This window comes from Ferdinandcohnia sp. FSL W7-1320, assembly GCF_038050315.1.
Taxonomy (GTDB): domain Bacteria; phylum Bacillota; class Bacilli; order Bacillales; family Bacillaceae_L; genus Ferdinandcohnia; species Ferdinandcohnia aciditolerans.
Genome location: NZ_JBBPAM010000001.1, coordinates 1,235,242 through 2,157,987 on the forward strand (window position 1 = coordinate 1,235,242; position 922,746 = coordinate 2,157,987).

The following is a 922,746-nucleotide window of genomic DNA, read 5'->3' on the forward strand; positions in this document are numbered from 1 at the left end:
GGCGTTCACCAATAATGGCGAAGGCTTCTATGTGTATGCACCTAAACAGAGGGGAAAAATAAAAGAACAACTTCGTTATATTGGCCGTTATATTCGTCGACCAGCGATTGGAATCAATCGGATTGAGGCATATGATGGGCAATTCGTTACGTTCAAATATAAGGATAAAACTGACGGAAAAGACAAATCCGAAACCGTAAGTGTCGAAGAATTTATTTCACGTTTAATTCGCCATATCCCAGACGAGCAATTTAAAACTATTCGGCATTACGGTATGTATTCTAGAAGATCAAAAAACTTGTGTAAAAAAGTGTTGAGTACTTGGCAACAAAAAGCAAGACGTTGGGTTGTAAAAGTTAAGAAAACCTTACGTCGCCAGACGTGGCGTGAAAGAATAGTAGCCAGTGGCAAGAAAGACCCTCTCGTTTGTCAGAGGTGTGAATGTTACTATGAATACAAGGGAGAAGTCTGCCTTGAAAATGGTAAATTAGAAATAAAGGTAGCCTTATGCAAAACTACAAGAGCTTATTTAGAAAGGATGATTAACGATCTCACCGGTATCAAAAACCCGCAAAAAGGGAAAGAAAAAGAAGAAAAACATAAGCCTAAACCAGTCCAAGCAACAGAGCGTCAGCTATGTTTGTTTGGCGTGTCATGAGAAAGAAGAGATTCCTATTAACGTGGTAAGGGATTTCGATTTAATGGATGATGGAGATCCGACAACTCCTCCTATGTTTGCATGTGAAAAATGTGGGGGTGAAATGTATCCTGAGTATTATAAAGGGGTACATGGCATAGAGTACAAATTATCGGATATTCTCTAACCATGAAAAGGACCGGGCTATGCCCGGTTTTTCTTAGATGCCGCCAAAAAATCAATTTGACTTTCGAATACCTGTAAATGTAAAATCGTGGGACGAGGTGACTCACTTCTTGTCCTATTTAATAGATAATACAATATTGGGGCAACGAAATATGTCCATTAAGTCCAAAAGGGAGAAATGAAATGAAGCAGCTTTATATGATTTTGGTTCTAGTAGTTGTGATGGCTTTTGTTGCGCCTTTTCAAGCTTTTGCTCAAATGTCTCAACAAATTGATGCACCAACGATAAAGAGTGATTCAGTCATTTTACTAGATGCAAATACAGGTTCAATTCTATATCAGAAAAATAGTGATACGAAATTATATCCTGCAAGTTTAACGAAAATAGCAACTGCTGTTTATGCAATTGAAACAGGAAATTTAGACGATATTGTCACAGTTACTGAAAATGCCTATGAAACGGGTGGAACTCGCGTCTACCTGGAAGAAGGGGAAAAGGTTACCCTAAAACATCTTATCCAAGGGCTGCTGATTAATTCCGGCAACGATGCTGGTGTTGCAATTGCGGAGCATCTTGATGGAAGTGTGGAGAAATTTGCTAAATCCTTAAACTCATACCTGCAAACGAAAGTGGGTGTCAAACAGACCCATTTTACTAATCCACATGGTCTATTTGATGAAAATCACTATACAACTGCATATGACCTTGCTTTAATAACGAATTATGCTTTGGAAAATCCACTTTTCCGTGAGATTTTTGGAACGAAGGAATTAGCCTGGAATGGTGAAAGCTGGGATACAACTCTCTATAGCCACCATTTAATGCTTAGAGGTGAAATCCCATATGAAGGAATCACAGGTGGAAAAACAGGCTTTGTCCAGGAATCGCGATTCACTCTTTCAACTACTGCGGAAAAAGGTGAAATGTCTTTAATAGCGATTGTATTAAAAGCAGATCGAAATGAAATTGCTTATGAGGATACAATTGAGCTTTTAGATTACGGCTTTGAAAATTTTGAGATAAAAGAAGTAGCTGCAGATAAATCCTTTATCGGTGACAAAAAAGAAAGCTATCATTTGAACAAGCCACTGAAATTTACACAAATGAAAAATGAAAAAGTTCAACTTGCGATGAACGACCAAGGTGTATTACAGGTACTTGGGGATGATGGCCGACTTCTTGCAACAAAACAGATGAAAATGGATATCCCAAAGGAAGCGTTAAATACCCGCGCTGAAATCAATCCAGCAAATATCAATCCTAAGGTTCCAGTACCAGCCATCCTAATGGTCCTGTTTTTTGGCGTTAGCCTTGTCTATCTACGAAAAACAATAAAAAACATAAAAAAGAGCACTTAATCAAAAGTGCTTTTTTTTTGTGGGACGAGGGACTTGTCCCTCTGTCCCGCAAACACAATATGCTTTTGTCCGAAGTAGTTTAGCATTGTGTAAAGTCCTGTTCCAAGCAAGACAGCTATTTCGTTTGTGTAGGGTAGTAAAATGAAACCTACTATGAATTTACTTGCTGAATAGGAAAGAAAATAGCAGCTCAGAATGACTAAAATAAATAAAGGGATGCTTCTTCCAAATGTGGCATTGCTGTTAAATGTAAAGCGTCGGTTTAAGAGATAACTGACGATCGCACCAACTGAATTTCCTAGGAAAGTTGAAAGCCAGTAAGAGAGACCTACCGCATGCAAAAATAAAAAAATACTTGATAGTCCAACAATGGTATTCATAAGTCCAACTAGGAGAAAGCGGATGAATGTGTTAGTTGGTTTCAGATAATGGGCTGTAATCAATCAAGTGTCCACCCTCTTTCGGAGCTTCTGGTTCTTCCTCAGGTATTGCTAGATTGAACGTGTCGATATCGACAACGAACTTTGGACGACGCTTTGTTTCCTTATAGATTTTTCCGATATATTCTCCGATAAAGCCTAAAGCAATTAACTGCAATCCACCAATTAACCAAATCGAGGTAATAAGGGAAGTCCAGCCTGTCTGGGTTTGTCCACTAAATTTCAAGTAAAAAAAGTAACCCCCAAAAAATAAGCTAACAAAGAATGAAAGCAGCCCCATTAATGAAATTAAGCGAATCGGAGTTACACTAAACGATGTAATCCCATCAAGAGCAAAGGAGAGCATTTTTTGTAATGGATACTTTGTTTCCCCAGCCATTCGTTCTTTACGGTCATAGAAGACAGATGTAGATTGAAAGCCGATTAGAGGAACCACTCCTCGTAAAAATAGGTTACTTTCATCGAATTGTTCGAGCGCATCCACGGCCCGCCTGCTCAGTAAGCGGAAATCGGCATGATTATAGACAAGGTTAACACCCATGAATTTCATTAACTTGTAAAACCCTTGTGCAGAATGCTTCTTAAAGAAAGTATCAGTCTTTCGTTCTTTACGTACACCATAAACAACTTCATAACCTTCCGAGAAGCGATGTAGAAATTGACGTATGACCTCAATATCATCCTGTAAATCGGCATCTATGGAGACGAGACAATCTGACTGACGCTTTGCGGAAAACAATCCTGCTAGTAGGGCATTTTGGTGGCCAACATTTCTGGATAACTTTAACCCTTTTATTTTATTATCTACAAGGCCTTGTTTATAAATGATTGACCATGTTTGATCCTTGCTTCCGTCATCAACAAATAAGAGTCTACTTTTTTCGGAAATTAACTTGTCCTCGATAAGATCATCCAGAAGGGCTCTAAGTTGTTTCATTGATTCAGGAAGAACTTCCTCTTCGTTATAGCAAGGGACAACAATTGTAAGTAAAGGTATGTTCATGATGAATCCCCCTAAAGAAAAGTTTGGTTATAATGTTTATTGAAACCTTGTTACTGGCAAAAATCTAAATTGAGAGGTTAAACGGTAGTAATTGGTTGATATTCAAGAGTCCTGTCCAACCAGATCAATTGTGTTATTGAAATGATTGTAAGATTGCGACACAAAGCATGTTCCCCCGTTCGCTTTGTGTTAGAATAAGCCCTTGATTGCGACACAGAGCATGTCACTCCATTCGCTTGTGTCGGAAAGAGCCCCTAATTGCGACAGTGAGTATGTCCTTCCGTTCGCCTAGTGTCGGAAAGAGCCCTTGGTTGCGACACAGGGTACGTTACTCAGTTCCAAAGTGTCAGAAAAACCCTCTAATTGCGACACAGAGCACGTTACTGAGTTACAATGTGTCGGAAAAAGCCCTTGATTGAGACAGAAAGCATATTCCTCGTTCGCAGTGAGTCGGAAAGGGCCCCTGGTTGCGACTGAGAGCAAGTCCCTCCGTTCGCAGTGAGTCGGAAAAAGCCCCTGATTGAGACAGAAAGCATATTCCTCGTTCGCAGTGAGTCGGAAAGAGCCCCCTGATTGCGACAGAGAGTATGTCTCTTTGTTTGCATTGAGTCGGAATAAACCCCGAATTGCGACAGAGAGTATGTCACTCATTTGCATTGTGTCGGAAAGCCCCCTGATTGCGACAGAGAGCATGTTCCTCGTTTCGCAGTGAGTCAGAAAGAGCCCCTGATTGCGACAGAGAGCATGTTCCTCGTTTCGCAGTGAGTCAGAAAGAGCCCCAGATTGCGACAGAGAGTATGTCTCTTTGTTTGCATTGAGTCGGAATAAACCCCTGATTGCGACAGAGAGCATGTCACTTTGTTTGCTTTGAGTCGGAAAGAGCCCTGATTGCGACAGAGAGTATGTCTCTTTGTTTGCATTGAGTCGGAATAAACCCCTGATTACGACACAGAGCAAATTACTCGGCGCCCTTTGAGTCGGAAATCCCCCCTGATTGCGACAGAGAGCATGTCCCTTTGTTTGCATTGAGTCGGAAAGGGGCCCTGATTGCGACAGAGAGCAAGTCCCTCCGTTCGCATAGTGTCAGAATAAGCCCTTGATTGCGACACAGAGCATGTCACTCCATTCGCTTGTGTCGGAAAGAGCCCCTAATTGCGACAGTGAGTATGTCCTTCCGTTCGCCTAGTGTCGGAAAGAGCCCCTGGTTGCGACAGAGAGCAAGTCCCTCCGTTCGCAGTGAGTCGGAAAGAGCCCCTGATTGTGACAGAGAGCATATTCCTCGTTCGCAGTGAGTCGGAAAGGGCCCCTGATTGTGACAGAGAATATGTCCCTCAGTTCCTTGAAAATTCCCACAGCCTATTGGCCGAAAATAACCTTATTACTTAATCGATTGAAACTCGATATAAATAAACCCTCCATGCAGATTCTGGAGAATCGAAAGTCTCTTCAAGGACTAAATGATTTTCGTCTGCATTTTGAATAGGCAGAGATGAAATGATAAACCGCCCGCCCATCTCATAAAATGCTTGCATGTTCAGTTCCATTTTCTTAATCTCTTTTTTCGACGTTTTTTTAAACATATAGTGCTTGCCAAGTTCATCTAAAAAGATGTAGCACCGGCCACCCCATTCATCAAAATATTGGCGCAGTTTCTTGTCCTTTTTCAATTCCTTGGCGATAATTTTCCGAAACTGATGTTTATAAGAAAGGGGATAAAAATTATTGTATGTATCCAGTGTATAAAACCCGTTATACTGAGCGATAGCAGGGTGAAGACCGATGCTAGCTACACGATACTCCTCTTGCGGCAAACCTATATAGTCCTTGATATCCTCGAATTGTTTTTCAGCAAAAAATTGCAGAAAAGATGGCTTGTTTTTATAAACAATTTCTTCATTAAAAGACGCCACAATTACTAGCTGTGCTGCTAGGAATACCAAACTTGCACGCTTCCACCCAACCCGGTATTCCCATAAAATTTTTAACGAAATAGCAAACAAAACATAAATAACCATTGGCCTTAGAAAATGGTATCTTGCAAAATTAAAGGTGTCTAAAAAGTGAAATCGTTCCGTTAAAGGAACCCACCCCTTATAAAACCAAAAGGCATACCAAACGGACAATACAGCATTAAGAACATGTAAGAAAAGGAAAACTTTCTCTTGTTTCCATTTTTTCTTCATGATAACAACATTCAATGCAAGTATGGTAACTGGCAAAATAACCAAGCCATGAACACTCATTACATGGGTATGACCAAGTACATAATTTTTTAGAGATAGACGGAGAGCACGTAAAAATGATAATCGTGCATGAAAATATTCATCCCGACTATTTGGTTCATCCATAAATAAAAAGGAGTATACAAGACGATATTCAACTACCATAAAAATGAATGTGAAATAGATGAGTGCCCATAAAAAGCGAAGGTTCAAACCCTTGCCGCGGAAGCAATCGATCAGCCATAAAATCCCCATTGCGCTTATAAAAAAGAAAAATCCAAGAACAATGCTCGCATAAAAGGGAAGTAAGGTCAGTGTCAACCAGTTTACCCATGATTTCTCCCCAGCTCGGATATTTAGGAGTGCCCATAAGGCAAGTGGCATCCCGAGTGTACTCAGCATTCCAGACGGCCAAAAAGGTGTTAAGGCAAAGGCTAGTGAAACCCCAACACGAATCCAAGACCATTCATGACGAGTGAGAAAATGCTTTCTTAGTAATAAATACATGCCTAAAAACGCAAAGATTCTCGTGATAAACTGGCTCAGTCCATAGGCAATCATTGGTGGAAAAACGGCATGTAGCCATACAATTCCGCTAAATTCGGTTCCAAATGCACCTCGTTGAAGATTACCATTAATAATTTGAGGGATTGTGGCATCAACTGACCCGAGCATTTGATTGCTTTCTGAAAGAACCTTATACCATGCAAGATTCGAATCTAAGTTGTCGTGAACTCGTAGATGAGCATTCTCACCAAGGATAAAATAAGGAGATACAAAAATGACGATAAGTAGGAAGGCAGCTATGATGAGACGAAACTCACTTCGTTGTTGAGTTCTAGTTTGCGACAATGTCCTCCCTCCATTAACAAAATTTCCATTATTGGATTTCCATTTTTTATCGTATCCATAATCGGATGTAATATGAATGTGAAAAGAAAAAAGTGGGGAAGCCCCACTTTTTCACGGTTATTTACTACTGATCAACAATTAACTGGTTCCTACTTTTGCTTTTTCGAGAGCTTGAACAATATCGATTAATCCCTCGCCAAAATAAATATCTTTCCCCGCTTTACCAAGATCTAGGCTTGTTCCCTTGATCATCTCCATGATTTCTTTATTAGAAAGGTTTGGATTAATGGAGCGCATTAAGGCAGCCAGCGCAGCAACATGTGGTGCTGCCATTGAAGTTCCAGACAATGCAGCATATTGCTCATCAATATAAGTGCTCGGTATTGTCACTCCTGGTGCTGAGACATCGATATAATCTCCATAATTGGAGAATTCTGCTTTATCACCGTTTAAATCAACAGCTGCAACACTTAATACTTGTGGGTACGCAGATGGGTAGCTCGGTTGGCTTGAATTATCGTTGCCAGAAGCAGCCACCATCACAACGTCATGTCTATATGCATAATCAACTGCTTGTTTCAGCAATTTTGATCCTTGGTAATTACCAAGACTAAGATTAATTACATCAGCCCCATGATCAGTTGCCCAAATGATACCACGAGCAATGTCAAAGGTTGATCCATATCCATCTGAGCCCATTACTTTTATTGGCATAATAGGGTTAAACCACGTGACTCCTGCAGTTCCTTCGTGATTATTTGTTTGCGAAGCAATGATTCCGGCAACATGTGTACCATGCCCGTTGTCATCATCTGGGACATTATTGTCTTTTAGGATGTTGTAACCCTCCGTAATTCGGTTCACTAAGTCGGGATGATCCAAATCTACCCCTGTATCAATTATGGCTATTTTAACTTTATCTGATCCCTGTGTTATACCCCAGCCATTTTCGGAATCAATCATACGTAGATTCCATTGGAAATCGTTATAAAGGAGGTCATTTGGTGCTTGCTGATTTTGCATCATTATATAGTTAGGCTCGGCAAACTCAACGTCCTTCCTTCTATCGAAATAAGAAATCATCTCAGGTGTTTTCATGTTATTTGATTCAAAAATATAAGAAGAATCTAGTTTGCGAAGTAGCTTTCCTTCGATATCTTTTTCGATTTGATTAATTTCATCCTTCTTTAAAAGATGTTTAAAATCAACAATAACTTGGTGATGATGGTAATGGCTTTTCTCTTTGCCGTTATGGTCAATTACATCGATTTCTTCATGGTTATCTAATTGCTTTTGCACATTGTTGTACAGTTGAATGGAGTCTACATTCATCACCTGTGGGGACGTATCGATTGTTTCATTTTTTAATGGGTGGAGAGCGCTATGAGTTGAAGATGTTTTTGAATTAGCTTGATCCCCATTATTGTCAAATAATCTAAAAGAAACGAAAATCGATAACCCAACAGCAATTATTAATGCTACTATTGCAAGTCTCTTTTTATTCCACATTGATATATCACCTCAACCACACTTTTCTTGTCTAGTTCCTGGCCGCATTGGCTCTCAGGTTCATTCGAGTCTCTTCGGAAGGTAAAAGCACCTTCTGTCAGTGGCTTGTCTTATGCTTGTCGCCAATAAGCAGGCACTTGCACTTTCCTCTTAGTATCTTGCTTACAACATACTTTCATGCCTTACTTTCATTCCAATAAATTGAAAGTAAGAAGAAATAGTATGCATAATTTCCATACATTTCATGGAATAACTAACAGGAGGGAAAGAAGTAGAAATTCAAGAAACATGTTAAAAGCAAAAGGGTGATAGCAATGGCAAATTGGTTCAAAAAGGAAGATAAGAAACCAAGGTTAACGGAGGAAATATATCAAACCTTTCGAAAATCAGAAGATTTCATTTGCCAATTCAATAAACAAGCAATTCGCCCGTATTGGATTTGTTATCAACGAAATATTATTGATACAAAAACCATTAACGAACAAATACTACCTTATTTACTTTATGCGAAAGTCTATTCAATTCGAGACCTTAAAGCAATTATTCCAAATAAGGAAATTGTGATTTCAAAAAATCCTAGGGAAATTGAAGATAAGATTTTACAAGGTAGTATTATGATTCAATTTCACAAAAGTGACGGTTATTGTGCACTTGTAGATGCAGTGAAATTTGAAAAAAGATCAGTCAACTCCCCTGAAGTGGAATTTAGTGTTACTGGACCAAAAGAGGCATTTGTTGAATCACTTGATACCAATTTAAACCTAATCCGAAAGCGACTACCTGTGCCTGAATTACGGGTAAAGGAACTGACTGTTGGTAAATTATCAAAAACTAAGGTAGCAGTGGTTTATATTGAAGATATTGTTGAGAAGGAAAATGTACAAACTGTATTACAACGAATTAGCGATATTGACTTTGACCAAATAAGTGATAGCTCTTATATATCACAAATGATTGTTGATAATACGAATTCACCCTTCCCACAAATGCTTGAAACGGAACGGCCTGACAGGGTTGCGTCTGTATTAGTTGAGGGGAAGGTAGTGGTGCTTTCAGAAGGATCACCACAAGCCATCATTACTCCAACTACACTTGTTGAGTTTTTCTCATCATTTGAAGACTATTTCTTGAACTGGTACATCGCTTCCTTTGTTAGGTTACTTCGCCTTTTTTCGGTCATCTTTTCAATATTAATAACGCCGATTTATGTCGCTGTACTAACATATCATCATGAATTAATTCCTAGGGATCTACTGGCCACTTTAGTTATCTCAAGGCGTGAAGTTCCTTTGCCACCGATTCTAGAGGCATTGTTTTTAGAAATCGTCATAGAACTCCTTCGGGAAGCAGGAGCAAGGCTTCCTGCAAAAGTTGGTCAAACAATCGGTATCGTGGGCGGTATCGTTATAGGAACTGCTTCTGTTGAAGCAGGTCTTACGAGTAATGTATTGTTGATTATGGTTGCACTGGCTGCATTAGCATCTTTTACAACACCCGTTTATACGATGGGTAATACAATTCGTATCATTCGTTTTCCATTTCTTATCTTCTCTCAGTTATGGGGATTAATCGGAATTGTTCTATGTTTTTGTTTTCTATTAGCCCATTTAATACGATTAACATCTTTAGGTCGGCCATTCTTAGAACCAATTTACCCACTACGTGTTGGAGATTTAAAGGATGCATTTATTCGGCTACCATATTCTCAGCTTGCAAAACGTCCGGGTTATTTACGTCCGGAAGATAAAAAACGTTTTAATCAAAAGAAAGCAGAAACAAAAAAAGATATTGATGAATAGCTTCACCGTATTCATGCGTATTTGATTCCAAGGAGTTGCAACGATGGAAAGGATCAAAGAATCATTTTTAGTTTCTCCTATTTTTGTCTTTTTCTTAATTCATTCCATGCAAGTAGGGGTAGGAATGCTCGGTTTCCAACGGATCATAGCGAAATCAGCAGGGTATGACAGTTGGATCTCCGTCATACTAGCCGGGGTGGCTGTACACATCATTGTATGGATTATTTATAAAATCTTAGATTATTCAGGGGGAGACGTTGTTGATGTTCATAAAGAGATTTTTGGAAAGTGGATAGGGGGCCTTCTTAGCCTATTATTTATTCTCTACCTTATGGCATTAGCGGTAACCGTTTTACGAAGTTATATTGAGGTCATTCAGGTATGGATGTTCCCAGAATTCAATAGTTGGGTTTTTGGTTTTTTCACTATTGTGCTAGCGTACTATATTATCTTAGGTGGTTTTAGAACGGTAACGGGCATTAGTTTTTTTAGTATTGTCCTCCCATTATATATACTTCTTTTAGTTTTCTTTCCTTTGGATTATGGCCATGTGCGCAATTTGTTACCAATTATGAATCATTCGGTAACAGAAATTGCAAGAGGAACAAAGGATATGTCCCTAAGCATCATGGGTTTTGAAGCGCTTTTGCTATTTTATCCATTTATTAAAAATCCGCCAAAGTCCCAAAAATGGGCCCACCTAGGTGTCTTAGCAACAACGAGTTTATATCTAATTGCTAGCGTTACAGCAACCATGTATTTTAGCGCTGACCAAATAGATAAAATAATCTGGGCAACTCTAACCATGTTTAAAAGTATCAACATGCCGTTCGTAGAGCGATTTGAGTATGTTGGAATCGCATCATGGTTTCTTGTAATCCTACCCAATATTTGTATTGCATTGTGGGGAGCTGGCAGAGGAATCAAAAAAGTATTTTCGGTGCAACAACGAAAATCGTTACTTTGGATTTTACCAATCGTATTAGTTGCTAGCAGTCTTATTAAATCTCGTCAACAAATAGACATGCTCAGTGGATATATGGCAAATTTTGGACTTTATTATATTTTTGCTTATATTCCAATCCTCTTCATAATTACACTAGTTGTTCGTAAAATGAGGGAGAAAAAATGAAAAAAGTACTTACAGGAATTGCGCTCTGTACCATTACATTAATAACAATCTTATATGGAAGAATATCTGAAGAAATAATAGACGAAATTAATATGGTGGCAGCAGTTGGATTTGATAGAGCTGAGGGTCAAAAAATTAAAGGTACGGCTGTTATCCCTGTTTTTAAAGCAGACAAAAGCATCGACAATGCTAGCTTCACTGGGGAATCAGTGTTAGCCAAAGAAATTATTAATGTGCTACAAAAAAAGTCAGCGGATCCATTAGTGACAGGTGCTGTCCGCGTTGTTTTGTATGAAAATGAGCTTGCAAAAAACGGAATACTACGATATATTGACGCCCTTCAACGTGATGCAAGCATCGGATCGAAAATCAATCTAGCGATTGTTGAAGGAAAGACAAGTGACGTATTAGAAAAGAGTTTAGGAAACAGGGGAACTGGGGAATATTTATCAATCATGTTACAACATAATATCGAGAAACGAGATTTACCTAGGTCTGATCTTCATACTTTTATGTATAGACATTATATGGAGGGTATGGATCCCTATCTCCCAACTATGAAACTGCTTTCTAATAAGATGGAGATAACAGGGCTTGGACTGTTTCAGGATGGTAAAATGGTGGCTAAAATCGATGAGCCTGATTTGTTCTTTTTTAAGGCGCTGGTCGAAGATTATGGTGAAGGTGCATATACTATACGATTAAAAGGTACAGATGAGTATGCATCTATCAGGCGCATTAAATCAAAAAGAAAAATAAAGATCGAGGAAATAAATGGGGAGCCAAAGGTAAACATTACCATTAAATATCAAGGGATATTGAGTGAATTTTCTGGACAAACAACAAATCCCAAATTGATTCAAAAGATAGTAGAAGAACTCGAAGGCACAATAAAAGATAAATCCGAAGCAATGTTAAAAGATTTTCAAGAAAAAAATATTGACCCAGTTGGGATTGGATATATGGCTAGACACTCAACTCGTGGTTTAGACTTTGAAAAATGGGAACTAAATTACCCAAATATAAATATAGAGGTTCATTCAGAGGTAACGATTACTGAGACTGGTATTACGCAATAAATTTGTGACAAAGAGCTTCTTTTATAGCAACCAGTTTTCGGTAGTGTATGATATACTTACTAGTAAATAGTGGCAAAGATAAAGGTAATAGGAGTGTCTTATTTGAAATATTTTATTATAACTGGGACATCTAGGGGATTAGGAGAATCCATTGTTAAGCAGATCTTGGACAAGGATCATACTTTATTTTGTATCTCTAGAAAGCAAAATAATGAGTTAAAAGAATTAGCGTTTGAAAAGGGCATCAATCTTTATTATTTTTCTTGTGACCTCCAAAAGAGTGAAGAAATCGAAAAAGTGATGGAGCGAATTTTTTCATCTATTGACTTCTCAAATGCTGAAGGAATTTACTTAGTAAACAATGCTGGTATGATTGATCCAATTAAACCAATTGGAAAGGCAAGTCCAAAAGAACTAACCGCAAATATGCATGTGAATCTGTTGGCACCAATGTTGTTAAGTTCATACTTCATTCGCCATACGGCATCGTTTTCAACTAAAAAGGTAATTGTGAATATTTCTTCAGGTGCTGCAAACCGGGCTAGACATGGATGGACTGCATACTCTTCATCAAAAGCAGGAATCGATATGTTCACAAAATCAGTTGGCTTTGAGCAGGAAACCACTGAAAATCCAGTAACTATGATCTCATTCTCACCAGGCGTTATGGATACAGAGATGCAGGAGATAATCAGAAAGACAAACAAAGAGGACTTTATTGAGGTTGACCAATTCATCGAATATAATGAAAAAGGGATGCTACGATCACCAGACTTTATTGCAGGTGTTATCCTAGACCTCATTGTTAACCAAGAATTAATCAATGGTCATATCTATGATATAAAATCATTTTTATAAGAGGACTCCTACCTTCCTGAGTGAATTTCAGGGGGGATTTTTTTGTCGTGATAGACGATTTTACTGGCTAGAATTATAATGGGGAAAGGGGAGGAGAGATATGATGAAACATGTAAGAGTAGGAGTAGTTGGCCTTGGTGCAATTGGAGAAAGATTAATCCAGGGTTTTAATGCGAACAAACATACAACAGTAACAGCAGTCGTTGATAAGGAAAAAGAACGAGCTGTAGAAATGGCTGAAAAATCAGGTGATATCAATTGGTATGATAACCACAACGATATGCTAGTTAATGAGGATTTGGACCTTGTCTATGTAGCGGTCCCGCCTAAATATCACCATGCTGTTACAATGGATGTCATTGAAAAAGGAATACATATCTTATGTGAGAAGCCTCTAGCAAATTCAGTTGAAGAGGCGAGGGAAATGTTAGAAAAAGCAGAGCAAGAAGGAATCATTCATGCTATGAATTTCCCGCTAAATTATAGCAACCCTGCTAATAGCTTTGATCGGTTGATTAAGGAAGGGTACATAGGTAAATTAAGAAAGCTTGAACTTTCAATGAATTTTCCAAACTGGCCACGTTTATGGCAACAGAATGATTGGGTTGCAGGTCGAGAACAAGGTGGATTTGTACTGGAGGTAGGGGTTCATTTTATTCAATTAACCCAACGAATTTTTGGTTCAATTACTTATCAAAATAGTATATTGGAACTTCCTGAAGATAAGACAAAGTGTGAAACAGGGATCATTGCTTCATTAGAACTAGAGGGTGGTACCCCATTTTTAATAAATGGAATCAGCCAAATTGCTGGAGCTGAACGAATCTCTTATACTGCATATGGTACAGAAGGAACACTAAAACTAATAGATTGGGCAAAGCTTGAGGGCGGCAAGCTAGGAGAAGAAATTCAACAGATTGAGATTGAAACGACTGAAACAGCCACACTCATTGACAATCTCTTTTCCGCTATTGAAGGTAAAGAAAACCGACTCTATACCTTTAAGGATGGATATGAGGCGCAAGTTATTTTAGAAAAGCTAAGACATAACTAAAAGAAAAGCTCCCGCCAAAATAATCTGTACCCCTTGTAAAGGACATTTTAAAAAAAGCTAGGCTACTTTAAGAAGATGATCTCTGTATTGAACAGGGGTCATCTTTTTCATATTCCATTGATATCTGTAGTGATTGTAGTAGTGGATGGCAGCTTTCACTTCTTGCTTAAGTTCTTTTAAAGTTTCACATGATTTTATATCAGCCAGGTCCTTAAAATGACCAAAGAATGATTCCTGTGGGGCGTTGTCCCAACAGTTACCTCTCCTAGACATTGATTGTTCCAATTTGAATTTTTTCACCAGCTTTTGATAAACAGGGCTGGTATAGTGACCTCCCTGATCAGAATGTATATAAGCTCCTTTAGCCAGTTTGATTCTCCTGTTTTTCTTTAACTTCTTAAGTGTATCCGTAGCGATATCTAAAGTAATTCGATCAGAGACCTGATGAGCTAAGACTTCATTGGTGGAAGCGTCAATAATGGTTGATAAATAAGCTTTTTTACCTTTTCCGAAATATAGGTAGGTTATATCCGTAAGAAGGACCTTGTGTGGGATTCCTTGTTTGAATTCCCTGTTAAGTAAGTTCGGGACGACCTTGTGCTCCTGCGTAGCCTTAATGATGCGCTTGTAGGGGTTCGCTCTCCTAAAAGGGCTCTCAATCCCGTATTTCTTCATGATTCTTCTGATTCGCTTAAGATTGAAAACAACACTAAACTGACCTGCCAATACCATCTTAATTTGACGAGCCCCTTTCTTACGGTTCTTGAAATTGTATGCTTTTAAAACCAGGTCCCGAAGGGATTCATCCTTTTTCTCCCGATCCTTCCTTCTCTGAACTTGTTTAGCAGAAAAGTAGTTATAGTATCCCTGACGGGACACACCAGCTACTTTACAGAGGTGGGTTACCATCCTTGTTAGATTGTATTTCTCGATAACGGAATGAATAAGGTTAAATTTCTGGTCAGCTGACAATTTTATTTCTTCTTCATCCCCCTTTCTGCGAATCGTATCTTTTTTAATAGTTCATTCTCTGCTTTCAACAGGTTATTTTCGGCCTCTAACCTTGCATATTTTTCTTCAGTGGAAAGCTCTCTTTCCCTTGGTCTACCTGAGTTTCCTGATCTTGTATCACGAAGTCCTAGAATTCCGTGCTTACGATAAGCTTCTCGCCATCTTTTTCCAGAAGACTCAATCCGTTTCATACCTAATACCTCAGTATCGAACCCACAGTCCTCAAATATCTCTCTAGGAAACTTCCCCAGGTCATTTTGAGTTATAAAGTGCTCCTTAAACTCATCTGAATAGGTAATACCTTTGGGACTTACTGATTTTACATATGGATTTTTAGCTAGTAATTCGATCTCTTTTTCCGAGAATATTTTTTTACTCATACTATCTCTCCCGCACTATTTTTAATCTATTGTACATAAAAAGACCCTGTGCAGCAGACTTTTTTTAATGTGTCTACTACACAGGGTACAGTTTAAAAAGGTGGGAGCTTTTCTAATGTCCAGTTCCAGCGCCTAGCGCCTATCTGGTCTAGCCAATCCAAAAGAATGATAAAATGCATCCTTCTCGCTGTCTTTTGTTATGCTGGTCGGACTAACACAGGAAGTGCTGACATTGACGTTTGCCACAGGACGTGGCAGCAGTTAGTCAATGTTCCGCATTCAAGGCACTTACACTTTGTGTTTTTACTTTGCTAAGTATTTTTCAATGTCATCTAGCATGAGGTTTGCTGCTAGAACGCCACCTGCAGTATTCCAAATAGGGTCACTTACTTTGTGCACTTTGCCTTCCTTCACGGCATTTAAACCTTGCCATAACGGATTGTTAATCCAGTCTTCCTCGACCTTTGTAGCTTCCCCATTACCGGTTTCGTATGTGAAATAAAAGATTTCATCAGCATCCATTAATGGGATTTTTTCTTGGTCCACTTCTCTTGCAAACTGATCTTCAGGATTTTCAGCAAATATATCAACCTGATGCTGTGGACGTTTCAAGCCTAATTGTTCGAAAATCACACCTGAAAAGGAATCAGTATAATAAATCCGTGTTCTTCCTTCCATAAAGCGTACGACTGACACTTCAGCATCGGTATTGATATTTTCTTTAACCTGATTTAAATGGTCTTCAAATTCAGCAAGGACTTTTTTACCTTCTTCTTCTTTATTGATGGCTTTTGAGTAAAGGGTAAAGTTCTTTTGCCAATCTCCACGTAAATCCTCAGCAAAAACAGTTGGAGCAATCGCTTTTAGTTGCTCATAAATATTTTCCTGGCGCATTTTATTACCGATAATTAAATCTGGCTCTAGTGCAGCAATAGCTTCGATATTTACATTGCTTTCTTCACCGACAACCTCGACACCTTCCATTTGGTCCTCGATATGGTCGTACCATGGGTCGCCAATCCAAGAACGAACAGCGCCAACTGGTTTAACTCCCATTGCTAATAGGGCTTCTGTCCCTTCGTTTGTTAAAATGACAATTCTTTCAGGATTTTTGCTGATTGGAGTTGTACCCATGGCATGTTCAACCGTGTATGTATTAGCTCCCTCAGTTTCGTTATTGCCTTTGTCTGTATTATCTGCTTCACCACAAGCAGCTAAAAGAAGTGATAATACAGCCAATGTTAGGAATCCTAGATAAGCTTTCTTTCTAAAGTTCATTATGTACCCTCCTATTAATTGATAATGATTTTCAATTATTCACTTATGATGATAAAATGAATTAAATCTTTAGTCAATATAAAATTGAGAATGGTTTTCATCCCATTGACAATCATTCTCAATTCAAATAGACTAAAAGAGAACTAACTTACTAATTTCGCTTTCTTATTAAGATGAATAAGAAGACATATGAATAGTAAAGCCTAACAAAAAACGACCTAATATATAACATAAACATGTTTAACTAAAGTCATACATGACTTTTTCACAACGTCTAGCCCAAGAAGCCATCGGCTCGAGGCCATAAGTCAATCGCTTCATAAGGTTGGGGTCGTCTTATGCTTGTCGCCTAATACTGTGCACCTTGCGCTTTTCTAATCATTCAAGGAGTCTTACTATAATGGTTTTGAAATCAAATCAAGCTAAATCTGCAGGCCTTATAATCGGAATTTTACTATTACTTTTTTCAATGTGTGCAAGTATTGTGTATGGATATACCGATACATCTTGGAAAATGGCCTATCAAACATTCACGGCATTTGATGGTTCAAATGAACATATTATCATTGAAACAATTCGCTTACCTCGCGCACTTATTGCTACAGCTGTAGGAGCAAGTTTAGGAATAGCAGGGGCACTCATGCAAGCTTTAACGAAAAATCCATTGGCATCACCAGGTATCTTCGGCGTAAATGCAGGAGCGGGATTTTTTTTAGTAGCAGGTGTCTCAATATTCTCGATAAACTCCTTACAAGCATTTACTTGGGTTGCTTTTTTAGGAGCAGCGATTGCTGCGTTTATCGTTTATTTTATTGGTTCACTAGGTAGAGAAGGCCTTACTCCAATGAAGTTAACATTAGCAGGTGCTGCAATGGCTGCGATGTTCTCATCCTTTACACAAGGATTACTAGTTATTGATGAAATGGCATTAGATCAAGTATTATTTTGGCTTGCGGGCTCTATTCAAGGACGAAAGCTTGAAATGTTAACGAGTGTTCTTCCTTATTTAGCAGTGGCATGGGTAGCATCCCTTTTATTAGCCAATAAAATCAACGTTCTTACAATGGGAGAGGATGTTGCAAAAGGCTTAGGACAGCGAACTGGAACTGTCAAGCTATTAACAGCCTTTACGATTATTCTACTAGCTGGTGGTGCAGTGGCAGTTGCCGGACCAATTGGATTTATTGGGATAGTTATTCCACACCTTGCTAGGAGTTTAGTTGGAATTGATCATCGATGGATCCTGCCATACTGCGGAATCCTTGGTGGTGTTTTACTTCTACTGGCTGATATAGCTGCCAGATATATTGTCATGCCAGAAGAGGTGCCAGTCGGTGTTATGACAGCTTTAATTGGAACACCTTTCTTTATTTATGTGGCAAGAAAGGGGTTTCATAAAGCGTGAATAAATATCGATCCATTCGATTTGGAAAAAAGGGAAACATCTCTTATCTAATCGATCATAAATCACTAATAACGGTATTCGTTCTAATAGTAATAACAATTATTTTATTTTTAGTCAGTACAGGGTTAGGTGAAATGAAGATAGACCCCGTTACTGTTGTAAAAACATTGTTTGGATATGGCTCAAAAATGGAACAGTTGGTTGTCACATCCTTTCGTTTACCAAGGATTATCATTGCATTCTTAGTGGGAATGGCCCTTGCAGCTGCTGGGAGTATTCTACAAGGAATTATTCGAAACCCATTAGCCTCACCAGATATTTTAGGAATTACAGGTGGTGCGTCTGTTGCCGTCGTTGCCTTCTTAACCATTTTTTCTAATTCCAGTAATGCACTAACCGTCAGTATAAAATGGATGCCTGTGGCTGCATTTATTGGTGCAACTGTTGTCGCATTTTTGGTCTATGTGTTGGCTTGGAAGAATGGTGTTTCGCCCATACGCCTTGTGCTGATCGGAATTGGTGTTTCTGCACTCACACAAGCATTGACAACAACACTTATGGTAATGGGACCAATCTATCAAGCTAGCCAGGCGAATATTTGGATTACAGGTACTGTTAATGGGTCAACATGGGCAAATGTACAAATACTTAGTCCTGTTGTCATTATTTTATTGATTATCTGCTTCATGCTTGCACGACACCTAAACATTCAAGAACTAGGTGAAGAGTTAGCAACCGGAGTGGGAAGTGCGGTACAAAAACATAGATTTCTTTTATTGTTAGTAAGTACTGCATTAACAGGTAGTGCAGTTGCGTTTGCCGGAGGGATTGGTTTCGTTGGATTAATGGCACCACATATGGCACGGAGATTAGTCGGTTCAGCATTTGGAGCATTGCTCCCCACAGCTGCCCTTTTAGGGGGGATTCTTGTCATGCTAGCGGATTTAATTGGTAGAACTGCTTTCTCTCCAACCGAAGTACCAGCAGGCGTGTTTACCGCTGCCATCGGAGCACCTTATTTTATCTACTTGCTATACAAGACTCGGAACAGCTAGAAAAAGTAAAAGGGGGCGTTTGGGATGAATGCACTTGAAACGGAAAGCTTAACACTATCGTACGGAGATTCCATTATCATAGAAGACTTGCATCTTGAAATTCCAAAAGGGGAGATCACCGTTTTCATTGGTGGAAATGGATGTGGTAAATCAACCTTGTTACGTTCTTTAGCAAGATTACTAAAACCAAAACATGGGGCTGTTCTCCTTGAAGGGGAAAGAATCGCTAAGCTTCCGACAAAAGAAATAGCTAGAAAGCTTGCCATCCTTCCCCAAGGACCAACTGCACCAGAAGGATTAACCGTCCTCCAGTTAGTAAAACAAGGTCGTTATCCATACCAAAATTGGCTTAAGCAATGGACAGAAGAAGATGAAAGAATGGTTAATCACGCACTAGAAGCTACCAATATGCAGGATTTCGCAGAACGCACGGTCGACTCTCTCTCGGGTGGTCAACGTCAACGTGCTTGGATTGCAATGACACTTGCACAGGAAACCGATATTATCCTACTTGATGAACCAACAACATATCTCGATATGACACACCAAATCGAAATTTTAGACCTGTTATTTGAACTTAATGAAACAGAACAACGAACTATCATCATGGTATTGCATGATTTGAATTTAGCATGCCGCTATGCCCATCATATTGTCGCGATTAAAAACAAACAAATTTATGGACAGGGCAAGCCTGAATTTGTTGTCAATAAGAGTCTGGTCAAAGATGTGTTTGGCATGGATTGTGATGTTGCCACTGATCCATTGTTTGGAACGCCTCTATGCATTCCTCACGGCAAAGGAAGACGTATTAATCTTATTCAGCAGAAATGCTGAATAAAATTAAAGCCTACGGCGGATGCCACAGATTTTCAATGGAAGTTTTCGAGCAAGCTCGAAAAAATCTGGGCGCAAATACGCCAAGGCGCATTTGATTAGAGAAGGTAGGAGTTTAATATGTCAAACCTCCTTTTGGAAACAGAAATCGAACAATTAAAGGAATTTCGTTTTAGTAGTCAACAATTTCGATCAAACCTATCAAGTCCTGTGATAGAGCTTTTAAAGGAAGAGAAGATTAAACAATATTTGGAGAATGTCCAGCAGAAGATATCTGCGCCAGATAAGCGAGTAGCGGCATCCATGTTCATGAAACGTTATGGATTTTTTGCTGTCCTGAATTTGTATGCAATGACAGTTTTTAATAAGCGATTAGATGTTTCATTGACTAATATTTCATTAGAGACAAGTAATGAAGAGGAAATCTGGTATTGGAATCCGAAGTTCTACTTTTTTAACCTGCATACTGTATCTGGTCCTTCTGAATCTAGAGAGCAATGGCGTAACGAAACAATTCGGGCTATTTTTCATGAGAATATCCATAAAGTCTTAACTGCTCTTTCTGAGTATTCCGGCCTCTCGAAAAAAGTACTTTGGGAAAATATCGCGATTTATGTGTATTGGCTCTATGAATCTGTACTAGCAAAACCGAAGTTTGATGAAAAACGAGAGACAATTGAGGATGATTTTAAGTATCTTGTAAAATATGCGGAAGGGGAACTATTTGGTCCAGTAGATTTTAACCCATTGTCACGATACTACGGTATAAAGGTGTATCGTCCAGAATACGAACAGAACATTCGAACAAGAACAACATGTTGTCTTTACTATAAAACCAAAAGTACCGGAGACCGTTGCAAAACATGTCCCCTAAACTGCAAAATAGGAGTTAATAAAAATGGATCAAAAAATAGAAGAACAAGTTGATGGATTACTAGAAAAATACACAGAGCTTTTACTTGGAGAAAGTTCCCCAGAACTAAAGGAAAAAGTAAAGCTATGGTCCTTATACATGCATATTTCAAAGTCAATGCCGCCTCTTGCAAAGCACTGGAACGAAACCTACCCAGATGCAAAAGAAGGCATTAAGGAAATCATCGCTGAAATCAAAAAACTAAATGAAGAACACCGCTTAAAAAATAAATAAGAGATGAGGCACCAATAAGGGGCTTCATCTCTTTTTTCTTATTGAATAGTATTATGGTTTGGAAATTGCGTTGTTGTGTAATTATAAAATTGTTGAAGCTTTTGTTGCACCTTTTGAGTTTCTTCTTCTTCAAGCTTATACCAGCCATTCTTGAACATAAGATTGTATAGCTCTCTTTGGCAGTCCTGTGTTTCATTGAAGATCGAACGAATATCCTCATAAAGTCCATCATGACTCATCTCATTCAAAGCTGTGCTGTAGGCAGCAGTCATATATTTTTCCGTTGCTAGCATGTCATTTATAAAATCACGATCATTCATTGCTGGTGTTTTTGGAACTTTTGTTTTTGGATTACTTACCTGATTAGGATTTTGGTTCATTTGTTGATTCATTATGTAGCCCTCCTTTTATTGCATTTGCTGGCTTTGCTGATTTTGGCTCGGTTGCTGCGGTGCTTGACCTGTATGCTTTTGCATATGATCTAAAATTTGACGATAATGGCGCTCATGCATTTGGCACGCTTTTTCGAGCGCTTGAGAGATCTCCGGCATTTGACATTGGCCCGCAAAGAAATGCGCCTTTTTTAAGGCTAAAAGGTTCCAGGACATCATATCTGTTAAGTATAAGAGGTCCTTTGATGTAATAACTGCAGGAGTTTCTGACATTTGCCCTGTCTTTGGAGTATAAAAAGGTTGTTGTTGTTGTTGTGATTGCTGTTGTTGCATAATAAAACCCTCCTTATCCTATTTTTCATTATTAGGTTGCCAACAAAACGTTTATTGTATGCAATGCATATAATGAAATAGGGTACTGTTCAGGAAAATGTAAGCGTTCGACAAAATTTTTTCGAGCATATATTCAAAGCAATTTAAACGTGATAAAATAAATAAGGATTTAGGTAGATTGCTAGATTACAGCTAAGATTGCATTTCGAGGGGGAAATTGAAATGGAACAACTTTTACGTAATTTCTTTTTGTTTTTATCAAAAAATAAAGCGTTTACAAAATTAGCTAGGAAATATGGCTTGCGCTTTGGTGCAGCTAGATTTGTTGCCGGAGAAACAATAGATTTAGCTGTAAAAAAAATCAAAGAGTTAAATGCAAAGGGCCTCGCGGTCACCATCGATTATCTTGGTGAATTCGTTGACAGTATAGAAGAGGCGAATCTTATGGCTGACGGTTCAATTGAAGCAATCAAAGCAATTGGTAGAGAAAAGCTAAATGCACAATTATCCTTAAAAATGACCTCGATGGGATTGGATATTTCAGATGAGGTCGTTATGAATAATATGCGTCGAATCCTTGATGTCGCAAAAGAAAATGATGTCTTCGTAACGATTGACATGGAAGACTACTCACGATGCGCTAAGACAATTGAAATTTTTAAAGAACTACGAAAAGATTACGATAATGTTGGAACTGTAATCCAAGCTTATCTATATCGGACTGTCCAAGATATAGAAGACTTAAACGAATATCATCCAAATCTTCGTCTTGTAAAAGGTGCTTATAAAGAATCACCAGAAGTAGCATTTCCTGACAAGAAAGACGTCGATGAGAACTTTAAGAAAATCATTAAAATGCATTTGTTGAACGGAAACTATACAGCAGTTGCTTCACATGATGAGGCCATGATCCAATATACGAAGGAATTAGTAAAGGAACATAATATAAGTCATGACCAATTTGAGTTTCAAATGCTCTACGGGATTCGATCAGAACGCCATGAGGAACTTGTAAAAGAAGGATATACAATGCGCGTGTATGTACCGTATGGAACGGACTGGTATGGCTATTTCATGAGACGTCTAGCAGAACGGCCAGCAAATGTAGCGTTTGTAGTAAAAGGGGTTCTTGGGAAGTAGGTAAATCTGAAGCAGTGCGAGTGAAAACAAAGTGTGTTTTCTTGCGCTGCTTTTTTTGTTTGCTTCAAGATTATGAAAAGACTACAGGGTTTGAACGGATGAAGGGGATGTGGGTAGAATATTTGTTGCAAATTGCCTGTCATTGAAGTGACGAAGGGGAGTGAGTTGAAGTATTTATTGCGAATTCTCTTTCATTGAGGTGATGAAGAGGATTGGGGCGAAGTATATGCTGCGAATTGTCTTTCATTGAGGTGATGAAGGGGATTGGGGTTAAATATTTGTTACAAAAACCCTTTCATCGAGGTAATGAAGGGGATTGCGCTGAGGTAATTGTTGTTCAACCCTCTTCATCGAGGTAATGAAAGGGATTGGGGTTAAGTATTTGTTGCCCAACCCTCTTCATCCAGGTAATGAAGGGGATTGCGCTGAGGTAATTGTTGTTCAACCCTCTTCATCGAGGTAATGAAAGGGATTGGGGTTAAGTATTTGTTGCCCAACCCTCTTCATCGAGGTAATGAAGGGGATTGCGCTGAGGTAATTGTTGTTCAACCCTCTTCATCGAGGTAATGAAAGGGATTGGGGTTAAGTATTTGTTGCCCAACCCTCTTCATCCAGGTAATGAAGGGGATTGCGCTGAGGTAATTGTTGTTCAACCCTCTTCATCGAGGTAATGAAAGGGATTGGGGTTAAGTATTTGTTGCCCAACCCTCTTCATCGAGGTAATGAAGGGGATTGCGCTGAGGTAATTGTTGTTCAACCCTCTTCATCGAGGTAATGAAAGGGATTGGGGTTAAGTATTTGTTGCCCAACCCTCTTCATCCAGGTAATGAAGGGGATTGGAGTTAAGTATTTGTTGCCCAACCCTCTTCATCGAGGTGATGAAGAGGATTAGACTGAAGTATTTGTTGCCCAACCCTCTTCATCGAGGTAATGAAGGGGATTGGGGTTAAGTATTTGTTGCCCAACCCTCTTCATCGAGGTGATGAAGGGGATTGGGGTTAAGTATTTGTTGCGAATTCCTTTTCATCAAGACGATGAAGTCCCCACCGTCCAAGAGTTCACAACGTAAAGTCCTTCATCAAGTCGATAAAGTCCCCACCGTCCAAGAGCTCACAACGTAAAGTCCTTCATCAAGACGATGAGGTCCCCACCGTCCAAGAGCTCGCACCGTAAAGTCCTTCATCAAGACGATGAAGTCCCCACCGTTCAAGAGCTCGCACCATAAAGTCCTTCATCAAGTCGATGAAGTCCCCACCGTCCAAGAGCTCACAACGTAAAGTCCTTCATCAAGACGATGAAGTCCCCACCGTCCAAGAGCTCGCACCATAAAGTCCTTCATCAAGTCGATGAAGTCCCCACCGCCCAAGAATTCCCACCGTAAAATCCTTCATCAAGTCGATGAAGTCCCCACCGTCCAAGAGTTCGCACCGTAAAGTCCTTCATCAAGACGATGGAGTCCCCAACGCCCAAAAGATCACACGGAAAAGTCCTTCATCAAGACGATGAAGTCCCCACCGTCCAAGAGTTCACACCGTAAAGTCCTTCATCCGGTCTTATGAAGTCCAGAACGCAACGCAAGAGCCGCCAGTCCTTCATCACCATAGCCACCGTAAAAACCACTACCTATTATTCTTCCCCGCCCGTATTATGAGCCCCGTATTGTTGGTTTGTAGATTGTGTTTTTCCGCTTCGCGCTCTTGTATCAGGACCAGCATTTCCCTTTACACTTGCTGCACTAACCGCGCGTTTAGATGGATTTTTATCAACTTTAGCCATTTGATTCACCTCCAGTTATTAGAATCACCTGAATCTCAACTTTCAATGCGAAATCGAAAGAAAACCAAAAATTGTTTGTTGAATATATTGCGAAAATTAAAATATTGCTTTATATTTAGATATAAAGGAACTCATTCTTTTGGATGTTCAAAAATCCATCAGCTGAATTTGAATAGGGGATATTTTTTTTGAAGCGAAAATGAATGAGTGTTCATTCAAATGTTCAAAAAGCATAAAAGGAGGAAACTGTGAATGATCCAAAGCATTAAAAGAGCTGCAGTTCTTGGTTCGGGAGTTATGGGATCGGGTATTGCTGCTCACTTAGCTAATCTCGGAATACCTACATTACTATTAGATATTGTTCCTCGTGAACTTTTAGAAGTAGAAAAAAAGAAAGGGTTTACATTAGAGGATAAACAAGTTCGAAATCGTCTGAGTGATTCAGCAGTCCAAAAGTTGTTGAAACAAAAGCCAGCTCCGCTTACTTCTAAAGAAAATATCGCTCTAATCACAACTGGAAACTTTGAAGATGATATGGAAAAGCTTTCGGAAGTTGACTGGATAATTGAAGTGGTTGTTGAAAACCTTGAAATTAAGAAAAAGGTTTTTAGCCTAATCGATAATGTAAGAAAGCCAGGAAGCATTGTGAGTTCAAATACATCTGGTATTTCGGTTGAGGCTATGGCTGAAGGACGTTCAGAAGATTTTCAGAAACACTTTTTAGGAACACACTTCTTCAACCCACCTCGTTATTTAAAATTGCTTGAAGTGATTCCAACAAAAAACACAAGCCCAGAAGTACTTTCTTTTATGAAAACATTTGGAGAGGATGTACTTGGAAAAGGTGTCGTTGAAGCAAAGGATACACCAAACTTCATCGCAAACAGGATTGGAACATATGGGTTGCTTGTTACCGTTCGTGAAATGCTAAAAGGCGGATATAGCATAGGAGAAGTAGACTCAGTTACAGGTCCAATGATTGGACGTCCGAAGAGCGCAACATTCCGTACTCTCGATGTTGTTGGGCTAGATACATTTATACACGTAGCCAATAATGTTTATGAACAAGTTGAGGGAGCAGAAAAAGAAGTTTTCGATGTTCCTGACTTTATGAAAGTCATGTTGGAAAAAGGATGGTTGGGAAGTAAATCAGGGCAAGGTTTCTTCCTGAAAAAAGGTAAGGAGATTTTAGAATTAAACCCTGAAACTCTCCAATACCAAGAGAGAAAAAAGCTACAAACTCCAGTTACTGCTTCCATAAAGCAAGTGAAAGGAACAGCTAATAAGTTAAAGACACTATTATACGCAGAGGATCGTGCCGGAAAGCTTTTATGGAATATTACCAGCCCAGCACTTATCTATTCAGCCGCTCTTTTAGGTGAAATTGCAGATGATATCGTTGCTATTGATGAGGCAATGAAGTGGGGCTTCGGTTGGCAATTAGGTCCATTTGAAACGTGGGATGCAATCGGCCTTGAAAAATCTGTGAAGAAGATGGAAGCAGAAGGTGCCCAAGTGCCAGAGTGGATTAAAGAAATGATAGCAAACGGACATACTTCGTTCTATAAAAAAGAAAATAACTCTGTTTCTTATTTCCATAACGGAGAATACAAAGCAGTTAAGGTAAATCCAAAGAATATAAATATCAAGACATTTAAAGAAACAAATGGCGTCATTAAGAAAAATAGTGGTGCTAGTTTAATAGATTTAGGAGATGATGTAGCACTTCTGGAATTCACATCACCAAATAATGCAATTGGATTCGATATTATTCAGATGATCAATCACTCGATTGATGAAGTGGCAAAAAACTATAAAGGCTTAGTGATTGGTAACCAGGCGAAAAATTTCTGTGTCGGTGCTAACCTAGCGATGATCTTAATGGAAGCCCAGGATGACAATTTTTATGATATCGAACTTGTTGTTCGTCAGTTCCAACAAGCGATGATGAATATTAAATATAGTGAAAAACCAGTGGTCGTAGCACCATTTGGCATGACACTTGGTGGAGGAGCAGAAATCTGTTTACCTGCTGCCAAGGTTCAAGCATCAAGTGAAACCTATATGGGGCTAGTAGAGGTTGGTGTAGGTGTAATCCCTGGCGGTGGTGGAAATAAAGAACTTTACCTTAACCATCTTCAAGGAATGCCATCAGGAGTAGAGGTAAATCTCCAAAATGTCGCAAACAAAGTTTTCGAAACAATAGCAATGGCGAAGGTTTCAACATCAGCCGATGAAGCACGTGCAAATAACTTCTTAACAAAAGAAGACGGCATAAGCTTCAATGGAGATCATCTCATCCATGATGCGAAAAAATCAGTGTTAGCATTATCTGAACAAGGGTACAAAGCTCCAGTACGTAAGAAGGTACCGGTTGTTGGTGAGTCAGGATACGCAACCTTGTTATTAGGTGCACAAGCAATGAAATACTCTGGTTACATTTCAGACCATGACCTTAAGATCGCGAAAAAACTTGCTTGGGTACTTGCAGGTGGAAATGTTCCATATGGTACTAAGGTAGATGAACAATACTTATTAGACCTTGAACGTGAAGCATTCCTTAGCCTTGTCGGTGAGCCAAAGACGCAAGCTAGAATGCAACACATGCTTGTAAAAGGAAAACCATTACGTAACTAATAAGCATAGATAAAAGGTAAAAGGGAGGATGAAAAGATCCGAGAAGGTCGAGGAACGATAGCGGCGAGGACCGGAGCGTATGGATTAATACGTGAGGACCGTAGGGGCAGAGTGACGAAGAGATTCGACAGAGATTTTTATCCGTACTTTTACCTTCCTTAAAAAGTTAGGAGGGAATGTGTTGAGAGAAGCAGTCATCGTAGCGGGTGCGAGAACCCCTGTTGGAAAAGCGAAAAAAGGTACACTAGCAAATGTAAGACCAGATGATTTAGGAGCACTAGTAGTTAAAGAAACATTAAAACGAGCGGGTAATTATGAAGGGAATATTGATGATTTAATCATCGGATGTGCAATGCCTGAGGCAGAACAGGGCTTAAATATGGCAAGAAATATAGGGGCATTGGCAGGATTGTCACATACAATTCCGGCAATTACGATTAATCGTTATTGTTCATCTGGACTTCAATCTATTGCCTATGCAGCAGAAAAAATTATGATAGGACATTCTGATACCGCAATTGCTGGTGGAGCAGAATCTATGAGTCTAGTACCAATGATGGGCCATGTTGTCCGTCCAAATGCGAGGCTTGCAGAAACAGCACCTGAATACTATATGGGAATGGGCCATACAGCAGAGCAGGTCGCTGTAAAATACGGTGTAAGTCGTGAAGATCAAGATGCTTTTGCTGTAAGAAGTCATCAAAAGGCAGCTGCAGCTATTAAAGCTGGTAAGTTTGTGGATGAGATAGTTCCAGTAGACGTACCTTTTCGTCATGTGGATGTAAATAATAAATTAGTAGAAAAACATATCCTTTTTTCTCAAGATGAAGGTGTCCGAGAAGATACGAATCTTGAAGTGCTTGCAAAACTAAGACCAGCTTTCTCAGTGACAGGTTCAGTAACAGCAGGAAATGCTTCACAAACAAGCGATGGTGCAGCTGCTGTAATGGTAATGGACCGTGAAAAAGCAACGAGCCTTGGCCTGACTCCATTCGTGAAGTTTAGATCGTTTGCCGTTGCTGGAGTTCCACCAGAAGTTATGGGTATTGGTCCAGTTGCAGCGATTCCTAAAGCACTCAAAAATGCAGGTCTTGAGCTCTCAGATATAGGGTTATTTGAGTTAAACGAAGCATTCGCGTCTCAATCTCTTCAAGTTATTCGTGAATTAGGACTTGATGAAGATAAAGTAAACGTAAATGGTGGCGCAATTGCACTCGGACACCCACTTGGATGTACTGGAGCAAAATTAACTCTTACATTGATGCATGAAATGAAGCGACGTAATGTACAGTTTGGTGTTGTAACAATGTGTATCGGTGGCGGTATGGGAGCTGCCGGAGTGTTTGAATTATTAGCTTAAAAAGTAAGGCTAACAAAGAGTTAGCCTCTGAATAAAACTTTTAGGGGGAAACCAAATGTCAAATGCAACTGATAAAGTCGTTTTAGGTGGGGGCTTTTTGATCGAAGATTTAGAAGCGGACCGTGTCTTCACACCAGAAGATTATACAGATGAACATAAAATGATCGCAAAAACTACAGAAGACTATATTGCAAACGAAGTTTTGCCACAGGTTGAGTATCTTGAAAACCATGAATTTGATCGCTCAGTAAAATTATTGAAAAGCGCAGGGGACCTTGGTCTTTTAGGTGTAGACGTCCCAGAAGAGTATGGTGGATTAGGTCTAGACAAAGTAAGCTCTGCTTTAATTGCTGAAAAAATGGCAAGAGCAGGCGGATTTTCTATTTCACATGGAGCACATGTTGGAATTGGTTCACTTCCAATTGTTCTTTTTGGTAATGAAGAGCAAAAACAAAAATACCTTCCAAAATTAGCTACAGGTGAGCTACTAGCAGCGTATGCGTTAACAGAACCTGGTTCAGGTTCCGACGCTCTAGGTGCAAAGACGACTGCAAAATTAAATGCAGAAGGGACGCACTATGTATTAAATGGTGAAAAGCAATGGATTACAAATGCAGGCTTTGCGGATGTATTTGTTGTCTATGCCAAAATTGATGGCGATAAATTTTCGGCATTTATAGTTGAGCGTGAGTTTCCTGGTGTTTCAACAGGTGCTGAAGAAAAGAAAATGGGAATCAAAAGTTCCTCAACACGTACACTAATTCTCGAAGATGCACTGGTACCAGTCGAAAACCTTTTAGGTGAAGTCGGTCGTGGTCACGTAATTGCATTTAATATTTTAAATATCGGTCGTTATAAGCTAGGTGTAGGTGCGGTTGGCGGTGCTAAAAGTGCATTTGAACTAGCTGTAAAATATGCAAACCAACGTCAACAATTTAAAACGCCAATTTCAAAGTTTGGCCTTATCCAAGAAAAATTAGCGAATATGGCATCAAAGATATATGCGGCTGAATCTAGCGTGTATCGTACAGTTGGTTATTTTGAAGACCGTATGGGCCAATTATCCGAAGAAGAAGTAAAGAATGGTAAAGAAGTTGCAAAATCAATTGCTGAATATGCAATTGAGTGCTCAATTAATAAATTCTTCAACACTGAAGTGTTAGACTATGTCGTTGATGAAGGTGTTCAAATCCATGGTGGCTATGGATTTATGCAGGAGTACGAAATCGAAAGAGCATACCGAGATTCTCGAATTAACCGTATTTTTGAAGGAACAAATGAAATCAACCGTCTACTTGTTCCTGGAACATTCCTACGTAAGGCATTAAAAGGGGAATTGCCTTTACTTGAAAAAGCTACACAGCTACAAGAGGAGCTAATGATGCTGATGCCTGAAGAGGTGGGCGAGGGCGTTCTAGAACAAGAGAAATTTCTAGTTCGCAATGCGAAGAAGATTGGCCTTATGATAGCTGGGCTTGCAGCACAAAAATTTGGTCCTAAACTTGAGAAAGAACAAGAGATTCTTGCAAATATTGCCGACATTGCTGCAAATATTTATGCGATGGAATCTGTCGTTCTTCGTACAGAAAAAGCAATCAAAAAATCAGGTGAAGATAAAAATCAACAAAAGATCCTTTATACTCAAGTATTTGTTCAAGAAGCATTTAATGAAATTGAAGCTCATGCTAAAGAAACACTTGTTGCAACAGAAGAAGGTGATGTTTTACGGATGATGACATCTGCACTCCGTAAATTAACTCGTCATACCCCTGTAAATGTAATTGCGAAAAAACGCGAAATTGCGGCAACACTTATCGAGGCTGAAAAATACACTGTGTAATTCCCAACTTGAACGGCTAGAAAAAGCTCCTATAATAGGGGCTTTTTTTCTTGAAGTAAGAGGGTTTTTTCTTTTTTTAGCAGGATAAACGAGAAATGAGTCGAAATTATTCTTGGGAATCTAGAGAATCGTTGTTATTTCAAAATTTTATATGTTAAAATATTTGGGGAGTATGTTGTAGGGGTGGTGAGAATATGGCTTTAACATTTTACTGGTATCCAAAATGTGGAACCTGTCGAAAAGCGAAAAAATGGCTTGAAGAACATCAGGTTACCTTTGAGGACATACATATTGTGGAGAATCCCCCATCAAAAGAGCAATTAAAAGAAATGTACCAAAAAAGTGGATTGGAAATAAAGAAATTCTTCAATACAAGTGGTCAAAAATACCGTGAACTTGGATTGAAGGACAAAATTGGTACAGCCTCCGAGGATGAATTGTTAGAACTTTTAGCCTCTGATGGAATGCTAATTAAGCGCCCACTCACTAGCGATGGTAAGAAGGTAACTGTTGGTTTTAATGAGGCTCAGTTTGAAAGCACTTGGGCAAAATAAATCGGATGAAAGACCTTAATAAGGACTTTTACATAATCCATTTTATTGAGACTATTCATCAAAATGGACACTAATTATTTCATAATATCGAATTAATGGAGGGTACAAGATGAGCACGCCAAAAGAATTACGTTATTCTGAAGAACACGAATGGGTGAAAGTCGAAGGGGAAAAAGTACGCATTGGGATTACTGATTTTGCACAATCTGAGTTAGGTGATATCGTATTCGTTGAACTACCAGAGATAGGCGATGAAATACAAGCAGATGAGCCATTCGGTAGTGTTGAATCTGTTAAAACGGTTTCTGAACTTTATGCGCCTATCAGCGGTAAAGTTGTAGAAATAAATGAAGACCTTGACGACAGCCCAGAATTCGTAAACGAATCTCCATATGAAAAAGCTTGGATGATCGTAATTGAGCCTGCAAATGCTGGTGATATTGAAAATCTAATGACAGCTGAACAATATGAAGAAATGATAAAAGAAGACTAAGATTTCTATAAAAAGAGCCGAAAACAGGAAAAAGTTCCTATCGGCTCTTTTCTTTTTTTATCCCTACAAGGACAATGACAAACAGAATGAAGTTTCTCTTAATGGACACTCTAAAATTAAATACCGATGGAAGGGTGTTCGTAATGGTATTGAAACATACTCGAATTGAAGTGACTGACCGAGTGGTTGGAAAGCTTGGAGATAATGAAATGAAATTATATGTTGAAAAAGAACAAATCGGAAAGATCCGTTTTACAAATGAAGGGGCTCAATATGAATTAAAGCAGGGATATGAGCAAGAAGAGAGCAAAATTTTCACATATGCTGATATACCTTCTAACCCAGATATGAAATATGTCGATTGTGATGATGAAAATGGTTGGTGTTAAGACAGTGGTTACCCACTGTCTTTTTTTCCCTATTGTTTCCTTATGATTCACCAAATTATATTCTTCGCTATAAAATGAAGGAAAAGCAGTTGTATACATCGAAGAAGTATATATCAGATTAATGTACACTTGAAACAAGGTGATGAAATGGTGGCTTTTGACGATAATGAAAAAGTAATCATTGTTGAGGGGAGAACAGATAAAAAGAAAGTCGAAGCGGTTGTGAATGAACCAGTTGAGATTATTTGTACTAACGGAACGATTAGTATCTCCAAACTGGACGAATTAATTGAGCATTTGTTTAATAAAGATGTTTATATCTTAGTTGATGCCGACCGTGCAGGAGATAAGCTTAGAAAACAGTTTAAACGCGAGTTTCCAGAAGCACGGCATTTGTTTATCGATAAAATGTATCGGGAGGTTGCGACTGCCCCTGAACAACATATTGCTACGGTACTACTTTCAGCAAACATAGATGTGCACGCTGAATACTTACTTTAGGCCAAGCGTGTATCCTATACTTTTTCAATAATTATGGTAAAATAAACAACAATTAACAAGATAAAAGGTTGTTGTAAAGATGAAGGAATGGAATGAACACGAAATTGATACTCACCTCACGAACACGGGGGAGTTTTGGCTTTATTTATTCACTCCGATGTGCGGAACCTGTCAGGTAGCTTCGAAAATGATGACTGTCGTCGCTGAATTGTTACCAAACGTAATAATCGGTAAGAGCGATCTTAATTATTTACCAAAGAAAGCAATCAATTGGCAAATTGAAAGTGTTCCTTGTTTAATGCATGTAAAAGAAGGAAAAGTTGCGCAAAAGTATTATGCCTTTCACTCAGTTCCTTACTTGGTTGAAATCTTATCAAAAACATAAGCCCAGGAATGGATATCAGCATTCTTGGGTTTTTTTATTGAATGTGCTATGCCTTACAATTTTCTACCCAAGGAAAATTTTAAACATATTACCTAAAACAACTCCGTTTATCGTGCTTCTTTGTACTCATACTAAAAAGAGTACTATAAAAAAGGGAAACTCATGAATTGGAAATTTCCTAAAAGTTGGGGGAGACATTCATGGAGTCAATATGGCTTGAATATGCCTGGGCATTGTTAATCCTAATTGGTTTGGAAGGGTTATTATCAGCGGACAATGCTCTAGTTCTAGCAATCATAGCCAAGCATTTACCTGAAGAACAGAAAAAAAAGGCAATCAATTACGGAATACTCATGGCTTTTGTTTTCCGTTTTGGAGCACTTTTTGCTATTTCCTTTATAGCAAACGTTTGGCAAATACAAGCGATAGGGGCAGCTTATCTTCTTTATTTAGGATTAAAGCATATCATCCAAGCAAAGTTTGGTAAGGAAAATAAGGACATTCATAAGGATGATGAAAAAGAATCTGCTGGTAAAGGATTTTGGCCAACTGTAGGAAAAATTGCATTAGCGGATCTTGCTTTTGCTATTGATTCAATCTTAGCTGCGGTTGCTCTAGCCCTTGGTCTTCCAGAATCACCTCTTGGCAATTTCGGTGGTATGGATGGAGGGCAATTCATTGTTATTCTTCTTGGGGGTATTGCTGGCCTCGTATTGATTAAGTTTGCTGCAACTTGGTTTGTGCAACTTCTTGAGAAGCGACCTGCATTGGAAACAACCGCATATGCAATTGTCGCCTGGGTCGGTGTCAAACTTGCTGTAATTACCCTTGCTCATGAGGATATTGGTATTTTAGACCATGATTTCCCGCATAGTACTGTTTGGACAATTATCTTCTATGGAGTATTAGTTGGCATTGCACTACTCGGTTGGTTTGCACCAAGTAATAAGAAAACGCTTCAAGAAGGCAATGCATAAAAAAAGCGAAAGAATAATGTCTGTTTAACTGCGATAATCCAATTGGGTTATCGCTTTTATTTATTTTAAAAATATACATCATTTTTGTATTCGGTATATTGCAATTTGTCTAAAAAGTTGTATGATATTTAGGGAGTCGAAATATCATATTTATCACATAATTATAGGAGCACATATGAGCATTGTCACCGGATGGAAAACGCAATATAAAGCATACAATCAAAACATCAAACGATTTATCCTAGCAACTGTTTTTACACAATTAGGCATGGGTATGTACACAATCATGTATAACTTTTATGTAAGAGAGCTAGGTTACTCCGAGCAAACGAACGGAACAATTATTGCAATGACTGCTTTAGCATCTGCCTTAATTCTCGTACCCGCAGGGCTTATGAGTGATAAATTTGGCAGAAAGAAAGTGATGGTTCTTGGAGTTGCGATTTCTACATTCGCCTTTTTTGCTAGAAGTATACTAGAAATTGATCAGTTACTGATTGGAACTGCATTTATTACAGGGGTGTCGACTGCATTTATTCAAGTATCTGGAATCCCGTGGTTAGCGGAAAACTCCACATCTTCACAAAGGGTTCACCTTTTTAGTTTTCATTCAGCAATCATGATGGCCGCACAAGTAGTAGGAAATATTGCGGGAGGGGCATTTTCTGATGCCTTTCAATTTATCTTTCATTTGAGTGGACTTTGGAGTGTAAGAATCACATTATTAATTGCAACTATCATTTATATGGCTGGTATTTTACCGATACTTAAAATGAATGAACAGCCAAGGAAACAACCTGAGATTAAAACAGTGGCGTCATTTAGGCAGAAGCTGCGAACAAATAAATCACAAATAAAGTTAATTGCGATGTTTGCATTTGCTCAAATGATCATAGGGTTTGGATCAGGATTAGTTATTCCTTACCTAAATTTGTATTTTGCTGACCGGTTTTTAGCAAGTAATACAGTAATTGGTCTCATTTTATCATTGGGACAAGCAGCAACAGCGATCGCGATGATTATTGGACCAGCCATTGTTAGTAAGGTAGGAGAAGTTCGAGCAGTTGTTTATCTACAACTATCATCATTGCCTTTCCTCTTGCTGACAGGGTATACCGAAAATCTTTACATAGCGGCCATTGGCTTTTTATTTAGACAAGCCTTAATGAATGCAGGAAACCCGATCCAAGCATCTCTTGTTATGGGGCGGGTTGATGATTCTATGAAAGGACTGGCCAACTCTGTTAACCAAATGGTATTTTCATTAGGCTGGGCTTTAATGGGGCCAATATCAACCTCGATTGTGATGCTGTATGGTGCTTATTGGGGCTATGCTTATGTTTTTACAATTACATCTGTCTTATATTTAATAGGTTCTCTCTATTTCCTATTTGTTTTTACTGGGAAATCCTTTCAGAAAGAGGAAAAACAAATCGCGAAAATATCTTAATATGTCGTATTTCCCGGGAAAAATGGACGAATTTTGTAGCATTAACATGAATGTTTAATTAGTGTTGTCGATTTTCACAAAAAATACAAGTAATTTGGAATATCTTGTTTTTTCAAAATATTTTCATTGACTTGTGAATGAAAAAGGGTTAACATCAAATTAATCATAAAAGTAAAAACTTAATAGTTTATCTTATCAAGAGTGGTGGAGGGAATGGCCCTATGAAACCCGGCAACCGGTATTTACACGGTGCTAAATCCAGCAGGCTTTTTTTGCCTGAAAGATAAGAAGAGAGACCATACATACAACCTCTTCTTATCGAAGAGGTTTTTTTATTTAATCAAAGAGGGAGAGATTAATATGAGTGAAAAACAAAAAAATTTCAGACCAGAAACGATTGCAATACATGGGGGTCTTGAGGCAGATCCAGTAACCGGTGCTAGAGCAGTTCCTATCTACCAATCAAATGCGTTCAAATTTAATACTACTGAACATGCAGCAAATCTCTTTGGATTAAAGGAAAACGGTTATATTTATACTCGAATCCACAACCCAACTACTACTGTTTTTGAAGAAAGAGTAGCTCAATTAGAAGGTGGAGTAGGTGCATTAGCAGTTGCTAGCGGAATGGCAGCCATTACGACTTCAATCCTTAACATTGCGGGAGCAGGAGATGAGATTGTATCTGCTTCTACTTTATACGGTGGAACGTATAATCTATTTGCTAATACTCTACCTAAATATGGAATTAAAACGCATTTAGTAGATCCAAAAAATCCTGAAAATTTCCGTCAAGCAATAACACCAAATACAAAAGCAATCTTTGCTGAAACAATCGGAAACCCTAGCTTAGATATACTAGATATTGAGGCAGTTGCTAACATTGCTCATGAAGCAGGTATTCCACTAATTGTTGACAATACTTTTGCAACACCATATTTATGTAGACCAATTGAGCATGGAGCAGACATTGTTATCCATTCAGCTACAAAATGGTTACTAGGTAATGGAACAACCATGGGTGGAATTATAGTAGACGGAGGTAAATTCGATTGGAATTCACCAAAGTTCCCTGGATTTACAACTCCAGATCCTAGTTATCATGATTTAGTCTTTGCGGAAGCATTGGGACCAGTAGCCTTTATAATTAAAGCAAGAGTTCAACTACTACGTGATTTAGGTCCAGCTATTAGTCCATATAATTCATTCCAATTCAATTTAGGTTTAGAAACATTGCATGTTCGAATGAAGGAGCATATTGCGAATACGAAAAAAGTTGTTTCTTATCTTAAAAATCACCCTGGGGTTGAATGGGTGTTGTATCCAGGTGAAGAGGACCATCCAAATAAACAACTAGCTGATAAATATTTACCAAAAGGTGCAGGAGCGGTAATTGTATTCGGTATTAAAGGTGGAAGAGAAGCTGGCGAAAAGCTAATCAATAGTGTTGAGCTTTGGTCACATGTTGCAAATGTAGGAGATGCAAAAAGCTTAATTATTCACCCTGCTAGTACTACACACCAACAATTGAGCCCAGAAGACTTAAAGGCATCTGGTGTATCAGAGGACTTAGTCCGCTTATCTGTTGGTATTGAAAATGTGGAAGATATTTTAGAAGATTTAGAGCAAGCCATTAAAGCTGCAAATGGAACCAGTTCAGCCTTATCAGTGCCGACTGCATAACTGAAAAATTGTTCACAATATTTTCGTTGACACCCTTATATAGAGATGATAAGATTACTCTCGTGTTGTTTTAGTATGATAATAAAAATTAAATAAATCTGATAACTCTTATTTAGAGTGGTGGAGGGATGTGCCCGATGAAACCCAGCAACCGTCAACGTCTGTTGAAAAGGTGCCAATTCACACAAAGCTTTGGGCTTTGGAAGATGAGAGGAAGGAATCACAAAATTGTGCCTTTCTGCTCGTTTTTGCAGAAAGGCATTTATTTTTATATGCGTGGCATATTTGAATAATTATTATCTTTATTTATTTACATTATCGCATACACTAAACATAGTTTTCTCTGAATAGAAGGTGTGACAACGTGATAACACTAAAAAATGTTAAAAAGATTTATCAAACAAATACAAATTCTGTAACAGCAGTTAACAATATTGACCTTCAGATAAATGAAGGTGAAATTTTCGGAATCATTGGATACAGTGGCGCGGGTAAAAGTTCACTCATCCGTTTATTGAATGGGCTTGAAACTCCAACAGAAGGGAATATTTCTGTTGCTGGTCATAATATCACGTCCATTAAAGGAAAAGCATTACGTGATGCTCGTAAAGAAATAAGTATGATCTTTCAGCACTTTAACCTACTATGGTCGCGAACAGTTAGGGAAAATATCTCCTTTCCCCTGGAGATTGCAAAGGTGCCAAGAACTAAAAGAGAAGAACGGGTAAATGAGCTTATTAAGCTTGTAGGACTGGAAGGAAGAGAAGATGCTTACCCATCACAGCTAAGTGGTGGTCAAAAGCAAAGGGTTGGAATTGCAAGAGCACTTGCCAATAATCCGAAGGTTTTACTATGTGATGAAGCAACATCTGCATTAGACCCTCAAACAACTGACTCTATTTTGGACTTGCTAGTTGATATTAATGAGCGTTTAGGGTTAACAATCGTATTAATTACCCATGAAATGCATGTGATTCGTAAAATCTGTCATCGAGTTGCAGTAATGGAAAATGGGAAGTTTGTTGAACAGGGAAGAGTGCTTGATGTATTTAAAAAGCCTCAAGCCAACATTACAAAACGCTTCGTTCAGCAAGTGACAGAGCCTGAAGAAACAAAAGAAACGGTTGAGAATTTATTAGATCGTTATCCAAATGGAAAAATGGTTCAGCTTAGCTTTGTTGGTGAAGATGCTGAAATGCCATTAATTACAAGATTAATCCGAGATTTTAAGGTGGAAGTGAATATTTTACAAGGGAAAATTTCACAAACCCAAAATGGATCTTATGGAACATTATTTATACATCTTGATGGTGATGCTAATGAAGTCACTTCAGCCATCGAATTTATTCGACAACAACGAGTAGAAGCTGAGGTGATTGAAAATGCTTGAACAATTTCAAGAATTACTTAAATGGGAAAAACAAGTTAATGATTATCAAGCACTCAATTGGGGGAATCTTTGGGAAGCAACTTTAGAGACTTTATACATGACCTCAATCTCCGTGCTTGCTACTTTTATAATTGGTTTATTTTTAGGTTTAGTTCTCTTTTTAACAGATAAAGGAAATGCATGGGAAAATACAGTGGTGAATCGGATTGTATCTGCATTTGTTAATATTTTTCGTTCCATACCATTCATCATCCTGATTGTCCTATTGATACCTTTCACGAAAATTATGATGGGTTCCATGCTAGGACCAAATGCTGCGTTACCATCTTTGATTATAGGGTCAGCACCGTTTTATGCCAGAATGGTTGAAATTGCTTTGCGTGAAATCGATAAAGGAGTTATTGAGGCTTCTCATTCAATGGGAGCTACTAACTCGACAATCATTTTTAAAGTGTTAATTCCTGAATCTTTACCAGCCCTAATTTCTGGGATTACCGTTACTGCGATCTCATTAGTAAGCTTTACCGCAATGGCTGGAGTTATCGGTGCAGGTGGGTTAGGACATTTTGCATATTTATATGGTTTCCAGAGCAATAAACCGATCATTACATTTATTGCTACTGTTGCAATACTAATATTGGTATTTATCATTCAATTTGTGGGTGATTTCTTTACAAAACATACAGACAAGAGATAACAGGAGGAAAAACACAATGAAAAAATTACTTTATGTACTACTATTTGGACTACTTTCATTTGCCCTAGTTGCTTGTGGCGGAAATGACGATGCTGGTGATGGAGGAGACACTCAAGAAGCAGAAGGAAATAAAAAGCTTGTTGTAGGTGCGTCAGCTGTTCCACATGCAGAAGTCCTTGAACAAGCAAAACCTTTATTAAAAGATAAAGGAATTGACCTTGAAATAGAAGTTTTTACAGACTATATTTTACCGAACGTTGCATTGCATGAAAAAGAACTTGATGCAAACTACTTCCAAACACCAGGTTATTTAGACCTGCAACTAAAGGACAACCCTGACTTTGACTTTGTAAGTGTTGGAGAAATTCATAAAGAGCCTATTGGGATTTATTCTAAAGAATACAAAAGTTTAAAGGAGCTACCAGATGGTGCAAAAATTATTATGAGTAACTCTTTTAGTGACCATGGCCGTATTTTACCGATTTTTGAAAGAGAAGGTATTATCAAACTTAAAGAAGGGGTTGGCGATCAAGCAAGAGTTGAAGACATCGTCGAAAATCCAAAAAATCTAGATTTTTCTACATTAATTGAAGCAAAACTTCTTGCTACATCCTTTGAAAATGGTGAAGGAGATGCGGTTGTAATTAACACAAACTACGCTCTTGAAGGTGGAGTGAATATTGCAGAAGACGGTATTGCCTTTGAAGGTGATGATGTAGTACCTGCAAACCTCGTTGTTGTGAATAAGGGCGATGAAGATCGAGAAGAAATCAAAGCACTAGTAGAAGTGTTAAAATCTGAAGAAATTCAAAAGTTTATTGAAGAAAAATACGCTGGTGCTGTTACTGTAGTTGAATAATAACAAAAGAGGCTTGCCTATTGGTAAGCCTCTTTTCGATTTTTGAATATTCTCGAGGAAAACAAAGGAAATTGATTGAATTGTATCTCCTGTGTTCCTAGTGTTATCCATTTAGTCAAATAAGGATTGGGAGCTTTAAATACTCCGAAATCAAGCTGTTGAGGCAAAAGGATGATGGTGATAGCATTAAATATGTGCAAGTAAGCACGATAAAAAAGAAGGGATTGGTCCAATATCAATCAAATCCGTTTGAATTATACGGGCGAAATGGAAAAGGCAATGCATCAGGCACATGGGATTGGTTACAAAGATTACTGTCGAAAGTTCAAAGAGCGTATGCGGGTTGAGGTTAATCGAGAAAAGGACTATAAACAAGGTCTAATGATTATTGCTCAAATAGGCAAAGTGAACATCTAAATAGATATATTACGATTGCGAAACCCAGTGCCCACCACACTGGGTTTCTATATTATAGAATGAATTATCGGAATCTGTGAAAAATATACTGAGGATTTGAATACTTACCATTGGATAACATCTATTCTCCCTTACATATCCTTGTAATTTATGTTATCTTAATTGTTGGACAAGATTTAAATTTTTTCTTCTCATTTAATGCATAATACAACAAAACTTATATTAAAAAAATGTATCACGAGTGTGAATGTGTAAAGGTTGATATCACTTTGAATTTGATATAAGATTGTAATGAGAATAAAATGAGAATGAAGTTTTGACTTAATGTGTCAATACTATACAAAATATTTTCGTTTAATGGAGGTAGTAGTTATGGCAGGATCAACTTTAGTTATTAAGGATCTTCATGTCGAAATCGAAGGCAAGAAGATTTTAAAAGGGGTTAACCTTGAAATAAACGGTGGAGAAATTCACGCAATCATGGGACCAAATGGTACAGGTAAGTCAACTTTATCATCTGCAATCATGGGCCACCCTAAATATGAAGTAACAAGCGGAAGCATCACTCTTGATGGTGAAGATGTGTTAGAAATGGAAGTTGATGAGCGTGCACGCGCTGGACTTTTCTTAGCAATGCAATATCCAAGTGAAATCAATGGTGTAACAAACGCAGACTTCCTTCGTTCTGCAATTAATGCACGTCGTGAAGAAGGTGATGAAATTTCATTAATGAAATTCATCCGTACAATGGATAAAAACATGGAATATCTAGAAATGGATCCTGACATGGCTCAACGTTACCTTAACGAGGGCTTCTCAGGTGGGGAAAAGAAACGTAACGAAATCCTACAATTAATGATGTTAGAGCCTAAGATTGCAATCCTTGATGAGATTGACTCAGGACTTGATATCGATGCGTTGAAGGTTGTTTCTAAAGGAATTAATGAAATGCGCGGAGAAGAGTTTGGTTGCTTAATTATCACTCACTACCAACGCTTACTTAACTATATTACACCAGATAAAGTTCATGTAATGATGCAAGGACGTATTGTGAAATCAGGTGGACCAGAACTTGCACAACGACTAGAAGCTGAAGGATATGATTGGATTAAGAAAGAATTAGGAATCGAAGATGAAACTGTAGGTCAAGAAGCGTAAGCGTAAGGAGGATTATTATGACAATCGATACGAAATTACCATTTGATAAAGATTATGTCAGAGGTTTTTCGTCTACTCTTGGTGAACCAAGCTGGTTACAGGAACTTCGCTTACAAGCTCTTGAAAAAGCAGAAGACCTTCCAATGCCAAGACCGGATAAAACAAAAATTGATAAATGGAACTTTACACAATTTGCAAATCATGTTGTGGAAAGTGCACCTTATAACTCAATTGACGAACTACCTGAAGAAATTAAATCATTAATTCATGTTGAAGAAGATAAGAATATATATATTCAACGTGACAACACTCCAGCCTTTATCTCACTTTCAGATGATTTAAAAGCAAGTGGTGTTATTTTTACTGATATTCATACAGCTGCTCGTGAACATAGTGACCTTCTTCAAAAGTATTTTATGAAAGAAGCCGTCAAGGTTGATGAACACCGTCTAACTGCACTGCATGCTGCATTGGTTAATGGTGGTGCATTTGTTTATGTTCCTAAGAATGTTGAAGTGTCCGTTCCACTTCAAACTGTATTTATTCAAGAGAATGGTGCATCCGCACTATTTAACCATGTAATCGTAGTTGCTGAAGATAATAGTTCAGTTACTTATGTTGAAAACTATATTTCTACAACAGATTCTGCAAATACAGTTGTAAATATTGTTTCAGAAGTTATAGCAGGCAGCAATGCTAAAGTTACTTACGGAGCTGTTGATGCTTTAGCTACAGGAAACACAACTTACGTAACTCGTCGTGGAGTAATCGGTCGTGACAGTAAAGTTGAATGGGCTCTCGGACTTATGAATGATGGTGATACCATTTCCGAAAATATCACTAACTTAGTTGGAGACGGCTCATATGCTGATACAAAGACCGTTGTTGTAGGTCGTGGCGAGCAAAAGCAGAACTTTACGACAAGAATTACTCACCATGGTAAGAATTCTGAAGGATATATTCTTAAACATGGTGTTATGAAGGATAGCGCAAGCTCTATCTTTAATGGTATTGGGCATATCGAACATGGCGCTTCTAAATCGAATGCTGAACAAGAATCAAGAGTATTGATGCTTAGCGAAAAAGCACGTGGAGATGCAAATCCAATTTTACTTATTGATGAAGATGATGTAACAGCAGGTCACGCTGCATCTGTTGGTAGGGTTGACCCTGTTCAATTATATTACTTAATGAGCCGTGGTATTCCACAGATGGAAGCAGAGCGCCTAGTCATTCATGGTTTCCTTGCACCTGTTGTAAACCAACTTCCAATTGAAGGAGTTAAGAAACAACTTGTTGAGGTAATTGAAAGGAAAGTAAAATAATGAATATCCAAGATATTCGTTCCATGTTCCCAATCTTACATCAAGAGGTAAATGGAAAACCGCTTGTCTATTTAGACAGCGCTGCTACATCTCAAAAACCTGTTACTGTAATCGAAACGCTGGATCGCTATTATCGAGAATACAATTCAAATGTTCACCGTGGTGTTCACACCCTAGGTACAAAAGCAACTGATGCTTATGAGAATGCACGTGAAAAAGTTAGAAAATTTATCAATGCATCTTCTATTCAAGAGGTTATTTTTACCCGGGGAACAACATCTGCAATCAATACAATTGCAGCAAGTTATGGACGCGATAATCTCGGTGAGGGCGATGAGATTGTCATTACCTATATGGAGCACCATGCCAATATTATTCCTTGGCAACAAATTGCTAAACGAACAGGTGCGAAGTTAAAGTATATTCCTCTACAAGAGGATGGTTCGATTGATCTCAAGGATGTTGAAGATATTGTTACGAGTCAGACAAAAATTGTTGCTGTGATGATGGTCTCTAACGTTCTTGGTGCAATAAATCCAATTAAAGAAATTGCAGAAATTGCACACCGAAATGGTGCTGTCATGGTTGTTGATGGAGCACAAGCTGCGCCACATCTAAAAATCGATGTAAAAGACCTCGATTGTGACTTCCTAGCTTTTTCAGGCCATAAAATGTGCGGACCTACTGGTATCGGTGTATTATATGGCAAAAAAGCATTGCTTGAAAAAATGGAGCCAGTTGAAACAGGTGGGGAAATGATCGATTTCGTTGACCTATACGAATCAACATGGAAAGAGCTCCCATGGAAATTTGAAGCTGGAACTCCTATTATTGCAGGAGCAATTGGTTTAGGTGCTGCAATCGACTTTTTAGAAGATATTGGTTTAGACAATATTCTTGCGCATGAGCACAAGTTAGCATCACATGCTATCGAGCGATTGTCACAAGTAGAGGGTTTAACTATTTATGGCCCTAAGCATCGTGCGGGAGTAGTAACTTTCAATATTGAAGATGTCCACCCACACGATGTTGCAACTGTTCTAGATGCTGAAGGTATTGCTGTAAGAGCTGGACATCACTGTGCCCAACCACTTATGAAATGGTTAAAGGTATCAGCAACTGCCCGTGCAAGTTTTTACCTCTATAATACAGAAGAAGAAATTGATAAACTAGTTGAAGGACTCATAAAAACAAAGGAGTATTTCAGCAATGGATTCTAGAATAAACCTTGATACCTTGTACCGACAAGTAATAATGGATCATTATAAAAAGCCAAGAAATCGAGGAGTTATCCAAGATGGGGCATTAACAATTGATATGAATAACCCAACCTGTGGAGACCGAATTCATCTTACATTAAAAGTTGATGATGGAGTCGTTCAAGATGCTAAATTCGATGGAGAAGGTTGTTCCATTTCAATGTCATCCGCATCAATGATGACTCAAGCGATTAAAGGCAGAAAAATTGAAGATGCATTAAAAATGTCACAAATCTTCTCAGAAATGATGCTAGGAAAAGAATATGATGATAGCATTGATTTAGGAGACATTGAAGCACTTCAGGGCGTTTCAAAATTCCCAGCACGTATTAAATGTGCGACATTAGCTTGGAAGGCAATGGAAAAGGGATTTAAGAACGAACAAAATGAATCGTGATTGATTTCTCCTAACATTTTGTTATGAGGATTCCTCACATAGAATGGAGTGAAGTAGAATGGCAAAGAAAATGCCTGAAATTGGCGATTATAAATATGGCTTTGCAGATAAAGACGTTTCCATCTTCCGTTCAGAACGTGGTTTAACAAAGGAAATTGTTGAAGAAATCTCACGCATGAAAGAAGAGCCTCAGTGGATGTTAGACTTCCGTCTTAAATCCTTAGAGCATTTTTACAACATGCCTATGCCACAATGGGGTGGAGACCTTAATAGCTTAAACTTTGATGAGATTACGTATTACGTAAAACCATCTGAGAAATCCGAAAAGTCATGGGACGAAGTTCCTGAAGAAATTAAAGCAACTTTTGATAAGTTAGGTATTCCTGAAGCTGAACAAAAATATCTTGCTGGTGTTTCAGCCCAGTACGAATCAGAGGTTGTATACCATAATATGAAGGAAGACCTGGAAGAACTAGGAATTGTATTTAAGGATACAGATTCTGCTCTTAAAGAGAATGAAGATATTTTCCGTGAGCACTGGGCAAAGGTTATTCCTCCAACTGATAACAAGTTCGCGGCATTGAACTCAGCAGTTTGGTCTGGTGGATCATTTATCTACGTACCACCAGGTGTTAAGGTTGATACACCACTTCAAGCATATTTCCGTATCAACTCTGAAAACATGGGGCAATTCGAGCGTACATTAATTATTGTTGATGAGGGTGCAAGCGTACATTATGTTGAAGGATGTACTGCTCCTGTTTATACAACAAACTCACTACACAGTGCTGTTGTTGAAATCATCATTAAAAAAGATGCGTACTGCCGTTATACAACTATTCAAAACTGGGCTAACAACGTGTATAACCTAGTTACAAAACGTGCAGTTTGTGATGCGAATGCAACAATGGAATGGATCGATGGTAACATTGGTTCAAAATTAACAATGAAATATCCAGCTGTTATCCTTCGTGGTGAAGGAGCGCGTGGTATGACTCTTTCCATTGCAATTGCTGGTAAAGGTCAACACCAGGATGCGGGTGCGAAAATGACTCACCTTGCTCCAAATACGTCTTCTACTATCGTATCGAAGTCTATTGCTAAACACGGTGGTAAAGTAACATACCGTGGTATTGTACACTTCGGACGTAGAGCACATGGAGCACGTTCTAATATCGAATGTGATACGTTAATCATGGATAATCAGTCGACATCTGATACAATTCCATATAATGAAATTTTAAATGACAATATTTCATTAGAGCATGAAGCTAAGGTATCTAAAGTATCTGAAGAACAACTATTCTATCTAATGAGCCGTGGTATTTCTGAGCAAGAAGCTACTGAAATGATCGTAATGGGCTTTATCGAGCCATTTACTAAAGAGCTTCCAATGGAATATGCTGTTGAAATGAACCGCTTAATCAAATTCGAAATGGAAGGTTCTATCGGTTAATAAGAAAACTTGCAATAACTCGTTTGAGATACTCTCAAGCGAGTTATTTTTGTACATAATCGTAATAGGAGGTGACTCCATGATTTATATTGGTGTAACTGGCTGGGGTGACCACGATAGTCTATATACAGCAGGAACTACACCCAGTGATAAACTAAAAGAATATGCTGGTCACTTTCCAATTGTCGAGGTGGATGCGTCTTTCTATGCCATTCAGCCTAAACGTAATGTGGAAAAATGGCTGAGAGACACACCTGAATCTTTTCAATTCATTGTTAAAGCTTATCAGGGGATGACAGGTCATCAACGTGGAGAAATTCCATTTGAATCAAAGGAAGACATGTTTGATGCTTTTCGTTTGTCACTGGAACCTTATCAACAAGCAAATAAGCTTGCCATGGTTTTATTTCAATTTCCTCCATGGTATGATTGTAATCGAGAAAATGTAGACTACTTAAGGTGGTGCAAGCAACAGATGGGAGAAATTTCCTGTAGCGCTTGAATTCCGCCATCAATCATGGTTTTCACCACAACTAAAAAAACAAACATTACAATTTATGGAACAGGAAGGCTGGATTCATAGTATTTGCGATGAGCCACAGGCAGGCCAAGGGTCAATTCCGACAGTCCTCCATCCAACCGATAAACTAAAAACGCTCGTACGTTTCCATGGCAGAAATGTTCATGGCTGGACAAAGCCAAAACAAGGCAATTGGCGTGATGTGCGTTATTTATATAAGTATAATAAAGAAGAGCTAGAAGAATGGATCCACCATGTGCAGAAACTTAATCAATCAAGTGAGACCATCTACGTATTGTTTAATAACAATTCAGGTGGGGATGCGGCAGACAATGCTAAACAATTTATTGATATGCTCGGAATCGAATATAGAGGTTTAGCGCCGAGGCAATTAGACTTTTTTAGCTAGTAAAAACTATACTAAATTTAAATTGAAATACAAAAGTGAAGTACCTAAAGAAGAAGTCCATAGCATTTTAAACAGGCAAAAAGGAGGTGTAGGGATTGATTGAAACCGTACATATTTATCATACAAACGATCTCCATAGCCATTTTGACCGATGGCCTAAAATCACAAAATATATCACAGAAATGAGAAAACTTCATCAGGCTAACAATGAGGAAATGCTCTTAATTGATATTGGTGACCATATTGATCGCTTTCATCCAATTTCAGAAGCATCCCATGGCAAATTGAATGTGCAGCTCTTAAACCAACTTCAATACGATTATGCTACTATCGGTAACAACGAAGGAATTACGATGTCTTATGAACATCTGGATTCTTTATATGAAGAGGCAGAATTTAAGGTCTTGCTTGCAAATCTATTCGACCGAAATGGGAAGTTACCTAACTGGGCAGATCCTTACCATATTCATGTCTTGCCAAGTGGATTTAGGATAGGAATCATCGGTTTAACGGTTCATTATATGGGGCTATATAAGCTGCTCGGCTGGAACGTCAAAGATCCTTTTGTTATCCTACAAGAAACAATCAATGAATTAAAAGACAAAACAGATATGATGCTTCTGATGTCCCATTTAGGAATCAATGAGGATGAGCAAATTGCAAGAGATTTCCCAGATGTTGATGTGCTACTTGGTGGGCACACACATCATCTTTTAGAAAATGGAAAGAGAATCAATAACACACTTCTATGCTGTGCGCAAAAATACGGGAATTATATTGGACATGTTACTCTTAAAATTGATACTGAGCACAAAAAGCTCATTGAAAGTGCTGCAAGTGTAATCCCTACGAAATCACTGTCAGAAAGTAAGGAAACAACTGAAATCCTTTCAGAGTACATGGCAAAAAGTATACACACCTTACAAAATGATGTTATTGCAGAAATTGACCAACCACTTCTAAGTGATTGGTTTGCGGAAAACTCATTTTCCAAGCTTTTAGCTGAGGTCCTTCGCGAATGGTGTGCAGGAGACATATCGATGGTGAACTCAGGGCTATTGCTTGACTCGCTTCCACCAGGAAAGGTAACAAGAGAAGACTTGCATCGAATTTGCCCACATCCTATTAATCCATGTAAGGTCTGGGTTAAGGGCGATGAACTGAAGGAAATTATTTTACAAGCAAACACAAAGGAAATGGAAAACCTCCATATTAAGGGTCTAGGATTCCGTGGAAAGGTAATGGGCAAAATGGTATATGACGGCGTAGAGCTTTACACTACAAAGCTTTCGGATGGATTAGATCACATTACCGATATTAAAATCAATGGGGAGGACCTCGATCCTGACAAAACGTATTCAATTGCTACCATTGATATGTTCACATTCGGTTCACTCTTTCCTGTCATACGGGATGCAAAGGATAAAAAATACTATATGCCAGAATTCTTACGAGATCTTTTAGCTGAAAAATTAAAAAACAATTAGCAAAACGTACTAAAGATACTTAGTCAAAAGGATTAGAGAAAGATAGGTCTATGACTAGTACTATTTCAAACACAAATCACTTTCCCGTTACATAAATTAGTTAGGGAAAGGAGTGTGCTAGGAATGGTCTCAATGACACCAATCGTAATTGATAATCATCAATTTACAGCCATTACCGTTAACCTGCCTAAGACAAATTTTATGGCAGTCACGAATGAAAATGGCTATATTATGTGCGGAGCTCTCGATGTTGCATTATTAAACGAAAAACTTAAAGAACGAGGCATTATTGCTGGTAGGGCAGTTGGTGTTCGTACAATCGAGCAATTACTGGAAGCCCCTCTTGAATCAATTACAATTGAAGCCGAAAACCGAGGCATTACAGTAGGCATGAAAGGCAGAGACGCCCTACTAAAAATGATCTAAAATTAACCTGAGAAGGTATACCATATAAAAGAACGTGGCATCACTTGAACATTGTCGAACAAAATAGTTATCGTACATCCCTCCTTACTTGCATACACATAGCTTGTAAGGGGGGATTTTCGTTTGGGAAAGTATAGAGCTCGTCTACAACCAAGAAGGAAAGGGCCCTTGCCTTTCCGTTACGTCTTCTTATTAACATTCGTATTTTTTATTCTCTCAACTGTTATTGGTTTATTCATTATTAACAAAGCGATAGAGCCCGCACTCATGGCATATGCTGAAAATGAAACGAAGAAGGTTGCTGCCACAGTTATTAAAAACGCTATTAACCAACAATTAAACGAGGAAGAATTGGTCCAAGAGGATTTAAGTATTGTGCAAACAGATGAAAATGGGAAAGTGATTAGTTACAATACTCAGGTCGTCAATAAAATGGCGACAAAGACACTCGGAAATATTGAGCGGTACTTAAAGTATGTAAATGAAGGTGAAATTAATAAACTTGAATATCCTGATTTAGAAATTGAAACGGATGATGCCAGTGGACAAACGGGCTTTGTTTTTAAAGTACCCCTTGGGGAAGCAACCAATAATGCCCTCTTAGGAAACTTAGGTCCACAAATACCAATTCGTTTTCATATGATTGGATTTGGAGAAACTACGCCACAAGGAAGAATTGATGAGTGGGGGATTAATAATGGGTGGTTTCAATATAATGTTCTTGCGACAGTGACGATGCAGGTTATTTTACCTTTCTCAACAGGAGAGGTTGAAATTGAAACAATTATCCCTGTAATCAATCAAAACATTTTACATGATGTTCCAGACTTCTATAATAATGGTGGGGATTCATCTCCTTCGATAGAGATACCGACAAATTAGTAAAAAATACTATACTAGAATAGTTGAATCTAAGTGAAAAATCAGATATACTAGCGATGGAATTAATAAAAATGAATACACCACCTTATCTGATCGATGAGGTAGAGGTGCAGAAAATAAGAGTAAACTATGTGAGGATGACAACGTAGATCATAGTTGAAAGGATTTTTTGCCGAAGCAAAAATAAACACGTCAATGTTATTTTTGTTGGGGTTGCCTTGAAAAAGGGTAACACTGTCATTATAGAAATGATCTATAATGGAGGGCTACTGATCGTGATGGAGGATAACATAACATTACAGAGAGTAATGATAGTTATTTTCTATCATACTCTCTTTTTGTCTTCTAAAGAGTATCTTCTTTCACCACGCCCTCCAAAATAACACTTGGAGGAATCACATATCATGTCTGGAACAATATATTCAATTATCCCACCGATCATTGCGCTTCTCATGGTTGTTTTAACAAGAAGGGTTTTACTATCACTTGGAGTCGGCATTGTTTCGGCTGCATTCATATTACATGGAAATGTACTAACGAATGAAGGAGTCGGAGCTTGGCTACAAGACGTTTTACTCACTATCTGGAATAGCATTAAAGGAGTCTTCGTTTCAGAAGGCGAACTTAATACATGGAATGTATATATCATATTGTTTTTATTCTTATTAGGAGTTATTACTGCCTTTATCTCCATCTCTGGCGGTAGCCGTGCTTTTGGTGAATGGGCGCAAACAAAAGTAAGAACGAGAACGGGTGCACAGCTTTTAGCAGCTGTTTTAGGTGTTATTATTTTTATTGATGATTATTTTAATGCCTTGGCTGTTGGACAAGTAAGTAGACCAATTACAGACCGAAATAAAGTTTCACGTGCAAAGCTAGCCTATATTATTGATTCAACATCCGCACCAATTTGTGTTGTCTCACCAATTTCTAGCTGGGGTGCTTATATTATTGCAATCTTGGCACCTATCTTAGTAACACATGGTGTATCGGAGTTTTCTCCGTTATCTGCATTTATTCGAATGATTCCGTTAAACCTTTATGTACTCGTTTCGATTTTAATGGTAATAGCTGTAGCCATTTTTAATATTAATTTTGGTAGTATGAAAACCCATGAAAATCGTGCATTAACAACAGGGGAAGTAACAGACCCTGAAAAACCGGTATTAGGGGAATTAAAACAGGAATTACCTCAAAGTGAGAAAGGTACTGTTGGTGATTTGGTTTGGCCGATTATTGCATTAGTCGTCGGTACGGTTGGTTCCTTATTATGGACAGGCTATAGAGCTTCTGAAGGTAATATAACCATTTTTACAATTTTTGAAAATACGGATGTAACAGGATCTCTATTATCTGGTGGAATCCTAGGTATTCTTGTAACACTTATTTTATTCTTTGTTCAGGTTTATGCAAAAAAAGCTTTAAACATTGGACTTCTTCCTAAGGGAATTGTTGAAGGGATAAAATCAATGCTCCCAGCTGTATACATTTTACTATTTGCTTGGGTAATTGTTGACTTGATTGGACAAATTGAAACAGGTAAATATCTAGCGAGCCTCGTAGAAAGGTCTAATTTAAATATTGCATTTTTACCGGTCATATTATTTGTTGTAGCCGGCTTTATGGCATTTGCGACAGGGACGTCTTGGGGAACTTTTGGAATGATGCTTCCGATTGCAGGAGACATTGTAGCGGCATCAGATATTAATTTACTACTTCCTGCCTTAGCTGCTGTCCTAGCGGGTTCCGTGTTTGGTGATCATTGTTCACCAATATCAGATACAACTATTCTGTCCTCCACTGGAGCTGGAAGCCATCATATTGATCATGTAATGACACAGTTACCATATGCCATCACTTCCGCCGTTATCGCTATAATCGGATATATAGTACTAGGTCTTACAGGCAATACCTTATTAGGAGTGCTTACTACTTTACTGTTATTTGTTATTTTTGTTTTCACTATGAAAAACAGACAAAACGCATAGAATTACTATTCAAATGGTAACAATCAAACTTAACTAGTATATAAGAGACAAAGGGAATTAGAACCTTTGTCTCTTTTTTTTTTAAAAGTATATTTCATTTTAAAATAACTTTTGACATAGAGATAAAGACTGGCTATACTAATAAATAGATTATAGAAAATAATCTGAAAATAGAAAAATTTCCAACTTCAGTCTAGTGCTAAAGGGCTAATACGGTAACGGGCTAAAGTGGAAAAGGGGAGGTTTGTTTTATGGATAATCGTCCACAGTGGGGGACGCGGGCAGGCTTCGTAATGGCTGCAATCGGTTCTGCGGTTGGTTTAGGTAATATATGGAGATTTCCATATGTTGCTTACGAAAATGGAGGAGGCGCATTCTTTCTACCATACCTATTTGCGATTTTAACAGCTGGTATACCAATCCTAATTCTCGAATTTACAATCGGACAAAAGTTTAGAGGATCAGCACCTTTGTCATTTTTCCGTTTAAATAAAAAGTTAGAATGGCTTGGGTGGTGGCAGGTATTAATTTCTTTCGTTATCGCCACCTATTATGCAGTTATTATCGCATGGGCAATTTCGTATACATTCTTTTCATTTAATAAAGCGTGGGGAGAAGATACAGGAGGATTCTTATTCTCTAAGTACTTACATTTAGCTGAAACTCCAGGAGAAGTTGGAGCGCCAGTACTTGGGGTTTTTGGGCCTTTAGTCGTTGTTTGGGCTATTACACTATTTATCCTATTTAAAGGCGTGAAAAAGGGGATTGAAAAAGCGAATAAGATTTTCATTCCTACACTATTAGTTATTTTTACGATTATCGTTATTCGTGCAGTAACACTTGAAGGAGCAAGCACGGGTCTAAATTCATTCTTCCAACCTAACTGGGATAAAATTATGTCTGGAGAGGTTTGGGTAGCGGCATACGGGCACATTTTCTTTAGTTTATCAATTGGTTTTGCAATTATGATTACTTATGCAAGTTATTTACCTAAAAAGTCCGATGTAGTAAACAATGCATTTATTACCGGTTTTGCAAACTCAGGTTTTGAACTATTAGCAGGTATCGGGGTATTCGCGGCATTAGGCTTTATGGCAGCACAAGCGAATGTACCTGTAGAAGAAGTAGCTAGTGCAGGTGTTGGTCTAGCATTTGCGGTCTTCCCGCAAATTATTAACCAAATGCCATTTGGCGAATTTTTCGGAGCGCTTTTCTTCTTGTCATTAGTATTTGCCGGATTAACGTCATTAATTTCGATTTGTGAAGTGTTCATTGCTGCAGTTCAAGACAAATTTAATCTTACACGTAACAAGGCAGTCATATATGGTGCAGGGTTAGCATCACTTATTTCAATCCTATATTCTACAAATGGAGGCTTATACTTCCTAGATGTAGTTGACTACTTCATTAACCAATTTGGTATTGCTGTTGCCGGTTTAGTTGAAGTAATACTTATTGCTTGGGTATTCAAGCAAATGAATCCATTACAAGCACATGCAAATGCGATTTCCGATATTCGTGCAGGTGGTTGGTGGAAGATTTGTTTAGGCGTAATTACACCAGTCGTTTTAGGATATATGATGTTTGACTTATTCAAGCAAAATATCCTTCAACAATTTGACAATGCAACTGGAAACTATGAAGGGTATGCAACTTCATTTATACTCTTCCCAGGTGTTTTCATTGCAGCAGGAGTCATTATATTAGGGATTGTGTTTTCACTTAAAAAGTGGGGAAGTGCAGCTTTAAATGACAACTACTCTTCTGGTAGTGACAAGGAGGTAGGACTATGACCGGTGGAGCAATTGCGATGATGATCATTGGGATGGTTATCTTATGGGGAGGATTAGTAGCAAGTATTGCACATGCTGCTAAAAAGGCTAAACAAGCGAAACAAGGTTAAAGAAATAATTATAAAAAGAGGGTCAAAATAGAACGGAGAAAGGCTGTGGTGAAAAATTTCCACAGCCTTTAATCATTTACGTTTTCTGGCTTGTCTTTCTGATCTTTCCCAAGCCCTTAGATGCGGATATGGATCAAAGGACCATTCTGTATACCCGTTGTCTTTGTACATTCCGTAGTGAAGATGTGGAGGGAACTTTCCGGCAGTTCCTGGTGGTCCATAGCCAGAACTTCCAACAGAGCCAATCACTGTACCAGGTTCAACAACTTGCCCGATTGCTATATCCTTCGCAAATCCATTTAAGTGAGCAAAGTAATGGTACGTATTATTAACATCGCGGATACCGATACGCCATCCACCAAAACGGTTCCAACCTTTCATTTCGATGACCCCATATGAGGTTGCCCTTACCGGTGTTCCGTAGCTTGCAAAGATGTCAGTGCCTTCATGCATTCTACGACCTCCCCAGCCACGCGCATCTCCCCAAGTATTTTTATAGCTGTGATTATAGCCAAGAGGAACCGGAAAGGCGTGTTTATCTAAATCAAGTGTGCCATATGTTGAATAGATTTTAGCAATTCCCGTAATCAGTGAAACCGATTTGTCCCGTTTGTAATAATCCCATAAACCGATTCTGATATTATCAGGATCAGTCCCGTACGCTAAAATTTGCTCTGAAATCGTAAGTAGGATATCCTCATCATTCGTTTGATCTGCAACTCCATCCCCGTTACCATCAAGACCTATTCCTCCAAAAAGTTGAATACTATAAGGGTTCGAATCATTTGGATTTGGGTTTAAAGCCCCCGCCCAAGTCTCTGGTTTAATATAAATTCCAATTAACCCGGTTTCTTTCGGAATATCTTTTCGGGAACGACGGATGCTTCTTTCATACTGGTCAATAGCCGCATAATAGTACCAAGGAATCTGTGTTACTGTTTCCATCTTTGTATAGAGGTTCATTCGTTCCTGAAAAACTTTTTGTTGATCCTCATTTGCACTTGCATCCAAAGGCATACACATTAAAAGTAAGCAAATAACAACAACTATACCAAGTTTTCTGTTCACGCACGCAAATCTCCTTTCACTAAAATAACACAAGGAAGTATTGTTTTAAAAAGGCATCTATAGGCATTTAATAAGTCGAATTTGTCTAATTTGAATTAAATAAAAATGTCTCTTCCTTGTTAGTTTGTTAAATCATCTCATTTTCATAATCACTAATTGTTGGAAGCTAAAAAATACAAATAAATCGAATACTTGGATTCTTAAAGTAGTTAGGAGTATAATAGGGATAGCCTTTGCAATGGAGTGATGAAGTATGTCAAAAAAACAAGAATATCTTCGAAAGCCGGAATGGCTAAAAATAAAACTGAATACGAATGAAAGCTACACTGGCTTAAAGAAAATGATGAGAGAGAAGCAATTACATACCGTTTGTGAGGAAGCTAAATGTCCTAATATTCACGAATGTTGGGCTGTAAGAAAAACAGCTACTTTTATGATTCTTGGGGACACTTGTACTCGCGCTTGCCGCTTTTGCGCGGTTAAGACAGGCCTTCCAAATGAATTGGATTGGGCAGAACCAGAGCGGGTAGCTGATTCTGTCGCAATGATGGGATTAAAGCATGTTGTTATTACAACAGTTGCTCGTGACGATTTGAAGGACGGTGGAGCTGCGGTATTTGCAGAAACAGTACGTGCAATTCGTAGAAAGAATCCATTTACCTCAATTGAAGTGCTACCATCAGATATGGGTGGAGTGCACGAAAATCTAAAAATCCTAATGGATGCAAAGCCCGACATTATGAACCATAATATTGAAACGGTTCGCCGTTTATCTGACCGTGTTCGTGCACGTGCAAAATATGAACGTTCACTTGAATTTTTACGTCGTGCAAAAGAAATGAATGCAGAAATTCCAACAAAATCAAGTATCATGATCGGCCTTGGCGAAACGAAGGAAGAAATCATTGAAACAATGGACGACCTTCGAGCAAACAATGTAGATATCATTACAATTGGTCAATATTTACAACCAACGAAAAAGCATTTGAAAGTTGAAAAATACTATCATCCAGATGAATTTGCAGAATTAAAAGAGATTGCATTAAGTAAAGGTTTCAGTCATTGTGAAGCCGGTCCTCTTGTACGTTCTTCTTACCATGCGGATGAGCAAGTAAATGCAGCAAAATCAAATCAACAAGTTAAACAAGCATAAAAAAAGGGGGAAATCCCCTTTTTTTTAATGCGTTCCTTTTTGCAATAATTCTCTTCCATCATCTCTCTTTTGGTCCTCATTCCCTTTATTATCAGTTGTGCGATCTATTTCAGGATTGAATTCAATTCCACCTTTATTGTTGATACTAGGGTTACTAAGGAAGTCTTGGTTCTCTCTCGCCCTACGTTCATACTCAGGGTTGAGGCCACCTTCCATTTCCCCATTTTCATTTTCACCATCACTGACTTTATATCCTTGTGGCGATTTAATCATTTGTTGAATGGTAGATGTAATAATTTGATCGACATTTCGGCTGTCTGAATCAAGTCTTCCGAATCGCTCAATTTGATTCATCATGTCAGGGTTATCAGAAACGTATACATGGAAATACCTCGGAACAACTGACATTGCGGAACGTTTTACCTGGTCTGCTGTTAACATACGGTCTTTAGAATCCGTATCATATGCGACAAGGACCTCTTCATCAGTTACTAGCGTACCAACATCTTTGACGTTCGGAATAGTTGTACAGATTTTACTGATTAAATCTGCAACTTTTTCCCTGTTCATGGTTGGCAAATTACTGTATACATTTGCACCGCCAGGGACTGGATTTTTTTGGTGACGAACATAGCCAAAGTTCGTCATTTCTTTACCATTGTTTTTGACGCCATTCGCATTGTAAAGCTCATTTTGGTCAGTTCGATATATTGTATTTCCGCTTTCATGGTAGACTCCTGCATTATCGTCAGAAGTACCGCAACCTGTTAAAGCGGTTAAGGCAATTAAGCCTGAGATGATTGTGTATTTTTTCAATCTTGACACCCCCTCAGTTGTAGGGTGACCAATTCAACAAAAATTTCGCATAGTAATTGATGGATTGATTGGCTATAATGGATATATAGTGAACATCCTCTAGTATGGGGTACGAGGTGATTGAAGTGATTAGCATAGGTAATACTACATATGAGCTCATTGATGAGCTAAAAGATGGATTTAATGAAGAAGGTTTTCGTGCGAGATACAGCGATATCTTAGCGAAGTATGATTATATAGTTGGGGACTGGGGATATGAACAGCTTCGCTTAAAAGGTTTTTTTGATGATAAAAACCAAAAAGCGTCATTTGATACAAAAATAAGTACCCTTTCTGAGTATCTATACGAATATTGCAATTTCGGTTGTGCCTATTTTGTCTTAAAAAAGGTAAAAAAATAAAGTACAGGCTAATTTAGCTGCCTGTACTTTTATTATGGCTTGAACCTTCTTATTAGTCATAAGGCGGTTCGGCATTTTCATCCTTGTCATCATGTGTGGGATGAGCCCCAGGGAATTGTCTTGGAAGATCCTGGTGAAGTGATTTGAACTCATAGTTAAAGTTGCTATATGTTCGTTGTCCTTCTTTCCATGGTGTGCTTTTGTTCTCAACAGGCGTATCCTTACCACGCGGTGTGCCATATGGCCCTTCCGGATATTCCTCAAAGGTTAAGAAATTTCTCATCGTCTCCACATTTGAAAAGTCGGTATACTTTATTTCTTCTTTGTCTTTATCTTTTTCTGCCACCTGAAAAACACCTCACTTCTTACTTCTAGTGTTTTCGCAGCATTGCGTAATTATGTTAGACAATTTCATACAAAAAAGAACGCAATTCCTCTGCTTCCTCTTCAGATAGCTGATAAGCATGTTCAATATAGCCGGGCTCATCAAGGTCATCTCTACCGATAATAGCAAAACGATTGCTTAAAATATTTAAAACAATATGCTTGCCATAATAGCGGTCAGATTTGACAACAGCTAAGTCGTAGCGCTGGTGTTCCCCCATAAAACTTACAAATCGGGTTTGTGTGTCGATTGTATCATCATATAAGAAAAATCGTTCAGACATAATGGATTCTCTCCTTTTAAGAAACAGTCATTATCCTTATCATAACAAAGGTGTACGAATTAGAAAACGAATTTATAGATACGGTAGGTAAGAGGGAAACCATGAATCATTATTAACTTTATGGTAAGATAATGTGGTATATAAAAGATGGTGGGTAAAGATTATAAACTGAAGGTGATACTATGTATTTTGTTGACCGAGAAAAAATTGAAAAAACCCTTCTTTTTTACGAAGAAAATTTACAATTAATTGAAGCAAATTCAAATTGGACAAGCGTGGTTGAAAAGAAAGCGTTAGAGAGAATATCTCATCTTACAATTGAGGCAATTTTAGATGTCGGAAATTCGATGATTGATGGCTTTATTATGCGTGATCCAGGTAGCTATGAGGATATCATAGACATACTTGAAGATGAAAAAGTAGTGACAACTGAAGTAGCGAATGAACTTAAAGAAATTATCCGTTTTCGAAAAGTAATAGTTCAAGATTATCTTGAGATTAATCACGACGAATTAATTTCGAGCTTTCAAAAAAATAAAGAAAGTCTTGCTAGCTTTCCACAAGCGGTACGATCTTATCTTGAAAATGAATTAGGACCGGTTTCCGCATTTAAAAACTAAAAAAAGGTGATAGAAGTAGTGAAAACATACAAAGGATATTTATTTGACTTAGACGGTACCATGTATCGTGGAACAGAGCGTATTAATGAAGCGTGTGATTTTGTAAATAAACTAAATCAAAAGCAAATACCATATTTATTTGTTACGAATAATTCATCTAGAACACCTGAACAGGTGGCAGCCAAACTTCGTGACTTTGATATTGCGTGTTCAGAGGAGCAGGTTTTCACCACAAGTCAAGCTACGGCAAATTATATGTATGATATGAAACCGGGTGCAAGTGTATATGTAATTGGTGAAGATGGTATCTACCAAGCATTAGAGGAAAAAGGCTTTACATTTCAAGAGAAAAACCCTGATTTTGTGGTTTGTGGAATTGACCGTTCCCTTACATATGAAAAATTCGCCATTGCTTGTTTAGCCGTACGAAATGGTGCAACCTTTATTTCAACAAATGGTGATATTGCCATTCCAACTGAACGTGGGCTTCTTCCAGGGAATGGTTCATTAACTTCGGTAATCACTGTTTCAACAACAGTAAAACCCATTTTTATTGGGAAGCCTGAAAAAATCATCATGGAACAAGCGCAAAAGCAACTGGGGATTCCAAAAGAAGATACTATCATGATTGGTGATTACTATGATACCGATATTATGGCAGGTATGAATGCTGGTATCGATACATTGCTTGTCCACACCGGTGTTACTACCCCTGAACTATTAAAAGGATATGACCGACCTCCAACCTACGCAATCCATAGCTTAAAGGAATGGATGGATCAAATTTAAAAACGCTCAATTTGAGCGTTTTTTTACATGGCCAAAATTGTTTTCAAATTAAAAAGACCGAGGTAGTTGGAGTAACGTGTTCCGTTATTAGCTGCAAACTGTTCTACCTAATTAATGCTGAGGTTGAGGTATTTTCGGACATGAGATGGCGAATTCATGTGGACTGTGTCCGAAGTTTGAGTACCTTCGGACAAGGGAAGGCAAAATAATCGAAGTTGTGTCTGAAGTTCAGGCATCTTCAGACAAGGGAGTTCAGATCCTTCTAGTCTGTGTCTGAAGTTTATGTACCTTCGGACAAGGATAGGCAAAATTACTGCAGTGATGTCCGAAGTTCAGTCATCTTCAGACAAGGGAAACCAGATTCATCGAGTCTGTGTCCGAAGTTTGAGTACCTTCGGACAAGGATAGGCAAAATTACTGCAGTGATGTCCGAATTTCAGTCATCTTCAGACAAGGGAGTTCAGATCCTTCTAGTCTGTGTCCGAAGTTTGAGTACCTTCAGACAAGGATAGGCAAAATTACTGCAGTGATGTCCGAAGTTCAGGCATCTTCAGACAAGGGAAGTCAGTTTCATCAAGTCTGAGTCCGAAGTTTGAGTACCTTCGGACAAGGATAGGCAAAATTATCGCAATAGTGTCCGAAGTTCAGGCATCTTCAGACAAGGGAGGTCAGATCCTTCAAGTCTGTGTCCGAAGTTTGAGTACCTTCGGACAAGGATAGGCAAAATTACTGCAGTGATGTCCGAAATTCAGGCATCTTCAGACAAGGGAGTTCAGATCCTTCAAGTCTGTGTCCGAAGTTTATGTATCTTCGGACAAGGATAGGCAAAATTACTGCAGTGATGTCCGAAGTTCAGGCATCTTCAGACAAGGGAGTTCAGATCCTTCTAGTCGGTGTCCGAAGTTTGAGTACCTTCGGACAAGGATAGGCAAAATTACTGCAGTGATGTCCGAAGTTCAGGCATCTTCAGACAAGGGAGGTCAGATCCCTCTAGTCTGTGTCCGAAGTTTATGTATCTTCGGACAAGGATAGGCAAAATTACTGCAGTGATGTCCGAAGTTCAGGCATCTTCAGACAAGGGAGTTCAGATCCCTCTAGTCTGTGTCCGAAGTTTATGTATCTTCGGACAAGGATAGGCAAAATTACTGCAGTGATGTCCGAAGTTCAGGCATCTTCAGACAAGGGAGTTCAGATCCCTCGAGTCTGTGTCCGAAGTTCAGGGATCTTCAGACAATGGAAGTCAGTTTCATCGAGTCTGTGTCCAAAGTTTAGCCAACTTCAGACAAGCAAAGTCAATTTCCTCGCAATAGTGTCCGAAGTTACGTAATTCCTTTAATGTTAGGTTTTCCTACTACACTCAGAAATTAAAAAAAGCGTGAATTCGTTTGTGAATTCACGCTAAAAATGTATTATGATTTTACTGCTTTGCACTGGAACCCGTGACGCTTGGATTTGGTCTTTTACATCCTTATTCTACGTTAGCTGCTCTATGTGCTAAACGACTTGAAGCTGCGGCTGCAATCGCGCCCACAATATCATCTAAAAATGTATGACATTCCCCAGTTGATTTATCATTTAGGCGTTCTAATATACCAGGTTTTTTCTTATCAATATATCCGTAGTTTGTAAAACCGATCGAGCCGTAAACGTTCACAATTGAAAAGGCAAGGATTTCATCTACACCATAAAGTCCTTCGTCCACTTTGATTGTTGAGAGGAGTGGCTCCTCAAGTAAGCCTTTCTCTGCAAGTTTATCTAATTGGATCCCTGTTAACACTGCATTTTGGATTTCGCGCTTTGTTAACACGCGGTCAACATTATGAATACATTCTTCCATTTTTAAATCTGGGTGATATTTGCTTTGTAGATAATACACCAACTCCGCAATATCCTGAATGGTGACGCCCCTTTCCTCCAACCATTTTCTGGCTGTTTTTTCAATCGCGTTCATTTTATTTTCTTGACTCATCTTGTTCACCCAATTTCCTTTGATTTCAAAATAATTTTTTACTAATATTTCCTAGTTTACCACAAGTAATGATGTTTTGTTTCATATAGATGTTTTATACAAATCAATACGTTTCTTAATAGTATGAACGGGGAGTGATGTTTTATGAGAGAAACACTTTTGGAGCAATACAAATTAAAAGTGGATCGATTTGTAAAAGTTTTCGGATATGAAGGGATCATCTATCGAAATATAGTATATTGTATTGTGCCAATATCATATTTGGAACAAGAAGAACTGTTTGAAATTAAACATCTTAGTGAGTACATGATTCAAAAGGGAGATATACGTGTAGGCTCCATTTTACCTACGACAGATGGGAAATTAAGCACCATTATTAATGATGAAGAAGCAGTTATTATTAGATGTCCAGTATATAGCCATAGAGTTTCCAATTCATTAGGGTATGAGTTGGCTAGGTTTCATAAACGTGGTAGAAGCTTTCCTTACCAAGTAAAAAAGGTTAACCGAATCGGACAGTGGAAATTCTTATGGGAAAAAAGATTGGATCAAATGGAACTGTTCTGGAAGGAAAAGGTAAAGCAGCATCCTCAAAATGAGTTTGAAACCTTATTTGTCGAAGCTTTTCCATATTATATAGGATTAACAGAAAATGCAATCCAATATCTTGTTGATACAGAAATAGATGAAACACCAACTGCAATTGATTCAGCTACTGTATGTCACCATCGTTTTACGGAAAATTCTTGGGATCGGAATTCGTATACGAAGCTACCTACGGATTGGGTTTTTGATCATTATACAAGGGACCTTGCAGAATTCATTCGAGACCAATATGTTAATGGAGAAACTAAGCAAAACGGGCAAATCGTGCATTTTTTGAAGGAATATGAGCGAATCACCCCACTTTCTGCTTTCTCTTGGAGACTTCTATATGCACGCCTTTTATTTCCACTGCATTTTTTTGAGTGTATTGAGGAGTTTTATATGACAGGGTCAGAGATGCAAATGGAAAGGCATTGTAAAAGATTAGAATCCATTCTGAAGCATTCGAGTGAACATGAACGCTTTTTAGCAACTTTTTTATCAAGTGCAGGAGTAAAAGAAAAAAGACTAACAATTCCAACTATCAGCTGGCTTCAAAAATAAAAATGTATGGTACTATAGAGAAAGATAATTTTTTCTTAGAGGTGAAACATGACTAGGCCATATGTTTTTATTACTAGAAAACTTTCCGATAACGCAATTCAACCATTAATGGAAGTAGCAGATGTACATATTTGGAATGAAGAAGAAAAGGCTGTTCCAAGAGAAATCCTGCTTGAAGAGGTAAAAAAGGCAGATGCTCTTTTAACAATGCTTTCAGATAAAGTCGATAAAGAGCTTCTGGATGCAGCACCAAAATTAAAGGTAATCGCAAACCTTGCTGTGGGTTATGACAATATCGATGTAGAATATGCAAATCAAAAGGGAATTGCGATTTGCAATACACCTGATGTTTTAACGGATACTACAGCAGATTTAGCCTTTGCTTTATTACTTTCAACTGCAAGAAGAGTGGTGGAAGCAGCTGAATTTATAAAAAAAGGCGAATGGAAAAGTTGGAGCCCATTATTGCTAGCAGGAAGCGATGTCCACCATAAAACCATTGGAATCGTAGGGATGGGTAAAATCGGGGAAGCAGTTGCAAAACGCGCAACAGGGTTTGATATGAATATTTTGTACCATAACCGCTCCCGTAATGTAGTAGCAGAAGAGCGCATTGGCGCTTCTTATACTTCCTTTGATGAGCTAATTGAAACCTCTGATTTTATTGTTTGCCTAACTCCACTAACGGACGAAACAAGAGGTTTATTCAGTAAGGAAAGCTTTATGAAAATGAAAAATTCTGCAGTTTTTATTAATGTCTCTAGAGGGCCAGTTGTTGATGAAGATGCTTTATATCAAGCGTTAGTTACTGGTGAAATTGCAGCAGCTGGACTTGATGTTTTTGAAAAAGAGCCTGTAGATGCAGATCATCCATTATTAACACTTCCAAATGTCGTAGCATTGCCACACATCGGAAGCTCAAGTACTGAAACACGTGAAAAAATGATGAAACTGTGCTGTGAAAATATTGAATTAGTTCTAATCAATCAACAACCAAAAACACTTGTTAACAAGGAATGGGTCTTTCAGTAATCATATATTTGTCGGAGGCACCTTCGTAAAGAAGGTGTTCTTTTATAACTTGAATTTTTACAAAATAAAAACTTTTTTATAAAATATTTCCCTTTTATATCAGTGAGTTAAACGTTTTCAAGCAAAAAGTCTAAAAAAAAGCACTTGTAAAAGCATAGTATTACCACTATAATGTCTTTTATAGAAAGACAATTGTATTTCCTAGGAATACAAAGGAGGCGGAAGAATTATGAAAAAAATTTCAGTAGGATTATTAGGTTTAGGTACGGTTGGTAGTGGCGTTGTTACGATTTTAAAAAATCATCAAGATAAATTAATGCACCAGGTTGGTTGCCCAATTGAGGTTAAAAAAGTATTAGTGAAAGACATACATAAGCATAGATCGGTAGACATTGAACCTACCCTTTTGACAACAAATGCAAACGAGGTAATTGAAGACCCAGAAATCGATGTTGTCATTGAAGTTATGGGGGGAGTAGATGACACTAGGCAGCTTATACTTCAATCTTTACGTAATAAAAAACATGTTGTTACAGCCAATAAGGATTTAATGGCATTATACGGTTCAGAGCTATTAACTGTTGCTAGTGAAAATGGCTGTGACCTATTTTATGAAGCAAGTGTTGCCGGTGGGATTCCAATCCTTCGAGGGTTAGCAGATGGCTTTGCGTCAGATCGAATCATTAAAATGATGGGAATCGTGAACGGAACTACTAATTTCATTTTAACAAAAATGACAAAGTTTGGCAGTGCTTATGAAGAAGTATTAAAAGAAGCCCAGGATCTTGGCTATGCAGAAGCAGACCCTACAGCAGATGTTGAAGGTCTAGATGCAGCAAGAAAGATGGCAATCCTTGCAACATTAGGATACTCCATGAATATTGACCTTAAAGATGTTCGTGTTCAAGGAATTTCAACTGTAACAAGTGAGGATATCGCATACAGTAAACGATTAGGTTATGTTATTAAGTTGATTGGTACTGCCCATCGTAAGGGGGAAAAAGTTGAAGTAAGTGTTCAACCAACACTTCTTCCTGAAACACACCCACTTGCTGGAGTAAATGATGAATTTAATGCGGTATATGTGTATGGAGAAGCAGTTGGAGAAACGATGTTTTACGGACCTGGTGCAGGTAGCCTGCCAACTGCAACTTCAATTGTTTCCGATTTAGTCGGGGTCATGAAAAATATGAGACTTGGGGTAAATGGTAAAAGTAGCGTGTCCCCTCAATTTGAGAAAAAGTTAAAAGATGATTCTGAGATCTTCTCAAAATACTTCTTACGTATTCACGTAAAAGATCAAGTGGGAGCATTTGCAAAACTTACATCCCTATTCTCAGAACGCGGTGTAAGCTTTGAGAAAATTCTTCAATTACCGTTGAAAAATAAAGATTTAGCTGAAATTGTTCTTGTTACTCATCAAGCATCATTACGAGATTACGAGGAAATTTTAGTACAGCTTAGAGATTTACAGATTATACAAGAAGTTAAGAGCTCTTACCGAGTTGAAGGAGGAAATCCAGCATGAGATGGCAAGGACTACTACAGCAATTTCGTGAATATTTACCGGTGAATACAAATACTCCAATGCTTTCCTTAAACGAAGGGAATACACCATTAATACCGCTACATTCCATTTCAGAGGATCTTGGGGTTGAGCTATATGTAAAAGTAGAAGGTGCGAACCCAACTGGATCCTTCAAGGACCGTGGAATGGTAATGGCAGTTGCGAAAGCAGTTGAAGAAGGCAGCAATACGATTATCTGTGCATCAACAGGAAATACTTCAGCAGCTGCTTCAGCATATGCAGCACGTGCAGGACTCCGTTGTATTGTTGTCATTCCTGAAGGCAAGATTGCGATGGGTAAACTAGCTCAAGCTGTCATGTACGGAGCTGAAATTATTTCAATTGAAGGAAACTTTGACCATGCCCTACAGATGGTTCGTAATATTAGTGAAACAGCACCTATTACTCTCGTAAACTCTGTAAATCCATATCGAATTGAAGGACAAAAAACAGCAGCATTTGAAATATGTGTACAGTTAGACGGAGCTCCTGATGTATTAGCGATTCCGGTTGGAAATGCTGGAAACATTACGGCATACTGGAAAGGTTTTAAAGAATATAACGAGCGTCATAATACAGGTCTTCCTGAAATGCGTGGGTTTGAAGCAGAAGGTGCAGCGGCAATTGCAAAGAATAAAGTCATTGAAAATCCTGAAACAGTTGCAACTGCGATCAGAATCGGAAATCCAGCAAGCTGGGATAGTGCAGTTGTTGCTGCAAGTGAGTCAAAAGGTAAAATTGATGAGGTTTCAGATGATGAAATCCTTGAAGCATATCAATTATTAGCTAAAAAAGAAGGCGTGTTTGCTGAACCAGGATCTTGTGCCTCCATTGCTGGAGTAATCAAACAAGTACGCAGTGGTGAAATTAAAAAAGGTAGCCGAATTGTTGCTGTTCTAACGGGAAATGGATTAAAGGATCCTAATATTGCAATCGAAGCAACTACTATCAAGCCTGTGGTATTGCCGAACGATGAAAAGCTTGTCTATGAACATATCAGAGGAGCCGTACTTCATGAAGTTTGATCAAGCATTTCAAATTAAAGTACCAGCGAGTACGGCAAATCTTGGACCAGGATTTGATTCAGTTGGGTTAGCGGTTAATCGCTATTTAACTCTCCAAGTTGAACCAAGTCAAGAGTGGGAGTTCGTTCTACAGTCAAAAGAAATTGAGGATACTCCAACTGGTAAAGATAATTTTATCTATAAAATTGCAGAAAAGGTGGCTCGTGCTTTCTCCTACGAGCTGCCTCCCTGCAAGGTATATGTTCAAAGCAATATTCCACTAGCTAGAGGTCTGGGAAGTAGTGCAGCAGCCATAATCGCTGCAATCGAACTGGTTAATGAACTTTGTAATCTCCAATTAACACGCCAACAAAAACTTGATTTAGCCTGTGAGTTTGAGGGACATCCCGATAATGTAGGGGCTTCCTTATACGGCGGCTTAGTCATTGGCAGTCATCGTGGAAGCAAAGACACTGATCTCGTCCATGTGGACGATTTATCCTTTGATTTGGTGGTTGTCATTCCACCGTATGAACTAAAAACAAAGGATGCCCGAAGTGTGCTGCCGAAGGAATTATCCTATCCGGAGGCAGTGAAGGCAAGCTCAATAAGCAATGTAATGATCGCTGCTCTTTTAACTAAGGACCTTAAATTAATGGGGAAAATGATGGAACTCGATCTCTTCCATCAACAATATCGTGCAAAACTCATTCCTGAGTTCAATCAGATCCATCAAATTGCAAAAAACGGAGGAGCATTTGGTGTTGCCATAAGTGGAGCGGGACCAACAATCATTTGCTTCACTGAATGTGGACATGGAAAACAGCTAAGAGAAGAGTTATCATCTGCCTTTGAGGGGTATCAGGTTGAAGAAGTATCAATAGAGAAAAACGGAAGTGTGTTAACTTCACTTTCATTGCATGAATAAAGAAGCGAAACCGATAGGGGTTTCGCTTTTTTGAGTATATATTACATCAAGAATGACACTTTTTCGGATATACGGCCATTATTTCAGTATTACTGCACGAGCCTTTTTAAGCATAAAAAAATGCCTCAAAAACTTGAGGCATCACAGAATTATCTATTAGAAAACTTGTTCAACTTCAACTATACCTGGGACTTCTTCTAATAATGCACGTTCAATCCCAGCTTTTAAAGTAATTGTAGAGCTTGGGCAGCTTCCACAAGCACCTAAAAGACGAAGCTTTACAACACCATCTTCTACATCAACTAAATCACAGTCTCCACCATCACGAAGTAAAAATGGACGAAGTTTATCTAAGACTTCTTGTACTTGCTCTTTAATATCTAGTTCAGCCATTTCGATTGACTCCTTTCCTCATACCTTTATAATTATTATAATCTGTTTGCTGGAAAAAATCTATTAACTTTATTTAGTAGATGTTCCACTCCCAAACGTAAATAATTCTAATAAATGTATACAATTTTAGTTTGAGTTTCGACTAAATAAAATTAATGTCTCCGGCGGATGCCGCAGATTTTCAGAGGTGATTTTTCGAGCATGCTCGAAAAAAATCTGGGCGGGAATATGCCAAGGCATATTCAATTAATAAACCCTTATTGAGAATCCTAAGATGTGTTATTACTATCTTTTGGTGTCTATTCTAACAGATTTTTAGTACAATGGAAAAAGAAATGATTGTAGACGATTTAGTTGGGGAAAAGGAGAGCATGAAATGGAAAAGCAAAAGGTCGAGATCTGTGTGTACGGTGCAGAAATATTATGTCCGAGTTGTGTCAATCTTCCTTCATCAAAGGAGACTTATGAGTGGCTTGAAGCGGCATTAAGCAGAAAGTTCCCGAATCAACCATTCGACATTACTCATGTTGATATTTTTGATCCACCTGGGGACGAAGAGAAAAAAACATTTGCCACACGAGTAATCGAGGAAGATATGTTTTACCCAGTTGTTGTTCTAGAGGGAACCATTGTCGGAGAAGGAAGCCCGAAGCTAAAAACCATTTATGCAGAAATGGAGAAATACGGATACGTAGCAGCAGAATAATCAATAGTAAAAAAGCACGGAAAGTCATTGACTAACCGCGCTTTTTTTATCACCCATTATGATACTTATACATCCATAATACCCCTGATTTTAACATACGAGGTACGCGTCCTGTGAGAGCTCGTTCTGCAACTAATCCAAATCCTTCTTTTTTACCAAGAGAACCAAGAACACCTTTTAGTTTAATTTTAGGAAACTCAGCTGGAGGTCCTTCACCCTTCCAACGTTTTAAAAGGACCTGAACAATTTGTTCAGCCTGACCTTCGGCTAGTTGAGCACTTGGTGCATGTGGTAAGCTTGCACAGTCACCAACAACATATACATGTTCATCATTTGGAAGATTGTGTTGTTTTGTTAATACTACTCGGCCGCTTCCGTCTTTTTCAACATCTAAGTCACGAACAATTTTATTAGGCTGGATACCAGCTGTCCACACAACTACATCACTTTGAACAGGTTGGTCGTTATTAAAGAGTACATTCTCTTCCACTCTTGTAATATTTGAGTTATTGATAATCTCTACTTCGTTTTTATCAAACCAGTTTTCTACATACATACTCAATTTTTCAGGGAAAGCTGAAAGTATATGTTTCCCTCTATCGAATAGTTTGATTTTTAAGTCAGGTCTGCTTTCATACAGCTCACTCGCTAGTTCAACTCCACTTAGGCCTGCACCAACAATGGAAACAGTAGCACCAGCAGGAAGATTATTAAGCTTTTGATAGGTTTTTCTTGCTTTATCGATGGTTTGGATGCTATCTGTGTATTCTTTCGCACCTGGAACATTGTGATATTTGTCCTCGCATCCAAGTCCAATTATTAAATCATCATACTTAACTGGTTCTACATCATTAATGTGAACAAGTTTTTCATTTAAATCGATGCCTGTAATCTCCCCATACTTTACGTGCAAACGTGGATGTTCTGGAAAAGTTACACGTACATGTGAGTCTGAAATAGTCCCTGCTGCTAGCGCGTAAAATTCCGTTTTTAAACTATGATAAGGCGCACGGTCAATTAAGGTAATCTGTATATCCTCGGGTAATTGACTTGGCAAAAGGCGGTGTAAAACCCGCATTCCACCATAACCTCCACCTAAAATGACAAGATTTTTCATGATGATTATCCCCTTTGTTACTCTCTTTAGTTAAAGCGTATTCATCCATTGTTAGTACAAAGTTTATAGCTAATTCGTTATCCTTTTCAAACACTAAAAGTATAGCGAAATTATGACAAAATAACAACCGATATTCTAAAAATTGACGAATCGAAAAAAAGAGAGTACGATAAATAGTTGTAGTGAGGTGAATACCAGTGAATCCTATCATTGAGTTTTGTGTTAGTAATTTGGCAAGTGGCTCACAGAAAGCTAAGGAAATTCTTGAACAGGATCCAAATCTTGATGTGATTGAATACGGATGCCTTAGCTATTGTGGACAATGCTTTGAGTCGCTATATGCTCTTGTAAATGGGGATGTAGTTACTGGTGAAACAGCTGATGAGCTTGTTGAAAATATCTATACCTATTTAGAAGAAAACCCAATGTTCTAATACAAAATATTATATATACGAGAAAGCAGTCTATTTTGACTGCTTTTCTTACATTTTGGGCAAAAAAAGAAAACCCTTCATTAAATGAATGAAGAGTTTCTAAAAAAAACGGGGGATAATCTTATTGTGCTCCAAATAATACCATTTTATACTAGAAGTAATAAAAAAAGTTAGCATTAGACAGATTATTTGTAACAAAACCCGATTACCATTATACTAATAGTAATAACCTATTTTAGTAAGCTTGAAAAAGAAGGAGGTTACAAACATGACAGATCGTGTGGTTACCATTTCTGAAGCGGCTGCTTTTCAAATTAAAGATATGATGAAACAGAATGAAGAAGAAGGATCATTCTTACGTGTTGCTGTAAAGGGTGGCGGTTGTAGTGGGCTTTCTTACGGAATGGGCTTTGAACAAGAAGTAAATGAAGATGATCGCCAGGATGAACAGCATGGTATTAAGATTATCATTAATAAAGAAGATGCTCCAATACTATCTGGTGTGAAAATAGACTTTAAACAATCCCTTATGGGTGGCGGATTTACGATCGATAATCCAAATGCAATTGCATCATGTGGGTGTGGTTCTTCCTTCCGTACAGCAAAAGTTACGGGTACACCTGAAAACTGTTAATTGTAAGTTGGGCTTCTAGTGTGGGCCCGACTTTTTTATCCTAAATATGGCAAGTTTTAGTCTAAAAAAATAACAAATTTCCAACAACCTCCAAAAAGGGTTGTTTTTTTATTTTTTTAATATTTAAAAAGGTCCTCAAACACTTGAAAAATCAATATAAAAGGCATAATATAGGATGTGGGTAATAAATAGTACAACTTATCGACAAATATCGGAATCTTTTTTGTCCAATAATGGTATCTTACGTGAAAGATATCACAAACTATTTAATCAATAAAATTAGAGCATACAGTTGAAAATAGAAATAAGTATTTTTGACTGCAAAAAAGAAAAGGTGGGCGTGATTACAGTGAGAAAGCCAAAAATCGTAGTTTTAGGTGCAGGATATGGTGGATTAACCACTATTGTTAATTTACAAAAGACTTTGGGTGTAAATGAAGCTGATATTACACTAGTTAATAAAAATGATTACCACTATGAGACCACTTGGTTACATGAAGCTTCTGCTGGTACTTTAGAGGCAGATCGTGTACGTTACCAAATTGAAGACGTAATTAGCGGACATAAGGTTAAGTTTGTAAAAGGCTCTGTAGCAAAGATTGATCGTGAAGGCAAACGTGTAATTCTTGAGGACGATTCACAGGTTGAATATGACTATTTAGTTGTAGCACTTGGTGGAGAATCCGAAACTTTTGGAATTAAAGGCCTAAAAGAATACGCATTTTCAATTTCAAATGTAAATACAGCTCGTCAAATTAAAGAACATATCGAATATCAATTCGCAACATATAACACGGAAGAAGAAAAAGACGATACTCGTCTAACAATCGTTGTTGGTGGAGCAGGATTTACGGGTATTGAGTTCTTAGGAGAACTTGTTAATAGAGTTCCTGAACTTTGCCGTGAATTCGATATTGACCAAAATAAAGTAAAGATTATTTGTGTGGAGGCTGCACCAACCGCATTACCTGGATTTGATGCTGAATTAGTTGAATATGCAGTGAACCACTTGGAGAAAAAAGGTGTGGAATTCAAAATCGGAACTGCGATTAAAGAAGGTACACCTGAAGGAATCATCGTTGGAAAAGACGACGTAACAGAAGAAATTAAAGCGAAAACTGTTGTATGGGCAGCGGGTATTCGTGGAAACAGCGTAATAGAAGCTTCTGGTTTTGAAGCAATGCGTGGTCGTGTGAAAGTTGAAAAAGACCTTCGTGCACCGGGTCATGAAGATGTTTTCTTTGTTGGAGATAGCTCACTTGTTATTAATGAAGAAATCAATCGTCCATACCCTCCAACTGCACAAATCGCAATGCAACAAGGTGCATTAGTTGCGAAAAACATTGCGGTACTAGTTCGTGGACAAGGAGAACTTGGTGAATTTACCTTTGATAACAAAGGAACTGTATGTTCACTTGGTGAGCATGATGGAATCGGTGTAGTATTTGGCAGAAAAATTTGGGGCTCAAAAGCAGCATTCATGAAGAAAGTAATTGATAACCGTGCTCTATTAATCGTAGGCGGACCATCACTTGTTCTTAAAAAAGGTAAATTAAAATTCATTTAACATAATAAAAAAGGAATGCTTTTATAAACTGTACCCTGTGTAGTAGACACATTAAAAAAAGTCTGCTGCACAGGGTCTTTTTATGTACAATAGATTAAAAATAGTGCGGGAGAGATAGTATGAGTAAAAAAATATTCTCGGAAAAAGAGATCGAATTACTAGCTAAAAATCCATATGTAAAATCAGTAAGTCCCAAAGGTATTACCTATTCAGATGAGTTTAAGGAGCACTTTATAACTCAAAATGACCTGGGGAAGTTTCCTAGAGAGATATTTGAGGACTGTGGGTTCGATACTGAGGTATTAGGTATGAAACGGATTGAGTCTTCTGGAAAAAGATGGCGAGAAGCTTATCGTAAGCACGGAATTCTAGGACTTCGTGATACAAGATCAGGAAACTCAGGTAGACCAAGGGAAAGAGAGCTTTCCACTGAAGAAAAATATGCAAGGTTAGAGGCCGAAAATAACCTGTTGAAAGCAGAGAATGAACTATTAAAAAAGATACGATTCGCAGAAAGGGGGATGAAGAAGAAATAAAATTGTCAGCTGACCAGAAATTTAACCTTATTCATTCCGTTATCGAGAAATACAATCTAACAAGGATGGTAACCCACCTCTGTAAAGTAGCTGGTGTGTCCCGTCAGGGATACTATAACTACTTTTCTGCTAAACAAGTTCAGAGAAGGAAGGATCGGGAGAAAAAGGATGAATCCCTTCGGGACCTGGTTTTAAAAGCATACAATTTCAAGAACCGTAAGAAAGGGGCTCGTCAAATTAAGATGGTATTGGCAGGTCAGTTTAGTGTTGTTTTCAATCTTAAGCGAATCAGAAGAATCATGAAGAAATACGGGATTGAGAGCCCTTTTAGGAGAGCGAACCCCTACAAGCGCATCATTAAGGCTACGCAGGAGCACAAGGTCGTCCCGAACTTACTTAACAGGGAATTCAAACAAGGAATCCCACACAAGGTCCTTCTTACGGATATAACCTACCTATATTTCGGAAAAGGTAAAAAAGCTTATTTATCAACCATTATTGACGCTTCCACCAATGAAGTCTTAGCTCATCAGGTCTCTGATCGAATTACTTTAGATATCGCTACGGATACACTTAAGAAGTTAAAGAAAAACAGGAGAATCAAACTGGCTAAAGGAGCTTATATACATTCTGATCAGGGAGGTCACTATACCAGCCCTGTTTATCAAAAGCTGGTGAAAAAATTCAAATTGGAACAATCAATGTCTAGGAGAGGTAACTGTTGGGACAACGCCCCACAGGAATCATTCTTTGGTCATTTTAAGGACCTGGCTGATATAAAATCATGTGAAACTTTAAAAGAACTTAAGCAAGAAGTGAAAGCTGCCATCCACTACTACAATCACTACAGATATCAATGGAATATGAAAAAGATGACCCCTGTTCAATACAGAGATCATCTTCTTAAAGTAGCCTAGCTTTTTTTAAAATGTCCTTTACAAGGGGTACAGATTATTATCTTAGCATTCCTTTTTTACATAATTGTCCGTTTTGCTAAGTGAAATCAATTGACTCATTAATCATACCTTTAGTAAACTAGGAAGGGATTTGTCCTTATTCGTCCAGCACAAGTGCCTAGCCCTCTAGGTCACAAGCCAATCTGTCATTTAGGTCAAACAGTGCGCCTTTTGCCAGTTCGTCTTGTGCTGTCGCGGCTGATCAAGGAACTTGCGCATTTGTAATGGAGGTGAGTTGCCATGTCACTCAGTTTTTTACCGATATTTTTAATTTCGATGTTATTATTTTTCGTTTTATTTTTTGGAATAGGATTCATTCTTAACATGCTATTACGTATGTCGTGGATTATGGCCATTATTTATCCAATAATTGCCTTGGCAATCATTCAAGAGGTATCCTTTCTAGATTATTTTACATCACCGGCTAGTGCATTTAGCTCTTTAGGAGAGAGTATTACGACATTAGCTCCGCTAGATATTGCGATTTTACTTAGTGGTCTTGCTGGTGCAATTTTATCAGGAGTAATCATAAAACTCCTACGAAAAAAAGGATACAGAATGTTTTAGGTAGTCACTTCTATTGAGAATTTCCAAGAGGAAACGTAAGGATTTAGTTATAAAATCTTTACGTTTATTTTTTTCTACAATTATCTTCCACTCATAAACGAATATTTTTTTGCCAAATTGGAAAGAAATAGAGTCGTGAGAGGAGTGGAAAAATGTGTTTCGTTTAAACACAATGATAAGAAGAAGTGCAATGACATTCCTATTTGCATTAGCACTAATTACTACGTTCCAATCTTTTTCCGGAGTGCAGACGAAAGACCTTACAAACTGGATAGGCAACCAATTTCAAGAGAAATCGCAATCAGTAGGAATTAAAAGTGTAGAATGGGTATCACAATTATTATTTATAAATAATGGAAATAAGGCGGTCTCGGCCACTGGCTTAGAAACCACATTACCAATTGAAGAAGCGATTGATTTTTCAAAATACCCAACACAAACAGTTGTCGCGACTGGATATACGGCAGGTGTTGAATCAACAGGTAAGGATGCGAAACACCCTTCCTATGGGATTACCTATTCAGGTGTTAAGGTGAAACGTGATTTGTATTCAACCATTGCTGCGGACTTAGATGTGTTTCCAATAGGAACAATTCTATTTATACCCGACTACGGGTATGGAGTAGTCGCTGACAAAGGCGGAGCTATCAAAGGAAATAAAATAGATTTGTACTATGATACAGTTGATGATGTCTATAAAAAATGGGGGAAGAAAACCCTTGATGTTTATATCATCAAGATGGGTGACGGAAGAATATCTGAAGAAGAAATTGCTGCAATGAATGAGGATAAGTCAATGCAAGTATTTCGACAACAAATTTTAGGTGAAAAAAGTTAAAGGCTAATCATAAAGATTAGCCCATTTTGTATTTTAAAGGATATGAAGTAATAAAGTTAACAAGACCCCAGTTAATCCACCAAAAAATACCTCAATCGGTTTGTGACCTAATAACTCCTTTAATTCTTTTCTTTTACTATCCTCATCAAGCTTAGGCCATAGTTTTGCATCATCTGCAAATTTCTGGAAATCCGCAACAAGCTGATTGAGAACGGTCGCCTGTTCACCAGCATGTCTACGAACGCCAGAAGCATCAAACATGACAATGACAGCAAATACTGTTGATATCGCGAAGAAAGGGGAATCTACGCCTTGTTCGAGGGCGATACCGGTTGTTAACGCAGTAACTGCTGCTGAATGGGAGCTGGGCATCCCACCAGTACTTGTAACTAACGACCAATCAACTTTTTTTGTTACAAAAAAATGTAGTGGGACTTTAACAAATTGTGCAAATCCTATTGCAGCAAGTGCAGCCCAAAGTGGAAAATTTGTAAAAAGCTCCATGTAAACTTCTTCCTCTCGTTAACATCCATTTTCTAACTTTGTTTTTGTTTAAAAAAATTTTGACATTTCATCTAATATAAAGTTACTTTTTATCATTATAAAAGAATTTGGTTGAGCCTGCAAAATGAATTTTAAACTGGTGGATTGATGATGAAATTTAGTGCCTCGAAGTTTATAATAAAAAGGTAAAATATAATGGAGGTGTAACAGTGTTTAACGTTAAAAATGAAGCAAAAGCAATAGAAGCAAATGAAGCATTACTAATCGGTATTTTCGCGAAAAACCAAAAGACAACAGGTCTTACAAAAGAATTAGATTTATTATTAGATGGACAGATTACAGAACTGTTAAAAGAAGGCGACATTCGTGTAGAACAAAATAAGGTTTCAAAGGTACATACTTTAGGGAAGACACCGATAAAAAGAGTTTATTTTTTAGGTCTAGGAAAAGAAGAAAAGCAAACCCTTGAATCTCTCAGAGAGGCGTTTGGAAAAGCTGTTAAAATAATCTCAGAAACAAAGGTTGAAAGCTTTGCCGTTAGCTTAGATTCCTTTGTATCTGAGGAATTAGATGCACTTGATGTTGCCCATGCGTTCGGAGAAGCCCTTGCATTGTCTACATATAAATTTGCAGATTACAAGCAAAAGTCAAATGAACCAGAAAAGAAAATTGAAGAAGTCGTTGTTTATTCTAGCAGCGATTCAGAAGAAATCAAGGCAAGTATAACTGTCGGATATGCGTATGGACAGGGAACAAACTCTGCCAGAACCCTAGTAAATCTTCCAGGTAATATGTTAACAGCTACAGATTTAGCAAATTATGCAGCAGAGCTCGGAAAGAAATATGGATTTGAAGTGGAAATACTAGAAAAAGAGGATATGGAAAGGCTCGGGATGGGCGCACTCTTAGCGGTTAATAAAGGTTCTGCAGAGCCTCCTAAAATGATCGTCCTTAAATATCAAGGAAAAGAGAACTGGGAAGATGTCATTGCACTAGTTGGAAAAGGAATTACCTTTGATACAGGTGGATACTCCATCAAGCCAAAGGACGGCATTGTTGGCATGAAATCAGATATGGGTGGAGCAGCAGCTGTTTTAGGAGCTATGGAGGTCATTGGGGAATTAAGACCTGAAAAAAATGTTGTTGCTGTCATCCCATCAACCGATAATATGATTAGCGGTGATGCATTCAAGCCAGATGATGTAGTAACCTCTATGAATGGTAAAACAATTGAAATCTTAAATACAGATGCAGAAGGTCGACTTGCATTAGCAGATGGCATCACCTATGCGAAATTTCATGGTGCCTCTTATTTAGTAGATGTTGCGACATTAACTGGAGGAGTGATTGTCGCTTTAGGTAATGATATTACGGGTGCAATGACAAACAACGAAGCCTTTTTTGAGGAGGTTTTAGAAGCATCCATTGAAGCTGGTGAACCTATTTGGCGTTTACCGATCACTGAAAATCATAAGAAGCGTGTTCGAAAAAGCCTGGTTGCCGATTTAAATAATTCACCTGGTCGCGATGGTCATGCAATTTTCGCTGGTACATTCATAGGTGAATTCGCAGAAGATACACCATGGGTACATCTAGATATCGCAGGAACAGCAACGACGACTTCAGCTCACAATCTTGGCCCAGCCGGTGCAACTGGGGTTATGGTCCGTACACTCGCAACCCTAGTTGAGCGTTTTGGAGAAACAGAAGAATAAATGACAGAGAAGTCTACCTAACGGGTAGGCTTCTTTTTAATAGGAATGCGTATCATCATATCGCTATATGATAACTGAAATGGCGTATTGCCCGATTTATGATATATCTCTATATCGCAGCCCGATATGTGGTGTATAGAAACCGTTTAATCGGTCTATCAGCATACCGCAATACGCTTGCTTACTTAATAGTGTATTGGTACCCGATATGTGGTATATCGCAATATATGAAACGATATATCGGCAAAATACTTAAATGTTAATGCTATAATCACAACCTGATTTATCGAAATATATCCCTATATCGCAACCCGATATATCGGAACATCCTTATATCACAAGCCGCTTTTATAAGTTTCGTCCTATGAAATCCCAATCAACAAAAAAGTGTTCCACCAGGATCATAACCAACTTCTCCTATAAAAAACCATTGACGATTTCTAATATCATATGGTATTTTAGTTTAGTATTTTAATTCTCTACCAATTTAGCAAACTAAAGTATTTGAAGAATAATAACCATACTAAAAGGAGTTTTCACCATGAATGCAGTTGTTATAGCAGTTCTTGTCATGCTAATTCTAAGCTTATTCCGTATAAATGTGGTTGTAGCTCTTGCTATAGGGGCAATTGTTGGGGGACTAACAGGTGGTCTCGATATTGCAACAACAGTATCTACATTCACAGAAGGCTTAGGTGGAAATGCTACAGTCGCATTAAGTTATGCACTACTTGGAAGTTTTGCAGTAGCTATTTCAAAAACAGGATTACCAGATGCGATGGTAGACCTTGCCATCAAACTTGTTGGGAAGCAAGGAGATAGCAAACGGAAAACCTATTCAAAGGTACTAATCATCTTAATTATTCTAGCAATTTCTATTTCATCACAAAACATAGTACCGGTTCATATTGCTTTTATTCCTATTTTAATACCACCTTTATTAAAGGTATTTAATGAACTCGAAATTGATCGTCGACTTATCGCTACCGTTATTACTTTTGGTTTAACAGCTCCATACATTGCGCTACCAGTTGGATTTGGAGAGATTTTCCACGGACTTCTGCAGCAATATATGCAAGAAAGTGGATTAGAAGTAGTAAAACGAGATATCCCAATTGCCATGTTGATTCCATCTGCAGGGATGGTAGTTGGTTTACTTATCGCAGTTCTATTTTCCTATCGTAAGCCAAAACAATATAAAACGATCGAAATTGCAAATGAGTCAGGTTCAGGAGTAAACACAACTTATACTAAAAAGAGCCTTAGCTTTGCTACACTTGCCGTGATTGTTACATTAGGTATACAGTTAACACTTTCGCAAGTATTTGATGTGGATGGCATGATTTTTGGAGCATTAGCCGGAATAGCTGTTCTTTATTTCAGTGGCTCGATGAAAGTAAGTCAAGCTGACGAAGTCATAACTAGTGGTATGAAAATGATGGCATTCATTGGATTTGTTATGATCACAGCTTCAGGGTTTGCATCTGTTATTAAAGAAACAGGGCATGTTGAGGCACTGGTTTCACAATCTGCGGATCTTATCGGTGGAAATTTATCACTTGCTGCTTTAATGATGTTAATTGTAGGTCTTTTGATTACCTTAGGAATTGGTTCATCATTTTCAACGATACCAATCATCGCAACGATTTTTGTTCCATTATGTATTGAAGTTGGATTTAGTCCAATGGCGACAATTGCTCTTGTAGGAACTGCGGCAGCTCTAGGAGACGCTGGATCACCCGCATCAGATAGTACGCTAGGTCCAACGGCTGGATTAAATGTCGATGGTCAGCATAATCATATTTGGGATACTTGTGTTCCAACATTTTTACACTATAATATTCCACTCATTATTTTCGGCTGGATTGCTGCAATTGTCTTATAAAAACTTACCCCCACGAATTTTCGTGGGGGTATTTCACTTAATTTCATAGATTTGTTGAAGACGGATTTACAGAGTTCCTAGAAACTGCTCGATAAATTCTTGGTGAAATAAGTGCGGCGAAAATGGTAAAAGCAAGGTCCTTTACAATAAACCAAGCCATAACAGCCCAAGCTGCTCCATAGCTCATTTTAACCTCTAACCAAAAATTGAAAGCAAAGTACATATAGTTCGTGCCAATGAAATAGTTCATAAACAAACCAACAAATGCAGCAATCACGAACGTTTTTAAGGTTGGATATCCCTTAGCATGCTCAACGATCTTTCCTGAGAAATAAGCTGTTGCAATGAACGAAAATATAAACCCACCCGTACCGCCAATGATTGGAGCAAGCCCTGCTTCGAACCCTGAAAAAACAGGTGCTCCAGCAATTCCAATTAACATATACACAGTCATAGAAATCGCGCCTAATCGACTTCCGAGAAGAAGCCCAGCCAATACGGCAAAAAAGGTTTGCATTGTTAAAGGTACACCCGCAACCTGTAAAAAAGGTACCATTGAGGTAATGTTTGCACCAATCGCCATAAGTGCTGCAAACATCCCAACATATGTAATTTCGATTGCTCGAATGCGTGGTTTTGATAGTGTTGTCATTATGTGTTAACCTCCGTGTATTTTAGTTAACAAAATCGTAAAACAAGATTCATTATATGTCAACAAAAAAAAAAACAGAAGTTAACAAATGAAAGTGAAGTCATATGATTAAGATGACGTTGATAAAATAGATGTAGATAATCTTAAAGAATGACAAGTAATCATCTCTAATTGTTATATTTAAAAAATTTTTTTGCCGTTCAAAGTAATAAAAAAGTGTCAAAAGGGATGTCTTTTAAATATAATGCCCATATCCGAAAATGTTGGGAGCGGTCGGAAATGAGTATTGGAATTGTATTAATGGGCCTTTTTGTCGGTTTTTTGGTCGGACTAACAGGTGTTGGTGGAGCGGCATTATTAACCCCATTCTTGATCTTAATTGGTATTAATCCACTAATTGCAGTTGGAACAGACTTTGTTTATAACTCAATTACGAAATTTTTTGGATCTGTACAGCATTTTCGGCAGAAAACAATTAATTTTAAGCTTGTAAAATATTTGGCTATAGGAAGTGTTCCTAGTGCAATTCTAGCGGTGACTACTTTACATTTTGTTGGAGGAGATAAACTCCTGCAAGGGGAAATCGTAAAGCATGCACTTGGATATGTTCTTATGATGGTTGCCGTTGCGACCGTAATAAAAACCTTGTTCAGTTCTCGTTTTAAAAGCAGGTCCTATAGTATAAAACCTATTGAGGATAAAGCAAAAGCAACCATTCTTTTAGGTGCCATCCTTGGTTTTATAGTAGGGTTAACCTCAGTTGGTTCCGGGTCGTTATTTGCCCTGGCCATGTTGTTATTTTATCAGTTGCGTGCTTCGGAGTTAGTTGGAACGGATATCGCACATGCGTTTATATTAGTCACGGTAAGTGGTTTTTTTCACTTAGGTTTTGGAAATGTTGACCTGCTATTAGTTGCAAATTTACTTTGCGGTTCGATTCCAGGTGTAATCATTGGGAGTACCCTGTCTGCAAAGGTTCCTATGAAACCATTGCAAACGGTAATAGGAGTCATCATTTTTATAAGTGGTTTGAAGTTAATTTATTAGTCCAAAAAAGGTGAAAATATTGCTTACTATACTGCCTTAGTGTAAAATTACACTAAGGCTTTTGTGTTTGTTATAATAAGTAGCAGTACTTTTGAAATAGGTGATTAACATGGATAAAGAACAATTAACGAAATTGCTTTCTGAAAAAATGAAGCTTATAAGGATTGAAAAAGGATATACACAAGATAAAATGGCAGAAATCTTGGGGATCTCAAAAAAGACGTTGGTGCAAATTGAAAAAGGAAGAATTCAAGCAGGTTGGACTTGTGTTGTCGCTGTTTGCGCATTATTTCGGGATAGTGAAATTATTCAAACGACGTTAGGAGGAGATCCAGTTGATGTCATTGAAATCGTTGGTCGCAACGGGATTGACCGGGCTAAGGAACGTACCCTAGGCGGAAAGCTTTGGTGGAAAGATCTTCAGAGGGAGGGGAAGTTTCGTCTCCAACAAAATGTAATTAGCCAGCATTATCGTATTTTGGATGAAGCTAATTTTCGATGGTATTCTTCGTTTGACAAAGAGGAAGCTTACATTAGACTAACAGAATTTTCAATTGAATCCAATTAAAACGGGGCAAATTACTTAGCCCCATTTTTCTTTTTCTTTGCGGATTTACTCTTTGAATACGTAGATGAAGTTAAGTTGTTGTTTACCGCTGCTTCTTCGTTAAGACGTTCTTTATTAGCCATTTAACTTCCTCCATGTCATTCATTAGTGGTCGATGGAAAAATCGTCGAAGCGTTCATTTAAGTATTCATTTTCGCCTGTTGCGAAATTTATATTTCGAAGATCAAGCTCTGGATCAAGCTGATTAACAAGCTGTTCTTCCTTGCTTCGTTTTAGTCTAAACATGTCTCTATCTCTATCATTCATTGTTTTTTTACCTCCTCGTATTTTATCATGTCCTAAACCGAATAACTTTCATTCTTTAAATAAAAAAGAACGATAGGCAATTTTTTACCATCGTTCCACAGCAGGGTATTCATACTAACGCCATCTTAATGCAATTGTTAACTCACTGGCTTTAGTGCCGCCTACACTAGCTTCTAATTTAAGATTTAAACTATCTGGATTATAGGTCGCCTTAACATCTGACTTAATTCCTGTCGATTTTAACAGGCGAACTACTTCCTTACTATTTGATGCCTGTGCAGCAGCCATTACTTGTTTCGCAAACTCCTTTGAGCCAGCTAATTTAGCCAGCATTTTGCTTGCATCCAACATTAGAATTCTCATTTCTTGTGCGGATTCCTTAAATAAACTCGGGTCTACCTCGGGTAATTTTCGATAATATGGGGATGGATAATTCGTCTTTGGGTCAGGAAACACGGAATGGTGTGTGATGTTTGAATTATAACCTGGATATAAAACCGTCCTTGGTGGCCCTTGATGCCCATAGTTAAACGGATAATAGTACAATTCTAGACCTCCCTTATCAAAATTCCCTTACAATATATGTTAATTTTTTGATAAGGTGCTTTTTACCTATGTTCTTCTGTTACTTCCGTTCAATGCCCAACATCTTTAACACCAGCCTTTCCCACATGGTCCAAGGAAGAACATTCTTAAGAAATATAGAGGTTCTTACTCCTTTTCCTACAGGGTAGCGAAGTTTGGACAAAGATTCCTTTTGGGCTAGCTTTACAATGAATTGCGCAACCACATGCGGGTCTCCGTATGATGCTTGGCCTTTTTCAAGTCTTGCTTCGATTTTTTTCATCATATATTGATATGGAGACGTGAGTTGCATTGATTGTTCCGCAATCTTTGTTCCACTGCTCCAAATATTGGTTTCGAATGAACCAGGTTCAATTAGGGCAACGTCTATACCAAAGGGTCTTACTTCTAGTTGTAATGACTCACACCAGCCTTCTAAGGCGAATTTAGAGGCAACATAAGGAGATAGACCTGGAAATCCGATTTGTCCACTGATACTACTAAGATTGATGATTTTTCCCGATCCTTGATTTCTCATAAATGGAAGAATAAGTTTTGTAACCTCGATTAGACCAAAAAAGTTTGTTTCAAATTGAGCTTTGTATTCATTCAGTGAAATTTCCTCGACAAACCCACCTGTTGCAAATCCCGCATTGTTCAAGAGGATATCAATTCCCTTTAGCTTATTTAAAGTTCGCTTAAAATTATGTAAGGACGTAGCATCCGTCACATCTAACTGACAAAAAAGAAGATTTTCTTCTAGAGTAGAATCATTTAATTTATGTAGTACGTTTTTTTTCTTTTCTAAATCTCTCATTGTTGCTACAACAAAGTATCCTTTTTTTAGAAATTCGATTGAAGTTAAGAGTCCGAATCCACCTGAAGCACCGGTTATGATCACAATGGGTTTTTTCACATTTTTCTCTCCTTAAACCATTTAAAAAGGTTTCTAATATTATCCATTTAATCTTATAATAGAAAGAAGTAAGTATCTACAATTTAGTAACTTCAACCTGATAAGGCAGGGATAAGATGGATATAAATGAAATCGTGTCAATTATTCAGGAACACGGATATATAGGACTTTATTTATGGTTGTGGGTGGGGGCCTTTATCATTCCAATCCCTAATGAGGTCATTGTTTCAACAATTGGATTTTTTGCTTCAGAGGATGTTTTTGTACCTTGGAGGATCTTTTTAGTTACATATGCTGGCATTCTCACAGCTGTCACTACCAGTTATATCTTTGGTCGCTTTGCAGGACATGCGATGGTTGTCCTCTTAAATAAACAAAACAAAATGAGAAAAAAAATTGCACGTGGATTATCTCTTATTGAAAAATACAATACGTTTGCGTTGGCTTTTTGTTACTTCGTACCAGGCTTTCGTATTCTATTTCCGTTCTTATTCGGTTTTAGTAAATTATCCTTTTTAAAATTTGCAACTACGCTTTACACAGCTATATTTTTATGGGTGTCCATCATTTTTTCAGTAGGGTATTTTGCAGGTGAAGAGTTCATAGAGGGTTTTATTAAATATTATGATATTGTTATTGGAATAGGTGTTGCAGCATTTGCAATAATTGTGTTGGTTAAGTTAAATAAGACGAGAAAACAACGTAAGCTTTCACATTGAGAGGATGTCCTAAAAAATGAAAAAGCTGTCTTTATTACTAGTATTTTTAATAATAGCAGGTTGTTCACAGAAACAACCCCTTGATGAACCTATAAAGGAAACTGTTTCAAACCCGACTATTATTGCGACAAACCTTACCATTCCATGGATGATAACCATAACAGACGGTACCTTCCTCATACCTGAACGTGTAGGGAGGTTGTCGGAAATTGAAGAAGATACAGGTAAAATAACTTCACAACGGCTAAACCTTCTTAAAGAAATTGTACACCAAGGGGAAGGAGGTTTTCTTGGGTTTACGCTTGCACCTGATTATGAGAATTCTAAACAGGCATATTTGTATCATACATATATGGAGGACGGGGAAATATTAAATCGCGTAATCCTTGTCGAAAGAAGCGATACAACCTGGGAAGAGAAAAGCATTTTACTTGAAGGAATTCCCGGAGGAAGAATCCATAATGGGGGACGAATTAAAATTGGCCCAGATCAAAAATTGTATGTTACTGCAGGTGATGCAGGAGTTCCGGAAAACTCCCAAGACATAACAAGTCTTGCAGGCAAAATCCTCCGAATAAACCTTGATGGTTCTATCCCGACAGACAACCCTATTCCTAACTCTTATGTCTATTCGTATGGTCACCGGAACCCACAAGGGCTTGCATGGGATGAAGAAGGAACATTATACAGTACAGAACATGGACAAAGTGCACATGATGAGATTAATCTGATTGAACCGGGGAAGAACTACGGATGGCCTGTTATTGAAGGGGATGAGACAGAGGTTGGTATGATTTCACCAATTTATCATACGGGCGAGGAAACATGGGCACCTTCTGGAATTGATTATGCAAATGGCAAGCTGTATATTGCCACGTTACGCGGATTAAAAGTGAGAAGCTACGATGTTGCATCCGGTAAAATTGAAACGTTCCTTGATATCAATAGCAGAATGAGGGATGTATACATAGTAGATAATATCCTTTATACCATTACAAATAACACGGACGGACGTGGGAATCCAAAAGAAGATGATGACAAACTTCTTTCGATCCCATTATCAGGAATTCGTAAATAAACAGAAATGAGGAGAAGAAGAGTGACAGAAAATTCGTTAATTGAAGCTTTGGGGATTACACTTGAAGAGGTGACACCTGACCGAGTGACGGCGACTATGCCTGTTGATGAACGGACGCGTCAGCCTTTTGGTGTTTTACATGGTGGGGCATCTGTGGCGTTAGCGGAAACGGTTGCAAGTGTAGGCACATACAATTTAGTAGATAAAGAAACACAAGGTTGTGCAGGTTTAGAAATTAATGCGAACCATATTCGTGCAAAAAGGGATGGTATCGTAAGAGCAATCGGTACATCCCTCCATAAAGGAAAAACAACAATGGTTTGGGATGTGAAAATAGTGGACGAAGAAGATAACCTAATCTGTGTATCACGCTGCACCACAGCGATTATCAATTTGAAAAAATGAACTTTTTAGGTTAGGGACATTTCGGTGATAAAGCGGGAATCTGAAGATAACGCGATTCCCAGTTGAAATAACGCAATTACGAAGGAATAGAGGGCAAAAAAAATAGCATGCATTTACCGAAAACAGCACATAATCTCAAACCTAGCAGTCAGAAAAAGCGAGGACTTTACAAGTCCTCGCTTTCCTTTATGGACTAATTCTTTCTTTTGAATGATGTACCTTGTCTTTTAAATCATCCTGAGAGCTTTTTTCCCAAAGTGGAACCTTTGTATTATAGGCAGCACGGCTAATTAAATGTCCGGCAACTGGTGATGTCAGAAAGAGAAAGACGAATCCCAGAATCAACCTCGCATTCATATAGCCTTCGATGAGCGAGAAGTATAGAAACGTTCCAAGTAATATTGAAAGAACCCCTAATGTCCCACTTTTAGATACTGCATGGTTTCTTGTGTACACATCTGGTAAACGAAGTATTCCTATCGCACTTAACACGCTTAAAAGCGCTCCGAACAAAATAATGACTGCAAATAATATCTTAAGCGTCTCGGTCATGTTCAATTACGACTCCTTTCTCAAGGAACTTCGAAAAGGCTACCGTGCCAACAAAGGCTACAATCGCAATCAGTAAGATGACCTCAAGGAATGAATTTGAGCGTAGAATGACGGATATAATCGCCGTAATTCCCACTAAATTGACTCCAATTGCATCGAGTGCAATGACCTTGTCAGAAATCGAAGGTCCCTTAATGACACGGTATAAATAAGCAATCGTTGAAACCGATAAGCAGACAAGTGCAATATTAAGTATAATCTCAAACATTATCGGCTCACCTCCATAATTGCTTTTTCAAATGTGCTTTTAATTGAATCTATTGCCTCATCCACATCTTGTAAATCCATGGCGTGAACATAGATTAATTTTTTATCATCTGAAATATCCATTACCAAAGTACCGGGAGTAAGTGTAATTAAATTTGAGAGTACCATGATTTCCCAGTCTTTTTCGACTTCGATAGGTAATGCAAAAATCCCAGGTTTGATATCAAGCTTTGGCTTTACAACTACCTTCATAATGGCATAATTTGATAGAATTAATTCTCTAAAGAAAATTAAGATTAGTTTAATCACTGCCCACACATTATTGAGATAAAATCGGTGTGCGAAGGACCGACGTAAGACAAAAATTAGAAAAAGACCAATCAAATATCCGCCAAAAAAGGCCCCAAAGTCATATGAATTCGAGATAAACATCCACGACACGGCAATAAATATATTTAAAACTAATTGCAACAACATAATATCTACTCCTTTAAGACAGCTTGGACATAGATGGATGGGTCCGTTAAATCTTGAGCTGCTTGCGAGATATACGGATAGAACCATTCAGCACCAAATCCAAGTGCAATTGAGAGTGAAAGTAGAAGAGTGATCGGAAATAGCAGTCCTTTTGTTGTTCCTTTTTCTTCTTCTTTCCTAAGCTTTGCTTCGCCCCAGAAACCGTTAATAAAGATTTTCATTACCGAATAGAGGACTAGAAGACTTGAAATTAAAATTGCCGCAACCAGTGCATAATGCTCAGCAGCAAGGCTACCTTTAACAATTAGAAGTTTGCCGATAAAACCACTAAATGGAGGAATACCTGCAAGTGAAATGGTTGCAATGAAGAACATCCAGCCTAAATATGGATGATGGTTAATTAAACCGCCCATTTTCTTCAAATTGCTTGTTCCAGTAATGACAATCATCGCCCCAACTAATAGGAAGAGGGCCGCTTTGATAATCATGTCATGAATTAAATAATAAATCGAGCCAGTAAGTGATGTCGGTGTTAAGGTTGCAACACCTACTAAAATCACACCTACTGCGGTTAAAATATTGTAAATAATAATTTGTTTAACATCCCAGTATGCAACAGCTCCAATTACTCCTACTAGAATTGTAAAACCTGCAAGGATGCCGATTAAGGTATGAGTAAAACCCGTATCGTGATAAAAAATAATTGTAAACGTACGAATGATTGAATATACCCCAACCTTTGTTAATAAGGCTCCAAATAGAGCGGTAATCGGTGTTGGTGGAGCATTATAAGATCCAGGCAACCAGAAAAATAGCGGGAAGATTGCACCTTTTAATCCGAACACGACTAAAAATAGGATTGAGATAACAGTCACAATACCTGGCTGTCCAAGTTGACTAATTTTTGTTGATAAATCTGCCATATTAACTGTTCCAGTTACTGCGTATAAATAGGCAACTGCAATAACAAAAAGGGCAGATGAAATCACGTTTACCAAGATGTATTTAATGGATTCTCGTAATTGTGGCTTTGTCCCACCATGAACAATTAGGACATAAGAAGCCATTAGCATGACCTCGAAAAAGACGAAGAGGTTGAAAAGATCTCCTGTTAAGAATGCACCTAGTACCCCAACCATTAGGAATTGTACTGCCGCATAGTAGAAGAACGCTTCTCTTTCTTTCCCGATATTCTTGAATGAATAAATTGTACATGCTAAGACTACAATACTGCCTGTTGTAACTAGTAATGAAGCAAGCATATCGGCTACTAGTACAATTCCAAAAGGAGCGTCCCAGTCACCGAGGTTAAGAGTTTGAATCCCATTATGATAGACCTGATTAACAAGGCTTAGTGACACAATAACAGTTAGTACAGTTGAGATTAAGCTGATAACTCTTGATGTTTTTGTATATTTATTTACAAAGATAAGTATGATTCCCGTCATGAGAGGAATCAATATTGGAAGGATTACAAAATTATTCATCGCTATCATTTCCCCTTAATTTATCCATGTTATCCGTTCCAAGCTCTTGATAGGAGCGATACGCGAGTACTAGAATAAACGATGTTACTCCAAAGCTAATTACGATCGCTGTTAAGATAAGGGCTTGTGGAAGTGGATCAACATATGCCTTCGTACCTTCTACTAAAATAGGAGCAGCTCCATGCTTTAACCCACCCATTGTTAAAATCAATAAATGGGCTCCATGACTTAGCAAACCTGTCCCAATAATGACACGAATAAGACTTTTTGAAAGCATCAAATATGTCGCTGCCGTAAATAAAATACCGATAACAATAGCCATTAAAATCTCCATTAATCATTCATCCTCCCCGATTGTTTGGATAATGGTCATGGTTACTCCTACAACAACTAAATAAACACCGGTATCGAATAATACAGCAGTGGCAAGTTCTGTTTTCCCGAAAATTGGTAAATTAAAGTAACCAAATGTATGGGATAAGAAGGGAACATCGAAAAAGAATGAACCCATTGCAGTTAAAGTTGCAATTAATAACCCAAGAGCCGCAACCTTTTTAAAGTCAAAAGGCAAGGCTTTTTTTACTGTTTTCATATCGAATGCTAATAGGAGAAGGACGATTGCTGCAGCAGAAATCAGTCCACCGATAAATCCTCCTCCTGGAGTATTATGACCTGCAAAAAAGAGATTCAAGGAATAGGCAAGAATAATGAAAACAGTTATTTTTGTAGCTGTTTGTAGGATTAAATCATTTGTTTTCATCCTTCTTTCCTCCTTGTTAAACGTAATTTGATCATTGTAAATATACCTAGTGCAGCAATACCAAGCACGGTAATTTCAAACAATGTATCAAAGCCACGGAAGTCTACTAATATGACGTTAACTATATTTGTACCTCCGCCTTTTTTATAACTATTTTCTACAAAATAACTTGAGATGGAATCAATCAATCTTGTGCTATTTGCGGAAATTGCAAGCAAAGTGACAATGGTTCCAACCCCTAATGAAATAATTAGGTTTGTAAGACGAAAACGCATTGGTTTTTCTTTTTTGTGTAGCTTTGGTAAGTGATAGAAACACAAAAGGAATAATGAGACTGACACTGTTTCAATTACGAGTTGAGTCAATGCTAAATCAGGTGCTCGGAATAGCACAAAGAATAACGAAACTGAATACCCCACTGCACCAAGTGCGATAATTGCCGTAAGCCTTGATTTTGCGAAAACAGTTGTCGCAACGCCACCTACCAGAACAAATGCTAGCACAGCTTCAAAAAGTCGAACTGGCGCAACATGTGTTAAATCAAAAGCAAATGCATTTTTAATAATAAGCGCACTTCCAATTGCTAAGATAAAGAACGCAAACATAATCACTAAATAGTCACGAATAACTCCAGTCATATAGAAGCGATTTATCTTTGATGCAGACCTCTCCATTCCAATAATCCCATTGTCATAAAGATTGTTTAAAGTTAAACGCTTGGAAAAGACATTATAAATGCCTGTCCATTTTGCAAGCGAGAGAAACATAAGAGTTCCTAATACAACAACTCCAATTGACATAAAGAGCGGTGCATTCCATCCGTGGAAATATTCAAAATGAACATGATAGGTTGAATCGCCAACAAGTAAGCTTGGAACGATGGATGTCACAGCTGGTTCAATTAAACTTGGAGCCAGAATGTTTGAAAATAAACCGAAAATGATAACAAGTGAAGCTAGGATAATTGGTGAAATTAACATCCCAATTGGTGCTTCATGTGGTTTTTTATCTAGCTTTTCAAACTGAGCCTTTCCAGTAAAGGTTTTAAAGACAAGGATCATACTGTAAATGAACGTGAAAACACTGGCAACCCAACCAATGATAGGGAAAAGAATACCTAATGTTTCCATATTGAAACTATCAAGTGTTGTTGCATTTACAATTGCTGTAAAGAATGCTTCTTTACTTAAGAAACCATTAAATGGTGGTAGACCTGCCATTGAAAATGCACCAATTACAGCCAATGTGAATGTAATTGGCATTACGGTCATTAATCCACCAAGTTTGCGAATATCACGAGTACCGGTTTCATGGTCGACAATACCTACAACCATGAACAAACTTCCTTTGAATGTCGCGTGGTTTATTAAGTGGAAAATAGCGGCTACTATTGCAGCCAAATAAATATTGGTATCAAGATGATCATAATGAAGAGCAGCTGAACCAATTCCTAGTAGGGACATAATCATCCCCAGTTGACTTACTGTTGAAAATGCAAGAATACCTTTTAAATCTGTTTGTTTAACCGCACTAAAGGAGCCCCAGAACAAGGTAATGATTCCGAAGGTTGATATAATCCAAAACCATTCACTTGATCCAGCAAAAATAGGACTTAAGCGCGCAACTAAATATATACCTGCTTTTACCATTGTCGCTGAGTGTAGATACGCACTAACAGGAGTTGGTGCTTCCATTGCATCCGGTAACCAAATATGGAATGGAAATTGAGCTGATTTTGTAAAAGCACCTAGTAATATTAATAGCATCGCCGGAATGAATAGTGGATTTGATGGTAATGTGTCCACTTGAGCAATCATTTCACGAATACTGAATGTATTCGTCATGAGTGATAGTAAAACAAATCCAGCTAGCATGGATAAACCACCGAACACGGTGATTAACATCGATTTTTGTGCACCATACCTAGACTTTTCCCGATTATGCCAGTATCCAATTAGTAAAAAAGAAGATAGGCTTGTTAACTCCCAAAACGTATAAAGCATAATCACATTATCTGAGAGGACAACCCCAAGCATAGCTCCCATAAAACAGAGCAGGTACACATAAAAGTTATGTAGGGATTCTTTTTCCTTTGATAAGTAGTAGATAGAGTAGAGGACAACTAATGCACCAATACCTGTAATCAGTAAGGCAAACAAGAGTCCTAAACCATCAATGTACGCAGTGAAATTTACACCAATGGAAGGTATCCACTCCGCAGTACGAATGATCGGATTTCCATTCATCGTATCCTTCATAAATGGAAAGAAATAAGAAAATAGTAGTACAGGTAGAATTAGTACAAACCAACCTGTATGAATCCCTCGCAAATATTTGCGTAAAAAAGGAATAAAGATAGCCAATATAAATGGAGATAATATGGCCAAATGTAAAAGTGACAAAACAGTACCCCCTTAACCTATTCTTTTTTAGAGTATATAACAATTAGTGAGAACTTGCATGCCTTGCAATTCCTAGTGTTACCAAGAATTTCAGTTGTTATTAAATATGTAGGAACACGTATTTTTTGACTGAAAAAAGTTTTTAAAATGATAGTAAAAATAGTGCTTATAGTTCTTTTTTAGAAAATATTATTGTTTCAAGTTAACTTGAGAAAGCTTGTATGCTATCAAACTTATGTCCTATATTTAGATTCTAGCATTTAGATAGAATTTTGTGATATGTTAGTAGTGTAATAAAGTACAGTGTGAAAGGAGGAGGTTAAGGTTTTGCCTTAACTATATAATTTTATGAATATCTGGGATTCTATTGTTACTTCCGTTCAGGAAGCTAGTGGTTTTTATTTTTTATTTGAATTGGCAATCATCGTTTTTGCAGTAAAATTGGTAGGGCATCTCAGTACCAAAATCGGACAACCTTCTGTTTTTGGAAAACTATTAGTCGGAATTATACTAGGTCCTTCCTTATTAGGAATCATCCACCCGAATGAATTAATTAGTGAATTGGCTGAGGTTGGGGTAATTCTATTAATGTTTTTAGCGGGGCTTGAGACAGACCTGAAAGAATTTAAGAAAAATGCATTTGCATCTACATCCGTAGCTATCGGAGGGGTCATTTTACCATTCTTAGGTGGAATGGGATTATCGATTGCTTTTGGATTTGATACAACCGTAGCTATCTATATGGGTGTCTTATTGGTTGCGACGAGTGTAAGTATTTCTGTTCAGACATTACGGGAATTAGGTAAGTTAAAATCAAGAGAAGGGGTTACCATCTTAGGTGCAGCTGTCCTTGATGATGTTTTAGGTATTATTATCTTATCAGCCGTTTTAGGATTAATGGCCGGTGGTGCAGCAGGTGCAGGCGGAATCAGTTCTATTTTAATATTACTTGTTAAAATCGCCCTCTTCTTTGTCCTAGCAATTGCAATCGGTTATTTTGTATTACCAAAATTATTAAAAGTTTTCCAACGCTTTAACGTTTCACAAACTGTGCTATCATTTGCTGTAATTGTTGCGTTGTTATTCGCATATATGGGAGAGGTCTTTGGAGTTGCAGGAATCGTTGGTTCCTATGTTTGTGGTCTAATGCTTAGCTTAACACCGCAAAGTGAGGAAATGACACATAAAGTGGAAACCTTCAGTTATCCATTTTTTGTACCACTTTTCTTTGTGAACATTGGACTGGTTGCAAACTTTAGAGAAGTTAACCCAGAAATCCTCTGGTTTAGCATTCTATTAGCTCTTGTTGCAATCGTAGGTAAAGTTCTAGGTGGTGCATTAGGGGCTAAAGTCGCTAAGTTTAGTACATCAAGCTCATTCGGTATTGGGGCAGGAATGGTTGCCCGTGGTGAAGTGGGATTAATCATTGCGATGATTGGTATTGAAAGAGGCATCATTTCAAATGATCTCTTCAGTTCAGCGATTATTGTCGTAATCGCGACAACACTGGTAACGCCTCCACTTATCAAGCTCTTGATGAAAACAGAAACGGATGGAAACCAAATTGAAACCAAAAAAAGTGTAGGCTTCTAACAATTAAATGTTAATGAAAGAGGGACATGGGTTTAACCCATGTCTCATTTTTTTTAAAAAGTTTGTATAAAACCTCTTTTTATAATAAATGCTAGTAGCAAGAGGTGAGTTTTGTGAATGTAAAAAAAGGAATTGTGGCAATTGCGATTTTTGCCTTCTTGTTTACTATAGCGTGGGTGATTCACGACCAAACGAAGAGAGAATATATCGTAGAAGAACAAATCGATAGCCAGCAGCAATTTCAAATACAAACAGTTGATTCTACACAAACTGAGGAAACCACGGTCTATCCAAAGTTCAAACCCCGTGAATACATTCGGATTGAACATCGAAAATAAAAAAAGGATGGGACAAAAAGCATCTCATCCTAAAACGTACTGTTATTTCTTACCATTGGAACCGGAATAGCCTTATTATGGAACATCATAATTAAGATAGGACATCCAAGAAGAGCCAAGAGAATAAATAAACTAAATAATAATTTCGAGGTTAATGAAATACCAGCTTCATAACCAGCATTCATATAATCATCGTATAGTGCAGCGATTTCTTGATCATCAGGGAAATTTGAAAGCATTAGGAATTCTTGGTTTTCTGTATCATAATAAAAGAATTCATGTTTTTGAATATAAAAAATGCTATCGCGTTTTAATTTATATGCTACGTGCCCTACGACAACATTTGCTTTATACGTATCAATTTCTTCTTCATTTTTCTCTGTGCTTGGATCATCCGCGGTGATGACTTTTGTAATTTCTGCTTCCTTTGTAATGGTATTAATCACATCAGCAGAACCTTCCGCATAATAATTTATTTCCTTCAATTTCTCATTAACCGCTTTTGTGAAATCTGATTCACCAGAAGCACCTGCCGTACTTAAGAAGGTGAAAAAAGCAAAACAACAGATAAGTATTAAAAATAATAACCCTTTTTTCATCTAACCCCTCTTTTCTCAGAATAGTAGTCCTTACTCTATATGTATTTACAAAAAAGAGATTTACCACTAAAATCGAAAAGAACAACACAGTGAAGTATTGATATGAGGAATTGAAAATGAAGAATACATATTTTACGAGTTACTTTCCGCTTATTTCTATTATCCTTTTTAGTGTCTCTTTTGCGATTTTGACGGAATTGAATACATTAGAGCTACTTAAGCAAATTGGTATTTACCGTGGCATGCAGGACTTTTTCTCCCCAACCTGGATTAATTTTGCGATTTTTTTTGTGTTTTTCCTGATTTATTTCATGATATTTGCCGCTTTAAAATTAATCTCGAATACATTGCTTGAACTTTCTCTTTTGTTTTTCACGAGGGACAGTAATGGAGAGAGTTTACCAAAAATCCGAGTAGGTTCCTTCTTCTATCTTTTTGGAGGTACGGTTTCACTTGCTTTTGTCCAGTCCTTTTATGGCATCGTCATTGTCCTGTTACTTGCAACTCTTGGATATTTTATTTTTTTCGTCTATAAAATTCAGGACACCTTAACTTTCGGTGGATTAATTGGATTAGTCTTTTTTCATACACTAAGCTGGTTCACGTTTTTTATGACGGTAACCTATGTATGTATACGGTTATACAACAGTATTATCGCTAGCTTACCAATCTAAAAAAGCGAGCCAATTATTGGCTCGCCTTCATAATATCCTTCCATATATAAATTTGCGGTTTGCTTGATTCCATATAGTAAATGCTTTTGTTTTGATCATGCCCAACCCATACACCAGCTGTGTATTTTTCGGTTAATCCGACAAACCATAGATCTTTTACATCATTTGTGGTTCCTGTTTTCCCACCAATATAATCACTTGAAAAATTCGCTTCTTTAGCTGTTCCAGATTTTACTACGTCCGCAAGTAATGACTTTACCTTTTGATTAGCTGAAGGACTCCAAACCGGTGAAGGTTGTTCCTTCCATTCATATAGGATCTTTCCTTGTAAATCAGTTACCCTCGTAATTCCACGAGCTTGAATAAATTCACCATTATTTGCAAATGTTGCAAATGCATTTGTCATTTCTAAAGGGGACATTCCGTATGTAAAACCGCCAATGGCCGCGGGTAAATGGTGGTCTTCTTTTACCACCTTTGAAAAGTTAAGTTTATCTAAATACTTGAAACCATTCTCAACCCCAACCTTTTCAAACAGTCGAACGGCAGGGGTATTATAGGAATACTTGAAAGCCGTTTGTAAACTAACATTTCCATACTGGCCACCGCCATAATTTCGCGGGCAATATCCGTTCTTGCAATAATTGTTTGCATTAATAGTCTGTGAGATAGAGGAACCGGTTTGATCAAGATAAGGTGCATAAACAAGCAATGGTTTAATCGCTGAGCCAGGTTGACGGAATGCTTGGTATGCACGGTGAAAGGAAAACTTTTCGTAATTTTTCCCCCCAACAATCGCGACAAGTTGATTCCTGCTATGTTCGATAACTGCAGCAGCACCTTGAACGTTTGCGTTTGGTAAATATCGTTTTACGGAATGGATAGCGGCTTCCTGTATTGTAGGATTCAATGCTGTTTCGATGATGATCCCAGATTTAAGAATTTCTGCTACCTTAGTATCTAATTCTTTCTGCAGTTTTTCTTTTTCAGTAATTGAAGATATTGAATTTATTTTTTGATTAAATCCTTCTTTTTCAGCAATTAATTCCTCAAATTCTTGATAAATATAGGTTGTATAATCAGGATACCGGTCGATCATGTTCTCCTTTTTTGTAAGTTCGATTGGTTCATGTATGGCTTTTTCATATTCCTCTTTTGTGATTTTGCCTGCATCGACTAAGTTAAGTAAAATTCGCTCTTGTCTTTCTTTTGTATTTGAAAAATGCGTAACTGGATTATAAAGTGAGGGATTATTTGGTATGGCACATAAAAAGGCAATTTTCGCAAGTGAAACATCTTTGATGGATTGATTAAAATAAAGCTGAGAAGCAGTTTCAATCCCATATGCCCCATTTTGAAAATATATTGCATTTATGTACAATGTTATTATTTCTTCTTTAGAAAGGTTCCGCTCAAGTTGGTACGAATACAAAAGCTCACTTAACTTTCGGTTATAGGTTTTTTCGTTGGTTAAATAGAGATTTCTTGCTAGCTGCTGCGTAAGTGTACTTCCACCTTGGTCAATAGAATCATTTTGTAAGTTAACAAGAGCAGCCCTGCTTATTCCGGATATATCAAAGCCTAAATGCTCATAAAAATGCTGATCTTCAATAGTAATAAACAATTCCTTCACAATTTGCGGAATCTCGTCCTTAGTGAGAGTGAGCCGATTCTCACTATGGTGAATCTCTGAAATAACATTTCCTGTTCGATCAGTTATGTAACTTGTTTGCGGTAATACTACTTCATTAATTGGGATTTTTTCATCCAGCACAGCTGGAAAACTTTTTGCAACTTTTAATTCTCCAGTCAATTGAAATAGCACAAACAAAAACAATAGAAAAAGAAAAAAAGTGATAATGTATCCTGTTTGTCTTCTCATAAACTAACACTCTCTCAAAAAGTTATACTTTTATTATATATAATCAAATGCGCCTTGGCGTATTTGCGCCCGATTTTTTTCGAGCCGCTAGAAAAATTCCCTTAGAAAAATTGTTGCATCCACCGAAGGCTTACACCCACGGATAAAATTAAAACAGATGGCAATCGCCATCTGTTTAAGCAGCTTGTTGAGTTGATTTTTGAGAATGCCGAACAACACTTAGCCATAAGATTATAGCACCGGTTAAAAAAAGGCCACTTGTTACGAAAAAGACAGTAGAAATTCCGAAAAATCCACTAAGAATTCCACCAGAGATCGGACCGATAACATTACCTAAAAACCGAAAACTTACATTATAGCCCTGAACTTCGCCTTGCATAGAAAGTGGTGCAACCTGACGGATATACGCAGTCATGCAAGGAATGAGCCCTCCAACCGCCATACCAAATAAAAATCGGCAAACCACAAGCTGCCATAATTCGGTTACGAGTCCTTGCGGAATAAACATTATCGAGGACGCAAGCAAGAGGAATGTTAAGATTTTTTCATGGCCAATGCGGTCACCGACTTTACCCCATTGTCTCGTGAATAATAAATTTCCAAAACCGGTCGCGGAAAATGCCATTCCAGCTAAAAACACAATATTACTACTGTCTGTTAAATGCGTGACATATAATGCAAGTAAGGGCTGAATACTAAAATTAGCGACCTGGATGAGTGTTGAGATAAGCATAATGGTTAGTAAAACAGGATGTCTGAGAATATGGATTAAAACCTCTTTGCGTGTATACTTTTTTGCAGTAGTACTTGTTTCATTGGTCCGTACCTCTTTAATACCAATAGCAACGAGTCCGACTGCCCCTAAAATGACGATTGCAGTAAGGACAAAGGTATATTGGAAACCGACTGCATCTGCAAGCAATCCACCTAATAAAGGGCCGAATAATGCGCCTGACACATTTCCCATTTGAAGTGTTCCTAACGTTTTTCCGGCAATTTCTTTAGGAGTTTGTGCAGAAATGAGGGCAAGGGAGGTTGGAATAAAACCTGTCACAGCACCCATGAAGAGTCTTAAGAAAAATAATTGCTTTACAGAGTGCACATAGCCCATTAAAAAAATACTAATGGCAATACCAATGCCTGTAATGATAAGAATTTTTTTATAGCCATTTCGATCACCAAAACGTCCCCATATCGGTGAAATAAAAAAAGCCGTAACAAAGGTTGCTGCAAAAACTAATCCAGCCCACCGTTGTACAAAGCTATCTGAATAATCACCAAATGTTTCGATGTATAAAGAGAGAAATGGCATTATCATTGTAGCACTTGCAGCAACAAAGAAATTTGCAAACCACATGATCAAAAGATTTCGCTTTGCTGTTTGAATCGGAAACACCTTCTTAACTCGAATATTTCGACTTACTAAATATTATAGAATATTATTGTTACTTAATCAAATACGCCTTGCCGTATTTGCGCCTGATTTTTTAGGCCCACAGGATGTGGGTCACAAAGACGTTCCCACAGGAAGTGGCGTTCTTAGTCTTTGATCTTAAGTTCGAAAATTTCCTCTGAAAAATCATGGCATCCGCCGGAGGCTATAATTATATTCAAACGGGCCCAAAGCCCGTTTGAATATAGTTAAGGAGAAATAGCATATATATTATAAATATATTCTGAAAAATGCAGTAAACCGTGCTATAATATTTAAAAGATGTTCGTCGGTTTTGTATTGTAAAGGTAGTATTTCATATTAATAGACTGATATGACAAAGGAGGTTAAGGAGTGGATAATCAGCATCAATACTTGTTTATTGATTTTGAATTTACTATGCCAGAGAAAAAAAACAACCCACAAGGATTTTATCCCGAGATTATTGAAGTTGGCCTTGTTTGCGTGAGAAACCAAAAAATAATCGAACAATACTCATCATATGTGAAACCAATAAAATTTCCTACATTAACAGAACGATGTAAATCCTTTTTAAACATTTCTCAAGAGCAAGTCGATCATGGTATCACGTTTCAGGAGTTGGTTAATAAGCTCGCAGGGTATGAAAATCATTCATCTAGCACCATCATCACATGGGGAAATATGGATATGAAGGTATTGCGCCATAATTCTCAACGGGCTGGAATTCCTTTTCCTTTTAAAGGAAAACAAAGGGACTTGTCCATGGAATATAAACGCTTTTTTGGGGACCAAAATCAGACAGGTCTTTGGAAGGCGGTTCAAGAGTACGGCAAAGAAGGGACAGGCAAACATCATTGTGCCCTCGATGACGCACTTACAACCTTTAATATATTCAAATTAGTCGAAAATGATAAACGCTATTTAGCCAGACCCGAGCCAACAACTATCGGCGATCGAGTGGATTTCTCGAAAGTATTGAATAAGTTTGCATTATAAAAAACCAATTCGCTAATCAAGTGAATTGGTTTTTATTTTTATCATTTGAAAGCACTGTCGAATTTTTACAATTGATTTGAAAAATAATCGCATCCCGTTAGGATATCCTAATTTCAAAAGGAGGGATGCGTTATGTTTATTGGCCATAAAATAGAAAATCCACAAACTGTATGTTTATATATAGATCCCCAGTTGGAGGAATTTTCAAGTGAAATTGGTATACCGGAACATGGAAAAAAGCTTCATCTAAACGAAAGCATTCGAATGTACCTCAAAGAAAAAGTCCCTACCCTAAATCCGAATATCGTAAAAGTCATGATGGGGACAATGGTAATCGCTACAATTACTTTAGTGGGAGGACACCATTCCTCTAAAGTAGAAGCAGCGAGCAATAACCAAGCAAGTACCCAAACAACACACACGGTTGCAAACGGTGAAACACTATATGGAATTGCAAAACAATACAATTTAACCGTGTCCCAGGTAAAACATTTGAACCATTTAACTGGTGATATGATCTACCCAGGACAAACACTTGTAATTAGTGAGGCCAAACCTCCACAAAAGACAGCAACGTATACGGTAACCCGTGGAGACACACTTTACTCCATTGCTAATTCTTATAACATGAGTGTTGATCAAATAAAGCAATTAAATAATCTAACTTCAAACACCATCCATGTGGGACAAACCCTACAAGTAATCGGTACTGCACCTCAGACTACTCAAATACAAGGCAACACTTATACTGTGCAACCAGGGGATTCTTTGTATTCGATAGCCCAGCGAGCTAACACAACGGTTGACCAAATCATGAAAAATAATAACTTAACATCATCGATGCTATATGTGGGACAAAAATTACAACTAGGAACTACAGCGAAAGCCCCACAGCAAAATGTAGCAAGTGCTACATATACTGTAAAAGCAGGAGATACTTTGTATGGAATTTCTCGAACTTATAATATTAGTGTGACAGAGCTTAAAAGCATCAATAATCTGGCAACAGATACACTTTCAATTGGACAAGTTTTAAATGTGAGTGGGACTGCTCAAGCTGAACAAGGAACACAAAATCGTGAGCAGGTGCTTCAAGATTTAGTGAATGACTCTTATAACTTTGTAGGAATTCCGTACCTGTGGGGAGGAACGACAACAGCAGGATTTGATTGTTCTGGTTTCGTTTCTTTTATGCATGCACGGCATGGAATTGACATCCCAAGAACCACCTCAGCAGGCTATTATACGATGGGTTCGCCTGTCTCTAAATCAAATTTACAACAGGGAGACCTCGTGTTTTTTGCGGTCAATGATACAGGCCGAATCTCCCATGTTGGCTTTTATGTAGGGAATAACAAATTTATTTCCGCCACATCCTCAAAGGGAATAGACGTTGTATCGATGGATAATACGTATTGGTCCAAATACTATGTAGGAGCCAAGCGGGTTTACTAAAAAAGAAAAACCTACGGAACAACTTAATCCGTAGGTTTTCTATGTTTGCGGTCAATAATTGTGATTTATGGCCGATAAGCTAAAAATATGGCCGATAAGCTAAAAATATGGCCGATAAAATAAATTTACGGCCAATAAATAAATTTGATGGTCATTAGCCCAAAATTCAACTGGAATGACTTATTTAAAATAATCTTTCTCCAACACGTTCATGTTTTCAAGACTGCGCAGTGCCCATTCTGTTCCTTCAGCTTCTAAATCATTTTTTGCTTTTTCCACTGCTTCTCTTAATGAGGATTTATATTCTGGAACGTCCTCTGTGTAATGACGTACCATCTTTTTCGGAACATTTGTCTGCTCGTTAAATGCAAGTGCTCTCCGTTCTTGAAAAAGTGGAACATGAACATCCTTCGGTGAATGAATGTCCCCTTGCATTGGATGCTTTAAGACAGCCTTTACCTTTACAAGATAATGCTCAGGCTTAATTGCTGTAATTTCTCCAATATATTTTCCAGTCTTATAAATTCCAGTTACAATGTCACCAACTTTAAATTCATCAGACATTTCAAATCACTCCTTCTGCATATTTATAACTCTATCCATTATAACCGACGTCATTCGAACAAGCATCTTATAACACGTCTTAGGTTTGTGTTATAATGTAAAAAGCTATCATTCTAGGTTGAAAGGTGTGTAGGAATGCTGCTTTTACCAGTATTAAACCTGTTTCTATATTTCCCTGAGGATAAAACAGAATATATTCCAGCTGCAATAACCACTGTTATTTGCTTAATTGTTGCGTTTATTGTGTTCCGTTTATTTATCAAGCATTCGAAAAAAGAACAAGCGAAAGCTGAGGAACTAGAGAAGCAATTAATAAAACATGACAAAAACAATCTCACGAAGTAATTTTAGGTGATTCTATGGAAAATCAACAGGCCAATTTACAAATTATGATTGTGCTGCAAGAATGGGATCCACTAGGTTATGGAGTCGGTTCCTATGAAACAGAAGCGGTGGATGTTATACAGGCAGCCCATCAATTTGATAATCCAAGTAAATTAGCAAGAAAAATACAGTCTATTTTTGAATTCTCTTTTGAGGAAGTCATCCCGCTAAAAGAGTGTGAGAAAATGGCTGTGAAACTCTTAGCCATTTTAAATAATGCAACGTGCGAACTGTAAAAAAGTTGGGGCAACCCATCTTTTTTGTTTATTAAATTCGTTTTGTACGGGTCATTGCTGATTTGGACGAGGAGGAATATTGGCTCTCTCGGTTTACCCTTCATAGACGTGATGAAGAGGACTGGAGCGGAAACTTTTGTTACAAATCCCCTTCATGGACTTGATGAAGAGGACTGGAGCGGGAATTTTTGTTACAAATCCCCTTCATAGACGTGATGAAGAGGAAATAATCTAATATTGACGCACCCAACCCTCTTCATAGATGTGATGAAGAGGAAATGAGTGGGGATTGCCGCACCCAATCCCCTTCATAGACGTGATGAAGAGGAAATGAGTGGGAAAAGCCGCACCAAACCCCCTTCATAGACGCGATGAAGAGGAAACGAGTGGGGATTGCCGCGCTCAATCCCCTTCATAGACCTAATGAAGAGGAAATGAGTGGAAATAGCCGCACCCAATCCCCTTCATAGACGTGATGAAGAGGAAATGAGTGGGAATAGAGGTACCCAATCCCCTTCATAGATGTGATGAAGAGGAAATGAGTGGGAATAGAGGTACCCAATCCCCTTCATAGATGTGATGAAGAGGACTCGGGTGCGAATAGCCGCACCCAATCCCCTTCATAGACGCGATGAAGAGGAAATGAGTGGGAAAAGCCGCACCCAATCCCCTTCATAGACGTGATGAGGAGGAAATGAGTGGGAATAGAGGTACCCAATCCCCTTCATAGAGTGATGAAGAGGACTCGGGTGCGAATAGCCGCACCCAATCCCCTTCATAGACGCGATGAAGAGGAAATGAGTGGGAAAAGCCGCACCAACCCCCCTTCATAGACGTGATGAAAGGGGATTGGACCTAGAACAGCTAGATAAACTGTGAAATATATTCGGATACCTTCTCAGGACATTCTTCCGGAACCAAATGTCCTGTATTCTTAATGGCAACAAAACTAGAATTAGGCAGGTCCTGATGAAGCCTTTTTCCTACAGAAATTGGAACGACTCGATCTTTTTCTCCCCAAATTAATAAGACAGGATGCTTGATCTTTTTTAATTCCTCAGACGGTAAATCTCCCTCACGATGGCGAATCATTCGTGTTAATCCCATAAAAATTCGGTTATCCATAAAGGGCTCTGTATATCCATCAATCATTTCTTGGTCAATGAGCTCATGGTTATGCACGACATTACGTAAATTATGTAATACCCCTTGCTTAGCTAGCTTCCTTTTTACAATAAAATGAAAATAGGGAAGATAGGAAGAATAGATTAAAGACTTTGGCATTCGTTTCATATAGCCTGAACTGCACAACAGTATTAATTTATCTACTAAATCAGGTGCTTGCTTTGCAATGTATAGACATATTTGTCCACCCATCGAATGGCCAACTAAATTCACTTTTGAAAAATGAAAAGACCGAATCAAGTCACATACCACATACGCGATATTTGAATAGGAATATGTAAAGCTAGTCGATTTTTCACTTTTCCCAAAAGGGGGAAGGTCAATTGATAAGATGGTATACTCTTCCTCTAAAAAGGGAATCAGTCTTCGAAAGCTAAATGAGGATGATAAAAAACCGTGCAACATGACAAGAACGGGCTTCTTTTTATTATGTTGGTATAACTCATAATGAAGATTTACTCCTTTAATTTGTATCGTATCCATTGATAAACGTCCACATCCTACACTATTGATTTATCCCTATTTTTACCTAAGGGGATAGAAAAACTCATAAAATTTCGAATGAATATAAAATAATTCAATATACTATTCATTTATCTGATATAATAAATGACAAAAATTCATTTCAAATTACTAGGAGTGACCATTATGCAGTTACAGGAAAATGAAATTGAAATACTTGAGATAATTGAAAACAACGGACGACTTCCTGTGGAAACAATTGCAAAATTAGTTGGCAAAAGTGTTGATGAAGTCGATGGCATTATTCAAAAACTTGAAGATCAAAAGATTATTGTGGAGTATAACACAATCGTTGACTGGAAGAAAGTTGAAGGTCATGAAGGTGTAACAGCTATGATTGATGTCAAGGTAACCCCGAAAAAGGGTGTAGGCTTTGATGAAATTGCTAAACGCATCTATCATTTTAAAGAAGTAAAATCGGTTTATTTAATGTCTGGTGCATATGATTTATCTGTGGTAATTGAAGGTAAAACGATGTCGGAAGTTGGTTCTTTCGTATCTGAAAAGCTTTCAACACTTGATTCTGTTCTTTCGACTACAACACATTTTATTTTGAAAAAATACAAACATGATGGAACTATTTTTGATCAAGGTGAAGATGACAAACGGATTGTGGTGACACCATGACTTCTCAGTACCTTTCTAAAAAAGTTCAAGAATTACAACCTTCCGGAATCCGTCGATTCTTTGATTTAGCGGTAACGATGGAAGGTGTCATCTCGTTGGGTGTGGGTGAACCTGATTTTGTAACACCTTGGTCAATTCGGGAAGCAAGCATCCAATCTATCGAGTCAGGAATTACATCTTACACTGGAAATGCAGGACTTCTTGAACTACGACAGGAAATTTCAGCTTATTTACATAGGTCATTTGGGGTGAAATATACTCCTGAAAATGAGGTTATTGTGACGGTTGGCGGAAGCCAAGCAATTGATTTGGCATTGCGTGCAATTGTCGACCCAGGTGATGAAGTTATCATTGTAGAACCAACCTTTGTTGCGTACAGCCCAATCGTTTCGCTTGCAGGTGGAGTTCCAATCCCTGTACACACTAGACCTGAAAATGAATTTAAGCTACAGCCAGAAGAAATAGAAAAAGTAGTAACAGAACGTACAAAGGCCATTATTATTTGTTCTCCAAATAATCCAACAGGAACTATGTTGAAGAAGGAAGAACTTGAAGCAATTGCTAAAATTGTGGAAAAGCACGATCTACTTGTGATTTCAGATGAGATTTATGCTGAGCTTTCCTACGAAGGCAAATATACAAGTTTTTCAAGTATCCCTGGGATGTTTGAGCGCACAATCCTGGTATCTGGATTTTCAAAGGGTTTTGCTATGACTGGATGGCGCTTAGGTTATTCTGCTGCTCCAAGGGAAATTTCGGAAGCAATGTTGAAAATTCATCAATATACAATGATGTGTGCTTCGACTATGGCTCAGTACGGAGCAATCGAAGCACTTCGAAATGGACATTCAGATGTAGAATATATGAGAAAAAGCTATCGTCAGCGTAGAAACTTTTTTGTATCTTCGTTACAGGAAATTGGACTAACTTGTCATATGCCAGGCGGTGCTTTCTATGCATTTCCGTCTATAAAAGCAACAAGATTATCATCTGAGGAATTTGCGCATCGTTTACTAATGGAGGAAAGGGTAGCAGTTGTCCCTGGTAATGTATTCGGTGAAAGTGGTGAAGGGTTTATTCGCTGCTCATATGCATCCTCACTAGAGCAACTCCAAGAAGCAGTCAAACGAATGGGCCGATTCTTGAAAAACAACAATCTTTTATAAAAAACTGTATAAAAAAATGGGGCTGGGACAAAACCCTCCTCTGAACTGAAAAAGCCTGTGAATTTTTACTATGAGTAAAATTTCACAGGCTTTGATTATTTTTAAATAAAAAATAAGGACATTCTTTGTTAAAATTAAGTTACCACACAAAATCCAAACAGAAAGAAGTGTCCTTATGTTTAAAGATTATAACATGAATCAATTAATTTTGCCTTTAGATTTAGAAGTAAAATTACAAAATAATGATATTGCCTTCCATGTCCATCATTTAGTTGAAAGTATCCCGCAAGAAGCATTCGAACCATTTCTTCGAAATGAGGGTTGTCCTGCTTATCATCCACGCATGATGCTTAAAATTATCTTGTGTGCCTACTCGCAATCTGTCTTCTCTGGACGCAAAATCGAAGCCCTATTAAAAGATAGTATCCGTATGATGTGGTTAGCTCAAGGGTATGAACCAAGCTACCGCACAATCAACCGATTCCGTGTTCAATCAGAAGTGAAAGATTTAATTCGCAAATGTTTCGTCCAATTCCGTTGCCAATTAGTTGAAGAAAAACTTATTGATCAAGAAGCTATTTTTATTGATGGTACAAAGATTGAAGCGAATGCGAATAAATTTACGTTCGTTTGGAAGAAATCCATTGAGAAATATAGTGAAAGCTTAATTGAAAAGTCAAACCAGCTATACAACGAGCTACTTAAGAACGAAATCATACCTGAAATTGAACGCGAAAACACCGAACAGTTATCGTTGGAAGAGCTCACTCAATTGGTTCAAAAAGTAGACGAAGTCGTAACCGAGTATGATAAACAAATTGAAGTTACATCAGATGTTTCAGAACGAAAAGCTTTAAGAAGCGAACGCAAATATCCGAAACAAGTACGTAAGCAATTGATTGATTTTGTCTTACGTAAACAGAAATACCAAGAAGACTTAGAAATCTTTGGCACACGTAATAGCTATTCTAAAACGGATCCTGATGCGACATTTATGCGAATGAAAGAAGATTATATGAGAAATGGACAGTTGAAAGCTGGTTACAATGTACAAATCGCAACGGAAGGTCAATACACTCTTGCTTATAGTTTGTTTTCTAATCCAACAGATACACGTACGTTAATTCCATTTCTAGATGAAATCGAGCAGCATTATTTCGAGTTACCGAAACACATTGTCGCAGATGCAGGTTATGGTAGTGAACAAAACTATAATGATATCCTTTCCAATAGAAAACGAGAAGCGCTTATCACTTATAACCTGTATTTGAAGGAACAAAACAAAAAGTTTAAACAAAACATATTTAACCCTGACAATTGGCAGTATGATGAAGAAACAGATACATATACATGCCCTAATCATAAACGTCTTGAGTTTCAATATCATTCTATTCGCACTGACCGTACAGGCTTTGAACGGAAGTTCAAAATCTATGAGTGCGAAGACTGTTCGGGATGCCCATTCCGCTTATCATGTACAAAAGCCAAAGAAGGTAACAATCGAAAACTAATGGTGAATGAAAAGTGGGAACAGCAAAAAGAATACGTAAGAGCGAAGCTTTCAGAAGAGAAAACGAGTGCCCTCTATCGAAAACGCAAAATCGATGTGGAACCAGTTTTTGGATTCTTGAAAGCTAATTTGCGTTTCTCCCGATTTTCTGTTCGAGGAAAATCGAAGGTGGAGAACGAAATGGGTCTAGCTTTAATGGCAGTGAATTTAAGAAAATTCACTGCCAACAACTAAGGTAATAGGAGAATTTACACGAAAAATAGAAAAAGGTGAGTTTGAGCGTGCTCAAACTCACCTTTTTCATTATTCGAAGCTAGTTAATGTCCCAGCCTCTACATACAAAAGGGGAATACTAGAAAGCCTTTGAAAGTAGTATCTCCAATAATCACCTATTTTAAACACCGCACAGATCCCGCTATTATCGAAATGATAAATATTACCTCTTTCATAATTTCATCTCGAAATGGTAACTCTAAAAGCGAAAAGGTTCTTTTTTTGAATAAATGGCCATTCTGTGTTATAATTATTTATTGCGTATATAAAAGGTATGTAAACTAAAGTTTTAGGAGTTGGGTAGCATGACAGAAAAATTCGAAGTAGGAAGTGTTGTTAAGGGTAAGATTACAGGAATTCAACCTTATGGAGCATTTGTTGCTTTAGACGAAAATACACAAGGTTTAGTTCATATTTCAGAAGTAACTCATGGTTTTGTTAAAGATATTAACGAACATGTTAAAGTTGGCGATGAAGTAAATGTAAAGATTTTATCTATTGATGAAGGAGCAGGAAAAATCGGTCTATCAATTCGTGCAACTGAGGAAGCACCAGAAAAGCCGGCACAAAGAACTGCTAAGCCAAAAAAACGTCCAGCACAAGCACAACCAGCAAATGCTGAAAGCCCTCAAGGTTTCAACACTTTAAAGGATAAGCTTGAAGAGTGGATTGAACAATCGAATTTTAACTAAGAACCAGAAAAAGAGGCATTCACTGAATAGCCTCTTTTTTTACATATATAAAGAAAAATAGAAGATAATGTTAAGAGCAAACTGCTTTACAACATGTTGTAACATTGCCATAATTTTTTACAGGAGGCGATAATTTTGGAAAACTTTACATATTACAACCCAACTAAGCTTATCTTTGGTAAAGGTCAGGTACAAGAACTTAAAACTGAAATACCCCAGTACGGAAAAAAAGTATTGCTTATATATGGTGGCGGTAGTATCAAGAGAAATGGTTTGTACGACCAAGTCATTGACCAATTAAATGAAATAGGGGCAGAGGTACACGAGTTTTCTGGAGTAGAACCCAATCCTCGTTTGTCTACAGTCAGAAAAGGAATCGAAATTTGCCGTAAGGAAGGCATTGAGTTTTTGCTCGCTGTGGGCGGTGGAAGTGTTATTGACTGTACAAAAGCAATTGCAGTGGGCGTAAAATATGATGGTGATGTATGGGATTTTATGTCTCGAAAAGCAGTGGCTACTGACGCTCTACCTTTAGGAACAGTTTTAACAATAGCTGCGACAGGTTCAGAAATGAATTCAGGATCTGTCATTACAAATTGGGAAACGAATGAAAAATATGGATGGGGAAGCGCTGCGGTGTTTCCAAAGTTTTCAATATTAGATCCAGTTTATACATATTCACTGCCAAAGGATCAAACGGTGTATGGAATGGTGGATATGATGTCACATGTGTTGGAACATTATTTCCATCATGAACCTAACACATTAACCCAAGATAGATGGTGTGAGTCTATACTAAAGACGGTCATTGAAACGGCGCCAAAACTAATTAATGACTTAGAAAATTATGATTACAGAGCAACCATTATGCTTAATGGAACGCTTGCACTAAATAAAATGTTAAACATGGGATATAGTGGGGATTGGGCTACACATAATATTGAACATGCCGTATCCGCTGTTTATGATATTCCTCATGGTGGTGGACTTGCGATCCTATTCCCGAATTGGATGAAGCATGTTCTGGATGAAAATGTAGACCGTTTCAAGCAATTGGCGGTTCGTGTCTTTGAAGTCGATACTGAAGGAAAAACGGAACGTGAAGTAGCACTTGAAGGGATCGAAAAGCTAAGAGAATTTTGGAGCAGCATCGGTGCACCATCAAGATTGGCAGATTACGACATTGGTGAAGAAAACCTTGAACTAATGGCTGACAAAACAGTTGTATTCGGTGAATTTGGTCGCTTTAAACTATTAGGCAAACAAGATTCGCTTGAAATACTAAAAGCATCTCTATAATTGATCGTTATAAACTGTGAAAAAGGCTCATACTACATGTGTGAGCCTTTTAACTTTATTCACCCCCATGGCTATATAAAGTTAAAGCTATCGGCGGAAGCCACTATTTTTCGATGGGAGTTTTTTCTGTAATTAACTGGTGCTAAGCCCCCATGAAGGGCAACTACCAGTAAATGCCCGATTGGTTCAACTAACAAACGGCAGAATAATTTCTACTGATTGAAGCTTCACTGTATCTCGCAGTAAGTTCAAAGACTAAGAACACCACTGCTTGTGGCAACTTCTTTATGACCCACGTGGGCCTAAAAATCGGGCGCAAATATGCCAAGGAAGATTTGCTTTAATTATTTTTTCAATGGTTACGCTTACAGTAAGCCGGCGGTCTTGATTTAACAGAAAAGTTTGGTTACAGTGAAAAGAGGCATTGAAAATTAAAGGGTGGAGGTATTAATAATGACACATGTTCGTTTCGATTATTCAAAAGCATTAACTTTTTTTGGAGAACATGAAATTACATATCTACGTGATGCGGTTAAGGTCGCACACCATTCTATACATGAAAAAACAGGCGCAGGTAGTGATTTCTTAGGATGGGTAGACCTTCCTTCCGAATATGACAAAGAAGAATTTTCACGCATTCAAAAAAGTGCTGAAAAAATCAAATCAGATTCTGACATTTTACTAGTAATTGGTATCGGTGGTTCTTATCTTGGTGCTAAAGCAGCTATTGATTGGTTAAACCACTCCTTCTATAATTCCCTAACAAAGGAACAGCGTAAAACCCCACAAATCGTATTTGTAGGGAACAATATCAGTTCTACATATATGAAAGACCTTATGGACTTACTTGAAGGTAAGGATTATTCAATTAACGTCATTTCTAAATCTGGAACAACAACTGAACCAGCACTAGCCTTCCGTATCTTCCGTAAAATGTTAATTGAAAAATACGGAAAAGAAGAAGCACGTGGCCGTATCTTTGCAACAACTGACAAAGCACGTGGCGCATTAAAAACTTTAGCAACTGAAGAAGGCTATGAATCCTTCGTTATTCCTGATGATGTTGGTGGCCGTTACTCTGTTTTAACAGCTGTTGGACTACTTCCGATTGCCGTAAGTGGTGCAAATATTGAAGAAATGATGAAGGGTGCACAAGCAGCAAGTGTTGATTTCTCTAAATCAGAGCTTGAAGAAAACGCTGCTTACCAATATGCTGCGGTTCGTAATGCACTATACAACAAAGGCAAAACAATTGAAATGCTAATCAACTATGAACCAGGTCTTCAATATTTCTCTGAATGGTGGAAGCAATTGTTTGGCGAAAGTGAAGGGAAAGACCAAAAAGGAATTTACCCATCATCAGCAAACTTCTCAACAGACCTCCATTCACTTGGACAATATGTTCAAGAAGGACGACGTGATTTATTTGAAACAGTCATTAATATCGAGAAATCCCGTCATGAATTAATTGTTGAAGCTGAAGACAATGATTTAGATGGATTAAATTATTTAGCTGGAAAATCAGTGGATTTTGTTAATAAAAAAGCATTCGAAGGTACAATGCTTGCTCATACAGACGGAGGCGTACCAAATCTAATTGTCCATGTACCAGAAATGGACGAGTATTCATTTGGATACCTTGTGTACTTCTTTGAAAAAGCATGCGCGATGAGTGGATACCTCTTAGGTGTAAATCCATTCGACCAACCTGGTGTAGAAGCATATAAAGTAAATATGTTTGCACTATTAGGTAAGCCTGGCTATGAAGAGAAGAAGGCTGAACTAGAAAAACGCTTATAAGCTGAATCATTGTAAAAGGGATTCCCGAATGGAGAATCCCTTTTAACTTTTTATAATTAGAATGTGATCATTTTTTCGTATTTCAAGTGAAAGAGGAGGATTAATTGTTATTTCTTCGCCTCGCTTAATTCCGATTAATATTTTTCCTTCCTTTAATAAAGTTTCACTCGCTTTTTGAAAAGTCAGTCCCACTAAATCAAAAGTAGTTTCCAAAAACTGAAGTTTAACACCTTTTAAATCAACCAACATGGACAGTAATGCATCAGACACTCCATGTGAAAAAATACTATTGACCATCACCAAACTTGAAAGCCGGTTTGTTTGGATAATTTCATCAGCACCACCACGCTTTGCATTTTGAATCTGATGAGTGGTTAATATTTCTACAATTGTATAAACCGTTGGATTCAACCCTTTTATCGCGAGTAGTGTCAGGATGGTTAGCATATCAGCATGTACTTCATCCTTGCCTTGGTCGGCAGTAACTAAGACCATATCTGCATTCTGAACATTTGCTTGTTTTAATGTTTCATCACGAGTCGGATCCCCTTTAATAAAATGAAAATGATTGCCAGGCATCGGGTTCTTTTCTAAGGAATCATCAATTAACAAAATTTCAGTTGCTGAACCTGGAGCTTTAAGAAACGAAATGGTTTCCCTTACACGTTCATTCCATCCAATGATAATTATGTGTTTTTTTCCGTGGAATCCTGACGTGCCTTCAAGGTATGCATTTTGGGTAACGAAGGTTGCAGTTGAAATTGCAGCGAAATACCGGGTTACAATGCCAGCACCGATAAAGATAAGAAACATCCCCACAATTCTTCCTATTAATGAAGTTGGAGTATAGTCACCGTACCCTACTGTTGCAGCGGTGACAATCGACCACCAAACCCCATCGAAAACGGTTGGAAAGTTTTCGGGCTCAATTAAGTGAATAATGGAGCCAAAGATGATGATGACTAATAAAACAATCCCAACGAGCTTGGCTATCAAAAAGCGCTTAAAAAAGGAAGCTAAGATACTTGTTAACAAACACTCCACTCCTTTTTACATCTATTTTTTTTCCTCTTTTGGTAGAAAGGCAAAGATCTCTTTTATAATTGTATTAATCCTACGAGTAATCTCCTCTTCTCCAAAGGTTTCCTTCGCTTTTTCAATGGCTTCAATAACTTCTTGATCAAATTCAATCAGGGGCTTGTCTTCTTCTGCCTCATTGTATAACTGAATGACAACATCTATGCCTTCATTTAACCGATCAATCGAATCACTAAGTGTCTTCTTCTCATTTTCATTAAGCTTCATACGTTTACTCCTATCCTTGGTCCTTTCCTATATAGTGTGTTCAAAAACTTGCTATCTTTGCATAAATTTCCTAGAAATTCGGAAACTATTGGAGGGAAGAAAATATTAATTTGGAGTGAGTAGAATGGATATTCGTAGAGCAAAGCAAATCTTATCTTCATCAAATGAAGTAACCGTTCATTATCAAGGTACTTCAGTATGGATTGATAGCTGTGATGAGCAGGGGAATATGTGCACAGTACACCTAAGAGGTAGGGAGCATGAAAAAAATATTGTCCCAGTAGCTGAATTAGAGGAAATGTAAGTACATAAGTCTTTTGAGCCGGTTGAGTTTAGTTGGTGTAACCTGGTGTTACTCTGTCTGAATCATCCGGGCATAGTGTCTTGATTTAGAGGTAACTGGTGCTCAGAGTAAATGAGCCTAGAATTCTTACATAGAGTACAAATTACATGTTAAGGCTGTCAGAAAACCCTTGTATTCGGACTCACCGTAGGGTTTTCAGGTTCACAGAGTCCGAATGAGGCTAACATACAGACACAGGGGATAAGTTTCTGGTTGAGTCTGTCAGAAAACCCCTTGTATTCGGACTCACCGTAGAGTTTTCAGGTTACTGAGTCCGAATTCTCCTGTCATTCCGACACAAGGAAGTATTTTATAGTTCACAGAGTCCGAATCACCAGGGCCTTCAGACACCAAGTAGAAATTCTAGGTTCACAGAGTCAGAATCAACACAAAGCTCCAGTTTTCGCCGGGGAACTTCCAGGTTCCCTACATAAAAAATTAAAGAACAAAACAAAAGCTCCCATTTTACTCAAAGGGGAGCTTTTTTTAATCCCAAAATCCACTAATGAATTTTGCGAAAATATCCGAACTAAAATAAAAGAATGAGCAAAGAAAAAAAGCAATCACTAGACCAGTTAATATCCAACTAAGGGTCTCCTTCTTCACACAATCACCTCTTTTATATACTATTTGCATAATGGAATCTTTCATACAACCCAAAAAACCTCTAGGACACCCTAGAGGTTCTTTGTATATATAAATGATAGGGGAAATGAAGTAAAAAATGCCTCTAATTATGAGAGAGTAATTAGAGGCAAGAGAGAAATGAAAACTTCATTGAATTAGACGAACTGTTTTGTAAAAGGTTACAAACCCTATAAAAATTTTTTTTGATACTCATTCTTTTTCTTTTCCATGCATACATATAGGACAAGCGTAAAAAAAGAGGGGGATTTGATATGGCTTATCCAGGATCAAAAGGTTGGTACGTGAAACAATTAAAAGAAAAAGGGATTTACCAGCATCCAGTTGAGCGAAAAAAACTAGAAACGTATAAAACATATATCTTACGAAAATTATATTTCGAATTAGTAGTTGATAAAGACAAATAAATAAATTTCTGTCTCAGAGAAAGTCCTAAAGGGGTGTTTTGAGATGCATTTCTTGAGATATAAAGAACGGCACTCAATGAAATAACAAGTAATAATATAATATGAACGTTTGTTAACATATTAGGACGTTCTCTTTTGAAAAAGGAATTGATAAAAACAGGTATAGAAGCAGTGTATTTCACTTCAGAAATAACACTGCTTTTTTGTGTTTATATAGAACTTTTATAATCAAATTAATTGAAGACTTATTGCACTAGCGAAATTGGATTTTTACCAGCAGCCTAGATTTAATGGTAAAGTGACGGAGTAGAACCGAATGATGAGGATATAAGAAATTTATATAAAATACGGTTCTGGTGAATTAACTTCTTTATTTTTACTGTAGAAATAAATGGCTTCGATTAAAAAAGCGTACAATGTTATTTACTTTTGGGTTATTGTTCGATAATTAATGTATGAAATATGAAATTTAGTAATAAAGAAGAATAAAAAAATAAGGAATCGTTAACATTAAGGTTAGGATTCAGGCAATAGCATAAGGCTACATCAGATTAATTAAAGTTTTGGCATAGATAGCTGAGACAAAATTAGTTCTACTTTTCATTGTTTGAAAGCGGTTTACTTCCTAAGATTAATATATAGGTATTATGATTTTGAAAGGAAGTGGGTCAAATGACTCAACAAGATAGAGGGATTAAAGTTGGCGTGCAGAAATTCGGTAACTTTTTAAGCTCCATGGTTATGCCGAATATTGGAGCATTTATAGCATGGGGGTTAATTACAGCTCTTTTTATTGAAGCAGGATGGTTTCCAAATGAGGAATTGGCTTCATTAGTGGACCCAATGGTAAAATATTTGTTACCATTATTAATCGGTTACACTGGCGGTAAACTTATTTATGACGCTCGCGGTGGTGTCGTTGGTGCGATTGCAACAATGGGTGTCATTGTTGGAGCAGAAATACCAATGTTCCTTGGAGCCATGATCATGGGTCCGATTGGTGGATGGGTCATCAAAAAGTTTGACTCGTTAATAGAAGGAAAAGTAAAAACTGGTTTTGAAATGTTAGTAAATAACTTTTCTTCCGGGATATTAGGTGGCATACTTGCTATTCTTTCATACTTGTTAGTAGGACCTGGAGTAAGTGTCCTTACGGGCTGGTTAGTGACTGGCGTAGAATGGATGTTAGGAGTAGGCGTTCTGCCATTAACAAGCATTTTAATTGAACCAGCAAAAATATTGTTCTTAAATAATGCAATAAATCATGGTGTTTTATCACCAATTGGGATAGAGCAGGTTAAACAAACTGGAGCATCGATCTTATTCCTGCTAGAAGCAAACCCTGGACCAGGTATCGGAGTTCTTTTAGCATATTGCTTCTTTGGAAGAGGAACAGCTAAGCAAACAGCGCCTGGTGCAAGTATCATCCATTTCTTTGGTGGGATTCATGAAATTTATTTCCCATATGTATTAATGAATCCTCTATTGTTTATTGCTGTTATACTAGGTGGAATAAGCGGAGTATTCACCTTATCTGTTCTTGGTGGTGGTTTAGTAGCTCCATCTTCACCTGGAAGTTTTCTAGCTATTCTTGCTGTAACGCCTGCTGGTAACTATTTTGCTAATATTGCGGGTGTAGTAGTAGCAGCACTAGTTTCACTTCTCATTTCTTCAATCATATTAAAAACAAGTAAAACAAAAGAAGGAAGCATTGAAGATGCATCGCAAAAAATGCAAGAGATGAAAGGGAAGAAAAGTAGTGTAGCAAGTGCATTAAGTGCAGAAGACGTGAACGGAGATTTCACATCTAAAGATATTGACCATATCATTTTTGCATGTGATGCGGGTATGGGTTCAAGTGCTATGGGAGCTTCTCTTCTAAGGAAAAAAGTAAAAGAAGCTGGATTAAATATGAAGGTTACGAACACAGCTATAAGCAACCTTCCAAGTGATGCAAAACTTGTTATTACACAAGAGGAACTAACTCCACGTGCAAAACAAAAAGTACCAAATGCATATCATATTTCAGTTGATAACTTTTTATCGAGTCCCAAATATGATGAATTGATCCAACGTCTAAAAACAGAGGATGTTGTTGTTGAGGCCCCTAGTGATGAGAAGGTAGAAGATCAGTCACCATCAGGCAATCAAGATGTTTTAAGGAAAGAAAATATTTTCGTAAATCAACAATTTTCTTCTAAAGAAGAAGCCATTCGATTTGCAGGAAGGGTTTTAGCAGATGGTGGTTATGTAGATGAATCCTATATTGAAGCGATGATTGAAAGAGATAAAATAACAACTACCTATATGGGGAACGATGTAGCGATACCTCATGGTACAGATGAAGCAAAGAAGAGTGTTCGAAAATCAGGTGTTACCATCATTCAAGTTCCAGAGGGAATTGATTATGATGGACAAAAAGTTCGTTTAATCTTTGGAATTGCTGGAAAGGATGGCGGACACTTAGAAATACTGTCTGCAATTGCTATTACCTGTTCTGAGATGGAAAACGTTGAAAAAATGGCAACTGCAAAAACAGCGGATGAAATTCTAGATATTATAGGAGCTTCATTTGAAAATTAAGTTAAGCAAGAAAGATGCAACATGCATCTTTCTTCTTCCATTTTATGAAGAATCTCAATCATTTATCGAATAATTTTGATTGAAAAGAGTTGATGGACATGATGATGACAGCAAGAGAGAAGGCAATAGTTGACCTAATGGTAAAAAAAAGTGGAAATCATACGATCTCTTCCATTGCTGATTTTTTGCATGTCAGCACCAGAACCATTCAAAGAGATATTAAAAGCATAGAAAAGATTCTAAAGAAATTTGATTTATCGGTAGAAAATGATAACGGGTTATCGATAGTTGGAACCAATGAAAACTTTTATCGACTGATTCAAGAATTGAATAAGATTAAACCAATCGATTTTACAATAGAAGAAAGAAGATTACTTGCTTATATTAAACTATTAGATGCAGATGGCCCCATAAAACTAGCTCCATTAGCAAATGAGCTAGGCATTTCAATAACAACCTTGGGCACAGATATCGATGATTTGATGGAGTGGTTGAAAAACTACGATATTATCCTTAATCGTAAAAAAGGCGTAGGAATTGAAATCGACGGATTAGAAGAAGACAAAAGAAATGCCTTGGTTAGTTATTTACTCATTCATTTTAATAAAGAACTGATTGAAAGCATATTTTTACTTTCCAATGATAGGCTACAAAATGACAAAATCTTATTTTTTCTTAAAAAGGATTACTTAAAGACAACAGATAAAATTGTATATTCATACATAAATCAATCAGAAATAAAATTAGCGGATAGTGATTATATTGCGTTCATCATCTATATCTGTATTTCCTTGCAAAGAATTGAAAAGGGACATACTCTTTCTGAACGAAAACAAGATGTTGATCGAATAAAGAATTCTGAAGAATATTCACTTCTGATTAAGATATGTGGTGAATTATCAAATTTATTATCTATCGAGTTAAACGATCATGAAATTTCTAATTTTGTAACTGTTTTTAGAGGTTCAAAAATAGTAACAACTGAGAATACATACTATGATCAAATCCTCATTAGTCGCTCAGTTAAGAAATTGATTTATGATGTTTCTGAGCAATTGAATGTTGACTTATCTGCAGACTTTTCTTTGTTTCAAGGGCTTATGGCTCATATGGAACCAACAATTTATCGAATGACTAAAGGGTTAACTCATTTTAATCCTTTAACAGAAGAAATTAAGCAAAAGTATCCTCTTTTGTTTATGGCTGTACACACAAGTGTTAATAAGATTTTCACCCAGATTCCATTTTATGATGATGAAATTGCTTATATTGTCTTGCATTTCGGATCAGCTTTGGAATTAAAAAAAGAGGAAGTTCAGATCCATGCTTTAATCATATGTCCTACGGGAATTGGTACTTCAAAGATGCTGGCTAGTCGTATTAAAAAAGAGGTACCAGAGATTACTTCAACCGATATTATTTCATTAAAAGAAATGCATACTATGGATTGGAGTCAATATCAAATCATTGTCTCGACTGTCTTACTACCGCTACAAGAAAAATTTGACTATGTTTATGTAAATCCACTACTTTATGAAAAAGACATTGAGTCAATTCAAGCATATTTACGCACTCATGTTCAAAACATTACTAAACATTCTAGTTATCCAACGAAACAAAATGAGCAACAGAAGATAATTAAAAGTCCGACATCTCTTACTGCTTTAATGGATGAAGTAGATATTTGTCAAGATAGTATTCGTGCTATCTTTCGCAATTTTTCCATAAACAAGATGAAAAATGAGTCCTCCTATGATCTTCTTATCCAGAAGATGCTAGGATACGAAAAGCAAAGAGGAAGAATAACGAATAGTAAGGATGTCTTTCGTCAGCTTAAGCTACGTGAAGCAAAAGGAGGATTGGGGATTCCTCAAACAAGTATGGCTCTTTTTCACTGCCGACATGACAGTGTAAAAGAACTCATTTTTCAAATCGCACATTTGGATTCCCCATACAAGTTAGTAGGCATGGATGGTAAGGAAATGGAAGTATATACTATTCTTTTGCTTCTTGCTCCACAAACATTAAATGATGGTGAATTAGAAATTATAAGCATGGTAAGTACGACTATAGTTGAAAATAAAGAAAATATAATGATCTTTTCTTCTGCAAATGAAAAGATGATACGTATAAAGTTAGAAGAAACATTTTTAAACTTCTTACAGCTTAAATTTGGAAGGGAATGAATTTTTGTGAAAAAAGTAGTACATTTTGGCGCTGGAAATATCGGTAGAGGTTTTATTGGGGCATTGTTTTCACAAGCAGGTTATCACGTAACGTTTGTTGACATAGCAGATGTGATTATCAACCAATTAAATAAAGATGGAAAATACAAAGTCATAACAGCAGAAGATGTTCCTCAAGTGACAGAAATTAACCATGTTTCGGGATTAAACAATATGAAACAAGAAGAAGAGGTAATCAAGGCAATAGGAGAAGCAACCTATATCACAACTGCAATTGGTCCAAATATTTTACCTCATATTGCTCCCTTAATTGCAAAGGGCTTGAAAACTCGGATTGAAAATACAGACGAAAAAGTCTATGTAATTGCTTGCGAAAATCAAATCTCAGCAACAGAGCTATTAAAAGGTTATATCCAAAAAGGATTTAGCCAGGATGAAATCGCAAAAATGACAGATAAAGTATATTATTTTAATTCAGCAGTAGATCGGATTGTACCAATACAAGATAATAAGAATTCTCTAGATGTTTTAGTAGAGCCCTATTTTGAATGGATTGTTGAAACAACCTTGGATATTCCAAAGGTTGAAGGAATGACCAAAGTTACAGATCTAGCACCTTTTATTGAAAGAAAATTATTTACTGTAAATACTGGACATGCCGTAACTGCTTATTTTGGTTACTTGGCAGATAAAGAAACCATTGATCAAACACTGAATGACCCAACTATCTATGAGAAAGTTAAATCAACCATTGAAGAAACAGGATCATACTTAATAGAACGTTATCAATTACATGAAGCAGAGCATCAAAAGTATATTGAGAAAATATTAGGACGTTTCCAGAATAAACATTTACATGATGATGTGACGCGCGTTGGTCGCTCTCCTCTCCGTAAGCTAGGACCAAATGACAGGTTAATAAAACCGATGGTAGAAGCCCAAAAGCTTGGATTGTCTTACCGAAACCTTGCTAGTGCAGCGGCAGCCTGTCTGTTATTTGACGTTAAGGATGATCCTGAGTCAGTTGAATTACAAAAAATGATTCAAGACCAAGGTGTCACATTTGTATTAAAAGACATATGCAAGTTAGACGAGACAAATGAGATCGCACAAGTAATCATTGAGAAATACGAAGAATTTAAAGTACAATATAGTAAATAATAAGATAAGACTCATCCGATAGGATTGAGTCTTTTTTTAAAAGCAATAAGAGAATCCAAAAAATATACCACTTATCTATTTAAACACTCAAAACTACATAACATTGAAATGGTGCTGATTAGTTATTAATAATTAAACCTGCATGCCATTACTTCCGGGACTTAATAGAAACTGATTAAAACAAGAACGAAAAAGGCACCGAATTCAGTGCCTTTTATTTCTAAACTGTATATAAGAAGGTCGCTTCCACCCTAGCAGTAATTGTCAATTCCCCAGCCTGTATCGGTGTAGCAGCCTCACTTTTGGCAAACATTGCAGTTTGATACGGAATAGGTGGGCTTTGCTGTGAAAGTTCCTTAATTTGAAGGGGAACCTCTTGAAGTGCAACTCCTAGTTTTTTGGCGATTGTCCTTGCCGTATCTTGTGCATCTTGAACGGCATTCTGAAGTGCCCGTTCATAATAAATGCGTGGATTGCGTACTGTGAAATTAATATTCGTCACCGTATTGGCTCCGTTCTGAACGGCTGTATCCACAACGGTACCCACAGTTTGGATGTCCACATCGGATATTTGTAACATATGAGTGACTCGGTAGCCCCTTAAGGTCTGTTTAGAGTTTTCATAGTCATATATGATGTCGATTCGAAAATCTACTGTTTTAATATGTTCATTTGGTATCCCTAGTGCTAATATAGAATCTATGATCTTTTTTGTTAGTTGGTTATTTTCATTTTGTGCTTCAGTAACTGTGTTACTTTCTGTGATGACACCCAATGTGATGGTGGCGATATTCGGCGCAGTTGTAACAATTCCCTCACCATTCACTTTCATTCTATGTGTATTCGTACTATTGTTCCTTTTAGGTTGTGAACGCATCATCCACGGTTCATAATAATACATAGAAGAGCTCCTTCCCAAAATGATCTTTTTGGTATTGTATTACTTCGAGAACCTTTCTGTGTGCATTCAAAAAAATAAAGCCCACGAATTCGTGATTAGCCTGCCATTCTTTTTCTATACAATGGTCCAAAAATGACATGTAAACAAATATCCCCTGTAAAGTGAGCAATCATCGCGATTTCAATTCCAAACTTCCAATATAAATACCCAAACAAAATTCCAGGTATGGCATTAAGTAAAACTGTACGGATGATCACGATTTTTGATTTGCCGAAAACTCCAAAAGCAGCTGGTAAATGTCCTACGCCAAATAAAACGGCAGCAAAGATGATTCCAATCCAATATGAAAGATCTCCAAGCCCTAAGAAGCTTGATGCATAAACCGCTGCGGTCATCAAGAATAAGCGGGTTAAAACCTCCTCTGAGATTCCACCATAGAAAGAAGCCAAAAACGATTGAAATCTTGAAGGTTCATCCATTTGAACATTAGGTATCTTTTTCATGAAAAGAATATCCAAACCGATGATAATAATGGATGCAACAAATCCAATCACAATACTCAGTAGAATGGCCCCTGAAATGGAGTATGGAATAGCGCTCCCAACTAACCAGGAATCAATTAGCCACCAATGTAAGTCAACTTTCGGAGCGAGCCATGTTCCAATAAATGCGGATACTCCTAATAATACAACGCTTTGAATGATACTCATAAAAACAAGTACGGGAGTAGGAGGAATTTTTTTAGTGGGATTCTTTTTTGCATCCTCCTCAATTTTTCCTTTTAACATATTAAACTGATAGGGCATAACCACGATTGCCCCAATTGATGCAGCTATCCAAAATATAAAAAACTCTGTCATAATGAGCCCCCTCATTCGTTATCGTTATCATTTATTTTCCGTAGATAATACGAATGAAGTGATGAGAAAGTTCATTATTATTTTTTTAACTCAACAAAAAAAGGTACCCTTTCAGGCACCTTAATCATACTTGATCTTCTTTAACATTATTCATAATGGATACAATATTCTTTACCCAATGATTATTTAGGCCAGTGGCGTCATTCGCTGCTTGATTTGGAGCATAGATTGTTTGGATTTCACCAATTGTTTCATTTCCATTCTCTACATAGTATTTCTTTAAATAGATTGCTTTAAAATGGATACTATCTTCAATAGAAAGAAACTTTTGCCATTCTGTTCCACCTTCGACTAGTTCCTGGCAACCAGGGTTTGGATAATCTTCACCAAAAACATCAGCGTAAATATCGGGCATACATGTTATGCCTCCAATATTATTCCAAGGTGAGGTTGAAATATCAGAATTGCCCCAACCGGTTTCCTGAGCAGCTAATGCTGCTAAAAATACAGGATCAATTTCGTGCTCTTCACCGGACTTTACAAAGTTTGGTCCTAAACCCTTTAAATTTCCCTTTAAATGCTTGTCCAATTCTAAACCAGTAATGGTATTTTCCTGTTCTATATTATAATTTTTTGAAGCCATTTGCACAGGCTTGCTTTCGCCTTGCGGTTTTTGATTATTTATTTTTTCTTTCTTTAATTCTTGTACTGGATTGATTGCTGGTGTGTCTTTCTTTTCAAGTGTTTCAGCATTTGAATGCTGCATGGTAGCGAAAATACTTGTACCTATAATGATTACAACACCAATTATATAAATAAGAGCTGGTTTTTTGAGTATAAGGTTTGAAATTTTCAAAGTATCCTACCTCCTTCATAAGACCTTTTTCCCACTTATGGAACTATCCTAACATAGTAAAATGACAGTTATGTTACAAAGAGGTTATAACAATCTTATAAAAAGATGACAGATGGTATAGGTTGTTTGCAAATATAGTACTAGTCTAGTATAATCAGAAATTGTATGTTCGTTGTCAAAAACGTAAACATTTCCCATTTTTATCAATAAAATGGAAGTAAATTGCTTTTAAGGCAAAAAATATACAATGAAAGGTGTTAGTCATGTATTTTCAAAGTTTGCTAATGAAAGAGGATCTGAACAAGAGCCCGTCAGAGGTCAAACAGGATTTAGAGGATTTACAGTTTCAGCTTTTTCGTATGCAAGATAACATTAAAGAAATCTCCAAAAAGCATCAAATCATCGGTATTGACCAAACAAAGGATGAGAAATGGGTAATTGTATCTGCCTTTGATGATGGAAATCGTTGCCAAATCATGGTGAATGATTGTGACACAGCCTATAGAGGTAACTGGGATTTCTCACTTCAGGCACAATACAAAGATGAAGATCATGCAATTCATATCGGTGATATCAAAGGACCTGCGAACCAGGGCTATGGTTCAATTTGCATGAATCATTTAAAGGAGATTGCGCGAGAACAAAACATCCCTGTTATTACAGGTGATATCGCAAAAAGAGACTGGGACCATGTTGATCGTCTGATCTATTTTTATGAAAAACACGATTTCGAAGTTGAAATCGATCCTACAACAAAATCGGGTGAAATTATTTGGAAAGATTAATTAAAAAGAAAGAGGCCTGCTTACCAGCTATCTTACGGTAAAGCAGGTCTTTTTATTATGGAATTATTAAATGTCCCAAACGATTGATGACTTTGATGCGATAAAAGGGTGATTATGTGCCATATGAAGCATATAGAGTGAGACCATATGAACTATTAGCAAGATTTGAAGGTGGTTAGTTACTTTTTAACTTTCATAAAAGATGGTACCATAATAATAAAATCTGGTTTAGTCATAGGAGCTCACGTCATGAAAATAATAAACAAAGGTCTAATACTTGGAATTGCAGCAATCATTCAGGGCTTTGCAATGGCAACCTTTTTATTCCCGCATTATATTCCAACTGGAGGAGCTGCGAGTGTCTCAGTACTGGTCAATTTTTTAGCGGGTACTCCTTTTGATATTACGCTTTGGGTACTAAATGCGGGTCTCTTATTTGCAGCGATTAAATGGCTTGGTAAAGATGCTGCGCTTTGGACGCTGTACTGTGTCACAGTTACAGCATTCACCATCCGTCTGATCACTCCATTGATAACAAATCCAATATCAAATGTAATCGTAGATTTAATTGTAGGTTCTATCATCTTTGGTGTTGGAATTGGGATATTATTTCGAATGGGTGCATCATCAGGTGGAATGGATATTTTGGCTTTAATCATTTCAAAACTTAAAGGGTTTTCACCAGGAAAAACACTGTTTGCCATTAATGGTACAATTTTGCTTACCACAGGAATCATCGTCGATTGGAAAATCATTATTTTTGCGCTCGTTAGTCAATTTATAAGCACACGGATTATCGATCTTTTATATAAGGTCCAATTACCAAAAACGCAAATTCAAAAACATGATACAAGTACGTTTTAACTAAAAAAAGGCGGGAACCCTCAATGTGGTTCTCGCCTTCTGTGGATTGCACTATTCTTTTTAATTCATAGCAACCCAGACACTCTTAACTTCTGTGTAGTTATTTAGGGCATAGGATCCCATTTCACGGCCGATACCAGATTGCTTGTAGCCACCAAATGGAGAAGCTGCATCGAATGCATTGTAGCAGTTCACCCATACTGTACCAGCTCGTAGGTTGTTTGCGATATAATGTGCTTTTCCAACATCTCGTGTCCATACACCTGCCGCAAGACCATACTCAGAATTATTTGCACGTGCAATTAATTCATCAAGGTCTTCATATGGCATTGCCGAAATAACAGGACCAAAGATTTCTTCTTTCGCAATTGTCATTTCATCTTTTACATTCGCAAAAATAGTTGGCGATACGAAATAGCCTTCTTCAAATGGTTTTTGACCACCTACTACTAGTTCTGCACCTTCGTTAATTCCTTTTTCAATATATCCTAAAACACGATTTTGTTGTTCAATTGAAACAAGCGGTCCAATTTCTGTATCAGAATGTAAACCTGCCCCTTGTTTAATCTTTTCAGCATGGCTTGCCATGTCTGCCACAACATTATCAAATTGTTTCTTTTGAATGAAAACACGTGACCCGGCACAACATACCTGACCTTGGTTAAACATAACCCCATTTAATGCACCAGGGATTGCCTTTGAAAGATCAGCATCAGGTAAAATAATATTTGGAGATTTTCCTCCTAATTCTAATGTTACACGTTTTAATGTTTTGGAGGCTCTTTCCATAATGCTTTTTCCTACTTCTGTTGAACCAGTAAATGCAATCTTATCAACCAATGGATGATCAACTAGAGGTTGACCAGCTGTTTCACCAAAGCCAGGAACGATATTTACTACCCCAGCTGGGAATCCTGCTTCTTCCATTAGCTCTGCTAAATAAAGAGCAGAAAGAGGAGTTTGTTCAGCTGGCTTTAATACAATCGTACAACCAGTTGCAAGGGCTGCACCAAGCTTCCACATTGCCATTAATAGAGGGAAGTTCCATGGAATGATTTGTCCCACAACACCAACTGCCTCATGACGAGTATAGTTTAAGAATGGTCCATTTACAGGAATAGTTTGCCCTACAATTTTCGTAGACCATCCAGCATAATAACGCATATGTTCGATTGCTAGAGGAATATCTGCATTTGATGTTTCACGAATCGGTTTTCCATTATCCAATGTCTCCAACTGTGCTAGCTCATCTTTATGTAGCTCCATCAAATCTGCCAGTTTATACATGATACGGCTTCTTTCGGCTGCGGACATTTTTTGCCAAGGGCCTTCATCAAAAGCTTTTCGGGCAGCTTTTACCGCACGGTCAATATCTTCTGGTCCAGCTTCACTGACAGTTGCTAAAACTTCCCCGGTAGCTGGATTATAGGATTCGAACGTTTTACCAGAAGCACTATCAACAAATTCTCCATTGATGTAAAGCTTCTTAGTCCCTCTTAAAAATGACTCAACCTTTTCTCGTAATGCAAAAATTAATTGGCTCATTCTCTTCCTCCTTTTTAATATGAAACTAGCAATACAGGTGCTAAAAACACCTTCAATACTAATGTTAACATTTTAAAACTAGTAATCAACCAACTTTTGGTAAAAAATTCCGACAATTCATGACGGGTTTTTTCGACACAAGGGATGATTGATTAATCAATTATTCTACTATTAAATGTATAAATGAAGAATTGTTACTGTGCATGGAGCATCATGAAATACGATGGAAGTTTTAATGTAGAAGCAAATGCGGTTAACAAAATTGTTGAAATAATTTCGAATTTGCAAAAGTTATTCCATATGTTATTTGAATTCTTTATTTAAATCATATACTATAAAATTTAAAAAATGGTAGTACAAAAGTAGGGATTGAACATGAATGAACGAAAACAATATGTCTTAGAAAAGGCTCATCAACTCTTTATGGAAAAAGGTTTCCAAGCCACATCAATCCAAGATATTCTAGATTCTAGCGGGATTTCAAAGGGGACCTTTTATAACTATTTTTCTTCAAAAAGCGAACTGTTCATGGCCGTTTTTAACTCAATACAAATCAAAAACGAAGAAGAACGGAATAAATTATTAATAGGCGAAAACCTTGCGAATATTGATATCTTTAGTAAACAACTAGGTCTCTTTTTCCGTCTAAATAAGCAAAACAAACTTTATGCACTAATTGAAGAGGCGCTCGTATCGAATGATCCAGACCTAAAGCAGTTTGTAAAACAATTTCAATTATTGCAACTAAGATGGCTTTATTTTCGTTTTATTGACTTATTTGGTGAAGAGAAACGTGAGTATTTATTGGATTGTGCCATTCTTTTTTCCGGAATGCTACAACAATCATTTCAGTATCACTTTTTTACATACGGTCCGAAAGTTGATCATGAAGCCATCATTCAATATTGTGTTGATCGCTTAATAACTTTAGTCGATGATGTCGATAAGACAAATAGTAAGCTATTGAATCCTGAGTTACTAGAAACATGGTTGCCTCAAAAGAATGCAGGGGGAAAGAATGTTCAAAATCAATTTTTCGAAGTATCAAATGATTTGAAAAAGGCAATTATGAAGATTCATCAAAATGAACCTGAAAAGGAAAAATTTCATCAATTAGTGGACTTCATTCAAGAAGAAGCTATGAATAACAAACTTCCACGTCTTTTTCTCATCGAGAGCTCACTACTATCACTAGTGATGAGCAAGGAGCTTCAACGAACCGAGGAGCTTGCTCAGTTTGCTCACTTTGTGAGAGAGCATATCTTAAACCAAGAACAGACCCAATCCTAACTGAACGGGTCTGTTCTGCTTTTATCGAAAAAGAAAAGTCACTCAATGTGGAATAAAAGAGTGACTTTAATGATGGAGTTGATGGGAATCGAACCCACGACCCTTTGCCTGCCAGGCAAATGCTCTCCCCCTGAGCTACAACCCCGTATGAATTTAGCAAAATTATATCATGTGGCTTTTTAATAGACAATATTTTATTCGTTTTTTTTGCATGAGGTTGTCCAAAATTTCATATAATCTATTAAAAAAGCTGTAAACGAATCATATTATTTTGATATAAATAACCAGAAATAAATGGTAAAATTGATTAAACCTAAAATGGTGGTGGACTTGTGAGTTATTTATATGTATTAGCTTCTTATTTTATAGGAACGATTATGACCGGATATGTCGTCATGAAGATTATGAAGGGCGAGGATATTCGCAAGCTCGGAAGTGGGAACGTAGGGGCTCGGAATGCTGGTAGATTGCTAGGAAAGAAGGGATTTTTGCTAACAGCCATTGGTGACGTTTTAAAAGGGATGGCTGTAGTTTTAGGTGCAAAATACTTGAATTTTTCATTTGAAATTCAAATTCTCGCTTTAATCGCAGTCGTTATCGGACATATTTGGCCAATTACCCTCAAATTTAAAGGCGGAAAAGGAATAGCAACCGCGGCAGGTGGATTAGTTGTATTGGCTTATCAACCATTTTTAGTATTTGGTGGGATCTTCCTTCTTTTATTATTGATAGTAAGAAGCTTTACAATTGCTGGAATGTCTGCCTTTCTAACTGTACCAGTCATCTATTGGTTCATGGATTATTCCATCCGTGAATGTATCCTTATTTTTATTGTAATCGCCCTATTATTAGTGGCACATCGTGACAACCTAAAGGAAAAATTATTGAATAAAAACAAATAAGCGGAGTGATTCCAACGTGACATTTGTATATAAAATAGCACGGACAAAACAAGAATTTAATCAAATCCATCGTTTAAACTACAAAACATTTGTTGAAGAAATTCCACAGCATGAAAAAAATGAAGAAAAAATGCTAATTGATAAATTCCATGATGAAAATACGTATTTAATTTGCGTAAAGGATTCTAAATTAGTGGGTATGATTGCTGTAAGGGCAAACAGACCGTTTTCACTTGATCATAAGCTCTCAAATCTTGATGAACAACTGCCAGTTAAACCAAATAGTCCTTGTGAAATTCGTTTGCTAGCTGTTGAGGAAGAATATCGTAATAATGGGAGGATTTTCTTCGGTCTTGCCCAGCTTATGTCTAATTATTGCTTGAAAGAAGGCTATGATGTCGCCTTAATCTCTGGAACAACAAGACAAGAAAAATTATATCGTCAATTGGGATTCAAACCATTCGCATCTCTAACTGGGACGTCAACTGCATCGTTTTGGCCAATGTATTTAACAAAACAAACCTTCGATGAATCTTTGGCTGGGAGAATATTAAAAGAACCTGTTAGCTTTTTGCCTGGCCCAACTAAAATAAGCGGGAATGTAAAAGTGGCTTTTGCAGAGGAGCCAATTTCCCACCGTTCGAACGAATTTTTGTTTCAAATGAAGTCTGTAAGAGAGAAATTATGTAAAATGACAAACTCAAAGCATGCCGAAATTTTAGTTGGATCTGGTACTTTAGCAAATGATGTTATTGCTGCTCAGCTATCTGTATTAGGGGGTAAAGGCCTAATAATTAGCAATGGAGAGTTTGGTTCAAGATTAATTGATCATGCAAATCGAGCTGGTTTAACTTTTACAAGATTAGAAAAAACATGGGGAACCCCTCTTACAGAGGCTGATATTCAGAGTGAACTTGAAAAAGGTGAGTATACATGGCTTTGGAGTGTCCATAGCGAAACCTCTACAGGTATGCTTATAAACTATGAAAATTTAAAAGAAATCTGCATGATGAACAATATCAAGCTATGTTTGGATTGTATTAGTACAATTGGAGCAGTTAAACTTGATTTCAAGGATATATATTTAGCATCAGGTGTGAGCGGGAAAGCAATTGGTGGCTACACTGGACTCTCATTTGTCTTCCATAATCATGAAATCGAGCCAAATCAGACAATTCCAAGATATTTAGATCTCGGAATGTATGCCATTAATCAAAGTATTCCATATTCCCATTCCTCGAACTTGCTAGAGGCATTAAATCAAGCTCTTAATAAATATGAAAAAGATGAATTTTATTCTGAAATAAAAACAAGATACAAGTTGATTCGTGAATATCTTGAAGGTCTTGGTTTACAAATTTTAACACCACAAGAATCTTCGTCACCTGCAATCATGACGGTATTACTACCAAAGCATATTTCTTCAAAGGACTTTGGAGATGATATGGCACTTCAGGGGTATTACCTTCACTATGAAAGCAGCTATTTACAAGAAAAGAGATGGATTCAAATCTCCTGCATAAGCAGTCACGATGAAAAGAAAATAGTAAGAATGCTACGCGTGTTTGAGTTATTATTAAATCAATATACAAAATTAGGAGAACCTTCGGTATAGAGGGTTTTCTTTTTTTCTAGATTTAGGCGCTATTGGCTCTCTGGTATAAGCCAATTACTTCGAAAGGCAGAAGGGTGCCTTCAGCATTTCTTTTATGTAACATTTCTTTCCAAGTTTCGTCTAAGTGGAAAAGGGGTGAAATGGATGAAGAAAAGATGGTTCATTTATCTTGCTTCAGTTATTATAATCACGGCCATGACTTTATTTTTTAAGGCTTCAAAACCAGCCATCGTCAGCCAAGTGGATACTGAAATCCAACCCGTTACAAAAGAAAAACTCCAAGAGATATTTCGGGAAGCACTAAAGGAAGAAAAACGGAATAGAAGGTTTAGTATTTTCGGAAGGGACACCGCTAGGGAAGATATGTCTGTAACGAATGAATCTTCTGCAGTTGATCAAGCCACTGAAGGGGGAAATGATCATTCAGAAACGAATACACAGGTTCAGGGTGTTGATGAAGCAGACATTGTAAAAACAGATGGAAAACATATATTTCAAATCATTGATGGAAAGCTCAATATCATTAAAGCAGCACCTGCAAAGGAAATGTCTTTAATAAAATCCATACCATTCACACACTCATTTTCACCAAGCCAATTATTTTTGTATGAAGACCAGCTCGTGGTAATTGGGTATACATTCCGTGATAGTACACCTAAAGTAAATCCAAATCAGCGAAAGATGATATACCCTCCTAGACATTTTGAAGCTACAACAGCCATTATTTATGACATAAATGATCCAAGTAATCCCGAGGAAATACGTAGGGTAGAAGTGGAAGGCAATCATGTAACGTCACGGAGAGTAGACAGCTACGTATATTTAGTATCTAATCATTATCCAAATTATTGGATAATGGAAGACATGAGGGCCGATGAGGTTGAATTAAGGCCACGTTTTTCTGATACTGCACTAAAAGATGAAAGCACGCTGATCCCATATGAAAGCATTAAATATATACCAGGGTCAAAAGAAACTAATTTCACTTTAATTGCGGCATTCGATTTGAATGAGCCTAAAAAAGAAGCCACGATTACTTCATATATAGGTAGTGGAAATCAAATGTACATGTCAAAGGAGAACATTTATATTGCGGTTTCAAACTACTATGCCGTACCTTTTATGGAGGGTGGGGCTGATAACTCTCCTAATACGAGCTTGTATAAATTCTCAGTGGAAAAGGACAAAGTCGAATTCCATAGTTCGACTGAAGTACCAGGAACGATTTTAAATCAATTTTCAATGGATGAGTTCAAAGGTACTTTCCGGGTAGCTACAACGAAAGGAGATACTTGGAATGCCAACAAACCTTCAGCGAATAATTTGTATATTTATGATGAGAATTTAAAGCAAATTGGTTCCTTAAGTGATTTAGCTCGAGGAGAACGAATTTATTCTGCAAGATTTATGGGGGAACGGATCTATATTGTCACCTTTAAACAAGTCGATCCATTGTTTGTGATTGATGCTAGCAATCCCAAAAAACCAAAGGTACTAGGTGAGTTGAAAATACCAGGGTTTAGTAATTATCTTCATCCGTATGATGAAAACCATATAATAGGCTTTGGTCATGACACAAAGGTTGTCGCTGATAAAACAAGTACAGGTGAACCAAGGGTGTATACCGATGGGATCAAGATTTCTTTATTTGATATTCGAGATGTGAATGCTCCAAAGGAGAAATTTACCGAAATCATTGGTGGTAGAGGAACATACTCGCCTTTAAATTATGATCATAAAGCTCTTTTATTTAATAAGGAAAAAGGAATTTTTGCATTCCCTATTACTGTTTTTCAAAATATAGAAGGAAAACAGTACGAGCAAAGCTTCGAATTTCAGGGAGCTTATGTGTACGATATCAATTTAGAAGGAATTGAATTAAGAGCAAAGCTCTCACATGACGTTCCTGGCCCATATGAAACATGGGAAGGTGAGATTCAACGAGTCCTTACCATCGAAGATACTTTATATGCCATTTCGCCGACAAAAATTTCTGCATATAACTTAAAAAACTATGAGCAAATTACTGAATCTTCATTGCGTTAAAAAAGGGTAGAATTTCTTCTATCCTTTTTTGGTATTTATCTTATATACTGAATAAGATTATAAGATTATATAAGGAATGAAGGGACAAACATGAATCAACCGAAAATAAATCCATACTTAGTATTGGCCATTGGTGCTGTTGCGGTTTCCACCTCGGCTATTTTTGTTAAATTAGCAAATGCTCCTGCACCCGTTATCGCGTTTTACCGGCTATTTTTTACAGTTCTGCTGATGCTTCCTGTTTTTTTATGGAAATATAGAAATGAACTGAAGGTGATAAAGAAAAGAGATTGGCTCTTTTCTAGTATCTCAGGGGTATTTTTAGCTCTACATTTCATACTATGGTTTGAATCACTTAACTACACATCAGTAACTAGCTCGACTGTTCTTGTGACAATGCAGCCTGTCTTTGCTTTTATCGGAACTTATTTCTTGTTTAAAGAAAAAATAGGCTTAGGTGCTATTTTAAGTACTTGTTTAGCTTTATGTGGTAGCATCATTATTAGTTGGGGTGATTTCCAAATAAGTGGGAGTGCGTTATATGGAGACTTTTTAGCGATTGTTTCCTGCATAATGGTTACAGCCTATCTATTATTTGGGCAAACTGTACGAAAACGCCTAACGCTTGTCACCTATACATTCGTTGTCTACAGTATAAGTACAATTACCTTATTCTTATATGTAGTAATCCTCAAATATCCATTAGGTGGATATGCAGGCCAAGATTGGATGTACTTTTTACTACTAGCAATTGTACCAACTTTACTCGGTCATAATCTTTTCAATTGGTCATTAAAATGGGTAAGTACCTCAACCATTTCGGTAAGTATCCTATTTGAACCAGTTGGTGCTGCGATACTAGCATATTTTATCCTTTCAGAAAAAATCATCCATACACAGATATTCGGAGGAGTCATTATAATACTGGGTATTTGGCTATACTCCATAGGTGAAAGGAAGAAAAAACAGCGGGTTCAACTATCGGAGCAAAGTGTTGGGTAAAGAAAAGCCATGTCTATAGGCGTAGACATGGCTTCATTTTTAAGTGAATTTTCGAGTCATTAAAACGGAGCCGATTCCCATCACTATTAATAAAGCCCCAATTAATAGTAGATTGGAATAAGGACTAGCCGTTGTAGGAAGCTTATTCCCCTGAACTTTTACACTCATCTCTGTAGCCAGAGTTGCTACCGTAAGTAACTTTTCTCCACGTACAAGGATAAAGTCAGAAGCTAGCATATCCTCGGAAACCTTAAGATCCAGCAAATACTCATCATTTGTCCGATAAAGTTCAACTAAAAGCTCTGCCCCATCAAGTGAACTTTTCTCGAGAAGCTTATTATATGCTACAGCTTCCTTAACACCATCTTTTAATAGATAGTACCGGGGCTGTAATTCAAAGATTTCAATCATTTTATCATACATCACGAGAAGTTCTTTTTGCTGCTCTGCCGATAATCCCTCTGAGCTATTATAGGAGAAATATTGCTCTAAATTAGAACTAAGAGACTTCATATTTTCCTCAAGATTTATATCATTTAGACTTAAAAAATGAAGAAATAAACCATCAATTTCATCTTCCGTTAATCCAATTTCTGAGAGCATCCGCTCTGCCTCTACTATTACCTCAGCATGATTTAAATAGAAGTTAACCGTAGTTTCGAGGTCCTTAATAAATAAATAATCATGGATTGACTCCCCAAAACCACCGAGGATATGCTGTAACTCATCCTCATTTAAATTATGTTTTGATAATAGAGTCTGGATGGTCTCTTTGTTAACAGGTTCGCCTAAATAGGAAACCAATTCATCAACAGTCTCAAAATCCTTTACGGACAAATCATAAATTGCTAAATAATCCTCAAGGTCACTCTCAGTAAAACCTGTTTTTGAAGTATAATCTTTTAATTCCTCAGGGGTTACCGCAGCAAACACAACATTAGATAAAAACGAAAACTGGAATAAAAAAATAACCCCAATTAGCAATAACTTCTTCATTCCTCTTCCTCCAAGCCATTATATTCATAGGTCTAGTATTTTCAACTTTTACCAAATAATGCATATGAGAGAAGAATAGACATAAAAAACTGACATCCAAAAGAATGGAATGCCAGATTAAAAACTGAAATTAATAAAATGAACTAGCAAAAAAGCTAAAAACGAAGGCCATAATGATAGACGAAACAAAAGTGATAAAAGTGCTGGCCTCGATTCTTCCTTCATTATTACTTATTCTCAAGCCTTCAATATATACGAATGAAAACAAAAATAAGCACATAGCCAATGATAAAAACATTCCTACTGCTTGCAAAAAGTCAAAAATCAAAACCTTTCCTCCTTCCAATTCCATTACTATTAATAAAATATATGAGTCATTCTAGTAAATATGAATAAAATAATAGAGGACATAGATGGTTTGAAAAATTTAATAGAACCAGCTTTACTAATACTTATAAAAAGTATTTCATCCTAAAACTATTTCTTGTATAATAATTATGGCTTTATCACATGATGAATTAATAGAGAAAAGAGAAGATAGTTCATTTTAAAAAATCCTTAAAACTTTTTAAAAAAAGGTATTGAAAAAGGTTAAAAGAGATGGTATATTAATTCTTGTCGCTAAAACAAGCGACATAGAAATTGAATGAGTGATATAAAACTTTTTAAAAAAAAGAATTGACACTCAAAATTAAAAATGTTATATTAGAAAAGTCGCTTCTGGGCGACAGAAAAAGTTCTTTGAAAACTGAACACAATACAAGCGTCAACGTTTAATTCTAAAGTAACAAACTATTGAGCAATCAATACTCTTATTGGAGAGTTTGATCCTGGCTCAGGATGAACGCTGGCGGCGTGCCTAATACATGCAAGTCGAGCGAACCTGAGGGAGCTTGCTCCCAAAAGTTAGCGGCGGACGGGTGAGTAACACGTGGGCAACCTGCCTATAAGACTGGGATAACTTCGGGAAACCGGAGCTAATACCGGATAACATATGAGACCACATGGTCTCATATTGAAAGATGGCTTTTAGCTATCACTTATAGATGGGCCCGCGGCGCATTAGCTAGTTGGTGAGGTAATGGCTCACCAAGGCAACGATGCGTAGCCGACCTGAGAGGGTGATCGGCCACACTGGGACTGAGACACGGCCCAGACTCCTACGGGAGGCAGCAGTAGGGAATCTTCCGCAATGGACGAAAGTCTGACGGAGCAACGCCGCGTGAGCGAAGAAGGTCTTCGGATCGTAAAGCTCTGTTGTTAGGGAAGAACAAGTACCGTTCGAATAGGGCGGTACCTTGACGGTACCTAACCAGAAAGCCACGGCTAACTACGTGCCAGCAGCCGCGGTAATACGTAGGTGGCAAGCGTTATCCGGAATTATTGGGCGTAAAGCGCGCGCAGGCGGTCCTTTAAGTCTGATGTGAAAGCCCACGGCTCAACCGTGGAGGGTCATTGGAAACTGGGGGACTTGAGTGCAGAAGAGGAGAGCGGAATTCCACGTGTAGCGGTGAAATGCGTAGAGATGTGGAGGAACACCAGTGGCGAAGGCGGCTCTCTGGTCTGTAACTGACGCTGAGGCGCGAAAGCGTGGGGAGCGAACAGGATTAGATACCCTGGTAGTCCACGCCGTAAACGATGAGTGCTAAGTGTTAGAGGGTTTCCGCCCTTTAGTGCTGCAGCAAACGCATTAAGCACTCCGCCTGGGGAGTACGGTCGCAAGACTGAAACTCAAAGGAATTGACGGGGGCCCGCACAAGCGGTGGAGCATGTGGTTTAATTCGAAGCAACGCGAAGAACCTTACCAGGTCTTGACATCCTTATGCCATCTCTAGAGATAGAGCTTTCCCTTCGGGGACATAAGTGACAGGTGGTGCATGGTTGTCGTCAGCTCGTGTCGTGAGATGTTGGGTTAAGTCCCGCAACGAGCGCAACCCTTGATCTTAGTTGCCAGCATTCAGTTGGGCACTCTAAGGTGACTGCCGGTGACAAACCGGAGGAAGGTGGGGATGACGTCAAATCATCATGCCCCTTATGACCTGGGCTACACACGTGCTACAATGGATGGTACAAAGGGCAGCGAAACCGCGAGGTTAAGCCAATCCCATAAAACCATTCTCAGTTCGGATTGCAGGCTGCAACTCGCCTGCATGAAGCCGGAATCGCTAGTAATCGCGGATCAGCATGCCGCGGTGAATACGTTCCCGGGCCTTGTACACACCGCCCGTCACACCACGAGAGTTTGTAACACCCGAAGTCGGTGGGGTAACCGCAAGGAGCCAGCCGCCTAAGGTGGGACAGATGATTGGGGTGAAGTCGTAACAAGGTAGCCGTATCGGAAGGTGCGGCTGGATCACCTCCTTTCTAAGGAAACTGAAGTTCTACGAACTTCATAAAAAGACGTTTTGTATTGTGGTCAGTTTTGAGAGTGCTTTTTTGTGCTTTCAATATTGCACTTGCGTCTGCTAGATTAATCGAAGATGATTGATTCCTCAGCGCAAAGCTGCATGAAGATTACTCACTGATGTTTAATCACGATGTGATTGATGTCAGTAGCTTCGTTCCTTGAAAACTAGATAACGTAACAAAACATTCATTGAAGTAGTAAAAGTTCTTTAAAACTTGAAGGCGCACGAGAAGCAAGAAGTTCGAGGCGACGAGTTTTCGAGCAGCGGAGTGCACTTTAGGGTGCATGAGCAGCGGAGAAAGCGAGTCAACGAAGAAATTCGCAGCTTATCGAAGCCGAAATAGGTTAAGTTATGAAGGGCGCACGGTGGATGCCTTGGCACTAGGAGCCGATGAAGGACGGTACTAACACCGATATGCTTCGGGGAGCTGTAAGTAAGCATTGATCCGAAGATTTCCGAATGGGGAAACCCACTGCTCGTAATGGGGCAGTATCCTTACCTGAATACATAGGGTAAGAGAAGGTAGACCCGGGGAACTGAAACATCTTAGTACCCGGAGGAAGAGAAAGCAAACGCGATTTCCTGAGTAGCGGCGAGCGAAACGGAAGATAGCCCAAACCAAGAGGCTTGCCTCTTGGGGTTGTAGGACACTCTATACGGAGTTACAAAAGAGCGAAGTAGACGAAGCGACCTGGAAAGGTCCGTCAGAGAAGGTAACAACCCTGTAGTCGAAACTTCGTTCTCTCTTGAGTGGATCCTGAGTACGGCGGGACACGAGAAATCCCGTCGGAAGCTGGGAGGACCATCTCCCAAGGCTAAATACTCCCTAGTGACCGATAGTGAACCAGTACCGTGAGGGAAAGGTGAAAAGCACCCCGGGAGGGGAGTGAAATAGAACCTGAAACCGTGTGCCTACAAGTAGTCAAAGCACATTTATGTGTGATGGCGTGCCTTTTGTAGAATGAACCGGCGAGTTACGATCCCGTGCAAGGTTAAGTTGAAGAGACGGAGCCGCAGCGAAAGCGAGTCTGAATAGGGCGAAATAGTACGTGGTCGTAGACCCGAAACCAGGTGATCTACCCATGTCCAGGGTGAAGTTCAGGTAACACTGAATGGAGGCCCGAACCCACGCACGTTGAAAAGTGCGGGGATGAGGTGTGGGTAGCGGAGAAATTCCAATCGAACTTGGAGATAGCTGGTTCTCTCCGAAATAGCTTTAGGGCTAGCCTCGAGTATAGAGTCTTGGAGGTAGAGCACTGATTGGACTAGGGGCCCTCATCGGGTTACCGAATTCAGTCAAACTCCGAATGCCAAAGACTTGATTCTCGGGAGTCAGACTGCGAGTGATAAGATCCGTAGTCAAGAGGGAAACAGCCCAGACCACCAGCTAAGGTCCCAAAGTATACGTTAAGTGGAAAAGGATGTGGAGTTGCTTAGACAACCAGGATGTTGGCTTAGAAGCAGCCACCATTTAAAGAGTGCGTAATAGCTCACTGGTCGAGTGACTCTGCGCCGAAAATGTACCGGGGCTAAACGTATCACCGAAGCTGTGGATTGTTCTTACGAACAATGGTAGGAGAGCGTTCTAAGTGCCGTGAAGTCAGACCGTGAGGACTGGTGGAGCGCTTAGAAGTGAGAATGCCGGTATGAGTAGCGAAAGATGGGTGAGAATCCCATCCACCGAATGCCTAAGGTTTCCTGAGGAAGGCTCGTCCGCTCAGGGTTAGTCGGGACCTAAGCCGAGGCTGAAAAGCGTAGGCGATGGACAACAGGTTGATATTCCTGTACCACCTCTTTACCGTTTGAGCGATGGAGGGACGCAGGAGGATAGGGTAAGCGCACTGTTGGATATGTGCGTCCAAGCAGTTAGACTGGTAAGTAGGCAAATCCGCTTACCGTAAGGTTGAGCTGTGATGGCGAGGGAAATATAGTACCGAAGTTCCTGATTCCACACTGCCAAGAAAAGCTTCTAGCGAGGTAAATGGTGCCCGTACCGCAAACCGACACAGGTAGGCGAGGAGAGAATCCTAAGGTGATCGAGAGAACTCTCGTTAAGGAACTCGGCAAAATGACCCCGTAACTTCGGGAGAAGGGGTGCTTTTTAGGGTGCATAGCCCTGAAGAGCCGCAGTGAATAGGCCCAGGCGACTGTTTAGCAAAAACACAGGTCTCTGCGAAGCCGCAAGGCGAAGTATAGGGGCTGACACCTGCCCGGTGCTGGAAGGTTAAGAGGAGGGGTTAGCGCAAGCGAAGCTCTGAATCGAAGCCCCAGTAAACGGCGGCCGTAACTATAACGGTCCTAAGGTAGCGAAATTCCTTGTCAGGTAAGTTCTGACCCGCACGAAAGGTGTAACGATCTGGGCACTGTCTCAACGAGAGACTCGGTGAAATTATAGTACCTGTGAAGATGCAGGTTACCCGCGACAGGACGGAAAGACCCCGTGGAGCTTTACTGCAGCCTGATATTGAATTTTGGTACAGCTTGTACAGGATAGGTAGGAGCCTTGGAAGCCGGAGCGCCAGCTTCGGTGGAGGCATCGGTGGGATACTACCCTGGCTGTATTGAAATTCTAACCCGAAGGCCTTATCGGCCTTGGAGACAGTGTCAGGTGGGCAGTTTGACTGGGGCGGTCGCCTCCTAAAAAGTAACGGAGGCGCCCAAAGGTTCCCTCAGAATGGTTGGAAATCATTCGTAGAGTGTAAAGGCACAAGGGAGCTTGACTGCGAGACCTACAAGTCGAGCAGGGACGAAAGTCGGGCTTAGTGATCCGGTGGTTCCGCATGGAAGGGCCATCGCTCAACGGATAAAAGCTACCCCGGGGATAACAGGCTTATCTCCCCCAAGAGTCCACATCGACGGGGAGGTTTGGCACCTCGATGTCGGCTCATCGCATCCTGGGGCTGTAGTCGGTCCCAAGGGTTGGGCTGTTCGCCCATTAAAGCGGTACGCGAGCTGGGTTCAGAACGTCGTGAGACAGTTCGGTCCCTATCCGTCGTGGGCGTAGGAAATTTGAGAGGAGCTGTCCTTAGTACGAGAGGACCGGGATGGACACACCGCTGGTGTACCAGTTGTTCTGCCAAGGGCATAGCTGGGTAGCTATGTGTGGAAGGGATAAGTGCTGAAAGCATCTAAGCATGAAGCCCCCCTCAAGATGAGATTTCCCATAGTGTTAAACTAGTAAGATCCCTCGAAGATGACGAGGTTGATAGGTCAGAGGTGGAAGCATGGTGACATGTGCAGCTGACTGATACTAATCGATCGAGGACTTAACCAAAATACTTCGAAGATGAATGTAAGTACGTTATTTAGTTTTGAAGGAATGAAAATTTCTTCTTGAAATTTTTTTTGAAGATAGTATAATATATCTTGTCTTTAACTTATCTAGTGACGATAGCGAGAAGGTCACACCCGTTCCCATACCGAACACGGAAGTTAAGCTTCTCAGCGCCGATGGTAGTTGGGGCTTTGCCCCTGTGAGAGTAGGACGTCGCTAGGTTGGATGAGACGGAGGATTAGCTCAGCTGGGAGAGCACCTGCCTTACAAGCAGGGGGTCGGCGGTTCGATCCCGTCATCCTCCACCATATATTTTAAGTTTAATTTGCCGGTTTAGCTCAATTGGTAGAGCAACTGACTTGTAATCAGTAGGTTGGGGGTTCAAGTCCTCTAGCCGGCACCACTTGCGAGCCATTAGCTCAGTTGGTAGAGCATCTGACTTTTAATCAGAGGGTCGAAGGTTCGAGTCCTTCATGGCTCACCATTTAAATTAAATATGCGGGTGTGGCGGAATTGGCAGACGCGCTAGACTTAGGATCTAGTGTCTTTGACGTGGGGGTTCGAGTCCCTTCACCCGCATTATGCGGAAGTAGTTCAGTGGTAGAACACCACCTTGCCAAGGTGGGGGTCGCGGGTTCGAATCCCGTCTTCCGCTCCATGGCATTACTTGCCGGGGTGGCGGAACTGGCAGACGCACAGGACTTAAAATCCTGCGGTAGGTGACTACCGTACCGGTTCGATTCCGGTCCTCGGCACCATCTAATAAAATAAAAAAAGTGCGCCCGTAGCTCAATTGGATAGAGCGTCTGACTACGGATCAGAAGGTTATGGGTTCGACTCCTATCGGGCGCGCCATTTTACGGGAAGTAGCTCAGCTTGGTAGAGCACTTGGTTTGGGACCAAGGGGTCGCAGGTTCGAATCCTGTCTTCCCGACCATTAACAAAATTGGGGCCTTAGCTCAGCTGGGAGAGCGCCTGCTTTGCACGCAGGAGGTCAGCGGTTCGATCCCGCTAGGCTCCACCATTAGAATTTTAAATAATTACTTTAATTATGGCGGTGTAGCTCAGCTGGCTAGAGCGTACGGTTCATACCCGTGAGGTCGGGGGTTCGATCCCCTCCGCCGCTACCATTTAAAATTAAAAATTCTAGGACCTTTAGCTCAGCTGGTTAGAGCAGACGGCTCATAACCGTCCGGTCGTAGGTTCGAGTCCTACAAGGTCCACCATTTACAACCTTATATATGTGGAGGAATACCCAAGTCCGGCTGAAGGGATCGGTCTTGAAAACCGACAGGGGTGTTAAAGCCCGCGGGGGTTCGAATCCCTCTTCCTCCGCCATATTTTTTAACAAATATATGGTGTAAGAAAGTCATATTTTATAAACCTTCTATATATCGCTGGGTGGAGCAACGAGCGTTGCATCATCGATATACTGCGAGTTGTCCCGACGGACATGCTTCAAGAATAAGCTTGAAGAGGAAGGGGACAGTTATTTACTTGCATAGCGCATAACATAAACTTTATAAATTCTATTATCGCGGGGTGGAGCAGTCTGGTAGCTCGTCGGGCTCATAACCCGAAGGTCGTAGGTTCAAATCCTGCCCCCGCAACCAAAAAAAAGTGTTGACAAGCACAAGAAGTTATAGTAAAATAATTTTTGTTGTTAAAAATGGTCCCGTGGTGTAGCGGTTAACATGCCTGCCTGTCACGCAGGAGATCGCCGGTTCGATCCCGGTCGGGACCGCCATATTTTGTGGCTCAGTAGCTCAGTCGGTAGAGCAAAGGACTGAAAATCCTTGTGTCGGCGGTTCGATTCCGTCCTGAGCCACCTTTCTAATTTTATAAACTTTAATGGCGGCTGTGGCGAAGTGGTTAACGCATCGGATTGTGGTTCCGACATTCGTGGGTTCGATTCCCATCAGCCGCCCCATATAAAAAATGCGGGTGTAGTTTAATGGTAAAACCTCAGCCTTCCAAGCTGATGTCGTGAGTTCGATTCTCATCACCCGCTCCAATTTATACAATGGGCCTATAGCTCAGCTGGTTAGAGCGCACGCCTGATAAGCGTGAGGTCGATGGTTCGAGTCCATTTAGGCCCACCATATATAATTATTCCGCAGTAGCTCAGTGGTAGAGCTATCGGCTGTTAACCGATCGGTCGTAGGTTCGAATCCTACCTGCGGAGCCATTTTTGGGGAAGTACTCAAGTGGCTGAAGAGGCGCCCCTGCTAAGGGTGTAGGTCGCGTAAGCGGCGCGAGGGTTCAAATCCCTCCTTCTCCGCCATGTCGAATCATATAAATACTTTTTTCTGGCCCGTTGGTCAAGCGGTTAAGACACCGCCCTTTCACGGCGGTAACACGGGTTCGAATCCCGTACGGGTCATCAAACGTTATGAGAATTTCTCATGGCGTTTTTTTATTTTACTAGATTTCTAGTTTCTTATTTTTTTACGGTTACAAAAAGAAAAACACCTGTTGCCAGGTGCTTAATCTTGAGAAATGATATCATCTTCTATTTTCTTTGCGGGGTTGTCTAAATCTACATCTGAGAAGATTCCGGGTGATATTCCACGGAACATGTCAAATGCTAGAATTTTATCATCTGGGGCATCAAATAGTGGAGCATCGGGTTTTTTATTAACGTCTTCTTTACGTTTCATCTTCCACACCTCCATTTATTATCTTCCCAGTTATACTTATATTTATTCTATCTGTTATCACCGTTTAATAAATTTCCGATTCCTCCTAGAATACTTCCTTCACCTGTGCTTCCCCCATTTCTAGGTGCACTTGCGAAGATACGGTCTGCCATACGGCTAAATGGCAATGATTGTACCCAAACTGTTCCAGGGCCACGTACAGTTGCGTAGAATAAACCTTCACCACCAAAGAAAGCTGTTTTTATTTTCCCTACATATTCGATATTGTAATCTACTTCCTTCGTCATCCCAACTAAGCAGCCTGTGTCTATTCGAAGGATTTCACCAGGTTGGAGTTCTTTTTTATGTATGGTTCCACCTGCGTGTAAAAAGGCTAATCCATCTCCTTCTAATTTTTGCATGATGAAGCCCTCTCCACCGAAGAAACCAGTACCTAATTTGCGTTGAAAGTCTATTCCGACTGATACTCCTTTTGCTGCACATAAAAAAGAATCTTTTTGACAAATCACTTTTCCACCTAGCATGCTTAAATCAACCGGGATGATTTTTCCAGGATATGGGGCAGCAAACGAAACATGTTTTTTGCCCATATGGCTATTGGTAAAAACTGTCATAAAAAGACTCTCACCAGTAAGGACTCTTTTACCTGCACCAAACAGTTTACCTAATAAACCTCCACCTCCAGATTCTGAACCATCACCGAATATGGTTTCCATCGAGATTCCATCTTCCATCATCATCATGGCTCCTGCTTCCGCAATAACACTTTCACTCGGATCTAGCTCGATTTCAACAAATTGCATGTCATCTCCATATAGTTTGTATTCAATCTCATGAGCGTTCATTATACTCTTCCTTTCATTAAAAATGATATATAGAAATAATTCGTCATTTGCTTAGTATCTTCCTTTAAGCTTTTCACTAAGTATGAAAATAATGTCAGTCTATTGGAGATTTCAATGACAAAATGAAAATGAGATATTATAATATATTTAGAATTTTCTTGAAATAGTTAGTCTAAGGAGGAGTTTATGAGTTCAGAAGTCGCAGTAAAAAGACGTATTTGGCCCAGAAAGAAAAGATGGAGGGTTATTTTAGTATCAGGAATTATAATCATCCTCCTGCTTGTCGCAAGTATTTTGGCAGGCTATTTATTTTTGAGAAAGAGTTTACCAGAAATTGAAGGTACAATTAATGTTGCTGGTATTACTGATGAGGTTGAAGTGATTCGTGATCAAAATGGGGTTCCCCATATAAGTGCTAAAAACACTCACGATCTGTATTTTGCACAAGGATATGTAACGGCTCAGGACAGGTTATTTCAAATGGATCTAAGCCGTAGACAGGCATCAGGAGAGCTCAGTGAGGTAATTGGTAGCTCCCTAATTGAACAGGATAAATATTATAGAACTCTTGGCTTACGAAGAGCAGCTAAAATCTCGTACGATGGATACTCGACAGAAGCGAAAGGTGTCTTACAATCTTATGCAGATGGCGTAAATGCTTTTATTAAGGAAGCAAAGGAGAAGAATACATTACCCGTCGAATTTACTCTTGCCGGATATGAACCAACGGAGTGGAGTCCTATAGACTCACTCACGATAGGTAAGTATATGGCTTATGATTTAGGAGGTCATTATAAAGGTCAAGCCTTTCGTTATTACATGGCACAGCATGTGTCAGAAGAAAAACTACTTGAATTATTTCCTACATATCCTGAAGATGGGGCAACAGTTCTTCAAGTAATGAAAGAAAATCCTATTGATATTTCCAAAAGTATTGCACAAGCTCCTTTCCCAAATGAATTTAATGGGAGTAATAACTGGGTGGTTAGTGGAGAAAAATCTGAGTCAGGTATGCCGATTCTAGCGGATGATCCTCATTTAGCTTTGGCTACTCCGTCGATTTGGTATGAAACGCATTTACAAAATAATGAGGTAAACGTAAGTGGTGTCATTTTTGCAGGTGTTCCAGGAATTATATTAGGACGTAATGAACATATCGTCTGGGGAGTTACCAATGTAGGTCCTGATGTCCAGGATTTATATATTGAAAAAAGAAATCCAGAAAATCCAAATCAGTTTGAGTATATGGGGAAGTGGGAGGATGCAAGAATTATTGATGAACCAATAAAAGTGAAGGATGGAGAAACAATTCCTTATCAAGTTCAGGTAACAAGGCATGGTCCCATTATTTCAGAATTCACTCATGACCACAAGGAAGAAACTGCTTTAGCTTTAAGATGGACAGCTCTCGATCCTTCGACTGAACTTGAAGCGGTGTTGATGTTTAACAAGGCGAAGAGTTGGGATGAATTTAAAGAAGCTCTTACATATTTTCATACCCCTGCTCAAAATTTTGTTTTTGCAGCTACGGATGGAACCATTGCTTATCGAGCGAATGGGTTAATTCCTATTCGAAAAAAGGGAGATAGTTCGATACCTGTACCAGGTTGGACGGATGAATATGAGTGGGAGGGTTTTATTCCATGGGATGAACTTCCAACAATTGTGAACCCAGAGGAGGGGTTTATTTCTACGGCAAATAATAGAATTGTAACAGATGATTATCCATACCATATTACGAATACTTGGGCACAGCCATATCGTCAACAACGTATACGGGATGTTTTAACGAGTAAGAAGAAACTTTCGGTTGATGATATGCTTCAACTACAGTTTGACCAACATAATTTGCAGGCGGAGGAATTTGTACCGATTTTTCTTGATGTATTAACAAGCAATAAAGAAAAGCTAAGAGATATTGATAAAGAAGTCTTAAAGCGGTTTGAAGGATGGGACTCTGTAGATCGAAGAGAAGATGGAGAGCCTTTAGTCTTTCATAAATGGATGGAGGAATTCGCGAATGTTTTGTTTGAAGAATCCATTCCAATTGAAATTGATAACTTGTTTGAAGGTAAATCCCAAATTGTTGACCAAATGATTAGAAATGCTGCCAAAGGGGATGAAGGTGTATGGTTGAGTGAAGCTGGTGGTTTAGAGCAGGTAACTCTAGAGTCATTCAAGCGAGCTGTTGATTTTGCTGTCAAACAACAAGGGAAGCATCCGGGTAAATGGAAATGGGGTGAATTTCATAGGGTTCCTTTTAATCATCCGTTGTCGGCAATTTCTCCGTTAAACTATCTTTTTAATCATAATGAATTTGTTCCAATGGGTGGTAGTGGAGTATCGGTAGCTGCTGCAAGTTTCAATAGAAAATCAGGAGCTATAACACATGGAGCTGCATGGCGTTCCGTAATTGACCTATCAAACATGAAACAAAGCTATAATGTGGTAGGTCCAGGGCAATCTGGTCATGTTTTGAGCAAATTCTATCATGATCAAATTTCAGATTGGACAACAGGAAAATATCATATCACTCATACTTACAAAGAGAACTATATAATAAATAGTTATAGATTACTTTTACAACCAATAAAGTAAAAAAGTAAAGCAGTGGGGAATTTTCCACTGCTTTTAACCTTAATCCTGAGCTTCATCCTCTGTATAAGGTTCTTTTTCATAGGGAGGAAGGTCACCGAACATGGTCATGATTCCTTCTTCATCTAATACTTCCTCATATCGTTCATGCTGGTTGTTTGGATAGATGATTATTTCTTTCCCTTCAATATCTGTTGCAACAAAGTTTTCGTAGTCCTCTACATAACCTACATTTTCATCTGATTCAAGGAATACTTCATTATAACTATCAACTGGATCTGCAAGATCAGAAGGTGATTCAGATGTTCCATACTTAGCAACATCTTGCCATGAATCTTCAGCATCAAAGGATACATTATCTTCCTCATCAACAAACTTTCCAAACGGTGGCATTAGTACCCCTTCCTCAATCGGCCGATTATGAGAAACGACTTGGGTCGGGCTGTGCTCAACACAATAGGTTGTGGTAGGCATTGCTTCTAATCGATCAACAGGTATTTCCTTACCGCATTTTTCACATTTCCCGTATCTTCCTTCAGCAATTGCCTGTAAGGCGTAGTCAATGTCCTTTAGTTCTTTTTCAATATGCTCATTAAGTGCAATATCTTTTTCACGTTCATATAGCTCAGTTCCTTCATCCCCTGGATGGTTATCGTAAGAAGAGAGTTCCCCTACCGACCCATGGAAATGACCACGTTCTAAATCAAAATGATCGCTATCCGTTAATTGTTCTTCAACCTCTTTTTTTGCGTTTATCAACTGTGAACGGAAGGTTGATAATTGCTCATTTGATAACATGAAAAGCACTCCTTCCATAATGATTTCGTAACGAATCTTGTTATGTATTATTTACATAAACACGAAAATCATAAATGTAAAAAAGTGCTTGTATGAAAGAAGGCAAAAGAAAAAACACGATCGTAAAAATCGTGTTTTTAAAAGAAGTAACCAATAAAGATTCCAATTGATAATAAGAAACCAAAAAATGTATTTGTTTGGGCGGTTGCTTTCATTGCTGGCATCATTTGGATTGGCTCTGATTTTCCAATAAATCCAATTATCGCTTGAATAGCTTTTGGAACACTCACCAATACAAGTAGGCTCCACCAAGATGCTATTCCCATAAATGACAAAGCAATAATCCAAACATATGAAATAACAAACAATACCGCTAAGAACTTAATCGCATTTTCTCTTCCTAATAAAATCGGTAAGGTGCGACGTCCGTTCTGTTTGTCACCATCCAAATCACGAATATTGTTTGACATATTAATGGCACCAACAAGAATCATAATTGGAATTGAAATTAAAATACTTGTTGAAGTAACCGTACCCGTTTGGATGAAAAACGATATTAAAATAATGATCATACCCATAAAGAAACCAGCTGCAAGCTCTCCAAAAGGTGTCGATGAAATTGGGAATGGGCCACCAGTATAAAGATAACCAACAGACATACAAATAGTCCCTACTAACGCTAGCCACCAGCTACTATTCATACAAATATAAACACCTAAAAGTGTAGCAATCCCCATAAAGGAAAAAGCCAAGTTTAAGATCACTTTTGGCTTGACTCCATCTCTAACAATTGTCCCACCAATACCGACTGATTCAGCGGTATCTAGACCGCGTTTATAATCAAAATACTCATTAATCATATTAGTAGCTGCTTGAATGAGAAGACAAGCAAGTAACATTATTAAGAATAGTGCCATGTTTATAGAAGTATCTGAAAGTGCAAGAACTGTACCTAGGATAACTGGAACAAAGGATGCTGTTAGTGTATGTGGACGCATAAGTCTCCACCATACTTGAAACCCATTTGAAGGCTTTTTAGATAGCTTCTGATTTGACTGAAGTCCTGTATGCATTAAACTTCTCCTCTCCGTCATATCATGTATATCCAAAGTTCAGTTTAGTGAATTGGGCAAGTACTGTCAATGGTTTAATGTAACAAAAAAGTCATAATCATTCTTACCATGATTTAATCCCCAGACTAACATATCGTACAAAACGTAATAATAAGGAAGTAAGTGGTCATTGTACGGTTACATATGGTAGAATCAAGTTTGTTGACAACTATTCATAAAGAGGTATATTGTAGCACTTGATTCATTAACCCAAAAGTATCGGGATTATAATACTAAGGGTACATACGTGTTAATGATATACTATAATCAAATACTATTTCTAAAGTAAAATTTATTACAGGAAACACTTCGGGGGGATATAAGTTGGTCATGATACAACAAAAAGGATTGAAAGATTACATAGAGAAAGGAATGTTTCGTTCAAAGGAGCTTTCAAAGCCGATACTTGTAAGTCAGGTTAGAGAGATTGAGAACATAGACCCCCTATTGTTCTTTTCTACTGGGAAAAAAGAAACTTATAAAACGCGATGTTTCTGGTCCAATCCAACAAATGATACGGTAATAGTTGGACTTGGAGAAGCTTATACCATTAGCGATAATGAGTCTACAGAACGTTTTGTTACAATAGAAGAGGAGTGGAAAAAACTCGTTCACAACGCAATTATAGTGGATGACTTTGCACCATATTCTACAGGTCCAATAATAATGGGAGGTTTTTCATTCGATCCATTAAAAAAGAGAACAGATCTGTGGGATCATTTTGATGATGCAAAATTTGTTTTGCCTGCGTTTATGCTTTCAATATATAAAGGAAGTACTTACTTAACTACAAATATAATTTGTGAACCTACAGGTACAACATTTGTTGAATCTGATTTAGAACAATTAGAAGAACAGCTTGAGGGAAATCACAAAGAGCTCATAAACACTTCTTTTACAAAAGAAGAAGTCCAACCAAAGGAATGGATGGAATCTGTTCGAAATGCAACTAAAAAGGTACAATCCGGCGAGGTTGAAAAGGTTGTACTAGCAAGAGAAATTAAACTACATTTTGATAAGCCAATTGAAACGGATGCCATTTTAGAACGTTTAAAAGAAGAACAACCAATGAGTTATTTATTTGCAATCGAGTATGGCGATTCATGTTTTATTGGAGCTTCACCAGAGCGTCTTATAAAGAAAAAAGGTGGAGAATTTTTAACAACTTGCTTAGCAGGTTCGATACGACGTGGTAAAACTCCTTCTGAAGACGAACAATTGGCAAATGAATTACTTAGTGACCGGAAAAATCTATACGAACATGATGTGGTTGTACAAATGATTAAAAATGCGATGAAAGAATCTTGTATACGCATTTCTTCACCAACACAACCTGATATCTTAAAAATGCGAGATATTCAACATTTATACACACCTGTAAGAGGGGTAGCAAAAGAAAATGTGTCATTACTTACTGTTGTAGATCGACTACATCCAACTCCAGCGCTTGGAGGACAACCTAAACAAAAAGCATATGAAATAATTCGTGAGCTTGAGATTCTTGACCGTGGTTGGTATGGAAGCCCAGTTGGTTGGTTAGATACAAAAGATAATGGAGAATTTGCCGTTGCCATTCGTTCTGGATTAATAAATAGCAACAATGTATCCTTATTTGCTGGATGTGGAATTGTAGGCGATTCAGAACCAGAAAGTGAATATACAGAAACAATGATTAAGTTTAGACCGATGCTATCCGCACTAGGAGGCTTAGACAATGAATAATGAAGCATTAACTCGGTATGTAGCATCATTTGTTGATGAATTAGTCCAAGTGGGTGTCACAGAGGCCATTGTGAGCCCCGGCTCCCGCTCTACCCCGATGGCAATATTAATGGCTGAACATCCTGATATGAATGTTACAATCAATATTGATGAACGATCATCCGCTTTTTATGCGCTTGGTGTAGCTAAAGCAACTAAAAAGCCTGTAGCGATACTTTGTACTTCTGGGACTGCAGCAGCCAATTATTTTCCGGCTATTGTGGAGGCCTATTATTCAAGAGTACCGCTTATTGTCCTGACAGCGGACCGACCACATGAATTGCGCGATATTGGTGCACCGCAAGCTATAGATCAGAACCAGTTATATGGGAACCATGCGAAATGGTTTGTAGAAATGGCTCTACCTGAAGATTCCGCTCAAATGTTGGCTTATGTCAGAACTATGGCAGGAAGAGCAGCGGGTACAGCACAATCAGCTCCCGCAGGACCTGTCCATCTAAACTTCCCTTTTCGTGAGCCGCTGGTTCCAAACCTCGATCTTGATTATTTATGGGGTTCAAGGAACATTGCTAAAAAAAATGTAAACGTCGTTGTTGGTAAACCGACAATGGACGAGGAACAAGCTCAGTTGATAAGTGATGTAGTCAATGAAAAACTGAGAGGGATTATTGTTTGTGGTTCACATGATAATTCTGAGTTTGGACATGCTGTAGCTAATCTAGCAGAAACTCTTCAATTTCCAATACTTGCTGACCCACTATCCCAACTGAGAAGTGGAACACACTCTAAATCATACATAATTGATGGGTATGATGCTTTTTTACGAAACGAAGAGTTCGGAGAAGCTTTCTCACCAGACATCATTATTCGTTTTGGAGCAATGCCCGTTTCTAAGTCACTTCTGCAGTATATTCAAAAACAAAAAAGCACGCCACAAATCATTGTGGATGGGGACGGTGGATGGAGAGATCCTACTTTATCAGCAACCGATATGGTTTACTGTGATGAAATAGAGTTCTGTCATTCGATTACGAAACGAATTCAGAAACGTAGTAATAATGGTTGGATAAGCTCTTGGATTAAAATAAATGATATAGTGAAAGAGAATATCAACGCAGTATACCAGGAAGAAACCTTATTTGAAGGGAAGGTATTTACTGAACTTCAAGAAATCCTGCCGAATGGTTCTACTTTATTTGTTGGAAACAGTATGCCAATCAGAGACCTTGACACTTTCTTTACGAATAATGAAAAGTCAATTCATGTACTAGGAAATCGAGGAGCCAATGGAATTGATGGACTTGTTTCTACGGCGATGGGCATTAGTTCGCAAAATGAGCATACTGTTTTAGTGATTGGGGATCTTTCTTTCTATCATGATTTAAATGGATTATTAGCAGCAAAACATCATCATTTAAATAATACGATTGTGTTAATTAACAATGACGGTGGCGGAATATTTTCTTTCTTGCCACAATCACAGGAAGAAAAGCACTTTGAAACACTGTTTGGTACGCCAATCGGGCTTAATTATGAACATGCCGTAAAAATGTATGGCGGGAAATTTACTAGTGTTGAGAATTGGGCGGAATTCCGAAAAGCCATATCTGCTTCATTAAATGGGAATGGTCTTCATGTTGTAGAAGTAAAAACGGACCGCCAAGAAAATGTCATGATTCATCGAAAAATGTGGAATAATGTTTCCCAGGAAATAAAAGACGTTCTCAAAAAGGAACAATAACTATGTTTATTTCATCAAACGGGGTTACTTATCATGTGCAGGTGATGGGAGAAGGGGAACCGATAGTTTTCCTTCATGGTTTTACAGGTAATATAGCAACCTGGAGTAATGCCACCGAGACACTTCGTTACAGTTATAAATGTATTTTTATTGATATAATCGGACATGGAGAGACAGATAGTCCTGATGACTCATCAAGATATCATATAGAAACTGTTGCAAAAGATATCATTCATATTCTTGATGTCTTAGCTATCCCCAGAACTAATATAGTTGGCTACTCCATGGGAGGAAGGCTAGCATTGGCTATCTCTATTCTTTTTTCAACTAGAATAATTAGACTTGTTCTAGAGAGCAGTTCTCCAGGGTTAAGAACAGTGGAAGAAAGAGTTGCCCGCAGAAAATCAGATGAGAAACTGGCTAATCGGATTAACCAAGAGGGAGTCCAAGGTTTTGTTGATTATTGGGAGAAGATCCCTTTGTTCTCTTCGCAACAGGCCCTAACGAAAGATATTCAACAAGAAATACGCCAACAACGTCTTAACAATAATCCAGTCGGTTTAGTTAATAGTCTTAAAGGAATGGGGACTGGTTCACAACCCTCATACTGGGATAGACTAAATGAGCTAAACCTACCCACTTTATTACTTTGTGGAGTGCTTGACCAAAAATTTTGCAGGATAGCAGAAGAGATGAGCTTAAGCATTCAAAATGCAAAAGTGGAGAAAATAGTAGATACTGGACATGCAATTCATGTGGAACAACCATATTTTTTTGGTAAAATAATAAATGAGTTTGTTTCTGATCATTTTTCTCAATGATCAAAATTATATACAAACCTATACATAAAAGTGCGTGTTCAAAAAGGTGATAAAAAGGACCACGTCGACGAAGGCGCCATGTCCTGTGGCAACGCCGACGCTAGCACATCCTGTGCGTCGAAAGTTCGAGGCAGTGCAGCTTTAAGTAGCAGAGCGTATGCTGTTAATACGTGAGCAGATGATTTTGCACGCCGGAAAAGTAGTTTTCTTTTTACAAGGAACTGAAAAGAAAGCCAACGAAGAAATTCGATGTGTCATTTTTACCGGACATTTTTGAACATCCTTAAAAGGAGGACAAGCTAATGGCTGCAGTTGAATGGGTTGCAGAACGTAAGTATGATGAAATTTTATATGAAACATATAATGGTATTGCAAAGATCACCATTAACAGACCACATGTTAGAAATGCATTTACGCCGAAAACAGTGGCAGAAATGATTGATGCTTTTGCTTATGCCAGAGATGATTCAAACATTGGTGTTATTGTTCTAGCTGGTGCGGGAGATGAAGCATTCTGTTCTGGTGGAGATCAGAAGGTTCGAGGGCATGGTGGATATGTTGGAGACGACCAAATACCACGATTAAATGTTCTTGATTTACAACGTTTAATCCGTGTAATTCCAAAGCCAGTTATCGCTATGGTATCTGGTTATGCAATCGGTGGAGGACATGTACTGCATGTTGTATGTGACTTGACTATTGCAGCGGATAACGCTATTTTTGGACAAACTGGTCCGAAGGTTGGAAGCTTTGATGCAGGTTATGGTTCTGGATATCTTGCACGCATCATTGGTCATAAAAAGGCACGTGAAATTTGGTTCCTTTGCCGTCAATATAATGCTCAAGAGGCATTAGACATGGGTCTTGTGAACACAGTTGTTCCATTAGAGCAACTTGAAGAAGAAACAATTAAGTGGTGTGAAGAAATTCTTGAAAAGAGTCCAACAGCTCTTCGTTTCTTAAAAGCAGCAATGAATGCTGATACAGATGGCTTAGCAGGTCTACAACAAATGGCTGGCGATGCTACTCTTCTATACTACACAACAGATGAAGCGAAGGAAGGCCGTGACGCATTTAAAGAAAAGCGCATGCCAGACTTTAAGCAATTCCCTCGTTTCCCTTAATGTTCAGTTCTCAGCTTGATGAAGACCTCATCAAGCTGTTTTTGCATTTTTATTACAAACATAAGAGGATTTGAAAAAAATGAATTCAACAGAAATACTAAATTGGCTGAAACAGCGAGCGTTTTTAACGCCAAATCGAATTGCTATAAAAACTGAAAATAAAGAGATATCATTTTTGACTTTACATAAAAATGTGCTGAAAAGGGCTAACCAACTCACATATGCAGGAGTACAAAAGGAAGACGTTGTGGCTGTTCTTCTTGGAAACAATGTTGAAATGGTTGAAGTGATTCATGCACTGAAATATATTGGTGCAGTTACAGTCCTATTGAATATAAAATTAACAAGTAGTGAGCTAGAATTTCAATTGAGTGATGCTGGAACAAAAATGCTGCTAACGCAAGAGCCTTATCTTGAGAAAGTAGCTCATCTAAATATTAAAAACATATCATTAAATGAACTTCATGAGCTTCCTGAGAAAGACTGTAAGATTCAAGAGTATTTCTCTTTAGAACAGGCTGATACAATTATGTACACATCGGGAACGACTGGAAAACCAAAGGGCGTTATTCATACATATGGAAACCATTGGTGGAGTGCGATTGGCTCCAGTTTAAATTTAGGACTGCACCAGGATGATTGCTGGTTACTTACTGTTCCGATGTTTCATATTAGTGGGTTATCAATTTTGTATCGAAGTGTCATTTACGGAATACCAGCTGTGATTCACGAAAAATTCGATCCGAAAAAAGCAAATGATGCTATTAAGTATCAAGGTGTTACCATCATGTCGGCAGTGAGTGTCATGCTAACAAGGATGATTAAAGAATTAGGGGATGAGCGCTACCCTGATCAGTTTAGATGTATGCTTCTTGGAGGTGGACCTGCACCAAAACCTTTATTAGAGGATTGTATTGCACATAATATTCCTGTTTTCCAGACTTATGGTCTGACTGAAACAGCATCACAGGTTGTTACGCTAGCACCTGAGTATAGTATTTCTAAGTTAGGTTCAGCAGGTAAACCACTTTTTCCAGTGCAAATCAAAATTGATAATAATGGTACACCTACACGTCCAAATGAAGTAGGAGAGATCGTTGTAAAAGCACCCAACGTGACAAAAGGCTATTTAAATCGAATTGATGCTACGATGACTTCAATAGTCGATGGCTGGCTATATACCGGTGACATTGGATACTTAGATGAGGAAGGGTTCTTATTTGTGTTAGATCGCCGGTCTGATTTAATTATTTCAGGCGGAGAAAATATTTATCCTGCTGAACTTGAGGCGGTTCTGTTGTCACACCCTAACATTTTAGAAGCGGGTGTTACAGGAGTGGATGATGAAAAGTGGGGACAGGCGCCTGCTGCTTTCGTCATAAAAGAAGAAGGAAGTAACCTACATGAAAATGAAATCATTGCTTTTTGCCATGAACAACTTGCTCGTTATAAAGTTCCAAAATCAATCTATTTTGTTGATGCCCTACCAAGAAATGCATCCAATAAACTTATGAGAAGAAAATTAATTGATTTAATAAAGGATGAGAAAAATGATTAAGGTGAAAAAGGTAACCCTCCATCTCATAGAACAAAGTTTGCTCTCACCGTTTGTAACAAGTATGGGAAAGGTTGATACAAGAGAGAGTATTCTTGTTGAAATGGAGGATGTAGAAGGTGTCGTTGGTTGGGGAGAAGTCGTTGCCTTTTCATCACCTTGGTATACAGAAGAGACGATTAAAACTAGTTGGCATATACTTGTCGATTATCTAGTCCCGCAAATTTTAAAAGAAGAGGTTGAGCATCCTCAGCAACTGCAGGAATGTTTTAAATTTGTAAAAAGAAATAATATGGCGAAAGCTAGCATCGACATGGCTATGTGGGACTTATATTCAAAAAAACAAGGAATTTCTCTTTCTAAAGCGATCGGCGGAACAAGGGATTCTATAGATTCGGGAGTAGTTGTAAGTATTAATTCAATTGAGGATGTATTACATAAAATTCAGGAGCATGTGAATACAGGCTATAAACGGGTAAAAATAAAAATTAAGCCTGGACAAGACTATGAGCTTCTAAAAGAAATTAGACGGGAATTTCCTAACCTCCCTCTAATGGTGGATGCGAATTCGGCATATTGTTTAGCGGATACTGACAAACTTAAAGCATTAGATGAGTTTAAGTTGTTGATGGTTGAACAGCCATTAGCGGAGGATGATATTTTTGATCACGCAAAGCTACAAGAAATACTTTCAACACCTATATGTTTGGATGAAAGCATTACATCAGCAGAGGATGCCCGTAAGGCAATTGAAATGGGGAGCTGCCGAGTGATGAATATCAAAATTGGGAGAGTGGGTGGAATCACTGAGTCAATTAAAATCCATGATATTTGTGAGTCCCATCAAATCCCCGTCTGGTGTGGAGGGATGCTTGAAACCGGAATTTCAAGAGCACATAATATTGCTTTAGCTAGCCTACCAAACTTCACAATTCCTGGTGATATTTCTGCGTCCTCAAGATATTGGTCAAGAGATGTCATTATTCCGGAAGTTACTGTAGAAAACGGCCGAATTGCCGTTCCAGATGAACCAGGAATTGGATATAAGGTAGATTACGAATGGATTCAGCATATCACGAAAGAGAAAAAGGTAATGCAATGTTAACTTTATTCAGCTCGGGTTGGACCCAGCTGAATAAGTTAGATAAATAGCAGTAAACTTAACGCCATAACAGCCATACCTGCAATTAATCCATAAATGGATAAATGTCCACTATCATAACGTTTAGAAGCAGGAAGTAATTCATCAAGAGAAATAAACACCATAATTCCTGCTACCGCAGCGAAGATTATCCCAAACATGATATCATTTAAAAATGGCATCAGAATTAAGAAAGCAACAACGGCCCCAACAGGTTCAGCCAAACCGGAAAGAAACGAGAGCTTAAAGGCTCTTTTTTTATCTCCTGTTGCAAAATAGACCGGAACAGCAACAGCGATTCCTTCAGGTATATTGTGAATTGCTACTGCTACTGCGATTGCGATACCTAGGCCCGGATCTTGAAGAGCTGAAGTAAAGGTGGCAATACCTTCAGGGAAATTGTGAATGCCAATAGCGAGAGCTGTAAATGTTCCCATTTTTAATAATTTATCTTCTTCTAATTTGGAAGAAGATAAATTCATGTCCTCCACCTTTTTTACCTCATGAGGGTTACTACTCTCAGGGACAAATTTATCAATTAAAGCAATTAAAAACATTCCCCCAAAAAATCCTGCAACTGTCATCCAGTTCCCAAGTTCATTTCCAAGTGCAGACGTTAGTGCAACTTTTGCTTTAACAAAGATCTCAATCATGGACACATAGATCATGACACCTGCTGAGAAACCGAGTGTCCAAGATAGAAATTTGGTATTCGTTCTGGACGTAAAGAGAGCTATTAAGCTTCCTATACCGGTTGCGAGGCCAGCAAATAAAGTTAAACCAAAAGCGAGTAAAAGATTTTCATACATCGCTTATTCTCCTCTCAAGCTTCTAATTTATTTCTGTGTATTTTGTCTTAATGAATAAATGTTTCCTTAGTGCAACTTTTAAAAGTATCATATGTTTATTTTTAAATTTTGTCAATTATTTTATTTTAAAAAATTCGACATGTTATAAGGATTATGCAAATTTGGGAGGATTTGTTTCAGCTATTTAAAAATATAAAAAAGACAGCTGAGTTAATCAGCTGTCATGTTCATATTTCTATAAATCACTTGGTATGAAAGTTTTACAATCTGTTTCGGTTTGTTCTGATGCAGTTTTCCCTGAGTGACTCACAACATAAATCGCATCAGCACTACATTTATTGCCGTTTGCCCAATAATGACAGTTTTTAACTTCACATAATACATCTTGTGCCATTTTACTACACCTCTTTCTTAGGAATGTGGCCTAGCATCCTTTATGTTCTCCAAGTGAAGAAATACAGATAACAAGCAACATATCCCAAGGGTGGTAATTAAATTAGCGCCTTCCGTTTTAAATTGAAAAAGGACTAAATATCAATAACAAATTTAATTACTATGTAAAAATTAAGGAAGTCTTCGAAGTCTTCGGCCAAGGAATGCAAAATCAGTGTAGTTCCTGAAGTCGGAGTATCTTTGGACAAGGAGATGGTAAATCAGTGAAATTGTGTCTGAAGTTGGAGTATTTTCGGACAAGGGGATGGAAAATCAGTACGGTTGTGTCTGAAGTCGGAGTATCTTCGGACAAGGGAATACAAAATCAGTGCAGTTGTGTCTGAAGTGGAAGTATCTTCGGACAAGGGTATGGAAAATAGGTACGGTTGTGTCTGAAGTAGGAGTACCTTCGGACAAGGGGATGGAAAATCAGCGCGATTGTGTCTAAAGTGGAAGTATCTTCGGACAAGGGAATACAAAATCAACGCGATTGTGTCTGAAGTCGGAGTATCTTCGGACAAGGGAATGCAAAATTAATACGGTTGTGTCTGAAGTTGGAGTATCTTCGGACAAAGGAATACAAAATCAGTGCAGTTGTGTCTGAAGTGGAAGTATCTTCGGACAAGAGAATGCAAAATTAGTACGGTTGTGTCTGAAGTTGGAGCATGTTCGGACAAGAGAATGCAAAATTAGTATGGTTGTGTCTGAAGTCGGAGTATCTTCGGACAAGGAAACGCAAAATCATCGAGGTTGTGTCTGAAGTTGGAGCATGTTCGGACAAGGGAACACAAAATCAGTGAAGTTATGTCTGAAGTGGAAGTATCTTCGGACAAGGGAATACAAAATCAGTGAAGTTGTGTCCGAAGTAGAAGTATCTTCGGACAAGGGAAAGCAAAATCAACACGGTTGTGTCTGAAGTAGGAGTATCTTCGGACAAGGGAACGCAAAATCAACACGGTTGTTTCTGAAGTTGGAGTATCTTCGGACAGGAGAATGCAAAATCAACACGATTGTGTCTGAAGTAGGAGTATCTTCGGACAAGGGAATGCAAAATCAGTGGAGTTGTGACTGAAGTAGAAGAATCTTCGGACAAGGAAACGCAAACTCATCGCGAATGTGTCTGAAGTTGAATTATCTTCAGACAAATAAAAGTAAAATCATATCGGTTATGTATAAAAAAGCGTGAATTCATATGTGAATTCACGCTAAAAATGTCTTGTGATTTACTATTTTGCAGTACACTGAATTGGTAACTATTAAGTTAATTTAAAGCCTTTTTTAATGTAGCTAGATTTTGTTTCATTAAGCTAAAATAATCTTTGTTGTCTTCGATTTCTTTTTCAGTTAATGCCTCCAAATTATGAAGGGTTAAGCTTTTTGTACCTGTTTCTTTTTGAACGGTTTCTGCGATCTTTGACGATATATTCTGCTCAAATAAAATATATTCAAGATTTTGTTTCTTCACAGATTCAATAATATTTTTCAATTCTTTTTGAGATGGTTCATTGGAAGGGGAAAAGCCAGTAATACTTATTTGCTTTATTCCATAACGAGCTTCCCAGTATCCGTAAGCCGAATGGGCAACTAGAATTTCTTTACGTTTTGCAGAATTGGCCACTTCCATAAATTCTGTGTTTAATTCTTCCAATTGAGCTTTTAATATGTTGAAATTTTCTTCATATACATCTTTATTAGAAGGATTTAACTCAGTTAGAGCATTTTTAATATTTTCAGCAATCTGTATGGAGTAGACTGGATCTAACCATATATGGGGATCAATATCTCCGTGTTGATGATCTTCTTCATCGTGATGGTGAGAATCATCTTCCAAACTCATGAATTCTATTCCAGATCCTGCTTCAATTAATGCGACATCTTCCTTTTTGAGTGTTTTTTTTGCTGAAGCTACAAAAGCCTCAACACCAATCCCAGTGTAAATAAATGCATCAGCACTTGCGATGCTTGTCATGTCCCTAGGAGTGGGTTCAAATGTGTGGGCATCAGCACCCGGCGGATAAACACTATTAACAATGACATCTTCGCCACCTATTTTTTTTGTAAAGTCTGTTAAAGGAAATACGGTTGTATATATCGTAAGCTTCCCTTCTTCATCTGATGATTTATTTTGATCTGCTCCACAAGCTGCTAGTATGCCGATTGCGAGTAAGAGCATGATATATCCTTTGATTTTTTTCATAAACTTTCTCCTCTCAAGTACCCAAAATGGTGCCTGTTTGAAATCCTTTCATATTATATCGTAATTATTCCGATTTGAGAACAAAAAACTTTTTTAAGGGGAACGATGTTCTATTAGTATCTCTGGTAGACACAAGAACTTGTGAGTAATAATAAAAATATTATCTAAAAGGACAAGTTTTTGATAAAATATAATGAAATAAAGAGTGAAGGGTGAAAAGTATGTCACTACTGGATAATATCCTAGAATATAACAAAGAGTTTGTTGAAACCAAAGAATACGAAAAATACCAAACGACAAAGCTTCCAGATAAAAGAATGGTTATTGTAACCTGTATGGATACACGACTCATTGAGCTGCTTCCAAAAGCAATGAACATGAAAAATGGAGATGTGAAAATTTTAAAGGTAGCTGGTGCGGTTGTTTCACATCCTTTTGGTAGTGTAATGAGAAGTATTTTAGTTGCCGTGTATGATTTAAATGCGGACGAGGTTTGTATTGTCGGTCATCATGATTGTGGTATGAGTGCACTAAACTCAGATGCGATTTTACAAAAAATAAAAAACAGAGGGGTTACTCAAGCGAGAATTGATACATTAAAGTACTCTGGAATTGATCTTGATAAATGGTTTAAAGGTTTTAGCAGTGTAGAAGATAGTGTTCGACACAGTGTTGAAATGGTCGAAAACCATCCACTTCTTCCAGTGGAAGTTCCTGTTCATGGTCTTGTTATTAATCCTGAAACAGGTAAACTGGATGTTGTAGTTAACGGGTATAAATAAGATGAAAAGAGGTCATATGGCCTCTTTTTTCATGGTTAGAGGTTAAAGTTACGTTAATATTGGTTATTATGGGTAATGAATGTCATAAAAAAGACACAGGAATAAATGGTCGTTTGTTGTACCATGTAGTTGAGGTGAAAGAAATGAAAAAAATAGGTCTTTTTCTCTTTTTGGCTGCAATCATCATGCTTGCAGCATGTAATAATGAGACAGAAAAGAAAAATACGAATACGACAGAATTAGTCCCAATTGCAGTTGATTTAAAGCTCGATCCTGAAAAAATAAATCCAGGTGAAGAAGTAACCTTGCATGCAACTGTAACTCAAGGGGAAGAAACAGTTGAAGATGCAGATGAAGTTCAATTTGAAATTGCGCAAAAAGGCAGTGAAGAAAGCGAATTTCTAGATGGGGAGCATACTTCTGATGGTGAATATACGGCTGTTAAAACGTTTGAACAGGACGGGATTTATTTTGTGACAGCACATGTAACGGCGAGAAGCATGCATACCATGCCAAAGGTTGAAGTGGTAATTGGAAACCCTAGTGTAACAGAAGAGTCAGCAGATGAACCTGCGGAACATGGAGATCACCATGGAAATGAACATCATCATGGAAGTGGAGATGTTTCAATCGACTTCCCACTAGAGACTGAATATCCTGTAGGAAAATCATCTACATTACATGTCTCTTTTGAAGAGTCAGGAGCACCGTTGACAGATGCAAAAGTTCGGTTTGAGGTTTGGAAAGATGGCGCTGAGAAACATGAGTTTATAGATGCAAATGAAACCGAAAATGGTGTCTATCAATCAGATTTTACATTCACTGAATCCGGGAATTATAATATTCAAGTTCACATCGAAAAAGGAGAAATCCACGAGCATCTTGAAAAGACAACAAACGTAAAATAAAAAAAGGAAGGTAGCATTAATGTTTATGCTTACCTTCCTTTTTTTCGGGTACAAAGTCAATCCCGCCTGGGTGGAGTGGATGACATTTTAATATACGTTTTATGGTCAGCCAGCCACCTTTAAATGCACCAAAGCGTTTAATGGCTTCAAGTCCATATTGAGAACAAGTCGGATAAAAGCGACAAGTTGGTGGTTTTAATGGGGATATAAATTTTTGATAGAAACGAATTACACCTATAAATATCGCTTGAAGCAATTTTTTCTACTTCCCTTACTTGGTTTAAGTAACTTATACTATACTATAGGTAGTGGATAAAAGCATCTTTAAAGGTTGTCCAAAAAAGTTACGTGAATATGACACATCGAATTTTTTCCAATTCAAATTAAATAGATGAAAAAAATCGGAATTAGCGTTATGATAGATATAAATGCAGGTACAAAAAGAAGAGTAAAGGACTGAGATGTTCAAGGCGGCGAAGTTTTGAGTACCGCAGCGTATGAAGTTGATACGTGAGGAACAGATAAACATGCCTTAGAAGTGTCATTTTCGGTCGACTTTTTGTAATCCTCTAAAAGATATTTAGGGAGTGAAGAGAATGCCATCAGTAGAAAGCTTTGAACTAGATCATTGTGCAGTTAAAGCTCCGTATGTAAGACATTGTGGTGTACACAAGGTAGGTACAGATGGAGTTGTAAATAAGTTTGATATTCGTTTTTGTCAGCCAAATAAACAGGCTATGAAGCCAGACGTTATTCATACACTTGAACATCTATTAGCATTTAACCTTCGTGAGCATTGTGAGAAATATGATCACTTTGATATTATTGATATCTCTCCTATGGGGTGTCAAACAGGTTATTATTTAGTTGTGAGTGGGGAACCAACAGTTTCTGAGATTATTGACCTGTTAGAAGCAACAATGCAAAGTGCTATAGAAATTACAGAAATCCCTGCAGCAAATGAAACTCAATGTGGTCAAGCGAAGCTTCATGACTTAGAAGGGGCAAAGCGCCTCATGCGTTTTTGGTTAACACAATCAAAAGAAGACCTTCAAAAGGTATTCGGATAATAAAAAGACCTCAGCCACTATGGCTGAGGTTTTATAGTTTTGGTGGAATCCGATGTTTGGTTTCTTGTTCGTATGCATATGCCAATTTTATCAGTGTTGCTTCCGAAAAGGCAGTTCCTGTGAAGGTGATTCCAACTGGTTCTCCTTCGGGTGTATATCCCGCAGGTACTGTTATTGATGGATAACCAGCTTTAGCAGGTATACTTGCTCCAATATTATTAGGGAATACAATTGCATCTAATTGATGCTCATTTAAAACAAAATCAATTCCATTTTCCGTTGAATGATAATGATCATTTTCAAGTGCATCAAGGTATTCTTTTTCTGTTAACGTGCCACTCGTTTTTTCTGCCTCTTCCAAAATAATCTGACCGTACTTTAACATTTTATCTTCATTATCCTTGTTGAATGCAATCAAGTCAGATAAATTTCGAACTTTTACGGAAGGCTCTAAGTTTCGTAAATAAGCATTTAGGTCAACCTTAAATTCATAGGTTAATACATCATAGCTCCACTTGTTTTTGGAAGAAGGAATTTTTACATCCTCAATAACAGTTGCCCCAAGTTCCTCGAGTACCTTTACGGCATTATCCAATATTGCTCGTTTTTCCACGCTAAGGTAGTCAAAATAAACCTCCCTAGCAATTCCAATTCGTGCACCTTTTAGCCCATCCACATCTAAAAATTGGGTAAAATCGGTAGAGGTTAATGTTTTGCCTGTGTAAGTGATTGGGTCACGCTCATCTACTCCTACCATTGCGGTTAATAGGTAAGCAGCATCCTTTACTGTACGTGCCATTGGTCCTGCAGTATCTTGTGTATGAGCAATTGGAATAATTCCTGCGCGGCTTATTAATCCTAAGGTTGGCTTTATGCCGACAAGTGAGTTTTGACTTGAAGGACTTAAAATGGAGCCTGATGTTTCAGTACCAACTGCAACAACTGCAAAATTTGCGGCAATGGCTGAGCCAGAACCAGCGCTTGAGCCCCCAACATCAAATTTACCAGGTCCATATGGATTTAATGTTTGCCCACCTCGGGAGCTATATCCACTAGGCATCCCTTCTGTCATGAAATTCGCCCATTCAGTCATATTAGTTTTGCCTAAAATAATGGCGCCGGCTTCTCTTAAGAGATACGCAACATATGAATCTTCTGAGGCACATGAATCAGCTAAAGCGAGTGAGCCAGCAGATGTGTGCATCTTATCGTTCGTATCTAGATTATCTTTTAGTAATACTGGTATTCCGTGAAGCGATCCGCGTGGTCCAATTTCTTTACGCTCCGTATCCAGAGCCATTGCGATTTGCATAGCATCTGGATTTAATTCTATGATGGAACGCAGTGATGAGTCATAGTTTGCAATTCTATGTAAATACATAAGTACCAATTGTTTGGCCGTTAATTCTTCTTTTTCAAACTTTTCTTGGATGGAATCAATTGTTGCCTCAATTAACCAATTATTTGAAAGTTCTTGAAGAAGCTTATTTTCCATCAGAATTCTCCTTATTTTCAGGTTGGTTTAAATATGGATTATCCTCTAAATCATCTACTGTATGTTTGTACTTATATGCTTTGGATGTCGTACTAACTGCTAAAAACAAGACAACAAAAACAATAATGATTGAAATAATTAATACTGTAAACATAGCAACCTCCTCTTATTCTCCTTTATTTTAACATGAAAAATGATAGAAGATATTGATATTCCAATTAAATTGAAAAAGTATGAAATTTGTCAAGAAACAAAACCAAAATTTATGTTTCACAGTGTTATAAAGGGGGTATGTTAACAATAAGGAGGAGATATAAATGTCAACACAATTAGTGGAAATGGTAAATAAGCAAGTTGCAAACTGGAGTGTGCTTTACATTAAGCTACATAATTATCATTGGTATGTGAAAGGTTCTAATTTCTTCACCCTTCATGAAAAATTTGAGGAATTGTACAATGAGTCCGCAGTTCATATTGATGAGTTAGCTGAGAGATTATTGGCAATTGGTGGACAACCTGTTGCTACAATGAAAGAGATTCTAGAATTGTCTTCCATTCAGGAAGCAAATGGTAATGAAAATGCCGATGAAATGGTTTCTACTATCTCAAATGATTTTTCTATATTAACGGGAGAATTAAAGGAAGGTATGAAAGTAGCTGGTGATGTGGATGATGAAACTACAGGGGATATGCTCCTTGCAATTCACCAATCACTTGAAAAGCATATTTGGATGCTACAATCCTTTTTAGGAAAATAAAAAATAGTTTGCCCTTCTTTCTTGTAGAAAGAAGGGTTTTGTTATACTTTTTTAGTAGGGGAGGAGAGAAATATGATCGATTTACGAAGTGATACAGTCACAAAGCCAACAGCCGAAATGAGAAAAGCAGCTTATGAAGCTGAGGTTGGAGATGATGTCTATCAAGAAGATCCAACAGTAAGAGAGTTAGAACAAACAGCAGCTGATATGCTTGGGAAGGAAGCGGCATTATTTGTGACGAGTGGAACTCAAGGCAATCAAATTGCTGTGCTAACTCATACACGAAAAGGGGATGAAATCATCGTTGAACAAGATTCTCATATTTTTAATTACGAAGGTGCTGCGATATCTGCGTTTGCTGGAGTACAGCCCCGCACAATTAAAGGGGATAGAGGCGCAATGGACCCTAGAGAAGTAGAGTCTGCTATTCAAGAGGATGATGTCCATAACCCTGAAACCGGCTTGATTTGTATTGAAAATACACATAATCGAGCGGGTGGTGCAGTCATCCCACTTGATAATATGGCAGCGATTCATCATGTTGCATCTGCAAATCATATACCTGTTCATTTGGATGGTGCCCGTCTATTCAATGCAGCGGTAGCATTGGGACAACCTGTAAAGGACATTGCGCAATATACGGATACTGTTCAATTTTGTTTATCAAAAGGATTAGGTGCTCCGGTAGGTTCTATCATCGCTGGAAGCGAGGAGTTTATTAAGCAAGCAAGGAAGTGGAGAAAGCGTCTTGGTGGAGGTTTAAGACAGGTTGGGATTATTGCGGCCCCAGGACTTGTTGCACTACGTACGATGGTTGACCGTCTTGCAATCGATCATGAACATGCAAAATTTCTTGCAGAAGGACTAGGGAATACAAAGGGGATCGAAGTCGTAAATCAGATTGACACCAATATCATTTTAGTGGATGTGAGTGAAAGAGGCTTAACCTCTAGTCAATTTGTCGCTTTATTAAAAGAACATGGTGTATTGGTTTCAACATTTGGACCTAAACTTGTCCGATTCGTCACTCATTATGATGTTAATAAAGAGTCTATTGGGGACGCATTAAGGATCGTAAGTAAATTATAATACTGATTTAGGAAGGATTGTCAGAGCGACAATCCTTTTAATGTATATCTCTCAACTCATTAATCGTCATCATTTTTGATTGACCAATTCCATCACGTGCCATTTTTGCTTTAAGGTTTTCTATCATGTAGAAACCAACTAAGTTTCGCAATTCTTGATCAGTTAAATCTCTTAAAAGATCTATCAGATCTTCACGTTCAAATTGTTCAAGCACGGAAAAAGCAATGATGTCCGCATCTTCTTCATCACCTGTTAATTTATCTCTATATAGTTCATAAATTTCGTCAATTATTTTCATAAGTGTTTTCCCCTTTGCATGCTTATTTCACATGTTTTCTTGGAAATTAGTATATGGGGGAATGTCTTAAAAGATACTAATTTTAATGAAATTTAGGCAAAGGCCATAATGAATGTTGAATATTTTTTACACGAGAGGAAAAAGCTAAAATAACGTAAATCACTGTTAGGAGTGACCATAGTGGAACAACAGTCAAAGAAAACCTATTATATTGCTGTAGGGAGTGGGGAAATATCTCAAGTAAAGTCTGGGTCTTCTTGGGAGTATAAAATTGAAGCAACGGACGAGGAAATTCATCAACTGCGAAAGCTTTTTGATTCGAATTATGCAAACGAAGTAGAAGGATTTTTACGTGCACATGTTCCTTTTGTGGAATATCATAATGATTCATCGAATGATAAGTACGACTCAAATATGCTTCAGGTTTTTCAGATGATTTATCGACTTGGAGACCAGGAAGCAAAAGATTTCATACAATCACAAGGCATACTTGATGTTTTAGGTAATATTGATTAAGCCACTTCTACATGAAGCGGCTTGTTTTTATGTTATCATAATAATAAAAACAACGATATTGGAGAATAAAAAAATGATTGTTTTTCAAGACATGTATCATAATGAAGTGAATTTATCGTTTACACCGGATCCTTTTTCAGACCAACCGAAGCATGTGTGGGTTATCTGTCGATATCAGAATCAATGGCTTTTAACAAACCATTCTGAGCGAGGACTCGAATTTCCAGGGGGAAAGGTTGAGGAGGGAGAGAATCCTGAAGCTGCAGCGATTCGTGAGGTAATGGAAGAAACGGGTGCTGAGGTTAAGGAAATCGAATATATTGGTCAATATAAGGTCATAGGAAAAGGGAAAACGATTATTAAAAATATATATTTTGCTGAGATAGATCGCCTTCTTGAGAAAAAGACTTATTTTGAAACAAAAGGGCCTGTCTTGCTGAAAGAAATTCCACTAGGAAATGTAAAAACAGACCGAAGATTTAGCTTCATCATGAAGGATGATGTCTTAACCCATAGCCTTGACTATGTAGAAAAATACTTAAAAATGAAGAAAGCTCACTAGTTGATACTAGATGAGCATTTTATTTAGAATCCTTTATTAGTTTTCTCTCTAGGAGTTCAACTCCTTGGTACATGAGTGTTGCACAAATGGCAATCAATAATAAACTTAGGAAAATGAGTGTGAAATTAAATACCTGGAATCCATAAATGATAAGGTAGCCTAAGCCTTGCTTTGAAACCAGGAATTCTCCGACAATGACTCCGACCCAAGACAATCCAACGTTAACCTTTAATGTGGAGATAATAGCTGGAAAAGATGAGGGGAGAATGACATCGCGGAAGATTTGTTTCCGATTTGCTCCAAAAGTCTGAAGTACTTTGATGTAGTTATAATCGACTTCCTTAAACGAAGTGTAGATGACAATGGTCGTGATAATAACTGAAATTATTGCGCCCATTGCAATAATTGACACATAACCGGTACCTAAGGCAACGATTAAGATTGGTCCTAATGCTACTTTTGGCATCGCATTTAAAATGACTAAATACGGATCAAGAATGTTTGAAAGACGTTCTGACCACCACAATAGCGCGGCAATTATAACCCCTAAGGCCGTTCCAATAATAAATCCTAACACTGTTTCAAACAATGTTACAGCGAGATTGTTAAACAAACTTCCATCATTTATTTTATCTAAGAATAGATTCCAAACTTTTGAAGGAGCGCTGAAGATTAAAGGATCTATCCAATGGCTTCGACTCGCAATTTCCCAGAACCCGAAAAAGACAATAAAAATTAGGATTTGATAAAATCGGACTAGTCTTTTCTCTTTTTTTATTGATTGGAGATAAAGATGGTGTAGGTTATTAATGTTCAGGTTTTGTTTCAAGTTTATCTAACTCCTCCCATATTTGCTGAAAAATATTCGAATACTCTGGGTGTTGTCTTGCATCAAATGGAGTCTCATTGCGTAAGTTCTCTGGGATATCAAAGACTTTTGCAATTTTACCCGGTCTTTTTGAAAGCAGGAAAATCCGGTCGCTCATGGCAATGGCTTCACCAATATCATGTGTCACAAGAATGGCTGTTTTTTGGTATTCCTTTAAGGTCTCCGATACAAGGTCCTCCAATTTCAGCTTCGTTTGAAAGTCTAGTGCAGAGAATGGTTCGTCAAGTAGAAGAATTTTTGGGTTTGTTGCGAGCGTGCGAACCAATGCGGCTCTTTGTCTCATCCCTCCTGAGAGCTGTTTCGGATAAGCTTTTTCGACCCCTTTCAAGCCAATTTCTTCAAGTAGATCTAAGGTTTTTTTTCTTGTTTGCTCTGTTTCTTGGTTCATGATTTGCAAGCCAACAAGGATATTCTCTTCAATTGTCTTCCATGGAAATAAGTAGTCCTGCTGCAGCATATAGCCGATATCTGATTTCGCTTTTTCAATCTTTTTACCTTCGATCAAAACCTCTCCGTATGTCGGTTTTAATAATCCAGCAATAATAGAGAGTAATGTGGTCTTACCACACCCACTAGGGCCGAGAAGAGAGATAAATTCTCCCTCCTCGATTGTGAGTGAAATATCCTCGAGTGCGGTCGTTGTAGAATCCTTTGTAAAATAAACATGGTATATATCTTTTATTGACAAAAAACTCATAGTAACACTCCTATTAACATGTGTTCAAAAAGGAGGATGAAAAGGACCGCGCCGGTCTCATATCCTATCCTGCTGGCACTTGCACATCCTGTGCGTCGAAAGTTCAAGGCAGCGCGAGCTCCCGAGTACCGGAGCGACGCAACTGTTTGAGTTAATTCCACAGCAGCCTTTCGCTGAGGAATTGACCTCGTGGAACGAGTGGACGCAAGCAGCGCATTACCTAGTTATTCATCGTGTTCTCTGAGCAATGTACGAAGAAATTCGATGTGTCATTTTCACCGGACTTTTTGAACATCTTTATTTAGAAATTACTTTTTCAGCAATACTTGTATTCACAAGTGTGTTGTAATCAATTCTCTTTGGTAATTCTCCTGCTTCATCCATAATGTCTTGAAGGTTATTCCAAGCTTCCTCTGATAAAACAGGATTAGTTGCGTAAGAGCCTTGATTCTTGTAACGTTCAATAGAAGAAGTGATTAGATCAAGCGGTGTATCTGGGAAGAACTCTTGAACGGATTCTGCGATTTCATCTGGGCTATGGGAATCCACCCATTGCTGTGCTTTATAGATCGCTCTTGTGAATTTTTCAACAGCTTCTTCATTTTCATCAATAAAGCTTTGCTTTGTCATAAAGGATGTATATGGGACCTTCCCAGATTCTTCACCGAATGATGCTACAATATAGCCACGGCCTTCTTTTTCAAAAAGGCTTGCAGTTGGCTCAAATAACTGGACGAACTCTCCTGTGCCAGAGGCATAAGCACTAGAAATATTCGCAAAGTCGATATTCTGTATAAGATTCAAATCACCATGTGGGTCAATTCCATGCTTTTTTAATACAAACTCCCCAACCATTTGTGGCATACCGCCTTTACGTTGGCCAAGGAATGTACTATCTTTGAGTTGCTCCCAGCTAAAGTTTTCGATGTTTTCTCTTGCGACTAAGAATGTACCATCGGTTTGTGTAAGAGCTGCAAAATTAATAACAGGGTCGGTTGAGCCTTGTGCCTCAACATATATGGATGTTTCAGAACCTACTAAGGCTACCTCAGCACCACCAGAAATTAACGCAGTCATGGTCTTATCTCCACCTGGTACTGTTGTTAATTCAATTTCTAAGCCTTCTTCTTCAAAAAATCCTTCGGTAATCGCTACATACTGCGGTGCATAAAACACTGAACGAGTAACCTCTGCTATACGGATTTTTTGAACCTGGTCATTATTACAAGCGGCTAACGGAATAATAAGCAGTAAAGCAAAAAGGCTTGCAAGAATACGACGCATGTATTCATTCCTCCTTGACAGTTCATCTGTCGACTATAGTAATTTCTTAAGATAGAATATGAAACGTGACAAAAATGTGTGAATGCCTATTTTTGCGTTTTTTTAGAACATTTAAAGTAAAGGTTGTACAATCATGTTGTAGAGAGGATGGATAATATGGTGGAAGGCACTATTATTGAAAAACAGAGATACCCGTCTCCCAATCCGGCAATCAATCTTTATTTAATTACATATTGGAGTAAAGGACTAAAAGTGAAAGGTTATCTGGCTGAACCAAAGGAAGAAGGTGTATATGACGGTTTTTTATATCTACGTGGTGGAATAAAAAATGTAGGGATGGTCAGAATCGGTCGCATCATCCAATTTGCTTCAGAAGGTTTTGTAGTGATGGCACCTTTTTATCGTGGAAATCAGGGTGGTGATGGTAATGAAGATTTCGCCGGTCATGATAGATATGATGCATTTTCTGCTTTTAAAGTGCTTGAGGAACATGAAAAAGTGAACCCGACCCGGATTCATGTCTTTGGATTTTCACGCGGAGGAGTAATGGCCCTTCTTACGGCCATTCAGCATCCCGGGATCTGTTCACTCGTTACATGGGGTGGTGTGAGTGATTTAAGTCTAACGTATGTGGAACGAAACGATTTACGGCGAATGCTAAAGCGGGTAATTGGAGGAACACCTACAAAATATCCAGAGCGTTATAAATGGAGAACACCATTATACGAACTTGAAATGCTGGAGGCTCCAGTTCTTATTATTCATGGTGAAAAAGATAAAAATGTTTCTATTAACCATGCATATCGACTAGAAAAAAGAATAAAGGAACTCGGAAAAGAGGTAGAAAGTTGGTATTTTCCACTATACACTCATTATTTTCCGCCACATGTAAATCGAGAAACAGTAAGACGATTGACGGAGTGGATGAAAACGAGGGAGCCCCATACAAAAAAGCTCGAGGACTAATTTCCTCGAGCTTCCTTTATTTCCAGCTCCAACGCTATTACGTTCGAGGTCACAAGCCAATCCGTCAAAAGGGTAAGGAAGCACCTTCTAGCAAGATCGTCTTTTACTTGAAAGGGCTGATCAAGACGATAACGTATTTGATATTAAATGCGTGGTCCGCCCAATAATTCGATTTCTTTAGCAACATTAGAGAACTTCTTGAAGTTTTCTTTGAATTTCACAGCTAATTCTTTTGCTTTTACATAGTATTGACTTTGGTCCGCCCATGTTTTTGATGGTTGAAGTACATCATCAGGAACCCCAGGAATATGAATTGGAATTTCCAGACCAAAAATATCATTCTTCACAGTTTCAGCATTATTTAATTCGCCTTCTAAAGCAGCTTGAACCATTGCGCGAGTATATGATAGTTTCATTCTGCTTCCAACGCCATATTCTCCTCCAGTCCAACCTGTATTCACTAGGAATACTTGAACATTGTGTTCATCGATCTTTCTACCTAACATTTCTGCATATTCTGTTGCAGGAAGTGGTAGGAATGGTGATCCAAAGCAAGTTGAGAATGTTGCTTGTGGAGCAGTAACACCACGTTCTGTTCCTGCTAGTTTACTTGTATATCCACTTAAGAAATGGTACATGGCTTGTTCCTTAGTTAGTTTACTGATAGGAGGTAAAACACCAAAAGCATCCGCAGTTAAAAATACGATTGTATTCGGATGACCTGCAATACTAGGAACAATAATATTATCTATATTATCGATTTGGTATGCAGCTCTTGTATTTTCAGTTAATGAATTATCATCATAATCAGCTATTCTGGATTCTTCATTTACAACCACATTTTCTAACACAGAGCCAAAGCGAATCGCATCGAAAATTTGTGGTTCCTTCTCGCGAGAAAGGTTGATGCATTTAGCATAGCAACCGCCTTCAATATTAAACACGCCAGAGCTAGACCAACCGTGTTCATCATCGCCAATAAGACGACGTTTTGGATCTGCTGAAAGAGTAGTTTTTCCTGTTCCAGATAGACCAAAGAATAGTGCAACGTCACCTTCAGGGCCTACGTTTGAAGAACAATGCATGGAAAGAATATTTTTTTCAGGCAATACATAGTTCATCACAGAGAAGATTGATTTTTTAATTTCTCCAGCATATTCAGTTCCTCCGATTAACACTGTTCGTTTTTCAAAGGAAATAATAATGAATGTTTCAGAGCGAGTACCATCTACCTCAGGATCAGCTTTAAAATTTGGTGCACAAATAACTGTGAATTCAGGTTGATGTGTATTTAGATCCTCTTCTGTTGGTCGAACAAACATTTGTTGAGAGAAAAGGTTATGCCAAGCATATTCATTGATTACTTGGATTGGCATGCGTACTTTTTTGTCTGCACCTGCATATCCATTGAATACGAAAATCTCATCTTTTTCTGTTAAGTATGAAAGTACTTTTGTATAAAGTTTTTCATATACTTCTTCAGAAATTGGTTTGTTTACCTTACCCCAATCAATTCTATCTTTAGTAGATGCTTCTTCTACGATGTATTTGTCTTCAGGTGATCTTCCGGTGTACTTCCCAGTTGTCGCACGTATAGCCCCAGTCGAAGTAAGGATTCCCTCTTGTCTAGATAGTACTTTTTCAACTAAAATAGGAACAGATAGGTTATGAAGTGCGTTTTTTCCATTCACTAATTCTAATAGCTGCTCATTTGTAACTTCAACTGAATTCATGTTAAACCATCCTTTATTAATTTTTAAATTTCCATAAATTATCTCAAATTTACAATTAGTATAACACATTAATAAAAATAGTCTATACTATTTAACGTATTTTACGTAACATATCATTAAAAAGTGCGCGCAGATTCTAAAATAGTCCTTTATAATCGATAATTCTTTTATAGTTTGTCAATATTGAGGAAATAGTGTGACACACTTCGACTTTGTTTTTTTTCGGAATTCTGTTGACACCTTAAGGACTACTGCGATATCATATGTCATTGAACGGATACTCTCTTATCCCGAGCTGGCGGAGGGACAGGCCCAATGAAACCCGGCAACCATCACTTTTCTTACATATCAAATGGTTTTTAGTGAAACCTATTAGTAGGTCTCCACATTCGAAAAAGTGATAAGGTGCTAACCTGAGCAAGGTATGTCCTTGATCGATAAGAGTGAAAGGCTGGATAAACGATAAACCTTTCCTCGAAATAGTAGGAAAGGTTTTTTATTCTTTATTGGTTTTATTGATGTTACTTAACGCGTGATATGTGTTTAAATTATTCTCGGAGTTCGATTCCAACAGAATAATGTTAAAGCCTCCGGCGGATGCCTCGATTTTTTAGCGGAAATTTTTCGCTTCCTGTGGCAACCGTCTGTATGACCCACATCGTGTCGGCCTAAAGATCGGGCGCAAAAACGCCAAGGCACATTTGATCGTAGATAACTGTTCATTTAATATAGGATAGAAAATCGTGAAGGTAACAATACTAAGGGAATGAGTACCGTATCAATGAATGTCAGAACTCGAACTATTCGATTCTGAATCCGAAAAGGAGGAAGCGTTTGTGACAAATAGACGCCGTTTATTTACTTCAGAATCTGTTACAGAAGGACATCCAGATAAAATCTGTGACCAGATTTCAGATTCTATTTTAGATGCGATTTTAGCAAGTGATGCAAATGCACGCGTAGCGTGTGAAACTTCTGTCACAACAGGTCTTGTACTTGTTGCGGGAGAAATTACAACTTCTACATATGTAGATATCCCAAAGATTGTCCGTGAAACGATTAAAGAGATTGGCTATACACGAGCAAAATACGGATTTGACTATGAAACTTGTGCAGTTTTAACATCCATTGATGAGCAATCTCCAGATATTGCAATGGGGGTTGACCAAGCGTTAGAAGCACGTGAAGGTCAAATGACTGATGAGCAAATTGAAGCAATTGGTGCTGGAGACCAAGGATTAATGTTTGGTTATGCTTGTAACGAAACAAAAGAATTAATGCCTCTACCAATTTCATTAGCTCACAAGTTATCACGCAGACTAACAAAGGTACGTAAAGATGAGATTCTTCCATATTTACGTCCAGATGGAAAAACTCAAGTTACTGTTGAATACGATGAGAACAACAATCCAGTTCGTATCGATACGATTGTTATTTCAACCCAGCACCATCCTGAAATTTCATTAGAGCAAATTCAACGTAATTTAAAAGAACATGTAATTAACCCTGTCGTTCCTAGTGAACTAATTGATGAGAATACTAAATATTTCATTAATCCTACTGGCCGTTTTGTAATTGGTGGTCCTCAAGGGGATGCTGGCTTAACTGGCCGTAAAATTATTGTTGATACGTACGGTGGTTATGCACGCCATGGCGGTGGCGCTTTCTCGGGTAAGGATCCAACTAAGGTTGACCGTTCAGCTGCATATGCTGCTCGTTATGTTGCGAAAAACATCGTAGCAGCTGGTTTAGCGGATAAATGTGAAGTTCAGCTTGCGTATGCAATCGGTGTTGCACAACCAGTTTCTATCTCTGTAGACACATTTGGAACCGGAACTGTGTCAGAGGATGTACTTGTAGAATTGGTTCGTGATAATTTTGATTTACGTCCTGCTGGAATTATCAAGATGCTTGATCTACGTCGTCCAATTTATAAGCAAACCGCTGCATATGGTCACTTTGGTAGAAATGATCTTGATTTACCATGGGAGCGTACTGACAAAGCAGAAGCGCTTAAAACACAAGCTGCAAAATAAGAAAGAAAAAAGCTCGCCTTAATGGTGAGCTTTTAACTTTATTCAGCTGAAATGCTATGAGTGGTTGGATGAAAGCAAATAGATTATCCAATTTAGTATCAAACTTGACTGAATAAAGTTAAAGCCTCCGGCGGATGCCATAGATTTTCAAGGGCAATTTTTTGAGCAAGCTCAAAAAAATCTGGGCGTAAATACGCCAAGGCGTATTTGATTAACCGCGTTTTTCTTTTTGTAATTCCTTATAATGCTGCCCTTTTTCCACATATTCACGGCGAATTCTGGCCATATCTTTTTTATCTTCATCATTTAATTCACGAATAACTTTAGCTGGTCTTCCGAATGCAAGAGTGTTTGGTGGAATCTTTTTGCCTTGTGGAACTAGGCTTCCGGCACCTATAAAAGCCCCTTCACCAACCTCTGCCCCATCAAGAATAATGGACCCCATTCCGATTAGCGCATTTTTACGGATAATAGAGCTATGTAGGATCACCTGATGACCAATTGTGACATCATCTTCAATAACTAAAGGATTATTTGGGCTTTGATGCAAGGTTGAGTTATCCTGAATGCTCACTCTTTTTCCGATAATGGTCGGTGCCACATCCCCCCGTATGACAGTATTAAACCAAATGTTTGTTTCCTCACCAATTTTTACGTCACCAGTAACTGTCGCATATTCCGCAATATATACAGAGTCGGCAATTTCAGGATATTTCCCTTTGTATGGATAAATCATAATAGTTACATCCTTTCGTTTGATATTCGATAAATAATCATTTATGGTAAGTGTATCAACTTTTACAATTATCGTAAATCGTACATATATTCAATGTTCCTAAATATTGAGGTGATATCGATGGTACCAACAAAACCGATTAGTTTAATGAAGAAAGTGTATCGTGAGGTATTTCCGATTGTACATCGTGAATTATCAATTTGGAAAAAGAAAGCGGAGGCTATTCCAAATGAGGAACTTCGGAGACAGGCATTAGCGAGTATTCAAACTAAAACGTTTCACTGTGAAGGTGGAGCAATTCTCGCCTTATTATCAGAAGGACAAATGGAGGAATGCATTCGATTTATCGTTGCGTATCAAACGATTAGTGACTATCTAGATAATCTTTGTGATCGAAGCACCTCGCTTGATCCGTTAGATTTTAGCTCGTTACATGATTCTATGCCAGATGCCTTACGACCAGGATGTCCAACAAAAAACTATTATCAATTTCGAGAAGAACAGGATGATGGGGGTTACTTGGAGAGCCTAGTAACAACCTGTCAGGATGTTCTTCACAACCTTCATCATTATGATAAGATTGCTGATTATTTACAGGAGTTGGCAAGTTATTATTGTGCTTTACAAGTTCATAAACATGTAAAGGTAGAAGAGCGAGTTCCAAGACTTGAGAATTGGTTTAAAGATCACCAAAAGGATTTGCCAAACATGGAATGGTATGAATTCTCAGCCTGTTCAGGGTCTACACTAGGGATTTTTTGTTTAGTTGCTTACGCTTTTCATGAAGAATTCAACGAGGAGATGGCCAACAAAGTTCGGAATGGGTATTTTCCATATATCCAAGGCTTGCACATCCTTCTTGATTATTTCATTGATCAAGAAGAGGACCGTAAAGGTGGAGACTTAAATTTCTGTTTTTATTATCCACATGAAAATGAATTGGTAGATCGCCTTAAGCACTTTATCACCGAAGCAGATAAACATACAGCCGGGTTACCAAATGAAAAATTTCACCGAATGATTAATAGGGGTTTATTAGGTCTATATCTATCAGATGAAAAGGTAAGGTCACAACGAAGTGTATTAAAAATTGCGAAGAAAATTATTAGACTCGGTGGGAAGACTTCTTTTTTCTTTTATGTAAATGGACGAGCCTACCGTAGATTTCAACATGTGTTTGAATAAGAAAAAGATAGAGCGACGGGGCTCTATCTTTTTTCATAAGTGAAGTTATGGATGAATTCTTCCAAGACTGTTATGAAAACGCTTGTCAGACAAGGCGCTCCGCTGAGCGAAGACGCGAATAGAAGTAGCCCTCATGAGCGGACGAGGGAGGCAAGCAACGAAGTATGCGAGCGTTTTTCAACAGTCTGGGCTCTATCTTTTTTCAATTGCGATAATAAAAGGTGGATTGTTCATTTGATTCATAAATCGGTACATTAATACATGAGCGCTGGTTTGGTCCAGCGTTGAACAATATTCTAACAGCTGATCTCGTTCGACTGCACCCTCTTCATGACCATGGTACACAACAAGTACTATAATACCTTCAGGCTTCATGACAGTAAGTAATTGCTCAATTGCCTCAATTGTAGAATCAGCCTTTGTAACAATTTCCTTATTTCCTCCAGGCAAATATCCCAAATTAAAGACTGCCCCTGCGATTTTGCTGCGGGCATCAGTGGGAATCATCGCTAAAAGTTGACTATGGCTCTCGTGAAACAAACGAACGCGATCAAACAGGTCTTGCTCTTTTAAACGAGTGGTTGTGTTTTCAATAGCTTCTTTTTGAATATCAAAGCCAAAAACTTGTCCATTTTCACCAACCAAAGAAGCAAGCATTGCTGTGTCGTGACCATTTCCGATTGTAGCGTCAACTGCATAATCTCCTTCTCTAACTGCAAGTTTAAGTAATTTACGGGCAAATGGAAGTATACGATCTAATTTCATACGTTTTCTGCTACCTTCTTATATAATTTTCCTTGATAGCTGTCACGACGTTTCAATTCGGCATCTATTGTATTTAATACCTCCCATTTATTCACACTCCACATTGGCCCAACCATTAAATCAATGGGACCATCCCCGGTAATACGATGAACAATCATTTCTGGTGGTAAAACTTCGAGTTGGTCACAAACTAATTGTACATAATCATCAAAAGAGAGAAATTCCAATAGTCCTTTTTCATATTGCTTCACCATAGGTGTTCCTTTTAACAAATGTAGCAAATGAATTTTGATACCTTGTACATCAAGTTTCGCTACTTCTTGAGCTGTATCCATCATCATTTCTGTTGTTTCCTGTGGGAGGCCATTTATAATATGGGAGCAAATCCGAATATTATGTTTACGAAGCTTATTTACTCCTTCAACATAACACTTAAAATCATGTGCTCGGTTAATAAGGTGCGCTGTTTTTTCATGTACAGTTTGTAAACCAAGCTCAACCCAGAGGTAGGTTCTTTCATTTAGTTCTGCTAAATATTCGACAACATCATCGGGAAGACAATCAGGCCTTGTAGCAATAGAGATTCCGACTACTCCTTCTTGACTTAAAACGGGTTCAAACCTTTCACGCAATACTTCAACAGGTGCGTGGGTGTTTGTGAACGCTTGGAAGTATGCCATGTACTTACCATCTTTCCATTTTTCGTGCATTTTATCTTTAATTGTATGGAATTGTGTAAGTATATCGTCTGCACGGTTTCCAGCAAAGTCACCTGACCCTGAGACACTACAAAAAGTACATCCACCATGTGCGACTGTTCCGTCACGGTTTGGGCAGTCAAACCCTCCATCAAGGGCTACTTTAAATACTTTATGTCCAAATGTATGACGGAGGTGGTAATTCCATGTATGGTAACGTTTATTATCTGTTGAATATGAAAATGGATTTCCTTGAGGCATAAAATCGCCCCTCCTAACTAAGATAAGAATCTGCTATGTAAATTTTAGCACGGGGGCTTTTAAGAACTCAAATGGAAATTCGAAGATCAAAAACTAAGAACACACTTTATGTGGCAAGCATCTTTTTTGACCCATCTCGTGTGCGTGGGGGCTTTATAAATTGGAAATAACTTTATGAGAGAAGAAATGAAGGATGAACAAACTATAGGAGAGAAGGCTTTTGCTTCTCATTTCGAATGTAGGAGGGGGAAGAATGGCTACTCGACAATCAGTAGATGCCTTTTTACAGCGCTGTGAGGATTCAATCCGAAATGCTCAGGAACAAATTACGACTGCTAGAAGACAGGAGCATTATAATACAACGGAATATACAGATGCTCAAATGCAATTGGAAGAAGCCACTAATGAATTAGCAAAGTTAGCACAAAGTTGTAATGATCAGCAACGAGAGCAATTGCACCGAATGAGGTTGCAATTACAGCAACTTCAAAATGATATGACCTTGGATGTAAACGTGATTCAACAGTATAAGATGTAGGGGATGAATTCATGAAAAAGCGTTCGAAACAAAATAATCCAGAGCAAAAAACAAAAAACGGTGTAAACAGCAATGATTTGGAGTTCGGGCAGGACTTTGATCCTGTGAAAAAATCAAAGCAAAATTATCTAAAAAAGGGACAACCAATCAAATCAAAACAACGTCCCGAATAAAAAACAAACCGACAAGCGAAATTCGCTTGTCGATTTGTTTTTTGTGTCCATTTATAGTAGCGCGCATTTAAAATGTTTTTGAAGTTTAGGCTTATGGCGAAATTGCCGGAGCATGTACTGTGACACCGCCCTTGCGGTACAGGCTCACGCCGAAATTGCTCGAGCATGTACTGTGACACCGCCCTTGAGGTACAGGCACGCGTTAAATTTGCCTAAGCATGTACCGTGACACCGCTCTTGCGGTACATGCTCGCGCGCGAAATTGCCCGAGCATGTGACGTGACACCGCCCTTTCGGTACAGGCAAGCGCTGAATTTTCCTAAACATGTACCGTTACTAGTTCTTGTGCTACACGTTCTCCCGAGGTATCCCGTTTTTGTGTCCATTTATCCGAATACTTTTTTAAATTGAATTAACAAGAGGAAAGGAATAAAATATTTTTTGGTATGGATAAATACGTGAATTTAAAGGAGGTGCCCGTATGCCGAGAGCGCTATGGATGATTATTATTGGAATGATCATTAATGTCACAGGTTCATCTTTTTTATGGCCGTTAAACGCGATTTACATTCATGGTCATCTTGGTAAATCTTTATCTGTTGCAGGTCTTGTATTAATGATTAATGCGGGTGCAACCGTTATTGGAAATTTAGTAGGTGGCATGTTATTTGATAAAATTGGTGGCTATAAATCAATCCTGACAGGAATCTTGATTTCATTAGTGGCTCTAATTGGACTGACCTTTTATCATGGATGGCCACATTATGTAATTTTCCTAACAATCATTGGACTTGGTACAGGTATGGTATTCCCAGCCATGTTTGCCATGGCAGGAGCTGTTTGGCCAGAAGGTGGGAGAAAGTCATTTAATGCCGTTTATATCGCGCAAAACCTAGGAGTTGCGATTGGATCAGGGCTTTGTGGCTTTGTGGCATCTTATTCATTTGATTATATTTTTATGGCAAATACATTTATGTATATTCTATTTTTCTTAGTGGCTTTGTTTGGTTACCGTGGAATTCATGCGGAAAAGGCTACTCAATCAAACCTACTAGAACAATCAAAAATGGTTAAAAATCGCTCAAAATTAACAGCGTTATTAGTTCTTTGTATTGGTTATGTCTTATGTTGGGTGGCCTATGTGCAATGGCAAGCCACTATTTCAAGCTATACACAGGACATCGGGATTACATTAAAGCAATATAGCTTATTATGGACAGTAAATGGAGGCTTAATTGTTCTCGGGCAGCCATTACTGAATGTGGCGATAAAATCATTTGCAAAATCCTTGAAAAAACAAATTATTATCGGAATTCTTATTTTTATTTGTTCTTTTCTTATTGTTTCAACGGTAAGCTCATTTAGTGGATTTCTAGTTGCGATGATTATATTAACAGTTGGGGAAATGTTTGTATGGCCAGCTGTACCGACCATTGCAAACGATCTTGCACCAAAGGGGCGCGAAGGATTTTACCAAGGGATTGTAAATAGTATGGCCACTGGCGGGCGTATGATTGGACCAGTACTCGGTGGAATGCTTGTTGACTTATGGGGGATGAGCATGTTATTTACGGTATTAGCGGTATTATTGTTCGTATCCATCTTCACCACCATGATTTATGATAAAAAATTAAAAGAAAAAACAAGTGTTGTAATTAGTGCATAATGAAAAAGGCTTGATACAAAAAATTGTATCAGGTCTTTTTTATCCTCTTTAATGAATACCTATTCAGATGATATGATGAACATATAAAGGGTGAATAAAGAGGGTGTTGGGAATATATGTTTAATCACAATGATTTTGAGTTCAAAAACAAAATTCTTGAAACGATTATTGACACTGCTTATGAATGGATTGTTGTAGTAGATCATCAAGGGAAAATTATGTACATGAATAAAAATTATTGTGATTTCCTTGAAGTAAACCGGGAAGAGGTAATTGGTACACATGTAACAAAGGTAATCGAAAACACAAGAATGCATATTGTTGTTCAAACCGGAGAAGAGGAAATTGGCAGTCCGCATTATATAAAAGGGAATTATATGATTGCAAATCGGATTCCGATATACTCTGATCAGACAATAGTTGGGGCAGTAGGAGCAGTTATTTTTAAAGATACTAAGGCATTAAATAAGATGAATAGTCATATTAAAAGCTTAATGTCACAGCTTCAAACCTATATTGAAGATTGGCAGGAAAACAATGGGGCTAAATATACGTTAACTGATATTAAATCGGTTTCAAAGCAAGTGATTGAATTGAAGGAAAAGGTTAAAAATATCGCATCAGGTGATATTTCTGTTTTAATTCGAGGTGAAAGTGGAACTGGAAAAGAATTGTTCGCACACAGTATTCATCAACTGAGTGAAAGAAGTCAAAATCCTTTTATTAAAATTAATTGTGGAGCAATCCCTGAGCATTTATTAGAATCAGAGTTATTTGGTTATGAAGAAGGAGCATTCACTGGAGCAAAAAAGGGTGGGAAAAAAGGCAAGTTTGTTCTTGCACATGGTGGAACCATTTTTTTAGATGAGGTGGGTGACATGCCACTAAATATGCAGATAAAGCTATTACGCGTTCTCCAGGAAAAAGAAGTCGAACCAGTGGGAGCAGTAAAGCCTATCCCAGTTGACGTTCGTGTGATTGCAGCGACGAATCGACCTTTGGAGCAGATGATTGAAGAAAATCGATTTCGTGAGGATTTATTTTACCGAATCAATGTAATCCCGTTCAGAATTCCGCCCCTACGTGAAAGGCCAGAAGATATTGGTCCATTAACCCAATTTTTTATTGAAAAAGTTTCAAAGCGTTCGGGAAAAAGAATTACTGCAATTGACGATGAGGTAATGAATATTTTTAACCAACATCAGTGGCCGGGAAATCTTCGTGAGCTTGAAAATGTAGTAGAAGCAGCTATCCATTTAACAAGTGGGGAAAAAATAGAGATCAGTTCGTTACCGGAATATTTAGTTGACGATCCCAAATTATTAATCGGCCAAAAAACTTTAAAGGAAATTCTTGAGGATACTGAAAAAAGGGTGCTCGAGAAAACATTACAAAAGTATAGTGACGATAAACAATTGGCCGCCAAAGCACTTGGGATAAGTAAATCTAGTATGTATGAAAAACTTAAAAAGCTAAAGATAGAATTGTGAATTCCAGAAATCCGGAACGTTATTCCAGATTTCTGGAATTCTTTTTTGCCCATGTAAACTCAATTTCTAAAAAACTAGGAAACTACCATTCCAGAATTCTGGAATGATAGGATGCACAATAAATTAAAATATGGCGATTTAGTGACCTTTTTGATGTTGGCATGCTACTTGCAACTTTAAAAACTGAAATGATCAAAAGGAGGTCAAATATAGCGAATCAAAAAAGAGGTCAAAAGGAAAATGAAAACGGTTACTGAATTAAATAGGATTGGAGACAGAATTGTTGTATTTAATTGACATTGTTTCAAAAAAAATTTGAGTAAGGGGGATATAAAATGCTCAGTATGATTGGTTTAGTTGGCGGTTTGGCGCTTCTCATTTATTTAACAATGAGAGGCATGAACTTACTACTTGCAGGGCCATTATGTGCTCTAGTTGTAGCAGTTTTAAGTGGCCTACCACTGTTTCCGCAGTTAGCCGGTGAGGGAGAAGCAAACTTTGTTGGCAATTATATGAGTGGTTTTTCAAGTTTCGTTACGTCTTGGTATCTGATGTTCCTATTAGGAGCCATCTTTGGAAAAGTGATGGAGGATAGTGGTGCGGCTGATAGTGTGTCAAAATGGATTGTTGATAAATTAGGAATGAAATTTGCCATTTTTGCAATCGTCTTAGCATGTGCAGTTCTCACCTATGGCGGTGTAAGCTTATTTGTTGTTGCTTTCTCTGTTTATCCAATGGCCATCAGTCTATTTAAAGAAGCCAATTTACCGAGAAGATTTATCCCTGCAACATTAGCTTTCGGTTCTGTTACATTTACAATGACATCCGCAGGTTCTCCTGAAATTCAAAACTGGATCCCAATTGAATATTTAGGTACATCTCCACTAGCGGGCTGGGAAGTAAGTGTTATTGTCGCCATATTTATGATGATTTTTGGCGGTTGGTGGTTAAAACGTATGATTAATAAGGCAGTTGCAAATGGAGAAACCTTCGTTTCAAGAGAAAATGACCCAATTGTTGAAAATAAAGAACTGCCACACCCGATTACAGGACTTATTCCGTTAGCTGTGGTTCTTCTTATTTCGTTTTTCTTTCATGACAAACTTGCTCAATCCGCACTTATTATTGCGTTATTAGGTGGCGTTATTTCAACGTATTTATTGAATCGAAAGTATTTCACATCGGTTAATAAAGCACTTTCAGAGGGGACAATGGGTGCATTAATTGCGATTGGCAACACTGCCGCTGTTGTTGGATTTGGAGGAGTTGCAAAAGCGGTCCCTGCTTTTGAGGTTGCTGTTGATGCGATGACTAGTATCCCAGGTAGTCCCTTAATTGGAGGAGCAATTGCAGTTAGTGTCATTGCCGGAATGACTGGTTCAGCTTCTGGAGGTCAGGCGATCGCACTTCCATTACTAGCACCACATTATGTTGATGCAGGAGTTAATACAGAGGCACTTCATAGGGTAGTGGCTATTTCATCAGGTGCATTGGATTCACTCCCACATAATGGCTATGTTGTAACAACGGTTCGTTCGATATGTGGAGAATCACATAAGGATGCATATGGGGCGGTTGGTGCATTAACAGTAATTGTTCCATTAATTGGGCTAGCCATTGCCATTATTTTATTTTCTTTAGGTTTAGGGATTTAGGAGGACGGACGTCATGTTTACAAATCAGGTTATCTTAATTACCGGTGCAGCACGAGGGATTGGATTTGAAATGGGGAAAACCTTTGCTATGAATGGCGCACGTGTTGTGTTAACGGATGTAGATGAGTCGGCAGTAAAAAAATCCGCATCAGTGCTTCAGGAGGCAGGATATGAAGCGATTGGTTTAAAATGTAACGTCACAAATGAACTAGAAATTATTGAGATGATTAATAATACTGTTGCGGAATACGGAAGAATTGATTGTCTAATCAACAATGCAGGGTTGCAGCATGTGTCTCCAATTGAAGAATTTCCAAAAGAAAAATTTGAACTATTATTATCCGTTATGCTTACTGCCCCATTTGTGGCAATGAAGCATGTTTTTCCAATTATGAAACAACAGAAATTTGGGCGGATTATTAATATGGCTTCCATAAATGGTTTAATCGGTTTTGCTGGTAAAGCTGCCTACAATAGTGCAAAGCATGGGGTAATAGGATTAACAAAGGTTGCTGCATTAGAAGGCGCTGAGCATGGAATTACAGTAAATGCAGTATGTCCTGGGTATGTCGATACACCACTTGTAAGGAATCAACTTGCAGATTTAGCCAAGACGCGAAAAGTGGATTTGGAAAAGGTTTTGGAGGAGGTTATTTATCCCCTTGTCCCACAGAAGCGCCTTTTAGAGGTTGAGGAAATTGCAAATTACGCTATGTTTTTAGCAAGTGAACATGGAAGAGGAATAACTGGTCAGGCATGTGTAATTGATGGGGGCTATACAGCACAATAAAAGTGAAAAAGAATCTCATATTCTGAGATTCTTTTTCTGCTATTTTTCTATTTTTATGGTAAACTTTATTTAGCGAATTTTTGTTGACCTTATAAAAGGGTGCCATTAGTGTACTTTTTTATAGGGTCTTTTTTTAATGTCCAACAGTTTCACTACCATCATCTGTACCATCTGCTGTAACTTTTAATAATGCAACTGCCCCTTTTTGTGCATGGTTAAATTGGTGAGTTACGATTGAGTAAGTTCCTTCTTTAGTAACCGTAAATTCAACAACTGCTCCACCACTGGCTGGAAGCATAACAGTTTGAAGGCCTTGCATATGGTTGTATGGGTTACCATCGATATATACATCATCAAATATTGTACCAACTACGTGGAAGGAGCTCACTTCATTTGGACCAACATTATTAACATAAAGTCTTACACGGTCACCTACTTTAGCAAGGAGTGGTGTTTCTTTTAATGAAAATGTATCGCCGTTAGTGTTTAAATCTCCTTCTTTAAGGGCTTTAGTAGAAAATACGACTTGGCTTGGTACACCATTAGTAAAGTCATTTAAATCGTTGTATTTGTACCATTCATTTTGAATGATAAGGTATTCTCTATCAATCTCTTTATCTGTTGGATAACCATCTTTAGGCTTTACAATGATTGTTCCGTGCATACCGTTTGCGATGTGTGACAGAACTGGTTTTGTACCGCAATGGTACATAAATACTCCAGGCTTATTTGCTGGGTAAGAGAATGTTCCAGATTCATCAGGCATTACATCAATGAAATCTTTTGAAGGTGATGCATGTACTGCGTGGAAGTCCATGCTGTGTGGAATAGCCGGATCCATATTTTTTAGTGTAAAGTTAATTGTATCACCTTCGTTTACAACTACAACAGGTCCCGGTGCTTCACCGTTAAAGGTCCACGCTTTGTAGAGATACCCTTTGTCAATTTCAATGTCTGTTATTTGAGCAGTCATTTCAACATTCACTTCATTGTCTGATACCCTTTCTACTTTTAAAGGTACGGGTCCTTGGTTAAGATCATTGTGAGGAGCAATTACTTCTCCTTGGCCCGACTCAGAACCAGCTGTTTGTGCTTCTACTTTCTCCTCCTTCATCGCCTCCTGATTACTACCACATCCAGATAAAATGATTGAAGTTCCAACTATCGATGCAACCAACAATTTAATTTTGTTGCTCATGAATAATACCCCCTTGGATATTTGGTATTTGCTTCTACACCTTTATCATATTCGGAGAGCATTCCTAAAAACGTGATTTTAATCACGCATTTTGACCTAATCTGTGGACAGTTTGTGAAAAGGTGAGCATATAAACATTGTTCCAATAGTGATAAGGGTTTAAACGCTTTCAAAATGGCGTTTTTCGTCACATATTTGTCTTTTTTTCTCATGTAGTAATTGTCCCAATGACATGTTTTTTTGTTAAAAGGAGCTATGATTCATAAACCAAATTTGGAACTTCATACGTTTAAGGAAAAGTATATGTGGGTAAAATGGTGGAGGAAAAGCCCAATTTTACCTATTTCACTTGCAGTTCTTATATAAATTCTATACAATACTGAATATAATCAAAAATTAATGAAGCGTTGAAAAGGAGTAGTAATGTTCTACACACGTGTTAGAGAGTTGACGGGTGGTGCAAGTCAATCGTTGATGAACATGAACTCGCCTTTGAGCAATAAGCATGAACTGCAAATGTGCAAATTAGTGCTTGTCGTATGATCCGCGTTAAGGATGAATGAAGTGAGTGCACAATTTGTCACTAATGTGGGTGGTACCGCGGGAAGAATACATATCCTCTCGTCCCTTTTGGGATTAGGGGTTTTTTGTTTTTTTATAAGTCTTTTTAGCATTTGTAACTGATTAAGGAGGAAGTCTTATGAGTTTTAATCACCAAAAGATCGAGAAAAAATGGCAGCAGTACTGGGAACAGAACAAAACATTTAAGACAACTGAAGAACAAGGAAAACGTAAATTCTATGCGTTAGACATGTTCCCATATCCTTCAGGAGCGGGACTTCACGTTGGTCACCCTGAAGGATATACGGCTACTGATATTTTAGCAAGAATGAAGCGTATGCAAGGATACAATGTTCTTCATCCAATGGGGTGGGATGCATTCGGTTTGCCGGCTGAGCAATATGCTTTAGATACTGGAAACGATCCTGCTGAGTTCACGGAAAAAAATATCAATACCTTCCGCCGTCAAATTAAAGAACTTGGATTTTCATATGATTGGGATCGTGAAATTAACACAACAGATCCTAATTACTATAAATGGACACAATGGATTTTCACAAAGTTGTTTGAAAAAGGTTTAGCATATGTAGATGAAATTCCTGTAAACTGGTGCCCTGCGTTAGGAACTGTACTTGCAAACGAAGAAGTAATCGATGGGAAAAGTGAACGTGGTGGCCATCCTGTTGAAAGACGCCCAATGAGACAATGGGTATTAAAAATTACTGCATATGCAGAACGTTTATTACAGGATTTGGATGAGCTTGATTGGCCAGAAAGTTTAAAAGAAATGCAGCGTAACTGGATTGGACGTTCAGAGGGAGCGCATGTAACCTTTAAAATTGATGGACATGAAGAAATATTTACCGTGTTCACAACACGTCCAGACACTTTATTTGGTGCTACTTATGCAGTACTTGCTCCAGAGCATCCATTTGTTGATAAAATCACGACTCCTGAACAAAAAGGAGCAGTCAGTGATTACCTAGATAAAATCAAAAGTAAGAGTGATTTAGAGCGTACAGATCTAGCAAAAGATAAAACAGGTGTATTCACTGGTGCATATGCCGTTAACCCTGTTAACCAAGAAAAAATACCAATCTGGATTGCCGATTATGTCCTAATGAGTTATGGAACAGGAGCTATAATGGCAGTTCCAGCTCATGATGAGCGTGACTATGAATTTGCACAAAAATTTGAATTGCCGATTAAGGAAGTCGTAGCTGGCGGTGATGTTTCCAAAGAAGCATATACTGGTGACGGTGAGCATGTTAATTCAGATTTCCTAAATGGATTAAATAAAGAAGAGGCCATTTCAAAAATGATTGCATGGCTAGAAGAAAATAAGTTAGGTAAAAAAGAAATTACCTACAAATTACGTGATTGGTTATTTAGCCGCCAGCGCTATTGGGGTGAACCAATTCCAGTGATTCAATGGGAAGATGGAACAATGACTACTGTTCCTGAGGAAGAACTTCCACTTGTGCTTCCAAAAACGAAAGAAATCAAACCTTCCGGAACTGGTGAATCACCGCTTGCAAATATCTCAGAATGGGTAAATGTAGTTGATAAAAAGACTGGCAAAAAAGGCCGTCGTGAAACTAACACAATGCCACAATGGGCAGGCAGCTGTTGGTATTATTTACGCTACATTGATCCACATAATGATCAAGCCATCGCAGATCCGGAAAAATTAAAAGAATGGTTGCCAGTTGATATTTATATTGGTGGAGCAGAGCATGCAGTACTTCACTTACTTTATGCTAGATTCTGGCATAAAGTTTTATATGATATCGGTGTCGTTACAACGAAAGAACCATTCCAAAAGTTGTTCAACCAAGGTATGATTCTTGGAGAAGGTAACGAAAAAATGAGTAAGTCAAAAGGAAATGTAGTAAACCCTGATGACATCATTGAATCTCATGGCGCAGACACTCTTCGTTTATACGAAATGTTCATGGGACCATTAGATGCTTCCATTGCTTGGTCAACAAACGGCCTAGATGGTTCTCGTCGTTTCTTAGATCGAATCTGGCGCTTACTTGTCGATGACAATGGTAGCTTAACATCCAAAGTTAAAGCTGATTCAAACGATACTACACTTGAACGTGTGTATCACCAAACAGTGAAAAAGGTAACAGAAGACTATGAAGCATTACATTTTAATACGGCAATTTCACAATTGATGGTATTCATCAATGATGCATACAAAGCAATTGAATTGCCTAAGTCGTTTATTGAAGGCTTTGTAAAACTTCTTTCTCCAGTTGCTCCTCACTTGGCTGAAGAACTTTGGGAGAAGCTTGGCAATACAGGATCTATTGCATATGAGTCATGGCCAGCATTTGATGAAGCAAAATTAGTTGAAGCTGAGATCGAGATTGTTATCCAAGTGAATGGAAAAGTAAAAGCAAAGCTTCATGTTCCTGCAGATGCTTCAAAAGAAGTACTTGAGCAAATCGCGATGGGTGCTGATCCTGTAAAAGAACAAATCGAAGGAAAAACAGTCCGCAAAGTTATAGCAGTACCAGGTAAGCTTGTAAATATTGTAGCCAATTAATAGTAAAAAGCCCTCCGTTTTGGAGGGCTTTTAACATTCTAAAGGAGCCACAATGGCATCCGTACCATTTACTCCACCATTCCAGATTGTAGATAATGATAGAGTAGCTTTGTAGTGTTTTCAATTGAATCTTTATGTGTTCGCTCAAATGCGTGGGAAGAGTCGATTCCAGGTCCGATTAATCCATGGATAATATCATGCCCAGAACGAATAGCTGCAGATGCGTCAGATCCATAATATGGATAAATATCTAACTTATACCCGATTTCATGTTTTTCCGCAAGTTGGACAAGTTTTTTGCGGAACGCATAATGATAAGGTCCACTAGCATCCTTCACACAAATGGAAACTGTATATTCATCGGTTGATTGACCGTCCCCCATTGCCCCCATATCTACTGCTAAATACTCTACTGTTTCGGGTGTGATATTGGAGTTACCGCCATAGCCAATTTCTTCATTATTAGAAATAAGAAAATGAGTTGTATATGGAAGCTCAATATTCTCTGCCTTGATTTGCTTAATCAATTGAAGCAGAATACCAACGCTTGCTTTGTCATCCAGATGACGAGATTTGATAAAGCCATTAGCTGTTACTTCTACACGTGGGTCAAATGAAACAAAGTCACCAACTTCTATACCAAGAGCTCTAACTTCATCCGCGTTTTTTACTTTTTCGTCAATCCGGACTTCCATATTATCTTGGTTGCGTTCAGCTTTACCTGCATCCTTGTATACGTGAACAGATTGCTGATGCATTAAAATTGTCCCAGTAAAAAATTTGCCAGTTGAAGTTTCAATTCGGCAGTATTCTCCTTCAATGGAGTTGTATTTAAATCCACCAATTAGATCAAGTTTTAATCGACCACTTGGTTTAATTTCTTTTACAATAGCACCTAATGTGTCCACATGGGCTGTGAGCATCCGGTGTTTTTGTGTGTCTTTACCAGGAATAGTAGCAATTAGTCCGCCTTTTCGGTTTCGGTATGTATCTACATTTGCCTCTTTTAAAAGATTTTCAACGAAACTAATCACTTCGTTAGTGTTTCCAGATGGACTTGGAATTGAAACTAGTTCTTTGATAAGTTGAATGGTTTCGTCTGTATTTGGATAAGTCAACTTCTTTTCCCCCTTGTTTTCAGCTAGTTATAGCATACTCTTTTTTAAAAAGAAATTCTAGCTTTCAAGAATATGGAAAACTTGAGTTTTGAAAAATTGTAATCCACAATTTCGGTTTGCTATAATGGTCGAGATAGAAAGTGAAAGGATGGGACCTAATGATTGAAGAAATAACAACTGAAGAACTGAAACAAAAGCTCGAGGCAGGCGATAAGTTAGAGCTTGTTGATGTTCGTGAAGATGAAGAAGTAGCAGAGGGAATGATCCCTGGAGCAAAGCATATTAAAATGGGAGAAATTCCAGCAAATCTCGATTATTTTGATAAAGACAAGGAATACATCATAATTTGCCGCTCTGGTGGTAGAAGCTTCAATGTCTGTGCATATCTAGATGACCAAGGCTATAAAGTCCGAAACATGGTTGGTGGAATGATGAATTGGACAGGAGAAACGAAGTAATATTTGGCAAGGCTTCCTCCAATAATTCCTGATAAGAGATATAAAAATTAAATATTAATAAGTAATTAAACGTGAATTTATAAAGGATTCACGTTTTTTTTTTTTTTTTTTTAAAAAAACAATAATAAAGTAGTAAATAACGGTAATATTTTATTGAAAAACAATAAAATATTGGTTAGGATGATAATATATAACATTTGGAGGGAAAGAAATGACACTTACTTTATTGCTCGGTATTTTATTAGTGATTATTTTAGGAATTTATAAAAACAAACTTGTGAATTACATAGGTACCAATAATCGCACGGTAAATAAACTATCAAGCTATAATTGGTTCCAAAATCCATGGCTCAGTGGTTTATTTCTTTTTGTTTTGAATGCCATTTTATTTGGCTCTACTTTATTAATACTCTATGGACTTAGTTTCTTAATGATCCCTTACATCCATTTATTCATTATGGTGGGAGCTGTTCTAGTAAGTCTGATTGCATGGATTATCCTTTTGAATGCCTGGAAAGGTGATAAAAAGGGGCGTTTACTAAGAGGGTTTCTAGGCAGTAGCTTTTATTTAATCCTTACACTTGTTTTCGCTTATATGATTGTCACTCTTGAACCACAATTTCCAGGGGACGATACCTTTATGGCATTCATCGGACTCGTCATGGCCATCACCGTAACCCTAGTCGCTTTCATCACCTGCTTTTTATTTACAGGTCTTTTTGCAAGAAAGGAAATGAACTAATTCTTTCATATGGGGAAGTATAAGGGCGCACTATTGAAAAACATATGATGCGGATAAGAAGTGACCTCTGGGAAAAAAGAGGAAAAAGTCATGGCATAAGTATCGGATAAGGAGTGACTTCTGGATAAAAGAGAAAAAAGTCATGGCATAAGTATCGGATAAGGAGTGACTTCTGGATAAAAGAGGAAAAAGTCATGGTATAAGTATCGGATAAGAAGCGGCTTTTGGATAAAAGAAGAAAAAGTCATGGCATAAATATCGGATAAGGAGTGGGTTCTGGATAAAAAAGGAAAAAGTCATGGTATAAGTATCGGGTAAGAAGTGACTTTCGGATAATAGTGGAAAAAGGTATTACATATGGATAAAGCAGAAAAAAACATAGAAAAACCCAGATCCATTCCGGTTTATTAGTCATTTATATTTAAAAATAAATCTAGAAGCTTTTTTTGCAACCCTTACGTTCCTATTTTCGACTATACCTTAAAGGGGGTATACGAAATGAAATATATAAAAGGGATACTTGTTTTAGTGTTACTTTTCTTGATTTTTATTGGTTTGTTCCCACGTCAGGCAACTGCATGTTCATGTGCCTATCCTGAATCTGTAAAGGATGAGTTAAATAGAAAAACGGCCGTATTTTCTGGTAGAGTCATTAAAATGGAAGAGGAAAATAAAATTTCCTACATTAAATCAAGTGCCGATCCGATTAAAGTGTTATTTGAAGTCACTGATAGTTGGAAAGGTGTTGATAGTTCTCAAGTTATTGTAAGCGCTGCAAGATCTAGTGCAAGCTGCGGGTATGAATTTGAATTAGATAAGGAATATATTGTCTATGCCTATGGGGAAATTAATAATTTAGAAACAGGGTTGTGCGAGAGGACGGCATTATTATCTGCAGCAGGGGACGATTTAGCGATGCTTGGCCAGGGGAAATCCCCCACCAAACAAGTAGATTTGCAAAATGAATTAGGAGACTCAAATGTGTTTTTGTATCTTGCCATCAGTGTCATTATCCTAGTTATAGGACTGTTATTCCGTAAAAAAATGAAAAAATCTTAATTTGTAAGCTTATAAGTCTAAAACTCTGTCAATACTAGTATTGGAGGTGGAGTTTGTGGCTTTGAAGGTAAGGATTTTTGATGAAGAACATGAAGAGGACCTCGAACATAAGATGAACCGCTTTTTAGAACAGATTGGAGAAGGAGATATTATTGATATCAAATTCCAGGTCGGCGTATCTTGCGATCAAGAGGATGACCAAATTTTTTGTTTTTCTGCAATGGTTATCTATAGAGCCTAACCCACAATAAATACAGTGTGTTAGGCTCTACTTTATTTTCGTATGGCTGATGCTTGTTTCCCTGCGTTTTCGCCTGCTAATCTCCCCGTCACAAGGGCGGATGTTATATTGTAGCCCCCCGTATATCCGTGTATATCAAGAATTTCTCCGCAGAAAAAGAGTCCCTTCATGAGTTTTGATTCCATTTCCTTTGGATGAATTTCTTTGATTGAAACACCACCACCAGTTACAAATGCTTTCTCAATTGGCAAAGTGCCATTTACTGTGAATTGGAATTGTTTACAATCCTTAGCAAATGCACGAATGCGATCATGAGACAAGTTTGCAAATGTAACCTGTGGGTCAATCTCATTTCTTTCTAATAAAAATAGTAAATATCTTTCTGGTAAAAATCCTTTTAAGATATTTTTTAAAGCCTTTTTAGGCTCTTCTTTCACTAATTTCAATATCTGTTGAAAAATTTGCTCTTCGTTCATCGCAGGAAGCGCATCAATACTAATGACTACATGATCTACTTTAAACTTTTTCATCGTCTTTACAACAAACTGGCTGCAACGTAAAATGGCAGGTCCCGAAATTCCGAAATGAGTAAACAACATGTCCATTTGATGGGTAATTACCGTCTTACCTTTAGGATTCAGAACACTAACAGCAACATCTCGTAATGCCAGTCCTTGTAAGGCTTTATTTTTAATAAAATCTTCGTTTGATGTTACCGGAACCTCCGTAGGGAAGAGGTCTGTGATTGTATGACCGGCAGCCTTTGCCCATGCATATCCGTCACCAGTTGAACCTGTTTGTGGTACAGATTTACCGCCGACAGCGACAACGATACAGTTTGCTTCTAGGTATTCACCGTTTTTTAAGTGCACAGCTGCGACCCTGCCATCTTTATAGTCGATCTTTGAAACTGGTGTATCCGTTTTGATATGAACTTGTAAAGACTCAAGTTTATTTAATAGGGCATCCACAACAGACTGGGCTTTATTTGTCGTTGGAAACATCCTGCCATGGTCTTCTTCTTTAAGTTGAATCCCTAATTTTTCAAAGAATGCGATAATATCTTCGTTATTAAAAACAGAGAATGCACTATACAAAAATCTGCCGTTACCTGGGATATGCTTGATGATTTCTTCTATTGGGAGTCGGTTTGTGACATTACAACGCCCTCCACCTGAAATTGCAAGCTTTCTCCCAAGCTTGTTCCCTTTATCTAAAAGAAGAACTTTCGCTCCTTGCTCTCCAGCTGCAATCGCAGCCATTAAGCCAGAAGGTCCCCCTCCAATTACAATTACATCATACTGCAAATAGAACACTCCTTATAATCAAATTCAGCTTGGAGTCTGCCAAGTTGAATAAAGTTAATCTAAAAATCGTTGGCGGTCCTTAGGAGAAGGAATTGTGCAGCTTTCCTGTTTTCCAAACCATTTATAACGATTATTGGCAATTACATGATAAAATATATCCCTGATAGGTGCTGGCACAATCCTAAAAATCGAAAGGAAACGATATGGTCCTTTGAGATTTCGACAGACCCTAAGTGCAGCATTTGATTTTGTATAAAAATAGTCCCCTTCAATTAATACGAAACTATTTATGTTTTCGGAAATACCATGTTTTCTCAACAGGTCTTTTCCCACTTCACTTTGAAGGGATGCAAAAAGATAACGTTGTTTCCAATCTCTTTTAAGGATAAATTGGACACTGCTGTTGCAAAACGTACAAACGCCATCAAACAAAATAATATCTTTCATGGCTTTTCACACTCCCATGTTTTCCTTATTACATCATATCATGGGATTGATTAATAGTTGAAACATAGAATACGTTGAAATTAAAAACTAACAAGTCTAAACTATACATTACAATGCTAAAGAAGCCAAATAGTCAAGAAACCGACAAATAATTATAGGTTAATAATTTTTATAAGTATGATAAAATTGATAAGTTAGTCTAACTATATTCAGATGTAGCATATATTTTTATACTGTTTTAAAATGGCTTAATGTTATAAAAGAACCGTGGTTCCCCTTGGCTGAATAAAGTTAAGCCTCCTGCGGATGTCACAGTTTCTTAGCAAAACTTTTCGACCGTGCTCGAAAAAAATCTAAATGCAATACGCCAAGGCGTAGTTGATTAGAAGTAAAGATTGGGGATTTTATATGTCAGATTCGAAACTATTGCGTGGGACGTTTGTTTTAACCCTTGCTACATATATTTCTCGAGTACTTGGAATGATCTATGTGTTTCCCTTCGTGTATTTAGTCGGAAGCCTTGGATCTGCCCTTTATTCTTATGGATATGCACAATATACAATTTTTTTATTTATATCAACAGCGGGAATTCCAGCTGCTGTTTCTAAATTTGTTTCAAAATATAATTCTTTAGGTGATTATCATACCGGAATGAGGATGTATAAATCTGGGCTAGTCGTAATGGGGATTACAGGTTTAGTCGGTTTTACAATCCTTAACTTAATTGCACCGCTTCTTGCGCCAATTGTTCTTGGAGGGGGAGATGCAGGAAATACGGTTGAAGATGTTACGTTCGTGATCCGAATGGTAAGTTTTGCACTACTGGTTGTTCCGATTATGAGTATTCAACGAGGCTTCTTCCAAGGTCACCAATCAATGGGACCAACTGCTGTTTCTCAGGTTGTGGAACAGATTGTACGTATTTCCTTTGTTCTGGCAGCAACCTTTATTGTGATGAAGATACTCGATGGAGAGAGAGTATTTGCTGTTGGATTGGCTACATTTGGTGCCTTTATTGGGGCGCTTGGTGGTTTGGCAGTCCTCCTATGGTATTGGTTCAAGCGAAAACCATACTTAGATGAAATGCTCGCGAAAAGTAAACCTCAAACAGATATGACAACAAAAGAGATGTTTAGGGAGCTGTTTTCTTATGCAGGACCTTTTGTCATTGTCGGACTTGCGATTCCGCTTTATCAATATGTTGACCAACTTACATTTAACAAAACAATGATGGGCAACGGCGTTGATAAAGATATATCTGAAGGATTATTTTCATATGTCACCTTCATGGTTCCTAAATTGGTTATGATTCCTGTTTCTTTAGCTACGGCATTTAGTCTAACGCTTGTACCAACGATTACAAAGTCGTTTACATCTGGGGACTTTAGTTTACTTAGAAGTCAAATTGATAAAACCTTTCAAATTTGTGTGCTGTTAGTATTACCAGCCGTGGTTGGTTTATCAGTATTAGCTTATCCAGCCTTTAATGCATTTTTTGAAATGAGTGAAGCTGGTGGTCGGATTTTAAGATGGTATGCACCTGTCGCGATACTATTTTCTTTCTATTCGATTTCAGCTGCTATTCTTCAAGGAATTAACAAGCAAAAGTTTGCAGTGGTAAGTTTGTTTATGGGGCTAATTCTCAAAATTAGTTTTAATAGTCCGTTTATCTCCTGGTTTGGTGAAATTGGTTCAATACTAGCTACAGCCTTAGGATACACAGTGGCCATTTTATATTGTTTCTGGATGATTGCAAGACATACAGGATATAAATACTCAATGTTTGCAAGAAGGTCGTTATTAATGGCTATTTTCGCAACCGCTATGGCATCGGCTATAATTTTAATCGGATGGCTTTTATCTTTTGTTGTTGGATTTGAAAATGGTAGGGTGCAGTCAGTTTTCGTGCTCTTAGTTGGGGTAGTAATTGGGGCTGCTGTTTACTTGCTTTTAGCCTATCGTTCGCGATTATTGGAGGTACTCCTCGGCAATCGATTTAGATTTTTATCAAGAGATAGAAAAAAGGCTGTACAGTAAGTGACAGCCTTTTTTTCGAATATATTTATTCATTTGTGTGAGAGGAACAATCTTTTTTCCGGGTTAGAAGGTCATACAAGTAAGTTAGCCTTGGAAGGTTCCAATGCCAAGACGACGCTCAATGCGGTCTACGCGGCGGTCTAAACGATCAATCTGGTTTTCTAGTCTTTGGATTTGGCGCTCAAGACGTTCGAGACGACGGTCTACGTTTCCGCCTCCACCTGGAAATCCAGGAAAGAAGCCCTGAGGTTGTTGACGATAATCATAATAATACATATTGGTATCGCTCCTTTTTCTTTATAAAAATACAATAACAGTGTATGTATGAAGGGCGTTTGTGCAATGAATAAAACGCCTATTCTAATTAAGAATGGGTATTCGCGGAGTAAAAAAGGAGGTATATGCATTGCGAATTGATAAATTACTTGCCAATCGAGGATTTGGAAGTAGGAAAGAAGTTAAAAGCCTATTAAAATCGGGAGCTGTTCAAATAAATGGAGTAGCTACCAAAGATTCTAGTAAGCATGTAAATGTAGAATTAGATTCAGTCACCGTTCATGGTGAAATAATCGAATACAAGGAATTCATTTATCTAATGTTAAATAAACCTCAGGGTTTCATATCTGCAACTGAGGATCATCTTCATGACACTGTTATTGATTTATTGGAGATGGAAGATACGATTTACAAACCTTTTCCAGTCGGACGTTTGGATAAGGATACAGAAGGTTTATTGTTGTTAACAAATGACGGTCAGCTTGCACATCAATTGCTTTCCCCAAAAAAACATGTGCCCAAAACCTATGTAGCTATTATTGAAGGTGAAGTAACTCAAGAGGATGTAGAGGCATTTCGAAACGGGGTTACTCTTGATGATGGATATGAAACTATGCCAGCGGAACTAAGAATCATTAGCAGTGGTTTACGTTCTGAAATCGAAGTAATCATTGAAGAAGGAAAGTTCCATCAAGTAAAACGAATGTTTGAATCGGTAGGGAAGCGAGTCATTTATTTGAAAAGGATTAAAATGGGGCCGTTACCACTAGATGAATCTCTAGAGTTAGGGGAATATCGTGAGTTAACGGATAATGAGGTCTTGCAATTAAAGAACTATACGAAAAATTAACTAGGGCTGTCATTAAGACAGCCCTTTATTTCTTGCAAATATAGTTTCTATATATGTATCTGTATGAATAGGCTTTCTATTGTGAAGTTATTTGCTACCTTCTTCTTGCGCCCCTTACAATTGGTTGCTAAGATATTTTGACTTTCTTTTTTGTGATTGTCCATTTTCCTCGGCTAGGGCTGCGAACCAAATCATTATATGCTAACACATTCAAATCGCGCTGAATGGTTCTTGATGTTATACCAAATTCATCAACAAGCTCCTGTGTAGTTACAGTCCCTTTTTCGTTAATAAACATGTAGACTGATTTGATACGAGTTAACATACGGTTTGTTGAAGGCTTCAAAAAACCACTCCTTATCATTTTTGTACATGCTGACATGCCTCAGTCTTCCTATTAATCAAATCGCTTTTTAAAAATATCAATTGGTATGACGTATTCTTATTTTAAACAAACAATCTTATATATATGACCTTTTATCACCTCTTCTCTTTACAGGTGCGTTTGCTATATATATATAGTTGTAACTGAATAGTATGACTATTTCCACAATTTTTTTCAAGAATTTACAATTTACCTCTATTATTATCATAAATTATTTCTACTATTCTGTTTTTTACATTTTAATTACAGTTTGGTAAAGGTCGTCCAAAATAAGGAAACCTTTTTTCATGATTTTCGTATGTAATGGTGGAGGGGTTGTGAATGGAACAGACATTATTGGAAGTCTCAATACAGGATTCAGGCTATGAGCAAAATAATAAGATTATAGAAGATCTTTCTTTTTCAATTAGCCGAGGTGAAATCGTTGGGCTTATAGGACCGAATGGTGCAGGTAAAAGTACAACGATAAAAACAATTCTTGGATTATTGGAAAGCACAAATAGCAAGATTGATTTTATCAATAACCATACATATGCTTATATTCCGGAACGCCCGGTTTTTTATGATGAATTGACATTATGGGAACATCTAGACCTTGCGGCGGGTGTAATGGGGATTGAAGATTCGCAGTTTAATGAAAGGGCAATGAAACTAGTTAACCTTTTCCATATGGAAAAGGCGATACATAAGCTTCCAAGTACTTTCTCAAAAGGGATGCAGCAAAAGGTTATGCTCATAACTGCCTTTCTAATAAAACCGGATATTTATATAATCGATGAACCATTTGTCGGTTTAGATCCAATGGCGATGCAGGACTTTTTAACACTAATCGATAATGAGAAAGAACGAGGGGCAGGAATTCTGATGTGTACACATGTATTAGATACTGCGGAAAAGGTATGTGATCGTTTCCTATTGGTTGCGAGTGGAAGGCTCAAGGCTGAGGGTAACCTTGATTATATTCGAGCAGAAGCAAAACTTCCTGAGGCTGCACTTTTACAGTGTTTCAACCAAATCGTACAAGGTGAATCGTCGAATGAATAACAGTCTTTTTAAAACTCGATTTCGTAAGGAGATTGGGTATCAATGGGGTGTATTTAAGAGTGTAGTAGATTGGACCATATTCCTCTATTTATTTATTCCTGCCCTTGCGATAGGAGGCTACCATTATTATATATGGTGGTCTGAAATTCCAAGCTGGGTTAATGGTTTCCCACTTACCTTTCTATTTATTTTGCTCTATTTTTTTTGCTGGGAAGGACGGATTCGGACATTTTTGGAGGAAGCAGACCAATTATTTTTACTTCAAAAACGCTACCTTGTTGTGGCTTTGAAAAAATCGACTCGTAATCTATATGTTCTTGGCTATAGTGTGGGAGTACTTATTCTTGTCGGGATATTAGCGCCATTCTTATTCAATTATTACAACTTATCTTGGTTAGAAATTCTTATGGTTACCTTTTATTTTATCAGTCTAAAAGCACTTATTCTCGGATGGAAGCAATACCTGGATGATATCGTTTCGGCATGGAAAAAAGGTTTTTTTACAGTTTTATTATTCGTTGCATTAGGTGCTTTCACATTTTCATTTGTAACTTGGGCACTTGAACAGTTTACCTTTCTATTACTAATGATTGGCCTTATTCAATGGTACTTATTCTGGGTGAAATCTTCTCAAAGGATATATAAGTTAACAACCTTTTCTAAGGATGTTGAGGTAGAGAACATGCTGAAGCTGAAGTATGTTAGGAATATCTTTGTTTTTTCCGAATATGTTGAAAAAACACCAAATCAAAAGAAGCGAAGCTCATTATTTTATCGGAACTCAAAACGAATTTATAATAAACGTAATCGCCAGAAAAGTTTACAGGAATTATTTATTAAAGTCCTTTTCAGGAACAAAATGTATTTGTTTCAATGTTTACAAATCTCAAGCATCACGACGGCAGCCTTGATTGTCATCCCCCCAATTTGGATTAAATGTATGATCTTTTTTGGCTATATTATCATACTAAGAATGTGGATAAAGATTGTATATAAGCGGACCATGTCCAATCACTTTATCGTTAATGTTAGAAAAGATGATATTATTCGTATACAGGCGGAACACTATATTGTGAATTTAATATCGCTTCCTGTAATATCTATCGTAGGATTAATACTAATTTTAATCATAGTGTAAGGAGAATTAAAATGGAGCAGATTAACTGGCTTGAAGAAGTAACAAAACGTAAAGATCAAATGATTAAAGATACACAAGATTTTTTGAGAATAAAAAGTGTCCTTGATGAAGAACATGGAACTCCAAATGCACCGTTTGGGGAGGGAATTGATGAGGCATTACACTATCTATTAGACAAAGGCAGTGCAGAAGGCTTTAGCGCTAAAAACCTTGATGGATATGCAGGCCATCTTGAAATGGGTTCTGGAAATGATTTGATTGGAATTTTATGCCATATTGATGTTGTACCAGAAGGGGATGGCTGGTCTAGTGATCCATTTGGGGCAGAAATTCATGACGGAAAAATAATTGCAAGAGGCTCACTCGATGATAAAGGTCCAACGATGGCTGCATATTACGCAATGAAAATAGTGAAAGAACTAAATTTGCCACTTTCTAAGCGTGTTAGAATGATCATTGGAACGGATGAAGAAAGTGATTGGCGCTGTGTAGACCATTATTTTAAGCACGAAGAAATGCCGACAATGGGCTTCGCACCAGATGCGGATTTCCCAATTATTTATGCTGAAAAAGGAATCGCTGATTTTGATATGGTTCAAAAATCGGATCAAGTTTCTGATGGTGATCTTCTGTTAGAATCGTTCAGTTCTGGGAGACGCTACAACATGGTTCCTGATTTTGCAGAAGCCAAGCTTGAAGGGAAAGCAAATCTTCAAGAAATGGTGAATGATTTCCAAGAATTTTTACATAAAAATACATTAGAAGGTCGTGGCATATGTGATGAAGATACCGTCATTTTTCAGCTTGAAGGTGTGTCTGCTCATGGGATGGAGCCAGACCATGGAAAAAATGCGGGCTTATATTTGGCAACCTTTTTACAAGGATATTCATTAGATGAACAAGCAAGGCAATATATAAACTTCATTCATGAATATTTCGTTGGTGATTCAAGAGGAAGAAGTCTTGGTGTCGCTTATCGTGATGACATTACGGGTGATCTAACCATAAATGTTGGAAAGCTTTCCTATTCATCAATGAATGGTGGAAGATTAGGATTAAATTTACGTTATCCAGTAACAAATGATATGGAAGGAACGAAGAAGAAACTTGAGGAAATATGTGAGAAGTTCGGATTCGAGCTTACGAATTACAGTAATTCTTCACCACACCATGTTGACAAGAATCATCCACTAATTCAAACACTTCAAAAAGTCTATGAACAGCAAACTGGTGAAGAGGCTACTTTGGTTTCAATTGGTGGAGGAACATATGCAAGGTCATTAAAAGCAGGTGTGGCATTTGGACCATTGTTTCCAGGTCGTCCGGATGTTGCCCACCAAAAAGATGAATTTATTTTAGTAGATGATTTAGTTGCGGCAACCGCAATCTATGCTCAAGCAATTTATGAATTAGCGAAATAAGATGCTGGAGCCCGCCCTGATGGCGGGCTTTTAAATTAGGATATAGAAGTAAGTGCTAACTCCGAGAGAATCCCCCTAGTTTCCCTTTATCCGTAAGTTTGCTAAAATGGGTAAATAAATTATGTCAAAAAAGGAGCTTAAAAAATGGAGCATCAAACTCACTACTTTCTTGCACTTGCACTTCCTCCAGAGACAAAAGAGCTCTTGTTTAAATGGCGGAAAATGCTGGACCCACGCCTACCGTTTAAGTCATGGGTTCATCCTGAGGATTTACACATTACGCTTGCTTTTTTAGGGGGGCAGGCATCGTTTAAACAGTTGACTTCCATCAAAAAAGAAATGCCGGAAATCGCTAAGGAGCATCAACACTTTACTCTTCAACTCAATGGGCTAGGAACGTTTGGTAAATCAGATTCTCCTCGTATCTTATGGGCTGGAGTAGAAGAAAGCGAACCATTAATAGCTCTTCAAAAAGATATTTATCAAGCGTGCACGGACTTGGGTTTTTCACTTGATAAACGAAAGTTTACTCCACATATAACTTTGGCAAGAAAATGGAAATCTGAAACCCCTTTTTCTACAAATGATTTAAATGAAATCGTACAACCTAAGGAAGATCAGTCACTATTTAAAGCAGAACATTTTGTGTTATATCAAACTCACTTGAATCGAACGCCAAAGTATCAGCCGTTATCGATTTTTTCATTGAGCTAAAAAGGCGATGTTCAAAAAAATTCCAAATGATAAACTTCAGATATCTGCTTCACTCGGCCTCTCTGGTCCTCGAGACTGCCGTTTCTTTATCTACTGGCTACTGATTTGTCTAATTTTTGAACACGTATTAAAAGGGGAAGTTTTACGATGAGATTTGTTAAGATTTGTTTTCAAATTGCCATTTTATATATGATTTATTGGGTCGGAACGTTGATACAAGGGCTTTTACACACATCTATTCCAGGTAGTATTATTGGGATGATTTTGTTATTTATCTTGTTACAAACCAACATCATTAAAGAAAAGTGGCTTGGAGAAGGGGCTCATTTTTTACTTGCGTATTTGGCACTGCTCTTTGTGCCAGCAACTGTCGGGATCATGGATTATCTCCCCTTTTTCAAAGGGAAGGGTTTTATTACGGTTGCCATTGTGTTGTTAAGTACAATTCTAGTTATGCTTACATCAGGTATAGTTGGTGATAAATTAGCAGCTAGAAAGCAACAAAAACAAAGCACGAATATTGGGGAGGGCTTTGGAGCATGAATACTCTATATGCGATCAGCTCAATCGTTTGTACAATCACTATTTTTCTGTTGATGACGCGTCTGTATAAACGATATTCTCACCCGTTACTAGTACCAATTGCAACAACTACCCTTGTGGTTCTTATTATTTTGTTATTTTTCTCAATCCCTTATAAAACTTATATGTTGGGTGGAAAATGGATAGATGAGCTACTCGGACCTGCAGTTGTGGCATTGGCCTATCCTTTGTATCAAAATCGCAAGTCGTTAAAGGAATTTTTCATTCCGATTATCATTGGCGTCTTTGTAGGTTCTACAACAGGAATTATTACAGGAATATATTTTTCAAAAGTTTTAGGCATCGATTCAGATATCATCCTTTCTATTGCTCCAAAATCAGTTACATCTCCGGTTGCTATGGATATTGCAAGCATGACGGGTGGAATTCCTGCATTGGCTGCCGTATATGTAATGTTTGCGGGAATTTCGGGTGCGATGTTTGGTCCACTTCTTTTAAAAATGGTAAAGGTCAATCACTTTGTCGGTGTTGGTTTAGGATTTGGGACCGCATCACATGGTATTGGCACAGCTAGGGCATTGGAAATAGGAACAAATCAAGGGGCAATAAGCTCGATTGCGATGATTTTAAGTGCGGTCTACACATCAATCATATTGCCAGTTTTGTTTTCTTTTTTTCTATAATGAGGTGAAAAGAAGTTGGGACAACTAATAAAATTGCAGGATTATATATCTAGGTATGAAATTGATATGTTTCGGTATCCAGGCCAGTTTATCCGTCAAAAAAGAAAGCAATGGGAACAGACAACGATAGAGAAACAACAATTTCTTGATCATATCTTTGATTTTCAAATGAAATGGGCAAGCTCTACGATTCGGGAAAAATCATATATAGATAAGGAATTTTACAAGGATCATAATTTAAAATACTTTCTTCAGCGATTTCCAGATACGTATCTTGTGTTATATAGACCCATATTCAAGTTGAAAAATGCGCCGGTTGAAGTGGAAATTATCATGATTAGTCCGACGACAACTTGGTTAATTACCATTCTTGAAGGGATAGAAAATAGTGTATTTATCGGTTCAAATGATAGGTTTTGGATTGAACGAAAAGGAAAGCATGATAAAAAAGTGTTATCACCGATGATTGAGCTTGATCGAATGGATGGTATCGTTCGTACGATTTATTCTTTATATGATATCGTGCTACCAATTCGGAAAGTGATATTGAATCGTACAGGCTATATTGATTTTCCGCTTGCACCATTTGATGTGGATTTAGTGGAAAAAAGAAAATATGAAGAGTGGTTTACTGGTTTGCGAAATACAAGTTCTCCATTAAAACATATGCAATTAAAAGCATGCAATGCGCTACTACAATACTGTCATACAGTTTGTGTGCGTAGGATGGAATAGGGGTGTAAATGAATGCACCCTTTTTCTATTGTCATCTCTATGAATATAAAATACTATTAAGTCATGAATGTCATATTCTTTTGAGGATAAACTATGAAACTATTGATTTTTATTGTAAATAAACAGGCTGGTAATGGAAAGGGACTAAAAGTCTGGAACCAGCTTAAACATGAATTAGAACAGAAAAAGATCCACTATCGTTCTTTCTTCACAAAATACCCAAATCATGCAGGTGAATTGGCGCGACAAATCGGTTCAATGTTCGATGTTAAGGTGGAGGCTGTCGTCGCTGTTGGGGGTGATGGAACCATTAATGAAGTCGTGAATGGAATGGTGTATTATCCTGAGATTAAGGTGGGATACATCCCAGCTGGCTCTGGTAATGATTTTTCAAGAGGTTTTAATGTGCCAAGTTCTCCATTAGATGCACTCTCCTTTATTATTCGCAATAAATCAGGTAAGGGAAAATTGTTTGATATCGGAAAATGCAAGATTCAAGGGAAAACAAAGAGCTCCTATTTTGTGAGTAGCTTAGGAACAGGTTTTGACGCTGCAGTTGCGAAGCAAACAAATGAATCGCAAATAAAAAAATACTTAAATAAGGTACATCTCGGCTCATTAGCATATGTCTTTGCACTGATTCGCCTCCTTTTTACTTATCGCCTTACGAACGTTACAGTAAGCATTGACGGAAAAGAATTCCATTATGAAGATGTTTGGTTTGTGACCGTTTCAAATCAACCTTTTTATGGCGGAGGTATGAAAATAGCGCCACAGGCAAAGACAACAGATGGTTTATTTGATGTTACAATCGTTCATCATCTTTCAAGAATCAAACTTTTATTTGTATTTGTGACCGTTTTCTTCGGAACTCATACTAAGTTTAAGGAAATTGCGCAGCATAAAGGTGTAACTATCCGTATTGAATCAGATGAGAATATGTTCGTTCATACGGATGGCGAATTCATTGGCCAAACTCCAGTTAAGGTTGATGTTCAGCATCGACAAATACCTTTTTTGGTCGAATAATCCTATTTGGTACTATTTGCCTGTGTTATTTTTGCTATTTTTTATAGCGAAAAAGTTTCTTTATCTTGACTTTAATTGTAAATGAACGCTAAAATTTAGTAAGATAGCTATTGTAATATGGTATGTTCAATAGCTGTCTTTTTTATTTTATATTTATTAGGAAATGTTGTGTTGAAATTGGAGATAAACTGGCTTACATACGTATTAGGCAACGAGTGGGAATACTCCCCAGCGGGTGGTGCAACGGGAGACGCGTATTTTGCCCAATTAAATGATAAAAAAATATTTCTTAAACGAAATTCATCCCCGTTTCTTGCGGTTCTTTCTGCAGAAGGGATTGTTCCAAAGTTAATTTGGACTAAGCGTCTCGAAAATGGCGATGTTGTCACAGCACAGCAATGGCTCAGTGGCAGAGAATTAAAACCTGCTGAGATGAACGGTGAAAATGTGGCTGGATTACTTAAAAAGATTCATCAGTCCAATGAGCTATTAGAAATGCTTAGACGTATAGGTAAAAAGCCTATAGAAGCCAAAGATGTTTTGGACGATGTATTACGAAAATTGCATCCAGATTTATTAAGGTTTGAAATTGTGAACAAGGCCATTACTTTTTTAGAGCAAGAACTTGAAAATATGAAACATGACCATAGTGTCGTATGTCATTCAGATGTTAATCATAACAATTGGTTATTATCAGATAGCAATGAGCTCTACTTAATTGACTGGGATGGGGCAATGATTGCAGATCCTGCAGTTGATATTGGAATGCTTTTACATTGGTATATAAAAAAAGAAGACTGGCCAAAATGGATCAGTCTCTACGGAATGGAATTGACAGATAATTTGCTTCTGCGTATGAAATGGTATGTGGTTGCACAATCTTTGCATCTTCTGGGTTGGTATCAAGTAAAAAAGAAGGAGAAGGAAATCCTTCATTGGCTTCAATATTTGGAGCACCTTTTATGAGTATTGGTCAATATCTGAAATCCACTGATTAATTTGATTTTGATGAGATTCAATATGGTTATCCAGATGCTGGGTATATTGACCTTGTTGACTATAGGAATAGACGTCAGTTAGAACCTGTTTCACACTCTGGTCAATATTTGGGTTTGCCAGAAGGGATTGAATCAGTCTACCTAATTGTTCACATTCAGATACTGTACCACAGCAATCCATCTGATGATTTGATAATATATCCTTTAAAATATCCATTTGATGTGTATAATCTAGAGGCATTTTAAGAACACTTCCTTTTTGATGTTGTCTCTATACTACATTTCCATGAAATGACCATTTTTATACGATATAAACACGAAACTCACCAATCGGTGGGTTTACGTTTTTTATTGGCATTAACACATCCAACAGAGCCTTGCACGAAATTGTTGGACATGTTATTCTTTTGTGCGATACAACTTTAATAGGATGGTCAAAAAGTCTGGTGAAAATGACAATTTAATCTGAACACGTATTTAAATGAGGTGGCAATCATGCGTTTGCGCAATAAACCGTGGGCAAAGGAAAAATTAGCGTCATACCCACAGTATGTAATTGAGAATCCAGTTGAACATAAAGGGAATTGGAATCAAGTATTTGGAAATGATAATCCAATTCATATAGAAGTAGGTACAGGTAAAGGTAGATTCGTAACAGAGATGGCAAAAGCTCATCCTCATAACAACTATATTGGGATTGAATTATATGAAAGTGTAATAGTCTCAGCACTAGATCGTGTTATTGAGGCAGAGATTCCAAATCTTAAATTATTAAATCAAAATGCTGTTAAGCTTAGGGACTTTTTTGAAAAAGGAGAAATTGACCGCGTTTATCTCAATTTTAGTGATCCCTGGCCAAAGACACGTCATGAAAAACGTCGTTTAACCTACAAAACGTTTTTACAAATGTATGAGGATATCCTTGGTGACGAAGGTGAAATTCATTTTAAAACGGATAATCGTGGATTATTCGAATATTCGTTAAGAAGTTTTTCTGAATACGGTCTTCTTTTAACATTTGTTAGTCTTGACCTGCATAAATCAGATTTTGAAGGTAATATCATGACTGAATATGAAGAAAAATTTTCAGAAATGGGACATCCGATTTATCGATCAGAGGTCCGCTACCAACATAAATAATCCTAACATCCCCCATAAACTGTGGTTTATGGGTTTTTTTTGTTGGTGGGTTAACTCTACGGAAAGATGATTTATAAATTTTCATAATAATGGTAAAATGGGTATAACCGTTTGTGAAGGGTGGGGAAAGAATGGAACAGCTTGTAATTGGTGATATTACACTTACATGGTTAAATGGCGGTGTTACACATTTAGATGGTGGTGCAATGTTTGGTGTTGTACCTAAACCGTTATGGTCAAAAAGATATCCACATAATGAAAAAAATCAAATTGAACTGCGAACAGATCCAATCCTTGTTAAGGCAGGTTCAAAAAATATTTTAATTGAATCAGGAATTGGTAATGGGAAACTGACTGATAAGCTCAAACGAAATTTTGGGGTCCTGGAGGAATCTTCTATTGATAAGTCTTTAGCAGAGCTTGGACTTACTACGAGCGATATTGATATCATCCTTATGACTCACCTTCATTTTGACCATGCATGTGGGCTTACGAAGTGGGAAAATGATAAATTGGTTCCTACCTTTGAGAACGCTGTCATTTATGCAACAGATGTGGAATGGCAAGAAATGAGAAATCCGAATATCCGCTCAAAAGCAACATACTGGAAAGATAATTGGGAAGCAATCGAACATCAAGTAAATACGTTTACTGACAAGCTTGAGATAGTCCCTGGAATTACCATGATACATACAGGTGGACATAGTGATGGACATTCTATTATTTTAATAGAAAGCCAGGATGAACAGGCAATACATATGGCGGATATCATGCCGACACATGCCCATCAAAATGTTTTGTGGGTATTGGCCTATGATGATTACCCAATGAAATCGATTGAGCAAAAACAAAAATGGATGGGTGAAGGACTTGCAAACGAAGCATGGTATATTTTTTATCATGATGCTTTATATCGAGCAATTAAATGGAATCAAAGTGGAGAAATAATTGATTCATTGAAAAAGAATTCGTGAATAAAAAATTAGCTTATAAGTAGTAAAATCTTATAAGCTAATATGCCTTACAATGGGTTAACTTCTAATATGGAACCTGTTTTTGCATCCATTACGAATTCGTATTGGTGGCTTCCTTGATTTAATTTGCGAGAAATGCCACCTTTGTATACTTGATAGTGTATGCCTGATTTTGTGTAGTCTTCTGGATTCATTTGAATCCAAGAACCATCAATTGGTCCATTCTTTTTGAAAGCTTCTTTGGCTAGTTTTAATGCTTTGTCACCGGGAATCGTTGAATCACTTAATGCTTCTTTAATAAGAAGTGCACTTGCAAATCCAACACCAAAACCAAGAAAAAACTTATTCCAGCTCATTAAATCCCTCCTAAACGAACTTAATCCTTGTGATAAGTATAACTTCTTTTTATGAAAATCTCCATGTTCGCTATGGTAACGAAAAAACAATTTCGATATACTAAATAATGTACATAATAGAATCAAATTTTTGCAAATTGTTACAACTCTTATATACCGAAAGGAGAATGACATTGAAACAGGATACACTTGAGCTTTTTAAAACGTTAACAGAGCTCCCTGGGGCTTCAGGGAATGAACACCAGGTAAGAAAGTTTATGCGTTCACAGCTTGAAAAATACTCAGATGAGGTTGTACAAGATGGATTAGGTAGTATTTTTGGAGTACGCCGTGGTGATGCTAATGGGCCAACTGTCATGGTTGCAGGCCATATGGACGAAGTTGGATTTATGATTACATCAATCACTGATAATGGGATGCTACGTTTCCAGACTTTAGGTGGCTGGTGGAGCCAAGTTCTTCTAGCGCAACGTGTGCAAGTAATTACTGACAATGGTCCTGTAATCGGGGTTATTGGTTCAATCCCTCCACATTTACTGGAAGAGAGCCAACGAAAAAAACCAATGGATATTAAAAATATGTTAATCGATATTGGTGCTGATGATCGTGAAGATGCAATCCGCTTGGGAATAAAGCCTGGTCAGCAGGTAGTTCCAATTTGTCCATTTACACCAATGGCTAACGAAAAGAAAATTTTAGCCAAAGCATGGGATAATCGCTATGGCTGTGGGCTTTCTATTGAGCTATTAAAAGAATTGCAGGGAATTGACTTACCGAATACACTTTATTCTGGAGCAACTGTACAAGAAGAAGTAGGTTTAAGAGGAGCAAGAACCTCGGCAACAATGATTAAACCTGATATTTTCTATGCCCTAGATGCAAGTCCAGCAAATGATATGTCTGGAGATAAGAGTGCATTTGGTAAACTTGGACATGGAGCTTTACTTCGAATATTTGACCGTACGATGATTACACATCGTGGTATGCGTGAGTTTATTTTAGACACTGCAGAATCAAATAATATTAAATACCAATATTTTGTTTCTCAAGGTGGAACAGATGCTGGTCAAGTTCATCTTTCAAATGAAGGTGTGCCATCAGCTGTAATCGGGATTTGCTCTCGTTATATACATACACATGCATCAATTATTCATGTGGATGACTATGCTGCTGCAAAAGAATTACTTGTTACCCTTGTAAAGAATTCTGATCGCACAACAGTGGATACTATTCGTCAAAATGGGTAAACAATAAGTTTAAAATTAATGTGCTCGGCTCTTGCCGAGCATTCGTTTTGGTAAAAAGGTGGGAATGAAATGATACGAATTGCAATTGGTACGGAAAATCCTGCAAAAGTAGATGCAATTATAAAAGGATTTCAGGGCATTGAGGCAAATTTTCATCCAACATCTGTTTCTTCGGATGTGTCAGCCCAACCATTTTCAGATAAGGAGACCATTCAAGGTGCAATTAATCGCGCAAAGTCTTCTCTTGAAAAGGAAGGCGCAGACCTAGGAATTGGCTTAGAGGGTGGGGTCGTTGAAACCGAGTTCGGGATGTTTTTATGTAATTGGGGCGCAATTGTTGATAAAGACAATGACCCGATAATTGCAGGTGGAGCAAGAATTCTCCTACCGTATGAAATAGCTAGAGAATTAAAAAAGGGAATCGAACTTGGTGATGTGATGGAGGATTTCACAAAACAAAAGGATATTCGCAAGGCTGAGGGGGCAATCGGTATTTTCACGGACCAGTATGTGAATCGAAAAGATATGTTCACGCATGTCGTTAGGCTTCTAGTTGGCCAGTTTTCATATAGAAAAAAATTCAAGTCATAATTGTTACAATAAAATGGTACTTATTTCTTATTGATTAAAATATCTAGATTACCCTTGCAACTAATAAATTAATAGGTTTATTATAGAAAAAGAGAATAGCTACCTTTTTAAGGGGTGAGAGAATATGAAACTAGGAAAAGTCTTTGTTTTCATTTTTCTATTGTTTGTAGGACTTTTGGCAGGTTGTGCATCGATTGAAGATGAATCTAAGGAAACGGTTGCAGCGGTCGAAGATATATTTAAAGCTCAACCCGAAAAGACAAATAGCGAAAACGGCGATGTATCCTTTTATCTGCCATCTACTATGGAGATAGAAGAGAAGGATGAAAATAACATAATCCTTCAAAACGGAAACCAAACATTTATTTTATTTGTTAATCCAAATGAAGAACGTACAAGTGATGTATTATATAATTCAGTCGATGCGAAGGAATTTGCAATTGACAAAACCTATACAGATAAAGAGCGATTTGGCTATGTAAAAGCTTTTGAGATTGAGGACAAGCTTTACCTTGTGACTGTGGGAATTGGCGGAATAAAAATGACGACTGAAACGAAGGTAAGCGACATTTCTGAAAGTGCAACTGAGATGATGCAAATCGTATCTTCCGTGAAATATTGATATTAAGCCCCTACACTGTTAGGGGCTTTTATTTGTTTTTAGATAAAGAATATATGATAATTAGTTCATACGGAAATTGGAGGTAAAGCCCATGAAAAAACTTGAAACGATAGACCAATATCAAGAATTAATCAAAAACGGAAAGAACATTTTTATGTTTTCAGCAGATTGGTGTCCAGACTGCCGTTTTATCGATCCATTTTTGCCTGAAATAGAGAGTTCTTATCCTGACTATACATTTTACTATGTAGACCGTGACGAATTTATTGATTTATGTGTAACTCTGAACGTTTTTGGTATACCAAGCTTTGTAGCTTACGAAGACGGAAAGGAAACAGGCCGTTTTGTAAGTAAGGACCGTAAAACAAAAGAAGAAATTCAACAATTCATTAATGGTCTCTCTTAAGATCACGCAGAGAGAGGAGATTGATTTTTATGGACTCAAAAAATAATAGAAAAATGGATTCAAAAAAAGTAAAGAATTTAATCCAAGAAAAGCTATCCCATCATAATTGGCAATTTTCTTTTGACCGTGAGAAAGATACTTTACGTATTGAGGATAAGGAAACGAAGAAAGGAACGACTGTCACACTTCCGGGAATAGTCGCCAAATACCAAGAAGAAGGTCCTGGAAGTCTTGATGAAGTCATTTATTATATTGAAGAATCTTTGACTTTTATGAATAGTGAATTGGAACTTGAGGGTAAAGAAAAAAACATTTTTCCTGTTATTCGTTCAACCTCCTTCCCGACAGAATCGAATGAGGGAGAAGAACTTATTTACGATGACCATACTGCAGAAACAAGAATCTATTATGCTCTAGATTTAGGAACAACGTACCGCTTGGTCGATAAAAAACTTTTACAAAAAGAAAATTGGAAGTTTGAACGGATCCGTGAAATAGCGAGATTTAATTTACGTTCCCTAGATGTTTCATACAAAACTGACGAAGTTGCAGGCAATACCTTCTATTTTATTAATAAAAACGATGGGTATGATGCAAGTCGTATCCTGAATGATGCTTTTTTACAAAAAATGAGCCAACAAATTAGAGGAACAATGGCTATCGCTGTCCCACATCAGGATGTACTGATTATAGTTGATGTTCAAAATGATACGGGATATGATATCCTGGCTCAAATGACTATGAGCTTTTTTGCAAGTGGACGTGTTCCCATTACGGCACTCTCATTTCTTTATGAAGATGGTAAACTTGAGCCCATCTTTATCCTTGGGAAAAATCGCCCAAGGAAATAAACAATACTCTACCAAAAGTCGCTAGGAAAACTAGCGGCTTTTTTGTTACAATAAGGAATAGAATTGAAATGGAAGAGTGATAGTTGTGAATTGGATAAAAAGATTACTACATTTTTTACAGACGGACGATGATGATCCAATTGAAATAAAAACGACTCAAATCAGACAAAACAAACCTGTTGAGGCAAGAGTGACATATGAATACCCAAAGGGGAAATTTCGATTTCCAGTCATACCAGATCTTGAAAAAACAAGAATAAAAAAGGAAAAGGTACAAACAAGACAAAGTCAGCGAACACAGCAAAGTCAGCGAACAAAGCAAGTACAAAAAACAAAGCAAACAGAAAAAGCTCAGCAAACTCAACAAACAAGAACTTCACAACCAAATAGGAATTCAACACCTAAAACCGTTGTAAATTTACAGGAGAAACAACCCTTTCAACCATCCGAGACACCATCCCCGGTATTCGGTCTAGGTAAACCAAAGCCTCAGGAAATAGCTCAGGAAACAGCTCAAGAAATAGTTGAGTATGAACTTCCTTCAAACCCTATCGCAGATACAGAATCGATTGCTAGGGCCTGGAAAGAAGCACAAGAAGAGGTTGCTTCAACAATCATACTAACGGAGCAAGTTGAACCAAAACAGTATACAAGTTCAACTACATTAGAAGATACCGAGCAAAAGGTGGCAAGCTTTGCGGATCAATTAATAAGAGAAGAAGAGGTAACTGAGGGAGTACCGGCTGCTATTGAGCCTCAAAGTGAAAAGTCTATTAATGAGGAAACTCCAATACAAGTAGCTGTGGAGGAGGAGTTGAATGCATCTGAGGAAACAAATCTAGTTGAACAAGAAATGATACATCCTGAAGAAATTGTGACTGAAGAACTAGTTGATCAGATTGAAAATATAGAAATGCAAGAAGATCTTAAAGTGGAGGAAACTGAAACTTCTACAGAGAATACTGAAACACAGGTTGAACAGATAAAGAAAAGTGAACAGACCAGAACAGAGCCGAGACGATCCAATATACCGTTTAATGTATTAATGTTTAAAAAGGACAAACAGAAATTGTCACAGCGGCAACCAGAAAAAGCAACACAAGTAACTTCTGTCGAAACAAGGCAAAATGAACAACTGGTTGAGCAAGAAACACCAAGGCAAAATGAACATCCGGTTGAGCAAGAAACACCAAGGCAAAATGAACATCCGGTTGAGCAAGAAGCACCAATGCAAAATGAACAACTGGTTGAGCAAGAAGCACCAAGACAAAATCAACAATTAGTTGAGCAGGAACAACCAATGAATCAAGAATTACAAACACATCGGGAAGACGAAATTCAACAACCTGGCTATACTTTCCCAGGTCTATCTTTCTTAAATGCGCCTCCTGCCGAACAAGCTGATGACAGTCAATGGTTACTTGACCAGCAAAATATTTTAGACCAGACTCTAAGAAACTTTAAAGTGCGTGCAAAAGTGGTGAATGTAACACAGGGACCTGCTGTTACTAGATTTGAGGTACACCCAGAGCCTGGAGTGAAGGTAAATAAAATTACAAATCTATCAGATGATATTAAATTAAGTTTGGCTGCCAAGGATATTCGGATTGAAGCACCGATTCCTGGGAAAAATACAATTGGTATTGAAGTACCAAATAGAAAAAGCAAGCCAGTACTATTAAAGGAAATAATAGAAAGCCCTGAATTCAAAACAAATCAATCACCATTAGCAGTCGCAATGGGTCTTGATATCTCTGGAAAGCCAATTGTAACGGATTTACAAAAGATGCCGCATGGACTTATCGCGGGTGCGACTGGTTCGGGTAAAAGTGTATGTATTAACGCAATGCTTGTCAGTTTGCTTTATAAGGCATCACCGGATGAAGTGAAGCTACTACTTATCGATCCCAAAATGGTAGAATTGGCACCTTATAACCATATTCCACATCTTGTAAGCCCGGTTATTACGGATGTAAAGGCCGCAACAGCTGCTCTAAAGTGGGCAGTTGAAGAAATGGAAAGAAGATATGAACTATTTGCCCATACCGGTGTTCGTGATATTGGTAGATATAATGAAATGGTGAAAAAACATGATGAGAAAAGTGGAAAATTACCTTATCTCGTGATTATCATTGATGAGCTTGCTGATTTAATGATGGTGGCGCCAGGGGATGTAGAGGATTCAATCTGCCGAATTGCCCAAAAAGCAAGGGCCTGTGGAATCCATTTAATTCTTGCAACACAACGCCCATCGGTTGATGTTATCACAGGACTTATCAAAGCAAATATTCCGACTCGTATCGCGTTTTCTGTCTCCTCACAAGTTGACTCAAGAACGATTATTGACTCAAGTGGGGCAGAGAAACTGCTTGGAAGAGGAGATATGCTTTTCCTAGAGAATGGTTCTTCAAAACCATTTCGTGTTCAAGGCAATTTTGTTACAGACGATGAAATCGAGGAAGTTGTTAACTTTGTAAAATCAGAGATGAAGCCAAGCTATATGTTTGAACAGGACGAGCTCCTAAAGAAAGCTTCAATTACAAATGAAGAGGATGAGCTCTTCTTTGAGGCATGTGAGTTCGTTCTTGAACATGGGGGTGCATCTACCTCTAGTGTCCAAAGACGTTTTAGAATCGGGTATAATCGTGCAGCGCGTCTAATAGATATGATGGAAGAACAAGGAATTATCTCTGAATCACGTGGTAGTAAGCCACGTGAAGTTTTGATAACCGAAGAGGATTTAGCTGATATTTATGAGGGCTGATAACAAATGTTATCGCCCTTTTTTCTTTATAGGTATAAAGAATGAAATGAATTATTCAATATCGGAGAAAAATCAGTGCTACATCAGGTTAATTCTAATGTCCTACGTTCATAATAAAGATAACTCATCCCAATTTTGTTGTGGTTTCGTAGGACATAACTCATACTTCTTGTATACTTCTAGTAATTTTTTCGTAATGGTCTTCACCAATGATTAGTGCTATAATGAAAAAATGTGAGATGATTGTATATACATAAAATTCGATTTTACTTAATAGCACCTATCTCAAAATCATGGGTACAATTATCAAAATTAGATGAATTTCATATACTGTCTTACAGATAGACATTGTTGGAGGTTCTTTATATGACAGTTTACCACTTCGTTGGAATCAAAGGTACTGGCATGAGTTCATTGGCACAGATACTTCATGACATGAATTATGAAGTTCAAGGGTCTGACCATGAAAAATTTTATTTCACACAAAAGCCTTTAGAGCAAAGAGGAATAAAGATTTTACCTTTTGACAAGGAAAATATTCATGAAGGTCTGACGGTTATTGCCGGGAATGCCTTCCCTGATACTCATGAAGAAATAGTAAAAGCGGTCGAAATGGGGTTACCTGTTATTCGCTATCACCGTTTCTTAGGTGAATTTATGAAAAAATATACGAGCGTTGCCGTAACAGGCTCCCATGGAAAAACATCTACAACAGGCTTACTTGCACATGTTATGCAAGGAGCAGAGCCTACTTCCTATCTGATTGGAGATGGAAGTGGCAAGGGATCTGAGAATAATAAGTATTTTGTTTTTGAAGCATGTGAATACAGACGTCATTTCTTAAGCTATCACCCTGATTATGCGATAATGACGAACATTGATTTTGACCATCCTGATTATTTTGCAAATATTGAAGATGTATTCAATGCCTTCCAAGAAATGGCCTTGCAAGTTAAGAAGGGAATTATTGCTTGTGGAGATGATGAATACCTCCAAAGCATCCATGCGAAGGTACCTGTTGTGTTTTATGGAATTGGGGAAGAAAATGATTTTCAAGCTCGAAATATCAAGAAAACCACAGAAGGTTCTACCTTTGATGTTTTCGTAAGAAATACTTTTTTTGCAAGCTTTTCCATCAACGGGTACGGAAATCATAATGTGTTAAATGCTTTAGGAGTAATTGCATTATGTCATTATGAAAATATTGATGTGTCCATTATTCAAGAGCGTTTGTTGAGCTTCGGTGGTGTGAAGCGTAGATTCTCTGAGAAACGAGTCGGAACTCAAATATTAATTGATGATTATGCACATCATCCAACAGAGATCAATGCAACAATTGAAGCTGCAAGACAAAAATATCCTGATCGTGAAATTGTAGCGATTTTCCAACCACATACATTTACAAGAACACAGACATTTTTGGATGACTTTGCTGCAAGCTTAGTAAAAGCCGATCAAGTTTATCTATGTGATATTTTTGGTTCAGCCCGTGAAAATAAAGGTGAGCTTTCTATTGGGGATTTACAAGGGAAAATCCCAGGTTCTGAGTTAATTCAAGAAGAAAATACTTCTATCCTTAAAAAACATGAGAATAGTGTATTAATTTTTATGGGAGCCGGCGACATTCAAAAGTTTCAGGATGCCTACGAAAAGGCAGTCGTATAAAGAAAGACCTTTGCGAAACATATCGCAAAGGTCTTTTTTTTCTATGTCCAGCTCGGGCGCTTAGCCCCTATCTGGTCTAGCCAATCATTCAAGAAGGATACAAGATATCCTTCATGACGGCTTTTCTTATGCTTGTTGGAATTTACTTTAGATTTTCTGGGTTTAATGGTTCAAGCTCAGGGATAACGAAGCGGCCGTCTTTACGAATAAGTACATCATCAAAATAGATCTCTCCACCGCCATATTCAGGACGTTGAATATTTACCATATCCCAATGGATATTTGAGTTGTTTCCGTTGTATGCATCATCATATGCTTGTCCAGGTGTGAAATGGAAGCTGCCATCAATTTTTTCATCAAATAGAATGTCTTGCATTGGATGTTGGATGTATGGATTTACTCCAATTGCAAATTCACCGATAAAACGTGCACCTTCATCTGTATCAAGAATTTTATTAATACGCTCAGTATCGTTCGATGTAGCTTCTACAATTTTTCCATCTTTAAAAGTTAGTGAAACATTTTCAAATGTGAAGCCTTGATATGGAGATGGCGTATTATATGTTAAAGTACCGTTTACAGAATCACGAACAGGTGCTGTATATACCTCACCATCTGGGATATTCATTTCACCTGCACATTTAATTGCTTTAATGCCCTTGATGGAGAATGTTAGGTCGGTGCCAGGCCCCGTAATGCGTATCTTGTCGGTATTATCCATTAGTTCAACAAGAGCATCCATCGCATTGCTCATTTTACCGTAATCAAGATTACATACATTAAAATAAAAATCTTCAAAAGCTTCTGTACTCATCTTCGCTAGTTGGGCCATCGAAGAATTTGGATAACGCAGAACTACCCATTTTGTCTTTGGTACACGTATTTCACGATGTACTTTTTTACCGACTGTATTTCCTTCAATTTTCATTTTGTCATCCGGTACATCTGCAAACTCATTAATATTATCACCAGAACGTAAGCCTATATAGGCATCCATTTTGCTCATAACGTTAGCCTCAAAGTCCGCTTTCATCTCAAACTGCTTTTCCTGAGCACCTAGTAAAAGAGCACGATCTACTTGGTGATCTTTTAATGATACAAATGGATATCCACCAGCTTTATAAGCTTCATTAATAAGCGCAACCACGAGCTCACGCTGCAAGCCGAAGTTCTCAATGAGTACTTTTTCACCTTCTCCGAGGCGTACAGAATAATTAATTAAATTTCGAGCGAGTGTTTCAATACGAGGATCTTTCATATTAATTGCCTCCAAATTCAAATTTGCTTATGTACATTCCTATTGTAACCGAAAAAAAGGAAATTGTTTATTAAAATAAAATGCTTAGAAATTCCTTGGAGGACTTCAATGATTTTTGTCGAAAGTTTAACAATGGGGATAGTATGTTTGATATAGGTAAAATCGGGTAACAAAGATAGAAGGAGGTGCATCACGAATGATTCTTATCGTATACATAAGTGTTGCAGTAATTGCTGTAGCTTTTTTAATTTTGGTTTTTTATCTCTCAAGGACTCTACGTTCCCTTCAAGTAACATTGGATAATGTAGCAAGTACTTTATCTGGATTAGAGAAACAAATGGAGGGTGTAACAAGTGAAACAACAGAACTCTTGCATAAAACAAATAAGCTTGCAGAAGATATTCAGCAGAAGTCTGAGAGTTTGAATACAGTTGTTGATGCTGTTAAAGACGTTGGAACTTCTTTACAACGCTTCAATAAATCAGTTGGAAATGTGACAGAAGAAGTGGCAGTACAGCTAGAGAAAAATAAAACCAAAATCTCACAGGTTGTTCAAGTGGGGAATGCTGTAATAGAGATTTGGGATAAATGGAAAGATAAGAAACAAAAGCATGACAAACCAATTCCGAATGAAGAAAGGGGATTATAATGGGAAAAAATAGTGGTTCAAATTTTATCTTAGGTACAATTGTAGGTGCAGCGGTGGGCGCTGCAACAGCATTATTTCTAGCGCCAAAAACAGGACAAGAATTCCGTAGGCAGATAAACGATCAAGCTTCTGTTGTAAAAGAAAAAACAAATTCACTTTCTAAAACAATTTCTGAGCAGTCCAATCAAATTTTAACAAAAGTAAAAGATATTAAATCTCCTGCTGGGCATAGTGAGCCTGAAGTTGGGCTTGAGAATAATGAATCAAAACCAGATGCTGCGACAGAAGAAACAAATCAGGATTCAGCTGGAAGTGAACAGATATTCCAGGAAAAACTTGCTGAAGCGAGGCAAGCCTTAGAAGACGCAGAAAATAATACACAAACTACTAACAACTAATATATAGGGAGATGTAAAAATGGGGAAGGAAAAAATTGAAACAATTGAAGAATTTAACCAAGTCTTAGCAAAAGAAAATAAATTTATTTTTATCAAGCACAGTCTTACTTGTCCAATTAGTAAAGCAGCTTTTGATGAGTACGAACAATTTGTGTCAGACCATGAAAATGTACCAAGCTACTATCTATATGTTCAAGAAGCAAAAGAACTCTCAAACTATATTGCAGAGACCTTTGAAATTAAACATGAATCACCACAGGCTCTTCTTTTTGAAGATGGCAAGGTAAAATGGAATGCCTCTCATAGAAGCATAACGAAAGAAGCATTAGTGACTGCTGGTAAATAAAGAAAAGTCCATGGCTCAATAAACTGTACCCTGTGTAGTAGACACATTAAAAAAAGTCTGCTGCACAGGGTCTTTTTATGTACAATAGATTAAAAATAGTGCGGGAGAGATAGTATGAGTAAAAAAATATTCTCGGAAAAAGAGATCGAATTACTAGCTAAAAATCCATATGTAAAATCAGTAAGTCCCAAAGGTATTACCTATTCAGATGAGTTTAAGGAGCACTTTATAACTCAAAATGACCTGGGGAAGTTTCCTAGAGAGATATTTGAGGACTGTGGGTTCGATACTGAGGTATTAGGTATGAAACGGATTGAGTCTTCTGGAAAAAGATGGCGAGAAGCTTATCGTAAGCACGGAATTCTAGGACTTCGTGATACAAGATCAGGAAACTCAGGTAGACCAAGGGAAAGAGAGCTTTCCACTGAAGAAAAATATGCAAGGTTAGAGGCCGAAAATAACCTGTTGAAAGCAGAGAATGAACTATTAAAAAAGATACGATTCGCAGAAAGGGGGATGAAGAAGAAATAAAATTGTCAGCTGACCAGAAATTTAACCTTATTCATTCCGTTATCGAGAAATACAATCTAACAAGGATGGTAACCCACCTCTGTAAAGTAGCTGGTGTGTCCCGTCAGGGATACTATAACTACTTTTCTGCTAAACAAGTTCAGAGAAGGAAGGATCGGGAGAAAAAGGATGAATCCCTTCGGGACCTGGTTTTAAAAGCATACAATTTCAAGAACCGTAAGAAAGGGGCTCGTCAAATTAAGATGGTATTGGCAGGTCAGTTTAGTGTTGTTTTCAATCTTAAGCGAATCAGAAGAATCATGAAGAAATACGGGATTGAGAGCCCTTTTAGGAGAGCGAACCCCTACAAGCGCATCATTAAGGCTACGCAGGAGCACAAGGTCGTCCCGAACTTACTTAACAGGGAATTCAAACAAGGAATCCCACACAAGGTCCTTCTTACGGATATAACCTACCTATATTTCGGAAAAGGTAAAAAAGCTTATTTATCAACCATTATTGACGCTTCCACCAATGAAGTCTTAGCTCATCAGGTCTCTGATCGAATTACTTTAGATATCGCTACGGATACACTTAAGAAGTTAAAGAAAAACAGGAGAATCAAACTGGCTAAAGGAGCTTATATACATTCTGATCAGGGAGGTCACTATACCAGCCCTGTTTATCAAAAGCTGGTGAAAAAATTCAAATTGGAACAATCAATGTCTAGGAGAGGTAACTGTTGGGACAACGCCCCACAGGAATCATTCTTTGGTCATTTTAAGGACCTGGCTGATATAAAATCATGTGAAACTTTAAAAGAACTTAAGCAAGAAGTGAAAGCTGCCATCCACTACTACAATCACTACAGATATCAATGGAATATGAAAAAGATGACCCCTGTTCAATACAGAGATCATCTTCTTAAAGTAGCCTAGCTTTTTTTAAAATGTCCTTTACAAGGGGTACAGATTACAAAACCGTGGACTTTTTTTACTAATACGATACAATAATATAAATAATTATTTGATTTGTATGTATTCACCCATCAATGGATTGTATCATAATATACTTTATTGCTTAAAAGCGTTTAGGTAATAAAGTTTTTAGTGACATATTGAATTTTATCGTTTATAATGAATTCTAATTACTAGAAATATATCATATTTTCGATTAAATTACGATAATAACTTGGGTGGAGAAAGGAAGAGTGAGATGAGTAAAGTAGAACTAGATAACCTACGCGACAGAGTAGAAGAAATTAATCTTGAAATTCTTAAACTTATTAGTGAACGCGGGAAATTAGTACAAGAAATTGGAAAAGTAAAAGAAACACAAGGTGTTAACCGATACGATCCTGTACGCGAAAGAAAAATGTTAAATAACATTTTAGAGCATAATGAAGGACCTTTCGAAACATCAACTGTACAACATATCTTCAAAGAAATTTTCAAGGCAGGTCTTGAGATTCAAGAAGACGATCATCGCAAAGCTCTCCTTGTTTCACGTAAGAAAAAACCTGAAGATACAATTGTTGATGTAAAAGGTGTAAAAATTGGTGATGGCTCACAGCAATTCATCGTTGGACCATGTGCGGTTGAAAGTTATGAACAAACAGCTGCAGTAGCTGCAGAAGCAAAGAAATATGGTTTACGCCTACTTCGTGGCGGTGCATTCAAGCCAAGAACTTCTCCTTATGATTTCCAAGGGCTAGGACTTGAAGGATTAAAAATCTTAAAACGCGTTGCAGATGAGACAAACATGGCTGTTATCAGTGAAATTGTAAACCCTGCAGATATTGAGGTTGCTTGTGATTACATTGATGTTATCCAAATCGGTGCTCGTAACATGCAGAACTTTGAATTACTGAAAGCAGCAGGCTCAGTTAAAAAGCCAGTATTATTGAAACGCGGATTGGCTGCTACACTTGATGAATTCGTGAATGCAGCAGAATATATCATATCTCAGGGAAATGATCAAATCATTCTTTGTGAAAGAGGTATCCGTACTTACGAAAAAGCTACTCGTAATACATTAGATATTTCTGCAGTTCCTATCCTAAAACAAGAAACACACTTACCAGTATTTGTTGACGTAACACATTCAACTGGACGTCGTGATTTATTATTGCCATGTGCAAAAGCAGCTCTTGCAATTGGAGCAGATGGTGTCATGGCGGAGGTACATCCAGATCCAGCGGTTGCTCTATCAGACTCAGCACAGCAAATGGATTTTGATCAATTTGAAAAATGGATTACAGAACTTAAGGCAACTCAAGCCGTTCGTGTTTAACTTTATCCAGCCTTGAGGCGGATGCACAGATTTTTCAAGCTTGCTTGAATAAAATCTGGGAGCAAATACGCCAAGGCGATTTGATTTTTCAAGAAGACCTCCTACTGTCAAAGTAGGAGGTTTTTTCGAGCTTTTTTAACGAATTTGTTAAGAATTGCACAAAGTAATTGCCCTAGAGGAGTAAGTATCGTATGATTATTAGATAAAATAAGCAAACATGACATTTGTTTGAATAAAAAAGTTAATACTAACATATAAGTGGTAACTTGAAATAAGGAGTGCTGTCAATGAATGTGACAATCTATGATGTTGCGAGGGAAGCCAATGTTTCCATGGCAACCGTATCGCGTGTTGTAAATGGTAACCCAAATGTAAAACCAACAACTCGAAAGAAAGTACAAGAAGCAATTGATCGATTAGGCTATCGCCCGAATGCTGTTGCTCGTGGACTAGCTAGTAAAAAAACGACAACAGTTGGAGTAATCATTCCAGATATCTCAAATATTTTTTACTCAGAGCTTGCACGTGGAATTGAAGATATTGCGACAATGTATAAGTACAATATTATCCTCAGTAACTCTGACCAAAATAAGGACAAAGAACTACACTTATTAAATACAATGCTTGGAAAGCAAGTGGATGGTATTGTATTTATGAGTGGAAATATTACAGGAGAACATGTCGAGGAATTTGAAAAGTCTCCTGTTCCGATTGTCTTAGCTGCCTCAGTGGAGAGTACAAATACGGTCCCAGCTGTAACAATCGATGTCGAACAGGCTGCATACGATGCAGTAACAGAATTGGCTAATAAAGGCCATAAGAAAATTGCGTTTGTTACCGGTCCATTAAATGAACCAATTAATGGTGAAAAGAAATTAAATGGTTATAAACGGGCTATCGAGGATGCAGGACTTTCATATAAGGAAGACTTTGTAATCGAAGGAGATTACACATATGATTCTGGTATTGAAGGTTTTGAGAGAATCCATGAATTAGAAGATAAACCTACTGCTGTATTTGTAGGTACGGATGAAATGGCATTAGGTGTCATCCATAGTGCACAAGATTTAGGTTATTCAATTCCAAATGATTTCGAAATTATTAGCTTTGATAATACACGATTAGCACTCATGGTGCGTCCGCAGCTTACATCAGTTGTTCAACCGATGTATGATATTGGAGCAGTAGCGATGAGACTTTTAACTAAGTTCATGAACAAGGAAAATGTTGAAGAGCAAATCGTGACATTGCCACACCGTATTGAATTTAGAAACTCAACAAAGGAATAGTTAAAAACACGGCCCGAGGCCGTGTTTTTTATTTATTATTTCGTATTGGGTAAAGCGTTTTTGTAACGGTAAGTGCATTTTTTTCCTCAATTTCTGCTCTTCTAGGTATAGGTGGATAAATAGTGGGCTCATCATCCCAATATGCTGGAAGAGTGAGTTTGGCTATTGGTTGCCACTGATTGATCCATTCGGTTGGAAGTGCGCCACTTATATTTGATTTTTCAATCATTTCGAGCCAAATCAAAGACCATGCTCTAGGTACGACTCTCCAAATGTCATATCCGCCGCCACCGACTGCAATCCAGCGACCATCACAATATTGATGTGCAAGCTGATGAGCAAGCTTAGGGATTTCACGATAGATTTTCATTGTTGCAGACAAATGGGTTAACGGATCATAGTAGTGCGAGTCGACACCGTTTTGCGTAAAAATAACATCTGGTTTAAAAAACTCAGTTACTTCTGTAAAAGCGGTTGTGTATGCATGTAACCATGAATCGTCCTCAGTAAATGCATCAAGCGGAATATTAAAGGTATAGCCGTAGCCCTTGCCAGAGCCACGCTCAGTTACATTTCCTGTCCCAGGAAATAGATATCGTCCTGTTTCATGAATTGAAAGTGTACAAACAGTTGGGTCATCATAAAATGTCCACTGCACACCATCTCCATGATGTGCATCAGTATCCACATATAGAACCTTTACATTATATTTTTTTTGCAAATAACGAATCGCTACTGAACTATCATTGTAGACACAAAATCCAGAGGCCTTCCCGCGGAATCCATGATGGAGTCCGCCTCCTAAATTAAGGGCATGCTTCGATTTTCCCGACATTACATGGTCAACTGCGGAAAGGGTAGCGCCTACTAGTAATGCACTAGCCTCATGCATTCCGGGAAAAATAGGAGTATCCTCCGTGCCGATTCCATAGCTATATCCAGTTTCTTTAGGGAGTTTACCTTCCCCTGCTAACTTAACAGCCTCAATAAATTTGGGGTCATGGACGAGTTCTAATTCTTCATCTGTGGCTACTCTAGGTGGAATAATATCCGATTCATCTAACAAGTTCAGACTTTTGAGTAGATCATATGTAAGTTTTACCCTCGTTTGATTAAAGGGATGATCATTACTAAATCGATATTTTAATAATTCGTCCGAATAGACAAAGACAGATTCTTTCGTCATAATCGTGGCCCTGGTATGGTTGGCCATAGTACAGTGTAGCCATTATCAATTAGATTAGTAATGATCTTAGTTGGATTCATTGTTTGAACTCGTAACACAATTATTTTATATTGCGTGTCCTCTTTGTCAGGATAAACAAGGACACTGTGAATATTTACATTATGATTTTTTATGACATTGACAACGTCTGCGAGTGTTCCTGCACGATTATGTACCTTAATTTCGAGTTGTGAACCTGGTTGGTTTGCACCTGTTAGTTGTGCAAAGGTATGAAGTAAATCAGTCTCAGTGATGATTCCAACTAATTTTCCATTGGATTCAATTGGGAGACAGCCAATCCGATGCTGGAAAAAAACAGCAGAAATCTCTTCAACAAAGTCAAGCGGATGTCCGGTTATTACTTCTTTTACCATAATGTCTTTAAGTGGTGAATCTAGTGTTTTTTCATTGTTCGTATAGTCTAGGATTGAAGGCTTTGCATCACGAATATCACGGTCACTAATTAACCCAATCACGTGTTGATTTTTATCTACCACAGGTATATGACGAATTTTTTTCTCATCCATTATTTTAATCGCTGTTGAGATGGAGTCATCAGCTGATAAAGTAATGACATTTTTCTTCATAATTTCTTCAACAATCATGTGAATCCCCCTTACTCCCTTAATACATGAATCGATTCATAAAGCGTAGCCGGTCAAATCTTTCAATCGTATCCTGATTTACTCGTTTGCCAATTCGAGCCATTAAACAGTTGGCAGGGTGTGAACTAATTTCAGGATCATCTGTTGCAAACCATTCAAGCCCACCTGCACTCATCATTTTTTCCATTACTTTACGATACTCCCAAACATTCAGGCCAGTTCCTTTTAAATCCCAATGCCAATAATATTCGGTAGTAATGATGAGATAGTCTTCCATAGCGTCATCCATCATAGAAACAATTAATAGATTCTTTCCAACTCTGCTGCCTCGAAATTTTGGAATAACTTCAATTGCTCCTAATTCTATCAAATTTTCTATTTTCCCCTCAGACCAGCGCTCTAGCGGGTCTGGGTAAAGGTATGTAACATACCCTACAATTGTATGATGCTCTCTTGCGATAATAATTCTTCCTTCAGGGAGGTCAGCAATTTCAATCAATGCTTTATGCTGTTGATTTGGAGGACGAAATGCTACCAAGTCCTCGTGAAATTCATAGCTTGCAAGGGCTTCTCCGGTTATGGGACCTTCAATAATGAGCGTGCCATGAGGGGTTTTAAGTTCCTTTGCGTTATAAGTTTTCTTATGCTCCACATTGTCACCACCATTCATAACGTCAATTTCATTATACATGAACCTAGTAAAAATAAAGCGTTTTCAGAATTTTGTCAAATGCGCCTTGGGGTTTTGGTGCCCAAATTTTTCGCGCGTGCATGAAAAACTATCGCTGAAAAGTCGTCGCATCTGCGGGTGCTGTACCTATATTTAGCAGGGTATTGGGCCCATACTATTACACTAATTATACAATTTTACAGAAAAATAATATATAAACAAAATTTTAAAAATTGAGAAAAGACGAGTTTTATTTTATAATAGAATAGTAAATAACTTACATAAAGGGGAAATGTATAGTGAAAGTGGAAGCGTTACCAGCAACCAAAGGCAATTATAATCTAAAAGATTATGATGAAGCATATGAGAATTTTGATTGGACGGAAGTAGAAAAAAGTTTTTCTTGGTCAGAAACAGGTAGGGTTAATATTGCTTATGAAGCAATCGACCGCCATGCAGAGGGTGTAAGGAAAAATAAAATCGCTCTATATTATCGTGATCCATCACGTGATGAGAAATATACATTTAAAGAAATGAAAGAATATACGAACCGTGCGGCTAACGTATTAAAGCAAGCGGCAGATGTGGAAAAAGGTGACCGAGTATTTGTATTTATGCCACGTTCTCCCGAATTATATTTTACAGTATTAGGGGCTATTAAATTAGGGGCAATCGTGGGACCACTATTTGAAGCATTTATGGAAGGAGCAGTTCGCGATCGCTTGGAAGATAGTGAAGCAAAGGTAATTGTCACAACTCCAGAATTAGTGGATCGTATTCCGTTTAATGAACTTCCTGCATTAAAGCATATTGTCCTCGTTGGTGAAAATGTTACGGAGGATGGCCCATTTATCGATTTTCTTGGTCGGCTAAAAACAGCAAGTAAAGAGCTGCAAATTGAATGGGTAGAACGAACGGACGGTATGCTATTACACTATACTTCTGGTTCAACAGGTAAACCAAAGGGAGTATTGCATGTTCATAACGCCATGATTCAACAATACCAGACTGCAAAATGGATTCTCGATTTACAAGAAGATGACATCTATTGGTGTACAGCTGACCCAGGTTGGGTAACAGGAACTTCTTACGGCATTTTTGGTCCTTGGCTTAACGGAGCTTCAAATGTAATAGTAGGAGGCCGTTTTAGACCGGAAAACTGGTACCAAACCATTGAAGATTTTGGAGTTACAGTCTGGTATAGTGCACCAACAGCATTTAGAATGCTGATGGGCGCTGGTGATGAACTTGTAAAACAATTTGATTTAAGTACATTGCGTCATGTATTAAGTGTAGGGGAGCCACTTAACCCCGAAGTTGTTCGTTGGGGAGTAAAGGTCTTTAACTTACGAATTCATGATAATTGGTGGATGACAGAAACGGGTGCACAGCTTATTAGTAATTACCCTTGCATGGAGATCAAACCAGGTTCTATGGGTAAACCATTCCCTGGAATTAAGGCTGCTATTGTTGACGACCAAGGTAATGAATTACCACCAAATCGTATGGGCAACCTCGCTGTTAAAAAGGGCTGGCCATCAATGATGTATCAAATTTGGAATAATCCCGCAAAATATGAGTCCTATTTTATGCCCGGTGATTGGTATGTATCAGGGGATTCAGCATATATGGATGAAGATGGTTATTTCTGGTTCCAAGGTCGTGTTGATGACGTAATCATGACCTCCGGTGAGCGGGTAGGACCATTTGAAGTTGAAAGTAAGCTTGTTGAACATCCCGCAATTGCAGAAGCCGGTGTTATCGGAAAGCCTGACCCTGTAAGAGGGGAAATCATTAAAGCGTTCGTAGCACTCGTTGATGGCTATAAAGCGACAGATGAGTTAAAAGAAGAAATAAGAGATTTTGTAAAAAAAGGATTAGCTGCACATGCTGCTCCTCGTGAAATTGAGTTTAAGGAAAAACTTCCAAAAACACGTAGTGGAAAAATCATGAGACGTGTTCTTAAGGCATGGGAGCTTGATTTACCGACAGGCGACCTTTCTACAATGGAAGATTAAAATGTTAACAGAAAAAGAGGTGATCCACTGGATCACCTCTTTATTATTGATTAATTTCCACCGTTTTCTTTATCTTTTTCTTTACCCTTAGCGTTACCTTTGCCATTCTTTTCATTCTCATTATTGGTACCGTTATCCCCATCAGCAGGAGGGTCTGACGGAGGTGGGGTAACCACTTCCGGCTCTGGTTTGTAGTCGCCATTTTTGATTAAGACTGAATTTGCGAGTGGCGTTTCTTTACCAGTGACATCAACAGCAGTAACATAATAGGCAGCAACGGCGTTTCCAACTTTAAATTGTAAATTCTTTGTAGCAGGAACACTTCCGATTTTCTTGAAGTCTGCTGTGAAATTTCCTGCAGAATAGATTCGATATCCTATGACATCATTGTGATCATGCTTTGCCCATTTCAATGTACCTGAAGAAATCGAGGCACCTTTTACTTGGGACGGAACTGAACCATTATCTTTAAGTTCAGTAGATTCTGTAACAACAAGGTTCTTCCAACGATCGTTCTTAGGAAGCAGTTGTGAAATGGCCGCAGAATCTTTTAAACCATGCTCCGATAAAAACTCTTTCTTGATCATGATTCCTTCTTGTACAAATTCCTTTGGTGCACTTGATGGTACACGATAAGCTTTGCCATCTACTTCAATATACTTACCTTTTACAAGGTTATCATCGACCTTTGTCGGAACAAATTTTGCATTATATATGTCAGATTGTACTAGACCAGCTTCACGACATAAATCTGAAGGAAGTAATCCAGAAAGTCCACAATAAGAGCGACTTACAATTCCTCCAGGCATTTTAAAGTTCTCTTTTGGTTTAACAAGCTCTGGTTTTACATCATATACTGCATTCATTTGTTGTGCCCACAGAAGAATATTTCTTCTTGAATTATAAAGTCCCTTATAGTTCAGTGCCACTGGTTTTGGTGTATCATAGCCAATCCACGTACCAAAGGTTACATTCGGGTTGGTTGCTACAAACCAAATATCCCACCAGTCGTTGGTTGTACCCGTTTTACCAGCCCAATCCGCATTAAACTTAAGGTAGCCATTCATAGATGCAGCTGTACCACCGCTAATAACATCACGCATCATATCGATTGTTAGATAAGCAGTTTGTGGAGAGAAAACCTCAACAGGTTTCACTTCATGTTCGTATACAACTTCTCCGTCGTTCGTCTCAATTTTTTCAATCATATAGGCATCAATAAACTTACCTTCGTTAGCAAATGTTGCGAACGCATTTACATTCTCTTCAACTGAAACTCCATCCGTCATACCGCCAATTGCTAAAGATGGGGCGTGATAGTCTTTCTCATTTAAAGAAGTGAACCCCATTTTCTCTAGGAAAGTTATTGGGCGGTGATCAAATGCCTTTAAGTATGTCTTGATCGCCGGGATATTCTTAGAGACTTGTAAAGCTCGTCTAGCAGACATTAGACCATCAAAGTCATTTGTCCCACCCACGTTATATGGAGTATATTTTCCATACGAGAACTTTACATCGGCAATCACGCTACCAGGTTGTACGAGTCCAAGTTCCATTGCTGGTGCATAGTCCAAGAGAGGCTTCATAGTTGAACCATTTGAACGCTTCGCACCTAATGCGTGGTTGGTTTGTTCACGCTCGAAGTCACGGCCTCCCACAAAACTAATTATTTTTCCTGTTCTATTTTCAATTAATACAGAACCGAGCTCTTCTGGTTCTATTACTTGTACATCTTCATTCGTTTCTAAGTTTTTCTTTGTTTCTTTTCGATCTGGACCAAAATATTGAAATTTCTTTACTGCCTCTTGCATTGCATCATATACTTCTTTGTCAATAGTTGTATGGATTTTATATCCATTTTGACGAAGGTTTCTGTCTGCGATAACTTGGTAGTGTGATCGAAGTTCCTTATTTTCTTCAAGATCCTTTTCCTCGTATCCGTCATCCTTAGCCAATTTTTTCATCAAAATATCAGTGGCACGTTTTTCTACTTCAACTGTTAACCAAGGATATTTTTCAGTAGGCTCTGACTTAGGTGGGGCAAGGTTTGCACGAATATCATAGGTAAGTGCTTCGTCATATTGCTTCTGTGTAATAAAACCACCTGTAAGCATACGCTCTAAAACTGTTTTCATCCGGTTGATACCGGGCTCCAAGTTCTCTTTCACCTTTCCACCCTGGTTCAAAAACGGAGTATATACATATGGGTTTTGTGGTATACCAGCGATAAATGCTGCTTGTGGAAGGTTTAAATCTTTTGCATCTACTCCAAAAATTCCTTTGGCTGCTGTTTGAACTCCAGCAATATTTCGACCTGAAGAATTACGGCCATAAGGAATAATATTTAGATATGCTTCTAGAATTTCATCTTTATCAAAAAACTTTTCAAGTCGCAGTGCAATGAGAATTTCCTTAGCCTTCCGATCAAAGGAAACTTCATTTGATAAAATTTGATTCTTAATCAATTGCTGGGTCAGCGTACTTCCTCCAGTTTGGATAGGTGAATTAGTTACATCCTGTACGATTGCCCGGAGTATTGATTTTGGAACAACTCCATCGTGCTTATAGAAATATTGGTCTTCAGTAGCAATAACAGCATCTAAGACAAATGGTGAAATATCTTCGAGTGCTACTTCTTCACGTTGCAGGTCTGCCCTTAATTGACCAAGGTAGACCTCATTTGCAAAGTAGACCTCCGTGTTTTCTTCATAGTTATAAATATCTTTTTGCAGACTTTCATAGCTTCGGACAGGTTCGTCCTTAACCAGAGATGCAAAATATCCTGCACCAGCTCCACCGGCAAAGCCAAGTCCAAGCAGACCAATAATAAAGAAAATTAAAAATAAGTTCCATATAACCCCGTAAGTAACTCTTGCGCCTTTTCGGGCTTTGTTTCCGGTAACTGCTTGAATGACTTTATTTGATAGGACTCTTCGCCAAAAAGAGCTAATTTTTTCAAATATCTGTGATTTATTTAGATTCATAATCATCCCCCTAAAAATCCAAGTTTATTATAGCATATAGCGTAGGGTCATTAATATTATTTTATGAATTTCCATTATTTAATTTGACAATAATAGACAGAATGTGATAGAAAAACCTTATTATAAGGTTAAAAGGAGAATCGAAATTTAATGGATGTTATACAGGATTTGACTTATAGGGGATTGATAAATCAAGTAACAGATCAGGAAGGTCTACAGAATACATTAAAGAATGAAAAGATCAAATTGTATTGTGGATTCGATCCAACAGCTGATAGTTTACATATTGGCCACTTAGTAGGGGTTTTAACTTTGAGAAGATTCCAATTAGCTGGGCATCAACCCATTGCATTAGTTGGTGGAGCAACAGGCTTAATTGGTGACCCAAGTGGTAAAAAGGCTGAAAGAACATTAAATCCGAAAGAGGTCGTCGTGGAGTTTAGTAATAGTATTAGAAATCAACTTTCACGCTTTTTGGATTTTGAAGCAAAAGAAAACCCAGCTCAAATTGCAAATAATTATGATTGGATTGGAAGTTTAGACTTAATTACTTTCTTGCGTGACATAGGAAAAAGCTTTGGTCTTAATTACATGCTTGCTAAGGACTCTGTGCAATCTCGTCTCGATGCTGGTATTTCATTTACTGAGTTTAGTTATATGATTTTACAATCCTATGACTTCTTAAAACTTTATGAAGATGTAGGCTGCCGACTTCAAATTGGTGGAAGTGACCAATGGGGAAATATCACAGCAGGACTTGAATTAATTCGAAAAACAGTAGAGGATGCAAAAGCATTTGGTCTAACTATACCTCTCGTGACAAAAGCCGATGGAACTAAGTTTGGAAAAACAGAAGGTGGTACAATCTGGTTAGATAAAGATAAAACGTCACCATACGAGTTTTATCAATTTTGGATCAATACAGATGACCGTGATGTTGTCCGCTATTTAAAATATTTTACGTTCCTATCAAAAGCAGAAATTGAGAGTCTTGAAGCAGAAATTCAAAATGCACCTGAAAAGCGATTGGCACAAAAGACATTGGCTGAAGAAGTAACGAAATTGGTTCATGGTGAAGCTGCTCTAGAGCAAGCTGTGAAAATTTCAACAGCATTATTTAGCGGTTCTATCAGTGAATTAAGTGCAGAGGAAATTAAGCAAGGCTTTAAGGATGTTCCTTCATATGAGTACAATGGGGATCCAGTGGTCGGGTTAGTTGATTTATTAGTAATGAGCAAAATTTCCCCATCTAAGCGTCGGGCGCGTGAGGATATTGGAAATGGGGCTATTTATGTCAATGGTGAGAGAATCCAAGAAGTAGATGCGGTCTTGACTTCACAAAATCGAATTGAAAGTCAATTCACCGTCATCCGTCGTGGCAAGAAAAAATATTTCTTAATTAAATACTAAAATGATAAGGTGCTCCCAAGGAGCACCTTATTGATTTTATCTATGCAAAAAAAAGAGGAAAGGGATAACCCTTTCCTCTTTAGGAAGATTAACGTGAGTAGAACTCAACGATGAATGCTTCGTTAATTTCTGCTGGTAATTCAGAACGCTCTGGTAAACGAGTATATGTTCCTTCTAGCTTATCAGCATCAAAAGTTAAATATTCTGGTACGAAAGTAGTAGCTTCGATAGCTTCTTTAATTGCAACAAGGTTACGTGATTTTTCACGAACTGCAATTGTTTGACCAGGTTTTACACGGTAAGATGGAATATCAACGCGGCCACCATCTACAAGAATATGACCATGGTTAACTAATTGGCGAGCTGCACGACGAGTACGAGCAAGACCAAGACGGTAAACTAGGTTATCTAAACGTGATTCAAGAAGAATCATGAAGTTTTCACCAAGGATCCCTTGCATTTTGCTTGCATTGTTGAATGTGTTACGGAATTGACGTTCGTTCACACCATACATATGACGAAGCTTTTGCTTTTCTTGTAATTGTAAACCATATTCAGAAAGCTTCTTGCGTTGGTTAGGACCATGTTGTCCAGGAGCGTAAGGACGCTTTTCTAATTCTTTACCAGTACCACTTAATGAGATGCCAAGACGACGGGATAATTTCCAGCTTGGACCAGTATAACGAGCCATGAATGACTCCTCCTTCAATGTTTTTATTTTGTTGTAAAATAAAAACAGATGTGCTAGATGCTTTTGACTATTTTGTTTTCATGTATCTTCGCTCTAGCAGCCAAGAGTTACGTGATACACCATCTATGAGCTAATAGCCCACGCAGAGGAACAAAATAGAACAAAAACCTAATCACATACGCTGCAATATTTTACACAACGATCATTATATGATTTTTAGTAAAGGAAGTCAAGTTATCATGAAAATATACATAAAACGGCAAGATCTTTGTCTTTTTATGAAGTAAATTAGATTATTAATATGAAGATGTAATAAATTTGGTTTTTTTACGATATAATAAAACATTTTTCGTGCATTTTCTATTATAATGAAAATAGTAAGTACTTATGTTAGATGGGTGATTAATCATGAAGTTTCCAAATGAAGAATTGAGATATGAGCAACTTTTTAGAGTAACCTCTAAGTTTCACTCAACCATGGATATAGATGCTGTGCTCGAAGAGGTTATGAATACATTACAAGATGTATACCCATCGTTTGCATTTACCCTATTTCTTGCACATGATAATAAACGACATAATGTTATTCCTATTAAAGATATACAAGAATATGAAAATGGTGAACATTCGCTTGTTATGCAAGCGTTTGTAAACGGTACCTTGCAACATGAAAATTCAATTACTGATAAAAAATCGGTCATTTATGCCCCTTTAAAAGGAAGACAGGGTGTTTATGGAGTCTTGCAAATCAATGCCCATTACGGATTGGTATTTCCTAAATCAGAAATCCAGTTTATTGAACTGTTAGCAAATACAGCTGGACATGCATTCGAAAATGCACAACTCTACCAACAGTCGAAACAATTAATTGCTGATCTACAATTAATTAATGAAACTTCACATAAGCTAAATTCTAATTTGAGATTAACAGATACAATGACATTCATGACATCTCAAATCAAAGCTTCCTTCGGCGCAAATGAAGTAGGCTTCTTATTACAATCAAATGGACAAATAGAGGTACTTCCAGGAAGTACTACTTTTTTTGAAGAAGGACATGGCGAGCAATATATTTTATGCTGCCTTGATCGAATATTAACAGAAAAAGAAACTCTATTCATAGGAGATTTACAGGTGGATCCGGCATTTGGCAATTCCGTCTATCGTTCTATGATGTCAGTTCCAATTGTACAACGCAGTGAAATTTTAGGTGTTGCCATTGTTTTACATGAACTACCTTATTTCTTTTCTTTTGATAAGTTTAAACTCCTGCAATCCTTGATTTATCATTCATCATTGGCTTTTACAAATTCAATCCTTAGGGAAGAACTCGAAAAATTGGTTATCACCGATTATTTAACCAAACTTTATTCCCGTAATTACTTAGAGGATTGTGTACACAAATCATTGGAAACAGATGCTTTTGGAACATTTATACTAATTGACATTGATGATTTCAAAGGTATTAATGATACTTATGGTCATCAGGTTGGGGACGAAGCAATTATACAAATAGCTAATCTTATTAAAGAAAATATCCGTGACAATGATATTGGAGCAAGATGGGGTGGAGAAGAACTCGCAATTTACCTGCCTAGAGTGGATTTAGCTTCAGGGATTGCTGTAGCAGAAAGGCTCGGAAAAAGAGTGGAACAAAATTCAAATCCCAAAATCACAATTTCATGTGGGGTGGCTACCTGGCATAAAGAATTCAGAGAAACATTCCAAAGTTTATTCCATCGTGCAGACAATGCACTGTATGCAGCTAAACAATCAGGGAAAAATCAAGTTATTGCTAGTGAAAATAAAGTCATTGAAGGGCATCTATGAAGGTATCGGGTTCGAATTCAGGGTATGAAATAGTAAATCCCTATACATTTTTAGCGTGAATTCATATACGAATTCACGCTTTATTTTTATTGATAAACCGTGTCCCAAGATACTTAAACTTCAGACATACCTTGTCTGAATTTGTCCTTCCGAGTCCGAAGTTACCTAGACTTCGGACACCCCTGGTCTGAACCTGGCATGTCGAGTCCGAAGATCTCTAAACTTCGGACACACTGGGCATGAATCTGGCATGGCGTGTCCGAAGATCTCTAAACTTCGGACACACTCGCGCTGAATCTGCCTTCTCGAGTCCGAAGTTGTGCTATCTTCAGACAATGATTAGCTAAATCTGCTTAGTCGAGTCCAAAGATCTCTAGACTTCAGACATACCTGGTCTGAATTTGCCCTCCCGAGTCCGAAGATACTTAAACTTCGGCCACACCGTGCATGAATCTGGCATGCCGAGTCCGAAGATCTCTAAACTTCGGCCACACTGGGCATGAATCTGCCTTCCCGAGTCCGAAGATCTCTAGACTTCAGACATACCTGGTCTGAATTTGCCCTCCCGAGTCCGAAGATACTTAAACTTCGGCCACACCGTGCATGAATCTGGCATGTCGAGTCCGAAGATCTCTAGACTTCGGACACACCGTGCATGAACCTGGCATGTCGAGTCCGAAGATCTCTAAACTTCAGACATACCTGGTCTGAATTTGCCTTCCCGAGTCCGAAGATACCTAGACTTCGGACACCCCTGGTCTGAACCTGGCATGTCGAGTCCGAAGATCTCTAAACTTCAGACATACCTGGTCTGAATTTGCCCTCCCGAGTCCGAAGATCCCTAAACTTCGGCCACACTGGGCATGAATCTGGCATGCCGAGTCCGAAGATCTCTAGACTTCAGACACCCCTGGTCTGAATTTGCCCTCCCGAGTCCGAAGATACTTAAACTTCGGCCACACCGTGCATGAATCTGGCATGCCGAGTCCGAAGATCTCTAGACTTCAGACACCCCTGGTCTGAACCTGGCATGGCGTGTCCGAAGATCTCTAAACTTCGGACACACTCGCGCTGAATCTGCCTTCCCGAGTCCGAAGATCTCTAAACTTCGGACACACTGGGCATGAATCTGGCATGTCGAGTCCGAAGATCTCTAAACTTCGGCCACACCGGGCATGAATCTGGCATGCCGTGTCCGAAGATCTTTAGACTTCGGACATGTCTGTGCTGAATCTGCGTCCCCGAGTCCGAAAATCTCTAGACTTCGGACATGTCTGTGCTGAATCTGCGTCCCCGAGTCCGAAGATCTCCAAACTTCAGACACACCGTGCATGAATCTGGCATGTCGAGTCCGAAGATCTCTAAACTTCGGACACCCCCGGGCTGAATCAGCACTCCCGTGTCCATAATGATTTTAATTGTTATTCGACACTAGAAATCATACGCGTTTTGCTATGGTAATTGTTCTATTTACAGCTCAAAATAGCCCCCATCTATAAATGGATGTCCTTTTTGGTAGGAACAGCGCTTTAATTCGCTATATTATAAAACCTAGTAAACCTCTATGAAAATAGAAAACGCTTTCAATACAACCCTTCTTGTCATATGCTAATGGTATAATCAAAAGTTTTAAGGGGGATAAGGGGAGCATGAGCAAGGAAAGTAAATACTTTGACACTTTAGCGATACATGGTGGCGGACCAACTTCTCCAAATGGGAGTTTAACACCACCACTTTACCAAACATCAACTTTTACATTTGAAACAGCTGAACAAGGAGAAGCTCGTTTTGCTGGTGCGGATGAAGGATATATATATTCAAGATTAGGGAACCCAACAGTTAAAATTTTAGAAGAAAGAATCGCTCTCTTAGAGGGAGGGGAAGCAGGGCTTTCATTTGGATCGGGGATGGCGGCTGTTTCGGCTGTGTTATTTGCATTAACAAAGTCTGGTGATCATATCCTCTGTTCACAGGGACTGTATGGGTGTACCTTTGGTCTCCTAAAGATGATGAACGAGAAGTACAATATTGAACATGATTACAGTGATATGGATGATGAAGAGGAAATTCTATCAAAAATTACTCCACAAACGAAACTAATCTACATTGAGACACCAATTAATCCAACTATGAAACTCATTGATTTACAAAAGGTTGTTAAGATTGCGAAACAGCTTAATATCCCAGTTGTCGTGGACAATACTTTTAGTTCACCTTATTTGCAGCAACCCATTAAATTGGGCTGTGATATTGTGGTACACAGTGCTACAAAGTATATTGGAGGACATGGAGATGTTATCGCAGGACTTGTCGTTGGCAAAAAAGAATTTATTCAACAGGTGGCAATGACAACGAAAAAGGATATTGGTGGTATTATGTCACCATTTGATGCATGGCTTTTACTTCGTGGGCTAAAAACACTGCCGGTAAGGATGGACCGCCACTGTGATAATACAGAAAAAATCGCATTCTTACTCAAAGAACATAAAAATGTGGAGCAAATTTTTTATCCTGGTGATATAGAAAGTCCAGCTTACGAGATTATGAAAAAACAAATGAGTAAGCCAGGTGGACTTATATCTTTTACAATTAAAGGCACAAAGAAAGATGCACAAAACGTTCTAAATCGACTGAAGTTAATCAAAATTGCTGTGAGTCTAGGTGATACAGAGACTCTCATACAGCATCCAGCAACAATGACACATTCAGTTGTGCCAGAGGAATCCCGATTGAACATGGGCATTACGGATAATTTGATTCGACTTTCGGTAGGATTAGAAGCATGGGAAGATATTTGGGATGATTTAAATCAAGCGTTAAATGGATAAAGGAGAACCTAGTCGGGAGGTCAAGCGACTCATAAATACGGGCAAATCAAAAAGCCAGCGAGGACAAAAATCCTCACTGGCTAGTTTTATTTGTCTAGGTCCAGTTGCCATCGTCTCTCTAGTCTGTTCCGATCGTCTCGGAAGGTAAAAGGCACCTTCTGTCAGCGCTCATCTTATGCTTGTCGCCTAAAGCTTAGCACCTTGCACTTTTCTACAGATGTTCTTCTAAAACCTTCACAAATTCTTCAAGGCATTGTTGGTCTACTTCATCAAAACGCTCTTTGATTGGACTGTCGATATCTAACACACCAAATACTTCACCATTTTTCATAATTGGAACAACAATTTCTGATTGGGAAGCACTATCACATGCAATATGACCAGGGAATAGATGAACATCTGCCACTCTTTCAGTCTTTCGATTTTGGGCTGCAGTGCCACAAACCCCACGTCCCATCTTAATTCTCACACATGCAGGTAGGCCTTGGAATGGTCCGAGAATAAGCTCATCTTCTTTCTTTACATAAAAGCCAACCCAATTGACATTATCTAAAAATTGGTTAAGTAATGCTGATGCATTTGCTAAATTTGCTATTTGGTCATGTTCGCCTTCAAGCAAAGCTTGCAACTGTTTTGTTACCAGTTTATAGTCTTCTGCTTTATTACCTTTGTATTGTTCGACATGAAACATTATGATTCCCCTCCATTTGAGTAATACCTACATAAATTATATTAAATGATAGCTTAAAGCGCGTGACTTGTCGATAAATTCTTAAAGGAATCCACCTTAGCATATCGAAATCTATACTATATTAAGGGTAAGGTGGGTTGGTTATGAAAAGTAAAACAATGAAACAAAAAGTTATTGAGTCGTCCGTATTCTTATTTAATACAAAAGGCTTTGATGGAACAACAGTACGTGAAATTGCGAAAAGAGCAAATTGTAATGTCGCCAATATCTCCTACTATTTTGGAAATAAGGAAGGTTTACTAGAACATTTAGTTTCTACTTACCTAGAGGGATATTTAACGATTGTCGAGCATGCCTATATTGAATTGGATAACAGAACGGCAAGAGAATGTTTATTGCTTGCGGTCAGAGGGATTATGGAATACCAAAAGGATAATCGTCACTTATCACGTTTTGTCCAAAGGGAAATTACATTTGATACCACTTTGATTCGTGAAATCATGACCACCTATATGGCAAAAGAAAAATATTATTTCCAAGCCATTTTTGAAACAGGTATTAAACAACAGGAATTTGCCCTAGTTCCAATCCCTTATGCCATCATGCAATTAAAGGGGATGTTATCTATGCCTTATCTACACCCTCAATATATGTCAGAAGTTTTACATTTAATGCCTTATGAGTTGTATGTTAGTGAACAATATTGTCATGAAATAGAGAAATGGGTAAACACGACTATTTGTAAACAACCTCAAACAGTAAAAAGCAAAATAACTCAGATTCCCGTTAATATCTAGTTGGTGACACTAACAAAGCATCTTTAATTAGATGTTCAAATCCTTGATTTAAATCCTTCCTGCTATGGGCATCGGAACCATAGACGAGAGGGATTTTTCGTTTTATTGCCTCTCTAATGATTTTTTCTGGTGGATAAACCTCTCGACAAAGTGGTTTATTAATACCAGCACCATTATAATCCAAGGCTAATCCAAGATCCGCAATTTGGTCGAGTATCGAGTGAATTTTGTCATCGAATTGCTTGGATACCGGGAATTTTTTTTGAAACTTATGAACAAGTGTAATATGGCCAATCCTTTTTGGCTTAAATTGACCTAGGTCTGCCGTTATAGAACGCGCCAATGTATTATAATAAGCTTCATAGACCGCCTCAACTGAGGAAAAGTCACTGATCATAGTCGCAAACATGTCAGGACTATAATCGAGGCAATAATACTGATCTTGTTTTTTTAAAAAATGAACAGAGAGAATGCTATCATTCAAATATCGACCATACTCGTTCAAAAAAGTCCTTGTGTCCTCTTCATATCCCTCAATATAGTCGACCTCTAATCCAATATTGATTTTAATATCTGATGCAAACTTTTTTTGAAGCTCGGTTAATACAGAAAAATAGATTTCTAGCTGATTTTCGTCCATTCCACTGTCCTGTTGAGGTGTGGGATCGTTAAATCGTGACGGAAGTGGTGCATGTTCTGTGAACGAAATTTCATCAAACCCTAACTGTAGAGCACGGGCAATGTAATCCTCAAACGCGTCCTTTGTACCATGCGGGCAAAAGGGTGTATGGATATGACCATCTGCTTTCATCGACAAATCCCTCATTTTTATATAAATTTTGTAAAAAATTTTAAAAGTTTTAGTCAAAAATTGTCGTTTACATGGTATCATAAATACAATAAAAAAACATTTGATTTGATATTACATATAAAAGTTAAAAACTAATATACATAAATGTCTAGAACGAGATTGATTGTGGGAGCAAGGAGGCCAAATTATGGAAATCATAATCGGCATAATCGTAGTAGCAAGTGCAGTAACTATTTTTGGGTTTTATTCGAGAAAAAAGATATATAAAGATGTTGATAGGCTTGAAGCCTGGAAGATAGATATGATGAATCGGCCAGTCACCGATGAAATAGCTAAAGTAAAAGAGCTTAATATGACAGGTCAAACTGAAGAACTATTTGAACGTTGGAGAAAGCAATGGGATGAAATTGTCACTGTTGCTCTTCCAGATGTTGAGGAATTATTATTTGATGCTGAAGACTTAGCTGATAAATATCGTTTTGGGAAAGCAAAACGGGTACTTGCCCAAATTGAGGCAATCTTAAAAGATGCTGAAAGCAATATCGCCATTATTTTAGACGAGCTTAAGGATTTAGTTGGCAGTGAGGAAAAAAATCGTGTTGAGGTTGATGAATTAAACCAACAGTATCGGGAACTTAAAAAGAATTTACTTGCGCATAGACATACTTTTGGACATGCTGAAAAACAGCTTGAAATGAATCTAGAAGATGTTTATGGGAAATTTAAAGAATTTGAAGAAGCAACGACGAATGGAAATTACTTTGAGGCAAGAGAAATTGTTCTCCTGATTAAGGATGCGCTATCCGTAACGAAGCAACAAATGGATGATATCCCTCACTTATTACATGAATGCCAAAGTACAATTCCAAATCAGTTAAATGAACTTTCTGAAGGTTATAGCCAAATGGAACAGGAGGGCTATTCTCTAAAGCACCACCAAATTGAGAAAGAAATTGAAAGAATGCGAGAGCAATTATCCCAACATATTTCTCTTATCGAAGAGCTAAAGCTTGAAGATGTGAAGAAGGGAATTGAAGAAGCAAGAGAGTCGCTCGATACAATCTATGATTTACTGGAAGCTGAAGTAAAAGCAAATCAGTTTGTGAAAAAAGAAGTTGAGAAAATCGAACAAGATTTAGAGGACTTAATTGAAGGCAGTAAAAGCACAGAAGAAGAAACTACCTTTGTTCAACAAAGCTATCATTTATATGAAAAAGATATAGAACAACACCGGAATATCGTAAAACAAATTAAACAACTGGTGAAGCAATATGTATCTGTTCAATCAAAGCTTGAAGCGGAGCAAATTGCCTATTCTCTAATCAAGACGGAGTTAGAAGAGGTGTACGGTAGGATACAGGATGTAAAGGAAGAGCACTTACAATTTTCAGAAATGCTGAAAACACTTCGTAAGGATGAACTTCATGCAAGAGAACAAATTTCGGAAATGAAGAAGCAACTTACAGATGCGAAACGACTTATCTCAAAAAGTAATATCCCTGGTCTTCCAGTAAAATATGCTGAACTCGTTTCGGAAGCAAGATTGTCTCTTACACAAGTAATGAATAGTCTCGAAGAAAAACCACTTAATATGAATACGGTCAATCAAACATTACAAAATGCGTCTGATTTAGTTTCACAGACATATAAGCAAGCAGAAGAAATGATTGAGCAAGTATATCTTGCAGAAAAGGTCATCCAATATGGAAACCGATATCGAAGCAGGGATCAAAAAGTTGCAGTTAGTTTACTTGAAGCTGAGAAATCTTTTAGAAATTATGAATATGCACTTGCATTAGAACAAGCTGCAACAGCAATTGAAGATGTAGATCCTGGAGCGTTGAAAAAAATTGAAGTTTTACTTGAAGATGATTCTAAGTAAAGGGCCTCAAATTGGGGTCCTTTTCCTTTTTTTATTTTATAAATGTATGTTATCATTTTGTTTGCAAAATATCGCATAGTAGGGGTAATAAGATGATTTATTTAGATAATAGTGCAACAACAAAACCTTTTGATGATGTAATTGATTCCTATATAAAAGTTGCAAAAAATTATTTTGGCAATCCCTCTTCCTTACATGGAATAGGTGGACAAGCTGAAAAGCTATTAAGTCAATCCCGGAACCAGATTGCTTCCCTTTTACAGGTAAAGCCGCAGGAAATTATTTTTACATCTGGAGGGTCTGAAGGGAATAATTTTGCGATTAAAGGAATTGCATTACAATACAGTAATCGAGGCAAACATATTATTACAACATCAATAGAGCATCCTTCGATAACTGAGGCATGTAAGCAATTACTAGAACTTGGGTTTGAAATCACCTATCTTCCAGTAGACGAAAAGGGTGTTGTTTCGATTGAAGATTTAAGAAATTCAATTCGTGAAGATACGATCTTAGTTTCTATCATTCATGTAAATAATGAAGTAGGGACCATTCAACCAATAGAAGAAATTGGAAAACTTCTAGAAAATTACCCGAAGATTATTTATCACGTTGATCATGTACAAGGAGTAGGTAAAACCCATCTAGATTTTAATAAGGCAAAACTTGATTTATGTACGATTTCGGGACATAAGTTTAATGGGCTTAAAGGAACAGGGGTTTTATTCGTCCGTCAAGGTGTTAGAATTAAGGCTCTAATCGGTGGCGGTGACCAAGAAATGCAAAAAAGGGCGGGAACTGAAAATGTTGCAGGTTTTGTAGCCCTTGCTAAAGCATTAAGGTTGACCATAGAGAATAGAGATGGAAATATTAAACATCTAACTCGACTAAAAGAAACTATTATAGATCAATTATCAAGGTTGAATGGTATTACAATACACACACCTGAGGCTAGCAGTGCCCCACATATCATCAATTTCTCGGTTAACGGTTTAAAGCCTGAAGTATTTGTTCATTTATTAGAAGAGAAGGAGATTTACGTTTCAACAACCTCCGCATGCTCATCCAAAAATAATGAACCCAGTAAAACATTGCTTGCGATGGGAGTACATGAAGCCCTTGCTAATAGTTCAATACGAATCAGCCTGTCGCATCAAAACAAACTGGATGAGATTCCGATTTTAATAAATGCTATTGAAAATGCAATAAAGAAATTACAACATGTAATGGGGGAACAAAATGGAATATGATCACATTTTAATACGATTTGGCGAAATTACTACAAAAGGTCGAAATCGTAATCATTTCATTAATAAACTTTTAAATAATATAAAAAGGAAGCTTACTGATTACAAAGGTATCACATTTGAAAAAACAAGAGATCGAATTTATATAAAGTTAAATGGAGAACCCCATGAAGGAATTGTGGAAGTTCTCAAAAATATTATTGGAATTCAATCCTTTAGTCTTGCTTTAAAGGTTGAAAGTGAAATCGAAAAAATAAAAGATGGTGTCTTAGCTGCCATTAAACAACTAGATCATCAAGGAAAGACCTTTAAAATATCTGCACGACGATCAGATAAAAGCTTTGAACTTGATTCCAATCAATTAAATTATGAATTAGGAAGTCATATTTTAAAGAATACCGAGGAAATCTACGTAAATGTGCACACTCCTGATATCAATATCCGTGTTGAAGTACGAAAGGAAGCCACTTATATTACCTTTAAAGATGAAAAAGGTGTAGGAGGACTTCCAGTTGGTTCAAGCGGGAAAGCGATGCTTATGCTGTCGGGTGGTCTTGATAGCCCTGTTGCCGGTTATTTATCCATGAAGAGGGGATTAACAATTGAGGCTGTACATTTTCACAGTCCCCCATATACAAGCGACCGTGCACGCCAAAAGGTGATTGACCTTGCACAGCAGCTTACAGAATTTTCGGGAACGGTTAAATTGCACATCGTCCCTTTCACTGACATTCAGATAACGATACAAAGACAAATTCCTGAAAACTATACGCTAATTTCAACTAGACGTATGATGCTACGAATCACAGATGAAATAAGAAGAAGACGTAATGCACTTGCGATTGTAACTGGTGAAAGCCTTGGTCAGGTGGCAAGTCAGACATTAGAGAGTATGCATGTCATCAACAACGTAACCAGTACACCAATTATTCGTCCACTTGTTACTGTAGATAAATTTGATATTATTGATATGGCTAAGAAAATCAATACACATGATATCTCAATTCGTCCATTTGAAGATTGTTGTACTATTTTTACACCTTCAGCTCCCAAAACAAGACCAAAGCTGGAAAATGTAACTCATTATGAAAGCTACACTGATTTTGAGAGCTTGATTGAAAAAGCCGTTAATGAAACGGAAATCATTACTTTAGATGGATCTAAGAAAGAAGAGATAGAAGACTTATTCTAATAGAAAATCATTCTATTGTTGTGAACATTTACCAGTAGTTTACATGTATTGTGCCATGTGATTTTACACATTATATACTCACAAGGAGGTGAAGTCACATGGCAAACAACAACAACAGCAACCAACTATTAGTAGCTGGTGCACAACAAGCAATTGACCAAATGAAATATGAAATCGCTTCTGAATTTGGTGTAAACCTTGGTGCTGATACAACTTCTCGTGCTAACGGGTCTGTTGGTGGAGAAATCACTAAGCGTTTAGTATCTTTCGCTCAACAACAAATGGGCGGAGGTAATTTCTAAAAACAAAAAAATAGATGGCTACAAGGACGGGTTCATTCCCGTCCTTTTTTGTATTTTGAAAAAATTGAAATCAGATATTATAACCAGGTCACAATTTTTTCACAAAACCCCTCCAAATTGTTTGGAATTTTTTATATAATTAGAAGATAAAGATTGAGGAGGAATGATTGTGAAAAGAGAAGATTTACTTGCACCCTTACGGTATAACCTTGTTCAGGAAATTGAAAAATATGCAAAAGATCCTAAAAAAATTGCGTTGAAATGGGAAGATGAGCAGGGAAGCAAAAAGGAAATTACATACGTTGACCTCTTCAAGAATGTAAATAAAATTGGGAATACATTTATCAACAATGGTCTAAACAAAGGGGATAAGGTATTAGTTATTATTCCGAGATTAGTGGAAGCATATATGGTTTATTTAGGGGCGTTAAAAGCTGGACTAGTTGTCATTCCTAGCTCAGAAATGCTTCGTACAAAAGATCTTCAATACCGAATCACTCATGGCGATGTAAAAGCCATTATTAGCTATCACCCTTATTGTGATCAATTTTCATCTATCGAAAGTATTGAGCAAATCCAGAAGTTTGCAGTTGGCGAAAAGGTGGCAGAGTGGGTTTCATTAGAAGAGGAAATGCAAAGTCAATCTGAAGAACTTGCAGCAGCAGAAACAAGCAAGGACGATATGGCGTTCCTTTCCTATACTTCCGGAACAACTGGTAATCCGAAAGGCGTTGTTCACACACATGGCTGGGCATATGCACATTTAAAAACAGCAGCTCCATACTGGTTAAGCATCAGTGAATCGGATACGGTATGGGCAACAGCGGGACCTGGCTGGCAAAAATGGATTTGGAGTCCATTTCTTTCAACTTTAGGTAGTGGCGCTACTGGATTCGTGTATAACGGGAAATTTGATCCAAATAAATATTTGCAATTGTTGGGTTCGTATAAGATTAATGTGTTATGTTGTACACCAACCGAATATCGACTTATGGCAAAGGTTGAGAATTTGTCTGATTACTCACTTCCAAATTTGCATAGTGCTGTATCAGCAGGAGAGCCGTTAAATCGTGAAGTAATTGACACATTTAGAAGAGAGTTTAATATCGAGGTACGCGATGGCTACGGACAAACCGAAAATACTCTTTTAGTAGGAGTACTAAAAGGAATGACAATAAAACCTGGATCGATGGGCAAGCCTACACCTGGTAATAATGTTGAAATTGTCGATGAGTTTGGTAAGCCTTGTGGTGTTGGTGAAGTTGGGGATATTGGCGTTCATGTGAACACACCTGCGCTTTTTAAAGAATATTACAAGGATCCTGAAAGAACATCATTGCAATTTAGAGGCGATTACTATATTACAGGTGACAAAGCGAAAAAAGATGAAGATGGCTATTTCTGGTTTGAGGGACGTGCCGATGATATTATTATTAGTTCAGGATACACAATTGGGCCATTTGAGGTAGAAGATGCACTCGTAAAACATCCTTCTGTAAAAGAGTGTGCGGTTGTAGCAAGTCCAGATGAAATTCGAGGTAATATTGTAAAAGCATTTGTTGTATTACGTGAAGGTATTACTTCTAATGAGGAACTCATCAAAAACCTACAAGAACATGTAAAGCAATTGACAGCACCATATAAATATCCTAGAAAAATTGAATTTGTTAGTGACTTACCAAAAACAACTTCAGGAAAAATCAGAAGAATTGAGCTTAGACAGGCTGAATCTGAAAAAGCAAAAGCTTAATCCTAAAATACAAAAAAGCAGCTAGTATTTTTACTATCTGCTTTTTGCATGTTAAAGTAAGCTTAAATTAGTAGGGATAGTAGGTGTGAAAATGGGAACTCTTTGGACAGGCGGAAGAATATACACAATGGAAGGTAAACACGCCGCGGTAGAAGCTGTCTTTGTGGAAGACGGCATCATTGTTGATACAGGATTATTATGTGATTTAGAAAAACGATATAAAAATAGAATTTCAAGAGTAACCGATTTAAAAGGGAACACGATGTTTCCAGGTTTTGTTGATAGCCACATGCATCTTATTGGCCACGGGGAAAAGTTAATGAAACTGGATTTTTCGGAGATGACATCTTCCCAGGAAATTGCGACTTCCATACAAACTTTTGTAAAAGATAGGCCTGAAGGTGAATGGATTATTGGAGAAGGATGGAACGAAAATCAGCTTCCTGACAGAAAGATATTTCATCGCAAGGAGTTAGATGAACTCTCCCCCCATAATCCACTCATGTTAAAAAGAATTTGCCGGCATGCAATTGTCGTGAATACAAAGGCACTAGAATTAGCTGGCATCACGGAACATACCCCGAACCCTGAGGGTGGCATTATTGTACGAGATACAGATGGACATGCTACAGGTTATTTATTGGATCAGGCTCAGGAACTCGTAAAAAATGTAATTCCGCAGGTAACGGAAGACTACATTCAAAGTGCACTTCGTTTATCCATTAAGGATTGTCTAAGCAAAGGTCTAATTGGAGGACATACAGAGGATTTAAATTACTACGGGGGATTTGAGCGAACATATAGAGGATTTCTAAAAGTAATCAAAGATGAAGGAATCAAATTTAGAACAAATCTTTTAGTGCATCATGAAGCTGTTAATGACATGCATGGTTTAGGATATTCATATGGAGATGGGGATAATCTTGTAGAGCTTGGTGCAATGAAAATTTTTGCAGATGGTTCACTTGGTGGTAGAACGGCCTTATTAAGTCATCCTTATAATGATTCACCAGAGACGTCTGGTGTAGCAATCCACTCATTAGATAACCTCAAAAAACTTGTTCAAAAAGCAAGGAGTTTTAAGATGCCTGTTGCTATCCATGCGATTGGTGACCTCGCTTTTGAATATGTCTTGGATGCAATAGAAGAATTACCGCCATTACCAAATCATCGTGATCGTTTGATTCACGCGCAAATATTACGTAAAGAACTAATCGACCGTGCGAAACAACTACCACTTATTCTTGATATACAGCCAAGGTTTGTTGTCTCAGATTTTCCATGGGTAATTGAAAGAATTGGCGAAATGAATATGGAATATTGCTATGCATGGAAGACATTGATACAGGAAGGCTTACATTGTGCAGGTGGATCAGATGCTCCAATTGAACCGATTGACCCCATTCTCGGTATTCATGCTGCTGTTACTAGAAAGAAGCCGGGTGAAGAAGATGTATATATGCCTGAGCAAAAACTCTCCGTTTATGATGCTGTACAGTTATTTACTACAGGAAGTGCATATGCAGTTGGAAAAGAAGAGTGTATGGGTAAGATTGCACCCGGATTTAAGGCTGACTTTACAATACTCGATCAAGATATCTTACATATAAATGAAGATGATATTTTGGATACAAATGTGAAGATGACGGTTGTAGATGATACAATCATGTTTGAAAAATAATGAAAAGACCAAGCATTGACTTGGTCTTAAAACTTTGATTCCTTTTTTATAAAAAGGTGCGCTTTACCTTTTCCCAGAATGAATTATCCTTTAATTTTACTGTTTTAATTCTTTTTTCACTCAACTTAATGTCGATTTGCTTTACATTCCGGATGCTGAGTGCTTCATTATCCATACCGATTGAAGGAAAGTCATTTCCATCCTGGACATCACGTAAAGTTAATTTTCTCGCGCCATTTAAAATAAACGGAGAACCTAATGTTCGATACTGGTTATTATTTAAGGATGCCAGTTCAGTGACCTGCATACAAGGAAGAAGTGGGTCGACAACTGCACCTCTAACTGATTTATTATACGCGGTGCTGCCGGTTGGAGTAGAGATAATCATTCCATCGCCACGGAATGTCTCAAAATGCAAATCATCAATATACACATCCAACACAAAGGTTTTAATGATTCCGGAACGAATGGAGCATTCATTTAAACAATAAAAAGATGGATTATCATCAACTTTCACTTCAAGAATTGGATAACGGCGAACTTCAATTTTTTCATTTAACATCGCTTCAACCATTTTATCTGTTTCGTCTGCATGGAAATCACAATAGAGGTTTAAAGCTCCAGTTGTTGAAACTCCAACATATAGACAGTCTTGACGGAAATTAGTCTTGCGAACTGCCTGAAGGAAAGTTCCATCTCCTCCAATACTAACAATGACATTTGCTTTTTTAGCATCATCTACAATTGTAAATTGATGCTCCTTTGCAATCTGATTCAATTTCTCTACATATTCAATAATTTTATCTTCTTTCCGATAAAAGAAGTAGACGTTACGACGATCCATGTAATTACCTCCCAGTGTTTTTCAAATGATGGCAATAAAAGTACATATGTATCTATTTTAGTTTAACAATAAAATGAAACCATTTTGGATTTGATTCGTATTTATTTTTGAACAATTCGTGAATAGTATCCATAAATCTAGGAGGAAAAGAAATGAATGGGAAACGATGGGCAGCTTTAGGGATTGCTGCAGTCATATTTGTATTTTCGATCTTTTTTAATTTTGCAACTAACTTAGCCTCGAAAAATTTTAGTAATTTTTCAGATGAGATTTTGGGGGCATCCAATGAAGAATTTCTCGAAAATGTTGTAATCGAAGGAAAGGGAATGAATAAGATTCTCGTTCTATCTGTTAATGGAGTGATTCAAGACACAGGTGATGTCACTTCTTTTTTCCAATCAGCTGGTTACCAGCATCAATCATTTCTAAAAATGATTGAAAAAGCTGAAGAGGATAAAACTGTAAAGGGTATTATTCTAAAGGTTAATTCACCAGGTGGTGGTGTTGTTGAAAGTGCGGAAATACATAAAAAGTTAACGGATCTAAAAGAAGCTACAGATAAACCAATTTATGTATCGATGGGCGCTATGGCTGCTTCTGGCGGTTATTACATCTCTGCTCCAGCTGATAAAATATTTGCTACACCTGATACAATGACCGGCTCTTTAGGAGTTATAATGCAAGGCGTTAATTTTAGTGAACTTGCTGAAAAATATGGTGTAAAATTTGAAACAATCAAAAGTGGTCCATACAAGGATATCATGTCTTCATACCGTGACATGACGGACGAAGAGAGACAAATCATGCAAACGATGGTCGATAATGCGTATCAAGGGTTTGTAGATGTAATTGCAGATGGACGTAATATGTCGGAGTCGGAAGTTCGTAAAATTGCAGACGGACGCATTTATGATGGCAGACAAGCAAAGGAAAATCATTTAATCGATGAATTAGGATACTTTGAGGATACGGTTGAAGCAATGAAGAAGGACTATGATCTTGGGGACATTAATGTTGTTGAGTACACAGCTAATTTTGGCTTTGGATCTCTATTCTCTATGAGTGCAAAAAAAATCTTTAGTGATGACATCGAAATGGCAACCATGGTTCATTTACTATCACAGCCAAATTCACCTAGAATGATGTATTTGTATGCGGAATAGGGGGGAACCAAATTGAATATGGATCTTACACACGAAGGCGTACAGGGAGATAATTATCTTCGCGATCATACATCCCGTCCAATTACCAATGCCACAACTCGCTATGCGGGCTATTGGATGCGTTTTTGGGCATACTTATTAGATCTTGTTGTAATTGGAAGTATAAACCGTATCCTTATATATCCAATATTTAGAGCTTTAGACATTCCATTATCTGATAGTGATATGTTTAGTGCTGCAGCAATTGCAACGGCAGTTGTTTTTTATCTGTATTTTGTGCTGATGACAAAGTTTTTTAGTCAAACACTTGGAAAAATGGTGTTTGGTATAAAGGTTGTAACCCTCGAGGAACAACCGCTTACTTGGATGACAGTAATTTTTAGGGAGTTCATAGGTCGATATATCTCAAAGCTTTTCTTTATAGGCTATTTAATTGTTGCTTTTCTTCCTAAAAAGCAAGGAATTCATGATTTACTTTCAGAGACAACTGTTATACATGCATCAAAGTAAGGGTAGGGTGTCCAACATGGACACTCTTATTTTTTTATAAACACATTACCATAGACCCCCTTTTTATGTATTTTTCACCATCTAGTAGGTGATAACTATACATTGAAAGGGAGTGCGTGTCATGAAGTGGCTCTTATTCGTTGTATTATTTCTAGTCCTACTACTACTGCTAATAATGATTTCGAGGCTAAAAATCTATATAGAAGCAAATCACTTAAGGGACGATGACCATATTAAAATAAGATTCAGCATTTGGTTTGGGCTGATTAGATATACGATTAATGTTCCTATGGTTGCTGTCGATAAGGAATCCCCGAGCATTGTTTTTAAAAAGGAACAGAAAGCAAGCGTATCGACTGGTGCTAATAAGAAAAAAGAAAAATTTTCGGTTAAAAATTTGTTAGCAGACTATCATGACTCTAAATTAATTTTAAGTAGGGTTGTTGATATGATTCCAATTGTTAGAAGCTTTTTAAAGAAAATATCGGTGACAAAATTTGAATGGCATTCCCATATAGGTGTTGGTGATGCTGCTCATACAGGGGTACTTACTGGGCTTGGTTGGTCTATTAAAGGAACGATTGTGGGTTTGATTAGTCACCATCTCAATCTCAAAACTCATCCTGATTATTCGATTACACCTTCATTCCAGTTTGTTGTTTCTGAAACAAGTCTAAGATGCATGTTTCATTTCCGTATCGGGCATGCTATGGTGGCAGGAATCAGAGTGATTAAAAGGTGGCGAGGAGGAATACCTAAATTTCATTCCTCAACCCTCTCAAAGCTCAGCGAAACCGATTCGGATAAAAAATCAGTTTAGAATGTCAGGAGGAATTTAATATGTCTGATCATCCAATACAGGGTTTAATGAAAACCGCAATGGAAAACTTAAAGCAGATGATTGATGTAAATACAATTATTGGTGACCCTGTTGAAACACCTGATGGGAGCGTGATTTTAACGGTCTCAAAGGTTGGCTTTGGATTTGCTGCAGGAGGTAGTGAGTTCAAAGGACAAGGTGAGGGTGGAAAAGATAGCGGTGGTGGAGGTGGAGGTGGAGACCAACAGCAACAACAACAACAGGGATCCAAACTCCCATTCGGTGGAGGAAGTGGTGGTGGAGTTTCAATTACACCAATCGCTTTTTTAATTGTTAGTGCAAACGGTGTGAAAATGCTTCATCTTGATGAAAGCACTCATTTATATGAAAAACTTCTTGAACTAGCACCACAGGCAGTTGATAAAATCCAACAAATGTTAAAAAAGAATAACCAAGACCAACAAAATCAAGACAAAAAATCTGATTTTGACATATAAGAACTTTGCGAGTTAACTGGACACACAGTTAACTCCTTTTTTGTGGTGATTTAACAAGAGTATGGCTGCGATGAAGGACTTTACATTGGGTTCGTCGATACGAGTGGTCCTTCATCCTACATATGAAGAGGATTCCGTTCAAGAATCATCCGGCATATCCCCTTCATTCAGCTTATGAAGAGGATTCAGCCCAAGAATCATCCTAAATTTCCTCTTCATTTAGTTTATGAAGAGGATTCAGCCTAAGAATCAGTCAGCATATCCTCGTCATTCAGTTTATGAAGAGGATTCAACTCAAGAATCATCCGGCATCCCCCCTTCATCGTGCTCATGAAGAGGATTCCGTCCAAAAGTCATCCTGCATATCCCCTTCATTCAGCTTATGAAGAGGATTCAATTCAATAATCATCCTACATATCCTCTTCATCCGCCTTATGAAGAGGATTCAACTCAAGAATCATCCGGCATATCCCCTTCATTCAGCTAATGAAGAGGATTCAACTCAAGAATCATCCGGCATATCCCCTTCATTCAGCTTATGAAGAGGATTCCGTCCAAAAATCATCCTGCATATCCCCTTCATCGTGCTCATGAAGAGGATTCCGTCCAAAAGTCATCCTGCATATCCCCTTCATTCAGCTTATGAAGAGGATTCAACTCAATAATCATCCTACATATCCTCTTCATCCGCCTTATGAAGAGGATTCCGTGCAAGAAACTGAATGCATTTCCTCTTCATTCAGCCTATGAAGAGGATTCTGCCCAAGATTCTGAACGCCTTTCCCTTCTCAGCCAAACTAATTAAGTGCGTATCAAACTTTTTCGCCTATCCTCAAATTCAGTCCCCAAAACTCTACTCTACTGAGCCCACCTACACTAAGAAAAAGGAACCTAATACCTCAAAACCTCTATACTCACTTCCTGCTAGAACCGATATAAAAAACTGACTAAACACAAGGATTTACTTAACAAATATAAAACCAAATAATTGCAATTGTGGGAGATAAAAGATATGATTTACACTGTACATAAAAATTTAAGGAGGATTTTGGTAAAATGGCAAATATCACATTTAAAAACAATCCAGTCACTTTATTGGGGAATGAAGTAAAAGTTGGGGACAAGGCTCCTGATTTTACTGTATTAGCAAACGATTTATCACCAGTATCACTTGCAGACTCAAAAGGATCTGTTCGTTTAATTAGCGTTGTACCATCACTTGATACAGGTGTATGTGATGCACAAACTCGTCGTTTTAACGAAGAAGCAGCCGGTCTAAATAATGTTAAAATCTTAACAGTCAGTGTTGATTTGCCATTTGCACAAAAACGTTGGTGTGGTGCAAACGGTATTGAAAATGTTCAAACTCTTTCCGACCACCGTGATCTTTCTTTCGGAGAAGCTTATGGTGTAGCAATTCAAGAACTACGCTTATTGGCTCGCGCAGTATTTGTTGTTGATAGCAACGATACTGTAACATATGTGGAGTACGTTAGTGAAGCAACAAACCATCCAAACTACGAAGCAGCCCTAGAAGCAGCAAAAGCAGCTAACTAATAGATTAAAACGAAGAGGATCCCAATCATGTTTGGGGTTCTTTTTTTAACTTTGTTGAACTACACCACGATTTCTTTTAAAATAGAGTGATATGTCGAGAGTTCGAAAAAAGGAGTAAAACAATGGCACAATTATCCGCAGTTGAAAAACTATTTACCGTTATCGATAACACATCAATGATCTTGGTCGAAGAATTATCATGTACTTATCTTGAGGCAGTTGCAGAAACAGGCGAAAACCTCTTCCAAAACACGATTCTTCAGGAGGAGGTAAGTGAAATATCAAAAAAGCGTATTGAGAAAGAATACAGCCAGGTAAACCTAAAACAATATTCTGCTGAAGAAATTCGCAAAGCCTATCAGCTTGCTGCTTTAAAAGGGATGAAAGAGGCGACCCAACCAAACCATGAAATGACTCCAGATGCTGTTTCTATTTTTGTTGGATACCTTGTTTCAAAATTTACAGAAGGCTGGAAGGGATTTAGTATCTTTGATCCGGCAGTAGGTACAGGAAACTTACTCACAACCGTACTTAATCAAAATCAATCAAAAGAAATTGAAGCCTCAGCTATCGATGTTGATGATCTCTTGGTTAAAGTGGCATATGTAAGTGCAAACCTGCAACAGCACTCCATTCAGTTTTATAATCAAGATAGTCTACAGCCATTATACATAGACCCAGTTGATGTGATTGTTTGTGATTTACCTGTCGGTTATTATCCGAATGATATTGGAGCGGCTAACTTTGAGCTGCATGCTAAAGAAGGTCATTCGTATGCCCATCATCTGTTCATCGAGCAAAGTCTTAAATATACGAAAGAGGGTGGCTATTTATTTTTCTTAGTTCCTAATCATTTATTTACAAGCGAATATGCTAAGGAATTAAATGCATTCCTCAAAGAGAAATCCGTTATACAAGGGATGATTCAGTTACCTTTATCCTTATTTAAAAATGAAAATGCTGCTAAAAGCATCTTTGTCATTCAGAAAAAGGGGCCAGAAGTAAAGGCACCAAAGCAAGCGTTACTTGTCAATTTACCGAAGTTTTCAAATCAAACGGCAATGGCAGGTATCATTAAACAAATTGATGATTGGTTTAAACAAGAGAAACACGAAATTAAACTATAAATGTTTGAGCACGGAGACCCCACTAATGGGGTCTTTTTTTGAATTGTAGCGTTTTCTATTATCTGAATTAAAGAACTTTATGGCGAAAACGGTACCAATTAAGAACTCTCCTTGAAATGTTTTGGTACCGATGTTTAAATGAAAATGGTATCTATGAAACAATGTCGTTTTGCATAGAATAATGTAGAGTAAAAATTTACATACATGTATAGATTTAAACAAAGGAGCGGACATAATGTCGAAAATCATTGCCATAAATGCAGGAAGCTCGTCACTTAAATTTCAACTATTTGAAATGCCGAGTGAAGAGGTTATTACAAAGGGGATCTTCGAACGGATTGGACTTGAGAAGGGAATTTTCACAATCTCAGTTAATGATGAAAAACAAACAACTGAAACAGAAATTCCTGACCATGCTGTTGCTGTAAAAATACTCCTTGATAAATTGACAGAATTAGGGATTATTCAATCGTTGGATGAAATCGACGGGATCGGTCACCGGGTTGTTCATGGAGGAGAAACTTTTGCAGATTCAGCCGTGATTACGAATGAGGTTATTGATGAAATAGACAAGCTATCAGAATTAGCTCCATTGCATAACCCAGCTAATTTAACAGGAATTAAGGCATTTAAAGAAGTATTACCAAATGTTCCAGCGGTAGCCGTATTTGATACAGCATTTCATCAAACAATGCCTGAGAAATCATTTTTATACAGCCTTCCTTATGATTACTATAAAGACTATGGAATTCGAAAATATGGTTTCCACGGAACATCTCATAAATACGTTTCACAACGTGCAGCTGAAATTTTAGAAAGACCTGTAGAACAGCTTCGTATATTGTCTTGCCATCTTGGTAATGGTGCAAGTATTGCTGCAATTGAAGGTGGAAAATCAATTGATACATCTATGGGCTTTACACCGCTTGCTGGTGTAACAATGGGGACACGTTCCGGAAATATTGACCCGGCATTAATTCCATTTATCATGGAGAAAACAGGTAAAACTGCAGATGAGGTTTTAGATGTTTTAAATAAAGAAAGTGGAATGCTTGGCGTTTCTGGATTTTCAAGTGACTTACGTGATATTGAGTTAGAAGCAACTGAAGGAAATAACCGTGCTGAATTAGCTCTTGAAGTATTTGCAAGCAGAATTCATAAATACATTGGATCATATGCAGCACGTATGCATGGTGTTGATGCAATTATCTTTACAGCGGGTATTGGTGAAAACAGTGATACCATCCGTGCAAGGGTATTAACAGGACTTGAATTCATGGGTGTATATTGGGATCCAGTTTTAAATAAAGTAAGAGGTAAGGAGACTTTCATTAGCTATCCACATTCACCTGTGAAGGTTATCGTTATTCCTACGAATGAAGAAGTCATGATTGCTCGTGATGTTATGCGTTTAACAAAATAAAGGATTTGAAGGACAAACTCTTAGTGGGTTTGTCTTTTTCCTTTTTCTAACGGTTGATTCTCCTCCTAATGGTTTTCGGTTTTTTCTTTGTGGTGGTATAATACACATAGTGAATGCTGGAAACGGAGGATGATTATGGGTCTTACCGAACGAGAAATACAAATTTTAACCGAGATTGAAAAATGGTCGGATCAAATGCAACATGAGCAAACCGATTTTGAAATGACGTATGACAAATGGCTGGAAAACTCGTTAAGCCTTATCCCTGAGAATGTACGAACGGAGTTCTTTTCAAAATTAGATAATTGGCTATTCCATTTACATGCCATACTTCAAGGAACACAAATTCAAGTGGATGCAAGGGAGCGTCTTATTCGTTCGGCACGTGTTTTTAATCAGGATATTGAAGAAATATCTGATTTAAAAGAATTAACTATAGATCAGCTTATATATTTAACCGAAAACCAGATTGCGAAGCATCGCCTTTATTCTTTTGCACAAGGGGGCCTATCTGGTACAGGGGGACTTCTCCTACTTGGAACGGATATACCTGGGATAACGGTCCTTAATCTTCGTATTGTTCAACTCATTGCGATGACATATGGTTATGAAGTAAATACACCATATGAAATGATGACATCTTTAAAAGTGTTTCATGCTGCTACGCTGCCAAAGCGCATGCGCTTCCAGGGCTGGGAGGAACTCACCCAGGGAACTGATGGGTCTAACCAGAACCAATACTTTTATAATGGATCAGAGGACTTAACCGACGAAACTTGGCTTGAACTCCCATTAAAACATATTGTAAAAGCGGTGGCCATTTCAATTCTACGAAAGCGGATGATACAAGGAATTCCTCTTGTTAGCATGGCGATTGGGGCAGGAATGAATTATCAACTAACAAGACAGGTTAGCGATTATGCCCATAATTATTACCGTTTACGTTTTTTGAAGGAAAAGGAGTATTAAGAAATGAGCGTTCAAGAGCATAAAAAAGCTACACCCTCCTCAGTCAGATGCAAAGTGGTTACAATAAGTGATACAAGAACGAAAGAAACAGACAAAAGTGGTAAGCTTATGATTTCGCTACTAGAGGAAAATAATTTCAAAGTCTTACAATATGAGGTTGTAAAGGATGAGGAATCTTTTATCGAAAAAGTGATACGTGAAGGCTGTGAACATGAAGAGATTGATGTAATTTTAACAAATGGGGGCACTGGAATCGCTAAACGTGATGTCACAATTGAAACGGTCACAAAATTATTAGATAAAGAAATTGTCGGGTTTGGTGAACTGTTTCGAATGTTAAGTTATACAGAGGACATAGGCTCAGCGGCTATTCTTTCAAGAGCAATTGCCGGTGTTAGCAATGATACAGCGATCTTTTCAACACCAGGTTCTTCCGGTGCTGTAAAGCTTGCAATGAATAAATTAATCCTACCGGAACTTGGCCATGTTGTCAGTGAAATAAAAAAGGATATCAAAAAGGTCTAATCATATTGGATTAGACCTTTTATATTGTCTAACTCGAGGAGCCGTCTGCTCGAGGTCATAAGCCAGTCGCTTCTGAAGGTTAGGCTCGTCTTATGGTTGTCACCGGTAAACAGGATCCTTTCGCATTTATTTATTGGTGAATTTTTTTAGATATTCCTTGATTCATTCTATACCATATCCATAAATCATTAATGATGGACGCACAATCGGAGATTTCGTTGTTTAGTTCACATGAACGGACAAAATCAAGTTCATTGCCGAGTTGTTCTTGTTTTTCGTTAATAATGGTTTCAATTTCTGCAATTCGATCAGGAATATGTCCTCTGATTTTTTCCCAATGGAACAAGATAAGCTGCTGTGTTTCCACTGTATATTCTTCCCACTCTTTTTCTAAATACGGTAGAAGAATCCCAAGTCGGTCATTAAAATGAAAAAAATCCATTATTACCACCCCTCGTAGGTCTTGCTATCATTTTACAATACTACTAATTTATATTCTATCTTAAAAGAATTTTTTTATTTTTCTCAGTTTACTATTGAAAAAAGTAGAAAGAGTTGCTAAAGTAATACATTATAAATGTATAAATATAAAATCAGATGAATTAATATTCGAGAGGGAGATACAACATGAGCAAAAAGAAAGTTGTTTTAGCATATTCAGGTGGTCTAGATACAAGCGTTGCAGTTAAATGGTTACAGGAGCAAGGATATGAAGTCGTTGCTTGCTGTTTAGATGTAGGTGAAGGAAAAGACCTTGCCTTTATTAAAGAGAAAGCTATTACAGTTGGAGCCGTATCTTCATACGTAATTGATGCGAAGGAAGAATTTGCAAATGAGTTTGCGCTTGCTGCATTACAAGCACATACCCTTTACGAAGGAAAATATCCGTTAGTTTCTGCTTTATCTCGTCCGCTAATCGCGAAAAAACTCGTTGAAGTAGCTGAACAAGAAAATGCTGTAGCCGTTGCACACGGTTGTACTGGGAAAGGTAATGATCAAGTTCGATTTGAAGTCTCAATTAAGGCATTAAATCCTGACCTTGAAGTATTGGCACCTGTTCGTGAGTGGAGCTGGTCTCGTGAAGAAGAAATTGAGTATGCGAAGAAGCATAATATTCCGATTCCAATCAATCTAGATAGCCCATTTTCTATTGACCAAAACCTTTGGGGACGTAGTAATGAATGTGGTATTTTAGAAGATCCATGGGCTGCTCCTCCAGCGGATGCATATGAATTAACAGCAGCTCTTGAAGAAACACCAAATACACCTGACATCATCGAAATCGATTTTGAACAAGGTGTTCCAAAGTCGATTAATGGTCAACAGTACCCATTATCTGAATTAATTCTTGAATTAAACCAAATCGCTGGAAAACATGGTGTAGGCCGCATCGATCATGTAGAAAACCGTCTTGTAGGTATTAAATCTCGTGAAGTTTACGAATGTCCTGGTGCGATGACTTTAATTACAGCACATAAAGAACTTGAAGACCTTACACTTGTAAAAGAAGTCGCTCATTTCAAACCAGTCATCGAACAAAAGCTTACTGAATTAATTTACAATGGGCTTTGGTTCTCACCACTTAAGGATGCATTACTTGGTTTCTTAAAGGAAACACAAAAAAATGTAAATGGAACTGTTCGTGTAAAACTATTTAAAGGTCATGCAATTGTAGAAGGACGTAAATCTGAAAATTCATTGTACGATGAGAAACTTGCAACTTATACTTCTGATGATGAGTTCGATCATAATGCAGCAGTTGGATTCATTTCATTATGGGGCTTACCAACAAAGGTTAACAGCATTGTAAATAACAGTAAGAAGGTTGAAGTATGAAAAAGCTTTGGGGAGGAAGATTCACAAAAAGTGCGGAAAGCTGGGTAGATGAATTCGGTGCATCGATCTCCTTTGATCAGGAACTGGTGAAGGAAGACATCGAAGGAAGTATTGCACATGTGACAATGCTGGGGAAATGCGGCATTGTTTCTATGGAAGAAGCAACTACTATTAAGTCGGGGCTACTTACCTTATTAGAAAAAGCCAAAAGTGATGAATTAGAATTCTCTGTTGCAAATGAAGATATTCATTTAAATATCGAGAAGATGCTAATTGATGAAATTGGACAGGTTGGTGGAAAGCTTCATACGGGAAGAAGCAGAAATGACCAAGTTGCAACAGATATGCATTTATATTTGCGACAACAGGTAGACGAAATCATTCATCTTGTCGAGGAGCTTCAAGATGCAATCGTGGAACAAGCGGAGCAACATGTAGAAACAATTGCTCCTGGTTATACCCATCTACAAAGAGCACAGCCTATTTCATTTGCCCATCATCTATTAGCCTATTATTGGATGCTTGAGCGTGATAAGGAACGCTTAACAGACTCGTTAAAGCGAATCAATATATCCCCATTAGGGGCAGGTGCTCTAGCGGGTACCACGTTTCCGATTGACCGATACTACAGTGCTGAGCTTTTAGGATTTGAAAAAATCTATGAGAATAGTATTGATGCTGTTAGTGACCGTGATTTTATCATTGAATTTTTAAGCAATAGTTCAATGGTTATGATGCATCTATCACGTTTTTGTGAAGAATTGATTTTATGGTCCTCACAGGAGTTTAACTTTATTGAGATGGATGATGCTTTTGCAACGGGAAGTAGTATTATGCCACAGAAGAAGAATCCGGACATGGCTGAACTTATTCGTGGTAAAACAGGAAGAGTTTATGGAAATCTGTTTGGCTTATTAACGGTTCTCAAAGGAACACCACTTGCTTATAACAAAGATATGCAAGAGGACAAAGAGGGCATGTTTGATACTGTGAAGACGGTAAAAGGATCTTTGAAGATCTTTGCAGGAATGGTTTCAACAATGAAGGTGAAAAAGGAAGTAATGGCAACAGCTGTTAAAAAGGATTTCTCCAATGCGACAGAACTAGCTGATTATTTAGCCTCAAAGGGACTACCATTTAGGGAAGCACACGAAGTGGTAGGAAAGCTTGTGTTAACTTGTATTAAACGTGGTGTCTTTTTAAGCGATTTACCACTTGATGTGTTGAAAGAAGCTTCTTCATTATTTGAAGATGATATTTATGAAGTATTGCTGCCTGAAACGGCTGTTGCTCGCCGTAAGAGTGCAGGCGGTACTGGCTTTGAAGAAGTACGTAAGGTTTTAGAGAAAATAAAACAAACAAAAAAATCGTGATTGATTCACGATTTTTTTGTTTGTTTAATGATCAAATGCGCCTTGGCGTATTTGCGCCAGATTTTTTTCGAGCTTGCTCGAAAAATTTCCTTCGAAAAATCGTGGCATCCGCCGGAGGCATTAACTTAATCAGTTGGGTTACAAACCCAACTGATTAAGTTAAAGGTCTTTCTCTGTTCGTACAACCATAACATCACATTTTGCATATCGTGTAATATTTTCAGATACACTGCCTAATAGGAAGCGCTCGACAGCATTTAACCCAGTTGCACCACATATGATTAAATCGATATCATGTTTTGGTGCAATTTCTTTAGCGATTTTTATTTTAGGTGAACCGAATTCTAGTATTGTTTCGATGTCATCAATACCAGCTTCACTTGCAATATCCTTATATTGATTAAGTAATTCTTTTCCATATTGCTCTGATTGTTCTGTTAAATTGTATTGATAAGCTCCTATCGTCGCAAACTGTTTTAAATCAATTATATGAGTAATACTAAGTGTGGCATGATACCGCTTGCAAACATCGATTGCTTTCTTAAAAGCCCATTCCGCTTCCTTTGAACCATCAACAGCTACAAGAACTTTTTTATAGGTAACTAGCATTTTTTAGCCCCCTAAAATATAAAATTATCTTTCTACATTTATTATAGTCCTGGCAAGAACATTGAATATCATACATAATTGTATAATATTTGAACTTTTCCTTGATTATTAGGAAGAAAAATACTATTATGTAAGTGTTTTCATCATTGTTGTAATCGTATTTTTAGTTCAAGTAATTAATCTATTGAAAATGAGATGAGGAGTGTTTTTCATGCGAATTGGTGTACCTCGGGAGATAAAAAATAACGAAAACCGTGTTGCAATGACTCCGGCAGGTGTTGTGAATCTTGTAGGCTTCGGTCATGAAGTGTATATTGAGACAAATGCGGGGCTTGGATCTGGTTTTACGGATGAACAATATGTTAATGCAGGGGCTACCATTGTTAGTACTGCAAGTGAGGCATGGCAAGTGGACATGGTTATGAAGGTAAAAGAGCCACTTCCAGAGGAATATCAATATTTCCGTGAAGGCTTACTCTTATTTACATATTTACATTTAGCTGCAGAGCCTGAATTAACGAAAGCTCTAGTCGAGAAAAAAGTAATTGGGATAGCATATGAAACAGTGCAGCTCCAAAACCGTTCACTTCCATTACTAACCCCAATGAGTGAAGTTGCAGGAAGAATGGCAACTCAGATAGGCGCGCAATTTTTAGAAAAGCCACATGGCGGAAAAGGGATTTTACTTGCTGGTGTTCCAGGCGTTCATCGTGGTAAAGTAACGGTTATTGGTGGAGGAGTTGCAGGTACGAATGCAGCTAAAATGGCAATTGGTCTTGGTGCCCAAGTGACAATTATTGATTTAAATCCTGAGCGACTTCGCCAGCTTGATGACATTTTCGGTGCGGATGTAACTACACTAATGTCAAACCCACTTAACATAGCGGAAGCGGTTGAGGAATCAGATCTTGTAATCGGTGCAGTCCTCATTCCTGGGGCAAAGGCGCCAAAACTAGTAACGGAAGAAATGATTAGAACAATGACACCAGGTTCTGTGGTCGTAGATATCGCGATTGACCAAGGCGGAATTTTTGAAACGACAGATCGAATAACAACCCATGATAATCCAACATATGTCAAACATGACGTGGTTCACTATGCAGTTGCGAACATGCCTGGAGCTGTACCACGTACATCAACGTTTGCACTGACAAATGTAACCGTTCCATATGCATTGTCAATTGCTAATAAAGGATTTAAACAAGCTTGTATAGAAAATGATGCGTTGTTTAAAGGGATTAATACATTAGATGGATATGTTACCTACAAGGCAGTTGCAGAAGCACATGGAACTTCTTACTCAGATGCAAAAACACTCTTAGAAAACAGATAAATTTTTTTGGGATACCTTTCCTTAGGTATCCCTTTTATGTTCTTAATCATTGTCACCATTTTTTATGCATAAAAATAAGATAAAGAAAGTCTGAATGAAGACAAACGTCTAACTAACTAGTAAGGGAGTGCTGAAAAATGGGTTCATCTGTTTATTATAATGAATCGTTAGCCCGATTTGTTCATCGACCAGCTAGTTCCTCACCAGATAATCCAAATCAACAAACTTATTATTCTAATTTTGTTTCTGAACATATTAAACAGCAGGAAAAATATAATGAGCTCGTCAAAGAGTACATTAAAAGTAATGAAGGGCTAATCAAGCATTTAGCAGAAGAACAAAAAGGACTACAACGCCAGTTTTTTAAATCTGAACAAAATCAAATGGAGAAGGATGAAAAGTTCTCTAAAAAAATAACGGAACAGAAAAACTTATTGGAGGTATTTATTGGCTTTATGAAGAAACAAGAAAAATATAATGAGACAACTGCGAAGCAACAAGTGGATCATAAAGAACAGCTTGAAATTCTCCAAAAAATTGTACAAAATCAAGAACTATTTAACAATAAAGTCTCTGAAAATATTAACCTAGTGAAAAAGCAATTTGACCAAATTATTGATTCTCTAAAAAATCATGAAATAATAAATGAAACCATTGCTAATTACTTTGAGAAAAATGACGAAAAAGACCAAGAAATTGCATCAACCATGATAGAGCAAAAGGAACTATTTTTCAAGGTACTAAATGGTTTACAGGATAATAAAGAGCAATACGATATTTTATTTGATTATTTACGTAATCAGGATAATTTTAACCATAAACTGTTTGAATACCTCTGCTCACAATTTGAGGAGGAAAAAAATGCAGTGAATTAGGAAATCTCACGACTAATAAAGTACAAAAAGGACCGCTCAGGGTCCTTTTTTCATTTATTTTATGAGTAGTTCCTTAGGGAATTTTGTAAGTGTTTGGGCTCCATCAGCGGTGATAATCATATCATCTTCAATTCGAACTCCGCCAATTTCTGGAGCATAGATTCCTGGTTCAATTGTAAATACCATACCCTTTTGTAAGAGCATATCATTTGTTTCATTCATAGAAGGAAATTCATGAACATCAATTCCAAGTCCGTGTCCAATTCGGTGGGTAAAATATTCACCAAATCCAGCATTGGATATAATGGTACGAGCTGCACGATCGATATCGCCAATTCTGGTTCCTGGCTTACAAATATCCACCGCTGCTAATTGAGCTTTTAACACAGTGTCATAAACCTCACGTTGTTGGTCAGAGACCTCTCCAAATGCAACTGTTCTAGTTATATCAGAGCAATAACCATCAAGAACAACACCTAAATCGAAAAGAACAAAATCTCCTTTTTGAATGGTTTCAAGTCCAGGTTCTCCATGTGGAGCTGCAGTTTTTAAACCTGTTAGTACCATTGTATCAAAGGACATTTGACGGATTCCTTTTTTCTTCAATTCAAATTCAATTGTGGCAAGAACATCTAATTCTGATTTACCTTGGGCAATTGCATGTACACCCACTTCTACTCCATAATCCGCAAGCTTTGCTGCATCTTCTAGAATAGAAATCTCTTTCTCTTCTTTAATCATCCGTAAAGTATGTAATTTTTCCTCAGCAGAAACGAAAGATGTGGATGGGAATAATTTTTGAATTTGTTCAAAACGATCAACGGTTAAATGTTCTTTTTCAAGAGCTAATGTAGAGACAGTAATGTTTCGTTTAGATAGTGAATTTTGGATGAGTTCCCATGGATTATCTGTATCACTATATCCAATGATTTCATATTCCCAGCCAGCATTACGTGCTTGGGCAAGTTCCATATTTGGACAAATTAAAATGGGCTCTTCCTGTTGAAAAACGAATAAACCAAGGAGTCTTTCGTGTGGTTCGGTATAAAAGTTTGTTAAATAAAATACGTTTGGAGTAGACGTAATAAAACTACATGTAATGTCCTTTTCTGTTAACCAACTAGAAAGTTGTTGTAATCGTTGATTCATTCATAACACTTCCTTTTTAATAATAAGGGACATTTTTTATTTTAGCACTTTGTGGAATGAAGCGGAAGGTGTGAACCTTTTCCTATTATCATATTCGTTTTTGGAGCAGGGTTTGTTTTACGAAGGAAAAGGGTATAAAAAAGAAGGAAAGTAAGCTTTTAAAAAGAAGTACTATATAGTAAGGTTCCGATATAGAATTATGGAAGGGGAGATACATATGAAAGTATCCTATCATGGTCATTCTGTTGTAAAAATTGAAACAGGTGGAAAAACGATCATCATTGACCCATTTATCACAGGAAATCCTAATACAGATTTAAAAGCATCTGAGGAAAAGGTGGATGTCATTTTACTTACACATGGTCATGGAGATCATGTCGGAGACACTGTAGACCTTGCTAAACGCAACTCGAGTCTTGTGGTAGCGCCAAATGAACTTGCAGTCTATTTAGGCTGGCAAGGCTTGAATGTACATCCAATGCATATTGGTGGTGCCCATCAGTTTGATTTTGGGAAGGTAAAGTTTACCCTAGCCTTTCATGGTTCAAGCGTCGAAATTCCTGAAAAACAGGAATTTGTATACACAGGAATGCCAGGTGGTATCTTGTTTAGTGCTGAAGGAAAAACAATCTACCATGCAGGAGATACCGCACTATTCTATGATATGAAATTGATTGGTGAGCTTAATGAGATTGACGTTGCCTTTCTACCAATTGGAGATAATTTCACGATGGGACCAGACGATGCGCTAATTGCAGCAGAGTGGTTAAAAGCAAAAACTGTCGTGCCAATTCACTATAATACTTTCCCTGTTATTAAGCAGGATGCGGACGATTTTGTCTCAAGACTTACATCTGCTGATGGCAAGGTTTTAACAGCAGGTGGCACAATTGAATTGTAAATCGAACAAAGGCGTGAGGAATCACGTCTTTTTTTTATGCATGCTTCATAGAATGATACAAGCATAGGCTAGAGGAGGTAAAAGGATGCATAATAGATTGTTACTATGTTTATTGCTCTGTGGTGTCTTACTTTACTACGGGGTTCCTAGACTATCAATCGGGGCGGAAGGATTAGAAGGAGTATTCGCTCTTTCATGGTTAGTTTTTGCCTTGATTGTAGTTAGTGGAAATTTAATTGGGTTATTATATAATCCGAAGTCTGCTCAGAAAACGACAAGACCACAAGCTGTCACTGCAAAACGTCGACAAAGAATGCGGAATTACTAATATCGCCATAACTATTAAAATTGAATAAACCTTGCTTCACCCGTATAATAAGAGATAACTTTATTCATCAGAAATTCTCTACTTCTATTAGTGAGAATGAATGCCGTAAAAGTAACTAAATTCAGTATGGGAACAAACTTTGGCTGAATAAAATTACTGCCTCCGGCGGATGCCACAGATTTTCAAAGGAAACTTTTCGAGCATAGGATCAAAGACTAAGAACGCCACGTCCTGTGGCAACGTCTTTGTGACCCACCTCGTGTGGGCCTAAAAAATCTGGGCGCAAATACGCCAAGGCGCATTTGATAGAATTTAACGGACTAGACAAAGAATGATTATTAGAGGGTGAAGAGCTTGGCGACAAAGCATGAGCAGATTTTACAGTATATTGACACACTTCCGATTGGTGAGAAAATTTCAGTTCGACAAATTGCAAAGGATATGAAAGTGAGCGAAGGAACGGCTTATCGAGCTATAAAAGATGCGGAAAATAAGGGATACGTGAGTACTATTGAACGTGTCGGAACCATTCGTATTGAACGAAAAAAGAAAGAAAACTTCGAAAAGCTAACTTTTGCTGAGGTTGTCAATATTGTTGATGGACAAGTGCTTGGGGGAAAAGCAGGGCTGCATAAAACACTCAATAAATTTGTTATCGGTGCTATGAAACTAGAAGCAATGATGCGTTATACAGGTGCAGGAAACCTTTTAATAGTTGGTAACCGGACAAAGGCACATGAGTATGCTTTAAATGCAGGAGCTGCTGTTTTAATAACAGGTGGTTTTGACACAGAAGATGAAGTGAAAAAGCTTGCAGACGAGCTCCAACTTCCAATTATTTCGAGTAGTTATGATACGTTTACGGTTGCGACTATGATCAACCGTGCTATCTATGACCAACTTATAAAAAAAGAAATTGTCTTAGTTGAGGATATCTTAACGCCAAAAACTGAGACGGTAAGCCTCCATACCTCGGATAAGGTAGAGAAATGGTATGAACATAATATCGAAACTGGTCATGGTCGCTATCCTGTTGTTGATAATCAATCAAAGGTTGTTGGAATGGTAACAGCAAAGGATATTATGGGACAGGACCTGAATACGCTCATTGAAAAGGTGATGACCAAACAACCAATGACTGTTAATGGAAAAACATCGGTTGCATCTGTATCACATATGATGGTGTGGGAAGGTATTGAAATGCTGCCAGTCGTGGACCAATCGAATCGTTTGCAAGGGATTATTAGTCGTCAGGACGTACTAAAGGCTATGCAAATGATTGGTCGCCAACCTCAAGTAGGAGAAACGATTGATGATATCGTGACAAATCAATTCGTGGATATTTCTGCTGATGGTGAAGCCATATATCAATGTGAAGTAACTCCACAAATGACAAACCACTTGGGCACTATTTCCTATGGGGTATTTACAACGATTGTCACTGAGGCAGCAAGTAGGGTATTAAAATCCTTTAAAAAGGGAGATTTGGTTATCGAGAATATGACGGTTTATTTTATGAGACCCGTTCAAATTGATAGTCTAATGGAAATTCATCCAAGAGTTCTAGAGGTTGGAAGAAGATTTGGTAAGGTTGATGTTGAAGTTTTCCATGGCGGAGTCGTTGTAGGAAAAGCTATGATGATGGCACAGCTAATTGAACGATAAGGATAAGCAGGAACAATAAAAGACGCTGTTACGCGTCTTTTTCTCGGTCTAATTAACTTTGTTGTTCAGCTTCTTTAAGTACGTATGGAAGATAATGCTTATAAGCACGAATGCCTGCCCAAATGCTTCCACCACCAACTAATAGTAGGACTGTCCCAATTACATATGAGATTGTAGATGGATGAACGAAATACGTATTTAAACCAAATAGCGCAACAAAAAGTCCTAAGGCAATACTAGATTTCGCTGAGAGCCATTGTTTTTCAATTGGACGTCTTGTGCGGAAGTATTTTGTTTTATAATAAAAATAAAATACAAGTGCAAATATGATTAGAAAAACGAGAATTTGCATGAGAAGTTTCCTCCAATTCTAGATTACTATACCTATTGTAACCAGAACCAATTCAAATTGCTAGTGAATAGAATGTGGAAACTTGGTGACGAAAAGAAGCGAAAAAGGAGAACTCTAATGATTCAATCTATTCTTAAAACAATTAGTGATTTTGAGACGATCATCATTCATCGCCACGTACGACCAGACCCTGATGCCTATGGCTCACAGTGTGGTCTAGCAGAAATTCTAAAAGCATCCTACCCTTCTAAAAAAGTTTTTGTTGTTGGAGAGGATGAACCCTCCTTACTTTTTCTAAAGGAAATGGACCAAGTTTCAGATGAGATGTATGAAGGAGCATTAGTGATTGTCTGTGATACAGCTAACCAAGGCAGAATTTCAGACGAGCGGTATAATCGCGGGAAAAAATTAATTAAAATCGACCATCATCCCAATGAAGATCCATATGGAGACCTTTTATGGGTGGATACAAGTGCCAGCTCTTGCAGTGAGATGATCTATGAGTTTTACCTCCAAGGGAAGAATCACGGATTAACTCTTTCAACGGATGCAGCGAGACTTCTTTTTGCTGGAATTGTAGGAGACACAGGTAGATTCTTATTTCCTAGTACAAATCCAAAGACATTTACATACGTTGGAGAATTAATTGAATTTGGTTTTCATTTTCCAGATGTTTACGAAAATTTATATAAAACAAAGGAAAATGTAGCACGCCTAAGTGGCTATGTCCTTCAAAATTACAAAGTAACCGAAGATGGTGTAGGGTCTATGGTAATTTCAAATGAGATCCTGAAAGAATACAATGTAACGCCTACAGAAGCATCTCAATTGGTTAGTAACTTAGGAAATATTGAAAATATTAAGGCATGGGTGTTTTTCGTGGAGGAAAAAGAACAAATCCGTGTTCGCCTGCGTTCTAAGGGACCTGTGATAAACGGGGTAGCAAAAAAATACAATGGTGGTGGGCACCCACTTGCATCAGGAGCCACCATTTACTCGTGGCAAGAGGTAGAAAACGTCATTTCTGACCTACGGAAGGTATGCAATCAGGTAAACTAAAAAAATAAAGTCGCTCCATTTGCGTGCGACTTTATCAGCTATCTACTTTTACGGGAATGAACCATGAACCTAGATCTGTTACTTCTTCAAGGACATTGAGGTCTAATGCTTGAATTTCTTTTTTTAACGCATTTACAACTTCTGGGGATTCTGCATAAGCTGAGTACCCTTTTTTGATTCTAGCCATTTTTTCATTTAATAATTTTCTCCGGTTAATATACATAAATTCCCTCCTTAAGTGTTTTCTTTTATTTTATTGCATTTTTGCCTAAAAATGCTACATTATTTTTAAATTTTCTAAAAATTAATACATATTTGTAACAAAATAGTCACTTTTTCCTAAATCAAAAAAAAGCCTCCGGAAGGAAGCTTTGTCATTTAACAAGTTCGATATTTAATGAAATTTCAAGTGTTGTATCGACAAAAACCGTGTGGATTTTGAGTTTGTAAGTTTTATCATCCATTTCGTAAAGTCTATTTTCAATTGTTCTAAAAAGAAGTTCTTTGTTTTTCGATAATGATTGAATATCCTGTCCGATTAATGAGTTAAGGTCCTCCAACACAGCGGTTTTCATATGGTGGAGATCCAGTGAACTGAGTTCTACTTTTTTTCTGTTCGCAAACACGATTTCAAAATCTTGGATTTTTAACTTGCTTTTATTTTCTTCATTTAGCTTTTTTGCATCTTCAATTAAAATTTCTTTGCTTTTTTTTAAATCGGCAATTTCAAGCTCTTGTTCTGATATTTTTTGTATTTGTTTATCTTGCAGTATCCCAAATTGAAATAAAAAGACAAACCAGCTAATCAAGGCACCGATTACGACACCTGCGAAAAATCGTTGCCAGCCTGGTTTTTGATGATAAGGGGGGACTCTCATTATGATATATGCTCCTGGGTGAACCATTCAATTATTCTCCATCCGAATTGTGCTCCACCCATAGCAGAAACAATTAGCAGAAATTGTTTAAAAACATCTTTCGTTTGACCTAAAAATATTCCTCTTTCAAAACTATAAAAAGCATCAAATGTTCCACCAATTGCAGCAACAAGTGCCCAAATCTTTAACTTGCTGGCAACCGAATAGATTTCAGATAAAGGCGCTTGACCCGAAATGAAGGCTCCAAGACCTCCAATAAGGGAACCACCTAAAAGTACCCCAAGTGCAATAAAAAAACTATGAATAAATGCAGGCATAAACGCCTCTTTTACTTCCATATGGACACCTTCTTTTAAATAATTGTAGTTGCGGAAGCTTTTAATACATGTATATGGACAAACAATCCATTCTATGAGTTTTGTTTTGCTTGTTTCATAAATAGGTCTATAATTGAAATATCAAATAGGTGGGACGAAGAAATTAATTATATGAAAAAGGTGTGATTTGATTGCCTTTTGTTCATCTTCAGGTTCAAAGTGCGTATAGCCTGTTATCAAGTGCTGCAAAAGTTGAAGCCTTGGTTGAAAAAGCGAGCAGCTTAGGGTTTAAAGCATTGGCATTAACCGATGAAAACATAATGTATGGGGCGATAGCCTTTTATAAGCATTGCAGGAAACATGGTATTAAGCCGATTATTGGCATGACGGCTTCGGTGTTATCAGAAGAGGAACAAGGTCATGAAATGGCTTATCCGGTTGTATTACTTGCAAAGAATAATAAAGGTTATCAAAATCTATTAAAAATTAGCAGTGCTATTCAGACAAGGTCAAAGGTTGGAATCCCAAGAAGGTGGCTTTCGCAATATCGAGAAGGAATCATTGGGATTTCTCCTGGTCGTGAAGGAGACATTGAACGAAGTATTAAGGATGGAAATTATGAAGAAGCCATTCGACGAGCAAATTCTTATAAACAAATTTTTGAACCGGATAGTTTTTACTTAGCCGTTCAAAATCATAACTTGCGAGAGAATGTACAGGTCAATAATAAACTATTCCAAATTGGAACAGAACTAAAAGTCCCATTAGTTGCTACAAACCAGGTTCAATACATAGATCAAGAAGATTCATTTGCTCATGAATGCTTATTGTCGATTAAAAACAATACAAAACTATCAGATGAAAATCGAGTTGTTTTTCCAAGCAACGAATATTATTTAAAGAGTCCGTCACAGATGAGTGAGCTTTTTTCTGATACTCCAGAGGTTCTTGAAAATACATTGCGGATTGCTGAGCGATGTAATGTGGATATAGAATTAGGGAAATTTGCATTACCCAAATATCCAGTACCAAATCAAGAATCTGCAGAGGATTATTTATCACGAATATGTTTAAAAGGATTGCATGAAAGATATCACGATCCTACGGATGAACAGTTTGAAAGACTTCAATATGAACTTCAAGTAATCCGAAAAATGAATTTTAGTGATTATTTCTTAATTGTTTGGGATTTTATGAAGTATGCTCATGAGAAAGGAATAGTGACGGGTCCAGGAAGGGGTTCTGCTGCAGGTTCTTTGGTGGCATATGTTTTGCATATCACTGACGTTGATCCACTCGAACATCAATTATTATTTGAACGATTTTTAAACCCAGAACGAATCTCTATGCCTGATATTGATATAGACTTTCCTGATAATCGACGAGATGAAATGATTGAGTATGTTTCAAAAAAATACGGCAGACTTCATGTTGCCCAAATTATCACGTTTGGAACTTTAGCTGCAAGAGCTGCATTACGTGATGTTGGAAGAGTAATGGGTATCTCTCCTAAGGAGGCAGATTTTCTTGCCAAACAAGTTCCCAGTAAGCTCGGAATTACCCTACAGCAAGCATACGAGGAATCACAGGGATTACGGGACTATATTCAAAATATCGAAATTGGACGGAAAATCTTTGAAACAGCAAAAAAAATTGAAGGTCTTCCTAGACATACTTCTACACATGCGGCTGGTGTTGTGATTAGTGAACAGCCATTAACTGAATTAATTGCCATTCAAGATGGACATAACGAAATCTATTTAACGCAATTTCCGATGGAAGTGCTTGAAGAAATTGGCCTCTTAAAAATGGACTTCCTAGGACTACGAAATTTAACGTTGATTGATAATATTCATTCCTTGATTCAACGGGGAACTGGAAAGAAATTGGATCTTTCTAAGATAGCAATGGATGATCAAAAAACATTTGCATTGTTAGGTAAAGGAGATACAACGGGGGTATTCCAACTCGAGTCAAGTGGAATGCGCAGTGTTCTCGTAAGGCTTAAGCCAAGCGAATTAGAGGATATTGTTGCTGTAAACGCACTATATCGGCCGGGCCCAATGGAAAATATTCCGCTCTATATTGCTAGGAAACATAAAAAGGAACCGGTTCAATATCCGCACCCAGACCTTGAACCCATACTTGAGAAGACATATGGCGTGATTGTGTATCAAGAGCAAATTATGCAGATTGCTTCTACAATGGCTGGTTTTAGTCTTGGAGAGGCTGATTTATTGAGAAGGGCCGTAAGTAAAAAGAAAAAAGAAGTACTAGATAAAGAAAGACAACATTTTGTGCAAGGTAGTTTAAAAAAAGGATACACCGAACAAACAGCAAACGAAATTTATGACTTAATCGTTCGGTTTGCTAATTATGGGTTTAACCGAAGCCATGCTGTTGCTTACAGTATGATTGCTTATCAGCTTGCCTATTTAAAAGCAAACTATCCGCTCTATTTTATGGCTTCATTACTTACAAGTGTAGTAGGTAATGATGACAAGCTTGGGCAATATATACGAGAATCCAAACAAATGGGGATTTCCATTTTGCCCCCATCTATTAATAAAAGCTATTATCCTTTTAATGTAGAGAAAAAAGCAATCCGTTTTAGTTTGGCGGGAATTAAGAGTGTAGGGGTTGCAGCCTTAAAGGAAATTATTGAGACGAGAAAAGTTAAGCCTTATTCAGACCTCTTTGATTTCTGTGTCAGAACATCGATGAGGAGTATTAATCGTCGTACAATAGAAGCGCTAATTTCTTCAGGAGCCTTTGATGAATTCGGGGAACACCGAGCGACTCTATTAGCAACTTTGGATGTTGCGATAGAACATGCTGAACTCGTACGACCAAAAAATGATGAGAATCAAGTCGAAATGTTTTTTGAAGATGATTTTGGACTTAAACCTAAATATGTAGAGGTTGAACCTTTTAAGGAAATGGAAAAACTGCGCTTTGAAAAGGATGCACTAGGTTTCTACTTATCAAGTCATCCAATCAGTAGTTATTCGGCTTATCTAAAGAAGCACGGAGCAATCTCGATTTCGGAAGCTTCACATTATCTACATCAAAATGTTGTGATAGGTGGATTCATTACAAAAGAAAGAACGATTCGTACAAAAAAAGGCGAGGTAATGGCCTTTTTGACGGTTAGTGATGAAAGCGGTGAATTAGAAGGAGTTGCATTTCCAAGAACCTACACACAGTCGGCAAAGCTTTTAAAAAATGATGCGTTAGTTTTACTAAAGGGTAAGCTTGATAGTCGAAATAATCAACCACAACTGATTATTAATCAAGTTGGGGCCTTACCCGATAAAATCGAGATGCCGGAAGATGAAAAGAAACTTTTTGTCAGAATGGAAAAAAAGGTTCAAGCAGCTCAAGTACTAGTACACTTAAAAAAATTATTAAAGCAATTTCCTGGGGATACCCCAGTGGTCTTGTATTATGAAGAAACGCAAAAAACAATGCAGCTTCAACAAGAACTATGGGTTACTCCTAATCAAGAATTTTTATCCGAATTAAGAGAATTGATGGGACCTCAAAATGTGGTGATTCACTAATAAACCACTTTACATGACCAGCAATTATGTTATATTGTAATAGAAAAGCGAAGTGGCCATACCACTTATTTTTGATTAATTAGAAAATTCTATTTTACCAGCTTTATTCATAATATGTTGGACAAGATTTAACTACCTAATTAATATGACAAACAACTGGTGGGAAAATTGCTACTACCAAGTTGTCTTTATAACAAGGAGTGAAATATGGAAATGACTCTAAGAGAAGAAGCTCTACATATTCATCAAATTCATAAGGGTAAGCTTGAATCAAAGTCAAAAATACCAGTAAGAAATGCGAAGGATTTAAGTTTAGCTTATTCACCGGGAGTAGCTGAACCATGTAAAGCTATTTATGACGATAAGTCTAAAGTGTATGAATACACGATGAAGGGGAATATGGTAGCGGTAGTATCTGATGGGACTGCCGTACTTGGATTAGGTAACATAGGTCCAGAAGCTTCTCTTCCTGTAATGGAAGGAAAGGCTGTGCTATTTAAGAGCTTTGCAGGAGTAGATGCATTTCCAATTTGCTTAAACACAACAGATGTTGACAAGATTGTGGAAACAGTCAAACTATTAGAGCCTACTTTTGGTGGAGTCAACCTAGAGGATATTGCAGCTCCGAATTGCTTTGTGATAGAAGAGCGTCTTAAGAAAGAAGCGAATATACCAGTTTTTCATGATGATCAACACGGAACCGCAATTGTTACAGTAGCGGGATTAGTGAATGCATTAAAGCTGGTGGGCAAGAAAATGTCAGAAATAAAAGTTGTTGCAAATGGAGCAGGTGCTGCAGGCATTGCAATTATTAAGCTTTTATATCGCTATGGAGTCCGCGATATCATCATGTGTGACTCTAGGGGTGCTATTTATGAAGGGCGTACCTATGGAATGAATAACGTAAAAGCAGAAGTAGCGAAATATACAAATCGTAACCGTCTAGAAGGCACTCTTGCAGATGTCCTTGCGGATGCTGATGTCTTTATTGGAGTGTCTGTTGCAGGAGCACTAACAACTGATATGGTAAAAACGATGAATCAGGACCCAATTATATTTGCTATGGCGAATCCTAATCCTGAAATTATGCCGGATCAAGCATTAGAAGCGGGTGCTAAAGTTGTTGGTACAGGAAGATCAGATTTTCCAAACCAAGTAAACAATGTTCTCGCATTTCCAGGAATTTTTAGAGGAGCTTTAGATGCTAGAGCAACTCATATAAATGAACAAATGAAGATTGCGGCTGTAGAAGCAATTGCAGCATTGGTAAGCTCTGAAGAACTACGTTCAGATTATGTAATCCCTGCACCTTTTGACCCACGTGTGGCACCTGCTGTTGCAGCAAGTGTGGCTAAGGCGGCAATGGAGACAGGTGTAGCTAGAATTACTGTAAATCCAGAGGAAGTTGCAGAGAAGACACGTCGTTTAGCAATCATTGAATAATGGATTGGAAGAGGTTAATGTGACATCTCCTAACTCTAAGGTTTACATTGAAATTGTTAAGGAAATTAGGTCCATCATTCAAGATGATGGACTTTCCGCTGGTGATAAAATTCCGTCTGAGCGGGAACTTTCCGAGCGTCTAAATGTAGGTCGTTCCTCTGTTCGGGAAGCACTAAGGTCATTAGAATTATTAGGCCTCATAGAGACAAGAAGAGGTGAAGGTACTTTTTTAAAAGATTTCGGTGATCATCAACTGATTCATTTATTAGGTACCTTCATAATTCAAGGAGATAAAACAAAGGGTGATCTCCTTGAAACAAAACAAACTCTTGAAAAATCTTGTATCGAAATAGCATGTCCTAAGATGAACGAAGAGATGCTTACAGAGTTGGAAGAAAAGCTTTGGGATACTGAGGACCCAGAGGAATTCCTTTTTAAATCTATTGTAGAAGCGACGAATAATCGATTATTACTACGAATATGGGTCGTCATATATGAATATGTTAAGTTTATTTATGAGGAACAGACTCATGTAATAAACAAAGAAGGCTTTGAAGAGTTAGTAACTGGACTACGTGAAAAAGATGTGGCAAGAGCTCTATCTGCCTATGAAAAAATAAAATTGTAGAGGATGTTCAAAAAGTCCGGTGAAAATGATACGTCGAATTTCTGCGTAAACTGCTCCAAGTACATTGTGAATAACCTGGTTATACACTTGCGTCTATTAGATTATTCAAGATGTCAATGCCTCAGCGCAAGGCTGCAAAGGAGTTAACTCAAGCAGTTGCCTCGCTCCGGTACTCAAAGTTGCGCCGCCTTGAAATTTCGACGCACAGGCTGTGCTAGTGTCGACAAGACATGAGGCTGTGGCGTTCTTGTCGACGTGGTCCTTTTCATCCTTCTTTTTGAACACTCTCATTTGTAGGAATTTGTCGTGTTTTTGTTGACATATTCCTACAAAAAATAAAGAAGACATTCAGTAAAGTATAAGTACATGCTTTTTTGGCAACGAAGGAAGATATAAGATTTTCCTTTTTTTCGTTACACAACTTTTTGTCTTAATATAAGCAGATAAACTAAGTCGAAAAAGCTATTCCATTGAAAGTGTGAGGAGGTTCCTTTTTGCTAAAAGACTTTTTTGTAAAAAAGAAAAAATATGCTTCAATTCCTTCGGAACAAGCTAGACAAGATGTTCCAGAGGGTATTATGAGCAAATGTCCAAATTGTAAAAAAATAATGTACACGAAAGAATTAATGAAAAACGATAAAATTTGTATGAACTGTGACTATCACTATCAAATGACTGCTTATGAAAGAATCGATAGCTTACTTGATGAAGGATCTTTTATCGAACTTGATAAAGAAATGGTTTCTGAAAATCCGCTAGACTTTCCTGATTATCTTGGAAAACTGAAAAAGGACCAAGATAAGACAGGTATTAATGAAGCCGTGGTAACCGGTGAAGGTACTATTGAAGGAAATCGTATCGTTTTGGCAATCATGGATTCAAGCTTCCGTATGGGAAGTATGGGTTCTGTTGTTGGTGAGAAGATTACTAGGGCAGTTGAAAAGGCGATGGAATTGAAGGTTCCATTTCTTATTTTCACAGCTTCTGGCGGTGCAAGAATGCAAGAAGGTGTTCTAAGCCTAATGCAAATGGCTAAAACAAGTTCCGCATTAAAACTATTTAGTGATCAAGGTGGCCTCATTGTTTCAGTCATGACACACCCAACAACGGGTGGTGTATCTGCAAGCTTTGCATCATTAGGTGATTTTAATTTCGCAGAACCTGGTGCCTTAATTGGATTTGCAGGTAGAAGAATCATTGAACAAACAATTCGCGAAGAACTCCCAGAAGACTTCCAAACAGCTGAGTTCTTATTAAAACATGGTCAACTGGATGCTGTTATTCATCGTCAGGATTTAAAAGATACATTAGCAAATATTGTTGATATTCATATGAACGGGGGTGCGGTTAATTGGTAGGTGAACTAGAGTTTGAGAAACCAGTTGTAGAATTAAAGAAAAAGATTACTGAGTTAAAAGAATTTACAAGCGATTCGAATATGGATCTAACAGATGAAATCTCAAAACTAGAAACAAGACTTCAAAAACTGGAGAATGAAATTTATAGTCATTTAAAACCATGGGACCGCGTTCAAATTGCCCGTCATCCAGAAAGACCGACTACCCTTGATTATATTGAACGCATTTTTACAAATTTTTTCGAGTGTCATGGTGACCGTTACTATGGAGATGATGCTGCTATAGTAGGTGGTATTGCCAAGTACCACGGTTTACCTGTAACTGTAATTGGACACCAGCGAGGTAAAGATACAAAGGAAAATATTAGAAGAAATTTTGGAATGCCACACCCAGAAGGATATCGTAAAGCACTACGTTTAATGAAGCAGGCTGAAAAATTTGGTCGTCCAATCATATGTTTCATTGATACGAAGGGCGCATATCCAGGCAAAGCAGCCGAAGAACGTGGTCAAAGTGAAGCTATTGCAAAAAATATTTTTGAAATGGCAGGCTTAACGGTTCCTGTTATATGTATTGTAATTGGTGAAGGTGGAAGTGGTGGAGCACTAGCATTAGGTGTAGGAAATCAAATTCATATGCTCGAAAACTCAACCTATTCGGTTATTTCTCCTGAGGGTGCTGCTGCACTACTTTGGAAAGATGCAGGACTTGCTAAAAAAGCTGCAGAGTCTATGAAAATAACAGCGCCAGACTTAAAAGAACTAGGGGTTGTAGATGAAATCATCCCGGAAGTAAGAGGTGGAGCTCATAAGGATGTTGCAGAACAAGCAGCTTCCATCGATACCGTTCTCTTACAATCATTAAAAGAATTACGCAAATTAAACAAAGATGAGTTAGTTCAGCAACGCTATCAAAAATATAAAAAGATAGGCCAATTTACAATAGCTGAAGAAGAGTTTATCGGAGTTCAGTAATAAAGTGGACGTGCATCTAACGAAATGTTTAGGGCACGTTTTACTTTGTTTCCGCATAATTAGAAAACGATTGAATAAATCGAAATTCTTCGAAATCGGAAAGTGATATTCAACTGATTTTAAAATATACACAGTATTCAAAATTCCCCCTACATAGTATTCTATTTAATTCTCGATTTTTCTACACAATTTCACAATTTTTTCTGTATTTATTACATTATCTTAGTTGTTTTACTTATATATTAGTGTTATTTTATACATATTGCACAAAATAGTAAAAGCGAATAATCACAATTCGTGATTTATGATTATTTTTAGATTATTTTTTACATAGAGGTGGAAAAATGAAGAGAATAGGTGTTTTAACTAGTGGTGGGGATTCACCAGGAATGAATGCTGCGATTCGTGCTGTTGTACGTAAAGCAATCTATCACGATGTTGAAGTATATGGAGTTTATCAAGGATATTCTGGACTAATAAGTGGACAGATAAAACAATTAGAGATTGGATCTGTTGGAGATATCATTCATCGCGGTGGTACAATGCTTTATACTGCTCGATGTGAGGAATTCAAAACAGAAGAAGGTCGTAAAAAAGGTATTGAGCAATTAAAAAAGTTAGGAATAGAAGGCTTAGTTGTTATCGGTGGTGACGGCTCTTACCGTGGTGCCCAAAAACTAACTGAACTTGGTTTCCCTTGCGTTGGTGTTCCAGGTACAATTGACAATGATATCCCAGGTACTGATTTTACGATTGGTTTTGATACAGCGCTAAATACAGTAATTGATGCTATAGATAAAATAAGAGATACAGCAACTTCACATGAGCGTACATATGTAATTGAAGTTATGGGTAGACATGCTGGTGACCTTGCATTATGGGCGGGATTAGCTGGTGGTGCTGAAACAATCATTATTCCAGAAGCAGATCACGACATGGATGAAGTTATCGCTAAGCTTAACCGTGGCCATGAACGTGGGAAGAAGCATAGTATTATTGTCGTAGCCGAGGGTGTAGGTAGTGGTGTTGAAATTGGTAATAAGATTCAAGAAGCTACAAACTTTGAAACTAGAGTGAGTGTCCTTGGACATATTCAACGTGGTGGTTCTCCAACTGCATCAGACAGAGTATTGGCAAGTCGTCTAGGTGCAAAGGCTGTTGAATTGTTGCTTGAAGGAAAAGGTGGACGAGCTGTGGGGATTCAACAAAACAATTTAGTTGACCATGATATTATGGAAATTTTAGACCGTAAACATACAGTTGATAAGAAGATGTATGACCTATCCCAAGAGCTATCCATTTAAAATACATTTGAGTAAAATTCTTATAGAAGTGTTGCTAATCGCTGATATAAAGCGATTATAGAGGAGGAAAATGTAATGAGAAAAACAAAAATAGTTTGTACAATAGGACCTGCCAGTGAAAGTATTGAAAAACTTGTTGCTTTAGCGAATGCAGGAATGAATGTAGCTAGACTTAATTTTTCGCATGGTGACTTTGAAGAGCATGGCGCACGTATTAAAAACATTCGTGAAGCTGCCAAAATCACTGGCAAAAACATTGCGATCCTACTAGATACTAAAGGACCAGAAATTCGCACTAATACAATGGAAAATGGTGCGATTGAATTAGTTGAAGGTTCAACTATTACTCTTTCAATGGAAGAAGTTGTCGGTACACCGGAAAAATTCTCAATTACATATCCGGGCTTAATTGAAGACGTTCATCCTGGCTCCAGAATTCTATTAGATGATGGATTAATCGGATTAGAAGTATTAGAAATTAATCAACAAAAGCGTGAGATTCTAACAAAAGTATTAAATAGTGGAACATTAAAAAATAAAAAAGGTGTTAACGTACCTGGGGTTCGTGTAAATTTACCTGGTATCACTGAAAAAGACGCAAAAGATATCATATTCGGTATCCAACAAGATGTCGATTATATTGCTGCTTCTTTCGTTCGTCGTGCTTCTGACGTATTAGAAATCAGAGAATTGCTTGAAGAAAATAATGGGGAAGCTATACAAATTATTCCTAAAATTGAAAACCAAGAGGGTGTAGATAACATCGATGAGATACTTGAAGTATCTGATGGATTAATGGTTGCTCGTGGTGACTTAGGTGTTGAAATTCCTGCTGAAGAAGTACCACTAGTGCAAAAGACATTAATTAAGAAATGTAATGCCCTTGGAAAACCAGTTATTACAGCGACACAAATGTTAGACTCTATGCAACGAAATCCTAGACCGACTCGTGCAGAAGCAAGTGACGTTGCGAACGCTATTTTTGATGGTACAGATGCGATTATGCTTTCAGGTGAAACTGCTGCAGGTTCATACCCAGTTGAGGCAGTACAAACGATGCATAATATTGCGTCTCGTGCAGAAAGTGCTTTAGTACATCGTGAAATTTTATCACAACGAAGTAAAATCTCAGGAATCACAATTACAGATGCAATTGGACAATCAGTTGCCCATACAGCGCTTAATTTGGACGTATCTGCAATCGTGACGCCTACAGAAAGTGGTCATACTGCAAGAATGATTTCAAAATATCGTCCGAAGGCTCCGATCATTGCCGTTACTTCCAACGAATCAACAACTAGAAAGCTTTCTCTTGTTTGGGGTGTGTACCCGCAAACAGGTAATGTAGCTAAATCAACAGATGAAATGCTTGACAACTCAGTTGAAAGTGCATTAAATACTGGAATTATTAAACCTGGGGATTTGGTAGTGATAACTGCAGGTGTACCAGTTGGTGAGTGCGGAACTACAAACATTATGAAGATTCATGTTGTTGGTAATACCCTTGCAAATGGACAAGGTATTGGAAGAAAATCTGCTTTTGGTAAAGTAGTTGTAGCAAACTCTCCTGAGGAAGCAGAAGCAAAAATGTATGACGGTGCAGTTCTAGTCACAACTGCAACAGATCGTGATTTGGTAAAATACGTGGAACAGGCATCTGCTTTGATTACGGAAGAAGGCGGTCTTACTAGCCATGCAGCTGTAGTAGGATTAAGTATCGGAATTCCTGTGATTGTTGGTGTAGAAAATGCAACAACACTTTTAAAAGATGGACAAGATATTACTGTTGATTCATCTCGTGGAGTGATTTACGAAGGACATGCAAATGTTTTATAAAAAGGAGAAGGGAAACCTTCTCTTTTTTTGATGTCTAGTTCCTGCGCTTAGCCCCTCGATGTCACAAGTCAATCCAAAAGGTCAAAGAGCAACCATACAGTTGGATTGAATTGTACTTGTCGTACATGCATAGGACTTGGTAATAGTTAGTCGATGTTCCTCTTCAAATCCGCATGCAGTTTTCTTTAGGTTTTACTACTCATATTTGTAAAGGAAACGTATAATATAAGAAAAGCCTTCATCTAAGGAGGACAATATGAGAATTTTACTAGCATTGATTATTATCGTACCGGCATTAGAAATAAGTGTCCTTATATTCTCAGGTAAAACACTTGGAATTCCAATTACTCTGTTGTTGATTGTTCTTACGGGTGTAATGGGGGCGTGGTTAGCGAAAAAACAAGGAATTGATACACTTCACCGCGCTCAACAGCAAATGAATTATGGACAGGTCCCTGGTGAAGCCATTATGGATGGAATTTGCATCTTGATCGGGGCAGTATTGCTTTTAAGTCCTGGTTATATTTCTGATCTTACTGGTTTTTTCTTACTTATTCCTGCAACTAGAAATCTGATAAAACCGATTATTGCTAACTGGATAAGACGAAGAATGGAGAGAGGTAATTTCACAGTTATTCGTCGTTGGTAAAAAAATAAAGCCATTGCGAAGCAATGGCTTTATTTATGTTTCTTTTCCAATAATAAATCCCCATACATCTCGAAATACACCTGTAGTATATAAAGTTCTAATGATTACTAACGTGACGGGTCCAATAATTAACCCAACGAATCCAAATAATTGAAATCCAACGAACAGTGATATTAATGTTGCCAATGGATCTAATCCAATACTAGAAGAGATAATCTTAGGCTCCATTACCTGGCGTTGTACAATTACAACAAGGTATAATATACCAAGCCCTATTGCAAATGCTAGATTCCCACTGAAAGCCGAATAAATTATCCATGGTACGAACACAAGTCCAGTTCCCAAATACGGAAGTAGATCAACGATTCCAATTAATAACGCAATTGTGATTGCATAGTCAACTCGTAATATTAACAGGCCAACTAATACGATCCCTGCTGTGATGGAAATCAATGTTGCTTGTGCTTTGATAAAACCAAATAATGCTTTTTTCAATTCAATAAATACGGACTTACCACTTGTGCGAGCTTTTGTTGGAATAAATCTTCGGCCCATAATCACAAACTTATTCCAGTCTTTACTAATAAAAAATGTGGCTAATAGAGAGAAAACAATCACTGTTGCTGCATTTGGTAGCCATCCGAGGAACTTTGGAATATTTTCTAAAAACGCTTTAACAAATTCTCCAACATTTGTCGCAATAGTTGTACCAACATTTGTGACATTATCCATAATCGTTTGTTGTTGGCCTTGGTCCAAATTATCAAACATACTCGTTATTCTTTCATAGAAAGGAATAATCTGACCAACTATTAAATTTTCGAAATAAACAACTAGGTTTTCAAAATGCTGTGGTACTTCTTTTGCTAAATAGTTTGCACCTGAGATAATCTCTGCTATTAATAATGTAAGTAAACCTGTTACAATGCCAAATACAAGCAAAATCCCTATAAATACCGATAACCCACGTGGTATCCTGGCTTTACGCTCCAAAAAATTGACAAGTGGATTAATAAGGAATGCAATGATTAAGGCAAAAATAAACGGATATGTAAGTCTAAATAGAAAATAGAACAAGATGAAACCTATCACAATTAATGCAACAACCAATAAAAATCGAAGAAAACCATACACATAATTAATGTTCAAACTTTTTCCTCCCTAGGAATTTCTTGCATATTTTTATTTTACAATCTCTTTGATTACTTTAAAAGTATTACGAAGAAATGAAATATAAAGTTTCCAATTATGGAGAAAAAATTTTATTTATGATATCATACGTTATGAGCAAGTGAAAAATTTAAAGTGCAAAATACAAAATAAGCCATATTAAATGATTTTAAATCTAGTAAACGGCTCTGTTAACTGGAAAAATCAAAACTATTCGTAAAAATGTTTTTGTGTAATAATAATTTATTAGGGGAAATTTGTCGCTTTTGATTCACAAAAGTCTGATTATTTATTATAATAGAGTCAAGGTTATTTATTTCCTACATATTTATTGATTCGCTTTCACTTGCATAAACAACTTTTATTGTCACGATCAATATTATATTGATATTTGTGACGATGAGCGTTTTTTCAAAAATGAAAGCATTTACTTCACTAGATTACAATGTTGAAAGCATAAATAACGATGTGATAATGTGTTTTGTTTTTGAGCGTGCGCTCAATTTACCTTATAAAATGATTAGGGGAATAAAAAAAAGGAGAGGGTCATATGACAGCAACAAAGGGGCTTGAAGGAATTGTAGCTACAACATCTTCTGTCAGTTCAATTATTGATGACACTTTAACGTATGCAGGATTCAATATTGATGATTTAGCTGAAAATGCTAGTTTTGAAGAAGTTATCTACCTATTATGGCATCGCAAACTTCCAAATAAAGAGGAGTTAGCTGAATTAAAACAGCAACTTGCTGAAAATGCGAGTTTACCTCAAGAATTAATCAATCATTTCAAAACTTACCCAATTGATAAGGTTCATCCAATGGGGGCACTTCGCTCAGCTGTTTCACTATTAGGACTATATGATGAAGAAGCAGATGTAATGGAACCAGAAGCTAATTATCAAAAGGCAATCCGCCTACAAGCAAAATTACCTACAATTGTTACCGCTTTTTCTCGTGTTCGTAAAGGATTAGAGCCAGTTGCTCCACGCACAGATCTAAGCTTCGCAGCAAACTTCTTATATATGCTTAGCGGGCAAGAACCAAGCGAAATTGCAGTAGAGGCATTCAATAAAGCATTAGTACTTCATGCTGACCATGAACTCAATGCATCTACATTTACAGCACGTGTTTGTGTTGCAACTCTATCTGATGTTTATTCAGGTATTACTGCTGCAATTGGAGCTTTAAAGGGTCCGCTTCACGGTGGAGCTAATGAAGCTGTAATGAAGATGCTTACTGAAATTGGTGAAGTTGAAAATGTAGAGAATTATATTAATACAAAATTAGCTAACAAAGAAAAAATCATGGGGTTTGGTCATAGAGTGTACCGTAAAGGCGACCCACGTGCAAAGCACTTAAAGGCAATGTCTCAAAAGTTAACAGGGATTACTGGCGAACCAAAATGGTATGAGATGTCAACAAAGATTGAAGAAATTGTTACAAGTGCAAAACCTTTACCACCAAATGTTGACTTCTATTCAGCATCTGTATACCATAGCTTAGGTATTGATCATGATTTATTTACTCCAATCTTTGCAGTAAGTCGTGTTTCTGGATGGTTAGCTCATATTCTAGAGCAATATGATAACAACCGTTTAATCCGTCCACGTGCTGAATATACTGGTCCAGGAATGCAGACATACGTTCCGATGGAACAAAGAGGTTAATAAATCTAACAATATATATATTAATAGGTTGAAGTATTTCAGGGGAATTTTTTCCCCGAAATACTTCTTAAGAACTTTAGGAGGTAATACTAGTGGCAGGAGAAAAAATTACAGTATCAAATGGTGTACTTAACGTACCAAACAATCCAATTATTCCTTTTATTGAAGGTGATGGAACTGGTCCAGATATTTGGGCAGCAGCGTCACGTGTATTAGAAGCAGCTGTTGAAAAAGCATACAACGGCGAAAAATCAATTGTTTGGAAAGAAGTATTAGCAGGGGAAAAAGCTTTTAACCAAACTGGTGAATGGTTACCAGAAGAAACATTAGATCTTATTCGTGAGTACATAATTGCGATTAAAGGACCTCTTACTACACCAGTTGGTGGCGGTATTCGTTCATTAAACGTTGCATTACGTCAAGAATTAGATCTATTTACTTGTCTTCGCCCAGTACGTTATTTTACAGGTGTACCTTCACCAGTTAAGCGTCCAGAAGACACAGATATGGTTATCTTCCGTGAAAATACAGAAGATATTTACGCTGGAATCGAATATGCACAAGGTTCTGAAGGAGTTCAAAAGCTTATCAACTTCCTACAAAATGAACTAGGTGTAAATAAAATCCGTTTCCCAGAAACTTCTGGTATCGGTATCAAGCCAGTTTCTGAAGAAGGAACAAAGCGTCTAGTTCGTGCTGCTATCAACTACGCTATTGAACAAGGCCGTAAATCTGTAACACTTGTTCATAAAGGTAATATCATGAAGTTTACAGAAGGAGCTTTCAAAAATTGGGGCTATGAACTAGCTGAACAAGAGTTTGGCGATAAAGTATTCACTTGGGCTCAATATGACCGCATCGTTGAAGAGGAAGGTAAAGATGCTGCAAATAAAGCACAAGCTGATGCTGAGGCTGCAGGTAAGATCATTGTAAAAGATTCAATCGCTGATATCTTCTTACAACAAATCCTAACTCGTCCGCGTGAGTTCGATGTTGTTGCTACAATGAACTTAAATGGTGACTACATTTCTGATGCTCTAGCTGCACAAGTTGGTGGTATCGGAATCGCACCAGGAGCAAATATTAACTATGAAACTGGCCATGCAATTTTCGAAGCAACACACGGAACTGCACCAAAATATGCTGGTTTAGATAAAGTTAACCCTTCTTCTGTACTATTATCAGGTGTATTAATGCTTGAACACCTTGGTTGGAATGAAGCAGCAACTCTAATTATGAATTCAATGGAAAAAACAATTGAATCTAAGGTTGTAACATATGACTTCGCTCGTCTAATGGAAGGCGCTACAGAAGTAAAATGTTCAGAGTTCGCTAATGAACTAATCAAAAACTTAGGCTAATCATAGAACAAGTAACTACCCTAATAGTGTGGAGTTCAAAAAGGAGGATGAAGAGGCGGAGAATTTCAAGGCGACGCAAGCTCCCGAGCAGTTAATACGTGAGGAACGCCAAACAAGCCAACAGAGAAATTCGATGCATCATATTCACTGCACTTTTTGAACATCCTCTTAGGGTAGTTATTTGTATATGTGAATAGGGAGGATTTAAAATGAGTCAATTTAAACGAAAAAAAGTCTCTGTAATTGGTAGTGGTTTTACTGGTGCAACAACCGCTTTCTTACTTGCGCAAAAGGAATTAGGAGATGTCGTTTTAGTTGATATCCCACAAATGGAAAATCCAACAAAAGGGAAAGCTCTCGATATGTTGGAAGCTAGTCCTGTCCAAGGGTTTGATGCAAATATTACTGGCACTGCAAATTACGAGGATACAGCAGATTCAGATATCGTTGTGATTACAGCGGGAATTGCTCGGAAACCTGGTATGAGCCGTGATGACCTAGTTCAAACAAATCAAAAAATCATGAAAAGTGTCGCTCAGGAAATTGCAAAACATTCTCCAAATAGCTATATCATTGTCTTAACAAACCCAGTTGACGCTATGACTTATACTGTGTTTAAGGAATCAGGATTTCCAAAAAATCGTGTCATAGGGCAATCAGGCGTACTTGACACTGCAAGATTCCGTACATTCATTGCCCAAGAACTAAATTTATCTGTAAAAGATATCACTGGTTTTGTCCTTGGTGGTCATGGTGACGACATGGTTCCACTTGTTCGTTACTCCTATGCTGGAGGAATCCCACTAGAAACTTTAATTTCAAAAGATCGTTTAGATGCTATCGTTGAACGTACACGTAAAGGTGGCGGTGAAATTGTCAACCTCCTCGGCAACGGAAGTGCTTATTATGCACCGGCGGCTTCCTTGGTGGAAATGGTTGAAGCCATCTTAAAAGACCAACGACGTGTCCTTCCAGCCATTGCATATCTTGAAGGTGAATATGGATTCAGCGGAATTTACCTTGGGGTCCCTACTATTTTAGGTGCAAATGGTATTGAGAAAATCATTGAGCTAGACCTTACAGAACAAGAAAAAGCTGAACTTGCCAAATCCGCTGATTCTGTTAAAAATGTAATGAATATCCTAGTCTAATAATTAGTTAACGAAAAAAATTCGGGGTTAACCCCCGAATTTTTTGTACATATTCTATTTAATTTCTATGGAGGTGTAACCTTTTTCATGCTATTAGGGAAAAAGCGAAAACTAGGTAGAAAGATTGAGGAAATGTCAGTTGGTGAAAAGCTATCACTAACTGAAAAAATTGAAGATAAAGATCTGCTTTTATACTTAGGTTTGACGAATGATGCGAATCCGCTTTATATTCAACATGATTATGCATCCCAAACTCCATTTAAGAAACCGATTGTTCCAACTGTCATGCTGACTGGAATTATCACAGCTGCGATTTCGAAGTATTTACCAGGGCCAGGAAGTCATATTCTCAAACAGGAAATTGAATTTTTGCAGCCACTTTATCACTATGCAACTATTCAATTTTTATTTGAAGTATCCAAAATTAATATTCACGACCATACTGTCGAAATAGCAGTAACGGCATTTGACGAAGATGAATCATTGGCAATTGAAGGAAGACTTTTAGTCTGTCCTCCACACCGAATAACGCCAATGGACGGAAAAATATTAGAGAACTTTTAGAGAGCTTAGCCTCTCTTTTTTTTGTTTTCGTGGTAAGTATCGAAATGTTAATCTATAATAATCTTATATAGAGATAGAAAAATGATGGGGTTTATCTTTTTTTATGGAGGAAAACAATGAAGAATAAAGTATTGGTTGTGGAAGATGAACAGTCAATCATAACATTACTTCAGTATAACCTACAACAGGCGGGATACGAGGTTATTACTGCAATGGACGGAGAAGAAGGATTAAAAAAAGCCTTAGCGGAAAAACCGCAAATTATTGTCCTTGACTTAATGCTGCCTAAGATAGATGGGATCGAAGTATGTAAGCAGCTTCGTTTAAATAAAGTAGATATCCCAATCTTAATGCTGACCGCGAAGGATGACGAATTTGATAAGGTATTAGGTTTAGAGCTTGGAGCAGATGACTATATGACTAAACCATTTAGCCCAAGAGAAGTTGTGGCACGTGTTAAAGCAATACTAAGGAGAACAAGTAAAAACATTGTCAAAGGCCAAGATGATACTTCAGCTCCGCAAATCACAATAGGACCACTACGTATTTTACCAGAAAATTTTGAGGCTTATTTTAACGAAGAAGCGCTTGATTTAACACCTAAGGAATTTGAACTTCTTGCCTATTTGGCAAAGAATAAGGGGCGAGTACTAACACGAGACCAACTCCTGAGTGCGGTTTGGAATTATGATTTTGCGGGTGACACAAGAATTGTAGATGTTCATATAAGTCATTTGCGTGAGAAAATTGAAAAAGAATCTAAAAAGCCAAATATTATTAAAACAGTTAGGGGATTAGGCTATAAGCTCGAGGAGCCTAAAATTTATGAATAAGTTTCACTCGAGGCTTCTAACTGCGATTATCTTTTTAATCATTATTGTTTTTCTTTGTATGGGTTTTATGCTGGGGCAATTTATTAGTAGTCTTATCACGAATAATGCAATGCATGGAACCTCAATCGAAGAAACAGTTAAGCAGGTCTGGATTGCTCTGGCAATTTGCCTAGGTATCGCATTAATTATTATTCTTTCACTTATTGTAAGAATCACGACTACCTATACAAAACCGATTGATTCAGCAACAGAAGCGGTCAAAGAATTGGCCAAAGGAGATTATCGTGCTAGAACATATGAAGACGAGGTAAGTACAGCTGGATTACTAGGCAAGTCCATCAATATCGTTGCTAGAAATATTGAAGAAATGACAAAATCCTATGAAATGCAGCATGACCGATTACATACCCTGATTGAAAATATGGGGAGCGGCTTATTATTTATCGATAGTAAAGGATATATAAGCATTGTTAATCGCTCAACAAATGAGATCTTCAAGGTTGATCAAGATGATTTATTGGGTCAACTTTATTATGAAGCTCTTACCCACAAAGAAATTGTAAAGCTAGTCGAAGAGATTTTTATGACCGAACAAAAATTACGAAGACAAGTCCACCTCTTAATTGGAAATGAACAAAAGGACTTTGAAGTATACGCTGCACCCGTTTTAGGAGCGAAGGTAGAATGGAAGGGAATTGTTCTTGTATTTCACGATATTTCAAACCTGAAAAGGCTTGAACAGATGCGGAAGGATTTTGTTGCAAATGTATCCCATGAGCTTCGTACACCTATTACATCTATAAAAGGATTTTCGGAAACTTTATTAGACGGTGCTATGAATGACAGGAATGTCTTAAAACAATTTTTAACCATTATCCTTGAAGAAAGTCATCGTCTCCAATTACTCATTCAAGATTTATTAGATTTATCGAAAATAGAGAACAAAGGTTTTTCACTTAATCTTTCACAGGTTAATGTGAAAGAGCTCTTAGAAAATAGTATACAGATGCTTAAATCCAAAGCAGTAGAAAGAGAGATCCAATTAGAGCTTACACTAGATGATGAATCAACAGTGATCGATGGAGATATGGATCGGTTGAAGCAGGTCTTCATCAATGTGATTAATAATGGTTTGTCCTACTCTCCGGATGGAGCTAAGGTTGAGGTAAAAGCAACAAACCTTAGTGATTATGTTCAAATTCAAATTATTGATACGGGGATTGGAATAGAAGAAAAAGAACTTCCGCGTATTTTTGAGAGATTTTATCGCGTCGATAAAGCAAGGAGCCGAAATTCTGGAGGAACAGGTTTAGGTCTTGCAATTGTTAAGCATATTATTGAGGCACATGAAGGGGCTGTACAAGTAAGCAGTAAAGTAGGGGAAGGAACGACTTTTACATTTCGCTTAAAGAAGAAAATATAATGTATAGGAAGTCCTAATTTACAAAATGTTTACACTGGAAAAACATTCTCTTAATATACAAACCGTATGATGTATATGAGAACCCCTTCATTCAGAAGGCCAAACTTTTTTGACAAGGACGTAATATCCTTGTCATTTTTTTTACTTTATTCAGTAAATGACTGAATAAAGTAAAAAAGCCTCCGGCGGATGCCACAGATCTTCAAAGGTAACTTTTCGAGCAGTAGGATCAAAGACTAAAAACGCAACCTCCTGTGGCAACTTCTTTATGACCCACTTCCTGTGTGCCTAAAATCTGGGCGCAATACGCCAAGGCGTATTTTGATAAATTTTGAAACCTTTTTACATGATATTCGTATAAAACAATGTAGCAATAAATTGAGGGGGGAAAGCATGGTTAGTTTAAAACGAATATATACGATTGTTGGACTAAGTGTGCTCGTTTTGATTTTAGGTGTCGTTGGTTTTACATCATGGTACACTGTTGATGAGTCAGAGCAAGCAATTATATTAACCTTTGGGAAAGCAGATGAAGGAATTACAGAACCAGGACTTCATTTTAAAATGCCATGGCCAATTCAAGATGTAGAGAAACTGCCTAAAACAACTTTTAGTTTACAATTTGGCTATGATCAGAAGAATGGCGAAATCACTGACGTGCCAAAGGATACAAAAATGATCACCGGTGACGAAAATATTGTTTTAGCAGATATGGTTGTTCAATGGCAAATTACAGATCCATCAAAATTCCTATTTAATTCTGAGGATCCTGAGCAAATCCTATATAATTCTACTTCTGCTTCTTTAAGAAGTATTATCGGAAGTTCAAAAATTGATGATGCATTAACTTCTGGTAAGGCGGAAATTGAAGCTGAAGTAAGAGATTTATTAGCAGATCTTTTAGTGAAATATGATATTGGAATTTCAGTAACAGCTGTTAAATTACAGGATGTTGAATTACCAAACGATGAAGTTCGTAAGGCATTTACGAATGTAACAGATGCTCGTGAAACAAGAAATACAAAAGTAAACGAAGCAAATAAATACCGTAACCAAAAAATGAATGAAGCAAAAGGTGAGGAAAAAGCTCTTATTTCTAGAGCTAATGGGGATAAAGCAGCACGTATCGAAATTGCTCGAGGGGATGTTGCCACATTTAATGCTTTATATAACGAATATGTGAAAAATCCAGAGATTACTAGAAAACGTCTAGTTCTTGAAACATTAGATGAAGTATTACCACATACAGAGATTTACATTATGAAGGATGATGGCAATACAATGAAGTACTTGCCAATTCGACAAGCTGGAAGCCAAACGCAGGTTCCTCCTGTAGAAACAGAAGGGAGTGGTAACCAATGAGTGAAAACGTTGTGGATTTAAACGAAAAAAAGGGTTCCAATAATTTTAGCAAATATACAAAGGGTGGAATTGGCATCCTAATAGCTATCATCTTACTTGGAATCGTAATAATAAATATTTTCATTGTAAGAGAAGGAGAATACAAAGTTGTTCGCCAATTTGGTGAAGTTGTCCGAATTATAGAAACACCTGGACTTTCCTATAAAATTCCATTTATCCAGTCTGTTGAGACATTACCAAAATATCAAATGATTTATGATGTTGAAGAGGCTGAAATCAATACGAAAGATAAAAAGCGAATGATGATTGATAATTACGCTATTTGGCGTATTGAAGATCCAAAACAAATGATTTCTACAACAAGAACGGTTGTGAATGCCGAAGCAAAACTCGATGAATTCGTTTATTCTGCCATTCGAACAGAGCTAGGTCAATTGAATTATGATGAAATCATTAATGATGAGAAATCAGAACGTGGTAGCCTTAATGACCGGATTACGGAAATTGTAAATAAAAACCTTGAGGAAGATAAATATGGAATTGTTGTAACAGATATTCGGATGAAGCGTACAGATCTTCCAGCCGAAAACGAACAATCCGTATATACTAGAATGATTTCTGAGCGTCAATCAACAGCACAAAATTATCTCTCTGAAGGAGATGCTGAGAAAAACAAAATCGAAGCTGAAACTGACAGGGAAGTAAAAGAAATTATTGCAAAAGCGCAGGCAGAAGCAGAAATTATTCGAAGCCAAGGGGAAGGAGAAGCGGCTCGTATATACAATGAGGCTTTCTCAAAGGACCCGGAATTCTATAACCTATTCCGTACATTAGAATCTTATAAGACTACAATTGATGGAGAAACAGTGATCATTTTACCAGCGGACTCTCCATATGCGAGATTGTTAATGGGATATACTGAATAACAATTAATTAGGTAGCCGTTATTTTTCATTCTGTTCATGACATGATAAAATGAACAGTAGGAAATAACGGCTATTTTTAATGATTTAAGGGATGTGTGCATGGAAGGTCCGAATGCCGTAATAGAAGGGAAGGATTTTTCTTGGATAAAAAGATTGTCTTAGTGGATGGAAATAGTATCGCATATCGTGCATTTTTTGCTCTACCACTTCTTAATAATGATAAAGGTGTACATACCAATGCCATTTATGGCTTTACTATGATTTTAAATCGAATTTTAGAACAGGAGAAACCGACACATATATTAGTAGCCTTTGATGCAGGAAAAACAACTTTTAGACATAGTACTTTTAGCGAATATAAAGGTGGCAGACAAAAAACTCCTCCTGAGCTTTCGGAACAGTTTCCATTTTTACGCGAATTGCTAGATGCATACAAGATTGCCAGATATGAGTTAGAAAACTATGAAGCCGATGATATAATCGGAACTTTATCTCTTCAAGCTGAAAAAGAAGGCTTTGAGGTTAAAGTTATCACAGGTGATAAAGACTTAACACAGTTAGCCTCAGAGCATATTACAGTAGATATAACGAAAAAAGGGATCACAGATGTAGATTCTTACACTCCTGAGTTTATTAAAGAGAAGTATGGGATTACACCTGAACGAATAATTGACATGAAAGGGCTAATGGGAGATAACTCTGATAACATTCCAGGTGTTCCTGGTGTCGGTGAAAAAACAGCCCTAAAATTATTGCAGGAGTTCAAAACATTAGAAGAACTATTAGACTCAATCGATAAGGTGAGCGGGAAGAAGCTAAAAGAAAAACTTGAGGAAAATAAAGACCAAGCGATCATGAGTAAGCAGCTTGCGACTATCTATCGTGAAGCCCCAATTGAAATTGGAATTCCTGAGCTGGAATACAACGGCTATGATGCAGAAAAAGTCACAAAACTATTCAAAGAGCTTGGATTTAATTCCTTACTTGATAAAGTAGAGGGTAGCGAGCCAGATGAGGACAAGCCTTTAGAAAAGATTTCCTATACAATCGTCGATGAAATTACAGAAGATGTGCTAACAGCTGAATCTTCATTAATCGTGGAGGTGCTTGATGAAAGTTATCATAAGGCAGACGTCCAAGGATTTTCAATTTCAAACGAGAATGGAAATTATTATATTCCAACAATGCTAGCTCTCGAGTCAGAGGCTTTTCAACAGTGGGCAAACGATAAAGAGAAAAAGAAAATCGTTTTTGATGCAAAAAAATCAATTGTGGCTTTGAGATGGAAGGGTATTAATCTACAAGGAATTGACTTTGATTGTTTAATTGCATCTTATATTTTAAATCCGTCTGAATCAACTGAAGATGTTGCGGCTGTGGCAAAATTAAAGGGAATAACAGATGTAAAATCCGATGAAGCAGTGTACGGAAAAGGAGCCAAACAAAGCATTCCTAACGAAGAAATTCTTTCTGAACACTTAGTGAGAAAAGCAGTTAGCCTTAAAAAATTAAAAGATTTATTCTTGCACGAACTTCAAGAAAATGAACAGTATGAGCTTTTTACTGATTTGGAAATGCCATTATCCCTAATCCTTGCAGACATGGAATCGATAGGGATAAAGGTCGATGTAGAACGTCTAAAAGGAATGGGAGAAGAGTTAAAGGAACACCTTCAGGATCTAGAACAAAAAATTTATGAACTCGCTGGTGAGGAGTTTAATATTAATTCCCCTAAGCAGCTAGGTGTCATTCTCTTTGAAAAGCTTCAACTAACTGTGTACAAGAAAACAAAAACGGGGTATTCCACTTCTGCTGATATCCTTGAGAAACTGTCTAAAGAACATGAAATTATTGAATATATCTTGCATTATCGTCAAATAGGTAAGCTTCAATCAACTTATATTGAAGGCTTATTAAAAGTTGTGCATGAAGATACTTGTAAGGTTCATACTCGTTTCCAGCAAGCTTTAACGCAAACAGGAAGACTAAGTTCAACAGACCCGAACCTACAGAACATTCCAATTCGCTTGGAAGAAGGAAGAAAGATCAGACAAGCTTTCGTCCCTTCAAAAAAGGATTGGTTTATATTTGCCGCTGACTATTCCCAAATTGAATTAAGGGTATTAGCGCATATAGCTAATGATGAAAATCTGATTAGTGCCTTTACGAATGATCTTGACGTTCATACAAAGACCGCCATGGATGTGTTCCATGTAACAGAAGATGAAGTAACCTCCAATATGCGTCGTCAGGCAAAGGCTGTAAACTTCGGGATTGTGTACGGTATTAGTGATTTCGGATTGTCTCAGAATCTTGGAATCACTCGGAAGGAAGCAGGCCACTTTATTGAACGGTATTTTGCAAGCTTTCCAGGTGTTAAAGAATATATGGAAGAAATTGTTGAAGACGTAAGACAGAAAGGATACGTATCTACACTTCTACATAGAAGAAGATACATTCCTGAAATTACTGCTCGTAACTTTAATGTCCGTAGCTTTGCTGAAAGAACAGCAATGAATACTCCAATTCAAGGAAGTGCAGCTGATATCATCAAGAAAGCAATGATTGATATGGCGGACAGATTAGAAGCAGAAAAGCTTCAAACGAAGTTGCTATTACAAGTTCATGACGAATTGATCTTCGAAGCACCAGAAGAAGAAATTGAGATTTTAAAGAAGATCGTGCCTGAAGTTATGGAAAATGCCATTTCCTTGAAAGTACCTTTAAAGGTTGATTATGAATACGGTAAGACTTGGTATGATGCCAAGTAAGACGAAAAAGGACGTGATCATATGCCAGAGTTACCCGAGGTCGAAACTGTTCGTCGCACGTTAATCCAGCTTGTAAATGGCAAAACAATTGAAAAGGTAACGGTTTTATGGTCAAAAATCATCAAAAAACCGGAAGAACCAGAGCAGTTCTGTGATGCACTACGTGGACAGACAATTCATGATGTGGACAGAAGAGGTAAATTTTTAAAGTTTATTTTAGATGATTATGTTATGGTTTCTCATTTGCGTATGGAAGGCAGGTACGGCCTCTACGATAAAGATGAAACCTACGACAAACACACACATGTATTGTTCACTTTTACTGATGGAACCGAACTACGCTATCGAGATGTTCGGAAATTTGGAACGATGCATTTATTTAAAAAAGGTGAAGAAGAAAATAGCCTGCCCCTATCTCAATTAGGACCAGAACCATTTTCAAAAGAATTTTCATTAAAATATATGGAAGAAAAGCTATCTAAGACCAACCGTAAAATTAAGGTGGCGCTGCTTGATCAAACAAAGTTCGTAGGGCTTGGGAATATATATGTTGATGAGGCTTTGTTTAGAGCGGGCATTTATCCGGAACGTGCAGCCAATTCCCTTTCCAAAAAGGAAATGAAAATACTCCACCAAGAGATTATTCAAACCCTGAAGGAAGCTGTTGAGAAAGGTGGTAGTACAATACGTTCTTACGTTAATACGCAAGGTGAAATTGGCATGTTCCAATTGCAACTCTTTGTATATGGTCAAAACGGGAAAGCATGTCAAACATGTGGAACAGAGATTGAAAAAACAGTTGTTGGTGGCAGGGGCACCCATTTCTGTCCAAAATGCCAAAGAAATAAAACGAAAACCAAATAATGTATAGTAAGCATGCAGTGAAATTCGATCCATCATTTTCTTTCGACTTTTGACTGCCAAAGGACATTTCACATGGAATGGGCTCTCTCCATATACTATCTTAGCAATCGATAGGAAGGAGACTTTGTGAGATGTCCCAATTGGCATCACTTGTTTTATTAGCATTTGCAGTAAGCTTAGATAGTTTTAGTGTTGGGTTCACATATGGTATGAGGAAGATGAAAATACCTTTTAAATCAATCATTACAATCGCATTTTGTTCAGCAGTAACGATGGCAGCCGCCATGGGATTAGGAAAGTCTATTGAGTTATTGCTATCACCTGCAATCGCTGATCGACTAGGTGGTATTGTACTCATGTTAATTGGTGTCTGGGTATTGGTTCAGTTTTTTCGACCAACTTCCCAAGCATCTGAACAAAATGAAGAAAAACTATTAGTGAAAGTTGAAATAAAATCACTTGGACTTGTTATCAATATTTTGAAAAAGCCAATGGTAGCTGACCTTGATAAGTCAGGAACGATTACCGGTTTTGAAGCATTTTTACTAGGGTTTGCCCTTTCTCTAGATGCTTTTGGTGCAGGAATTGGTGCTGCTTTATTAGGATTTTCTCCGTTGGTAATGGCTTTACTGGTTGCCGTAATGAGCTCGCTTTTTGTTTATACAGGTATAAAAAGCGGTGCTGTTTTTTCAAAGAAAAGATGGGTACAAAAATTTTCATTTTTACCGGGAATCTTACTGATTTTAATTGGTATATGGAAATTCTAAAAAAATTGCAATAGGGAGAATAGAAACGTGGCATTAACAATCGGATTAACAGGTGGAATTGCAAGTGGAAAAAGTACAGTATCCCAGTTGTTCAAAGAAGCTGGAATTGTAGTTATAGATGCAGACGTTATTGCACGTAAAGTAGTTGAGGTTGGAGAAGAAGCATATGAACAAATTGTTCAATCATTTGGCAAGGACATTCTATTACCTGATGAGACGATTGACAGGCAAAAATTAGGATCGATCGTCTTTTTCAATGAAGACAAACGATTGTTATTAAACTCAATTGTTCATCCCGCTGTTCGAAAACAAATGCTGAAAGAAAAAGAAGAACACCTTAGCAATGGAGAAGAAACGGTTATATTGGATATTCCATTGTTATTTGAAAGTAAGTTAACTGCATTAGTTGATCGAACCCTATTAGTTTATGTTGATTATGAGACACAATTAGCACGCCTAATGAATCGAAATAATCTCAGCATGGGGGAAGCAGAAGCTAGGATCCAATCACAAATGCCGCTTAAAGATAAAATTCAACTTGCAGATGCTGTAATTGATAACAACGGTACAATTGAGTCCACAAAGGATCAATTACACAAAATTTGCAAGCAATGGGGAGTTAAAATATAGCGAAGACACAGGTGTATGTCTAATCTAACGGGTTCTCAATTAGGGTACAAACATAACATTTTTATTTAGCGTGAATTCATAAACGAATTCACGCTTTCATTTTTTGTTAGTAAATTATCGTTTAGAGCGTGGTTTTATAGCATATATCTTAACTTCGGCTACAGCTGTGGTGACTTAGCCACCCCTTTTCTGAAGATAGTACAACTTCGGACACAACTAAGCAGACTTAGCTAATAATTGTCTGAAGATAGCTGAACTTCGGACACGTCCGCGCAGATTTAGCTATTATTTGTCTGAAGCTAGCACAACTTCGGACACGACTAAGCAGATTTAAGTCAAGTCCATAATTTTGTGTAAAATTAATTCTATGGCTAACAATAATTATCAGGTTATTAGATTTACTTGTGTTAAGAAATTAATTTGTATGGGTAGGAAGGGGGTACCCCCTTCCTACCCATACAAATTTCGCTCGCTTCGCGTACTATCTTTTTTTGATTGGCAGCTTTTTCATAACTTGCTTTTCTTGATAATCCATTAATATGGCTCCAATTAAGCGAAAGGCAGATTGAGTGTGAGGGAAAATTCTTATTACTCTTTCTCTTCGCCGGACTTCCTGGTTCAACCGCTCCAATGAATTTGTACTGTGTATATAAGTGTGGTATGAACATGGTTCATTTAGGTATTGGATGGCATCTTCGAAGCCTTCTTCTAAGATTTGTATTGCTTTTTTTAGTTTAGAATTATCTCGATAGTTCTTAATAAAATCTTCTTTAAACGCGCAAGCATCTTCTCTAGTCATAGCACTGAATATTCTTTTTAAATCAAAGATTACCTGTGCCATATCTTTTTTTGGAAGATCACCTATTATATTACGCTTGAAATGTACAGTACATCTTTGCCATGAGGTTCCAATAAATTCACGTTGTATAGCCTTTTTTAACCCTTCATGAGCATCTGATATAACTAGCTTAGGTGATTGTAACCCGCGTGACTTTAAATCCTTGAAAAAGCTTTGCCAAGCATCAAAACTTTCTACATGATCTACTTTTAGACCAATAACTTCTCTTTGATCTTTTTCATTAATAGCAGTAGCAATATAAACTGCTTTTGAAACAACACGGTGATGTTCACGAACCTTTATGTACATGGCATCTGCAAAAATATACGGATAGTACATGACGTTTAATGGTCGATTTGCCCATTGATTAACGATTGGTTCAAGTTTCTTTGTAAGTGATGACACAAAGGATTTCGATACATTTTCTCCACAGAGTTGCTTTACAACCTTCGTAACATTTCCAGTAGATACCCCATTAATAACCATCTCTAACATAGAAAGAACAAAAGCTTGGTCGCTTCGTTCATACTTTTCAAATATAGATGGAGAAAAGTCACCTTCACGTGTACGAGGAACACGCAAAGTAATTCGTCCGTTAGATAATAGTAAATCACGTTCATAATAACCATTTCGGTAATCTCGACGAGTAACTGTTCGTTCATAAGCTTTTGCTTGTAAGTGTTCATCACGTTCTTTTTCCATTATTTCATTCAGTACTAAGACTATGGAAGCTTTAGTAACCGCTTCGATATTAGAGTTCATAACAGCATCTTTTAAATTGTCCAAATTTAGGGTAAACTGAAGTTGAGTCAAAATTAATTCCTCCTAATGTTTTCGTCGCTGATAACATTGTGGCCAAATGGAATTGATTTGACTCTTTTTCTTTTTACACAATTATATGGACTTAATCCAGATTTAGCTAATCTTTGTCCGAAGCTAGCTGAACTTCGGACACGTCTGCGCATATTTAGTTAATCTTTGTCTGAAGCTAGTTGAACTTCGGACACTTCTGCGCATATTTAGTTGATCTTTGTCTGAAGCTAGCTGAACTTCGGACACGTCTGTGCAGATTTAGTTAATCTTTGTCCGAAGCTAGCACAACTTCGGACACGACTAAGCAGATTTAGCTAATCTTTGTCCGAAGCTAGCTGAACTTCGGACACGTCCGAGCAGAATTAGCAATTCATTGTCTGAAGCTAGCACAACTTCGGACAAAGTCGCTTAATTTAGCCATTTTTTGTCTGAAGTTACCTCAACTTCGGACACGACTAAGGAGATTTAGCTAATCATTGTCCGAAGCTAGCTGAACTTCGGACACGTCTGCGCATATTTAGTTAATCTTTGTCTGAAGCTAGTTGAACTTCGGACACGTCTGCGCATATTTAGTTAATCTTTGTCTGAAGCTAGCTGAACTTCGGACACGTCCGAGCAGAATTAGCAATTCATTGTCTGAAGCTAGCACAACTTTAGACACGACTAAGGAGATTTAGCTAATCATTGTCCGAAGATAGCATAACTTCGGCCACAGCCGCGCATATTTGGATACTATTTGTCTGAAGCTAGCACAACTTTAGACACGACTAAGGAGATTTAGCTAATCATTGTCCGAAGATAGCGCAACTTCGGACAAAGCAACGCAAAAATAGCAACCAATTGTCTGAAGCAGCCTCAAGTTCCGACACCAGTGCGCAAATTTATCCATCCATTGTCCGAAGATCTCTCAACTTTTGACCCATTCTCGCATATATTGCACTCCTGTGTCCGGAGATACCTCCACTTCGAACAAAGCCCCACTGACTTAGCACCTCCCCTGTGCATCTATCCGCCCCCGATGCACCCATGCTGTTTTGACCTTCTCTTGTCCGAAGACTATCCAGACTAATATTTTAAGATGAGTTTTATTATTATTATTCTGTTTACAGAATGAGTTTGTTTGTACTCAATTTGGAGTCTATATCTTTATACAAGATACCTTATTTACCTAGGTCAAATAACCATATGAAATAGCCTAAAGGACGTATAAATGACCAATTTTATAAAAAAATGAATTAAAGTGTTACATATCTATTTTAATGTGTTATACTAATCGTAGAAAATAACAACAAAAAGTATAACATATATCGTGGAGGGGTTTTGATGAAGCCAAGAATCGCAATCAATGGATTTGGCCGTATTGGAAGAATGGTATTTAGAAAAGCAATTATGGATGATACTTTAGAAATAATCGCTATCAATGCAAGCTACCCTGCGGACACACTAGCACATCTAATAAAATATGATACAAACCATGGTAAGTTCGATGCGGAAATCATTCCACAGGACGACTCATTATTGGTGAATGGTAAGCGTATTCAGCTTCTTAGCTCCCGTGATCCTTTAGAGCTTCCTTGGAAAAGATTAAATATAGATATTGTGATTGAGGCAACAGGAAAATTTAATTCAAAGGAAAAAGCGAGCCTTCATTTACAGGCTGGTGCCAGAAAAGTCATCTTAACTGCACCTGGTAAGGATGAGGATGTTACAATTGTAATGGGTGTAAATGAAGACAAATATGATCATGAAAATCATGCAATCATTTCAAACGCTTCTTGTACAACAAATTGCTTAGCACCAGTTGCAAAAGTTTTAAACGAGCAGTTTGGAATTGTGAACGGTTTAATGACAACAGTTCATGCTTATACAAATGACCAAAAAAATATCGATAATCCACATAAAGATTTAAGAAGAGCAAGAGCTTGTGCACAATCTATTATTCCGACATCGACTGGAGCGGCAAAAGCATTATCACTTGTATTGCCAGAACTAAAAGGAAAATTACATGGAATGGCATTACGTGTACCAACTCCTAATGTTTCTTTAGTTGATTTAGTTGTAGATGTTGAACGAGATGTAACGATTGAAGAAATTAATGAGGCTTTTATAACTGCATCCGTTGGGGCATTAAAAGGGATCTTGGATTTTACGACTGAACCATTAGTTTCCATTGACTTTAATACAAATCCACATTCGTCTATTGTCGATGGGTTATCTACAATGGTCATAGGTGAGCGTAAGGTAAAGGTATTAGCTTGGTACGATAATGAATGGGGATATTCTTGTAGAGTCGTAGATTTAGTCAAATTTGTTGGCGAAAAAATTATCCAAAAAACTGAAGCAAAAGTCGGTTAAATCAAAAACCTTCCCAATTGTGGGAAGGTTTTATTATTTAGTTTAATAAAACGTATTGCTAAATGTATATAAACTTAGTATACTAGTTTTCGTGAACTTCTTAAAAGCTTATGCTTTTGTAGCTACTTAAAGGGTTAGGACCTCTCTGGACTAACTTTCCCCCGTGGTAGTTATGCTCATGCTTTACGCGAAGAACTCATCGAAATTATGGTAAGAGGGGGAACAATTAAATTATGGAAACTATGGGACGTCATGTAATCTCTGAATTATGGGGTTGCGATTTTGAAAAATTAAACGACATGCAAGGTATTGAAGAAACTTTTGTTCAAGCGGCACTAAAGTCAGGTGCAGAAATTCGTGAAGTAGCTTTTCACAAATTTGCTCCACAGGGAGTTAGTGGTGTTGTTATCATCTCTGAATCACATCTAACGATTCACAGTTTTCCTGAACATGGATACGCAAGTATAGATGTGTACACATGTGGAGATTTAGATCCGAATATTGCTGCAGACTATATTGCTGAGGCACTTGGTGCACAAACACGCGAGAATATTGAACTTCCACGTGGTATGGGACCAGTACAAGTAAAGCCAGCACAAGTAAAAGTACTTTAAAAATAAATAAGAATCAACTAAAATAGAAAGAGGTGTATAAATTACACCTCTTTTTTACATTTAGAACAGTAATTTTCATTTATATAGATAAAAATAGGGAGTGGAACTAATGGGATTGCAAACGTTTTTTTCTAATCACAGCGAGACGAGAGACAAACATTCGGACGAGCAGTTAAGAAGTCATTATTATAAAACAACAAATAAAAAGGCGATTGATGCTGTAAAAAAGGTTATTAATCATTTAGATGGTTACCATATTAACTCTGTATCAGAAGAACGAGGGGAAATAAGCATTTCAATAAAAAAAGGAAGAAAAGCCTTTGTGGTTGCAACTGTTGTCTCTGTAAGACCGTTTGAAACAGCGATTGACTTCGCGGTTACAACCGAAACACTTTTATTACCTATAGACTTTGGCTACAGTAAAAAAGTCATTATGAATTTATATCAACGCTTAGATAAAGAACTTCCTCTTATAGGTAAAAAAGATTCATAAGTCGGATTTATGATGAGAACCCCTTGTCCAATGAAAATCTTTCTTATAATATGAATACATAGAGATCTCCTAAGAAGGGAGTTGTTACGAATGAGATGCCCTACTTGTCAACATAATGGAACGAGAGTCTTGGATTCACGCCCAGTTGATGATAGTCGTTCAATCCGTAGAAGACGAGAATGTGAAAAATGCCAGTATCGGTTTACGACATTTGAAAAAGTGGAAGAAATTCCTTTGATTGTGGTTAAAAAAGAAGGTACCCGCGAGGAGTTCAGCAGGGAAAAGATGCTGCGGGGGCTAATTAAAGCGTGTGAAAAACGTCCAGTTTCCTTGAAACAATTAGAGGATATCACTCATGACGTTGAAAAGGAACTACGTAGTCAAGGGATTGCAGAGGTCAATAGCGATATTATTGGTGAATATGTAATGAACCATTTGGCAAAGGTAGATGAAGTTGCGTATGTTCGTTTTGCATCAGTTTACCGCCAATTTAAAGATATAAATGTTTTTATCGATGAATTAAAGGAATTAATAAAAAGAGAACGCTAAAGGGCTTAAGATACGTGTTAAGCTCTTTTTTGAACTATAAATGCGTGTTCAAAAATGAGGTTAAAAAGGACCACGTCGACAAAAACGCTACGGCCTCATGTTTTGTCGACACTAGCACGTCCTGTGCGTCGTAATTTCAAGGCGTCGCGAGCTCCCGAGTACCGGCGCGAGTAACTGCTTGAGTTAACTCCCTTGCAGCCTTGCGCTGAGGAATTGTCATCGTGAATAATCTAGTAGACGCAAGCACATAACCAGGTTATTCACAATGTACTTGGAGCAGTTTACGCAGAAATTCGATGTGTCCTTTTCGGCCGACTTTTTTGACATCCTATAAAAATGGAAGGCTTTGATGAAATGGAGCATTGGAAGGAATTAGTACCAGTTGATCGTTATATTGTGCATTCTGCTGACCTTTTGCATGATTATGACCGGAAAATTGTATCTTTGCTTTACCAACCTCTTATTGGAATGAAAGCCTTCAGTCTATATATGACTTTGTGGAGTGAGTTGGAGCAAAACCGACTATGGGGAGAGGAAAGTACCCATTATACGTTAATGGCACTGTTACAAACGAATCTACAGGATATTTATCAAGAACGATTAAAGCTTGAAGGTATCGGCTTATTAAAAACATTTGTAAAATCCGATGAGCATTCTAGGAGTTTTATCTATGAGTTGCAGGCACCACTCTCACCTAGAGCTTTTTTTACAGATGGTGTTCTTAATGTTTATTTGTATAACAGATTAGGAAAAGGTAAATTTTTTAAACTCAAGCAGTTCTTTTCAGATCATGAACCTGATTTAGATTCATATAAACCGATTACGAAAGCATTTAATGAGGTATTTGCCTCTGCTCAAGTCTCGAAAATGATTTCATCGATTAGTGATGAAATGAAAAGCAATCTTGAACGTGATGACAATACAGAATACATGGATCGTAGTCATGAGAAAAAGCTTGTAATCGAAAACGAAATCTTTAATTTCGATTTGTTTTTTGCAGGTCTTTCAGATGTAATGATTCCGAGAAATGCCATTACACCTAGAGTAAGAGAAGCAATCACTAAGCTTTCTTTTCTTTATGGAATCGATCCGGTTGAGATGCAGGGGATTGTTATGAGTGCTTTTGATCCAAACGAAAAAATTGATATCGAAAAATTAAGAAAGGCTTCAAGAGACTGGTATCAATTTGAAACTGGTAATGAATTACCTAATTTAACAGAAAGGGTTCAACCATTACCAAATCAAACAATGGTAAACAAAGTTCCTCAAACAAAGGAAGAAGAATTAATTCAGAAACTGGAAAGAATCTCACCAAAAGAGTTTTTAATCGATGTATCTGGAGGGTCACAGCCTTCTGTTTCTGAATTGAAAATTATAGAAGATGTGATGTTCCGTCAAAACTTACTTCCAGGTGTTGTGAATGTACTGTTATATTATGTCATGTTAAAATCGGATATGAGATTAACAAAGTCTTATATCGAAACCATTGCAAGTAACTGGGCAAGATTAAATATAAAGACAGTTAAGGATGCAATGGAGACGGCCAAAAAGCATAATTGGACTGCAGATAAAAAGACAAATAAATATAAAAGACAACCGATTCGCAAAGAGTTATTACCTGACTGGTTAAAACAAGAGGATGAAGGTACAAAAGAAGAAACTCCAAAAAAGGAAAAAGCAAAGGAAAATGCATCAAGTCCTTCCTTTGAAGAGAAGAAACGTCTGTTTGAAGAAAGATTAAAAAAGAATAACCAATAAGATGGGGGTGAGGATATGAAACCGATTCAGGATTCTTTGAAAAAACTTTCAAATCATGCTGGCTTTCAGCAGCGATATGAACAAATTAAACATGAGGTATTAAACCATTCTGAGGTAAGAGACTTTATAAACGCACATCAGGATCAAATTACTAATGATACGATTAATAGAAGTCTTGTTAAGCTTTACGAATATATCAATCAAAGCAAGGAATGTAATAAATGTGAAAGCCTTCATTCGTGTAAAAATATGCTACAGGGCTTTCATCCTCATCTTGAACTTAAAGGTAACTCAATTGAATTAAGCTATGAAAGATGTCCGAAAAAGGTAATGCACGATGAACAGATTAAATATAAATCTTTAATTAAGAGTATGTATGTTCCAAAAGATATCCTTGATGCATCCCTCGAATCTCTAGAATTTGATGAAGGACGGTCAGATGCAATTCTTTTAATTCAGGAATTTCTCGACCACTATGAACCTGGCAAACGGATGCAGGGATTATATTTACACGGTTCGTTTGGAATTGGGAAAACTTACTTCTTAGGAGCCCTTGCAAATGGACTAGCTCAGAAAAAGGTCTCTTCGATGCTTGTGTATGTACCAGAATTTATGAGGGAGTTAAAAGGTTCCTTACAGGACCAATCAATCAATTCAAAAATTGATGCAGTTAAAAAAGTACCAGTTTTAATGCTAGATGATATTGGTGCAGAATCGATGTCTAGTTGGATGCGTGACGATATTCTTGGTAGTATCCTGCAATACCGTATGCTTGAAAACTTACCGACCTTCTTTACATCAAATTTCGATTTTAAAGGTCTTGAACACCATTTATCATATACGCAACGTGGTGAAGAGGAAAAGGTCAAAGCTGCTCGAATCATGGAACGAATCAAATATTTAGCAAAACCAGTTGAACTTAAAGGAAAAAACAGACGATACTAATCGAATTGGCTTTCTCGAAAAAGAGAAAGCCAATTTTTTTATTCTAAAGTTGTCCGATTCACCATATACATGTAACAGGGTAATGGTATTGGTGAAATGGGGGGACTAGCTTGATTGAAATGCATTTCCAAGAAATAACAGATGCACAAAAAATGTATAAGGGCTTAGTTGCAAAGGCAAAAGCTCTTTCTATAGATTACATAGAAGTTGTCAATGATGAGGAGAATGTCGTGTCTGTTTTCATTTCAGAGAAAATACAATATGCAGTTCAGGTTGTGGTCATTCCGGTAATGGCCGAGTTTATCATTCATAACAAAGAGGACAATTGGATTCTTGATTACATTGAAAATTTATTTTACTTTACCGATTATGAAGAGAAGAAGCAAATATTAGAAATTGCCAAAGGATTGATGGATGGGAATAACCCTGATATCCCAGGGGTTCAAGATGTCGTGCCGCGGGAACAACTGATAGAGGAAGCGCTTCACGATTTTATGGAAATTCCTATTTCTTTCTCGTTTGAATCATTTTTAAAGTTTCGCATGCGGTCGTATAATGAGGCATTATTGCAAATAATCGAATCTGCTATTGATGAATACAAGCTTGAGCAGGAGTATCAAACATTTATTCAAGGACTGAGGGAATTTAGAGAGAAGCGAGAACCAAAGCTTGAACAATTACATATTTTACATGATGAGCAATTTTATTTTTATAATCATGAGTTTACTGAAATTAAGCGAGATGAATTGTTTAAATATATTGATCGAAAACTAATCCTACACCAGCCCTTGTACATTGATTCTGCAGTATTGGCACCATTAGTATCAATTGCTCCGAAGTCAATTTCAATTTATACGGACCAGATTGATAATGGAATGGTACAGACCATCCACAATATTTTTTTAGAGAATGTCACAATTTACACGAAGAAGTCCTTTGAAAACACACGGCAGAAAGCAAAAAAAATATGAAATATACGAACTGCCCTTGATTTAACTTTTAAATAAGACTATAATACCTACATATTACAAATACTCATGAATGAGTAGTCTATAATTTAAAAGTTATGATGAGGACACGATTGTATAATTACGGTTTTCAGAGAGGGAGGCCAAGGCTGGAAGCTTCCTAACACGAATGATACTTTTACCACCTCTAAACTTCAGTAGTGAACCTTTGTTTATCAAAGTTGTAATTACTGACGGGATAACCGTTATTTGTTTCTTGAGCCATTCGATTTTTCTCGAGTGGAAACAAGGGTGGAACCACGATACATATACTCGTCCCTTTTTTTGGGGACGGGTATTTTTTATTTTCACATTTTTATATCTAGCCCAAGGCGCCATCGGCTCTCGGGTCTAAGCAAATCGCTTCAGAAGGAAAAAGGCACCTTCTGTCGGCGCTAATCTTATACTTGTAGCCTAAGGATGCGCGCCTTGTGCTTTTAATTTAAAAGGAGTTGAAAACTGATGTCAGATGTAGTAAAAATTACATTCCCAGACGGAGCAGTGAAGGAGTTTCCTAAAGGAACAACAACAGAAGATATTGCAGGATCAATCAGCCCAGGCCTAAAGAAAAAGTCAATCGCTGGTAAGTTTAATGGAAAAGAGATTGATTTACGAACTGAAATTCATGAAGATGGTGAAATAGCAATCATTACCCAAGATACTGATGCAGCATTAGAAATCATGCGACACAGTACAGCTCACCTTATGGCTCAAGCAATTAAACGCCTATACAAGGATGTTAAGCTTGGTGTAGGGCCAGTTATTGAAAATGGTTTTTACTATGACATTGATATGGAAAAATCATTAACACCTGAAGATCTGCCTGAAATCGAAAAAGAAATGAAAAAGATCATAAATGAAAATCTTGAAATCCATCGTGTCGAGGTTTCGCGTGATGAGGCATTAAGAAGATACGAGGAAATCGGCGATGAGCTTAAAATTGAATTAATTCAAGATATTCCGGAGGGAGAACCTTTATCAATTTACGAACAAGGTGAATTTTTTGACCTTTGCCGTGGTGTCCATGTTCCTTCAACAGGAAAAATTAAAGAATTTAAGCTATTAAGCATTGCTGGTGCGTACTGGCGTGGAGATAGTGACAATAAAATGCTACAACGTATTTACGGAACTGCATTCTTTAAAAAAGCTGAACTTGACGAATACCTTCGTTTACTAGAAGAGGCTAAAGAACGTGACCATCGTAAATTAGGTAAGGAACTAAGCCTGTTTACAAATTCACAAAAAGTAGGTCAAGGATTGCCATTATGGCTTCCAAAAGGCGCGACGATACGCCGCGTTATCGAACGCTATATTGTAGATAAAGAAGTAAGACTAGGCTATGACCATGTGTATACACCAGTACTTGCAAACGTTGATTTATATAAAACTTCTGGTCACTGGGATCATTATCAAGAAGACATGTTCCCAATAATGGAAATGGATAATGAAGAGCTTGTGTTACGTCCAATGAACTGTCCACATCACATGATGATATATAAGAATGGTATTCATAGCTATCGCAAGCTTCCAATTCGAATTGCAGAATTAGGAACAATGCACCGCTACGAAATGAGTGGCGCATTATCGGGTCTTCAACGTGTTAGAGGAATGACTCTTAATGATGCACATATCTTCGTTCGACCTGACCAAATTCAGGAAGAATTCAAACGCGTTGTAAATCTTATTTTAGAGGTTTATAAAGACTTTGATATTCAAGACTTTAGCTTCCGACTTTCTTACCGCGATCCTGCTGACACTGAAAAATATTTCGATGATGACGCAATGTGGGAGAAAGCTCAATCTATGTTAAAGGCAGCGATGGATGACCTTGGTCTGGATTACTTCGAGGCAGAAGGTGAAGCAGCATTCTATGGTCCTAAACTTGATGTTCAGGTTCGTACAGCACTTGGAAAAGATGAAACACTTTCAACTGTTCAACTTGACTTCTTATTACCAGAACGTTTTGATTTAACTTATATTGGTGAAGATGGAAAACAACATCGTCCAGTTGTTATTCACCGTGGTGTTGTATCAACAATGGAACGCTTTGTTGCTTACTTGATTGAAGAGTATAAAGGGGCATTTCCAACTTGGTTAGCCCCTGTTCAAGTTCAAGTCATTCCAGTTTCTCCTGATGTACATCTTGACTATGCGAAGAGTGTTCAAGAGAAACTTCAGGCAGAAGGATTACGTGTCGAAATTGACGACCGTGATGAAAAGATAGGCTATAAAATCCGTGAAGCACAAATGCAAAAAATTCCATTTATGCTTGTTGTAGGTGACAATGAAATGGGAGAAAAAGCGGTAAATGTCCGTAAATACGGTGAGCAGAAATCTGAGACTATGTCCTTTGATGCTTTCCTTTCAGCGATCCTACAGGAAGTAAAAAAATAAAAAAAGCTTGTCAAACATAAAGGTGCATGCTAGAATGAATTTCGTTGCACTATTCTAGTTGCACCGTTTGACAGTTATCATCATAGATGTTATACTTTTGTAGGTAATTGAATACTTGTTTGAGAAAGTAGAGGCACCCGCTTCTCACCTGATTGACGCAAATTGCAGTTGGTAGGTCTTACGTTCATTAATCATTAATGTGTAAATGAATTGTAATAGTGTGGGTGTGTATACATTCACACTTTTTTGTTTGTCTCAAATCTGTAAAATGCGCAAGATTTCAAACGAGGCATTCTTTAAAAAACCTTGGAGGTGGCTAATTATTAGCAAAGACATGATGGTAAACGAAGGCATTCGTGCCCGCGAAGTTCGTTTGATTGGTCAAAACGGTGATCAGCTTGGAATTAAATCCAAAAATGAAGCATTAGAAATTGCTGCAAGAGCAAATCTTGATCTTGTATTGGTTGCACCTAACGCGAAACCACCTGTATGTCGTATAATGGACTACGGTAAATTCCGTTTTGAGCAACAGAAGAAAGAAAAAGAAGCTCGTAAAAACCAAAAGGTTATCAATATTAAGGAAGTTAGACTTAGTCCGACAATTGATGAGCATGATTTTAATACAAAGCTTCGTAACGCAATTAAATTCCTTGAAAAGGGCGACAAAGTTAAAGCGTCTATTCGCTTTAAAGGTCGTGCGATTACACATAAAGAAATCGGTCAACGTGTTTTAGATCGTTTTTCTAAAGCTTGTGCTGAAGTAGCTACGATTGAATCCCACCCAAAAATGGATGGAAGAAGCATGTTTTTAGTACTAGCACCTAAAATCGAAAAGTAATGAATTGAGGAGGAACTCCCTATGCCAAAAATGAAAACACACCGTGGTACTGCAAAGCGTTTTAAGAAAACAGGATCTGGTAAACTTAAACGTTCACATGCATACACAAGCCACTTATTCGGAAATAAATCTCAAAAGCAAAAGCGTAAGCTTCGTAAAGCTACATTAGTTAGCAAAGGCGATTTCAAACGTATTCGCCACATGTTAGACAACATTAAATAATCGGTTATTGATCTTAGGAGGGAAACAAAATGCCAAGAGTAAAAGGCGGAACAGTTACACGCAAACGTCGTAAAAAGGTATTAAAATTAGCTAAAGGTTATTTCGGTTCAAAACACACTTTATATAAAGTTGCAAACCAACAAGTAATGAAATCATTAATGTATGCTTACCGTGACCGTCGTCAAAAGAAACGCGACTTCCGTAAGCTATGGATTACTCGTATCAACGCAGCTGCTCGTATGAACGGACTTTCTTACAGCCGTTTAATGCACGGGTTAAAAGTAGCTGGTATCGAAGTAAACCGCAAAATGCTTGCTGACCTAGCTGTTAGCGATGAAAAAGCATTTGCAGAATTAGCAACTGTAGCTAAAAACAACTTAAAATAAAAAAGCGGAAGCGACTTGACCAGAAATGAGGAAACTGGATACTGCGACTACGAGGCGTAATTTGCCTTTGCCGGAGGAGTTGAAGTTTCCTGAATTTCTAGTTGCTGAAGCTAGACTACAAATAAGTCTAGGTAAAAAGGTTACTCCCATTGTAAAATGAGAGTAACCTTTTTTGTTTTAGTCAATAACGGAGGAATAATAATGAGCTATCTCTTTTTCATCTATGTAATTCTAAATATATATGGATTCTTACTTATGTATATTGATAAAAATAGAGCTAGAAATAACAAATGGCGCATTTCTGAAAAGCATATTTGGGTTGTCGCCATTGTAGGTGGTGCACTAGGGGCAACCTTTGGGATGAGACAATTTCGCCATAAAACAAAGCATAAGCAATTTGTCATCATGCTTCCCATTCTTTCAATTGTTACGATAGCCCTTTATACATATATTTTAGTTAACCTGTCATAACAACTTGTACGTTTGTATATGCTTAAATAGCACCGAAGTAACCTAACGAAAGAGAGGTGAGTTGTGTATTTGGATGAAACAATGACACTTCTGTTTGTTTTTATTGAATCCACTGGACTGCTTGCCCCCATTATATTTATTGGGATACATCTTATTCGTCCCTTCTTTTTCATTCCAGTACCTGTAATATGTATTGTCGGGGGAATATTATTTGGATCCGTATTTGGAACGATCTATTCCATCCTAGGTTTAACCATGCTTAGCATTCTTTTCTATTTTTTATATAGTCAAGTTCCTAGATTGTCGCAAAAAATTACTAATCTTAAGCAAAAATGGTTGGGTGAACGAGTGAAATTTACGATTGGGCAAATTGCAATCTTACGTCTTATTCCTTTTATTAATTTTCATCTTTTATCATTGTGCATCAAAGATGTGACTCGAAATTTCCGAGAATATGCCAAAGGCTCCTTCTATACAAATATCCCAGTAGCTCTTCTTTACACCGTTTTCGGACAATTTATCCGTGAATTCTCCACGACAGTTATTCTTGCTATTCTCCTTGCACTAACTCTATTGTTCTATTTACTTAGAGAAAAACAAGTCATTATCAAATGGCATGAATTTTTCAAACCTAAAACAGGTAGATCTTATCAATGAAAAACAGTCGTGAGTTAACGCTCACGACTGTTTTCTTTAATAAGTTCTTTAATCGGACTTTTCCAATCAATTTTAGCATGCGGGTATACTTCACTAATCCTACGTTCAATGTATTGAAAATCTGTATAATTTAATCCCTTTAGATTGTCGTCTTTGGCCCAGACAAAAATCGAGACAACTTCAAACGATTTCTTCGTTGTTCCTAAATATTTTTCTCCCTCAAATAAAACTCCCTTATATGTTAATAAAAAGTTTTTATGAACATTTGCAAGATCGTCAAGCCAGTAGAATTCTCGTTTTTCTTGAGCAAGTTCAAGTTTCCTCTTTGGGTTAAGGACATACTTAAAAATCCGATATAATAAGAAAATAATAAGAAGTAATAGTACAAAACGTATAAGTAGGACAAACATAAGAGGACTCCCTCCATTCTCAATCTGCCAACATATACGATTGAAACAGTTAAAAGGTTTCAAGTTTTGATTAATTTGCTATAATTTTTTTAGTTTGTTTTTTATTGAGGAGGACTACTTATGACATATAACTTAAAAGTAATGCTGTTAAACGAGGATGCAAGGCTCCCGTTACAAGCAAACCCAGGTGATGCAGGATTGGATTTATTTTCTGCTGAAGAAAAAGTAATTAAACCTGGAGAGGCTGAATTAATTAAAACGGGAATCAAAATTGAGCTTCCTCCAGGAACCGAAGCCCAAGTAAGACCAAGAAGCGGACTAGCACTCAAACATTCGGTTACTGTTTTAAATAGCCCTGGAACAATTGATGAAGGGTACCGTGGGGAAGTCGCTGTTATATTAATTAATCATGGCAAAAAGGACTTTGTGGTAGAAAAACAAATGCGTATTGCGCAGATGGTCATTGCCCAGGTCGCTCAGGTTAATTTACAACAAGTGGAGGAAGTAACAACTTCTGAAAGAGGTGAAGGTGGTTTTGGGTCTAGTGGGACGAAATAAAAAGTCCCTGATTGCTCAATTGCCACCATTTTCTGTATAATGAAATGGTGATCAAACTTAGGAAAGTTAGGTGATTTATTAATGACAAAGCTTGATGAAACATTAACGATGCTTAAAGATCTTACCGATGCAAAAGGAATTCCTGGTAATGAACGAGAGCCGCGTGAAATCATGAAAAAATACATAACACCATATTCTGATGAAATTTCGTACGATGGGATTGGAAGCATTATTGCAAAAAAGGCGGGTAATGCAGAGGGTCCAAAAGTAATGATTGCAGGACATTTAGATGAAGTAGGTTTCATGGTAACACAAATAGATGATAAAGGATTTTTGCGTTTCCAAACCGTTGGAGGCTGGTGGTCACAGGTTATGCTTGCACAACGTGTAACCGTTGTCACGAGTAAAGGTGATATTACGGGCGTTATTGGCTCAAAACCACCACATATATTATCTGCTGAAGCACGTAAAAAGCCTGTAGAAATTAAAGATATGTTTATTGATATTGGTGCATCAAGTCGTGAACAAGCTCTTGAATTTGGTGTGAAACCTGGTGATCAGGTGGTGCCATATTTTGAATTCACAGTTATGAATAATGAAAAAATGCTACTAGCAAAAGCTTGGGATAACCGAATCGGCTGTGCAATTGCAATTGACGTTCTAAAATATCTGAAGAATGAAGAACATCCTAACGTTGTTTATGGTGTTGGTTGTGTACAAGAAGAAGTCGGTCTTCGTGGTGCAAAAACAGCTGCAACGATGATTAAACCTGATATTGCGATTGCAGTTGATGTAGGTATTGCAGGCGATACTCCTGGGATTTCTGAAAAAGAAGCAATGAGTAAAATGGGAGAAGGTCCACAAATCATTTTATACGATGCTTCTATGGTTTCTCACAAGGGATTGCGTGATTTTGTTGTTGGAGTGGCTGATGAGCTAAGTATTCCATACCAATTTGATGCGATTGCAGGTGGTGGAACAGATGCTGGAGCAATCCACATTACATTAGAAGGCGTTCCATCATTAGCGATTACAATCGCAACCCGTTACATTCATTCACACGCAGGAATTCTTCACCGTGATGATTATGAAAATGCTGTTAAGTTAATTGCAGAAGTAATCAAACGTCTTGATCAAGAGACTGTCAACAAAATTAAATTTGAATAAGAACAAGTAAAGCCGATGAGTTTATCATCGGCTTTTTCTAACTACTGCTTTAATCCTTGCTCTAATGTTGCAAGCATTTCTTGCTTATCCTCTTGGCTTGCATTTTGCCAAATGACTTCAAACAAAACACCTAAACCAGGAAGCATTTTTTCTTCGCCACTTTGGATAGCATCTACTATTGTATCTTCTAATTCAGCCTGAGAATTTCCTGTGACATTGTGCTTTACAGCATGTCTTAAGTTTAAGTTCATTCACATGCACACCTTTCATATGTAACTTTTTCTTTACTATGATTTACGTTATACCGTTTTATTATGTATCTTTGTTAGGATATAATGGAAAAAGAATTAGCAAAAAGGAGCAATTGACAAATTGAAACGAATCGAATCAAATAAAAATCCTCAAATAAAACAATGGAAAAAACTACATACAAAAAAGGAACGTGACAAATCAAGAACTTTTATGATAGAAGGATTTCATTTAATAGAAGAGGCATTAAAAAGTGATGTAGTCATCCAAGAATTGATTATAAGTGAAACAACAGACATCCCATCAGAGTGGATTGTAGATGATTTGTCAATCACGATTGTGACGGAAAAAATCATGCAGGAAATAAGTGATACTGATACTTCTCAAGGAGTTGCTGCAGTTTGTGAGCAATACTCGGTAAAAGAAGGTGGAAAGATCTCTAGGCTCTTATTAATAGATGCTGTACAAGATCCCGGTAATCTAGGGACGATGATTCGAACGGCAGATGCAGCAGGAATTGATGCAGTCATTATTGGTGAAGGAAGCGTTGATGTCTATAACTCAAAGGTCATTCGTTCTACACAAGGCTCCATATTTCATATACCTATTATTAAAGAAAATCTTCACGACACTATCTTAAAACTTAAACAAAATGGGATTAAAGTATATGGAACATCTTTAAAAGATGCAGTTGATTATAAACAAGCGTCTGTTGGAGAGTCATTTGCATTGATTGTTGGAAATGAAGGAAATGGAGTCGAGCCAGAATTACTAGATAAAACAGATCAAAACCTTTATATCCCAATCTTCGGTAGAAGTGAATCATTAAACGTTGCAGTAGCAGCAGGGATTTTACTGTATCATTTACGATAAAGAGGGGGGAGTATAATAAACGACTTTTTCGGAAGTTCCGTTATCGGAGACCCGTTTCGGTGGTTAGCTCTTTCACATGTTGTGATGTTAGGCTTATTGTTTGCTTCAGGGATAGTTTTATTTATTTTTCGAGCAACACTCACAAAGAGAAAATCAGCAATCCGTTATTCCTTAGCTTTCTTTTTATTAGCAAGTGAACTATCGCTTTACATATGGTATTTGAAAACGGGAGTATGGGATCCAGTAGATTCATTGCCATTTCAGCTATGCTCAATCTCATTGTTTTTAAGTATCATCATGTTGTTAACACGAAAGTTTTTTTTATTTGAAATTACGTATTTCCTAGGCATTGGTGGTGCTCTACAAGCAATGCTTACACCAGAGCTTGCTTATGATTTTCCACATTATCGCTATTTTCATTTTTTTCTAGCACATATCGCCATCATACTAGCGAGCTTGTACATGATTTGGTATGAGAATTGTAGGCCGGCTTTCACATCTATTTGGAAGGCATTTGCTGCTTTAAATGTTATTGCAATAGTTGTCTTTTTTATTAACAAAGCAACAGGTGGAAATTATATGTTTCTCGCACGAAAGCCAATAAATCCAAGCCTAATCGATTTTTTGGGTCCGTACCCTTGGTATATTTTATCCTTGGAAATAGTCGCATTGTTTATGTTTTTTATTCTCTATCTCCCATTTATACGAAAAAAGAATTAAAATGGGTTTGATTTGTACAACAAAGATACGTATAATATAATTTATATGCTTACATAAAATCTGTGTTTTAAAAAGTCGATGCTTATCATTTGGTGACTTTTTAAACATCCTTATATCGTAAAAACAGTGATAGAGACCAGTAACTTTCCACTCACTATCTAGGGAGAAAATGCCGAGACTGCAAGCATTTTTATAGAAGAAGAAAGTGAATTCACCTCTTGAGTTGGCACTGGGACCGTTTTGTCATTCAAAACGTAAAGGTGTACCGGCATTTGCCGTTATCGAAACGAAGTGAACAATTAGTATTTGATAATTGTTAACAAGGGTGGTACCACGAATCTAAACCTCGTCCCTTTTTTGGGATTGAGGTTTTTTATTTTGTCTTGATGTCTAGCTCCAGGCGCCATCGGCTCGAGGTCACAAGCCCATGCCAGGATGGCTAGGATTCCAGTGCTATGCACAGGACGTGTATACTTTTAGCTGGAATTGGGGCGCCTTGTGCTTTTCTAAGAAAAAAGGAGGAATTATGAATGCAAGAAAGATTACTTGAGCTGAAAGAAGAAGCTCTGGCAAAAGTCGAAGCTTCAACGAATCTTAAAGAATTAAACGATATTCGTGTTGCGTATTTAGGAAAAAAAGGACCTATCACTGAAGTACTAAGAGGGATGGGCAAGCTTTCTGCCGAAGAGCGTCCTAAAATGGGTGCGCTTGTAAATGAAGTAAGAGAGCAAATTACTGAAAAATTAACTGCAAAACAGGAATTACTTGAAAAAGAAGAAGTTGAAAAAAGACTTGCTTCTGAAACAATCGATGTGACCTTACCTGGAAGACCGATTAAGGTAGGTGGACCTCATCCACTTACTAAGGTAATTGAAGAAATTGAAGATCTTTTCCTTGGTATGGGTTATTCAATCGCTGAGGGGCCAGAAGTCGAGAAAGATTATTACAATTTTGAGGCCTTAAATTTACCGAAGGACCACCCAGCAAGGGACATGCAGGATTCATTTTACATCACTGAGGATATTTTACTTCGTACCCAAACGTCTCCTGTTCAAGCAAGAACAATGGAAAAGCATAAAGGAAAAGGACCTGTAAAAATTATCTGTCCTGGTAAAGTATACCGCCGAGACAACGATGATGCGACACATTCCCATCAATTCACTCAAATTGAAGGATTGGTTGTGGATGAAAACATTCGTATGAGTGACCTTAAAGGTACTTTAAATACGTTTGCAAAGAAAATGTTTGGTGAAGATCGTGAAATCCGTCTACGTCCAAGCTTCTTCCCATTCACTGAGCCTTCAGTAGAGATGGACATCTCATGCTTTAAATGTGGTGGAGATGGCTGTAATGTTTGTAAGAAAACAGGCTGGATTGAAATTTTAGGTGCTGGTATGGTTCATCCAAATGTACTTGAAATGTCTGGATTTGATTCAAAGAAATATACAGGCTTCGCGTTCGGAATGGGCCCAGAGCGTATTGCAATGTTAAAATACGGAATTGATGATATTCGTCATTTATACACAAATGATAATCGTTTCATCAAACAATTTAATCGGGCTTAAGGAGGGAAAAAACATGTTTGTTTCATATAAATGGTTACAAGAATACGTTGATTTATCAGGTGTAACTGCTGAAGAATTAGCAGAGAAAATCACTAGAAGTGGAATTGAAGTTGAAGGTGTCGATCATTTAGGGGAAGGCATTAGCGGAATTGTTGTCGGTCATGTATTAGAATGTGAGCAACATCCCAATGCTGATAAATTAAATAAATGTCAAGTCGATTTAGGTGAAGGTGAACCTGTTCAAATTATTTGTGGTGCACCAAATGTTGCAAAAGGCCAAAAGGTGGTCGTGGCAAAGGTAGGAGCTGTACTTCCAGGTAACTTCAAAATCAAAAAGGCGAAGCTTCGAGGTGAAGAATCAAATGGTATGATTTGTTCCCTACAAGAGCTTGGCATTGAATCAAAACTTGTTTCAAAAGAATATTCAGAAGGTATCTTTGTATTTCCACATGATGTTGTGCCAGGAGCGGACGCGATTGCCCAACTAAATCTTGATGACAAAGTTCTTGAGTTAGGACTAACACCTAATCGTTCTGATGCTATGAGCATGTTGGGGGTTGCTTATGAAGTTGCAGCTATTCTAGGCAGAGAAGTTAAACTTCCACAACCAAAAGTAATAACCTCAGAGGAAAAAGCGGAGGATTATATTTCAATTGCTGTTGATGCAAACGAAGATAATCCATTATATGTGGCGCGAGTTGTAAAGAACGTTAAAATCGGTCCATCACCATTGTGGCTTCAAGCACGCCTGATGGCAGAAGGAATTCGACCACACAATAATGTAGTTGATATTACAAATTATATTTTATTAGAATATGGCCAACCTTTACATGCCTTTGATTATGATCGACTAGGCTCTAATGAAATTCTTGTAAGACGTGCAAATAACGGAGAAAAGATTACAACATTAGACGATGTAGAGCGTACATTAACGAACGAACACCTTGTTATTACAAATGGAACGGTGCCAGTTGCCCTTGCAGGTGTAATGGGTGGAGCAAATTCTGAAGTTAAAAATGACACAACAACAGTATTAATAGAGTCTGCTTATTTTACAGGAAGTACAATCCGTAAGTCTTCTAAGGATCACGGATTACGCAGTGAGGCAAGTGCTCGCTTTGAAAAAGGAATTGATCCTAATCGTACTCGTGAAGCAGCTGACCGTGCTGCTGAGCTAATGGCAGAGCTTGCTGGCGGTGTGGTTCTTGATGGTGTTGTAGCAGTTGATACTCTTGATATTCAACCTGTAGAAGTATCGGTTTCACTAGAGAGAATTAATAAAGTGTTAGGAACTGAGATAACAAAAGAAAAAGTAGAAGAGATTTTTACAAACCTACAATTCCCATATACTGTGGATAACAATACGTTCCATGTTACTGCACCAACTCGCAGACCTGACATTACGATTGAAGAGGATTTAATCGAAGAAGTTGCGCGGTTATTCGGTTATGATGAGCTACCAACAACACTTCCAGTTGGCGAATCAAATCCTGGCAGATTAACGGATTACCAAGCTAAGCGTCGTTTAGTTAGAAGATATCTAGAAGGTGTAGGCTTATATCAAAGCACCACATATTCACTTACTAGTGCTGAAAAAGTTACTAAATACGCACTTGAAAAAAGCGAACCTATACGTTTGGCAATGCCAATGAGCGAGGAACGTAGTCTTTTAAGACTTAGTCTTCTTCCTCATTTATTAGAAGTTGTTTCACATAACCTCGCTCGCCAGATTGACAGTGTAGCTACTTATGAAACGGGTGCGGTATTTATTACTAGACCTGGCCAGGAACTACCTGAAGAGAAAGAACATCTTGCGATAGCTCTTACAGGTTCGTGGTTATCACCAACATGGCAGGGTGAGAAAAAAGCAGTGGACTTCTATGTGGTTAAAGGTATTGTAGAAGGTCTATTTGAAAAGTTAGGTCTTGGAAATAGAACATCATTCCTTCAAGCAAGAGTGGAAGATATGCATCCTGGTCGTACAGCTACTGTATTATTAGACAATAAGGAAATCGGATTTATTGGTCAAATTCATCCAAATGTCCAAAAAGACTTAGATTTAACACCGACTTATGTGGTTGAATTATCATTAAAGGATGTCTTGGAAGCAGATGTAGAAGAAATACTCTACCAGCCAATTCCAAGATACCCATCAATGACTCGTGACATCGCACTTGTCGTGGACAATTCAGTTGCTGCAGGTGATATGAAGCAGGTCATTATTGAAGCGGGTGGAAAGTTACTCCGCGATGTTACGATCTTTGACCTATATGAAGGAGAGCGTATGGAGCCTGGGAAAAAATCAGTTGCATACTCGATCAAATACTTTGATCCAGAACGTACTCTAACAGAGGAAGAAGTAACAAAAGCACATGAAAAAGTACTAAAGGCAGTTGCAGAGAAATTTGATGCAACATTGCGTTCATAATAAGAATGGAGTGGGAATTGTAGCCCACTCCATTTTTAATTTGTCTAGCTTCAGACGTCGTCGGTTCTCTGATCTAAGCCTAATATTTCGGAAGGTTGGGGGCATCTTATGCTTGTCGACCAAAGTTGCCCTCCTTTCTTATCTTATATCCCAGCTATTTTCTTCGCTTTTCCTGTGTTTGCAAAATGTAGTTTGGTATACGTGCGCAGTGCACCAACACCATGCTTTTTTATTAGCTTAGCTGCAACAACATCAACCTGAGCACCGGCCCCTTTTTTTAACTCCAAACCGCACTTCTCACTTAATTTATCAAATTCTTTTATGAATGCATAACGAGCGATAATTGAAGCAGCAGCGACTGATAGGTGTACGCCCTCAGCCTTTGTGCTGAAATAAACCTTATCCTTAATTATTTCCTTTTGACCAGAAAGATGTCTAAAATACACGTCTGGAACAGCGAACTGATCGATTAGAATACCATCGGGTGTGGAGGGTGCAATTTTTTTCAAGACATGTGCGATTGCTTGGTTATGTAATAAGGCCTTCATCTTTCCTTGAGTCATCCCTTTAGCTTGAAGTTCATTGTATTTTTCATTATGTAAAATTAACAGACTATAAGGGATGACATGAATAATCGATTCGGCAATCTCACAAATTTGTTTGTCGTTTAAATCCTTTGAATCTTTAACCCCAAGTTCCTTCAATAGCTCGAACTTATCATTGGAAACAAATGCAGCAACGACTGTCATCGGTCCAAAGTAGTCACCTGTCCCAACTTCATCCGAACCAACCATTGATAATGTTCCGATATTTGCTGGCAAGCCACTATTCTTTGGAACTGGTTTGTTAGTTGTGGTCGTTTTACTGGACGTAACAGAGCTGTCCCATTTTGCAGCTTCACTTAAAGCACTATTTCCTTGAAACAATACTTTCCCAGATTTATAAGCTGTAATTGTACAGCTAGGGAGTTTGGCGACAAATAATCCTCCCTGTGGGACCTTATCTTGCAATTGACTTTTATAATCCGTCTTCATTTTTTCTATCGTTTCGAGGGTACATTTTAATACAGTATTAGACAAAAATAACATCTCCTACTATTTTTGGATAAAATTCTACATGTTCTATCATAACGTTTGTTGAGATTTCTTTCCATAAATATCACGTTCATGGTATTATTATCTGTAGGATTGACTAGAATGGAGGCCAAATACTTGTCACAGCCACAAAAAACAAGAACCACTGTAGATATATATGGACAGCAATACTCAATTATCGGGTCTGAGAGCACAAGTCATATTCGCCTTGTGGCCTCAATTGTCGATGATAAAATGAGAGAAATTAGCGGAAAAAACCCGACACTTGATATTAATAAACTAGCAGTATTAACAGCAGTTAATATTGTTCATGAACATCTAAAGTTAAAAGAAGACTATGAAAACCTTGAAAAACTCTTAGAACAAGCAAAAAATGAAAAGGATTGAAGTGATATGTTCGATTTAGTTTTGATTATTATCCTCTTAATGGGATTCTTAGTTGGTTTAAGAAGAGGGTTTATCCTTCAAATCGTTCATCTTACTGGCTTTATTGTTGCATTTATCGTCGCATATCTCTATTATGATGAACTTATGCCAAAATTAGTATTATGGATTCCATATCCATCATTCGGCGACGCCGAGACAATGAAATTTTTATTTGAAAGTACAAATTTAGAAACGTCTTATTATCGTGCTATTGCTTTTGCAATTATTTTCTTTGTTACAAAGTTCCTATGGCAGATTATAGGATCGATGTTAGATTTCCTTGCAAATCTACCAATTTTAAAACAAATTAACGGGTGGGCTGGCGGCCTACTAGGATTTGTTGAGGTATACCTCATTGTTTTTATTGTGCTTTATATCGGAGCTTTACTACCAGTTGAAATGGTTCAGTCTAATCTCAATGATTCATTTATGGCGAAAATGATCGTACAACACACACCATTCTTCACTGGAAAAATTAAGGACATGTGGATTTGACAAGTAATTAGTAACTGACTCCTCTATTTAGTTAGAGGAGTTTTTTTTGTCAAAAATGAAAAAGCTGATACATTAAGTGACTTTTTCGCAAAAAATCTGTATCATTTTGGATAGTTAATCGTATGGAATGATAGGTAGGTGCTAACAGTGACTATTAATAAAAAAGATGTAATCCGTCTATTAGAGACAATTGCAATATATATGGAGCTAAAAGGGGACAACCCATTTAAAATTTCAGCTTTTCGTAAAGCAGCAGCTGCATTGGAAAATGATGATCGAAGTTTATCTACCATTGAAGACTTCACAACACTCCCTGGTATAGGAAAAGGAACCGCAGCTGTGATTACAGAGTACATAGAAACTGGCAGCTCAAACGTACTAACTGAATTAAAAGAAAAAGTGCCAGAAGGACTCATCCCTTTGTTAGACCTGCCAGGTCTTGGCGGCAAAAAAATAGCTAAGCTTTATCAAGAACTGGCTATTGAAGATATGGAAATGTTAAAACAAGCATGCTTAAACGAAAAAATTCAAAATCTTGCAGGTTTTGGTAAGAAAACAGAAGAAAAAATACTCGCTTCCATCGAGGAATATGGCAAACGACCAGAGCGCTTGCCAATTGCTCTCATGCTAGCGCTCGCTGAAGAAATCGAGGAACAATTAAGTAAGATGGATGGAATCTCAACTTTCTCTCGAGCAGGTAGTCTGCGCAGAATGAGAGAAACGATAAAGGACCTTGATTTCATTATTGCAACAAATGAACCTGAAAAAGTACGGGAACAACTATTAAGTCTTAATGGCATAAGTGGTGTCATTGCAAGCGGAGATACAAAGGTTTCCGTTCAAATTTCGTATAGTTATGATATTTCGGTTGATTTTCGTCTTGTGAAACCACATGAATTTGCAACTACCCTTCATCATTTTACAGGCAGTAAAGATCATAATGTGAGGATGCGGCAATTGGCAAAAGACCGTGGTGAAAAAATAAGTGAATATGGCGTTGAAAATAGTGAAACAGGTGAAATGAAAACTTTTGATACGGAAGAAGAGTTTTATCAATATTTCGGACTCACCTTTATCCCGCCAGAGCTAAGAGAAGATGGCTCAGAGGTAGAAGCCTTTCAACAGAAAGTTGAACACATACGACTTGAAGATATAAAAGGCGACCTCCATATGCACACATCATGGAGTGACGGGGCTTTCACGATTGAAGAAATGGTCGAAGCATGCAGGAAAAAAGGCTACCGCTATATGGCTATAACAGACCATTCACAATATCTTCGTGTTGCAAACGGGCTTACCCCCGAGCGATTAATAGAACAACACAAAGAAATAAAACGATTAAATGAAAAATATGATGATTTTATGATTTTTACAGGTGTTGAAATGGACATCCTTCCTGATGGTAGACTAGATTATGATGATGAACTTATTCGAGAAGTAGATGTTGTAATTGCATCCATTCATTCAAGCTTTTCACAACCAAGGGAGAAAATCATGCAACGCTTAAAAACAGCATTAGAAAACCTTCATGTTGATATCATCGCACACCCTACTGGAAGAATACTTGGGCGCAGAAAAGGATATGACGTAGACGTTGATATGCTAATTGAGCTAGCCAAAGAAACGAATACAGCCTTGGAATTAAATGCGAACTTGAATAGATTGGACCTTTCTTCAGATTATATTAGAAAGGCACAAGATGCAGGTGTCAAACTAGTGATTAACACAGATGCACATAATATAGACATGTTAGAAGATATGGGTTATGGCATTTCTGCTGCAACAAAAGGTTGGATCAAAAAAGAAAGTGTTATTAACACCTGGGAAAAGGATGAACTATTGGCTTATTTAAAAAGAAATTTATAATTCTATTTATTCTCCTCCTGTAGGGAGATACATCCATATTAAAGTAGTGGGTAGCAAGAAGGGAGTAACAGCATGCAGCCACGAGTTTTAAAGGTTTTAGAATTTGGTAAAGTGAAAGAACTGCTAAAACAGCACGTCTCATCCTCATTAGGAAGAGAAAAAGTTGATCAAATGATTCCTTCTACGAATGTAGAGGAGGTTGTTTTTCTACAAGAGCAAACCGATGAAGCATCTAAGGTATTACGGTTAAAAGGAAATGTTCCTCTTGGGGGATTAACGGATATCCGAGCTGCGGTTAAGCGCGCAAGCATTGGCGGTGGCTTAAATACAATGGAGCTCTTAGACATTGCAGGCACTATCTATGCTGGTAGACAAATGAAGAAGTTTGTTGAAGGTATGATTGAGGACGCGATCGAAGTTGCAATCCTCGGTGAATTAGTTGAACGTATTACCCCCTTATTTGAACTAGAACAAAAAATAAAAAACTGTATTGATGATAATGGAGTTGTCATGGATGGAGCGAGTGACAAATTGCGTGGAATTCGCACCCAACTTCGTAGCAGTGAAGCGAGAATTAGGGAGAAGCTAGAACATATTATTCGTTCTTCTTCCGCTCAAAAAACACTTTCAGATGCAATCATTACAATTCGTAATGATCGTTACGTAATTCCCGTTAAACAGGAATACCGTGGGACTTACGGTGGAATCGTTCATGACCAATCCTCTTCAGGGGCTACATTGTTTATTGAACCACAATCAGTAGTTGACCTTAACAATGTATTACAGGAAGCTAGGGTTAGAGAAAAACAAGAAATTGACCGTATTTTACTAGAACTTTCAAATGCAGTAGCAGAAGAATATGAGCCACTCTATCAAAATGTAGACACGCTTGGGGAACTTGATTTTATGTTCACAAAAGCGAGCTACAGTAAAAAGGTAAAGGGGACAAAGCCGAAAATCAACGGGAATGGCTATGTGTTTATTAAAAAAGGTCGTCATCCTCTAATTGACCCACAAGAAGTAGTGCCAAATGATATTGAGCTTGGCAAAGACTACACTTCTATTGTGATCACTGGTCCAAATACAGGGGGAAAAACAGTCACATTAAAAACAATCGGGTTATTAACGATTATGGCTCAAGCGGGCCTACAAATACCGGCACAAGAAGAGTCAGAGATTGCTGTATTTGAATCGGTATACGCTGATATAGGTGATGAGCAATCTATTGAACAAAGCTTAAGTACGTTTTCTTCCCACATGGTTAACATTGTAGATATTTTAAAACAAGTTGACGAAAACAGTTTAGTTCTTTTCGATGAACTAGGAGCAGGAACTGACCCTCAAGAAGGGGCTGCCCTTGCTATTTCAATTCTTGATGAAGTGTATAGTAGAGGTGCAAGAGTTATTGCTACAACCCATTACCCAGAGTTAAAAGCGTATGGATACAACAGAGAAGGAGTAATCAATGCAAGTGTCGAATTTGATATCGAAACCTTAAGTCCAACATATAAGCTTTTAATCGGAGTTCCTGGACGAAGTAATGCATTTGAAATTTCAAAACGATTGGGGTTATCTGATAGCATTATTCACACTGCCAAAAATCATATTAGTTCTGAAACGAATACGGTCGAAAATATGATCGCCTCCTTGGAGAAAAGTAAAAAGGATGCTGAACAGGAGCTTGAGGAAGCTGAAGATATCCGAAGACAGGCAGAGAAACTTCATAAACAACTTCAAGAGCAAATCATTGAATTTAATGAACAACGTAACAAACTATATGAAAAAGCGGAACAAAAAGCAGCTGAAACAATCAAAAGTGCAACGAGCGAAGCAGAAGAAGTCATTCGAGATTTACGTAAAATGAAGCTTGAACAACAAACCCTTGTTAAGGAACATCAATTGATAGATGCGAAAAAGCGTTTGGAAAATGCAGTACCTCAACTTTCGAACAAGACGAATAAACAATCTGTTTCAACCAAAGCAAAAAGAAATTTCGTACCTGGTGATGAAGTAAAGGTAATTAGCTTAAACCAAAAGGGCCATTTAATCGATAAGGCAGGTAATAACGAATGGCAGGTTCAAATTGGGATCTTAAAAATGAAGGTTAAAGAAAAAGACCTCGAGTTTGTTAGCAGTCCGAAACCAGTAGAAACTAAGCCACTAGCGACAGTAAGGGGTAGAGATTATCACGTAAGTCTAGAATTAGACTTACGAGGTGAACGATACGAAAACGCTTTGGTTCGAGTGGAAAAATACATCGATGATGCTTTACTTGCAGGTTATCCACGTGTATCTATTATCCATGGAAAAGGAACAGGTGCTTTGCGTCAAGGAGTTCAAGAATACTTGAAAAATCACCGCTCCGTAAAATCTACAAGATTTGGGGAAGCCGGAGAAGGTGGAACAGGCGTTACAGTAGTAGAATTAAAATAAATTTGCAAAGAAATGTAATCTCTAACAGGGAGAGAAGATAATGGATCAATTTTGGGATAATGAATTTGTGTTAACGGCTGCTAATTACAGTGTTGTTATTCTGTGTTTAGTTCTGTTTATGGCCATATTTGAATTGGTCACCAAATACAAAAATTGGGAAGAAATCCAAAAAGGAAATCTCTCAGTCGCAATGGCAACCGGAGGGAAAATTTTCGGGATTGCAAATATATTCCGCTATTCCATCCAAAACCACGATACATTATTTGTCATGATTGGCTGGGGAGTATTTGGATTCTTCCTTCTTCTAATTGGCTATTTTATTTTTGAATTCTTAACCCCGAAATTCGACATAGATGTTGAAATACAACAAGATAATCGCGCAGTAGGATTTATATCCATGATTATATCGGTGGGACTCTCTTATGTAATCGGCGCAGGGATTGGAAATGGTGGTTTTTAATATGGAAAAGCTAGCTAAAATACTGTTAGTTGTAAGTGGAGTATTTGTTATTGTTGGGATCCTTTATTTAGTGTTATAAGATAATGAGCTGTTGGGAATTAACCAACAGCCTTTTTTATTTGTCATTTGGTAATTTGTCGTAAAACGACATAAACTTCCGCAACAATTCATGAATCTAATTGTCACCGAATATTCTATATAATATAATGAATATAAATGGTTTGAAAATTCAAACTGGTCTTTGGATACGTCTTCGTATTCTTTAGAATGATTTAAAGGGAGGTTATTAGATGGAGTTAGAAAGGCCGTGGTTAGCAAATTATCCTGAGGAAATTCCGCATCAGCTCGAGTATGAAAACATCCCGATTCAAGCATATTTGAAAAGAACTGCTAGTGAATTTCCTCAAAAAATCGCTGTTCATTTTCAAGGAAAAGAATTAACTTTTTCACAAGTGTATGAAGAATCTTTAAAACTTGCAAACTATTTAGTGTCTCAAGGCATCAAAAAAGGTGACCGAGTTGCCATTATGTTGCCAAACTGCCCACAAGGTGTAATTGCTTATTATGGTGTCCTGTTTTCAGGTGCAATCGTGGTACAAACAAATCCATTGTATACAGAAAGAGAACTAGAATATCATTTAAAGGATTCAGGTTCAAAAGCGATTATTACATTAGATATTCTTTTTCCACGTGTCTCAAAAGTGAAAGCGCTAACAGAACTTGAACATGTTATTGTAACCGAAATTAAAGACTATCTCCCATTCCCAAAAAATTTGATTTATCCTTTTATCCAAAAGAAACAATATGGTATTGTAGTCAAAGTGGAACATGAAGGAACAAATCATTTACTAAGGGAAATCATAAACACATCTGAAGCTAAAGAAATCGATATTGACATTGACCCAGTAGAAGACCTTGCCTTGTTACAATATACAGGTGGAACAACAGGATTTCCAAAAGGAGTAATGCTAACACATCGAAATTTAGTTGCTAATACGATAATGTGTTCAAAATGGATGTATAAATGTAATAAAGGAGAAGAATCCATTTTAGCCATTCTGCCATTTTTCCATGTGTACGGAATGACAACCGTATTAAACTTATCCATTATGATGGCTGCAAAAATGATCCTTATGCCGAAATTCAACGCAGGAGATACACTAAAAACGATTCATAAACAGAAGCCAACCCTGTTTCCAGGTGCACCAACTATGTACATTGGTCTGTTGAATCATCCTGACCTAATGAAATATGATTTATCTTCGATTGAGTCTTGTATAAGTGGTTCGGCGGCTTTGCCACTTGAAGTACAAGAACAATTTGAAAAAGTGACTGGTGGAAAGCTTGTAGAAGGATATGGTTTATCGGAAGCTTCCCCTGTAACACATGCTAATTTAATTTGGGGACATCGCGTGAATGGAAGTATTGGATTACCATGGCCGGATACAGATGCTACGGTGCTTTCAATGGAAACAGGTGAACCTGCAGATATAGGGGAAATTGGAGAAATCGTCGTAAAAGGTCCTCAAGTTATGAAAGGATATTGGAATAAGCCTGAAGAAACTGAAAATACATTACGTGATGGTTGGTTACTAACAGGAGACTTAGGCTACATGGATGAAGATGGATATTTCTATGTGGTGGACCGCAAAAAAGATATGATAATTGCTGGCGGATTTAATGTTTATCCCAGAGAAATTGAGGAAGTATTGTTTGAACATGAAAAAGTACAAGAGGCTGTCGTCGCAGGGATTCCAGACCCGTATCGTGGGGAAACAGTTAAGGCTTATGTCGTCTTAAAAGATGGCCAACAACTCACAGAGGAAGAGCTTGATAAACATTGTCGAAAACATTTAGCAGCATATAAAGTTCCAAGAGTATATGAATTTAGAAAAGAATTACCGAAGACCATTGTAGGCAAAGTTTTGCGCAGGGTATTAGTTGAAGAGGAAAAGGAAAAACTAACAAAAATTAATTAAGCAAAGTAGGATCGATCAGCTCTAAATACATCATTAGCGTTAACATCAGTGAGGAGCCATGATATGAGCCTGTGGCTCTTTTTCTTTACCTTAATAGAGCAAATGAGAAATTAAGAAGATAATCTTGACAGTATATTGATTAGGTTTTATTATAGAAATATGAATGACTATTCATTCATTTTTCTGAAAGGACGTAAGAACTTGAAAAATACAAAACCAAAATATAAGCAAATCATAGACGCAGCGGTAGTTGTTATCGCGGAGAATGGGTATCATCAATCTCAAGTCTCAAGAATTGCTAAGCAAGCAGGCGTGGCAGACGGAACAATATATCTATATTTTAAAAACAAAGAAGATATTCTTGTATCTTTATTCCACGAAAAAATGGGCGAATTTATTGAAAAAATTGAAGCTGAAATAGCAGGAAAATCGAGTGCGGCAGAGAAGTTATTAACATTGGTAGAAAAACATTTCGAACTTTTAGCAGCTGATCATCATCTTGCAACCGTAACTCAGCTTGAATTAAGACAATCAAATAAAGAATTACGTCATCGGATTAATGAAGTACTTAAAGGGTATTTAGGAACCATCGATTCCATCATTCAATTTGGGAAAGAAAATGGTGAGTTTAATCCAGCCCTGGATGTCCGTTTAGCAAGACAGATGATATTCGGCTCAATCGATGAAACTGCAACCACTTGGGTCATGAACGAACAAAAATATGACTTGCCATCCTTGGCAAAAGAAGTCCATGCTCTATTAGTAAATGGTTGTGGATTGACACACATCTAGTAATTCTTAACTTTATTCAGCGGGTTTCTCATAACATTTTAAGTGGTAGCATAGTGTAAAAGGGTAAACAATCTAATTGAGGAGTCAAACCTTGGCTGAATAAAGTTAAAAGCCTCCGGCGGATGCCACGATTTTTCAAACGAAACTTTTCGAGCAATAAAATAAGTTTAAAGACTAAGAACAACGCCACATCCTGTGGCAACGTCTTAATGACCCACTTCCTGTGGACCTAAAAATCGGGCTCAAATACGCCGAGGCGCATTTGATTGAGGTGTGTTACATACATATTCTTAATTAGGAGGGATGCAGATGGAGTTTTTTAAAGTAAAGATTGCTGAGTACATTGCTACTATTAGCATTAATCGACCTCCAGCGAACGCATTATCAACTGCTGTTTTGAAAGAGCTTACAAGTTTACTAGATGACATTGAGAAGGATGATAATGTAAGAGTTCTAGTAATCCATGGGGAAGGTCGCTTTTTCTCTGCAGGGGCTGATATAAAAGAGTTTACAACCATAAACTCTGGTGAAGAATTTTCAAATCTTGCAAGACAAGGGCAATCTCTATTCGAAAGAATGGAACGATTCCCAAAACCTATTATAGCTAGTATTCACGGTGCTGCCTTAGGTGGCGGTCTTGAACTGGCAATGGCTTGCCATTTCCGCCTCGTTAGCAATAAGGCAAAACTCGGGTTACCTGAGCTACAGCTTGGACTAATCCCTGGATTTGCTGGGACAGCACGCTTGCCTCGATATGTTGGTGTTGCTAAAGCTGCTCAAATGCTTTGGACAAGTGACCCAATTAGCGGTGATGAGGCTGTACAGTGCGGATTAGCAAATCAAGCTTTCCCGGAAGAAAATCTTCACGAAGAAACAATGACAATTGCTAGGAAGATCGCTCAAAAAAGCCCTTTATCTATACAAGCGACCATTGAATTATTAAATTCAATGAAAAATGAACAATATATAGAAACTGTCAAAAGAGAAGCGGTTTTATTTGGAGAAATGTTCATTTCAGAGGATGGACAAGAAGGAATATCAGCCTTCATAGAAAAACGTTCGCCGACATTTAAAGGGAAATAATACTAGATTTGAAGAAAATTAATAGTTTACAAGAAATTGCACAATACCTTTAGGAGGGAAACTCATGAACATCTTTGTTATTTTGAAAAGGACATTTGATACTGAAGAAAAAATTGTAGTAAGCAATGGACAAATCAGTGAAGATGGGGCTGAATTTATTATTAACCCTTATGATGAATATGCGGTTGAAGAAGCAATCCAACTCCGTGATGCGCATGGTGGCGAAGTAACTGTTGTCACAGTTGCCACAACTGATGAAGCTGATAAAGAGTTACGCACCGCTTTAGCAATGGGTGCTGATAAAGCAGTTTTGATTAATACAGAAGATGACCTAGAAGAAGGAGACCAGTTCACAACTGCAAAAATTTTGGCTGAATACCTAAAAGATAAAGAAGCCGATATTATTTTAGGCGGAAATGTTGCAATTGATGGTGGTTCAGGTCAAGTTGGCCCGCGTGTAGCAGAAATTCTAGATATTCCTTATGTAACGACAATTACAAAACTTGATATCGATGGTTCTACAGTAACAGTAGTAAGAGACGTTGAGGGTGACTCTGAAGTTATTGAAACGACTTTACCATTACTTGTTACATGTCAACAAGGGTTGAATGAACCACGCTATCCATCTTTACCTGGAATTATGAAAGCGAAGAAAAAGCCGCTTGATGAGCTTGAGTTAGATGATCTAGATTTGGAAGAAGATGATGTACAAGCAAAAACAAAAACAATTGAAATCTATCTTCCACCAAAAAAAGAGGCTGGACGTGTACTTGAAGGCGATTTAGAAGATCAGGTAAAAGAGTTAGTTTCACTCCTTCATAACGAAGCTAAGGTGGTATAAGTTTTCGGGTAATCTTGTATGCGATTTCAAAATTTTACTAAGGCGAATCTAGGGGGTTACGCATAATGTCAAGAAAAGTAGTAGTTCTAGGAGAAACACGTGATGGTGCTTTACGAAACGTATCTTTTGAAGCAATTGCAGCGGGTAAAATTGTAGCAGAAGGCGGCGAGGTTGTAGCCGTGTTAGTTGGTGAATCTGTAGGTGCGCTAACAAATGATTTAATTCATTACGGAGCAGACCGAGTTGTAACGGTTGAAGATGCAAAATTAGCATCATATACACCAGACGGCTTCTCGCAAGCCATTCTTGCAGCAATTGATGCTGAGTCACCAGAAGCTTTAGTTTTTGGTCACACATCATTAGGTAAAGACCTTTCACCTAAAATTGCGAGTAAATTGAATTCTGGTCTAATCTCAGACGTAACAGCAATTGAGGCTGCAGGTGGAAATATTGTCTTTACTCGTCCAATCTATTCAGGAAAAGCATTTGAAAAGAAAATTGTGACAGATGGTTTAATCTTTGCAACCGTACGTCCTAACAATATTACACCACTTGAAAAAGACGAATCACGAACTGGTGAAGTTTCATCACTATCTGTTGAAATTAAAGATTTACGAACAATTGTAAAAGAAGTTGTGCGTAAGGCAACTGAAGGTGTAGATTTATCCGAAGCGAAAGTTGTAATTGCAGGTGGCCGTGGGGTAAAGAGTGCAGATGGTTTTGAACCATTAAAAGAATTAGCGAATGTTCTTGGTGGTGCTGTAGGTGCATCGCGTGGAGCATGTGATGCTGATTATTGTGACTACTCTCTACAAATTGGTCAAACAGGTAAGGTTGTTACGCCAGACCTATATATTGCTTGTGGGATCTCAGGAGCAATCCAGCACTTAGCAGGAATGTCTAACTCGAAAGTAATCGTAGCCATCAACAAAGACCCTGAAGCAAACATCTTCAAGGTTGCAGACTATGGAATCGTTGGTGACTTATTTGATGTAGTTCCAATGCTTACTGAAGAGTTCAAAAAACTAAAAGTAAATGCATAATAGGTTGTCAAATTAATTTATAGAGATTTTTCCATTTTACCTTTGAAAAATTTATGGTATACTAATCAAGCGATGAGCTGAATTGCATAAGTCGAGTTGACACGCCTTTTGGCAAGGCACTATGTGGAGTGCTGTCCTCGCCGCAATACGCAAAAAGACGTCCTTCTGGACGTCTTTTTTTATATGCTACATTTAAAATAATGTCTATAACCTCTATTAATTTACATACATAACAGCTTAAAAAGTTGGGGAAGATGACTATGTATGAAGTACAGTGTTTAATCTTATCATTTCTAAATTAGTTAACTGTTTTTTTTGAAGCAAAACATTCGTAAAATGACATCTCAGATGGTATACTCTTGGTAGAATTTCAATGTTGTTACTTATTAGGAGGGGTTAAAATGGCTATTACAAATGTAACAGACCAAAATTTCGATTCAGAAACAAAAGATGGATTAGTACTTGCAGACTTCTGGGCACCTTGGTGCGGACCATGTAAAATGATTGCTCCAGTACTAGAAGAATTAGACACTGAGATTGGTGACAAAGTGAAAATCGTGAAACTCGATGTAGATGAAAACCAAGAAACTGCAGCGAAGTTTGGCGTAATGAGCATCCCAACTTTACTTGTAATTAAAAACGGTGAAGTTGTAGATAAAGTAGTCGGTTACCAACCAAAAGAAGCTCTTGCTGACAGACTTGCAAACCACTATTAATCCAAATTTTAAACAGCCTTAATAGGCTGTTTTTTTTGTTTGAACTCATTTCTAAGTGACTTCCTATTTTTACTCGTACAACTTCTTCGTAAAAATGTTACAATATAAGATACGTCAAAATAAAAGAAAAGATTACTTAGACGAATTGATTTTATAGTAGATGGAGTGATTACTATGCACGATCATCTTAAGGAAAAATTATCGATTTTACCAGACCAGCCTGGTTGTTACTTAATGAAAGACAGGCAAGGTACTGTAATATATGTGGGTAAAGCGAAAGTGTTGAAAAACCGTGTTCGATCTTATTTTACAGGGTCACACGATGGTAAAACCTTAAGGCTTGTCAATGAGATTGAGGACTTTGAATATATTGTAACTTCTTCAAATATTGAAGCACTTCTTCTTGAGATCAATCTTATTAAAAAATATGATCCAAAATACAATATCATGTTAAAGGATGACAAGACGTATCCTTTTATCAAAATTACTGCTGAAAAACATCCACGCTTATTGATTACTCGAAAAGTAAAAAAGGATAAGGGAAAATATTTTGGACCATATCCTAATGTACAAGCAGCAACTGAAACAAAAAAACTATTAGACCGGATATATCCTTTAAGAAAATGTTCAACATTACCAGATAAGGTTTGTTTATATTATCATATCGGTCAATGTCTAGCCCCTTGTGTCAATGATGTTACCGATGAAACCAATAAAAAAATGGTAGACGATATTATCCGCTTTTTAAATGGTGGATATAAAGAAATCAAAGGCGAGTTGACTGAAAAAATGTTAAAGGCCTCTGAAGAACTCGATTTTGAGAGAGCAAAAGAATACCGTGACCAAATCTCAAATATTGAAACGACAATGGAAAAGCAAAAGATGACAATGACAGACTTTATTGATCGTGATGTATTTGGTTATTCCTATGATAAGGGGTGGATGTGTGTTCAAGTCTTTTTTATCCGTCAAGGAAAATTAATAGAGCGGGATGTTTCTTTATTTCCTTTTTATAACGAGCCTGAACAAGACTTCTTAACCTACCTTGGTCAATTTTATTTAAAAGATAATCATTTTAAACCAAAGGAAGTGTTGCTTCCTAGTTCGATAGACCGTCACATTGTTGAGCAATTATTAGAAGTAGCTGTTCAACAGCCTAGTAGAGGGAAGAAAAAACAATTAATTGACCTAGCTACTAAAAATGCAAAAATTGCGCTAAAGGAAAAATTCGCTTTAATTGAACGAGATGAAGAACGTACAATTAAGGCTGTTGAAAATTTAGGACAGAAGTTAGGGATTTATACACCTCATCGAATCGAAGCATTTGATAATTCAAATATTCAAGGAACAGATCCTGTTTCTGCCATGATTGTGTTTACTGATGGAAAACCTGACAAAAAAGAATATCGAAAGTACAAAATTAAGTCAGTTCAAGGTCCGGATGATTATGAATCGATGAGGGAGGTTGTTCGGAGGAGATATAGCCGTGCATTAAAAGAGAACCTTCCATTGCCAGATTTAATCATTATTGACGGAGGTAAAGGTCATCTTGCTGCAGTAAGGGATATTCTTGAAAATGAATTAGGTTTAGAAATTCCACTAGCAGGACTTGCAAAGGATGATAAACACAGAACGTCCGAGCTCTTAATTGGAGACCCACCTGAGATTGTAGAACTACCTAGAAATAGTCAGGAATTTTATCTTCTACAACGAATTCAAGATGAGGTTCACCGTTTTGCGATTACCTTCCATCGTCAAATCCGTGGAAAAAACGCATTTCAATCTGTGCTCGACGATATTCCTGGAGTTGGGGAAAAACGTAAAAAAGCACTATTAAAGCACTTTGGTTCTATCAAGAAGTTGAGAGAAGCAAGTGTTGAGGATATCCTAAAAGCTAATATTCCTAGACCAACAGCTGAAGCAATTTACGAAAAATTAAAAGAATAGTCGTTGCTATTATAAAAATAGTCTGATATAATGCTTAATAATATAATATTACACTTCAATACGTTGAAGTGAAGATAGAGGTGCGATCTTTATCAGTATGCAATTGGAGGGGTATGAGCCCTAATGATCATTGCAAAAAGGAAAGTTCGCCGAAGTGTAAAAAGGCTCATACTTTTTTATGCTGGTCTTATGTTTAAGAGACATAGGATTGTCAAGATGGATGAATCTTGGAGGGCTATCTCACGAAGTGACACGTAGTACGTTTACGTATATCACAGCAATGAGAATCTCTCATTGCTGTTTTTTATTATTCTAAGAGAGGGTTGAGGGCATGGGGATCATCGTTCAAAAGTTTGGAGGCACCTCTGTTGGGTCACCAGATAGAATTAAAAATGTTGCAAGTCGAGTTATTCAAGAGGTGCAAGCGGGAAATCAAGTTGTCGTTGTTGTTTCGGCAATGGGGAAGACAACCGATCAGCTAGTAAGCTTAGCTAATGAAATTACAAGCGCGCCAAGTAAGCGCGAGATGGATATGTTGTTAAGTACAGGTGAACAAGTAACAATTGCATTATTATCTATGGCTTTACAAGAAAAAGGGTATGAATCCGTTTCGTATACAGGCTGGCAGGCTGGTATTGAAACAGAGGCAATACATAGCAATGCCCGAATTGAAAACATTGAGGTATCAAGAGTATATAAAAGCTTAAAAGAAGGAAAAATCGTTGTCGTTGCTGGATTCCAAGGAGTCAGCAGTTCAGGCGACATTACTACTCTTGGTCGTGGAGGTTCCGATACAACTGCTGTCGCACTTGCAGCGGCGTTAAAGGCGGATAAATGTGACATCTACACAGATGTAACAGGTGTATACACAACTGATCCTCGCGTAGTTCCAACTGCACGAAAACTTCATTCCATTTCTTATGATGAAATGCTGGAGCTTGCAAATCTTGGTGCTGGAGTACTTCACCCACGTGCAGTGGAATTTGCGAAAAACTTCGAATTGCCGCTTGAAGTTCGTTCAAGCTTAGAGCTAGAAAATGGAACCATTATTGAGGAGGAAGTTTCAATGGAAAAGAATCTTGTTGTTAGGGGAATTGCTTTTGAAGACCAAATTACAAGGGTAACAGTATCAGGTTTACCAAATGAATTGCATACACTATCAACTATATTTGGCACACTAGCAAAAAATGGTTTAAATGTAGATATCATTATTCAAAATATGACAGATCATAATCATACAAATATTTCATTCTCTGTAAAAACACCTGATTTACGTGACACACTTGCTGTTTTAGAAAATAACAAGGATTTATTGAAATATGAAAGTATCGAACATGAGGATGGATTAGCAAAGGTTTCAATTGTAGGTTCTGGAATGGTTTCAAACCCAGGTGTAGCCGCTGATATGTTCCAAGTGCTTGCAAATGAAAATATTGAAGTGAAAATGGTAAGTACATCTGAAATTAAAGTATCTACAGTTCTTGAACAAGGCAATATGGTTCGAGCAGTTGAATCTTTGCATGACTCATTTAATTTAGCTGCTGTTGAAGAAGAAAGAGCGAAAGTAAAACTATAATTTTAGTTAAATGGGTGGTTCAAAGGAATTTGGACACCCTTTTTTTTAAATAGAAGGCTCTTTTCTAAAAAAGATTATTGCTTTCTGATAATAAAGGCAAAACTAGTTGATTAGAGCGTAAGGTGGGGACTCCTTGAAAATGTATTCACAATTTCTTCGTGCGTGGGTTATTTCAAAGAAGCAAATTCAATGTCCAGCGGGAAAAGCGTGAGACTTGAGACCCCGCAGGAGCGGTAGCGACGTGTCCAGTTTCAGCGGCTAGAAACTGAGAAATTTCAACTCCTCCCTCAGAGGCAAAATACGCCTCTTTGTCGGAGTCTCCGACGCACAGGACGTGGCGCTTTAGTCGGCCAATTTTCTCGTTTCTGTGCAAGCCGCCTCCACATTTCGTTGAGGAGGCTCAAGCCACGCCCGCGAAAAGCGTCCACCTGAAGCGGAAGTCAACGATATAAAAACAACAAAGTTTGCGAAAACAGCCTAATAAAAAATCTGCACGAAATGTGCAGGCTTTTATTCTTCGGTGATGTCTTTTGGGTCCCATTTTACCGTGAATATTATTTTTTGTGCTCTTCTTTTTTGTTGTTCAAAGCTTTCGGTGATTCGATTTTTCTGTTGTTGAATTTGTTGGGCAAGAAAGCCAGATTCAAGCTGGAATGTACAAATATCTTTCCGTTTAAAGCGAGTAGTTACGATCGAACCCTCCAAATGAAATTCAATGGAGTTTTTATCCAAACGTTCTACCTTAAGGTCTCCCCATCCAGCATCGTGAAAGAATGAAATGATTTCTTCCGTCGTAGGTAAGGGGAATTTTCGGGCAAGATTTTTTCCAGCCCAATATAATATCTGTGGCGTTTCTTTCCCGAGAATATCAGGAATTAAAATTTCTCGTAATAGTTCGTACCCAAATACGGGAACAGACTGTTCACTTGTATTTACATTTTGTTCATTGATGTTAACGTTCTTCACTGCATTCCCCTCTTTCTCCATTCTTTATTATATAACATGAGGGTATAAGAAAAACATGAATTTTTTTGTTTCTTTTTGTCAGGGAGAATTGATTTTTATTTCGTATGACTACAATCATATGTGTACAATTATTATTATTTTTATGAATAAATTGTGGACTTGTTTCCTTGACGCTCTTGCTTTATGGGAGTAAAATGAATTTGTTACATTATACTGATAAAAGAAAATCAGTTGCAGTATTTGTCTATTTATCTACAATAAATAAATTTGTAGATTCCTGCAAAGGTTTTCAGTTGTCAGTTTTTATATCGTCCTTTTACATAATTATACAGGATGAAACATTATAACGGAGTGCCATGTGGGCACGTTTAATTACTAAGGGGGGTTAAAGTATGGCTGGTAATCGTGAATTTTTAAATCGCAGACTTCATTCATTATTAGGTGTAATTCCTGTAGGTTTATTTTTAGTGATGCATTTAGTTGTGAATAATTTTGCGACAAGAGGAGAAGAGGTTTATAACGGTGCTACTCACTTTATGGAAAGTCTTCCGTTTAAACTTTTCTTAGAAATTTTTGTTATTTATTTACCATTATTATTTCATGCAATTTACGGTCTCTATATTGCCTTTACAGCAAAAAACAATGTGAGCAATTATAGCTTTTTCCGTAACTGGATGTTCGCACTACAACGTGTGTCCGGTATAATTACTCTAATTTTTGTTGCATGGCATGTATGGGAAACAAGAATTGCCGCAGCTCTTGGTGCGGAAGTTAATTTTAATATGATGGAGAATATCTTGAGTTCACCTTGGATGATTACATTCTACCTAGTTGGGATAATCTCTACCATCTTCCACTTTGCTAATGGTCTTTGGTCATTTGCAGTAAGTTGGGGATTAACGGTAACTCCTCGTTCTCAAAAAATTGCAACATATGTAACAATGATTATTTTTATAGCGTTAACATACGTAGGTGTGTCTACAATCCTTGCATTCGTTTAATTTTTCAAAGAAAATTTTCAAGTAAGCTCGATAAAATCGGGCGCAAATATGTCAATGCGTAATTGATCTTTTAAAATTTGACCGTTCACTAGTATGACATTTGAACGATCTCTTTATTGGGGAGTGAGTAACTTTGAGTAAAGGAAAAGTTATCGTAGTTGGTGGTGGACTAGCTGGGTTAATGGCTACCATCAAGGCTGCTGAAGAAGGAACACAAGTTGATTTATTTTCACTCGTACCTGTAAAACGATCTCACTCTGTTTGTGCACAAGGTGGGATAAACGGTGCAGTTAATACAAAAGGTGAAGGGGATTCTCCGTGGATCCACTTTGATGATACAGTATATGGTGGAGACTTCTTAGCTAACCAAAAGCCAGTTAAGGCGATGTGTGAAGCAGCACCTGGAATTATTCACTTAATGGACCGTATGGGTGTTATGTTTAACCGTACACCAGAAGGTTTACTTGATTTCCGTCGTTTCGGGGGAACTCAACACCATCGTACTGCATTCGCTGGTGCAACAACTGGTCAACAATTGCTTTATGCATTAGATGAGCAAGTTCGACGTCACGAAGTAGCAGGATTAGTTACAAAATACGAAGGTTGGGAATTCTTAGGAATTATCCAAGATGACGAAGGAATTTGTCGTGGTGTCGTAGCGCAAAATCTTCAATCAATGGAAATTAAATCATTCCCTGCTGATGCTGTTATTATGGCATCTGGAGGCCCTGGAATTATTTTTGGTAAAACTACAAACTCAGTTATCAACACTGGATCTGCTGCATCAATCGTGTACCAACAAGGTGCATATTATGCGAACGGTGAATTTATCCAAATCCACCCAACAGCAATTCCTGGAGACGACAAACTTCGTCTAATGAGTGAATCCGCTCGTGGTGAAGGTGGACGAGTATGGACATATAAAGATGGAAAGCCTTGGTACTTCTTAGAAGAGAAATATCCTGCATACGGAAACTTAGTTCCTCGTGATATTGCAACACGTGAAATTTTCCATGTATGTGTAGATATGAAACTAGGTATCAATGGTGAAAACATGGTTTATCTAGATCTTTCTCATAAAGATCCAAAAGAACTTGATATTAAATTAGGTGGAATTATTGAGATCTATGAAAAATTCATGGGTGATGATCCACGTAAAGTTCCAATGAAAATCTTCCCTGCAGTTCACTACTCAATGGGTGGATTATGGGTTGATGATCATCAACAAACGAATATCCCTGGATTATTTGCTGCAGGAGAGTGTGATTTTTCACAGCACGGAGCAAACCGCTTAGGTGCTAACTCCCTATTATCAGCTATTTACGGTGGTATGGTTGCTGGTCCAAACGCAGTTAATTACATCAAGGGACTTAAAAAAGGTACAGATTCCATTTCTTCAACTGTTTTCGATAACCATGTAAAACAAGAGCAAGAAAAATGGGATAACATCATGTCAATGGATGGTACTGAAAATGCATACATCCTTCACAAAGAACTTGGTGAGTGGATGACAGATAACGTAACAGTTGTTCGTTACAATGACAAGCTATTAAAGACTGATGAAAAGATTCAAGAGCTTATGGAACGTTACAAAAACATCAACATCAATGACACATCTAAATGGAGCAACCAAGGTGCTACATTTACTCGTCAATTACAAAATATGCTACAACTAGCACGTGTAATTACAATTGGTGCATATAACCGTAACGAGAGCCGTGGAGCACACTATAAACCTGATTTCCCTGATCGTAATGATGAGGACTTCTTAAAAACTACGATGGCTAAATTTACTGGGAAGGATACTGCGCCTGCATTCCATTATGAAGACGTAGATACTTCATTAATCGCACCTCGTAAACGTGACTATACTAAGAATAAGGAGGCAAAGTAAGATGAGTGAAAAAACAGTTGAATTTCATGTAACTCGTCAGGATACTCCAGATTCTGAACCATATGTAATTAAATTCAAGGTTCCTTACCGTAAAAATATGAACGTAATTTCTGCATTAATGGAATTCCGTCGTAATCCGGTAGATATAAATGGAAATCAAGTTGCTCCAATTACTTGGGATATGAACTGTTTGGAAGAGGTTTGTGGTGCATGTTCAATGGTTATCAACGGTAAACCTCGCCAATCATGTTCAGCACTTATTGACCAGCTTGAACAACCAATTAAACTTGAACCAATGAAGACATTCCCTATCGTTCGTGACCTACAAATTGACCGTAGTAGAATGTTTGATTCATTGAAAAAAGTAAAAGCTTGGATTCCAATCGATGGAACATACGACTTGGGCCCTGGACCTCGTATGCCAGAGAAAAAGCGTCAATGGGCATATGAATTATCAAAATGCATGACATGTGGTGTTTGTCTTGAAGCATGTCCAAATGTTAACAGCAAATCTGATTTCATTGGTCCAGCACCATTATCACAAGTACGTTTATTCAACGCACATCCAACTGGTGAAATGAATAAAGCTGAACGTTTAGAAACAATTATGGGAGATGGAGGCCTTGCAAACTGCGGTAACTCACAAAACTGTGTACAGTCTTGTCCAAAAGGTATTCCACTCACTACTTCAATTGCAGCACTAAACAGAGATACATCTATCCAAGCATTCAGAAATATGTTTGGTAGTGACCAAGTCTAATAGAAATATTGAAAGCACTCCCTCATGTCATATGGAGGGGTGCTTTTTTTACGAAGAGTTTTTAGAAGTATACCTCTTAATCAGGCATAAAATTTCCCCATTAGAATAACGCACCACTTAACTGCAATTTGAATAATCTTTTGTAAGGGAGCTATTGGAATGAAGCATATTACGTATATCGATGAATTTGAGTCTTGGGAGAATACATTTGAATTTTTTCAACCAATTCAGGTACGCTTTTCCGAAACAGATATGTTTGGACATTTAAACAACACAGTCCCCTTTGCTTACTTTGAGGAAGCAAGAATTCAATATTTTAACCATGTAGGGTTTATGCAAAGGTGGACTGACAAATCCAGCGACACAATCCCGGTAGTTGCAAACCAACAATGTGATTATTTGAAACAAGTCTATTTCGGAGAACAGCTTAAACTTTATGTAAAAATAAATCAATTAGGCAATTCCTCAATGGATATCCATTATATGGCTAAAGATAAGGAAGGAGCCGTTTGTTTTGTCGGCAGAAGTACGCTTGTTCAAATGTCAAAGCAAACGGGAAAAGGAGAGCCTTGGTCTGAAGAGATGAAACAAATGTTAAATCCAATTAACCTATAATATATGAGTCAAATTAATCAAAAATACCAATACATCTAAAAATAGACGCAAAAAAGTCTACATATCGGCCTTTTAACAGTCACAGCAACACTCTCCTTCTCATATTATATGGTGACTAAATATATACCCATCCAGTAGTTCAGCTCGAACCTTAGCAAGGAGGGTTACAATACTTGAAGGAGAAAGAGTTTCAACCAAAACCGCTACTAACAAAAAGAGAGAGAGAAGTTTTTGAATTACTAGTTCAAGACAAAACAACGAAAGATATCGCAAGTGAACTATTCATAAGCGAAAAAACAGTTCGTAACCACATATCGAATGCGATGCAGAAGCTGGGAGTAAAGGGGCGTTCTCAAGCAGTTGTAGAGCTCCTTCGTATGGGAGAACTTGAACTTTAAGTATGACCGGCTACCCTTTACTCTTGTAAGGTAGCCGGTTACTTATTTAGTGCATTTTACATATTTCCTAAATAACTTCAACTTGCTTTTTACGCGAAAAAAGTAGAAAATAAGAATAATATAGATTTTTTTCTTAAGCGATACGTCTTTACATTTTGCATACAATGAAGCAACTGTAATAGAAGAAAAATCGGTTGGATTTTACCACTAACATTTTACTAGGAGAGGATGTAATGACTGTTAAGGAGAGCAATGAAACAAAAGACTACCAAGTAATCGCAGATATCGAAAAATCACTTCGTTTTATCTCGGGCTTACTTAAACAAAAGGGCCGAGAAATCCTAAGTAACTTTACAATTACAACACCCCAATTTATAGCTCTTCAATGGTTACTTGAACTTGGAGACATGACAATTGGTGAATTATCAAATAAAATGTACTTAGCATGCAGCACGACGACAGATCTTGTAGATCGCATGGAAAAAAATTCGCTAGTAATGCGCGTAAAAGATCCAAAAGATCGTCGTGTCGTTCGAATTCATTTACTTGAAGAAGGTGAACGTATTATCGAAGAGGTAATCAAGAAAAGACAAGATTACCTACATGAAATCATGGAAAACTTCTCTGCTGAAGAAGTTACCCAACTCGAAAAGAGTCTTAGAAAATTACATCAAGAAATGCGAGTAGAATGAGGCGAATCTTTTGAACAGACCAATCGGAGTTATCGATTCAGGGGTTGGCGGTTTAACCGTTGCTCGGGAAATAATTAGACAATTACCAAATGAAGAAATTATATATTTAGGTGATAATGCCAGGTGTCCATATGGACCAAGACCTATAGACGAAGTTCGTCAGTTTACATGGGAGCTGACGAACTATTTATTGTCACATAAAATTAAAATGCTTGTCATAGCATGCAATACGGCGACTGCGCTCGTGTTGGATGAAATTCAAGCTGAACTTTCAATTCCAGTAATCGGTGTCGTTTACCCAGGAGCAAGAACCGCCCTAAAGGTTACAAAAAATAATTATGTAGGAGTTATCGGCACTGTCAACACGATCGAAAGTGGTGCCTATGTTGACGCTCTAAAATCAATCAACAATCAAATCAATGTCGAAAGTCTCGCGTGCCCACGATTTGTTCCAATCGTCGAAGCAGGAGAATTCGCTGGTCCCCATGCCGAACAAATTGTGGCCGAATCCCTAGAGGTCTTAAGGGGGAAAGAAATCGACACCTTGATTCTTGGTTGTACCCATTATCCATTACTTCATAAAACCATTCAGAACTATTTGGGAAATGGAATCAAACTAATTGATTCAGGCGCAGAGACAGCCCGTGAAGTGAGTACCGTGCTATTCTATAGTGGACTACTGAACAAAAAAACGTCAAAAAATGGCCACCTGTTCCTCACAACAGGGGAAAAAGAAATCTTCCAACAAATCGCCAGCAACTGGTTTGAAGAACCAGTGTATAATGTGAAATCGGTGAAATTGTAGGAGTAGAGAAAAAAGTCCCGGATGGGGCTTTTTTTGTTTCATAAAAATAAGGAGATGTACTGGATTTTATTTTAATGTGAAGATATTGAAGGTAGTTTCGGGAACAAAAAATATTAGAGGTTAATCATACCCTCTGGCAGAGGTCATCGTCCAAGTGAGGGTACGCAAAGAGGATAATCGTACCCTCAGGCAAAGGTTCGCGACCGAGTGAGGGTACGCAAAGAGGATAATCGTACCCTCACGCAAAGATCATCGTCCAAGTGAGGGTAAGCAAAGAGGATAATCGTACCCTCAGACAAAGGTCATCGTCCAAGTGGGGGGAAGCAAAGAGGTTAATCATACCCTCACGCAAAGGTCATCGGATTAAGTCCATATAATTGTGTAAAAAGAAAAAGAGTCAAATCAATTCCATTTGGCCACAATGTTATCAGCGACGAAAACATTAGGAGGAATTAATTTTGACTCAACTTCAGTTTACCCTAAATTTGGACAATTTAAAAGATGCTGTTATGAACTCTAATATCGAAGCGGTTACTAAAGCTTCCATAGTCTTAGTACTGAATGAAATAATGGAAAAAGAACGTGATGAACACTTACAAGCAAAAGCTTATGAACGAACAGTTACTCGTCGAGATTACCGAAATGGTTATTATGAACGTGATTTACTATTATCTAACGGACGAATTACTTTGCGTGTTCCTCGTACACGTGAAGGTGACTTTTCTCCATCTATATTTGAAAAGTATGAACGAAGCGACCAAGCTTTTGTTCTTTCTATGTTAGAGATGGTTATTAATGGGGTATCTACTGGAAATGTTACGAAGGTTGTAAAGCAACTCTGTGGAGAAAATGTATCGAAATCCTTTGTGTCATCACTTACAAAGAAACTTGAACCAATCGTTAATCAATGGGCAAATCGACCATTAAACGTCATGTACTATCCGTATATTTTTGCAGATGCCATGTACATAAAGGTTCGTGAACATCACCGTGTTGTTTCAAAAGCAGTTTATATTGCTACTGCTATTAATGAAAAAGATCAAAGAGAAGTTATTGGTCTAAAAGTAGATCATGTAGAAAGTTTTGATGCTTGGCAAAGCTTTTTCAAGGATTTAAAGTCACGCGGGTTACAATCACCTAAGCTAGTTATATCAGATGCTCATGAAGGGTTAAAAAAGGCTATACAACGTGAATTTATTGGAACCTCATGGCAAAGATGTACTGTACATTTCAAGCGTAATATAATAGGTGATCTTCCAAAAAAAGATATGGCACAGGTAATCTTTGATTTAAAAAGAATATTCAGTGCTATGACTAGAGAAGATGCTTGCGCGTTTAAAGAAGATTTTATTAAGAACTATCGAGATAATTCTAAACTAAAAAAAGCAATACAAATCTTAGAAGAAGGCTTCGAAGATGCCATCCAATACCTAAATGAACCATGTTCATACCACACTTATATACACAGTACAAATTCATTGGAGCGGTTGAACCAGGAAGTCCGGCGAAGAGAAAGAGTAATAAGAATTTTCCCTCACACTCAATCTGCCTTTCGCTTAATTGGAGCCATATTAATGGATTATCAAGAAAAGCAAGTTATGAAAAAGCTGCCAATCAAAAAAAGATAGTACGCGAAGCGAGCGAAATTTGTATGGGTAGGAAGGGGGTACCCCCTTCCTACCCATACAAATTAATTTCTTAACACAAGTAAATCTAATAACCTGATAATTATTGTTAGCCATAGAATTAATTTTACACAAAATTATGGACTTGACTGGTCATCGTCTAAGTGAGGGTAAGCAAAGAGGATAATCGTACCCTCACACAAAGTCCATCGTCCAAGTGGGGGTAAGCAAAGAGGATAATCGTACCCTCACGCAAAGGTCATCGTCCAAGTGAGGGTAAGCAAAGGGGATAATCGTACCCTCACGCAAAGGTCATCGTCTAAGTGAGGGTAAGCAAAGAGGTTAATCGTATCATCACACAAAGGTCCGCTACTAAGTGTGGTAAGTAAAATCTTAAATACCTTTAAGCATAATCAAAAAACGAATAAGTGTAAGAAAAGAAAATTTAATAATGAAAGTCAATCCCATCCAACAAAATTATTATTAATAATAGAAACTAAAGCTTCACATAAAAAGACGATCTTCCAAACTGGATTAGTTTGTACCTTTTTGAAAGTATTTTTCTTATTGTCTTTTTGCTTTTAATTACCTGACACCAATCAAATATTGTACTAACCGTAATCTTCATATGAGGAAAAAGATGCTCGAATTCTTCAATACATCTAATAATAGCAGTTTCCTTATCTTCCCATTTGTTGCATTTAGGACATTTTAATTTATGTTGATTCCCAATCTCCATAAACCCATTCCAACACTCTCCACACAAAATCCCTTTTTCTAACTCATCAAAATCATACGCTGGTAGCAATGAGAAAGGGGACTTTTTTATATGTATCGAAAGCAACTTTTTTGCTAACGTATGATGTGTATCATAGATTTTGGACGATTGTGCATTTAAAGAGCGTACAAAACGATTAAGTTGAGGCTGAAATACAATCGGTAGATTTGGTGGAGCTTCGTACAGATAAAATTCTGGATTTATAAAAATGAGGTGGCCTTCGACGGTGAGGTTGGAACCGAGTTGTTGGAGCAATTGTCTAAGTAGAGAGGTACTTCGGGATAGCTGTAGAAGGGGATTTTTGATCTCTTTTCCAGTTGATAAGCTTTTCCATTGGTCTCCTTTTACTATGAAATCGCCTTCAAAGTTCTTTACTTCGAATATGTGAATCTTGGGTGGGGAAATAAGTAGTGAATCAATTTGATAATGAGCTCTGTTTGTTTCTAGAAGCAAGTCATTGATGGTGAGGGAGTCAAGTGAAAGACTTTCCATACGCTGGTCAAATATAGTTTCCCCAATGAAGCCTTTTTCGAGCGTAATGATTTGATGCTCGATTTTTTCAGGGACTTTCTTTCTTGCTCGATTAGACTTTAGGAGCTGTAATTCAAGAGGTACGGTACGTTTTTTAATAATCAAACACAACACTTCCTTTCGATAAATCTAAATCTTACCCCTTTATTTTACATTTTGTTTCCTTCTAAAATCAAAACATTTTGTCCATATTTTTCAACAAAAAGCGGTCTAATTTGTATAGAGGGCTCGTATACATAGTAGTACAAACTGCCTTAGGAGGGAAAAGAATGCGTAAAATAACTAAATCTGCAATAGCTGCAACAGTTGTTACTTCTACAGTTCTACTTTCAGGATGCGGCTTATTTGGTGGAGAGGAAGAAGTTAAACAAATGGATCCACCTAAAAACGAAGCGGTGGATGAGACAGTAGCAAAAGGGGATAACTCAGAAACTGATGCTACTGAGGCTACTGACCAAGAGGAAGCTACAACTGAAACAGTAAAACGAGACCTGTATCTGATTGATAATAGTGGTCTTGTAGTACCATATACTGTAGATCTTCCGAAGACAGATGCTGCGGCAAGACAAGTGCTTGAATACCTGGTAGCGGGTGGACCTTTAAATGAAATTCTTCCAGATGGATTTAGAGCGGTTATTCCACAAGATACGGTTGTGGATGTGAAATTGGAGGATGGCACAATTACAGCTGACTTCTCGAAGGAATTTGGCACATATAATCCTGAGGATGAAGCAAAAATCTTACAAGCCATTACTTGGACATTAACCCAATTTGATAATGTCAATAACGTTGTAATTAGCGTAAATGGATATAAATTAGATGAAATGCCTGTTAATAGTACACCAATTCCAACGGATTTAAGTAGAGCGGATGGAATTAACATTGATAACAGCGGTGTAGTAGATATTACAAATAGCCGCCCTGTGACACTCTATTTCTATGTGCAAAATGAAGACGCGGAATATTATGTGCCTGTAACGAAGCGAATTGAAAATACAGGGGATGACAAAGTTTCAGCAGTGGTTAATGCACTAATTGACGGACCAAATTTGTCATCGAATTTAATAAGCGAAATTCATCAAGATGTAAAACTACTAGGTGCGAGATTGGAAGATGGCAAAGTTACTTTAGATTTTAATGAAGCTATCTTTGGTAGCTTTAACGAGAAGATGATCTCTAAGCATGTTATTAACTCTTTAGTATTATCTTTAACGGAGCAGCCTGATGTAAAGAGTGTTGCTATCACGGTAAATGGAAATGAAGATGTTGTTACGGAAGATGGGAAATCCCTAACTAAACCAGTAACACGTCCAGCAAATGTGAATACAGGTAGTTTCTAAAAAGAGTAGGGGTGTGGACTATGTTCACACCTTTTTCCTATGGAAGACGATAGAAAAACAAAATTTTGCTATACTATATAAAGGATAGTAGGTAGGCAGTGTTTAGCCTACTTTTAAGGATGGACAGGGGGTTTTTAGTTTTTGAGAGTTGATGGACGAGTACATAATCAGATAAGGCCGATTCAGTTTGAAGTGAATTATATCAAGCACCCCGAGGGGTCGGTATTAATTACGATTGGGGATACAAAGGTTATTTGTAATGCGAGTATTGATGATAGGGTGCCTCCTTTTATAAGGGGGTCTGGTAAGGGGTGGATTACAGCGGAATATTCTATGCTTCCAAGAGCAACTGAGCAGCGGAATATGAGAGAGTCCACTAAAGGAAAAATCTCTGGACGAACGATGGAAATTCAGCGTTTAATTGGGCGTGCATTAAGATCAGTGGTTAATCTTGAACAGCTCGGTGAAAAAACAATATGGATTGATTGTGACGTTATTCAAGCGGATGGTGGTACAAGGACTGCTTCGATAACGGGTGCTTTTGTAGCGATGGTCCTTGCTGTACATAAAATCTATAAAGATAAAAAAATGGGTGTATTTCCAATCACAGACTATTTAGCAGCTATTTCAGTGGGAATTGATCCTGAAAAAGGGGCAATCCTTGATTTAAATTACATAGAAGACTCGGCTGCAAATGTTGATATGAATGTTGTGATGACAGGAGCGGGGGAGTATGTTGAGCTTCAAGGAACGGGAGAAGAATCCACCTTTTCAAGACAGCAGTTACAAACATTATTAGAATTAGCCGAAATAGGGATTACTGAGTTGATTCAGGCCCAGAGAGCTGCATTAGGAGATTTAGTAGACTTAATTGGAAAGAAGGAGTCTTAACGTGAAGGAAATAATGATTGCTACTAAAAATAAAGGAAAAGTAAAGGAATTTAGGGATTTATTTGCAAGCAAAGGAATAGACGTAAAATCACTGGTCGACTATCCTAATATAGAGGATATAGAAGAAACGGGCACTACATTTGCAGAAAATGCTCAAATAAAAGCAGAAGCTATTACTAAAAAGCTCCACATACCTGTTATAGCAGATGATTCTGGACTTGCTATTGACTATCTTGATGGCAGACCGGGCGTCTATTCAGCAAGATATGCTGGTGAGCATAAAAATGATGTGGATAATCTTAATAAAGTATTAGAAGAATTAAAAGGAGTTCCCGATGAAAAAAGATCGGCTAGATTCCATTGTGCACTAGCTTTGGCAATTCCTGGAGAAAAAACGGAAATTGTAGAGGGGACCTGTGAGGGTGTTATTACAGATAAGCCTGTTGGGGAAAATGGATTCGGCTATGACCCAATCTTTTTTGTGCCTGTTAAGGGCAAAACAATGGCTGAATTATCAAAAGATGAGAAAAACCTTATCAGCCATCGTGGGAATGCACTTAGAAAGCTAGACGAGCTTTTAAAAGATCGTGAGGAGTTTCAAAGATGAAGGTATTAATTTTGAGTGACAGCCATGGATTAACAAAGGAATTACTCGACATTAAGGAGAGGCATAAGAATGATGTTGAGTTTATGTTCCATCTCGGGGATTCTGAGTTGTCATCTCAATCAGAAGAAATGAGTGGATTTTCAGTAGTCAGAGGAAATTGTGATTTTGACTCTAACTATCCGAACGATATGATTGTTCTTTTAAATGGGCTAAAGGTATACTTGACACATGGTCATTTGTATAATGTAAAGATGTCATTAATGAATTTATCCTATCGTGCTAGAGAAGTCGGCGCATCTATTGTTTGCTTCGGACATTCACATATTGCAGGAACTGAATTAATTGATGGTGTTTTATTTATTAATCCAGGTAGTTTCCGATTGCCAAGAATGCGCAAAGAAAGAACATATGTAATAGTAGAGGTTGATAATAATCAAGCTGATGTTGTCTTTTATGATAGTGAAGGAAATATTGTTGAGGAGTTATCAACCAAGGTAAACTTATGATACAATAGCGTAGGGAGTAAAAAAATACTCCCTTTTAAAACTTTTTCTTCAAAATGTGTTGACATCTGATTCCTATCTGACTATAATAAAAAATGTCGCTAATAACTTAGCGGAAAAATTTAAAATGTCCCAGTAGCTCAGCAGGATAGAGCAACGGCCTTCAAGAAAATAGGAGCCTCTATAAGGAAAGAAGAACTTATAGAGTGGACGACACTATATCGGTGAAGCCTTAACAGTTTTTAGCTGATGGTAATACCGAGGAAACTTATGTCTTGCATTAGACTGAGGAGATTCGAATGATCATGTAAATTGATGGTAGAAACTCCAAAGAATAATCTTCAAGTGATTATCATGAGGTTCCGTAGAGACTACACGTGTCGCACCTGAAATGGTGAAGATATAGTCCAGACTACAAACAACTATTGTTGGTGGCGAAAGTCATAGTGGTAAGCTAAGCCGTCGGTCGGGAGTTCGAATCTCTCCTGGGACGCTAATAGGTAAAATTGGATACGATAAGATATCCGGAAAACACGTTAAATCGTTGATATTTCAAGCGATTAGCGTGTTTTTTATTTTTCTAGAAATACGATAGAAAAAGGTGAGTTATCAAACCGTTTAACACATTTTTTACGCAAGAATAAACCCAAAATTACATGAAAGTATATATTAAGGTTTAATTAGGTGGCATAACCATTCAGATTTTAAACCTCCTCCGTTTTTTTAAGTGATATCCCCAGGACCTATTGATGTACGGTTCAATAAGAAAGTTAACAAAAAAGTGGTTAATCCTTCTTAGAACAACGCACCTTTTCGTATGCACAAATATGCTTAGTTCCGCCTACAAATACAACAAACACATTAAGTAGACCAAAGCTTGTAAACACTTTAGGAAACTTTTACCGAAAAATCTTTTAATCTTTCAGATCATTATTCAACTTTTTCTAGTTTAAGATAACATTTTTTACGAATTGTTACACCTACACTGATTTTTTGTAAAAAATTGGCTTTTATAAAATATACCTATTTAACTGAACCTATAGGTGTTAAGGGAAATCAGAATATGTGGAGGTAAAGTAATGACAGTTAAGAGTCAGGTTAAACAAACGTTAGCAGGTCTGAAAAGTGCACAAGCAAGCCTTGAACAATTTTCACTTCAAACCCAAAATCAACAAGCAAAACAACTATATCAAAATGCTGCCCAACAAACCCAAATGATAGTGGATAGTCTAAACCCGCGTTTGCAGGAATTGGACGCGGAAGAACCACAATATCAACAAGAATAAATAAGCTCAAAAAATCGGGCTTGAATTTTAAAACCATATTTCTTTCAAGGTTGGTTAAACATACCAACCTTTCTCCAGTTATTACGCTCTATGGATGGGGTTGATAGATATGAAAATGAAAAAGTCTTTCTTTCAATATAGTGTTTTATTATTTCTAACTATAGGATTATTAGCTGGATGTAAGGAGGATATGGATTCTATCAAAAGCCAAGGCACGTCTATAACCAAAATCAGTGCGAAAACGGCGACGAATCAATCCGTGGCTAACCAAGCAGAGGAGCTATTGATCAAAAGGGATGATATTACCGGGGTTAGAGGAGTTAACAAGGATAAAGAACTTCTAATTGCTATAAAGGTACCACAAAAGGACAGGTTTCAACTATCTACAATCGAAAAGGAAGTTAAAAAAGAGTTAAAAAAGCAATATCCAGAACACAATATCCAAGTATCAACTGATCAAAAAATATTTCTGGAATTGGATAAATTGGAGAAAAAGCTTGAGAAAAGCAAAGTTGGGGAAAAAGAACTAAAAAAAGAATTAGATAATATTAAAAGTCTTATGAAAGAAGAAGCATGAGCTGTAAAGTGAGGAATAGCATATGTCGAAAAGTAAGAAGAAAAAATTAACCCCAGTTCAACAAGAATATAAAGCTCTTCAACAACAGAGGGAGACAAAACGACCCTTGTTTAAAAATTGTATTAAAGCATTTCTAACAGGTGGCATCATATGTTTGATTGGACAGGCGATTCAGACCTTTTACATATACTTTTTCGATTTTACAGAACAAACAGCTGGAAATCCAACAGTTGCTACCTTAATTTTTATTTCTATGTTATTTACAGGATTTGGGGTTTATGATCGAATTGCCCAATTTGGAGGTGCCGGTTCCGCCGTTCCAGTGACAGGGTTTGGAAATGCTGTTATCTCTGCAGCGATTGAACATCGTACAGAGGGATTTGTTTTAGGGGTTGGTGGCAATATGTTTAAGTTGGCAGGTTCAGTTATTCTTTTTGGTGTTTTTTCTGCCTTTATTATTGCCACCATTAAGACCATTCTGATCACGTGGGGGGGATTGTAATGCTGATTGGTCATCGGACATGGATATTCAATAAAAAGCCAGTGATTATTTCAACCGGTACAGTAGTTGGACCATTTGAAGCAAAAGGCAAAATTCCACAAGATTTTGACTTAATTCATGGTGAAATTTGGCTAAATCAAGATTCGTTTGAGAAGGCACATCAAGTCATGTTAGAGGAAGCTTGTCAAAAGGCAATCGAAAAAGCCAATCTGCAAAAGGAACAGATACAGTTTTTCCTTGGCGGAGATCTTATCAATCAAATCACTCCTACAAGCTTTGCAACTAGAACACTAGGTAGTCCATATCTAGGATTGTTTGGAGCTTGTTCAACCTCAATGGAAGGATTGGCCCTATCGGCATTTCTTGTTAATTATAACGGAGCAAAATATATTTTAACCGGTGCGTCTAGCCATAATGCAGCTGTTGAAAAGCAATTTCGCTATCCAACAGAGTATGGTGGCCAAAAACCACCAACTGCACAATGGACGGTTACAGGTGCTGGTGTGGCCATACTAAGTTCTACAGGCAAAGGCCCACGAGTAACATCAGCCACCATTGGTAGAATTGTTGATATGGGGTTGACTGACCCATTTAATATGGGCGGTGCAATGGCACCTGCTGCTGTCGATACAATTGAGGCTCATTTAAAGGAACGAAACATCGATCCATCATATTATGATTTAATCGTGACGGGGGATCTTGGTCATATAGGTCGAGAGGTATCTCTTGATTTGTTTAAAAAACATGGTACCCCAATTAAGGAAGAAAACTATCATGATTGTGGACTAATCATCTATCGAGAAGGGCAACCCGTCCTTGCGGGTGCCAGTGGCGCAGGGTGTTCCGCTACAGTCGTTTACGGCCATATTTTAAATCGGATGAAAAAAGGGGAATTGAATCGGGTCCTTGTTGTTGCAACAGGTGCCTTACTTTCTCCGCTTACCTTTCAGCAAAATGAATCGATTCCTTGTATTGCACATGCAGTATCAATTGAAAATGGAAGTGAAGAGAAGTCATGATATTCTTTTGGGCGTTTGTCATAGGTGGATTCATTTGTGTGATTGGTCAAATTATGTTTGATGTTTTTAAACTAACCCCTGCACATACATTATGTACATTTGTAGTACTTGGTGCACTATTAGATGCGTTTGGTTTATACGAACCATTTATCGACTTTGCAGGTGCTGGAGCAACTGTTCCGATTACCAGTTTTGGAAATTCCCTTGTACATGGAGCGATGGCAGAGGCGGAAAAGCATGGACTGGTTGGCGTGGTAACTGGGATGTTTGAAGTGACAAGTGCAGGCATATCGGCTGCCATCATTTTCGGGATGATTGGAGCATTATTTTTTAAACCTAAAGGATAAGGAGGATGTAGGGTGACAGTAGGCTCTCAGGTGAAACAGTGTCTTTCTAGTATAAAAAGTATTGAAGCTTTGTTTTCAAGCTTGGCATTGCGTACACAAGACACAGAAGCGAAACGAACTTTTCATGAAACCATGTTGATCATGGATGAAATAAAGAATGATCTAAAAAAACGTGTTGGCGAAATTGAGCGGGAGGAATATCAATATAAAGGTTTTTAAATTTTTTTCAAGGAGTTATTAACATGCCAGATTGGTTAAGTATTGCAGTACGTTCACTAGTCCTACTTATTGTATTGTTTTTATTAACGAAATGGTTAGGGAAAAAGCAAATTTCTCAGTTATCCTTTTTTGAATATATTAATGGAATAACAATAGGCAGTATTGCTGCGGAGGTTGCCACAGGTCTGGATAAACAAATTAGTCACGGCTTAATAGGTATGGGTGTCTGGTTTGCTGTTCCATTTGTTATGGGTTTCATTTCATTAAAAAGCAAAACCGTACGAGACTTTGCTGAAGGAAAAGGAACCATTTTTATTCAGGATGGAAAGGTAATGGAGGATAATTTAAAAAAAGAAAAATTTACGATTGATGAATTATTAGCAAAACTACGAAATAAGGATGTATTTCAGGTAGCGGATGTTGAGTTTGCAGTATTGGAGACAGATGGAAGCTTAAGCGTATTATTAAAAAAGGAAAATCAACCAATAACTGCGAAAGTTCTAAATCTCGCAGTAGCTCCGATAAAAGAATCGCAAACAGTTATAATGGATGGAGAAATTATGCATGAACCATTGTCCTCATCAGGACATAGTCAGAATTGGCTTGAAACGGAGCTAGATAAAATAGGTGTCAGCATTGAAAATGTATTCATCGGGCAAGTCGATACACATGGACAACTGACAGTCGATCTATATGATGATAAAATCAAGGTCCCATCCCCACAAGAAAAACCATTACTTCTTGCATCGATAAAGAAATGTCAGGCGGATTTGGAATTATTTTCTTTACAAACAAATAACCAATCGGCAAAAGAAATGTATCAAAAAAATAGTGAGAAACTCCAGGAGGCACTTGAAAAAGTGACACCGTTTTTAAGCAATTAAAAGGGACACGGGGATAGGTTTCGCATTCTACCATTTTATGCAGAAAGGACTTTGAAAATAATAAATTTGACTTACATCAATTCTATGCCTTCTCTTTGGTCCAAAAAATGAAGCCTCCATGCCAAATGTACGAAAATATTAATGGAAATAGCTTATTTCTATCTAAAAAGTGACTAAAAATTGCAAAGTCCTTCATATGTATATAACTGATTATTAACAAAGTTATGTATCGCATGTACAGCAGCAGGTTAGGAGACCTCTCTAAATTCCGATATACTGTTGACCTTGATAAACAAATAAACAAGAAATTGATATTTATTGTGTATATTTTCCCGACACCGATGAATGTTACTACTTGGACCCAAAGTTCTGCAATAAATCGTTAACTATAAGAGTAAAACATCCTAAGAATAATCAGGAAAAGAATGTTCACTTTGTTAAGGATTTTCGTAACCTCCCTTAGGCTAATTACCTAGCATAGCCATTTTACATACTTAATCACAAACACTTCTTTTCATGTAAATGAATTGAAGTGTTTTTTTATTTGTCCAATGGACTCATCTACAAACAAAAATTTTAGTATTACGTGCGATCAGATATTAAAGATTGACCTTGAAAGATTCCTACCTATATCGCATCCGAATCAATCATTTTCAGTCACGAAAATTTCAACAAAATCTTTCAATTCTAAAAACCGCGTCACTTCTGAGTTGTAAGCGGATTCAGATAGTTTATCAAATCAAAATAATCTAACAATTCTTTAAAATGGTGTTGACTCCGATAAAAAATGGGCGTAATATAGGCTCTAATATCAAATATTTTCTAGCAAAAAGAAAATGAATAAGCAAATTATCAACTTAGAAAAGTCCTATCATAACTAACCCATCCTTTTACTAAAAAGGTGGAAGGTCATGGATTTGGATTATTTTTTGAACCTAAGTTTTCAATCATGTAAAGCGTTTATGTTTTTAGGTATTAAAGAAATACCTGTGGCATAAAGCTAATAAAAATGTAATTTAAAAATATTGAATATTCATAAACGTTGAAGAGGATAAGTAGTCTAACGTAAAGATATCAACAGAGAGCCGGTAATGCTGGAAGCCGGTGTTATCCCGTTGGATGAACTCACCTCAGAGTGTTAGCTTGAAACATTTGTAGTAGAGTTAACCGGGTGTTTGGTAACAGCTCACCCGTTATCAAAATGAACAACAAAAGTTGTTCCTGAGGTGGTCTTTTTTTGATCGCGAACAAGGGTGGTACCGTGAAAAGTGATAAATGCCTTTTCACCCCTTCGACCAAGAAATTGGTCTAGTGGGTGGATTGGCATTTTATTTTTTTAACATAATTAAGACCCGGTCTTAATTATGTTAAAAGCCTCTGGGAGGATGTCACGATTTTTCAAAGGGAATTTTTAGAGCAGTAAGATTCAAAGACAAAGTGCGCCACATCATGTGGCAACGTCTTTATGACCCACTTCCTGTGGGCCTAAAATCTGGCGATAATATGCCAAGGCATATTTGATTAAGAAAATTTAATTACTATAAGGAAGGGATGTAAGAAAAAATGGGCGTAAATGCAAAAGTGGAAGAAAAAACTAAAGCTTCTACAAAAATGAATGGTTCCCAAATGCTAATCGAAGCATTGAAACGGGAAAACGTAGAAGTCATTTTTGGATATCCTGGCGGTGCTGTACTAAACATTTATGATAGTTTATATGATTCAGGAATTTTTCATGTATTAACCAGACATGAACAAGGTGGTATACATGCAGCTGAAGGGTATGCGAGAATTTCAGGAAAACCAGGTGTCGTCATTGCAACTTCTGGACCGGGTGCAACAAATATTGTGACGGGATTAGCAGACGCGATGATTGATTCAATTCCACTTGTTGTATTTACAGGTCAGGTTGCTTCATCAGTCATTGGTTCAGATGCATTCCAGGAAGCAGATGTTCTTGGAATCACGATGCCAATTACAAAACATAGCTACCAGGTAAGGGAAGTAAAGGACTTACCAAAAATAATTAAAGAAGCATTTTATATTGCTACTTCTGGAAGACCAGGTCCTGTATTAATTGATATTCCAAAAGACATGACAGCAAATGAAGCGGTATTTGATTATGATCAAGAAATTCAGTTGCCAGGTTATCAGCCGACAATTCACCCAAATCATCTGCAAATTCGTAAGCTAGTTGAAGCAGTTAGTCAAGCGAAAAAACCGGTCATTCTTGCTGGTGCTGGGGTTATACATGCAAAAGCTGCAAACGAATTAAGAGAATATGTTGAACAACAAAATATTCCTTTAGCACATACACTTTTAGGTTTAGGTGGATTCCCAGCTGATCATCCATTATATCTAGGCATGGCAGGAATGCATGGAACATACTCAGCGAATATGGCTTTACATGAATGTGATCTATTAATCAGTATTGGAGCAAGATTCGATGACCGGGTAACTGGAAACCTGGAACACTTTGCTCCAAATGCAATAGTAGCACATATTGATATTGATCCTGCTGAGATTGGGAAAAACGTACCTACTAAGATTCCAGTGGTAGGGGATGCAAAAGAGGTTCTTAAAGCTCTAGTTCACCAAGATGGTAAACCTGGAGATTCCCGAGAATGGAGAGAAAAACTAGCTGGATGGAAAGAAGAATATCCACTTGTTTATAAACCATCAGAAGATGAATTAAAACCACAAAAATTAATAGAACTTATCTATAAATATACAGATGGGGAAGCAATTGTTACAACTGACGTTGGCCAGCATCAAATGTGGGCTGCCCAATACTATCAGTTTACAAAACCAAATCGTTGGGTAACATCAGGCGGACTTGGAACAATGGGCTTTGGCTTACCATCTAGTATCGGAGCACAGTTAGCTGAAAGGTCATCAACTGTGGTTGCCATCCTAGGAGACGGTGGATTCCAAATGACTTCCCAAGAACTTTCAGTCATTCATGAATTAAACCTACCAATCAAAATCATCATTCTTAACAACAAAGCTTTGGGAATGGTTAGACAATGGCAACAACTTTTCTATAAAGAGAGATACTCACATTCTCTGATTCCTAATCAGCCAGATTTTATGAAACTAGCTGATGCATATGGAATTAAAGGTTTGAGAGCTACAAATGAACAAGAAGCAGAGCAAGTGTTAAAAGAAGCTATCGAATACGCTGGACCGGTCCTTATGGACTTTAATGTGACGCCTTTCGAAAATGTATACCCAATGGTAGCCACAGGAAAGGGTCATCATGAAATGGTAGGTGTTAAACTGTGAAAAGAATCATCACATTACTAGTAAATAACCGCGCTGGTGTACTTAACCGAATCACTGGCCTGTTAACTAAACGTCATTACAATATTGAGAGTATTACAGTGGGACATTCCGAAACAGAGGGACTCTCACGAATGACATTTGTAATACATCTCGATGAAGAAACCGTTGTTGAACAAATCACAAAACAGCTAAATAAACAAATTGATGTTATAAAGGTCGTGGATATTACGAATCAAGCCATTGTGGCTAGGGAGCTTGCTCTCATTAAAGTAGCATCCAGTCCATCAAATAGAAATGAGATTTATAGCTTAATAGATCCTTTCCGGGCATCGATTATTGATGTAAGTAAGGAAAGCCTGGTTATCCAAGTTACAGGTGAATCAGAAAAAGTCGAAGCTTTAATTAACCTCTTAAAGCCATACGGAATTAAAGAAGTAGCCCGTACAGGCACAACTGCTTTCACAAGGGGTAACCAAAAGACAGCTTCAAATCCAAAGAATATTTCTATTGTTTAAATACGTTTCATCAACTAAAGGGTTTAATCACATTAACATACAAAACTTAATTCTAATAAGGGAGAGATTTTAAAATGACAAAGGTATATTATAACGGAGATGTAAATGATTCAGTTTTACAAAATAAGAAGGTTGCTATCATTGGTTACGGTTCACAAGGACACGCACATGCACTGAACTTACGTGAAAGTGGCGTGGATGTAATTATTGGTCTACGTCAAGGAAAATCTTTTGAACAAGCAAAAAATGATGGACTACAAGTTTATTCAGTTCGAGAAGCTGCTGAGCAAGCGGATGTAATTATGGTATTACTACCAGATGAAAATCAACCAAAGGTATATAAAGAAGAAATCGAACCAGGATTAGAGCCAGGAAATGCATTAGTATTTGCTCATGGTTTTAACATTCACTTTAGCCAAATCGTACCACCAAACTTCGTAGATGTTTTCCTAGTAGCTCCAAAAGGCCCGGGACATTTAGTACGTCGTACATTCACTGAAGGTGCAGGGGTTCCAGCATTAATTGCGGTTGAACAAGACGTAACTGGAAATGCAAAAGAGGTTGCACTAGCATATGCGAAAGGAATTGGAGCGGCTAGAGCGGGTGTTCTTGAAACGACATTTAAAGAAGAAACTGAAACAGATCTATTTGGTGAACAGGCGGTATTATGTGGTGGTACCACTGCATTAGTTAAAGCAGGATTCGAAACATTAGTAGAAGCTGGATACCAACCAGAAGTTGCTTACTTTGAGTGTCTACATGAATTAAAACTAATCGTTGATTTAATGTACGAAGAAGGTTTAGCTGGAATGAGATATTCAATCTCTGACACAGCTCAGTGGGGCGATTTCGTAACTGGACCACGTATTGTAAATGACAGTGTGAAAGCTGAAATGAAGGAAGTATTAAAGGATATTCAAACAGGTAAGTTTGCAAAAGGTTGGATTCTTGAAAATCAGGCGAATCGTCCAGAATTTAACGCAATTAACAAAATTGAAGCTGAACATCAAATTGAAGTAGTTGGTAAGAAGCTTCGTGCAATGATGCCATTCGTCAAACAAAGACAAGTGAAAGAAGTGGTGGGTGCCCGTGCGGAAAATTAATATTTTTGACACTACATTAAGAGATGGAGAACAGTCTGCTGGAGTAAACTTAAACCTACATGAAAAACTTGAAATTGCTAAGCAACTGGAACGACTCAATGTGGATGTTATGGAGGCCGGATTTCCAGCTGCCTCTGAAGGTGATTTCCAGTCAGTTAAACAAATTGCTGATATCATCAAAAATGTTTCCGTAACAGGACTTGCACGTGCTGTACAAAGTGATATTGATGCAGCATGGGGAGCATTGAAGGGAGGAGCGGAGCCTCGTCTCCACACCTTCCTTGCAACTTCCCCAATTCATAGAAAATATAAGCTTAAGCAGACAAAAGAACAAGTAATTCAAACAGCTGTGGATAGTGTTAAATATGCTTCTCAATTCTTCCCAATTATCCAATGGTCTGCGGAAGATGCGAGCAGAACAGAATTAGACTTCTTAGCAAAAATCATCAAAGAAGTAATAGATGCTGGAGCAAATGTGATTAATCTACCGGATACAGTTGGGTATGGTACTCCAGAAGAATACGGCAAAATGTTTACCTATGTACTAGAAAACGTACCGAATATAGATAAAGTTATTTTATCAACTCACTGTCATGATGATCTTGGAATGGCAGTTTCCAATTCATTATCAGCTATTGAACATGGTGTGTTACAAGTAGAAGGAACCATAAATGGAATTGGGGAAAGGGCAGGTAATGCCTCATTAGAAGAGGTTGCAGTTGCACTCCATATTCGTCAGGACTTCTACCAAGCACATACTCGATTAAAGTTGGATGAAATCAAGCGTACAAGTGATTTAGTTAGTAAATTAACAGGTATGATTGTTCCTCCAAACAAAGCTGTTATTGGTAGAAATGCTTATGCACACGAATCAGGTATTCACCAAGATGGTGTGTTAAAGGAAAAAACGACCTATGAAATTATCACTCCAGAGTTAGTAGGGGTGAAATCAAATTCAATGGTGCTAGGAAAGCATTCAGGTAGACACGCATTTCGTAATCGTATTTTAGAATTAGGCTACACATTAGATGACCAAGAAATTAATCGCGTATTTAAGCTATTTAAAGATTTAGCAGATAAAAAGAAAGAAATTACTGATGATGATTTAGTTACATTATTAGTAAATGAAAAGGTAGCAAACGTGGAGGATACGTATCAATTAACCTCTATGCAGGTTCAATACGGTACAAACCAAATCCCTACTGCAACCATCACCTTAACAGATCGTGAAGGTAACCAAATCCAAGAGGCTGCTACAGGATCAGGAAGTGTTGAAGCACTTTACAATACACTCGAACGCTGCTTCGGTATTTCAATAACATTAGATGATTACCGAATCCAATCTGTTGGCGCAGGGCGTGACGCACTTGCAGAGGTATTTGTAAAAGTAAAACATGAGAATGTTGAAAGCAGTGGAAGAGGCTCTGCACAAGACGTGTTAGAAGCTTCTGCAAGAGCATATGTTAATGCAGTAAATAGACTTATAACAGTTGAAAAGAATAAGAAGCTACTTGAAAAAGTTGGAGTTTAAACTTTTAAATTTACTATTTTCAGTGTAGATAAGATAAAAGAGGAGGAGTCAATATGAAGAAGAGTATTGCCGTACTTCGTGGAGATGGCGTTGGCAAAGAAGTGACTAAAGGGGCAATCGAAGTGTTGAAGGCTGTCGCCGGACAATACAATCATGAGTTTACATTTCAACACGCTTTAATAGGTGGTTCAGCAATAGACGCTGAAGGCACTCCTCTTCCGGCGGAAACACTGGAAGTATGTAAACAAAGTGATGCAGTAATGCTAGGGGCTGTAGGGGGTCCGAAGTGGGATTCTAACCCTCCACACTTACGTCCTGAAAAAGGATTATTACAAATTCGAAAAGCCTTAAACTTGTATGCGAATGTAAGACCGGTAACTTGTTTTAATAGCTTACTAGACGCTTCTCCACTTAAACAAGAAGTGATTGAAAATGCGGATTTCGTAATTGTCAGAGAGCTTACTGGTGGTCTTTACTTTGGAAAGCCAAGTGGTAGAAAGATTGAAGATGGCGAAGAAGCAGCTGTTGATACTCTTTCCTACAAACGCTCTGAAATGAAAAGAATCATTGAAAAAGCATTTGAAATGGCTATGACAAGAAGGAAGAAAGTGACATCTGTAGACAAAGCTAATGTCTTGGAATCTAGCAGAATGTGGCGCGAGGTTGCTGAAGAAGTAGCTACTTCTTATCCAGAGGTTACATTAGAGCATATGCTAGTGGATAACGCGGCAATGCAACTAATCCGAAACCCTAGGCAATTTGATGTAGTCGTTACTGAGAATATGTTTGGAGATATTTTAAGTGATGAAGCATCCATGTTAACAGGATCACTTGGCATGCTTCCTTCAGCAAGTTTATCGACGGATGGACCGAGTCTATTTGAACCAATCCATGGTTCTGCACCAGATATCGCTGGAAAGGATATTGCAAATCCAATTGCAACCATATTATCTGCAGCTATGCTTTTACGCTTATCTTTTGGATTAGAAGAAGAGGCAAAAGCTATTGAAAAAGCCGTGGATGATGTATTAGCTGCTGGTTATCGTACTGCAGATGTTGTTCAACCACAAGGAAATGCAATTTCAACAACAGAAATGGTAGAAAAAATTAAAGAGGCCTTAGTTGAGGACGGGGCGATTTCAAATATTATGTCTTGCTATGCATAGATTTATAAATTGCAAAGCTAGACCTGCTGATAGCTCGGTATATACCGAGCTTATCTTTTCAAAAAAAGTGAAAAAGGAGGATGAAGATACTAATGGCACCGAAAACGATTATAGAAAAAATATGGGATCAGCACGTTATCAATCATGAAGAGGGGAAACCAAACCTATTATACATTGACCTACATCTTGTCCATGAAGTAACTTCTCCGCAAGCTTTTGAAGGTTTACGTATAAAAAATAGAAAAGTCAGAAGACCTGATTTAACATTTGCGACAATGGACCACAACGTACCTACTACAAGTGATCGCTTCCAAACAAAGGATGAGATAGCTGCTAAACAAATGAGTGCATTGGAGAAAAACTGTAAGGAATTTAACGTACCATTAGCAGATCTACACAGCCCAGAACAGGGAATTGTTCACGTTATTGGACCTGAGCTTGGATTAACACAACCAGGAAAAACAATTGTATGTGGGGATAGCCATACATCTACACATGGAGCATTTGGAGCATTAGCGTTTGGAATTGGGACAAGTGAAGTCGAACATGTTCTTGCAACCCAGACATTATGGCAACAAAAACCTAAAACCATGCAGGTAAATGTAGTTGGAACATTATCACCTGGCGTCTATGCGAAGGACGTTATTTTATCGATTATCCGTAAGTTTGGGATTGATTTCGGAACAGGACATGTAATCGAATATACAGGAGAAGCAATTCGAAACATGTCAATGGAAGAAAGAATGACCATTTGTAATATGTCAATTGAAGGTGGAGCGAAAGCTGGCTTAATAAGCCCAGATGAAACAACATTCTCCTATTTAAAGGGAAGAAAGCATAGCCCTTCAGGTGCAGATTTTGATGCAGCTGTTGAAAGATGGAGAGCTCTTGCAACTGATGAGGGTGCTACTTTCGATGAAATTCTAGAAATTCATGCAGATGAAATCTTACCTACTGTTACATGGGGTACTAACCCATCTATGAGTATAACTATTGAGGATACAGTTCCATATCCAGAGGATTTTGATAAAGAAGTTGACAAGAAGTCTGCTCAGCGTGCTTATGAATATATGGAGCTTGCTCCTGGAACGCCGATTAATGAAGTAGAAATTCAACATGTATTTATTGGATCATGTACAAATTCACGAATTGGTGACTTACGCGAAGCGGCTGAAATTATCCGTGGTCAAAAGATATCTCCTAATGTACGGGCTTTAGTCGTTCCAGGATCTCAACAAGTGAAACAACAAGCGGAAAAAGAAGGTCTTGCTGATGTATTCCGTGACGCTGGCTTTGAATGGCGTGATGCTGGATGCAGCATGTGCTTAAGTATGAACCCAGACGTAGTTCCTGCTGGTGAAAGATGTGCTTCAACTTCAAACCGTAACTTCGAGGGACGACAAGGTAAGGGTGCACGTACACACTTAGTAAGTCCAGCAATGGCAGCTGCTGCAGCTATTTATGGGAAATTCGTAGATGTTCGTAAAATTCAAAAGGTAACAGCTTGGGAGGAGGCATAATTATGGAACCATTTATCACACATCAAGGTAAAGTTGCAGGAATGGATCGAAACAATGTGGATACCGACCAAATCATTCCGAAGCAATTTTTGAAAAGTATCGAAAGAACTGGGTTTGGAAAATATGCCTTTTTTGATTGGCGCTTCGAAGCTGACGGAAGCCCGAATCCAGATTTTGAATTAAATCGAAAAGAAAATGAGGGTGCGACGATTCTTGTTGTAAATGAAAACTTTGGTTGTGGTTCTTCTCGTGAGCATGCTCCATGGGCATTACAAGACTATGGATTTAAGGCAATCCTAGCTCCATCATTTGCAGATATTTTCTATAATAACTGCTTGAAGAATGGTATTTTGCCTATTGTATTAGAAAAAAGCGTGATCGAGTATCTTCTAAAAGAAGCGAATGCTGCTGACTATCAATGCACTATCTCATTAGAGGAACAAACAATAGTTGATTCAAAAGGCTTCAAAACAGAATTTTCAATTGATGCATACTGGAAGGAAATGTTGATCAATGGTTGGGATGAGATTGACAAGACTCTTTCCTATGAACAACAAATTAAAGAGTACGAAGTTAAAACTGCGAACTAATAATTCTAGACAAAGTCCATCAGACTTTGTCTTTTTTTGTATCCTATCATGGTATCACTATTGTTTTCTCTTTTTTTCATTGGTACACTAATAACTCAAGTAGAAAACGAGTTTGGGGTTGGAAAAACTCTATGGAAAAAAAGTTTAATGGTAAGAAGCAGGATAAAGTTGTTCCCTTTCCTCATCTAAAGGAAAGATTAATGGAAAAAGGTCTTGATGCATTAACCAATAAGCAATTTAAAGAAGCTTTAACTTTATTAATACAAGCTCAGGAACTTGAAGAGGGCAATCATGAAATAGAGCTTGGAATTGTCATCTGTCTTTTTGAACTAGGAGAATTAGAGCAAGCAAAAGAAAATTGTTTAGTTATGATGAAAGAAGATGTTGGGGACTATTTTCATGTCCTTCAAATCTACTTAACCATTCTCATTCAACTCGGACAATATAATGAAGTAAAAACAACAATTGAGGCTGTGCTTGATGAAGATTCAGTTCCTCCCGAGTATTTAGACAATCTGTCCCAGCTCTTAGAACTGAGTAAAAGAATGCTTTATTCTGATGAGGTGGAAAGAGAAGCTGAGAACACGAATCAGGATGTTATGGAACATCTACAACATGTTTTATATAATGAAGAATTTATCGGGAATCAAATAGCTGCCATACAATCCATGAAGGAACTCAATGTACGGAAATACTTAGATATGCTGGTTCCATTTTTAGCTAATCCTAAAAAACATCCTGTTGTAAAAACGATGATATTGCAGTTGCTTGCAATGAATCAGGTGGATCGTGAGACAGAGGTTGAGAAGCTTGGGGAGACCCTTAAAGTTATCCCTTCAAAGTTAATTGATCCATCCATGTCACCTTTTGCAATTCAGGTTTTATCGATCTTGGAGGAACAATTGCAAAATGAGAATCCGACTCTATATGAAACAGCAAAAGAGATTTGGCTTCAGCATCTTTTTGTGATTTTTCCTTTTACATTAGATGATGAGAATCCAGCAACGTATGCTGCTGCTCTTCATTTATATAGTGCTGAACTTCACGGAATGGAGATTGAGAATCGAACACTTGAGCAAATCTATGGGATAAGTTTGTTTGAACTAAAACATGCTCTAGATATGCTAGAAAAGGTAGAGCGTTTTTCGTATATCGAATAAAAAATGGTAATCGAAGATATTATAATTTTGATTAGTTGGTTAAACTTTCTAACAATATAAAAATATTCTATATGTTGAAAGGTGACTATTCTATGTTATAATGTAATGGTTGTAAAATGCTAGTTTACCGACATATGGTAATAGTTATGAAATTTACATATCGGAAAAAATAGTTAGTAAATAGATAGTTGGAGGGAAAGAATTATGTCCGCAAAGTTTGAAAAATTAGAAGGAAACCAAGGTGTCTTAACAGTAGAGGTTGACGCAGAAACATTTAACCAAGGACTTGACGAAGCTTTCAAAAAGGTAGTAAAGCAAGTTAACGTACCTGGGTTCCGTAAAGGTAAAATGCCTCGTGGAATGTTCGAAAAGCGTTTTGGTGTTGAATCACTTTACCAAGATGCATTAGATATTATTCTTCCAGATGCATATGAAAATGCAATCAAAGAAACTGGTATTGAGCCAGTTGATCGTCCAGAAGTTGATGTTGAACAAATCGAAAAAGGTAAAAACCTTATTTTCACTGCTAAAGTAACTGTTAAGCCAGAAGTTAAACTTGGTGACTACAAAGGTCTAGAAGTTGAAAAGCTTGAAGAAACTGTTACAGATGAAGAAGTTGATGCAGAAATCAAACAATTACAAGAGCGCAATGCAGAACTTGTTGTTAAAGAAGAAGGTACTGTAGAAAATGGCGACACTGTTGTAATTGATTTCGAAGGTTTCGTTGATGGAGAAGCATTCGAAGGTGGAAAAGCTGAGAACTATTCATTAGAAATTGGTTCTGGTTCATTCATTCCTGGATTCGAAGAACAATTAGTTGGTATTGCTACAGGTGAAGAAAAAGACGTTGAAGTTAGTTTCCCTGAAGAATACCATGCTGAAAACCTAGCAGGTAAGCCAGCAACTTTTAAAGTGAAAGTTCACGAAATCAAAGCAAAAGAACTTCCAGAGCTTGATGATGAGTTTGCAAAAGATGTAGACGATGAAGTTGAAACATTAGATGAATTAAAAGCTAAAACTAGAACTCGTTTAGAAGAGACTAAGAAGCGTGACGCTGAAAATAGCCTTAAAGATACATTAATCGAAAAAGCATCAGAAAATGCTGAAATCGATATTCCAGAGGCAATGGTTAATACTGAATTAGACCGCATGCTACGTGAATTTGAACAACGTTTACAAATGCAAGGCATGAACCTTGACCTATACTTCCAATTCTCTGGTCAAGACGAAAATGCTTTACGTGAACAAATGAAAGAAGATGCTGGCAAGCGCGTTCGTGTTAACTTAACTTTAGAAGCGATCGCAAAAGCTGAAAACATTGAAGTGACTGAAGAGGAAATCAATGCAGAGTTAGAAAATATGGCAACAATGTATGGCGTTTCTGCTGATGAGATTAAGTCAATGCTTGGTGGCTTAGATGGAATTACAGAAGATTTAAAAATTAGAAAAGCAATCGATTTTCTTGTAGAAAATAGCAAAAGTGTTGCATAATAATAAATAAGGGAATATCAAGGCGCGATATGATCGTGCCTTGTTTTATACCCAAAACTAAAAAGTTGTACATATAATAAGCATTTTGTAGTAGTTTTAATCTAAAGAAAAAGGGAACACTGAAAAAGGAGGGGCGAAGTCAGCACATATTTCACTAGTTGTTTTTTAAGACCACACATAACTTACATAATGAGCGCGAGAGTTATTATTACCATTCTGAAGAAGAAATATGGTACAATGTGCATTACATAATTAGATAATGGAACTGACGGTAATGGCCAAAGTTCAAACAAGATTGCCTATGTAATAGGTGTACGAGAAGCGAGAAGATCGAGGAAACAATTGAGGAAGCACCGGTGCGTATTTAAATGTACGTGAGGATGCTGACGACTAGAGGTGACGATGAGATTCGACGCTTATCGAAGCCGTAGGGGCTTAGTGTAGAGAGAAAGAAACAAATAAGGGGTGACATGATGTTTAAATTTAATGATGAAAAAGGGCAACTTAAGTGTTCTTTTTGCGGGAAAACCCAAGATCAAGTTCGAAAGTTAGTTGCAGGTCCTGGCGTTTATATATGCGATGAATGTATTGAATTATGTACTGAAATCGTTGAAGAGGAACTAGGTACAGAGGAAGAAGTTGAATTTAAAGATGTACCTAAACCAAAAGAAATAAGAGAAATCCTAGATGAATATGTGATAGGTCAAGATGCAGCGAAAAAGTCATTAGCTGTCGCTGTATATAACCACTATAAGCGTATTAATTCAAACAGTAAAATTGATGATGTTGAATTATCAAAAAGTAATATCTGTATGATTGGGCCAACTGGTAGTGGTAAAACATTATTAGCGCAAACTTTGGCTCGTATTTTAAATGTACCATTTGCGATTGCGGATGCTACTTCATTGACAGAAGCTGGATATGTTGGAGAAGACGTAGAGAATATTCTATTAAAACTTATTCAAGCAGCTGATTATGATGTGGAGAAAGCTGAAAAGGGAATCATTTATATCGATGAAATTGATAAGGTTGCACGTAAATCCGAAAATCCATCAATTACTCGTGACGTTTCGGGTGAAGGTGTACAGCAAGCATTATTGAAAATTCTTGAAGGCACAGTGGCAAGTGTACCTCCACAAGGTGGAAGGAAGCACCCTCATCAAGAATTTATTCAAATTGACACTTCAAATATCCTATTTATTTGTGGTGGAGCTTTTGATGGAATTGAACAAATCATCAAGCGCCGTCTTGGTAAAAAAGTAATTGGATTTGGTTCTAACGTTGTGGAAGAAGAATTAGACCAAAAATCACTACTTTCTAGATCATTACCAGAAGACTTATTAAAGTTTGGTTTAATTCCTGAATTTATTGGCCGTCTTCCGGTTATTGCGAGCCTTGAACCTTTAGATGAGGACGCGTTGGTAGAGATTCTAACGAAACCAAAAAATGCTTTAGTTAAGCAATATCAAAAAATGCTTGAGCTAGATGAAGTCGAATTGGATTTCGAAGAGGATGCTCTCAAGGAAATTGCAAAAAAGGCAATTGAACGTAAAACAGGAGCCCGTGGTTTGCGTTCCATTATCGAAGGAATTATGCTCGATGTGATGTTTGATCTTCCTTCAAGAGACGATATTAAGAAATGCATCATTACTGCGGAAACTGTATCAAAAAATACCTCTCCAAAGCTTTTATTGGATGATGGAACGGTTGTTGAAAACACAGAAATCTCCGCATAAGAAAAAATCCCGAGGCAACTCGGGATTTTTTTATTGAGTAATTTCCATTTTAATATTTAGATTTTTAGCATCCCTTTCATCAACCTGAGTGATTGTTTAAGTGCTTTTGTTTGGATCTGTTTCGTTTTCCGTTTTATTTACTTTCTCTTCTTGTGATTTTTTTGCTGACTGCTTCTCTTTTTCTGCTGAGCATCCTCCGAAAATAAGAATAGATGCTGAAAGAAAGGCTAGTAACTACCTTTTCTTCATATTTTCACTCCTTCCATACTTCCATATCTTACAGATAGTCAGCTTTTATAAAATAGTCCTAAATAACCGGACAAATTTGTATAATATGTATTAATTTGATTTTATTCAGTACGTTATTTTAAGAGTTACGTAATAAATATAACGAAATGACTAGCCAAAAATCCGTCAAATTTGGTTTATTCCACCTATACTCAGGAGATAATAGCAGATAGTAGTCTATCTTTGCGAGCAGGAGGAATAATATGAGTTGGACAGGTATTGTTTTATTCGTACAGCTATTTTTTGGAGTGATCATCGGACTTTACTTTTGGAATCTCCTTAAAAACCAGCGAACTCAAAAGGTATCTATAGATAAAGAGTCTAGAAAAGAAATGGAACAACTCCGTAAAATGAGGTCCATTTCCTTAACAGAACCTCTAGCTGAGCGAGTAAGACCAACTAGTTTTTCAGATATTGTTGGACAAGAGGATGGAATAAAATCATTAAAAGCAGCGCTTTGTGGACCAAATCCTCAGCACGTCATTATTTATGGACCACCCGGAGTAGGTAAAACAGCGGCAGCACGTCTTGTAATGGAGGAAGCAAAACGCAATGCAAAGTCTCCTTTTAAGCAATCAGCTGTTTTTGTAGAATTAGACGCGACAACCGCACGATTTGATGAACGTGGAATAGCGGACCCCTTAATAGGTTCTGTTCATGATCCGATTTATCAAGGAGCAGGTGCGATGGGGCAAGCAGGTATTCCTCAACCAAAACCAGGGGCTGTAACACATGCACATGGAGGCGTTTTATTCATCGATGAAATTGGAGAGCTGCATCCCATTCAAATGAATAAAATGTTAAAGGTATTAGAGGATCGCAAAGTATTTCTTGAAAGTGCTTATTATAGCGAGGAAAACACACAAATTCCTACACATATTCATGATATTTTTAAGAATGGATTGCCAGCTGATTTTCGAATGATTGGCGCGACAACACGCACACCTAATGAAATACCACCAGCGATTCGTTCCCGTTGCTTAGAGGTATTTTTCCGTGATTTAGATCAGGATGAATTAGCAATTGTAACAAGAAAAGCACTTGAGAAAGTCAAAATGCAGGCGACTGAAAAAGGGATTGCTACACTTGCCTCATATGCAAGGAATGGACGTGAAGTGGTGAATATGGTTCAAATCGCCGCTGGAATTGCAATTTCCGAGGATCGCGATTTTATTAAGGATGAAGATATAGAGTGGGTACTTCATTCAAGTCAGTTAACACCTCGTTATGATAAGAAGATATATCCAAGTGCAAGGGTGGGACTTGTTAACGGCTTAGCTGTATATGGACCTAACACTGGAGCATTGTTAGAAATCGAGGTCACCGTTATCCCTGCTAAAGATAAAGGAACGATCAATATAACTGGTATCGTTGAAGAAGAAAGTATTGGGGACCGTGGAAAGTCTGTTCGAAGAAAAAGTATGGCGAAGGGCTCCATTGAAAATGTCATTACTGTACTTCGTTCAATGGGCGTTCCTGCACATGATTATGACATCCATGTTAATTTCCCTGGGGGGATTCCAATTGATGGACCTTCTGCAGGGATTGCAATGGCTACCGGTATCTATTCTGCCATTCATAAATTCCCAGTCGATCATAAAGTTGCCATGACAGGCGAAATTAGTATTCATGGGAATGTAAAGCCAATTGGTGGAGTTGTGCCGAAAATTAAAGCAGCAAAACAAGCAGGAGCAAAAAAGGTCATCATCCCTCAAGAAAATATGCAATCAATCTTAAAGGAAATTGAGGGAATTGAAATTATTCCAGTTACCAATTTGGAAGAAGTCTTTGAGATTGCAATTGAAACACCTGAACGGCAAAAGCAATCCAAGCAATCAATCATTCCGGCTTCAACTAACTTTTCAAAAACAGAATCTGTCTAAATGTAAAACAGTTTAAAATAGAAAGACTTCGACATACTATAAAAAGAACGTCGAAGTCTTTTTATGTTTTTCATCTTTAATATAAAAATGAAAAATCCTCCAAAATAGACACTAGCTATCAAATAAGATAAAATTTACATTTAAGAACATGTTCAAAAAGGAGGATGAAAAGGACCGAGAATTTCAAGGCGGCGCAGCTTTGAGTACCGGAGCGTATGCAGTTAATACGTGATTAACGGAGAAGCAAGCCAACGCAGAAATTCGATGTGTCATTTTCACCGGACTTTTTGAACATCAACTTTAAGAACTATATTCAATTTTGAGGTGTATGCAATGACAAGAAAAAAAGAAATCATTGTTCCTCTTTTACCACTTCGCGGATTGCTTGTCTATCCAACTATGGTTTTGCATTTAGATGTTGGCCGTGAAAAATCAGTGCAAGCATTGGAAAAAGCAATGGTAGAAGACCATATCATTTTTTTAACAACCCAAAAAGATGTGGCTATTGACGATCCTACAGAGGATGATATCTATAATATAGGAACATTAACGCAAGTAAAACAAATGCTTAAATTACCAAATGGAACAATACGTGTATTGGTTGAAGGACTTTATCGCGCGGAAATTAAAGAAATATTTGACAAAGATACGTATTATTCGGTTAAAGTAAGAACATTTGAGGAAGACGAAACAAAGGATGTAGAATCTGAAGCACTCATGCGGATGATGCTTGAGTATTTCGAACAGTACATAAAGCTTTCTAAAAAGATATCGACTGAAACATATACGTCTGTTACTGATATTGAGGAACCAGGTCGAATGGCAGATATCATTGCCTCCCATATCCCTCTCAAACTGAAAGAAAAACAAGAAATTCTTGAAACGATTGATGTTCGAGCCAGAATGAATAAGGTCATTACTATCATCAATAATGAAAAAGAAGTCTTAAGTCTTGAAAAGAAAATTGGCCAACGTGTAAAGCGTTCCATGGAAAGAACTCAGAAGGAATACTATCTGCGTGAACAAATGAAAGCTATTCAAAAAGAATTAGGAGATAAAGAGGGAAAAACAGGTGAGGTAACTACACTAAAGGATAAAATTGAAGCAGCAGGAATGCCTGACCATATCGAGCAAGTCGCTTTGAAAGAACTTGACCGCTACGAAAAAATCCCACAAACTTCGGCAGAGAGCGCTGTAATACGGAATTATATAGAATGGCTTTTGTCATTGCCATGGACAAATGCAACGGAAGATCGACTAGATATTCACCATGCAGAGGAAATCCTTGAAAAAGACCATTTTGGGCTTGATAAGGTAAAGGAAAGAGTACTTGAATATTTAGCTGTTCAACAATTAACAAACTCTTTAAAAGGGCCAATTCTATGTTTAGCTGGACCTCCAGGAGTTGGTAAAACATCGTTAGCAAAATCAGTGGCAAAATCACTTGGTAGAAATTTTGTGCGGATTTCTCTAGGTGGTGTTCGTGATGAATCTGAAATCAGGGGGCACCGTAGAACATATGTAGGAGCAATGCCAGGGCGTATTATCCAAGGAATGAAAAAGGCCGGTACAATTAATCCAGTCTTTTTATTAGATGAAATAGATAAAATGTCCAACGATTTTAGAGGCGACCCATCAGCAGCCTTGCTTGAAGTATTGGATCCTGAACAGAACTTCAACTTTAGTGATCATTTTATTGAAGAGCCTTATGATTTATCGAAGGTTATGTTCATTGCTACTGCTAATAACTTGGCAACCATTCCAGGACCACTACGTGACCGAATGGAAATTATCACAATCGCTGGGTATACTGAGCTTGAAAAAGTCCATATCGCCAAAGATCATTTATTACCAAAACAACTTGAAGAGCATGGTTTGACAAAAGGTAAATTACAAATAAGAGAAGATGCTCTATTGAATATTATTCGTCATTACACAAGAGAAGCGGGAGTCCGTAGTCTAGAGCGTCAAATCGCGAAAATTTGTCGTAAGGTGGCTAAGATAATCGTTTCTGGTGAAAAGAAACGAGTTGTCATTACCGAAAAAAATGTAGTTGAATTTTTAGGGAAACCGATATTCCGTTATGGCCAAGCAGAAATCGAAGACCAGGTTGGAGTTGCTACTGGACTTGCGTATACTGCTTTTGGCGGAGACACTCTTTCAATCGAAGTATCGCTAGCACCTGGTAAAGGAAAGCTTGTCCTCACTGGGAAGCTAGGGGATGTCATGAAGGAGTCTGCTCAAGCAGCTTTTAGTTATATTCGATCTAAAGCACAAGAATTAAAGATTGATCCTGACTTTAATGAAAAAAATGATATCCATATTCATGTTCCAGAAGGTGCTGTTCCAAAGGACGGACCTTCAGCTGGGATTACAATCGCGACCGCACTAATTTCTGCTTTAACTGGTAAAGCTGTCAGCAAGGAAGTTGGGATGACTGGTGAAATTACCTTAAGAGGCCGTGTTCTCCCGATAGGTGGTTTAAAAGAAAAATCATTAAGTGCCCATCGTGCCGGTTTAACGAAGATTTTATTTCCAAAGGAAAACGAAAAGGATTTAGAGGACATCCCTGATAGTGTAAGAAATGATGTCGAATTTATTCCGGTTTCACATTTAGATGAAGTATTAAAACATGCGTTAATAGAGGAGAAAAAATGAAAGTTACAAGTGCAGAAATCGTTATAAGTGCTGTAAAGCCAGAGCAATATCCAGAAGGAGATCTTCCTGAATTTGCGCTGGCCGGACGCTCGAATGTTGGAAAATCTTCGTTTATTAATAAAATGATTAATCGTAAAGCGTTGGCACGTACATCATCAAAGCCTGGAAAGACGCAAACTTTAAACTTTTACCTGATTAATGAATTATTGCATTTTGTGGATGTTCCAGGGTATGGGTATGCAAAGGTTTCAAAAACAGAAAGAGCGGCATGGGGTAAAATGATTGAGAAGTATTTAACAACACGTGAACAGCTAAAAGCGGTTGTTTTGATTGTTGATTTACGTCACCCTCCATCCAATGATGATGTGTTAATGTATGATTTTGCGAAACATTACGAAATCCCTGTTGTTGTTATTGCAACAAAGGCAGATAAAATTCCAAAAGGAAAATGGGATAAACACTTGAAGGTCGTTCGTGAAACATTAGAACTTGAGCCTGATGACCATATCATCAAGTTCTCATCAGAAACGGGATTAGGAAAAGAGCAGGCATGGACCGTCCTACAATCATATATGAACAATGAAAACAGTTAAAGCATATGCTTTAGCTGTTTTTTATTGATTAACCAAGCTTGGCGAAACAAAGGACATTATGGAGAATTGGGGAGATATTAAGGCGATTTTACCGATTCGGTTATAAGCAAGGGATTGGCCTAATAAGATAGAAGAAATGTTAGGTACACTTTACTAGCCGGATTTTGGTAGCCGTTTTTAGTAGAAGTAGAAAAAGGGGGAAACAAAAATTGAAAACGAAACTCATTTCTTTTTTAGTTCTGATGTTGACGGTTGGTGTTGTGAGTGCTTGTGGAAGTGAAAAGTCATCTCAAACAGGGATGAAATTAGTTGAAGACGGAAAATTTACGTTTGCATCATCTGGAGAATACAATCCTTTTAGTGTTACAGATGGAGACGGTGTTATGACTGGGTTTGATATTGAAGTAGCAGAAGCAATTGCAAAAGAGCTAGGTTTAGAACCAGATCAAAAAAGATTTAAATTTAACAGTATTGTAGAGGGTGTGAAAACAGGACGTTTTGATGCTGCAGTTGCAAGTCATACGATTACAGATGAACGTGCAGAGCATGTTAATTTTTCAACACCATATTACTATTCAGGACCTCAGATATTCGTAAGACCTGACAGTGAAGTAGCAAGCCTAGATGATCTGAAAGGGTTGGAAATTGCTGTTTCAAAAGGTTCTACTTATGCAAAAACAGCTCAAGAAGTAACTGACAATGTCGTTCAATACGACAGTGATGTTACGGCATTGGAAGCTTTAGCAATCGGCAAGCATGATGCTGTTATTACTGACTTCTTAACGGGAAAAGAAGCTATCGGGAACGGTATAGAAATTGAGGGGAAAGATATTCTTGGTTTAAGCGAGCAGGCCGTAGCAGTGGCGAAGGACAATGAAGAACTATTGAAGAAAATAAATGAAGCACTAGATACATTAAGGGAAGACGGGACCCTAAAGAAAATTAGTGAAAAATACTTTAAAGAAGATATCACAACGAATCCAGAAGAATAGGTATCATCATAGAAACGAATGTGATTTTTTCGCATTCGTTTCTTTTTCTAATAAGTACTTTGGAAAAAGGAGTTGAAGGTAATTGCCTGAATTTAGTCATATCATAGAACAGTTGATTGATTCGTATCCAGTATTTTTAAAAGGGATGCTACTTACATTACAAGTAACAATTGTTGCTATTTTCATCGCGGTTTTTATTGGTTTGTTTTTTGCATTCTTAAAAATCTCCGGGAAAACCATCCTCGTCAAGATTGCTGATTTGTATATTTATTTGGTAAGAGGAACCCCGTTGATCGTTCAAATCTTTGTCTTTTATTTTGGCTTATCAGCTTTAGATATATCAATGTTTTGGTCCGTAACACTAGGATTGGCATTCCATAATGGTGCATATATTGCTGAAATTTTTAGGGGTGCCATTCAATCCATTGATAATGGCCAAATGGAAGCGGGACAATCATTAGGAATGAGCAGGATTTTAACGATGCGAAGAATTATCCTACCTCAAGCGTTTCGTAGAGCAATACCACCCCTAGGAAATCAATTTATTATTGGATTAAAGGACTCATCACTAGCCGCATTTATTGGTTTAAACGAGCTCTTTAATGTATCAACAACATTGGGCTCAAACAATTTTGATTATATGACATATTTACTTATCGTTGCGATTTATTATTTAATTCTTGTCTTGATTTTTACTATTTTAGTTGGAATGCTCGAGAAAAAATTGGCGGCAAGCGATAAATAGGGGAAGGTGAAGTGAGTTGCAAAAGAAGGATATGATAAAAGTTGTCGATTTAAATAAATCATTCGGGGATTTACACGTGTTAAAAGATATTAACATGATTGTGAAAGAAAGTGAGGTTGTTTGTTTAATTGGAGCAAGTGGGTCTGGCAAAAGCACCTTGTTACGTTGTTTGAATTTCTTAGAATTAAAAGAAAGTGGAGAAATCATAATTAATGATGAAAATATCGAGTCTAATAGCCATAACCTAAATGAAATACGGCAACGAGTTGGTATGGTGTTTCAACATTTTAATCTATTTCCCCATATGACGGTTCTTCAGAATGTGATTGAAGCGCCCACTCAGGTTAAAAGATTTCCGAAACAAGAGGCCATTGAGCAGGCAAAGGAGCTTCTTGCAAAAGTGGGATTGGCAGATAAAATGAATGTGTATCCGTCAAAATTGTCAGGTGGACAAAAGCAACGTGTTGCCATTGCTCGGGCATTAGCAATGAAACCCGAAATTATGTTATTCGATGAACCAACATCAGCCCTTGACCCAGAATTAGTCGGTGAGGTTCTAAATACAATGAAACAATTAGCAAATGAAGGAATGACCATGATTGTAGTTACGCATGAAATGGGATTTGCTAGAGAGGTTGCAGATCGAGTTATCTATATGCATGATGGGAAAATTGTGGAGGTCGGAAAGCCTAGGGACATATTTGAAAATCCGAAAGAACAGCGAACGAAGGACTTTTTGAACTCTATTCTTTAACAGAAAGATACGTATCTCAAAGACAAACTTTGAGATGCTATTTTTTTTATAAAAATAACCCACGGGACAAGTTCTTCGTGGGCAAATTGCATTTTGGTATAATTTACTTTTTCTTAATGAATAATAAATAAAAGCCGATTCCAATCACAAGGACGGGCCAATAGTTCAAAATAAATGAAAACCCACCTTCAAAAAAGCTTAACCATCCCATAAATCGGCTGTAGTTGAGAAACAATAATGAAATAAATAATAGAACAATACTAGGGAATAGCCCATTTTTTGTTTTAAAATATGTAAATAGCATTCCAAGACCAACAATAAGAAGCAAGGTACCCGGCTGTTTTGGCCAAAAGCTGAGTTGGTTGAGACTGTGAAAATGAAATCCAAATCCAACCAGAATTACTCCAGGTAAAACACTGCCTGGATTGTTTTCAAGATAAGCTTGAACGAGAAAGGCAATCCCGACAATGATGATGAGTGTTTGCCAAGAATAGAAGTTAGTAAATACTGGTATACCCAGTTGTTGTAGTAAGAGATAGCAACCAATCCCTAAAAGGATGATGCCAGAAAAGATATTATTTTTTTTCATATGATCCCCCGTGCTATTAACTTGATTTGACCCTATTTTTTTGTTAATGTAACGATTGAAGTCAAGATGATTAAATCATTTATATAACTGCCTTTATCATTATTATCTATTATAAATTTATCTTAGCATAGGTTGTCAAAAACTGTTCACACATTTTTCGACAATCCGCAACGTATTACATGGTATAATAGTAGTAGTTTTTTGGACGAATGATCCATTATGATTATTTAAAAGGTTGGGGTGAGAGATATTATGCATACACTAATGGTCGGACTTAATTATAGAACAGCCCCTGTTGAAATACGTGAAAAATTAACTTTTGATCCGGATAGCATTGCACAAGCTATGAAGGAATTGAAAGGGAAAAAAAGTATTCTTGAAAATATTATCGTTTCAACTTGTAATCGGACAGAAATATATGCTGTAGTCGACCAATTGCATACAGGACGCTACTATATTAAAGATTTTCTTTCACAATGGTTTGGTATTGAGAAAGAGGAATTTACTCCATATTTAAGTATCTTTGAAGATGAGGGAGCAGTTGAACACTTATTTCATGTTACTTGTGGATTAAATTCTATGGTTGTTGGTGAAACACAAATTCTTGGACAAGTACGTTCAAGCTTTTTATCAGCACAGGAAAAAGGAACATCAGGAACTGTTTTCAATCATTTATTTAAACAGTCTATTACATTAGCTAAACGCGCACATTCAGAAACTGAAATCGGCTCAAACGCTGTTTCAGTAAGTTATGCTGCTGTTGAGCTTGCTAAAAAAATCTTTGGGGACCTTACAAATAAAAATGTTCTCATCTTAGGTGCCGGAAAAATGGGTGAGTTAGCTGTTCAAAACCTACACGGTTCAGGCGTAGGTAAAGTAACGGTAATGAATCGAACTTTTGAAAAAGCACAAAACCTAGCTGAGAAATTCCAGGGTGAAGCCAAGACTATAGAGGAACTTCAATGTGCCCTAGTTGAAGCTGATATCATGATTAGTTCAACTGGAGCTAAGGGATATGTGGTTACAAAAGAGATTATGCAGGATGTCGAACGCATGAGAAAGGGTCGTCCTTTATTTATGGTCGATATTGCTGTACCGAGGGACTTAGATCCAGGACTTGCAGATTTAGAAAGTGTCTTTTTATATGATATTGACGATTTAGAAGGAATCGTGGAAGCCAATCTTCAGGAACGTAAGGTAGCGGCTGAAGAAATAGAGCTTATGATTGAATCAGAGATCGTTGAATTTAAGAACTGGTTGAATACCTTAGGCGTAGTTCCAGTGATATCAGCTCTTCGCAAAAAGGCATTAACCATTCAAGCTGAAACAATGGAAAGTATTGAACGAAAGATGCCTAATCTTTCCGAACGTGAGAGAAAAGTATTAAATAAGCACACGAAAAGTATCATAAATCAGCTATTAAAAGACCCTATTTTACAAGCAAAGGAACTTGCTGCACAACCAAATGCAGAGGAATCACTTTCATTATTTATGAAAATCTTCGATATTGAGGAAGCAGTTGTTTCTGAGCAGGGGATGCAAACGGCTAAGAGTAATTTGAACAAGGTAGCAAATAGACAGCAGCCTTCTCTACAGTCATAATGAGGAGAAAATCGATATGGTAGAGATGAATGTAATGAGATTACATGAGTTCACAGTAATTCTCTATGCCTTAAGTGTCCTACTTTATTTTATAGACTTTCTTCATAATAACCGGAGGGTGAATAAGTTTGCCTTCTGGTTACTTGCATTTGTATGGGTAATTCAATCGATTTTTCTATTAACGAGACTGCTAAGTACAGGTAGATTACCGATTTTATCTATGGTGGAGGGGCTTTATTTTTATGCATGGGTGCTGATAACCCTCTCTTTAATTTTAAACAAATATTTGAGAGTAGATTTCATTGTATTTTTTACAAATTTATTAGGTTTTTTCATAATGGCATTGCACACATTTGCTCCAGGTCAGCACGGTTCAAGTGCAGTGGAAAGTCAGTTAATCTCAGAATTACTTATGATTCATATCTCGATGGCGATTCTTTCATATGGCGCATTTTCGTTATCTTTTGTTTTTTCGATTCTGTATTTGATTCAATATAACTTATTGAAACAGAAAAAATGGGGAAAACGACTCCTTCGTTTAGATGATTTATCAAAACTAGACCATATGTCATATGTATTGAATCTCATTGGAGTGCCCATGCTTTTACTATCACTTATTTTAGGTTTGTTATGGGCCTTTATTAAGGTTGATAATTTTAATTTTTACGATGCAAAGGTGGTAGGATCGTTTTTTGTTCTAGTTATCTATGCATGGTATTTATATAAAAGGGTGGTCCAAAAGCTTCAAGGAAAGGCCATCGCTAATTGGAATATTGGAGCATTTTTACTTTTGCTTGTTAATTTCTTTTTATTTGGAAGCTTATCAAGTTTTCATTTTTGGTATACATAGACAGGAGGTACATTCATGAGAAAAATAATTGTTGGGTCTAGAAGAAGTAAATTAGCTATTACACAAACAAACTGGGTTATTCAACAGCTTAAGGATCTTGGTGTTCCATATGAGTTCGAGGTAAAGGAAATCGTCACTAAAGGGGATAAAATCCTTGATGTAACTTTATCTAAGGTCGGAGGTAAAGGCCTTTTTGTTAAGGAAATTGAACAAGCTTTATTCGATAAGGAAATTGACATGGCGGTTCATAGTATGAAAGATATGCCCGCAGTGCTACCTGAAGGCCTAATTATTGGTTGTGTGCCAAAACGTGAAGATCATCGTGATGTAATCATTTCCAAGGGGAATGTTTCCTTTGAAAAGCTTCAAAGTGGGGCTATCGTGGGTACAAGTAGCTTAAGAAGAAGTGCACAGCTTCTAGCAAAAAGAAACGATATCGAAATTAAATGGATTCGTGGAAATATTGATACGAGACTTGCAAAGCTTGAGAACGAAGATTACGATGCAATTGTATTAGCAGCAGCCGGCTTAAAGCGTATGGGGTGGTCTGACGATGTAGTATCCGAATTCGTAGACCCTGAGGTTTGCTTGCCAGCAGTAGGTCAAGGTGCGTTAGCAATAGAATGTCGTGAAGATGATGCAGAACTTTTAGTAGCATTGTCAAAATTTAATGATGAATATACGGAAAAAACGGTTGCAGCTGAACGTGCATTCCTTGATAAAATGGAAGGCGGCTGTCAAATTCCAATCGCAGCATATGCAACTATGTCCGATGATAATGAGATTGCTTTGACAGCTTTAGTGGGCTCTCCTGATGGAAATACGATTTACAAGGAACAGGTCTACGGTCATAATCCAATCGAGGTTGGTCATGAAGCAGCAAATAAATTGACAAATCTGGGTGCAAAAGAACTCATCGACAAAGTGAAAGAGGAGCTAAATCAGTAATGGAAGGCGAACAACCTCTTTTAGGGAAAAGAATCTTAAATACGAGAGGTAAAAAGCAAGCTGCTGAATTTTCAATGAAAATTACAGCGGCTGGCGGAACGCCAATTGAACTTCCGTTATTAACATTTGATAAACCGAAAAATACAACGATTATTAAGAATACAATAAGCAATTTAAAGTCATATGATTGGTTGATTTTTACGAGTAAGAATGGTGTAGATTCCTTTTTCGATTTTTATAATCAGGTAGTGGAAGAAGCGGGAATGAACCTTCCACTACCCAAAATTGCTGTAGTTGGCACAAAGACAGAAAAGGCTCTATTAACAAAGGGATATAAACCGGAGTTGGTCCCGGAAGAGTTTATCGCGGAAGGCTTGTTTAAGAGTTTAAAACCTTTTGTGAAAAAAGGTGCTCGCTTTTTACTTGCTCGTGGAAATCTAGCACGTTCTTATTTAGTTGATGAATTGATTAGGCATGGGGCAGAAGCTACCGATTTAGTTGTCTATGAGACGGTTGGAGATTCTCGTGAAAAAGAGCGCTTAATAACGCTTTTAAAAGACAAACAAATTGATATTATAACCTTTACAAGTCCTTCAACTGTGAAGCAATTTTATAAAATGGTTGAACAATTAGAGTGGCAACTTTGGACAAAAAATGTGATATTTGCTTGTATTGGACCGGAAACAGAAAAGTGTGCAAAGCAATTACATATACCAATTCACATATGTCCTGCTAATTACACCATTGATCATTTATTAACGGAAATCGTCGATTATTTAAAAGCGCAAGAAGGAGAAAAATAAATGGAAAAATTACAATTTGCAAGACATAGAAGACTACGTCAAACGGCAAATATTCGAGCATTAGTACGTGAAACTCATCTTCATACAGATGACCTAATTTACCCATTGTTTATCGCTGAGGGCGAAAATAAGAAAGTAGAAGTTCTTTCTATGCCTGGTGTATATAATATTTCATTGGATTTACTTGAGCAAGAGCTTGATGAAATCGTAGAATTAGGAATTAGATCTGTTATATTATTTGGTGTACCAAATGAAAATGAAAAAGATGAAACGGGTACTGGTGCATTTCATGACCACGGAATTGTCCAAAAGGCAACTCAATTAACAAAAGAAAAGCATCCAGACTTGGTGGTAATCGCTGATACATGTCTTTGTGAATATACATCACATGGGCATTGTGGTGTAATAGAAAATGGACAAGTTTTAAATGATCCTTCCCTTGAACTATTAGCAAAAACGGCTGTAAGCCAGGCAAAAGCTGGTGCGGATATAATTGCCCCATCTAATATGATGGATGGCTTTGTGACAGCGATTAGACACGGCTTAGATGAAGCTGGATTTGAAAATGTTCCAATTATGTCTTACGCGGTTAAATATTCATCAGCATTCTATGGTCCATTCCGTGATGCTGCAGGGAGTGCTCCTTCCTTCGGTGATCGTAAAACGTATCAAATGGACTATGCGAATCGTCTAGAGGCATTAAGAGAAGCTGAATCAGATATTGAAGAGGGTGCTGATTTCTTAATTGTAAAACCAGCATTGTCTTACTTGGATATCGTGCGTGACGTTAAAAATAATTTTAATGCACCAGTGGTAGCTTATAATGTGAGTGGCGAATACTCCATGATTAAAGCGGCTGCTCAAAACGGATGGATAAATGAAAAAGAAATTGTTATGGAAATGCTAACAGGAATGAAACGTGCAGGTGCAGATTTAATCATTACGTATCATTCAAAAGATGTTGCTCGCTGGTTACAGGATAAGTAATTGTTTTATTAAGCTTATTAAGGGGCCTGCCCCCCACCGTGTTAACGCATTAACGCATCGGGGGTCAGGCCCCCAAAAAAGAAAGGGGTTACGAAGATGAGAAGTTATGAAAAGTCAAAAGCGGCATTTGCAGAAGCAGTACACCTCATGCCAGGTGGAGTAAACAGCCCAGTTCGTGCTTTTAGATCGGTAGCTATGGATCCAATCTTCATGGAACGTGGGAAAGGTTCTAAAATATATGATATCGATGGAAATGAATACATAGATTACGTTTTATCATGGGGACCTCTTATTCATGGTCATGCGAATGATCAAGTTGTGGAAGCACTTAAAAGAGCAACCGAAATGGGAACTAGCTTTGGTGCCCCAACTTTAGCAGAAAACGAACTTGCAAAGCTTGTCATTGAAAGAGTCCCATCAATTGAAATCGTTCGGATGGTTAACTCCGGTACAGAGGCAACGATGAGTGCGTTACGATTAGCTAGAGGATATACAGGTCGCAGTAAAATCTTAAAATTTGAAGGTTGTTACCATGGACACGGCGATTCTTTATTGATTAAAGCTGGTTCAGGTGTAGCTACACTCGGTTTACCTGACAGCCCGGGAGTACCCGAAGGAATTGCAAAAAATACGATTACCGTTCCTTATAATGATTTAGAGGCTGTGAAATACGCGTTTGAACAATTTGGAGAAGACATAGCAGGTGTTATTGTCGAGCCAGTGGCAGGAAATATGGGGGTTGTTCCTCCACAGCCAGGATTCCTTGAAGCACTTCGTGAGATTACAACACAAAATGGAACATTGCTCATTTTTGATGAGGTAATGACTGGATTCCGGGTCGACTATAATTGTGCACAAGGATATTTTGGTGTCACTCCTGACCTTACATGTCTTGGTAAAGTAATAGGTGGTGGACTCCCTGTAGGCGCATATGGTGGCCGGGCAGAAATTATGGAGAATATTGCACCAGCTGGACCAATCTATCAAGCAGGAACCCTTTCTGGTAATCCATTAGCAATGGCTGCAGGTTATGAGACTTTATCACAGCTGAAACCAGAAGACTACACTGAATTTAAAAAGAAAGCTGATCGACTAGAAGAAGGGCTTACACAAGCAGCTGAAAAATACGAGATCCCACACTGCATCAATCGTGCGGGTTCAATGATTGGATTCTTCTTCACCAATGAAAAAGTGATAAACTATGAAGTTGCAAAAACATCTAATTTAGAGTACTTTGCATCCTATTATCGTGAAATGGCAAATGAAGGAGTATTCCTTCCACCATCACAATTTGAAGGACTGTTTTTATCAACAGCACACACTGATGAAGATATTGAAAAAACAATTCAAGCAGCTGAAAAAGCATTTTCTAAACTAAAAGGATAACGAGAATAGTAGGACAGACTCAGTAAACGGACTGAGTCTGTCTTTTTATTTACGGAAAGTATCATAAATGCTTATGATTTATCATAAAAATTGTAATGTCATAGTAAATCTGTATAGAAGAGGACTGAAAGGAGGAGTAGCTATGTCTGAAAACTTGCGATTTTCAGTAGAGGAATCAGTCTGGTTTCAAAAGGGACAGGAAGTCTCAGAGCTCATCTCAATATCTCTTGACCCAGATATTGTGATTCAAGAGCATGACCAATATGTGTCCATACGCGGTGCATTACAGCTAACAGGTGAATATCGTATAGATGAAAACCATTCCGAGAAGAAGGAACGCGATTTTACGTCGGTTCGCCTTGTGAATGAAGTGATCACAAGAGAAGATGGGGTTAGTGAACTAAACCATCGATTCCCAGTCGATATTACAATTCCACAAGATCGTGTACAAAGCCTCGATGATGTATATGTTTCAATTGAGACGTTTGACTATGAAATTCCGAAGCGTGGATGTTTACAAATTATTGCCGATTTAGCAATTAGCGGTATCCAAGGTGTTACTCAGGCGCCTAAGGAGGATGCTGTGCAGGAGACAATAAAACAAGAGGTGCAAGCTCCTGTTGTAGCAGAACAAGAAGCAGAAGAGGGACTGGAGCTTGTAAGAAGCATTCCTCCTGAAGAAGAAACCGAAGTGGAAGTTCAAGCGGTTTCAGAACAGGTGGAAGAGGAAAAAACACAGGAGCAAGTAGAGGTAGTGCTACAAGAAAAAGACGAAGTGGTGCTACATAGAGAGGCACAAGAAAAAGTTCAGGTAGAGGCTCAAGATGATATTAAGTCAGAGGCTAAAGATGATGTTCAGGTAGAGGCTCGAGAAGAAGCTCAGGTGGAGAAACAACCAGAGGTTATTGCTGTAAATGAACAGCAGAATGAGGAAGAAGATACTGATCTATTTGTTCCATTTGAAGTGGAGGCTAGAAAAGAGGCATACCAAGAACACGAGGTACATGAGGAAGAAGAGGTTGTTGATGTAGTCGAAGCGATTGAAGAAGAGGTTCATGCAGTGTTAACCCCTTCAATTGAAGTGAAAGCAAGACATGATAATCAATTATCCTTTGGGTCTGATAATCCAAATAAGAAAAACTCGACTGCCGTCCAGGAAAAAGATGCAGTGAAAGAACAAAGAGAAGAAAAGATTGATGAGCCTTCAAAACGTAGCGAAAATGATTTATTATTAACTAAAATTTTTGGTAGAGATGAAGTAGATGACCATACAACCATGAAAATTTGTATCGTTCAACACGGAGATACGTTAGAAAAGATTTCAGAGCGTTATGATATCTCAGTACAACAATTAGTACGTGTAAATTCACTAAACACAGATTCCGTCTCTGAAGGACAGCTTTTATACATCCCTGTTCAAGCAAATAGTTAGAAACATAGATAGGGTGAGGAAAACCTCACCCTGTTTTCTTTATGAAACGAATTACCAAAACTGTTAGGAAAGAGAGTGATTGGCCCAATGGATAATAACGATGCTAGAGAATTAGGGCCCATCTTAAAAAAATATAATCTAAAGCCCTTATCATTTGAACAACTCGGTAAAGTTACCAAGGTTGTGACAAACAAAGGAATTTTTGCATTAAAGTCTGTTTCAAATAAAATAAATCCTTCCTTCCCTACTTTCCTTCAACACTTATTGCAACAGGGCTATACAAGGGCAGTTCCCATTTACTCAACCATCGAGGGGAAGTACCTTGTCTATCATAACCATAAATTCCACTACCTAATGCCTTGGTTAAAAACTGCGACCATCGAACATCGTGGAGAACATTATCATTCCTTTTTTAAAGAAATTGCTAGAATTCACTTAACAACTGCAAGAAAAATACAAATGAACGATGAAACTGAGATTACAAGGCATTATGAATCAATCGTTAAGAAATGGGATGAACGGAATCAGTTACTAGAAGGTTTTGTAGAAACTGCCGAACAAAAATGGTATATGTCTCCATTTGAACTTCAATTCTGTACGTATTTTTATGAAGTAAGTCTAGCAGCCTCATTTGCAAGATCACAACTCGATAAATGGCATGAGTTAATGATAGGAGAAAAAGCATACCGTACCGCATTAACACTTAATCATTTTTCAGATACACATTTTTTATATGATGACAGTGGAAGGGGCTATCTATCAAATTTTGAAAGGGCAGGGTATGCCAGCCCTACCAATGATTTAGTAAGCCTCTATTTTCGAATATTAAAGACTTATCCGACTTTGTGTACAGATTGTCTTGAGTGGTTTGAAACCTATCAAAGCCGTTTTCCATTACGTGAAGAAGAGTTCTATCTCTTTCTAAGCCATTTGACTTTCCCTGAGCCAATCTATAAATGTCTTCGAAATTACATGGATAATAAACAGAAGAAATCAGAGCTAGAACATGTCCAAGTTTTACAACGAGCCTATTGGTTGACTAAAAATATTGAATTTGTTTCAGTGAAACTGTTGGAAGCTGAACAAAAAAGAAAAGAACAAGAGGAAGAAGAATCCCATACGGAATAAAGTATGGGATTTTTTAGATCATGTCGAGGTAAAATGCAACTGCGAGTAAAATTAATATGGCCAAAAAGAGCACATCAAATGAGGTGGGTATAAATATAGTTCGAACCGCTTGAACAATGGTGATGGGGATGATAAATTGGTGACAAACATCTCTACATTGTCGTAGCCAATGAGGATAAGAGTATTTTCTAAATCGTCGTCTTCTCATGCTTTATCTCTCCCTTCAAAGAAATCCTATAACTAAACTATGCTTGGAAAAGCAGAAAAGTTCCTGTCAATTCAGATTGAAAATTTTGTAACAAATTAACTTAAAGAGAATAAAGTATAAAAAACTTGGCTACCCTTATTGACAATACCTATTGAAATTCAACAAAATAAGTAGTAAAATTCTTTAAAGAACTTAACTTACATCCCCATAATGAGTACATACGATGACAGGGAAGAGTACATTGTGAACACCTTCAGAGAGAGAAATCATTAGCTGTGAGATTTCTTAGGAACGTAACGATGGAAGGTCACCCTTAAGTAGCTTTTATGAAATGAAGTAGTAAAAGCCGGTGAAAAGCCGTTATCTTTTTTTGAGAGCATAGATACGTTTTTTATCTATGAAAAAAGGTGGTACCGCGAATAGACTCCATTCGTCCTTTTATTAGGATGAATGGAGTTTTTTTATTTATTCAGCCGAAGCTGAAAAATAAGCCTCCGGCGGATGTCACAGATTTTCAAAAGAAACTTTTCGAGCAAGCTCGAAAAAATCTGGACGGCAAATACGCCAAGGCGCATTTGATTTTGTTTATTAGTTTAAGGAGGAACTCAAATGGAAGGTAATGAAAAGACTTTATCAACTAAGTATGATCCGCAAGCCATTGAAGCGGGGCGCTATCAATATTGGTTAGAGGGTAAATTTTTTGAAGCAAAAGATGATGCTGAGAAAAAAACTTATACGATTGTCATTCCACCACCAAACGTAACTGGTAAGTTACATCTAGGTCATGCGTGGGATACAACCTTACAGGATATACTTACTCGTATTAAAAGAATGCAAGGCTATGATGTGTTATGGTTACCGGGAATGGACCATGCTGGTATTGCAACCCAAGCAAAGGTCGAGGCTAAGCTACGTGAAGAAGGAAAATCTCGATATGACCTAGGGCGAGAAAAGTTTGTAGAAGAGACATGGAAGTGGAAGGAAGAGTATGCGAGCCATATTCGTGAACAATGGTCTAAACTAGGTCTTGGACTTGATTATTCCAGAGAACGTTTCACTCTTGATGAAGGACTTTCTAAGGCGGTACGTGAAGTATTCGTTACTTTATATAAAAAAGGTCTAATTTACCGCGGTGAATATATCATCAACTGGGACCCAGCTACAAAAACAGCTCTATCTGACATTGAAGTAATTTATAAGGATGTTCAGGGTGCATTTTATCATATGCGTTATCCATTAGCAGATGGAAGCGGATCTATTGAGATTGCTACGACTCGACCAGAAACAATGCTAGGTGATACGGCAATCGCTGTTCATCCAGAAGATGGGCGGTTCAAGCATTTAATCGGTAAAACGGTTATTCTCCCAATCGTTGGTAGAGAAATTCCGATTGTGGCTGATGATTATGTTGATATGGAATTTGGATCTGGTGCAGTTAAGATTACACCGGCACATGACCCGAATGACTTTGAAGTAGGAAATCGTCACAATCTTGAGCGTGTTTTAGTTATGAATGAAGATGGAACCATGAATGCAAACGCTGGTAAATACCAAGGAATGGATCGCTTTGAATGCCGAAAACAAATTGTTAAAGATCTTCAAGAAGAAGGCGTGCTATTTAATATTGAAGAGCATCTCCATTCAGTAGGTCACAGTGAGCGAAGCGGTGCTGTAGTTGAGCCATACCTATCCACACAATGGTTTGTAAAAATGCAACCATTAGCAAATGAGGCAATTAAGCTTCAATCACAAGAGGAGAAAGTAAACTTTGTTCCGGAACGATTTGAAAAAACATACTTGCGCTGGATGGAAAACATCCGTGACTGGTGTATTTCACGACAATTATGGTGGGGGCATCGAATTCCAGCGTGGTACCATAAAGAAACAGGTGAGGTTTATGTTGACCATGAGCCACCAAGTGATATCGAAAACTGGGAGCAGGACAATGATGTTTTAGATACTTGGTTCAGTTCTGCGTTATGGCCATTCTCCACAATGGGCTGGCCAGATAAGGAAGCAGCCGATTTTAAACGCTATTACCCTACAGATGCTCTTGTAACTGGCTATGATATCATCTTCTTCTGGGTTTCAAGAATGATTTTCCAAGGACTAGAATTTACAGGAAAACGGCCATTTAAAGATGTTCTGATTCACGGTCTGGTACGTGATGCGGAAGGCCGTAAAATGAGTAAGTCACTCGGAAATGGTGTGGACCCAATGGATGTTATCGCCCAATATGGCGCCGATTCATTACGTTACTTCTTATCTACTGGAAGTTCACCTGGTCAAGATTTACGCTTTAGTATGGAAAAAGTTGAAGCAACTTGGAACTTTGCCAATAAGATCTGGAATGCGTCACGTTTCGCATTAATGAATATGGGTGACATGAAGTTCGAAGATATTGACTTTAGTGGTGAAAAATCTGTTGCAGACAAATGGATTTTAACTCGCCTAAATGAAACAATTGAATCAGTAACAAAGCTTGCGGATAAATATGAATTCGGTGAAGTGGGTCGAGTTTTATATAACTTCATTTGGGATGAATTCTGTGATTGGTATATAGAAATGGCGAAGCTTCCTTTATACGGTGAAGATGAGCAAGCAAAGAAAACAACCAGATCGATTCTTGCATATGTCTTAGACAACACGATGAGATTACTACACCCATTCATGCCGTTTATTACCGAGGAAATATGGCAAAACTTGCCACATAATGGCGAATCCATTACTGTTGCAAAATGGCCAGAGGTGAATCGTGAATTATCTGATGATCAAGCAGCCGGTGAAATGCGACTATTAGTCGATATTATTCGCTCTGTTCGAAATATCAGGGCAGAAGTTAATACACCAATGAGCAAACAAATCAAGCTTCATATCAAAGCAAAAGATGAAGCCGTTCTTTCACAATTGGAGAAGAATCGTTCTTATTTAGAAAGATTCTGTAATCCTAGTGAACTTGTACTTGCAACTGAAATTACTTCTCCTGAAAAGGCTATGACTTCAGTAGTAACAGGAGCAGAATTATTCCTTCCACTTGAAGGATTGATCAACATTGATGAAGAAATTAAACGACTAGAAAAAGAACTAGATAAACTAGATAAAGAAGTTGAACGCGTTCAGAAGAAACTTAGTAATGAAGGTTTTGTGAAGAAAGCACCTCAAAAGGTAATTGAAGAGGAACAGGCAAAAGAAAAAGATTATCTTGAAAAACGCGAAACAGTTCGTGAACGCATTTCAGAATTAAGAGGCTAAAGGAATGAGAGGCGGATCTACTATAGATTCGTCTTTCCTTCATTTTTTAAGTTGAATGATTATATATGGAGGAACCCATATGATACATACGTACGAAGATGCTTTGACTTGGATTCATGGAAGATTAAGACTTGGTATGAAACCAGGACTTGCGCGAATGGAATGGATGATGGAACGGCTCGGTCAACCGCAAAAAAAAATTAAAGCAATCCATGTAGCAGGAACAAATGGGAAAGGCTCAACTGTTAGCTACATTCGCAATATGTTACAAGAAGCTGGATACAGAGTTGGAACATTTACTTCACCCTATATTGAGACCTTTAATGAACGAATTAGTGTAAATGGAAAACCTATAACAAACGACGAAATTGTCACCCTTTTAAAGGTGATCAAACCATTAGCAGATGAACTAGAAGGAACCGAACTCGGGGGTCCAACTGAATTTGAAGTAATCACAGCAATGGCTCTCTATTATTTCGGGGAAAATCCCAATATCGACTTTGTGATAATGGAGGTTGGATTAGGGGGTAAGTTAGACTCTACAAATGTGATAACTCCTCTTGTATCCATAATTACGAGCATTGGATTTGATCATATGAACATACTAGGGGACACCATTGAAAAAATTACCGGAGAAAAAGCGGGTATCATTAAGCAGAATGTCCCGGTCGTGTCAGCTGTTGAACAACAGGAAGCTATTGAAGTTATTAATGCCAAGGCAAAAGAAACAAATAGCCCAATTTATCAGTTGGGACAGGATTTTTTTATTTCAGATCACCAACACAAAAATGGAGAATCATTTACTCTAAAAGCACATCAAAAAACATTTCATAATCTAACCATTGCCATGAAGGGTACACATCAGGTAAGAAACGCTAGTCTTGCAGTAATGACGATAAATATTTTGAAAAATAGCGGGATTGTACAAATAGGAGATCAAGAGCTTGCAGCTGGATTGGAAAAAACAAAATGGATCGGTCGCTTTGAAGAAATTTCGAAAAAGCCTCTCGTCATTCTAGACGGAGCTCATAATCCAGAAGGAATTAAAAGCCTTGTTGATACAATCCAGGCTCACTTAAAAGGTAAGGAAGTCCACATTATTTTTAGCGCATTACATGATAAAAAACTTGATACAATGATTGGCCAACTAGAAGCAGTCGCTCATAACCTAACATTTACAACCTTTGACTTTCCGAGAGCAGCAAGCTCCAAGGAACTATATGAAAATTCTTCTAAAGGTGAAACAATCGTAACGATTGATAACTGGATGGAAGCTGTGAAATCGGAATTAGACAAGGTGACAGCGGAACAAAATTCAGTCCTAGTAATAACTGGTTCACTTTATTTTATATCAGAGGTTAGGGGATATTTATTATCAAAATAACTGAATAGAGGCAAGATAGAAGTGAAATAGATAAGAAAAGAATTTTTCTTGTCTATTTTTTTACATGAAAATACAAATTCTGACACGACTTTATGTTTTTTTCTTTCCAATATTATTTAATAACAATATAATGGTGCTAAAGAACTATTTGTAGAGGGGGAATGGAGGTTGAAGTTAAAGAATCAAAATGGAATCACCTTACTTGAAATACTCGCCTCCATCGTCATTCTGTCAATTATCATTGTTTCAATCACACCAATGTACATACAATCATCTAGGGCTAATCATCTATCAAAAAATATAACAGAGTCAACTTATCTTGCAGAATCCGAGATGGAAGAAATCATAAATTTAAATACAAATTCTACTACACGTTCATTAACTGATCTATCAAATAAGTTACAAAATAAAGGATACAGAAATGATCCTTCATGCACGAATTGTTATGGAATATCTAAAGAAGGACGGTATGTATTTGTACAGATCAAAGATCATTCAACTGACCTAGGAAAAGTTGTTCTAAAAGTCTATAGAGATACATCTAAAAAAGAGCTTGAATCCCAAATGGAGATGATTATATCTTGGAAAAAATAGTGGGTGTTAATAAATGATAAAGTCCGAAAGAGGTGTTAGCTTAATTGAACTTTTGGCCGCCATTGCACTTCTTTCAGTCGTTCTACTCCTAGCTAGTTCTGTTCATTTATTTGGACAAAAACAAATGAATTCCCAATCAGATGAGGTACAAATACAATCACAAGAAAGACTAGCGGCAAATATAATCACAAAGGAAATTAGAAAAGCAAAAACTGTCGAGGTGAAAAACCCTAATCAGTTAACCCTTAATGATACAGATACTTACAAACTTGAAGGAACGACAATTAAGAAAAACAATGAAGAGTTCATGACAAAAATAAATGGTTTTTCTGTTTCAAAGAATGAAAATAAAGTTAGTTTAAAAATTGGGAACCTGCCAGAAACCACTATTTATATACGAGAATAGGCGTGATATTTTGAAAAAACGGACTTCATTCTTAAATAATGAAAAAGGCGTTGCCTTAGTTATGGTGCTGTTAATCTTAACGGTCGTTACTATTTTAGGCCTAGCTCTAATGGGACTTACATTGAATAATATGAAAATGAGCTCCAGTGATAGAACCTATCAATCTACTTATTATATTGCTGAATCAGGCGTAACATATACGTTGGATAAAATGAATAAGAACATAGTAAATATTTATAATGACTCTACAAATAAAACTACGTTTTTCTCAAAAATTGATAGTATGTTCACGGATATTAACAATGAACTACCCTATACAAATTTTGAAGAAGCTTTTGGACATAAACCAGAAGCAAAAATTTTGATCGAAAAGATTGGAAATCAAAATACGAATTCAAGTCATCAAGATTATAAAATCACATCAATCGGAACAATCGATAATCGGTCACGAACGGTGGAGAAACAAATCCGCATCAAATGGGTAGCTAAAAATAATGTGGAAATCCCTGATACAGCTGTTTTTGTTAAAGAAGTTATTGATTTATCAGGTGGGGCCGATATTTTTGGTAATGTAGGGACAAACTCATCTGCCCCTAAATCGGTCAGACTTAGCGGTGGTGCTGATATTTCAGGTACGGTATATGTAGGCCCTAGTGCTGGAAATGATGTTATTGAGAAACCTCAAAATATGGCCGTTGACTTTGAAATAGTTAAATTACCGTATATAAAAGTATTTAACTTACCGCAGTTTCCTGCATTTCCTACCAATCCAATACCAAAGAACGAAAGAATTTATAACAATAACAATAGTCATGATGTCATTTATAACGGATCATTACATATTAATGATTGGGTTGCTAACAATTACACATTATATATGACAGAGGATTTGCAATTCGATGAGATTTATATTACTTCGAATAATACATTAAATATAGATATAGGTAGTGCTGATCGAAACATCGTACTAAATCATTTAAATGTTCCAAACGGAAAAATAAATATCATTGGAACAGGAAAACTTACCCTTTATGTTAATAACAATATAACAATGGGTGCAGGCAGTGTTATTAATACCACTGATGAGATTGAAAATATTAAAAAGAATAATGAAGCAACAAGTTCGGAGCTAATCAGAGAACAAATTAAAATGCTTGATATTTTTTATAAAGGCCTTAGCCTGGATATGTCAGGAAGTCAAAAAATATATGGTTCGTTATATGCACGAAATGCAAACATTTCTCTGACTGGGGGATCGGGTTTTCAAGGTCATATTATTACTGGTGGTGGAAAGATAGACATTAGTGGAGGAGCTAATGCTATAACTCAAATTTTTTATGCACCAAATTCAAATGTAAATATATCAGGTGGAGGCACCATTGTAGGTAATATTATTTCTAAGAACTTAACCATTTCTGGGGGAGGATCAATAACACATAATAATGCCTCAGATGACGATTTACCCCCAATCTTTGGCGGTTCAACGGGTGCCGTATCATCAAAAGATATTCTCTCAATAGAACCAACTAGAGAAAAATAACGATATAAATGGGGCGAACGGCCCTATTTTTTTATGCTTTAGAATCGAGTTTGAAAAAATGACAAAATGTATGAATTTATTACAAATATCGTCTAAATTTTCTTTAGTATTTTCCTATTTTCATATAAAATGATAGGTGATGAATAGGTATTTTTTACTATAAAAACATGCGTTTGAATCTGGGGACACTACAAACTAAAGTTACAATTTAGTTTCGTCTAATAAAAGCTACCGCTATAAGCAGTTGAAGGGGGGACAACTTTGCAAAAAATAGTTTCAGTTAAAATATTTAGTCTGCTAATTATTTGTGTTTTACTGTTATCACTTTTTTCGACTGTTGGAGCAAGAACGTATCATTCATTCTTTGCCGAAGAAATCTTCAAGGAAAGGACTATGATTGGACCCGTGGATGTTTCAGGCTTAACTAAGGAAGATGCAAAAGGCATTTTATTATCAGAGATTGAAAACTGGTATGGGACAGGTGAACTTTCAGTTGTATCTGGTGATGAAAAAATGAAATTGAGCAAACGTGAAGTATATAGCTTTCATATTCTTGAGAGTATTAATTCAGCAGCTAATGGCATCCAAAACCCCCTTCTTACAGATTTAAAGGATGATCAATTTGAAACAGTACTTACTGAATTAACTTTGATGGAAATAGAGGATTTTGAATCTAAAGAACTTAAATCTGGGATATTATCACCAGCCTCAAATTTACTTCCTGGTGAAATAGAAATAAACCTTGATCAATTTGTTATTGTAGATGATTCCAATGTACTATCACAGTCGGTTGTTAGTAATATCGACGATGAGAGTGAAATAGAAAAATGGGTTAACGAATATGGAGTTGTACATGTACCTGCAAATAAGCCATTTTCACTACTTACCTTATTATCTGAAAGTGGCACAACAAATCACTATTCAGACAAAGCATTAAGTGTAATCGCTACAGGAATATATTCTACTGTACTACCGTCTAATTTTGAAATCATTGAACGACATATTAGTGATGTGCTGCCTTCTTATGCTGATTTTGGATATGAGGCAAAAATTGAAAACAAGAAAAAGGATTTAATTATCTACAATGAAAATCCTTACGATTATAAACTAGTCTTTTCATTAACTGGCAAAAGGTTAGAAGTCCAACTTGTAGGTGCGGAGCTTCCACAAACAATCAAAGTCTCCATAGAGGATGAAGAAAACTTTAAGCCAAAGATAATTAAGCAATATGATAGTACCCTTCCCAAGGGAAAAATGGTTGTCAAACAACAAGGTAGTCCTGGTCAAGTTGCAAAAGTATATCGAATAATGAGTGAGAGTGGCCAAGTAGATCAAAGGGTGAAGATAGCTGAGGATTATTATCCACCAATCCATACGATTGAAGCCCATAGTATTATCGTACCGGAACGATCGCCAAACCTAAATGATTCTGATCCTGAAGACAATGAAGCTAATTTCGAATCAACCACTCCTGGCAATAATAATGGAACAGAAGGAGAAAAAAATAACAAAGAATCGGGAAATGAATCTAAGGAAGAGAACGAACAAGAAAATATAGATTTATGGGAAGATCCTGACCCAATGCATTTAATAAAATCTTAGGAAGGGGAAATTCATGCGAAAACTTCGTAAGCGATTAGGGGACTTACTACTTGAGTCAGGTCTGATAACAGAGAATCAATTAAAACAAGCGCTTGAGGACAAAACAGAGTCTCAAAAGCTTGGGGATATACTTCTTCAAAAAGGGTTTATAACCGAACAACAATTAATTGAAGTACTAGAATTTCAATTGGGGATACCACATGTTAGTTTATTCCGTTATCCAGTTGATACGACATTAACAAACCTGATTCCAAAAGAAATGGCGAGACGTCATTCTTTAATTGCCCTTCGAAAAGAAGGGGACAAGCTTTTTGTGGCAATGGCGGACCCAATGGACTTTTATGCAATTGATGATCTACGTCTATTGACCGGATTTCATATTGAACCTGTCATCGCTTCAAAGGATGAAATCTTACGTGCAATTAATAAGTTCTATGATCTGGATGAAGGAGTAAAGGAACTTTTTAATGAAGCACCAACTGAAATCCAAGAAGAGAAAATTACAAATGAGGATTCACCGGTTGTTAAGTTAGTCAATCAGATATTGCAAAATGCAGTCCAACAGCGCGCAAGTGATATTCATGTGGATCCACATGAAACGAAGGTTATGCTTCGTTACCGAGTGGATGGAGTGCTCCGTACAGAACGTGCTTTACCGAAAAGCATGCAAGGAGTCTTAACTGCAAGAATCAAAATTATGGCAAATCTTGACATTACAGAAAGTAGAATCCCACAGGATGGCCGCATAAAAGTTAATCTTGAAGCACACCATATTGATTTACGTGTTTCCACATTGCCAACCGTTTATGGCGAAAAAATCGTAATGAGGGTCTTAGATTTAGGAAGCTCCCTTAATAATCTTTCACAATTAGGATTTAATCAAATTAACTTTAATAAATTTAAGAACTTAATTAAAAAACCTACGGGTATTGTATTGATCACAGGCCCAACGGGATCTGGTAAGTCTTCAACCCTTTATGCTGCTTTAAACCATCTTAATTCAGAGCAAGTAAATATAATTACAATTGAAGACCCTGTTGAATATCAACTCGAAGGTATTAATCAAATTCAAGTAAATGCTAATGTAGGAATGACGTTTGCGAAAGGCCTAAGAGCGATATTAAGACAAGACCCTAATATCATCATGGTAGGGGAAATACGTGATCGAGAAACAGCAGATGTAGCAGTAAGAGCTTCCCTAACGGGTCACTTAGTATTAAGTACTCTACATACAAATGATTCTCTGGGAACAATAACTCGTCTGATTGATATGGGTGTTGAACCTTTTCTTGTTGCTTCTTCACTATCAGGTGTAGTGGCCCAACGATTAGTTCGCCGGGTATGCCGGGATTGTGGTCAACTGCAGGAACCTACCGTTCGTGAGCTCGAAATCTTCGTAAAACGTGGTATTTCAGTTGATAAGGTGAACAGAGGAAAAGGCTGCGGGACGTGTAATATGACGGGTTATAAAGGCAGAGTTGCTATTCATGAATTATTGGTAATTAATGATGATTTGAAAAGGGCAATTATGAATCGAGAATCCTACACGACACTTCGTGAGTTGGCCATTAAAAATGAAACCATCTTTCTAATTGATGATGGACTATTAAAGGTTCAGCAAGGATTAACAACGACTGAAGAAATATTACGAGTAACAACTGCTGAATAGGTGGGAACTAAATGAGAGAAGAAATAAATCGAATTTTATATTCAGCAAATGAACATAAGGCTTCGGATATTCATATTACCGCTGGTGTACCACCAATATTCCGTATCAATGGAGAATTAAAAAGATACGGAAAAGAAATCTTAAAGCAGCCTGTAATTGAGGAAATATCCAAAGCGATTGTCCCAGAAGAAATGTGGGACCAATTCAAAGCAAAAGGAGAACTTGATTTTTCCTATGGAATCGCTGGCGTATCACGTTTCCGCGTTAACATTTATATGCAAAGAAGCTGTCCTGCAATTGCATTTCGAGTAATTCCTACGTCTATTCCGACAATCGAAGATCTTGCATTGCCCCAGGTGCTTAAAAAGATTTGTCAAAAACCTCAGGGCTTGATACTAGTAACAGGCCCGACAGGTAGTGGGAAGTCAACCACACTTGCTGCAATGATTCAATATATTAACCAAACAATGAGTAAACATGTTGTAACGTTAGAAGACCCGATAGAATACTTGCATAAACATGGTATGAGTATTATTGAGCAACGCGAGGTTGGAAGTGACACTCATAATTTTGCAAATGGTCTTCGCGCAGCACTAAGGCAAGATCCTGATGTTATTCTTGTTGGTGAAATGCGGGATTTAGAAACAACACAAACGGCTATTACAGCTGCGGAAACTGGCCACCTTGTGCTGGGCACCTTACATACAGTAAGTGCTCCTTCAACAATAGACCGAATCATTGACATGTTTCCCTATGCCCAGCAGCCTCAAATCAAGATTCAACTAGCAAACGTTCTAGTAAGTGTTATCTCACAGAGATTATTTCCAACCATTGATAGAAAGGGTAGGAAAGCTGCAACAGAAATTTTGCTTAATAATTCAGCAGTTGCAAATTTAATTCGAAACGATAAAAATCATCAAATTAAAAATGTGATGCAAACAAGCCGTGCCGAAGGAATGCATACGCTGGAAAGCAATATTCGGGACTTAATCCGTGCCGGGGTTATTTCTAGGGAAATTGCAGAACCATTTATACAGGAGTTAAATTCAAATGGCTAGATATAAATATGAGGGAAGAGATAAATTTGGAAAAAAGTCCGGCACAATTTCAGGCACTTCTAAAACTGATGCGGTCGCAACTCTGCGTGATAAAGGAATTCGGGTAATTAGCATTAATGAAGTACCTGAGACCTTTTTAACGAAGGATTTAGCCATTGGCAATCCTGTTAAACTAAGGGACTTTGTGATCTTTTTAAGACAGTTTTCAACCCTGATCAAAGCTGGGGTAACCATTGTCGATTCAATGAATATTTTGGCGCACCAAACAGATAGTAAACCACTTAAAAATGCTCTGTTAGAAGTAGAGCTGGACCTTAGAGAAGGGATTGCCTTATCAACTGCTACTGCAAAGCATAAACGAATTTTTACTAACTTATTTACGAATATGGTACGTGTAGGTGAGGTTGGCGGAAGTTTGGATGAAACGCTTGAAAACCTTGCAGTGTATTATGAGAAACAAAATAAAACAAGACAAAAGGTAAAATCAGCGATGGCATATCCAATCGTAATTGGAATCGTTGCAATTGCTGTTGTCATCTTTTTATTAGTTTCTGTTGTCCCAACCTTTGTTGATATGTTTGCTGACTTTGGAGCAGAACTACCTGCTATCACAAAATTTGTGTTAAACGCAAGTGTGTTTATGCAAAAGTTTTGGTGGCTTGTAATACTTTTAGGTATAGTCATTTATATTATGTTTATTCTGCTTAAACAAAGACAAGAAACAAGATATTACTTAGATTATGCCAAAATAAAAATGCCCATTTTTGGGAAGTTGATTCAAAAGGCAGTTCTTGCCCGCCTAACGAGAACACTAAGTTCCATGTTGAATAGTTCAGTACCTATTTTACAAGCGCTAGTTGTTGTTGAAACAATTGTTGAAAATGAAGTAATAGCTGACGTTATAAAGCAGTCAAGAAAAGCGCTAGAACAAGGAAAATCGATGACAAATCCGATGAAAAAGCACTGGGCGTTCCCACCGCTGATCATCCATATGATTGCGATCGGTGAAAGTACAGGTTCATTGGATGAGATGCTGGGGAAAGTAGCAGATTTTTACGAGGACGAAGTTGAAAATGCAACAGATCAATTAAAATCATTGATTGAACCATTAATGATTGTGTTTTTGAGCAGTATTGTCGGGACTATAGTCACAGCGATTCTAGTTCCAATGTTCGACATCTTTAATCAAATTCAATGATGAAATTATGAAAAAAGACACACCTTTGTAAAAAATATGTTTAAAATCATGTTATTTCGAACAAATTTCTAGTGTTTTCAACAGCATTTGCTATTATAATAAATAGTATAAATGGACTAGTTCCTAAAAAGGAGAGGGAAACATGTTTAAAAAGCATTTGAAAAATCAAAAGGGGTTAACATTGATTGAATTGTTAGCAGTTGTTGTAATTTTGGGGATTATTGCAGCAATTGCGGTGCCTGCTATTGGGAATGTGATTAATAATACAAGGGAAGATGCAATAGTAGCAGATGCAAGACAGGCTGTAGAATCTGCCAAACTGTTTCTCGCAAGTAATCCTGGTACAACTGAAACATCACTAACAAATACACAATTGGAAGATTATTTTGATGGTGGTAAATTAACTAGCTATACAGTTTCTGTTGATTCTGGAAAGGTAACTGGGATTACTTTTGCATATAACAGTAAAAACTATGAAGCTACAATAGAAGAACTCAGCACAGAGGGAACTGAACTATCTAGTTTAGAAAAAACTACTTAATATAAATATTATTTTTATAAGTGTAGCCTAAAAGGCTACACTTATTAATAGAGGATGTTAAAACCATGAGTTTTATTTATTATTTATTTATATTCTTTTATGGCCTACTTTTAGGCTCCTTCTTCAACGTCGTAGGCCTCCGCATTCCAGCAGGCCAGTCAATTGTTCGCCCGCGTTCTGCATGCCCAACTTGTAAGCATCAGCTTACAACGATAGAATTAATCCCGGTTTTTTCATACATATTACAAAGAGGTAAGTGCCGAAAATGTAAAACCCACATCTCACCTATATATGCTTCAATCGAACTTGCTACAGCAATTCTTTTCACGATTTTACCATTGCTGGTGGGATGGTCAAAAGAATTGATCATTGCTTGGACTTTAATATCATTATTGGTCATAATTTTCGTTTCAGACATCACCTATATGATCATCCCAGATAAGGTTCTATTCTTTTTTACTCCACTCTTCATTATAGAGCGTATTTATGTGCCACTTGAACCATGGTGGGATATGATCACGGGTAGTGTAGTGGGCTTTCTGTTACTCTATCTTATCGCTGTCGTTAGCAAAGGTGGAATGGGTGGAGGCGATATTAAGCTTTATGCAGTCATCGGTCTTGCATTAGGTTGGAACCTTGTACTTCTGTCCTTTTTCCTCGCTACTCTTATTGGTACGTTTCTCGGATTAATCGGGATTGCAATTGGTAAAGTTAAAAAAGGAAAACCCATGCCGTTTGGTCCAGCCATTGTCATCGGTACACTTATAGCATATTTCTGGGGACACAACCTAATCGCGATGTATATTGACCTAATAGGATTTTGATAGTAAGGGGATACATAATGGCTTTTACACTTTTTTCACCAAGTAAAACTGCAAATATCATTTTAAAAGATCATGTAATTCGTTATGTGGGTGTGAAACGCTCTAACCCTATCACAGTACATAAGTTTCGAGAAAAATATTTACCGCCTGGCATTATTCATGAAGGCAGAATCATTGAACGTGACACACTTCATTTAATTCTAGAAGAATGTATGACAGATTGGGGTATCAAAAATAATCAAGTCCAATTTATTATTCCAGACTCATTTGTAGTCATTCGAAAGATATCGATTCCAAATGAAGTGAAGGATGATGAGATTTTAGGATATATTTACTTAGAGCTCGGAGCAACCATTCATCTTCCTTTCGAAGACCCTGTTTTGGATTATAAAATTCTTTCTGAAGTTGAAAAGAAAAAAGAGGTTCTCATTTTTGCAGCACCTGAGGATGTTGCTACCGAATACTCGTCCCTATTAGAGGATATTTCGTTAAAGCCTATTGCGGCAGACATTTCACCACTTTGTATGTATCGACTGTTTCATTTTTGTAAGAAAACAAGTGCAGAAGAACATTCACTGTTGCTTCAATTTGATCTACAATCTGCAAATATAAGTATTTTTCATCACGACATCCCTTTGTTTATGAGGCATATTACCTTAGAAACATCAATTGATGATTGGGATATCCAACAAAACTCTTCCAAAACCTTAGCAGACATACGATGGAATAGTCATCGCAGTAAGTTAGAAGTCCTGATAGATGAAATAACTAAAGAGATTGAACATGTGATGAATTTTTATAGTTTTAACATGACACAGGGGAAAGAGAGAGTTACGAATATTCTCGTTAGCGGGGATCATCCAAATCTTCCAGACATCACATCAACACTTGTTGAACGATATGACATTCCAGTATGTACAATTGATACATTTGAGAAAATGCCTAGTCAATATTTTCTACCATTAGGATTGGCGCTAAAAGAGGTGTAATTATGCTTGTGGATATTAATTTACTACCAAGAAAAGAGTTTAAAAATCGAGCGAAATTACTACTCCTTCTTATGATTCTTGGTGTTGCAATCATTGGATTTTTGTTAATCTTTTTACAATATAAACAAGCAACTTTACTTGAAGAAAATCTTGCAAACCAAATTGAGACACTACAAGAAAAACGAGCAGCAGAGGAACAAAAATATGCATCCGCAAATAATTCGAATAATCTAATCAATTTAGAAAGAACTGTGGAGTGGGCTGATGGCTATTTTGTAGAGTCGGTACCGATTATAAATCATTTAACTAAGTTATTGCCTGAACGGGGTTTTGTTCAAAAATTTTCATACTCAGAGGATGGAATTGTTTCTTTAGAAGTTCAGTTTGATACCAATACAGAAAATGCTCATTATCTGGCTTTACTTACTGAATCTCCGTTTATTCGTTCAGCACGCCTATTAACTGTCTCTACTACCCCAATTTTAGAAGAGAATCGGGATAAGGCCGATAATAAAGAACAATCGAACAATAATAGTAATGAGGCTGAGGATGCTCCAACTGGTAATGCGGTTGAAACAGACATAAATAATGACATTCTGCCTAGGTATTTTGCTCAATATGAGATTATTTTTGAGAAGAGTGCCATCCGTTCATTACAGGAGGGAAATTAGGTATGACTCTCCAATTTTCACGAAAACAAATTATCTATTTGGTTATGTCTATCGTCTTTTTAGCTGGTGTTTTTTATTTAACCTATTTTCTCTTAGTAAAACCAGTGAAGTTGAAAATATCTCAATTAGAGAATAGTGTAAAAACAGAAGAAAGACTATTAGAGGTAATATCGAATAAACGTACGAACGAAACGCCAAATATTAGTTCTACTGAAATTCAAAAAAGAATTCCAGTAGTTCCTCTAGTTGAGCAAATCGTCTTGGATCTTGAACGTGCAGAGACTTTATCTGAGAGTCGAGTTATTAGTATGTCTTATAGCGAAAGTGAATTCACATTATTCGATGAAACTCAACCTGTTGAGGAACAGGAAGCAACGAATCCCGAAAATGAAGGAAATGATCAAGCTTTGACGGAAAATGGGTCAGATGATGCCAATCAGACTGTGGAAGTGGAGGATATTGACCCTGAACTTATCGATGGACTAAACCAGATAACTGTAACATTACAAATCCAATCACCCACTTATCCTGATTTGGAGAAGTTCTTAACAGTACTCGAACGCCAGACTAGAATCACAAGGGTGGATTCAATAAGCTTTTCAGGTACTCCGGAACTGACATCTGTGGATCAAATGGCGCAACCACTCGTGTATGATGTGACCATTTCAACTTTTTATATGCCTAAATACCCTGAACTTGCTGAAGAGGCACCAAAACTTACGGTTCCCCCACCAAGCAACAAGGATAATCCTTTAGCAACAGGTTTAGAAAAGAAAAGTGAAGAAAATGAGTAGCTGATAACCTAGTAAAGGACGAGGCAAAGCAAAAATGTCTCGTTTTTAGCTGTTATCGCAGTATCATAAAAGTTTTATAAAATCAAAACATTAGTATAAAATAACAAAATGTAAAAAATGGCTTCGATGAAAAAAACACTTTCCTAAAACATTTATTACAACTGTTAAAAGGAACTTGATGATCTTTACAGAAAGATGTGAGAGCAACTTGGAATCTCTTGTAATTGCAATTATTTCTCTTTTAATAATACTACCCATTATATATTTTTTGCCTATTGGTTTTACTCACAAGGGAAAGTTATTAATTCTTCTTTGTGCATTTATCGTATTCAGTATTGGTATCGCATTGAAGACAGTAATGAGTGTATGGCAAACTGGCTTAGTGTTAATACTGCTAGCAATAGGAGCTTCATATTTAATTGGAAAAAAATATGGAAATCAATTATTTATTCATGACGAAAATAGTGCAGAATACGAAGATCAAGTCATTAAATTTGAAATTGAAGATGAGATTGAAGAAGAAATACGAAAGCAGGCAAGCCCTCAAAAAGACAAGGCACTTCAAGTTGAGCGGGATATCGTTTCTCCTCAAACAGAAGCAGTTGATGAGGAATTTGTTGAAGAACTTGAACCAATTGTCAATCAAAAAAATGATGAATACATCATTGAAAATATACATGTTGAAAATGAAGAACTTCCAGATGTCACACACACAAACACTCAGGACGGAAATCACGAATTTGAGGAACTGCTCAAAGAAATCGAACTGGAATTAAATCCTACTAATGAAATACAAAAAACGGATGAAATTCTTGAATCATCTGAAGGAACGATAGAAATTGAACCAAACGACCTAGATCTAGAGGAAGATGAAATTCAAATTACTGCACCTTCAACCCTTGAAGAAATTCAAATTGATAGTTTACCAGTCAATAAAGTCGAACATCCGAGTGAAGAAAGTGGTATAGAGGGTATCCCACTCATTGAACCTAGCGAAAATAAGCCAGAAGAAATTGAGGTTGATTCAACTGAAGAAGATGTCATTCTGTCCATTCCTGTTGGAAACGAGAATACAATTCAGGAAGTACAACTGGAGGCATCACAGAATCAGATCGATGAAGCTCGGGAAATAGAAGAACTAGAAGAAATCGGAATAATATCATTAGAAATTGAGCAATTCGATGAAACAAAGGAAGATTATCCTAGTACTGAAACGATGGAAGTCGTTGAAGTAGAGGACGATACTCAAGGAAATCAAGACAATAATAACGTGCTAAGACAACAGATCTTTGCTACGATGATTTCTCAAATAAAACTTTCACGTAATAAACTCTCAAATTCTCACTATGAAAAGATTATTCTGGATCATCTCAATCCTCAACTTTCTGATCATGAGTATTATACATTTGTTAGTTTATTAATAGAACATTATATAAATACAGGACAAATTGAAGAACTATCATCTTTACTATCACAGAATAGAGTTAGGTTTGAAAAATATCCTGTAATTTTACAAGAAATTAATTATATTAAAGATGAATATTGCAAAATATGACGAAAAATAGCGAAGAACATGGTAAAATGAATGAAAAAAGACGCATGAAAAAATAACTAGGTGTGGTGAATAGAATGAAGAAGAGTGTTGAAATAGTTGGTCTACCAATCATTAGTATTATAGATGGAATTGAAATTGGAAAGGTTAAATCCTTAGTGATAAATCCTGAAAAAGGCTCAGTGGACTTTCTTACTATAGAACATGAAGATTGGCAAGTTAGTGTGAAGGCTATTCCGTTCAAAAGGGTAGTTGGTATTGGTGAGTACGCCGTCACTATTGAAAGTGAAGGCTCTGTTATAGACTTGAATGAGATACCAATTGCAAATTCACTTGTAAATAAGAAAATCAAAATTACGAATACAAAAGTCATGACAAGAAAAGGACAATTATTAGGGGAAGTCCTTGAGTATTATGTGGATGATGAAACAGGAAATCTATTAGGTACATTATTAAATGTCTCTGGAAGTGAAGTGGCTCTCTCATCTGATTCTGTTCTTACATATGGAAAAGACATTATTATTGTAGAGGAAGACGCGTCATCTAAGTTCCTTGACTCTGTAGAGTATTTCGAAAATCCAATACTAGAAACACAAAATGAACCAAATGAAGAAATCATTGAAAAAGTTTTACCCGCATCATCAACAGAAGAACAAAGTCCATTTGATGAAATTAATGCATCAATAGACAAGCATGAAGAAGCAGAAGCAAAAGCACTTCGCCTCAAACAAGTAGATCTTCTATATGGCAAAGTAGTCACTAAAGACATTTTGGACAATGAAGGAAATGTTTTAATACCAGCTGGCACTCATTTATCAGTAGATGATATTATAAAGGCTCAAGACTTAGGTCCTAATGTTTTTGTAGAATTATCAATGAATGTTGAACAATAAACCCACGAATTAGTGGGTTTTTTTACTTTATATGTACTCATGGAAACCCACCAATTGTTATCATTTGTAACAATTTGACGAAAACCTCTAGTAACAAGACGACAAATGTCTTGTTCTTTTTTTTTATAGGTATGGTAGCATTGAAAAAAAAGTAGGCGTTCCTTAAATGGGTGGTGAAAAAATGGACAAGCAGAATCGGATTTCTATTAAAATTAATGGCAAGGAGCCGAAGGTTAAGAAGGAAAAGAAAGAGAAAACAGAATTTGTCGAAAAGGAAAAACCTCTTATTATTGTTGAAAATGAAGAGGTTGCGGCAGCACAAGAGGAAGAAGAGGATGATTTTAGCTGGGTTCTACCAGATGAAGATTTGAGAAATCAAAAAACAAAAGAAAAAGAGATTCCTGTGATTCCAATTGAAGATTTACGTCATACCAATGGTCCTAGCAAAATTCCATATTTACCGAAAAAGAGTAAAGGAATACAAGTATTTTCATTAAAACAATTTGTTATTTCAATTGCTTTAGCCATCGTTCTTGGCACAGGTTTTGGGTTCATGATTTTAAAAGTCGTAGAAGATGTGAATGCTGGACCAGCAGATAATGAAAACCCAACACAAGTTACAAACGGCAATCCTGCTCCAACTGGGAAACAGGAAGACCCACCTGCAAGTGATCAGGTTGCGATAGATTTAGAGACTCTATCAACTGGGATCGTACAAGGTGGTAAATTTTCAACTGCTGAATCTGCTAATACAACTGTGAGTGATATCAAAGGTAAAGGGTTTGCTGCAACGACCGTTGAAATGGATGGTGCGTTTTACGTTCTTGCTGGTATCGGTTCTGAACAAGGCTCAGTTGGGGATATTAAGGCCAAATACAAAGAAGCATTCCCTGAGTTTTTTACGAAAACATTCGAGGTGCCGGGTGGGTCTTATTCGAAAGTAGGAAAAATGGACTCTGAAGCAATTAAGGTAAGTCTACCAGTATTTAAGGAATTATTAACTCTATCTTCTCAAGCATTTGGTACAGGTGCGATTGATAACGGACAATTAGAGAATCTATCAAAACAATTATCGGCAGTAAAGGAAATCAAAAAAGACAACTTGCATGCACAGCTTAAGGAATTCAATGCGAGTATCGAGTCTTCCTTTACTCAGCTACAATCCTTTAAAAATGGTGGCGACGAGAAGGCATTGTGGCAATCACAACAATCACTATTAAATGCGTACCAAGCCTATACCGTTTGGATTTCTGAGCTAAGTTAGTCAAAATTAAATTTTACAATCGACTGGGAAAGGAGAAATGAACTCCTTTCCTTCTTTATGGATTGAATTTCTTTGGGTTTACATAAATAGATAAATTTTTACAAACGATAAATTATCGACAAAATTCAATTTTTCGTAATTGTAGAGTCAGGTTTTGTTTGATACGATAAACAGGTATCTTCCATTCTGAAATATAAAGATAAAGGGTGAATAAATCATGCAACACCTCGTTTTAGCCTCTGGTTCCCCACGACGAAAAGAACTTCTTAGAAATGTGAAACTTTCCTTCGATGTTTCCGTCAGTAATATTGATGAATCCATTGACGAAACACTCACTCCTGAAGAAAAAGCAATGACCATAGCCTTAAAAAAAGCAAAGGCAATCCTGGAGCAATTCCCTGATTCCTATATTCTTGCAGCAGATACAGCTGTTGTGTTTCAAAACCAATTTTTAGGTAAACCTAAAAACGAACAGGAATCTATAGATGTATTAAAAACACTTTCAAATCAAACACATGAAGTCGTAACAGGAGTTGCGATCCTTTTTAAGGACACCCAAAAAACGTTTTTTGAGAGAACAGAAGTAACGTTTTGGGACCTTACGGATGAGGAAATTCAAACATATGTTGCTTCAGGCGAACCAAAGGATAAAGCAGGTTCATATGGAATTCAAGGACTTGGATCTGCACTCGTAAAACATATTAAAGGGGACTATTTTTCTGTAGTAGGATTGCCTGTATCAAAAACCCTTCGTGAATTAAGAAATCTAGGTTTTCACTGCTAAAAAATTTGTACAGTTTGAGAAAAGAAAACTCTATACGTTGCATTTCTGGGTACGATACTTTCACAAAGTAGTCTGCAGTTTAATAAATGAGAGTGGGGTCCGAGTATCTATTTGTGAAGGTAGGAGGAACCTATTTGAAAACGTCTGAACTTATGATTCGGGATTACCCTCAAAGTGAAAGGCCTCGGGAACGTTTGGTTTCCGATGGACCCGACAGCCTTTCGAACCATGAGCTTTTAGCCATTCTATTACGCACGGGTTCGAAGGAAGAATCCGTTATCCAACTGTCAAACCGCTTATTACATCATTTCGAAGGACTACGATTATTGCAGGAAGCATCTGTTGAAGAAATCACCTCGATTAAGGGGATTGGGCAAGCAAAAGCCGTACAAATTATGGCAGCTATTGAGCTTGGTCGAAGAATAGGCAAACTTCAATATGAAGATCGCTATGTCATTAGGTCTCCAGAAGATGGGGCAAAATATGTGATGGATGACATGCGCTTTTTAACTCAGGAACATTTTGTTTGTCTATACTTAAATACGAAAAATCAAGTGATACATCGCCAAACAATTTTTATCGGAAGTTTAAATGCCTCGATTGTTCATCCTCGTGAAGTGTATAAGGAGGCCTTTCGTAGGTCAGCTGCTTCGATAATTTGCATTCATAATCATCCTTCTGGTGACCCTGCTCCAAGCCGAGAGGATATTGAGGTAACGAAAAGACTTGTTGAATGTGGTAGGATAATTGGCATAGAGCTATTGGATCATTTGATCATTGGAGAACATAAATATGTCAGTCTTAAAGAAAAAGGTTATGTGTGACTATTAATTTTTAATTTTGTACGATATAATATTTGTTATGAGTTTTTCGCGTGAGTAACAATTATTACAACTCTTTATTCGCGTATCAGAAAGGAAGATACATATATGTTTGGAATAGGTACAAGAGACCTTGGTATAGATTTAGGAACGGCTAATACGCTTGTTTTCATTAAAGGTAAAGGAATTGCAGTGAGAGAGCCATCGGTCGTTGCCATGCAAACAGATACAAAGCAGATTGTGGCAGTCGGAAATGATGCTAAAAACATGATTGGGCGTACACCTGGGAATGTTGTTGCGCTTCGTCCTATGAAGGATGGAGTCATCGCTGACTACGAAACAACTGCCACAATGATGAAGTATTACATAAATCAAGCGGTTAAAACAAAGAACTTTTTTTCAAGAAAACCATATATTATGGTTTGTGTACCATCTGGTATTACAGCAGTTGAACAACGCGCGGTAATCGACGCGACTCGTCAGGCTGGTGCGAGAGATGCTTATCCAATCGAGGAGCCATTCGCAGCGGCAATTGGCGCTAACCTTCCAGTATGGGAACCAACTGGCAGTATGATCGTTGATATTGGTGGAGGTACAACAGAAGTAGCAATCATTTCTTTAGGTGGAATCGTTACAAGTCAGTCCATCCGTATTGCTGGTGATGAAATGGATGATGCAATTATTCAATACATTCGAAAGACATACAACCTTATGATTGGAGATCGGACAGCGGAAGCAATCAAGGTTGAGATTGGATCAGCGGGTGCTCCAGAAGGTGTAGAAAACATGGAAATCCGCGGAAGAGACTTACTAACTGGTTTACCAAAAACAATTGAAATTACAGCAGATGAAATTTCGGGAGCCCTTCATGATACAGTGTATGCGATAGTCGATGCTGTTAAAAATACGCTTGAAAAGACGCCACCTGAATTAGCAGCAGATATTATGGACCGTGGAATTGTATTAGCAGGTGGGGGAGCTCTTTTACGTAATTTGGATAAGGTTATTAGTGAAGAGACTAGTATGCCTGTCCTTATCGCAGAAAACCCATTAGATTGTGTCGCAATCGGTACCGGTAAGGCACTCGACCATATCCATTTATTTAAAGGGAAATCAAAGGATTTACGATAAGATACTTTAATAGTGGGGAATTTAACTTCCCCACTATATGTGTTGAAATTTAAAGTTTAGTTAGAGGGTGTAACACATGCCACAATTTTTTCTCAATAAGCGACTAATCATCTTACTTGTTTGTATCATCGTTCTAGTGGCATTGATTGGATTTTCCTTACAAGAGCGTAACAAATTATCATGGCCGGAGCAATTTATAAAAGACTCAGTTGGTTGGGTTCAAAGTGTTTTTCATCAGCCCTCACAAGCCATTGCGGGATTTTTTGATAATATCAATCATATTCAAAATACATATGAAGAGAATAAACTCTTAAAGGAAAAGCTTGATTCATATGGTCAATTAGAAGCAAAAGTACAGGAGTTAGAGAAAGAAAACGGAAAATTACGTGATGTCTTGGAAAAAACGGAATCACTTGATCATTTTAATAAAATTCAGGCCACTGTAATAGGACGTAACCCTGATCAATGGCATGAAATTATTACAGTTAATCGTGGAACTCGGCATGGTGTGAAAGTTGACATGGCGGTTGTCACCTCAAAAGGATTAATTGGTAAGGTAAAGCATGCTAACACATTTACTTCCACCATCCAGCTTTTGAGTTCCCCTAATCGCATTAATCGAATCTCTGCCTACATTCAAGGAGAATCAAAGATTATGGGGTTAATTGAGGGGTATGACGAGGAAAAAGAAGCTCTACTATTTAAAATCAATACGCCAGATTCTAAGATTGAAAAAGATCAAAAGGTACTTACTTCCGGACTAGGTGGAATTTTCCCAAGTGAACTATATATTGGTGAGGTTATGGATATTGTACCTGACGATTATGGATTAACAAAAACAGCCTACATCAGACCAGCTGCTGATTTTTATGAAATTGATCATGTTATCATTGTCGAGAGAACGATGATTGTACCGGAAGAGGAGGAGGAAGAATCGTGAAGCGTTTCGTTCTTCCCCTTATTTTGTCCTTTGTTTTTTTACTAGAGAGCAGCTTTGTTGATTTAGTGCCGGTAGATATATTTCACAAAGAAAATGTCTTTGTACCCCGTTTTTTATTTTTATTGATTGCTTTTACTACAGTCTATTTTAATAAACCAATGGGACTTCTATATGGGGCTATCTTTGGTTTACTATATGATATTGTTTATACGGAAGTTTTAGGAGTTTATTTATTTTTATACACACTTGTGGTTTATCTTATTTCCTGGGCAAGTCGAATTTTACAAACAAATATCTTTGTCATCTCTTTTCTAAGTCTCATTGGAATCTTTGTGTTGGAATTTTGTGTGTATGGTGTAAATTTGGTAATCGGATCTACTACTATTTCAATAGAACGATTCCTTCAAATCCGAATTTTACCGACGTTACTAATAAATAGTATATTTATACTAGTGTTTGCATTTCCCTTTAAGAAATTACTAGGAAAGCTGCATATTGAAGAATAAGTAGAATTTGATAGAATCTCTTAAAAAAATTTGATAATTAACAGGAAAAATGGAGTCTCTTGTTGAAGTATATTATCGTTGAGGTGAACGTCGTGAAAGGACAAAAACAACAGTATGTTACAATAAAAGGGACAAAAGACGGACTAACGTTGCATCTCGATGATTCTTGTTCATTTAAAGAGCTAATCGAAGACTTAGAGATTAAGCTTTCCTTGAATCAGAAGCGGAATGAGGATGTTCCGTTTGTTCCTGTTAAAGTAAAGATTGGTAATCGTTTTTTATCACATGATCAAGAAGAAGAAATCAGATCGATTATTCGAAATAAAAAACATTTAGTCGTAGATCTAATTGATAGTAATGTCATTACAAAACAAGAAGCAGAAGAGATGAGAAAGAAACATGAAATCGTTTCAGTTGCTAAGGTGATTCGTTCCGGACAAGTTCTAAAGGTCGAAGGAGATCTTATGTTAGTTGGTGATGTGAACCCAGGAGCTACTGTAATTGCAGGAGGAAATATTTTTATTTTAGGCACTTTACGTGGAATTGCACATGCTGGTTTCAATGGGAGACGAGATGCAATCATCACTGCATCAGTTATGAAACCTACACAGCTTCGAATTGGTGACATCATGAATAGAGCACCAGATGCTGTTCAAACAGACAACAATCTTATGGAATGTGCCTATGTGGACGATAATGAGACAATTGTAGTAGATAGATTGCAACAGTTAACTCATTTAAGACCTAATTTAACAAGGTTAGAAGGGGGAATCTAGCTGTGGGAGAGGCTATAGTTATAACATCAGGAAAAGGTGGAGTCGGAAAGACGACCACGTCTGCTAACGTAGGCACTTCCTTGGCTGTGCTAGGGAAACGAGTATGTTTAATAGATACAGATATTGGCCTGCGTAATCTAGATGTTGTTATGGGTCTTGAAAATCGAATCATTTATGATTTAGTTGACGTTGTACAGGGGCGTTGTAAGCTTAAACAAGCCTTAGTTAAAGATAAAAGATTCGATGACCATCTTTATTTACTGCCAGCTGCCCAAACAAGTGATAAAACTGCAGTAGAACCTAGCCAAATGAAGAATTTGGTAGAGGAGTTAAAACAGGATTTTGATTATATAATCATTGACTGTCCTGCCGGTATTGAACAAGGCTTTCAAAATGCTATCGCTGGAGCTGACAAAGCTATTGTTGTAACAACACCAGAAACTTCTGCCGTTCGAGACGCAGACCGCATAATTGGATTACTTGAAAAAGAGGATATAGAGCCTCCACGTCTAATTGTAAACCGGATTCGGAATCATATGATGAAATCAGGTGAGATGCTTGATATTGATGAAATTGTGACACATCTCTCAATCGACTTAATCGGAATTGTCTCAGATGATGATGAAGTCATTAAAGCATCAAACAATGGTGAGCCGATTGCGTTAAATTCAAGCAGCAAAACAGCAATTGCCTATCGAAATATAGCTCGGAGAATTCTTGGGGAGTCGATTCCACTTCAATCTCTTGATAACGATCCAAAGGGGATGTTCTCAAAAATCAAGAAATTCTTTGGCGTACGTTAAACCACCTTCAAAATAAGGTGGTTTTTTGTTGCTGTAAAAAGATTCCTCTATGTTGTACATATAGAAATTAAACGACAACTATGAGAGTTTAGTCCTTTCCCATCAAATTTATCAATGTAACTTAGGAGACTATACCTATCGTAATAATGAAATCAGGAGGGATTATTTACCAAATTCTTATTTACCTAAATAATTCCAGAAAAATCAGAAGGAGAATATAATCATTTTTGTGAAAATATTTACAAAGACATTACAAATAAGTCAATCTACCTAACAAATAAATTACCAATCTTTTGTTAAGTAAGGTAAAGCAAAATCCCCATTTTCTTGGAAAACCCCCAAAAAAACAATAATATAACGAAAATATATTTATTCGTACTAAACTCCTTATTTATCTTTTTCCATATAATACAAATTAACCAAATTCTGAATCTTCAAACAAATAACTCGTTTTTCGACACTTTTTTCATATTTTTTTAGCTAAGGTTAATTCATACCTGTACTTCTACATAATGTTATTTCCGGTTGGAAATACGCGGTATTTATCAATGAGAAATACCGAACAGACCTCAATGCATTGGAGTATAGGATTCTTACGAAAGGAGGACATATCAGATCATAAAAAAATAGAGGGAGGAAACTTGATGAGGAAAAAAGGGAAACGTAGGTTTACAAAGGTTGCAAGTATTGTAATGTGTGCGTTATTACTAGCACCAAGTGTAATGGCACCGCAAGCATTTGCTCAGGAAAAGGAAACTTCAACATCTTATCTAGGAAATAAAAAGGAAGTTGCTTCAAGTAAAATTTCTAAAAGCTTAAAAGACCAATTTGCCGATGAGAAGATGGTTACCTTTCTGGTTAAGTTCAAGGAACAAGTTGATTCTAAAAAAGTAGCAAATGAAGCTGCTAAAAAAGCTAGTATTCAAAAATCTACTGTAGCTAAAACAAAATCGATTAAACGAAATGCAATCGTTTCAGAACTTCGTACAACAGCGATTGAAACACAAGGTGATGTTAAGACATATCTACAAAAAGAAGAGGCTTCCGGTAATGCAAAAGATATCAAATCCTTTTTCATTGTAAACGGAATGGCGGTTACCGCTACGAAAGATGTTATGGAGAAAATTGCATCGTTCCCTGAAGTTGAAAAAGTGTTACCTAATGAAACACGAACATTGCATGTTCCAGTAACGGAAAAGTCTTCAGCAGCAGTTGAATCCAAAGCGACCCCTCAAAACATTGAGTGGAATATTGATCGTGTTGGAGCTCCACAGGTTTGGGAGATGGGAATCGATGGTTCTGGTACGGTTGTCGCGAGCATTGATACGGGTGTTCAATGGAATCATCCAGCATTAATGGAGCAGTACCGTGGCTATGACCCAGCTAATCCAAGCAATCCGAACCATCAATATAGCTGGTTTGATGCAACTGCTGGTCAATCTACTCCGTATGACGATATTGGTCATGGTACACATGTTACAGGTACAATGGTTGGTGCAGAGCCAAATGGTGCTAATCAGATTGGTGTTGCCCCAGGTGCAAAGTGGATCGCAGTTAAAGCATTTACAGATGCCGGAGGGTCAGATATTGATTTATTAGAAGCTGGGCAATGGATTATCGCTCCTGGCGGTAACCCGGATATGGCTCCTGATGTTGTTAACAATTCATGGGGTGGAGGACCTGGTTTAGATGAATGGTATCGCCCGATGGTCCAAAACTGGAGAGCAGCCGATATTTTCCCAGAGTTTTCTGCAGGTAATACAACTTTATTTAATCCAGGTGGCCCAGGGTCAATTGCTACACCAGCAAACTATCCTGAATCGTTTGCAACTGGAGCAACGGATATTAATGATCGTTTGGCAAACTTCTCGTTACAAGGTCCTTCACCATATGAAGGGGATATTAAGCCGGATATTTCAGCTCCAGGTGTGAATATTCGTTCATCCGTTCCAGGCAGTGGGTATGAAGGTGGATGGAATGGAACATCAATGGCAGGCCCGCATATCTCTGCTATTGTAGCGTTATTAAAACAAGCAAACGCGTCATTAACGATTGAGCAAATTGAAGAGATCATTATATCAACTGCAACGCCTTTAACTGACGGTACCTTCCCAGAATCCCCTAACTTTGGTTATGGTTATGGTTTGGCTAATGCCTATCTAGCTGTTTCCTCAGTTGCTTCTGGACTAGGGAAAATTAAAGGTCAAGTTGCAAAGGATGGTGTGGATGAAGAGGCTCCAACGTTTGAACATGCAGCTCCTTCTGAAACCTATGCAGGTATGGATTTACCACTTTCTATTTCAGTGCAAGACAACATAAGCATTACATCTGTTGTGCTTCAATATGAAAATCAAGATGGTGAATGGGTGAATGTATCGGCTACTCAAACATCAGGTACGTACAATGAAGGAACATATGAAGCAGTGATTCCAGGAGAAGAAATTGCAGAGCCTTCTGTGTCGTATCGTTGGCAAGTTGTTGATTTTGGTCAAAATAATGTAACAACTGATGAATATGAAGTTACGGTTCAGCCGGGAATTTCAGTTGGTTATTTCCAAGATTTTGAATCTACTCCTGTAGGTTGGTTCTCCTATGGTGCGGAAGATTCTTGGCAATGGGGTGTTCCTACAAGTGGTCCAAATGGTGCACATTCCGGAGAAAAAGTATATGCTACGAATCTAGCTGGACAATATAGTAGCCGAGCGAATATGACTCTTGTTATGCCACCAGTTGACCTGCCTGAAGGTCCGTCATATCTACAATATATGAACTGGTTTAATCTTGAACGTAACTGGGATTATGGTCATGTATTTGTTTCTACAGATATGGAAAACTGGACACAATTACTACAGATCACAGATACATCTTCTGGATGGCAAACCGCAGAAGTTGATTTATCAGATTATGCGGGACAGCGTGTATATATTGGCTTCAATGTAACAACTGATGGAAGTGTTACCCGTGATGGCTGGTACATTGATGATGTACGCTTAACAGACGAGCAACTTACTGGTCAAAGTAAAGCGCAATTAGGAGTACAACCTACGAAAGGTGACAGCGCGGATAGAGGTGACAGTTCAGTTTCTCTAAAAGAAGGAGAAAAAGTTGACCCAGCGAAAATTCAGCCAGAAGGTTATAACATCGAGTTCAAGGAAGTAGATGTCAAAGAAAATAGCCCACAAGCTTTACCTTTAAATGCTCAAGTAAGTGTATTAGAATCGGGCAGATCTGTTACAACTAATCCAGCCACTGGGGCTTATGAATTAATTCACGGCACAGGTGATTTTACAGTAGTTGCAGAAAGCTATGGATATCATCCAGCGCAACAAACTGTAACAGTCGAGGCAGATGGTGAAGCAGTAGCAAACTTTGTTTTAGAGGAGAAAGCACAAGGAACAGTAACAGGTACGATTACAAATGCGGCAACCGGTGAACCAGTTTCAGGTGCGACTCTATTACTCGTCGAAGATGCAAATGTTGCACCAGTTGTGACAGATGAAGATGGTCAGTATTCACTTACTGCATATGAAGGTACGTATACAGTTCGTGTAATGGCACCTTCCTATTATAGTGAATCATTTGAAGTTGTTCTCGATGGAAATGGTGAGGTTTCGCAAAACGTAGAATTAAGACCATTCATCGGATATCCTGGTGAAATTGGATATGACGATGGAACTGCAGAAAATGCACGTGCTTTCTATGATGCTGGCAACGGATGGGCAGTGAAAATGTCATTAAATGAAGGTCAAAATGCTGCTCTTGTTACAGGAGGACAATTCCGTTTCTGGGATACAACATGGCCAACACCAGGAGGAACGGATTTCAAAGTAGAAGTATGGGATGCAACTGGAGCAGATGGAACACCAGGTAAAAAACTTGCTGGGCCGATTGATGCAACTGCTCTACGAACTGGTGAATGGACAAATGTGGATCTTGCAGCTGAAGGTATTATCGTAGAAGGAGACTTCTATATGGTATACATTCAAGCAGATCCAAATCCAAATGCACCGGGACTTGGAACCGATGAAGATGGGGAGTATTCAGGTCGTAGCTGGCAGTTGGTTGGAGGAGCATGGTCATTAGCTCCAGAAGCTGAAGGTAACTACATGATTCGTGCGACAGTTAATTATGAGGTAACGGCTCCGACCATTACTTCTCCAATAACAGGATCTTACACGAATGAATCAACTGTTACTGTTGAAGGAAAGGCAGCCCCGACTACTACTGTTCATGTCTTTAACAATGGGGAAGAAATAGCGACAACTGAAACAACAGATGCTGGTACTTTTTCAGTTGATATGGAACTGCAGGATGGTGAGAATTCACTAACAGCTAAAGCTTCAACTGATACAGGAATTACTGATGCATCAGAACCTGTTGTAGTTGTCCTTGACCAAACATCTCCGGAACTCGCAATTACAAGCCCTGAAGATGGTTCAAAGACAAATAAAGAAACGGTAACAGTGACAGGTACTGTTCAAGATGAAAATATTGAATCTGTGACAGTAAATGGTGAAAATGCAACTATCACGGACGGAAGTTTCTCAAAACGCATTTTACTTGAAAATGGTGAAAATAATATCGAGGTCATTGCTACAGATAAAGCAGGTAATACAACTACTAATCAGGTTATTGTGACGGCTAAATTTGGTGAAATAACAATAGCTGATCTTAAACCTACAGAGGATGTACATTTACAATCTGGTGAAAGTGTGAAAATAGAATTCACAACTGAACCTGGATTAGATGCAACTTTTGCGATTCGGATGCCTTTAACGAACGCAAAAGCTGATCTTAGCAATGCTACAGAACTTCCAATACAAGAGGTATCTCCTGGTGTCTACGTTGGTTATTGGACGGCTGTTTCAAGCGTAGTTGCAGAAGGTGCTGAAATTGAGGTTATTGTAAGAGATGAATATGGCAATGAGGCTCGAAAAGTTGCAACTGGTAAGCTGTTTATCAATGTTCAAGAAGATGATGGAAAGCCAGGGAAAGGGAAGCCAGGAAAGCCTGATAAACCAGGAAAACCTGACAAACCAGGAAAAAATAAATAAGTAGAAGAAGGAGGATGGGAGAAATCTCATCCTTCTTTTTTCGAGTGCTTCAATATTGTCATATCTTAGTTCCTTTAATCATAAACTTGTACAAATAATATGGACAAGGGATGATGTGAATATATGAGTAATCGAGCGAATGAAATTAGAAGGCGGATTGCGAAGAGAAAGCGTTCCAGATACCCGAGCCCCACTAATCATCATAAGACTGTTTCCCCCTTTTTAGCAAATGATGAAGAGCGATTTGGAGGCAGTACATACGCATCTTTCGATGGGGGTGGACCTGGAGATGGAGGCCATCCACTCTTCAGAAAAGAAGTTTTTTTATTTAAGGTACTTCTTTCAGCCATTCTTGTGTTGTCAATTGGAATTATATTTAAAAATCAGTCGCCAAATTTTGAAAAGGTCCGGCATTTTGTATCTAGTACAATGGAAACTGAATTTCAATTTGCAGCTGTAACTGAATGGTATAAAGATACTTTTGGTAGTCCACTTGCTTTAATTCCTATTAATCAAAACAAAGACAAAGTTGATACACCTGAACCCGGTAAATATGCCCTTCCTGCAGCTGGAACAGTGACCGAGACTTTTGAAGCAAATGGTCAAGGTATTATAGTTGAAACTGACAGCAAGGTAGTAGAGGCAATGAATGCAGGAAATGTGACAGAAGTTGCAGTTAAAGGGGATCTAGGCAAAACTGTGGTGATTCAACATAGCGATGGCACTGAAACTTGGTATGGAAATTTAGGATCAGTAAATGTAAAACTATATGATTATGTAGAGACAGGACAAGAGGTTGGAAAGGTTCAAGACCCTGAAGGCGAGAACAAAGGAACGTATTATTTTGCAATAAAGCAAGGTGAAACATTTATTGACCCGATACAGGTGATAAAATTTGAATAATTACGTAAAACTTCTAAGAAAAATAGAAATACATCCTCTACTTTGGCTTATCGTCGCAATTGCGGTTGTTACTGCACATTTTAGAGAACTATTGATGCTGTTTTTAATCATATTGGTCCACGAGATGGGACATGCTGCATGTGCCCATTTTTTTTCATGGAGAATTAAGAAGATTCAGCTCCTACCATTTGGTGGAGCGGCAGAGATGGATGAACATGGGAATCGTCCTTTAAAGGAAGAACTCCTCGTGATTTTAGCTGGCCCACTGCAACATATTTGGTTAGTGGGTGTTGCGTATTGCCTTTTTTTGGGTTCAGTCATATCTCCAAAAACGTTTGATTTGTTTCTGTACCATAACGTGGTCATTCTAGTCTTTAACCTTCTTCCAATTTGGCCATTAGATGGAGGGAAATTACTATATTTATTTTTTTCTTATAAGCATTCTTTCTTTGAGGCACATAAACGGATGCTTATCGTATCCTGCATGGTAGCAGGGCTAATCTTAATAGGAATGTTATTCTATAGCCCGAACAATCTAAATCTCTGGGTGATTTTATCCTTCCTATTCTTTTCGATTATCATGGAATGGAAGAAGAGGCATTATGTTTTCATGAGATTCTTACTGGAACGCTATTACGGTAAGCAGGACACCTTTACGAAATTGAAGCCACTCGTTGTGGACGAAACTGAAATGGTGTATTCCGTACTCTCGATGTTTCAACGAGGTTGTAAGCACCCCATTGTCATTAGAAAGGACGGAGAAAACCAACAGCCTCTTGATGAAAATGAGCTGCTATATGCCTATTTTAATGATAAAAAAATTACCCAACCTGTCGGTGAGCTTCTCTACTTGTATTGACATTTCCAAATGAGGTACATTATAAGGTAGAGTGAAATGTTAAAGCGAGGATCAAGAGTTTGAAGACAATTATAATAAATGTTAAGACAAGTGAAAAGCGCGTAGCGGTAGTAGAGGATCATAAAGTTCTAGAGTTGAATATCCAGCAACCTACACATAAAGAAATCGTTGGAAATGTATATAAGGGTCGAGTGATAGACGTTCTTCCAGGTATGCAGGCAGCTTTTGTAGATATTGGTATAGGCAGAAACGGCTATATCGGACGAGAGCAGCTTGCTTCCTACCATCTTTCACCCCAAAGTGAAAAAGATAAAAGTATAGCTCATTTTATTAGACAAGGTGAGGAAATCATTGTTCAAGTTACGAAAGAAGGGACAGAGCGAAAGGGCCCCAAACTAACTGGACTTATAGAGTTTCCTGGAACTTCCCTTGTCTATTCACCGTTTGGGAATTATGTAGCCGTTTCGAGGAAAATGAAGGAGGAACAAGAAAGGGAAAGATGGCGTAACTTTGGAAAAACACATCTTGAAAACTCTGAAGGTCTCATTATCCGGACTGCTTGTGAAAATAAGGATGAATCAATCATTCTAAATGAGCTTGAATTTCAAAGAAGTCGTTTCAACTCATTAATTGAAAAGCAAAAACAACTTAAGCCTCCAAGTCTTTTATTTGATGCCAATAATCTTGTTGCTAAAATTTTACTTGATCATCAGCTTGAACATATTAAGGAAATCGTAATTGATGATGCGCAAGAATATAAACAGATAAAAGCCCTATTAGGTGAAAAAGTCTCTTTTTTTCGTGGAAAAGAAAACATTTTTTCTTCTTACGGAATAGAACGGGAAATTGAAAAAGCACTTAAGCATATTGTATGGCTAGATAATGGGGCGTACTTATTAATTGAGCAGACAGAGGCTTTAACAATAATTGATGTGAATACTGGAAAGTTTCAAGGAAAAGAAAATTTGCGAGATACGGTGTTTAAAACAAATATCGCAGCAGCAAAAGAAATTGCTTCTCAATTAAGGCTTCGAGATATTAGTGGTATTGTCTTGGTTGATTTTATTGATATGAAGCATAATGATGATCGCCAAAAAGTCATCCAAGCCTTACGTTCTGTAGCGAAGGAAGATCGAAATCGGATCACTATTCATGGCTTTACTTCTCTAGGTATTCTCGAGCTAACACGGAAGAAAACCAGGCAAGATCTTTCAGGAATATTGCAGACGTGTTGTCCAACTTGTTCAGGTACAGGACGGGTAGACTCTGCCGAGACGATTGCTTTCAAACTTGAGCGTGAATTATGGGAATATAAAGGCATGGACCACGATGCGATTTGGGTTGAAACAACCGCAGAAGTAAAACAAGTACTGCTCGGAGAAAACATGAATCATAAGAAACGTTTGGAAGAAGCCCTGTCTTTTCGTATTTATGTAACTGAAATAGCTTCCCCCCGACATAACTATTTAATTAGACATACAGGATCCATTGATGAAGTGGAAGGAAGGCTAAATAATCAATCCTAATATAAGAAATGATTGACTCCAACTTGTCTTTGTGATAATATTTTCATGTTATTGTTTGTAGCACCCACTGCTACAACCGCTCATTCCAGGTAGTTAAGTTTCCATCAATGGAGCGCCTGTGTATTGGCGAGTCTTAGTCATACTATTAGGAGGTGCAAATATGTACGCAATTATTGAAACTGGCGGTAAGCAAATCAAAGTTCAAGAAGGCCAAGAAATCTATGTTGAAAAGATTGACGTAGAACAAGGTGGAACAGTTACTTTTGACAAAGTTTTATTCGTAGGTGGCGAAAACGTAAAAGTTGGCAGCCCAACTGTTGAAGGTGCAACTGTTACAGCTAAAGTTGAAAAGCAAGGTCGCGCTAAGAAGATCATTGTTTTCAAATACAAGGCTAAAAAGAACTACCGTAAAAAACAAGGTCATCGTCAACCTTACACTAAAGTTACAATCGAAAAAATCAACGCATAAGGCTTTCTATCATGATAAAAGTAACTATTAACCGTAATAGTTCTGGTAGAATCGACTCGTTTACAATGAGTGGACATGCCGAATATGATGTTCCTGGAAAGGATATCGTTTGTGCAGGTGCCTCAGCAGTTGCTTTTGGTGCCATTAATTCCATATATGCTCTCTGTAAAGTAGAGCCGATATTGGAACAAGAAAAAAATGGATTCCTCCGCTGTCAAATTCCTCAACTCGAGGATGAGGCAACGAGGGAAAAGGTGCAGCTTCTTCTAGAGGGAATGCTTGTATCCTTACAAACGATTGAACTTGATTATGGACAATATATGAAAATTCAATCTTAAAAAACTTCATTAATAGGAGGTGGACAATAATGTTCGTAAGATTAGACCTTCAATTCTTCGCTTCTAAAAAAGGGGTAGGTAGTACTAAAAACGGTCGTGATTCAATCGCGAAACGTCTTGGTGCAAAACGTGCTGACGGTCAATTCGTAACTGGTGGATCAATTTTATACCGTCAACGTGGTACTAAAATTTACCCAGGAGTAAACGTTGGCCGTGGTGGTGACGACACTCTATTCGCAAAAGTTGACGGAGTTGTTAAATTTGAGCGTGTAGGCCGTGACCGCAAACAAGTAAGTGTATACCCAGCTGCGCAAGAAGCGTAATCGTGTAAAACTCTAACCTTAAGGTTAGAGTTTTATTTTTTGGAGGATGAAAATGACACTTCGAACTTCTGCGGTCATTGCTCCAGCGAACATCGAGAACAACTAGTTTATGCGCTTGCGTCTACTAGTTTATTCAAGAAGTTAATTCCTCAGCGCAGGGCTGCAAGGATGTTAACTCAAGCAGTTGCCTTGCTCCAGTCCTCAAAGCTGCGCCGCCTTGAACTTCCGATGCACAGGATGTGCTAGTGTCGACAAGACATGAAGCCGTGGCGTTTTTGTCGAAGCGGTCCTTTTCAACCTCTTTTTTGTATTTATTGAAATAATCCTGATTGTAGAATGTAGTGTTATTTTCCAAGGTTTGATATAATTTTTAGACAAGATTCGAAATCTAAATGTTGTCTATTGACACATTGAATTTTAGGGGAAATGACATGAATAAAAATTGGAGTACAATTGAAGTTTTAAAACATACACGTCACGATTGGTTAAATAAAATACAGCTAATCAAAGGGAACATCGCACTAAATAAAATTGATCGGGTTAATACGATAATTGAAGAAATTGTTATAGATGCTCAAAATGAAACACATCTTACAAATTTACAAATTCCAACTTTTGCTGCACTTATCATGACCTTAAATTGGGAGCCTCATAAATATCAATTTGACTATGATGTTGTCGGTGATATTCGAAATTTATCAAACTACGATTCAAAACTAACAGAATGGTGTTCGCAATTTTTTGCGATACTGGAAGAAGCGGTAGATGAAATGGGAGAAAATCATTTATCCCTTACTATAGACTGTTCGTTAGAGGAAACTCGATTCTTTTTCGATTTTAGTGGAATACTAAAAGATAGGGAATACCTTACAAATTGGTTAACTAGAATAAGCAAATCAGAACAATTTCCGCAAATAACAGAGTATAAAGTACATAATAAAGAAGTAAGTATAACAATACATATTGCATGAAAATTTAGGTGCATAAATAACCGGAGGTAAGAGATGTTTGTTGATCAAGTCAAAGTGTATGTAAAAGGTGGAGACGGTGGTAACGGGATGGTTGCTTATCGTCGTGAGAAATATGTTCCAATGGGTGGTCCTGCAGGTGGAGATGGTGGAAAAGGCGCGGACGTCATTTTTGAAGTTGAAGAAGGTTTAAGAACCTTAATGGACTTCCGATACCAACGCCACTTTAAAGCAAAACGTGGGGAACATGGAATGTCTAAGAATCAGCACGGAAAGAACGCAGAGCCGATGGTTGTTAAGGTTCCCCCTGGCACAGTCGTAACAGATGATGATACAGGTGTGGTTATTGCAGATTTAACACAGCATGGCCAAAGAGCAGTTATCGCTAAAGGTGGTCGTGGTGGAAGAGGAAACTCTCGATTTGCAACACCAGCAAATCCTGCACCAGAAATTGCTGAAAATGGTGAGCCAGGACAGGAACGTTATGTAAAACTTGAACTTAAGGTTTTAGCTGATGTAGGTCTAGTTGGTTTTCCAAGTGTAGGAAAGTCTACTCTATTATCAGTTGTTTCTGCTGCAAAACCAAAAATTGCAGAGTACCATTTTACAACGATTGTACCAAATCTTGGTGTTGTTGAAACAGAAGATGGACGCAGCTTTGTGATGGCTGACCTTCCTGGTTTAATTGAGGGAGCACACCAAGGCGTCGGACTGGGACATCAATTTTTGAGACATATTGAACGAACAAGAGTCATTGTTCATGTAATTGATATGTCAGCAATGGAAGGACGCGATCCTTATGAGGATTATCTCACTATTAATCAAGAATTAAAGGAATATAATCTTCGTTTAACTGAACGTCCACAAGTGGTGGTCGCAAATAAAATGGATATACCTGAAGCTGAAGAAAATTTAAAAGCATTCAAAGAGAAGCTCCAGGATGATGTGAAAATTTTTCCAATTTCGGCAATAACGAGACAAGGTCTTCGCGACTTGTTATTCACGATTGCAGATTTACTTGAAACGACTCCAGAATTTCCGCTAGAGGTCGAGGAAGATACGAGCAATCACCGCGTGATGTATCGTCACGAAAAAGAAGAAGTCGATTTTGTTATTTCGCGTGAAAGTGACGGCTCTTTTGTAATTTCTGGAGAACGAGTCGAAAAACTCTTTAAGATGACTGATTTTACAAGAGATGAGTCAGTAAAACGATTCGCCCGCCAATTGCGTGGTATGGGAATCGACGACGCATTACGTGAAAAAGGTGCAAAACACGGGGATATCGTAAAATTGCTTGACTATGAATTTGAATTTATAGAATAAATAACATGTTTAAAAGAAGGTAAGTAGGGGGGAGTAGCTTACATGGATGGCAAATTCTATCTTGTTCGTGAGGATGTACTTCCAGAAGCAGTTCGTAAAACATTGGATGCAAAGGAACTATTAGACAGTGGAGAAGCACAATCTATTGCAGAAGCAACACAGAAAGTGGACTTAAGTAGAAGTGCATATTACAAATATAAAGACACTGTATTCCCTTTTCATACGACTGTTAAGGAAAAAATCATTTCATTGTTTTTTCATCTGGAGGACCGGTCTGGTACCCTTTCTCAATTATTAAGAACTGTAGCAGATACTGGTTGTAATGTATTAACAATCCACCAAACAATTCCGCTTAGGGGAAAAGCGAATGTAACACTCTCATTAAACACATCTGGTATGCATGGTGAAGTAACTGACCTCCTAGCTAGACTTCGTAAACTTGAATTTGTAGATAAAGTTGAAATTCTTGGAACAGGAGCATAGGGGGAAAATCGATGAACATTACTAATGTCGGGTTTTTAGGACCGAATGCAACATTCACAGCAAAAGCGGTTGCGGCCTTGTTTCCCGGTAAGGAAAACAAACCATATCGAACAATCCCTGCATGTATTGATGCAGTAGAAAATGGGGAAGTGGATGTGGCTGTCGTTCCAATTGAAAATACGATTGAAGGAACGGTTAATTTAACAATTGATTATCTAATTCATGTAAAACAACTTAAAATTATTGGTGAAGTGATAATTCCAATCAAACAGCATTTAATGGTGCATCCCAACAATACAAACAATTGGGAAGATGTACAAGGCATCTATTCACACCCACATGCAATCGCGCAGTGCCATAAATTTTTATATAACCATTTTCCAAATATACAGCCCATTGAAACAAGTTCAACGGGTGCAGCCGCTAAATTTGTAAGTGAGCATCCAGATCAGAATCATGCAGCTATTGCAAACTCATTTGCGGCAAAGGAATATGGTTTATCGATTGTAAAACATGACATTCATGATTTTGATAATAACCATACACGATTTGTTGTTTTACATAAAGAAATGTTAGATTTAGATTTAACTAAGGAAAATACAGGAGATAAAACAACCTTGATGGTTACATTGCCTTCCGATCAAGCCGGGGCATTACATCAGGTATTGTCCGTTTTTGCCTGGAGAAAGTTAAATTTGTCTAAAATCGAATCAAGACCTATGAAAACTGGTCTTGGTAATTATTTATTTTTAATTGATATTGAACAAAGAATGGATGAAATTTTAATCCCAAGTGCAATTGCTGAATTAGAAGCTCTAGGGAGCGGAGTAACTGTATTAGGAAGTTATCCATATTATCGTATTTAGACTCGGCAATTCGTCGAGTCTTTAACTTTATTTAGTTGTAGTTAATTCTCCAGCGGATGCTATGATCTATTTTTTGAAAGAATTTTTCAAGGAAGCTCGAAAGAAATCGGACGACAAATACTCCAAGGTGTATTTGATTTTTACAGACATTTTATGCTTGACCAGCCCTCATGCTGTACATAATTTGTGAAGCCTATGCATAAGTTGTGATGAGAAATAGTGGCAATTTGCCTATTTTGACATAGTATGTATTGACTTATGTATAGGAGGGGAAAATCGCGTGAAGATCCATATCGTTCAAAAAGGCGACACCTTATGGGAAATTGCAAAAAAATATGGGGTCGACTTCCAAGAACTAAAAGCTGTCAATACTCAGTTAAGTAATCCCGATATGATTATGCCTGGTATGAAAATTAAGGTGCCAACCGGAACTGTTCATGTAAAAAAAGAAGCTCAAATTGGTGGTGCTAAAAAAGAGGCTCAGATTAATGTAGCACCGAAAGAGGAACAGATTCAGCATCCATTTGCTGAAATTGCACCACAACCTTTTCCTGTAATGGATTTTGAAGAGGAGGTACCAGAGGTTGAAGAGGAAGTAAAGGGCGTTGAGACTGGACCATATATTCCTCAAATGCCACAAATGCCTCAGATTTTTGTGATGCCGCAGATGCCAATTGCTCAACCACAGATGCCAGTTGCACCGCCACCACAAATGCCGCAATATCAGCCACTAGAAATCGATATAAATAATTTTAATCTAATGGAAATGGGGATGCCACAAATTCCAACACCACCAACCAATATTCTACCTGGAATGATGGCGCCGGAAGAAGATTTTGGACCAGAAGAGGATTTTGAAGCAGAAATGCCGCAAATGCCACAAATGCAGCAAATGCCACAAATGCCGTTACAACAGCCAGCTATGTTTAATAATTGTGTACCAATTACGCCAGTTATGCCTGGGTATGGCTTTAATTATGTACCAGGGTTTCAGGGAGGCTTCCCACCACAACAAGGGCCATTTAATCCGATGGGAGGCTTCCCTCGAACAGAAGGGGTAAAAGAGGAAGTAAAAGAAGAAATGCTACCTGTTCAAATGGCACCAGTACAAATGCCACCAGTACAAATGCAACCGCAACATCCATTTGAAATCGATATTAACAATTTTAATATTATGCAAGCACAAATGCCTCAAATGGTCGCAGGTGTAGAAGATGAATTTGAAGATGTACCTGTAATGCCACAAATGGCACCAATGCAGGCACCGCCGTTTCCAATGGGGCCATGTGTACCAGTTACTCCAGTAATGCCGGGTTACGGATTTAATGGAGGTTTCCCTGGACCTGCTGGCTTCGGACCAAATATGCCAATGCAAGTTGCACCACAAGCCGTAAGTCCAGCGATGGCTAACAATCCAGGACCAGGTTTTGCTGGACCAATGAATCCACAAATGATGCCATCACAATTTTATAATAAAAAAGATTGTGGCTGTGGTGGACCGAAACCACCATTTGCAGGATTCCCGCAACAAGGCTACCCAATGATGGGGCAACCAGGATTTCAAGGACAATTCCAACCACCATTTCAACCTCAGTTCCAAGGTGGTGGATTCCCGGGATATCAGGGTGCACCGTTTGGAATGAATCCAAATCAGCAAATGCCATTTAACCCTATGTTTAACATGCCAGATGTTGATGATGACTTAGACGACTAATCATAAACATATAAAGAAGGACGAATAAATCATACATTTTCGTCCTTGTATTTTTTTTAGTCTTTATATAAAAGATAAATTCTAATAATGTAAAAAGAATAAAACAGGCTTATCTGTCCAAGATTTAAACAACCTGCAAAAAACTAACAGAAATAATCCCCCTTTGAATAAGCCAACCTAAAGGTGAACATGTAGATATGTTCAAAAGGTCAAAGGGGGTTATTGTATTGAGGAAGATACTCTATACAGTTTCGACTGCAGCATTATTACTTGGTGGTCTAACGGCGTGTAATACAGATAATCAAGGGGCGGGTCCAAACAAGGATTATAATGATAATGCTAGACCAATCGGTTATTACTCGAATGAAAATAATCGAAATAATGAAGATGGAAATGGAAACCGTCTTCGTGACAATGATGGTCCATTAACAGAAATTATGGATCGCACAGGGAATAACAGGAATGACCGTACCGGTATTATGAACAATCGAAATGACAGAAATAATCGCACTGGCATCATGAACAACAGGAATAACGATGACAGAACCGGTATGGTAAATAACAATGATAAAACAAGAAAAAATCGTCCTGGGATCATGAATTATCGCGACGAACAACGTCGAAATGGTATCATGAATAACCGTAATGGTCGAACAGTTAACCCTTTTAATGATGGTAACCCAAATACAATTAGAGATAATGGACATGGACATTCCGATACTAACTATCACAGCCATCTCAATGACAATAACCATAGAGTACAAACATATGGATATTACAATGACAACGGAAATTTAGTTCGAAAAATTTCCGAACGTGCTTCAAAGGTAAAAAATGTTGATGATGCTCGTGTCATCGTAACAGACGATAATGTTTTAGTTGCTGTTGATACGAACGATAATTCAAATCGTAATAATGTCCAAGACGCTGTAGAAAGGGCTGTACAGCCATTAGTTGGAAAACGTAATGTCAATGTTGTGACAGATGAAGGTACTTTTACACGAGTACGTGATATCGATAATGATATACGTAACGGGAATAGACGTGAGACAATTGATGCTGACATAAAAGACCTTTTTGACAACATTGGCGATGCTATTCGTGAGCCATTCACAAATCATAATAGGGGTTAACGTAACCTGCATATTGCATATTTAATTGGGTGTCCTTTGGGACATCCTTTTTTTATGGAATATTTTTTCAAAAAACATTGGATATTCTTGTTAATAATGGTCAAACTAATTTGTGTGGGACGGTCATATACAAGTGTAAATAAGAGTTGGCAACTAATTGTAAGAGGTGATGCCAAAATGAGAATGATTGTAAAAGTAATCGTTTGTCTAACGATTGTTTTTATATTGCCTAGCTTTTCTGGAATTAATGCCGAGTTAAAAGAAGAACATAATAATTCTGTTCAAGAGGTAACCGGTCCATTAGAGGTCACTGTTATTCTTGAACGTGTTTATGTAGACGGCGAGGTAAGTGAAGAAATAATAAAAGAAACAATCCTATCAATGGAAGATTTTTGGGCACAGTATGAGGACTGGAACCTAGTCCATCAAGATGATACTCAAGTTGTTTTTCAACAACGAATAGACGATATTTCACCGTTGCTTAAAACAAATGGCTATTTTGGTATAACGGAAGATGGAATTTTATCTATCTTTAATGGAAAACCAGATGAATCAGAAAAGGTTATCCAATCATTCTTTCAGATCGACGTTGAGAAGCTTGAAAGTTATCAACATGATTTACTAAAAAAGGGAATCAAAATAGGGACTAAAGATGAGTATATTAATGTCATTGAAACCTACAAAACTTATACATCCTCCCCTTGATATAAAACATTTTTGAGAGACTAGACCCCTTCTAGTCTCTCTTTTATTTTTAGTCTTTTTTTGACGAATATGATAAAATGGGGTACAGCAAAGTAGGGGAGAGAATAAGTTTGATTGAATTTATTAAAGGGACGGTTGACTACATAAATCCGGAATATATCGTTATCGAAAATAATGGAGTGGGCTACCAAATTCTTACACCAAATCCGTTTATTTTTAAAAAAAATAATAAGGAAATTGTTTATACATATCAGCATGTAAGAGAAGATATATTAGCACTTTATGGCTTTAAGACACGTGAAGAGCGTGCTTTATTTTTGAAACTCTTAAATGTTACAGGGATTGGTCCAAAGGGAGGACTCGCGATTTTGGCTTCGGGGGAACCAGAACAAGTCATTCGTGCGATTGAAAACGAGGATGAGAAATTCCTTGTCAAGTTTCCAGGTGTAGGGAAAAAGACAGCTCGACAAATTATATTAGATCTTAAAGGAAAGCTCCATGACCTTATGCCAACGCTCCATCCCGATTTGTTTAGTGAAGATCATGAATTTGTGGACAATACGAGTCACACAGAAATTGATGAAGCAGTTGAAGCGCTTAAGGTGTTAGGTTATGCGGAGAGAGAAATCAATAAAGTGTTGCCAGAGCTAAGAAAAGAAAAGCTCTCAACGGATCAATATATTAAAAAGGCTTTACAAAAGCTATTAAAATAAGGAGGATGCTTGGATGGAGGACAGAATCGTTTCAGGTAGTGCCAATTACGAAGAGTCAGCAATCGAGCAAAGCCTCAGACCACAAACCTTAGCTCAATATATTGGTCAAGAAAAGGTAAAATCAAATTTATCGATATTTATTGAAGCAGCTAAAATGAGACAAGAAACCCTGGACCATGTATTATTATATGGACCTCCAGGACTTGGAAAAACAACGCTAGCTACGATTATCGCAAATGAAATGGGTGTAAATATACGGACAACCTCAGGGCCAGCTATAGAAAGGCCTGGGGATTTAGCGGCTATTTTGACAGCACTTGAACCTGGTGATGTCCTTTTTATTGACGAAATTCATCGCCTTCAAAGGTCCATCGAGGAGGTTTTATATCCTGCGATGGAGGATTTCTGTTTGGATATCGTGATTGGTAAGGGAGCGGGGGCACGTTCTGTTCGACTTGACTTACCCCCCTTTACTTTAGTTGGAGCAACAACACGTGCTGGCTCATTATCTGCACCTCTTAGGGATCGATTTGGGGTGCTGAGTCGACTTGAATATTACACTGAAAATCAATTAGCTGGTATTGTAACAAGAACAGCTGAATTGTTGGAAGTAGAAATTGATGGACAAGCAGCCAAAGAAATTGCGAGACGATCAAGAGGGACTCCAAGGATTGCGAACCGTTTACTAAGACGAGTAAGAGACTTCGCACAGGTACGTGGCAATGGTACCATTACAACACAAATGGCAGATATTGCTCTAGAATTGCTACAGGTTGACCGTTTAGGTCTTGATCATATTGACCATAAATTACTTAGAGGAATCATTGAGAAATTTCGAGGTGGTCCGGTTGGTCTCGAGACGATTGCTGCAACGATCGGCGAGGAGGCGCATACGATTGAAGATGTATATGAGCCTTACCTTCTGCAAATTGGTTTCTTGCAACGAACCCCGCGTGGTCGAATTGTAACTGAACAAGTATATCGACATTTTCAAATTGAGGTTCCAAAGGAGTAATAACCTAATCATATACGCCTTGGTGTATATGCGCCCGATTTTTTTCGAGCTCGCTCGAAAAATTACCTTTGAAAAATCGTGGCATCCGCCGGAGGCTTTTTAACTTTATTCAATTAAGTTTTTTCCTACACGAAAATTGACTAACAAATAGATGCCTTCGTTCCGATACCTTATAAGGAGTGAATAAAGTTAAAATGGGTAAAATGCTAATGATAATGGGGATTCTACTATTAGTAGTCGGTTTTATTATGCATTTTATAGGAAAACTGCCTGGGGATATTGTAGTGAAAAAAGGAAATACCACATTTTATTTTCCAATCGTTACATCTATTGTAATTAGTATTGTATTATCATTAATTTTTTACGTATTTGGTAAGTTTCGTTAGAAAGTCAGTAGAAATTAGGTGGAAATATGAAAGTAGAATTATTTGATTTTGATTTACCGGAGGAATTAATTGCACAAACACCGCTGGAAAATCGAGAAGCTTCGCGCTTAATGGTAGTGGACAAAGAGACAGGGGCAATTACTCATACTCATTTTCGTTCAATCCTATCTTATCTAAATAAAGGAGATTGCCTAGTCTTAAACGATACACGTGTGTTGCCAGCAAGACTTTATGGGGTAAAAGAGGACACGGGTGCAAAAGTAGAAGTACTCCTTTTAAAACAAAAAGACGGTGATAATTGGGAGACTCTTGTAAAGCCTGCAAAACGTGTGAAAGAAGGTACTGTGTTATCCTTTGGTGATGGGCGATTAAAAGCAACGTGTACGTCAATCGGTGATCACGGTGGAAGAATGTTGAACTTTCATTATGAAGGTATATTTTATGAAGTTTTGGAAGCCTTAGGCGAGATGCCATTGCCCCCTTATATTCATGAGCAATTGGATGACAAAGAACGATATCAAACAGTGTATGCAAAACATCGTGGTTCAGCAGCAGCGCCCACAGCTGGGCTGCATTTTACAGAAGAACTTTTACAGCAAATCCGTGATCAGGGAGTACATACAGCTTTTATTACCTTGCATGTTGGGTTAGGAACATTTCGTCCCGTCAGCGCAGACACAATTGAAGATCATGATATGCATTCTGAATTTTATCAAATGACAGAGGAAACTGCTAATTTACTAAATGAGGTAAAAAGAAATGGCGGTAAAATCATTTCTGTGGGAACTACCTCAACTAGAACCCTTGAAACGATTGTGAAAAACAATGGCAAATTCGTTGAATCAAGCGGTTGGACGAATATATTTATATACCCAGGATATCAGTATGAGGCAATTGATGGTCTTATAACAAACTTCCATCTTCCAAAGTCAACACTGATTATGCTTGTAAGTGCACTGGCCGGACGCGAGAATATACTTCATGCGTATAACGAAGCAGTAAAAGAACGGTATCGATTCTTTAGCTTCGGAGATGCAATGCTAATTAAGTAAGACACAGTCCAAATTTGATATTTCGGGTGGTGAGTTATCACACCCACGATAAAGGAGACATATAAGTGACAGCAATAAGATACGAACATATTAAGACTTGTAAGCAAACAGGTGCGAGACTAGGAATTGTACATACCCCGCACGGTTCTTTTGAAACACCTGCTTTCATGCCAGTGGGAACACTTGCAACGGTAAAGACAATGTCACCAGAAGACCTTAAGGAGATGGGTGCTGGTATTATTCTAAGTAATACCTACCATCTATGGTTAAGACCAGGCCATGAAATCATCAAAGAAGCGGGTGGCTTGCATAAATTCATGAACTGGGATCGAGCAATTCTCACTGATTCGGGAGGATTTCAGGTATTTAGTTTAAGTGAATTTAGAGAAATTAAAGAAGAAGGCGTTCATTTCCGTAATCATTTAAATGGAGATAAGTTATTTTTGTCACCAGAAAAAGCAATGGAGATACAAAATGCACTTGGCTCAGATATTATGATGGCATTTGATGAGTGTCCACCATATCCAGCTAGCTTTGAATATATGAAGAAATCTGTTGAACGTACAAGTCGTTGGGCTGAAAGATGCATACAGGCACATAGTCGCCCACATGACCAGGGACTATTTGGTATTGTTCAGGGAGGGGAATATGAGGAACTTCGTAAACTAAGTGCAAGGGATTTAGTATCCCTAGACTTCCCAGGCTATGCTGTAGGTGGCTTATCTGTTGGTGAGCCTAAAGACGTTATGAACAGGGTACTCGAGTTTACAACACCACTTTTACCAACGAATAAGCCTAGATATTTAATGGGTGTTGGTTCGCCGGATTCCTTGATCGATGGAGCAATTCGTGGCATTGATATGTTTGACTGTGTACTACCAACTAGAATTGCTAGGAATGGAACGCTTATGACTAGCGAAGGAAGATTAGTTGTTAAAAACGCGGAGTATGCACGTGATTTTGGACCGTTGGACGAAAATTGCGATTGTTATACATGCAAAAATTATAGCCGTGCTTATATTAGACACTTAATAAAAACAAGTGAAACATTCGGAATAAGACTTACTACTTATCATAATCTTCATTTTCTGTTAAAATTAATGGAGCAAGTCCGTCAAGCGATTCGCGAAGATCGTCTTGGAGACTTCCGTGAAGAATTTTTTGAGCGATATGGTTTTAATAAGCCGAACGCGAAAAACTTCTAACTAAAGAAAAAATGAAAAAAAAGATAGAGTCGGGAGGTGAAATAAATGGAAGGTATTTTAGGAACAGTTGGTCCTTTGATTCTAATGTTTGCGATTTTCTATTTCTTGTTAATTCGTCCACAACAAAAGCGTCAAAAAGCTACTCTTAATATGCAATCTAACCTGCAAAAAGGGGATAAGGTTGTAACTGTAGGCGGTTTACACGGAACAGTTGATGCAATTGACGAAAACAAGATTATTATTAAATCTGGAAATGCAAATCTTACATATGACAGACAAGCAGTACGTGATGTCATCAAGGACTAATTTTTCATAAAAAAAAGAGCGACTCGGGCGCTCTTTTTTTGTTTTTCTATTAAGCATCTCTTCTTGAAGGAGTGGTCATATTTACACCGAAAATTCCACCAATTACAGCTGCCGCTAAAAAACCAACATGATACATTGTTTGTTCCGCAGTGAATGTAGCATCATACCCTAAGAATTGAACAATGAATACAATGATAGAATATAAAATACCTGTGCCTCCACCAATGAGCCAACCTTTTTCCTTTCCTTTTCCACCTGAAACAAAACCACCGATGAAAAGAGCAAGGAAGGAAGCCCCTAAAATCACCCAGGACATTGAAGATTCCTGAAGTGAAGTAAATCGAAGTAATAGTGAGATTAGTAAACTAGATACAATAACAATTAAAAAAATTGCTACCACACCATAAACCATTGCAACTCCCATTTTCCTCATATCGATTCTCTCCCCCTCAAATGTATACAGATAACCCTTAGTACGAGCATATTCACTATCACAATGAATTAGAATAAAAAGTACAAACTTTTCTTGTCCATTTAACATATCAGGAAAAATTCGAATAATGTTTTAAGAGAATTTGAGCACACTAAGTTGCAGTATGTGTTTTATATATTAGGGATCCATTTGAGAGGGGGGACTTTCATTGGAAGAATACCTCATCATTGTAGGGAGGACTATTTTACTTTATGTTATCTTGTTAACAATTTTTCGGTTAATGGGTAAACGGGAAATTGGGGAACTCAGTCTTATCGATTTAGTCGTTTTTATGATGATTGCAGAGATGGCTGTTATCGGTATCGAGAGTACTAGAGACCCAATACTCCATTCACTGATACCAATGATTTTACTAATGGGGATACAATACTTACTAGCCCTGCTGTCGTTAAAAAGTAAAAAACTTAGAGAACTCATCGATGGACGTCCAACAGTTATTGTGAATAGGGGTAAAATTGATGAACATGCTATGAGACAGCAACGATATAATCATGATGATCTTATGATGCAACTACGTGAAAAAAACATAAAAAATTTAGCTGATGTGGAATTTGCTATACTTGAGTCATCAGGAGAATTGTCCGTGTTGGAAAAAAGTAAAAATGAACCTTCTGATTTCTCAGACTATACAATTGATTTACCAGTCGTTCTTGATGGAGAAATACAAGTGGAACATTTAACACAAATTAATAAGACAGAATTTTGGCTCCGATCTGAGTTGAAGAAATTAGGTTATAGTGATATTAAGAAAATTTCGATTTGTAATTATCATCATGGAAAACTGCATGTAGATATAAAAGATGAAAAAAGGTAACCGCGGTCGGGTTACCTTCTGGCTTAGTAATTACAAAAGTGCTGCAAGCTTTGGTCCAATAAACGGAATTCTCTTAACTTCCTCTTTTGTTAAAAGCTTAAATACAAATAATAAAACAACATAAATGAATGATGTAACACCAATTGCTGCCAGTGTTCTCATAGCAAGGGAACCGTCGGTTAAACAGAATTGATAAAAGTAATGACCACCTATTCCTGCTAGTACCATGGTTATACCACTCTTTATATAGTCCTTAACATAAAAACTATAGGAAATCACTTTTACAATTGTTGAAAAGTGCAGCAAGGTTACAAGCATCATTCCAATGACAATAGCAAGAGCTGCCCCCATAATCCCAAGGGAAGGTCTTGTTGCTAGAACAAAAATTGCGCCAGTTTTTATAAAATTACCGATAAAACTATTAATCATTGCAGCTTTGGCTAAATCAAGAGCCTGCAAGGTTGCTTGAAGTGGACCTTGGAAGTAATAAAAGATAAAAAACGGAGCCATTACTTTTATATAAATGGCTGAATTACTATTCCCATACATTAGCTCCATTACTGGTGAAGCAAACACATATAAAACAACAATTGCTAAGCCACCTGAAACAAGAGATAATCGTAACGCCTGTTTGAGACGATATTCAATTAATAATGTTTGCTTTTTTGCTGCTGCTTCACTTATAGAAGGCACAAGTGCCGTAGAAAGTGAAGTCGTAATAAATGAAGGAAGCATAAGTAGTGGTAATGCAAAACCGGTTAACTCCCCGTATTGTCTTGTCGCGATATGTGTTACGACGCCTGCAATTGCTAAGCTTTGGGCAACGACAATCGGTTCAAAAAACCAAGAAATCGATCCAATCATTCTACTGCCTAATGTTGGAACCGCAATTCGTGTCAAATCATTGAAAGTTTCCTTTCCGTGCTTAGCTGATTTAAAAAAGTTTTGCCGGATTCGGATTCGTTTTTTCAGTTTGAACATAAAGAATAAATAAATGAGTGACATTAATTCTCCCACAACAGCAGAAAGCATTGCACCTGCTGCAGCGTATTCAATCCCCATTGGTAAAAACGCATTCGTAAATACATACACTAAGGTAATTCTGACGACTTGTTCAATTACCTGTGAATAGGCAGGTGGCTTCATATTTTGACGACCTTGAAAATAACCACGGAGAACAGAAGATATCGCTACGATTGGGACAATCGGTGATATTGCTAACAAAGGATAATATGTCCTTTCATCGGTTAGAAGCGTCTCAGATAATAATGGTGCAAGAAAAATCATCATAGGTGTAAAAATAATACTTAATGTCCCAGTAATGGATAGGGAAACAACCAAGATTTTTTTAATTTTTCTTCTATCACCCTGTGCCTCTGCTTCAGCTACTAATTTCGATATGGCCACTGGAAGTCCCATCTGGGTTAATGTAATGGTGAGGACAAATGTAGGGATTGCCATCATATACAGCCCCACACCTTCTTCACCAATAAGACGGGCGACAACAATTCTATTAATAAACCCCAATATTCTAGTAATGAGACCTGCAATAATTAATATTAACGTACCTTTAAGGAATGTTTGCTTTGACAATTCATTTTCCCTACCTTCTCAAAAAAGGTGATATCATTTACAATTAACTATATGCTAAGTAGGTGGCCAAGCATGACAAGTATTGTTAACTATATTCAGTAGAGGTCAAAACTTATACTGAATATAGTTAAAGCCTCCGGCGGAAGCCACAGATTTTGAAAGGAATCTTTTCGAGCAAGCTCGAAAAAATCTAGGCGCAAATACGCCAAGGCGCATTTGATTAGTTAGTTGAAAAATGGGAGAGATGATGAGTGAGTCAATCAGAGAATCACATGTATGACAAGTATCGTGAAACAGTTCGTCCATTTTTAAAGAGCAAGCTGGAAGAATTCGTACTTTATGGATACGACAGCGTTAAAGAGGAAGAACTGTGGGAGTTCATGAAAAGTAAAACATGGAGAAAAGAAAGAGAAGAAAAGCAATTGCACCAAATTGTCAGTGATATTCTCGGAGTAAAAGTTGGAGATTATATGAACTATGCAACAGTAGAGGCTTTTAAAGCACCGAATTGGTTTGAAGGTGAAGGAAAAGCCGCTTTGGAAAAATTACTATAATTCATAGAACTTTAAATTATTTAGATGTAGTATTAATATTCACAAAAGCTGTAATTGACATCAAAATCGCATTGTTTCATAATTGTGATGGAGGGCTTAAAGGACAGGCTAGGTTTTTTACTAGAATAGAATTGTCAAGCTCTTGGCTCCATCGGCCAGTGGACATAAGCCAATCGCTTTTGAAGGCAAGTGCGCCTTCTGCAAGCGCTCGTCTTATGCTTGTAACCGATAGGCAGGGCACCTTTCGCTTTTCTTATATAAAGGAGGATATACATACTTATGGTTAAAAAAGGCCGCATTGTGGTGTTTTTTGTATTGGTGCTTCTCTTTGGAGCATTAATCGGAGTAACCGGTACAGATACCGCAAAAAATATTAAATTAGGACTCGATCTTCAAGGTGGTTTTGAAATCCTTTATGAGGTACAACCTGCTAAGAAAGGCGATGTAATTGATAGGGAAGCCTTAGTAAGTACGGTGAATGCCTTAAATAACCGTGTAAACGTACTAGGGGTAAATGAACCAAATATTCAAATTGAAGGTAAGGATCGCATTCGTGTGCAATTAGCGGGTGTTGAAGACCAACAAAAGGTTCGTGACATCCTATCTACACAAGCTAAACTAACATTCAGAGATGTAAACGATAACGTTTTACTTGACGGCTCACAACTAGCGCAAAATGGTGCTAGTCAGGCGTTCGACCAAATGGGAAAACCAGCCGTTTCTCTAACCGTTAAAAATTCAGATGACCTAAAAAATGCTACACAAAAAGTTCTTGACCAAGCTCCAAACAATTTAATGGTGATATGGTTGGATTTTGAAGAAGGTGTGGATTCCTTTGAGGCTGAAAGTAAGAAGCCAAATCCAAAGTACCTTTCTGCAGCATCTGTTAATGAAGTATTCAATAGAAAGACGGTCTCAATAGAAGGAGGCAGCTTTACAGTTGAATCTGCAAAAGAACTCGCTTCTTTGTTAAATGCAGGGGCACTACCTGTTGATTTAGAAGAAATCTATTCCACATCTGTTGGAGCAAAATTTGGTGAGCAAGCTCTAGACAAAACTGTTTTCGCAGGGGCAATTGGTATTTTCTTAGTGCTATTATTTATGCTTATTTTTTACCGATTCCCTGGACTGATTGCTGCTATTACATTAAGTATCTTTGTTTATTTAAACTTATTAGTATTTGATTGGATGAATGCAGTTCTTACTCTACCAGGCATTGCAGCCTTAATCCTTGGAGTAGGTATGGCCGTCGATGCAAATATTATTACCTATGAAAGAATAAAGGAAGAAATTAAGTCCGGAAAATCTATCTTATCTGCGTATCGTTCAGGAAGTAAAAACTCATTCCTAACAATTTTTGATGCAAATATTACAACTCTTTTAGCAGGTGTAGTTCTATTTATTTTTGGAACAAGTGCTGTAAAAGGCTTTGCTACTATGTTAATCGTAAGTATCTTGCTAAGCTTTATAACTGCTGTATATGGAAGCAGATTATTACTTGGACTATGGGTAAATAGTAAATTTCTAAATAAGAAACCAAGCTGGTTTGGCGTTAAACAAAGTGACATTCGAAACTTAGCAGATGCCGATGAGGAAGGGAATTATCCAACTCGATTTGATCGTTTTGATTTTGCGAAACAAAAAAATAAATTCTTTATAGCATCTGGTATAATGGTTATCTTGGGCATAGCAGTATTGGTAATCTTCAGGCTTAATCTCGGAATTGATTTTGTTGCTGGTACCCGTATGGAGGTGCTCGCTGACCACCCAATCTCTCAAGAAGAGTTCACAGATGAACTTAGTAAGCTTGATCTAGAGGCTAAGGAAATCTTGATTTCAGGAGATAATAGTGACATTGGTGTGGCTCGTTTTGCAGATGAGCTATCTAAAGATAAAGTAAACGAAGTAAAAGCTCATTTCCATGACCTGTATGGGGCAGACCCTAACGTTAGCACAGTCTCTCCAACAGTTGGAAAAGAATTAGCTAGAAATGCCTTTATCGCAAGCTTAATTGCGATGGCGGGTATTATTATCTATGTTGCATTCCGATTTGAGTGGTTAATGGGGCTTGCAGCAATTGTTGCACTATTCCACGATGCTCTCTTTATGATTGTTATCTTTAGTGTTACACGACTTGAAGTAGATGTAACATTTATCGCTGCTATTTTAACCATTATTGGTTACTCTATAAATGATACAATTGTTACGTTCGATAGAATTCGTGAACTTTATAAGAAGAAAAAGCGTGTTAAAACATATGAAGATCTTGCAAGTATTGTAAATAATGGATTAAGACAAACATTAGGACGTTCCGTTAATACTGCTATAACTGTTATCTTCACAAGTGTTGCTTTATTATTATTAGGTGGACAGGCAATTACCAATTTTTCTTTCGCCTTAACAATTGGTTTAGTAGCTGGTATGTATTCATCTATTTTCATTGCAGCACAATTATGGTTAGTATGGAAGACAAAGCAAATTACTAAAAAACGTCCAGCACAGTCTGAATCAGAACAACAGGTATAACATATTAGTAAAAGTCGTGATTTTTCACGACTTTTTATTTTCTCTTTGAATATGGATACACTAAAAAGCATGGCGTATGCGCAGATGAAAAAAGCGCATTTTTGTTCTCAAACTTACATGGGAAGGATGAGGATTTTTTGAAAGAGAACGATCGTTTTAAACAAGCAGAAAAGGCCATAATTATCGGTGTAGTGGGGAATATCATTCTAGCGATTATAAAATGGGTGATTGGGGTACAATCCAATAGTCGTGCGCTGATTGCAGACGCGGTCCATTCTGCATCTGATGTGGCAGGGTCTGTTGCCGTTTTCGTTGGGGTCCGTGCTGCTAAAAGGCCACCAGATGAAGATCATCCATATGGTCATGGTAAAGCAGAGTCTGTTTCGGCCATCATTGTTGCTGTACTACTGGCACTAGTCGGATTTGAAATCGGAAAAGCATCAATTGAGGCTTTTTTTAAGCCTATCGATGTTCCAAAGACGATGGCTATTTATGCTGTCCTATTCTCCATCATCATTAAAGAAATCATGTTTCGCTATAAATATAATCTCGGAAAAAAAATTAAGAGCGATGCACTAATAATTAATGCATATGATGACCGATCTGATGTCTTTGCTTCCATTGCGACGCTTGTGGGCATTGTGGGAGCTATTCTTGGTGGCTATTTAGGAATTGACTGGCTTGTTTATGCTGACCCGGTTGCGGGGTTAGTTGTTGCTGTTTTAATTGTAAAAATGGCCTGGGAATTTGGAACGGAAGCAATACACAATACATTAGATCATGTATTACATGATGAAGATACAACTGAATATAGAGAATTGGTTCTGTCCGTTCCAGAAGTAAAAAAAATTACGGAACTCCATGCTCGCGAGCATGGACATTATGTTATTGTTGATTTGAAAATTTCTGTCGATCCTTACATGACTGTTGAAGATGGACATAAGGTTGGGAAAAAGGTAAAAGCAAAACTGATGGAATATGCAGAGGTCCAGAACGTTTTTATCCATATCAATCCATACTCTGATGATGACTGAAAATGGAAACCTACTATATAAAAAATGTCAATCGTTGTAACACTCCCAAAGCTTCGATATAATAGTATGGTTAAGGGGTGAAACTTTTGTTACAATCTAAAACTCGTTGGAAAGTAAATGATTACAACCAGGCTAACGCAAATCTACTAGTTAATGAACTGCAAGTTACACCTCTAGTAGCATCCCTACTAGTGAATAGAGGAATTACAACCGTCCAGGAAGCACGTGAATTTTTAGAACCAGAAATACTTGAGTTCCACGATCCATTTTTATTGGACCAAATGGATAAGGCTATTGACAGAATTACTTTGGCCATTAAAAATGAGGAACAGATTTTAGTGTTTGGTGATTATGATGCGGACGGTGTGAGCAGTACGACCGTCATGGTCACTGCCTTAAAAGAAAAAGGTGCCAATGTTGAATTTTATATTCCTAATCGATTCACGGAAGGTTATGGACCAAATGAAACAGCTTTTCGTTGGGCAAAATCGGAAGGAATCTCACTTATTATTACTGTAGATACAGGTATATCTGCGCTTCATGAAGCAGAGGTTGCAAAAGAATTAGGTATTGACTTAATCATTACGGATCACCATGAGGTTGGTCCCGTGTTACCCGTAGCAACAGCGATTATCCATCCGAAAAAGCCGAATAGCCAGTATCCGTTTAAGGAATTGGCAGGAGTTGGGGTAGCATTTAAAGTAGCTCATGCTTTACGAGGAGAGGTCCCTACAGAATTATTAGATGTAGCAGTTATTGGAACAATTGCTGATTTAGTTCCTTTAACTGGGGAGAATCGGCTCCTTGCAAAAAAGGGAATAAGGGCGTTACAAAATACAAAACGGCCAGGTTTAAGAGCGTTATTAAAAAAAGCCAAAATCGAATCCAGTGACATTTCTGAAGAAACAGTTGGATTTGCAATCGGTCCACGCATAAACGCGGTAGGTCGATTGCAATCTGCAGATCCTGCAGTTGATTTATTATTAACAAATGATTTAGAAGAAGCAGCATATATAGCCGATGAAATCGATGAACTGAACAAAGAAAGGCAGCAATTAGTCAATCAAATGACTCAAGAGGCCATTCAAGAAGTAGAGGAAAACTTTCCACCTTCTTCAAATTCAGTATTAGTCATTGCAAGGGAAGGCTGGAATCCTGGGGTGATCGGAATTGTTGCTTCTAGATTAGTTGACCGCTTCTACCGGCCAACAATTGTCTTAAGTATTGATTCTGAAAAAGGTCTGGCAAAAGGCTCAGCAAGAAGTATTGAAGGTTTTAATCTATACGAGAATCTATCAACATGTCGTGATATTTTACCGCATTTTGGTGGGCATCCAATGGCAGCTGGAATGACACTACAAGTAGAAGATGTGGCCGACTTAAGAAATCGTCTTAATACAATTGCAGATGAGGTCCTAACACCAGAAGACTTTCAACCTATCACAGCTGTAGATGCTGTTTGCCATATACAAGATGTTTCGATTGAAACTATACTAGAGTTGAACAAATTAGCACCATTTGGAATGGGAAACCCAAAACCCACTGTGCAAATCAATGATGTTGAAATCAATTCGCTTCGAAGAATTGGGTCTGATCAAAGTCATTTAAAAATTGTGCTTCAGGAAGACCAAATAGCTTTAGATGGAGTTGGATTTGGATTAGGACATACTGTTGACGGAATCTCACCGCTATCGAAGGTTTCCGTTATAGGAGAATTATCTATTAATGAATGGAATAATAATAGAAAGCCTCAAATTATGTTACAGGATATAGCTGTTCATGAGTGGCAATTATTTGATATTCGTGGGATGCGTGATTTTTTATCCTATTTAGAAAAAATCAAAGATGATAAACTCCGATTAGTTTCATTTGCTCAGGAAACTATTCAAAAACTTGGTCTGTCTAATTATGAAGTAACGGTAATTTCCTCCTTTGAAGAGGCGACAGAGCTGCAACTAGATTCAAAGCATGTTGTACTTCTTGACTTGCCAGAAGATGATGAATTGATAAAAGTACTGTTTGATACTAGTTTTCCAAATCGGATTTATACATTATTTTTCCATGAGCAGGATCATTTTTTCAGTACAATCCCGACTCGGGAACATTTTAAATGGTTTTATGCATTTCTGGCAAAAAAAGGTCCGTTTGATATGAATCGCTATGCGCACGAGTTAGCAAAATATAGAGGATGGTCAACGGAAACAATTGATTTTATGTCACAGGTGTTTTTTGAATTAGATTTTGTTAAAATAGACAATGGATTTATTTCATTATCAAATCAAGCTAAGAAAAGGGATTTGACTGAATCGAGAACATACCAATTAAAAGCAAAACGAATTGAATTGGAAAAGCAATTATTGTATTCATCATATCAACAATTAAAGCAATGGTTTGATGCAATAAATAAAGGTTCGCATTCGCTTGAGGAGGCAATTAATTAATGGATTTAAAAAAGTATATTGAAATTGTTGACGATTATCCAAAGCCAGGAATTAAATTTAAGGATATTACTCCTTTAATGAATGACGGTGAAGCGTATAAATATGCTACAGACCTAATTGTGAAATATGCTAGGGAAAAAGAAATTGACCTTGTTGTTGGACCAGAGGCTCGTGGTTTCATTATTGGGTGTCCAGTCGCTTATTCACATGGTGTAGGATTTGCTCCTGTTAGAAAAGAAGGAAAACTACCTAGAGATGTAATTAAAGTGGATTATGGCCTTGAGTACGGTAAAGATGTTTTAACAATCCATAAAGATGCTATTAAACCGGGTCAACGTGTATTAATCACAGATGACTTATTAGCTACTGGTGGAACAATCGAAGCAACAATTAAACTTGTAGAACAGCTTGGTGGTATTGTTGCAGGAATCGCATTCCTTATCGAACTTACTTACCTAGATGGTCGTGACAAGCTCGATGGTTATGATGTATTAACCCTTATGCAGTATTAAGATGTAAATTGAAAAGCGCTCAGATTGAGTGCTTTTTTTAATAGAATCCTTTCTACAACCCGTAGGTAAAGAATTTTTAGACTTTATAGTTTATATTTATGTTATTTCCCTTTACATCTATCAAGATTTTCAAGATAATAGAAACAATAATCTTTTTAATTCTATATTTTAAAAATGATTCAAAGAGACTATATTTGAATCTTCAATTTATAAAAAGGTGATAAAATCCATGGCAAACGAACAGGTCTTAACTCCTGAGCAAGTGATAGAAAAGGCAAGAAAATATTTGAATAATAAGGATCTGGAATTTATTGAACGAGCTTATAAATTTGCTGAAGAAGCTCATCGCGAGCAGTTTCGCAAATCTGGTGAACCGTACATCATTCACCCCGTTCAAGTGGCAGGCATTTTAGTTGATCTTGAGATGGATCCTTCAACAATTGCGGGTGGTTTTCTACACGATGTAGTGGAAGACACGAATGTAACGCTTCAAGAAATTAGTGATGCATTTACTCCGGAAGTAGCGATGCTTGTCGATGGAGTCACAAAGTTAGGAAAAATTAAATACAAATCTCAGGAAGAACAACAGGCTGAAAATCATCGTAAAATGTTTGTTGCAATGGCTCAGGACATTCGTGTTATTTTAATCAAGCTAGCTGACCGATTGCACAACATGCGTACTTTAAAGCATCTCCCACCAGAAAAACAGCGCAGGATTTCCAATGAGACGCTTGAAATTTTTGCTCCATTAGCACATCGACTTGGGATATCTAAAATTAAATGGGAGCTTGAAGATACAGCTTTAAGATATTTAAATCCACAGCAATACTATCGGATTGTTAACCTGATGAAAAAGAAACGTGCGGAACGCGAGGAGTATCTCGAGGAAGTCATTAAAGATGTTAAAGAACATGTTGATGAGGTTTCGATCAAAGCTGATATTTCAGGCCGACCTAAACATATCTATAGCATTTATCGGAAAATGGTTCTCCAAAATAAGCAATTTAATGAGATTTATGATCTACTTGCAGTAAGAATCGTTGTAAATAGCATTAAAGATTGTTATGCAGTCTTAGGAATCATCCATACTTGCTGGAAGCCGATGCCAGGAAGATTCAAAGATTATATTGCGATGCCTAAGCCAAATATGTATCAATCCTTACACACTACAGTAATTGGTCCGAAGGGTGACCCACTGGAAGTTCAAATTCGAACTGTTGAGATGCACCAAATTGCCGAATACGGGATTGCAGCGCATTGGGCATATAAAGAAGGGAAACAGGTCAACACACAATCGTCATTTGAGGAAAAATTAACATGGTTCCGTGAAATATTAGAATGGCAAAATGATGCGTCAAATGCCGAAGAATTTATGGAGTCCTTAAAAATTGATTTGTTTTCTGACATGGTTTTCGTCTTTACACCTAAAGGTGATGTCATAGAATTACCATCTGGTTCTGTTCCGATTGACTTTGCATACCGCATTCACTCGGAAATTGGTAATAAAACAATTGGTGCAAAAATAAATGGAAAAATGGTGACCTTAGATTATCAGTTGAAAACAGGGGATATCATTGAGATACTAACTTCGAAGCATTCCTATGGCCCAAGCCAGGACTGGATTAAACTCGCCCAAACATCCCAAGCTAAAAATAAGATTCGTCAGTTCTTCAAAAAGCAACGTCGTGAAGAGAATATTGAAAAAGGGAAAGAGCTTGTTGAAAAAGAAATTCGCAACTTGGAATTTGAAGTAAAGGATATTTTAACACCTGATAATATAAAAAGGGTTGCTGAGAAATTTAATTTTTCAAATGAAGAGGATATGTATGCAGCGATTGGATATAACGGCATTACTGCAGCTCAAATTGCAAATCGATTGACTGATAAATTGAGAAAACAGCGTGACTTAGAACAAGTTATTGAAACCGTATCTGAGGTTAAACAAGTTTCATCTCGTTCGAAAAGACGTGATTCGGGCGTACAGGTTCAAGGGATTGATAACTTACTAATCCGCCTCTCAAAATGTTGTAATCCGGTACCTGGAGATGAAATTGTTGGATTCATTACTAAAGGTAGAGGTGTATCCGTACATCGTGCAGATTGTCAAAATGTTCATACTGAGGATGCTCAGCAGCGACTCATTGAGGTTGAATGGGAAAGTAATATAAATGATCGTAAAGAATTTAATGTTGAAATTGAGATAAACGGATTTGATCGTCGTGGATTATTAAATGAGGTTCTTCAGGCTGTTAATGAAACAAAGACGAATATTTCAGCTGTTTCCGGAAGATCCGACCGTAATAAAGTAGCTACAATCAACATGTCGATTTCCATACAAAATGTAAGTCATCTTCATAAAGTTGTAGAACGGATTAAGCAAATTCGTGATATTTATTCAGTTCGACGTGTCATGAGTTAGGAGATAAGTTGTCATGAAAGTTGTTGTACAACGTGCAAAAAACGCGCGTGTAGTGGTTCAAAATGAAGTAGTCGGAGCCATTAAGAATGGTTTAATGCTTTTAGTTGGAATTACACATACCGATACAATGGAAGATATTAAATATGTAGCAGACAAGATTGTGAACCTTCGTATTTTTGAAGATGATGAAGGGAAAATGAATCAATCACTGCTTGATGTTAAAGGAGATATTCTTTCAGTATCTCAATTCACGTTATACGGGGATTGCCGAAAGGGAAGGCGTCCAAACTTTATGGATGCTGCTAAACCTGAATTTGCAGAAAAAATGTATGACCTTTTTAATGCAGAAATTCGTGAAAAAGGTGTACATGTTGAAACAGGTTCATTTGGAGCGATGATGGATGTTCAATTCACAAATGTTGGACCAGTTACTTTAATCATTGAGAGTAAATAAAAAATGCCTCAAAAGCGATTTGCTTTTGGGGCATTTTTGTTGAAAAATTATTTTCCCTTAAAATATTGAGCTAGTCCATAATAGACTCCGTTCGAAACATTTTCTTGGAACGTATTTGTGTTAACTGTATATTCTTCAGTCGGATTACTGAGAAATCCTAATTCTAATAAAACAGATGGATTAAGGTTCTCACGTAACACTTGATAATTACCTAGACGGTGTTCTCTGTTTTTAAATCCTGTATTCTTGACTAACTCTTTTTGAATGTTAGAAGCGAGTCCAACATCGCTGTTTTTATAATAATAAGATGTAACGCCACGAACATTTCGATCATAAATGCTATCATAATGGATACTTACAAAAGCATCTGCACTTCGATAATGTGAAATACTCACTCTTGAGCGAAGACTGACATAATTATCGCTATTTCGTGTCAGAACTACATTTGCACCTGATGCACTTAATTTATCAAATACCATTCTTGCTGTACGTAGATTTAGTGTTTTCTCATAAGTACCACTTACTCCAATGGCTCCACTATCATTTCCGCCATGACCAGGATCAATCACGATAGTTTTTCCCTTTAAATATTGATTAACACCAGGTCTTTCTACAATTTGGTTTGATCCACTAAAGGAAACGAGCCAACCTGCAACATATCCAATTTTATTGCCCGGAAGGTTGATTTTATACCAGTCACCCTCCTTTGCTACCATTGCAAAGGAATCCCCTTCATTCGCACGAGCAACCACTGAAGTTGAAGTAGATGAACCTGAACGAATATTTGTTCCATTGTAAAGAATTTTTACAGTAGATTCAGAGTTGTTTGGGGTTTCACGTTGTGAATCCAACTGAACGTCAAGATACCAACTAGCGACCCATCCTTTATTCCCATTTGGCAACGTAATATGGCTCCAATTATTTACTTCTTCATGAATAGTGACTTTATTCCCCTGCTTCAAACTGCCAATAATTCTCCCTGAAAGGGAGCCACTATCTCGCACATTTAAGCTGGATGCTGTCACTTTTCCAATTTTTCCTTGATTTGTTGGACTTTGTGGAGGTGCAGCAGGCTGAGATGGTTTTTCTCCTGAAGAAGAAATACCTGCAACAAAATCCCTATGTATCCAAGCAGAGCCACTGCCAAATTTAATTTCTAACCATTTTTCTCTTTCATTAGTAATCGTAACAGTAGCATTTTGCTTTAACTTTCCTACAATTCTTCCTTGCGAATTAGGTTGATCGCGTACATTTAAGATTGAAGCTGTAACAGTTCCTGTTTTCTTTGATGTACCAGAATTTGAATTTGGTTTTGAATTCGTAGAACCAGATGTTTGCTTTGTTGTTAAGAATTGTGAGGAAACCCAGCCAATATGTCCTTTATAAGAGATTTTTGACCAATTATCATTTGCTTCAATAAAACCAGCTTCATTTCCCTTGTTTAACGATCCGATCACTTGGAATCCTGTTCCTGGACCGCTACGAAATCTAAGTCCATCTACAGTTGAAACAACGGTGGACGATGTACCAGATTGGGTAGAATTAGTTTGAGTTTCTTTAATAAGCCAAGAAGCTACCCAGCCTGTTTTTCCAGTAGAAAGTTGTAACTTTACCCAATCATTTTTTCTTTCGATGATGGTAAATTTCTCTCCTTGTTTGACCTGTGCAGTTCTTGAGTAGGAGAGTCCGGGGCCGTCCCTCACGTTTAGTATGGTGGTGTCAATAATTGCGATTTGTTCAGCTTTTGTAAGATTTCCCGGGTTGGTTGTAACTGAAAAAATAATCGCGAGTAGGAACGCTAGTCCTATTTTAAAAATCTTGTGTAACACGTAAAAGCCTCCTTGAGTAAAAAGCATAGCTTTATAAAGATTCGCTAAAAATAAAAAAATTCCTGTTTAAAAGAAATAATTTCTTAAAAAAGGGAAAGATACGTAATATCTTACCATGAAAAAGGGGCGAAAAGGATGAGATTTAGCGAAAAAAGCAACAATGTACAAAATACAGGAGGAAATCTATTCGGGGTTGATTTCCACGACTTTATTCAGAAGGAACAATCATCAACCTATGTGGAATTAGCTAGTGAATTTGGTGTTTCAGTTAAAGATGTACGAAACTTAAAAAAACAATTACATCGTTCCTAAAATAACCTTTTTGTTCTAAAAAAAATAAAAAATTGAATCATAAACTTGACATGTATCGAGTTCATACGTATGATAATATAAAATTCTACAAAAAAATATGATATTATGAACCAGTGATGGGGAAAAGTAAATAGGACTACACATGAATAGAGAGGGAATGTCATAGGCTGCAAGCATTCCTACATGATGACTTATTGAACGAACACCTCTTAGGTTTCTCTCTGAAAAAGCAATTTGCTCTACTAGGAGTTGAACGTTTCAGGCGTTAACTGATCGAGTGAAAATCTAAAGTCTCTAAAAGACCAAGAAGGTCGAGGTAGCAAGATTTCGGTAGACGGAGTGCACGTTTTTTGGTGTATGAGTATGTAGAAAACACTGCTAACGAAGAGATTCGCCGATTATTTGGCGTTAGGTTTTAACTAGGGTGGCACCACGGGAACTATAAGCTCTCGTCCCTACAAGAAATTGTAGGGATGGGAGCTTTTTTGTTTTGTTTGTTATCCCAGATGTGTAAATACATATCTTTTCTTTGAGTAAGGAGGAGTAAATAAATGGTTAATATTCCTAGAGGAACGCAAGACATCCTTCCAGGTAATGTGGAAAAATGGCAATATATCGAGGAGATGGCCCGAGATCTATGCAAAAGATTTAATTATAAGGAAATACGGACGCCAATATTTGAACATACAGAACTTTTCTTACGAAGTGTAGGGGAGACCACCGACATCGTAACAAAAGAAATGTACACCTTTGAAGATCGTGGGGAACGAAGCCTAACCCTTCGACCTGAAGGTACAGCAGCTGTAGTTCGCTCATATGTAGAAAACAAAATGTTTGGTAACCCATCACAACCAACCAAGCTATACTACTGCGGCCCTATGTTCCGTTATGAACGACCGCAAGCAGGTCGGTTCCGTCAGTTTGTCCAATTTGGAGTTGAGGCATTAGGAAGCAACGATGCTAGTATCGATGCAGAAGTTATCGCACTCGCGATGGAAATCTACAAATCACTTGGATTGAAAAAGTTGAAACTTGTCATTAACAGCCTTGGCGATAAATCTAGTAGAAGTGCACACCGCGATGCGCTAATCGCACATTTTTCACCTAGAATTGATGAGTTTTGCTCAGACTGTAATTCTAGACTTGAGAAAAATCCAATGCGTATCCTCGATTGTAAAAAGGACAGGGACCATGAATTAATGCACACGGCACCTTCGATTTTGGAATATTTAAATGCCGAATCAAGTGAATATTTCAATAAGGTAAAGTCTTACTTAACTGATTTAGAAATTGACTTCGAAGTTGATTCTGGACTTGTAAGAGGTTTAGATTACTATAACCATACTGCATTTGAGATTATGAGTGATGCAGAGGGCTTTGGAGCCATTACAACACTTTGTGGTGGTGGACGCTACAATGGTTTAGTTGAAAGTCTTGGTGGACCTGAAACTCCAGGTATCGGTTTTGCGTTAAGTATTGAAAGACTCTTAGCCGCTCTGAATGCAGAAGGTATTGAACTACCAGTTGAAGAAAGAGTGGATTGCTATGTAGCTGCTATCGGAGAGGCTGCATCAGCTAAATCTGTATTCCTCGTGAATGAACTTAGAAAAGCAGGATTGGTTGCAGAAAAGGACTATTTAAATAAAAAAGTAAAAGGCCAATTCAAAGCAGCTGACAGATTACAAGCCAAATTTGTTGCGATCTTGGGCGATGAAGAATTGGAAAGAAAAGTTATTAACGTGAAGAACATGGATTCAGGTCATCAAGAAGAAGTCCAACTTGAGCAATTGATATCATATATAGTTGAAAAAAGTCATTAGGAGTGGGAAACATGTCTGGAAGAACGTATTATTGTGGTGAAATAACCGAACAAGCAATTGGTGAAAAAGTAACACTAAAGGGCTGGGTTCAAAGACGCAGAGACCTAGGTGGACTTATTTTTATTGATCTAAGAGACAGAAGTGGAATTGTTCAAATCGTATTTAATCCTGAAGAATCTAAGGAAGCATTAGAAATTGCTGAAACGGTAAGAAATGAGTATGTACTAGGTGTAGAAGGTATTGTTGTAGCTCGTGATGAAGCAACAATAAACAACAATATCCCGACTGGAAAAATCGAAATCAAGGTTTCTGATTTAAATATCATAAATGAAGCAAAAACACCTCCATTTATGATTGAAGATCGTACAGAGGTTTCAGAAGATTTACGTTTGAAATATCGTTATTTAGATCTTCGTAGACCGGCTATGTTTGAAACATTCCAAATGCGTCACAATGTTACAAAATCCATTCGCGAGTATCTAGATGGCGAAGGCTTCTTAGACATTGAAACACCGATTTTAACAAAGAGTACACCAGAGGGCGCACGTGATTATCTTGTACCAAGCCGTGTCCACCCAGGTGAGTTTTACGCACTTCCACAATCACCACAAATATTTAAACAATTATTGATGGTGGGTGGATTTGATCGTTATTACCAGATTGCACGTTGTTTTAGAGATGAAGACTTACGTGCAGACAGACAGCCTGAATTTACACAAATCGATATTGAAACGTCCTTCATGAGTCAAGAGGACATCATTGCTATGACAGAACAAATGATGAAGAAATTAATGAAGGACGTAAAAGGTATGGATATCGAACTTCCATTGCCTCGATTAACGTATGCAGATGCAATGAACCGTTACGGCTCAGATAAACCTGATACGCGCTTTGAAATGGAATTAATTAATCTTTCTGAAGTTGTAAAAGATAGCGGATTTAAAGTGTTCAGCAATGCAGTAGCGACTGGTGGGCAGGTAAAAGCAATCAATGCAAAAGGTGCTGCAGATAAATATACTCGTAAAGACATTGACGGCCTTACTGAATATGTAAATCGTTACGGTGCAAAAGGACTTGCATGGTTAAAAGTTGAAGAAGATGAGTTAAAAGGGCCAATCGCAAAGTTTTTTGATGCAGATGAGCAAAAAGCATTAAGAACTGTTTTAGAAGCTACAGCGGGAGACTTACTATTCTTTGTAGCAGATAAACCAAATGTAGTTGCAGATGCACTTGGAGCACTACGTTTAAAACTTGGAAAAGACCTTGATTTAATCGATGCATCTAAGTTTAATTTCCTTTGGGTAACGGACTGGCCACTTTTAGAATTTGATGAAGAAGATGGTCGTTATTATGCAGCTCACCATCCGTTTACAATGCCAGCGAGAGAGGATATTGAGCTACTTGAAAGCAAGCCATGGGAAGTCAAAGCACAGGCGTATGACCTTGTATTAAATGGGTATGAATTAGGTGGAGGTTCACTCCGTATTTTCGAACGCGATATCCAAGAAAAAATGTTCAACGTTTTAGGATTTACAGATGAGGAAGCAAGAGAACAGTTCGGATTCCTATTAGAAGCATTTGAATATGGTACTCCACCACATGGTGGTATTGCACTAGGTTTAGACCGACTAGTCATGCTTCTAGCAGGTAGAACTAACTTACGTGATACGATTGCTTTCCCTAAAACTGCAAGTGCAAGTGATCTTTTAACAGACGCTCCTGGTGAAGTTAGCAAAGCGCAATTAAATGACTTGTATTTGTCGTTAAATGTACGAAAATAGCGAACAAAACCCTTTTAGGTCAACTTGTAAAGACGAATTTCGTGTGTTAATATGTTGACAAGAAATAAAGTTCAAAAAGGTGGATGAAGAGGACCGAGAATTTCAAGGGACGCAGCTTTGAGTACCGGAGAAGCAAGGCAACGTGGAAATTCGATGTGTCATATTCACCGCACTTTTTGAACATCCTTTAAAGTTAGAAGTCCTGATGTGTTTGTCGTATAACCTATTGTTTTGACCGAACAATAGATTATACGGGAGCCCGGAGTTTTCGCACTTGCGTAAATGCCTCATCTATACTTAAAAAGAGGACTTACAAAAGTCGAAACAGGGTGCCCACCTGCTGTGAGCGGGTTCAAAACTAAGGCATCGACTGCACGATTGGGACTTCTAAGGATACTTTATACAAGAACAAACCCTTGTTTACATTGTGTGAACAGGGGTTTTTTATGTTTTTATATTTAAAACACATAAATTCACATAGAAATACTTGAAATGTGTCGAAAGTATGTTATATTCTAGTTCTGGTAAAAATAAAAATCACATTGAATTTGATACCCAATGGAGTTGAAGATATGTTACACCAATTTTCACGAAATGAACTAGCAGTAGGTAAGCGCGGGGTAGATATCCTTAAAAACAGTACAGTAGCTGTTCTTGGAGTGGGTGGCGTTGGTTCTTTCTCAGTAGAGGCGCTCGCACGCTCTGGTGTTGGACGATTAATCCTCGTAGATAAGGACAATGTGGATATCACAAATATTAACCGTCAGTTACCTGCTTTACTTTCTACTATTGGTCAATCAAAAGTAGACGTAATGAAGGAGCGTATCGCAGATATTAATCCTGACTGTGAAGTAATCGCTCTTAAAATGTTTTATACAGAAGAAACTTACGAAGAATTTTTTAGCTATGATCTAGACTTTGTTGTTGATGCATCAGATACGATTATGTATAAAATTCATCTTATGAAGGAATGTTTACAACGAAATATTCCAATCATCTCAAGTATGGGTGCTGCAAATAAGATGGATCCAACCCGTTTTATGATTGCAGATATTTCAAAAACTCATACGGATCCAATTGCAAAGGTAATCCGTACCAAATTAAGAAAAGAAGGAATCCGTAAAGGTATTCCGGTTGTGTTCTCAGATGAAAGCCCAATCGTTATTCGGGAAGATGTTCGTAAGGAAATCACTGATGAGAATGCTAAAATTCGTAAAGCAAAAATGCCACCATCCTCTAATGCGTTTGTTCCATCCGCTTGTGGACTAATAATGGCTAGCTATGTTGTTCGGGAATTGCTGAAGGACATCAAAATAACTAGAGTTAAGGACTCATAAAAAAACGTGGCCATGATAGCCACGTTTTTCCTATTTTGCTAATTGCTCAAGATTCCCGTTTTTATCCATTCGGAATGTCGGGGAGTTACGATCCTCTGTATCTTCAAACATTACTAAGCGTCTTGCACGGTCCATAATTTGTACAAGTGCTTGGTAGTCTTCTTGAATGATAGTCTGTTGGTCAGATAACTTTTCAAGTCTCTTCTCAAGCTCTTTAGTTTGTTGCTTTAATGATTCGTTTTCACGATGCAAACGATTATTTTCCATTTCTAACTGATTCGAAAGAAAATCATTATGACGTAATGAAGATAAGAATGAAATACAATCTTCAAGCGTAATTGAATTATTGATTGGATTACTGAATGATTTAGATGAAGGGATTAGTTCCGCAGAAACCTCCTCGATATAAACAGGTGCAGGTGTTTCTTCTACAAATGCCTCCTGACTGACTGGTTTTTCTTGAGATGTTCCTTTATCCTTGTTCATTCTTTCTAATGCTCGTTTTCTTTCTTTACGCTGCTTTTTTGCAATAGCAATTGCTTGCTCATAATTATTTCGGACTTCCGCATTCCATCTAAACCCACATGCCGCTGATGTACGGTTTAGTTTATCGCCTACTTCGTCAAAAGCAGCTAATTGAGTTCCACCTTCACGTATGTAGCGTAAAACAGTTTCAGCTAATAATAAATCATCTTCATGTGACCATGCGTCTTGTCTTACTTTCATATAACCAACTCCCTTTAGATGATGTTCAAAAAGTCGGCAGAAAATGCCGCGATACAAGAGGATCTTCGACTAAATACCGACAAGTCCTGTGTCGAACGTCGAAGTCACTACATCCTGTGGAAGTCGTTGGCTTGCTTTTTTCGATCCTCACGTATTAACTGCATACGTTCCGGTACTCAAAGCTGCGCCGCCTTGACCTACTCGGTCCTTTTCAACCTCTTTTTTGAACACTTTAATTAATTTAAAATAATAGATTTTTTCTTTATATCTAGCATGACCACGTTCTATTTGTTTTATACATTAATAGTTTTATCAAAAAGAAAATACTACATAAGGAGTACAGGGACTGCATTTGCAATGTAAAAGTATTGTTAATTTCTCTCATAACCTAAAAAAATGGGAACTTTTTCATCTATAATACGTAAGTAGTATTGTCGCATAATCCGGTAAACGGCGAACGAGATTCTACACAAATGAATCTCACAAACTGATAGGGGGAAAAAATGTGCAACCAGTTTTACAATTAAAAAATGTAAAAAAGACAATTGGTAAAAAAGAAATCATTAAGGGAATTTCCTTTGATGTATATCCAGGTGAAGTTTTCGGCTTTTTAGGGCCAAACGGCGCTGGTAAAACGACTACGATTCGAATGCTTGTAGGGCTAATGTCCATCACTGATGGTGAAGTCATGATAAAAGGAACAAATGTTGCCAAGAATTTTGAACAAGCTGTAAGACATATTGGCGGCATTGTTGAAAACCCGGAAATGTATAAGTTTTTAACGGGATATCAAAATCTTGTTCACTATGCAAGGATGGTAAACGGTGTATCAAAAGAAAGAATCCTTGAGGTAACAAAGCTTGTTGGTCTTGAAAAGAGAATCAATGAGAAGGTTAAAACCTATTCATTGGGGATGCGACAGCGCTTAGGTATTGCTCAAGCATTATTACACAGTCCTTCGATTTTGATTCTAGACGAACCAACAAATGGATTAGATCCTGCTGGAATTCGTGAAGTTCGCGATTATATTCGAAAGCTTGCTAGGGAAGAAGGCTTAGCTGTAATTGTTTCCAGTCACTTGCTCTCTGAAATGGAAATGATGTGTGATCGGATTGGAATTATACAAGATGGTAGATTAGTGGGTGTACAAAAAGTCACTGATTTTATGAATGAAGAAACAAGCATTAGAGTCCATTTCCAAGTGGGTAATGTAGAAAAAACTCTATCAATACTATCAGCTGAATACCCTGCACTTGAAGTAAAACAAACCGAAAAAGGAATTGAACTTAACATTGAACATGGGATGATCCCGCAAATAAATGCTAGTCTTGTAAAAAATGAGATTCAGGTGTTTGGAATCACACAGCTTTCCAAATCACTAGAAGACCGATTCTTAGAAGTAACAGGAGGTAGCAGAATTGGCTAATATCGTGAAACTGATACAAAATGAAAATATGAAAATTTACCGTCGAATTTCCACTTGGATTATGCTTGTAATATTGATAGCAGTAGCTGTAGTTGTAGGAATTGTAATGAATATCACTGCTTCAGACTCTGTTGATGAACAATGGAAACAAAACTTACAACAACAGAATGAAATGTATAAGACAGATTTAGCGAGCGAAGACTTACCTGACATGGTAAAGGATATATCAAAAAAAGAATTAGCGATTAATGAATATCGAATCGAGCATGATATTGCTCCGGTGGAATCTAGATCTACCTGGAATTTTATGACGATTGCTGCAGAAATTGTTTCATTGATTACATTGTTTACAATAGTTGTTGGTGCGAGTAGTGTTGCCTCTGAATTTACTTGGGGAACCATTAAATTATTATTAATACGACCAGTATCAAGAGCGAAGATTCTTCTGTCAAAATATTTAGCTACCATTTTGTTTGCGTTATTTTCTTTAGTTTTACTATTTGTAGTTTCATTTTTAGTAGGTAGTATATTCTTTGGTATCGAAGGCTCTACACCTCACCTTGTTTATAGAGATGGCGCCGTACATGAGGTTCATATGGTTTCACATATTCTCGGGGTCTTCGGATTAAAATCAATTAATTTAATCATGATGTCAACATTTGCATTTATGATTTCTACTATTTTTAGAAATAGTGGTCTAGCAATTGGTTTAGCAATCTTCTTAATGTTTGTAGGAGTGAATGTTACAGCCCTTTTGGCCACAAAGTTTGAGTGGGCAAAATACATTCTATTTGCGAATACAGATTTATCTCAATATTTAACTGGATATGTTCTAGTTGAAGGAATGACGATGACATTTTCAGTTATTATGTTAATTATTTATTTTGTCATTTTTAATACATTAACGTGGTTTGTCTTTACGAAACGTGATGTTGCTGCTTAATAAATAAGGGGGAAGAAATAGTTTAGTCTATTTCTCCCCCTCTTTTTGTAATTGTTCAAGTCGATCATATACTTTTGCAAAATATTTTTCTTGTCCATTTTGTTTGGGTTTAAAGTATTTTCTGTTCTTTAGTAGTTCTGGTAAGTATTGCTGCTTAACCCATCCATTTGGATAGTCATGTGGATATTTATAGCCAATTCCATGACCTAATTCTTTTGCACCGCTGTAATGGGCATCTCGCAGGTGATCTGGAATTTCCCCGATATTTCCCTTTCGAATATCTTCAATTGCCTTATCCAGTGATTTATAAGCACTATTTGTTTTGGGTGATAGACACTGTTCAATCACCACATTTGCTAGTGGAATGCGTGCCTCGGGCAGCCCTAATCGTTCTACAGCCTGGCAAGCAGCAATTGTATGAGCCCCAACCTCAGGTGCAGCGATTGAAATATCTTCATAGGCAATTACCGTTAGACGTCTGCAAATTGAAACTAAATCTCCACCTTCAATTAGTCTAGCTAAATAATGTAACGCCGCATTTACATCACTACCACGGATACTTTTTTGAAGACAGGAGAGAAGTGAATAATGAAGATCCCCATCTTTGTCATGGGAAAAGCCCTTATTTTCAACACATTCCTTAACTAGCTCTATGTCAACTTCAACGACTTCACTGTCTCTCACTTTTGAGGCCATAACAACATCCTCTAACACATTCATAGCAGAACGTGCATCTCCTTTTGTCGACGATGAAATGAGATCTATTGCTTCTTCTGAAATTGAAATTTGTAAATCGCCAAGTCCACGTTCTGAATCCGCTAATGCACGCAATATTAATTCTTTTATATTTTCTTTTGTTAATGGACGAAGCTCTTTAATCTGTCCACATCTGCTCCGAATCGCAGGGTTTACATCATGGAACGGGTTTTCCGTTGTTGCCCCGATTAATGATATCAAACCTCTTTCAACATGTGGAAGCAAATAATCTTGTTGCGCTTTGTTAAAACGATGGACTTCATCAATGAAAAATATTAACTTCCCTTCCGCTTTTGCGGTTGAAACAGCATCCTCTATATCCTTTTTCCCAGCAGTTGTTGCATTAATTGAGATAAAGGGCATATCAACCGTACCAGCAATCGCTGTTGCAATGGAAGTTTTTCCAATTCCAGGTTCACCGTAAAGTAAGATGGAAGGAACATGTCCATTCATAATCATTTTATATAAAGCTGTATCCTTACCAATAATATGCTTTTGTCCAAGAATTTCTTCAATATGCTTGGGGCGCATTCGGTACGATAAAGGTGCTTCGATAAGTGATTCAAAAAGCAAAACATTCATCCCCTTAGCCAACAAAATCCTAATAATTTTAATGTATGTACATCAACTTTATCATACGTTTCGACCCGATAAAATACAAATACAATGCAATTTATGATATAATGTCGTGAGTTTAGACGAAATCGAAATAGCAAATAGAGAAAAGTTATGCAACAGTGGGAGACATAAGAGATGGAGTGAGGAAATTGCGAGCACAGATTAGCTTTAGCCGCCACATTTTGAAGTGGTCTACTTTTTTTATCGGGATGTTAATTATGTCATTGGGGGTAGTCATGATAATCAAAGCAGAGCTTGGGGCATCACCCTGGGATGTTTTGCATATCGGACTATTTAAACAAATTGGTCTCACTATTGGTTCATGGTCGATCATTGTCGGCTTTTTTGTTTTGTTCCTATCCTCATTATTATTAAAGCGACTGCCTCAAATTGGTGCTTTTTTAAATATGATATCAGTAGGTATTTTCATTGATATGTTCATGATGGCTCCTTTCCTTGTAACACCAGAAAGTTTTATCGGGAAATTAATCATGCTGTTGATGGGATTACTTATTAACGGATATGGGATGGGAATCTATATATCAGCGAGTGTTGGTGCAGGTCCAAGAGACAGTCTGATGCTAGCACTAACCCAACTCACTAATTGGAAAGTGCAATATATACGTACAGGAATGGAAATTATTGTACTAACGATTGGTTGGTTGTTAGGAGGACCTGTTTTTATCGGAACTTTAATATATTGTGTAGGTATAGGCTATATCGCAGGTTTTGCATTGCCACAAACTCAACGAATGCATGATGTATTAAAACAGAAATTGGCGAAGACACGAGTAGTTGAAGTGAATCATTTTAGTAATTAGAGGTGAAAGTGAATGAAAATATCAACAAAAGGTAGATATGGTCTCACAATCATGATTGAACTTGCAAAAAATCATGGAAAAGGACCGCTCTCCCTAAAATCAATTGCAGCAAAACACGAACTTTCTGAACACTATCTTGAACAATTAATATCACCTTTACGTAATGCAGGATTGGTGAAAAGTATTCGTGGTGCCTATGGAGGCTATGTATTAGGGGATGAACCTACAAAAATTACAGCAGGAGATGTTATTCTCGTTCTTGAGGGACCAATTAGCCCTGTAGAAGTTCTAGAGGATGAAGAGCCAGCAAAACGGGAATTATGGATACGAATACGAGATGCTGTAAAAGAAGTACTAGACAGTACTACACTCGAAGACCTCGCAAGCCATAGCGATGGAAACGATGCATATATGTTTTACATTTAAGAAAAACATGTCATAATAACGTTACTTTTTTAAAAAAGGAGGGCTGATCAGATGCAGCATATTTATTTAGATCATGCAGCCACATCGCCCATGCACCCTGATGTTGTAAAGAGTATGCTTCCCTTTATGACAGAGGCATTTGGCAATCCGTCAAGCATTCATTTTTTCGGACGAAAAAGTCGTCATGCAGTTGATGAAGCAAGACAAACCATTGCCGATTCAATCAATGCAAAACCAAACGAGATTATCTTTACAAGCGGTGGAACTGAGGCAGATAATTTAGCCATTATTGGAACTGCTATGAAGATGCAAGGAAAAGGTAAACACATCATTACGTCTGCCATCGAACATCATGCCGTACTTCATACTTGTGAAAATCTGGAGAAACAAGGATTTACAGTTACGTATTTACCAGTTAATGAGGCTGGACTCGTTTCTGTCAAAGATGTTGAAGCGGCACTAACTCCGGAAACTATCCTTGTGACAATCATGTTTGGCAATAATGAGGTAGGAGCCATACAACCAATTAGGGAAATTGGAGAACTTCTTCAGGATCATCAGGCAGTTTTTCACACAGATGCCGTCCAAGCATATGGGCTGGTTGATATAGATGTCAATCATTATAAAATTGACTTGCTGTCCGTTTCAGCTCATAAAATAAATGGCCCTAAGGGAACCGGTTTTTTATTTATGAGAGAGGGAGTAAAGTTAGCTCCTCTTCTATTTGGAGGAGAACAAGAAAAGAAACGTCGTGCAGGAACAGAAAACGTAGCAGGGATTATTGGATTACAAACTGCTGCACAGTTGGCGAAGAAAACAATGAGAGAAAAAAAAGCTCTATACCAAGATTTCAAAGAGGCTTTTGTTTCAGTATTAAAAGAAAAAGATATCTCATTTGAAGTGAATGGTGACTTAGCGAAGTCTTTACCACATGTGTTAAATATCTATTTTCCTGGTACAAACGTCGAGTCTATGCTTGTTAACTTAGATTTAGAAGGAATTGCAGCTTCGAGTGGGTCAGCGTGTACAGCTGGATCGATTGATCCTTCTCATGTCCTGGTTGCGATGTTTGGAAAAGATTCGGACCGAATCGCTTCATCTATACGTTTTAGCTTTGGTATTGGAAATACAATTGAAGATATAAAAACTGCAGCATTAGAAACAGCAAAAATCGTTTCACGATTAACGAAATAGGAGGTGGAAATATGAAGGATCCTAAAGATACTCGAGTAGTAGTCGGGATGTCTGGTGGAGTAGACTCATCAGTTGCAGCCCTTTTACTAAAAGAGCAAGGCTATGATGTAATCGGGATATTTATGAAAAACTGGGATGATACCGATGAGAATGGGGTATGTACTGCCACTGAAGATTATGAAGACGTAATCCGAGTTTGTAACCAGATCGGCATTCCTTACTACGCGGTCAATTTCGAAAAGCAATATTGGGACAAAGTCTTTACCTACTTTTTGGACGAGTATAAAGCAGGTAGAACACCAAATCCAGATGTGATGTGTAATAAAGAAATTAAATTTAAAGCTTTTTTAGAGCATGCTTTAACACTGGGTGCTGATTATCTTGCGACTGGCCACTACGCTCGTGTTGAGTTCAGAGACGGAGAATACAAGATGCTTCGTGGGGTAGATGAGAATAAGGACCAAACTTATTTCTTAAATCAACTTACACAGGAACAACTTTCAAAGGTCATGTTTCCAATCGGGAATATAGAAAAGTCAAAGGTGCGGGAGCTTGCAAAAGAAGCAAACCTTGCGACTGCTACAAAAAAAGATAGTACCGGGATTTGCTTTATTGGAGAACGTAATTTTAAAGAATTCTTAAGCAATTATTTACCTGCTCAACCAGGCGACATGGTCACTTTTTCAGGTGAAGTAAAAGGTAAACATGATGGCTTAATGTATTATACGATTGGTCAACGTCATGGCCTTGGAATTGGTGGAAGCGGAGAACCGTGGTTTGCAATTGGAAAAGACCTTAAGAAAAATATTCTTTATGTTGACCAAGGTTTCCACAATGAGTTTCTATATTCAGATTCCATTTTAGCTACAAATGTTAGCTGGGTTTCGGATATGAAACCTGAAGAGGATGTAAAATGTACAGCTAAATTCCGTTATCGTCAACCGGATAATGCAGTAACGGTTAAAAAGGTGGACGACAATACAGTTAAAGTCATTTTTGATGAACCCATTCGTGCGGTAACACCAGGTCAAGCAGTCGTTTTCTATAATGGGGACGAATGCCTCGGTGGTGCAACAATTGATAAAGTCTTTAAAAATGAAGAACGTCTAACATATGTTGGATGAAGAAACCTCAACTCTATATTTAGGGTTGGGGTTTTCCTGTGTTATAATATGAGTGCAAAAAAAGTCGATTCTGGAGTTGAATATCATTGGATTTAAATAAACAAGGCATTGAATATATGCAAGAAGGTAAGTACGAAGAAGCAGCTAAATGCTTTACTCAGGCTATTGAAGAAAACCCGAAAGAGCCGGTTTATTATATTAACTTTGGCAATCTTTTAGCGGCTGTGGGTGACCCTGAAAGAGCGATTGCTTTTTTTAGAAAAGCACTTGAGCTTGACGAAGGAGCGGGAACGGCTTATTACGGAATTGGTAATCTTCTCTACAACCAAGAAGACTTCTTAAAAGCAAAGGATATGTTTGAAAAAGCTCTAAAAGCAGGCTTGGAAAATAGTGATACATATTTTATGTTAGGGATGACATTGATTCAGCTTGGCCAGCCAAAATTAGCACTGCCATATATGAAACGTGCAGTTGAATTAAACGAAAATGATGTGGATGCATTATTTCAGTATGGCCTCTGCCTAGCAGGTGAATCAGTAATTGACGAAGCAATCAAATCGTTCCATTCTGTAATTGAATTAGAACCTAATCACTCAGATGCCTATTACAATCTAGGTGTAGCCTATGCAGGTTTTAAGAATGATTATGAAAAAGCACTCGACATGTTTGAAAAAGCATTAGAAATTCAACCTGACCATATGCTTGCAGCAAACGGGAAAAAGATTGTAAGTGAAGCATTAAGTGAATAAATGAGGGGAGGGGATACTTAATGGAACAACAGGAATCTTTAGATTTATTTGATGAACAACGAAAATTTATGAAGGGTACTCATTTAGTAACAATCTTTCATAATGAGCAAAATTTGTATTCTGTCGTTCGGATTAGGCTTCAAGAAACAAATGAAGACTATAATGAAAAAGAAGCAGTTGTAACAGGGTATTTCCCTCGAATTCATGAAAATGAAACATACATCTTTTTTGGTCGCTTAAAGGAGCATCCGCGGTTTGGCATCCAATTCCATGTTGAACAATTCCAAAAAGAAATTCCACATACTAAACAAGGAATCGTCCAATACCTCTCAAGTGATCTTTTTAAAGGAATTGGGAAGAAGACAGCAGAAAAAATTGTAGAGACACTTGGTGAAGGAGCCATTTCAAAGATCATCGCAAACCCAGACGTCTTGCAGGAGGTTGATAAACTTTCAGCAGACAAGGCCAAAGAAATTTATGACACACTACAAGAACACCAAGGTCTTGAACAGATTATGATTGGTCTCTCTCAATATGGATTTGGTCCTCAGCTTTCCATGAGGATTTATCAAGTCTATAAAGAGCAAACACTTGAAATTCTTCAACATAGCCCGTATAAGTTAGTCGAAGATATTGAAGGTATTGGTTTCGGTAGAGCAGACGAATTGGGACGCCAACTTGGGATTTCTGGAAATCACCCAGACCGAATCAAAGCTGGATGCTTATACATACTTGAACAAGATTCATTACAAGATGGACACGTCTACCTTTCTGCAGAGGATTTAATCATTCGTGTTCAGCAATTATTAGAACAAAGTAGCCGTGAAGAAATCGTTGCAACCGATATTTCTAAGGAAATAATAAGTTTAACAGAAGAAAGTAAGCTTGTTATTGAAGAGGACAGGGTCTACTTACCTACCCTATATTTTTCTGAAAAAGGATTAATTACAAATATTAAACGGGTCATGGAACAAACTGAATACGAAAATCTTTTTCCAGAGTCTGAATTTTTGCTAGCACTTGGTGCACTTGAGGAAAGGATCAAAGTCCAATATGCGCCTTCGCAAAAAGATGCAATCCAAAAAGCACTTATGTCTCCAATGCTCCTCTTAACAGGTGGTCCAGGTACGGGGAAAACAACCGTTATTAAGGGGATCGTTGAATTATACGGAGAACTGCACGGTTGCTCCTTAGACCCAAAAGATTATAATTCCGAAAATCCTTTCCCAGTTTTATTAGTGGCTCCAACAGGTCGTGCGGCAAAACGGATGAGCGAATCAACAGGTCTTCCTGCCGTTACCATCCATCGACTCCTTGGATGGAATGGAGTCGAGGGTTTTAGTCATGATGAAGATAATCCGATAAATGGCAAGCTGCTGATAGTGGATGAAGTTTCGATGGTCGATATTTGGATTGCACATCAGTTGTTTAAATCACTACCGGAGCATGTCCAAGTTGTGCTAGTAGGGGATGAAGACCAGTTGCCTTCTGTCGGTCCTGGTCAGGTATTAAAGGATTTATTGGCATCTGAAGTAGTACCAACCGTTCGTCTAACTGATATTTATCGACAATCAGAAGGTTCGTCAATTATTGAATTGGCTCATGATATTAAAAAAGGGACCCTACCACCTGATATTTCCTCACCTAAAAAGGACCGCTCTTTCTTAAAGTGCTACCAGAACCAGGTACTTGAAGTGGTTAAGCAAGTTTCGGATAATGCAAAAAAGAAGGGCTTTTCCGTTAAGGATATTCAAGTTTTGGCACCAATGTATCGCGGTCCTGCAGGGATTGACAGTTTAAATGTTATGCTGCAAGAGCTCTTTAACCCGCCTGTACATGGTAAGCGGGAATTAAAATATGGAGATATCGTTTATCGGCGTGGTGACAAGGTGCTTCAACTCGTCAATCAGCCTGAAAATAATGTGTTTAATGGCGATATTGGTGAAATCGAGTCGATCTTTTATGCAAAAGAAAACACAGAAAAACAGGATATGGTTGTTATAAATTTTGAAGGCAATGAAGTCACATATACAAAACAGGACTTAAACCAAATCACACACGCATATTGTTGTTCCATTCATAAATCACAGGGTAGTGAATTCCCGATTGTCATTTTACCGATTGTTAAAGGTTATTATCGCATGCTACGACGTAATTTAATTTACACAGCCATAACGAGAGCCAAAAACTTCCTCATCCTATGTGGCGAAGAAGACGCATTAAGACAAGGGGTTCAACGTGCAAACGATACAAACCGTCAAACAACCTTGTGCGAAAAGTTAAAAACTACCTTTGGTGCAATGGAGGAAGCTCCTATTCCTGTTGAAATACCTGAAGAGGCAAAGTCATATCAAGAGGTTATTTTCCAAACCGACCCAAATATTGGCATGGAAGGAATTACTCCATACGATTATATGGAAGTTGAATAAAAGCTGGGGATACCAGCTTTTTTCTTTTGGAAACTCTTGTACAGTATGACACCTTATCTGAAAGTGAATGATAAGTAATGTTCGGAGAGGTGGCGATTATCTTTGCGGACGTTCTCACTACTCAAGGATTTACCGGTCTATGATGAAAAGTCTGCCGAAGAGCTCGGCCGAGTTTCAGATCTTTGTATCACATCGGATGGCAAGGTGAATGCCCTGATCTTGAAAGGGAAAGGACTTTTTGAACGAGATCGAGTAGTCCCTATCGAAAGTATCTCCTCCATTGGAGATGATGGTGTCATGGTTTCGGACAGGTCGCTTTTGGAGCTACTTGACAATGAAGCCGATACACCCACATATTTTTTACACACCCATCATGGATTATTCCGAAAGCCGCTTTTATCCTCTGAAGGTCAAAAATTAGGCTTACTTGAAGATGTATATTTTACAGAAGAAGTGGGCACTATTATAGGGTATGAAGTAACGGATGGCTTTTTTGCTGATATAACAGAAGGAAAAAAGGTAATCAAAACCAACGAGCCTTTAAAAATCGGTGAAGATGTCATCGTCGTATCTATAAATTAGGAATTCCATGATGTGAGGTGTACCCTGTGAAGTGCCCAAACTGTAAAAGTAAAGATATCGGTAAAATTGGTGTCAACCAATATTACTGCTGGGGATGTTTTATCGAACTATCTGTTAACAAAGGACAAATATTCACACATCAGGTAGAGGAAGATGGCACACTCAGTTCGTTGGATGATCTGTTTGCTGAGGACGACAGAAGGATCAGTATGTAATCCTAAACAAGGAGTGAAGAGGATATGAACAAAACAATGACTTCTCTAATCACTATAGGTCTAGGTGCTGCGGCATACGGAATTATGCAAAGAACAGATGTAATGTCTGCCCGCAACATGAAAAAAATGCGCAAACGCATTACGAAAATGTTTTAAATGAAAACCCCACGGATGTGGGGTTTTTTGGTATTGGTTTGGAAATCTAGAGAAAGAGGCTCGCAACTGGAAAAAAATTAGGAGTTGGCGAACCAGCAAAGTGTAGAAAGAGGCCCGCAACTGGATAAAATCAGGAGTTGGCGAACCAGCAAAGTGTAGAAAGAGGCCTGCAACTGGATAAAACTAGGAGTTATCGAACCAGTAAAGAAGAGAAAGAGGCTCGCAACTGGATAAAATTAGGAGTTAGCAAACCAGCAAAGTGTAGAAAGAGGCCCGTGACTGGATAAAATTAGGAGTTAGCGAACCAGCAAAGAAGAGAAAGAGGCTCGCACCTGGATAAAATTAGGAGTTAGCGAACCTGCAAAGTGTAGAAAGAGGCCCGCAACTGGACAAATTAGGAGTTAGAGAACCAGCAAAGTCGAGAAAGAGGCTCTCAATAAATTAGGAATCGGTGAACCAGCAAAGTATAGAAAGAGTCCCGCACCTGGATAAAATTAGGAGTTAGCGAACCAGCAAAGAAGAGAAAGAGGCTCGCAACTGGATAAAACTAGGAGTTATCGAACCAGCAAAGTAGAGAAAGAGGTTCACCCCTGGATAAAACTATGATTTGCCATACCAGCTATAAGGTTTAATAAACCATCCCAATAAATACCCCCCAAAAACTGTCTCGGACCACTTTTACTTCCTTTTATCTACATAATATGAGCCTCTGCCAAATGATATCAAATCGAAATTTTTGGATAGGATTCTTTGTATTGTTTTTTTTGATCTTATAACCTTACACCAATTATAAATAACATCCACAGTTATACGTTTTTCAGGAAAAAGGAACCTAAACTCCTCTACACTCCTTAGCACGGCTAATTCTTTGTCCTCTACAAAGCCACATTTTTTACAAAACAAAGTTTGCCCTTTTGTATCTTCATATCCCAAGCACCCACACTTACAAACAATCCCCTTTTCCAACTCCTCATATGTATAATCAGGCAGGCGCGAATAGGGATTTTTCGTTATATGCAAAGAAGCCAATTTATGTGCTAAGTCAATATGACCATCGGAAACCCGAGATGCCGGACCCGCATCTAGTTTTTTAATAAATCGACCAAGTTGCGCATGGAATACATAAGAGCCATTTACCGGTGCCTCATATAAAAAAAACTCTGGGTTGATGAATATGACATGAGATTCAACGGGGACATTAAACTTCAAATCTTGGAGGAGTTGCCGAAATAAGGATTCACTACGGGAGATTTGAATGAGTGGGTTTTTGATTTCTTTTCCATTAATAATGTGCAAGCGTCCATCTTTGATGTAATAGTCTCCTTCGTAGTTCTTTACTTCAAAGATGAATATTTTCTTTTGCGTGATAAGCAGGGAATCAATTTGGAAGAGGGTGTTGTTCACTTTCAGGAGAAGGTCGTTTAATATGAGGCATTCATTTGTGAGGCCTAAAAGCAATTGGTCAAACTGTTTTTCACCTGCCCAGCCTTTTTCGAGGGATACATAGTTGTTTTCGTCTTCTTCCTCTAATTTTTTGTGGACTCGTAAAGAGCGAAGTAACTCTAGTTCAATGTTTTCACCACGTGGTTTAATAACTATAACCAAATTACCACATCCTTTCAGCTATATTTTACAAAATAATCTTTCTTTTTACAATATTATAGGTTACGAGCACGACCCGTATAAAACCGCATAGACTCCAAAAACTACTAACAAGGGAGTGGATGAAATGAGTGAAAATAGAATTAAATGGATCTTCAGAATATCACTATTATTACTAGCATTTTTGACTATCTATATTTTTTTGAAATTGGCACCAGTTTGGCTCCCGATTCTTTTACTCTTAAAAACATTTCTGGTTCCTTTCGTTTTTTCTATTTTTATCGCTTATTTACTACATCCTATCATCGAAAAAATCAGCAATCGTGGAGTACCGAGATCCCTTGCAATCCTACTGATTTATTTGGTTTTTTTCGGTGGGGTTGGTTTTGGTATATACAAAGGAATTCCGGTGATTCTTGCACAGCTCAAGGATCTTGCTGAGAGCTTTCCGGAATTCAGTAAGACCTACAGGGTCTGGTTAAAAGAAATTGAATCAGGAAGTTCACAGCTTCCTGCTTTTGTTCACGCACAGCTTGATGATTTGCTTAATTCGCTAGAAAATTATGTGGATTTTCTGCTTTCAAGGACAATTGAATTTTTGAAAGCATTGTTTAATTCCATTTTCATCATTGCTATCATTCCATTCATTGTTTTTTATTTGTTGAAGGATCACGACCAAATGATGAAAGCACTTTGGTATATAACGCCTCGAAAACTTAGAAGAGCTGGTCAGCTTTTTTTTCGAGATGTTGATGAGTCGTTGGGGAATTATATTAGAGGGCAGTTGATTGTTTGTTTGCTTGTTGGAACAACTGCTTCAGTTGCATTTTGGATTTCCGGTATGAAATATCCCTTATTATTTGGAAGCATTGTTGGTATAACGAATATCATTCCATACTTCGGTCCGATCATTGGTGCAATTCCTGCCGCTATTATAGCTGCTACCATATCAATCAAAATGCTTATCATCGTGGTTCTTGTTGTGTTTGGCCTTCAGTTTATCGAAGGAAACCTGCTTTCACCAATTATTGTCGGGAAAAGCTTACGATTACATCCGATTGTGATAATAGCGGCGTTATTAGTAGGAGGAGAAGTTGGTGGAGTGGTAGGCCTGATTGTGGCTGTTCCGGTTGTAGCCATATTAAAGGTGTTTATTGTTCACGCGAAACAGCATTTTACAGTTGCTAGAAAGGAACATTAACACAATGAACGCTGACGTTGACAAACATTTTTGACTTGAATATAATTGACAAGAACTAGGTAATACATAATGTAACAATTTAATCACAATCAGTGAAAACTATGAAGGAATCAGTATGTTACAGTACCATCAAACCAGAGAGAAATTTCCAAGGCTGAGAGGAATTTCGGATGAAGGGTAACAGAAAGCTACTCCTGAGTGTAGGTAAACCTACCGGTGAATACCGTTATCAATATACGAAGGTGATGGACACTATTTCTTTGTGTCCATAATCAGGGTGGTACCGCGAGCATACTCTCGTCCCTGTTTTTAGGGGATTAGAGTATTTTTTTATGTCTAAAATGTAATTGGAGGTAATGAAATGAAACAGTTAACATCAGCTCAAGTTCGCCAAATGTTTTTGGATTTTTTCCAATCAAAGGGGCATGCAATAGAACCAAGTGCTTCCTTAGTTCCACATGAAGATCCGTCCTTACTATGGATTAATAGTGGTGTTGCGACTTTAAAAAAATATTTTGATGGACGTGTAATCCCTCAAAATCCAAGAATTTGTAATGCACAAAAATCGATTCGTACAAATGACATTGAAAATGTTGGAAAAACAGCACGCCACCATACTTTCTTTGAAATGCTAGGGAATTTTTCCATTGGTGATTATTTCAAAGAGGAAGCAATTGAATGGGCATGGGAATTTTTAACAAGCAAAGACTGGATTGGCTTTGACCCAGAGAAGCTTTCTGTTACGATTCATCCTGAGGATGATGAAGCGTTTGAGCTTTGGAATAAAAAGATAGGAATTCCTGAGGAGCGAATCATTCGTCTTGAAGGAAACTTTTGGGATATCGGTGAAGGTCCAAGTGGTCCAAATACAGAAATCTTCTTTGACAGAGGTGAAGAATTTGGAAACGACCCGAATGATCCAGAATTATATCCAGGTGGAGAAAATGAGCGATATTTAGAAATCTGGAACCTTGTGTTCTCACAATTTAATCATAATCCAGATGGTTCTTATACACCACTACCAAAAAAGAATATTGATACAGGAATGGGTCTTGAAAGAATGTGCTCTGTTATTCAAAACGTGCCTACGAACTTTGACACAGATCTATTTATGCCGATTATAGAGGCAACTGAATCCATTTCAGGTGAAAAATATCGTCAATCAAAAGAAAAGGATGAAGCATTTAAAGTTATTGCTGACCACATCCGTACAGTTACATTTGCAGTAGGTGATGGGGCGCTTCCTTCCAATGAAGGTCGAGGTTATGTAATCAGACGCTTATTAAGACGCGCTGTACGTTATGCAAAACAAATATCCATCAACCGTCCGTTCATGTATGAACTCGTTCCAGTTGTTGGGGAGATTATGGTTGATTTTTATCCGGAAGTTAAAGAGAAGACTGAATTTATTCAGAAAGTCGTGAAAACAGAAGAGGAACGCTTCCACGAAACTTTACATGATGGATTAGCAATACTATCAACTGTTATTCAAAAGGAAAAAGCAAAAGGCAGTAACATTATTTCAGGTGCAGATGTCTTCCGTTTATATGATACGTATGGTTTCCCTGTTGAATTAACTGAGGAATACGCTGAAGAAGAAGGTATGAAAGTCGACCACAACGGCTTTGAGCGTGAAATGGAAAGTCAACGTGAACGAGCAAGATCTGCTCGTCAAGATGTTGATTCCATGCAGGTCCAAAGCGGGGTTCTTGGTGAAATTAAAGTTGAAAGTACATTTGTTGGGTATGATGAACTTGAAGCTGAATCAACCGTTCTTGTCATCGTAAAAGACGGAGAAATGGTGGAGAAGGCAAATGAAGGTGACGAAATTCAACTTATTTTAGACCAAACACCTTTTTACGCTGAGAGTGGTGGACAAATCGCGGATGGAGGTACAGTTGAAAACGAAAATACAAAACTAGTTGTAAAAGACGTTCAAAAAGCGCCTAATGGACAAAACCTTCATCGGGTAGTTGTTGAAAAAGGAAGTTTAACAAAAGGTGACAAGCTTCATTCGAAGGTTGACCAAGAGAATCGTTCGGGTGTTATTAAAAACCACACGGCAACTCACTTGTTACATCAAGCATTAAAAGATGTGCTCGGTGCGCACGTAAACCAAGCGGGTTCACTTGTGACATCTAATCGTTTACGTTTTGACTTCTCTCATTTTGGTCAAATTAAGCAAGCCGAGATTGAGCAAATTGAAGCGATTGTGAATGAAAAAGTGTGGAGCAGCATCCCAGTTAATATTGACAATAAATCTCTAGCTGAGGCAAAAGCAATGGGAGCAATGGCCCTATTCGGTGAAAAATATGGCAACATCGTTCGTGTTGTTCAGGTTGGTGACTATAGTTTAGAGCTTTGTGGTGGTTGTCATGTACCAAATACATCAACTATCGGGTTATTCAAAATCGTTTCTGAGTCCGGAATAGGCGCAGGTACACGCCGTATTGAAGCTGTAACTGGTGAAGCGGCATATCATGTAATCAATGACCAAGTAAAAATGCTACAGGAAGTTGCTAGCCTATTAAAAACAAAGCCTGCAGAAGTTCCAAGTCGTATTGAAGCATTACAACTTGAAATTCGCAATTTGCATCGTGAAAATGAATCACTTTCAGCAAAACTTGGCAATATAGAAGCTGGAAGCCTGGTTGAAAAAGCGAAAGAAATTAATGGCGCAACTGTTTTATATAGTAAGGTAAATGCCCAAGATATGAATAATCTTCGTGCAATGGTAGATGACTTAAAGCAAAAGCTTGGGTCAGCAGTAATTGTCTTAGGTTCTGTAAACGAAGACAAGGTAAACTTAACGGCTGGTGTAACAAAAGACTTAATTGAAAAAGGTTTCCATGCCGGAAAATTAATTAAGGAAGTAGCAACTCGTTGTGGTGGGGGCGGTGGTGGCCGACCTGATATGGCGCAAGCGGGTGGTAAAAATCCAGAACAACTTGAATCCGCACTACAATTTGTAGAAGAATGGGTAAAAAGTATCTAAAATAAGTGAATTTGTATCATACTGTCACAAAAGTATGATACAAAATGTCACTTCTTGTTTCTATTTAGTTGTGATTAGTGTACAATGAGTGGTAAGATTTACATGTACGGATGCGGACACCAGAATCTAAAGAGTGAGGTGCAAAACTTGAGCTCATTTGATAAAACGATGAAATTCAACTTTCCAGAGGAACCAGTTGAAACAAATGTAAATGAAGTATTATTCAATGTTTATGATGCTCTTCAAGAAAAAGGATATAATCCAATTAATCAAATTGTAGGATACTTGTTATCCGGAGATCCTGCATACATTCCACGTCATAATGATGCAAGGAATATTATCCGAAAGCTTGAACGAGATGAAATAATCGAGGAGTTAGTTAAGTCGTATTTAAAGATCCATCGTGAGGGGTAAAACGAATGAGGATTCTCGGTTTGGACGTCGGCTCTAAAACAGTCGGTGTCGCCGTTAGTGATGAAATGGGCTGGACTGCTCAAGGCATTGAAACAATCAAGATAAATGAAGAACGACAGCAGTTTGGCTTAGAAAGACTTGGTGAAATTATCAAGGAATATAAAGTAGAATCTGTTGTGATTGGTTTACCTAAGAATATGAATGGAACTATTGGACCACGTGGTGAAGCCAGTCAATACTATGCGGATATGGTACAAGAGAAATTCGGTTTGCCTGTTGTATTGTGGGACGAGCGTCTCTCAACAGTAGCAGCTGAACGTGTCCTATTATCAGCGGATGTAAGTCGAAAAAAGAGAAAGCAGGTCATTGATAAAATGGCTGCAGTCATGATCCTCCAGGGGTATCTAGATAGTAAAAATTAATGAGGTGGATTAAAATGGAACATGGTGAAAAGCAAATAACAGTAATTGACGAGCAAGGAAATGAAATTCTTTGTGAGGTTTTATTTACATTCGAATCAGAAGAATTTGGAAAATCATACGTCCTTTACTATCCTGTAAGTGATGAAAATGAAGATGATGAAGACATCGAAATTCATGCATCAAGCTTCAGCCCTTCTGAAGACGGAGAAGATGGTGAACTAAAACCAATCGAAACGGAAGAAGAATGGGACCTTGTCGAAGAAATGTTAAATACATTCCTTGATGAAGAAGGAGAAGAATAAAAACAGCCTCGGGCTGTTTTTTTCTTTTGGCTCCTTTCTAATTATTTGTTGCTTTTATAAGATATGCAAACAAAGTTGATTGAAGCGGAAGGCGGCGACTCCTCGAAAATGTATTCACATTTTCTTCGTGCGTGGGTTATTTCAAAGAAGCAAATTCAATGTCCAGCGTGAAAAGCGTGAAACTTGAGACCCCGCAGGAGCGTATGCGACAAGGAGGCTCAAGTCACGCCCGCGGAAAGCGGCCGCCTGCAGTGAAGATCAACGGCGTCAAAGACAAAAAAAACCTGCAAAGGCAGTCTATGTTTTTCTCCAACTTATGGCTTAAAAAATTTCAATTGATACCTAAAAATGCACGAAATTTTTAGAAAAAACTGCAAAAATATAGTGAATTCTCCCTAAAATTGACGAATTAGATAAAAAAATGTAGTATAATAATTCGAGTGAGGGGAGGATTTTCGATATATGTCTGATAACGAATCGAAAAAGGATTTATATAAAAAGAATCTGCAAGAACGGCATAGAGAAGCCAAAACAATCCGTAAAATTGTGTTTATCGTATTTATCGTTATATTAGTAGTTTTATCTGGAATAATTGGCGGAGGCTATTTATATATAAAATCAGCACTTGAGCCTGTTGACCCTACGAATAAGGAACAAATCGAAGTAACTATACCAATTGGTTCGTCGCCAACAGCGATTGCAAGAATCCTTGAAGAAAATAATATTGTGAAACACGCAAAAGTTTTTCGTTATTACACAAAATTTAAAAATGTATCAGGTTTTCAGGCTGGCGAATATACATTTAATCAATCTATGAATTTTGACCAAATCATTGAAAGTCTGAAATCAGGAATCCTTATGGGAGAAGCAGCTTTTAAACTAGTGATACCAGAAGGAAAACAACTTGAAGAAATTGCAACAATTATTGCGGAGCAAACCGGTTATACTCAGGAAGAGATCATGGAAAAGGTCGATGACCCTGCCTATGTTAAAGACTTGATTAGCAGGTTTCCAAATACACTATCGGATGAAATTTTAAACAAGGATATTAAACATCCACTAGAAGGTTATTTATTCCCAGCAACGTATTCATTTTATGAGAAAAAACCTTCAATTGAATCCATAGTCGAAACCATGCTAGAACAAACGGATAAAATCCTAGTGAAATACGTAGGGCTAATGGAAGGGAACAACTACATTGATTCTACTCATAAACTATTAACCATGGCGTCATTAATAGAAGAAGAGGCAACGGCACAAACAGACCGTGAGCAAATTTCCAGCGTATTTTATAATCGTCTAGATGATGGAATGCCACTTCAGACCGACCCTACTGTTCTTTATGCATTAGGAGAACATAAAAAACGTGTCCTATATGATCATCTTGAAGTGAACTCGCCATACAACACATATAAAAACCAAGGTTTAACACCTGGACCAATTGCAAATGCCGGTGAATCATCCTTATCAGCTGCCTTAAATCCTGCAGAGACTGATTATTTATATTTCTTAGCCGCTCCAACAGGAGAAGTGTATTACTCCAAGACATTAGAAGAGCATAACGCTAAAAAAGCACAGTATATAACCAATCAAGAATAACTTACTAGGGAACCCAATATGGCGTTCCCTTTTTCTTTATGGTAAAATAAGTTGGAACTTTATTCAGTAGATATCACTCTCATTTATAGTGGGATTAAGTATTAGTTAAAAACCTTCTTGTGGGTTATAACACGGACTGAATAAAATTAGCCTCCGGCGGATGCAAAGATTTTTCAAAGGAAGTTTTTCGAGCATGCTCGAAAAACTCTGGCGCAAATACGCCAATGCGTATTTGATTAGGTATACAAAAACAAATGACTGCACTTTTTAACCAATACCACCATACTGAAATGGAGGTTTTTTTCTTGTTATCAAGCAAAATAACCAATTATCTAGAAGATCTATTTCCAAAAAGAGACGAAATCATTGAAGAAATTGAACAATATGCAAAAGAAAACAATGTACCAATTATGGAACTAGTAGGCATTGAAACAATGCTTCAAATATTGCGTATATCTGAGCCAAAGCAAATTTTAGAAATTGGAACAGCAATCGGCTATTCTGCGATTCGAATGGCTCAGGCACTTCCAAAGACAAAAATTGTCACTATTGAAAGGGATCTAGAAAGATACGAAAAAGCCCTTGAAAATATTGAACGAACAAGGACAGGCTCACAAATTGAAGTGATTTTCGGGGATGCTCTTGAAGCTGCTGAAGAAGTAAAGAAACATGGGGAATTTGATTGCATTTTTATCGATGCTGCTAAAGGGCAATATCGACATTTTTTTGACATCTATGAAAAATGCCTTTCAAAGGATGGTTTAATTGTAACGGATAATGTACTATTTAAAGGGCTTGTTGCAGAGGAACAAATTGAGAGTAAAAGAATAAGAAATCTTGTTACAAAAATTAAATCCTATAATGAATGGCTCCTCGCACACCCAGATTATCTGACTACTATCTTACCTGTTGGGGATGGGGTTGCATTAAGTAAAAGAAGAGGTGTAACGGAATGAAGAAACCAGAGTTGCTGGTGACTCCTACATGTGTAGAAGATATTGAACCACTGATAAATGCTGGTGCTACAGCATTTATTATTGGTGAACAACGATACGGCTTACGTCTTGCGGGTGAATTTAACCGAGAGGAAATAGTAAAAGCAGTTGAGGTTGCTCATGCACATGACGCTAAAATATATGTTGCAATGAATGCTCTTTTCCACAATGAAAAGGTCCCTGAGTTAGGAGACTATGTTGCGTTTCTACGTGATAGCAATGTTGATGCGATTGTTTTTGGTGACCCTGCCGTACTGATGACTGTTAAAGAGGTTGCACCAGAAATGAAACTTCACTGGAATACTGAAACAACAGCGACAAATTGGTATACATGCAATTACTGGGGCAGAAAAGGCTCAAAGCGTGCAGTTCTAGCACGTGAGTTAAATATGGATGCAATTGTTGAAATTAAGGAAAATGCAGAAGTTGAAATTGAAGTTCAAGTACATGGAATGATGTGCATGTTCCAATCGAAGCGTTCCTTAGTCGGAAACTATTTCGAATATCAAGGCAATGTAATGGAAATTGAAAATCGCAAAAAAGAAAAAGATATGTTTCTATTTGATGAAGAGCGCGGTAATAAATATCCTATTTTTGAAGACGAAAATGGCACTCATATCATGAGCCCAAATGATGTGTGTATTGTCGATGAACTGGAAGAAATGATTGATGCTGGTGTAGATAGCTTTAAAATTGAGGGGATTTTAAAATCAACAGAGTATCTGATTGAGGTTACAAAAATCTATCGAAAAGCAATAGACTTATGTGTCGAAAATCGTGATGAGTATGAAGATATCAAGGATGAATTATTAACGAAACTTGAGAAACTTCAACCAACTAATCGACCACTAGATACAGGTTTCTATTTTAAAGAAACAGTTTACTAACTTTATTCATTAGAAGACTGAATAAAGCTAGAGCCTCCGGCGGAGACATGCGATTTTCAAAGGAAGTTTTACTAGCAGTAAGATCAAAGACTAAGAACGCCACTTCCTGTGGCAACGTCTTTATGACCCACTTCCTGTGGGCCTAAAATCTGGGCGCAATATGCCAAGGCGCATTTGATCTAAGTGATAAAGGAGGATATTGTATGACAGCAGTTGTGAAAGAACCTATTTCAAAAATAGTAGACGGCAAACGTGTAATTGTTAAAAAACCTGAATTGCTTGCTCCAGCAGGTAACCTTGAAAAACTAAAAATTGCTGTCCATTATGGGGCGGATGCTGTTTTTATTGGTGGTCAAGAATATGGATTGCGTTCAAATGCTGATAATTTTACATTAGAAGAAATCGCAGAAGGTGTCGAATTTGCGAAAAAATATGGTGCGAAAATCTATGTTACAACAAATATATTTGCTCATAATGAAAATATAGATGGATTAGATGAATACTTGGTCGGACTAGAAAATGCTGGAGTATCTGGAATTATTGTAGCAGATCCACTTATTATTGAAACGTGCAAGCGAGTGGCTCCAAAGATGGAAGTACACTTAAGTACACAGCAATCACTTTCTAACTGGAAGGCTGTTCAATTTTGGAAAGAAGAGGGATTAGAACGTGTTGTTTTAGCGCGTGAAACAAGTGCCGAAGAAATAAAAGAAATGAAGGAAAAGGTCGATATTGAAATCGAAACTTTTGTTCATGGTGCGATGTGTATTGCCTATTCTGGACGTTGTACATTAAGTAATCATATGACAGCCCGCGATTCGAATCGTGGTGGTTGTTGCCAATCATGTCGTTGGGATTACGATTTATTTAAGTTGGATGAAAATGAAAATGAAGTAGCCCTTTTTGATGATAGTGATGCTCCATTTGCAATGAGTCCAAAAGATTTAAAGCTAATCGAATCGATTCCACGCATGATTGAATTAGGAATTGATAGCTTGAAAATTGAAGGACGAATGAAGTCAATTCATTATATTGCAACAGTAGTAAGTGTTTATCGTAAAGTTATCGATGCGTATAGTGCTGATCCAGATAATTTCGTCATAGATGAAGAGTGGCTTAAAGAGCTTGATAAATGTGCAAATCGTGAGACGGCTCCTGCCTTCTTTGAAGGGGTTCCTGGTGTATCAGAGCAAATGTATGGTATGCATAGTAAAAAAACAACTTATGATTTTGCAGGTCTCGTGTTAGACTATGAGAAGGAATCAGGAATTGTAACGTTACAACAGCGCAATTACTTTAAAAAAGGAGACCAGGTTGAATTTTTCGGCCCTGAAATTGACAACTTTACACAAACAGTTGATACGATTTGGGATGAGGACGGAAACGAAATAGAAGCTGCGAAACATCCATTGCAAATTGTTTCATTTAAAGTGGACAAGCATGTTTATCCAAACAACATGATGCGAAAGGGGAAGTAAGATGAGCAGAAAGCCAATTGTCATTGGCATTGCTGGGGGCTCAGGATCTGGTAAAACAAGTGTTTCCAAAGCCATTTATGAGCATTTTAGAGGCCATTCAATCATGATGATTGAGCAGGATTCCTATTACAAAGATCAAAGTGATATACCTTTTGAAGATAGATTAAGTACAAATTATGATCATCCATTGGCTTTTGACAATGATTTACTCATTGAGCATATTAAAAATCTTCTTGAATATAAAGGTATAAGAAAACCAGTTTATGACTATAAATTTCATACAAGGTCTTCTGAAGTGATCGATGTTGAACCTAAAGATGTCATTATTTTAGAAGGAATTCTTGTTCTTGAGGATGAAAGATTACGCGATCTGATGGATATTAAGCTATATGTTGACACGGACGCCGATATCCGCATCATCCGAAGAATGCTACGTGACATAAAAGACCGTGGCCGTACGTTAGATTCTGTTATCGAACAGTATGAAACAGTGGTTCGTCCGATGCATAATCAATTCATTGAACCAACGAAGAGATATGCAGACATTATCATCCCCGAAGGTGGACAAAATCACGTTGCAATAGACCTAATGGTAACAAAAATTCAAACAATTCTTGAACAAAAAGTGATTTTGTAATAACATAACAGAGAAAAAGGTGTTATGATAGTACAATCAATAAGGAAAGGAATGGTGGTAATTTTCTACCATTCCTTTCCCTACATACAATAAAGAAACAAATCGTACTACATATTTTAACTTAAAAGCAATCACAGGGGGATTGTAACGACTACAAGGAGTGAAGGGATTATGGTAGAGAAAGTATTTCCTATGACATTAGAAGGAAAGCAAAAATTAGAGCAGGAATTAGAGCATTTAAAGACAGTTAAGCGCAAAGAAGTAGTTGAGCGCATTAAAATTGCAAGAAGCTTTGGGGATCTTTCAGAGAACTCAGAGTATGACTCTGCGAAAGATGAACAAGCATTTGTTGAAGGACGTATTACAACAATTGAAAATATGATCCGTAATGCAAAGATTATTGAAGAAGACGCTGACAGTGCTGGCCGTGTTTCACTAGGAAAATCTGTGACGTTTATTGAACTTCCAGATGGTGAAGAAGAAACATATACAATTGTAGGAAGTGCAGAAGCAGACCCATTTGAAGGAAAAATCTCAAATGACTCTCCAATTGCCAAAAGCCTTTTAGGTAAACATGTTGGTGATAAGGTAACTGTTCAAACTCCAGGTGGAGAAATGCTTGTCGAAATCACTAAGATTGACTAGTATTGACATTGCACTAGGACTTTTTATAACATTTTAATATGTATAAATAGTGTGACACCTCGTCGAAACTGTAGACGAGGTGTTTTTTCTATGGCTATTAAAAGACGAGCAGTACTAATTCTGATATTCATTCTGTTAGGCTTAGCTGGATTAATGGGCAGGCTCATACAATTACAGCTAGTAAGTACAGAATCATTTACGGATCGAGATGTGAATTTAATTGAGGCAAGTGTATCGCAACGAACTCAAGAACTTGTTATTGATCAAGGCCGTGGTAGATTTATTGACCGAAATAAAAAGGCGTTAACTCATGAATATTATCCTACACTCGTGTTGTTTCCTTTTTTAAAAAACGTTGAATGGCCAGTTGAAGAAGTGGCGGATATTGTAAATATTCCTGCTTCAAAACTAAAAAATGAAATCCATGAAGCGAAAAAACCGGTTATTGTAGGTGGAGAAAGACCCATAGAATTAACGGAAACGCAAATGAATAAAATCAATAACCTCCAAATTCCTGGTGTATTTGCTGTCCATCGTCAATATGAACTCGATAGTGAAATCGCCGAACACTTAATCGGTTTAATCCGGGAAAACAGAGAGTTGTTTGAAAAACGTTATCCAGAGAAAAACTATTTACCGAAAAATACAAAGCTAGGTATCACTGGTTTACAATCTACGTTTGATGAATTTTTATTACCAGAAGGAGAGGCGAAGCTTTTATATCACGTAGCAGGCGATGGAGGACCTTTATTCGGTATTGATGTAAAGTACACGGCACCTGCAAATCCTTATTATCCAGTTGCTATTCAGACAACACTTGATCGAGACCTCCAGATGTTAACAGAAGAGATACTTGATAAGCATGATTTGAAAAAGGGTGGAATTGTTCTTCTTGATATTGAATCTAACGATTTACTTGCTATGGTGAGCAAACCAGATATAAATTCATCAAACCCATTTAGGGATGGTTCTGCTGAAAATCAAATGATTATGCCACAATTCCCTGGTTCTGTGTTTAAGACAGTCATAGCCGCAGCTACAATTGAAAATCAACAAATCTCAAACGATCGAATGTTTAATTGTGACCAAGATTTGTACGGAGAAGGGCGAGCCGAATACCCACATGGTATGCTGAACTTTCAGGATAGCTTTGCAAAAAGCTGTAATTTCACCTTTGCTAAGCTAGCGCAAGAATTAATACAAAAAGACCAAAACGTGATTGAACAGTATTCAGAAATGCTTGGTTTACTTGGACCAGTTGGTTGGAATGGGGATGTATTCCGATTTCAAGATTTTAAGCAGCTACCAAATGAATACAATGGTCGAATTTGGACGGATGAACGTGACAAAAAAGTAGCAAAAGCAGTTGCGCAAACAGCAATTGGCCAAAAGGATGTTAGAGTAACTCCATTGGGAATTGCAAATATGATGGCAACTATTGCTCGTGGCGGATCCAAAAAGGAAGTTCGTACAGTTAGTGATGTATTATATAAAAACGGAACAACTCTATTCTCATTTTCGAAACAGGATATGGACGGACCAAAAATCGCTCCTTATACGGCAAGTAAACTTCAAGAATTATTAAGGGGAGTGGTTTTATCCGGAACGGGACAAAGGTTCGTACAACTTCCCTATACTGTAGCCGGAAAATCTGGTACTGCTGAGACAGGAAAAAAACAAGGTGATGCAGTCCTTGTAAACAAATGGTTTGCAGGTTATTTTCCATTTGAAAAACCAAAGTACGCGCTTGTCGTCGTCGATTTAGAACAGCCAGGATCAAAATCTGTAACCAATACTGTTTTTTATGAAATTGTACAAGGGATATATCAATTGGAACAGGAAAAAGGTACCAATCAAAGCGACTGATAAAGAAATGTCTTCAACCTTTCTTTCACACATGCTAGAATAAGAAGATAGTTTACTGATTAATAGTCGTTTTTAGGAGGTACTATTATATGGGGTATGAGATAAACAAACTGAATGAAGGGCCTCGATCTGAAAGAAGAGCGAAAAGAAAAAAGGTAAATCGAATTTTAAATATTTTAATTGTCCTTGTGGTTGTTATGATTGTCTTTTTTGGAGGAAAATTAATTTTTGGTGATAAAAATGTTGATGATTCAGTAGCTTCCAAACAGACAAACCAACCGGCAAATGATAATGGAAAAGCTGCTTCAGATCCTTCAGACAATAAAGAGAATGAAGCAGAGAAAACTTCTGGCGAAACAAATGAACAAACGAAGGAAGACAACAAAGAAGAAACGCCTGAAGAAAATGAAGAGCAAAAAACAACAGAATCGGAAGAATCTGAAGTGATTACAGAAGGTGATCCTGAATCAAATATTGTGAAAACAATCGTTAATTCTGCATGGAAGCCTGTCGGTACTGAACAAGCAGAACCACATACAACGAACTTCACTCCTGATTCAGTTGACCGCAACGAAATGGAAATGGCTACAAGTTATGCCACTGGCTTTGACCGCTCAGATATGGTTGTGTGGTGGCTTGGCAGAAACGGTGGAAATTCGATTACTGCTACGGTTTCATCAAAAACTACAAAACAAGTACTTAAAGTATATTTAGATTGGGTTCCTAACGAAGGCTGGAAACCAACTAAAATTGAAGAATTAAAAGAAAATGACAGTGAAACCTATAAAAACTATAAAACTTCAGAACCTGATGAAGACGAACATGAATCAGATGAAGATTAAGTATACGCAGGATATTCCTGCGTTTTTTTGTGCCATTTTCTCAACTAATAATTGATAATAGCAGTATAATATGTTAAATTTAGAACAATTCATTGTTTAATTCATACTATACTTATAGGAATAATAACTAATTGCGGAGAGTGAGAAAAATGGGACGAGAATTTTTAGATGTTTTTGAAGGTTGGGCGGAATCTTATGATTCAACTGTAACCGGTCATGATGTGGAATATAAAGAAGTGTTTTCACGATATGATGACATTTTAAATGATGTTGTACAAAAATCTGGCCATGCCGTTTTGGAGTTTGGTGTTGGCACAGGAAATCTCACTCAAAAATTACTTAACAATAATAAAAAAGTGTATGGAGTGGAACCATCAAAGCCGATGCGGGAAATTGCATTAGAAAAGCTTCATAACTTTGCTTTTGAAATAGAGGATGGGGACTTTATTGTTTTCAATAGGCCAACTGCTCAGATTGATACTATTGTAAGTACGTATGCATTTCACCACTTAACTGATACCGAGAAAAAACAAGCTATTTCACAATATAGCAACTTGCTTGAAAAAGGTGGTAAAATAGTGTTTGCGGATACAATGTTTGAGAATAAACAAGAATATACAATGACGATTCATTCCGCAAAACAAAATGGCTTTCATAACCTTGCAAAAGATCTAGAGACGGAATATTACACGACCATTCCGGTATTACGTGAAATTGCAGAGCAAAATGGCTTTACTGTTGTTTTTACACGGTTTAATCATTTTGTTTGGGTCATGGAGGCAACGAAACAGTAAATACGAAAGGTGATACGTACGAATGAAGATAGCAATTATCGGAGCAATGGATGAAGAAGTAGCAATTTTAAGAGAGAAAATTGAGAATAGACAGGAAACCACAGTTGCTGAAAGTGTTTTTTATACCGGGACGCTGAATGGGTATGATGTTATTTTATTAAAATCAGGAATTGGGAAAGTTAATGCTGCTATATCTACAACTATTTTATTACAGCAATTTAACCCAGATTATGTTGTAAATACAGGCTCTGCAGGTGGTCATTTAAAAACGCTTAATGTAGGAGATATCGTCATTTCTTCAGAGGTAAGACATCATGATGTGGATGTAACTGCTTTTAACTATGAATATGGGCAAGTTCCTGGATTGCCTGCTGCATTTAAAGCAGATGAAAAGCTAATCGAATTAGCCGAAAAAAGTGCTGAAGGAATCACAGATATACAGGTTGTGACAGGATTGATTGCAACAGGTGACTCCTTCATGAATGATCCAGAGCGAGTTTCATTTGTAAGTCAAAAGTTTGGTGATCTATATGCTGTAGAGATGGAAGCAGCGGCAGTAGCTCAAGTTTGCCACCAATTTAAAGTACCATTTGTAGTAATCCGTGCTTTATCGGATATCGCAGGTAAAGAGTCTGATGTATCGTTTGAACAATTCCTCGAAACGGCAGCAGCACATTCATCAAACGTGGTTGAAAAAATAGTAGAACAGATTAATAAGTCTTTATAACTTTATTCAGGATAACTTAGATTTTTGACCATAATGATTTTTACAATATTGAATAGAGTAAGCAACAGGCTGAATATAGTTATGCCTCCGGCGGATGCCACAGATTTTCAATGGAAGATTTTCGAGCAGTAAGATCAAAGACTAAGAACGCCACTTCATGTGGCAACGTCTTTATGACCCACTTCTGTGGACCTAAAATCTGGGCGCGAATTCGTCAAGGCGAATTTGATTAAAACGGAGTGAATTAACATGCAAGTGTATCAAAATGTTCACGGGCTTATCGGAAATACCCCGATTGTTGAGATTACGAAATTTCCATTAGCTAATGGTGTTCGTCTTTTTGCAAAGCTCGAATTCTTTAATCCGGGCGGGAGTATAAAAGATCGTTTAGGAGTTGAACTTCTTCAAGAAGCTTTTGCTACAGGTCAGTTAACTGAAGGAGGAACGATTATTGAGCCTACTGCCGGCAATACTGGGATTGGACTTGCACTTGCTGCAATCAATCGTAATGTAAATGTGATTCTTTGTGTTCCTGAAAAGTTCTCAGTTGAAAAACAAGAGTTGATGAAGGCATTAGGTGCCACTATCGTCAATACTCCAACAGAGGCAGGTATGACTGGTGCGATTGAAAAGGCAAAAGAGCTTCTTAATGAAATTCCAAATTCCTATTGTCCACAGCAATTCGCAAACCCAGCGAACCCTGAAACCTACTATAAAACAATTGGACCCGAGATTTGGCAACAGCTTGAAGGACAATTAGATATTTTCGTAGCGGGAGCAGGTACTGGTGGTACTTTTATGGGGACTGCGAAGTATTTAAAGGAAAAGAAACAGTCCATAAAGACCGTGATCGTTGAACCAGAGGGCTCAATCTTAAATGGTGGTGAATCAGGTCCACATAAAACAGAAGGTATTGGCATGGAATTTCTTCCAGGCTATATGGATACATCCTATTTTGACTCGATTCATACTGTATCTGATGAAGATGCGTTCCGACGAGTGAAAGAAATAGCACGTTCGGAGGGGCTTCTTGTCGGCAGTTCTTCAGGGGCGGCCCTTCATGCCGCTCTTGTAGAGTCAGAAAAGGCACAGCCAGGATCACATATCCTAGTCATTTTTCCTGATAGTAGTGAACGCTATTTAAGTAAAAAAATATATCAAGGAGGGATTTAACGATGAAACGTAAAACGATGCTTATTCATGGAGGAGTTGGCGAGGATCCACAGACAGGTGCGGTTAATACGCCTATCTACCAGGTTAGCACATATAAACAAGAAGGAATTGGAGGCCATAAAGGCTTTGAATATTCAAGAACTGGAAATCCAACCAGACATGCACTAGAAGAATTAATTAAGGATATTGAGGGTGGAGAAAGAGGGTTTGCATTTGGCTCTGGTATGGCTGCGATTACAGCCGTAATGATGTTATTTAACAGCGGAGACCATGTCATTTTAACAGACGATGTATACGGTGGAACATATCGCATAATGACAAAGGTACTTAACCGACTAGGTATTGATTCAACCTTTGTTGATACGAGTGATCTGGACAATATTGAAGGTGAAATTCGTGAAAATACTAAAGCAATTTATATCGAATCTCCGACAAATCCTTTATTAAAAATTACCGATATTAAAGGGGCCTCAGAAATTGCAAAGAAACATAACCTCTTAACTATCGTTGATAACACGTTTAGCACACCGTATTGGCAAACACCAATTGCTCTTGGTGCTGATATTGTTTTACACAGTGCTACCAAATATATTGGTGGTCATAGCGATGTAGTAGCTGGTCTTGCAGTAGTTAACTCTGCTAAGCTGGGTGAAGAATTACATTTCGTTCAAAATTCAACTGGAGGGGTTCTTGGTCCCCAGGATTCCTGGTTATTAATTCGTGGAATTCGTACACTTGGAGTAAGGATGGAAGAGCATGAGGAAAATACGAAGAAAATAGTCGAGTTTCTTCAAGACCATCCAGCGGTTAATAAAGTATACTATCCAGGGATTGAAACACATCCAAATCACGCCATTGCTAAAGAACAAGCAAAAGGATTTGGTGGAATGGTTTCCTTTGATGTTGGCAGTGAAGAAAATGCAGATAAGCTATTAAGTAAAGTTAAATACTTTACCTTAGCGGAAAGTTTAGGTGCAGTTGAAAGTTTGATTTCTGTGCCAGCTAAAATGACCCATGCCTCCATCCCGGCAGATCGCCGTGCGGAATTAGGCATTGGAGATGGGCTAGTACGTATTTCTGTTGGATTAGAAGATGTTGAAGACTTAATCGAAGACCTAGAACAAGGCTTGCGATAAAAAAAAACCTCTGGCCCATTTATGGGTTAGAGGTTTTTTTCAGTGATTCAACTGCTAATATTTACATCCGTTACAACCTATCAAGCTATGATATTATAGGGTAGAAGTTTAATAAATTGGTAGGTGGATACATGATGGAACAAAATAAACAAATGAAGAACCTGCGTACTAAAGTCAAAGACTACACAAACTTCGGTTACATCCTTCTTGTATTAAGTGTATTTTTATATATCGGTGTTATCATTCCGGAGGGACGTTCTCCGTTTCAACTATATACAATGATGGGTTCTACACTCATTCTATTAAGCTTGTCATTTACATTTTTTATATTAGTGATTAAATATAAAAAACGTCTCGAAGAATAATAGTCCTTCACCTAAATTTTTGGTGAAGGAATTTTTTTGCAAAAAAAGTGTTTACATGTGCACCTTAATTGGTTATAATTACCACAGTAGGAAAAAATTAATGACAAAAGGAGGTCGAGTAAAATGATGAAAGTAAAAGTGACGATGACAAATATTACAACTTCATATGAAACAATCTATTCGACCAAACCGGTGATTAATTTTTAATTTTATTGATACGTTAATCATGCCACAGGTGGAATAGTACGCCTGTGGCTTTATTATGCCTATAACGCCACAGGACTCGTATACCTGTGGCCTTTTTGTGTCAATTTTTCCTACACAAGTTTTTAAATGTAAAGCTAACGAACAAAGGAGGTGAGCAAATAATGACCATCAATCTATTTTTCTTAACAATCTCAATTTCAAAACGTGAAAAGTCTATCGAGGAATATGTACATGAAGAAAAAGTCAATAAACATATGGAAGAAATGAAGGAACGCCAATATTTAATGATACGCTTATTTTAATCAACCAAAAATAAGAAAAGGAAAGGGGAATGTAAAATGTTAATGAGAAATTTTCCGATTATAGCTTGGTTATCTGTGGAGAAGGATTCCACCTAACGTACTAAAATCATAGGAGGAGTTTCGAATGCTTTCGGTACATGTGCTGATTTTTACCATTTTATTTTCAAAGAAAGATAAACAATAAATTGAAAGGAGCGCCATACGAGGCGCTCCTTTTTGCCGACTTAATTTTGTCAAATTTCTTTAACACAATGTTCAAAAGTGGATAACGTTTACACAGTTCCTAAGTGATAAAGTAAAAGTAAGAAGTACATCCTTTATGGAGGTTGATAAATATGTTTATGATCGTTATGGGAGTTGTTATTACAGCTGTTATTGCCATTGTTATTGGAACAGAGGTAAGTGTAGAACTATAAAAAATTAGAAAAAAAGTGGACTGCATAGCCTGCAGTCCACTTATACTTTATGTCCTTCTTTTTTCTTTTTCTGCGCGATAAAATTCATGGAACATTTTCATTAATGCACGCTTTTCAATCCGCGATACATAGCTTCTTGAGATACCAAGTTCTTTAGCAATTTCACGCTGGGTTTTTTCCTTCTTTAAATCAAGTCCGAACCTGCCCACAATTACTTCCTTTTCCCGGTCATCAAGGACATCAATGTATTCTTTAATCTTCTCAAGCTCCATATTTAATTGGATGGTTTCAATCACATCTTCCGTTTCAGATTTTAACACATCAATTAGACTAATTTCATTTCCTTCTTTATCCTGGCCGATTGGATCATGAAGAGAAACATCCTTTTTTGTCTTTTTTAGGGCTCGCAAATGCATTAAAATCTCATTTTCTATACAACGCGCGGCATACGTTGCAAGTTTCGTTCCTTTTCCTTGTGAATAGCTTTCGATTGCCTTAATCAAACCGATAGTCCCAATTGATATGAGATCCTCTGTGTCCTCACCTGTGTTTTCGAATTTTTTTACTATATGAGCGACTAACCGTAGATTATGTTCAATTAACACATTCCGAGCATGTTCATTTCCCTCGGCCAACAATTGTAAGTATTTCTTCTCATCAGAAGAAGATAACGGTTGAGGAAAAGCATTGTTTTTAACATAGGATACTAAAAATAATAATTCTTTTACAAAATAACCTAATGCTGCTAAAAGTCCAGACATTCGCTCACCTCCACATATATCGTAGTGTATGTATCCATATCCATTACACTACTACCCTAGGCGTTTGCCCATTTACTTAATGTTATGTAGAAAGATGCTTCCTTGTGTCTGTCCAATGTAAAAAAGCTGAGGATAGTACAAAAGAAGAACTTTTATACTCCATCAGCCTTAAAAATTTCGAGTTACTTTATAATAGTAAAAAATGGTGCGATTGCAATGATCAAAGCAAATCCAAAAACAACGATGGAACCAGGTTTATTTTTATCTTTCCAAAGAGAAATGGAAAACCCGACTGCATAGAGAGTGGTAATAGTCATCATCAAATAAATAAATGCATTCATACCTTAATCTCTTATCCTTTCATAACTTGGTAATTCCGACTGACGCCCAAATTCAGAAAAGGTGATATCGACTTTAACGCTAATATCTGCTTCAGGATAGGATTTCATCCAATCATAATCCTCCCATTCTGGGATAGTTAAAAAATGTTTTCTAGCTTCTAGGGAAAAGCCAAAGAGGTCAGCTTTGAATTCCTCCTGCGTACGTTTAAGAAGATTATTAATTCTTTGTTCAAAACCTTTTTTGATGTGATCCTTTAATTCGCTCCTTTTTTGCTCATTATCTGAATAGCTCACCATACTATGGTCTGTTAAAATTTTTGCTTGGAGAGGTAGATTCACCATGATTTTTGGTGCTTGCTTTGATACATCCATAGTTATTTGAGGGGAGTTTATTTGAATAAAGCGTGATGTAATAAAATAATTTTTCTTAAAAGGGTCTGGGAAAGAAACCAAAAAGCTAGGGTTAGTTGCTTCTTTGTTAAGCAATTGAGTTAACCTTGTCTCCTCCACTGATAATTTTCCAATCATTTGTCCCTCTTTAAAGACTGCAGAACCAAGAAATTGGGCTGGGTTAGTATCACCAGTTACATTTAAGTTTCCAGCTATGAAGTTTGCATCGATGTTTTTTTTGGCAGTCACTTTGTCTTGCTCAGTCGTAGCATAGGCAGAAATAAATAAATCTGCATCTGCTTCTGTTATTCTAAAAAAATTGTGTATCTGAGAATTTGGAATAAATCCAATTTCGGTTGCATGGTCGAACATTGTCTCAAAATATTCATGTCTTCTTGTTTCAAGCTTTGGTTTGTTTTGATCAATAAAAGTCTTTGCCTCTTCCTTCGTAACTATGATTTTTGAATCACGTCTAATTTCACGGTCCTTGGTTGCATCATACATCCAGCGAACAAAATCTTTATCTTTTGCAAGCTCCTCTGAAACAATAAAGAAGTCTAAAATGTCGTATGTAATAGCTTTCGCTATAACAGCGTTAGCGATATTTTGTGATTGAATAAAATCTGAAGCATTGAATGTAATTGTTTCATGTGTTGGTTCACTTGAGCCTCCACCTTCTTGCGTTGAACCAGCTTCTGGATTAGATATTAGATAAGTGATTTTTATAAATCCTTTTACATCTGTTTTATCAAGACCAATTCCAAGGACATAAGCTCTTTGATCAATCTCCTCCATATCCCAGCAGCCGACTAACATCAATAAAGTAAATAGTATTAAGAATGGCCTAATTTTTTTGGCTTGTTTTTTCATGTTTCAAATCCCCTCTAAGTTTTGCAACTATCCACATGACACAAGGAAGCAAAAGAAACATAGGGCTCAGAATGTTAATCAGATTTTCTCTTATCTTAAAGATTGTGAAGGTAGGCGCCTCTGGTGCAATCCCGAAAATAACAACGATTGTTGCTATAATGGGTGTTAGATATTCAAAATTTTTAATATTACATATACCACCGATAAATATGGCAATTAAATATAAATAGACTGTAAAACGAATAAATGAGGCAATTATCCAAAATGGAAAGAAAAAAGTTTCAATATTTGTTAAAAATCCTACCCTAATTAAGCGTATTAATTCTTGATAAGGATAATCAATCATTTTTAATCCCTCATAATCGAAAACAAGTAAATAGATGATAAATGAAATAGTAATCTCAATAATCACAATAGAAAATGCAATCCAGGTTCCTTTTTTATAGGCTTTTGCTGATACAAGGTAGGGAGCAATTAATCCTAAATAAAAGAATTCTACAAAAATAGATACATGGGTTGTACTCTTTTTTACTACTTCAACAATCCCTGGTCCGAAAAATGGAAACAAGAAAGAAGAGCTACTTTCTTTTAGCGATAAAATTAAGGCGATGAGCAGTGAAAATTTTATATAGAAAAGTACTAGCCATGAAACACTTCCAATATGTTCAAGGCCCTTGTTTGCGCCATAAGCACAAACAGCCATTAGCACAGTATAAATGATTAAGATAGGTGTCTCTGTAAAATACATTGTCCCAATAATATCAACATAAATGGCAGAGTCCAAAGTGAGCCCAGTAAGACCCGAAAGGACCAGAATACAGGAAAGAAAGGTTCCTAAAAATTTTCCAAATAGATGAATAATAACGTCATGTAAATTTTTATTTTTGTAGGCTGTTATGACTTTTAATGTTAAAAAAATTGGAATAATAGAAAATAACCCAATAATAATAGGTGCCATCCATAAGGCGTTACTAAGATAGTTTACGAAAATGGCTGGGGTATCATCAGAAAGCTTTACACCAACAACCAAGATTACCATAGCAACAAATTCTCTTATTCCGATTTTACCTTTAGATTGCTCCATTTTTTTATTCCTCAGCTTTTTTTATGACGTCTTTTGGCTTTAGATAACCTGGACGAATTCTTTCACTCTTTAAAATCTGTCTGATGATTGTATCCTTAGATGAAAGGTATTTTGGTGACATTGGAGATAAGTACGGAACACCAAAAGATTTTAAGGAAACCATATAAAACATCCCAACAGTAAACAAAGCAGTCATACCAAAAATACCAAATAGGCCAGCAGAAAGAATAATAATGAAACGTATAATTCTTATCGCAAAATTCATGCTTACATCACTTAGTGTAAATGAACAAAGACCACTTAATGCAACAACAATAACTACAATCGGGCTAACAATGTTCGCCTGTACAGCTGCCTGACCTAAAATAAGTGCCCCAACAATACCAATTGTCGGTCCAATAGGATTAGGGACTCGAAGTCCTGCTTCTCGAATAAGTTCGAAAGCTATTTCCATCATTAATATCTCTACAAGTGCAGGGAAAGGAACTTTTTCACGAGTTGCAGAGATAGCTAATAAAAGATCAGTGGGGACCATTTCTGAATGGTAATTCGTTACTGATACATAAATAGCTGAAGCGAAAAGAGTAATAAACAATGCACATACACGTAATACGCGGATGAAATTACCATAAAGAAATCGTAAATAATGATCTTCAGGATTATGAATAAAAGACCAAAATGTTGCAGGCAATATTAATGCAGCAGGTGAGTTATTCATTAATAACACGATATATCCGTCTTCTAAAAATGAAGACGCACGATCAGGTCTTTCAGTATACAAAAGACTAGGGAAGATTGATTTCGGTCTTTCTTCAATATATTGTTCTAATAGTGAAAGGTTTTGGATTGCATCGACATCCAATGCATTTACTCTCTCTTTTATATTTTTGACCATTTTGTCGTTTGCGAGATCCTTGATATATAGAATATAAAGTTCATTATTAGATCGTTTAGATATAGTAGATTGCTCTACGATTAAGTTTTCACTTCTAATCTTTTTTCGAATTAGTGATATATTTGTATCTACCTTTTCGTTAAAAGCCTCCTTTGGGCCCTTAATGACAATTTCATTTTCGGCTTTTTCAACGGACCTACTTTGAAAATCAGAGGTACCGATTATAAATGAATGAGGTTTACCATCAATTAGTAATACTGCATTCCCTTGATTTGCACCGTTAACAATATCTTGAATTTTGTTTACCATTGAAAATGATTGGACCTCTATAAGGTTCTGTATTTCCTTAGATGGACTTTGATTGTTAAGCAAAGGTTCGAGAATGTGATTGTTAATCAAGTCTATATCAGTAATGGTTGAAATAAACAAAAGAGCTGCTTTTTTATATAATCCACCAATCGTAAAACTATGTATTTTTACATCATTGTTTTCAGGTATTGAATAGATTATTTTTAATGTTGAAATATTGATCTGAAGATCTTGATTAATTTCCTGTTTTTTAATTTGAATATCTTCTGCAGCAGATACTTCCGGATATTGTTCGGGGTCTAGTTTATCGTTTTTAAACTTTTCTATATAGTTTTGAATTAAATTCTTCTTCATTACAAACAACTCCGGATTTTTCCTAAGTTTACCACCAAAGGTAAAATTTCATTCAAAGAGTGTAAAACGGGTGAGAAAGTCAAAAACTTCCCGAAATGATAGAAATTTTTTAAAAATCCATTTATAATGAATCATATAAATTATTTAGGGAGACTAAGTAATTAGAAGGGAGAAACAAATATGAGCACGAGTACATATGAATTAAAATGGGATTTAGACGTATTTTTCGAAGGGGGGAGCAGTTCACCTGCATTTCACTCCTTCTTGCAAGCGCTACATAATGAACTTTCAGAATTCGATGCTTTAGTTGACGCTTTTCAAGTACCAACAAATGAGAAAGATAAAGAAGAATTATTAAACATACTAAATGCTTTCCAATCATCTTTTAAAAAACTTCGCCAAGCGGGTGCCTTTGTTAGCTGTTTGACAGCACAAGATACTACAGATCGAGGCGCTACTCTTTTACAAGGCAAAACAACACAGTTAAGTGCACAACTTCAATCGGTACTTACTGCATTTGATCAAAAGCTGGTTGCAATTGAGGAAACAGTTTGGAATAAGCGTTTATCAGAGGAGCCATTAAATGAGCTATCGTATGTATTAGAAGATAGAAGAATGAGAGCAAAAGAAAAGCTATCACTTGAGCAAGAAAATCTTATTAATGCCTTAGGTGTTGATGGATATCACGCTTGGGGACAGCTTTATAATATGGTAGTTGGAAACATCAAAGTTCCATTTAAGGAAAATGGAGAAGAAAAACAACTTTCTGTTGGACAAGCATTTAACAAATTTTCAAGCTCTGACCGTAATGTCCGCAAGACGATGTTTGAGCAATGGGAAAAAGCTTGGGCTGAACATTCAGATTATATTGGAGAGTCGTTGAATCATCTTGGCGGGTTCCGTTTAAATGTGTATAAAGCACGAGGGTGGGAAAATGTTCTCCAAGAACCGTTAGATATAAACAGAATGTCTAAGGAAACGCTTGAAACCATGTGGTCCGTTATTACGGAATACAAAGCTCCATTTGTTGAGTATTTGAACCGTAAAGCAAAGGTATTAGGTCTAAATAAACTTAGTTGGTATGATTTGGATGCACCAGTAGGACAAACTGAATCAAAGGTCTCCTATCAAGAAGGTGCCGAATTTATATTAGACCAATTTAGTAAGTTTGGATCTGAGCTTACTGAATTTACCCAAAAAGCATTTGAAGATAGCTGGATTGAAGCTGAAGATCGTCCTGGTAAACGACCAGGCGGGTTTTGCACAAGTTTCCCTGAAAGCAATCAATCTAGAATCTTTATGACGTTCTCAGGAACACCATCTAATGTATCAACGCTTGCCCATGAGCTGGGCCATGCATTTCATCAGCATGCTATGGCAGGGGTTCACACGTTAAATCGTAGTTATGCAATGAACGTTGCAGAAACTGCATCCACGTTCGCAGAAATGATTGTCGCGGATGCATCTGTAAAAAATGCAAAATCAGAAGATGAAAAGCTCGCTCTTCTAGAGGATAAAATCCAGAGAAGTGTTGCGTTTTATATGAATATTCATGCTCGGTTCTTATTTGAAACAAGATTCTATGAAGAACGCAAACAGGGTATTGTAAGCACAGATCGTCTTAATGAACTTATGCTTGAAGCGCAGAAGGAAGCATACTGTGGCGCACTAGAGGAATACCATCCACAATTCTGGGCGTCAAAAATGCATTTCTATATAACTGGAGTACCTTTTTATAACTTCCCATATACATTTGGCTATTTATTCTCTTTAGGTATTTATGCAAAGGCATTAGAAGAGGGAACAGATTATGAAGAGAAGTACATTGCACTGTTAAAGGATACAGCAAGCATGAAAGTAGAAGACCTTGCTGCAAAGCACTTAGGTGTTGATTTGACGAAGCGCGACTTCTGGGAAAAAGCAGTAAAACTTTCGATAAAAGATGTCGAGGAATTTTTAGAACTGACCAAGTAATTAGAAAAGCAAAATCTGCATGGCCTTAGGCAATAGAATCCTTTGGTGCCTGGAGCCAGAAAAGAAAAAACACCTATCTGCTGTTAAAAGTGGATAGGTGTTTTTGGATTTGAATTAAACTTTCCTTAATTTAAATGTACCAACCATCAGGAAGGACAGGATAATCATGAGGTAAATAAAAAATTGAGGAGAAACATAAGGGATTGCTAAGAAGCTTAATGTCAAAAGACAGCCTGCAGCTGTAATTGGTAAGCCAATGAAGAAGCCTTTATTGTCGCTAATATTAAATTTTGCTAATCGAAATGCGCCGCATCCGATATAAAAAACGGTGAAAAACATTCCCGGTGCTCCGAATTCATGAATAATTCCTTGGTATAATAAAAGTGCAGGTGCGACTCCAAATGAAATAATATCACACATCGAGTCAAGCTGTTTTCCAAGCTCTGATTCAATTTGAAATTTTCTTGCTACCATTCCATCAAATCGATCAGCAAGAGCGGCTAAAAAGATCAATAATAATCCTAAATTTAATTCGTTTTTAAGAATAAATAATATTGAAAAACCACCTAAGCTTAAGTTAATTAAAGTAAGAATATTAGCGGTGTGTGCTTTAAGCTTTTTTAAAGTTGAATCTAAATAATCTAATAAAAACATCTCATCACTCCTTTCTTGGAAAAGTCTTTGTAAAAAGGACCAAAAATCAATAAAATGGTATAGTATTACTTTATTAATCTTATTTTATTCGTTCCATTTTGCTTTTGTAAAGAGAATTGTTACATCCTAGGAGGAATTGGGTTTGCAAAAATGGCTTTATCGCTTTTTTATAGAATTAACAAATCATCGTTTTTCATCGGCGATTTTAAAAAAATTTTCACAATCAAGAGTTAGTGCTATACTTATTCCGAGTTATGCGAAAATATACAATATTAACCAAGCCGAAATGGAAAAAAACTTGACAGAGTTCTCAACCCTACATGACCTTTTTGTAAGACGGCTTAGAAAAGGAAGTAGGGAAATCGATCAGACCGAAAATACGGTTATTAGTCCTGTTGATGCTGTCATTGAAGAAACGGGGATTATTACCGCTTCAAAAGAAATGATTGTAAAGGGTAAACACTACCAGGTTGCCGAAATGCTAGGTGATGAAGAGTCCCTTTCAAAATACATAGGTGGTACCTTCCTTATTCTTTATTTAAGCCCAAGCCACTATCACCGAATTCATAGTCCAATAACTGGGGTCGTTACGAAACAATGGGCATTAGGCCGGAAATCGTATCCGGTTAATCGACTGGGGTTAAAATATGGTAGAGATCCTTTATCCAAGAATTTTAGAAAAATCACAGAAATAAAGGGCAAAGATACATATGTTGCAATGGTTAAGGTAGGTGCAATGTTTGTAAATAGTATAGAAACTACATATACAAGTGATACTGTGGAAAAAGGGGAAGAAATTGCGTACTTTTCATTTGGCTCAACCGTCATATTGTTATTTGAAAAAGACAGTTTTATGCTTAACCCTAAAATTAATGCTTTGACGGATATTAAAGTAGGTGAAGTATTAGGGATAATTAATGATAAAGAAAAAAAGAGCCGTTAAATGGCTCTTTAATTAAATGAATTATGATATATTTTTAATTTTATGTCCCAATGATCTGCGCATAATCTCAGTTTCAATAAGGTGAATAAAATCAGGACTTAGCTTTAATTTTATTGCTTTAAAATAAGATTCAACTAACAAGTCATCTGATAATTTTTTCATATCAACTGCCAATAGTTGGCCATTCACCTCCTAAATTAATTACATGTAATATGTTCTAAAGTTTCTCATGTTGCATATACTATTATGTTATTCGTTGTTGTTAAAATTACTCTATCACGAAAAAAATAATAGAACAACCGTTCTGTTATCCACAGGAAATAGTGGATAACCTGTGGGTATTTTGTTTATAAAATTTGGAAATCTATGTATATCGCTGTGTAAAATGTGTATAAGATTATCCACAGGTGTTGAAATTTACTGACTTTTGTCGAAAACTTTTTATTTTTTGTATAAAAAATGAAAGATTATCATGCATTTTGTCATCTTTTTGCTTTGTGGAAATCATATTAATTCGTTATGATAGGATGGGTATAAAAAGGGTAGTCCGAGAGAGGTGTAACAAATTGTTAAATGTTTTTTTACCAAATGAACATGTGAAATCAGTTTTTGAGGTTTCACCAAGCAAATTAAAAGAACTAGGCATCAAAGGTGTCATTACCGATTTAGATAATACGTTGGTAGAATGGGATCGCCCAAGTGCAACTCCAGAACTTGTTGAATGGTTTAAGGAAATTAAGGAGCAAGGTATTACCGTCACAATTGTCTCAAATAATAATGAAAAACGGGTAAAAGAATTTGCAGATCCACTAGGTATTCCATTTATTTTTGAGGCGAGAAAACCATTAGTACGTGCTTTTAAGCGCGCAGTAAAGGAAATGGGTCTACAAAAGGAGGAGGTTGTTGTAATCGGTGACCAACTTCTAACAGATGTCTTTGGTGGGAACAGGAGTGGCATGCATACTATTCTTGTTGTTCCAGTTGCCCAAACGGACGGTTTCTTTACAAAATTTAACCGCCTAGTCGAAAGAAGAATATTAACTTGGATGAAGCGTCGTGGAATGCTTTATTGGGAGGATTAAATAGAGTGGAACAAGAGAAGATTAGCTGTATTGGCTGTGGAGTAGAAATCCAAACAGCTGACGAAACAAAATTAGGATATGCACCAACATCTGCTTTAGAGAAGGATAAAGTCATATGCCAACGCTGCTTTAAATTAAAGCATTATAATGAAGTACAAGATGTATCCTTAACCGATGATGACTTTTTAAAAATCCTACACGGAATAGGCTCTACTAATGCATTAATCGTAAAGATTGTTGATATATTCGACTTTAATGGCAGTTGGTTACCAGGTCTTCATCGTTTTGTGGGGAACAATAATATACTATTAGTAGGTAATAAAGTGGATTTGCTACCGAAATCGGTAAAACCAAAAAAACTAGTAAACTGGATGAAAGAATCATCTCGAGAACTTGGCTTAAAACCGGTAGATGTCTTTTTAATCAGTGCAGAAAAAGGTACAGGCATCAAGGAGGTAGCTGAGGCAATTGAGCATTATCGCTCTGGAAAAGATGTATACGTAGTAGGATGTACGAATGTCGGAAAGTCTACATTCATTAATCGTCTGATTAAGGAATTTAGTGGAGAGAAAGAGGACATCATCACTACTTCTCACTTCCCAGGTACAACATTAGATATTATTGATATTCCTCTTGATGAGGAGCATTCCTTATTTGATACTCCAGGAATAATCAATCATCACCAAATGGCACACTTTGTATCAAAACAAGACTTAAAAGTTATTACACCTAAGAAAGAAATTAAACCGAAAGTCTTTCAGTTAAATGAAGCACAAACCTTGTTTTTTGGTGGCTTAGCAAGGTTTGATTTTATAAGTGGTGGCAGACAGTCTTTCGTTTGTCATTTCTCAAATTTGTTAAATATCCATCGCACAAAACTAGAAAATGCTGATGAATTATATGAGAAACATCAGGGTGAGCTCTTACAGCCTCCTGGTAAACATGAATTAAATGATTTTCCGCCACTGGTTGCCCATGAATTCATGATCAAAGAAGCGAAAACAGATATTGTTTTCTCAGGACTGGGTTGGGTAACGATTAATGAACCACATACGAAGGTAGTAGCTCATGTTCCAAAGGGCGTTGGGGTTATGATAAGAAAATCATTAATTTAACAAAAAAGTAGTAATCTTAATGGTAATGGGTGAGGAAATGGAAAAGGTATATGGGGTAATTGGAAGTCCCATTTCACATTCGATGTCACCGATGATGCACAATGATATTTTTGAACATTATAAGCTTAATGCTAGATACCATGCTTTCCATGTGGAACAGGACCAGGTGAAAGCCGCAATTGAAGGAATAAGGGCACTCGGGGTATCAGGCATTAACGTAACAATTCCACATAAATTAAAGGTAATCGACTATTTAGATGAAATTGAAGAGGTTACTAAGAATATCGGTGCAGTGAATACGATTGTAAATGAAAATGGGAAATTAGTAGGCTATAACACGGACGGAAATGGATTTATCCGTTCATTAAATCGCGTCATCAATAATGAGGAATTGTGTTCTTCAAATGTATTGATAATCGGAGCCGGTGGTGCAGCTAGAGGGATATTTATTTCATTAGCAGCTATGGGTGTGAAAAGAATTGATATTGTAAATCGCACGATTGACCGGGCAAAAGCCATTATTGACGATTGCAAATTCGCGGTTGACTCGCATGCACTCGCTTTTGCGGAAGCAGAGAGTATTCTGGGTAAATATAAAGTCATAATCAATACAACTTCAGTTGGTATGCATCCTAAGGTTGATGAAATTCCGCTTAGACTGGAGAATTTGGCTCCAAAAACTATCGTAAGTGATATCATTTATAATCCATTTGAAACCAAACTCTTGCATGAAGCAGCAAAACGTGGTGCAATTACGCAAAATGGAATTGGAATGTTTGTTTATCAGGGTGCTTTAGCATTTGAAAAATGGACAGGAATATTTCCAGACACGGACAGAATGGAAAGACTAGTTACAAAGCTATTAGGAGGTAAGACATGCTAACAGGTAAACAAAAACGCTTTTTGCGATCTAAAGCTCATCATTTAGATCCAATCTTTCAGGTTGGAAAAGGTGGGGTAAATGACAACATGATTAAACAAATCAGCGATGCGTTAGAAGCTCGTGAACTATTAAAGGTAAGTGTCCTTCAAAACTGCGAGGATGACCGTGATACGGTAGCGCAAGAGCTGAGCAATGGTGCAAAAGCTGAATTGGTCCAAATCATTGGAAATACAATTGTACTATACAAAGAGTCTAAAGAAAACAAGCAATTGGAGCTACCAAAGGCTAACAAATAAGCATTCAAATAAGGAGGTTGAAAAGGACCGAAGTTCAAGGCGGCGCGAGCTTCCGAGTACCGAAGCGAGGCAACTGCTTGAGATTACTTCCTAACACCCTTGCGCTAAGGAATTAACATCGTGAATATACTAGTAGACGCAAGCGCATAACTGGTTGTTCACTATGTTCTCGGAGCTAAGTACGCAAGAAATTTGATGCGTCATTTTCGACCGACTAGGAGGGAAAAAATGAACCATATCGGAATCATAGGTGGTACATTTGATCCGCCCCATATTGGTCATTTGTTCATTGCTTCAGAGGTATTAACACAGCTAAACTTATCGGAGATTTGGTTTATGCCAAATCGTATACCTCCACACAAAGAACGGAAAAGTTATGTGACTGATGAGGAGCGGGTTGAAATGCTCTCTCTAGCCATTGCAGGCCAACCAAAATTCAAATTACAGCTTATTGAACTGGATAGAGAAGGACCCTCATATACATACGACACAATTCTATTGTTACGTGAACAATATCGTGATACAAAATTTTATTTTATTATTGGTGGGGACATGGTCGAATATTTGCCGCATTGGCATAAAATTGATGAACTCATCGATTTGATTACGTTTGTTGGGGTGAAAAGACCAGGATATTCTTTTCCGACTCAATATCCAATTGTTGAAGTAGATGTTCCTCAATTAGATATATCCTCTTCGATGATTAGAAAAAGGCTGAGGGAAAATAGAAATACAATGTATTTAGTTCCTGAAAAAGTACGAAACTATATAGAGGAGAAGCATTTATATGGAACGTGATATGGCCCTAGAACTTGTTAAAGAACAGTTAACGGAGCATCGCTATCAGCATACACTAGGTGTTATGGAGACAGCCATTGACCTGGCCAAACGATATGATGCTGATTTGAAAAAGGCCGAAACAGCTGCCATCTTCCATGACTATGCGAAATTTAGATCAAAGGAAGAGATGAAGCAGATCATTATCGACCAACATATGCCGAAGGATTTATTATTTTATAATACAGAACTATGGCATGCGCCGGTAGGAGCCTACCTTGTTAATACAGAGGTGGGGATTCAGGATGAAGAAATCCTTGATGCAATTCGTTTCCATACATCTGGACGTGAAAGAATGACTCTGCTTGAAAAGGTTATATTTGTCGCAGATTACATCGAGCCAGGTAGACATTTTCCGGGTGTAGAGGAAGTTAGAGAAATCGCAAAACAGGATTTAGACACAGCCCTCATCTATTCATTAAGAAACACGATCATGTTTTTGGCAAAAAAAAATCAAGCCATTTATCCTGATACTTTGCAAACATATAATGCATTAATCTTAAATAAAAAGGGGGAATCCTAGGGTGAATGAAAGAGACATCTTAACATTTGCAGTTCAAGCTGCTGACGATAAGCGCGCTGAAAATATTGTAGCATTAAATATGAAGGGGCTATCCCTTGTTGCCGATTATTTCTTAATCTGTCATGGGAATTCTGAAAAACAAGTACAAGCAATTGCACGCGAAATCAAAGACAAAGCCGATGAAAATGGTATTCAAATCAAGCGTCTTGAGGGCTTTGACGAAGCAAGATGGGTTCTTGTTGATCTTGGAGATGTAATTGCTCACATATTTCATAAAGACGAGCGTACCTACTATAATTTAGAACGTCTGTGGGGAGATGCGCCTACTGAAACAATAGAAGATGTGCTGAGTTTATGAGCTATGGAGAATTTGCCTATATCTACGATGAACTAATGCGTGATGTGGATTATGAGCAATGGATTTTGTTCTTTAAAGAGAGAGTTTCGCACTTTAATAAAAAACATCCACTGCGTGTTCTTGATATTGGATGCGGAACAGGTGAAATTGCGATTCGACTTGCAAAAGAAGGCTTTGAGGTTGTTGGGGTAGATCTCTCTGAGGATATGCTGGCAGTCGCGAATAACAAAGCAATGGAAGCCGGAGTGAAGATTGAGTTTTACCAACAGGATATGGTGGAAATCTCGGGGTTAGATCCATTTGATGTGATTGTGATTTTCTGTGATTCACTTAATTATTTGCGTACTGAAGAAGATGTGCAGAAAACCTTTCAAAATGTTTTCAAGCTATTGGAACACGATGGACTTTTCTTGTTTGATGTCCATTCCGTTTATAAAATGGACTCCATTTTTATGGATGGGCCATTTGTGAGCAGTGATGAAGAGGTTAGTTTTATTTGGAATTGTTTTGAGGGGGAACATCCTCACAGTGTAGAACATGAATTATCGTTTTTTGTAAAAAATAAACATTCTGATGATTATACGAGATTTGACGAATTTCATGAACAGCGAACCTTTCCGATTCAGACTTTACAAAATTGGCTTGAGAGAATAGGTTTCAAAGTAGTTAATGTGCTTGCAGATTTTAGTAACCCAGTTCAGGAGACTTCTGAACGGATATTATTTACCGCAAAAAAATAGATGGGCAGACGATGTCTGCCCTCGTTTTATTTGTCGTGAAAAAATGAGTATTCCTATTTAAGAAGGAACATGGTATATTTATCGAGATGGAGTCTCGTTAAATTGTTTATTTACTTCGTAAATATCCTCATCAAATTTTCGATGGGTACTCCTAAAAAGTTCTACAAATAACTCACCGATATTTTCTTCCATTGCCTTAATGCCTTCCCCAGTAACACCACCTTTTACACATACTTTTTCCTGGAGAGTGGGCAACGTATATATTTCCTTTTCAAGCAATTTTCCCATTCCGACAATCATTTCACTAGCTAAAATTGTTGCTTGCTCCTCTGTAATTTTCGTTTCCTTCACTGCTGCATTAATAAACTTTCTCACAAGATAAGTAAAAAACGCAGGGCCGCAGCTTACAATATCAGAAGCGACTCTTGTAATGTCGTTATTTATGTGAACCGGAGCAGAAATTTGCTCAAAAAGAAATTCCAAATAATCCTTAAATCTGCTGCTAATGCTACTTCCAAAAGTAAATAAGGATACGCCTGTTAGTGCGCGATTTGTAATACTTGGAATAATACGTGCGACCTGACAGTTTACAATTGATTCGAGCTGTTCAACAGAAATCGGACTCGTAATTGAAACGATACATTTACTACTCGTTAGGCAAGGAGATAATTGGTGTAAAAGGGGGTGAATTTCCAAAGGTTTTACACAAATGAAAATTAAATCAGAGCCTTTTACAACCTCTTCATTTGTTGCTACAACTGTGATATCTGGCATGTAGTTCTTAATGGCTATTGCTTTTTCAATGGTTCGATTTGTTATCGTTAATTTTGAAGGCGGAACAGCAAGAGATTCTACAAAGGACTCTATTAAAATTTTCCCCATATTTCCTGTACCAATAAACCCTATATTCAAGTTCGTCCCTCCTTTACAGACTATTCTCCTAAAACAATATGTTTTCCCGAATAAAATTATGAATGATTTTACTTAAAGTAAAAAAAAACAAAGGAGACCAAACCATGAATTTTAGAGAAAAAAAGATTAAGTTATTTAGTATATGTTGTGGAGTCTGTCTAGTTATCTTTATTGTCTTTTATAATATTTTTGATCATGGAACAAGGGCAGAACCTTACGAGGTAGAAGAGGATTTGCTCTTTGAACCGAACGTTGAGGAAGAGACTGATGCAGAGGAAGAGATTAAGGTAATTCTTGTTGATATCAAGGGAGCGGTACATAATGAAAATGTATATAAGGCCGAGGATGGGATGAGAATTAAGGACATTATAGTGATGGCGGGTGGATTTACTGAAGATGCAAACATCAATCAGGTGAATTTAGCACAGCGAGTGGAGGATGAAATGGTTATTTATGTTCCACGCATTGGTGAGGATTTTGAAATGGATAGCAGTTTGTCCCCAAAAGGCGATGGAAAGATTTCATTAAATAAAGGAGCACAGGCAGATTTTGAAACGTTATCAGGAATCGGCCCATCAAAAGCGGCAGCGATCATTGCATTCCGTGAAGAAAATGGACCGTTTAAACAACTTGAGGACCTGATGGAAGTTAGCGGAATCGGGGAAAAATCCTTTGAAAAAATAAGGGACAAACTCAAATTAAATTGACGGTTTGTACAAATAACCGATAAAATAATTGTAAGATTTTGTTGAAGGGATGGGGAAAATTTGAATCGAATCAAATGGGATCAATATTTTATGGCACAAAGCCATTTACTTGCATTAAGAAGTACCTGTACACGACTAACAGTTGGGGCAACCATTGTACGAGATAAGCGAATTATCGCAGGGGGATATAATGGCTCTGTGTCTGGCGGTACACACTGTTCAGATGAGGGCTGCTATGTAGTCGAAAATCACTGTATAAGAACCGTTCACGCTGAAATAAATGCATTACTGCAATGTGCCAAGTTTGGAGTCCCTACAGAAAATGCGGAAATCTATGTTACTCATTTTCCATGCCTCCAATGCACAAAAGCAATTATTCAAGCAGGGATTAAGGTTGTATATTATGCAGAAGATTATAAAAATCATCCTTACGCAATAGAATTACTTGAGAAATCAAATGTAAGAATTGAGAAGGTTCCTCTTCAAGAAATGGTAATTGACTTAAAATCAAAGGAGAAATTAGCATTTGTTAATGATTTAATAGAAAAAATAACAGAGTCAGGTGCGGATGATAGAGAAATAGAGAAGCTGCATGAGAAAACTGCTGCACTATTTTCAAATATTGGTTAGTTTGATAAATAAGTATGGGGACTATGTAAGAGGAAAGCTTGTTTTTCTTGCATCCTTTGCAATATTTGGAATACTAGTCCCCTATACATCTTTTTCATGGTTAAGTTTAATCCTCACCCTACTCTTATTAGGATTTGTTATGATCCGCCACCATTATTCACTCGTTATCCTCTGTATTATCACTCTTTTTACTTTTATGTGTATTTTTACCATCATCGACTCCAACAATCATACAAATTTGATCCCTACCACAGAAAGGATTGATGCGGAAATAGTTGAAACACCAGATATTAATGGTGACAAGCTATCCGTTACCGTAAATACTTCAAAGGATGAAAAACTGCTGTTAGTTTATTATTTCGAAACGGAGTTAGAGAGAAAGCAGCTAAGCTCTACTGTTCGAATAGGGTTGGTTTGTACTTTTCATGGAAGTCTAAAGGAACCCCAAGTCGCACGAAATCCCAATTCTTATAACTATAAACAATATTTGTATACACAAAAAATCCATTGGATTTTTGAAGCGAATGAAATAAAAATAGAAAACTGTTCTTCAAACGAAAAGTGGACGATAAATCATATGCTTCTAAATATAAGAGATACTGGAATCCATCATATTAATACTTATTTTGCTGGCTCAACCGCAGGGATTATCCAAGCATTGATCTATGGGGAAAGAACAAATATCGCAAATGAAATAGAAAGTTCCTATCAATCATTAGGATTGATACATTTATTGGCGATATCAGGACTGCATGTAAGTCTCATGACAGGGATGTTTTACTATTTATGTATTCGCTTTGGCTTGACACGTGAAATAACCACAATTTTACTGTTATGTTTACTGCCAGCATATATCATAATTGCCGGAGGCTCTCCTTCAGTTATTCGCTCCGTTTTAATGAGTATGCTTTTATTAGCAAGCATTAAATGGTGGGAAAAAGGTAGTGTCCTTGATGTCATTAGTTTTTCCTGCATGACTATGCTACTGTTTAATCCGTACTATATCGTAAATATCGGTTTTCAATTGTCCTTTTTAGTGAGTGCGTCCCTGATCCTTTCTTCTAGAGCCATTTTTAAATACTATCCAACTACGATTGCTTCTTTATTTGTCGTTTCATTGTTATCGCAAATTACTTCAATGCCGGTTCTACTCTTCCACTTTTATGAGTTCTCGTTATTGAGCTTACCTCTAAATATGCTTTATGTCCCATTATATTCAGTTGTGATTTTACCATTTGCCTTACTCACCGTATTTTTGCTGAGCATATTCGATCCGATTGGCCAAATCTTTGCTGCGATGCTTTCGTGGATGCTCGAAACTTTAAATCAAGTGACGGTTTGGGCATCACAATTCCCTTTCACTTTATTGACACTAGGTAAGCCAGGTTTCATCTTAATGATTCTGTATTGTGTATCTATTCTATACCTTTTAATTTGTTGGGAAAAAAGAAAAACCTTAGTCCAAAGGGCACTTTTCGCGCCAATTTCGGTTTTGATACTCCATTTGCTTTTACCATATATAAATCCATATGGTGAAATTACAATGTTAGATGTTGGACAAGGCGATAGTATATTAATTGAGCTACCGTATCGAAAAGGAACGTATCTCATTGATACAGGTGGAAACATTGAGTTTAATCAAGAGCAATGGCGGCAAAGAAGGAAAGAGTTCTCGACTGCAGATATAATCATTCCATTCCTAAAGTCAAAAGGAGTACGAAGTTTAGATAAGCTAATCATTACCCACGGTGACCAAGATCATATCGGTGGAGCGAAGGAAATTATAAAAAAAATGAGGATTAATGAAATCGTCATAGGAAAAAGCACGAAAGATACAAAACAAGAAACAGAGTTGAAGAAAATAGCTACTAAAGAAGGGATTCCCATACATTTAGTTGAACGTGGACATAAATGGCAGGAAGGAGGAAATACATTTTATACACTTTCCCCAAAGTCCTGCGGTAATATGTCAAGTACCAAAATCTAAGGAATTGGAAATTGTAAGCCAACCAATACCTAAAAAAGACAATACTTAAGAAACCCAGTAAGATATTAAACCATTTACTGGAAAACATTGAAGGATTTAGGATGTTTTATCCTTTAGTTATTCACCTTCCTTCTTGGCGTGTAGACTTGATCGTTGCGTAGCAGCGCATCGACCAACCGCACAAGTTTTCTTGCCGTTAAGACGAGTGCTCTTTTGTGTTGATGCTTAGGAACCTCACGATATTTTTTCAGGTAGTATGCCCGAAATTCAGGTTCATTTCGTTGAACCGAGTTGGCAGCTTCAACAAGGTAATAACGAAGAAATCTATTTCCTGAACGTATCATTTTGGTTTCCTCAGCTTGGAACTTGCCTGATTGATGCTTGGACCATGTAAGTCCACTATATTTGGCAATGGAAGCTTGGTTATCAAAGCGATCAATTTGTCCAATTTCGGCTAAAATACCAGCGGTATAGACTGGGCCTATTCCTGGAATCGTCTGTAAGGTATTAGGGATACCTTCTAGAAGCTTTTGGATGGCTTTGTCAAGTTCTTTAATCTGTTTAGTTATACTACGGATGGACTCTATTGAAGTCCCTAATAATAGGTCGATAGAATCTTCCACACACTTTGATAATCGGTAGGAAGATCTCGCAGCCTTTTGAATGGATTTCGCCACACACTCGGCGTCAGTAAAGCGATTTTTGCCCTTATCTTGAAGATAATTCGCAAGTTCTTGAAGATCCATTGAGCTAATTTCATCTAAGCTATATTGTTCAAGAAATAGCTCTAACATGGCATTTCCAAAAACCGAACTATCCACTTCAGTCGTAAAGGAACTACACTTATAAAATAAGTGTTGCAGAAAATATTGCTTTTCTCGCGTTAGGTTATGAACGAGATGATATCTCATTCTTGTCAACCTTTGAAGAGCAATAAATTGTTCCTGCATGACCGCCGTTAGTGGAAGACGTCCAAACCGTAAGCGATCTGCAATAATCCAAGCATCGACTTGGTCTGTTTTATCCAGGTCAACATATGACTCTTTAAATTTTTTAATTAGTTTTGGATTAATAGTAAAGACTGTTGTTTTAAATTCTTTAAGAGATTCATCCTCGTGAAAAAACATAGCAGGATGCCAACTATAGACTGAAGTGGCCTCCATCCCGATTTGAATCTCGGAAATTGAGTTACTTTGGGCTATCTTGACAATCAGATCTTTCAGATAAGATGCCCCTGTCAAATTGTTGTCAACAGTGAGAGCAGTTAATGCTTTTCCTTCAAAATTCATGACACAAGCTTTCATATCTTGAGAGCTAACGTCTATTCCAACAAATAATTTCATGGTGGCTAACCTCCTTTCAATCTAGGATCAAGGGAAGGACTCTTCGGGATATCCCCAGTGTACTTGTCGGTCAATCACCCTCGCGTATTAGAACTCACTTTGGTCCATGAGCTGCCTGGAAGCTGCAACTTCCAGCATGGGCTGCCAAAGGGAACAGCCTGCGGGTTAGAAGTTCGAACAAGGACTGGGGAGACAGACTTTTGTAGTAGTCAAAGCTACAGGAGATGATAGAAATCCCCCAAACGATCCTAAGACCATTATCTAGGGACATCACGAAAAGTCCACCCTTTGGAAAACTTTTTCAGATGGTGGGGGGCTAGCCCCCCACTATCTGAACTAACATCTATAGAATTATCAAAGAACAATATTTTAATTGGAAATTACCTCGAAAGAGGACTATAAACTTACTATACGAGGGAGATGAAATGGTGGAAAATAACAATTCAATCGTTATATTTACAAAAATCGGTGGTCTAAGTTGGTTATTTACAGGGGACATTGAAAAAGATGTGGAACTTGATCTTATCAATACATATAAAAACATGAGGATAGATGTATTAAAGGTGGGACATCACGGAAGCAAGTCCTCATCTACGGAGAGATTTATCCAATCCTTAAAACCTAAAATTGCCCTAATTCCAGTGGGTGTTAATAATCGTTTTAATCATCCACATCCAGAGGTGATTAATCGATTAAAACAAGAAAAAATCATAGTATATAGAACTGACACAGATGGGGCGATACAATACCGTTTTTTCAAAAAACCAGGAACCTTTATAACGACAATTCCATAAGATACAGTATAGGCAAGGAACGAAAAAAGACTGCCTTATATGGGCAGTCTTGGTTTTGACAGTATGTATTCTGTCGGTATTAAGCTCCGATAACTTTAATTAAAGTTGCGATAATGAAAATTATAGCGAAGAAGCCAAATGATACAACGAAAGCTACTCCAGCATCGATAACGTCATTTCGTGTGTTTTTTATATTCTTTTCGAATTCGTTCACGCCTAACCCCTCCTAAACACTTATAGTATAGCCTAACTAGTCAAAAAAATCTATAATTCCTTTAAAAAGTTGGTTTTGTTTTAAAATCAAAAAGTTAGAAACCTCAGTGAATAAAACAAAGCCAAAAAAAGGTAGAACCCTTTTTCCCCTATTATCCGATACTCTTCCTTTATTAACAACACTTGTCACAAATAGTTCAAAAAACAATGTAAATCCTAATAGTACATAAGAACAACAACACAGTAATAGTCAGATTACAAATAATCATTACTCGACAAGATACCCGGGGCTTGTTTGGTAATGTTTCTATAGATAGGGAATTGGTGAAAACCAATTCCCTTTGAAATTTTTATGGAGGTTGAAAAATTTGTGTTTTACCGATACGATTAGAGAAGATTTGAAGGCTTACAGTGGAGAGGAATAAGTATGAATTTAGAGCTTTGGAAAAAAATTAAGAAAAGGCAATTTGCACCTGTCTATTTATTACATGGTTCAGAAACCTTTTTAATACAGGAAACAAAGGAGTTGCTGATCAAATATAGCGTTGAAGAGGAAGAAAAAGATTTTAACCTATCTATTTTTGATTTAGAGGAAACTCCTGTTGAAATTGCCTTGGCTGATGCTGAGACCCTTCCTTTTATGGGAGAAAGACGTCTGGTTATTTTACAAAATCCACACTTTTTAAAAGCTGAAAAGAGTAAGGAAAAGGTTGAACATAATGTAACGGTACTCGAACAATATTTAAAAGAGCCTGCTCCTTTTACGATTCTTGTGATTACGGCTCCGTATGAAAAGTTAGATGAGCGGAAGAAAATTGTTAAGCAGTTAAAGAAAAATGCTGAAGTGTTGACTGTTAATACATTATCTGAAAAGGATTTACATAGCTGGATAACTGAAAGAACAAACCAGCATCGGGTTACCATTTCCCCCTCTGCGATTCAGGAACTGTTACATGTGGCTGGGACGAATCTTATGAACATAACCCAAGAAATCGATAAAATGTGTTTATACCTTGGGGAAAATGGCGAGATAACAGAGGAAACCGTTAAATTACTCGTACCTAGGTCTTTGGAGCAAAATATTTTTTCATTAATTGATAAGGTAGTAAATAGGAAACTTGATGAGGCACTAAGAATTTTTTATGACCTTTTGCAAAATAATGAAGAGCCCATCAAAATATTATCTTTGCTTGCTACACAATTTAGGTTGATTTTTCAGGTGAAGGAGCTTTCTAGACAAGGCTACGGACAACAGCAGATTGCTGGAAATCTTAAAGTTCATCCGTTCCGGGTCAAGCTTGCGGGTGGACAAGCAAATTTATTTACACAGGAAGAATTGCTGGGTATTTTAAGCCAGCTTGCTGAAGCTGACTATGAAATGAAAAACGGAAAAATGGATAAAAAATTAATTCTGGAATTATTTATTATGAAGTTAGGTAAGTAAAATAGAACGCAAAAAAAAACGACTCAAATCGAGTCGTTTATTTATTATGCGTTAACCTCGTTAAGTTTTTTCGCTAGACGAGATTTTTGACGGTCAGCAACATTTTTATGGATAAGACCTTTACGAGCCGCTTTGTCAAGCTTGCTTGAAGCAGTAAGAAAAGCTGCTTTTGCGTTTTCAACGTCATTGTTAGCAACTGAAGCTTCAAAGTTTTTTACAGCAGTACGCATTGCAGACTTAACAGTTGCATTATGAGCACGGCTTTCATCACTTGTTTTTACACGTTTGATAGCTGATTTAATATTTGGCATACTTTCACCTCCTGCGAATATCAAGATGATCTAACACGATCAATCATCTACGAAAATTAACGAAAACCTTCTCTATTATAGTTTTCCTTCGCTTAATGATCTCTTATACATTCATTGATACTCTGATGTTACAACAAAAGTTATTCTATCAAATTGGCTGTGAGAATGCAATACCAATCTAATTCCTACTTGATAAAAATTGCATGAACCACATTTTAACAGGTAAAGCTATAGATACTATGTAAAAATTGGAGGTCATTGGAATGGGAGAACAACTAGACTTAACAAAATACTCTGTTCGTACTGACTTAGCGCTAGAAGCAAGCGCAATGGCAGTCGAAGAACGAAATAAAACACTAAAAGAAGATCAACAGCCTGTATCAGAAATTGAAGGTGTCATCATAAAAGAGAGACAAGAGGATGGAATTACCATTTCTACAGTCGAAATTACCGAGGAAGGTGCAAATGCAGTTGGAAAGAAAAAAGGAAATTATTTAACACTAGAGGTTCAGGGGATACGTCAAAAAGATTCAGAACTCCAACAAAAGGTGCAAGAAGTATTCGCTAAGGAATTTAATCACTTTTTATCAAAACTAAATATCGGGAAAGATGCTAGCTGTCTAGTTGTTGGTTTAGGAAATTGGAACGTAACACCAGATGCGCTGGGGCCGTTGGCAGTTGAGAACCTTGTCATTACAAGGCATCTCTTTGAATTGCAGCCTGAAAATGTGCAGGATGGTTTTCGTTCTGTAAGTGCAATTGCACCAGGGGTGATGGGGTTAACAGGAATCGAAACAAGTGACATCATCTACGGAGTCATTGAAAAATCAAAACCTGATTTTATTATTGCCATCGATGCATTGGCAGCACGTTCAGTCGAGCGGGTGAATTCAACGATTCAAATATCGGACACAGGTATTCATCCGGGTTCTGGAGTTGGAAACAAACGCAAAGAACTAAGTAAGGATTCATTAGGTATTCCCGTAATCGCGATTGGGATTCCAACAGTCGTTGATGCTGTTTCTATTACAAGTGATGCGTTTGATTTTATATTAAAGCATTTTGGTAGAGAGCTTAAAGAAGGGGATAAACCTTCACGTTCTCTAATACCTGCGGGCATGACTTTTGGGGAGAAAAAAGTATTAACAGAGGATGACTTGCCTGGTGAGCAAGAAAGGAATACATTCTTAGGAATAGTCGGAACTCTACCAGAAGATGAGAAAAGAAAATTAATTCACGAAGTGTTGTCACCTCTTGGCCATAACTTAATGGTTACACCAAAAGAGGTAGATGTCTTCATTGAGGACATGGCAAATGTAATAGCGGGTGGCCTAAATACTGCATTGCATGGTGAGATTGGCCAAGATAATTCAGGTGCGTATACTCATTAATAAAATTGAATAGATTCTATCATTTCGGTTCTACTAACTCTTGTTTGCTCATATCAATATGATAGACAAACCATTGAGGAGGTAGAATATGAAGGGTTTTCGGTCTCAAGGAATGATGATCTCAATTCAAGGAACCAGCGTTGTAAAAGGGATTCTATTCCTCATATTTAGCTTTATCTTATTGTTTACGATTACGGGAGCAATTGTCTCTCTTAAACCAGAGTTTAGAATAAGTTCTTCGTCTATAAGTAATGTCGCAACAAATCTCTCAGGAGAAGCACTTGTACATCTATTAGGGTATGAAAACCATTATTTTGTTCAAGGCTTACCTGAATCGACTACGAAACCAGACTATTTAGGAGCTGTTTTTAAAGCAGCTACAAACCTTACATTAGATGACCCACGAAGCTTCTTAGGCAGGGAGCTCCCTGGGTTCTCGATTTTTGATGGGAAGATAATAGTAGCAGGTGAAGGAACCAATTACACGAATATGCCGATAGAGTCTCCACCACCATTAGATGTTTTATTAGATGAACGAAAAGTGGCTACACAAAATGTTGAACAGGCAGAAAAGCCTACTCAACCTGTGCCACCACCGACGATGACAACTGGTGAGAAAAAAGTTGCCTATATTTATCATACTCACTCAGCAGAAGCCTATTTTCCACATTTAAAAGGTGTAGATACAACCAATGCGAATAATGCAAGACATCCTGAAGTGAATGTAACCAAAGTAGGGGAAATGCTTAAGCAAGAATTAGAGGCAAGAGGAATCGGTACAGATATTGATAAGACAAATATGGACAAGTATTTAAAGTCTAAAGGCTATGATTATTATCAGTCATACAAGGGCTCTGGTGAGATTATGGCTAGCGCTATGGCAAATAATAAGGACTTAAATTATTTCATTGATATTCACCGTGATGCGCATCGAAAAGAAAAAACCACCGTAGAAATTAACGGAAAGGCCTATGCGAAAATAGCTTTTATAGTTGGGTCAGAGAATCCAAACATTGCGAAAAATCTTGAGCTTGCCAATGCGCTCCACGATATATTTGAAAAAAAATATCCAGGTTTAAATCGAGGTATTTTTAAACAAGGCGGAGTTGGCAATAATGGAGTATATAACCAAGATAAATCAGGCAATGCCATGTTAATTGAATTTGGTGGTGTCGATAATAATTTCGAAGAACTCCGCCGAACAGCAGCTGCTGTAGCTGATGTCTTAGCAGAATACTACTGGCAAGCCGAAAAAGTGAATGCAAATGAAACGAATAAAGAATAACTTTATCGATGCTATATTCGGACCTTATTGACCTAAAAATAGCTTTCAGGACATGTTTGGGCGGTAAAAAGTCAAAAGTAATGGTATGTACCGTTAAGCACCTTTTTAAGGTACATGCTTAGGTGATAAAAGCAAAAGCGTGTACTGTAAGAACCGTTTAGAGGTACATGCTCAGGTAAAAAAAGCAAAAGCATGTACCACAAGCACCGTTTAGAGGTACATGCTCAGGTGAAAAAAGCAAAAGCATGTATCGCAAGAGCCATTTTGAGGCACTTGCTAAAGTGAAAAAAGGCACCTAAGTAACACATCATTGCAAAACCGATAAAAAAATATCCATGTAAAAAAACATTGTGTTAAAAAAAGGGTGTAATTCCAATGGTTAAATTCATGATGAAATGTTTTTTAATAGTAACCGTGCTTCTCCTGGGTGTGTTGATTGGCATGCAGCAGGCGAATGAAGGGATGAAGAAAATGAGGGGCTATAATGACCCCTCCCTTCAAGGCGCCTTTCATATCACCGATAATGACGGTGAAGTTGAAGCATCTGTCTTAGGCAGAAAGGTCACAAGTCATGACCTAGAAGAAAAACAGAAACAACTTGAAAATGTAGAATCATTTAACTTTTTTTCAAGTATTGGTGAAAAACTAGGAAATGGAATCAGTGCTATTTTTGAAAAAATCATGATTGCAATTGGAAATGGAATAGGAAATTTACTTGATAAAATTTAGAAGAGAGCATGCTATGAATAATAAGCAAGCTCTCTTTGTTTTATGGTCGTTTTTTTTCGTAATTGAATGTGACAAAATAGTTCTGTATAATCTAATCTAGTGTAGTTGTTCCATACAGGAGGATTTTTAATGAACCAAGAAGAGAGACGTAATAGACAATCTAGAATTCGAAATTTTTCAATTATTGCTCATATAGACCATGGTAAATCTACATTGGCTGACCGCATACTTGAAAAAACCAATGCGTTAACCCATCGTGAAATGAAAGAACAATTGCTAGATTCCATGGACCTTGAAAGAGAACGTGGCATTACGATTAAATTAAACGCAGTACAATTAAAATATAAGGCAAAAGATGGTGTGGAATATATTTTCCATCTTATTGACACCCCAGGACATGTTGACTTTACATATGAAGTTTCACGGAGTTTAGCAGCATGTGAGGGTGCAGTGCTCGTTGTCGATGCAGCACAGGGGATTGAGGCACAAACACTAGCAAATGTGTACCTCGCTTTAGACAATGACTTAGAAATATTACCGGTAATTAATAAAATCGACCTACCGAGTGCAGATCCAGAGCGTGTTAGACAAGAAATTGAAGATGTTATCGGACTCGATGCGTCAGAAGCTGTTTTAGCTTCTGCGAAAGCAGGGATTGGAATTGAAGAGATATTAGAGCAGGTTGTTGAAAAAGTCCCTGCACCGCAGGGGGACCCTGAGGCACCTCTAAAAGCTCTTATTTTTGACTCTTTATATGATCCATACCGTGGTGTAGTTGCTTACATTCGAGTAATAGAAGGTAAAGTTAGACCTGGTGATAAAATAAAAATGATGGCAACAGGTAAGGAGTTTGAAGTAATTGAAGCTGGTGTATTTACACCTCGCGCAACCCTTCAGGAAGAATTAACTGTTGGTGACGTTGGATTTTTAACAGCTGCAATCAAAAATGTAGGGGATACACGTGTGGGTGATACGATTACCAACGCGAAAAACGGTGCTACTGAGCCCCTACCAGGATATAGACGCTTAAATCCTATGGTGTACTGCGGTTTATATCCAATCGATACAGCTAAATATAATGATTTACGTGAAGCATTAGAAAAACTTGAATTAAATGATGCAGCCCTTCAATTCGAACCAGAGACTTCTCAGGCACTAGGTTTTGGCTTCCGATGTGGATTTTTAGGTCTATTGCATATGGAAATCATTCAAGAAAGAATTGAAAGAGAATTTAAAATCGACTTAATTACCACTGCACCAAGCGTTATATACGATGTGTTTCTAACGGATGGTACAGATGTACGAATTGATAATCCATCAGCAATGCCAGATCCACAAAAAATTGACAGAATTGAAGAGCCTTACGTAAAAGCAACCATGATGGTTCCAAATGATTATGTTGGTGCTGTTATGGAGTTATGCCAAGGCAAACGTGGTATCTTCATTGATATGCAGTATCTTGATGAGAGACGTGTAAGTATCGTCTATGAAATTCCACTTGCAGAAATCGTTTATGATTTCTTTGACCAATTAAAATCGAGCACTAAAGGCTATGCATCATTTGATTATGAATTAATAGGTTACAAGCCTTCAAAGCTTGTGAAGATGGATATTTTATTAAATGCTGAAAAAGTAGATGCACTTTCCTTCATTGTCCACAAGGATTCAGCTTATGATCGAGGAAAAGTGATCGTAGAAAAGCTAAAGGAATTAATTCCAAGACAGCATTTTGAAGTACCTATTCAAGCCGCGGTTGGTCAAAAGATTATTGCTCGATCAACCATTAAGGCAATGCGTAAAAATGTATTGGCAAAATGTTACGGTGGGGACATCTCCCGTAAACGTAAACTTCTTGAAAAACAAAAAGAAGGTAAGAAACGAATGAAGCAAGTCGGCTCAGTCGAAGTACCTCAAGAGGCATTCATGGCAGTATTGAAAATGGATGATAAATAAGAAAAGTGCAAGGCGCGAGGTCTAAGGTGACAAGCATAAGATAAGAGCTGACAGAAGGTGCCTTTTACCTTCCGAAGCGATTGGCTTATACCAGAGAGCTGATGGCGCCTGGTACTAGACATATAAAGTAAGATGCCGCAGACTTTTCTGCGGTTTTCTTTATTCTATTATTTACGACATTCGCTTAAAGAAAGAAGTGATTTTTTGGTACGAGCAGCATACCTTCACATCCCCTTTTGTGAACAAATTTGTCACTATTGTGATTTCAATAAAGTTTTTCTAAAAGGTCAACCTGTTGATGAATATCTTCAATACATGGATACTGAAATGAAAAATACAGTCGAGGCTCATCCTCCTGCTACTCTCAAATCCATCTTCGTCGGTGGGGGAACGCCAACCGTTCTTTCCGTAAACCAGTTAGAGACATTCCTCACGAGTATTAATCAATATTTAAAGCCCCAAAGCGATACAATTGAATTCACCTTTGAAGCAAACCCTGGTGATCTTACAGAGGATAAATTAAAAGTATTGCTTGATTCAGGTGTCAATCGAATAAGTTTTGGGGTACAAACCTTTGATGATGAGCTCCTCAAGGCGATTGGTAGAACACACCGTCGTGAAGATGTTTTTCACACAATTGAATTAGCGAAACGTGTTGGTTTTAAAAACATTAGTATTGATTTGATGTATGCCTTACCCCAACAAACGATAGAAAGTTTTCAAGAATCGCTTAACTTAGCATTTTCACTCGATGTAGAGCATGTATCAGCATACTCCCTCATCATTGAACCAAAAACAGTGTTCTATAATTTGATGAGAAAAGGAAATTTGCATCTGCCAAGCCAAGAAAATGAAGCAAGAATGTATGAAATCTTAATGGAAGAGATGGGGAAACATGGTTTGCATCAATATGAAATAAGTAATTTCTCAAAGGATAACTATGAAAGTCGCCATAATCTAACGTATTGGAATAATGAAGAGTACTATGGAATCGGTGCAGGCGCTCATAGCTATTTGGGAGGAAGAAGAATTTCAAATGCAGGACCCATTAAAAAATATATGCAAACCATAGATGATCATGGCTTTCCGTATGTCGAAACGCATGAAGTGACAAAACAAGAAAAAATGGAAGAAGAGCTTTTTTTAGGATTGCGTAAAACAAAAGGTGTTTCAATTCCTCATTTTTCGGAAAAATTTTCAATCAGTATTTTTGATGTTTTTGCAGACCAAATTAAAGAACAAAAAGAAAAAGGTCTGCTAGAAGAAAAAGATGATTATATTCGATTAACTCATGCCGGAAAGTTTCTTGGGAATGAAGTTTTTCAAGCGTTTTTGCTGTAAATAAAGAAGGAGTTTAAATCGTTGACAATGGCACTCGTATTTGGTAATTTAATTATAGAATTAGCACTCGCAGATTAGGAGTGCTAACAGAGGTGATGTTCCTTGCTAACAGATCGTCAACTATTGATTCTTCAAGTAATAATTGATGACTTTATTAGATCTGCACAGCCAGTAGGGTCAAGAACATTGTCGAAAAAGGATGGGATTGTGTTTAGCTCAGCAACTATTCGCAATGAGATGGCAGATCTAGAAGAACTAGGATTTATTGAGAAAACTCATAGCTCATCTGGTAGAGTCCCATCTGAACAAGGCTATCGATACTATGTGGACCATTTATTATCTCCGAGTCGATTAACTTTAAAGGAAAAGCATGAGATAAAGTCTATTTTTGCAGAGAAAATTTATGAGCTTGAAAAAATTGTTCAAAAATCTGCACAGATTTTATCAGATCTAACAAACTATACTTCGATTGTTTTAGGTCCCGCCTTTAAAGAAAATAAAGTGAAAAAGCTGCAAATTGTTCCAATTAACAATGAGACAGCTGTTGCGATTATCATTACAGATAATGGCCATGTGGAAAATCGAACAATTTCATTTCCGGAGTCCATCGATCCAAGCGATATTGAAAAGATGGTAAATATTCTAAATGAGCGTCTTGTTGGTGTTCCACTGACTGATCTAAAAAACAAAATTTATAAAGAGGTTGCATCTCTGCTGAAAACAAATATTCGTAACTACGATACGGTTATAAGTGTTTTAGACAAAACACTTTCACTATCTACCGAAGAAAAAGTGTTTATTGGTGGAAAAACAAAGATGTTAAGTCAACCAGAATTTCATGACATTGAAAAAATTCGATCTTTATTAACAATGATTGAAAGTGAACATGAATTTTCTCGACTGTTACGAACAGATAAAGCGGGAATCAATATTAAAATCGGTCATGAAAACAACAATATCGCAATGAATGATTGTAGCCTAATAACAGCAACTTATTCCGTTGGGAATGAACACCTTGGGTCAATCGCGATTTTAGGCCCTACCAGAATGGAATATTCACGTGTTATTACATTGTTGCAGCATATCAGTCATGATTTTTCAAAGGTGCTGACAAAACTGTATCAAAACGAATAGCCGTGGCTATATTTAGTAGAGGGTGGAATAACCCTCTAATACATATACTAGGTACTATGATAATAGGGACTTCACTTTAAGGGAGGTGAGTGTATTGGCTAACGAGAACGAAGTAGTAAAAGAAGATATTGAACTAGAAGAAACTAACGTAGACAATGATGTGGTAGAAACGATTGAACAGGCTGAAGCAGAATTAGTAGAAGAACAAGAAGATAATGTGCAAGCCGAACTTTCGAAAGCCAATGAAAAAATTGCAGAACTTGAAGCTAAGCTAGAGGAAGCAGAAAGTCGAATTTTGCGCCAGATTGCCGACTTCGAAAACTTTAAGAGACGTGCACGCTTAGATCAAGAAACAGCTGCTACATATAGATCACAAAGTCTTGTAACGGATTTGATACCAGCTCTTGATAACTTTGAGAGGGCACTTCAAATAGAAGCGACAAATGATCAAGCAAAATCAATTATGCAAGGTGTAGAAATGGTATACCGAAGCATTATAGATGCCCTGAAAAAAGAAGGGGTAGAAGCAATTGAAGCAGTGGGAACACAATTTGATCCGAATGTGCATCAAGCTGTTATGCAAGTGAGTGAGCCAGATACGGAATCAAATGTGGTTCTAGAAGAGTTCCAAAAAGGATACAAACTTAAAGATAGAGTGTTAAGACCTTCAATGGTGAAGGTAAATGAATAGTTCTAAGTTTTATTCAATTAGGAGGTTTTTTTATGAGTAAAATCATTGGTATAGATTTAGGTACAACAAACTCATGTGTTGCTGTTATGGAGGGTGGAGAACCGAAAGTTATTCCGAACCCAGAAGGCAACCGCACAACACCATCTGTTGTCTCTTTTAAGAATGGGGAAAGACAAGTTGGTGAAGTGGCAAAACGTCAAGCTATCACAAATCCTAACACAATTATGTCGATCAAACGTCATATGGGAACAGATTACAAAACTGAAATAGAAGGTAAGCAATATACTCCACAAGAAGTATCTGCTATTCTACTTCAATACTTTAAATCGTATGCAGAAGAATACCTTGGAGAAAAGGTAACAAAGGCAGTTATCACTGTCCCAGCATACTTTAATGACGCTGAACGTCAAGCAACTAAGGATGCGGGTCGAATTGCTGGTCTTGAAGTTGAACGTATTATTAACGAGCCAACTGCTGCTGCTCTTGCATATGGTTTAGATAAAACAGAAGAAGATCAAACAATTCTTGTATATGACCTTGGTGGTGGTACATTCGACGTGTCCATCCTAGAACTTGGTGACGGAGTATTCGAAGTTAAGTCCACTGCAGGTGACAATCGTCTTGGTGGAGATGACTTTGACCAAGTAATTATTGATTATTTAGTAGATCAATTCAAAAAAGATAATGGAATTGATCTTTCAAAAGATAAAATGGCATTACAACGTTTAAAAGATGCTGCTGAAAAAGCGAAGAAGGATTTATCTGGTGTAACTTCTACACAAATCTCTCTTCCATTCATCACTGCTGGAGAAGCAGGACCACTTCACTTAGAAGTAAATTTAACTCGTGCAAAATTTGATGAGATTTCAGCTGGACTTGTTGAGCGTACAATGGGCCCAACTAGACGCGCGCTTCAAGATGCTGGTCTTTCAGCTAGCGATATTGATAAAGTCATCCTTGTTGGTGGCTCAACTCGTATTCCTGCTGTTCAAGAAGCAATCAAGAAAGAAACTGGCAAAGAACCTCATAAAGGGGTTAATCCTGACGAAGTAGTTGCGTTAGGTGCAGCAATTCAAGGTGGAGTATTAACTGGAGATGTTAAAGACGTCGTTCTATTAGACGTAACACCTTTGTCACTTGGTATTGAAACAATGGGTGGTGTATTTACTCGTTTAATCGATCGTAATACAACAATCCCAACTAGTAAGTCTCAAACATTCTCAACTGCTGCAGACAATCAAACAGCTGTTGACATCCATGTACTTCAAGGTGAACGTCAAATGGCTGCAGATAACAAAACATTGGGTCGTTTCCAATTAACTGATATTCCACCAGCACCACGTGGAGTGCCACAAATTGAAGTAACATTTGATATCGATAAGAACGGTATCGTAAATGTTCGTGCAAAAGACCTTGGTACAAATAAAGAGCAAGCTATTACAATTCAATCTTCTTCAGGCCTTTCTGACGATGAAGTTGAACGTATGGTACGTGAGGCAGAAGAGAATGCAGAAGCCGACAAAAAGCGTAAAGAAGAAGTTGAACTTCGCAATGAAGCAGATCAATTAGTGTTTACAACTGAAAAAACACTTAAAGACTTAGAAGGTAAGGTAGATGCTGCAGAAGTTGAGAAAGCTAACGAAGCTAAAGACGCATTAAAACAAGCAATCGAGAAAAACGATCTTGATGAAATTAGAGCAAAGAAAGATGCTCTACAAGAAATCGTTCAACAGCTTTCTGTGAAACTATATGAGCAAGCTCAGCAACAAGCTCAAGCAGCTCAAGGTGCACAAGGAGCAGAAGGCGCAACTCAAGGCAAGAAAGACGACGATGTAGTAGATGCTGAATATGAAGAAGTAAATGATGATAAATAGAAAGGCGTAAGTGCCTTGTACAGAAACGAGAAAGCTGGCCGCCTAAAACACCACGTCCTGTGGGAAAACAGCACTAGCACTTCTTGTGTGCTTGAGACTCCGACAAATAGGCGTAGTTTGCCTCTGCAGGAGGCGTTCAAGTTTCTCGAGTTTCTAGGCACTGAAACCAGACATCATTAAAAAGAATTAAATGTAAAAAAAGTCGAAGTCAGGCCTGTCTTGGCTTTGACTTTTTTTGTTTAAAGTGGATACCTCTTAAAAGTTTGACAATTATGAACTTGATGCTTGAAACAAGTATTATTGCCTTTTCATAAAATTAAATGATACAATATTCTTTATGTGAATGATGCGGGAGTGGATTCAATGAGTAAAAGAGATTATTATGAGGTACTCGGGGTTTCGAAAAATGCTAGTAAAGACGAAATTAAAAAAGCATATCGAAAATTATCAAAAAAATATCACCCCGATATCAATAAAGAAGCAGATGCTGCAGATAAATTTAAGGAAATAACAGAGGCTTACGATGCCTTAACAGACGATAACAAACGTGCTCATTATGACCAATTTGGCCATTCAGATCCAAATCAAGGATTCGGCGGTTTTGGTGGAGGTGCAGATTTTGGTGGTGGCTTTGGTTTCGAAGATATCTTCAGCTCAATCTTTGGTGGCGGAACTAGAAGAAGAGACCCAAATGCACCACGTCAAGGGGCAGATTTACAATATACAATGACACTTAAGTTTGAAGAGGCTGTTTTTGGTAAGGAAACAGACATTGAAATTCCGAGAGAGGAAGAATGTTCAACCTGTCATGGGTCAGGTGCAAAACCTGGAACAAACCCACAAGAATGTTCACACTGTGGAGGTTCGGGTCAAATCAATGTTGAACAAAACACAGCTTTCGGAAGAATTGTAAACAGACGTGTTTGTCACCATTGTAGTGGAACAGGTAAATTTATTAAGGATAAATGTTCTACATGTAGTGGAACGGGTAAAGTGAAAAAACGTAAGAAAATTCATGTGAAAATTCCAGCTGGTATTGATGATGGCCAACAGCTTCGCGTATCAGGTCAAGGTGAACCAGGTGTAAACGGAGGACCTCCAGGGGATCTATACGTTGTGTTCCATGTTCAATCACATGAGTTTTTTGAGCGTGACGGAGACGATATTTTCTGTGAAATGCCACTAACCTTTGCGCAAGCTGCATTAGGTGATGAAATTGAAGTGCCTACTCTTCATGGGAAGGTAAAGCTTAAGATACCTGCGGGCACTCAGACTGGAACAAAATTCCGACTTAGAGGCAAGGGTGTCCCAAATGTTCGTGGATATGGTCAAGGAGATCAACATATTCGGGTTCGGGTTATTACCCCAACAAAGTTGTCTGAAAAGCAAAAACAATTGCTTCGTGAATTTACGGAAATAAGCGGTAATGAAGCTCCAGATGAACAACATGATAATTTTTTCGCGAAGGTAAAACGAGCTTTTAAAGGCGAATGATACAGAATGGTTTAGTAACTTTTTAACAAATGGATTGGAGTTGGTAGTAATGAAATGGTCTGAAATTAGTATTCACACTACACAAGAGGCAGTGGAGCCGGTATCAAATATACTTCATGAGGCAGGTGCAAGTGGAGTTGTCATTGAGGATCCATTTGACTTAACAAAAGAACGTGAAAATGTGTTTGGTGAGATCTACCAACTCAATCCTGATGACTATCCTGAAGAAGGTGTTATCGTTAAGGCGTACCTCCCAGTTAATAGTTTTTTAGGTGAAACTGTTGAAGAGATAAAAGAAGCAATTAACAATCTTTTGCTTTTTGATATAGACTTGGGCCATAATAAAGTCACTATTAGTGAAGTACATGAGGAAGAGTGGGCCACAGCATGGAAGAAGTATTATCATCCTGTAAAAATCTCTGAGAGATTTACAATCGTGCCTACTTGGGAGATGTACGAGCCTGTTCATAGTGATGAATTAATAATTGAATTAGACCCAGGCATGGCTTTCGGAACAGGTACACACCCTACTACTGTCATGAGTATTCAAGCTTTAGAACGAACAGTTAAGGACGGAGATACAATTATCGATGTCGGTACCGGTTCGGGTGTGTTAAGTATTGCAGCAGCAATGCTAGGTGCTAGTTCTATCAAAGCACTTGATTTAGACACAGTTGCAGTTGAAAGTGCAAAACTCAATATTAAATTAAACAAGGTTCATGATAAAGTTACTGTCTCTCAAAATAATCTCCTTGATGGTATTGAGGGACCTGTGGATCTCATTGTAGCGAATATCCTTGCTGAAATTATTGTCCGTTTCACTGATGATGCAGAAAAAATCCTAAAACCGAATGGAGCTTTCATTGTTTCTGGGATTATTAATACGAAAAAACAAGAAGTAAAGGACAGTCTTCTAGCATCCGGATTCGAGATTGAGGAAGTACTTGTTATGGAAGACTGGGTATCAATGATTGCTAGAAAGATAAGCGAATAAGGATATTTGCAGGTGGTGGAAGAATAAATGCAAAGATATTTCGTCGATCATATTAACGAAACACAAGCTACAATTACAGGTGAAGATGTACACCATATAACACGAGTTATGAGAATGTCAGTTGGAGACTCTATTTTTTGTTGTTATAATGGTAGAGTAGCTATTTGTACAATTACTGAAATTACCAATGATACAGTTTTGGCAAATGTTGTAGAATGGGTAGAGAACTCGAATGAGCTTCCCATTAAGGTATGTATTGCAAGCGGACTACCAAAAGGGGATAAGCTTGAATATGTAATCCAAAAAGGGACGGAGCTTGGGGCATCTGAGTTTGTCCCTTTTGTTGCGGCACGTTCAATCGTCAAATGGGATGAAAAAAAAGGACAAAAAAAGGTTGAACGATGGGGGAAAATTGCAAAAGAAGCAGCTGAGCAATCCCATCGCGGAATGGTTCCAAACGTTACCAAACCATTATCATTCCGAGAACTATTGTCCTTTAGTCAATCTTATACTTATAAGGTAGTAGCTTATGAAGAGGATGCAAAGCGCGGTGAAAACTCTAATTTGGCACGTCTTTTATCACAAATGCAAAATGGGGAATCTCTTTTTGTTGTGATAGGGCCTGAAGGAGGACTAACCGAAAAAGAGGTTTCCTCATTAATCGAAAATGAGTTTATTTCCTGCAGCTTTGGACCAAGAATCTTACGTACTGAAACAGCACCACTATATGTTTTATCAGCTGTATCATATCATTTTGAATTAGCGAGGTGACAATCATGTCATTAGTTGCATTCCATACATTAGGATGTAAAGTAAATCATTATGAAACAGAAGCCATATGGCAGCTTTTTAAAGAGTCTGGCTATGAGCGTACTGAGTTTGAAAGCACTGCTGATGTGTATGTAATTAACACTTGCACTGTTACAAATACAGGGGACAAAAAGAGTAGACAGGTTATTCGTAGAGCAATCCGTAAAAATCCTGATGCTGTTATTTGTGTTACAGGCTGTTATGCACAAACATCACCAGCGGAAATCATGGCGATTCCTGGCGTTGATATTGTCGTAGGTACACAGGATCGTAAGAAGATGCTTGAATATATCGAGCAATACAAAGAAGAGCGACAACCGATAAATGGTGTTGGAAATATAATGAAAACACGTGTATATGAAGAACTTGATGTACCTGCATTTACTGACCGTACGCGTGCTTCATTAAAAATCCAAGAAGGTTGTAATAATTTCTGTACGTTCTGTATCATTCCATGGGCACGTGGTTTAATGCGTTCTCGTGACCCACAAGAGGTTATCAAACAAGCACAACAGCTTGTGAATGCAGGCTATAAAGAGATTGTTTTAACTGGAATCCACACAGGTGGCTATGGGGAAGATATGAAAGATTACAATCTCGCAGCTCTTTTACGTGACCTAGAATCAAAGGTGATAGGACTTAAGAGAATTCGTATTTCTTCCATTGAAGCTAGCCAAATTACAGATGAAATTATTGAAGTGTTAGATAACTCCGAAAAAGTAGTTAGACATCTACATGTTCCATTACAATCGGGCTCAAACACCGTGTTAAAGCGTATGAGACGTAAATATACAATGGAGTTCTTTGCTGAACGTCTTACAAAATTACGTCAGGCTTTACCAGGATTGGCAATTACATCAGATGTTATTGTTGGTTTTCCTGGAGAAACGGAAGAAGAGTTTATGGAAACTTATAACTTTATTAACGAACATAAATTCTCTGAATTACACGTTTTCCCATATTCAAAGCGTACTGGTACACCAGCCGCTAGAATGGAAGACCAAATTGATGAAGAAGTGAAAAACGAGCGTGTACACCGTTTAATTTCACTATCTGACCAATTAGCGAAGGAGTATGCGTCTAATTACGAAGGCGAAGTACTAGAGGTAATTCCAGAGGAAATTGACAAAGATGACCCGGCAAGCGGTCTATACATCGGGTATACCGATAATTATTTGAAAGTAAAGTTCGATGCCACTGAAGATATGATTGGAAAAATCGTAAAAGTGAAAATTACAAAAGCCGGTTATCCATATAACGAAGGTAAATTTGTAAAAGTCGAAGAAGAACTTTCGGTTGAACAAGAACAAAGAACGACTGCATAAAGATTAGAATAACGTAAAGAAGTTAATCGTTGGATTAGCTTCTTTTTTTTATCGCATAATATGAAAGAGAAGTGCTAGTCAAGCTATTGCAACAATGATATGATGTTAGAGGTACGTACAACTGAAAGTTGAAGGGAGAAATACATAATGACAAATATTGCAAAAATGATTGATCATACAGCATTAAAAGCGGATACTACGAAAGCACAGATTGAAACCCTTTGTGCAGAAGCTAAAGAATATGGGTTCATGTCAGTTTGTGTAAATCCAACATGGGTGGAAACAGCAGCAAGCTTGTTAAATGGTTCAGATGTAAAGGTTTGTACGGTTATTGGTTTTCCATTAGGAGCTAGTACTTCTGAAACAAAGGCATTTGAAACAAAGGATGCAATTGAAAAAGGAGCTACTGAAGTTGATATGGTAATCAATATCGGTGCTCTGAAGGATAAAAATGACGAATTAGTTGAAAAAGACATTCGTATGGTTGTTGAAGCAGCGAAAGGTAAGGCACTTACTAAGGTTATTATCGAGACATCATTGCTAACTGAAGAGGAAAAGGTAAGAGCTTGTGAACTTTCCGTCAAAGCTGGAGCTGATTTTGTTAAAACATCAACTGGTTTCTCAACAGGCGGTGCTACAGTGGAAGATATTCGTTTAATGCGTAAAACAGTAGGTCCCGATATCGGGGTAAAAGCATCCGGTGGTGTTCGTGATGTGAAGGGAACTCAAGATATGATTGATGCTGGGGCAACCAGAATCGGTGCGAGTGCGGGTGTTGCAATCGTCAATGGATTAACTGGTTCTTCAGATTACTAATAAAGAAAAAAGCTGGCCAAATGGCCAGCTTTTTATGTAGTTCTATGTACTTTCGTGATAAAATCTGTTAAAACTCCTGCAAATGGTAAAAATAGGAGTGAACTGAGGACGTTAAAGATTAAACTAACGTGTGCGATTTGCACATCAGGATGTGATGTGAGTAACATGGCGATTTGACCAAGTACATTAATAAACGGGAAAAATAAGGTTACCCCGATTACATTCACCCAAATATGAGCATATGCCGCTAATTTTGCTTCATGCTTACTCCCAATACTTGCTATAAACGCTGTAATACAAGTTCCTATATTCGCACCAAGTAATACGGCGATTCCTGCATTTAAAGTTAATAGTTGTTCATTCATAAACCCCATAATAATTCCAGTTGTCGCTGTACTTGATTGAATAATAGAAGTTAAAATGGTTCCAACCCCTACACCAAAGAGATTACTTTGGTTTGTCTGCTGAAAAAAAGTATAAATCGAGGGGAAATCTCCTATAGGTCTTGCGAGTTGTTCGAATCCATTCATTGCCACAAACATGCATCCCAACCCAAACAAAAAGGCACCAAAACTAAAAACCTGCTGATTTCGAACAAATAAACATAAAAATCCTATGATTAATATTGGGACAATCCATTCGAATATATCAATAGTGATCATTTCTGCAGTAAATGTCGTGCCTATATTTGTCCCAAGAATAATTCCAAACGATTGTTTAAAGGTTAAATATCCAGTGGCAATTAATCCAACAACAAGAACCATAACAGCAGAACTGCTGTGGATAATTGCTGTAATGATCATGCCAGTTAATAAACCTTTTATCGGATTATTTGTAAAACGAATTAACCATACTCTTAATTTTTCGCCTGTCAGATTATATAAGCCTGTCCTCATAACAGTCATACCAAATAAGAAAATGGCGATAAATACAGCAAATAATGATATAAGTTCAATCATTCATCTTCACCCCTATCACATTGTATGGACAAGGCTGCTTGAAAATGACTATTTCAATTTATTAAACTTTTTACTTGTTAAATTTTTGGAATAAGCAACAAACTGTAAAAAGTAAGGATTAAGTAGGAATAGAGCATAAAACTTTATCAAAACTATTGAATATGAACTACTTTCTAGTGTTCAATTGTGATAAATAGTTGACCAAAAAACATGCATATATTATAATTGCAAAGTACATGTTTATTTTTTAGACGATATTTAGCTATCGACACTAAGAGAACCAATGGAACATGTGTCTTAATTAGATGTTAGTGGTTGTTTTCGGAGGGAGGGAATTAGAATGTCAAAAACGGTCGTTCGTAAAAACGAATCGCTTGAAGATGCTCTTCGCCGCTTCAAACGTACTGTATCTAAATCAGGTACTATTCAAGAAGCTAGAAAGCGCGAATTCTATGAAAAGCCTAGCGTAAAGCGTAAGAAGAAATCTGAAGCTGCTAGAAAGCGCAAATACTAAAAGAGGGTGTAGTTTTATGAGTCTTCTCGAGCGTTTAAATAATGATATGAAAACAGCGATGAAGAATAAAGAGAAAGATAAGCTATCTGTTATTCGAATGGTTAAGGCTGCTCTTCAAAACGAAGGCATTAAGCTTGGTACCAATGAGCTATCAGAAGAAGCAGAACTAACTGTTCTTACTCGTGAATTAAAACAACGAAAAGATTCCCTCCGCGAATTTAGTAACGCTGGTCGTGAAGATCTTGTTAATAAAATTCAAACTGAAATTGAGATATTAGAAGTATACCTTCCAGAGCAATTATCCGAAGAGGAACTTGTTGAGATTGTGAAAGCAACAGTACAAGAGGTCAATGCTTCTTCAAAAGCTGACATGGGCAAAGTGATGGCTGCAATTATGCCAAAAGTAAAAGGGAAGGCTGATGGCAGTCTCATCAACAAACTTGTTCAACAGCAACTATCTTAAACAAAGCACCTTACATTGTGTAAGGTGTTTTTCTTATATGGGAGGAAATAAATTGCTCGTTTCGCTGGCCTTGATCTTCATCTCCATACATACAAAACCCAAGAATTACCAATGAAAATAATGTATAGAATTACACAAAATATTGAAACCTCGCTTACATCTCAATCGTATAACATACTATCAAGTCGTAAAAATAAATAGAGAGGGGGGGAACGCCTTGAAAAGATTGAGAATATTTTTGTATCTTTCCATTATTGTTTTACCTTTACTCCTTACACTAACACCCAATAAAAGCTTAAGTGCAACAGATCAGGTAGTTTACATTATTCCGTTGGAAGAAACGGTTGAAAAAGGCTTACATGCTTTTATTGATCGCTCGATTACCGATGCTGAGGAGAAAGGAGCCAATGTCATCATTCTTGAGATAAATACTCCTGGTGGGGCTGTTGATGCAGCAACTCAAATTGGAAAACGAATACAGGAAGCAGCTATTCCTACCGTTGCTTTTGTCAATAACGACGCCATCTCTGCAGGTGCTTTTATCGCCTTAAATGCCGATGAGATTTATATGTCTGAGAATGGAAGAATGGGGGCAGCAGGAATAATCGACCAGGCAGGGAATACTGCTGATGAAAAAGCCGTTTCTTACTGGCTTTCAGCGATGAAAGGCGCTGCTGAAAACAATGGTCGTGATCCGATTTATGCATTAGCAATGGCCGACAAGGAAATAGACCTGCCAGAACTAGGTGCTGAAAAAGGTAAATTTCTCACTTTAACTGCAAATCAGGCTCTCGAAGTTGGGTACGCAGAAGGTGTTGTAAAGAATCGAGGAGATTTACTAAAGACAATTGGCTATGAAAAGGCTGCAGTTGAAGAAGCTGAACTTAGCTTGGCAGAAAAAATTGCACGCTTTATTACGAATCCAATTGTCGTTTCGATCTTATTAACAATTGGAAGTTTAGGTTTAGTTGTTGAACTTTACTCACCGGGATTTGGTATTCCAGGCATAATGGGAATATCATCGCTACTACTCTTTTTCTACGGACATTTGGTAGCGGGACTAGCTGGTATGGAGTCCATTATCCTTTTTGTAATTGGAATTGTGTTAGTTCTATTGGAGTTTGTATTGCCGGGGGGGATCATAGGCTTGATAGGTTTAGGAGCAATTTTAACAAGCTTTTTCTTGGCAGGGAGTAGTGTTATGGTTATTGGAGTTTCATTATTAGTTGCTTTAGTAGCTACTGTCATTGTTTCAATTATTTTAGTTAAAATATTCGGAAAGAAATTACATGCCTTTAAAAAGATTATTCTCTTCGATTCTACCAATACTGAAAGCGGGTATGTGTCAAATAAGAATCGTGATGATTTAATTGGAAAACGAGGAATGGCCTTAACAACCTTAAGACCTTCTGGTACAGCAATCATTGGTGAAGAAAGACTAGATGTTGTCTCACAAGGGAATTACATTGAGAAAGACACAAAAATTGAAGTGATCAAAACAGAAGGTTCTCGAATTGTTGTTCGAGAGGTTACTGATATTGATAAATAAACTTAATCTAGGAGGAAAATTAGAATGCCAACAGGTATGATAACAATTCTAATATTAGTTGCACTTGGTATTATTTTATTAGCTGTACTATTTACATTTGTGCCAGTTGCACTATGGATTTCTGCACTGGCTGCGGGTGTCCGTGTAAGTATCTTTACATTGATTGGGATGAGATTGCGTCGGGTTATCCCAAACCGTGTCATTATCCCGTTAATTAAGGCCCAAAAAGCGGGACTAAATCTTAATACAAACCAACTGGAGAGTCACTATTTGGCAGGTGGTAATGTTGACCGCGTCGTAAACGCGTTAATCGCTGCACAACGTGCGAACATTGAATTAACTTTCGAAAGGGCAGCTGCAATCGATTTAGCAGGTCGTGACGTGCTAGAGGCCGTTCAAATGAGTGTTAATCCGAAGGTTATTGAAACACCATTTATCTCTGGTGTGGCAATGGATGGTATCGAAGTTAAAGCGAAAGCACGTATCACTGTGCGTGCGAATATTGACCGCTTGGTCGGGGGAGCAGGAGAAGAAACTGTTATTGCCCGTGTAGGTGAAGGTATCGTTAGTACAATTGGTTCACAAACTGACCATAAAAAAGTACTTGAAAATCCAGATATGATCTCTCAAACCGTTCTTGCAAAAGGACTTGATGCAGGTACTGCATTCGAAATTCTCTCCATTGATATCGCCGATATTGATATCGGTAAAAACATTGGTGCTGTGCTTCAAACAGACCAGGCCGAAGCCGATAAGAAAATTGCTCAAGCGAAAGCTGAAGAACGTCGCGCAATGGCGGTTGCAAGTGAACAAGAAATGCGTGCTCGCGTTGAAGAAATGAAAGCGAAGGTTGTGGAAGCAGAAGCAGAAGTACCTCTTGCTATGGCAGAAGCATTACGTTCAGGTAACTTAGGAGTACTCGATTATACGAACCTTAAGAATATCATGGCTGATACTGATATGAGAAATTCAATTGGTAAAAGCACACATCCAGAAGATGAAGAAAAATAATAATAAACTGAAATAAACCTCAAAATTTGAAGGGAGGTTTACATTGTGGAATCACCTTTGCAAGACTTGATTGAATTTGTAATGGCAAATGCTTGGATTGTGGTCATTATAATCGGTTTTGTTTTTAATACGTTCAGGCGATTTACCAGAGGGGAGTCAGAACCTACAACCCCGGTTCCAATGCCAAAACAGTTTAATCCGTTTGACCAAGAACGTAAACCTGAAAAAGATGAATATCAGGTTGAAACAAAATATGAAACTGAAGTAGAACCAGAAGAGATTCCCGATACTAAAGTTCCAAATACGTTTTATGATCGTTATCTAGAGCTTCAACAGCAGGGCGTCTATACAGAGACGGAGACTGTAACCAGGGAAGAAGAACCAATGCTAAAGGTTCTTAAACCAACTGCTTCTAGAGAAACAAGGCAAGCGAAAACATACTCGAAAAACAAGGTTGTAGAAGGTATTATATGGTCCGAAATTCTAGGTCCGCCTAGAGCAAAAAGACCATACCAAATCCGTCGTTAAGACTAGTTCTCTGATCTAGGAGGATAAAAAGGACCAAGAAGTTTAAGGCGGCGCAGCTTTGAGGACCGGAGAAAGTAAGCCAACACAGGAGTTCGATGTCTCATTTACATCCTCCTTAAAAAATGTACTAAGAACCCCTTTTCACTCATAAACATGAGATGAAAGGGGGTTCTTTGTTATGCCTAAAAAACTAGGTCAACGAATGAAGAGTTGGATTACAAACAAGATGGAACTTCCTGCTGACGTCATGATGGATCTTCCAAGAATAACCATGATTGGACAATTACATATTTACATAGAAAATCATCGAGGATTATTAACCTTTTCAGATAAAGAGGTACGGCTATTACTGAAACAAGGACAACTTCTGATAAAGGGAAATGCATTTGTGATTAAAACAATTTTACCTGAGGAAATAATGCTCGAAGGAAAAATTGAACATGTGCAATATATTGAGAATTGAATCAATGAATCAGTAGGGGGATAAGCATGAAAAATCATTGGATGCACTTTTTTAGTGGGAGTGTCAAAGCTGTTATTACTGGAAAAGGTACAGAGAGATTCATAAATGAATGTGTACGACAAGGAATTGTCGTGTGGGATGTAAAGAAGCCAGGAACCCATGCCCTGAGCTTCTCTATGTATTTAAAGGATATAAAAAAAATTCGAAGGGTTGTCCGTAAAAATGATTGTAAGCTTCGCTTTATTGGAAAAAAAGGATTGCCATTTCTCGTTCAAAAGGCAATATACAATAGTGGATTTCTAATTGGAGCTTTTTTATTTCTTATCATTGTTACTTTGTTATCAAATATGGTATGGGGCATTAAAGTAGAGGGTGCTAAGCCAGAAACAGAACATTTAATTATTAAAGAGCTGAAGAAACTTGGAGTTGAAAAAGGGAAGCTTCAATTTTTTATTGAAGATAATGAGTCCTTACAAAGGCATTTAGAAGAAGCGATTAACGATATTACTTGGATTGGTGTGGAGTTAAATGGGACGACCTATCATTTTGAGGTTGTTGAAAAGAACCAACCTGACCCGCCGGAACAGTATAGTCCAAGAAATCTTGTTGCAAATAAAACAGCTATTATCAAAAAATTAATTGTCGAAGAAGGAAGACCAGTTAAAGCAGTTAATGATCTTGTTAAAAAAGGAGACATACTAGTTTCGGGCAAAATTGGAAAAGAAGGAGAAGAAGTCTACGTACCTGCTCGTGGGAAGATTTATGGCGAGACTTGGTACAAGTCTTCAGTAGAGGTAGAAATTACAACGAAACTTAATGTGATGACAGGAGAAAATAAACAAAAGCATTATATCTCGATAGGGGATTTACGTATTCCAGTATGGGGATATGGTAAAGTTGAATATAAGGAATATCAAACTGAAATAGATAAGAGACATATCAAATTCTTTAATTGGGAACTTCCAATTGCGTATGAAAAAGTGGCTATTCGAGAAAGTGAAGAAATCACAAGAAAATATACAACAAATGAGGCTGTAGAAGAAGCAAAAAGAATAGGTCGGAATGCTTTAGAACAAGATTTGGATAGTGATGCCGAAATTATTGAAGAAAAAGTTTTGCGTCAATCCATTAACAATGGTAAAGTAAAATTGGAAATAAAATATAATGTTATTGAGAATATCGTCACTACGATACCATTAGTTCAAGGAGACTAAAGGATGTCAGAAGATTTAGTAATGAGTAAACATCAACTGGAAAATCCAAACGAAGCACTTGTGCTGTTTGGAAACAATGACCTCCACCTTAAAAGGATCGAGGAGGAATTAAATGTTTCAATTATAACTAGAGGCGAGGCACTTAATGTTTCAGGAAATTTAACAAGTGTTCAATTAGTTGAAGAAATTATTGAAAAGCTTCTTGGGGTAATTCGAAAAGGAATACGAGTAAGTGAACGTGATGTTATTTATTGTATTCAAATGGCGAAGAATGGAAATTTAGATTCATTTGAAGAATTATATGATGAAGAAATCACAAAAACTGCAAAAGGAAAATCAATTCGTGTAAAAACACATGGACAACGCCAATATGTAGCTGCTATCAAACAGCATGACTTAGTTTTCGGGATTGGTCCAGCAGGTACAGGAAAAACTTATTTGGCCGTAGTAATGGCTGTAAATGCACTAAAAAATGGACAGGTCAAACGAATTATTCTAACCCGCCCTGCTGTAGAAGCGGGTGAAAGCTTAGGATTTTTACCTGGAGATCTAAAAGAAAAAGTCGATCCATATTTAAGACCATTATATGATGGATTACATGACGTACTCGGAGCAGAACATACGGAACGACTAATAGAAAGAGGAACAATTGAAATTGCTCCATTAGCCTATATGAGAGGGCGTACTCTTGATGATGCTTTCGTCATTTTAGACGAAGCTCAAAACACAACACTAGCCCAAATGAAGATGTTTTTGACACGACTTGGTTTTGGCTCTAAAATGGTCATTACTGGGGATATCTCGCAAATCGATTTACCTAGAGGGGTAAAGTCTGGATTACATGAAGTAATGGATATACTGAAGGACGTATATGGTTCTGCCTTTATCTTCTTAGAGCAGTCTGATGTAGTACGTCACCCACTTGTAGCTCGTATCATTGAAGCTTATGAAAAGGCAGAAGCAGGACAATCATGACAAGACCCATGCGAAATGGGTCTTTTTTACCATTAGTGAAACTGGTAAAATCAGGTTAAAGGAGGTTAGAGAGATGAGGAAACCGAATAAGCTGCAACATAAGTTGTCCATCTTAAAAAGCTATCAATCCCTACATATTTTGATATATATCCTCCTTGCGGGAATTATGTTTTTAGTCATGTTTAGCAATGTGAAACCGGATGTTTTACAAATCGAAGCTTTAAAACCCTCTGAACAGACGATTCGTTCACCTTTGACAATAGAGGATAAGGTTGCCACAAAAACAAAACAAGATGCAGCTGCAAAAGAGGTTGAAGATGTTTTCACTCTCAAATCAGATTATGCAGACAATCAAGTTGACCTAGTCATTTCAATTTTTGATTCTATTGATGAAACAAATAATGAAGCAATGGATATACACAAATCAAAGGTCAAAGAGTGGGAAAACCTTTCGGAGGATGATCGAGGAGAAGAACCAAAGCAGCTCACAGCTTCTGAAAAGTTACAAATTTTAAAAACAAAACTTCCACAAGATTTAACTGATCGAATTCAAAACGATGTTCTTACCGCATTATTAACAGCTAGTCCCAATCAATTATCACGCACAAAGGATGCAGTTATCACCGCAGTTAATAATGTGATGAACACAAGAATTCCAGCTTCTGAAGTTGAGACTGCAAAAAATAAGGTAGTGGAGGAACTACGTTATTCAAGTGTAGATACTGCTCTTCGAGAACCAATGCGGGAAATGGCGCGTTTTGCAGTTGTTCAAAATGTCTATTATGATGTTGAAGCCACGGAAGAAAAGCGACAGCAAGCGATTGAAGCAGTCGAGCCGGTTAAGATCCTACAAGGTCAAATTATTGTTGAAGAAGGACACTTAATCACTAGGGATATATATCGTCAGTTAGAGCTGCTTGGTATGACTAACACTAATAACCCTATACAGCCATTCATCGGCCTGTTATTGATTATTCTATTAATTATTACCGGGATAATTTATCATTTTCATAATGAGATGATTCCAACTGATCGGCATCGGAATATCTATTTATTAATTTTTGCAATTATCTTTACTATTACCATTCTATTAATGAAGGGTATTAGTTTATTCCAACAAATCGATTATTCTGATATAGGATATATTGTGCCCGTGGCAATGGGGGCAATGCTGATAAAGCTATTGATTAATGAAAAAGTTGCAATACTTTCAAGCATGGTTTTTGCAGTTTGTGGAAGCCTTATCTTTAATGAAGGTGTGACGGGCACGCTTAATTTCTCAGCGGGGATCTACTTCCTGTTTGGCAGCTTAGCTGGGGTACTTTTCCTAAGTAAGCACAATCGTAGGGGGAAAATTCTCCAAGCTGGACTCTTCGTAGCTTTAATCAATATCTTAGTCATATTTTCCATTATGTTATTGCAAAACGGTAGTTATTCAAGTCTAGACTATGGTTCTTCGATTATTATGGCCGTTTTATCTGGTGTAATTGCTGCTGTATTAACGATTGGGTTACTACCATTCTTTGAAGCAGGGTTTAATATTTTATCAACGATGAAATTAATTGAATTATCAAACCCAAATCATCCGTTACTGCGAAAAATTTTGACAGAAGCTCCTGGAACCTATCATCATAGTGTTATGGTTGCGAATTTGTCAGAATCTGCCTGTGAAGCAATCGGAGCTAATGGATTATTAGCTAGAGTGTCATCGTATTATCATGATATTGGAAAAACAAAGCGCCCGCATTTCTTTATTGAGAATCAGATGAATATTGAAAATCCGCATGATAAGATTGCACCGCAGCTTAGCAAAACAATTATTACAGCACATGCTACAGACGGGGCAGAAACTTTGAGAAAATTTAAGATGCCAAAAGAAATCGTGGATATAGCAGAACAGCATCATGGTACAACACTGTTAAAATATTTTTTCCATAAAGCTAAACAACAAAGTGAACGCGATATCCTAGAATCAGATTTTAGATATGTAGGTCCAAAAGCACAAACCAAAGAGGCAGCGGTGATTGGGATTGCAGATAGTGTTGAAGCAGCTGTAAGGTCTCTATCAAATCCTACTCCACATAAAATTGAATCTCTAGTAAATAGCATTATTGCGGACCGCTTACAGGATGGACAATTTGATGAATGCGATATAACTCTTAAAGAGCTTGATGTAGTTGCGAAAACACTTTGTGAATCACTCAAGGGAATTTTTCATTCAAGAATTGAGTACCCTGCCGAGACCACAAAACAGAAGGTGAAGGAAGCATGAGACTAGAAATTGATTTTAATGATGAAATTGGTGAAGTAAAAGAAGAAGAATGTAGATTAGTTCAAGAACTATTATTTTTGGCTGCCGATAAAGAAGGAGTCAGTGAAGGAACTGAGGTTTCTGTCACGTTTGTTGATAACGAACGGATTAAAGAAATAAACCGAGAATATCGTGACAAAGATCAACCGACTGATGTCATTTCATTTGCTATGGAAGAGATGGGTGAAGGGGAAATTGCGATTGTCGGTGAAGACATACCAAAAGTATTAGGGGATATCATCATCTCGATTCCGAGAGCAAAGGAACAGGCTGAAGATTATGGTCATTCTTTTGCAAGGGAATTAGGTTTCCTTGCTGTCCATGGTTTCTTGCATTTACTTGGCTATGACCACATAACAAAACAAGATGAGGAAAAAATGTTTTCAAGACAAAAGGAAATTTTAGAGGCGTATGGTCTTGAAAGATAAACAAAAGAATGAATGGTCACGCTTAATCAATAGCTTTTCGTATGCTTTACAAGGCTTGCGAGAAGCATTTTTTTCAGAACGAAATCTGCAAATTCATTTTTTTTTCTCGGTTATCGTTATTTTTTGTGGTTTCTTGTTTCATATTACAAAGGTAGAATGGTTGATTGTACTCCTTTTATTCGGTGGAATGTTTGCAATAGAAATGCTAAATACCGCAATTGAAAAAGTGGTTGATTTAGTCACGGATGAGTATCACCCCTTAGCCAAAAAGGCTAAAGATATTGCGGCCGGAGCTGTTCTTATATATGCGATAATCTCCATTTTAGTTGGATTCATCATTTTTCTACCTTATCTAATTTAGAGAAAATTCTTACAATTATGTAACATATGTAACAAATGAAACATAAACGATGATTTCGTGAACGTTTTTATGTAAAATGAAAATACACTTCCGTACTTAGATACGAAGAAAGGAAGAAGAAATAGTGAAAACAGAGGAACTAATCAACGAAGCGAAAAAAGCAAGAGAATTAGCATATGTTCCATATTCAAAATTTAAAGTAGGGGCTGCGATATTAACAAAGGATGGTAAAGTGTACCATGGCTGTAATATCGAAAATGCAGCATACAGTGTAACAAACTGTGCAGAAAGGACAGCACTATTTAAGGCTGTTTCTGAAGGAGATAAAGAGTTTGCAGCAATAGCTGTAGTTGCAGATACAGAACGACCAGTACCGCCTTGTGGCTCATGTCGTCAAGTGATTTCAGAGCTTTGTGGACGTGATACAAAGGTATTCTTATCGAATCTTAAAGGTGACGTACAAGAGATTACAATTGATGAACTGCTACCAGGAGCATTTACACCGGAGGATTTACATGGAAACTAAGACTAATTATAAATCAGGGTTTGTTTCAATAATAGGACGACCGAATGTTGGAAAATCCACTTTTTTAAATCATGTTATTGGACAAAAAATTGCTATAATGAGTGATAAACCACAGACGACACGAAATAAAGTCCAAGGTGTTTATACCGAAGAAAATTCTCAAATTATTTTTATTGACACGCCTGGTATTCATAAGCCAAAGCATAAGCTGGGCGATTTTATGATGAAAGTCGCTCAGAACACTCTTAAGGAAGTTGATCTAGTTTTATTTATGATCAATGCGGAAGAAGGTTATGGTCGTGGGGATGAGTTTATTATTGAACGACTAAAAAATATTCAGACACCAGTTTTTCTCGTTGTTAATAAGATAGACCAAATACATCCTGACCAATTATTGGAGTTGATCGAGAAGTACAAAGGACTTTATCCATTTAAGGAAATAGTTCCAATTTCAGCACTCCAAGGAACGAATACCGCTAGATTAGTTGAACAGATCAAAGTTTATTTACCAGAGGGACCTCAATACTATCCTGCTGATCAGGTAACGGACCATCCTGAGCGATTCATTATTACGGAATTGATTCGTGAAAAAGTTCTTCACCTAACGAGAGAGGAAATCCCACACTCGATTGCAGTTGTAATGGATTCACTCGAAAGAAGAGAAAGTGGAAATACGGTGTACGTTGGAGCTACTATTATTGTCGAACGTAATTCCCAAAAAGGAATCGTAATTGGAAAGCAGGGCAGTATGCTAAAAGAAGTAGGAAAACGAGCAAGAGCAGATATTGAAGCATTGCTCGGTTCAAAAGTTTTTCTAGAGCTTTGGGTTAAGGTTCAAAAGGACTGGCGCAACAAAAGTTCTCAACTTCGCGATTATGGCTTTAGGGAAGATGAATATTAAAGTCTAAGTATACGTAAATTCCAAAAAAATACACGGATTAGCAAAATTTATGTAACATGTTTTTTAGGATTTTCGGTCATGATATTCTTACAAGTGAATGAAATTGGAATAGTCTTTGCTAGTGTTTAAATTACAGAAAGGTGGGGTTACTATGTTAGATTTTACCTGGAAGGTGTTTAGTCAAACAGGTAATGTTGATACGTATCTTCTTTTTAAGGAATTGGAACAAGAGAAGACAGAGAGACCCGAGGCACAAAGTGAGGAGCTAGCAGAAATAGATTTTCCAATTACTTGACCATCCTAAAAACAAGCGTCTTAAACCTTTATAAGGCATGTATGACGCAAATAAACAATGGTAATTGGATTGCCTAGTTGCCAACGGATGGTGACAGTAGTGCTACAAAAATGCGAAGGTATTATCATAAGAACAAGTGATTATGGTGAAACAAATAAAATCGTAACTTTGTATACCCGTGAATGGGGGAAAATAGGGGTAATGGCAAGAGGTGCGAAGAAACCTAGTAGTCGCCTCGCAGCCATTACCCAGGTTTTTACATATGGACAGTTTTTAGTTCAAAAGACGTCAGGTTTAGGTGTTTTACAACAAGGTGAAACGATTTCAACCTTCCGAAGTATTCGGGAAGATATTTTCCTAACGGCATATGCATCTTATGTTGTCGAGTTAACTGATAAATGTACTGAAGATAAGAGATCAAACCCGTTTTTATTTGAAATGTTGTATCAAACACTAAATTACTTAAATGAGGGGTATGATCCTGATATTCTATTGTACATATATGAGCTTAAGATGCTGCCATTGCTTGGGTTGTATCCTCGACTTAATGAATGTACAAACTGTAACAGTACAGAGGGAGAATTTGCTTTTTCAGTTAGAGAGGGTGGCTTACTTTGCCACCGTTGTTATGAAAAAGAACCCTATCATTTAAAAGTATCGCAAGCAACAATACGATTGTTGCGCTTATTTTATTATTTTGATTTAAACCGATTAGGAAAAATTGCCGTAAAAGACGAAACGAAGAAAGAATTGAAGATGGTTATTGACATGTACTACGAGGAATATTCAGGCTTGTATCTAAAGTCTAAACGATTCCTAGACCAACTTGAAAATTTACGTCTAACCTAACGTGGCGACTTGACATCGCAGTGAAATTGGAATATAGTTCAATTAAAATAAGAGTTCAAAAAGTTGACGAATCAGAAGCGAGAAGGTCAAGGAAAGAGTGCCTTGAGGACCGCAGCGTATGCTTTTAATTTTAATACGTGAGGACCGTAGAGGCCGAGTGACGCAGAGATTCGAAGTCTTATCATTTGGCTACTTTTTGAAATTCATCTAAAAATATTTGCACGGTGAAGGAAAGTAGTACTTATTACAGTGAGTGTGCAAAAAGAAGGATAAAAAGGACCAAGAAGTTCGAGACGGTGCAGCTTTGAGTAGCGGAACGTATGCAGTTAATACGTGAGCAGATGTTCTAGCACGAAGGAAAAGTGATTTTCTTTTCCAAGGAACGGAAAAGCAAGCCAACGAAGAAATTCGATGTGTCATTTTTACCGGACTTTTGAACATCCGCTTTAGTTCATAAAAGCGAACCTAGGATGGTGGAAGCTAGGGTATGAACAGATAAGGAAGGCGTTCCAGAGTGTATCGCTTGAAAGAGGCAATAACTCATAATAGAGTTATTTGCAAATAGGGTGGAACCGCGGGTAAACTCTCGTCCCTATGTCTACAATTAGGCATAGAGGAGGGGAGTTTTTTTATTTTATTTTAAATAGTTTTTTCAATCTAGCTGCAGCGCCTAGAAACTCGAGAAACTTCAACTCCTCCTGCAGAGGCAAATATTGCCTCTTTGTCGGAATATCCGACGCACAGGAAGTGCTAGTGCCGACGTTGCCACAGGACGTGGCGATTCTAGTCGGCCAGTTTCCTCGTTTCTGAGCAAGGCGCTTCCGCTTTATAATTTTGGAGGTGCAAGATTAATGAATATTCAAGAAATGATATTAACCCTACAGAAGCATTGGTCAGATCAAGGTTGCATTCTGATGCAGGCCTATGACGTTGAAAAAGGTGCAGGAACAATGAGCCCCTACACATTTCTCAGAAGCCTTGGCCCTGAGCCATGGAATGTGGCATATGTTGAACCTTCAAGACGTCCAGTCGATGGCCGTTACGGAGAAAACCCAAACCGCTTATATCAACACCATCAATTTCAGGTGATCATGAAACCGTCGCCTGATAATATTCAGGAATTATATCTGGATTCCTTACGTGCATTAGGAATCAATCCATTAGAACATGATATCCGCTTCGTTGAAGATAATTGGGAAGCACCAACACTTGGAGCAGCGGGACTTGGCTGGGAGGTATGGCTAGATGGGATGGAAGTTACTCAATTTACCTATTTCCAACAAGTTGGAGGCATTGAATGTAAGCCAGTGTCAGTCGAAATTACATATGGAATTGAACGTTTAGCCTCATACATTCAAGATAAAGAAAATGTATTTGATCTTGAATGGACAAAAGGATTTACAGTTCGAGATATTTTCCATCAGCCTGAATACGAACATTCAAAGTATACGTTTGAAACATCAGATACAGAAATGCTTTTTAACTTATTTAGCATTTATGAAAAGGAAGCGCATCGTCAAATGGACGAAGGACTCGTCCATCCAGCCTATGACTATGTTTTAAAATGTTCTCACACCTTTAATCAATTAGATGCAAGGGGAGCAATTTCAGTTACCGAAAGAACAGGATATATCGGCAGAGTTCGTAATTTAGCTCGTAAGGTAGCTAAGACGTTTTATGAAGAGCGGGAAAAATTGGGCTTCCCGATGCTGAAGGCAAAAGGAGACGATCGTAATGAGTAATCGAGATTTATTGATTGAAATTGGATTAGAGGAAATGCCAGCACGCTTTGTAACAGATTCTATGAATCAGCTTTCTGACAAGATTACAAATTGGTTGATTGAACATAATATTTCATTTGAGCAGGTAGAGAGTTTTTCTTCACCGAGAAGACTAGCAGTTCTTGTTCGGGACGTTGCTGACAAACAAAAGGATGTTGAACTAGAAGCAAAAGGTCCTGCGAAAAAAATTGCTTTAGACCAAGATGGAAATTGGACAAAAGCTGCAATGGGGTTCACAAGAGGACAGGGTGCTACTGTTGAGGACATCTTTTTTAAAGAAATAAATGGTGTGGAATACGCACATATCAATAAATTTATTCAAGGAAAAAACACAAAAGAAATCTTAGGTGAACTTGAGAATGTTATCGTACATCTTTCATTCCCTAAAAATATGCGCTGGGGCGATCAAGATCTACGCTATGTCCGTCCTATTAAATGGATTGTTGCTTTGTTTGGAGATGAAATTATTCCAATCACAATTACAAATGTATCATCAGGGAATAAAACATGGGGACATCGTTTCTTAGGCCAAGAGGTTGAAGTCACATCTCCTAGGGACTATGAAAAAGTGCTTATGTCTCAGTATGTTATTGCGGATTATTTAGAGCGTAAGGAAGCCATTACGAATCAAATTAAAATACTTGAAGAAGACAATAATTGGGAGATTCCAATTGACGAAGATTTACTTAGTGAAGTAACGAATCTTGTTGAATATCCTACTGCTTTTTTCGGAAAATTTGAAGAAGAATTCTTGAATTTACCTGAAGAAGTCTTAATTACAAGTATGAGGGAGCATCAGCGTTATTTTCCTGTAAAGGACAAAAACGGGGCTCTGCTACCTTACTTTGTTGCAGTTCGTAATGGTGATCATAACTATCTTGAAAAAGTTGCTAGAGGGAATGAGAAGGTTTTACGAGCACGTTTATCTGATGCAGACTTCTTTTATAAAGAAGATCAAAAGTTAGAAATTGATAACTTAGTTCAAAAGCTTGATAAAATCATTTACCATGAAGAGATTGGTTCAATTGGTGATAAGGTTAGAAGAATCCAGCTTATCACTAAGAACGTGTCAGAACTTTTGAAAATTGATAGTCAAACACAGGAAAAAGCAAATAGAGCAGCCGAAATATGCAAATTTGACCTTGTAACCAATATGGTATATGAATTTCCTGAGCTTCAGGGTGTAATGGGTGAACGCTATGCACGAATTAGTGGAGAAGACGAGGCGGTGGCGGTAGCTATTAACGAGCATTACATGCCTAGACATGCTGACGATTCTAGTCCAACTTCCACTATTGGAGCATTAGTTAGTTTAGCTGATAAATTGGATACAATCATTGGATGTTTCTCTATCGGTATTATTCCAACAGGTTCACAGGATCCATATGCATTACGCCGTATGGCTTCTGGTGTCGTTCAAATCTTACTTGATAAAGGTTGGAATATTGGCCTTGAAGAACTAATCGATGATGTTTTAGATCTGTTTATTGAGGCAAAAGTTGCGAAACTTGAAAAACAAGAAATTAAGAAAGAACTTGTTCAGTTCTTTAAATTACGAATCAAACATGAACTAAATACTAGAAACATCCGCTATGATATAATTGACGCGGTTCTTGGCACCCAGATTGGAAATGTTGGTCTTGTTATTAAAAAAGCGGAAATGCTTGAGAACAACAAGGACCATCAAGATTTTAAAACAACTATTGAGTCATTAGGTAGGGTTGTTAACATTGCCAAAAAAGGCGAAGAAGCTGAAATTAATCCAAGCCTTTTCCAATCTGAAGAGGAAAAGCATCTTTTTGAGAAGTTCACGGAAGTAAAGCCAAAAGTAATTGAAAGTCTAAACAATCATGAAGTAGCTGAAGCATTCCATTTGTTAGCTTCATTGAGAGAGCTAATTGATCAATACTTCGAACATACAATGGTTATGGCAGAAGATGCGGCAGTAAGGCAAAACAGACTTGCACAAATGGTGCAACTAGCGAACATTATTTACTTAATTGGGGACATGAACGCAATTATTGTAAAATAAGCGCGAACAACATTTTGAACTCAAAAAAGAAGCACATTTAAAAAACAAATTAAAAACTAGGAGCAGAAAAATTAGCTCCTAGTCTTTTTCTATTTACTATACGTGATTACGCAATTAGTATATAATAATTAATAATTAGTATAACTCTTTTCAGTACTTTACATATTTAAAATAAATAGTATAGATTTTAGGAATGGTGGTGAGTACAATAGAACTGAGTAAGCGGCAACAACAAATTGTACAAATTGTAAAAGACAATGGGCCTATCACTGGTGAGGCTATTGCAGATCGTTTAAATTTGACTAGGGCTACTCTTCGTCCGGACCTCGCTATTTTAACTATGGCAGGATATCTGGAAGCCAGGCCTCGTGTCGGCTATTTCTATACGGGCAAAACAGGGCAGCAATTACTTGCGGATAGAATAAACAAAATTAAAGTGATGGATTACCAATCTATCCCTGTTGTGATAAATGAGAGTATATCTGTCTATGATGCAATTGTTACTATGTTTTTAGAAGATGTCGGTACATTGTTTGTAGTGGATAAATCCTCACTTCTTGTTGGCGTTTTATCTCGAAAAGACTTACTGCGGGCAAGTCTTGGAAATCAAGATTTAAAATCTGTCCCTGTTACTATTATTATGACAAGAATGCCAAATATTACGATGTGTGAAAAAGATGATCTTTTAATTGACGTGGCACATAAATTGATTGAAAAACAAATTGATGCATTACCAATTGTTAAGCAATCGGAACGGGGTATCGAGGTAATTGGCAGAATTACTAAGACAAATATGACAAAAGCGTTGGTAGGACTTGCTGGTGATGAAATCCTTTAATGAGCATTTGATCTTTTAAGTTAGGAGATGGAGAATTAAAATGAGTAATCGGGTTGTATATGTAGTATCAGATTCAGTTGGGGAAACAGCTGAATTAGTTGTTAAAGCGGCAGTTAGCCAATTTAACGGCTCACATACAGAAATTAAACGAATTCCTTATGTAGAAGATACAGCTACATTAGCAGAGGTTGTAGCACTTGCCAAACTGAATAATGCAATAATTGCATTCACACTTGTAGTTCCAGAACTACGAGATTTTCTTGTGATGGAAGCTGCACGTGAAGGGGTAATTGTAAACGATATAATAGGTCCACTAATCGAAAAAATGTCTGGCCTTTATGAAAGTAACCCAAGATTTGAGGCTGGTCTTGTACGAAAACTCGACGAGGATTATTTCAAAAAAATCGAGGCTATAGAATTTGCTGTTAAGTATGATGACGGTCGTGACCCAAGAGGGATTTTGCGTGCAGATATCGTCTTAATCGGTGTTTCAAGAACATCTAAAACACCATTATCTCAGTATCTTGCACATAAGCGCTATAAAGTGGCAAACGTGCCAATTGTACCAGAAGTTGATCCACCCGAAGAACTCTTCAAAGTATCACCCAACAAGTGCTTTGGACTAAAAATTAGCCCTGAGAAGCTAAACCATATTAGACGTGAAAGATTAAAGTCATTAGGTTTAGATGATCAAGCGATCTATGCAAATATTAATCGTATTAAAGAAGAACTGGACCATTTTGAGTCTCTTGTGAATAAAATCAATTGTGATGTAGTGGATGTATCAAATAAAGCGGTTGAAGAAACGGCAAATATTATTTTAAATAAAATAAGTAATCGTAAAACAAAATAATCTTAAGACTACCTATACAGTAAAAAACATATCTCTAAAAAGATATGTTTTTTTATGGCGCTTGAAAGAATTTTGTATTATAATAAAAAATTGTGATAAAAATACATATTTTTAGGTTTAGAGTTCGATTGGATAGAATAAACTATATATTGAAGGTTGTCAAGGATAAATTATGGAATAGGTGAATTAATTTTCGACATTTTTTTCTTGATTCAGTGGTTCGCCTTCGAAAAATGATAGAATATTTACCCATAATTGCTCACCTAAAGATGGCCCAATCACAGATTTTTGAACTTATTTTTAATCTTTTCCCTTGAAAAGAAGGATTCTTCGGAGTGATGTAGAATAGAGAAATATGACGAAAAAAAGAATAAAATATTTGTGGATGCTGATGCATGTCCAGTTAAAGAAGAAATACTTAGCATAGCAGGTACATATAATATCAATGTTGTATTTGTAGCGTCATATGCCCATGTTATGTCGACCCCGATGGGTGGGAAATGGGTGTACGTGGATGCTGAGAAAGAGGCAGCAGATCTCTATATTATGAATCATGCAATAAAAAAAGACATCGTCATTACCCAGGATACTGGCTTAGCGAGTATTTTAGTAAATAGAGGTGTAAATGTTATATCACCTCGTGGCAAAGAGTTTAAGGAAGAGGATATGGAACAGATCCTCCATTTTCGCTTTTTATCTGCAAAAGAAAGACGTAGTGGTTCATATTCAAAAGGACCAAAACCCTTTACTGACGAAGACAGACAACATTTTACTAAAATTTTTAAAAAAAGTTTGTCGAATCTTGCAGGATTTAAACTCTAAACATCGAATAATTTAGTACTTGGGGATGTTATACATGGGATATCGAATACCCGAAGAAACAATCGAAAAAATTCGTATTTCTGTTGACATTGTTGATGTTGTTAGTGAATATGTTCAATTGAAGAAGCAAGGAAGAAATTATTTTGGCTTATGCCCATTTCACGGTGAAAATACCCCTTCATTCTCTGTATCTCCCGATAAACAAATCTTTCATTGTTTTGGGTGTGGAGCAGGTGGAAATGTATTTTCTTTTTTAATGGACCTAGAAGGGTACTCCTTTTCGGAAGCGGCAATAAACCTTGCTAATAAAGTGAACATAGATTTGTCAGATTATGAACAGCCAACTGCTGTTTCTGATAAAAACAATGAAGCATCAAAAATGCAAGAAGCACACGAATTATTAAAGAAATTCTATCATCACCTATTACTTAATACAAAAGAGGGTCAACCAGCGCTAGACTATTTAACCAATAGGGGCTTTACAAGAGAAATCATCGATAAGTTTGAAATTGGCTATGCCCTTGACTCGTGGGACTTTGCCACGAAATTTCTCCAGAAAAGAGGTTTTAGGCCTGAGTTGATGGAAAGGGCCGGACTGCTTGTGAAAAAGGAGGATACCGGTACATTCTTTGATAGATTTCGAAACCGCATAATGTTCCCGATATGGGACCACCAAGGTAAAACCATAGCATTTTCTGGCAGGGTGCTTGATAAGGGGCAGGAACCAAAATATTTAAACAGTCCCGAAACGATTATTTTTAATAAAAGCAAGACCCTTTATAATTTTCATCAAGCTAGACTTGCTATTCGAAAACAACAGCAAGTGGTTCTATTTGAAGGATTTGCAGATGTCATTGCAGCTGATACAGCTGATGTTCCTAATTCAATAGGTACGATGGGCACATCCTTGACGGATGAACATGTGAAAATAATTAGACGGAATGTGGAATCTGTTGTTATCTGTTATGACTCTGACAACGCGGGGGTAGATGCGGCTTTACGAGCTTCAATTATGCTGGGTGAAGCGGGTTGTTATGTTAGAGTAGCTACAATGCCAAATGGTATGGACCCTGATGACTACATTAGAAAATATGGCGCAGAGAAGTTTAAAAATGATGTAATAGGGGCAAGTCTTACATTAATGGCATTTAAAATGCAGTACTTAAGAAAAGGAAAAAATCTTCAGGATGAAGGAGATCGCATCCGTTATATAGAAGATGTTATTAAAGAAATTTCCTCATTAGAAAAGGCTGTAGAAAGAGACCATTACTTGCGCCAATTATCCAGTGAATTTTCTATTTCACTGGATGCATTAAAAACGCAACAGCTTCAGTATTATAAATCTGAACGGAAAAAAAGGGATAATTTCTCTTCGAATAGAAATAATACGAAAGCGAAACCTGCCGTATCAAAACATTTACTAAAAGCCTATCATAATGCAGAACGATATTTAATTGCTTATATGTTACGTAGTCGGGATATTGCTGAAAAAATACAGGATCAGCTTCAAGCCGAATTTAATATCGAAGAGCATCGAGCGATTGTAACGTACTTATATGCATTTTATGAAGAAGGATTTGAACCAGATATCAGTACACTACTAACAAGGGTTCATGATGAGAGTTTAAAAAGGATTGTCACTGATATTGCAATGATGTCAATTGAAGAGGAAGTATCGGATTCTGTTTTATCGGATTATGTGAAACAGGTGTTGAATCACAAAAAAATGTCAATGATAAAAGAAAAAGAATCTGAGCAACTCGAGGCTGAACGAAGTAAGGATTATTTAAAGGCTGCTACAATTGCAAATGAAATCATTCAAATGAAAAAAGCATTAATTTAACAAATAGGTTTTCTAACCTCTATGTCTTACAAGTTTGGAAGGAGGGGAACAAATGGCTGAAAAGTCTAAAGAAGTCGATACAGAATTAACATTAGAGCAAGTTAAAGAAAAATTAACAGCACTAGGAAAAAAGCGCGGTGTATTGACATATGAAGAAATCGCAGAGCGTATGTCTGGTTTTGAAGTTGAATCAGACCACCTTGATGAATACTATGAGTTCCTTGGAGAGCAGGGTATTGAATTATTAGGTGATAGCGGGGATCATGATGTTGATGATGACAATGAAGATGATCCAAATATTCAAGAATTATCCAAGGAAGAAGAATTTGATCTTAATGATCTCAGTGTTCCTCCAGGAGTAAAGATAAATGACCCGGTGCGTATGTACCTAAAAGAAATTGGCCGTGTTGATTTACTATCAGCTGATGATGAAATTCAACTTGCTGAACGTATTGAACAAGGTGATGAAGAGGCTAAACGTAGACTTGCTGAAGCCAATTTACGACTTGTAGTAAGTATTGCAAAGCGTTACGTTGGTCGCGGTATGTTGTTCCTAGATTTAATCCAAGAAGGTAATATGGGACTTATTAAAGCTGTTGAGAAATTTGATTATCGCAAAGGATTCAAATTTAGTACGTATGCAACATGGTGGATACGTCAAGCCATCACACGTGCGATTGCAGACCAAGCTAGAACTATCCGTATTCCGGTTCATATGGTAGAAACAATTAATAAATTAATCCGTGTACAACGTCAGTTACTCCAGGACCTTGGGCGCGAACCAACGCCTGAAGAAATTGCAGAAGATATGGATTTAACACCAGAAAAGGTAAGGGAAATCTTAAAGATTGCACAAGAACCTGTATCATTAGAAACACCAATTGGTGAAGAAGATGACTCACATCTTGGAGACTTTATTGAGGACCAAGACGCAACTTCTCCATCAGAACATGCTGCATACGAGCTATTAAAAGAACAACTGGAAGATGTTCTGGATACCCTAACCGATCGAGAAGAAAATGTATTACGTCTTCGCTTTGGATTGGATGATGGACGTACTCGTACTCTCGAAGAGGTTGGTAAAGTGTTTGGTGTTACTCGTGAGCGTATTCGACAAATAGAAGCAAAAGCTCTACGAAAGCTTCGTCACCCAAGTCGAAGTAAGAGATTAAAGGATTTCTTAGAATAAACATTTTCATTTACATTCCGTAGTTTACTTCATACAATTGAAGTAAACTATTTTTTTTGTTCTAGCCCATCCGATGTGGGTCATGAAGACATTGCCACTTAATCGTGGAGTTTTTAGATTTAGATATCAATTAAACAAGGTGAGCGCTTTCATGAATCAAGATAGAAAAAAGATTATTATCAATGAAATTCTATATTGGCGTAAAAATAAATTACTGCCAGAAGCATATTGTAATTTCCTACTCTCGTTATATACAGAGGGTGAAGGAATTGAATCAACAAAAGAAAATCAGAAAACACCATTTGTTTTGATTATCGTAATTGGTTCACTTTTACCAGTTTTATTACTTGTCACTTATTTTACTGAAATATCGACTAATTTGCAAATGGTATTAAACTTTATTTTTTTAATTATCTGCATTTTAGGCCTAATTACTCAAAGAACAAATTCACTTTTCGTTCATATTGGCTCCATTATTCTCGCTCTATTTATCTTGCTTTTAACAGCGAATGTAAGTGAACTCATTTTTAAAGGACAGGCACTATATTTAATCGGTATGATCTTTTTGAATTGTATCGGCTGGATTTTTGTTGGGGTTATTTTAAAGATGCGGTATTTTTTGATTGCAGGTATTCTGGTTAGTATAATTTCAGTCGTCACTTTATTGAATATTTAAATTATTTGAAAATTCGTCAACTCCCGATATAATAGATATGAAAACGTATACAACGGGAGGGGTATTATGAATTTCGATTTAACGACCGAGCAAAAATTGATTCAAAGAACAATTAGAGAGTTTTCCGAAGCAGAAGTTGCACCAGGTGCTGAACAACGGGATAAAGATAAACGTTTCCCAAAAGAAGTTTTTCAAAAGCTTGGTGAATTAGGGATGATGGGTTTGCCGTTTCCTGAAGAATATGGTGGAGCAGACTCTGATACAATTAGCTTTGCAATCGTGGTCGAAGAACTAAGCCGTGCCTGTGGGTCTACCGGAATTACATACTCGGCACATATCTCACTTGGTGGTGCACCCCTTCATTTATTTGGAACAAAAGAGCAAAAACAAAAATACTTAACCCCTATTTGCACAGGAGAGTCCTTGGGAGCATTTGGATTAACAGAACCCAATGCTGGATCAGATGCAGGTGGAACCCAAACAGAAGCCCTTCTTGAAAATAATCAATTTGTCATTAATGGAAATAAATGCTTTATCACAAATGCAAGTTTTGCAAAGCATTTAGCCCTCACAGCGATAACGGGCCGTCACGGGACTAAAAAAGAAATAAGCGCAATTATAGTCCCAACTGATGCAGAAGGCTTTAAGGTTATTGATAATTACGAGAAAATGGGACTGAATGCTTCAAACACGACGGAATTAGTTTTAGAGGATGTACATGTACCTGAAGAGAACCTGCTTGGAAAGCGAGGAGAAGGCTTCAGACAGTTTCTAATTACGCTGGATGGGGGAAGAATCGGTATTGGAGCAATGGCAGTTGGAATTGCACAAGCAGCCTATGAGAAGGCCCTAAATTATGCAAAAGAACGTAAACAATTTGGTAAGTCCCTTTCAAGCTTCCAAGCTATTCAATTTAAATTAGCAGATATGGCAATGAAGATTGAACTAGCACGGAATATGGTGTATAAAGCTGCTTGGTTGAAGGATCAAGGAAAAAATTTCTCAAAAGAAGCTTCAATGGCGAAGCTTTATGCCTCTGAAATTTGTATGGAGGTGACAAATCAAGCCGTCCAGATACATGGTGGTTATGGCTATATGAAGGAATATCATGTTGAAAGATATATGCGAGATGCAAAGCTTCTTGAAATCGGAGAGGGGACATCTGAAATTCAACGAATGGTCATCGCACGTTCAATTGGATGCTAAAATGAATATGTCTGATATAGCTCCTTACCAATTGGTAAGGAGTTTTATTATTTATTATGACAAATTTGTGACATTTTTGTGTAAAAAAATTTTACAATATTATGTTAAATAAGTTCTTGTACAAATAGGTCTTTTACTTCTATCATTTTTCAAGTAAAATAGAGAGTGTTTGTATAGAATAATAATTATATCTATTTTTGATGTACATAAGGTAAGGGAGGTCAGAATAATGAAAAAGAATCCATTAATACCATTTGCCCTGATTGCAGTTTTCGGTATTGGACTTATGTTCCTATTAGGCTTTGTTGGACTAGGTAACATGGATGAAATGGCAAACCAAGGTGAAGAGGCTCCAGAAACAGCAGCTGCTTCCCCAGAAGAAGTTGTCCAAGGTACATGTGCAGCATGCCATGGCCAAGATTTATCAGGTCAAGGTAATGCACCTGCATTAAAAGGTATTGATCTTTCCGTAGAAGAGATTCAGGATGTAATCACGAATGGTAGAGGTGCGATGCCGGCTGGTTTAGTTAAAGACCCTGCACAAGTACAAGAAATCGCAAATTGGTTAGTTGAACAAAAATAAATAATAAAAAAACCCTTTGCATAAATGTAAAGGGTTTTTTACTGCCATTCCCAGTAAGATGGAAGTTTCTACTGACATCTTGTATAATAAAAACTAAAAAATATTGTGTTAAAAAGGAGGATGAAAAGGACCGCGTCGACAAAAACGCCACATCCTGTGGCATTGTCGACACTAGCACATCCTGTGCGTCGAAAGTTCAAGGCGGCGCAGTTTTGAGTAGCGGATAGTATGTAGTGAATACTTGAGCAGACGATTTTGCACGCCGGAAAAGTGGGTTTCTTTTCCAAGGAACGGAAAAACAAGCCAACGAGCTTCCACAGGATGTGGTGACTTCGACGTTCGACACAGGACGTGTCGGTTTTTAGTCGAAGTTCCTCTATCGATGTGTCATTTTCACCGGACTTTTTAACTATCCTAAAAAAATGTGGTGCTATTATGAATGAAGAGAGATTATCGAAGCGGCTTGAAACGGTCGCATCATACATACCAAAAGGGGCAATTTTAGCAGACATCGGATCTGACCACGCATATCTTCCATGCTATGCATACTTAAATGGGTTCATCTCTGGGGGAATTGCTGGTGAGGTTGCAGAGGGGCCATTACAATCTGCAAAAAAACAAATCTCCAAAAGTAAGCTTGATTCCAAAATTGAAGCTCGTAAAGGGGATGGACTTGAAGTCATTCAACCAAATGAAGTTACATGTATAACCATAGCAGGTATGGGTGGCTCGCTTATTCGCTCCATTCTGGAAAATGGTAAAAACAAACTGCCAGGTGTAAAAAGACTTATCCTACAACCGAATATTGGCGCATCAGCAATTAGAGAATGGCTTATTGAAAACGACTGGGAGCTAATCGCCGAAGAAATCCTAGAGGAAGACAAAAAAATCTATGAAGTTTTAGTTGCTGAAAAAGGAAACCCCCTTAAGCCTTATCAGCATAAGGAACAAGAACTTTTACTAGGACCTTTCTTACTAAAAGAAAAAAATTCAGTTTTCGAAAAAAAATGGGCTCATGAACTCAAACATTGGGAAAAGATTTTATCACAGCTTGAGACAGCAGGTGAAACACCCGATAATCGGACACGAAAAGAAGAGCTTAAGCAAAAAATAAAAATAGTAAAGGAGGCATTACAATGAGCAAAATACCTAATGGTTTTGAAGTGATACAAGTATTTGAGCAATTTTCTCCAAAGCACTTAGCCGTCGAAGGTGATCGAGAAAGAATCGGCCTTCAAGTTGGGACATTAAACAAGCCGGTAAAAAAAATCATGGTTGTACTTGATGTGTTAGAAAACGTCGTCGATGAAGCCATTTCAAATGATGTTGATTTGATTATTGCGCATCATCCTCCTATTTTTCGACCCTTAAAAACAGTTCAAACAGATACATCATCTGGAAGAATCATTGAAAAATGTATTTTACATAATATAGCGATTTATGCAGCACATACAAATTTAGACGTGGCTGTCGGTGGCGTTAATGACATGCTTGCGGATGCATTGGGTTTAACGAATGTTGAATTGCTTGCGCCGACCTACGAGGAAAAATTAAAAAAACTAGCTGTTTATGTCCCTCGGGAGTCTGCTGATAAAGTACGAGCTGCTTTAGGCTCGGCTGGTGCAGGTTATATCGGAAATTACAGTCATTGTACGTATAATACCCCTGGTACAGGCACATTCTTACCACACCAAGGGACAAACCCACATATTGGCGAAGTCGGTAAATTAGAAGTTGTAGAGGAAATCAAAATTGAGACAGTTTTCCCAAGTGGCCTTCAAAAGAAGGTGGTCACTGCTATGCTTAACGCGCATCCATACGAGGAGGTTGCTTTCGATATTTATCCCCTTGAAAATGAAGGTAATGTGCTTGGACTTGGACGTGTTGGCAATCTTGAACAGGAAATGACACTTGAACAATTCGCCTTGCATGTTAAAAATAAATTAGAGGTAGATGGACTTCGGGTTGTTGGTTCTCTTTCAGATAAAGTGAAGAAGGTTGCGGTGCTTGGAGGAGACGGAAATAAGTATGTTTCACATGCTAAAAGAGCTGGTGCAGACGTGTATGTAACAGGAGATATGTACTACCATGTTGCTCACGATGCGATGATGATGGGACTTAATATCGTTGATCCTGGCCACAATGTTGAAAAGGTCATGAAAACAGGGGTAGCTAATATCTTAACAGAGCGTTTTAAAGAAAGGAAATTCGAGGTTACTGTGATAACCTCAGAACTTAATACAGACCCATTTCGATATCTATGAAAAAAGGTACTCCAATTTTACTGGAGTACCTTTTACTTTAATTAAGATCGCTTTTGAACGTTTATTTTTTAGCTGCTTTTACCTTTGGTAACACTTTATGGAGTGGAACTTTTCGAGATCGTTCCCATGTTTCCTCATTTTCAGGATCGAATTGCTCTAAAAAGGTAATGACCTCTTTTGTAATCGGCGTTGGGGTGGAAGCACCAGCTGTTACGGCTACTTTTTCAACACCTTTAAGCCATTCAAGTTGTATATCACTTACGTCTGCAACACGATATGCTTTTGTTCCTGCAATTTCTTCGGAAACTTGTGCAAGTCGGTTTGAATTATTGCTTTTCGGATCTCCAACTACGATCGTTAAGTCGGCCACGGTTGCTTGTTGGGCAACAGCTTCTTGTCGGACCTGTGTAGCTAAACAAATTTCATTGTGGACTTCAGCATGTGGGAACTTTTCCTTAACTTTATCCATTACATGAAGAACGTCCCACTGACTCATTGTTGTTTGGTTGGTCACAACAAGCTTTTCATGATTTAGTTCAAGTTTTTCAACATCTTCAACCGTTTCAACAAGATGAACGAAACTAGGTGCTACACCTAATGCGCCTTCAGGCTCTGGGTGGTTCTTTTTACCAATATAAATGATATGATAGTCTTCAGCTGTTTTTTCCTTAATTAAATCATGTGTTCTAGTTACATCAGGGCAAGTTGCATCAAGTGTAAAAAGACCACGTTCTTTTGCTAAATTTTTCACCTCAGGTGAAACGCCATGTGCTGTGAAAATAACGGTACCCTCTTTAACCTGATTTAGTATATCTAAACGGTTTGCTCCATCAAGCGTAATAATTCCTTCTTCTTCAAAGGCATCAGTTACATGCTTATTATGAACAATCATTCCTAGTATATATATAGGTCTTGGTAATGTTTTATCTAAAGCTGCATTTTTCGCAATTACCATCGCATCTACTACACCATAGCAGTATCCACGTGGAGCAATTTTGATTACTTCCATGCTCTTCTCCTCCTCAGTCAATAAATCGGATAGCTCATACCTATTGGTACTCTCGTAATCTCGTATTTATTATATCTGAGTATGAAGGATAATACAAAGTCTTTTAAATGTAAAGCTTTGGAACAGATTTACCGGTACCGCTTGCTTTTGAATTTTCTTCTTCATTTTCAACTCCTTCACTATTTGATGTCACATCCGATAGTGAAATAGTCTCATTATCTTCTTCTTCTTCTTGTTCATTCCCTGCATTTTTAATAGCACTATACATCCTAACCATTGCTGGGATGTTTTTCATTAATGGTCCATATTGTTGAACCATTGGAACTACAGATTCAGCCATTTTTAACGTTTTTTGTACATTTCCCATTATCGCACTAAGGTTTGAGGGATTTGCTAAACCTTGAAGGGTGCCAGGGTTCATTCCTTGTGAAGGATTAAAGAAACCCGGCATACCACCCATTCCTTGCATTGGGTTTGACTTTCCCATTCCAGGGATTAACTTTTTCAAAAGGCCACTTAATCCGGATCTTCCTTGTCCTTGCATGCCCTGCATTCCCTGCATACCACCGAACATTCCTGGTGGTCGAACCCCATATTGCTGTGGAAACATGGATGGCGGTCTCATCGGTCTCATTGCTCTCATTGGTCTCATTTGATTCATTGGTTGTCGTGGATAAAACATTTGCTTCTCCTCCTTTCAAATTACCTAAGTTAAGTAGAAGAATGAATCGGGTGATAATACCTTATTTTTAGGATATGCGGTGGGTGAATTAAATGTTTTCCCAATTGCTTCAAATGGGCGCAATTGGTATTTTGACAAGCTTTCCTATATAATAAATTGTTAGGTTATGAGAAAACATATAATTAAACCCAAACCTTGCAAAACAAATTCATATTTATATAAAATGAGGGATCGTAATGACAGTAAAAGATTTTGAACGTTTTCAATTTCAGCCATTTATACTTGAAGCATTAAAAGAGATAAAATTTACAAAGCCAACCGAAATTCAAGAACGGTTAATACCGAGCATTCAGCGGGGCGAAAGTGCGATTGGGCAATCACAAACTGGTACAGGTAAAACCCATGCATATATACTGCCAATTATAAATAATATTGATTCAGCAAGACAGGAGGTACAGGCCGTTATAACTGCGCCTACTCGTGAGCTTGCAACTCAAATCCATCATGAAATTGGAAAAATCATTAAATTTAGTGGAGAAAATCCCGTCACAGCAAAATTGTTTGTAGGTGGGACGGATAAAGCGAGGGCCATTGAAAAACTGAAAACACAACCACATATTGTGGTAGGAACTCCTGGAAGGATTCACGATTTAATTAAAGAACAAGCTCTTCAAGTTTACACAGCGAATCAAATTGTAGTCGATGAGGCTGATCTAATGCTTGATATGGGCTTCATCGAAGATGTCGACCAAATTGCAGCGAGGATGGCCGAAGACCTACAAATTTTAGTGTTTTCAGCAACCATTCCTGAAAAATTAAAGCCATTTCTAAAAAAGTATATGGAAAACCCTAGATACACTCATGTTGCACCTGAACAAGCTACCGCAGCCAAGGTAGAACATATACTTGTTCCTTTACGACATCGGAATAAGCTAAACCTTTTGCAATCTATGTTAGAGGTTTATAATCCATATTTAGCCATTATTTTTACCAATACGAAAAAGTTGGCAGACGAAGTAGCGGATGGGTTACTTACAAAAGGGATGAAGGTAGGAAGACTCCACGGAGACCTTCCTCCAAGAGAACGTAAAAAGGTCATGAAGCAAATTAACTCATTAGAGTTTCAATATGTAGTGGCAACGGATTTAGCAGCAAGAGGAATTGACATTGAAGGTGTGAGCCATGTCATCAATTATGAGCTACCTAGCGATCTTGATTTTTACATTCATAGGGTGGGTAGAACGGCAAGGGCAGGCTACTCAGGAATCGCAGCAACTATTTATGAGCCAGGGGATGAAGATGCAATTATAAGGCTTGAAAAAATGGGCGTTACTTTTATAAATAGGGACCTTGAAAACGGTGAATGGGTCAACATTGGTGAAAGAAACAAACGAAAGGCTCGCAAAAAACAAGTTGATGAAATTGATAAACTTGCACAAAGTCAAGTGAAGAAGCCTAAGAAAGTGAAACCAGGCTATAAGAAAAAGATGAATCAAGAGATGGAAAAAATTAAAAAGCGCCAAAAACGCTTAAAGAGAAAATAAACATGAATTATGATAATATACATTTATGAAATAGTTGGGAGATAGGAGAGGTATACCATGCTAAAACTTGGCTCACATGTTTCGATGAGTGGAAAAAAAATGCTTCTTGCAGCGAGTGAAGAAGCAGTATCATATGGTGCAAATACATTTATGATTTATACAGGGGCACCACAAAATACAAGACGTAAAAAAATAGAGGATTTAAATATAGAAGCAGGACATGCTCATATGAAGGAAAATGGGATTGATGACATTGTTGTACATGCTCCGTATATCATAAATATCGGTAATACTTCAAACCCCGCAACGTATGAACTAGGTGTCAACTTTTTACGTTCTGAAATTGAGAGAACAGAGGCGCTCGGTGCAAATCAAATTGTTCTTCATCCTGGTGCACATGTAGGGGCAGGCGCAGAAGCAGGAATAAAGCAGATAATTGCAGGTTTAAATGAGGTTCTGACAAAGGACCACAAAGTACAGATAGCATTAGAAACAATGGCTGGTAAAGGCACTGAATGTGGAAGATCGTTCGAGGAAATTGCCCAAATTATTGATGGAGTTACTCACAATGAAAAGTTATCTGTCTGCTTTGACACTTGTCATACTCATGATGCAGGCTATGATATTGTGAATGATTTTGATGGAGTCTTAGTACAATTCGATAAACTAGTGGGTCTAGATCGAATCAAAGTCCTTCATATCAATGATAGCAAAAACGATAAAGGGGCGAGAAAAGACCGTCACGAAAATATTGGGTTTGGTAAAATTGGGTTTAATGCAATCAATTACATTGTTCATCATCCATCCCTAGAAAATGTCCCTAAAATCCTTGAAACACCATATGTAGGTGAGGACAAAAACAATAAAAAGGCTCCATATAAGTACGAAATTGAAATGATTCGATCAAAATCATTTGATGAAGGCTTACTCGAGAAAATAACCAATCAGTAAAAAAGCTGTCGATAGACAGCTTTTTTTAACTTGTAAATTTGATAAACAATTGATTGAGTTTTCTTGCGACCTCAGGACTTGTAACACGGGCAATTTCTCTTAATAATTGATTTTTTTCTTCTGGATTAAAGATATTAATATTCTTGTTTTTTCGAATTAATTTTAATACATTTGTTGCTTGTTCTTTGGATACATATATATCATATTGTTTCCCGTATTTCATTAAGTCATCAGGTGTTAACGTCTTTAATTTTTGGTTAATGATTTGTTGATAAATGTTCATTGTTATCATCTTCACCTTCCTCTCGTTAGTCTATTTCATAACGAAAAGGTGTGTGCATAAATCTTTTTTGATAATCAATTTCTTTACTTTATAAAATTCATCCTGTATACTTCTTAAAGTATAAATCGTAATGATTCTTAATAAGAACAAAAATTAACGATAGATAAGGTGATAACTTGACACATCCAAATTCGGTATTAAAGATAAAGGATCTTTCTTTTCGATATGAGGAACAAACCGTTTTAGAAAACATTAACCTAGTTGTCCCTCAAGGATCTTTCTTAGCTATTGTCGGTCCTAATGGATCTGGTAAAACCACGCTTTTAAAAAGCATTCTCGGATTAGTTAAACTTCAAAAGGGGTCAATTGAATTATTTGGCACACCAATTTCGAAATTTAAAGATTGGCCAAAAATAGGTTTTGTTTCTCAAAAAGCAAATAGTTTTAACTCAGGATTTCCGGCTACGGTATTTGAGGTTGTATCAAGCGGCCTAACCGCAAAGCTTGGATTATTTCATTTTTTCAAACAAGAACACAAGAAAAAAGTCACGGACGCACTTCAAGCAGTTGGAATGGAAAAGTTTCTATATCGGAACATTGGAGAGCTTTCTGGAGGGCAACAACAGCGCGTTTTTATTGCAAGGTCGCTTGTCAGTGAACCAGATCTTCTTATCCTTGATGAACCGACTGTTGGGGTGGATGCCCAAACGGTTCAAACTTTTTACAATATGCTTGAAGACATAAATAAAAACAAGGGAATTACATTGATATTAGTTACCCATGATGTAGGGACAGTATCGGAAAAAGTGTCACATGTTGCATGTTTGAATAAGCATCTTCATTTCCATGGAAGTGCTGATGAGTTTGAACATGTTCAAGATCAGGACTTATCCCAATTTTATGGACATTCGCTTCAAGTAATTACTCATGAACATAACCATGGAAGGTGAAACGATGCTTTCAGATATTTTTCAATATGAATTTTTACAAAATGCATTCTTTAGTGGTTTGCTAATTGGATTTATAGCACCGTTACTCGGTGTTTTTATAGTGGTAAGACGACTGTCACTTATTGCGGATGCCTTAAGCCATGTGACCTTAGCAGGGATTGCTGCGAGTCTTTTACTTGAAAAGAAACTCGGGTTAGCAGGGCCAATCAATCCCATCTACATGGGAATGACATTCTCAGTCGTTGGTTCTCTATTTATTGAACGTTTAAGAACGGTGTATAAGCATTATCAGGAACTTGCAATCCCCATTATTTTATCAAGTGGAATTGGTTTAGGTGTTATTTTTATTTCACTCGCGGACGGCTTTAATACAGATTTATTCAATTATTTGTTCGGTAGTGTAAGCGCGATTAGCCGGTCAGATTTATGGACCATTCTTGCAATTTCTGTGCTTGTTATTATTATTGTTACTTTTCTATACAAGGAATTATTTTTATTATCATTTGATGAAGAGCATGCCGCTGTTTCAGGGATTAATGCAAAAACAATTCATTTTATCTTTATTGTTACCGTAGCATTAGTTATTGCTGCATCAATGAGGATTGTTGGAATTTTATTAGTGTCATCTTTAATGACATTGCCTGTTGCTGCAGCCATTCGAATTGCAAAAGGCTTTAAACAAACGATTATCCTCTCGGTTGTATTTGGAGAGTTAGCCGTCATTATTGGATTAGTGCTTTCATATTATCTGGATTTAGCTCCAGGGGGAACCATCGTTGTACTTGCAATTATTATTCTTTTAGGCGCAATTAGTTGGAAAAAAAGGCGGAAAGGAAGATCAGCATGAATGTTTCTGAAGCGATGCAGTTAATGAAGGAAAAAGGGTTTAAACATACAGGAAAAAGACAGGAAATGCTTGAACTCTTTTCCGTATCTGATAAGTATTTAACAGCTAAGGATGTTTTGGACGATTTAAAGGAAAACTATCCTGGATTAAGTTTTGATACAATTTATAGAAATCTTTCATTATTTGTAGAGCTAGGTATATTGGAAATGACGGAGCTTTCAGGTGAGAAGCATTTTCGATTTACATGTGGTGGAAATCACCATCATCATCATTTTATTTGCTTAGAATGTGGTAAAACCAAGGAAATAGAATCATGTCCTATGGATAAAATGAACGATAATTTAGCTGGATATGATATAACCGGTCACAAATTCGAAATTTATGGTTCATGTCCAGAATGTAGAATTTAACGCTTTTTAGACTAATCTGCATTGGTATTAGAGTCAATGATTAACAATTATATTTCTCGCTCCTTTAACTCATACTAAAAATGCTCCTTACCGATAAGGAAAGCGAGGGATAAGCATGGCGGAAGAAGATACAAACGTAAGAAAGATTCGAGATGATGATTTTGAATACGTTGATCCAAACTTAGGTGCAAATGCTGACTCAAGCTACGATGAGGAAACGGCAGCAGAAGTTGCCGCTCCAATTAATTATGGGACGACAAGACGTGAAGCGAACTATGAAGAAAACAATACGGATGATAGGGTAGCGGGTGGTGCTGGTTTAGGCTGGCTAGCTCTAGCTTTATCAATCATTTCCTTGTTTGTAATGCCTGTACTATTAGGAGCAGCAGGTATTATCATTGGATTTATCGCACGTCGTCGTGGTGCAACTGGTTTAGGAGCATGGGCAATTGGAATTGGTGCTGTTTCGATTATCGTTGGCATCTTTATCCTCCCATTTTTTTAACAACTTGATTATGTGAAATAAAAATAAGCCCGACATATTGTCGGGCTTGTTTTTTATTTTTGTGTCCAGTCTCAGCGCCTAGCCCCTCGAGGTCACAAGTCAATCCATCATGAAGGTTAAAGAACAACCTTCTTGCTGGCTCGTCTTGTGCTTGTCGGTGCTGAGCAAGGCGCCGAAACTTTTCTATTGCTCAGCTGCTTGTTTAGCATAATATTCTTCAGCAAGCTTATCGATTTCTTTTTTCAATTCTTCTACCATAGTTTCTTCCGGTACTTTTCGTACAGTTTTACCGTGGCGGAACAGTAGGCCTTCTCCTCTTGCTCCTGCAATGCCGATATCGGCCTCACGTGCTTCACCAGGACCGTTAACTGCGCATCCTAATACAGAAACCTTAATTGGTGCTTTAATCGTTGAGATGTACTCCTCAACCTCGTTAGCTATTTTAATTAGATCAATTTCAATACGTCCACAGGTCGGGCAAGATATTAATGTTGCTGCATTAGCTGCCAAACCAAAAGATTTTAGCAATTCGCGGGCAACTTTAACTTCTTCTACAGGGTCAGCACTTAATGAAACTCGTAATGTATTTCCGATTCCCTTACTTAAGATGGCACCTAAACCTGCAGCACTTTTGACTGTTCCTGAGAATAATGTTCCTGATTCGGTAATTCCTAAGTGAAGTGGGTAATCAAAAGCTTTTGCAGCTTTTTCATAAGCCTCAATGGCAAGCTCTACGGTTGATGCTTTCATTGATACAATGATGTCATGAAAATCAAGATCTTCTAAGATTTTAATATGGTGTAATGCACTTTCAACCATACCATCTGCTGTTGGGTATCCATATTTATCAAGGATACGCTTCTCTAATGACCCAGCGTTTACACCGATTCGAATCGGAATTCCTTTTTCTTTTGCAGCTTTTACAACAGCTTCAACTTTTTCTTTGCGACCGATATTTCCAGGATTAATCCGAATTTTATCGGCTCCTCCCTCAATCGCTTTTAAGGCTAATTTATAATCAAAGTGTATATCAACTACAAGAGGAATTGAAATTCTCTTTTTGATTTCAGATATTGCATTTGCTGCTCGCTCATCAGGACATGCTACACGAACGATTTGACAGCCTGCTTCTTCAAGCCTTTTTATTTCAGCAACCGTTGCTTCTACATCATGTGTTTTAGTTGTGGTCATACTTTGAATAATTACTTCATTATTACCACCAATCGTTAAATTACCTACCTTTACAGGACGTGTTTTTGTACGATGGATGATTTCACTCACAAATATCGCTCCTTTAAAAAGCATTTGAATAACTTATATAAGAGTAATCCTTTATTTGAAAAATATCTAGTCTAAAGAATCATTTACTTGCCTATTTTACAGTTGAAATAAAAAATTGACAAGAAAATACCCTTATTCACCCTTATATAATGGAAATTTGTAGGTTTTCCCAATTTGTAGAAGCTCTGCTTTGCTTTCTGGATTTAGTCCTTCAAAATCTTTGATTACAGTTTCGATAGATGATATTTGCCTATCCTCATTTACCCTCTCGACGATGGAAAGTAATGTGTCACCTGCTTTTACTTTAACTTCTATAAATGGATCGTTTGATGTCTGAGCAATGACTTCGGTTGTCTCTATCTTTTCTTCTTTTGCTGTTGCTGTTGGTAGCGTCCCAATTCTTATGTCGTAATAAATAATATATACAATAAATACGATTGCTAGGAATGCAAATAAACGTTTCATATCAAAACCTCCGCTAGGTCTACTTAATACAGAATATGCTTCGCTGACTACTATATTCCAAAAAATAATAGAGTTAGAAGAGAAATTTAATAGGAAAAGTATAGGAATACATAAATCTGCATATCAAGTGAAAAATAGATTTACAAGAGAAGTGAAAAATAGCCTAATGTTACAGTATTGTAAATTTACTTAATAATCCTTTACTTTAAAAATTGACTACGGTACTATTTTTATGGCTTTACTACAAAATTCGATTATTTTTTTAGGAGTTGGCATTGTGGAATTAGACGTACAAAGTATGATATTTCAGTTTATAGGCGGCCTTGGTATTTTCTTATTTGGTATCAAGTACATGGGGGATGGACTGCAGAAATCCGCTGGTGATAAACTCAGAGATATTTTAGATAAGTTTACTACCAATCCATTCATGGGAGTTCTCGCTGGTATTTTTGTAACATGTTTAATCCAAAGTAGTTCGGGAACAACAGTTATTGTGGTAGGACTTGTAAGTGCCGGTTTTATGACATTAAGACAGGCAATTGGTGTAATAATGGGAGCTAATATCGGTACAACGATTACTGCATTTATCATTGGTATAAAAATTTCTGATTACGCACTCCCGATTATCGCGTTAGGTGCAATACTATTGTTTTTCTTCAAAAATAAAAGAATACACAATTTTGGACAAATCGTGTTTGGGTTTGGTGCACTGTTCTTAGGTTTAGAATTAATGGGAGATGGAATGAAGCCTCTTAGATCCCTTGAAACCTTTCATGATTTAACGGTTAATATGAGTTCTAGTCCAATACTAGGAGTTGTCATTGGTACCGTATTTACGGTTATTGTACAAAGTTCAAGTGCAACGATTGGGATTTTACAGGGATTATTTGGAGAAGGCCTTTTAGATCTTAAAGCAGCTATCCCTGTACTGTTTGGTGATAATATTGGAACGACAATTACAGCTGTTTTGGCTTCTATCGGGGCATCAGTTGCTGCGAAACGAGCTGCATTGACACATGTAATTTTTAATATTATTGGAACCATTATTTTTCTGATTTTGCTTGCGCCTTTCACAAAATTTATTGGCTATTTACAAACTACGTTAAATTTAAATCCAGAAATGACCATAGCGTTTGCACATGGTAGCTTCAATGTGACAAATACTATTATTCAATTTCCATTTATTGCTGTTTTAGCATTTATTGTTACAAAGTTAATTCCGGGCGAGGATTCGCTGATGGAATACAAGCCAAAACATCTTGACCCTGTTTTTATTGAACAATCTCCTGCAATTGCATTAGGGCAAGCAAGAGAAGAGGTTGTTCGAATGGGTGAATTTGCGGTTAAGGGCCTGGAAGAATCAAATACCTATTTAAATGAGAAATCACAAAAATATTCAGATACAGCTATGCAAATTGAGGACGCAATAAATAATTTAGATAAAAAAATTACTGATTATTTAATCAAAGTTTCATCGAGATCACTCTCAGCACAGGAATCAGCCTTACACTCTGTTCTTGTTAATACGATTCGTGATATCGAAAGAATCGGTGACCATTTTGAGAATGTGGTGGAGTTAGTTGACTATCAGATTTCGAATAAAGTGAAGTTAACAGAAGATGCAATGGAAGATTTAAATGAAATGTTTAAATTAACAATATATACAGTGAATGAAGCCGTTCAAAGTCTTCAAAAGAATGATCGTACATTGGCGATTGATGTGGTAAAACAAGAAGAAAAGATTGATACAATGGAGCGTTCATTGCGTAAAAAGCATATACTGCGTTTAAATGAAGGTAAATGTTCAGGACAAGCTGGTATCGTATTTGTTGACATTATTAGTAATCTTGAGCGTATCGGCGACCATGCGGTTAATATTGCGGAAGCAGTTCTAGGTGAAAGACAACTTTAATATTCTTACATTAAATACAAGGCGTACAATGCCTTGTATTTTTTTAAAGGAGGATGAAAAAATATGGTACTTCTTATGTGGATAATTATTATATTATTGTTTGTAATTGCATTTGTCGGGCTTGTCTATCCGATTATTCCGAGTGTGCTTTTCATTGCGGGTGGCTTTTTAGTTTATGGCTTCTTTCAGGGATTTGCTTCTTTTTCGATTTGGTTCTGGGTGGTTGAAGCATTATTTTTTCTTCTATTATTAGGTGCTGATTATGCAACTAATTTAGTTGGGGTAAAAAAATATGGTGGAAGTAAGGCGGCTGTTTGGGGAAGTACAATTGGACTTCTCGTTGGCCCATTTATAATTCCTATCTTTGGGATTATTATTGGTCCATTCCTTGGTGCATTTTTAGCAGAACTGCTAGTGCATAAAAAGAATGTAAAAGATGCACTTAAAAGCGGTGTAGGGTCACTTATTGGGTTTCTTAGTGGGGTTCTGGCAAAAGGAATCATTCAAGCTATTATGATAATCTATTTTTTAATTGTTGTATTATGATGAATAATCCTTCTATATCAAGGGAACTTTAAATCTGGTACTATTGTTTACCCATGAAAAATTATGAATTAATAGTGCTTTTCATTTGAAAGGTTATACTTATTTTGGTAATCTTACAAGTGAGGACTAATGAAGACGAAATCGTTTTCAAGGTTCAATTTTTACATACATATTTAAGGAGGAATAAACAATGGCATACGAATTACCGCAATTACCTTATGCTTATGATGCTTTAGAACCACACATTGACAAAGAAACAATGAATATTCACCACACTAAGCACCATAATACTTACATTACAAACGTAAACAATGCAATCGCTGGTAAGGCTGATCTTGAAGGCAAATCAGTAGAAGAATTAGTTTCTAATCTTGACGCTGTTCCTGAAGATATTCGTACAGCAGTAAGAAACAATGGTGGTGGACATGCAAACCATAGCCTGTTCTGGACTATTCTTTCTCCAAATGGTGGCGGAGAGCCAACTGGCGAATTAGCAGAAGCAATCAATAGCAAATTTGGTGGCTTTGAAGCATTCAAAGATCAGTTTACTAAAGCAGCTACAACTCGTTTTGGTTCTGGTTGGGCTTGGTTAGTTGTTAACAATGGTGAGCTTGAAGTTACAAGCACTCCAAACCAAGATTCTCCATTAATGGAAGGTAAAACTCCAATTCTTGGTCTTGATGTTTGGGAGCATGCATACTACCTAAACTATCAAAACCGTCGTCCTGATTATATTTCTGCATTTTTTAATGTAGTTAATTGGGAAGAAGTAGCAAACCGTTACAATTCTGCAAAGTAATTTAGAGTAGAGCTAGTGGATCCGTCCACTGGCTTTTTATTTTTTCAAAGCTAAGGAACCTCCTGCATTTCTTTGTATATCTCCTTTTTTTTATCACACAATAATGATGTAGATAAAAAAGGGGAGTCAGCAAATGTTTGGTTTTAAAAAGGTATTAGGTGATGTACCCATACACAGGGACTTAATTTTGTTACTAGTGATTGGTGGGTTGTATGCATTAAGTATTGCTTTATCGAACACCTTTGTAAATGTGTACTTATGGAAGCAGTCAGGAGATTTTAAGGATTTAGGGTTATATAATTTAGCAGTCGTTGTTTTACAACCATTAACCTTTATCCTAGCAGGCAGATGGGCTAAGAAAATAGATAGAGTAATCGTGCTAAGGCTTGGAGTTTCATTCTTAGCCATTTTTTATATCACCGTTCTCTGGATTGGTGAAAATGCCTCACAGTATTTGTTAATATTAGGGGCACTACTTGGAATAGGTTATGGCTTTTACTGGTTGGCCTTTAATGTTTTAACCTTTGAAATTACAGAGCCTGAGACGCGTGACTTTTTCAACGGATTTTTAGGGTTACTTGGCTCATTTGCAGGAATGATCGGTCCCATTGCAGCGGGAATCATCATATCTTCAATGAAAAGTTTTACTGGTTACACAGTTATTTTTGGAATTTCCTTAGGTTTATTTACTGGTGCTGTTGTGCTTAGCTTCTTCTTAAAAAGGCGAAGTGCCGAAGGAGATTTTGTATTTAGGCGAATTCTAGCTGAACGGAAAAATAATTCAAACTGGAAGAACATTCTTCATGCCCACTTTTTCCAAGGAATCCGTGAGGGTACATTTGTATTTGTCATTTCAGTGTTTGTTTTTGTCGCAACAGGCAGTGAGTTGGCTTTGGGGAAATTTGGATTAATAAATTCAGGTGTATCGTTTTTGTTTTACTTCCTCGCAACGAGGTTAATCAAAAAGAAAATGCGCAAAAAGGCCATACTTCTTGGTGGATTAATGATATATCTTGCAATATTTGCGATTCTTTTTGATGTAACCTATGCAAGGTTGATTATATATGGAGTTATTATTGGAATTGCTTATCCCATCTTACTCGTTCCCTATAATTCCTTAACCTATGATGTGATTGGTAAGGGGTGGAACGCGAAAGAGATGAGAATAGAATATGTGGTAGTGAGAGAAATCTTTTTAAACTGTGGAAGAATACTTTCGATTATTCTTTTCTTAATTGCAGTTACTTTCTTCGACGAAAAACAAAGCATTCCAATGCTTCTAGCAATTGTCGGGGCGGGACATATACTTCTTTATATTCCAATCCGACGTATCAAAACACCTGACGCTGCTGGTCCCGTCCAATCAAAATCTGGTGCGAATCGCAAGTTAATAGAAGGTGAAGGCGGATCAACTGCTTAACTTTATTCAGCAGGTGCTGAATAAAGTTAAGTGCCTCCGGCGGATGCCTCAGATTTTCAGAGGAGGTTTCGAGCTAGCTCGGAAAATCTGGGCAGCCAATACACCAAGGTGTATTTGATTTAATATATTTAATCATGGAAAAAAACTTGAGTTTCTTTTACAATAGAAGATAAAGGCACCTAGCCTGGGTTAGGTGTCTTTTTTATTCATAAGAATAGTACGTAAAGATAAAATTAGAAATAAGCAAATAAATAAAGGTAGTTGATGTTTATGATCAAAAAGAAAAAGTCACATGTTCCATTTCGTTTAAATATGTTATTTTTTGCTGTCTTTTTGCTATTTTCAGCCTTAATCCTACGACTTGGGGTTGTGCAGATAGTACATGGTGAGAAATTTCAAAAGGAAGTAGAAAAAACAGAAAATGAAATTGTAAATCTTCCTGTTCCACGAGGTAAGATTTACGACAAAAATGGAAATGTCATCGTGGATAATAAGGCGTTAAATGCAATCACATATACACGTGCACGAGGGACTAAGCAAGAAGAAGTATTAGAAGTGGCAGAAACCCTTGCAACGTTTATTGACATGAAGACGGATAAAGTAACAGAACGTGATTTGAAAGATTTTTGGATGCTTAAAAACCCAGATGAAGCAAATGCATTGGTCGAAGAAGAAATGAACAAAGTGGAAGCTGGCGAGTTAGAATTATCCAGTAAAGACATCTATAAGCTCCAAATCGAACGAATCACGGAAGAAGATCTTAAACAGATCACAGGAGCAGAGCTAGAGGTTGCAGCAATTTTCCGTGAAATGACTAAGGGCTATGCACTAGTCCCACAGATCGTAAAGAATGAAAATGTAACACCAGAAGAATATGCTGTAGTCAGTGAAAATCTCGAGCATTTGCCAGGTGTCAACACTACAACTGACTGGATTCGTGATTATAAATTTGATAACACATTAAAATCCATTCTTGGCCGAATTTCTGATACAGATGAAGGGCTACCAGGTGATAAGCTTGATTATTACTTAGCTCGAGGGTATAACCGGAATGATCGTGTTGGTTTAAGCTATTTAGAAGCACAATATGAATCTGTATTACATGGCCAAAAGGCAAAAGTTGAAAATATTATTAAGGGTAATGCCGTACAGGAAACAATCATGATTTCAGAAGGGCAAAGAGGTAGTGATCTTGTTTTAACAATCGATATGGAGCTTCAACAAGCAGTTGAACAAATTATCGAAGAACAAATGTTGGTTCACAAACAAATGAAGGGTACACAATATCTAGACCGCGCATTTGTAGTCATGATGAATCCAAAAACCGGTGAAATTCTAAGTATGGCTGGAAAGGTCTATACAAGAGGAAAAGATGGCAAAATGGGATTTCAGGACTATGCCCTAGGTACAATGAATGCAGCTTATGAAATGGGATCAGCTGTTAAGGGAGCTACTATGTTAACAGGCTATGATACAGGTGTCATAGATATCGGTTCTATGTATTATGATTCCCCAATGAAAATTGGTAAAGAAGGATCACTTAAAGCATCATGGAAGAATTTAGGGCCTACTAATGATTTAAAAGCACTAGAATTGTCATCTAACGTATATATGTTTAAGTTATTTCTTGAATTAGCGGGTGGAAATTATGTGTATGGCCAACCCATTTCTATTGATACCGATGCATTTCGTACTGTAAGAAATTATTTTAGTCAGTTTGGTTTGGGAGTGAAAACGGGAATTGACTTACCTGGTGAAGCAACTGGATATCCCGGGCCAGATCTTACTCCTGGTCTATTAATGGACTTAGGAATTGGACAATATGACACTTATACAACGTTGCAATTAGCGCAATATGTGTCTACGATTGCAAACGACGGTTATAGAATGCAACCAAAGATCGTTAGACAAATTCATCAACCAACCATGGAAGATAATGAATTAGGTCCAATTCAAGAACCTTTCGAACCAACTGTCATGAACAAGGTTGACATAGACATGAAATATATTGAAAGAGTCCAACAAGGATTTAAATTAGTTTTTCAAGGATCAAGTGGAACAGCTCGAAGCGCATTTTCAGGTAAACCTTATGACGCTGCTGGTAAAACCGGTTCAGCTCAATCGTTCATTAAAGGTGTAGAAGCAGTAAATAGTACACTTGTCGGATATGCTCCATTTAATAACCCTGAGGTAGCATTTGCTGTAGTATTACCTTACGCATATTATGGAAATACATCACATAATATGAACCTTAAAGTTGGAGAAGCCATTTTAGATAAATACTTTGAACTGAAAGAAAAGCGAGCTACAGAGTCTCAACAAAAAAATTCCGAGGGAACAGATTCTACAGCAGACGAAGAAACATCTACTGATGAAGATGATGCACAGGGAAATGAATAAGAATGAAGAAAGCCTAACAATATCGTTAGGCTTTTTTCTATGAGTCGTAAATGCAAACTCGGGACAATAATAGGGGGATTTCATCATTCCCCCAAAATTTACATAACCTTTACATTCAATTCACACGAGATTAATAGAGTACGATTATTCTAAGTTTGTAAGACAAAGCAAAACAAACTTACTCTTAGGGGGAATTAAGGAATGAAACGCTTGAAGTTTTTAGGTTTAGCAATGATTACAATCACAATGCTAGTATTAGCTGCATGTGGTAACGAAAGCAGTACTGGAAATAGTGAAACGGAAAACAAAAACGAAAGCGCAAGTGCTGAATTAGAGGGCAGTGTTGTAATTGATGGATCTGGAACAGTTTATCCTTTCATGTCAAAGATGGCAGAAAATTATATGACGAATGAGCAAGAAAATGTGTCGGTTGAAGTAAGTCGCGCTGGAACAAGCGCTGGTTTTAAAAAGTTTTTAGTTGAAGAAGGCGGAACAGATTTCAACGATGCATCTCGTCAAATTAAAGACGAGGAAGCAGCAACTGCCGAAGATTTAGGAATTGAAGTAAAAGAATTAAAGGTCGCTCTTGATGGTTTAACATTTGTTGTACATCCTGATAACGATTGGGCTGAAGAATTAACTCAACAAGAAGTAATTGATATTTTCTTAGCAAGTGCTGGTAAGAAGAATTGGTCAGATGTACGTTCAGATTTTCCAAATGAGCCGATCAAAACGTACGGTCCTAACGAAAACCACGGTACGTATGAATTTTTCTGGGAAAACATTTTAGACGAGCAAGACTTAGTAGCTGAAGCAAATCTTCAACAAGAATACTCTACGTTAGTAGACTTAGTTTCTAAAGATAAAAATGCCATTGCATTCTTCGGATACGGTTATGCAGTCAATAATAAAGACAAAGTTAAAATTGTAAAAATTGATTTTGGTAACGGTCCTGTTGAACCTAACCTAGATACAATCAGTGAAGATGGCGAATATGCTCCATTCACAAGACCCGTATTTACTTATCTAAATGTCAATATGGCGAAAGAAAAGGCACAAGTATTAGACTATGCAATTTATACAATGGAAAATGCTGCTGAAGTAGCTTCGGAAACTGGATTTGCTCCACTTCCAGAAGAAGAATTAAATGCAGTCGTTACAGAATTAGAAGGTTTAAAATAAGAAAAGTTCTGAAGGTGAGAGCAATCTTTGCTTCTCATCTTCTACCTAATTATAGATAGAAAAAATTTGGTCTTTAATAATGATGAAATGGATCGAAGGGAGCTTATCATGAAGGAAGGTTCTAAAGTGAATGTGCGTGAGATGATTGCCAAAAATAAAAGAGCAAAAAGCTTAAACACTATTATAGAGAAAGTCATTCCAAAAGGCTTGCTCTTCATTGCGATTATCTCGATTTTAACAACAGTTGGTATTGTACTTACACTTCTTTTTGAAACATTTGAGTTTTTTAAACGCGTACCAATTCTTGACTTCTTTACAGGTACCGTATTAAAACCCCTTGGCGATAATGCCGAATTTGGGGTATTACCTCTACTAACAGGAACGATTATTTCATCGACTATAGCAATGCTTGTCGCAATACCTGTCGGAATGATGTCAGCAATTTATTTAAGTGAATATGCATCCGAACGAGTAAGGAAAATTTTAAAACCGATTCTTGAAATTCTTGCGGGGATTCCGACCATTGTATATGGTTTCTTTGCTTTAACGTTCGTAACACCTCTATTACAATCTATTATTCCTGGTCTTGAACCGACCAATATCCTCAGTCCGGGCATCGTAATGGGAATTATGATCATTCCTATGGTCGCATCGCTTTCAGAGGATGCAATGAGTTCTGTACCCAATTCTATTAGAGAAGGTGCGCTTGGTCTAGGCTCAACAAAGCTTGAAGTAACGTGGAAGGTTGTTATTCCTGCAGCAATGTCTGGAATTATTGCATCATTCGTTCTTGGTATATCTAGAGCAATTGGCGAAACCATGATTGTTACACTTGCTAGTGGAAGTTCCAAGAACTTTACTTTTGATGTTACCCAATCAATGCAAACAATGACCTCTTATATTGTTGAAGTAAACAGTGGAGATGCACCTGCGGGCTCAACCTTATATTATAGTTTATACGCTGTAGCTATTACACTATTCGTGTTCACATTAGTAATGAACTTACTTGCACAATATATTTCTCGCAAGTTTAAGGAGGAATATTAAAATGAAATATGTAAATGAAGCACAGGTTCAAAAGAAACTTAATTCTCGACTTTTTACAAACAATATAGCAAAATCACTTTTCTTTTTATCAACTTTGTTTGGTTTAGTTGTTCTCGTTATTCTTTTTTACCGAGTCATATCTCAAAGTCTTGGCTGGATTGATCTGCAATTTCTAACTAGTAAGCTTTCGACTGTTGCTGAGAACGCTGGAATTATGGGTGCCCTCCTAGGGACTCTGTGGTTAATGCTTGTTGTTGCACCTATAACACTTTTCCTGGGTGTTGGTACAGCTATTTATCTCGAAGAATATGCAAAAAAAGGACGTCTACAACGGTTTATTCAAACAAATATCTCAAATCTTGCAGGTGTTCCGTCAATTGTATTTGGTATATTAGGTCTTACCATTTTTGTTCGCGGTTTTGGATTAGGCAATATCGTGTTAGCTGGTGGGCTTACAATGTCGTTACTGGTACTTCCAATCGTAGTAGTTGCTAGTCAAGAAGCAATCCGAGCAGTACCGAGTTATTTGAGAGAAGCATCTTATGGAATGGGAGCTACTAAATGGCAAACGATAAAAAATGTAGTTTTACCAACTTCATTACCTGGAATTCTTACAGGGGTTATTTTGGCACTTTCTAGAGCAGTTGGAGAAACAGCTCCACTTGTAGTAATAGGAATTCCAGCCTTATTAATTCCATTTCCTGATAGTATTTTTGATAAATTTACTGTGTTGCCAATGCAAATCTATTATTGGACTCTCGATTCTGCACTAGTCGCTGAATACGCAAATCTAGGAGCCGCAACTATTGTCATTTTATTAATCGTATTATTCTTAATGAATTCAATAGCCATCATAATTCGAAATAAGTTCCAAAGAAAATATTAATTTTTTACAAGTGAAAACAACAGGTATTAATAACAGGCGCGATTTGGTCAATACGCATTTGATTCTACTTTGAAGGGGAGAAACTCAAATTATGACATTACAAGTAATGACTAATAATTATATAAATCCAGATCAGACAGATCAAAAAATTGTTTATAATACAAAAGATTTAAACCTATGGTATGGGGAAGATCATGCCCTTAAAAATATTAATTTTCCAATCTATGAAAACGAGGTAACAGCAATTATTGGGCCGTCTGGATGTGGAAAATCAACTTATATTAAAACCTTAAATCGTATGGTTGAACTCGTTCCGATTGTTCGCATTTCAGGAGAAATTTTATACAGAGGAAAGAATATTTTCGATAAAACATATAAGGAAGAAGAACTCAGAACTCGAGTAGGGATGGTTTTCCAAAAGCCGAATCCTTTTCCAAAATCAATTTATGACAATATAGCTTATGGACCTCGTATTCATGGGATTCGAAACAAAAAGGTCTTAGATGAGATTGTTGAAAAAAGTTTACGTGGTGCAGCTATTTGGGATGAGGTGAAAGACCGACTTCATGAAAATGCTTATGGTCTTTCAGGCGGACAGCAACAAAGAATCTGTATTGCAAGATGCTTGGCAATTGAACCTGACGTGATTTTAATGGATGAGCCGACTTCCGCTCTTGATCCAATTTCGACATTAAAAATTGAGGAACTTGTTCAAGAACTTAAGCAAAACTTCAGTATTATCATTGTTACTCATAATATGCAACAGGCTGCACGTATTTCAGATCGAACCGCCTTTTTCCTAAGTGGAGAAGTTATTGAGTATGAAAAAACAGATAAAATGTTTTCAAATCCATCCGACAAGCGCACAGAAGATTACATCACTGGCAGATTTGGATAATAATGAATAAGAGGGGTGTAAGTCATGGCGATACGTACGACATTAGATAAGGATTTGGATCGTCTTAAAGAATTATTGGTTGAAATGGTCAACCTATCGAAAACAGCAGTTGAAAAATCAGTACAATCACTCGCACACCAAGATATTAAATTGGCTGAACAAATTATTCAAGATGACCAAAAAATAAATGAGCTTGAAGAACAAATTGATAATATTATCATTCAATTAATCGCACAACAACAACCAGTTGCTTCTGATCTACGTGCTATCATTGCCGGCTTGAAAATCTCAAGTGATATTGAAAGAATCGGAGATCTAGCCGTAAATATTGCAAAATCGATTATCCATATTGGAGATGGACCGCTCATAAAACCAATTGTTGATATCCCCAAAATGGCTGAAAAAGCTTTAGACATGTTAAACAACGTAATCAAAGCATATATCGAAAAAGACATCAATTTAGCTATTCAAACAGCTAAAGCAGATGATGAGGTTGATGAGTTATACGGAAAAATCATTAAAGAACTATTGAAGTTAATGCCAAACAATCCCAATTCAATTAACCAAATTACACAATTAGCTTTTATCAGTCGCCATTTCGAAAGAGTAGCAGACCACACAACTAATATGGCTGAACACATTATCTATATGGTTAAAGCTAAAAAAGTCGATTTAAATGCCTAAAAAAACTCAAGCCTATCTCGGCTTGAGTTTTAATTTGTCGTTAAATAGTAAACAAGACCATATACAATTGTAGAAAAAATAATACCAATTGCGATTCCCCGTAACAAATATTTATCCATTATATGAGCCCCATTTGCTTTGCTTGTTCAAGAATGAGTCGAACTTCTTCAACTGGTAAATTTGTTTTTGTTCCGATTTCCTCATAGCTTAAGCCTTTATCATGAAGGGATAAAATGGTGGAGTTTGATAAAGACATAACACTTGTTTGAGATGGTCCCGTTTCATAATCGATGTCATTGGTTAGAAGCTCTTCTTCAAGTACTTTTATTTTTTTCTTTAAAAGGTATGTTTCTTGAACCATCGAAAGGGAAAGTTGATCCAATTCTTCTTGCACCATTTTAACTCTGTCCTTTCCATAGAAAGAAACGACAAGAAGAAGGATTGCGATGGCTAATAAGATAATAATAGCGTATTCCATACTGTCACTCCATTCCATACTCTATCTTATCGTAACTTGTTTAGGTGGACAATACTAGTACGTTCACTGAATTGTATTTTGAAATAGTAATTAAATTTACTTTGTCCCAAAAATAGGACTGGAATTTTGGGAAGTTAAGTGGTATGATAGGTAAGTCTGATTAAAGCTTTATATGTTTGGAGGGAAATGAAGATGCGTGTTAAAATCACTTTAGCTTGTACTGAAACTGGTGATCGTAATTATATTACAACTAAAAATAAGCGAAACAACCCTGACCGTCTTGAACTTAAGAAATATTGCCCAAGACTAAAAAAGGTTACTCTACACCGCGAAACAAAGTAACAGTAGGAAAGCAATTTCCTGCTGTTTTTTTATATTATATAAAGTAATTAATGGAGAGGAGCGAATAAGTTGAAGCGGAAACAAGAATTGAGAAAAGAGATGAAGGAAACATTGCGTTCAGTTGATAAAGATACTTTAGACAAGTGGTCTAAGGAGATTACTGATCATGTTCTCACTTTACCTGAATGGGTGAATGCAAATACGATAGGAATCACCATTTCAGGGGAGTATGAGGTCAACTCTAAATATCTAATTGAAAAAGCGTGGGAATTAAATAAACGAGTGGCTGTACCAAAATGCCATCCAAAAACAAAAAACATGACATTCCGTGAAATTACATCCTATTCTCAATTAGAAGTAGTCTATTATGGCCTCCAGGAACCAATTGAGGAACAAACAACTGTCGTTTTACATAATGAAATCGATCTATTATTTGTGCCAGGCCTTAGTTTTGTAACAAATGGATACAGATTAGGTCATGGTGGAGGTTATTATGATCGGTATTTAGCTCAATACCAAGGAGTTACAATGTCTTTAGCATTCCCTGTACAGGTTTTAGACGAAATACCTGTCGAGTCTTTTGATATTCCGGTCCAAAAAATTGCAACAAATACAGGGATAATTAAAACAAATGGCTAATCTTCTTCTCCAAATCATTGCCTCCATAGTTGTAGCAATATTGGGATATAAATTTAAATCATTAACATTAAGTGGAGCAGTAGGAACAATTCTTGTTGGTAGCGCAGTGTCGATAGGTTTTGGTTATCGGGGCTTGCTTTTATTAGGAGTCTTTTTTGCGAGCTCAAGCTTATGGAGTAAAATCAAAGTAAGAAATAAAACCAATCTCAAAAATAAGGTTGCTAAAGGAGAACAGAGGGATATTGTTCAAGTTTTTGCGAACGGTAGTGTCGCTGGGGTTACAAGCCTAATGTTTGCTATCACTGACTCTCTCTTCTGGCTTATCTTCTTTGTTGGTTCAATCGCAGCAGCGAACGCAGATACGTGGGCTTCGGAAATTGGAACACTAAGTAAAAAGAAGCCAATCTTACTAACAAAATGGAAGCGGGTTGATACAGGGACATCCGGAGCAGTTTCTGTTTTAGGAACTTTTGCAGGCTTTTTTGGTTCATTACTTATTAGTTTTATTTCATTTTTAGTGTGGCCAGAGCTTTCATTTTTTCTGTTTCTTGGACTGACCCTGATCGGCTTTTGCGGCAATCTAATTGATACGATTTTGGGAGCGAGTATTCAAGTTGTTTATAAATGTCCTGTATGTGGAATGGAGACAGAGAAAAAGTTCCATTGCGAAAAAGAAACGACGTATTTTAAAGGCTTGCGGATTTGCGATAATGATGTTGTGAACTTTTTATCAATCCTTCTGGCATCAGGATTTGGGACATATTTCTTTTTTCTTTTACTAGGATAAAATGAAAGCGATAATCAAAAAGTATAACTAGGAGGGATGAATATGTTAAGTTTATTGACCCGAATAGCTATTCTTTTTGGTGGGATATATGCAGTCTATAGGTACCGATATCGCATATTTAATCGCGTTTTCGGCAATGCTGCAGTTCGTAGGATTGCTATTAGTACCTCGATGAAAATCCCATTTATTCGTAACAAAATGATACAAACAGCCTTCCGATAAAGATAAATCAAATACGCCTTGGCGTATTTGCACCCAGGTTTTTAGGCTTACATGAGTTGGGTCACATAGACGTTGCCACAGGAAGTGGCGTTCTTAGTCTTTGATCCTATGCTCGAAAAGAACCTTTAAAAAATCTGTGGCGTCTGCCGGAAGTTTAACTTTATTCAGTCGTAGTTAGAACGACTATACTTCTAACTTCATTACTGATAATGTTGAGCTTTGCTGAATAAAGTGAACCTGTTGATTAACTTTCAACAGGTTTTTTCAATTTCGAAACAGAAATTTGGTAACGGAAATAGAAAAACGTTTATAATAAATATAATACCCATTGGAAGAGGGGGGGATAAGGTGTTCAAGCAAGATTATCTTTTTTGGAAAATCATACAGGGGCTTCAGGAAGAAGGCGGTTATCGTATTCTCCAACTATCTAAATCAAATAATGAAATTTGGTTAGAAACGATGCAGAAGAACAAGCCAAGAATAATTCGCATTCTGCGTCATGATTTAGATTGGAGCAATTGGATGCAGCGGGATATGGAGCTCACCGCTCAGCGATTGGAACAGCTTAGAAAACGTCTATTTGCCCGGAAATTAAAAGCTCTTAATATTTACATCACGACATACCCACCAGTTGATGACTGGAGATTTCGGTTAGAACAACCACTTCATGCAGGTGCAAAAGGCTTAACTACATTACGAACTGTTTTAATTAATTCTGAACATAAAGAAACAGGACTAAGGGAAATCTCAACACTAGTTCATACCGAATTTACAATCGATGACTCTATTTATATCGATCTTGAAACAGTTGAGAATATTAAGCATGAGGTTATTAAGGTTGCGAATAAACGAATATCGAGTGAAAAACAAATTTTCCAAAATGGAAAACCTTTTTTTACATATATTCTGATTGCGATACAATTAGTTATGTTTGCCATTTTAGAATTTAATGGTGGAAGTACAAACACAGAAACCTTGCTTAAATACGGGGCAAAGGAAAACTTCCGCATTTTAAATGGTGAATGGTGGCGTTTTTTCACGCCAATGATTTTACATATTGGATTTCTTCATCTCCTAATGAATACCTTTGCGTTGTATTATTTGGGATCAGAGGTAGAGCGACTATACGGGAAAATAAGGTTTTTATGGATTTATGTTTTTGCCGGTTTTATAGGAAGTCTTGCAAGCTTTGTTTTTAACGCAAATATTTCTGCTGGGGCTTCTGGGGCTATTTTTGGATGCTTTGGTGCATTATTATTTTTTGGTGCTGCTTATCCGTCTTTGTTTTTTAGAACGATGGGCCCAAATGTAATTGGTATTATTATCATAAACCTTGTCCTTGGATTTATGATTCCGGGTATTGATAATTCAGGGCATATTGGAGGCTTGGTTGGGGGATTTTTAGCAGCGAGTATTGTTCATTTGCCAAAACGTAAAGAATTTGCGAAACGAGTAGGTGGGCTTGTCGTAACATTGGCGACTGTAGGTACACTTATTTATGTAGGATATGTGATTCAGCCACACTCTGATAACCCACGATTTGTCGTGCAAACAGCTCAGGAATATATACAAGCGAATGAGATTCATAAGGCGTATGAGATGCTTAAGAGTGCAGAGGAAAATGGAACTGACACACCAGAAGTTTACTTTTATCTTTCTTATACTGAAATTAAGCTTGGAAAACTTGAAGATGCTCGGGATCATTTACAAATCGTCACTCAAAAGGCACCAGATATCTCAGAAGCACATTATAATCTAGCTCTTATATATGTTCAGTTGCAAGAATTTGAAAATGCAAAAAATGCAGCGGAACAGGCTGTTGAAATTGACCCGGAAAATGAAAACTATCAAGACCTTATCAATGAAATAAATAACATGGAAGATTCAATGTAAAGTGTCTCAAATGAGGCACTTTTCTATATTTGTCCTGAATAAGTATTATTTTCCAATTTTACGTCAAAGATGGATTAGTAGCCTACGAAAGCAAACTAGAGGTCTTTTGTGTGATTGGAGTGATACTCATGGGAAATGAAAATAAAGAGCCAAAACATCCGGTCTCATCGAATTTAGAAGAAAATCGAAGTTATTTAAAAGAAGCCCTTGGTGTTGACAAAAGCTTTGATGTAATCCAAATTGATGTCGAATATGCCGGCAAAGACATGTCAATGTTTTTAATTGATGGCCTTATTAAAGATGATATTTTGCATTTATTGCAAAAGTTTCTTGCTAAACAAGACGAGAGTACTTTAAAAATAGATGGATTAGAAAAACTACTGAAGACGTATATTCCATATGTAGAAGTGGAAAGCACAGACGACCTAGATAAGGTTGTTGACATGGTCCTTGCGGGTCCAACTGCTCTAGTCATAGAAGGCATTGATAAGGTTATTTTAATAGATGCTAGAACCTATCCTGTAAGGGGGCCTGAGGAACCTGACACAGAACGAGTTGTAAGAGGGTCAAGGGATGGCTACGTCGAGACGGTTGTCTTTAATACTGCATTAACGAGAAGAAGAGTTCGGGATAAATCCCTCCGGATGGAATATATGCAGGTGGGAAGACGTTCAAAGACAGATATCGTGATCAGTTATATTGAAGATATTGCTGATCCTGATCACGTTAAAGAAGTTAAAGATGCCATTTCAAAGATTGATACTGATGGTTTGCCAATGGGTGAAAAGACCATTGAGGAATATATATCAGGACGACATTATAATCCATATCCGGTTGTAAGATATACGGAAAGGCCAGATACCGCAGCTGCACATCTATTCGAGGGTCATATTATCATCATGGTTGATGGTTCACCAAGTGTTCTTATCACCCCAACCACATTTTGGCATCATATGCAGCATGCCGAGGAATATCGTAACAGCCCCGTAACTGGGCTATACTTGCGCTTGGTTCGCTATTTTGGTGTATGGGCATCACTGTTTTTGTTACCATTATGGTATTTGTTTGCTGTTCATCCTGAGCTATTGCCAGATAATCTTAAATTTATTGGTCCAAATGATGATGGCAGATTACCATTAATATTACAGTTCTTTTTAATTGAAATTGGAATCGATCTGTTGAGAATGGCAGCCATTCACACTCCAACTGCCCTTGCAACGGCACTAGGGCTTGTCGCAGCCATGTTGATCGGACAGGTGGCAGTTGAAGTTGGTTTATTTACAAATGAGGTTATTTTGTACCTTGCAATTGCAGCCATAGGAACCTTCTCAACACCAAGCTATGAGATGAGCCTTGCGAACCGCTTAGCCAGACTATTTTTCTTATTAACGACCAGCATATTTGGAGTAATTGGATTTGTCGTAGGAATTACACTATGGATTCTCTACTTAGCACGAATGAAATCATTTAATGTTCCATATTTATGGCCGTTTATTCCATTTTCCTTCAAAGGATTTAAGGATGTTTTATTCCGTGCTCCTATTCCATTAAAAAGAAATAGACCGAAAATATTACATCCAAAAGACCCAGATAAATAAATTTCTTTAGGAGTGCTCTTTTTAAAAGGAAGCACTCCTTTTACATTTTTATGGACTTTCATGAGAAAGACTTGCGTGTTTCTATTTTTTTAAATAAGCTAGTATATATTGTGGAATGCAGAAGGTGAGAAAGTGAAAACAATTTATGATATTCAACAATTTCTAAAAAAATTTGGCACGATCATTTATGTTGGTGACAGAGTTGCTGACCTGGAATTAATGGAAACTGAAATACAAGAGCTTTACAATTCACAGCTCATTGAAACAAAGGATTATCAATCAGCTATTTTTCTACTCCGCCAAGAAATTGTCCGGGAAACCGAAAAAAGAGCGAAAAACAAATAAAGGAATGGACGATATGGAAAAATTATTAATTGGTATCGATTTAGGTGGTACAACTGTCAAACTTGCCTTTATCACACAAGAAGGTGAAATTGTTACAAAATGGGAAATTCCAACGGATAAATCTGGAGCAAAAATTATCCCGGATATTGCAAAAGCAATTGAAGCAAAAATGGTAGAACTTAAGCTTTCAAAAGAACAATTCGCTGGTGTAGGAATGGGTGCCCCTGGGCCAGTTCATTTTGAAGACGGCGTTATCTATAAAGCAACCAATCTCGGATGGAGAGAGATGTATCCTCTAAAAGCAGAGCTTGAAGAAAAAATTGGGTTGCCGGCAGTTATCGATAACGATGCAAACGTTGCTGCTATCGGTGAAATGTGGAAGGGTGCAGGTGCAGGCGCAAAGGACTTACTTTGTGTAACGTTAGGAACAGGTGTCGGTGGAGGCATTATCTCTAATGGTCATGTAGTTCGAGGAGCCAATGGGGCAGGTGGAGAAATTGGCCATATCACTTCCTTGGTTGATGGTGGTGCTTTATGTGGCTGTGGAAAAACGGGCTGTATCGAAACAATAGCATCTGCTACTGGTATCGCACGTTTGGCAACTGAGGCCCTTCAGGGTGGAAACGACTCAAGTGTTCTTCGAGAACAATTTGAACAAACTGGAAAAGTCACCTCAAAGGATGTTTTTGATGCAGCAGGCAAAGGGGACCATCTAGCCCAGGAAATCATTGACAATGTAACATTTCACCTTGGCTTAGCTTTAAGTCATGTCGCTAATGGACTAAACCCAGAAAAAATCGTTATTGGTGGCGGTGTCTCAAAAGCAGGTGAGCAATTACTGCTTCCATTAAGAAAGCAGTTTAAGCGTTTTGCTTTTTCAAGGGTAGCCGAAGCTGCTGAAATAGCCATTGCCACATTAGGAAACGATGCGGGTGTAATAGGTGCAGCTTATTTGGCTAAAAACAACCAATAAATAGGAAAAAGAGATTTCACAATGAAATCTCTTTTTTTACATTTTTGTTAGAATATTTAAAAGATTGTTACTTTTGGTTACTATGAAACTTTCTAGTCAACTAATCGTCTTATATGTATATACATAATGTACATCTATATGATTCTATAAAATTTAGTTGTTTAGATGATTGATTTTTAGTCAAAAAAGTATTAAGATTATCTTTAGATTTTTCTAAATTACCTAAAAATGGAAGTAAGAACATTAATCTTTGGTGCTCCGTGGTCTTGAAAACAAGGAGGTATATTGATGATTAAGTCATCAACTTTATCCAAATCAAAGTTCATCTTTTTAGCTGCATTTATGCTTTGGATAAAAACATACATCGTATATAAAACTAGCTTTGATATAAAAATAGAAAACTTGATGCAAGAGTTTATTTTACTGATAAACCCATTGAGTTTTTTGTTGCTGTTCTTTGGTATTTCTTTCTTTATTAAGGATAAGCATCGTACTAAGTTCATTATATTTGCTAGTTTACTATCTTCATTTGTGTTATTTGCGAATGTTGTATTTTACAGATTCTTCAATGACTTTTTGACTCTTCCTGTTCTTTTTCAAACAAGTAACATGGGGGATTTAGGAACCAGTATTACAGGAAATTTAAAGGCAACAGATCCACTCCTTTTCATTGATGTAGTTATTCTAATTTTGATCAATAAATATAAACCAAGTTTTACTGCTGCTGAAGTTATCACGAAAAAGGAAAGAAGATCCTATTTCATCCTTGTTGCAGCTATCTTCTTTTTTAATCTTGGATTAGCAGAAGCTCAGAGACCACAGTTATTGACAAGAACCTTTGATCGTGAAATGTTAGTGAAGAATATCGGGACATACAACTATCAAATTTATGATATTGTCCTACAATCAAAATCTTCCGCCCAACGAGCTTTGGCCGACAGCAGTTCATTTATTGGAATCGAAAACTATTTAAAAGCAAATCAAAAGGAACCAAGCGATAAATTTGGTATTGCACAAGGAAAGAATGTCGTCGTAATTTCAATGGAATCACTTCAAAACTTCGTCATTAATGAAACCATTGATGGGGAAGAAATTACGCCATTCCTAAATGATTTTATAAAAGAAAGTTATTACTTTGACAATTTTTATCATCAAACAGGTCAAGGAAAGACATCAGATTCAGAGTTTTTATTGGAAAATTCATTATATCCACTTGGACGCGGAGCCGTTTTCTTTACCCATGCTAATAATGAATTTACAGCAACTCCTGAATTTATTAAGGACTATGGATATTTTTCATCAGTCTTTCATGCGAATAACAAGACTTTCTGGAATCGCGATATCATGTATGATTCTCTCGGGTATGATGAATTTTTTGATCTTGAAAGTTATGAGGTTACAGAGGAAAATTCAATTGGATGGGGCTTAAAGGATATAAATTTCTTTGAACAATCCATTGACTTATTAAAGTCACAGCCACAGCCGTATTACTCAAAATTTATTACATTAACAAACCATTTCCCTTTTGAACTTGGTGAAGAGGACAAAATGGTAAATGAATTTAATTCAAACTCAAGAACATTGAACCGTTATTTTCCAACAGTTCGCTATATGGATGAGTCCATCAAAATCTTTATCGAACGACTTAAAGAAGAAGGAATGTATGAAAATACCATATTTGTTCTTTATGGGGATCACTATGGAATTTCTGAAAACCATAATAAAGCGATGGCACAGTTTCTAGGGAAAGAAGAAATCACACCATTTGATTCAATTCAACTGCAAAAGGTACCATTAATTATTCACATTCCCGGAGTGACAGATAAGAATCCACAAGTAATTTCAACTGTATCTGGACAAATAGATTTAAAACCAACCATTTTAAATCTCCTTGGAATGGATATACGTAATGACGTTCATTTCGGTAGTGATTTATTTTCTGAAGAAAAAATACCATTGACTGTCTTACGTGATGGAAGCTTTATCACAGATAAGCATGTATTTACGAAGAATACTTGTTATGATAAAGAATCAGGTGAAGAGACAGAAATTAGCTATTGTGAGCCTTACATGGAAAAAGCAGGGCTAGAATTGGATTATTCAGATGAGATTGTCTATGGAGACCTACTCCGTTTCTATAATGGAACATCTTATCATGAACCAGTCCCTGAAGAGTTTAAAGAATAAGTAAATAAAAGCCTTGGCCCAAATGAGGGTCAAGGCTTTTCCGATGGCATGAAGTACATCCTATCGCTCATAAAATGGTAGGAGAGGATAACAAGGAGGTATTAGGTGTGAAGGTCATTGTCCGTCCAGGAGACACTTTCTGGTATTACAGTCAATTGTTTGCTATCCCTATTCATTTATTAATTGACTCAAATCTACATTTGAATATAAATAATTTGCAGGTTGGAGCAGAAGTAAAGATTCCCGGTTTTCTTTTAAAACAGCATAAGGTTGTTCAAGATGATACGTTATGGAAGTTGGCGAAATCTCGGACACTTATGGCAGATGCTTTATTTTTAGTGAATCCAGGGATAACAGCCGAAAATATACAGGTTGGCCAAATGATTCTGATTCCAGAAAGAGTGGTTCGACCAATCGTAAATGGAAATAGGGAATACGATTTTGCTGATATGGTGAGTGATATTGAGCAATTAAAGACGATTTATCCATTTCTTCAAACCCGGTCTATTGGTAAAAGTGTATTAGGTAATGATCTGCTTGAGCTTCGAATTGGTAGAGGAGAAAAGAGGGTTCATTGGAATGGGTCGTTTCATGCAAATGAATGGATTACAACAAATGTCATTATGACCTTTATAAATGATTATTTACTGGGTTTAACAAATATGGCTCCGATTAGAGGGTTTTATGTCGAGCCATTATATTTGGAAACACTCTTATCAATAGTTCCTATGGTGAATCCAGATGGTGTTAATTTGGTGCTTAATGGTCCTCCTGAACAGAAACCATATAAAGATGAAGTTGTAAAAATTAACAATGAAAGTTTTGATTTTAGAGACTGGAAAGCAAATATTCGCGGTATTGATTTAAATAACCAATTTCCAGCAAATTGGGAGGTTGAAAAAGAAAGAAAGGAACCAAAGTCGCCCGCACCTCGTGATTACCCAGGCGATGCTCCATTAACTGAGCCAGAAGTAATCGCCATTGAGAAACTAACAAGAGATGCAAACTATAATCGTGTATTAGCCTTCCATACACAAGGAGAGGTTATTTATTGGGGATATGAGGGGTTAGAGCCATTAGAGTCTGGTACCCTTGTGAATGAATTTTCAAGGGTTAGTGGATATAGAGCAGTTCGAACGATAGATAGCCATGCAGGATATAAGGATTGGTTTATTCAAGAATGGAAGAAACCAGGGTTTACTTTCGAATTGGGGGAAGGTGTTAATCCACTCCCACTTTCTCAATTTGATGAAATTTATCAGGAGACTCTCGGAGCATTTTTAGCCTCCTTGTATATGTGAAAACGTTCTCTAGAAAAGTCGGTGAAAAGGCCGGCTTTTTTCCTTGCGCTGAAACTTTTTAACGTGCATAATCGTATTATCTGTTAAGGGAACAATAGAACGTGGAACTCTATTTTAGATGCTAAAGAGGTGATTTTTGAGTTGATGAGAAATTTAATATTCTTTTTTATGTTACTTTTTCTACTAGCTGGCTGTAATTCTCATCAACATTTTGATTCAAGTGATGCGCCAAACAGTAGGAATAAGAATGTTACAAAAGGTCCTGTACCTGCAGAATTCTTTGGAGAAAATCAAGAGGTAAAGCCGCTTGATCTTAGCGGGGAAGAATTCAATAGTGTAGGTGAATGGTATGATGATGAAAGCATCCTCTATGTTACCGATGATAATGGTATTTCAACAATATATAAGTATCACTTGTTCACTGGTAAAAAGGAGCTGTTCCTCCAAACCTCTGCCCCTGTGCTGACAATGAAGGCAAATGAGGACCATTCCATGTTTTTAATACATACATCAGATTCTCAAAATATGGCGAAGTTAATGGTGGTAAACAAAGAAGGAAACGTGCAATTTGAATGGGAAATCAATTCCTTTGATTTGTTTTACAGCTGGAATCCTTATCATCCAAGTGAGGTATTTGTAACAACGTTTTTAGAGGATTGGTCGTTTCAAACCCATTTGGTGGACATTCAGTCCGAGGAAAAAACGAAATTTGAGGTCTTTCAGCCTTTTATTCAATGGGTTAGTCCCAATACAATTTCATATTTAAAATGGGACCAAAACGAATTAGATTACTTTGCACCACTTTATTCGTATCATTTAGATACAAAAACAGAAGGACTCTTATTTGAGGATATTATTTCGTTCGTTACTTTTAAAAATCTACTTGTTACATATGAATTAATTCAAGGGGAGGAGGCATTTGCAAAGGTTGGCCTTTACCACCCTGAACAGAATAAAAAGCTATATGAATTTAAAATGCCACTCTTAAGTGACTATTCAAAATGGTATATTCCTTCAGCCGATTATGCCGTCGAACAAAAGAAATTCTACTCGTTTCAACCATATTCAAATGGAGCATTTGATACGTACGGAGAAAAATTCGAATTGGTTTCCTACGACATCAGTACAAGGAAAGAAGAGGTTATCCTTGAAAAAGTAGATGATCAACCCCTTAACTTTTCTCCAAATGGTTTCTTATGTTTATATGGTTTTCAATTTGAGAAGATTATTGATATGAGGACAAAAAAAATAACAGACCTTGTAGCAAATTAAGGGAAATGAAAAAAGCCATCGTATCTGATGGCTTTTAAATCTTTTTTATTTTCGTCCAGCTTCATCGCCTAGCCCTTCGAGGCCGAGGCCACAAGCCCTCCATCGATAAGGTCAATAATCAACCTTCTCGCTGGTCGTCTTGTTCTGGTCGGGCTTTCACAGGAAGTGCGACATCGACGTTTGCCACAGGACGTGGCTGTAGTTAGTCGATGTTCCTATTTCAAGGCGATTGCGCATTTGTTATTAGTGAGCAGTTGGGAAACCATGTTTCCAGATTGTCATGATTGTGAACCAGCCTAATACTAAAAAGATTCCTGTAGAGAATAATAAGGCTAAAAGGTTCTTATCGCGTAAAGAACGTATAATACCAAATGCAGCTAAAATTACAACTAGTGAAAAGATAATCATTAGACCCATGTGACTTACCCCCTTGCTATAATCAATGTTACACTTAAAAGTGCGCCTTTACTTTTAAATATTCATTACTATTTTTCCCCATAGCATGAAAATTTACAACATCCCATCATTCAACTCATGAAAAATGTTGCTCGAAAAAGGCTGAAAACCCTTTATGTAAAGAAATAGATAGATTCAATCTATATTCTAATCGTTTTATACGTATTTGTCGAGGAGGAAAAAGTGACACTTTCAAGACAAATTACCTTTTAGTCAAAACCTTAAGTGCAATTGTTTAAGTGCTTTTTCGTTTTCAATTGATAGTGTAGAATAAAGGATAGATTAAAAAGCATCGGAGGGAAAGGTATGAAGTGGCAAAGGATTCCGTTAGGACCCTTACAAACAAACGCGTACATTTTGACCAATTCAAACAAGAAGTGCCTCATCTTTGATCCCGGTGGGGATGGACAAAGATTAAATACGATATTAAGGCAACAGGGACTTATCCCAGTTGCGGTTCTTTTAACACATGCTCATTTCGATCATATAGGTGCGATTGATGATGTAAAAGCTAATTGGGATGTTCCTGTGTATATTCACGAGAAAGAGAAGAATTGGCTGAAAGATCCTGCTTTAAATGGTTCAGCATATTTTATTCCTGGGCAAGAAATCTTATCAAAAGCAGAACCAACAATACTTCCTAAAGAAGGAAGTATTGAAATAAGTGACTTTCATTTAGAACTGTATTATACTCCAGGCCATTCACCGGGAAGTGTTTCGTATTATTACCAAGAACTTGGAGTAGTTTTTTCAGGAGATGCCTTATTCCAAGGCAGCATCGGGAGAACTGACCTACCAGGTGGAAGCCATGAACAACTACTTAGCAGTATTCATAAAAAGCTTCTCACATTACCAGAAGAAACAATTGTCCTATCTGGGCATGGACCTGAAACAACGATTGAAGCTGAAATGGACTCAAACCCGTTCTTAAATGGGTTTTAAACACTAAAACACAGAAAAGGTCTAACTCCGGTAGAGTCAGACCTTTTCTGGGGGATGTTTTTAACATTAAGAATTCCTTCCTAATGTCAAATTTGGCATAAGCCAATACTTATATATCCGTATAATGGGAGGGATATTGTAAGCTACTAAATTTACAATATAATAATATAAACACTGTGTCAATGGTGAAAAATAGTAAAAATAAATGTTCAAAAGAAGGATGAAAAGGACCGCGTCGACAACGCCACGGCCTCATGTCTTGTCAACACTAGCACATCATGTGCGTGTCGAAATTTCAAGGCGGTGCGAGCTCCCGAGTACCGGAGCGAGGCAACTGCTTGAGTTAACTTCCTTGCAGCCTTGCGCTGAGGAATGTACATCTTGAATAATCTAGTAGACGCAAGCGCATAACCAGGTTATTCACAATGTACTTGGAGCAGTTTACCCAGAAATTCAATGTGTCATTTTCGGACGACTTTTTGAACATCCTCTAAAAGGTGAGCATATGCTAGACATATTAAAAGATGCCATTCAATCATCTTTAAACAAACAGATTACATATGAACAGTATATGAATACTGTGTTATATCATGAAAATAAAGGCTATTACAAGAAAGACCAAGTAAAGGTTGGGAAAAAAGGGGATTTCATCACGAGCAGTAATATCTCCAATGTTTTTGGCAAACTGTTTGCAACCCTCTTTCATAAGCTTATTGCTCTCGAAAAAATTCCACCATATATCTGTGAAATAGGTGGTGGAAATGGTAGATTTGCAAAGGCTGTTCTTGACGAATTACAAGATTCTTTTATTGAAACCTATCAAAAAATAACCTATATAATGATAGAAACAAGTCCGTACCATCAACGTTTGCAGCGAGACATTCTACCTGTAGACAAAAAAGTGATTCAGTATCAGAGTCTTGATGAAGCAAAAAGAGATTTCCCAGTTTTTCATGGAATAGTGTTTTCAAATGAATTATTTGATGCTTTTCCGGTGAGAGTGATTGAGAAAAACGATAATACTATTTATGAGGTGAAGATCACTCTTACAGAGGAAGAGCAATTAACCGAAATTCTTGTACCACTTACGGATGAACAAATTAATAAATACTTAGATGCTAACAAAATCGTACTGACGAATGGACAAAGATTTGAAATTCCACTTCAAATGCTTTCCTACTTAGAAGAACTAACTAGTTTTCTAGGGAATGCTATTGTTTTTACGGTTGATTATGGGTATACGAATGCTGAATGGAAAGAAACAGCGAGAATAAGGGGGAGTCTTAGGGGGTACTACAATCATCAATTAATACATAACCCACTTTTGCACCCAGGGGAAATGGATTTAACAACCCATATTCATTTTGACACGCTTGTTACATATAGTTCTAAGCTAGGACTTGAATTCGTGAAGAAATGTAGACAGGATGAATTTTTATTAGAGGCGGGGATTCTTACGTTTTTACAGGATAATTTTGACCCTAACCCCTTTTCAGAAAAAAGTAAACAAAACAGAGCGATTCGTTCTCTTATAATGGATAGTGGAATGAGTGCATCCTTTCATGTTCTCATACAGCAAAAAAATGTAAAAGTATCTTGGGAAAATATCTTCCAAGGAAAATAAAAAAGCGATGTCTCCATCGCTTTTTTTTAGTGACCTCCACCAAGTGGCATCATAAATGTGGTGTAGTAAGAGAAGGCACAGAAGAAAACAGTTAAATATGCACCAAACACGTAAATGTACATTCTTTCAGACAATTTTAAATAGCTTAAAAGGACGAAAAATCCGGTTTGTGCAAAGAAAATTAGTGCTAGAACATCCATACTACCAACGTAGAACATTACTGCAAATATACCTGTCCAAAAACCTAAAACTCGGTACATACGTTCCATATGTATATTTCCCCCCCTTAGACATGATTTAACATCACTTTTATTATTATAATGTAACGATTGCACAAATGTAAACATCACTTTGCGACAATTGCGTGATAACTGCAGGAATTACAACCAAGAATGATATTTTCGGATTCCTCTAGTACCACGTCTTCAAAGAGTAAATCAAACATTCCTCTTAGAAATGCATGATGCATTCCACAAACGGCTTCGAAGTTTTCTTGAGCAATTTCTCTGAATGGACAATTATTAATCTTTAAAAAGATTTTTGTCTTATCTTTATTATGGTCTAAATCTGGATAAAAACCCGCAACTGTGGATGCCTTTTTTAAAATATCAAGCTTCTGATCAAAGGTAAGCTCATGGATTGAAACTGGGATTTGATGGTTCACTAGTTCCTCTCCGAACCTTCTGCCTGTTAGTTCAAGTGCTTGTTTTCCCACGTCCCCAAGTGTAGCCATCGTTTCTATGGCAATTTTTGAAAGCAGTTGATAATCCCGAAACGGGAAATTAATTTGAATGTGATCATCCGATAGTCGATAAAGACGACTAGGTCTGCCACCTTTTCCAGTTTTCTTTGCTTCTGAAACAAGCATATTGACATCTTCAAGCTTTGTTAGATGAAGCCTTGCTACATTCGGATGAATTTCAAATTCTTCTGCAATTTCTTGAACGGTAACATCTTTATTTTGTTTAATAATATATTGGTAAATATAATAACGGGTTGGATCTGCTAAAACGTTTGTTATTTTCAGTGTTTGTTCCACCGTCTTCACTCCTTGCGACCCTAATGATACCCCAATTATAGTACAGTTAATTACCATCAATAAGTGATTTATATCACTTGTAGGTAAAAGTTCATAAATAATCGAACATATTTTTCAAGTGAATTGGCATAACTCGCAGGTACCGGACATACAATGTATTGATTCCTCCTAATAATAGATTCAAATTTCCACCAAAATACAACCCTAATGGCAGGGGTTGTATTTTTATTTTTTATTGAAGTCCCCATGTTCAAATAAAGTTCACAAATATTTTTTTATAAAAAGAAGGAGTTTGTAGATATTTGTTGAAATATGTTACCTGCAAGAGAAAAAATAAAAATAAGAGTTCGAAAAGGAGTGAATTATTTGAGTGAAATCGAACAGCTTGGTGACCTATTGATCGAGGATGCTTGGTCAATGAATGTATCCGACATCCATTTTGTTCCGAAAATCAATGATGCCGTTGTCCAATACAGACTCGATAGTGAATTGTTCAATAAGCAAACGATTCCAAAGGATGTCTGCGAACGGTTAATTTCCCATTATAAATTCCTTGCTGGAATGGATATTGGAGAAAGGAGAAGACCACAAAACGGTGCAATAACCCTAAATCTAAAAGGTATTAACATTAATCTTCGATTGTCTACACTACCCACACCCTACAACGAAAGTCTAGTCATACGTATCCTACCTGAAACACCAACCTATTCTCTTGCAAATCTATCGCTTTTTCCAACAATGACAACAAAACTTCTTTCACTTCTGAAGCATTCACACGGGTTAATTATTTTTACTGGACCAACAGGATCAGGCAAAACAACCACCCTCTATTCCTTACTACACGCAACGAAGAAGCTTTTCAACCGAAATATCATTACATTAGAAGATCCTATTGAAAAACAAAGTGAAGATGTTCTTCAGGTTCAGGTGAATGAAAAAGCCGGAATCACATATGCTCATGGATTGAAGGCCATTTTGCGTCATGATCCCGATATTATCATGGTGGGTGAAATAAGGGATTCAGAAACCGCGAAGATTGCTGTTCGAGCGGCAATGACAGGTCATTTGGTTTTAACAACGATGCATACAAGAGATACAAAAGGTGCGATTTATAGGCTATTAGAATTTGATGTGTCCTTGCAGGAAATTGAGCAAACATTAATAGCAATCGCAGCACAAAGGCTGGTTGATCTCAAATGTCCGTATTGTGAAGGGAAATGCTCCCCGCAATGTAAAAAGTATCGAAAAGTAAGACGAGTGGGGGTGTACGAGCTTTTAAACGGACATGCCCTGAATGAAGTAATGAAGGAAGCGAGGGGTAACAAAGCAGAATACCGCTACGAAAAATTAAGGGATGTCATTAAGAAAGGAATTGCTCTTGGATACTTATATCCGGATGCGCTAGAAAGATGGGTTGTCAATGATATCAAGGAAAAGAAATAAGAATTGGACCTTAAAGGAACAATCATTATATTTGAGTAGAATCGGTAATCTTCTTGATCAAGGCTATTCCTTTGAACAAGCCTCACAATTCCTTTTGTTCCAGTTGCCAAAAAAGCACAACAGGGACATTGAAGTCATCATTGAAAGCTGTAAACAGGGTGAATCCTTATATACTGCCTTTAGCAAGGTGGGATTTCATAAGGATATTCTTGGTTACTTGTACTTTGCCGAGCAGCATGGCGATATTTCATTTGCCCTCCGTGAAGGAAGTACAATGTTGCAGAAGAAGATTGTACATTTTGAAAAAGGAAAAAAAATAATACGTTATCCACTCGCTTTGTTAATGTTTGTTGGATTCATGTTTACCATGATTGAAAAAATCCTTTTACCGCAATTTCAAAGCTTGTTTACCTCGATGAGTTATGAACAGACATTGATTTCTAAAACTTTATTAAGGCTCCCTGAGCTAAACCGATATTTACTCCTCATTGTCGGTTTGCTACTGATTATTGGCCTCACGTACTATTTTCTTCATTTTCAAAAACTTACCCCAGTTGAAAAAATGAAGCTACTCTTAAAGATTCCCATATTAAAAAAAGTAACGGTTATGTTTAATTCCCATTTCTTTTCCGTGCAACTTAGTAACTTATTAAAAGGTGGATTATCGATTTTTCAAGCGTTAACGATGTTTGAACAGCAGCGCCACTCGCCATTTTTTCGAGAGGAAGCAAAAGAAATGAAACAGCTTCTACGAGCGGGGAATCGATTCGAAGACATTTTGAGGGTGCGAGAATATTACGAGGCAGATTTAGCGATGATTATTTTACATGGCCAATCTAACGGAAATTTAGCTAGTGAACTCCAGCATTATAGCCAATATGTAATGGAAAAAGCCGAGGAAAACGTTACAAGATTATTAGCAGTCGTCCAACCAATACTTTTTGCGACCATCGGAATTATCATCATGTTGATGTACGCAGCCATCATGGTACCAATGTTTCAACTATTAAATGGAATATAGAAAGGTAGATGTTGATGAAACTGAAAAATCAAAAGGGGTTTACCCTTGTGGAAATGTTAATTGTGTTATTAGTTGTATCGATATTGCTTTTGATAACTGTGCCCAATGTGACGAAGCATAATTCAGTTATTAAGGATAAAGGGTGTGATGCACTAGTGAAAATGGTTGAAGCGCAGGTGCAGGCGTATGAGTTGGAAAATGACAAGCCCCCAACAGAACAAGATTTAACAGATGATAAATATCTTAAAAATGGCATCCCAGCTTGTCCAAATGGTGACACCATTACAATTGATGGAAACGGAAAAGTTACACAAGTTGAAAATACAGCCTCTACTCAACCATAAAGGTTTTACCTTAATCGAGGCTCTAATTGTCCTATCAATTGTGATTGTCATATCCTCGATAAGTCTTCTGCAGCTAAGACCACTACATGAATCAAAGAAGATAGATCATTTTTTGGAACAGCTGCAAAATGATATTTTTTACAGCCAACAATATGCAATCAGCCATAATGAGTCAACAAGGCTTTATTTCAGTGTAAGCGGCTCATATTACGAGCTTAGCAGTGCAAAAACGAATGATGTGATATTGGTTCGAAAGATTGACCCAGCGATTCGAATCATTATCACTACACTGGGGTCGAGGTTGGTATTTACAAGTAATGGGAATATACAGCGTTCGGGGGAGATCTTGTTTTTGTATAAGGATAACAAATACACTGTAACGTTCTTGTTGGGAAAGGGTAGGTTTTATGTTAGTAAGGAATAAGCGAGGCTTTACATTAATTGAGATGCTCCTTGCAGTCTCGATTTGGCTTATGCTTTGTGCAACACTCCTTCCCCAGCTATTGCTTATCATGACAGAACGAAAAAACACCGATATCTATAATATGGGGAGACAATTATTATCAGAGGAGCTCAATAAGGAGTACAACGGGGATGAATCAGATCTAGATAGGATCATAAAAAACGGGGTTACCTATCTGTTTTCAAAGACATTTAATGAGGAGTTGCAAAAATGGGAGCTTTGTATAACATGGGAGGACAAGCTTTCCAAAACGTACGAAAGATGTGGATACCTAAATGGTGAGTAATGACAAGGGTTTTACTTTAGTTGAGATGTTAGTAACTTTTTCAATTCTGCTAGTCATTCTTTCATTTATTTCACCTTTCCTTAGTGTAGTGTTCCGAGATAATAATGATCAGTTCAATAAACTCGAATGGCAAATATTAATTCAACAAATGAAAATGGAAGTCCGTGAAGCAAGTGAAATAACCGTATCAAAAAATACTTCAGTGTTCTTTAAAAATCCGTCTGGTGAGTTAGTGAGTTTCGAAAAATACAATGACAAAATAAGAAGAAGGGTAAACGGAAAAGGTCATGAGGTGTTGCTTCAGCAAATAACTGGTGTGACATTTGAGTCGAAAACAAATGGTTTTTTAATTTCAGTGGTAACAGTAGATGGGAAAACGTATCAAGCCGTTATTTCCGCATTCACAACAGTGGAGGTTAAGGAAGCATGAAAAATGAACAAGGTTTTATTCTTCCGGTTACAATTGCGATTTCTTTTTTATTTTTTCTTGTGTTTACGTTTCAAGTAAATGCGTATATGACGGAAAAAGATTTTTCAAAGGAAACAGAGGAGATATTCATATTGGAGAACCTAATGCAACTAGGAGTTGGGGAAATACAGGATACATTAAAGGAGGATGTAGAAAGCACCGGAGAAACTGGTTTTCTCGACTTTCCAAACGGAACAATATCGTATACTGTTGTGCCGTTAACGACCACAACATCTCAAATTACCATCTCTTGCACGACAAAGGAACAGCGCAAATATAGTGCGCGCTTTGTATATGATTATGAGAAGAAAGTGATAGATTCTTGGATTGAATTACGTTAAGACAAACATGGATGTTTTTGTTATAATTTATAAAAATCGAGTGGACGTATATAGCCGCATTTTTAGGAGAGTAGAGAAATGAAAGCCGTTTATTTAACAGGATTTATGGGAGCAGGAAAAACAACAATCGGACAAAAGCTTGGGCAAGTCTTAAATATGCCGGTTGTTGATACGGATCAATTTATTGAAGAAAAGATAGGAAAAAGAATTGTTGATATTTTTTCACAAGAAGGTGAGCAAACCTTTCGAGGCTATGAACGCTCATTTCTAAAAGAAATACCAACAAATGATATGGTAATCACAACCGGTGGAGGAATTGTCATTCAAGAGGAAAATCGTCAGTGGATGATGCAAAATGGTCACGTCATTTTCTTATATTGTGACATTGAGCAAATTTTTGAACGTGTTCAGTTTGACCCATCTCGACCATTGTTTGATTCAGAGAAAAAGGAAAATACAAGAAAACTATATCGTGAGCGAATGCCTTTTTACAATGAGGCACATTATAAGATTGACACAACCGATAAAAATCTAGACGAAGTTGTCGACGACATAGTGTCGTGGTTACATTCGCAAAAAAATGGAAATAATAATATCACTGAAGCTTGAATAAGGCAGGTGTTATTATGTCTACAAACGATTATGTGAAGTTTGTGACCCAACAAATAGTCAAGACTTTAGACCAGCCAAAAGAAGTGCGTAAGGCGACACGCAAGCAGCGTAAGGAAGAACAACCACCATTAACCAATCGCTGGTTTGGAATCATGCCGCTCGCTGTTTCCCTTATGTTCAAAAGAAACAAAAAAGAAGAGAGCTGACAGCATATGTGTCAGCTCTTTTTTTACAAATAGCTTCAGGCGTCATCGGCACTCTTGTCAAAGCCAATCGCAAACGAAAGGTAAAAAGCCACCTTCTGCCAGCTACTCTTATGCTTGTCGGACAGACGCCTTACGTATTACTAATTAATACCAGAAACCGCCGCCATACGGGTAGTATGGGTAATACGGTGGACGATAATATGGATATCCGCCGTAGAAATACGGATTAAGAAGGGTACTCCCAACAAGTCCTCCAACTAATCCACCTACCAAAGGTGCTCCCCAAAAAAACCGTTCCTGTCTGCCAAATCCATATGGTCTTCTATATGGTCCCATCTAATTACCTCCTGTTATTATTCTCCCACTTCGGGCACGGGATATTTCTTTCTACCGTGATTGGGCTAGAATTGCTCCTTATTCTTGCCTCACTAACATGGATATGTAACCATAGGCTAGAAGTCGTGGGCGTTTGTCTACATTTTGAAAATTATTTCGCAAACCGGATTTCATGGATTATCGTTTCTATTCACAAGAATTTGTTAGTATGATAGAGTAATAGGTACTTGTAAAGATAGGATGTTCAAAAAGTCCGGTGAAAATGACACGTCGAAATTCTGCGTAAACTGCTCCATGTACATTGTGAATTACCTGGTTATGCGCTTGCGTCTACTAGATTATTCAAGATGTAAATTCCTCAGCGCAAGGCTGCGAGGGAGTTAACTCAAGCAGTTGCCTCGCTCCGGTACTCAAAGCAGCGCCACCTTGAACTTTCGACGCACAGGATGTGCTAGTGTCGACAAGACATGAGGCCGTGGCGTTTTTGTCGACGCGGTCCCTTTCATCCGCCTTTTTGAACCTTTATTTAAAGGTAGGAGTGACAGGTTAAATGACTACAAAAAATGAAAAAATTGTTGATCAATTGAATCGACCTCTACGTGATTTGCGCATTTCTGTCACAGATCAATGCAATTTCCGTTGTTCGTATTGTATGCCTAAAGAAATCTTTGGGGATGATTATCAATTCTTAAGGCAAGGCGAATTATTATCCTATTCTGAAATAGAAACGTTGACACGAAGCTTTGTCAAACTTGGTGTGCAAAAGATTCGCTTAACTGGTGGAGAACCGTTAATTCGAAAAAATGTCCATGAACTAGTTGAGCGTTTAACTCATATAGAAGGTATTGAAGATATTGCCCTCACGACAAATGGCATATTCTTACCGAAATATGCAAAGCAATTGAAAGAAGCGGGCCTGCAGCGTGTGAATGTTAGCCTTGATGCGATGGATAACGATATTTTTAAAGGAATGAATGGTCGTTCCGTTGGAGTGAAGCCAGTATTAGCGGGAATTGAAGCAGCACAAGAAGCAGGACTTCATGTGAAAATGAATATGGTTGTCCGAAAAGGAAAAAATGACTCGCAGATTCTACCAATGGCGCGGTATTTTAAAGATAAAGGAATCACGCTTCGTTTCATCGAATTTATGGATGTTGGAACGACAAACGGTTGGAATTTTGATCAAGTCGTTTCGAAGAAAGCGATCCATGACTTAATCCATAGTGAAATGCCATTAGAACCTGTCGATGCGGATTATTTTGGAGAAGTAGCGAAGAGATATCGTTACGTAGGTACAGATGTGGAGATTGGTTTCATTTCATCTGTTACAGAGTCCTTCTGCTCAAGTTGCACCCGAGCACGAATATCGGCAGATGGAAAGCTGTATACATGCCTATTTGCAACGGCTGGCCATGATTTAAGATCATTAATTCGATCAGATGCATCCGAAAGTGAGATTGATGAAACTCTTAAGTCGATATGGCAAGTAAGACGTGATCGGTACTCTGATGAACGAACAGAGGAAACTGCGAAGAAACGTAAGAAAATTGAAATGTCTTATATAGGTGGGTAAATAGAGAAGAGGTGCAGAAATAGATATGCACCTCTCTTTTTTATGCAACTCAAGCATGGGATCTCTCGGTTCTATCTGACCTTACTAACCAACGGTGGATAGCTATCTCAACTAATGTAATAACAAGGGCTGTTAAGATTGCGCCCCAAAGGGTGACTCTCGCACCATCGTAGAACAAGGAAAGAAAATATACTACAAGGGCTGCAGTTACAAAATCGGCAATATCTGTCATCACCGTAGTATCTCTTCTTAGCATCGCTTTCTCCATAAAATAACCAAGAATGGCTAACAGTACACCAATACCAATTGGCTGATACCATGCAACTAAATCAACACTATCGAAAATGCCAGAACAAATGGCTACAATTAAAGGTAATAAAATTAATTTCATAATAAAGTTAGTCACGGCATTCACACCTCCTTTACCTCGTATTTTTCACATAATTGATGGATTATATGTAAAAGCACTATCGGTCTGTTTCCACAACGGTAATATTTTTTACTCGTTCAGTCTCTGGTTCAAACGTGATATTTACAAAAACACCGAATTCACGATTATCCTGCTTCAGCCAAAGTTTGAAACGTTCAACATACATTCCGTTTTTCTTATGTCTACCAACATGTAAATAATCAACAATTTGAGCGGAAGGATAACGTTTCTGTGTCTCCTCCATCGCAAGTTTTCCCCATTTTGCATACTCTGGGACTGGCTTTTTTTGCTCAGCTGAAAAAGCTGCAGAATCATTGTCGATAAAAACAGTTGGAGTTAATAACAAACAAAAACTACAGCCAATCAATATTTTACGCAGCACATACAGCACCTCACTTTTACTTTAGGAATTCCCTGCATTAGGAAAATTTATGCAGTTTAATGGAAAGCTATGGTATTATGAGAAAAAAGGGGGAGTGCTAGTGTGCAGGCTATTTAAAATGTCGATTGGATTTCTTTTTTTACTTGCTCTGATCGGCTGTAGAAATGAAAACAATCCTGCTAAGAAAGCAGATGGTGTGCTGACTCCGGTCAAACAAAATGAGAGAAATTCGCAAATCATTAGTTCACTCGGGTTCGATACACTTTTAATGTACGACCTTAACATAAAAAACGAAGATATAAAGATGATTCATGTTTGGGTAGAGCATTTTAAAAATGGAGAAAAACAAGAAGATATCGTACGAGGGGCAACCGCAACTAACGAAGATATGACGTTGTCTGCTGCCAAAATGAATTTTAACATGGATGACACTACATATGCCCAGTGGACGTTATCGATGACCGATGGCACAGGTTCTACCACGTTGCAGTCACCAGTTATGGAAGTTGATACATCAATCGGCACTGCTCAATCTCAACTCAATGACAAAATACATATTGAAGCAGAAAAGCCCCAAGCACTTGCGCTAATTGTGAAGAATGGCTCTAAAGGCATCAGAGTTGGCTTGGATGAGGATGTTATTGAAAACACAGTAAAAGAAAACGATGAAGTGTATGTTGTAAGGGTAATGATTAGTAAAACAGAGGAATATGAATAAAAAGCGATCTTATATCGGATCGCTTTTTTTGTTTGATCATTCTGCATGATTTGGACATTCTACGTGCATATTAACTTTATGTGAAAAGTTAGCTGGTAGGAGGAAAATCATGCGGAAACGAATTTTTATTTTTGCGATTTTGCTACTTAGTTCATTATTGCTTGTCAGTTGTAAAGGAGACGACAAGGCGAAAGAACAAGAGAAAAAAGAAGATCCAAAAGCAACCAAAATTCAACAAGCCGACGAACAAATCATGGATCTGGGCTCTTTAGGCTTTACAACAGAAGACCTCGTTAAAAATTGGAACGAAGCTCAAACAGAAATGAAAGATTCCGATAAAATTGAACAATTGAATGTAAGAAATGGAGAATTCAAACACGATGTCAACAACGGAATGATTCTTGAAGGAATCGTAAATGAAACAACAAATGAAGTCGTTCGTTTATCAATCGTGAAAAAAGACGTTGAATCAGACAACCTCAGCACTACGTTAGATAAATATGAAGACACAATTGCTGCATTCTTCTTATTGGTTGCCGTCACAAACACAGAAGAGGCAGTCAAAGAAGAGGATATTGGAAAAGTAACATATAAATTGGGACTCCTTCGTGACAAGGATAAAAAAATCAACGGAACCGCAACGCTGAACAACATTACGTATAAAGCCCAGGAGAATGAAAGAGGGTTAGTAATATCAGCGTTGGAGAAGACGGATTAAATGAAAAAACCTTGGAAGGATTGTTCCTTTCAAGGTTTTTTCAACATTATTCTCCTTTTTCTTTTAACAAAACTGTCTTTAGTTCTTCAACAACAGCATCAAATTCATTGCCTTCAGTTTCAATGCCATGTGATTTTGCTGTTTCGAGAATTTGCTTTCTCCTAGAATCTGGTTTCATTCGTAGTTCTTCGTATTTATTAGAGGAAGGCTTTATTAACTCGGGTTTCTCCCTATACGTTTCTTTAAGTTCTGTTATAAGGGCTTCCTCTGATTTACCTTCAACTTTAATTCCCGCTTCTTTAGCCTTCTCTTGGAGCATTATAGAACGAATTTCGGCTTGAATTTCCTCTGAATCCTTACCTTCAGTTTTAATACCTAAATCCTTTGCTAGATTGTTTGTATAATTATCAAATTGTTCACTCTCCCTAGCTTGGCTACGAAGATCACTCGTGGAATCTGAAGTTGTTGTTTCTTCGGTAGTTTCATTTTCCTGTTCGTTCATACTTGAGTCCTTCACTCTAGTATCATCAGAAGGTACTAAAACCTCGCGTTCTTGTTTGACGTCAATATCTGTATCTTCACTTGCTAATACGGGTATTAATTGTGTGGAGCCTAAACAAAGTACAACGATTATACCAGTTATCACTATTCCTTTTTTCATTGATTTCACACTCTCTCCTCTCATCTGTTATAAATAGTTAAACCAAATCATTCGACATGTTACATCTTCACTATTTCCATTGTTATATACTTTTATTACTCGGAATCTAAATTCAACATTTTTTTGTCACGTTATCAATATTATTCCCTCCTTTGTTTTTTATGTGACCATTTTTCCAGTTGCTAAATTTTATATAGTTTTGAAACTCTCTGAAGTCCTCTTTGCTTAATCCGTCATCAATTGCATTTTTTAAGAGCTTGGTCCACTCTTGATCAAGTGGTTCATTAGAATGAGGAATCGTTCTTTCTTCTCCTAATAAAAATTCAATATTTGTATCGAGTGGCTTTGAAATCTTAGTTAAGAATTGAATAGAAGGATTTTTTTGTACATCTCGTTCAATATAGCTTAAATATGACTTTGAAACTCCAGCGCGTTTTGCAAGCTCTGTAATCGTGAGACTTTTCTGCCTTCGTAATTCTTTAATCCTCGAACCGATCATCTTCCTTCTCCTTCGTTAATTTGAATACTTACACGTTCATTATAAGGAACTTATTGTTCTTAATAAAATAATAAAATAGTAAGGAAATAAGAGATATTACGAGAAAACGAACGATATACGTTCTTTATTAAGAAAAAATGACTGATTTTGGGATTTTTCAAATATAAGACTTATGGGCTATACTCACATTGTAAGTTCGTTACAAAGAACATAAATGAACTTTACTAAGTACAGTTCTGGTTGATCTCCTTATCAATACATAAGGATTCAATATAAAAATTTATAAGAGAAAAAGAGGAGGAAACAAAAATGAGTTTGAAAAAGAAATTAGGTTTAGGGGTAGCATCAGCAGCACTAGGATTATCACTAATCGGGGGAGGAACATTTGCGTACTTCAGCGACACAGAAGTATCACACAATGAATTTACAGCTGGTACATTAGATTTAGCAGTAAACCCATCAGTTGTAATTGATGTTGAAAACATCAAGCCTGGAGATATAATGGTTCGTGAATTCCTATTAGAAAACAATGGTTCTTTAGATATTTCATCAGTTGATTTAGCTACAGCTTATAACGTTGTAGATGCAAAAGGTGATAATGTTGACGACTTTGGTAAACACATTAAGGTGCTATTCCTTGAAAATGCTGATAAAACAGGTGATGGTTGGGTTATCGGAGATTATAATGATGTAATTGCAGAAACTACATTGTATGATCTTCAAAATATGGAACCAGATGCAGTTGAAAACGTACAAGGCTTCTTTACCCACTTATTTGGATTAAACGGTGAAGGTGATGGTTTAGAGAATGGTACTAGTGACCAAATGTATGTTGCATTCGAATTTGTTGACAATGGTGCAGATCAAAACGAATTCCAAGGTGATACTTTAAAACTAGATTGGACATTTACTGCTCATCAAACTGAAGGGGAATTAAAATAATATTTCATAATTGAAAAGGGGAAGGGGATTCTATCTCCTTCCTTGTATACATACTAGTTACAATAATCTTGTGAAAAACGTTATTTATAGGGAGAAAAAAGGGGAAACGAAGATGAGTATGAAGAAAAAATTAGGACTAACTGCCGCAACAGCTATTCTAGGATTAGGACTTATTGGTGGGGGAACATTTGCTTATTTTAGCGACACTGAGGTATCAAATAATTCGTTTGCTGCTGGAACATTAGACTTAGAGCTAAAAAGTACTGATGACAGTGCATATGTTGATTTAAGTGTTGATAATATGAAGCCAGGTGATTGGACAATTAAACAACTTCGCTTATATAGCGAAGGTTCACTCAAAATTAAAGATGTAAAAATGAACGTTGATTACACAGTGTCTGATACAAATGGTGACAATGCTGGGGAAGATTTCGCAGATCATATTCTAGTAAGAATTAGTGAAAATAGACAAAATGGTCCAGTTGTACTTGATTGGACACCACTTTCTGAAATTGAAGATTTAGTTGTTGCTGAAGATTTAAACTCTAAAACAGGTCCATTAAATAATTCGGACAGACAAGTATTAATTTTCAACTATAAGTTCGATGATAATGGTGCGGATCAAAATAAATTCCAAGATGACAAATTAGATTTCCAATTGATTTTCGATGCTAGTCAACAAGATGGGGAACTTAGATAGCTACTAATAGGGGAGGAGAGCCCTCTCCTTCCTGTTTTATATATATTTATGAAAGCATAGCACCTGAGTTGTTTTCATAAATATATATAAATCCAGAATTGCGAATTTGAAGGGGCTGAGATAGCATTGCGAAAAACAAGTAGATTACTAAGAGAAATGAATAAAAGATATAAAAAATACAAAATCATATTTAAGGCTGCCCTTGTATTTTATATTCTAATATTCGCTATGAATTATTTTACTTCAACAACAACGGCATATTTCACTTCTAAATCACAAGGTAATATCTTAATTACTGCAGGTGAATGGTCGCCACCAGATAATAGTAATCTTGTATTCCCTGAGCCAGCTAACGATAATCTAAAAGCATGTCCGGCAGATATGGAAGTTATTTTAAGAAATACTGGAAGCGACATGACGACACAAAGTATTTATGAAATATATTTCACTTCAGAGAATGGAAAGCCTAAAAATCAAGGTGAAAAAATTTATGAAGGTGTTATTCCAATTCTAAAAAGTGGAGAAGAGATTACGTTAACACATAAAACAAGTAATGAAGGATTTTATGAGTTTAAAGCTATTCAAACGAATAAACAGTTTGATGATGCATGGAGCAAAAAGAAGCTCAAAGTAAAATGCATGAACAACAATTCTAATCAAAATGACAATTCTAATGAAACAATCGAAGTTGAAACGGAAGAGCCAGTTATTGAAAAAACTAAGGAAAATAATATAGAACCTGAAAATGAACAACAAAGTAATGAAGTATCCAGTGAGGAACCAACAGAAGTTACAAATGAAGAAGCAACATCTGATGGGATGGTAGGAACAACTGGTGATTCAACTGAAATTGCGAATGATATCATAGATGATAATAAAGAGGAGAAGGATGAATAATGAATAAAAAGAAGGTAATTAAGAAGTGGATTAATCAAATTGTCACGAGCTTGCTCGTACTATTATTAATAGGGGTAGCAGCTTTGGTAGTTTCAAATAAAATCTCAGGTGGGGAACCAACAATTTTTGGTTACCAACTTAAAACTGTATTATCAGGGTCAATGGAACCAGGAATCAAAACAGGATCTATTATCGCAGTAAAAACAGGCGGAGATATGACGCGGTTTAAAGAAGGTGACGTAATCACCTTTATGGAAGAAGATGAAAAACTCATCACTCACAGAATTACTGAAGTCCTAAAAAACGAGAATCAAGTGATGTATAAAACAAAAGGGGATAATAACAATACAGAAGATATTAATCCAGTATTAGCTCAAAATGTAGTAGCCGAATATCGTGGATTAACGATTCCTTATCTTGGATATTTTGCTGATTTTGCAAGTTCAAAAAATGGAACAATCATATTAATGATAGTCCCAGGGGTTTTGATCTTCCTATATTCTATTTTCTCACTTTGGAGAACAATTTCAAAAATTGATATAAGCAATAAAACAAAAGATGCTATCGAAGAAACAAAAACTAATTAAGGATCAATATTCTTTAAATATTGATCCCCTTCTAGGGAAGGAAGGGAGCAAATAATGAAGTTAGGTAAGAGTTTTATTAGAATAATATATTTTATGACAGTGTGTACTCTTCTATTTTTTTTTCTAGCAAATCAAGTTAAAGCATCTCCATCTAACAACAATAAAGAAATAGATATCAATACAACACCTGAAAAAGTATTATTTGATGTTGATAATTTTAAACCGGGAGACTGGGCAACTAGAACATTAATCATAAAAAATAGTGGTACTGAGGATTTTAACTATTTAACTTCAGCAGATCGAAAGTCAGGATCGAAAGAATTGTATGAGGAGTTATTTCTAACTATTTCTGATAAGAATGGAGATATTTTCAAAGGAAAATTGGGGAATTTTAAAAAAATAGATCCTAGACCAATAGTAAGTGGTCAACAAGAGGAACTAATATTTACGGTAGAATTTCCTCCACATTTAGGGAATGAGTACCAGGGTTTAGCAACTGAAGTGGAAATGAAGTTCTATGCAGAAGGTACTTTAGGTGGAGTCCTTCCTGTTGATGGACCTAAATTGCCTGAGACTGGTACTAACACCTTTAATATACTAATTGCTGGTATAATTTTAGCTTTAGGTGGAGGTTTTATATTTTACTACCTGAGAAAACGTTTAAGATCGTGATTGATAGATATTTAATTTAATAGGGAGTATATTCGTTCGTGTATTCTTTATTGAGAATGAATAAAAGCGGATCATAGGATATATCTGAATAAGTTCTCAATATTAACTTAACTTTATTAATGATGATTTGCGAGGTTTCCAATGAAATTTATCCTCATTTTGCTAGCTTTTTTAAATCTCATAGACGCATTTATCACCCATTTCGGAATCCTTGGCGGCCATATATCAGAAGCCAACCCGTTAATGTACACAATATACGAAATCCATCCGGTCTTATTTTTACTTATAAAAGCAATGCTTTCTTTATGTTTGATTTCACTTTATTTTATCATTCGTATCCCAGTGAACCGATTAATTCGTTCTTTATCCTATATAGCCACTGCTTTATATGCATATGTTTTTATCCTCCATGGCTATTGGATTACTCAAATTTTCTAAATGGAGGAGTCTCTATGTATACAAAAACATGTTCAAGATGTTATCGACCATCTTTTAGGAGCAGTAAACAAGGTAAATGGAACTGTCCAATTTGTAATCATAATCTCGCAACATTTCGTGCCCGTGATGCTGGAGAAGCATATCCTTCATCATTACAGAAAAAATACCCAATTCCTCAACAATCTGAATCCCACAGTAATACCACTTTCGATACATACATATAAAATAAAAAATGCTTCAGGCAACCAATGTGCCGAAGCATTTTCTATTTATTATCCATCTTCCATTTGTTGAATTCTAAGAATGATCGAAATTCCTCTTTGGAAACTCCTGATTTCATTGCCTCGCGTACTAGTCTAGTCCATTCTGAATCAAGTTCTACACTTTCAGGTTCTGATTGTTCATGGAGCAATTCGTTGACTGTAACTCCTAATACTGTAGATATTTTTTCAAGAAATTGGATAGAAGGGTTTGATTGGAGATTCCGTTCGATTGAGCTCAAGTATGATTTGGCAACTCCAGCGCGATCTGCTAGTTCAGATAGGGATAATTGTTTTTGCAAACGAAATGTTTTGATACGTTGACCAATCATTCTTTCTCACCTTCCTTCATATACCTATTATAGCATATAACGAAGTAAATGTTTTATAACAAGAACACAAAAAACTGAAAAATAAAAAGGAACCCGATAATTTAGGTTCCCTCGCATCCTTATGTTTCCAATCCGTAGCTTCAAAAGGTTATTGTTATATGTATAGATAAGGTCCGTTATGCTGTTTTACTTTGGAGGAAAGCTTGAATATCCTGGACGCTCATTCCCATCTCCACTGCTTCTAATATAAGGTCGATCCAATCTTGATCCAATTGCTCATCTTTGTTTTGTACTTCATTTAACATTTCGTTTCCTCCCAAAATACAATTAGTATTCCAGGCAGTCCAGCCGTCTTAATTGTTACGTCCAATCTTAGACCTGTGACTTTGCGTCCCTATTTTTCAATAGGTTTGCCTTTGTCTGTTCGAATGTTAGCCGTCTACCTAAAACGATAGTCTCTTATGTATAGAACCTTTGTATTACATTTAGAAGTATAAAACATGAAAATGAAATTTTCTGTAAAAATCTGTCGATGTCAAAATATTTACAAAACACGAAATATAGTTCGTCCGACCAATCGAATTTTAGTAGTTTTACTCTATTTATGTAGAATAAACTCGAATTATAGGGATTTAGACCTATAAAATGTAAACTTAATGAAGTGGTTGGTTAATACATAGTGATATTCTAACCAGGTTTTTTGTAAAATTACCAAAAAATTGTAAGGAATTTGTCGAACGATTTCTTTTAAAATACCCTCAAAAAAATAGTACCTACCCTCGGAAGGTGAGGATAGGTCAATTTTACATCGTGTTTTGACAAAGATAAAACAACCCGCCATTGATAATTTCGACAAGAACTTTCGGTTCGTATTGCTCTTTGAGTGCTTCTTTTTCAATTTCATAGCTTTCAGGTTTTTCTTCGATGCCCTCATAAAAGGAATTTAGCAAGGCTAAATCTTCGTCCCAGCGCTGCCTTGCTTCATCTGCCCAAGAGTGGTCCTGAGTTTCAACATACCCTCGCACATATTGCTGGAGACGGTTAATTCCACTTTGTGGCTTAACAAGCGGTGACATTGTATACGTATGATCAGGTATCTTAGGAGTAAGCGGCAACTTTTCAACTTTTTCTTGGAAATCTTCAACAATGATTCCATTAATAAGCTGTAACCCGAGTGACATCAGCACATCACGCTTGCGGTCACTCTTGTATGAAATTTTTACATTCAACCCAAGCCACGGGAAAAGAGGGGTATTCCCTTGTGCACCGGGCGGTGATTGCTGATACAAGCGTATATAACTTGCGAGCTTTTTCGTCGATTCAAAAATCTGATGTAAACGGGGGGCACCAAAATGAATAAAGTCGCCCTTCACATTGTCAGGCGTTTGATCCCGATCTGTAATTAATGTAAGCTTCATCGGATTTGGAGTTCCGCCTGTTTTTTCAACATATGTCCAATAAAAAGGTCGATTCATTAATTGCTTATCTAAATCAACGGTTAATTGTACGGTCATATATCCGGGATGACGTTCAAGAATTTCACAATGGTTTGAAACAAAATAATTCTCAAGAAAGTTAACTATTTCCTGTTGCTGCATGCTGCTCACCACCATTTTGTTCTTCAAAGCTTATGATAGAAGTTAAATTTTCCATCTTAATTTTCATTTCACCCTCACTCCGCGAACGAAGCATGATATCCTGAATATGGTCTTCGATGTTACCGAGATCCAATCTTGTTAGGATATCATCCAATTGTCCAATCACACGCTCAAACAGATTAATTTTTTCATATAATAGCTTTAAAATATGCTCTTCAACCGTGTTCTTTGTTGCGAAATTATAAATATGAACATCTTTTTCCTGGCCAAGGCGGTGAATACGCCCAATCCGTTGCTCAAGCCTCATTGGATTCCAAGGGAGGTCATAATTAATAATGTGGTTACAGAATTGTAGGTTAATTCCTTCACCACCAGCTTCTGTTGCAATCAAGACCTGGAACTTACCTTTAAACAATTCTCTCATCCAATCTTTTTTCCCGCGTTTAAATCCACCTCTAAATGGAACAGATGAAATTCCATTCTGTTGCAGAAACCATTGTAAATACATTTGGGTTGCACGGTATTCGGTGAAAATGATGACTTTATCATCGATTTGTTTGATTAATTCAACCGCTTTTTCAGCCTTAGAATTTTGTGTAACCTGTTCGACCTTTTTCATGAGGCCCATCACCATATCCTCAGGGACCGCGCTACTTCCGTCTTCATTCTTTTTCTCAAGCATTTTCTTCAACGTAAAATATACAGCCTCTCGACTACTACAAGCCTCTCTTTGTAAGGTTAAGATTGAGAACATACTGGATGCAAAGCCTGAAAAGCTAGACCGATAGGCAGAAATGGCATCATATAGTTCCTGTTCAGTCTCAGAAAATTCAATTGGCACTGTTTCCACCTTGCGTTTTGTCCACTCAATTCCTGTATCGTCACGGCGATTGCGGATCATCACCTTATTCACTAATTCTTTCAAATGCTCATGGTCATCGATTGAACGACTCTTCTTTCCGAAAGATTCCTCAAAATTCTCCTGATTCCCTAAATGCCCAGGCTTCAGCAATGAAACAAGATTAAAAATTTCATCGATCCGGTTTTGAATCGGAGTAGCGGTTAATAGTAAACAAAACTTCTTTTTCAGGTTTTGAACAAATTCATAGTTTTTTGTTTTGTTGTTTTTAAGCTTGTGAGCTTCATCGATAATGATCAAATCATAATCCTGTTCATACACAATTTCACGATGTGGGCTTCTTTTTGCCGTATCGATAGACGAAACAATTACATCATATTGCTCCCACATATAGCTCTTTTTTTGCTGGACCGCTGGAATGTAAAACTTCTGATTTAATTCTGATGCCCATTGTGACACAAGGGATGCTGGAACAAGGATTAATACCTTCTTTACCAGTCCACGAATCATATATTCTTTCAAAATAAGGCCGGCTTCTATTGTTTTTCCAAGTCCAACTTCATCTGCTAAAATGGCTTTTCCGTTCATTTTTTCTACCACTTGCTTTGCAACTTCAAGCTGATGTGGTAGTGGTGTTAGCTGTGGTAAATGCTTAGGTGCCTGAAGTCCTTCGAATTCAGGAATCGACTGGTGTTTTTCTACTTCGTATGCAAGTTTATATAACTCCCAGTTCGCCCAAGGACCGTCATCGTCAATTCGTTGCAGAAAGTCACCTTGCCACGACTGATCAAATTCAAAATCGACATTCATAAAATTACAGTCCTTTCTCAGTTGAGATATATAATATAGAAGAAAGTAAGGTTTTTCTTAAAATCCGAACGTTTTTCCAATAAAATAAATTAATGTTAAGAAAATAAGTTATTGCTCAAATCTCAAGATGATGGTAGGATGAAGGTAGTTCGAAAACGCTTCTCTACGCTATTCAGTAGGGATTAGCAAATTAGATTAAATGATAAAATAAGAGCTTTTGGGCTTGGACATGATAAATTTTCCATAGTCATTTCGTTAGTATTACCAAAAAAATGAAAAATATGAAGACCGCGAATGAGAACAAGGGGAGAGACTACATCTATGTAGCGCCGAAGGAGCAAGCAAGCCGATTGTGAATCTCTCAGGCAAAAAGACTCTTGTTTGACGCAACTCTGGAGAGAGCCGATAAATTTCAGGGCATTAGAAGCAAGAAGATCGAGGAAGTGAAGTTTTGAGGACCGGAGCGTATTAAATAATACGTGAGGACCGGAAAAACGAACTGACGAAGAGATTCGCCGCTTATAATGATCTGAATGGCCACCAAAGGGGCAAACCTAATTGAACCTCAATTAGGTAAACTTTCAGGTGCAAGGACAGAGACTTCACAATGCTGTGGAGTTTATCTGTCCTTTTTTGCATTTTCAGAATCTTTCGCTTATGGCGCAAAAAACCAAATAGCTTTTTAAAACGATGAATGTTAAGGAGGAATTCGGTTGTCTGAATTAAAACGAACACCATTATTTGATGAATATCAAAAGCATGGCGCCAAAACAATTGATTTTGGCGGATGGGATCTTCCAGTCCAATTTTCAAGTATTAAAGAGGAACATGAAGCGGTTCGTACAAAAGCAGGTCTTTTTGATGTTTCACACATGGGTGAAATTGATGTGAAAGGAAAGGACAGCTTAGCTTTTCTCCAAAAAATGATGACAAATGATGTTTCACTTTTAAAAGATGGCGCAACACAATATACAGCAATGTGCTATGAAAATGGTGGAACGGTTGATGACCTATTAATCTATAAAAAATCTGATGACCACTACCTACTCGTTGTAAATGCTTCAAATACAGACAAAGATTTTGACTGGCTTAAACAGCATGTCTTTGGTGATGTGGATGTCGTTAACATCTCGAATGAGATAGGCCAAATAGCAATTCAAGGGCCACTAGCTGAAGCAGTATTACAAAAGATTTCGAACACTGACTTAAGTGAAATCAAGTTTTTTAAATTCCAAGATGATGTTGAAATCGCTGGAAAGAAAACACTTGTATCAAGAACAGGATACACAGGCGAAGATGGTTTTGAAGTCTATTGCCACGCTGAAGACACAGCTGCGTTATGGAATGCTATTTTAGAAGCTGGAGAACCAGAAGGTGTTTTACCATGCGGACTAGGTGCACGTGATACATTGCGATTTGAAGCAAATCTTGCGCTTTATGGACAAGAACTTTCAAAGGATATCACGCCAATCGAAGCAGGAATCGGTTTTGCGGTTAAGCCGAATAAAGAGGCCGACTTTATTGGTAAAGAAGTATTAAAACAGCAAAAGGCTGAAGGTGCTCCTCGTAAAATCGTAGGAATTGAAATGATCGACAAAGGAATTCCTCGACATGGCTATGAAGTTTATATTGAAGACGAGCAAGTGGGTGAGGTTACAACCGGAACTCAATCGCCAACGCTTCAAAAAAATATCGGTTTAGTTCTTATTAAATCAGAGCATGCCGAATTAGGAAAAGAAGTTGAAGTTCAAGTTCGTAAAAAACGCCTTAAAGCGGTAATAGTAGCAACGCCATTTTATAAGCGACCTAAAAAATAAACGGATAATTGGGAAAGGGGTACATCAATGAAACATCGTTATTTACCAATGACGGAACAAGATAAAAACGAAATGCTTCAGTCAATCGGCGTATCTACAGTCGATGAGCTTTTTAATGATATTCCAGAAAGTGTTCGATTTAAAGGCGAATACAACATCAAGAAGGCAAAATCAGAATCAGCTTTAATGAAGGAACTTTCTGTACTTGCAGCAAAAAATGCTGATTTACGCCACAATGCGTCTTTTTTAGGAGCAGGTGTGTATGATCACTACATGCCAGTAATCGTAGATCATGTTCTTTCACGTTCAGAATTTTATACAGCATATACACCATACCAACCAGAAATTTCTCAAGGTGAGTTACAAGCCATTTTTGAATTCCAAACAATGATCTGTGAGCTTACTGGAATGGATGTAGCAAACTCTTCTATGTATGACGGTGGAACTTCACTTGCAGAAGCAGCGATGTTAGCTTCAGGACATACAAAAAATAAAAAAGTCCTAGTTTCACAGGGAGTACACCCAGAATCAAGATTAGTACTTGAAACATATGCAAAGGGTCAATACATTGAGGTTGTTGAAGTTCCAACAAAGAACGGTGTTACTGACGTAGAAGCATTAAACTCTCTAATGGATAAAGATGTAGCTTGTGTTATTCTTCAATATCCAAATTTCTTTGGTCAAATTGAACCATTAAAAGAAATTGAAGCAGTTGCTCATACAGGTAAAAGCATGTTCGTTGTATCAAGCAACCCGTTAGCACTTGGAGCATTAACACCTCCTGGCAAGCTTGGTGCTGATATCGTGGTTGGGGATGCACAGCCGTTTGGTATCCCAGCTGCATTTGGTGGACCACACTGTGGATATTTTGCAGTAACATCAAAACTTATGCGTAAAGTACCTGGCCGTTTAGTAGGTCAGACAGTAGACGAACAAGGAAAACGTGGCTTTGTATTAACACTTCAAGCACGTGAACAACATATTCGACGTGACAAAGCTACTTCAAATATTTGTTCGAACCAAGCGCTTAACGCATTAGCAGCATCGGTTGCTATGACAGCATTAGGTAAAAAAGGTGTAAAAGAGATTTCAACTCAAAACATTCAAAAAGCCTATTATGCTAAACAACAATTTGCAGCAAATGGTTTTGAAATTGCATTTGAAGGGCCATTCTTCAATGAATTTGTTGTAAAAGTAGGTAAATCAGTTAAAGAAGCGAACGCTCGTTTATTAGAAAATGGAATTATCGGTGGATATGATTTAGGTCGTGACTACCCAGAATTAGAGGGTCATATGTTAGTAGCAGTTACTGAGCTTCGTACAAAAGAAGAGATTGATACTCTTGTAAAAGAATTGGGGGATAGCCATGAATAAGCAAGATCAACCATTAATTTTTGAACTATCTAAACCAGGCCGAATTGGTTATAGTTTGCCAGATTTAGACGTACCTGAAATCAACTTTGCTGAAGTTATCCCTAGTGACTATCTTCGAGTAGAGGAGCCAGAACTACCGGAAGTATCAGAATTAGATATCATGCGTCACTATACTGCATTGTCCAAGCGTAACCACGGGGTGGACTCAGGATTCTATCCATTAGGTTCATGTACAATGAAATACAATCCGAAAATAAATGAAAATGTTGCACGATTCAATGGATTTGCCCACATCCATCCATTACAAGATGAAAGTACTGTCCAAGGTGCAATGGAATTAATGTATGATCTTCAAGAACACCTAAAAGAAATCACTGGTATGGATGAAGTTACCCTTCAACCAGCGGCTGGTGCCCATGGTGAGTGGACTGGATTAATGATGATTCGTGCGTACCACGAAGCAAACAATGACTCAGCTCGTACGAAAGTAATCGTTCCAGACTCTGCACATGGTACAAACCCGGCATCTGCGACAGTTGCAGGCTTTGAAACCATTACAGTAAAATCCAATGAAGACGGACTAGTTGATTTAGAGGATTTACGTCGCGTAGTAGGACCAGACACTGCGGCATTAATGTTAACAAACCCTAATACATTAGGTCTGTTTGAAGAAAATATTCTAGAAATGACAGAAATTATTCACTCTGCCGGTGGTAAAGTGTATTATGACGGTGCAAACCTAAATGCGGTTTTAAGTAAGGCGCGCCCTGGCGACATGGGATTTGACGTTGTTCACTTAAACCTACACAAAACCTTTACTGGTCCACATGGCGGTGGTGGCCCAGGTTCTGGCCCAGTTGGTGTGAAAGAAGATCTCATTCCATACCTTCCTAAACCAGTACTAGTTAAAACAGAAGAAGGTTATCAGTTTGATAATAACCGTCCACATTCTATCGGACGCGTAAAACCATACTATGGAAACTTTGGAATCAATGTTCGTGCATATACGTACATTCGTTCAATGGGGCCAGATGGACTTAAAGCTGTAACTGAAAATGCGGTTATCAATGCAAACTACATGATGCGTCGCCTAGAACCATATTTTGACCTACCATATGATAGACATTGTAAACACGAATTTGTCATTTCAGGTAGACGTCAAAAGAAATTGGGTGTTCGTACATTAGATATCGCAAAACGATTACTCGATTTTGGTTATCACCCACCAACTATCTACTTCCCATTAAATGTTGAGGAATGTATGATGATTGAACCAACTGAAACAGAATCTAAGGAAACACTGGATGACTTCATCGAAGCCATGATCCAAATTGCAAAAGAAGCAGAAGAGAATCCAGAGATCGTTCAAGAAGCTCCACATACAACAGTTGTAAGCCGACTTGATGAAACATTAGCAGCTAGAAAACCTGTTTTACGATATCAAAAACAATAAGTATATATAGAAGAGACTCGTCCTAATTTGGATGAGTCTCTTTTTTACCATTAATTACCGTGATATAAACTGTTGAAAAATATACGTAGGGCTGATAATATAGATTAAGTCATCACGACAACGTGATTGATTGAGTCACAACTTATAAAGAAGAAAAATACTTCTTAAAAAAGTTGTTGACATGAAATGTTGTTTGATGATATATTATTAAAGTCGCTTTTGAGCGGCGCTAAAAAAGTTCTTTGAAAACTGAACACAATACAAGCGTCAACGTTTAATTCTAAAGTAACAAATTATTGAGCAATCAATACTCTTATTGGAGAGTTTGATCCTGGCTCAGGATGAACGCTGGCGGCGTGCCTAATACATGCAAGTCGAGCGAACTTTTGGGAGCTTGCTCCCAAAAGTTAGCGGCGGACGGGTGAGTAACACGTGGGCAACCTGCCTATAAGACTGGGATAACTTCGGGAAACCGGAGCTAATACCGGATAACATATGAGACCACATGGTCTCATATTAAAAGATGGCTTTTAGCTATCACTTATAGATGGGCCCGCGGCGCATTAGCTAGTTGGTGAGGTAATGGCTCACCAAGGCAACGATGCGTAGCCGACCTGAGAGGGTGATCGGCCACACTGGGACTGAGACACGGCCCAGACTCCTACGGGAGGCAGCAGTAGGGAATCTTCCGCAATGGACGAAAGTCTGACGGAGCAACGCCGCGTGAGCGAAGAAGGTCTTCGGATCGTAAAGCTCTGTTGTTAGGGAAGAACAAGTACCGTTCGAATAGGGCGGTACCTTGACGGTACCTAACCAGAAAGCCACGGCTAACTACGTGCCAGCAGCCGCGGTAATACGTAGGTGGCAAGCGTTATCCGGAATTATTGGGCGTAAAGCGCGCGCAGGCGGTCCTTTAAGTCTGATGTGAAAGCCCACGGCTCAACCGTGGAGGGTCATTGGAAACTGGGGGACTTGAGTGCAGAAGAGGAGAGCGGAATTCCACGTGTAGCGGTGAAATGCGTAGAGATGTGGAGGAACACCAGTGGCGAAGGCGGCTCTCTGGTCTGTAACTGACGCTGAGGCGCGAAAGCGTGGGGAGCGAACAGGATTAGATACCCTGGTAGTCCACGCCGTAAACGATGAGTGCTAAGTGTTAGAGGGTTTCCGCCCTTTAGTGCTGCAGCAAACGCATTAAGCACTCCGCCTGGGGAGTACGGTCGCAAGACTGAAACTCAAAGGAATTGACGGGGGCCCGCACAAGCGGTGGAGCATGTGGTTTAATTCGAAGCAACGCGAAGAACCTTACCAGGTCTTGACATCCTTATGCCATCTCTAGAGATAGAGCTTTCCCTTCGGGGACATAAGTGACAGGTGGTGCATGGTTGTCGTCAGCTCGTGTCGTGAGATGTTGGGTTAAGTCCCGCAACGAGCGCAACCCTTGATCTTAGTTGCCAGCATTCAGTTGGGCACTCTAAGGTGACTGCCGGTGACAAACCGGAGGAAGGTGGGGATGACGTCAAATCATCATGCCCCTTATGACCTGGGCTACACACGTGCTACAATGGATGGTACAAAGGGCAGCGAAACCGCGAGGTTAAGCCAATCCCATAAAACCATTCTCAGTTCGGATTGCAGGCTGCAACTCGCCTGCATGAAGCCGGAATCGCTAGTAATCGCGGATCAGCATGCCGCGGTGAATACGTTCCCGGGCCTTGTACACACCGCCCGTCACACCACGAGAGTTTGTAACACCCGAAGTCGGTGGGGTAACCGCAAGGAGCCAGCCGCCTAAGGTGGGACAGATGATTGGGGTGAAGTCGTAACAAGGTAGCCGTATCGGAAGGTGCGGCTGGATCACCTCCTTTCTAAGGAAACTGAAGTTCTACGAACTTCATAAAAAGACGCTTTGTATTGTGATCAGTTTTGAGAGTGCTTTTTTGTGCTTTCAATATTGCACTTGCGTCTGCTAGGTTAATCGAAGATGATTGATTCCTCAGTGCAAAGCTGCATGAAGATTACTCACTGATGTTTGATCACGATGTGATTGAAGTCAGTAGCTTCGTTCCTTGAAAACTAGATAACGTAACAAAACATTCATTGAAGTAGTAAAAGTTCTTTAAAACTTGAAGGCGCACGAGAAGCAAGAAGTTCGAGGCGACGAGTTTTCGAGCAGCGGAGTGCACTTTAGGGTGCATGAGCAGCGGAGAAAGCGAGTCAACGAAGAAATTCGCAGCTTATCGAAGCCGAAATAGGTTAAGTTATGAAGGGCGCACGGTGGATGCCTTGGCACTAGGAGCCGATGAAGGACGGTACTAACACCGATATGCTTCGGGGAGCTGTAAGTAAGCATTGATCCGAAGATTTCCGAATGGGGAAACCCACTGCTCGTAATGGGGCAGTATCCTTACCTGAATACATAGGGTAAGAGAAGGTAGACCCGGGGAACTGAAACATCTTAGTACCCGGAGGAAGAGAAAGCAAACGCGATTTCCTGAGTAGCGGCGAGCGAAACGGAAGATAGCCCAAACCAAGAGGCTTGCCTCTTGGGGTTGTAGGACACTCTATACGGAGTTACAAAAGAGCGAAGTAGACGAAGCGACCTGGAAAGGTCCGTCAGAGAAGGTAACAACCCTGTAGTCGAAACTTCGTTCTCTCTTGAGTGGATCCTGAGTACGGCGGGACACGAGAAATCCCGTCGGAAGCTGGGAGGACCATCTCCCAAGGCTAAATACTCCCTAGTGACCGATAGTGAACCAGTACCGTGAGGGAAAGGTGAAAAGCACCCCGGGAGGGGAGTGAAATAGAACCTGAAACCGTGTGCCTACAAGTAGTCAAAGCACATTTATGTGTGATGGCGTGCCTTTTGTAGAATGAACCGGCGAGTTACGATCCCGTGCAAGGTTAAGTTGAAGAGACGGAGCCGCAGCGAAAGCGAGTCTGAATAGGGCGAAATAGTACGTGGTCGTAGACCCGAAACCAGGTGATCTACCCATGTCCAGGGTGAAGTTCAGGTAACACTGAATGGAGGCCCGAACCCACGCACGTTGAAAAGTGCGGGGATGAGGTGTGGGTAGCGGAGAAATTCCAATCGAACTTGGAGATAGCTGGTTCTCTCCGAAATAGCTTTAGGGCTAGCCTCGAGTATAGAGTCTTGGAGGTAGAGCACTGATTGGACTAGGGGCCCTCATCGGGTTACCGAATTCAGTCAAACTCCGAATGCCAAAGACTTGATTCTCGGGAGTCAGACTGCGAGTGATAAGATCCGTAGTCAAGAGGGAAACAGCCCAGACCACCAGCTAAGGTCCCAAAGTATACGTTAAGTGGAAAAGGATGTGGAGTTGCTTAGACAACCAGGATGTTGGCTTAGAAGCAGCCACCATTTAAAGAGTGCGTAATAGCTCACTGGTCGAGTGACTCTGCGCCGAAAATGTACCGGGGCTAAACGTATCACCGAAGCTGTGGATTGTTCTTACGAACAATGGTAGGAGAGCGTTCTAAGTGCCGTGAAGTCAGACCGTGAGGACTGGTGGAGCGCTTAGAAGTGAGAATGCCGGTATGAGTAGCGAAAGATGGGTGAGAATCCCATCCACCGAATGCCTAAGGTTTCCTGAGGAAGGCTCGTCCGCTCAGGGTTAGTCGGGACCTAAGCCGAGGCTGAAAAGCGTAGGCGATGGACAACAGGTTGATATTCCTGTACCACCTCTTTACCGTTTGAGCGATGGAGGGACGCAGGAGGATAGGGTAAGCGCACTGTTGGATATGTGCGTCCAAGCAGTTAGACTGGTAAGTAGGCAAATCCGCTTACCGTAAGGTTGAGCTGTGATGGCGAGGGAAATATAGTACCGAAGTTCCTGATTCCACACTGCCAAGAAAAGCTTCTAGCGAGGTAAATGGTGCCCGTACCGCAAACCGACACAGGTAGGCGAGGAGAGAATCCTAAGGTGATCGAGAGAACTCTCGTTAAGGAACTCGGCAAAATGACCCCGTAACTTCGGGAGAAGGGGTGCTTTTTAGGGTGCATAGCCCTGAAGAGCCGCAGTGAATAGGCCCAGGCGACTGTTTAGCAAAAACACAGGTCTCTGCGAAGCCGCAAGGCGAAGTATAGGGGCTGACACCTGCCCGGTGCTGGAAGGTTAAGAGGAGGGGTTAGCGCAAGCGAAGCTCTGAATCGAAGCCCCAGTAAACGGCGGCCGTAACTATAACGGTCCTAAGGTAGCGAAATTCCTTGTCAGGTAAGTTCTGACCCGCACGAAAGGTGTAACGATCTGGGCACTGTCTCAACGAGAGACTCGGTGAAATTATAGTACCTGTGAAGATGCAGGTTACCCGCGACAGGACGGAAAGACCCCGTGGAGCTTTACTGCAGCCTGATATTGAATTTTGGTACAGCTTGTACAGGATAGGTAGGAGCCTTGGAAGCCGGAGCGCCAGCTTCGGTGGAGGCATCGGTGGGATACTACCCTGGCTGTATTGAAATTCTAACCCGAAGGCCTTATCGGCCTTGGAGACAGTGTCAGGTGGGCAGTTTGACTGGGGCGGTCGCCTCCTAAAAAGTAACGGAGGCGCCCAAAGGTTCCCTCAGAATGGTTGGAAATCATTCGTAGAGTGTAAAGGCACAAGGGAGCTTGACTGCGAGACCTACAAGTCGAGCAGGGACGAAAGTCGGGCTTAGTGATCCGGTGGTTCCGCATGGAAGGGCCATCGCTCAACGGATAAAAGCTACCCCGGGGATAACAGGCTTATCTCCCCCAAGAGTCCACATCGACGGGGAGGTTTGGCACCTCGATGTCGGCTCATCGCATCCTGGGGCTGTAGTCGGTCCCAAGGGTTGGGCTGTTCGCCCATTAAAGCGGTACGCGAGCTGGGTTCAGAACGTCGTGAGACAGTTCGGTCCCTATCCGTCGTGGGCGTAGGAAATTTGAGAGGAGCTGTCCTTAGTACGAGAGGACCGGGATGGACACACCGCTGGTGTACCAGTTGTTCTGCCAAGGGCATAGCTGGGTAGCTATGTGTGGAAGGGATAAGTGCTGAAAGCATCTAAGCATGAAGCCCCCCTCAAGATGAGATTTCCCATAGTGTTAAACTAGTAAGATCCCTCGAAGATGACGAGGTTGATAGGTCAGAGGTGGAAGCATGGTGACATGTGCAGCTGACTGATACTAATCGATCGAGGACTTAACCAAAATACTTCGAAGATGAATGTAAATACGTTATCTAGTTTTGAAAGAATGAATCTTTCAACATAGTCTAGTGGCGATAGCGAAGAGGTCACACCCGTTCCCATACCGAACACGGAAGTTAAGCTCTTCAGCGCCGATGGTAGTTGGGACTTTGTCCCTGTGAGAGTAGGACGTCGCTAGGCAATTAAGAGATCAACCGTTATGGTTGGTCTTTTTTGTTTTCAAAAACCGAAAGGTTTTATGGTGTTAAAGGCGATTTTGATGGAAATAAGAATAAAAAACAGAATAGGTCGGGTTTCGAGGAGCAAAGAGTTCAAGGAAGCAAGGGAGCGACAACCGGAATGTACTATGTACATGAGGATTGGAGTGAGCGCAGCTGACGCAGAAATCTGCCGCTCATCGGAAGCCGACCACCGAACACGGAAGTTAAGCTCTTGCGCCAATGGTAGTTGGGACTTTGTCCCTGTGAGAGTAGGACGTCGCTAGGCAATTAAGAGATCAACCGTTATGGTTGGTCTTTTTTTGTTTTTTCAAAGCCGAAAGGTTTTGTGGTGTAAAAGAAGGTTTTTTACGGGAATAAGACAATAAAATAGAATAGGTCGGGTTTCGAGGAGCAAAGAGTTCAAGGAAGCAAGGGAGCGACAACCGGAATGTACTATGTACATGAGGATTGGAGTCGAGTGCAGCTGACGCAGAAATCTGCCGCTCATCGGAAGCCGACCACCGAACACGGAAGGTAAGCTCTTGCGCCGATGGTAGTTGGGACTTTGTCTCTGTGAGAGTAGGACGTCGCTAGGCAAATGAAAGATCAACCATTGTGGTTGGTCTTTTTTTGTTTGTGTTGGTGCGTGACAGTTTTTTAAACAGTAATATAAAGAAAGAGGTACACAACTGGATAAAATTAGGGAAAGCCAAACTAGTAAACACCAGAAAGAGGTACACAACTGGATAAAATTAGGGAAAGCTAAACTAGAAAACACCAGAAAGAGGTACGCAACTGGATAAAATTAGGGAAATCTAAACTAGAAAACACCAGAAAGAGGTACGCAACTGGATAAAATTAGGGAAAGCCAAACTAGAAAACACCAGAAAGAGGTACGCAACTGGATAAAATTAGGGAAAGTCAAACTAGAAAACACCAGAAAGAGGTACGCAACTGGATAAAATTAGGGAAAGCCAAACTAGTAAACACCAGAAAGAGGTATGCAATTGGATAAAATTAGGTAACCCCAAACCAGCAAACATTAGAAAGAAGTTCGTTCCTGGTAAAAAATGTTAAATACGAACTCAGTATGCATCAAAATGAAGGCAACAACTGGATAAAATTAGGGGAAATCATATCTGTAAAGGGCTATTCGTTCCGTTTCTGTAATTGAGAAGGACAAAAGGCGTGCAAAGTAATCAGCTATAACTTTTTTCAAAGTTTAATAAAAGAGTAACTCAAAGTGCTTAAATCATGCCGTTTGACGATAGGGTTACAACAGATGGGAGGGCAATGTTACCATTGATACTAACACAGAGGGGCGGGCTAATAACAAAACTACTGAACTGTTCTCACCCTACCCTCCCCTTATCCGTTAACCAACAAAGCCCCTAATAATGGTAAAAGTAGTGCTGCAATCCAGAGTGGCGGAAAATACTTTCTCGATTTTTTAACTTTCTTAAAAGGCAGACTGAATGTGTAAATGCTTTTATATAAACAATTCATGACAGCAAAGATCATAGTGGTGCCAATAAAACTATATAGAAGTGAAACAATGTAATATTCGACTTTCATATTTGCAAAAGGAAGTCTTGTTAGTAAAATTGTCAAGATTAGTGACACTAGTGCTATCCATAATAAGGCACCAAGGTTTGTTAGCAATAGCTTGGGTGATTTTACAATCGCATCCCTAACCGTTGTATCTTCTAATACAACTATGTATGGAGTTAATGAGAATATAAGTACAACGAAAATAACTATGATTGCTAATGGCCAAAAAGTATGAGTTAGTTGAAAGATTATGCTACATAATAGGAGTTCGAGTATTGAAAATTGTATCATTCTTTTAAAATAATAGGGTGCAATTTTTAATATTGAATATGTATTATCAGGTCCTTCTAAAAAGCATTTCATGGCTCCAAGATACATGCTGAGCGCGTAGCTTTTTATTAGTAGCATTATTATGGTAGCAATACTAGTTAGTAGCCAGTTGTTAGTATAGGGTCCATATATAGAAAGAATCTCATTATTTAATACCGGAATTGCATAGGGAAATTGGGTATCAATAGAAAATAGGGTAAAACCAAAGTAGATACCTAAGACTCCTATGAAAGTTTGAATCACATGAACGATGAGTGGGATGATCACCAATCTTGGGTGGTAGATGGTGTGGTAAAGTCCTTTCGAAATGTTCAATGTATCACCTCGAGTTATTTCTTTCCATAGTTTATTATATAACATGAAAAAACCTACTCCAAAAATGGAATAGGTTATTTTTTCTTTATTTTACCTGACCACTTTTTAAAGCCGCCTTGAAGTTGGTAAAGGTCTTTGTACCCTTTTCTACGAAGTAATTGGGCTGCACGACCACTACGAACCGTGTTTTGGCAGTACAAGTAGACTGGTTTATCAGGTCTGATTTCTGTTAAACGTTGTTTCATTTGGGATAATGGTATATTACGTGCGCCTAGAATATGACCCCCGTCAAATTCGTTTGGTTCACGTACATCAATTAGTTGTGCTTTACGATATCCTTCGCGGAACTGTTCCTCAGTTAAAACAGTTACGATTTTACGCTGGTAGAAGAATGTAAATATAGCGTATGCGATGATTGCACCCAAAACAATTAAAAGTATTTCCAAAATCAATCTACTCCTTTTTCTATCTCTCATTTTCTATTATATTCGTGTGACTTAAAAGAATCAAAGGAATTCTCTGGAGTATTTGATTTTGAATTTCAATTTTGTTCTGATAGACTAAGGGAGGTTGATAATTTTTGATTAAAGAGGGTTTAGTATGGGAAAAGAGGTATGGAGATTTATTGATTCAGGCGATTGTTCCCCTGAGTTTAATATGGCTTTAGATGAAGCATTGCTTGATTGGAACAGTGAGGGTAAAATTCCTCCAACCATTCGTTTTTATGGCTGGAATCCACCGACTCTTTCAATAGGTTATTTTCAAAAGGTAGAAAGAGAAATCGATTTAGAAGCTGTCAAAAAATATGGTCTTGGTTTTGTTCGTCGACCAACGGGTGGTAGAGGGGTTCTACATGATAAAGAGTTAACTTATAGTGTGATTGTATCGGAAGAGCATCCTGAGATGCCACACACGGTAACTGAAGCATATCGTGTTATCTCAGAAGGAATCTTACAGGGCTTTCGAAAGTTGGGTCTCGATGCTTATTTTGCAGTTCCAAAAACGAGCGAAGAACGAGAAGGCTTAAAAAATCCACGTTCTGCAGTTTGTTTCGATGCACCTTCCTGGTACGAACTTGTTGTCGAAGGAAGAAAGGTAGCCGGGAGTGCTCAAACGAGACAGAAGGGTGTCATTCTTCAGCACGGATCAATTCTACTAGATATAGATGAGGATAAATTATTTGACCTATTTAAATATCCGAGTGAGCGTGTAAGGGAAAGAATGCAACGGAATTTTAAAAATAAAGCAGTTGCAATCAATGCATTAAGGGAGAATCCGGTTACGATTGATGAAGCCAAACAGGCTTTTAAAGAAGGTTTTGAGGAAGGACTAAATATAGTACTTGAACCTTATCATTTGACTGATGAGGAATTGGATTATGTTCATGGGATTGCAGAGAAACGCTATAAAACAGATGAATGGAATTTTAAACGATAACGACTTTTTTAGTCGTTTTTTACTTGGCTAAAAGACCTATCCTTGGTATTATTAGGTTTGTTCTTTTAAGGGAAAAATCAACCGACAAAATTCTTCAAAAAAGATGAAATAATTTAGTTTACCTAGATTTTCCTCTGTTTTACTTTATATCTTATACTATTTTCAGTTTGACAAAAAAGATTTTATTTATCTAAAAATCAATATATAGTAGTGTCGAAAATTATTTTAACACTATATATTGATTTTTTTATTGTCTTTCAAATAGATATATGGTACTTTAATTTTATCATATAAAAAATAAACCTTATGTAGATTAATAGATTTTAAAGGGAGATGTGGGAATGACTGTTGTGCTAGAAAAAATGAATATGAATGTTGAAAGGCTGAACCAGGATATACGCCTTTTTCCTCAAGTCCATCCAATTACGGAGGACATGAAGATTACCCACAAGGGCGTATCAAGGCTCGTAATGCTTGATCGGTATACATTTAAGGATACCGAAAAAATTACTCTGGCAGAAGGTGACTTTGTTGTTCTAACAATCAAGGAAGATCCAAAGTTTCCAGCTCGTGGTTTAGGTTTCATCATTGACATTGATTGGGAACAGAAGACAGCACAGGTGCTTGTTGAAGAAGAGTATCGTGGCGTGTTGGACAAGCCAGAAGAAATTGAGACAGGTATTGTTAATCGTTCACTTGATGTTATCGAGAAGCCTCTTGAAATTTTCTATGAGCAAATTGCAAAAAGAAATGCCACTGGTTTAGCTGCAGTAGAGAAAACGGAGGAGAAGCGCAAAGAATGGTTTGAAAAGTTCTATCAAGAGCTTGTAAATCTAAACTTCATTCCAGCTGGACGTGTTCTTTACGGAGCTGGTGCGGATACTGATGTTACGTACTTTAACTGTTACGTAATGCCATATGTACAGGATTCTCGTGAAGGTATCTCTGAGCACCGAAAACAGGTTATGGAAATCATGAGCCGTGGTGGCGGTGTCGGAACAAACGGTTCTACACTACGCCCACGCAACACACTAGCACGCGGTGTAAACGGTAAGTCATCTGGTTCCGTTTCATGGCTTGATGACATTGCGAAACTTACACATCTAGTTGAGCAAGGTGGTTCGCGCAGGGGAGCTCAAATGATCATGCTTCAATCTGATCACCCTGACATTATTGAATTCATCATTTCGAAGATGCAAAATCCAAGAATTCTTCGTTATTTAATGGAAAATACACAAGATGCAACAATTAAAAAATATGCTCAAGAAAAGCTAAAGTTCACTCCATTCACGGAACAGGAAATTCAAATGTATCAAGGAATTGTAAATTACAAGCAAATTCCTGGTTATGGTGGTTTTAGTGAAAAAATCATTAAAGATGCTGAACAAAAAATAGTGACTGGCGGAACTTACAGTGTTCATAATCCAGAGTTCTTAACGGGTGCAAACATTTCCGTTTGTATTACTAAAGACTTCATGCAAGCTGTTGAAGAAGACGGGTTATATGAACTTAAATTCCCGGATGTTGAAAGCTACAATGAAGAAGAAATGAAAATCTACAATGAAGAATGGCACAAGGTTGGGGACGTACGTGAGTGGGAAAAACTTGGCCATAAAGTACGTGTGTACCGTAAAATCAAAGCAAGAGATCTTTGGAACTTAATCAATATCTGCGCAACGTACGCTGCAGAACCAGGAATTTTCTTCATCGATAATGCAAACGACATGACTAATGCACAAAGCTATGGTCAAAAAGTTGTTGCAACAAATCCTTGTGGGGAGCAACCTCTCGCACCTTATTCAGTATGTAACCTTGCAGCGGTTAACTTAGCTGAAATGGTTGATAAAGACACAAAGACTGTTAACTTTGAGAAACTAAAGCAAACTGTTGAAGTTGGAGTAAGAATGCAGGATAACGTAATTGATGCAACTCCATACTTCTTAGAAGCAAATAAAAAGCAAGCATTAGGTGAGCGCCGAGTTGGTCTTGGGGTTATGGGATTACACGACCTACTTATCTATTGCGAAACTGAATATGGTTCTGAAGAAGGAAATAAGTTAGTTGACGAAGTGTTCGAAACAATTGCAACAACTGCTTATCGTGCATCAATTGAACTTGCAAAAGAAAAAGGCAGCTTCCCATTCTTAGAAGGTAATTCACTAGAGGATGGCAATCGTATCAGAGAAGCTTTAATTAATACTGGATACATGCAAAAGATGCCAGAAGATATCAAAGAAGGCATTAAACAACACGGAATTCGTAACTCACACTTATTAACCGTCGCTCCTACAGGCAGTACTGGGACAATGGTTGGCGTTTCAACAGGTTTAGAACCTTACTTCTCATTCTCTTATTTTAGAAGTGGACGTTTAGGTAAGTTTATTGAAGTAAAAGCGGATATCGTTCAAGAATATTTAGATAAACACCCAGAAGCAGATCCTAACAACCTGCCTAGCTGGTTCGTTTCTGCAATGGAACTTTCACCAGAAGCACATGCAGATGTACAATGTGTCATCCAACGTTGGATTGACAGCTCAATCAGTAAAACTGTTAACGCACCAAATGGCTACACTGTTTCTCAAGTAGAAGCTGTATATGAGCGCCTCTACAAAGGTGGAGCAAAAGGTGGTACAGTATACGTAGATGGAAGCCGTGATGCTCAAGTTCTTACGCTTAAGGCGGAAGAAAACACATTTGAAGAAGCTGAAGTTACAACTGAAGAAGAAAAGCCAAAAAATCGTGTAGTCCTAATGGATACTGTCATTGATTTACGTCAAACTGATGTTACAATCGGTTCTGAAGTTGGCGACACTTGTCCAGTTTGCCGTCAAGGTACGGTAGAAGACCTTGGTGGATGTAACACATGTACTAACTGTAATGCACAACTTAAATGTGGATTGTAATCAAATGCTAAAGAGGGAATCCTGTACGGATTCCTTCTTTTTTTATATTCAAAAAATCACACGTACTAAATCCCGAGCTATCCGATTAAAAATGTATAAAGGGATTGATTAACTTTATTCATCCGAAGCTGAATAAAGTTAATCAGCCTCCGGCGGATGCCACAGATTTTCAATGGAAGTTTTTCGAGCAGGCTCGAAAAAATCTGGGCGCAAATACGCCAAGGCGCATTTGATTGGGAGGGGTACGATGTTTATTGATGGTGTTTTTTCAGGTGGGGGTATTAAAGGCTTTGCGCTAATAGGGGCTTATCAAGCTATCGAAGCAAAAGGTTTTAGTTTCAAAAGATTGGCGGGAACCAGTGCAGGGTCCTTGATTGCTTCCTTAATAGCTGCTGGTTACACAAGTGAAGAAATTATCAATCTTATGGAAGAATTAGACCTTAGCGATTTTTTAGATGAACGTAAGACCCCGTTAAACACAGCCTTAACGAAGTGGCTACTCCTCTATTGGCGTCTCGGGTTATACAAAGGGGATATGTTGGAGAAATGGATCTATCAAAAGCTTCGTGCAAAGGGTGTAGTTACGTTTCAGAACCTCCCTCCCGGATCATTAAGAATTATTGCATCGGACTTAACAAATGGAAGAATCATGGTATTACCCGACGATTTAGAACGCTATGGGATTCATCCCCAAACTTTCCCGGTGGCAAAAGCTGTTCGGATGAGTTGTAGCCTTCCATACTTTTTTGAACCAGTCCGATTAAAAGATTATCAAGGAAACACAATCGTCGTCGATGGAGGAGTGCTCTCCAACTTTCCAATATGGCTCTTTGATGAGGAACAAAAGCTAAAAAAACGCCCAGTTATTGGGATTAGGCTAAGTGGGAATAATCAGCAGCAAAAACAAAATAAAATTCACAATGCAATCGAAATGTTTGGAGCTCTCTTTGAAACAATGAAGAATGCGCATGATGCGCGTTATATCTCACGTAGACACGAAAAAAATATTATTTTTATCCCCGTTGAAAGTGGATTGACAACCGAATTTGGAGTAACAGATGAAAAAAAGCAAGAGCTTATTCAACTTGGAAAACAACGTACAGAAGCCTTCTTGCGAACGTGGGGTTTTTAAATCAAACAAGAGAAGAATCCAAAGTATAAAAAAACTTTATCCAGCTTTTGTGCTGAATAAAGTTTAAAATAATGCTCGATTCTTCTTTTTGCCTTTTTTACCTTCAATAACAGTTAGGTGTGTCGTATTCGTTTTTCGCTTTTTATGAATAGACGCTACAGTCGATCGTTTTGCCGCGCTGGTCGTAGGTCTTTTATTCCCTATTCCCATAGTCCGAGTCTTCCTCTGACTTCCTGTTTTAAAACGTTTCCTAGATTGTTTTGCTGCGCGTAAATAAGCGGAATTTTCTTTTCCTCCCATTCGTCGACTAATCACAAATTTATATAGTAGATAGATTATACCTATGAAAAGGAAAATCATGCCTGCTTGCACGAGTAATGAACCTGGACGAGTGAAAAGGGTGTAGACAAATCCAAGTGCTCCTAATCCTAGTAAAATCATGACGACTATATTTGATTTACGACGATTCATGAGATACACCTCCTGAAAGCTATACTTATATTGTATTATGAATCCATGTCATTGTTGCCCGTATATTTCAGTAAATTGATCGATACATGTAAAAATATAAGGAACTCCTACTTATATATATTCTACAAGATAAGCTAATAAACCTCTATGTTAAAAGCATCAATTATTTGAATTTTATTTTTTATTCAAACTAACATTTACTATTCTACCCAGTAATTACCATTGATACACATTTTTCCGAGAATCTTTTCCAAATAGATTAAAAAAGTTCGGGACATACTAGCAAATGGAGGTGTTGACCTATGGTAGATGCTGAAAAAAAGAATCCAGAACTTGAACAGAACAAAAAAGACGGAGATATGTCTTTAATGGCTAAAGTTGTAGTTATTGGTTTGTTTGGGGGGATATTTTGGAGTCTATTGTCGTACTTAACGTATATTTTTAATTTTACAGAACTTAGCCCAAATCTTATCCTCAAACCGTGGATCCTTGGTGATTGGAAAAACCGCGTGTTAGGTCAGTTTATTGGGATTTTAATGATTGGTATTATATCAATCGGTGTAGCACTTTTATATTATGCATTACTAAAAAAGTTTCAGTCCATTTGGGTTGGTGCTGCATTTGGCATTGCCTTATGGCTTATTGTGTTTTACGTGTTTAATCCGATTTTTCCTGATATTAAAACCGTTGGGGAATTAGAACGTAATACAGTTATTACTACAATATGCTTTTATATCTTATATGGTGTCTTTATTGGTTACTCCATATCATTTGAAGAAAATGATATGAGGGCAGAAAGGCGTGTCGTCTCTACAAATGAGTAGGTAAATTAGGGTAAGATATGGTAGAATGTTCTTGTTCGAACATTCTATTTTTTAGTAAGAGTTCAATAAGGAGGATGAAAAGGACCGCGTCGACAAGAACGCCACGTCCTGTGGCATTGTCGACACTAGCACATCCTGTGCGTCGAAAGTTTAAGGCGGTGTAGCTTTGAGTACCGGAGCGTATGTAGTTAATACGTGAGGAACGGAGAAGCAAGCCAACGCTGAAATTCGAAGTGTCATTTTCACCGGACTTTTTGAAAATCCTCTTTAAAGGGAGATCTATTTATGAAGAAAATACTCCTTATTAACGGACCTAATTTAAATCGACTTGGAAAAAGGGAGCCGCATATTTATGGGAGTCTCACACTAGCCGATGTGGAGAAAGACTTAACTGAGTTTGCGCATAACAGGAATGTGGAGCTTAATTGCTTCCAATCGAACTACGAGGGTGCAATTATTGATGCGATCCACAATGCCGAAGGAGAATACGATGGAATCGTAATGAATCCAGCGGCTTTTACGCATTACAGCTATGCGATTCGTGACGCCATAGCTGGAGTTACTGTGCCTGTAGTAGAGATACATATTTCGAATATTCATACTCGCGAAGAATTTCGACACACATCAGTCATCGCTCCTGTTACAATTGGGCAAATTGTTGGAGTAGGTGTATACGGCTACAAACTTGCGTTATTAGCAATGATTGAGCATTTAGGGGGAAAACTAGATGAATAAATTAGCAAAGCTACGTGAAAGTTTTTCAGGATTTGGAATTGATGGCTTATTCGTTACGAATAGTTATAACAGACGTTACATAACTAATTTCACCGGTACAGCGGGAGTTGCCCTCATTTCAGAAGAGAAGGCAGTTTTTATTACAGATTTTCGTTATGTCGAGCAAGCAAGTGAACAAGTGAAAGAATTTGAAATTATTCAACATTCAGGGCCAATCATTGAAGAGGTTGCCAAACAAGCTGAAATAATGGGAATTAAAAAGCTTGGGTTTGAACAAGATGATCTTTCTTATGCAACTTATACTGCGTATGATAAAGCAGTACAAGCAGAACTTGTTCCTGTTTCAGGAGTGATTGAAAAGTTACGCTTGATTAAGACCGATTCAGAGATTAAGATATTAAAGGAAGCAGCGGAGATAGCTGACGCCGCCTTTACTCATATTCTAGATGTGATTCGTCCTGGTATTACTGAAATTGAAGTTTCTACTGAGTTAGAATTTTTTATGCGAAAACAAGGGGCGACTTCATCTTCATTTGACACAATCGTTGCATCAGGTTATCGCTCAGCATTACCTCATGGGGTTGCGAGTGATAAAGTGATTGAAAATGGTGATTTTGTAACCCTTGATTTTGGTGCATATTATAAAGGATATTGCTCAGATATCACACGTACTGTCGCTGTAGGGAATCCTAGCGATGAACTGAAAAACATTTATGATGTTGTTTTAGAAGCTCAGCTTCGTGGTATGGCCGGTATTAAGGCTGGCATCACAGGAAAAGAAGCCGATGCCTTAACTCGTGATTATATTACGGAAAAAGGTTATGGTGAATATTTTGGTCATTCAACTGGACACGGTCTTGGTATGGAGGTTCATGAACAGCCATCATTATCATTCCGATCTGACAATGTATTAGAACCAGGAATGATTGTAACCTGTGAACCAGGTATTTACATAGCAGGTTTAGGTGGCGTGAGAATTGAGGACGATGTTGTTGTTAGAAAAGACGGCAATGAATCACTAACATTCTCTAAGAAAGAGTTAATTATTTTATAGACAAAATGGTTTGTCGTAATTGAATTAGGAGGAAATAGTATATGATTTCAGTTAACGATTTTCGTACAGGTTTGACAATTGAAGTGGACGGTGGGATCTGGAGAGTAATGGATTTCCAACACGTTAAACCAGGAAAAGGAGCAGCATTTGTACGCTCTAAGTTACGTAACCTTCGTACAGGTGCCGTTCAAGAGAAAACATTCCGTGCTGGCGAAAAAGTAGCAAAAGCACAAATCGAAAACCGCAAAATGCAATATCTATATGCAAACGGTGATTCACATGTATTCATGGACAATGAGTCCTACGAGCAAATTGAACTACCTGCATCAGCAATCGAGTATGAGTTAAAATACTTAAAAGAAAACATGGAAGTACACATTATGATGTTCCAAAGTGAAACATTAGGTGTTGAGCTGCCAAACACAGTTGAGCTTAAGGTTACTGAAACAGAACCTGGCATCAAAGGTGACACAGCTTCTGGTGGATCAAAGCCAGCAACACTTGAAACAGGTTTAATCGTTCAAGTTCCTTTCTTCATTAACGAAGGTGATGTTTTAATCATCAACACAACTGAAGGATCATATGTATCACGTGCATAATGAATATTGAGATCAATTAAGGACCCATCTTTTTAGATGGGTTCTTTTTATTATGTTTTTCTAAGTGCCAGCAGCAGATAAACCACAAAATCACCACCACTTAACCACCCCATAAAAATTCCTCTTCTGAAAATCAATGAACAAGCATAGGTTGTACAAAAGAAATTTATTTGGGTGGGGACAACGATGAAACGAATATTTTCGATGTTTGATACAAGTGTTTTGACGATGGCAGGACTGCGAATTTTATCTGGTTGCTTGGAAATAACGGCAGCGATTTTAATGCTGGTTTTTAATGATGTGAAAAAAGCGTTAGCAGTTAATGCATCACTAGCGGTTGTGGGGCCGCTAATTTTGATCTCGACTATGTCTATTGGACTGATTGGTTTAGCTGATCAGCTATCGTATTCGAAGCTTCTATTTATTGGGCTTGGCGTTGCATTTATATTGTATGGAATCTTCAAATAGAAATCGGCATAATGTGTCCAAGCATGCATACATTGAATTATGAGAGATATTAACTTTATTCAGTTGAAATCCCTTACTTGGAAAAGTGGAGGGAAATGCCAAAGAGTATACAATTCGTTTGGGGTTAAAACCCTGACTGAATAAAGTTAAAGCCTCCAGCGGATGCCACGATTTTTCAATGGAAGTTTTTCGAGCATAGGATCAAAGACTAGGAACGCCACTTCCTGTGGCAACGTCTTTGTGACCCACCTCGTGTGGGCCTAAAAAAATCGGGCGGCAAATACGCCAAGGCGCATTTGATATAAGGAGTTTACTAGATGAAAGAAATAATTGATGTGCTACCAAAATCAATCGTAAGCCTTATAAACAAGTATCCTCCAGAACGCATAGAAAAAATGGAAGAAATCCGAATTAGAGTGGCTAGACCTCTTGAAATCATTGAGAATGGAATTCCCATTTTTCATAATTATTCCGTTACCGGTGAAGATGCCGTTCAGCTTCTGAACAAACTTGGTCAATATTCGATATATACACTTGAAGAAGAGCTGAAACGGGGTTATGTCACCATCCAAGGTGGACATCGAGTGGGACTAGCTGGAAAAGTAATCACGGAGAATGGAAATGTCAAAGCAATTCGAGATGTGACTTCCTTTAATATTCGGATTGCAAAGCAAAAAATTGGAGTTGCAGCTCCACTGGCACCTTATCTCTATGATTCTTATTGGAAAAATACCATCATCATTGGACCACCACAGACTGGTAAAACCACTTTACTAAGGGATCTTGCAAGAATGATTAGTACAGGAATCGAATCTAAACACATTCCGGCGTTAAAGGTTGGAATCGTAGATGAGCGTTCAGAGATTGCTGGCTGTGTGAAAGGAGTTCCTCAAGCTTCATTGGGGCCAAGAGTTGATGTCCTAGATGCATGTCCAAAAGCTGAAGGGATGATGATGATGATTAGGTCGATGAGTCCTGACGTATTAATTGTTGATGAAATTGGTAGAGAGGAAGACAGTCAAGCGATTATGGAAGCCGTTAATGCAGGGGTAAGTTTGATTGTGACTGCACACGGACATCAAATTTCCGACCTCATGAAGCGTCCATCCTTAAAGAAGATTATAGAAGCAGGAGTTATAGAGAGATTTGTAGAGTTATCACGCACTAAGGGGCCGGGAACCATAAAATCCATCCTAGGTCCAACTGGAAAGCATCTTTTACCAAAAGTGAGCGTGACGTAGATGATAAAAATTTTAGGAGCAATACTTATTCTTCTTGCAACCACTTGGGCAGGGTTTGAAGCAGCACGACGTTTAAGTGAAAGACCCCGTCAGTTAAGGATGTTAAAAACAGCCTTACAATCACTGGAAGCAGAAATTATGTACGGCCATGTACCCTTAATTGATGTTGCAACCCATCTCTCAAGGCAAATTCCAAAGCCCGTATCTTATTTTTTTGAGGGCTTCGCGAAAAGGCTTCAAACAGGAGAGGTAAGTGTCAAGATTGCTTGGGATGAAAGTCTAAAGGAAGTTTCCAAATTGACTGCCTTTCATCAAGGAGAAATCGAGATTCTTCAACAGTTCGGGGAAACACTCGGACAGCATGATCGAACCTCACAACAAAAGCACATAAAACTTGCTATAACCCATCTTGAACGTGAAGAAAGCGATGCAAAAGATAGACAAATGCGTTACGAAAAAATGGTGAAAAGCCTGGGCTTTTTGTCTGGTTTATTAGTAGTCATTTTATTGATTTAGGGGGAGAAGAAGCGAATGGGAGTGGATGTAAATATTATATTTCAAATAGCCGGTGTAGGAATTGTGGTTGCCTTTCTCCATACAATCCTAGATCAGATGGGTAAAAAGGAATATGCACAGTGGGTTACACTGTTGGGCTTCATATATATCCTGTTTATGGTTGCAACAATCGTTGAGGACCTATTTAAAAAGATTAAAGCTGTATTCCTCTTTCAGGGGTAAGGAGGGGATGAGCGATTGAGATTATACAAATCGTTGGATTAGGTTTAATTGGAACCTTTCTGGCACTCATTGTAAAAGAACAAAAACCTACCTTTGCCTTTTTACTTGTAGTATTTGTCGGCTGTGTAATCTTTCTATTTTTAGTGGGAGAAATTGCAGATATCATTCGCATGCTTGAGAAAGTTGCAATTAACGCAAATGTGAACACTGTATATGTAGAAACCATTCTAAAAATCATTGGAATAGCATACATCGCTGAATTTGGCGCACAGATTACAAAAGATGCAGGTCAAGGGTCACTAGCCTCAAAGATTGAACTCGGGGGGAAAATCCTGATTTTAGCACTAGCTATACCAATTTTAACAGTATTAATAGAAACAATTATTGGACTTATTCCTAGTTAAATCAATAGAAACCAAGGTTTTCAAGGGGGTGGTTGGCATTGACCGGTAGTAAAACCTTATCTATTCTAGCGCTATTTCTTTTCTTTTTTTCTTTACCACATATTGTACAAGCCTCACCCTCACAACAAGAAATCATCGAAAACCAAATTCAAGAACAGGTTGAGGAACAACTAGAAACCCTTGGCATTGACGAAATAAAACAATTTTGGGATGAAATTGTTACGGACTATGGAGGTTATTTACCTGAAAGCCAAAAGGGTAGTTTACTAGAGTTCATTCAAGGCGAAAAGGAGCTTTCATTGAATGAATGGCTGCTCGGACTCGTCAAATTCGTATTCCATGAATTGATAGCAAATGGAAAACTTCTTAGCACACTAATCATGCTTACGATCTTTAGTATGTTTTTACAAACATTGCAAAATTCATTTGAGAAGAGTGCAGTTAGTAAAGTTGCTTATGCCATTGTTTACATGGTGTTAATCATCATCGCACTAAATAGCTTCAGGGTTGCCATCATGTACACAGAGGAAGCTATCGAGACGATGATCAATTTTATACTTGCACTTGTTCCTTTATTGCTTGCGTTAGTGGCATCATCAGGTGGAATCGCATCAGCAGCATTTTTCCACCCACTGATATTGTTTTTAATGAATACTAGCGGGCTTTTAATTCAATATATCGTTTTACCTTTATTGTTTATGTCAGCTCTATTAAGCATAGTGAGTACGTTAAGTGAACACTACAAGGTAACACAGCTTGCCCAATTACTACGTAATGTGAGTATTGGTATTATCGGGGTTTTCCTGACGATTTTCTTAGGCGTTATCTCAGTGCAGGGAACTACAACTGCGGTTGCAGATGGAATAACAATCAGGACCGCAAAATTTATTACTGGTAATTTTATTCCGGTCATTGGCCGGATGTTTACCGATGCCACAGATACTGTAATCAGTGCCTCGGTTATTCTGAAAAACACAGTTGGTATCTTTGGGGTTGTTATTCTCCTGCTAATTGCAGCATTCCCAGCGATTAAAGTGCTGTCATTAGCAATTATTTATAAGCTAGCAGCTGCACTTTTGCAGCCACTTGGCGGGGGACCGGTCATTGCTTGTTTAAATATCATTAGTAAAAGTGTCGTATATATCTTTGCGGCATTAGCAATCGTGTCACTGATGTTTTTCCTAAGTATCACGGTTATTATTGCAGCTGGAAACCTGACATTGATGGTGAGATAGAAAGGCGCAAGGTGCCCGATTATCGGCGAAAAGCATAAGACGAGCGCTGACAGAAGGTGCATTTTACCTTCCGAAGCGATTGGCTTATGACCTCGAGCCGATGGTGCCTGGAGCTAGACAAAAGGCCTAGGAGGTGAGGACACTGAGTTTTATTGCCGAATGGATTACGAATATTATTTTATTCATTTTACTCGCGACAATCGTGGACATGCTTCTGCCGAGTTCAAGTATGCAAAAATACGTAAAAATGGTAACAGGGCTTTTATTAATCCTAATTATATTAACTCCTCTGTTCTCACTTTTTAAATCTGATTTGGACCAGGCCTTGTTAAATATGAATTTAAAACCAGTTCAAAGTGAAAAAAATCTAGAAAATTTAATAGATTTGAAGAAAAAAGAAATACAAGCCTCACAACGTGCATATATTTTAGAAACAATGGCTGTCCAATTGGAATCTGAAGTGGAAGAGGAGTTGGTGCAAAACGAATATGATTTAACTGTTCAAAAAGTAAATGTATCCCTTTCAAGTGCTGTAGACAGTAAAGAGATTGTTACTTTGGATGAAATGTTGGATGACATTCAGTCAATTGAGGTGGTGCTATCGAAAGAGACAGCCGAACCTGATGATGTGGCAGTAGTAAAAACAGTTGAGATTGATACCTCCAAACAGAATGAGCCAGTGTATAAAAAAGTAGATCAAAACAATGTTAAGGCAATCACAAAAACATTAGCTTCCAGATGGGAAATAGACTCAGAAAAAATTGTAGTCACTGTGGAAGGGGGGAAAGAGTCGTAGATGGATAAGGACAAAGGTATCTTGAACAAAATCAAAGGAATGTTCTCCGGGTCCAAGGATGATCCACCAGATAAAAAGGGAAACAAGAAAAACCAATATTTCTTACTTTTATTAGCAGTTGGGATAGCCTTTATGTTAATTAGTAATCTATTCTCAAATGACAAACCAACATCTTCTGTTTTGCCAGCTACATCCTCGGAAGTAAGTGCCAAAGATGAGCCAACTTTTGGAGGACAGAAAGATGAACTAACTACAGCAATTGCAAAATATGAGGATCGTTATGAAAACGAGCTCAAAGAAGCACTAGAAGCAATTGCTGGAGTAGAGGATGTCATTGTTTCAGTAAGTGTAGATGCTACTGAATCAAAAATACTTGAAAAAAACACCGTATCCCAAAGTCAAATCACAAATGAGGAAGACAGGGATGGTGGAAAAAGACAAGTTGAGGATATAACAAAAGATGAACAAGTTGTCATCATCCGCAGCGGGGATTCTGAAACACCAATCGTCTTGAAGATTGAAAAGCCTGAAATACGAAGTGTTCTAATTGTTGCTAAAGGTGTTGAGAACGCAAAAATAAAACAAATGGTAGTGGAGGCTGTTACCAAAGGTTTTGATGTACCAAATCACAAGGTAGCAGTTGTACCAAGGAAAACGAAGGGGGATTCATAAAATGTTATTGAAAAAACAAACTGTATGGTTATTAACAATGTTAAGTCTAGTAGTTGTGTTATCAGTCTATTATATTACGACACCTGAAAACAATCCTAATGAAGTTGCAATGGAGCAGGATGAACAAAAGGATAATGAAAAAGAAAAAGAAAATGTAGAAACATCTACTGAAAATAAAGACGGAGCAAGTGTAACTGTTGAGGAAGATGAAGATGGTAATGTGATTTCTTCTGTTTCTAGTGATGACATGTTTGCTGCATTGCGCTTGGAAATTGATGAGCACCGCAGTAAAATAAGAAGCAATTTAGAAGATCAAGCAGCTTCAACAGAACTAACAGCAGATCAAAAGCTTAAAGCATATGATGAGTTAAAGAAGTTAGAAGATATTGAATCAAAAGAAAAGATTATCGAAATGCTTATCAAAGGAAATAACTACGAGGATGCTTTAGTTCGCGTAGAAGGTGACAAGATTAAGATTACAGTTAAATCTAAGGAAAGCTCAAAGCAACAAGCTAATGAAATTCTACGACTAGTTCGCAGCGAGTTAGGCGAACTCCAAAATGTTGCGGTAGAGTTTGAATTAACTGGTGACAAAGAAAAATAATAAAGAAAAGAAAGTACGGCTAAAATGCTGTACTTTCTTTTCTTTTTGGTAAAATAAATGGGTAGTGGGGAAATCAATGTTAACGTTTTCCTGAAAAAATCTCTGCAATATATTGAAAAGAGGGTTTTAAGTATCGTATCATGTTAGTATGTGGTACTAATACTAGCAATAAAATGTGACATCAATTTATAGTTTTATATTTCGAGTTAATCACAAGGAGTGTAATGAATGTTTAAAATTCAAGAATTACGTGAACTTATTAAGTTAGTTGATCATTCAAATATTGACGAGTTTACTTTTGAGAGCGAAGGCTCAAAAATTAAAATGAAGAAAAGTAAAGAAACAACTGTACAAACAATTGTAGAAAGCAAAGTGCAAGCACAACCGGTTGCACCTGTTGTTACTGAGGTAGCTCAGCCTGCAGCACCAGCACAATCTGTACAACCACAGTCACAGCCAGCTGAACCTGTTACAGCAGCACCTGCAGTTGATGAAAACCTACATAAAATTGTCTCACCGATGGTTGGTACTTTCTATGCATCTCCATCTCCAGATGCAGATGCATATGTTCAAAAAGGTGATAAAGTTAAAGAAGATTCAGTAGTTTGTATCGTAGAAGCCATGAAGCTATTTAACGAAATCGAAGCTGAAGTAAATGGAGAAATCGTTGAAATATTAGTTGAGAATGGTCAGCTTGTGGAGTATGGTCAACCATTATTCCTAGTTAAAGCATAGTATGATTGTTCAAATAAGTAAGGAGCGACCCTCATGTTAAAAAAAATACTAATAGCAAACCGTGGAGAAATTGCGGTTCGTATAATTCGTGCCTGTAAAGAGCTCGGTATTGAAACGGTAGCTGTTTTCTCTGAGGCAGACCGGGAATCTCTTCACGTTCAACTTGCAGATGAGGCCTATTGTATTGGTCCAAAGTCTTCAAAGGACAGCTATTTAAACTTTACAAATATTATTAGCGTTGCAAAGCTTACTGAAAGTGAAGGGATTCACCCAGGTTACGGATTCTTAGCTGAGAACGCAGACTTTGCGGAGCTTTGTCGTGAAGTAAATCTAACTTTCATTGGTCCAAGCCCTGAAGCCATTAATAAAATGGGTACAAAGGATGTTGCCCGTGAAACGATGAGACAAGCAGGTGTACCGATTGTGCCTGGTTCACAAGGAATCATTAAAGATACAGGTGAAGCAATCGCGTTGGCGAATGATATGGGCTATCCAGTCATTATTAAAGCTACTGCTGGTGGAGGCGGAAAAGGAATCCGTGTTGCGAAGGATGAAGAGGAACTCACTAAGGGAATCAACATCACTCAACAGGAAGCTGCTACTGCCTTTGGAAATCCAGGTGTATATATTGAAAAATATATTCAGGATTTCCGCCACGTTGAAATTCAAGTATTAGCAGACAACCACGGAAATGTGATACATTTAGGGGAGAGAGATTGCTCCATTCAAAGGCGTTTACAAAAGCTAGTTGAGGAAACACCATCTCCTGCACTAAATGAAGCTACAAGACAAAAAATGGGTGATGCTGCAGTTAAAGCAGCACAAGCTGTTAACTACTCAGGTGCTGGAACAATAGAATTTATTTATGACCATGTCAATGATCAATTCTATTTCATGGAAATGAATACAAGAATTCAAGTTGAGCATCCCGTTACTGAGATGGTAACAGGTGTAGACTTAATTAAAGAACAAATTCGTGTTGCATCAGGAGAAGAGCTTTCACTCACTCAAAGTGAAGTAACATTTAATGGTTGGGCAATTGAATGCCGAATCAATGCAGAGAACCCAGAGAAGAATTTCATGCCATCTCCAGGCAAAATTGAAATGTATTTGCCACCTGGTGGTCTAGGAGTAAGGGTAGATTCTGCTGCATATCCTGGTTATTCAATACCTCCATATTATGATTCGATGATTGCTAAGTTAATTACATATGGGGCAACTAGGGAAGAAGCAATCGCAAGAATGAAGCGTGCTCTAAGTGAATTTGTAATTGAGGGTGTACACACTACAATTCCTTTCCACCTTAAGCTTATGAATCATGAGAAATTTGTTGGCGGAGACTTCAACACCAAATTTCTTGAATTATATGAGGTTATGAAGTAGTACGTCAAAAAACGCCTTGTTGTATCCTCATCTGAATCGACTACTTATGTAGCATTGAACCACCACATATAGAAGAGATTGGCTGAATAAAGTTAAATATAGGAGGTGCTTGCTAATGGCAGCGGAAACGAATATTTTAGAAATGGATCAAGGCAGTAACGGTCTTGGTAAGGTTGAAATTGCACCAGAGGTAATTGAAGTAATTGCTGGTATTGCTTCTTCAGAGGTTGAAGGAGTCGCACAAATGAGAGGGAACTTTGCTTCTGGAGTGGTTGAGAAACTAGGAAAGAAAAACCATGGTAAAGGTGTTAAAGTTGAATTAACAGAAACCGGGATCATTGTGGATGTATACTGTGTAATGAACTTTGGCGTTTCTATTCCGAATGTTGCTCGTCAAATTCAAGACAATGTACGCCAGGCTTTATTGAATATGACAGCTTTAGATGCGAATGAAGTTAACATCCATGTTGTTGGTGTGTTATTTGAAACGCAAAAACCTGAAGTTGAAGTAGAAGAAGAGATGTAGGCACTAGGTAGTCTGATGGCAAACGCTATCAGACTTTTTTATTGGCTCTTTTCTAAAAAGATTGTTGCTTTTTGTTAGTACATTGCAAACCATGATGATTGGAGCGTAAGATGGCGAATCCAGTAAGAGGAACAGCACCTGTCCAGTTGTAGCAGCTAGAAACTCGAGAAATTTCTACTCCTCTTTCAGAGCCAAATTACGCCTCATTGCCTGAGTGGCCAAATTTTCTCGTTTCTGTGCAAGCTGCCTCCGCATTTCATTGAGGAGGCTAAAGCCACGCCCACGGAAAGGATCCACCAGAAGAGGAAGTCAACGATATAAAAAACAACAAAGATTGCGAAAACAGCCTTTTTATTTTTACCTTACAATAAAGAGTTGGTTTTTATTTTAAAATTATTTTATGATATTATCATGTTATCGGAATGCAATTGATAGTGGGACAAAAGTTTTACTATATATAAAGGAGAAATAATTAGTATGAAAAGACGTACAGCACGACAAAAGGCTTTGCAATCGTTATTTCAAGTTGATGTAAGCCAGAGTGACCCAAATGAGGCAATTGAAAGTGTACTTGAAGAAGAGTCTTTAGATCCTTTCTTAGAACAGATTGTACATGGAGTAATCGAACATAAAGAAGAAATTGATTCTCTATTAAGAGAGCATCTAGAAAAATGGAATCTTGAAAGACTTGCAAATGTAGACCGTTCGATTTTACGCATCGCAGTCTATGAAATGAAATATATAGAGGAAATTCCTGTTAAGGTAAGTATTGATGAGGCAATTGAACTTGCTAAAGAATTTGGTGATGATAGCTCGAGTCGTTTTATTAATGCTATTCTATCGAAAATAAAAGATACATTAGTAAAGTAAAATATCGCTGTAGTCCATAAAGAATTCAAATTAGATAAGGGAGAGTCGAAAAATGTCGGCAGAGATTATAAGTGGGAAAGAATTAGCACAAACAAAACGTAATGAAATTGCAGAAGAGGTAAAGAATTTATCACAGGACGGTATCGTTCCTGGATTAGCTGTGTTATTAGTTGGTAATGACCCAGCTTCAAGATCCTATGTAAAAGGGAAAGATAAAGCATGTAAGGAAACTGGCATTTACTCTTTGATGCTAGAATATCCAGATACCATTACAGAAGAATTTTTACTTAGTGAAATTGACCGCTTAAACCAGGATCCTTCTATCCATGGTATTCTTGTTCAATTGCCATTACCAAACACGATTAATGAAACGGCAGTTATTGAAAGAATTTCACCCGAAAAAGATGTGGATGGTTTTCATCCAATTAACATTGGCCGCATGATGACTGGACAAGACGCTTTCTTACCATGTACACCTTTTGGAGTTATTGAAATGGTTAAATCGAAACAAATATCAATCGAAGGTAAGCATGTTGTGGTTGTTGGCAGAAGTAATATTGTCGGGAAACCAGTTGGACAACTCTTCCTTAAAGAGAATGCTACAGTAACATATTGTCATTCCAGGACTAAAAATTTGAAAGAAATGACCCTTCAAGCAGATATTTTAGTTGCTGCTGTTGGAAAAGCGAATTTTATTCCTGGAGATTATATTAAAGAAGGTGCAGTTGTGATTGATGTTGGTGTAAACCGCCTTGAATCAACCGGTAAGCTTGTTGGGGACGTTATTTTTGACGAAGCAAAAGAGAAAGCAAGCTATCTTACACCAGTACCAGGTGGAGTTGGTCCTATGACGATTACAATGCTTCTTCATAATACGGTTCAGTCTGCGAAAAAATTCGCCCTTCTTTCTAGGAAGTAAGGATTGGTTGGAATGGAACAGAATCGATATCTAACCGTTACAGCTTTAACAAAATATATTAAACGTAAATTTGATGCGGATCCTCACCTTCAGGATATTTGGGTGAAGGGAGAAATCTCGAATTTTAAGGCGCATAGTCGTGGACATATGTATTTTACAATAAAGGATCAACAAGCACGAATTCAAGCTGTGATGTTTGCTGGCTATAACCGAGATTTAAAATTTACTCCTGAAAATGGGATGAAAGTTTTGCTTCGCGGCGAGGTTACAGTATTTGAATCAAATGGAAACTATCAGATCTATGTAAAAGAAATGCAGCCTGACGGAATCGGAAATTTATACTTAGCCTATGAAGAAATGAAAAAACGTCTTGAAGCGGAAGGACTTTTCTCCCAAAACTATAAAAAGCCAATTCCTAAAATACCACATTATATTGGGATTGTTACATCACCAACAGGGGCTGCGATTCGCGATATAATTACAACGATTAGACGTAGATATCCAATCGCAAAAGTAATTGTCTTTCCTGCCCTTGTCCAAGGAGTGAATGCCGGGCCATCAGTGGTAAACGCCATCGAGCAAGCGAATGAATTTGGAAAAATTGATGTTTTAATTGTTGGCCGTGGCGGTGGCTCAATTGAGGAACTTTGGGCATTTAATGAAGAAATCGTGGCAAGAGCGATTTTTCAGTCTAAGGTGCCCATTATTTCTGCAGTGGGACATGAGACAGATATTACGATCGCAGATTTTGTGGCAGATTTACGTGCACCTACACCAACAGGAGCTGCCGAATTAGCTGTGCCACATATGGCCGAGCTTTCTGAACGCTTACTCGTTAGACATACTCGTCTACTGCGTGCAATGAAAGAAAAACTAGTAAGTGATTCAAAACGTTTAGATACATTGAAGAAATCCTATGCTTTTCGTTTTCCGAAAAATCTTTACGATCAAAAGCAACAACAGCTGGATCGCTTGGTAGACCGATTAGAAAGAGAAGGGGCTATGGCAATATCTCGAAAGCAAGAAGTATTTCAAAAGCTTAGCCTACGGTTGCAGCATAACCATCCAAGTGAAAAGCTGATTCGTGCCAAACAAAAGCAGGATCTTAATCGAAAAATGCTTTTAAAAGAATTTACACAGATTTTGAAACAGAAGCAATTTGCTTTTTCGTCCCAAGTATCGAAGCTAGAGGCACTTAGTCCGTTGAAAATCATGGATCGTGGGTATAGTCTTGTATATGATCAGGAAGAACATTTAGTAAAAAGTGTGCAGCAAGTTGAACAGGGGAATAAAATCAAGGTTAAGCTGTCGGATGGTCATCTTGACTGTGAAGTAATTGAAATAGAGGAGAGACAATAGATGAGTGAAGACAAGGTATTATCCTTTGAAGAAGCAATGGAAAAACTCGAGCAAATTGTCGGGCATCTTGAAGAAGGAGATGTCCCTTTAGAAAAAGCAATCACATATTTCCAAGAAGGCATGAAGCTTTCAAAGCTTTGTCATGACAAGCTCCAACATGTTGAAAAGCAAATGGAGCAAATCTTACGCGAAGACGGTGAACTTGAACCGTTTACGATTCAGGAGGAAGAATGAACATGAATCCGACTGAGATAGCACAATTTTTAGATGTACAAAAGAATACTATTGAAGAGCAGCTTCCTAAGTATATTTCTAGCTTATCAGCACCCAAAATAATAAGGGAAGCGATGCACTACTCTCTTGAAGCGGGTGGGAAACGGATTCGCCCTTTATTACTCCTTGGTACACTACATTCTTTTGGAAAAGATGAAGCAATCGGTCTACCGACTGCGTGTGCGATTGAAATGATTCATACGTATTCCCTTATTCATGACGACCTACCGAGTATGGATGATGATGATCTTCGTAGGGGAAAACCTACCAATCACAAGGTGTTTGGAGAGGCAGTGGCAATTTTAGCGGGTGATGCACTATTAACATATAGTTTTCAGGTAATTACTGAATCCATCAGTCCTGAATTATCCCCTGAAAAAAAGCTGTTGCTCGTAACTGAATTAGCAAAAGCTTCTGGTCCAGAAGGCATGGTTGGAGGACAGGTGGCGGATATGGAAGGCGAAGGTAAAGTCCTGAGCTTAGATGAATTAGAATACATTCACCGCCATAAAACAGGAAAATTATTAGCATATAGTGTGATTGCAGGAGCGATTCTTGCAGATGCTACTAGTGAACAGCTTGATAAGCTTACGCAATTTGCGCATCATTTAGGTTTAGCCTTTCAAATTCGAGATGATATTTTAGATATCGAAGGTACAGAAGTTAAACTTGGGAAACCGGTCGGCAGTGATACTGGTAATCATAAGAATACTTATCCTGCATTATTAACTCTTGAGGGTGCAAAGGAGAAACTAACATTTCATATAGATGAAGCAAGGCGGTTTTTATATAGTGTTGATATGAAACATGATATACTAGACTATATGTGTAATCTAATCGCATCCAGAGATCATTAAAATACATTCCAAAAAAATGTATTACATAGTAAATGAAAGTGAGTGAATCCTTTGGATCTTCTAAGTATTAAAGACCCTAAGTTCCTAAAAAATATGTCTATAGATGAATTAAATAAACTTAGTCAGGATATCCGTCAATTTTTAATTGAAAAGCTTTCCAAGACAGGTGGACATATTGGTCCAAATCTTGGGGTGGTTGAATTAACAATCGCTTTACATAAGGAATTTGATAGCCCAAAGGATAAATTCATTTGGGATGTTGGGCATCAGTCCTATGTACACAAAATTTTGACAGGTCGGGCTTGTGAATTTGATACATTGCGACAATATAAAGGGCTATGTGGGTTTCCGAAACGGATTGAAAGTGAGCATGACGTTTGGGAAACTGGACATAGCTCAACCAGTCTTTCCGCTGCTATGGGAATGGCTGCTGCACGAGATATTAAAGGAACTAAAGAATTTATCGTTCCGATAATTGGTGATGGTGCCTTAACAGGTGGAATGGCATTAGAAGCATTAAATCATATCGGACATGAAAAGAAAGATATGATTGTCATTTTAAACGATAATGAGATGTCAATTGCACCAAATGTTGGTGCACTTCATAATGTACTCGCAAGGCTGCGTACAGCGGGTAAATACAACTGGGTAAAAGATGAACTTGAGTATTTACTTAAAAAAATTCCAGCTGTAGGTGGTAAGCTTGCTTCAACCGCTGAGCGTATCAAGGACAGCCTGAAATATTTGCTTGTGTCTGGAGTTTTCTTTGAGGAACTAGGTTTTACATACCTAGGGCCAATTGATGGACATAATTATGAGGATTTATTTGAGACACTAGAATACGCAAAGAAAACAAAGGGGCCAGTATTGGTTCATGTAATTACCAAAAAAGGGAAGGGTTACACCCCTGCGGAAACAGATAAAGTGGGTACATGGCATGGAACAGGTCCTTATAAAATTGAAACAGGGGATTTCGTTAAGCCTGTAAATCCACCTCCTGCATGGAGTGCTGTTATTAGTGAAACCGTCCGGAAGTTAGCTAAAAATGATAATCGAATTGTTGCAATAACACCTGCAATGCCTGTAGGTTCAAAACTCGAAAAGTTTGCAAAGGAATTCCCTGACAGAATGTTCGACGTGGGAATTGCAGAACAGCATGCAACTACGATGGCTGCAGGTCTGGCAACGCAAGATATGAAGCCTTTCTTAGCGATTTATTCGACCTTCTTGCAAAGAGCTTATGACCAGGTTGTGCATGACATATGCCGCCAAAATCTAAATGTGTTCATTGGAATTGACCGCTCAGGTTTAGTAGGGGCAGATGGAGAAACACATCAAGGTGTGTTTGATATTCCTTTCTTAAGACATATCCCAAATATGGTCCTTATGATGCCAAAGGATGAAAATGAAGGTCAGCACATGGTGAATACTGCGATTCAATATGATGATGGTCCAATTGCTTTAAGATATGCAAGAGGAAATGGACTTGGAGTCGACATGGATGAAGAACTTAAGGTTATTCCTATCGGTACATGGGAAATTATAAAACCAGGTACAGATGCTGTAATTCTTACGTTTGGTACTACGATTCCAATGGCCTTAGAAGCAGCAGAGCGACTTGAAAAAGAAGATATATCTGTAAGAGTGGTCAATGCCCGTTTTATTAAACCACTCGATAATGATATGATGCACCAAATCTTAGGGTCAAGCCTTCCAGTTTTAACAATTGAGGAGTCCGTATTAATGGGTGGATTTGGAAGTGCAGTTCTTGAATTTGCTCAAGAACATGGATATCAAAATGCATCAATCGACCGAATGGGCATTCCTGACCAATTTATTGAGCATGGAAATGTAAATGATCTGTTGCATGAAATTGGCATGACAACTGAGAATGTGGTTGAGCGCATACACAATCTCGTACCTAAGAAACAGAAAAGAGTGTAGACATGGGTACAAAAAAAGAAAGACTCGATGTTTTGTTGGTTGAACGCGGATTAATCGAAACAAGAGAAAAAGCAAAACGATCCATTATGGCTGGTCTCGTGTATTCAAATGAAGAACGACTTGATAAGCCAGGAGAAAAAGTAGAAATTGATATACCACTTGTTGTGAAAGGGAATGTCATTCCTTATGTCAGCAGAGGTGGGTTAAAGCTTGAAAAAGCCATTAAAGATTTTAATTTAAACATCAAGGATAAAATTATGATTGATGTAGGCTCCTCAACTGGTGGTTTTACGGATTGTGCACTTCAAAATGGAGTCAAAAAATCATATGCCCTTGATGTTGGCTACAATCAGCTTGCCTGGAAACTCAGACAAGATGAACGTGTCGTCGTTATGGAACGAACTAATTTTCGATATGTAACACCAGCTGACCTACAAAGCGGTCTACCTGAGTTTGCGACAATTGATGTTTCGTTTATCTCTTTGCGTTTAATTCTGCCTGTTTTAAAAACGCTCCTAGTTCCGAATAGTGACGTTGTGGCGCTTGTAAAACCACAATTTGAGGCAGGTAAAGAGCAGGTTGGTAAAAAAGGGATCGTACGTGAACCGAAAACCCATGAGGCGGTCCTTACGCATATCATTGAGTTTTCCTTAAAAGAAGGGTATGATTGCATTAATTTGTCGTATTCGCCAATCACAGGTGGAGAAGGAAATATCGAATTTTTACTCCATTTGCGCTGGAATGGTCCGGCTGAGAAGGGCGAAAACAAGTTACCTATTTCTGAGCAGGAGATCGTACAAAGTGCACATGCAAATTTAAAAAATGATAAATAATAGAGGGGATAGCCGTAGTGCTGTCCTCTTTCTTCATGAAGAAATGATATTACGCTATACATATTGAAAACCCAATAACTCATTAAAAAAAATGTACAATTCTGTCAGAATCGGCTAACATAGGAGGTAATAAAACAAAGTTTGAGAGAGAGGAAGTCACAATGAATAAAGGGCAAAGACATATAAAAATTCGTGAAATTATCACGAGCAATGATATAGAAACACAAGATGAAATTGTCGATATTCTAAAAAGTGAGGGATATAACATCACACAAGCGACTGTATCCCGGGATATTAAAGAACTTCATTTGGTAAAGGTACCAATGATTGATGGCCGTTATAAATATAGTCTACCAGCTGATCAACGTTTTAATCCGCTACAAAAATTAAAACGTTCATTAATGGATGCTTTTGTGAAAATCGACTCAGCGGGGCATATGCTTGTGATGAAAACCCTTCCGGGGAATGCAAATGCGATCGGTGCATTAATCGACCATTTAGATTGGGAAGAAATTTTAGGTACAATTTGTGGCGATGACACCATCTTAATTATCTGTAAAACTCCAGAACAAACAGAAACAGTTTCAAATCGATTCCTAGACATGCTCTAAGGGAGAGAGTGGAATTAGGAGGTGTAGGAATTGTTAGCAGAATTATCAATAAAGAACTTTGCCATTATTGAGTCTCTTTCGGTTTCATTAGAAAAAGGATTGACAGTTCTAACGGGTGAAACAGGAGCGGGAAAGTCCATCATAATTGATGCTGTCCATTTATTGGTGGGCGGAAGAGGCTCTGTTGAATTTGTACGATATGGCGAAGACCGAGCGGAAATAGAGGGGCTATTTTTAATCGATAATAACAATCACCCCTGTTATGCAAAAGCTGAAGAGTTTGGGATTGAAATTAGCGAGGGAATGATTGTTTTACGTAGGGATATATCTAAATCAGGGAAAAGTGTCTGTAGAATTAACGGAAAACTCGTCACCATTTCGATTCTTCGTGAGTTTGGCAGAACATTAATCGATATCCATGGTCAACATGAACACCAAGATTTAATGAATCAGGAACAACATATTCATATGCTGGATCAATACGGTGGAAAATTACTTGAACAAGCATTAAGGGCCTATCAAGAGGTTTATAAAAGCTATCTACAAGTAAAGCAAAGGTTAAAAAGCTTTAATGAAAATGAACAGGAAATGGCCCATCGACTTGATTTAATTCAATTTCAATTAAATGAAATTGGCAATGCAAATTTGCAACCGAATGAAGATGTGGAATTAACTGAGGAAAGAAGAAAGATTTCAAATTACGAAAAAATCTTCAAAGCGTTACAAAATAGTTATAATGCGCTACATGGTGACCAAAAAGGACTTGACTGGGTTGGGTTAGCCATGAATCATGCAGAAGATATTATGGATATTGATAAAGAATTAAAAAATATCCATGAGACCATCTCCAATAGCTTCTATTTGTTAGAGGAAATCTCCTATAAAATCAGAACTCAATTAGACGAATTAGAATATGATCCTGCAAGACTTGACTATATTGAAGGTCGTTTAAATGAAATTGCTCAATTAAAGCGAAAATATGGACATACTGTTGAGGAAATTCTCGAATACGCAGCAAAAATAGAGGATGAAGTCGATACTATTCAAAATCGCGAGCAACATATCGGAAAGATTAAAGAAGAACTTGAGTCAGTACTAGAGGATGTGAAGCTTGAGGCTGAAAATATCTCAAACCTTCGAAAAAAATTAGCAAAAGAACTAATTCATAAAATTAAACAGGAATTAAAAGAGCTATATATGGAAAAAGCAAAATTTGATATTAACTTTTTTGAGGATTCGACTATTAAATTCACTCCAAATGGGAAAGATGATATTGAATTTTACATTTCGACAAATCCCGGTGAACCACTTAAACCTTTAGCAAAAATTGCCTCAGGTGGAGAGTTATCGAGGATTATGCTTGCCATAAAAGGTATCTTTTCGAAACATCAAGGTGTTACATCCATTATTTTTGATGAGGTTGATACAGGGGTTAGTGGGCGTGTTGCACAAGCAATCGCCGAAAAAATTCATGGTATTTCAATAGGTTCACAAGTACTTTGTATTTCCCATCTCCCGCAGGTTGCAGCTATGGCAGATACCCATTTGTTTATATCCAAAGAGACTGTACAAGGAAGAACAATGACATCCGTAACACCATTGGATGAGGATGCCAAAGTAAAAGAAATAAGTAGAATGATTTCCGGGGTCGAAATAACGGATTTAACAAAGGAACATGCACAGGAATTATTAAAACTTGCGAAGGAAAGCAAACATGCAAGACAGATGGTAAACCACTAATGTATTTATGATATACAAAATGAGAAGCAATTTTTATTTGTAATGCTATCCAAATTGGGTAGCTTTTTTAATCTCGAAGTGGTTATAAATGTGGCCTTGAAAGGCCAAATTATAGAATGTAGCCATAAAAACTTTATTAGTGAGTCAAGTCACCTCTTTTAGTAGTGGTTTGATTTATGGCGTGGGATAGGAGCGAGGAGAGTGAAAAATAAATGAAAATAGATAAAATTAGATATATAATCGGTACATTTCTCCTTGTTTCAATAATGGCTTTAGGTTTTTATAAGCCGGTAAAAGAATATTTAGAAATTCCATTACAACTTACTTTGTTTGAAGGCCAAGATTTTACAGTCCAATCCTCACTACCAGTCACAACAACTACTAATAATGCCAATTTTGCCTTTTCATCAGCGGTGGAGAACAAACAAATCTCAGTTGCTGCAAATGAAAGCGGTGAAGGTGAGATGATGGTTGAATTAGCAGGTATTCCCGTAAAAAAGGTTAATGTAAATGTTTTATCTGATTTTAAGGTGATACCTGGCGGACAGTCAATAGGTGTTAAACTCAATACACTAGGTGTTTTGGTTGTTGGGCATCACCAAATCGAAACAGCAGATGGGAAAAAATCCCCAGGTGAGATTGCTGGAGTAGAGGTTGGCGATATTATTAAAGAGATTAATGGTAAGAAAATCGAAAAGATGAGTGATGTTGGACCATTTGTTCAAGAATCGGGTAAGACAGGAGAACCGTTAAACCTTGTAATTGTTCGCGACAACGAAGATATAAAGGCAAAGCTCATGCCATTAAAGGATAAGAACGATGAAGCTTATCGAATTGGTCTTTATATACGGGATTCAGCTGCGGGTATAGGAACTATGACCTTCTACCATCCGGAAACGAAAAAGTACGGGGCATTAGGACATGTTATCTCAGATATGGATACTAAAGAACCTATTGTCGTATCGGATGGCCAAATTGTTAGATCTACTGTTACCTCGATTGAAAAAGGAAGTAATGGTGATCCTGGTGAAAAGCTTGCGCGTTTTTCAGCAGATAAAGAAATTATCGGGAACATCAAACGTAATAGTCCATTTGGCATTTTTGGTGAATTAAATAAACAAGTGAATAATGGCATTATGGATAAGCCGTTGCCAATTGCACTTTCACACCAAGTAAAACCAGGGCCAGCGAAGATTTTAACGGTTGTTGAAGATGATAAAGTTGAGGAATTTGATATTGAAATTGTAAGTGCGGTTCCTCAAAAAATTCCTGCTACAAAAGGAATGGTTGTTAAGATAACAGATAAACGCCTATTAGAAAAAACAGGCGGTATCGTCCAAGGTATGAGCGGTAGCCCAATTATTCAAGACGGTAAACTAATTGGAGCCGTTACACATGTATTTGTAAATGACCCAACTAGCGGATATGGTGTTCATATTGAGTGGATGCTAAGTGAGGCGGGAATTGATATTTATAAAAAAGAACAAAAAAAGGCGAGCTAATGCTTGCCTTTTCTTGTTCATTTCTATAAAAGATATCGCCAAATTTTGATTCAGCTTATATAATAAATAGGGCATAAAGATTTTTCGACAAAACCCAAATTTCATCAATAAATATTGGCGTTTTTAGTCGAATACTTCAGTATAATGGAGAATAATTTATTTTTCAATAAAATTTTCCTATTTTTTTAAAAAATTAAAGGAATTCTTATTGCATTGTCGAATTCTTTCTTTAGAATAAGAATATATACAAATTTTCTGGATTTAAGCTTGAGGAGGAAATAGAGTGAAGAAAATTAAAGTTTGTGTGGTTGATGATAATAGAGAACTGGTTAATTTACTTGATGAATATTTATCAAGCCAAGATGATATCGAAGTATTAGGTGTTGCGTATAACGGTCAGGATTGCCTAAACATGCTTCAAGATAAACAACCAGACGTTCTCGTTTTAGATATTATTATGCCTCATCTAGATGGCCTAGCAGTATTAGAGAGGCTCCGTGAATTAAATCTTGAAAAACAGCCAAATGTCATCATGTTAACAGCATTTGGTCAAGAGGATGTGACGAAGAAAGCTGTCGATTTAGGTGCTGCGTATTTTATTCTCAAGCCATTTGATATGGAAAACCTTGCAAGTCGAATTCGTCAAGTAAGCGGAAAGACTGCCCCGATTATTAAACGTAATTCTGGAAGCAATGTTGTTCGTACGGAAAATAGTCCGAAAAATTTAGATGCGAGCATTACTAGTATTATTCATGAAATTGGGGTTCCTGCGCATATTAAAGGATATCTTTACCTAAGAGAAGCAATCTCGATGGTATACAATGATATCGAATTATTAGGATCAATTACAAAGGTACTTTATCCTGACATTGCAAAGAAATTCAATACAACTGCAAGCCGTGTTGAGCGTGCGATTCGTCATGCAATCGAAGTTGCATGGAGTCGAGGCAATATCGATTCTATTTCTAGTCTTTTTGGTTATACAGTAAGTATGTCAAAAGCAAAACCAACAAACTCAGAATTTATTGCAATGGTAGCAGATAAGCTCCGTCTTGAGCATAAAGCTTCTTGAGAGGGTAAGGAATAACTACAACTGAACTTATTATTTGTTATATGATAGAAAAACACCGTTTCCAAGAGGAAACGGTGTTTTTCTTATTTGTCTTCTTTTTCGGCTTTCTCCAGCTCCATCATTTTTTGTACAAGAATATGTTGTGGCATATGCATGATTTGCTCAATCGGAACATTTAGGGCTTTTGATAAACGGATTGCTGTTTCAGCAGAAATTTGCAATGGTCTCATATTTGGTTCTCCCTTTACTAAAATTACACTATAATGGAAGTATACCAAAAAAAGGAGAATATCAATGATGAAAACGAAAATTTTTGGTCATAGAGGTTCTGCCGGAACACACCCGGAAAATACAATGATATCGTTTAAAGAAGCGGCTAGGGTTGGAGCAGATGGGATTGAGTTAGATATTCAAATGACAAAGGATGGAGTCATTGTGGTCATCCATGATGAAACCGTTAATCGTACTACGAATGGAAAACATAAGGGCTGGGTTAAAGATTATACATTAAAACAAATCAAAAAAATGGATGTAAGCTACAAGTTTAAGGATAAGTATGGTTTTTGTGAAATTCCGACACTTGAAGAGGTATTTGATTGGGCAAAATCAAACCAGTTGCTAATAAACGTGGAATTTAAGACCGGGTTAGTTTCGTATAAGGGTATAGAAGAAAAGACCTTGAAGATGATTCGTGACTATGGTCTGGAAAATCGAATTGTTTTATCAAGTTTTAATCATTATAGCTTAGTTAAGTGTAGACGCATTTCAACTAAAATTGAACTTGCCATTTTGTATATGGAAGGTATTTATAAGCCGTGGGATTATGCAAAACGTCTTAAGACGAACGGCATTCATCCATATCACCAGACGATAAATAAGGAAATAGTTGAAGAATCGAAGCTGAATGGTATTGCTGTACGCCCTTTTACAATAAATGATGAGAAAAAGATGAAGCAACTTATAGATTTTGGTTGTTCCGCGATCATCACAGATTATCCGAAAAAAGCGTTAGCTTTAACAAAATAACAATGTAATAAATAAACATGTAAAAAATCCTGCTTATAAAAAGCAGGATTATTTATTTTGCTCGCCAGCAGGTGAACTTTCGTTTTGAAATTTTTCCTGAACTTTATTTCTTTTCCGGTCACGGTGTAAAATGAATCCGCCAATAAATGAGAGACCTGCTAAAAAGAAAATAAGGCCAATAATAAATTGTAGCATTAAGGATGGAATAGGGCTGTGTAAGACACCGAAAAACATATCCCTCATAAATTTAATTCCAACCCCTGCAATAACTCCTGGTATTAATAGCACTATTAGAGCTAGTATACGTTGCATATCAAAAATCCTTTCAATAAAAACGACCTATATATAAATGTAAGTCATTAATAAAATTTGTCAAGATGGAGAATTAAGGTTATTATATAAGTGTGCACTATTTTGCAAAGAGAGTAATGGGAGTATGTAAAATATTGCATGGTTTACATATTTGTTAGGGGGTGACTGTGGTTATGCAGAAAGTTATGGTCGATTTGATCTTAGATTCAACCCATGATGGAATGATTGTCATCAATATTGATAGCCAAGTCATCTTACTAAACAACAGTGCATCAAAGATGATTGGTGTCACGAAGGAAGAAGCAATTGGAAAACATATATATGAGTGTATTCCTGATAGCAGATTACCTGAAATACTTACGACAAGAGCCATTGAGGTCAACCAAGAATTCGTCCTGAAAAATGGACGTAAGATTATTACAACCCGAATTCCGATGGTCAATGAATCGGGGATGTTATTAGGAGCATTTGCTGTTTTTAAAGATATTACCGAGGTAGTAAATCTTGCTGAAGAAATTACAAATTTAAAAGAGATACAAACAATGCTCGAAGCAATTATTCAATCCTCTGAAGAAGCCATTTCGGTTGTTGATGAAGATGGAAGAGGAATATTAATTAATCGCGCATACACTCGGATCACTGGACTAGAAAAAGAGCAGGTAATTGGAAAACCCGCAAATGCAGATATATCTGAAGGCGAGAGTATGCACATGCAGGTTTTGAAAACAAGAAGAGCTGTAAGAGGTGCCCGCATGAAGGTAGGGCCTCACGAAAAAGATGTAATTGTTAATGTTGCACCGATCATTGTGGATGGAAAGCTTAAGGGTAGTGTTGGTGTCATTCATGATGTATCTGAAATAAGTCAATTAACATCTGAATTAAATCGAGCCAGACATATCATTCGTTCACTTGAAGCGAAATATACGTTCGACGATATCATAGGTTCATCTGAAGAAATGGAATTTGCTATTGAACAAGCAAAACTTGGTGCAAAAACTCCTGCTACGGTTTTACTTAGAGGAGAATCGGGAACGGGTAAGGAGTTATTTGCACATGCAATACATAATGAAAGTAAACGAAAATTTAATAAGTTCGTCCGTGTGAATTGTGCTGCTATTTCTGAATCGCTGTTAGAAAGTGAGCTTTTTGGATATGAGGAAGGAGCGTTTTCAGGAGCTAAACGTGGTGGCAAACGAGGTATTTTTGAGGAAGCGAACAATGGCAGTATTTTCTTAGATGAAATTGGAGAGATGTCCTTAAATACCCAGGCCAAATTACTAAGGGTGTTGCAGGAACGAGAGATAGTTCGAGTTGGTGGAACAAAACCAATACCAATTGATGTAAGAATTATTGCAGCAACGAATGTGAATTTAGAAAAAGGAATTGGCAACGGAACATTTAGAGAAGATCTCTACTATCGTTTAAATAAAATTCCGATTTATATCCCTTCATTGCGTATGCGAAAACAAGATATTAAACCACTAGCAGAACATTTGCTGCATAAAATTAATCAGGATTATGGTCGGACAGTCGAAGGACTAACTGAGGGTGCAATCAATTATTTGTATCAATATGACTGGCCAGGGAATGTTAGGGAGCTTGAGAATGTCTTAGGTAGAGCTGTAATCTTTATGAACTATCAGGAAAGACTAATTGATATAAAACATGTACAGCCATTACATAGTTTGAGTGAGAAGGCTCCTACCAAACAATTGTTAGCTGAGACTGAAATTAAGGATGTTCCACTAACGGAATTAGTAGAAAAATACGAAGCAGAAGTAATTGAAGAAGTATTAAGGTTAAATGGCGGAAATAAAACAGCAGCTGCTAAATCATTAGGGATTTCCCTAAGAAGCCTGTATTATAAGTTGGAAAAATATAATCTTGCAAATTAAAGCACGCAATAATTTGCAAAGTATGCAGGAATTTGCACAAAAATATTAAGAGAAAGTAAATGAAATAAAGCGCTTACAAAATAATATGTTGGCACGATAATTGCATAATAAAAAGGTGTAACAAAGGGAATTTTGATTGAAAAGAAGGTAAAGTTTAAATGAAACTTAGTGATCTTATTAATATTGCAGCCGAACAATCACAAGTGACCGTTGCAGTTGCAGCTGCTGAGGATGAAGAAGTACTTGAAGCTGTAGTAGAAGCCGTAAAAAATAAGCTTTCCCGATTTTTATTGTTTGGTAATAAAGAAAAAATTGAACAAATCCTTTCTTTAAAAGGGGGATATGAATTAGGACAAGAGGCAGTTGTTGTAGTAAATATCTCTTCAAAAGAAGAGGCGGCAGTGGCTGCGGTTAAAGCTGTACATTCAGGAGAAGCAGATGTGCTAATGAAAGGAAATATTCCAACCGCGACTATTCTAAAGGCAGTTTTGAATAAAGAATATGGACTGCGGACAGGTAATATCCTATCACACGTTGCTGTATTTGAGGTGCCAGATTACGATCGTCTTATCATCGTTACGGATGCGGCGATGAATATATCTCCGGAACTTCAGGAAAAGATACAGATTTTAACTAATGCCGTAAAAGTGGCAAATTCAATCGGTATCTCATTACCAAAAGTTGCACCAATTGCGGCCGTTGAAGTGGTTAATCCTTCAATGCAGTCAACATTGGATGCAGCAGTTTTAACCCAAATGAATCATCGCGGACAAATTCCTAATTGTGTCGTCGATGGACCGTTGGCGCTCGATAACGCTATCTCTATTTCAGCAGCAGTGCATAAAGGAATCGCGAGTGAAGTGGCTGGACAGGCTGATATTTTGCTAGTTCCAACGATAGAAGTTGGAAATGCATTATATAAATCATTAGTCTATTTTGCAAAAGCAGAAGTTGGGGCTGTTATTGCGGGTGCTCGTGCCCCAATTGTATTAACTTCTAGAGCCGATTCTGCAAAAAGCAAATTATATTCATTGGCATTGGCTGTTTGCTCTGCCAGTAAGTAATCAACTTTTAGTCAATCTTGGGAGGAACATACAAATGGAAATCTTTTCTTACATGGAAAAATATGATTATGAACAATTAGTATTTTGTCAGGACAAACAATCTGGACTAAAGGCAATTATTGCTATTCACGATACAACGTTGGGTCCAGCACTTGGTGGAACACGTATGTGGACATATGCTTCAGAGGAAGCTGCAATTGAGGATTCGCTCAGATTAGCGAAAGGTATGACCTATAAAAATGCTGCTGCAGGATTAAATTTAGGTGGAGGTAAAACAGTTATAATTGGTGACCCACGTAAAGATAAAAATGAAGAAATGTTCCGTGCATTTGGACGTTATATCCAAGGGCTAAATGGCCGATACATCACTGCTGAAGATGTTGGTACTACAGTTGCAGATATGGATATTATTCACGAAGAAACAGATTTTGTAACAGGTATCTCACCAGCGTTTGGATCTTCAGGAAACCCATCTCCGGTTACTGCATTTGGTGTATACCGCGGTATGAAGGCAGCTGCAAAAGAAGCATTTGGTTCGGATTCACTTGAAGGAAAGATAGTAGCTGTTCAAGGTGTAGGAAATGTGGCGTACACACTTTGTAAATACCTTCATGAAGAAGGGGCAAATCTAATCGTAACAGATATTAATAAAGAAGCAGTAGACCGTGCGGTAAGAGATTTTGGTGCCAAAGCAGTGGACCCTAACGACATTTATGGGGTGGATTGCGATATTTATGCTCCTTGTGCACTCGGTGCCACAGTAAATGATGAGACAATTCCACAATTAAAAGCAAAGGTTATTGCTGGGTCTGCAAACAATCAGTTAAAAGAACCTCGTCATGGTGACACGATACATGAATTAGGTATCGTTTACGCTCCAGATTATGTTATTAATGCTGGTGGAGTCATCAATGTTGCAGATGAATTATATGGTTACAACCAAGACCGTGCTCTTAAAAAGGTGGAACTCATATATGACACAATTGCCAAGGTCATTGAAATTGCAAAAAGAGACGGTATTCCTACCTACCAAGCTGCCGATCGATTGGCAGAAGAACGTATTGAAAGAATGAGAAACTCTAGAAGCCAGTTTTTACAAAACGGGCACCACATTTTAAGTCGCAGAAAGTAAAGGCTTGTAGTGGGGGAAGGCTTAAGCAAAGCTTTTCCTCCTTTTTACCTTCATTAAGATGCAAACATGAATGCAAAACAAACGAAGCACAGCCTTAAGCAGATGGAGGTTTCAATGTTGCAGGACAAAGAATATCGAATTCTCGTTATCAATCCAGGTTCGACATCAACGAAAATTGGCGTATATGATAATGAACTTTCGGTTTTTGAGAAAACGATTAGACATGATATATCAGAACTAGACGCATATGAAAATATCATTGATCAATATGAATTTCGAAAAACAACTATTCTTGAAACATTAGATAAAGAGGGTATAAATATTTCAAAATTAAATGCCGTATGTGGAAGAGGTGGATTGTTAAGACCAATTCAAGGTGGGACTTACAAAGTTAATGATGAGATGCTTCATGATTTGCGTATTGGTTACGCGGGCCAGCATGCCTCAAACCTCGGGGGTATATTAGCATATGAAATTGCATCTGGCTTAAACATACCTCCATATATTGTCGATCCAGTTGTCGTTGATGAGCTTGAGCCAATTGCCAGAATATCGGGCTTTGATTTGATTGAGAGAAGAAGCATTTTTCATGCATTAAATCAAAAGGCAGTCGCACGAAGAATTGCGAAAGATCTCGGAAAAAAGTATGAGGAGTTAAATTTAATTGTCACTCATATGGGCGGAGGGATTACTGTCGGTGTCCATAGACAAGGGAAAGTTGTGGACGTTAATAATGGGTTGCATGGTGATGGACCATTTAGCCCAGAACGTGCTGGGACAGTTCCTGCTGGAGATTTAATCGATCTCTGTTTTTCTGGTCAATATTTTAGAGAAGAAATCATGAAAAAGCTTGTAGGTCATGGTGGATTGGTAGGATATCTTGGTACTAATAATGCAATTGAAGTCGAAAAGATGATTAAACATGGTAATGAAAAGGCGAAATTAATTTACCAGGCAATGGCCTATCAAATCTCCAAAGAAATAGGAGCAGCAAGCGCAGCCTTATCTGGACGAGTAGATGCCATTATTCTAACCGGTGGATTAGCTTATGGAAATGAGTTTATTTCCGAAATTTCTAACCGTGTAAATTGGATTGCGGATGTCATCGTCCAGCCAGGAGAAAATGAACTCAGGGCACTGGCGGAGGGAGCATTGCGTGTACTGCAAGGGGAAGAGAAGGAAAAAGAATATCCAGGGAAACCACTTCAAACCCCGGTCTTAAAATAAGTGTTTAAAATGGAGGTTGAAAAGGACCGAGAAGTTCAAGGCGGCGCAGCTTTGAGTACCGGAACGTATGCAGTTAATACGTGAGGAACGGAGAAGCAAGACAACGCAGAAATTAGATGTGTCATTTTCGGCCGACTTTTTAAACATCATCTTAAAATAAGTGGAGCGAGAAGGTGAATATCATGTCAAAAGAATATGATTTAGTGATTTTAGGAGGCGGGACCGGTGGCTATGTAGCTGCCATTCGTGCCTCACAGCTGGGACTGAAAGTGGCAGTAGTAGAGAAAGGTAAGCTTGGTGGAACCTGTTTGCATGCAGGATGTATCCCAAGTAAAGCTCTGCTTAGAAGTGCTGAAGTGTATGCAACGACGAAAAGAAGTGAAGAATTTGGTGTTATCACAAAAGATGTTTCACTAGATTATTCAAAAGTACAGGAACGTAAAGCAAAAATTACTGAGCAATTATATAAAGGTGTTCAACATTTAATGAAACAAGGGAAAATCGATGTTGTTGACGGGTATGGTCGCATCTTAGGCCCATCTATATTTTCACCAATGCCTGGGACAATTTCAGTCGAAATGAATAATGGCGAAGAAAATGAAATGTTGATTCCTAAAAATGTGATTATTGCAACAGGATCTAGACCACGTTCTTTACCTGGACTTGAAATTGATGGGGAATACGTTTTAACCTCGGATGAAGCTCTTCAAATGGAGAGTTTGCCAAAATCAATAGTCATTGTTGGTGGAGGTGTAATAGGGATTGAATGGGCATCGATGTTGCACGATTTTGGTGTTGAAGTAACAGTCCTTGAGTATGCAAATCGAATTCTTCCAACCGAGGATCATGAAATTTCAAAGGAAATGCAACGGCTGCTTAAGAAAAAGGGCGTAAAAATTGTGACAGGTGCAAAAGTATTGCCGGAGACCCTTGAAAAAGGAGAAGGAATTTCGATTCAAGCTGAGCAAAAAGGCGAAATAAAATCTTTTTCAGCAGAAAAGGTTCTTGTATCTGTAGGCCGACAAGCAAATGTAGAAAATATAGGCCTTGAAAATACGGAAATTCTTGTAGAAAAAGGGTATATCAAAACGAATGAATATTTCCAAACGAAAGAGTCTCATATTTATGCAATTGGAGACGTAATTGGTGGTCTTCAACTTGCACACGTTGCATCCCATGAGGGAATTGTAGCGGTCGAGCATATTGCTGGTGAGAATCCGATGCCGATTGATTATTCACTGGTTTCTAAATGTGTATACAGTAATCCCGAAGTAGCGAGTGTTGGTTTTACAGAAGAGGAAGCGAAAGAAAAAGGTTACACAGTGAAAGTAGGGAAGTTTTCATTTAGAGCAATCGGGAAAGCCCTTGTTTTTGGTGAATCTGATGGATTTGTAAAACTTGTTGTTGATGAAGTTACTGACGATTTACTTGGTGTTCATATGATCGGGCCACATGTAACGGATATGATTTCAGAGGCTGGGTTAGCAAGAGTACTAGATGCAACTCCATGGGAGGTTGCACACACCATACACCCTCATCCAACTTTGTCTGAAGCGATCGGGGAAGCTGCTTTAGCTGTTGATGGTAAAGCCATACACGCATAATTTTGTTCTGTTTTTAATATTTTTTAATTAGCGGGCTTGTCCAACCTGCGAAAATAATGATTTTTTAAGGAGGTCTTTTCATGTCCGAAAATCGTCATCAAGCATTGGGGTTAAGTGATGATGCAGTTCTTGAAATGTATGAAACCATGCTTTTAGCAAGAAAAATAGATGAAAGAATGTGGTTATTAAACCGTGCGGGTAAAATTCCATTTGTTATTTCCTGTCAAGGTCAAGAAGCAGCACAAGTAGGTGCCGCATTTGCCCTTGAACGTGAAAAAGATTATGTGTTGCCATATTACCGGGATATGGGAGTGGTTCTTACATTTGGAATGACGGCAAAGGAATTGATGTTGTCTGCATTCGCAAAGGCTGAAGACCCAAATTCAGGCGGACGTCAAATGCCTGGTCATTTTGGTCAAAAGAAAAACCGTATTGTAACGGGTTCGTCTCCAGTTACTACACAAGTTCCTCACGCAGTAGGTGTAGCCCTAGGGGGAAGGATGGAAGGAAAAGATTTAGTTACTTTTGTTACATTCGGTGAAGGTTCATCTAACCAAGGTGATTTCCATGAAGGTGCGAATTTTGCAGCCGTCCACAAACTACCTGTTATCTTCATGTGTGAAAATAATAAATACGCTATTTCTGTTCCATACGAAAAGCAGGTAGCTTGTGAAAAGATTTCCGATCGGGCTATTGGATATGGAATGCCCGGTGTAACTGTCGACGGAAATGATCCACTTGAAGTATATAAAGCTGTGAAAGAAGCAGCAGACAGAGGCCGTCGGGGAGAAGGACCAACTTTAGTTGAGACGATCTCGTATCGTCTGACTGCACACTCATCTGATGATGATGATCGTGCATATCGTGAGCAGGAAGAAGTGGCGGAAGCAAAGAAGAATGATCCAATCCTCTCTTTTGCGGCTTATTTAAAGGAAGTAGGAGTTCTAGATAAGGAAAAAGAACAGGAAATCGTAGACCGTATTGCGAAGCTTGTTAACGAAGCAACAGACTATGCAGAAAATGCTCCATACGCGGAGCCAGAGCATGCTCTAAAATATGTTTACGCTGAACAGTAAGGGGGAAAAAGAATGCCTGTAATTTCATATATTGATGCCGTAACAATGGCAATTCGTGAAGAAATGGAACGAGATCCTAAAGTCTTTATAATGGGTGAGGATGTAGGAAAAAAAGGTGGAGTATTTAAGGCGACAAATGGACTATATGAAAAATTTGGGGAGCAACGGGTAATTGACACCCCTTTAGCTGAGTCAGCCATTGCAGGTGTTGGAATTGGTGCAGCAATGTATGGAATGAGACCTATTGCTGAAATGCAATTTGCAGATTTTATAATGCCTGCAGTCAATCAAATCATTTCTGAAGCAGCTAAAATACGATATCGTTCGAACAATGATTGGAGTTGTCCAATCACAATTCGTGCTCCGTATGGTGGTGGAGTCCATGGTGCACTTTATCATTCGCAATCCGTTGAAGCGGTTTTTGCAAACCAACCCGGCTTGAAAATTGTGATGCCATCTACCCCTTATGATGTTAAAGGATTGTTAAAGGCAGCTATTCGTGATGAAGACCCAGTTTTATTTTTCGAACATAAACGTGCCTATCGCTTAATTAAAGGCGAAGTACCAGATGATGACTATGTACTGCCAATTGGTAAAGCAGATGTGAAGCGTGAGGGTGACGATATTACGGTTATTACGTATGGCTTGTGTGTGCACTTTGCTTTGCAGGCTGCAGAGCGTCTTGCAAAGGATGGAATTCAAGCCCATATTCTTGATTTGCGTACCGTATATCCGCTTGATAAAGAAGCCATTATTGAAGCAGCTTCTAAGACGGGCAAAGTCTTACTGTTAACAGAAGACAATAAAGAAGGAAGTATAATAAGTGAAGTTTCCGCAATCATTGCTGAAAATTGTTTATTTGATTTAGATGCACCAATTAAGCGACTTGCTGGTCCAGAAGTACCTGCCATGCCATACGCACCAACAATGGAAAAATTCTTCATGGTGAACCCGGATAAAGTCGAAAAAGCAATGAGAGAGCTTGCGGAATTCTAAATTTGCGCAGAATATTATTCTGCTTAATTGAGGAGGTTTCATGATTGGCGACTGAAAAAATAACAATGCCCCAACTCGGTGAGAGTGTAACCGAGGGCACCATTAGTAAATGGCTTGTTGAAGTTGGAGATACAGTAAACAAATATGATCCATTAGCTGAGGTAATGACGGATAAAGTGAATGCAGAGGTACCTTCCTCGTTTTCAGGAACAATAAAAGAGCTTATTGCGGAAGAAGGAGAAACTCTAGCAGTCGGTGAAGTAATCTGTGTGATTGAAACAGCAGGAAGTGAAACTGATCAGAAGTCAACCCCCAGCACTGACAAAGAAGACACTACTGAAAAAGCTACAAATGTAGTGGCAGTGCAGAGTGATACTTCCCAAAAATTACGCTATTCACCGGCCGTTCTAAAGCTTTCACAGGAACATAATATCGATCTAACTCAAGTAAAAGGAACTGGAGCGAGCGGTAGAATAACACGTAAGGATCTCCAAAAGTTGATTGAGTCTGGTCAGATACCTACACCTGGTCAGCAAGTAGAAACAGTAGAGTCTAAACCTACTAGCCAACCTGTTGCTAGTCCACAAACTAGTCGGCCTGCGTCACCATCTAACATACCGGTTGCCGTTGGTGATGTTGAAATACCAGTAACGGGGGTGCGTAAAGCGATTGCGGCAAATATGCTACGTAGTAAACATGAAGCACCACATGCATGGACAATGATTGAAGTGGATGCTACCAATATGGTTGCATACAGAAATTCTATTAAAAATGATTTTAAACAAAAGGAAGGGTTTAATCTTACATTCTTTGCGTTTTTCGTAAAAGCAGTCGCTCAAGCGCTTAAGGAATTCCCACAAATAAATTCAATGTGGGCAGGAGATAAAATTATTCAGAAAAAGGATATTAATATTTCCATTGCGGTTGCCACAGAAGATGCTCTATTTGTTCCAGTTATTAAGCATGCGGACGAAAAATCAATTAAAGGGATTGCAAGGGAAATTACTGAACTTGCAACAAAGGTTCGAGCTGGGAAGCTTTCTGCTGACGATATGCAGGGCGGTACCTTCACAGTGAATAATACAGGTTCATTTGGTTCAATCCAGTCAATGGGGATTATCAATTATCCACAAGCAGCTATACTACAGGTTGAATCAATCGTGCAACGACCAGTAATCATTAATGGAATGATTGCTGTTCGTGATATGGTGAATCTTTGTATGTCTCTTGACCATCGTGTGTTAGACGGACTAATTGCAGGTCGTTTCTTAGCACGGGTCAAAGAAATCATTGAAACTACCACGAAAGAAAATACATCTATTTACTAAAGACATTGCTTAGGCAGTGTCTTTTTTCTTTTATCTATTCATTGCGACATCCTATTAGATATACTAAAATTATAGTTGAAAACGATTACGAAGGTAGGGGAATCCTTGTGACGAATAAATCGAAAAAATACCAAGATATTACCTTCCCATCCATAGATTATGAGACATGGAAACAGGAAGCAGAAAAATCATTAAAAGGAAAGCCTCTTGAAAAATTACATAAAAAAACATATGAAAAAATTACACTGAAACCTATTTATACAAAGGAAGACATTCAGCATATAGCGTTTCTAAAAGATATGCCTGGGGAAGGCTCAAAAGTGCGTGGTTCAAAACCTACTGGATACGTGAACAATCCATGGCATGTGAGTCAGGAAATAGATATACAAACGCCTGAAGAATTCAATAATGCATTAAAGGAAGCACTTCAAAATGGGCAAACGATGATCCATTTTACATTGCGAACCGAGAATAACTCGAGTGACGGGCTGGCCATACATAACGAAAATGATATGAAAAAAGCCTTTCATGGCATCTCGTTATCAAATACACCCGTATTAATTGATGCACAAACTGATTTATTACCTTTTTTATCATTGATTGAAGCTTATGCAAAAGAAGATTCTCTGACAGGGACAATCGGAATGGACCCACTAGCGGTATTAGTCGAGAATGGTCAGTTTCCTTCAAAACTTGAAGTTGCTTATGAACAATTATCAGAATCGGTAAAATGGGCCACAGAGAAACAACCCAATTTAAGAACGATTCTTGTCAAAGGGTCATCATATCATAATGGTGGCGCAAATGCGGTACAAGAACTTGCTTATACTATTGGGACTGGGATTGAATATATATCCGAATTACTCGATAGAAAGCATTCAATTGATGAAATAGCACAACGAATGACATTTACGTTTTCAATTGGTTCAAATGTATTTATGGAAATTGCCAAAATAAGAGCTGCAAGGATGATTTGGTCGACAGTTATTGAAGCGTACGGAGGAAATGAAGAATCCTCAAAAATGCATATCCATGCAAGAACATCAGCATTTACAAAAACAATTCACGACCCATATGTGAATATGCTACGGTCTACTTTAGAAGCTTTTTCTGCAATTGTTGGTGGAATCGATAGTCTACACGTTTCTGCATTTGATGAACCAATCAAAAGGTCGGATTCTTTTTCGAGAAGAATTGCAAGAAACACACAAGCGATTCTTCACAAGGAGTCCTTCTTAAATAGGGTGATTGACCCTGCAGGTGGGTCCTGGTATGTCGAAGCATTAACAAACGAATTGGCAGAGAGCGCATGGAAGCTATTAAAAGAAATTGAGTCACAGGGTGGAATGCTTGAAGCTTTAAAATCTGGAAGTGTTCAAGAAAGTATCTCAACAGTATTATCGGAAAGACAAAAAAATGTGAACCTTCGAAGAGATAAAATTGTCGGCACGAATATGTATGCGAATATTCAAGAGACATCGATTGGTCAAATAGTGCAAAAAGACAAAAAGCAAAGCTCAGCGTCATCCTCTTTCATCAATCCAATCCCATCAGTAAGAATTTCGGAAAGCTTTGAACTACTGAGAAAAGCTTCAGAGGATTATCTGCGAGCTACTGGTGAACGTCCTAAGGTTGGTTTAATTAATTTAGGTCCAATTCCTGAACATAAACCAAGAGCAGACTTCATTACTGGGTTCTTTGAAGCAGGAGGTTTCCAACTTTTGAAAAATGATGGGTATCTGAAAGTTGAGGATGCTATTGCAGGTGCAAAGGCTATGAATCTGACAACTTTTGTATTCTGTGGGAAGGACGAATCATACAAAGAAATGACAATGAGGATATGTAGTGAACTCAAGGAATTCAACCAAGACTATCGTTTCTTTATAGCAGGAAAACCAGAAGATGAGGCACAATTTCTAAATACAGGAATCAGTGGTTTTATTCATATGGGCACAAATTGTTTTGAGTTTTTACATCAATTACAACAAGAGTTGGGGGTGAAGTAACATGGCTAAAAGACTTGATCTTTCAAAAATAAAATTAAAGAAGTCGGATCTACCCTCTACTCCTGAACAGTGGACAAAGAGAGTAGAAGAAGAAATCAATCAATCTATTGAGGATTTACTATTTGAGACAAACGAACAAATTGCAATAAAACCTTTATATACAGAAAAGGATTTGGAGGGGCTAACCCATCTTGATTATATGCCAGGTCTTCCTCCATTTCTACGTGGACCATATCCAACGATGTATGTTAATCGCCCATGGACAGTTCGACAGTATGCAGGATTTTCCACAGCAGAGGAAAGTAATGCTTTTTACCGCCGAAATCTTGCAATGGGGCAAAAAGGACTTTCTGTTGCATTTGACTTAGCTACTCATCGTGGATATGATTCAGACCACCCTCGTGTTGTTGGTGATGTTGGTAAAGCTGGAGTGGCGATTGACTCGATTCTTGATATGAAAACATTATTTGATGGGATTCCACTCGATCAAATGAGTGTTTCGATGACGATGAATGGTGCGGTTCTTCCAATCATGGCTTTCTATATTGTTACAGCAGAGGAGCAGGGGGTTCCTCCTGAAAAATTATCAGGTACGATTCAGAATGATATATTAAAAGAATATATGGTTAGAAATACGTATATTTACCCACCGGAAACTTCGATGAGAATTATTTCCGATATTTTTGAGTACACGTCTAACAAGATGCCGAAGTTCAATAGCATTAGTATTTCTGGATATCATATGCAAGAAGCAGGTGCACCAGCAGACCTTGAGTTAGCATATACCCTTGCAGATGGGTTGGAATATGTACGAACAGGAATTAAAAAAGGGATAGATATTGATTCCTTTGCACCTCGATTGTCTTTTTTCTGGGCAATCGGCATGAATTATTTTATGGAGGTAGCAAAGATGAGAGCGGCTCGACTCATTTGGGCGCAAATGATGAAGGCCTTCAATCCGAAAAATCCAAAATCACTTGCATTAAGAACACATTCACAAACTTCAGGATGGAGCTTAACAGAGCAAGACCCATATAATAATGTGACAAGAACATGTATTGAAGCATTGGCAGCTGTCTCTGGTCATACCCAATCCTTGCATACAAATGCACTTGATGAGGCGATTGCCCTTCCAACTGATTTCTCTGCCCGAATCGCTCGAAACACGCAATTATATTTACAAGATGAAACCGGGATTTGTAATGTAATTGATCCGTGGGGAGGATCCTATTATGTTGAATCCTTAACCAAGGAGCTTATGGATAGAGCGTGGAAGCATATTGAGGAAATTGAGGAACTTGGTGGAATGACAAAAGCTATTGAAACAGGTCTTCCAAAAATGAGAATTGAGGAGGCTTCCGCTAGACGCCAGGCAAGAATTGATTCTGGCAAAGAGACTATTATTGGTGTGAATAAATATCGATTACAAAAAGAAGACCCCATTGATATTTTAGATATTGATAATACGGCAGTTCGCTTGAAACAAATTGAGAGACTGAATGAGTTAAAAGCCTCTCGTGATGACAAAAAAGTCGATGAGGCATTAGCTGCTATTACAAACGCAGTGGCAACAGGTGACGGAAATTTGTTGGAGCTAGCGGTGAATGCGGCTCGTGTTCGTGCGACTTTGGGAGAAATTTCAAAAGCAGTTGAAAAAGCATCACAAAGACATAAAGCTGTTATTCGTTCGATTAGTGGAATCTATAGCTCTGAATATTCAAATGAGGAAGAGATAATGAATGTTAAACATATGACGGATGAGTTTATGGAGAATGAGGGAAGACGCCCAAGAATCCTGATTGCAAAAATGGGTCAGGATGGACATGACCGGGGAGCTAAAGTAATTGCTACTGCCTTTGCAGATCTTGGCTTTGATGTGGATATCGGCCCGTTATTCCAAACACCAGCAGAAACAGCCCTACAAGCAGTGGAGAATGATGTACATGTAGTTGGAATGAGCTCTCTTGCTGCGGGCCACAAAACATTACTCCCACAGCTTATAGAAGAGCTAAGAAAACTGGGACGTGAGGATATTATTGTAATTGTGGGCGGTGTCATCCCAGCACAGGATTATGAGTACTTGAAAGAACAAGGAGCTGCTGCTATTTTTGGACCTGGTACAGTTATACCGGTTGCCGCCCAAACCGTCATCGAGGAGATCTATCATCGTTTAGGTTATGAGGAAGAGAGCGATGAATGACAAGAAAAATCGTCCTGAGTGGGTGCCAGAAAATGCCTCTGATGGTTTTACAACCGAAATCGTGAAGGGAAAAGAGCAAGATAGTCCCTCTGAAAAACGTACATTTGTGAAAAAGAAAGAGCGTTCAATTGAAGAGTTTGTGCAAGGAATCCGAGAAGGTAATCGGGCAATTCTTGCACAAGCGATTACCCTTGTTGAAAGTAATGCAAACCGTCATCAAGATCAGGCACAGGCTGTTATCAATGAAATTCTACCCCATACTGGTAACTCCGTCAGGATTGGTATAACAGGGGTACCAGGTGCGGGGAAAAGTACGTTCATTGAGAGTTTCGGTTCGTATTTATGTGAACAGGGGCATCGTGTAGCCGTTTTAGCCGTAGACCCAAGTAGCAGTATTACAGGTGGAAGTATTCTCGGGGATAAGACGAGAATGGAGACACTTGCCCGAAATAAGAAAGCATTTATTCGTCCATCACCTTCAGGGGGGACCCTTGGTGGGGTTCATCGAAAAACAAGAGAAACGATCTTACTTTGCGAAGCAGCGGGTTTTGATGTGATTTTGGTAGAGACAATTGGTGTAGGTCAAAGTGAAGTGGTTGTAAGAAGTATGGTAGATTTTTTCCTTCTTCTCGTTTTGACAGGTGCAGGAGATGAATTACAAGGCATGAAAAAAGGGGTCATGGAGCTAGCTGATGCATTATTAATCAATAAAGCCGATGGTGACAATAGACAGAAGGCCAAGGTAGCGCGCGGAGAGTACAATCGGATTCTCCACTATCTTCAGCCTTCAACGAAGGGTTGGTCATCAAAGGCGTATACAGCTTCAGCACTTTATCATGAAGGTATGGAAGAGATGTGGAAAATTATCCAACGGTTTGTTAAGACGACGAAAGAATCTGGTGTTTTTACAGAGCGGAGGAATTCTCAAACGAAGCATTGGATAAATGCGATGATTAAAGATTATCTTGAAGCAAGCTTCTTTAATCATCCGTCGATCAAAACACAACTTCCCATTTTAGAAAATAAGGTTGTCCAGGGGGATTTAAATGTAACATCGGCTGTGAAAGAATTAATTCAGCTATATGAAGCATAAAAAAAGAAGGAGAGCAAAATATTGCTTTCCTTCCATCTAGGGAGTTTAGGGGTATGATCTAGATGTATTTATAGAATACCCGAATAATGTAATTTTAAACGTTCTATTGATATTTTAATCAAAGCATTTTCGTTTGTAAAAACATGTTGTAAATTGATATTATTAAAGAAGGCAATATAATTTTCTTTGTGGAGGAGTGTTTTAGATGGAAGTAGATTTCAATCTGTTTATGAATGATATAGTAACAACAGCTCGTAAAGAAATTTCGGAAGCTGGCTACCAAGAGTTAAAAACACCTGAAGAGGTTGAGGCAGCACTAAGCAAAAAAGGTACTACCTTAGTAATGGTTAACTCAGTTTGTGGTTGTGCAGGTGGAATCGCAAGACCAGCGGCAGCACATTCAATCCATTATGATAAGCGCCCAGATCAATTAGTGACCGTGTTTGCTGGTCAAGATAAAGCTGCAACTGAAAAAGCAAGATCCTATTTTGAGGGTTATCCGCCATCATCACCATCATTTGCATTATTAAAAGATGGTAAGGTTGTAAGAATGATTGAGCGTCACGAAATTGAAGGACATGAACCAATGGATGTAATCAATAAATTACAGGATTCTTTTGAAGAATATTGTGAAGAAGTATAAGAAGCCTTAAGGGCTTCTTTTTTTTGAAATAATTAAATTGTATGCATAAGATTGTTGATTCTTTATTGCTTTTCTACTTTAATTGTTTATATTAGTAAAGTGATTAGCTTGATTTATTGGAACGGCTTTTCCGTGTGAATAATCCCCTAATGCTCAATATAAGCAGAATAATAATACGTTCGAAAAAATAATAGAATTATTAATCAATTATTATTTTTAAAAAACATATTGTATATTTATGCAGATGTGTTAAAATACATTCTATCGAATAATTATAAACAAATGACATAGGGGGAAAACATAATGAAAAAGTTTTTACTAGTAACATTGTTTACTATTTTATCAATTGCATTTTTAGCAGCATGTGGGACAAGTGATGACAATGCAACTGGATCTGAAGAAGGAAAAGATGAGAAAAAGGTTTTAACAATGGGAACGTCTGCAGATTTCCCGCCATTTGAAACAATTGATGCAGCAACAGGAGAATATGTTGGGTTTGATATTGATTTAGCAAACGCAATCGCGGATAAACTAGGTTATGAGCTTAAAATCGAAAATATGGATTTCGGTGGACTAATAAGTGCATTACAATCAGAACGTCTTGATTTTATCATTTCTGGTATGTCAGCAACGGAAGAACGTAAGAAAAACGTTGATTTCTCGAATGAATACCATAAATCAGGAGAAATGTTTGTTACTTTAAAGGATTCAGATATTAAAGCTTTTGAAGATTTGGATGGTAAAACTATTGGAGTTCAATTAGGTACCATTCAAGAAGAAGGGGCTAAAAAAATTAAAGAAGAAACACTAAAAAATATTGAATTCTCAGCATTAAATAAAGCGCCAGAACTAATTCAAGAGTTAAAAGCAGGTAGAATCGATGCAGTATATTTAGATAAAACTGTTGCTGTAGGATTCATTGAAGAACTAGACCTAGCTGGATTCGACGACCCTACTGAGGCTTCACCAGGTATGGCGATTGCATTTGCAAAAGGTGATGCGCTAGTAGATGAATTTAATAAAGTATTAGAAGAGATGAAAGAGAACGGCGAATTAGAGAAACTTCAGAAACAATGGATAGAAGAATAGGTCAAAATTTTTGGTAGAAATGAGGTGTAAGGCATGGGTTTGGATATTGATTTCTCCGGAATCCTGCCTTCAATTCCGTTTATACTAGAAGGAATCGGTATTACGGTTTCATTTGCACTAGTATCGGCAATTTTAGGTTTAATTCTCGGGACAATATTAGCGGTTTTTAAAATAAGCAAAGTTTCATTTTTAAAGTGGTTTGCGGATATTTACACTTCTATTTTTAGAGGTACACCACTTATCCTTCAATTGGTTCTAATTTATTTTGCAGTTCCACAGCTATTTCAATATGATATTGATAAATTTGTAGCAGGAGTTTTGGCGTTCGGATTAAATTCAGGTGCATATATTTCTGAAATTATTAGAGCTGGTATTCAGGCAGTCGACAAAGGCCAACAAGAAGCCGCAGAAGCGCTTGGAATTTCGTACCGACCAATGATGTTAGATATTATCCTGCCACAAGCAGTCAAAAATATTTTACCAGCACTTTTAAATGAATTTATTACCTTAACGAAGGAATCTGCAATTGTAAGTACAATTGGATTATTGGATATTATGAGACGGGCTCAAGTTGTCGGAGCAAACACATTCCGCTATTTTGAACCATTATTAATTGCTGGTCTAGTCTATTGGATTATCGTTACAATCCTCACATTCCTAGGCGGAAGACTTGAGAGGAGGTTGCGTCGTAGTGAGTAATGATCATATCAGAGTAGAAGGTCTTCATAAATCTTTTGGCAAACTGAATGTGTTAAAAGGGATTACGACCACCTTTAAACAAGGAGAGGTTGTAGCGATTATTGGTCCTTCTGGGTCTGGAAAATCCACATTTCTTAGATGTTTAAATTTACTTGAAAAACCGACACAGGGACAGATTTGGGTTGGTCAAGATGAGATCACAAATTCAAAAACGAATATTACGAAGGTTCGTGAGCATATCGGAATGGTGTTCCAGCATTTCCACCTGTTCCCACATAAGACAGTCCTACAAAATCTAACATATGCACCAATGAAGGTAAGAGGGCTTTCCAAAAATGAGGCGGAAAGTAAGGCTATGGAATTGTTAAAACAGGTTGGCTTATCAGAAAAGGCCAATGAATATCCAAATCGCCTTTCTGGTGGTCAAAAACAAAGGGTAGCAATTGCAAGAGCGTTAGCCATGGAACCTGAAATAATGTTATTCGACGAGCCAACTTCAGCACTTGATCCTGAGATGGTCAAAGAGGTTCTTACTGTTATGAAAGGATTGGCTCATACAGGGATGACGATGTTAATTGTTACCCACGAAATGGGCTTTGCTCGCGAAGTAGCAGATAAGGTACTCTTTATGGATGATGGAGTCATCGTTGAAGAAACAACTCCAAATGAGTTTTTCACAAATCCAAATAGCAAACGTGCGCAGGACTTCTTAGAAAAGGTTCTATAAAAAGAATGATCAACGTGATCATTCTTTTTTTCGTTTATTAAGTATAGTAAGATTAGTAAATGTGTTTTGTTTTTCCTCTATTTAACAATATAATAAATTTATTATGGATTTTTAGGAGCCGATTTATGTTCAAAATAGGTTATAGAACGTTAAAAACAGCTATAGGTACAACAATATCTATATCAATCGCAAAACTAATTGGACTAGATAGTTTTGCATCTGCTGGAATTCTAACGATTTTATGTATTAAAGTAACAAGAAAAAAATCGTTGGAAAGTTCATGGGAGCGATTTGTTGCGTGTGTAGTTGGAATCATATTTTCGTCTGTATTTTTCGAGGGTATAGGCTATCATCCATTAACCATTGGGTTATTACTGCTACTTTTTATCCCTACTGTCGTTATTCTAAAAGCAAAAGATGGAATCGTAACAAGTATCGTTATTATTTTACATATATTTTCAGCGGGTAATGTAACATTAAATTTAATTATTAATGAGCTAGGGTTAATTATCATTGGTATTGGTGTTGCGCTACTTGTAAATCTATATATGCCAAGTGTTGACAAGCAACTTAAGGCATACCAACAAGAAATTGAAATTCTATTTGGAAATATTTTAAACGAAATGGTTCATTATCTTCGAACAGGCGATAGTATTTGGGACGGTCGGGAGATAACAGCTGTTGAGGAATTATTAAAAAAAGCGAAAAACATTGCATATAGAGATGTTGAAAATAATTTAATGAGGGATGAAAATTTATATTATACCTATTTCGAAATGCGAGAAAGGCAGTTCGAGATTCTGCAAAGAATGTTACCTACTATTACTTCAATGACTCAGTCGGTGGAGCAGGGGAAGATGGTTGCCGATTTTATTATGGAGGTAAGCCAGTCCATTCATCCTGGAAACACGGCTATTGTATTTTTGAAGAAGTTAGAATCTATGCGGAAAGAGTTTAGAGAGATGCCATTGCCAGTAACCCGAGAGGAGTTTGAAACAAGAGCTGCACTCTTTCAATTTATTAAAGAAATGGAAGAGTATTTAATTATAAAAAGACTATTCAAGGGGTTGCCAACCTAATATTCTAACGTTTAAAGGTGACCAAAATGGTCACCTCCACGTTGTAAAAAAAACATGCATCACTTAAATGTTTGAATTAAAACCACATACCTACGCCTGCTAAGAGGGTAGTAATTAGCATTACTCCAATCATTAAATATACAACAATCTTTTGTGTTTTACGGGACATGTCACTTACTCCCTTCTGCTTACATACTTATTTATAAATATTTTACCTTGAAAAACCAACTTGGACAACCATTATGTATTATTCATTATAACTGAAAATACACAATTTATAATGAGTTCGTGCTACAATATAGTTATTATATGAAACGCTTACAATTATTGAGCGAGCGCTCGCTTGAGGAGTGAAAACATGATAAAAAAAATAGACCATATTGGAATTGCTGTCTCATCGATTGAAAATTCCCTCCCATTTTACACAAATATTCTTAATCTCCAATTAGAAGGCATTGAAGAAGTAGAATCAGAGAACGTAAAAGTTGCTTTCATTAATATTGGAGAATCGAAGCTTGAACTATTGGAGCCTCTTTCACCAGAAAGTCCAATTGCCAAATTTATAGAAAAACGTGGCGAAGGAATTCATCACGTTGCCTTAGGTGTGTCATCGATTGAAGACCGCATCCAAGATATGAAGGAAAATGGTATTCGAATGCTTGCTGATGAGCCAAAGCTAGGTGCAGGCGGTGCAAAAATTGCATTTATGCATCCAAAATCAACAGGTAGTGTCTTATATGAGCTTTGTGAGAAACCTAGTAAAGGGGAAACGAACAAATGATAGATATTTATGAAAAAATTAATGAACTATACGATCGCCGTCGTGAAGTTGAATTAGGTGGCGGAGATGAAAAAATAGACAAACAACATGAAAAAGGAAAATTAACTGCACGAGAACGAATCGACTTATTACTTGATAAAGGAACTTTTGTAGAATTAAATCCTTTTATTGAACACCGCAGCACAGACTTTGGCTTAGAAGATAAAAAAGGACCTGGGGACGGGGTTGTAACAGGCTACGGAAAAATAAATGGCAGACCGGTCTATTTGTTTTCACAGGATTTTACGGTGTTTGGTGGTGCACTGGGAGAAATGCATGCAAAGAAAATCGCAAATGTGATGGATCTAGCTGCTAAAAATGGGGCACCTTTCATTGGCCTAAATGATTCGGGTGGTGCAAGAATCCAAGAGGGAGTCGTTTCTCTTGATGGATATGGTCACATTTTTTATCGGAATGCAATATACTCTGGAGTTATCCCTCAAATATCGGTGATTATGGGACCTTGTGCGGGTGGTGCGGTGTATTCTCCTGCGATTACTGATTTTGTATTCATGGTTGAAAAGACGTCTCAAATGTTTATTACAGGGCCGAAAGTTATTGAAACTGTAACGGGTGAGAAAATAAGCTCGGAGGATTTAGGTGGGGCAAACGTACATAATTCGATTAGTGGGAACGCCCATTTTTCAGGTAAGACCGAAGAAGAGGTATTACAACAGGTGAGGGCTTTAGTGAGCTATCTTCCCCAAAATAATGAAGAAAAGGCTCCAATACTACCAGTTGAGGATAACGATGATTATAGACCCGACTTAACAGAAATCATTCCATTCGATGCAGTCAGACCCTATGATGTTCGAAAAGTGATCGAGCAAGTAGTCGATGCCGATACATTTATGGAGGTTCATAAAGATTTTGCGAAGAATATTGTTGTCGGGTTTGCAAGAGTAAAAGGGGAAGTTGTAGGGTTAGTATGTAACCAACCTAAATACATGGCAGGTGGACTTGATATTGATTCATCTGATAAAGCCTCACGATTCATTCGTTTTTGTGATTCCTTCAATATCCCACTTATTACATTTGAGGATGTGACAGGGTTCTTCCCAGGGGTAAAACAAGAACATGGAGGAATTATCCGCCACGGAGCAAAGATTTTATATGCCTACTCAGAAGCAACGGTACCTAAGTTAACTGTCATTCTTAGAAAGGCATATGGAGGGGCATATGTCGCACTAAACAGTAAATCAATTGGTGCTGATTTAGTTTTCGCATGGCCTAATGCTGAAATTGCAGTAATGGGTCCTCAGGGCGCAGCTAATATTATTTTTGCACGTGAAATCAACGATAGTGATAATCCTGAACAGACACGTGCGCAAAAGATCGAAGAGTATCGCGAAAAATTTGCCAATCCATATGTAGCAGCAAGCCAAGGGATGGTGGACGACGTCATCGATCCTCGAGAAACAAGAATTAAAATCATCCAAGCCTTAGAAATGCTACGAAACAAAAAAGAAACTCGCCCTAATAAGAAGCATGGGAATATTCCGTTATAATTCAACAATTTGATTTTTGGAGATAATATGATAGGCTAAAATTATTAACTTATTCATTAACCTATTCATCTTGGAGGTACATAGTATGATTAATCAGGACAGACTTGTTAATGAGTTTTTAGAGCTCGTACAAGTAGACTCAGAAACAAAATTCGAAACAGAAATTGCGAAGGTTCTAAAAGATAAATTCACTGCGTTAGGTGTACACGTTGTAGAGGATGATACCACTAGCCAAACAGGACATGGTGCAGGGAATTTAATATGTACTCTTGAAGCCACAAAAAATGATGTGGATCCGATTTACTTTACTTCTCATATGGATACAGTTGTCCCTGGTAAAGGAATTAAACCTTCTATCAAGGATGGTTATATTGTTTCTGACGGAACAACGATTTTAGGCGCAGATGATAAAGCAGGTCTTGCTGCTATGTTTGAAGCAATCCGTGTTCTAAAAGAAAATCAAATTCCGCACGGTACAATCGAATTTATTATTACTGTAGGTGAGGAATCTGGTCTTGTCGGCGCTAAAGCATTAGACCGCTCGATGATTACTGCCAAATACGGATATGCACTTGATAGTGACGGAAAAGTTGGAGATATTGTTGTTGCTGCACCTACACAAGCTAAGGTAAGAGCAACAATCATCGGAAAAACAGCTCATGCAGGTGTCGCACCTGAAAAAGGTGTTTCTGCAATTACAATGGCAGCAAAAGCCATTGCCAAAATGCCTCTAGGACGAATCGATGAAGAAACGACTGCTAATATTGGGCGTTTTGAAGGGGGCACACAAACAAATATTGTTTGTGACCATGTTGAAATTTTAGCTGAGGCACGTTCTTTAGTGACAGAAAAGATGGAAGCACAAGTTCAGAAAATGAAAGCAGCTTTTGAATCTGTTGCAGCCGATATGGGTGGTAGAGCTGAGGTTGAAATTACGGTTATGTATCCAGGATTCAAATTTGCAGATGGGGACCATGTTGTCGAGGTTGCAAAACGAGCTGTAGCAAAAATTGGTCGTCAAAGCGCGCTCCAAAAAAGCGGTGGAGGCAGTGATGCCAATGTTATCGCAGGACATGGCATCCCTACTGTTAATCTTGCTGTAGGATATGAAGAAATTCACACAACAAATGAAAAAATGCCAGTAGAAGAACTAGTCAAAACTGCAGAACTTATCGTTGCGATTGTTGAAGAAGTTGCAAAATAACGTACTAAAAAAGTGGAATTCTCTCTTGGTTGAGGAGTTTCACTTTTTTATTTCCTTTCGATAATAGGTAAAGTATGATAGATATAGAACATAGATTGTTGTTAACATATTCAGCCAGGGTACAACCCTCCGGCTGACTAAAGTCAATGCCTCCGGCGGATGCCACGATTTTTTCAGAGGAAGCTTTTCAATCTGAAAGAGCAAAGACAAAGAACGTCACATCCTGTGGCAACGTCTTTATGACCCACTTCCTGTGGGCCGGATAAATCGGACGCAATTAGGCCAAGGCGCATTAGGTAGAGGTGAGTGTTTGATGGTAGATCAAAAAGTCGTTGTATTTTCATCAGGGAATGAGGAATTTGGCATTCCTGTTTTAAAAGTCATTTCGATAGAAAGAGCTCAAAAGTTAAACGCTATTCCGCAAATGCCAACATTTTTGCTAGGTATGTTAACGATTCGGGATCAACTCATTCCGATTGTTGATGCAGGAATTATTTTATTTAATATACCAACAACCCATACAGATAAAACGAAGATTATCGTTACCCAAACAGATTCATTATCAGTAGGATTGCTTGTCGACGATGCGATAGAAATAATGGATATCCCCAAAACTCAATTGAAACAAATAAGTTTAACCTACCAGCTTTCCCCGTACATAACAGGAGTTGCGTCCCTTGAGAATCGATTGATTACTTTACTCGATGCGGATAATCTGTTTGATAGTCTTGAAGGATTTGATATGATTGAGGATCACATTCAAAGTCACCAATAGAATAGGTGGCTTTTTCTATGATAAACTATATTTATGGATTATTAGTAGGAAGTGCAAATCATGAAAGAAATGTATCCGAAAAATGGGAAGGTTATTTTACATGTGGACATGAATAGCTTCTATGCATCAGTCGAGGTTGCCTATGATCCTTCTTTACAGGGGAAGCCTTTAGCGATTGCAGGGAATGTAGAAGAGCGTAAAGGCATTATTGTCACCTGTAGCTATGAGGCTCGTGCTTTTGGAGTGAAAACAACGATGCCACTATGGGAGGCAAAACGAAAATGTCCAAACCTTATCGTTCGTAAACCAAACTTTGAACGCTACCGTAGAGCTTCATTGGCCATGTTCGATATCCTGCGCACATACACGGATTTAGTTGAACCAGTTTCAATTGACGAAGGCTATATGGATATAACGGGCTGTTATGAAAAGGGTTCGCCGATTGAAATTGCGTCTTCCATTCAAGAAACTTTACAAAAAACGCTTCTACTTCCTTGTAGCATTGGAATTGCACCAAATAAATTTCTAGCGAAAATGGCATCCGATATGAAAAAACCATTAGGAATCACTGTATTGCGGAAGCGGGATGTTCCAATTATTCTCTGGCCCATGCCAGTTGGAGAAATGCATGGAGTTGGTTCGAAAACTGCAGAAAAATTAGCGACAATCAATATTCATACAATTGGAGACCTTGCTAAGGGCAATGATATTCAATTAAAGCAGTTATTAGGAATTAATGGGGAGCGGATTAAGCAAAGAGCAAACGGAATTGATAACCGACTTGTTGACCCTGATGCAATCTCAGAGTTCAAAAGCATCGGTAATTCGACAACATTACCATATGATTCAACAGATGAGGAAGAGCTTCTCGGTGTTATCAAAAGACTATCGAATTCTGTTGGAGCACGTATTAGAAGGAAGGATATGCTATCCAATAATGTCCAGTTAATGATTCGATATTCTGATCGAAAAACGGTAACAAGAAGTAAGAAACTAGATAATCCAATTGATCAGGATGAAGAGATTTATAAAGCAGCCAAGCGCTTGTGGACAAAACATTGGAACGGGGAACCCATTCGATTATTAGGTGTCACAGCCCAGGAACTTGTTGAGAAACAAGTGGCATTTAAACAACTTGATCTTTTTTCTTATGAGAAGGAAGCGAAAAAAGAACCCTTACTGAAAGTGATTGATGAATTAAAAGGGAAATACGGGAATGAGATTTTATCAAAAGGGGTTAAACTGCCTAAAGATAAGAAACCACGAGATAATGAACATGGAACGAGTTTTGAGAAAGACTTCTTGAGTGATTAAATAGTAGAGACCCGACTCATAGAGTCGGGTCTCTTTTTTCATTTTAGTCTTCTACTGGCCACCAGTGGAATCCATCTTCTGCCAATAGTTCATCAGACGCCTTAGGACCATTAGAACCAGATGGATAATTTGGGAATTCAGTTGCAATTTGGTTTTCCCAAACCTTTGAAATTGAGTCGACGTAGCGCCATGAAAGGGCCACTTCATCCCAGTGAGCAAAGTTTGTTGTATCACCCATCATACAGTCATAAATTAGCTTTTCATAAGCTTCAGGTGTGTTTATACCATCAATGCAGTTATTGCAATAATCAAGCTTAACAGGTAATGTCATTGTGTTTTGACCTGGTCTTTTTGCATTTAAATAAAGTGTAATACCTTCATCAGGCTGGATATTAATGACAAGCAGGTTAGGATTTTGTTGCTCATTTTCCTCTTTATAATATAAATCCATCGGAATGTCTTTGAATTGAACTACAATTTTTGTTGATTTTTTCTTCATTCTCTTACCGGTACGGATATAGAAAGGAACGCCTGCCCATCTAAAATTGTCGATTAGAAGTTTACCGGCAACAAATGTAGCAGTATTTGATGCTGGGTCTACTTTTTCCTCTTCTCGGTAACCAGGAACCTGTTTGCCATTTAACGTACCAGCATCGTATTGCCCTCTAACGAAGTATTTTTTTACATCCTCTTCTTCTAATGGGCGAAGGGCACGCAATACTTTTATTTTTTCACTACGAATCTCATCGGTATTTAATTTAATTGGCGGTTCCATCGCTAATAATGCAACCATTTGAAGCATATGGTTTTGTACCATATCTCGGAGAGCGCCTGATTTTTCATAATAGCCGCCGCGATCTTCTACTCCAAGTACTTCACTTGATGTGACTTGGATATTTGATATGTATCGATTATTCCAAAGTGGTTCGAAAATTGCATTTGCAAAGCGGATGACTTCAATATTTTGGACCATTTCTTTTCCTAAATAATGGTCGATTCGGTAAATTTCATCCTCTGAGAAAGCATGACGAAGCTTCTCATTCAATTGCTTTGCAGATGGCAGGTTATGTCCAAAAGGTTTTTCAATTACAAGTCTTGTATAACCTTCTGTATCCGTTAATTCTTCAGCTTTAATGTTGACTGCGATTGTCCCAAAAAACTCTGGAGCCATTGCTAAATAAAAGATCCTATTACCTTCTGTTTTGTAAGTTGAATCTAGTTTTTCAGCTAGGTTTTTTAATTCCTTATAAGAAGCACGATCATTCACATTAAACGGAAGGTAGTAAAAGTGTTTTGAGAACTTCTCGATATCCTCACGATTTTCCTCAAATCTTCCCGATACAGAATTTCTTACGTTTTGTTGGAATTCTTCATTCTCTAATGGGCGTCTTGCCACCCCGATAACCGCGAAATTGTCAGAGAGTTTTCCTTTCGTATAAAGGTTATATATAGAAGGGTAAAGCTTTCGATTTGCCAAATCACCTGTTGCTCCAAAAATAACCACGATTGATTTTGGTGCTGTATTTGTCATATAAATCCCCCACTTCTTAAAGCTTTAGTGATATTTATTTAATGTATACTTTTTTGTTTAGTAAATCAACTAATTCGTATGAATTTTTCAAACTCCTTTTAAAAGTATGCCTTAACCAGGGATGGATATTCGAAAACGATTATAAGTAGTCGTTGAAGTGGCTTATCTAGAGAACAAATGGGAGAATATGATATAGTAGTTAATGGAATATAAACGAAGACTATCATAAAAATTTAAAAATTATTTGGAGGATTTCTGAGTGGAAGTCGTATTTTTAGGAACAGGTGCAGGGGTACCCGCAAAAGAGCGGAATGTCACTTCAATTGCTTTACAATTGCTGGATGAACGTAGGGCCACCTGGTTGTTTGATTGTGGGGAAGCAACACAGCATCAAATCCTACATACATCTATAAAACCAGGGAAAATAGAAAAAATTTTCATCACTCATTTGCATGGTGACCATATTTTTGGTTTGCCAGGGTTATTAGGAAGTCGCTCCTTTCAAGGAGGAGAGTCCTTATTAACTATTTATGGCCCTAAGGGAATAAACGAATTTATTGAAACTTCTATAAAGGTAAGTACCACACATATTCGATATCCACTTGAAATCGTTGAAATTGAAGAAGGCGTAGTCTTTGAGGACGAGCAATTTTGTGTTACTGCAAAAACATTAGAGCATGGAATTCAATCTTATGGGTATCGAATTGTAGAAAAAGACCTCCCAGGAACATTGCTTGTGGATAAGCTATCAAAAGAAGGAATTAAACCTGGGCCTATTTATCAAAAAATTAAAGAAGGACAAACAGTTATCCTTGAGGATGGACGTCAGATTAATGGAGAGGAATATATTGGTCCACCTAAGAAGGGACGTATAGTGACTATTTTAGGTGATACCCGTTATGTTAAGGAAAGTATTGAACTTGCAAAGGATGCAGATATACTTATTCATGAAGCAACATTTAGTTCAAATGAAGCTGATTTAGCTCATGATTATTTTCACTCTACCACAACTCAGGCGGCGGATGTTGCCAAACAAGCGGAGGTCAAACAATTAATACTTACACATATAAGCTCTAGATATCAAGGTGATGATTGTCAGAAGCTTCTTGAGGAAGCTCAGCAAGTGTTTGAGCCGACTTATATGGCAGCAGATTTCTTAAGATACGATGTAAAATCAAACCAAACAAAAAATAAGGACAACTAGATTGGAGGTATATAACAATGAATACCATTATTGAAACAATTATGAATCACCGTTCGATTCGTAAATTTGAAGAAAAAGTATTATCAGATGAACAAATTCGTTCGATTGTTGAATGTGCCCAAGCAGCTTCAACATCTAGTTTTATCCAAGCCTATTCCATAATTGGCGTGAAAGATCCAGATAAAAAGAAGAAGCTCGCGGAAATCGTTGGTAACCAGGCTTATGTTGCCGAGAATGGTCATTTCTTTGTGTTTTGTGGAGATCTACATCGTCACCAGGTTATAAGCCAAATGGAGGAAAAGGACTTATCGACTTCATTGGAGAGTACAGAGAAATTTATGGTCGCTACAATAGATGCTGCATTGGCTGCTCAAAATGCAGTACTTGCAGCAGAATCAATGGGATTGGGTGCTTGCTATATTGGTGGACTGCGTAACAATCTAGACGAGGTTTGCAAACTCCTACATATCCCTAAATTTGTGATACCTCTTTTCGGAATTGCGGTGGGCTATCCAGCCCAAATGCCTGATAAAAAACCACGTCTTCCTTTCGAGCATATTTATCATGAAGGTGAATATAACCAGGATGAAGACTTATTTAAACAAGAGCTGCGTACCTACAACCAAACTATCTCAGCCTATTATCAAGCACGTACAAATGGGAAACGCTCAGATACATGGACAGGGCAGATGGCAAACATGCTTGAAAATCCAAAGCGGATGTATATGAAGGATTTTGTTAAAGGACAAGGCCTAAATCAAAAGTAAACCTAGGATAGAAAGGAGTCGGAATCCATGGATATCAAAATCAATCAAAAATTGATAAAGGAAATGTGTGGAACCGTCTCCTTTAAAAGAGGGGACGTTTTTTATCGAACAAACAAGGTTCTATTAACTGAATATGGATCAAATAAATGCAAGGCCATTGTTAAAGGAGCAGAGGACTTTCACGTAACAATTGAAAAAAATAGACAAGGAAAATTAGTGACTACATGCAGTTGTCCATCCCTTGCTAATTTCGACAAGGAATGTCAGCATATTGCTGCCGTTTTGATTGCGATAAATGAACAGCAAAATCAAGAACCATTAGCTTTCGGTGAAATTCAAACTTCTACTAACGAAAAATTGACTAATGATTTCATGACATTATTTACAAATCGGCCGTTACGATCTAGTGGCCATCAGCTTCACTTTGAAAAAAGAGAAGTACTCAACGTTAGATTCATATGTAAGCCCGTTAAGGTTTCGAATGAGCAAGTCTTAATTGGATTGGAAATAGGAATTGAACAGGTAGGGGTACATGATATTCGTATTTTTCTTGAGAATATCAAACAAGGAAAGACTAGTTTGATATCTGAACAATTTTCATATGATCCAAATCTCCATTGTTTTTTATATGAAGTAGATACTCTACTTCACCAATTGATTAAAGTTACTGAGGATGAAAAAGTTTATTTTGAAGTAAACTCGTTAGATGATCTGGAAACTCGTGAAATATTGTTAATTCCGCCATCTTCCTGGAAAGTTCTCGTACCTTTATTATCTAAGTGCCCGTCTGTTTATATGGAAAACAAAGATAATACATATGAAGGCCTTCAAATCGAAGAGGGACCACCACCACTGCATTTTTCATTTGAAGAAGGGCAAGAAAGTGACTATCAATTAACCATCCAAGGATTTAACAGAATGATTATTTTAAAATCCTATCATATAGTGTTAAGTGAAGGACGGCTCTATCAAATTTCTGAACAAGATTGTGAGCGCTTATTTGATTTAAAGAACATGCTCGTAAATCCAGGTGCTAATCATATTCCAATTCCAAAGGAACAAACTCAATTTTTTCTAAAAACAATCGTACCCAGCTTGAAAAAAATTGGTGTCGTTCATATGTCTCAAGCCATTTCCAAAGAATTTTTGAAAACTCCACTTGTTGCTAAGCTTTACTTGGATCGACTTCGAAACAAACTGCTGGCAGGGCTTGAGTTTCACTATGAAAATACCATCATCCAACCTCTTGAGAATCGTGATATCCCAACAGGACCTATGGTAATTAGGGATATAGAAAAAGAGGATGAGATTTTAAGAATTATGGATGATAGCGGTCTTTCGAAGACGGAGGGTGGGTATTACATGCATAATGAGGAACTTGAATATGAGTTTTTGTATCATATCGTTCCAAAGTTGCAACCTCACTGTCAGATTTATGCTACGACAGCTATTCGAAATCGCATTTTACCTAAAACTGAACATCCGAAAATAAGGGTGAAAATAAAAAAAGAACGTACAAATTGGCTTGAGTTTAAATTTGAGATGAAGGGCATTGCAGACCAAGAAATTCGTGAAATTTTAGGTGCCCTTGAGGAAAAACGTAAATATTACCGCTTGAAAAATGGTTCATTGCTCTCACTTGAAACGAGGGAGATGGAGGAAATTCAGCGATTTTTAAAGGCTGTTCCAATTCAGGACGATGATTTTGAAGCAACTTTAAACATGCCAATGATGGAAGCCTTACCTCTTTTGGATTCGTTCGATGACGATGAAATCTATACAGCTGAGGAATCATTCCGCCATTTTCTTGATTCCATTCGAAATCCTAGTCATTTGAGTATAGAAGTCCCTCATCATTTAGATACCATTTTACGAGATTATCAAAAGCAAGGCTTTAAATGGTTGAAAACTCTCGCAAGTTATGGATTTGGTGGTGTACTTGCGGATGATATGGGACTGGGTAAAACAGTACAGAGTATTGCTTTTATTGTTTCTGAGCTTCAAAAGATTCGGGAAAATAAGAAGCCCGTTCTCATTGTCTGCCCATCATCGTTAACATACAATTGGCTCCATGAAATCTTGAAATTTGCTCCTGAACTTCAAGCAATTGTAATTGATGGCAAAAAGGATGAGCGAAGAGCTCTACAAAAAGAATGTGAGGACATGGATGTTCTTATCACATCCTATCCGTTATTGAGACGTGATATTAAATGGTATGAGTCTGTTAACTTCCATACCGTTTTCTTCGATGAGGCTCAAGCCTTTAAAAATCCAGTTACCCAAACTGCAAGAGCTGTTAAAAAACTAAAAGCAGATCATCGTTTTGGATTAACTGGAACACCGGTTGAAAATTCAATTGAAGAGCTTTGGTCCATTTACTATGTTGTTTTTCCACAGCTTTTTAAGGGGTTAAAGGAATATAGTCATCTATCAAGGAAAGATATCGCAAGAAAGGTTCGCCCATTTTTACTTCGTCGTGTGAAAGAAGACGTCCTTGCAGAGCTACCGGAGAAAATTGAAATTCTTGAATCATCTGAACTTTTACCAGAACAAAAGAAGCTTTACGCTGCCTATTTAGCGAAGCTTCGTCATGATACATTAAAGCATCTTGATAAAGATACTATACGAAAGAATCGGATACGAATCCTTGCTGGAATCACCAGACTAAGACAGATTTGTTGTCATCCTGCTTTATTTGTGGATGGTTATAAGGGGAGTTCTGCAAAATTTGAGCAACTTTTACAAATTATCGAGGAATCCAAACTTTCTGGAAGGAGAGTTTTGATTTTCTCACAATTTACGAAAATGCTTGGACTGATTGGTAGGGAATTATCTAGTAGGGGGTATACTTATTTCTATCTTGATGGACAAACACCTACAGAGGAACGAGTGGAATTATGTCAACGTTTTAATGTTGGAGAACGAGAACTCTTTTTAATTTCTTTAAAAGCAGGAGGAACGGGTCTGAATCTGACAGGAGCGGATACCGTCATTTTATATGACCTTTGGTGGAATCCAGCTGTCGAGGAACAGGCTGCTGACCGTGCCCACCGAATCGGTCAGAAAAAGGTAGTCCAAGTAATTAAGCTTTTTGCACGCGGCACAATCGAAGAAAAGATGAATAAATTACAGGAGAAAAAGCGTGACCTTATTACGGATCTTATTGATTCTGAGGAAAAAACGGCATTGACAGAAGAAGATATCCGGGAACTTCTCATGATATAACAAATCGACAAGGCAAAGGCACTTGTCGATTTTTTTGTTAATTATTATTACCATCCGCGTTCGTATTGTTTTGGACTATCAATTGAAACACCAAGCTCTTTTGCAGCCGTTCTTGGCCAATAAGGGTCGCGTAATAATTCTCGAGCAATAAATATTAAATCAGCCCGATTATTTTTTAATATCTCTTCAGCTTGAACAGCTTTGGTGATCAAACCAACTGCGCCAGTAGGGATATTGGCTTCATTGCGAATTTTATCTGCATAACCAACCTGGTAGCCTGGATATGCATCAATTTTTGCTGGAACAACAGCACCAGAGCTGACATCTATTAGATCCACACCTTGGTCTTTCATGCGTTTTGCATATTGTACATAATCGGTAGGAGTCAAACCACCTTCCGCATAATCATTTGCTGATACACGAACAAATAGTGGACCATCCCATACCTCTTGAACAGCTTCGATTACCTCTTCTAGGAAGCGATAGCGATTTTCGGGACTCCCGCCATATTCATCTTCACGTTTATTTGAAAGTGGAGATAAAAATTCATTTATCAAATAGCCGTGTGCCCCATGGATCTCAATAATATCAAAGCCAGCTTCTTTTGCGCGTCTTGCTCCATCCTTGAATGCAGCGATTGTTTCTTTTATTTCATTTATCGATAATTCCTTTGGTGTTTTGTAGCTTTCATTAAATCTAATGGCAGAAGGAGCAACAATATCTCCTGTTACTGTTGCTTTTCGTCCGGCATGGGCAATTTGAATGGATGTTTTTGAGCCATATGCTTTAATCATTTCAACTAGCTTTTTTAATCCTGGCACATGATCGTCGCTCCAAATACCTAAATCCTGTGGCGAGATTCTTCCTTGCGGGGTTACTGCGGTTGCCTCTACCATGATGAGCCCTACCTGACCAACAGCACGGCTAACATAATGGGTATAATGCCAATCCTGAAGCTTCCCATCCTCATTGTGACTGGAATACATACACATCGGTGACATAACAATTCTATTTTTTAAGGTAACATTTTTAATTGTATAGGGTGAGAATAATCCTGATTCCATGTGATTTAAGCCTCCTATGTATTTCGTAATACTAAATATTATATCATTTTAGTTATGCATATTAAAAAAATAAGCATCGACTTTATCTCGTCGATGCCTTTCTTTATTTAACAGGGGCTTCAGCTAATTTCTTTCCTGTTTCTTTACTTATGAGTGCCACTTTCGTTGGCATGTATTTTTGATTTTGCTTATTAAATATATATCTTGTTTCGAGATAAGCGATTATGTCATAGTGGGCAATTCCGGAAACAGCCTGGATGGCAACAATTTCTTGCGGCTTCATTTTGGTTAATTTATCGAAACGATATCCCGAAGCTGGATCTACCCATGTCTCCATTTCTTGAAGTCGATCACGCAGTTCTTTTTTATCAGGAAAATCACGGTAGCGCTCTTCTGATAATGGAATGATTGCTTCCAGGCTATTTTGCTTATCTATAAATTCAATCTGATAATCGCCAGTGTATTTCATTGAATAACGCTTTTTTGCTTCATCAAACCATCCTGAAGAATTAGGGTCAGTATAGATTTCCTCCACTTTTTCACCTGTATAGCTTAGGACAGTTAGACCAGTGATACCGCCACTTCCGATTGAACGAAAATAGAGGAGAATATCCTGTTTCCCGTTTTGAATGACATCTGCAAACTGCATTTCAGCCAGCTGATATAAATCCTGTTTATTATGATAGGTTCCTAATTGGTCCCCATTGATTTTTAAAGACCATTCGTTCGCAAGGTTATATTGATTTTTTCGTGCGTAAAGCTCAATGATGTCCTTCTTACCATCACCGTCTAAATCAACATACTCTTTTTGAATAATTGTAAAAGGGCCATATTCAACATCGTTTTGCCCGGCAAGAGTTACACTGTGAAAGCCACTAAGAAGGCCTAAAAAAAGTAAAAAACGTATCAGTTTCACAAAATCACCTCTTTGGTAGGATAACCAAAAATTGAGAGGGATATAGGTGAAATGCCTTATTTTGTGTAAAAGTTTTCAGTGTAATAGGGGTGAGACTCCGTATTAAAGGCGACTCCCACACCTAAATATTTATATTCCTTTTTTAAAATATTTTCTCGATGTCCCATTGAGTTCATTAAACCTTCATGGGCAAAAATACTGCTAAATTGTCCATAAGCGAGATTTTCACCAGCAATGGTAAATAAAATTTCATCCTCAATCATTCGATCAAACGGAGACTGTCCTTGTAAATTAGTATGGCTAAAATAATCATTTTTCGCCATATCTAAGCTATGCTTTCGAGCCGTTTCCTTCACATGATCATCCCAAGATAGAACGCCTAGTCCATGATTTACTCTAGATGCATTTGTTAGGTCAAATAATTGATATTCGAACCCTTCTTTCAACTGATCACTTGCATCTGTGTAAAAATCGGCTCTTTTTTGCTCTAGAGCTTTTGAAACAATTTGAATCGAGGTCACCGTGTTATTCTGCTGTTTATCATAAAAAAGGGTGACATAGGTGTTATCTATGTGGAAGACATCATAGTCCCGGTCCTGTTGAAATTCATAGTACACAAATCCTTTTTGAATTCGCGTCATTGGTTCCCCCAGTAGATTAAGTGCTTCCTGTTTTTGTGTTCCATACTTGATTCCTTTTGTCGATGAGATGAGGTCCTGATTTGTGTATAAACCTACAACTTTATTCTCCGAGTCAAAAGCCACCAACATAAAATTTTGATAGTTTTCATGATACGTATACCAGTTCGTTCCATATTCATTTAAAGACACTCGTTTTGGATCCCCAAGTTTTGCTTCTACTTTCTGTTTGCTTTCCCCAAGCTCGATATTGTGAATTGAAAAGGCCTGTTTACTTGGTGTATCTAATTCTGGTTTCTTCACTTTATTTTTGTCGATAATCGAATTTTCTGGTGCCTTTTCTTCAAAGGTTTGCCATAATGTTTCGATATATTGTATGCCTTCGTTCAGTTTGTTCTTTATATTTGCAAGTTCTTCAGATTCAGATACTCTGTCGATTTCAGTTGTAATAGTATTTAAAACTGATTGATTATCAGTTTTTGCAGCTAGTTTATCTAATACTGTCCAACCGGCGTATAGGAAAAATAAAAAAGATATAAATAGAAGAATTCTCCTCATAAGTCAACCTCCATCCCTAAGATTCATTTTATCCAATTTTTTTCGAAACGATAAGGGATTTAAGATGAAAAAGGAAAAAGGGGACTATTGCCCCTTAAGTTGTAGTATTATTTTTTCCAATCCATGTAAAATAAAGCAAAATGGAAATTAACACAGATAGTGCAGAGGCGATGTAAATGGATTGGTATCCTAATAAATAGGCGATTTGACCAAAAGCAATCGCACCAATCCCCACTCCTAAATCAAAAGAAGAAAAAAAGGTTGCGTTTGCCATCCCTTTTCGATTGTCAGGAGCCGTTTGTACAGCCCATGCTTGTAAGGCAGGCTGCAATGCACCGAAACCTAAACCGTACATAAAAGCCGCTATGTAAAGGACAAGACTACTAGGTAACCAGGCTAATAGTAACATAGCTAATACAATTGAAAAAGCACCTGGTACAAACACGGCACGATGTCCCTTCTGATCATAAAGGCGGCCAGCAAAGGTTCGGGAAATCATTAGAGCAACTGCAAATAAAAGAAAATACCATTCAATCCCGGATATTCCCTTTTGTACAGTATATAAAGGTAAAAAGGCTGCAATTCCTCCAAATGAAACAGTTATAAAGAATAATAGAATCGAAGGAGGGAGCGCTGTTTCTTCATAAAAGTCCCATTTTCTTGGATTTTCTTTTACAGGTTCGATTTTTTTATAGTGGATTCTAGATGATAGGATGAGTGCGACTAAACCTAAAATGGCGCAAATGGAAAAGAGTTTTGTATAGGATATTGTACCAGCAAGTGTAAGGCCTAACGAAGGACCAAAAGCTAGTGCGATATTTCCGAACAGACCAAAATAGCCCATTCCTTCACCACGTCTTTTGGCAGGGATTAAGTCTGTTGCGATGGTTCCCGAAGCAGTTGTTGAAAAGCCCCAGCCAATCCCTTGAACCATTCGAAACAAAAATAAAAAGAGTAAACTTGAAATGATTCCGTAGGTGCCAACAGATAGGACGAAAATGGCAAGCCCAAGTAAATATACAAAGCGTCGTCCTCTTATTTCTAGTTGATGGCCAGCGAAGGGTCTGATTAACAGTGCGGAAAAGGTGAAAATTCCAACGACTAATCCAATGAGCTGTTCATTACCTCCAAGATGTTCTACAAATAGTGGGATTGTCGGCAATGTCATCTGAAAGCCGAGAAAAATAAAGAAGTTTGATATGCAGATTAGGGTAAAATCACGGGTCCAAATTTTTTCTGTAGTCATACTTAGTTGTGGTGGTGTTTCCTTAATAAGCGGTGCACTCATAGAATCTCCCCATCATGATTTATTTCGGTACTCTAAATAATAGTATATCAAAAATGTCAGTAAAATCCTACCAATAGTAAATCACTTTTTCTGGATTGGTAAGATCCTACTGACTTTGATATCATACATTTAATTCTTTTCTGAAACTGATTGGAGCATAGCTTCACCAAGTTCGGCAGAGCGAGTGGTAGCACGTTTTATGCAAGACACCATTGCTTGTTGGTAGTTAAATTGCTCCAATACTTTTATACCTGCTTCGGTTGTCCCGCCTGGACTTGTTACTTCTTTTCGCAAAGTAGCAGGTGGCTTTGGTGAATTTTTTAGCATTTCCGCTGCACCAATAATCGTTTGAAGGATTAATTCCTTGGCAATTCCTTTTTCAAGACCGATATCGTCAGCTGCTTTTTCCATCGCTTCCACTAAATAATATACATATGCAGGACCACTTCCAGAAAGCCCCGTGACTGCATGAAGATCTTTTTCTGCGACCGTTGTAACAATCCCAATTGTTTCAAATAATTGTCGTGCAATGAGTAAATGGTCTTCGTTTGCGTACATTCCCACAGATAAGGCAGTAGCTGATTTTCCAATAGTTGCAGATGTATTTGGCATAGCGCGGACTACGGCAACTTCTTTGTTTAATAAGTCGGTGATGGTTGTAGTCGATACTCCCGCTAAGACAGAGATGATGAGTTGGTTCTCATTGACGTGATCCTTAATTGCTAAAACAGCTTCCGCAACGTCCTTAGGCTTTATCGCTAGGAGGATGACTCCAGCATTTTCAATTGTTTCTTGTTTGTTTTGACTTATGGTTACACCATATTCTTTGTTTAGACCTTCTAATCGTGCATAATTGGAGCGATTTATTACAGAAATTTGATTGGGTAAGAAGAGCTCCTTTTGTAGCATTCCAGAAATCATTGCCTCAGCCATTGATCCGGCTCCAACAAACACGATATTTTGTCTCATTTCCATAACTATCCCTCCGTAATTAATAACGTGCATTGAAAAATAAAAGCTATTTTTCTGCTTATAGATCTAGGGTGATTTCCACTCCTGGTACTAGCTTGGCTCGCTATTCCCGCAGGACGTTGAATTGCTTCCTCGAAACTACATCGCACGAAGAAAATGCAAGCATTTTCGAGGATCTCGTACCATCCATCCACTGAAGTCACTGGATGTATAATAATATTCGGATCTAAGAGCAATAAAAAAGTTTACGAATAAAGCCAAATAAAAAGACCTACTCCATCCTTGTCAAAGGACGGAATAGGTCTGCTATCCGCGGTACCACCTTACTTAACATCTTGAAAAACTAATTTTTTCGATGTTCCACTCGAACCCGTATCGTGGGGGAGACGGTTAGGTTTTCCTAACAGCTCATAGGTAGGTTCAATCAAGAAGTGGGCTATGAGATCTTTCAGCCGGTGGATCTCATTCTCTTATTGCCATTACATGATTTACTAGTCCTAATCATTGCTTTACGAAATTTATATTAATGGTCATTATGAACTGATTTTATCTGGATGTCAATACCTTCTTTTTGTAAAACGAGCCTAATTTCGGTTACATAATAGAGAAGTTATTCGAATATAATGACAAAATCAGATGAAAAAGGTAAACTAAAACTGGATAAATGTAACGATTTTATTGATATAGCACAAAGGAGATTTCTTATCTATGAATAAACTTAAAACGACCAAGGATGTTTTTAAAATAACCCTGCCAACACCTTTTGCTGTCGGAGATGTAAATGTGTATGTTGTGAAGGGAGAAGCTTTAACATTAATAGATGCTGGTGCAAAAACGGAGGAAGCGTGGCAATCTTTTATTGAGCAGTTTGCTCAGTTAGGCTATACACCATCAGATATTGACCAAATTGTGATTACTCATCATCACCCGGACCATGTAGGGCTTCTCGATTATTTTAATAAAGATATCCCGATTATTGGTCACCCCAAAAATCAGCCATGGATTAGTCAGGATAAGCAATTCTTTGTAGAGAATGAACCGTTTTATAAAGAGTTATTCCTTCAATTAGGTCTTGATCCCGCATTTATCAACTTAATCGATATGGATGAAGAACTTGCATATTCTTGTTGTAGATCTCTTACAAAAACGATAGAAGAAGGAGATCTCATCGAAGGTATGACAGGCTTTAAAGTGTTAGAAACGCCAGGACACGCACAAAGCCATATTGTTTTGTACCGCGAAGAGGATGGAATGCTTATTGCAGGAGATACTCTCTTAGCTAAAATCTCACCAAATCCCTTGCTTGAGCCACCACAATTTGGTGAAACAGCTAGACCGAGACCATTAATCCAGTACAATAATTCTTTACGGAAACTTCTATCACTTGACATGTCTAAGGTTGTAACGGGGCATGGAGCTGATATTATGAACCCTCATGAGCTTATTCAAGAGAGATTTGTCTCACAAAAAGAACGTGCATATCACGTTCTACAAATGATTAAGGAAAAGCCAATGACTGCCTTTGAGGTGTGTACTAAGTTATTCCCAAAAGTATATTTAAAGCAACCTCTCTTTACGGTATCTGAAACAGTTGGACAGCTTGACTTCCTTGAAGAAATTGGTGAAATTACGATAGAAGTCGTGAACGGACAACATATATATCACGCCAATTAACTTTATTCAATAGGATTCCTCAACATGGTTAGTTAAATACTTGTATTAGTATATTATATAAGTAGGTAGTTCTTAATCCTGATTGAATAATGTTAAGCCTCCAGCGGGTGTCCCGATTTTTTAAATGAAATTATACGATCCGTAAGATCAAAGACTATGAACGCCACATCCTGTGGCAACGTCTTTATGACCCACTTCCTGTGGGCCTAAAAATCTGGCGCAAATACGCCGAGGCACATTTGATTAATTTTGAGGTGAAAAAGGCCGAATGAATTCTAGACTTAAAGGAAAGAAAATTGTGATTACTGGGGCTTCGAGCGGGATTGGCGAAAAAATTGCCTACCTTGTTGCAGAGCAAGGCGCATATCCAATCCTTTTAGCCCGGAGCTATGATCAGTTAGAAAAAATAGCTCAAAACATTAAAGAAAAATACCATATCGACTGCTTATTTTATAAGCTAGATGTTCGTGATACAGAAAATGTAAAAGATGTCTTTGAGGACATATTACGCAATGTAGATACGATTGATGTGCTTGTTAATAATGCTGGCTTTGGTGTGTTTGCCAATGTTGTGGATGCACAAATAGAGCAGATGAAAGCAATGTTTGAGGTTAATGTATTTGGACTCATTTCATGTACAAAGATGGTTTTACCCACAATGATCCAGCAAAGCTCAGGCCATATTATTAATATCGCATCACAGGCCGGGAAAATTGCGACACCAAAATCAAGTGTTTATTCGGCTACAAAACATGCGGTACTTGGGTTTACGAATAGCCTTCGGATGGAGCTTTCAAGTACAAATATCCATGTAACAGCTGTAAATCCAGGTCCGATTCGGACGCGTTTTTTTGACATTGCCGATGAGTCTGGTACATATGCGAAAAGTGTAAATCGGTTTATGCTTGATCCCGATTTCGTCGCTTCTAAAATTGTAAATGCCATGCTGACTCCCAAACGGGAAATTAATCTGCCAGGCTGGATGAATGCGGGAAGTGTATTTTATACCTTGTTTCCTCGACTCGTTGAAAAAGTAGGCGGCAAAGCGTTTTTTAAAAAATAAGTATCATTCATACTCCTTTTATTAGGGGTATTTTTTTGCTTTCACACTTAAAAGTTAATTGAATCTTATTCCTTGACGTATAATTTAGATAATGAGTAAATTACATTAAACACATTGAGTTACTATGTTTTAATATATGTCTTAGGGGAGAGGATTACATGTCACAAAATGAACAGACATTTAGCTGTGCGATTCCTGTTGAATCGAATAATGACACATCAATAAAACCAGTAGAAATAAACGCCGATGGTTCTTTCAATCGTCAAACGAATCGCTTTATTACACCTTTCGGAAATCAGCTTGGTGAATTACCCGTCGAGTCTGGCCGCTACCGCTTACTTTGGTCAGCAGCATGTCCATGGGCACATCGTTCTGTGATTGTGCGTAAAATTCTTGGATTAGAAAACGCGATTAGCTTAGGGAAAGTAAGTCCAATGAGACCAAGAATTGAGCGTGTAGATTGGGAATTTTCCTTAGATGACAATGGAGTTGATCCTGTTCTTAGTGTTCAGTATGTGAGTGAGGTCTATAAGAATGCGGACCCTGATTATACAGGTAGACCGACTGTACCAGTCATGGTTGATCTTGAAACCAAACAGGCTGTGAATAATGATTATTTTAAGCTTACCAACTATTTTGAAACGGTTTGGTCTCCTTTCCACAAGGAAAATGCTCCAGATTTATTTCCAAGTGCATTGCGTGAAGAAATCGATGCATTGAACGATGTCATTTTTCATGATGTAAATAATGGCGTGTACCAATGTGGATTCGCCCATTCTCAGGAGGCTTATGAGCAAGCCTATGATCAATTATTTGCTAGATTAGATGAGTTAGAGGAGCGTTTGTCCAAGCATCGTTTCTTATTTGGGGATTTTATCACGGATTCGGATGTCCGTTTATACACCACTTTGGTTCGCTTTGATGCTGCTTATTATTCAGCTTTTCGTACAAACCGTAATTTAATTCGTGAGTTTCCTAATCTATGGGGCTATGCCCGCGATTTGTTCCAGACACCTGGTTTCGGTGAAACAACCGATTTTGATGCAATTAAGCGTCATTACCACCTGTCCATCACCATTGACCCTACAAAAGGAGAAGTCAATATTCTTCCTAAAGGACCAGACGAATCGGTATGGTTTTCCGAACATAACCGTGAAGAATTGAGCAATAAAAAAGAAAAGTTTTTAATAAAAAGGTAGGTGAAATGCCAAACATGAAAATTCGTGATGCTAAACAGGATGAATTAGATTTCATTCGAGAGCAACGAGTTGCTGCTTATCTTGAGCATTCAAAGGCAATTCCAGCTCCTCATTGGCAAGCTCTTAAGCAGGCAATTTCGTCTGAGGCTGACCGCCTTCACGGTTCTGAGCTTATTGTATGTGAGCTTAATGAAAAAATTGTTGGCAGTGTAGTCTTGTTTCCTGCTAAAACAGACGCATATGAAGGTCAGCTGGAGAAGTTGGATTATCCTGAAATTCGAATGCTAGCGGTAAATCCTGAGGCTCGCGGAAAGGGTGTAGCTTCAGCTTTGATTAATGAATGTATAAATCGTTCCAAAGCAAAAAAACACCAGCATATCGGATTACATACCGGTGAATTCATGAAACATGCGATTCAGCTATATACAAAGCACGGCTTCGAGCGATTGCCACAATATGATTTCGAGCCTGCAAATGATGGGATTATCGTCAAAGCGTTTCGATTGACCTTATAAGATAAAAAACCAATTCGCTTTTCTAAGCGTGTTGGTTTTTTTTATGTTCCTTCTGTATTCGATTTAAACACCGTTGGGATTCTTCTTGAAATTTCCATTGAAATCGAACGTATATTCTCCTATTATTAAGAATACAATACGAACATATATTCTTTTTGGAGATGATGTTAAATGGTGGATTACAGCCAGTTGCCCGTTCAAAAGATTTTGTGCGTGGATATAAAAAGCTTCTATGCAAGCTGTGCTGCCGTTTTATTAGGTCTTGATCCGCTCGAATGTTATTTAGCGGTTGTTGGAGATACGGAACGCCAGGGAAGTATTGTGCTTGCGGCTTCACCAAAGCTAAAGAAGGAATTTGGGATAAAAACAGGATCAAGACTTTTTGAAATCCCTAAGGATCCACGAATTAAAATTGTAAATCCAAAAATGGCCATCTATTTACGAATTTCAACGGAAATTACGAGACTTTTTAACCGGTATGTACCTAAAAATGCAATCCACGTGTATAGCGTAGATGAAAGCTTTATCAAGGTTGATGGGACTGAAAAATTATGGGGAGACGCAACAACGATTGCGCGTAAAATTAAGCAGGAAATCGAGGCCGAATATGGGCTTGCTTGTGCCATTGGTATTGGTCCCAATATGCTGATGTCAAAGCTCTGCCTAGATTTAGAGGCGAAGAAGAAGGGGATTGCAGAATGGACCTATGATGATATCCCAGAAAAGCTATGGACAGTCTCACCGCTAAGAGAAATGTGGGGGATTGGGAGTAGAGTTGAGCGAACTTTGAATGGGATGGGGATTACGACGGTTGGGCAGCTTGCCCATTATCCGCTTGAACTACTTGAGAAAAAATTCGGAGTCATGGGAAATCAGCTCTATTACCATGCTTGGGGTGTGGATTTATCAGAAATTGGTGCACCAATTATACAGGGACAGATCAGTTTTGGGAAAAGCCAAATTCTTATGCGTGATTATCCAGATCCGGAAGAAGTCAAACATGTCATTCTTGAAATGTGCGAAGAGGTAGCGAGGCGTGCTCGAAGACATAAAAAAGCAGGAAGAACGATTAGCCTCGGTATTCATTATAGCCGTGATGAGTTTGGCGGAGGATTTTATCGTTCCAAAACCATTGATACTCCGACAAATATCACAATGGAGATGTACCGCGTATGTCTTGAGTTATTTGAGAAATTTTATGCACAGAAGACAGTCCGTAAAATTTCAATTGCACTTTCTAATATTGAAGATGACACACAAATGCAATTGGATTTGTTTTATCTCAACCGAGTTAAGCAGCATAAGCTTGGCTATGTGATGGATGGTATTCGTGGGAAATACGGTTCCGATGCAATCCTGCGTGCAGTATCCTACACAAATGCCGGAACATCAAGACACCGCAGTAAGCTTGTCGGTGGACATAAGGCGGAATAGAAACCAAAAGCGCAAGCACCGGAAAGAGGAACATCGACTAAAAACCGTCATGTCCTGTGGCAAACGTTGATGTCAGCACATCCTCGAAAATACTGAGTATTTTCTTCGTGCGATGATTATGCTACCGAAGCCTTCCTTGTCCTGTGCAAGTCCGACAAGCGCTCCGAACCCCGACGAGGAGGCTCAAAAATAAGCAAAGCTTATTTTTTGCGAGGGTTATGCTCACGTAGCATTCCTTAGTGTTGCTGCCGCAGGAGGGCTTGAAGCGACCTCGAGGGGCTAGGTGCTGGAGCTAGACGTAAGAAAGAAGGTGATTAGCAATGATACGGGATCGTGGATCTATAAAATGGACAGCAATGATGCTGCCGGAGCATGTAAAAATACTTAGAGATTGGACGGAAGAAGACACGTATGAGCAAAAGCCAGAACTTGATGAACAGCAAATTGAAGAGATGAATGGCATTCTTTGTGAGGCAATGGAGGAGGGGAGAGAACTAGTGATTACGCATTATGAAGCGAAACACCACAAACTCCTTCTCGGTACTATCCATCATTATGATGCTCTACAAAATAAACTGCATGTCGTCGATAAATTTGGGGAAGTTCACTATATCCCAGCAAACATGTTAGTCGATTTGCGTTTTTCCGGTTAATTTTATAGGCTCTTTTCTATAAGATTGTTGCTTTTTGATATAAAATTGTAAACTTAGTTGATTGGAGCGTAAGGTGGCGACTCCAGCGGGAAAAGCGTGAGACTTGAGACCCCGCAGGAGCAGCAGCGACGAGGAGGCTCAAGCTACGCCCGCGGAAAGCGTCCACCTGAAGCGGAAGTCAACGTTATAAAAAACAACAAAGTTTGCGAAAACAGCCATTTTATAAAAAAAGGCGTGATTTAAAAATCACGCTTTCTTCAGCAAAAGATAAATAAAATAAGGTGCTCCTGTAAGAGCAGTCATCATTCCAGCAGCAATAACTTCTGGTTTCACAATATTGTGAAGGTTGTATAGGCAAACAATAATAGCCACCACCAATCAGCAGAACCAGTCTGTCCCCCATATGTTCCCTGGTTTCATCCCATAATGAAATGTTTAATCAGAGAAATCGGAAATTAATAAGTAAAATGTTAAAATAGGTCTTTTCCACACATTCGTCTGTTAATTGAAGGAATTTATTGAGAAGGAGTAGAAGAATAATAGGATACAAGAATGGAGGGTGAGACAGGGGTATGTTTGAATACAAAATTGACGAGGAATTATCTTTAAAATTGACAGAGTTAAGTGATGCTGAGCGAATTTTTGAATTAACAGATCAGTCCAGAGCCTACCTACGAGAATGGCTGCCATGGCTTGAGATGACAACGAAGGTAGAGGACACAAAAGCATATATCGAATCATGTAGGAAAAGCTATGCAGAAAATAAAGGACTACATACCGTTATCGTTTATAAAAATGAAATCGTTGGGGTAGCAAGCTTCAACGAAATCGACTGGACCAATAAAATAGCCGCTATCGGCTACTGGCTTGGTCAGCAATACCAAGGAAATGGAATAATGACAAGGGTAGCAAAAGCATTGACAGGTTACGCACTGGACCACTTAAAACTAAATCGAGTTGAGATCCGTGCAGCGGTTGAAAATCATAAAAGTAGGTCGATTCCGGAAAGACTAGGCTTTGTGAATGAAGGCAAAATAAGACAAAGTGAGTGGCTTTATGACCACTATGTAGACCATGTTGTATATGGCATGATTGCAAAAGACTGGAATTCAGAAAAATAGATAGGAGCCTCTGAGGCTCCTTTTACATATCCTTCCCCATATGAAAAAATCGGTACGTCATTATAAGTCCAATGAAGAACAAACAAATAGCAAAATAAGCAGGAAGCAGATGGATAAAGGTTGTATATCCAATCGCAAAATGTATCCAAATCCCCGCGAAAAAGGCAGGAAGTCCACCAATGAGTAAGGTCCACCAAACCCATTTATTCCCTTGCTGAAATCCCCAAAGGGAAATCGTTAGGACTAACAATCCAACACTGAGGAGTGCACTCCCAAACCCCGCACGATCATGAGCAATTACTGATATCAATTTATCATTAAACAAATCAAGCATCTCGGGGGGCATACAAAGATATAAAATGTCAGTTGCTACAAACACCTTAGTTATTCCAATAATAGAGATCACGATACCGCCTAACACGAATGAAAAACCAAGAATGACAAAGGCAAATTGTCCTATTATACCATGTTTCCAAACGCGGTGATTACGGGTGTTAAGCGATGTTGGGGTCCCTTTAAGGGATCTTGTTTTCATAAAACCTATTAGATAAATGGGAAGTAAAATAAGCCAAAATATCAAATGTAACCAATCAAAATAGCCATATCCGATAAAAAGGAAAATGCCTAAAAACCCCAGAATGGCTGCTAAATCGATGGCCTGCTTCGCCCAAAGAATTTGGTTGCGTATTCCAAAACGTGCCAATGCCATATAGACGATACCACCAGAAACCATCGTCCCAGCGAGTGTCATCCGGTCATGTGCCATAAAATAAAGAATCCGATCATTAAACAAGAGAATCTCTTCCCTTGGCATCCCAAGAAACAGCTCGTCATAAGGGAGAATAATGGTTGTCAAACTGAAAATAACAGCGATTATTCCACCAATAAGAATAGACAATCCAAATAGCCAATACCAAATCCATGCTGGGTGAACGGGAGGCTTAGGCTGAAGATTGTGTGTAAGAGCTTCATTAATTCGCTTTGTCAGGCCAGGTCCAGAGAAGACATAGCCTTCTGAAAGCAGAACTAGATCTGCACCAGCTTCGAAAAGTGCAAGTGCATCGGCAGGTTCATCGATGCCGCCAACTGTAATGACAGGTAAGGAGAAACCAAGTTGCCTTAAAAAATAAATTGAATCTAGTAATTCACTTCTATATTTTTCATACGGTATTTTCGGTGATTCATCTACTACTATTCCAGAAAAATAGGTCTGAACATGATTGAAATCCAAGTCTCTCATTTTATCAGCTGGTACAGACAGATAAACAGGGCGATCTGTTGAAAAAATAAGTTCCGGTGAAGAAGTGACAAACGCAGCAACATAGGGCTCTAATCTCATTATTAAATAATGTAGTTCTTCACCCGTTCCATCCAATCTTGCTAAAACGGGTTGTATTGGTTTCCACTTTTTTAGCTTTTGAACTGTTTTTTCAATTCCGATAGATTCATAATTAAATGGAAAATCAATTTGTTGTTTTTGCCAATCGACGATTGGTAGAGTAGGATCCGTTGTGGGCTCTTTCGTTACTGGACCAATTTCAATCAAGCCAAATCCAAGATTTGAAAAAGCTCTAGACCCAGTTAATAGCGGGTCGAGTTTTCCAGAAAGGCCAATCGGATTTGGATAGCTCACACCTTGTATATCTTTTTTTACTAGTTCAGAAGATTCCTCTCTGCCAAGAAAATGAATGAACCGATGTCCTCCTGGAATGGAGGCAACCAGATTCATACCTCTGTGGATAAATTCACGAGATTGATAGGGAGAAATTCGAGTTAAAATAGGTTTAAATAGTGTATGATACGACCAATCAGGCATGTTTCGTCCTCCATGATAGGCTTTTACCCGTATTGTATCATAATTAGAATAGTTAAAAACGAAAAAACCGAATGCATAGTGCACTCGGTCTAATAAGGATTATTCTTTTGGTGCGCGTACGACAGATTCGAAATTCCCCTTATGCGAACCGTCACAAAAAGGTTTATTTTTAGACAAACCGCATCTGCATAATGAGAAGGTTTGTTTTGTTGGGAACTTATTTCCTTCCTTATCCACTAAATCAACGTCACCTGTGATCCTTAATGAACCATTATCATTTACCTTAATCGTAACCTTTGACATCTCTTGAATACCTCCTTAATCTAATTGTATTACTATTGATAGTAGTTCAACATTTACCAAAACTCAAATTGTTGGTGAAGTGTCGAGTTATTGTAATGATATGTAGTTGGAAACAAGATATGTTAGAATAGTCATAAATTGAAAGAAAGAGGAGAACGAAATGAATATAACATTTTCAGAACGTGCCATTGAAAAACTAAACTCCCAAATAAATAATAAAGATAAAAGGTTAAAATTAAAATATGAGACAGAAGGCTGTGGCTGTGTGATGAGCGGAGTTACCGCATTATGGCTAGTAGACACTGGGGACGAAGATGATCTAGTTCTTGAAACAAATTATCAACCATTATTCGTCGAAAAATCTAAAATGGTATTCTTAGATGAGAATATGACTATTGATTTTATTGAAGCAGCAAATTGTTTTATGTTAAAAAGTCCAAATGAGATTCTGAATCCGCGTTTACGGTTAGTAGAAATGAGTGGTGTACATGAGTTCCAAGCTTAAAACGATACGAAATATTGCAGAAGAAAAAACATGGGTCTCTTTTTTACATGATAATCACCCGTATAGTCTCTTGCACTGGTCGATTGCAGGAGTGAATCATGATCAAAAGGATGTTTGGCTGCTTCAGGATGAAGTAACCTTTGAGGTTCAGGAATTTGATACGATTGAACTTGCCTTAACCTGGATTGGTGAGAACTTGAAAGAAATAACAGATATATTAGGTTAGGGGACTGAAAACATCAGTCCCTTACATAGTTGGCAAAAAAATCATCAATTACTTTTTCATAGGCCTCTTTGTTATCAGCAAAAGAGTATGCATGCTTTCCTCTTTCGGCAATTAACATTTGCTTGGGTCCTTCTTTCATTTTATAAAGCTCCATTGTCATTTCGGGTAAAATATAATCATCCTTAGCACTGTGGATAAATAATACCGGATTTTTAATATTTTGTATCACGGACACGGGGGAAACATCTTTGATGCTATATCCATCCCGTAGCTTTAAAAATATATTGGCAAAGGGAAGAACAAGTGGAGCTGGAATTTTATAATCAACTTTTAAAAGATACTTCAATTGTGCTTCAAAGTCGGAAAACGGGCAGTCCACAATATAGAAATCTGCTCCATCCTCAATCATCCCAGCGTAAAGGAGAGTTGTCACAGCCCCCATAGATTCCCCGTGAATACCAATGGTACTATTTTCCCCATATTTTTCTTTAACCCAAGTAACTACCGATTCTAGATCGAATTTTTCATAGTGACCATAGCTCGTTGTTTTTCCACCAGTTTCTCCATGGCGTCGATGATCGTATAAAAGGACATTCCAATCACGTTTCAAGAAAAGCTTCATGTATTTTATTGAATTTAATTTGTTTTGAGTTACACCGTGAGAGATAATAATAAATCTGTTTTTTTCCGTTCCTTTAACAAACCAGCCTTTAATCGGGTATCCGAATTTTGATTGGATGGTAATGTCCTCCTTTTGAATAGACTGGACTTCATCCAAAGTTAAACGGCCTTCCCTCGTCTCACGTTCAAGAATTTCGTCATCAGTTTTCTTCTTCATAAACATCACAATGTTTGTAAAAATCATTCCAATTGTGGCCATGTAGCCGATGAGAATACCGAGTAATATAACTATTTTTTTCATTCTTTTCATGAAAAAACGCTCCTTCTAAAAATCCGATTAAATATGTAAGCTCTCTTTATTATATCCTTTTTCTACTGATTCTCCATAATTTTCCTAAGTCTTAAGTCTTACATCAAGATAAATCTCCGGATCATTATGCCATTTTCCTTATGACGATATGATTAATTTATACAAAAATACTAAATTTTACCTATTAGGAAAGAGGAGATGGACTTTGAAGCTATTTAAATTTATTGTACAACGGAAAATTCTGATTTCATTAATGATTTTTCTAGTAACTGTAGTTGGCAGCTATTCACTATTAAAAGTAGACAAAGAGCTAATGCCTCCCGTAAAGCTAGATGGAGCCTTTGTTGAAATTTACGCAGGTGAAATGGCAGCAATTGAAGTGGAAAGAACCATAACAAACCCTATTGAACAAAAGATCTTAGCAATAGAAGGAGTGGAGGATGTTCAGTCAACAACAAATATCGGTAGGACTACTCTAAATCTAAGCTTTGAAGCAGGGCGTGGCGAAGAAATCTATAAAGAGGTAGAATCAGCCATTGCATCTGCTAGGTCAGAGTATCCCAGCATTACCGATGTTACATCGGGTCAGTATGGCGGGAGTCAAAGCTATGAATTTTTTATGGATGTTTCGGGTGGAAACATGGAAGAAATGTCTGCATTTGCAAAAGACAATTTAGCGCCTAGATTAGAAGCCTTGCCTGAGGTGAGAGACGTTTTACTTACTGGGATAGAAGAGCAAGAGGTTGCAATTAAAATTGACCGTGGAAAATTACATGAGCATCATCTTGATGTAAACCAGATAATCACGGCAGTTCAACAGTCTAACAGTGAAGCAACTTTAGGAGAATTACAAAATGACAAGGATTCACCTTCCCTAAGATGGAGTTCTAAGGTGGAAAATATTAAGGATATTGAAAATATTTCGATTCCAATCCAAAATGGTTTTATTCAGCTAAAGGATGTTGCAAACATAACAATTCAATCACTCGAAAATAATTCGTATGTATGGAAAAACGGTTCTCAAGATTTCCTTCTTGTACAAATCGGACGCGTTTCCAATGTCACACAAATCGAGATGGCCAAAGCAATACGTGCGGAAGTAAAGAAAATTCAAAACGAAAATCTTGTTAAGGATTTTGAATTAAATGAAGTTGTGGCCCAAGCGGATTATGTCAGTGATTCAATAGATGGAGTGAAGGATAATATTTTAATTGGTGGAATCATTGCCATTGTCATTTTATTACTTTTCCTACGTAATATTAGGGCAACCTTTATTATCGGTTTAACGATCCCTTCTTCTGTGCTTTTAACCTTTACAGCGATGTGGCTGTTTGATTATAGCTTTAATATGCTTACACTACTTGGACTTGGACTAGGAATAGGGATGATGGTGGATTCCTCTATTGTAATCCTAGAAGCTATTTATAAGAAGAAGGAACTTGGCTTGGGTAGGTTTGAAGCGGTTATTGAGGGGACTAGGGAGGTAGCCTCGGCGGTAATTGCATCTATGCTGACAACCATCGTGGTTTTCCTGCCAATTGGTTTAATCGGTGGGGAGATGGGGGAGTTTGTCATTATGCTGTCAGCTGTAGTGGCAATAACCTTAATAAGTTCTGTAGTGATATCATTTACATTGATTCCGTCTCTATCTGAAACATTTTTAAAGCTTAGAAGACCAACAAAATTGAAAAAAGACTCAATTATGATGAGGGGCTATCGTAACGTTGTGTCTTGGGTGATTAGAAAGAAAAGAAATAGCTTTGCAGTAATCACACTGTTTCTCTTGATGCTAATCGGTTCCCTATTTCTTGTAACGAAAATACCGATGACAATTATGCCTGATATGTTGAACCGTTATTCAGAGCTTGCTGTAGACTTGGAACCAGGTTTATCTTTGGAAGAAAAACAAAGTGTAGTTAGTGAAATAAATCAAAGACTGCAGAAAGTGGAAGACGTAGAAACGAATTATGTAATGGATAATGGATCCATGCTATACACCATTATTAATATGACAAAGGGAAACCAAATAAAGGTTGAGCAAAAGGAAGTAAATGAAAATATTCTTGAGGCGTTACGAGATATGCAGGAAGATCATCCAATTTTGGGAGTTCAAAGTGCGATGGCAGGCGGTGGAGGGTTTCCTGTTCAAATAAATATTAAAGGTGATAGTTTTGAGCAACTTCAAACAATTTCAAACAAATTCATTGATGAGCTTCAGAAAGTAGATGGGGTTTCGGCAATTACAAATTCAATTGAAAGAACCTCTGAAGAGCAAATGATAGTGGTAAAAGAAAAAGAAATTGAGAAGGCAGGCTTATTTCCTTCACAAATTAAACAATTTATTGAAGAATCCTTTATTCAAATGCCGGTCGGCACGTTGCAAAACCAGGATGAAACAATGCCTTTAACTCTTAGCTGGGAAAAAACACCTGCTACAAAAGCGGATTTACTGGATATGAAAATGTCTATTAATGGGGGGGAAGAACCACTTTCTTCATATATAAAGCTTACAAGTGTTCAAACACCAAATGAGATTATTCATTCAGATGGGGAAAGACTTGTTACGATTTCAGCAGATATTAAGAACCGTGATCTCGGGGCTGTGAATCGGGATATTCAAAAAATAATTGAAAGTTTTGAAACACCTACTGGGTATACGCTTACCGCTGGTGGTGATTTAGAGCAACAGCAAGAATTAATGACGGATATGATTTTTGTATTTGCGATTTCCATCTTTCTCGTTTATTTGGTGATGGCCGTTCAATTTAACCACTTTGGGCATCCATTGCTTGTAATGTCCGTTATTCCGATTACAATCATTGGTGTGATTTTAGGATTGTTTATAACAAAAATGGAATTAAACCTTATCTCGGGAATGGGGATTATTATGCTAATTGGTATTGTTTTGAATAATGCCATATTGCTCATCGATAGAACAAATCAACTGCGAAAGGAAGGCAATACGATTCAAGAAGCTCTTATAGGAGCCGGCAATGATCGGATTCGACCGATTTTTATGACAACCTTGACAACAGTTGGTGGTATGCTTCCACTTGCCCTTGAATCCGGAGCCTCTGGGAATTATCAGGCTCCAATGGCAACCGTCATAATCTCAGGACTTTCATTTGCAACTCTAATTACATTGTTTTTAATTCCTGCTGTTTACCGATTGTTTTCATTTTCAAAGTCAACGGAAACTCGTAAAGAAAGAAGTGAAGTACGATCGAAAGCTAAGGTAAAGGCAGAAATAGTACCTAAAATCTAAAAAAAAACCCTGGTCAGTGCATTTAAACTAGACCAGGGGATTTTGCTATTGCTCTGAATTTTGGCGGTTTGTGGGGTGAATGGCTTTTTCCATTTCCTCAGCAGCCATTGTATTGTTTGTCGTATCAGCATTTGGTTTACCTTTTTGAGAACGACCTTTTTCTCGTTTTGCCAATCATAAACACTCCATTCCTGAAATTTCATCAATAGGTTGTGGAGTTTTCAAACAAATTATTCCTGGTTAGCAGACTGTAACCTGTAATACTTGCTTTCGATAGGACGGGTCAGATAGGGTTTAATGACATCAACAGCCTCTACAAGTTTTGAAAGTTCAAGGCCTGTTTGTATCCCCATCTCTTCAAGCATATACACAACATCTTCAGTGGCAACATTGCCAGTCGCCCCGGGTGCAAACGGGCACCCACCTAATCCACCAGCTGATGTGTCAAAACGATTAACTCCTGCTTGGAGAGCAGCTATCACATTTGCAAGTGCCATCCCGCGAGTATCATGGAAGTGAGCAGTCATTAGTATATTTGATAGCTCTTTTTTTAGCTTTGAAAAAAGAGAAAAAACATCTTTTGGAGTTGCTTTTCCTATCGTGTCGGCAACACTTAATTCATCAACACCATATTGGACAAAGGTAGAGCATAGCTTTAAAACAGCTTCTTCATCCACTTTTCCTTCATATGGACAATAAAAGGCGGTCGAGATACAGGCACGAACAAAATAACCTTTTGATTTTAATTCCTTAATAACAGGTTTTAGTTCCTCCATACTCTCAGTTGTTGTTTTATTAATATTTTTCTTATTAAAGCTTTCACTAACACCAACAAAAACAGCAACGGCTTTACACTTTGTATCGTAAAGTCTTTCAATACCTTTGCGATTTGGTGCGAGAACAATATTTCGAGTACTGTCTAAGCATGATGTAATAATTTCTTTTGCGTCCTTCATTTGTGGCACCCATTTTGGTGAGACAAATGAGGTAAGCTCCATTTCTTGTAGGCCTGCAAGTTTTAGTTTGTGAATAAAATCAATTTTTACTTCGGTTGGTATTAAGCTTTTTTCGTTTTGCAATCCATCTCTTGGTCCTACTTCAATAATCGTGACTTGCTCAGGTAATTGCATATACAACCCTCCAGCAAAATGCCTTATTCTAAGAGGATGTTCAAAAAGTCGGCCGAAAATGACACATCGAATTTCTGGGTGCATCGCTCCTGTAACATCATGAATAACTAGGTTATGCGCTTGCATCTACAAGTTTAATCTCGAAGTCAATTCCTCAGCGCAAGGCTGTAATGATGTTAAGTCAAGCAGTTGCCTCGCTCCGGTACTCAAAGCTGCGCCGCCTTGAACTTTCGACGCACAGGACGTGCTAGTGTCGACAATGCCACAGGACGTGGCGTTTTTGTCGACGCGGTCCTTTTCAACCTCCTTTTTGAACACGATCTATTACTCTTATTCTATTAGAGGCATTTCGTGGAAAGCAAGAATTATAGGAAATTAGACAAAATAAGAGGTATTTCGAAAAAAATCAAGAAATATATATGGTAATGAATACATAAAACGTAATAGTAAAGGGAGATGTTGATATGAATAATGAAGTTTTAATTGTAAGCGCTGTCAGAACGGCGATTGGTAGTTTTGGAGGGAGTTTGCAATCTGTTTCAGCCCCAGATCTGGGTGCTGTCGTGATTAAAGGAGCATTGGAAAAGGCAGGTGTTGATTTAAAGCTTGTAGATGAAGTCATTATGGGGAATGTTCTGCAAGCTGGAGTAGGACAAAATCCAGCAAGGCAGGCTGCGATAAAAGCAGGGTTACTACAGGAAACACCGGCAATGACAATTAACAAGGTATGTGGTTCTGGATTAAAAGCTGTGCACATAGCGACACAGGCAATCATTGCGGGTGATGCGGATGTGATAGTGGCTGGCGGGATGGAGAATATGAGCCAGGCTCCTTATCTTTTAAAGGGAGCACGAAATGGCTTTAAAATGGGCGACCAAAAAATGATTGATAGCATGATTTCCGATGGGTTATGGTGCGCGTTTAATGATTATCATATGGGAATTACGGCAGAAAATTTATGTGATAAATATGAGATTACAAGAGAAGAACAGGATCGTTTCTCAGCAAGGAGCCAGGAAAGAGCAGTAGCGGCAATTGAGGCAGGGAAATTTAAAGAAGAGATTGTGCCTGTAGAAATTCCACAACGTAAAAAAGATAGCATTGTCTTTGATACAGATGAATACCCTAAAGCAGGTACTACTGTTGAAAAATTAGGGAATTTACGTCCCGCATTTAAAAAGGACGGTACTGTAACCGCTGGGAATGCATCAGGAATAAATGACGGAGCAGCCGCATTCGTTATCATGAGTAAGAAGAAAGCGATGGAACTCGGTATTAAAGGATTAGTCACCATTAAAGCAAACGGAAATGCCGGTGTTGACCCAAGTATAATGGGGATTGGACCAGTTGCTGCAGTGAAAAAGGTGATGGAAAAGTCTGGATTAAGCGTTAGTGATATGAATTTAATTGAGGCAAATGAAGCGTTTGCTGCCCAGTCAATTGCCGTTGACCGCGAACTTCATTTTAACCATGATATTTTAAATGTAAATGGGGGAGCAATTGCCCTTGGACATCCAATCGGTGCTAGTGGTGCGAGAATTCTCGTCACTCTTATTCATGAACTAAAGCGCCGTAATGAGCGCTATGGATTAGCGACCCTATGTATTGGCGGCGGTCAAGGTGTTGCAACAATTGTTGAAAATATTGAATAGTGGGGTGTACTAATGAAACCAATATATTCCTCGTTTCAGGAAGCTGTAGAGCAAATCAAGGACGGTTCCACGATAATGGTTGGTGGATTTGGCTTATGTGGGATTCCAGAAAATTTAATTTTAGCATTGGCCAAGTCTGGGGTTAAGGACTTAACCGTAATTTCAAATAACTGCGGTGTTGATGATTGGGGTCTTGGACTGCTTTTACAAAACAAACAGATTTCAAAAATGATAGGTTCATATGTTGGTGAAAACAAAGAATTCGAACGACAGGCATTATCAGGCGAACTTGCGGTTGAACTTGTCCCACAGGGAACACTGGCTGAAAAGATACGAGCTGGTGGAGCGGGGATTCCTGCATTTTATACACCTGCAGGAGTAGGAACACCTATTGCTGAGGGAAAAGAAACCCGAATATTTAATGGAAAAGAATATGTATTAGAAGAATCATTCATAGCAGACTTCAGCCTGGTCCGTGCCGAAAAGGCAGATAAAATGGGGAATTTGATCTATAACAAAACAGCTCGAAATTTTAACCCAATGATGGCCGCTGCCGGTAAGGTTACAATCGCTGAGGTCGAAGAGCTCTATGAGATAGGGGAACTTGACCCGAATAGGATTCACACACCAAGTATCTATGTCCAAGGGCTCATTGTTGGTGAACAAAAGAAGCGGATTGAACGATTAACATTATCTAAATAAGGGGGAGTAGGCTTTGACAAATACTCGAGAAAAGATTGCGAAGAGGGCTGAAAAAGAAATTGAAGATGGCTTTTATGTAAATCTTGGAATCGGCATGCCAACCCTTGTTGCAAACTATATTTCTTCAAATAAACAGGTTGTACTCCAATCAGAGAATGGGTTACTTGGGATTGGTCCATATCCAACAGAAAAAAATGTTGACCCTGATTTAATCAATGCCGGAAAAGAAACCGTCACCGCTATTCCTGGTGCAGCTTATTTTGACAGTGCAGAATCATTTGCGATGATTCGCGGGGGGCATATTAATATTGCTATTCTTGGCGGAATGGAGGTTTCAGAGACAGGGGACCTAGCAAACTGGATGATCCCAGGCAAAATGATTAAGGGAATGGGCGGAGCAATGGATCTCGTACACGGGGCTCAGAAAATCATTGTGATAATGGATCATGTAAATAAAAAAGGAGACGCGAAAATCCTCAAAGAATGTACACTTCCTTTAACCGGTAAAGGAGTTGTAAATCGGATTATTACAGATCGTGCCGTACTCGATGTAACAGAAAATGGGTTAAAATTAGTAGAGGTGGCTAAAGGTTTTTCGGTTGAAGATATAAAGGCTTCTACAGAGCCCGATCTTCTAATTAATGATAGCGTTATCCTAAACGCGTATTAGTATAGAAATATTGGCGAGTAGCCACCGAGCGGTAATTCACCTTTTTATGATATAATAGCTGTGAAATGGTTGACGGATGGAGGGAATAATATGGCTAAAAAGAAACAAAAGCCATCTGTTAAAAGGCAAAAAGATGAAAAGCTAAGTCTTGGAGATTTACTAAATGAGGATATTGTTTCGAAACTAAAAAATACTCAACAGCAGTTAAAGGAAGAAGAGCAAAAGAAACAAGAAGAGGCGATTGAAAGACAAAGAGAAGAACGTAGACAACGAGAAAAGAATAAATCATTTGAGGAACTATTGGAAGAAAGTAGCCTTAAATGGTCAGATTTTAAATAATAATACCCCCACAGGAACTGTGGGGGTATACATTTATCTATGTTGATCGTAAATTGATGCTTTTGTAAGGTCTCTAATCTTCTGAACCTGTTCAGCTGTAAGAGGTGTCGAATTTGCAGCTGCTACATTATTTTTGATTTGTTCAAGGGAGCTCGCACCTGCAACAACTGAAGCAACAGTATCGTCAAACAAACAATATTGCAATGCAACTTGGGTTAAAGAACGATCAACTGCTAAGTCGGACTTTAAACTCGAAATTACAGTTTCAAGCTCTTCAAAAGCATAATCAAGATATCCATTTTGTTTCATACTTTGACTAGCATTCTCTAATGGACGATTGGTGAGTATCCCTTTAGCAACTGGACCACGTGCTACTACACTAATTTGATGATCATTTAGATAGGGAAGTATCTGCTCTTCTGGGCGACGGTCTAGAATACTATATTGCATCATTACACTTACAATGGATGATTTTGTAACAAATTCTCGTATTACATTCGGGCGAATTGAGGAGATTCCATAATAACGTATGACACCTTCTTGTTTTAATTCTTCGAATGCTTCAATGGTCTCATCGATAGGATCTTCCATTGTTCCTCCATGGAGCTGGTAGAGATCAATATAATCAGTTTGCAAGCGTCGCAAGCTATCCTTAACAGCAGATTTTATGTATTTTTTTGAAGGGTCCCAGGACCATCCCTTTTTCCCCTCCTCAAATCGATTTCCCACTTTAGTGGCTAGTATAATCTCTTGTCTTTTCTGCTTTATGGCTTTTCCAACAAATTCCTCATTAAGCCCTTGATCATATAAATCAGCTGTATCTAAATAGTTGATTCCCATATCTAATGCGGAATCAATCAGTTGTAGCGCTTTTTTTTCCTCTGTTCCAACAGACATACAGCCTAGCCCGATTTTACTCACATATAAATCGGAAGTGCCAATTCTTCTTTTTTCCATACTGTCCCCTCCAAGATTTAGTTTCCTTCTATCATCTAGTCATATCTTATCCTTTTCATTTCAGAACTACAAATGATATGAAGGGGATGTATCGTGGGCTTATTTTTTCTCTTTATTTCCTTTTCCTTGATTAATCCATTCTTGAACAGTTCGGTAGGAACGGCTATATTCCTTAAGTTTTGCACGAATTTCCCAAGCCTTTCCTACTAAAGCTACACGATTTTCACCAATCACAATTTTCATAGCAACCCCCTATGAACTTTTAAAATAAGAAAAGAACTATGCTAAAATGTATGAAGTAGTATGATTTAGTAGAACAAGGAGCTGGCGAAATGGATCACTTAGTAGAAAAGACAATAAAGAGGGAAGTGCTTTTTGAAGGAAAGATTATTGATTTACATATAGAAGAGGTAGAGTTGCCTAATGGACATACGAGTAAAAGAGAGCTTATTAAACATCCAGGAGCCGTTGCAATTCTTGCAATAACGGATGAAAAGAAAATTGTGATGGTACAACAGTATCGAAAAGCACTTGATAAGGTGATTGTTGAGATACCTGCTGGTAAACTTGAAAAAGGCGAAGCACCTGAAATTACTGCTAGAAGAGAATTAGAAGAAGAAACGGGTTATGATTGTGAAACATTGACACCTTTAATTTCATTTTATACATCACCGGGTTTTGCAGATGAATTGGTTCATCTTTTTATTGCGAAAGACTTAAAGAAAATTGAAAATCCAGCAAGCTTGGATGAAGATGAATTTGTCGACGTCCTTGAGGTATCATTGGAAGAAGCCCTTGAGCTTTTAAGTGAGAAGAAAATTTATGATGCTAAAACAGCTTATGCAGTGCAGTACCTACAATTACAACAAGCATTAGGAGAATAAGCTAAAGATGAACAATTATTATGTAGATCTCCATATCCATATTGGGAGAACGAATTCGGGTAGACCCGTAAAAATTACGGGTGCTAAATCACTTACAATTGGAAATATCCTTCATGAATCCACCGAAATCAAAGGAATGGATATGATAGGTGTAATTGATTGCCATGTTCCAGAAGTCATTGGGGAGCTCGAAACATTAATCGAAAGTGGAGAAGTGTATCCCTATGAGGAAGGCGGACTGCGCTTTAAGAATGTTACCCTCATTTTGGGAAGTGAGCTTGAAATCTATGATGAGAATTGTAAAGGACCTATCCATGTTCTCGCTTTTATGCCAACGATTGAAAAAATGAAAGAATTTACGGTTTGGCTATCTGAACGAATGAAAAACATAACCTTAAGCTCGCAAAGAATATATGTAGGAGCTAGAGAACTGCAAAGTAAGGTTAAGGAGTTAACTGGAATTTTTATTCCTGCACATGTATTCACACCCTATAAAAGTATGTATGGTCGAGGAGTGAAACAATCGTTAACTGAAGTATTTGATGAGAATTTAATTGATGGAATCGAACTCGGATTGAGCTCGAATACAGATATGGCTGACCAAATAATAGAATTGCATCAATTCACTTTTGTTTCTAATTCAGATGCTCATTCGTTACCGAAGATTGCTAGAGAATATCAAATTATGAAAATGAAGGAGCCTACATTTGAAGAACTAAGGCTTGTACTCCATCAACAAGATGGAAGGGAAGTTGTTGCGAATTATGGGTTAGATCCTTTATTAGGGAAATACCATAAAACAACATGTGATAAATGTTTAACCATAATTGAGGATGTAACAGCTGAGGTGTGTCCTAGCTGCGGTCATCAAGGGTTTGTCAAAGGGGTGTTTGATAGGCTTCGGGAGTTAAAAAACACGGATAAATCAAATCCAAATCGACCTCCATATGTACACCAGGTACCGCTCGAATTTATTCCGGGGTTAGGACCGAAAACCTTACAAAAACTTAGAGATTATTTTAAAACAGAGATGGCCATCCTTCATGAGGTTCCCGAAGAAGAACTTAGACGTGTCGTCAAAGCCCAGATCGTCGATATTATCATTCAAGCTAGAGAAGGAAAACTTCGTCTAAAATCAGGCGGAGGCGGAAAATATGGAAAAGTTGACTCCTAAAAGGGAGTCTATCGGTTATTTTGTAGAAACGTTGTTACTGCATAGTATTTAATACAGTCACAAAATGGTTATGTAATTAGCACCCTTATTAGCAACTTGACGATAGCTGTTGTCGTCGTGCGAATAAGGGTATTTTGTATTCTCAAGGAACGTAATAGTCGTCTGTTTTACATTTTTATGGATATTACGAATGACTTCATACTGCGAATCTATAGAAAAGCATACGCATTCCATTTTTACGAATGCATTTATCGCCATTCTAATTAAAATCAATACGCAAATGGATAGTTTTTACATTCTTTGTCTCTTTTGAAATCACTATTCCCGTTTTTTGGATTTTGCGAATGGCTTCATACTGTCAATTTATCTAAAAGCATACGCATTCCCTTTTTACGAATGCTTTTATCACTTTTCTATTTAAAAACGATACACAAGTGGATAAATTTTACATATTCAATCTCTTTTGAACTCACTATTCCCGTTTTTTGGATTTTGCGAATGGCTTCATACTGTCAATCTATCTAAAAGCATACGCATTCCCTTTTTACGAATGCATTTATCGCATTTTTACTTAAAAACAATACACAAGTGGATAATCTTTCACATATTTAATCACTTTTGAAATCACTATTCCCTTTTTATGGATATTGAGAATGACTTCATGCTGCCAATTAATATAAAAGCATACGCAATCCTTTTTTACGTATGATTTTCTCGCTTATTTACTTAAAAAACGATACAATAGTGGAAAATTTTAACATTTTGTTCTTTTTAAATCATTCTACCTTTCTTGAACTTGAAGACACTTTATTCTAGCAATCTATACTAAGCAAACACATTCCTTTTTACGTGCTGATTTTTTAATTATAAATTTTCGATTTACTAGAAATACTTTTGGCAAGTTGTCATAGAAGTCTATTTTTCCTCATAGAATCTAGTAGAAGATTGATAGGAGGAACGATAGATGAGAAAGCAACAGCCCTATAAAAAAATTGTAGCTAGCCATTTTCGGGAACATTCATCCATATATTTATTTATTTCTGTACTATTCCTAATGGGTGTCATATTTGGAGCAATTGTTGTAAATAGTTTAAATTTCAGTCAAAAAGAAGATCTCTTTTTCTACTTAAGCCGCTTTTTTGGAGAAGTATCTGAAGGAACTTATGCCAATTCAGGCGATATGTTCAAACAAAGCTTCCTTCATAATCTGAAATATGTGGGACTTATGTGGATACTGGGAATCTCCATCATCGGTCTACCAATTATTCTTATTCTCTTATTCTTAAAAGGGGTAGTCGTTGGTTTTACAGTTGGCTTTCTCGTCAATCAAATGGACTGGAGCGGATTTCTCTTATCATTTGTTGCCGTACTACCACAAAACTTATTAATCATCCCAACATTTATTATCGTAGGAACAATTGCCGTTTCATTCTCATTAAAAATGATTCGCCAGCAATTTATGAAACGAATGAACGAGCCTGTATTACAATTACTTACACGATATTCAATCCTAATGGTCGCCGTTAGTTTTGTCATTCTAATTGCATCGGCTGTTGAGGCATTTGCTTCACCAGTACTAATGAAAGAGGTAATAGATGTAATAAATAAGTAAGAATGAATATTAAATGAAAATAATTATTCTTTGTTATTTATAATTATTTTATTTGGACAGTGCCCCTTCTTCTGGTATAATAATGAAGTAACGGCGAGGGAGGGGCAGTTTTACATGGAAAATCGGATTGATCGAATAAAGAAACAGTTGCATTCGTCTAGCTATAAGCTTACACCACAGCGTGAGGCGACCGTTCGGGTACTGCTTGAACATGAAGAAGATCATTTAAGTGCCGAAGACGTTTACCTCCTTGTAAAAGAAAAGTCGCCAGAAATCGGCTTAGCAACTGTATATCGGACACTTGAATTACTTACAGAATTAAAAATCGTTGATAAAATAAATTTCGGAGATGGTGTATCTAGATACGACCTTCGCCAAGAAGGAGCAGCACATTTCCATCATCACCTCGTATGTATCGAATGTGGTGCTGTTGACGAAATTCAAGAGGATTTACTTGAGAACGTTGAAGAAATTGTTGAAAAGAACTGGAACTTTATCATTAAGGACCATCGATTAACTTTCCATGGAATTTGTCATCGTTGTCATGATAAAGAGACTAAAGAAGAAACTGATAATCTCGAATAAAGCACCCTTTTCCTTTAGAGGAGAGGGGTTTTTTTATTTTCATAATTTACTAGGATGTTAAAGAAATTAGAAAAAATGGGATAAGCACGTATAAAACCATGTAAAATTGGCATATCTTCTAATAGACAAATGTATTAACTTATTCAGCCGGATTTTATATTTGCCTGAAAAAAGTTAAGGCCTTCGGTGGATGCTTCGGATTTTCAAAGAAAGTTTATTGAGTAACTCGAAATCTGGGCGCAAATATGCCAAGGCGTATTTGATTGGAGGATTACTAGATGAGACAATGGTTTCGTGTTGTATATGATACGTTAAAGGTTTTTGTATTGTTTACTGGATGCACAATTCTTTTTTATTATGGTATTATATGGATTAATGAGGAATATCAAAATTATCACAAATATGATGAGCCAGAAGGTTCCTCAGTGAAGGCAACCTCAATGATTGAAGAAAAAGAGGAAGGCCTATTAGACAGATTACTGTTTTTTTACCGAAATGGGGAGTAGAGACCAGTGGAAGATCAACTAAAGGATTATTTGCATTATTTAGTTGTCGAAAGAAGACTTGCAACAAATACAGTAAAGTCCTATGAACGAGATTTAAAAAAGTACTATCAGTATGTAACCAAGGTTGAAAATATTACTGCCTTTAATGATGTAAATCGTCTTCATGTTATTCATTTTTTGAAGCATTTAAAAGAACAAGGGAATTCTTCAAGAACGTTGGCTAGAAATATTGCGTCGATACGGTCATTTCATAAATTTTTATTTCGTGATAAAATAACTGACCATGATCCTACTGAACAGATTGAAACGCCGCAAGCAGAACGCAAATTACCAAAGGTATTAAATATTTCTGAAGTAGAGGCATTGTTAGATGCACCTAAATTGGACAACCCACTTGGTATTCGTGATAAGGCAATGCTTGAGCTCTTATATGCGACAGGTCTTCGTGTTAGTGAACTCATAAACTTAAATCTAGCCGATATCCATTTATCAATGGGTTTCATCAGATGTCTTGGAAAAGGGAATAAGGAGCGAATTGTCCCGCTTGGAAGTGTTGCAACAAAGGCATTACAAGCTTATTTAGATAATGGTCGTGCTCAACTAGTGAAACGGAAAAAAACGGACGCTTTTTTTGTGAATCATCATGGTAATCGCTTGACAAGACAAGGATTCTGGAAAAATTTAAAGAAAATTACTAAAGAAGCTCAAATTGAAAAAGAACTTACACCACATACCCTTCGTCACTCATTTGCGACGCATCTTTTGGAAAATGGTGCAGACCTACGAGCTGTGCAAGAGATGCTCGGACATGCAGATATTTCAACCACGCAAATATATACTCATGTTACAAAAACGCGGCTTAAGGATGTTTATAAAACATATCATCCTCGTGCATAGTAGATTGCTAGACAAATTGTCTAGCTTTTTTTGTTACGGATTGTTGCGGCAAGAGAGTACCAGGAGCGTAAATCACTCTATATTTAAAAACAATAATTTTTATAGAATAGGGACATTTGTTAAAATAATGTTATCAATTTGACTATTACACTCATAATCTACTTGAAAATACATACTCTCACACGTATACTTTGAGATGTCAGACTTCTGACATGTGTGCATGTATGAAATAATGAGTAACTTGAAGCTAGAAGGGAAAAATACAACATAGAATATATTTGGGAGGGATTTACATGTCTAATTATACATATAAGCGAATATTTCTAATTGTCATGGATTCTGTTGGAATTGGAGAAGCGCCGGATGCAAAAAAATTTGGTGATGAAGGTTCAGATACATTTGGACATATTGCGGAAAAAATGAATGGTTTACATATGCCTAACATGGCAAAGCTTGGCCTAAGTAATATTAGAGAAATTAAGGGAATACCTGTACAAGACGAGCCACTTGCATATTATACAAAAATGCAAGAAGCATCAAATGGAAAAGATACAATGACAGGACATTGGGAAATCATGGGTTTACATATCGAAACACCATTTAAGGTCTTCCCTGAGGGGTTTCCAAAAGAGCTATTAGATGAAATTGAAAAACGTACAGGGCGCGGAATTTTAGGGAATAAACCAGCATCGGGTACCGAAATTCTTGATGAACTCGGTGAAGAGCATATGAAGACTGGGAAATTAATTATCTATACTTCTGCAGATTCAGTTTTACAAATTGCAGCACATGAGGAGATAGTACCGATAGATGAACTTTATAAAATTTGTGAAATTGCACGTGAATTAACACTAGATGAAAAATATATGGTAGGACGCATCATCGCTCGTCCATTTGTTGGGGAACCTGGTCAATTCACTAGAACATCAAACCGTCATGATTATGCCTTAAAGCCGTTTGAACGAACTGTAATGAATGAATTAAGTGATAGTGGGTTTGATGTGATTGCAATCGGAAAAATATCAGATATTTATGATGGTGAAGGAGTCACTCAATCACTACGAACAAAGTCAAATATGGATGGAATGGATAAATTAGTTGAAACACTTGATATGAATTTTACAGGCCTGAGCTTTGTCAATTTGGTTGATTTTGATGCATTGTTTGGACATCGTAGGGATCCTATAGGCTATGGAAAAGCCTTGGAGGAGTATGATGCCCGTTTACCGGAAGTATTTGAAAAACTTACTGATGACGATTTATTAATTATCACAGCAGACCATGGAAACGATCCGGTTCATACTGGAACAGATCATACACGAGAATATGTGCCTTTACTGGTCTACAACAAAAAAATGGATGGTGGAAAGGAATTACCATTACGTTCAACGTTTGCGGATGTTGGTGCAACAGTAGCGGATAATTTTAATGTAACACCACCTAAACATGGAAAAAGCTTTCTACAAGAAATTAATGGAGGAAAATAAGAATGGATATGAACGTTATTGATAAATCTGTACAATTTTTAAAAGAGAAAAGCTCTACTACACCTGAAATTGGGTTGATACTTGGCTCAGGACTTGGTGTTTTGGCGGATGAAATTGAAAATCCAATTAAAGTGGCATATGACCAAATTCCAGAGTTTCCAGTGTCTACTGTTGAGGGGCATGCCGGTCAACTCGTATTTGGTACATTACAAGGAAAATCAGTTGTCGCCATGCAGGGACGATTTCATTTTTACGAAGGTTATAGTCTAGATAAAGTCACATTTCCTGTTCGCGTTATGAAAGAGTTAGGTGTCACAACTCTAGTTGTTACAAATGCCGCAGGAGGAGTGAATGAATCGTTTCAACCAGGCGACTTAATGATTATTTCGGATCATTTGAATTTTGGTCAAAATCCATTAATTGGGCCAAATGATACAAGGTTTGGAGCAAGATTTCCAGATATGTCTGAAGCATATACAAAGGAACTCAGGACAATTGCAAAAGAAGTGGCAAATGAATTGAATATATCAATCAAAGAAGGCGTTTATGTTGGTATGACTGGTCCATCTTATGAAACGCCTGCAGAAATTAAAATGCTTCGCACACTTGGAGGCGATGCCGTTGGGATGTCAACAGTTCCTGAGGTAATTGTTGCACGTCATGCCAATTTAAAAGTACTAGGAATTTCCTGTATTTCAAATATGGCAGCAGGCATTTTAGATCAGCCGCTAACCCATGATGAAGTAATTGAAACAACAGAAAAAGTAAAAACTGACTTTTTATCACTAGTAAAACAGATTGTAAAAAAAATCTAGATCAGCTAATAAAAATAGAGAATAGAAAAAGGTGAAAACAATGAGAATGGTAGATCTAATCGAAAAAAAACGTGATGGTAAGGAATTGACATCAGAAGAAATATCATTTGTTGTTTCCGGATATACAAATGGTGAAATCCCTGATTATCAAATGAGTGCTTTTACGATGGCTGTTTTTTTTAAGGAAATGACAAAGCAGGAACAAGCAGATTTTACCATGGCAATGGTTCAGTCTGGTGATACAATTGACCTCTCAGGAATTGAAGGGATCAAAGTTGACAAGCATAGCACGGGTGGTGTAGGTGATACGACCACATTGGTGCTTGCGCCACTCGTTGCGTCAGTAGGGGTTCCAGTTGCAAAAATGTCAGGAAGAGGTTTAGGACATACTGGTGGAACGATAGATAAATTAGAATCAGTTTCAGGCTTTCATGTAGAAATTAATAATGAAGAATTTATTCGTCTTGTCAACCAAAATAAGGTAGCTGTCATCGGTCAAAGTGGGAATTTAACACCTGCAGATAAAAAGTTATATGCGCTAAGGGATGTTACAGCTACTGTAAACAGCATTCCATTGATTGCAAGCTCAATTATGAGTAAGAAAATTGCAGCTGGAGCAGATGCAATTGTTTTAGATGTAAAAACAGGTGCAGGTGCATTTATGAAGGATTTGGACGATGCAAAGGAATTAGCAAAAACAATGGTTGATATCGGGAATAATGTAGGCCGCAATACGATGGCAATTATTTCAGATATGAGCCAACCGCTTGGGTTTGCAATTGGTAATGCACTTGAGGTTAAAGAGGCGATCGACACGCTAAAAGGGGAAGGTCCTGATGATTTACAAGAGCTTTGCCTCGTTTTAGGAAGCCAGATGGTGGTACTAGCAAAAAAAGCGAACACTCTTGAAGAAGCTAGAAACTTGCTTGAGGAATCCATTAAAAATGGGAAAGCACTAGAATCCTTTAAAACTTTTTTATCTTCACAAGGTGGAGATCCATCTGTCGTAGATTCACCGGATAAACTTCCAAAAGCAAAATACCAATTTGAATTTGAAGCTGAATCAGAAGGATATGTTTCAGAGATTATTGCTGATTCTATCGGAACAGCGGCGATGCTTTTAGGTGCTGGAAGAGCAACGAAGGAATCATCTATCGATTTAGCTGTTGGGCTTGTACTTCGAAAGAAAATTGGCGACAAAGTATCAAAAGGCGAAAGCTTAGTAACCATTCATAGTAATTTTGAAAATATTGATGAGATTAAAAAGAAACTTTCAGAGAGTATCTTGATCTCACAAAATCCAGTAACAGCACCAACATTAATCATTGATAAAATTTCATAAATTTACATTGATACCGAGGATAAAATCCTCGGTTTTTTTATTTTTTGTATATTTTTTAATTTCTTGGAAAAAATGGGAAGGTATAAAGAATGGAGGGTTTGGAGATGAAACGCGTATTTAGTCTGTTAATTTCAACACTGATAATTTTTACTTTTAGCCCTTTCGCTTCCGCACAGGAATCAACTGTTGATTTAGCGAATAATGCAAAATCTGCAATTCTTATTGAACGTGATACAGGGAAGGTACTTTACGAGAAAAATAGTGATGAAAAGCTTTCCCCTGCGAGCATGACAAAAATCATGACAATGCTGTTAATCATGGAAGCTCTTGATAAAGGTAGTATCACCTATTCTGAGAAAGTTAGAACAAGTGAACACGCCGCATCTATGGGTGGATCACAAATCTTCCTTGAGCCAGGCGAAGAAATGACGGTTGAAGAAATGTTAAAAGGAATTGCAATCGGTTCAGGAAATGATGCATCAGTAGCCATGGCAGAAAAGATAGCAGGCTCTGAAGAAGCTTTCGTTGAAATGATGAATAAAAAAGTGGAGGAATTAGGCCTTAAAAATACTTTATTTCAAAATCCAACTGGCCTTCCTGCGGAAAATCATTATAGCTCTGCCCACGACATGGCAATCATGGCAAAGGAATTGCTAAAATACGAGGATATTACTAAATTCACGGGTCAATACGAGGATTATTTACGTCAAAACACTGAAAATAAGTTTTGGCTAGTTAATACCAATCGCCTTGTCCGATTCTATCCAGGTGTGGATGGCTTAAAAACTGGCTTTACAACAGAGGCAAAATATTGCTTAACAGCTACTGCCGAAAAGGAAAATATGCGTCTGATCTCGGTTATCTTTGGAGCCCCAACACCAAAAGATCGTAATGCACAAGTAACAAAAATGCTTGATTTTGGATTTAGTCAGTACAAGACACATCCTTTATATGAACGCAATCAGGAAGTTGCTGAAGCAAAGGTAAGTAAGGGTAGTGAAAAAAGGATAAAGCTTGTTACGTCAGAACCAATTTCACTATTAACGAAAAAAGGTGAAAAAGTTGATGATGTACAAAAAGAAGTGGTTGTCGCTGAAAAGCTAAATGCGCCGATTAAAAAAGGTGACGATATTGGAAAATTGGTAATTAAAAAAGATGGAAAAGTATTAAGTGAAAGCCCTCTTGTTGCGGACAAAGATATTGATGCTGCTAGTTGGTGGAAATTATTTAAGCGTACAATGGGGTCGTTTAATAGAACTCCATAAGGAATCCTTTTCTTTTAATAAATACCTACTTTTTTTGCCGAATGAACACTAGTTTTGTCATCTAGAAGGATTCTACCATGTAAATAGCGAAAAGACTCACTATACGATTTTAAGGAGGCATTGTAAAGTGAGTCTTGGTATTGAACTTGAGGTAAAACACAATGTGTTATGTATTCGGCTTACAGGTGAGCTAGACCATCATACAGCTGAAGAATTACGATTAAAGGTGACAGATACGATTGAAAGTAATCAAATTAATCACATCTTATTGAATCTTGAAAAGCTTACTTTTATGGATAGCTCAGGATTAGGTGTCATTTTAGGAAGATACAAACAAATAAAAAATTTAGGTGGAGAAATGGTTGTTTGTTCAATTTCTCCGCAGGTCGAACGTTTATTTGAAATGTCAGGACTTTTCAAAATCATTCGATTAGAGCGTAGTGAGTCGTTTGCGCTTCAGTCATTGGGGGTGGCGTAATGAAAAACGAAATGCACCTTCAGTTTTCTGCACTAAGCCAAAACGAATCATTTGCTCGTGTTGCAGTAGCAGCATTTATTACACAACTCGATCCAACCTTAGACGAACTCACAGAAATTAAGACAGTTGTGTCTGAGGCCGTAACAAACTCAATTATTCATGGATATGAAAGTGACCCAAGCGGGATTGTTTATATTTCATGCAAAATTGAAGACAGTACTGTATATATCACCATAAGAGATGAAGGAATTGGAATTAATAATCTCGAGGAAGCAAGGCAGCCATTGTTTACAACAAAGCCAGAACTCGAACGCTCGGGTATGGGCTTTACAATCATGGAAAATTTCATGGATGAGTTTGATGTAGAAACAGGTTCAGCTAGAGGTACAACATTACGGCTAACAAAGCATTTATCAAAGAGTAAAGCGTTATGCAATTAAGGAGACTTGCCAATGGATGTGGAGGTCAAGAACACCAAAAGTGAAACGTATTTAAAAGATAATGAAGTTAAGAATCTAATCAAACTCAGTCAAGAAGGACGACAGGAAGCACGTGATTTAATCGTCCAAAAGAATATGAGGTTAGTTTGGTCTGTTGTACAAAGGTTTTTAAATCGAGGCTATGAACCAGATGATTTGTTTCAAATAGGCTGCATTGGACTTTTGAAGTCAGTTGATAAATTTGATTTATCATATGACGTGAAATTTTCAACCTATGCTGTACCAATGATTATCGGTGAAATCCAACGTTTTATACGAGATGATGGAACGGTAAAGGTGAGTCGTTCCTTAAAGGAGACCGGAAATAAAATCCGAAAAGCCAAGGATGAATTGTCAAAGCAGTTTGGTAGGGTTCCTACGATTGCAGAGATAGCCGAGTACTTGGAAATTACTCCCGAAGATGTTGTTTTAGCACAAGAGGCAAGTCGAGCACCTTCATCTATACATGAAACTGTATATGAAAATGATGGTGATCCAATTACATTACTTGATCAAATAGCAGATAATAATGAAACAAAATGGTTTGATAAGATTGCTTTAAAAGAAGCAATTCGCGAGTTAGACGAGCGTGAGAGACTAATCGTTTTCCTCCGCTATTACAAGGATCAAACCCAATCCGAAGTCGCGACGAGGCTTGGTATATCCCAAGTTCAAGTATCCCGACTAGAGAAAAAAATATTGCAGCAAATGAAAGACCGAATGGACGTTTAATCCATTCGGTTTTTTGTTTTTTCTCATTTAATTAAGCCGTGGTAATTCTTGGAGTTTGCTGTCTAATCGCATTAGAAGATAAAGATTTAACATACTACATATATAAGGAAAACAATGTGTAGGGTGTGAAAGAGATGGAAAAATCAATTTATCTCCGAATGCGCCATCGCGTACTAGTACAACCCAATGCAACAATAAAAATAGGACAAATCGTACAGATTAGTGCGGAAGAAAAGGTTGCACAGGAAATTAAAAATATCGTCATTCATCAAGTAAGTAAAAAAGACAAAAACATTGTTGTCATTGATGTAATGAAGGTGATTGATCAGATTAGAAGACAATTTCCCCAAATTGATGTTCAAACGGTAGGGCCTGCACAAACAATCATTGAAATTGCCATAAAGAAAAGAAGGTTTACACCTGCACTATTTGTGGCCGTTTGGTTTTTATTATTTGTTGGAGCTGCACTTACCATGATGAATTTCCATGAAGATGTATCGATGAGGGAGGTTCATATTCGCATCTATACTATGATTACTGGTGATGAGGTTCTAAAACCATTGCTTTTCCAAATACCGTATTCAATAGGTTTAGGTCTAGGGATGATTTTATTTTTTAATCACTTCTTCCGCAAACGTCTTAACGAAGAACCAAGTCCACTTGAAGTAGAAATGTTTAATTACCAACAGGATTTAGATAACTATCTCATTATTACAGAAAATAAAGAAAGTATGAAGCACGTCGATGACAATTAAGGTCCTTCTTATTATCTTTCTTGGATTAGGAAGTGGACTAGCGGTTGGTGGAGGTTTTGTTGCCTTTTTGGCAGTATTAGGGATCATCCCAAGGCTTACACAATTAACGAAAACGATGAAATTCATTCGTTTTTATGAATGGGGTGTAGTGCTCGGTGCTGTATTCGGTAGCTGGTTTACTCTAAATGATCAGATCTTTTATTTATGGGATCTGGTAGTACTTCCAGTGGGATTAGCGAGTGGGATATTCGTTGGTATGTTGGCTGCTGCTCTTACTGAGGTACTGAATGTTTTTCCGATATTAGCTAAAAGAATTGGGATTGAAAATAAAATCGTAATATTGGTCATGGCGATTGTTTTCGGAAAAATTGTTGGGTCCTTGTTCCAATGGATCTATTTTGTAAAATAACATATTCTTATATTTTGCACGCGAGGAGTGAACATAAAGTGGCTACTAAGAAAAAGATCAAAGACGATTATAAAAATAGTATTAAGAAGTACCAGCCAAAGCCACGATACTTTATTAATTGTCTTAAAGCATTTCTTGTAGGTGGAGCGATATGCTGTGTCGGACAAGGAATCCAAAATTTCTATATGACGGTCTTTCACTTTTCAGAAAAGGATGTTGGAAATCCAACTGTAGCAACCCTTATATTAATTTCTGCCTTGCTAACTGGCTTTGGTCTATACGATAAACTTGGTCAGTTTGCAGGAGCGGGGTCTGCAGTTCCTGTAACAGGTTTCGCAAATTCGATGACGAGTGCCGCAATGGAATATAAAAGTGAAGGTATCGTATTAGGGATCGCCACAAATATGTTTAAGCTAGCAGGAAGTGTTATCGTATTTGGAGCTGTTTCTGCGTATATTGTGGGGATTATTCGATACTTCTTTAGGCTCACAATTTCTTGAATGATTGCAAGGAGTGGACTTTAATGAGGCTAGTTGGAAAACAAACATGGGTATATAAAAACCAAATCTATTTAAATTCAACGGGTACGGCGGTTGGACCAAAAGAAGGTCAAGGTCCTTTAGGCGCTAGTTTTGATATAAAATATGATGATTTGCATTGTGGTGAAGATTCTTGGGAATTAGCTGAAAGAAGACTAATGGTTGAATCTGTTGATTCTTGTCTGCAAAAAGTAAACTTAACAAATGATGATATAGATTTCTTTTTAGCAGGTGATTTGTTAAATCAAAACGTGACGACAAACTATACAGCGAGACACCACCAAATCCCTCTAATATGTATGTTTGGTGCTTGTTCCACATCTATGGAGACACTGGCTGTTGGATCAGCATTAGTCGATGCCGGATTTGCAAACCGTATACTAGCATCTACTAGCAGTCATAATGCGACAGCAGAAAGGCAATTCCGATATCCAACTGAATATGGTGGACAAAAGCCTGATTCTGCAACATTTACAGCTACCGGTGGGGGAACAGCTCTTGTAAGTAAAGAGAAAGGTCCAATCCGAATTACATCTGCAACAATTGGAAGGGTCATGGATTTAGGAATAACAAATCCATTTGATATGGGTTCTGCAATGGCACCAGCTGCTGCAGATACCATCATTCGACATTTTAAGGATTTAAATATCAATCAAGATGAATATGATTTGATTGTCACTGGTGACTTATCAGGTGTAGGAAGCCCTATTTTGAAGGAAATGGTTAAAGAAGAAGGCTATGATTTAGGTAATAAATATAATGATTGTGGGCTTATGTTGTATCATTCAGACCAGGAAGTTTTTGCGGGTGGAAGTGGTTGTGCGTGTTCAGCAATTGTAACCTATGGACATATTGTCAAAGAATTAATTAGCGGCAATTTAAATAAAGTTTTCATTGTTGCAACGGGTGCACTCCTTAGCCCAACCATGATACAACAAAAAGAAACAATTCCTACAATCGCACATGGTGTTGTTTTGGAAAGAGTACAGGGTGGTGAGTAAGATATGGAATATTTATATGCTTTTTTAGTCGGAGGAGCAATATGTATTGTAGGACAACTCTTACTTGATTTTGCAAAATTAACACCTGCTCATGTAATGAGTATTTTTGTCGTACTTGGGTCAATCTTAGATGGATTTGATTTATACGACAATTTAATAAGATTTGCAGGCGCTGGTGCAACTGTTCCAATTACGAGCTTTGGTCATTCCCTTTTACATGGTGCCATGCAAAGTGCAGAGGATCATGGTTTTATAGGAATCGCTATGGGAATCTTTGAATTGACGTCTGCTGGTATATCCTCCGCAATATTGTTCTCTTTCTTAGTTGCATTGATCTTCAGAGCGAAAGGATAGCATATATGGACGAAACTAGAAGAAGAGTCATTCTAGTAACAGATGGCGATGAATATGCACAAAAAACATTAGAATATATTGCAAAAGAGGTGGGAGGACGGTGTATTTCTAATTCACAAGGAAATCCAACCACCTTAACAGGAAATGAAATGGTGGAATACATCCTTCAATCCCCCCATGACCCTGTTTTTGTGATGTTTGATGATAGTGGGTATTTGGGTGAAGGTGCTGGCGAGCATGCATTAAAGTTTGTCGCAACGCATCCGAAAATTGAAGTATTAGGCATTATTGCAGTAGCATCGAAAACGCATCAAACAGAATGGGCAAAGGTTGATATATGTATTGACCGGGACGGTAATCTAACGGAATACGGTGTAGACAAGAGCGGGTTAACTGAATTTGACATTGGTCGAATAAACGGAGATACCGTATATTGTCTAGACGAACTGGATGTTCCAATAATTGTGGGTATTGGAGATATTGGAAAAATGGCACGTAAGGATGATATTAAAATTGGTGCCCCAATTACAAGAAAGGCAGTGGATCTAATACTCGAAAGGAGTGGTTACGATCGGAAAGGAAACAACGACAACTAAAACTCCAATCTCTCCTGATATAGTAAAAAATGATCATTTTTTTAAAACACATATAGGCATGGGTACGGGAAGCTTTGATATCGGAGTTAGAAAAATAAAAATTTTAAAGAAAGATGTTCATCTTTATTATTTAAATGGACTTTGCGACACTCAATTTATCGTTCAACTCTTAAAGGAACTAGTTAATGTTAATGATAAAGAAACGAACGTAAATCAAGCTTTCAACGTAATTGAAAACCGGCTTGTACATCAACAGGTAAGTACAATTAAGAACTTAGACGAGGGAGTAGATCAATTACTTTCAGGGCTCATTCTTATTTTAGTCGAAGGGGAAGACTCTGGATTAGCCGTAGATGTAAGAAGTTACCCAGGAAGAACACCGCAGGAGCCCGATACTGAAAAAGTAATTCGAGGTTCACGTGATGGCTATGTAGAAAACATTATTGTCAATTGTGCATTAACGAGAAGAAGGATAAGAGATGAGAGACTTCGCCATGAGATTATGCAAGTTGGAGAAAGATCGAAAACGGATATATGCATCTCTTATATTAAAGATGTAGCGAACCCAGACTTAGTGGACATTATTCGAAAAGAACTAAAAAGCATTAACGTCGATGGATTAACAATGGCAGATAAGACGATTGAAGAATTTATCGTTAATCAAGGTTTTAATCCCTATCCATTAGTTCGATATACGGAACGTCCAGATGTAGCAGCAACTCACTTACTTGAAGGACATGTTGTGATTATGGTTGATACATCTCCAAGTGTCATTATTACTCCAACTACAATGTTTCATCATGTGCAGCATGCGGAGGAATATCGCCAAGCTCCCGCCGTTGGTACATTGTTGAGATGGACAAGATTTATTGGAATTTTAGCATCAATCTTTCTTTTGCCGCTTTGGTTTTTATTAGTATTAGAACCTGACATGATTCCAAAAGCAATTGATTATATTGGTCCAAATGAGAAATCGAATATACCGATCGTAGTTCAAATATTTCTCGCTGATATGGGAATTGAATTCTTAAGGATGGCGGCCATACATACGCCAACCCCATTATCTACCGCAATGGGATTAATTGCAGCTGCTTTAATTGGTCAAATTGCAATTGATGTTGGCTTGTTTGTTCCAGAGGTTATTCTATATGTCGCGATTGCTGCGATTGGAACATTTGCAACACCAAGCTATGAATTAAGTGCTGCGAATAAGATAGCAAGATTGTTCTTATTAATACTCGTAGCCATATTTAAAACACCAGGTTTTGTCATAGGTTGTACACTCTATTTCTTGTTCTTAGCGAATATTCGTTCTCTTAACACACCATATTTATGGCCATTTTTACCATTTAATGCAAAAGCTTTATTACAAATCTTCATTCGAACATCAGTTCCTGGGGCAAAACTAAGACCGAGTATTGTACATCCTCAAAAACCTTTCAAACAATAGTTGCACCATATTATACGTTGTGTTAATCTAATTTTCATATAGCACAGCGTTAAAGAAGGGATAGACAGCTGATGACTATATCAGCTGTCTTTTCTTCTTTAATGATGGTGTGGCACGAAAGTGTGCTTAACGAAAAAGGCTCTGATGAGTACTTTACAGAAACGAGGGGAATTAGATGTATCTACATGGAACAAGCAAGGTAAATGAAAAAAACCACTTAGAAATTGGTGGCGTTGACACAGTAGAATTAGCAAAACAATACGGAACACCTTTATATGTGTATGACGTAGCACTTATCAGAGAGCGAGCAAGAGGTTTCTTTGAAACATTCAACCGATTAGGTATTCCTGCACAGGTTGCGTATGCGAGTAAAGCCTTTTCAACAATTGCGATGTTTCAGCTAGCTGAAGAAGAAGGGCTTTCCCTAGATGTCGTTTCTGGCGGAGAATTATTTACTGCGTTACAAGCAGGATTCCCAGTAGAACGAATCCACTTCCATGGAAATAATAAAAGCTATGAAGAACTAGATATGGCGATAAAAAATAAGATTGGCTGTATTGTTGTTGACAACTTTTATGAACTTTCATTATTAGAGCAAGTTTGTATTGAAAATAAAACAACGGTAAAGATTTTATTACGTGTAACACCTGGAGTTGAAGCACACACTCATGATTATATTACAACTGGTCAGGATGATTCGAAATTTGGATTTGGACTAGAAAATGGACAGGCAGACAAGGCCGTAGAGCTTGCTTTTCAGTCAGAATCTTTAAATTTATTAGGTATTCATTCTCATATTGGTTCACAAATCTTCGAGACAACAGGGTTTTTGGTTGCTGCAGGCAAGATGTTTGGTAAACTCAAGGAATGGAAAGATCGCTTCGGTTTTACACCTAAAGTATTAAATTTAGGCGGCGGTTTTGGAATTCGCTACACCGAAGAAGATAAACCACTACCACCATCAGAGTACGTAGAAGCAATCATTGGGGAAGTAAAGAAACATGCAGATGACCTTTCCATCGATATACCAGAAATTTGGATTGAGCCTGGCAGATCGATTGTAGGGGACGCGGGGACAACCATCTATTCTGTAGGCTCACGAAAAGAAGTTCCAAATATTCGACAATACCTTGCTGTTGACGGAGGCATGACGGATAATATTAGACCTGCATTATATCAGGCGAAATATGAGGCTGTCTTAGCTAATCGTGTACAGGATCCAGTAGAGGAAACTGTATCGATTGCCGGAAAATGCTGTGAATCCGGGGATATGCTAATTTGGGATTTACCATTACCAAAAGCAAGTTCAGATGATATGTTAGCGGTGTTCTGTACAGGGGCATACGGATACGCAATGGCTAATAATTATAACCGTATTCCAAGACCTGCAGTTGTGTTTGTTGAGAATGGAGAAGCACAGTTAGTAGTTCAACGTGAAAGCTATGAGGATCTTGTAAGATTAGACGTTCCATTAAAATCAAAAGTAGTTGAATAAACAGTAAATAAAAAACCCACTATTTTCGTGGGTTTTTATTTATTGCCAATTATTTAAACAAACCTTTAATAGCGTCTATGAGATTGACAAAGAATTCTTTTAGTTTATCTAGAAAACTTTGCCCTTCCTCAGACTCAAGAAAATTTGTTAGCTTTTCTTTAGCTAGATTTAGTTGTTCTCCAACTTGATTCCAGTCAATATTGAGTTCTAATAACTTATTGAACAACTCCATTAATCTTGTTATGTCAGCATCAGTTAGTGTGATTCCTAAGTCATTGGCTGCATTAACGATAATAGTCCTGAGTTCCTCATCGTTTTTGGGAGCATTTTTTGCAATCTCATCTTTTATTTTTGCCATTAATGCCGCAGCATCTTCCGCTCCAATTTTTTCACTTAATTTTGTTGTTTCTACCATTTCTTCGTTTGCAATCTGCTTCACTTCTTCTGGAATAGCTTTATCAGAGGAAACTTCATATGCTTTAATAATTCCAGTTAGTGCAGCGGTTCCAGAAACATTACCTGGACCGGTTACAAAGATTTTTGCATCTTTAACTCCAGCTGTAATTAATGCATTTGCATACATTTCCTCTGTAATTAAGGTGATATGCTCCGTTATCGTTACATCTAATCCAGATCCTTTTTCTCCAATGGTAATAGAAGCAGAGGATAAGGCCTTGTTGCCAATTCTAGCCTTTGGAATGTATTGACCAAGGTATTGGTGTTCTTCTTCATTTGTAACAACCACAATTTGTGGGTTCTCAGGTGCGTTCATTTCGTTTAAAATTGTTTCTTTTTGAGTTTCTGTTAAGTCTTGACCAAGTGTAATAATCACATCTCCAGGTACAGCGTCAGCGAAGCTAAGTGATGGAAAAATGAGTGAAAATACAAGTAAAAATGAGAGTATACGTTTATTTTTCAAACTAGTTCCTCCTTTATTTGTAGAAAAACAAGGTATCCATCGTACTTATTATACATTATTCTCAATTATAAATATCTTATTGACTCGTATTTAGGAAATCTCCCCTCTTTCGTATTGGATTATTAGAACCATTTATAGTAAAATGAACTCGTTCAATACATATGGACGAAAGAAAATGAGCGGAGGTTTCAAATGAAAAAAGCAAGCATTGAATTCGAAAATGGAGAAAAAATTGTAATTGAGTTATATCCAAATGAAGCACCTGGAACAGTAGCAAACTTTGAAAAACTTGCGAACGAAGGTTTCTACAATGGCCTTACATTCCATCGTGTAATTCCAGGCTTTGTTGCACAAGGTGGTTGCCCACGCGGAAACGGAACTGGTGGACCAGGTTATTCTATAAAGTGTGAAACTGAAGGAAATCCACATAAACATGTGGCTGGAGCGTTATCAATGGCGCATGCTGGAAAAGATACTGGTGGAAGCCAATTTTTCATCGTACATGAGCCACAACCTCATTTAGATGGAGTACATACAGTATTTGGTCAGGTGATTGAAGGCTTAGAGTCTGTTTATCGCATTAAACAAGGCGATATTATGAAAGAAGTTAAAGTTTGGGAAGAATAAAAAAGTAGATTTTTGACACAACAAGTGAAACTTGTTGTGTCTTTTTCTTTTATTGTCCTATAATATTGCTTGAGGTGAAACTACATGGGAAAAGGAAAATGGACAGTTTTTTTTGTTCTATTATTATTATCTTTGGCTTGGGGAGTCATTTATTGGTTGTTTATTGTCTAATTTTGGTTAAATATTATGAATAAGTGATAATTTTGAATGCAGAAGCGTATAATTCGACAAAATAATAATACTTTATGTTATACTGTTTTAAATCGCTAAAAATTATTATTAATTAAATATTTTCCTTCGGGGTTAGGTGAAATTCCTTACCGACGGTAATGAACAATTTGTTCTAAGCCCGTGACCCATTTTAATGCCGCATTTTATGTTGGTTGGCCCTTTCGCCATAAGAAACAAGGTTTTGGTTTCTTATTTAAAATGGTGGACTTGGTGAGAATCCAAGGCCGACAGTTAAAGTCTGGATGGGAGAAGGATGTTAGGTACGTACAGGTATGTGAAAAAATTTGCTCATTATACCCTTATTTGTGTTGGGCAAAAGTACATATTGTGTTACTTGATTACATCTATCAGACCCCGGATTGTATTCCGAGGTCTTTTTTATTTTGGTAACTAAGATAGAAACTCCCGAATAAGTAAAAGATAAAAGAAAGGAGCGTAGTAAAATGAGAGATCAGGATTATATGAATTTAGCGATAAATGTAGCAAAAGCGGGGGTCGGACAAACCACTCCAAACCCTGTTGTGGGTGCAATTATTGTAAATGAAGGACGAGTTGTAGGAATCGGAGCACATCTGAAAGCGGGAGAACCTCATGCAGAGGTACATGCTATTAGGATGGCAGGAGAAAAGGCTCAAAATGCAACTGCTTATGTCACATTGGAGCCATGCAGTCACCATGGGAAAACCCCACCTTGTGCAGATTTGTTAATAACAAGTAAGGTAAAAAGAGTTGTAGTTGCAACCACAGACCCTAATCCACTCGTCGCTGGAAAAGGCATTGCCAAACTAAAAGCAGCAGGAATTGAAGTAGAGGTTGGGGTTTGTAAGGAACAAGCTGATGCATTAAACTCAGTCTTTTTTCACTATTTAGAAAAAAAGCGACCATATATAACACTAAAGTCTGCTACCACTCTTGATGGAAAAATAGCGACCGTTACTGGTGAGAGCAAGTGGATAACAGGTGACGCTGCAAGACAAGACGTTCATTTATATCGTAGTATACATGATGCCATTCTTGTTGGTGTTAACACGGTACTTATGGACAACCCAAGCTTAACAACTAGACTTCCAAATGGTACGGGGAAAAATCCTATTCGTGTTATTTTGGATTCAAAATTACGAACTCCACTGGATTCACAAATTGTAAATGACGGCAAAGCAGAGACATGGATTATTGTTTCCAACCAAGTAAACCAGGAGAAAATAAACGAGTTTTCTGGAAAAAAAGGTGTTCGAATTATTCAATTACAAGAGGCTAATTTAGCTATCAGCACCATGTTAACAAGGTTAGGTGAAGAAGGGATCACCTCAATTTTTGTGGAAGGTGGAGCTGAAGTGAATGGCAGCTTTTTAAAGGAAAAAGCGATTAACCAGGTTATCGTTTATTTAGCACCAAAACTATTTGGTGGCAAGCAAGCACCAACGGCAATTGGTGGCTCTGGAATTGAATCGATTGATGATTCATTACAATTAACAATTACATCGGTCGAACAGCTTGGAGAAGATGTAAAAATCATAGCCGAACCGGTATTGTAGGTGAAAGAATGTTTACAGGAATTGTAGAAGAAATCGGGAAAATTAAGGCGATAAATGGATCACAGGATTCGGTTGAAATGGTTATTAAAGCTAGAAAAATACTTGATGATGTGAATCTTGGAGATAGTATTTCCGTTAATGGGGTTTGTCTAACGGTGACCGAATTTACATCAGATGGATTCACGGTTGATGTGATGCCTGAGACGGTTAAATCAACCTCGTTACGTGATTTGCAACGCAATGATGATGTCAACCTCGAAAGAGCAATGTCTGCAAATGGGCGTTTTGGAGGACATATCGTTTCAGGACATGTGGATGGTATCGGAAAAATTGTTCGAAAAGAGCCCAAAGGGAATGCGGTGTATTATGAAATCGAAATTCCTGAAGAACTTATCGAGTTCATGATTTATAAAGGATCAGTAACCGTTGATGGAACGAGTTTGACGATCTTTGGGCTAACGAAAAATACATTTACTCTCTCGCTCATACCTCATACTCTAACAGAAACAATTTTGCGAAAAAAAGGAGTAGGAGACATTGTAAACATTGAGTGTGACATGCTTGGCAAATATGTCAGTCAATTTATGCAAAGGTCCTTTGCGAAAGGAAACTCAACTAAAACAAAGATTACAGCAAGCTTTTTAGAAGAACATGGCTTTAAATAACAAAAGGGGGGAATTCAATGTTTGATCCAATCGAAGAAGCACTTGCAGAACTAAAACAAGGAAAAGTAATTATTGTATGTGATGATGAAGATCGTGAAAATGAAGGAGATTTTATCGCGATTGCTGATAAAGCAACCCCAGAGGTTATTAATTTTATGATCACACATGGACGTGGACTCGTATGTACTCCCATTACAGAGACTTTAGCGAAAAAACTAAATCTTGAGCCAATGGTGGCGCACAATACGGATCCACATGGAACTGCATTTACAGTGAGTATCGACCATAAAACAACTACAACTGGTATTAGTGCAATCGAACGTTCAACAACAATAATGGAGTTACTTAATCCGGAGTCTAAAGCGTCCGACTTCAAAAGACCAGGTCATGTCTTTCCTTTGATTGCTAAGGAAGGTGGAGTACTTCGAAGAGCCGGTCATACCGAAGCGGCTGTTGACTTAGCCGCGCTTTCAGGTGCAGAGCCTGCGGGAGTGATTTGTGAAATTGTCAAAGAAGACGGAACAATGGCTAGAGTTTCTGATTTACGTAAGATCGCAGATGAATTTAACTTAAAAATGATTACGATTGAAGACTTAATTCGATATCGAAATCGTAAAGAAAAATTGGTTAAAAGAGAAGTTGAAGTAACCATTCCAACAGAATATGGAGACTTTAAAGCGATTGGATACACCAGTCTTATTGATAATAAGGAACATATTGCACTTGTAAAAGGTGAGATTAGTGAAACAGAACCGATATTAGTTAGAGTACATTCGGAATGCATAGCTGGGGATGTATTCGGCTCAAAGCAATGCGAATGTGGACCACAGCTTCATGCAGCATTGCGCCAAATCGAGCAAGTGGGTTCCGGAATCCTCCTTTATATGCGTCAAGAGGGTAGAGGACCTGGTTTAATTAATAAAATGCGTGCTTATAAACTCCAAGAAGAAGGACATGACTCTGCTGAAATTTCTAAAAAACTAGGGGGATTACCGGAATTAAGGGATTATGGGATTGGTGCACAAATCCTTAGAGATCTAGGCATTAAGAAAATGAAACTCTTAACGAATAACCCAAGAAAAATTGCTGGCCTTGAGGGATATAATTTAGAGATTGTTGACCGTATTCCCATTCAAATAGATGAAACAAAAGGTACGGAAAATTTAGGGCATATACTTCATTTTTAATAAAATAGAACAAATAACTTATAACATAGGAGGATCATGATGAATAAAATTTATGAAGGACATTTAGTTGGTACAGGTTTACGAGTAGGGATAGTAGTTGCACGTTTTAATGAATTTATTACAGCGAAGCTACTAAGCGGATCACTTGATGCACTGAAAAGACATGGAGTTGCAGATGAAGATGTTGAAATAGCATGGGTTCCAGGAGCGTTTGAACTTCCGTTAATCGCAAAAAAGATGGCTGAATCGAACAAATATGATGCAGTTATTGCGTTAGGTACTGTAATTAGAGGTTCAACTTCTCACTATGATTATGTTTGTAACGAAGTAGCAAAAGGATTGGCTGCAACTGCATTATCCACTGGAAAACCTGTTATGTTTGGTGTTTTAACAACAGATACAATTGAACAAGCAATCGAGAGAGCAGGAACAAAAGCAGGAAATAAAGGATGGGATTCTGCGGTAACTGCAATTGAAATGGCGAATTTATCCCGTTCTTTTGAATAATATATAAGTTTTTGTATAGAATTACAAGATATTGGTAATAATTTAAATTTAAGGGTATTCCAAAAAGACTATGGAAAAAAAGAATAGAAAATGGTACTCTTAATTAATGTGATAAGGTTAGTCTAAAAGTAGTAGACAGTTTGAAAAAATATACTACTCGGAAAGTTTTTTCGATAATGAGGGATTTATATGTTAATTCGTTATAAAAAGAATTATGAGAAAATCGCAATGGGGCTTCTTTCATTTATGCCGACTGAAAAGGACTTAAAGAACCTGCAAGCAACGATGAAGCAATATGATGAAGATGACACTCAGCAGTTATTCTTGTGGAAAGAAGAAGATATTGTAGGAATTATCGGAACAACAATCCATGACGGGAATCTTGTAGAAATTCAACATATCTGTGTCAATCCATCCCATCGATACCAAGGCATTGGGAAAAAGATGGTGAAGGCACTTAAAGAGCATTTTCCAGAACGTGAGTTACGACCAAATGAACATACCGCAGCCTTTTTTGAGAAATGTGATTTCTCGGAGAATGAAAAATGCGAAGAAGGACAGTCCTAAGACTGTCCTTCTTATTTTTCGTTCCTTAATTTTTGCTTTTTGATGAATTGTTTTTGTCTCTCAGCAATTACTTCACTTCTATCACGTAATCTATGTTTATGGATCAATTCTATATTTGATAAGTCACTCTTGGTCCCCCAAGGTATCCCAATTTGTAAAGCTTGGGAACCACAAGTTTCTATAAGGACTTGATCATTAAGTGGTAAGTTAATACTTTCATAGGGTGCGCCGATTTCAACTTCATGATATTTCTTTTGTAATATTTCAATCAACTTATCAACTTGTATGCCTAACTGAGATAAGGCAGTTTTTTGGGCTTTACATATCGTTAATGCACTTTTCATCATTCGTAAAGCACCTGCATGATTTCCACGCCGTTGATGATAAAGGGAAACTGCAATTTGAATTAAACCGACCCAATATTGCTTTCTTTCTGCAACAGGGTCTTTTTTCCAATGATCCTCTAATATTTCATGACATTCAAAATAGTCCCGGTCACAATGGAAGTGAATTAGATATTCAATATAAGCTTGAGGGTACAAGTGGCTTAACACACTCCTTTATCAATATGTATATGTAGTTTATCATATTTTCACATCCATAACATGGACTAAATAAGGTGCTCAGCAAAATGCCGAACACCTTATTGTCAAATTTTAGTTTTTCTTAGAACCAAGCTGCACCAACAATAATTAAAAGAATAAATAATACTACGATTAAGGCAAATCCGCCTCCGAAGTTATATCCGTCACCCATGTAAAATACCTCCTTAATTTTCTTGGTTACACAGTTATAGTATGGTTTTTACTTCTTCATGTGTGGGCGATTGTCCATATTAACACTATTTTTTTTGAAAAAATTTGGAACAAATATCCACAAACCTGATATGGCTTGAATGCAAATTATGTTCTATACTAATTATTGTGTTAAAATTAACTTGAATCAGCAGAGGTTCCTGCTGGTTAATGATAAAGCCTCAGGCGGAGACATGTGAGTTTCAATGGAAGCTTTATGGCCAGAAAGTTCAAAGAAAAAGAATGCCACTTCATGTGGTTACGTCTTTTTGACACACTTCCTGTAGGCCAAAATTCTGGGTGCAAATACACTTAGGCGTAATAATTAAATTGAAATTGTGATGAAGGGTTTTTTTGGTGAGATGAGCGAGGAATTACATTACAGCGTAAAAATAGACTCCTTTGAAGGTCCGTTAGACCTTCTTTTACATTTAATCAATCGATTAGAAATTGATATTTATGATATACCAGTAGCGGAAATTACTGAACAATACTTAATTTATATACATGCTATGAAAGTATTACAATTAGATATAGCAAGCGAATATCTTGTCATGGCTGCTACGCTTTTAGCAATTAAAAGTAAAATGCTGCTTCCAAAGCAGGAAGAAGAGCTTATTGACGAAAATTCAGAATTTGAATTTGAAGAAGACCCACGTGAAGATTTAATGAATCGCTTGATTGAATACCGCAAATATAAAAATGCTGCTGATGACTTAAAACATTTAGAAGAAGAACGGTCTCAGTTATTTACAAAACCTCCAAGTGACTTAAGTGAGTTTACGAAGGATGTTACAATCGATCATTCATTAGATGTCAATATCTATGACATGCTAGGAGCCTTTCAAAAGCTAATGCGACGTAAAAAACTGCAGAGACCATTAGCGACAAGAATCACAAGGCAAGAAATACCCATCGAGAAAAGGATGGAAGAGATTATTCATGAATTAAAAGGGTATCGTGGAAAAAAGAAATTCACAGAGCTTTTTCCATACCATGATAAAAATCATATGGTTGTCACATTCCTTGCGCTTCTTGAATTAATGAAAAAGAATGCTGTGTTAATTGAACAACAGAACAATTTTTCAGAGATTTATATATCGAGTATGGAAAGGGATTTTATGTAATGAAATTAATAGATTGGAAAGCCGTTATCGAAGGGCTTCTTTTTGCTGCCGGTGATGAGGGTTTGACATTAAAACAAATGGCACTTGTTTTAGAGATTAATGAGAGTACGGCTCTAGATATCATCAATGAATTAATAAATGATTATCAGCAAGCTGGCAGAGGTATTAATCTAGTTGAAGTAGCTGGAACCTACCAACTCACAACAAAAAAGGAACATGCCGTGTATCTAAAAAAACTAGTAGAATCACCTTCATCCTCTTCATTATCACAGGCTGCCTTAGAAACACTAGCAATTATTGCTTATCGTCAGCCGATTACACGTGCAGAAGTCGAAGAAATCCGTGGAGTGAAGACGGAAAGACCGATTCAAACCTTAATGGCAAAGGCATTGATTAAGGAAGTTGGACGTGTTGAAGGAACAGGGAGGGCTATTTTGTATGGCACAACGAAGGAGTTTTTAGAGTATTTTGGATTAAAAACTTTAAAAGAACTACCTCCACTTCCTGAAAAAGTAGATGAGGAATATGTTCAAGAGGAAGCAGACCTGTTTTTTGAAAGATTTCAAGAAACAATAGAAGATTCAAATTAATTCACCTTAAATAAGTTAACTATGGTAATATGAAGATATATCTAAGTGGAAAATGCTGGCTGATGAGGTGAAATTGTGATAATTAAAAAATGTAGTGGATTTGAGCTTGAGAAAACGTTAAAAAATACTTTTGAAGACTTCTTTAATCAATCTGAAGTCACATTCGTTGAAGATGGAGAAGAAAAAACTTTACAAGTCCTATATTTACGTTATTTTGATGAACAATTTACATCATTTACTCCTTTTGCTGAAGACCCAGTTTTTACAATTGATTCGAATGAAGTTTATTTCAAGGATCTCGTAGCATTAGTTTGTTTACTTAAAAACCCAGGGTACCGTCACCGTAAACGGGTATACCTCAATGAACAAAAACAATTTGAAGAACATTTTAAAGAGATACAATTTGAGAGATTGAAAGAAATTTTTACACATCTCCATCATAAAAACAGCTATGAAGTAAAATCACCACTGGAATTTTTACAACCATAAAAACAGACCCCAATTGCTAGTCTTTCGAGCAATTGGGGTTTTCTTTATTCTTGAACGCGCGGCTTTGTGGGATCACAATTTGGTTGATCGATTTCCTTTGCGGATTGGGCTAATTTAATTAAGTAATAACATTCTTCTCTTGCCATATGGTCTGCCATTAGTGGGGTAAGGACGCCTAGGATTTCTTTATTTAATTGCATCTCCTCTAACTCTTCAAGAAACCCTTTGAAAATTTTCATCTCTAATTCTACATCATTGTTAAAACGGGAAAGGGCAGGAAATTCATACTGATTGGTACGTAAGAATCCAACCATTTCTACTGCTTTCAAGTAAAAATCCTCCCATTCCTTAACAAATTTCTCGCTTTTTTTGAGTAATTCTTTTTCAACTCGGTCAACATTTGAAGATATTCCACCCGCGTGACCTGCAGCATCTAATAGCCAAATGAGGTGGTGATGAAGCGCATGAGTTGGTGGTACATTTTTTCCTTCTACTAGGAAGCTGGATACCCGAAGCCATTCATCTAATTCGTTGACCATATGATTGATAAAAGAAGGAGTAAGGCTAATTTTTACATTTCCAACCAATTGTTCTTTGATAATATCTAACTTTAAAATGCGAAGCTGTTCTCCTGCAATTCTACCTTCTTTAATAATAGCAATTAGTTGAACTGTAGAGAGAGGCTGACGTGCAGCATTTAACAAATAGTCAAATTTGTTTTTAAATTGTTTGGTTTGGGAAATTTTCGCTTCTTCACTAGGTGCTAATGAATCGTGTAAAAATCGACTGTGGTCACCTAAAATTTGCATCCAAAATTGGGTTTCAAATATAGCTTGCTCTTGAAAAGAATGGTTCAATTCGTTATACCTCCTAATAATGTATATCCATGTAATTAAATGAAAGTCATTTTTATTGATTAGGCGTTTGTCTTGATTTCTATATGTATCTGTATGTAGAAACGATAAAAGTGGTGAATCATAAACAGACATTTTCTCCCTTAAAGTCACGAAATTGGGTTACACGCATACGATAGTGACGATTAAACCCTAGGGAGGATTAAGATGAGCACCCCTGAAAAGTATGTAGAAGAAGTGAAACAATGGTTTTTGAAGCTGAAAGGTCAATTCGATAATGAACGGAATGAAGACCTGCAATCTTGTTTATCAAATTTTTCATCTTTCTTAGATTCAATAGAAGAGAATTTAACACCTACTAGTTTGCTTGAGTTGCAGGAGCAAGTGGAGAAACTTTATAATGCTGGATTAAGATTTACCGACCAGTCAAAAGATGAGCTTGGAGAGGTAAGAAGGGTAGGTATTGGTCAACATACATTACCACCTCTCCCATATGACTATGATGCGCTCGAGCCATATATTTCAAAAGAGATCATGAGACTGCATCATGATAAACACCATAAAAGCTATGTTGATGGTTTAAATAAGGCGGAGAAAATGATGGAAAAAGCACGCGACACAGGTGATTACGATTTATTAAAACATTGGGAAAGAGAAGCTGCTTTTAATGGTTCTGGTCACTATTTGCATACGATATTTTGGGAAGTGATGAAGCCAAAAGGTGGAGGAATGCCAGGGCGAGAATTGCTTCGGCAGATTAATAGGGATTTTGGGAGTTTTGAGGTGTTTAAGAGACATTTCAGTGAAGCTGCGAATAAGGTCGAAGGAGTCGGTTGGGCGATTCTAGTATGGTCGCCAAGGGCAGGACGCTTAGAAATCCTTCAAGCAGAACGTCATCAGTTCATGACACAATGGGATACGATTCCTTTACTCGTATTAGACGTTTGGGAGCACGCTTATTATCTACAATATAAAAACGTTCGTGCAGATTATGTGAAAAATTGGTGGAATATCGTCAACTGGAATCAAGTTGAACATCGGTTTAAGGAAGCTTCAAAACTTCAATGGAAACAGTATTAGTTACTTATTTGCTAAGCTGACCCTGTGCTGGTCAGTTTTTTTGTGTCTATTTTACTATCTAACTCCAGGTGCCCTCCGTTTTTCTAGTTTTACATATTTTATTCATATAGTTGGACATGTTCTGCATACACTTTTACAAAACAGCAAAAGGGACGGGGATCGAATGACATTAATTCGCAGAAGAATTTTTATACTTACCATCACTGTTATGGTTCTCTTAGGCTTAGTTCCTCAAAAAACGAGCGCGCTTTCTGTTAGTGCAAAAGGTGCGATCTTAATAGAGCAAGAGTCTGGTAGAATATTGTTTGAAAAAAATGCTCATCAACGTATGAGAATCGCAAGTATTACAAAAATCATGACAGCTATTTTAGCCATTGAATCAGGGAAACTTGACGAGATGGTAAAGGTGAGTAATAAAGCTGTACGAACAGAAGGCTCCTCATTATATTTAAAGCCAAACGAACAAATAAAGCTTGAGGATCTAGTTTATGGATTGATGTTACGATCTGGAAATGACTCTGCAGTTGCTATCGCCGAGCATGTGGGTGGTAGCTTGGAAGGCTTTGTTTTTATGATGAACCAAAAAGCTGCTGAAATTGGTATGCAAAATACAGAGTTTGCAAATCCTCATGGCTTGGATGACCACGAGAATCACTATTCATCTGCTTATGATATGGCCATATTAACAAGATATGCGATGATGAACGAAAAATATCGGGAGATTGCCGGTACAAAGGTACACCGTGCACCTAATCCTACTGAGAAATGGGATCGTGTTTGGAGAAATAAAAACAAGTTACTTACGAAGCTTTACCCGTATAGCACAGGTGGAAAAACAGGCTATACCAAGCGTGCAAAACGGACCTTGGTATCAACTGCAACAAAGGATGGTATTGATTTAATAGCGGTAACGATTAATGCATCTGATGACTGGAATGATCACATGAATATGTTTAACAGAGCTTTTGAAACGTATGATTTAGTGAAGCTCATCAAAGAAGGCGATGTTCAAACAGATAATCGTTTTTATAAAGGGAAAGTATTTGTGGATCATGACTTTATGTACCCTCTTAGTGAGGAAGAGAGAAAAAATGTTAAACTCGATATTTCATTGTTAGAACCTGAAAAAGAGTGGCGTAAACCAGAAACAGTTCCTGATATTGTAGGGACTATTACGGTGAACCTTGGTGATGAGACAATTGAAGAGATGCCTATCTATTTTGATAACGGCAATGTGAAAAGGTCCAAGGAAACATTCTGGGAAACACTGAAAAGTATTTTTCTAGTAATTTTAGGGGTTAGATGACATGGTTAATATCATTTGGGTTGCGATGACAATTATCGGTATTATCTTTGCGATTGTGAATGGAACAATTAGTGAGGTAAACGAAGCAATCTTTAAGGGAGCATCCGAAGCAGTTACTATTTGCATCGGTCTAATTAGTGTCCTGGTTTTTTGGTTAGGACTTATGAGAATTGCACAAGAGGCAGGGTTATTAGAAAAACTTTCAAAATTATTCCGCCCTCTCGTTAGTCGAATATTCCCAGAGGTTCCTGTCCAACATCCAGCAATGGGGTATATGCTTTCAAATATGATTGCTAATATGTTTGGACTCGGCAATGCCGCAACACCCATGGGAATTAAAGCGATGGAGCAGTTGAAGGAGCTAAATGGCGGAAAAACGTCAGCAAGCCGCTCAATGATAACTTTTCTAGCAATTAATACAGCGAGTGTAACCCTCATACCTACAACAGTTATTGCAATTAGAATGACCTATAATTCTGAAAATCCAACTGAAATAGTAGGGCCTACTCTTGTTGTAACTATTATTTCTGCTATAGGTGCCATATTGATTGATCGTTATTTTTATTACCGAAGAGTGAAGAAGGGTGGCGTTGAAAAATGAATATGATAAACACCTTGTCACTCTGGCTTATACCTGGCATAATTGGATTCATACTATTGTACGGAACTGCAAAAAGAATCCCTACCTATGAAACTTTTGTAGAGGGTGGTAAGGAAGGAATAAAAATTGCCTTTTCTATTATCCCGTATTTAGTTGGAATGTTAGTTGCAATTTCGATATTTAGAGCTTCAGGCGCAATGGACTTTTTCATTAATTTAATTCGCCCTGCACTAGAATTCGTTGGCTTCCCAGCAGAAATTGCTCCACTAGCTTTAATAAGGACAATGTCTGGTACAGCTGCTTTAGGTATGACAACGGATCTTATTGCTACATATGGTCCGGATTCTTTTATTGGTAGACTTGCATCAATTATGCAAGGAAGTACGGATACTACCCTTTATGTATTAACAGTCTATTTCGGAGCAGTTGGAATTAAAAAAATGGGAGATGCGCTGAAAGTTGGTCTACTAGCTGATTTATTAGGAATAATTGTAAGTATCATAGCAGTTACTTTAATATTTGGTTCTTAAAAAACACGTAAAAATAGCGTGTTTTTCTTTTTTTTAGGAAACTTCTGGGTTGGGCATACTAGAGAATGTTTTTATCTTGTGAAAACACAAAGAAACAAGTAAGATGTTTAAGGGGTGAGCATAGATGGAACGTTTACAGAAAGTAATAGCACATGCAGGTGTAGCATCAAGAAGAAAAGCTGAGGAACTTATTGCTGCCGGACATGTTAAGGTGAATGGTAAGGTTGTAAAGGAGCTAGGGATTAAAGTAGGCTCAAACGATAAAATTGAGGTAAGCGGCATTCCACTTGAAAGAGAAGAGCCTGTTTATTTTTTATTTTATAAACCGCGTTCTGTGATATCTAGTGTAAGTGATGATAAGGGTAGAAAAGTTGTAACGGACTTTTTCCCAGAGACAAAAGAACGTATTTATCCAGTTGGAAGACTCGATTATGATACGTCCGGATTGCTTTTACTAACGAATGACGGTGAGTTTGCAAATCTTTTAATGCATCCTAAGTATGAGATTGAGAAGGTTTATGTGGCGAAACTTAAGGGTATTCCAGCAAAAGAAAAGCTTCGTCAATTAGAAAGAGGAATAAAGCTAGAAGATGGTAAGACGGCTCCTGCTAGAGTGAAGCTTATTTCAATGGATAAGCGTAAACAAACTTCAATTGTCGAAATTAGCATTCATGAAGGAAGAAACAGACAGGTTAAAAGAATGTTTGAGGCGATTGGACATCAAGTAATGAAGCTTAAGAGAGAAAAGTTTGGCTTCCTTACACTAAACGGCTTAACTACTGGTGAGTTCAGAGAACTGCTTCCACATGAAGTTAAACAATTAAGAGCTTTAGCAAGTACGAAAAATAATCGTTTGTAGGGAATGGATTTGTTCAGGTCAAAGAAGCTTTACTCGCCTATTTTATAAGACAAAGCATGACTAAATTACATGAATTTTTTTGGAAAATTAGCTTTCTCTTAAATCTCATGAAATTTAGCGCAACGTTGATTGGCGATAATGGTTCTCAATTGTCACATAACCTTCAAAATGTATGCAATGTTGCTATATTAATAAGTGCTATAATGGCAAAGGAAGTACACATCAAAACAAACATAAAGGGAGATTTCAATGGACAAGAAAAGGCGACGATTAGTTATGCGGACCGTCATATTATTACTTCTCGGCGCTGCACTCGTTTATACATTGTATATCAATTTCTTTACTAGTAAGGAAAAAGTTGCAGTAGGGGATAAGGCACCAGATTTTGTCGTAACAGATTTGAACGGGAAAGAACACCATTTGTCGGAGTATAGAGGGGAAAAAGGTGTGTTCTTAAACTTCTGGGGTACTTGGTGTGAACCGTGTCAACGTGAATTCCCATATATTGATACACATTATCAGGAATATAAGAATCAAGGTATTGAAGTCATCGCAATCAATGTTGGTGAGCCGAAGTTTAGTGTTAATAATTTTATTGAAAAGTATGACTTATCATTTCCTGTTGTAATCGATAAAGGAAACCAGTTGTTAAATGCCTATGGAATTGACCCCTTGCCAACAACTTTATTAATTGATAAAGATGGAGAAGTTGTGAAAATAATCACGGGCGAGATGACAAATAAGATGGTACGAGATTATATGGAGCAAATTAAGCCATAGGGAGTTATTTTTATGGAAAACGTTAAATGCGAATGTGGGCATGTAAATCCACATGGTACAATTTTTTGTGAGGCTTGTGGTAAACCTGTCCAAAACGAAGAAGAAAAACAGGGTGAAAAAGAGAAAAAGCCATTGCTTGATATGAGGTATGAGGGTAGTGCAAGGCGCTCTCAAACTTATAATAAAACAATCGTTGATAAAATATGGAATTTCTTTTCCTCTGTAAAAGTGGGGATTTGGATCATCGTTGTGCTTCTAATTGCTTCTGCATTAGGGACAATTTATCCGCAAGAATTATACATACCTCCTGCGATGAATCCAGCAGATTTCTATGAACAAGAGTATGGTATCACTGGAAGATTATATTATCAGTTAGGTTTCCACAACCTTTATGGTTCTTGGTGGTATATGATTCTAATTGCAATGCTTGGTATTTCCTTAATTATTTGTAGCATAGACCGTGTAGTACCACTGTATAAAGCATTAAAAAAACAGGGGGTTACACGTCATGAAAGCTTCCTAAAAAGACAACGTGTATATGGAAAAAACACTGTTGAAAATATTGATAAGGACTTTGAAAATGTTAAGGATAAATTAAGGAAGAAACATTATTCTGTCCGTGAAGAAAATGGGAATATTTTAGCCGAAAAGGGTCGTTTTTCTCGATGGGGGCCATATGTAAACCATTGTGGACTTATTCTTTTTCTTATTGGTGCAATGCTCCGTTTTGTACCTGGAATGTACATTGATGAAGTACTCTGGCTTCGTGAGGGAGAAACAGCAAGTGTTCCAGGAACAGATGGGAAATATTACTTAAAGAGTGAACGATTTCTTGTAGAAGTTTACGAGAAGGGCAAAGAAAAAGAAGTATTTGATGAAGCGATTGAACTTGCCGGAAATGCAATGGTAGTTAAAAACTATCAAACAGATGTTACTTTATTCGAACGAACAGATGAAATTATTCCTGGGGTGGAACCAGAATTAAAAGAAGTTAAATCTCATGAAATTCGAGTAAATGAACCATTAAAGCATGACCATTATGCAGTCTACCAAGTTGATTATAAATTAAATGAATTTAGCACGATGTCCTTTACAATGGTAGATAAAGAGACGAACCAGGAATTTGGTTCAATTACAATTAACTTAACAGATCCGCAAGATAAATATGATTTAGGTAATGGATATTCAATCGAGTTAGCAAGCTATTTCCCTGATTTCTATTTTAATGATGAAGGGGAGCCTGCCACAAAAACAAAGATTCCAAATAACCCAGCATTCGTATTTAAAATGTATGCTCCGGATAAACCAGAAGGTGAAATCAGTTTCGTAGCTATTCAGCAAAATATCGAACCTGTGGGTGAGAATAAGTATAAAATGGCTTTTTCTGGTATTGATATGAAGAATGTATCTGGATTAACAGTTAGAAGAGACTTTACTTTATGGTTACTTGCTGTGGGTGGTGCAATCTTTATGATTGGTGTTATTCAAGGATCATACTGGCATCATCGTCGGATCTGGATTCAGCGAAAAAATAATGAAGTTATTGTTGCAGGACATACAAATAAAAACTGGTTTGGTTTGAAAAATGAAATTCGTTATGTTTTGGCCGATACCGGAATCGCCGAACCTATCGATCAAGTTGATGCGAAAAATAAGGAAAGTAAGGAGGGATAAAAATGGCTGAATTAAGTTCAAATTTACTATATGCTGCTTTTATTCTCTATCTTGTGGCAACATTTGTATTTGGTGGAGCGATTCGAGATAAAAAAAGTTCAAATGGATTTAACCGCTGGTCCCATGTCGGAATTTCTATTACAATCATTGGATTTGCTGCACAGTTAGGCTATTTTTTTACAAGATGGATTGCAGCAGGACATGCACCAGTAAGTAACCTATTTGAATTTATTACATTTTTCGGTATGATGCTAGTCCTAGCGTTTATCATTATTTACTTTATATATAAAACAAGTATTTTAGGACTGTTTACTTTACCGATTGCATTATTAGTTATTGCTTATGGAAGTATGTTTTCAAGAGAAATCTCTCCATTAATTCCAGCTTTACAAAGTGACTGGCTCCACATTCACGTTACAACAGCGGCATTAGGGCAAGCAATTCTTTCAATAAGTTTTGTCGCAGGAATCCTTTATCTTTTAAAAGGTGTAGATCAGTCTGTTAAAAGCAAGGAAACATTCTGGTTAGAATTTGTTATGTATACATTAGTTGTTGTTGTTGGATTTGTAGCCATTTCAACTGCATTTGGAGCTATGAAATATGAATCTGTGTTTTCATGGGTCGATAAAGACGGCGTTGAAGCTGAGATGGTATATAAATTACCTGCTTTGGTAGTACCTAATGAAGGCGAATTACTAACAGATGGCAAGTTTTCTAGCGGGATTGAATTACCTGCCTTATTAAGTGCTAGAAAAGTAAATACATTACTTTGGTCAATAATTTCAGGATCTATACTATATGGATTACTTCGTTTGATTTTACGTAAACGAGTAGGTGCAGCTCTACAGCCTTTAACAAGAAAATTAAACCTAGACTTAACGGATGAAATTGGTTACCGTTCAGTAGCAATTGGGTTTCCAGTTTTCACGTTAGGCGCGTTAATTTTTGCAATGATTTGGGCGCAAATTGCATGGACTCGCTTCTGGGGCTGGGATCCCAAAGAAGTATGGGCACTTATTACTTGGCTCTTCTATGCAGCATTTTTACACTTGAGGCTTTCAAAAGGCTGGCATGGTAAAAAATCTGCATGGCTTGCGGTCGTTGGATTCTTCATTATTATGTTTAATACTATATTTGTAAATTTAGTTATCGCTGGATTACACTCATACGCATAAGAAAAGAAGCCTTCATCATGTGATGAAGGTTTTTTATCTAACATTTATTGTGGCGAATTATCGACTTTTCTCTCATTGGATAAACTAGTGTGATATATGTTATAGCAAATTATGAAATTTTTATGTACGATAGTGTTGTAGAGAAATATTCTTTCGGAAAGAAAATGGAGGAATAAGAAAATGGAAAATGAAGCGAAAATTTTAGTTGTCGATGATGAAGAAAGAATTCGTCGTTTACTTAAAATGTATTTAGAAAGAGAAAATTATGTAATTGAAGAAGCGGAGAATGGAAATATTGCCTTAGAAAAGGCTTTGAAAAATGATTATGACCTTATTCTATTAGACCTCATGATGCCAGAAAAAGACGGAATTGAGGTATGCCGCGATTTGCGTGAGAAAAAATCAACTCCAATTATTATGCTTACTGCAAAAGGAGAAGAAGTAAACCGCGTGCAAGGCTTTGAAGTCGGTACTGATGATTATATAGTGAAGCCATTTAGTCCAAGAGAAGTTGTTCTTCGAGTAAAAGCTTTGCTAAGAAGGGCCTCACTTACAACCTATCTTCAAACTGAAACAACTGCTAAAGATGTAATCGTGTTTCCTCATCTAACAATTGATAATGATGCACACCGTGTGCTTGCAGATGGCAAGGAAGTAGGCTTAACACCGAAGGAATACGAACTCTTATGCTTTTTAGCAAAATCACCTGACAAAGTATTTGACCGTGAACAACTATTAAAAGAAGTATGGCATTACGAATTCTTTGGTGATTTGCGTACTGTAGATACACATGTGAAACGCTTGCGTGAAAAGTTAAATAAAGTGTCTCAGGATGCAGCAAAAATGATAGTAACTGTATGGGGCGTAGGTTATAAATTTGAGGTCGGCCAAGAATGAAATTTTGGAGAAGTGTAGTAGGAAAACTATGGGCAACCATTCTTTTACTGTTTTCCTTTGTGTTATTTGTTTTAACAATACTCTTCATGGAGTATTTTGAGAATTACCATATCCAAGAAGCTGAAAGAAGTTTAACTCAACTTGCTGCTAATATTGCTGTTATTATGGAGCAGCATGAGGATAAAAATGTAGCTAGGACCCTTGCGTGGGAGCTTGTGAATGATGAAACAAAGGTTATAATAGCAGCAGACGAAAACACGTTATGGGTATCTCCAGATCGAGCGGCTGTACCCAACATTCCCGTTACAGTTATTACAGAAGACCCAGATCTTAAACGTGTTATTACAAACGATCAAAACGCAAGCAAAAAGATAAAACTAACAGAGAATGAAAAAACTTCACAAGAGCAAAGACAAGAACTATTTGTGGTTGGTGCCCCACTTCACATCGAAAATGATCAGATGGGTGCAGTTTTTCTCTATCAATCCTTAGATGTAGTTCAAAAGACTACCAGGGATACAACTCAATTCATAATATTGGCTGCTGGTATCGGAATTGTCCTAACCACAGTTTTTGCCTTCTTCCTATTAACTCGTATTACAGCTCCGTTACGGAAAATGCGGGAAGCCGCTACTGAAGTAGCTAAAGGGAAATTTGATACAAAGGTTCCTATACTAACTCATGACGAAATTGGCGCTTTAGGAATGGCACTAAACCAAATGGGGAGGCAGTTGAAATATAACATAAATGCCCTTAATCAGGAGAAAGAGCAACTTGCAAGCATATTAAATAGTATGGCGGACGGAGTTATCACTTTAAATCGTGATGGCACGATATTGGTAACAAACCCTCCTGCAGAACGCTTTTTGCAAGCTTGGTATTACCAACAAGGTATGTATCAGGACGTTGGTCAGGAGCTTCCACCAGAGGTCAAGGATTTATTTCAACGTTCCGTTACATTTGAAAAGGAGCAATTTATTGAAATTAGTCTTCAAGGTAGAACATGGGTTATTTTAATGAGTCCGCTTTACAATCAGACGTATATAAGGGGTGCCGTTGCAGTACTTCGCGATATGACGGAGGAAAGACGTTTGGACAAGCTACGTGAAGATTTTATTGCAAATGTTTCTCACGAACTGCGAACTCCGATCGCAATGCTCCAGGGCTATAGTGAAGCAATTATGGATGACATAGCGAGCTCCGAGGAGGAGCGAAAGGAAATTACCAAAGTCATCTATGATGAGTCATTAAGAATGGGTCGACTTGTCAACGAATTATTAGATTTAGCTAGAATGCAATCAGGGAATATTACCTTAAATAAAGAAAAAGTTGATTTCGATACCCTTATTAATCGTGTGATTCGGAAATTTCAAGGTTTAGCTAAGGATAATCAAATAACTCTAACTGCAAAAAAGGTAGACGAAATTGGTGAAATTTATATAGACTCTGATCGCATTGAGCAAGTTTTTACAAACTTAATTGATAATGCGATTAGACATACCGATGAAAATGGTCAGGTTGAAGTACATGTTACTGGTCAAGAAACCTCAATAAAAGTTGATATTAAAGATACAGGTTCTGGTATTCCAGAAGAAGATTTACCTTTTGTATTTGAACGTTTCTATAAAGCGGACAAGGCTAGAACAAGAGGGAAATCTGGTACTGGTTTAGGGCTTGCGATTGTAAAAAACATTGTTAGTGCACACAACGGGAATATATCAGTCCATAGTAAGCTTGGTGAAGGAACGACATTTACATTCGTAATCCCTCGAAAAAGTGAATAATTTGAAAGAACATGGCGAAGATTCTTGTTCCATAAGAAACAATTTCCTTGTAAAATAAAAACTCTTCTTGTAATATAGGGATTGTTAAATAGAAAATTAAATATTTATTGAATCTTAGGTGTCAGAGAATGTAGATATTTCTTTATTCTCTCTAAGACTTAAAAGGGAATCTGGTGTAAATCCAGAACTGCCCCCGCAACTGTAAAAGTGGACGAAATGAGAAAAACCACTGTATGACTGGATGGCAAATGCTGTTCAACATATGGGAAGGACTCAAAGTAGGAAGAAGCTTAAGTCAGTAGACCTGCCTAATTCATTCCTTTTTTAATTCTCCGGGGTGCGGGAATTTGCGTTAAAACACCATGCTTTTTTGTTGTTTTTCTGTTATATCTTCAAAGCTCACCCCAAGGGTGAGCTTTTATTATTTTATTCCGCAGAAGCAAGACACTTCTGCGAAATAAAATAATAGCCTCCGGCGGATAACACGACTTTTCAAAGGAAATTTTCGATCTGTAAGATCAAAGACTAAGAACGCCACATCCTGTGGCAACGTCTTTATGACCCACTTCCTGTGGGCCTAAAACTCGGGCGCAAATACGCCAAGGCGCATTTGATTCGATGTTAGGTGCATAACACACTTATTCATACACATATTTTAACAAAAGGGGAGCTAGAAACATGAAAAAACTATTAGTTTCTTTACTATCATTGGGAATTTTATTTGGATGCAGCAATGCCCCATCTACAAATGAATCTTCCAACAACAAAGCTGAAACTGTAGATAAAGAAGAAGCAGCAGAGATTGTTACAGTCGTTATATCCAAAAACAATGGTGAAGAAATCATTGAAGAAAAAGAAATTAAAATTGAATCAGGAAAAGAAGTTACAGTTATGGACATCATGGAAGCAAACTTTGACGTCGAAACACAATTCGATGGTGCTTTTGTTGCCAGCATTAATGGCGTTGCAGGAAGTGAAGAAGAAAAGACATCATGGTTTTATTCTGTTAATGGTGAAGAAGCTATGGTAGGAGCTAATGAATACAAATTAGAGCCTGAAGATAAGATCGAATTCGATCTCCATAAGTGGGAATAATGAATTTATCCGTTAAAAACTTAACGCTCTTATCGATGCTAATCGCATTGTCCGTTGTAGGTCGTATTACATTTACATTCCTTCCGAATGTTCAGCCTATGACAGCGATTATCGTGATAACTAGCTTATTTTTGGGTCCCATCTATGGTGTGATTGTTGCTGTTTTTGGTTCTATATTAACGAATCTTGTAATGGGAATGGGTTTATGGACTATTGGCCAAATCATAGCATGGGGGATAATTGGGTTAATCAGCGGTGCATTACGAAAGTATCGAGATCGAATTCCTGTCATATTATTAGCCATATATGCAGTATTCTGTGGTTTCTTATATGGCTTTGTCATCTCAATTCCTCTCTATTTATTCTCGGGTAAGTTCTTTGCCTATTACTTAGCTGGATTACCATTTGATATGAGTCATGCAATTGGAAACGGAGTATTTTTTCTCATACTATATCCAATCTTGAGATTACTATTTTTAAAAAATGTAACAATTGCAAAGTAAGGAAGAATATTACCAAAATATTCTTCCTTTTTTTATTAATTCATACTATATTGGGAGTGTAACTTTTTTTATAAAACATTCGACTAATGAAATGAACGGGAGGATTTGCAAATGGATTCCTTGTTTGAGGAACTATATGAAAAGTATCATCACGATGTCTTCTCCTTCTTATTTTATATGGTAAAAAATCGTGAACAAGCTGAAGATCTCGTTCAGGAAGTTTATATAAGAGTTTTAAAATCATATGATAGATTCGAAGGAAAAAGTAGTGAAAAAACATGGTTGTTTTCAATTGCAAGACATGTCGCGATTGATTCGTTCCGGAAACAAAAAGGGTGGAAACAGCGAATAATGGATTCCTTTGATTGGAGTCGTCAAGAGGTAAAAGATTTTGCACCACTTCCGGAAGAAATAGCATTGCAAAATGAACAAGTTCAAATGATGTACCGTTGCTTGGAAAACTGTACAACAGATCAGCGTATGGTACTGATATTACGATATATCCAATCACTTTCGATTGCAGAGACTGCTGAAGCTTTAGGGTGGACGGAGAGTAAAGTCAAGACAACTCAGCACAGAGGTCTAAAGGTATTAAAGAAGTATATGGAGGAATCAGGCGTAAAGGAGGGGATAGATGATGAAAAAATCAAAGTGGAGTGATGAACAACTCGAGCAGATGCTTACGCAAATGCCAGGTGTAAAAGACAAACGGAAGCCACAAGAGATTTATCAAAATATAACCCTTAAAATGAATAAGAAAAAGAGAAAAATGTGGCTTGTCCCTACCCTTGCATCTGCAGCAGCAGCGCTTCTATTATTCATCTTAGCTCCTTCTTTCATTAATAATATGAACAGTTCAAGCTTCGACTCAGCACAAATGGCAAGAGAAAATACAAACATTACTATGGATTCAGAGAATAGAGAAGCATCATCAAAGGACGAATCATTTAGCACATTGCAAAAAGAAGAGGAACCACAACAAGATGAAGAGGCTGGAATATATTCATTTGAGGGACAGCCAAGCAATAGTTACGCTGTAAAAACTGTAGGGGAAAATGAAGTCCTTCTAACATATGGTGTGTATTTGGGCGGTGTAATGTTTCCTTCTGTCGTTTCGGTAATCGTCGATTCTAACGGGGAAAATGTTGTTGAACAATGGCAAAAGACAGTTCCAAGAGTAAATGAAGTTATTCGTAAAAACAAGGAATGGGGCATTGACGAAATATCAAATTCATATTTTGAGGATTTTTCAGAAGTTGTAACGAAAGACAATTCAAAAGCTGTAAGGGTGGACGTAAATAACTCAATTAATACTGAGTCTTTTGCTACTGCTGAAGCTGCAGAATTTTCACATACAATTAGTTCGTTCCGTTATTTGTTAGAAGACTATCAACATGTTGAACTTTTCCAAAATAATCAACAAGGAATTACTATCGGGCAAACGGGTATCATTGAGAATTATATTGATGTTGAAAAAGATACCAAAAAGGCATACCTGTATTATATAAATGATAGTTCAGACCGCAAAATATTAGCTTTAACTTATGAGGATTTTAATACGATTGAACAAGCACTGGAAGCTATGAAAGTGGAGGCTAAACAAGGCGATTATAACCTACATCCACCAATTATATCTGAAATTAAACAAATTAAAGCAGATGGTTCTAATTTAGAAATTCATTTTAGTGATGACTCGGACTTAGAGAATACAGATAATTATATCCTTATGCTAGATGCAATTATGCTAACCGCTAAAGAGTTTAATTTTGAGACTGTTACTTTTTATGGAAATATTGACCAAATTGGTGATGTGAGAATAGGGGAACAGGTACCTGTACCACTCGCACCAAATCTAATTCAATTGCAATAAGAGACACGAAGTTGTCTCTTTTTTTTTTGCTTTAAATATATGATTTGGATAGGTGTAACTAGGCAGCATGACCTTCTTGGTTATGAAAAGTATTACTTTATTTACATAATTTAAGAAAATTTTTCAAATAATGTAAGGGTGTCCCTTATTTGCTTAGTAAATAGAGAAAATGTTAGATAGGGGGTGTCCTTGAATCTAAACATAACGGGTTCACATTTTCATAGTATCTTTGTTCAATATTTTGAGGAGGATCAAAATGTTTGGTAAACGATTTGCGATTGTTGCTATTTTAGCAGTTTGTACAGGATTACTCTTTATGGGAGGACGTAATGTCATCGCACATGAACTACCTAGTAACACCGCAACAGAGGAATGGGCATGGCCAGTCATAGGGAGAATCACTGATACATTCGGAACGAGACAGGGGAATCACAAGGGCTTAGATATCGCTGCTCCACTTGGTGATCACATATATACGGTTGAGGAAGGAATCGTGAAAAAATCATATTACAAGGGTTCATATGGGCATGTCGTTTTTATTGAGCATCCTAATGGATATGAGACAGTGTATGCACATTTAAGTAAGCGAAATGTTCAAGAAGGAGAAAAGGTCGTAAAAGGTCAATTAATTGGTCATATCGGTAGTACGGGCAATTCAACAGGTCCACATTTACATTTTGAAGTACATAATGGAGAATGGAATGCTTCTAGAAATAATGCGATTGACCCTCTTTATATGCTAACCGATGAACAAATTCTAGTTCCTACATTAATGGAATTGGAAAAAGAGGGCGTTGAAGTTTCAAAAAAGCTTGAAACCTATACAGTGAGGGCTGGGGATTCATTATCAGTAATTGCGAATAGGGTAGGTTTATCAGTTGAAGAAATCAAAATGTTAAATCAGTTAACAGATGATTTAATTTTTCCAAATCAAATTTTAATTGTCGAAAAATCCTAAATAATTTTGAGCTTTTCTATTCCCCTATAGTGACAAGTTCATGTATAATAAGAAAAACTTTGGGGGGATTCGTTATGCGAACTGATTATCACAATCATTTAGAGCTTGGAACGCTTGAATTAGACTATTTAATGAAGTTTATTGACGAAGCAAAGGTAAAAAAAATTGACCATTTTGGGATTTCTGAACACGCATATCATTTTTATCAGACAAAAGATATTCTGAGTAATCCTTGGGTTGATGCAAGAAGATATTATGACATGAAGGATTATGTAGATTTATTTAAGCTTGCCTGGAAAAATAATATTGATGTAATGATGTCAATTGAAATGGATTATACACCTGGAAAGCATGCAGAAATGGAAAAATTCATTTCTTCTTATGATTTTGATTATGTAATTGGCTCCATTCATTGGGTTGGCGATTTTGGAATTGACCTTGCGGAGTTCCGTGAAGAATGGGATAAAAGGGATCTACATGATACATATACAAAGTATTATGATCAGGTGATTACATTGGCAGAATCAAACCTATTTGATATTATCGGCCATATTGATCTAGTCAAAATTTTTAAATATATTCCTGAAGATGAGGAGTTTCTCCTGCATCAATTTGATCGTGCAACTACCGCATTAGCGAACTCAAAAACATGCGTTGAAATTAGTACAGCTGGATTACGAAAGCCTATTGGAAAGCTTTATCCAGATCCTCGACTACTGCAAATGTGCTTTAACAAAAACATTCCTATCGTCTTGTCATCAGACGCACATCGACCACAGGATGTAGGAGCAGATTTTGATCAAGCAATTGAACTAGCTAAAAGTGTAGGCTACAAAACCTTAATGACATTTGAAAAAGGGGAACGCATTGAAGTTCCACTCGGATAAACGAACGACAAAAAGCAGGCATTGCCTGCTTTTTGCCATTATAAAAAAAGAACCCTAAAACGAAAGGGTTCTTCTTTTAATATAAGGACTATTCAAATTTTAGTGGATCACCGTCGAATGGCTCGTCGGCTACCTTAATGGAATCCGTTGGGCAACCTTCAAAAGCATCGATCATGTCTTCCTCTAATATTTCTGGAATTTCTACAATTCCTTGGTTATCATCAAGTGTTACAAATGCGATTCCGTCATCATCGTAATCGTAGATGTCAGGTGCAGCTGCACCACATGCACCACATGCGATACAAGTTTCTTTGTCAACAATGGTATACTTTGCCATGTGTACTTTACCTCCCAAAAAATCGTTACATGTATAAAATGTATATTTATAGTAGTTCCCCATCCTACTTCCTAATAGCATGGAAACAGCTTCCTCATACTCATTGTATAGCTGTTCACAAAACTTTTCAATAAAAATATATAGTGAGATTGCTTATTCTAAAGGGGTTTTTCTCGTTTGACAAGCATGTTCATAATTCCACACGAAAACATCCCACTTTTCGTTATTATTTGATAAAATAATAGTAACATTCGTTCGACAATTTTCCATCTATTTCGTCGTTTAAAGGGGGGGAGAAACCGTGAACATTACTTATCGTTCAATCTTAATCTTGTATAGTTTGCATAAACTAGATGGTGAACGCACTGTTTATGGGATTCATCACTTGTTGAACGGTAAAAAATCCTCCCAAACGATTGGGGATGCGAATTTATTTGGTCTCACTCCTTTATTCGGTATTCTAAGGCCGATCGGAAGGGAACAGGTTGAGAAGGAAATACAAATCCTTCGTGAACATGCTCTAATTGAAGAAATAACAGCTTCAAGTAATAAATTTACCATTACATCTCTAGGTGAACGTGTATTAAAAAAGGAATTTGAAAACAAACCGATTCCTCCCCATTTAAATGGTTGGAAGCACAATGAACAATCCATCTTACTATGGCGTAGGCTTTCATTGTTAACGCAGGTATTGTCGAATTTAGTAAATGGGAAAAAACAGTATACTCCTATCCAACAAGAGGATTCAATTGTTGACTGGGTAAAAGGATTCTTAATTAAGTATGGACATACTCGATTTACATTATCAGAAGCCATTTACAATGAGGTTTTGTCGGTCCTTGAAATGGTCACAGAGCTTGAATCAACTATTTTTGTCATGAGGCTGACCAGTTCAGCGAGAATTGGCTATACTATCGATCAGATTAGTTCTTTACTTGGTGAGGATGAAATATGGTGCCAGGTTCTCTTTTTACATACCTTACATACAATCATTCATCATCTTGAAATGAATAGGCACAGTTTCCCTCTTCTAGGTTCTATGATCGAGGCTAATCATCAAGAGGAAGTATTGCTAACAGTTTCAACAAAGAAAACGTATCAATTGCTATTACAGGGTAAAACAATCGATGAAATTGGAATCATTCGAAATCTAAAACGGAATACAATTGAAGATCATATTGTAGAAGTTACACATCAAAAACCTGATTTTTCAATTGACCGTTTCGTTACTCACGAGCATCAGCAGCAGATTTTATCTGTATATAAGACATTAAATGTAAAGCAATTACGACCTTTAAAGGAAAAATTGTCAATTGACATCTCGTATTTTGAAATTAGGCTAGTCCTTGCAAGATTTGGTGGTAAACATGGATCTTAATTTAGTTTTAAAAGAAAAATTTAATCATTCTACGTTCCGAGAAGGGCAAAAGGAAATTATAGAAGATATTTTAGCTGAACATGATGTCATGGCCCTCTTACCAACTGGTGGAGGGAAATCACTGTGTTATCAGCTTCCTGCTCAAATTCTCGATGGTAGTGTACTTATCATTTCACCACTTGTTGCACTTATGGAAGATCAGGTTCTTCAAATAAAAAAAATGGGTGAAAAAAGGGTAATTGCCCTTAACAGTTTTTTATCGATCGAAAGAAAACGTAAGGTTATTTCGAGTTTGCACAACTATAAATATATTTTTGCCTCCCCAGAAATTCTCCAGTCAAAATTTATATTAAATCGATTAAAAGAAATTCGTTTTTCTATGTTTGTGGTGGATGAAGCACATTGTATCTCGCAATGGGGACATGATTTTCGTCCAGACTATTCCCGATTGGGCGAGATTCGCCGTGAAATCGGTTCCCCACCTTGTTTAGCGTTAACCGCTACAGCTACAAAAGAGGTTCTAGGGGATATTAGCAGGACATTAAAATTGAATGACCCGAAAATGCACATCCACTCGATCGATCGACCAAATATTGCAATAATGGTGAAAAAGGTTAATTCGATGGAGGAAAAGAAAGATTTGCTCTTGAATTATCTAAAAGATTTGCAAGGGCCAGGAATTATTTATTTTTCAAGTCGACTATGGGCCGAAAATATTGCCCAATTTTTAAAAGATGAAGGCTTTGACCGAGTTGCTTATTATCATGGTGGAATGGAACAGGAAAAAAGAATGTTGATCCAGGAGCAATTTTTAAATAATCAACTATCCATTATTTGTTGCACAAATGCATTTGGGATGGGTGTGAATAAGTCTGATATCCGATTTGTCATTCACTTCCATTACCCTTCACAAGTAGAGGCATATTTACAGGAAATGGGGCGTGCTGGCAGGGACGGAAAATCAAGTATTGCAATACTACTTCATAGTGAACTTGACAGAGAAATACCTGAAGTCTTACTTAAATATGAGTTTCCAACGAAAGAACAAACTCATCAAATAATCGAATACATTAATAATGAGATACAATCAAAAGGGAAATTTACAAATACAAAATCGGTTGAAGAGTATTTTTATTCAACATTCGGTGTGTCTGAAGTTCAATGGCGATTTATTCAATTTTACCTGGAAATAGATGATGGTATGGAGTACGAACTCAACACTCAGCAGAAAGTTGAAATTATAGAGGAAGCTGCAAATAAACGATATTCATACAAGTACAGCAAACTTAAACTGATGGAGAGATGGTTAGAGACTCAGGGATGTCGAAGGGAAGCTATTTTATCTTACTTCGATGAAAGCCTAAAAATGAGACCATCATCTTGCTGTGATTTATGCGGAATTGACTTAGAACTGTACAAACGAAGCGGTAAAGAAGTAAGTGGGTGGGAGCTACCATCTTGGAGACAAGAATTGCATCGTATCTTCCATAGAAATGGGTGAAAATTATGAGTAGGCGCCAAGCTGATATTATCAAAAACTTACCAGATAAAGAAATAGTTTTTCACCTTTATCTAACACAAGCAATTCTTTTAATTTTGTCTCTAGTGCTTGGGTTTTTCCTATTTGATCATTGGTCATCATTTATGGAACTTTGGAATTGGAAGGATTGGAATATTCTCCTTGTTGGTTCTGGATTTGCAGTATCTGTTGTAATTATAGATTTTTTGCTTGTAAAATGGCTTCCGGAGGCAATGTACGATGATGGCGGTATTAATGAGAGAATCTTTCAAACAAGAAGTATTCCACATATTTTTATTTTATGCCTATTGATTTCCTTTGCGGAAGAGATTTTATTTAGAGGTGTCATTCAAACCCATTTTGGACTGGTTATAGCTAGTATGATATTTGCTTTATTACATGTCCGTTATTTACATAAGTGGGTTCTATTGACATCTGTAGTTCTTTTAAGCTTTCTATTAGGATATATCTATGAGGTCTATGCAAATCTTTGGATTACCGTTTATGCTCATTTTTGGATTGATTTTATTTTAGCAGTAAAGCTTAGAAAAGATTATTTGCGTGATCAAAAAGAGGGGGTATCGTCATGAAGCATCCTGAAGGAGAAGAAACGTCAGTTAATAAACGAAGAAGAACTTCGACTTTACCATCTCGAAGTGAAATTCATAATAAAAAGAAAAAGAAAACAAAATTTAAGATTAAATATCCGATTATTCGTTTATTAGCTCTATTATTTATTTTACTTCCTATTGCAATTCTCAGCTATAAATTTAATACGAATCCTGAAAAACTGGAGGCAAGTCCGCTAAAAAAGAGTGCAAATTTTGAAAGTATCAGCTATGAAGATAAAGAAGATGCCTTTCGTAATCCTGAAAATGATGAGGAAGAAACACCAACTGAAGAAATAGAGACAGAACAAGAACCAGCTGAACAAGAACAAAAAACGGTTGAACCAAACGAAGCAAAACAATCAGAAGTCAACAACCAAGAGGAAACTAAAGAAGAAGCGGTTCAAAAGGTTGAAGCAAATAAATCAAATACAGACGAGGTAAAGCAACCGGTTCAAGAACAGCCTAAGGACCGTTATAATGTGAAATATCATACGGTAAAAGCCGATGAAACATTATTCCGGATATCGATGAAATATTATAATAGTCGCTCTGGTGAAGAGTTAATAAAAAGATGGAATAATTTAAATGGTGAAACCGTTATTGAAGGTCAAGTCTTAGAAATTCCAATTAAAATAAACGAATGAATAACGCGAGGTTTTCGCGTTATTTTTTTTGTGCAGACATATCCAGATGTACAAGCACATATTTTATAATAGGTCATTCTAGAAGTATATGGTTTGGGGGGATTGAAAATAGAAGAAAAAATTAAGGAATTAAATGAATATACGGATGATGTAACAAAGCAAATGCTTCAACATTCGGTTGAGAAAAAGAGAAAATTTGAAAAATTAAAGGCAAGAGCCTATTATATGAAGCTTATTGCACTTTTTTTATCGTCGGTTTTTTTAGTATATGTGTATAAAACCATAGTCCTTCCTTATAGCCATTCAACCGAATTGATGATTAGTATATTTCTCGACGGTTCCATATATTTTATGTTTGTATTTATCATCGGTGGACTTTATGGTGGAATTCGCTATGTTGATAAAAAGAAAGATGAAGCTGAAGATAAATATCATGCAATTCGATGTGAAATTGTTGATAAGAGTAAGGACTTGTGGAAAGAACCGGTACAATGGCGTGAGCGCCAGAGGGTTTTTGAAATGATGAAAAAAGAATATGATGTGAATTTATATCATGAAAGTAAATAGCTGAATTTAGCATTCAGCTATTTACTCATTTAGAAAAATTTCTTTTTGTCTCTTTCATCTTTAAGAATTTCAACCGCTTCTCTAAATCGTTGAGCATGTATGATTTCACGTTCTCGAAGGAATCGAAGACTATCATTTAAATCCGGATCATCACTCATATTAATAATCCATTGATAGGTGGCTCTTGCTTTTTCTTCAGCTGCAATATCTTCATATAAATCAGCAATTGGGTCTCCTTTTGCTTGGATATATGATGCTGTAAATGGTACGCCTGCAGCATTATTGTAAAATAGTGCGGAATCATGGTTCACGTAGTGTGGTGCAAGACCAGCTGCTTTTAACTGATCTGGGGTTGCGTCTTTTGTAAGTTTATACACCATTGTCGCAATCATTTCTAAATGAGCAAATTCTTCAGTTCCAATATCATTCAACAATCCAATCACTTTACCTGGTATGGTGTAACGTTGATTTAAATAACGTAATGCAGCGGCTAGCTCACCGTCAGCACCGCCATATTGTTCAATCAATAATTTAGCTAAAGCTGGGTTACACGTACTTACTTTGACAGGATACTGTAGCTTTTTTTCATATATCCACATACGTTAATCCTCCCCTTGTTAAACAAAAGATTATTTTGTTAAACCTGCCATGGCCAAGGTTCGTCGTCCCAGTTCCAGGGATATTTGGAATAGCTATAACGTCCAAACTGAGTTAATGGCCCAAACCTTTCTTCATAAACCTTTGCAATCTTTCTTCGTTGCTGAGAAACAGTATTAAATTGTTGGATCGCTTCAAAATCATTTGGATGGGTATCTAGATACAAGGTGAGTTCTACTAAGACAAAATCCAATGCCTGTAAATCCTCTAATAACGCATAATACTCTGGGGGCATCTGTTTAGGATTCATTTACTCTCAGCCTCCCTTTTCGGTTCATATGGCCCAAAATACGGATCGTAAAAGGCTTTCCAAAGCGTACCCGCAAATAATGCTTCCCTGGGTGAGAATTGTGGTAGGTTTGCTGGTTGAAATGGTATATATAGATTTGGAGGGGTAACGTAGGTTTTACATATGATTGGTTTGCAAGGGTCAAAAGGGCTTATATAGGGGTAATAGACCTTCCTAGTAGTAAACATGAAACAACCTCCTTGATGTCGATATACAAAACGATATCAGTTTACTTTATGGCTGGAGAAATAAAAAAATGACTAGGAAATTATTTTAAACATGGAATAGGAAAATTTGTATCTATTCCATGCTCTCTTCATAATCTTAATATGAAGGAGATGGGGGTATGTATAAATTTTTATATGAAGTGATTGGATTTTTTTGCGGGTTTATGATCATCTTTTTAACATCAGGAACTTCCATCATTGAAATACCACAATTGTTGACAAGTTTTATCATAAACCCGTTCCTGTTTGTCATCTTAATGATTTGTTTTTTTATTGGGTTTTTAGCTCATTCAGTGTTAATTAAGGGTGTCATTGAAAACTTTTACCACATGGTTAAAGGTAATCGTTTTTCATTTATGCAATTAATCTACCCTGTAACTTTAGTAGGAGGCTATTTCATTTTATTTATATTTGGGCCTTGGCAAACCTTTTTATTGATAGCCTTTTCCATTATTTATGGTATCATTACTGTAGATTTACCTTTATACAGACAAAGTTCAAACTCCGAATGAATTAAAGTAAAAAGCTGTTAGATAGGTAGGGCAAAATCGTGACCATACTATTTTTTTACGGTATACTTTTAATTGGAATAATACTCCTTTTCTATATGTGGCGTGAAGCAAGAAAGGACCGTGTTATAACGAATACACTTACATTTACGAACTTTCCAAAAAGCTTTGGAAAGATTACCATATTCTTCATTTCAGATATTCACAGAAGAGAGGTTTCAGAAAATATAATCAATGAGGTAAAAGGGAAAGCAGACATTGTTATAATTGGAGGAGATTTAACTGAAAAGGGAGTACCGTTTGAAAGAGTGGAGAAAAACCTTCAATTAATAAAAATGGTTGGGCCGACTTACTTTGTATGGGGAAATAACGACTATGAAGTTGATTACCATGAACTCGATTCTCTTCTTTTAAGTATGGGAATTAAAATTCTTGATAACACAGCTATGTTTTTTGAAACGGGTGAGGGAGAAAAGCTCGCTCTTTTAGGAATAGATGATTTGAGGGAAGGCAGAAGTCGTTTGGACCTTGCTCTTCTAGACGCAGGGGATGACGTGGATTTTAAAATTTTGGTTAGCCATAATCCGGAAATTAAAAGTGAACTTCAACCTGAACAAGGGATAAGTCTTCTATTATCTGGACACACCCATGGTGGACAAATCCGGTTTTGGAAATTTGGACTTTATCCTAAAGGCGGGGTAGAACACAAAAATGAAACGACCATTTTCGTAAGTAATGGATATGGAACATCCGGTGTTCCACTCAGGCTCGGTGCACCACCTGAAACACATTTACTTATCCTACAATCATCACAAAGTGAATAGACGTTGCAAAAAAAGTCCTAACAACGCTAATTCCTAGAACATAATTTATATTCTTTCATAAAATAAAGAAACGGTTGCTGTAGGTGTGATGGTGAGGGAGGGTTTTTTAATGCGTCTCGAACGCTTAACTTATAATAAAATCAAGATTTTTCTAACATTCGATGATCTGGTTGATCGTGGCCTCACTAAAGATGATCTTTTGTCGGATTCGCTTAAGGTCCACCAATTATTCCGAGATATGATCGAAGAAGCAAGTATCGAATTAGGCTTTGAAGCCGATGGTCCTATTGCTGTAGAAGTGTATTCTTTACAAGCTCAAGGTATGGTGATCATCGTTACTAATTCAGTAGGTGACCTTGAAGACGAAGAATTTATGGATGAAGATTATATTGAAATGCAGGTTACGCTTGATGAAAGTAAAGACATATTTTATGAGTTTCACTCATTTGAAGATGTAATCCAACTTTCAACCAGATTAAAAAGTTTATCAATAGATGGTGGAAGATTATATTCATTTAAAGGCTATTTTTATTTACTGCTTGAAGATAATTTGACACTCCAAACTGAGAACGTCATTGCTATTTTAGCTGAGTTTGGCAATCCTGCAACTATTACAAAATATCGGGTACATGAATATGGGAAAATACTTTTTAAAGAAAATGCAATGAAAGAAATTTACAAGTATTTTATAAAAAAATAGGGAAGACCTCTAACCTAGATTAGGGGTTTTTCTTTTATGGTTAGCTATAAAATCTCAAATTGTAAACTCATTTACAATTTTGAAAGAAAAATGAAGATTCTTCATTTTTCATCTTGCATAAACATATGGAAGGTGTATACTAGTGACTGGAAAGGTGGACAATAAGAGAAATTTGATTCGCCATGTTCACCGCGCTTTTTGAACATCCTCTAATGGAATTGGAAAAATCTTGGGAGGTTTACAAATGGTAGCCGAAAACAAAAAGGACATTTCAGGGCAGAATAATGAAGAAAAGATGGATGTCCTCAAATCTACACAAACAGTTATACATAAGGCATTAGAAAAATTAGGGTACCCTGAGGAAGTTTATGAACTATTAAAAGAGCCGATTCGGATGATGACCGTAAAAATTCCTGTAAGAATGGATGATGGATCTGTTAAGATTTTCACAGGCTATCGTGCACAGCATAACGATGCAGTAGGCCCTACAAAAGGTGGGATTCGATTTCATCCTAATGTTACAGAAAAGGAAGTTAAAGCGCTTTCGATTTGGATGAGTTTGAAATGTGGTATCGTTGACTTACCATATGGTGGAGGAAAAGGTGGAATCATTTGTGATCCTAGAGATATGTCATTCCGCGAGCTTGAACGATTAAGTCGTGGATATGTTCGTGCAATCAGTCAAATCGTAGGTCCTACAAAGGATATTCCAGCGCCGGATGTATTTACCAATTCACAAATCATGGCCTGGATGATGGACGAGTATAGTCGCATAGACGAATTTAACTCACCAGGATTTATTACAGGTAAACCGCTTGTGTTAGGTGGATCACATGGTCGTGAGTCTGCAACTGCAAAAGGAGTTACAATTTGTATTCGTGAAGCGGCGAAAAAGCGTGGCATTGATTTGGAAGGTGCCCGCGTTGTTGTACAAGGTTTCGGAAATGCAGGAAGCTTTTTATCAAAATTTATGCATGATGCCGGTGCTAAGGTAATTGGTATTTCAGATGCATATGGTGGTTTATATGATCCAAATGGTTTAGATATTGATTATCTATTAGACCGTCGAGACAGTTTCGGAACTGTTACAAAGTTATTTAATGATACAATCACCAACAAGGAATTGTTGGAGCTTGATTGTGATATTCTTGTTCCGGCTGCAATCGAAAACCAGATTACTGAAGAGAATGCCCATAATATAAAGGCGAGCATAGTAGTAGAAGCTGCAAACGGACCTACTACACTTGAAGCAACACAAATTTTAACTGAAAGAGGAATTCTGCTAGTACCTGATGTTTTAGCAAGTGCTGGTGGTGTTACCGTCTCTTATTTTGAATGGGTTCAAAATAACCAAGGCTATTACTGGTCAGAAGAAGAAGTGGAAGAAAAACTTGAAAAAGTAATGGTCAAATCCTTTGAAAACATTTATACAACTGCTCAGAATAGACGTGTTGACATGAGACTTGCAGCCTACATGGTAGGGGTAAGAAAAATGGCGGAAGCTTCTCGCTTCAGAGGCTGGATTTAACAACTATTTTGAGACGGGCTTAAAAGACTGCACAGGAAATGCACAGAATTTGATTCATTTTATTTGCAAAGACAAGGAAAAACTCCTATCATTCTGGTAGGAGATTTTTTTTTGATTAGTAGGAGTGACAAACATGCAATTGGAAGAAGTCGTCATAGTTGGTGGGGGTCCTTGTGGACTGGCAGCAGCAATTGCCTTGCAAAATATTGGAATCGATCCATTAGTGATTGAAAAGGGGAATATTGTAAATGCAATATACCATTATCCAACACATCAAACTTTTTTTAGTTCAAGTGAGAAATTAGAAATTGGAGATGTACCATTTATTATTGAAGGTCGAAAGCCAAAAAGAAACCAGGCCTTGGCCTATTATCGTGAAGTAGCGAAACGAAAGAAAATAAGAGTCAATGCGTTTGAAAAAGTGGCAGAAGTCCAGAAGCAAGAAAATGGAGAGTTCCTAATCACTAGTTCAAAGGGTAAATATCAAACAAAATACGTCATTATAGCGACTGGATATTATGACAATCCAAACTATATGAATGTTCCAGGTGAGGATCTACCTAAGGTGTTTCATTATTTTAAAGAACCGCACCCATATTTTGATAAGGATGTCGTTGTTATCGGTGGAAAAAACTCGAGCGTGGACGCAGCATTAGAACTTGCAAATGCGGATGCAAGAGTAACAGTCTTATATCGTGGTTCCGAATATTCTCCAAGCATTAAACCTTGGATCTTACCAGAATTTGAAGCCTTAGTACGAAATGGAATTATTACCATGGAGTTTAATTCAAATGTCGTTGAAATTACCCCAGATGCCGTTATTTATGAGGTTGGGAATGAGAAAAAAACAGTTAAGAATGATTATGTATTTGCAATGACTGGTTACCATCCGGATCACAGTTTTCTGCAAAAAATGAACGTTGAAATTGATAGAGAAACTGGCAGACCTTTGTTTAACCCAGATTCGATGGAAACAAATGTGGAGGGAATTTTCATTTCCGGTGTCATTGCAGCAGGTAATAATGCCAATGAAATATTCATCGAAAATGGACGTTTCCATGGAGACTTAATTGCAAAAACAATAGTGGAAAGAAAATAGGGGCGACAAGGTTACGAATTAGGACAAAACAATAAAATACAATACATTTTTAGCGTGAATTCATATACGAGTTCACGCTTTTAAATTATCTTTGGGTGAAGTTCGTAATTTTGGTGTGGGGATGCAGGTAATACTGTGAGCATGTGTGCAAAAAAGGTATGATGTTATCTGGTTCTGTTTTAAAAAAATGTGCCACTTAAAATGCTTGAAAATTGCCTCAAATATACTTTAACACGCTGTTGGAGATCCAACAGCGTGTTGTTGAATACCGAAACCTACTATATAAAGGAATTTACTGAACTTCAGACACCCCCGTGGTGAATTAGCAAGCAAAAGTCTGAAGATGCTTAAACTTCGGACAACCTTGCGCTGATTTACCCAACGCAAGTCTGAAGCTGCCTAAACTTCGGCCACACCTGTGGTGAATAAGCCAGCGCAAGTCTGAAGATGCTTAAACTTCGGACAACCTTGCGCTGATTTACCCAACGTTTGTCTGAAGAAGCCTAAACTTCGGACACAATCGCGTTAATTTAGCCACCGCAAGTCTGAAGCTACCTAAACTTCGGACACTCCCGCGCTGATTTACCCACCGCAAGTCTGAAGCTACCTGAACTTCGGACACAATTTCGCTGAATAAGCCACCGTTAGTCTGAAGAAACCTAAACTTCGGACACAATCGCGTTAATTTGGCCACCGCAAGTCTGAAGATGCTTAAACTTCGGACACCCCTGCGTTGAATTAGCCAACTCAAGTCTGAAGATGCGTAAACTTCGGACACCCCTGTTGAATTAGCCACCGCAAGTCTGAAGATAGCTGGACTTCGGATACACCAGCGACCATACTGGCGCCCTTTTCTTATTTGTAAAACATTTCTTGGAGTTCATCATGATCATTTGTGATTTCTAAAGTGACTAGAAGCTTGAGTCTTGCCTTTTGGCCATTTAAACCATTTGAGAAAATTACACCAAAATCTTTTAATTGGCGTCCGCCGCCTTCATAGTTGTATACCTCCTGTACATACCCATTAAAACAGCGGGAAACTAAGACAATAGGGATTCCGCTATCCATAAGCTTCTTTAACTCTGGTACCATTGTTGGAGGAAGATTACCTTGTCCGAGAGCTTCTATAACTAAGCCATCTGGATGTAACGAGCGAATGGCTTGAATGATTGACCCGTCCATCCCCGTGTATGCTTTTAGTAAGATAACATTTTTTGTGATATTTTCTATATCATATGTTTCTCGAACAGTTGGTACATGGTGAAATGTTATCTCTCGTTTACTCACAATTCCTAATGGACCATACTGTGGGCTTTGGAATGTAGCAATATTACTTGTATGAGTTTTTGTTACGTTCTTTGCTGAATGTATTTCATCATTTAGGACAACTAGAACTCCTTTCCCAACTGCACTATCGGAAGCTGCTACCCGTACGGCTGAGATCAAATTGTAAGGACCATCTGCTCCAATTTCATTGCTTGATCTCATGGCTCCGGTAACAACAATTGGTATATCGGATTGAACGGTCAAATCAAGGAAATAAGCCGTTTCCTCTAGTGTGTCAGTTCCATGTGTAATAACCACACCCTCAATCCTATCTTCCTTGATACTTTTTTCAATTTTTTCTTTTAGTTTCAACATAATCTTTTCAGTAATATGTGGAGAAGGCAATTGAAATAAATCCTCTACCTTAACATCAGCAATGGATGACAATGCATCAGTCTGAAGTAGCAATGGGTTTTGTTGATTTTGCTGTACAGCACCGGTGTTTTTGTCCTCCGTCATTGCGATTGTTCCGCCTGTGTGTATAATCAGTATTTTTTTCAATGTTACTCCCTCAATTCTATATAGGAAAATTATCCATAAACAGGATAGTTCATATTTTCATTTACCAATTTACATGTTACGATAAAAGTATCTGTTACTCAAACATTAATTGATTATTAGGGAGAAGAGGAATTATATGGTGGCGGTCATAACCGCAGGACTAGCACCTGGACTTGCGTTATTAAGTTATTTTTATTTAAAAGATAAGTATGAAGCAGAACCCATTTTAATGGTTTTTCGAATCTTCATTTTTGGCGCTTTATTGGTATTTCCTATCATGTTTATCCAATATGTCTTAGGGGTTGAAGAGGTATTTAATCACAGCTTTTCACAGGCGTTCTTAAAAGTAGCTTTATTAGAAGAGTTTTTTAAATGGTTTATCCTTTTTTATACCGTTTACCAGCATATTGAATTTGATGAACAATATGACGGAATAGTCTATGGTGCGGCGCTGTCGTTAGGATTTGCAACTTTAGAAAATATTCTTTACCTATTAGCGAATGGGGTTCATTTAGCTGTAGGTCGAGCCCTTTTACCAGTATCAAGTCACGCTCTGTTTGGTGTGATTATGGGGTTTTATCTTGGAAAAGCTAAATTTACTCCTAGTGAAAAAAGAAAATGGATTTTGATATCCTTCTTATTTCCATTTCTCTTACATGGGATATACGATTACATACTTTTATCATTAAAAAAATGGATTTATATGATGATCCCATTTATGTTGTTTTTATGGTGGTTCGGATTACGAAAAGTAAAAATAGCAAAACCATAAATTTATAAAAAGTCAGCCCTTTTGCTGAATAAATTTATAGCCTCTGGCGGATGCCACGATTTTTCAATGGAAGTTGCTCGAACTTGCTCGAAAAGATCTGGCGCAAATATGCCAAGGCGTATTTGGTTATAGACAACCTGTCGCTTAGACAGGTTTTTTTATGTTCATTTTTAATCAAATATAAAATCTGAATAAAATACCAATCTCTACAGAAAATACTTGTAAGTATATATAGAAAATGGTTAGGGAGGTAATTGATCATGAGCTTCAAAAGATATTTGATGTTCCCCATCGTCCTTATCATGTTTGTCAGTGTGTTCATTGGTGGGACTAACTATAATGTTCATGCTTTTTCAGAACAGATTATTCAACGAGGTGCAACAGGTGACGATGTAATTGAATTGCAATCAAGACTTCAGTATAACGGTTATTACCACGGAACGATTGATGGAGTATATGGATGGAGTACGTATTGGGCAGTTCGTAACTTCCAAAAGGCTTTCGGGCTAGAAGAGGTGGATGGGCTCGTTGGTGACAAAACGAAAGCCATGATAAACCGCTTTACAAAATATAATAAGCAATTTGTATATGATAATTTGCGTAAAGGGAATCAGTTTACTCACTATGGAGGCGTTCCATGGAGCATCCAATCCGCCCCATCTGAAGCGAGTATCCAAAAAGCAAAAACAGCGGCAGAAACAAGGCGTACTGATATAGAAAAACAATTTATAGTGGAGCAAAAGAACCCACAGGCGGGCCAGGGCAAAGCACCGCAACCAAAGGCAAAAGCGCCAGCACAACAGCAGCCTCAAGCTCAGCCGAAACAACCACAAAGTAAGCAGGGACAAGCTGGACAGCCTCAACAGCCTAAAGCTCAACCGAAACAACCGGCGAAACAACCAGCAAAACAACAAGCAAAGGTGCAACAACAGGAAGAGGTTCAATCCCAAGGACCTACAGCAGTAAATATGCCGGGTGGATTTTCGCAAAATGATATTCAGCTCCTTGCGAATGCTGTTTATGGAGAAGCTCGTGGAGAGCCCTATGTTGGACAAGTAGCAATTGCAGCAGTAATTTTAAATCGTCTGGATAGCCCGACCTTTCCTGATACAGTATCTGGTGTTATTTTTGAACCACTTGCGTTTACAGCGGTAGCGGATGGACAAATTTGGTTGACGCCGAATGAACAGGCAAAAAAAGCAGTAATTGATGCGATAAATGGTTGGGATCCTACAGGTGGTGCGACCTATTACTTTAATCCAGCTACAGCGACAAGTAAGTGGATTTGGGGTAGACCACAAATTAAGAGAATTGGAAAGCACATATTCTGTAATTAGAATGGAAGGTGAGACAATTGCTAAGAGGAATATTAATTACAGTACTTACTATAGGGGTTATTGGAACAGGCTATTGGGGCTATAAAGAGCACCAAGAGAAAAATGCCATTCTAATACAAGCAGAAAATAACTACCAACGAGCGTTTCATAATTTAACCTATCATATAGACCTTTTACATGACAAAATTGGAACAACACTTGCAATGAATTCTCAAAGTTCATTATCTCCAACACTTGCAGATGTGTGGAGACTTACGTCCGAGGCACATTCAGATGTAGGACAGTTACCATTGTCTCTTATGCCTTTTAATAAAACGGAAGAGTTTCTAAGTAATATCGGGGATTTTAGTTACCGTACAGCAGTACGTGACCTATCAAAAGAGCCTTTGTCTGATAAGGAATACAATACGCTTCAACAGCTCTATAAAAATTCAGAGGATATCCAAAAGGAACTAAGGACTGTTCAACATCTAGTAATGGAGAATAACCTTCGCTGGATGGACGTTGAATTAGCGCTAGCTTCAGGTGACAAACAGGCTGATAACACCATCATTGATGGTCTTAAAACTGTTGAAAAAAATGTAGCTGCTTATTCTGAGAGTGAGTTTGGTGTCACGCTTACAACTACGAAGAAAGATGGTAATAAATTTCCTAATTTAGAAGGCCCAGAAATAAATGAACAACAAGCAAAAGAACTCGCAAAAAAGTTCCTTGGGTTAAAAGGGAACATTGAAATGAAAGTTACCGAAAATGGTGAGGGGTCACAAAACGGGTTTTATAGTCTAGAAATTAATGATCCAAAATCAAAAGTAAATACGTTCATGGATATTACGAAAAAGGGTGGAACTCCAATTTGGGTCATTCGTAACCGTGAAGTTGCAAAAAGTGCAATCAGTCTTAATGATGCATATAACCGGGCTCAGAAATTTTTAAAAGACAATAAATTTGAAAACTTAGAGCTATTTGAAAGTGCTCAATATGATAACATAGGTGTATTTAATTTCGTATCATCTATTAATGGAGTCAGAGTATATTCAGATTCCATTAAAATGAAAGTAGCACTTGATGATGGAAACATTATCGGTTTTACAGCAAGAGATTATTTAATGGCTGGCAAGATAAAAACAGCTGGTAAACCCAAAATTTCAAAAGAAGAAGCAAAGAAACATATTAACCCGAATCTTGAAATCATGGAAGATCGTCTAGCGATCATAACAAATGATCTAGACCAAGATGTCCTTTGCTATGAGTTCTTAGGAACAATAAATAATGATACGTACCGAATCTTTATTAATGCTGAAAATGGATTTGAGGAAAAGGTAGAAAAGCTTAAGAATGCTGAGCCAGTCTATAAAGGGATAAACAAATCATAGTGTTCAAAAAAGGAAAGCAAATTTGCTTTCCTTTTTTTACTGGCTAGCACAAGCACCTAGCACCTCGAGGTCATAAGCCAATCCGTCAAACAAGGATAAAAGGCATCCCTTCTCGCCGGCTTTTCATATGCTTGTCGGGGTAGAACAAGGTACTTGTACTTTTCAGTTTATTCGTGGTTTAATTAATATACAGAATGTTTTAGAAAGAGTGAACGTCCGTGTTGAAAATTGGGGATATGATAAACCTTGAACCAACCACAAATCCAAATGGTGAAAAATATAGATGCAGGGTTGTTGAAACAAAAGAACAAAAGATCTATATTGACTATCCTGTTAATACGAAAACAGGGAAAACAGTTTATTTAATAAATGGAACAATGTTAAAGGCTTTTGTAGCCGCAGACAGTACTTCGGCTTATTTTTTTGATACTTCAGTGCTTGGCAGAGTTAAACAAAATATCCCTATGATTGTTCTTTCCTTCCCAGGTGACGATCATATGTTTAAGATTCAAAGACGAGAATATGTACGTATAGAAACACCGGTAGATGTCGCAATCCACAGCATGAACGGGGAGTTTCCGCCATTTGTTACAATTACACATGATATTAGTGCTGGTGGTGCCTCGATCATTCTACCTTCTTCGAAAAGCCTTAATCCTGGAGTAGATATAATCACATATTTTGTCTTCCCGACTCTTTCTGACGAATATCAATATATATCCTTTAAGAGTAAAGTAATCCGTATTGTTGAGGGGAAAAATGGAGAAAGAACAAAAGCATCAATAACATTTGTGGACGTTACAGAGTCTGCTCGACAACTGTTAATTAAGTTTTGTTTTCAAAGACAATTATTGTTAAAGAAAAAAGGCATACATTCTAGCGAATTAAAAGAATAGCAGCTTTTATAGAATAAAAAAAGAATTACATTAGCATACTAGTAGTAAAACTTGGTTTAGGGCTGGTATGGAATGAAAAATTTTGAACGTATTTTAATCAAGCTTGCTATTATTCAATTTATCTTTCTGCTTGTTGCACAGGCTATTATTTTATATAGCCCGTTGACTCCGTATATCACGAGAATGATTGAATATGAAGGTGTCGACAAATCAGACACGACTAAAACCATTGAAACATTATTAAATAACAATTAAAATATAAATGCAGGGATTCCCTGCATTTTTTCGTAAGTAGGAATACTGTTCTAATGAATAAATATAATAAGCCTTAGAGAAAAAGCTTATTTGTTTATCGAGGTAAAGACCTTTTTAGAGCGTTACAAACAGGAGGCATACTTAGTTTATGGACAAGAAGATTTCAATAGCAATAGACGGACCAGCGGCTGCTGGAAAAAGTACTGTTGCAAAAATTATTGCAAAAGAATTATCTTACATATATGTTGATACAGGTGCAATGTACCGTGCATTAACCTATAAAGCATTGCAATTATCCTTAGATCTAGAAAATGAAGAACAGGTTCTTGATGCTCTTCAAAACGCAAATATAGAATTAAGACCTAGCGAAAATGGTCAGCTTGTTTTTATTGATAACAATGATGTAACCGAAAAAATTCGTGATCATGATGTAACAAATTCAGTTTCAATTGTATCTAAGCATCGTAAGGTTAGGGAAGATATGGTAAGACGTCAACAAAGCTTTGCAAAGTCCGGTGGAGTAGTGATGGATGGAAGGGACATTGGGACTCATGTACTACCAAATGCAGAAGTGAAAATATTCCTTCTTGCTTCTGTTGATGAAAGAGCAGAACGTCGACACCAAGAAAACCTTTCAAAAGGATATCAGTCGGATTTAGAGCAATTAAAGTTGGAAATTGCCCAAAGGGACAAATTAGATTCAGAACGAGAGGTTGCTCCACTACGTAAGGCAGAAGATGCAATCGAAATTGATACTACATCGTTAGGCATCGAAGAGGTTGTTGTGAAGATTATGGATATTGTGAAGGAAAGGATTTGATTGGTATGAATCTTTACCCCTTTGCAAGAGGATTAGTTGGAGCAATCATCAAACCTCTTTACCGTATTGAAGTCATAGGTAAGGAGAATATACCAAAGGAAGGTGGAGTCTTGATTTGTTCGAATCATATCGACAATTTAGACCCACCTGTAGTTGGAGTAACATCTCCAAGACATATACATTTTATGGCAAAAGAGGAACTGTTTAACGTACCTGTATTAGGTGCGATTTTACCAAAAATAAATGCATTCCCTGTAAAGCGTGGAATGAGTGATCGTGAAGCATTAAGAACAGCATTAAAAGTGCTAAAAGAAGGCAATGTGTTAGGTATCTTCCCTGAAGGAACAAGGAGTAGGGATGGAAAGCTTGGAAAAGGTTTAACGGGAGTCGGCTTTTTTGCACTACGAACAGATTGTGTAGTTGTTCCGTGTGCAATTTTGGGACCTTATAAACTGTTTGGGAAATTAAGAGTGGTATACGGTGAGCCAGTTGAGATGGAAAAGTTTAGAATTGAAAAAGCATCACCTGAAGAAGTAACTAATAAAATTATGGATTCTATAAGAGAATTACAGGAAAAATATCAATAGATTAAGAGTTTATACTTGACAAATATCTCTATTTATTAGAAGTTAATTAAAAGAATATTTTTAACTTTATTAAGTAGAGGTATACCTCTACTTAATAAAGTTAGCCTCCGGCGGATGCCACGATTTTTCAAGGGAAATTTTTCGAGCTTGCTCGAAAAAAATCGGGCGCAAATACGCCAAGGCGCATTTGATAATATTATTTATACATACATTGTTTTTCGTGTTTGACTTTTAAGGAGGTAATTGGAATGGCAGAGGACATGAACCAAGTTGAGTACAAAGAGTTACAAGTCGGTGATGTTATCACTGGCAAGATTACAAAGGTTGAAGAGAAACAAGTTTTTGTGTCAGTTGAGAACAGTAAGTTAGATGGAATTATCCCAATCAGTGAGCTATCTAGCCTACATGTTGAAAAAGCTAGTGATGTTGTTTCAGAAGGAGAAGAATTAGAGCTTTCAGTTACAAAAGTAGAGGAAGAAGCTTTAATTTTATCCAAAAAAGCTGTACTTGCTTCTAAAGCGTGGGATGATTTAGAGCAAAAGTATAATTCAGGTGAAGTATTCGAAGCGATTGTAAAAGATGTTGTAAAAGGTGGACTTGTTGTTGACCTAGGTGTAAGAGGATTTATTCCAGCATCTTTAGTTGAAAATTATTATGTTGAGGATTTCTCTGATTACAAGGACAAATCATTAACTGTTAAAGTTGTTGAGCTTGACCGTGAGAAAAATAGAGTAATTTTATCACATCGTGCTGTAGTTGAAGAAGAGCAAAAAAACAAAAAACAACAGGTTTTAGACTCTTTACAAGTTGGGGCTGTTCTTGAAGGTACTGTTCAACGATTGACTGATTTCGGCGCATTTGTTGATATCGGTGGTATTGATGGACTTGTACACATTTCTCAGCTTTCGCATGAGCATGTATCAAAGCCTTCCGATGTTGTTTCAGAGGGTCAAGTAATCAAGGTTAAGGTATTATCTGTTGATCGTGATAACGAAAGAATTTCGTTATCGTTGAAGGAAACATTACCTGGACCATGGGAGAGCATCACTGAAAAATTATCGATCGGTGACGTAGTTGAAGGAACAGTAAGAAGACTTGTATCCTTTGGTGCGTTTGTTGAAGTGTTGCCTGGAGTTGAAGGGCTAGTTCATATTTCACAAATTTCTTCTAAGCATATCGGTACTCCTCATGAAGTATTAAAAGAAGGCCAAGAAGTAAAAGTGAAGATTCTTGAACTAAATCAATCTGAGAAACGTATTTCATTAAGCATGAAAGAATTAGAAGAAAACGTTGAAGAAGACTACAGCAAATACCAACAACAAGAAGAAACAACTGGTTTTCAACTTGGAGAAGTAATTGGTGACCAATTAAATAAATTAAAGTAATCTTTATCGAAAAAAGCTCTCACCCATATGGGTGAGAGCTTTTTATTTTGGCTCTATAATATTTGTTGGGGTTTAAACAAAATTTTGTGTGCATAAAAAAACACGCAAACTCCTCATTCTTTTATACTTGAATTGTCGAGAAACAAGTCTAAAGAATGGAGTTGCGTGTATATGGATTTTACCATGATTATTCCTGGATTAAAAGGGTCTATCCTAACCAATGTTGAAGAAGTGGGCGAAGTTATCCGCCTGTACGTTGAAATGGAGCGAAAAGTACATCGGTGCCCTAAATGTAATCAAAGGACGAGTAAAATTCATGACTATCGTATGCAAAAAATTCAACACTTAAAGTGGTTTGAAAGAAAAACCCAAATCTTTTATAAGCGTAGACGATATGTCTGTGAATGTGGGAAACGTTTTTCAGAGAAAAATCCTTTTGTCATGCGTTATCAACGTACCTCAATAGAATGGAATCAAGCTATATCAATTAAAGCGATTAAAGGAAAAACATTTAAGGAAACAGCTGAAATCTACGGGTGTTCATCTTCAACCATTATACGTCGATTCGATCAAATTTCACGAAGTGAAATTCGTCCAGTGGAAGAATTACCTACAGTTATAGCTATTGATGAATACAAGGGTGATACCCGCGAAGGGAAATACCAGTTAATCATTGCGAATGGGATAACAAAAGAACCGATTGATATTCTACCAAATCGTTATAAACGTACGATAAAAGACTACTTAAGAAAGCACGGATCTAGAGTGCAAATAGTCATAATGGATATGAATCATTCCTTTAAAGCAGCCGTTCAAGAGGCATTGGGTAAACCTGTTATTGTAGCTGATAGATTTCATTTTTGTCGTTACATCTATTGGGGGCTTGATGGAGTAAGACGTCGAGTACAAAACCAATTTCATGGCTACGACCGTAAAAAGTGTAAACGTATGAAACATGTCTTTCATAAAGACTGCCAACGCTTAACTAAGGATGAGAAATGGCATTTAAATCGTTACTTGGAGATGTCGAATGAACTCAAACAAGCATATGAAATTAAAGAGGCATATCGTACTTGGTTTTTACGTGCCAAAGAAAACGGAAAAAACAGTATCAGTTTGGTTAAAAAGGAATTGGAAGAACTATATAAGTTAATTGAGGATTCAAAGATACCTGAAATGATTAAAGCAATAAAGACCATACAAAATTGGCAAGTTGAAGTATTAAATAGCTTTGCCTATGAATATTCAAATGGGTTTTTAGAGGGAATTAATAATTCAACCAAAGTTCTAAAGAGAAATGCTTATGGATTTAGAGTTTTTGAACGCTTTAGGGCGAAGATTTTATTAACACACAAGTATAAAAGAATTGGGGTACATATTGGTTAACCGAGTTGGTGTGATTCTCCTCTATAAAAAATGATGAATGGTACCATCCATCATTTTTTATAGAGGCCACCAAGCGTAGCGCGGTAGCCTAAAACCCCAACATTTGATTTAGAACCTTTATTTTGGATTCATACGGTTCATTTCCCTAGCTTCATCAGGAGTATCCAATCTCGTTGCTCCGGGATAATCAAGAGATTGATCACGGTCAGATTCCGTTAATCGCGCCTCTTTATGCTTTCTTTCCTGTCTATCTTTTCCCACTTCATTTCCACCTCTTTCTTCCTACATAACTATCCTTTTTTGGGGAATTGTATATAGGGGTAATGGCTATTACTGATTCCATTTTATTGTTTCATAAAAGGAATTTTGGTATTCGTATAAGGTTAAAATTCATAATTTCTAGCCATAATGGAAATAATGGGAGGTGGAGATATGGATGGTGTCTTATTTTATTGGATTACTTGGATGGCATGGGTGAGTAGTACTTTTTTGATGAAGAAAAACAATGAAAGGCTTTACCTATCAATTTTGTTTCTAGTAACTATCATATTATCACCATACTACGTTGAAGTAGGTGATATTAAAATAAATAACAGTATCATTCCAATTTTGTTTTTTTGCATAAAGGAAATCTCAAAACGACCGAAAAGACAAGTATTTTATATGCTGATTTGTATACTTACCATTTCATTAGCATATTGTAGTTTCTTAATGTTCGAATTATATGATCCTGTTTGGCTTTTTTTTAATCGTAATTTGATGCTTGGTGCTGCATTAATATACGTAACATTAATGTTATTAAAGGATTTCCGTTTACGACTGGTTGGGCTTTTAGTTGGTGCCATTCAGGGGGATATTCTTTATGGAATTATAATAAATAATGTCAATTTTTCTTATGAAATTGGTTCATTTGTCTTTTTAGATGTTATTGCAATTAGTTTTTGTTTTATTTTTGTTTGGTCATCCTTAGAACATCTTCTTCATCATGTGGATGTTCTGGTCCAAAAAAACACAAAGGAGAAACACGGCTAGCATGAATGAATATACATACCCAATTTTATTTGGGGTCATTTTTGGAGTTGCTGTACGCCTTTACATGCTGCGTACAGATTATCGTCAGTATCCAACTTATTTACATGGTAAAATCATTCATATTGCTTTAGGATTTATTGCTGCAGGATTAGGAACCGTTGCAGTACCTTCAATTATGGAAGAGGATTTTACCGCAATCACCTTTTTAACGATTGCGGCTTCGCAATTTCGGGATGTGCGAAATATGGAGCGAAACACGCTTACTGAACTTGATTCGTATGAACTTGTTCCAAGAGGAAAGACATATATTGAAGGAATCGCGGTGGCCTTTGAAAGTCGAAATTACTTAGTTATTTTTACTTCCTTTTTATCTACTTTTGTCTATTTAGCAATTAATATGTGGGCTGGAATACTTGTGGGTATCATTTGTCTGTTAATTTGCAAAAAGCTAATGGCTGGTAGTAGACTTAAAGATATTGTTGATATCGAGTTTGTTAAGCCGTATTTTAAGGATGCAGGCTTGTATGTTGATAATATATACATTATGAATATTGGACTTCCTGCGAGACAGGAAGAAATATTAGAATATGGGATGGGGTTTATTTTAAAGCCTAAAACGTTTAATGCAAGAGCTACCATTGCAAATTTAGGGCAAAGACAAGCCATTTTACATGATGTATCTACCGCTTTGGGGATATTCAGAGATTCGGGGACCCCTGCTCTCACCCCTTTGGCAAAGCGAGATTTGAATGATGGACGTGTAGGAGTTTTTGTTTTGCCACAGGAAAAAGATGTTGAGAAAGCAATTGAAATAATAGGTCGTGTACCAACATTAGAAAATGCAATCCGAATGCCAACAGAGAGGAACGCAAACGAAAAGGGGCGTCCACTTAAATGAATATCGAAAAATTTGTTTTAGCAGCGATTAAGATGGATACATCTAAGGTTAACGTTTCAGGGGGAACACCTGTATTTTCATGTCCTACAAAAGAGGAAATGGAGACAGTAGCTGCAAATTTGGAAGCAATCTTAGATGGAATTGCTCACGAAATCAGTGAGAATTTGTACATAATCGTAAAACACTAAACAATTGATTGTTGTTACCATTTATTTTTGATAGAATGTAAAAGCATGACCCTTCTAACGTAGAAGGGTTTATTTTATACATAACGTTGATATTAATCATATTTTATGTGATATATGTAGTAATAGATAGTTGAGAAGGGAAGAACGCATGTGGCAAAACCAGTAGTAGCTATTGTTGGTCGTCCTAACGTTGGGAAATCAACAATTTTTAATCGTATAGTAGGAGAAAGAGTTTCAATCGTAGAAGATGTACCTGGAGTGACAAGGGATCGAATCTATAGTTCAGGTGAGTGGTTGAATCAAGATTTTAGTATTATTGATACCGGTGGTATTGATATTGGTGATGAACCTTTTCTTGCTCAAATTAGACATCAAGCTGAAATCGCTATCGATGAAGCAGATGTAATTATTTTTATGACAAGCGGTCGCGAAGGCGTGACAAGTGCGGACGAAGAGGTTGCTAAAATATTATATCGCTCCAAAACGCCAGTTGTTTTAGCTGTTAATAAAGTGGACAATCCCGAAATGAGAGCAGATATTTATGACTTTTATGCATTGGGATTTGGTGAACCTGTACCAATCTCAGGCTCCCACGGAATTGGCCTTGGAGATTTACTAGATGAAGTTGTAAGGCATTTTCCAAAGGGTGCAGATGAAGAATATGATGAAGACGTCATTAAGTTCTCTCTAATTGGTCGACCTAATGTAGGGAAGTCATCTCTTGTTAATTCTTTGTTAGGCGAGGAAAGAGTAATTGTAAGTGACATAGCGGGAACCACTAGGGACGCTATAGATACAAAATACACTGTTGATGGTAAGGAATATGTCATCATCGATACAGCTGGTATGAGGAAAAAAGGAAAAGTCTATGAAAGCACTGAGAAGTACAGTGTATTAAGAGCGCTGAAAGCAATTGAACGCTCTGACGTCGTCCTTGTCGTCTTAAATGCTGAGGAAGGTATTATTGAACAAGATAAAAAAATAGCCGGTTATGCTCATGAAGCGGGTAGAGCAGTGGTGATTGTTGTTAATAAATGGGATGCCATCGAAAAAGATGATAAAACCATGAAGGAATTTGAACAAAAAGTACGTGATCATTTCCTATTTCTTGATTACGCACCGATTGTATTTTTATCTGCAAAAACAAAAAGAAGAGTCCATACGTTGTTACCGATGATTGATATGGCCAGTGATAATCATACAATGCGTGTCCAAACGAATGTGTTAAATGATGTCATCATGGATGCTGTTGCAATGAATCCGACACCAACGGACAAGGGAAAACGATTAAAAATCTATTATGTCGCACAGGTTGCTGTTAAGCCACCGACTTTTGTTGTATTTGTAAATGAACCTGAATTGATGCATTTTTCTTATGAACGTTTCTTAGAGAATCGAATCAGAGATGCTTTTGGCTTTGAAGGTACGCCAATTAAAATAATCGCGAGAGCTCGAAAATAGAAAGGGGAGGAAGTAATGGAGAAAATAACGGTTGTTGGAGCTGGCAGTTGGGGTACTGCACTAGCACTCGTTCTTGCAGACAATGCTCATGAAGTGAGGCTTTGGTCACATCGTAAGGAACAAGCGGATGAAATCAATTCGAAACATACAAATTCAAAATACGTGCCCTCAATTGAGCTTCCAGAAACCATTATTGGGTATTCGGATTTAGACAAATCCTTAGAGGACGTCAAAACAGTTGTACTTGCAGTTCCGACGAAAGCAATTCGTGAAGTACTTCAGAAAATAACTCAGTTCATTTCAATCCCTTTAACGATTATTCATGTTAGTAAAGGGATTGAACCGGATACATTAAAGCGGATTTCTGAATTGATTGAGGATGAAATGCCTTCAAACTTACTGAAAGATGTTGTTGTACTTTCTGGGCCAAGTCATGCCGAGGAAGTGGTACTTCGCCATCCAACAACTGTTACAGTGTCATCCAAAAATATGGAAAGTGCTGAATATGTGCAAGACTTATTTATTAATCAGCATTTCCGTGTCTACACTAACCCTGATATTGTGGGTGTAGAAATTGGTGGGGCGTTAAAAAATATTATTGCATTGGCTGCAGGTATTACGGACGGACTTGGTTATGGTGATAATGCCAAAGCTGCGTTAATTACACGCGGTTTAGCCGAAATTTCACGTTTGGGCAGCAAAATGGGGGCAAATCCCCTAACATTCGCTGGATTAACTGGGATTGGAGATTTAATCGTCACTTGTACAAGTGTACACTCACGGAACTGGCGTGCAGGAAATTTGCTTGGAAAAGGTCAAAGTCTTCAGGAAGTTCTAGATAATATGGGAATGGTGGTCGAAGGTGTTAGGACAACGAAAGCTGCCTACCAGTTAGCCAAAAAAATGGATGTTTCCATGCCGATTACATTTGCTTTATATGATGTTCTTTTCAATGATCAGTCACCTAAAGAGGCTGTAGATAAACTCATGTCCAGAGGAAGGACAAACGAAATGGCTGATCTTTTCAACTATTTAGAAGAAAAAGGTTAAATGTGGCAATATTTAGCACACCTACCGCTTTTAGCGTGCATAGTATGTCAAGGAGAATACCATATTAGCGGGATTTTCCAATAATTTCGCATAGCAAGGATTTTCTACTGAGTAAAACGTTTGCACTTTTCTTGCTAAAAATAGGCATTAGACGATACATTTCATGCCTTTTTCGCATAAAATGCAGCGTAGTATACTGTGTGGGTTGAGCGATTGGATAAAGGGAATATTTAGTTGTTCAAGTTTTGCTGAGGTAAAGACGCCCCTCTTTACTTCAGTTTTTTTGTTTTATTTCGAAAAAAGGTTTCATGTTCACAATTAACAACATTGTCTTAGTTTATAGATGCGTATTATGATATAATATTTGACGGAATGTTAAGAGGATGTTCAAAAAGTCCGGTGAAAATGACATTCGAATTTCTTTGTTGGCTTGCTGTTTAAGACCCTCACGTATTAAATTACATACGTTCCGGTGCTCAAAGCTTCGCCGCCTTGAACTTTCGACGCACAGGATGTGCTAGTGCCGGCGGCGCGCCATAGGACGTGGCGTTTTTAGCCGGCGAGGTCCTTTTCATCCTCCTTTTTGAATACACCTAGATGTTGGACAAGGGAGTGAAAAAGGTGACACCAGGATTACTAAAAATGTGGATATCATTTGCGGGTATTGCATTTATGTTTATCGCAGTAATATCCATTTATCTTAGCCGTTTTAAATTGAAGGGCTTCTTAAAAGGATTAGTAGCCACGATAGCATATATTTTTATGATTCTAGCAGGAATCATTATCTTCTTTGTCGTGTTCAGCGGACCTGTTAGTGAATAAAGATACAAACTTAAGGATGGTATTATTATGAAAGTTACGTTACAACTGATGGTAATTGTTTTTTCTTTATCATTACTTACGGGATGCTTGTATCCAAAAGAAAAGCTTACTGAAAACCAAATTCCATATGAAGACCAGGTTGCGGATGTTCAGAAAGCAGTTGACAAATTCAAAGAGGATAATGGTGGGCTCTTACCAATCAAAACAAGAGACATGGAGACTCCTTTATATCAAAAATATCCGATTGATTTTACTCGGCTTTCACCCAAGTACATAGCTGAACCTCCTGGTAATGCATATGAAACTGGTGGAGTTTATTTATATGTTTTAGTAAATGTAGAAACAAATCCAACTGTTAAACTTCTAGATGTACGAATTTCAGAAGAAATTAGTGAACTAAATTTACGAGTAGAAATGTATCGTTCATCAAATGGGTATGCACCATTTAAAGAACAACTTCAAACAGGTATATTTACTTTGGATTATAGCAAGCTAGGATTGAAAGAAGAACCGTTTGTGGTAAGTCCTTTTTCAGGGAAAAACTTACCACTCTTGATAACAAACACAAATGAGATTATTGTAGACTATCGTATGGATTTATATGAGTATTTAACAAAACATGAGCATACCTACCAATCAGGTGATGATATTCGGGATATTTTAGTTGAACATTCAATGTTTGTTCCTGTAAATTCCCACCCCACTACGATTGATGATAATAATGAACCAATATTTTTAAATAAATAAGTCATGAACCCTTCTTTTAGACATAAACTCTAAGAGAAGGGTTTTTATTTTGTAAATTATGTTCAAAAAGTGTAAGAAAAATAGCTTACTAGTGTAGTTTTCATTCATCTTTTTGAACTCAACTTTGCTGCTACATATTATGGGGGGAATTTTTTTCTAGAAATAGTCATATTTAATTAGGACAACGTCATACAAATATAATGTCCTAGAATATGTAGTAAACGGATATAATTATCCCAAGAATTGTAAAATCGGGAGGGATCACACTTGGAAAAGGTAGATATTTTTAAAGATATCGCTGAGCGCACCGGTGGCGATATATATTTAGGAGTCGTTGGTGCAGTTAGAACTGGCAAATCCACTTTCATAAAGAAGTTCATGGAATTAGTAGTTTTACCAAATATCGGTAGTGAGGCAGATAAGGCACGTGCACAGGATGAGCTGCCACAAAGTGCTGCAGGAAGAACAATTATGACAACAGAACCAAAATTTGTTCCAAACCAAGCTGTTTCTGTACATGTTGAAGAAGGACTTAATGTTAACATTCGCCTTGTGGATTGTGTGGGATACACGGTTCCGGGTGCAAAGGGCTATGAGGATGAAAATGGGCCTCGTATGATAAACACTCCTTGGTATGAAGAGCCGATTCCTTTTCATGAAGCAGCTGAAATTGGCACGAGAAAAGTAATTCAGGAGCATTCTACAATTGGGGTAGTAGTAACAACAGACGGCTCAATTGGGGAGATTCCTAGAAGAGATTATATTGAAGCAGAAGAGAGGGTTATTGAGGAACTTAAAGAGGTAGGAAAACCATTTATTATGGTTATTAACACAGTTCATCCTCATCACCCAGAGACAGATGCGCTTCGTCAAGAGTTAAATGAAAAGTACGATATTCCAGTTTTAGCGATGAGTGTTGAAAGTATGCGTGAAGCAGATGTTTTCAATGTTCTACGCGAAGCACTTTATGAGTTCCCGGTATTAGAGGTAAATGTTAATCTACCTAGCTGGGTAATGGTCTTAAGAGAAGATCATTGGTTAAGGGAAAGCTATCAAGATGCTGTGAAGGATACTGTTCAGGATATCAAGCGGTTACGAGATGTTGATCGAGTTGTAGGGCAATTTAGTGAATATGACTTTATTGACCAAGCAAGCTTGGCTGGTATCGAAATGGGGCAGGGTGTAGCTGAAATTGATTTATATGCTCCAGATGATCTATATGATCAAATCCTTAAAGAAGTGGTGGGTGTTGAAATCCGCGGAAAAGATCATCTCTTACAGTTAATGCAGGACTTTGCACATGCAAAAGCAGAGTATGATCAAGTGGCAGATGCACTAAAAATGGTGAAACAAACGGGTTATGGAATTGCAGCACCAGCGTTATCTGACATGAGTCTTGATGAGCCTGAAATTATTCGACAAGGTTCCCGATTTGGGGTTCGCTTAAAGGCTGTTGCGCCTTCTATTCACATGATTAAGGTTGATGTAGAATCTGAATTTGCTCCGATTATAGGTACAGAAAAACAAAGTGAAGAATTGGTCCGATATTTAATGCAAGACTTTGAAGATGATCCACTTTCTATCTGGAATTCAGACATATTTGGAAGATCATTAAGCTCCATTGTACGCGAAGGTATTCAAGCGAAATTATCATTAATGCCTGAAAATGCGCGCTACAAGCTTAAAGAAACTCTTGAAAGAATCATTAACGAAGGTTCGGGCGGATTAATTGCTATCATATTATAGGATAATGGCTCCTCACAAGGGAGTCTTTTTTTATGCAATAAAGAGGAGGATTTGCTTACGAAACACTTATATGATAAGCTTTTTACAAAAAAATAGAGCCGAATTGGTGAAATATACATAAAAAGGTAAAATTTCTGTTGAAATATATTGAATTATGTCTAATAATCGTTTATTATAAGGCATGTTAGTATCAGACTAACGTTGAAGACACTTGATGACACAAGACTCGCAGAACAATGAATAATCACTCATATTGAATGAATAGCATATTTGGGAGGAGGTGAATGTCATGAACAAAACAGATTTAGTTAATGCGGTGGCTGAAAGTGCTGAACTATCTAAGAAGGATGCTACAAAAGCTGTTGATGCAGTTTTTGATTCAATTCTTGAAGCCCTTAAAGGTGGAGACAAAGTTCAGTTAATCGGATTTGGTAACTTTGAGGTGCGTGAGCGTGCTGCACGTAAAGGTCGTAATCCTCAAACTGGTGAAGAAATCGAAATTGCTGCTAGCAAGGTTCCTGCATTTAAACCAGGAAAGGCGCTTAAGGATGCAGTAAAATAATTTTACATAGAAACTATGTGAAAGATATAAAATTGAATTACAAAAAAGAGTCGTTTCTTACGGCTCTTTTTATTTTTGTTTTCTGTACATAATTATGCTAGAATCAATTGACTAGTAGTATGTAATGTAAAATGAAGAGGGGTTGGCTAAAATGACTTCCATTGACTATAAAAAAATAGAGCAGGCAGTAACCATGATTTTAGAAGCAATCGGTGAAGATCCAGAGAGAGAAGGACTAGTCGATACGCCAAAAAGAGTTTCTAAAATGTATGCGGAGGTATTCTCTGGTCTACAAGATGACCCGAAAGAATATTTTCAGACCATTTTCGGTGAGGAACATGAAGAGTTAGTGCTTGTCAAAGACATCCCATTTTACTCAATGTGTGAGCACCATCTTGTCCCGTTTTATGGTCACGCACATGTTGCCTACATTCCTAAAGGTGGTAAAGTAACTGGCTTAAGTAAGCTTGCACGAGCCGTAGAAGCAGTCGCTAAAAGACCTCAATTGCAAGAGAGAATTACCTCAACAATTGCAGACTCTATTGTTGAAACCTTACATCCTCATGGGGTAATGGTAGTAATTGAAGCAGAACATATGTGTATGACAATGCGGGGAGTAAAAAAACCAGGAGCAAAAACAGTAACTTCTGCTGTTCGTGGAATATTACAAAAAGACCCAGCTGCGCGAAGTGAGGTATTATCTTTAATTAAGAATTGACATACGTAATGAATTACGAGATAGTAAAAATAATGTGGATTTCACTCATTTTCCATTAAATGTGGAATGAGTTGAAAAAATTTCCTTTACATAGCATTCATAGGAGTGAAGAAGGATGAGTAATAATTCAAACTCAGAATTTATTGTAATTAAAGCAGTGGAAGATGGAGTCAATGTAATCGGTTTAACGAGAGGATCTGATACACGCTTCCATCATTCGGAGAAATTAGATAGAGGCGAAGTAATGATTGCCCAATTTACTGAACATACTTCAGCAATTAAGGTTCGTGGCCATGCAATTATTCAAACTAGCCATGGAGAAACTGAATCTGATTCCAAAAAATAAAGCAGGTTATTCCTGCTTTTTCTTTTGGATTGCATAAAACTAAGGGAAAAACTATGGGATATATGTTATAATTAACGTTGTTTTAAAGAGACTAATATAAAGACCTTCAAAATAGAAAATCTATTATTTAAATTGGGGAAACAAGGGTGATTGATTTGCATGACATCAAGGAAATAGTTGCCAATCTTAAGGAGCGTATTGAGGTTAAAACAAGACATTCATACCTTCAAAGATATATGGAAACACCTAGCATAGATGAAGATAAGATTTTATTATTGAATTCGATATGCGAGGATTTACTTTTGCCAAAAGAGCAATTGGAAAACTATATAGTAACAACTATGCTTGTTCAACAGGCATTGGATACCCATGAATCAGTCCCCAATCGATTATCCTATTCAGATGAACGCATGCGCAGTCAACAGTTGGCTGTATTGGCGGGAGATTATTTTAGCGGATTATATTATAAACTTCTGGCTCAGGTCTCCGATATAAACTTCATTCGAGTACTTGCAGAAGGAATTAAAGAAGTAAATGAAGCAAAAATTTATTTGTACCAAATGGACAATGAAAATATAGACAAGCTTTTTAATTGTGTAACTACTGTGGAGTCGGCCATTTTTCAAAAAATTATAAAAAGCTTTCAAATAATAAAATGGGAAGAACTCATTTTGAATTTTTTATTATTAAAAAGACTACTGCGCGAACGCGAACAGTATCTGGAAAACGGGAATTCAATTCTCTTCAAGACGCTAAAGAAAATCGTTTTTCAGCATGAAAAACATGATCATGAGACACAAGTAATGATCGTTTTTAACAGGCAGCTTTCTGTTGTAACAAATAAGCTGGATCAGATTTTAGCAAAGAACCCAAAAATGAACAGTATCTTATTAAATCGAATTAATGAGTTACGATTTGAAGGTGCTTCAATATCAATGAATAAGATTGTGGAAGAAGGGTAATTATGGAGCAATCTAAAGAACAGCGTGTACACCATGTGTTTGAAAAAATATATAAAAATTATGACCAAATGAATTCCGTGATTAGCTTCCAACAACATAAAGCCTGGCGTAAGGATACAATGAAAAGAATGGATGTCCAAAAAGGCTCATCCGCATTAGATCTATGTTGTGGAACTGCAGATTGGACGATTGCGCTTGCAGAAGCAGTGGGTCCTAATGGGAAAGTAGTTGGTCTAGATTTCAGTAAAAATATGTTAAAAATTGGCCAAGAGAAGGTTGTTAATCTGCAATTAGATCAGGTTAAATTGGTACATGGAAACGCGATGGAACTGCCGTTTGAGGATAATTCCTTTGACTATGTAACAATTGGCTTTGGTTTAAGAAATGTACCAGACTATATGACCGTTTTAAAAGAAATGCAAAGGGTAGTAAAACCTGGTGGCAAGGTTGTTTGTTTAGAAACTTCACAACCAACAATGATTGGATTTCGTCAATTATACTTTTTCTATTTTCGTTTTATTATGCCAGTTTTCGGAAAACTTTTTGCGAAAAGCTATCAGGAATATTCATGGTTACAAGAATCTGCACGTGATTTTCCAGGCATGAAAGAACTAGCAAATATGTTCCGAGAAGCAGGCTTAAAGGACATTGAAGTTAAACCGTACACTTTGGGTGTAGCTGCTATGCATTTAGGGTATAAGAAATAATATTTTCGCGTCATATTTTTGTAAACTAAGGTGAAACTCATGAAATTATCTTTGATGTATTCGTATTTGAATACAGATTTAGCTATTATAGAAAAGGAACTGGAGGCTTCCATCAAAGGGGAGCATCCTGTTCTTCAGCAAGCTGGATTGCATTTATTGCAATCAGGTGGAAAACGATTACGACCTGTTTTTGTCCTATTAGGTGGCAAATTCGGTAAGTATGATATTAATGTGATTAAAAACGTAGCCGTAACACTTGAGCTTATTCATACAGCATCGCTTGTCCATGATGATGTGATTGATGACGCGGACCTACGTCGTGGCAAGCCTACCATTAAAGCCAAATGGGACAATAAAATTGCAATGTATGCAGGAGATTATATACTAGGAAGTTCTCTAGAGATCATCACGAAACTTGATAATCCTTTATTACATAAACTTCTTGCTCATACAATCGTCGAGGTGTGTTTAGGTGAGATTGAGCAAATTAAAGATAAATACCGGTTTGATCAAGACTTACGATGTTATTTGCGTCGTATAAAACGGAAAACGGCCCTATTAATCGCAAGTAGCTGCCAACTAGGAGCAGTTGCGGCGGGTGTTCCTTCTGATATTCATAAAAAACTTTATTTATTTGGCTATTATGTTGGAATGGCCTTTCAAATTACAGATGATATTCTTGATTTTACAGGCACTGATCAACAACTAGGCAAACCTGCTGGTAGTGACTTGATGCAAGGGAATATTACATTGCCAGTTCTTTATGCGATGAATGATGCGAAACTTAAAGACCTTATTACTCAAGTTTCAGAACATACAACATCTGACGAAATTAAACCATTAATCACGTTGATTAAACAATCAAATGCAATCAAACAATCTGAGGCTATAAGTAACCGTTATTTAGATAAAGCGTATAAGGTATTAGAGGAATTACCTTCTGGTCGTGCTAGAAATACACTATATAATATTGCAAAATATATCGGAAAAAGAAAATTTTAAAGTTACTTGGCCTCTTTGTAACTTACCTCGTGTTGTCATTAAAAAACTGAGCGCTAAAACCAAAAGTGTATTTAATGAATACAGTTGCAAACCAATCGAAATAGTGTTACTATTTTGATTGGTCGCTAAAAAATGACTATTATACATATTTTGGTGGGGTGGAGAGAATTATGGAAAAAACGTTTTTAATGGTTAAACCTGATGGAGTCCAACGTCAATTAATAGGTGAGATTGTATCACGCTTCGAAAGAAAGGGCTTTCAATTAGTAGGGGCAAAACTAATGGTAATTTCTGAAGAACTTGCTGGAGAACATTATGGTGAGCACAAAGAGCGTCCATTCTTTGGAGAGCTTGTAGATTTCATCACTTCTGGTCCTGTATTTGCAATGGTCTGGCAAGGTGAGAATGTAATTGCAACTGCACGTCAAATGATGGGTGCAACAAATCCGAAGGATGCCCTTCCAGGAACAATTCGTGGTGATTTTGGATTAACTGTTGGAAAGAATGTAATTCACGGTTCTGATTCACCGGCAAGTGCTGAGCGTGAAATCGCACTTTTCTTCAAAGAAGAAGAAGTAGCGGCATACGAAAAGCTTATTAATAACTGGATTTATTAATCCATCAAAAACCAGCTCTAATAGGGCTGGTTTTTCTTAAGGAACCTTTCATTATCAACACCAAAACTATGTATAGTTTTTAGGAGATCGCTATGAACACAGATTACATCACTTTTACCCACCAAATAAAAAGAAAAACAGGTATCGATTTGCGTTTATATAAGGAAGCTCAAATGCTAAGAAGACTTACATCGTTATATGAAAAAAGAGGATTTACGAGTTTTGTTGATTACTATAAGGGTATTGAAAAGGACAATGAACTATTTCACGAATTTTTGGATCGTATGACAATAAATGTATCGGAATTTTATCGAAATGCAAAAAGATGGGAAATACTAGAGAGAAAGATTCTCCCAAAACTTATAGAAAAAAATCGAAATCTTAAAGTATGGAGTGCCGCGTGTTCTGCAGGTGAGGAGCCTTACACCCTAGCAATGATACTTTCGAAGTTTTTACCTTTACACAAAGTATCGATTCTAGCTACAGATATTGATGAAAATATACTAGCAAGAGCAAAGCTTGGTGTGTACTCTGAGCGTGCACTTCAGGAGCTCCCAAATCATATGAAAAATCATTTTTTCACGCAAAAGGATACTTTCTATCATATTAATTCTGAGATTAAAAAGTCGGTGACCTTTAGAAAGCAAAATTTGCTATCAGACTCATTCGATGCTGATTTTGATCTAATCGTTTGTCGTAATGTCTTGATTTATTTTACAGAAGAGGCTAAAGATATGGTATACAAGAAGTTTAGTAATGCATTGAAAAGTGACGGGATATTGTTTGTTGGAAGTACTGAACAAATTTTTAATCCTGGTTCATATCATTTAGAAACCGAAGATACATTTTTTTATCGAAAAAAATAAAGCATGTAAAATAAAGCGTCAGAAAAATGACAAATCTAATAATGTTTGCTACGATATAGTAATCGAATTTGCCTCTGGGTGAATTCTTTTTCTTTATCATAATGTATATAAATCATAGAAATTTTTGAAAAAATCTATCCGGAATTATAGAGATTATGATATATTGGTACATAATCGCTTTAAATTACGAAAGTGAAATTCTTTTTCACGATTACATATAAGGGGGAAACACACATGAGATACTTAACAGCTGGTGAATCACATGGGCCACAGCTTACAACCATACTTGAAGGTGTACCTGCTGGTCTTGAACTTACTGCAGAAGATATAAACTTTGAACTTGCTAGACGTCAAAAAGGACACGGACGAGGCAGAAGAATGCAAATCGAAAAGGACCAAGTGAAAATTGCAAGTGGCATTAGGCACGGTAAAACATTAGGTTCTCCAATTGCATTAGTCGTTGAAAACAATGACTGGAAACACTGGACGAAAATTATGGGTATCGAACCTATTACTGATGATGAGGCAGAAGATATTAAGCGTAAAATTACACGTCCACGCCCTGGACATGCAGACCTCAATGGAGCAATCAAATACGGACATCGCGATATGAGAAATGTTCTTGAAAGATCTTCAGCTCGTGAAACGACAGTACGAGTTGCAGCTGGAGCAGTAGCTAAAAAATTCTTGGCATCTCTAGGGATTCAGGTTGCTGGCCATGTATTAGAAATTGGGGGAGTACGTGCGAAGAATATTACCTATTCAACCCTAGAAGAATTGAAAACAAAGACCGAAGAATCTTCAGTTAGATGTATGGATGAGGAAGCGGGCGTTCAAATGATGAATGCCATTGATGAAGCAAAGAAAAATGGTGACTCCATCGGTGGTATTGTTGAAGTCATCGTTGAAGGTGTACCTGCAGGCGTAGGAAGCTATGTTCATTATGACCGTAAACTGGATTCGAAAATTGCTGCAGCAATGGTAAGTATCAATGCCTTTAAAGGTGTTGAGTTTGGTATTGGATTTGAGGCAGCTAGAATTCCTGGAAGTCAGGTTCATGATGAGATCATTTGGGATAAAGAAGCTGGATATAAGCGAAGAACCAATAATTTGGGCGGCTTTGAAGGCGGTATGACAAACGGTATGCCTATTGTAGTACGAGGTGTAATGAAGCCAATTCCAACTCTTTATAAGCCATTAAAAAGCGTTGATATTGAAACAAAAGAAGTATTTGAAGCAAGTATTGAACGGTCTGATAGCTGTGCAGTACCTGCCGCATCCGTAGTCGCTGAGGCAGTTGTGGCTTGGGAAGTTGCAAACGCAATTGTTGAACAATTCGGACAAGATAGAATCGATTTAATTCAAGAAAATGTAGCGAAAATGCGTGAGTATTCGAGGGAATTCTAATGGACCAGTTAACCATAGCAACAAAATCGAAATCCTATCCAATGTACATTGGAACTGATATTATCAATCTTTTGCCACAAGTTATAAAGGATACCTGTAAATCGGTATCAAAGGTACTTGTTATAAGTGATGAATCGGTTGCTTCACTATATTTAGAGGAAGTAAAAGATATCCTTCATGCCCAATTCGACGAGCCGTTATCGTTTGTTATTCCCGCTGGCGAAAGTGCAAAATCATTTGAAATGTATTATCAATGTCAGACTTTTGCGTTGGAATATGGGTTAGACCGTTCATCGGTAATTCTTGCATTAGGAGGAGGTGTTGTTGGCGATTTAGCAGGTTTTGTCGCGGCAACATTCATGCGTGGCATCCCATTTATCCAAATTCCAACTACATTGCTTGCACATGACAGTGCAGTTGGAGGGAAGGTTGCCATTAATCATGAACTAGGAAAAAATATGATTGGTGCTTTTCATCAACCGAATGCGGTATTATATGATATTGATTTAATGAAAACATTGCCAAAAATCGAGCTTCGTTCAGGCTTTGCAGAGGTCATTAAGCATGGATTAATTTGGGATCCGGAGTTTTATGAGTGGTTAACTGAAAACATTACATCTTTAGACGATTTAAAGGGTGAAAAGCTTCAATACGCTGTATTAAAAGGTGTAGCCGTAAAGGCAAAAGTTGTTTCGGAGGACGAACAAGAAAAAGGACTGCGTGCCATCTTAAACTTTGGGCATACCTTAGGTCATGCTATTGAAGCTGAATCTGGTTATGGAAAGATTACCCATGGAGATGGCGTTGCAATTGGGATGATTTTTGCATTAAAGGTAAGCGAAAAAATCTTTAATAGTAATCTATCATCTGAAAAAATAAAGGAATGGTTTAGCTTATTTGGGTTCCCAACCAGCATTCCTGAACATTTAGAAGTTGATAAATTACTTGAACGAATGAAGCATGATAAAAAAGCTACCTCAGGAAAAGTAAAAATGGTCTTGTTAAAAAATATTGGGGAAACTGTTATTCAAGATATAGAAGATGAGCATCTACTCCGTTTCTTAAAGGATTTTATTTAAGATAAGATGTCTTATGCAAAAAGGAGGAGTGTAAATGATAAGGGGAATACGTGGCGCCACCACTATAAAAGAAAATAATAGACAAGAAATATTAACAGCTACTGAACAGCTACTGCGTGACATGATCATTGAAAACCACATTGAAGCTGCAGATGTGGCACAAATTGTATTTTCAGTCACCGATGATATTGATGCAGCTTTTCCTGCTGCAGCGGCAAGACAAATTGATGGATGGACATTTGTTCCAGTAATGAGTATGAGAGAAATCCCTGTACCGGGTTCATTGCCAATGTGTATACGCATATTAATGACTGTGAATACAACTGCAAAACAAGAAGAAATCAATCATGTATACCAAAATGGAGCGATTGTCTTAAGACCAGACCTTTCAACCGTACAAGGTAAATAAAACTATACATTGACAAATTGAAGATGTATATGATAAGTTTAGTTACAATATTTGATAAAGTTAGAGTTTAGTAAGTTTTCTGAGAAGTTTAGAGTTGAGTTTAGGGTAGATGAGAATGAGAGAGTTTAGCCGAGGTTAGCAGAGTTTAGTTATGTTACTTCTACCCAAAGATACCAATGTGTCTTTGGGTTGTTTATTTTTATCGTTTTTTTTATAAAAAAGCGATTCCAATCTTCAAATACCTCCTAAATCCTCATTCTCCATATTTTATGGAGGAGTGAGCTGAATGAATACGTATGATTTTTCCTCGTTTGCGTCCGATGCAAAACAATATCGGACAATTCCGATTGTCAAACGTTTCTTAGTGGATACGTTGACACCCATTCAAATTTTTCAAAACCTAGAAAATGAAGCATCTTTTCTGCTTGAAAGTAAGGATCACGAATCCGAGTGGTCTAGGTATTCATTTATTGGCTTAAAGCCATTCCTGTTTATGGATGAAAATAAAGGTCACTATTACGTGAAAAATGAAAACCAGCAAAGCTTAGTGAAGAAACCAACGATGAAGGATGCATTCAACTGGATTAAGGATTACCTTGCCTTAAAGCCGCTGGATATCGAAATCCCCTTTTATGGAGGGGCAGTTGGGTATATTGGGTATGATGCAATTTCTACTTTTGAAAAGGTAGATGAGCACTCAAACAATGATTTAAACATGGAACGCTATCAATTTTTCTTTTGTGAAACGATTTTAGCGTTAGACCATCATTCACGCGAGTTAATTGTCGTTCATTTTGTTCGATTAAATGGTGGTGAAGATGAGCGGATTCAAAAAGCTGTTTTCGAACATGCTCGCTCAAAAATCAACATGTATTTGTCCCGTATTGTTCAAAACAAAGAACAAAGTGAAATGTTATTACTACCAAAATTACATGAAATACCGAATGTAAGAGATATAAAAACGAACTTCGAAAAACAGGATTTTCTAGATGCTGTTGTTAAAATAAAGGACTATATCACGGATGGAGATATTTTTCAGGCGGTTTTATCACAACGCTTTGAAATTCCGGTCTCAGTAAGTGGATTTCAGCTATACCGAATCTTACGAATGGTAAACCCCTCACCATATTTGTTTTATATCAAGATTAATGATATTGAAATCGTAGGAAGCTCACCAGAGCGTTTAATCAAAGTTCATAATAAACATCTTGAGATTCATCCAATTGCAGGTACAAGACGTAGAGGGAAGACGAAAGAAGAAGATGAAGCACTTGCATCGGAATTGCTTCAGGATGAAAAAGAGATGGCAGAGCATTATATGCTAGTCGATTTAGCACGTAATGATATTGGCAGGGTATCTACATTTGGTTCTGTTAAAACTCCTGTATTAATGGAAATTGGTCGATTTTCACATGTGATGCACATTATCTCAAAGGTCACAGGTGAATTAGATGAGAAAATTGATCCATTAGATGCGTTACAAGCAGCTTTCCCAGCAGGTACTGTATCTGGAGCACCTAAAATTCGAGCCATGCAAATTATCTCAGAGCTGGAACCAACGGCTCGAAACTTATATGCTGGCACAATTGCTTATATAGGCTTTGATGGAAATATAGATTCCTGTATTACAATTCGGACGGCGATTATAAAAGATGGTATTGCTTACGTTCAGGCGGGAGCAGGAATCGTTGCCGATTCAGTTCCAGAACACGAGTGGATGGAAACTGTAAATAAAGCAAGTGCCTTAATTCAAACAATCCAATTAGCAGAAGAAGCATTCGATAAGGAGGATATTCATGTTTAAACAACTTTTAAATAAATGTATTACTGGCGAGGTATTAACAGAAGAAGAAAGCTATCGAGTGATGGACGTGATTATGTCTGGTGATGCAACTGCAAGCCAAATTGCAAGTTTACTTTCAATCCTTCGTTTTCGTGGCGAAACAGTCGATGAAATTACTGGCTTTGCAAGAGCGATGAGGGAGCATATGATGCAGCTCGATTATGAAAGTGATCAAGTAATAGACACTTGTGGGACAGGTGGGGATGGTGCTTCTACATTTAATATTTCAACTGCAGCTGCAATTATTGTATCTTCCATAGGAATAAAAGTTGCAAAGCACGGAAATCGAGCAGTGTCATCAAAAAGTGGTAGTGCGGATGTTTTAGAATATTTAGGTGTTGAGATTCAATCAACCAAAGAAGAAGCGAAAGATGCATTAAATAAACGAAATATGAGCTTTTTATTTGCACCTATCTATCATGCTGCGATGAAGCATGCCGTCACTCCAAGACAGGAAATTGGATTTCGAACCATTTTTAACCTATTAGGGCCGATGGCAAACCCAGCCAGATGTAAAAGGCAAGTACTAGGTGTGTACTCAACAGAGTACGCTGAAAAAATGGCATATGCCCTTCAGAAACTCGGTTCTGAGCATATTTTATTTGTTTCAGGACGTGATGGACTTGATGAATGCAGTATTACAACTGAAACAGATATTGTGGAACTTAAAGACGGAGAGATTACAAGATTTGTTCTCTCACCTGAAGATGTCGACCTTCCCCGTGGAAATATGAAGGACATTCAAGTATCTTCCGTGGTTGAGAGCGCAAACCTTCTGCGGGATGTTTTGTATGGAAGAGCCAATCAAAGTGCAACGAATATTGTTTTATTAAATGCTGGTGCAGCTATTTATATCTCAGGAAAAGCGAACAGTATTCGTGAAGGTGTTGAAATGGCAAGAGAGGCTCTTGTAATGGGAATAGCAAGGAACCAATTTGAACAGCTAAGAAATCGTGAGGTGGAGTATTTTGCTAAACAAAATTCTTGAACAGAAAAAAATAGAAGTTAAAAACATTAAATATCCTGAGATTGACAGTGCTGTTAAACGAATTTCTCTATATGAAGCACTCTCTAATCCTAATCGATCCCTTGGTATCATTGCTGAGGTGAAAAAAGCATCACCTTCTAAGGGCGTGATCCGAGAAGATTTTCATCCAGTCAAGATTGGAACAGAATATGAAGCAGCAAAAGCGGATGCTATTTCAGTATTAACAGATGAACCATTTTTTCAGGGTTCAATTGAATATTTAATGGATATTAAGAAAAATGTAAATATTCCTGTTCTTCGAAAGGATTTTATCGTTGATGCAAAGCAGATAAAACAAAGTGAAAAAATCGGTGCAGATGCTATTTTATTAATTGGCGAAGCACTGGAGCCCAATCAATTACATGAATACTATTGTGAGGCATATGAAAAAGGCTTAGAGTGTCTTGTTGAAGTCCATTCTAGGGAAACGCTAGAGCAGGTTTGTAGCATTTTTACACCTAAAATCCTTGGTATTAATAATCGGAATTTGAAAGTATTTGAAACTTCGATTACACACACGAAGGAAATCGCAAAAGATGCTCCAGTAGATAGTCTTATTGTCAGTGAAAGTGGAATCCACACTCCACAGGATATTAAGTCCATTATGAAATATGGAGCAAAGGCAGCACTTATCGGAGAAGCATTTATGCGAGCAGAGTCCCCAGGAATTGGGATTAAGCAAATGTTTGGAGAGGTCCCTCATGCAACGTCCGCTTATTAAATATTGTGGAAATAAATCATTTGAGGACTTACAAGTGGTTGCTAAAAGCAATGCCGATTTTATCGGCTTTATTTTCGCATCCAGTAAGCGAAAAGTAAATCCTATTGAAGTGGAACAATGGTTACAAGAAATTGATCTGCAGGATAAACAAACCGTTGGGATCTTTGTTAATGCAGACTTGGAAGAGATAGAGACTGTATTGGAAAATGTACCTTTATCCGTTATCCAATGTCATGGTTCAGAGTCAGTTGATTTTATTAAACAACTAAAAAAGAAGACAGGGATTAATGTATGGAAGGTAATCCATCATGATGAACAAGCTCTTAGAACGATGGAGGAGTTTGCTGATGTAGCCGATGGTTATGTTGTTGATACAAAGATTGCAAATGTTTGGGGTGGCTCTGGTATCTCATTTGATTGGCAGTCAATTCCTATCTATCAACAAGAAGCAAGTCGACAAAGGGTTCCTTGTTTCATCGCAGGTGGAATAGGCCCTGAAAATATTGAAAGCCTACTAACCTATAAGATCGACGGGTTTGATATCTCGAGCGGGATTGAATATGCAGGTAAGAAAGATCAAACTATCATACAAACTATTGAGAAATGGGTGGATAAATTTGAAGAACGTACCAAATGAAAATGGTAGATTCGGAGACTTTGGTGGAAAATTTGTACCTGAAACATTAATGATGCCATTAGAAGAAATCGAAAGGGCATTAGACGAGGCATTTCAAGATGAAGAATTTCGTAACGAATATATTCGTATTTTAAAAGAATATTCAGGTCGACCTACAGCACTTACATATGCTGATCAGTTAACGAAAGAACTAGGTGGGGCGAAAATCTATTTAAAGCGTGAGGATTTAAATCATACTGGCGCACACAAAATCAACAATGCGATTGGTCAAGCGCTATTAGCAAAAAGAATGGGGAAGAAAAAAATAATAGCTGAAACAGGAGCTGGCCAACATGGTGTAGCAGCTGCTACAGTAGCCGCTAAATTTGGATTAGAATGTAAGGTTTTTATGGGTGTAGAGGATATTGAAAGGCAAAAGCTAAATGTGTTTCGAATGAGACTTTTAGGTGCTGAGGTCATTCCAGCCACAAGTGGGAATCAGACATTAAAGGATGCAACGAATGAAGCAATCCGTTACTGGGTACAAAATTGTGATGATCACTACTATATGATTGGCTCAGTAGTAGGTCCACATCCTTATCCAAAAATGGTCCGTGATTTCCAACGAATTATCGGTGATGAAGCAAAAGAACAGTTTTTAAAACGCGAAAATCAATTGCCTTCAACAGTCGTTGCCTGTGTAGGTGGCGGAAGTAATGCGATTGGGATGTTCTATCCGTTTCTAAATGATGATGTGCGTTTGGTCGGTGCTGAAGCAGCTGGAAAAGGTGTCGATACAATGTTACATGCAGCAACAATTACGAAAGGAACAAAAGGTATCATTCACGGGTCGCTAACGTATCTTCTTCAAGACGAGAACGGTCAAATTACAGAACCTTATTCTATATCTGCTGGGTTGGATTACCCTGGTGTTGGCCCTGAACATGCCTATCTTGCAAGCAGTGGAAGAGTGAAATATGAAAGTGTAACCGATCAAGAAGCTCTCGATGCATTGCAATTACTTACTCGTGTTGAAGGAATTATCCCAGCTATCGAATCCGCACATGCAATGGCCAAGGCCATCCAGTTGGCAAAAGAAATGTCACCAGAAGAATCAATCTTAGTTTGTTTATCCGGACGAGGAGACAAAGATGTTCACTCACTAATGACATATTTAGAAGAAAGGGGAGCTAAAAATGAACACAACCTTTACGAACCGGTTACCCAAGGCTGAAAAATTATTTATCCCATTTATCGTGGCAGGGGATCCTCATCCCGATGTGACAGTTGAAATTGCACTTACATTACAGGAGTCTGGTGCTTCAATCATAGAATTAGGGATACCATATTCAGATCCATTAGCAGACGGTCCTGTTATTCAAAGAGCATCTGGGCGTGCACTTAAAAATGGTGTTACATTAGAAAACTCAATGAAACTTGTTTCGGTTATGAGAAAAAAAGGTCTAAAAATTCCAGTAATTATCTTTACCTATTACAATCCTGTGCTACAATTAGGAGAAGAAAACTTCTTCGCTTTAGCGCAACAAAATGGTATTGACGGACTACTTGTTCCCGACCTTCCTTTTGAAGAAAGTGAAGACCTCAGAAGAAAATGTGAAAGTGAAGGGTTAAAATTTATCTCGTTAGTTGCGCCAACTTCTTCAAGTCGAATTGAAAAGATCGCTACAAATGCACAAGGATTTTTATATTGTGTTTCATCCCTTGGTGTAACAGGTGTTCGAAATTCGCTTAATAATGAGGTATACTCATTTTTACAAGAGGTAAAACGCTATAGCAATATTCCTGTAGCAGTTGGGTTTGGTATTTCTAATTCTTCTCAAGTAGAAGCACTTAAAGATTATTGTGATGGGGTGATCATGGGAAGTGCCCTTATCCAAAAGATTGAAGAGTATCTACCAGAATTAGTGAATGAAGAAACAAGAGCTACCGCCTTATCCCATTTTAAAATTTTTGTAGATGATGTATTGCATCCCATTAACTTTATTCAGCAGAAGACTGAATAAAGTTAAAGCCTCCGCGGATGCCACGATTTTTCAAAGGAAATTTTTCGATCCTAGATCAAAGACTAAGAACGCCACATCCTGTGGCAACGTCTTCATGACCCACTTCCTGTGGGCCTAAAAATCGGGCGCAAAATACGCCAAGAGCGCATTTGAATATGATAAGAGGTGTAGCTTCAGATGAATATCAAGGAACAGTTATTAGATTTAAAACCATATCAACCAGGAAAACCAATTGAAGAGGTAAAAAGAGAATACGGTTTAGAAAAGATTGTGAAATTAGCTTCAAATGAAAATCCTTATGGATGCTCAGCAAAAGTAAAAGAAGCAGTTAAAAACAGTTTGGACTCATTTGCGATTTACCCTGATGGCTATGCAACGGAGCTAAGGGAAAAGCTTGCAAAGCACTTAGGTGTAGATGGTTCACAACTTCTTTTTGGAAATGGGTCTGACGATGTCATTCACATTATTTCAGCTGCATTGCTTGCACCTGGCAAAAATACCGTTATGGCCAATCCGTCCTTTTCGCAGTACAAGCATAATGCCATTATTGAAGGGGCAGAAGTACGTGAGGTTGAGTTAATTGATGGTCATCATGATCTTAATGGAATGCTCAAGCAAATCGATGCGAATACTGAAATTGTCTGGGTTTGCTCTCCAAACAACCCATCAGGAGTGTATGTGAACTCAGAAAAACTTCATCATTTCTTGAAGGAAGTTCCAAAGGATGTCCTAATTGTAATGGATGAAGCTTATTATGAATTTGCAGCAAATGAAAAAGATTATCCAAATACAGTTGCGCTTCTAAATGATTATCCTAATCTACTTGTTTTAAGGACTTTTTCAAAGGCTTATGGCCTTGGTGGACTACGCGTTGGCTATGCAATTGGAAATAGTGATTTCATCAATAAAATTGAGCCTGTCCGTCAGCCGTTCAATTCAAACCGAGTAGCTCAAATAGCAGCGGCCGCTGCAATAGAGGATCAAGACTTCATCGCTTCCTATGTTGAGAAAAATAAGCAAGGCTTGCAACAGTATTATAGTTTCTGTGAGGAAAATCAATTATCTTATTATCCATCGTTTGGTAATTTTATTTTGATTGATTTTAAGCAACCTGGTGATGATGTGTTTCGCTATTTATTGGAGCGAGGCTTCATTGTTCGCTCAGGAAATGCTTTGGGCTTTCCAACTAGCCTTCGAATTACTGTTGGCACTGAGGAACAAAACAGTGAACTTATAGCGATACTTTCAGAGATGCTAGCAAATCAAGAGAAGTAAAACTGTGGGGGTTCAATGTAACCCCCATTAGTGTTTCTATAATCGGTGGTGATGAGATGGGAAAAAATATATTAGTAATTGGACTTGGTTTAATTGGGGGTTCTATTGCTCTTGCAATAAAGAAGGAACATCCTTATGCTACTATTTATGGTTTTGATAGCAATACAGAATCATCACTGTTAGCAAAAACGTTACAAGTGATTGATGAAGTTGTATTTAATTTAGAGGATGTTGTACACACATGTGATTATATTTTTATTTCGGTTCCAGTAAAACAGACGATTGACATTATTCATGAGCTCAGCTCATATGAGCTAAAAGAAGAAGTGATCGTTTCTGATGTGGGGAGTACAAAACAGGAAATTGTTCAGACAGCAGATTCCATATTTGGGGAAATTGGTGTAACTTTTATCGGCGGCCATCCAATGGCTGGTTCTCATAAAAGTGGTGTTGTTGCTGCGAAGGAACATTTGTTCGAGAATGCTTTTTATATTTTTACACCACACAACGAATCGCCTTCTAGTAAACTTGGGGTAGAGCAACTTCAAGCATTATTAAAGGGAACAAAAGCGAATTTTGTTATTATGAGTCCTGAGGAGCATGACCGCGTTGCGGGTGTAATCAGTCATTTTCCACATATTGTTGCAGCCAGCCTTGTACATCAAGCTCTAAAATATGATCAGAAAAATGAATTGGTTCGACCATTAGCAGCAGGGGGTTTTCGAGATATTACTAGAATCGCATCTAGTAATCCGTCCATGTGGCGTGATATTTTATTACATAATCGAAATGTATTACTAGATTTGTTTGAAAATTGGATTGATGAGATGGAACAAATCCGAAAGTTTGTGGCAAGTGGAAATGGCGATGATATTTATAATTATTTTATGGATGCCAAAAACTTTCGCGATGGACTTCCTACTCGTACAAAAGGTGCAATACCTTCATTCTATGATTTATATGTTGATATTCCGGATTATCCTGGTGTCGTTTCGGAAATCACAGGTCTTCTTGCCCAAGAAAGAATTAGTATCACGAATATCAGAATTATTGAGACAAGAGAAGAAATCTACGGTGTTTTACGTATCAGCTTCCAAAGTGACGAGGATCGTGCCAAAGCTAAGTTATGTATCGAAAGCAAGACAAGTTATGAAACATTTAATGGATAGCTTGTAAAATATACAGAGGGGTATTTGATTAGGAGTGGTAATATGGATTCAATAAAACTGCGTACAAATATTAAAGGTCTTAATGGTTCAATTAATATTCCCGGTGATAAATCCATCTCTCATCGTTCTATTATGCTTGGGGCAATTGCAGAAGGGAAAACAATTGTGGATAATTTTTTACTTGGGGAAGACTGCTTAAGTACTATTAGTTGTTTTCAAAAACTTGGTGTGAAAATTACTCAGGATAAGGACCATGTAGAAATTGAAGGAGTAGGTTTTGAAGGGTTACGTGAACCAGATGTAGTACTAGATACAGGAAATTCTGGAACAACTACAAGACTAATGGTCGGACTTCTTTCCGGTATACCAATTCATACATGTGTGATTGGGGACGAGTCAATTGCAAAAAGGCCAATGAAACGGGTAACAGCACCATTAAGGCAAATGGGAGCAAAAATTGATGGCAGAGAAGATGGGAATTTTACTCCACTCTCAATTCGAGGTGGCGAATTACAGGGAATTGAGTATGTTTCTCCTGTTGCAAGTGCACAAGTAAAATCCTCAATCCTTCTAGCGGGTTTAAATGCAAAAGGGACTACATCTGTTACAGAACCGCATAAATCAAGAGACCATACTGAACGTATGCTGCGTGCCTATGGCTGCGAAGTTGAAGAAGAAGGTCTGACTGTTAAAGTAAAAGGCGGACAGAAGCTTAAAGGGACAAATATTCAGGTTCCTGGGGATATTTCGTCTGCAGCATTTTTCCTGGTTGCAGGGGCAATTGTACCTAATAGTCGAATTACATTGAAAAATGTTGGAATGAATCCAACCAGGACAGGAATAATAGATGTGCTTATTAAAATGGGAGCGCGTCTAGAAATCGAGAATGAGAGAGTGGAAAATAACGAACCTATTGCTGATTTAACAATTCAAACATCTGAATTAAGAGGGATTGAAATAGGTGGTGACCTGATTCCGCGATTAATTGATGAGATTCCAGTCATTGCGCTTTTGGCAACACAGGCTGAAGGTAATACAATTATTAAAGATGCCGAGGAGCTTAAGGTAAAGGAAACCAACCGAATTGATACAGTTGTCGGCGAACTTTCTAAACTTGGAGCTTCAATTGAACCAACAGACGATGGAATGATTATATCAGGTGAGAAGAAACAATTAACGGGTGGACAAGTTCATAGTCATGGAGACCACAGAATTGGCATGATGTTAGCTGTTGCAGCATGTATTGCGGGCGATGATGTGACTCTTGAAGATTATGCTTCCATTAAAGTTTCGTATCCAAGCTTTTTTGAACATTTTGATTTATTAATAAAGGAAGGTTAAGCATGAAAACCCGTGGAAAACTAAATTTCCATGGGTTTTCTGTTTTATTAAGAACTAAAACTAACATACATCCATCACTTTTTGCATAGCTTGTCTTAAGACTAAGTTTTGCGAAGGGGGAGGTTTGATGCCATATATATTAGAAAAAGCGAATGTTTTAAAAGACAATAGGGTTATAACATGCTCAATTCTTATAAAAAATCAACGCGTTGATTATATGAATGAAAACCTCAAAAGACTCTCTTTCATGAAGACAAATTTATCACAATACTTATTAACACCCGGTCATGTTATGATTAACTATTCCTTTTCGAAAGGGCTTTCATTTCAATCCTTTAAAATGGAAGTGACAGAAAAATACTTAAGAAAAGGTTGTACAACATTACTAGTCATAAGTGACGTAAAGAGCGAGCGCGAACTGGCCAATTCTCTAAAGAATACTAGGCATTTCCTGTTGAATAGTCCAATTGATTATTATTTAGGGATTCGTATTCCCCTTGAAGCTTTAACGCCATCTATCATTGTAGCCTGCAGGCGAAAAAAAATTCCAGTCATCATTGTCACAATTGAAAAAGCGGACGATCTATACAAGGTACCATGGGGATGGATTAGGGAATCGTACCACTCCTTTCAAATTCCAATCATCCCTGAATGGAATTTGAAAGAGAAGACGATTTTTAATAGTAATCGAAAGGAAGAGATCTGGAGGGTTATTACTGAAGAAAATCGAATTCCAACAATTCCGGTTTGTCCGACTGAGAATGAACTATTGTCCTTTGATATGTTAAAAAAAGTTGGAATTTACCCAGATAAAGGGGATATACGTGTAGGTGGAGAACTTGATTATAATTTATATGAGCATGATTCAATAGGCTATTCAGTTGATGAAAAGCCAACTCTCGATTATCATAATCTTATACCCACACTCACCATGCATAAAGGTAATTTTACAAAAGTAGATGCAAATGTATACTTTCGTTCCGGCTATGGTAATGAATGTATAGTAAAAAAACCTGGCTTCTTTGCATCTTCGTATGATACAGATGTATTGGTGAAAGAGAGATAGGTAAGAGGAGTTAATGATTTCATGAATAAATTAGAGAATGCAATTCAGTTAGTTGAAGATGGTAATGTTGAAGAAGGCCTCAAAGCTTTAAAGAAGCTAAGAGAGTACTCAAATGATGATGATAAATACACTATTGCACAAAGTTACTATAAATGGGGTTTTGTTGAAGAAGCCAAAGAAATCGTTGAGGAACTAATCGCAAGATATCCTGATGAAGGTGAGCTCTTTGTATTTTTAGCGGAAATCATGATTGATTTAGATATGGAAGAGGAATCAATTGAAATTCTCGAGCAAATTTCAGAAGATGATCCAGTATACTTGGAATCCCTTGTTTTGCAGGCTGACTTGTTTCAAATGCAGGGTTTACACGAAGTGAGTGAGCAAAAGCTATTGTTAGCTAAGGAAAAATCAGACGATGAGCCTATCATTGATTTTGCATTAGCTGAATTGTATTTAACTCACGGCGAATACAACAAAAGTATTCCTTATTATGTGAAGGTTTTACAGAATAATGACGAAATTGCTGGTGTAAATGTTAACGCAAGAATCGCGGAAAGCTATAGTACAACAGGCAAGTTTGAAGAAGCTCTTCCGTATTATGAAGAAGCAATTAAGAAGCAAGAAGACAGTAATACTTTATTAGGTTTCGGCGTTACTGCTTTTCAGGCAAAATACTATAAAAAGGCTATCCAGATTCTTTCTAGACTAAAAGAGCTAGACCCGGACTATGGTTCACTTTATTTATACCTTGCTAAAGCATATGAAGAAGAAGGGAGCTTCACGGAAAGCTTTCAGATTCTCATAGAGGGCCTTGAAGTGGAGTCATTAAATAAAGAACTTACATTTTATGCAGGAAAAATATCTATGCTGCTTGGCGATAAAGAAAATACAGAGAAGTACCTACGTGCTGCAGTTGGAATTGATCCAGGATATGTGGAAGCAACTTTACAACTTTCAAAGTTCCTCTTGCGCGAAGAAAGATTCGAGGATGTTGTGGAATGCCTCGATAATGTCATGAGTTATGGCGAATATGATGAACAATTTGAGTGGGACCTCGGGTTTGCAAAAAATAAACTAGAACAATATTCGGATGCATTAAACCATTACCGTCATGCATATACTTCTTTTAAAGAAACTCCAGAGTTTTTAGAAGAGTTTGGATATTTTTTATTGGAGGACGGAAAACGGGAAGAGGCAATCGAAGTATTTAAGGAACTTCTTAAGCTTGACCCAATGAAGTACGAGGTTGAAGAATTAATATCCGAACTGGAATAAGCTTAAAGTTCTATTGTTTTTATCATCCTTTTGAAGGATATTTTGATGTCAATGTTGAAGTATAACATTAAAATTACTCCATACTAGCAGAGGAGGGAAGCATGCGATGACTACCCCTGTATCTGTCAACGAGAAAAAAGACTTCATTCGCTGGTTTCTGAATAATTATCAGCTAAAGAGAAGAGAGTGTGTTTGGATTTTAAATTATTTAATGAGCCATGACCAACTCATGAAAAATGTCCACTTTGTCGAGCAAGCCCAATACTGCCCTCGAGGAATCATTATGTCGACTCATTGTGTTGATGATGTACCCTTCCGTTTTTATAAGGAAAATGTCATGACCACGGATGCTGAAAAGTCATTTCATGATATTCGACTAAATAGGGAAGAAGAAATTTATATTCAATTAAATTTCAGATCCTCCTTCCATTCTCCGAATTATGTGGCTGTACTTGAAGAGAATCCATATATGCCGAAACATCTTCAAGTGAACGAACAGGATAAAGAACTGGCGAAAAAATTTCTTGAGGAATCCATTCATATGTTTCAAAAAGAACATCTGTTAAAGAGGATTGATGAGGCACTTGACAAACAGGATAAGACAGAGTTTAAAAGGCTAACTGAACAACTAAAACAATTATAGAGGGTTGTGTAACATTTGGGCTGACAAAGTGTGTCAGTCTTTTTTATTTGTCCAGAATATGGTATGGTAGTTTAGGAGTTTACCATTACTTCATAACGTAATTGAGAAAGGAAGCATACATAATGAAATGGGTAACCAAGGATATGGATGTCTATATTCAAGCAAAGGAATATGTTGATACAGCTGTTATTCCACTCATTCCTGTCTCGCTTGAAGGTAACTTAAAGAACACTGTTTCAATGGGGGAGTTTATTACCATTCTTTCAAATGAAGTGGAACGTCAATTTAAAGGAAGAATTATCTTATTTCCTGCGTTCACGTATTCAAATGGTGAAGAACTTGAAATGGCAAAGGCTCGATTAAATCAATGGACAAGCGATCTAAATAGTGGTGGTATGAAGCATACGATATTTATCACGTCTGATAGCAGCTGGAAACAGGTAGAATCCGATTTAAATGGATCCCTAATTTGGCTTCCTACTTTACCACTTGAATATGTTGAAGAAAAATATAAGCAAACAATGCTTCAAGATCAAATGAAACAACTGGTCACATTATTTACAAACATCTGGCAAAAATAATTCAACATTATTTAGCAATAATATTGAAAAATTCCTTACTTTTCCTAAGAAAGTCACATAGTTGCCATTGTTTCGGTAAATCCTATTATTGACCTGTACCAAATATTGATATATCATGAGAATGTCCTAGTTTTAAATGTGTACAATTATGTCCGGAGTGGACTTAGCTTAGCATAGAGGGGGGAAAAAAATGAGCGAGAATAAACAACGGGTTTCAAGACGTCAATTTCTAAACTATACTCTAACAGGTGTAGGTGGATTCATGGCAGCTGGGATGTTAATGCCAATGGTTCGCTTTGCAATTGACCCATTACTTCAGCCGGAAGCTGAACACGACATGGTACAAGTGGTAAGTGTTGATAAGATTACAACTGAACCTCAAAAATTTGATTTTAAAATTAATCAAGTTGATGGATGGTATGAATCAGAGGTTCCAAATTCAGCATGGGTTTATAAGAAAGATAACGGCGACATTATTGCATTGTCACCGGTATGTAAGCACTTGGGGTGTGCGGTTTCTTGGGGTGAAGATCCAGCTAACCCAGACCGTTTCTTCTGTCCTTGTCATTATGGTTTATATGAAAAGGATGGTATCAACGTGCCAGGTACACCACCAATGGGCCCATTAGATGTATTTGACAGTGAAGTAAAAGATGGTTATCTATATTTAGGAAAAGCAAAACCAAATCCTGGAGGAGGCAAGTAATCAATGTTAAATAAGATTTTTGATTGGGTTGACGAACGACTTGATATTACTCCTCTATGGGCAGATATTGCAGACCATGAAGTTCCTGAGCACGTAAACCCAGCGCATCATTTTAGTGCGTTTGTTTATTGCTTTGGAGGACTAACATTCTTTATCGTCGTCATCCAAGTATTATCTGGTATGTTTTTAACGATGTACTATGTACCAGATATCATTAATGCATGGAATTCTGTTTATTACTTACAAAACGAAGTAGCATTTGGACAGATTGTTCGCGGAATGCATCACTGGGGAGCTAGTTTGGTTATCGTCATGATGTTCCTACATACCCTTCGTGTATTTTTCCAAGGTGCTTATAAAAAACCTCGTGAGCTTAACTGGATCGTTGGAGTATTAATTTTCTTTGTCATGTTAGCACTTGGTTTAACAGGTTACCTATTACCTTGGGATATGAAAGCGTTATTTGCAACAAAAGTTACAATCCAAATTGTTGAATCAGTTCCACTTATAGGGCCTTACTTAAAGACTCTAATTGCGGGACACCCTGAAATTGTTGGGGCACAGACTTTGACACGTTTCTTTGCTATTCATGTATTCTTCTTACCAGCAGCATTATTCGGTTTATTAGCTGCTCACTTTATCATGATTCGTCGTCAAGGTATTTCTGGTCCATTGTAGGATTGAATTTAACTTCATACTTGAAGTGTAAAGTGTGTAGTATGAAAATGGATTGATATGAACTAATAATTTTTCGAGCTTGCTCGATTGTATTATGAAAACAAGACAAACTCTTTTGAATGTAATGTAAATTCTCTAAAAAGGAGGGGGACTGATTATGCATCGCGGAAAAGGAATGAAATTTGTTGGGGACTCCCGTGTTCCTGTTAGTAATAAAAAGCATATTCCTAAGGATTACTCTGAGTATCCAGGAAAAACAGAAGCGTTCTGGCCAAACTTCCTATTAAAAGAATGGTTAGTTGGTTCTGTTTTCTTAGTAGCTTTTCTTTGCTTAACAGCAGCACACCCGTCACCATTGGAAAAAGTCGCTGACCCAACTGCGGCAGGGTATATTCCATTACCAGACTGGTATTTCTTATTCATGTATCAATTGATTAAGTACACGTATGCATCAGGTGATTATAACATTATTGGTACACTCATTATTCCGGGACTTGCGTTTGGAGCACTTTTACTAGCTCCATTCTTAGATCGTGGTCCAGAACGTAGACCATCTAAACGCCCAATTGCTACAGGTATGATGCTTTTAGCATTTGCTGCAACTGCTTACTTAACATGGGAATCTGCTTCTCAAGTAGACTGGGAGGCAAGAGCAGAATCTGGTAAAATTGTAGCAGAGGCAGAGATAGATAAGGAATCTGAAGGGTACTTACTATACCAAGACAAAGGTTGTATCGGATGTCACGGTGGTAACCTTGAAGGTGGACCAGCAGGTAAGGCGTTAGTTGATAACGGATTATCTCCTGAAGAAATCGCAGACATCGCGAAAAATGGTCAAGGTGCAATGCCTGCAGGTATCTTTGAAGGAACTGATGAAGAATTACAGAAGCTAGCTGAATTTATTTCAGGTGTAACTTCTAAATAATAAAAAAAGCTGACTTTTACAGTCAGCTTTTTTTTATGCTAAAATAACCTTTTTTAACTTGACAAAGAGACTGTTTTTAAGAGAATCTTGAGATAAGTAAATAGGAAAGTTGGTACAAAGATGAAGTGGATTACATATTTAATGGGGCAGCGCTGGGTGCTTTGGATTCTTTTACTTATAAACATACCCGGAACGATTTATGGGTATATCTGGTATGAGAGTCAACTAGACATCACACCTCCAAAATTTTTAATTTTTGTTCCAGATAGCCCTACAGCAAGTTTGTTTTTTTGTTTTGTGTTAATCGCGTTTTTACTGAGGAAGAATTGGCCGCTTATTGAAGCGTTAGCAATTGTTACCCTTTTTAAATATGGAATCTGGGCAGTAGTCATGAATATTCTTACTTATTTTGTGGACGGCCTAAATATATATGGGTATATGCTTATTTTTTCTCACCTAGGAATGGCAATTCAAGGGCTATTATATGCTCCGTATTATCGAATAAAGCCGGTTCATTTAGTAATTGCAGCTATATGGACCTTACATAATGATGTAATTGATTATGTTTTCTTCATGATGCCAAGGTATAGTGTGTTGGATCAATATATCCCTCAAATCGGCTACTTCACATTTTGGTTAAGTATGGTGTCAATTTTAATTACCTATATGCTTTGTATAAAAAAAGAGCGTTATCAATTAGAGTTAAACTAATCAAATACACCTTGGTGTATTTTGCCGGAGGCTTTTTACTTTATTCACCAGAAGTTCGTAACTATTGATGAATAAAGTAAAATTAGTGGTCTACTCTTGTCCAATCTATCATACATTTTACTAGATGTTTGAGGAGGGACAAGTATGAAAATTTTTCGAATTATATGTATTATTTGCTTTATAGTTATGATTAATCCTATATCCATAAACGCCACCTCCAACGAAGAAAATTGGGATAAGCTCGATCAAATCTCAGATCAGGCACTGCAAATGGTGAAGCAAGAAAGATACAAGGATGCCAAGCAATTATTAACACATTTTTCAAATGAATTTTTACGAATGAATCAGCGTGAACAATCATTTTCAATGGATGACCTTCGAATCATTACAATGACCCATAATTCAGCATTTGAAGCTGTAAATTCAACTTCACTCAGTTTTGAAGAAAGGATTAATCTTGTTACACAATTCCGCTTGGTAATTGATGCAATGAGATCAGAGCATCAGCCGATGTGGACTGAAATGGAAGATTCCATTATGACGACCTTTGGGCAAATGAAGGAAACTGTTGAAGAAGGAGATACTGAAAACTTTAATCATCAACTAACAATTTTTCTTTCAAAATATGATATGATCCATCCGAGTATTACGGTTGATATTACGCCAGAGGATGTTCAAAAAATTGATTCTCATATCGCATTTTTAGATACGTACCGAAATGAAGAACTTAAGTCGTCTACAAGAATCCAGCAACTTGAACAAATGGAAATGGATCTGAAGAATTTATTTGAACGCATGAAAGAGGACGAAGCCGATCCATCACTTATCTGGGTAATGATATCAACAGGTGGTGCCATTATTCTCACATTAATTTATGTTGGTTGGAAAAAATATAAAGGTGATAAACAAAAGCGACAAAAACAAAGAGATTATGATCTGCGATAACAGTGGGAGATAACCCGCTGTTTGTTTTTTAGGAGATTAAATTTTGTAAGCAAGTCAATTGACTTTGGGTCCTACTCAAATTAAAATTAAACTATACTATAAGTATGGAGGAAAAAAAATGATTTTTGTTTATTTTGCTTTAATCATTATCATTCCAATTTATGCGCAAATAAAAGTAAAAAGCGCATATAAGAAGTATTCACAAATCCCATCGTCATCTGGAATGACAGGTGCAGACGTAGCAAGAAGAATACTCGATCAAAATGGACTATATGATGTGAGAATCGAAGAAACACCTGGTGTACTATCAGACCATTATGACCCAAGATCCAAAGTCGTTCGACTATCAACAAACAATTACTATGGGAATTCAATTGCGGGTGCGGCAGTTGCAGCCCATGAGGTTGGACACGCAATTCAAGATCAACAAAACTACGCTTTCCTTCGCTTCCGCCATGCACTAGTACCGGTAGCGAACATTGGCTCAAACTTTTCATGGATTTTAATTATAGCAGGTATGATTTTTACTATACCAAGCTTAATGCTATACGGAATTATCTTTATGGCTGCAGCAGTATTATTCCAGCTTGTAACTCTACCAGTTGAATTCAATGCTTCATCGAGAGCAATGAATGAAATTGTATCAGCAGGAGTTATCCGAAACGATGAAGAGCGTGAAACTAAAAAGGTTTTGAATGCAGCGGCATTAACATACGTTGCAGCAGCTGCAGTAGCGGTATTAGAACTATTGAGATTAATCCTAATGTATACAGGAATGACTCGATCAGAAGAATAATAAAAATGCCAGTTATCAACTTGATAACTGGCATTTCAGACTGTAGACAAACTCGAAGAAATTTCGAGTTTGCCTACAGTCTTTTTTAATTTACAATATTTATAGAGAATATTAGGAGTGATGGGAAAATGATGTCGAGAAGTAATAACTTAGATAGAGAACAATTGGAAATGATTACACTAGATCAAGTCGTACCACAAGAACACCTTGTGAGAAAACTTGAAGCAGCTATTGATTTCTCCTTCATATACCCATTGGTTGAAAACCTTTATTCAACTTTAGGCCGTCCAAGTATTGATCCAGTTGTACTGATTAAAATGACATTTATTCAGTATGTATTTGGCATACGTTCTATGAGGCAAACAATCAAAGAAATTGAAACTAATGTAGCTTATCGTTGGTTTTTGGGTTTTGGTTTTCACACAGATGTTCCCCATTTTTCTACCTTCGGTAAAAATTATGAACGTCGTTTTAAGGATACAGATTTATTTGAACAGATCTTCTACCGTATATTAAAAGAGATTACAGATAAGGACTTATTAAGCGCTGATCATGTATTTATTGATTCAACGCATGTAAAAGCGAGTGCTAATAAACGTAAATTTGAAAAGAAAGTTGTACGAAAGGAAGCACGTGCTTATGAAGCGAAGCTTCAAGAGGAGTTAAATCAGGATCGTATAGACCATGGTAAGAAACCATTCCCAACTGACAAATTTGAAAAAGAAAAAATGAAAGAGATTAAAGAAAGTACAACTGATCCTGAAAGTGGATATTACGTAAAAGATGAACGCACTAAACAATTTGCCTATTCATTTCATGCAGCTACTGACCGAAGAGGTTTTGTGTTAGGGTCAATTGTAACGCCAGGAAATACTCATGATAGCCATATACTTCAACCGTTGGTCGAATCGATTATGGATAAAGTCAAGAAGCCTATTGCTGTTGCTGCCGATGCTGCTTATAAAACACCTGCAATCTGTAATTTCCTAATAGAAAATGGCATTACTCCTGCTCTTCCTTATACTCGTCCCAAAACGAAGGAAGGATTCATGCGTAAACATGAGTACGTTTATGATGAGCACTTTGATTGCTATATCTGTCCGCAAGGAGAGACATTAACTTACACAACTACGACGAAGGAAGGATACCGACAGTACAAGTCAAATCCTTTAAAGTGCGTAAATTGTCCTTTACTAGAACAGTGTACTCAAAGTCAAAATCACCAGAAGTTAATACAGCGTCACATCTGGGAAGGTTATGTGGAAGAAGCTGACCACCTTCGTCACACTGAAGAGGTAAAAGAAATTTATGCACGTCGTAAAGAATCTATTGAACGCGTCTTTGCTGACGCAAAAGAAAAGCATGGTATGCGATGGACAACCCTGAGGGGGATAAAAAAATTGTCCATGCAGGCGATGCTAACTTTTGCTGCAATGAATTTAAAGAAACTAGCAAATTGGACTTGGGTAAGTCCAAAGCTTGCATAAAACATATGCAAGTTGGACCGGTATATATTCAAAAATAGTGAGATTTTTGATGAAAATGAAAAAAATAAAAGGTATTTGGGAATAAGAGAATTCCCAAATGCCTTTTGTCGACACTCTGAAATGCCAGTTATCAACTTGATAACTGGCATTTTTATATTTATCGCTCTATTGGCTTTTTATTCTCATCTAGCGTAAAACCTTCACCGAGTACATCATGAACATCACTAACGGAAACAAAAGCATGTGGATCGACAGAGATAATAACCTGTTTTAAGCGACCAACCTCACTTCTGCCTACTACACAATATAAGATATGTTTCTCTTGTTTCGTATACGACCCCATCCCTTTCAAGATCGTAACACCACGTTCCATCTCATTTAAAATTTTTTCTGCGATTTTATCGTTGTGCTCTGAAATAATCATCGCACCTCTAGCAGCATAGGCACCTTCCTGCATAAAATCTATCACTCTTGCCCCAATAAACACAGCCAGTAACGTATACATTGCCTCTCGATGAGATAGATAAAAAATAAGCGAAATCGTGATAACAACAGCATCAAATAAAAACATTGTCCTTCCCATTGGCCAACCCACGTATTTGCGAACTAGCCTGGCTATAATGTCTACCCCTCCAGTGGTTCCTCCATAGCGGAATATAATCCCTAGTCCAACCCCAATGAAAACACCCGCAAATAGAGCTGCAAGCATTAAATCCCCATCAAGTGGAATATCAAACTGATAGCGTTGAAATAACCACAAAAATATTGAAACACTAATAGTACCGATCATTGTATAGTAAAATGCAACACGGCCTAGTAGCTTCCACCCGATTATAAATAGTGGAATATTTAAGATTAAGTTCGTATAAGATGGATCGAATTCAAATAGAAAATAGAGCAAAAGAGTGATTCCAGTAAATCCACCTTCTGCAAGATTATTTTGCATATTGAAATGTACAATTCCAAACGAAAAGATGGCAGAGCCTAATAATATAAAAAAGATACTTTTGATCGTTAACTTCAAAATGATTTACCCCCGAGATAGTAATAATTTGCCACTTTATTATAAAGTATGGGTAAATATCTGACAAATCATGTTATATAAAAGAAAAGTTTGTCAAAACTCTATATTTTAAGCTAACATAGGAAGAGAAACTTCATGAGGTGATAGAGATGGCAGATAAAACAATGAAACAGCTACAAGAAGAAGTAGATGAGTACATAAGCCAATTTAAAGAAGGATATTTCAGCCCTCTTGCATTACTAGCAAGATTGACAGAAGAATTGGGTGAACTTGCTAGAGAAGTTAATCACTATTACGGTGAAAAGCCTAAAAAGGATACAGAAACTGAAAAAAGCATGGCAGAAGAAACAGGAGACATGTTATTTGTTTTGATTTGTCTTGCAAATTCCTTGAACATTGACCTTGAAGACGCACATAATACTGTTATGAATAAATTTAATACAAGAGATAAAGATAGATGGACTCGTATTGACACTAACGAATAGGGGAGATAAAAGAATGGAAACCATTAAAATCGTAATTGCTGGACCAAGAGGCAGAATGGGAAAAGAAGCGGTAACGCTTGTACAGGAAACTGAGAATTTTTCTTTAGTAGGGGTAATCGATCATAAATACAATGGAATGTCCCTAAATGAGATTGATGGATTTTCAAATGTTAACGTACCTATCTTTACTGATATTAAAGAAGCGTTTAAAGAAACAAACCCTGATGTTTTGATTGATTTAACGACACCTGAAACGGGTAAATATCACACAGAGATTGCTATTGAACATGGAGTACGGCCAGTCGTTGGCACTACAGGGTTCACAAAAGAGGAATTAGAAAGATTGTCAGTGCTTGCAGAGGAACGTAAATTAGGTGCAATTATTGCTCCAAATTTTGCGGTTGGTGCGGTTTTAATGATGAAATTCTCACAAATGGCAGCCAAGTATTTTCAGGATGTGGAAATTATCGAGCTGCACCATGACCAAAAACTCGATGCTCCATCTGGAACAGCTGCGAAAACGGCAGAACTACTAACAACTGTTAGAGAATCAAAGAAACAAGGACACCCTGATGAAAAAGAAACCATTCAAGGTGCTCGAGGTGCTGAATATGACGGAATTCGTATACATAGTGTCCGCTTACCTGGACTTGTCGCACATCAAGAGGTACTGTTCGGCGGAAATGGACAAATGCTTTCCATTCGCCATGATTCTTTCAACCGGGCTTCTTTCATGTCAGGTGTTAAATTATCGGTTGACACTGTAATGAACCTCGATGTACTGGTTTATGGATTGGAAAATATTATCGAATAAGGGGATACATAACGATGAAAATTGCATTAATTGCTCACGATAAAAAGAAAAATGATCTTGTTCAATTTTCTACAGCTTATAAATCTATTTTAGAGGATCATGAATTGTTTGCCACAGGTACAACAGGTTCACGTGTTTCTGAAGCTACAGGGTTAAAAATCCACAGATTCCAATCCGGACCATTAGGTGGCGATCAGGAGATTGGTGCGATGATCGCAAACAATCAAATGGACATGGTAATCTTTTTTAGAGACCCACTTACTGCACAGCCACATGAGCCAGATGTAACAGCACTTATAAGATTATGCGATGTATATTCTGTACCTTTAGCGACAAACATGGGAACGGCTGAGGTGCTTATTCATGGCCTTGAACAAGGATTTTTCTCATGGCGTGAAATAATCCGTGATAGACAAGAAGGAAATAATTTGTAAGTTCGTAGATACACATACGTGTATTTAATGAAGAAGTGGGAGATTCGTAAATGAAACTGAAAATTGGGATTACCTGTTACCCGTCTGTTGGCGGTTCAGGTATTGTAGCAACAGAGTTAGGGAAGCTACTTGCAGAAAAAGGACATGAAATTCATTTTATTTCTTCAAGTCTTCCATTTCGTCTCAACAAAATTTATACAAATATTTACTTTCATGAGGTGGAAGTCAATCAATATTCAGTTTTTAAATATCCGCCGTATGACCTTGCATTAGCTAGTAAAATGGCAGAAGTGACAAAGAGGGAAAATCTAGACCTTCTTCATGTGCACTATGCGATTCCACATGCAGCATGTGCATTTTTAGCTAAGCAAATGGTGGGCGGTGATGTAAAGATTGTAACGACCCTTCACGGTACAGATATTACTGTTCTCGGGTATGATCCATCTTTAACAGAACTTATACGCTTTGGAATTGAACAATCTGATGCGGTGACAGCTGTTTCACAATCACTTGTGGATCAAACGTATGAGTTAATCGAGCCCCAAAAAGAGATTAAGACGATTTATAATTTTGTAGACGAGAAAATTTATTACAAACGAGATGTGAATGATTTGCGAAGTCAATATGGGATTGAAGAGGATGAGCGAGTCATTATCCATGTTTCTAACTTCCGTAAGGTGAAACGTGTACCCGACGTTATCCGCGCATTTGACCTCGTTCAAAAAAAAGTGAAATCAAAGCTGTTATTAGTTGGCGATGGGCCGGAGCTAACAACAGCCTGCAAATTAATTGATGAATTAGGCCTTGATGATAAAGTCCTTCTCCTAGGAAAACAGGAGAACCTCGCTGAACTGTATTCAATCAGTGACTTAAAGCTACTATTATCTGAAAAAGAAAGCTTTGGACTCGTTCTCATTGAAGCAATGGCATGTGGAGTTCCGACAATCGGTACAAATGTTGGTGGAATTCCAGAAGTCATTGAAGATGGTGTAGATGGCTATATTTGTGAACTAGGTGATATTAAAGATATTGCAAATAAGGCAATTAACCTACTATCTGATAGTGAGTTACATCAAAAGATGTCAAATCAGGCAATTAAATCTGTCCAACAAAAGTTTAATTCTGAACGAATTGTCAGTAACTATGAGGATTTATATTATTCAATACTTTCGAATAAACGTTGATAGGGGCTCACGACGATGGATGAATCTTTTGTAAAAGCCAAAGCAATTCTTACAACATTACATAATAATGGCTACGAAGCTTATTTTGTTGGTGGTTCTGTTCGTGATTTTCTCCTTCATCGTCCAACCGATGATATCGATATTGCAACCTCGGCATTACCAGGGCAAATCATCGATTTATTTCCAAAAACGATTGATGTCGGAGCCGTTCATGGCACCGTAATCGTTTTACACGATGGTGAACAATTTGAGGTGACAACATTTAGAACGGAAGAAGGTTATGAGGATTACCGTCGACCTTCACATGTGGAATTTGTTACTTCCCTACATGAAGATTTAAAAAGAAGAGACTTTACAATGAACGCTATTGCGATGACGATTAATGGAGAAATTATCGACCCTTTTGATGGAAGGAAAGCGATAAAAAAGAAAGTAATCCAAACAGTTGGTAATCCGACTGAACGTTTTCGTGAAGATGCGCTAAGGATGATGAGGGCCGTTCGATTTTTAAGTCAGTTGTCCTTTTTACTTTGTGAAAACACTCAATCTGCGATCATGGAAAATGCATATTTATTAAAAAAAATTTCAGTTGAGCGGATTACTATCGAATTTGAAAAATTACTTTCTGGTCCGAGTTGTCAGGCTGCATTTCCAATTTTAATTGAGACAAGATTATTTCAGTACATACCAGGATTAGAAGATGAAATAAAAGGGTTGAAAAACTTCCCTGCATACAAATGGAATCAATTGCAAGACAGATCTGAGTATTGGACACTTGTTAGTTATTTGTTGTCTAAAGAGGATCTTAAGTCGTTTTTAAGGCAATGGAAGCTTCCGAATAAAGTTGTGGATCAAGTTGTAAAAAATGTAGCTTGTATACAAAATGTCTTTCAAACTGGTTGGAACAATCGGCTATTATATGATTCTGGAGCGAAATGTGTCCAACAAGTTGAGAGAATTTTAAATGTGCTTGGATTTGGACAAGAAATATCACCATCAAAAGAATATGAAAAGCTGCCTATTAAGCAGCGATCAGAATTAGATATCACGGGTGAGGATTTATTAAATTGGTATAATCAAAAACCAGGTAAATGGATTTCAAATCTCTATATTAAAGTTGAAGATGGAATACTTGAAAACGAAGTGGTAAATAACAAGGTAAAAATAAAGGAGTGGCTTCTATCGTGCAATCAGAAATAAGAAAAAGATTGTTAGAGGTCTTCTCTAATGCTAACGGAGAATTTATTTCTGGTCAAAAAATTAGTGAGCAACTTGGGTGCTCACGTACTGCCGTTTGGAAGCATATTGAAGATTTACGAAACGAAGGGTATGAATTAGAGGCAGTTAGAAAACTTGGTTATCGTATAATCACGAAACCAGATAAAATTAGCGGCAACGAAATTCAATTGGGTCTGGAAACCGAGTTTCTTGGAAGAAATATTCATTTTGAAGAATCACTCACCTCAACGCAAAAAATAGCACACCGGCTATCGTATGATGGTGTAGTTGAGGGCACACTTGTCGTGGCTGAAGAACAAACAACTGGTCGAGGAAGACTTGACAGGTCCTGGTATTCACCAAAGCATACAGGAATCTGGATGAGCATGATACTAAGACCACAAATTCCACCTTCACAAGCTCCGCAATTAACACTTTTGGCGGCAGTAGGTGTAGTCCAAGCGATCCAAGAAGTAACAGGGTTAGAGCCTGATATAAAATGGCCAAATGACATATTAATCAATCATAAAAAGATTGTTGGTATTCTAACTGAACTTCAGGCAGAGACAGACCGGATTAATTCAGTTATTATTGGAATTGGCATTAATGTAAATCAAGAATTGAATCATTTTCCTGAAAGCTTACATTCAATTGCAAGCTCACTTGCAATTGAAAAAGGAGAAAAAATTGATCGCGCGAAGCTCGTTCAGGTAATTTTATTTAAAATTGAAAAACTGTATAAGGAATATTTACAACATGGCTTCAAGGCTGTGAAGTTATTATGGGAGAGCTATGCAACAAGTATCGGCAAGAGAATTGTTGCAAGAACACTTTCAGGTTCAATTGAAGGTAAAGCAATTGGAATCAATGACGAAGGTGTATTACTTCTAGAGGATGCGTCCGGAAAATTGCACCATATCTATTCAGCGGATATTGAGATTCCTGAAAAATAAAGTGTAGAAATAATATTGAATCTTTTATATAATTCAAAGTAATGGGTGGTATCCTGTCGGAACTGCACCAGTGACTTAAGTTTTACCAATGTCATTTACAATTATATTCTGCCTTGATCCATTGGACTGGGACAGAGGGATGAAATTTACCGAAAACATTCATGTTTAATCCTTCTTTCTCTTTATTGAAAGAAGGATTTTTTACTTCGTAATCAAATACGCCTTGGCGTATTTGTGCCCAATTTTTTTCGATGGTGTCTCGAAAAATTTCCTTTGAAAAATTGTGGCATCCGCCGGAGGCATTAACTTTATGCAGTCTCTACTGAATAAAGTTAATAAAAAACGTCCACGAATCGGTTTTTCATCTCCTCTTTTTAAGGACTCGAGGACAGCCTTAAGCAAGGCGAGCTTTAAAAGCCAAAAGGAGGAAAAATGATGAAACAAACAACAGAATTTTTAAAAATGAAGCAGAAGAAAGAGCCAATTGTAATGCTAACAGCTTATGATTATCCATCTGCAAAACTTGCAGAGGAAGCAGGGGTCGACATGATCCTTGTAGGTGATTCATTAGGTATGGTTGTATTAGGCTATGATTCTACTATTCCAGTAACGGTTGATGATATGATTCATCATACGAAGGCCGTAAAACGTGGTGCAAAGGATACTTATATTGTAACGGATATGCCATTCATGTCTTATCATGTCTCACGATCTGATGCCTTGAAGAATGCTGCTCGAATTATTCAAGAATCGGGGGCACATGCAGTTAAAATCGAAGGGTCAAATGATGTCATTTACACGATTTCAGCATTAACTGAAGCAGGAATTCCTGTAGTAGCGCATTTAGGATTAACCCCACAAGCTGTTGGTGTATTAGGTGGTTATAAGGTACAAGGAAAAGATGCAGAAAGTGCTAGACAGCTAATTGAGGATGCCAAAAAAGTGGAAAAAGCAGGTGCGATTGCTTTAGTTTTAGAATGTGTTCCTAGACAATTAGGTGAAGAAATTACAAACAGCATTTCAATTCCTACTATTGGAATTGGGGCTGGAAATGGTACAGATGGTCAAGTTCTTGTTTTCCATGATGTGGTTTCATATGGCGTCGATCGTGTTCCAAAATTCGTGAAGCAATATGCTTCAGTTAATAACCAGATTAAACAAGGAATCCAAGATTACATTACTGAGGTTAAAACCAAGTCATTCCCTGATGAAAAACATTCGTACACAATGAAAGAAGAAGAGCTTGCAAGCCTTTATGGGGGAAAATGAACATGAAAATTGTAACATCGATCAAGGAAATGCAGCAACATATCAAGACCTTAAAGCTGGAAGGAAAAAAGGTTGGATTTGTACCAACAATGGGGTACCTTCATGAAGGTCATTTAACATTAATGAATAAGGCAAGAAGCGAAAATGATGTATTAGCAGTAAGTATATTTGTAAACCCTCTTCAATTTGGTCCGAATGAAGATTTTGAATCCTATCCGCGTGATTTTGAAAGAGATAGCAAACTCGCAGAAAACAATGGTGTTGATATTTTATTTCACCCAAGTACAGAAGATATGTACCCAACCAAAATGTCACTGACTGCAAATGTTCAATCTAGAATAGATGTGTTATGTGGTAGAAAAAGAAATGGACATTTTGACGGAGTTGCAACAGTATTAATCAAATTATTTAATATTGTTCAGCCAGACCGAGCGTATTTCGGGTTAAAGGATGCTCAACAGGTAGCTGTGGTGGAGGGATTAATTACTGATCTTAATTTCCCGATTACGCTTGTTCCGGTGGAAATTGTCCGAGAAGAGGATGGGCTAGCAAAAAGCTCGCGTAATGTAAATTTAACTGCCAAGGAGAGGGCAGAAGCTACGAGATTATATGAAAGTCTTCAAATGGCTAAAACAGCTATCGAGAATGGCCAACGCAACCCAAGGGTAGTTGAAGAATTAATCATGAACCATCTTACAAAACATACATCTGGTGAAATCGATTATGTAGAAATATACAGTTACCCAGAGCTTGACGAGCTTTCGGAGCTAACTGGAAAAATCATTATTGCGATCGCTGTCAAGTTTACAAAAGTCAGACTTATTGATAATATAACTTTTGATGTATAAAAACGAGTTCAAAAGGAGGATGAAAAGGACCAAGAAGTTCGAGGCGGAGAAGTTTTGAGTAGCGGAACGTATGTTGTGTATACGTGAGCACAAGGAATGTTTCTTCATTGATTCCGCTTCGCACGTCGGAAAAGCGGGTTTTCTTTTCCAAGGAACGGAAAAACAAACCAACGAGCTTCTACAGGATGTAGTGACTTCGACGTTCGACACAGGACGTGTCGGTAGTTAGTCGAAGATCGTATACCGATGTGTCATTTTCACCGTACTTTTTGAACCACATTTTGAAATCTTTTGATTCAAGGGGGAGCATCATGTTCCGTACAATGATGAACGCAAAAATACACAGAGCACGTGTCACAGAAGCAAACTTAAATTATGTAGGTAGTATTACTATTGATGAAGATATATTAGATGCAGTCGGAATGGTTGCTAATGAAAAAGTTCAAATTGTAAATAATAACAATGGGGCTCGACTTGAAACATATATTATCCCTGGTGAGAGAGGAAGCGGAGTTTTTTGTTTAAATGGAGCTGCTGCTCGTCTTGTACAAGAGGGAGATGTCATTATTGTGATTTCGTATGCAATTGTACCTGAAGAGAAACTGTCTGAACATAAGCCTAGGGTAGCAATCATGAACGAAGAGAATCAAATTAAAGAATTACTTTTTCAAGAACCAGCTGCAACTGTATTGTAAAAAACTTTATAAGTACAACGCCCCCATATTGGGGGCGTTTGTGTTAGGAGGTGGGACTAAATGAAAAAACGCTTTGTCGTTGTAGACTTGGAAACTACGGGGAATTCTCCAAAGAAGGGTGATAAGATTATACAGTTTGCAGCTGTTGTCATTGAAGATGGAGAGATTATTGAAAGATTTGCAACTTTTGTAAACCCGAAACAAGACATCCCTGTTTTTATCGAGCAATTTACTGGTATTTCAAATGAAGTTGTTGCGAATGCCCCTGATTTTTCAATTGTGGCACCCGAAATTATTTCGATGTTTAAGGATTCCTATTTTGTTGCTCATAATGTTCCTTTTGACTATTCTTTTTTACAGGAGGAATTAGCCCAGTGCGGTTTTACGAAATTTCAATGTCTTACTATTGATACGGTTGAACTTTCTAGAGTAATGCTTCCATTGGCAGATAGCTATAAACTTGGACAGCTTGCAGAATCTCTTTCATTAACACATGAAAATCCACATCAGGCTGATAGTGATGCTGAAGTAACAGCAGAAATACTCTTAAAAATAGTACATAAAATTGAGCAACTGCCGTTGGTAACAATTCAAAAGCTTTATACCCTTTCAAATTATTTTAAAAGCGATATCCGTGAAATTTTGCGAGAGATTATAGATGATAGATCCAAACACGCAAAGCGTGAATCGAAATTTGACATCTATCGTGGACTTGCTCTGCGTAAAAAGAAAAAACAAAAGGGTAAAGCAAACCCAAAAAGTAATACATATACTGAGGTTTTTCATTCAGTGATTCACGATTTTCCATTTCGACAGGGACAGCTAGAAATGGTGCAAACAATTCACCATGCACTTGAAACAAACCAACACGCAATTATCGAAGCAGGTACAGGTATTGGGAAATCATTAGCATACTTGCTTCCAGCAGTTTATATCTCAAAAAAGAAGGGACGTTGTATGATTAGTACAAATACCCTTCAACTTCAGCAACAATTATTTGAGAGGGATGTCGCGAAATTGCGTGAAATCCTTTCGTTTGATTTCGAAGTTGCACTATTAAAAGGAAGAGGGAATTATCTCTCATTAAGAAGGTTTGAACAAATACTTTATGAGGACAGTGAAAACTATGATGAGGTCTTAGCTAAGGCTCAAATATTAGTATGGTTAACTGAGACCGAAACAGGAGACATTGACGAAATTAATTTGCCTTCAGGTGGCAAGCTTTTATGGGATCGTGTGAAAAGCACATATGAAAATCACGGATTTGAAGATACAATCTGGGAGTCAAGAAGTTTTTATAAAAAAGCAAGGGAATCTGCTGAAAAAGCGGATATATTGATTACAAATCATGCTTTGTTATTACAGGATCTGAGCTATGACTTTGAAATTCTCCCTTCTTACGACTATTTGATTATGGATGAAGCCCATCATTTTGAAACCCTTGCAAAGCGGCAGGTAGGATTTCATATTCATTACTTAATGATTCACTCTGTTCTGACGAGGATTGGTCTATTCGAAACAAACGATTTACTTAAGAAATCATCAAAAATAGTGGAACGGATTGGATACAATTCAGACTCATTTGAACGAGTGAACCAACTTTTAAAGGACATGAGAGCATCTGTTAATGAATTTTTCCGGATGATACGTAGTCATGCATTATCAAAACAATCGAATGAAAACCAAACGAATCGGATTCAATATGTAGTAGATCGAAATAATGAATCAGGTGAGTATTGGCAAGAAGCGATGGAACAACTGACAAAGTTGAGTATTTCAAAGAAAGAACTTTCTACAATGATTCAATACCAAAACGAGCTAATTATTCAAAATAAGTCAATGCTAACACCATTGCAATTAGGTTTATTTAATGATTATCTATTATGTTTCAATTTATTATTTGAAAAATGTGCTATTATCGAGAGTTTTTATGACGTGTTGGAAAATCAAATGGTTTGGATTGAAATCGATCCAAAGGGGCCTGTAAATTCGGCAACCTTATTTGTGGAACCCACAGATGTTTCTGAATATCTAGCTGACCACTTTTTTACTTTTAAGAAAAGTGTGATTATGACTTCTGCAACATTAACAGTGGATTATTCATTTTCCTATATTATTAAGAAGCTTGGCTTGACAGATTTTCAACCCATTACATTGACAATACCATCACCATTTGATTACGAACGTCAAGCAGTGATGATGGTTCCATCAACTGTTCCACTAATCAATTCTGTATCACAGGATGAATTTGTTGATTCGATTTCAGTTCATATAGCTGAAATTGCCAAAAAAACAAATGGACGTATGCTTGTTCTTTTCACTTCTCATGATATGCTCCAAAAAACATATATGAATTTAAAAAGAATGCAGCAACTTGAAGAGTTTGTGTTAATTGCCCAGAGTATAAGTGGCGGTAGTCGGGCAAAATTAACAAAGAATTTTCAGGCGTTTGATAAGGCAATTCTTTTAGGTACAAGCAGTTTTTGGGAGGGTGTAGATATCCCAGGTGAAGATTTAACCGCACTTGTTATCGTCAGGCTGCCGTTTACTGCTCCAAACGATCCAATTTTCGCTGTTCGCACAAAGGAAATTGAAGGAAAGGGTGGAGATTCTTTTAAGGAACTATCTTTACCTGAAGCAATCCTTCGATTTAAACAAGGTATTGGAAGGTTAATTCGATCTGAAAAAGATAAAGGGGTAATCTTTATTTTAGATCGTCGGATTATAACAGCATGGTATGGAAAAAAGTTCGTTTCATCAATTCCACAAATGAAATTGATTCAAAAACCTCTTCATGAGCTTATGGAATATGTTGAAAAATGGTTATAGATATTAATTCTTTGGAGGCTGATTTGTGAAATATATTAATCTGATCTTATTCATTTTTTTAACATTATTTACTTCAGGCTGGACAAGCGAAAATGTGCGGACTAATATAGAGAAAATTAATGTTAAATTATCCGAAGATGAGATTGCGATTACATTTTTAGACCTATCAAATGGTGAAGCAAGTTTGATCCATATACCAAATGGAGAGTTTTTCCTAGTGAATACCGGTGGGAACGGAACCAAAGAGGAACTTAAGGAGTACCTTGAAGTCTATGAAGTGAAAAAATTAACAGGCATTATTATTACAAAACAAGACACATTATATACTTCAAATTTAGACTGGCTAATACAACAATTCTCAGATGTACAAATCATCCAGGGAGCACATAATAAGCAAGAGTACTCCAAAAATAATATCGTTAAGTGGGAAAATCAAAAGACCTATAAACTAAGCTCTTTACTAGCTGCTGAAGTCATTCATGAAGACCAGATTAGCGAGAAGTCTCTTGGTATGGATGTATTATTCCGATTTGGTAATCATCAGGTTCTTTTTATGACCAGTGCTAATTCAGAATTAGAGCATCAAATGCTGTCAAATAAAGTGCTGCCCATAACAAATATTTTAAAGGTTGCGGAATTTGGCCATGCAAAGGGTTCAGGAGAAAAATTTGTGAATCATGTAAATCCCCAAATTGCGATTCTTTTTCATAAAAAAGGATCACTTCCTAGTTCAGATGTGTTAGAAAGACTAAATAGTAGTTGGATCGACATTTACTATACAAAACAGTTTGGCAGTGTCACCATCAAATGTACACAGACCGATTACGAAGTTTTTCCCATTTCGTTAAAAAGTGATCAACCAAAGGGAGACCAAGAATAAAAAAGACCTGTCAAAGACAGGTAAAGGCATGGGATTAGGAGTTAATTTTTTATTAAAAAATTATATTGTGAATGGTTATACACCTGTTATAATGATGTAAGGCAACTTAGTGTAGACAACTTCAACTGTAATGTTGTAGTACTTCTATTGTTGCCGTTAGAGAGATATCGTATGAGTAGAAAAATTTGTGATGAATGAAGGGAGAGCTCTTGCTTGGAAAGTAAGATAGAAATTCTATCGACTGTTAAGATTCAAAATACTCCTGATTTATATAAAATTGTTGATTTGTTAAATCGAAGTTTAAAACATGAGGATCTTATGTTTGGATTGGCACTCGATAAAGATGATCAAAATAAAGCAGTTTTTACAATTTATCGAACGTAAAGAAGTTGATTAAAATGAAAAAATGGATCATATGGATACTCGTCCTTCTCCTTATTATTATAATTTGGACAGGAATCGGCATTTATCAATCGGCATTGAAGCCATACAATAATGCTCAATCGAAGGGAAATGAAATTGCCCTCGAGAAGACAGTAATTGAGACAATTGATGATAGTTATACATATTTTGGAACGAAAGCGTATCAAGTCGTCATCGGTAAAAATGATGAGGGTGAAAAAGTGATTGCTTGGATTCCAGAAAAAAAAGGTAAAATAGTAACGCGATTTGAACGTGATGGAATCACAGAAAAAGAAGCAATTACTATACTAAAAAGGGAACGGGATCCACAAGAAATTCGTTCCGTCAAACTAGGGATTGAAGATAATATTCCGATTTGGGAAATTATTTATATAGGTAGTGATAATCGATTAACCTACCATAAATTGTATTTTGAAACTGGCAAATATCGCAATTCAATCAAACCATAATACGTGGGGGGAAAACCATGAAATTAGCAAACAGAGTAGCAGCATTAACACCTTCATCTACACTTGCAATTACTGCAAAAGCAAAAGAATTGAAGGCAGCGGGACATGATGTAATTGGACTTGGTGCAGGTGAACCGGATTTTAATACACCTGAACACATAATCGAGGCTGCAATCAAAGCAATGAAAGAGGGACATACAAAATATACACCTTCTGCTGGATTGCCTTCGTTAAAACAAGCAATTTGTAAAAAGCTTCTAAAAGATCAACAATTAGAATATAAGCCAAATGAAGTGATTGTTGGAACTGGTGCAAAGTTTGTATTATATGCTTTATTCCAAGTACTTCTAAATAAAGACGACGAAGTTATTATTCCTACTCCTTACTGGGTTAGCTATCCCGAGCAGGTAAAGCTCGCAGATGGTGTACCAGTGTATGTTGAAGGCAAAGAAGAGAATAATTTTAAAGTCACAGTAGACCAGCTGGAAGCAGCCATTACAAATAAAACAGTTGCTTTAGTATTAAATTCACCAAGCAATCCAACTGGTATGCTTTACTCAAAAGAGGAATTAAAAGCAATTGGTGAATTATGTGTGGAGCATAATATCTTAATTGTGTCCGATGAAATATATGAAAAACTCGTGTATTTTGGTGCTACTCACTATTCAATAGCTCAGGTAAGCGAAGAAGTGAAAGCAAAAACTATTCTTATCAATGGACTTTCTAAATCACATTCAATGACAGGTTGGAGAATTGGATATGCAGCTGGTCCAGTTGATATCATTAAAAGCATGACAGACCTTTCAAGTCATAGTGTTTCTAATCCAACTTCGATTGCACAATATGCATCGATTGCAGCTTATGAAGGTTCACAAGAACCTGTAGAAACAATGAGACAGGCTTTTGAACAAAGATTAGATGTTATTTATGATAAGTTAGTAAGTATTCCTGGAATTTCATGCAAAAAGCCACAAGGGGCTTTCTATCTATTTCCGAATGCAAAAAAATGTGCGGAACTGACAGGATATGATAATGTAGATGATTTTGCAAAAGCACTATTAGAAGAAGCACTTGTTGCTGTTGTACCTGGGTCTGGCTTTGGTGCACCAAACAACATTCGTCTATCTTATGCTACATCATTAGAACAGCTTGAAAATGCGATTGATCGTATTCGTAAATTTGTTGAGGAAAAGATGAAATAAAAAATTTATATGGGGATGGTTCAATTGGAGTTTATTCACTCTTGAACCATCCCCATGGTATTTCTTGCTTCATTATGACAAGATATGTATAATAAAGTAGGAATTTATACATAAGTGGCGATAATAACGCCAATGCGCATTTGATTGATTTTTGGAGGGACAATTGTGAAAACAACTATTTCAGAAGTTAATAAATTTGTTGGAGAAGAGGTTACAATCGGTGCTTGGTTAGCGAATAAACGATCAAGTGGAAAGATTGCCTTTTTACAACTTCGTGATGGGACAGGCTTCATACAAGGTGTCGTTGTAAAGGCGGAAGTGGATGAGGACGTTTTTAAAACGGCGAAATCAATCACACAAGAAACATCTTTATATGTAACTGGTGTTGTTAGGGAAGATGAAAGATCACCTTTTGGTTATGAACTAACGGTTACAAATATTCAAGTCATACATGAAGCAGTCGATTACCCAATTACGCCAAAAGAACATGGAACAGAATTCTTAATGGATAATCGTCACTTGTGGCTTCGATCAAAGAGGCAGCATGCTGTCATGAAAATCCGTAATGAAATTATTCGTGCAACTTACGAATTTTTCAATGACAATGGTTTCACAAAAGTTGATCCACCGATATTAACTGGAAGTGCACCTGAAGGAACAACTGAACTCTTCCAAACAAAATACTTTGATGAAGATGCATATTTATCACAAAGTGGACAACTATATATGGAAGCTGCAGCGATGGCTTTAGGAAAAGTATTTTCCTTCGGCCCAACATTCCGTGCGGAAAAATCGAAAACAAGACGCCATTTAATCGAATTTTGGATGATTGAGCCGGAAATGGCCTTCTATGAACATGAAGATAGCTTAAAAGTACAAGAAGAATATGTTGCACATATTGTTCAATCTGTCTTGAAAAACTGTCAATTAGAGCTGAAAACATTAGGCCGTGATGTATCGAAACTTGAAAAAATACAAGCACCATTCCCACGTATCTCTTATGATGAGGCTATTGAGTTTTTACATGAAAAAGGCTTTAACGACATACAGTGGGGCGATGACTTTGGTGCTCCACATGAAACTGCAATTGCCGAAAGCTATGAAAAACCTGTGTTTATTACGAATTATCCTAAAGGAATTAAGCCTTTTTATATGCAGCCAGCACCTGATCGTGATGATGTGGTGTTATGTGCGGACTTAATTGCTCCTGAAGGATATGGCGAAATCATTGGTGGATCAGAGAGAATTCACGATTATGACCTTATGAAACAACAGCTTGAAAAACATGGATTAACAAGTGAAGCGTACCAATGGTACCTTGAATTACGTAAATATGGTTCAGTACCACATTCGGGCTTCGGATTAGGCTTAGAGCGAACTGTAGCATGGATTAGCGGTGTTGAGCATGTTCGTGAAACAATCCCATTCCCACGCTTATTAAACCGTCTATATCCATAATTAACAATAGTAGGGACCTTCTTTAATAAGAGGGTTTCTTTTTTATTTTTTGAACAAAACCAACCCAAATATTTCTTTCTTATTGCTAATCGTAATCTCATGTTATACTAGGGTATGAAGAGGTGTTTATACATGAAAATGGATAAATTAGTTGATTTATTCGAACAAGGCAGTATTTCAATTCCGAAAATGTTAATGTCCTCGTATCGACATCTACAGCTTAATGAAGAGGAAATGATGGTCCTTTTCCATATCCTAACTTTTATGGATGGTGGAAATTTCTTTCCTACACCAATTGAAATCTCAAATCGCATGACAATTACAGAAGAAAAATGTATGGAAATTCTACGTCAGCTCATTCAACGTGGTTATTTAGAAATAAATGAAGGAAATGATGAAAATCGTATCATCTACGAAAAATACTCTTTACGACCATTATGGGAGAAAATGCTCCAACATCTTGTTCAACAAAATATGAATGAAGAGAAAGTAATCGAAAAACAACACGAAAAGGACTTATATAGTATTTTTGAACAAGAATTTGGACGACCTCTCTCACCATTTGAATGTGAGTCCTTAGCAATGTGGTTAGATCAAGACCATCATGATCCATCCATTATAAAAGCAGCATTACGAGAAGCTGTTATGTCTGGAAAGCTCAATTTCCGATATATTGATCGAATCCTCTTTGAATGGAAAAAGAACGGTATTCGTACCATTGAACAGGCTCAGAACCATTCTCAAAAGTTCCGGCAACACCAACATAAACAAAAACAATCTGAGCAACCTCAACAGGGAAATTACAAACGGACAATCCCTTTTTATAATTGGTTAGAGAGCTAAAGATAAAAAATAGGTGATAAAAAATGCTAAACAAACAACAAATTCAATTTTGTCTAGACACAATGGGGGAGATGTTCCCGGAGGCTCATTGTGAGCTGAATCATAGGAATCCATTTGAACTGGTAATTGCTGTTTCATTATCTGCTCAATGTACAGATGCATTAGTTAATAAAGTAACAGCTTCTCTTTTTGAAAAATACAAAACACCAGAGGATTACTTAGCTGTTTCTCTTGAGGAGCTTCAAAATGATATTCGTTCCATTGGTCTTTTTCGAAACAAGGCAAAAAACATTCGTAAATTATGCCAGATGCTAATTGAAGAATATGGAGGCATACTTCCACAAGACCGTGATGAATTAACAAAATTACCTGGGGTCGGTAGAAAAACGGCTAATGTTGTTGTCTCAGTAGCCTTTGGTATTCCAGCAATTGCAGTCGATACTCATGTAGAAAGAGTAAGTAAGCGACTAGGATTTTGTAGATGGAAAGATTCTGTATTAGAAGTTGAAAAAACATTAATGAAAAAGGTTCCTAAAGAAGAATGGTCTGTGACCCATCACCGAATGATTTTTTTCGGAAGATACCATTGCAAAGCCCAAAATCCACAATGTGAAATATGTCCGCTATTAGAGGTTTGTAGGGAAGGGAAAAAGCGCATGAAGGGGAAAGAAAAAGTTGGATAATGAAAAGGGTATTTCTGATATTATTGAAAAATGGGATACAAGAAAAGAACATCTAACTTACTGCTATCGAAATCGAGATAATGCTACGGTTATTGAGCCGATGAAAGAAGCAGTAGATGATTTTTTAACCTTTTTATGTTTAATAAATGAAAAGCAATTTTCGAGTGCAGAAAACATACTTGATTACTCCAAGGAATTTGATTATAAGCCGATTAATTTTGAGGAGCGGATTTCATTTATTTTAAAAAAGCCTCATCAATACCATTCATTTGTACAATTAAACGAACTTTACCATGAACTTCTAAAGCTTCATGCAATCATGAAAATTAAAACGCAAAAAAAATAACGCACATTTAGTGCGTTATTTTTTTATACTTATTCTCGGTCTTCGTTACCAGGTGGGAGAGGTGGGAAGATCGCTCCTTCACCAATACCTTCGCCTTCACCGTTGCCATGACCTTCACCATCGCCACCATTATCACCTTCGTTTCCACCATTTTCATGACCTGGTGGAGTTACAGGAGGGAGTGGAATTTCAATTTCTTCTTCCTCTGGTTCCGGAACATTAATGGTGTTTGATGCAGGATCACTGCGTTTTTTAGGATTATCATCATTTACAGCTGTAACTGTAAATTTGTAGATCGCTCCTGGAATAGCATCAGGAATTGTATAGCTTAATTCCTTAGTCGTTGTAAGAACCTTAGCAGGTCCTTCGTCAATTGAAACACCAATCTCAAAGCTATTACCATCAAGTTCACCTTCAGTATATGCCCAAGATAGATTGATTTGATTTGTTACTTGGTCATACTGCACATCAAGGTTAGAAGGTGGGTTAAGTTTGTCATATTTCTCAGACACTTGCGTTGGTTCAGTTCCTTTTATGAAATATTCATAAACAATTTGGTCTTTTGGCGTAAAATCACTTGGAAGTTTTGCAGGATTTGATCCTTTTTCAACTCCGACTTTAACGACTGATTTTGGCATTACAAAATCCTCTGCTTCTTTTCCTTCAGAAAGATTAGTAATGATGTTTCTAAATAATTTTAATGCTAGGTTCTGTTCAGCCGGTTTAATAGGTTCACGATTATTTTTATATCCCGTCCAAATGGCTACCGTATGGCTAGGTGTGTAGCCGCTGAACCATACATCTGGGACACCCGATGAAATATTATATTTTTTCATATCATCTGCGGAATAGTTGGTTGTTCCTGTTTTACCAGCAATTTGTAATCCAGAAACATCATATCTACTTCCGGAACCAAAATCCATTACAGATTTTAGCATGTCCGTAATCATAAACGCTGTTGCTTCCGACATTGCTTCTTCAGGCTCTGGAGCAAGAGTTACTTCTCTTCCATCCGGAAAAACAATCTTGTCAACCGCATGTGGTTTGATAAAGTTTCCTTGATTTCCGAATGCAGCATAAGCACCTGCCATTTCAAGAGGAGAAATACCGCCTGACATCCCACCGATTGAATATGCCTCGTTAATTCTCTCATCAAATGTAATTCCAAGACGTTCTGCAAATTCGGTAACTTTGGTTACGCCTACTTCCTGGAATGCCTTAAGTGCTGGGATATTCCTTGAGTGGGCTAAAGCAACTCTTGCAGATATTTGTCCCATATGCTTTCTGTCAAAGTTATTAATTGGCACACCATTTGAATAGGTGTACGGTTCATCTTTAATTTGCTGATAGGTTGACCATTTTAAATATTCAATAGCAGGGCCATAGTCTAAAATAGGTTTAATTGTTGAACCCGGTTGGTTTTCGGATTCAAGTGCAAAGTTTCTGCGGTTATTTTCGGCCTGGTTTCTTCCGCCGCCTAATGCTCTAATTTCACCTGTTTTTGTATCCACTATCGCGATTCCAGCTTGGAACTCTTCATTTGGAAATTGAACATCAGGATCTTCATTTGCTAATAATGAATCGACATGTTCTTGTGCTTTAGGGTCAAAGGTTGTATAGATTTTTACACCTGCATTATAAACATCGATATCATCATATTCTTTAAGCTCGATTTTTACTTGGTCCATGAAAGAATCGATTGGAGATGATTGTTCGTTTGATTCTACTATAGATGATTCAATCGGAACCTTTTTAGCAGCTTCTGCTTCATCTTTCGAAATAAATTCATGCCTAACCATTAGGTTTAATACAATATTACGGCGCTTTTCTGCTGCTTCTGGATGAACAAAAGGGTTATAGATCCCTGGGTTTTGCCCTAATCCAGCAATAAAGGCTGATTCATGCAGCTCAAGTTCATCTAGTGACTTATTAAAATATTTTTCAGCAGCCTTGGATACACCATATGTGTTACCGACCCCGTAGTAGATTTTGTTAAGGTACATTTCAAGTATTTCATCTTTTGAGTACTTTCGTTCTAATTGAAATGCAAGCCATAGCTCCTGTGCTTTTCTCGTAAGCTTTTTTTGCCCTTCTTCGAAGAAGGAGTTCTTTATTACCTGTTGTGAAATGGTACTCGCTCCTTCAGAGCCAAAACCATCAGTAATATTTGCGACAACGGCGCCACCAAGACGAATCACATCCAAGCCGTGGTGCTCATAGAAACGTGCATCCTCGACTGCTATTACCGCATTCTTTAGATCCTCTGGTATTTGATTAAGAGGGACGTAGGTCCGTTTTTCTGCGCCAAATTCATAAATTTTGTTGCCATCCTTATCATAAACTTTTGATGAAAGTGGATCCTTTAATAAGGATTCATCTAATGGTGGAGCTCCACTTGCCATTACGAAGAATGTCGTAGCCCCGGCTACCATTCCTATTATTCCTATTAATAGGACAATAAGTATAATTCGCTTAAATAACGAACCCTTTGCTTTTTTTGGTGTCTTCTTTTTTTGATTCGCATGTCGACGTTCTTCACGTGTTTTATATTTTTCAGACATACTATTTCCTGCCTTTCAAATGCATTCATACATATTGACGTTTTTGAATTGCAAAATGTTTCATTTCTAGCTTTTTACTATTCAAAATAGAGTTGATTAATAATTTTAATATAATCAATTCTTGGCCTAAATCCAATAGATAATGGATGGCCATAGGTTTCTACTTCTTTTTTTGTTATTGATTTTCTTCCATCAGCCATTTTTCGATTCCAGAAGGTTAGTAAGTGCTTTGCCTCAAGTAAATACATTTCATCTATTGTTGTAAATCGAAGAATTACAAAGCAAATCCCATTTTGTTTTAAACAATCAGACATATGCTTTATTTGGTGCTCGTGAAAGTTTTGAAGCGGAAAAGAGGTTTTATTTTTCGTTTCCTTCGCTTCAAAATCAATATATCGGCCTTTGTATATACCATTATAGTCCGTGGTTGATGCTTGTTTAAAATAGGCTTCTTTTATGACTGCTGCACTTCTTTTCGGATAATCGACATTTACGATTTGTACAGGTGTTGGTTTTTTATGAATAACTGCAATTTCCTGCTCCAAATAAAATTGATTTGTTTCGTTGAGATCTTCTTCAAGTGTCATTCCACGATTCCCGTATATTTTTTGCTTGAGATGTGGTTTGTTTTTTACTTGTTGGGGCTTATATACTTTCCCATTTGGATAACGAAACTCCATACTCCCATCCCCCTTAAGACACCTATTATACCAAAAACTTCTCAGAAATAGTTTAAAGAAATTGTTAACAATTAGGGTGAGGCCAAGAAGGATTACATATCACTATACCATACTATTCGCCTGAAAATATACTTTTGGGGGCGTGTTGTACGCTAGGATGGACACACTATGGTAAGAGGTGTGCAAAGAATGAGTAAAAAACAAACCGATATACTAGAAATAGAAACGATGGTAGATATTCGAAGAAACCAGGAACATAATTTAACGATAGAAGAAAGAGAAATACTTCTGGATATTCAATCAAAAACAGCAAAAGGGAATATTGATAATATTTCACGGACGAAAAGTTATGCAACTTACTATAAAAAAAATACAGAGATACAATGGTCATTTTTAGCAAGTCAAGTATCACGGAATGCTGGTTGGAATATGACCGATTTAGAAGGGGAATGGATCCCGAGAATTCTAACTGAAAAAGAGAGAAGAACTTTATTTAATACATATGAACGCGCAAACTGGCTCATTTTTTCAGATGCATTTCCACAACTCTTGATTTACGAGTATTCGAAAAAAATAGGGAAGCCTTTGTTTCACATGCTAAAAATGTTTTCGGTATCCAAATTTGTCGAGGCAGAATGGGAGTTTTTTTGGCGATTTGGTAATCGTGGTCGTTTGGTAACAGCCCAAATCATTAATGAACAGAATATCATTCAAAAGCCTGTAATAGAACATCCATTACTAAAAAGGAAGGTTTTTCAAAGTTTCTTTTATAATCTTCAGGACTTTCTGCACTTTAGTTCAGTCATTTATCCAACATTGGATGGAAGATTATTTGGATTTTCCGTTCATAAATTTACAAAACTAGATAATAGAATTGAACTTGGTAAAAAGCTTGCATCCCTTTTATTTCATAAGGACTATTATAGATATTTTATACAGTTTTCTAACGTTGTAGAGCATACAGGCTCTAGATATGATTATGAAAGGTATATAGATGAGCGAAGATTTCGTAATACACCATTTTTACGAACTACCTATCCGATTATCCAACACCACAAAGGCAAGACATTAGATTGGTATAAAGGGGAGAGAAAAGCTAAATGGTTTGCGGAAGTTGAGTTAGGAGACCAATTTGACCTTACAAAATGGTTCTTAAAGAAACAGAAGCAAGTACAAGCAGGAATCATACTAGAAGAACTGTTATTAAAAAACAAAGGCTGACAGTCAGCCTTTGTATGTATATTATGTTGATGGTCTATCTGGTCCTTCTAGTTTTTTGTCTCCATAACCAGGTGCTTTCTCTTCATTACGTTCTTGATTATTTTTCTTCTTATTTTGCTTTGCCATAGGATTTTCACCTCCTACTCGTAGTGTGAGCATCTTTCAAAGATAACATTCTTAAAAATGTTAGGAAACCATTGTCGAAAATAGAGAAAGTTGTTGGAGTAATACCACTTTCTTTGACGAATAAAAACTAGTTTTGTCAAGCGTGCAGGAGGAACAATTTCGGCATCGAATTAACTAAAAAAAGACCGAATAGGAGGATGGATATGTTGAAGGGTGAACTTACGACGAAAGCGCATGTTCTTGGGGATATTGATCAATTGCTTAATTCATTAAACACGATTGATAAGCAAATTCAGGCAGAAGTAGATTTGTGTATTGATGAAGGGAAAGATCTGAAATTGATTCAAATTAAAGGGCTTGAAAATGATCTCATTTCCTTACAAAAGACATTTCTTAATCAAAAATCAGAACAATCACCGCAAACCGGAAAGGAACATTCTTATCACTTAACATTAAGCTATTAAAACGGTAAGATAGATGTTGAGGTGAGAGAATGTACACGGAACTATTGGCGAAGACGAATATTTTAAAGGATCTCTGTGACCAATCCATTAAACGATTAGAGGATGTTAAAACAAGTGAATCCTATGAAGTGGATTTTTATAAAGAAGTAAAACCTTTTGTAGATTCTACAATGGAAATAGCAGATAGTTGGAGAGAATTGGCGACTGCATGGATTAATAAAGAGTTTCCGAAAAACCTTCATCCTAATCAGATTGATGCTACACATGAAAATATCCAACATATCTCCATCCAAAGTTTTTATCAAGATACAAAAGTTAAACGTTTTAAAAATATGTATGAATCGGTTCAATTTGTACTAGATAACATCCTTGTAAGGGCTATAAAACCAAAACAATAAACCCTCCTTTAAAGATACCTTGATATCATGGTATCTTTTTTTGAACATCTAACCCAACTTTTACATAATCTATAGTAAAAGAACATCACAGGAGGTTTGTCCACATGTATCAAAATTTTCGCAGGAACAAATATGCTGCTAGACCTTATGGTAATTCGTGGCCTTATTTGGGGCAACCTACTTATCAGCAATTTTACGGAGGAGGGTACCAATCGAATTGGAATCAATACAATCCTCCAACCTATATGCACTATAATATGAACAATTATCCTGGTTATTCTCCATACGGATATCAGACACCTTATTTAAATCCTTATCCTACCCCTAACTTAACTGGTTCAGATCAAATAAAGGCGAAAGGGGCTGGGGGCATCCTAAATCAATTTAAGAAAAAGGATGGGACCTATGATATCAATAAAATGATGGATACAGCTGGGCAAATGGTAGGGGCAGTGAACCAAGTTAATTCAATTGTGAAAGGCTTAACGAAAACATTTAAAGTGTAGATTTGAACAAATAAAAGAAAGCTGTCACTATCCAGCTTTCTTTTTATATTGGTTTATTTAGGTTTCTTTTGTTCATTGTACTGCTTTGCCAAAAGCTGTAATGCTTCATTATAGGATAATCCAGAATTTGCATTCAATCGTTTTACTTCTTCGACATTTGTATTCGAATACTGTTTCGTAGTAAATCCGTTTCCCATTTTATCCACCTTTTCTAAAGCAATTCATATACTTCATTAAGTTGATGAACACGTGTAAAATCTTTTTCGTCCATCGCGTAATTGATTTCTTCAGGTAAAACTTTGTTCAAAAATTCGATTTCTTCCTCATCTAAATCTCTTACAAATGCTTCTTCAGATGCGTATTGGTTGTTTATCATTTTTGTAAGAATAGCACGGCTTGTCTTATTCTCATCACCATAATTTGAAATTGATTCTATTAGATAGCCTAGCGTTTTATCCACGATTAATCACCATTTCATAATTATTTGAACATCCTCTATTAGGATTCTTCGAAAAATGAGGTAAATTCCTCTCTATTATCTGATTGAGATTCTTTAAAATACGGGTTTTCCTCAGTTGCATTCTTAGGGTCAAGATTCGTCTTAATCACAAGCATTGGTTCATCACTGGCATCTGCAATGATTCGATCATTTAATTCCTTAAAATCAGGTAACTTTTGGTTGCCTGCCTTTTTGTCCATAATTACACCTCCTAGCCATATCATGCTAATCTTCGATAGAAAGTATGTAAAAAAGAGCATGTATTTTCACATGCTCTCATCAATTGTGATTTTTCGTTTTCTTGGCTTTGGGATCCGAATTTTTAAGACACCATTTACATAAGATGCTTTAATTTGGTTTGTGTTTATGGGGTAAGGTAACGAAATTGTCCGACTTGCTTTGTTGAAAGAATTCTTTTTTACATAATAATGTTTTTTTTCATTGGTTTCTTCCATTTCTTCAACATGGTTAACAGTAATCGTAATATACCTTTCCGAGTACTCGATATCAATTTGTTCTTTATTGACTCCTGGTAGGTCTGCTGAAACAATTAGCTCAGTGTCTGTTTCATACATATCAATGGGAATTGTTGAGAACGGGAATGGTTTTTCGAAAAATTCGTCTATCGTATCTAATAGTCGTTTGACAGGTTGCTGGGTAAAGAACTCATTCATTGATTTCATAAGTGGACCGAATGCTTCATTTTCATCTTTTGGGTTTGGTTTATTTGACCTTTCGTCTTTCATTCTTTTTTCTCCTCCCTAGACGTATTATCTATTGTCACTATATTCATTACATATCAAAATGTTTTTATTTTGGGCATGAAAAAAGAACTGAGTTAAATTTGGCTCAGTTCTTTAATACTTAAATAAATAGTTCTTCCTCTAAGCTTTCTAAATCGACCATGATGTTACCTTTTTCATCAACTTCCACTATTTCTTTTTTCTTTAATTTTGTTAACGTTCTGCTCACTGTTTCACGGGTAGTACCAATCATGTTGGCTAAATCCTTATTTGTAAATTGAGTGGTAATCATGATTTTACCATTGGATATCTCCTCGCCATCTGACTTACAAAGGCGCATGATTAATTTAATAATTTGTTCATATGTATTATTTAATATTTGAGCTTCGAGACGATTTTGAAGGTCTACTATTTTCTCACCCAATACCCTGAAGAGCTTGATGCTAACTTGTGGCTGCTGTAGCAATACGTTTTCAAAATGAGAAATTGAAATAACCACAGCCTTTGTATTCTCTAGCACCAAAGCATAAGCAGGATAGTTACCCTTTCTGAAAAAACCAACATGTGGGAACATATCTCCGTCCTTTTGGACAGTCACAATTTGTTCTTTTCCATTTACATCATTTTTATATATTTTTACTTTTCCTTGGTAGATAAAATAAACATTCTCTAAAGGGTCGTCTTGCATAAAAACATGGGACCCCTTTTTATACTGCCGGTATTGGGCAATGTTCACGATTTCATTAAGTTCATTACTTGTTAGTTCTTTAAAAAGTGGTACCGTTTGTAACACCTCAGTTATCTCAATCCGATTCATTTGTATCACTCCAAGTCTCTACTGTTACTTTAAGTGTACCAAACTACTAGATTACAGGTAAAGCATCTCCAAGCTTTTTATCGGCTTAAAAGGTCGTTGTATTAAAGTATGAAAGGAAAACTAGTACTTATCACTTAAAATAAAAAGAAATTTATCGCTAGTGTCATATTTTGATGATTTTTTTTATAGATTTAATGTAGAAATCATATGATTTCAAAAAAATAGTATAGGGGGTCAATTTTTTGAAAAGAAAGCTTTCAGTTGGATTGGTATTATTGCTTTCTATCTTTTTAGCTTTATCTGGTTGTTTTAGTGGTGAATCGACGTCAAATGAACCAGAAAAGCCATCAACTCCTAGTGAGGAAGGTAAAGAAAACGAACAGGAATCATCTGGACCAAAGATTCTGCGCCTTAATAATAATGAGGAGCCTGGTTCATTGCACCCAGGTACTGCACAAGGAACTCATGATTCATGGATTCTTGAACATGCATTTGAAGGATTGACAAAGAAAACACCAGAAGGTGAAATCGTAGCCGGTATGGCAGAATCATGGGAGCCGAGCGAGGATGGGTTAACTTGGACATTCAAGCTTCGAAGTGATGCAAAATGGTCAAATGGTGACCCTGTTACCGCTCATGATTTTGAATATGCGTGGAAATACGCTTTGAATCCAGAGACCGCGTCTACATATGCTTATCAACTCTATTATTTAGAGGGTGGAGAAGCATATAATTCGGCAGAAGAAGGTGCTGATCTAGCAGCACTTGAAGCTGCTGTAGGTGTAAAAGCAGTTGACGATACGACGTTAGAAGTCAAGCTTGCACAGCCTACACCATATTTCTTAGACTTAACATCTTTCTATACGTACTATCCGATTAATAAAGCTGTTCAGGAAGCAAATCCAAATTGGTACCAGGAAGCAGAATCCTACGTTTCAAACGGTGCCTTTAAATTAACAGAGTGGAAGCATAAAGAAAGCATGAAGCTTGCAAAAAATGAAAATTATTACGAGAAAGATAAAATCAATCTAGATGAGGTTCAATTTGTCATTATTGATGATGAAAACACGTCTTGGCAAATGTATCAATCAGGTGAATTGGATTTAGTCTACCCACTTCCACAGGATGTAATTGGTCAGCTAAAAGCTGAAAATAATCCTGAGTTTGAAATTGGTTCTGACCTTTCTGTTTATTATTACAATTTAAACACGGAGAAGGCGCCATTTAATAATGCAAAGATTAGAAAAGCATTATCAATGGCAATTGACCGTGAAACAATTGTGGAACACGTTGCACAAGGTGGACAATCACCAGCATATTCAGTCGTACCACCTGGAATTCCTGATGTTGCAGGGGACTTCCAAGAAAATACAGGTAAGCTATTTGAAGCAAATATTGATGAGGCGAAAAAGTTAATGGAAGAAGGATTGGCTGAAGAGGGCCTCGATAAGTTCCCAGCGGTAACATTAACTTATAACACGTCAGAAGGGCATAAGATGATAGCTGAAGCTGTTCAAGAAATGTGGCGCAAAAACCTTGGTGTTGAGATTACTTTAGAGAATGTTGAATTCCAGGTTAAACTTGACCGTGAAAAAGCGGGAGACTATCAAATCTCTAGAGCGGGTTGGGTTGGTGACTATGTAGACCCAATGACATTTATGGACCTTTGGGTAACGGATGGACCATATAATGACGCAAACTGGAGTAATGCTGAGTACGACAAGTTAGTTAATCTTGCGAAAACGACAATGAATCAAGAAGAACGTATGAAGGCAATGCATGATGCTGAAAAGATCTTAATGGAGGAAATGCCGATTGTCCCAATCTATTTCTATACAAAACCGTTTACTGTGAAGCCACATGTAACTGGTATCTTTACACCAATTAATAGTTATCCTCAGTTCATCTATGCGGATATAACAAACTAAGTATCAGGCTAATCGAGGTATGCTAGCAATTAGCATACCCCGATTTTTATAAAATAGAAACTAAGGCTAGCACTTTAGATTTAAGAGGGGGATAACATGCTTAAGTATATTGGAAAACGGATTGTCCTAGCAGTTGTAACCCTTTGGGTGATCGTCACACTAACTTTTATTCTTATGCATAGTATTCCAGGAAATCCATTTGCCCAAGAGGGAACGATGCCAGAGGCAGTCTACAATAATCTACAAAGCTACTATAATTTGGACAAACCTTTACATGTACAATATGGTCTTTATCTACTTTCTATTTTGCAGTTTGATTTTGGGCCTTCTTATAAATCTTCAACCCTAACAGTGAATGATCTAATCGTGAACGGTTTCCCAGTTTCCTTACATTTAGGAACACAGGCCTTGCTGATTGCGATTCCACTTGGCTTGCTTTTCGGAATTATTGCTGCCCTTTATCGAAATAGGTGGCCTGATTACTCCTCTATGATTCTCGCAATCATTGGAATTTCTGTACCGAACTTTATTCTTGCAACTTTTCTTATCAATTATCTGGCAGTTGAATTAAGATGGTTCCCTGTTGCAACATGGAAATCATGGTCACATACCGTATTGCCGTCCCTATCACTTGCGATGATGCCCATGGCCTTTATCGCGAGATTAATGAGATCCAGCATGCTTGAAGTTATGAGTCAGGACTATATTTTAACAGCAAAAGCAAAGGGACTTAAAAAAGGGTCGATTATTTTAAAGCATGCCATTCGAAATGCGATTTTACCTGTCGTTACAATTGTAGGAATCTTGATAGCCAATATTGTAACTGGAAGTTTTATTATTGAAAAAATCTTTGGTATCCCTGGTATGGGAGAAATGTTTGTAACAAGTATTTTTAATCGGGATTACCCTGTTATTCTTGGCTCGACTATTTTTTATTCTGCCATCCTGATTCTTTTTATTCTGATTGTTGATATCGCCTACACGTGGATAGATCCAAGAATTAAGGTAACGGGGGAGAGCAAATGAAAAATCAACCAAATCTAACGGAAGATATGTTTACACCAGTTGAACAGAAATATGCTGAAGCAGAGAGAATTGCGAGACCAAGTATTTCCTATTGGGGAGACGTTTGGAATCGCCTAAAGGAAAATAAATTAGCAATGTTAGGGCTTATAATCATTATTATTATAGGGGCCATGGCCATCATTGGTCCCCATATAAACGGATATACGTATTATGAGCAGGATTTTACAAAAAAGAACTTACGTCCGAATGCTGAGCATTGGTTCGGAACAGATGCTTCTGGACGAGATTTGTTTACACGAGCATGGTATGGTGCGCGAATTTCTTTATTTATTGGACTAATGGCTGCTCTGATTGATTTTGTAGCAGGGATTATTTACGGAGGTATTTCGGGTATTCGCGGTGGCAGAGTCGATAATATTATGATGAGAATCGCGGAAGTGCTTTATGCCATTCCTTATCTCCTTATGGTCATTTTAGTCATGATCGTCCTTGAAAGAGGATTATGGGCAATTATTATTGCAATGTCCATAACAGGTTGGATACCAATGGCAAGGCTGGTCCGTGGGCAGGTGCTTCAACTCAAGGAGTATGAGTACGTCCAAGCAGCAAATGCGATGGGAGCAAAAACCTCCTGGATTTTAAGAAGACATATGATTCCTAATACAATGGGGCCAATCTTAGTAAATGTCACATTGACTGTTCCAACTGCAATATTTGCTGAAGCAACACTTAGCTTTTTAGGACTTGGGATTCCTGCTCCGAAGGCAAGTTGGGGTACGATGGCGAATGATGCATTAGGCAGTATTTTGATCGGGAATTTCTATCAATTATTTTTCCCAGCTTTTCTCATCTCACTTACAATGTTCGCGTTTAATGTGTTCGGAGATGGTTTAAGAGATGCACTTGATCCAAAATTGCGGAAATAGAATATCTGCATTGATTAGAAGAGGGGGAAAGTAGATGGAAAATATACTAGTAATCAATGATTTGCATGTTTCGTTTGATACAAGTGCAGGAAAGGTAAAGGCAGTTAGAGGAGTTTCCTTTTCAGTAGAAACAGGGGAAGCAATAGCTATTGTTGGTGAATCGGGCTGTGGTAAAAGTGTGACGGCTAAATCGATTATGAAACTTCTTCCAAGCCCACAAGCAAAAATCGAAAATGGTTCTATTCTTTTAAATGGAGATAATTTAGTTCAAAAATCAGAAAAAGCGATGGAGAAAATTAGAGGAAATGAAGTAGGGATGATTTTTCAAGATCCTATGACATCGTTAAACCCTACAACTAGGATCGGGCTGCAAATTGCAGAGGGAATTATTCGTCATAGAAAAGTTTCAAAAAAAGAAGCACTTGAGTATGCCGTAAACATGCTTGAAATGGTGGGTATTCCTCAACCGGAGAAGCGCATTCATCAATATCCACATGAATTTTCAGGTGGGATGAGACAGCGGGTTATGATTGCTATTGCCCTTGCCTGTCAGCCGAAACTTTTAATTGCTGATGAACCTACAACTGCACTAGATGTGACCATACAAGCACAAATTTTAAGACTGATGAAGAAGTTGCAAGAGCAAACCAACACTTCGATTATTTTAATAACCCATGACCTTGGTGTTGTAGCGGAAATGTGCAGTAAGGTTGTTGTGATGTATGCAGGTGAAATTGTTGAAACTGGTAGTGTCGAGGAGATCTTTTCAAATCCGACTCATCCGTATACGAAAGGATTGTTAAAATCCGTACCTCGTCTAGATATGGATAAGCATGAAAAACTATCCACCATAACTGGAACTCCTCCAGATTTACTGTACCCACCTAAGGGCTGCTCATTCTATCCAAGGTGTGAAATGGCAATGAAAGTTTGTGCTGAACATAAACCAGTTTTTGAAGGCGTTAGCCCAACACAGCACAGTTCATGCTGGTTAAATCATCCGATGGCTAAAAATCGTTTAAATCATGTATAGGGGGGGGTAAGAAAGTGGTAGAGAAATCAAACGCATTACTTGAAATAAAAAATGTTAAGAAATACTTTTCTATCCAAAAGAAACCGTTAAAGGCGGTTAATGATTTGAATTTAATCATAAATAAAGGAGAAACAGTTGGACTAGTTGGAGAAAGTGGCTGCGGAAAATCAACAGCAGGAAAAACGATTATTCGCTTAATTGAACCAACAGCAGGTGAAGTCTTGTTTGAAGGAAAAAACATTTATCAGTTTAATCCAAGACAAATGAAGGAGCTTCGCAAAGATGTTCAAATTATTTTTCAGGATCCCTATGCATCCTTGAATCCAAGAATGAAAATTGAGGATATTATTGCAGAACCACTTGATATCCACGGTCTTGCTAAAGGTAAAAAGAGAAAGGAAAGGGTGAAGGAACTTTTAGAATTGGTAGGTCTTCGTCCAGAGCATGCGAATCGATTCCCCCATGAGTTTAGCGGTGGACAAAGACAACGAATTGGAATTGCCAGGGCACTGGCTCTAAATCCAAAGTTTATTGTTTGTGATGAACCAATTTCAGCATTAGATGTATCAATTCAGGCGCAAATAGTTAATCTGTTAAAGAGTTTGCAGGAAAAAATGGATTTAACATATTTATTTATTGCCCATGATTTATCAATGGTCAAATATATTTCAGATCGAATTCTTGTGATGTACTTAGGAAATATGGTTGAGTTTACGAATAGTGAGTCCCTTTATGATGAACCACTACATCCATACACAAAAGCATTATTATCCGCTGTGCCAATTCCGGATCCGGTAGTGAATCGTGAACGAATTGTACTCGAAGGAGAAGTACCCAGCCCGTTATCTCCACCATCTGGTTGTGTGTTTCGAACAAGATGCCAATATGCAATGGAAAGATGTTCAACTGAAGTTCCACAGTGGAAGGAAGTAAAGCCATCTCATTTCACAGCTTGTCATCTTTATGATTAATACCTACGTTTTACAAATATAGGTAGAAAGTGGTATAATATTTACTAACTAAGATAAATTAATAGTAATGCTTATTATAAGGAGTTTCTCAAGGAAGCTTCGCGTTAACAAAAAGCTCTAAAGCCAAAGTTAGCCGTAGTGGCGCTGATCAAGTTTAAAAGCGCACAAAGAACACTTTTTATAATAAGTTTTTTTATTGTCTAGCTCCAGGCGCTATCGGATCTTTGGTCTAAGCGAATCGCTTCGGAAGGCAAAAAAACCTTCTGTCAGTGCTTATCTTATGCTTGTAACCGATAGACGAACGCCTTGCGCTTATCTTTTTAAACAATAATTTACTATAAGTTTCGTGCCAACCAAAACAAAGGAGATGATTTGAATGGCTTTTGGAAGAAGACCAGTCGAAGAAATTGTTACTGAGGAAACGAAGGTGTGGGAATGCACATCTGAGGAATGTAATGGATGGGTACGAGATAATTTTAAGAGCACACAAGAGCCAACCTGTCCATTATGTGGAGCAGAGATGGAGACCAATACAAGATTATTACAGGTTGTCAACAACCATAATAAAAGCTTTTTAGCATAAAAACGTTATTTGTTTCCTCCACCAAAAAATAGAAAAAAATTTTTTAGTTATAAAATGTTTTTTCTATGGACATAATAATTCATGCATTACCTTGCAACAACTTTTGTTGCATTACATAGGAGGAAACAATATGGCACAAGGAAAAGTAAAATGGTTTAACAGTGAAAAAGGCTTTGGATTTATCGAAGTTGAAGGTGGAGACGATGTATTCGTTCACTTTTCAGCTATCCAAGGTGATGGGTTCAAAACGTTAGAAGAAGGTCAAGATGTTACGTTCGATATCGAAGAAGGTAGCCGTGGACCACAAGCTGCTAATGTTCAAAAGGCATAATGAACCAAAAATAAACCGTTCAAAACAGATTCTATTATAGAGTCTGTTTTTTTATTGTTAAAAACCGAACTAAAAAACTCCCCTAACTAATGTTAGGGGAGAAAAATTAATTTGTAGCGGCTTTAACTGGTTTAACAGTTTCAGCCCCATGAACAGCCTTGTTGCTAACATCTACTCGTTTAATAAAGAATGCTAATATTAAAGCAACTATATTAATACCTAATGCTACTAGGAAGGAATAATTAATTCCTGCAAGTAATGCTTGTTGGCCAAGTAAAGCTTGAGTGCTTTCTGTTAATGTCGTTGGATCAACATTTGCCATGAGACTTTCGCCTTCTGACTTGGTCACGCTATTCATGATCGTTACCAATACAGCTGTTCCAATAGAACCAGATACTTGTTGAGCTGTATTGTTGATAGCTGTTCCGTGTGGATAAAAACGTGCAGGCAATTGATTTAATCCGTTTGTCATAATCGGCATCATGACCATTGACATTCCAAACATACGAAGAGTGTATGTTGTTATGATATAGGTGTACGAAGAATCAATTTGCAGTTGTGATAATAAATAGGTTGAAACTGCTGTTACGATTAACCCACAAATTGAAAGAAGACGTGGGCCGAACTTGTCAAATAATTTTCCTGTAATCGGGGACATAATTCCCATAACGATTGCTCCAGGTAACATCATTAAACCAGATTCAAATGGTGAAATTCCACGAACACTTTGAACATATGCTGGTGTTAAAATCATTCCTGAGAACATCGCTACCGCGTTTACGATGGAGATGATTGAAGCTAGTGCGAACATTGGATATTTATAAGCTCGTAAATCTAGAACAGGTTCATCTATTTTTAGTTGACGTAAAATAAAGACAATGAGTGATATGCCACCAATAATTAATGATGCCAGAACTAGGGTATCGCTCCATCCGTCGTTGCTTGCGGAGCTGAATCCATATAATAAGCCTCCAAATCCGATTGTTGATAGAATAATGGATAAATGATCAATCGTCGCGTTTTTGTTTACTTCCATCACATTCTTTGATTTCCATACAGCAAGGACTAAGCTGATTACTGCAAGAGGTAAAATCATTTCGAACAATACTCGCCAATCGTAATGCTCTACAATATAACCTGATAAAGTAGGTCCAATTGCAGGTGCTGTTATCATAACCAAGCCAAAAACACCCATTGCCGCACCGCGTTTTTCAACTGGGAAACTAACAAGCATGATGTTCATTAGTAATGGTCCCATGACTGAAGATCCTGCAGCTTGAACCATACGGCCAGCAAGTAATACTCCAAAATTAGGTGCAAATGCTGCCATTGCAGTACCCAGTGCGAAAATGACCATAGATGTAATAAACAAGCTACGATTTGAAAAACGTGTAATTAAATATGCTGAAGCAGGAATTAATACACCGCTAACCAGCATATATCCAGTTGCAAGCCATTGTACAGTAGAATAATTTTCGATTTTTAAATCAATCATAATGGATGGTAATGCAACATTTAATAATGAATTATTTAAAAAAGAAACAAAAGCACCAATAAATAATACAGCTAACATTAAATATGGTGGTTTTTTTTGTTGTAAAGTAGATTCCATTCATCTTCCCCTCGATTCGTTCAATAAAATATTTACTTGATGATTTTATACCATCAGTTCAATTTGTGCAATATATTTATACTTAAGGTATAATGTTCTAGTAGTAGTAAATAAAATGTTTACTTGGAATATAAAGGAAACGGTTGGAGGATGTATGAATAAACGTAGGAGAAAAGTGGCTGACGTTGCTTTGAAGTTATTTGTAGAGAAAGGATTTCAACAAACCTCGATACAAGATATCATTGAACAAGCCAATATTTCAAAAGGTACATTTTATAATTATTTCTCGAATAAAAATGACTGTATTGCAGAATTATTAGAAGGATTGCGTTATGATGCTAGCCAAATTCGTATGGAATTACAGGTTGGAAAAGATGAAACGGACCGAGTTGTTTTAGTTGAACAAATTTCGATACTAACCAAATTAAATAGAGAGCGTAACCTCAATACCATTTTTGAGGCGATTTTAAATTCAAATGAAGTAGAACTGAAAAAACTGGTGATGCATCACCGGATTCATGAATTGGAATGGTTAGCGGGACGATTTGTAGATGTTTATGGGGATCATATAAGGCCATATGGGTTTGAACTTTCGATTCTTTTTTATGGGATGATGCATTATATCTCATTTACAATGAAGATTACGAATAGTACACAACCAATGCACAAGACGGTAGAGGTGCTATTAACCTATTTGGAGGCAATAATACCAATTATGGTCAAAAATGGCAGTACTTTGCTTGACTCGTCATCTCTTCATTTTTTACAAGCGAGAATTGATCGAAAGGTACTAAACTTACAGGAACTTTTAGATTTAGCTAAGGAAATCGAGCAGGAAGCAATTTTTACAACAGACCAGCGAGATTTATATGATACGATTGTGTCAGAACTACAGCGGGAACGGATTCGGAAAAGTGTGCTTCAGCCTTTGATAAAACCATTTCAACTGTCATTCGTACAATCGGAAATTGAACATGAAGTAAATACTTTTACAAATTTTCTTTGGTATTACTTAAGGATGCATTAAGATAAAAATACAAAGGGGTGTTCGAGATTACAACTAATAAAATGGGTTGGAATTTTGACAATAGTTATGTTCGTTTACCAAAGGATTTGTATTCAAAAACAGATCCTACTCCTGTACGCGAACCAGAACTAGTGATCTTAAACAAGTATTTAGCCGACCTCCTTGGGTTAGATGTAAATGCTTTGCAGAAAGATGGGGTTGAGGTCTTTGCTGGGAATAAGATTCCTGAGGGGGCTGAGCCTATTGCGCAAAGCTATGCTGGTCATCAATTTGGTCATTTTACAAATCTAGGAGATGGCCGTGCGGTGTTGCTAGGTGAACAGATGACACCAGATGGAGAACGCTTTGATATTCAGTTAAAAGGTGCAGGTCGGACACCTTATTCACGCGGAGGGGATGGTCGTGCAGCAATTGGGCCAATGCTTCGCGAATATATTATTAGTGAAGCGATGCATGGCTTAGGTATTCCTACTACCCGAAGCTTGGCTGTAGTTACGACAGGAGAACCGGTTTATCGAGAGACAGTTCTACCAGGTGCGGTTCTTACACGCGTGGCATCAAGTCATATTCGTGTGGGTACATTTCAATTTATTGCTGGACTTGGGAAAATCGATGAACTAAGATTATTAGCCGATTATACGATTGAGCGACATTATCCCGAGATTAAAGAGGAGGAAAACCGGTACCTTGCTTTACTACGAGGGATGATTAATCGCCAAGCCGCTTTGATATCAAAATGGCAATTAGTCGGATTTATTCATGGGGTCATGAACACCGATAATATGACGATAAGTGGTGAAAGCATCGATTATGGCCCATGCGCCTTTATGGATACCTATGATCCAGCCACCGTTTTTAGTTCAATCGACACGGGAGGTCGTTATGCATTTGGTAAACAGCCATATATCGGTGGTTGGAATTTAGCCAGATTTGCAGAATGCTTATTGCCTTTAATAGATGAAAATGAAGAAAAGGCACTTCAATTAGCGCAGGATGAAATGTCAAAATACATCGGGATTTATGAAGAAAATTGGTTAAACGGGATGAGAGCAAAGCTTGGCTTGTTCGATGAAGAGGCAGAAGATAAGAGTCTTATTGAAAACCTATTGGAACTGATGAACTCAAACCAACTAGATTACACGAACACATTTGTAGCGTTAACCTTCAATAAGCTTGATAGCATTGAAATATGTAATTCGGAGAAATTTAAAAGCTGGCAGCAAAAATGGAAGGAAAGACAATCTAGGCAAGGGAAATCTGAGGTTGAGATAAATGAATTAATGAAAACATCAAATCCTGCTGTCATACCACGAAACCACCGTGTTGAAGAAGCATTGGAGGCTGCTGCAGATGGTGATTATAATGTCATGGGGAAACTGTTAAATGTATTAAAAGATCCATTTGCTCACTCCTCTGATCAAGCTGAATACGCAAAACCACCTGAGCCAACAAATAGGCCATATCAAACATTTTGTGGAACTTGATATAAAAAGCACACTTATTTAGGTGTGCTTTTTTGTATGCTTAAATATACCAGAAGGAATAACTTCAAAAACGAACGTTTATTCTGTACAATAGGAGATAGAAATCCTGAGGTGATTGATTATGAAGTTTCGAAAAAATATTCATGAAATAATAGATCTAATAAAAGAAAATCCGCAATACGCGAAAAATATTGTACACTGGCATACGATTGAGGCGACGTCTGCTAAAACAATGGACATGCCGAGAACCATAGATAATAGATTACGAGAAGCGTTGGACAAAAGAGGAATACATCAACTTTACACCCACCAACATTCTGCCTATGAAATTGCACGAAGTGGTGGAAACTTTGTCGCTGTAACTCCTACAGCATCAGGAAAGACACTTTGCTATAATCTTCCTGTATTACAGGCAATTGTTGAAAATGACCAGGCACGTGCACTTTATTTGTTTCCTACAAAAGCTTTAGCACAGGATCAAAAAAGCGAATTAAATGAAATCATTGAGGAAATGGGAGTTGCGATTAACAGTTATACATATGATGGTGATACACCGGCAAATATACGCCAAAAGGTAAGAAAAGCTGGACATATTGTTATCACAAATCCGGATATGCTGCATTCTGCGATTCTCCCACATCACACAAAATGGGTTTCCTTGTTTGAAAACCTGAAATATGTTGTTATCGATGAACTACATACATACCGTGGTGTTTTCGGAAGCCATGTTGCTAATGTAATTAGACGGTTAAAGCGGATCTGTGAGTTTTATGGCAGCAGTCCGGTTTTTATGTGTACATCAGCGACAATTGCCAATCCGAAAGAACTTGCAGAAGATTTGACTGGTACTAAAATGGAGTTAATAGAAAACAATGGTGCCCCAACTGGAAGAAAGCATTTTGTTTTTTACAACCCACCCATCGTCAATAAACCACTCAATATTCGGAGAAGTGCGACACTCGAGGTGCGAAAATTAGCCAGTGAATTTTTAAAAAATAAAATTCAAACCATCGTTTTTGCACGAAGTAGAGTGAGGGTGGAAATCATCCTAACGTATTTACAAGAACTTGTTAAACATAAGCTTGGACCGAAAGCGATCCGTGGTTATCGTGGTGGCTATTTACCGAAGCAACGTCGTGATATTGAACAAGGTCTTCGAAATGGAGACATTTACGGAGTAATCAGTACAAATGCACTCGAATTAGGTGTGGATATTGGACAGCTTCAAGTTTGTATTATGACAGGCTACCCTGGAACAATTGCTAGTGCGTGGCAACAAGCAGGTCGTGCTGGTCGTCGGCAAGGAGAAGCCGTAATTTTTATGGTGGCTAGTTCCAATCCATTGGACCAATATATGATTCAAAACCCAGAATACTTTTTTAGTAGAAATCCTGAGACAGCTCGAATTAATCCAAATAATCTTGTGATCTTAATTGATCATATTAAATGCGCTGCCTATGAATTACCATTTAAAACAGGTGATACATTCGGTGAACTTGATCTGGAAGATATTCTAGAGTTTTTAACCGAAGAAAGAATTCTTCATCAGAATGGTGACAAATGGTATTGGATGAACGATTCATTTCCAGCCCACAATATTAGCCTTCGTTCTGCATCGCAAGAAAATGTTGTCATTATTGATCAAACAGATATTGCTGCAGTCAAGGTCATTGGTGAAATGGACCGCTTTAGTGCAATGACTTTACTACATGATGAAGCTATTTATTTACATCAAGGTGTTCAATACCAAGTTGAAAAGCTCGATTGGGAAGAAAAGAAAGCATTTGTTAGGGAAGTAGATGTTGATTATTTTACAGATGCCAACTTAGCAGTAAGTCTTCGCGTTCTTGAGGTTGATAAAGAACGCTCAGAAGAATCTGTCGAAATTGGCTATGGGGATGTTTCCGTTCAAGCAATGGCAACAATCTTTAAGAAAATAAAATTTGAAACACATGAAAATATCGGTTCTGGGCCGATTCATTTACCCGAAGAGGAACTACATACTTCTTCAGCTTGGATTAGCTTGAAAAAATCAGAGCTTGAAGGCATAAGTGATCAAAGGATTGAAGAAGGATTAGTTGGTGTCGCTAATGTCTTAAGACATGTTGCACCATTGATGACCATGTGTGACCCTTCAGACTTACATGTAGTCCCCCAAGTGAAAGCTGTTCACAATGAGCAGCCGACAATCTTTCTTTATGACCGTTATCCAGGAGGAATTGGTTTGAGTGAAAAAGTCTATGAGGTTATGGAAAATCTCCTCAATGAATCTGAAGAATTAATTGGAAGATGTTCGTGTGAATCAGGTTGTCCCTCTTGTATTGGTACGGATGTGCTAAATGAACGAGCAAAATTTGATGCACTTACTTTAATTACAAAGCTAAAACAAGGTTCAAAACTTTAAAGGGGACATGGTAATGTCGATTAAAGGGAAATTAAATCGATTAAAAAATCATATTGTGAAAGAAGAAGTGGTAAAGCAAAAGCCGGAAGATCTGTCTTTACATTTGGAGGAAATTCCTTATTTAGATAAGTGGAAAGAGTTTGGAGCAGAGCCCTTTTATTTTGATGGTACCTATTGTATGGTTCGTAAAATAGAGTATCCACTGAATTTTCAGCATGGCTTGTATTCTTTTTCTAAATTATACGATGTAATTGAGCTCTGGAATAATTCTGAATTGAATCATCCATTGTCTGCAAAAGGACATCAAGTTTCTGATTTATTTTTCTTTGACACTGAAACAACTGGACTAGGTGGGGGGACGGGCAATACTATCTTTCTATTAGGACACGCTAGGGTTCAAGAAGATCGCGTTGTTCTCACGCAACATTTTTTACCTAACCCAGGTAGTGAGGTAGCTCTTTACCAAAGTTTTCTTTCAAGTGTTGACTACACAACCCTTGTGACTTATAACGGAAAATCATTCGATTGGCCACAGGTGAAAACTAGGCATACATTAATTCGTAATGCACTTCCGAAACTTCCAGAATTTGGGCATTTTGATTTATATCATGCAGCAAGAAGATTATGGAAGAACAAACTCGATTCTGTAAGACTTTCAAATGTTGAAAAAGAAATTCTTGAAATCCAGCGTGATGGGGACGTACCGGGTTATTTAGCACCGATTCTTTATTTTGATTTTGTCGAAAATCAGGTGCCTGATGGGATTTTTGGAGTGATGCGCCATAATGAAATCGATATTTTATCGCTCTTAACCCTTTATATTCACTTATCTGGTGCTGTTATTCTTGACGAAAAGAATAAATATACGACTGATAAATACGAAGTTGCGAGATGGTTAGAGGCACTTGGGGAGACCTCTAAGGCACAGGAACTATATAGACAGGTTGTTGACGTGGACTCAGAGAAAGAAATGAAGGCAAAGCTTGCATTAGCGTTAATATTTAAAAAGGAAAAAAAGCTTGAGGAAGCGATAGAGTTATTTGGTGAAGTATATGAAAATGGGGCAGACCATGATTCTGTTCTAGCAAGTATAGAGTTGGCGAAATATTATGAACATTATACAAAGGATTATAAATTCGCTTTGGATATTGCAAATAATGGCTATTTGAAATGGAAAGAAATCAGCGATCCACGCAATAAGACAAAAAATGAAAAGATTGAAAATGAGTTTCAAAAACGACTTTCAAGAATAACCAGGAAACTTCAAAAAAAATAGAAAATATTGCCCAGGTAAGCGCAAATTTAGTGCTTTTTCGCGCTTTATTTGTCGATTTTATGAAGATTTGTAAACTTCCTTCATTTGTCATTGTAGAACTTTGTAATACCATGTAAAATAGTGTTTTGTGTAAAGGAAATATTATTTTAGATGGAGAGAGAAATGTATGTATAAGAAAATTTTATTTCTGTACTTTTTTGTACTTGTAATAACTGTAATCGTATTAACTGGAATAAAAGAAGGCTCGTATGCCTTTTTCTAATAAGAAGAGAACGATTTAAACTTTTACAGAAAATTGGTAATTTAAATAAGAAAGAAGATGACCGAGATTATCAGGGCGGCGCAGCTTTGAGTTACGGATCGCGATTATGTTTTAAGTGGAACACTGAAAATTGATTCGTTAAATTCACAACAGTTTATAAACTTCTTCTAAAAATAGGTGTTTTGATTAGTACATGACTATCCATTCCTTCATAGGCTATTAATGTAAGACAGATGAAGGAAAGGAGATAAATAAAATGTATTGTCCAACAAACGTAATGCAACCTATTGTTCATCCAACTAAATGCTGTGTCCAACATCATTGCTGTAAAACAATTGTTCCACATATTCATCCTTCACATACGCAACATGTAAATCATCATATGTATCAACATATGCATTATTTCCCACACACAGAATCTGTTGCGAATGAGGTAACGAATCAACACTTTAATTGTGGACCAAGACCACCAGGACCATTTATGGGAAGATAATTCAAAAATAAAACGCAATATAAAAATGTCGTATAAGAAGTCAATCTAACAGGAACTTTCATGGTTCCTGTTTTACATACTTTAGAAAAATTCATTCGATGTAAAGGAGTGTTGACATGGTAAAGGTTGTTGCAATCACAGGCTATAAACCATTTGAACTTGGGATCTTTGGACAAGATCATCCGGGAATCAAATATATTAAACTAGCCCTTAAGAAGCAACTGATCCCCTTAATTGAAGACGGACTAGAATGGGTTATTATAAGCGGTCAACTTGGTGTTGAGCTTTGGGCTGCCGAAATTACATTCGAGCTTCAAGAGGAATATCCTGACCTGAGACTTGCTGTCATTACTCCATTTCTTGAACAAGAAGAAAAATGGAATGAAACAAACAAAGAATTTTATCAGCTTATTTTGTCGCAAGCCGACTATGTAAACAGCATCACAAATCGAAAATATGATAATCCATCACAATTTCGCTTAAAAAATGCTTTTTTTCTTGATAAGAGCGATGCATTATTAATTTTTTATGACGAGGAAAAGGATGGTAGTCCTCGTTATATCTATGCAGATGCAAAAAAGAAAGCTGAATATGAAGATTATCAACTTATTACAATAAACGCTTATGACCTTCAGGCAATCGTGGAAGAAGAACAATTCGCGAATAATGACTACTAATGGTTACACCATTTAAATTGACAATACACGAATTTTTTGAAAAAATAGGTTTAGGAATAATGGGGAAAGTGTATCGAGGTGATTGATATGATATCAGATAAAATTAAATTAAGTGCGACACAAATACTTGAAAAAGAATTTAAAACAGGCATGAAAGGCTATAAACAAGAAGAAGTTGATAAATTTTTAGATGTTATTATTAAGGACTATGAAGTGTTTTACCAAGAAATTGAAGAACTTCAACAAGAAAACCTCCGTTTGAAGCGTCAGCTAGAAGATTCTTATAAGAAACAGCCACAGGCACAAACGGGAACAACTAATTTTGATATTTTAAAACGGTTATCTAATCTTGAAAAACATGTTTTTGGTAGTAAATTATACGACTGACTATGGTTTACTGATTTTATGATTAAGGAAAAAATTGCCAGTTTGTAATACTTGCAATATTAATGTTTTTCCACTATACTATTTTTTGCACACATTAATAACGTTCGGGTAATCGCTGCAGGGTAACCTGCAGAGGAAAGTCCATGCTCGCACGGACTGAGATGTCCGTAGTGTTCGTGCCTAGCGAAAAAATAAGCTAGGGTAGCTAAAGTATTGAACTTTGCTAACGGCAGGGAAAAAACCTAAGTCCATTAGGATATGGTTTGACTACCTTTAAAGTGCCACAGTGACGAAGTCCTGTAAGAAATTACAGGAGTGGAACGAGGTAAACCCCACGAGCGAGAAACCCAAATTATGGTAGGGGCACTTTCTCTTTTGGAAATGAACAAGGAGAAGGACAGGCGTACAAACGTCTGTAGATAGATGATTACCACCGGAGTACGAGGCATTCGTTTTGCCGACTGAAGTACGAAGGAACAAAACATGGCTTACAGAACGTTATTAATTAAACGATCATACGAATAAAGAAGCAAAGCTCTTCAGAATTGAAGAGCTTTTTGTATGCTTTCGTTCATTTTTTGACGATATTTAATAGCATTTCTTGCTTTACACTGTGAGTTTCTTTATTCTTTTACTATACATAATGTACATAGTTAGGGTGAACGTAATGGGAAAAGTAACACTTATTGCAACAGCAGCAATGGGAATAGAATCGATTGTTGCCAAAGAAGTGCGGGATTTAGGTTATGAATGCACGGTTGAAAACGGCAAAATTACATTCGACGCTGATGAACAAGCAATATGCCGGAGTAATTTATGGCTTAGGACAGCAGACCGTATAAAGCTAAAGGTTGGAGAATTCAAGGCCACAACCTTTGATGAATTATTTGAAAAGACCAAAGCCCTTAATTGGGGGGACATTATTCCAGAAAATGCGGAATTTCCTGTTATAGGAAAATCAGTAAAATCAAAGCTTTTTAGTGTCTCAGATTGCCAAAGCATCGTAAAAAAAGCGGTTGTTGACAGCCTCAAAAGGCATTATCGTAAAACATCTGGTTGGTTTGAGGAAACTGGACCATTATATCGGATTGAAGTCGCTTTACTGAAAGATGTTGCCACGTTAACAATCGATTGTAGTGGAGTTGGACTCCATAAACGTGGTTACCGTGCTGATCAAGGGGAAGCGCCATTAAAAGAAACACTTGCAGCGACACTAGTCAAGCTTACCAATTGGACACCAGATAAACCCTTTGTTGATCCATTTTGCGGCTCAGGAACGATTCCAATTGAGGCAGCGTTAATCGGTCAAAACATTGCACCTGGTTTTAACCGAGATTTTGTATCTGAAGAGTGGGATTGGATTGGTAAAAACAGATGGGATGAAGCACGACAAGAGGTAGAAGATTTAGCAAAATATGATCAGCCACTTGATATTAGCGGATTTGATATCGACCATAGAATGATTCAAATAGCAAAGGATAACTCAGATGAGGCTGGTTTCGGAGATATCATCAACTTTAAACAAATGCAGGTTAAGGATTTTACAACGACTAAAGAATATGGTGTGATCGTCGGAAATCCGCCATATGGAGAAAGACTTGGTGAAAAGAAAGCTGTTGAAGAAATGTACCGCAGCATGGGAGAAGTACTCCGTACCTATGATACTTGGTCAGTCTATATGTTAACTTCACATCCAGAATTTGAGCAATTATATGGCAAGCCTGCAACAAAAAAACGTAAATTGTTTAACGGGTTTATTCGTACAGACTATTATCAGTATTGGGGAAAAAGACCGCCAAGAAATCAATAAAGATTTTCGTTATTTCTAGTAATTCATGAATAGTTCCAATCCTAAGGACATATACTCTATTGGTGTCTACAAAATTACCAGGAGTGAATGAATAATGAATTATATAGACTTTAAGAAAATTCAAGATGCGCTGAATGATACATATCGGGCACTTCAAAATGAAGTCGGAGAAGAGATGGATCCACTTAAATCCATTGTCAAAGCAAAAAACGACCTTCTTCATGCCATGTCTCATTCAACTTCCATAGACGTTGATTATTTACGATATAAGAATGAATAATGGAATAAAATAAAAACTCGCTATTGCGGGTTTTTATTTTATTAATTTTTCTAGTTCTAGACTTCATGTGCCACCTAAAAATATTGACTTCCCACATTTACTAGTAGATAATTAAACATTGGCTGAATAATTAAAGCCTCCGGCGTATGCCACAGATTTTAAAAGAAAGTTTTCGAGTATAGGATCAAAGACTAAGAACGCCACTTCCTGTGGCAACGTCTTTGTGACCCACCTCGTGTGGGCCTAAAAAATATGGGCGTAAATACGCAAGGCGCATTTTGATCTTGTTGGTTTTGGGGGTTTTTACATATGATTGGAGAAGGGTTACCCTTTGAAATTTCCAGAAATGAAAATTTCTTTGATAAATTAAATGAGTGGATTGGCGATGTTTTTTATGACGTCCTTCCAGAAAAAGGTTTTGAGCTCCGCGATGAGCAAATTTTTATGGCATTTCAACTAGAAAGGGCGTTTAAGGATAAATCAATTGTCTTTGCAGAAGCTGGTGTAGGCACAGGAAAAACAATTGTTTATCTTTTATATGCTATTTGTTATGCCAGATATATGAGAAAGCCGGCAATTATCTCATGTGCTGATGAGTCATTAATTGAACAGCTTGTTAAGCCTGAAGGAGATATTGCAAAAATAGCGGATGCATTAGATTTGAATATTGATGTTCGACTCGCAAAAGCACAGGATCAGTATTTATGCATTCGAAAATTAGATCATGCTACTCGTCGGACATCTAATGAAAAAATCGCAAGAATCTATAACGAACTACCAGATTTTGTACATAATCATTCTACCATGCAAGCTTTTCATCATTACGGGGACAGAAAAACATATCCTGATCTTGCAGATGAAGAGTGGAAAAGTGTCGCATGGGATAGCTTTCAGGACTGCTTTTCTTGTGAGTTAAGACATCGGTGTGGGCTTACACTTTCTAGAGAACATTATCGCAAGGCCGTTGATTTAATTGTCTGCTCACATGACTTTTATATGGAGCATGTGTGGACAATGGAAGCGCGCAAAAGAGAAGGACAGCTTCCGTTTTTACCGGATAGCAGCTGTGTGGTTTTTGATGAAGGCCACTTACTTGAATACTCTGCACAAAAAGCATTAACCTACCGTATCCAAGAAACCACTTTGGAATCACTGTTAACAAGATTATTAGGTAATGATATTCGTGAAGAATTTGCACAATTAATTGAGGATACAATCGAACAAAATGAGCAGTTTTACAGAAGTCTCCAAGAAAATAGCAAAGCAGTCGAAGGCTCTGAGCGAATGGAAATTAAGCGGACAGTACAATTAGTTGCCGCTGCGAAGAAACTGCATCAAATGATTGTTGAGATTGGCAATAACCTTGTTTTTGAAGCAGAAACGTATACAATTGACCAATATGAATTACATATTGTAGATGAGTACTTAGACCAATTGGAATATTCATTAAAGCTTTTCGGTGAAGAGAATGATGCGATTACGTGGGTTGAGGCAGATAGTGAGAGTGATACGCTTGTCATAATGCCCCAAGCAGTAGAAACGATCTTAGCGGAGAACGTATTTTCGAAACAGATTCCATTTATCTTTTCTTCTGCAACATTATCTGAAGATAAATCGTTTGACTATATTGCGAATAGTCTGGGAATCAAAAACTATCAATCATTTTCGGTGGAATCACCATTTGACTATGAAACTCAGATGAAGATCCAAATGCCTAAGTTCAATATTAACGAGGATGTATTCCAATCGAAAGTGGATTTTGCATGGAATGATATCGAAAAATCAGAAGGCAGGGCTTTGCTTTTATTTAATTCAAAGGAAGAACTCCAGAGATTTAAAGAGAACTGTAGGACTGAAAAATATGAGTTTCTCTTTGAAGGGGATCAAGAAATCAGTGGATTGGTTTCTAAATTCCAAAACACTGAACAAAGTATCCTTTGCTCAGTTTCCTTGTGGGAAGGTCTCGATATCCCAGGTCCTTCTTTATCCAATGTCATCATTTGGTCATTACCATTTCCACCAAATGACCCGGTTTTCCAGGCAAAACGAAAAGGAGCAGAACATTCCTTTGAGCAAGTTGATTTACCATATATGCTTCTGAGATTGAGACAAGGAATTGGTCGATTAATTCGGTCAAGTGAAGATACAGGTACGGTTAGTATTTTTGTTGATAACCAAGTTTCTATCGAGGTTTTAAATAAAATTAAAAATGTACTGCCAACAGAAACATATTAATGGGGGGACTAAATATGTCTGAGCAACTAAAACAAACTGAACTAGCGTTTCTTGAATTAGTAAAGAAAATGACAAGCTACAATGAAGCAATTGGGGTTATGTATTGGGACTTGCGAACTGGTGCTCCAAAAAAAGGAGTCGAACAACGCTCAGAAGTTATTGGAATGCTGTCTTCTGAAGTATTTGCAATGTCTACTTCCGTTGAAATGGAAAGCTACTTGAAAGAATTAACGACACCTGAAGCTCAGCAACAACTTGGTGAAATTACAAAGAAAGTGGTTGAGGAGTGTCAAAAGGATTTTGAACGAAATAAAAAAATACCTGCTGATGAATTTCGAGAGTTTGTGATTCTTCAATCAAAAGCTGAATCTGTATGGGAAGATGCAAAAGAAAAATCTGACTTTGAAATGTTCCGCCCCTATTTGGAAAAGCTTGTCGATTTCACGAAGAAATTTATTAGCTACTGGGGTTATGAAGGGAACAAGTACAATACATTATTAGATATGTACGAGCCAGGAGTAACAGTTGAGGTAGTTGATGCCGTGTTTGCTCAATTACGAGATAAAATTGTACCACTTGTAAAAGCAGTAACAGAATCACAAAACAAACCAGAGACTTCATTTTTATTTAAAGAATTCCCTAAGGAAAAACAGCGTGAATTTAGTTTAGAGATTCTAAGAAAAATGGGGTATGACTTTGAAGCAGGACGTCTTGATGAAACTGTTCACCCTTTTGCAACTGGGTTAAATCCAGGGGACGTTCGAGTTACAACAAATTATGTTGAAAATGATTTTAGAACTGCAGTTTTTGGAACAATCCATGAGGGTGGACATGCTCTTTATGAGCAAAACATTTCTTCAGATTTAGTTGGAACGAACCTTGCACAAGGAACTTCAATGGGGATACATGAATCTCAATCCCTTTTTTATGAAAATATACTTGGGCGCAGCCTGTCATTTTGGAAAAATAATTTTGAGTTATTAAAAAAATATGCAAGTGGTCAGTTTGATGGAGTATCAATCGAAGACTATTATCGAGCAATAAATGAATCAAAACCATCTTTTATTCGAATTGAAGCAGATGAATTAACATATCCATTGCATATCATGGTGAGATATGAAATTGAAAAAGGTTTGTTTAATGATGAGATCGAAGTAAAAGACCTACCAGAAATATGGAATGCTAAGTATGAAGAGTACCTAGGTATACGTCCAGAGAATGATGCAAAAGGAGTCCTGCAGGATGTCCATTGGGCAGGCGGTAGCTTCGGATATTTCCCTTCTTACGCCCTTGGATATATGTATGCTGCTCAATTCAAGAATGCCATGGAAAAGGACCTTCCAAACTTTGATGAGTTACTAGAAGAGGGGAACTTACTTCCGATTAAAGAATGGCTAACTGAACATATCCATAAGCATGGAAAAATGAAAAAGCCTTTAGAAATCATCAAGGATGTTACAGGTGAGGGGTTAAATGCAAATTATTTAATCCAATATTTAGAAACTAAATATAGTGAAATATATAAGTTGTAGAAAAAGGAAGCTACGCAATCTAGATATTGCGTAGCTTTTATATCTCTTATAGTAAATGTTTAAATGGTTTTGCCCCTGGTGGTGCATTTTGAATCATATCGACAAATGGAATTGTATAAGCGATTAAGATTAATACTGCAAGTACACCAACCCAAAGTTTCCAGTTTTCTAAAAGCATAGGTGTTTTTTCTGCTTCTTTAGCAACTTCTCCTACAGGGAATTCTGTTTCACCCTTAGGAGCAAAGAAGGCAAGGTTAATAAATATAACTAGAACTAGGATGATACCAATAAAGAGAATAGATCCGCCAATCGCTTGAGCAATTTGATAAGGTATCCAATCCATTGCTTGTGCTGAATCCCCGTATGTTGAGAAAGCAGAACGTCTAGGTGCTCCTAGTAAGCCTGCAAAGTGCATAGAAGTTGACATAAACGTCATACCAATTGTCCAGACAATTGTTTGAACAATGGCAAGTTTGTTCATCGCTTTTGTCATAACTCGACCAGTTAAATGTGGAATTAACCAGTAGGCGATACCAAAGAATGTTAGTAAAACAGTTGTTGCTACGGTTAAGTGAAAGTGTCCAGTTACCCAAATTGTATTATGAATCACTTGGTTCATTTGGTGACTCGCATTGATGATTCCACCCGCTCCTGCTGGAATAAAGAATAACATACCAATGAATGGTGCGAAGAAACGAGCATCTCCCCATGGAAGTTTTCTAAACCAGCCGAAAAGTCCTGTAGCTCCTTTTGATCTTCCGTATGATTCGAAAGATGCGAACAATGAGAATGCCGTCATCAACGATGGGATTACAACCATGAATGTCAGAACAACTTGCAAGTACTTCCAATTCGGATCAATCCCCGGTTCAGTTAACTGATGGTGGAATCCTACTGGAATAGAGAATAACAAGAACAGAATAAAAGATAATCTTGCTAGTGCATCTGAGAAGATTTTTCCTCCGATTACCTTTGGAATTACAACATACCATGCCATGTATGCAGGTAATAACCAGAAATACACAAGTGGGTGACCAAAATACCAGAATAATGTTCGACTAATGAGAACATCAATAGTTTCAACCCAACCAAAAGACCATGGAATAAATTGAATAAGGACAGATGCAGCTACTCCAAGTGTTGCAACTAACCATAAAATCATTGTCATGATAGCCATGTAGCTTAATAAAGGCGTTACTTGACCAGGGTTTGCTTTTTTCCATTTACCAAAATGGGTGAACATTGCAAAGCCGCTGATCCAGCTACCAACCACAACTAGTGCTAACCCAATATAAAAGAAAGGGTGTGCTTGTAGTGGTGCATAAAATGTATAAAGAACAGATGCTTCACCTAAAAGAATCGTAGTTGCTGTAGAAGCAGTTCCAATTGTCATTGTCAAGAAACCAATCCAACCTGTTAAACGAATTTTTGATGATAGGGTCCCAGCTGTTTTACTTAAGCTAGCAAATAAAAATCCTATGATAAAAAATGTAGTAAGTACAAGTCCCAATAAAACTCCGTGAACGGTTAACAATTGATAGTAACCAATTCCAGCTGGTAAAGTAAATTTTCCTGAACGAACAAGGGTTTGAAGCAAACCTGCAGTTCCTCCAAGGAGTAGGGCAGCGAAGGCTACATAAAAGTGTGCCATTGCTAATTTTCCGTCATTTCTGTCTACCTTGAAATTTGAATTTATCATTATTCGGTCACCTCAACTTTTGCCATCATTAAGTGGTGTCCAGCTCCACAATATTCATTACATAATACTAAAAATTCGCCTGTTTTAGAAAATGTTTGAGTATAAGTGCTTACATATCCAGGTTCAACCATCATATTGACGTTTGTGCCTGCAATTGAAAATCCGTGAACAACATCTTTTGTTGCAACGTTAATTGTTACTTCTGCGCCTTTTGGAATTTGGATGGTACTAGGTGTGTACGCAAAGGCTTCTGCAACAAGATTTAATTCATATTTGTTTCCTTCAATATGAACAAGTCCAGGATTATCAAATGGTGCTGTTTCAGCCACCTTTTCGGGATCAATTGTTTTAATACTGCTTGCTGGCTGGTGACCCATCGCAAATGCGCCAACACCAACAACTGCTAGAAATACGAAAAGTATTCCAATACCAAAAGTGAGCCATATTTTTTCAAATTTATGCAGATGCATGGCTTTTTTCCCCTTTCAAATTTTCACATTCTTTTTCTGTTTGTTTTCCCATAAAATATTACAAGCCATTTTTTAATGGATGTTCCGCGTAATCTTAAATGGAGATTACTTTTACAATCTGTCTAAGAACAAGAAATAGACACCAAGCCAAGATAAAATTAAGAAAAGTCCAAGTAAAAATACAGATGCTAATGTTCCTTTTAAGGAAGTTTTTTCATCTTCAATTTTTGTCTTTTGGTTTGTTTTTGTAAGCTGTGTCTTTGCCATTCCTCACGACCCCCTTCAAGCGTAAATTCAAAGGTTTTTACATAATCATCATACAAAACAATTTGATAAAAACTAGTCAGTTTTGACTATTTCACAAATTGTTCATTCCTAATCTAATCACTATATTAATAGTGAAAAATTAATAAAACAGTGATTTTTATCACATTTGAAAAAGAAAACATTTGACTAATTTGTGACATTCGTAATAACAGCAATTCATACTTCAACATAGGATAAATAAAAAAGGGAGTGGTGTGTAAATGATTAGGTATTATTGTTCTAGATGTCATACGCTCTTGCTAAATAATAAAGAAAGATGCTTTAAGTGTGGAAACGGAACAATTAGTCAAATTGATATTAATGTACAAAAGAACGATCAAAAGTCCTCCTAATCACTATTTTTTAATAGTGGTTTTTTGTGATAATAAGAGTAAAAAGGTTTATTAAAATAGAAAAAATAAATGATACAGTTCAAAAACAATATTATTTTTATTCACACACATCATCTACCTGCCATACTCTAATGTAGGCGAATGTCTACAAGGAGGTATGTAGTTTATATGGCAAAAGTAAAAAATTATTATGCAGGTACAAATTCAAGTGTAGGATTTTACTCGTTCTATGATGAGGCATTAAAAGGGCTAGAAACTCTATATATTTTAAAAGGGGGACCTGGAACAGGTAAGTCCACCTTTATGAGGAAAATCGGTCTAGTGTTTATGGAGAAAGGCTACGATCTCGAATACTTACACTGTTCTTCAGATAATCACTCTATAGATGGAATCATTATTCCTGAACGAAAATTAGGATTTGTAGACGGAACGGCACCACATGTGATCGAGCCTAGATATCCTGGAGTCGTTGAAAAGGTAATTGATCTCGGTCAATACCGCAATGATCAATATTTAGCTCAATTTAAGGATGAAATCATTGAACTGACAGATGATATTTCAAAGAACTTTGAAGAAGCTTATAAAACCTTTGCAGAAGCGAAGAAGGTTCATTTAAAACGTGAGGATATTTATGTCTCATCAATGAGTTTTAAAAAAGCAGATGCTGTCCTTCAAAACTTGATTGATGCAATATTTAGTAAACCATTTACAGCTGAGGAAAAGCCAACAAAAAGAAGGCGATTCTTTGGAGCGGCTACACCGAAGGGCGCAGTAAATTTCATTGATAATATTACGGAAGAATATGATAAGCGTTATATTGTTAAGGGAAGACCAGGAAGTGGAAAGTCAACTTTAATGAAGAAGGTCGCGAAACATGCAGAACAAAAGGGATTATCAGTTGAATATTTTCACTGTGCATTTGACCCGAAAAGCATAGATATGATCATCATTCCAAAGTTGAGTGTCTCGATTGTAGATGGAACAGCACCACATGTTGTTGACCCATTCCGTGAGGGTGATGAGGTCGTAGATATGTTTGCTTTATGCATGGATCCGAAAATTGAAAGCACGTTTAAAAAAGAAATTGAAGAGCTTAACCTAGAATACAAGAATAAAATGACGATTGGTACCAACTATTTAAGTGAAGCAAAAAGACTTCATGACAAACTAGAGGATTACTATAAAGCTGCCATGGACTTTGATGCAATCGACAAAAAGCGAGAAGAAATCGTAAAGACATTACTATAGAAAGAAAAGAATTTTTTCCCTAATATGAAACCAAAAATTTACTAGTGAATGTTTGAAAAGTTTGAGTTATACTATAAATGCACAACAACAAAACAACTCCTTTGAAACGTGAGCTTTCCCGTGTTGGGAAGGCTTTTTTTATGCCCTTTTTTATTTGTTTGCATACTAATTTTATAACTGGAAAAAGTAACCTTAAGAGATTTCCTTTAAAGTAAGGGGGGGCACCATGCCTAAAATCATTTCAGTGGGTATTTGTAATCCACCACATAAGATTAATCAATCCAAAACCACTGAATTTATCAGGGATTTATTCCAAGACCACTTTCCAGACATAGACCGTCTTATCCGAGTATTCACGAATAGTGAAATCGAAGAACGGTATTTTAGCGAATCATTAGAGTGGTATAGCAAAGACCATCGTTTTGAAGAAAAAAATAATACATATATTGAAAAAGCAATTTTGTTTGGAGTGAAATCCATTCAGAATTGCTTAAATAATACCACCCTGCTTAAAGAAAAGATCATGCCGAAAGAAATTGATGCCATCATTTTTATATCGAGTTCTGGTATCTCCACTCCAAGTATTGAAGCAAGGATTATGAATCAAATGGACTTCGGAACACATACAAAGCGGATTCCAATTTGGGGACTTGGTTGTGCGGGAGGGGCTTCTGGATTGGCGAGAGCATTTGATTACTGCAAAGCATATCCTGATGCAAAAGTGCTTGTAGTTGCAGTAGAGCTTTGTAGCTTAACTTTCCAAAAAAATGACTTTTCTAAGAGCAATTTAATAGGTACTTCGTTATTTGCGGATGGAACGGCTTGTGTGTGTATTGTGGGAGATGAAGTAGAGTATCAGAAAATTTCAGAATCAGATGTATTACCCAAATTTGTTTCTGCACAATCCACCCTAATGGCACATTCAGAGGATGTTATGGGCTGGGATATAAAAAATACAGGTCTCCACGTGATCTTTTCAAAGGATATCCCTAGTATTGTAAAATCGTGGTTAAAAGGAAATGTAGATGAATATTTACATGCAAATCAGCTGGATATGAGCCATATTAAGCATTTTATTGCACATCCAGGTGGAAAAAAAGTATTGGACGCATATGAGGTAGCGCTTGAAATTCCACGCTCGATGACAGATATCGCTAGGGAAGTATTACGAAAGCAGGGGAATATGTCTTCTGTAACGGTGCTATATGTACTGAAGGAATTTATGGAGAAGCAGCTAGGCACAGAAGGCGACTATGGGCTTGTTACAGCCTTAGGACCTGGGTTTAGCTCAGAGTTAGTCCTTTTACAATGGAGGAAGTAGGATGATATTTTGGATATTCATTACGTTGGTAATCGCTCAAAGATTAATTGAAATGCGAATTGCAAAAAGAAATGAAAAGTGGATTTTGTCTCAAGGTGGCTATGAGGTAGGGCATGGGCATTACAAATACATTGTTCTTATGCATATCCTGTTTTTTATTACGCTCATGGTTGAGTTTGTCTATTTTAATAAAGAGTTATCAACATATTACCCATTTCTATTTTTCTTATTTGCTTTAACACAGCTAGGGCGATTGTGGGCAATTCAATCATTGGGAATGTTTTGGAATACCAAAATTATGATTCTCCCGACAAAACAAGTTCAGGCAAAAGGTCCGTATAAATATCTTAAGCATCCTAATTACCTTGTTGTAGCGTTAGAGTTCATCTTAATCCCGGTGTTATTCCAGGCATATATAACGGCAATTGTTTTCACAATATTAAACCTGATGGTAATGGCTGTTCGGATTCCAATCGAAGAACGAGCTTTAGCTGTTCATGTTGAATATCAGAATATCGGATTTGTCCGAAATCGATTCATACCAAATAGATTGAAAACGCTAAAAAAGGATTGAAAAGTAAAAAATCTGCTGATACACTATTTATAGATGAAAATAATTATCACTATCAGTTGAAAGCTGGTGATTTGATTGCTAACTTTATTTATCGCTCTAACGATTGGAATATACAGCTTTATCATGTATCATGTCCTACATAATGTTCTAAACTCAAAACAAAAAACATCATAATTCTATTCACGTAACCAGGTAAATACCTGGTTTTTTTTTTATGAAAAATTTGATTCCTAATATTCTGCTTTGTCAAAAGCATTCGTGTAGAGTAAAATACATATATATTGAATTTTTATGCAATGTACAATAAGGGGATTAGACATGATACAGACAGAACAAATCAAACACATCACAAAGGGAGACTTAGAAAAAAGACTATCTTATTTGTATGATATTTTTGAAAAAAACAATGATAAAGAAAGCAGTTCAAAAATTATTCAGTTGCTAAAAAAGCTATATAACTCTGAATATATGATTGGTTTTTCTGGCCACTTCTCGGCTGGAAAATCGAGCATGATAAATGAACTCATAGGGGAGAGTCTTCTACCATCAAGCCCGATTCCAACCAGCGCAAATTTAGTAAAAGTAAAGTCAGGACGAGAATACGCACGTGTTTATTACCGTGATGGAAAAATCATTGAATACCCAGCACCATATGATTATGATGTAATCAAATCATATGCTAAAGACGGGGAAGCAATTGAGTCCATTGAAATTAGTCATGATAATAGGAAACTCCCAGAGCAAGTAATTGTGATGGATACGCCAGGGATTGATTCTACGGATGATGCCCATCGTGTATCAACTGAATCGGCTCTCCATTTAGCAGACTTGTTGTTTTATGTGATGGACTACAATCATGTCCTTTCAGAGCTGAATTTCCAATTTACAAAGGAACTAACGGATCGAAACAAGACGGTTTATTTAATCGTAAACCAAGTTGATAAACATAAAGAATCAGAGTTAAGTTTTGTATCCTTTAAACAAGGTGTCGAAGAGGCGTTCCAAAATTGGAATGTGGCCTATTCAGATATATTTTTCACGACATTAAAAGAACCCAATCACGTGCAGAATCAGTTTAAGCAAGTTCAGCAGTTGCTTCAGGATAAAATTGCTAACAAAGAACACCTTTTATTAGAGGGTGTATTCCATTCTGCAAAACAAATTATTCTTGAGCATATTGCATTTTTAGATGATAAAAATGCCGTAGAGCTGGAAGATACGAAAGAAAAGCTTCGGTCATTATCAGAAACTGAGCGGGAGACAATCCCCAATCAAATTAAAAACTTAAACAATCAACTAGCTAGCTTCAAAAAAAACAGAGAAAAAATCGAAGTTGAGTATATGAATGAAATTGATACGATTTTATCAAATGCAATTCTGATGCCGTTCCAAACACGTGATTTAGCGAAAAATTTTGTTGAATGTATGCAGCCTGATTTTAAGGTCGGATTATTATTCTCCAAAAACAAAACAGAAAAGGAACGTGACGAACGGAAGCAAGCATTTCTAGCTGATGTGAAAGAAAGAATGTCCACTCAATTGGAATGGCATTTAAAGGACTTTGTAGGGAAATTTGCAGGTAACTTACGACTTTCGAAACAACCGACTGGAAACGAGCTTGCAACTGACTTGAGTGCGAAGGAGTTACAAGATTTAGTTAAGCCTGGAGCGGGTGTTACTGGAGAATACATTTTAACTTATACAGATGATGTAGGAAATTATATTAAGAGAAAATATAAACAAAAAGCAGTTACGTTATTAAATGACATTCTAGAACAGGTAAAGACTAGTACTGCAAAAGAAGAGCAAGGGATAAAAGCAGAGTTAGAAAAATATGAGGTTTATCAAGAAGCGTTTGTTACTTTGAAGACGTTTGAGTCGAAGCGAACTGAAATTCTCTCGAAGCTTAACGACATCATGAATGGAAATTCTGAAAAAAATCGTGTGGAATCAGCTGAAAAACTACTTTCAAGATTTGCTGAAAATGTGGAGGTTTCTTCTACTGAAGAAATTCTACAGGATTTGGAGAATCAAAAGGCAGCCACTCCGACATATGTAGAAAAACCAACACAACAGCAAAAAGAAAACAAGGGTACATCTGATCAGGCGATCAAACACTTAGAAAAAGCGCATGAATTGATAAAGCCAATTACAGGTCTTTCAACGCTTGCGAAAGATATTAAGGAAAAAGCTCAACGTTTAAAACATAAACATTTTACGGTTGCATTATTTGGGGCGTTTAGTGCAGGGAAATCTTCCTTTGCGAATGCATTAATGGGGAAACACGCACTTCCTGTTTCACCGAACCCAACAACTGCAACAATTAATAAAATTACATTTCCAACTGATGAACATCAACATGGAACAGTACTGGTAAAAATAAAATCAACCAATCAATTATTAGATGATATCAACCATTCATTACACATTTTTGGTGAAAAAGCAGGCAGTCTTGATGTTAGTATAGAAATCATAAAGTCGAAAATTAGCAATATCGAAAAAATCGAAGCGAAAGAAAAGCCACATTTTTCATTCTTAAAAGCAGTATTGGCAGGGTTTGAGAAAATTGCTTCAGATTTAGATCACGTTTTAACAACTGATATGGATGGTTTTAATGAATATGTTGCGAAGGAAGAAAAGGCATGTTTTGTAGAATGGATTGAGCTTTATTATGATTGTCCACTAACCAAGCAAGGGATTACGTTGGTAGATACTCCAGGGGCAGATTCAATCAATGCTCGCCATACAGGGGTTGCTTTTGAATATATTAAAAATGCCGATGCCATTCTATTTGTAACTTACTATAATCATGCTTTCTCTAAAGCAGACCGCGAATTTTTAATTCAACTTGGCCGTGTTAAAGACACCTTCAGTATGGATAAGATGTTCTTCATCATAAATGCGGCAGACTTGGCTAACTCAACTGAAGAGTTATCAGATGTTAAAGATTATGTCGAGTCACAGTTAGTAGGCTATGGAATTCGTTTTCCTCGACTCTACACCGTATCAAGCCGTGCTGCCTTACTTGAGAAGCTTAACGAAGACAGTCAAAAAGATCGTGGAATCCTTGCGACTTCTGGTATCGAACGTTTTGAAGCTGATTTCCATTCATTTGTTATTGATGAGTTGACAGAAGTAGCAGTTAATGAAGGATACGTTGATATTCAGCGTGCTGCGTCTATCATTGATTCGTATATTCAATCTGCGAAAGAAGATAAGGATATTAAGCGTGCTAAACTCCAAGATGCTAAAGACCAACATGTGGGAATGAAGTCGGTAATTGAAACTGTCGATAAGCAGGAATCATTTGGAGTGGTTGAGCAAGAAATCAAGGAGCTCAGTTACTACATTAAACAAAGGGTCTTCCTACGTATATCAGATATGTTTAAGGAAGCATTCAATCCATCATCATTAAGAGATGATGGCCGAGATTTGAAAAAAGCGTTACAATCATGTTTGGCTGAATTTCTAGAGTCAGTCGGCTTTGATTTAGCTCAAGAATTGCGCGCGACTTCATTGCGAATAGAAACTTTTATTTCAAAGCGACTACTTGGGCAAATCGGAACATTTAATGAGCAAATTAAGTCAATCAATTCCAATATGAGTATTTCAGAGTCCATTGAACTAGATTTTGAAACAATTGAATTTAAGAATGGACTTAAGCAGGAGGAGCATACTCGTTACAAAAAGGCACTAGCTCTGTTCAAAAACCCTAAATCATTTTTCGAAAAAAATGAGAAAAAACATATGCAAGATGAATTAGAAATATTGCTTGATGCACCCGTGAGCTCATATCTTGAAGAAAACCAAGCATACCTTGTGAATTTCTACAAACAGGAATTTAATAGAGGGCTACAGGCACTTCAAAAGGATGCATTGCAAGAAATCCATGAGTATTTCGATGGTGTCACCAAAATTTTATCTGAGGATATCGATATCGAAAACCTAGAACAGGTACATGAAAAGCTGTCTGGTTACTACGCGGAGCATATGGGGTGAGTTGATTTGACTGACTCGAAATCAAAATATCATGCATGTGCCACTTGTGTTCATTTCGTAGCAGCACGAAAAAGTGGGAAGATGAACTACAGATGTGGACGTTTAGGCTATGATACAATGCCAGCTTATAAATTCAATTGTTGGACGCCTAAACCCCATATTGTTAAACTAATGAAGACTGATACAACGGAGGAGAAATAATGTCAAACGTCCATGAAGCAATCACAAAACATTCAAAATCACAGCACGAAATTGTTAAAACATTCGTGGGACTAGAGCAACAAAGAGAACTATTTATTGATGAGGCAGTTGCTTTAGCAAAACAAAACAAAGAATTCACCGTTGATAAAATCAATAGAGTGACGAATGAAATGAACAAACTTGCAAAAAAAGGAATTGTACCATTGAGGAAGCTTGTAACCGCTGATATGGTGAAGGAGTACGCATTCCGCAAATAAATGATGCATGTTGGGTTAATACTAACCATAATCTCTAATAAAGGAGACATGCATGTGAAAACCGATAAACAATCTGCTTCGAAAAAAGATAAAAAGCAAGATGGAAAAGGGACTACCCCTTATCATTTTGCATCCTATGCAGAAATTGAAGCAGAAAAAATGAAAAGTAAATAAATGTGAGCCCTCTTGTGTAAGAGGGCTTTTTTGTGCACATGGAAGGAAGATACAAACAAATGCACTTTAGATATATGTTATAATTCTATTTATGATGATTTTTGCTGAAAGGGAGGATATGCGATGAAAAAACAGATTATGTTAATAGATGGGATGGCATTATTGTTTCGCTCTTTTTATGCAACGGCAATGAGTGGATATTTTATGGTAAATAGTAAAGGGGTTCCAACAAATGGGATTCACGGATTTGTAAAACATATGATGACTGCCGTTAATAAGTACAAGCCTTCACATGTTATTTGTTGTTGGGATATGGGCAGTTCTACATTCCGTACAGAAATGTATGATGGATATAAAGCAAATCGTGGCGCACCGCCGGAAGAGTTAATTCCACAATTTGATTTAGTGAAGGATGTAGTTGAATCCTTTGATATTCCAAATGTGGGACTTTCTGGATATGAGGCAGATGATTGTATAGGTACGCTAGCAAAACAATATGGCCAAGATTCTGATGTGATCATTTTGACTGGTGACCAAGACATCTTGCAATTGCTTGATGAAAATATTACGGTTCTAATAATGAAAAAAGGAATCGGTAATTACGCAGAGTACACGAGTGAAAGCTTTCTTGAAGAAAAAGGCATTACTCCTCAGCAAATGGTTGACCTTAAGGCATTAATGGGTGATACAAGCGACAATTATCCGGGTGTAAGAGGGATCGGTGAGAAAACAGCACTTAAACTACTTCAACAGTTCGGGTCAATTGAAGGTATTCTTGAAAATGTAGAAAATTTAACAAAAGTGCAAAAGACAAAAATCAAAGAGGATCTGGAAATGTTACATTTATCGCGTAGATTGGCGAGAATTCATTGCGAAGTTCCGATTAATTGCTCACTTGATGATGCATTAATCCAAATTAACCGTGAAAAAGTACAGGAAAAGTTCTCGGAGCTTGAATTTAAAGGCTTGGATCAATTTATTAGTTAATGGAGTACTCAATTTGAGTGCTCTTTTTTTGATTTTATTGGAGACGTTAAGATTAAAAATGTTGCTTATGGCTGTTAATTTGAGTTTATGGCCAATAAATAAATTTTATAGCTGATAAATAATAAATATGGCTATTATGAAAATTTTTCGGCTGATCGCCTATGCGATTCATCCGTACAACAAGGATGCCCCGTGATCACAACCAATCACAGGGCATCTCACAAATACCTTATCTTTTTGTATTTGATTTCTTTGCTTTGTTTTCAAGCTCACTTTTTGGTTCCATAGAAAATTCGGTATCTTCATTATGACCTTGAGGGTTTACGCCTTTTGGAGCTTTTCCGCGGTTGTTTCCTTTTTGTGCCATGATATGTCACCTCCATTTCGTATTATTTCCATCCTAATTTGGAATATGTCTTGAATAGAAAATGAGGTGATACATGAAACTAACCATGAGGTGAGAATCGTGAACAAAGGAATCTATACTGCGCTACTAACAATTGGGCTTGCTCAATTTTTAAAAATTCCAATTAAAAAAGCCAAAACCGGAAAATGGGATTGGGGTACTTTTTTTGAAACGGGTGGCATGCCAAGCTCGCACTCAGCTGGCGTATCCTCTCTTGCAACTTTTATTGCGTTGAAAAGGGGTATTCCCACGATAGATTTTGCATTATCAACCATATTTGGCTTAATCGTAATGTATGATGCACAAGGTATCCGCCGCCAATCAGGTGAACTCACTATTAAGGTGAACGAGCTTGATGAAGAAATAGAGCGATTAGCAGGACAAAAGGACCATCACTACCATGACAACAAGGAACAGAGATTAAAAGAAAGACTTGGCCATCAGCCAGAAGAAGTACTTGGTGGAGCAATATTTGGAATGATTGCAGGTACAATAGCCCATTTTTTAACAAAAAAATCGTAGTATTTCGACAAAAAGTGCGATATTATTAGAGTAGAATTTTTTGTTGGGGTTGGGGTCTATTGTTTAAACTAGAAAAAAAAGTAAATGAATATTTACAATTCTTGGCGCAAAAGGGTTTTAACTTTGGAGAGGACGCAGTTGGCTTCATTACATTTGGTCAGCAATATACCAATGCAACAGACGAAATTGTCAATGTTGCAATTGAAATCACTTTAAAGGCCCAAAAGGAATTTGATGGAAGCTTCTTCATATCTTTATTAGAGATGCTGAAGGAAAATCAAATCCAAAGTCGAAAACAAGCAATTCGTTTTGTAGAAGAACGAAATATAATGGCATAAAACCCTTGGACAAGACAGTCCAAGGGTTTCTAAGTTTCATTTTTTCGGATGGCTTGTCTTGCTAATTCATCAGCCACTTTATTTTGTGCGCTTGGGATCCATTTAAGAAAAAAAAGGTCAAGTTCATTAGAAAGTAGCAATGCTTTTTCAAGCAAAGGAGCGAATTTTTTATTTTTGACGTATTCCTTTGCTATCGCTCGGTCAACCAGTTGTGAATCCGTTCGAAACGATACCACCCTGTAGTCATTCTTGATGCAAATTTCAAGACCTTTTAAAAGAGCATAGTATTCAGCTTCGTGGTTCGTCATAATCCCAAGAGGAATCGAATGTTTTTCCACGACACCATTTCCCTTAATAAAAACCCCAGCACCAGAAGGACCAGGGTCACCAGCGCTTGCACCATCTATATACACTTCGATCATCTAATGCCTCCAAAATATACTAAATAATGCCTATTTTATCATTAATCATGTAAAGTTGTGAAGATAATAAGAACAGGACGTCTACTCGCAGACATCCTGTTCTCTCACGTTAATTATGCATTTTTATGAAATCTTCTAGCGATATAAATAAATGGTGTATCGATTAAAGCAACTAACCATTTAATAAAGTATGTCGTTATGAAAATTTCAATCCATACGTCAAACGGATATGCACCTAAGAATGCAACACTTGTAAAGATTAATGTATCAAGTAGTTGGCTGATCATTGTGCTACCATTATTCCGTATCCAAAGTTGGTTATCCTTTGGAAATCGAGCTTTAATTTTTGAATAAATAATCACATCTGAATACTGACTAATCAGAAACGCAAGAAGGCTTCCTAAGGCAATCCGTGGAAGAAGTCCAAAGATTGTTTCCAACGACCCTTGAGCAAAGTCAACCTCATGCGGGTCAAACGCAAGAACAAACTGCATGATAACAATCATGGAAAGAAGTGTGAAAAAGCCAAGCCAAACACCTTTTTTCGCTTCCTTTTTTCCATACTTTTCATTCAGAATATCAGTAATTAAGAAAGTTGTTCCATACATAATATTACCGAGGGTAGCAGTTAATCCAAATAGCTCAACCGTTTTTACAACCTGCAGATTTGCTATAACGGTAGAAAAACCAATCCAAACAAATAATCCGGATTTTCCAAAAATGCGGTAAATCGTTAAGACTAAAATAAAATTGACAAGTGCAAAAATGAACCAAAGAATCTCGTTATACATACTATTACCTCCTATAGTTTTGATAACGCGGGAGTTTACGAACCGCGAAAGGACTTCATTTAATTGTCAAAGGTTTATTATAGTACGATACGAATAAAAGTGGAAGTACATAACCTAATGGAAAAAGTGTATAATGAGTAAAAAATTAGGAAAAATGAAGATACGTTCCACTAGAGAGGATGAGCATGATGAAACTTAAGCTGGAATGGACTTATAAAACGCCAAAAAACCAAGTGATAACCTTAATGTCGGATGAAGTATCTGCGGAAGAGGCATTGCTCTTAGCAGATGACTTTGAACGAACTGGACGCACAAAAGAAATCGTATTTTATGATGAGCGACATACAAAATGGACGAAAAAAGAAATCATTAAATTGATGAAAGTAGTTGAAACGGAACCTCAGGATGTTATTGCTTATTTCGATGGCGGGTTTGATATTCAATCAGGTAAGGCCGGCTTAGGTGTTGCTATATATTATTCCCAAAGTAAAAAGCCATATCGGGTTAGAGTAAATGAAGTATTTGAAGAAATGGAATCAAATAATGAGGCGGAATACGCAGCGTTTTGGTTACTTTTAAATACTCTTGAGGAAATAGGAGTACAGCATGCAACTGTCACATTTAAAGGGGATTCCCATGTTGTATTAAAACAATTGTCAGGGGAATGGCCGTGCTTTGAGGAGAACCTAAATAGGTGGCTGGATAGGATAGAGGAGAGAATTGAAAAGTTAGGGATTCATCCAATCTATGATCAGATTGGCAGGAAACAGAATGCAGAAGCAGATAGACTTGCTACACAGGCGCTCGAAGGAACCTTTGTTTCGAGTAAAATTGAAATAAAAGGGTAAGTAATTAAGCCTATTCATCATACTCATAAAGTAGGTGAATTTGATTGGGATGGATTCGAGTGGGCGATACCGATGAAAATAGGAGCTGATTTTTTTCATGAAACGGAAGGAACTTATATTGGAAGTTGGTGAAATACTTGACACCTATTGCCAAGATTGTTTTGTAAAAGAATATTTTCGCAAAGAACATGGCAAACGCTATGCCCAAAACTTCTGTATTAAAAACTGCACGGTTGGTCAAAAGCTGAAGGCATATGGAGAGAAACTATCATAATGTACGTAAAAAGGGCTCTTTTCGGTAGAAAGAGCCCAAAGAAAAGGGGTTGTCCGAAAAGTCATTGAAAAATGACTTTTGAGGATAGCCCCTCGTTTTTTGTTTTTGGATATTACTTATAAAAGGGTTGTTGATTTCCGCTGCAGGTTACTCGCTTTCCGCGGGCGGTCCGGGAGCCTCCTCGTCGCAAGCTCCTGCGGGGTCTCCCCTGGCCACGCTTTTCCCGCAGGAGTCTCGTACCTTCCGCTCCAATCAACAAGGTTTCATTATTCAGTAATATTAGTATTAAAATTTTCTAAAAAAACACACAAAAAAATCATCCTTTTTAGTAAAATGAAGTTATGACACAACATTACTGAAAGGATGATTCTTTATGAGCAATCAATTGATTACTAAAGATAATTATAACATGGAGATGTCTTTATTTCCAGAGTGTGAAGAAGAGAAACAAGTATGTCAAAACACTGAAACCCAGAAAAGCAATAAACCAAAAGAGCCTAACCCTCGTAAGTTAGCCCCTACTTTCAAACCCTACAATAATCGTCAAGTTCATATGATTTATGATATTGAATCTCTTATTTCAGAACATCACGAAGCTCGTGTAGTAGACGAAATGGTTGAGTCAATCCCTGATGAAAAACTATTTTCGTACTATGTAGGTGGTGGCAGGAGTCCCTACCATCCTAAATTGATGCTTAAAATTATTCTTTTTGGCTATTCCCAAAAGGTTTATTCCTGCCGTGGAATCGCCAAATTAACAGAGGAAAATATCCCAGCTATGTGGTTGACAGCGATGCAACAACCAGATTTTCGTACTATTAATGAGTTCCGCGGTGGACGGATGAAAGATTTAATGGATGAACTATTTGAAGCTATGATTCGCAAATTGATTGAAGAGAACTACATATCATTCGAAAATTACTTTTTGGATGGCACCAAGATTGAAGCCAATGCCAACAAGTATAGTTTTGTATGGAAACGGGCCACTTCAAAATTCGAAGAGAAGTTAAAAGAAAAAATTAAAGAAACACTTCAGCATATCCATAAACTAACACAATCAGAAACTCAACCTGAACAACTATCAACCGATCAAGAACAAGAAATTACCGAACAAGAATTAATAGAAGTTGCGGAGGAATTAGAGGTAAAGGTTGATGCGCTAACAGAGGTAATTGAAAATGAAACGGATAAAGAAATTCGAAAAGAAAAAAGACAAGAACGTAGTCAATTAAAGAAATCAATCAAACAAATCCGTGAGGATTTCATACCTCGCATGACTAAATATAAGGAACAAAATGAAACGTTCGGTGATCGGAATAGCTATTCGAAAACTGACAAAGATGCCACCTTTATGCGAATGAAAGAAGATCATATGAAAAACGGACAACTTAAGCCAGGGTATAATGTACAAATGGGAACAGAGAATCAGTTTATTTTGTATTATACAATCCATCAACGACCTACAGATACACGCTGTTTTATCCCTCATATGGAGAAACTGGCAGCTTCTTCTCTGCCCATGCCTAAAGTAGTGAGTGCAGATGCAGGATATGGTAGTGAAGAGAATTATGTCTATAGCGTTGGGGAAGAGAAAGAGCAACGATTTGAGTTTCTTATTCCTTATGGGAGCTATGTACAGGAACAAACACGCAAATACAAGAAAGACATTAAAAATGCGAAAAACTGGACCTATGTTGAAGAAGATGACTGTTTTATTTGCCCGAATGGAATGAATGTAACATTTAAAAAATATCAAAACAAAAAGAATCAGTCTGGCTATGAGCAAAGCTTCAAAATATATGAATGTGAGGATTGTACAGATTGCCCTCTTAAAGCACAATGCACTAAAGCAAAAGGCAATCGACAAGTTCATTGGAATACAATTTTTGAAGAAATGAAAGCAAAGGCCAAAGCAGCCCTTGAATGTGAAGAAAAGACCGCTATCTACGCTCAACGTAAAGTAGAAGTAGAAAGTGTGTTCGGTCACATCAAGGGCAATCGGTCGTTCCGCAGATTTTCATTGAGGGGACTCAACAAAGTGAATGTCGAGTTTGGGATTGTGGCATTAGCCCACAACATACTGAAAGTAGCAGGCATCCGCCAGCTACTTTCAGAGAAAAATCGAACAACTCGAAAAGGCAAGGGAGAAAAACGACTCGTTTTTCTCCCTTGCCTTATTTTTTAGGACTTATGGGACAGCCCCAAAGAAAAGGCTGATAAAAAATCAGCCTTGGTTTCACATTGTTAAGTTAAAATGTAAGAATTATAGCTTTACAACGTTTGCAGCTTGAGGTCCACGATTTCCTTCAACAACTTCGAAAGAAACTTCTTGACCTTCTTCTAAAGATTTGTAACCTTCACCTTGGATAGCTGTGAAGTGTACGAATACATCGTCTCCGCCTTCAACTTCGATGAAGCCAAATCCTTTTTCATTGTTAAACCATTTTACTTTACCGTTTTGCATTATGCTTTTCCTCCTAAACCTTCGGCACAACCGTGCATCGTAAAAATTTTATCAATTAGCTACATATTTATGTATCTTTAAAAATAATAATATTGTAAAAAAAATACTTAACTACTAGCTAAATGATGATATTAATATACAACCTAAATCGTGTTAAGTCAAGGGAATAAAGGGTTTTTTACGTATTATTGGAAGATATTTGTGACAAAGAAGAGGGGAAATGTTAAAATTCTTAAATATTTTTGTATATTCGAATAATTATTGAAGAAATTCCATTATTTGATATAATGATAGAAAGAAAAGTTTGAGGTGTCCAATACGATTATCGATTCATATTTCAAAAAACATGAAATTGAAAGCGTTTTATCATTACTGTTGGATGGAGGCTACTATTATGTTTAGACACAATTACAATGGGAAAGAAATCATTATCAGGTTTACCTCAAATTCGAATAGCACCAAGGTCAATAAGGATTTTTTGTATAAAAAAATATTATCCATATGTGAAAGTATAATGTCTGCAGATCATGAAACTCCTTTCATAGTCGAGGATGATCAACGACGCCTTGCAGTAGGCACGGTACAGCATGGTGATTTAACTGTTATCTCTATCCATCATATTGTCGAACCATTGCATATGTATCTCCAAATAAATGAAGTTAAAAAACCATCTTGAATGGTTTTTTAACTTTAATTATCCCTCCTATCTGTCTCTCATATTCTCCCACCAAAATCTGTATTTCTATGAATCCTAAAGTTTTGATAAAATAATCATAGTAGTGTAATTGAAAAGAGGAATAAAATGAAGGTTATTATCGCGGAAAAACCAGACCAAGCGATGAAGCTTGCTGCTCCATTTAGGAGTAAAAAATCTCAAGGGTTTATTGAGGTTTCGCCAGATCCAATATTTCCTAAGGGTGCTTACTTTACATGGGCAGTCGGTCATATTTGTGAGTTGCTTCCACCCGAAGAATATAATCCTGCCTGGAAAAAATGGAGAATTGAAACACTCCCTCTCATCCCCGACCAATTCTCATATCGGGTCATGAAGTCAAAATGGAAACAGTTTACCATTATAAAAAATCTCCTTCGAAAAACTGAAGTAACGGAAATCATTCATGCAGGTGATGCTGGACGTGAGGGAGAACTAATTATCCGTAATATTATTGAAATGGCCAATGTAAGTAAGCCGATAAAACGATTATGGATTTCATCTTTAACGGAAAAAGCTGTGAATGATGGATTTCAAAATCTATTAATGGAGGAGGATACTAGGAATCTATACTATGAAGCGAAGGCTAGGGCATGTGCAGATTGGATTGTTGGGATGAATGCATCTAGAGTCTACACATTACTGCTGAAGCAAAAAGGAGTATCTGATGTATTCTCAGCAGGAAGAGTTCAAACTCCTACTTTGGCTTTGATTGTTAAACGTGAAAAAGAAATTGCTAATTTCAAATCTGAGCCATTTTGGGAGGTATTTGCCAAGTTCCAAGTGAATGGTAAGCACTATGAGGGGAAATGGATAAAAGATAATGAATCACGGCTTTCTTCACAAGACATGGCTGAGAGGATTGCGGCTTTTTGTCGGGATAAGCCTGCGGAAATTGCTGAAGTGGAAATAGAGAAGAAAGAATATCAGCCTCCTTTACTATTTAATTTGTCGAGTCTTCAGGCAACCGCAAACAAAGCGTTTAAATTCTCACCAAAAAAAACATTGGATGTCGCACAAAGTCTATATACAAAAGGGATTATTTCCTATCCCCGTTCGGATTCAAGCTATATAACAAAAGGGGAAGCACAGACAATTCCAGAAATTTTTTCAAAGCTTAATAAACTGGGAGACTACAAGGATTTTTTTCCAACACCTAATGTGTCAATAATGAATAATTCACGTTACGTTAATGAGAAAAAAGTGACTGATCACTATGCAATTATTCCAACTGAGCAGGTTCCGAATCCTGAAAAGCTATCCGGTGATGAGAAGAAGATTTACGATCTAATCGTTAAACGTTTGATTGCCGCGCACTATAAGCCTGCTATTTTTAACTATACAACCGTAAAAACTTTAGTGGATAAACGTGCTGAATTTGTAACAAAGGGAAAGGTAATGCTTCAGGAAGGGTGGAGAAAGGTACTCTTCCAGGATAATTCAAAGGATGAGGATGTAATCTTGCCACCCCTAGAAAAGGACGAAGCAGGGGTAGTCGAAAACAGTTACACAAAAGAAGGGAAAACACAGCCGCCGAAACGCTATACTGAAGGACAGTTGATTACCTTAATGAAGACGGCTGGTAAGCATATTGACAATGATGAGTTAGAGAAAATTCTTGCTAAAACAGAAGGTCTTGGCACCGAAGCAACACGCGCGGGTATTATCACTATGTTAAAACAACGGAACTATATTAAGGTAGAGAAAAACCAAGTATTTGCAACAGAAAAAGGGATTCTATTAATCGATGTGATTGGTGAAAAAATCCTTGCATCTCCTGAAATGACAGCGAAATGGGAACAGCGTCTTCATGAAATAGGACAAGGGAAAGCTTCGCCTGCATCATTTATGATTCAGACGAAGAAGCTTTCTCAAAAAATTGTGGATGATGCAAAAGTACAAAGTGATACATGGGATTTCTCAAATATCAAGATAGAAAATGTTAGTTCCCAAAACAGCTCGTATAATAAAAAAGACATCGGAACAGTTGTAGGAACCTGTAAAAAATGTGGTGGTGAGGTTATCAATAAAGGTAAATTTTATGGTTGTGCAAACTATAAAACAAAAGGCTGCCAATTCACAATTTCAGGAAAAATCTTAGGTAAAACAATTACGAAAACAAATATTCAAAAATTACTTTCAGCAAATAAAACTAATTTAATAAAAGGATTTAAAAAAGATAGCAAAACATTTGATGCATATCTTAAATGGAATGACCAAACAGGAAAAATAGAATTTGAATTTCCGGCAAAAATACTAAATAATAATTAAAATGTAAGAGAAAAGGCAATATGCCTTTTCTCCTTTTTTTAAAATTTTCAAAAAACTGGATTGAACCATATATAACCAGGTTGTATAATAGAAAAGAATGCTTGATACGTACACGTACTAAAAGAATGGATGGATTGATTTGTTATTTGTAAAGGAAATGCCGATAGAGGCAAGAGAAAAACTTTTATTTGCTGGACTTAGGCTATTTACAGAAATGGGGTATCAAAAGACATCTGTACTTGAAATTGTCGAAATGGCGAGAGTTTCAAAGACAACCTTCTATCAGCATTTTAAAAGTAAGGAAGATATCATGGTTGCTTTGTTTGAACAGCTTGGCAACGAAATGTCTGAGGAAGTGAAACTAGCAATCTCACTAGAAGAAAGCATGTCTTACAAAGCGTTTGCTGGGATTAATCGGTATATCCAAATTTGTTTTGAAAATAAACATGTTGCACAAATATTATTGGTTGAATCAGTTGGAGTGTCGCGGAATGTTGAAATGGTGCGCCAAAGGTCTCACCAAGTGTTTGCATCAATTATTCTGCAAACAGTTCAGGCAGAGCTGCCGAAAACTGTTTCAAAGATAGAAATGCGAATCGTGGCCCAAGCAATGGTTGGTGCAATTAATGAAGTCATTATGCAAAACTTTTTTAACAATGAAGAAGAGACAATTGATTTTGAGGGGATATCTAGATTGTTAAACCGAATCGTTATTTCTGCATTTGTGAATCTTGGAATGCAGGAATAATCTATTTCTGTAGAAGGAATACGATTTCGTACTCAATGTTAATAATTAAAAATATTTGGGAGGATGCTAACATGACAAATGGTATTGAGAGTTACACATTATCTGAATTGATGCAAAGAATAGAAGAAGTGATTAACCAAAACCCGGGACCTATTGAAGGTCTTAATGTGATTTATCAGTTTAATATTACGGGAAATGAAGAAGCAATCTTTCAACTTAAGGTCGAAGGTGGTCAGGCAAAGATATCAGAGGCTACTGAAGGGGCAGATTGCACGCTAATTTTATCACTAGTAAACTTTAAAAATTTCTTAATAGGAAAACTAGGTGGAACTGCTGCTTTTATGACAGGGAAATTAAAAATGAAAGGTGATATTGGCAAAGCAATTAAATTAGAAGGACTATTACGGGAATATAATCTTAAAGAACATCTATAAGTTAGAGAGGGTGAACAGGATGGGCGATTTCAGATGGCATAAGGAAGCTGAAAAGCAATGGGATGGTCGTGCTGACTTTTGGAGTAAGCAAAGTCAAGATATGTGGAATTCCGGAAGCCGCTCCACAATTATTCCTTTTTTTTCAAAGCACCTAGCGGATAAAGCTCATATTTTGGATGCAGGCTGTGGTGACGGTTACGGGTCATATTTACTTTCTGAGCTTGGGTTTCAAGTAGTTGGGGTTGACATTTCAGCTGAGATGATTGAAAAAGCCAATAATAGAAGTCAATCTGAAAACCTTTCATTTACACAAGGTGATTTGACAAATCTACCTTTTGAGAATGAAACTTTTTCAGGAATCATGGCAATTAACTCAATTGAGTGGACAGAGCAACCACTACAAGCAATTAACGAAATCAGGCGTGTGACAAAACCAGGAGGTATCTTTTGTGTTGGGCTATTAGGTCCTACGGCAGGACCAAGGCAACATGCATATCAACGCTTGTACGGGGATACCGTCATCCAAAATACGATGATGCCTTGGGAATTTGAGCAATTGGCATCTGAAAATGGCTGGCGAGTAGTTGATGGTCAGCCTGTTTATAAGGATGCTGTGAAAATCGAAACAACGAAGGGATTACCCAAAGAACTAAAACAAGCATTATCGTTTATGTGGGTGTTTATTTTAAAAAAAGCGTAAGAAAAGGTATCTCGAGTCCGAGATACCTTCTATTATTCCCAGTCATATGGAGTTTCTTGATAAACATAATAATTGAGCCAATTTGCAAACAATAGATAAGAGTGTGATCTCCAGCTGTGAACCGGTGGATTGGCCGGGTCATTGTTTGGAAAATAATTAACAGGAATAATGACTTTACCTTTAGCGAGGTCACGTTCATATTCCTCTTTTAACGTATTAACATCATATTCAGGATGGCCAGTAAGAAAAATATGTTTTCCGTCTTTTGAAGCAACTAGGCACACACCTGCATCATTTGAAAAAGATAAAAGTGTCAATTCTTCAGTATTTTCAATTTCCTCAAGTTTTACCTCAGTAAACCGGGAATGCGGTACATAATATAAATCATCAAAGCCGCGAACCAATTTCACATCCTTATTAACTAAATGGTGGTGAAACACACCCGTACATTTTTCAGATAGCGGGTATTTTTTAACCCCATAATGATAATAAAGCCCCGCTTGTGCACCCCAGCAAATATGTAATGTCGAGGTTACGTTGGTTTTCGTCCAATCCATAATTTCCTTTAGCTCTTCCCAATAGTTCACATCCTCGAACGAAAGGTGCTCAATCGGTGCACCAGTTATGATCATCCCATCAAACTTTCTGTGCTTAATGGCAGAAAAGGATGTGTAAAATTTATCAAGGTGATTCTTTCCCGTGTTTTTAGCAACATGCGTTTCTGGGAATAACAATGTAATATTCAGTTGTAATGGGGAGTTTCCAAGTAGTCTAAGGAGCTGGGTTTCTGTTCGTTCTTTTTCTGGCATAATGTTTAAGATTACTATATTAAGTGGACGAATATCTTGACTGTAAGCACGATCTTCATCCATTACAAATATATTTTCAGATTCTAATACTTCTTTTGCAGGTAAATCATGAGGGATATTAATTGGCAATCCTATCATCTCCTAGTTTCTTATAATTGAAATTTTACAACAATTCACACAGGAATATCAAATAAAAAATCTTTACTTGTTTTATGCACTAAAGAGTAAGGGATAAAAATAGAAGTTTCACTTTATACCGATGTATCAAATAAGGTAAGATATAGGAGTATGGGAAGTTTGTTCACTAAAATTGTCTTGGGGGTATTGTGCATGAGTTTATCAACAAAGTATAAGTCTGATATTGAAATTGCTCAAGAGGCTGAGTTAAAGCCAATTAAGGAAATTGCAGAACAGTTAGATTTACTTGAAGAAGAACTAGAACCCTATGGTCATTACAAAGCAAAAATTTCCTTAGACGTGATGAAGCGTCTTGAACAAAAAAAGGATGGTAAAGTCATCCTCGTAACATCCATTAATCCTACGCCGGCGGGGGAAGGAAAATCGACAGTCACTGTTGGACTTGGACAAGGACTTGCTAAACTTGGAAAAAGCGCAATGGTTGCGATGAGAGAGCCATCCCTAGGACCAACGATGGGAATTAAAGGCGGTGCAACGGGTGGCGGATATTCACAGGTGATCCCAATGGAGGACATCAACCTGCATTTTACAGGAGATTTTCATGCGATTACAACTGCAAATAACACACTATCTGCATTAATTGACAACCATATTCATCAAGGAAATGAACTTCAAATTGATGTCAGACGTGTCACATGGAAGCGCGTTGTTGATTTAAATGACCGTGCGCTACGAAATGTTGTAGTAGGGCTGGGAGGACCTACTCAAGGTGTGCCTCGTGAGGATGGATTTGATATTACCGTTGCATCAGAAATTATGGCGATATTCTGTCTAGCAACAGACATACAAGATTTGAAGCGAAGACTATCAAAAATAGTAGTGGCTTATAATATACATAAACAACCGGTCACAGCAGCAGACCTAGGAGCAGAGGGCGCGCTTACCCTTTTATTAAAGGATGCTCTTAAACCAAATTTAGTTCAAACACTCGAACACACACCAGCTCTTATTCACGGTGGCCCTTTTGCTAATATCGCTCATGGCTGTAATAGTGTAATTGCCACAAAAATGGCGGCGAAATTAGCTGATTATGTGTTAACAGAGGGTGGTTTTGGTGCTGATCTTGGAGCCGAGAAGTTCCTCGACATTAAAGCAAGATATGCAGAAATTAAGCCAAAGGCAGTTGTGATTGTTGCAACTAACCGAGCTTTAAAAATGCATGGTGGCGTTAAAAAGGAAAATTTAACTGAAGAAAATGTGGAAGCTTTAGCGAAAGGTTTAGAGAATCTTCAAAAACATATTGAAACCATTCAAGCTTTCGGATTGCCATTTGTAGTGGCGATTAACCGTTTCGTTACGGATACTGAAAAAGAAGTTGAAAAAATCGAATCTTGGTGTGCGGAACACTCTTATCCTGTTGCACTTACAGAAGTTTGGGAAAAAGGCGGCGAAGGTGGAGTGGAGCTTGCTAAGAAGGTACTCGATACAATCGAAAATGGTGAAAATCACTATGCCCCAATCTACGAATTATCTGCTTCAATTGAAGAGAAAGTAAAGGCAATTGCTAAAACTGTTTATGGGGCAAAAGATGTTGAGTTCTCGAATAAAGCGAAAAAACAAATGATTGATTTTGAAAAATTCGGGTGGAGCAATCTTCCAGTTTGTATGGCGAAAACTCAATACTCCCTTTCAGATGATCCAACATTGCTCGGAAGACCAACGGATTTTACCATTACTATACGTGAATTTAGACCATCTATCGGCGCTGGATTTATTGTAGCTCTAACGGGTGATGTCATGACGATGCCTGGGCTACCAAAGAAGCCATCAGCACTTAATATGGATGTTTCTGAAGACGGAAAAGCTGTAGGCTTATTTTAGATAATGATAGGGGGATTTCCCCCTTTATACCAAAAAGGAAGGTATATTTTATGTTTGATCCAACCGTATTTGAAAACCTAAAGGTTGTAATTGAGGGAGCCCTTTATGATTTAGATCTAGAAGGACAACTCTTGATTACTGATCGTCAGGATCAAGTGGAAATGGCGAAAATGGGTAGGCATTATCGCATTACCTTTAAGGATAAAACGATTGATAAAATTCAAGCCTATATTAATTTGAAAGTTGACCTTGATAATCTTGTTACTGAACTACGAAGCCTTGATGATAGTAAACCAGGGTGTCATTTGGAAATAGGGTTTATTTTTAAACTCGAATCGCTGGATGTTTGCCCAAGTATTGATCGAGTATTAACCACTATTTGGGGTGACGAAAGGGAAATCGAACAGGAAATTTCTTTTCAATATGGTACGAGAAATCAATATACAAACAATAGTAAAATTACTTTTCACCGATTAATTCAAGAAGATCATATAGATGATTTACTTGAAATGATTGACTATATCATTAAGACGATTCATCAACTACATACTGCTACTGCTTAGGGGCAATCTAGCCTCTTTTTTTTAGGCTGTTTTCTAAAAGATTGTTGCTTTTATATGTAGGGTGATTTTGGCTCCTGGTACTTGATTTCCGCGGCGATCCGCAAGCCTCCTCAACGAAATGTGGAGGTGGCTTGCACAGAAACGAGAAAATTGGCCGACTAAAGCGCCACGTCCTGTGGCGAAGTCGGCACTAGCACGTCCTGTGCGTCTGAGACTCCGAAAAAGAGGCGTATTTTGCCTCTGAAGGAGGGGTTGAAATTTCTCGAGTTTCTAGCCGCTGAAACTGGACACGTCGCTGCTGCTCCTGCGGGGTCTCTTCTGGCTCGCTTATCTAGCAGGAGTTCCCTTGCATAATCGAATCAAAAAGCAACAAAGTTTACGAAAATATCCTTTTTTTTACAACTAAAGGATTAAATTTTCTGATAATTTAGTGTTTTTTATGATATAGTAAGAGCATATATAGTAATATAGTGATAATGGTATTTGTTAAGGGGGCGATTTTATGGGGAAAATTGCATGGGTCACAGATAGTACAGGATTTTTAGATGAGGAACTTTTGGACCATGAGGATATTTTTGTGATTCCAATGACGGTCTTTTTCGATGAGGAAGAATATCTTGATGGAGTTACGATTACTCCTGCTCAATTTTTTGAACGATTGAAAACGGCAAAGACCATCCCAAAAACATCACAGCCTTCCATTGGAAGCTTTGTAGAATTATATAATAGTCTTGAAGAAAATTATGATGAGATTATCTCGTTGCATATCTCGGAAAAATTAAGTGGAACCGTTTCGTCAGCAAGACAAGCTGCAGAATTAGTAAATATTCCAGTAACAGTCATTGATTCAAAAATCCTTACCTATCCGATGACAAAATTAATGAAAGAAGGGATGAAGCTTTTACAGGAGGGTGGGACCGTAGCAGAGGTTGAAGAACAAATTGTGGATTTGGCTGAGAAATTAGAAACCTATGTCATTATCGGAAGTTTAGAACAACTGCACCGAAGTGGACGAATGAACACGGCCCAATATTTCCTTGGGAGCATGCTTCAAATTAAGCCAGTCATCCAAATTAACGATGGTGCGCTTTCTGTAAAAGAAAAAGTACGCTCTGAAAATAAAGCAACAAGTAAAATACTAGGTTATTTAAAGGATGCCATCGCGAAAAATCATGTGGATGAGGTCTATATTTTATATGGCTTGGACGATTCTAAGACTAAGGAATGGGAGCAACACATCCGGGAATTTGCGCCAGACAATATTTCGATTAATGCTTACCCACTTGGTGTTGCGATTGGCGTACATGCTGGTGAAAATACCATTGGGATTAGTTGGATGAATAAATAATCTATTTAACTAGGATGTATTGTACTTCGTTATGAGATAGGGGGGCAATGGCTGCGATATTGTACCCAATACTTAAGAATTGGGAGATTGTTTCTGCACAATTTGGATGTGGTGGTTCAGTAGGAGCATGAAGGCTCTTATGGAGTTGTAAAAATTGATTTGTAGCGGGATTACACGTTATTAATACAACATGACGTCCAAACCATGCAGTGCCAATTTCCCGATTAAAACCTTCAGGATAATACATATTTATTTACCACCTTTCAAATTACCAGAGTTTACTCTGGTTTTTTTAGTTTATGCATGTGTTTTGTAGTGCGCGACAGTTTAGTTGGCGCTAGAATATGATACAATGGTTACGATATTGATGGTAGTGGAGGATACGATGGATCAGCAGAAAATAATTGAAGCAACAACTACTTTTGTGAAAAATATTTTGCAACATGATAGCAGTGGTCATGATTGGTGGCATATAGAACGCGTCAGAAAAGCAGCATTGCAAATTGGTGAAGAAGAAAATGCCAATTTATTTGTCGTAGAAATGGCAGCATTATTACATGATGTGGCAGACGAGAAATTAAACAAATCAGAAGAGGAAGGCCACATGAAAGTACGGAACTGGCTTTCATCTATACAAATAACTGAGTCTGAACAAGAGGAAATCATTGAAATCATCTCAACAATGTCTTTTAAGGGTGGCAGTAGACCGCCAATGAAAACAATTGAAGGCAAGGTTGTTCAAGATGCTGATCGATTAGATGCGATTGGTGCAATTGGAATTGCAAGAACCTTTGCTTATGCAGGGGCGCACGGTGATTTAATCTATGACCCAGCACTCCCTTTTCGTGAAAGCATGACAAAGGAAGAGTACCGGAACGATAAATCCACAGCAGTCAATCATTTTTATGAAAAATTATTAAAATTAAAAGATACTCTTAATACAAATGCAGCAAAAAAAGCAGCCAAGGAACGTCATGATTTCATGACAGCGTTTCTTGATCAATTTTATAAAGAATGGAATGGACAGTTATGAGGCTTTTAACGGTTGAGGGTTTAGCAAAAAGCTATGCTGAAAAAACATTGTTCGAGGAAATCTCATTCAGCATTACAGATAATGAGCGAATCGGTATAATCGGTGTGAATGGAACCGGAAAATCGACGTTATTAAAAATCATTGCAGGTGTAGAAGAGGCTGACCGCGGCGAGATTACTCATTCAAAGGGATATACAATTAGCTATTTACCGCAACAACCTGAATTTACTCAAGGGAATACGGTTCTTGACCAAGTATTCCAAGGCAATACGCCGCTCCTCCGGCTGTTAAAAGAATATGAGGAAGCGATGCTTCAGATTGAAAAAGATTCGATGAATACAGTGTATCAAGAGAAACTATACGACCTGCAACAAAAAATGGATGCCGCAAATGCGTGGGAGGCAAACTCCAACGCAAAAGCTGTATTATCAAAGCTTGGAATTATCGATTTTTCTCAGGACGTGATGGAACTGTCAGGTGGCCAGAAGAAGCGGGTGGCATTAGCTCAAAGCTTAATTGAAGTTCCGGACCTACTCATTTTGGATGAGCCAACCAACCATTTAGATTACAATACGATTAAGTGGTTAGAAGACTATCTCGCAAAATACAACGGAGCACTACTGGTTGTTACGCATGATCGTTATTTCTTAGACCGTGTGACGAACCGAATTATTGAGCTTGATGAAGGAAGGCTATACACCTATACCGGAAACTATAGTAGCTTCTTAGAGGCAAAAGCGGTACGAGTGGAACAGGAGCAAGCATCTGAACTAAAGCGACAAAACCTATATAGACGTGAACTTGCTTGGATTCGTCGTGGTGCTAAAGCGAGAACAACAAAGCAAAAAGCACGGATTCAGCGTTTTGAGGAAATTGAAAATGCAAAAAAGACAATAAATACGGATTCGCTTGATATTTCAGTTGGTGGTAGCCGACTAGGTAAAAAAGTTATTGAATTGAAAAATGTTTCAAAGAGTTTTGGTGACACGAAGATTTTAGAGGATGTCAATTTACTTGTAAAACCGGGTGACCGAATCGGAATTGTTGGACGAAATGGAAGCGGGAAATCCACATTATTAAATATCATTGCAGGTCAAATTCCTGTAGATACGGGCGAAATCGAGATTGGACAAACAGTTAAGCTCAGCTACTATACTCAGGAAAGCATAGATATGGATCTTAACAAACGAATGATTGAGTATATTAAAGAAACGGCGGAAATGATTCATACCCTTGATGGTAAAATGATATCAGCAGCGCAAATGCTAGAGCGGTTTTTATTCCCAATGCATACCCATGGTACACCGATTCGCAAGCTTTCTGGCGGGGAGCGAAGACGTTTGTATTTATTGAAAATTATCATGGGTGAGCCAAATGTGTTGTTACTGGATGAGCCTACGAATGATTTGGATACTCATACATTGACAGTATTAGAGGATTATTTAGAGGACTTCCCTGGTGTTGTAATCACTGTTTCGCATGACCGATATTTCTTAGATAAAGTGACAGACCAACTGTTAATTTTTGAAGAGGGGCACCAAATTTCAACGTATTTTGGAGATTACTCAGATTACCTTGAGAAAAATTCAATTGAGGCTGCGAAGACAGTACAAAAAGAAAAAATCGAAAAAACACCTGCACAAGAGACGCCGAAACCAAAGAAAAAGAAGCTTTCCTACAAGGATCAGCTTGAATGGGATGAAATTGAGGGGAAGATTGAGGCCCAAGAGGAAAAGGTTGCAGCACTTGTTAAAGAAATTGAAGAAGCAGGAAGTGATTACCAAAAGGCACAGCAGGCAATGGATGATCATGCAAAGGAATCAGAAGTACTGGATCACTTACTTGAAAGATGGGCAGAACTATCTGAACTTGTCAATGACTAAGAAGAGAGGCTAGGCATCATATTTGGTTTTAAAATATAATCTTTTTTGATTTTGATATCCAAATTATCTTTTTTTGGTTTTGTGAATGACTTTATACTGCAAATTTAAATAAAGCATCCGCATTCCTTTTTTGCGTATGCTTTTATTCCTTTTTGATTTAAAAATAATACGGAAATGGTTAATTTTTACATTCCATATCGATTTTAAAACGATTTATTCCATTTATTGGGCTTTGCGAATGCCTTTATACTGTCAGTTTAGCTAAAAGCATCCGCATTCCTTATTTTCGTATGCTTTTATCACACTTTGACTTGAAAACGATACGCAAATGGATATTTATTACACATTTCATCGCGTTTAAAACAATTACTACCATTTATTGGATCTTGCGTATGCCTTTATCCTGCAAATTTATATAAAAGCATACGCATTCCTTATTTTCGAATGCTTTTATCACATTTTGCCTTGAAAATAATACGCAAATGGATATTTATTATACTTTTCATCGCGTTTAAAACAATTACTACCATTTATTGGATCTTGCGTATGCCTTTATCCTGCAAATTTAAATAAAAGCATCCGCATTCCTTATTTTCGTATGCTTTTATCACATTTTGGCTTGAAAACGATACGCAAATGGATATTTATTACACTTTTCATCGCGTTTAAAACGATTACTACCATTTATTGGATCTTTCGTATACCTGTATCCTGCAAATTTAAATAAAAGCATACGCATTCCTTTTTTGCGTATGCTTTTATTGCTTTTTTATTAAAAAATGATGCACAAATGGATAATTATTACACTTTATATCGATTTTAAAACGTTTTATTCCATTTATTGGATCTTGCGAATGCCTTTATACCGCAAATTTATATAAAAGCATCCGCATTCCTTATTTTCGAATGCTTTTATTGCTTTTTTATTAAAAAATGATGCACAAATGGATAATTATTACATTTCATATCGATTTTAAAACGATTTATTCCATTTATTGGATCATACGAATGCCTTTATACCGCAAATTTATATAAAAGCATACGCATTCCTTATTTTCGAATGCTTTTATCACATTTTGCCTTGAAAATAATACGCAAATGGGTATTTATTACATTTTTCATCCCCGTTTGAAACGTTTCCCAACTGGAGGCTACAGTTTTTCCAGTTGTTGGTTAACCCCAATTAAAAGAAATTATAATCTTTTCGCACCTAAATAGCGTGATTGCCAGTAGTTGATCGTCATTTCATCAATACTTACACCATCGGTGGAATCGGCATGGATAAATTTATTGTCGCCAAGATAAATACCAGCGTGTGATGGACCTGGTTTATAGGTTTGGAAAAAGACTAAGTCCCCAACACTTGGTGCCGACACACTCGTACCTTGATTCCATATACCAGTAACAGTTCGTGGGATGTTAACTCCTTTTTGCGCAAACACATATTGTAAAAAACCACTACAATCAAATCCACTTGGTGACGTTCCACCCCAGACATATGGAACCCCCATGTAATCCATTGCAATAGATATCACACTGCCATCAACTGGCGGTGTTTCAATTGGTTCAACGGCGGTTTCATCCGTTTTGTTAGTCGAATTTGGCAGTGTCTGAGCTGTAACCACAGTTACTTTTTTAATGGTTAGCCCCCTGACATTTTTGTTTTTCATAATGTGATCGATTGTTTCGTCAGTGGCAAGCCCGTTTGATTCTAGGTTGAACTTTTTTTGATATGCCTTCACGCTTGCCTCCGTGACGGATTCAAACTTCCCATCTACTAAACCACTATAATAGTTTAATTTGTGTAATTTGGATTGTAGCTGTTTGACCTCAGGCCCCTCGTCACCAACAGAGTAGAAAGGGGGCTTTGGCTGTATGATGACTTCATTTAATTTCTCTAATGTTACTTCTCCAGCAATTCCGTCAACCTTCAAATCATATAATTCTTGAAATCTCTTTACAGCTTCTTGAGTAGTTTCTCCATAGTGACCATCGATTGTTTCATAATAAAAATTTAATTTATGTAATTCGAATTGAAGAAAACGGACTGGATATCCGGTATGACCATAGCGTAATTCCTGATTTGTATCGAATTGATAGTTTTTATCTAGTAATGGATCCAAATTCTGCTTTTCAGTTGCATCAGCTGCGAGTGGGGAGCCGAAGAAAAATCCAGCAGCTAGAGATGTCACGACAATGGCTTCGCGTGTTCCATAGCTTTTTTTCATAGAAGACCTCCTTGGTGTTTGCGAAAGCAAAATAGTATAGTTTTCGAAAGTTTGTTGTAGAGAAAGGCTATGGATTTGAGTTGAGTACGATAACTCACTTAAAAAATGTATTACTTTTTCCAATCCTTAGTACAACAAAAGCGAAAACAACTCTTAATGAACACACATTTATGATATTGAGTCAAATAAGTCATTATGACATAAGTTCGGATAATTAGTACTAAAGCGCTAAAATAAGACAAGGACTAATCGGTAATATAAGTTCTCACAATGGATATATTGTTATTTCGTGTGCTACAATTACGATAGTATACTCAGTAGGAGAAGGAGCGGTAGATGTGAAAATTAAATCAATTGAACCAACACCTAGTCCGAATACAATGAAAATCATTTTAGACGAGGAACTACCAAAGGGGAAAAGCAATAATTATAAGAAAGAAAATATAGATCAAGCACCACCTCTAATTAAAGAAATATTGGCAATAGAGGGTATTAAAGGAGTCTATCATGTAGCAGATTTCCTAGCGGTTGAACGAAATGCGAAGTATGACTGGCAGGAGCTGCTGCCAAAGGTTCGAAAGGTTTTTGGGGAGGTTGTCGTAGAAGGCGAAAACGAAGCTCCAAAGCTGGATGAGCATTTTGGAGAAGTAAAGGTTTTTGTTCAAATGTACAAAGGTCTTCCAATGCAGGTTAAGCTTCATGACGGTGAACAGGAATTCCGATTTGGATTACCTGATGTTTTTCGGGAAGCATTGCTACGTGCACAAGAGGTTTCAGGTAATGTTGTGTTAGAAAGAGAATGGAAGGAACAAGGTGTTCGATATGGCAATCATGAAGAAATAGGGAAAGAGGTTGTCGATGAGCTAGCTGCTGCATATCCCAAAGATAGACTTGACCGCATTGTTAAACAGATTTCAGAGCAAACTTCTGCTCCAACTATCCAAAAAAGACAATCCTATAAAGTTACTTTGGAGATGTTGGAGGATCCTGAATGGACAAAACGCTATGCAAGTCTCGAACAAATGGATCCAGAAGAGGAGGATATTCCTGTCCTTGCTAAAGCATTGAAAGATGAAAAACCGTCTATTCGTCGTTTAGCAACTGTGTATTTAGGGATGATTGAAAAGCCTTCAGTGTTACCTTATTTGTATGAGGCTTTAAAGGATAAGTCTGTTACTGTTAGAAGAACAGCAGGTGATTGTTTATCAGATATCGGTGACCCTGCTGCAATGGAAGCAATGTGTGAGGCATTGAAGGATCCGAGTAAGCTTGTAAGATGGCGCGCAGCAATGTTTTTATTTGAGGTTGGAGACGATTCTGCATTAGATGCTCTAAAAGCCGCTGAAAATGACCCGGAATTCGAAGTGAAAATGCAAATCAAATTAGCCATCGAACGAATCGAGGGTGGAGAAGAAGCAAAAGGTTCAGTATGGAAGCAAATGACCGAAAGCCGAAATAACTAATTGGGTTTCATCCGTGTTTCATTAAACATTCTGGGGGTTAACTCCAGAATATAAAAAACATTGATATTGATTGGATGTTTGAAAATTGATTTTGCTTGGTCATCTATAGTATGCTAAGTTTATCGAATTTGAATTGGAATTGGGAGGGATTTATATGTCAATGGCATATGATGAATATATGAAGCAAATTGTGAAGCCGATGCGCCAAGAACTTGTTGTTGCTGGATTTGAAGAGCTTCAAACAGAAGAAGAAGTAGAAAACTTCATGGAAAAAACAGAAGGTACTACATTAGTTGTAGTAAATTCTGTATGTGGTTGTGCTGCTGGACTTGCAAGACCTGCAGTTACTCAAGCAGTTCTTAATAACGAGAAGAAACCAGACCACCTTGTAACTGTTTTTGCAGGTCAAGATAAAGACGCAACAGCAAAGATGAGAGAGTATTTTGAAGGCATCGAGCCATCATCTCCATCCATGGCCTTATTAAGGGGCAAGGAAGTTGTTCACTTCATTCCAAGACATGAAATTGAATCAAATTCAATGGAAGCAATCATGGAAAACATAACTTCCGCATTAAATAAGCATTGCTAAAAATAGAAGTTCAAAAAGGATGTCACTGCGACATCCTTTTTTGTTCAAATAGGTGATTATATGGTTGTAACGACAGCAGGAAGAACAAATGATGAGATGATTGAGTTGGCGAAAAAAACTGCATTGGAACTCAATGTTTCTTTTATCGAGAGGAAAAAGCGTTCTATCGCAAAGATACAAGAACAAACCAACGAAGATGTTCTTGTTGTGGGAAAAAATAGAATTGAAATCTATCCTTCTCATGGTGATGAGCCACTATTCTTCCATCCGAACTCTGCTATGTTTCGCATGAAAAGAATCATGAAGGGGGAGCATGATCCCTTTATTCAAGCATCAGAACTTACCCAAGGTAACTCAATTTTAGATTGTACCTTAGGCTTGGGGTCGGATAGCATTGTAGCAAGTTTCGTTGTGGGTGAATCAGGAAAAGTAGCCTCCCTTGAAGGAAACAAGTATTTGTATTATCTATTAAAGGGAGGGTTAAAGAGCTGGGATACCGGAAATGCGATCATGAACGAAGCGATGGCTCGAATTGATGTGATGCACGATACTTATGAAAGCTTTTTAACAATCTGTCCCCCGAATAGCTTTGATATTGTGTATTTTGACCCAATGTTTGAGGAGACAATTGAAGAATCAGAAGGGATAAGTGCTTTACGTAATTTCGCAATTTACTCTACAATAAGTCCTGAAGCGATTGAAGCAGCAAAGCGAGTTGCGAAGAAAAAAGTAGTACTAAAAGATCATTGGAAAAGTGAACAATTTGAAAAGTACGGTTTTACCGTTTATAAACGAAAAACTGCAAAGTTCCATTTCGGAGTGATTGAGGTTTAAGAGGGATTACTGCCTTCGGTTAATGCAGGATATTTTGCCACACCTTTGGATACTTTAAATAACGTACGGAGGTGATGAACATGGCAAAACGTAAAAAAGATCCTTCAACAATCGGATTAGGCTCTGCAGATGTAGAGGGACAAGGTACTACCAATCAAGAGACGGGACGAATAGAAATGGATTCGTCTAGACGCAAGAAAAAGAAAAAGATGTAACTAAAAAGTTGTATTACATATTCGTACAAAAATAAAGCCCGCTTAAAAAGCGGGTTTTGTCTATTCAGTCACACAACAAGTTATAAAATAAAGTAATGTAACAACACATGCAATACCAAAAATCCAATCCATTTTAACGAATCCACCTTTCAAATATGTATAGTATCCCTATTTTATCAAATATTGAGGATTTTATGAACTTTAATTTTACGAAGGATGTATTTCATGTCCTTATAATGTGGAGGTTTGATGATTTTCCATGATGGGCATTTATCCTTATTTTTTTATGATTTCTTAATTTCATAGTAAAAATTTTTGCTAGATTGTGTTAAAATGACGATAAGGGTAAATGTTGAAAGGGCGTTTTCGTTATGAAAAAATGGTTGCGAAAAGCATTAGTCGTCTCATTTTCTATTTTAACTCTTGGTTTGGTAACGCCACCACCGGCTCTCACTATGCAGCAGGCGGATGCCGATAAGCCAAGTAAGTTAAATTCGATTAATGACCAAAATGCTGAGTCGAAGCTATATTCCAATTTTGAATCTGATTATGGATATGACAGTAAAAACTTTGTTACATATGCGATGTCACAGGCTGAAACAAAATCCTTCGAGAAATTTGGGAGTAGAATAGGGCCTGTTATTGAAGATGAATTCCGTAGTGCAATCTTGCCGAAAATTGAAAGTGTAATTGAATTATTAGCCGAGCAATATCCAAGTGAAGAACTTGGACATCTTGAGATTTCAGAGCAACCGTCTGGTGGAAATGGGGAAAAGATTTTCCATATTTTCGATAAAACGTCTGGGAATGATATTATCCGTTTTCATGTAAGAAGGGATCATCCACCACAGGATGGCTATTGGTTTAACTTCCACTACCATACACATCATGATGGATTCCAAACACATCATACATTAGGTGAAATTTATTGGGATAAAAATACTCCGCCAAAATGGCTTAGTTAATAAAAGAGGAAAAGCAATCCAGAAGTCGATTATTCGCTCCTTTGGATTGCTTTTTTTGTCCGTATTTTTCCTGCTTGAATAACTTACCACTCCTAGTCTAGCAGACTCATATTTCTGAATATGGTATACTATTATTACCATTTTAAAAGAAGAGTGCGCTTTAGCATCACGATTTTATTCATAGATTAAGGAGAGCATTCTTATGCAAAAAACGTTTATTCTTACGCTTCTATTTGTCCTGGTAGGTTTTACCTATCATCCTGGTGAAGCGTCTCCTCATGGGGTTCCACTAAAAGATTATCAATCTCTCACACTATATACTGAAACATCGAATCTTAATAACTACGAAAAATTAAAAAACATCATAGTATTACCTGAAACTAGATTTAATGAGTCTGCCGCAGCAAAAATGATTGAACGTGTGAACCATATTGATGAACTTATCTTGCAAGGACTGGTTGACAATAGTGTAGTGCTGAAGCTGTTTACAGGTAATTTAACGGACGAGCCTACAGCTGCCTATTTAAAAGGAGAAAAGCCGCGTGGCTATAGTGAAAATGGACCGACTTGGGACGATGTTCCGGGAATTGGTGGCTCAGAAGTTGTACTAGCCAAAATCGGATCTAGTGAAAAGGGAAATGGCCATGGTTCTATTAATTTAGAGTTGCATGAATTGGCCCATTCGATTGATAATTTTGTATTTGGTACAATCAGCAATGATCCCAATTTTTTAACCATTTTGCAAAAGGAAGTCAATCAATTATTCCCGGATCGTTCTTATTTTAGTGATTATCCTGAAGAATATTTCGCAGAAAGCTTTGCAATGTATTATCTGTCGGATCAGACAAGAGAAGAATTAAAACTTGCAGCGCCAATGACACACCAGCTTTTTAGTGAATTAAGCAAAACTCAGCAATGAATTCGAATGCTATTTGTAGTAATATAGTAGAATGAAGTTCATGCAAGGAGTGAATCTATTGAAACATGGTGAAAATGCGTACCTAGATCTATTAAAGCATGTTCTTGAAAAAGGTACGAAAAAAATGGATCGAACAGGGACAGGAACGGTTTCAGTTTTTGGCTATCAGATGCGTTTTAATTTAAGTGAAGGCTTCCCTTTGCTAACGACGAAGAGAGTTCCATTTCGTTTAATTGCGAGCGAACTACTTTGGTTTATTAAAGGTGACACGAATATCAGATATTTACTGAAAAATAACAATAATATCTGGAATGAGTGGGCTTTTAAAAATTGGGTTGAGAGCGATGAATACAAAGGTCCAGATATGACGGATTTCGGAAACCGAAGTCTGGTTGACTGCGAATTTAATGAGTTGTATCAAGCTGAAATGGACAAGTTTAAATCTCGTATTTTAGAGGATGATGACTTTGCTACAAAATATGGAGAGCTTGGTCCAGTTTATGGGAAACAATGGAGAGCGTGGGAATCATCACGTGGTGAAACCATTGACCAGTTAAAAAATGTCATCAATCAAATTAAAAATAACCCAGATAGCAGACGTCATCTTGTCGTCGGATATAATCCGGGTGATGTTGAATTCATGGCACTACCACCTTGTCACAGTCTGTTTCAATTCTATGTGGCCGATGGGAAATTGAGTTGTCAGTTGTATCAGCGTTTGTAAATGAGCGCCTTTAGGGAGAAATCTCTATAGAAAACCTACCTAAACGGGGAAACTCTTGCAAAAGACAATCCCGTGCTAAATTGTTTCAAATTGAAACATAAATGCCGAACGACTATCCCATTTGGGAGTACACCTAAGCAGGTGGAAATGGTAGGGGTCCATCATTGGATCGTGATATAGTCTCATCTGTATGGCGACATACAGCAGTTCATAAGTGAACGGGCTAGGCTTAGCGAACCTAGTCGAAGATCATGTCAGGCGACCTTTTTCTCGGAATCCCCTTCAACATCGCAAGTTATGCTCTATTAACTCATCTAATCGCATTTGAATGTGGATTAGAGGTAGGGGATTTTATCCATACGATTGGAGATGCCCATATTTACACAAACCATATCGAGCAGGTGAATTTACAGTTAAGTCGTGAGCCACGTCCGTTCCCGGCATTAAAATTAAATCCTGCAGTTAAATCTGTTTTTGATTTTGAAATGGATGACATTGAAATCGTTGGGTATGAACCACATCCAACTATTAAAGCACCAGTTGCCGTATAACATAATTCAGCAGAATTCCCTACCTTTATTAGTGGGGAGGACTGAAAAAAGTGTTCAAATTTGCTTGGAGCGACTGAAAAAAGTTATAGCCTCCGGCGGATCCACGATTTTTCAAAGGATTTTTCGAGCTGTAAAATCAAAGACTAAGAACGCCACATCCTGTGGCAACGTCTATATGACCCACTTCCTGTAGGTCTAAAAATCTGGCGCAAATATGCCAAGACGTATTTGATTGTAATTCCTATTTCTATGATCCTAAGGTATAATCGACCTTAGGATCTTTTTAGTTAGGAGAATATATATGATATCATTACTAGTTGCAATGGACAGAAACCAATTAATCGGCAAGAACAATGATCTACCATGGCGTTTACCTGCAGATTTAGCTTATTTTAAAAGAGTAACGATGGGGCATACCATTATTATGGGACGTAAAACTTATGATTCAATCGGACGCCCCCTTCCAGGACGTGAAAATATTATCGTAACACGTGACACTTCGTATAAGGCAGAAGGCTGTAAAGTGATTCATTCCATCGAGGAAATTGTAAAAATGAATCAACAAACTGACCAGGAGCTATTTGTAATCGGCGGGGCGGAAATTTTTAAAGAAATCCTACCACATTCAGACCGTCTGTACATAACTGAAATTAATAAAGAATTTGAAGGAGATACCTATTTCCCAGCGTTTGAAAAAGACAAGTGGAAGGTTATTTCAAGAGAACAGGGGATTAAGGACGAGAAGAATCCTTATGATTATACGTTTTTGGTATACGAAAAAATCCCACAAAATTAATGAAAGCAAACAAAAACGCTATGATTTCTCATTGTAGAAACATAGCGTTTTTTATAATTTGTCTCGATTCTTTTGGAGTAAGTAAGAGAGAGGATTCCGTTTATAATTAAACTTGTATAAGCAATACGTGAAATAGCTAGAATGGTAATTATTATCTACAAAAAGGAGCATATACTATGAAGAAACTAACATTAAGTATGGCTGTTATCTTTTTTTTAATAACTATTACTGGCTGCAATGCCGACGATGAAAATGTAACCAAGGTTCCTGAAGAAGTACCCGTTGAGGAGGAAGGAACGAATAACCAAATCAACACAGATCAAACGAAGGAAAATCTATTTAACTTTACAAACTTCGATTTGGATGTAGAATACGCTGAAAATAAGGAATATGACGTGGATTATGAAAGTGAAAGCAATGGATTGGAAGCGGAAATCAAGGATGATATATCAAATACACAAAGTTTGAGCTAGAAGTTAAGTTTCTTGATGGGACTGAGAAGGAGTATAATAACTGAATTAATCATAAGGGGCTGGGACAAAACCCTCCTCTGAACTGAAAAAGCCTGTGAATTTTTACTATGAGTAAAATTTCACAGGCTTTGATTATTTTTAAATAAAAAATAAGGACATTCTTTGTTAAAATTAAGTTACCACACAAAATCCAAACAGAAAGAAGTGTCCTTATGTTTAAAGATTATAACATGAATCAATTAATTTTGCCTTTAGATTTAGAAGTAAAATTACAAAATAATGATATTGCCTTCCATGTCCATCATTTAGTTGAAAGTATCCCGCAAGAAGCATTCGAACCATTTCTTCGAAATGAGGGTTGTCCTGCTTATCATCCACGCATGATGCTTAAAATTATCTTGTGTGCCTACTCGCAATCTGTCTTCTCTGGACGCAAAATCGAAGCCCTATTAAAAGATAGTATCCGTATGATGTGGTTAGCTCAAGGGTATGAACCAAGCTACCGCACAATCAACCGATTCCGTGTTCAATCAGAAGTGAAAGATTTAATTCGCAAATGTTTCGTCCAATTCCGTTGCCAATTAGTTGAAGAAAAACTTATTGATCAAGAAGCTATTTTTATTGATGGTACAAAGATTGAAGCGAATGCGAATAAATTTACGTTCGTTTGGAAGAAATCCATTGAGAAATATAGTGAAAGCTTAATTGAAAAGTCAAACCAGCTATACAACGAGCTACTTAAGAACGAAATCATACCTGAAATTGAACGCGAAAACACCGAACAGTTATCGTTGGAAGAGCTCACTCAATTGGTTCAAAAAGTAGACGAAGTCGTAACCGAGTATGATAAACAAATTGAAGTTACATCAGATGTTTCAGAACGAAAAGCTTTAAGAAGCGAACGCAAATATCCGAAACAAGTACGTAAGCAATTGATTGATTTTGTCTTACGTAAACAGAAATACCAAGAAGACTTAGAAATCTTTGGCACACGTAATAGCTATTCTAAAACGGATCCTGATGCGACATTTATGCGAATGAAAGAAGATTATATGAGAAATGGACAGTTGAAAGCTGGTTACAATGTACAAATCGCAACGGAAGGTCAATACACTCTTGCTTATAGTTTGTTTTCTAATCCAACAGATACACGTACGTTAATTCCATTTCTAGATGAAATCGAGCAGCATTATTTCGAGTTACCGAAACACATTGTCGCAGATGCAGGTTATGGTAGTGAACAAAACTATAATGATATCCTTTCCAATAGAAAACGAGAAGCGCTTATCACTTATAACCTGTATTTGAAGGAACAAAACAAAAAGTTTAAACAAAACATATTTAACCCTGACAATTGGCAGTATGATGAAGAAACAGATACATATACATGCCCTAATCATAAACGTCTTGAGTTTCAATATCATTCTATTCGCACTGACCGTACAGGCTTTGAACGGAAGTTCAAAATCTATGAGTGCGAAGACTGTTCGGGATGCCCATTCCGCTTATCATGTACAAAAGCCAAAGAAGGTAACAATCGAAAACTAATGGTGAATGAAAAGTGGGAACAGCAAAAAGAATACGTAAGAGCGAAGCTTTCAGAAGAGAAAACGAGTGCCCTCTATCGAAAACGCAAAATCGATGTGGAACCAGTTTTTGGATTCTTGAAAGCTAATTTGCGTTTCTCCCGATTTTCTGTTCGAGGAAAATCGAAGGTGGAGAACGAAATGGGTCTAGCTTTAATGGCAGTGAATTTAAGAAAATTCACTGCCAACAACTAAGGTAATAGGAGAATTTACACGAAAAATAGAAAAAGGTGAGTTTGAGCGTGCTCAAACTCACCTTTTTCATTATTCGAAGCTAGTTAATGTCCCAGCCTCCTTTTAAATCCGAGCCTTTTTTATGAGATAAACGGTACGTCTACGACATAAAATAGGATGCTAAAGAACATCGCGGCACTTCCCGCTAATACAAATAAATGCCAAATTGCATGGTTAAATGGCAGCTTTCTCCAAACATAAAAGACAGCTCCAACTGTGTAGAGGATTCCACCAGTTAATAGCAACATAAAGCCATTAAACCCGATGCTTTCATATAAAGGCTTAATGCCAACTATGATTAACCACCCCATCAGAACATAAAAAACCGTTGAGAGAATCATAAACTTTTCAACGAAGAAGACTTTAAACACAACTCCAACAATCGCTAGTCCCCATACAATTCCGAAAAGAGTCCAGCCTAACCAGCCTCCTATTGAAACGAGAACGAAGGGAGTATATGTTCCAGCAATTAATAAATAGATCGCTGAGTGATCTAGTATCGCGAACAGCTTTTTCACTTTCGGGTGTGTGATGCTGTGTAATAGCGTTGAAAATAAATACAGCAGTATCATGGATGCCCCGAAAATAGAGAAGCTAACAATATGCAAGACGTTTCCATATTTCACAGCAAATACGATTAACATCACGAGGGCAGGAATGCTTAATAAAACTCCTATACCATGTGTGATGGCATTTGCAATTTCTTCTTTTAATGATTCTTGTCGAAATGTCATATTTATCACCTCTTGTTACATCTTTCTCCAATCATACTGCTAATAAAAAAAGAACACAAATGACATTCGTAATATATCCCCCCGCTAAATTAGAAAAAAATTTCATAAAAATGACTGGTAGCGATTTCATTTCAAAAAGTAATACAATATTTAGAAAATTTTACTCCAGATAGGCTAATTCATGTTATAATGAACAAATTAAATCTTCATTACTGTACAGTGTTGTTGTAGAAATAAGCGAAGCGAAAGGGGATATGGGCTCATGGCACAAGAGGTAAAACAAAAACTAGATGGGATCCATGTAGAGGATATCATAAAAGCGAATCAAACATTAAAGGATGTTATAATCCATACACCTTTACAAAGAAATGAATTACTATCTGAACGTTACGAATGTAACTTATTGATAAAAAGAGAAGATTTACAAATTGTCCGTTCTTTTAAAATAAGGGGAGCCTATAACCGGATTAAAAATCTTTCGGAGCAGGATTTAAAAAATGGCGTTGTTTGTGCGAGTGCTGGAAACCATGCACAAGGCGTGGCTTTTTCCTGCTTTGCTTTAAAAATTCAAGGTAAAATCTTTATGCCATCCACGACACCAAGACAGAAAGTTTCTCAAGTAGAGGCTTTTGGACGGGAATATGTAGAGATTATTTTAACAGGCGATACTTTCGACGACTCTTATGAAGAAGCTGTAGCATGTTGTGAAAGAGAAAATCGTACATTTATCCATCCATTTAATGATGCTGATGTTATGGCAGGTCAAGGAACAGTAGCGGTAGAAATTTTAAATGATTGTGCAGAACCAGTCGATTATGTATTTGCAGCGATTGGTGGGGGCGGACTTATTTCAGGAATTTCAACCTATATGAAGAGCATCTCTCCTGAAACAAAGATTATTGGTGTTGAGCCTGAAGGTGCAACAAGTATGAAGACTTCAATTGCCAACGGGGCGGTTACTACATTGCCTAAAATTGATAAATTTGTTGATGGGGCAGCCGTTAAAACGGTGGGTGAAAATACATTTGAAATCAGTAAAAAGCTTGTTGACGATATTATTCCTGTGCCTGAGGGAAAGGTATGTACAACTATTCTGGACCTATACAACGAAAATGCGATTGTCGCCGAACCAGCAGGGGCATTATCAATTGCTGCACTTGATATGTACAAGGATCAGATTAAGGGAAAAACAGTTGTCTGTGTACTAAGTGGTGGTAACAATGATATCAGCAGAATGCAGGAAATAAAAGAGCGTTCGATGCTCTATGAAGGCCTACAATGCTATTTCATTGTGAACTTTCCTCAAAGAGCAGGGGCATTACGGGAGTTCTTACTTGATGTACTTGGACCAACTGATGACATTACTCGTTTTGAATATACAAAGAAAAATAACAAAGATAATGGGCCAGCATTAGTAGGGATTGAATTAAAAGCGAAAGATGACTACCAAGCATTAGTAAACCGAATGGAGAAAAAAGGGTTCCCATTCCGCGAGTTAAATAAAGAAAATACATTATTTAATTTGTTGATTTAAATTCAATAATTCTACATTTTTAGACAAAGACGTAATGCTTGTTTTCATGTATAATATAAGAAACGGGTGAAAAAGGACTGATAGTTTGCTATTCAAAAGCCTAGAGTTCAAAAATAGTTATGGACATAAGGTAAAAGTAATTGAAATTCCAGTATTAGAGGAAGGCAACACATATCGCTTTATGCTCGATTTTCGTTTACAAGCATATTTGTCGAAAATCATGACGAAATCAAGTCCAGGTCAAATCTATTCGTTTCGAGAATATTTGAAGACAGTGCTAAAATGGACTGATTACGAACGGATTTTCAAACTAGATATTTTAAAACATAATGCATAGTTTTAGAATGAGAGCTGATTTTAAAACATTAAAATCAGCTCTTTTTTTCTGGTTAGGTATAAATTGTAAGCAATCCCCCCGTTAAAATTTGGATAAACTATTTTTATAATAGCTGTACCAGACGTAGGAAGTGAACGTATGACAAAGGTAAAAATCGTAACAGATTCTACAGCAGATTTATCAGAGGAACTAGTAAAAGAACTAGGAATCGAAGTTGTTCCCTTATCAATAACGATTGATGGAGAAACGTTTTTAGATAAGGTAGACATCACTCAACAAGAATTTTTAGCGAGAATGAAGCAATCTGTCGAATTGCCAAAGAGCTCTCAGCCAGCAGTTGGGCATTTCGTCGAGCTTTATGATCAGTTAGGAAGTGATGGCAGCGAAATTATCTCCATTCACATGACAGGTGGGATGAGTGGTACAGTTACATCTGCTGAGAATGCTGCTAATATAAGTGAATCAAGTGTAACCGTAATAGATTCCATGTATATTTCAAGGGCTTTAGCTTTTCAAGTAATTGAAGCTGCAATAATGGCAAAAGCGGGACAAACGAAAGATCAAATCGTGAAACGAATCAATGAAATTAGGGAAAACTCAACTTTGTTTGTAACCGTTGATACTTTAGAAAACCTTGTAAAAGGTGGGCGGATTGGAAAAGGCAAGGCATTTATTGGTTCTTTATTGAACATTAAACCAATTGCTTCTTTACAGGATGGCGTCTATACTCCAGTTTCAAAGGTAAGAAGCCATGCACAAATCGTGAAATACTTAAGTAAAAAATTCGCTGAAGATGTAAGTAATAAAACGATAAAAGGTGTAGCGATAGCTCAAGTTGATGCAATCGAACTTGCGGCAAATTTAAAAGAGGCAATCAAAAAACTAACCGGATACGAAAAGGTTGATATCGTTGAAACTACTCCAGTGATCAGCACCCATACTGGCCCAGGTGCAATTGGGTTTATGTATTACGCGGAATAGGACAAAAAGGACGTGTGAATTTCACACGTCATTTTAGATTTCAGGTTGTGGAGTTGGTGTTGGGTTCGCATAGCCTTCTTTATATGTTTCATCGATCATAGCTCGTATTTCACTTGGTGATTTCCCGTTTGAATATTCAAGTACGGCTGTAGCTGCGATTTCTAGGCAAACGTTACATTTTGTACCGTGATCATCCCATACAACTGCATCGCCTTTATTCTCATGGACAAAGCAATCGTAATTATCGCGATGTCCAACAGAATCAGCACAACCACAATAGCACGGCATTGATTCGAGTAAATCTTTGTGCATTGCTGCAGCTTTATATATTGTTACTAGTTCCTCTGACTTATCATCTAGAAAGGAGGGCATCACATCAATTGAGGCTGTTTCCTCACGTATATCTCCGATTACATGGTCTTCACCTCGGGACTCATGACTTTCTCCATTTTGGGAGCAACCAACCATACCAAACACGAGGACCAGCATGAGAAGAACAGATAATTTTTTCATTTCAAACAACCTTTCCAATGTTTATGTAAGCCCATTTTAACATAATCCATGTCCCTAAAATATATGTTCACTATTTTGTCAAAATACAAAATGCGCAAGGCACACAATTCCAACTAAGAGCAAGGCATGTCCTGTGCCTAACACTGCAAGCCTAACCATCCTTGCATGGGCGACAAGCACAAGAAAACTAATGACAGAAAGGCGCTTTTTGCCTTCAGAAGCGAATGACTTGTGACCTCGAGCCGAGAGCATGAGGAGCTTGGCAAAGAAAAAGGATATCGATATCGATATCCTTACTTATCTTCAGATTCTTCATCTGCTAAGTCTAATTTTTCTCCACCAATCGAGATATAAGAAAAAATATCTAAATCTGGCTTAACTTTTGCCATACCTTGAATGTACGGAGTGATCGTGTCTTTAAAATCTTTACTTACGCCTAATTCCTCACAGTGTCCATAGACATACATTTTTTTATCGTCAAAGAAAAACGAGATATAGCCAAGTGCTTTTTTTTCTTGATTGACTATGTTAAGTATTTGACATTCTTCTTTGATAACCTCTGGAGAAACGAAAATTTGCAAAGGTCAACCTCTCCTTTATCATATTAGGTAAACTGAAGTTTTTTGAACAGGGAATCATTTGTTTCTTTTTTAGGATTTTTCTTTTTAACATGAATTAGGAGCATACATAAAAGCCCAACTATAAGGGTTAAAGATGCAGTTGTTAAAAACATTCCGGCTCTTGACCAACTCATTAACCATCCATATATAGGCGGACCAATGGCTACTCCTAAGAACCGAACGGAACCATAAAGTGAAGTAACAAATCCTCGCTTTTCGGATGAAACAGAGCCCGTTATAAAGCTGTTTATACAAGGTAATACAAGTCCAGTTCCGATACTGCTGATTGCCAAAACGGCAATAAACGGAATTAAGCTCTCAAAAAAGACTAATAACGCAAACGATATAGTCATGAGGATAAGTCCAATGATGATAAGCTTCTTCATCAAAGGCATCTTTTTACCAATTTTACTACCTGTAATATACGATGTTGTTGTCATACATAATAATGGAATTGCTAATATTGCTCCTTTAAGTACACCATCTGTATCATACGTTTTTTCTAATACATCAGATAAATAAAAGAGAATCCCAAAAAGGGTGAATAAACAAGTTGCTCCAGCTAAATATGCTGTGAATAACCATCTGCCTTCATGTTTAAACACTGAAAACAATCCGCGCACATACTTTTTAAGTGGGGGTGGTTCTTTCTTTTGCTTTTTCTCTTTAACAAAGAATATCGTGAGAAGTACGGAAATTAAGCAAAAAATTGGGAATGCAAAAAAGGCAGCATACCAAAATAATAACGCTAGAAGGGAACCGATAATTGGTGATATTACCTTTCCAAAGCCATTTGATGCCTCCACGAGTCCTAAAACTCGGCTTTGTTTTCCCCCTTTAAATAAATCTCCAGTAAGCGCCATTGCGATAGGTGCTGTTCCTGCGGCACCGATACCCTGCATAAGCCTACCAGCCATGATCCAAAAATAAGGACTAGAAAACCATGCGGCTGCAGCACCAGCGAGCAATCCTCCTGTACCGTAAAGAATCAATGCTGGTATAATAACCGCTTTTCTTGAAAAACGATCCGAGAAATAACCAAGTAATGGAATAGAGATCGCCGCTGCAACTGAAAATGTTGTGATTACAAGACTCACCTGAAATTGGCTGATATCTAGCTCTTTTTGCATTTGTGGTAATACAGGAATGAGCATCGAATTACCAAGTACCAGGATTAGTGGAATAGAACTAATCGCAACAATTGTCATTGCTGAATTTTTTTGATTTGACAAGTTTTTGCATCTCCTTCTTTTACGGTATGTAAAAGGCTGGATGAACTTCATCCGTTTCCCTCTTGTCATTGTCGTTAAAATCAATTATTGCTTTACTAGTTTTTCAATATCTCACGAAACCTATTCTGTAAGTAGTTTCCAAATGAACAGTGCCCAGAAAAGCCCAATCTATACACCCTTTACCTATTTTTGAATAACATATCAACTGTAAGATGATGGGTATTTGTAATGGAAATAGAACAGAAGCCTATGAAAAATTGGGCAAATGTAGTGAGGATTTTTTATCCTTACGCTGAACTAAGGAGGAGTTATTCCTATGGATTTTTTAGATGTTCCTATACGAACACAGGGAGAACGTAGTTATGGACTTACCTCAATCGCTGATTTTGGTACTCCGTTAGGTCAATTAGAGGCTTATTTACAGGATTATCATACCTATATCGATATCGCGAAAATTGGGATTGGCTCCGCCTATGTGACCCCGAACCTACAAGAAAAAATCAACCTCTATAAAAAATACAATGTCATTCCTTATTGTGGCGGTACTCTTTTTGAAAAATGCTTTGTACAAGAGAAACTTGACGAATATGTACTAAGTTTACAAAAGCTAGGGATTGAATGGATTGAGGTCTCAAATGGAACAATTGACATCCCACTTCATAAGAGAATTTCATTAATCAAAAAACTAAAGCAGCATTTTAATGTAATTGCAGAGGTTGGGTCTAAAGATCAAGATAAAGAAATGCCTTTATCTGAGTGGGAACATGAGATTAATTTATTGCTGGCAACAGGTTGTAAGTATGTTATTACTGAGGGGAGAGACTCAGGGACAGCAGGTATTTACAATCGTTCGGGCAATGTGAACATGGATCTAATTAATCAAATTTCCCAAAATATTGACGTAAATAAGGTGATATTTGAAGCCCCAACACCTAAACACCAAATGTTTTTTATTAATCAGTTTGGAACAAATGTCAACCTCGGCAATGTGAAAATTAACGATGTACTGGTTTTAGAGGCACAAAGACTCGGACTACGAAGCGAAACATTTTTCCTGGGTGAAAAGACATGGAACTTACCTTAATCAGGCATCTTCCTACTGAATGGAATGAAAAGGGGGTTCTCCAGGGTAGCAAGGATATTCCTATTTTAGAACTTGCTGACGCAAACAAGAAGGCGATCGAAACCAATAAAAAATTGTTAAAACCAACATACTCATTGATTTTAACAAGTGAATTAACCCGCACTCAACAAACAGCAAAGTCCTATGGATATAACAGTTTTAAAATAGAGCCACTGTTAAATGAGCTTCATTTTGGAGAATTTGAAGGGAAAGAAAAGAAGCTTCTCATCGAAACGTATAAAGATGAGTGGTTTACACGTCCAGGTGAAATCATGCTTGGGGAAAAGATTTCGAACTTGGAAAAAAGGGTGCACACATTTTTATACAAATACAAGGATTTTGAGTCAATTTTAGTATTTGGTCATGGTTCTTGGATACGGGCATGTGTATCCTGTCTTACATTCGGAGCTATCAATAATATGAACCAGCTAGAGATTAAAAATAATCAGTTGCTAACGATCAACGTGAGAGAGGAGGAACACAAGATTGAGCGTCATCACATATGAAAATTGGAGTGAGAAAAGGGTAAAGGACGTTGTCAACAGCAACAAAGATTATTATGACATTTTAAAATGGGCATATCGAACATATGCAGCAGAAGACATCGTCTACGCATGTAGCTTTGGAGCAGAGGGTATAGTGCTCATTGATTTGATTGCTAAGGTCAATAAGGCTGCCAGAATTGTCTTTCTAGATACAGGACTTCATTTCAAAGAAACGTATGAACTCATTGATAAGATCAAAGAAAAGTATCCTACTCTAAATATTGAACTAAAAAAACCTGCCTTAAACCTAGAAGAGCAGGCAAAAAAGCACGGGGATGAGCTATGGAAAACCAATCCTAATTTATGTTGTCAGATTCGAAAAATTGAACCTCTACATGAAGTTTTAACATCTACCAAGGCTTGGATTTCGGGACTACGGAGAGAACAGGGGCCAACCCGCAAAAATACGGAATACCTAAACAAAGATGAAAAATTTAAGAACATTAAAATCTGTCCCCTTATTCATTGGACTTGGGACGATGTTTGGACATATATTAAGCTGAACAATCTCCCCTACAATGAGTTGCATGACAAAGATTATCCAAGTATTGGTTGTGCACCATGCACAAATCGAGTATTGAATGGAGATTTGCGTTCAGGAAGATGGGCCAATTCTGATAAAACAGAATGCGGTTTACATGTGAAATAACGAAATAGGTAATGGAGGTTTTTAAAGTGTCATTAAGTACGCCGCATGGCGGTTCGCTGGTAAATCGTTTCAATCCAACTTTAAATGTTGAAGACATTGATAAACAAATTGAACTGAGCAACATGGAGTTAAGTGATTTGGAATTAATAGCAGTTGGGGCATATAGTCCGCTTGAGGGGTTTATAGGTAAAGAAGACTATGAATCGATTCTACACTCAATGAGACTTTCAAACGGTTTACCGTGGTCAATTCCTATCACTTTGGCGGTTGATAAGGCAACGGCGAAGAAGATCTCAATTGGAGAAAAGGTTCAATTAGTACAAAATGGTAAGGCTTATGGGGTCATAGAAGTGTCTGAAAAGTATGTACCAAATAAAGAAGCAGAAGCCTTTAATGTGTATCGTACGACGGAAGATGCACATCCGGGGGTTAAACGATTGTATGAAAGACCAAGTGTGTATATTGCGGGTCCGATTCAAATGATAAAGCGTCCAAAAAAGGAAAGGTTTGAAACCTTTTACTTGGACCCCATCGAAACAAGAGCGGTGTTTGAGCATCTTGGTTGGAAGAAAGTAGTCGGATTTCAAACAAGAAATCCAGTCCACCGAGCACACGAGTATATTCAAAAATCTGCATTAGAAGTTGTAGATGGATTATTTTTAAATCCATTAGTCGGAGAAACGAAATCGGACGATATTCCAAGTGATATTAGAATGGAAAGCTATATGGTTCTCCTAGAAAAATATTACCCGAAAAACAGAGTGTTCTTATCGGTATTTCCGGCTGCAATGCGTTATGCTGGGCCAAGAGAAGCGATTTTTCATGCTCTAGTAAGGAAGAATTATGGTTGTACTCACTTTATAGTCGGTCGGGATCATGCAGGAGTGGGAAATTATTACGGAACATATGATTCACAAACAATTTTTAGTCATTTTACAGAAGATGAACTAGGAATTTTGCCATTGTTTTTTGAGCATAGTTTTTTCTGTAGAAAATGTGGGAATATGGCGTCCGCAAAAACATGTCCTCATAGTAAAGAAGACCATGTCATATTATCCGGCACAAAGGTACGTGAAATGCTAAAAGCGGGTAAAAAACCACCAAAGGAATTTAGTAGACCAGAAGTAGTTGAAGTCCTCATTAGAGGAATGGCAGAACAATACACAAAGATATAAGGTGGGAAATATGGGCGAAGAACAATATATTATATGGCATCAATCAACAATTACGAAGAATGAGCGACAACAACAAAATCAACATAAAAGCTGTGTGATTTGGTTTACTGGACTATCAGGTTCAGGTAAATCCTCATTAGCAAATGCCCTTGACAAAGAACTTTTCTCACTAAATGTACAAAGCTATGTCCTTGATGGTGACAATATTCGTCATGGATTAAATGCTGGCCTAGGATTTAGCAAACAGGACAGGAAAGAAAATATACGTAGGATAGGTGAGGTATCAAAGCTATTTGTTGATAGTGGGCAAATCGTTTCAACAGCATTCATTTCACCGTTTCGAGAGGATCGAGATCAGGTGAGAGCCTTGTTTCCTGACGGCGAATTTATCGAAGTATATGTGAAATGTCCAATTACTATTTGTGAAAATCGTGATCCAAAGGGTTTATATAAAAAAGCAAGGAATGGAGAGATATCCGAATTTACAGGAATAAGCTCTCCATACGAAGAACCCTATCGTCCAGAGTTGATTTTAGAGACAGATAAATTAACCATTTCACAATCAGTTGGAACAATTATTAACTATTTAAAAGAGAGGGAAATTCTGTTGAAGTAAGAAAGTACATTTGGCTTTCTTACTTTATTTTTTTCTCCACCCCAGTGATGGTGTATTGATAAACGAAGGTGCTCTAAGATGATAGATTACATCAATAATATTAGTTGATACTGTTTGGCATATAATCGCATAAAAAACGATAGGGATATCGATTACTGATGCTGTTAATAAGAAAATGCAAAAGTTTAACCATAGCATGACTTTACCAGGAGACCAATCATTGTATTGAGCAATCATTAATGTTGGAATAACCATTCCGCCACTGGATGAACCACTTCGGATTAAAAGTCCGACTCCAACACCAAAAATCACTGCCCCACTTAATAGATCCAGCCAGAAGAACGGGGTTAAGAAGGATCCAAGAGTAGATACATAACTCACTGTCACTGAAGTAATCGTCACGGCAATCATCGTTTTTACCGTCCATGAAAACCCAAAGTATTTTAAAGCAAGAATTAAAAAGGAAAAATTGACTATCCAAAGGGATATGCCTAGAGGCAATTGAACCCAGTGATTCATTAGTATCGCAAGCCCCGCAGCACCACCGGAAGGAATATTATGAGGAAATAAAAATAAGGACATACCGAGCCCCTGTAAAAATGCGCCGATTACAATACATATGTAGGTAATAATAATTTTAGGCATTTGAATAAAAACCTTTCCAACCAGTATAATAGAACCTCATAACCGATAACCTCCCAAAACTCACTCTCCTTGTCCATTTTATGATGACAAGCTGTTTGATATGTTCGAAAATTGTTCACAGCTATTTTGTTGTAAGTTTGTCACATATTCTTTAAAATGAGATATTGAATGGAAAAATGACGAATGTAGGTGAAAACGTGAAAAGAATAAAATTTTTTGTTATGATTGCCCTTATTTTTATTTTAGCTGCTTGTGGAAATAGTGGTATCGCAAATCCGCTGAACTATGAGGTTTCCGATTTCTCCTATGTAGATCAGAATGGCGAGGATTTTAGCCTTAAAGATTTAGAAGGAAAAGTATGGATAGCGGATATGATCTTTACACAGTGTGACACGGTGTGTCCACCAATGACCGCACATATGGCTAAGCTTCAAGGAATGGTAAAAGAAGAGGATCTAGATGTTGAATTTGTTTCCTTTTCAGTTGACCCAGAAGTTGATACGCCTGAAATGCTGAAGGAATATGCAGAAAGCTATTCGGATGATTTATCAAACTGGCATTTATTAACTGGATATACAATGAATGAAATCACAGTATTTGCAAAAGACAGCTTTGCTGCCTTAGTTGCAAAACCAGAGGGTGAAGACCAGGTGGTGCATATGACTAAGTTCTATTTGGTAGACCAAAATGGAACAGTGTTAAAGGATTATGATGGAGTTTCAGATACTCCATATGAAGAAATTATCGCAGACATAAAGAAAGTACAATAGTTGATTGTAATAGGACTCCTAGCCGGAGTCCTTTTTGCTTACCTCTCAATCCTCTGCAGATTCAACGCCGTCAACAACGATGGTTTCTAGTTCTTTCCAGAACAACTCGTGACTAGTAAATGTCATACAGCCACTTGAGATTTGTTCTGGGAATTCTTGTTTTGAATTCTGTTGTTTTTCATGATCTTTTTCCATATCAAATACATCCTTTCAAATTTTATTGAATGTACATAGTTTTTTTAAAAGTTTCTACTTTTATCTTGCCTTACTTTTCCAAAATAATTTTCAATTAAAATAGAGAAAATGAAACTGTAAATGATTGTTAAGGGGATGCATCCATGCTCGCAAAAATGAAGCTGTGCGTGATTACTATTTGGACAATTCTTGATCCGATTTATTATGGACTTACAAGACTTACATATGTAGAGAATAAAGAGATTTTGCGGGTTAAAGTAACAAAATATAAAGGACGTTCCTGCATTCTTGCTGATGGAACCGAAATAAAGAAAAACGATTTATTAATAAAAATTCATTTGCATAATGTAGTTTTACTTAGAGAGTTGATTTGCATTCAAGGAGAAACTTCGAAGGCTAGAATGATATACAAGCAAGTGAAGCAGGCGTTACCTGGGGTAGCCGAGTATTTACTTAACCATCCAAAAAGGGATGAGATAAAGGGACTTATTGGTATTACTGCACTAAACAAAGGCAGCAAACGACTTGGTTTTGAAACTGTAGCGATATCAAACAAAATCTATCTTTGGTTTAAATTAATTGTATTTCTTCCCATGTATTGTATGGCAGTTTCAAATATGTCAGCGCAAAGTATCCGTAGACAGCCGATGTATTTATTTATGTCTAAAGATACATTGTATAAACTTTATTCAGAAAGGTCTCAAACTTCATAAGTGGGATGAATATAGAAAAGACACTAGCTGAATAAAATTAGAACCTCGACGAATGCCACAGATTTTAAAAGGGAAATTTCGATCAATAAGATCAATGACTAGAAACGCCGTGGCAGCGACTTTATGACCCACTTCATTTAGGTCTAAATCTGGCGCCTATATGACTTAGTATTTTGATTTGTAATTCTTAGGTATCCATTCATTACCACTGCTTTTTTCGAATTCTATTATCTATAATGGAAGGAGAAAAGGTGGTGTTTTTTTGTGAAAATTTTTATCGCTCTTATCGCTATCATAGTAGTTTTCTATTTTCTTAGAAAAGCTAATAAAAATACGTATAAAGTGGTTGTTAACAAAATTTCTGTAAACCCAGAACAACAATATGTGAACCCAACACAAGTCAATGTTCTCCACCTATCAGACTTACATCTTGAAAATCTATCGATTACTCCTGATGAATTATACCGACAAGTGAAACATGAAAAAATTGACCTAATAGCCATAACTGGTGACTTCTTGGATCGTCAACGCAGTATTCCAAAACTCATCCCGTATCTAGACATACTAAATAAGATTGAACCTTCACATGGTATTTATGCTGTATTTGGAAATCATGATTATTTTTTACGAAAGAAAAACTTTGAAAAACTAAAACAGTTATTAGAGGAACATGGGGTGAGAACATTTCAAAATGAAAATGATTCACTTCTGATTCATGGTCATCGTTTGAATTTGATTGGGATTGATGATTTTAGTTCGAAACGGAGCAATCTAGTAGATTCTTATTCATCATTAAAAGCGGGATATAATCTTGTGTTAACTCACGACCCAAATCTTGTTTTGCAGATGAAGGAGTATCATTTTGATTATCTCTTATCTGGCCATTTTCACGGTGGACAAATTTGTTACCCGAAGCCTTATCACTTGGTGAAAATGGGGAAACTTGTTAGAATGAAGATGATAAAAGGTTTTCATACACATGATGGAAAACCGTTTTATATAAACGAGGGATTAGGTCAGACAGGCGTTAATATTCGCGTTCGAAGCAATCCTGAAATTACCATTCACACGCTAACGCTCGGAGCAAAAAACGTAGCGGAACACCAAGCAATGTAGTGAAGACGTCCATTTAGACGTCTTTTTTCATCATCTATTCAATGAATTGGTCAAACTTTTATGAAGATTGAAATTATTACTTTGAATAGAAGATATTTCAACGAAACATGAATCCTTAAAGGTTTTTTTACGTATGCTATAATACTAAACTTGTAGACAACAGTCTGGAAAGAAATGTGGTGAGCAAGTTGAACAAACCGTTATTAGCCATTATTATCACTAGTTTATTATTAAGTGGTTGTTCAGGTGGAATAGCTGCAACAACAACAGGTACAGCCACCAGCGACCATGATACAGGTCTATCTCCAAAGAGTGAAGTCCCGGATGATTTTATCCCTAGAGAACTTCGCATTGCATCAATTGGCGATTCATTAACAAAGGGTGTCGGTGATGAAACGAAGCAGGGGGGCTATACTTCGTTACTGGAGGAAAAGCTAATTAGTGAAAAAGATGTAAAATCGGTTACTCTCCAGAATTTTGGTGTGAAAGGTCATAAAACAACGGACCTTCTAAATCGATTGCAGAATGAGGAAGTTCAAGAAGGGATTGCGGATGCTGACATCATTATCATTACTATAGGTGGAAATGATATAATGAAAATTGTGAAAGAGAACCTTTTTGATTTATCATTACATGTGTTTGAGAAAGAACAGGCTAAATATGAGGTTCGCTTACAAAAAGTCCTCGAAAATATTAGAATCCATAATAGTGAAGCCGAAATCGTACTGGTTGGGCTGTACAATCCGTTTGGTTGGTTTATTGACCTTTCTACGGAAATTAATACAATTGTAGACAATTGGAACGAAGGTAGCGAAAGAATTCTTTCAACATTTGACCATACTAAATTTGTAGTCGTAGACGATGTTTTTAGTCAAACGAGTGATAATCTTTTATCAGAAGATGAGTTTCATCCAAACGCAAAAGGGTATGAAATAATGAGTGAGAGGATTTTTGAAGCAATCATAAAAGAGTGATTTCCTTCGTAGAGGGGGTCTTTGATGAAGGTAAAAAATAAATGGAAGTTTCTTTTTCTCACACTGCTAGCGCTTAATCTCGTGTGTGTACTTATCTTTTTTGGGTTGCTTTTCGCACCGAATAAAGAAGTGGCCCCGAAGGAAAATGTCGTATCTACAGATCATGTAAATCTGTCAGTCGAAACCAATAAAGAGGACTTAACGAGAGTAATCAATAGCTTTTTGAAAAAAGAAGCAAAGGATAACCCTCTAAATTACAAGGTTTTGTTAACGGAGCGGGTGATGCTCCTTGGAACGATTACTGTATTCGGGAAAGAAATTGATATGGTTATGACATTTAAACCTGAGGTAATTGAAAATGGGGATTTACGATTACAACAGGAGGCTTTTACCGTGGGTCAAGTAAGCTTACCTGTTTCCTTTGTACTTAGGTATATTAACGACTATTATAATCTTCCAGAATGGGTTCAAATTGATTCGAAAAAACAAGATATCTATGTCTATTTGTCGGAAATGAAAATGAAAAGCGATACGAAGGTAGCGGTCGAAACGTTTGATCTAAGCAAGGACGAGTTACGGTTCAAGTTGCAAGTCCCAATAGACTAGTAAGCAAACCAATGAATGGTTTGCTTTTTTTTATATATTAATCATTGAATGAGTACAATCCGTACCATCATATCTATGTAAAGGAAGGGTGAGAATAAGGGAGGGTGGGAGATGGCCGATCCAATTGTTACCAGGTCATTAGATGAGATTAGATTTTGGTCTAGAATAATGAAGGAGCACGCTTTGTTTTTGAGTTTGGGTTTTACGTATGAACAACAACAATTAATTAATGAAGCAAAGAATTTTATTACAGTGTTTGAAAGAATTGAGGAAAAGCTAGCTCGGTTTTCGGTTAATTCGGAATTACAGCAAGTGCAAGCGTTTAATAATGAAGTGTACCAAGCTGCTGCTTCTATATGGGCTTATAAAAGAAAGGTATTAGGGTTAACTTTACGTTGTGAGATTAGAACAAACAATTACCCTTTGTTAGTTGATCATATTAGCAGGGAAGCAGCCTATTTTGCTAATCGGTTAAAAGAACTTAATCAAGGAATTCTTGCGCCAAAACCAGAAGCTATTATTCAGGAAAATGTGTTTTTCCTTCGAATTATGGCTGATCATGCAAAATTTATCGGACATTTGTTAGACCCTTCGGAACGAAAGCTTGTTGACCAAGCTAGAGAGTTCAGTCATGATTTCGATCAATTGTTATTTCAAGCAATTGACTTAGATTCAATGCGACCACAGTCGGAAACAAAACCAATTTTAACTCAGTTTTTAGATCAAAATAGAGTATCAGTTGCCTCATTAAGAGATTTTAAGAAAACTGCGAGGGAGCTAATTGAGGCCTGTCGCATAAAAAGTAATATTCATCCTCTGTTAGCTGATCACACCTTTAGAGAAGCTGAAAGATTTTTAGAAATAATTGATTTATTTGAGTCGAGTTTACTAAAGAAATAAATAACGTTGTAACAGTAAGAGCAAATCGATGTTGATTTGCTCTTATTTTTACTTAATTAAAGGTATGGAGCATTTCTTTGTGGAAGAAGTATGGATATAATAATCGTAAGAGAGGTATTTTTATGGAAATGCACTCGGAAAAATGGTTCCAAACTGTAGTTGAAAGTGCTGGTTATAAAATCACTGGGCCAATTGTAAAGGTTAAAGAGTCTGATTTTTGTTTGATTGTACGAATCCCAACGAATAATGGAGATCTTTATTTGAAAGAAAATGGTTCCGCCACCAAACATGAAGCATCATTGTCTAAGTATTTAGATGGGACATTAAAAGGTAAGACTGCTCGTATAGTAGCATCAAATGAATCAGAGGGTTGGTTCCTAATGAAGGATCTAAAAGGGCAACCCCTTCGGAAGCTAAAGGAAAAAGTTCTTTGGCAACGAGCAATACAAGAATATGCAGAATTACAGATTATCCAAACGAATAATGTGGAAAGCCTTCTTGCACTGGGTGTACCTGACCGAAGGATTCCAATACTAAAACAAGAAATTGAGCAGTATTTACTAGACATGTGTCGAACAGGACTCTCAGAGGAAGAAACGAAAAAAGTCATGTCTCTCCAACCTGAATTTTTCGAGATGTGTGATTATTTGGGGTCGATAGTACCTGCTTCAATAGAGCATGGGGACCTTCATTCAAATAATATAAGACTAGTTAATGAGAACATCTCGTTTTTTGACTGGGGCGATACATCTGTTTCGCATCCATTTTTTAGTACTCGTATCTTCTGGCATGCGCTTGATGCTTTGATCAAGGTAGAATCCGATTGGCTTAAAGTTGTTGAAGAATTTCGCCCATTTTATTTAGAGCCTTGGACAAAATTTGCACCTATGAAGGAATTAGACAGAGCGTTACGGATATCTGATGAATTGGCATGTGTACAGCGTGCACTCAGTTGGCATTTATATTTGACACCTTATAGCAAGAATAAAGTTGAATTTGCAGCTAGGCCAGCACAATGGTTACGGCTATTGATGGAGCATCGTACATTGGTTGGGAAGTGAACCGTATTAAGTATATATTATGGAATTCTATCGTGTAATTAATATCCTCCAGAAAGGTGAGCTGTTATATGATCTCTGAAATAACATCAAAAATGCGAATTAATAGGTCGGCAAATGAGGTGTTTGAAGCATTAGTAGACCCAGAAAAAATCGGAAACTACTGGTTTTCATCTGGGTCAAGCCGATTAGAAGAAGGAAAGAAAATTACATGGATTTATCAGGAATATAATGCCGAATTAACCATTAAAGTAGTAGAGGTAGAACAAGATAAAAGGATTGTGTACAAATGGGGGGAAGGTGAGCAGGAAACGACAGTAACTTTTTACTTGCGAAAAGAGCAAAATGGAAGCGTTGTGCTCGAGGTAACAGAATCAGGTTTTAACACCAAAGACCCTGAAATTGTGAATACTTTGTTAGGTCAAAAAGAGGGATGGATGTATATGCTTTCTTGTTTAAAGGGATATTTGGAAAATGGTATCTCTACGCTGAGGGGTTCTTTAATTCATTAGGATTTTAAATGTGTGTTATGCTAGTATAATGGTATACATATTTTATTGGGGGTAATAAGATGGCTCTTCCACACTTTGAGGAGAACTTAAAAAAGTATGCGAAGCTTTTAGTAGCTAACGGACTTAATGTGCAAAAAGGTGATTGGGTTAAGATGACAATCACGGTAGATCAGGCTCCACTTGCTCGCCTTGTGACAAAAGAGGCATACGCATTAGGGGCTGAGAAGGTTATTGTAAAATGGTCTGACGATGAAATTACAAAAGAACATTATCTGCACCAGCCTAAAGAAGTGTTAACTGATATTCCTGAATATGAAATTCAAGAATCAGATGATCATGTTCTTAACCACAAGGTATGTCGACTTTCAATCGTTTCAAGTGACCCAGGCTTTTTAAGTGGGGTTGATTCTGCTAAAATTTCTGCCTATCAAAACAAAGCTGCAAAGGCTTTCAAAGTACAACGGGTTGCGACCCAAAACAATGATTTAAAATGGACAGTTGCAGCTGCTGCTGGAGCAGGGTGGGCGGCTAAAGTATTCCCAGACCTCTCAACAACTGAGGAGCAGGTTGATGCACTATGGGATCAAATTTTCAAAACATGCCGAGTGTATGAGGAAGACCCTGTTGCTGCATGGGATGAACATACAAAAATCTTAAATGAAAAAGCAGCTAAATTAAATGAAATCCAATTTGATGCATTGCACTATCGGGCACCAGGTACTGATTTAAAACTAGGTTTACCAAAGAATCATATTTGGGAAAGTGCTAGAAGTTATAATCCGAAAGAAGAAGAATTTATCGCAAATATGCCAACTGAAGAGGTGTATACGGCACCAGATACACGTCGTATGGATGGTGTAGTTCGAAGCACGAAACCATTAAGCTATGCAGGCACATTAATTGAAGGCATTGAGGTTCATTTTAAAGATGGTAAAATTGTTGACATCTCAGCGGAAACGGGAGATGAAATTATGAAGAAGCTCGTATTTGATAATGAGGGTGGAACAGGTCTAGGAGAGGTAGCATTAGTACCAGACCCATCACCAATTTCTCAGTCAGGTATTACATTCTTTAATACATTATTTGATGAAAATGCGTCAAATCACCTTGCAATCGGTGCAGCGTACCCTACAAATCTACAGGGTGGCACGAAAATGAATGAAGAAGAACTAAAAGAAAATGGCCTAAACGTGTCAACTGTTCATGTCGATTTTATGATTGGTTCAAGTGATATGGATATAGACGGCATTAAACAAGATGGTACAGTCGTTCCGATTTTCAGAAAAGGTGATTGGGCTATATAAAAATGAAACGAGGTCCAGGAGAAAGCGAATAAAGCATTTTCTCTTGGGCTTATTTTATTTGGCGTGAATTTATTGGTGTTTGCCGATTTCTTCTTCAACTAAGGCATCTAATCGCTCAATCATTTTCTTCGCTTTATCCTCATCAATCTCACGATAGTGGTGAAGGCCACCCTCTTCTTCATCAAGTTCATCCGCAAGCTTTGTGATGGCTTGGATTGGCGTACGCTTGATGAAACCTTCTTCGATATAGGAGTCCGTGTGGAATAGTATCGCATAAGCAATTTCCTTGGCATACTTCGGATTTTCACCTAATCGAATCAATAATTTATGAGCTCGTTCTGCCCCTTTAATGGCATGAATATCATTTTCCTTGTACATGCTATAATCCCATTTACCATTCTTATACCAAGTATAATGTCCCATATCATGCAGTAAAGCTGCCTTTGTAGCAAGATCGACAGAAACATTTTGCTGCTTGGCCATTTTGAATGCGTGGTAAGCACAAGCAATAGCGTGAGCCTTCCCAGAACGAGATAGGTATTTTTGCGCGATTCTGTGATTATAAATTTCAGTTAACGTAACATATCTCAATTTTAAGGCCTCCCAAAAAAGATAAATTTTTTGAATCTTATCATGGTTGAAAGATATTAGCAAGAGAGAAACATCGAATTTTATAGAAATGAGTGGAAGAACAAAGCGAACGTGTTAAAATGGTTTTATTACTTGAGCGTGGTGATTTGTTTGTTTTTAAGAAGTGTAAAATTATTAGCGGAAAAAATACAAAATAAGCGGGAATATCCTTTTTCGATACCCAGTATTAGAAGTTTCGAACAACTTGATTTCTATGAACCTGTTACGTTTTTTGTAGGGGAAAATGGGTCAGGAAAGTCCACTTTGCTAGAAGCAATTGCCCACCAGTGCGGGTTTAATAGCGGTGGAGGGGGAAGAAACAATTCCTACAATTTTGAAGAGGCGTCCCCAGCATTAAGTGAGTATATTCGACTCTCATGGATGCCAAAAATTAATCAGGGCTTCTTTTTACGGGCAGAAAGTTTTTTCCACTTTGCCTCGTATTTGGATCAATTGGCCGAGGAGGATCCTACTTTTAACTATGAGGGATATGGGGGAAGGTCGTTGCATGAACAATCCCATGGGGAGTCGTTTTTGTCATTATTTTTAAATCGGTTTGGTGATCAAAGTATTTATCTTTTGGATGAACCTGAGGCGGCATTATCTCCAGCGCGGCAGCTTGCCTTTTTACGTGTGATACATGACCTAGCTAAAGGTGGAAATGCACAATTCATCATTGCAACCCATTCACCTATATTACTTGGATATCCGGGGGCTCAGATTTATAATTTTGATGCATCACCGATTGAGCAGATCGATTATGAAGAAACTGAGCATTATCAGATTACAATGGGGTTTTTGAATCGGAGAGAACGGTATTTGGACGAGTTGTTTAGAGACGATGAGGAGGAATAGGTGAATGCAGCTTCGGGTTGGCTTTGTTCATTGATAGATGATACAAATATGGGTATTCGTTCCCTGAATTAAAATGTTTTCAGGGACTGAGGGTACGATTAGATGGAATCGTACCCAGGTCTAAAATGATTTTGAAGATTGAGGTAAGATTAAGTGGTAATCGTAGCAGGTTTAAAAGGTTTCCGAGACTGATGGTATGTTTAAGCATTAATCATACCTTCGTCATCTAGATTGGTAGATTGTTGAAACAATAGTCTCAGCCTATTCTTTTATGAATTAAAAAGACTACCAAACTGGTAGTCTAAAACAAACTAATAGCTGCTCCGCCAATTGCACCTGTCACCACTACAATCCAAGGTGGCAGTTTCCAATAGACAAGCATGCTGAACAAAATGGCTGCGAATGCAAAATCGATTGGTGCATACACAGTACTGGTCCAAATCGGGTGATAGAAAGCAGAAATCAATATTCCAACCACTGCTGCGTTAACCCCCATTAATGCTCCTCTAATTTTAGGGTTGCGGCGTACTGAATCCCAGAACGGTAGTGTTCCTAAGATGAGTAGAAAAGCTGGTAGAAAAATAGCCACCGTTGCAAGTAGTCCTCCTTGCCATCCATTGATCACAGCACCTAGATAGGCAGCAAATGTAAAGAGTGGTCCAGGAACAGCTTGTGCAGCACCATACCCAGCCAGAAATGCTTCTTCACTTAACCAACCTGTTGGGACAAATTCACGTTCTAAGAGCGGTAATACAACATGTCCGCCACCGAAAACTAGGGAACCTGAGCGGTAAAAGCTATCAAACATTGCAATCCATTCCAAGGAAGTAACTTCTCTTAGAATCGGTAAAAGAAGGAGCAAACCGAAAAACAATGTCAAACAGAAAACTGCGAATTTCCGAGAGATGGGGAACTGTAAATTGGTAGTCTCGTTATCTGTTTGATTTTTAAATAAAATAAATCCGAAAATGGCTGCAATGAGAATAACGCCTACCTGTGTAAAGGCCGTTTGCCATAGTAAAGTTCCAACTAATGCAAAGAGTGCAAGTGATTTTCTTTTTAAATCTGGGGTAAGTTTTTGTGCCATTCCAAGAATTGCATGTGCCACAACGGCTACGGCCACTAATTTTAATCCATGTATCCAGCCAACAGTTCCGATATTGAAACCTTGTAGGATTACCGCAAAAAGTATGAGTGCAATGACAGACGGAAGAGTGAATCCCAGGAATGATACGATTCCACCAAGTACTCCTGCACGCATAACACCAATCCCAATACCGACTTGGCTACTAGCGGGACCAGGTAAAAACTGACACAAAGCAACTAGGTCTGCATAGGTTTTTTCATCCATCCATTTTCGGCGACGGATATATTCTTCGTGAAAATAACCTAAGTGTGCAACAGGTCCCCCAAAAGATGTCAAACCGAGTCTTGTAGATACAAAAAGA

General features: G+C 37.5%; 901 protein-coding genes, 22 tRNA genes, 6 rRNA genes, 2 other RNA genes, 6 pseudogenes, 9 riboswitches and 9 other annotated features (2 of these 955 cut by a window edge). Of the genes and pseudogenes, 750 read left to right on the forward strand and 187 right to left on the reverse strand.

Annotation, left to right across the window (positions count from 1 at the left end):
- Window positions 1–658, forward strand: partial view of an IS91 family transposase gene (locus NST91_RS06225; RefSeq protein WP_083967595.1) — the 3' portion only. The gene continues 647 nt to the left of window position 1, outside the view; only the last 658 of its 1,305 coding nucleotides appear in the window; the start codon falls outside the window, past its left edge; the stop codon is at window positions 656–658.
- A 348-nt stretch (window positions 659–1,006) separates the two neighbouring features.
- Window positions 1,007–2,182, forward strand: coding sequence for a D-alanyl-D-alanine carboxypeptidase family protein (locus NST91_RS06230; RefSeq protein ID WP_341330464.1), 1,176 nt, complete (start codon window positions 1,007–1,009; stop codon window positions 2,180–2,182).
- Here the strand turns inward: NST91_RS06230 and NST91_RS06235 are convergent.
- The 4 genes from NST91_RS06235 to NST91_RS06250 all read right to left on the reverse strand — a co-directional run bounded on the left by NST91_RS06235 (window position 2,179) and on the right by NST91_RS06250 (window position 8,208).
- The gene (locus NST91_RS06235; RefSeq protein ID WP_341330465.1) at window positions 2,179–2,625 is read right to left on the reverse strand and encodes a GtrA family protein; all 447 of its coding nucleotides are present in this window, start codon (window positions 2,623–2,625) and stop codon (window positions 2,179–2,181) included. The genes NST91_RS06230 and NST91_RS06235 overlap by 4 nt on opposite strands.
- Window positions 2,594–3,625: a glycosyltransferase family 2 protein gene (locus NST91_RS06240; RefSeq protein ID WP_341330466.1), complete on the reverse strand. Its 1,032-nt coding sequence runs from the start codon at window positions 3,623–3,625 to the stop codon at window positions 2,594–2,596. The genes NST91_RS06235 and NST91_RS06240 overlap by 32 nt, the downstream gene beginning before the upstream one ends.
- Window positions 3,626–5,007: 1,382 nt before the next feature.
- Window positions 5,008–6,699: a DUF6044 family protein gene (locus NST91_RS06245; RefSeq protein WP_341330467.1), complete on the reverse strand. Its 1,692-nt coding sequence runs from the start codon at window positions 6,697–6,699 to the stop codon at window positions 5,008–5,010.
- A 138-nt stretch (window positions 6,700–6,837) separates the two neighbouring features.
- On the reverse strand, window positions 6,838–8,208 hold the full coding sequence (locus NST91_RS06250; protein WP_341330468.1) for a S8 family peptidase: 1,371 nt from the start codon (window positions 8,206–8,208) through the stop codon (window positions 6,838–6,840).
- 314 nt (window positions 8,209–8,522) lie between these two features.
- Between NST91_RS06250 and NST91_RS06255 the strand changes: the two genes are divergently transcribed.
- From NST91_RS06255 to NST91_RS06275, 5 genes are all read left to right on the forward strand, one after another.
- Window positions 8,523–10,007, forward strand: a complete 1,485-nt coding sequence (locus NST91_RS06255; RefSeq protein WP_341330469.1) for a spore germination protein — start codon at window positions 8,523–8,525, stop codon at window positions 10,005–10,007.
- Between the two features lie 43 nt (window positions 10,008–10,050).
- A complete protein-coding gene (locus tag NST91_RS06260) occupies window positions 10,051–11,139 on the forward strand; it encodes a GerAB/ArcD/ProY family transporter (protein ID WP_341330470.1) in 1,089 nt (362 codons plus the stop codon).
- Window positions 11,136–12,218 carry a Ger(x)C family spore germination protein gene (locus NST91_RS06265; protein ID WP_341330471.1) on the forward strand — a complete coding sequence of 361 codons (1,083 nt, stop codon included), beginning with the start codon at window positions 11,136–11,138 and terminating at the stop codon, window positions 12,216–12,218. Before NST91_RS06260 ends, NST91_RS06265 begins: the two co-directional genes overlap by 4 nt.
- A 93-nt stretch (window positions 12,219–12,311) precedes the next feature.
- Window positions 12,312–13,076: a (S)-benzoin forming benzil reductase gene (locus NST91_RS06270; RefSeq protein WP_445724482.1), complete on the forward strand. Its 765-nt coding sequence runs from the start codon at window positions 12,312–12,314 to the stop codon at window positions 13,074–13,076.
- Window positions 13,077–13,176: 100 nt separating this feature from the next.
- A complete protein-coding gene (locus tag NST91_RS06275; protein WP_341330473.1) occupies window positions 13,177–14,130 on the forward strand; it encodes a Gfo/Idh/MocA family protein in 954 nt (317 codons plus the stop codon).
- Window positions 14,131–14,187: 57 nt separating this feature from the next.
- Here NST91_RS06275 and NST91_RS06280 read toward each other — a convergent pair.
- Window positions 14,188–15,521 (reverse strand): IS3 family transposase gene (locus tag NST91_RS06280; protein WP_445724474.1). Its coding sequence is split into 2 segments (ribosomal slippage): window positions 14,188–15,108 and window positions 15,111–15,521, totalling 1,332 coding nucleotides; the frame shifts between segments, so codons are not numbered across the junction.
- A 303-nt stretch (window positions 15,522–15,824) separates the two neighbouring features.
- Window positions 15,825–16,799: an ABC transporter substrate-binding protein gene (locus NST91_RS06285; RefSeq protein WP_341330474.1), complete on the reverse strand. Its 975-nt coding sequence runs from the start codon at window positions 16,797–16,799 to the stop codon at window positions 15,825–15,827.
- 400 nt (window positions 16,800–17,199) lie between these two features.
- Here NST91_RS06285 and NST91_RS06290 point away from each other — a divergent pair, with 400 nt between their 5' ends.
- The 5 genes from NST91_RS06290 to NST91_RS06310 all read left to right on the forward strand — a co-directional run bounded on the left by NST91_RS06290 (window position 17,200) and on the right by NST91_RS06310 (window position 21,243).
- Entirely contained in the window at window positions 17,200–18,204 is a 1,005-nt protein-coding gene (locus NST91_RS06290) for a FecCD family ABC transporter permease (RefSeq protein WP_341330475.1), read from the forward strand.
- Complete coding sequence (locus NST91_RS06295) at window positions 18,201–19,259, forward strand: FecCD family ABC transporter permease (RefSeq protein ID WP_341330476.1); 1,059 nt, start codon at window positions 18,201–18,203, stop codon at window positions 19,257–19,259. The genes NST91_RS06290 and NST91_RS06295 overlap by 4 nt, the downstream gene beginning before the upstream one ends.
- A gap of 24 nt (window positions 19,260–19,283) precedes the next feature.
- On the forward strand, window positions 19,284–20,096 hold the full coding sequence (locus tag NST91_RS06300) for an ABC transporter ATP-binding protein (protein WP_341330477.1): 813 nt from the start codon (window positions 19,284–19,286) through the stop codon (window positions 20,094–20,096).
- A gap of 120 nt (window positions 20,097–20,216) precedes the next feature.
- Window positions 20,217–21,023, forward strand: coding sequence for an IucA/IucC family C-terminal-domain containing protein (locus NST91_RS06305; RefSeq protein WP_341330478.1), 807 nt, complete (start codon window positions 20,217–20,219; stop codon window positions 21,021–21,023).
- Window positions 20,995–21,243 (forward strand): DUF2573 family protein, encoded by a 249-nt coding sequence (locus NST91_RS06310; protein ID WP_121446237.1) that lies wholly within the window; start codon window positions 20,995–20,997, stop codon window positions 21,241–21,243. The genes NST91_RS06305 and NST91_RS06310 overlap by 29 nt, the downstream gene beginning before the upstream one ends.
- A 38-nt stretch (window positions 21,244–21,281) precedes the next feature.
- On the opposite strand, the gene NST91_RS06315 is transcribed toward NST91_RS06310, so the two are convergent.
- Both NST91_RS06315 and NST91_RS06320 read right to left on the reverse strand, forming a co-directional pair.
- On the reverse strand, window positions 21,282–21,635 hold the full coding sequence (locus NST91_RS06315; protein ID WP_207899856.1) for a spore coat protein: 354 nt from the start codon (window positions 21,633–21,635) through the stop codon (window positions 21,282–21,284).
- 15 nt (window positions 21,636–21,650) lie between these two features.
- A complete protein-coding gene (locus NST91_RS06320; RefSeq protein ID WP_341330479.1) occupies window positions 21,651–21,968 on the reverse strand; it encodes a hypothetical protein in 318 nt (105 codons plus the stop codon).
- A gap of 222 nt (window positions 21,969–22,190) precedes the next feature.
- Here NST91_RS06320 and NST91_RS06325 point away from each other — a divergent pair, with 222 nt between their 5' ends.
- Window positions 22,191–23,108, forward strand: coding sequence for a proline dehydrogenase family protein (locus NST91_RS06325; protein WP_341330480.1), 918 nt, complete (start codon window positions 22,191–22,193; stop codon window positions 23,106–23,108).
- A 1,626-nt stretch (window positions 23,109–24,734) separates the two neighbouring features.
- On the opposite strand, the gene NST91_RS06330 is transcribed toward NST91_RS06325, so the two are convergent.
- Window positions 24,735–24,884, reverse strand: coding sequence for a YuzL family protein (locus tag NST91_RS06330; protein WP_077619272.1), 150 nt, complete (start codon window positions 24,882–24,884; stop codon window positions 24,735–24,737).
- A gap of 252 nt (window positions 24,885–25,136) precedes the next feature.
- On the opposite strand from NST91_RS06330, the gene NST91_RS06335 reads away from it, so the two are divergent.
- From NST91_RS06335 to NST91_RS06465, 27 genes and pseudogenes are all read left to right on the forward strand, one after another.
- Window positions 25,137–27,521 (forward strand): 3-hydroxyacyl-CoA dehydrogenase NAD-binding domain-containing protein, encoded by a 2,385-nt coding sequence (locus NST91_RS06335; protein WP_341330481.1) that lies wholly within the window; start codon window positions 25,137–25,139, stop codon window positions 27,519–27,521.
- 181 nt (window positions 27,522–27,702) lie between these two features.
- Window positions 27,703–28,881 carry an acetyl-CoA C-acetyltransferase gene (locus NST91_RS06340; RefSeq protein WP_341330482.1) on the forward strand — a complete coding sequence of 393 codons (1,179 nt, stop codon included), beginning with the start codon at window positions 27,703–27,705 and terminating at the stop codon, window positions 28,879–28,881.
- 55 nt (window positions 28,882–28,936) lie between these two features.
- Window positions 28,937–30,721 (forward strand): acyl-CoA dehydrogenase FadE, encoded by a 1,785-nt coding sequence (locus tag NST91_RS06345; RefSeq protein WP_341330483.1) that lies wholly within the window; start codon window positions 28,937–28,939, stop codon window positions 30,719–30,721.
- A gap of 194 nt (window positions 30,722–30,915) precedes the next feature.
- Window positions 30,916–31,275, forward strand: coding sequence for an arsenate reductase family protein (locus NST91_RS06350; protein WP_341330484.1), 360 nt, complete (start codon window positions 30,916–30,918; stop codon window positions 31,273–31,275).
- 109 nt (window positions 31,276–31,384) lie between these two features.
- A complete protein-coding gene (gcvH, locus tag NST91_RS06355; RefSeq protein WP_341330485.1) occupies window positions 31,385–31,768 on the forward strand; it encodes a glycine cleavage system protein GcvH in 384 nt (127 codons plus the stop codon).
- A gap of 143 nt (window positions 31,769–31,911) precedes the next feature.
- Window positions 31,912–32,157, forward strand: coding sequence for a YusG family protein (locus NST91_RS06360; RefSeq protein WP_341330486.1), 246 nt, complete (start codon window positions 31,912–31,914; stop codon window positions 32,155–32,157).
- Window positions 32,158–32,304: 147 nt separating this feature from the next.
- A complete protein-coding gene (locus tag NST91_RS06365) occupies window positions 32,305–32,658 on the forward strand; it encodes a toprim domain-containing protein (protein WP_121446229.1) in 354 nt (117 codons plus the stop codon).
- A 79-nt stretch (window positions 32,659–32,737) separates the two neighbouring features.
- Window positions 32,738–33,043 carry a thioredoxin family protein gene (locus NST91_RS06370; RefSeq protein ID WP_341330487.1) on the forward strand — a complete coding sequence of 102 codons (306 nt, stop codon included), beginning with the start codon at window positions 32,738–32,740 and terminating at the stop codon, window positions 33,041–33,043.
- Between the two features lie 200 nt (window positions 33,044–33,243).
- Window positions 33,244–34,020: a TerC family protein gene (locus NST91_RS06375; RefSeq protein ID WP_341330488.1), complete on the forward strand. Its 777-nt coding sequence runs from the start codon at window positions 33,244–33,246 to the stop codon at window positions 34,018–34,020.
- 49 nt (window positions 34,021–34,069) lie between these two features.
- Window positions 34,070–35,470 carry an MFS transporter gene (locus NST91_RS06380; protein ID WP_341333495.1) on the forward strand — a complete coding sequence of 467 codons (1,401 nt, stop codon included), beginning with the start codon at window positions 34,070–34,072 and terminating at the stop codon, window positions 35,468–35,470.
- Window positions 35,471–35,659: 189 nt separating this feature from the next.
- Window positions 35,660–35,760: riboswitch (SAM riboswitch) on the forward strand.
- Between the two features lie 70 nt (window positions 35,761–35,830).
- A complete protein-coding gene (locus NST91_RS06385; RefSeq protein ID WP_341330489.1) occupies window positions 35,831–37,153 on the forward strand; it encodes an O-acetylhomoserine aminocarboxypropyltransferase/cysteine synthase family protein in 1,323 nt (440 codons plus the stop codon).
- Between the two features lie 105 nt (window positions 37,154–37,258).
- Window positions 37,259–37,366: riboswitch (SAM riboswitch) on the forward strand.
- A 151-nt stretch (window positions 37,367–37,517) separates the two neighbouring features.
- On the forward strand, window positions 37,518–38,543 hold the full coding sequence (locus NST91_RS06390) for a methionine ABC transporter ATP-binding protein (RefSeq protein ID WP_341330490.1): 1,026 nt from the start codon (window positions 37,518–37,520) through the stop codon (window positions 38,541–38,543).
- Between the two features lie 97 nt (window positions 38,544–38,640).
- Complete coding sequence (locus NST91_RS06395; protein WP_246006403.1) at window positions 38,641–39,240, forward strand: methionine ABC transporter permease; 600 nt, start codon at window positions 38,641–38,643, stop codon at window positions 39,238–39,240.
- A gap of 16 nt (window positions 39,241–39,256) precedes the next feature.
- Window positions 39,257–40,099, forward strand: a complete 843-nt coding sequence (locus NST91_RS06400; protein WP_341330492.1) for a MetQ/NlpA family ABC transporter substrate-binding protein — start codon at window positions 39,257–39,259, stop codon at window positions 40,097–40,099.
- 267 nt (window positions 40,100–40,366) lie between these two features.
- Complete coding sequence (locus NST91_RS06405; protein WP_341330493.1) at window positions 40,367–40,516, forward strand: YuzK family famiily protein; 150 nt, start codon at window positions 40,367–40,369, stop codon at window positions 40,514–40,516.
- A 372-nt stretch (window positions 40,517–40,888) separates the two neighbouring features.
- On the forward strand, window positions 40,889–41,674 hold the full coding sequence (gene sufC / locus NST91_RS06410) for a Fe-S cluster assembly ATPase SufC (RefSeq protein ID WP_341330494.1): 786 nt from the start codon (window positions 40,889–40,891) through the stop codon (window positions 41,672–41,674).
- 17 nt (window positions 41,675–41,691) lie between these two features.
- Window positions 41,692–42,999: a Fe-S cluster assembly protein SufD gene (sufD, locus tag NST91_RS06415; protein ID WP_341330495.1), complete on the forward strand. Its 1,308-nt coding sequence runs from the start codon at window positions 41,692–41,694 to the stop codon at window positions 42,997–42,999.
- Complete coding sequence (locus NST91_RS06420; protein WP_341330496.1) at window positions 42,999–44,219, forward strand: cysteine desulfurase; 1,221 nt, start codon at window positions 42,999–43,001, stop codon at window positions 44,217–44,219. The genes sufD and NST91_RS06420 overlap by 1 nt, the downstream gene beginning before the upstream one ends.
- Window positions 44,209–44,655, forward strand: a complete 447-nt coding sequence (sufU, locus tag NST91_RS06425) for a Fe-S cluster assembly sulfur transfer protein SufU (protein ID WP_121446219.1) — start codon at window positions 44,209–44,211, stop codon at window positions 44,653–44,655. Before NST91_RS06420 ends, sufU begins: the two co-directional genes overlap by 11 nt.
- Window positions 44,656–44,713: 58 nt before the next feature.
- Entirely contained in the window at window positions 44,714–46,111 is a 1,398-nt protein-coding gene (sufB, locus tag NST91_RS06430) for a Fe-S cluster assembly protein SufB (RefSeq protein ID WP_121446218.1), read from the forward strand.
- A gap of 79 nt (window positions 46,112–46,190) precedes the next feature.
- Window positions 46,191–47,040: pseudogene (locus NST91_RS06435) on the forward strand (DUF72 domain-containing protein).
- A gap of 95 nt (window positions 47,041–47,135) precedes the next feature.
- Window positions 47,136–48,527 carry a bifunctional metallophosphatase/5'-nucleotidase gene (locus NST91_RS06440; RefSeq protein WP_341330497.1) on the forward strand — a complete coding sequence of 464 codons (1,392 nt, stop codon included), beginning with the start codon at window positions 47,136–47,138 and terminating at the stop codon, window positions 48,525–48,527.
- Window positions 48,528–48,650: 123 nt separating this feature from the next.
- Window positions 48,651–48,953 (forward strand): DUF1805 domain-containing protein, encoded by a 303-nt coding sequence (locus NST91_RS06445; RefSeq protein ID WP_121446215.1) that lies wholly within the window; start codon window positions 48,651–48,653, stop codon window positions 48,951–48,953.
- A gap of 123 nt (window positions 48,954–49,076) precedes the next feature.
- Complete coding sequence (gene yunB / locus NST91_RS06450) at window positions 49,077–49,835, forward strand: sporulation protein YunB (protein WP_341330498.1); 759 nt, start codon at window positions 49,077–49,079, stop codon at window positions 49,833–49,835.
- A gap of 94 nt (window positions 49,836–49,929) precedes the next feature.
- Window positions 49,930–50,112, forward strand: a riboswitch (Lysine riboswitch).
- Window positions 50,113–50,239: 127 nt separating this feature from the next.
- Window positions 50,240–51,823, forward strand: coding sequence for a Na+/H+ antiporter NhaC family protein (locus tag NST91_RS06455; RefSeq protein WP_341330499.1), 1,584 nt, complete (start codon window positions 50,240–50,242; stop codon window positions 51,821–51,823).
- Between the two features lie 251 nt (window positions 51,824–52,074).
- The gene (locus NST91_RS06460) at window positions 52,075–53,616 is read left to right on the forward strand and encodes a sodium-dependent transporter (protein ID WP_341330500.1); all 1,542 of its coding nucleotides are present in this window, start codon (window positions 52,075–52,077) and stop codon (window positions 53,614–53,616) included.
- Window positions 53,613–53,726: a methionine/alanine import family NSS transporter small subunit gene (locus tag NST91_RS06465; RefSeq protein WP_341330501.1), complete on the forward strand. Its 114-nt coding sequence runs from the start codon at window positions 53,613–53,615 to the stop codon at window positions 53,724–53,726. The genes NST91_RS06460 and NST91_RS06465 overlap by 4 nt, the downstream gene beginning before the upstream one ends.
- Before the next feature lie 72 nt (window positions 53,727–53,798).
- On the opposite strand, the gene NST91_RS06470 is transcribed toward NST91_RS06465, so the two are convergent.
- Window positions 53,799–54,749, reverse strand: coding sequence for a peptidoglycan DD-metalloendopeptidase family protein (locus NST91_RS06470; protein WP_121446481.1), 951 nt, complete (start codon window positions 54,747–54,749; stop codon window positions 53,799–53,801).
- 298 nt (window positions 54,750–55,047) lie between these two features.
- Between NST91_RS06470 and lipA the strand changes: the two genes are divergently transcribed.
- Window positions 55,048–55,947: a lipoyl synthase gene (gene lipA / locus NST91_RS06475; RefSeq protein ID WP_341330502.1), complete on the forward strand. Its 900-nt coding sequence runs from the start codon at window positions 55,048–55,050 to the stop codon at window positions 55,945–55,947.
- Between the two features lie 171 nt (window positions 55,948–56,118).
- On the opposite strand, the pseudogene NST91_RS06480 reads toward lipA, so the two are convergent.
- Window positions 56,119–56,748, reverse strand: a pseudogene (locus NST91_RS06480) (YhcN/YlaJ family sporulation lipoprotein); the annotation flags it as partial.
- A gap of 140 nt (window positions 56,749–56,888) precedes the next feature.
- On the opposite strand from NST91_RS06480, the gene NST91_RS06485 reads away from it, so the two are divergent.
- Window positions 56,889–57,164, forward strand: a complete 276-nt coding sequence (locus NST91_RS06485) for a YutD family protein (RefSeq protein ID WP_341333497.1) — start codon at window positions 56,889–56,891, stop codon at window positions 57,162–57,164.
- Between the two features lie 52 nt (window positions 57,165–57,216).
- Here the strand turns inward: NST91_RS06485 and NST91_RS06490 are convergent, their stop codons facing one another.
- The gene (locus NST91_RS06490) at window positions 57,217–57,447 is read right to left on the reverse strand and encodes a cytosolic protein (protein WP_121446480.1); all 231 of its coding nucleotides are present in this window, start codon (window positions 57,445–57,447) and stop codon (window positions 57,217–57,219) included.
- Window positions 57,448–57,565: 118 nt separating this feature from the next.
- The gene (locus NST91_RS06495) at window positions 57,566–57,832 is read right to left on the reverse strand and encodes a DUF3055 domain-containing protein (protein ID WP_099352672.1); all 267 of its coding nucleotides are present in this window, start codon (window positions 57,830–57,832) and stop codon (window positions 57,566–57,568) included.
- Window positions 57,833–58,014: 182 nt separating this feature from the next.
- Here NST91_RS06495 and hepT (NST91_RS06500) point away from each other — a divergent pair, with 182 nt between their 5' ends.
- The gene (gene hepT / locus NST91_RS06500) at window positions 58,015–58,452 is read left to right on the forward strand and encodes a type VII toxin-antitoxin system HepT family RNase toxin (RefSeq protein ID WP_341330503.1); all 438 of its coding nucleotides are present in this window, start codon (window positions 58,015–58,017) and stop codon (window positions 58,450–58,452) included.
- Between the two features lie 18 nt (window positions 58,453–58,470).
- Window positions 58,471–59,241 (forward strand): 5' nucleotidase NucF, encoded by a 771-nt coding sequence (nucF, locus tag NST91_RS06505; protein ID WP_341330504.1) that lies wholly within the window; start codon window positions 58,471–58,473, stop codon window positions 59,239–59,241.
- A 1,468-nt stretch (window positions 59,242–60,709) separates the two neighbouring features.
- Here the strand turns inward: nucF and NST91_RS06510 are convergent.
- Window positions 60,710–61,192, reverse strand: coding sequence for a phosphatidylglycerophosphatase A family protein (locus tag NST91_RS06510; RefSeq protein ID WP_121446479.1), 483 nt, complete (start codon window positions 61,190–61,192; stop codon window positions 60,710–60,712).
- Window positions 61,193–61,354: 162 nt separating this feature from the next.
- Between NST91_RS06510 and yutH the strand changes: the two genes are divergently transcribed.
- The 5 genes from yutH (at window position 61,355) to thrB (ending at window position 66,890) form a co-directional block, all read left to right on the forward strand.
- Window positions 61,355–62,359: a spore coat putative kinase YutH gene (yutH, locus tag NST91_RS06515; protein WP_341330505.1), complete on the forward strand. Its 1,005-nt coding sequence runs from the start codon at window positions 61,355–61,357 to the stop codon at window positions 62,357–62,359.
- Between the two features lie 48 nt (window positions 62,360–62,407).
- Window positions 62,408–63,391: a 2-hydroxyacid dehydrogenase gene (locus NST91_RS06520; protein WP_341330506.1), complete on the forward strand. Its 984-nt coding sequence runs from the start codon at window positions 62,408–62,410 to the stop codon at window positions 63,389–63,391.
- Between the two features lie 229 nt (window positions 63,392–63,620).
- Window positions 63,621–64,919: a homoserine dehydrogenase gene (locus NST91_RS06525; RefSeq protein WP_445724483.1), complete on the forward strand. Its 1,299-nt coding sequence runs from the start codon at window positions 63,621–63,623 to the stop codon at window positions 64,917–64,919.
- Window positions 64,916–65,983: a threonine synthase gene (thrC, locus tag NST91_RS06530; RefSeq protein WP_341330507.1), complete on the forward strand. Its 1,068-nt coding sequence runs from the start codon at window positions 64,916–64,918 to the stop codon at window positions 65,981–65,983. Before NST91_RS06525 ends, thrC begins: the two co-directional genes overlap by 4 nt.
- Entirely contained in the window at window positions 65,973–66,890 is a 918-nt protein-coding gene (thrB, locus tag NST91_RS06535; protein WP_341330508.1) for a homoserine kinase, read from the forward strand. The genes thrC and thrB overlap by 11 nt, the downstream gene beginning before the upstream one ends.
- Window positions 66,891–67,046: 156 nt before the next feature.
- On the opposite strand, the pseudogene NST91_RS06540 reads toward thrB, so the two are convergent.
- Window positions 67,047–67,356: pseudogene (locus tag NST91_RS06540) on the reverse strand (NifU family protein).
- 303 nt (window positions 67,357–67,659) lie between these two features.
- Between NST91_RS06540 and NST91_RS06545 the strand changes: the two are divergent.
- On the forward strand, window positions 67,660–67,989 hold the full coding sequence (locus tag NST91_RS06545) for a YuzD family protein (protein ID WP_341330509.1): 330 nt from the start codon (window positions 67,660–67,662) through the stop codon (window positions 67,987–67,989).
- Between the two features lie 49 nt (window positions 67,990–68,038).
- Here the strand turns inward: NST91_RS06545 and NST91_RS06550 are convergent, their stop codons facing one another.
- Entirely contained in the window at window positions 68,039–69,106 is a 1,068-nt protein-coding gene (locus NST91_RS06550; RefSeq protein ID WP_341330510.1) for an NAD(P)/FAD-dependent oxidoreductase, read from the reverse strand.
- 197 nt (window positions 69,107–69,303) lie between these two features.
- On the opposite strand from NST91_RS06550, the gene NST91_RS06555 reads away from it, so the two are divergent.
- The 6 genes from NST91_RS06555 to spsC all read left to right on the forward strand — a co-directional run bounded on the left by NST91_RS06555 (window position 69,304) and on the right by spsC (window position 74,638).
- A complete protein-coding gene (locus tag NST91_RS06555) occupies window positions 69,304–69,540 on the forward strand; it encodes a YuzB family protein (protein WP_099361734.1) in 237 nt (78 codons plus the stop codon).
- Between the two features lie 268 nt (window positions 69,541–69,808).
- Window positions 69,809–70,174, forward strand: coding sequence for a HesB/IscA family protein (locus NST91_RS06560; protein ID WP_341330511.1), 366 nt, complete (start codon window positions 69,809–69,811; stop codon window positions 70,172–70,174).
- 340 nt (window positions 70,175–70,514) lie between these two features.
- The gene (locus NST91_RS06565) at window positions 70,515–71,741 is read left to right on the forward strand and encodes an NAD(P)/FAD-dependent oxidoreductase (RefSeq protein WP_341330512.1); all 1,227 of its coding nucleotides are present in this window, start codon (window positions 70,515–70,517) and stop codon (window positions 71,739–71,741) included.
- A 119-nt stretch (window positions 71,742–71,860) separates the two neighbouring features.
- Window positions 71,861–73,194, forward strand: a protein-coding gene (locus NST91_RS06570; RefSeq protein ID WP_445724474.1) for an IS3 family transposase whose coding sequence is annotated in 2 segments (ribosomal slippage) — window positions 71,861–72,271 and window positions 72,274–73,194 — 1,332 coding nt in all. Because the reading frame shifts where the segments join, the coding sequence is not laid out codon by codon here.
- Window positions 73,195–73,473: 279 nt separating this feature from the next.
- Window positions 73,474–73,800: a YuiB family protein gene (locus tag NST91_RS06575; RefSeq protein WP_121446198.1), complete on the forward strand. Its 327-nt coding sequence runs from the start codon at window positions 73,474–73,476 to the stop codon at window positions 73,798–73,800.
- 154 nt (window positions 73,801–73,954) lie between these two features.
- Entirely contained in the window at window positions 73,955–74,638 is a 684-nt protein-coding gene (spsC, locus tag NST91_RS06580) for a stationary phase survival protein SpsC (RefSeq protein ID WP_440273809.1), read from the forward strand.
- 33 nt (window positions 74,639–74,671) lie between these two features.
- On the opposite strand, the gene NST91_RS06585 is transcribed toward spsC, so the two are convergent.
- The gene (locus NST91_RS06585) at window positions 74,672–75,142 is read right to left on the reverse strand and encodes a divergent PAP2 family protein (protein WP_341330513.1); all 471 of its coding nucleotides are present in this window, start codon (window positions 75,140–75,142) and stop codon (window positions 74,672–74,674) included.
- Between the two features lie 209 nt (window positions 75,143–75,351).
- Here NST91_RS06585 and NST91_RS06590 point away from each other — a divergent pair, with 209 nt between their 5' ends.
- Both NST91_RS06590 and NST91_RS06595 read left to right on the forward strand, forming a co-directional pair.
- The gene (locus tag NST91_RS06590; protein WP_341330514.1) at window positions 75,352–76,857 is read left to right on the forward strand and encodes a leucyl aminopeptidase; all 1,506 of its coding nucleotides are present in this window, start codon (window positions 75,352–75,354) and stop codon (window positions 76,855–76,857) included.
- Between the two features lie 541 nt (window positions 76,858–77,398).
- A complete protein-coding gene (locus tag NST91_RS06595; protein WP_341330515.1) occupies window positions 77,399–78,742 on the forward strand; it encodes a Na+/H+ antiporter family protein in 1,344 nt (447 codons plus the stop codon).
- A 43-nt stretch (window positions 78,743–78,785) separates the two neighbouring features.
- Here the strand turns inward: NST91_RS06595 and NST91_RS06600 are convergent, their stop codons facing one another.
- A complete protein-coding gene (locus tag NST91_RS06600) occupies window positions 78,786–79,394 on the reverse strand; it encodes a biotin transporter BioY (RefSeq protein ID WP_341330516.1) in 609 nt (202 codons plus the stop codon).
- Window positions 79,395–79,673: 279 nt separating this feature from the next.
- Here NST91_RS06600 and NST91_RS06605 point away from each other — a divergent pair, with 279 nt between their 5' ends.
- Together NST91_RS06605 and NST91_RS06610 are read left to right on the forward strand one after the other, a co-directional pair.
- Window positions 79,674–80,441 (forward strand): sulfite exporter TauE/SafE family protein, encoded by a 768-nt coding sequence (locus NST91_RS06605; RefSeq protein ID WP_341330517.1) that lies wholly within the window; start codon window positions 79,674–79,676, stop codon window positions 80,439–80,441.
- A 109-nt stretch (window positions 80,442–80,550) separates the two neighbouring features.
- Window positions 80,551–81,009, forward strand: a complete 459-nt coding sequence (locus NST91_RS06610) for a helix-turn-helix domain-containing protein (RefSeq protein WP_341330518.1) — start codon at window positions 80,551–80,553, stop codon at window positions 81,007–81,009.
- A gap of 144 nt (window positions 81,010–81,153) precedes the next feature.
- Here the strand turns inward: NST91_RS06610 and NST91_RS06615 are convergent, their stop codons facing one another.
- From NST91_RS06615 to NST91_RS06625, 3 genes are all read right to left on the reverse strand, one after another.
- Complete coding sequence (locus NST91_RS06615) at window positions 81,154–81,315, reverse strand: hypothetical protein (protein WP_165918143.1); 162 nt, start codon at window positions 81,313–81,315, stop codon at window positions 81,154–81,156.
- A gap of 114 nt (window positions 81,316–81,429) precedes the next feature.
- Window positions 81,430–81,861 (reverse strand): YuzC family spore coat inner layer protein, encoded by a 432-nt coding sequence (locus tag NST91_RS06620; protein WP_341330519.1) that lies wholly within the window; start codon window positions 81,859–81,861, stop codon window positions 81,430–81,432.
- A gap of 79 nt (window positions 81,862–81,940) precedes the next feature.
- Window positions 81,941–82,795, reverse strand: coding sequence for an SDR family oxidoreductase (locus NST91_RS06625; RefSeq protein ID WP_341330520.1), 855 nt, complete (start codon window positions 82,793–82,795; stop codon window positions 81,941–81,943).
- A gap of 116 nt (window positions 82,796–82,911) precedes the next feature.
- Here NST91_RS06625 and NST91_RS06630 point away from each other — a divergent pair, with 116 nt between their 5' ends.
- Genes NST91_RS06630 through NST91_RS06640 form a run of 3 tightly spaced genes read left to right on the forward strand, consistent with a single transcriptional unit; the run spans window position 82,912 to window position 84,997 of the window.
- Complete coding sequence (locus tag NST91_RS06630) at window positions 82,912–83,514, forward strand: DedA family protein (protein WP_341330521.1); 603 nt, start codon at window positions 82,912–82,914, stop codon at window positions 83,512–83,514.
- A 16-nt stretch (window positions 83,515–83,530) separates the two neighbouring features.
- Window positions 83,531–84,592 (forward strand): PQQ-dependent sugar dehydrogenase, encoded by a 1,062-nt coding sequence (locus NST91_RS06635; RefSeq protein ID WP_341330522.1) that lies wholly within the window; start codon window positions 83,531–83,533, stop codon window positions 84,590–84,592.
- 6 nt (window positions 84,593–84,598) lie between these two features.
- Window positions 84,599–84,997: a hotdog fold thioesterase gene (locus NST91_RS06640; RefSeq protein ID WP_341330523.1), complete on the forward strand. Its 399-nt coding sequence runs from the start codon at window positions 84,599–84,601 to the stop codon at window positions 84,995–84,997.
- Window positions 84,998–85,183: 186 nt separating this feature from the next.
- On the opposite strand, the gene mnhG is transcribed toward NST91_RS06640, so the two are convergent.
- The 7 genes from mnhG to NST91_RS06675 are packed head-to-tail and all read right to left on the reverse strand — an operon-like array spanning window position 85,184 to window position 90,942.
- Entirely contained in the window at window positions 85,184–85,549 is a 366-nt protein-coding gene (gene mnhG, locus NST91_RS06645; RefSeq protein ID WP_341330524.1) for a monovalent cation/H(+) antiporter subunit G, read from the reverse strand.
- Window positions 85,533–85,817 (reverse strand): Na(+)/H(+) antiporter subunit F1, encoded by a 285-nt coding sequence (locus NST91_RS06650; protein ID WP_099361750.1) that lies wholly within the window; start codon window positions 85,815–85,817, stop codon window positions 85,533–85,535. Before NST91_RS06650 ends, mnhG begins: the two co-directional genes overlap by 17 nt.
- Window positions 85,817–86,293 carry a Na+/H+ antiporter subunit E gene (locus NST91_RS06655; protein ID WP_341330525.1) on the reverse strand — a complete coding sequence of 159 codons (477 nt, stop codon included), beginning with the start codon at window positions 86,291–86,293 and terminating at the stop codon, window positions 85,817–85,819. Before NST91_RS06655 ends, NST91_RS06650 begins: the two co-directional genes overlap by 1 nt.
- 5 nt (window positions 86,294–86,298) lie before the next feature.
- Complete coding sequence (locus NST91_RS06660; RefSeq protein ID WP_341330526.1) at window positions 86,299–87,780, reverse strand: Na+/H+ antiporter subunit D; 1,482 nt, start codon at window positions 87,778–87,780, stop codon at window positions 86,299–86,301.
- On the reverse strand, window positions 87,773–88,114 hold the full coding sequence (locus NST91_RS06665) for a Na(+)/H(+) antiporter subunit C (protein ID WP_309100307.1): 342 nt from the start codon (window positions 88,112–88,114) through the stop codon (window positions 87,773–87,775). Before NST91_RS06665 ends, NST91_RS06660 begins: the two co-directional genes overlap by 8 nt.
- Before the next feature lie 3 nt (window positions 88,115–88,117).
- Entirely contained in the window at window positions 88,118–88,540 is a 423-nt protein-coding gene (locus NST91_RS06670; RefSeq protein ID WP_099361754.1) for a Na(+)/H(+) antiporter subunit B, read from the reverse strand.
- On the reverse strand, window positions 88,537–90,942 hold the full coding sequence (locus tag NST91_RS06675; RefSeq protein ID WP_341330527.1) for a Na+/H+ antiporter subunit A: 2,406 nt from the start codon (window positions 90,940–90,942) through the stop codon (window positions 88,537–88,539). The genes NST91_RS06670 and NST91_RS06675 overlap by 4 nt, the downstream gene beginning before the upstream one ends.
- Window positions 90,943–91,290: 348 nt before the next feature.
- Between NST91_RS06675 and NST91_RS06680 the strand changes: the two genes are divergently transcribed.
- Window positions 91,291–92,535, forward strand: coding sequence for a cation:proton antiporter (locus NST91_RS06680; protein WP_341330528.1), 1,245 nt, complete (start codon window positions 91,291–91,293; stop codon window positions 92,533–92,535).
- A 113-nt stretch (window positions 92,536–92,648) separates the two neighbouring features.
- Window positions 92,649–92,873 carry a hypothetical protein gene (locus tag NST91_RS06685; protein ID WP_341330529.1) on the forward strand — a complete coding sequence of 75 codons (225 nt, stop codon included), beginning with the start codon at window positions 92,649–92,651 and terminating at the stop codon, window positions 92,871–92,873.
- Window positions 92,874–92,902: 29 nt separating this feature from the next.
- On the opposite strand, the gene NST91_RS06690 is transcribed toward NST91_RS06685, so the two are convergent.
- Window positions 92,903–93,472 carry a hypothetical protein gene (locus NST91_RS06690; protein ID WP_341330530.1) on the reverse strand — a complete coding sequence of 190 codons (570 nt, stop codon included), beginning with the start codon at window positions 93,470–93,472 and terminating at the stop codon, window positions 92,903–92,905.
- 116 nt (window positions 93,473–93,588) lie between these two features.
- Between NST91_RS06690 and NST91_RS06695 the strand changes: the two genes are divergently transcribed.
- On the forward strand, window positions 93,589–94,146 hold the full coding sequence (locus tag NST91_RS06695; protein ID WP_341330531.1) for a DUF5366 family protein: 558 nt from the start codon (window positions 93,589–93,591) through the stop codon (window positions 94,144–94,146).
- A 13-nt stretch (window positions 94,147–94,159) separates the two neighbouring features.
- Here the strand turns inward: NST91_RS06695 and NST91_RS06700 are convergent, their stop codons facing one another.
- Both NST91_RS06700 and NST91_RS06705 read right to left on the reverse strand, forming a co-directional pair.
- Window positions 94,160–96,028: a transglycosylase domain-containing protein gene (locus NST91_RS06700; protein WP_341330532.1), complete on the reverse strand. Its 1,869-nt coding sequence runs from the start codon at window positions 96,026–96,028 to the stop codon at window positions 94,160–94,162.
- 175 nt (window positions 96,029–96,203) lie between these two features.
- Entirely contained in the window at window positions 96,204–97,385 is a 1,182-nt protein-coding gene (locus NST91_RS06705) for an MFS transporter (protein ID WP_341333500.1), read from the reverse strand.
- Between the two features lie 429 nt (window positions 97,386–97,814).
- Between NST91_RS06705 and kapD the strand changes: the two genes are divergently transcribed.
- Both kapD and NST91_RS06715 read left to right on the forward strand, forming a co-directional pair.
- Window positions 97,815–98,438, forward strand: a complete 624-nt coding sequence (kapD, locus tag NST91_RS06710; protein WP_121446173.1) for a 3'-5' exonuclease KapD — start codon at window positions 97,815–97,817, stop codon at window positions 98,436–98,438.
- Between the two features lie 132 nt (window positions 98,439–98,570).
- Window positions 98,571–99,893 (forward strand): C40 family peptidase, encoded by a 1,323-nt coding sequence (locus NST91_RS06715; RefSeq protein WP_341330533.1) that lies wholly within the window; start codon window positions 98,571–98,573, stop codon window positions 99,891–99,893.
- 180 nt (window positions 99,894–100,073) lie between these two features.
- Here NST91_RS06715 and kapB read toward each other — a convergent pair whose 3' ends face one another.
- Window positions 100,074–100,457 carry a kinase-associated lipoprotein KapB gene (kapB, locus tag NST91_RS06720; RefSeq protein WP_341330534.1) on the reverse strand — a complete coding sequence of 128 codons (384 nt, stop codon included), beginning with the start codon at window positions 100,455–100,457 and terminating at the stop codon, window positions 100,074–100,076.
- Window positions 100,458–100,592: 135 nt separating this feature from the next.
- Between kapB and NST91_RS06725 the strand changes: the two genes are divergently transcribed.
- Together NST91_RS06725 and NST91_RS06730 are read left to right on the forward strand one after the other, a co-directional pair.
- Window positions 100,593–100,802 (forward strand): hypothetical protein, encoded by a 210-nt coding sequence (locus NST91_RS06725; RefSeq protein ID WP_341330535.1) that lies wholly within the window; start codon window positions 100,593–100,595, stop codon window positions 100,800–100,802.
- A 14-nt stretch (window positions 100,803–100,816) separates the two neighbouring features.
- The gene (locus NST91_RS06730) at window positions 100,817–101,077 is read left to right on the forward strand and encodes a DUF1871 family protein (RefSeq protein ID WP_341330536.1); all 261 of its coding nucleotides are present in this window, start codon (window positions 100,817–100,819) and stop codon (window positions 101,075–101,077) included.
- 864 nt (window positions 101,078–101,941) lie between these two features.
- Here NST91_RS06730 and NST91_RS06735 read toward each other — a convergent pair.
- The gene (locus NST91_RS06735) at window positions 101,942–102,745 is read right to left on the reverse strand and encodes an alpha/beta fold hydrolase (RefSeq protein WP_341330537.1); all 804 of its coding nucleotides are present in this window, start codon (window positions 102,743–102,745) and stop codon (window positions 101,942–101,944) included.
- Between the two features lie 165 nt (window positions 102,746–102,910).
- Here NST91_RS06735 and NST91_RS06740 point away from each other — a divergent pair, with 165 nt between their 5' ends.
- From NST91_RS06740 to NST91_RS06765, 6 genes are all read left to right on the forward strand, one after another.
- The gene (locus NST91_RS06740; RefSeq protein WP_099361766.1) at window positions 102,911–103,411 is read left to right on the forward strand and encodes an Lrp/AsnC family transcriptional regulator; all 501 of its coding nucleotides are present in this window, start codon (window positions 102,911–102,913) and stop codon (window positions 103,409–103,411) included.
- Complete coding sequence (locus NST91_RS06745) at window positions 103,408–104,577, forward strand: aminotransferase (protein ID WP_341330538.1); 1,170 nt, start codon at window positions 103,408–103,410, stop codon at window positions 104,575–104,577. Before NST91_RS06740 ends, NST91_RS06745 begins: the two co-directional genes overlap by 4 nt.
- Window positions 104,578–104,752: 175 nt before the next feature.
- Complete coding sequence (locus NST91_RS06750; protein WP_341329892.1) at window positions 104,753–106,321, forward strand: IS1182 family transposase; 1,569 nt, start codon at window positions 104,753–104,755, stop codon at window positions 106,319–106,321.
- 344 nt (window positions 106,322–106,665) lie between these two features.
- Window positions 106,666–107,052 carry a S1 domain-containing post-transcriptional regulator GSP13 gene (gene yugI / locus NST91_RS06755; RefSeq protein WP_121449589.1) on the forward strand — a complete coding sequence of 129 codons (387 nt, stop codon included), beginning with the start codon at window positions 106,666–106,668 and terminating at the stop codon, window positions 107,050–107,052.
- Window positions 107,053–107,187: 135 nt separating this feature from the next.
- Window positions 107,188–108,351 carry an iron-containing alcohol dehydrogenase gene (locus NST91_RS06760; RefSeq protein WP_341330539.1) on the forward strand — a complete coding sequence of 388 codons (1,164 nt, stop codon included), beginning with the start codon at window positions 107,188–107,190 and terminating at the stop codon, window positions 108,349–108,351.
- 453 nt (window positions 108,352–108,804) lie between these two features.
- Window positions 108,805–110,151, forward strand: a complete 1,347-nt coding sequence (locus NST91_RS06765) for a glucose-6-phosphate isomerase (RefSeq protein ID WP_341330540.1) — start codon at window positions 108,805–108,807, stop codon at window positions 110,149–110,151.
- Window positions 110,152–110,193: 42 nt separating this feature from the next.
- Here the strand turns inward: NST91_RS06765 and NST91_RS06770 are convergent, their stop codons facing one another.
- Together NST91_RS06770 and NST91_RS06775 are read right to left on the reverse strand one after the other, a co-directional pair.
- The gene (locus NST91_RS06770; RefSeq protein ID WP_341330541.1) at window positions 110,194–111,186 is read right to left on the reverse strand and encodes a potassium channel family protein; all 993 of its coding nucleotides are present in this window, start codon (window positions 111,184–111,186) and stop codon (window positions 110,194–110,196) included.
- 21 nt (window positions 111,187–111,207) lie between these two features.
- Window positions 111,208–111,456 (reverse strand): atypical membrane-integrating protein (Mistic protein), encoded by a 249-nt coding sequence (locus NST91_RS06775; RefSeq protein ID WP_341330542.1) that lies wholly within the window; start codon window positions 111,454–111,456, stop codon window positions 111,208–111,210.
- 124 nt (window positions 111,457–111,580) lie between these two features.
- On the opposite strand from NST91_RS06775, the gene NST91_RS06780 reads away from it, so the two are divergent.
- From NST91_RS06780 to NST91_RS06800, 5 genes are all read left to right on the forward strand, one after another.
- On the forward strand, window positions 111,581–111,760 hold the full coding sequence (locus NST91_RS06780; RefSeq protein WP_121449594.1) for an H-type small acid-soluble spore protein: 180 nt from the start codon (window positions 111,581–111,583) through the stop codon (window positions 111,758–111,760).
- 938 nt (window positions 111,761–112,698) lie between these two features.
- Window positions 112,699–112,851 (forward strand): DUF2639 domain-containing protein, encoded by a 153-nt coding sequence (locus NST91_RS06785; RefSeq protein ID WP_121449595.1) that lies wholly within the window; start codon window positions 112,699–112,701, stop codon window positions 112,849–112,851.
- A gap of 672 nt (window positions 112,852–113,523) precedes the next feature.
- Window positions 113,524–115,434, forward strand: coding sequence for a PTS mannitol transporter subunit IICBA (locus tag NST91_RS06790; RefSeq protein WP_341330543.1), 1,911 nt, complete (start codon window positions 113,524–113,526; stop codon window positions 115,432–115,434).
- 98 nt (window positions 115,435–115,532) lie between these two features.
- Window positions 115,533–117,620, forward strand: a complete 2,088-nt coding sequence (locus NST91_RS06795) for a BglG family transcription antiterminator (protein WP_341330544.1) — start codon at window positions 115,533–115,535, stop codon at window positions 117,618–117,620.
- 6 nt (window positions 117,621–117,626) lie between these two features.
- Entirely contained in the window at window positions 117,627–118,781 is a 1,155-nt protein-coding gene (locus NST91_RS06800) for a mannitol-1-phosphate 5-dehydrogenase (RefSeq protein ID WP_341330545.1), read from the forward strand.
- Between the two features lie 220 nt (window positions 118,782–119,001).
- Here the strand turns inward: NST91_RS06800 and NST91_RS06805 are convergent, their stop codons facing one another.
- The 3 genes from NST91_RS06805 to NST91_RS06815 form a co-directional block, all read right to left on the reverse strand.
- A complete protein-coding gene (locus tag NST91_RS06805; protein ID WP_341330546.1) occupies window positions 119,002–119,682 on the reverse strand; it encodes an SIMPL domain-containing protein in 681 nt (226 codons plus the stop codon).
- A 95-nt stretch (window positions 119,683–119,777) separates the two neighbouring features.
- Window positions 119,778–120,542 carry a CPBP family intramembrane glutamic endopeptidase gene (locus NST91_RS06810; RefSeq protein ID WP_341330547.1) on the reverse strand — a complete coding sequence of 255 codons (765 nt, stop codon included), beginning with the start codon at window positions 120,540–120,542 and terminating at the stop codon, window positions 119,778–119,780.
- Window positions 120,543–120,666: 124 nt separating this feature from the next.
- Window positions 120,667–121,398, reverse strand: coding sequence for a glucosaminidase domain-containing protein (locus NST91_RS06815; protein WP_341330548.1), 732 nt, complete (start codon window positions 121,396–121,398; stop codon window positions 120,667–120,669).
- Between the two features lie 263 nt (window positions 121,399–121,661).
- Here NST91_RS06815 and NST91_RS06820 point away from each other — a divergent pair, with 263 nt between their 5' ends.
- Window positions 121,662–122,183 carry an N-acetyltransferase gene (locus tag NST91_RS06820; protein ID WP_121449602.1) on the forward strand — a complete coding sequence of 174 codons (522 nt, stop codon included), beginning with the start codon at window positions 121,662–121,664 and terminating at the stop codon, window positions 122,181–122,183.
- A 249-nt stretch (window positions 122,184–122,432) separates the two neighbouring features.
- Window positions 122,433–123,047 (forward strand): YitT family protein, encoded by a 615-nt coding sequence (locus tag NST91_RS06825; RefSeq protein WP_341330549.1) that lies wholly within the window; start codon window positions 122,433–122,435, stop codon window positions 123,045–123,047.
- A 60-nt stretch (window positions 123,048–123,107) separates the two neighbouring features.
- On the opposite strand, the gene NST91_RS06830 is transcribed toward NST91_RS06825, so the two are convergent.
- Window positions 123,108–124,592: an aldehyde dehydrogenase family protein gene (locus NST91_RS06830; RefSeq protein WP_341330550.1), complete on the reverse strand. Its 1,485-nt coding sequence runs from the start codon at window positions 124,590–124,592 to the stop codon at window positions 123,108–123,110.
- A 375-nt stretch (window positions 124,593–124,967) separates the two neighbouring features.
- On the opposite strand from NST91_RS06830, the gene NST91_RS06835 reads away from it, so the two are divergent.
- Complete coding sequence (locus NST91_RS06835) at window positions 124,968–125,882, forward strand: TetR/AcrR family transcriptional regulator (RefSeq protein ID WP_341330551.1); 915 nt, start codon at window positions 124,968–124,970, stop codon at window positions 125,880–125,882.
- A gap of 73 nt (window positions 125,883–125,955) precedes the next feature.
- On the opposite strand, the gene NST91_RS06840 is transcribed toward NST91_RS06835, so the two are convergent.
- Window positions 125,956–126,027 (reverse strand) — tRNA-Ala (locus NST91_RS06840).
- Window positions 126,028–126,214: 187 nt separating this feature from the next.
- Between NST91_RS06840 and plsY the strand changes: the two genes are divergently transcribed.
- From plsY to NST91_RS06860, 4 genes are all read left to right on the forward strand, one after another.
- On the forward strand, window positions 126,215–126,784 hold the full coding sequence (gene plsY / locus NST91_RS06845) for a glycerol-3-phosphate 1-O-acyltransferase PlsY (protein ID WP_341330552.1): 570 nt from the start codon (window positions 126,215–126,217) through the stop codon (window positions 126,782–126,784).
- Between the two features lie 16 nt (window positions 126,785–126,800).
- Window positions 126,801–128,399 (forward strand): aminotransferase class V-fold PLP-dependent enzyme, encoded by a 1,599-nt coding sequence (locus tag NST91_RS06850; protein WP_341330553.1) that lies wholly within the window; start codon window positions 126,801–126,803, stop codon window positions 128,397–128,399.
- 144 nt (window positions 128,400–128,543) lie between these two features.
- Entirely contained in the window at window positions 128,544–130,445 is a 1,902-nt protein-coding gene (locus NST91_RS06855) for a beta-propeller domain-containing protein (protein WP_341330554.1), read from the forward strand.
- A 90-nt stretch (window positions 130,446–130,535) separates the two neighbouring features.
- Window positions 130,536–131,447: a DMT family transporter gene (locus NST91_RS06860; protein ID WP_341330555.1), complete on the forward strand. Its 912-nt coding sequence runs from the start codon at window positions 130,536–130,538 to the stop codon at window positions 131,445–131,447.
- A 39-nt stretch (window positions 131,448–131,486) separates the two neighbouring features.
- Here NST91_RS06860 and NST91_RS06865 read toward each other — a convergent pair whose 3' ends face one another.
- The gene (locus tag NST91_RS06865) at window positions 131,487–132,443 is read right to left on the reverse strand and encodes a processed acidic surface protein (protein ID WP_341330556.1); all 957 of its coding nucleotides are present in this window, start codon (window positions 132,441–132,443) and stop codon (window positions 131,487–131,489) included.
- A 130-nt stretch (window positions 132,444–132,573) separates the two neighbouring features.
- Window positions 132,574–132,771, reverse strand: a complete 198-nt coding sequence (locus NST91_RS06870; protein ID WP_099361783.1) for a hypothetical protein — start codon at window positions 132,769–132,771, stop codon at window positions 132,574–132,576.
- Window positions 132,772–133,255: 484 nt separating this feature from the next.
- On the opposite strand from NST91_RS06870, the gene NST91_RS06875 reads away from it, so the two are divergent.
- The 24 genes from NST91_RS06875 to NST91_RS06990 all read left to right on the forward strand — a co-directional run bounded on the left by NST91_RS06875 (window position 133,256) and on the right by NST91_RS06990 (window position 140,508).
- Window positions 133,256–134,807 (forward strand): 16S ribosomal RNA (locus NST91_RS06875).
- A 386-nt stretch (window positions 134,808–135,193) separates the two neighbouring features.
- A 23S ribosomal RNA gene (locus tag NST91_RS06880) occupies window positions 135,194–138,125 on the forward strand.
- A 106-nt stretch (window positions 138,126–138,231) separates the two neighbouring features.
- Window positions 138,232–138,347 (forward strand): 5S ribosomal RNA (rrf, locus tag NST91_RS06885).
- Together the 16S, 23S and 5S rRNA genes with 21 tRNA genes alongside form the textbook arrangement of a ribosomal RNA operon.
- Window positions 138,348–138,357: 10 nt before the next feature.
- A tRNA-Val gene (locus NST91_RS06890) sits at window positions 138,358–138,433 on the forward strand.
- Window positions 138,434–138,452: 19 nt separating this feature from the next.
- Window positions 138,453–138,528, forward strand: a tRNA-Thr gene (locus NST91_RS06895).
- A 5-nt stretch (window positions 138,529–138,533) separates the two neighbouring features.
- Window positions 138,534–138,609 (forward strand) — tRNA-Lys (locus tag NST91_RS06900).
- Window positions 138,610–138,623: 14 nt separating this feature from the next.
- A tRNA-Leu gene (locus tag NST91_RS06905) sits at window positions 138,624–138,704 on the forward strand.
- A 4-nt stretch (window positions 138,705–138,708) separates the two neighbouring features.
- Window positions 138,709–138,783: transfer RNA gene (locus NST91_RS06910), tRNA-Gly, on the forward strand.
- A gap of 11 nt (window positions 138,784–138,794) precedes the next feature.
- Window positions 138,795–138,883 (forward strand) — tRNA-Leu (locus NST91_RS06915).
- A gap of 20 nt (window positions 138,884–138,903) precedes the next feature.
- A tRNA-Arg gene (locus NST91_RS06920) sits at window positions 138,904–138,980 on the forward strand.
- A 5-nt stretch (window positions 138,981–138,985) separates the two neighbouring features.
- Window positions 138,986–139,062, forward strand: a tRNA-Pro gene (locus NST91_RS06925).
- 11 nt (window positions 139,063–139,073) lie between these two features.
- Window positions 139,074–139,149: transfer RNA gene (locus NST91_RS06930), tRNA-Ala, on the forward strand.
- Between the two features lie 29 nt (window positions 139,150–139,178).
- A tRNA-Met gene (locus NST91_RS06935) sits at window positions 139,179–139,255 on the forward strand.
- 19 nt (window positions 139,256–139,274) lie between these two features.
- A tRNA-Ile gene (locus NST91_RS06940) sits at window positions 139,275–139,351 on the forward strand.
- Window positions 139,352–139,370: 19 nt separating this feature from the next.
- Window positions 139,371–139,463 (forward strand) — tRNA-Ser (locus NST91_RS06945).
- A gap of 198 nt (window positions 139,464–139,661) precedes the next feature.
- A tRNA-Met gene (locus NST91_RS06950) sits at window positions 139,662–139,738 on the forward strand.
- Window positions 139,739–139,796: 58 nt separating this feature from the next.
- Window positions 139,797–139,872: transfer RNA gene (locus NST91_RS06955), tRNA-Asp, on the forward strand.
- Window positions 139,873–139,880: 8 nt separating this feature from the next.
- Window positions 139,881–139,953 (forward strand) — tRNA-Phe (locus NST91_RS06960).
- Window positions 139,954–139,979: 26 nt separating this feature from the next.
- Window positions 139,980–140,055 (forward strand) — tRNA-His (locus NST91_RS06965).
- A 10-nt stretch (window positions 140,056–140,065) separates the two neighbouring features.
- Window positions 140,066–140,139 (forward strand) — tRNA-Gly (locus NST91_RS06970).
- Window positions 140,140–140,150: 11 nt separating this feature from the next.
- Window positions 140,151–140,227 (forward strand) — tRNA-Ile (locus tag NST91_RS06975).
- A gap of 11 nt (window positions 140,228–140,238) precedes the next feature.
- Window positions 140,239–140,313, forward strand: a tRNA-Asn gene (locus tag NST91_RS06980).
- A 5-nt stretch (window positions 140,314–140,318) separates the two neighbouring features.
- A tRNA-Ser gene (locus NST91_RS06985) sits at window positions 140,319–140,409 on the forward strand.
- Between the two features lie 27 nt (window positions 140,410–140,436).
- A tRNA-Glu gene (locus tag NST91_RS06990) sits at window positions 140,437–140,508 on the forward strand.
- Window positions 140,509–140,611: 103 nt separating this feature from the next.
- On the opposite strand, the gene NST91_RS06995 is transcribed toward NST91_RS06990, so the two are convergent.
- Window positions 140,612–140,785 (reverse strand): hypothetical protein, encoded by a 174-nt coding sequence (locus NST91_RS06995; protein ID WP_341330557.1) that lies wholly within the window; start codon window positions 140,783–140,785, stop codon window positions 140,612–140,614.
- 47 nt (window positions 140,786–140,832) lie between these two features.
- Window positions 140,833–141,630, reverse strand: coding sequence for a TIGR00266 family protein (locus tag NST91_RS07000; protein ID WP_341330558.1), 798 nt, complete (start codon window positions 141,628–141,630; stop codon window positions 140,833–140,835).
- A gap of 186 nt (window positions 141,631–141,816) precedes the next feature.
- Between NST91_RS07000 and NST91_RS07005 the strand changes: the two genes are divergently transcribed.
- Window positions 141,817–144,228: a penicillin acylase family protein gene (locus tag NST91_RS07005; RefSeq protein WP_341330559.1), complete on the forward strand. Its 2,412-nt coding sequence runs from the start codon at window positions 141,817–141,819 to the stop codon at window positions 144,226–144,228.
- Window positions 144,229–144,267: 39 nt separating this feature from the next.
- Here the strand turns inward: NST91_RS07005 and NST91_RS07010 are convergent, their stop codons facing one another.
- Together NST91_RS07010 and NST91_RS07015 are read right to left on the reverse strand one after the other, a co-directional pair.
- Window positions 144,268–145,023 carry a TraR/DksA C4-type zinc finger protein gene (locus tag NST91_RS07010; RefSeq protein ID WP_341330560.1) on the reverse strand — a complete coding sequence of 252 codons (756 nt, stop codon included), beginning with the start codon at window positions 145,021–145,023 and terminating at the stop codon, window positions 144,268–144,270.
- 137 nt (window positions 145,024–145,160) lie between these two features.
- Window positions 145,161–146,096, reverse strand: a complete 936-nt coding sequence (locus NST91_RS07015) for a 1,4-dihydroxy-2-naphthoate polyprenyltransferase (protein ID WP_341330561.1) — start codon at window positions 146,094–146,096, stop codon at window positions 145,161–145,163.
- A gap of 369 nt (window positions 146,097–146,465) precedes the next feature.
- Between NST91_RS07015 and NST91_RS07020 the strand changes: the two genes are divergently transcribed.
- The 6 genes from NST91_RS07020 to menC all read left to right on the forward strand — a co-directional run bounded on the left by NST91_RS07020 (window position 146,466) and on the right by menC (window position 154,203).
- A complete protein-coding gene (locus tag NST91_RS07020) occupies window positions 146,466–147,857 on the forward strand; it encodes an isochorismate synthase (RefSeq protein ID WP_341330562.1) in 1,392 nt (463 codons plus the stop codon).
- Window positions 147,850–149,598 carry a 2-succinyl-5-enolpyruvyl-6-hydroxy-3-cyclohexene-1-carboxylic-acid synthase gene (gene menD, locus NST91_RS07025; RefSeq protein WP_341330563.1) on the forward strand — a complete coding sequence of 583 codons (1,749 nt, stop codon included), beginning with the start codon at window positions 147,850–147,852 and terminating at the stop codon, window positions 149,596–149,598. Before NST91_RS07020 ends, menD begins: the two co-directional genes overlap by 8 nt.
- A gap of 2 nt (window positions 149,599–149,600) precedes the next feature.
- Window positions 149,601–150,419 carry a 2-succinyl-6-hydroxy-2,4-cyclohexadiene-1-carboxylate synthase gene (gene menH, locus NST91_RS07030; RefSeq protein ID WP_341330564.1) on the forward strand — a complete coding sequence of 273 codons (819 nt, stop codon included), beginning with the start codon at window positions 149,601–149,603 and terminating at the stop codon, window positions 150,417–150,419.
- A 302-nt stretch (window positions 150,420–150,721) separates the two neighbouring features.
- Window positions 150,722–151,543: a 1,4-dihydroxy-2-naphthoyl-CoA synthase gene (gene menB / locus NST91_RS07035; RefSeq protein ID WP_099362260.1), complete on the forward strand. Its 822-nt coding sequence runs from the start codon at window positions 150,722–150,724 to the stop codon at window positions 151,541–151,543.
- Window positions 151,544–151,622: 79 nt separating this feature from the next.
- On the forward strand, window positions 151,623–153,101 hold the full coding sequence (locus NST91_RS07040) for an o-succinylbenzoate--CoA ligase (RefSeq protein ID WP_341330565.1): 1,479 nt from the start codon (window positions 151,623–151,625) through the stop codon (window positions 153,099–153,101).
- On the forward strand, window positions 153,097–154,203 hold the full coding sequence (gene menC / locus NST91_RS07045) for an o-succinylbenzoate synthase (protein WP_341333501.1): 1,107 nt from the start codon (window positions 153,097–153,099) through the stop codon (window positions 154,201–154,203). The genes NST91_RS07040 and menC overlap by 5 nt, the downstream gene beginning before the upstream one ends.
- A 35-nt stretch (window positions 154,204–154,238) precedes the next feature.
- Here menC and zupT read toward each other — a convergent pair whose 3' ends face one another.
- From zupT to NST91_RS07060, 3 genes are all read right to left on the reverse strand, one after another.
- Window positions 154,239–155,048 carry a zinc transporter ZupT gene (zupT, locus tag NST91_RS07050; RefSeq protein WP_341330566.1) on the reverse strand — a complete coding sequence of 270 codons (810 nt, stop codon included), beginning with the start codon at window positions 155,046–155,048 and terminating at the stop codon, window positions 154,239–154,241.
- Window positions 155,049–155,283: 235 nt separating this feature from the next.
- Window positions 155,284–155,442, reverse strand: a complete 159-nt coding sequence (locus tag NST91_RS07055; RefSeq protein ID WP_121447331.1) for a DUF1540 domain-containing protein — start codon at window positions 155,440–155,442, stop codon at window positions 155,284–155,286.
- A gap of 1,299 nt (window positions 155,443–156,741) precedes the next feature.
- Complete coding sequence (locus NST91_RS07060; RefSeq protein ID WP_341330567.1) at window positions 156,742–157,677, reverse strand: metal ABC transporter substrate-binding protein; 936 nt, start codon at window positions 157,675–157,677, stop codon at window positions 156,742–156,744.
- 221 nt (window positions 157,678–157,898) lie between these two features.
- On the opposite strand from NST91_RS07060, the gene NST91_RS07065 reads away from it, so the two are divergent.
- Window positions 157,899–158,459, forward strand: a complete 561-nt coding sequence (locus NST91_RS07065; protein WP_341330568.1) for a beta-class carbonic anhydrase — start codon at window positions 157,899–157,901, stop codon at window positions 158,457–158,459.
- A gap of 143 nt (window positions 158,460–158,602) precedes the next feature.
- Entirely contained in the window at window positions 158,603–159,367 is a 765-nt protein-coding gene (locus NST91_RS07070) for a FixH family protein (protein ID WP_341330569.1), read from the forward strand.
- Window positions 159,368–159,383: 16 nt separating this feature from the next.
- On the opposite strand, the gene yidD is transcribed toward NST91_RS07070, so the two are convergent.
- A complete protein-coding gene (yidD, locus tag NST91_RS07075) occupies window positions 159,384–159,623 on the reverse strand; it encodes a membrane protein insertion efficiency factor YidD (protein WP_341330570.1) in 240 nt (79 codons plus the stop codon).
- 340 nt (window positions 159,624–159,963) lie between these two features.
- Between yidD and NST91_RS07080 the strand changes: the two genes are divergently transcribed.
- Entirely contained in the window at window positions 159,964–160,437 is a 474-nt protein-coding gene (locus NST91_RS07080) for an S-ribosylhomocysteine lyase (RefSeq protein ID WP_341330571.1), read from the forward strand.
- A 31-nt stretch (window positions 160,438–160,468) separates the two neighbouring features.
- Here NST91_RS07080 and NST91_RS07085 read toward each other — a convergent pair whose 3' ends face one another.
- Together NST91_RS07085 and ytzI are read right to left on the reverse strand one after the other, a co-directional pair.
- The gene (locus NST91_RS07085) at window positions 160,469–161,932 is read right to left on the reverse strand and encodes an amidase family protein (protein WP_341330572.1); all 1,464 of its coding nucleotides are present in this window, start codon (window positions 161,930–161,932) and stop codon (window positions 160,469–160,471) included.
- On the reverse strand, window positions 161,922–162,086 hold the full coding sequence (gene ytzI, locus NST91_RS07090; protein WP_121447338.1) for a YtzI protein: 165 nt from the start codon (window positions 162,084–162,086) through the stop codon (window positions 161,922–161,924). The genes NST91_RS07085 and ytzI overlap by 11 nt, the downstream gene beginning before the upstream one ends.
- Before the next feature lie 163 nt (window positions 162,087–162,249).
- Here ytzI and NST91_RS07095 point away from each other — a divergent pair, with 163 nt between their 5' ends.
- Both NST91_RS07095 and ltaE read left to right on the forward strand, forming a co-directional pair.
- Window positions 162,250–162,690, forward strand: a complete 441-nt coding sequence (locus NST91_RS07095) for a Dps family protein (protein ID WP_341330573.1) — start codon at window positions 162,250–162,252, stop codon at window positions 162,688–162,690.
- Window positions 162,691–162,762: 72 nt separating this feature from the next.
- Window positions 162,763–163,779, forward strand: coding sequence for a low-specificity L-threonine aldolase (gene ltaE / locus NST91_RS07100; RefSeq protein ID WP_341330574.1), 1,017 nt, complete (start codon window positions 162,763–162,765; stop codon window positions 163,777–163,779).
- A 37-nt stretch (window positions 163,780–163,816) separates the two neighbouring features.
- On the opposite strand, the gene NST91_RS07105 is transcribed toward ltaE, so the two are convergent.
- Window positions 163,817–164,077, reverse strand: a complete 261-nt coding sequence (locus tag NST91_RS07105) for a DUF6154 family protein (protein WP_099351906.1) — start codon at window positions 164,075–164,077, stop codon at window positions 163,817–163,819.
- A 177-nt stretch (window positions 164,078–164,254) separates the two neighbouring features.
- Between NST91_RS07105 and NST91_RS07110 the strand changes: the two genes are divergently transcribed.
- The gene (locus NST91_RS07110; RefSeq protein WP_207899910.1) at window positions 164,255–164,593 is read left to right on the forward strand and encodes a hydrolase; all 339 of its coding nucleotides are present in this window, start codon (window positions 164,255–164,257) and stop codon (window positions 164,591–164,593) included.
- A 73-nt stretch (window positions 164,594–164,666) separates the two neighbouring features.
- Complete coding sequence (gene ytkD, locus NST91_RS07115) at window positions 164,667–165,155, forward strand: RNA deprotection pyrophosphohydrolase (protein WP_341330575.1); 489 nt, start codon at window positions 164,667–164,669, stop codon at window positions 165,153–165,155.
- A gap of 19 nt (window positions 165,156–165,174) precedes the next feature.
- Here the strand turns inward: ytkD and NST91_RS07120 are convergent, their stop codons facing one another.
- From NST91_RS07120 to NST91_RS07130, 3 genes are all read right to left on the reverse strand, one after another.
- Window positions 165,175–165,984 carry an ABC transporter permease gene (locus NST91_RS07120; RefSeq protein WP_341330576.1) on the reverse strand — a complete coding sequence of 270 codons (810 nt, stop codon included), beginning with the start codon at window positions 165,982–165,984 and terminating at the stop codon, window positions 165,175–165,177.
- Window positions 165,962–166,741, reverse strand: a complete 780-nt coding sequence (locus NST91_RS07125) for an ABC transporter ATP-binding protein (RefSeq protein WP_341330577.1) — start codon at window positions 166,739–166,741, stop codon at window positions 165,962–165,964. Before NST91_RS07125 ends, NST91_RS07120 begins: the two co-directional genes overlap by 23 nt.
- Window positions 166,742–167,038: 297 nt before the next feature.
- Complete coding sequence (locus NST91_RS07130) at window positions 167,039–168,025, reverse strand: ABC transporter substrate-binding protein (protein ID WP_341330578.1); 987 nt, start codon at window positions 168,023–168,025, stop codon at window positions 167,039–167,041.
- 156 nt (window positions 168,026–168,181) lie between these two features.
- Between NST91_RS07130 and NST91_RS07135 the strand changes: the two genes are divergently transcribed.
- Window positions 168,182–168,991, forward strand: a complete 810-nt coding sequence (locus NST91_RS07135; protein ID WP_440274321.1) for an alpha/beta hydrolase family protein — start codon at window positions 168,182–168,184, stop codon at window positions 168,989–168,991.
- Window positions 168,992–169,134: 143 nt separating this feature from the next.
- Here NST91_RS07135 and pckA read toward each other — a convergent pair whose 3' ends face one another.
- Window positions 169,135–170,724, reverse strand: a complete 1,590-nt coding sequence (pckA, locus tag NST91_RS07140) for a phosphoenolpyruvate carboxykinase (ATP) (protein WP_341330579.1) — start codon at window positions 170,722–170,724, stop codon at window positions 169,135–169,137.
- A 282-nt stretch (window positions 170,725–171,006) separates the two neighbouring features.
- Window positions 171,007–171,168: riboswitch (SAM riboswitch) on the forward strand.
- Window positions 171,169–171,560: 392 nt separating this feature from the next.
- Between pckA and metK the strand changes: the two genes are divergently transcribed.
- Window positions 171,561–172,760 (forward strand): methionine adenosyltransferase, encoded by a 1,200-nt coding sequence (gene metK / locus NST91_RS07145; RefSeq protein WP_121447348.1) that lies wholly within the window; start codon window positions 171,561–171,563, stop codon window positions 172,758–172,760.
- 211 nt (window positions 172,761–172,971) lie between these two features.
- Here metK and NST91_RS07150 read toward each other — a convergent pair whose 3' ends face one another.
- A complete protein-coding gene (locus NST91_RS07150) occupies window positions 172,972–173,496 on the reverse strand; it encodes a gamma carbonic anhydrase (RefSeq protein ID WP_341330580.1) in 525 nt (174 codons plus the stop codon).
- Between the two features lie 120 nt (window positions 173,497–173,616).
- On the opposite strand from NST91_RS07150, the gene tbcS reads away from it, so the two are divergent.
- Window positions 173,617–174,681 (forward strand): tetraprenyl-beta-curcumene synthase, encoded by a 1,065-nt coding sequence (tbcS, locus tag NST91_RS07155; protein WP_341330581.1) that lies wholly within the window; start codon window positions 173,617–173,619, stop codon window positions 174,679–174,681.
- 192 nt (window positions 174,682–174,873) lie between these two features.
- Here the strand turns inward: tbcS and mnmM are convergent, their stop codons facing one another.
- Together mnmM and mnmL are read right to left on the reverse strand one after the other, a co-directional pair.
- Window positions 174,874–175,446: a tRNA 5-(aminomethyl)-2-thiouridylate-methyltransferase MnmM gene (gene mnmM, locus NST91_RS07160; protein WP_341330582.1), complete on the reverse strand. Its 573-nt coding sequence runs from the start codon at window positions 175,444–175,446 to the stop codon at window positions 174,874–174,876.
- A complete protein-coding gene (mnmL, locus tag NST91_RS07165) occupies window positions 175,443–176,405 on the reverse strand; it encodes a tRNA modification radical SAM protein MnmL/YtqA (RefSeq protein WP_341330583.1) in 963 nt (320 codons plus the stop codon). Before mnmL ends, mnmM begins: the two co-directional genes overlap by 4 nt.
- Before the next feature lie 253 nt (window positions 176,406–176,658).
- On the opposite strand from mnmL, the gene NST91_RS07170 reads away from it, so the two are divergent.
- From NST91_RS07170 to NST91_RS07195, 6 genes are all read left to right on the forward strand, one after another.
- Window positions 176,659–176,943, forward strand: coding sequence for a YtzC family protein (locus NST91_RS07170; RefSeq protein ID WP_341330584.1), 285 nt, complete (start codon window positions 176,659–176,661; stop codon window positions 176,941–176,943).
- Window positions 176,944–176,954: 11 nt separating this feature from the next.
- Window positions 176,955–177,116: a glycogen biosynthesis protein GlgD gene (locus NST91_RS07175; protein ID WP_121447353.1), complete on the forward strand. Its 162-nt coding sequence runs from the start codon at window positions 176,955–176,957 to the stop codon at window positions 177,114–177,116.
- A gap of 481 nt (window positions 177,117–177,597) precedes the next feature.
- Window positions 177,598–178,782 carry an MDR family MFS transporter gene (locus NST91_RS07180; RefSeq protein WP_341330585.1) on the forward strand — a complete coding sequence of 395 codons (1,185 nt, stop codon included), beginning with the start codon at window positions 177,598–177,600 and terminating at the stop codon, window positions 178,780–178,782.
- Between the two features lie 116 nt (window positions 178,783–178,898).
- Window positions 178,899–180,272: a sigma-54 interaction domain-containing protein gene (locus NST91_RS07185; protein WP_341330586.1), complete on the forward strand. Its 1,374-nt coding sequence runs from the start codon at window positions 178,899–178,901 to the stop codon at window positions 180,270–180,272.
- A 335-nt stretch (window positions 180,273–180,607) separates the two neighbouring features.
- Window positions 180,608–181,927, forward strand: a complete 1,320-nt coding sequence (locus tag NST91_RS07190; RefSeq protein WP_341330587.1) for a GntP family permease — start codon at window positions 180,608–180,610, stop codon at window positions 181,925–181,927.
- Between the two features lie 13 nt (window positions 181,928–181,940).
- Entirely contained in the window at window positions 181,941–182,717 is a 777-nt protein-coding gene (locus NST91_RS07195) for a 3-hydroxybutyrate dehydrogenase (protein WP_341330588.1), read from the forward strand.
- Window positions 182,718–182,850: 133 nt separating this feature from the next.
- Here the strand turns inward: NST91_RS07195 and NST91_RS07200 are convergent, their stop codons facing one another.
- The gene (locus tag NST91_RS07200) at window positions 182,851–183,915 is read right to left on the reverse strand and encodes a multicopper oxidase domain-containing protein (protein ID WP_341330589.1); all 1,065 of its coding nucleotides are present in this window, start codon (window positions 183,913–183,915) and stop codon (window positions 182,851–182,853) included.
- Between the two features lie 398 nt (window positions 183,916–184,313).
- Window positions 184,314–184,547, forward strand: a binding site (T-box leader).
- Between the two features lie 68 nt (window positions 184,548–184,615).
- Between NST91_RS07200 and leuS the strand changes: the two genes are divergently transcribed.
- Window positions 184,616–187,033 carry a leucine--tRNA ligase gene (leuS, locus tag NST91_RS07205; RefSeq protein ID WP_341330590.1) on the forward strand — a complete coding sequence of 806 codons (2,418 nt, stop codon included), beginning with the start codon at window positions 184,616–184,618 and terminating at the stop codon, window positions 187,031–187,033.
- A gap of 68 nt (window positions 187,034–187,101) precedes the next feature.
- Here leuS and NST91_RS07210 read toward each other — a convergent pair whose 3' ends face one another.
- Window positions 187,102–188,151, reverse strand: a complete 1,050-nt coding sequence (locus NST91_RS07210) for a M42 family metallopeptidase (RefSeq protein WP_341330591.1) — start codon at window positions 188,149–188,151, stop codon at window positions 187,102–187,104.
- Between the two features lie 158 nt (window positions 188,152–188,309).
- Between NST91_RS07210 and NST91_RS07215 the strand changes: the two genes are divergently transcribed.
- From NST91_RS07215 to NST91_RS07230, 4 genes are all read left to right on the forward strand, one after another.
- Window positions 188,310–188,609 carry a rhodanese-like domain-containing protein gene (locus NST91_RS07215; RefSeq protein WP_341330592.1) on the forward strand — a complete coding sequence of 100 codons (300 nt, stop codon included), beginning with the start codon at window positions 188,310–188,312 and terminating at the stop codon, window positions 188,607–188,609.
- A gap of 211 nt (window positions 188,610–188,820) precedes the next feature.
- On the forward strand, window positions 188,821–189,351 hold the full coding sequence (locus tag NST91_RS07220) for a hypothetical protein (RefSeq protein ID WP_341330593.1): 531 nt from the start codon (window positions 188,821–188,823) through the stop codon (window positions 189,349–189,351).
- A 498-nt stretch (window positions 189,352–189,849) separates the two neighbouring features.
- On the forward strand, window positions 189,850–190,410 hold the full coding sequence (locus tag NST91_RS07225; protein WP_341330594.1) for a hypothetical protein: 561 nt from the start codon (window positions 189,850–189,852) through the stop codon (window positions 190,408–190,410).
- A 55-nt stretch (window positions 190,411–190,465) separates the two neighbouring features.
- On the forward strand, window positions 190,466–190,651 hold the full coding sequence (locus NST91_RS07230; RefSeq protein WP_121447364.1) for a sporulation protein Cse60: 186 nt from the start codon (window positions 190,466–190,468) through the stop codon (window positions 190,649–190,651).
- A 32-nt stretch (window positions 190,652–190,683) separates the two neighbouring features.
- On the opposite strand, the gene NST91_RS07235 is transcribed toward NST91_RS07230, so the two are convergent.
- Window positions 190,684–191,958, reverse strand: coding sequence for a BaiN/RdsA family NAD(P)/FAD-dependent oxidoreductase (locus NST91_RS07235; protein WP_341330595.1), 1,275 nt, complete (start codon window positions 191,956–191,958; stop codon window positions 190,684–190,686).
- Window positions 191,959–192,012: 54 nt separating this feature from the next.
- Window positions 192,013–192,405: a thiol-disulfide oxidoreductase DCC family protein gene (locus NST91_RS07240; protein WP_341330596.1), complete on the reverse strand. Its 393-nt coding sequence runs from the start codon at window positions 192,403–192,405 to the stop codon at window positions 192,013–192,015.
- Window positions 192,406–192,813: 408 nt separating this feature from the next.
- On the opposite strand from NST91_RS07240, the gene NST91_RS07245 reads away from it, so the two are divergent.
- Complete coding sequence (locus NST91_RS07245; protein WP_341330597.1) at window positions 192,814–194,442, forward strand: putative polysaccharide biosynthesis protein; 1,629 nt, start codon at window positions 192,814–192,816, stop codon at window positions 194,440–194,442.
- A gap of 84 nt (window positions 194,443–194,526) precedes the next feature.
- Here NST91_RS07245 and NST91_RS07250 read toward each other — a convergent pair whose 3' ends face one another.
- Window positions 194,527–194,718: a hypothetical protein gene (locus NST91_RS07250; RefSeq protein ID WP_341330598.1), complete on the reverse strand. Its 192-nt coding sequence runs from the start codon at window positions 194,716–194,718 to the stop codon at window positions 194,527–194,529.
- A 94-nt stretch (window positions 194,719–194,812) separates the two neighbouring features.
- Here NST91_RS07250 and NST91_RS07255 point away from each other — a divergent pair, with 94 nt between their 5' ends.
- Window positions 194,813–195,568: a pseudouridine synthase gene (locus NST91_RS07255; protein ID WP_341330599.1), complete on the forward strand. Its 756-nt coding sequence runs from the start codon at window positions 194,813–194,815 to the stop codon at window positions 195,566–195,568.
- Between the two features lie 127 nt (window positions 195,569–195,695).
- On the opposite strand, the gene NST91_RS07260 is transcribed toward NST91_RS07255, so the two are convergent.
- Window positions 195,696–195,914, reverse strand: a complete 219-nt coding sequence (locus tag NST91_RS07260) for a DeoR family transcriptional regulator (protein WP_010678476.1) — start codon at window positions 195,912–195,914, stop codon at window positions 195,696–195,698.
- Window positions 195,915–196,274: 360 nt separating this feature from the next.
- On the opposite strand from NST91_RS07260, the gene NST91_RS07265 reads away from it, so the two are divergent.
- The 9 genes from NST91_RS07265 to NST91_RS07305 all read left to right on the forward strand — a co-directional run bounded on the left by NST91_RS07265 (window position 196,275) and on the right by NST91_RS07305 (window position 204,226).
- Window positions 196,275–196,997, forward strand: coding sequence for an ABC transporter ATP-binding protein (locus NST91_RS07265; RefSeq protein ID WP_341330600.1), 723 nt, complete (start codon window positions 196,275–196,277; stop codon window positions 196,995–196,997).
- A complete protein-coding gene (locus tag NST91_RS07270) occupies window positions 196,990–198,135 on the forward strand; it encodes an ABC transporter permease (protein WP_341330601.1) in 1,146 nt (381 codons plus the stop codon). The genes NST91_RS07265 and NST91_RS07270 overlap by 8 nt, the downstream gene beginning before the upstream one ends.
- Before the next feature lie 11 nt (window positions 198,136–198,146).
- Complete coding sequence (pepV, locus tag NST91_RS07275; RefSeq protein WP_341330602.1) at window positions 198,147–199,556, forward strand: dipeptidase PepV; 1,410 nt, start codon at window positions 198,147–198,149, stop codon at window positions 199,554–199,556.
- A 144-nt stretch (window positions 199,557–199,700) separates the two neighbouring features.
- Window positions 199,701–200,270, forward strand: coding sequence for an RNA 2',3'-cyclic phosphodiesterase (thpR, locus tag NST91_RS07280; protein ID WP_341330603.1), 570 nt, complete (start codon window positions 199,701–199,703; stop codon window positions 200,268–200,270).
- 147 nt (window positions 200,271–200,417) lie between these two features.
- Window positions 200,418–200,813: a CidA/LrgA family holin-like protein gene (locus NST91_RS07285; protein ID WP_341330604.1), complete on the forward strand. Its 396-nt coding sequence runs from the start codon at window positions 200,418–200,420 to the stop codon at window positions 200,811–200,813.
- Window positions 200,810–201,496 carry an LrgB family protein gene (locus tag NST91_RS07290; protein ID WP_341330605.1) on the forward strand — a complete coding sequence of 229 codons (687 nt, stop codon included), beginning with the start codon at window positions 200,810–200,812 and terminating at the stop codon, window positions 201,494–201,496. The genes NST91_RS07285 and NST91_RS07290 overlap by 4 nt, the downstream gene beginning before the upstream one ends.
- A gap of 15 nt (window positions 201,497–201,511) precedes the next feature.
- A complete protein-coding gene (locus NST91_RS07295; RefSeq protein WP_341330606.1) occupies window positions 201,512–202,231 on the forward strand; it encodes an NERD domain-containing protein in 720 nt (239 codons plus the stop codon).
- 93 nt (window positions 202,232–202,324) lie between these two features.
- Window positions 202,325–203,260 (forward strand): diacylglycerol/lipid kinase family protein, encoded by a 936-nt coding sequence (locus NST91_RS07300; RefSeq protein WP_341330607.1) that lies wholly within the window; start codon window positions 202,325–202,327, stop codon window positions 203,258–203,260.
- A 177-nt stretch (window positions 203,261–203,437) separates the two neighbouring features.
- Complete coding sequence (locus NST91_RS07305) at window positions 203,438–204,226, forward strand: phosphotransferase family protein (protein ID WP_341333503.1); 789 nt, start codon at window positions 203,438–203,440, stop codon at window positions 204,224–204,226.
- On the opposite strand, the gene NST91_RS07310 is transcribed toward NST91_RS07305, so the two are convergent.
- A complete protein-coding gene (locus NST91_RS07310) occupies window positions 204,221–204,499 on the reverse strand; it encodes a YtzH-like family protein (protein WP_121447378.1) in 279 nt (92 codons plus the stop codon). The two genes, NST91_RS07305 and NST91_RS07310, sit on opposite strands and share 6 nt — an antisense overlap.
- Before the next feature lie 254 nt (window positions 204,500–204,753).
- Here NST91_RS07310 and trmB point away from each other — a divergent pair, with 254 nt between their 5' ends.
- Window positions 204,754–205,398, forward strand: coding sequence for a tRNA (guanosine(46)-N7)-methyltransferase TrmB (gene trmB, locus NST91_RS07315; protein ID WP_341330608.1), 645 nt, complete (start codon window positions 204,754–204,756; stop codon window positions 205,396–205,398).
- A gap of 131 nt (window positions 205,399–205,529) precedes the next feature.
- A complete protein-coding gene (locus NST91_RS07320; protein WP_341330609.1) occupies window positions 205,530–206,372 on the forward strand; it encodes a YtnP family quorum-quenching lactonase in 843 nt (280 codons plus the stop codon).
- A 47-nt stretch (window positions 206,373–206,419) separates the two neighbouring features.
- Here NST91_RS07320 and NST91_RS07325 read toward each other — a convergent pair whose 3' ends face one another.
- Window positions 206,420–206,728, reverse strand: coding sequence for a PepSY domain-containing protein (locus NST91_RS07325; protein ID WP_341330610.1), 309 nt, complete (start codon window positions 206,726–206,728; stop codon window positions 206,420–206,422).
- A gap of 167 nt (window positions 206,729–206,895) precedes the next feature.
- On the opposite strand from NST91_RS07325, the gene NST91_RS07330 reads away from it, so the two are divergent.
- The 7 genes from NST91_RS07330 (at window position 206,896) to murC (ending at window position 214,874) form a co-directional block, all read left to right on the forward strand.
- Window positions 206,896–207,975 (forward strand): M42 family metallopeptidase, encoded by a 1,080-nt coding sequence (locus tag NST91_RS07330; RefSeq protein WP_440274139.1) that lies wholly within the window; start codon window positions 206,896–206,898, stop codon window positions 207,973–207,975.
- A 69-nt stretch (window positions 207,976–208,044) separates the two neighbouring features.
- The gene (locus tag NST91_RS07335) at window positions 208,045–208,566 is read left to right on the forward strand and encodes a DUF84 family protein (RefSeq protein ID WP_341330612.1); all 522 of its coding nucleotides are present in this window, start codon (window positions 208,045–208,047) and stop codon (window positions 208,564–208,566) included.
- Window positions 208,567–208,690: 124 nt separating this feature from the next.
- Window positions 208,691–209,188, forward strand: a complete 498-nt coding sequence (locus NST91_RS07340; protein WP_341330613.1) for a hypothetical protein — start codon at window positions 208,691–208,693, stop codon at window positions 209,186–209,188.
- A gap of 91 nt (window positions 209,189–209,279) precedes the next feature.
- A complete protein-coding gene (locus NST91_RS07345; RefSeq protein ID WP_341330614.1) occupies window positions 209,280–209,594 on the forward strand; it encodes a thioredoxin family protein in 315 nt (104 codons plus the stop codon).
- 53 nt (window positions 209,595–209,647) lie between these two features.
- The gene (locus tag NST91_RS07350; RefSeq protein ID WP_341333504.1) at window positions 209,648–210,445 is read left to right on the forward strand and encodes a DUF1444 domain-containing protein; all 798 of its coding nucleotides are present in this window, start codon (window positions 209,648–209,650) and stop codon (window positions 210,443–210,445) included.
- 85 nt (window positions 210,446–210,530) lie between these two features.
- Complete coding sequence (locus NST91_RS07355; RefSeq protein WP_341330615.1) at window positions 210,531–213,209, forward strand: DNA translocase FtsK; 2,679 nt, start codon at window positions 210,531–210,533, stop codon at window positions 213,207–213,209.
- Between the two features lie 366 nt (window positions 213,210–213,575).
- The gene (gene murC, locus NST91_RS07360; RefSeq protein ID WP_341330616.1) at window positions 213,576–214,874 is read left to right on the forward strand and encodes a UDP-N-acetylmuramate--L-alanine ligase; all 1,299 of its coding nucleotides are present in this window, start codon (window positions 213,576–213,578) and stop codon (window positions 214,872–214,874) included.
- A gap of 142 nt (window positions 214,875–215,016) precedes the next feature.
- On the opposite strand, the gene NST91_RS07365 is transcribed toward murC, so the two are convergent.
- Complete coding sequence (locus NST91_RS07365) at window positions 215,017–216,132, reverse strand: aminopeptidase (protein WP_341330617.1); 1,116 nt, start codon at window positions 216,130–216,132, stop codon at window positions 215,017–215,019.
- 196 nt (window positions 216,133–216,328) lie between these two features.
- On the opposite strand from NST91_RS07365, the gene NST91_RS07370 reads away from it, so the two are divergent.
- The 6 genes from NST91_RS07370 (at window position 216,329) to ccpA (ending at window position 221,616) form a co-directional block, all read left to right on the forward strand.
- A complete protein-coding gene (locus tag NST91_RS07370; protein ID WP_341330618.1) occupies window positions 216,329–216,781 on the forward strand; it encodes a DUF948 domain-containing protein in 453 nt (150 codons plus the stop codon).
- Window positions 216,781–217,179, forward strand: a complete 399-nt coding sequence (locus NST91_RS07375) for a YtxH domain-containing protein (RefSeq protein WP_121447388.1) — start codon at window positions 216,781–216,783, stop codon at window positions 217,177–217,179. Before NST91_RS07370 ends, NST91_RS07375 begins: the two co-directional genes overlap by 1 nt.
- Window positions 217,180–217,198: 19 nt before the next feature.
- Window positions 217,199–217,525: a bacillithiol system redox-active protein YtxJ gene (gene ytxJ, locus NST91_RS07380; RefSeq protein WP_121447389.1), complete on the forward strand. Its 327-nt coding sequence runs from the start codon at window positions 217,199–217,201 to the stop codon at window positions 217,523–217,525.
- A 114-nt stretch (window positions 217,526–217,639) separates the two neighbouring features.
- Window positions 217,640–218,973 (forward strand): IS3 family transposase gene (locus NST91_RS07385; protein ID WP_445724474.1). Its coding sequence is split into 2 segments (ribosomal slippage): window positions 217,640–218,050 and window positions 218,053–218,973, totalling 1,332 coding nucleotides; the frame shifts between segments, so codons are not numbered across the junction.
- A 277-nt stretch (window positions 218,974–219,250) separates the two neighbouring features.
- Window positions 219,251–220,327, forward strand: a complete 1,077-nt coding sequence (locus tag NST91_RS07390) for a bifunctional 3-deoxy-7-phosphoheptulonate synthase/chorismate mutase (RefSeq protein WP_121447390.1) — start codon at window positions 219,251–219,253, stop codon at window positions 220,325–220,327.
- Between the two features lie 287 nt (window positions 220,328–220,614).
- Window positions 220,615–221,616, forward strand: a complete 1,002-nt coding sequence (gene ccpA / locus NST91_RS07395) for a catabolite control protein A (RefSeq protein WP_121447391.1) — start codon at window positions 220,615–220,617, stop codon at window positions 221,614–221,616.
- A gap of 28 nt (window positions 221,617–221,644) precedes the next feature.
- Here the strand turns inward: ccpA and NST91_RS07400 are convergent, their stop codons facing one another.
- Genes NST91_RS07400 through NST91_RS07410 form a run of 3 tightly spaced genes read right to left on the reverse strand, consistent with a single transcriptional unit; the run spans window position 221,645 to window position 224,098 of the window.
- Window positions 221,645–222,802, reverse strand: a complete 1,158-nt coding sequence (locus NST91_RS07400) for an acetoin utilization protein AcuC (protein WP_341330619.1) — start codon at window positions 222,800–222,802, stop codon at window positions 221,645–221,647.
- Window positions 222,799–223,446: an acetoin utilization AcuB family protein gene (locus NST91_RS07405; protein ID WP_341330620.1), complete on the reverse strand. Its 648-nt coding sequence runs from the start codon at window positions 223,444–223,446 to the stop codon at window positions 222,799–222,801. The genes NST91_RS07400 and NST91_RS07405 overlap by 4 nt, the downstream gene beginning before the upstream one ends.
- A gap of 19 nt (window positions 223,447–223,465) precedes the next feature.
- Window positions 223,466–224,098 carry a GNAT family N-acetyltransferase gene (locus NST91_RS07410; protein ID WP_121447394.1) on the reverse strand — a complete coding sequence of 211 codons (633 nt, stop codon included), beginning with the start codon at window positions 224,096–224,098 and terminating at the stop codon, window positions 223,466–223,468.
- A 317-nt stretch (window positions 224,099–224,415) separates the two neighbouring features.
- Between NST91_RS07410 and acsA the strand changes: the two genes are divergently transcribed.
- Complete coding sequence (acsA, locus tag NST91_RS07415; protein WP_341330621.1) at window positions 224,416–226,134, forward strand: acetate--CoA ligase; 1,719 nt, start codon at window positions 224,416–224,418, stop codon at window positions 226,132–226,134.
- A 50-nt stretch (window positions 226,135–226,184) separates the two neighbouring features.
- Here acsA and NST91_RS07420 read toward each other — a convergent pair whose 3' ends face one another.
- Window positions 226,185–229,118 carry a transglycosylase domain-containing protein gene (locus tag NST91_RS07420; protein ID WP_341330622.1) on the reverse strand — a complete coding sequence of 978 codons (2,934 nt, stop codon included), beginning with the start codon at window positions 229,116–229,118 and terminating at the stop codon, window positions 226,185–226,187.
- Window positions 229,119–229,268: 150 nt separating this feature from the next.
- On the opposite strand from NST91_RS07420, the gene tyrS reads away from it, so the two are divergent.
- Window positions 229,269–230,528 carry a tyrosine--tRNA ligase gene (gene tyrS / locus NST91_RS07425; RefSeq protein WP_341330623.1) on the forward strand — a complete coding sequence of 420 codons (1,260 nt, stop codon included), beginning with the start codon at window positions 229,269–229,271 and terminating at the stop codon, window positions 230,526–230,528.
- Window positions 230,529–230,616: 88 nt separating this feature from the next.
- On the opposite strand, the gene rpsD is transcribed toward tyrS, so the two are convergent.
- Entirely contained in the window at window positions 230,617–231,219 is a 603-nt protein-coding gene (gene rpsD, locus NST91_RS07430; RefSeq protein ID WP_121447398.1) for a 30S ribosomal protein S4, read from the reverse strand.
- 408 nt (window positions 231,220–231,627) lie between these two features.
- Between rpsD and NST91_RS07435 the strand changes: the two genes are divergently transcribed.
- Both NST91_RS07435 and megL read left to right on the forward strand, forming a co-directional pair.
- Window positions 231,628–233,049, forward strand: a complete 1,422-nt coding sequence (locus NST91_RS07435; protein WP_341330624.1) for a sensor domain-containing diguanylate cyclase — start codon at window positions 231,628–231,630, stop codon at window positions 233,047–233,049.
- A 1,649-nt stretch (window positions 233,050–234,698) separates the two neighbouring features.
- Window positions 234,699–235,877 (forward strand): methionine gamma-lyase, encoded by a 1,179-nt coding sequence (gene megL / locus NST91_RS07440; RefSeq protein ID WP_341330625.1) that lies wholly within the window; start codon window positions 234,699–234,701, stop codon window positions 235,875–235,877.
- Between the two features lie 211 nt (window positions 235,878–236,088).
- On the opposite strand, the gene msrC is transcribed toward megL, so the two are convergent.
- Window positions 236,089–236,568: a free L-methionine (R)-S-oxide reductase MsrC gene (msrC, locus tag NST91_RS07445; protein ID WP_341330626.1), complete on the reverse strand. Its 480-nt coding sequence runs from the start codon at window positions 236,566–236,568 to the stop codon at window positions 236,089–236,091.
- A 143-nt stretch (window positions 236,569–236,711) separates the two neighbouring features.
- Between msrC and refZ the strand changes: the two genes are divergently transcribed.
- Window positions 236,712–237,365: a forespore capture DNA-binding protein RefZ gene (gene refZ, locus NST91_RS07450; protein ID WP_341330627.1), complete on the forward strand. Its 654-nt coding sequence runs from the start codon at window positions 236,712–236,714 to the stop codon at window positions 237,363–237,365.
- Here refZ and hisJ read toward each other — a convergent pair.
- Window positions 237,355–238,176: a histidinol-phosphatase HisJ gene (gene hisJ / locus NST91_RS07455; protein ID WP_341330628.1), complete on the reverse strand. Its 822-nt coding sequence runs from the start codon at window positions 238,174–238,176 to the stop codon at window positions 237,355–237,357. The genes refZ and hisJ overlap by 11 nt on opposite strands.
- A 187-nt stretch (window positions 238,177–238,363) precedes the next feature.
- Here hisJ and ezrA point away from each other — a divergent pair, with 187 nt between their 5' ends.
- The 6 genes from ezrA to NST91_RS07485 all read left to right on the forward strand — a co-directional run bounded on the left by ezrA (window position 238,364) and on the right by NST91_RS07485 (window position 246,230).
- A complete protein-coding gene (ezrA, locus tag NST91_RS07460) occupies window positions 238,364–240,058 on the forward strand; it encodes a septation ring formation regulator EzrA (protein ID WP_341330629.1) in 1,695 nt (564 codons plus the stop codon).
- A gap of 92 nt (window positions 240,059–240,150) precedes the next feature.
- Window positions 240,151–241,308: a cysteine desulfurase family protein gene (locus NST91_RS07465; RefSeq protein ID WP_341330630.1), complete on the forward strand. Its 1,158-nt coding sequence runs from the start codon at window positions 240,151–240,153 to the stop codon at window positions 241,306–241,308.
- Window positions 241,298–242,497 (forward strand): tRNA uracil 4-sulfurtransferase ThiI, encoded by a 1,200-nt coding sequence (thiI, locus tag NST91_RS07470; protein WP_341330631.1) that lies wholly within the window; start codon window positions 241,298–241,300, stop codon window positions 242,495–242,497. Before NST91_RS07465 ends, thiI begins: the two co-directional genes overlap by 11 nt.
- Window positions 242,498–242,595: 98 nt before the next feature.
- Complete coding sequence (locus tag NST91_RS07475) at window positions 242,596–242,799, forward strand: small, acid-soluble spore protein, alpha/beta type (protein ID WP_121447407.1); 204 nt, start codon at window positions 242,596–242,598, stop codon at window positions 242,797–242,799.
- Window positions 242,800–242,968: 169 nt separating this feature from the next.
- Window positions 242,969–244,549 carry an acyl-CoA synthetase MbcS gene (mbcS, locus tag NST91_RS07480; protein WP_341330632.1) on the forward strand — a complete coding sequence of 527 codons (1,581 nt, stop codon included), beginning with the start codon at window positions 242,969–242,971 and terminating at the stop codon, window positions 244,547–244,549.
- Between the two features lie 91 nt (window positions 244,550–244,640).
- Window positions 244,641–246,230, forward strand: coding sequence for an amidohydrolase (locus NST91_RS07485; protein WP_341330633.1), 1,590 nt, complete (start codon window positions 244,641–244,643; stop codon window positions 246,228–246,230).
- 46 nt (window positions 246,231–246,276) lie between these two features.
- On the opposite strand, the gene NST91_RS07490 is transcribed toward NST91_RS07485, so the two are convergent.
- A complete protein-coding gene (locus tag NST91_RS07490; RefSeq protein ID WP_341330634.1) occupies window positions 246,277–247,074 on the reverse strand; it encodes an NAD kinase in 798 nt (265 codons plus the stop codon).
- Window positions 247,075–247,226: 152 nt separating this feature from the next.
- Between NST91_RS07490 and sppA the strand changes: the two genes are divergently transcribed.
- The 9 genes from sppA to NST91_RS07535 all read left to right on the forward strand — a co-directional run bounded on the left by sppA (window position 247,227) and on the right by NST91_RS07535 (window position 255,665).
- The gene (gene sppA / locus NST91_RS07495; RefSeq protein WP_121447411.1) at window positions 247,227–248,237 is read left to right on the forward strand and encodes a signal peptide peptidase SppA; all 1,011 of its coding nucleotides are present in this window, start codon (window positions 247,227–247,229) and stop codon (window positions 248,235–248,237) included.
- 18 nt (window positions 248,238–248,255) lie between these two features.
- On the forward strand, window positions 248,256–248,747 hold the full coding sequence (locus NST91_RS07500; RefSeq protein ID WP_341333505.1) for an RDD family protein: 492 nt from the start codon (window positions 248,256–248,258) through the stop codon (window positions 248,745–248,747).
- A 121-nt stretch (window positions 248,748–248,868) separates the two neighbouring features.
- Entirely contained in the window at window positions 248,869–249,567 is a 699-nt protein-coding gene (locus tag NST91_RS07505; RefSeq protein ID WP_341330635.1) for a DUF2953 domain-containing protein, read from the forward strand.
- 20 nt (window positions 249,568–249,587) lie between these two features.
- A complete protein-coding gene (ytfJ, locus tag NST91_RS07510; RefSeq protein ID WP_341330636.1) occupies window positions 249,588–250,064 on the forward strand; it encodes a GerW family sporulation protein in 477 nt (158 codons plus the stop codon).
- 1,056 nt (window positions 250,065–251,120) lie between these two features.
- Window positions 251,121–251,621, forward strand: coding sequence for a thiol peroxidase (tpx, locus tag NST91_RS07515; protein WP_341330637.1), 501 nt, complete (start codon window positions 251,121–251,123; stop codon window positions 251,619–251,621).
- 122 nt (window positions 251,622–251,743) lie between these two features.
- Window positions 251,744–252,748: a class I SAM-dependent methyltransferase gene (locus NST91_RS07520; protein WP_341330638.1), complete on the forward strand. Its 1,005-nt coding sequence runs from the start codon at window positions 251,744–251,746 to the stop codon at window positions 252,746–252,748.
- Window positions 252,749–252,983: 235 nt separating this feature from the next.
- Window positions 252,984–254,171, forward strand: coding sequence for an acetate kinase (locus NST91_RS07525; protein ID WP_341330639.1), 1,188 nt, complete (start codon window positions 252,984–252,986; stop codon window positions 254,169–254,171).
- A gap of 135 nt (window positions 254,172–254,306) precedes the next feature.
- Window positions 254,307–255,140: an EcsC family protein gene (locus NST91_RS07530; protein WP_341330640.1), complete on the forward strand. Its 834-nt coding sequence runs from the start codon at window positions 254,307–254,309 to the stop codon at window positions 255,138–255,140.
- 3 nt (window positions 255,141–255,143) lie between these two features.
- The gene (locus NST91_RS07535; protein WP_341330641.1) at window positions 255,144–255,665 is read left to right on the forward strand and encodes a MogA/MoaB family molybdenum cofactor biosynthesis protein; all 522 of its coding nucleotides are present in this window, start codon (window positions 255,144–255,146) and stop codon (window positions 255,663–255,665) included.
- Between the two features lie 130 nt (window positions 255,666–255,795).
- On the opposite strand, the gene NST91_RS07540 is transcribed toward NST91_RS07535, so the two are convergent.
- Entirely contained in the window at window positions 255,796–256,107 is a 312-nt protein-coding gene (locus tag NST91_RS07540; RefSeq protein WP_440273269.1) for a hypothetical protein, read from the reverse strand.
- A 185-nt stretch (window positions 256,108–256,292) separates the two neighbouring features.
- On the opposite strand from NST91_RS07540, the gene NST91_RS07545 reads away from it, so the two are divergent.
- Together NST91_RS07545 and argH are read left to right on the forward strand one after the other, a co-directional pair.
- On the forward strand, window positions 256,293–257,501 hold the full coding sequence (locus NST91_RS07545) for an argininosuccinate synthase (protein ID WP_341330642.1): 1,209 nt from the start codon (window positions 256,293–256,295) through the stop codon (window positions 257,499–257,501).
- Window positions 257,498–258,874 carry an argininosuccinate lyase gene (gene argH, locus NST91_RS07550; protein ID WP_341330643.1) on the forward strand — a complete coding sequence of 459 codons (1,377 nt, stop codon included), beginning with the start codon at window positions 257,498–257,500 and terminating at the stop codon, window positions 258,872–258,874. Before NST91_RS07545 ends, argH begins: the two co-directional genes overlap by 4 nt.
- 159 nt (window positions 258,875–259,033) lie before the next feature.
- On the opposite strand, the gene NST91_RS07555 is transcribed toward argH, so the two are convergent.
- Entirely contained in the window at window positions 259,034–259,483 is a 450-nt protein-coding gene (locus NST91_RS07555; RefSeq protein WP_341330644.1) for a universal stress protein, read from the reverse strand.
- A gap of 211 nt (window positions 259,484–259,694) precedes the next feature.
- On the opposite strand from NST91_RS07555, the gene ald reads away from it, so the two are divergent.
- Both ald and NST91_RS07565 read left to right on the forward strand, forming a co-directional pair.
- The gene (gene ald / locus NST91_RS07560; protein ID WP_341330645.1) at window positions 259,695–260,816 is read left to right on the forward strand and encodes an alanine dehydrogenase; all 1,122 of its coding nucleotides are present in this window, start codon (window positions 259,695–259,697) and stop codon (window positions 260,814–260,816) included.
- Between the two features lie 137 nt (window positions 260,817–260,953).
- Window positions 260,954–261,691 carry a hypothetical protein gene (locus NST91_RS07565; RefSeq protein WP_341330646.1) on the forward strand — a complete coding sequence of 246 codons (738 nt, stop codon included), beginning with the start codon at window positions 260,954–260,956 and terminating at the stop codon, window positions 261,689–261,691.
- Window positions 261,692–261,745: 54 nt separating this feature from the next.
- On the opposite strand, the gene NST91_RS07570 is transcribed toward NST91_RS07565, so the two are convergent.
- Window positions 261,746–262,840 (reverse strand): M24 family metallopeptidase, encoded by a 1,095-nt coding sequence (locus NST91_RS07570; protein ID WP_341330647.1) that lies wholly within the window; start codon window positions 262,838–262,840, stop codon window positions 261,746–261,748.
- A 217-nt stretch (window positions 262,841–263,057) separates the two neighbouring features.
- Between NST91_RS07570 and NST91_RS07575 the strand changes: the two genes are divergently transcribed.
- The 3 genes from NST91_RS07575 (at window position 263,058) to NST91_RS07585 (ending at window position 265,734) form a co-directional block, all read left to right on the forward strand.
- On the forward strand, window positions 263,058–263,741 hold the full coding sequence (locus tag NST91_RS07575; RefSeq protein WP_341330648.1) for a metal-dependent hydrolase: 684 nt from the start codon (window positions 263,058–263,060) through the stop codon (window positions 263,739–263,741).
- Between the two features lie 85 nt (window positions 263,742–263,826).
- A complete protein-coding gene (locus tag NST91_RS07580) occupies window positions 263,827–264,069 on the forward strand; it encodes a hypothetical protein (RefSeq protein ID WP_341330649.1) in 243 nt (80 codons plus the stop codon).
- A 354-nt stretch (window positions 264,070–264,423) separates the two neighbouring features.
- Window positions 264,424–265,734: a DRTGG domain-containing protein gene (locus NST91_RS07585; protein WP_121447426.1), complete on the forward strand. Its 1,311-nt coding sequence runs from the start codon at window positions 264,424–264,426 to the stop codon at window positions 265,732–265,734.
- Window positions 265,735–265,786: 52 nt separating this feature from the next.
- On the opposite strand, the gene NST91_RS07590 is transcribed toward NST91_RS07585, so the two are convergent.
- Window positions 265,787–266,086: a YtpI family protein gene (locus NST91_RS07590; protein ID WP_341330650.1), complete on the reverse strand. Its 300-nt coding sequence runs from the start codon at window positions 266,084–266,086 to the stop codon at window positions 265,787–265,789.
- A 117-nt stretch (window positions 266,087–266,203) separates the two neighbouring features.
- On the opposite strand from NST91_RS07590, the gene NST91_RS07595 reads away from it, so the two are divergent.
- Window positions 266,204–267,145, forward strand: a complete 942-nt coding sequence (locus tag NST91_RS07595) for a DHH family phosphoesterase (protein ID WP_341330651.1) — start codon at window positions 266,204–266,206, stop codon at window positions 267,143–267,145.
- A gap of 34 nt (window positions 267,146–267,179) precedes the next feature.
- On the opposite strand, the gene NST91_RS07600 is transcribed toward NST91_RS07595, so the two are convergent.
- The 3 genes from NST91_RS07600 to ytrH form a co-directional block, all read right to left on the reverse strand.
- Entirely contained in the window at window positions 267,180–267,368 is a 189-nt protein-coding gene (locus tag NST91_RS07600; protein ID WP_121447429.1) for a YtzJ family protein, read from the reverse strand.
- A 151-nt stretch (window positions 267,369–267,519) separates the two neighbouring features.
- A complete protein-coding gene (gene ytrI / locus NST91_RS07605) occupies window positions 267,520–268,050 on the reverse strand; it encodes a sporulation membrane protein YtrI (RefSeq protein ID WP_341330652.1) in 531 nt (176 codons plus the stop codon).
- The gene (gene ytrH / locus NST91_RS07610) at window positions 268,023–268,361 is read right to left on the reverse strand and encodes a sporulation membrane protein YtrH (protein ID WP_099362160.1); all 339 of its coding nucleotides are present in this window, start codon (window positions 268,359–268,361) and stop codon (window positions 268,023–268,025) included. Before ytrH ends, ytrI begins: the two co-directional genes overlap by 28 nt.
- Before the next feature lie 170 nt (window positions 268,362–268,531).
- On the opposite strand from ytrH, the gene NST91_RS07615 reads away from it, so the two are divergent.
- The 8 genes from NST91_RS07615 (at window position 268,532) to NST91_RS07650 (ending at window position 280,095) form a co-directional block, all read left to right on the forward strand.
- Window positions 268,532–271,903: a DNA polymerase III subunit alpha gene (locus NST91_RS07615; protein WP_341330653.1), complete on the forward strand. Its 3,372-nt coding sequence runs from the start codon at window positions 268,532–268,534 to the stop codon at window positions 271,901–271,903.
- A 213-nt stretch (window positions 271,904–272,116) separates the two neighbouring features.
- Window positions 272,117–273,346 carry an NADP-dependent malic enzyme gene (gene ystJ, locus NST91_RS07620; protein WP_341333507.1) on the forward strand — a complete coding sequence of 410 codons (1,230 nt, stop codon included), beginning with the start codon at window positions 272,117–272,119 and terminating at the stop codon, window positions 273,344–273,346.
- A gap of 19 nt (window positions 273,347–273,365) precedes the next feature.
- On the forward strand, window positions 273,366–273,974 hold the full coding sequence (locus NST91_RS07625; protein WP_341330654.1) for a FadR/GntR family transcriptional regulator: 609 nt from the start codon (window positions 273,366–273,368) through the stop codon (window positions 273,972–273,974).
- 494 nt (window positions 273,975–274,468) lie between these two features.
- Window positions 274,469–275,332 carry an acetyl-CoA carboxylase, carboxyltransferase subunit beta gene (gene accD / locus NST91_RS07630; RefSeq protein WP_121447432.1) on the forward strand — a complete coding sequence of 288 codons (864 nt, stop codon included), beginning with the start codon at window positions 274,469–274,471 and terminating at the stop codon, window positions 275,330–275,332.
- Window positions 275,326–276,306, forward strand: a complete 981-nt coding sequence (gene accA / locus NST91_RS07635) for an acetyl-CoA carboxylase carboxyl transferase subunit alpha (protein ID WP_121447433.1) — start codon at window positions 275,326–275,328, stop codon at window positions 276,304–276,306. Before accD ends, accA begins: the two co-directional genes overlap by 7 nt.
- Before the next feature lie 344 nt (window positions 276,307–276,650).
- On the forward strand, window positions 276,651–277,610 hold the full coding sequence (pfkA, locus tag NST91_RS07640; RefSeq protein ID WP_341330655.1) for a 6-phosphofructokinase: 960 nt from the start codon (window positions 276,651–276,653) through the stop codon (window positions 277,608–277,610).
- Between the two features lie 75 nt (window positions 277,611–277,685).
- The gene (gene pyk / locus NST91_RS07645) at window positions 277,686–279,446 is read left to right on the forward strand and encodes a pyruvate kinase (RefSeq protein ID WP_121447435.1); all 1,761 of its coding nucleotides are present in this window, start codon (window positions 277,686–277,688) and stop codon (window positions 279,444–279,446) included.
- Window positions 279,447–279,702: 256 nt separating this feature from the next.
- On the forward strand, window positions 279,703–280,095 hold the full coding sequence (locus NST91_RS07650; protein WP_341330656.1) for an FxsA family protein: 393 nt from the start codon (window positions 279,703–279,705) through the stop codon (window positions 280,093–280,095).
- Window positions 280,096–280,128: 33 nt separating this feature from the next.
- Here the strand turns inward: NST91_RS07650 and ytvI are convergent, their stop codons facing one another.
- A complete protein-coding gene (gene ytvI, locus NST91_RS07655; protein WP_341330657.1) occupies window positions 280,129–281,244 on the reverse strand; it encodes a sporulation integral membrane protein YtvI in 1,116 nt (371 codons plus the stop codon).
- A 571-nt stretch (window positions 281,245–281,815) separates the two neighbouring features.
- Between ytvI and citZ the strand changes: the two genes are divergently transcribed.
- The 12 genes from citZ to coaE all read left to right on the forward strand — a co-directional run bounded on the left by citZ (window position 281,816) and on the right by coaE (window position 295,586).
- A complete protein-coding gene (gene citZ / locus NST91_RS07660; RefSeq protein WP_341330658.1) occupies window positions 281,816–282,934 on the forward strand; it encodes a citrate synthase in 1,119 nt (372 codons plus the stop codon).
- A gap of 86 nt (window positions 282,935–283,020) precedes the next feature.
- A complete protein-coding gene (icd, locus tag NST91_RS07665; RefSeq protein ID WP_341333508.1) occupies window positions 283,021–284,295 on the forward strand; it encodes an NADP-dependent isocitrate dehydrogenase in 1,275 nt (424 codons plus the stop codon).
- Between the two features lie 209 nt (window positions 284,296–284,504).
- Window positions 284,505–285,446: a malate dehydrogenase gene (gene mdh, locus NST91_RS07670; RefSeq protein WP_121447440.1), complete on the forward strand. Its 942-nt coding sequence runs from the start codon at window positions 284,505–284,507 to the stop codon at window positions 285,444–285,446.
- A gap of 87 nt (window positions 285,447–285,533) precedes the next feature.
- Window positions 285,534–286,010: a MaoC/PaaZ C-terminal domain-containing protein gene (locus NST91_RS07675; protein WP_341330659.1), complete on the forward strand. Its 477-nt coding sequence runs from the start codon at window positions 285,534–285,536 to the stop codon at window positions 286,008–286,010.
- 116 nt (window positions 286,011–286,126) lie between these two features.
- Complete coding sequence (locus NST91_RS07680) at window positions 286,127–286,843, forward strand: response regulator transcription factor (protein ID WP_341330660.1); 717 nt, start codon at window positions 286,127–286,129, stop codon at window positions 286,841–286,843.
- On the forward strand, window positions 286,836–288,266 hold the full coding sequence (gene pnpS, locus NST91_RS07685; protein WP_341330661.1) for a two-component system histidine kinase PnpS: 1,431 nt from the start codon (window positions 286,836–286,838) through the stop codon (window positions 288,264–288,266). The genes NST91_RS07680 and pnpS overlap by 8 nt, the downstream gene beginning before the upstream one ends.
- 393 nt (window positions 288,267–288,659) lie before the next feature.
- Window positions 288,660–289,628, forward strand: coding sequence for an FtsH protease activity modulator HflK (hflK, locus tag NST91_RS07690; protein WP_341330662.1), 969 nt, complete (start codon window positions 288,660–288,662; stop codon window positions 289,626–289,628).
- The gene (gene hflC / locus NST91_RS07695) at window positions 289,625–290,554 is read left to right on the forward strand and encodes a protease modulator HflC (RefSeq protein WP_341330663.1); all 930 of its coding nucleotides are present in this window, start codon (window positions 289,625–289,627) and stop codon (window positions 290,552–290,554) included. Before hflK ends, hflC begins: the two co-directional genes overlap by 4 nt.
- A 140-nt stretch (window positions 290,555–290,694) precedes the next feature.
- Window positions 290,695–293,325, forward strand: a complete 2,631-nt coding sequence (gene polA / locus NST91_RS07700; protein WP_341330664.1) for a DNA polymerase I — start codon at window positions 290,695–290,697, stop codon at window positions 293,323–293,325.
- Window positions 293,326–293,346: 21 nt separating this feature from the next.
- Window positions 293,347–294,189 (forward strand): DNA-formamidopyrimidine glycosylase, encoded by an 843-nt coding sequence (gene mutM / locus NST91_RS07705; RefSeq protein WP_341330665.1) that lies wholly within the window; start codon window positions 293,347–293,349, stop codon window positions 294,187–294,189.
- Between the two features lie 131 nt (window positions 294,190–294,320).
- Window positions 294,321–294,956, forward strand: a complete 636-nt coding sequence (ytaF, locus tag NST91_RS07710) for a sporulation membrane protein YtaF (protein ID WP_341330666.1) — start codon at window positions 294,321–294,323, stop codon at window positions 294,954–294,956.
- A 27-nt stretch (window positions 294,957–294,983) separates the two neighbouring features.
- Window positions 294,984–295,586 carry a dephospho-CoA kinase gene (gene coaE / locus NST91_RS07715; RefSeq protein WP_341330667.1) on the forward strand — a complete coding sequence of 201 codons (603 nt, stop codon included), beginning with the start codon at window positions 294,984–294,986 and terminating at the stop codon, window positions 295,584–295,586.
- Window positions 295,587–296,067: 481 nt separating this feature from the next.
- On the opposite strand, the gene NST91_RS07720 is transcribed toward coaE, so the two are convergent.
- Complete coding sequence (locus NST91_RS07720; protein ID WP_341330668.1) at window positions 296,068–297,237, reverse strand: IS256 family transposase; 1,170 nt, start codon at window positions 297,235–297,237, stop codon at window positions 296,068–296,070.
- Between the two features lie 1,323 nt (window positions 297,238–298,560).
- On the opposite strand from NST91_RS07720, the gene NST91_RS07725 reads away from it, so the two are divergent.
- The 13 genes from NST91_RS07725 (at window position 298,561) to NST91_RS07785 (ending at window position 309,926) form a co-directional block, all read left to right on the forward strand.
- Window positions 298,561–299,592 (forward strand): glyceraldehyde-3-phosphate dehydrogenase, encoded by a 1,032-nt coding sequence (locus tag NST91_RS07725; RefSeq protein WP_341330669.1) that lies wholly within the window; start codon window positions 298,561–298,563, stop codon window positions 299,590–299,592.
- Between the two features lie 233 nt (window positions 299,593–299,825).
- A complete protein-coding gene (gene speD / locus NST91_RS07730) occupies window positions 299,826–300,206 on the forward strand; it encodes an adenosylmethionine decarboxylase (protein ID WP_010678381.1) in 381 nt (126 codons plus the stop codon).
- Window positions 300,207–300,315: 109 nt separating this feature from the next.
- Window positions 300,316–300,699, forward strand: coding sequence for a cytosolic protein (locus tag NST91_RS07735; protein ID WP_341330670.1), 384 nt, complete (start codon window positions 300,316–300,318; stop codon window positions 300,697–300,699).
- Window positions 300,700–300,789: 90 nt separating this feature from the next.
- A complete protein-coding gene (gene nrdR, locus NST91_RS07740; protein WP_121447629.1) occupies window positions 300,790–301,248 on the forward strand; it encodes a transcriptional regulator NrdR in 459 nt (152 codons plus the stop codon).
- 354 nt (window positions 301,249–301,602) lie between these two features.
- Entirely contained in the window at window positions 301,603–303,006 is a 1,404-nt protein-coding gene (locus NST91_RS07745) for a replication initiation and membrane attachment family protein (protein ID WP_341330671.1), read from the forward strand.
- A 15-nt stretch (window positions 303,007–303,021) separates the two neighbouring features.
- Window positions 303,022–303,951, forward strand: coding sequence for a primosomal protein DnaI (gene dnaI, locus NST91_RS07750; protein WP_341330672.1), 930 nt, complete (start codon window positions 303,022–303,024; stop codon window positions 303,949–303,951).
- A gap of 119 nt (window positions 303,952–304,070) precedes the next feature.
- Window positions 304,071–304,922 (forward strand): putative sporulation protein YtxC, encoded by an 852-nt coding sequence (ytxC, locus tag NST91_RS07755; protein ID WP_341333509.1) that lies wholly within the window; start codon window positions 304,071–304,073, stop codon window positions 304,920–304,922.
- Between the two features lie 86 nt (window positions 304,923–305,008).
- Window positions 305,009–305,242, forward strand: a binding site (T-box leader).
- Between the two features lie 178 nt (window positions 305,243–305,420).
- Window positions 305,421–307,352, forward strand: a complete 1,932-nt coding sequence (gene thrS / locus NST91_RS07760) for a threonine--tRNA ligase (protein WP_341330673.1) — start codon at window positions 305,421–305,423, stop codon at window positions 307,350–307,352.
- A gap of 119 nt (window positions 307,353–307,471) precedes the next feature.
- Window positions 307,472–307,606 (forward strand) — a sequence feature (ribosomal protein L20 leader region).
- Window positions 307,607–307,671: 65 nt separating this feature from the next.
- Window positions 307,672–308,190, forward strand: a complete 519-nt coding sequence (gene infC, locus NST91_RS07765; RefSeq protein ID WP_121447745.1) for a translation initiation factor IF-3 — start codon at window positions 307,672–307,674, stop codon at window positions 308,188–308,190.
- Between the two features lie 21 nt (window positions 308,191–308,211).
- Entirely contained in the window at window positions 308,212–308,412 is a 201-nt protein-coding gene (rpmI, locus tag NST91_RS07770) for a 50S ribosomal protein L35 (protein ID WP_057999468.1), read from the forward strand.
- A gap of 29 nt (window positions 308,413–308,441) precedes the next feature.
- Window positions 308,442–308,798: a 50S ribosomal protein L20 gene (rplT, locus tag NST91_RS07775; protein ID WP_010678372.1), complete on the forward strand. Its 357-nt coding sequence runs from the start codon at window positions 308,442–308,444 to the stop codon at window positions 308,796–308,798.
- A 201-nt stretch (window positions 308,799–308,999) separates the two neighbouring features.
- Window positions 309,000–309,269 carry a DUF1294 domain-containing protein gene (locus NST91_RS07780; protein WP_341330674.1) on the forward strand — a complete coding sequence of 90 codons (270 nt, stop codon included), beginning with the start codon at window positions 309,000–309,002 and terminating at the stop codon, window positions 309,267–309,269.
- A 63-nt stretch (window positions 309,270–309,332) separates the two neighbouring features.
- Window positions 309,333–309,926, forward strand: a complete 594-nt coding sequence (locus NST91_RS07785) for a TVP38/TMEM64 family protein (protein ID WP_341330675.1) — start codon at window positions 309,333–309,335, stop codon at window positions 309,924–309,926.
- Window positions 309,927–309,940: 14 nt separating this feature from the next.
- Here NST91_RS07785 and NST91_RS07790 read toward each other — a convergent pair whose 3' ends face one another.
- Complete coding sequence (locus tag NST91_RS07790) at window positions 309,941–310,336, reverse strand: sigma-w pathway protein ysdB (RefSeq protein WP_121447636.1); 396 nt, start codon at window positions 310,334–310,336, stop codon at window positions 309,941–309,943.
- Between the two features lie 120 nt (window positions 310,337–310,456).
- On the opposite strand from NST91_RS07790, the gene dut reads away from it, so the two are divergent.
- Window positions 310,457–310,894 (forward strand): dUTP diphosphatase, encoded by a 438-nt coding sequence (gene dut, locus NST91_RS07795; protein ID WP_341330676.1) that lies wholly within the window; start codon window positions 310,457–310,459, stop codon window positions 310,892–310,894.
- 81 nt (window positions 310,895–310,975) lie between these two features.
- On the forward strand, window positions 310,976–312,061 hold the full coding sequence (locus NST91_RS07800) for a M20/M25/M40 family metallo-hydrolase (RefSeq protein ID WP_121447638.1): 1,086 nt from the start codon (window positions 310,976–310,978) through the stop codon (window positions 312,059–312,061).
- 41 nt (window positions 312,062–312,102) lie between these two features.
- On the opposite strand, the gene sspI is transcribed toward NST91_RS07800, so the two are convergent.
- Window positions 312,103–312,312 carry a small acid-soluble spore protein SspI gene (gene sspI, locus NST91_RS07805; RefSeq protein ID WP_121447639.1) on the reverse strand — a complete coding sequence of 70 codons (210 nt, stop codon included), beginning with the start codon at window positions 312,310–312,312 and terminating at the stop codon, window positions 312,103–312,105.
- A gap of 121 nt (window positions 312,313–312,433) precedes the next feature.
- Here sspI and NST91_RS07810 point away from each other — a divergent pair, with 121 nt between their 5' ends.
- The 4 genes from NST91_RS07810 (at window position 312,434) to pheT (ending at window position 317,896) form a co-directional block, all read left to right on the forward strand.
- Window positions 312,434–313,183: a TrmH family RNA methyltransferase gene (locus tag NST91_RS07810; protein WP_341330677.1), complete on the forward strand. Its 750-nt coding sequence runs from the start codon at window positions 312,434–312,436 to the stop codon at window positions 313,181–313,183.
- 42 nt (window positions 313,184–313,225) lie between these two features.
- The gene (locus NST91_RS07815; RefSeq protein WP_341333510.1) at window positions 313,226–313,903 is read left to right on the forward strand and encodes a YwaF family protein; all 678 of its coding nucleotides are present in this window, start codon (window positions 313,226–313,228) and stop codon (window positions 313,901–313,903) included.
- A 117-nt stretch (window positions 313,904–314,020) separates the two neighbouring features.
- Window positions 314,021–314,260 (forward strand) — a binding site (T-box leader).
- Window positions 314,261–314,433: 173 nt separating this feature from the next.
- On the forward strand, window positions 314,434–315,468 hold the full coding sequence (pheS, locus tag NST91_RS07820; protein ID WP_121447642.1) for a phenylalanine--tRNA ligase subunit alpha: 1,035 nt from the start codon (window positions 314,434–314,436) through the stop codon (window positions 315,466–315,468).
- Between the two features lie 13 nt (window positions 315,469–315,481).
- Window positions 315,482–317,896, forward strand: a complete 2,415-nt coding sequence (gene pheT / locus NST91_RS07825; RefSeq protein WP_341330678.1) for a phenylalanine--tRNA ligase subunit beta — start codon at window positions 315,482–315,484, stop codon at window positions 317,894–317,896.
- A 143-nt stretch (window positions 317,897–318,039) separates the two neighbouring features.
- Here pheT and rnhC read toward each other — a convergent pair whose 3' ends face one another.
- Complete coding sequence (gene rnhC / locus NST91_RS07830; RefSeq protein ID WP_341330679.1) at window positions 318,040–318,975, reverse strand: ribonuclease HIII; 936 nt, start codon at window positions 318,973–318,975, stop codon at window positions 318,040–318,042.
- Between the two features lie 132 nt (window positions 318,976–319,107).
- Here rnhC and zapA point away from each other — a divergent pair, with 132 nt between their 5' ends.
- The 13 genes from zapA (at window position 319,108) to NST91_RS07895 (ending at window position 334,647) form a co-directional block, all read left to right on the forward strand.
- Entirely contained in the window at window positions 319,108–319,377 is a 270-nt protein-coding gene (gene zapA, locus NST91_RS07835) for a cell division protein ZapA (RefSeq protein WP_121447645.1), read from the forward strand.
- 6 nt (window positions 319,378–319,383) lie between these two features.
- On the forward strand, window positions 319,384–319,911 hold the full coding sequence (locus NST91_RS07840; RefSeq protein WP_121447646.1) for a CvpA family protein: 528 nt from the start codon (window positions 319,384–319,386) through the stop codon (window positions 319,909–319,911).
- A 147-nt stretch (window positions 319,912–320,058) separates the two neighbouring features.
- A complete protein-coding gene (polX, locus tag NST91_RS07845; protein WP_341330680.1) occupies window positions 320,059–321,777 on the forward strand; it encodes a DNA polymerase/3'-5' exonuclease PolX in 1,719 nt (572 codons plus the stop codon).
- Between the two features lie 72 nt (window positions 321,778–321,849).
- Window positions 321,850–324,210: an endonuclease MutS2 gene (locus tag NST91_RS07850; RefSeq protein WP_341330681.1), complete on the forward strand. Its 2,361-nt coding sequence runs from the start codon at window positions 321,850–321,852 to the stop codon at window positions 324,208–324,210.
- 40 nt (window positions 324,211–324,250) lie between these two features.
- On the forward strand, window positions 324,251–324,670 hold the full coding sequence (locus NST91_RS07855; RefSeq protein WP_341330682.1) for a DUF350 domain-containing protein: 420 nt from the start codon (window positions 324,251–324,253) through the stop codon (window positions 324,668–324,670).
- Between the two features lie 290 nt (window positions 324,671–324,960).
- On the forward strand, window positions 324,961–326,649 hold the full coding sequence (locus tag NST91_RS07860) for a long-chain-fatty-acid--CoA ligase (protein ID WP_341330683.1): 1,689 nt from the start codon (window positions 324,961–324,963) through the stop codon (window positions 326,647–326,649).
- 201 nt (window positions 326,650–326,850) lie between these two features.
- Window positions 326,851–327,441 (forward strand): fatty acid metabolism transcriptional regulator FadR, encoded by a 591-nt coding sequence (fadR, locus tag NST91_RS07865; protein WP_121447651.1) that lies wholly within the window; start codon window positions 326,851–326,853, stop codon window positions 327,439–327,441.
- 309 nt (window positions 327,442–327,750) lie between these two features.
- Window positions 327,751–328,524 (forward strand): enoyl-CoA hydratase, encoded by a 774-nt coding sequence (locus tag NST91_RS07870; RefSeq protein WP_341330684.1) that lies wholly within the window; start codon window positions 327,751–327,753, stop codon window positions 328,522–328,524.
- 64 nt (window positions 328,525–328,588) lie between these two features.
- Window positions 328,589–329,365 carry an electron transfer flavoprotein subunit beta/FixA family protein gene (locus NST91_RS07875; protein ID WP_341330685.1) on the forward strand — a complete coding sequence of 259 codons (777 nt, stop codon included), beginning with the start codon at window positions 328,589–328,591 and terminating at the stop codon, window positions 329,363–329,365.
- Between the two features lie 65 nt (window positions 329,366–329,430).
- On the forward strand, window positions 329,431–330,408 hold the full coding sequence (locus NST91_RS07880) for an electron transfer flavoprotein subunit alpha/FixB family protein (RefSeq protein WP_341330686.1): 978 nt from the start codon (window positions 329,431–329,433) through the stop codon (window positions 330,406–330,408).
- Window positions 330,409–330,809: 401 nt separating this feature from the next.
- On the forward strand, window positions 330,810–331,124 hold the full coding sequence (gene trxA / locus NST91_RS07885; protein WP_121447655.1) for a thioredoxin: 315 nt from the start codon (window positions 330,810–330,812) through the stop codon (window positions 331,122–331,124).
- Between the two features lie 174 nt (window positions 331,125–331,298).
- Window positions 331,299–333,071 (forward strand): excinuclease ABC subunit UvrC, encoded by a 1,773-nt coding sequence (uvrC, locus tag NST91_RS07890; RefSeq protein ID WP_341330687.1) that lies wholly within the window; start codon window positions 331,299–331,301, stop codon window positions 333,069–333,071.
- Window positions 333,072–333,138: 67 nt separating this feature from the next.
- A riboswitch (Lysine riboswitch) is annotated at window positions 333,139–333,317 on the forward strand.
- A gap of 85 nt (window positions 333,318–333,402) precedes the next feature.
- Window positions 333,403–334,647 carry an aspartate kinase gene (locus NST91_RS07895; protein WP_341330688.1) on the forward strand — a complete coding sequence of 415 codons (1,245 nt, stop codon included), beginning with the start codon at window positions 333,403–333,405 and terminating at the stop codon, window positions 334,645–334,647.
- 510 nt (window positions 334,648–335,157) lie between these two features.
- Here the strand turns inward: NST91_RS07895 and NST91_RS07900 are convergent.
- On the reverse strand, window positions 335,158–335,613 hold the full coding sequence (locus tag NST91_RS07900; RefSeq protein WP_341330689.1) for a YslB family protein: 456 nt from the start codon (window positions 335,611–335,613) through the stop codon (window positions 335,158–335,160).
- Window positions 335,614–336,005: 392 nt separating this feature from the next.
- Between NST91_RS07900 and NST91_RS07905 the strand changes: the two genes are divergently transcribed.
- The 8 genes from NST91_RS07905 to NST91_RS07940 all read left to right on the forward strand — a co-directional run bounded on the left by NST91_RS07905 (window position 336,006) and on the right by NST91_RS07940 (window position 343,406).
- Window positions 336,006–336,614 (forward strand): succinate dehydrogenase cytochrome b558 subunit, encoded by a 609-nt coding sequence (locus NST91_RS07905; protein ID WP_341330690.1) that lies wholly within the window; start codon window positions 336,006–336,008, stop codon window positions 336,612–336,614.
- 133 nt (window positions 336,615–336,747) lie between these two features.
- Entirely contained in the window at window positions 336,748–338,508 is a 1,761-nt protein-coding gene (gene sdhA / locus NST91_RS07910) for a succinate dehydrogenase flavoprotein subunit (protein ID WP_341330691.1), read from the forward strand.
- Between the two features lies 1 nt (window position 338,509).
- A complete protein-coding gene (gene sdhB, locus NST91_RS07915; protein ID WP_341330692.1) occupies window positions 338,510–339,268 on the forward strand; it encodes a succinate dehydrogenase iron-sulfur subunit in 759 nt (252 codons plus the stop codon).
- A 159-nt stretch (window positions 339,269–339,427) separates the two neighbouring features.
- Window positions 339,428–339,883, forward strand: a complete 456-nt coding sequence (locus tag NST91_RS07920) for an acyl-CoA thioesterase (RefSeq protein WP_341330693.1) — start codon at window positions 339,428–339,430, stop codon at window positions 339,881–339,883.
- A 173-nt stretch (window positions 339,884–340,056) separates the two neighbouring features.
- A complete protein-coding gene (gene gerE, locus NST91_RS07925) occupies window positions 340,057–340,281 on the forward strand; it encodes a spore germination transcription factor GerE (protein ID WP_010678342.1) in 225 nt (74 codons plus the stop codon).
- A gap of 233 nt (window positions 340,282–340,514) precedes the next feature.
- Window positions 340,515–340,973, forward strand: coding sequence for a MarR family transcriptional regulator (locus NST91_RS07930; protein WP_121447663.1), 459 nt, complete (start codon window positions 340,515–340,517; stop codon window positions 340,971–340,973).
- A gap of 10 nt (window positions 340,974–340,983) precedes the next feature.
- Window positions 340,984–341,778 carry a glutamate racemase gene (gene racE / locus NST91_RS07935; protein ID WP_341330694.1) on the forward strand — a complete coding sequence of 265 codons (795 nt, stop codon included), beginning with the start codon at window positions 340,984–340,986 and terminating at the stop codon, window positions 341,776–341,778.
- 458 nt (window positions 341,779–342,236) lie between these two features.
- The gene (locus tag NST91_RS07940) at window positions 342,237–343,406 is read left to right on the forward strand and encodes an IS256 family transposase (RefSeq protein WP_341330668.1); all 1,170 of its coding nucleotides are present in this window, start codon (window positions 342,237–342,239) and stop codon (window positions 343,404–343,406) included.
- Window positions 343,407–343,899: 493 nt separating this feature from the next.
- Here NST91_RS07940 and NST91_RS07945 read toward each other — a convergent pair whose 3' ends face one another.
- Window positions 343,900–344,817, reverse strand: coding sequence for a nuclease-related domain-containing protein (locus tag NST91_RS07945; protein ID WP_341330695.1), 918 nt, complete (start codon window positions 344,815–344,817; stop codon window positions 343,900–343,902).
- A gap of 164 nt (window positions 344,818–344,981) precedes the next feature.
- Here NST91_RS07945 and NST91_RS07950 point away from each other — a divergent pair, with 164 nt between their 5' ends.
- The 28 genes from NST91_RS07950 (at window position 344,982) to NST91_RS08085 (ending at window position 374,894) form a co-directional block, all read left to right on the forward strand.
- The gene (locus tag NST91_RS07950) at window positions 344,982–346,052 is read left to right on the forward strand and encodes a GerMN domain-containing protein (protein WP_341330696.1); all 1,071 of its coding nucleotides are present in this window, start codon (window positions 344,982–344,984) and stop codon (window positions 346,050–346,052) included.
- A 141-nt stretch (window positions 346,053–346,193) separates the two neighbouring features.
- Entirely contained in the window at window positions 346,194–346,943 is a 750-nt protein-coding gene (rph, locus tag NST91_RS07955) for a ribonuclease PH (RefSeq protein WP_341330697.1), read from the forward strand.
- Window position 346,944: 1 nt separating this feature from the next.
- Entirely contained in the window at window positions 346,945–347,550 is a 606-nt protein-coding gene (locus NST91_RS07960; RefSeq protein ID WP_341330698.1) for an XTP/dITP diphosphatase, read from the forward strand.
- The gene (locus tag NST91_RS07965) at window positions 347,547–348,056 is read left to right on the forward strand and encodes a metallophosphoesterase family protein (protein WP_341330699.1); all 510 of its coding nucleotides are present in this window, start codon (window positions 347,547–347,549) and stop codon (window positions 348,054–348,056) included. The genes NST91_RS07960 and NST91_RS07965 overlap by 4 nt, the downstream gene beginning before the upstream one ends.
- A gap of 1,076 nt (window positions 348,057–349,132) precedes the next feature.
- Entirely contained in the window at window positions 349,133–349,339 is a 207-nt protein-coding gene (locus tag NST91_RS07970; protein WP_341330700.1) for a DUF1657 domain-containing protein, read from the forward strand.
- A gap of 109 nt (window positions 349,340–349,448) precedes the next feature.
- Complete coding sequence (locus tag NST91_RS07975; RefSeq protein WP_341330701.1) at window positions 349,449–349,916, forward strand: YhcN/YlaJ family sporulation lipoprotein; 468 nt, start codon at window positions 349,449–349,451, stop codon at window positions 349,914–349,916.
- Between the two features lie 22 nt (window positions 349,917–349,938).
- On the forward strand, window positions 349,939–350,418 hold the full coding sequence (gene spoVAC / locus NST91_RS07980) for a stage V sporulation protein AC (protein ID WP_341330702.1): 480 nt from the start codon (window positions 349,939–349,941) through the stop codon (window positions 350,416–350,418).
- On the forward strand, window positions 350,418–351,437 hold the full coding sequence (gene spoVAD, locus NST91_RS07985; protein ID WP_341330703.1) for a stage V sporulation protein AD: 1,020 nt from the start codon (window positions 350,418–350,420) through the stop codon (window positions 351,435–351,437). Before spoVAC (NST91_RS07980) ends, spoVAD (NST91_RS07985) begins: the two co-directional genes overlap by 1 nt.
- Complete coding sequence (spoVAE, locus tag NST91_RS07990; protein WP_341330704.1) at window positions 351,434–351,784, forward strand: stage V sporulation protein AE; 351 nt, start codon at window positions 351,434–351,436, stop codon at window positions 351,782–351,784. The genes spoVAD (NST91_RS07985) and spoVAE (NST91_RS07990) overlap by 4 nt, the downstream gene beginning before the upstream one ends.
- A gap of 12 nt (window positions 351,785–351,796) precedes the next feature.
- Entirely contained in the window at window positions 351,797–352,003 is a 207-nt protein-coding gene (locus NST91_RS07995; RefSeq protein WP_341330705.1) for a DUF1657 domain-containing protein, read from the forward strand.
- A gap of 23 nt (window positions 352,004–352,026) precedes the next feature.
- Entirely contained in the window at window positions 352,027–352,887 is an 861-nt protein-coding gene (locus NST91_RS08000; RefSeq protein ID WP_341330706.1) for a DUF421 domain-containing protein, read from the forward strand.
- A gap of 307 nt (window positions 352,888–353,194) precedes the next feature.
- Window positions 353,195–353,350 carry a group I intron-associated PD-(D/E)XK endonuclease gene (locus tag NST91_RS08005; protein WP_341333511.1) on the forward strand — a complete coding sequence of 52 codons (156 nt, stop codon included), beginning with the start codon at window positions 353,195–353,197 and terminating at the stop codon, window positions 353,348–353,350.
- Window positions 353,351–353,920: 570 nt separating this feature from the next.
- Window positions 353,921–354,181 (forward strand) — a binding site (T-box leader).
- 269 nt (window positions 354,182–354,450) lie between these two features.
- A complete protein-coding gene (gene ilvB, locus NST91_RS08010) occupies window positions 354,451–356,169 on the forward strand; it encodes an acetolactate synthase large subunit (protein ID WP_341330707.1) in 1,719 nt (572 codons plus the stop codon).
- Entirely contained in the window at window positions 356,166–356,684 is a 519-nt protein-coding gene (gene ilvN / locus NST91_RS08015) for an acetolactate synthase small subunit (RefSeq protein WP_121447671.1), read from the forward strand. Before ilvB ends, ilvN begins: the two co-directional genes overlap by 4 nt.
- A gap of 74 nt (window positions 356,685–356,758) precedes the next feature.
- Window positions 356,759–357,787, forward strand: a complete 1,029-nt coding sequence (gene ilvC / locus NST91_RS08020) for a ketol-acid reductoisomerase (RefSeq protein WP_341330708.1) — start codon at window positions 356,759–356,761, stop codon at window positions 357,785–357,787.
- Window positions 357,774–359,318 (forward strand): 2-isopropylmalate synthase, encoded by a 1,545-nt coding sequence (locus tag NST91_RS08025; RefSeq protein ID WP_121447673.1) that lies wholly within the window; start codon window positions 357,774–357,776, stop codon window positions 359,316–359,318. Before ilvC ends, NST91_RS08025 begins: the two co-directional genes overlap by 14 nt.
- Before the next feature lie 53 nt (window positions 359,319–359,371).
- On the forward strand, window positions 359,372–360,484 hold the full coding sequence (gene leuB, locus NST91_RS08030) for a 3-isopropylmalate dehydrogenase (RefSeq protein ID WP_341330709.1): 1,113 nt from the start codon (window positions 359,372–359,374) through the stop codon (window positions 360,482–360,484).
- Between the two features lie 92 nt (window positions 360,485–360,576).
- A complete protein-coding gene (gene leuC, locus NST91_RS08035) occupies window positions 360,577–362,004 on the forward strand; it encodes a 3-isopropylmalate dehydratase large subunit (protein ID WP_341333512.1) in 1,428 nt (475 codons plus the stop codon).
- A 2-nt stretch (window positions 362,005–362,006) separates the two neighbouring features.
- Window positions 362,007–362,594 (forward strand): 3-isopropylmalate dehydratase small subunit, encoded by a 588-nt coding sequence (gene leuD / locus NST91_RS08040; protein WP_121447676.1) that lies wholly within the window; start codon window positions 362,007–362,009, stop codon window positions 362,592–362,594.
- Between the two features lie 131 nt (window positions 362,595–362,725).
- Complete coding sequence (locus tag NST91_RS08045; RefSeq protein ID WP_341330710.1) at window positions 362,726–363,754, forward strand: tetratricopeptide repeat protein; 1,029 nt, start codon at window positions 362,726–362,728, stop codon at window positions 363,752–363,754.
- A gap of 204 nt (window positions 363,755–363,958) precedes the next feature.
- Window positions 363,959–365,245 carry a trigger factor gene (gene tig / locus NST91_RS08050; RefSeq protein WP_341330711.1) on the forward strand — a complete coding sequence of 429 codons (1,287 nt, stop codon included), beginning with the start codon at window positions 363,959–363,961 and terminating at the stop codon, window positions 365,243–365,245.
- A gap of 473 nt (window positions 365,246–365,718) precedes the next feature.
- The gene (clpX, locus tag NST91_RS08055) at window positions 365,719–366,981 is read left to right on the forward strand and encodes an ATP-dependent protease ATP-binding subunit ClpX (protein WP_099352083.1); all 1,263 of its coding nucleotides are present in this window, start codon (window positions 365,719–365,721) and stop codon (window positions 366,979–366,981) included.
- A 491-nt stretch (window positions 366,982–367,472) separates the two neighbouring features.
- Window positions 367,473–369,152, forward strand: a complete 1,680-nt coding sequence (gene lonB / locus NST91_RS08060; RefSeq protein WP_121447680.1) for an ATP-dependent protease LonB — start codon at window positions 367,473–367,475, stop codon at window positions 369,150–369,152.
- 333 nt (window positions 369,153–369,485) lie between these two features.
- Window positions 369,486–371,810 carry an endopeptidase La gene (gene lon, locus NST91_RS08065; RefSeq protein ID WP_341330712.1) on the forward strand — a complete coding sequence of 775 codons (2,325 nt, stop codon included), beginning with the start codon at window positions 369,486–369,488 and terminating at the stop codon, window positions 371,808–371,810.
- Window positions 371,807–372,403 (forward strand): ribosome biogenesis GTP-binding protein YihA/YsxC, encoded by a 597-nt coding sequence (yihA, locus tag NST91_RS08070; protein ID WP_341330713.1) that lies wholly within the window; start codon window positions 371,807–371,809, stop codon window positions 372,401–372,403. Before lon ends, yihA begins: the two co-directional genes overlap by 4 nt.
- Window positions 372,404–372,645: 242 nt before the next feature.
- Window positions 372,646–373,395, forward strand: a complete 750-nt coding sequence (locus tag NST91_RS08075) for a transporter substrate-binding domain-containing protein (protein WP_341333513.1) — start codon at window positions 372,646–372,648, stop codon at window positions 373,393–373,395.
- Window positions 373,396–373,477: 82 nt separating this feature from the next.
- Window positions 373,478–374,140 (forward strand): amino acid ABC transporter permease, encoded by a 663-nt coding sequence (locus tag NST91_RS08080; RefSeq protein ID WP_341330714.1) that lies wholly within the window; start codon window positions 373,478–373,480, stop codon window positions 374,138–374,140.
- Between the two features lie 31 nt (window positions 374,141–374,171).
- Complete coding sequence (locus NST91_RS08085) at window positions 374,172–374,894, forward strand: amino acid ABC transporter ATP-binding protein (protein ID WP_341333514.1); 723 nt, start codon at window positions 374,172–374,174, stop codon at window positions 374,892–374,894.
- A 103-nt stretch (window positions 374,895–374,997) separates the two neighbouring features.
- On the opposite strand, the gene NST91_RS08090 is transcribed toward NST91_RS08085, so the two are convergent.
- Window positions 374,998–375,483 carry a LiaI-LiaF-like domain-containing protein gene (locus NST91_RS08090; RefSeq protein ID WP_341330715.1) on the reverse strand — a complete coding sequence of 162 codons (486 nt, stop codon included), beginning with the start codon at window positions 375,481–375,483 and terminating at the stop codon, window positions 374,998–375,000.
- A gap of 252 nt (window positions 375,484–375,735) precedes the next feature.
- On the opposite strand from NST91_RS08090, the gene hemA reads away from it, so the two are divergent.
- The 8 genes from hemA (at window position 375,736) to ysxE (ending at window position 384,619) form a co-directional block, all read left to right on the forward strand.
- Window positions 375,736–377,085, forward strand: coding sequence for a glutamyl-tRNA reductase (gene hemA / locus NST91_RS08095; RefSeq protein ID WP_341330716.1), 1,350 nt, complete (start codon window positions 375,736–375,738; stop codon window positions 377,083–377,085).
- 16 nt (window positions 377,086–377,101) lie between these two features.
- Complete coding sequence (locus NST91_RS08100; protein WP_341330717.1) at window positions 377,102–377,935, forward strand: cytochrome C assembly family protein; 834 nt, start codon at window positions 377,102–377,104, stop codon at window positions 377,933–377,935.
- Window positions 377,936–377,950: 15 nt separating this feature from the next.
- The gene (hemC, locus tag NST91_RS08105) at window positions 377,951–378,883 is read left to right on the forward strand and encodes a hydroxymethylbilane synthase (RefSeq protein WP_341330718.1); all 933 of its coding nucleotides are present in this window, start codon (window positions 377,951–377,953) and stop codon (window positions 378,881–378,883) included.
- Window positions 378,883–379,686 (forward strand): uroporphyrinogen-III synthase, encoded by an 804-nt coding sequence (locus tag NST91_RS08110; protein WP_341330719.1) that lies wholly within the window; start codon window positions 378,883–378,885, stop codon window positions 379,684–379,686. Before hemC ends, NST91_RS08110 begins: the two co-directional genes overlap by 1 nt.
- Entirely contained in the window at window positions 379,687–380,673 is a 987-nt protein-coding gene (hemB, locus tag NST91_RS08115) for a porphobilinogen synthase (RefSeq protein WP_341330720.1), read from the forward strand.
- Window positions 380,674–380,769: 96 nt separating this feature from the next.
- Window positions 380,770–382,059 carry a glutamate-1-semialdehyde 2,1-aminomutase gene (gene hemL, locus NST91_RS08120; protein WP_341330721.1) on the forward strand — a complete coding sequence of 430 codons (1,290 nt, stop codon included), beginning with the start codon at window positions 380,770–380,772 and terminating at the stop codon, window positions 382,057–382,059.
- A 142-nt stretch (window positions 382,060–382,201) separates the two neighbouring features.
- The gene (spoVID, locus tag NST91_RS08125) at window positions 382,202–383,491 is read left to right on the forward strand and encodes a stage VI sporulation protein D (protein WP_341330722.1); all 1,290 of its coding nucleotides are present in this window, start codon (window positions 382,202–382,204) and stop codon (window positions 383,489–383,491) included.
- Between the two features lie 87 nt (window positions 383,492–383,578).
- A complete protein-coding gene (gene ysxE / locus NST91_RS08130) occupies window positions 383,579–384,619 on the forward strand; it encodes a spore coat protein YsxE (RefSeq protein WP_341330723.1) in 1,041 nt (346 codons plus the stop codon).
- A 13-nt stretch (window positions 384,620–384,632) separates the two neighbouring features.
- On the opposite strand, the gene NST91_RS08135 is transcribed toward ysxE, so the two are convergent.
- Complete coding sequence (locus tag NST91_RS08135; RefSeq protein ID WP_121447694.1) at window positions 384,633–384,827, reverse strand: YszA family small membrane protein; 195 nt, start codon at window positions 384,825–384,827, stop codon at window positions 384,633–384,635.
- A gap of 214 nt (window positions 384,828–385,041) precedes the next feature.
- Window positions 385,042–385,268, forward strand: a binding site (T-box leader).
- Window positions 385,269–385,436: 168 nt separating this feature from the next.
- Here NST91_RS08135 and NST91_RS08140 point away from each other — a divergent pair.
- The 44 genes from NST91_RS08140 to yajC all read left to right on the forward strand — a co-directional run bounded on the left by NST91_RS08140 (window position 385,437) and on the right by yajC (window position 432,160).
- Window positions 385,437–388,079 (forward strand): valine--tRNA ligase, encoded by a 2,643-nt coding sequence (locus NST91_RS08140; RefSeq protein WP_341330724.1) that lies wholly within the window; start codon window positions 385,437–385,439, stop codon window positions 388,077–388,079.
- 79 nt (window positions 388,080–388,158) lie between these two features.
- The gene (locus NST91_RS08145) at window positions 388,159–389,463 is read left to right on the forward strand and encodes a bifunctional folylpolyglutamate synthase/dihydrofolate synthase (RefSeq protein WP_341330725.1); all 1,305 of its coding nucleotides are present in this window, start codon (window positions 388,159–388,161) and stop codon (window positions 389,461–389,463) included.
- Between the two features lie 168 nt (window positions 389,464–389,631).
- Entirely contained in the window at window positions 389,632–390,057 is a 426-nt protein-coding gene (locus tag NST91_RS08150; RefSeq protein WP_341330726.1) for a prepilin-type N-terminal cleavage/methylation domain-containing protein, read from the forward strand.
- Between the two features lie 13 nt (window positions 390,058–390,070).
- Window positions 390,071–390,463: a prepilin-type N-terminal cleavage/methylation domain-containing protein gene (locus NST91_RS08155; RefSeq protein WP_341330727.1), complete on the forward strand. Its 393-nt coding sequence runs from the start codon at window positions 390,071–390,073 to the stop codon at window positions 390,461–390,463.
- A 10-nt stretch (window positions 390,464–390,473) separates the two neighbouring features.
- Window positions 390,474–392,003, forward strand: a complete 1,530-nt coding sequence (locus NST91_RS08160) for a PilX N-terminal domain-containing pilus assembly protein (protein WP_341330728.1) — start codon at window positions 390,474–390,476, stop codon at window positions 392,001–392,003.
- A 261-nt stretch (window positions 392,004–392,264) separates the two neighbouring features.
- Window positions 392,265–393,605, forward strand: coding sequence for a G5 domain-containing protein (locus tag NST91_RS08165; protein ID WP_341330729.1), 1,341 nt, complete (start codon window positions 392,265–392,267; stop codon window positions 393,603–393,605).
- A gap of 13 nt (window positions 393,606–393,618) precedes the next feature.
- Complete coding sequence (locus tag NST91_RS08170; protein ID WP_341330730.1) at window positions 393,619–395,274, forward strand: GspE/PulE family protein; 1,656 nt, start codon at window positions 393,619–393,621, stop codon at window positions 395,272–395,274.
- Window positions 395,275–395,285: 11 nt separating this feature from the next.
- Complete coding sequence (locus tag NST91_RS08175) at window positions 395,286–396,332, forward strand: type IV pilus twitching motility protein PilT (protein ID WP_341330731.1); 1,047 nt, start codon at window positions 395,286–395,288, stop codon at window positions 396,330–396,332.
- Complete coding sequence (locus NST91_RS08180; protein WP_341330732.1) at window positions 396,325–397,530, forward strand: type II secretion system F family protein; 1,206 nt, start codon at window positions 396,325–396,327, stop codon at window positions 397,528–397,530. The genes NST91_RS08175 and NST91_RS08180 overlap by 8 nt, the downstream gene beginning before the upstream one ends.
- A 142-nt stretch (window positions 397,531–397,672) precedes the next feature.
- The gene (locus NST91_RS08185) at window positions 397,673–398,071 is read left to right on the forward strand and encodes a prepilin-type N-terminal cleavage/methylation domain-containing protein (RefSeq protein WP_121447704.1); all 399 of its coding nucleotides are present in this window, start codon (window positions 397,673–397,675) and stop codon (window positions 398,069–398,071) included.
- A 65-nt stretch (window positions 398,072–398,136) separates the two neighbouring features.
- Window positions 398,137–398,895 (forward strand): prepilin peptidase, encoded by a 759-nt coding sequence (locus NST91_RS08190; protein WP_341330733.1) that lies wholly within the window; start codon window positions 398,137–398,139, stop codon window positions 398,893–398,895.
- Between the two features lie 17 nt (window positions 398,896–398,912).
- The gene (pilM, locus tag NST91_RS08195; RefSeq protein WP_341330734.1) at window positions 398,913–399,884 is read left to right on the forward strand and encodes a type IV pilus biogenesis protein PilM; all 972 of its coding nucleotides are present in this window, start codon (window positions 398,913–398,915) and stop codon (window positions 399,882–399,884) included.
- A gap of 2 nt (window positions 399,885–399,886) precedes the next feature.
- Window positions 399,887–400,555: a PilN family protein gene (locus NST91_RS08200; RefSeq protein ID WP_341330735.1), complete on the forward strand. Its 669-nt coding sequence runs from the start codon at window positions 399,887–399,889 to the stop codon at window positions 400,553–400,555.
- 2 nt (window positions 400,556–400,557) lie between these two features.
- Entirely contained in the window at window positions 400,558–401,349 is a 792-nt protein-coding gene (locus NST91_RS08205) for a hypothetical protein (RefSeq protein WP_341330736.1), read from the forward strand.
- 358 nt (window positions 401,350–401,707) lie between these two features.
- On the forward strand, window positions 401,708–402,904 hold the full coding sequence (locus NST91_RS08210) for a hypothetical protein (protein ID WP_341330737.1): 1,197 nt from the start codon (window positions 401,708–401,710) through the stop codon (window positions 402,902–402,904).
- Window positions 402,905–402,978: 74 nt separating this feature from the next.
- Entirely contained in the window at window positions 402,979–403,794 is an 816-nt protein-coding gene (locus NST91_RS08215) for a PRC-barrel domain-containing protein (protein WP_341330738.1), read from the forward strand.
- A 181-nt stretch (window positions 403,795–403,975) separates the two neighbouring features.
- On the forward strand, window positions 403,976–405,058 hold the full coding sequence (locus NST91_RS08220; RefSeq protein ID WP_341330739.1) for a hypothetical protein: 1,083 nt from the start codon (window positions 403,976–403,978) through the stop codon (window positions 405,056–405,058).
- Window positions 405,059–405,275: 217 nt separating this feature from the next.
- Window positions 405,276–405,842 (forward strand): Maf family protein, encoded by a 567-nt coding sequence (locus tag NST91_RS08225; RefSeq protein ID WP_341330740.1) that lies wholly within the window; start codon window positions 405,276–405,278, stop codon window positions 405,840–405,842.
- Window positions 405,843–405,994: 152 nt separating this feature from the next.
- Window positions 405,995–406,666: a RadC family protein gene (radC, locus tag NST91_RS08230; RefSeq protein ID WP_445724510.1), complete on the forward strand. Its 672-nt coding sequence runs from the start codon at window positions 405,995–405,997 to the stop codon at window positions 406,664–406,666.
- Window positions 406,667–406,771: 105 nt separating this feature from the next.
- Window positions 406,772–407,794: a rod shape-determining protein gene (locus tag NST91_RS08235; RefSeq protein WP_341330742.1), complete on the forward strand. Its 1,023-nt coding sequence runs from the start codon at window positions 406,772–406,774 to the stop codon at window positions 407,792–407,794.
- A 76-nt stretch (window positions 407,795–407,870) separates the two neighbouring features.
- Window positions 407,871–408,734, forward strand: a complete 864-nt coding sequence (mreC, locus tag NST91_RS08240; RefSeq protein WP_121447714.1) for a rod shape-determining protein MreC — start codon at window positions 407,871–407,873, stop codon at window positions 408,732–408,734.
- Window positions 408,731–409,240 carry a rod shape-determining protein MreD gene (gene mreD / locus NST91_RS08245; protein ID WP_165918213.1) on the forward strand — a complete coding sequence of 170 codons (510 nt, stop codon included), beginning with the start codon at window positions 408,731–408,733 and terminating at the stop codon, window positions 409,238–409,240. Before mreC ends, mreD begins: the two co-directional genes overlap by 4 nt.
- A gap of 83 nt (window positions 409,241–409,323) precedes the next feature.
- Window positions 409,324–410,016 carry a septum site-determining protein MinC gene (gene minC / locus NST91_RS08250; protein ID WP_445724511.1) on the forward strand — a complete coding sequence of 231 codons (693 nt, stop codon included), beginning with the start codon at window positions 409,324–409,326 and terminating at the stop codon, window positions 410,014–410,016.
- A 2-nt stretch (window positions 410,017–410,018) separates the two neighbouring features.
- Entirely contained in the window at window positions 410,019–410,819 is an 801-nt protein-coding gene (minD, locus tag NST91_RS08255; protein ID WP_341330743.1) for a septum site-determining protein MinD, read from the forward strand.
- 644 nt (window positions 410,820–411,463) lie between these two features.
- Window positions 411,464–415,873: a S8 family serine peptidase gene (locus NST91_RS08260; RefSeq protein ID WP_341330744.1), complete on the forward strand. Its 4,410-nt coding sequence runs from the start codon at window positions 411,464–411,466 to the stop codon at window positions 415,871–415,873.
- A gap of 123 nt (window positions 415,874–415,996) precedes the next feature.
- Complete coding sequence (locus tag NST91_RS08265; protein ID WP_341330745.1) at window positions 415,997–416,776, forward strand: peptidoglycan DD-metalloendopeptidase family protein; 780 nt, start codon at window positions 415,997–415,999, stop codon at window positions 416,774–416,776.
- Window positions 416,769–417,635 (forward strand): M50 family metallopeptidase, encoded by an 867-nt coding sequence (locus NST91_RS08270; protein ID WP_341330746.1) that lies wholly within the window; start codon window positions 416,769–416,771, stop codon window positions 417,633–417,635. The genes NST91_RS08265 and NST91_RS08270 overlap by 8 nt, the downstream gene beginning before the upstream one ends.
- A 59-nt stretch (window positions 417,636–417,694) precedes the next feature.
- On the forward strand, window positions 417,695–419,161 hold the full coding sequence (locus NST91_RS08275; RefSeq protein WP_341330747.1) for an Rne/Rng family ribonuclease: 1,467 nt from the start codon (window positions 417,695–417,697) through the stop codon (window positions 419,159–419,161).
- 64 nt (window positions 419,162–419,225) lie between these two features.
- Window positions 419,226–419,305, forward strand: a sequence feature (ribosomal protein L21 leader region).
- 16 nt (window positions 419,306–419,321) lie between these two features.
- Entirely contained in the window at window positions 419,322–419,630 is a 309-nt protein-coding gene (gene rplU / locus NST91_RS08280) for a 50S ribosomal protein L21 (protein ID WP_341330748.1), read from the forward strand.
- An 11-nt stretch (window positions 419,631–419,641) separates the two neighbouring features.
- On the forward strand, window positions 419,642–419,968 hold the full coding sequence (locus NST91_RS08285; protein ID WP_341330749.1) for a ribosomal-processing cysteine protease Prp: 327 nt from the start codon (window positions 419,642–419,644) through the stop codon (window positions 419,966–419,968).
- Window positions 419,969–419,997: 29 nt separating this feature from the next.
- Entirely contained in the window at window positions 419,998–420,291 is a 294-nt protein-coding gene (rpmA, locus tag NST91_RS08290; protein WP_309099782.1) for a 50S ribosomal protein L27, read from the forward strand.
- Between the two features lie 431 nt (window positions 420,292–420,722).
- Window positions 420,723–421,262, forward strand: coding sequence for a Spo0B C-terminal domain-containing protein (locus NST91_RS08295; RefSeq protein ID WP_341330750.1), 540 nt, complete (start codon window positions 420,723–420,725; stop codon window positions 421,260–421,262).
- 33 nt (window positions 421,263–421,295) lie between these two features.
- Window positions 421,296–422,582, forward strand: a complete 1,287-nt coding sequence (gene obgE / locus NST91_RS08300; RefSeq protein ID WP_341330751.1) for a GTPase ObgE — start codon at window positions 421,296–421,298, stop codon at window positions 422,580–422,582.
- Between the two features lie 42 nt (window positions 422,583–422,624).
- Window positions 422,625–423,065, forward strand: a complete 441-nt coding sequence (gene thrR, locus NST91_RS08305) for a transcriptional regulator ThrR (RefSeq protein WP_099362046.1) — start codon at window positions 422,625–422,627, stop codon at window positions 423,063–423,065.
- A gap of 11 nt (window positions 423,066–423,076) precedes the next feature.
- Complete coding sequence (pheA, locus tag NST91_RS08310) at window positions 423,077–423,931, forward strand: prephenate dehydratase (protein ID WP_341330752.1); 855 nt, start codon at window positions 423,077–423,079, stop codon at window positions 423,929–423,931.
- A gap of 280 nt (window positions 423,932–424,211) precedes the next feature.
- Window positions 424,212–425,645, forward strand: a complete 1,434-nt coding sequence (safA, locus tag NST91_RS08315) for a SafA/ExsA family spore coat assembly protein (protein ID WP_341330753.1) — start codon at window positions 424,212–424,214, stop codon at window positions 425,643–425,645.
- A 227-nt stretch (window positions 425,646–425,872) separates the two neighbouring features.
- Complete coding sequence (locus NST91_RS08320) at window positions 425,873–426,778, forward strand: YhcN/YlaJ family sporulation lipoprotein (RefSeq protein WP_341330754.1); 906 nt, start codon at window positions 425,873–425,875, stop codon at window positions 426,776–426,778.
- 177 nt (window positions 426,779–426,955) lie between these two features.
- The gene (locus NST91_RS08325; RefSeq protein WP_341330755.1) at window positions 426,956–427,483 is read left to right on the forward strand and encodes a BofC C-terminal domain-containing protein; all 528 of its coding nucleotides are present in this window, start codon (window positions 426,956–426,958) and stop codon (window positions 427,481–427,483) included.
- Between the two features lie 110 nt (window positions 427,484–427,593).
- Window positions 427,594–428,196, forward strand: coding sequence for a Holliday junction branch migration protein RuvA (gene ruvA, locus NST91_RS08330; RefSeq protein WP_121447727.1), 603 nt, complete (start codon window positions 427,594–427,596; stop codon window positions 428,194–428,196).
- Between the two features lie 13 nt (window positions 428,197–428,209).
- Window positions 428,210–429,211 carry a Holliday junction branch migration DNA helicase RuvB gene (gene ruvB, locus NST91_RS08335; protein ID WP_341330756.1) on the forward strand — a complete coding sequence of 334 codons (1,002 nt, stop codon included), beginning with the start codon at window positions 428,210–428,212 and terminating at the stop codon, window positions 429,209–429,211.
- Between the two features lie 194 nt (window positions 429,212–429,405).
- Window positions 429,406–429,597: a DUF2905 domain-containing protein gene (locus NST91_RS08340; protein ID WP_099352136.1), complete on the forward strand. Its 192-nt coding sequence runs from the start codon at window positions 429,406–429,408 to the stop codon at window positions 429,595–429,597.
- 26 nt (window positions 429,598–429,623) lie between these two features.
- A complete protein-coding gene (gene queA / locus NST91_RS08345) occupies window positions 429,624–430,649 on the forward strand; it encodes a tRNA preQ1(34) S-adenosylmethionine ribosyltransferase-isomerase QueA (protein WP_341330757.1) in 1,026 nt (341 codons plus the stop codon).
- Between the two features lie 65 nt (window positions 430,650–430,714).
- Window positions 430,715–431,854 carry a tRNA guanosine(34) transglycosylase Tgt gene (tgt, locus tag NST91_RS08350; protein ID WP_121447730.1) on the forward strand — a complete coding sequence of 380 codons (1,140 nt, stop codon included), beginning with the start codon at window positions 430,715–430,717 and terminating at the stop codon, window positions 431,852–431,854.
- 45 nt (window positions 431,855–431,899) lie between these two features.
- On the forward strand, window positions 431,900–432,160 hold the full coding sequence (gene yajC, locus NST91_RS08355) for a preprotein translocase subunit YajC (RefSeq protein ID WP_099352139.1): 261 nt from the start codon (window positions 431,900–431,902) through the stop codon (window positions 432,158–432,160).
- A gap of 49 nt (window positions 432,161–432,209) precedes the next feature.
- Here yajC and NST91_RS08360 read toward each other — a convergent pair whose 3' ends face one another.
- The gene (locus NST91_RS08360; protein ID WP_121447731.1) at window positions 432,210–432,593 is read right to left on the reverse strand and encodes a TIGR04086 family membrane protein; all 384 of its coding nucleotides are present in this window, start codon (window positions 432,591–432,593) and stop codon (window positions 432,210–432,212) included.
- Window positions 432,594–432,801: 208 nt separating this feature from the next.
- Between NST91_RS08360 and NST91_RS08365 the strand changes: the two genes are divergently transcribed.
- Window positions 432,802–433,467 carry a YetF domain-containing protein gene (locus NST91_RS08365; protein WP_121447732.1) on the forward strand — a complete coding sequence of 222 codons (666 nt, stop codon included), beginning with the start codon at window positions 432,802–432,804 and terminating at the stop codon, window positions 433,465–433,467.
- A gap of 30 nt (window positions 433,468–433,497) precedes the next feature.
- Here NST91_RS08365 and spoVB read toward each other — a convergent pair whose 3' ends face one another.
- Complete coding sequence (spoVB, locus tag NST91_RS08370; protein ID WP_341330758.1) at window positions 433,498–435,060, reverse strand: stage V sporulation protein B; 1,563 nt, start codon at window positions 435,058–435,060, stop codon at window positions 433,498–433,500.
- A 272-nt stretch (window positions 435,061–435,332) separates the two neighbouring features.
- On the opposite strand from spoVB, the gene NST91_RS08375 reads away from it, so the two are divergent.
- The 7 genes from NST91_RS08375 to dtd all read left to right on the forward strand — a co-directional run bounded on the left by NST91_RS08375 (window position 435,333) and on the right by dtd (window position 445,000).
- Window positions 435,333–435,614, forward strand: coding sequence for a post-transcriptional regulator (locus tag NST91_RS08375; RefSeq protein ID WP_341333516.1), 282 nt, complete (start codon window positions 435,333–435,335; stop codon window positions 435,612–435,614).
- A gap of 279 nt (window positions 435,615–435,893) precedes the next feature.
- Window positions 435,894–438,140, forward strand: a complete 2,247-nt coding sequence (gene secDF, locus NST91_RS08380; protein ID WP_341330759.1) for a protein translocase subunit SecDF — start codon at window positions 435,894–435,896, stop codon at window positions 438,138–438,140.
- A 137-nt stretch (window positions 438,141–438,277) separates the two neighbouring features.
- Window positions 438,278–439,174, forward strand: coding sequence for a cation diffusion facilitator family transporter (locus NST91_RS08385; RefSeq protein WP_341330760.1), 897 nt, complete (start codon window positions 438,278–438,280; stop codon window positions 439,172–439,174).
- 86 nt (window positions 439,175–439,260) lie between these two features.
- Window positions 439,261–441,615: a single-stranded-DNA-specific exonuclease RecJ gene (gene recJ, locus NST91_RS08390; RefSeq protein WP_341330761.1), complete on the forward strand. Its 2,355-nt coding sequence runs from the start codon at window positions 439,261–439,263 to the stop codon at window positions 441,613–441,615.
- On the forward strand, window positions 441,615–442,127 hold the full coding sequence (locus NST91_RS08395) for an adenine phosphoribosyltransferase (RefSeq protein ID WP_121447738.1): 513 nt from the start codon (window positions 441,615–441,617) through the stop codon (window positions 442,125–442,127). Before recJ ends, NST91_RS08395 begins: the two co-directional genes overlap by 1 nt.
- 229 nt (window positions 442,128–442,356) lie before the next feature.
- Window positions 442,357–444,546, forward strand: coding sequence for a RelA/SpoT family protein (locus NST91_RS08400; protein WP_341330762.1), 2,190 nt, complete (start codon window positions 442,357–442,359; stop codon window positions 444,544–444,546).
- Between the two features lie 13 nt (window positions 444,547–444,559).
- Window positions 444,560–445,000 carry a D-aminoacyl-tRNA deacylase gene (dtd, locus tag NST91_RS08405; RefSeq protein ID WP_341330763.1) on the forward strand — a complete coding sequence of 147 codons (441 nt, stop codon included), beginning with the start codon at window positions 444,560–444,562 and terminating at the stop codon, window positions 444,998–445,000.
- 47 nt (window positions 445,001–445,047) lie between these two features.
- Here the strand turns inward: dtd and NST91_RS08410 are convergent, their stop codons facing one another.
- Window positions 445,048–446,829: an N-acetylmuramoyl-L-alanine amidase family protein gene (locus NST91_RS08410; RefSeq protein WP_341330764.1), complete on the reverse strand. Its 1,782-nt coding sequence runs from the start codon at window positions 446,827–446,829 to the stop codon at window positions 445,048–445,050.
- Between the two features lie 135 nt (window positions 446,830–446,964).
- On the opposite strand from NST91_RS08410, the gene NST91_RS08415 reads away from it, so the two are divergent.
- The 5 genes from NST91_RS08415 (at window position 446,965) to NST91_RS08435 (ending at window position 452,079) form a co-directional block, all read left to right on the forward strand.
- On the forward strand, window positions 446,965–447,141 hold the full coding sequence (locus NST91_RS08415; protein WP_010678249.1) for a hypothetical protein: 177 nt from the start codon (window positions 446,965–446,967) through the stop codon (window positions 447,139–447,141).
- A gap of 104 nt (window positions 447,142–447,245) precedes the next feature.
- Window positions 447,246–447,601: a binding site (T-box leader), on the forward strand.
- A 91-nt stretch (window positions 447,602–447,692) separates the two neighbouring features.
- Entirely contained in the window at window positions 447,693–448,961 is a 1,269-nt protein-coding gene (gene hisS / locus NST91_RS08420) for a histidine--tRNA ligase (protein WP_341330765.1), read from the forward strand.
- 11 nt (window positions 448,962–448,972) lie between these two features.
- Window positions 448,973–450,742, forward strand: coding sequence for an aspartate--tRNA ligase (gene aspS / locus NST91_RS08425; RefSeq protein WP_341330766.1), 1,770 nt, complete (start codon window positions 448,973–448,975; stop codon window positions 450,740–450,742).
- A gap of 196 nt (window positions 450,743–450,938) precedes the next feature.
- Window positions 450,939–451,131: non-coding RNA, 6S RNA (gene ssrS, locus NST91_RS08430), on the forward strand.
- 183 nt (window positions 451,132–451,314) lie between these two features.
- Window positions 451,315–452,079, forward strand: coding sequence for a tRNA threonylcarbamoyladenosine dehydratase (locus tag NST91_RS08435; RefSeq protein ID WP_341330767.1), 765 nt, complete (start codon window positions 451,315–451,317; stop codon window positions 452,077–452,079).
- A 30-nt stretch (window positions 452,080–452,109) separates the two neighbouring features.
- On the opposite strand, the gene NST91_RS08440 is transcribed toward NST91_RS08435, so the two are convergent.
- Window positions 452,110–452,805, reverse strand: a complete 696-nt coding sequence (locus NST91_RS08440) for an RsfA family transcriptional regulator (RefSeq protein WP_341330768.1) — start codon at window positions 452,803–452,805, stop codon at window positions 452,110–452,112.
- Between the two features lie 505 nt (window positions 452,806–453,310).
- Between NST91_RS08440 and NST91_RS08445 the strand changes: the two genes are divergently transcribed.
- Both NST91_RS08445 and NST91_RS08450 read left to right on the forward strand, forming a co-directional pair.
- On the forward strand, window positions 453,311–454,231 hold the full coding sequence (locus NST91_RS08445; protein WP_341330769.1) for an ABC transporter ATP-binding protein: 921 nt from the start codon (window positions 453,311–453,313) through the stop codon (window positions 454,229–454,231).
- Window positions 454,224–455,174, forward strand: coding sequence for an ABC transporter permease (locus NST91_RS08450; RefSeq protein WP_341330770.1), 951 nt, complete (start codon window positions 454,224–454,226; stop codon window positions 455,172–455,174). Before NST91_RS08445 ends, NST91_RS08450 begins: the two co-directional genes overlap by 8 nt.
- A gap of 27 nt (window positions 455,175–455,201) precedes the next feature.
- On the opposite strand, the gene NST91_RS08455 is transcribed toward NST91_RS08450, so the two are convergent.
- Window positions 455,202–456,503: a replication-associated recombination protein A gene (locus NST91_RS08455; protein ID WP_440272226.1), complete on the reverse strand. Its 1,302-nt coding sequence runs from the start codon at window positions 456,501–456,503 to the stop codon at window positions 455,202–455,204.
- Between the two features lie 194 nt (window positions 456,504–456,697).
- On the opposite strand from NST91_RS08455, the gene NST91_RS08460 reads away from it, so the two are divergent.
- From NST91_RS08460 to NST91_RS08500, 9 genes are all read left to right on the forward strand, one after another.
- Window positions 456,698–457,369, forward strand: a complete 672-nt coding sequence (locus NST91_RS08460; protein ID WP_494776416.1) for a DUF6198 family protein — start codon at window positions 456,698–456,700, stop codon at window positions 457,367–457,369.
- A 12-nt stretch (window positions 457,370–457,381) separates the two neighbouring features.
- Window positions 457,382–457,795, forward strand: coding sequence for a cysteine metabolism transcriptional regulator CymR (gene cymR / locus NST91_RS08465; protein ID WP_099352159.1), 414 nt, complete (start codon window positions 457,382–457,384; stop codon window positions 457,793–457,795).
- A gap of 51 nt (window positions 457,796–457,846) precedes the next feature.
- Window positions 457,847–458,989, forward strand: a complete 1,143-nt coding sequence (locus NST91_RS08470) for a cysteine desulfurase family protein (RefSeq protein ID WP_341330772.1) — start codon at window positions 457,847–457,849, stop codon at window positions 458,987–458,989.
- Between the two features lie 11 nt (window positions 458,990–459,000).
- Window positions 459,001–460,113: a tRNA 2-thiouridine(34) synthase MnmA gene (gene mnmA, locus NST91_RS08475; RefSeq protein ID WP_341330773.1), complete on the forward strand. Its 1,113-nt coding sequence runs from the start codon at window positions 459,001–459,003 to the stop codon at window positions 460,111–460,113.
- An 86-nt stretch (window positions 460,114–460,199) separates the two neighbouring features.
- A complete protein-coding gene (locus NST91_RS08480; RefSeq protein WP_341330774.1) occupies window positions 460,200–460,862 on the forward strand; it encodes a tetratricopeptide repeat protein in 663 nt (220 codons plus the stop codon).
- A gap of 20 nt (window positions 460,863–460,882) precedes the next feature.
- Window positions 460,883–463,291, forward strand: coding sequence for an SF1B family DNA helicase RecD2 (gene recD2, locus NST91_RS08485; protein ID WP_341330775.1), 2,409 nt, complete (start codon window positions 460,883–460,885; stop codon window positions 463,289–463,291).
- A 102-nt stretch (window positions 463,292–463,393) separates the two neighbouring features.
- Window positions 463,394–463,873, forward strand: coding sequence for a PRC-barrel domain-containing protein (locus NST91_RS08490; protein WP_121447301.1), 480 nt, complete (start codon window positions 463,394–463,396; stop codon window positions 463,871–463,873).
- Window positions 463,874–463,899: 26 nt separating this feature from the next.
- Window positions 463,900–464,088 carry a YrzR-like zinc ribbon domain gene (locus NST91_RS08495; protein ID WP_010678234.1) on the forward strand — a complete coding sequence of 63 codons (189 nt, stop codon included), beginning with the start codon at window positions 463,900–463,902 and terminating at the stop codon, window positions 464,086–464,088.
- A gap of 24 nt (window positions 464,089–464,112) precedes the next feature.
- The gene (locus NST91_RS08500) at window positions 464,113–464,244 is read left to right on the forward strand and encodes a DUF3918 family protein (RefSeq protein WP_121447300.1); all 132 of its coding nucleotides are present in this window, start codon (window positions 464,113–464,115) and stop codon (window positions 464,242–464,244) included.
- A 678-nt stretch (window positions 464,245–464,922) separates the two neighbouring features.
- Here NST91_RS08500 and NST91_RS08505 read toward each other — a convergent pair.
- Window positions 464,923–465,849: a nuclease-related domain-containing protein gene (locus tag NST91_RS08505; RefSeq protein ID WP_341330776.1), complete on the reverse strand. Its 927-nt coding sequence runs from the start codon at window positions 465,847–465,849 to the stop codon at window positions 464,923–464,925.
- 124 nt (window positions 465,850–465,973) lie between these two features.
- On the opposite strand from NST91_RS08505, the gene NST91_RS08510 reads away from it, so the two are divergent.
- The 19 genes from NST91_RS08510 to NST91_RS08600 all read left to right on the forward strand — a co-directional run bounded on the left by NST91_RS08510 (window position 465,974) and on the right by NST91_RS08600 (window position 484,833).
- The gene (locus tag NST91_RS08510; RefSeq protein ID WP_341330777.1) at window positions 465,974–467,047 is read left to right on the forward strand and encodes an AI-2E family transporter; all 1,074 of its coding nucleotides are present in this window, start codon (window positions 465,974–465,976) and stop codon (window positions 467,045–467,047) included.
- A gap of 92 nt (window positions 467,048–467,139) precedes the next feature.
- Window positions 467,140–467,355 (forward strand) — a binding site (T-box leader).
- Between the two features lie 53 nt (window positions 467,356–467,408).
- The gene (gene alaS, locus NST91_RS08515; protein WP_341330778.1) at window positions 467,409–470,042 is read left to right on the forward strand and encodes an alanine--tRNA ligase; all 2,634 of its coding nucleotides are present in this window, start codon (window positions 467,409–467,411) and stop codon (window positions 470,040–470,042) included.
- Between the two features lie 147 nt (window positions 470,043–470,189).
- Window positions 470,190–470,456 carry an IreB family regulatory phosphoprotein gene (locus NST91_RS08520; protein ID WP_010678229.1) on the forward strand — a complete coding sequence of 89 codons (267 nt, stop codon included), beginning with the start codon at window positions 470,190–470,192 and terminating at the stop codon, window positions 470,454–470,456.
- Between the two features lie 5 nt (window positions 470,457–470,461).
- A complete protein-coding gene (gene ruvX / locus NST91_RS08525; RefSeq protein WP_121447297.1) occupies window positions 470,462–470,878 on the forward strand; it encodes a Holliday junction resolvase RuvX in 417 nt (138 codons plus the stop codon).
- 14 nt (window positions 470,879–470,892) lie between these two features.
- A complete protein-coding gene (locus tag NST91_RS08530) occupies window positions 470,893–471,180 on the forward strand; it encodes a DUF1292 domain-containing protein (RefSeq protein ID WP_341330779.1) in 288 nt (95 codons plus the stop codon).
- 462 nt (window positions 471,181–471,642) lie between these two features.
- Window positions 471,643–472,779: an endolytic transglycosylase MltG gene (gene mltG / locus NST91_RS08535; RefSeq protein WP_341330780.1), complete on the forward strand. Its 1,137-nt coding sequence runs from the start codon at window positions 471,643–471,645 to the stop codon at window positions 472,777–472,779.
- Between the two features lie 305 nt (window positions 472,780–473,084).
- Window positions 473,085–473,735, forward strand: coding sequence for an O-methyltransferase (locus NST91_RS08540; RefSeq protein WP_341330781.1), 651 nt, complete (start codon window positions 473,085–473,087; stop codon window positions 473,733–473,735).
- Window positions 473,732–474,661, forward strand: coding sequence for a peptidase U32 family protein (locus tag NST91_RS08545; RefSeq protein ID WP_341330782.1), 930 nt, complete (start codon window positions 473,732–473,734; stop codon window positions 474,659–474,661). Before NST91_RS08540 ends, NST91_RS08545 begins: the two co-directional genes overlap by 4 nt.
- Window positions 474,662–474,864: 203 nt before the next feature.
- Window positions 474,865–476,139 carry a peptidase U32 family protein gene (locus NST91_RS08550; protein ID WP_341330783.1) on the forward strand — a complete coding sequence of 425 codons (1,275 nt, stop codon included), beginning with the start codon at window positions 474,865–474,867 and terminating at the stop codon, window positions 476,137–476,139.
- 1 nt (window position 476,140) lies between these two features.
- A complete protein-coding gene (udk, locus tag NST91_RS08555) occupies window positions 476,141–476,776 on the forward strand; it encodes a uridine kinase (RefSeq protein ID WP_121447291.1) in 636 nt (211 codons plus the stop codon).
- 168 nt (window positions 476,777–476,944) lie between these two features.
- A complete protein-coding gene (greA, locus tag NST91_RS08560) occupies window positions 476,945–477,421 on the forward strand; it encodes a transcription elongation factor GreA (protein WP_099352177.1) in 477 nt (158 codons plus the stop codon).
- A gap of 90 nt (window positions 477,422–477,511) precedes the next feature.
- Window positions 477,512–479,287 carry a peptidoglycan D,D-transpeptidase FtsI family protein gene (locus NST91_RS08565; protein ID WP_341330784.1) on the forward strand — a complete coding sequence of 592 codons (1,776 nt, stop codon included), beginning with the start codon at window positions 477,512–477,514 and terminating at the stop codon, window positions 479,285–479,287.
- An 89-nt stretch (window positions 479,288–479,376) separates the two neighbouring features.
- Complete coding sequence (locus tag NST91_RS08570) at window positions 479,377–480,129, forward strand: YrrS family protein (RefSeq protein WP_341330785.1); 753 nt, start codon at window positions 479,377–479,379, stop codon at window positions 480,127–480,129.
- Between the two features lie 149 nt (window positions 480,130–480,278).
- On the forward strand, window positions 480,279–480,923 hold the full coding sequence (locus tag NST91_RS08575) for a class I SAM-dependent methyltransferase (RefSeq protein WP_341330786.1): 645 nt from the start codon (window positions 480,279–480,281) through the stop codon (window positions 480,921–480,923).
- 22 nt (window positions 480,924–480,945) lie between these two features.
- Window positions 480,946–481,650, forward strand: coding sequence for a 5'-methylthioadenosine/S-adenosylhomocysteine nucleosidase (gene mtnN, locus NST91_RS08580; RefSeq protein WP_341330787.1), 705 nt, complete (start codon window positions 480,946–480,948; stop codon window positions 481,648–481,650).
- A gap of 249 nt (window positions 481,651–481,899) precedes the next feature.
- Window positions 481,900–482,823, forward strand: a complete 924-nt coding sequence (locus tag NST91_RS08585) for a PLP-dependent cysteine synthase family protein (protein WP_341330788.1) — start codon at window positions 481,900–481,902, stop codon at window positions 482,821–482,823.
- A 2-nt stretch (window positions 482,824–482,825) separates the two neighbouring features.
- Window positions 482,826–483,959, forward strand: coding sequence for a bifunctional cystathionine gamma-lyase/homocysteine desulfhydrase (locus NST91_RS08590; protein WP_341330789.1), 1,134 nt, complete (start codon window positions 482,826–482,828; stop codon window positions 483,957–483,959).
- A 134-nt stretch (window positions 483,960–484,093) separates the two neighbouring features.
- Complete coding sequence (locus NST91_RS08595; protein WP_341330790.1) at window positions 484,094–484,324, forward strand: YrhC family protein; 231 nt, start codon at window positions 484,094–484,096, stop codon at window positions 484,322–484,324.
- Window positions 484,325–484,692: 368 nt separating this feature from the next.
- Entirely contained in the window at window positions 484,693–484,833 is a 141-nt protein-coding gene (locus NST91_RS08600; RefSeq protein WP_341330791.1) for a YrzI family small protein, read from the forward strand.
- A 463-nt stretch (window positions 484,834–485,296) separates the two neighbouring features.
- Here NST91_RS08600 and sigK read toward each other — a convergent pair whose 3' ends face one another.
- From sigK to NST91_RS08625, 5 genes are all read right to left on the reverse strand, one after another.
- A complete protein-coding gene (sigK, locus tag NST91_RS08605; RefSeq protein WP_099352185.1) occupies window positions 485,297–486,010 on the reverse strand; it encodes an RNA polymerase sporulation sigma factor SigK in 714 nt (237 codons plus the stop codon).
- 182 nt (window positions 486,011–486,192) lie between these two features.
- Window positions 486,193–486,351 carry a hypothetical protein gene (locus tag NST91_RS08610; protein WP_341330792.1) on the reverse strand — a complete coding sequence of 53 codons (159 nt, stop codon included), beginning with the start codon at window positions 486,349–486,351 and terminating at the stop codon, window positions 486,193–486,195.
- A gap of 3 nt (window positions 486,352–486,354) precedes the next feature.
- Complete coding sequence (locus NST91_RS08615; protein WP_341330793.1) at window positions 486,355–487,611, reverse strand: Ger(x)C family spore germination protein; 1,257 nt, start codon at window positions 487,609–487,611, stop codon at window positions 486,355–486,357.
- Window positions 487,586–488,695: a GerAB/ArcD/ProY family transporter gene (locus NST91_RS08620; RefSeq protein WP_341330794.1), complete on the reverse strand. Its 1,110-nt coding sequence runs from the start codon at window positions 488,693–488,695 to the stop codon at window positions 487,586–487,588. The genes NST91_RS08615 and NST91_RS08620 overlap by 26 nt, the downstream gene beginning before the upstream one ends.
- A gap of 4 nt (window positions 488,696–488,699) precedes the next feature.
- On the reverse strand, window positions 488,700–490,253 hold the full coding sequence (locus NST91_RS08625) for a spore germination protein (protein WP_341330795.1): 1,554 nt from the start codon (window positions 490,251–490,253) through the stop codon (window positions 488,700–488,702).
- Window positions 490,254–490,433: 180 nt separating this feature from the next.
- Between NST91_RS08625 and NST91_RS08630 the strand changes: the two genes are divergently transcribed.
- Window positions 490,434–492,227, forward strand: a complete 1,794-nt coding sequence (locus NST91_RS08630; protein WP_341330796.1) for a M3 family oligoendopeptidase — start codon at window positions 490,434–490,436, stop codon at window positions 492,225–492,227.
- A gap of 114 nt (window positions 492,228–492,341) precedes the next feature.
- On the opposite strand, the gene pssA is transcribed toward NST91_RS08630, so the two are convergent.
- Complete coding sequence (gene pssA, locus NST91_RS08635; protein ID WP_341330797.1) at window positions 492,342–492,881, reverse strand: CDP-diacylglycerol--serine O-phosphatidyltransferase; 540 nt, start codon at window positions 492,879–492,881, stop codon at window positions 492,342–492,344.
- Window positions 492,882–493,023: 142 nt separating this feature from the next.
- On the opposite strand from pssA, the gene NST91_RS08640 reads away from it, so the two are divergent.
- Window positions 493,024–493,824 carry a phosphatidylserine decarboxylase gene (locus NST91_RS08640; RefSeq protein WP_341330798.1) on the forward strand — a complete coding sequence of 267 codons (801 nt, stop codon included), beginning with the start codon at window positions 493,024–493,026 and terminating at the stop codon, window positions 493,822–493,824.
- A 21-nt stretch (window positions 493,825–493,845) separates the two neighbouring features.
- Here NST91_RS08640 and NST91_RS08645 read toward each other — a convergent pair whose 3' ends face one another.
- A complete protein-coding gene (locus tag NST91_RS08645) occupies window positions 493,846–493,986 on the reverse strand; it encodes a sporulation histidine kinase inhibitor Sda (protein WP_121447319.1) in 141 nt (46 codons plus the stop codon).
- Between the two features lie 365 nt (window positions 493,987–494,351).
- Between NST91_RS08645 and NST91_RS08650 the strand changes: the two genes are divergently transcribed.
- From NST91_RS08650 to NST91_RS08685, 8 genes are all read left to right on the forward strand, one after another.
- Entirely contained in the window at window positions 494,352–494,906 is a 555-nt protein-coding gene (locus tag NST91_RS08650; protein WP_341330799.1) for a YqeG family HAD IIIA-type phosphatase, read from the forward strand.
- 5 nt (window positions 494,907–494,911) lie between these two features.
- Complete coding sequence (yqeH, locus tag NST91_RS08655; RefSeq protein WP_341330800.1) at window positions 494,912–496,021, forward strand: ribosome biogenesis GTPase YqeH; 1,110 nt, start codon at window positions 494,912–494,914, stop codon at window positions 496,019–496,021.
- Between the two features lie 37 nt (window positions 496,022–496,058).
- Window positions 496,059–496,904 carry a shikimate dehydrogenase gene (gene aroE / locus NST91_RS08660; protein WP_341330801.1) on the forward strand — a complete coding sequence of 282 codons (846 nt, stop codon included), beginning with the start codon at window positions 496,059–496,061 and terminating at the stop codon, window positions 496,902–496,904.
- Entirely contained in the window at window positions 496,898–497,200 is a 303-nt protein-coding gene (yhbY, locus tag NST91_RS08665) for a ribosome assembly RNA-binding protein YhbY (RefSeq protein WP_121447275.1), read from the forward strand. Before aroE ends, yhbY begins: the two co-directional genes overlap by 7 nt.
- Before the next feature lie 228 nt (window positions 497,201–497,428).
- Window positions 497,429–497,998, forward strand: a complete 570-nt coding sequence (locus NST91_RS08670) for a nicotinate-nucleotide adenylyltransferase (protein WP_341330802.1) — start codon at window positions 497,429–497,431, stop codon at window positions 497,996–497,998.
- On the forward strand, window positions 497,988–498,560 hold the full coding sequence (gene yqeK, locus NST91_RS08675; protein WP_341330803.1) for a bis(5'-nucleosyl)-tetraphosphatase (symmetrical) YqeK: 573 nt from the start codon (window positions 497,988–497,990) through the stop codon (window positions 498,558–498,560). The genes NST91_RS08670 and yqeK overlap by 11 nt, the downstream gene beginning before the upstream one ends.
- Window position 498,561: 1 nt before the next feature.
- Window positions 498,562–498,918 (forward strand): ribosome silencing factor, encoded by a 357-nt coding sequence (gene rsfS, locus NST91_RS08680; RefSeq protein WP_341330804.1) that lies wholly within the window; start codon window positions 498,562–498,564, stop codon window positions 498,916–498,918.
- Window positions 498,915–499,658 carry a class I SAM-dependent DNA methyltransferase gene (locus NST91_RS08685; RefSeq protein WP_341330805.1) on the forward strand — a complete coding sequence of 248 codons (744 nt, stop codon included), beginning with the start codon at window positions 498,915–498,917 and terminating at the stop codon, window positions 499,656–499,658. Before rsfS ends, NST91_RS08685 begins: the two co-directional genes overlap by 4 nt.
- A gap of 78 nt (window positions 499,659–499,736) precedes the next feature.
- Here NST91_RS08685 and comER read toward each other — a convergent pair whose 3' ends face one another.
- Window positions 499,737–500,570, reverse strand: coding sequence for a late competence protein ComER (gene comER, locus NST91_RS08690; protein WP_341330806.1), 834 nt, complete (start codon window positions 500,568–500,570; stop codon window positions 499,737–499,739).
- Window positions 500,571–500,674: 104 nt separating this feature from the next.
- Between comER and NST91_RS08695 the strand changes: the two genes are divergently transcribed.
- Genes NST91_RS08695 through NST91_RS08705 form a run of 3 tightly spaced genes read left to right on the forward strand, consistent with a single transcriptional unit; the run spans window position 500,675 to window position 503,894 of the window.
- Complete coding sequence (locus NST91_RS08695; RefSeq protein WP_341330807.1) at window positions 500,675–501,277, forward strand: helix-hairpin-helix domain-containing protein; 603 nt, start codon at window positions 500,675–500,677, stop codon at window positions 501,275–501,277.
- Between the two features lie 60 nt (window positions 501,278–501,337).
- A complete protein-coding gene (locus NST91_RS08700) occupies window positions 501,338–501,907 on the forward strand; it encodes a ComE operon protein 2 (protein WP_341330808.1) in 570 nt (189 codons plus the stop codon).
- Window positions 501,870–503,894 carry a DNA internalization-related competence protein ComEC/Rec2 gene (locus NST91_RS08705; protein WP_341330809.1) on the forward strand — a complete coding sequence of 675 codons (2,025 nt, stop codon included), beginning with the start codon at window positions 501,870–501,872 and terminating at the stop codon, window positions 503,892–503,894. The genes NST91_RS08700 and NST91_RS08705 overlap by 38 nt, the downstream gene beginning before the upstream one ends.
- A gap of 113 nt (window positions 503,895–504,007) precedes the next feature.
- On the opposite strand, the gene NST91_RS08710 is transcribed toward NST91_RS08705, so the two are convergent.
- On the reverse strand, window positions 504,008–505,237 hold the full coding sequence (locus NST91_RS08710) for an IS110 family RNA-guided transposase (RefSeq protein WP_341330810.1): 1,230 nt from the start codon (window positions 505,235–505,237) through the stop codon (window positions 504,008–504,010).
- A gap of 428 nt (window positions 505,238–505,665) precedes the next feature.
- Between NST91_RS08710 and NST91_RS08715 the strand changes: the two genes are divergently transcribed.
- A complete protein-coding gene (locus tag NST91_RS08715; protein ID WP_341330811.1) occupies window positions 505,666–506,031 on the forward strand; it encodes a ComEC/Rec2 family competence protein in 366 nt (121 codons plus the stop codon).
- Window positions 506,032–506,110: 79 nt separating this feature from the next.
- Here the strand turns inward: NST91_RS08715 and NST91_RS08720 are convergent, their stop codons facing one another.
- Entirely contained in the window at window positions 506,111–506,245 is a 135-nt protein-coding gene (locus NST91_RS08720; RefSeq protein WP_121447266.1) for a YqzM family protein, read from the reverse strand.
- A gap of 426 nt (window positions 506,246–506,671) precedes the next feature.
- Between NST91_RS08720 and holA the strand changes: the two genes are divergently transcribed.
- Window positions 506,672–507,688, forward strand: a complete 1,017-nt coding sequence (holA, locus tag NST91_RS08725; RefSeq protein ID WP_341330812.1) for a DNA polymerase III subunit delta — start codon at window positions 506,672–506,674, stop codon at window positions 507,686–507,688.
- Window positions 507,689–507,732: 44 nt separating this feature from the next.
- On the opposite strand, the gene rpsT is transcribed toward holA, so the two are convergent.
- Window positions 507,733–507,999, reverse strand: a complete 267-nt coding sequence (rpsT, locus tag NST91_RS08730) for a 30S ribosomal protein S20 (protein ID WP_121447264.1) — start codon at window positions 507,997–507,999, stop codon at window positions 507,733–507,735.
- Window positions 508,000–508,262: 263 nt separating this feature from the next.
- Between rpsT and gpr the strand changes: the two genes are divergently transcribed.
- The 13 genes from gpr (at window position 508,263) to deoC (ending at window position 523,836) form a co-directional block, all read left to right on the forward strand.
- Window positions 508,263–509,390, forward strand: a complete 1,128-nt coding sequence (gene gpr, locus NST91_RS08735) for a GPR endopeptidase (protein WP_341330813.1) — start codon at window positions 508,263–508,265, stop codon at window positions 509,388–509,390.
- A gap of 88 nt (window positions 509,391–509,478) precedes the next feature.
- Window positions 509,479–510,675: a stage II sporulation protein P gene (gene spoIIP, locus NST91_RS08740; RefSeq protein WP_341330814.1), complete on the forward strand. Its 1,197-nt coding sequence runs from the start codon at window positions 509,479–509,481 to the stop codon at window positions 510,673–510,675.
- Window positions 510,676–511,050: 375 nt separating this feature from the next.
- On the forward strand, window positions 511,051–511,404 hold the full coding sequence (locus NST91_RS08745; RefSeq protein WP_341330815.1) for a YqxA family protein: 354 nt from the start codon (window positions 511,051–511,053) through the stop codon (window positions 511,402–511,404).
- A gap of 129 nt (window positions 511,405–511,533) precedes the next feature.
- Window positions 511,534–513,357: a translation elongation factor 4 gene (gene lepA, locus NST91_RS08750; RefSeq protein ID WP_341330816.1), complete on the forward strand. Its 1,824-nt coding sequence runs from the start codon at window positions 511,534–511,536 to the stop codon at window positions 513,355–513,357.
- Window positions 513,358–513,561: 204 nt separating this feature from the next.
- A complete protein-coding gene (gene hemW, locus NST91_RS08755) occupies window positions 513,562–514,698 on the forward strand; it encodes a radical SAM family heme chaperone HemW (protein ID WP_341330817.1) in 1,137 nt (378 codons plus the stop codon).
- 102 nt (window positions 514,699–514,800) lie between these two features.
- On the forward strand, window positions 514,801–515,832 hold the full coding sequence (hrcA, locus tag NST91_RS08760) for a heat-inducible transcriptional repressor HrcA (RefSeq protein WP_341330818.1): 1,032 nt from the start codon (window positions 514,801–514,803) through the stop codon (window positions 515,830–515,832).
- Window positions 515,833–515,926: 94 nt separating this feature from the next.
- Window positions 515,927–516,523 (forward strand): nucleotide exchange factor GrpE, encoded by a 597-nt coding sequence (gene grpE, locus NST91_RS08765; RefSeq protein WP_341330819.1) that lies wholly within the window; start codon window positions 515,927–515,929, stop codon window positions 516,521–516,523.
- A 32-nt stretch (window positions 516,524–516,555) separates the two neighbouring features.
- Entirely contained in the window at window positions 516,556–518,397 is a 1,842-nt protein-coding gene (dnaK, locus tag NST91_RS08770) for a molecular chaperone DnaK (RefSeq protein WP_341330820.1), read from the forward strand.
- Between the two features lie 363 nt (window positions 518,398–518,760).
- On the forward strand, window positions 518,761–519,891 hold the full coding sequence (gene dnaJ, locus NST91_RS08775; RefSeq protein ID WP_341330821.1) for a molecular chaperone DnaJ: 1,131 nt from the start codon (window positions 518,761–518,763) through the stop codon (window positions 519,889–519,891).
- Window positions 519,892–519,940: 49 nt separating this feature from the next.
- Complete coding sequence (gene prmA, locus NST91_RS08780) at window positions 519,941–520,885, forward strand: 50S ribosomal protein L11 methyltransferase (protein WP_341330822.1); 945 nt, start codon at window positions 519,941–519,943, stop codon at window positions 520,883–520,885.
- A gap of 27 nt (window positions 520,886–520,912) precedes the next feature.
- Window positions 520,913–521,656 (forward strand): 16S rRNA (uracil(1498)-N(3))-methyltransferase, encoded by a 744-nt coding sequence (locus tag NST91_RS08785; RefSeq protein ID WP_341330823.1) that lies wholly within the window; start codon window positions 520,913–520,915, stop codon window positions 521,654–521,656.
- A 5-nt stretch (window positions 521,657–521,661) separates the two neighbouring features.
- Window positions 521,662–523,020 carry a tRNA (N(6)-L-threonylcarbamoyladenosine(37)-C(2))-methylthiotransferase MtaB gene (gene mtaB / locus NST91_RS08790; protein ID WP_341330824.1) on the forward strand — a complete coding sequence of 453 codons (1,359 nt, stop codon included), beginning with the start codon at window positions 521,662–521,664 and terminating at the stop codon, window positions 523,018–523,020.
- A 147-nt stretch (window positions 523,021–523,167) separates the two neighbouring features.
- Window positions 523,168–523,836 carry a deoxyribose-phosphate aldolase gene (gene deoC, locus NST91_RS08795; RefSeq protein ID WP_341330825.1) on the forward strand — a complete coding sequence of 223 codons (669 nt, stop codon included), beginning with the start codon at window positions 523,168–523,170 and terminating at the stop codon, window positions 523,834–523,836.
- A 32-nt stretch (window positions 523,837–523,868) separates the two neighbouring features.
- On the opposite strand, the gene NST91_RS08800 is transcribed toward deoC, so the two are convergent.
- Window positions 523,869–524,795, reverse strand: a complete 927-nt coding sequence (locus NST91_RS08800; protein WP_341330826.1) for a Na/Pi symporter — start codon at window positions 524,793–524,795, stop codon at window positions 523,869–523,871.
- Between the two features lie 340 nt (window positions 524,796–525,135).
- Here NST91_RS08800 and rpsU point away from each other — a divergent pair, with 340 nt between their 5' ends.
- From rpsU to NST91_RS08935, 27 genes are all read left to right on the forward strand, one after another.
- Window positions 525,136–525,309, forward strand: coding sequence for a 30S ribosomal protein S21 (rpsU, locus tag NST91_RS08805; protein WP_010678174.1), 174 nt, complete (start codon window positions 525,136–525,138; stop codon window positions 525,307–525,309).
- 16 nt (window positions 525,310–525,325) lie between these two features.
- The gene (locus NST91_RS08810; RefSeq protein WP_341330827.1) at window positions 525,326–525,772 is read left to right on the forward strand and encodes a GatB/YqeY domain-containing protein; all 447 of its coding nucleotides are present in this window, start codon (window positions 525,326–525,328) and stop codon (window positions 525,770–525,772) included.
- A gap of 217 nt (window positions 525,773–525,989) precedes the next feature.
- Window positions 525,990–527,321, forward strand: coding sequence for an NfeD family protein (locus NST91_RS08815; protein ID WP_341330828.1), 1,332 nt, complete (start codon window positions 525,990–525,992; stop codon window positions 527,319–527,321).
- 24 nt (window positions 527,322–527,345) lie between these two features.
- A complete protein-coding gene (gene floA, locus NST91_RS08820) occupies window positions 527,346–528,332 on the forward strand; it encodes a flotillin-like protein FloA (RefSeq protein ID WP_341330829.1) in 987 nt (328 codons plus the stop codon).
- Window positions 528,333–528,377: 45 nt separating this feature from the next.
- The gene (locus tag NST91_RS08825; RefSeq protein ID WP_341330830.1) at window positions 528,378–528,860 is read left to right on the forward strand and encodes a YqfB family membrane protein; all 483 of its coding nucleotides are present in this window, start codon (window positions 528,378–528,380) and stop codon (window positions 528,858–528,860) included.
- A 178-nt stretch (window positions 528,861–529,038) separates the two neighbouring features.
- Window positions 529,039–529,323 (forward strand): sporulation protein YqfC, encoded by a 285-nt coding sequence (gene yqfC, locus NST91_RS08830; protein ID WP_341330831.1) that lies wholly within the window; start codon window positions 529,039–529,041, stop codon window positions 529,321–529,323.
- Window positions 529,324–529,349: 26 nt separating this feature from the next.
- Complete coding sequence (gene yqfD, locus NST91_RS08835; RefSeq protein WP_341330832.1) at window positions 529,350–530,537, forward strand: sporulation protein YqfD; 1,188 nt, start codon at window positions 529,350–529,352, stop codon at window positions 530,535–530,537.
- Between the two features lie 3 nt (window positions 530,538–530,540).
- A complete protein-coding gene (locus tag NST91_RS08840; protein WP_341330833.1) occupies window positions 530,541–531,512 on the forward strand; it encodes a PhoH family protein in 972 nt (323 codons plus the stop codon).
- Between the two features lie 73 nt (window positions 531,513–531,585).
- Window positions 531,586–533,784, forward strand: a complete 2,199-nt coding sequence (locus tag NST91_RS08845) for an HD family phosphohydrolase (RefSeq protein ID WP_341330834.1) — start codon at window positions 531,586–531,588, stop codon at window positions 533,782–533,784.
- On the forward strand, window positions 533,781–534,251 hold the full coding sequence (gene ybeY / locus NST91_RS08850) for an rRNA maturation RNase YbeY (RefSeq protein ID WP_341330835.1): 471 nt from the start codon (window positions 533,781–533,783) through the stop codon (window positions 534,249–534,251). The genes NST91_RS08845 and ybeY overlap by 4 nt, the downstream gene beginning before the upstream one ends.
- Window positions 534,235–534,612, forward strand: coding sequence for a diacylglycerol kinase family protein (locus NST91_RS08855; RefSeq protein WP_341330836.1), 378 nt, complete (start codon window positions 534,235–534,237; stop codon window positions 534,610–534,612). The genes ybeY and NST91_RS08855 overlap by 17 nt, the downstream gene beginning before the upstream one ends.
- 124 nt (window positions 534,613–534,736) lie before the next feature.
- Window positions 534,737–535,138: a cytidine deaminase gene (locus NST91_RS08860; RefSeq protein WP_121447240.1), complete on the forward strand. Its 402-nt coding sequence runs from the start codon at window positions 534,737–534,739 to the stop codon at window positions 535,136–535,138.
- A complete protein-coding gene (gene era, locus NST91_RS08865; protein WP_341330837.1) occupies window positions 535,128–536,039 on the forward strand; it encodes a GTPase Era in 912 nt (303 codons plus the stop codon). The genes NST91_RS08860 and era overlap by 11 nt, the downstream gene beginning before the upstream one ends.
- A 151-nt stretch (window positions 536,040–536,190) precedes the next feature.
- The gene (locus NST91_RS08870; RefSeq protein WP_099352231.1) at window positions 536,191–536,334 is read left to right on the forward strand and encodes a YqzL family protein; all 144 of its coding nucleotides are present in this window, start codon (window positions 536,191–536,193) and stop codon (window positions 536,332–536,334) included.
- Window positions 536,335–536,433: 99 nt separating this feature from the next.
- On the forward strand, window positions 536,434–537,183 hold the full coding sequence (gene recO / locus NST91_RS08875; RefSeq protein ID WP_341330838.1) for a DNA repair protein RecO: 750 nt from the start codon (window positions 536,434–536,436) through the stop codon (window positions 537,181–537,183).
- 851 nt (window positions 537,184–538,034) lie between these two features.
- Window positions 538,035–538,925 (forward strand): glycine--tRNA ligase subunit alpha, encoded by an 891-nt coding sequence (glyQ, locus tag NST91_RS08880; protein WP_099352233.1) that lies wholly within the window; start codon window positions 538,035–538,037, stop codon window positions 538,923–538,925.
- Window positions 538,918–540,996 (forward strand): glycine--tRNA ligase subunit beta, encoded by a 2,079-nt coding sequence (gene glyS / locus NST91_RS08885; RefSeq protein WP_341330839.1) that lies wholly within the window; start codon window positions 538,918–538,920, stop codon window positions 540,994–540,996. Before glyQ ends, glyS begins: the two co-directional genes overlap by 8 nt.
- Window positions 540,997–541,189: 193 nt before the next feature.
- Window positions 541,190–541,834: a transcriptional regulator CcpN gene (gene ccpN, locus NST91_RS08890; protein ID WP_341330840.1), complete on the forward strand. Its 645-nt coding sequence runs from the start codon at window positions 541,190–541,192 to the stop codon at window positions 541,832–541,834.
- A gap of 40 nt (window positions 541,835–541,874) precedes the next feature.
- Window positions 541,875–542,687, forward strand: coding sequence for a pyruvate, water dikinase regulatory protein (locus NST91_RS08895; RefSeq protein WP_341330841.1), 813 nt, complete (start codon window positions 541,875–541,877; stop codon window positions 542,685–542,687).
- Window positions 542,688–543,068: 381 nt separating this feature from the next.
- On the forward strand, window positions 543,069–543,509 hold the full coding sequence (locus NST91_RS08900) for a YaiI/YqxD family protein (RefSeq protein ID WP_099352237.1): 441 nt from the start codon (window positions 543,069–543,071) through the stop codon (window positions 543,507–543,509).
- A 34-nt stretch (window positions 543,510–543,543) separates the two neighbouring features.
- The gene (dnaG, locus tag NST91_RS08905; RefSeq protein WP_341330842.1) at window positions 543,544–545,352 is read left to right on the forward strand and encodes a DNA primase; all 1,809 of its coding nucleotides are present in this window, start codon (window positions 543,544–543,546) and stop codon (window positions 545,350–545,352) included.
- Between the two features lie 52 nt (window positions 545,353–545,404).
- On the forward strand, window positions 545,405–546,541 hold the full coding sequence (gene rpoD / locus NST91_RS08910; protein WP_121447233.1) for an RNA polymerase sigma factor RpoD: 1,137 nt from the start codon (window positions 545,405–545,407) through the stop codon (window positions 546,539–546,541).
- 151 nt (window positions 546,542–546,692) lie between these two features.
- Window positions 546,693–547,217: a hypothetical protein gene (locus tag NST91_RS08915; RefSeq protein WP_341330843.1), complete on the forward strand. Its 525-nt coding sequence runs from the start codon at window positions 546,693–546,695 to the stop codon at window positions 547,215–547,217.
- A gap of 66 nt (window positions 547,218–547,283) precedes the next feature.
- On the forward strand, window positions 547,284–548,423 hold the full coding sequence (locus NST91_RS08920; protein ID WP_341330844.1) for an acyl-CoA dehydrogenase family protein: 1,140 nt from the start codon (window positions 547,284–547,286) through the stop codon (window positions 548,421–548,423).
- Between the two features lie 229 nt (window positions 548,424–548,652).
- A complete protein-coding gene (gene cccA / locus NST91_RS08925) occupies window positions 548,653–549,006 on the forward strand; it encodes a cytochrome c550 (RefSeq protein WP_341330845.1) in 354 nt (117 codons plus the stop codon).
- Window positions 549,007–549,441: 435 nt separating this feature from the next.
- Window positions 549,442–550,146, forward strand: coding sequence for a tRNA (adenine(22)-N(1))-methyltransferase (locus tag NST91_RS08930; RefSeq protein WP_341330846.1), 705 nt, complete (start codon window positions 549,442–549,444; stop codon window positions 550,144–550,146).
- Window positions 550,143–551,270: a Nif3-like dinuclear metal center hexameric protein gene (locus tag NST91_RS08935; protein ID WP_341330847.1), complete on the forward strand. Its 1,128-nt coding sequence runs from the start codon at window positions 550,143–550,145 to the stop codon at window positions 551,268–551,270. The genes NST91_RS08930 and NST91_RS08935 overlap by 4 nt, the downstream gene beginning before the upstream one ends.
- 61 nt (window positions 551,271–551,331) lie before the next feature.
- Here NST91_RS08935 and NST91_RS08940 read toward each other — a convergent pair whose 3' ends face one another.
- Both NST91_RS08940 and vrrA read right to left on the reverse strand, forming a co-directional pair.
- Entirely contained in the window at window positions 551,332–552,279 is a 948-nt protein-coding gene (locus NST91_RS08940; RefSeq protein ID WP_341330848.1) for a 4-hydroxy-3-methylbut-2-enyl diphosphate reductase, read from the reverse strand.
- Between the two features lie 103 nt (window positions 552,280–552,382).
- Window positions 552,383–552,961, reverse strand: a complete 579-nt coding sequence (gene vrrA, locus NST91_RS08945) for a VrrA/YqfQ family protein (protein ID WP_341330849.1) — start codon at window positions 552,959–552,961, stop codon at window positions 552,383–552,385.
- Between the two features lie 236 nt (window positions 552,962–553,197).
- Between vrrA and NST91_RS08950 the strand changes: the two genes are divergently transcribed.
- Together NST91_RS08950 and NST91_RS08955 are read left to right on the forward strand one after the other, a co-directional pair.
- Window positions 553,198–554,505 carry a DEAD/DEAH box helicase gene (locus NST91_RS08950; protein ID WP_341330850.1) on the forward strand — a complete coding sequence of 436 codons (1,308 nt, stop codon included), beginning with the start codon at window positions 553,198–553,200 and terminating at the stop codon, window positions 554,503–554,505.
- Between the two features lie 57 nt (window positions 554,506–554,562).
- Window positions 554,563–555,456, forward strand: coding sequence for a deoxyribonuclease IV (locus NST91_RS08955; RefSeq protein ID WP_341330851.1), 894 nt, complete (start codon window positions 554,563–554,565; stop codon window positions 555,454–555,456).
- A 25-nt stretch (window positions 555,457–555,481) separates the two neighbouring features.
- Here the strand turns inward: NST91_RS08955 and NST91_RS08960 are convergent, their stop codons facing one another.
- Window positions 555,482–555,748, reverse strand: a complete 267-nt coding sequence (locus NST91_RS08960; RefSeq protein ID WP_246006428.1) for a DUF2624 domain-containing protein — start codon at window positions 555,746–555,748, stop codon at window positions 555,482–555,484.
- 167 nt (window positions 555,749–555,915) lie between these two features.
- Here NST91_RS08960 and NST91_RS08965 point away from each other — a divergent pair, with 167 nt between their 5' ends.
- The 4 genes from NST91_RS08965 (at window position 555,916) to NST91_RS08980 (ending at window position 558,451) form a co-directional block, all read left to right on the forward strand.
- The gene (locus NST91_RS08965) at window positions 555,916–556,689 is read left to right on the forward strand and encodes a metal ABC transporter ATP-binding protein (RefSeq protein WP_341330852.1); all 774 of its coding nucleotides are present in this window, start codon (window positions 555,916–555,918) and stop codon (window positions 556,687–556,689) included.
- Between the two features lie 4 nt (window positions 556,690–556,693).
- Complete coding sequence (locus NST91_RS08970) at window positions 556,694–557,536, forward strand: metal ABC transporter permease (protein ID WP_341330853.1); 843 nt, start codon at window positions 556,694–556,696, stop codon at window positions 557,534–557,536.
- The gene (gene zur / locus NST91_RS08975; RefSeq protein WP_341330854.1) at window positions 557,533–557,946 is read left to right on the forward strand and encodes a zinc uptake transcriptional repressor Zur; all 414 of its coding nucleotides are present in this window, start codon (window positions 557,533–557,535) and stop codon (window positions 557,944–557,946) included. Before NST91_RS08970 ends, zur begins: the two co-directional genes overlap by 4 nt.
- 115 nt (window positions 557,947–558,061) lie before the next feature.
- Window positions 558,062–558,451, forward strand: coding sequence for a DUF4190 domain-containing protein (locus NST91_RS08980; protein WP_341330855.1), 390 nt, complete (start codon window positions 558,062–558,064; stop codon window positions 558,449–558,451).
- Between the two features lie 183 nt (window positions 558,452–558,634).
- On the opposite strand, the gene ispG is transcribed toward NST91_RS08980, so the two are convergent.
- Window positions 558,635–559,738 (reverse strand): flavodoxin-dependent (E)-4-hydroxy-3-methylbut-2-enyl-diphosphate synthase, encoded by a 1,104-nt coding sequence (ispG, locus tag NST91_RS08985; RefSeq protein ID WP_121447314.1) that lies wholly within the window; start codon window positions 559,736–559,738, stop codon window positions 558,635–558,637.
- 126 nt (window positions 559,739–559,864) lie between these two features.
- Window positions 559,865–560,197, reverse strand: a complete 333-nt coding sequence (gene yqfZ / locus NST91_RS08990; protein WP_341330856.1) for a protein YqfZ — start codon at window positions 560,195–560,197, stop codon at window positions 559,865–559,867.
- A 277-nt stretch (window positions 560,198–560,474) separates the two neighbouring features.
- Here yqfZ and NST91_RS08995 point away from each other — a divergent pair, with 277 nt between their 5' ends.
- The 10 genes from NST91_RS08995 to phoU all read left to right on the forward strand — a co-directional run bounded on the left by NST91_RS08995 (window position 560,475) and on the right by phoU (window position 571,971).
- Entirely contained in the window at window positions 560,475–562,109 is a 1,635-nt protein-coding gene (locus tag NST91_RS08995) for a Na/Pi cotransporter family protein (RefSeq protein ID WP_341330857.1), read from the forward strand.
- Between the two features lie 63 nt (window positions 562,110–562,172).
- On the forward strand, window positions 562,173–562,655 hold the full coding sequence (locus NST91_RS09000) for a DUF456 domain-containing protein (protein WP_341330858.1): 483 nt from the start codon (window positions 562,173–562,175) through the stop codon (window positions 562,653–562,655).
- Window positions 562,656–562,845: 190 nt separating this feature from the next.
- A complete protein-coding gene (gene sodA / locus NST91_RS09005) occupies window positions 562,846–563,454 on the forward strand; it encodes a superoxide dismutase SodA (RefSeq protein WP_341330859.1) in 609 nt (202 codons plus the stop codon).
- 133 nt (window positions 563,455–563,587) lie between these two features.
- A complete protein-coding gene (locus NST91_RS09010; RefSeq protein ID WP_341330860.1) occupies window positions 563,588–564,874 on the forward strand; it encodes an MFS transporter in 1,287 nt (428 codons plus the stop codon).
- A 270-nt stretch (window positions 564,875–565,144) separates the two neighbouring features.
- Window positions 565,145–567,274 carry a peptidoglycan D,D-transpeptidase FtsI family protein gene (locus NST91_RS09015; RefSeq protein ID WP_341330861.1) on the forward strand — a complete coding sequence of 710 codons (2,130 nt, stop codon included), beginning with the start codon at window positions 565,145–565,147 and terminating at the stop codon, window positions 567,272–567,274.
- 201 nt (window positions 567,275–567,475) lie between these two features.
- Window positions 567,476–568,456 carry a PstS family phosphate ABC transporter substrate-binding protein gene (locus NST91_RS09020; protein ID WP_341330862.1) on the forward strand — a complete coding sequence of 327 codons (981 nt, stop codon included), beginning with the start codon at window positions 567,476–567,478 and terminating at the stop codon, window positions 568,454–568,456.
- Between the two features lie 108 nt (window positions 568,457–568,564).
- Window positions 568,565–569,503: a phosphate ABC transporter permease subunit PstC gene (gene pstC / locus NST91_RS09025; protein ID WP_341330863.1), complete on the forward strand. Its 939-nt coding sequence runs from the start codon at window positions 568,565–568,567 to the stop codon at window positions 569,501–569,503.
- A 1-nt stretch (window position 569,504) separates the two neighbouring features.
- Window positions 569,505–570,389, forward strand: coding sequence for a phosphate ABC transporter permease PstA (pstA, locus tag NST91_RS09030; RefSeq protein ID WP_341330864.1), 885 nt, complete (start codon window positions 569,505–569,507; stop codon window positions 570,387–570,389).
- Between the two features lie 91 nt (window positions 570,390–570,480).
- Window positions 570,481–571,287, forward strand: a complete 807-nt coding sequence (pstB, locus tag NST91_RS09035) for a phosphate ABC transporter ATP-binding protein PstB (protein ID WP_341330865.1) — start codon at window positions 570,481–570,483, stop codon at window positions 571,285–571,287.
- A 24-nt stretch (window positions 571,288–571,311) separates the two neighbouring features.
- Window positions 571,312–571,971, forward strand: a complete 660-nt coding sequence (phoU, locus tag NST91_RS09040) for a phosphate signaling complex protein PhoU (RefSeq protein WP_341330866.1) — start codon at window positions 571,312–571,314, stop codon at window positions 571,969–571,971.
- Between the two features lie 118 nt (window positions 571,972–572,089).
- Here phoU and NST91_RS09045 read toward each other — a convergent pair whose 3' ends face one another.
- Window positions 572,090–572,449: a hypothetical protein gene (locus tag NST91_RS09045; protein WP_341330867.1), complete on the reverse strand. Its 360-nt coding sequence runs from the start codon at window positions 572,447–572,449 to the stop codon at window positions 572,090–572,092.
- A 192-nt stretch (window positions 572,450–572,641) separates the two neighbouring features.
- Here NST91_RS09045 and rpmG point away from each other — a divergent pair, with 192 nt between their 5' ends.
- From rpmG to NST91_RS09100, 11 genes are all read left to right on the forward strand, one after another.
- The gene (rpmG, locus tag NST91_RS09050; RefSeq protein ID WP_010678123.1) at window positions 572,642–572,791 is read left to right on the forward strand and encodes a 50S ribosomal protein L33; all 150 of its coding nucleotides are present in this window, start codon (window positions 572,642–572,644) and stop codon (window positions 572,789–572,791) included.
- Window positions 572,792–572,860: 69 nt separating this feature from the next.
- Complete coding sequence (locus tag NST91_RS09055; protein WP_341330868.1) at window positions 572,861–573,430, forward strand: 5-formyltetrahydrofolate cyclo-ligase; 570 nt, start codon at window positions 572,861–572,863, stop codon at window positions 573,428–573,430.
- Complete coding sequence (locus NST91_RS09060; RefSeq protein ID WP_341330869.1) at window positions 573,423–574,217, forward strand: DUF92 domain-containing protein; 795 nt, start codon at window positions 573,423–573,425, stop codon at window positions 574,215–574,217. The genes NST91_RS09055 and NST91_RS09060 overlap by 8 nt, the downstream gene beginning before the upstream one ends.
- A 42-nt stretch (window positions 574,218–574,259) precedes the next feature.
- Window positions 574,260–574,439 carry a protein YqgO gene (gene yqgO / locus NST91_RS09065; RefSeq protein ID WP_341330870.1) on the forward strand — a complete coding sequence of 60 codons (180 nt, stop codon included), beginning with the start codon at window positions 574,260–574,262 and terminating at the stop codon, window positions 574,437–574,439.
- Between the two features lie 348 nt (window positions 574,440–574,787).
- Window positions 574,788–576,332, forward strand: a complete 1,545-nt coding sequence (locus NST91_RS09070; protein ID WP_341330871.1) for a rhomboid family intramembrane serine protease — start codon at window positions 574,788–574,790, stop codon at window positions 576,330–576,332.
- 128 nt (window positions 576,333–576,460) lie between these two features.
- Window positions 576,461–577,930 carry a spore germination protein gene (locus NST91_RS09075; protein ID WP_121447205.1) on the forward strand — a complete coding sequence of 490 codons (1,470 nt, stop codon included), beginning with the start codon at window positions 576,461–576,463 and terminating at the stop codon, window positions 577,928–577,930.
- A 132-nt stretch (window positions 577,931–578,062) separates the two neighbouring features.
- Complete coding sequence (locus NST91_RS09080) at window positions 578,063–578,275, forward strand: YqgQ family protein (protein ID WP_121447204.1); 213 nt, start codon at window positions 578,063–578,065, stop codon at window positions 578,273–578,275.
- A 13-nt stretch (window positions 578,276–578,288) separates the two neighbouring features.
- Complete coding sequence (locus NST91_RS09085; protein ID WP_341330872.1) at window positions 578,289–579,248, forward strand: ROK family glucokinase; 960 nt, start codon at window positions 578,289–578,291, stop codon at window positions 579,246–579,248.
- A 291-nt stretch (window positions 579,249–579,539) separates the two neighbouring features.
- A complete protein-coding gene (locus tag NST91_RS09090) occupies window positions 579,540–581,435 on the forward strand; it encodes an LTA synthase family protein (protein ID WP_341333518.1) in 1,896 nt (631 codons plus the stop codon).
- 107 nt (window positions 581,436–581,542) lie between these two features.
- Window positions 581,543–582,736 carry a M14 family metallopeptidase gene (locus NST91_RS09095; protein WP_341330873.1) on the forward strand — a complete coding sequence of 398 codons (1,194 nt, stop codon included), beginning with the start codon at window positions 581,543–581,545 and terminating at the stop codon, window positions 582,734–582,736.
- Between the two features lie 144 nt (window positions 582,737–582,880).
- Window positions 582,881–584,008 (forward strand): YqgU-like beta propeller domain-containing protein, encoded by a 1,128-nt coding sequence (locus tag NST91_RS09100; RefSeq protein WP_341330874.1) that lies wholly within the window; start codon window positions 582,881–582,883, stop codon window positions 584,006–584,008.
- 243 nt (window positions 584,009–584,251) lie between these two features.
- Here the strand turns inward: NST91_RS09100 and NST91_RS09105 are convergent, their stop codons facing one another.
- Complete coding sequence (locus tag NST91_RS09105) at window positions 584,252–584,425, reverse strand: DUF2759 family protein (protein WP_121447199.1); 174 nt, start codon at window positions 584,423–584,425, stop codon at window positions 584,252–584,254.
- Between the two features lie 345 nt (window positions 584,426–584,770).
- Here NST91_RS09105 and NST91_RS09110 point away from each other — a divergent pair, with 345 nt between their 5' ends.
- Both NST91_RS09110 and NST91_RS09115 read left to right on the forward strand, forming a co-directional pair.
- Entirely contained in the window at window positions 584,771–585,406 is a 636-nt protein-coding gene (locus NST91_RS09110; protein WP_341330875.1) for an MBL fold metallo-hydrolase, read from the forward strand.
- 505 nt (window positions 585,407–585,911) lie between these two features.
- Window positions 585,912–587,030: a class I SAM-dependent methyltransferase gene (locus tag NST91_RS09115; RefSeq protein ID WP_341330876.1), complete on the forward strand. Its 1,119-nt coding sequence runs from the start codon at window positions 585,912–585,914 to the stop codon at window positions 587,028–587,030.
- A 26-nt stretch (window positions 587,031–587,056) separates the two neighbouring features.
- Here NST91_RS09115 and NST91_RS09120 read toward each other — a convergent pair whose 3' ends face one another.
- Both NST91_RS09120 and NST91_RS09125 read right to left on the reverse strand, forming a co-directional pair.
- Window positions 587,057–587,299, reverse strand: coding sequence for a DUF2626 family protein (locus NST91_RS09120; RefSeq protein ID WP_121447196.1), 243 nt, complete (start codon window positions 587,297–587,299; stop codon window positions 587,057–587,059).
- A 77-nt stretch (window positions 587,300–587,376) separates the two neighbouring features.
- Complete coding sequence (locus NST91_RS09125; protein WP_121447195.1) at window positions 587,377–588,069, reverse strand: helix-turn-helix domain-containing protein; 693 nt, start codon at window positions 588,067–588,069, stop codon at window positions 587,377–587,379.
- Between the two features lie 366 nt (window positions 588,070–588,435).
- Here NST91_RS09125 and comGA point away from each other — a divergent pair, with 366 nt between their 5' ends.
- The 9 genes from comGA to NST91_RS09170 all read left to right on the forward strand — a co-directional run bounded on the left by comGA (window position 588,436) and on the right by NST91_RS09170 (window position 593,254).
- Entirely contained in the window at window positions 588,436–589,512 is a 1,077-nt protein-coding gene (gene comGA / locus NST91_RS09130; protein WP_341330877.1) for a competence type IV pilus ATPase ComGA, read from the forward strand.
- The gene (comGB, locus tag NST91_RS09135) at window positions 589,490–590,533 is read left to right on the forward strand and encodes a competence type IV pilus assembly protein ComGB (protein WP_341330878.1); all 1,044 of its coding nucleotides are present in this window, start codon (window positions 589,490–589,492) and stop codon (window positions 590,531–590,533) included. The genes comGA and comGB overlap by 23 nt, the downstream gene beginning before the upstream one ends.
- A 14-nt stretch (window positions 590,534–590,547) precedes the next feature.
- Window positions 590,548–590,877: a competence type IV pilus major pilin ComGC gene (comGC, locus tag NST91_RS09140; RefSeq protein WP_341330879.1), complete on the forward strand. Its 330-nt coding sequence runs from the start codon at window positions 590,548–590,550 to the stop codon at window positions 590,875–590,877.
- Complete coding sequence (gene comGD, locus NST91_RS09145) at window positions 590,849–591,301, forward strand: competence type IV pilus minor pilin ComGD (RefSeq protein ID WP_341330880.1); 453 nt, start codon at window positions 590,849–590,851, stop codon at window positions 591,299–591,301. Before comGC ends, comGD begins: the two co-directional genes overlap by 29 nt.
- The gene (locus NST91_RS09150) at window positions 591,285–591,626 is read left to right on the forward strand and encodes a prepilin-type N-terminal cleavage/methylation domain-containing protein (protein WP_341330881.1); all 342 of its coding nucleotides are present in this window, start codon (window positions 591,285–591,287) and stop codon (window positions 591,624–591,626) included. Before comGD ends, NST91_RS09150 begins: the two co-directional genes overlap by 17 nt.
- Window positions 591,619–592,056 (forward strand): competence type IV pilus minor pilin ComGF, encoded by a 438-nt coding sequence (comGF, locus tag NST91_RS09155; protein WP_341330882.1) that lies wholly within the window; start codon window positions 591,619–591,621, stop codon window positions 592,054–592,056. Before NST91_RS09150 ends, comGF begins: the two co-directional genes overlap by 8 nt.
- Window positions 592,053–592,436 carry a competence type IV pilus minor pilin ComGG gene (gene comGG / locus NST91_RS09160; RefSeq protein ID WP_341330883.1) on the forward strand — a complete coding sequence of 128 codons (384 nt, stop codon included), beginning with the start codon at window positions 592,053–592,055 and terminating at the stop codon, window positions 592,434–592,436. The genes comGF and comGG overlap by 4 nt, the downstream gene beginning before the upstream one ends.
- A gap of 78 nt (window positions 592,437–592,514) precedes the next feature.
- Window positions 592,515–593,045, forward strand: coding sequence for a shikimate kinase (locus NST91_RS09165; protein ID WP_341330884.1), 531 nt, complete (start codon window positions 592,515–592,517; stop codon window positions 593,043–593,045).
- A 17-nt stretch (window positions 593,046–593,062) separates the two neighbouring features.
- Window positions 593,063–593,254 (forward strand): YqzE family protein, encoded by a 192-nt coding sequence (locus tag NST91_RS09170; RefSeq protein ID WP_121447186.1) that lies wholly within the window; start codon window positions 593,063–593,065, stop codon window positions 593,252–593,254.
- Between the two features lie 144 nt (window positions 593,255–593,398).
- Here the strand turns inward: NST91_RS09170 and ymaG are convergent, their stop codons facing one another.
- Entirely contained in the window at window positions 593,399–593,590 is a 192-nt protein-coding gene (gene ymaG, locus NST91_RS09175) for an inner spore coat protein YmaG (RefSeq protein ID WP_341330885.1), read from the reverse strand.
- Window positions 593,591–594,140: 550 nt separating this feature from the next.
- Here ymaG and moaA point away from each other — a divergent pair.
- On the forward strand, window positions 594,141–595,163 hold the full coding sequence (moaA, locus tag NST91_RS09180) for a GTP 3',8-cyclase MoaA (RefSeq protein WP_341330886.1): 1,023 nt from the start codon (window positions 594,141–594,143) through the stop codon (window positions 595,161–595,163).
- 49 nt (window positions 595,164–595,212) lie between these two features.
- Here moaA and NST91_RS09185 read toward each other — a convergent pair whose 3' ends face one another.
- Window positions 595,213–595,569 (reverse strand): DUF2512 family protein, encoded by a 357-nt coding sequence (locus NST91_RS09185; RefSeq protein WP_341330887.1) that lies wholly within the window; start codon window positions 595,567–595,569, stop codon window positions 595,213–595,215.
- Between the two features lie 61 nt (window positions 595,570–595,630).
- Window positions 595,631–595,975 (reverse strand): YqzG/YhdC family protein, encoded by a 345-nt coding sequence (locus NST91_RS09190; protein ID WP_341330888.1) that lies wholly within the window; start codon window positions 595,973–595,975, stop codon window positions 595,631–595,633.
- 100 nt (window positions 595,976–596,075) lie between these two features.
- Here NST91_RS09190 and NST91_RS09195 point away from each other — a divergent pair, with 100 nt between their 5' ends.
- Together NST91_RS09195 and NST91_RS09200 are read left to right on the forward strand one after the other, a co-directional pair.
- Window positions 596,076–596,693 carry a YgaN family protein gene (locus NST91_RS09195; protein ID WP_341330889.1) on the forward strand — a complete coding sequence of 206 codons (618 nt, stop codon included), beginning with the start codon at window positions 596,076–596,078 and terminating at the stop codon, window positions 596,691–596,693.
- Between the two features lie 109 nt (window positions 596,694–596,802).
- The gene (locus NST91_RS09200; protein WP_341330890.1) at window positions 596,803–597,411 is read left to right on the forward strand and encodes a ligand-gated ion channel; all 609 of its coding nucleotides are present in this window, start codon (window positions 596,803–596,805) and stop codon (window positions 597,409–597,411) included.
- A gap of 46 nt (window positions 597,412–597,457) precedes the next feature.
- Here NST91_RS09200 and NST91_RS09205 read toward each other — a convergent pair whose 3' ends face one another.
- Window positions 597,458–598,081 (reverse strand): hypothetical protein, encoded by a 624-nt coding sequence (locus NST91_RS09205; protein WP_341330891.1) that lies wholly within the window; start codon window positions 598,079–598,081, stop codon window positions 597,458–597,460.
- A 103-nt stretch (window positions 598,082–598,184) separates the two neighbouring features.
- Entirely contained in the window at window positions 598,185–598,571 is a 387-nt protein-coding gene (locus NST91_RS09210; protein ID WP_341330892.1) for a helix-turn-helix domain-containing protein, read from the reverse strand.
- Between the two features lie 309 nt (window positions 598,572–598,880).
- Here NST91_RS09210 and NST91_RS09215 point away from each other — a divergent pair, with 309 nt between their 5' ends.
- From NST91_RS09215 to NST91_RS09245, 7 genes are all read left to right on the forward strand, one after another.
- Entirely contained in the window at window positions 598,881–599,513 is a 633-nt protein-coding gene (locus tag NST91_RS09215) for a TasA family protein (RefSeq protein ID WP_121447178.1), read from the forward strand.
- A 112-nt stretch (window positions 599,514–599,625) separates the two neighbouring features.
- A complete protein-coding gene (locus tag NST91_RS09220; protein ID WP_341330893.1) occupies window positions 599,626–600,213 on the forward strand; it encodes a TasA family protein in 588 nt (195 codons plus the stop codon).
- Between the two features lie 126 nt (window positions 600,214–600,339).
- Complete coding sequence (gene tapA, locus NST91_RS09225; protein ID WP_341330894.1) at window positions 600,340–601,110, forward strand: amyloid fiber anchoring/assembly protein TapA; 771 nt, start codon at window positions 600,340–600,342, stop codon at window positions 601,108–601,110.
- A complete protein-coding gene (gene sipW / locus NST91_RS09230; protein ID WP_341330895.1) occupies window positions 601,110–601,697 on the forward strand; it encodes a signal peptidase I SipW in 588 nt (195 codons plus the stop codon). The genes tapA and sipW overlap by 1 nt, the downstream gene beginning before the upstream one ends.
- A gap of 54 nt (window positions 601,698–601,751) precedes the next feature.
- Complete coding sequence (locus NST91_RS09235; RefSeq protein WP_341330896.1) at window positions 601,752–602,369, forward strand: TasA family protein; 618 nt, start codon at window positions 601,752–601,754, stop codon at window positions 602,367–602,369.
- Window positions 602,370–602,510: 141 nt separating this feature from the next.
- The gene (locus tag NST91_RS09240; RefSeq protein ID WP_341330897.1) at window positions 602,511–602,807 is read left to right on the forward strand and encodes a DUF5658 family protein; all 297 of its coding nucleotides are present in this window, start codon (window positions 602,511–602,513) and stop codon (window positions 602,805–602,807) included.
- Between the two features lie 14 nt (window positions 602,808–602,821).
- Window positions 602,822–603,031, forward strand: a complete 210-nt coding sequence (locus NST91_RS09245; protein ID WP_341330898.1) for a hypothetical protein — start codon at window positions 602,822–602,824, stop codon at window positions 603,029–603,031.
- Window positions 603,032–603,072: 41 nt separating this feature from the next.
- Here the strand turns inward: NST91_RS09245 and NST91_RS09250 are convergent, their stop codons facing one another.
- From NST91_RS09250 to NST91_RS09265, 4 genes are all read right to left on the reverse strand, one after another.
- Window positions 603,073–603,399 (reverse strand): helix-turn-helix domain-containing protein, encoded by a 327-nt coding sequence (locus tag NST91_RS09250; protein ID WP_099361889.1) that lies wholly within the window; start codon window positions 603,397–603,399, stop codon window positions 603,073–603,075.
- A 176-nt stretch (window positions 603,400–603,575) separates the two neighbouring features.
- Complete coding sequence (locus NST91_RS09255) at window positions 603,576–603,704, reverse strand: DNA-binding anti-repressor SinI (protein ID WP_121447173.1); 129 nt, start codon at window positions 603,702–603,704, stop codon at window positions 603,576–603,578.
- 30 nt (window positions 603,705–603,734) lie between these two features.
- A riboswitch (cyclic di-GMP riboswitch) is annotated at window positions 603,735–603,824 on the reverse strand.
- Window positions 603,825–604,202: 378 nt separating this feature from the next.
- A complete protein-coding gene (locus NST91_RS09260; protein WP_121447172.1) occupies window positions 604,203–604,997 on the reverse strand; it encodes a YqhG family protein in 795 nt (264 codons plus the stop codon).
- On the reverse strand, window positions 604,975–606,666 hold the full coding sequence (locus NST91_RS09265; protein ID WP_341330899.1) for a DEAD/DEAH box helicase: 1,692 nt from the start codon (window positions 606,664–606,666) through the stop codon (window positions 604,975–604,977). The genes NST91_RS09260 and NST91_RS09265 overlap by 23 nt, the downstream gene beginning before the upstream one ends.
- Before the next feature lie 294 nt (window positions 606,667–606,960).
- Window positions 606,961–607,053, forward strand: a riboswitch (glycine riboswitch).
- Between the two features lie 326 nt (window positions 607,054–607,379).
- Here NST91_RS09265 and gcvT point away from each other — a divergent pair.
- From gcvT to rrf (NST91_RS09295), 6 genes are all read left to right on the forward strand, one after another.
- Entirely contained in the window at window positions 607,380–608,483 is a 1,104-nt protein-coding gene (gene gcvT, locus NST91_RS09270) for a glycine cleavage system aminomethyltransferase GcvT (RefSeq protein WP_341330900.1), read from the forward strand.
- 27 nt (window positions 608,484–608,510) lie between these two features.
- Window positions 608,511–609,857 carry an aminomethyl-transferring glycine dehydrogenase subunit GcvPA gene (gene gcvPA / locus NST91_RS09275; RefSeq protein ID WP_341330901.1) on the forward strand — a complete coding sequence of 449 codons (1,347 nt, stop codon included), beginning with the start codon at window positions 608,511–608,513 and terminating at the stop codon, window positions 609,855–609,857.
- Window positions 609,850–611,310, forward strand: a complete 1,461-nt coding sequence (gene gcvPB / locus NST91_RS09280) for an aminomethyl-transferring glycine dehydrogenase subunit GcvPB (protein ID WP_341330902.1) — start codon at window positions 609,850–609,852, stop codon at window positions 611,308–611,310. Before gcvPA ends, gcvPB begins: the two co-directional genes overlap by 8 nt.
- Before the next feature lie 313 nt (window positions 611,311–611,623).
- Window positions 611,624–613,175: ribosomal RNA gene (locus tag NST91_RS09285) — 16S ribosomal RNA — on the forward strand.
- Between the two features lie 386 nt (window positions 613,176–613,561).
- Window positions 613,562–616,493: ribosomal RNA gene (locus NST91_RS09290) — 23S ribosomal RNA — on the forward strand.
- Between the two features lie 63 nt (window positions 616,494–616,556).
- Window positions 616,557–616,672, forward strand: a 5S ribosomal RNA gene (rrf, locus tag NST91_RS09295).
- A 1,388-nt stretch (window positions 616,673–618,060) separates the two neighbouring features.
- On the opposite strand, the gene NST91_RS09300 is transcribed toward rrf (NST91_RS09295), so the two are convergent.
- Window positions 618,061–618,933, reverse strand: a complete 873-nt coding sequence (locus NST91_RS09300; RefSeq protein WP_341330903.1) for a hypothetical protein — start codon at window positions 618,931–618,933, stop codon at window positions 618,061–618,063.
- A gap of 29 nt (window positions 618,934–618,962) precedes the next feature.
- The gene (locus tag NST91_RS09305) at window positions 618,963–619,364 is read right to left on the reverse strand and encodes a rhodanese-like domain-containing protein (protein ID WP_121449708.1); all 402 of its coding nucleotides are present in this window, start codon (window positions 619,362–619,364) and stop codon (window positions 618,963–618,965) included.
- A 124-nt stretch (window positions 619,365–619,488) separates the two neighbouring features.
- Between NST91_RS09305 and lipM the strand changes: the two genes are divergently transcribed.
- The 3 genes from lipM (at window position 619,489) to NST91_RS09320 (ending at window position 624,360) form a co-directional block, all read left to right on the forward strand.
- The gene (lipM, locus tag NST91_RS09310; protein WP_341330904.1) at window positions 619,489–620,325 is read left to right on the forward strand and encodes an octanoyltransferase LipM; all 837 of its coding nucleotides are present in this window, start codon (window positions 619,489–619,491) and stop codon (window positions 620,323–620,325) included.
- Window positions 620,326–620,666: 341 nt separating this feature from the next.
- Complete coding sequence (locus NST91_RS09315; RefSeq protein ID WP_341330905.1) at window positions 620,667–623,228, forward strand: vitamin B12-dependent ribonucleotide reductase; 2,562 nt, start codon at window positions 620,667–620,669, stop codon at window positions 623,226–623,228.
- Between the two features lie 247 nt (window positions 623,229–623,475).
- On the forward strand, window positions 623,476–624,360 hold the full coding sequence (locus NST91_RS09320; protein ID WP_341330906.1) for a patatin-like phospholipase family protein: 885 nt from the start codon (window positions 623,476–623,478) through the stop codon (window positions 624,358–624,360).
- A gap of 63 nt (window positions 624,361–624,423) precedes the next feature.
- Here NST91_RS09320 and NST91_RS09325 read toward each other — a convergent pair whose 3' ends face one another.
- On the reverse strand, window positions 624,424–624,831 hold the full coding sequence (locus tag NST91_RS09325) for an SA1362 family protein (RefSeq protein WP_341330907.1): 408 nt from the start codon (window positions 624,829–624,831) through the stop codon (window positions 624,424–624,426).
- Between the two features lie 302 nt (window positions 624,832–625,133).
- On the opposite strand from NST91_RS09325, the gene NST91_RS09330 reads away from it, so the two are divergent.
- From NST91_RS09330 to spo0A, 27 genes are all read left to right on the forward strand, one after another.
- Entirely contained in the window at window positions 625,134–625,655 is a 522-nt protein-coding gene (locus NST91_RS09330) for a YqhR family membrane protein (RefSeq protein ID WP_341330908.1), read from the forward strand.
- Window positions 625,656–625,940: 285 nt separating this feature from the next.
- A complete protein-coding gene (gene aroQ, locus NST91_RS09335) occupies window positions 625,941–626,390 on the forward strand; it encodes a type II 3-dehydroquinate dehydratase (protein WP_341330909.1) in 450 nt (149 codons plus the stop codon).
- Complete coding sequence (locus NST91_RS09340) at window positions 626,383–627,444, forward strand: M24 family metallopeptidase (RefSeq protein WP_341330910.1); 1,062 nt, start codon at window positions 626,383–626,385, stop codon at window positions 627,442–627,444. The genes aroQ and NST91_RS09340 overlap by 8 nt, the downstream gene beginning before the upstream one ends.
- Window positions 627,445–627,485: 41 nt before the next feature.
- Window positions 627,486–628,043: an elongation factor P gene (gene efp, locus NST91_RS09345; protein ID WP_121449700.1), complete on the forward strand. Its 558-nt coding sequence runs from the start codon at window positions 627,486–627,488 to the stop codon at window positions 628,041–628,043.
- A gap of 186 nt (window positions 628,044–628,229) precedes the next feature.
- Window positions 628,230–628,511: a DUF2619 domain-containing protein gene (locus tag NST91_RS09350; protein WP_121447865.1), complete on the forward strand. Its 282-nt coding sequence runs from the start codon at window positions 628,230–628,232 to the stop codon at window positions 628,509–628,511.
- A gap of 317 nt (window positions 628,512–628,828) precedes the next feature.
- Window positions 628,829–629,752, forward strand: coding sequence for a stage III sporulation protein AA (gene spoIIIAA / locus NST91_RS09355; protein ID WP_121447866.1), 924 nt, complete (start codon window positions 628,829–628,831; stop codon window positions 629,750–629,752).
- Entirely contained in the window at window positions 629,753–630,268 is a 516-nt protein-coding gene (gene spoIIIAB / locus NST91_RS09360) for a stage III sporulation protein SpoIIIAB (RefSeq protein ID WP_341330911.1), read from the forward strand. It abuts the gene before it with no gap.
- Between the two features lie 15 nt (window positions 630,269–630,283).
- Window positions 630,284–630,490, forward strand: a complete 207-nt coding sequence (gene spoIIIAC, locus NST91_RS09365) for a stage III sporulation protein AC (RefSeq protein WP_010284588.1) — start codon at window positions 630,284–630,286, stop codon at window positions 630,488–630,490.
- Window positions 630,491–630,504: 14 nt separating this feature from the next.
- Window positions 630,505–630,894 carry a stage III sporulation protein AD gene (gene spoIIIAD, locus NST91_RS09370; RefSeq protein WP_121447868.1) on the forward strand — a complete coding sequence of 130 codons (390 nt, stop codon included), beginning with the start codon at window positions 630,505–630,507 and terminating at the stop codon, window positions 630,892–630,894.
- Between the two features lie 38 nt (window positions 630,895–630,932).
- Entirely contained in the window at window positions 630,933–632,129 is a 1,197-nt protein-coding gene (spoIIIAE, locus tag NST91_RS09375; protein WP_341330912.1) for a stage III sporulation protein AE, read from the forward strand.
- Between the two features lie 133 nt (window positions 632,130–632,262).
- On the forward strand, window positions 632,263–632,925 hold the full coding sequence (spoIIIAF, locus tag NST91_RS09380; RefSeq protein ID WP_341330913.1) for a stage III sporulation protein AF: 663 nt from the start codon (window positions 632,263–632,265) through the stop codon (window positions 632,923–632,925).
- The gene (spoIIIAG, locus tag NST91_RS09385; protein ID WP_121447870.1) at window positions 632,926–633,597 is read left to right on the forward strand and encodes a stage III sporulation protein AG; all 672 of its coding nucleotides are present in this window, start codon (window positions 632,926–632,928) and stop codon (window positions 633,595–633,597) included.
- 1 nt (window position 633,598) lies between these two features.
- Complete coding sequence (locus tag NST91_RS09390) at window positions 633,599–634,201, forward strand: SpoIIIAH-like family protein (protein WP_341330914.1); 603 nt, start codon at window positions 633,599–633,601, stop codon at window positions 634,199–634,201.
- A 228-nt stretch (window positions 634,202–634,429) separates the two neighbouring features.
- Complete coding sequence (accB, locus tag NST91_RS09395) at window positions 634,430–634,936, forward strand: acetyl-CoA carboxylase biotin carboxyl carrier protein (protein WP_341330915.1); 507 nt, start codon at window positions 634,430–634,432, stop codon at window positions 634,934–634,936.
- A gap of 33 nt (window positions 634,937–634,969) precedes the next feature.
- The gene (accC, locus tag NST91_RS09400) at window positions 634,970–636,319 is read left to right on the forward strand and encodes an acetyl-CoA carboxylase biotin carboxylase subunit (protein ID WP_341330916.1); all 1,350 of its coding nucleotides are present in this window, start codon (window positions 634,970–634,972) and stop codon (window positions 636,317–636,319) included.
- Window positions 636,320–636,434: 115 nt separating this feature from the next.
- A complete protein-coding gene (locus tag NST91_RS09405) occupies window positions 636,435–636,845 on the forward strand; it encodes an Asp23/Gls24 family envelope stress response protein (RefSeq protein ID WP_099360670.1) in 411 nt (136 codons plus the stop codon).
- A 477-nt stretch (window positions 636,846–637,322) separates the two neighbouring features.
- A complete protein-coding gene (gene nusB, locus NST91_RS09410) occupies window positions 637,323–637,715 on the forward strand; it encodes a transcription antitermination factor NusB (RefSeq protein ID WP_341330917.1) in 393 nt (130 codons plus the stop codon).
- Window positions 637,716–637,767: 52 nt separating this feature from the next.
- Window positions 637,768–638,634 carry a bifunctional methylenetetrahydrofolate dehydrogenase/methenyltetrahydrofolate cyclohydrolase FolD gene (gene folD, locus NST91_RS09415; RefSeq protein WP_341330918.1) on the forward strand — a complete coding sequence of 289 codons (867 nt, stop codon included), beginning with the start codon at window positions 637,768–637,770 and terminating at the stop codon, window positions 638,632–638,634.
- A gap of 12 nt (window positions 638,635–638,646) precedes the next feature.
- Window positions 638,647–639,993: an exodeoxyribonuclease VII large subunit gene (gene xseA / locus NST91_RS09420; protein WP_341330919.1), complete on the forward strand. Its 1,347-nt coding sequence runs from the start codon at window positions 638,647–638,649 to the stop codon at window positions 639,991–639,993.
- Window positions 639,994–640,227 (forward strand): exodeoxyribonuclease VII small subunit, encoded by a 234-nt coding sequence (locus tag NST91_RS09425; RefSeq protein WP_121447878.1) that lies wholly within the window; start codon window positions 639,994–639,996, stop codon window positions 640,225–640,227.
- Between the two features lie 2 nt (window positions 640,228–640,229).
- Entirely contained in the window at window positions 640,230–641,123 is an 894-nt protein-coding gene (locus NST91_RS09430; RefSeq protein ID WP_341330920.1) for a polyprenyl synthetase family protein, read from the forward strand.
- A gap of 51 nt (window positions 641,124–641,174) precedes the next feature.
- Window positions 641,175–643,067: a 1-deoxy-D-xylulose-5-phosphate synthase gene (gene dxs, locus NST91_RS09435; protein ID WP_341330921.1), complete on the forward strand. Its 1,893-nt coding sequence runs from the start codon at window positions 641,175–641,177 to the stop codon at window positions 643,065–643,067.
- A 2-nt stretch (window positions 643,068–643,069) separates the two neighbouring features.
- A complete protein-coding gene (locus NST91_RS09440; RefSeq protein WP_341330922.1) occupies window positions 643,070–643,900 on the forward strand; it encodes a TlyA family RNA methyltransferase in 831 nt (276 codons plus the stop codon).
- 161 nt (window positions 643,901–644,061) lie between these two features.
- Entirely contained in the window at window positions 644,062–644,511 is a 450-nt protein-coding gene (gene ahrC, locus NST91_RS09445) for a transcriptional regulator AhrC/ArgR (protein WP_099351844.1), read from the forward strand.
- A gap of 30 nt (window positions 644,512–644,541) precedes the next feature.
- Window positions 644,542–646,251: a DNA repair protein RecN gene (gene recN / locus NST91_RS09450; RefSeq protein ID WP_341330923.1), complete on the forward strand. Its 1,710-nt coding sequence runs from the start codon at window positions 644,542–644,544 to the stop codon at window positions 646,249–646,251.
- Between the two features lie 212 nt (window positions 646,252–646,463).
- Complete coding sequence (gene spoIVB, locus NST91_RS09455; protein ID WP_341330924.1) at window positions 646,464–647,753, forward strand: SpoIVB peptidase; 1,290 nt, start codon at window positions 646,464–646,466, stop codon at window positions 647,751–647,753.
- Between the two features lie 283 nt (window positions 647,754–648,036).
- A complete protein-coding gene (spo0A, locus tag NST91_RS09460; RefSeq protein WP_121447884.1) occupies window positions 648,037–648,825 on the forward strand; it encodes a sporulation transcription factor Spo0A in 789 nt (262 codons plus the stop codon).
- Window positions 648,826–648,908: 83 nt separating this feature from the next.
- On the opposite strand, the gene NST91_RS09465 is transcribed toward spo0A, so the two are convergent.
- Entirely contained in the window at window positions 648,909–649,055 is a 147-nt protein-coding gene (locus tag NST91_RS09465; protein ID WP_309101019.1) for a YycC family protein, read from the reverse strand.
- A gap of 67 nt (window positions 649,056–649,122) precedes the next feature.
- Here NST91_RS09465 and NST91_RS09470 point away from each other — a divergent pair, with 67 nt between their 5' ends.
- Window positions 649,123–649,851 carry a glycerophosphodiester phosphodiesterase gene (locus NST91_RS09470; protein ID WP_341333519.1) on the forward strand — a complete coding sequence of 243 codons (729 nt, stop codon included), beginning with the start codon at window positions 649,123–649,125 and terminating at the stop codon, window positions 649,849–649,851.
- 48 nt (window positions 649,852–649,899) lie between these two features.
- Here the strand turns inward: NST91_RS09470 and NST91_RS09475 are convergent, their stop codons facing one another.
- A complete protein-coding gene (locus NST91_RS09475) occupies window positions 649,900–650,163 on the reverse strand; it encodes a DUF2627 domain-containing protein (RefSeq protein WP_099351839.1) in 264 nt (87 codons plus the stop codon).
- A 173-nt stretch (window positions 650,164–650,336) separates the two neighbouring features.
- On the opposite strand from NST91_RS09475, the gene NST91_RS09480 reads away from it, so the two are divergent.
- The 16 genes from NST91_RS09480 (at window position 650,337) to NST91_RS09555 (ending at window position 670,021) form a co-directional block, all read left to right on the forward strand.
- Window positions 650,337–652,058 (forward strand): sigma 54-interacting transcriptional regulator, encoded by a 1,722-nt coding sequence (locus NST91_RS09480; protein WP_341330925.1) that lies wholly within the window; start codon window positions 650,337–650,339, stop codon window positions 652,056–652,058.
- Window positions 652,059–652,216: 158 nt separating this feature from the next.
- Entirely contained in the window at window positions 652,217–653,122 is a 906-nt protein-coding gene (gene yqiS, locus NST91_RS09485) for a phosphate butyryltransferase (RefSeq protein WP_341330926.1), read from the forward strand.
- Window positions 653,123–653,156: 34 nt separating this feature from the next.
- The gene (gene bcd, locus NST91_RS09490) at window positions 653,157–654,254 is read left to right on the forward strand and encodes a branched-chain amino acid dehydrogenase (protein ID WP_341330927.1); all 1,098 of its coding nucleotides are present in this window, start codon (window positions 653,157–653,159) and stop codon (window positions 654,252–654,254) included.
- A 102-nt stretch (window positions 654,255–654,356) separates the two neighbouring features.
- On the forward strand, window positions 654,357–655,481 hold the full coding sequence (gene buk, locus NST91_RS09495) for a butyrate kinase (protein WP_440273434.1): 1,125 nt from the start codon (window positions 654,357–654,359) through the stop codon (window positions 655,479–655,481).
- A 182-nt stretch (window positions 655,482–655,663) separates the two neighbouring features.
- The gene (gene lpdA / locus NST91_RS09500) at window positions 655,664–657,085 is read left to right on the forward strand and encodes a dihydrolipoyl dehydrogenase (protein ID WP_341330928.1); all 1,422 of its coding nucleotides are present in this window, start codon (window positions 655,664–655,666) and stop codon (window positions 657,083–657,085) included.
- Window positions 657,086–657,165: 80 nt separating this feature from the next.
- A complete protein-coding gene (locus NST91_RS09505) occupies window positions 657,166–658,161 on the forward strand; it encodes a thiamine pyrophosphate-dependent dehydrogenase E1 component subunit alpha (RefSeq protein ID WP_341330929.1) in 996 nt (331 codons plus the stop codon).
- Window positions 658,162–658,173: 12 nt separating this feature from the next.
- On the forward strand, window positions 658,174–659,157 hold the full coding sequence (locus NST91_RS09510; protein ID WP_341330930.1) for an alpha-ketoacid dehydrogenase subunit beta: 984 nt from the start codon (window positions 658,174–658,176) through the stop codon (window positions 659,155–659,157).
- 44 nt (window positions 659,158–659,201) lie between these two features.
- Window positions 659,202–660,485 carry a dihydrolipoamide acetyltransferase family protein gene (locus NST91_RS09515; protein ID WP_341330931.1) on the forward strand — a complete coding sequence of 428 codons (1,284 nt, stop codon included), beginning with the start codon at window positions 659,202–659,204 and terminating at the stop codon, window positions 660,483–660,485.
- A gap of 107 nt (window positions 660,486–660,592) precedes the next feature.
- Window positions 660,593–662,491 (forward strand): methylmalonyl-CoA mutase family protein, encoded by a 1,899-nt coding sequence (locus NST91_RS09520; RefSeq protein ID WP_341330932.1) that lies wholly within the window; start codon window positions 660,593–660,595, stop codon window positions 662,489–662,491.
- Between the two features lies 1 nt (window position 662,492).
- Window positions 662,493–664,691 carry a methylmalonyl-CoA mutase gene (gene scpA / locus NST91_RS09525; protein WP_341330933.1) on the forward strand — a complete coding sequence of 733 codons (2,199 nt, stop codon included), beginning with the start codon at window positions 662,493–662,495 and terminating at the stop codon, window positions 664,689–664,691.
- Entirely contained in the window at window positions 664,684–665,784 is a 1,101-nt protein-coding gene (gene meaB / locus NST91_RS09530; protein ID WP_341330934.1) for a methylmalonyl Co-A mutase-associated GTPase MeaB, read from the forward strand. Before scpA ends, meaB begins: the two co-directional genes overlap by 8 nt.
- Window positions 665,785–665,989: 205 nt before the next feature.
- On the forward strand, window positions 665,990–666,427 hold the full coding sequence (locus NST91_RS09535; protein WP_341330935.1) for a BrxA/BrxB family bacilliredoxin: 438 nt from the start codon (window positions 665,990–665,992) through the stop codon (window positions 666,425–666,427).
- Between the two features lie 303 nt (window positions 666,428–666,730).
- Window positions 666,731–667,516, forward strand: coding sequence for a transporter substrate-binding domain-containing protein (locus NST91_RS09540; protein WP_341330936.1), 786 nt, complete (start codon window positions 666,731–666,733; stop codon window positions 667,514–667,516).
- 39 nt (window positions 667,517–667,555) lie between these two features.
- Window positions 667,556–668,215 carry an amino acid ABC transporter permease gene (locus tag NST91_RS09545; protein ID WP_121447982.1) on the forward strand — a complete coding sequence of 220 codons (660 nt, stop codon included), beginning with the start codon at window positions 667,556–667,558 and terminating at the stop codon, window positions 668,213–668,215.
- Window positions 668,208–668,942: an amino acid ABC transporter ATP-binding protein gene (locus tag NST91_RS09550; protein WP_341330937.1), complete on the forward strand. Its 735-nt coding sequence runs from the start codon at window positions 668,208–668,210 to the stop codon at window positions 668,940–668,942. The genes NST91_RS09545 and NST91_RS09550 overlap by 8 nt, the downstream gene beginning before the upstream one ends.
- A gap of 125 nt (window positions 668,943–669,067) precedes the next feature.
- Window positions 669,068–670,021, forward strand: a complete 954-nt coding sequence (locus tag NST91_RS09555; protein ID WP_341330938.1) for an aromatic acid exporter family protein — start codon at window positions 669,068–669,070, stop codon at window positions 670,019–670,021.
- A gap of 76 nt (window positions 670,022–670,097) precedes the next feature.
- On the opposite strand, the gene prli42 is transcribed toward NST91_RS09555, so the two are convergent.
- Window positions 670,098–670,190 carry a stressosome-associated protein Prli42 gene (gene prli42, locus NST91_RS09560; protein WP_165918224.1) on the reverse strand — a complete coding sequence of 31 codons (93 nt, stop codon included), beginning with the start codon at window positions 670,188–670,190 and terminating at the stop codon, window positions 670,098–670,100.
- A gap of 189 nt (window positions 670,191–670,379) precedes the next feature.
- On the opposite strand from prli42, the gene mce reads away from it, so the two are divergent.
- From mce to NST91_RS09585, 5 genes are all read left to right on the forward strand, one after another.
- Window positions 670,380–670,802: a methylmalonyl-CoA epimerase gene (mce, locus tag NST91_RS09565; RefSeq protein ID WP_341330939.1), complete on the forward strand. Its 423-nt coding sequence runs from the start codon at window positions 670,380–670,382 to the stop codon at window positions 670,800–670,802.
- Window positions 670,799–672,349, forward strand: a complete 1,551-nt coding sequence (locus NST91_RS09570; protein ID WP_341330940.1) for an acyl-CoA carboxylase subunit beta — start codon at window positions 670,799–670,801, stop codon at window positions 672,347–672,349. Before mce ends, NST91_RS09570 begins: the two co-directional genes overlap by 4 nt.
- An 85-nt stretch (window positions 672,350–672,434) precedes the next feature.
- On the forward strand, window positions 672,435–673,553 hold the full coding sequence (locus NST91_RS09575) for a tripeptidase T (protein ID WP_341330941.1): 1,119 nt from the start codon (window positions 672,435–672,437) through the stop codon (window positions 673,551–673,553).
- A gap of 313 nt (window positions 673,554–673,866) precedes the next feature.
- Window positions 673,867–674,328 carry a chemotaxis protein CheW gene (locus NST91_RS09580; protein ID WP_341330942.1) on the forward strand — a complete coding sequence of 154 codons (462 nt, stop codon included), beginning with the start codon at window positions 673,867–673,869 and terminating at the stop codon, window positions 674,326–674,328.
- A 60-nt stretch (window positions 674,329–674,388) separates the two neighbouring features.
- Entirely contained in the window at window positions 674,389–675,642 is a 1,254-nt protein-coding gene (locus tag NST91_RS09585; protein WP_341330943.1) for a DNA polymerase IV, read from the forward strand.
- Between the two features lie 43 nt (window positions 675,643–675,685).
- Here NST91_RS09585 and zwf read toward each other — a convergent pair whose 3' ends face one another.
- Window positions 675,686–677,173, reverse strand: a complete 1,488-nt coding sequence (gene zwf, locus NST91_RS09590; RefSeq protein WP_341330944.1) for a glucose-6-phosphate dehydrogenase — start codon at window positions 677,171–677,173, stop codon at window positions 675,686–675,688.
- Between the two features lie 259 nt (window positions 677,174–677,432).
- On the opposite strand from zwf, the gene rnz reads away from it, so the two are divergent.
- From rnz to NST91_RS09605, 3 genes are read left to right on the forward strand one after another with little or no spacing between them, the layout of a single operon-like run.
- Entirely contained in the window at window positions 677,433–678,377 is a 945-nt protein-coding gene (gene rnz, locus NST91_RS09595; RefSeq protein WP_341330945.1) for a ribonuclease Z, read from the forward strand.
- 17 nt (window positions 678,378–678,394) lie between these two features.
- Entirely contained in the window at window positions 678,395–679,144 is a 750-nt protein-coding gene (gene nfsA / locus NST91_RS09600; RefSeq protein WP_341330946.1) for an oxygen-insensitive NADPH nitroreductase, read from the forward strand.
- Window positions 679,145–679,171: 27 nt separating this feature from the next.
- Window positions 679,172–682,369: an SNF2 helicase associated domain-containing protein gene (locus NST91_RS09605; RefSeq protein ID WP_341330947.1), complete on the forward strand. Its 3,198-nt coding sequence runs from the start codon at window positions 679,172–679,174 to the stop codon at window positions 682,367–682,369.
- Window positions 682,370–682,416: 47 nt separating this feature from the next.
- On the opposite strand, the gene namA is transcribed toward NST91_RS09605, so the two are convergent.
- The 5 genes from namA to proI form a co-directional block, all read right to left on the reverse strand.
- Window positions 682,417–683,433 (reverse strand): NADPH dehydrogenase NamA, encoded by a 1,017-nt coding sequence (gene namA / locus NST91_RS09610; protein ID WP_341330948.1) that lies wholly within the window; start codon window positions 683,431–683,433, stop codon window positions 682,417–682,419.
- Window positions 683,434–683,536: 103 nt separating this feature from the next.
- Window positions 683,537–684,349: a YybI family spore inner coat protein gene (locus tag NST91_RS09615; RefSeq protein ID WP_341330949.1), complete on the reverse strand. Its 813-nt coding sequence runs from the start codon at window positions 684,347–684,349 to the stop codon at window positions 683,537–683,539.
- A 56-nt stretch (window positions 684,350–684,405) separates the two neighbouring features.
- The gene (locus NST91_RS09620) at window positions 684,406–685,545 is read right to left on the reverse strand and encodes a CAP domain-containing protein (protein ID WP_341330950.1); all 1,140 of its coding nucleotides are present in this window, start codon (window positions 685,543–685,545) and stop codon (window positions 684,406–684,408) included.
- A 94-nt stretch (window positions 685,546–685,639) separates the two neighbouring features.
- The gene (locus NST91_RS09625) at window positions 685,640–686,833 is read right to left on the reverse strand and encodes an MFS transporter (protein ID WP_341330951.1); all 1,194 of its coding nucleotides are present in this window, start codon (window positions 686,831–686,833) and stop codon (window positions 685,640–685,642) included.
- 129 nt (window positions 686,834–686,962) lie between these two features.
- Complete coding sequence (gene proI / locus NST91_RS09630) at window positions 686,963–687,808, reverse strand: pyrroline-5-carboxylate reductase ProI (protein WP_341330952.1); 846 nt, start codon at window positions 687,806–687,808, stop codon at window positions 686,963–686,965.
- Window positions 687,809–688,513: 705 nt separating this feature from the next.
- On the opposite strand from proI, the gene NST91_RS09635 reads away from it, so the two are divergent.
- The 6 genes from NST91_RS09635 (at window position 688,514) to NST91_RS09660 (ending at window position 694,343) form a co-directional block, all read left to right on the forward strand.
- Complete coding sequence (locus NST91_RS09635; protein WP_341330953.1) at window positions 688,514–689,479, forward strand: MBL fold metallo-hydrolase; 966 nt, start codon at window positions 688,514–688,516, stop codon at window positions 689,477–689,479.
- 268 nt (window positions 689,480–689,747) lie between these two features.
- A complete protein-coding gene (locus NST91_RS09640) occupies window positions 689,748–690,542 on the forward strand; it encodes an SDR family NAD(P)-dependent oxidoreductase (RefSeq protein WP_341330954.1) in 795 nt (264 codons plus the stop codon).
- Between the two features lie 158 nt (window positions 690,543–690,700).
- Complete coding sequence (locus tag NST91_RS09645; RefSeq protein ID WP_341330955.1) at window positions 690,701–691,741, forward strand: glutathione S-transferase family protein; 1,041 nt, start codon at window positions 690,701–690,703, stop codon at window positions 691,739–691,741.
- A gap of 14 nt (window positions 691,742–691,755) precedes the next feature.
- Window positions 691,756–692,256, forward strand: coding sequence for a GNAT family N-acetyltransferase (locus NST91_RS09650; protein ID WP_341330956.1), 501 nt, complete (start codon window positions 691,756–691,758; stop codon window positions 692,254–692,256).
- A gap of 171 nt (window positions 692,257–692,427) precedes the next feature.
- A complete protein-coding gene (locus tag NST91_RS09655) occupies window positions 692,428–693,690 on the forward strand; it encodes a Y-family DNA polymerase (protein ID WP_341330957.1) in 1,263 nt (420 codons plus the stop codon).
- Window positions 693,691–694,010: 320 nt separating this feature from the next.
- Complete coding sequence (locus tag NST91_RS09660) at window positions 694,011–694,343, forward strand: YolD-like family protein (RefSeq protein ID WP_121447967.1); 333 nt, start codon at window positions 694,011–694,013, stop codon at window positions 694,341–694,343.
- 246 nt (window positions 694,344–694,589) lie between these two features.
- On the opposite strand, the pseudogene NST91_RS09665 reads toward NST91_RS09660, so the two are convergent.
- A pseudogene (locus tag NST91_RS09665) lies at window positions 694,590–694,714 on the reverse strand (iron chelate uptake ABC transporter family permease subunit); the annotation flags it as partial.
- Window positions 694,715–694,915: 201 nt separating this feature from the next.
- Here NST91_RS09665 and NST91_RS09670 point away from each other — a divergent pair.
- The gene (locus tag NST91_RS09670) at window positions 694,916–695,464 is read left to right on the forward strand and encodes a GNAT family N-acetyltransferase (protein WP_341330958.1); all 549 of its coding nucleotides are present in this window, start codon (window positions 694,916–694,918) and stop codon (window positions 695,462–695,464) included.
- A 22-nt stretch (window positions 695,465–695,486) separates the two neighbouring features.
- Here NST91_RS09670 and NST91_RS09675 read toward each other — a convergent pair whose 3' ends face one another.
- Window positions 695,487–697,280 carry a dihydroorotate dehydrogenase gene (locus NST91_RS09675; protein ID WP_341330959.1) on the reverse strand — a complete coding sequence of 598 codons (1,794 nt, stop codon included), beginning with the start codon at window positions 697,278–697,280 and terminating at the stop codon, window positions 695,487–695,489.
- A gap of 99 nt (window positions 697,281–697,379) precedes the next feature.
- A complete protein-coding gene (locus tag NST91_RS09680) occupies window positions 697,380–697,583 on the reverse strand; it encodes a CDGSH iron-sulfur domain-containing protein (protein ID WP_099360616.1) in 204 nt (67 codons plus the stop codon).
- Between the two features lie 160 nt (window positions 697,584–697,743).
- On the opposite strand from NST91_RS09680, the gene NST91_RS09685 reads away from it, so the two are divergent.
- Both NST91_RS09685 and NST91_RS09690 read left to right on the forward strand, forming a co-directional pair.
- Window positions 697,744–698,088: an iron-sulfur cluster biosynthesis family protein gene (locus NST91_RS09685; protein WP_341330960.1), complete on the forward strand. Its 345-nt coding sequence runs from the start codon at window positions 697,744–697,746 to the stop codon at window positions 698,086–698,088.
- The gene (locus NST91_RS09690) at window positions 698,072–698,314 is read left to right on the forward strand and encodes a DUF2552 family protein (RefSeq protein WP_341330961.1); all 243 of its coding nucleotides are present in this window, start codon (window positions 698,072–698,074) and stop codon (window positions 698,312–698,314) included. Before NST91_RS09685 ends, NST91_RS09690 begins: the two co-directional genes overlap by 17 nt.
- 13 nt (window positions 698,315–698,327) lie before the next feature.
- Here NST91_RS09690 and NST91_RS09695 read toward each other — a convergent pair whose 3' ends face one another.
- Window positions 698,328–699,236 carry an alpha/beta hydrolase gene (locus tag NST91_RS09695; protein ID WP_341333521.1) on the reverse strand — a complete coding sequence of 303 codons (909 nt, stop codon included), beginning with the start codon at window positions 699,234–699,236 and terminating at the stop codon, window positions 698,328–698,330.
- Between the two features lie 214 nt (window positions 699,237–699,450).
- Between NST91_RS09695 and NST91_RS09700 the strand changes: the two genes are divergently transcribed.
- On the forward strand, window positions 699,451–702,510 hold the full coding sequence (locus tag NST91_RS09700; RefSeq protein ID WP_341330962.1) for an efflux RND transporter permease subunit: 3,060 nt from the start codon (window positions 699,451–699,453) through the stop codon (window positions 702,508–702,510).
- Between the two features lie 45 nt (window positions 702,511–702,555).
- On the opposite strand, the gene NST91_RS09705 is transcribed toward NST91_RS09700, so the two are convergent.
- Together NST91_RS09705 and NST91_RS09710 are read right to left on the reverse strand one after the other, a co-directional pair.
- Window positions 702,556–702,684 carry a hypothetical protein gene (locus NST91_RS09705; protein WP_341330963.1) on the reverse strand — a complete coding sequence of 43 codons (129 nt, stop codon included), beginning with the start codon at window positions 702,682–702,684 and terminating at the stop codon, window positions 702,556–702,558.
- 56 nt (window positions 702,685–702,740) lie between these two features.
- A complete protein-coding gene (locus tag NST91_RS09710; protein WP_341330964.1) occupies window positions 702,741–703,640 on the reverse strand; it encodes a hydroxymethylglutaryl-CoA lyase in 900 nt (299 codons plus the stop codon).
- A gap of 464 nt (window positions 703,641–704,104) precedes the next feature.
- On the opposite strand from NST91_RS09710, the gene NST91_RS09715 reads away from it, so the two are divergent.
- The 4 genes from NST91_RS09715 to NST91_RS09730 all read left to right on the forward strand — a co-directional run bounded on the left by NST91_RS09715 (window position 704,105) and on the right by NST91_RS09730 (window position 707,003).
- Window positions 704,105–705,292, forward strand: a complete 1,188-nt coding sequence (locus NST91_RS09715; RefSeq protein ID WP_341330965.1) for an acetyl-CoA C-acetyltransferase — start codon at window positions 704,105–704,107, stop codon at window positions 705,290–705,292.
- Between the two features lie 12 nt (window positions 705,293–705,304).
- Window positions 705,305–705,994 (forward strand): CoA transferase subunit A, encoded by a 690-nt coding sequence (locus tag NST91_RS09720; RefSeq protein WP_341330966.1) that lies wholly within the window; start codon window positions 705,305–705,307, stop codon window positions 705,992–705,994.
- 13 nt (window positions 705,995–706,007) lie between these two features.
- Window positions 706,008–706,664: a CoA transferase subunit B gene (locus NST91_RS09725; RefSeq protein ID WP_341330967.1), complete on the forward strand. Its 657-nt coding sequence runs from the start codon at window positions 706,008–706,010 to the stop codon at window positions 706,662–706,664.
- Between the two features lie 90 nt (window positions 706,665–706,754).
- Window positions 706,755–707,003: a DUF3886 domain-containing protein gene (locus NST91_RS09730; protein ID WP_341330968.1), complete on the forward strand. Its 249-nt coding sequence runs from the start codon at window positions 706,755–706,757 to the stop codon at window positions 707,001–707,003.
- A 33-nt stretch (window positions 707,004–707,036) separates the two neighbouring features.
- Here the strand turns inward: NST91_RS09730 and NST91_RS09735 are convergent, their stop codons facing one another.
- Complete coding sequence (locus NST91_RS09735) at window positions 707,037–707,960, reverse strand: aldo/keto reductase (RefSeq protein WP_341330969.1); 924 nt, start codon at window positions 707,958–707,960, stop codon at window positions 707,037–707,039.
- Between the two features lie 99 nt (window positions 707,961–708,059).
- The gene (mciZ, locus tag NST91_RS09740) at window positions 708,060–708,203 is read right to left on the reverse strand and encodes a Z-ring formation inhibitor MciZ (protein ID WP_341330970.1); all 144 of its coding nucleotides are present in this window, start codon (window positions 708,201–708,203) and stop codon (window positions 708,060–708,062) included.
- Between the two features lie 89 nt (window positions 708,204–708,292).
- Here mciZ and NST91_RS09745 point away from each other — a divergent pair, with 89 nt between their 5' ends.
- From NST91_RS09745 to lysA, 21 genes are all read left to right on the forward strand, one after another.
- Window positions 708,293–708,844 carry an NUDIX hydrolase gene (locus NST91_RS09745; protein ID WP_341330971.1) on the forward strand — a complete coding sequence of 184 codons (552 nt, stop codon included), beginning with the start codon at window positions 708,293–708,295 and terminating at the stop codon, window positions 708,842–708,844.
- A gap of 7 nt (window positions 708,845–708,851) precedes the next feature.
- Entirely contained in the window at window positions 708,852–710,018 is a 1,167-nt protein-coding gene (locus NST91_RS09750) for an endonuclease Q family protein (RefSeq protein ID WP_341330972.1), read from the forward strand.
- 964 nt (window positions 710,019–710,982) lie between these two features.
- A complete protein-coding gene (spoIIM, locus tag NST91_RS09755; protein WP_341330973.1) occupies window positions 710,983–711,630 on the forward strand; it encodes a stage II sporulation protein M in 648 nt (215 codons plus the stop codon).
- Between the two features lie 114 nt (window positions 711,631–711,744).
- Window positions 711,745–712,215, forward strand: coding sequence for a ferric iron uptake transcriptional regulator (fur, locus tag NST91_RS09760; RefSeq protein ID WP_099360602.1), 471 nt, complete (start codon window positions 711,745–711,747; stop codon window positions 712,213–712,215).
- 278 nt (window positions 712,216–712,493) lie between these two features.
- Window positions 712,494–712,721, forward strand: coding sequence for a YqzK family protein (locus tag NST91_RS09765; RefSeq protein ID WP_309101073.1), 228 nt, complete (start codon window positions 712,494–712,496; stop codon window positions 712,719–712,721).
- Between the two features lie 6 nt (window positions 712,722–712,727).
- Entirely contained in the window at window positions 712,728–713,618 is an 891-nt protein-coding gene (xerD, locus tag NST91_RS09770) for a site-specific tyrosine recombinase XerD (protein WP_341330974.1), read from the forward strand.
- Window positions 713,619–713,911: 293 nt separating this feature from the next.
- Window positions 713,912–715,105, forward strand: coding sequence for a phosphopentomutase (gene deoB, locus NST91_RS09775; protein ID WP_341330975.1), 1,194 nt, complete (start codon window positions 713,912–713,914; stop codon window positions 715,103–715,105).
- A 2-nt stretch (window positions 715,106–715,107) separates the two neighbouring features.
- Window positions 715,108–715,920: a purine-nucleoside phosphorylase gene (locus NST91_RS09780; protein WP_341330976.1), complete on the forward strand. Its 813-nt coding sequence runs from the start codon at window positions 715,108–715,110 to the stop codon at window positions 715,918–715,920.
- 40 nt (window positions 715,921–715,960) lie between these two features.
- Window positions 715,961–717,262: a pyrimidine-nucleoside phosphorylase gene (locus tag NST91_RS09785; protein ID WP_341330977.1), complete on the forward strand. Its 1,302-nt coding sequence runs from the start codon at window positions 715,961–715,963 to the stop codon at window positions 717,260–717,262.
- A 104-nt stretch (window positions 717,263–717,366) separates the two neighbouring features.
- A complete protein-coding gene (locus NST91_RS09790) occupies window positions 717,367–718,527 on the forward strand; it encodes a D-alanyl-D-alanine carboxypeptidase family protein (protein WP_341330978.1) in 1,161 nt (386 codons plus the stop codon).
- 127 nt (window positions 718,528–718,654) lie between these two features.
- Window positions 718,655–719,005 carry an anti-sigma F factor antagonist gene (gene spoIIAA, locus NST91_RS09795; RefSeq protein WP_099360595.1) on the forward strand — a complete coding sequence of 117 codons (351 nt, stop codon included), beginning with the start codon at window positions 718,655–718,657 and terminating at the stop codon, window positions 719,003–719,005.
- Window positions 719,005–719,445 carry an anti-sigma F factor gene (gene spoIIAB / locus NST91_RS09800; protein ID WP_341330979.1) on the forward strand — a complete coding sequence of 147 codons (441 nt, stop codon included), beginning with the start codon at window positions 719,005–719,007 and terminating at the stop codon, window positions 719,443–719,445. The genes spoIIAA and spoIIAB overlap by 1 nt, the downstream gene beginning before the upstream one ends.
- A gap of 12 nt (window positions 719,446–719,457) precedes the next feature.
- Window positions 719,458–720,216, forward strand: a complete 759-nt coding sequence (gene sigF, locus NST91_RS09805) for an RNA polymerase sporulation sigma factor SigF (RefSeq protein WP_099351763.1) — start codon at window positions 719,458–719,460, stop codon at window positions 720,214–720,216.
- Between the two features lie 134 nt (window positions 720,217–720,350).
- Window positions 720,351–720,971 (forward strand): stage V sporulation protein AA, encoded by a 621-nt coding sequence (locus tag NST91_RS09810; protein ID WP_341330980.1) that lies wholly within the window; start codon window positions 720,351–720,353, stop codon window positions 720,969–720,971.
- Entirely contained in the window at window positions 720,961–721,380 is a 420-nt protein-coding gene (locus NST91_RS09815) for a stage V sporulation protein AB (RefSeq protein WP_341330981.1), read from the forward strand. Before NST91_RS09810 ends, NST91_RS09815 begins: the two co-directional genes overlap by 11 nt.
- Window positions 721,381–721,418: 38 nt before the next feature.
- Entirely contained in the window at window positions 721,419–721,880 is a 462-nt protein-coding gene (gene spoVAC / locus NST91_RS09820) for a stage V sporulation protein AC (RefSeq protein WP_341330982.1), read from the forward strand.
- Between the two features lie 23 nt (window positions 721,881–721,903).
- Window positions 721,904–722,920 carry a stage V sporulation protein AD gene (spoVAD, locus tag NST91_RS09825; RefSeq protein WP_341330983.1) on the forward strand — a complete coding sequence of 339 codons (1,017 nt, stop codon included), beginning with the start codon at window positions 721,904–721,906 and terminating at the stop codon, window positions 722,918–722,920.
- A gap of 3 nt (window positions 722,921–722,923) precedes the next feature.
- Window positions 722,924–723,274 (forward strand): stage V sporulation protein AE, encoded by a 351-nt coding sequence (gene spoVAE, locus NST91_RS09830; protein ID WP_341330984.1) that lies wholly within the window; start codon window positions 722,924–722,926, stop codon window positions 723,272–723,274.
- Between the two features lie 5 nt (window positions 723,275–723,279).
- Window positions 723,280–723,870, forward strand: a complete 591-nt coding sequence (spoVAEA, locus tag NST91_RS09835; protein WP_341330985.1) for a stage V sporulation protein SpoVABEA — start codon at window positions 723,280–723,282, stop codon at window positions 723,868–723,870.
- A gap of 7 nt (window positions 723,871–723,877) precedes the next feature.
- Complete coding sequence (locus tag NST91_RS09840) at window positions 723,878–725,320, forward strand: spore germination protein (RefSeq protein WP_440272529.1); 1,443 nt, start codon at window positions 723,878–723,880, stop codon at window positions 725,318–725,320.
- Between the two features lie 175 nt (window positions 725,321–725,495).
- The gene (gene lysA, locus NST91_RS09845; RefSeq protein ID WP_341330986.1) at window positions 725,496–726,815 is read left to right on the forward strand and encodes a diaminopimelate decarboxylase; all 1,320 of its coding nucleotides are present in this window, start codon (window positions 725,496–725,498) and stop codon (window positions 726,813–726,815) included.
- A gap of 49 nt (window positions 726,816–726,864) precedes the next feature.
- On the opposite strand, the gene NST91_RS09850 is transcribed toward lysA, so the two are convergent.
- Window positions 726,865–727,734 carry a DUF1002 domain-containing protein gene (locus NST91_RS09850; protein WP_341330987.1) on the reverse strand — a complete coding sequence of 290 codons (870 nt, stop codon included), beginning with the start codon at window positions 727,732–727,734 and terminating at the stop codon, window positions 726,865–726,867.
- 192 nt (window positions 727,735–727,926) lie between these two features.
- On the opposite strand from NST91_RS09850, the gene NST91_RS09855 reads away from it, so the two are divergent.
- The 6 genes from NST91_RS09855 (at window position 727,927) to NST91_RS09880 (ending at window position 733,053) form a co-directional block, all read left to right on the forward strand.
- Window positions 727,927–728,361: a peptidylprolyl isomerase gene (locus NST91_RS09855; protein ID WP_341330988.1), complete on the forward strand. Its 435-nt coding sequence runs from the start codon at window positions 727,927–727,929 to the stop codon at window positions 728,359–728,361.
- 289 nt (window positions 728,362–728,650) lie between these two features.
- Window positions 728,651–728,850, forward strand: a riboswitch (FMN riboswitch).
- Window positions 728,851–729,035: 185 nt separating this feature from the next.
- On the forward strand, window positions 729,036–730,127 hold the full coding sequence (ribD, locus tag NST91_RS09860; RefSeq protein ID WP_341330989.1) for a bifunctional diaminohydroxyphosphoribosylaminopyrimidine deaminase/5-amino-6-(5-phosphoribosylamino)uracil reductase RibD: 1,092 nt from the start codon (window positions 729,036–729,038) through the stop codon (window positions 730,125–730,127).
- Window positions 730,128–730,135: 8 nt separating this feature from the next.
- Window positions 730,136–730,792, forward strand: coding sequence for a riboflavin synthase (ribE, locus tag NST91_RS09865; protein ID WP_341330990.1), 657 nt, complete (start codon window positions 730,136–730,138; stop codon window positions 730,790–730,792).
- 17 nt (window positions 730,793–730,809) lie between these two features.
- Complete coding sequence (locus NST91_RS09870; RefSeq protein WP_341330991.1) at window positions 730,810–731,979, forward strand: bifunctional 3,4-dihydroxy-2-butanone-4-phosphate synthase/GTP cyclohydrolase II; 1,170 nt, start codon at window positions 730,810–730,812, stop codon at window positions 731,977–731,979.
- A gap of 39 nt (window positions 731,980–732,018) precedes the next feature.
- A complete protein-coding gene (gene ribH / locus NST91_RS09875; RefSeq protein WP_099351750.1) occupies window positions 732,019–732,486 on the forward strand; it encodes a 6,7-dimethyl-8-ribityllumazine synthase in 468 nt (155 codons plus the stop codon).
- Between the two features lie 189 nt (window positions 732,487–732,675).
- Window positions 732,676–733,053: a GNAT family N-acetyltransferase gene (locus tag NST91_RS09880; RefSeq protein ID WP_099351749.1), complete on the forward strand. Its 378-nt coding sequence runs from the start codon at window positions 732,676–732,678 to the stop codon at window positions 733,051–733,053.
- 11 nt (window positions 733,054–733,064) lie between these two features.
- On the opposite strand, the gene NST91_RS09885 is transcribed toward NST91_RS09880, so the two are convergent.
- Entirely contained in the window at window positions 733,065–733,595 is a 531-nt protein-coding gene (locus NST91_RS09885) for a DUF309 domain-containing protein (RefSeq protein ID WP_341333523.1), read from the reverse strand.
- A 124-nt stretch (window positions 733,596–733,719) separates the two neighbouring features.
- Window positions 733,720–733,809 carry a YjcZ family sporulation protein gene (locus NST91_RS09890; RefSeq protein WP_077618657.1) on the reverse strand — a complete coding sequence of 30 codons (90 nt, stop codon included), beginning with the start codon at window positions 733,807–733,809 and terminating at the stop codon, window positions 733,720–733,722.
- A 400-nt stretch (window positions 733,810–734,209) separates the two neighbouring features.
- On the opposite strand from NST91_RS09890, the gene NST91_RS09895 reads away from it, so the two are divergent.
- The 3 genes from NST91_RS09895 to NST91_RS09905 all read left to right on the forward strand — a co-directional run bounded on the left by NST91_RS09895 (window position 734,210) and on the right by NST91_RS09905 (window position 736,053).
- Window positions 734,210–734,974, forward strand: coding sequence for a segregation/condensation protein A (locus tag NST91_RS09895; RefSeq protein ID WP_099362702.1), 765 nt, complete (start codon window positions 734,210–734,212; stop codon window positions 734,972–734,974).
- Window positions 734,974–735,564 (forward strand): SMC-Scp complex subunit ScpB, encoded by a 591-nt coding sequence (scpB, locus tag NST91_RS09900; protein ID WP_341330992.1) that lies wholly within the window; start codon window positions 734,974–734,976, stop codon window positions 735,562–735,564. Before NST91_RS09895 ends, scpB begins: the two co-directional genes overlap by 1 nt.
- A gap of 75 nt (window positions 735,565–735,639) precedes the next feature.
- Window positions 735,640–736,053: a hypothetical protein gene (locus NST91_RS09905; RefSeq protein ID WP_341330993.1), complete on the forward strand. Its 414-nt coding sequence runs from the start codon at window positions 735,640–735,642 to the stop codon at window positions 736,051–736,053.
- Between the two features lie 44 nt (window positions 736,054–736,097).
- Here NST91_RS09905 and NST91_RS09910 read toward each other — a convergent pair whose 3' ends face one another.
- Entirely contained in the window at window positions 736,098–736,910 is an 813-nt protein-coding gene (locus NST91_RS09910) for a DUF2935 domain-containing protein (protein WP_341330994.1), read from the reverse strand.
- 204 nt (window positions 736,911–737,114) lie between these two features.
- Here NST91_RS09910 and NST91_RS09915 point away from each other — a divergent pair, with 204 nt between their 5' ends.
- From NST91_RS09915 to NST91_RS09990, 16 genes are all read left to right on the forward strand, one after another.
- On the forward strand, window positions 737,115–737,987 hold the full coding sequence (locus tag NST91_RS09915; RefSeq protein ID WP_341330995.1) for a superoxide dismutase: 873 nt from the start codon (window positions 737,115–737,117) through the stop codon (window positions 737,985–737,987).
- Window positions 737,988–738,150: 163 nt separating this feature from the next.
- Window positions 738,151–739,293 (forward strand): D-alanyl-D-alanine carboxypeptidase family protein, encoded by a 1,143-nt coding sequence (locus NST91_RS09920; RefSeq protein ID WP_341330996.1) that lies wholly within the window; start codon window positions 738,151–738,153, stop codon window positions 739,291–739,293.
- 1 nt (window position 739,294) lies between these two features.
- A complete protein-coding gene (locus NST91_RS09925) occupies window positions 739,295–739,894 on the forward strand; it encodes a nucleoside recognition domain-containing protein (protein ID WP_341330997.1) in 600 nt (199 codons plus the stop codon).
- Window positions 739,891–740,424: a spore maturation protein gene (locus NST91_RS09930; protein WP_341330998.1), complete on the forward strand. Its 534-nt coding sequence runs from the start codon at window positions 739,891–739,893 to the stop codon at window positions 740,422–740,424. Before NST91_RS09925 ends, NST91_RS09930 begins: the two co-directional genes overlap by 4 nt.
- A 124-nt stretch (window positions 740,425–740,548) precedes the next feature.
- Window positions 740,549–741,283 carry a 23S rRNA pseudouridine(2605) synthase RluB gene (gene rluB / locus NST91_RS09935; protein ID WP_341330999.1) on the forward strand — a complete coding sequence of 245 codons (735 nt, stop codon included), beginning with the start codon at window positions 740,549–740,551 and terminating at the stop codon, window positions 741,281–741,283.
- Between the two features lie 249 nt (window positions 741,284–741,532).
- Complete coding sequence (gene resA / locus NST91_RS09940; protein ID WP_341331000.1) at window positions 741,533–742,063, forward strand: thiol-disulfide oxidoreductase ResA; 531 nt, start codon at window positions 741,533–741,535, stop codon at window positions 742,061–742,063.
- A gap of 12 nt (window positions 742,064–742,075) precedes the next feature.
- Window positions 742,076–743,737 (forward strand): cytochrome c biogenesis ResB family protein, encoded by a 1,662-nt coding sequence (locus NST91_RS09945; RefSeq protein WP_341331001.1) that lies wholly within the window; start codon window positions 742,076–742,078, stop codon window positions 743,735–743,737.
- A 2-nt stretch (window positions 743,738–743,739) separates the two neighbouring features.
- Window positions 743,740–744,912: a c-type cytochrome biogenesis protein CcsB gene (ccsB, locus tag NST91_RS09950; RefSeq protein WP_341331002.1), complete on the forward strand. Its 1,173-nt coding sequence runs from the start codon at window positions 743,740–743,742 to the stop codon at window positions 744,910–744,912.
- A gap of 180 nt (window positions 744,913–745,092) precedes the next feature.
- On the forward strand, window positions 745,093–745,809 hold the full coding sequence (locus NST91_RS09955) for a response regulator transcription factor (protein WP_341331003.1): 717 nt from the start codon (window positions 745,093–745,095) through the stop codon (window positions 745,807–745,809).
- Window positions 745,806–747,593 carry an ATP-binding protein gene (locus tag NST91_RS09960; RefSeq protein ID WP_341331004.1) on the forward strand — a complete coding sequence of 596 codons (1,788 nt, stop codon included), beginning with the start codon at window positions 745,806–745,808 and terminating at the stop codon, window positions 747,591–747,593. Before NST91_RS09955 ends, NST91_RS09960 begins: the two co-directional genes overlap by 4 nt.
- 101 nt (window positions 747,594–747,694) lie before the next feature.
- Window positions 747,695–747,919, forward strand: a riboswitch (cobalamin riboswitch).
- Window positions 747,920–748,271: 352 nt separating this feature from the next.
- Window positions 748,272–748,688 carry a DUF4430 domain-containing protein gene (locus NST91_RS09965; protein ID WP_341331005.1) on the forward strand — a complete coding sequence of 139 codons (417 nt, stop codon included), beginning with the start codon at window positions 748,272–748,274 and terminating at the stop codon, window positions 748,686–748,688.
- Window positions 748,688–749,191, forward strand: a complete 504-nt coding sequence (locus tag NST91_RS09970; RefSeq protein WP_341331006.1) for an ECF transporter S component — start codon at window positions 748,688–748,690, stop codon at window positions 749,189–749,191. The genes NST91_RS09965 and NST91_RS09970 overlap by 1 nt, the downstream gene beginning before the upstream one ends.
- 111 nt (window positions 749,192–749,302) lie before the next feature.
- Complete coding sequence (gene sigX, locus NST91_RS09975) at window positions 749,303–749,851, forward strand: RNA polymerase sigma factor SigX (protein WP_341331007.1); 549 nt, start codon at window positions 749,303–749,305, stop codon at window positions 749,849–749,851.
- Entirely contained in the window at window positions 749,826–751,061 is a 1,236-nt protein-coding gene (locus NST91_RS09980) for an RsiX family anti-sigma factor (RefSeq protein WP_341331008.1), read from the forward strand. The genes sigX and NST91_RS09980 overlap by 26 nt, the downstream gene beginning before the upstream one ends.
- A gap of 256 nt (window positions 751,062–751,317) precedes the next feature.
- Window positions 751,318–752,019, forward strand: a complete 702-nt coding sequence (locus NST91_RS09985) for a peptidoglycan DD-metalloendopeptidase family protein (RefSeq protein ID WP_341331009.1) — start codon at window positions 751,318–751,320, stop codon at window positions 752,017–752,019.
- A gap of 74 nt (window positions 752,020–752,093) precedes the next feature.
- Complete coding sequence (locus tag NST91_RS09990) at window positions 752,094–752,906, forward strand: histidinol-phosphatase (RefSeq protein ID WP_341331010.1); 813 nt, start codon at window positions 752,094–752,096, stop codon at window positions 752,904–752,906.
- Window positions 752,907–752,994: 88 nt separating this feature from the next.
- Here NST91_RS09990 and NST91_RS09995 read toward each other — a convergent pair whose 3' ends face one another.
- Complete coding sequence (locus NST91_RS09995; RefSeq protein WP_077618638.1) at window positions 752,995–753,243, reverse strand: 4Fe-4S domain-containing protein; 249 nt, start codon at window positions 753,241–753,243, stop codon at window positions 752,995–752,997.
- Between the two features lie 301 nt (window positions 753,244–753,544).
- Here NST91_RS09995 and NST91_RS10000 point away from each other — a divergent pair, with 301 nt between their 5' ends.
- The 5 genes from NST91_RS10000 (at window position 753,545) to NST91_RS10020 (ending at window position 757,962) form a co-directional block, all read left to right on the forward strand.
- Entirely contained in the window at window positions 753,545–754,621 is a 1,077-nt protein-coding gene (locus NST91_RS10000; RefSeq protein WP_341331011.1) for a YpbB family protein, read from the forward strand.
- The gene (locus NST91_RS10005; protein WP_341331012.1) at window positions 754,611–756,122 is read left to right on the forward strand and encodes a RecQ family ATP-dependent DNA helicase; all 1,512 of its coding nucleotides are present in this window, start codon (window positions 754,611–754,613) and stop codon (window positions 756,120–756,122) included. The genes NST91_RS10000 and NST91_RS10005 overlap by 11 nt, the downstream gene beginning before the upstream one ends.
- A gap of 5 nt (window positions 756,123–756,127) precedes the next feature.
- Window positions 756,128–756,730: a CPBP family intramembrane glutamic endopeptidase gene (locus tag NST91_RS10010; RefSeq protein ID WP_341331013.1), complete on the forward strand. Its 603-nt coding sequence runs from the start codon at window positions 756,128–756,130 to the stop codon at window positions 756,728–756,730.
- Window positions 756,727–757,395 carry a LysM peptidoglycan-binding domain-containing protein gene (locus NST91_RS10015; protein ID WP_341331014.1) on the forward strand — a complete coding sequence of 223 codons (669 nt, stop codon included), beginning with the start codon at window positions 756,727–756,729 and terminating at the stop codon, window positions 757,393–757,395. Before NST91_RS10010 ends, NST91_RS10015 begins: the two co-directional genes overlap by 4 nt.
- Before the next feature lie 102 nt (window positions 757,396–757,497).
- Window positions 757,498–757,962 carry a YpbF family protein gene (locus tag NST91_RS10020; protein ID WP_341331015.1) on the forward strand — a complete coding sequence of 155 codons (465 nt, stop codon included), beginning with the start codon at window positions 757,498–757,500 and terminating at the stop codon, window positions 757,960–757,962.
- Window positions 757,963–757,991: 29 nt separating this feature from the next.
- Here NST91_RS10020 and NST91_RS10025 read toward each other — a convergent pair whose 3' ends face one another.
- Genes NST91_RS10025 through NST91_RS10035 form a run of 3 tightly spaced genes read right to left on the reverse strand, consistent with a single transcriptional unit; the run spans window position 757,992 to window position 759,096 of the window.
- Window positions 757,992–758,561: a manganese catalase family protein gene (locus NST91_RS10025; RefSeq protein ID WP_341331016.1), complete on the reverse strand. Its 570-nt coding sequence runs from the start codon at window positions 758,559–758,561 to the stop codon at window positions 757,992–757,994.
- A gap of 38 nt (window positions 758,562–758,599) precedes the next feature.
- The gene (locus NST91_RS10030) at window positions 758,600–758,869 is read right to left on the reverse strand and encodes a spore coat protein CotJB (protein WP_341331017.1); all 270 of its coding nucleotides are present in this window, start codon (window positions 758,867–758,869) and stop codon (window positions 758,600–758,602) included.
- Window positions 758,866–759,096 carry a spore coat associated protein CotJA gene (locus tag NST91_RS10035; protein WP_341331018.1) on the reverse strand — a complete coding sequence of 77 codons (231 nt, stop codon included), beginning with the start codon at window positions 759,094–759,096 and terminating at the stop codon, window positions 758,866–758,868. Before NST91_RS10035 ends, NST91_RS10030 begins: the two co-directional genes overlap by 4 nt.
- Before the next feature lie 158 nt (window positions 759,097–759,254).
- On the opposite strand from NST91_RS10035, the gene NST91_RS10040 reads away from it, so the two are divergent.
- From NST91_RS10040 to NST91_RS10060, 5 genes are all read left to right on the forward strand, one after another.
- Window positions 759,255–759,647: a hypothetical protein gene (locus NST91_RS10040; RefSeq protein ID WP_341331019.1), complete on the forward strand. Its 393-nt coding sequence runs from the start codon at window positions 759,255–759,257 to the stop codon at window positions 759,645–759,647.
- A gap of 44 nt (window positions 759,648–759,691) precedes the next feature.
- Window positions 759,692–760,468, forward strand: coding sequence for a metallophosphoesterase (locus NST91_RS10045; RefSeq protein ID WP_341333524.1), 777 nt, complete (start codon window positions 759,692–759,694; stop codon window positions 760,466–760,468).
- A 109-nt stretch (window positions 760,469–760,577) separates the two neighbouring features.
- Window positions 760,578–761,168 (forward strand): genetic competence negative regulator, encoded by a 591-nt coding sequence (locus NST91_RS10050; RefSeq protein WP_341331020.1) that lies wholly within the window; start codon window positions 760,578–760,580, stop codon window positions 761,166–761,168.
- A 244-nt stretch (window positions 761,169–761,412) separates the two neighbouring features.
- Window positions 761,413–762,696, forward strand: coding sequence for a Glu/Leu/Phe/Val family dehydrogenase (locus tag NST91_RS10055; RefSeq protein ID WP_341331021.1), 1,284 nt, complete (start codon window positions 761,413–761,415; stop codon window positions 762,694–762,696).
- A gap of 133 nt (window positions 762,697–762,829) precedes the next feature.
- Window positions 762,830–763,795: a YpdA family putative bacillithiol disulfide reductase gene (locus tag NST91_RS10060; protein WP_341331022.1), complete on the forward strand. Its 966-nt coding sequence runs from the start codon at window positions 762,830–762,832 to the stop codon at window positions 763,793–763,795.
- 855 nt (window positions 763,796–764,650) lie between these two features.
- Here NST91_RS10060 and NST91_RS10065 read toward each other — a convergent pair.
- Complete coding sequence (locus NST91_RS10065; protein ID WP_341331023.1) at window positions 764,651–765,622, reverse strand: asparaginase; 972 nt, start codon at window positions 765,620–765,622, stop codon at window positions 764,651–764,653.
- Between the two features lie 136 nt (window positions 765,623–765,758).
- Between NST91_RS10065 and prsW the strand changes: the two genes are divergently transcribed.
- The 9 genes from prsW to NST91_RS10110 all read left to right on the forward strand — a co-directional run bounded on the left by prsW (window position 765,759) and on the right by NST91_RS10110 (window position 774,433).
- Window positions 765,759–766,394, forward strand: coding sequence for a glutamic-type intramembrane protease PrsW (prsW, locus tag NST91_RS10070; protein ID WP_341331024.1), 636 nt, complete (start codon window positions 765,759–765,761; stop codon window positions 766,392–766,394).
- 302 nt (window positions 766,395–766,696) lie between these two features.
- Window positions 766,697–767,731 (forward strand): spore cortex-lytic enzyme, encoded by a 1,035-nt coding sequence (gene sleB, locus NST91_RS10075; RefSeq protein WP_341333525.1) that lies wholly within the window; start codon window positions 766,697–766,699, stop codon window positions 767,729–767,731.
- A 17-nt stretch (window positions 767,732–767,748) separates the two neighbouring features.
- Window positions 767,749–769,104, forward strand: a complete 1,356-nt coding sequence (gene ypeB, locus NST91_RS10080) for a germination protein YpeB (RefSeq protein WP_341331025.1) — start codon at window positions 767,749–767,751, stop codon at window positions 769,102–769,104.
- Window positions 769,105–769,322: 218 nt separating this feature from the next.
- Window positions 769,323–770,000: a flagellar brake protein gene (locus tag NST91_RS10085; RefSeq protein ID WP_341331026.1), complete on the forward strand. Its 678-nt coding sequence runs from the start codon at window positions 769,323–769,325 to the stop codon at window positions 769,998–770,000.
- Between the two features lie 72 nt (window positions 770,001–770,072).
- Entirely contained in the window at window positions 770,073–770,255 is a 183-nt protein-coding gene (locus tag NST91_RS10090; protein ID WP_099362699.1) for a YpfB family protein, read from the forward strand.
- A 148-nt stretch (window positions 770,256–770,403) separates the two neighbouring features.
- Window positions 770,404–771,075: a (d)CMP kinase gene (gene cmk / locus NST91_RS10095; protein WP_341331027.1), complete on the forward strand. Its 672-nt coding sequence runs from the start codon at window positions 770,404–770,406 to the stop codon at window positions 771,073–771,075.
- Window positions 771,076–771,080: 5 nt separating this feature from the next.
- Window positions 771,081–771,662, forward strand: a complete 582-nt coding sequence (locus NST91_RS10100; protein ID WP_341331028.1) for a lysophospholipid acyltransferase family protein — start codon at window positions 771,081–771,083, stop codon at window positions 771,660–771,662.
- A 248-nt stretch (window positions 771,663–771,910) separates the two neighbouring features.
- Complete coding sequence (gene rpsA, locus NST91_RS10105; protein WP_341331029.1) at window positions 771,911–773,047, forward strand: 30S ribosomal protein S1; 1,137 nt, start codon at window positions 771,911–771,913, stop codon at window positions 773,045–773,047.
- 165 nt (window positions 773,048–773,212) lie between these two features.
- Window positions 773,213–774,433 (forward strand): ISL3 family transposase, encoded by a 1,221-nt coding sequence (locus tag NST91_RS10110; protein WP_341330391.1) that lies wholly within the window; start codon window positions 773,213–773,215, stop codon window positions 774,431–774,433.
- 117 nt (window positions 774,434–774,550) lie between these two features.
- Here NST91_RS10110 and NST91_RS10115 read toward each other — a convergent pair whose 3' ends face one another.
- Window positions 774,551–774,694 carry a YpzI family protein gene (locus tag NST91_RS10115; protein WP_341331030.1) on the reverse strand — a complete coding sequence of 48 codons (144 nt, stop codon included), beginning with the start codon at window positions 774,692–774,694 and terminating at the stop codon, window positions 774,551–774,553.
- Between the two features lie 171 nt (window positions 774,695–774,865).
- Between NST91_RS10115 and NST91_RS10120 the strand changes: the two genes are divergently transcribed.
- The 39 genes from NST91_RS10120 to NST91_RS10310 all read left to right on the forward strand — a co-directional run bounded on the left by NST91_RS10120 (window position 774,866) and on the right by NST91_RS10310 (window position 810,881).
- The gene (locus NST91_RS10120) at window positions 774,866–775,465 is read left to right on the forward strand and encodes a YphA family membrane protein (protein WP_341331031.1); all 600 of its coding nucleotides are present in this window, start codon (window positions 774,866–774,868) and stop codon (window positions 775,463–775,465) included.
- 1 nt (window position 775,466) lies between these two features.
- Window positions 775,467–776,363: a YIEGIA family protein gene (locus tag NST91_RS10125; RefSeq protein WP_341331032.1), complete on the forward strand. Its 897-nt coding sequence runs from the start codon at window positions 775,467–775,469 to the stop codon at window positions 776,361–776,363.
- Window positions 776,360–776,551 (forward strand): capping complex subunit for YIEGIA, encoded by a 192-nt coding sequence (locus tag NST91_RS10130; RefSeq protein ID WP_099362708.1) that lies wholly within the window; start codon window positions 776,360–776,362, stop codon window positions 776,549–776,551. The genes NST91_RS10125 and NST91_RS10130 overlap by 4 nt, the downstream gene beginning before the upstream one ends.
- A gap of 150 nt (window positions 776,552–776,701) precedes the next feature.
- Window positions 776,702–778,012 (forward strand): ribosome biogenesis GTPase Der, encoded by a 1,311-nt coding sequence (der, locus tag NST91_RS10135; protein ID WP_341331033.1) that lies wholly within the window; start codon window positions 776,702–776,704, stop codon window positions 778,010–778,012.
- Between the two features lie 15 nt (window positions 778,013–778,027).
- The gene (locus NST91_RS10140) at window positions 778,028–779,062 is read left to right on the forward strand and encodes an NAD(P)H-dependent glycerol-3-phosphate dehydrogenase (RefSeq protein ID WP_341331034.1); all 1,035 of its coding nucleotides are present in this window, start codon (window positions 778,028–778,030) and stop codon (window positions 779,060–779,062) included.
- 621 nt (window positions 779,063–779,683) lie between these two features.
- Complete coding sequence (locus tag NST91_RS10145) at window positions 779,684–779,884, forward strand: DUF2768 domain-containing protein (protein WP_099351703.1); 201 nt, start codon at window positions 779,684–779,686, stop codon at window positions 779,882–779,884.
- Between the two features lie 27 nt (window positions 779,885–779,911).
- Entirely contained in the window at window positions 779,912–780,631 is a 720-nt protein-coding gene (locus NST91_RS10150; protein WP_341331035.1) for a YphF family lipoprotein, read from the forward strand.
- A 267-nt stretch (window positions 780,632–780,898) separates the two neighbouring features.
- Window positions 780,899–782,377, forward strand: a complete 1,479-nt coding sequence (gene spoIVA, locus NST91_RS10155) for a stage IV sporulation protein A (protein WP_121448992.1) — start codon at window positions 780,899–780,901, stop codon at window positions 782,375–782,377.
- 289 nt (window positions 782,378–782,666) lie between these two features.
- Window positions 782,667–782,939, forward strand: a complete 273-nt coding sequence (gene hbs / locus NST91_RS10160) for a non-specific DNA-binding protein Hbs (RefSeq protein WP_077618610.1) — start codon at window positions 782,667–782,669, stop codon at window positions 782,937–782,939.
- Between the two features lie 151 nt (window positions 782,940–783,090).
- Window positions 783,091–783,657 (forward strand): GTP cyclohydrolase I FolE, encoded by a 567-nt coding sequence (gene folE / locus NST91_RS10165; RefSeq protein ID WP_341331036.1) that lies wholly within the window; start codon window positions 783,091–783,093, stop codon window positions 783,655–783,657.
- Between the two features lie 115 nt (window positions 783,658–783,772).
- Window positions 783,773–784,003, forward strand: a complete 231-nt coding sequence (gene mtrB, locus NST91_RS10170) for a trp RNA-binding attenuation protein MtrB (RefSeq protein ID WP_121448990.1) — start codon at window positions 783,773–783,775, stop codon at window positions 784,001–784,003.
- A gap of 146 nt (window positions 784,004–784,149) precedes the next feature.
- Window positions 784,150–784,965 carry a heptaprenyl diphosphate synthase component 1 gene (locus tag NST91_RS10175; protein ID WP_341331037.1) on the forward strand — a complete coding sequence of 272 codons (816 nt, stop codon included), beginning with the start codon at window positions 784,150–784,152 and terminating at the stop codon, window positions 784,963–784,965.
- 2 nt (window positions 784,966–784,967) lie between these two features.
- A complete protein-coding gene (locus NST91_RS10180) occupies window positions 784,968–785,672 on the forward strand; it encodes a demethylmenaquinone methyltransferase (RefSeq protein WP_341331038.1) in 705 nt (234 codons plus the stop codon).
- A 39-nt stretch (window positions 785,673–785,711) separates the two neighbouring features.
- Window positions 785,712–786,674, forward strand: a complete 963-nt coding sequence (gene hepT, locus NST91_RS10185; RefSeq protein WP_341331039.1) for a heptaprenyl diphosphate synthase component II — start codon at window positions 785,712–785,714, stop codon at window positions 786,672–786,674.
- Between the two features lie 170 nt (window positions 786,675–786,844).
- The gene (gene ndk, locus NST91_RS10190; protein ID WP_099351695.1) at window positions 786,845–787,291 is read left to right on the forward strand and encodes a nucleoside-diphosphate kinase; all 447 of its coding nucleotides are present in this window, start codon (window positions 786,845–786,847) and stop codon (window positions 787,289–787,291) included.
- Between the two features lie 92 nt (window positions 787,292–787,383).
- Complete coding sequence (locus NST91_RS10195; RefSeq protein WP_341331040.1) at window positions 787,384–788,157, forward strand: CheR family methyltransferase; 774 nt, start codon at window positions 787,384–787,386, stop codon at window positions 788,155–788,157.
- 234 nt (window positions 788,158–788,391) lie between these two features.
- On the forward strand, window positions 788,392–789,564 hold the full coding sequence (gene aroC, locus NST91_RS10200) for a chorismate synthase (protein ID WP_341331041.1): 1,173 nt from the start codon (window positions 788,392–788,394) through the stop codon (window positions 789,562–789,564).
- Window positions 789,564–790,643, forward strand: a complete 1,080-nt coding sequence (aroB, locus tag NST91_RS10205) for a 3-dehydroquinate synthase (RefSeq protein ID WP_341331042.1) — start codon at window positions 789,564–789,566, stop codon at window positions 790,641–790,643. The genes aroC and aroB overlap by 1 nt, the downstream gene beginning before the upstream one ends.
- A gap of 34 nt (window positions 790,644–790,677) precedes the next feature.
- Window positions 790,678–791,052 (forward strand): chorismate mutase, encoded by a 375-nt coding sequence (aroH, locus tag NST91_RS10210; protein ID WP_121448983.1) that lies wholly within the window; start codon window positions 790,678–790,680, stop codon window positions 791,050–791,052.
- Between the two features lie 286 nt (window positions 791,053–791,338).
- Window positions 791,339–792,856, forward strand: a complete 1,518-nt coding sequence (gene trpE, locus NST91_RS10215; protein WP_341331043.1) for an anthranilate synthase component I — start codon at window positions 791,339–791,341, stop codon at window positions 792,854–792,856.
- The gene (trpD, locus tag NST91_RS10220; protein WP_341331044.1) at window positions 792,849–793,883 is read left to right on the forward strand and encodes an anthranilate phosphoribosyltransferase; all 1,035 of its coding nucleotides are present in this window, start codon (window positions 792,849–792,851) and stop codon (window positions 793,881–793,883) included. The genes trpE and trpD overlap by 8 nt, the downstream gene beginning before the upstream one ends.
- Window positions 793,864–794,643 carry an indole-3-glycerol phosphate synthase TrpC gene (gene trpC, locus NST91_RS10225; RefSeq protein WP_341331045.1) on the forward strand — a complete coding sequence of 260 codons (780 nt, stop codon included), beginning with the start codon at window positions 793,864–793,866 and terminating at the stop codon, window positions 794,641–794,643. Before trpD ends, trpC begins: the two co-directional genes overlap by 20 nt.
- Window positions 794,624–795,280 (forward strand): phosphoribosylanthranilate isomerase, encoded by a 657-nt coding sequence (locus tag NST91_RS10230; RefSeq protein ID WP_341331046.1) that lies wholly within the window; start codon window positions 794,624–794,626, stop codon window positions 795,278–795,280. Before trpC ends, NST91_RS10230 begins: the two co-directional genes overlap by 20 nt.
- Window positions 795,261–796,493: a tryptophan synthase subunit beta gene (trpB, locus tag NST91_RS10235; RefSeq protein ID WP_341331047.1), complete on the forward strand. Its 1,233-nt coding sequence runs from the start codon at window positions 795,261–795,263 to the stop codon at window positions 796,491–796,493. Before NST91_RS10230 ends, trpB begins: the two co-directional genes overlap by 20 nt.
- On the forward strand, window positions 796,456–797,283 hold the full coding sequence (gene trpA, locus NST91_RS10240; protein WP_341331048.1) for a tryptophan synthase subunit alpha: 828 nt from the start codon (window positions 796,456–796,458) through the stop codon (window positions 797,281–797,283). Before trpB ends, trpA begins: the two co-directional genes overlap by 38 nt.
- A 177-nt stretch (window positions 797,284–797,460) precedes the next feature.
- Window positions 797,461–798,558 carry a histidinol-phosphate transaminase gene (hisC, locus tag NST91_RS10245; protein ID WP_341331049.1) on the forward strand — a complete coding sequence of 366 codons (1,098 nt, stop codon included), beginning with the start codon at window positions 797,461–797,463 and terminating at the stop codon, window positions 798,556–798,558.
- 56 nt (window positions 798,559–798,614) lie between these two features.
- A complete protein-coding gene (locus tag NST91_RS10250; protein ID WP_341331050.1) occupies window positions 798,615–799,727 on the forward strand; it encodes a prephenate dehydrogenase in 1,113 nt (370 codons plus the stop codon).
- A gap of 42 nt (window positions 799,728–799,769) precedes the next feature.
- A complete protein-coding gene (gene aroA, locus NST91_RS10255) occupies window positions 799,770–801,068 on the forward strand; it encodes a 3-phosphoshikimate 1-carboxyvinyltransferase (RefSeq protein WP_341331051.1) in 1,299 nt (432 codons plus the stop codon).
- Window positions 801,069–801,195: 127 nt separating this feature from the next.
- The gene (locus tag NST91_RS10260) at window positions 801,196–802,134 is read left to right on the forward strand and encodes a hypothetical protein (protein WP_341331052.1); all 939 of its coding nucleotides are present in this window, start codon (window positions 801,196–801,198) and stop codon (window positions 802,132–802,134) included.
- Window positions 802,135–802,155: 21 nt separating this feature from the next.
- A complete protein-coding gene (locus tag NST91_RS10265) occupies window positions 802,156–803,409 on the forward strand; it encodes a tetratricopeptide repeat protein (RefSeq protein ID WP_341331053.1) in 1,254 nt (417 codons plus the stop codon).
- A gap of 106 nt (window positions 803,410–803,515) precedes the next feature.
- A complete protein-coding gene (locus NST91_RS10270; RefSeq protein WP_121448972.1) occupies window positions 803,516–804,052 on the forward strand; it encodes a ReoY family proteolytic degradation factor in 537 nt (178 codons plus the stop codon).
- Between the two features lie 122 nt (window positions 804,053–804,174).
- Window positions 804,175–804,633 carry a YpiF family protein gene (locus NST91_RS10275; RefSeq protein WP_341331054.1) on the forward strand — a complete coding sequence of 153 codons (459 nt, stop codon included), beginning with the start codon at window positions 804,175–804,177 and terminating at the stop codon, window positions 804,631–804,633.
- Window positions 804,634–804,823: 190 nt separating this feature from the next.
- Window positions 804,824–805,339 carry a Rieske 2Fe-2S domain-containing protein gene (locus NST91_RS10280; RefSeq protein ID WP_121448970.1) on the forward strand — a complete coding sequence of 172 codons (516 nt, stop codon included), beginning with the start codon at window positions 804,824–804,826 and terminating at the stop codon, window positions 805,337–805,339.
- A gap of 3 nt (window positions 805,340–805,342) precedes the next feature.
- Complete coding sequence (qcrB, locus tag NST91_RS10285; RefSeq protein ID WP_099351676.1) at window positions 805,343–806,017, forward strand: menaquinol-cytochrome c reductase cytochrome b subunit; 675 nt, start codon at window positions 805,343–805,345, stop codon at window positions 806,015–806,017.
- 157 nt (window positions 806,018–806,174) lie between these two features.
- Complete coding sequence (locus NST91_RS10290) at window positions 806,175–806,942, forward strand: menaquinol-cytochrome c reductase cytochrome b/c subunit (RefSeq protein WP_341331055.1); 768 nt, start codon at window positions 806,175–806,177, stop codon at window positions 806,940–806,942.
- Window positions 806,943–807,062: 120 nt separating this feature from the next.
- Entirely contained in the window at window positions 807,063–807,653 is a 591-nt protein-coding gene (lhaT, locus tag NST91_RS10295) for a lipoprotein heptaprenylglyceryl N-acetyltransferase LhaT (protein ID WP_341331056.1), read from the forward strand.
- Between the two features lie 144 nt (window positions 807,654–807,797).
- Complete coding sequence (gene ypjB / locus NST91_RS10300) at window positions 807,798–808,598, forward strand: sporulation protein YpjB (RefSeq protein WP_341331057.1); 801 nt, start codon at window positions 807,798–807,800, stop codon at window positions 808,596–808,598.
- Window positions 808,599–808,716: 118 nt separating this feature from the next.
- Entirely contained in the window at window positions 808,717–809,394 is a 678-nt protein-coding gene (locus tag NST91_RS10305; protein ID WP_121448966.1) for a zinc metallopeptidase, read from the forward strand.
- Window positions 809,395–809,522: 128 nt separating this feature from the next.
- The gene (locus NST91_RS10310; RefSeq protein WP_445724484.1) at window positions 809,523–810,881 is read left to right on the forward strand and encodes an IS1182 family transposase; all 1,359 of its coding nucleotides are present in this window, start codon (window positions 809,523–809,525) and stop codon (window positions 810,879–810,881) included.
- Window positions 810,882–811,038: 157 nt separating this feature from the next.
- Here the strand turns inward: NST91_RS10310 and NST91_RS10315 are convergent, their stop codons facing one another.
- Entirely contained in the window at window positions 811,039–811,905 is an 867-nt protein-coding gene (locus tag NST91_RS10315; protein ID WP_121448965.1) for a YitT family protein, read from the reverse strand.
- Window positions 811,906–812,054: 149 nt separating this feature from the next.
- On the opposite strand from NST91_RS10315, the gene NST91_RS10320 reads away from it, so the two are divergent.
- The 18 genes from NST91_RS10320 (at window position 812,055) to NST91_RS10405 (ending at window position 828,918) form a co-directional block, all read left to right on the forward strand.
- On the forward strand, window positions 812,055–812,390 hold the full coding sequence (locus NST91_RS10320; RefSeq protein ID WP_121448964.1) for a MazG nucleotide pyrophosphohydrolase domain-containing protein: 336 nt from the start codon (window positions 812,055–812,057) through the stop codon (window positions 812,388–812,390).
- Between the two features lie 13 nt (window positions 812,391–812,403).
- Entirely contained in the window at window positions 812,404–813,204 is an 801-nt protein-coding gene (gene dapB / locus NST91_RS10325; RefSeq protein WP_121448963.1) for a 4-hydroxy-tetrahydrodipicolinate reductase, read from the forward strand.
- A 14-nt stretch (window positions 813,205–813,218) separates the two neighbouring features.
- Window positions 813,219–813,638: a methylglyoxal synthase gene (gene mgsA, locus NST91_RS10330; protein ID WP_099362743.1), complete on the forward strand. Its 420-nt coding sequence runs from the start codon at window positions 813,219–813,221 to the stop codon at window positions 813,636–813,638.
- Between the two features lie 50 nt (window positions 813,639–813,688).
- A complete protein-coding gene (gene bshA, locus NST91_RS10335) occupies window positions 813,689–814,822 on the forward strand; it encodes an N-acetyl-alpha-D-glucosaminyl L-malate synthase BshA (RefSeq protein WP_341331058.1) in 1,134 nt (377 codons plus the stop codon).
- A 15-nt stretch (window positions 814,823–814,837) separates the two neighbouring features.
- Window positions 814,838–816,022: a CCA tRNA nucleotidyltransferase gene (locus NST91_RS10340; RefSeq protein ID WP_341331059.1), complete on the forward strand. Its 1,185-nt coding sequence runs from the start codon at window positions 814,838–814,840 to the stop codon at window positions 816,020–816,022.
- Entirely contained in the window at window positions 815,995–816,993 is a 999-nt protein-coding gene (locus NST91_RS10345) for a biotin--[acetyl-CoA-carboxylase] ligase (protein ID WP_121448960.1), read from the forward strand. The genes NST91_RS10340 and NST91_RS10345 overlap by 28 nt, the downstream gene beginning before the upstream one ends.
- Window positions 816,994–817,428: 435 nt before the next feature.
- Window positions 817,429–818,262: a 3-methyl-2-oxobutanoate hydroxymethyltransferase gene (gene panB / locus NST91_RS10350; protein ID WP_341331060.1), complete on the forward strand. Its 834-nt coding sequence runs from the start codon at window positions 817,429–817,431 to the stop codon at window positions 818,260–818,262.
- Window positions 818,263–818,264: 2 nt separating this feature from the next.
- Window positions 818,265–819,110 (forward strand): pantoate--beta-alanine ligase, encoded by an 846-nt coding sequence (panC, locus tag NST91_RS10355; RefSeq protein ID WP_341331061.1) that lies wholly within the window; start codon window positions 818,265–818,267, stop codon window positions 819,108–819,110.
- A 311-nt stretch (window positions 819,111–819,421) separates the two neighbouring features.
- On the forward strand, window positions 819,422–819,805 hold the full coding sequence (gene panD, locus NST91_RS10360; RefSeq protein ID WP_121448957.1) for an aspartate 1-decarboxylase: 384 nt from the start codon (window positions 819,422–819,424) through the stop codon (window positions 819,803–819,805).
- A 60-nt stretch (window positions 819,806–819,865) separates the two neighbouring features.
- Window positions 819,866–822,634 carry an ATP-dependent DNA helicase DinG gene (gene dinG / locus NST91_RS10365; RefSeq protein ID WP_341331062.1) on the forward strand — a complete coding sequence of 923 codons (2,769 nt, stop codon included), beginning with the start codon at window positions 819,866–819,868 and terminating at the stop codon, window positions 822,632–822,634.
- Window positions 822,635–822,659: 25 nt separating this feature from the next.
- Window positions 822,660–823,514, forward strand: coding sequence for a ComEC/Rec2 family competence protein (locus NST91_RS10370; protein WP_341331063.1), 855 nt, complete (start codon window positions 822,660–822,662; stop codon window positions 823,512–823,514).
- Window positions 823,515–823,727: 213 nt separating this feature from the next.
- Entirely contained in the window at window positions 823,728–823,898 is a 171-nt protein-coding gene (locus tag NST91_RS10375) for a DUF4264 family protein (RefSeq protein ID WP_121448954.1), read from the forward strand.
- A 14-nt stretch (window positions 823,899–823,912) separates the two neighbouring features.
- Window positions 823,913–824,386: a cell wall elongation regulator TseB-like domain-containing protein gene (locus NST91_RS10380; RefSeq protein WP_341331064.1), complete on the forward strand. Its 474-nt coding sequence runs from the start codon at window positions 823,913–823,915 to the stop codon at window positions 824,384–824,386.
- Window positions 824,387–824,403: 17 nt separating this feature from the next.
- A complete protein-coding gene (locus tag NST91_RS10385) occupies window positions 824,404–825,588 on the forward strand; it encodes a pyridoxal phosphate-dependent aminotransferase (protein ID WP_341331065.1) in 1,185 nt (394 codons plus the stop codon).
- Window positions 825,589–825,753: 165 nt separating this feature from the next.
- Entirely contained in the window at window positions 825,754–827,046 is a 1,293-nt protein-coding gene (asnS, locus tag NST91_RS10390) for an asparagine--tRNA ligase (protein ID WP_341331066.1), read from the forward strand.
- 132 nt (window positions 827,047–827,178) lie between these two features.
- Window positions 827,179–827,889: a DnaD domain protein gene (locus tag NST91_RS10395; protein WP_341331067.1), complete on the forward strand. Its 711-nt coding sequence runs from the start codon at window positions 827,179–827,181 to the stop codon at window positions 827,887–827,889.
- A gap of 23 nt (window positions 827,890–827,912) precedes the next feature.
- Window positions 827,913–828,572, forward strand: coding sequence for an endonuclease III (gene nth / locus NST91_RS10400; protein ID WP_341331068.1), 660 nt, complete (start codon window positions 827,913–827,915; stop codon window positions 828,570–828,572).
- Entirely contained in the window at window positions 828,565–828,918 is a 354-nt protein-coding gene (locus tag NST91_RS10405; protein ID WP_341331069.1) for a YpoC family protein, read from the forward strand. The genes nth and NST91_RS10405 overlap by 8 nt, the downstream gene beginning before the upstream one ends.
- A 29-nt stretch (window positions 828,919–828,947) precedes the next feature.
- Here the strand turns inward: NST91_RS10405 and NST91_RS10410 are convergent, their stop codons facing one another.
- Window positions 828,948–831,479, reverse strand: a complete 2,532-nt coding sequence (locus NST91_RS10410) for a PBP1A family penicillin-binding protein (RefSeq protein ID WP_341331070.1) — start codon at window positions 831,477–831,479, stop codon at window positions 828,948–828,950.
- Between the two features lie 77 nt (window positions 831,480–831,556).
- A complete protein-coding gene (recU, locus tag NST91_RS10415) occupies window positions 831,557–832,159 on the reverse strand; it encodes a Holliday junction resolvase RecU (RefSeq protein ID WP_341331071.1) in 603 nt (200 codons plus the stop codon).
- Between the two features lie 189 nt (window positions 832,160–832,348).
- Here recU and NST91_RS10420 point away from each other — a divergent pair, with 189 nt between their 5' ends.
- Entirely contained in the window at window positions 832,349–833,380 is a 1,032-nt protein-coding gene (locus NST91_RS10420; RefSeq protein WP_445724485.1) for a DUF2515 domain-containing protein, read from the forward strand.
- A 21-nt stretch (window positions 833,381–833,401) separates the two neighbouring features.
- Here the strand turns inward: NST91_RS10420 and NST91_RS26340 are convergent, their stop codons facing one another.
- Window positions 833,402–833,506, reverse strand: coding sequence for a hypothetical protein (locus tag NST91_RS26340; RefSeq protein WP_494776435.1), 105 nt, complete (start codon window positions 833,504–833,506; stop codon window positions 833,402–833,404).
- A gap of 203 nt (window positions 833,507–833,709) precedes the next feature.
- Between NST91_RS26340 and NST91_RS10425 the strand changes: the two genes are divergently transcribed.
- From NST91_RS10425 to NST91_RS10435, 3 genes are all read left to right on the forward strand, one after another.
- Entirely contained in the window at window positions 833,710–833,970 is a 261-nt protein-coding gene (locus NST91_RS10425) for a hypothetical protein (RefSeq protein ID WP_341331072.1), read from the forward strand.
- A 29-nt stretch (window positions 833,971–833,999) separates the two neighbouring features.
- The gene (locus tag NST91_RS10430; protein WP_341331073.1) at window positions 834,000–834,368 is read left to right on the forward strand and encodes a YppE family protein; all 369 of its coding nucleotides are present in this window, start codon (window positions 834,000–834,002) and stop codon (window positions 834,366–834,368) included.
- 104 nt (window positions 834,369–834,472) lie between these two features.
- Window positions 834,473–834,874, forward strand: coding sequence for a YppG family protein (locus NST91_RS10435; protein WP_121448944.1), 402 nt, complete (start codon window positions 834,473–834,475; stop codon window positions 834,872–834,874).
- A 53-nt stretch (window positions 834,875–834,927) separates the two neighbouring features.
- Here the strand turns inward: NST91_RS10435 and NST91_RS10440 are convergent, their stop codons facing one another.
- From NST91_RS10440 to NST91_RS10460, 5 genes are all read right to left on the reverse strand, one after another.
- Window positions 834,928–835,071, reverse strand: a complete 144-nt coding sequence (locus NST91_RS10440; protein ID WP_341331074.1) for a hypothetical protein — start codon at window positions 835,069–835,071, stop codon at window positions 834,928–834,930.
- A 14-nt stretch (window positions 835,072–835,085) separates the two neighbouring features.
- Window positions 835,086–835,334 carry a sigma-G-dependent sporulation-specific acid-soluble spore protein CsgA gene (locus tag NST91_RS10445; RefSeq protein WP_121449657.1) on the reverse strand — a complete coding sequence of 83 codons (249 nt, stop codon included), beginning with the start codon at window positions 835,332–835,334 and terminating at the stop codon, window positions 835,086–835,088.
- Between the two features lie 38 nt (window positions 835,335–835,372).
- The gene (locus NST91_RS10450; protein WP_341331075.1) at window positions 835,373–835,573 is read right to left on the reverse strand and encodes a hypothetical protein; all 201 of its coding nucleotides are present in this window, start codon (window positions 835,571–835,573) and stop codon (window positions 835,373–835,375) included.
- 66 nt (window positions 835,574–835,639) lie between these two features.
- Window positions 835,640–836,119 (reverse strand): Hsp20/alpha crystallin family protein, encoded by a 480-nt coding sequence (locus tag NST91_RS10455; RefSeq protein WP_341331076.1) that lies wholly within the window; start codon window positions 836,117–836,119, stop codon window positions 835,640–835,642.
- A gap of 118 nt (window positions 836,120–836,237) precedes the next feature.
- Complete coding sequence (locus NST91_RS10460; RefSeq protein ID WP_341331077.1) at window positions 836,238–836,933, reverse strand: Crp/Fnr family transcriptional regulator; 696 nt, start codon at window positions 836,931–836,933, stop codon at window positions 836,238–836,240.
- 242 nt (window positions 836,934–837,175) lie between these two features.
- Here NST91_RS10460 and NST91_RS10465 point away from each other — a divergent pair, with 242 nt between their 5' ends.
- The 7 genes from NST91_RS10465 (at window position 837,176) to NST91_RS10495 (ending at window position 843,731) form a co-directional block, all read left to right on the forward strand.
- Window positions 837,176–838,861, forward strand: coding sequence for a peptide ABC transporter substrate-binding protein (locus tag NST91_RS10465; protein WP_341331078.1), 1,686 nt, complete (start codon window positions 837,176–837,178; stop codon window positions 838,859–838,861).
- 96 nt (window positions 838,862–838,957) lie between these two features.
- Window positions 838,958–839,887, forward strand: coding sequence for an ABC transporter permease (locus NST91_RS10470; RefSeq protein ID WP_341331079.1), 930 nt, complete (start codon window positions 838,958–838,960; stop codon window positions 839,885–839,887).
- Window positions 839,884–840,813: an ABC transporter permease gene (locus tag NST91_RS10475; RefSeq protein WP_341331080.1), complete on the forward strand. Its 930-nt coding sequence runs from the start codon at window positions 839,884–839,886 to the stop codon at window positions 840,811–840,813. Before NST91_RS10470 ends, NST91_RS10475 begins: the two co-directional genes overlap by 4 nt.
- Window positions 840,814–840,847: 34 nt before the next feature.
- Window positions 840,848–841,846: an ABC transporter ATP-binding protein gene (locus tag NST91_RS10480; protein WP_341331081.1), complete on the forward strand. Its 999-nt coding sequence runs from the start codon at window positions 840,848–840,850 to the stop codon at window positions 841,844–841,846.
- Window positions 841,847–841,860: 14 nt separating this feature from the next.
- Entirely contained in the window at window positions 841,861–842,817 is a 957-nt protein-coding gene (locus NST91_RS10485; RefSeq protein WP_121449665.1) for an oligopeptide/dipeptide ABC transporter ATP-binding protein, read from the forward strand.
- 376 nt (window positions 842,818–843,193) lie between these two features.
- Window positions 843,194–843,400 (forward strand): cold-inducible protein YdjO-related protein, encoded by a 207-nt coding sequence (locus tag NST91_RS10490; protein WP_121449666.1) that lies wholly within the window; start codon window positions 843,194–843,196, stop codon window positions 843,398–843,400.
- A gap of 130 nt (window positions 843,401–843,530) precedes the next feature.
- Complete coding sequence (locus tag NST91_RS10495) at window positions 843,531–843,731, forward strand: cold-shock protein (RefSeq protein WP_099351638.1); 201 nt, start codon at window positions 843,531–843,533, stop codon at window positions 843,729–843,731.
- Window positions 843,732–843,837: 106 nt separating this feature from the next.
- On the opposite strand, the gene NST91_RS10500 is transcribed toward NST91_RS10495, so the two are convergent.
- Complete coding sequence (locus NST91_RS10500; protein WP_121449667.1) at window positions 843,838–845,343, reverse strand: DHA2 family efflux MFS transporter permease subunit; 1,506 nt, start codon at window positions 845,341–845,343, stop codon at window positions 843,838–843,840.
- 154 nt (window positions 845,344–845,497) lie between these two features.
- Between NST91_RS10500 and NST91_RS10505 the strand changes: the two genes are divergently transcribed.
- From NST91_RS10505 to NST91_RS10560, 12 genes are all read left to right on the forward strand, one after another.
- Window positions 845,498–846,370, forward strand: coding sequence for a TetR family transcriptional regulator (locus NST91_RS10505; protein WP_121449668.1), 873 nt, complete (start codon window positions 845,498–845,500; stop codon window positions 846,368–846,370).
- Window positions 846,371–846,411: 41 nt separating this feature from the next.
- Window positions 846,412–847,854 carry a protein adenylyltransferase SelO family protein gene (locus NST91_RS10510; RefSeq protein ID WP_121449669.1) on the forward strand — a complete coding sequence of 481 codons (1,443 nt, stop codon included), beginning with the start codon at window positions 846,412–846,414 and terminating at the stop codon, window positions 847,852–847,854.
- Between the two features lie 121 nt (window positions 847,855–847,975).
- Window positions 847,976–850,258, forward strand: a complete 2,283-nt coding sequence (locus tag NST91_RS10515; RefSeq protein ID WP_121449670.1) for a DEAD/DEAH box helicase — start codon at window positions 847,976–847,978, stop codon at window positions 850,256–850,258.
- A 13-nt stretch (window positions 850,259–850,271) separates the two neighbouring features.
- Entirely contained in the window at window positions 850,272–851,534 is a 1,263-nt protein-coding gene (locus tag NST91_RS10520) for a ribonuclease H-like domain-containing protein (protein ID WP_121449671.1), read from the forward strand.
- Window positions 851,535–852,052: 518 nt separating this feature from the next.
- On the forward strand, window positions 852,053–852,289 hold the full coding sequence (locus NST91_RS10525; protein WP_121449672.1) for a CotD family spore coat protein: 237 nt from the start codon (window positions 852,053–852,055) through the stop codon (window positions 852,287–852,289).
- Between the two features lie 116 nt (window positions 852,290–852,405).
- Complete coding sequence (locus NST91_RS10530; RefSeq protein ID WP_121449673.1) at window positions 852,406–852,966, forward strand: SLOG family protein; 561 nt, start codon at window positions 852,406–852,408, stop codon at window positions 852,964–852,966.
- An 87-nt stretch (window positions 852,967–853,053) separates the two neighbouring features.
- Window positions 853,054–853,353 carry a cell division regulator GpsB gene (gpsB, locus tag NST91_RS10535; RefSeq protein ID WP_121449674.1) on the forward strand — a complete coding sequence of 100 codons (300 nt, stop codon included), beginning with the start codon at window positions 853,054–853,056 and terminating at the stop codon, window positions 853,351–853,353.
- A gap of 100 nt (window positions 853,354–853,453) precedes the next feature.
- Window positions 853,454–853,849: RNase P RNA component class B (gene rnpB, locus NST91_RS10540), an RNA gene on the forward strand.
- A 171-nt stretch (window positions 853,850–854,020) separates the two neighbouring features.
- Entirely contained in the window at window positions 854,021–855,163 is a 1,143-nt protein-coding gene (locus tag NST91_RS10545) for a THUMP domain-containing class I SAM-dependent RNA methyltransferase (RefSeq protein ID WP_341331082.1), read from the forward strand.
- A gap of 94 nt (window positions 855,164–855,257) precedes the next feature.
- On the forward strand, window positions 855,258–855,443 hold the full coding sequence (locus NST91_RS10550; protein ID WP_121449676.1) for a DUF3921 family protein: 186 nt from the start codon (window positions 855,258–855,260) through the stop codon (window positions 855,441–855,443).
- Between the two features lie 309 nt (window positions 855,444–855,752).
- Complete coding sequence (locus NST91_RS10555) at window positions 855,753–857,678, forward strand: helicase C-terminal domain-containing protein (RefSeq protein ID WP_121449677.1); 1,926 nt, start codon at window positions 855,753–855,755, stop codon at window positions 857,676–857,678.
- Between the two features lie 14 nt (window positions 857,679–857,692).
- Window positions 857,693–859,210, forward strand: a complete 1,518-nt coding sequence (locus tag NST91_RS10560) for a carboxypeptidase M32 (RefSeq protein ID WP_341331083.1) — start codon at window positions 857,693–857,695, stop codon at window positions 859,208–859,210.
- 46 nt (window positions 859,211–859,256) lie between these two features.
- Here the strand turns inward: NST91_RS10560 and NST91_RS10565 are convergent, their stop codons facing one another.
- The 3 genes from NST91_RS10565 to NST91_RS10575 form a co-directional block, all read right to left on the reverse strand.
- Window positions 859,257–860,909, reverse strand: coding sequence for a b(o/a)3-type cytochrome-c oxidase subunit 1 (locus tag NST91_RS10565; RefSeq protein ID WP_341331084.1), 1,653 nt, complete (start codon window positions 860,907–860,909; stop codon window positions 859,257–859,259).
- Complete coding sequence (locus NST91_RS10570) at window positions 860,909–861,379, reverse strand: cupredoxin domain-containing protein (RefSeq protein WP_121448221.1); 471 nt, start codon at window positions 861,377–861,379, stop codon at window positions 860,909–860,911. The genes NST91_RS10565 and NST91_RS10570 overlap by 1 nt, the downstream gene beginning before the upstream one ends.
- Window positions 861,380–861,490: 111 nt before the next feature.
- The gene (locus NST91_RS10575; RefSeq protein WP_057997355.1) at window positions 861,491–861,646 is read right to left on the reverse strand and encodes a cytochrome c oxidase subunit 2A; all 156 of its coding nucleotides are present in this window, start codon (window positions 861,644–861,646) and stop codon (window positions 861,491–861,493) included.
- A 560-nt stretch (window positions 861,647–862,206) separates the two neighbouring features.
- Between NST91_RS10575 and NST91_RS10580 the strand changes: the two genes are divergently transcribed.
- From NST91_RS10580 to NST91_RS10605, 6 genes are all read left to right on the forward strand, one after another.
- Complete coding sequence (locus NST91_RS10580; protein WP_341331085.1) at window positions 862,207–863,286, forward strand: PRK06851 family protein; 1,080 nt, start codon at window positions 862,207–862,209, stop codon at window positions 863,284–863,286.
- Window positions 863,287–863,512: 226 nt separating this feature from the next.
- Entirely contained in the window at window positions 863,513–864,607 is a 1,095-nt protein-coding gene (locus NST91_RS10585) for a type III polyketide synthase (protein WP_341331086.1), read from the forward strand.
- Window position 864,608: 1 nt separating this feature from the next.
- Complete coding sequence (locus NST91_RS10590; protein ID WP_341331087.1) at window positions 864,609–865,181, forward strand: isoprenylcysteine carboxyl methyltransferase family protein; 573 nt, start codon at window positions 864,609–864,611, stop codon at window positions 865,179–865,181.
- A gap of 318 nt (window positions 865,182–865,499) precedes the next feature.
- A complete protein-coding gene (locus tag NST91_RS10595; RefSeq protein ID WP_341331088.1) occupies window positions 865,500–869,180 on the forward strand; it encodes a dynamin family protein in 3,681 nt (1,226 codons plus the stop codon).
- 200 nt (window positions 869,181–869,380) lie between these two features.
- Window positions 869,381–869,638: a YpbS family protein gene (locus tag NST91_RS10600; protein ID WP_341331089.1), complete on the forward strand. Its 258-nt coding sequence runs from the start codon at window positions 869,381–869,383 to the stop codon at window positions 869,636–869,638.
- A gap of 297 nt (window positions 869,639–869,935) precedes the next feature.
- Window positions 869,936–870,799, forward strand: coding sequence for a 5'-3' exonuclease (locus NST91_RS10605; protein WP_341331090.1), 864 nt, complete (start codon window positions 869,936–869,938; stop codon window positions 870,797–870,799).
- A 229-nt stretch (window positions 870,800–871,028) separates the two neighbouring features.
- On the opposite strand, the gene sspL is transcribed toward NST91_RS10605, so the two are convergent.
- Window positions 871,029–871,166 (reverse strand): small, acid-soluble spore protein L, encoded by a 138-nt coding sequence (sspL, locus tag NST91_RS10610; protein ID WP_341331091.1) that lies wholly within the window; start codon window positions 871,164–871,166, stop codon window positions 871,029–871,031.
- A gap of 99 nt (window positions 871,167–871,265) precedes the next feature.
- Here sspL and NST91_RS10615 point away from each other — a divergent pair, with 99 nt between their 5' ends.
- Both NST91_RS10615 and NST91_RS10620 read left to right on the forward strand, forming a co-directional pair.
- Window positions 871,266–871,727 carry a divergent PAP2 family protein gene (locus NST91_RS10615; protein WP_341331092.1) on the forward strand — a complete coding sequence of 154 codons (462 nt, stop codon included), beginning with the start codon at window positions 871,266–871,268 and terminating at the stop codon, window positions 871,725–871,727.
- A gap of 59 nt (window positions 871,728–871,786) precedes the next feature.
- Entirely contained in the window at window positions 871,787–872,065 is a 279-nt protein-coding gene (locus tag NST91_RS10620) for a DUF6123 family protein (protein WP_341331093.1), read from the forward strand.
- A 29-nt stretch (window positions 872,066–872,094) separates the two neighbouring features.
- Here the strand turns inward: NST91_RS10620 and NST91_RS10625 are convergent, their stop codons facing one another.
- Both NST91_RS10625 and NST91_RS10630 read right to left on the reverse strand, forming a co-directional pair.
- Entirely contained in the window at window positions 872,095–872,487 is a 393-nt protein-coding gene (locus tag NST91_RS10625; protein ID WP_341331094.1) for a reverse transcriptase-like protein, read from the reverse strand.
- 113 nt (window positions 872,488–872,600) lie between these two features.
- Window positions 872,601–873,278: a queuosine precursor transporter gene (locus NST91_RS10630; RefSeq protein ID WP_341331095.1), complete on the reverse strand. Its 678-nt coding sequence runs from the start codon at window positions 873,276–873,278 to the stop codon at window positions 872,601–872,603.
- A 188-nt stretch (window positions 873,279–873,466) separates the two neighbouring features.
- On the opposite strand from NST91_RS10630, the gene NST91_RS10635 reads away from it, so the two are divergent.
- The 3 genes from NST91_RS10635 to NST91_RS10645 all read left to right on the forward strand — a co-directional run bounded on the left by NST91_RS10635 (window position 873,467) and on the right by NST91_RS10645 (window position 876,585).
- Window positions 873,467–874,126, forward strand: coding sequence for a ribonuclease H family protein (locus NST91_RS10635; RefSeq protein ID WP_341333527.1), 660 nt, complete (start codon window positions 873,467–873,469; stop codon window positions 874,124–874,126).
- A 97-nt stretch (window positions 874,127–874,223) separates the two neighbouring features.
- Window positions 874,224–874,400 (forward strand): zinc-finger domain-containing protein, encoded by a 177-nt coding sequence (locus NST91_RS10640; RefSeq protein ID WP_121448235.1) that lies wholly within the window; start codon window positions 874,224–874,226, stop codon window positions 874,398–874,400.
- Window positions 874,401–874,773: 373 nt separating this feature from the next.
- Window positions 874,774–876,585 (forward strand): IS1182 family transposase, encoded by a 1,812-nt coding sequence (locus tag NST91_RS10645; protein WP_341330442.1) that lies wholly within the window; start codon window positions 874,774–874,776, stop codon window positions 876,583–876,585.
- 78 nt (window positions 876,586–876,663) lie between these two features.
- Here NST91_RS10645 and cspD read toward each other — a convergent pair whose 3' ends face one another.
- Window positions 876,664–876,864, reverse strand: coding sequence for a cold-shock protein CspD (gene cspD / locus NST91_RS10650; protein WP_010283969.1), 201 nt, complete (start codon window positions 876,862–876,864; stop codon window positions 876,664–876,666).
- A 394-nt stretch (window positions 876,865–877,258) separates the two neighbouring features.
- On the opposite strand from cspD, the gene NST91_RS10655 reads away from it, so the two are divergent.
- From NST91_RS10655 to NST91_RS10675, 5 genes are all read left to right on the forward strand, one after another.
- Window positions 877,259–877,540, forward strand: a complete 282-nt coding sequence (locus tag NST91_RS10655; RefSeq protein WP_341331096.1) for a hypothetical protein — start codon at window positions 877,259–877,261, stop codon at window positions 877,538–877,540.
- 126 nt (window positions 877,541–877,666) lie between these two features.
- A complete protein-coding gene (locus NST91_RS10660) occupies window positions 877,667–879,847 on the forward strand; it encodes a DNA topoisomerase III (protein WP_341331097.1) in 2,181 nt (726 codons plus the stop codon).
- Between the two features lie 139 nt (window positions 879,848–879,986).
- Window positions 879,987–880,595: a TetR/AcrR family transcriptional regulator gene (locus NST91_RS10665; RefSeq protein WP_341331098.1), complete on the forward strand. Its 609-nt coding sequence runs from the start codon at window positions 879,987–879,989 to the stop codon at window positions 880,593–880,595.
- Between the two features lie 71 nt (window positions 880,596–880,666).
- Window positions 880,667–881,029, forward strand: coding sequence for an SCP2 sterol-binding domain-containing protein (locus NST91_RS10670; protein WP_341331099.1), 363 nt, complete (start codon window positions 880,667–880,669; stop codon window positions 881,027–881,029).
- A gap of 19 nt (window positions 881,030–881,048) precedes the next feature.
- Window positions 881,049–881,729, forward strand: a complete 681-nt coding sequence (locus NST91_RS10675) for a class I SAM-dependent methyltransferase (protein ID WP_341331100.1) — start codon at window positions 881,049–881,051, stop codon at window positions 881,727–881,729.
- 32 nt (window positions 881,730–881,761) lie between these two features.
- Here NST91_RS10675 and metA read toward each other — a convergent pair whose 3' ends face one another.
- The gene (metA, locus tag NST91_RS10680) at window positions 881,762–882,667 is read right to left on the reverse strand and encodes a homoserine O-acetyltransferase MetA (protein ID WP_341331101.1); all 906 of its coding nucleotides are present in this window, start codon (window positions 882,665–882,667) and stop codon (window positions 881,762–881,764) included.
- A gap of 201 nt (window positions 882,668–882,868) precedes the next feature.
- On the opposite strand from metA, the gene NST91_RS10685 reads away from it, so the two are divergent.
- The 3 genes from NST91_RS10685 to NST91_RS10695 all read left to right on the forward strand — a co-directional run bounded on the left by NST91_RS10685 (window position 882,869) and on the right by NST91_RS10695 (window position 886,468).
- Window positions 882,869–884,557: a formate--tetrahydrofolate ligase gene (locus NST91_RS10685; RefSeq protein ID WP_341331102.1), complete on the forward strand. Its 1,689-nt coding sequence runs from the start codon at window positions 882,869–882,871 to the stop codon at window positions 884,555–884,557.
- A 50-nt stretch (window positions 884,558–884,607) separates the two neighbouring features.
- A complete protein-coding gene (locus NST91_RS10690) occupies window positions 884,608–885,120 on the forward strand; it encodes a hypothetical protein (protein WP_341331103.1) in 513 nt (170 codons plus the stop codon).
- A 502-nt stretch (window positions 885,121–885,622) separates the two neighbouring features.
- A complete protein-coding gene (locus NST91_RS10695; RefSeq protein WP_341331104.1) occupies window positions 885,623–886,468 on the forward strand; it encodes a DegV family protein in 846 nt (281 codons plus the stop codon).
- A gap of 1 nt (window position 886,469) precedes the next feature.
- Here NST91_RS10695 and NST91_RS10700 read toward each other — a convergent pair whose 3' ends face one another.
- Entirely contained in the window at window positions 886,470–886,715 is a 246-nt protein-coding gene (locus tag NST91_RS10700; RefSeq protein WP_341331105.1) for a hypothetical protein, read from the reverse strand.
- Between the two features lie 138 nt (window positions 886,716–886,853).
- On the opposite strand from NST91_RS10700, the gene NST91_RS10705 reads away from it, so the two are divergent.
- Window positions 886,854–887,501, forward strand: a complete 648-nt coding sequence (locus tag NST91_RS10705) for an HD domain-containing protein (RefSeq protein ID WP_341331106.1) — start codon at window positions 886,854–886,856, stop codon at window positions 887,499–887,501.
- Window positions 887,498–889,384, forward strand: a complete 1,887-nt coding sequence (locus tag NST91_RS10710) for an ABC-F family ATP-binding cassette domain-containing protein (protein WP_341331107.1) — start codon at window positions 887,498–887,500, stop codon at window positions 889,382–889,384. The genes NST91_RS10705 and NST91_RS10710 overlap by 4 nt, the downstream gene beginning before the upstream one ends.
- 1,193 nt (window positions 889,385–890,577) lie before the next feature.
- On the opposite strand, the gene NST91_RS10715 is transcribed toward NST91_RS10710, so the two are convergent.
- Entirely contained in the window at window positions 890,578–891,612 is a 1,035-nt protein-coding gene (locus NST91_RS10715; RefSeq protein WP_341331108.1) for a C40 family peptidase, read from the reverse strand.
- A 338-nt stretch (window positions 891,613–891,950) separates the two neighbouring features.
- Here NST91_RS10715 and NST91_RS10720 point away from each other — a divergent pair, with 338 nt between their 5' ends.
- The 11 genes and pseudogenes from NST91_RS10720 (at window position 891,951) to NST91_RS10770 (ending at window position 900,922) form a co-directional block, all read left to right on the forward strand.
- Window positions 891,951–893,075: a conserved virulence factor C family protein gene (locus NST91_RS10720; protein ID WP_341331109.1), complete on the forward strand. Its 1,125-nt coding sequence runs from the start codon at window positions 891,951–891,953 to the stop codon at window positions 893,073–893,075.
- Between the two features lie 154 nt (window positions 893,076–893,229).
- Window positions 893,230–893,664: a BrxA/BrxB family bacilliredoxin gene (locus tag NST91_RS10725; RefSeq protein ID WP_341331110.1), complete on the forward strand. Its 435-nt coding sequence runs from the start codon at window positions 893,230–893,232 to the stop codon at window positions 893,662–893,664.
- Window positions 893,665–893,724: 60 nt separating this feature from the next.
- Window positions 893,725–894,498 (forward strand): class I SAM-dependent methyltransferase, encoded by a 774-nt coding sequence (locus NST91_RS10730; protein WP_341331111.1) that lies wholly within the window; start codon window positions 893,725–893,727, stop codon window positions 894,496–894,498.
- 80 nt (window positions 894,499–894,578) lie between these two features.
- On the forward strand, window positions 894,579–894,713 hold the full coding sequence (locus tag NST91_RS10735) for a YuzL family protein (protein WP_341331112.1): 135 nt from the start codon (window positions 894,579–894,581) through the stop codon (window positions 894,711–894,713).
- A 371-nt stretch (window positions 894,714–895,084) separates the two neighbouring features.
- The gene (locus NST91_RS10740; protein ID WP_341331113.1) at window positions 895,085–895,678 is read left to right on the forward strand and encodes a YpjP family protein; all 594 of its coding nucleotides are present in this window, start codon (window positions 895,085–895,087) and stop codon (window positions 895,676–895,678) included.
- A 202-nt stretch (window positions 895,679–895,880) separates the two neighbouring features.
- Window positions 895,881–896,597: an anthrax toxin lethal factor-related metalloendopeptidase gene (locus NST91_RS10745; protein ID WP_341331114.1), complete on the forward strand. Its 717-nt coding sequence runs from the start codon at window positions 895,881–895,883 to the stop codon at window positions 896,595–896,597.
- Between the two features lie 58 nt (window positions 896,598–896,655).
- Window positions 896,656–897,315 (forward strand): annotated as a pseudogene (locus tag NST91_RS10750) (thymidylate synthase); the annotation flags it as partial.
- A 260-nt stretch (window positions 897,316–897,575) separates the two neighbouring features.
- A pseudogene (thyA, locus tag NST91_RS10755) lies at window positions 897,576–897,872 on the forward strand (thymidylate synthase); the annotation flags it as partial.
- Between the two features lie 301 nt (window positions 897,873–898,173).
- Entirely contained in the window at window positions 898,174–898,668 is a 495-nt protein-coding gene (locus NST91_RS10760; protein ID WP_341331115.1) for a dihydrofolate reductase, read from the forward strand.
- 176 nt (window positions 898,669–898,844) lie between these two features.
- Window positions 898,845–899,141, forward strand: coding sequence for a YusW family protein (locus NST91_RS10765; protein WP_341331116.1), 297 nt, complete (start codon window positions 898,845–898,847; stop codon window positions 899,139–899,141).
- A gap of 212 nt (window positions 899,142–899,353) precedes the next feature.
- Complete coding sequence (locus NST91_RS10770) at window positions 899,354–900,922, forward strand: IS1182 family transposase (RefSeq protein ID WP_341329892.1); 1,569 nt, start codon at window positions 899,354–899,356, stop codon at window positions 900,920–900,922.
- Between the two features lie 119 nt (window positions 900,923–901,041).
- Here the strand turns inward: NST91_RS10770 and trhA are convergent, their stop codons facing one another.
- Window positions 901,042–901,695: a PAQR family membrane homeostasis protein TrhA gene (gene trhA, locus NST91_RS10775; RefSeq protein WP_121448257.1), complete on the reverse strand. Its 654-nt coding sequence runs from the start codon at window positions 901,693–901,695 to the stop codon at window positions 901,042–901,044.
- A 262-nt stretch (window positions 901,696–901,957) separates the two neighbouring features.
- Here trhA and ilvA point away from each other — a divergent pair, with 262 nt between their 5' ends.
- The 3 genes from ilvA (at window position 901,958) to NST91_RS10790 (ending at window position 904,547) form a co-directional block, all read left to right on the forward strand.
- Window positions 901,958–903,229 carry a threonine ammonia-lyase IlvA gene (gene ilvA, locus NST91_RS10780; protein ID WP_341331117.1) on the forward strand — a complete coding sequence of 424 codons (1,272 nt, stop codon included), beginning with the start codon at window positions 901,958–901,960 and terminating at the stop codon, window positions 903,227–903,229.
- An 85-nt stretch (window positions 903,230–903,314) separates the two neighbouring features.
- Window positions 903,315–903,566 (forward strand): DUF2535 family protein, encoded by a 252-nt coding sequence (locus tag NST91_RS10785; RefSeq protein ID WP_121448259.1) that lies wholly within the window; start codon window positions 903,315–903,317, stop codon window positions 903,564–903,566.
- A 138-nt stretch (window positions 903,567–903,704) separates the two neighbouring features.
- Window positions 903,705–904,547 (forward strand): DegV family protein, encoded by an 843-nt coding sequence (locus NST91_RS10790; RefSeq protein ID WP_341331118.1) that lies wholly within the window; start codon window positions 903,705–903,707, stop codon window positions 904,545–904,547.
- A gap of 33 nt (window positions 904,548–904,580) precedes the next feature.
- On the opposite strand, the gene NST91_RS10795 is transcribed toward NST91_RS10790, so the two are convergent.
- The 3 genes from NST91_RS10795 to NST91_RS10805 all read right to left on the reverse strand — a co-directional run bounded on the left by NST91_RS10795 (window position 904,581) and on the right by NST91_RS10805 (window position 906,963).
- Window positions 904,581–905,060, reverse strand: a complete 480-nt coding sequence (locus tag NST91_RS10795; protein ID WP_341331119.1) for a PCYCGC motif-containing (lipo)protein — start codon at window positions 905,058–905,060, stop codon at window positions 904,581–904,583.
- A 293-nt stretch (window positions 905,061–905,353) separates the two neighbouring features.
- Complete coding sequence (locus tag NST91_RS10800; protein ID WP_341331120.1) at window positions 905,354–905,641, reverse strand: hypothetical protein; 288 nt, start codon at window positions 905,639–905,641, stop codon at window positions 905,354–905,356.
- Between the two features lie 23 nt (window positions 905,642–905,664).
- Entirely contained in the window at window positions 905,665–906,963 is a 1,299-nt protein-coding gene (locus tag NST91_RS10805; protein ID WP_341331121.1) for an MFS transporter, read from the reverse strand.
- A 265-nt stretch (window positions 906,964–907,228) separates the two neighbouring features.
- Here NST91_RS10805 and NST91_RS10810 point away from each other — a divergent pair, with 265 nt between their 5' ends.
- From NST91_RS10810 to cysC, 5 genes are read left to right on the forward strand one after another with little or no spacing between them, the layout of a single operon-like run.
- Window positions 907,229–907,996, forward strand: coding sequence for a phosphosulfolactate synthase (locus tag NST91_RS10810; protein ID WP_341331122.1), 768 nt, complete (start codon window positions 907,229–907,231; stop codon window positions 907,994–907,996).
- A complete protein-coding gene (locus tag NST91_RS10815) occupies window positions 907,981–908,541 on the forward strand; it encodes a histidine phosphatase family protein (RefSeq protein ID WP_341331123.1) in 561 nt (186 codons plus the stop codon). Before NST91_RS10810 ends, NST91_RS10815 begins: the two co-directional genes overlap by 16 nt.
- Entirely contained in the window at window positions 908,522–909,229 is a 708-nt protein-coding gene (locus NST91_RS10820; protein WP_341331124.1) for a phosphoadenylyl-sulfate reductase, read from the forward strand. The genes NST91_RS10815 and NST91_RS10820 overlap by 20 nt, the downstream gene beginning before the upstream one ends.
- A 26-nt stretch (window positions 909,230–909,255) precedes the next feature.
- The gene (gene sat / locus NST91_RS10825; protein WP_121448267.1) at window positions 909,256–910,404 is read left to right on the forward strand and encodes a sulfate adenylyltransferase; all 1,149 of its coding nucleotides are present in this window, start codon (window positions 909,256–909,258) and stop codon (window positions 910,402–910,404) included.
- Window positions 910,405–910,414: 10 nt separating this feature from the next.
- The gene (gene cysC / locus NST91_RS10830; protein ID WP_121448268.1) at window positions 910,415–911,020 is read left to right on the forward strand and encodes an adenylyl-sulfate kinase; all 606 of its coding nucleotides are present in this window, start codon (window positions 910,415–910,417) and stop codon (window positions 911,018–911,020) included.
- A gap of 24 nt (window positions 911,021–911,044) precedes the next feature.
- On the opposite strand, the gene NST91_RS10835 is transcribed toward cysC, so the two are convergent.
- On the reverse strand, window positions 911,045–911,665 hold the full coding sequence (locus NST91_RS10835) for a YitT family protein (RefSeq protein ID WP_341331125.1): 621 nt from the start codon (window positions 911,663–911,665) through the stop codon (window positions 911,045–911,047).
- 176 nt (window positions 911,666–911,841) lie between these two features.
- On the opposite strand from NST91_RS10835, the gene NST91_RS10840 reads away from it, so the two are divergent.
- The gene (locus NST91_RS10840) at window positions 911,842–912,435 is read left to right on the forward strand and encodes an SCO family protein (RefSeq protein ID WP_121448270.1); all 594 of its coding nucleotides are present in this window, start codon (window positions 911,842–911,844) and stop codon (window positions 912,433–912,435) included.
- Between the two features lie 45 nt (window positions 912,436–912,480).
- Here NST91_RS10840 and NST91_RS10845 read toward each other — a convergent pair whose 3' ends face one another.
- Window positions 912,481–912,630 carry a hypothetical protein gene (locus tag NST91_RS10845; protein WP_165918238.1) on the reverse strand — a complete coding sequence of 50 codons (150 nt, stop codon included), beginning with the start codon at window positions 912,628–912,630 and terminating at the stop codon, window positions 912,481–912,483.
- A 143-nt stretch (window positions 912,631–912,773) separates the two neighbouring features.
- Between NST91_RS10845 and NST91_RS10850 the strand changes: the two genes are divergently transcribed.
- The 8 genes from NST91_RS10850 to NST91_RS10885 all read left to right on the forward strand — a co-directional run bounded on the left by NST91_RS10850 (window position 912,774) and on the right by NST91_RS10885 (window position 919,813).
- Window positions 912,774–913,343 (forward strand): YkoP family protein, encoded by a 570-nt coding sequence (locus tag NST91_RS10850; protein ID WP_121448271.1) that lies wholly within the window; start codon window positions 912,774–912,776, stop codon window positions 913,341–913,343.
- Window positions 913,344–913,607: 264 nt separating this feature from the next.
- A complete protein-coding gene (locus tag NST91_RS10855) occupies window positions 913,608–914,459 on the forward strand; it encodes a metallophosphoesterase (protein WP_341331126.1) in 852 nt (283 codons plus the stop codon).
- 188 nt (window positions 914,460–914,647) lie between these two features.
- The gene (locus NST91_RS10860; RefSeq protein ID WP_341331127.1) at window positions 914,648–915,433 is read left to right on the forward strand and encodes a GDSL-type esterase/lipase family protein; all 786 of its coding nucleotides are present in this window, start codon (window positions 914,648–914,650) and stop codon (window positions 915,431–915,433) included.
- A gap of 24 nt (window positions 915,434–915,457) precedes the next feature.
- Window positions 915,458–916,039, forward strand: coding sequence for a YpmS family protein (locus NST91_RS10865; protein WP_341331128.1), 582 nt, complete (start codon window positions 915,458–915,460; stop codon window positions 916,037–916,039).
- Window positions 916,040–916,150: 111 nt separating this feature from the next.
- Window positions 916,151–916,939, forward strand: a complete 789-nt coding sequence (locus NST91_RS10870; protein WP_341331129.1) for a DUF2935 domain-containing protein — start codon at window positions 916,151–916,153, stop codon at window positions 916,937–916,939.
- 122 nt (window positions 916,940–917,061) lie between these two features.
- Window positions 917,062–918,000 carry a phosphotransferase gene (locus tag NST91_RS10875; RefSeq protein ID WP_341331130.1) on the forward strand — a complete coding sequence of 313 codons (939 nt, stop codon included), beginning with the start codon at window positions 917,062–917,064 and terminating at the stop codon, window positions 917,998–918,000.
- Between the two features lie 68 nt (window positions 918,001–918,068).
- Window positions 918,069–918,509 carry an SRPBCC family protein gene (locus NST91_RS10880; protein WP_341331131.1) on the forward strand — a complete coding sequence of 147 codons (441 nt, stop codon included), beginning with the start codon at window positions 918,069–918,071 and terminating at the stop codon, window positions 918,507–918,509.
- 59 nt (window positions 918,510–918,568) lie between these two features.
- The gene (locus NST91_RS10885) at window positions 918,569–919,813 is read left to right on the forward strand and encodes an aminopeptidase (protein WP_341331132.1); all 1,245 of its coding nucleotides are present in this window, start codon (window positions 918,569–918,571) and stop codon (window positions 919,811–919,813) included.
- Window positions 919,814–919,882: 69 nt separating this feature from the next.
- Here the strand turns inward: NST91_RS10885 and NST91_RS10890 are convergent, their stop codons facing one another.
- Complete coding sequence (locus tag NST91_RS10890; protein WP_341331133.1) at window positions 919,883–920,404, reverse strand: HD domain-containing protein; 522 nt, start codon at window positions 920,402–920,404, stop codon at window positions 919,883–919,885.
- Window positions 920,405–920,554: 150 nt separating this feature from the next.
- Between NST91_RS10890 and NST91_RS10895 the strand changes: the two genes are divergently transcribed.
- Window positions 920,555–921,298, forward strand: coding sequence for an AAA family ATPase (locus NST91_RS10895; protein WP_341331134.1), 744 nt, complete (start codon window positions 920,555–920,557; stop codon window positions 921,296–921,298).
- A gap of 301 nt (window positions 921,299–921,599) precedes the next feature.
- On the opposite strand, the gene NST91_RS10900 is transcribed toward NST91_RS10895, so the two are convergent.
- Window positions 921,600–922,746, reverse strand: the 3' portion of a protein-coding gene (locus NST91_RS10900; RefSeq protein ID WP_341331135.1) for a chromate transporter. Its footprint extends 20 nt past the window's final position; 1,147 of the gene's 1,167 nt are visible here — the last part of the coding sequence; the start codon falls outside the window, past its right edge; its stop codon occupies window positions 921,600–921,602.

Coding starts and splice junctions, on each gene's coding strand:
- NST91_RS06230 (WP_341330464.1), top strand. CDS start 1,007: ATGAAGCAGCTTTATATGATTTTGGTTCTAGTAGTTGTGATGGCTTTT.
- NST91_RS06240 (WP_341330466.1), bottom strand. CDS start 3,625: ATGAACATACCTTTACTTACAATTGTTGTCCCTTGCTATAACGAAGAG.
- NST91_RS06250 (WP_341330468.1), bottom strand. CDS start 8,208: ATGTGGAATAAAAAGAGACTTGCAATAGTAGCATTAATAATTGCTGTT.
- NST91_RS06255 (WP_341330469.1), top strand. CDS start 8,523: ATGGCAAATTGGTTCAAAAAGGAAGATAAGAAACCAAGGTTAACGGAG.
- NST91_RS06260 (WP_341330470.1), top strand. CDS start 10,051: ATGGAAAGGATCAAAGAATCATTTTTAGTTTCTCCTATTTTTGTCTTT.
- NST91_RS06265 (WP_341330471.1), top strand. CDS start 11,136: ATGAAAAAAGTACTTACAGGAATTGCGCTCTGTACCATTACATTAATA.
- NST91_RS06275 (WP_341330473.1), top strand. CDS start 13,177: ATGATGAAACATGTAAGAGTAGGAGTAGTTGGCCTTGGTGCAATTGGA.
- NST91_RS06285 (WP_341330474.1), bottom strand. CDS start 16,799: ATGAACTTTAGAAAGAAAGCTTATCTAGGATTCCTAACATTGGCTGTA.
- NST91_RS06290 (WP_341330475.1), top strand. CDS start 17,200: ATGGTTTTGAAATCAAATCAAGCTAAATCTGCAGGCCTTATAATCGGA.
- NST91_RS06300 (WP_341330477.1), top strand. CDS start 19,284: ATGAATGCACTTGAAACGGAAAGCTTAACACTATCGTACGGAGATTCC.
- NST91_RS06305 (WP_341330478.1), top strand. CDS start 20,217: ATGTCAAACCTCCTTTTGGAAACAGAAATCGAACAATTAAAGGAATTT.
- NST91_RS06310 (WP_121446237.1), top strand. CDS start 20,995: ATGGATCAAAAAATAGAAGAACAAGTTGATGGATTACTAGAAAAATAC.
- NST91_RS06315 (WP_207899856.1), bottom strand. CDS start 21,635: ATGAATCAACAAATGAACCAAAATCCTAATCAGGTAAGTAATCCAAAA.
- NST91_RS06320 (WP_341330479.1), bottom strand. CDS start 21,968: ATGCAACAACAGCAATCACAACAACAACAACAACCTTTTTATACTCCA.
- NST91_RS06325 (WP_341330480.1), top strand. CDS start 22,191: ATGGAACAACTTTTACGTAATTTCTTTTTGTTTTTATCAAAAAATAAA.
- NST91_RS06330 (WP_077619272.1), bottom strand. CDS start 24,884: ATGGCTAAAGTTGATAAAAATCCATCTAAACGCGCGGTTAGTGCAGCA.
- NST91_RS06335 (WP_341330481.1), top strand. CDS start 25,137: ATGATCCAAAGCATTAAAAGAGCTGCAGTTCTTGGTTCGGGAGTTATG.
- NST91_RS06345 (WP_341330483.1), top strand. CDS start 28,937: ATGTCAAATGCAACTGATAAAGTCGTTTTAGGTGGGGGCTTTTTGATC.
- NST91_RS06350 (WP_341330484.1), top strand. CDS start 30,916: ATGGCTTTAACATTTTACTGGTATCCAAAATGTGGAACCTGTCGAAAA.
- gcvH (WP_341330485.1), top strand. CDS start 31,385: ATGAGCACGCCAAAAGAATTACGTTATTCTGAAGAACACGAATGGGTG.
- NST91_RS06360 (WP_341330486.1), top strand. CDS start 31,912: ATGGTATTGAAACATACTCGAATTGAAGTGACTGACCGAGTGGTTGGA.
- NST91_RS06365 (WP_121446229.1), top strand. CDS start 32,305: ATGGTGGCTTTTGACGATAATGAAAAAGTAATCATTGTTGAGGGGAGA.
- NST91_RS06370 (WP_341330487.1), top strand. CDS start 32,738: ATGAAGGAATGGAATGAACACGAAATTGATACTCACCTCACGAACACG.
- NST91_RS06375 (WP_341330488.1), top strand. CDS start 33,244: ATGGAGTCAATATGGCTTGAATATGCCTGGGCATTGTTAATCCTAATT.
- NST91_RS06385 (WP_341330489.1), top strand. CDS start 35,831: ATGAGTGAAAAACAAAAAAATTTCAGACCAGAAACGATTGCAATACAT.
- NST91_RS06395 (WP_246006403.1), top strand. CDS start 38,641: ATGACCTCAATCTCCGTGCTTGCTACTTTTATAATTGGTTTATTTTTA.
- NST91_RS06400 (WP_341330492.1), top strand. CDS start 39,257: ATGAAAAAATTACTTTATGTACTACTATTTGGACTACTTTCATTTGCC.
- NST91_RS06405 (WP_341330493.1), top strand. CDS start 40,367: ATGGAAAAGGCAATGCATCAGGCACATGGGATTGGTTACAAAGATTAC.
- sufC (WP_341330494.1), top strand. CDS start 40,889: ATGGCAGGATCAACTTTAGTTATTAAGGATCTTCATGTCGAAATCGAA.
- sufD (WP_341330495.1), top strand. CDS start 41,692: ATGACAATCGATACGAAATTACCATTTGATAAAGATTATGTCAGAGGT.
- NST91_RS06420 (WP_341330496.1), top strand. CDS start 42,999: ATGAATATCCAAGATATTCGTTCCATGTTCCCAATCTTACATCAAGAG.
- sufU (WP_121446219.1), top strand. CDS start 44,209: ATGGATTCTAGAATAAACCTTGATACCTTGTACCGACAAGTAATAATG.
- sufB (WP_121446218.1), top strand. CDS start 44,714: ATGGCAAAGAAAATGCCTGAAATTGGCGATTATAAATATGGCTTTGCA.
- NST91_RS06445 (WP_121446215.1), top strand. CDS start 48,651: ATGGTCTCAATGACACCAATCGTAATTGATAATCATCAATTTACAGCC.
- NST91_RS06455 (WP_341330499.1), top strand. CDS start 50,240: ATGTCTGGAACAATATATTCAATTATCCCACCGATCATTGCGCTTCTC.
- NST91_RS06460 (WP_341330500.1), top strand. CDS start 52,075: ATGGATAATCGTCCACAGTGGGGGACGCGGGCAGGCTTCGTAATGGCT.
- NST91_RS06465 (WP_341330501.1), top strand. CDS start 53,613: ATGACCGGTGGAGCAATTGCGATGATGATCATTGGGATGGTTATCTTA.
- NST91_RS06470 (WP_121446481.1), bottom strand. CDS start 54,749: ATGTGTATGCCTTTGGATGCAAGTGCAAATGAGGATCAACAAAAAGTT.
- lipA (WP_341330502.1), top strand. CDS start 55,048: ATGTCAAAAAAACAAGAATATCTTCGAAAGCCGGAATGGCTAAAAATA.
- NST91_RS06490 (WP_121446480.1), bottom strand. CDS start 57,447: ATGAGAAATTTCTTAACCTTTGAGGAATATCCGGAAGGGCCATATGGC.
- NST91_RS06495 (WP_099352672.1), bottom strand. CDS start 57,832: ATGTCTGAACGATTTTTCTTATATGATGATACAATCGACACACAAACC.
- hepT (WP_341330503.1), top strand. CDS start 58,015: ATGTATTTTGTTGACCGAGAAAAAATTGAAAAAACCCTTCTTTTTTAC.
- NST91_RS06510 (WP_121446479.1), bottom strand. CDS start 61,192: ATGAACGCGATTGAAAAAACAGCCAGAAAATGGTTGGAGGAAAGGGGC.
- yutH (WP_341330505.1), top strand. CDS start 61,355: ATGAGAGAAACACTTTTGGAGCAATACAAATTAAAAGTGGATCGATTT.
- NST91_RS06520 (WP_341330506.1), top strand. CDS start 62,408: ATGACTAGGCCATATGTTTTTATTACTAGAAAACTTTCCGATAACGCA.
- NST91_RS06525 (WP_445724483.1), top strand. CDS start 63,621: ATGAAAAAAATTTCAGTAGGATTATTAGGTTTAGGTACGGTTGGTAGT.
- thrC (WP_341330507.1), top strand. CDS start 64,916: ATGAGATGGCAAGGACTACTACAGCAATTTCGTGAATATTTACCGGTG.
- thrB (WP_341330508.1), top strand. CDS start 65,973: ATGAAGTTTGATCAAGCATTTCAAATTAAAGTACCAGCGAGTACGGCA.
- NST91_RS06545 (WP_341330509.1), top strand. CDS start 67,660: ATGGAAAAGCAAAAGGTCGAGATCTGTGTGTACGGTGCAGAAATATTA.
- NST91_RS06550 (WP_341330510.1), bottom strand. CDS start 69,106: ATGAAAAATCTTGTCATTTTAGGTGGAGGTTATGGTGGAATGCGGGTT.
- NST91_RS06560 (WP_341330511.1), top strand. CDS start 69,809: ATGACAGATCGTGTGGTTACCATTTCTGAAGCGGCTGCTTTTCAAATT.
- NST91_RS06575 (WP_121446198.1), top strand. CDS start 73,474: ATGTCACTCAGTTTTTTACCGATATTTTTAATTTCGATGTTATTATTT.
- NST91_RS06585 (WP_341330513.1), bottom strand. CDS start 75,142: ATGGAGCTTTTTACAAATTTTCCACTTTGGGCTGCACTTGCTGCAATA.
- NST91_RS06595 (WP_341330515.1), top strand. CDS start 77,399: ATGAATGCAGTTGTTATAGCAGTTCTTGTCATGCTAATTCTAAGCTTA.
- NST91_RS06600 (WP_341330516.1), bottom strand. CDS start 79,394: ATGACAACACTATCAAAACCACGCATTCGAGCAATCGAAATTACATAT.
- NST91_RS06605 (WP_341330517.1), top strand. CDS start 79,674: ATGAGTATTGGAATTGTATTAATGGGCCTTTTTGTCGGTTTTTTGGTC.
- NST91_RS06610 (WP_341330518.1), top strand. CDS start 80,551: ATGGATAAAGAACAATTAACGAAATTGCTTTCTGAAAAAATGAAGCTT.
- NST91_RS06615 (WP_165918143.1), bottom strand. CDS start 81,315: ATGAATGATAGAGATAGAGACATGTTTAGACTAAAACGAAGCAAGGAA.
- NST91_RS06630 (WP_341330521.1), top strand. CDS start 82,912: ATGGATATAAATGAAATCGTGTCAATTATTCAGGAACACGGATATATA.
- NST91_RS06635 (WP_341330522.1), top strand. CDS start 83,531: ATGAAAAAGCTGTCTTTATTACTAGTATTTTTAATAATAGCAGGTTGT.
- NST91_RS06640 (WP_341330523.1), top strand. CDS start 84,599: ATGAGGAGAAGAAGAGTGACAGAAAATTCGTTAATTGAAGCTTTGGGG.
- mnhG (WP_341330524.1), bottom strand. CDS start 85,549: ATGACCGAGACGCTTAAGATATTATTTGCAGTCATTATTTTGTTCGGA.
- NST91_RS06650 (WP_099361750.1), bottom strand. CDS start 85,817: ATGTTTGAGATTATACTTAATATTGCACTTGTCTGCTTATCGGTTTCA.
- NST91_RS06655 (WP_341330525.1), bottom strand. CDS start 86,293: ATGTTGTTGCAATTAGTTTTAAATATATTTATTGCCGTGTCGTGGATG.
- NST91_RS06660 (WP_341330526.1), bottom strand. CDS start 87,780: ATGAATAATTTTGTAATCCTTCCAATATTGATTCCTCTCATGACGGGA.
- NST91_RS06665 (WP_309100307.1), bottom strand. CDS start 88,114: ATGGAGATTTTAATGGCTATTGTTATCGGTATTTTATTTACGGCAGCG.
- NST91_RS06670 (WP_099361754.1), bottom strand. CDS start 88,540: ATGAAAACAAATGATTTAATCCTACAAACAGCTACAAAAATAACTGTT.
- NST91_RS06680 (WP_341330528.1), top strand. CDS start 91,291: ATGAATATCTGGGATTCTATTGTTACTTCCGTTCAGGAAGCTAGTGGT.
- NST91_RS06690 (WP_341330530.1), bottom strand. CDS start 93,472: ATGAAAAAAGGGTTATTATTTTTAATACTTATCTGTTGTTTTGCTTTT.
- NST91_RS06695 (WP_341330531.1), top strand. CDS start 93,589: ATGAAGAATACATATTTTACGAGTTACTTTCCGCTTATTTCTATTATC.
- NST91_RS06700 (WP_341330532.1), bottom strand. CDS start 96,028: ATGAGAAGACAAACAGGATACATTATCACTTTTTTTCTTTTTCTATTG.
- NST91_RS06705 (WP_341333500.1), bottom strand. CDS start 97,385: ATGTGGTTTGCAAATTTCTTTGTTGCTGCAAGTGCTACAATGATAATG.
- NST91_RS06715 (WP_341330533.1), top strand. CDS start 98,571: ATGTTTATTGGCCATAAAATAGAAAATCCACAAACTGTATGTTTATAT.
- kapB (WP_341330534.1), bottom strand. CDS start 100,457: ATGTCTGATGAATTTAAAGTTGGTGACATTGTAACTGGAATTTATAAG.
- NST91_RS06725 (WP_341330535.1), top strand. CDS start 100,593: ATGCTGCTTTTACCAGTATTAAACCTGTTTCTATATTTCCCTGAGGAT.
- NST91_RS06730 (WP_341330536.1), top strand. CDS start 100,817: ATGGAAAATCAACAGGCCAATTTACAAATTATGATTGTGCTGCAAGAA.
- NST91_RS06735 (WP_341330537.1), bottom strand. CDS start 102,745: ATGGATACGATACAAATTAAAGGAGTAAATCTTCATTATGAGTTATAC.
- NST91_RS06740 (WP_099361766.1), top strand. CDS start 102,911: ATGCAGTTACAGGAAAATGAAATTGAAATACTTGAGATAATTGAAAAC.
- NST91_RS06745 (WP_341330538.1), top strand. CDS start 103,408: ATGACTTCTCAGTACCTTTCTAAAAAAGTTCAAGAATTACAACCTTCC.
- NST91_RS06750 (WP_341329892.1), top strand. CDS start 104,753: ATGTTTAAAGATTATAACATGAATCAATTAATTTTGCCTTTAGATTTA.
- yugI (WP_121449589.1), top strand. CDS start 106,666: ATGACAGAAAAATTCGAAGTAGGAAGTGTTGTTAAGGGTAAGATTACA.
- NST91_RS06765 (WP_341330540.1), top strand. CDS start 108,805: ATGACACATGTTCGTTTCGATTATTCAAAAGCATTAACTTTTTTTGGA.
- NST91_RS06775 (WP_341330542.1), bottom strand. CDS start 111,456: ATGAAGCTTAATGAAAATGAGAAGAAGACACTTAGTGATTCGATTGAT.
- NST91_RS06780 (WP_121449594.1), top strand. CDS start 111,581: ATGGATATTCGTAGAGCAAAGCAAATCTTATCTTCATCAAATGAAGTA.
- NST91_RS06785 (WP_121449595.1), top strand. CDS start 112,699: ATGGCTTATCCAGGATCAAAAGGTTGGTACGTGAAACAATTAAAAGAA.
- NST91_RS06790 (WP_341330543.1), top strand. CDS start 113,524: ATGACTCAACAAGATAGAGGGATTAAAGTTGGCGTGCAGAAATTCGGT.
- NST91_RS06795 (WP_341330544.1), top strand. CDS start 115,533: ATGATGATGACAGCAAGAGAGAAGGCAATAGTTGACCTAATGGTAAAA.
- NST91_RS06805 (WP_341330546.1), bottom strand. CDS start 119,682: ATGTATTATTATGAACCGTGGATGATGCGTTCACAACCTAAAAGGAAC.
- NST91_RS06810 (WP_341330547.1), bottom strand. CDS start 120,542: ATGACAGAGTTTTTTATATTTTGGATAGCTGCATCAATTGGGGCAATC.
- NST91_RS06820 (WP_121449602.1), top strand. CDS start 121,662: ATGTATTTTCAAAGTTTGCTAATGAAAGAGGATCTGAACAAGAGCCCG.
- NST91_RS06825 (WP_341330549.1), top strand. CDS start 122,433: ATGAAAATAATAAACAAAGGTCTAATACTTGGAATTGCAGCAATCATT.
- NST91_RS06830 (WP_341330550.1), bottom strand. CDS start 124,592: ATGAGCCAATTAATTTTTGCATTACGAGAAAAGGTTGAGTCATTTTTA.
- NST91_RS06835 (WP_341330551.1), top strand. CDS start 124,968: ATGAATGAACGAAAACAATATGTCTTAGAAAAGGCTCATCAACTCTTT.
- NST91_RS06855 (WP_341330554.1), top strand. CDS start 128,544: ATGAAGAAAAGATGGTTCATTTATCTTGCTTCAGTTATTATAATCACG.
- NST91_RS06860 (WP_341330555.1), top strand. CDS start 130,536: ATGAATCAACCGAAAATAAATCCATACTTAGTATTGGCCATTGGTGCT.
- NST91_RS06865 (WP_341330556.1), bottom strand. CDS start 132,443: ATGAAGAAGTTATTGCTAATTGGGGTTATTTTTTTATTCCAGTTTTCG.
- NST91_RS06995 (WP_341330557.1), bottom strand. CDS start 140,785: ATGAAACGTAAAGAAGACGTTAATAAAAAACCCGATGCTCCACTATTT.
- NST91_RS07000 (WP_341330558.1), bottom strand. CDS start 141,630: ATGAACGCTCATGAGATTGAATACAAACTATATGGAGATGACATGCAA.
- NST91_RS07005 (WP_341330559.1), top strand. CDS start 141,817: ATGAGTTCAGAAGTCGCAGTAAAAAGACGTATTTGGCCCAGAAAGAAA.
- NST91_RS07010 (WP_341330560.1), bottom strand. CDS start 145,023: ATGTTATCAAATGAGCAATTATCAACCTTCCGTTCACAGTTGATAAAC.
- NST91_RS07015 (WP_341330561.1), bottom strand. CDS start 146,096: ATGCATACAGGACTTCAGTCAAATCAGAAGCTATCTAAAAAGCCTTCA.
- NST91_RS07020 (WP_341330562.1), top strand. CDS start 146,466: ATGATACAACAAAAAGGATTGAAAGATTACATAGAGAAAGGAATGTTT.
- menD (WP_341330563.1), top strand. CDS start 147,850: ATGAATAATGAAGCATTAACTCGGTATGTAGCATCATTTGTTGATGAA.
- menH (WP_341330564.1), top strand. CDS start 149,601: ATGTTTATTTCATCAAACGGGGTTACTTATCATGTGCAGGTGATGGGA.
- menB (WP_099362260.1), top strand. CDS start 150,722: ATGGCTGCAGTTGAATGGGTTGCAGAACGTAAGTATGATGAAATTTTA.
- NST91_RS07040 (WP_341330565.1), top strand. CDS start 151,623: ATGAATTCAACAGAAATACTAAATTGGCTGAAACAGCGAGCGTTTTTA.
- zupT (WP_341330566.1), bottom strand. CDS start 155,048: ATGTATGAAAATCTTTTACTCGCTTTTGGTTTAACTTTATTTGCTGGC.
- NST91_RS07055 (WP_121447331.1), bottom strand. CDS start 155,442: ATGGCACAAGATGTATTATGTGAAGTTAAAAACTGTCATTATTGGGCA.
- NST91_RS07060 (WP_341330567.1), bottom strand. CDS start 157,677: ATGAAAAAAATCAAAGGATATATCATGCTCTTACTCGCAATCGGCATA.
- NST91_RS07065 (WP_341330568.1), top strand. CDS start 157,899: ATGTCACTACTGGATAATATCCTAGAATATAACAAAGAGTTTGTTGAA.
- NST91_RS07070 (WP_341330569.1), top strand. CDS start 158,603: ATGAAAAAAATAGGTCTTTTTCTCTTTTTGGCTGCAATCATCATGCTT.
- NST91_RS07080 (WP_341330571.1), top strand. CDS start 159,964: ATGCCATCAGTAGAAAGCTTTGAACTAGATCATTGTGCAGTTAAAGCT.
- NST91_RS07085 (WP_341330572.1), bottom strand. CDS start 161,932: ATGGAAAATAAGCTTCTTCAAGAACTTTCAAATAATTGGTTAATTGAG.
- ytzI (WP_121447338.1), bottom strand. CDS start 162,086: ATGTTTACAGTATTAATTATTTCAATCATTATTGTTTTTGTTGTCTTG.
- NST91_RS07095 (WP_341330573.1), top strand. CDS start 162,250: ATGTCAACACAATTAGTGGAAATGGTAAATAAGCAAGTTGCAAACTGG.
- ltaE (WP_341330574.1), top strand. CDS start 162,763: ATGATCGATTTACGAAGTGATACAGTCACAAAGCCAACAGCCGAAATG.
- NST91_RS07105 (WP_099351906.1), bottom strand. CDS start 164,077: ATGAAAATAATTGACGAAATTTATGAACTATATAGAGATAAATTAACA.
- ytkD (WP_341330575.1), top strand. CDS start 164,667: ATGATTGTTTTTCAAGACATGTATCATAATGAAGTGAATTTATCGTTT.
- NST91_RS07125 (WP_341330577.1), bottom strand. CDS start 166,741: ATGAGTTTTTTGTCAATAAAAGATATATACCATGTTTATTTTACAAAG.
- NST91_RS07130 (WP_341330578.1), bottom strand. CDS start 168,025: ATGCGTCGTATTCTTGCAAGCCTTTTTGCTTTACTGCTTATTATTCCG.
- NST91_RS07135 (WP_440274321.1), top strand. CDS start 168,182: ATGGTGGAAGGCACTATTATTGAAAAACAGAGATACCCGTCTCCCAAT.
- pckA (WP_341330579.1), bottom strand. CDS start 170,724: ATGAATTCAGTTGAAGTTACAAATGAGCAGCTATTAGAATTAGTGAAT.
- NST91_RS07150 (WP_341330580.1), bottom strand. CDS start 173,496: ATGATTTATCCATACAAAGGGAAATATCCTGAAATTGCCGACTCTGTA.
- tbcS (WP_341330581.1), top strand. CDS start 173,617: ATGGTACCAACAAAACCGATTAGTTTAATGAAGAAAGTGTATCGTGAG.
- mnmM (WP_341330582.1), bottom strand. CDS start 175,446: ATGAAATTAGATCGTATACTTCCATTTGCCCGTAAATTACTTAAACTT.
- mnmL (WP_341330583.1), bottom strand. CDS start 176,405: ATGCCTCAAGGAAATCCATTTTCATATTCAACAGATAATAAACGTTAC.
- NST91_RS07170 (WP_341330584.1), top strand. CDS start 176,659: ATGGCTACTCGACAATCAGTAGATGCCTTTTTACAGCGCTGTGAGGAT.
- NST91_RS07175 (WP_121447353.1), top strand. CDS start 176,955: ATGAAAAAGCGTTCGAAACAAAATAATCCAGAGCAAAAAACAAAAAAC.
- NST91_RS07180 (WP_341330585.1), top strand. CDS start 177,598: ATGCCGAGAGCGCTATGGATGATTATTATTGGAATGATCATTAATGTC.
- NST91_RS07185 (WP_341330586.1), top strand. CDS start 178,899: ATGTTTAATCACAATGATTTTGAGTTCAAAAACAAAATTCTTGAAACG.
- NST91_RS07190 (WP_341330587.1), top strand. CDS start 180,608: ATGCTCAGTATGATTGGTTTAGTTGGCGGTTTGGCGCTTCTCATTTAT.
- NST91_RS07195 (WP_341330588.1), top strand. CDS start 181,941: ATGTTTACAAATCAGGTTATCTTAATTACCGGTGCAGCACGAGGGATT.
- NST91_RS07200 (WP_341330589.1), bottom strand. CDS start 183,915: ATGAGCAACAAAATTAAATTGTTGGTTGCATCGATAGTTGGAACTTCA.
- leuS (WP_341330590.1), top strand. CDS start 184,616: ATGAGTTTTAATCACCAAAAGATCGAGAAAAAATGGCAGCAGTACTGG.
- NST91_RS07215 (WP_341330592.1), top strand. CDS start 188,310: ATGATTGAAGAAATAACAACTGAAGAACTGAAACAAAAGCTCGAGGCA.
- NST91_RS07220 (WP_341330593.1), top strand. CDS start 188,821: ATGACACTTACTTTATTGCTCGGTATTTTATTAGTGATTATTTTAGGA.
- NST91_RS07225 (WP_341330594.1), top strand. CDS start 189,850: ATGAAATATATAAAAGGGATACTTGTTTTAGTGTTACTTTTCTTGATT.
- NST91_RS07240 (WP_341330596.1), bottom strand. CDS start 192,405: ATGAAAGATATTATTTTGTTTGATGGCGTTTGTACGTTTTGCAACAGC.
- NST91_RS07245 (WP_341330597.1), top strand. CDS start 192,814: ATGTCAGATTCGAAACTATTGCGTGGGACGTTTGTTTTAACCCTTGCT.
- NST91_RS07250 (WP_341330598.1), bottom strand. CDS start 194,718: ATGTATTATTATGATTATCGTCAACAACCTCAGGGCTTCTTTCCTGGA.
- NST91_RS07255 (WP_341330599.1), top strand. CDS start 194,813: ATGGGTATTCGCGGAGTAAAAAAGGAGGTATATGCATTGCGAATTGAT.
- NST91_RS07265 (WP_341330600.1), top strand. CDS start 196,275: ATGGAACAGACATTATTGGAAGTCTCAATACAGGATTCAGGCTATGAG.
- NST91_RS07270 (WP_341330601.1), top strand. CDS start 196,990: ATGAATAACAGTCTTTTTAAAACTCGATTTCGTAAGGAGATTGGGTAT.
- pepV (WP_341330602.1), top strand. CDS start 198,147: ATGGAGCAGATTAACTGGCTTGAAGAAGTAACAAAACGTAAAGATCAA.
- thpR (WP_341330603.1), top strand. CDS start 199,701: ATGGAGCATCAAACTCACTACTTTCTTGCACTTGCACTTCCTCCAGAG.
- NST91_RS07285 (WP_341330604.1), top strand. CDS start 200,418: ATGAGATTTGTTAAGATTTGTTTTCAAATTGCCATTTTATATATGATT.
- NST91_RS07290 (WP_341330605.1), top strand. CDS start 200,810: ATGAATACTCTATATGCGATCAGCTCAATCGTTTGTACAATCACTATT.
- NST91_RS07300 (WP_341330607.1), top strand. CDS start 202,325: ATGAAACTATTGATTTTTATTGTAAATAAACAGGCTGGTAATGGAAAG.
- NST91_RS07310 (WP_121447378.1), bottom strand. CDS start 204,499: ATGCCTCTAGATTATACACATCAAATGGATATTTTAAAGGATATATTA.
- trmB (WP_341330608.1), top strand. CDS start 204,754: ATGCGTTTGCGCAATAAACCGTGGGCAAAGGAAAAATTAGCGTCATAC.
- NST91_RS07320 (WP_341330609.1), top strand. CDS start 205,530: ATGGAACAGCTTGTAATTGGTGATATTACACTTACATGGTTAAATGGC.
- NST91_RS07325 (WP_341330610.1), bottom strand. CDS start 206,728: ATGAGCTGGAATAAGTTTTTTCTTGGTTTTGGTGTTGGATTTGCAAGT.
- NST91_RS07330 (WP_440274139.1), top strand. CDS start 206,896: ATGACATTGAAACAGGATACACTTGAGCTTTTTAAAACGTTAACAGAG.
- NST91_RS07335 (WP_341330612.1), top strand. CDS start 208,045: ATGATACGAATTGCAATTGGTACGGAAAATCCTGCAAAAGTAGATGCA.
- NST91_RS07340 (WP_341330613.1), top strand. CDS start 208,691: ATGAAACTAGGAAAAGTCTTTGTTTTCATTTTTCTATTGTTTGTAGGA.
- NST91_RS07345 (WP_341330614.1), top strand. CDS start 209,280: ATGAAAAAACTTGAAACGATAGACCAATATCAAGAATTAATCAAAAAC.
- NST91_RS07350 (WP_341333504.1), top strand. CDS start 209,648: ATGGATTCAAAAAAAGTAAAGAATTTAATCCAAGAAAAGCTATCCCAT.
- murC (WP_341330616.1), top strand. CDS start 213,576: ATGACAGTTTACCACTTCGTTGGAATCAAAGGTACTGGCATGAGTTCA.
- NST91_RS07365 (WP_341330617.1), bottom strand. CDS start 216,132: ATGAAAGATCCTCGTATTGAAACACTCGCTCGAAATTTAATTAATTAT.
- NST91_RS07370 (WP_341330618.1), top strand. CDS start 216,329: ATGATTCTTATCGTATACATAAGTGTTGCAGTAATTGCTGTAGCTTTT.
- NST91_RS07375 (WP_121447388.1), top strand. CDS start 216,781: ATGGGAAAAAATAGTGGTTCAAATTTTATCTTAGGTACAATTGTAGGT.
- ytxJ (WP_121447389.1), top strand. CDS start 217,199: ATGGGGAAGGAAAAAATTGAAACAATTGAAGAATTTAACCAAGTCTTA.
- NST91_RS07390 (WP_121447390.1), top strand. CDS start 219,251: ATGAGTAAAGTAGAACTAGATAACCTACGCGACAGAGTAGAAGAAATT.
- ccpA (WP_121447391.1), top strand. CDS start 220,615: ATGAATGTGACAATCTATGATGTTGCGAGGGAAGCCAATGTTTCCATG.
- NST91_RS07400 (WP_341330619.1), bottom strand. CDS start 222,802: ATGACGAAAGAATCTGTCTTTGTCTATTCGGACGAATTATTAAAATAT.
- NST91_RS07405 (WP_341330620.1), bottom strand. CDS start 223,446: ATGATTGTTGAAGAAATTATGAAGAAAAATGTCATTACTTTATCAGCT.
- NST91_RS07420 (WP_341330622.1), bottom strand. CDS start 229,118: ATGAATCTAAATAAATCACAGATATTTGAAAAAATTAGCTCTTTTTGG.
- tyrS (WP_341330623.1), top strand. CDS start 229,269: ATGGATGTTATACAGGATTTGACTTATAGGGGATTGATAAATCAAGTA.
- rpsD (WP_121447398.1), bottom strand. CDS start 231,219: ATGGCTCGTTATACTGGTCCAAGCTGGAAATTATCCCGTCGTCTTGGC.
- NST91_RS07435 (WP_341330624.1), top strand. CDS start 231,628: ATGAAGTTTCCAAATGAAGAATTGAGATATGAGCAACTTTTTAGAGTA.
- megL (WP_341330625.1), top strand. CDS start 234,699: ATGAGCAAGGAAAGTAAATACTTTGACACTTTAGCGATACATGGTGGC.
- msrC (WP_341330626.1), bottom strand. CDS start 236,568: ATGTTTCATGTCGAACAATACAAAGGTAATAAAGCAGAAGACTATAAA.
- refZ (WP_341330627.1), top strand. CDS start 236,712: ATGAAAAGTAAAACAATGAAACAAAAAGTTATTGAGTCGTCCGTATTC.
- hisJ (WP_341330628.1), bottom strand. CDS start 238,176: ATGAAAGCAGATGGTCATATCCATACACCCTTTTGCCCGCATGGTACA.
- ezrA (WP_341330629.1), top strand. CDS start 238,364: ATGGAAATCATAATCGGCATAATCGTAGTAGCAAGTGCAGTAACTATT.
- NST91_RS07465 (WP_341330630.1), top strand. CDS start 240,151: ATGATTTATTTAGATAATAGTGCAACAACAAAACCTTTTGATGATGTA.
- thiI (WP_341330631.1), top strand. CDS start 241,298: ATGGAATATGATCACATTTTAATACGATTTGGCGAAATTACTACAAAA.
- NST91_RS07475 (WP_121447407.1), top strand. CDS start 242,596: ATGGCAAACAACAACAACAGCAACCAACTATTAGTAGCTGGTGCACAA.
- NST91_RS07485 (WP_341330633.1), top strand. CDS start 244,641: ATGGGAACTCTTTGGACAGGCGGAAGAATATACACAATGGAAGGTAAA.
- NST91_RS07490 (WP_341330634.1), bottom strand. CDS start 247,074: ATGGATCGTCGTAACGTCTACTTCTTTTATCGGAAAGAAGATAAAATT.
- sppA (WP_121447411.1), top strand. CDS start 247,227: ATGAATGGGAAACGATGGGCAGCTTTAGGGATTGCTGCAGTCATATTT.
- NST91_RS07500 (WP_341333505.1), top strand. CDS start 248,256: ATGGATCTTACACACGAAGGCGTACAGGGAGATAATTATCTTCGCGAT.
- NST91_RS07505 (WP_341330635.1), top strand. CDS start 248,869: ATGAAGTGGCTCTTATTCGTTGTATTATTTCTAGTCCTACTACTACTG.
- ytfJ (WP_341330636.1), top strand. CDS start 249,588: ATGTCTGATCATCCAATACAGGGTTTAATGAAAACCGCAATGGAAAAC.
- tpx (WP_341330637.1), top strand. CDS start 251,121: ATGGCAAATATCACATTTAAAAACAATCCAGTCACTTTATTGGGGAAT.
- NST91_RS07520 (WP_341330638.1), top strand. CDS start 251,744: ATGGCACAATTATCCGCAGTTGAAAAACTATTTACCGTTATCGATAAC.
- NST91_RS07525 (WP_341330639.1), top strand. CDS start 252,984: ATGTCGAAAATCATTGCCATAAATGCAGGAAGCTCGTCACTTAAATTT.
- NST91_RS07530 (WP_341330640.1), top strand. CDS start 254,307: ATGGGTCTTACCGAACGAGAAATACAAATTTTAACCGAGATTGAAAAA.
- NST91_RS07535 (WP_341330641.1), top strand. CDS start 255,144: ATGAGCGTTCAAGAGCATAAAAAAGCTACACCCTCCTCAGTCAGATGC.
- NST91_RS07540 (WP_440273269.1), bottom strand. CDS start 256,107: ATGGATTTTTTTCATTTTAATGACCGACTTGGGATTCTTCTACCGTAT.
- NST91_RS07545 (WP_341330642.1), top strand. CDS start 256,293: ATGAGCAAAAAGAAAGTTGTTTTAGCATATTCAGGTGGTCTAGATACA.
- argH (WP_341330643.1), top strand. CDS start 257,498: ATGAAAAAGCTTTGGGGAGGAAGATTCACAAAAAGTGCGGAAAGCTGG.
- NST91_RS07555 (WP_341330644.1), bottom strand. CDS start 259,483: ATGCTAGTTACCTATAAAAAAGTTCTTGTAGCTGTTGATGGTTCAAAG.
- ald (WP_341330645.1), top strand. CDS start 259,695: ATGCGAATTGGTGTACCTCGGGAGATAAAAAATAACGAAAACCGTGTT.
- NST91_RS07565 (WP_341330646.1), top strand. CDS start 260,954: ATGGGTTCATCTGTTTATTATAATGAATCGTTAGCCCGATTTGTTCAT.
- NST91_RS07570 (WP_341330647.1), bottom strand. CDS start 262,840: ATGAATCAACGATTACAACAACTTTCTAGTTGGTTAACAGAAAAGGAC.
- NST91_RS07575 (WP_341330648.1), top strand. CDS start 263,058: ATGAAAGTATCCTATCATGGTCATTCTGTTGTAAAAATTGAAACAGGT.
- NST91_RS07580 (WP_341330649.1), top strand. CDS start 263,827: ATGCATAATAGATTGTTACTATGTTTATTGCTCTGTGGTGTCTTACTT.
- NST91_RS07590 (WP_341330650.1), bottom strand. CDS start 266,086: ATGCAAATTCTCGTTTTTCTAATCATATTTGCACTTGTATTTTATTTT.
- NST91_RS07595 (WP_341330651.1), top strand. CDS start 266,204: ATGATTCAATCTATTCTTAAAACAATTAGTGATTTTGAGACGATCATC.
- NST91_RS07600 (WP_121447429.1), bottom strand. CDS start 267,368: ATGTATATTAACCGGAGAAAATTATTAAATGAAAAAATGGCTAGAATC.
- ytrI (WP_341330652.1), bottom strand. CDS start 268,050: ATGGTTCACCCAGGAGCATATATCATAATGAGAGTCCCCCCTTATCAT.
- ytrH (WP_099362160.1), bottom strand. CDS start 268,361: ATGGAAGTAAAAGAGGCGTTTATGCCTGCATTTATTCATAGTTTTTTT.
- ystJ (WP_341333507.1), top strand. CDS start 272,117: ATGACTCTAAGAGAAGAAGCTCTACATATTCATCAAATTCATAAGGGT.
- pfkA (WP_341330655.1), top strand. CDS start 276,651: ATGAAGAGAATAGGTGTTTTAACTAGTGGTGGGGATTCACCAGGAATG.
- pyk (WP_121447435.1), top strand. CDS start 277,686: ATGAGAAAAACAAAAATAGTTTGTACAATAGGACCTGCCAGTGAAAGT.
- NST91_RS07650 (WP_341330656.1), top strand. CDS start 279,703: ATGAGAATTTTACTAGCATTGATTATTATCGTACCGGCATTAGAAATA.
- citZ (WP_341330658.1), top strand. CDS start 281,816: ATGACAGCAACAAAGGGGCTTGAAGGAATTGTAGCTACAACATCTTCT.
- mdh (WP_121447440.1), top strand. CDS start 284,505: ATGAGTCAATTTAAACGAAAAAAAGTCTCTGTAATTGGTAGTGGTTTT.
- NST91_RS07675 (WP_341330659.1), top strand. CDS start 285,534: ATGCTATTAGGGAAAAAGCGAAAACTAGGTAGAAAGATTGAGGAAATG.
- NST91_RS07680 (WP_341330660.1), top strand. CDS start 286,127: ATGAAGAATAAAGTATTGGTTGTGGAAGATGAACAGTCAATCATAACA.
- pnpS (WP_341330661.1), top strand. CDS start 286,836: ATGAATAAGTTTCACTCGAGGCTTCTAACTGCGATTATCTTTTTAATC.
- hflK (WP_341330662.1), top strand. CDS start 288,660: ATGGTTAGTTTAAAACGAATATATACGATTGTTGGACTAAGTGTGCTC.
- hflC (WP_341330663.1), top strand. CDS start 289,625: ATGAGTGAAAACGTTGTGGATTTAAACGAAAAAAAGGGTTCCAATAAT.
- mutM (WP_341330665.1), top strand. CDS start 293,347: ATGCCAGAGTTACCCGAGGTCGAAACTGTTCGTCGCACGTTAATCCAG.
- ytaF (WP_341330666.1), top strand. CDS start 294,321: ATGTCCCAATTGGCATCACTTGTTTTATTAGCATTTGCAGTAAGCTTA.
- NST91_RS07725 (WP_341330669.1), top strand. CDS start 298,561: ATGAAGCCAAGAATCGCAATCAATGGATTTGGCCGTATTGGAAGAATG.
- speD (WP_010678381.1), top strand. CDS start 299,826: ATGGAAACTATGGGACGTCATGTAATCTCTGAATTATGGGGTTGCGAT.
- NST91_RS07735 (WP_341330670.1), top strand. CDS start 300,316: ATGGGATTGCAAACGTTTTTTTCTAATCACAGCGAGACGAGAGACAAA.
- nrdR (WP_121447629.1), top strand. CDS start 300,790: ATGAGATGCCCTACTTGTCAACATAATGGAACGAGAGTCTTGGATTCA.
- NST91_RS07745 (WP_341330671.1), top strand. CDS start 301,603: ATGGAGCATTGGAAGGAATTAGTACCAGTTGATCGTTATATTGTGCAT.
- dnaI (WP_341330672.1), top strand. CDS start 303,022: ATGAAACCGATTCAGGATTCTTTGAAAAAACTTTCAAATCATGCTGGC.
- ytxC (WP_341333509.1), top strand. CDS start 304,071: ATGCATTTCCAAGAAATAACAGATGCACAAAAAATGTATAAGGGCTTA.
- thrS (WP_341330673.1), top strand. CDS start 305,421: ATGTCAGATGTAGTAAAAATTACATTCCCAGACGGAGCAGTGAAGGAG.
- rpmI (WP_057999468.1), top strand. CDS start 308,212: ATGCCAAAAATGAAAACACACCGTGGTACTGCAAAGCGTTTTAAGAAA.
- rplT (WP_010678372.1), top strand. CDS start 308,442: ATGCCAAGAGTAAAAGGCGGAACAGTTACACGCAAACGTCGTAAAAAG.
- NST91_RS07780 (WP_341330674.1), top strand. CDS start 309,000: ATGAGCTATCTCTTTTTCATCTATGTAATTCTAAATATATATGGATTC.
- NST91_RS07790 (WP_121447636.1), bottom strand. CDS start 310,336: ATGTTTGTCCTACTTATACGTTTTGTACTATTACTTCTTATTATTTTC.
- dut (WP_341330676.1), top strand. CDS start 310,457: ATGACATATAACTTAAAAGTAATGCTGTTAAACGAGGATGCAAGGCTC.
- NST91_RS07800 (WP_121447638.1), top strand. CDS start 310,976: ATGACAAAGCTTGATGAAACATTAACGATGCTTAAAGATCTTACCGAT.
- sspI (WP_121447639.1), bottom strand. CDS start 312,312: ATGAACTTAAACTTAAGACATGCTGTAAAGCACAATGTCACAGGAAAT.
- pheS (WP_121447642.1), top strand. CDS start 314,434: ATGCAAGAAAGATTACTTGAGCTGAAAGAAGAAGCTCTGGCAAAAGTC.
- pheT (WP_341330678.1), top strand. CDS start 315,482: ATGTTTGTTTCATATAAATGGTTACAAGAATACGTTGATTTATCAGGT.
- NST91_RS07840 (WP_121447646.1), top strand. CDS start 319,384: ATGTTCGATTTAGTTTTGATTATTATCCTCTTAATGGGATTCTTAGTT.
- NST91_RS07850 (WP_341330681.1), top strand. CDS start 321,850: ATGCAGCCACGAGTTTTAAAGGTTTTAGAATTTGGTAAAGTGAAAGAA.
- NST91_RS07855 (WP_341330682.1), top strand. CDS start 324,251: ATGGATCAATTTTGGGATAATGAATTTGTGTTAACGGCTGCTAATTAC.
- NST91_RS07860 (WP_341330683.1), top strand. CDS start 324,961: ATGGAGTTAGAAAGGCCGTGGTTAGCAAATTATCCTGAGGAAATTCCG.
- NST91_RS07870 (WP_341330684.1), top strand. CDS start 327,751: ATGGAGTTTTTTAAAGTAAAGATTGCTGAGTACATTGCTACTATTAGC.
- NST91_RS07875 (WP_341330685.1), top strand. CDS start 328,589: ATGAACATCTTTGTTATTTTGAAAAGGACATTTGATACTGAAGAAAAA.
- NST91_RS07880 (WP_341330686.1), top strand. CDS start 329,431: ATGTCAAGAAAAGTAGTAGTTCTAGGAGAAACACGTGATGGTGCTTTA.
- trxA (WP_121447655.1), top strand. CDS start 330,810: ATGGCTATTACAAATGTAACAGACCAAAATTTCGATTCAGAAACAAAA.
- uvrC (WP_341330687.1), top strand. CDS start 331,299: ATGCACGATCATCTTAAGGAAAAATTATCGATTTTACCAGACCAGCCT.
- NST91_RS07895 (WP_341330688.1), top strand. CDS start 333,403: ATGGGGATCATCGTTCAAAAGTTTGGAGGCACCTCTGTTGGGTCACCA.
- NST91_RS07905 (WP_341330690.1), top strand. CDS start 336,006: ATGGCTGGTAATCGTGAATTTTTAAATCGCAGACTTCATTCATTATTA.
- sdhB (WP_341330692.1), top strand. CDS start 338,510: ATGAGTGAAAAAACAGTTGAATTTCATGTAACTCGTCAGGATACTCCA.
- NST91_RS07920 (WP_341330693.1), top strand. CDS start 339,428: ATGAAGCATATTACGTATATCGATGAATTTGAGTCTTGGGAGAATACA.
- NST91_RS07930 (WP_121447663.1), top strand. CDS start 340,515: ATGACTGTTAAGGAGAGCAATGAAACAAAAGACTACCAAGTAATCGCA.
- NST91_RS07950 (WP_341330696.1), top strand. CDS start 344,982: ATGCGTAAAATAACTAAATCTGCAATAGCTGCAACAGTTGTTACTTCT.
- NST91_RS07965 (WP_341330699.1), top strand. CDS start 347,547: ATGAAGGTATTAATTTTGAGTGACAGCCATGGATTAACAAAGGAATTA.
- NST91_RS07970 (WP_341330700.1), top strand. CDS start 349,133: ATGACAGTTAAGAGTCAGGTTAAACAAACGTTAGCAGGTCTGAAAAGT.
- NST91_RS07975 (WP_341330701.1), top strand. CDS start 349,449: ATGAAAATGAAAAAGTCTTTCTTTCAATATAGTGTTTTATTATTTCTA.
- spoVAC (WP_341330702.1), top strand. CDS start 349,939: ATGTCGAAAAGTAAGAAGAAAAAATTAACCCCAGTTCAACAAGAATAT.
- spoVAD (WP_341330703.1), top strand. CDS start 350,418: ATGCTGATTGGTCATCGGACATGGATATTCAATAAAAAGCCAGTGATT.
- spoVAE (WP_341330704.1), top strand. CDS start 351,434: ATGATATTCTTTTGGGCGTTTGTCATAGGTGGATTCATTTGTGTGATT.
- NST91_RS08000 (WP_341330706.1), top strand. CDS start 352,027: ATGCCAGATTGGTTAAGTATTGCAGTACGTTCACTAGTCCTACTTATT.
- ilvB (WP_341330707.1), top strand. CDS start 354,451: ATGGGCGTAAATGCAAAAGTGGAAGAAAAAACTAAAGCTTCTACAAAA.
- ilvC (WP_341330708.1), top strand. CDS start 356,759: ATGACAAAGGTATATTATAACGGAGATGTAAATGATTCAGTTTTACAA.
- leuB (WP_341330709.1), top strand. CDS start 359,372: ATGAAGAAGAGTATTGCCGTACTTCGTGGAGATGGCGTTGGCAAAGAA.
- leuC (WP_341333512.1), top strand. CDS start 360,577: ATGGCACCGAAAACGATTATAGAAAAAATATGGGATCAGCACGTTATC.
- leuD (WP_121447676.1), top strand. CDS start 362,007: ATGGAACCATTTATCACACATCAAGGTAAAGTTGCAGGAATGGATCGA.
- NST91_RS08045 (WP_341330710.1), top strand. CDS start 362,726: ATGGAAAAAAAGTTTAATGGTAAGAAGCAGGATAAAGTTGTTCCCTTT.
- tig (WP_341330711.1), top strand. CDS start 363,959: ATGTCCGCAAAGTTTGAAAAATTAGAAGGAAACCAAGGTGTCTTAACA.
- clpX (WP_099352083.1), top strand. CDS start 365,719: ATGTTTAAATTTAATGATGAAAAAGGGCAACTTAAGTGTTCTTTTTGC.
- lonB (WP_121447680.1), top strand. CDS start 367,473: ATGAGTTGGACAGGTATTGTTTTATTCGTACAGCTATTTTTTGGAGTG.
- lon (WP_341330712.1), top strand. CDS start 369,486: ATGACAAGAAAAAAAGAAATCATTGTTCCTCTTTTACCACTTCGCGGA.
- yihA (WP_341330713.1), top strand. CDS start 371,807: ATGAAAGTTACAAGTGCAGAAATCGTTATAAGTGCTGTAAAGCCAGAG.
- NST91_RS08075 (WP_341333513.1), top strand. CDS start 372,646: ATGTTGACGGTTGGTGTTGTGAGTGCTTGTGGAAGTGAAAAGTCATCT.
- NST91_RS08085 (WP_341333514.1), top strand. CDS start 374,172: ATGATAAAAGTTGTCGATTTAAATAAATCATTCGGGGATTTACACGTG.
- NST91_RS08090 (WP_341330715.1), bottom strand. CDS start 375,483: ATGAAAAAAAATAATATCTTTTCTGGCATCATCCTTTTAGGGATTGGT.
- hemA (WP_341330716.1), top strand. CDS start 375,736: ATGCATACACTAATGGTCGGACTTAATTATAGAACAGCCCCTGTTGAA.
- NST91_RS08100 (WP_341330717.1), top strand. CDS start 377,102: ATGGTAGAGATGAATGTAATGAGATTACATGAGTTCACAGTAATTCTC.
- hemC (WP_341330718.1), top strand. CDS start 377,951: ATGAGAAAAATAATTGTTGGGTCTAGAAGAAGTAAATTAGCTATTACA.
- NST91_RS08110 (WP_341330719.1), top strand. CDS start 378,883: ATGGAAGGCGAACAACCTCTTTTAGGGAAAAGAATCTTAAATACGAGA.
- hemB (WP_341330720.1), top strand. CDS start 379,687: ATGGAAAAATTACAATTTGCAAGACATAGAAGACTACGTCAAACGGCA.
- hemL (WP_341330721.1), top strand. CDS start 380,770: ATGAGAAGTTATGAAAAGTCAAAAGCGGCATTTGCAGAAGCAGTACAC.
- spoVID (WP_341330722.1), top strand. CDS start 382,202: ATGTCTGAAAACTTGCGATTTTCAGTAGAGGAATCAGTCTGGTTTCAA.
- ysxE (WP_341330723.1), top strand. CDS start 383,579: ATGGATAATAACGATGCTAGAGAATTAGGGCCCATCTTAAAAAAATAT.
- NST91_RS08135 (WP_121447694.1), bottom strand. CDS start 384,827: ATGAGAAGACGACGATTTAGAAAATACTCTTATCCTCATTGGCTACGA.
- NST91_RS08140 (WP_341330724.1), top strand. CDS start 385,437: ATGGAAGGTAATGAAAAGACTTTATCAACTAAGTATGATCCGCAAGCC.
- NST91_RS08145 (WP_341330725.1), top strand. CDS start 388,159: ATGATACATACGTACGAAGATGCTTTGACTTGGATTCATGGAAGATTA.
- NST91_RS08155 (WP_341330727.1), top strand. CDS start 390,071: ATGATAAAGTCCGAAAGAGGTGTTAGCTTAATTGAACTTTTGGCCGCC.
- NST91_RS08170 (WP_341330730.1), top strand. CDS start 393,619: ATGCGAAAACTTCGTAAGCGATTAGGGGACTTACTACTTGAGTCAGGT.
- NST91_RS08175 (WP_341330731.1), top strand. CDS start 395,286: ATGAGAGAAGAAATAAATCGAATTTTATATTCAGCAAATGAACATAAG.
- NST91_RS08180 (WP_341330732.1), top strand. CDS start 396,325: ATGGCTAGATATAAATATGAGGGAAGAGATAAATTTGGAAAAAAGTCC.
- NST91_RS08185 (WP_121447704.1), top strand. CDS start 397,673: ATGTTTAAAAAGCATTTGAAAAATCAAAAGGGGTTAACATTGATTGAA.
- NST91_RS08190 (WP_341330733.1), top strand. CDS start 398,137: ATGAGTTTTATTTATTATTTATTTATATTCTTTTATGGCCTACTTTTA.
- pilM (WP_341330734.1), top strand. CDS start 398,913: ATGGCTTTTACACTTTTTTCACCAAGTAAAACTGCAAATATCATTTTA.
- NST91_RS08200 (WP_341330735.1), top strand. CDS start 399,887: ATGCTTGTGGATATTAATTTACTACCAAGAAAAGAGTTTAAAAATCGA.
- NST91_RS08205 (WP_341330736.1), top strand. CDS start 400,558: ATGACTCTCCAATTTTCACGAAAACAAATTATCTATTTGGTTATGTCT.
- NST91_RS08210 (WP_341330737.1), top strand. CDS start 401,708: ATGAGTGTATGGCAAACTGGCTTAGTGTTAATACTGCTAGCAATAGGA.
- NST91_RS08215 (WP_341330738.1), top strand. CDS start 402,979: ATGAAGAAGAGTGTTGAAATAGTTGGTCTACCAATCATTAGTATTATA.
- NST91_RS08220 (WP_341330739.1), top strand. CDS start 403,976: ATGGACAAGCAGAATCGGATTTCTATTAAAATTAATGGCAAGGAGCCG.
- NST91_RS08225 (WP_341330740.1), top strand. CDS start 405,276: ATGCAACACCTCGTTTTAGCCTCTGGTTCCCCACGACGAAAAGAACTT.
- radC (WP_445724510.1), top strand. CDS start 405,995: ATGATTCGGGATTACCCTCAAAGTGAAAGGCCTCGGGAACGTTTGGTT.
- NST91_RS08235 (WP_341330742.1), top strand. CDS start 406,772: ATGTTTGGAATAGGTACAAGAGACCTTGGTATAGATTTAGGAACGGCT.
- mreC (WP_121447714.1), top strand. CDS start 407,871: ATGCCACAATTTTTTCTCAATAAGCGACTAATCATCTTACTTGTTTGT.
- NST91_RS08260 (WP_341330744.1), top strand. CDS start 411,464: ATGAGGAAAAAAGGGAAACGTAGGTTTACAAAGGTTGCAAGTATTGTA.
- NST91_RS08265 (WP_341330745.1), top strand. CDS start 415,997: ATGAGTAATCGAGCGAATGAAATTAGAAGGCGGATTGCGAAGAGAAAG.
- rplU (WP_341330748.1), top strand. CDS start 419,322: ATGTACGCAATTATTGAAACTGGCGGTAAGCAAATCAAAGTTCAAGAA.
- NST91_RS08285 (WP_341330749.1), top strand. CDS start 419,642: ATGATAAAAGTAACTATTAACCGTAATAGTTCTGGTAGAATCGACTCG.
- rpmA (WP_309099782.1), top strand. CDS start 419,998: ATGTTCGTAAGATTAGACCTTCAATTCTTCGCTTCTAAAAAAGGGGTA.
- NST91_RS08295 (WP_341330750.1), top strand. CDS start 420,723: ATGAATAAAAATTGGAGTACAATTGAAGTTTTAAAACATACACGTCAC.
- obgE (WP_341330751.1), top strand. CDS start 421,296: ATGTTTGTTGATCAAGTCAAAGTGTATGTAAAAGGTGGAGACGGTGGT.
- thrR (WP_099362046.1), top strand. CDS start 422,625: ATGGATGGCAAATTCTATCTTGTTCGTGAGGATGTACTTCCAGAAGCA.
- pheA (WP_341330752.1), top strand. CDS start 423,077: ATGAACATTACTAATGTCGGGTTTTTAGGACCGAATGCAACATTCACA.
- NST91_RS08325 (WP_341330755.1), top strand. CDS start 426,956: ATGAGAATGATTGTAAAAGTAATCGTTTGTCTAACGATTGTTTTTATA.
- ruvB (WP_341330756.1), top strand. CDS start 428,210: ATGGAGGACAGAATCGTTTCAGGTAGTGCCAATTACGAAGAGTCAGCA.
- NST91_RS08340 (WP_099352136.1), top strand. CDS start 429,406: ATGGGTAAAATGCTAATGATAATGGGGATTCTACTATTAGTAGTCGGT.
- queA (WP_341330757.1), top strand. CDS start 429,624: ATGAAAGTAGAATTATTTGATTTTGATTTACCGGAGGAATTAATTGCA.
- yajC (WP_099352139.1), top strand. CDS start 431,900: ATGGAAGGTATTTTAGGAACAGTTGGTCCTTTGATTCTAATGTTTGCG.
- NST91_RS08360 (WP_121447731.1), bottom strand. CDS start 432,593: ATGAGGAAAATGGGAGTTGCAATGGTTTATGGTGTGGTAGCAATTTTT.
- NST91_RS08375 (WP_341333516.1), top strand. CDS start 435,333: ATGTATGACAAGTATCGTGAAACAGTTCGTCCATTTTTAAAGAGCAAG.
- secDF (WP_341330759.1), top strand. CDS start 435,894: ATGGTTAAAAAAGGCCGCATTGTGGTGTTTTTTGTATTGGTGCTTCTC.
- NST91_RS08395 (WP_121447738.1), top strand. CDS start 441,615: ATGGATTTAAAAAAGTATATTGAAATTGTTGACGATTATCCAAAGCCA.
- NST91_RS08400 (WP_341330762.1), top strand. CDS start 442,357: ATGGCAAACGAACAGGTCTTAACTCCTGAGCAAGTGATAGAAAAGGCA.
- dtd (WP_341330763.1), top strand. CDS start 444,560: ATGAAAGTTGTTGTACAACGTGCAAAAAACGCGCGTGTAGTGGTTCAA.
- NST91_RS08415 (WP_010678249.1), top strand. CDS start 446,965: ATGAGATTTAGCGAAAAAAGCAACAATGTACAAAATACAGGAGGAAAT.
- hisS (WP_341330765.1), top strand. CDS start 447,693: ATGGTTAATATTCCTAGAGGAACGCAAGACATCCTTCCAGGTAATGTG.
- aspS (WP_341330766.1), top strand. CDS start 448,973: ATGTCTGGAAGAACGTATTATTGTGGTGAAATAACCGAACAAGCAATT.
- NST91_RS08435 (WP_341330767.1), top strand. CDS start 451,315: ATGTTACACCAATTTTCACGAAATGAACTAGCAGTAGGTAAGCGCGGG.
- NST91_RS08440 (WP_341330768.1), bottom strand. CDS start 452,805: ATGAAAGTAAGACAAGACGCATGGTCACATGAAGATGATTTATTATTA.
- cymR (WP_099352159.1), top strand. CDS start 457,382: ATGAAAATATCAACAAAAGGTAGATATGGTCTCACAATCATGATTGAA.
- NST91_RS08470 (WP_341330772.1), top strand. CDS start 457,847: ATGCAGCATATTTATTTAGATCATGCAGCCACATCGCCCATGCACCCT.
- mnmA (WP_341330773.1), top strand. CDS start 459,001: ATGAAGGATCCTAAAGATACTCGAGTAGTAGTCGGGATGTCTGGTGGA.
- recD2 (WP_341330775.1), top strand. CDS start 460,883: ATGGAACAACAGGAATCTTTAGATTTATTTGATGAACAACGAAAATTT.
- NST91_RS08500 (WP_121447300.1), top strand. CDS start 464,113: ATGAACAAAACAATGACTTCTCTAATCACTATAGGTCTAGGTGCTGCG.
- NST91_RS08510 (WP_341330777.1), top strand. CDS start 465,974: ATGAGTGAAAATAGAATTAAATGGATCTTCAGAATATCACTATTATTA.
- alaS (WP_341330778.1), top strand. CDS start 467,409: ATGAAACAGTTAACATCAGCTCAAGTTCGCCAAATGTTTTTGGATTTT.
- ruvX (WP_121447297.1), top strand. CDS start 470,462: ATGAGGATTCTCGGTTTGGACGTCGGCTCTAAAACAGTCGGTGTCGCC.
- NST91_RS08530 (WP_341330779.1), top strand. CDS start 470,893: ATGGAACATGGTGAAAAGCAAATAACAGTAATTGACGAGCAAGGAAAT.
- mltG (WP_341330780.1), top strand. CDS start 471,643: ATGTCTGATAACGAATCGAAAAAGGATTTATATAAAAAGAATCTGCAA.
- NST91_RS08545 (WP_341330782.1), top strand. CDS start 473,732: ATGAAGAAACCAGAGTTGCTGGTGACTCCTACATGTGTAGAAGATATT.
- NST91_RS08550 (WP_341330783.1), top strand. CDS start 474,865: ATGACAGCAGTTGTGAAAGAACCTATTTCAAAAATAGTAGACGGCAAA.
- udk (WP_121447291.1), top strand. CDS start 476,141: ATGAGCAGAAAGCCAATTGTCATTGGCATTGCTGGGGGCTCAGGATCT.
- NST91_RS08565 (WP_341330784.1), top strand. CDS start 477,512: ATGGCTATTAAAAGACGAGCAGTACTAATTCTGATATTCATTCTGTTA.
- NST91_RS08570 (WP_341330785.1), top strand. CDS start 479,377: ATGGGGTATGAGATAAACAAACTGAATGAAGGGCCTCGATCTGAAAGA.
- NST91_RS08575 (WP_341330786.1), top strand. CDS start 480,279: ATGGGACGAGAATTTTTAGATGTTTTTGAAGGTTGGGCGGAATCTTAT.
- mtnN (WP_341330787.1), top strand. CDS start 480,946: ATGAAGATAGCAATTATCGGAGCAATGGATGAAGAAGTAGCAATTTTA.
- NST91_RS08585 (WP_341330788.1), top strand. CDS start 481,900: ATGCAAGTGTATCAAAATGTTCACGGGCTTATCGGAAATACCCCGATT.
- NST91_RS08590 (WP_341330789.1), top strand. CDS start 482,826: ATGAAACGTAAAACGATGCTTATTCATGGAGGAGTTGGCGAGGATCCA.
- NST91_RS08595 (WP_341330790.1), top strand. CDS start 484,094: ATGGAACAAAATAAACAAATGAAGAACCTGCGTACTAAAGTCAAAGAC.
- NST91_RS08600 (WP_341330791.1), top strand. CDS start 484,693: ATGACCATCAATCTATTTTTCTTAACAATCTCAATTTCAAAACGTGAA.
- sigK (WP_099352185.1), bottom strand. CDS start 486,010: ATGTCTGGACTTTTAGCAGCATTAGGTTATTTTGTAAAAGAATTATTA.
- NST91_RS08610 (WP_341330792.1), bottom strand. CDS start 486,351: ATGAATGCATTTATTTATTTGATGATGACTATTACCACTCTCTATGCA.
- NST91_RS08615 (WP_341330793.1), bottom strand. CDS start 487,611: ATGAAAAAACAAGCCAAAAAAATTAGGCCATTCTTAATACTATTTACT.
- NST91_RS08620 (WP_341330794.1), bottom strand. CDS start 488,695: ATGGAGCAATCTAAAGGTAAAATCGGAATAAGAGAATTTGTTGCTATG.
- NST91_RS08625 (WP_341330795.1), bottom strand. CDS start 490,253: ATGAAGAAGAATTTAATTCAAAACTATATAGAAAAGTTTAAAAACGAT.
- NST91_RS08630 (WP_341330796.1), top strand. CDS start 490,434: ATGAGCACGAGTACATATGAATTAAAATGGGATTTAGACGTATTTTTC.
- pssA (WP_341330797.1), bottom strand. CDS start 492,881: ATGTTTTTATTAGATTATTTAGATTCAACTTTAAAAAAGCTTAAAGCA.
- NST91_RS08645 (WP_121447319.1), bottom strand. CDS start 493,986: ATGAAAAAATTATCAGATGACTTGTTAGTTGAATCTTATTTTAAAGCA.
- NST91_RS08650 (WP_341330799.1), top strand. CDS start 494,352: ATGGGTATAAAAAGGGTAGTCCGAGAGAGGTGTAACAAATTGTTAAAT.
- aroE (WP_341330801.1), top strand. CDS start 496,059: ATGGAAAAGGTATATGGGGTAATTGGAAGTCCCATTTCACATTCGATG.
- yhbY (WP_121447275.1), top strand. CDS start 496,898: ATGCTAACAGGTAAACAAAAACGCTTTTTGCGATCTAAAGCTCATCAT.
- NST91_RS08670 (WP_341330802.1), top strand. CDS start 497,429: ATGAACCATATCGGAATCATAGGTGGTACATTTGATCCGCCCCATATT.
- yqeK (WP_341330803.1), top strand. CDS start 497,988: ATGGAACGTGATATGGCCCTAGAACTTGTTAAAGAACAGTTAACGGAG.
- NST91_RS08685 (WP_341330805.1), top strand. CDS start 498,915: ATGAGCTATGGAGAATTTGCCTATATCTACGATGAACTAATGCGTGAT.
- NST91_RS08695 (WP_341330807.1), top strand. CDS start 500,675: ATGAATTTTAGAGAAAAAAAGATTAAGTTATTTAGTATATGTTGTGGA.
- NST91_RS08705 (WP_341330809.1), top strand. CDS start 501,870: ATGAGAAAACTGCTGCACTATTTTCAAATATTGGTTAGTTTGATAAAT.
- NST91_RS08710 (WP_341330810.1), bottom strand. CDS start 505,237: ATGAAATTATTTGTTGGAATAGACGTTAGCTCTCAAGATATGAAAGCT.
- holA (WP_341330812.1), top strand. CDS start 506,672: ATGAATTTAGAGCTTTGGAAAAAAATTAAGAAAAGGCAATTTGCACCT.
- rpsT (WP_121447264.1), bottom strand. CDS start 507,999: ATGCCAAATATTAAATCAGCTATCAAACGTGTAAAAACAAGTGATGAA.
- gpr (WP_341330813.1), top strand. CDS start 508,263: ATGGGAGAACAACTAGACTTAACAAAATACTCTGTTCGTACTGACTTA.
- spoIIP (WP_341330814.1), top strand. CDS start 509,479: ATGAAGGGTTTTCGGTCTCAAGGAATGATGATCTCAATTCAAGGAACC.
- NST91_RS08745 (WP_341330815.1), top strand. CDS start 511,051: ATGGTTAAATTCATGATGAAATGTTTTTTAATAGTAACCGTGCTTCTC.
- lepA (WP_341330816.1), top strand. CDS start 511,534: ATGAACCAAGAAGAGAGACGTAATAGACAATCTAGAATTCGAAATTTT.
- dnaK (WP_341330820.1), top strand. CDS start 516,556: ATGAGTAAAATCATTGGTATAGATTTAGGTACAACAAACTCATGTGTT.
- dnaJ (WP_341330821.1), top strand. CDS start 518,761: ATGAGTAAAAGAGATTATTATGAGGTACTCGGGGTTTCGAAAAATGCT.
- prmA (WP_341330822.1), top strand. CDS start 519,941: ATGAAATGGTCTGAAATTAGTATTCACACTACACAAGAGGCAGTGGAG.
- NST91_RS08785 (WP_341330823.1), top strand. CDS start 520,913: ATGCAAAGATATTTCGTCGATCATATTAACGAAACACAAGCTACAATT.
- mtaB (WP_341330824.1), top strand. CDS start 521,662: ATGTCATTAGTTGCATTCCATACATTAGGATGTAAAGTAAATCATTAT.
- deoC (WP_341330825.1), top strand. CDS start 523,168: ATGACAAATATTGCAAAAATGATTGATCATACAGCATTAAAAGCGGAT.
- NST91_RS08800 (WP_341330826.1), bottom strand. CDS start 524,795: ATGATTGAACTTATATCATTATTTGCTGTATTTATCGCCATTTTCTTA.
- rpsU (WP_010678174.1), top strand. CDS start 525,136: ATGTCAAAAACGGTCGTTCGTAAAAACGAATCGCTTGAAGATGCTCTT.
- NST91_RS08810 (WP_341330827.1), top strand. CDS start 525,326: ATGAGTCTTCTCGAGCGTTTAAATAATGATATGAAAACAGCGATGAAG.
- floA (WP_341330829.1), top strand. CDS start 527,346: ATGCCAACAGGTATGATAACAATTCTAATATTAGTTGCACTTGGTATT.
- yqfC (WP_341330831.1), top strand. CDS start 529,039: ATGCCTAAAAAACTAGGTCAACGAATGAAGAGTTGGATTACAAACAAG.
- yqfD (WP_341330832.1), top strand. CDS start 529,350: ATGAAAAATCATTGGATGCACTTTTTTAGTGGGAGTGTCAAAGCTGTT.
- NST91_RS08840 (WP_341330833.1), top strand. CDS start 530,541: ATGTCAGAAGATTTAGTAATGAGTAAACATCAACTGGAAAATCCAAAC.
- NST91_RS08845 (WP_341330834.1), top strand. CDS start 531,586: ATGAGGAAACCGAATAAGCTGCAACATAAGTTGTCCATCTTAAAAAGC.
- ybeY (WP_341330835.1), top strand. CDS start 533,781: ATGAGACTAGAAATTGATTTTAATGATGAAATTGGTGAAGTAAAAGAA.
- NST91_RS08855 (WP_341330836.1), top strand. CDS start 534,235: ATGGTCTTGAAAGATAAACAAAAGAATGAATGGTCACGCTTAATCAAT.
- era (WP_341330837.1), top strand. CDS start 535,128: ATGGAAACTAAGACTAATTATAAATCAGGGTTTGTTTCAATAATAGGA.
- NST91_RS08870 (WP_099352231.1), top strand. CDS start 536,191: ATGTTAGATTTTACCTGGAAGGTGTTTAGTCAAACAGGTAATGTTGAT.
- glyQ (WP_099352233.1), top strand. CDS start 538,035: ATGAATATTCAAGAAATGATATTAACCCTACAGAAGCATTGGTCAGAT.
- glyS (WP_341330839.1), top strand. CDS start 538,918: ATGAGTAATCGAGATTTATTGATTGAAATTGGATTAGAGGAAATGCCA.
- ccpN (WP_341330840.1), top strand. CDS start 541,190: ATGGTGGTGAGTACAATAGAACTGAGTAAGCGGCAACAACAAATTGTA.
- NST91_RS08895 (WP_341330841.1), top strand. CDS start 541,875: ATGAGTAATCGGGTTGTATATGTAGTATCAGATTCAGTTGGGGAAACA.
- dnaG (WP_341330842.1), top strand. CDS start 543,544: ATGGGATATCGAATACCCGAAGAAACAATCGAAAAAATTCGTATTTCT.
- rpoD (WP_121447233.1), top strand. CDS start 545,405: ATGGCTGAAAAGTCTAAAGAAGTCGATACAGAATTAACATTAGAGCAA.
- NST91_RS08915 (WP_341330843.1), top strand. CDS start 546,693: ATGAATCAAGATAGAAAAAAGATTATTATCAATGAAATTCTATATTGG.
- NST91_RS08920 (WP_341330844.1), top strand. CDS start 547,284: ATGAATTTCGATTTAACGACCGAGCAAAAATTGATTCAAAGAACAATT.
- cccA (WP_341330845.1), top strand. CDS start 548,653: ATGAAAAAGAATCCATTAATACCATTTGCCCTGATTGCAGTTTTCGGT.
- NST91_RS08930 (WP_341330846.1), top strand. CDS start 549,442: ATGAATGAAGAGAGATTATCGAAGCGGCTTGAAACGGTCGCATCATAC.
- NST91_RS08935 (WP_341330847.1), top strand. CDS start 550,143: ATGAGCAAAATACCTAATGGTTTTGAAGTGATACAAGTATTTGAGCAA.
- NST91_RS08940 (WP_341330848.1), bottom strand. CDS start 552,279: ATGGAAGTAATCAAAATTGCTCCACGTGGATACTGCTATGGTGTAGTA.
- vrrA (WP_341330849.1), bottom strand. CDS start 552,961: ATGTTTTATCCACGACAACCAATGAATCAAATGAGACCAATGAGAGCA.
- NST91_RS08950 (WP_341330850.1), top strand. CDS start 553,198: ATGACAGTAAAAGATTTTGAACGTTTTCAATTTCAGCCATTTATACTT.
- NST91_RS08955 (WP_341330851.1), top strand. CDS start 554,563: ATGCTAAAACTTGGCTCACATGTTTCGATGAGTGGAAAAAAAATGCTT.
- NST91_RS08960 (WP_246006428.1), bottom strand. CDS start 555,748: ATGATAACAATGAACATTTATCAACAAATCATTAACCAAAAATTAAAG.
- NST91_RS08970 (WP_341330853.1), top strand. CDS start 556,694: ATGCTTTCAGATATTTTTCAATATGAATTTTTACAAAATGCATTCTTT.
- zur (WP_341330854.1), top strand. CDS start 557,533: ATGAATGTTTCTGAAGCGATGCAGTTAATGAAGGAAAAAGGGTTTAAA.
- NST91_RS08980 (WP_341330855.1), top strand. CDS start 558,062: ATGGCGGAAGAAGATACAAACGTAAGAAAGATTCGAGATGATGATTTT.
- yqfZ (WP_341330856.1), bottom strand. CDS start 560,197: ATGAAACGTTTATTTGCATTCCTAGCAATCGTATTTATTGTATATATT.
- NST91_RS09000 (WP_341330858.1), top strand. CDS start 562,173: ATGGTACTTCTTATGTGGATAATTATTATATTATTGTTTGTAATTGCA.
- sodA (WP_341330859.1), top strand. CDS start 562,846: ATGGCATACGAATTACCGCAATTACCTTATGCTTATGATGCTTTAGAA.
- NST91_RS09010 (WP_341330860.1), top strand. CDS start 563,588: ATGTTTGGTTTTAAAAAGGTATTAGGTGATGTACCCATACACAGGGAC.
- NST91_RS09015 (WP_341330861.1), top strand. CDS start 565,145: ATGATCAAAAAGAAAAAGTCACATGTTCCATTTCGTTTAAATATGTTA.
- NST91_RS09020 (WP_341330862.1), top strand. CDS start 567,476: ATGAAACGCTTGAAGTTTTTAGGTTTAGCAATGATTACAATCACAATG.
- pstC (WP_341330863.1), top strand. CDS start 568,565: ATGAAGGAAGGTTCTAAAGTGAATGTGCGTGAGATGATTGCCAAAAAT.
- pstA (WP_341330864.1), top strand. CDS start 569,505: ATGAAATATGTAAATGAAGCACAGGTTCAAAAGAAACTTAATTCTCGA.
- pstB (WP_341330865.1), top strand. CDS start 570,481: ATGACATTACAAGTAATGACTAATAATTATATAAATCCAGATCAGACA.
- phoU (WP_341330866.1), top strand. CDS start 571,312: ATGGCGATACGTACGACATTAGATAAGGATTTGGATCGTCTTAAAGAA.
- NST91_RS09045 (WP_341330867.1), bottom strand. CDS start 572,449: ATGGAATACGCTATTATTATCTTATTAGCCATCGCAATCCTTCTTCTT.
- rpmG (WP_010678123.1), top strand. CDS start 572,642: ATGCGTGTTAAAATCACTTTAGCTTGTACTGAAACTGGTGATCGTAAT.
- NST91_RS09060 (WP_341330869.1), top strand. CDS start 573,423: ATGGCTAATCTTCTTCTCCAAATCATTGCCTCCATAGTTGTAGCAATA.
- yqgO (WP_341330870.1), top strand. CDS start 574,260: ATGTTAAGTTTATTGACCCGAATAGCTATTCTTTTTGGTGGGATATAT.
- NST91_RS09075 (WP_121447205.1), top strand. CDS start 576,461: ATGGGAAATGAAAATAAAGAGCCAAAACATCCGGTCTCATCGAATTTA.
- NST91_RS09085 (WP_341330872.1), top strand. CDS start 578,289: ATGGAAAAATTATTAATTGGTATCGATTTAGGTGGTACAACTGTCAAA.
- NST91_RS09100 (WP_341330874.1), top strand. CDS start 582,881: ATGAGAAATTTAATATTCTTTTTTATGTTACTTTTTCTACTAGCTGGC.
- NST91_RS09105 (WP_121447199.1), bottom strand. CDS start 584,425: ATGGGTCTAATGATTATCTTTTCACTAGTTGTAATTTTAGCTGCATTT.
- NST91_RS09110 (WP_341330875.1), top strand. CDS start 584,771: ATGAAGTGGCAAAGGATTCCGTTAGGACCCTTACAAACAAACGCGTAC.
- NST91_RS09115 (WP_341330876.1), top strand. CDS start 585,912: ATGCTAGACATATTAAAAGATGCCATTCAATCATCTTTAAACAAACAG.
- NST91_RS09120 (WP_121447196.1), bottom strand. CDS start 587,299: ATGGAACGTATGTACCGAGTTTTAGGTTTTTGGACAGGTATATTTGCA.
- comGB (WP_341330878.1), top strand. CDS start 589,490: ATGATATCAAGGAAAAGAAATAAGAATTGGACCTTAAAGGAACAATCA.
- comGC (WP_341330879.1), top strand. CDS start 590,548: ATGAAACTGAAAAATCAAAAGGGGTTTACCCTTGTGGAAATGTTAATT.
- NST91_RS09150 (WP_341330881.1), top strand. CDS start 591,285: ATGTTAGTAAGGAATAAGCGAGGCTTTACATTAATTGAGATGCTCCTT.
- comGG (WP_341330883.1), top strand. CDS start 592,053: ATGAAAAATGAACAAGGTTTTATTCTTCCGGTTACAATTGCGATTTCT.
- NST91_RS09165 (WP_341330884.1), top strand. CDS start 592,515: ATGAAAGCCGTTTATTTAACAGGATTTATGGGAGCAGGAAAAACAACA.
- NST91_RS09170 (WP_121447186.1), top strand. CDS start 593,063: ATGTCTACAAACGATTATGTGAAGTTTGTGACCCAACAAATAGTCAAG.
- ymaG (WP_341330885.1), bottom strand. CDS start 593,590: ATGGGACCATATAGAAGACCATATGGATTTGGCAGACAGGAACGGTTT.
- moaA (WP_341330886.1), top strand. CDS start 594,141: ATGACTACAAAAAATGAAAAAATTGTTGATCAATTGAATCGACCTCTA.
- NST91_RS09200 (WP_341330890.1), top strand. CDS start 596,803: ATGCGGAAACGAATTTTTATTTTTGCGATTTTGCTACTTAGTTCATTA.
- NST91_RS09210 (WP_341330892.1), bottom strand. CDS start 598,571: ATGATCGGTTCGAGGATTAAAGAATTACGAAGGCAGAAAAGTCTCACG.
- NST91_RS09215 (WP_121447178.1), top strand. CDS start 598,881: ATGAGTTTGAAAAAGAAATTAGGTTTAGGGGTAGCATCAGCAGCACTA.
- NST91_RS09220 (WP_341330893.1), top strand. CDS start 599,626: ATGAGTATGAAGAAAAAATTAGGACTAACTGCCGCAACAGCTATTCTA.
- sipW (WP_341330895.1), top strand. CDS start 601,110: ATGAATAAAAAGAAGGTAATTAAGAAGTGGATTAATCAAATTGTCACG.
- NST91_RS09235 (WP_341330896.1), top strand. CDS start 601,752: ATGAAGTTAGGTAAGAGTTTTATTAGAATAATATATTTTATGACAGTG.
- NST91_RS09240 (WP_341330897.1), top strand. CDS start 602,511: ATGAAATTTATCCTCATTTTGCTAGCTTTTTTAAATCTCATAGACGCA.
- NST91_RS09245 (WP_341330898.1), top strand. CDS start 602,822: ATGTATACAAAAACATGTTCAAGATGTTATCGACCATCTTTTAGGAGC.
- NST91_RS09250 (WP_099361889.1), bottom strand. CDS start 603,399: ATGATTGGTCAACGTATCAAAACATTTCGTTTGCAAAAACAATTATCC.
- NST91_RS09255 (WP_121447173.1), bottom strand. CDS start 603,704: ATGTTAAATGAAGTACAAAACAAAGATGAGCAATTGGATCAAGATTGG.
- NST91_RS09260 (WP_121447172.1), bottom strand. CDS start 604,997: ATGCAGCAACAGGAAATAGTTAACTTTCTTGAGAATTATTTTGTTTCA.
- NST91_RS09265 (WP_341330899.1), bottom strand. CDS start 606,666: ATGAATGTCGATTTTGAATTTGATCAGTCGTGGCAAGGTGACTTTCTG.
- gcvPA (WP_341330901.1), top strand. CDS start 608,511: ATGAAACATCGTTATTTACCAATGACGGAACAAGATAAAAACGAAATG.
- gcvPB (WP_341330902.1), top strand. CDS start 609,850: ATGAATAAGCAAGATCAACCATTAATTTTTGAACTATCTAAACCAGGC.
- NST91_RS09300 (WP_341330903.1), bottom strand. CDS start 618,933: ATGTTATATAATAAACTATGGAAAGAAATAACTCGAGGTGATACATTG.
- NST91_RS09305 (WP_121449708.1), bottom strand. CDS start 619,364: ATGAGAGATAGAAAAAGGAGTAGATTGATTTTGGAAATACTTTTAATT.
- lipM (WP_341330904.1), top strand. CDS start 619,489: ATGGGAAAAGAGGTATGGAGATTTATTGATTCAGGCGATTGTTCCCCT.
- NST91_RS09315 (WP_341330905.1), top strand. CDS start 620,667: ATGACTGTTGTGCTAGAAAAAATGAATATGAATGTTGAAAGGCTGAAC.
- NST91_RS09320 (WP_341330906.1), top strand. CDS start 623,476: ATGTTTATTGATGGTGTTTTTTCAGGTGGGGGTATTAAAGGCTTTGCG.
- NST91_RS09325 (WP_341330907.1), bottom strand. CDS start 624,831: ATGAATCGTCGTAAATCAAATATAGTCGTCATGATTTTACTAGGATTA.
- NST91_RS09330 (WP_341330908.1), top strand. CDS start 625,134: ATGGTAGATGCTGAAAAAAAGAATCCAGAACTTGAACAGAACAAAAAA.
- aroQ (WP_341330909.1), top strand. CDS start 625,941: ATGAAGAAAATACTCCTTATTAACGGACCTAATTTAAATCGACTTGGA.
- NST91_RS09340 (WP_341330910.1), top strand. CDS start 626,383: ATGAATAAATTAGCAAAGCTACGTGAAAGTTTTTCAGGATTTGGAATT.
- efp (WP_121449700.1), top strand. CDS start 627,486: ATGATTTCAGTTAACGATTTTCGTACAGGTTTGACAATTGAAGTGGAC.
- NST91_RS09350 (WP_121447865.1), top strand. CDS start 628,230: ATGAAACGAATATTTTCGATGTTTGATACAAGTGTTTTGACGATGGCA.
- spoIIIAA (WP_121447866.1), top strand. CDS start 628,829: ATGAAAGAAATAATTGATGTGCTACCAAAATCAATCGTAAGCCTTATA.
- spoIIIAB (WP_341330911.1), top strand. CDS start 629,753: ATGATAAAAATTTTAGGAGCAATACTTATTCTTCTTGCAACCACTTGG.
- spoIIIAC (WP_010284588.1), top strand. CDS start 630,284: ATGGGAGTGGATGTAAATATTATATTTCAAATAGCCGGTGTAGGAATT.
- spoIIIAG (WP_121447870.1), top strand. CDS start 632,926: ATGGATAAGGACAAAGGTATCTTGAACAAAATCAAAGGAATGTTCTCC.
- NST91_RS09390 (WP_341330914.1), top strand. CDS start 633,599: ATGTTATTGAAAAAACAAACTGTATGGTTATTAACAATGTTAAGTCTA.
- accB (WP_341330915.1), top strand. CDS start 634,430: ATGTTTAAAATTCAAGAATTACGTGAACTTATTAAGTTAGTTGATCAT.
- accC (WP_341330916.1), top strand. CDS start 634,970: ATGTTAAAAAAAATACTAATAGCAAACCGTGGAGAAATTGCGGTTCGT.
- NST91_RS09405 (WP_099360670.1), top strand. CDS start 636,435: ATGGCAGCGGAAACGAATATTTTAGAAATGGATCAAGGCAGTAACGGT.
- nusB (WP_341330917.1), top strand. CDS start 637,323: ATGAAAAGACGTACAGCACGACAAAAGGCTTTGCAATCGTTATTTCAA.
- folD (WP_341330918.1), top strand. CDS start 637,768: ATGTCGGCAGAGATTATAAGTGGGAAAGAATTAGCACAAACAAAACGT.
- xseA (WP_341330919.1), top strand. CDS start 638,647: ATGGAACAGAATCGATATCTAACCGTTACAGCTTTAACAAAATATATT.
- NST91_RS09425 (WP_121447878.1), top strand. CDS start 639,994: ATGAGTGAAGACAAGGTATTATCCTTTGAAGAAGCAATGGAAAAACTC.
- NST91_RS09430 (WP_341330920.1), top strand. CDS start 640,230: ATGAATCCGACTGAGATAGCACAATTTTTAGATGTACAAAAGAATACT.
- NST91_RS09440 (WP_341330922.1), top strand. CDS start 643,070: ATGGGTACAAAAAAAGAAAGACTCGATGTTTTGTTGGTTGAACGCGGA.
- ahrC (WP_099351844.1), top strand. CDS start 644,062: ATGAATAAAGGGCAAAGACATATAAAAATTCGTGAAATTATCACGAGC.
- spoIVB (WP_341330924.1), top strand. CDS start 646,464: ATGAAAATAGATAAAATTAGATATATAATCGGTACATTTCTCCTTGTT.
- NST91_RS09465 (WP_309101019.1), bottom strand. CDS start 649,055: ATGAGACCATTGCAAATTTCTGCTGAAACAGCAATCCGTTTATCAAAA.
- NST91_RS09470 (WP_341333519.1), top strand. CDS start 649,123: ATGAAAACGAAAATTTTTGGTCATAGAGGTTCTGCCGGAACACACCCG.
- NST91_RS09475 (WP_099351839.1), bottom strand. CDS start 650,163: ATGCAACGTATACTAGCTCTAATAGTGCTATTAATACCAGGAGTTATT.
- NST91_RS09480 (WP_341330925.1), top strand. CDS start 650,337: ATGCAGAAAGTTATGGTCGATTTGATCTTAGATTCAACCCATGATGGA.
- yqiS (WP_341330926.1), top strand. CDS start 652,217: ATGAAACTTAGTGATCTTATTAATATTGCAGCCGAACAATCACAAGTG.
- bcd (WP_341330927.1), top strand. CDS start 653,157: ATGGAAATCTTTTCTTACATGGAAAAATATGATTATGAACAATTAGTA.
- buk (WP_440273434.1), top strand. CDS start 654,357: ATGGAGGTTTCAATGTTGCAGGACAAAGAATATCGAATTCTCGTTATC.
- lpdA (WP_341330928.1), top strand. CDS start 655,664: ATGTCAAAAGAATATGATTTAGTGATTTTAGGAGGCGGGACCGGTGGC.
- NST91_RS09505 (WP_341330929.1), top strand. CDS start 657,166: ATGTCCGAAAATCGTCATCAAGCATTGGGGTTAAGTGATGATGCAGTT.
- NST91_RS09510 (WP_341330930.1), top strand. CDS start 658,174: ATGCCTGTAATTTCATATATTGATGCCGTAACAATGGCAATTCGTGAA.
- scpA (WP_341330933.1), top strand. CDS start 662,493: ATGGCTAAAAGACTTGATCTTTCAAAAATAAAATTAAAGAAGTCGGAT.
- meaB (WP_341330934.1), top strand. CDS start 664,684: ATGAATGACAAGAAAAATCGTCCTGAGTGGGTGCCAGAAAATGCCTCT.
- NST91_RS09535 (WP_341330935.1), top strand. CDS start 665,990: ATGGAAGTAGATTTCAATCTGTTTATGAATGATATAGTAACAACAGCT.
- NST91_RS09540 (WP_341330936.1), top strand. CDS start 666,731: ATGAAAAAGTTTTTACTAGTAACATTGTTTACTATTTTATCAATTGCA.
- NST91_RS09555 (WP_341330938.1), top strand. CDS start 669,068: ATGTTCAAAATAGGTTATAGAACGTTAAAAACAGCTATAGGTACAACA.
- prli42 (WP_165918224.1), bottom strand. CDS start 670,190: ATGTCCCGTAAAACACAAAAGATTGTTGTATATTTAATGATTGGAGTA.
- mce (WP_341330939.1), top strand. CDS start 670,380: ATGATAAAAAAAATAGACCATATTGGAATTGCTGTCTCATCGATTGAA.
- NST91_RS09570 (WP_341330940.1), top strand. CDS start 670,799: ATGATAGATATTTATGAAAAAATTAATGAACTATACGATCGCCGTCGT.
- NST91_RS09575 (WP_341330941.1), top strand. CDS start 672,435: ATGATTAATCAGGACAGACTTGTTAATGAGTTTTTAGAGCTCGTACAA.
- NST91_RS09580 (WP_341330942.1), top strand. CDS start 673,867: ATGGTAGATCAAAAAGTCGTTGTATTTTCATCAGGGAATGAGGAATTT.
- NST91_RS09585 (WP_341330943.1), top strand. CDS start 674,389: ATGAAAGAAATGTATCCGAAAAATGGGAAGGTTATTTTACATGTGGAC.
- zwf (WP_341330944.1), bottom strand. CDS start 677,173: ATGACAAATACAGCACCAAAATCAATCGTGGTTATTTTTGGAGCAACA.
- nfsA (WP_341330946.1), top strand. CDS start 678,395: ATGAATACCATTATTGAAACAATTATGAATCACCGTTCGATTCGTAAA.
- NST91_RS09605 (WP_341330947.1), top strand. CDS start 679,172: ATGGATATCAAAATCAATCAAAAATTGATAAAGGAAATGTGTGGAACC.
- namA (WP_341330948.1), bottom strand. CDS start 683,433: ATGGAATCAGGATTATTCTCACCCTATACAATTAAAAATGTTACCTTA.
- NST91_RS09620 (WP_341330950.1), bottom strand. CDS start 685,545: ATGAGGAGAATTCTTCTATTTATATCTTTTTTATTTTTCCTATACGCC.
- NST91_RS09625 (WP_341330951.1), bottom strand. CDS start 686,833: ATGAGTGCACCGCTTATTAAGGAAACACCACCACAACTAAGTATGACT.
- proI (WP_341330952.1), bottom strand. CDS start 687,808: ATGGAAATGAGACAAAATATCGTGTTTGTTGGAGCCGGATCAATGGCT.
- NST91_RS09635 (WP_341330953.1), top strand. CDS start 688,514: ATGAATAAACTTAAAACGACCAAGGATGTTTTTAAAATAACCCTGCCA.
- NST91_RS09640 (WP_341330954.1), top strand. CDS start 689,748: ATGAATTCTAGACTTAAAGGAAAGAAAATTGTGATTACTGGGGCTTCG.
- NST91_RS09645 (WP_341330955.1), top strand. CDS start 690,701: ATGTCACAAAATGAACAGACATTTAGCTGTGCGATTCCTGTTGAATCG.
- NST91_RS09650 (WP_341330956.1), top strand. CDS start 691,756: ATGAAAATTCGTGATGCTAAACAGGATGAATTAGATTTCATTCGAGAG.
- NST91_RS09655 (WP_341330957.1), top strand. CDS start 692,428: ATGGTGGATTACAGCCAGTTGCCCGTTCAAAAGATTTTGTGCGTGGAT.
- NST91_RS09660 (WP_121447967.1), top strand. CDS start 694,011: ATGATACGGGATCGTGGATCTATAAAATGGACAGCAATGATGCTGCCG.
- NST91_RS09670 (WP_341330958.1), top strand. CDS start 694,916: ATGTTTGAATACAAAATTGACGAGGAATTATCTTTAAAATTGACAGAG.
- NST91_RS09675 (WP_341330959.1), bottom strand. CDS start 697,280: ATGCCTGATTGGTCGTATCATACACTATTTAAACCTATTTTAACTCGA.
- NST91_RS09680 (WP_099360616.1), bottom strand. CDS start 697,583: ATGTCAAAGGTTACGATTAAGGTAAATGATAATGGTTCATTAAGGATC.
- NST91_RS09685 (WP_341330960.1), top strand. CDS start 697,744: ATGAATATAACATTTTCAGAACGTGCCATTGAAAAACTAAACTCCCAA.
- NST91_RS09690 (WP_341330961.1), top strand. CDS start 698,072: ATGAGTTCCAAGCTTAAAACGATACGAAATATTGCAGAAGAAAAAACA.
- NST91_RS09695 (WP_341333521.1), bottom strand. CDS start 699,236: ATGAAAAAAATAGTTATATTACTCGGTATTCTCATCGGCTACATGGCC.
- NST91_RS09710 (WP_341330964.1), bottom strand. CDS start 703,640: ATGCAATTACCTGAGCAAGTCACGATTATTGAAGTAGGACCAAGAGAT.
- NST91_RS09715 (WP_341330965.1), top strand. CDS start 704,105: ATGAATAATGAAGTTTTAATTGTAAGCGCTGTCAGAACGGCGATTGGT.
- NST91_RS09720 (WP_341330966.1), top strand. CDS start 705,305: ATGAAACCAATATATTCCTCGTTTCAGGAAGCTGTAGAGCAAATCAAG.
- NST91_RS09730 (WP_341330968.1), top strand. CDS start 706,755: ATGGCTAAAAAGAAACAAAAGCCATCTGTTAAAAGGCAAAAAGATGAA.
- NST91_RS09735 (WP_341330969.1), bottom strand. CDS start 707,960: ATGGAAAAAAGAAGAATTGGCACTTCCGATTTATATGTGAGTAAAATC.
- mciZ (WP_341330970.1), bottom strand. CDS start 708,203: ATGAAAATTGTGATTGGTGAAAATCGTGTAGCTTTAGTAGGAAAGGCT.
- NST91_RS09745 (WP_341330971.1), top strand. CDS start 708,293: ATGGATCACTTAGTAGAAAAGACAATAAAGAGGGAAGTGCTTTTTGAA.
- NST91_RS09750 (WP_341330972.1), top strand. CDS start 708,852: ATGAACAATTATTATGTAGATCTCCATATCCATATTGGGAGAACGAAT.
- spoIIM (WP_341330973.1), top strand. CDS start 710,983: ATGAGAAAGCAACAGCCCTATAAAAAAATTGTAGCTAGCCATTTTCGG.
- fur (WP_099360602.1), top strand. CDS start 711,745: ATGGAAAATCGGATTGATCGAATAAAGAAACAGTTGCATTCGTCTAGC.
- NST91_RS09765 (WP_309101073.1), top strand. CDS start 712,494: ATGAGACAATGGTTTCGTGTTGTATATGATACGTTAAAGGTTTTTGTA.
- deoB (WP_341330975.1), top strand. CDS start 713,912: ATGTCTAATTATACATATAAGCGAATATTTCTAATTGTCATGGATTCT.
- NST91_RS09780 (WP_341330976.1), top strand. CDS start 715,108: ATGGATATGAACGTTATTGATAAATCTGTACAATTTTTAAAAGAGAAA.
- NST91_RS09785 (WP_341330977.1), top strand. CDS start 715,961: ATGAGAATGGTAGATCTAATCGAAAAAAAACGTGATGGTAAGGAATTG.
- NST91_RS09790 (WP_341330978.1), top strand. CDS start 717,367: ATGAAACGCGTATTTAGTCTGTTAATTTCAACACTGATAATTTTTACT.
- spoIIAB (WP_341330979.1), top strand. CDS start 719,005: ATGAAAAACGAAATGCACCTTCAGTTTTCTGCACTAAGCCAAAACGAA.
- sigF (WP_099351763.1), top strand. CDS start 719,458: ATGGATGTGGAGGTCAAGAACACCAAAAGTGAAACGTATTTAAAAGAT.
- NST91_RS09810 (WP_341330980.1), top strand. CDS start 720,351: ATGGAAAAATCAATTTATCTCCGAATGCGCCATCGCGTACTAGTACAA.
- NST91_RS09815 (WP_341330981.1), top strand. CDS start 720,961: ATGACAATTAAGGTCCTTCTTATTATCTTTCTTGGATTAGGAAGTGGA.
- spoVAD (WP_341330983.1), top strand. CDS start 721,904: ATGAGGCTAGTTGGAAAACAAACATGGGTATATAAAAACCAAATCTAT.
- spoVAE (WP_341330984.1), top strand. CDS start 722,924: ATGGAATATTTATATGCTTTTTTAGTCGGAGGAGCAATATGTATTGTA.
- spoVAEA (WP_341330985.1), top strand. CDS start 723,280: ATGGACGAAACTAGAAGAAGAGTCATTCTAGTAACAGATGGCGATGAA.
- lysA (WP_341330986.1), top strand. CDS start 725,496: ATGTATCTACATGGAACAAGCAAGGTAAATGAAAAAAACCACTTAGAA.
- NST91_RS09855 (WP_341330988.1), top strand. CDS start 727,927: ATGAAAAAAGCAAGCATTGAATTCGAAAATGGAGAAAAAATTGTAATT.
- ribD (WP_341330989.1), top strand. CDS start 729,036: ATGAGAGATCAGGATTATATGAATTTAGCGATAAATGTAGCAAAAGCG.
- ribE (WP_341330990.1), top strand. CDS start 730,136: ATGTTTACAGGAATTGTAGAAGAAATCGGGAAAATTAAGGCGATAAAT.
- NST91_RS09870 (WP_341330991.1), top strand. CDS start 730,810: ATGTTTGATCCAATCGAAGAAGCACTTGCAGAACTAAAACAAGGAAAA.
- ribH (WP_099351750.1), top strand. CDS start 732,019: ATGAATAAAATTTATGAAGGACATTTAGTTGGTACAGGTTTACGAGTA.
- NST91_RS09880 (WP_099351749.1), top strand. CDS start 732,676: ATGTTAATTCGTTATAAAAAGAATTATGAGAAAATCGCAATGGGGCTT.
- NST91_RS09890 (WP_077618657.1), bottom strand. CDS start 733,809: ATGGGTGACGGATATAACTTCGGAGGCGGATTTGCCTTAATCGTAGTA.
- NST91_RS09895 (WP_099362702.1), top strand. CDS start 734,210: ATGAGCGAGGAATTACATTACAGCGTAAAAATAGACTCCTTTGAAGGT.
- scpB (WP_341330992.1), top strand. CDS start 734,974: ATGAAATTAATAGATTGGAAAGCCGTTATCGAAGGGCTTCTTTTTGCT.
- NST91_RS09915 (WP_341330995.1), top strand. CDS start 737,115: ATGAGCACCCCTGAAAAGTATGTAGAAGAAGTGAAACAATGGTTTTTG.
- NST91_RS09920 (WP_341330996.1), top strand. CDS start 738,151: ATGACATTAATTCGCAGAAGAATTTTTATACTTACCATCACTGTTATG.
- NST91_RS09925 (WP_341330997.1), top strand. CDS start 739,295: ATGGTTAATATCATTTGGGTTGCGATGACAATTATCGGTATTATCTTT.
- NST91_RS09930 (WP_341330998.1), top strand. CDS start 739,891: ATGAATATGATAAACACCTTGTCACTCTGGCTTATACCTGGCATAATT.
- rluB (WP_341330999.1), top strand. CDS start 740,549: ATGGAACGTTTACAGAAAGTAATAGCACATGCAGGTGTAGCATCAAGA.
- resA (WP_341331000.1), top strand. CDS start 741,533: ATGGACAAGAAAAGGCGACGATTAGTTATGCGGACCGTCATATTATTA.
- NST91_RS09945 (WP_341331001.1), top strand. CDS start 742,076: ATGGAAAACGTTAAATGCGAATGTGGGCATGTAAATCCACATGGTACA.
- ccsB (WP_341331002.1), top strand. CDS start 743,740: ATGGCTGAATTAAGTTCAAATTTACTATATGCTGCTTTTATTCTCTAT.
- NST91_RS09955 (WP_341331003.1), top strand. CDS start 745,093: ATGGAAAATGAAGCGAAAATTTTAGTTGTCGATGATGAAGAAAGAATT.
- NST91_RS09960 (WP_341331004.1), top strand. CDS start 745,806: ATGAAATTTTGGAGAAGTGTAGTAGGAAAACTATGGGCAACCATTCTT.
- NST91_RS09965 (WP_341331005.1), top strand. CDS start 748,272: ATGAAAAAACTATTAGTTTCTTTACTATCATTGGGAATTTTATTTGGA.
- NST91_RS09970 (WP_341331006.1), top strand. CDS start 748,688: ATGAATTTATCCGTTAAAAACTTAACGCTCTTATCGATGCTAATCGCA.
- sigX (WP_341331007.1), top strand. CDS start 749,303: ATGGATTCCTTGTTTGAGGAACTATATGAAAAGTATCATCACGATGTC.
- NST91_RS09980 (WP_341331008.1), top strand. CDS start 749,826: ATGATGAAAAAATCAAAGTGGAGTGATGAACAACTCGAGCAGATGCTT.
- NST91_RS09985 (WP_341331009.1), top strand. CDS start 751,318: ATGTTTGGTAAACGATTTGCGATTGTTGCTATTTTAGCAGTTTGTACA.
- NST91_RS09990 (WP_341331010.1), top strand. CDS start 752,094: ATGCGAACTGATTATCACAATCATTTAGAGCTTGGAACGCTTGAATTA.
- NST91_RS09995 (WP_077618638.1), bottom strand. CDS start 753,243: ATGGCAAAGTATACCATTGTTGACAAAGAAACTTGTATCGCATGTGGT.
- NST91_RS10005 (WP_341331012.1), top strand. CDS start 754,611: ATGGATCTTAATTTAGTTTTAAAAGAAAAATTTAATCATTCTACGTTC.
- NST91_RS10010 (WP_341331013.1), top strand. CDS start 756,128: ATGAGTAGGCGCCAAGCTGATATTATCAAAAACTTACCAGATAAAGAA.
- NST91_RS10015 (WP_341331014.1), top strand. CDS start 756,727: ATGAAGCATCCTGAAGGAGAAGAAACGTCAGTTAATAAACGAAGAAGA.
- NST91_RS10025 (WP_341331016.1), bottom strand. CDS start 758,561: ATGTGGATATATGAAAAAAAGCTACAGTATCCTGTCAAAGTAAGTACG.
- NST91_RS10030 (WP_341331017.1), bottom strand. CDS start 758,869: ATGAATCCTAAACAGATGCCCCCAGAGTATTATGCGTTATTAGAGGAT.
- NST91_RS10035 (WP_341331018.1), bottom strand. CDS start 759,096: ATGTTTACTACTAGGAAGGTCTATTACCCCTATATAAGCCCTTTTGAC.
- NST91_RS10040 (WP_341331019.1), top strand. CDS start 759,255: ATGTATAAATTTTTATATGAAGTGATTGGATTTTTTTGCGGGTTTATG.
- NST91_RS10050 (WP_341331020.1), top strand. CDS start 760,578: ATGCGTCTCGAACGCTTAACTTATAATAAAATCAAGATTTTTCTAACA.
- NST91_RS10055 (WP_341331021.1), top strand. CDS start 761,413: ATGGTAGCCGAAAACAAAAAGGACATTTCAGGGCAGAATAATGAAGAA.
- NST91_RS10060 (WP_341331022.1), top strand. CDS start 762,830: ATGCAATTGGAAGAAGTCGTCATAGTTGGTGGGGGTCCTTGTGGACTG.
- prsW (WP_341331024.1), top strand. CDS start 765,759: ATGGTGGCGGTCATAACCGCAGGACTAGCACCTGGACTTGCGTTATTA.
- sleB (WP_341333525.1), top strand. CDS start 766,697: ATGTTTGTCAGTGTGTTCATTGGTGGGACTAACTATAATGTTCATGCT.
- NST91_RS10090 (WP_099362699.1), top strand. CDS start 770,073: ATGAAAAATTTTGAACGTATTTTAATCAAGCTTGCTATTATTCAATTT.
- cmk (WP_341331027.1), top strand. CDS start 770,404: ATGGACAAGAAGATTTCAATAGCAATAGACGGACCAGCGGCTGCTGGA.
- NST91_RS10100 (WP_341331028.1), top strand. CDS start 771,081: ATGAATCTTTACCCCTTTGCAAGAGGATTAGTTGGAGCAATCATCAAA.
- rpsA (WP_341331029.1), top strand. CDS start 771,911: ATGGCAGAGGACATGAACCAAGTTGAGTACAAAGAGTTACAAGTCGGT.
- NST91_RS10120 (WP_341331031.1), top strand. CDS start 774,866: ATGGATGGTGTCTTATTTTATTGGATTACTTGGATGGCATGGGTGAGT.
- NST91_RS10125 (WP_341331032.1), top strand. CDS start 775,467: ATGAATGAATATACATACCCAATTTTATTTGGGGTCATTTTTGGAGTT.
- NST91_RS10130 (WP_099362708.1), top strand. CDS start 776,360: ATGAATATCGAAAAATTTGTTTTAGCAGCGATTAAGATGGATACATCT.
- NST91_RS10140 (WP_341331034.1), top strand. CDS start 778,028: ATGGAGAAAATAACGGTTGTTGGAGCTGGCAGTTGGGGTACTGCACTA.
- NST91_RS10150 (WP_341331035.1), top strand. CDS start 779,912: ATGAAAGTTACGTTACAACTGATGGTAATTGTTTTTTCTTTATCATTA.
- hbs (WP_077618610.1), top strand. CDS start 782,667: ATGAACAAAACAGATTTAGTTAATGCGGTGGCTGAAAGTGCTGAACTA.
- folE (WP_341331036.1), top strand. CDS start 783,091: ATGACTTCCATTGACTATAAAAAAATAGAGCAGGCAGTAACCATGATT.
- mtrB (WP_121448990.1), top strand. CDS start 783,773: ATGAGTAATAATTCAAACTCAGAATTTATTGTAATTAAAGCAGTGGAA.
- NST91_RS10180 (WP_341331038.1), top strand. CDS start 784,968: ATGGAGCAATCTAAAGAACAGCGTGTACACCATGTGTTTGAAAAAATA.
- hepT (WP_341331039.1), top strand. CDS start 785,712: ATGAAATTATCTTTGATGTATTCGTATTTGAATACAGATTTAGCTATT.
- ndk (WP_099351695.1), top strand. CDS start 786,845: ATGGAAAAAACGTTTTTAATGGTTAAACCTGATGGAGTCCAACGTCAA.
- NST91_RS10195 (WP_341331040.1), top strand. CDS start 787,384: ATGAACACAGATTACATCACTTTTACCCACCAAATAAAAAGAAAAACA.
- aroC (WP_341331041.1), top strand. CDS start 788,392: ATGAGATACTTAACAGCTGGTGAATCACATGGGCCACAGCTTACAACC.
- aroB (WP_341331042.1), top strand. CDS start 789,564: ATGGACCAGTTAACCATAGCAACAAAATCGAAATCCTATCCAATGTAC.
- aroH (WP_121448983.1), top strand. CDS start 790,678: ATGATAAGGGGAATACGTGGCGCCACCACTATAAAAGAAAATAATAGA.
- trpE (WP_341331043.1), top strand. CDS start 791,339: ATGAATACGTATGATTTTTCCTCGTTTGCGTCCGATGCAAAACAATAT.
- trpD (WP_341331044.1), top strand. CDS start 792,849: ATGTTTAAACAACTTTTAAATAAATGTATTACTGGCGAGGTATTAACA.
- NST91_RS10230 (WP_341331046.1), top strand. CDS start 794,624: ATGCAACGTCCGCTTATTAAATATTGTGGAAATAAATCATTTGAGGAC.
- trpA (WP_341331048.1), top strand. CDS start 796,456: ATGAACACAACCTTTACGAACCGGTTACCCAAGGCTGAAAAATTATTT.
- hisC (WP_341331049.1), top strand. CDS start 797,461: ATGAATATCAAGGAACAGTTATTAGATTTAAAACCATATCAACCAGGA.
- NST91_RS10250 (WP_341331050.1), top strand. CDS start 798,615: ATGGGAAAAAATATATTAGTAATTGGACTTGGTTTAATTGGGGGTTCT.
- aroA (WP_341331051.1), top strand. CDS start 799,770: ATGGATTCAATAAAACTGCGTACAAATATTAAAGGTCTTAATGGTTCA.
- NST91_RS10260 (WP_341331052.1), top strand. CDS start 801,196: ATGCCATATATATTAGAAAAAGCGAATGTTTTAAAAGACAATAGGGTT.
- NST91_RS10265 (WP_341331053.1), top strand. CDS start 802,156: ATGAATAAATTAGAGAATGCAATTCAGTTAGTTGAAGATGGTAATGTT.
- NST91_RS10270 (WP_121448972.1), top strand. CDS start 803,516: ATGACTACCCCTGTATCTGTCAACGAGAAAAAAGACTTCATTCGCTGG.
- NST91_RS10275 (WP_341331054.1), top strand. CDS start 804,175: ATGAAATGGGTAACCAAGGATATGGATGTCTATATTCAAGCAAAGGAA.
- NST91_RS10280 (WP_121448970.1), top strand. CDS start 804,824: ATGAGCGAGAATAAACAACGGGTTTCAAGACGTCAATTTCTAAACTAT.
- qcrB (WP_099351676.1), top strand. CDS start 805,343: ATGTTAAATAAGATTTTTGATTGGGTTGACGAACGACTTGATATTACT.
- NST91_RS10290 (WP_341331055.1), top strand. CDS start 806,175: ATGCATCGCGGAAAAGGAATGAAATTTGTTGGGGACTCCCGTGTTCCT.
- lhaT (WP_341331056.1), top strand. CDS start 807,063: ATGAAGTGGATTACATATTTAATGGGGCAGCGCTGGGTGCTTTGGATT.
- ypjB (WP_341331057.1), top strand. CDS start 807,798: ATGAAAATTTTTCGAATTATATGTATTATTTGCTTTATAGTTATGATT.
- NST91_RS10305 (WP_121448966.1), top strand. CDS start 808,717: ATGATTTTTGTTTATTTTGCTTTAATCATTATCATTCCAATTTATGCG.
- NST91_RS10310 (WP_445724484.1), top strand. CDS start 809,523: ATGATGTCGAGAAGTAATAACTTAGATAGAGAACAATTGGAAATGATT.
- NST91_RS10320 (WP_121448964.1), top strand. CDS start 812,055: ATGGCAGATAAAACAATGAAACAGCTACAAGAAGAAGTAGATGAGTAC.
- dapB (WP_121448963.1), top strand. CDS start 812,404: ATGGAAACCATTAAAATCGTAATTGCTGGACCAAGAGGCAGAATGGGA.
- mgsA (WP_099362743.1), top strand. CDS start 813,219: ATGAAAATTGCATTAATTGCTCACGATAAAAAGAAAAATGATCTTGTT.
- bshA (WP_341331058.1), top strand. CDS start 813,689: ATGAAACTGAAAATTGGGATTACCTGTTACCCGTCTGTTGGCGGTTCA.
- NST91_RS10340 (WP_341331059.1), top strand. CDS start 814,838: ATGGATGAATCTTTTGTAAAAGCCAAAGCAATTCTTACAACATTACAT.
- panB (WP_341331060.1), top strand. CDS start 817,429: ATGAAACAAACAACAGAATTTTTAAAAATGAAGCAGAAGAAAGAGCCA.
- panC (WP_341331061.1), top strand. CDS start 818,265: ATGAAAATTGTAACATCGATCAAGGAAATGCAGCAACATATCAAGACC.
- panD (WP_121448957.1), top strand. CDS start 819,422: ATGTTCCGTACAATGATGAACGCAAAAATACACAGAGCACGTGTCACA.
- dinG (WP_341331062.1), top strand. CDS start 819,866: ATGAAAAAACGCTTTGTCGTTGTAGACTTGGAAACTACGGGGAATTCT.
- NST91_RS10380 (WP_341331064.1), top strand. CDS start 823,913: ATGAAAAAATGGATCATATGGATACTCGTCCTTCTCCTTATTATTATA.
- NST91_RS10385 (WP_341331065.1), top strand. CDS start 824,404: ATGAAATTAGCAAACAGAGTAGCAGCATTAACACCTTCATCTACACTT.
- NST91_RS10395 (WP_341331067.1), top strand. CDS start 827,179: ATGAAAATGGATAAATTAGTTGATTTATTCGAACAAGGCAGTATTTCA.
- nth (WP_341331068.1), top strand. CDS start 827,913: ATGCTAAACAAACAACAAATTCAATTTTGTCTAGACACAATGGGGGAG.
- NST91_RS10410 (WP_341331070.1), bottom strand. CDS start 831,479: ATGTCTGAAAAATATAAAACACGTGAAGAACGTCGACATGCGAATCAA.
- recU (WP_341331071.1), bottom strand. CDS start 832,159: ATGGAGTTTCGTTATCCAAATGGGAAAGTATATAAGCCCCAACAAGTA.
- NST91_RS10420 (WP_445724485.1), top strand. CDS start 832,349: ATGAGTAAAAAACAAACCGATATACTAGAAATAGAAACGATGGTAGAT.
- NST91_RS26340 (WP_494776435.1), bottom strand. CDS start 833,506: ATGGCAAAGCAAAATAAGAAGAAAAATAATCAAGAACGTAATGAAGAG.
- NST91_RS10425 (WP_341331072.1), top strand. CDS start 833,710: ATGTTGAAGGGTGAACTTACGACGAAAGCGCATGTTCTTGGGGATATT.
- NST91_RS10430 (WP_341331073.1), top strand. CDS start 834,000: ATGTACACGGAACTATTGGCGAAGACGAATATTTTAAAGGATCTCTGT.
- NST91_RS10435 (WP_121448944.1), top strand. CDS start 834,473: ATGTATCAAAATTTTCGCAGGAACAAATATGCTGCTAGACCTTATGGT.
- NST91_RS10440 (WP_341331074.1), bottom strand. CDS start 835,071: ATGGGAAACGGATTTACTACGAAACAGTATTCGAATACAAATGTCGAA.
- NST91_RS10450 (WP_341331075.1), bottom strand. CDS start 835,573: ATGGACAAAAAGGCAGGCAACCAAAAGTTACCTGATTTTAAGGAATTA.
- NST91_RS10455 (WP_341331076.1), bottom strand. CDS start 836,119: ATGAAAGACGAAAGGTCAAATAAACCAAACCCAAAAGATGAAAATGAA.
- NST91_RS10460 (WP_341331077.1), bottom strand. CDS start 836,933: ATGAATCGGATTGAGATAACTGAGGTGTTACAAACGGTACCACTTTTT.
- NST91_RS10470 (WP_341331079.1), top strand. CDS start 838,958: ATGCTTAAGTATATTGGAAAACGGATTGTCCTAGCAGTTGTAACCCTT.
- NST91_RS10475 (WP_341331080.1), top strand. CDS start 839,884: ATGAAAAATCAACCAAATCTAACGGAAGATATGTTTACACCAGTTGAA.
- NST91_RS10480 (WP_341331081.1), top strand. CDS start 840,848: ATGGAAAATATACTAGTAATCAATGATTTGCATGTTTCGTTTGATACA.
- NST91_RS10490 (WP_121449666.1), top strand. CDS start 843,194: ATGGCTTTTGGAAGAAGACCAGTCGAAGAAATTGTTACTGAGGAAACG.
- NST91_RS10495 (WP_099351638.1), top strand. CDS start 843,531: ATGGCACAAGGAAAAGTAAAATGGTTTAACAGTGAAAAAGGCTTTGGA.
- NST91_RS10500 (WP_121449667.1), bottom strand. CDS start 845,343: ATGGAATCTACTTTACAACAAAAAAAACCACCATATTTAATGTTAGCT.
- NST91_RS10505 (WP_121449668.1), top strand. CDS start 845,498: ATGAATAAACGTAGGAGAAAAGTGGCTGACGTTGCTTTGAAGTTATTT.
- NST91_RS10510 (WP_121449669.1), top strand. CDS start 846,412: ATGGGTTGGAATTTTGACAATAGTTATGTTCGTTTACCAAAGGATTTG.
- NST91_RS10515 (WP_121449670.1), top strand. CDS start 847,976: ATGAAGTTTCGAAAAAATATTCATGAAATAATAGATCTAATAAAAGAA.
- NST91_RS10520 (WP_121449671.1), top strand. CDS start 850,272: ATGTCGATTAAAGGGAAATTAAATCGATTAAAAAATCATATTGTGAAA.
- NST91_RS10525 (WP_121449672.1), top strand. CDS start 852,053: ATGTATTGTCCAACAAACGTAATGCAACCTATTGTTCATCCAACTAAA.
- NST91_RS10530 (WP_121449673.1), top strand. CDS start 852,406: ATGGTAAAGGTTGTTGCAATCACAGGCTATAAACCATTTGAACTTGGG.
- gpsB (WP_121449674.1), top strand. CDS start 853,054: ATGATATCAGATAAAATTAAATTAAGTGCGACACAAATACTTGAAAAA.
- NST91_RS10545 (WP_341331082.1), top strand. CDS start 854,021: ATGGGAAAAGTAACACTTATTGCAACAGCAGCAATGGGAATAGAATCG.
- NST91_RS10550 (WP_121449676.1), top strand. CDS start 855,258: ATGAATTATATAGACTTTAAGAAAATTCAAGATGCGCTGAATGATACA.
- NST91_RS10555 (WP_121449677.1), top strand. CDS start 855,753: ATGATTGGAGAAGGGTTACCCTTTGAAATTTCCAGAAATGAAAATTTC.
- NST91_RS10560 (WP_341331083.1), top strand. CDS start 857,693: ATGTCTGAGCAACTAAAACAAACTGAACTAGCGTTTCTTGAATTAGTA.
- NST91_RS10565 (WP_341331084.1), bottom strand. CDS start 860,909: ATGATAAATTCAAATTTCAAGGTAGACAGAAATGACGGAAAATTAGCA.
- NST91_RS10570 (WP_121448221.1), bottom strand. CDS start 861,379: ATGCATCTGCATAAATTTGAAAAAATATGGCTCACTTTTGGTATTGGA.
- NST91_RS10575 (WP_057997355.1), bottom strand. CDS start 861,646: ATGGCAAAGACACAGCTTACAAAAACAAACCAAAAGACAAAAATTGAA.
- NST91_RS10580 (WP_341331085.1), top strand. CDS start 862,207: ATGGCAAAAGTAAAAAATTATTATGCAGGTACAAATTCAAGTGTAGGA.
- NST91_RS10585 (WP_341331086.1), top strand. CDS start 863,513: ATGCCTAAAATCATTTCAGTGGGTATTTGTAATCCACCACATAAGATT.
- NST91_RS10590 (WP_341331087.1), top strand. CDS start 864,609: ATGATATTTTGGATATTCATTACGTTGGTAATCGCTCAAAGATTAATT.
- NST91_RS10595 (WP_341331088.1), top strand. CDS start 865,500: ATGATACAGACAGAACAAATCAAACACATCACAAAGGGAGACTTAGAA.
- NST91_RS10600 (WP_341331089.1), top strand. CDS start 869,381: ATGTCAAACGTCCATGAAGCAATCACAAAACATTCAAAATCACAGCAC.
- NST91_RS10605 (WP_341331090.1), top strand. CDS start 869,936: ATGAAAAAACAGATTATGTTAATAGATGGGATGGCATTATTGTTTCGC.
- sspL (WP_341331091.1), bottom strand. CDS start 871,166: ATGGCACAAAAAGGAAACAACCGCGGAAAAGCTCCAAAAGGCGTAAAC.
- NST91_RS10625 (WP_341331094.1), bottom strand. CDS start 872,487: ATGATCGAAGTGTATATAGATGGTGCAAGCGCTGGTGACCCTGGTCCT.
- NST91_RS10630 (WP_341331095.1), bottom strand. CDS start 873,278: ATGTATAACGAGATTCTTTGGTTCATTTTTGCACTTGTCAATTTTATT.
- NST91_RS10635 (WP_341333527.1), top strand. CDS start 873,467: ATGAAACTTAAGCTGGAATGGACTTATAAAACGCCAAAAAACCAAGTG.
- NST91_RS10640 (WP_121448235.1), top strand. CDS start 874,224: ATGAAACGGAAGGAACTTATATTGGAAGTTGGTGAAATACTTGACACC.
- NST91_RS10645 (WP_341330442.1), top strand. CDS start 874,774: ATGAGCAATCAATTGATTACTAAAGATAATTATAACATGGAGATGTCT.
- cspD (WP_010283969.1), bottom strand. CDS start 876,864: ATGCAAAACGGTAAAGTAAAATGGTTTAACAATGAAAAAGGATTTGGC.
- NST91_RS10655 (WP_341331096.1), top strand. CDS start 877,259: ATGTTTAGACACAATTACAATGGGAAAGAAATCATTATCAGGTTTACC.
- NST91_RS10660 (WP_341331097.1), top strand. CDS start 877,667: ATGAAGGTTATTATCGCGGAAAAACCAGACCAAGCGATGAAGCTTGCT.
- NST91_RS10670 (WP_341331099.1), top strand. CDS start 880,667: ATGACAAATGGTATTGAGAGTTACACATTATCTGAATTGATGCAAAGA.
- NST91_RS10675 (WP_341331100.1), top strand. CDS start 881,049: ATGGGCGATTTCAGATGGCATAAGGAAGCTGAAAAGCAATGGGATGGT.
- NST91_RS10685 (WP_341331102.1), top strand. CDS start 882,869: ATGAGTTTATCAACAAAGTATAAGTCTGATATTGAAATTGCTCAAGAG.
- NST91_RS10690 (WP_341331103.1), top strand. CDS start 884,608: ATGTTTGATCCAACCGTATTTGAAAACCTAAAGGTTGTAATTGAGGGA.
- NST91_RS10695 (WP_341331104.1), top strand. CDS start 885,623: ATGGGGAAAATTGCATGGGTCACAGATAGTACAGGATTTTTAGATGAG.
- NST91_RS10700 (WP_341331105.1), bottom strand. CDS start 886,715: ATGTATTATCCTGAAGGTTTTAATCGGGAAATTGGCACTGCATGGTTT.
- NST91_RS10705 (WP_341331106.1), top strand. CDS start 886,854: ATGGATCAGCAGAAAATAATTGAAGCAACAACTACTTTTGTGAAAAAT.
- NST91_RS10710 (WP_341331107.1), top strand. CDS start 887,498: ATGAGGCTTTTAACGGTTGAGGGTTTAGCAAAAAGCTATGCTGAAAAA.
- NST91_RS10715 (WP_341331108.1), bottom strand. CDS start 891,612: ATGAAAAAAAGCTATGGAACACGCGAAGCCATTGTCGTGACATCTCTA.
- NST91_RS10725 (WP_341331110.1), top strand. CDS start 893,230: ATGTCAATGGCATATGATGAATATATGAAGCAAATTGTGAAGCCGATG.
- NST91_RS10730 (WP_341331111.1), top strand. CDS start 893,725: ATGGTTGTAACGACAGCAGGAAGAACAAATGATGAGATGATTGAGTTG.
- NST91_RS10735 (WP_341331112.1), top strand. CDS start 894,579: ATGGCAAAACGTAAAAAAGATCCTTCAACAATCGGATTAGGCTCTGCA.
- NST91_RS10740 (WP_341331113.1), top strand. CDS start 895,085: ATGAAAAAATGGTTGCGAAAAGCATTAGTCGTCTCATTTTCTATTTTA.
- NST91_RS10745 (WP_341331114.1), top strand. CDS start 895,881: ATGCAAAAAACGTTTATTCTTACGCTTCTATTTGTCCTGGTAGGTTTT.
- NST91_RS10760 (WP_341331115.1), top strand. CDS start 898,174: ATGATATCATTACTAGTTGCAATGGACAGAAACCAATTAATCGGCAAG.
- NST91_RS10765 (WP_341331116.1), top strand. CDS start 898,845: ATGAAGAAACTAACATTAAGTATGGCTGTTATCTTTTTTTTAATAACT.
- NST91_RS10770 (WP_341329892.1), top strand. CDS start 899,354: ATGTTTAAAGATTATAACATGAATCAATTAATTTTGCCTTTAGATTTA.
- trhA (WP_121448257.1), bottom strand. CDS start 901,695: ATGACATTTCGACAAGAATCATTAAAAGAAGAAATTGCAAATGCCATC.
- ilvA (WP_341331117.1), top strand. CDS start 901,958: ATGGCACAAGAGGTAAAACAAAAACTAGATGGGATCCATGTAGAGGAT.
- NST91_RS10790 (WP_341331118.1), top strand. CDS start 903,705: ATGACAAAGGTAAAAATCGTAACAGATTCTACAGCAGATTTATCAGAG.
- NST91_RS10795 (WP_341331119.1), bottom strand. CDS start 905,060: ATGAAAAAATTATCTGTTCTTCTCATGCTGGTCCTCGTGTTTGGTATG.
- NST91_RS10805 (WP_341331121.1), bottom strand. CDS start 906,963: ATGAAGTTCATCCAGCCTTTTACATACCGTAAAAGAAGGAGATGCAAA.
- NST91_RS10810 (WP_341331122.1), top strand. CDS start 907,229: ATGGATTTTTTAGATGTTCCTATACGAACACAGGGAGAACGTAGTTAT.
- NST91_RS10815 (WP_341331123.1), top strand. CDS start 907,981: ATGGAACTTACCTTAATCAGGCATCTTCCTACTGAATGGAATGAAAAG.
- cysC (WP_121448268.1), top strand. CDS start 910,415: ATGGGCGAAGAACAATATATTATATGGCATCAATCAACAATTACGAAG.
- NST91_RS10835 (WP_341331125.1), bottom strand. CDS start 911,665: ATGCCTAAAATTATTATTACCTACATATGTATTGTAATCGGCGCATTT.
- NST91_RS10840 (WP_121448270.1), top strand. CDS start 911,842: ATGACGAATGTAGGTGAAAACGTGAAAAGAATAAAATTTTTTGTTATG.
- NST91_RS10845 (WP_165918238.1), bottom strand. CDS start 912,630: ATGGAAAAAGATCATGAAAAACAACAGAATTCAAAACAAGAATTCCCA.
- NST91_RS10850 (WP_121448271.1), top strand. CDS start 912,774: ATGCTCGCAAAAATGAAGCTGTGCGTGATTACTATTTGGACAATTCTT.
- NST91_RS10865 (WP_341331128.1), top strand. CDS start 915,458: ATGAAGGTAAAAAATAAATGGAAGTTTCTTTTTCTCACACTGCTAGCG.
- NST91_RS10870 (WP_341331129.1), top strand. CDS start 916,151: ATGGCCGATCCAATTGTTACCAGGTCATTAGATGAGATTAGATTTTGG.
- NST91_RS10875 (WP_341331130.1), top strand. CDS start 917,062: ATGGAAATGCACTCGGAAAAATGGTTCCAAACTGTAGTTGAAAGTGCT.
- NST91_RS10880 (WP_341331131.1), top strand. CDS start 918,069: ATGATCTCTGAAATAACATCAAAAATGCGAATTAATAGGTCGGCAAAT.
- NST91_RS10885 (WP_341331132.1), top strand. CDS start 918,569: ATGGCTCTTCCACACTTTGAGGAGAACTTAAAAAAGTATGCGAAGCTT.